Origin of the sequence: Mesorhizobium sp. M1B.F.Ca.ET.045.04.1.1, from assembly GCF_003952465.1 — a bacterium.
Lineage (GTDB): Bacteria > Pseudomonadota > Alphaproteobacteria > Rhizobiales > Rhizobiaceae > Mesorhizobium > Mesorhizobium shonense.
In genome coordinates this window covers 5408501-6287214 of record NZ_CP034448.1, presented here as the reverse complement: position 1 = coordinate 6287214, position 878714 = coordinate 5408501, and the positions used below count along the sequence as shown (strand labels likewise).

Below are 878714 nucleotides of genomic sequence, written 5' to 3'. Positions count from 1 at the left end.
CGCGCCATCGTGCGCGGCATCCTGGGCAGCCTGGCCAGGGGGCGGTAGGAGTATCGGAGCCAAGCGGGCCTTGCCCTAAAGCATGTCTCCCGAAAGTGGGAACCGGTTTCGGGACAAAGACATGCGCAAAATCAAAAACCTAAAGCGCACGGAGCGAATCTGAAAGATCGCGACGCGCTTTAGTCGCCGCCGGGCCGCGCCGCCGCCGGGATTACGGCTTGACCCAGGAACCGGCACTTTCATCACCGGTACCGATGAAGACCTCCGACTTCGGATCGATGACCGGGGCGGGAACGATCTCCATTGTCGCCGGCTGCGTGGCAGGGCGAGCGGGACTCGCGGCGGCTTGCGCCGGCGTGGCGGAGGTCGCCGGGATGAATGACCTGATCGTCGTGACCGAGCCCAACACGGTCAGGATCGCCGCCATCGTCATTAGGTGTCGCTTCGTCATTGAAACCTCCTTTTGTGAAGCGATGACCACGATGACGTTGTGGCGCTGCAGAACGATTTCACCTTCGCGAAATCGCGTTACATCCGTAATGCGATGCAACGGGGCATGGGCAAGTCGTCGAGGTTAGCAGCGGCTTCGCAGAAAACGACATAGGCGTGCTCGCCGCGTTGCGCGAATCTGTATGGAACTGCATCGCGTCGGAGGTTGGCCTCGTTACCTCGCGACGATCAAATGTTACCCCACGACAACCAGACCGCATCAGCGGCTTCTAAACTTTTCGCGAGGGAACTTTTTCCCGGCGGAACCGCAATTTCGTGAAATACCGGCCGCCTCAAATCATGGCCTTTGACATGCTGTTGCCGGGGGCAAATGCGATAACGCCGACACCATGCGATCACGAACCATTGCGGCCGGGGAACCGAAAGCACCCTCTAAGGTTGAGCCAAGTCCGTGGGGGCAGGAGTCCGAATTGCGGCGCGATGATGATCTGCCGGCCTGGGTTTCGGAAATCCCTGCTGAGAGACGGCCCCAACTGAACGCGAAAGGCGGGCTGTCGATCAGTTGCACCCGGCTGGTGCAGCAATTCTTGAGCAAGAACTTTTCGCGAAAGCTTTCGCTGGCGGAGATGGCGGCGATATGCGAGCTGTCCCCCTATCATTTCGCCCGCGCTTTTTCCAAGACGTTCGGAGTGTCGCCGCATCAATACGTCCTCAATCTTCGCCTGGACTTTGCCGAAAGGCTGCTTGCCGACAGGCGCATGTCGATCACCGACATTGCCGATTTGAGCGGCTTCTCGAGCCAGAGCCACCTCACCACCACGATGAAGAAATATCGCAACGCCACCCCGCAGCAGGTACGAGCACGGCAGGGTCGATCGCGGACCAGTGAGTAAGGCGATGGCTAATTGCCTAATTTATCGGCAGGTTTATTTATGGGTCGGCTTATAAAAGGTATAACTAAAGTAATTTTGCGTTAACCCATGGATAGACTGCTGTATATTTTCAGATAAACAGCAATTTGTTGAAATACGCGATTCTGAAAACATGTCTTTCTCCAGCAAGTCCGGCTAATCCGGATTCTGAGGCGGCTGAGGGGACATGAGCGACGATACGGCCATCGGTCGAAGCCTTTCCGAGGAGATCGGCTACTGGCTGGAGTCGGCCTCGAGGACGCTCGAGAAACGCTACGGCAATGGCGTGCCGCTCGCCAAGCAGGACATCCTGCTCGCTCACTACCTCTACGGCCTCACCGCCGTGGTTCACGCGGGCGATGCGCCTGCCGTCCATCTGGCGGCGGTGCGGTCCTATCTCGGCCGGCTCATTCCGGACGAACGGGTCGCAAGAGCGCTCCAGTCTGTGCCGGAGGAGGGGGACTCCTGGCTTGAAAACACGCTCGATCGCGTCGAGGCGATCGGCGAGAAGCAGGGCCACGCGCTGCTCGCGCGCGGTGCCGAAATCGTCATTCCATTTTCGAGCAGAAACGCTTCGGCGGCAGGGTCGGCGGAACCTGCCGTGATCGAGCGCGACCCACCAAAGGAGGCATTCTCGCAATGAACTTCAGGCAAGGACGAACCATCCGGCGCGGATCGGCCGATTTCATCGGAAACTGGATGTTCGGCGCGGCCGACAGCCGCTCGCTCCGTCGCCGCCTCATGGTGGCGCTGCGCAAGGCGCATCGCGTGCTCGGCATGAAGCGCGAGCGGCTGGGGCATGGGATGCTCGGCGCTGGCGCAAGCCTCGCCTGCGTTGCATCGGCGGTGGCGTTGGCATTCACGACGCCGGCGCATGCGCAATATGCTGCGGGCGGCGGGTCCGCGACAACTCCCGACTCCATAGCGATCGGAAATAGCGCCTCCGCCACCAATGTCTGGTCGATAGCGCTTGGCACCCAGACCGTTTCGTCTGCGCAATACTCTGTCGCTATCGGCCTGAACGCGTCGGCCACGGGCACTGGCGGGGCGATGGCGCTGGGCATGGGCACGGTCTCGAGCGGAGTCAATTCGGTCGCGCTCGGCGTCGACGCCAGTGCCACCGGCGCCGGCGCCAGCGCCCTGGGCACCTTCTCAGTTGCTTCAGGAGGAAACGCCACCGCGGTCGGCGTCAGTTCCACGGCGAGCAACAACTATGCATTCGCCGGAGGCTGGGCGTCCAAAGCCAGCGGGCTGCGCAGCCTCGCGCTTGGGACTTCAGTGGTTTCGTCGGGGGTGGATTCCATTGCCCAAGGCACTTCCGCCAACGCGAGTAACCAGAATGCCATCGCGATCGGCTTCCAGTCGGTCGCGTCCGATATCAATTCCATCAATATCGGCGCACGCACTGTCGCGGGAACGGGTGCCCTTGCCCAGGGCGCCATCGCCCTTGGCACGGATGTGATGGCATCTCAACAAAACACCGTTGCCATAGGCATCCTAACCAAAGCAACCGGCACGAGCGCCACGGCGATGGGCAACACCGCCAGCGCCTGGGGTAATCAGTCCATCGCATTCGGCGTCGGCGCGCAGGCGGGCGTTCAGGCCAACACGGCCCTGCCCAACAGCATCGCGATCGGCACCAATTCGCTCTCTTCCGGCGCTTTCGCCGTCGCGATGGGCGCCACCTCAGTTGCGAGCGGCGCCGCCAGCACGGCGATTGGCAACACGGCCGTTGCCAGCGGTGCAAACTCCTCTTCGTTCGGGTCTGGAGCGAATGCGACGGCAGACAATTCCCTTGCTGCCGGCGTCAGCGCCAGCGCCAGCGGAATCGCCAGTACCGCACTCGGCATCGGCGCCAATGCGTCGGCGGCGAGCGCCATCGCTGTCGGCAACAACGCCAAGGCCAGTTCCGCCAATGCGGTCGCGATGGGCACCAATGCAGTGGCTACCGGCGGCCAGGCGGTCTCCATCGGCGCGAACAACGTGGCCTATGGCGACGGCGCGGTCTCCATCGGCGATCCGAGCTACGCCAGCGGCACCGGCGCCTTCACCGGCGGCGCCAACAACATCGCCAACAGCGACGGCACGGCGAGCGCCACCGCCGCCAACCAGGCCGCCGGCGCGGTTGCGATCGGCAACAACAACAAGGCGATCGGACAGGGCTCCGTGGCGCTGGGCAACGGCTCCACCGCGGGTGCGGCCGGCTTCGTCGGCAACGTCGCGCTGGGCAATGGCGCCCTTGCTACGGCAAGCTCCGGCGATGTCGCGCTGGGCTCGGGCTCGGTGACTGCCGCCGCGGTCGGCACGCCGAGTGCGGTGATCAACGGCACCACCTACGCCTTCCAGGGAACCACTCCGACCTCGACGGTCAGCATCGGCGCGCCCGGCGCGGAACGCACGCTCACCAATCTAGCGGCGGGGCGGATCAGCGGGTCCTCGACCGACGCGGTCAACGGCTCGCAGCTCTTCGCGACCAACCAGGCCGTCGACAGTCTCGCCAGTACGATCACCAACATCAACAATGGCGGCGGCATCAAATATTTCCACGCCAATTCCACGCTGGCGGATTCCCAAGCGCTGGGAACGGATTCGGTCGCGATCGGCCCCAATGCCGTGGCGACCAATGCCGGCGACGTTGCGATCGGCCTGAATTCGGTGTCGGGCACTACGACCGCGGTCGGCGGCACGACGATCGGCGGCGTGAACTACACCTTCGCGGGCGGGACGCCGGCCGGTGCCTTCTCCGTCGGTTCGTTGGGCGCGGAGCGCCAGATCCAGAACGTCGCGGCCGGACAGTTGAGCGGCTCCTCGACCGATGCCGTCAACGGCTCGCAGCTCTTCGCCACCAATCAGCAGGTGACGCAAAACACCACCGACATCGCCGCCAACACCGCCGACATCACCACTCTCGGCAATACGATCAACAATTTTGCCGGCGACACCTCGACCGCCTACACCGACGCCAATGGCGACGGCATCCGCTATGTGCGTACCAACGACAGCACGCTGCCCGTCACGGATGCCTTCGCGCAAGGGGTAGGCTCCTCCGCGCTCGGCTATCAGGCAACGGCGTCCGCCGGCGATTCGCTGGCGCTCGGCCGGGGCACCCAGGCCACGATCCTTGGCGGCGTTGCGCTCGGCGCCGGCTCCGTCTCGGATCGCGCGGTAGCACCGGTATCAGGATCGATCCTCTCCGGCACCGGCCTCATTCCCTACAACACCACGGACATGACGCTTCTCGGCGCCGTCTCGGTGGGCACCTCCACCGCCTACCGCCAGATCATCAACGTGGCCGACGGCACGCAGGATCAGGACGCCGTCACGCTTCGCCAGCTGAAGGGCGCGCTGAGCTCCTTCGCGGTGACGGGGACGATGTACTTCCACGCCAATTCGACGGCTTCGGACTCGCTTGCGGTCGGCGCCGAATCGGTGGCGATCGGTCCGCGCACGACCGTCAACGGCGACAACGGCATCGGCATGGGCAACGGCGCCATCGTCCAGCAGACCGCGCCGGGCGGCATCGCCATCGGCCAGACGGCGACCGTCAACCAGGCCGACAGCATCGCCCTCGGCACCAACTCGACCGCCAATGGCGCCCAGTCCATGGCGCTCGGCGCCGGCGCCACCGCCAATGAGCCCGGCAGTGTCGCGCTCGGCGCGGGTTCGACGACGGCTGCGGCGGTCGCCACCACCGGCACGACGATCAACGGCGTCGCCTACACCTTCGCCGGCACCACGCCGACGAGCACCGTGAGCGTGGGCGACGTCGGCAAGGAGCGCACCGTCACCAATGTGGCGGCGGGGCGGATCAGCCAGACTTCGACTGACGCCATCAACGGCAGCCAGCTCTATGCGACGAACCAGGCTGTCGAAGCGGTGCAGGGAAGCGTCGGCGACCTGAACGAGTTCGCGATCCAGTATGACAAGAATGGGGACGGCTCGAAGTCGAACTCGGTGACGCTTGTCGGCGGCGACGTGAATGCGCCTGTCGTCATCCACAATGTCGGCGCCGGCACCGCCGACACCGATGCGGTCAACGTCAAGCAGCTCAATGACGGGCTGGCGCTCAACCTGACGGACTCCAAGACCTACACCAACCAGGTGGCGGCCACGACGCTGCAGCAGGCCAATGCCTATGCCGACTCCAAGCTCAGCCAGCTCAACATGGACATGGGCGAGGTTCGGAGCGAGGCGCGCCAGGCGGCCGCGATCGGCCTGGCGGCCGCTTCGCTGCGCTACGACGACCGTCCGGGCAAGCTCAGCGTCGCGGCCGGCGGCGGCTATTGGCGCGGCGAGGGAGCCGTCGCCTTTGGCGCCGGCTACACCAGCGAGGACGGCAGAGCCCGGGCAAATGTGTCCGGCACGACGGCGGGCGGCCACTGGGGTGTCGGCGCCGGCGTCAGCTTTACCATCAACTAGAGCATGATCCCGGAAAGTGTGTAGCGGTTTGCGGAAAGATCATGCGCAAACAAGAAGTCCGTTCATGACCAGGTACGTGGTCTCTGCCATCGCGATGACCTTGACCTGCCTGCTCCTGTCCGGCCCGCGCGCGGTTGGACAGGAGGCGGTCCCGTCTGCCTATAGGATAAAGCCTTCGGAAGTCGCGGTGCCTGCGAACGTGAAGCTTGGCCAATATCAACGGACCACGCGTCCGTTCGAGAACTGGACGCTGATCTGCGATGAGAACCTGCAGGCCAGGAAGAAAGTGTGCAACATCAGCCAGTCCTTCATCGACCAGGGCCAGGCGCTGATCTTCAGCTGGTCGCTGGCGGCCGACGAGAAGGGCAAGCCCTTCATGATATTGCGAACCCCCAGCCAGACTGGCGCGGGCAGCAAGCTTTCGCTGAAATTTGCCGGCCGCAAACAGCCGGTGGACGTTCAGCTGCAGGGCTGCGACGCGTCGGTCTGTGTCGGCTATGTGCCCGTGGGTCCCGTGCTGCGCGGAGAGATCGGCAAAGAGACCACCGTCCAGGTTTCCTATTCCCTGCCGTCGGGAGCGACCGTCAGTCTCGATGCGCCGTTCAAGGGGCTCAAGACCGCGCTGTCGGCCATCAACTAGAAAGACTTGAGAGATGACACGCCAATCCATCGAGGACAGAATCCTGACGCGCTCCCAGCCCGTTCCGCTGCCGGAGCCGCCGGCAAGCCCGCCGCCGGGGCGTTCGTCCATCGGTCGGCTGGTGCGAAACACGGCGCTGCTCGGCGCGTTCGCCGTGCTGGTCGCGGCGGCGGTCGTCCTGTCGTTCCGCTTCTCACCCGCGCTCGGGACGCTCGTCGCTGGCACGGCATCGGCACAGGCGCAAGCGCCTGCCGCCCAAGGCAAGCCCACAGAAGCCAAGCCCGCCGAGACCAAGCCCGCGCCAGCGGATGGCGCGGCGAGCAAGAACCCGTTTCAGGCGCATGTGAGCCAGGCAGGCGTCCGCACCTGCGCCAATCTCTTTGCCACGCTCGGACAGGCTCTGACCGCGGGATCGACCTATGCGGTGCAGACGCAGTGGGACAACACGTCGCCCGATACGCATGCCGTGCAGGCAGTCGCCGGGATGAGCTATGACCTGCCGGACTATAAGACGCAGGCAGCCGGCGTCGTCTTTGCCTCGCCCGTCGGCCAGACCTGCGAGGGCGGCTTCGTGCGGGTGGCGCCTTTCCAGAAGTCTTGCCAGGAAGTCGCCGGAACGCTCCCGAAGGGCAGCGTCCTGGCGGACAATCTTTCGAACACGATGCTCTTCAACCTGGCCAACAATGGCGGCCAGGCCCTTTTGGTCCCCACCGGCAACACCTGCATCGTGGTCTCGGTCGCCCGCATGGGCGGCTAGAGAGCCGCGGTGGATTGTCGGATAGCTACAACCTGGAGCACGAAAATGCTGATCAATCACCGCCTTTCGTTTCCGCTGCTTGCGGCCTTGGTTGGGCTTACGATTGCGGGCCATGCGGCGGACCTGGTGGCGCCGCCGCCGGCGCCGACAGGCGAGGAAAAGGGCATCTGGGGCGCGATCGCCTATTCGCCGGATGACGGCCGTCACGGCTTCTTCTGGGGCGCTGACAAGCGCGACGAGGCGGAGGACATTGCGCTCAAGCATTGCGAGAATGCCGATGGCGCCGGCTGCAGGGTGGTCGAGGTGTTCCGCAACCATCGCCATTGGGACGATGACGACGGCACCGGCTTTCCCTACGAGCACTGCGCGGCCCTCTCGGTCGGCAAGAGCCGTGGCGCGGCAACCCCGTTCTGGGCTGCCGCGTCGGCCACGACCCGCCGCGAAGCGGAGGACAAGGCCACGGCGCAATGCGGAGGCGAGGGGAAGGAGTGCAAGATCCGCGAATGGGTCTGCACCTGACAACGGATGCCCACCCGCCCCGGCAGATCCGTCTGAGGGATGTTCAAGGCAGCCGCTCTCGCGCCTGCGACTGCCGCGCTTGATCCGCGCTCCAGGCGCTGATCGCCTGGACGGCGCCCAGCCACAGCAAAGGCACGATTTCGATGACCACCCGGTGCTCCACCAGACGCCCGAACAGCACGGTGGACAAGAGAAACGGTATGCCGAACAACAGCAGCGTCCGTTTCAGCACCGGGTCGAGATACCGGTGCAGCAGCAGAATGGGCAGGTAAAGACCGGCGCCGAAGCGAGCGAGATAGGTCAACAGATAGAGGGGATTGGTGAACAGCCCGAGATTATCCGTCAGATGGATCTCGTAGTTGGTCCCCGGGATGCTGGCATAGGGATTGGGGAGACCCGGAACGAACCATCTGATGGCGGCCTGGATCACGACGAAAATGATCACCTGCGCCGCCAGCACCGTCGCAATTGTGCGGCGCTCGAGCACCCCCCAGCACACGGCAAGGAAGGCCGGCAGCAAGAACATGGTGGTCTCGCGGTTCACGGTGGCAAGCGCGAACAGGCCGAGATAGGCCATCAACCTGCCTGTTTCGGGCGCCTGGACGAAGCGTGCGAGACAGAGCACGAGCGCCAGCGTGAAGACCGCCGCCGGCAGGTCGTAGACATAGCGGAAAAACGGTACCGTCTGCCATTTCCCCAATTCAAGGACGCCGCCGTCGACCCCCAATATCGAGTGGACTTCAAGGTCGGGCACGATCAGATGCAGCGCAACCGGAACCGTGATCGTCAGCGCCAGAATCCCGCTGACGAGATCCGAGGTCTCGATGCGGAACACCCGAAGCGCTTGACGCGCCACGACGACCAGCAGCATCCAGGCGGCGACTTCGGCCGCGGCGAACAAGAGGTCCACATCGAACCAGGGCGTGACGCGCATGATCGCGTGGACGATGAGCGGCAGCAGCACCCGGCCCTGAAATGGCGCCGCCGCGATGAAGTCGGCCATTAGGGCCGGACTGGCGATCCACCAGACGGTCGTCGAAGCATAGTGGAACGTGGTGAGCAGGACCGCGTAGCACAGCAACGCCACGAACCACGCCAGCCGCATGACGCGGGTACTGGTGCCGATCGACGCGTTTGTTGAGACTGCCAGGACCACGGGCACCTCCGGGATTTGTCGATTGTTTGGCCCGCCCACGGAAATCAGCCCGATTTTCACCAACCCCTATCGCGAGGGTGGGTTCAATCACTCATCCGGACCAAGAGTCGCATTCTGTGAGGGAGAAGAGGCCGCTGTACGAAATTGAAGGAGCTAGGGCCCTGCACAATTTCTCAAGGCAGCACCGAGGCGGCCTGCCGATTATCTCTCGCGTGTGCTTCGTTCCACAGTTGCTCACAGCTTCCACGCAGAAAAAAATCAATAATAATCAATAGTTTATGTACTATGCCACCTAAAATTCAGGATTGAAGTGATCTCACTCGATGCTGTCGCAATTCCGCCATGTGATCACAATATGTGACAATCCGACTTGGGTCGTGACCAACAAAGGGGCGTTGCGTGGGGCGGGTTTTTTGGCTCGTTTTCTTGAATCTGTCGTGTCTGGGCATTCTATTAAATCTTCCTCCAGCTGATCCGCGTGGCTCCACGCTAGCGGCGTCTGCCGCGCCGATTCAGCCGCCGGCTACGTCGCCGGAAGAGGCCTCGAAAGCTCCCGCCGCAGTCGGTTCGGCCAAAGAGGACGTCATGCCTTTGCGCGTGCTCGGCACCGAGATGATGAATCAGGTCACCGGCAAGAATTCCCGGAACGACACGGCTGCGCGCTGGGGCGTTTACGGGACCGACCTCGGTCACATGTTCTGGCATCGGAACCAGCTCTATATGGTCTTCGGCGATACTTTCGGGCGAGGTGGCTTCGGCGGCAGCAACTGGCGCAGCAACGTCATGGCCCGGATCGCCGACCCGGACCCGCGCCACGGCTTTCCGTTCGAATCCATGGTCACTGGGCCGGACGGCGCAGCGAAAGAGCTGATCCGCTCCCGCAAGATCGACGGCGACGAGAAAACCGTCATCCCGACCCAGGGCATTTCGCTTGGGGGGCGCATATATCTCCACTACATGTCAGTCAGGCATTGGGGTTTGACGGGCGGCAACTGGACGGTCGGCCATTCGGGCCTCGCCTATTCCGATGACGACGGACAGACATGGGCGACGCCGGCCGGGGCTACATGGCGCGAGGCCTGCGGTTTCGAGCAGGTTGCGTTCGTCACGGCGGACGGCTTTCTCTACAGCTTCGGCATCCCTGAAGGGCGCTTCGGCGGCGTGCGGCTGCGCCGGGTGGCGCGTGAGCATATCCTCACGCCCGATGCCTATGAATACTGGGACGGCACGAAGTGGGAGGCCGATCCGAAATCCGCGACGGTCGTCGTGCCTGCGCCGGCGGGCGAGCTCTCCGTCGCCTGGAGCGAGCCTCACCGCCGTTGGCTGATGATGTATCTCGATGAGAACCGGCGAGCCGTGGTGCTGCGCACCGCCCCGGCGCTGACCGGCCCCTGGAGCGATGCCCAGGTGGTGTTGACCGCGGATCAATATCCGGGTCTCTACGCGCCCTACATCGTGCCGGGGACCGAGATCGATGGCGATCTCTACTACACGATGTCCCAATGGGGGCCCTATAACGTCTTCCTGATGCATACGAGCCTCGAGCCGGCCGCCCCGGCTGTCGTCTCGGACGACGGTCCGGTCGCGCCGGCGGGCACCCCGGTGACGCCGGTCAGTGCCGCGAATTGACCCGGCCGGCCCGCTCCTTGTGGACTTTTGCGCGCGATGCCGACAGTGCGGCGGTAAGGGTACCTGGCCGCGTGACCTTCTTCGCACGGTGAAGTCTGTCCGGTTCACGAATGTGTTAGGACGGGCAGCGCACGGCGTGTGGATCCTCGGTAACAGAGCATATCAACTTATTAAAATCGATAACTTTTCCGGCCTGAACCATGGGGCGCGCCCAGGCTTGGGTGGTCGGCCGATGACCGGGCGCTAGATGTAAAGCCGGAACCGGACCGCGGCGGGCGGCATTCAGTATCGTCGCTTGTTGTCCACGCCGGATTGTCAAGCTCTTGGGATCGGGGGGCAGCGAGGATCGCTGTGGACGATCCAGGAGACATCGTAAACGGACGAACCCGTCCTTGCGCTCTCCCTGGTCAAGCCATCCTCAAATTAAGGAGGCCAAGGTATGAGGAGGTTCATCGCCTCGATCTGCTTCGTGTTGGCACTGACCGTTCCGACAGTTGCTTTCGCCTATGTCGGACCGGGAGCAGGCCTGGGTCTGCTAGGCGCCCTCTGGGCGCTCATCGCCGCGCTGGCAACGGCTCTTTCGTTCATCATCGCCTGGCCGTTTCGCAAGGCGTTGAAGCGCAGGCGTGCCTCGCGCGGGATGGAGCCGGCTGAAAAGCGCGCCGATCCCGCCCACCGGAACGAACGCGAAGGCTCGCGCGACGAAACCGGTCGCTGAGGCGGTCCGATGGGTCTCCTGGACATGCTCTCGCCGGTCCTCTCGGCGCTGGACAATTGGCTTACGCCCGTCCTGCCGTCATCGGCCAGGCTGGTGCTCTGGGCAGCGCTTGGGGCTTTTCTTTGCATGGAGCTATATCGGGTTCTCTCGCCGCAAAAGCGTATTGCGGAGATCAAGCTGGCTTATGCGCGGACACAGCAGAGCGTCGCCGACTTCGAAGGCGAGTTCCAGGAAGCCTGGCCCCTTCTTCGCCGGATGCTGGCGCTGGCGCTGCGACGCGTGGCGCTGGTGTTTCCGGCAACCATCGCCGCTTCGCTGCCTTTGCTGCTCATCGTCGTCTGGCTCGACAGCCGCTACGGTGACGTCTACCCGCCGCCGGACGCCTCGGTTGGCGTCAAGGTGTCCGGCGACTTCAAGGGACGCTGGGTGAACGGCAGCAATGGCGTGCCGCACGCGCAGATCGTCGACCGGGCAGGCTCGGCAATCGCCGACGTGCCGGTGACACAGGCGGTTTCGGTCATCCAGAAATGGCGCTGGTGGAACGTGTTGATCGGCAATCCCGCCGGCTATCTGCCGGAGGACTTGCCGTTCGACAGGATCGACCTTGGGCTGCCGCGGCAGCAGGTTCTTGGCGTCGGTCCTGCCTGGCTGCGCGGCTGGGAAGGCATCTTCTTCGCGGCGACGATCCTCGTTGCCCTGATGCTCAAGAGCGTGCGCGGCATCGCATGACCGGGACCAGGCGCACGACCAAGCGACGCGGCCGGGCGGCGAGCCTGGAAGTCGATGCCTGGACGGACGCGATCGGCCGGCTCCTGGAGCGCTTTCCGCGTTTCTGGATCAAGGTGGGGAACTGGGAAACGCGGCTGCTTGCCGAGCAGCTCGATCATACCAGCGTGAGCCGGCCGATCTATATTGCCGGCCTTGCCCGATCGGGCAGCACCATCCTGCTCGAATTGCTTGCCAGCCATCCCGACACGGCGAGCCATCGCTATCGCGATTTTCCCCTGGTGCCTGCGCTTATGGCGTGGAACTGGTTCGTCGACCGCGCCGGGCGCACGGAGCAGCTTGCCGTCGAGCGTGCGCATCGCGACCGCATCAAGGTGACGCCGGAGAGCCCCGAGGCCTTGGAGGAGATCGTCTGGATGGCGTTCTTCTCGAAGCTGCACGATCCGTCGACGAATGCGGTCCTGGACGAAGCTGCGCGCCATCCCTGCTTCGAAGCCTTTTACCGGGATCATATCCGCAAGCTGCTCCTGCTGCGCGACGCCAGCCGCTATCTCGCCAAGGGCAACTACAATGTCACGCGCTTGCGCTATCTGAGGAAACTGTTTCCCGACGCCCGCTTCATCGTGCCCATCCGCGACCCGACCTGGCACATCGCATCGCTGATGAAGCAGCACAGGCTTTTTTCCGACGCGGAGGGCAAGGACCGGCGGGTTGTCAGCCACATGCGGCGCAGCGGACATTTCGAGTTCGGATTGAACCGTGTACCGGTCAATGTCGATGGCAGCAGGACGTCCGGCGAGATCGTCAGGCTCTGGAAAAGCGGCAGGGATGTCGCGGGATGGGCGGCCTACTGGGCCTCGGTCTACGGCTATGTGGCGGCGGTGCTGGATGATCCGGCCATGGCCGGGAGCATTCTCGTCGTCCGCTACGAGGATCTTTGCAGCGATCCCGCCGCAACGCTCTCGACGATACTCGACCACTGCGAGCTTGATGACCGCGGGCTTGCGCAGGCGGCGCGAGCGACCGTCAGCTTCCCGGCCTATTACGAACCATCGTTCACACAAGCCGAGCGCAACGAGATCCGCAGCCGCACGGCGGCAGTGGCTGGGCGCTTCGGATATGGATAAGCGCAAGGGAATGCCGATGGAGAAAATCGGATCCACACTCTTCGTGTTGATGATCGCCTTCCTCGCCTTCGTGGCGGGGGCGATGGCGGTCTTCGGCCGGGTATATCCGTCGGAATTTCTTCGCGACGCCTATCGGGCTGGCGAAGCCCTGGTCCTGCAGCGGCAAATCATCGAAAATCCCGTTCTGGCCAATCTTTACCAGCCGGCCCGCACCCCGGCCCGCGGCGTCACCATCTATGACCCGAAGCGTGCCGCACCTGGATACACGCTCTACACGTCCGGAGACGACAATGTGGCGCGTCTCATCGCGATGGACGGGCGCGTGGTGCACGAGTGGCGACGCCCGTTCAGCGACGTCGCCAAGAACGGCGCATTCGGCAGGAAGGCGCAGCCCGATTCGCTCGTCTATATGGACAGGGCCGTCGTCTTTCCGAACGGCGATCTTCTGGTCATCTATATTTCGTCCGCCGATACCCCCTGGGGCTACGGCATGGTCAAGCTCGACAAGGATTCCAATGTGATCTGGAGCTACCTTGCTCCCGTCCATCACGACCTTGCCGTCGCGCCGGACAATCGCATCTACACGCTCGCCAACGAATTCGACTTCAACCCAGTTGGAGCAGCACCGCAGCTCGACCGCCCCCACCTCAAGGATTTCGTGGTCGTTCTCTCGCCGGACGGAAAGGAGATCCGGAAAGTATCGCTGACGGACGCCTTCCTGCGCTCACCCTATTTCTCGCTTATGGCGATCCTTCCCTATTTCGCTCTCGCCGATCCGCTCCATCCCAACACGGTCGAATATGTCGACGCCGACAAGGCGAAGAACTTTCCGTTCGCCGAGCAGGGCGACGTGCTGGTTTCCTTCCGCGACATGTCGCTCATCGCGGTCCTTTCCATGAAGACCGGCGAGATCACATGGGCGACGCGCGGCCCGTGGCTCGGACAGCACGACCCGAGGATCCTGCCGAACGGCGATATTCTGCTTTTCGACAATCTCGGCGGCATCAGGCACGGCAACAATTCAAGGGTGATCGAGTACGACCCGCGCACATCGAGCGTGAAATGGAGCTATGCTGGCAGCGCCCAGCATCCGTTCTCCAGCGCGCTGCGCTCCGATGCCCAGCGCCTTGGCAATGGCAACACGCTGATCACCGAATCCGACGGCGGCCGCATTTTCGAAGTGACACCCGCGGGTGATCTCGTCTGGGAGTTCGTCAATCCGATCCGTCGAGGCCTCCAGGACGAGCTTATTCCGATCGTCAACGGCGGCGAGCGGATCGATCCCGCGATGTTCGAGCCCGCGTTTCGCAAAACGCTCGAAGAGGAACCGCGCCAGGCATCACGCTAAGGTCGTCACAGCTTCAACGCCTTGAAGACGCGGCGAGGCATCAGGCGGATCGCCAGCATGATCCAGCGCCAGAATGACGGCACATAGACGACGTCCTTGCCCCTGAGGATGGCGTGATGGATGCGCCTGGCGACGGTGTCGGGCTGGGACCAGAGCAGGCCCTTCTCGAACGCCGCCGTCATCGGGGTGTCGACAAAGCCGGGCCTGATCGTGGTCACGCCGACACCCGCCTTGTAGAGCCGCTGCCGCAAGCCCTCCAGGAACGTGTCGACCGCCGCCTTGGCCGCCCCGTAAACGTAATTGCTCTGCCGTCCGCGATCGGCAGCCACCGAGGTGACGACGGCGATCCGGCCGGATCCCTTGCGTTCCATCAGCTCCGACAGGCGAGTGAGCAATGCCACGGTGCTGACGGCGTTCGTCTGGATCTCCTGTACCGTCAGCCTGGCCGATGCCTGGCAAAGCTGCTGGTCGGGCAAGGTGCCGTGCGCCACCAGCGCCACGTCGATGCCACCCAGAGCCTGCTCCGCCTGTGTCAGCACCGCGCGGTGCCGGTCGAGCTCGTTGATGTCGAGGACCTCGCATCCCGCGATCTCGGCGCCGCGCACGGCGAGGTCGTCGGCCGCCGCCTCGAGCCTGGCCTTGCGCCTTGCGACGAGGAACAACCTGTCGCCGTCATCCGCAAAGAGACGGGCCGTCGCCTCGGCGATCGCCGAGGTCGCTCCGATGATCAGAACCCTATGCATTGGCTGCCCCCTGTCGCGTGTCGCCGGAAGTCACGCGTCGCCAGAAGTCGGACGTGAAAGCGGGATCGCGATAGCGCTCGAAGCGATGCAGCGCCGGATACCCGCGCTCGAAGATCCTTGCCTTCATGCGGGCATCCTTGGCCGGGTAGACGGCGCCGCCCGCCTCGTCGGTGATCTCGTCCAGCGTATCGAGCAGGGCGAGCGTCGAGCGGCCGCGATCCGGAAAATCGAAGGCAAGCGTCGTTCCCGGTCTCGAGAAGGACAGCCAGCCCGGCGGCCTGCGGTTGCCGAAGACCTTCAGCACGGAGAGGAACGATCCTTCCCTGGCCCGCGCCACCCGGGCGATGATCTCGCCGATCGCGACCTCCGCCTGATCCTGCGGGATGACGCACTGATACTGGTAGAAACCCTTGCGGCCGAACAGCCGGTTCCAGTTCGGCACGGCATCGAGCGGATAGAAGAACGGCTCGTAATGGACGATGGCGCGCTTGCGGCGCGGCCGTCGGTAGACGGCCGTGTTGAACAGGCCGACCGCGGCCCTCGGCAGCAGCGAGACCGGGGGCGTGAACGGCAATCCCGGCTTGCGGCGGGAAGGCGCGGCGGCATGATGCCCGGCTGCGTGGTTGCCGCGGAAGAACAGCCCGCGGGCGCCGCCCGGCCCGGGTGCGAGGGAATCGATCCACGCGACCGTATATTCATAGGCGTTGTGCGAGGCGCTGCTGAGTTCCAGGAATTCCTCGACGCGCGAGAAGCGCAGGCTCTCCACCTCAATCGCTGGCCCATCGATCCGCTTGAGCGCAATCTCGGCCCAAAGAATGACGCCGGTGAGTCCGAGCCCGCCGATGGTCGCCCCGAACCAGTCGGCATTCTCGCGCGGTGAGCACAGGAGCCGGCTGCCGTCGGAACGCAGGAGCTCGAAGCGCCGCACGTGATGGCCGAAGCTTCCGGCCCAATGATGGTTCTTGCCGTGAACGTCGTTGGCGATGGCTCCGCCGACCGTCACCTGCTGGGTGCCCGGCGTCACCGGGAGAAACCAGCCCTTCGGGACGAAACGGCCAAGGATGTCGGACAGGAGAACGCCGGTTTCGCAGCGCAGGACGCCCGTGTCGGCCTCGAAGGAGATGAAGCGGTCGAGGCCGCGAAGATCGACGAGCGTGCCGCCGCTGTTCAGGCAGCTGTCGCCGTAGCTGCGCCCGTTGCCATAGGGCAGGAATGGACCGCCGCCTTCCTGAAGTTGTTCGTCGCGCCAATGCAGCCGGACCGCGCCTTGCGTGCCAGTCGCCGGCGGCCGCCCCCACGACCGGTATCGACCGTCGCGTCCCATCACATCGCCAGCCAGATAACGCCGCCGCCCAGGACGGCGAACGCCAGGCTGACACGGTCGCGCGCTGCGAAGACCAGCGGGTCGCTGCGCATCTCGCCGCGGCAGGTCTTGAGCCAGATCCGCGTCACCCAAAAAATGAGAAGGGGCACGAAAACCCAAAGAAGGCCGGGACGCGCATAGGCGATGAGGACCTGCGGTGTGCTGAGATAGAGGGCAAGCACGAGGGCCGCGACGTAGCCCGCTCCCACCCCCATGCTGTTGAGCATCTGCAGGTCGGCAAGCAGATAGCCCCGGCCCAAGCTCGCCTTTTTGCCGTGCTCCTGCATCAGCAACAGTTCGGCGCAGCGTTTGGCGAATGCCAGGCTGAGGAAGATGAAGATGGAGAAGGTCAGCAGCCACTGGGAAAGCGGGATACTTGCCGCCGCGCCACCAGCGAAAATCCTTGTCGTGTAGAGCAGGGCGAGCGTCACGACGTCGACCGCCTCCAGGCGCTTCAGGAAAAACGTATAGGCGAGCGTGACCGCATAGTAGACCGCCAGCACTGCGCCGAACTTCCAGGGCAGGAATGAGCTCAGCACCGCCGATCCCGCCAGCAATGCCGGGATAAGCACGAACCCATGCGCGATCGGGAGGCGGCCGGAGGCAAAGGGCCGGCGGCGCTTCTCGGGATGGCGGCGATCGTCCTCGATATCGACGATATCGTTGAGCAGATAGACGCTCGAGGCGCAAAGGCTGAAGGCGAAGAAGCCGGTCAGGAGCGCAACAAGCGCCTCGGTGTCGGTAAATCTCAAGGCGGCGATCAACGGCGTGAAGAGAAGCAGGTTCTTCAGCCATTGATGCAGGCGCAAGGCTTGAACATAAACGGCAAGCGTCGGCTTCCTGCGCGGAAACACCTCATCCACATGAGCGTGGGCAAATGCCCAGTTGACCGTGCGCGGCGATGCATTCACCACCGTCGCAAATCGCGCGGCGCGCCAGATCGGAAAGTCCGCCGCCGCATTCCCGGCATAGTCGAACCCATCGGTGCCAAAGCGGTCGCGCAGGGCGGCGAGTTTGTCATGGCTCGTCAAGTTGCGCTTTCCGTCGCTGGCAAAAACCTCCTCGAACAGGCCGAGCTGATGCGCGATCTCATGAGCAAGGGATTCGTGCGCGCCGGTGGCGAGAACGAGCCTCCGGCCGCGGGCTTTCTCCCGTTTCAGATGTTCGACGAGCGGCCGGTTGAAAGGCAGGGCCGAGAGGTCAAGCGCCACCCTTTTTGTGACTTGCGCCTTGAAGGCGGCCTTGCCGCCCATGAGCCACAGGGGCAAAAGCAGGATCGACAGGAACGACCGCTTCACCAGCGCGATGACGGACTCCACCAAAAGGTTGCTGTGGATCAGCGTACCGTCGAGGTCGACGACAAGGGGGACCGACGATTTCGTGGCATGCGGTGGTTCATCGGCCTTTGGGATCGCTTGGAGACGCTGCATAAGGGCTCTTTCTCTCTGACGTGTGCCCCGAACCTGCCGCTATCGGCCCGGGAAAGGCTTCGATAGCTGACCAGGCGCCCAATCCGAGCGCCACCGCGAACCAGAGCGTGGCGAGTCGAACGATGGTGGTCGTTGCAACGGCCTCGGGAGCCGTTGCACCGGCGTAAGCAAGAAAAGAAATCATGACGATTTCGGTGCTGCCCAGCCCGCCGGGCAGGAAGGACAACGCACCGGCAAGCATGGCCACGGCATAGATTCCGATTGCGGCCAGCGGTCCGATATTGAGGCCGAGTTCCTTGGCCACGATGTATGTGCCGAAGCCTTCCGCGCCCCAGGCCAGGAGGCCCAGAAGCGTTCCGATGATGGCAAGCCGGAACGTCATCATGGATCGCACGTCGCGAAGGAATGTCGTTGCGGCATTGGTCAGGGACGGAATGAGCCGTCCGGGCAAGAACCCGGAAAGCCGTTCGAGGCGCGCGATCGTGGCGGGATGCTGGGCGACGATCAGCGCCGCCACCAGCGCCGCGCCGAGAAGGCCGAACGAGCGGGTAACGGCACCGCCGGAGGTAACGATGAACATCGCGAGCACGCCGATCGCGACCAGGTCGAGCAGGCGCTCGTTGTAAAGGGCGGCCAGGCAACGCCTGGGGCTGATGCCGAACGGCCTGAGATACAAGGTTCGCAGGGCTTCGCCGACTTTTCCCGGCGTCGTCGTCAGCGCAAATCCCGTCAGGTAGATCAGGAAATGCCGCGATGCCGGCAGCGCGTTCGAAGAAGATGAAAGCATCAGCGACCAGCGCCAGAACCTGAGCGCATAGTTCACCAGGGACAGTGCGAGAACGATGGCCAGGACGCGCAAGTCGATCGCGGCCATGCTGGCCATGACGTCACCGAGGCCGACGCTTGAGGAAAGCATCAGGTACGCAGCAAGAAAAATGATGATCGTTGGGACAAGGAGACTTCTCGCTCGAAATGTGTTTCTGCCCTGTTCGCTACTCAGCATATGCACGCGCTCCGGAACTCGGCGGTTTTCGTGTGCGGATCTTTATGGAAGCGAACTTCCGGAATCCGGCCGGACTTTGCACCCGGTGTTTGGTCGGAGGTTCGTCTCCGGGCCAGGGGCGATGACCGTCTTTCTGATTTTTGCGGTCGGCTATGGCCTGTGCCTCGACACAGGCTTCGGTGAGAACGCAGCAGATTCTGCAAAGTTCCGGACGGTGCTGGCGACTTTATCTCGGCAGGGCAAAATCAGAGGGCAGGGCGCTTGGCTATGGCGAGGCCGATGCCGAGCGCGATCATCGCGCCGCCTGAGGCCTCTCGCAGGCGGCGTATCACACCGCCACGCCCGGCCGCGCCTTCCCTGATGCGGCCCGCCGCAAAAGCGACGACGACATCGGCGAGGGTGTTGAGCGTTACCGATACGAAGCCAAGGGCCATGAACTGCAGGGCGACGTGGCCGGCGCTGAGGTTCACGAACTGCGGAATGAAGGCCAGGAAGAAGGCCGCTGTCTTCGGGTTCAACGCCTCGACCAGCACCCCTTCGCGAAACGCGCGCCGGGCGCCGACCGCGGGCGCCGGAGTGCCGCCGTCCAGCATTGTCTCTGCCTCGCGGCGGGCGGCCTGAAAGGTACGAAAGCCAAGCCAGACGAGGTAGGCGGCGCCGATCAACTTCAGTACCGTGAACAGTTGCGCGCTTGCGAGCACGAGGGCGGAGACACCCAGGCTGCCGGCCAGCACATGGACCATGCCGCCCAGGCCCGTCCCGAAACTGGAGGCGATGCCTTCCGCGCGTCCGCCGGCGAGTGCGCGCGCGGCGACGTAGAAGATGCCTGGACCAGGCGTGATGGCGAGCAGCAACGCCGCGGCGAAGTACAAGGCGAACTGGGTCAAATCCGGCATGATGGGCTCAGGACTGCAGAGTTGGAGCGGGCGGGCTCACGACGGGATGAGAGGGGCGACCTCACGGTCGGAAGGCCGATCGCTCGCCGCGAGACCAGATGCGACACCGGCGCGGTCGGCCGCGTTGCGGTTTTGGCTCATCTTGCGCTTGCCTTCGAGCCTCGTGATCGGCATGCGCAGGCCGACTATCCCCTTTAATTGCGCCTGGATGAAATCCATTGGCGCATCCGATACGGCCCAGGACGAGGCGAGCCCGCCTTCATGCAGATTGGTCAGGCGTGTGACCACGTCGAGCAGCCTGTCGGCATCCTCGAAGAACTCGACCGGTCCATAGGCGTGGACGGCGACATAGTTCCAGGTCGGCACCACCTTTCCGGTTTCCTGCTTGGTCTGGTACCAGGCCGGCGTCACATAGGCGTCCGGCCCCATGAAGATCGCCAGGCCTTCGCCAAGCGGCGGAGCGCGCCACTGCGGATTTGCCTTCGCGACATGGCCATAGATCACGCCATGCTCGCCCTCTGTCTCGTCGAGGAAAAGCGGCAATGGCGTCGCCAGCGGTCCTTCCGCCGTGGCGGTGACCAGAGTCGCCAGTCGCGCCGCGCGGATCGTTGCGCTCAGGCTCTCATGATCGTCGTCGCGGAAGGCGGGCGGGATGTACATGGCGAAACTCCTTGCGTTGCAGGAAAAGATGCCCGAAAGCTGGCTTGCTTGGAACATCCAGTTTTGAAGGGTTTCAGTGGTCCAGTTGGAACAGGATGGTGTGGCGCGCCGGATCATCGCGGCGATCAAGGCACAGATCCACAGCGGCGCCTACCGGCCCGGTGACCGTTTGCCGTCGACGCGGGCCTTCGCCGTCGAATGGGGGGCGTCTCGAACCGCGGTGACGGCGGCCTACAACCAGCTCGACGCCGAAGGCTATCTGATCATCGGGCAGGGGGCACGTGCGATCGTGGCTCCGGGACTGGAGACAGCGTCAGTGGAGTCGCCCGTCACGACTGCTTCGGCCCGAAACATTTCCGCGTTCGCCCGGCGTCTGCTCACTCTGCCTCCGCCGGCGGAACAGCAACCGGCCAGAGTCGCGGATTTCCGCTATGGCGACCTGTCAGGGGCGGACTTCCCTGTGCTGGCCTGGCGGCGGGCGTCAAGCAAGGCCATTCTCCGGCGCGGCGCTCGGCTGCGTTATGGCGACCCGCAGGGATCCTTTGCTCTCCGGAGTGCGCTTCAAACCTATCTCTGGCGCGCCCGCAGCATCAGCTGCACGCCTGACCAGATCGTCATCGTCAACGGCTCGCAGCAAGGGCTCGACCTCTGCGCGCGGCTGCTGCTCGATCCCGGCGATCCGTTCGTGATCGAGAACCCGGGCTATCTGCTCGCCCGTCATGCCTTTGTTGCGGCGGGAGGCATTGCTGTGCCCGTTGCGGTCGACGCGGACGGGCTAAGAACGGATGCGCTGCCGCCGGCCCGTCTGGCCTATGTCACGCCGTCGCACCAGTTTCCGCTCGGCGGCGTGCTGTCGGCGACGCGGCGGCGTTCGCTTCTGGCTTGGGCCACCGGCACGGGGGCCTATGTTGTGGAGGACGACTATGACGGTGAATACCGTCACGATATTACCCCCATCCCGCCTCTGCAGACTCTCGACGCAAACTCCGTCATCTATGTCGGCACGCTGTCCAAGACGCTCTCGCCCACCTTGCGGCTCGGCTATCTCGTCGTGCCCGCCAGCCTGCGCCGGGCGTTCAGCGAGGCGAAGCGCCTGACTGATCGGCATGCCCCGACGCTGGAACAGGACGTGCTGGCCGACCTTTTGGCGAGCGGCGCTTACGAGCGTCATGTCCGCAGCATCCGCAGGAAGAACGCCGAGCGCAGGGAAGTCCTGCTGCAGGCGCTGGCCGATCATCTGGGTCCGAAGGTCGCGGTCGCTGGGGCCGACACCGGATTGCATGTCGTTGCCTGGGTGAACGGCATCGCCGCCGAACGCGAGCCGGAGATCATCGCGGCCGCGCGGGATGTCGGGATCGGCCTCTATCCGGTGTCGCCGCTCTATGACCCGACCGCGCCGCGACCTGCAACGGCTGGCTTCATTCTGGGTTACGCCGGGCTCGACACGGAGGCGCTGCGACGCGGCGTTGCGGTGCTGGCCAGGCTATTGGCCGAGCGGCGCTAGTTCCCCCTACACAGGGATTTTGAAAGGCTGTCGTTTGTCTTGGCGCAAGATTTTCCGTTCATTTCCGCGAAATCAGCGCAGACGCCGGAGATTGGCTGAAGCCGCCCCAACCTCGTCATTCTATGGCGGAGCAAGGAGCGAAGCGACGCGGCGCAGACCATAGAATCCATGCCGTGACTTGGAAGCGCCGCCAAGGTGCAGAATTTTGCTCCGTTGCACTCCTTGGCGAAGGTAACGGCATGGATTCTAGGGTCTTCGCGACGGAGCTTCGCTCCTTGCTCCGCCCTAGAATGACGATCGCGATGGGCGTTTCGGCCAATCTCCAAGGCATGCCGCCTGCCAACGCAAACAGAGCCGACCGGTCAAAATCCCTGTGCAGTGCTGCCGCTAGAGCAATTTCAGGAAAAGTGCGATGCGGTTTTCCGTTCGGAATTGCGTAAAGACAGACAGTTAGAGCAGTTCAGCGAAACGCTGAACTGCTCTAACCTATCGACGCCTTAGAAGATCTCGTTGGTGAGCTGCCTTACCGGACCAAGCATGATCGAACCGGTCGGCACGCCGTTGTCGATCGGGATGGCCCGGCGCTCCGGCATGTCGGCCACCGGCTCGCCGATATCCGCTGTCACGACAACAGGGCTCTTGTTCGGCACGCGATCATAGAGGTCGATGATGTCCTGATTGATCAGGCGCACGCAGCCCGACGAGACCGACTTGCCGATCGACCACCATTCCGGCGAGCCGTGCAGGCGGTACAGCGTGTCTTGATTCCCCTGGAACAGATAGAGCGCGCGGGCGCCGAGCGGGTTCTTCAGTCCGCCTTGCATGCCGCCATTCTTGGCGCTGAATTGCGTCAGTTCCGGCTGGCGGGCGACCATCTCGTCCGGCGGTGTCCATTTCGGCCATTTCTGCTTCCACTGCACCACGGCATCGCCCGACCATTCGAAGCCGGCGCGGCCGAGGCCGACGCCGTAGCGGATCGCCTGGCCGCCCTCGCGCACCAGATAGAGGAAGTGGTTGGTGGTATCGACCACGATGGTGCCCGGCCGCTGTCCGGTCGGATCGGGAACGATCTGGCGCAAGAACCTGTGATCGATCTTGTTCACCGGGATGGCCGGCAGGTCGAAGCCGTTGTCCGACATCGTCCCATACATCGTCTCATAGTCGCCGAGCGGCGGCTCGACATAGGCCGGCGGTGGCGGCTGGACGGGTTCGGGGCCTGGACCGGTGGTCGAGCAGGCGGAAACCGCGGCCGAAGCAGCGCCAAGGGCTGTGAGATTGAGGAAGCCACGACGGCTGATGCGGAAGGAAGCGTCTGACATGGTTGCCTTTTCTAGGTCTTTAATTCGCAAGAAAGCATGAATCCGCAGGCTGGCTGCCGGCAGCTCCAATAACAGTCGGCGGTGATAGGCGGTTCCAATTCTGGCCTCAGGGTGGACAAACAAAGGCGAAGCTGTGACCGCGACACATCTGTTGCGCTGCAGCAACAGCAAGATCAGGCGCCTGCCAAAAGGCCTTCGAGCGAGGGCAGGATCAGCCCCGGCGGAAAGTCCCGGTATTCGTCCGGCTGGTTGGTGCGGTTGATCCATACTGTCCGGAAGCCGAACTTGGTGGCGCCCGCGACGTCCCAGCGGTTGGAAGACTGGAACGACACCGCTTCCGGGTAGAGCCGCCAGCCGGTGACCACCATGTCGTAGACCGACGGGTCGGTCTTGAAGCGCTTGATCTCGTCGACCGAAAAGACGTCGTCGAGGATCTGGTCGAGGGCGGCGGATTTCGCCGCCGCCCGCAGCATTTCCGGCGAGCCGTTGGACAGGATCGCGAGCTTCGCTCCCGATGCCTTCAGCGCTTTCAGCACCGCCGGCACTTCCGGATAGCAGTCGAGCCGCCAATAGGCTTCCAGCAGCCTGGCCCTTAACGCCGGATCGGCCGAGGGCACCTTGCGCAGCGCGAAGTCCAGCGCCTGCTCAGTCAACTGCCAGAAATCGGCATAGGCGCCCATCAGCGTCCGCACCCAGGAATATTCGAGCTGCTTGGCGCGCCAGATTTCGGAGAGAAGCTGGCCGTCCGGTCCGATCTCGCCGGCATGGCGGCGCACGGCCGCGTGCACGTCGAACAACGTGCCGTAGGCGTCGAAGACATAGGCCGCATGGTGCATGGAGAGAAGTTTTGCGGCGCGCCGGGGCGCAGCGCAAGCGATGATTGCGGTCAAGTGCCTCTGGCCTCAACGATTTTTGCCGATGTCGGTTGACGCCGGCCGTCAAAGCATCGTCCTATGGCGCCCCTGAAATTACTCATTTTGGACGGCGAACATGACACTGGCGGCGGCGGCGCAGTCCGCGACATGGACCTGTGTGGACGGCGACTGGTACGAGGGCAACGTCGCCATTCTCGGACCGCGCAGCCATGCCATGTGGCTGGGCACAAGCGTCTTCGACGGCGCCCGCTGGTTCGAGGGCGTGGCGCCCGACCTCGATCGCCACGCCGCGCGCGTGAACGCCTCGGCGATCGCGCTCGGCCTGAAGCCCTCCATGACGACGGAAGAGATCGTCGGGCTGACCTGGGATGGCCTGAAGAAATTCGACGGCAAGACCGCCGTCTACATCAGGCCGATGTACTGGGCCGAGCATGGCGGCTATATGGGCGTTCCGGCCGATCCATCCTCGACCCGCTTCTGTCTTTGCCTCTACGAAGCCCCGATGATTCCGCCTTCCGGCTTTTCGATCGGCGTCTCGCCGTTCCGGCGGCCGACCATCGAGACGATGCCGACCAATGCCAAGGCCGGCTGCCTCTATCCCAACAACGGCCGCGCCATCCTCGAGGCCAAGATGCGCGGCTTCGACAACGCGCTGGTGCTGGACATGCTGGGCAATGTCGCCGAAACCGGCACCTCCAATATTTTCCTGGTCAAGGACGGCCATGTGATGACGCCAGCGGCGAACGGCACGTTCCTCTCCGGCATCACCCGTTCGCGCACGATCAACCTGCTCGGCGATTACGGCTTCAGGACCACCGAGAAGGCATTGTCGATCCGCGACTTTCTCGAAGCGGACGAGATCTTTTCGACCGGCAACCATTCGAAGGTGGTGCCGGTCACCCGCATCGAGGACCGCGATCTTCAGCCCGGACCGGTGGCCAAGAAGGCGCGCGAGCTCTATTGGGATTGGGCGCATTCGACTTCCGCCGCCTGAGCCGATAAAAAGGCGATCGGCGCTTCGTTCTGGAGTTGCCCCAACCCATTCCAGACCTATCTTAGTTCGGTAGTTTCACCGGATTTTTTTCCACGAGGGAGTACATCCATGGCTTTTGAGTTGCCCGCTTTGCCTTACGACTATGAGGCCCTGCAGCCTTACATGTCGAAGGAGACGCTGGAGTATCACCACGACAAGCACCACAAGGCCTATGTCGACAACGGCAACAAGCTGGCCGCCGAGGCTGGAATGGGCGATCTTTCGGTCGAAGAGGTCGTGAAGCAGTCCTTCGGCAAGAATGCCGGGCTCTTCAACAATGCCGCCCAGCACTACAACCACATCCATTTCTGGAAATGGATGAAGAAGGGCGGCGGCGGCAACAAGCTGCCGGGCGCTTTGCAGAAGGCCGTCGATGCCGATCTCGGCGGCTACGACAAGTTCAAGGCCGACTTCATCGCCGCCGGCACCACCCAGTTCGGCTCCGGCTGGGCCTGGCTCTCGGTCAAGGATGGCAAGCTCGCGATCTCGAAGACCCCCAATGGCGAAAACCCGCTGGTCCATGGTGCTTCGCCGGTCCTCGGCGTCGATGTGTGGGAGCACTCCTATTACATCGACTACCGCAACGCGCGGCCGAAATATCTCGAAGCATTCGTCGATAGCCTCATCAACTGGGACTATGTCCTGGAGCTCTACGAAAAGGCGAAAGGCTGACCAATTCGACGAAAAGCCCCGGCAAGTGAACTGACCCCCGAAAGTTGGACACAACCTTCGGGGGTTTTGCATGTCCAAACACAGTGCGCGTTTCAAGCGCTCGGTTGTCGATAGCTATTTGTGCGGGGATGAAAGCTACGCGAGTGCGGCGTCTAAGCGTGGAGTTGACGCGGCGACTGTGCGCAAGTGGGTTGCTTTGTACCAGGCGCATGGCGATGCCGGGCTGTCGCGGAAGTACGGTCGTTACGATGTGGCGTTCAAGCTGTCGGTGCTCGAGCGGATGTGGAAGGACGGTCTGTCGCATCGCCAGACGGCGACGCTGTTCAATATCCGCAATTCCGGTTGCCTGACGGGCTGGGAGAAGCACTATCATGCGGGTGGGATAGAGGCGCTCGGCCCCCGCCCCAGAGGACGACCCATGTCAAAGCCGCCGGCCCCTGCGGTGCCTGTTGCAGCCAGTGACGAGGCCAAAAGCCGCGAAGAATTGCTGGCCGAGTTGAAGCAGTTGCGGATGGAGAACGCCTACCTAAAAAAACTGAAGGCCTTAACGCAGGAACATGCGCCCAAAAAGCGCAAGCCGTCCAAGCGTTAAGGCCGTTTTATCCGCTTAAGGGCCTGCTCGACCTGGCGAAGCTGCCGCGCAGCACGTTCTATTACAGGCAAAAGGCGGCCTCGCGCCCGGACCGTCATGCGGCGCTGAAGGAGGCGATCAAGGCCATCTTCGACAGCCACAAGGGCCGCTATGGCTATCGCCGGGTGACCGCGCAACTGCGCCAGTTGGGCCAATGCGTCAACCATAAGACCGTCCAGAGCCTGATGGCCGGGATGGGATTGAAGTCACTGGTCAGGCCGAAGAAGTATCGTTCCTACAGGGGCGAGATCGGGCGGACCGCTCCCGATCTCTTGCAGCGCAAGTTCGGCGCCGACCGCGCCAACCGCAAATGGGTGACCGACGTGACGGAGTTCAGCGTGGCCGGCGACAAGCTCTACCTGTCTCCCATCATGGATCTCTACAATGGCGAGATCGTCGCCTTCGAGACGGCGCGCCGGTCGCGCTTCAAACTGGTGGACAACATGCTGACCAAAGCCTTCGCCCGGCTCAACGAGGACGAGCGGCCGATCCTGCATTCCGATCAGGGATGGCAATACCAGATGTCGGCATTCCAGCGCAGGCTGGAGGCCAGAGGCCTTGCACAGAGCATGTCACGCAAAGGCAATTGCCTCGACAACGCACCGATGGAGAGCTTCTTCGCCACACTCAAGTCCGAGCTCTTCCATCCGGAAAGGTTCGACACTGTCCAAAGCCTCGATACGGCCATCAAGGGCTACATCGACTATTACAACCACCGCCGCATCAAACTGAAACTGAAAGGGCTGGCCCCTGTGCAATACAGGACCCAGCCCTTAAATCCACCAGCTCAATGAACCGTCCAACTTTACGGGGTCAGTTCAAAGCCGGGGCTTTTCTTTTTCGTCGGCTACAGGAGGCCGATCCTGGTTCGGGAAATCGTTGCGACGGCACGGAATATTTCCGCCGTGGCGTCCGTTAACCTTCGGTCGCGTACTCTCTTTCCTTCACCATGGAGCCAATTGAATGAGAAAGCTCGTCCTCGCCATCTCTATGCTCGCCTTTGCCGGTTCGGTCGCCTTTGCCGATCCGATCAAGGATCGCCAGGCCCTGATGAAGGAGCGCGGCAAGCTCGCCGGCCAATTGTCGAAGGTCGTCAAGGGCGAAGACGATTTCGATGCGGCCGCGGTGCTGACCACACTCAAGGCCTTGCAGGCCAATGCCGAGAAATTCGATGCCGACACGTTGTTCCCGGCCGGCAGCGACAAGGGCGACACCACGGCTGCGCCGAAGATCTGGGAAGATACGGCGGGCTTCAAGGCGGCCGGAGACAAGCTCGTGGCCGACGTCAAGGCCGCGGTCGCCTCGCCGCCGGCCGATGTCGATGCGCTGAAGGCGCAGCTCAACACGATCGGGGGCGACTGCGGCACCTGCCATCAGAGCTACAGGATCAAGAAGGGCTGATCGCCTGCCATGGCCTGGCTGAAGAAGCTCGTCGGCGCCGTTATCGTGCTGGGCGGCGCCGGCGCGATCGCCGGCTGGGCGCTGTCCGCGCCCGCCAGGCTTGATGCCGTGGCTACCGCGCAACTCGGGCCGGGCGACACCGCCAGGGGCAAGCGCATCTTCAATGCCGGCGGCTGCACGTCCTGCCATGCCAGACCGGGGTCGAAGGGTGACGCTCGCCTGGAGCTTGCCGGCGGGCTGGAGCTGAAGACACCGTTCGGCACCTTCGTGCCGCCCAACATCTCGCAGGATCAAAAGGACGGCATCGGCGCCTGGAGCGAGGCGGATTTCGCCAATGCGATGCTGAAGGGCGTCTCGCCCTCCGGCGAGCACTTTTATCCGGCCTTTCCTTACGCCTCATACGCACGCATGAAGCCGGCCGATGTCGCCGACCTCTACGCCTACATGAAGACACTGCCGGCGGTCGCCGGCAAGGCGCCCGGCCACAAGCTCTCTTTCCCCTTCAACATCCGTCGTGGCATTGGTCTCTGGAAGCGGCTCTATCTCAGCCCCGAGCCGGTGATCGCCTTGCCTGACGGCGCGCCGGACAAGGTGCTGGCCGGCCGCTATCTGGTCGAGGGCCCCGGCCATTGCGGCGAATGCCACTCGCCGCGCGACTTCGCCGGTGGCGTCAAGAAGGCCGAGTGGCTGGCCGGCGCCGTGGCGGCGGAAGGCAAGGGCGTTGTGCCCAACATTACCCCGGAGGGCGGCACGAAGGACTGGTCGGAATCCGACATTGCCAACTACCTCGAAACCGGCTTCACGCCCGATTTCGATTCCGTCGGCGGCGCCATGGTCGAAGTGCAGCGCAACATGGCCCAGTTGACGGCCGACGACCGCGCCGCGATCGCCGCTTATCTCAAGGCCGTCCCGCCGCACCCCAACGGCTATCCGGCGCGCAAGCCGGCGACCTGAGAACCTGACTTAAGGGTGGCGGTCGCCGAGGAAATCGAAGCCGTTCTCGAAGAAGTGATTATAGTCGCAGGTCAGTTCCTCGCCGGGCGCGATGTCGCGCAGCGCGTAGGTTTCCTCGGGCGACGAGACGTCGCAGTTCGGCTCGTCCGCGTGGTTCATGTAGCGGGCGTCATCGGCCTCGAAGACGATGAAGTTGGGATCGCGTCGGTCCGGATAGGAATAGCGGTCGAGATAGGATTTCACCGGACCGGTTTCGTTCTCATAAGTCTCCACCGCGATGCGCCGGTCAAACCTGGGATCGAGCTTCCAGATCAACGTGCCGCGCGGGATGCGGTGCTTGGCGAAGACACCGATGCCCTGGATGGGCGATTTGTCGAGAAAGACGTCGACGAGCAGCATGACGAACCTTGCGAATGTATGGTGGGCGCGGCCGGAAAGGCTGCGACCAAAAACGACGGCGCATTGCGTAACGCGAGGCGGTCGCAATTGCGAGCAAAAATCAGGTCTTGCCGGTCACTTTCAAGGCATAGGCGTAGATGTATGCAATCTCCTCCAGCCGCGAGAACCGGCCCGACGCGCCGGCATGGCCGGACTCCATGTTGATCTTGAACAGCACCGGATTGTCGCCCGCCTTGCGCTCGCGCAGCCGCGCCACCCATTTGGCCGGCTCCCAATAGGTGACGCGCGGATCGGTGAGCCCGGCCAGCGCCAGGATCGGTGGATAGTCGAGCGCCGCGACATTGTCGTAGGGCGAATAGGCCGCGATCGTGTTGTAGTCGTCGGCGGAAGCGATTGGGTTGCCCCATTCCGGCCATTCCGGCGGCGTCAGCGGCAGGCTGGCGTCGAGCATGGTGGTGAGCACGTCGACGAACGGCACCTCGGCGACGATGCCGCCGAAACTCTCGGGCGCCATGTTGGCGATCGCCCCCATCAGCATGCCGCCGGCCGAGCCGCCTTGGGCGACGATGCGGTCGTGTTGCGTGTACCGCTCCGCCACCAGATGGCGCGCGCAGGCGATGAAGTCGGTGAAGGTATTCATCTTGTGCGCCCGCTTGCCGTCGTCGTACCAGCCATAGCCCTTGTCCTTGCCGCCGCGTATATGCGCGATGGCGAAGACGAAGCCGCGATCGACGAGCGAGAACCAGTTAGTGTTGAAGGCTGCCGGCACCGCGATGCCGTAGGAGCCGTAGCCGTAGAGCAGGCAGGGGGCCGAGCCGTCGAGCGGCGTGTCGTGGCGGTGCAGGAGCGAGATCGGCACCAGTTCGCCGTCGGCGGCAGGCGCCATCAGCCGACGTGTGACATAGCGCTCCGGATCGTGGCCCGAAGGCACTTCCTGCGTCTTCAAAAGCACGCGCTCGCGGGTGCGCATGTTGTAGTCGAACACCTGCGCCGGCGTCGTCATCGACGAATAGGTGAAGCGCATCACCTCGGTGTCGTATTCGTAGGAGCCGGAGAGGCCGAGCGAGAAGGCCTCCTCGTCGAAGGAAATGAAATGCTCTTCGCCGTTCGAGCGGTCGCGCACGACGACGCGCGGCAGGCCCTCCTTGCGCTCCAGCCTGACCATGTGGTGGTTGAAGCCGAGCACTGACAGGATCAGCCGGCCGGGTTCATGCGGCACCAGTTCCTTCCAGTTTGCGCGCACCGGATCCTCGACCGGCGCGGTCATGATCTTGAAGTCCTTGGCGCCGTCGGCATTGGTGAGGACGAAGAAGACGTCGCCGCCTTCCTCCAGGTCATATTGCAGGCCGGCTTCGCGGACCGCTACCAGCGTCGGCTCGGCGAACGGTTCGTCGGCCCGCAGAAGCCGGTATTCCGATGTCTCATGGTCGTTGATGCCGATCATGATCCAGTCGTTGGAGCGCGTACCGCTGACATCCATGAAGAAACCCGGGTCGGTCTCCTCATAGATCAGCCGGTCGTTTTCTAGCCTGTCGCCAAGTGCATGGAAGAACACTTTTGACGGGCGGTGGTTGTCGTCGAGGCGGGTGTAGAAGAAGCCGTCGTCGCCGGTGTTCCACACACCGCCGCCACCCGTATCAGGGATCCGGTCGGCCAGTTCCTCACCGCTGGCGACATCGCGCACGCGCAGCGTGAAGAATTCCGAGCCCTTGTCGTCGAACGCCCAGAGCAGCTTCCTGTGATCGGCCGAATGATCGACGCCGCCGAGACGGAAATAGGGTTTGCCTTCGGCTTCCGCGTCGCCGTCGAGCAGGATCTCCTCAGCGCCGCCGTCGCGCGGCGTGCGGAAGTAACGCGGCTGCTCGCCGCCCTGCCGGAAGGACGAGCCATAGGCATAGGGACCGTCCTTCATCGGCACGGTGGAATCGTCTTCCTTGATGCGTCCCTTCATCTCGGCGAACAGCTTGGCCCGCAGTGCGGCCGTGTCGGCCATCAGCGCCGCCTGGTAGGTATTCTCGGCCTCGAGATGGACGCGGATCGCGCCGTCGAGGAGCGATGGGTCCCTGAACATCGCCTGCCAGTTGTCGGCGCGCATCCAGGCATAGTCGTCGGTGCGAGTGATGCCGTGATGCACATCGAAGACAGGGCGTTTCTCGGGCCGTGGCGGGTTGGCGGTCGGGAAGGCGGCCAGGAAGCTGGAAGGTCTGGTCATTACGTCTCGCTGTGGAATTCGCCTGAAATTTTGCTTGAATGGCAAATGAACACGTCGCTCAGCAGCGGTTCAAGGGGCGGGGTTCAAAGTGGTCTACAGAAAGTAAGTTGAAGGGGGAAAGATGAAATCCTATGTTCGCGCCGCCGCGGCTTTTGCTGTCGCTTCGACAGTGCTGGCCTTTTCCGGTCAGTCTCATGCAACCGTATTCGCCGCCTGGCAAGTGGCAGGCGTGCCGTTCGGCGACACGCTCAACGCGCGCAAATTTCCGTCAAACACATCGCAAAAGCAGGCGGCCTATCCGAATGGCGCCGTCTTGCAGATGACCGGCCGCTGCACGGGCGGGATAGATCTGCTCGACATTGCCGGCCAACCTCACTGGAAGCAGCGGCAGGCGATCCGCTACCGCTGGTGCGAGGTCTGGCACGATCCGGCGCAGAACGGTCATTTCGTCACCGGCTGGGTCTACGGCAAATACATCGCGCCCTATTGAGAGATCTGCCGCGGCCATCTGCGTTGCCCGCTCCACGCGAGGATGAGTGTTCTTGCAGCCTGTGGTGTGCGAGATTCCTCGTGCTGGCGGCCAAGCATTTGTCAAGCATTAACGACCTTCTTTGGCGCTGCCCGAGGTGTAAAGCGTATTTGACGTTGCGTCAGGCCGATCTGGTCCGGCCAGAAAAATCTCGCTAAGTTACACGACGCACGAATTTTTGAAGCTGAATCGGCAATATTTGATGAATATCGCCGAATATAATTCAATAGGCGAATTGACTTACTTGCAGCATAGCGTCATTAAGATAACGCGACGCGAATCGCAGAGGCTTGCCTATATGAAATTCGCGCGATGCCCGATCCCAGAAAAAGGGCGCAGTCTAGAAACAAACTCTCGTTGGGGCCTGAACACAATGGATATCGTCGAAACACCTTCAAGGAATAGTGACGCGCTGATCGAGCTGACCGCCGATGTCGTCGCGGCCTATGTCAGCAACAACCCGGTGCCGGTCGGCGAACTGCCGAACCTGATCGCCGATGTCCATGCCGCGCTCGGCCGCGTTGGCGGCACGAGCGAGCAGCCATCGGCCGAGAAGCAGAAACCGGCCGTCAACCCGAAGCGCTCCGTGCATGACGACTACATCGTCTGTCTCGAAGACGGCAAGAAGTTCAAGTCGCTGAAGCGCCACCTGATGACCCACTACAACCTCACCCCGGAAGAATACCGCGAGAAGTGGGGCCTGGATGCCAACTATCCGATGGTCGCTCCCAACTACGCCGCCGCCCGTTCGCAGCTTGCCAAGAAGATGGGCCTCGGCCGCAAGCCCAAGAGCCGCAGATAACGGATATCGGACAAGCAATTTGACGGCGCCCTTGCGGCGCCGTTTTTGCTTTCCGGCGTGGCTGTTGGAAAGGTTAATGCGTGTCGCCCAAAACTCTGCAGCGGTTCTGGGACAACGACATGCATCAGAACAAGAAACTTAAAGCACCTGGTCTGAATCCGTTTCGGCGCGTCGCGCTTTAGGCGGTTTGCTTCAGCGCCGCTTCGGCGTCGCGCTTGATGCGCTTGACCATCGAGCGCAGGCCGTTGGCGCGCTGCGGCGACAAATGCTCGTCGAGGCCGAGTTCTTTCAGCGTCACTTCCGCGTCGGTGCCGTGGATCTGGCTGGCCGGCCGGCCCGAGAACAGCGCCAGCATGATGGCGACGAGGCCGCGTACGATGTGGGCGTCCGAATCCCCCTGGAAGCTGATCACCGGATCGACGCCCGGTCCTTGCTCGGTCGTCAGCCATACCTGGCTGACGCAGCCCGGCACCTTGTTGGCCGGGATGCGCTCGGCCTCGGGAAAAGGCGGCAGCGCCTCGCCGAGCTCGATCACATAGCGGTACCGGTCTTCCCACTCGTCGAGCAGGGAGAAATCGTCGCGGATCGTTTCGATCGAGGTCGTCATTGCCCGCATATAGTGACCCGGCGCCGCCGCGTCACGGAAAAAGAAAGACGCCGCGGGCGTCGAGAGGTCGGACGGGCCCGCGGCGTTAGAGCAATTCCAGGAAAAGTGCGTAGCGGTTTTCCGTCCGGAATTGCGCCAAAAAACTAAACAGAGAGCAATTCCAGGAAAAGTGCGTAGCGGTTTTCCGTCCGGAATTGCGCCAAAAAACTAAACAGAGAGCAATTCCAGGAAAAGTGCGTAGCGGTTTTCCGTCCGGAATTGCGCCAAAACCAATGCATGCCGCGCAAAAGTGTGCAGCGGTTTTGCGAAAACGACATGCACAAAAATCAAAGTTAGCCGAGCGAACGGCTGAAAAAGAATCTCAGTTCTTTGCCGTCAGCATCACCGGGATGTTGACCTTGGCGGGCAGCACGACGTCTTCGGCGACGCTGCCGGTGGTCTCGACGGAAGTCTCCGCAACCTTCGCCTCGGGAGTGGCCGCCCTTTCCGACTGATGGTCGTCAAGCATGGCGGCGGCGATCTTGGCGGTTTCCTGGGCGCGGACGGTGATGGTGTGCATGGCCGATTTGCCGGTCTCGCAGACGTCCGGCTTGCGCTCGCAGATGCCGGCGATGTCGCCGACCGCCTCGCGCGCCGCAAACAGCGCCTGGATCGGCCCGACCGCCTCGCGGCCATCCTCGTCGGGGCCGACGCTGAGCGGCAGTGCCAGAAGCACCAGCGAAAACCAGAAAGCCATCCTGATCAGAAAACCCATCTCAATGCCTCTCGTCCGCGACCGGATCATGCATCCATCGGCATGACCTCTTTTATGGGCAGGATAGTGGCACGGGCGCGCAAAGGACGGCTTGCGCCGAAGCCGCGAATTTTCTTCAAATTTTAGGCAAGTTCGAAAGGATTGGTTTTCGAGATTGATTTCATTCAAATCTCATCGATTGGATTAACTTTACGATAACCATCTATATGGCTGTTTTAAAAGGGAAATTCTGGAAATAATCGACATCGGCACGAGGTTTTCAGGCGGCCCGGCGCGCCGGCTGCGGATAACGCTCCATTTACCATGGCGGCAGATCGACGTGCTTTGCGGTGCCGGCGTCCCAATATTTCCCGTGGGCAGGGCGCTCGCCTCGTCTGCCTTATCCATTCCTTAAACGCTGGATGCCAGTTTCAAGCCAATTAAGAGTCACCTGCAAAGCAGGGCATTTTCACGACCGGGTACGCGTGCGGTGAGTTCGATTACGGCCAGATACGTTCAATTACCCGGCGCTGTGGCCGCCGGCTGCGAACGCATGGTTCATCCGACCGTCATGGGCGAGGCTGAGCGCCTGCGCCAGCGCCGCTTCATCGGCGTCATGCTCGCCGCTCCGTTTCTCGCCGCGGGCGCGGCGGTGACGATGGTCACCTCAAGCCTCGGTGCGGCAGTTACCGTGGCTGCGATCTTCGCCGCTTTCGGTCTGTGCTGGTTCGCCGCGCTTCTGGTCGCGGCCACCGGCCGCATGGCGCTCGCCGGCCGTGCGGCGGTTGCCATGGGTGGCCTCGCTCTTGCTGCGGCAATCGCCGCGGCGGGCGGTTTGGCCTCGCCGGTCGCGCTGCTTGCCGTCGCTTTGCCGATCGAGGCCTGGTGGGTCGCTGGATCGCGGCGCGCGGTGTTGCCGGCCGCGCTGGCGGCGCTCGCAGCCATTTTGCTGCAGCCTTTCGCGAACCAGTTCCTGCCGCTCGGCGCGGCCGGGATCGCCAGCTGGCACTGGCTGTTGCCGCTTGCCTGGGCGCTGACGCTGCTGCCCCGCGCGGCGGCCTTCGCCAATCCGGCCAGCGCGCGCCAGGCCGAGCCCGCGGCCGACCGCCTCGACGAGATCATCGACGCCGTGGTGCTGCGCGTCGGCCGCCAGGGCGACGTGCTCGACGCTTCGGCCAAGGCGCGCTCCATTCTGAAGCTGGCGCCGGAGCTCTTGCTCGGCACGGGGCTGTTCGAGCGCGTCCATCTTTCCGACCGCGTTGCCTATCTCACCGCGCTCGCGGACATGCGCGAGGGCGCGCCGAAGCGCCGGCTCGACCTGCGCATCCGGCTGCCGCGCGACGGTGGCGGCTCGGCCGACAATTTCCGCCCGTTCCGCCTGGAATTGATGCGCGGCGGGCTCGAGCCGGAGGTCTTCACCCTCGTGCTGCGCGAAAACGACGACGTCGCTGCTCTGCGCGAAGAGCTTGCCTCGGCGAAGGAAGCCGCCGCGGCCGCCGAAGTGGCCAAGGGCCGTTTCCTGGCGGTGGTCAGTCACGAGCTGCGCACGCCGCTCAACGCCATCATCGGCTTCTCCGACATGCTGCTGCACGAAATGTTCGGTGCCTTCCGCGATCCTCGCCAGAAGGAATATGTCGGCCTGGTCAGGGAGTCCGGCCAGCATCTCCTATCCGTCGTCACCTCGATCCTCGACGTCTCGCGCATCGAAGCCGGCGCCTATGCGACCGAGCTGGAACCGTTCCGCTTCGTCGAGGCGGTCGATATGTGCCGGTCGATGATGCGGCCGCTGGCCGACGCCAAGAGCATCGCGCTCGCCGCGCAGGTCGCGCCGGACGCCGGCGAGATCAATGCCGACCGCCGCGCCGTGCAGCAGATCCTGATCAATCTCGTTTCGAACGCCGTGAAGTTCACGCCCGACGGCGGCAATGTGGTGATCGGCGCCAAGCGCGTCGGCTCTCGGCTGCATTTCTGGGTGAGCGACACCGGCATCGGCATCGCTGAGGAGGATATGGCCAATCTCGGCAAGCCGTTCATGCAAATCCAGAACGACTATACGCGCCGTTTCGAGGGAACCGGGCTCGGCCTGTCGCTGGTCAAGGGCCTTGTGGCGCTGCATGAGGGCACGATGTCGATCGAGAGCGCCCCGGGTGAGGGCACGACGGTGACGGTCAGCCTGCCGGTGAACGGACCGAAGCGGCGCTCGGGCACGCCGGCCGGCGTGCTACCGATGCCGGTTGCAAAGCCGAAGGGGGATGCAGATGGGGACAGCAATGGCTCGCTCCGCAAGACGGCCTAAGGTGGTCGAACCCGAGCGCGGCGTCCTTGCCGAGGGCGCGGTCGCGGTTGGCCAGATGATCTCGCGCAATCCGGTTCTGGTCGGGGGTTCGACCGCCTTCCTGGTGACGCTCTTCTACGTTTCGGCCAACGCGCTCTGGTACCAGCCTTTTCCGCACACAGGCGCCTTCTTCGCCACCAGGAGCATCGAGAATTTCCCGCACGCCGTCTCCGACGAGCCGGAGACCACCATCAACATCGTGCGGCAGGCGCCGGCACAGCCGGCTCCCAAGCCCGATCCGGTCGTCCAGCAGGTGCAGGGCATCTTGAAGGACCTCAATTTCTACGATGGCACGGTCGACGGCCTCACCGGCCCGGCCACGCGCAAGGCCATCCAGGCCTATCAGTTGAAGGTCGGGCTGCCGGGATCGGGCGAGATCGACGGCGCGCTGCTCGACCAGCTCGGCGCCAGGCAGACGACGTCGGCCATTCCACATCCGGCGCCACGTCCGGCAGCCACGGCTCCAGCGGCCGCACCGGTGCCGGCTCCGATCCTGGCCTCGGCACCCGCCGATGGCGCGACCCAGACGGCCGACGCCCGCATCGTCAAGATCCAGGCTGGCCTCAAGGCATTCGGCAACAACGATATGCAGCTCGACGGCAAGGTCGGCGCCCGCACCAAGGCCGCGATCAAGGAGTTCCAGGCGCTGTTCGGCCTGCCCGAAACCGGCGAGCCGGACGAAGCGGTCTACGCCAAGATGCGCGAGATCGGCCTGACGAACTGAGCCGTCCGCAATCTTATCTAGTTTCGGGCCGCGCGCTCAGCCTTTAGAGCGCGTAAGAAAGCATCGCGGTCCACGCTTTGGCCTTCACCGCGGGCCATGCCTTCATCATAGGCGCGCTTGAGCTGGTTCAGTTGATGGTCGGTTAGGGGCCGGATCGCAGTTTTCATGCCGCCATATAGCATTGTCCTGTGCACTTAACGAAGCTTGCTGCTCTCCCCCGCTCGCGGCCACGCCGGAAACTCGCTAAACAGTCGCATGCCATCCGGAACCTTGCCATGCGCGTGACCACCGATCTGTGGGTGTCGGCCCTTGTGCGTCGCGTGTTCGGCGCCGGCGGTTTTGCCGCCGTGGTCAAGCGCGGCGCGACCGAGGCGGGCGCCGTCTTCGTGCTGTCGCGTGGGCGGCTGGGCGAGGTCGCTCTCTATGGGCCGGCGCCGCAGACGAGTTACGATTCCGCCAAGCCCGACGAGCGCTTCTTCACCTTGCTCGATTCCGGCGACGACGCCGCGGCATTCGATGCGCGGCTGGAAAAGGAAAAGAGGTTCGATCCGGATATCTGGGTGATCGAAATCGAGGCGGGAACCGCTCCTGTCGACGAACTTCTGTCCGTCAAAGCGGAATAGGTCCGGCCTGCTTTGGGATATCGCTGCAGAAAACAAATGTTTGGAGCAGCTCAACGATTCTACCGAGCGCTGAGCTGCCCTGGAGTATTTGGGAATGCGACGCGGCTGTCAGCGCGCGCGGCCCGACGGCGCCGTCTTGCCCTGATCAACTGACGGTGGGGTCTTGGACGTGGCGCCCGTCGCCGTTTCCGTCGCAGGTACCGTATGCTCGTCTCCCGATAGTGGACTGCCCTCGCCAGCGACGGACGTGCCCGGTCGGCCAGGGTTGTCTGTGCCGTTCTGGAAGGGTTGGCTCGCTGTCGTCAAGCCACCTGCTCCTACGGCAGTGAAGAGATGATCGGATGCCGACGCGGGGCCGGCAAGCAACGAAAGCGTCGCAAAGAACACAAGTGTTCGCATCATTGGGTTCTCCAATCATTGTGAGGATGTTCAACGTCGCGCCCAACGCCCAACCTTGAGGTGGTCGGAAGGCTTCAGCAGGGGCAAGGGCGGCGCGTTTAGTGAAAGGGTCATGACCCCTTCATTGTCCTCAACGCAGCCCTGCCTCCCTCTATTCCCAAAAAGCGAGAAGAACGGTGAGATATCGCAGGACCGTCGAGCACCCACGGCTTATTTGGGACCTTCGCTTCGCGCGAGCTGACCGGTGATTCTTCCGGGCGCCGAATCGCTCTAGGACGCCTTGAGGTTGGTGGCTAAACCGTCGCTGTTCGACGCCTGGCGCTCGGCGTCTGCCGTCTCGGCGGCGTTACCGCGGATCGCCCGCGACAGTGTCTCGGCCTTCCAGGCCCGCACCTTGTCGAGCGCCGCCTCCCGATGCAGCAGCCGGTAGCGGTCGAGGAACAGCCGGATCGCCTGCGGATGCGGGAACTCCGCCGGATAGACGGCGACCGCGATCAGGAAGGCCCTGTCCTCGCTGAGGTCGAGCGCCTTGAGCGCCGCAAGCAGCGCGGCGTAGCTCGACTGCTCGGTCACCGAGCGGGCCGTTGTGAAATCGACGTCGAGCGCATCGGCAAGCGCTGTCTGGAAGAAGGCGGCATTGCCGGTTAGCGCCGTCTCGCGCAGCTTCACATAGGTTGGCTGGCCGAGGAACAGGTTGACGGCGACGCCGTCGCCGGTGGGCCGCATCATCGAGCGCAAGCGGCGCCGCGCATCCTCCTCGGCTTTGCCGGGAACCGGTTGTTTGTCTTCCGCGGTGTCGGCGGGCGCCGGCTTCACCGACGCGAGCTTGGTGACCGTCTCCGGCGGCCGCGTCTTGACCAGCGTCGGCCTCTCCAGCGCGCGGATCAGCTGGGCGATGGTCGCATTGAGCGCCTTGCGGCGGGCGATCGCGCGCGCGTGCGGCAGGCCATGGCGGCCGATCAGCGCGATGAGGTCGATGTCGCTCAGCGCGTTCGAGCGGGTAAGCAGCGGCGCCGCGATCTCGACCGGTTCTTCGGCCAGCCGCCGCACCAGCGCGGCCGGCGCATACTCGCATTCGGAAAGGGCGGCGGCGACATAGCGGCGCGATTCGACCGACACCTCGTCGAACAGCGGCAGCGTCAGATCCTCGAGCTGGGCGATCTCGCGGCGAGAGGGACGTGTCAGCGAGCAGAAGGCCGATACGGCGGCGCGGAACAGCCTTTCGGCTTTCCCAGCTTCGGTCCGGATAGCGATTTGCCTGAAATCCGAAGATGACACGGAGGATACGCCCGATACTCGACACAGACCCGGCCCTGCGCAATCCGGCCGGGCCGGTTTCGCATCTCCAGGGAACAAAGGTCAAATTAGCCGCGATCCGTTAGCGCTCCGTTAACCCTCTGCCCGTCTTAATCAACTTTGGAGGCGTTGCGTTGTGCTCCGGTCAAACCGAGAGGAATGCGCGAACCATGGGCATGATCCTGTCTTTTGTGCCGAGAACGGCACCGGTCAATCGAGTAAATCACGCTACCGATACGGCAGCTGTCATCATCTTCCCCGGCGTCCGCTACGAGCAGCAGCCGCAGGTCGGAGCGGTGCGCCCGGACGGTCCCGACAAGCCAGGCTCGCCGCGACCCACCATCCCGCACCACTGATCCGTTTTGCCTCTCAGTAGTCCTGCAGCTCGCAGGCGCTCTGCTCGAGGAAGCGTGAAACGATCGGCTTCCAGCTGTCGTCCGGAACGAAGGCGCGGACGACGAGGATGCCTTCCTCGATCGGCGCCTCGACGAAGATCGCGCCCTGAAGCTCCTCCGGAAGATCGCGCCGCACGTCGATCATCTGCGCCGGTGTGAGCACTACAGCATCGAGCTTCTCGCCGTTCGCATTGTGGTCGTTGAAGGAATAGATGTTGTGGCCGTTGCGGTCATAGACCGAAGCCGACCAGAACGGCACGTCGCCCGGCGCCCGGATTCGCACCAGCCCGTCGGCGAGATCGAAGCGGCAGGCGGCGGCGTAGAACATCGGGTCGACCGACTTCACGACCGGCGCGACGCCGGCCTCCGCGTCCAGCCGCGTCATCTTGTAGAGGTCGGAGGTCATCGCCAGTCGCGACCAGGCGTCGCGCTCGGAAAATTCCGGCACCAGGAACAGCACAACGATATGCACGATGCCGGCGCCGAGCAGGCCGAGGATGAGCGCGTGCGGCAGGCTACGCATGGCAGCCCGCCTTCAGGATGCGCGGCAGCGTCACGTCGGAAAGCCCGGTGCTCGACGCGATCGGCGTGTCGTAGAAGGTCAGCACGAAATACATCTTGCCGAAGCCGTTGGTGAGTAGCCAGTTGCCGGAGGCAGGGCGGTCGCCGACGGAGATGACGACCGAATTGTCCGGCTGGCGCAGCACCTCGTAGGATTGCAGCGCCGCCTGTCTCGCCTTGCCGGTGCCGATGACGCCGAGCGAGTGGTCGGCGGCATAGAGCGTCCAGAACCGAGCCGTCGGATAGCCGCCCTCGATCGTATAGGCGCATTCCCGTTTCAGCGGCTCGCCGGCCTCGTCGCGCTCGGCGACGAAGGAGAGCCCCTCCGCCCGGCCGAGCGCCAGCACGCCCTCGCGCGCCACACGGGCCTTCGAATAGGGGTCGGCCGCCTGGGTACCGATTTCGGGGAACGCGGTCCATTGGCCGATGCGGATCGCGCCGACGCCGTCCTGCGCGTTGAGCGCGTACCAGACGCTGCCGCCGCCCAGGCCGATGGCCATGGCAAGCGAAAGCAGCGTGAGGAATGCGTTTCTGAGCATGAAGGGCCGGAACTGAGGAGGTTGTTCGGGATATCGCGGCGCGGGGCCTCGTGGCAAGCCGGCTTGCTCCAAGGCGTGGCGATATTCAGGTGATGCGGCCTGCAAATGGCGCCGTCCTGCGCTTCGGCGCTCATGCACATGGCACACTACCCATGAACTCTTTCTATCGAACAAGCAGCGCCGCATTCCCGGTGTTGACGACCGGCTTGTCATGGACGAGATTCCGTCCTGCGACCCCCTGATCATCGATGCCTCATGCGGCGCTGCAGGCTGCTGGACCGCCACGAACCAGCGCCGATGCTTTGCCATCGTCCCGTGTGCCAGCGACGCGGTGATCACCAATGTCGATTTCAGTCGAACGAAGCAGGAGATTATTCAATGGCGCTCGAACTCATCAACCCAGATGATCTGCCAGTTCCAGAGATGTACACACAGGTTGTCGTCGCGACGGGATCCAAGCTGGTATTCGTCTCAGGTCAGCAGCCCGAAGACATACACGGCAAGCTCGTTGGGTATGGTGATTTTGCGGCGCAAGCGCGCCTGGCATTCGGCAATCTCGGCCGGGCGCTCAGTGCGGCAGGTGCACGGCCTGAGCAAGTTTGCAAGATCACAATCTACATTGTCGATTACAACCGCGATGAACACGTTCCGATCATCGAAGAAGCGCAGATTTCGCTGTTTGGAGATCACAAGCCAGCGAATGTGGTGGTCGGGGTAGCGATAATGTCCCCAGGCTACCTCATAGAGATCGACGCGATAGCGGTCATTGACGAGGCCGTCAGAAGCTAGCGTCGCACAAGGCGGCCCGCGTCTTTATCACTGTGAAAAAGGTACTAGTCCGCACCGATCCGATGCCTGTGCTTGAAGCCGCCGCCATTTCGTTCCACATCGATCGGGATGAAGGCCGAGATAGAAGAACGACGCTGGAATTTAGCGTGGGCCTTGCCCGCATCGCTGATCCTGCATGCGCTCATCGCAGCGTTTCTGGTCTACAGCCTGCCGAGGCCTGCCCAACAGCTCGATCAGGAACAGCCGGTCAATGTCGCGCTAGTGCCTCCGCCCGAGCAGCCGAAACCGAAGCCGCCCACACCGCAGCCAAAGGAACCCAAGGCCGAAAGGCCGCCGGAACCTAAAACTGAAAAACCGCCCGAGCAGAAAGTTGAAAAGCCGCCTTTGCCGGAAAAGCAGCCGCCGAAGCCAATCGCGGTGCTAAAACCCGTTTTTCGGTACGGCGACAAGGATACCGGCCCGAGGAAATCCCTGGATGGAGGCGGCGATCGAGACGACACGCCGTCGCCGGCCAAGGATAATGATTCGAAGCCGCCTGCCGTGCCGAAGCCTGCAGAGAACCAATCTGCAGCGCCGGCAGACGCCGATCAGCCGGCGGATCAAAGCAAGGCTGACGAGAAGCCGGTAACCGCCGCGACGGACGCCAAGCCCACGCAGAATGAGGAAAAGCAGGCAGCCCAGGACACGGATCAACAGCAGGCAGACAAACAAGAGGCAGGAGCGCAAACCGCCGAAAAGCAAACAACCGTGGCGCCAACGCCGTCAGGCGCTGAGAGCGACGGTAAAGTCGAGCTTCCGGCCGCGGTCGAAAAACCAAAGCCCAAACCCGTAAATACGCTGAAGTTCAGGCCTGCAAAGGGCTCGAAGTCCCGAAGCAGGAGCGCTGGGACGCCAGGTTCCACCAATGCCGCCGTTGCTGGATCGCCGATCTATTCGGGCCTTCCGGGGGTTCGAAAGCTTTACTCGCAGGGCGCCACCGGCGATGCGCTGGCCACAAGCTCCATGAGCGGCGTGCCTCGCGATCAGCGGGTTGCCAACCTTTGCGGCAGCGTTTTGAACCAGGAATTGCAGGACGCCTCTTATTCTCCCAAATGGCTGCCATCCATTCCGCTGAAGGTGGGCAATGTTCTTAGCCCTCCGGAGGCCGCCTTCAGCACGACAACCACATGGTACCGCCTGGGCTTCCGGTGCGAGGTCGATGCCGATGCGACGAGGGTCCTGTCGTTCAGCTTCCGTGTCGGCGCTGAGATCCCACCCGGCGAATGGGCCCGTCTCAGATTGCCCAGTCTCCACTAAGGCATGCCTCCACCAAAAGCATGTCTCGCGAAAGGGGAAGCGGTTTCGGGACAAAGATATGCGCAGGATCAAACCCTGATGCATGTCGCCCAAAAGTGTGCAGCGGTTTTGGGAAAACGACATGCATCAAAACAAAGGCTTAAAGCGCCGACAGCGTCTCCGGCAGGGTGGGCGCATCGAGCACGGGCGCCGACTGGAACACCTTGGTCATGTCCCTCAGCGTCTGCGTGGTGCGGCTGGACAGCACCGGCGGGCGCTCGGCCTCGGCCTGCGACTCGGCATCCGCGGCCTCCTTCTTCGCCGCTTCCTCGGCCTTGGCCGCGACCTCGGGGTCGACCCAGGGATGATCGATGCCCGGGATCGGCTTCAGGTCGATGTTCTGATGCGCATAGACCATAAGCCGCTGCCACACCATCGCCGGCAGCGAACCGCCGGTCATCTTGTTGGTCGGCGTGAAGTCGTCATTGCCGAGCCAGACGGCGGCCGCGTAATTGCCGGTGAAGCCGACGAACCAGGCGTCGCGGTAGGATTGGGTGGTGCCGGTCTTGCCGGCGACGACGATGTTGGGAAGCTGGGCGCGCCTGGCCGTGCCGATCACCGGCACCGCCGCCAGCATCGTGTTCATATAATGCAGCGCTTTTTCCGACAGCACGCGGTGCGGCGGCGGCGCGTCCTTGGTCCAGTCATAGACCACGTCGCCGGTGCGGGTGACGAGCTGGGTGATGCCGTGCCTTGAGCCGACGAAGCCGTTCTGCGCAAACACGCTGTAGCCCGTCGCCTGGTCCATCACCGTCATGAGGGAGGTGCCCAGCACCATGGTCTTGTGCGATTCCAGCGGCGACTCGACGCCCATCGATTCCGCCATCGCCTTGATCGGGCCGATGCCGAGATATTCCTTGGCGAGCCGCACCGGCACGGTGTTGATCGACTTGGCGATCGCGGTGATCAGCGTGACTTTGCCGGCCGAGCCGCCATTGTAGTTGTGCGGCGACCAGCTGCCCCAGCTGATCGCGCCGCCGGAAACCACCGAGTCCGGCGTGAAGCCATGCTCCATCGCGGTGGCGTAGACATAAGGCTTGAACGATGACCCGGTCTGGCGCAGCGCCTTGGTGGCGCGATTGAACTGGCTGGCGCCGTAGTCGCGGCCGCCGACGATGGCGCGCACCGCGCCATTGGTCTCGATCACCACCACCGCGCCCTCGGTGACGTTGTATTCCTTGCCGAACTGGCGAAGGTGGAACTCGACCGACTCTTCCGCCGCCTTCTGGATGTTGGCGTCGAAAGTGGTATGGGCGACCAGCGAGTGCTGGCCGGGCTTGGCGATCTTCTTGACCTCGTCGAAGGCCCAGTCGAGGAAATAGTCGGGGCTCTTCTGCTCGCCGCGGTCGACGACGTCGGCCGGATGCAGCCTGGCCTGCAGCACCTGACCCTCGGTCATGAAGCCCGCGTCGACGAGATTGGAAAGCACCACATTGGCGCGGGCGCGGGCGGCCGGCAGGTTGATGTGCGGGGCGTATTTGGTCGGCGCCTTGAACAGGCCGGCGAGCATTGCCGCCTCGGCGAGGTTCAGGTCCTTGACGCTCTTGCCGAAATAGAAATCCGCCGCCGCCTCGATGCCGAACGTGCCGCCGCCCATATAGGCGCGGTCGAGATAGAGCTGCAGGATCTCCTTCTTGGACAGGTTCGCCTCCAGCCATAGTGAGAGAAAAGCTTCCTTGATCTTGCGCTCCAGGGTGCGCTCGTTGGACAGGAACAGGTTCTTGGCGAGCTGCTGCGTGATGCTGGAGCCCCCTTGGACGACCGAATTGGCGCGCACGTTCTCGAAGATCGCGCGCGACAGGCCGAGAACGTCGATGCCGTAATGATCGAAGAAGCGCCGGTCCTCGGTCGCCAGCACCGCCTTGATGACGATGTCGGGCATCTCGTCGACCGGCACGGAATCGCGCTGGATGATGCCGCGCTGGCCGATCTCGTTGCCGTAGCGGTCGAGGAAGGTGACGGCGAAGTCGCCCTGGTTGCGCCAGTCGCCGCCGGTGATCTCGAAGGCCGGCATCGCCAGCGCCAACAGCACCACGATGCCGCCGGCGCCCATGGTGAAGCCTTCGCTCAGCACCTCGATGATGGCGCGCCGCCATCCGTGAAGGCGGAATCGGCGGCAAAAGATGGTTGCCGCTTCCCAGAATTCGCGCGCCTTGAAGCTGATCTCGTAGAGGGAGGAATCGAGCCACGCGTCGACGGCAAGAGCCGCAGAGGCGATCCGGCCTCTTCTCTTGCGTGGTTTCGAAGGACTTGCCATTCCAGACTTCCGCCCCAACGCGCTTTCGCCCGAAACCGCACGGTCGGTTTCGGGCGCCACCCCTCAAAGACTAATCGACCATTCTAGCACCGCTCACAAGGGCAGCGAAGCCACACCCGAGGCTGATTGTGCGTCGAGCAATTCCAGGAAAAGTGTGTAACGGTTTTCCGGCCGGAATTGCGTAAGAACCAAATCCTCGCAGCGATATCACCGCGCCGCGATGAAGCGCATGAAATGCGCCACATCCGCATCGGTCGGCTGCTGGCCGGTGAAGGAGCGCAGATAGGCGGCAAGGTGGCTGACCCGGGCCTCGACCGGTTCCTTGAGGTCGAGCACGTAGTAACCGATCTGCATGTAGTAGAGCACCCGCGCCCGGATGAAGGCGTCCTCGTCGTCGTAGCCATGCCGGCGATACATGTCGCGGATGGCGCTGAGGCGCTCGTCGTCGGCCTGGTCGATCATGCGCCGCACATCGGTCGCGCGCCTCGCCCATTCGCGCACGGCGAAATCGAGCCTCGGGTCGAACAGGCGCTCGTCGGCCCAGCATTCGAAGACGTTCATCACGCCCATGATGATGGTTTCGGCCGGCCGCCGGGCACGCTCGACGATCGCCGTGGTGTTGGTGTCGTGCCAATGCTTGAGCAACTGGTCGAGCAGGTCCTGCCGGCTGTCGAAATACCAGTAGAAGCTCGAGCGCGACACACCGAGCTTCTGGCCGAGCGTAAGCACGCGCACGTTCCCGACGCCGTCCGAGATCAGCGTTTCAAGCGCCAGATTGATCCAGTCCGAGCGCGTAACCTTTATGTTGCCGGGCGTCGGTTCGGCCTGGGGAGCGGTCATGATCATGGCCGCACAATAGGCACGGCATCAAACTCTTCGCAAGCTCTGGACAGTAGTGTCTAGACATATATGTCCAGGCTATATATCTTGGAGCCTTCAACGAGAGGGAGAGAGCTCGTGAAGTCGCATTACCGGGCAGTCGTCATCGGGGGAGGCGTGGTCGGCGCCTCGGTGCTCTATCACCTGACACGCTTCGGCTGGAGCGATGTGGCGCTCATCGAGCGCGCCGAGCTGACGGCGGGCTCGACCTGGCATGCGGCCGCCGGCTTCCACGCTCTCAACGCCGATCCCAACGTCGCGGCGCTGCAGGATTACACGATCAAACTCTATCGCGAGATCGAGGCCGAGTCCGGCCAGAATGCCGGGCTGCACATGACCGGCGGCGTCAACATGGCGAGCGACCCGCAGCGCTGGGAATGGCTGAAGTCGGCCTGGGCTGTGTTCCAGTCCGTCGGCATCGAGACGGCTCGGCTGGTGACGCCCGAGGAGATCAAGGAAATCTGCCCGATCGTTGATGTCAGCGACGTGCTGGGCGGCCTCTATGATTCCAACGAGGGCCATCTCGACCCCTACGGCACGACGCACGCCTATGCCGGCGCCGCGAAAAAGCGCGGCGCCGATGTGATCCTGCGCAACCGCGTCGTTGATCTGAAGCAGCGCGCCGACCGCGGCTGGGACGTCGTCACCGAGAATGGCACGATTGTCGCCGAGCATGTCGTCAACGCGGGCGGCCTCTGGGCCAAGCAGGTCGGACTGATGGCCGGCGTCGACCTGCCGGTGACGCCGATGGAGCATCACTATTTCGTCACCGAGGACATTCCGGAAGTCGCCGCGCTCGACAAGGAGCTCGGCCTTGCCGTCGACCTCGATGGCTTCTCCTATCTGCGGCAGGAGCGGAAGGGCGTGCTGCTCGGCGTCTACGAGCAGAACCCGAAACACTGGAACATGGACGGCGCTCCGTGGGACTACGGCATCGAGCTGATCCCGGAGGATATCGACCGCATCAGCCCTGAGCTTTCCAAGGCCTATCAGCGCTTTCCCTGCCTGGCGAAGGCCGGCATCCGCAAATGGGTGAATGGCGCCTTCACCTTCACACCGGACGGTAACCCGCTGGTCGGTCCGGTCAGGCGCCTCAGCAACTACTGGGTCGCCTGCGGCGTCATGGCCGGCTTCAGCCAGGGCGGCGGCGTCGGCAAGTCGCTGGCCGAATGGATGATCTACGGAGAGCCGCAGGCCGACATCTTCGGCATGGACATCGCCCGTTACGGCGCCTTCGCCGCCAACCGCGAATATCTCAAGCAGACGACGGGCCAGTTCTACGCCCGCCGCTTCGTCATGACCTTCCCGAACGAGCGCCTGCCTGCCGGCCGGCCGCTGAAGCGTCCGTGCGCCTATGACGGCATGAGCGCCGCAGGCGCCGAGTGGACGGCCTCATGGGGTTTGGAGATCCCGGCCTATTTCGCGCCGATAGGTTTTCGCGAGGAGACGACGCTGAAGCGTTCCAACGCCTTCGAAATCGTCGGCGACGAGGTGCTGCAGGTACGCCGCGCCGCCGGCCTCGTCGATACGACGGCCTTCTCGCGCTACGCAGTGTCGGGACCGGCCGCCGAGACCTGGCTCGACCGGCTGCTCGCCTGCAGGCTGCCGAAGCCCGGCCGCGCGAAGCTTGCGCCGATGCTGGGCCCTGACGGCAGGCTGAAGGGCGATCTCACCGTGCTCAACTGGGGCGGCGGGGAATACTGGATCATGGGCTCCTACTATTTGCGCGAGTTCCACATGCGCTGGTTCGAGGCGCATAGGACGGACGGCGTCTCCGTGACCGACATCTCGGACGCGATGTCCGGCTTCCTCGTCACTGGACCGAACGCGCGCAAGATCGTCGAACGCACCACGCATCAGGACATTTCCGCCAAAGCCTTGCCCTTCATGGCCTGCGGCGAGTTCGACATCGGCATGGTGCGCGCCCGGGTCGTCCGGCTGTCGATCGCCGGCGAGCTCGGCTTCGAGATCAACTGTCCGGCCACGCTGCATTCGACCCTGCGCGAGACGCTGCTTGCCGCCGGCGAGGATCTCGGCCTCGCCGAGATCGGCTATTACGCGTTGAATTCGCTTCGGCTGGAAAAGAGCTTCGGCATCTGGTCGCGTGAGTTCACGCAAGGCTACACGCCTGGACAGACAGGGCTCGACCGCTTCATCGCTTTCGACAAGGGCGATTTCATCGGCCGCGAAGCAACGCTCAAGGAGCGCAAGGCGGGCGTCGCGCGGCGGATCGTGACCCTGGAAGTCGATGCCGACGCCAGCGGCTTCGAGCCGGTCTGGCACAAGGGCCGGCGCGTCGGCTTCGTCACGTCCGGCGGCTACGGCTACACGGTTCGCAAGAGCGTCGCCCTGGCGTTGCTGGAAGACGATTTCGCCGGGGAGGGGACAGAACTTTCCGTACACATTGTCGGCGTCGAACGGCCGGCACGCGTCATCGCGGCCTCGCCTTATGACCCCAAAGGCGAGGCAATGCGGCAATAGGGAGGAACGGGCATGATTGACGAGGCCGCACGCGATCTGAGGCGCGAACGCCGGCGTGGACGCAACGGTGAGCGGGGCAGCGAGTCGAGCCGCCGCCCGAACTACCGTTCGCTGAAGAACCCGTTCCTGCCGCAGCCGGTGTTTTCCGACGACCAGGTCGCCGCGATCCACGACACGGCGCTGCGCGTCTTGGAAGAACTCGGCATCAAGGTGCTGCTGCCGGAAGCGCGCGCTGTTCTTGCCAAGGCCGGTGCTTTGGTCGACGAAGACAGCCAGATGGTGAGGATCGGCCGCGACATGGTCAACGCAGCACTTGCTTCCGCGCCGCGCTCGATCCAGGCCTATGGCGGCGATCGCTCTCGCGATCTTGCGCTAGAGCTCGGGTCGATGACGTTCCTCGCCGGCTCCGGCGCACCCAACGTCACCGATCTCGAGCGCGGCCGGCGGCCGGGCACGCTCGCCGCATTCGAGGAATTCATGAAGCTGCTGCAGCATTTCGATGTGCTGCACATGCTTGGACCCTGCATCGAGCCACAGGATGTCGAAACCCGCTTCCGCCACTACGCCACCGGCCGGGCGCAGCTGACGCTCTCCGACAAATTGCCCTTCGTCTTCGCGCGCGGCACGCCGCAGGTCGAGGACAGCTTCGAGATGGTGCGGCTGGCGCGCGGCCTCTCGGAGACCGAGTTCCTGGCCGGCGCCTATTGCTACACCGTCATCAACACCAATTCGCCGCGCCAGCTCGACATTCCGATGGCGCAGGGCATCATCGACTTCGCCAAGGCCGGCCAGATATCGATCATCACGCCCTTCTGCCTGGCCGGTGCCATGGCGCCGATCACCGTCGCCGGCGCGCTGACGCTGCAGCACGCGGAAGCGTTAGCCGGGCTGACGCTGGCCCAGATCGTGCGTCCCGGCGCGCCGGTGGTCTACGGCTCCTTCTCCTCCAATGTCGACATGAAGTCGGGCGCGCCGGCCTTCGGCACGCCCGAACACATAAAGGCGACGCTAGGCGCCGGCCAGCTCGCGCGCTTCACCGGCCTGCCCTGGCGGTCCGGCGGCGGCAGCGCCGCCAATATTTCGGATGCACAGGCGGCGCATGAGACGCAGTTCGCGCTGTGGGGCTCGGTGCTGGCCGGCGCCACCGTCTGCATCCATGCCGCCGGCTGGCTGGAGGGCGGCTTGAGCGTCTCCTTCGAGAAACTGATCACCGACATCGAGGCCTTGCAGACGGTTGCCGAGCTTTGCGCGAAGACGCCCGGCGATGCCGACGCCATCGGCTTCGAAGCCATCGCCGAGGTGCAGCCCGGCGGCCATTTCTTCTCGGCCGCCCACACCATGACGCGCTACCGCACCGCCTTCTACGAGCCGCTGGTGGCCGACTGGTCGAATTTCGGCAATTGGACCCAGTCCGGCGGCAAGACCGCCACCGAGCGCGCCACCGGCATCTGGAAGCGGATCCTTTCCGAGTTCCAGCCGCCGCAATCCGCCGCTGCCACCGCCGGCGTGCTCGACGAGTTCATCGCCCGCCGCACCGAGGAGGGTGGTGCGGCGCCGGTGTCATAAAGAACCGGCGCGACATCCGGAGGCCTATTCGGCAAATGACGCAATCCCCTTGCTTCGCGATGCAAAATACTGGTCTATACTTGCATTTGGGCTTCAAAGGGGGAACCAGTGCAAAAGTCGAGAACCTACCAAGTCGGCGGGTCCACACTGTCTTTGGTGTTTGGAGATATCACTAATTCAGACGCAGATGTCTTGGTGAGTTCTGACGATTCTGATTTGACAATGGGGGGTGGCGTGTCAGCCGCGATTCTGCGCGCGGCAGGGCAAAGCCTTTTGTTAGAGGTGGCAAAGAAGATACCGGCAAAACTCGGTGAGGTGGTTGTAACAGGCGCAGGATCGCTACAAGCGAAGCACATCTTCCATGCAATCACGATCGGCGATGGTCAAATGGCTGACAGTGAAATCGTTGTCAGATCGACGCGACGTGCAATTGAGCTCCTGAAAGCGCTCAACCTATCCTCCATTGCGTTTCCGGCAATCGGTGCCGGTGTTGCAGGAATTTCATACGAAGATGTTGCTGTAAGTATGGCTGACGTTCTCGTAGAGGAGCTCAGAGCAACTCCTGAGCGGCTTTCCGTGACCATCTACCTATTTGATCGATTTGGAAGAATGCAGCCAATTGACTACGTCCAGTTCTTTGAAGAGTTCGCGATCCGAACTCGAGGGCTGACTGCTCAGCCGCCCAGACAGGAGCGCGTGGAGCCCGCCGTCTCTACCCAGCCCCGAGGGCCGAAGGCAAAGGCATCGTCGGCGCGAGGCGAGGCCCTAGCTACATTGACTGAGTTGGATAGAGAACGACAAGTGTTGGAAAGACGTTTGGCGCAATATGGTGACGCTCTCCTCAGTTTAGACATAAGGAAAATAAATGCACGATTAAAGGAAATTCAAGGGGAGAGAGTTAAAACTTTATCAACTGTGAGTTCGTACCCGTCGAAGTCTGTATCAGTATTCGTTTCATATTCGCACGTTGATGAGCTATTGCGCAAGGAACTCGGCAAACATCTGTCGGTTCTGGAGCATCAAGGGATCATCTCGACATGGCACGACCGTATGATCGGCGCGGGAATGGAATGGGAAGGAGCCATCGACGCACAACTCAATGAAGCGCGGGTAATTATTCTCCTCATTAGCGCTGATTTTATCCAGTCGAAGTACTGTTATGACATAGAGATGAAGCGCGCACTTGAACGTCACGATCATCGCGAAGCTTTAGTCATACCGGTAATCTTACGCGCTGTGGCTTTGAAAGGTACTCCATTCTCAAAACTGCAGGCGTTGCCGCGGGATGCAAAACCTGTAGTTACATGGACTGATCGCGACTCGGCGTTCGTCGATATCACTGATGGATTGCGTAACGCGATCCAGGATCTCGTAGGAAGATCCTAGAAAAGGTCTAGTGTTGAGATTTCGAACCGTGGTTGTCAGCTATTGACGAACCCGCGCTCGCTGGCGGCAGCCAACACCGTCGCCGCAACTGACGACTTTATAGCACCGAGGAGGGCGGTGCAGCACCTGTGTCGTGAGTCCGAAAACGTAATATTTTCGGAGACCTTCGCCGTTCACGCTGCAGTCAAAACGATTCACGATCTGGTATCGGATCGCGAGCGTGGTTACGTTGCCGATCAGGTTAGCAACGAACCGAAGGCTGTTTTGTGATGGACGGTAAATGACGGCGCCTGGCGACTTGATGCAGGCCTTGTTCCTGCGGCTGAAGACCGATGCGTCCCTGTCGGCGCTGCTCGGCGGAGCCGGGCTGCTCGAGCAGGCAAGCGACAAGGCTGCCTTTCCCAACGTGACCTACGGCCGCACCAGCGCCTTCGACCTCGACACCGGCGCCGACAATAACGACGACCAGCTCATCACGCTGCATGTCTGGTCGAAAGCGCAAGGCGAGGCGGAGACGCGGCTCATCATGGACAGCATCAGGGCACGGCTCGACGGCGCGGCGCTCTCCATCGGCCCGCGCGGCCAGACACGCCTGTCGCTGGAATTCGCCGAGGCGCGCTATGACGAGGACCTGGCGGTCCATCACGGGCTGCTGCGCTTTCGCGCGCTGACGCAGAATAGTGCCTGAGCGGACCAATTCCCCCTAAAGTTGGGCCTGGATCGCGGCCTTGTCGATGACCGACCAGACCTCGCGTATCCGCCCGTCCTGGAATTCGTAGAAGACGTTCTCGGCGAAGGAGACGCGCTTGCCGTTCACCGGCAGGCCGAACGACATGCCTTTCGGTCGGCAGTCGAAATGCAGGCGGGCCGCCACGCGCGGCGGCTCTGATACCAGAAGCTCGATGTTGAAACGCAGATCCGGAATGGCCTGGAAATCGCCTTCCAGCATCCGGCGATAGCCCGCAAGTCCGATCGTCTCGCCGTTATATTGCACCTCTTCGCCGACGAAGCGGCCGAGATTGTCCCAGTCCTGTTCGTTGAGGCAGGCGATGTAGCCCTTGTAGCGGTCGGCAAGATCTTCTCCACTCATGGCACTCTCCCCATCATCAGCCCAGCTTCATCGCGCAAACTAGAGCATATCCTGGCCGCGAAAACCGTAGCCGCGCCGGTGACATTCCGGCTATGATTCCGAGGCCGAGCTTGATGGGGGCTCGGAAAGCAGGATCGCATTTATTCGTCTCGCGCAAAACAAATACGAAGGGGCATTGCGGGCATGGATTTTCGGCCGTTCACCGTTCATTTCACGTTCAGCACAGATGCGTTAGAACCGTGATCATGAAAACGTTCCGCTCCCATATCCGCGCAGCAATGCTGGCGCTTGCCGCAGCCGGCCCTTTTGCGTCGCAGGCGGTCGCCATGCCGGTCACCTCGCCGTCGGTCGATGAGCCGATCGTGCTTGCCGCAAGCGATTGCTACGCGATCGGGCAGCAGGTCGCCGCGCAGAACGGCGGCACGCTCGCCAAGGCCTCGCAGGCGACGCGCGGCGGCCAGCAGGTCTGCGTCATCGTCGTGCTGGTGCCTGGCAAGGAGGGCCAGCGCCCGCGTCGTTCCGAGATCGTGGTGCCGCTCAACTGACGCTCATTCTCTTTAACAGGCTTAAGTTTCCCTGGCCGGCGGAATCGGCCTATACGTCTACCCAACAACAGGCTTCAACCCATGCGCGTGCTCGTCGTCGAGGATGACAAGGATCTCAACCGCCAATTGGCGGATGCGCTCGTCGACGCCGGCTATGTCGTCGACCGCGCCTATGATGGCGAGGAGGGGCATTTCCTCGGCGACACCGAGCCCTACGACGCTGTCGTCCTCGACATCGGCCTGCCGCAGATGGACGGCATCAGCGTCGTCGAGCGCTGGCGCCGCGGCGGGCGCAAGATGCCGGTGCTGATCCTGACCGCGCGCGACCGCTGGAGCGACAAGGTGGCCGGCATCGACGCCGGCGCCGACGACTATGTCACCAAGCCTTTCCACATCGAGGAGGTGCTGGCCAGGGTGAGGGCGCTGATCCGCCGCGCCGCCGGCCATGCCTCTTCGGAACTCACCTGCGGTCCGCTGAGGCTCGACACCAAGGCCTCCAAGGCCGATGTCAACGGCGTGCCGCTTAAGCTCACTTCGCACGAGTTCCGTTTGCTCGCCTATCTGATGCACCATATGGGCGAGGTGGTATCGCGCACCGAGCTGGTAGAGCATCTCTACGACCAGGATTTCGACCGCGATTCCAACACCATCGAGGTGTTCGTCGGGCGGCTTCGCAAGAAGATGGGCATCGATATGATCGAAACAGTGCGTGGCATGGGCTATCGCATGCGAGAGCCGGAGGCGTGACGCGGAACCACTGAAGCCGACGATGAGAACTTGGCTTTCAGGGCTGCGGCTCTGGCCGCGCTCGCTGACCTTCCGCGTCATCGCCTTTTCGACGATCTGGGCGATACTGACGCTGGTCGTCATCTTCACCCTCATCACCACGCTCTACCGCCAAGCCAGCGAGCGCGGCTTCGACAGCCTGCTTTCGGCGCATCTGTTCAACCTGATCGGTTCCGTCGGCATCTCCGACAACGGCGCGCTCACCGGCTCGCCCGACCTTGGCGATCTGCGCTTCTCGGAGCCGAATTCCGGCTGGTACTGGTCCGTGGAGCCGGCTTCCGAAGGCGTTCACGGCGAAATCCATTCCTCTTCGATGACGACCTCGATCCTGTCGCCAAGCGTCGCCGAGGTGCCCTTCAACGCGAACTTCCAGCGCAGTTACGCGACCGAAGGCATCAAGGGAGAGGAGCTCGAAGTCTTCGAGAGCGAGTTTGTGCTCGATGCCAAGAACCGCGCCGCGCGCTTCCGCGTCATGGGCAATCACAGCGAGCTGGAACAGGAGATCGCGAGCTTCCAGCGCCGCCTGCTCACTTATCTGTCGCTGTTCGGCGTCGGCATGATCGCCATCAACGCCATCGCCATCCTGCTCGGCCTGCAGCCCTTGCGCCGGGTGCGCAATGCGCTCGCCATGGTGCGCGAGGGCACGGCGCAGCGGCTCGACGGAAGTTTTCCCGCCGAGATCGAACCTCTGGCCAGCGAGACCAACGCGCTGATCGAGAACAACAAGCGCATCGTCGAACGCTCGCGAACCCAGGTCGGCAATCTCGCCCACTCGCTGAAGACGCCGCTTGCCGTGCTGATCAACGAGGGCCGCGCGCTCGGCGGCGCCAAGGGCCAGCTCATCGCCGAGCAGGCTGCCTCGATGCAGAAGCAGGTCGATCATTATCTGCAGCGCGCCCGCGTCGCCGCCCAGCGCGACAGCGTCGTTTTCCGCACGCCGGTGAAGCCATTGGTCGAACGCATGGTGCGGGTGCTGCAAAAACTCAACCCGCGGACGAAGCTGACGCTGTCGCCTCCGCCCGCCGAGATCGTCTTTGCCGGCGAGCGCGAGGATCTGGAGGAATTGCTCGGCAATCTGCTCGACAATGCCATGAAATGGGCGAAGAGCGCCGTCGCGGTTTCGGTTGCGCTCGTTCCGGAAAGCGCCAGCCTGTTTGAAATCGCTATAGAGGATGACGGGCCCGGCATTCCCGAAGCCAGCGCGCGGGAAGTGTTGAAGCGTGGCAAGAGACTGGACGAGACGAAGCCGGGAACGGGGCTTGGGCTTGCCATTGTCGCCGACCTCGTGAACGAGTATGGAGGCGCCCTGGCGCTGGAACGGTCCGGCATGGGCGGCTTGAGGGCGGTGGTGAGATTGCGGAGCCTTCAGTAATGTTTTTTATCGATTATCGTGCGGACGCCTGCGGCCAAATTTCCGACAAATATCAACACTATGGGCTCGCCATCCTCCCCGATGGCGCGGCCGCCAATCTATCTCGCTCAAGTCCGTCCCGCTCAAGAGAACCGGTTGCTGGCATGAAGATTCGCGTCGCGCTCGTTTCCGCCCTGATGGCTGTTTCGGGCTGCACCACGCTGGGCAAGGGCGGTCCGGCCTCTCCGGTCACGCCTGTCGCCACGCCGCCGGGTGGCGGCAAGGTGGGAACCAGCATCGTCGCGGCCATGAATGGCGGGCTGGTCGGCGGATCGATCGGCTCGGGTCTCAGCGACGCCGAGAAGCGCAAGGGTCTCGAGGCGGAATACAAGGCGCTGGAATACACCGCCAGCGGCCAGAAAGTGACGTGGAAGGGCGACAGCTCGACCCATTACGGCGAGGTCGTCGCCGCGCAGCCCTATCGGGTCGGCTCGCAGGATTGCCGCCAGTATACCCACACCGTTTATACCAGCGGCGCGGGAGTCACGGCGCGCGGCACCGCCTGCCGCAATGCCGACGGCAGCTGGACGCCGCTGACCTAGATTAGGCAGCAGCCGGCGCGATTTTGATATCGATCAAGGCCGGCCGGCGCATCTGCCGTCAAAGCGTCGCACGAAGGTCGTGTTGGCAGGGCAGGGCTCTGCCGTTATTGGAATAGCCATGCTGTTCTGGGTCATAGCCGCAATCCTTACGCTCGGCGCCAGCCTGGCGGTGCTTTTGCCGCTGGCCGGCGGCACGAAAAGTGCGTCTGCAGCCGGCGATCACGACCTCGAAGTCTATCGCGACCAGCTTTCGGAGCTCGATCGCGACATGGCGCGCGGCCTGATCCAGCCGGGCGAGGCCGAGGAAGCGCGTGCCGAGATCGGCCGCCGCATCCTGCGTCTCGGCTCGAGCAGCCAGTCGGGCACGCAAGCGCCGCGCCCCTCGCGCGCGGCAAGGCTGGTTGCCACCGCCGCCGTGCTGGCGGTGCCGCTGGTGAGCTGGGGGCTTTACGGCGCGCTCGGCTCGCCCGACCTGCCGTCGCAGCCGCTGGCCGAGCGGCTTGCAAAGAACCCGTCGGATTCCTCGGTCGACGAGCTGGTCGCCCGCGCCGAGGCGCACCTTGCCGCCAATCCATCCGACGGCAAGGGCTGGGACGTGCTGGCGCCGGTCTATCTGCGCCTGCAGCGCTTCCCTGATGCGATAACGGCCTATCGCAATGCCATCCGCCTCGACGGCGACAGCGCCGTCCGCCAGGCCGGTCTTGGTGAGGCGATCGCCAACGCCGCCGGCGGCATCGTGTCGGCCGAGGCTCAGGGTGCTTTCGAGGCGGCGCTGAAGCTCGATCCCGCCAACGCCAAGGCGAATTTCTATCTGGCGATGGGGCTCGCCCAGGAAGGCAAGAAGGCCGAAGCGGCCGCCGCCTGGCAAAAGATGCTCGGCCAGTTGGCGCCGGATTCGCCCTGGCGCAACGCCGTCCAGCAGGCGCTTGCCGATACGGCCGAGCCAGCGGTCGCGGCCGGCAAGCCGGCCAATGGCCCCGATGCTCGAGCTGTCGAGGCGGCGCAACAGATGTCGCCGCAGGACCGGCAGGCGATGATCGAGACCATGGTCGCCGGCCTTGACGACAGGCTGAAGCAAAATCCGCGCGACGAGGAAGGATGGATGCGGCTCATTCGTTCCTATGTCGTGCTCGGCAAGGCCGACCAGGCGCGCGACGCGCTCGGCCGCGCCGTCGCTGTCTTTGGCGCCGATAGCGAGCAAGCCAAGAAATTCACCGCCTTCGCCGCCTCCCTCGGCGTGATGGCGACGGAGTAAGAGATGACGCGCAAGCAGAAACGATTGTCGGTGATCCTGGCGGGGCTGGCCTTCCTCGGCGCCGCGGCGGGCCTCACCTTCTACGCGCTCGGCCAGAAGGCCTCCTACTTCTACATGCCCGCCGATCTCGCCACCGCAACGGTCCAGCCCGGCCAGCGCATCCGCCTCGGCGGCTTGGTCGAGAAAGGCACGATCGTGCGCGGCCAGGGCGCCACCGTCGACTTCTCGGTCACCGACAAGCAGAAGTCGGTCAAGGTCACCTATACCGGCATCCTGCCCGATCTCTTTCGAGAGGAGCAGGGCGTGATCACCGAGGGCGCGTTCGGCCCGAACGGCGTCTTCGTCGCCGATAGCGTTTTGGCCAAGCATGATGAGCGCTATATGCCCAAGGAAGTCGCCGACGGCCTGAAGGCCAAGGGCGTCTGGCAGGAAAGCAAGAGCCAATGAGCAGGTTCCGCAAAAGTGCTACGCGGTTTTGCGACCAGAAACCTGCGGCAAAGGAAGGTCGCAGGTTCCGCAAAAGTGTAAGGCGGTTTTGCGATCAGAACCTGCGAGAAAACGGGTAGCCAATGGTTGAGACCGGACATTTCGCCCTCGTCCTCGCCTTCGCGCTGTCGCTGGTGCAGATGCTGGTGCCGCTCGTCGGCGCCCGCACCGGCAATCAGCGGCTGATGGCGGTCGGCGGTCCGGTGGCGGTCACCGGCTTCGCGCTCACCGCGCTCTCCTTCGCGGCGCTTGCGACCGCCTATGCCGGCTCCGACTTCTCCGTGGCGAGCGTCTGGGAGAACTCCCATTCGCTGCAGCCGATGATCTACAAGATCACCGGCACCTGGGGAAACCACGAAGGCTCGATGCTGCTCTGGGTGCTGATCCTGACCTTCTTCGGCGCGCTTGTCGCCGCCTTCGGCAACAATCTGCCGGCGACACTCAAGGCCAACGTGATCGCCGTGCAGGGCATGATCGGCGCCGCCTTCTTCCTGTTCATCCTGGCGACGTCCAACCCCTTCATCCGGCTCAACCCGGCCCCCATCGAAGGCCGCGACCTCAATCCGATCCTGCAGGATCTCGGCCTCGCCATCCATCCGCCGCTGCTCTATCTCGGCTATGTCGGCTTCTCGATCTGCTTCTCCTTTTCGGTCGCGGCCCTGATCGAAGGCCGCATCGACGCCTCCTGGGCGCGCTGGGTGCGGCCCTGGACGCTGGTCGCCTGGATGTTCCTCACCGGCGGCATCGCCATGGGCTCCTACTGGGCCTATTACGAGCTCGGCTGGGGCGGCTTCTGGTTCTGGGACCCGGTCGAGAACGCCTCCTTCATGCCCTGGCTAGCCGGCACCGCGCTGCTCCACTCTGCGATCGTCATGGAAAAGCGCTCGGCGCTGAAGATCTGGACGCTGCTGCTTGCGATCCTCACCTTCTCACTGTCGCTGCTCGGCACCTTCCTGGTGCGCTCCGGCGTGCTGACGTCCGTGCATGCCTTCGCCACCGACCCGGCCCGCGGCGTCTTCATCCTCTGCATCCTGACGCTGTTCATCGGCGGCTCGCTGGCGCTGTTTGCGCTGCGTGCGTCGCGGCTGGCAGCCGGCGGCCTGTTCCACCCGATCTCGCGCGAGGGCGCGCTGGTCCTCAACAACCTCTTCCTCACCACGGCGACAGCGACGGTGCTTGTCGGCACGCTTTACCCGCTGGCGCTCGAAGCCATCACCGGCGGCAAGATCTCGGTCGGCGCGCCCTTCTTCGATCTGACCTTCGGTCCGCTGATGCTGCCACTGCTCGCCATCGTGCCCTTCGGCCCGCTGCTCGCCTGGAAGCGCGGCGACGTGTTCGCCGCTTCCCAGCGCCTGATGGCGGCCTTCGGGCTGGCGCTTGCCGCGATGCTGGTCACCGGCCTGTTCATCGACGGCGCTTCGGTCTTTGCCGCACTCGGCGTCGGCCTCGCGGTCTGGCTGGCCGCCGGCGCGCTCACCGACCTTGCCGTCAAGTCCGGCGTCGGCTCGGTCGCGCCGGCCGTCATGCTAAGGCGCTTCGCCGGCCTGCCGCGCTCGGTTTTCGGCACGGCACTTGCCCATCTCGGGCTGGGGCTCACCTTGCTCGGCATCGTCGGCACGCTGTCCTTCGGCACCGAGAAGATCCTGACCATGCGCCCGGGCGAGACGGTGGAACTGTCGGGTCACACGCTGCGCTTCGAAGGGCTCGTCCCGCGGAAGGGCCCGAACTTCACCGAGGATCGCGGCCGCTTCCTGCTCATAGGCGCGGATGGCAATGTTGACGGCGAGATCACTTCCGCCAAGCGGTTCTATCCGGTGCGGCAGATGGTGACGACTGAGTCCGGCATCAGGACGCTGGGTTTGAGCCAGCTTTATCTGTCGCTCGGCGACGAAGGCAATGACGGCTCCGTCGTCGTGCGCCTGTGGTGGAAGCCGCTGGTGACGCTGATCTGGGGCGGCGGCCTGGTGATGATGGCGGGCGCGGCCATGTCGCTGCTCGACCGCCGCCTGCGCGTCGGCGCGCCTGCCAGGCGCCGCAAGACGGCCGCCGCTGCCGTATCTACGAGCCCGACATGAAAGCGAAGTTTTCGCTTGGCCCCCTGATCCTGCTGCTGGCTCTGCTCTTCGCCGGAACGGCACAGGCGGTGAAGCCCGACGAGGTGCTGTCCGATCCGGCGCTGGAGGCGAGGGCGCGAGCGCTCTCCGAAGGCCTGCGCTGCATGGTCTGCCAGAACCAGTCGATCGACGAGTCCGACGCCGACCTGGCGCGCGACCTGCGCGTCCTGGTGCGCCAGCGCCTCGTCGCCGGCGACACCGACCAGCAGGTCATGGACTACATCGTTTCGCGCTATGGCGAGTTCGTGCTGTTGAAGCCGCGCCTCAGCCTGCGCAACGCGCTTTTATGGGGCACGCCGGCGCTGCTGCTTCTGGCCGGCGGCATCTTCATCGTGTTCAGCGTCCGTTCGCGCCGCCCCGCGCCGGACAGCGCCCTCAGCGCCGAGGAAAAGGCGGCGCTGGACAAGATGCTTAGCGATTAGTTCCGTCGTCGACGTCGATAATTGGCGGTAGCCGTTCGCGGGTCGTCATTCTATGGCGGAGCAAGGAGCGAAGCGACGCGCGTAGACCATAGAATCCATGCCGTTACGCTGACGCGCCGCGAACGGTGCAGAGTTTTGTTCCGCTGTGTCCTCGACGAAGGTCACGGCATGGATTCCAGGGTCTGCGCGCGTCGCTTCGCTCCTTGCTCCGCCCTGGAATGACGACGTCGCGGAGGTTTCAGCCAATCTCCAAAGGGCGGCATGCTCTACACCTGGCGTGCCCGCTCCGCCTCCCCGGCCTCGATCATCGCGTCGATTTCCGCCATCGCAGTTTCGTGAGGCACCACACGGCCCGCCTTTGCATCGGCTATCCCGCACTTGATGCCTTCGATCATCTTGGTCTCCCAATCGACTGAGACTCGAATTCGGTTGGTATGGCCTGTGGTCATTTTGAACCTCGTGATCCCAATGCATCCCTGCCGATCGCCAACATTACAAAATTTTCATGTATCGGAAATGGCGCCGTAATGTGCCGCTCTCTAATCCTCTTGCCCGAGGATGCTTCGCCTGAGCGCATCCCTTCGAAAGAGGATACGAAACCCATGAATATTGCCTCCAATTCATATTCCCGCACCCGCAAGCGCCTGATGGCGGCCGTCGCTTCCCTGGCTGTCGTCGGCACGGCAGGCGCGGCCATGCTCGCAACCGGCACCGCCCCAGTGCTGGCCGATGCCGTGCGCGTCGAGGCCCCGCAGGTGCCGAGCTTCGCCGATGTCGTCGAGCACGTTTCGCCGGCGGTCGTCAGCGTCAAGGTCAAGGCCAAGATCCAACCGACGGCCGATGACGGCTCCGACGATCAGAACGGCTTCGACAACCTCCCCGACAATCCGCAGCTGCGCCGCTTCTTCAAGGAGTTCCGCGGCTTCGGCGACCAGGGCGGCCAGTTCGGCATGCCCCGCTTCAACCACCGCAACCACGGCAATGGCGAGCCGCGCCCTGTCGCTCAGGGCTCTGGCTTCTTCATTTCCGAGGACGGCTACCTCGTCACCAACAACCACGTCGTCTCCGAAGGCTCCGACTTCACCGTCGTCACCAATGACGGCAAGGAACTCGACGCCAAGCTGATCGGCACCGATCCGCGCACCGACCTCGCCGTGCTGAAGGTCGATGGCGGCGGCAAGTTCACCTATGTCGACTTCGCCGACGACTCCAAGATCCGCATCGGCGACTGGGTGGTGGCCGTCGGCAATCCGTTCGGCCTCGGCGGCACCGTCACCGCGGGCATCGTCTCGGCCCGCGGCCGCGACATCGGCGCCGGCCCCTATGACGACTTCATCCAGATCGACGCCTCGGTCAACCGCGGCAATTCGGGCGGCCCGACCTTCAACCTCAACGGCCAGGTGATCGGCATCAACACCGCCATCTTCTCGCCGTCGGGCGGCAGCGTCGGCATCGCCTTCGACATCCCGGCCTCGACCGCCAAGCAGGTCGTGGAAGACCTGATGAAGAACGGTTCCGTCCAGCGCGGTTGGCTCGGCGTCGAGATTCAGCCGGTCACCTCCGACATCGCCGAGTCGCTCGGCCTGAAGTCGGACAAGGGCGCGCTGGTTTCGAGCGCCCAGGATGCCGGTCCGGGCAAGAAGGCCGGCATCACTGCTGGTGACGTCATCACCCAGGTCGACGGCAAGGACGTCGCTTCGCCGAAGGAACTCGCCCGCGTGATCGGCGCTTATGCGCCGGGCAAGTCGGTCGACGTCACCGTCTGGCGCAACGGCAAGAACGAGACGGTCAAGGTCGACCTGGGCACCTTGCCTTCGAGCGACAAGCAGGCCTCGAACGACGACAACAATAAGCAGGCCACCCCCGCCAAGCCCGATACGCTGGCCGATCTGGGCCTCACCGTCACCAAGTCGGAAAACGGCAAGGGCCTGGTGGTCACCGACGTTGACCCGGACAGCGATGCGGCCGACCGCGGCATCCAGCCCGGCGACGTCATCACCTCGATCAATTCGAACGAGGTGAACACCACCGACGACGTCTCCAAGGCGATGACCGACGCCACCAAGGCAGGCCGCAAGGCCGTGCTGATGCAGATCACCCGCGACGATAGCAACCGCTTCGTTGCGCTGCCGGTTGGCAAGGGCTGATCTGACAGGGCGGTTCATCGTTTCACGGAAACGCAGAACCGCTCCATCTCTTTGTTTAGACGCAATTCCGGACGGAAAACCATTTCACGCTTTTCCTGGAATTGCTCAGCGACTTTTCCTTGTGGCGGTTTCAACACCCCCGAGCCGCCACGGGGAAAGCATGGGGCCGAGCACGCCAGTCAGTCACCGTGTTTCGCTCCTGGCGGCAGCGGGTTCCCATCACCCGCTGCCGCTTTAACTGAAAGACCAAAGCAATGGCTGCCCCTCAATCTTCCAGTGAAATCGCGTATAACGGCTCCATGAAGATTCTCGTCATGGAAGACGATCGCGAGGCAGCGGACTATCTTAAGAAGGCCTTCGCCGAGGCGGGCCATACCACCCATGTCGCCGGCGACGGCGAGACTGGTTTCGCGCTTGCCGACGCCGGCGACTATGACGTGATGGTGGTCGACCGCATGATGCCACGCCGCGATGGGCTTTCGGTGATCGCCGCGCTCCGCTCGCGCGGCAACACCACGCCGGTGCTGATCCTGTCGGCGCTGGGCGAGGTCGACGACCGCGTCACCGGGTTGCGCGCCGGCGGTGACGATTATCTGACCAAGCCCTATGCGTTTTCCGAATTGCTCGCCCGCGTCGAGGTGCTCAACCGCCGCGCCGGCGCACGGGAGTTCGAGACCGTCTACCGCGTCGGCGACCTTGAGCTCGACCGCCTGTCGCATTCGGTCAAGCGCGCCGGCCGCGAGATCACGCTGCAGCCGCGCGAGTTCCGCCTGCTCGAATATCTGATGCGCCATGCCGGCCAGGTGGTGACGCGCACCATGCTGCTCGAGAATGTCTGGGACTATCATTTCGATCCGCAGACCAACGTCATCGACGTCCACGTCTCGCGTCTGCGCGGCAAGATCGAAAAAGGCTTCGACAAGCCGATCCTGCACACGATCCGCGGCGCCGGCTACATGCTGAAGGGCGGCTAGGGAGCAAGATGGCTCTTTCCCTGCCGGCCATCATGAGGACGACGGCGGCCCGGCTTTCGGCGCTTTATCTTCTGCTTTTCGCGCTCTGCGCCGTGCTGCTGGTCTTCTACATGACGTCGCTGTCGGCGCGCATGCTGACGGCGCAGACCCAGGAGACCATCAACGACGAGGTGCTGGGCCTGGCTCGCGCCTACCAGCGTGGTGGTCTGCCGGTGCTGGTGCGCGTCGTCGAGGCCCGTTCCCGCCAGCCCGGCGCCAACCTCTATCTGATCGCCGACGCCAACGGCCAGATCCTGACCGGCAACGTGCAGAGCCTGGAGCCTGGGGTCATCGAGACCGAGGGTTGGACCACCGAGCCCTTTTCCTACCAGCGCTTCGGCGAGGGCGAGCTCGACCGCTTGCGCAGCGGAGACCAGACCGCGCCTTCGACCGGTACAAGCGGCGCGCAATCCGAGGGCGAGAAGGGCCATAACGCCATCGCTCTGGTGCTGAGACTGCCCAACCAGATGATCATGCTGGTCGGCCGCGACCTCGGCGAGCCCGAGCGCTTCCGCGCCGTCATCCGCCGCTCGCTGATGCTGGCGCTGGGCATGATGGGGCTCGGCGGGCTCTTGATCTGGTTCTTCGTCGGGCGCGCGGCGCTGAAGCGCATCGACAGCGTGTCGGAGGCGAGCCGCCGCATCATGGGCGGCGACCTCGGCGGGCGCCTGCCGGTGACCGGCGCGGGCGACGAATTCGACCGCCTGTCGGAAAACCTCAACACCATGCTCGCCCGCATCGCCATGCTGAACGAGGGGCTGAAGCAGGTCTCCGACAACATCGCCCATGACCTGAAGACGCCGCTGACCAGGCTGCGCAACCGCGCCGAGGCCACACTTGCCGGCAAGCACAAGACGACCGACTACCGCCAGGCGCTGGAGGGCACGATTGCCGAATCCGACCAGCTCATCAAGACGTTCAACGCCATCCTGATGATCTCGCGGCTGGAGGCAGGTTATTCCTCCGAGACAGCCGGCCCGGTCGACCTCGCCGCCACGGTGAGCGATGTCGTCGAGCTCTACGAGCCGGTAGCGGAGGAGGCGGGCGTTGTGCTGGAAGCCACGGTGCCGGAAGCCGTCACCATAAACGGCAACCGCGAGCTGATCGGACAGGCGCTGTCGAACATCGTCGACAACGCGATCAAATACTCGACCGGCGCGACCGAGAGCCCGAAAGTGCGCGTCACGCTGGAGCGTGCCGGCGGCGAGGTCAAGCTCGCCGTTTCCGACAACGGCCACGGCATTCCCGACGATGCCGACCGCGCGCGGGCCACCGAGCGCTTCGTGCGGCTGGAAAAGAGCCGCTCGCAGCCGGGCTCGGGCCTCGGCCTCAGCCTCGCCAAGGCGATCATGACTTTCCACAACGGCAGGCTTGATCTTCTGCCCGCCAATCCCGGATTGTCCGTAGTCATGAGTTTCCCGTCACGGGACACGCATTGATGGCGGCGAGGATGGCAAAGAAAAAGATCGAAACCGGATGGCAACTTCGCCCGACGCTGGCGCTTCGCCCGCTGGATGGCGACCATGTCCGGCGGGAATTGTCCGAGGTCGCGGACGCAGCAGAGGAAGACGGCCTTGCACGTCTCGCCGCATTCCTCGCGGGCAAGGGGCCGCTGCAGGATCTGCTCGCCGCCATCTTCGACCTGTCGCCGTTCCTGCGCGATATGGCCCGCCGCCGGCCGGCCATTCTCGACGTGCTGTTCGACCAGACGATCGAAGCGCGGCTCAGCGACATCGGCGAGGCGATCGATCTCGCGGCGCGGGCCGAGACTGTTTCGGAAACGAGCCTGATGATGGCGCTCAGGCAATTCAAGGCCGAGGCGCATTTCCTGATCGCGCTCGCCGACCTTTCCGGCGAGGCCGAAACCGCGCTGACGGTGCGCCGCCTCAGCGACCTTGCCGATGCCTCAACGCGCGCCGCCGTCGATTTTCTGCTGCTCGACGCGCACGGGCAGGGCAAGCTCAAGCTGCCCGATCCCAAATCCCCTGCGCACGGCTCGGGCTGGATCCTGCTCGGCATGGGTAAGCTCGGCGCGCATGAGCTGAATTTCTCCTCCGACATCGACCTCGTCGTCTTCTTCGATCCGGAGGCGCCGGCTGTCACCGATCCGCTCGACGCGACGGAGCTGTTCTCGCGCCTCACCCGCCGCCTCGTGCGTATCCTCCAGGATCGCACCGAGCACGGCTATGTCTTCCGTACCGATCTGAGGCTCCGTCCCGATCCCGGCTCGACGCCGCTGGCGATCCCGGTCGAGGCAGCGCTTCGCTACTACGAAGCGCGCGGCCAGAACTGGGAGCGCGCCGCCATGATCAAGGCGCGGCCGGTTGCGGGCGACCTTGTGGCGGGGGCCGCCTTCCTCAAGGAATTGCAGCCCTATGTCTGGCGCAAATACATGGACTATGCCGCGATCGCCGACGTCCATTCGATCAAGCGCCAGATCCACGCACACAAGGGCCATGGCGAGATCGCGGTCAAGGGTCACAACGTCAAGCTCGGCCGGGGCGGCATCCGCGAGATCGAGTTCTTCGTCCAGACCCAGCAGCTCATTGCCGGCGGCCGCTTCCCGGAATTGCGCGGCCGCGAGACGGTGCCGATGCTTGGCGCGCTCGCCGCGCGCGGCTGGATCACCGCCGATGCGCGCGACGCGCTCACCCGGCAATACTGGTTCCTGCGCCGTGTCGAGCACGCCATCCAGATGGTGGCCGACGAGCAGACGCATATTCTGCCGGAGGATGACGAGGAGCTGGAGCGCATCGCGCTGATGCTCGATTTTGCGGACGAGGCGGAATTCGCGAAAACCTTCCGCGCTTCGCTGCAGCAGGTCGAGCGTCACTATGCGGCCTTGTTCGAGACGGCGCCCGAACTGTCGGCCGGCATCGGCAACCTGGTCTTCACCGGCGATGTCGACGACCCCGACACGCTGCGGACCTTGCATGGCCTCGGCTTCCAACGCCCGAGCGACATCTGCCGCGTCATCCGCGGCTGGCATTTCGGCCGCTACCGCGTCACCCAGTCGGCCGAAGCGCGCGAGCGGCTGACGGAGCTGACTCCGGCGCTCTTGAAAGCCTTCGGCCAGACGCGCCGTGCCGACGAAGCGCTGATGCGCTTCGACGAGTTCCTTGCCGGCCTGCCGGCCGGCATTCAGCTGTTCTCGCTGCTGCAGTCGAACCCTGCGCTGCTCAAGCTGATGGCGACGATCATGGGTGGCGCGCCGCGGCTCGCCGCCATCATCACGCGCCGCCCGCATGTCTTCGACGGCCTGCTCGATCCTGCGCTGCTTACCGAACTGCCGGATCGCGCCTATCTTTCGGCGCGGCTTGCGGCCTTCATCGAGGGCGACCGCGCCTATGAGGATGTGCTCGACCGGCTGCGCATCTTCGCCTCCGAGCAGAAATTCCTGATCGGCGTGCGCCTGCTGGCCGGCTCGATCGATCCCGCGCGCGCCGGCCGCGCCTTCTCCGACCTCGCGGATCTCACCATCGAGGCGGCGCTTCAAGCGGTGACTGCCGAGTTCGCGCTGCGCCATGGCAGGATTGCCGGGGCCAGGGTGGCGCTGCTCGGCATGGGCAAGCTCGGCAGCCGCGAGCTCACAGCGGGATCCGACGTCGACCTCATCCTGCTCTACGACCACGACGCGGACGCGGAGGAGTCCGACGGCGAGAAACCGCTGGCGCCGTCGCATTACTACACCCGAATGACACAGCGGTTGATCGCCGCCGTCTCGGCGCCCACGGCCGAAGGCGTACTTTACGAGCTCGACCTCCGCTTGCGCCCCTCTGGCAACAAGGGGCCGGTCGCCACCCATGTCGACGCGTTCAAGAAATATCAGCGCCAGGACGCCTGGACCTGGGAGCACATGGCGCTGGCCAGAGCCCGGGCGATCGGCGGCGATGCCGAACTCTGCGCCGAAGTCGAAGGGGATGTCGCGGCGGTGCTCGCCCAGCCGCGCGACGGCGCCAAGGTGAAGGCGGAAGCATCGGAGATGCGGGCGCTGATCGAGAAGGAGAAGCCGCCGCGCGACCTCTGGGACATCAAGCTGATCCCGGGCGGCCTCATCGACCTCGAGTTCATCGCCCAGGTCGCCGTCATCACCGGCAATATCGAGCCCGGCCGTCGGGTGACCGCGACGGCGGATGTGCTGGCGCGGCTGGCGCCGCAATTCGCGACAGCCGATGTCAGGCAGGAACTTTGCGAGGCCTGGCGGCTCTATATGGCATTGACCCAGATGATCAGGCTTTGCCTCACCGGTGAGTTTCAGCGCGACGATGTCCCGCCGGGGCTTTCGGATCTGCTTCTGGCGGTCACCGACCTTCCGGATTTCGGTGTGTTGGAAGCGCATCTCAAGGAGACGTCGCGGAAGGTCCGCAACGATTTCGACCTTCTGCTTCGTGCGGGAGCGCCGGCGCGCTAGGAGCCGTGAAGTCGCGCGATTATTCGGTGCGTTGAACACGGCGGAGCCTGCGGCGCGCATGCGCTTGCAGGAGCCGATCACGCAGGTAGGCGTAGAAGCGTGGCGGCAGCATGCCATAGTGGAAGCGGGAGGAGCTGCGTCCCGGGATGGGTCTGAGGTCGGGACCCGGCCAGAGGAAATCGTTGGTTTCGCTCACCACGACCCATGACGGCGTGTCGTCAAGCCCAAGGTGAGCTTTGAGAGCCGCGGGCATCTCGATGGCATCGCCAGGATCGGCCGGAGCGGAATGCGTGATCGGAACACCGTCACGATCTCGTGCCCTTCCACGATCCTACGCGCGGCGACAATGGCGCAGGGCCGGTTCTTGCGACCCTCTTCAACGCCTGTTTTGTGTTCGTCCGACCAGAGGTAGGAATAGGAAATCACCAGGCCGGGAACAGGCTTGGGCAGGCTCACGGTGTCCAGTGTTTGAGCATTTCATCCAGCTCATCGAACTGGGATGGTACCGCGCTTGCGGCGATAGCTCTCAGCGTCTCGTCGTCAAGCTCCTCGACGGGGCGGGCGACCCGTCCCTTGACCAGCACTTCGAACATTGCCGCCGAGAGGAGGACGGTGTGGGTCCGGCCATTCTTCGTTATCGCAACCGGCGCCCGCTGAGCGGCATCCTGAAAACGTCCGACATTTTGTTGGAATTCCGTTGATGTTACGCGCATGGACAGTCACCTCTTTATCCAAAATAGATAAAATAGATAACTTTTTCACGGAGGTCGAGTTGGAACGGCCTCGATCGCTCAGGCCGCTGCTTTCACGGGCGGCGACTTCTTCAGCGGGATGCGCACCGACACGATGGTGCCGACGCCTTCGGTCGAGCGGATCTTCAGCGCGCCGCCCTGCAACTCCGCGAGCGAGCGTGAAATCGCCAGCCCGAGGCCCGAGCCTGTATGGTTCTTGGAGAACTGGTTCTGCACCTGCTCGAACGGTCGCCCGAGCTTGCTCAGCGCCTGCTTCGGGATACCGCAGCCATTGTCCTCGATGGTGAGAACCAGCGCGCCCGAGGCGCTGCGCGCCCGGACCGTGATCCTGCCGCCCTGTCCAGTGAACTTCACCGCGTTGGAGAGGAGATTGATGGCGATCTGCTTGATCGCGCGCCGGTCGGCAAAGAGCCGCATCGAGTCGGCGATGCGCGTCTCCACCGTGATCGACTTTTCCGCCGCCTGCAGCGAGATGACGCGAACCGTCTCCTTGATCAGCGGGCAGAGGTCGATCTCCTCGCTCTCCATCGAGAACTGGCCGGCCTCGATCTTCGACATGTCGAGTATGTCGTTGATGACGCCGAGCAGATATTTGCCGCTGCCGTTGATATCGGCGGCATATTCCTCGTAGCGCGGCGAGCCGAGCGGTCCGAACAGGCGCTGTTCCATCAGCTCGGAAAAGCCGATGATGGCGTTGAGCGGCGTGCGCAATTCATGCGACATGTTGGCGAGGAATTCGGACTTCGCCCGGTTGGCCGCCTCGGCGCGCTCCGTCTCCTTCATGTATTTGCGGTTGAGTTCGACCAGTTCCTTGGCGCGTTCTTCCTCGGCGCGCCGCGCAAGGCTGAGGTCGTGGATCGTCGCCATCAGGCGCCGCTCGCTGTCGACCAGCTTTTCCTGGTGCAGCTTGATCTGGGTGATGTCGGAGCCGACCGAGACGATGCCGCCGTCGCGGGTTCTGAGCTCGTTAACCTGGAGCCAGCGGCCGTCGGCAAGCTGGCGCTCCAGCGTGACGCCGCCATGCGGACCGTTGGCATTGGCGAGCCTGCGCTCCGAGGCGAAGGCGAGCATGCGCTCCTCCAGCATGTCGCGGGTCGCGCCCGGCACCACGTCGCGGTCAGAGAGCCCGTTGTCCTTCTGGAATTTGGAATTGCACATGATCAGCCGCTCGGCGGCATCCCACAGCACGAAGGACTCGTTGATGTTCTCGATCGCGGTCCTGAGCCGCATGTCCGCCGCCTCCGAGCGCAGCGCCAGGTGGCGCTGCTCGGTGACATCGACGGCGATGCCGATCAGCTGGATCTCCGGTGCCTCCGGGTCGATCACCTGGGCGCGGGCGCGCATCCACACCCACTGCCCGTCGGCATGGCGCATGCGGAACACCTGGTCGATATGGTCGATCTCGCGTTCGACGATGCGGTTGGCGAGCTCGAAGAGATCGCCGTCGTCGGGATGGATGATCTCGTCGACCTCGCCGAACGACAGCATCGTATCGCAGGGCTCGTAGCCCAGCATGTCGTACATCGAGCGCGACCAGTACATCTTGCCGCGCACCATGTCCCAATCCCACAGCCCGCAGCGGCCGCGCACCAGCGCCATGTCGATGCGCTGATGTGCTTCGAGATAGATGCGGTCGGCTGCCTGGGCGCGCGCCGCCTGGCCGAAATAGGCATAGAGGATGACGATCAGCACGCCGGCCGTCAGCACGAACAGGGTGACATTGAGCGAGACCGTCTTGCGCCAGCTCTCGAACACCGCCTCCTTGGGAACCAGCACCGCCGCGGCGTTCTTACGGTCGCCTGTGAAACTGACGGCAGCAAACCAATCCTTCCCGCCGATGCTGACATCCATAACGCCGGCGCGGTCGCCGAACATGAACAGCGGCTGGCCGCCGAGCACCAGGCCGTCCAGCGAACGCCCCTGCCAGCCCGTCGACAATGGCGACACGGCGATGATCTTGAAGGCGCCGTCGGTGATGGCCAGCACATGGCTGCGGCCCATGGCGGCCTGGCGGCTGGTGTTCTCGAGAAGATCCATCGCATTGGCGCCGGCTGCGTTCGGGTCGGCGGCGATCGACTGCGCTATCTGGCCAGCGGCTAAGGCCAGCAGCGCCTTGGCGTCACGTTCGACCTCGTCGCGGTCGTTCACCAGCGACAGGAAACGAAGTGCTGCGATGACGATCAGGAAGACGATAATCAGCGCCGGTATCGAGCGGCGCAGCAAGGGCTCCGCCGCCAGCAGCCGCTGGTAGGCGGGCTCCGCGATCAGACGCGCGTTGCCGGAAAGCCCGTCGCCCCTTGCCTCGCGACGCGCAAAAGCCTTCCCTCCGGGCGCGCCCCACGCGTCCGTCTTGGCCATAAATGGCACTCCCCGATTTTGCCGCATACTTGACGATCCGGCTACGCCGCACGCCCGAATCGTCAGTAAGGAATCAAAGGTGATTCGCCTTGTCCAGAGGCGCGCGCAAAAAAGATTAAAAGTTGATTGAAATTCGTCGCTTTTCCCTCCCTCCCCCTTGAGGGGAGGGTGGGCAGCCGCCGAAGGCGGATGGACGGGAGGGGTCGCTGCGGCAGTGCTCGGCCTCAAGCGACCGCACGCCTCGATCTTGGATTAAGGATGGAGCGCTTCGCCGAGGACCCCTCCCGGCCCTGCGGGCCACCCTCCCCTCAAGGGGGAGGGATCACGCCAGCGTCCGTTCCACGATATCCCGCAGATCGGCCGACAGGTTCTCGGCATTCGCAATCTGCAGCAGCGCCTGCCTTGCCTTGTCCTGCCGGACCGGCTCCAGCGAGCGCCAGGACCTGAGCGCCGTCGCCAGCCTTGCCGCCACCTGGGGGTTGCGCTTCTCGACTTCCAGCACCGTCTCGGCGAAGAAGCGGTAGCCCTGGCCGTCGGCGCCGTGGAAGCTGGTCTGGTTAGCGCTGGAGAAGGTGCCGATCAGCGAGCGCACCCGGTTCGGGTTGGCGATCGAGAATGCGGGGTGCTGCATCAGCGCGCGCACCTTGTCGACGGTCTGTGGCCCGGGCACGCCGGCCTGGATCAGGAACCATTTGTCGAGCACCAGCGCATCGCCGCGATAGCGCGCTTCGAAGCCGGCGAGCGCTTCCTGCGCTTGGCGAGAGCCGGCGTGGCGATGCGCGAGAACCGTGAGCGCCGCCGCGCGGTCGGTCATGTTGGTGGCCGAGTGGAAATGTGTTGCCGCGAGCGCCGCGCCTTCCGGCAGCAGCGACAGATAATCGAGCAGGATGTTGCGCAGCGCCCTCCGTCCGGCGCTCGCTGCGTCCGGGGTGAATGGGCCGTTATCGGCGAGGCCCAGATAAAGCGCTTTGAAGGACTCGCGGTTTGCCGCAGCTATCGCCAGCGCCAGCGCCTCGCGCGCGCCGAAGATGGCGTCGGGGTCGATCCCTTTGCCGATCTCGCGGGCAATGTCGGCTTCGCTCGGCAGCGACAGCGCCAAGGCGCGGTAGGCCGGCTCGAGCGCCTCGTCGCCGGCAATCCTGCCCGCTAGCTCGGCAAGCTTCACCGTAAAGGCAGGCTGCTTGCCGCCGAGCACCTGGCGGAAGGCCGCGATCAGCGCGTCGGTGAGTAGCGTGTTGAACGCCTGCCAGCGCGCGAAGGAGTCGCTGTCATGGCTCGCGAGGAAGAGCTGGTCGTCGGCCTTCTGCTGCACCGAGAGCGTGATCGGCGCCGAGAAGCCGCGGTTGAGCGACACCGAAGGCCGCTCGCTGACGCCTGAGAAGCGCACCGTATGCCGACGCTTGCGGATGTGGATGACGCCGTCCTCGACCGTCGCACCTTCGACCGTTGTCCAGGCTATGGGCTTGCCGCCGGCGCCGACCAGACCGAAGGCCAGCGGAATATGCATCAGCCGCTTGCGGCTTTCCGACGGCGTCGGCGGCACCGACTGCTCGATCTCTAGCGTGAACGCCTTGGCCGCGGCATTGTAGGAGGAACTGACCGTCAGGTTCGGCGTGCCGGCCTGGTGGTACCAAAGCGCGAACTGCGCGAGGTCGCACCCCGAGACGTCCTCGAACACCTTGAGGAAGTCTTCGATCGTCGCCGCCTCGCCGTCATGCCGCTCGAAATAGAGGTCCATGCCGGCGCGGAAAACCTCCGGGCCCAGAATGGTGCGGATCATGCGCACCACTTCCGAGCCTTTCTCGTAGACGGTCGCCGTATAGAAGTTGTTGATCTCGCGGTAGCGGCGCGGCCTGACCGGATGCGCCAGCGGCCCCTGGTCCTCGGGGAATTGGTGCGCGCGCAGCGTGCGCACCTCGGCGATGCGTTTCACCGCGCGCGAGCGCTGGTCGGCGGAGAATTCGTGGTCGCGGTAAACCGTCAGCCCTTCCTTCAGGCAAAGCTGGAACCAGTCGCGGCAAGTGATTCTGTTGCCGGTCCAATTGTGGAAATATTCATGCGCGATGATCGCTTCGATATTGGCGAAATCGGCATCGGTCGCGGTCTCCTCGTCGGCCAGCACATATTTGTCGTTGAAGATGTTGAGGCCCTTGTTCTCCATCGCGCCCATGTTGAAGTCGGAGACCGCCACGATGTTGAAGACGTCGAGGTCGTACTCGCGGCCGAAGGCTTCCTCGTCCCACCTCATCGAGCGCTTCAGCGCATCCATGGCGTAGCCGGCGAGCCGCTCCTTGCCGGGCTCGACAAAGATGCCGAGCTCGACCTCGCGGCCGGATAGGGTGGTGAAGCTGCCCGCCACCTTGCCGAGCGCGCCAGCCACCAGCGCGAAGAGATAGGAAGGTTTTGGGAAAGGATCGTGCCAGACGGCGAAGTGCCGGCCATCGGCGAGCACGCCGCTTTCAACCGGGTTGCCGTTGGAAAGCAAAAGCGGCGCCTCGTTGTGGGGCGCCTCGATGCGCACGGTGTAGACGGAGAGGATGTCCGGCCGGTCGAGGAAATAGGTGATGCGGCGAAAGCCTTCGGCCTCGCATTGCGTGCAATACACGTTGCTGGAGCGATAGAGGCCCATCAGCGCCTCGTTGCTGGATGGCGCGATCTCGGTCTCGAGACGCAGCTCGAAGCGCGGCGCCGCCGGCGGCTTCGGGATGGTCAGTTGGTCCGGCGTCGCCAGGTAGTCGGCCGGCGCGAGCGCATGCCCGTCGATGGCAACGCCGAGCAGCGTCAAGCCGTCGCCGTCAAGCACCAGCGGCGCGGATGTGGCGACGCCTCCGCGCCGCTCGACGGTGAGCAAGGCAGTGACGCGCGTGGCATCCGGTGACAGGCGGAAATCGAGGCTGGTCTTCGGAATGAGATAGTCGCTGGGACGGTAGTCTTCGAGTTTGAAGACATGGCCGGTATCGGTGCGCATTCCGTCGGTTTTCCTATCGATTTTCGGGCGGACAGCCACTGTTGCTGGTCCAGGAATTTTGAAGTCCGCGCTCTTTACACGAAACGGTCACTCGACAAAACTGCGCAGGGGTCTATTTCTGGGCTTCGTTTCCGACAATCGTCACGAGGCAAGATGACCGTCGATCACGCCGTCGGCCACGACACGCTGCGCGGCATTGCGCTGAAGATCGTCTCCGTGGCGGTCTTCGTCAGCATGCAGACCAGCATCAAGGCGGCCGGCGACGTGCCCGCCGGGCAGATCGTCTTCTTCCGCTCCTTCTTCGCCATCTTCCCGATCATTGCCTTCCTGGCGTTCAAAGGGCAGCTGGCCACGGCCTTCACGACGAAACGGCCGTTCAACCACATCGCGCGCGGCATCGTCGGCGTCGGCGCCATGGGGCTCGGCTTCTTCGCGCTGACCAGGCTGCCGCTGCCGGAGGCGATCACGCTGAACTATGCCCAGCCGCTGCTGGTCGTGGTGTTCTCCTCCGTTTTCCTCGGCGAGACGATCCGCGTCTATCGCTGGAGCGCGGTCGCCGTCGGTCTCGTCGGTGTGCTCATCATCTCCTGGCCGGAACTGACGCTGTTGAATTCCGACGAGGCGCTCGACGACCAGGAAGTGCTTGGCGTCATGGCGGCGCTGATCGCCGCGGCGATCTCGGCCGTCGCCATGCTTCTGGTGCGCAATCTCGTGCAGACCGAGAAGACGGCGACCATCGTGCTGTGGTTCTCCTCGACGGCGAGCGTGCTGGCGCTGTTCACTTTACCTTTCGGCTGGCAGGCGCTGACGCCGATGCAAGCCGCGCTGCTTGTCATGGCCGGCTTCTGCGGCGGGCTCGGCCAGATCCTGATGACGGCCGCCTACCGCCACGCGGAGGCTTCCGTCGTGGCGCCTTTCGAATACACCTCGATGATCCTCGGCGTGGTCGTCGGCTATTTCGTCTTCGGCGACGTGACGTCGTTCAACACGCTTGTAGGCGGCGTGATCGTGGTGGCCGCCGGCATCTTCATCATCTGGCGCGAGCGGCAACTGGGCCTGGAGCGGACCCGCACCAGGAGGGCCACACCGCCGCAGGGGTAAAGCTACGAAGCGGCCGCCCGCTCCTTCGCCAATCTTACCAGCACAGTTCGGGTCTGCTCGTCGGCCGGGAAGAAGGATTCGATCGCGAGTTCCGAAAGCGTGACGTCGAGCGGCGTGCCGAACACGGTGATCGTGCTGATGAAGGAGAGCACCGTATCGCCATGCGCGAGCCGCAGCGGATGGACGATGCCACTCGGTTCCACCGGCGCCGGCCGGCTGCTCTTCAGGCCGGACGGATAGCCACGCAGCTCGCGTTCCAGCTCGGTCAGCACCGGGTCGCCGCTGGCGTCGTTCTGGTGCTTGAGGCGCTCGAGCAGATGCGCCCGCCATTCCGCCAGGTTGACGATGCGCGGCGCGACACCGCCCGGATGCAGGCTGAGCCTCAACACATTGACCGGCGGCTTGAGCAGCGACGGCTCCGAGATGTCGGCCAGGAACGGGCCGATCGCCGCGTTGGCAGAAACCAGGTTCCAGTGCCGGTCTACCGCCAGCGCCGGGAAGGGCTCGTGGCCTCGAAGCACCGTCTCGACCGCGGCAAGCGCCGGCGCCAGCGTCGCATCGGTCAGAGGCCTTTCGCTGAAGCTCGGCGCGAAGCCGGCGGCCAACAGGAGCTGATTGCGCTGGCGCAGCGGAATAGAGAGCTGCTCGGCAAGATGCAGCACCATCTCGCGCGACGGCTGGGCGCGGCCGCTTTCGACGAAGGAGAGATGCCGCTGCGAGATATCGGCCTCCATGGCGAGGTCGAGCTGGCTCATGCGCCGGCGCGTGCGCCATTCGCGGATCAGGCTGCCGGCGGAGATTTCGGATGTGGTCATGGGGGATGAGTAGGGCGAGAGGCGTCCCGTTTCAATTACCTGGGAGGTTATAGGTAGCACCCTCGTAGGAGATTGGCGAAAGCGGTGACGCAGGAATCTCCCCCTTGAGGGGGGAGATGGCCGGCAGGCCAGAGGGGGTCGCCTCAACCGCCTCGACGCTAAATGGCGCCGGCGCTCCACGCGAGGCGACCCCCTCTGTCGCCTTCGGTGCGCAACCGGTCAGATGGTTGACATTATGGACCGGGTACATGGTTGACAGTTTTGCTGTCGGCGTTGGTTGTTTTGGCGTTTGTCCGGCTCGGACGCGGTGGTCCAAAGCGGCGGAATCTTCCGGTCTTGCGGTCGATCAGGCCGAGATCAACGGTCATGAAGCGGACGCACTGGTCGCCGGTCTCGGTTTCGGCCAAGGCCACTGGCTCGCCGATGAAGGCCTCGCCGATGAAGATGCCCTGGCCACGCCACTTGATCTCGCCAGAGCGGCGCACCCGCCGCACGTCGATGCCGTCGCCCGCATAGGCCGGCTCCTCGATGCGGTGCGGATAGGCCCGCCGGGAAGGCTCGTAGTGGCTGGCCGGCGTCTGCTGACCGAGTGCCTCATGCGGGCGCTCCTCGTTGTAGCTGCGCCGGAAGGCGTCGAAGCGGCGCTGCTGATCGGCCGCCGTTGCGGCCGGCGGGCGCAGCGTGTCGGCCTTCAGCGTGCCATGCATGCGCTCGTGACGCCCGTTCTCCTGCGGCTTGGCAGGAGTGATGAACTCCAGTCCGATGCCCAGTTTCAGCCACTTCACCGACAAAGCGGTGAGGCCTCCCGCACCAACCGAGCCCCAGGGCGAGCCATTGTCGATGCGAAACCGGTCAGGCAGGCCGAACTCCTTCAGGATCCGGTCCATCTCAACCTTGACCGAAGCTCCGATCGGCGCGCAGATCCGGCAGCCGAGAAGATACCGGCTCATTGCATCGCTCACCGTCAGCGGGTCGCAACGGGTCCCGTCCTGCGTGCGGAACCAGCCCTTGAAGTCGATGCACCAGGTCTCGTTGGCCGCGCAAACCGGCGCGAACGGCCGCGTCAGCGGCAGGGCGCTGCGCCGTCGCCGACGCTTGCCCACTAGGCCGCGACGCTTCAGCATATCGCCGATCGTCGAGGCCGCCGGCCACGCGATCTGTGGCTGCGTGCGCTCCAGGAACGCCTTCAGCTTCCTCGGCCCCCAGGTCGGATGGTCGAGCCGGCAGTCAACCAACGCCTCACACACATCTGCCTTGACCGCGCCTGCCTGAACCAGCGGCGCCCGCGAGCGCGCCACGACACTGCCGAACCCTTCGGTCGCGTAGCGGCGCATCAGCTCATAGCCCGTCTCCCGGCTGATCCCGTACTGCGCGCACAACTCGCTCATGTTGCCCCATTCCCCAGACAAGCGATCCACGATGAACCGCCGCTTCACGTCCTCAATGCTCTGTCCAGTCCAAACCATCAGCAGGTCCCTTCCCCTGCCGACAGCCTAAACTGTCAACCATCTGTCCGGTCTATTCTGTCAACATTCTGCCCGGTTTGGACCCGGCGGCATCTCCCCCTCGAGGGGGAGATCAGCCAATCGCCAACTCCCTCAGCTTCGCCTTCACCTCGAGAAAATCCCGCCAGGCCAGCTTTTTATGCGCCGGCGTCCGAAGCAGATAGGCCGGGTGCAGCGTCGGCATGGCGGGAATGACGATGCCCGACGCGGTGGTGTGGACGCGCCAGTTGCCGCGCAGCCGCAGGATCCCCTCGGTGGTGTTGAGCAGCGTCTTTGCCGACGGCCCGCCGAGATTGACCAGCACCTTCGGATTGACCAGCTCGATTTGCCTTTCGATGAACGGCCGGCAGATCTCGGTCTCGTGCGGCGTCGGCGTGCGGTTGCCAGGCGGCCGCCATGGAATGACGTTGGCGATATAGGCCGATGTCCGGTCGAGGCCGATTGCCGAGAGCATGCGGTCGAGCAGACGGCCGGAGCGGCCGACGAAGGGCAAGCCTTCGAGGTCCTCGTCGCGGCCCGGCGCCTCGCCGACCAGCATCAGGTCGGCGTTCGGATTGCCGTCGGCGAAGACCAGGTTCTTGGCGGTGAATTTGAGGTTGCAGCCGTCGAAGGCCGCCATGTGCTGGCGCAATTCATCTAGCGTCGCAGCACTTGCCGCGAGTTGCCGCGCCAGCAGCACCTGTCCCTCGTCGGGCACCGCGGCAGTTGCCGGCATCGTGCGCGCCGGCGCATCGGGCACATGGCTCGCGTCCAATCCGGGCGGAGGCGCCGGCCGCTCCGGTACCCGGCCCGAGCCGAGACTTGGCTGAGATGCATATCTTTCCGGAGGCCTGCTTTCACGGACGGGTGCGGCCTGCGCCGGTGCGCGCTCGGTCTGCTTTGGCCGGGCCTCCGCGAATCGGTTGACGGGCGTGTCCTCGAGCGGCTCGTCGACGCCGGCGCTGGCATAGAAGGCCAACAGCTCGGCGATATCGATCGGGTTGTTGGGGGAGGCGGCAGTCATGGCGCCACCATTGTCCGCGCGGCGATGATTTGCAACCGCCGTGACAGCAATCTCCCCCCTTGAGGGCAGGGCTGTCCGGGGAAAGATAGGGGTGAATCGAAATGCCACATGCGCATGCCCCGTAAGACGGCGGTTTTCCGTCTACCTTCTGGTTGTCGAGACTCAGAAAGGGACGGGGCATGCGCTTTACGCCTAGCATTCTTGGCAAGCTGGTTGAACCGCTCAATCGGCGCCGCTTCCAGACGATTGTGGATAGCCATGATGGGGACGCCTACGACAAGTCGTTCCACAGCTGGGACCATCTCATGGTGCTGATCTACGCGCAGTTGAGCGGCGCTGACAGCCTGCGCGGCCTTGAAGCTGGCTGGAACGCCAACTGCCAGCATCATTATCACTTGGGCAGCGACCGGCTGAGCCGCTCGACCTTGTCGGATGCCAACCGGCGCCGCCCCGTCGGCGTGTTTGCCGAGACCTTCGAGCACGTTGCCAACCAGCTCGACCGGCACATGCGCCGCGAGGGCGCGGCCATGCTGCGGCTGATCGATTCCACCCCCATCCCGCTCGGCAAGGCCTGCGGCTGGGCCAAGTCGAACGGCCGCATCCGCGGCATGAAGCTGCATGTCGTCTACGATCCCAAAAGCGACTGCCCGCGCGTCCTCGACATCACCAACGCCAATGTCAACGACGCCGAGATCGGCCGCACGATCACCCTTGAGACCGGCGCCACCTACGTGTTCGACAAGGGCTATTGCCATTACGGCTGGTGGACGGCGATCGCCGCAGCCCAAGCCTTCTTCGTCACCCGCCCTAAATCCAACATGGGGCTCGAGGTGCTCAGCCGCCGCCCTATCAAGAGCGCGCAGGGCGACGGCTTCACCGTTCTCGAAGACGTCGAGGTGAGCCTTGCCAGCAAGAGCCACCGCAAGCTGCCCATCCCATTGCGGCGGCGCACCGTGCAGCGCCAGAACGGCGACACCATCACGCTTGTGACCAACGATCTCCAGCGCCCCGCCGTCGAGGTCGCCGACCTGTACAAGGGCCGCTGGCAGATCGAGCTCTTGTTCCGCTGGATCAAGCAGCACCTGAAGATCCGCAAGTTCCTCGGCACCAATGACAACGCCATCCGCCTGCAGCTCTTCGCCGCCATGATCGCCTATGCGCTGCTGCGCATCGCCGCCCGGGCCTGCCGTATCGCCATGCCTATCCTCAGGTTTACCGATCTGGTCGCCCGATGCCTCTTCGAGCGACGAAATATCGCCGCCATCGACAAACCGCCGCCCGTCAACCCAAGTCAACGCAAGCTCCGATCCTCCCCAGGCCAGATGAGCTTCTCCTATGCATGACTTTCCCCGGACAGCCGTGCCTTGAGGGGGAGATGTCGCCCAAGGCGACAGAGGGGGTCGGTTCGACCGGACGCGACGCCAAGGGGGCGGCAGGGCGGGTTGGCGCTTTACGCGCGAGGACCCCTTCTGGCCTGCCGGCCATCTCCCCCTCAAGGGGGGAGATTACGCGTTCCGACGATTTCGCCAATCTCCAAGGGGCGCACCATTTATCCAGATCACCCCGTCGGTATGCGCGGATCCTGCACCAGATAAAACGTCCAGCGCGGCGTGTAGTCGGTGATGAGGAAATCGAAGGTCGCTGTCTTCAGCGGGTCGACCTTGCCGTTCCTGAACAGCAGCCGGTCGTAAGGTTCGAAGGCGCGATCAAAATCGGCGAAGTTGCTCGACCAGATATTGTCCGGCGTCTTGTTGCGCTGGTCGAAGGACAGGCCGTCGCCGAACACGCTCGGCTGGTCGAGGATCTCTTGCAGCTCGAACTGGAATTCCACCCAGGGGAGCGCGCTGTTGTTCAGCACGTCGATGCGCATGTACATGATGCCGTTGGCGACATCGCCCGCCTTGCCAAAAGCCTCGATCGGCCTGGTGGCTCGAATGGTCAGCGTCACCGGCGTCGCCGAATTCAGCTCCTCGGTGATGACCAGCGGGTCGTCCTTGGTGCCGATCCCGGAAGCGCCGGTGATGCGGAAGCCGCCAAGTTCGTCGGAAAAGGAGTAGGCGCCGGCCACCCATACCTTCTGCGGATCGGCTTGCGCCGGAACGATCAGGAAGAGGAGCGGAAGAACCGCGCGGCAAAGCACGCCGGGCGTGAAGAGTAAGCGCTTCAATGGAAAGCCGGATGGCTTGGGAGTGCGCATGGGGCGAAGTATTGCCGATAAGCAAGCCATCGAACAATTAAAAACATGCGCCCGGCGGCTCCCATTCCAATCGGCTGGCCCTGTCGGATGCTTTGCCTGGCCTGATCGAACGGGCTCGCATAGCCTGGAAACCGCGACTTTTTGTCGAAATCGGCTTTGTCACGATAGCACCGGTTTCGCGTCGCGAATTGATGCGCTATGCAGCGCGTGAGCCAGCAGAATGCGAAAACATGGCGAGCCAGCGAGGGGCACATGAGCGAGATCGAACGCGAGAGCATGGAATTCGACGTGGTGATCGTCGGCGCCGGTCCGGCCGGCCTTGCCGCGGCGATCCGTCTGAAGCAGCTCAACCCCGAGCTTTCCGTCGTCGTGCTGGAAAAGGGCGGCGAGGTCGGCGCCCACATCCTGTCCGGCGCCGTCGTCGACCCGATCGGCATCGACCGTCTTCTGCCAGGATGGCGCGAGGAGGGGGACCATCCGTTCAAGACGCCGGTCACCGACGATCATTTCCTGGTGCTTGGCCCCGCCGGCTCGTTCCGCCTGCCCAACTTCCTGATGCCGCCGCTGATGAACAACCACGGCAACTATATCGTCTCGCTCGGCAATGTCTGCCGCTGGCTGGCGACCAAGGCCGAGGCGCTCGGCGTCGAGATCTATCCAGGCTTCGCCGCGGCCAGCCTCGTCTACAACGAGGCGGGTGCCGTGACCGGCGTCATCACCGGCGACATGGGCGTCGAGAAGGACGGCACGCACGGCCCGGCCTATGCGCCGGGAATGGCGCTGATGGGCAAGTATGTGCTGATCGGCGAAGGCGCGCGCGGCTCTTTGGCCAAGCAGCTGATCGCCAAATACAAACTTTCCGAAGGCCGCGAGCCCGGCAAGTACGGCATCGGCCTCAAGGAACTCTGGCAGGTCAAGCCGGAGAACCACAAGCCGGGGCTGGTGCAGCATTCCTTCGGCTGGCCGCTCGACATGAAGACCGGCGGCGGCTCCTTCCTCTACCATCTGGAGGACAACCAGGTGGCGGTCGGCTTCGTCGTCCACCTCAACTACAAGAACCCCTGGCTCTCGCCCTTCGAGGAGTTCCAGCGCTTCAAGACGCATCCGGCGATCAAAGGCACCTTCGAGGGCGCCAAGCGCATTGGCTATGGCGCCCGCGCCATCACCGAAGGCGGCTGGCAGTCGGTGCCGAAGCTTTCGTTCCCGGGCGGCGTACTGATGGGCTGCACCGCCGGCTTCGTCAACGTGCCGCGCATCAAGGGCTCGCACAATGCGGTGCTGTCCGGCATGCTGGCGGCCGAGCATGTCGCGAACGCCATCGCTGCCGGCAGGGCCAACGATGAGTTGACCTCCTATGAGGGAGCCTGGCGCGGCAGCGACATCGGCAAGGACCTGAAGAAAGTGCGCAACGTCAAGCCGTTGTGGTCGCGCTTCGGCACCATCGTCGGCGTCGGCATCGGCGGTCTCGACATGTGGCTGAACACGCTGTTCGGCTTCTCGCCCTTCGGCACGCTGAAGCACGGCAAGGCCGACTATGCGACGCTCGAGCCGGCCTCCAAGCATCAGAAGATCGCCTATCCGAAGCCGGACGGCGTGCTCACCTTCGACCGGCTCTCCTCGGTGTTTTTGTCCAACACCAACCACGAGGAGAACGAGCCGGTGCATCTGATCGTCGGCGACATGGGCCTGCAACAGCGTTCCGAGCACGATGTCTTTGCCGGCCCCTCGACCCGCTACTGCCCGGCCGGCGTCTACGAATGGGTCGACAAGGACGGCAATGCCGCCGCCGATCCGTCGGCCAAGGACGTGCGCTTCGTCATCAACGCGCAGAACTGCGTCCACTGCAAAACCTGCGACATCAAGGACCCGAACCGGAACATCAACTGGGTGCCGCCACAGGGTGGCGAAGGGCCAGTCTATCAGGGTATGTAGCGTTGCGTGCGGAATAGGTTGCGACGGCGCAACCTCAAGGCCGTTGAAACCGCAGCCGGCTTGTGTTTCCTTTCCTCAAGGATAGGGAGGAGACGGCCATGCGCTTGGCAGTTCTGACATGCCTTGCCGCCATCGGCGCGCTGTGTGCGCCGCAGGCCTCGGCCGGCACCAGGGTGCTGGTCCAGACGCGCAGCTACGACATTGCGGGCAATTCCGGCGCGGCGCTCATCGAGGCCATGGACGGCAAAGGCCCCAAGCACGGCTTCATGACGCATGCCATCGCCCAGACCGCCTATACAGTCGACTGGGAGCTCGGTGTCATCCAGGACAAAGGCTCGTGCCGGCTCAAGCAGGCAAACGGCACGCTCAATCTCTTCTACACCTTCCCACGCGTCGCCTCGCCGGCGACGCCGGCGCTGAAGAAGCGCTGGAACCGCTTCTTCACCGGCGTGCGCGCCCATGAGGAAACCCATGGCCGCATCGCCAGGGAGATGATGCGCGCCACCGAGCGGTCGATTGTCGGTCTCAAGGTCGCGGACGATCCTTACTGCTACAAGACGCGCCGCGAGGCGCGCCAACGCATCCAGGCCACCTATGCCGAATACGAAGCCAGGCAGAATGCCTTCGATGCCCACGAGCACCGCGACGGCGGCCATGTCGAGCATCTGATCGCGGCTTTGATGGGGAAATAGGCCCAGAGGCGCCTTTCAACCGGATCGCAGGCTATTTCGCAGGGGCGCAGGCACCGACGTCGCGCGCATTGGGCCTCCCGGCCTTCAGATCCGAGAGCTGCGGCAAGGTCGGATCGAACCCAACGCGCTGCTCATACACTTTCCGGTTCACTGAGATTTGCCGGCCTGAGGAGGTGAAGCCTACCATGCCGGTCTTGCCGACATAGGCAGCTCCGACGCGCATCCGGCAGAAGAATTTCTTCTCGCCGTTGGAAACGATCCAGCCCAGCGCGCCTGATGCGCCGCGCGTCAGCTTGCTTGTCTTGTACCCGCCGGTCTGCAGGTTCGAATAGGATTCGGCATGCGACGGTGCAATCGATGCCAGCAGAAAGATCGCCATCGAACACACGCCAAGCCAATTCATTGGTTTCATTTTTGCCATAGTGCCACCCCCAGTTGTTCCATTTCGATTCATGGACAATTTCGAGCAGCCGCGCAAGTAATGCCAGGTTATCGTCCTGGAGAACCAGCCAGAAGCCAGTTCAGCCGCGTGGACCGGTAGATGAGCCGCTCGACGCCAGCGCCGTCTCATGCTCTTCCTTGGGCCTTCTGCCGTCGGGCCGCACGGAGAACTCCACCAGCACCGGCAGATGGTCCGAGCCGGTGTCTTCCAGCCGCGTCGCCGAATGGATCGTCACCCCGCCCTTGCTGAACACCTGGTCGATCGGCAGGCCGGCGAAGCGCCGCAGGAAGTCGGGCAGCTTCCGGTGGATCCAGGTCGGCCCGGCCGACGGCATCACCGTCAGCTTGCCGAGCGAAGCGACGCGCCGCACCGCCGCACTCCAGGGCACGGCGTTACAGTCGCCGGCCATGATCGCGGTCTCGCCGAGCGCGGCGAGCGGCTCCGCCAGCTCGCCGATCTGCCAGTACTGCTCGAGCGGCCAGGGCCAGCTCAGATGGATTGCTGCGACGTCGACGCCGGTTCCGCCGAAATCGATCGTCGCGGTCGCCATCGCGCCGCGCGGCTCGCAATGCGGCGCGGTGCCGGCGGCAAAGGGCCGGCGCGACAGCAGCGCGACGCCGAATACGCCGTTAGGATAGGGGCAGAGGATGCGGTAGGGATAGGCGCTGGTGATATAGCCAAGCTCGGTCGTCCACATCCCCGACACCTCGTCGAGGGTGATCACATCGGGATTGGTTCGGCCGATCAGCGACAGCACCTTCTTCGGCGTCGGATTGTCGAAGCGCAAATTCATCTGCAGCAGGGTGTAGACGATGCGATCGGCGGGTCTGGCGACCGCCTGCTGCGGCCACAGCCTGGGCAGCGCGCTTGTCGTCGTGGCGAAGCAGGCAATGGCAAAGAGCAGCACCGCTGCCGCCTGTAGCCGGTAGGAGCCTCCAAGCAGCGATATCGCCAGCAGCGCCGTAAGCACGCTGAGATGAATGCGGAAATGCGAGAAGGAATCGAGGGCCGGATGCAGCGCGCCGAAGAACCCGGCCAGCAGAGCGGCCGAGAGTGCGATCATCGCCAGGAATGCCACCCCAGCCGTCATGTTCGAGCGCGCGCCGCCTGTTGTCATCTCGGTCTTGGTCTGCCGAATGCCGCCGGCAATCTGTTTGGAGCAAGATAAGACCTCATCTCGCTCTGCCTGCTTATCGGCCAAATTGCGGCCCGAGCAAGACGACGAATTGCCTCGTTGAAGCAATTCCAGGAAAAGTGCGTGGCGGTTTTCCGTCCGGAATTGCGCAAAAACCAGATAGGGCCCTGGCAGTCGTGGCGGCTACTGGAAGGCCGTTTCTGAAAAACTTCTGAGCTTGCGCGAATGCAGCCGCTCCATCGGCATTTCGGCCAGCTTCTCCATCGCCCTGATGCCGATGGTGAGGTGCTGCGCCACCTGGCGTTTATAGAACTCGGTCGCCATGCCGGGCAGCTTCAGTTCGCCATGCAGCGGCTTGTCGGAAACGCACAGCAGCGTGCCGTAGGGCACGCGGAAGCGGAAGCCGTTGGCGGCGATCGTCGCCGATTCCATGTCGAGCGCAATCGCCCGGGACTGCGACAGGCGTTGCACCGGGCCGCGCTGGTCGCGCAGTTCCCAGTTGCGGTTGTCGATGGTGGCGACGGTGCCGGTGCGCATGATGCGCTTGAGGTCGTAACCCGAAAGCCCGGTCACCTCGGCCACCGCTTCTTGCAGCGCCACCTGAATCTCGGCCAGCGGCGGGATCGGCACCCAGACCGGCAGGTCATCGTCCAGCACATGGTCCTCGCGCACATAGGCATGCGCCAGCACATAGTCGCCCAGCGCCTGCGTGTTGCGCAGCCCGGCGCAGTGGCCGAGCATCACCCATGCATGTGGCCGAAGCACCGCGATATGATCGGTGATGGTCTTGGCGTTGGACGGGCCGATGCCGATATTGACCATGGTGATGCCGCCATGGCCCGGCTTCTTCAGGTGATAGGCCGGCATCTGCGGCAGGCGTTGCGGCGGTGTGCCTTCGGTCGCTGCGCCGGCCCCGGCCTTTGTCACCAGATTGCCCGGCTCGACGAATTCGGTATAGCCGCCACCGCCGTTCTCCATCAGGTCGCGAGCCCGCGCCACGAACTCGTCGATGTAGAACTGGTAGTTGGTGAACAGCACGAAATTCTGGAAATGCTGCGGGCTGGTCGCCGTGTAGTGCGTCATGCGGTGCAGCGAATAATCGATGCGCTGCGCGGTGAACGGCGCCAGCGGCCTCGGCTCGCCGAACGCCACCTCGAAGGTGCCGTTGGCGATCTGGTCGTCGGTGCCGTCGAGGTCCGGCACGTCGAACAGGTCGCGGATCGGCCGCTTGATGCGCTCGGCAGCCGTGCCGTCGACATAGGTGCCTTCCAGGAAGGCGAAATGCAGCGGGATCGGCGTTGTCGATTCCGACACTGTCACCTGCACGCCGTGATTGCGCATGATGAGCCGAAGCTGTTCGACGAGATAGTTCTCGAACAGCTGCGGCTGGGTGATAGTGGTGGCGAAATGCCCGGGCGTCGGCATATGGCCGTAGGCCTGGCGCGAGTCGATCTGGGTGAACGAGGTCGTGGTGACGCCGATCTGCGGATAGAAGGCGCGGTAGCGCTTGCTCTCGTCGCCGCCGGCGGCGAGCTTGGCGAAGGAATCGCGCAGGAATTTGGTGTTGCGGTCGTAGAGCATCTGCAACGCCGCGACCGCCTTCCTGGCGTCGTCGAAGCTCTGCCTGCCGAAAGGCTCCGGCATGACGACCGATTCGATGGCTTGGGGGTAGATTCGCTTTTCCATGGCCCAATATAGGGATTTGGAACAGCGCTTGGGAGGGGGAGGCGGGTGCGAAGCTTGCCCTGCGGCGTATTTTTCTTCGATCGTGTCAGCCGCGCTGCAGGCTCACCAGCAGCACGAAGCCGATGCCTGCCTTCTTCGGCGTCGGCGCCTCGATGATCGAGCCGGTGTCGGCGCGCATCATCGGCACCGCCAGCACCGGGGCGGCAAGCAGCATCAGGATGAGCATCGCCCGCGGCAGGAGCCGAAGGGTCTTCATTGCGCTGGTGGTGATGCGGTTCATGGTGGTCGTTCCGGTTTCGAGTATTGGTCGTTTCAGCGGTCGAAATGGTTCATGCAGTCCAGCCGGCAGGTATCGGCCATCCCCGATGAGCGGGCGGGACGGCCGGCTTCGGCCACCAGGATGGCGAAGACCATGCCGAACAGGCTCATCAGCAGGCAGACGATGGTGAAGCGGCGGACAAGCATTTCTCTCTCCTTCAATGGTGAGGAGAATGCCCGAATGCCTCTGAACCGGTTCTGAGACCGGTATTCATCTACGGTTCAAATTGATTGATGCGCGCTGGCCGGCCAGGCGCCGGGAATTGCCGCGCCCGACAACGCGCCCTCGGAACAGGCTCGAAAAGAAAACGGGGCCGCACGGGCCCCGTTTCACATCGTCATTTGAACAGCGATCAGAGCTTGTGCCAGGTCTGGCTCTTGCAGATCAGCCCGCCCAGCACGCAGCCGCTCATCTTGAGCGAGGCGCCGGACAGCGTCGCCTTGCCGGAATAGGTCTTGTCGGTTTCCGGGTCGGTTATGGTGCCGGTATACTTGTTGTCACCGGCCGCCTTGAAGGAGCCGATCGTCTTGCCGGAATACTTACCGGACTTCAGCGTGATCGAGAACGTGTCGCTACCGGCGATCGCCGCCGTCGAGCCGGCTTGCGTCTTCCAATTGCCCTCGATCGGGTCGGCCCATGCGGCGCTGGCCACGATCAAGGTGGCCGCCAGGGCCAGGCTCACTTTTCGAAGCATATTTGTCCTCCTCCCTACAGATTCCGGCGGGACTCGCTCCGCCTCTCCGTCCCTTTACGCAAACGTAAGCTAATCCAGCCGCCGCCAAAACGAAAGCGGTGCCGCCACGGAAGGTTGCGAGGATTTTGGCGGTGCGGCTCACTGAAAATGAACGATCGGCGGAAAAGGCTTCGGTTTCCGTGGTTAGCGAAGTCTTGATTCAAGCGCCCGAAATTTTCGTCGAATTTAGCGCAAATCGGCTGAATTGCTGGGTTCCTATGCTTAACAGTTTTTCGCGTTTACCTCTTGTTTTATCTTTGTTTTCTTCAAATTAAGCACGCCATTTAACGACGGATTCAAGGCCAGGCTTCATCCTCGAAAGCATCGAAAGAGCGGCCCGCCCCAAGGGACATCAAGGGGCAGAAGGAGGCAGCTCTCGGGAGCCAGACAGGGGATTGAAATGGCACGTTTTGAAATGCTTGAAGCCGGCTTCGGCGCCATGGGGGCAACTGCCCAGGCCGACATTCTTTTCGAACTGGGCATGATGTATGCGACCGGCCGCGATTGCGAGACCGACGTCGTTGCCGCCCACAAATGGTTCAACATCGCCGCGATCAAGGGTTCGTCCCGCGCCGCCGAACTGCGCTCGGAACTCTCCGCCACGATGTCGAAGGCTGATATCGCCAAGGCGCTGCGTGAAGCGCGCGAATGGATGACGATGCACTGATCTTGCGCGCCTGGCGCTTGGAAGTCTTCAGGGACAAGGCCGCGATAAAGACGGTCGGTCAAAAAAGAGCAAGAACGTGGCAGGCAAACAATGCCCAGCCGCGCACCAGATCACGATCCTGAAAAGTGGAATCCGGTTTTCAGAAAAGATCGTGGTCCAACAAGGAACAGGGAAGCGAGCGGGTTCAGGCGCGGGGGCGCCGGGGAAGCTCGACTGCAAAAGCCGCGACCGGCCGGGACAAGGCCGGCGCGGCTTTTGCATTCTACGGCATCCGCGGTGTTGCTTTCGCGGTGGCGTGGCCCAAGAAATGCTCGCCGAAATGAACCAAAGCGGTATGTATTGTCCTCTCGACAGTTCCGGCGAAGGGTGGAATTGTCCCGGCTCTCAGGAACGAGCGCGGCCGGCACGGCCGCGCGCAAGTGGAGGAGTTCTATTGCCATGAAAAGATTGGGTATTTTGAGCGCGGCCGCATTGGGCCTGATGATGAGCGCATCGGTCGCTTTCGCCGACGACATCACCATCTCGGTGGTCGGCCCGATGACCGGTCAGCTCGCCACGATCGGCGACCAGTTCAAGCAGGGCGCGCAGGCTGCCGCCGACGCCATCAACGCTGCCGGCGGCGTCAACGGCTCCCAGATCAAGCTCGACGTCGAGGACGATCAGTGCGATCCGAAGCAGGCGGTTTCGGTCGCCAACCGCATCGTCGCCAACGGCGTCAAGTTCGTCGACGGCCATGCCTGCTCGGGTTCGAGCATTCCGGCTTCCGCTGTCTATGCCGAATCCGGCACGCTGATGATGAGCCCGGCCTCATCCAACCCGGTGCTGACCGACGCGGCGGCGAAGTCCGGCTGGCCGACGATCATGCGCCTCTACACGCGCGACGACGCGCAAGGCGCTTTCATCGGTCCGTGGATCGCCAAGAAATATGCCGGCAAGAACGTTGTGGTCCTGCACGACAAGAGCGCCTACGGTCAGGGCGTTGCCGATGTGGTCAAGGCGACGATGAACGCCGGTGGTCTGAAGGAAGTCGACTATGAAGGCATCAACGCCGGCGAGAAGGATTATTCGGCTCTGGTCACCAAGCTGAAGGCGCTCAAGGCCGACGTCGTCTATTTCGGCGGCTATCACCCCGAGGCCGGCCTCATCCTGCGCCAGGCTGCCGAGCAGAACGTCAAGTTCCAGCTGATCATGCCGGACTCGATCGCCACGCCGGAATTCTGGCAGGTCGCCGGCCCGGCCGGAGAAGGCACCATGTTCGTCTTCCCGTCGGATCCGCAGGCGAAGCCGGAAGCCAAGGACGCAGTGGCCAAGATCAAGGCCGGCGGCTTCACCCCGGAAGGCTTCACGCTGTTCTCCTATGCCGTGATCCAGGCGGTTGCCGAAGGCGTCAAGCGCGCCGGCACCGACGATCCGGCCAAGGTCGCCGAGGCGCTGAAGGACGGCAAGCCGATCAGCACCGTGGTCGGCGACGTCATCTTCGACGAGAAGGGCGACCTGAAGAACGCCAGCTACGACATCAACCAGTGGCACGACGGCAAATACGCGCCGATCAAGCCGTAATCCTCTGCAGAACAAATGGAAATGGCCGGGCTCGTCCCGGCCATTTTCGTTAGAGCAAATTCCAGGAAAAGTGTGTAGCGGTTTTCCGTCCGGAATTGCGTAGAAACAAATAGTTAGAGCAGTTCGCCGTTTCCGTGAAACGGTGAACTGCTCTAGCCCTGGCCGTCCTCGAACCGCACCAGCACCGTGCCGTCGCTCACCTGCGCGCCTTCGGTCGCGATCTCGGCGATCACCCCGTCATGCGGTGCGGCGATGGTGTGCTCCATCTTCATCGCCTCGAGGATCAACAGCGGCTGCCCTTTGATGACGACATCGCCCGCTGCCGCGCGCACCAGCTTGACCAGGCCCGGCATGGGGGCGCGCAGGCTTCCCGTGGCGGCTGCAGCCTCATCCGCCTTGGCGAGCGGATCGGGAACCGCGAACGTATAGCCGACCGCGCCTTCGAACACGGTGACATGGCCCGGCCAGCGGGCGGTGCGCAGCAAATTTCTGAGATCATGCGAGTTGATCGCGTCATGCGGCGCTTCCAGCGCCACCTGGAAGCGGCCGTCCGGCCGCGCCGAGACCCGCGCCAGTATGTTCTCCTCACCGAAACGCAGCCGGGTGCGGCGCGCCAGCGTGTGGAAATGCGCATAACCGGCGAGCGAGGACCACGGATCGGCGGCCCGACCCGGCGCGCCGGCGTCGGTCGCCGCCAGCGCCGCCGCCGCGATTGCCTCATCGCTTGGCGCGGCAACAGCGACAAGAGCGTCCTGATGCCGGCCGATCAGGCCGGTGTCGACATCGCCCGCCGCGAAATCGGCGTCGGCGGCGAGTGCCGCAAGGAAGGCCGTGTTGACCGTCGAGCCGGCAACTTCCGTGCGGGCGAGAGCGTCGTGCAGCGCGCCAAGCGCCGTGGTCCTGTCCTTGGCATGCACCACCAGCTTGGCGATCATCGGGTCGTAGAAGGGCGAGATCGCATCCCCGGCCCGCACGCCGGTTTCGATGCGCATGGCGGCGCCTTGGGGCGGTGCGTCGGGGAATTGGAGATGATACAGCGTGCCCGTGGCAGGCAGGAAGCCTTTCGATGCGTCCTCGGCATAGATGCGCGCCTCGAAGGCATGGCCGGCAAGCGCGATCTCGCCCTGTGTCTTCGGCAGTTTCTCGCCGGAGGCGACACGCAGCTGCCACTCGACCAGATCGACGCCGGTTACCATCTCGGTGACGGGATGCTCGACCTGCAGCCGCGTGTTCATTTCCATGAACCAGAAGCGGTCGGGCTTGAGCCCCCCGGAGGCATCGACAATGAATTCGATCGTGCCGGCGCCCGAATAATTGATGGCCTTGGCCGCCTTCACCGCCGCTTCGGTCATCGCCTTGCGCAGCGCCGGCGTCATGCCGGGGGCGGGCGCCTCCTCGATCACCTTCTGGTGGCGGCGCTGCGCCGAACAGTCGCGTTCGTAAAGATGCACGGCATTGCCGAAATTGTCGCCGAACACCTGGACTTCGATATGGCGCGGCTTGTCGACGTATTTTTCCACAAGCACGCGGTCGTCGCCAAAGGCGGCCTTGGCCTCGCGCCGCGCTCCGGACAGCGCTTCGGAGAAATCGTCCGGATGGTCGACGCGCCGCATGCCCTTGCCGCCGCCGCCGGCGCGCGCCTTGATCAGAACGGGGTAGCCGATCTCGCGCGCCTTGGAGGCGAGCAGCACGATTTCCTGCGCTTCGCCGTGATAGCCTGGCACCACCGGCACGCCGGCCTTTTCCATCAGCCGCTTGGCGGCGTCCTTCAGCCCCATGGCGCGGATCGAGGCGGCGGACGGGCCGATGAAGACGAGACCGGCCGCCGTCACCTGGTCGACGAAGTCGGGGTTTTCCGACAAGAATCCGTAGCCGGGATGGATCGCTTGCGCGCCGGTGGCGAGTGCTGCGGCAATGATCTTGTCGCCGCGCAGATAGCTTTCTCCGACGGGTGAGGGGCCGATATGCACCGCCTCGTCGGCCATCTCGACATGCAAAGCGCGGACGTCGGCATCCGAATAGACCGCGACGGTCCGCACGCCCAGCTTGCGCGCGGTGCGGATGACGCGACAGGCGATCTCGCCGCGATTGGCGATCAGGATCTTGCCGAACATGGAGCCTCCCGTTTTGTCTTCGGGCGGCGCCAGTCCGAGATGCGCCGGCCTATTTTGACGCCGCTATCGCACAGCCGCCGCTCGCGGTCTTGACCTTCCACCTGGCGAAGCCGGTCTGGCAGGTACGCAACGCAATATCCTCTGCGGCCTTCTGCGACGGCGCGTTCAGCTTCACGCTGCAGAAAATGTGCAGATCGACGACGCGCGAATAGAACGTCGTGGCGTAGGCCGAATGGCCGCTCGCCGCGATATAGGCGAGGTAGGATTTGTAGCAGGTTTCCTTCGGATCGAGCGAGAGAGTCGGAGCAAACCGCTTGTCGCCGATCTTGCCCGCCAGCGATTCCGCTGAGCCGGCACCAGGCACGGCGAGCATAAGCAATCCTGCAAGTATCGAAGCGACGGCCTTCCGTGAATATTCCAGTTTCATTTTCACCCCATCCCCTTTGGAAAATGCAGGATGAGCAGTAACGAATATTTTTCACCGGTGCTAGCCATCCGGACATAATCCGCCTTTGCCTGCACTGAGGAATCTGTTGATCCATAAGTTCAGCCTTCCCAAAGAGCAGCAACGGCCCACCGGTATAGTTCCGCCGTCGGCTCGTCGAAGCAGCAGAAAGTAACGGCCTTGGGCAATGTGTTTTGTTTCAGGAAGTCGCTTACGGTGCCGACGGCAATCCTTGTCGCCTCGTCCTTCGGATAGCGATAAATGCCGGTTGAAATCGCCGGAAAGGCGATCGTGCGACAGTCATGGTCGCGGGCGATTTCGAGCGAGCGGCGATAGCAGGAGGCAAGCAGCTCGGCCTCGCCCTTGCCGCCGCCTTGCCAGACCGGCCCGACCGTGTGGATGACGTAGCGCGCCGGCAGGCGATAGCCTTTGGTCAGCTTGGCATCGCCGGTCTTGCAGCCATGAAGCATGCGGCATTCGGCAACGAGCTCCGGGCCGGCGGCGCGGTGAATGGCGCCGTCGACGCCGCCGCCGCCGAGCAGCGAGGAATTGGCGGCATTGACGATGGCATCGACCGCGAGCCTGGTGATGTCGCCGGTATGGATGCGGATCCTGTCGCCAAGAGTATTCATCGTCACATCCTGAACACGCCGAATTTCGTCTCCTCGACCCCCGCATTGAGCGCGGCCGAAAGGCTGAGCGCCAGCACCTCGCGCGTCTTGGCCGGATCGATGATGCCGTCGTCCCAGAGCCTTGCCGAGGAATAGAGCGGGTGGCCCTCGTGCTCGTATTTCATCAGGATCGGTTTCCTGAACTTCGCTTCCTCCTCGGCGCTCCACTCGCCGCCCTTGCGCTCGATGCCTTCGCGCTTGACCATGGCGAGCACGGTAGCCGCCTGCTCACCGCCCATCACCGAGATGCGCGCGTTCGGCCACATCCACAAGAAACGGGGCGAATAGGCGCGGCCGCACATGCCGTAATTGCCGGCGCCGAACGAGCCGCCGATGATCACCGTAAGCTTGGGCACGCGTGCCGTGGCGACCGCCGTGACCAGCTTGGCGCCGTCCTTGGCGATGCCGCCGGCCTCATATTTTCGCCCAACCATGAAGCCGGTGATGTTCTGCAGGAAGATCAGCGGAATGCCGCGCTGGCAGCAGAGCTCGATGAAATGCGCGCCCTTCAGCGCGCTTTCCGAGAAGAGCACGCCATTGTTGCCGAGGATGCCGACCGGCATGCCGTGCAGATGGGCAAAGCCGGTGACCAAAGTGGTGCCGTAGTTCTGCTTGAACTCGTCGAACTCCGAACCGTCGACGAGACGCGCGATCACCTCGCGCACATCATAGGGCTGGCGCAAATCCGTCGGCACGATGCCGTAAAGTTCATGCGGGTCGTGAAGCGGCGGTACAGGCTTCTGCAGATTCAGGCTTACTGCCTTGTTCCGATTCAAGTTCTTGATGATGCGCCGGCAAATCGCGAGAGCGTGCTCGTCATCCATAGCGTAGTGATCGGCGACACCGGAAAGCCTGGTGTGGACATCTGCGCCGCCGAGCTCCTCGGCGCTGACATCCTCGCCGGTGGCGGCTTTCACCAGCGGCGGGCCGCCGAGGAAGATGGTCGCCTGGTTGCGCACCATGATCGTCTCGTCCGACATTGCCGGCACATAGGCGCCGCCCGCCGTGCAGGAGCCCATGACGCAGGCGATCTGCGGGATGCCCGCCGCCGACATGTTGGCCTGGTTGTAGAAGATGCGGCCGAAATGCTCGCGGTCGGGAAACACCTCGTCCTGGTTGGGCAGATTGGCGCCGCCGCTGTCGACAAGGTAGACGCAAGGCAGATTGTTCTGCAGCGCGATCTCCTGCGCGCGCAGGTGCTTCTTCACCGTCAGCGGATAATAGGTGCCGCCTTTCACGGTGGCGTCGTTGACGACGACCATCACCTCAGTGCCCTCGACGCGCCCTATGCCGGTGATGATGCCGGCAGCGGGAATGTCCTCGCCATACATCGACCACGCCGCGAACTGACCGACCTCGAGGAAGGGCGAGCCGGTGTCGAGCAGTTGGGCCAGCCGTTCGCGCGGCAACAGCTTGCCGCGTGAGATATGACGTTCGCGCGCCTCGTCCGAGCCGCCGCGCTCGATGCCGGCCGCCTTTTCGGAAATGTCGGCGACCAGAGCGCGCATGCGCTCGGCATTGGCGCGGAAGGTGTCGGAGGCGGGGGAGATCTGCGACGTCAGGACGGGCATTGACGAACCTCAGATGATATCATATTTTAGTATCAATTCTCGTCGCGCATGACGTGCGACCGCCAACGGCGGCTCCGACAGTTGTTGTCGGGTCATTTTCCATGGAGGTCATCATGCGCGGCAAACACAGGCAAACCCTGGAAGCCATTTTTGCAAACCCCGTCAGCGGGTCGATCAAATGGCGAGAAATCGAAGCGCTCTTAATAGCCCTTGGTGCGGAGCTTTCCGAAGGAAACGGTTCACGTGTGCTTGTCGAGATCGGAAGAAATCGCGCCGTCTTCCATCGACCACATCCAAGCCCGGATACCGACAAAGGTGCAGTCAAGGCAGTCAGACGTTTTTTGACCGAAGCAGGTATCAAGCCATGAAGCCATACAAGGGATATGTCGCAGAGATTTGGTACGAGGAAGATGACGCCGCTTTCCATGGAATTGTGCATGGAATACGGGACACAGTCCATTTCGAAGGTCATTCGGCGGAGGAGCTGGCTCAGGCTTTCCACGACAGCGTCGACGATTATCTTGCTTTCTGCAAGGAACGCGGCGTTGAGCCTCAGAAACCCTATTCTGGCAAACTCGCTCTTCGCACGACGCCTGAAATTCATGCCCTTTTGAGCAAAGCCGCATCGAACGACGGCAAGTCCATCAATCAGTGGATTTCGGACACGCTCGCCGAAGTCGCGCGAAAGCGCGTCGACGAAGGATCGACAAAGGTCCGAACCCGAGCGCACTAAACTCCCTCCGCCATAATCTCCCGCCCGATCAGCCAGCGGCGGATTTCGCTGGTGCCGGCGCCGATCTCGTAGAGCTTAGCGTCGCGCAGCAGCCGTCCGGTCGGATAGTCGTTGATGTAGCCGTTGCCGCCGAGGAGCTGGATGGCGTCGAGGGCCATCTGCGTTGCCTTCTCGGCCGCGAACAGCACGCAGCCGGCGGCGTCCTTGCGTGTGGTCTCGCCGCGGTCGCAGGCGGCGGCCACGGCATAGACATAGGCGCGCGCGGCATTCATCGTCGCATACATGTCGGCCAGCTTGCCTTGCACCAGCTGGAACTCGCCGATCGCCTGGCCGAACTGCTTGCGCTCGTGCACGTAAGGCACCGCCACGTCTAGACAGGCCGCCATCAGCCCGATCGGCCCGCCGGAGAGCACGGCGCGCTCATAGTCGAGGCCCGACATCAGCACTTCGACGCCGCGCCCTTCCTCATGCAGCACATTCTCGAACGGCACCTCGACATTCTCGAAGACGAGTTCGCCGGTGTTGGAGCCGCGCATGCCGAGCTTGTCGAGTTTTTGCGCCACCGAAAAGCCGGCAAAAGTTTTTTCGACGATGAAAGCGGTGATCCCGCGCGAATGGCGCTCCGGGTCGGTCTTGGCATAGACGACGAGTGTTCCGGCATCGGGGCCGTTGGTGATCCACATTTTCGAACCGTTGAGCACGTAACGGTCGTTTCGCTTTTCGGCGCGCAGGCGCAGCGACACCACATCCGAGCCGGCGCCGGGTTCCGACATCGCCAGCGCGCCGACCGTCTCGCCGCTGCACAGCGTCGGCAGGTATTTTCCTTTTGCGCCGGCGTTGCCCAGCGGTTGATCTGGTTGACGCAGAGGTTGGAATGCGCGCCGTAGGACAGGCCGACCGAGGCCGACGCGCGCGAAATCTCCTCCATCGCCACGACATGGGCGAGATAGCCCATGCCGCTGCCGCCGAAATCCGGATCGGCGGTGATGCCGAGCAGGCCGAGCGCGCCGAGCTCTGCCCACAGATGCGCCGGGAATTCGTTGGAACGGTCGATCTCGGCCGCGATCGGCGCGATCCTGTCCTGCGCGAAGCGCCGCACGGTGTCGCGCAGCGCCTCGACGTCGGCATCGAGTCCGAAGTTCAGCGTATTCGTGTACATGGCGTTCCTCCCTGCGCATGACCCCGAAAATCGACTTCGATTTCGGGAAGGACCATGCGCAAAATTCAAGGTGCTACAGCGTCCTTTGCGCGTCCGAAGAGACGCGCGGCCCGGTAGGCGTCGATCTTCGCGCCGACCAGCCGCATTGTCATTGAAAGATATGTCGTGGTGACTTCGGCGATCGACAGCCGCTCGCCCGGCCGGAACCAGACGATGACCCCGGTCATCATCTGGATCAGCGCCATGGCGGTGAGCCCGATATCGTCGATCTCGAAGATACCGGCTTCCGCGCCGTCGCGCAGGATCGCGCGCAGCTCCTTCTCATAGGCCGTGCGCAGCTTGAGGATCTGCGTCAGCCGCTCATGCGAGAGGCTGCGCAATTCCATGTTCGAGACATGGGTGGCATGGCGCCGCTCGATATGGAAGGCGATGTGGTTCCGGACATAGGCGGCGAGCCGCGCCGCCGGATCGACCGTTGCCGGGCGTGCCGTATCCCAGGCCTCCAGAAGGCCCTCCATATGCTCGCGCATCAGGGTGAACAGCAGATCTTCCTTGGTCGGGAAATAGCGGTAGAGCGCCGCGGCCTGCACGCCGACTTCCGCCCCCAACTGGCGCATCGACATCGCCTCGTAACCGAGACGCGCGATCAGGCTGACCGCCGCCTCGCGGACAGCCGCCTCGGTCTTTTCTCCGTCGGAGCCTGTGGTGCGTGCCATACGTGCCTCGATCGACGGAAGTATTAATAAAACGAACGTTCAATTAATTCAAGGCTTATTCTCCCCCTTGAGGGGGAGATACCCTAGCCTAGGCGATGATTCTGAAGCCGGCGGGCGCGTCTTCTGCGACTTCCTCGGTCTCGACCGCCGAGACCAGCGCGCCGCGCGGCCCTTGCCAAAGCCGTTCGATCATCGCGTCGACCGCGGTATCGGCGCCGGCGACGAACGCCGTGACCGAGCCGTCGCCCTCGTTGCGCACCCAACCCGTCACGCCAAGACGCTCGGCTTCGCGGCGTGCCCACACCCGGTAACTCACGCCTTGCACCGTGCCGAAAACGCGTGCTCGCACGACTCTTTTCCGGTCAGTCATCGCCTTTCCATCCTCAAGGCGTATCTGGCGCAGGAGTGGGCAAATGCAACGTTGGATATTGGCGAAAGCACTCGCGACGGCCGATCTCCGCCACAAGGGGGGATCGGCAGCTTCGACGCGCTCTAATTCCGCGCCGCGGCCAGCGCGGCGGGCAATTCCTCGGCGAAGATGTCGAGCTCGTGATCGAGGCCTACGCTGACCCGGATGCAGCGGTCGAGTAGTGGCGCCATCGGCTTGCGGATGAAAACGTCGCGCGAGAGCAGCGCCTGCATCGCCTTCAGCGCGAAGGCGCCGTCGCGGCCGCAGTCTATGGTGACGAAATTGGTCGCCGAGGGCAGCGGCTTCAGGCCGTTTTCCTCGGCGATGGCCGCGATGCGCCGGCGCCCGGCCGCCACGCGCGCCACCACCGATTTCAGATAATCCTGGTCGGCCAGCGCTTCGAGGCCGGCGATCTGCGCCATGCGGCTGACGCCGTAATGGTTGCGGATTTTCTCGAAGTCGCGGATCACCTCCGCCTCGGCCACCGCGTAACCGCAGCGAATGCCGGCAAGCCCGTAGGCCTTGGAGAAGGTGCGCATTCGCACCACGTTCGGCCGCGAAACATCGATCGGCGGCAGCGCCGAGGCCGGACCCAACTCACCATAGGCCTCGTCCAGCACCAGCATGGTGGTTTCCGGCAGCGCCTCGATGAAGCGGATGACGTCCGGCGCCTCCCACCAGCTTCCCATCGGATTGTCGGGATTGGAGAGATAGACGAGCGGCGCCTTTTCCCTGGCGACAGCGGCAAGCAAACCGTCGAGGTCCTCCTTGTCATCAGCGTAAGGGACGGTCACTAGCCGGCCGCCGACGCCGGCGATGTGGAAGTTGAAGGTGGGGTAGGCGCCGAGCGAGGTCACCACCGCGTCGCCCGGCGCGACATACATGCGCGCGACAAGGCCGAGCAGCCCGTCAATGCCTTCGCCGACGACCACGTTTTCCACGTCGACACCGTGATGCGCGGCAGCCGCGACCTTGAGGTCGAAATTGTCCGGGTCGCAATACATCCATTGGTCGCGCGCGACGCTCTCCATGCGGGCGATGACGCGCGGCGAGGGACCGAAACTGCTTTCATTGGCGCCGATGCGGGCGCGGAACGGCCGGCCGCGCTCGCGCTCCTGCGCCTCCGGCCCGACGAACGGCACCGTGGTGGGAAGCGCGCCGATGATCGGCGTAAGGGGAGGGCGCTGGCGCATGGTACGGGCTCGGTTGAGAGGAGGCTTCTTGCTAGCGTGGGTGAAGGGTGGGTGCAAGTTGCGAAAGAGCGTTCAAGACTGGATTCTGGGGGCCCGTTTTGCTAGCGAGACAGGATGAGCAACCGATTGCCGCCCGCCTGGGCAAAGCACCTCAAAACCCAATCCGCGCCAGCTAAAGTTCCGCAGCCGCCAAAGGCTGGACTGCCAAGGCTCCAGCCCACGAAGGCTCTGTCTCGCGCGCAAGCCGACGACATGCTGTTGCGGCAGGCGCTGGAGCTGCAGAAAGCCGAGCGCTTGCCGGAGGCGGAAGAACTCTGCCACCGCGTTTTGGCGAGGACGCCGGAACACGCGCTTGCGTTGTACATTCTGGGAACGCTGGGCCTCGATTTCGACGCCGAGCTTGCCGCCAAGTACTTCGAGCGGGCGGCCGTGCAAGAGCCCAACAATCCTTACTACCATCTCAGCCTCGGCGAAGCTTGGTTGAGGACCGGCGACTTCCCGCCAGCGATCAAGCATCTGCAACGCGCCTGCGAGCTTAAGCCGGATCTCGTGGAGGCGCTTTTCGGATTGGGCCAAGCGTGCACCAAATTCGGAAAGGCTGATAGGGCTTTGGCGGCCTATAATCGCGTGCTCAAAATCAACAATAGTCATCCCGAAGTGCGATTAGGCATGGCGCGCGCACTCAGCAGCTTGGGGCACATGGATGAAGCTGCGGCTTGTCTGAAAGAAGCCATCGACCTGGGGCTGAACATCCCGGAAGCTTATCACGCCTTTGTCAACACAAGAAAATTCTCAATTGAGCCGATTGAGCTCAAGTCCATTCTTGTCGAACTTGACCGTCGAGCCGTAGTCGACGCCGCTGGATCATACGCACTTCACATGGCTGCGGGTAAGATTTTGACTGATCTCAAACGTTTCGACGACGCCATAGATCATTACCTGAAAGCAAAGACATTTGCCACGCAGAAACTCGATATCGCTGCCTACCGCAAGAAAGTGGATTTGTTGATCCAGTTGTTTGACGCGGAACTTCTTGCGGCCAAGGCGGAATTTGGCGACCCATCCGAAGTGCCGGTTTTCGTCGTTGGAATGCCACGTTCCGGAACGACGCTGACGGAACAGATCTGCTCAAGCCATCCAGAGGTTCACGGCGCTGGAGAACTTGCCAAGCTTAGACGTATTGCCATTGCCTGCGGCTTGCACGAAGAGGTAGGTCACGTTTTGGGAGAGCCGGTAAGGTCGATGACAATCGATCGATCTCAAACGCTGGCGCAAGATTATCTGGCACACTTGCAGCACTATTCGAGTACGGCGCGACGCATCGTGGACAAGATGCCACACAATTTTGAGCTTATCGGCTTGATCGCGATCATGTTTCCGAACGCGCGCATTGTCCACTGCAAACGTGATGCAATCGATAATTGCTTGTCTTGTTTCACTTCGAATCTTAACGAAACGCACGATTATACGTCTAATCTTCATGAATTAGGATTGTATTATCGCGAATATGATCGCCTCATGGCGCACTGGAAGGAAATTCTGCCTGGGCGAATCCTAGAAAATCGCTACGAGGACATGATTTCGGATCAGGAGGGGCAATCGCGTCGCCTGATCGACCACCTAGGGCTGCCTTGGGACGACGCCTGCCTTCGCTTCTTCGAAAAGGAAGGGTCGGTCAGAACGATTAGCCGCTGGCAGGTTCGCCAGCCGATTTACAAGACCTCGGTCAAGCGTTGGAAGAACTATGAAGGCAAGATCCAGCCGCTGATCGATGCCCTGGGCGATCTTGCTGAGGTTTGACCAGTAGTTCCCAGGCTATGGCCGGCCTCGCTGGAACCATGTGTCAGTTCGCGCCGAACCATCGCCTCAGCGGTGCTGGCCGTAATGTGCTCCTCTGCTGAGCCTCCGCCTGCCGGCTCCAAGCTCGGCCAAGAATAGAGGCAAAGGCGAAATCGCGGTCGCGCGTTGGCAAAATCGCTCGCGTGGAGATTGGCGGAAGCGCCTGTCAGTTCGTCATCCTGGGGCGAAGCAAGGAGCGAAGCGACGCGGCGCAGACCCCAGGATCCATGCCGTTGCTCAAGAGCGCCGCAGCGGTGCAGAATTCTGCTCTACTTCGCCCTTCGGCCGAGGTCACGGCATGGATCCTTGGGTCTTCGTTCCGCTTCGCGTCGCTACGCCAAGGACGACGTCGGGGAAAGCTCCGGCCAACTGCGAACGTCTGCGATGATTCTCCGAAACGAACTCTGAAATCTAATGCATGTCGCCCAAAAGTGCGCAGCGGTTTTGGGGTAACGTCTTGCATCAAAACAACATCTTAAAGCGCGTCGCTTGAATTCGTTTCGACGCGACGCGCTTTGATTAAGGCTGACGACACGTCCGCAACCTATCGAATTCAATCCGCTTGCGTGCGGATTCCTGCGATCACGCTGAAAGCAGCGCTATGCAGATGGCGTCTCGCGTACTGCCAGTAAAAAAGAAAGAACCCGGCGGTTGCCCGCCGGGTTCGATTTCGGTCAGACGCGGTTGATTAGAACGAGCGCTGGAAGCGGAGGATACCGCCGACGGCGTTCTTCTTGGCGACGGCAGAGCTGTCGGTCCAGTTGATGCCTTCCTGACCCCAGTGGGACCAATCCACTTCAGCCGTGACCGTGAGGCCGGGAACGATGTCGTAAGCGACGTTCGCTGCCAAGCCGACGTTCTTCTCGTCATCAGTCGACGCCTGGATGTTGAACGAGGTTTTCTCGTTGAACTTGTAGGTGCCGCCGCCCCACACTGCCCAGTTGCCGCCCCACTGCTTGTAGAAGCCGCGGCCGTTGCCCGGGATAGCCCAGCTGGCGTCGGTGAGGTTGTCGTCGGTGCCGTAGCCGGCCATGATGAACAGCGAGATCGCGTCGTTGACGTTCACGTCCAAGCGGACCTTGCCGGCGACTTCTTCGTAGTTGCTGTCGTAGGCGATGACGCCGGTGATAGCGCCCCAGCCCTGCGTCCACTTCAAGCCGCCGACAACATGCGGAACGTAGCTGTCGATCGTGCCCTTGATGCCGGAGCCTTCTTCGAGCGAGAGCACTGCGGAGAAGCCGTTGCCGGCGTCGAAGTAGTATTGGACGACGTTGGTGTCGAAGTCGCCATAGGGAACCAGCGTATCCTGGATAACGTTGCCGGCGTAGCCGATGAACGTATCGAAGGCCGATTCGTCCTTACCGACACGCAGGCCACCGAGCTGGATCCAGGCGAAGTTCAGCGACACGCCCTTGCCGCCGGCCGGATTGCTATCGAAGCTGTCCGTCGAGTTGAAGAAAGCGTGCCGATTGTTATTGCCGAAGTTGAAGCGGGTCTCGGTGTAGGTCTTCAACGTGCCGAGCTCGGTTTCCTGGCCGGTCCAGGTCTTCAGCGTGAAGCGGGCGTTCTTGTAGAACGTATCCTGCACGTCACCATCTTCGTGGTCGACCGACTCTGCGCCGTCGAAGGAGCCGACGTCGCCGACGCCGATGTCGTAACGGACATAGCCGCCGATGCGCAGGCAGGTTTCGGTGCCGGGGATGTAGAAGTAGCCCGAGCCGTACACGTCGCAGATCTTGACGTATTCAGCCGGTTCCGGCTCGGCGACGGTCACCGCGTCGGCGGCGCGGGCGCCGGAAACTGCGATCAGGGCCGCAGCTGAGCCGAGAAGAAGGCTCTTGATGTTCATTTTCTGACCTCCAGTCAAAAGTTAAAAAACGGGTCTGGGTATTTTTTGCTGAAGGACAGCGTTCCCTGCCCCATCCCCACTTACCGAAAAAGATGCGCACCGCGCCGCTCCTTCGAACGTGACCTTTACCCAGGCGGGGGCGGCGTTCAACCACGATCGTATCGGCGAAAGCCCTCTCCGGACGCTATCCCCCGACGTTGTTGCACAAATGACACGATTTGGCCTCACTCCGAAAGTTCTCATTAACCATTAAGGCCTTGCAGCCGGTGGAATCCGGCGATGACCGGCCGAAATTGGGGCGCAGCTGCGAGTCGCTGGGGCAGGAATCGCCATGGAATCGCCGCATGGGGCCATCCGCCCTGCCGCCCGCGCTGAATTTTCGGCGATTTTGGCGCCGGCTTGTTGATTGTGCCGCCGCTTTTCTTTATCCAGCGGCGCGACGGAGAGGTGGCCGAGTGGTCGAAGGCGCTCCCCTGCTAAGGGAGTAGAGGTCAAAAGCTTCTCGTGGGTTCGAATCCCATCCTCTCCGCCATCCTGCTTCGCGCTGCGCGCTTCGCAGGACAAGCCCGGCGAATTCTTCTCAGCGCGAAGCAGGATGCCCTCCGAAGCCTTGGCGAAGGAGGGCTGCTCATGTTGTCAGGCTATGCGCTGCACAGCGTAAGCCTCGCGAATCCCTTGCAAACCAAGGATTGGCAGCATTCTCCGCATGAAGCAGGATGTCCCCGAAGTTTTTGGGGGCCGGTCCATGTGGTACGTGTATCTTCTGGAAAGCGAGAATTCGGAAGGCGAGCGCTACATCGGCGTGACGTCCGATCTGAAGCGGCGGATCGCCGAGCACAACTCTGGAAAGTCCAGCCATACTTCCAAGTTCATGCCGTGGCGCATCGTGACCTACCTGGCCTTCTCCAGCCAGGGCAAGGCGGCTTCATTCGAGCGCTATATCAAATCCGGATCCGGCCACGCGTTCGCCAACAGGCGTCTTTGGTGACATCCAGTCGAAACGCAAATCCACCAAAAACCAGCAATAACAAAGCATTGGTACCGTCTGACGCCGAGTTTGCTCAGCTCTTCCGTTCGATTCTGACTGGAGGTCAGAAAATGAACATCAAGAGCCTTCTTCTCGGCTCAGCTGCGGCCCTGATCGCAGTTTCCGGCGCCCGCGCCGCCGACGCGGTGACCGTCGCCGAGCCGGAACCGGCTGAATACGTCAAGATCTGCGACGTGTACGGCTCGGGCTACTTCTACATCCCCGGCACCGAAACCTGCCTGCGCATCGGCGGCTATGTCCGTTACGACATCGGCGTCGGCGACGTCGGCTCCTTCGACGGCGCGAAGACGTTCGACCATGAAGACGGCGACGTGCAGGACACCTATGCGAAGAACGCCCGCTTCACGCTGAAGACCTGGACCAACCAGGAAACCGAGCTGGGCACGTTGAAGACCTACACCGAGACCCGCTTCAACTTCGGCAACCGTAACGGCTACCCGTCGCTAGACAATCCGGCCACGCAAGCCAATGAATTCAACTCCAACCCCGCCGGCAACAAGGGCGTCTCGCTGAACTTCGCCTGGATCCAGCTCGGCGGCCTCCGCGTCGGTAAGGACGAATCGGCGTTCAACACCTTCATCGGCTACGCCGGCAACGTCATCAACGATACGCTGGTTCCCTACGGCGACTTCGACACCAACGTCGTCCAATACTACTTCGACGCCGGCAACGGCTTCTCCGCCGTCCTCTCGCTCGAAGAAGGCGCGGGCACCGTCGGCACCATCGACAGCTACGTTCCGCATGTCGTCGGCGGCCTGAAGTGGACGCAGGGCTGGGGCGCCATCAGCGGCGTCATCGCCTACGACAGCAACTACGAGGAAGTCGCTGGCAAGGCTCGCTTGGACGTGACCGTCAACGACGCGCTGTCGCTGTTCATCATGGCCGGCTATGGCACCGACGACAACCTCAGCGATCCGACCTGGGCAATTCCGGCTGGCGGTCGCGGCTTCTTCAAGCAGTGGAGCGGCAACTGGGCTGTGTGGGGCGGCGGCACCTATAAGTTCAACGAGAAGACCTCGTTCAACATCCAGGCCTCCACTGACGAGGGCAAGAACGTCGGCGTGGCGGCGAACATCGCTTACGACATCGTTCCCGGCCTGACGGTCACCGCTGAAGTTGACTACATGCACGTTGGCGACGACACGGTCTCCAACTGGACCAGCGCCGACAAGGAAAACAGCGTCGGCGGTATCCTCCGCTTCCAGCGCTCCTTCTAAGGGCTGGAACTGCACTGAAATCCAGCCCGGGCGTATCAACGCTCGGGCTGTTTTGTTTTCGTGACTGGGAAGGGGCGAGCGAAGAAGGAGAAGGGGGGTACTGGTAGCTGAAGTCTGCGAAACGGTTTCGTGGGATCCGCTCCTGGCGGGATGAAACTGATTTGTCAGACTTAAAACTCTTGAAAGGACGCTCCCAAGCGGCTAGGTGTCGCCTATCCACTCGGGGGTGTGGCAAAAAAATGTCGAACGAAGCGATTCAAGAGGGGGGTCCTCTGGTCACTTTGCGGTTTTTTCTTCTCAGAACTCGAACTTTCGATACACCTACAACAAGATCAGAGAAGTAAAGTCGTACAGGATCGGGGAACTATTCGCAGCATATCGGGACATACTCTGGGACGATGGGCGGCATAAATACAATGTCAGCTCTTTCATCGGTGAGATAGACGAGATCCTTCTGGGAGAGCGTTTCAGCACCTTTGACCAGAATACCCTGGACAATCTTATCGGTACCTTGCGCCAGCGCGGGAACAGCAACGCAACCATCAATCGCAAGATGGCTGCCCTCAGCAAATTGCTGCGCAAGGCTCACAAGATGGGGGATATCCACAGCCTGCCCGAGTTCCGCCGCCAGAAGGAGCGGGCGGGACGGATTCGTTTCCTCGAAAGGGACGAAGAGGCGAGGCTGTTCGCCGCCGTCAAGATCCGCTGCGAGGATGCCTACAGGCTCTCCATCTTCCTCGTCGATACCGGCTGCCGTCTCGGCGAAGCGCTCGGGCTGATCTGGAACGACATCCAGGAACACCGCGTCTCGTTCTGGATCACCAAATCCGGCCGCAGCCGCACCATTCCGATGACCGAGCGGGTCAAGGAGGTGATCAAGCTGCCGCCGACGACCGAAGGTCGCCGGCCGAAGGGGCCGTTCACCAAGCTCACCCAGGCGCAGTACCGCGCCATCTGGAACGAGGCCAAGGCCGAGGTCGGTCTCGGCGCCGACGAGCAGGTGGTGCCGCATATCCTGCGCCACACCTGCGCTTCGCGTCTCGTCCAGGGCGGTATAGACATCAGGCGCGTGCAGATGTGGCTCGGTCATCAGACGTTGTCGATGACCATGCGTTACGCGCACCTTGCCACCAACGACCTCGACGGCTGCGTCGTCGTGCTGGAGAAGCCCCGCGCTGATGAGGCGCGGCATTCGGCGGAGAGCTCGGTGTTTGCGTCCCCGTTGACGGCGCCGTCACCCGTCAAGACTGCTCGGAAGCAGAGCGGATCGGAACCGGCCAAGGCGCGCCGCAAGAGCTCGAAGGGCAAATAGCGGCCGGCGCTGGAGCTGCCAATCTCCCCCTTGCGGGGGAGATGCCCGGCAGGGCAGAGGGGGGCGCTCTCCTGCCGACGTCTCCATTAATTGATCAATCAAAAAGTGGCATTTTGGCCGGCTTGAGATCTGTAGGTCGACCAGAGGCTGGCGATCCTTCGCGCCCCTCCGCGCTTTGTCCTTCCGCTTTGCTTGACAAGCTGGCGCCGCCCCTCATTGCCCTGCCGGGCATTTCTCCCCGTATAGTGACGGGGAGAAAGACGCCGTCACGGGCGCTTTCGCCAATCGCCAGCGCTGCAGAAGAGAGTGCCGGCGTTGCGGCCAGCCCCTTCTCCCCGTCACTATACGGGGAGAAGGTCCCGGCAGGGAGATGAGGGGCGGCGCGGCCTCGGCGATTGATCGTGCCGGGTCAATCGTCGCGAGCGATAGCCCCGCATAACTTTCCTATACTCTCTTGGGGCCTCTGAGCGGATTCTGCTCTTGAGTTTTACTTTGTTCTGACCTGCCCCTCCGCCCTATCCAGAAACCCAGCAATCTCTTCCGGCAACTCGCCGGTTTCCAGGAAGGGCGCATGGCCTTGGCCGACCACCGTGATCGCCTCCATGCCGGGATGGCGCTTTTCCATCTCCTCGAGAGTGGCCGCAGACAGAAGCTTCGAATTGTCGCCGCGAATCGCGAGCATCGGCACGGCGGCAAGCGCCTCGAATTGCGGCCACAGATCCGGCAGCGGCTTGCTGAAGTCGACGCCGGCGAGCGTGTCGACCAGAGCCGGATCGAAATCCGGCACCAGGCCGTCGTCCGTGTCGCGGCAGATCGCGGTCACCATCCGCGCCCAGTCTGCGTCATTAAGCGCAGGGAAGTCGGCGCTATGCACCCGCCGCTGCGCTTCGACCGCCTCGGCGAATGTCTTCGGTTTCGGCGCGCGGTCGAGGTAGGAGCGGATATGAGCCAGGCCCTCTGCCTCGATCACCGGGCCGATGTCGTTGAGGACAATCGCCCTTAGCACGGCCGGCTTGAGCGCGTCGATCACGTGGATGATCAGGCCGCCGCGCGAGGTGCCGATGAAGGCAGCCTCTTCGATGCCGAGTTCCGATAAGCCTGCGAGCACGTCGCCGGCTTCGACGCCGACATTATAGTGACCGATATCGGGATCGTAGTCGGATTGGCCGCGCCCGCGATAGTCGAAAGCGATGATCTTGCGCGGTTCCTTCGCCTCGCTGGAAAGGTAGAGCGCGAGCTCATGGAAGTCGCGCGCGTTGCGGGTGAGGCCGGGCAGGCAGACGACAGGCCGCCCGTCGGCGTTCGCCTCGCCGTAGATCCGGGCGTGAAGCTTCAGCCCGTCGGGCGCGGCATAGAAGAAGTCGGAAAAGCCGTTGCTCGCCATCGGAATACTGCTTCCTCGCTGAGGTGACCGACAGCTACAGGCGAGGGCGGAAATGGTCAAATCATGGGAAGGCACCTCAGACACGCTGGCGGGACAGCACCCCCCTCTGTCCTGCCGGACATCTCCCCCGCAAGGGGGGAGATTGGCAGTTTTGGCCTTGGCACTCTTTCTCCGATGCGGGAGATTGGCGAAAGCCGAAGCGATATCCGATCTCCCCCCTTGCGGGGGAGATGGCCGGCAGGACAGAGGGGGATGTGACAGAACTCGATCGAACGCAGTTGAGCGCCTGCCTTCACAAGAAAGGCAATCACACTGGCGTTTCCTCAACCCCTTCCGTTCACCAGATCGCCGACGATGTCGTACTTGCCTGAAATACGCATCTTGTAGACTTCGTAATTCTCCATCACGCGCTGGACGTAACTTCTTGTTTCCGTGTAGGGAATCCGCTCGATCCAGTCGACGACGGCGTCGATGTCCTTGCCGCGCGGGTCGCCGTATTTCGCCACCCATTGGGCGGCGCGGTTGGGGCCGGCATTGTAGCCGGCGAAGGTCAGCACATAGGAGCCGTTGAAGCGGTCGAGCTGCTCGCCGAGAAAGGCGGAACCCAGCGTCGCATTGTAGCCGGCATCGGTCGTCAGCCGCGTTTGCGAAAAGCTCATGCCGGCCTTTTTCGCCAATTGCTTGGCGGTGCCCGGCATCAGTTGCAAAAGGCCGCGCGCGCCGGCGCTGGAAATCGCGCCGATGTTGAACTCGCTCTCCTGGCGAGCGATGGCGTAGGCCAGCGCCTTGCCGGAGCCGGAGATGTTGGCCGAATCCGGGATGACGCCCAACGGATGCGACAGCGCGCCGACATCGATGCCGCGCGCCGCTGCGATCTTGCCGACCTTCAGCGCCATGAAATGGTTGCCCTGTTTTTCGGCAAGCATCGCCAGCAGCGCCAGCTCGCCTGGACTGGTCAGCTGTCCCGCAAGGTCGCGGTAGAGCGTTTCGGCATAGCGGTCATAGCCTGCCTCCTGCAGCCGCTTGATTGCGCTCACCGCCTCGCGGCCCTCAAAACTCTGGCGGTCGGCGGCGCTCGGCTTCGGGTAGACGATGTTGAGGGTCCTGAGGCCCACGCGCTCGCCGGCGAGCTGGCCATAGAAGGTCGTGCCATAGGCGGCCGCGCGGGTGAAGTAATCCTTCGCGCTGCCCGGACCGCCGACTTCCGCGGCGCGGCCGAGCCAGTAATAGGCGCGCGACAGCGACGCCGGCCCCTGGGCGAGGTCGGCGATGCGCGAAAAATGCGCGGCGGCCGTCGCCGGATCGTTCAGGCCGCGCAACGCATACCAGCCGGCATGGAACTCGGCTTCGGCGGCGCTGGCCGGGCTCTCGGCCGCATGCATGGAGACAATTTTGTAAGCGGTCTTCATGTCGCCCTGATCGACCAGCTCGCGCGAAAGAACGCGGCGCTCCACCCACCATGCGTCAGGGTCGACCAGAGCTTCGCGATCGGTCGGCGCCTTCATCACGATCGCTGCGGCATCCGCAAACTTCTGCTGCTTGCGCAGATATTCGGCCCCGGCGAAGAAATAGCCGGCCGAGCGCTGCGCCGCGGGCACGGCTTTGAGCAGCTTCGCCGCGTTCTTGTCCCCCTTGTCGGCCGCTGCCCATGCGTCCGCCAGTTGTTGCGCCCCGGCGAGGCCTGCGACACGCAGCGCCGAGGACGGCCGATCGGCATAGAACATGCGCTCCATCCGATAGCGGTGGTCGGCTGCGGGGATCAGCGTGCCGAACTCCTTGATGAAAGCGGCCTCGTCCTTCCCTTCCAGCTTCTCCGTGCGCCAGAAAGGCACCAGCACCGCGCGCGCCGCCGCGGCATTGCCAAGCGCCACCTGCGAACGGGCAAGGATCATCACGCCTTCCGGCGTCAGCGGCTGGCTGCGGCCGAAGGCCTGCACCACCACTTGCGGCGTCGGGTTCTCGCGATAGAGCGCGCGCTCGCTGTTCTTGCGCAGCGCTATCGTGCCCGGCCATCCAGGCAGCATTTTGGCCGCGTCGGCGATCTCGCCGCTCGGCACCTGGTCGCCGCCATAGAGCGCGATCGCCCAGGCCAGGATGTGCCGGTCGAGCGACGTGGCGGGCAATGAGTCGCGTGCATTGCGCGCGCGGGCGATGTCATTGGCGGCGAGCGCGTCGAGGCCGCTCTTCAGTTGCAAGATGCCGGTCGAAGGTGGGGAGGGCTCCGCCCGACCCGGAACCTGCGGCGTTTCGGGAGCGGGGATCGCCGCCGTCGCGCGCGCATCGACGCTGCCGCCGATCGCCATCCCCGGCATCAGCGCGATGACCGCGCTGAGAAGCGCGAAGAGATGAGGCCGCCCCGTCGGCATTGTTTCTATCCTAGTACCTCGTCGGCAGGCAGGGACGCTGAAGGTCCGGTCCCGAAGCCTAAACTCAGGTCGTCAAAGGCTCGTAAACAAAAGGTTATGGAGGCCGTTCGAATTCCCCCTGCTGGCATTATTGCGATGCTTGCCGCTGAACCATGTCGAGACTATGGTGCGCGGCTTCGCTTTCGGGTAGAAGGCGCGCAAATATACCGATCGACAACCGCAGATGCATGTCGCCCAAAAGTGGGTACCGGTTTTGGGACAACGACATGCATAGCCAACAAAGTTCCAGGAGTTTGGACAATATGCTGAGAGGCTCGCTGACCGCGCTCGTCACACCGTTCGAAAAGAGCGGGCGTTTCGACGAGAAAGCCTTTCGGGCATTTGTCGAATGGCAGATCGCCGAGGGCACCAAGGGCCTGGTTCCGGTCGGCACCACCGGCGAGTCGCCGACGCTGTCGCATGACGAGCATCGCCATGTCGTGAAGGTCTGTATCGAGGTCGCGAAGGGCAGGGTGCCGGTGGTAGCCGGGGCCGGCTCCAACAACACCGAGGAAGCCGTCGGCCTGGTGCAATACGCAGAAAAGGCCGGCGCTGACGCCGCCCTGGTCGTCACGCCTTATTACAACAAGCCGACCCAGCGCGGCCTCTACGAACACTTTGCCGCCGTCGCACGGGCGACCAAGCTGCCGATCATCATCTACAACATCCCGCCGCGTTCGGTGATCGACATGACGCCGGAGACGATGGGCCGGCTGGCCCACGACTTCAAGAACATCGCCGGCGTCAAGGATGCGACCGGGAAGGTCGAGCGGGTCTCCGAGCAGCGCATGACCTGCGGCAAGGATTTCATCCAGCTTTCCGGCGAGGATGCCTCGGCGCTTGGCTTCAATGCCCATGGCGGTGTCGGCTGCATTTCGGTGACCTCGAATGTCGCGCCGCGCCTTTGCGCCGAGTTCCAGGAAGCGACGCTCTCCGGCGACAGCGCCAAGGCGCTCGAGCTGCAGGACCGGCTCCTGCCGCTGCACAAGGCGATCTTCATGGAGCCCGGCGTGTCCGGCGCCAAATACGCGCTGTCGAAGCTGGGCAAGGTCGAGAACGTGGTCCGCTCGCCGCTGGTGACGGTCGAGGCTTCGACCGCCGAGAAGCTCGATCAGGCGATGAAGCACGCCGGCTTGATAAATTAGGGATGAGGCGCCACCTCTCCGCATTATGAATCAAGTCAAGAAAGCCGACCCCAACAACAGGACGGTCGCCGAAAACCGCAAGGCGCGCTTTTCCTACGAGGTGCTCGACACGATCGAGACCGGCTTGGTGCTGACCGGCACTGAGGTCAAGTCTCTACGCCAGGGCCAAGCCAACATCCAGGAATCCTATGCGTCCGCCGAGGGCGGCGAGATCTGGCTGATCAATTCCTATCTGCCGGAATATCTCCAGGCCAACCGCTTCAACCATGAGCCGCGCCGGCGCCGCAAGCTGCTCGTCAGCAAGCGCGAGATGGCCAAGCTTTCGCAAAGCGTCGAACGCGAAGGCATGACGCTGGTGCCGCTGAAAATCTATTTCAACGATCGCGGCCGCGCCAAGCTGCTGCTGGCGATCGCCCGCGGCAAGAAGCTGCACGACAAGCGCGAGACCGAAAAACAGCGCGACTGGTCGCGCGAGAAGGGGCGGCTCCTGAAGGAGCGTGGATAAAACCGCCGGCAATATGCGGACAAGGCGAGCAGGGGGCCAAGGCTTGAGGAACCGCTTGATCGTCCTGGCCCTGGCTTTCGTCTTTCTGGCGCTTGCCATCTGGGCAGAAGGCCTTTTGCGGCTTCTCGCTTTCCCACCGGATCGCGCCGAATTCCCCATCAGAGGCATCGACGTTTCCCACCACCAGGGCAATATCGACTGGCGGCGCGTTGCGTCCGACGATGTCGCCTTCGCCATCATCAAGGCGACAGAAGGCGGCGACCATGTCGACGATGCCTTTGCCGAGAATTTGCGCCAGGCCCGCGCGGCAGGCCTCGCGGTTGGCGCCTATCATTTCTTCACCTTCTGCCGCCCGGGCGCCGACCAGGCGAGGAACTTCCTTTCGGTCGTGCCGCGCGGCGAGCCGCTTTTGCCGCCGGTCGTCGATATCGAGTTCCACGGCAATTGTCCGGATCGACCTTCGCCCGCCGAGCTGAGCGCGGAACTGCTTGCATTTTTGGGCCCGGTCGAGGCGGCTTACGGCAAGCCGGTCATCATCTACATCACCGACGAGGCGGCGCCGACCTATGCCGCTCGTATCGCGCCTCGCCAGCGCTGGCTGCGCTCGATTGCGATGCCGCCGAAAGAGGAGGATTGGGTCTATTGGCAATACCTCGATACCGGCCGGGTCGACGGCATCGACGGCGATGTCGACCTGAATGTGTTGAAGGGCGGACCTGCGAGGCTTAGCGAATTGTTTGCCCCGGCGCCTCAGTCTGCCTCTTCGGGAACGCCGTGATCGCCTGGACGGATTTGTCCCAATCGCTTGCCGCTCGCGGCGCCTCACGGCAGGGCGGCTTTGGCCATGGGTTTGGCCAAAGCTGACAATGCCATGCCGGCTGCCATGATCGCGATGGCGGTGAGTTGGACGCGTGTCGGCGTTTCGCCGAGCACCGCCGCCCCAACGATGACAGTCACGATCGGCACGCAAGGCATGAACAGCGATGCTGTCTGCGATCCCAATTGCCGGACGATAAAGGTGTAGAGAAACATGGCAGCCGCACCTGCCAGAAATCCTTGGATGACGATCTGGCTAGCGATTTCGGTGGCCGACGCTGCATGAAGGCCAGTCGGCGCAAGTAGGTAGACAAGCGGCAGCGGCAGGCATGACAGAAGCACGACGCTTGCCGTCGCCGTCACCGGATCGATGCGCCATCGCCGCACGAGCACGGCGTAGCTGGCAAACATCCCACCCGATCCGACGAACAAGAGATCGCCGAAGAATACGTCCGTCACGCCGATGCCTGCATGCGCTGGCGAAATGAACAGCATCAGGCCAGCAATGATCACGACGACGCCGATGGTTCGTTGGCGTGAGGCCTTCTCGGTGGCCGCGATTTGCGACAGCAAGAACGAGAAGAAGACAATCGACGCTGGACAGAGCGCCGCGCCATGCGCTGCAGGCGCATAGGTCAGCCCCCAGTTGATGATGATCGGGTATGGCAATCCGGCCAGTGCCGCAAGCGCCAGGGCGCGCTTGCAACCCAACGCCTGCATCGCCGCCATGCCGCTTCGACAGGCGATCGGCAGCAAGATCATGCCGGCACCGACAAAACGCAGGGCTGCCAGATCGGTTGACGTCAGATGCTCTCTGAGACTGAAGCGAGCGGCGACGAATTGCACGGCGTAGATGCCGATCATACCCAGGCCCGCGATGATGGCCAGCCTCGTATTGCGGTCCCATGCCATCTTCGTACCTGCCTGTCGCTCTCTCCGGACAAGGCAGAAACCGCCTCGGCCGAGCTTGGTGAAGCACAGGCTATTGCTTAGAAAACAGCGATGAAATACGTTACTTTCGCAGTATTTAAGTGAGATTCACTAAGGAAAGGCATCCTTGGCGTGAATTCTGAAGAAGGCGATCTCGACAATATCGACCGCAGCCTGCTTCGGCTGCTGCAGGAGGACGGACGCCGCACGACTCTCGATCTCGCTGCCCGAGTCGGCCTCTCGCCGACGGGCGCCAGTCAGCGAGTGAAGCGTTTGTTTCGGGAGGGCTTCATCACTGCGGTCAGGGCCGTGCTCGATCCTCGAAAGATCGGCCGCGGCACCCTTGTTTTCATCGAGGTGCGGCTCGATCACACGGCACCTCATATTTTCGATCGCTTCGCCGAGGCCGTGAGCAAGGCGCCCGAAGTTCTGGAATGCCACATGGTCGTCGGCGGCTTCGACTATCTGGTGAAGGCTCGTATTTCGGAAATGGCCGCCTATCAGGATTTTCTGAAGCGGGTCATCCTGCCGCTGCCGGGGGTAAAGGAGACACACACCTATGCCTCGATCGGAGACGTAAAACCCGATGCGCTGTTGCCGGTATGAAACCCGGCCGGCCGTCTCGTCAGCCTTGCAGGAACGCCGCGATCTCCCTGAAGACGTTGACGAACATGTCTTCCGTCAGCACGCCGGTGTTGGTGTTGTAGCGCGAGCAGTGATAGCTGGAAAACAGCATGATGCCGCCGGCCTCCTGCCGCCCGCCATGGCGGAACGGAAGGGCGGCGACACGTCCGCCCAGCGCCCGCACCGTCGACTGGTGCGCGATCGAGCCCAGCGTCAGGATGGCGCGCAAATTGGGGAAGCGCGCGATGGTCGGCTTGAGGAAGGTGCGGCAGGTGGCGATCTCGGCGCCGACCGGTTTGTTCTCCGGCGGCACGCAGCGCACGGCATTGGTGATCGCGGTGCCGACCAGTTGCAACCGGTCATCCGGCCTTGCCTTGAATTCCCCCCGCGCTAGGCCGTGCGCGATCAGCGTGCCGTAGAGCAGGTCGCCGGCATAGTCGCCGGTGAACGGACGTCCCGTTCGGTTGGCGCCGCGCAGGCCGGGCGCCAGGCCGACGATGAGAAGCTTGACCGAGTCCTCGCCCTCCGGCGGCATGAAGGTCGGCACCGGCGCGTTGAACCAGCCCGGCTCGCGCTCGCGCCAGGCGGCGATGAAGTCGTGCAACCGCGGGCAGAGCGGGCAATCGCGATCGGGTTCGGGGGAAGCCGCGGCGCTCAAGGCCGCCGCTCTCAATAGTCGTCCTCGTCGGCTTCAGCCGGCTCAGGCCGGCGGGCCGGGCGTTCCGACGGGTCGCGGCCGACCTCGTTCTTCAATGTCATCAGGTCGATGAAATGGTCGGCCTGGCGGCGCAAATCGTCAGAGATCATCGGCGGCTGCGAGGCCATGGTCGAGATGATCGATACCTTGCGGCCGCGTCGCTGCAGCGCCTCGACCAAAGTGCGGAAGTCGCCGTCGCCCGAGAAGATGACATAGTGGTCGACGACGTCGGCGAGTTCCAGCGCATCGACGGTGAGCTCGATGTCCATATTGCCCTTTATCTTGCGCCGGCCGGTCGAGTCGGTGAACTCCTTGGCGGGCTTCGTCACCACCTTGAAGCCGTTATAGTCCAGCCAGTCGATCAGCGGCCGGATCGAGGAATATTCCTGATCCTCGACCAGCGCGGTGTAGTAGTAGGCCCGGAGCAGATAGCCGCGCTTCTGGAAGCTCGCGAGAAGCTTGCGGTAGTCGATGTCGAAGCCCAGCGCCCGCGACGTGGCGTAGAGATTGGCGCCATCGATGAAAAGAGCGATCTTTTCACGGGGATCGAACATTGAAAAACATTCCTTTTCGAAAATTGCTGTCGTCTAAATGCGCGTGACGGGCAGGCCGATAATGGTCCCTCTTTGCCGTCCCATTCGAGATAACGCCAGATTTATGGATATCCAAGGGCGGGGACGCGGATTGCAAGCAATTGTGATCGGCACTATGTGAACGGCGGGACGATGTCCGGTTGTTGAGCCGGGCAAGGGGTCAGTGGCTGGTCGCTGCCGCCATAATGCTTGTATTTCGGCGGCGTCCTTGTTATGGAGCCCGCCAGTTTTCCATCAAATCCACGCATGAAAGGGGCAGTCCATGGCCCGCGTAACCGTTGAAGATTGCATCGACAAGGTCGATAACCGTTTCGAGCTCGTGCTGCTGGCCGGCCACCGTGCCCGCCAGATCAGCCAGGGCGCGCAGATCACCGTTCCTCGCGACAACGACAAGAACCCGGTCATCGCGCTGCGCGAGATCGCCGAGGAGACGCTGTCGCCCGACGACCTCAAGGAAGACCTGATCCATTCGCTGCAGAAGCATGTCGAGGTAGACGAGCCGGAGGCCGACGGCGAGGCGATTGCCGACCAGACCGGCGCCGCCACCGCTGCTGCCGACACCGACGATGCCGAAGAGAACATCGCCTTCGACCGGATGAGCGAGGAAGACCTGCTCGCCGGCATCGAGGGTCTGGTGCCGCCGGAAAAGAGCGACGACTACTAAGAGCTTTTGATAATTCCGCTCAGCCGATAGTTGAGCGGATTCTGAAAAGCTCCGGAGGCCGCCTGGATCAAGCATCCGGCACTTCCGTATCGTCAGTTTCGTGGCTATCTATGGGATGCGTCGCACGCTGGTGCGGCGCATCAATCATTTCAGCACCGCGAGATCCCGCCCATGATGCGTCAGTATGAGCTTGTCGAGCGCGTGCAGCGCTACAAGCCAGACGTAAACGAGGCGCTGCTCAACAAGGCCTATGTCTACGCCATGCAGAAGCATGGCCATCAGAAGCGTGCCTCGGGCGATCCCTATTTCTCGCATCCGCTGGAAGTCGCCGCCATCCTCACCGAAATGCACATGGACGAGGCGACGATCGCCGTCGCCCTTTTGCACGACACGATCGAGGACACGACCGCGACCCGGGCCGAGATCGACGAGTTGTTCGGCCCCGAAATGGGCAAGCTGGTCGAAGGCCTGACCAAGCTGAAGAAGCTCGATCTGGTCTCCAAGAAGGCCGAGCAGGCCGAGAACCTGCGCAAGCTGCTGCTGGCGATCTCCGAGGACATTCGCGTTCTCCTGGTCAAGCTCGCCGACCGCCTGCACAACATGCGCACGCTCGACCATATGCCCGAGTCCAAGCGACTGCGCATTGCCGAGGAGACGATGGACATCTATGCGCCGCTCGCCGGGCGCATGGGCATGCAAGGCATGCGCGAGGAACTGGAAGAGATCGCCTTCCGCTACATCAATCCGGAAGCCTATCGCGCGGTCACCGCGCGGCTCGCCGAAATCTTCGAGCGCAACAAGGGCGTGCTGGACGAGATCGAGAAGGCGCTGTCGGGCCTGTTCGAAAAGCATGCGATCAAGGCCAGCGTCAAAAGCCGGCAGAAGAAGCCGTGGTCGGTGTTTCGCAAGATGGAAGCCAAGGCGCTTTCCTTCGAGCAGCTCTCCGACATCTTCGGCTTCCGCGTCGTCGTCGATACGGTCGAGGATTGCTATCGCGCGCTCGGCGCCATCCACACCGCCTGGTCGATGGTGCCCGGCCGCTTCAAGGACTACATCTCGACGCCGAAGCAGAACGACTACCGCTCGATCCACACCACCATCGTCGGCCCGTCACGCCAGCGCGTCGAACTGCAGATCCGCACCCGCGAGATGAACAAGATCGCCGAATACGGCGTCGCCGCGCATTCGATCTACAAGGACACGGGCGGCAAGGCGAACGGCGCCGCGCACGCGATCTCCAAGGAGACCAACGCTTATGCCTGGCTGCGCCGCACCATCGAGCAGCTGGCCGAAGGCGACAACCCCGAGGATTTCCTCGAAAACACCAAGCTGGAGCTGTTCCAGGACCAGGTGTTCTGCTTCACGCCCAAGGGCATGCTGATTGCATTGCCGCGCGGCGCCACCCCAATCGACTTCGCCTATGCCGTCCACACCGATGTCGGCGACACCTGCGTCGGCGCCAAGGTCAATGGCCGCATCATGCCGCTGATGACGGAGTTGAAGAACGGCGACGAGGTCGAGATCATCCGCTCGAAGGCGCAGGTGCCGCCCGCCGCCTGGGAATCGGTCGTCGTCACCGGCAAGGCGCGCGCCGCCATCCGCCGCGCCACCAAGAACGCCATCCGTAAGCAATATTCGGGGCTCGGCGCCCGCATCCTGGAGCGCGCCTTCGAGCGCGCCGGCAAGAGCTTTGCCAAGGAGAGCCTGAAGCCGGTGCTGCACCGGCTGGCGCGCAAGGACATCGAGGATGTGCTGGCCTCCGTCGGGCGCGGCGAGCTTGCATCCGCCGACGTCATGAAGGCGGTGTTCCCCGACTATAAGGACGAGCGCGTCACCGTCGCGGCGCCCAAGCAGCGCGAGGAGGGCTGGTCGAAGATCCGCAACGCCGCCGGCATGCTGTTCCAGATGCCTGGCCGCGCCGCGCGCAAGGGCAAGGACCAGCAGCGCGACGGCGCCGTGCCCATCCGCGGCGTGCGCGGCGACCTGCCGGTGCGCTTCGCGCCGGAAGGGGCGGTGCCCGGCGACCGCATCGTCGGCATCATCCAGCCGGGGACCGGCATCACCATCTATCCAATCCAGTCGCCGGCGCTGCAGGCCTTCGACGACCAGCCCGAGCGCTGGATCGACGTGCGCTGGGACATCGACGAGAGCACCAAGGAGCGCTTCCCGGCCCGCATCTCGGTCACCGCCATCAATGCGCCCGGATCGCTCGCCGACATAGCGCAGGTCGTCGCGTCCAACGACGCCAACATCCACACGCTGTCGATGGTGCGCACCGCGCCCGATTTCACCGAGATGCTGATCGATCTCGAAGTCTGGGATCTCAAGCATCTCAATCGGCTGCTGTCGCAGCTCAAGGACAATTCGAGCGTCAGCGACGCGCGGCGCGTGAATGGATGAATAGTGAATAGTGAAATAGAAGGTGCTCCCACTACCATTCACCATTCGCCAAGGGCATGGAGCGAACAATGAACACTGACGAAGTGCTGGGCATTTTCCGCGAGGCCGGCGCGGTTCTCGAAGGTCATTTCATCCTGACGTCGGGTCTGCGCAGTCCGATTTTCCTGCAGAAGGCGCGCGTCTTCATGCATGCCGACAAGACCGAGCGCCTGTGCAAGGCGCTGGCCGAGAAGGTCCGAAAAGGTGTGCCGGGCAGGATCGATTACGTCGTCGGCCCGGCGATCGGCGGCCTGATCCCGGCCTACGAGACCTCGCGCCATCTCGGCATTCCGGCGATCTGGGTCGAGCGGGAAGGCGGCGAGTTCAGGCTCCGCCGCTTCGAGATCGCCAAGGGATCGCGCGTCGTCATCGTCGAGGATATCGTCACAACAGGTCTGTCGATCCGCGAGACCATCGATTGTCTGCGCGAGCTCGGTGCCGAAGTGGTTGCGGCCGCCTGCATCATCGACCGCTCGGCCGGTAAGACCGATGTCGGCGTGCCGCTGATCGCGCTCGCCGAATATGAGGTGCCGGCCTATCCGCCGGACCGCCTGCCGCCGGAGCTTGCCGCCATCCCGGCCGTCAAGCCCGGCAGCCGCAACATCTGAAGTCGCGATGTGTGAAAACAAGCACTTGAGCGCACCGCTCGAATCTCTTTGCCAGCGGCGCGCGTCGAGGTCGCGATGATTGCCGGCATCGACCATTTTGTGCTGACGGTCCGCTCGGTGGAAGCGACCTGCGATTTCTATCAGCGTGTGCTTGGCCTGCGTCGTCTCGATGAGCCGAACCGTCCGACCGCGCTTTTGTTCGGATCGCAGAAGATCAACCTGCACGAGGTCGGCCGTACTTTCGAGCCGAAGGCAAGGACGCCGACGCCGGGCTCCGGCGATTTCTGCCTCGTTGCGGCAGTGCCTCTTGCCGAAATCCAGGCCAGTCTCGCGGCCAACGGCGTGACGATCGAAGTCGGCCCTGTCGAGCGCACCGGCGCCCGTGGCAGGATGATGTCGGTCTATTTCCGCGATCCAGACGACAATCTGGTCGAGGTCAGCGAGTATCTGGCTTAGCGAGGTCGAATCTCATCGCGCAGCGGCGGGCGGCGGGCATGCCGTGCTCGACCTCGCCGCTAAGCAGGCTTGCGAGCCGTTCGTCGATCTCGGCGCCTTCCAGGATGTGAAATCCGAACTTTCGGTAGAAGGGCGCGTTCCAGGCGACGTCGCGAAACGTGGTCAGCGTCACCGCCGCCAGTCCGCGCCGCCTGGCGTCCTTGATTGCCCGTTCAAGCAAGGCGCTGCCGATGCCCGAACCCTGCCGGTCGAGGCGCACGTCGAGCTCCCAGATGTGCAGCGCAAAGCCTTCGAGCCCGGCGCTCAGGAAGCCCACCGGTCGGTCCTGGTCATCGGCGGCGACCCAGCATGCGCCTTCGGCGATCAGCGCGCGCTGCCGCTCGGCGCTCACATTGTCGCCATCGGCAAGCCAGGCGAGGTCCGGGATAGCGCGGAACGCCAGCCCGGCGGACTGCTCGATATCGGGCAATGCATCGGCGTCGCCGGACCGCGCCGGTCGAATGGTGATCATCGGCTTCGCATCCCGGTTGTTTTTCCTCAGTTTCGCCAGAATGGCGCTTTTGTTACAGCCTGCGGCAGACCATCGCGGCGGCGTTTGATTGTTCCGCGGCCTGGCCGTCGCTATATCAAAGTTTTGTTGCCTTCCTGCGCCCTCGAAGCGCAAGATATGTTGTCGCGACCCGGGTGGCAGGGGAGCGTGTGTTGGACCAGGAACTGAAACAGAGTGCTTTTTCGACGCCGAGAGCCTGATGGCCTCCTAGAGCGGGTGCGTACTTATCTTTGGCCGCGCCGCTCGTTCTCGCGCTCTGTGCAGTATTTCTCCAAGCGCATCCTGCGGCTGAAAGCGACGCCACATTCCGTGGCGGCCGGCGTCGCGGCGGGCGTCTTCGCCTCCTTCTTCCCGCTTGGCTTCCATTTCATAATCGCCGCCGTGCTCTGCTGGGTGATCGCCGGCAATCTGGTGGCGGCCGCCCTCGGCGCGGTGTTCTTCGGCAACCCGCTGACCTTCCCGCTGCTTTGGGGCGCCTCCTGGGAGACCGGCAAGCTCATCCTGCATGAACGCCTGCCCAAGCACGGGCCGCCCGAGCATCTCGGCGAGATGATGCATACGCTTTCCTTCGCGAAATTGTGGCACCCGATCCTGGAGCCGATGCTCCTCGGCGCGGTGCCGCTTGGCCTGATCTTCGGGCTGATCTTCTATGGCATCACACGCTGGGGCATGACCGTGTTTCGCGAGCAGCGGAAGAAACGCATGGCCGAACGAGCCGAGAAGGCCAAGCGCGCTGGCGGACGGGAAGTGCCTGCGGAATGATCATCGGCATCGGCAGCGACCTGATCGACATCAGACGTATCGAGAAGTCGCTGGAGCGGCACGGCCGGCGCTTCATCCAGCGCATCTACACCGAGGTCGAGCAGACAAAATCGGACAAGCGCGCGGCGCGTGCCGCCTCCTACGCCAAGCGCTTCGCCGCCAAGGAGGCCTGCGCCAAGGCGCTTGGCACCGGCATGGCCGAGGGCGTCTTCTGGCGCGACATGGGCGTGGTCAATTTACCTAGCGGCGCGCCGACCATGGCGCTGACCGGCGGCGCCGCCGCCAGGCTGGAGAAAATCCTGCCCAAGGGCCATCGTGCGCTGATCCACCTCACCATCACCGACGATTTTCCGCTTGCTCAAGCCTTTGTGATCATCGAGGCAGTGCCTGCCGAACAAGCGCCACATTGATTCCATCTGACCACGGGCGGCATGACGTTGCCCAGCGCGCGCCGAGACTCTATACCAACCAACGCACAATCGAGGACGACATGAGCGTGGCTGAAAAATCGCAGAAGAAATCCGGCGGGCTTGGCGAAACCTTCTCCGTCATCATCCAGGCTCTGCTGCTCGCGCTCGTGATCCGCACGCTGCTGTTCCAGCCCTTCTCGATCCCGTCCGGCTCGATGCGGCCGACGCTGCTCGAGGGCGACTATCTCTTCGTCACCAAATGGGCCTATGGCTATTCGCGCTACTCGCTGCCCTTCGGTCCCAACATTTTCTCCGGCCGTATCTGGGGCTCGGAGCCCAAGCGCGGTGACGTGGTGGTGTTCAAGTTCCCGCCGGACCCGTCTGTCGACTACATCAAGCGCGTCGTCGGCCTGCCCGGCGACAAAATCCAGGTCAAGGACGGCCAGCTCATTATCAACGGCACCGCCGTGCCGCGCGAAAAGGTTGGCGAGATCAACAACCCTGACATCACCGAGGTCGACCGTCCGGTCGACGTCTACCGCGAGACGCTGCCCAACGGCATCACCTATGACACGCTCGACCTGACGCCCAGTTCGATCGGCGACAACACCCGCGAGTTCGACGTGCCGCCCGGCCACTATTTCATGATGGGCGACAACCGCGACAATTCCTCCGACAGCCGCTTCACCGTCGGTTTCGTGCCGGCCGAGAACCTTGTCGGCCGCGCCAATGTCATCTTCTTCTCGATCGCCGATGGCGCGAGCCCGTTGGAAGTCTGGAAGTGGCCGTCGCTGATGCGCGTCGGGCGCCTGTTCCATTTCGTCCACTAGCGCGATGGCGGCCACCAAGCGTTTAACCGCCGATGCCCTTGCCGAAGCGCTTGTCGAGCGCACCGGCCACGCCTTCGCCGACCGCCAGCGCCTGCAGCGCGCGCTGACCCATGCCAGCGCGCGCTCGACCCATGCCGGCGTCGACTATGAACGCTTCGAATTCCTGGGCGACCGCGTTCTCGGCCTTGTCGTGGCCGATATGCTGCTCGCTGCCTTCCCCGACGCGGCCGAGGGCGAGTTGTCGCTGCGCCTCAACGCGCTGGTCAATGCCGAGGCGCTGTCCGAGATCGCCGAAGAGATCGGCCTGCCGGAACTGGTCCGCGCCGGCTCCGACGTGCGCAACCTCGAGGGTCGCAAGCGCACCAATCTGCGTGCCGACGCGCTGGAATCGCTGATTGCCGTGCTTTATCTGGATGGTGGCCTTGAGACTGCCCGCGCGTTCATCCACCGCTATTGGCAGCCGCGCTCGCAAGCGATCGGTGCTGCCCGCCGCGACGCCAAGACAGAATTGCAGGAATGGGCGCATCAGGCGGCGTCGGGCGCCGTCCCGGCCTACCGGGTGGATGCTCGCGAGGGACCTGATCACGATCCGCTGTTCACCGTCAGCGTCAAGGTTGGCCACTTTGCGCCGGCCATCGGCAGCGGCCGTTCCAAGCGCGAGGCCGAACAGGCCGCGGCCGCGGCCCTGTTGCTGCGCGAAGGCGTATGGAGCGCTGCATGACCGGCACCGAAGCTCCTGAAGCACCCGCCACGCGCTCCGGCTTCGTCGCGCTGATCGGCGCGCCCAATGCCGGCAAGTCGACGCTGGTCAACCAGCTGGTCGGCGCCAAGGTCTCGATCGTCACCCACAAGGTGCAGACGACGCGCGCGATCGTGCGCGGCATCGCCACGCATGAGAATGCGCAGATCGTCTTCGTCGACACGCCCGGCATCTTCAAGCCGAAGCGGCGGCTGGACACGGCGATGGTCACCACCGCCTGGGGCGGCGCCAAGGACGCGGACGTCGTGGTGCTTCTGATCGATGCCGAGCGCGGCATCAGGGGCGATGCGGACGCCATTCTCGACCGGCTGAAGGACGTCAGGCAGCCGATGCTGCTCGTCCTCAACAAGGTCGACCGCGTCAAGCCGGAGACGCTTCTTGCTTTGGCGGCGACAGCGAACGAGCGCGTGCCGTTCAAGCGCACCTTCATGGTCTCGGCGCTCACCGGCTCCGGCTGCAAGGATTTGCTCGACTATCTCGCCGAGACGCTTCCCGTTGGGCCCTGGTACTATCCGGAAGACCAGATTTCCGACCTGCCGGAGCGCCAGCTCGCGGCCGAGATCACCCGGGAAAAACTTTATCTCAGGCTGCATCAGGAGCTTCCCTATTCTTCCCATATCGAAACCGAGAAATGGGAAGAGAAGAAGGACGGCTCGGTGCGCATCGAGCAGGTCATCTATGTCGAGCGCGACAGCCAGAAGAAGATCGTGCTCGGCCACAAGGGCGAGACGATCCGCGCCATCGGCCAGGCCGCGCGGGCGGAGATCGCCGACATCCTCGAGCAGAAGGTGCACCTCTTTCTGTTCGTGAAGGTGCGCGAGAACTGGGGCGACGACCCCGAGCGCTACCGCGAGATGGGACTGGAGTTTCCGCATTAAAGCACGTCGCGCTTAAGCGGATTCGGGCGACGCGCTTTAAGTCATCGTTTTGATGTACGTCGTTCTCCCAAACCGCTGCGCTGTTTTGGGCGACATGCATTAGGATGGTCGATGTGTGTCGCGCCGAATGACCGGCACGAAGAGGTACTTCACGGCGCGTTCCTTCATCAGCAAGAGGGCCTTCGTCGAGTCCATGTCGGGGGTCGCGGCCGGCCGGGTGCAGAGATAGAAATCGTCGCTAGTGGTCAGAAGAATCCTAGGGTCGCCCGTGCTGACCTGCTCCCTTAGGCTGGCGACGTAGTAGCCGTCGGGGTTGGGGCGGACGTCGTCCGTTGAGGCAGCCTCGTTGACATGGTCAGGGCCGCAAAGTTTGACGATGCGGGAATCCGCACTTGCCGCCGGTTGCGCTGCCGAAAAAAGAGCGAGCGCGACGATGAACACTGTCCGTTTCATATCATCCTCCTTCAATCCGGTGGTTCTGGGATCGCTTGGAAGCGACGGCCGAATTGGCTATATTAGGAAGCGCCGGGAGGGGTGAAATGTCCCGAAAGGCTCCTGAAATTGACCTGAAATCTGCCGAAATGATCACCTTCGGCGGTTTTGTTTTCCTGGCGAAAAAAAGAGAACTTCAGACCGTTGAAGGCAAGGCGGTCGAACTTCGCAGCCAGTCTGCCGAAGTTCTGTCCGTGCTCGCGGCGCGATCGGGCGAGATCGTATCCAAGGATGCGCTGATGCGGGCGGTCTGGCCCGATACCTTCGTGACCGAGGACAGCCTTACCCAATGCATTGCCGATATTCGCCGCGCCTTGGGCGACGACGCGCATAAGATCGTGGAAACTTTGCCCAAGCGAGGCTACCGGCTGAACGCCGATCTGTTGGATGCGGCAGGTTCAGCCGCCACTGCCGGCGCGGAACGAACCAAGTCACGATTCCTGCGACGCGGCTTGCTTGCTGCAGTCGTTCTCGTCGCTGTCGCGATCGGCGCATACTACGGTACGGAAATATGGCGAGCCGCCCCGGCTCGTTCGAGCGACATGCCGAGGATCGCCGTCCTTCCCTTCGACGACTTCAGCACCGGCGCGGATAAGGGATATCTCAGCGATGCCGTTGCCGACGGAATCATTACTGAGCTTTCGCGGAGCAAGACCTATGCCGTCATCGCCCGGAACTCGAGCTTCAGGTATCGCGATCAGCCGACTGACGCCAGGCGGATTGGAGAGGAACTCGGCGTCGACTTCCTGCTCGAAGGGAGCCAGCAGAAGATCGGAGACCGGCTGAAAGTGACCGCCCAGTTGCTGAACGCGGATGACGGATCGCATCTCTGGGCCAACGCCTACGACCGGGAAATTGGCGACCTTTTCGTCGTTCAAGAGGAAATCATCCGCACGCTTTCGGCCCGGGTCGGGCACAGGATCGAACGCACCTGGCCAGAGAGCAGCTCTGCCCGGGTCAGCGCGCTCCACTATCACCTGATGGGGCTCGTCGAGCTCGACAAGGATTTCTCTGCCGCGGGGAACGAGTTGTTTCGGCAGTTGAACCTCAAGGCGATCGAAGCGGATCCGAACTCGCAATTCGGCTATATCGGGCTGGCCTTTTCCTATCGCAATGACGCGGTATTCGGGTTTCACCGGCAGGAACATAGCTTTGAGGAGGCGTTGAGGCTCGCTGCCGAATACGCAGACAAGGCCATCCTGCTCGCTCCGGACGATGCCGAGGCGTATTATGTCCGCGCCCGCATCCATAACGAGGCCGGCGAGATCGAGCAGGCCCTCATACGGTTCGATCAGGCCATCGCCCTGAATCCCGGCGATTCGGATATCCTCGAAGCCAGCGCGGCCCCGCTGCTCTTTATCGGCCGCATCGACGAAGCGATCGATCGGATCAAGCAAGCTATGGGCATCGATCCTTTCTACCCTGACTGGTACCATTGGGACATGGGCTGGGCGCTCTGGGAAAAGAACAATTGCGGGGCCGCGCTGACGGAGATGCAAAGAATGTCCAGAATCCCGAGTGGCGCACAGCGAATGCTTGCGGGAATCCAAGCTTGCCTGGGAAACGTGCGGGAGGCAAAGGAAGCGCTCGCGATTTTCCTCAAAGACTCTCCCGGCGATTCCATCCGCGAACAGCGCAAGAAGTGGGAGAAGCTATACAGCAACCCCGTTCGGTTCGAACGCTGGGCCGAACACATGCGCATCGCGGGCTTGCCGGAGGAGTGACGGCTGTGCGCGGCACCGGCAGTTTCGAGACGCGACATGCATAACCCGAAAGTAGATATCGACGCCAACCTGGTGCGTCGGCTCGTCGACGCGCAGTTTCCCGAATGGCGGCATCTGCCTGTGGAACCCGTCGCGTTCGGCGGCTGGGACAACCGCACCTTCCATCTCGGCGACCAGATGGCGGTGCGCCTGCCGAGTGCTGCTTTCTATTCGTTGCAGGTGGAAAAGGAGCATCGCTGGTTGCCAAGACTGGCGCCGCTCCTGCCGCTGTCGATCCCGGAGCCGCTGGCCATAGGCGAGCCGGCGGCGGGCTATCCCTGGCACTGGTCCGTCTACCGTTGGATCGATGGCGAAACGGCAAAGAGCGGGCGCATCGCCGATCCCAGCGCCTTCGCGCTCTCGCTCGCCGATTTCCTGGTGGCGTTGAAGCGGATCGACCCGGCAGGCGGACCGGCGCCGGGCCAGCACAATTTCTATCGCGGCGGATCGCTGACGGTCTATGACAGCGAGGCGAGGCGGGCGATCGCCGCGCTCGAAGGCGAGATCGATGCGCAGGCCGCCACTGCCGTCTGGGAAGCGGCTCTTGCCGCGACCTGGCACGGCTCGCCCGTCTGGTTCCACGGCGACGTCGCCTGGGGCAATCTCCTGGTCGAAGACGGCCGCCTGAGCGCCGTCATCGATTTCGGCACCTCCGGCGTCGGCGACCCGTCCTGCGATCTCGCGATCGCCTGGACCTTCTTCGAGGGCGAAAGCCGCGAGGCGTTCCGCACCCGCATAGCCGTCGATGAAGCGACCTGGGCGCGCGGTCGCGGCTGGACGCTGTGGAAGGCGCTGATCACCGTTGCCGGGCACGACGCCAACCAGGCCGAGGTGGAAAGGCAGCGCCGGGTGATCGACGACGTGATTGCCGACCACAGGCGCTGGGCTTGATGCGGACTACAACAGGCTTTTGGCCCTGAGATCGGCGGCGAAGGTCGCCAGCGGCATGACAAGTGTCAGCGGCTTTCCGGTGAGGGGCTCGGCGCCATATCCGCGATACCAATTCGCGGCGCGCTCGCTCTTGGCGTCGATGATGAGCAGCAGGCCGCCTCCCTCGGCCGCGACACGCAGGCAACGCAGGGCCGCCGCAGCGAGCAGCTGACCTCCGAGCCCTTGCCCGGCAACCGTCAGATCGGTCGCCAGGCGGGCCAGCTTGAATCCGGACACCTCGTGTCGGGCGAGCCCCTTCGTTAGGGTCGCGTGCACTTGCTCATGAGCAACGGCGGAGGGTGCGATCGTATAGAAGCCGAGAACGCGGTCTGGGTTCGCGTTCTCGACGGCGCAAAATGTCTTCGAAGCATTCTGTTCATGGCTCTGCCTGGCGAAGCGCCGCAGAAAATCATTCATCTGCTCGTCGCCGCAATCAAAGGACGCGCGATCATGCGATTTCGAGATCGGCTCCTCTCGCCAACGCGGCAGGATCATATCGTATCGGGAAGAGCCGCAATGGCAGCCCGCAATTTCGCATTTGGCTTCGGGGGATGCTCAAGCAGTTCGAGGATGCGTTTGAAGTCGCGATCCGACACTTCGGTCTTTTCGATCGCTTTGATCACGGCTTCCGCCTCAGGCAGCACCTTGTCGAGGATAAAGTCGGTCATGTCCTTATGCGACAGCGCCGCCGCGCGGGCGATCATCGCCTTTTGCGCGGGCCGTATGCGGATATTGAAGCGTTCGGTTTTGTCGCTGGCTGGCTTGGGCATGCCATCCTCCTTCATGGACAAATATGGCGTACATACGCTATACGTACAAGATGCGAGGTAAGAGTGGCATGAAAAGCGCTCGGTCGATCACGCCGAAGGGGCGGTTGGTTGGCGAGTGACCCGCCTGGATAAATTCCTGAGCGGCCCCTGCTAAGAGACCTCGGTCTGGTCGGGCGCATCCTGCCCTTCATCGGCCGGACCGTCCTGGGTAACCCTGGCCTTGCGCCGGCGTTTGGGCGATTTGGCCAATGCAGCGTTTGTCGCCGCGCCGCGCTTGGGTCTTTCCGTCGTCAGCTTTGGCCCGGGTCGCTTGATGCGCGGTGGCGGTGACTTGCCAGCCTTGTCTTCGCCGCCCATGTAGAACGTCACATGAGGGAAAGGTATCTCGATGCCGCGCTCCTCGAAGACCTCCTTGATGATTTCGTTATAGGCGCGACCCAGGGCAAAATGCTTTCCGGGTTTGGTCTTGATGCGGGCTCGAACCAGAATGGCAGAGTCGGCGAATTCGGTCACGCCATGCATCTCGAGATCGCCGATGATATCGCCCGCGAACCCGGCCTCCTTCAGTTTGTCGAAGGCCTCGTGCATCGCCTGCTTCACCTCGGGAATGCTCGCCCCGTAGTCCACGCCGATCGACGCGACGTGATAGCTGAAGTTCTTCATGAAGTTCGTCACGGCATCGACGGAAGAGAACGGGATGAGATGATAGGCGCCGTCTAGAGTACGCAACGACACGGAACGGATTGTCAGTCGCTCGACGGTGCCGGTGACCCCGCCTGCGGTTACCACATCGCCTTCATTCATCGCGTTCTCGAACTGTATGAAGGCGCCGGTGATGATGTCCTGTACGAGTTTTTGCGCTCCGAAGCCGACCGCCAGGCCGACGACGCCGGCACCGGCAAGCAGCGGGCCGATGTTTACGCCAAACTCGGACAGGACCAGCATGACAATGAGGACGCCCAGCGCGACCACGAAGGCGTTGCGGAACAGGGCGAGAAGCGTCCGTTCCCGCGGGGACGGGACATGGCCGTAATTCGGATTGAGGCGATATTCCACCCACGATTGGACGGCGAGATAGATCAGGCCGCCGACCAGCATTATCAGGATCGCGGAAACGATTGAAACGGCGAAGCGCTGGCCGACTTCGCTCGACAGCCATCCGACAACGTCTGCCGCTCGCCAGAATTGGGCGATGACCAGCAACACAACCGCGGCGACCAGGATGCGAACCACCCTGAGCACATTGGGAACGAAGGCATTGAGGCGCCGCTCCAGCAACGGAAGCCGCTCGCTGACCTCGGCGGGCAGGTTTATCCCCGCTCCGGCGACCCGCGCGATGATGCCTGTCAGCAGCACGCCTATGGCCACCGCGACGATCGACTGGACGGTGGCCGCAAGGACGAACGGCAGGGCCATCGCGGGAGCCGCGAGCCACAGAACGAAGACGAGGATCAGGTATCCGATCGCCACGACGTGCCAAAGCCTGGCGAGACCGGCCAGGAATCTGCCCAGAATGTCGGTTCGGCGGGTCTCGCTGCGGCGCAGCAGCCATCGCCTTACCTGATCGCGATTCTGCAAGATGACAATCAGGGCGAGCACCAGCGCGGCAAACATCACGACCACGCGGACCACTTGCGCGGCGTCTTCCGAGACGTTGACCGCAACGATCGGCGCGAGGAAGAACATCGTATAGCCGACCACGCTGACGAAGCGGCTCAGCCAGAAATACCAGTATGCCGCCGTTGTATCGCCCAATGTCCAGATCCGCAGCGCGGGCCATCTCGGGGCAAGCAGCGTGCGCGCAAGGACCTTGATGAACTCGATGACCAGAAAGGCGTTCAGGAACAGCGCTCGGTTCATCTCCGCCTGGCCCGCCTGGTCGATAACGAATGCGGAGAGCGAAGACACCGAACCGATTGCCCAGGCCGCGAGCACGGTGAGCGCGTCGGCCAACGCGGACAACCCGATGAAGCCGAACCGCTCGAACCTGCCGCCGCGTGTCGCCGCATTGGCGAACGTGCGCTGGAACCGTCCAAAGGCGAACCGCAGCGCGAGGTAGACGGCGAAGGTGAGGACCACGACAAGGGCACTGTTGCGCACAGCGTTCCAAAGGCTCTGCACATCGATCGAGACGCCTCCTGAAAAGACGCCGGCAATTCCCTCGACGAGGGCGGCGGTCGTCTTGATCAGCCCGGAAGCGCTCTCCGCCGCGTCCCTCGTATACGCGGCGACCTCCTGTGCGATCGTCGTCTCAGGCGCTGCCTCGGCCGCCGGCTGGTTGCCTTCCGCGGCCGCGGCGCGCAGCTTGTCGATCAGGCGGTGCCGCGCCTGGTCATTCTCCAGGATGGTGATGAGCGCTTCGACGTCCGCGTTCGGCTCGCCGGTCTTGGCCCCTCCTTGTGCGGCCGGCTGGGCGAAGCTTGGTGCCCCGCAGAGCAGTAGAAACAACAACAGAGAAATTAGAGTTCGCATTGCTGGCCCAGGCGGAAAACTATCGATGGGGGTGCGCGCTGCCGGCGCCGGCTCGGACATTCTTGCAAGATCGCAGGCAGCCGCGTCTTCGCATTGGTGCCGTTCATCTAGGGCGAACCTGCCGAAGTGGAAGTTGGTACCTTCGTCGAGTGCGGCAAGCTTTTCGCCCCTCCTTGGCGACGCGCTCCGGGTGCCATAACGAACTTTGCCGCCGATAGTTGCCGGGTCGGCCAAAGATAACGGCCACTGTTTTGGTTTCCTCACGGGCCGAGCCCCGACGAGAGAAAATCGGCTGTCCCGCGGGGCCAGCACGAAAGCCATCCTGGACACCGTCCGCTCTTGATTTCGCAGCGATTGCGGCGCCCTGTTTCGGCGCCGCATTCGTTTAGCGACTTATGACGCGTGGACCTCGACGAACTGTCCCGTGCGCCGACGGACAAAACTCTCCGTGCCGTAGTAAGCAACGATCGCGACCGCGATAACCGCCCAGATCGCAACGCCGATCCATTGCTGCTGCGCATAGTCGCCGCCTGTGAATACCTTGCCGAGGAAGCGCACGCTGTTCTGGTGCGTGACATGCATCATGATCGCAAGCAGCACGCTGCCGGTGTTCTGGTAAAGCCAGGTGAAGACGATTGCAGCCAGCACGACGTTGATCGTGCCGTAGAGGCTGAGATCGCCGACCAAGCCGAGCGGTAAGTGCCAGATCGCCCAGATCACGCCGAGGATCAGGCTACCGGCGAACGCCGAATGGCTGGAAAGAAGGCGCGGCGTCGCAAAGCCGCGCCACCCGGGTTCCTCGCCTAACGGACCGCTGAAGACAGCATAGAGCGCGATGATCGGCAGCATCTCGGATAAGGCGGGGATGTTGCCCCAGGCCGGTACCGCGGCGCCGAACAGCGGATTGATCAGGATCGAGGCAAGCTGCGCGCCGAACGGCAGGCCGAACGCCACCAGATACCAAACCGGGCGGACACGCCATTTCACCATCGAGGCGAGCACGGGCTTGATCGTGCCCCAGCCTCCGGCAAGTCCCGAGACGATGAAGCCGGAGACCATCGGCCCGAAGGTGAACCAGGGAATACTATCGCCATGCGACAAATAGAAGGGGACGAACGCCAGCCATGTCAGGCCGAGCGCCAGTGAAAAAAATCCAATAAGCTGATGCCTTCGCACCAGGCTCAGGAAGGAAGTCATCTCAAGTCCTCTCAACGGGCAGTGATCATGAGAGGTCGACGGCTGCCCGATCGGTCGACATGCATCTGGGCACGATCCGCCGAACCGTTCCGGCGGGCGGTGCGTCGACCGCATCGGCCAACGCGTTCTTATTGGAGGCAGCGCGCTCGAAAATCCCGACGGCTTTCTGAAAGATTTCCGATATTTGCAATTGGCAGCATTCTTCATGCTTGATTCAGCCGAAATCTTGATTTCGCCGCGCAACAGGTGAAAAGCTCGACCCATGGAATGGCGCGACGAGGGAATCATTCTCGGCACCCGCAAGCATGGCGAAACCAGCGCCATCCTGGAGGTGATGACGCGCACGCATGGCCGCCATCTGGGTCTCGTGCGCGGCGGCCGCTCGCGCAAGCAGCAGCCGGTGCTGCAGCCCGGCAACCGCGTCGATCTTCTGTGGCGGGCGCGGCTCGACGAGCATTTGGGCATCTTCCAGGCCGAGGCGATCGAGATGAACGCCGCCCGGCTGATGGACAGCGCGGTCGCCGTCTACGGCCTCCAGACCATGGCCGCGCATCTCCGGCTTCTGCCCGAGCGCGACGCCCATGGTGGGCTCTACGAGGCACTGGCGGTGATGATCTCTCATCTCGACGATGCCGATGCCGCGGGCGAGCTGGTGGCGCGTTTCGAGCTGCTCATTCTGGACGAGCTCGGCTTTGGCCTGGATCTCAGCCAATGCGCCGCGACCGGTTCGAGGCAGGACCTCGCCTATGTCTCGCCGAAATCCGGGCGCGCCGTCTCGCGCGCTGCCGGCGAGCCCTGGCGCGACAAGATGCTGGCTCTGCCCGCCTTCCTGCAGCGCGGTTCCGGCCTGCGCGCCGATGCGACGGCTCTCGAGGACGCCTTCCGGCTGACCGGCTTCTTCTTCACCCGCCATGTCTATGAGCCGCGCGGCATAGAGCCGCCCGACGCCCGCGCCGGCTTCCTCGCCGCGCTGCGCCGGCATCAGGCGGCGGTGAAGGCGATCGCCGGGCAGTAGGTCGAGCGCCTATCCGGTTCCCCGCCGCTCCAGAAAATCGTCGAGGATGGGACGCTGGCCTTTCAGGATCTTGCGCCCGGCTTCGGGAAGTGAAAACCAGCCGGCTCTGTCCACCTCGGGAAATTCCTTCATGGTGCCCGATTTTGGCGGCCATTCCATGGTGAACATGTTGCTCTTGACGGCATCCGCATCGATGTCCGCTTCGACGCTCCATGCGATCACGATCTTGCCGCCCGGCTGCTTGTAGCTGCCGACAGGCTGGAAGTCGCCGTCGATGGCGACGCCGAGCTCCTCTTCGGCCTCGCGCCGGGCAGCTTGGAGTTCATCCTCATTGTCGTCGATGAGCCCCTTCGGGATCGACCATGCCGCTTCATCCTTCCTCACCCAGAACGGTCCGCCGGGATGGACGAGCAGAAATTCGAACACACCGGCGGTTCGCCTGTGGATCAGCAGGCCAGCGCTTCGTTGCGGCATAGGATTATCCTCGATTCCCGCGAGCATTCGAGAATAGCATGGGTATTTTGCGGCTGCCGACGGACGATCTCCCAATTTCGGCTGCGTCGGCGGATAAAGCCTGCAAGTTGCTGGCAATCGGCACCGAAACATGCTCGATCTTGCGAGGCCGGCAAGGCGCTGATTTCAATAGCCGTCTCATCGCCGCATTTGTCGGCCACGATTGGTACGGTTTTGAGGGGAAACCGCCATGTTTTTCAGCCTGATTGCCATTGCCGCGGTTATCGCTTTATTCGTCATCATTTCACGCCAGCAAACCCGCATTGCCCTGATCGAGCGCGAGCTTGGCGCGCTGCGCAGCCTGGTGCTTTCGGGTGTCCCGCAGCCCGCGCCCAAGGCTGGCGCGGCGACCGAAGGTGCGGCGGCCGAAGCGCCCGCCGCAGTGGCCGAGGCTGCCGCGCCGCCGGCAAGTGAGGCTGTCCTGGCCGAAGCCGCCGCCACGACGCCCGACGCTCCCAAGGTCGACATGCCGGCCGAAGCGGGCGAGGGCGCTTCGGCTGAACCCACGGGGCCGGCCGAGGCGGCGCAACCTGCCGCGCCGGCCCAGGCTGCGGCACCGGTGGCAGCGCGCCAGACCGATGTCGAGACGGCGCTCGGCACGCGTTGGGCGGTCTGGGTCGGTGGCATCGCGCTGGCGCTGGGTGGCCTCTTCCTGATCCGCTACACCATCGAGGCCGGCATTTTCGGCCCTGGCGTGCGCCTCACCATGGCCGGCATTCTCGGCCTGGTGCTGATCGCTGGCGCCGAGTTCGTTCGCCGCACCGGCTTCAGGGTGCCGGTGCAGGGCGCGGCCGGCGCCTATATCCCGTCGATCCTGACGGCCGCCGGCGCCTTCATCCTGTTCGGCACCGTCTATGCCGCGTACGGCATATACGGCTTCATCGGCCCGGCGCCGGCCTTCACGCTGCTCGGCGCCATCGGCATCGCCACCATCGCCGCCGCGCTGGTCCACGGCCTGGCGCTGGCCGGCATCGGCCTTCTCGGCGCCATGGTCACGCCCGCACTCGTCGCCTCGCAGGCCCCCAATCCTTGGGCCTTGTTCGTCTATCTGGCGATCGTGCTTGCCGCCACGGCGGCTATCGCCCGCATCCGCGACTGGAAGGCGCTTGTCGCGGCGGCCTTCGCCGGCACCGGCATCTGGACCATCCTCTATATGACCGATGCGCCCGAGGTGAACCTCGCCTCGGTGATGTTCATCAGCCTGGCCACGCTCGCCGTGCTCGCTTTCGTCTGGCTCGGCCTTTTCTTGGTTACTGGCCGCGACGAAGCGGAGCCCGGCTTCGACTGGCCGTCGATCGCGCCCGGCTTCTTCGTTGCGCTGACCGCGCTCGGGCTGTCGGTCGATCCGGTCTTCGCCAAGGCCGGTTATGCCTTGCATGGCGCGGTGCTGCTCGCGGCGCTTGTGGCGGTGGCGCTCTACCGGCCGCTAGGTCTGCCTCTCGTCTTCGCCGCCGGCCTGGCGACGGTGCTGATCTATCTCGGCATCATCCCGCCCGCCACGATCGGCGCCGATGCTCTGGATGTCGGCCTGGGCGCTGAGCCATTCGCGGCATCCGACGCGCTGACCTTCCGCGTCGGCATCGCGCTCGCCCTTGTCTTCATAGGAGCCGGCTTCTGGGCCGCGCGCCGCTTCGCCGCCGCGGCACCCGTTCGCGCCGCGTCCTGGGCGGCATGGGGCGTGATTGCGCCGCTGGTCGTGCTGACGGCGCTGTGGCTCACCTTCGGCGGTATCGACCGCGACCTCGGCTACGCGCTGCCGGCGCTGCTTATGGTGCTGGTCTTTGCCGGCGGCGGCGAATGGATCGCACGCAGCGAGGAGCCGCAGCTCGCCGGCGGCCCGGCTGTCTCCTTCGCGCTAGGAGGCGCCGGCGTCGCCGGCCTGTTGATGATGCATATGGCTTTCGGCTCCGGCTGGACCACCGTTCTGCTCGGCGCCGCCGCAATCGTGCCGGCGCTGGCGACGCGCTGGCGCTCCTATCCGGTGCTGGGCTGGATCGCGGTGGGTGCTGCGGTTGCCGTGCTCGGCCGCGTCGCCTTCGACCCGACCATCGTCGGCGCGGCGGCGCTGCCGAAAACGCCGGTCTTCAACTGGCTGCTCCTGGGTTATGGCGTGCCCGCGTTCGCCTTCGGCTTCACCGCCTGGCAACTGGCGCGCACCACCGACGGCCGGCCGCGGCTCGCCATGGAAGCGGCGTCGGCCCTGTTCGCGCTGCTCACCATCGCGATGCTGGTGCGCCACGCCATGCATGGCGGCGTCATCGACACCGGCCCCGTGACCCTTGCCGAGCAGGCGATCTACACGCTGATCGCGCTCGGCGCCGGCGCGATCCTCGTCGCCATCGACATGCGCTCGCCGAGCTCGGCGCTGCGCTATGGCTCGATGGCGGCAGGCGTGATCTCTGCGGGCTTGATCGTTATCCAGCATTTCGTGGTGCTGAACCCGCTGGCGACGGACGAATCGACTGGCACCATTCCGTTCTTCAACCTGTTGTTCCTCGCCTATCTGCTGCCGGCCATCGCCGCCGGCGCGCTGGCGCTTTATGTCCGCGACAAGCGCCCGAGATGGTATGCGGCGATGCTGGCGCTGGTCGCCGCGCTGCTTACCTTCGCCTATGCGACGCTCTCGGTCCGCCGCCTGTTCAAGGGCGAGTTCATCGGCTTGTGGAGCGGCCTCGGCCAGCTCGAGACCTACACCTATTCGGCGCTCTGGCTGGTCATTGGCGTCGCGCTGCTTACCGCCGGCGTCTGGCTGAGGTCGCAGGTGCTGCGCATCGCGTCTGCCGTGCTGATCGCGGTCGCGGTGCTGAAGGTCTTCCTCTTCGACATGTCGGAGCTGGAAGGCGTGCTGCGCGCCTTGTCGTTCATCGGCCTCGGCGCGGTGCTGATCGGCATCGGGCTGTTTTATCAGCGGCTCCTCACAAGGGCGGCGAGAGAGAGGTGACGCCTGCTATTTTCGGACCACGCCGCGCAGGCGGCGTTGTTCGGCAGCCTCTTTGATGAGGCCTGCAATCTTGCCGACAAATGCCGGGCTGAAAGAACCGATCGGCTTCGTCGTGACGAGATCATAAGCTTCGTCCATCCGTACGCGATCATATTCGTCGAGGATCAGCCATGACGGAAAATCGAGGCCGCCTCTGCGGCACTCGATTTCACTGATGGCGATATGCGCGCGGGACTGATCGGGCTTTGCGAGGTGAGCGGGAACAGGAAGAGCGCGGCAGGTGTTGTCGGCATTCTGACAACAATACAGACAGGTCGTGCTTTGCGGCCGGATTCTTCTCCGGCGTCGGCCTGACCGCCCATAAATAGCAATATCGAAGCAGATCGCCGGGCTTAAACATCCGGCTTGTCGCCGGTTATGATGGACTCCAACCCTGACATGAGTTCATCGTGGACCTCGTCCGGCGCATCCTCGAGCGTGTAAGCGACGGCATGAGAAGAGCCAACGAGTTGCCGGTATTGCGTGGCCGACAGGATGATCAGCTTCTCCTTGCCGCGTTTTGTGAGCACGACAGGCTCGATCATCGCCGTTTCGAGAATTTCGCCTGACGCGCGGTTCATGTCTGAAAAGGTGAATTGCTTCATCTGTCACCTCATACGTAGTTTACCTATTATACCTATTCTACGTAATTCGGCAATCAGGCCACGTTGGGGTTGGGAATAAATCGTCATTCGCCAGCGTTGTTAAGGTGCTTGGGTACCGGAGCGGGTGGTCCGCTTCGCGCTGGCTGCTTGCGCCGCGCCGGAAAGGCGCGTTCAATCGAATGGAAAACGACCTCGAAACAAGCGGTCATGGACGACAAGAAGGCAGCGATCCTGAGCGAAATACCGCGCTTGCGCCGCTACGCACGCTCGCTGCTGCGCGACCGCGATTCCGCCGACGACCTCGTGCAGGACTGCCTGGAGCGCGCGCTTGTGCGGCTCGACAACTGGCAGACCGGAGAAAGCCCCAGGAGGTGGCTGTTTACGATCATGCATCATCTGTTCATCGACCAGATGCGCAAGGTTAACCGGCGCGGCGAGGCGGCGATGCTGCCCCTCGAAGCCGGCGAAGCCCAATCTGCGCCCGCCGATCAGGTCGAATCCGTCGCCTCGCGCGAGATCATGGATGCGCTGCAGGCGATCAGCCCCGATCGCCGCGCGGCATTGGTCATGGTCGCCATCGAAGGCTTTTCCTACGCCGAGGCCGCCAACATTCTGGGCGTGCCGGCCGGTACGCTGATGTCGCGCATCGCGCGTGGCCGCGAGGAACTGCGCGGTCTGCTCGACGACTCCTCGCGCCGCCGCTCGATAAGGATTGTAGAGCGATGACCCGGCGCGATTTCTCCGAACGCGATATCCACATGGCCCTCGATGGCGAATTGCCGAGCGAGGAGCGCACGGCCTATGACGCCTGGCTCGAAGCCAATCCCGAGATGCGGGCAAAGAGCGCCCGCTATATCGCCGACCGCGCGGCGCTGCGTGCCGCTTTGGCCGGCGTCATGGACGAGCCGGTGCCAGCAAGGCTGAGGCAGGCGGTGCTTGGCGAGGCGCCGGCGAGGGCGCCTGCCTGGCGTTCGCGCTGGTGGCTTTCGGCGGCGGCCGCCGCCGTGCTGATGGTCGGCGGCTTCGGTGGTTACATGGCCGGCATCGGCGGCGGCGGCCGGGAAGGCGGGGCAAACGACCAACTCGCCGAGCAGGCTATCGCCGCCCATGTCATCTACGCCGCCGAGAAGCGACATGCGGTCGAGGTGCCGGCGAGCGACAAGGACCATCTGCAGACCTGGCTCTCCAACCGGGTGGGGCTGAAGCTGGTGGCGCCCGACCTCGCGGCCGAGGGTTTCGAGCTCGTCGGCGGCCGGCTGCTGCCTTCGGGCGAGCACGGCAAGGCCGCGATGCTGCTCTACGAGGACGCCAAGGGCGAGCGCATCTCGCTCTTCGTCACCGCCGAATCGGCCGCGGCAGCCAAGGGCACCTATGCGGCCGAAGCCGACGGACCCGAGGCAGTTTATTGGCTCGACAAAGGCTATGGCTGCGCCGTCGTTGGCTCGCTGCCGCGAGAGCGCCTGTCGGAGGTCGCCAAGAGCGCCTATGGCCAGCTTCTCGCCGGTATTTCGAGTTGAACCGGCTGCGTTTTCCGCAGCCGGCAGCCCTTCCAAACAGCGATCTTGTTCAAACACTTCGTGCTTCCTTGCAGCCGCCGAAAGTGTCACAATTCAGCCCAAATCAAGGAGCGATAGCGGCTTGACGAATACCGGCGCTTCGGCTGGTGTTGCTTTTTGACCGGGGCCTTTTCCGTAAACCCAATCGAGGTTCTCCCAAGCCCGCATGCCTGCCGAGATCCGCAAGGCCCGCGCGTCAGACGTCGATGACCTCGCCGCCATCGAGAAGGCTGTCTTCTCGGGCGACCGGCTTTCCCGCCGCTCCTTTCGTCAGTTCATCGAGCGCGAGACCGCCGAGATGCTGGTGGCCGAGAATGACAGCCATGTCGCCGGCTACGCTGTGGTGCTGTTTCGCAAGGGCAGCGGCGTGGCCCGGCTCTATTCCATCGCCGTCGGTCCCTTCTTCGGCAGCCTCGGCATCGGCCGCCAACTGCTGGCTGCAGCCGAGGAGGCGGCGTATGAGCACGACCGCATGATGCTTCGGCTCGAGGTGCGCGAGGACAATCAGCGCGCCATCCGCATCTACGAGCAGGCCGGCTACCGCAAAATAGGCCGCGAGCCCGACTATTACGAGGACGGCGCCACCGCGCTGCGCTACGAAAAGACGTTGCGCGGCGATGTCCCGACCGCTACCCGGGTGCCGTTCTACCAGCAGACCTGCGAGTTCACCTGCGGCCCCTGCTGCCTGATGATGGCGATGGCCAATTTCGACCGCGGCTTCGTGCCCGATCCGGTCATGGAAATCCGCCTTTGGCGCGAGGCGACTACCGTGTTCATGATGTCGGGGCCGGGCGGCTGCGAGCCTTTCGGCCTGGCGGTCGCCGGCTATGAAAGCGGACTTGCCGCCGAGATCTTCGTGTCCTTCCACGGCGCGCTGTTCCTGCAGTCGGTGCGCAGCGAGGACAAGCGCCGGGTGATGGAGCTCGCCCAGGTCGACTTCCGCCGCCGCGCGGAACTTTACGGCATCCCGGTGAATTACCGTTCGTTCGGCATCGACGACGTTCGTTCGGCCCTTGCCGAGGGTAAATTGGTGCTGGTGCTGATCAGCGGCTTCCTGATGTTCGGCAAGAAGGTGCCGCATTGGGTGCTCGCCATCGGCGACGACGGCGACCATATCCTGATCCATGATCCTTGGGTCGAGGACGAAAGGCAGGAAACGATCCTCGACGCCGCAAACATTCCAGTGCCCTACGGCATCTTCATGAACATGGCGCAGTTCGGCCGCGACGGGTTGCGCGCCGCCATCACTCTGGGAAAACGCTGAAAAAATGACCTGGGTCATCCTTACAGGCAGGCAGAACGACCTCGACCAGGTGGCGACGCCGCACAAGATCATCACCAACCGCGACTATCTCGCGCATCCGGCGCTGTTTCGCGGCCAGCGGCCGAAGGTGATCAACCTGTCGAACAATTACGGCTACCAGAGCCGCGGCTACTACGCCTCGCTGCTCGCCGGCTCCCGCGGCCACAAGGTGATCCCGACCGTCGAGACCATGATCGACCTGTCGGAGCGCAAGCTCTACGAGCACGCGCTGCCGGAGCTCGAGCTGGCGCTCAACAAATGCCGCAAGGATCTCGGCGGCACCTTCCCGTCGAAGGTCGCGGTCTTCTTCGGCATCGGGCCGTCGAAAGTGTGGGACCGCTTCACCAAGCTGCTGTTCGACTGGTTCCGCGCGCCGGCGCTCGAGGTCCACATCAAGGACAGCGCCGAATGGGCCTCGATCCGCAAGATCGGCTTCCTGCCGCTCGCCCGCATGACCGACGAAGAGGAAGCCTCCTTCCTGCAGTGCCTGGAGACCTACACCAACCGCGAATGGCGCGACACCAAGGGCCGCACGCCTGCGCGCTACACTTTCGCGACGCTGGTCGATCCGCATGAGGAACTGCCGCCGTCGGAGATTTCCTCGCTGCGCTACTGGGCGAGGATCGCCGAGAAGATGGGCGTCGAGGTCGAGCCGATCACCAGGAAGGACCTCGCCAAGCTTGCCAATTACGACGCGCTGTTCATCCGCGAGACCACCTCCATCTCCAACCACACCTACCGTTTCGCCCGCCGCGCCCAGCAGGAAGGCATGCCGGTGATCGACGACCCGCTGTCGATGATCCGCTGCACCAACAAGGTCTATCTCAACGAGTTGATGACCTACAACAAGGTGCCGGTGCCGCCGACGGTGATGATTGCCGGCACCTCTGATTTTGAGCTTGCCGCGCAGACGCTGGGCTTCCCGCTGGTGCTGAAGATCCCGGATTCGTCCTTCTCGCGCGGCGTCAAGAAATGCGAGAATTTGGCAGAGCTCACCAAGCTCGCGACCGAGTGGCTGGAGGATTCCGATCTCCTCATCGCGCAGAAATTCATCCCGACCGAATATGACTGGCGCGTCGGCGTACTCGGCGGCCAGCCGTTGTTTGCCGTGCATTACCTGATGGCGAAGAAGCACTGGCAGATCGTCAACCACAAGGCCAACGGCAAGCCAGACCAGGGCGGGATAAAAACCTTCACGCTGAAGGCGACGCCGCCGCATGTCGTTGAAACCGCGGTCAAGGCGGCAAGCTGCATCGGCGACGGGCTCTACGGCGTCGACCTAAAGGAGACCAAGGACGGCGTCTTCGTCATCGAGGTCAACGACAACCCCAATCTCGACCATGGCTGGGAGGATTCCGGCGAGAAGGACGAGCTCTGGGTGCGCCTCACGCAGTGGTTCCTGGAGCGACTGGAGCGGCCGGGGCGTTAGAGCAATTCCAGGAAAAGTGCGTAGCGGTTTTCCGTCCGGAATTGCGTGAAACAAAGAGATGGAGCGGTTCGGCGTTTCCACGAAACGGTGAACCGCTCCAGCATCCATTGGGGGACAAAGATGCTGTTTTTCGTGATCGAGGATTTTAGAGGTTGCGACCGCAAGGAAATCTACCGCCGCTTCCGCGACAAAGGCCGGCTGAAGCCCGACGAGCTTGTCGTGCACCACAGCTGGATCGCCGGCGACATGAGCAGCTGCTTTCTCCTGGTGGAAGCCGATGACGTCACGCTCTTGCAGCGCTGGGTCGTCGAATGGGCGGATCTGGTGGAGTTCGAGATCGTTCCCGTGGCCAGCAGCAAGGACATGGTGGCGGCGTTGGCCGGGCAGCTTTGACTAGGCGATCAGCGCCGGAGATCTGACCGCACGCACGCATTCCGCAATCAGCCATTCGCGGAACGCCCCCACCACGTCGCGCCTCGCGCTGCGTTCGGGGATAGTCAGGCAATAAGGCTGGCGCAATTCCAGCGCGCGGGCGACGGGCCGGAGCAGCCGGCTGTCTTCCAGCGCCTGGGCACAGTAGATCCCTTGCACCAGCGCTACGCCCAGCCCCGATATGGCAAGGTCGAGTGCTGCCCGCGACGAGTTGGCGGAGAGGCCGCGCCGTGCCGCCCGCCCTGGCTCGATGCCCGCCGCCTCGAACCAGTCGCGCCAGGATGGAAAGGAGGCGCCGGTCGGTCCCCAGTCGGTGTGGATCAGCGGCAGGCCGGCGAGGTTTTCGGACCTGATTGCGCCGGCAAGGCTCGGCGTGCAGACGGGATAGACGGCGTCCCGGACGATCTCCTCGGTCGGGTGCTCGCGATAGTGCGGGCCGTAGGAGAGCCGGATGTCGATCAGCTCATGCTCGAACGGCACCGGATCGTCGTCGCCTGTCAGCGAAATATCCGCGGCGCCGTGGCTTGCGACAAAGCCGGCAAGGCGCTCGGAGAGCCAGCCCATCGCCATCGACGGCGGCACCGAGATGACGAGTCTGGGCCGGAACGCATCGCCGCCGCGCGCGACGCTGCCGATTTCCTGGAAGGCCATGGTGAGCCTGGGCAGTATCTCGACGCCGGCCTCGGTGAGCACGACGCGCCGGTTGATCCGGTGGAACAGCTTGCGGCCCAACTGCTCCTCGACGGTACGGATGAGCTGGCTGACGGCTGCCGCCGAAACCGACAGCTCTTCCGCGGCCGCGGCGAAGCTGCCGGTGCGAGCCGCAGCCTCGAAGGCCTGAAGTCCCCGCAGCGATGGAAGTGCGACCATGGCAACCAGAAAGATAAGTTCAGCTTATCTATTTTGCAGAATTCCTCGTTTTTCGAAAGGTTTCTTTCTGCGGTAGGGTAGTTTCATGAATGCAATCGGCCGCACCGAACCCGTCGACCATCGCGATGTCATCGCCTCGCTGAGCAATGAGGAGCGCAGCCGGCTGACCGGCAAGTCGGATTGGCCGGGCCTCCTCCAGTTCGCCCTCCATCTCGGCGCCATAGTCGTTCTCGGCGCGCTGATCGCGGCCAAGGTGCCGTTCTGGCCGCTGCTGATGCTGCCGCAGGGCATATTGATCGTGTTCCTGTTCACCCTGCTGCATGAAACGGTGCACAGGACGGCGTTCGAGAGGCAGTGGCTGAACGATGCCGTCGCGCGGCTGTGCAGCCTGGCGATCGCGCTGCCCGCCGACTGGTTCCGCTATTTTCATTTCGCCCATCATCGCTTCACCCAGGATCCGGAGAACGATCCGGAACTGGCCTCCCCGAAGCCGGAGACCTTGCGGCAATACATCGTCCATGTCTCGGGCCTGCCGGTGTGGTGGGGCCACTTCAAAACGCTCTGCACCAATGCCAGCGGCCGCTGCCGCGACGGCTATGTGCCGCCGAAGGGTTTTCCGAAGGTGCAGGCCGAGGCGCGGGCAATGATCGCCTTCTATGTCGTGGTCCTGGCGCTTGCCGTCTGGTTCAAGGCAAGCGTGCTGCTTTATGTCTGGATCGTGCCGGCGCTGCTCGGGCAGCCCTTCCTCAGGCTCTACCTGCTGGCCGAGCATGGCCGCTGCCCCTTCGTCGCCAACATGCTCGAAAACAGCAGGACGACGCTCACCAACTGGCTGGTGCGCAAGCTCGCCTGGAACATGCCTTACCATGCCGAGCACCACGCCTACCCGGGCGTGCCGTTCCATCAGCTGCCGGCATTCCATCGGCTGATCGAGCGGCATCTCAAGATCGTCGAGCCCGGCTATGTGAGCTTCCACGAGAAATACATCGAGACGCTTCGCTGACCGCCGGCAGAAGCGTTCGGCATCAGCCGGATTGGCGCAGCTTTTCCCGCGAGCGTAGCAGCCGGCTCATCTCGGATGCCTTGGCCGGTACGCCGATCAGAAAACCTTGCGCCTCGCCACAGCCGGCCTTGCGCAGCATGTCGAGCTGCGCTTCGGTCTCGACGCCTTCGGCGGTGACGGTGATGCCGAGCTCTGTCCCAAGCCCGATCACCGTGCGCACGATCGCCGCCGTGTCGCGCTTGTCGAGGTCGTGGATGAAGGAGCGGTCGATCTTGATCTTGTCGACCGGGAAGCGCCGCAGATAGCCGAGCGAGGAATAGCCGGTGCCGAAATCGTCGAGCGCGATGCGGACGCCGAGCCCGCGCAGCTGGCGGAGCGTCTTCAGCACTTTATCGCTCTCGTCCATCATCACCGTTTCGGTGATTTCGAGCTCGAGCCGGCTGGCCGGCAGGCCGGAAAAGGCGAGCGCCGAGATCACGCTGCGGGCAAAGCCGCCGCTCTTGATCTGGGCTGCCGAGACATTGACCGCCATGCGCACGTCCCGCGGCCAGCCCGCCGCCGCGCTGCAGGCCTTGCGCAGCGCCCAGTCGCCGAGCTGGACGATCAGCCCGGTCTCCTCGGCCGCCGCGATGAAGTCTTGCGGCGACACCAGCCCGCGCGACGGCGAGCGCCAGCGCATCAGAGCTTCGGCACCGACGATGTCGCCGGAGGCGATGTCGAGGATCGGCTGGAAATCCAGCTCGAATTCGCGTTTGGAGAGTGCCGCCTCGAGATCGGCTTCGAGCGCCAGGCGCTCCCGCACCATGGCGTCCATGCCGGGCTCGAAGAAGCGGTAGATATTGCGTCCCTCGCTCTTGCCCCGGTAAAGCGCCATGTCGGCGTTGGTCAAAAGCGTGTCGGCGTCCTGCCCGTCGCCGGGGTAGAGCGCGATGCCTAGGCTGACCCCGACATGCATCTCGCGGCCCTTGTCGCGATAAGGCTTGCCGATCACCTCGACGATGCGTTTGGCAAGCTTTTCGGCATCGGCCGCGCCCCTGACGTTGGACTGGATGATGGCGAATTCGTCGCCGCCGAAACGCGCCACCACGTCCTTCTCGCTGCGCAGGCAGCGCTGCAGGCGCTCGGCCACGCATTTCAGCAGCCAGTCGCCTGCCGGATGCCCGAAGGTGTCGTTGACCGCCTTGAAGCGGTCGAGGTCGAGCGAGAAGATCGCCAGAGGCGCGACCTTGGGCTCGCTTAGCGCCTGGTCGAGCCGTTCGCGGAACATCGAGCGGTTGGGCAGGTTGGTCAGCGTGTCGTGGTGCGCAAGATGCGTCATGCGCTCTTCGGTGCGGCGCCGCTCGGTGACATCGTCGAAGGTAACCACCCAGCCGCCGCTCATTGGCTGGCGGACAACCAGAAACGTTCTGCCGTCGGCAAGATAGCGGTAAGCCGACTGCATCTTGCCCGCCCGAAGGGCGGCTTCGGTCTTGGCGACCTCGCTGTCGACGTCGATCTTGGTGTAGATGCCGAGCTCCAGCAATCGTTCCAGCGCGTCGCGGTGCGTCGTTCCGAACGGGAAATCGGCCGCGGCGACCTTGTACAGCTCCAGGAAACGCTGATTGCGCACGATCATCTTGCCGTCGGCATCGTACATCAGCAGCCCTTGCGACATGTTGCCGAGCGCTGCGTCGAAGCGGCGGTGCTGCTCCTTCAGCTCCTCTTCGGCGCGCCGCTGCTCGGTGACGTCCTCATAGATCGACACCCAGCCGCCGGAAGCCAGCGGCCGGTGCGAGATAACGATGATGCGTCCATCCGCCAGCGTCTCCTCATAGGTCGAGGGCTTGGCGCCGTCGATATAGGGCTTGCGGACGGCGTAGAGTTCCGCAGCACTTTGCGAGGCGATGCCGATATCGACGCTGTGCTGCAGGATATCGAAGAAGCGGATGCCGGGCTTCATCACCTTGGCGTCGAGGCGGAAGAGGTCGATGTAGTTTCGGTTGCAGATGATCATCCGCTCTTCGGCATCGAACATGCACAGGCCATGCGACATGTTCTCGACGGCGGCCGAAAAGCGCTCGTTCTGCGCGCGGAGTTCCTCAGCTATTCGTCGAGCCGGGCCAATACCGGTTGCTTTCCGCTTGCCTGCGGCCGAACCAGCCTTGACATGAGCGAGGGGCATGAGCGCGCCTGCTGACCGTGACTGAACACGTTACTGTCGCGGCCGCCGGTTAATTTAGCGTTCTTTCACACCGTTGAATTAGCGGCAAGAAAAGCCTGCCGTTTGGACTCAAGCGCCGCGAAACGCTTCAGAAATGCCGCCTGCGCCCAGGTCACCGAGCGCGGCGTGAAGTCGAAGCGGTCGGCGGAAAAGCCGCGCGGGCGGCCGAAATACTCGGTCGCTTCCGCCGTCGAGAAGCCGGCAAGCATTGTGGCCTCGTAATAGGCGGCGATCTGATCGGCGCGCTTGATGTCCTTGCGCAAGGCGGCGCCGAGCTCGGCCGGCAGCGAGAAGCGCAGATGGATGGCGCGCTGCAGGCGCAGCTCGCAATCCTTGTAGGAGCCGCCCATCACCGACTTGAATGGCGAGATCATGTCGCCGATGACATATTCGGGCGCATCGTGCAGCAGCGCCGTCAGCCGCGCCTCGGCTGAAGCCGCCGGCACCAGCTCGCCATACAGCGCCTCGACCAGCAGCGAATGCTGCGCCACCGAAAAGGCATGCTCGCCGCTGGTCTGGCCGTTCCAGCGGGCGACGCGGGCGAGACCGTGCGCGATATCGGCAATCTCGATATCGAGCGGCGAGGGGTCGAGCAGGTCGAGCCGCCGGCCCGATAGCATGCGTTGCCAGGCGCGCGGCGGCGCCCCGGCGCGGTCGGCCGCCATCAGGCCTCCTCCGCGCTGACTGTGTCCCGCGGAAGGGTGAATTTTGCCCATGCTGGGATGGCAAGGATGATTGCTGTCTCGCCGGCCATGATCGCATCGCAGGCATCGAGCGCCGCCTTGACGCGGTCGATGCGCGCTATGGCGAGGCCGCGTCCGCCGCTTACCGAACCCAGTATGCCGACCGGCCGGCCATTGACAGTCACCTCCGTGCCGGCCGGGGGCAGCGAGCCGGCGGCAGCGGCGATCAGCACACGGCGTCTCGCGGTGCCGCGGTGCTGCATGCGCGAGACCACTTCCTGTCCAACATAGCAGCCCTTCTTGAACCCGATGCCGCCGGTTTCATCCAGCAGCACGTCATGCGGGAAGGCGTCGCCGAGCTGGTAGTCCGAACCGCTTTCGGCGATGCCGTTGGCGATGCGGAGCGCCTGCCATGCCTCGGCGTCGCCATCGCCCGCCGCGCCGCTGTAGACACGCCTGACCGCCACATCGCGGAAGCGGGCGTCGGTAAGCTTCGTTGAATCAGAAAGTGAGGCGGTTGAATCATCGCCCCACGCGACGGTGACAAGCGTCTGATCCTGCTTGGCAATCTCGGCCTTTGCCCTTAGCCGGTAAAGCATCAGCCGGCGCACGAAATCTTCGGCTATGTCGGCCCGGCATTCCAGCCGGAAGTCGTTTTCGCTGGCGCGCGAGATCAGGAAGTCGAACAGGATCTTGCCTTGCGGCGCAAGCAGCGCGCCAGGCTTCGCTTCGCCGGGGCTGAGCGTGTCGAGATCGGTGGTGAGGATGTTTTGCAAAAAATGCTCGGCATCCGGGCCCGATACGGAAATGAGCGCGCGGTCTTTCAGCAGGGCAAAGGGCATGAGCGGCCTGATCTTGCAAAAATGATGGTCATTACGTAAGCCGGCCACACTCCCCCCGCAAGAGATTGGACTTGCCATGGCAACCACCTTCGACCTCATCCTGACAGGCGGCACGGTGGTCAACCATGACGGCGAGGGCCGGCGCGATGTCGGCGTGAAGGCTGGGCGCATTGTCGCGATCGGCGATTTAGGCCAAGCCTCCGCCGGTGAAACGATCGACTGCCGGGGCCTGCATATTCTGCCCGGCGTCGTCGACAGCCAGGTGCATTTCCGCGAGCCGGGGCTGGAGCACAAGGAAGATCTGGAGACGGGCTCGCGCGCAGCAGTACTCGGCGGCGTCACTGCCGTCTTCGAGATGCCCAACACCAATCCGCTGACGACCAGCGAGGCGGCCCTTGCCGATAAAGTGCGGCGCGCCACCGGTCGCATGCATTGCGATTTCGCCTTCTGGGTCGGCGGCACGCGCGACAACGCCGGCGACGTCGGCGAGCTGGAACGGCTGCCGGGTGCCGCCGGCATCAAGGTGTTCATGGGCTCGTCCACCGGCGACCTGCTGGTCGAGGACGATGAGGGCGTCGCCTCGATCCTGAAGAACACGCGCCGCCGCGCCGCTTTCCATTCGGAGGACGAGTTCCGCCTGCGCGAGCGGCTGGGCCTGCGCGTCGAAGGCGATCCCTCGTCCCATCCCGTCTGGCGCGACGAGATCGCGGCGCTTCGCTGCACGGAGCGCCTGGTGCGCATCGCGAGACAGACACGCGCGCGCATCCATGTGCTGCACATCTCGACGGCCGAGGAGATCGTCTTCCTCGAACAGCACAAGGATGTCGCCACCTGTGAGGCGACGCCGCATCATCTGACGCTGACCGCGGACGACTATGCGCGGCTGGGCACGCTGATCCAGATGAACCCGCCGGTGCGGGCAGCGCGCCACCGCGACGGCGTCTGGCACGGCATTTCTCAAGGCATCGTCGATGTGCTCGGCTCCGACCACGCGCCGCATACGCTGGCCGAGAAGGCGAAACCCTATCCGGCCTCGCCGTCCGGCATGACCGGCGTGCAGACGCTGGTGCCGATCATGCTCGACCATGTCAACGCCGGCCGGCTCACCCTGCAGCGCTTCGTCGATCTCTCCAGCCACGGCCCACAGCGCATCTTCGGCATGGCGCGGAAGGGCCGCATAGCCGCCGGCTACGACGCCGATTTCACCATCGTGGACCTCAAGCGCCGCGAGACCATCACCAACGCGCAAGCGGGCTCCAAGGCGGGTTGGACGCCCTATGACGGCAAGGAGGTCACCGGCTGGCCGGTCGGCACGATCGTGCGTGGTAACCGGGTGATGTGGGAAGGCGAGATCGTCGCACCCGGCCAGGGCAGGGCGGTGGAGTTTGCCGAGGCGCTGGCGGCTTGATGACGCCTGGCGCGAGCCAGGTCTTTGATTCACAAGCGTTTTGAACTATCTTGTGAATGCTATGAACACTGACGCCACGATTGTCCCTGCCGAGTTTCCGCAGCTTCGGGCGCTTGCCTGGAGCAGGGACATTTCACGTCCGATCCCGGCTGAGGAGGCATTTGCGCTGTACGAGCGCAACTGGCGCTTTGTCGATCAAAAGCACCTTACCGTGCGCGAAAAGCAGCTTATACAAGAGCTCGCCAACAAGTTCGGCCACGGGGTCCTTTTGACCACGTAACTCTCTCTTTCTTTCTCATCAGATCAATAGAGCCACCGCGCGCGGACGCCATGCGGGAATTCAAAAAGCCGGAACATCGCATCATTGCTCAGGCTCTTGGGCTGATGGATCATGGATTCCTGATTGCAAATCATTGCTGGTTCGGCGGCGGGACCGCGATTGTGCTGAAGCTCGGCGAGTACCGGCGGTCATTGGATCTCGATTTTCTGTGCGCCGATGCCGATGGCTATCGCGAACTGAGGACGGCAGCCGTGGAACGGGGTGTGAGGGCATTCTTTCCCGAACCCGTCGAGGCAGTTCGGGATTTCCAGGTTGATCAATATGGTCTCAGAACTGTGGTGCGTTTGGATGATCTGCCGATCCGGTTCGAGGTCGTTCGCGAAGGGCGCATCTCTCTGCAGGGCCATTTGGATACCGATCTGGACGTACCTGCTCTGATCCTGGCCGATATGTTTGCCGAGAAATTGCTGGCGAATGCCGATCGATCTCAGGACCGCGCCGTGGCCTACCGCGATGCTTTGGATATTGGCATGCTAACACAGGCTGGTGGTGAAATCCCGTTCGCCGCAGTTGAAAAGACAGAAGCTGTCTATGGCCGGGATATCCGCAACAAGGCGACGTGGGTTTTGAACAGGCTGCGGAATGAAGACGAACTGCGCTACGCAGCCGATACTCTACAAATGAACGTCGACGAGGCGCGCGACGCACTCGCGGCTTTTCGACAAGAAGCGCTCCGCGTTTGGCCGGATGCGGGGATCAGCAAGGATTAAACCTCAATCCCCCGCGACGAAGAACAGCCACTGGCCGGTGGGCGTGATGCCGACGCGGTAGAAGATGTAGGCGCCGAACTGCTTCATGTCGTCGTAGTCGCTTGCGGTGACGAGCTTGAACAGCTCGACGCGCTGCCTCGGATCGAGCTTGTCGAGCGGCAGCGCGAAGAAATACGGCCAGACATAAAGTTCCTGGGGCGTGCCGGTGTCGACGTGGACATAGCCGGCGCTGAGCACCTCTTCCAGAATGGCGAGGATCTCCTGGCCGTCGCCGTCGCCGGACAGCCCCTTGAGGAAGGTGATCGGATCGCCGTCGATGTCGCCGAGCGAAAGCTGCGTCATGGAATCGCCTGAGCCGATCAGCGACCGAAGTTTTTCGATGTCGCCGGTCTTGCAGGCATCGATGATCAGGCCGTGCATGCGCTTGACCGGTTCGGGAAGCTTGTCGAGGTCGTAGACGACAGCGGGAGGCGGCGCGTCCGGATCGGCGCGCGGGCTGGTGATGCCGCCGCTGCCGGAAGGCGTTTCAGGTTCGCTCTTGTCCGTGTCGGCCGGCTGACCGTTGTCGGAGGGTTTGGTGCCGGGTGGGTCCGGCATCGGCACAGTGGTCCCCGGCGCGGTGTTGTCATTATTGGCAGGCGGCGTGACTGGCGAGGGCAAATCCTGGCGTTGGATCTCACTCAGCGCATAGGAAGGCGTGCTGGCGAGGCATAGCGGAAACGCCAGGCAGGACGCGGCGATCCACATGCCGATGGTCCAGGCGCGCGACCAGCCTGCCAATGAAAATCTCACCCCTTGCCTCTCCATGGTTCCCGGGCTCGCTCGGTCCGGACAGCGTTTGAGCTGTTAAGGCACCAGCGCATGATGCCCAAATGGCGCGTCGCCGTCAAAGTCGCTGTCAGAAGCTGGCGGGCGACGGCGTGTTGAGATTCAGGTCAAGCCGAGTCGGAGTCGAAGACGGGCGCGAAGCGACCAAACTGGGCGGGTTCCGAGAACCGGCCTACGCCGGCCGTAGCCTTCATAGGGCGGAGACATTTGTGAGGGCTTCGACCGGCGAAGGCCGGAAGCGCAGGAAACCGCCATTTGCAGGCCGGCATCACCTGAATCTCAACACGCCTTAGTGCTTGAGCCGCTCCGGCTCGAAAGCGCCGGAGATCACCTTCTCGCGCATGCGGTCGAGGAGGGCCAGCGCGGACGTCTCGCCATTGGCGCGCAGCATCTCGCCAAACGCGGTTTCGAGGGCCGCTTCGGCGATGATTTCGGGCTCGATGCCGGCCGACAAGCCTTCAGCCCACGCCTCGCTGTGGCTTTCCACGGCGGTCAGGCGCTTTTCTTCTCTGACCAACGCGTCGATGTCGCTGACACCATGTTCCATTGCGATGTCCACCTTTTTCAAGCGACGGTCCGGCAAGGGACCAAGCTTGACCTGCCAGTTCATCCGCAACCTCGGATAAGTATTTGTAAATACGACATTTTTGCGGTCGCAATCTACATTTCGAGCAAGGCTGCGCTCAATCCAGGCCGACCTTAGCCGATTAGGCCGGCTTGCGGCATCAAAACCTTCAGTTTGAGTTAATTCCGCAATTGCGCGCTAACGTTTCATTAACATAGTTGCACAAGTGCCACACATGATTGCACCAAGGCGCGGCCTGACACAATAAGCCATGTCACATTGGGACCGACTATTGTGGAACATGTGCATAAACCGGTAGTCGCGACAGGCTTGTCCCTCAATTCCCGTAGCGGGAAGCGATGTCGCGCGAGAGCGTCTCGCCTTCCTTCATGTAGCGGGCAATGGCCTCGGCGGCCGAGGGCGTGCATTGGGTATAGGTGCCGCTGAAGGAGCGGTAGCCGCGGTTGAAGGAGGCGATGAAGCGGGCGCGCCGGTCGGGATCGGGATTCTCAGACTCGAGCAGCTTTTCCATCTCGACCCGCCATTGGTCGCCTTTCTCTCCGCAGAGGTTGCGCAGGAAATGCAGCGAGCCCAGCACCTCGGCGAGCCGCATCAGCCCATGTTCGAACGGCGCCTCGGCCGCGAGTGTCGGCCGCGCCGTCACGGCCATGCTGACGGCGAGGCACGCGGCGAGGAGGGGTGAGGCGCGGGTCATGGACTTATGTGACCAAACAATTCACCGCCCGCAAGCCGATTTTGGAAGACTGTTGGCATTGGCTGTCGAACGAATGCGCTTCCCTCGTTGGCGTCCGACCTGTCGAGGTTCGCGCCGCCCCTCATTGCCGGCCCTTTCTCGCCGTATAGTGACGGGGAGAAAGGGCTGACCGCAGCGCTGGCTCCCTTCTTGCAACGCCAGCGATTGGCGAAAGCGGCGATGAGAGCGTCCCTCTCCCCGTCACTATACGGCGAGAGGATGCCGGCGGGCAGGTGAGGGGCAAACGCCTGGAAGTCATGGCGTTGCGCTGTCCAAGCTACTTATGCGAATCGCCAAGCAACTCTCTTGCGACCTCGAACACCTCATCCGCCAGCGGCATCTCCGCCATTTCCGCCAGCGTGTAGAAGGCCGCCGTCTCCGCATCGTCGCTCGCCACCGGCTCGCCGCCAACATAAGCCGCGCCGAACACCGTCAACAGATAGTCGACGGCATGGTTCTCTGCACGGCCGTCGATATGGATGTCGCGCAGCGGCTGGTAATCCCCGGCCTCGAGCCCGGTTTCCTCTTTGAGCTCGCGCGCGGCGGCCTGCGCCAGCGTCTCGCCCGGTTCGACCTTGCCGCCGGGATAGGCGTAGAGCCCTTGCGAGGGCGGCCGCGCGCGCTTGACCAGCAGCATCGTCATGCCGCGTACGACGGCGACGGAGACGGCGGGGATTATCTTGCGTGGTTCCATGCGTTTCTGCAGCCTGTTGTGGACCGATTGGCCGGATCCAGCTTTAGCGGTTGCGGCGTGGCTGTTCCATCGCCACTTTCGCGAGAAATCAAATCGACGAGCCGAGTTCATGTGCGGACGTTTTGCCTTGACCGCCACGCCGGGCCAGACCGCCGCCTTTCTCGGCGTGGCGGAGCTGGAGCAGTTTCCGGCCCGCTACAACATCGCCCCGACGCAGCCCGTGCTGATGGCGCTCGCCGGTCCGCCGCGAGCACCCGGCTCCAACCTGCCGAACCGCCAGGCGATGCTGGTGCGCTGGGGCCTGATCCCGGCCTGGGTCAAGGACACGAAGGAATTTCCGCTGCTCTTCAACGCCCGCTCGGAAGGCGTGCTGGAAAAGGCCTCGTTCAAGACCGCCATGCGCCATCGCCGCGCTCTCGTGCCGGCCTCCGGCTTCTATGAATGGCAGCAGTCGGGCGCCGCCAAGGGCCAGCCCTACTGGATCCGGCCGAAGCGCGGCGGCGTGGTCGCCTTCGCCGCCCTGGTCGAGACCTATGCCGAACCAGGCGGCTCCGAGATGGATACCGGCGCGATCCTGACGACGCGCGCCAATGCCGGCATCGCCCATATCCACGACCGCATGCCGGCGGTGATCGAGGAGCGCGACTTCGCCCGCTGGCTGGATTGCCGCACCCAGGAGCCGCGCGACGTGCTCGATCTGCTCAAGCCCGCCGGACCAGATTTCTTCGAGGCAATTCCGGTTTCCGACCTTGTCAACAAGGTCGCCAACACCGGGCCGGAGATTCAGGAGCGGGGCATCGTCTGGCCTCAGCCCGAAAAGGTCAGGCGCCAGAAGCCTGGCGCGGATGAAAATCAGATGACCCTATTTTGACGCAGGCTAGCGAACGAAGGCGGCTAGCGGAGGCCTTCATCTCCAGGGCGCGCATTTGCATCGCCCTCATCGCCGGCGCCCCATCCTTGGGAGACAGCGCCGGTCGTGCCTTTTCAGGCGGCGCGCGGCGAAACGATCTTCTGTGCCGGCTTCTTCTTCTTGGCGGTGTGAAGAAGGGCTGCGACGATGGCCGCCGGGCCGATCGCGCGGTAGTGCTTGGTGAGCGGCTGTTGCGGCGGTCGGCTCTGTTCCTGCTTGCTTCGTGGCATTGTTCTCTTCCCTGGTATGCTTTCGTGTCGGCGTTTGATAGTCGATTCGGACCAAATCGTGACGTTTGGCGGTCTAGCCCGAGAATGTTTCATCACTGTGCCGACATGTTTAATAAAATGTTTCGGCCCGTCTTTACCTGTGATCCAACGACGTCTTTCTCAGCTGCAGCGACTTGACGGCAACACCGGCGGGCGCGATAAAGCCGCCCATGAAAACGTCTTTCGCCATTTGTGGCATTTGCATTATTGACTAGCCTCGCGCTGGTCCGGACGTTTTCGCCTCATCTTTCCCTAGATTGGACAAACGCCCCGGCCAGCAGGCTGGAGCCCGATTTGCGCCTTGGCGCAGGCCTGGTTCCAGCCGGAGCATGACCCCGAAAAGTGGAAGCCGGTTTTCGGATAAGGTCATGCTCAAACAATGAACCAAAGGACCGGGACCGCATGTCTGACGCATCGAAGGGCCTCAGCCTCTACAACACGCTAACGCGGGTGAAGGAGCGTTTCGTTCCGATCGATCCGAAAAACGTGCGCATGTATGTCTGCGGCCCGACCGTTTATGACTTTGCCCATATCGGCAATGCCAGGCCGGCGATCGTCTTCGACGTGCTGTTTCGTCTTTTGCGCCAACTCTACGGCGAAAATCACGTCACATATGTGCGCAACATCACGGATGTCGACGACAAGATCAACGCCCGCGCGCTCCGGGATTTCGGCCGCGAGATTGCGGCGGGGAAGTTGTCGCTGAACGACGCCATCCGTAAGGTCACAGAAAAGACCGCCGATCAGTACCACAAGGATGTCGCGGCGCTCGGCTGCCTGGAGCCTACTTTCGAGCCGCGTGCCACCGAGTTCGTCGCGCCCCGCGCGGACGGCAAGGCCGACATGCTGTCGCTGATCGCGCAACTGATCGAGCGCGGCCATGCTTATGTCGCCGGCGGCGAGGTGCTGTTCGACACCGCCTCGATGCCGGATTACGGCGAGCTGTCGAAGCGCAATCTCGACGAGCAGCAGGCGGGTGCCCGCATCGCCGTCGATGCCCACAAGAAGAACCCCGGCGATTTCGTGCTGTGGAAACTGTCGACACCGGAAGAGCCGGGCTGGGAAAGCCCATGGGGCAGGGGCCGGCCCGGCTGGCACATCGAATGCTCTGCGATGTCTGCCGCCTATCTCGGCGAGGTCTTCGACATCCATGGCGGCGGCCTCGACCTGATCTTCCCGCACCACGAGAACGAGATCGCCCAGTCGCGCTGCGCCCATGGCACCAAGGTCATGGCCAATGTATGGATGCACAACGGCTTCCTGCAGGTCGAAGGGCAGAAGATGTCGAAGAGCCTCGGCAACTTCTATTCGATCCACGAACTGCTGGAGACCGAGACTTTCGGCGGCCGCACATGGCCAGGCGAGGTGCTGCGGCTGGCGATGCTGATGACGCATTACCGCGAGCCGATCGACTTTTCCGTGCGCAAGCTGGAAGAGGCGGAAAACACGCTGCGCAAATGGAAACGCGCCGCGGACCTGGCGCCTGCGGCGGCCAGGGAACTGCCTGCCGATGTGGTTGAAGCATTGTCCGACGACCTCGCGACTTATGCTGCCTTCCAGCGGCTGACGCAGCTTGCCGGAGAGGCTATCGAATTCAGCGGCAGTGGCGAGAACGCCGCCGCCGCTTCTCTCAAAGCGGCGCTCGCCTTCCTCGGCTTCGACGTCGGCGCCGCCAAGGTGGACGAAGCCGCGATTGCCGAGGCGATCGCCAGGCGCCTGAGGTTCATTGCCGACAAGAATTGGGCCGAAGCCGACCGCATCCGCGAGGAGCTCCTGGCGCAAGGCGTGCAACTGAAAGACGGCAAGGATCCAGTTACCGGCGAACGCGTGACGACCTGGGAGATCAGGCGGTGACGGTGGATGCTCCCGACGTAAAATTGGAGAGGATGGCGCGAGGCGCCCCCCTCTGTCCTGCCGGAAATCTCCCCCTCAAGGGGGGAGATTGGACGTCACTTCGGCTTTCGCTTATCGCCGACGTTGACGATTGGGCGCCGTCGGCGAAACCGCTAATCTCCCCCCTTGAGGGGGAGATGCCCGGCAGGGCAGAGAGGGGGGCCTCGCGATGACCCATCATCGGGTATCTCCGCTCAATCGCGGCAATGCGCGCAAGATGCGCAAGGCAATGACAGATGCCGAACTAAAACTCTGGAACGAAGTTCGCGCGCATAGGCTGATGGGCCTTTCCTTTCGGCGACAGATGCCTATCGCAGGCTACATCGTTGACTTTGCTTGTCCGATCAAAAAACTGATCGTTGAGATTGATGGTTCTCAGCACGCGCGTGCTGAAGCTTCGGCATCCGATGCTGCACGAACCGCGAAGCTCGAAGCGCTCGGCTGGACCATCCTGCGCTTCTGGAACGACGACGTGATCCGCGATATCGACAATGTCTGCCAGCACATCGTCATCGCGGCCGGCTTGGCCGGCGCCGACGTGCCCGCGCCAGCAACGGAGGAGGAGCTCGTTCCATGATCGACCATCTCGGCATCAGCGTTTCCGATTTCGAAAAGTCCAAGGCCTTCTACGACAAGGCGATGGCGCCGCTGGGCGCTTCGCTGCTCTACATGGTGCCCAAGGAATATACAGGCGGCGCCAAGGTCGGCGGCTATGGCCGCGACCGGCCGGTGTTCTGGGTGAGCGCAGGCAGGGAGAAGCCGAAGGACCACCAGCATGTCGCCTTCACCGCGCGCAGCCGCGCCGAGGTCGACGCCTTCCATGCCGCGGCGCTTGCCGCCGGCGGCAAGGACAATGGCGGGCCCGGCCTACGCCCGCACTATCACCCGAACTACTACGGCGCCTTCGTCTTCGATCCCGACGGCAACAATGTCGAGGCGGTCTGCCATGACCCGGAGTGAGCCCATGACTTGGAGGGAGCGATGAGCCTCGACAACCGGCCGGTCTATACGGGCGGCTGCCAGTGCGGCGCGGTCCGCTTCCGCGTCGAGGGCGCGCTCGGCGACGCCTCGGTCTGTCACTGCCGCATGTGCCAGAAGGCGAGCGGCAATTTCTATCTGCCGCTGGTCTCGGTGCGCGGCGCCAGGCTCGACTGGACGCGCGGCGAGCCGAAGCGGTTCCGCTCTTCCAGCGCCGCCTGGCGTGGCTTCTGCGCCGATTGCGGCACACCGCTGACCTTCGAGGCGCCGGATGGCGTGGCGCTTGCGATCGCCGCCTTCGACGATCCGGCAGAGATCGCACCCACCATCCAATGGGGCGTCGAAGCGAAGCTTCCTTACGTCGACGGCATCTCGAAACTGCCGTCCGAGGAGACGATGGGCGATGTCTCGTCGGCGCCTTACCTCGCCGAGCTCGTCTCCTATCAGCATCCCGATCACGACACCGACCAATGGCCGCCGGAGGAAAAACCATGACCGACCAGGTTCGAACAGGCGGCTGCCAGTGCGGCGCCGTGCGCTTCCGCATCAAGGGCAAGGTCGGACGCCCGTCCATCTGCCACTGCCGTATGTGCCAGAAACAATTCGGCAATTTCTTCGGCGCGCTGGTGACGGTGCCGAAGGACGGCGTCGAATGGACCCATGAGGAGCCGAGCTATTTCCAGTCCTCGGTCAACATCGACCGCGGCTTCTGCCGACGCTGCGGCACGCCGCTGACCTACCGCCAGCCGGGCGCGCTGGAGATTGCCATCGGCGCCTTCGACGACCGGTCGGATCTGGCACCGCAGATCCAGGTCAATTACGCGGTCCGGCTGCCCTGGGTCGAAAAGATCTTCGAAGCGCCGGTCCATGACGACCCCGACTACTACCGACGGCAGGAGCAGATCATCTCCTTCCAGCATCCCGACCACGAGACGGCCAACTGGCCGCAGCAGGGCTTGAAACTATGACGATCCACAGCAGTTCCTTGCGTACGCTCTATCCGGAGATCGAGCCGTTCGAGAGCGGCATGCTCGATGTCGGCGATGGTCACACCATTTACTGGGAGCGCTGCGGCACCAAGGGCGCCAAGCCCGCCGTGTTCCTGCATGGCGGTCCGGGCGGCACGATCTCGCCGAAACATCGGCGGCTGTTCGACCCGAAGCTCTACGACGTCATCCTGTTCGACCAGCGCGGCTGCGGGAAGTCGATGCCCAACGCCTCGCTCGAAGCCAACACCACATGGCATCTCGTCGCCGACATCGAGCGCCTGCGCGAGATGGCGGGCTTCGCCAAATGGCTGGTGTTCGGCGGCTCCTGGGGCTCGACGCTGGCGCTGGCCTATTCCGAGACCCATCCCGAGCGCGTCAGCGAGCTGGTCGTGCGCGGCATCTATACGCTGACCCGCGCCGAGCTCGAATGGTACTACCAGTTCGGCGTCTCGGAAATGTTCCCCGACAAGTGGGAGCGCTTCCTGGCGCCGATCCCGCAAGCCGAGCGCGGCGACATGATGGCCGCCTATCGCAAGCGGCTGGTGAGCACGGACCGTAAGGCACAGGTCGAGGCGGCCCTTGCCTGGAGCCTTTGGGAAGGCGAGACGATCACGCTTCTGCCGGAGCCTGAGACCAGCGTGCCGTTTGGCCAGGACGACTATGCGGTGGCCTTCGCCCGCATCGAGAACCATTACTTCGTCCATGCCGGCTGGCTGGAGGAGGGGCAGCTGCTGCGCGACGCCTGGAAGCTCAAGGACATTCCCGGCACCATCGTCCACGGCCGTTACGACATGCCATGCCCGGCGCGCTATGCTTGGGCGTTGCACAAGGCCTGGCCGAAGGCGGATTTCCACCTCATCGAAGGCGCCGGCCATGCTTATTCGGAGCCAGGGATTCTCGACCGGTTGATCCGGGCGACGGATGGGTTTGCGGGGAAAATCTAGTCGATGTACGGCGTTTCGTCCCACCCCCTCTGGCCTGCCCGTCCTCCGCAGCAGCTGCGCTGCAGCTGCGGAGGGTGGACCGGGCATCTCCCCCGCAAGGGGGAAGATTGGATGTCGCCATCGCTTTCGCCAATCGCCAACGTTGCAGGACGAACGCCGTCGGCAAAGCTGCCGATCTCCCCCCTTGCGGGGGAGATGTCCGGCAGGACAGAGGGGGGTGCTCAAGCGCCTTGCCATCATGAAAAAGCAAAGATTGTTCCTCTTCGACACCACGCTGCGCGACGGCCAGCAGACGCCGGGCATCGACTTTTCCGTCGAGGACAAGATCGCGATCGCGAAACTGCTCGACGAGTTCGGCCTCGACTATGTCGAGGGCGGCTATCCGGGCGCGAATCCGACCGACACCGCCTTCTTCCGGCAGAAGCGGACGGAAAGCGCGAAATTCGTCGCCTTTGGCATGACCAAGCGGGCAGGAGTCTCGGCTTCCAACGATCCGGGGCTGGCAGCGCTGGTGCAGTCGAAGTCCGACGCCATCTGCTTCGTCGCCAAGAGCTGGGACTACCATGTGCGCGTCGCGCTCGGCTGCACGAATGAGGAGAACCTGGAATCGATCAAGACCTCGGTCGAGACGGCGGTCGCCGCCGGCAAGGAGGCGATGGTCGACTGCGAGCATTTCTTCGACGGCTTCAAGGCCAATCCCGAATACGCGCTGGCCTGCGCCAAGACCGCCTATGCTGCCGGCGCACGCTGGGTGGTGCTGTGCGACACCAATGGCGGCACGCAGCCCTCGGAAGTGAGCGCCATCGTCGAGAAGGTCATCGCCGGCGGGATCCCAGGCGACCATCTCGGCATCCATGCGCACGACGACACCGGCCAGGCGGTGGCCAATTCCCTTGCCGCCGTCGAGGCCGGCGTGCGCCAGATCCAGGGCACGCTGAACGGCATCGGCGAGCGCTGCGGCAACGCCAACCTGATCTCCATCGTGCCGACGCTTGCGCTGAAGCCGGCCTTCGCCGACCGCTTCGAGACCGGCATCTCGGTCGAAGCGCTGACCGGAATATGCAGGCTTTCCCGTGCTTTCGACGAATTGCTGAACCGGGCGCCGGAACCGCAGGCGCCCTATGTCGGCTCCTCCGCCTTCGCCACCAAGGCCGGCATCCATGCCTCGGCGTTGGCCAAGGAGCCGGCGACCTACGAGCATGTAGAGCCGCAAGCCGTCGGCAACCGCCGCCGCGTCATGGTCTCCGACCAGGGCGGCAAGGCCAATTTCCTCGCCGAGCTGAAACGGCGCGGCATCGAGGTGCCGAAGGACGATCACCGGCTCGACGCGCTGATCGCCGTCGTCAAGGAGCGTGAGGCCGAGGGCTACGCGTACGAAGGCGCCGATGCCTCCTTCGAGCTCCTGGCGCGCAAGATGCTGCACAGCCTGCCGGAGTTCTTCACCGTCACCTCCTTCCGCTGCATGGTCGAGCGCCGCTTCGACGCCAACGGCAATCTGAAGACCGTCTCCGAGGCGATCGTGAAGGTGATGGTCGACGGCGAGGAGAAGATGTCGGTGGCCGAGGGCCACGGGCCGGTCAACGCGCTCGACATCGCGCTGCGCAAGGACCTCGGCAAATACCAGAGCGAGATCGCCGATCTCGAGCTCGCCGACTTCAAGGTGCGTATCCTCAACGGCGGCACCGAGGCCATCACCCGCGTTCTGGTCGAATCTCACGATTCCACCGGAGCCCGCTGGTGGACGGTCGGCGTCTCGGAAAACATCATCGACGCCTCTTTCCAGGCGCTGATGGATTCGATCGTCTACAAGCTGATGAAGAACCGCGAGATGGCGGGGCTGGTGGCGGCGGAGTAGGGCTCCTTTCCTCGCCCCCGCAAAGCCAGGGCAATCGCATATGGTGGCGCCAGCCCCCCACTCCGTCTCGGCTTCGCCGAGCCACCTCTCCCCCACGTTCGTGGGGGAGAGGAAACGCCAACCGACGAGGTTGCGGCCTTGAAAGGCTTGGGTTTCCTCTCCCCATGGACATGGGGGAGAGGTGGCCGCGTAGCGGCCGGAGTGGGGGGCTGGCGCCACTTATTCGATTACCCTGCCCGCAAAGCGGGGGCGAGGAAACAACGTCTCGTCCCCTTGAACCATCACCAAAAGTCCATTGATCCATCACAACTTTGCGATGGTCATCAGCATGTGCCTGGGCCATAGCGTTGGGCCATGGTCACCGCAACAGCCGATCTCGATCAAGACGCCAAGGCCCGCCGCGGCTTCCTCCTGGCGCTTGGCGCCTATTTCCTGTGGGGGCTCTTACCCTTCTACATGAAGGCGGTGGCGCATCTGCCGCTCGCCGAGGTGATTGCCAATCGCGTCGTCTGGTCGGTGCCGATCGCCGCATGCGTGCTGGTCTGGGCCGGCCGCACGGCCGATTTCAAGGCGGCGATCCGCTCGCCCCGCAGCATCGCCATGGCGGCGCTGACGGCGGTGCTGATCTCGATCAACTGGGGCATCTATGTCTGGGCGATCGCGGTCGACCGCACCGTCGAGACCGCGCTCGGCTATTACATCAACCCGCTGGTCAGCGTCGTGGTCGGTGCCGTGCTGCTCGGCGAGAAGCTCGACCGCCTGCAGATCGCCGCGGTGGCGCTGGCGGCGATCGCGGTCGCCGTGCTCACTGTCGAGGCCGGCAAGTTGCCCTGGGTGTCGCTGGCGCTCGCCTTCTCCTTCGCCGCCTACGGCTTCTTCCGCAAGACGCTGCCGATCGGCCCGAGCCAGGGTTTCCTGCTCGAAGTGCTGCTGCTCTCGGTGCCGGCGCTCTGCTACATCGCCTACCTGATTGCCACCGGCCAGGATCATGTCATCTCCAGCACCGCGAAAGACACCGCGCTGTTGATCGGCTGCGGCCCGATTACGGCGGTGCCGCTTCTGCTCTTCGCCTTCGGCGCCAGGCTGCTGCGCCTCTCCACCATCGGCATCATGCAATATATCGCGCCGACCATGGTGTTCCTGATCGCCGTGCTGATCTTCGACGAACCATTCGGCACGATCCAGGCCATCGCCTTCGCCCTGATCTGGACGGCGCTGGCCATGTACAGCTGGTCGATGTTCAAGGGCCGCGAGGCCAGGCCGGCGGCACCAGCGACAAGGTAAGCATTGCCAGGAAAGTGCAAGACGGTTTCCGTCCGGAATTGCGTCAAACTAGACAGCAATTCCAGGAAAAGTGTGAGCGGTTTTCCGTCCGGAATTGCGTAAACAGGAAGGACAGGCATCCGATGTACGTGCTGCATATCGGCAACAAGAACTATTCGTCCTGGTCGCTGCGGCCGTGGGTGCTGATGCGCGCCCTCGATATTCCCTTCGAGGAGCGGCTGACGCCGTTCCCGACCGGATCGAGTTTCAGCCTCTTCCGGTCGTTCTCGCCCAATGGCCGCGTGCCCTGCCTGGTCGACGACGGCTGGGACGGCTGGGCGGTCTGGGATTCGCTCGCCATCGTCGAATATCTGGCCGAGCGCCATCAGGGCGTCTGGCCGGACGATGCGAAAGCGCGCGCCTGGGCGCGTTCGGCCGCGGCTGAGATGCATTCGAGCTTCACCGCGCTGCGCAACCTCTGCCCGATGAGTTGCGGCGTGCGCGTCGTATCGTTGCCGATGTCCAATGCGTTGAAACATGATCTCTTCCGCCTCGACGACCTTTGGAACGACGGCCTCGCCCGTTTCGGCGGACCGTTCCTCGCCGGCGACCGGTTCACCGCGGTCGACGCCTTCTTCGCCCCGGTAGCCTTCAGGGCGCAGTCCTATGGCCTGGCCTTCGAGGGCGCCGCCGCTGCCTATCCCAAGCGGTTGCTCAACCTACCGGCAATGCGCGAATGGTATGCGGCTGGCCTCGCCGAGACATGGCGCGAGCCGGACCACGAAGCCGAGGTCAATGCCACAGGAACGATTGTCGAGGATCTGCGCGCGACTGCCTAGTTGTTGTTTTTCGCAATTCCGGACGGGAGTCCGGCATTCGCCCTCAAACCCGCCCCAGCCGCCGCACGATCATGTAGACGATGCCGGCGATAATGACCGATATCGCCGTCACCACCCAAAAACCCATCGGCGTGCCGACCAGCGGCAGCCCACCGACATTCATGCCGAACAGGCCCGAGATGATGGTCATCGGCAACAGCACCGCCGTCATGACGGAGAGGATGTAGAGCAGCTGGTTCGACTGCTCCGTCAGCTTCGCCATCAGCTCGTCCTGCAGGAGCCTGGTTCGCGCCTGCAATTGCTCGCCGTCGTGATGCAGCGTGTGCGCCCGGTGCGAGAGGCGTGTGGCCATGTCGTTGATCGGGTCCGGCAGGTCGTCGCGGTGCGAATGGTCGAGATGGCGGAAGAGGTTGCTGAGCGTCGCCATCTGGCGGTGGATAATCACCAGATGGCGGCGCGCGTCGACCAGGGCCTGTCGTTCGCTATGCCAGGCGTCGCAGACGATGCGGTCCTCGATGCCGTCGAGCGTGTCGCCCATCTTGTCGAGCGCGCCCGCCATGCCGTCGAGCGACTGGCCCATCACCGCCTCGATCAGCTCGGCCGGCGAACGGAATTTACGTGTGCCGCCTTCCACTGCCTTTCGGATCTTGTCGACCGACTCCAGCGGCTGCTTGCGGGCGCCGATCAGCATCGTCTCGTTGAAGGCGAAGCGGAAATGCGTGAGCCCGCGCGCCTCGGCGAAGTCGTGCCTGAGGTCGGGGAGGTCGCCATAGAGGAAATCATCCTCGAAATCGATGTGGCAGCCGTGGCTGGGTGACAGGAACGCCTCGCGCACCGGCGCCGGCAGCGCCTGCTCGGCGCCGATCTCCTTACGGGCGCGCATGTCCGTGATCTGATAGCTGCGCCACGTCCAGCGTGCCTCGGCCGGGTCCTTGGTGCGCAGGCCCTCGGCGGTGAAATGATAGATGAAGAACAGACCGTGCTCGTCGGGCAAATAGGGCGAGAGGTCGGTGCCTTCGTTGGGGACAGCGATGTTCATGGCGGCTTCGCCGGCTCTTGATGCGGTCGGGGTCGCGGGGGCGGCCGGGTGAAGCTTCTAGCACGGGCGCCCCTGCATTCGTGTGACAGTTCGGTGACTGCGGGCGTGCGCCGGCCGACGGTCCTTCCGTGGCGAGATTCCGCGCTTCTCAAAAAATTCTTCGTCCATCCGGGAATAAAGCCCGGGCTTTCCGGGTCTTGCTGTGTAGCGGGGCGGACCTTGGGGCCGGACGTCGCCAGCCCCGGAGGAATGCTACTTCCAGGAAACCACCGCTATACGCAGTCACTAGAGGAGACTTCTGATGTTCAAAATGTCACGCCGCATGGTGCTCGGATCCGCCGCCGCCGCGGCCGCCTTCGGCATTGCCGGCAAGCTGGAATTCGCGCCTGCCGCTCACGCCGAAACCCCGGTCGAGCCGCTGGTCGGTTTCTACAAATACAAGGTGGGCCCGCTCGAGGTCACCGCCGTCTATGACGGCATCTGGCGCAAGCCGCACGATCCGGCCTTCATCAAGGACGTCTCTGTCGACGACACCAAGGCCGCACTCGCTAAGGCTGGGCTCACCACCGACTTTATGCCGATCCCGCTGACCGTCGTGGTGCTCACCATGAACGGCCGCACCATCATGATGGATGCCGGCTCCGGCGTCGGCCAGTGGCAGGCCAACGCCACGCATCTGCCGGCCAACATGAAAGCCGCCGGCATCGACTACAAGGCGATCGACACTGTTCTGATCTCGCATTTCCACCCCGATCATGTCTGGGGCCTGATGGATAAGGGCACCAACGCGCCGGTGTTCCCGAATGCCGAGCTGATCGTCAACGCCGCCGAATACAACTGGTGGACCGATCCCAGCCGGGTCGCCAAGCTTCCCGAAGGCCGCAAGCCGGCGGGCAAGCGCATCGCCGAAAACTTCCCGAAATGGAAGAACTGGAAGCTGGTGGACGATGGCGCGGAAGTAGTGCCCGGCATCCGCATCATGGCCGCGCCCGGCCATACGCCCGGCCACTCGGTCTACCATGTCGACGCCGGCTCCGAGCAGTTCCTCGTCTCGGCCGACACAATGTATGTGCCGGCGCTGCTCGCCCCGCATCCCGAATGGCAGGGCGCCTACGACCAGGACGGGCCGATGGCGATCGCCACGCGCCACAAGATTATCGACCAGGTGATTGCCGACAATGTCCGCATCTGCGGCTCGCACTTCCCGTTCCCGGGCACAGGCAGCTTCGTCAAGGACGGCAACGCCTACGCCTTCACCCCAACGCAGATCTGACCGGTCTCCGGATTTGAATCTCATTCTGAACAGAAAGCGACAACGCCAATGAAATATGCACTTTTCGCGGTGCTCGGCGCCATTGCGGTGCTGACCGCGGCCCCGATCGCCATTGCCGTGCCGGCCTATGCCGTGGACGACATCGAAGGCGCCGACGCGCCCGACCTGACGGCCGTGAAGGCCAAGATCGACGCCAAGGACTATCAAAGCGCGCTGGCCGACCTGCGCGACCTTGCGCAGGACACCCAGCAGGCCGACGTCTACAATCTGCTCGGCTTCACGCTGCGCAAGACCGGCGACTACCAGACCTCGCTCACCTACTACAGCAAGGCGCTGGAGCTTAAGCCCGACCACAAGGCCGCCCACGAATATCTCGGCGAGCTCTATGTCGAGACCGGCGACATGGCCAAGGCCAACGAGCAGCTCGCCTCGCTGCAGAAACTCTGCCCGGCCGGCTGCGAGGAGCTTTCCGACCTTAGGCAGGCCATCGACACCAAGGTGACGAAGTAGGGCGTTGGGCGCCGTTCCTCGCCCGGACGAGTGCCGCGAAGTGGCCGGCGACAGGGCATTCGAGAAGTGCAGACATCGCCAATGTATGCGCCGCCCCTCATCCGCCTGCCGGCGCCTTCTCCCCGTATAGTGACGGGGAGAAGGAGGCTAGTCGCGACCTCGGCGCCTTTCCTGCCACGTTTGCGATTGGCGAAACCGTCGATGAGAGCGCCCCTCTCCCCGTCACTATACGCGGAGAGGATGCCGGCAGGCAGGTGAGGGGCAGCGCGACGCTTGGGGAAAGTCGCCTTGCCCTAGTGAGGATTCTATTGGAGCCGACCATGACACCGACCGAACTCATCGAGAAGCTTCATGCCAGGGACGTGGCCCTGCTTGCCGGCCGCCTGCTTCTGTCCCTGATCTTCGTGCATGAAGGGCTTGAGCTTGCGACCCATTTCGAGGGCGCTCAGAAGGCGATGGCCGCGCTCGGCGTCGGCACGCCGCTGCTTATTGCCACCATCGCGCTGCAGCTCGGCGCGGGCCTGTCTGTCGCGCTCGGCATCCTTGCGCGGCTCGGCGCTGTGGCGCTCGGCCTTTTCTGCCTGATGACGGCAAGCCTCTTCCACACCAACTTCGCCAGCCAGAACGAATTGCTGCATTTCGAGAAGGATCTCGCGATCGCCGGCGGCATGTTCATCCTGGCGCTCAGCGGCTCCGGCAGGTTTTCACTGAATAGAGCGCTGGGGCGATTCGTAAAGAGCAGGGCGGGCGAAGGCGCCAAGGTCGAAGCCATCGAGCCACATCCTTCAGTCGGCGAGACGAGCCTGCCGGTTTGAGGGGCGCCACTCACAGCACGCTGGTGATCCCGCCATCCACCAGCAGTGTCTGTCCGGTAACGAAGCTCGCGGCGTCCGAAGCCAGGAATACCGCGGCGCCGGCGAGTTCCTCGACATCGCCCCAGCGCCGCATTGGGGTGCGGCCGGTCAGCCAGCCGGAGAATGTCTCGTCGGCGACGAGGGCCGCGTTGAGCTCGGTCTTGAAATAGCCAGGCGCGATCGCGTTGACGCGCACACCGTGCTGGCCCCATTCGCCGGCCATCGACTTGGTCAGCATGGTGATCGCGCCCTTGCTCGCCGCGTAGGGCGCGATCGAGGGGCGGGCGAGCACGCTCTGCACCGAGGAGACGTTGATGATGACGCCTTTGCGGCGCTCAATCATGCCCTTCACCGTGGCGCGGCTCACCTTGAACACGCCGTCGAGGTTCGTGGCCATCAGCGCGTCCCAGTCGGCGTCGCTGAACGTCTCCAGCGGCGCGCGGCGCTGGACGCCGGCATTGTTGACCAGGATGTCGATCGGGCCGGTGCCGGCTTCCGCCGCCGCGACCGCGCTGTCGATCGACTGCGTGTCGGTGACGTCGATCATCGACTCTGCGATTGCGTAACCCTCGGCGCGCAGGCGGTCGCCGGCGGCCCTCAGCTCTTCGGCCTTGCGGCCGCCGAGCGTGACCCGCGCGCCGGCGCCGGCAAGCGCCTCGGCGAAGGCGAGCCCCAGCCCGCGGCTGGCGCCGGTGATGAAGGCATGCCTGCCCTCGAGGCTGAACAGGCGGCCGAGATAGTCAGTCGAACGCAATTTGCACCTTCATCGATTGTCGCCGGCGATCTCGCCGACCGTCAGCAACGTGCCGCGTGGCGCGATGAAGTGCAAGGTGCTCCTCCATGGGTCGCGCCGGCGGAGTGAGAGTGTTCATGTCCCCGCGATGCGCCGGTGCACGCGGCCCAGGCTTTCCGCGAAGGTATCGAACAGCCCGCGCTCGGTAAGCTCCCGAAGCACCTGCTCGTTGATGCCGCCGCGCGTCGCGTAGTCCTGCGAGAGATGCATGAAACCTTCGTCCGGCGCGGCATCGGGCGCGTTGGCCAGCGCCTTGTAGATGCTGGTGATGTAGTCGCGTGCCTTGTCGTTGGAAACACCCTGGCTGCGCACCCAGCTGTGGATCGTGTCCAGATATTTGAAATAGCTGGCGTAGGTCGCAGTGACGACCGTCAGCGCGTCGAACTCGCTTTGATCTTCGACCTCGATGACGCCGCCCAGCCTGGCGAAGAACGCCGCCACGATCGGATTCGGCGGGCAGATGATGGTCGAGCCCTGCAGGCGGGCGATCATCGGCATCGGTAGGGCCTTGCTGACATGCGTTGCAGGCCCGACGAGCGCGGCGATCTCCTCGCGCGACACGGTGGCGATCAGGCTGACGACGTGATGGTCCTTCCGGAACCGCAATTCCCCCAGCACCTCGCGCGCGATCTGCGGACGCACCGCCAACATGACGGTGTCGCATTGGTCGAGCACGGCTTGGTTGTCGGCGGCAATGAACACATCCGCAAAACGCGCAGCGAGGTCGGCGGCGACCGCCTCGTTGCGCGGCGAGACCACGACCGCCGTCTGTTCGTCAGGCAGCGATTTCAATCCGGTGACGATGGCCGAGCTCAGCGCGCCTGTGCCGATAAAGCCGAGTTTCATTGACCTCTCCGAAAATGGCGGTTCAAGGAAGATCCTCTCGCTCTAGGCCAGGGCGCAACAAACTGGCAAGATGGCCTATGTTTCTGCCAACCGCGATTTGGGCGCGACGGTTACGCAATGACTTTGCTTCAATTCGCAGTCACCGGCGAACAAATCTCAAACGAAGAGACCGGAGAGGTCATCCGCGAAGCGGAACCGCACCGCGGCCTGGTGCGCTATCGCCGCGACGGCGGTGAGCTGTTCATTCATACGCGGGTGAATATGGCGCTTCTGCGCGCCGCCGCTTCGCTTCCGATCCTGCTCCTGAAGATCACCCCGCGCGCAAACGAATTGACGCCGCGCGACGCTCTGCTGACGCCAAAAGGATCGGCTCGGAACTACGCCTTCCTAGAAAGGCTTTGCGCGGATCTGGCAACCGCTGGCTGCCCTGCCTGCTACGTAGCGGAACAACATGGCGAGGGGCGCCGCGATTTTTACTTCACGACGGAAGACGTGGCCGGCTTCGAGCAGATAGCCCGCGCGGCCGCCGAGGCATTGGTCTTTCCGATCGCCTTCGAGCAGCATTCGCTTGCGGAGATGGCGCCGCTCATTCTTCCTGCCGAGGCGATTGGCGATCTCAACCTGGAAATCGCCCCGGAGGCCTGTATTCGCCTGACGCGCTTCGAGTTCTGGGGCGCGGAGCCTGCACTGAAAAAGCTGTGCGCCGAGCTCGAAAAGCGCGGCTACCGCTTCCTCAGCTTCGAGGCGTTCTCCCGTGAATTGCGCATGGCAAAGAACGTGCCGATCGACGGAGAAGGGTTCGGAGCGGTGCTGAAGGAAATCGTACCTTTGGCGCGGTCGCTGCAATGCAGCTATTGCGGCACCGAGACCGTCGAAGGGCGGGACCAGTTCCTGCTCGCCCGACCTCTGCCGGAGCGCTACACCGGCGCCTCGCGAGGCGGCTTTTTTAGTCGCATCTTCGGTCGCTCGTAGGTGCTGCCGGGTGCCCGGCAGCACCTATCTCCGTGCCGGTCTCAGCGCTTCGGGCCGAAACCGGGGTAGGGGCTGAGCGGCACGATTGCGGCGATGTCCATCATGCCGGCCTCGACCAGCGGCAGGGTGGCGAGATGCCCGCGCACCTCTTGTCGTCGGTTGCCTCGAACATCATGCCGCTGCCGGGAACGTCGCCGCGGTTCCAGACCTGGCGCACCGCGCCTTGCGCGTAAAGCGTGCGCCGCTGCTCGGCCTCGCCTGGCAGCAGCGGCGCGAAATCGGCGTCGCTGAACTTTTCGGTGTTCCGGGTGAGAAGGGCAAAGAACTGCATGGCGGTCTCCTTCGTGGGTGGTTGATGCGGGAGATATCGCGCCGTCTGATCAGACTGTCAAAGACTGATTAGGCTAAAGTTAAGACCTTAAAGGACTTGATGTCGAGGAGGCGAAAAATGCTCGATCTGCGCCAGATAAGATATTTCGTCGCCGTCGCCGAGGCCGGCAATGTCGGCCGCGCCGCCGAGCAGCTGCACATCTCGCAATCGCCCTTGAGCCGGCAGATCATGCAGCTCGAGGAGCAGCTTGGCGTCACGCTCTTCGAGCGGGCGAAGCAGCGTGTCCATCTCAACGCCGAGGGCAGGGCCTTCCTTGCCGAGGCCCGCGCGCTGCTCGCCAATGCCGCCCGACTGGAGGATCTCGGCCGCAATCTTGCCAGCGGCGCCGCTGGCAGCCTCGCCATCGGCTATGTCGAGGGAGCGGTACATGCCGGGCTGGTCGCCGACATGCTGCGCGAATTCCGCCGTGAGCGGCCGGATTTCCATCTGCAGCTTAGGAGTCGGCGCACAGCGGCGCAGTTCGAGGATCTGCGAAGCCGAGCGCTCGATCTCGGCTTCGTCTATGCGCCGGCACCGAAGGGCGATCCGGACCTGGACAGCATACTGGTGCGGCGCGAGCCGCTGGTGCTGGCGATCCCCGAGGGCGATCCGCTTGCCGGTGTCGCCGACATCCGGCCCGGCCATCTCGACGGCCGCGTCTGGATCACCGTGGTGCGCCAGCCCGACGACACCAACCGCGCGCAGTTCCTGGCGGCTTGCGTCGAGGCCGGCTTCGTTCCCGACATCGCCTATGAGACGGCCGATCCCTTGACCTCGCTCGGCCTGGTCAGCGCCGGCCTCGGCCTCGCGACGGTGCAGCAGAGCCTGCAAAGCGCCGCGCCGCCGGGCATCGTTTTCCGCGATCTTCCCTGGTTCAAGCGCAGTGTTGAGATCCATCTCGCCTGGCGGCGCAATGACCGGAGGGCGGTGATTGGGGATTTGAGGAAGGCAGTGAGTAGTGAGTAGTGAGTAGTGGACAGATATCGGTCCGCGCGATCCAGCGCTTCACTATTCACTATTCACTATTCACTCACATCTTATCTATCACCGCCTGCACACCCTCCGTCGGCGCATCCACCGACGAGCCCGCCACCATGATGGCGGCGACGATGGCCTCGGGGTCGTTGACGACCAGCGGCTTCACTCTATGTGCGGTGTGGATGAAGCCTTCGTCCGACATGTGCTCGATCAGCACCAGCATCGGATCCCAGAAGCCTTTGATGTTGGCGAAGACGATCGGCTTGCGGTGGTGGCCGAGCTGCGCCCAGGTCATGATCTCGACGATCTCCTCGACCGTGCCGATGCCGCCAGGCAGGGCCACAAAGGCGTCGGATTTCTCGAACATCCTGTGCTTGCGCTCGTGCATGTTGTCGGTGATCAACAGCTCGTCGAGCTTGTCGAGAGCGCTCTCGGTCGCTTCCCGGTTGATCAGGAAGCGCGGGATGATGCCGGTCACCTTGCCGCCGGCCTTGAGCGCGCCTTCGGCGACAGCGCCCATGATCCCCTTGGTGCCGCCGCCATATATCAGGCGCAGACCGGATTTCGCCAGCGAGCGGCCGAGCAGGTGTCCGGCCTTGATATAGGCCTCGTCGCGGCCCGGAGACGAGCCGCAATAGACGCAGACGGATCGAATCGTGTTCATGGCGATGATTGGTGATAGGGACGGTCTGCGCGGTCAAGCCCAAGGGCGGGCTTTTTCTTGTCGGACTCGGCAAAACACGCTAGACCGGCGTTAGGTGGCTAAGGGGGCACTAAAAGATTATGGCTATCAATCCTTCCAAGGCGTTTTTGTTCGCGGCGGGCGGCTTTGCCGTCGTCGCGGCGGTCGCCTACGGGTCGGGCGCGCTCGACCCTTACGTCAACGACCAGAAACCGGCGCAGGTCGCTGCACTTCCGCAAGCCGACACGAAGCCGGCTGAATCCTCGAGCACATCCACCGAGGCGCGCTTGCCGCAGACGCAAGCCCCGGCCGACACGATGGCGCCCGCGAACAACACGATGGCGCCGGCCAATAAGATGGCGCCCGCCAACAACGCGATGGCACCGGCCAACAAGGCGACGGCCCCCGCGGCATCCGCGCCGGCCGCTCAGGCACCCGCCGCCGGTCCGGTATTGCCGACCTTCGATGTCGTGCGCGTCGAAGGCAACGGGGCGATCGTCGTCGCCGGCAGTGCCGCGCCCAACGCCAAGGTCGAGATCCTGAACGGCGGCACGGTGCTCGGCTCGACCGATGCCGGTCCCGACGGCGCCTTCGCCATAGTGCTCGACGATCCGCTGAAGCCCGGCGACTACACGATCACGCTGCGCGCCACCGCCGACGGCGTCGCGGTCGCCTCGGCGCAGACCGCCGTCGTCTCGGTGCCGCAGAGCCCGACCGGCCAGGTGCTGGCGATGGTCGAGGAGCCGGGCAAGCCGTCCGAATTGCTCACCGTGCCGCAGCCGGAAGCCAAGCCGGCCGCACCAGCCGCCGCTGACCAGCCTGCCGCTCAGGCGCCGGCCGCAACCGCCCCGGCGACGTCCAAAACCGAGGCGGCGCCCGCAGTGACTGCTCCGGCCGCCGGCGACCAGACTGCCGCCCCTGAAACGCAGAACCCTGCCGCCGCAGCAGGCGAGCCCAAGATCGCCGTCGAGGCGGTCGAGATCGACGGCAGCAAGATCTTCGTCGCCGGCACCGCCGATCCCGGCCGCAAGGTGCGCGCCTATGCCGACGACATCCTGCTCGGCGAGGCCAAGACTTCGCCCGACGGGCATTTCCTGATCGAGGCGAAACGCGACATCCCTGTCGGCAATTACACCATCCATGTCGACGGCCTTGCCGACGACGGCGTGAAGGTCGTCGCCCGCGCCGCCGTGCCGTTCGAACGCGAGCCCGGCGAGTCGATCGCCGCCGTCGCGCCGAACGAGACCAAACCGGCTGGAACCAAGCTCACGCAGGTCCAGGGTGCCGGGTCTCTGGCCGGGCAGGCCAAGCCCGCCGAGAGTGCGGCACCCTCCGCAACCGCGGAAGCGGCGAAGCCCGCCACGACGCCGGCCGCCGAGGCGCCGGCCAATGTCGCGGAAGCGAAGCCATCGGCCGATGTGCCGGAGACGGTCGCACCGAAGCTCGAACATACCGAAGGCTCGGTCATCATCCGCCGCAAGGATACGCTTTGGCGCATCTCACGCCGGGTCTATGGCCATGGCACTCGCTTCTCGACCATCTATCTCGCCAACCAGGACCAGATCCGCGATCCGAACCGCATCTGGCCCGGCCAGGTCTTCAAGCTTCCCGGCAAGTCGAAGGAAGGCGAGCCGGCCGACATGAAGGCCATGGGCGACCAGATGACCACGCCGAAGGCGGAGTAGGAGCGAGGCGGTTGAGCGCGTAATCTCCCCCCTTGAGGGGGAGATGGCCGGTCCACCCTCCGCAGCTGCAGCGCAGCTGCTGCGGAGGACGGGCAGGCCAGAGGGGGTCGCTGCGCGTGAAGCGCCGACCTCCTGCGCGACGAAGAGGGCGTTGGCGATTTACGCGAGACGACCCCCTCTGTCGCCTTCGGCGACATCTCCCCCTCGAGGGGGAGATTGCCCGTGCTACCCATCCGCCTAGCTTGCTCTCGCATCGTCCATCGTCTATCGCCGATGGACGATGATCGAATCCCCATCCGACAACCGCGCTCCCGACAGCCGCACGATCGCCGCGCGGTTTGCCGCACTTTCGCATCCGGCGCGCATCGAGATCCTGAAGCACCTCTCGGCGAGCCGCTGTTGTTCCTGCCGTGAGGTTGTCGACCATTTCGACCTGGCGCAATCCACCGTTTCGCAGCATCTGAAGATCCTGGTCGAGGCCGGGCTGGTCCGCTTCGAGCCCGACCGGCAGCGCTCGCGCTATGCGGTCGACCATGCCGCGCTGGCCGGCGTGTCCGCCTCGCTCGCCGCGCTCGTCAACTCCTGCTGCCGCTGACCCTCTCACCCAAAAGGCAAGACTAGTGGCCGACAAGACCGTCTCCGCCGAATCCGGCACCCTCACCACACTGCGCAACCTGTGGCCCTATATGTGGCCCGCCGACCGCGCCGACTTGAGAGCCCGCGTCACCTGGGCGACACTTCTCCTGGTCGTTGCCAAGGTCACGCTGGTCGCCGGTCCCTATTTCTTCAAATGGGCGACCGACGCGTTGGCCCACGGCTCCAAGACCCCGCCGCCGCTGCCCGCCTTCATGCTCGCGCCGGTGATGCTGGTCATCGCTTACAATGTGCTGAGGCTGGTCCAGCTCGGCTTCAACCAGCTGCGCGACGCGCTGTTTGCCCGCGTCGGCCAATATGCGGTGCGCCAGCTCGCCTTCCGCACCTTCGTCCACATGCATCAGCTGTCGCTGCGCTTCCATCTCGAGCGCCGCACCGGCGGCCTGTCGCGCATCATCGAGCGCGGCACCAAGGGCATCGAGACGATCGTGCGCTTCGTCATGCTGAACACGGCGCCGACCATCCTCGAGTTCGCGCTGACGGCCGGCATCTTCGCCTACACTTATGGCTGGAAATATGTGGCCGTGGTGGCGATCACCGTGTGGATCTATGTCTGGTTCACGGTCAAAGCCAGCGACTGGCGAATCTCGATCCGCCGCGACATGAACGACAGCGACACCGACGCCAACACCAAGGCGATCGACTCGCTTCTGAACTTCGAGACGGTCAAATATTTCACCAACGAGCGCATGGAGGCCGAGCGCTTCGACCGCTCGATGGCGCGCTATGAAACGGCCGCGACGAAAACCTGGACCTCGCTCGGCTGGCTGAACTTCGGCCAGGGCCTCATCTTCGGCCTCGGCACCGTCATCGTCATGTGCATGTCGGCGCTGGAGGTGCAGGCGGGCACGCAGTCGGTCGGCGATTTCGTCTTCATCAACGCCATGCTGATGCAGCTTTCCGTGCCGCTCAACTTCATCGGCTTCATCTACCGCGAAATCCGGCAAGGCCTGACCGATATCGAGCACATGTTCGACCTGCTCGACGTGCCCCAGGAGATCGTCGACAAGCCGGATGCCAGGCCGCTGAAGGTCGGCCCTGGCAAGGTCGAGTTCCGCGACGTGCACTTCTCCTACGATCCGAACCGCAAGATCCTGAAGGGCGTGTCCTTCGAGGTGCCGGCAGGCAAGACGGTGGCGATCGTCGGCCCCTCCGGCGCCGGCAAGTCGACCATTTCGCGGCTTTTGTTCCGCTTCTACGACGTGCAGGGCGGCCAGGTGCTGATCGACGGACAGGACATCCGCGATGTGACACAGGCGAGCCTGCGCGCCGTGCTCGGCATGGTGCCGCAGGACACGGTGCTCTTCAACGACACCATCGCCTACAACATCCGCTACGGCCGCGTCGGCGCCAGCGAGGAGGAGGTGCGAAAGGCGGCCGAGCTTGCCCAGATCGGGCCGTTCATCGCCAAGCTTCCCGAGGGCTATCGCTCGATGGTCGGCGAGCGCGGGCTGAAACTGTCGGGCGGCGAGAAGCAGCGCGTGGCGATCGCCCGCACCATCCTCAAGGCGCCGCCGATCCTGATGCTCGACGAGGCGACCTCGGCGCTGGACACCCAGACCGAGCAGGAGATCCAGGCGGCGCTCGACGTCGTCAGCAAGGGCCGCACCACCATCGTCATCGCCCACCGGCTGTCGACGGTGATCTCGGCCGACGAGATCATCGTGCTGAAAGATGGCCAGATCGCCGAGCGCGGCACGCATGCCGCGCTCTTGCGCAAGCAGGGCCTCTACGCCTCGATGTGGGACCGCCAGCGCGAAGCGACCGAAGCCGAGGAGCGGCTGCGCATCGCCCGCGAGGCCGACGAGCTTGGTGTGATTGTGAGGAGAAGGACGTCGGAGGTGAGCTAGCGCCTCTTCCTTCTCCCCTTGTGGGAGAAGGTGGCCTCGCGAAGCGAGGTCGGATGAGGGGTGCTCCAGCTTGGCGATACGTTGGAAATCGCCGCAGCCTCATTCCTTCCAACACCCCTCATCCGTCTCGGCGCTGCGCGCCGATCCACCTTCTCCCACAAGGGGAGAAGGGAAGGCCGGCGCCAAATTCCCCTTGACCTCAACCTAGCTTGAGCTTGCAAACCGTCTTCGAGCCCCTGCGAAGCAAACCTTCCAAGAACGGAGACAGATCGAAATGAGCAATCAAAATCAACGCGATGGCAGCGTCTTCCGGGTCGACAAGTTCGTCGTCCCGGCGGCAGCGCGCGACGAGATCCTCGGCAAGGTCCGTATGACGCATGAACTGCTGCGTCAGCAGGAAGGCTTCGTGCAGGATTTCCTGCTCGAGCAGTTCTCCGGTCCGGGCGAGTTCAACATCGTCACCATGGTCGAGTGGGAAAGCCAGGCGGCAGTCGACAAGGTGGTGTCGATCGTCAAGGCAGCCCACGAGCGCATCGCCTTCAACCCTCAGGAAACGATCGCCCGCCTCGGCGTCAAGGCCGACATCGCCAACTATCAGCGCGTGCCGGAATTGTAGGACGGCCATCCCGCCCCAGGCGAGGAAACAGCGGCGCTCAGCACCTGACCGGTGCGGGCGTCGCTCACCATGTTCTCGAAGCCGCGCCATTCGGCGGCGGCGATGAACAGCGTTCTGCCACCGGCTCCGCCCAGCATGCAGGCAAAGCAGCCGCGGTCGGCCTCGACCCGGTCGAGCTTCGCGCCGCCCTCGCGCACCTTGACGCAATGCCGATTGGGCACGTCGGCATACCAGACGCAGCCTTCGGCATCGATGCAGATGCCGTCGGGATAATCATTGCCGAGATCGGCCCAGACGCGCCGGTTGGATAGATCGCCGTCATCGCCAATGTCGAAGGCAGTCAGCCGCCTGGCGTGGGATTCGGCGACGATCAGCGTCTTGTTGTCCGGCGTCACCGCCATGCCGTTGGCGAAGGCAATATTCTCGGCGACCTGCCGGACCGCGCCGTCCTGCATGATCAGCACGATGGTGCCCGGTCCGAAATGCTCGCCCGGTGCAGGGGCTGGCCCGCCACCGTTGACATAGACATTGCCGCGACCATCGACGACGATCTCGTTCCACGGGTTTTTCGACAGATGCCTGAGATCGGCATGGGTCACGAGCGTTCCGTCTGCCTCCTGCCTGAGCAGAACACCCTCCCGTCCGGAGACGACGAGCAGCCGCCCGTCGGGCAGCCAGTCGATCGAATAGGGCAGGACTGCCGGCACCGTGAGCATGACCTCACTCTTGCCGTCTTCGTTCACGGCGACGACCTCGCCGGTGCCCCAGTTGCAGAGCCAAAGCCGGCCGTCATGCCAGCGCAGGGATTCGCCGAAGGCTAGGCCCTTTGTGATGACTTTGGCGTTCCCGGTGGCGGATCTCGGAGATGGCATTGGTTGTGGCTCCTTGGTTGGGGCTGTCGTGCCAAGGACGGGCGAGGAGGCTGCTTTCCGACAGTTTCGCAGAAAAGTCACCGTTGCGATCCTTCGCGCCACCGCCGGGAGGCGCTCGCCCCAACCCGGAGGTCTCCTCCATTGTTGCGTTGCGGGGAGGGGGGCTTTCGGCTATTGAGGCCGGACCTGAAACAGGGACCGCCCTTGAGCCCTATGACGCTTCTCGATTCGATCAAGAATACGTTCGTTCCGATCCATCGCGAAGGCTATCCCTTCATCGCCGCCTTCGGCGCGGCAACGCTGTTCCTCGGCTATTTCTCCTCGATCCTGTTCTGGGTCGGGCTGATCCTCACTGCCTGGTGCATCTATTTCTATCGCGATCCCGAGCGCGTCACGCCGGTCGACGACCGGCTGGTGGTGAGCCCGGCCGATGGCGTGATTTCCGCCGTCGGCCCCGCCGTGCCGCCGCGCGAGCTTGGCCTGGGCGCAGGCGAGATGACCCGCATCTCTGTGTTCATGAATGTCTTTTCCTGCCACATCAACCGCGCGCCTGTGCGCGGCAGGATCACGCGGATCGAACATCGCCCCGGCAAATTCCTCAACGCCGAGCTTGACAAGGCAAGCTCCGAGAACGAGCGCAACGGCCTGGTCATCGACAGCCCCAACGGCACGATCGCCGCCGTGCAGATCGCCGGCCTGGTGGCGCGCCGTATCGTCTGCTGGGCCGAGGCGGGCGGCTCGATCGGCATCGGCGAGCGTTTTGGGCTGATCCGCTTCGGCTCGCGCGTCGACGTCTTCCTGCCGGCGAACGCCGTGCCGCGCGTCGCCGTCGGCCAGACGGCGGTGGGCGGCGAGACGGTGCTTGCGGAGTTCGGCGGCGCGGTCGTCGCCCCGCTGGTCAGGATTTCCTGAGCGGTGGGCGCGCCCTTCAAGAAATTCGAGGCGCACGCCAGCGGCGGCCCACGCATCCGTGAGATCCCGATGCGTATGGTGCTGCCCAATCTGGTCACCGTGCTCGCCATCTGCGCCGGCCTGTCCGGCATCCGCTTCGCCTTCGAGGACCGTTTTGAGCCGGCCGTCGTCATGGTGCTGCTCGCCGCTTTCCTCGACGGCATAGACGGCCGCCTGGCGCGCATGCTGAAGGCGACTTCGAAATTCGGTGCGCAGATGGATTCGCTGGCCGACATCGTCAATTTCGGCGTCGCGCCCGCGCTGGTGCTCTATGCCTTCCTGCTCGACCGGGCCGGCTCGCCGGGCTGGATCGCGGCGCTTCTCTTCACCATCGCCTGCGGCATGCGGCTTGCCCGCTTCAACGTGCTGGCGGACGACACCGACCAGCCCGCCTGGCAGACTGAATATTTCGTCGGCGTCCCGGCCCCTGCCGGCGCGGTTCTCGTCATGCTGCCGCTCTATCTCTATTTCCTGCGGCTCGGGCTTGAGCCAAGCCGGCCCGCGGCCTTCGTCGCCACCGGCTTCACCGTGCTGGTCGCTTTCCTCTTGGTCAGCCGGCTGCCGGTCTATTCGGGCAAGAGCGTCAAGGTGCCGGGCGACAGGGTGCTGCCGGTCATCCTTGGCGTCGTGCTCTACATCCTGCTGTTGATGACCTATCCCTGGTACACGCTGACGGCTTCTGTCGCCGGCTATCTCCTCTTCCTGCCGTTCTCGGTCCGCGCCTATTCGAAGCGGGCCATGCGCGAAGGCGAGAAGGTGCCGCCTTCGGATATTGGGTAAGGCCGCAATCTCCCCCCTCGAGGGGGGAGATGTCGCGGTCCAAACCGGGCAGAATGTTGACAGAATAGACCGGACAGATGGTTGACAGTTTAGGCTGTCGGCAGGGGAAGGGACCTGCTGATGGTTTGGACTGGACAGAGCATTGAGGACGTGAAGCGGCGGTTCATCGTGGATCGCTTGTCTGGGGAATGGGGCAACATGAGCGAGTTGTGCGCGCAGTACGGGATCAGCCGGGAGACGGGCTATGAGCTGATGCGCCGCTACGCGACCGAAGGGTTCGGCAGTGTCGTGGCGCGCTCGCGGGCGCCGCTGGTTCAGGCAGGCGCGGTCAAGGCAGATGTGTGTGAGGCGTTGGTTGACTGCCGGCTCGACCATCCGACCTGGGGGCCGAGGAAGCTGAAGGCGTTCCTGGAGCGCACGCAGCCACAGATCGCGTGGCCGGCGGCCTCGACGATCGGCGATATGCTGAAGCGTCGCGGCCTAGTGGGCAAGCGTCGGCGACGGCGCAGCGCCCTGCCGCTGACGCGGCCGTTCGCGCCGGTTTGCGCGGCCAACGAGACCTGGTGCATCGACTTCAAGGGCTGGTTCCGCACGCAGGACGGGACCCGTTGCGACCCGCTGACGGTGAGCGATGCAATGAGCCGGTATCTTCTCGGCTGCCGGATCTGCGCGCCGATCGGAGCTTCGGTCAAGGTTGAGATGGACCGGATCCTGAAGGAGTTCGGCCTGCCTGACCGGTTTCGCATCGACAATGGCTCGCCCTGGGGCTCGGTTGGTGCGGGAGGCCTCACCGCTTTGTCGGTGAAGTGGCTGAAACTGGGCATCGGACTGGAGTTCATCACTCCTGCCAAGCCGCAGGAGAACGGGCGTCACGAGCGCATGCATGGCACGCTGAAGGCCGACACGCTGCGCCCGCCGGCCGCAACGGCGGCCGATCAGCAGCGCCGCTTCGACGCCTTCCGGCGCAGCTACAACGAGGAGCGCCCGCATGAGGCACTCGGTCAGCAGACGCCGGCCAGCCACTACGAGCCTTCCCGGCGGGCCTATCCGCACCGCATCGAGGAGCCGGCCTATGCGGGCGACGGCATCGACGTGCGGCGGGTGCGCCGCTCTGGCGAGATCAAGTGGCGTGGCCAGGGCATCTTCATCGGCGAGGCCTTCATCGGCGAGCCAGTGGCCTTGGCCGAAACCGAGACCGGCGACCAGTGCGTCCGCTTCATGACCGTTGATCTCGGCCTGATCGACCGCAAGACCGGAAGATTCCGCCGCTTTGGACCACCGCGTCCGAGCCGGACAAACGCCAAAACAACCAACGCCGACAGCAAAACTGTCAACCATGTACCCGGTCCATAATGTCAACCATCTGACCGGTTGCGCACGCCGAAGGCGACAGAGGGGGTCGCCGCGCGTGAAGCGCCAGCGCCCCCTTGCGATCAACAGGACGTCGGCACTCTACGTGAGACGACCCCCTCTGGCCGCTTCGCGGCCATCTCCCCCTCGAGGGGGGAGATTACGCCGCAGCATCCAGCCCCAATCTGTCGATCGCCAGCTTCCGCGCCGACACGTAATCCGTCTTGCCGGAACCCAGCACGGGGATCTCTTCCACCTTGATAATGTCGTTCGGCACCATCAGCTCCGCCGCGCCCGCCTTCTTGCCGAACTGGCGCAGTTCCTCGGCATTGGCGTCGTCGGCGGTGGTCACCAGCACGATGCGCTCGCCGCGCCTCTTGTCGGGCACCGCAACCGCAGCGTGGCGTTCTTCCGGCCACAGCGACTGGACCAGCATCTCGACCGCGCCCAGCGACACCATCTCGCCGGCGATCTTGGCGAAGCGTTTTGCCCGTCCGCGGATGGTGATGAAGCCGTCGCGGTCGACCGAGACGATGTCGCCAGTGTCGTGCCAGCCTTCGAGCGGCTGCAATTCGCCCGGACGGTCGGCGGTCATGTAGCCCATCATCATGTTCGGCCCGTCGAGCCACAGCCGGCCGGCATCGGTGATGCCCTCGACCGGCTCGAGCTTCATGCGGATCGCCGGCAGCAGCCGGCCGACCGTGCCGTCGCGGTTGTGGATGGCGGTGTTGACGGCAACGACGGGCGCCGCCTCGGTCAGCCCGAACCCTTCGATGATCGATGCCTGGAAGCGGTCGCGGTAGACGCGGCGCGTCTCCGGCTTCACCGCCTCGGCGCCGGCCACCACGAAGCGCAGGCTGGAGAAGTCGCCGTCCTTGGCGGTGCGGGCATAGTTGGCAAGGAAAGTGTCGGTGCCGAACATGACCGTCGGCTTCACCTTGCGGGCGATCTCCGGAATGATCTTGTAGTGCAGCGGCGAGGGGTAGAGGAACAGTTTCACGCCTGTCACCAGCGGCAGGATAGTGCCGCCGGTCAGCCCGAAGGAGTGGAACACCGGCAGCACATTGAGCAGGATGTCGGCCGGCGAGATCGTGACGCGCGCCTCGGCCTGCATGGCGTTGGCGTAGAGGTTGCGATGCGACAGCACCACCGCCTTCGGCGTGCCTTCCGAGCCCGAGGTGAACAGGATCACCGCCGGCTTGTCCGCCTGCTGCCGCTGCAGCGGCAAGCGCCAGAACAGCGCCGCCGCGACCTTGTCCAACGTCGTCACGCTCTCGCGCACGTCCTCGAGCCAAAGCATCTTCGCCCCGCCCGCCTCGACGGCGGCGACGATGTCGTCGATGCCGGCCTTCTCGATGAACGCGCGGGACGAGACCACGGTACGGATCACTGCGGTGCGGATCGCCACTGTCACGCTCGCCGGGCCGGCGGTGTAGTTGATCATCGCAGCGACCCTGGCCGCCGAAATCAGCCCGACGAAGGACAGGACAACGCCGTTGGCGTTGGGCAGAAGCAGCCCGACCGCCTCGCCGGGCGCCGTCACCGCCTCGAAGCGGCGGCCGAGCACGCGTGCGCCGATGAACATCTTGCGATAGGAGAGCGCGCCCGAGATCACGTCCTCGATGATCGGATGCGAGGCGCCGACCCGGTCCGCCGCATCGCGCATCGCCAGGAACAGGCCGCGATCGAGATTGCTGCCATAGAGCCGCGCTTCGGCGAAGCGATCGAACAGCGCGTTGGTGTTGGAGGCCTGATCAGGATTGCGCGCCGCCAGTTCGGCGATCGTCATCGGCTCCAGCACGCTGAGCGACAGGCGCGGGAACCAGTGGCGCGGCGCCTTGTCGGCCGGCGTCAGTGACACCGGCAGGTCGCGCGCGCCGGCGACGAAGATCGGCACGATGCGCGCGTCGGCCTGCATGGCGATGCGGGTGATGGCGCGGAACAGCCGGAACGACTTGACGTCGGGCTCGACCGTGTCGGGCAGGTAGACGGCAAGCCGGCCCTTGCCTTTCAGCACGCGCACCAGACGGCGGCTGACGAAGACATGCTCGGCGTTGAAAGCAATGGTGCGGCCAAGCTCGCGCCACGGCTCCAGCCAGGGCGAGCGCGCGGAGGCCTCGTCCAGGATGTGCAGCGTGTCGTCCGGGAGCAGCGACAGCATCAGCGCCGGCTCGATGCGCGACTGATGCGAGACGACATAGATGACCGGCGTCCGTGCGTTGCGGGCAATGCGGATGCGGTTGTCGGCAACGCGGTAGGCAAGCTTGAACGGCACATAGAGCAGCGCCTGGGTGAAGCGCAGGTCGAGCCGGAATGTTTCGATCACCGCGATCAGCAGCCAGGCAAAGACAAGGCCCGCAAGCAGCGCCAGTGTCAGCATCATGCCGCTCTCTCCCAACGTCCTCCAGGGCGCGGTTCTTGGCGACCGCTTCGGTGGCAGAGGGTAGCGGAAGTGGGGGCGGCGTCAATGTGGGGAGCGCAGGCGCTCTCCTTCTCCCCTTGGGGGAGAAGGTGGATCGGCGCGTAGCGCCGAGACGGATGAGGGGTGTTGGAAGAAATGAGGCGCTGGAAAGTTCAATGCTTTTAGGTATTTAAACCTGCGACGTCTCACTCCGTCCAACACCCCCCATCCGACCGAGCTTCGCTCGGCCACCTTCTCCACAAGGGGGCCCACAAGGGGAGAAGGGAGCGCCGGTGCTACGCCGCCTTCAACCTTCCGCTGATGAACCGGAACTCTTGGCTCTTGCCGCCGAAGCCGTACGCTGCGGCCGGCACCTCATGGACCAGGGCATAGCTTTCCACATGCACGCCGCCGAGCAGGCGGCCGAAGGCTTCGAAGATCGCCTTGAGATAGGCTTCGAGTTCGAGCTTGGTGTTGGTGCCGTCGACCACCTTGATGTCGAGCCAGAAGGTGTTCGTCCCGTGCTCGGCCAGCGACTTGCCGCCGGCGAACCAGTGCTGCGGCTCGATATAGCTGACCGCGACCGCGGTGATGGTCGGGTCCTTGCGCAGATGCGTCGCCGTAATCTCAGTGATGTCCTTCGCGATCGTGGCGGAAAGCTTTGCGTCCGGCTTGCCGGTGACGCTGACATTGATGATCGGCATTTTTCTCTCCTTCGTTTGGGCGGCCTCGCGCCCGTCGATGGAAGGACCATGGCATCATCTATGCATCAGAAAAATCGAATTGTTTTTGACAAACAGTTCGATAATGTCGAAGTATGGAAACGCTCGATCCCGACCTGCTCAGGACCTTCCTCGCCTTCGTCGACGGCGGCTCGCTGGCCAGGGCGGCGTCGGCCATCGGCCGCTCGCCCTCGGCGGTCACCGCGCAGATGCAGCGGTTGGAGGAGATCGTCGGCGAGCCGCTGCTTAGCCCCCAGGGCAGGGGACGCAGCCTGACGCCGGCCGGTGAGGACCTCGTCGGCCATGCGCGGCGTATCCTTGCCGTCCACACCGAGGCCTGGCTGGCCCTGAAAGGGGCGCGCGCCGGCGGCCGCATCGCCATCGGCACCACGCAGGATTTTGCCGATCATGGCCTGCCGGACCTGCTCAGGGCCTTTGCCGGCAGCCATCCGCGTGTGCGGATCGAATTGCGCGTCGGCCGCTCCCTGGAACTCGGGTCCGCGCTGCAGGCAGGCCAACTGGACCTCGCGATCACCATGCGCCATGCCGCATCGCCGGATGAAGCGGCTCTGATCAGCGAGCCGATGCTCTGGCTCTGCTCGGAAAAAGGGTTGGCGACGCGGCAAGAAATGGTGCCGCTGGCGCTGCTCGATCCTTATTGCGGCTTCAGGGAAGCTGCGCTCAATGCGCTCGATGCCGCCGGCCGCCGCTATCGCCTCGCCGCCGGCAGCGCCAGCCTTGCCGGCCTGCGCACCGCGGTCAATGCCGGCATCGCGCTGACGCCGCGAACCCGGCGTTTCGCCCATTCCGGCATCGTCGAGGCGTCTCCCGATCTCGACCTCCCGCCGTTGCCGATAGCCGACTTCGCCATCCGGCTCGGTCGCGAGGCCGGTCGGCCGGCGCGGGATCTGGCTGAGCTTCTCGGCAGCGGCCTGGCGTTGCCGTCCTGAAAGCCGCTACGCACTCTCCCTTGGGACGCCCAAAGAAAAAGCCGACCTTTTTGCAGGTCGGCTTCTAGTCGGACGGGTCGAGGGGTTTGGGGGGACTTGGGGGGTGACCCGTCGACCTAACAATGCCTGAGTCGGATGATGGTTCCGTGACCGTGAAAATAATTTAGGAACGCGCCGATTTCGCCTTCATCCAGTCGCGTCCGGCATGCGCGAAAACCGCGCAAAGCACGATCGCCCCGCCGATGATGCTGGCGATCGGCGGGATCTCGCCGAGGAACAGCAAGGCAAACAGTATGGCGAACGGCACTTCGGCCGAGCCAAGCAGGCCGGATTCGGCGGCAGGGATGAGCCGCGAGCCTTCGGTCCACAGGATCGAGGCCAGCGCGAAGGAGCAGCCGAAAGTGGCCAGCAGCACCACGTCGCGGGTCGAGACGGCCAGCGGATCGGTGACGAACCAGCCGAGCACGAAGAGCAGGAAGGCGGACACCGCGCCGGCCCAGACGACGGGCGAGTCGCGGAAGGCGCGTACCATGATCATGTAGAGGGCGCTGCCGGCGGTCATCAAAAGCGCCAGCCCGTCGCCGAACAGGTGGCCGCTGCCAAGGCCGCCGCCCACCATGATGGCCACGCCGCAAAGCGATACGGCCGCCGCCAGCATCGTCTGCAGCCGGAACTTTTCCCGCACCAGCAGGAAGGCAAGCAGCGCCGCGATGAAGGGCGAGGTCGCGTAGATGACCGCGACATTGGCGACATAGGTGAACTTGAAGGCCGAGATGAAGGCGATGCTTGCCGCGGCACCTTCGACCGCCAGCAGCCAGCCGCGCCAGCCGAGCCTGAGACTCTCGCGCCCGCCCGAGCGGCGCCACAGCACATAAAGGGTGATCAGGATCGAGCCGAAGAAGCCGCGCCAGCAGGTGATGGTGAGCGGATCGGCATGAATCGACTTGGTCAGCACGCCGGTCAGCGCGAAGGCGACGGCGGAAGCCGACACAAGGATGATGCCGAGCGTCCGCTCGGCCGCAGGATCGGCTGCAACATTCTCGAGTTTCTCCGGTACCTCGAGCGTATCGGTCATGACACCAGACTATTTCGTTGCTGCTGACAACATTCTGTCATGAGCCCTATACCCGTTTGCGGAAATGCTCGTTGCCGACGATCAGCAGGCCGGCGCCGATGATCAAAGCCGCCCCCATGAACACTTCCGCGCGCGGCACGTCGCCCCAAATGGCGAAACCCAGCGCGAAGGCCCAGACCAGCGAGGTGTACTCGAACGGCGCCACGATCGATACCGGCGCTCGTTTCATGCCCTCGAACAGCATGAACTGCGCGACGCCGCCGAGCGCGCCGACGCTGGCGAGAAGCATGAGCTGCAGCCCGTCGGGGATCTGCCACCAGATCAGCGCCGGTACTGCCGAGAACAGCAGGAAGTAGAAATTGTTGAGCACCAGCTGGATCATGGTGCGTTCCTGCATCGCCGTCTTGCGCAACAGCACCACCGCAATGCCCCACAACACGGCCGCCGCCAGCACCAGAAGCACCGGCAGCGAGAGACCCAGACGCGTCGGATCGCAGGCGATGAAGACGCCGGCGAAGCCGATGAACACCGCTACCCAGCGCAAAAGCGGCACGGTCTCGCCCAGGATCAGCACGGAGAGCACGGTGACGATGATCGGCGCGGCGTAATAGATGGTGGTAAGTTCGGCGAGCTGCAGCGAGCGCGCGGCATTGTAGTAGCAGAGCCAGGCGGCGAGCGTGAAGGCGCTGCGCACCAGCATCGGCTTGACGATCGGCGAACTGGCGGTGTCGGCGAACAGCTTCCGTCCGCCGATCGCGCCGCAGGCGACGAGCACGGTGATCGAGCGGAAGAACATGATCTGCCACACGCTCATGCCGACGACGAGCAGCTTTATCGAGGCATCCTGCGCCGAAAACAGGAAATAAGCGGCGGCGGTGAACAGGATGCCGGCCAGCACCCTTTCGCGGCTTTCGAGGATGACGACGTCGGCCATGCGGTCCGGCTGGGTTCGCGTAAGGGCGGTCCCGCCCCATCGGATCCGCTGCCGCCAGCTATACGGGCGAAAGCGTTCGCGACGCTGTTCCAGCGCGGCGCTTGCGTTGGGGCAGGGCTCGGGGGGCGAACTGGCAAGGCGGGGTCAGGCGCTCACTGCGTCGCCTGGTAGAGTTCCGACGCGGCCTCTTTCAGTGCACGCCTTCCGTCCGGCCTCAGATACATCATGTGGCCCCCCTCGACGACGTCGAGGCGGATCGGCTTGGCGCCGGCGAGCGAGGGGATCTGGTTCACCAGATAGCGCGTGGCGAGATAGGGCGTGACGAGGTCGGTGTAGCCATTGACGATGACGACGCCGAGCGACGGGTTGAGCGAGCGCGCGCGCTGCAGGTCGTCCATCACTCCGGCATAGCCTTGTCCCGAGGTGCCGTAGTCCCAGTTGTGGCTGATCTCGCCATTGAGCAGCCGGTAGCTGACATCGGTGCGATAGTTCAGCTCGTCGCGCGCATAGGCGACGAAGGCCGAGGTCAGCACCGGCACGCTGCGGTCGAGCACCGGGTCGGGCCCCTCGATGCGCGCGCTTTCAGGCGCAACATCGGCAGTACTGACCATGGCATCATAGGGGCTAAGCACTTTACCCTTGGCGCGCTGGAACTCGCGGGCGAACAGGCCGGTCGGGACACGGGCGAAATTGCGCTCGACGAGGTCGAGCGGCAGGCCGGTGATCTCCGCCACGCGCCCGCTGGCGAGCTTGCCGCCCTGCTCCAGCCCGCTGTTGAGCGCCGTCAGATAATCGCCAAGCGCGTAGCGCTCGACATCGGCCAGCCTGTCGCGCAGCGCCTCGCCGTCGACGCCGTCGGCCTTCAGCCGAGCCGCGGCCAAAGAGGGCAGTTCCAGCGCCCAGTGCAACTGGTCGAACTGGTCCGGCCGCACCAGCATGAACTCCAGCGCCGGCGAAATCAGCACGATGCCGCTGGGGCTCAAGCCGACGTCCTCTTGCAGCGTCCTGGCAAGCAGCGCGGCGCGGAAGCCGCCATAGCTTTCGCCGGCGAGGAAGAGCGGCGAAGCGGTGCGGCCGTTCTGCGCCAGATAGAGCCGGATGAAGGCGCCGACCGCGCTGGCGTCCTGGTCGACGCCCCAGAACGCCTTCGTGTCCTGGCCCGGCGCCTCGCGGCTGTAGCCGGTGCCGACCGGATCGACGAAGACGAGATCGGTCATGTCGAGCCAGCTGTCGGGATTGTCGATCAGCTTTTGCGGCGGCGGCAGGAATTCGCCATCGGCCGCGGTCGCGACGATGCGCGGGCCGAGCGCGCCGAGATGCAGGTAGGCCGATGCCGCGCCCGGCCCGCCGTTGAAGACGAAGGTGATGGGCCGCTCCTTCGCCGGGGCGGGCGACTGCTGTGTGTAGGCGACGTAGAAGATTTCCGCCGTGACCTCGCCCTTGCCGGATAAGAGCGACAGCGTGCCGGCCTTGGCCTGGTAATCGAGCTTGCGCCCGCCGAGCGTGACCGAATGCTCGGTCACCTGCGGCTGCGGCAGAAGCGACAGCACGCCGCCGGCCGGTGCCGGCCGTTCGGGAGTTTCGGCGAGGGCTGGCTGCGCGAAGGCGGCAAGGGTTACGAGGATGAGGGGGATGAGTTTCAGCTTGGACCGCATGAGGCCTCCGCAGGAACGACCTCCGCAAAGGTATGGCCCGGGCGGCCGAAGTCAAAGGGATACTCTGAAGCTGCCGATCCCCCTTGCGGGGGAGATGCCCGGCAGGGCAGAGGGGGGTGCTGTCCCGCCGGCCTGTCAATTGCTCACAGCCGAAACTGTGGAGGAAAGCCGAGCGTACGAAACGTCGCCTGCGTTGGCGATCCTTCACACCCCCCTCTGTCCTGCCGGACATCTCCCCCGCAAGGGGGAGATTGGCGGTTTCGCCGCCGGCTCTCCCTTCCAACGTTGGTCCCGCCGCCTTCCAACTATTCGAAGAAGCTACCGTTCGGCAGCGAAGTCGGGCTCCCCAAACGCCCTCTCCAGCGCCGCCACATCGATCTTCACCATCCCAAGCATCGCCTCCGTTGCGCGCTTGGCGCGCTCGCGGTCGGGATGCGCGGCCATGTCGCCGAGGATTTTTGGCACGATCTGCCACGACAGGCCCCAGCGGTCCTTCAGCCAGCCGCATTGCTCGGGCTTGCCGCCATTGTCGAGAAAGGCGTTCCAGATGCGGTCGATCTCGGCCTGGCTCTCCAGTTCGACCAGGATCGAGAAGGAATGGTTGAATGGGTCGAGCGGACCGGCTTCGAGCGCGATGAAATTCTGGTCGTCGAGCACGAACTCGATGATCTTGACGCTGCCGGCGGGGCCGCTCGGATTGTCCGCCGCCACGTCCGTCATACGGCCGATCGCCGAGTTGGGAATGGTGGCGACGTAGAATTCCGCCGCCTGCCGCGCGTCCTTTTCGAACCACAGATGCGAGGTCACCTTGGCCATGCTGGATCTCCTTCCTGTCTGACAACGACCGAAGGACGTTCGGGTTTCGCCCCATCCGACAGCGAATTCTTTGCGCATGGCGCCACCGGCTGGCATAGCGTTGCTTCGCGCCGGCGGAAGAGAGTGTTATCAGCTTTGGAAAGCCATCGAACCGGGAATAAGAAAAATGGATGCAACCGCGCTCAAGGCCATGCAGGCGCCGCTGAAGGAGGCCTATCGCGACGATGCCGCGCGGGCACTGATCACGCTCAGGGCGCGCGGAACGCTCGACGACCAGTCGATTGCCTGCAAGGTCGAGACGGGCAGGGCGCTTGCCGTGGCGGGGCTCCATCCGGCCACCGGCGGCTCGGGGCTTGAGCTCTGCTCGGGCGACATGCTGCTCGAAGCGCTGGTCGCCTGCGCCGGCGTGACGCTGAAGGCGGTGGCGACGGCGCTGGAGTTCAAGCTCGGCAATGCTGCAGTCGAGGCCGAAGGCGACCTCGATTTTCGCGGCACGCTCGGCGTCGCCCGTGATGCACGGGTAGGTTTTCGGGAGATCCGCTTGAAGTTCAATCTCGACACGGACGAGCCGCAGGAGCGCATCGATTCGCTGCTAAAACTCACCGAGCGCTATTGCGTGGTGTTCCAGACGATCAACAACAAGCCGGCGTTGACGGTGAGCGCGAGCTAGTCTCCCCCCTCGAGGGGGAGATGTCGCCGAAGGCGACAGAGGGGGTCGTCTCACGTAGATCGCCAGCGTCGTCTGTCGTCGGAAGGGGTTGGCGCTTCACGCGCGGCGACCCCCTCTGGCCGCTTCGCGGCCATCTCCCCCTCGAGGGGGGAGATTAGCTGCTTTACTGCGCCGAAGGCTCCTCCGCATCCCCCTCGTCGGAGAACGGCGAAGCGCTCGGCACGCATTGCACGGCCCAACCCTGCGGTGTCGGCTGCTTCTGATATTCGGTGATGGCGTTGGTGCACTGTTCGCGGGTGTCGAAGGTGCTGGGCAGCACCACCATGCCGCCTTGCGGGCCGGCGATCACCAGATACCAGACCAACGCTACGCTGGGAGTGGCAGCCATGGAAATTCCTCTTTGCTGGATGTGGGAGTCGGATCGATCCTAGCAACTCCCCTCAGATGGCGAAAGCAGGGCGGCGGAACACGCTTCCGCTGCACCGTTCACAGACCCGTGAATGGGGCCTTCACCTAAAGCAACTCCAGAAAAAGTTTGAGACGATTTTCCGGTCAGGAATTGCGTCAAAACATGAAGATAGATCGGTTTGTCGTTTCGGTGAAACGACGAACCGATCTAGCGCGCTCACTCGACCGCGAAGCAGTAGAACAGGCCGTCGCCGCCGGTGCCCTTCAGCGCCTCCTGGCTGCAGCCGCCGCGCGAGGCATGAGAGGAATTCCACGATTTCGCCGCTGCCGAATCGTCCAGCCCTGTGCGGTCGTGATGGCCCATCATCGCCACCCCTTCCGCGCCGCTCATCGTCCAGTCGCCGCAGGTCTGGTCGGCGATCTTCGTGCCGTCGGGTTTCGAGCCGGTCAGCATGTCATGCCGGTTGGGCTTGTCGCCGCGGCCGTTGACCATTTCGCCTTTTTCGGTCAGCGCCGTCTGCTTGGTGATGCCGTTGGCGTCGCCATGCAGCGAGGCGACATCGTCGGCGATCTTCTCGCCCTTGGCGTTGAACCAAGGGCCCTTGCCGATGCGGTCGCGCGCATCCTCAGCGCTGGAGGAGAGATAAGCGTGCCAGGTCTTGCCGGTGACGCCGGCCGCTTCCGCGAGCGAAGCGCAATGCGCGTCAGCCCCCTTCAGGCCGCCGAGTTCGGCGCCCTTGCCGGAGCCGACGCTGGTGACGAAGAAACTCATCTTGGCGTCTTGCGACAGCGCCGCGCCTGCCATGGCGGCGAGTGCGACGGCAGTGGCGGTGGCGGCAACGAGAAGAAGTCTGCGCATGTCGGTCCTCCGGTTTCGAATGTTCTACATTCGAAGAACGTTGCCGGAGGCCTGTTTAATCCGTCCTGAGGCGGGTTTATTCCGGCTGCCGGTAGGCGACGAAGCGGTTGTGCTTGGCCTGGAAGATCAGCCCGGTTTCCTTCAGCGTCGGGCTCGCCAGCGGCGCGATGCGCCTGGCGATCTCGGAGGGATGCGGCAGCGTTTCGGGATCCTCGCCGGGCATGGCCTGCCCGCGCATCGCGGTCCGGGTGGCGCCCGGATCGGCGGCATTGACCCTGAGCGGCAGGCTCTCGGTCTCATGCGCCCAGGAGCGCATCATCGTCTCGACGGCCGCCTTGGACGCTGCGTAAGGCGCCCAGAAGGCGCGCGCCGAATGCGCAGCGTTCGAGGACATGATGATCGCACGGCCGGCATCGGAGAGCCTCAGCAGCGGATCGACCGAGCGGATCAGCCGCCAGGTCGCGGTGACGTTTATGGTCATCACCTTCTCGAAGGTTTTTGCCTCGACATGGCCGATCGGCGAGATCACGCCGAGGATGCCGGCATTTGCCACCAATATGTCGAGCTTGCCCCAACGTTCGTGGATCGCGCCGCCCAGCCGGTCGATGCCGGCCATGTCGGTGAGGTCGAGGGGCACCAGCGTCGCCTGTCCGCGGCCATCGGCCTTGATCTGGTCGTCGAGCTCTTCCAGCCCGCCCACGGTGCGGGCAACGGCAACCACATGCGCGCCGGCGGCGGCCAGTTCCCTGGCGATGAAATAGCCGATGCCGCGCGAGGCGCCGGTAACGACCGCCACGCGGCCGGAGAGGTCGAGGGTCATGCGAAAGCTTCCATAGGATAGGCGCGAGACACCCCCCTCTGCCCTGCCGGGCATCTCCCCCTCAAGGGGGGAGATTGGATTTCACCAAAGCTGGCGCTTGCTCTGCAGCCTTGGCGATTGGCGAAAGCCACACGTTCAGCCGATCTCCCCCTTGAGGGGGAGATGTCCGGCAGGACAGAGGGGGGTAACTTGGCGAATACAATGGTGGTCTGACAGCCTACGACCCACTCGACGCCAGCAGCGACAGCGTGCGCACATTGTCGTGGCCTTCGAAGTCGAGCAGGCGGGTGGGGTACTGTCCAGTGAAGCAGGCGTCGCAGAACTGCGGCTGGTCGCTGTCCCGGCGCGCCTCGCCGACGGCGCGGTAAAGCCCATCGATCGACAGGAAGCCGAGCGAATCGACGCGGATGAACTCGGCCATCTCCTCGACCGACATGCGCGATGCGAGCAGTTTCGACTTCTCCGGCGTGTCGACGCCGTAGAAGCAGGAAGCGCTGGTCGGCGGCGAGGCGATGCGCATATGCACTTCCTTGGCGCCGGCGTCGCGCACCATCTGCACGATCTTCTGGCTGGTGGTGCCGCGCACGATGGAATCGTCGACCAGCACCACGCGCTTGCCTTCGATCATGCGGCGGTTGGCGTTGTGCTTGAGCTTGACGCCCATGTGGCGGATGGAATCGCCCGGTTGGATGAAGGTGCGGCCGACATAGTGGTTGCGGATGATGCCGAGCTCGAAGGGAATGCCCGCGGCCTGGGAAAAGCCGATCGCGGCCGGCGTGCCCGAATCCGGCACCGGCACGACGATGTCGGCCTCGACCGGATTTTCCTGCGCCAGCTCCGCGCCGATGCGCTTGCGCACCTCATAGACGTTGCGGCCCTCGACCGAGGAATCCGGCCGGGCGAAATAAACATATTCGAAAATGCAGAAGCGGGTCTTCTGCGGCTCGAACGGGAACAGGCTCTCGATGCCTTTGGAGGTGACGACCACCATCTCGCCGGGCTTGATGTCGCGCACGAAACGGGCGCCGATGATGTCGAGGGCGCAGGTCTCGGAAGCGAGGATCCAGGCGCCGTCGAGGTCGCCGAGCACCAGCGGACGGATGCCGAGCGGATCGCGGCAGCCGATCATCTTCTTGGCCGTCAACGCAACCAGCGAGAAGGCGCCCTCGACCTGGCGTATCGCGTCGATGAAGCGCGAGTTGAGATCGCGTTCCTTGCTGGTCGCGACCAGATGCAGCAGCGTCTCGGTGTCGGAGGTGGAGGAGAAGATCGAGCCCTGCTTCTGCAGCACGCGCTGCACGGTGAGCGCATTGGTGAGATTGCCGTTATGGGCGACCGCCAGGCCGCCCTCGGCAAGCTCGGCGAAGAAGGGCTGGACATTGCGAAGGCCGGCGCCGCCGGTCGTGGCGTATCGCGTGTGGCCAATGGCGCGATTGCCCTGCAGGCGGTCGATGACGTTCTGCTTGGTGAAGGTGTCGCCGATCAGGCCGACATGGCGCTCGACGTGGAACTGCGTGCCGTCATAGGAGACGATGCCGGCGGCTTCCTGGCCGCGATGCTGCAAGGCGTGAAGGCCGAGCGTGACGATGGCCGCGGCGTCCTGCCGGCCGAAAATACCGAACACGCCGCACTCGTCGTGGAAATGATCGTCGGCCTCGGCGGAAAGCACGTCGTCTGCGTCTGCCTTCGAAACTGCCATGTGGGGCTCAAGCTCCGCTAAAATCGCCATATAAGGCGATCGCTCGTCGAAAGCAACGCACGCCGTCCAGCATTCACAAAATGCCTCAGGCCAGCGCTGGCCTGGACTCAGTTTGCCGGCGCTGGAGCAGGAGCGGGTGCGGGTGCCGGAGCGGGGGCAGGGGTCGGCTCGTTGTCGGCCGGAGCCTCGCCTTCGCTGTCGTCGGGTGCCGGTGCGTTGTCCTCGCCGGCGGCCGGCGGTTCGGCCGCGGGCTGGTCGGTGGTCGCCGGCGCCTCGGTCGTGGCCGTGCCCTTATGCGTATATTTGTTGACCAGCTCTTCCGTGTTCTCGGGCAGCACGCTTTCGAGCTTGGCGCCGATCGTCTCGAGCAGCGGTCGCGATTTGGCGTTGGCGATCCAGGCGGGCGCCTTGGCGCCGGCCAGCCAGTTGAAGAACAAAAGCGCCACCGCGACGACCAGGACGCCGCGCGCGGCGCCGTAGAGGAAGCCAAGCGTGCGGTCGAGCGCGCCGATGCGCGAATCGATGATCCAGTCGGCGATCTTCATGGTGATCACCGAAACGACGATCAGCGCGATGACGAAGACGATCCCGGCCGCCGCGGCCATGGCGATCTTGTCGTTGTCGACATAGGGCTGAACGTAGGGCAGGACCGGCTTGTAGAAGAAGAACGCCGCCGCCGCCGCCGCTGCCCAGGACACCACCGACAGCACCTCGCGGGAAAAGCCGCGCACCATGGCAAGCATTGCGGAGACCAGGGTGAAGCCGACGAGAATTCCGTCAAGCAGCGTAATCGGCATGTCTTTCGCCCCACATCATGAGCCGTATCACTCCCCCTCGTCGGCGCGGCTGCGCCGCGAGCCGGCTATGCGCGCCACGAGGTCGGAAAGCTCGGTGGGCTGGAAAGCGCCGGCCGCGATTCCCCCGGCCCCATTACCGCCAACGACTTCCTCGCTGCCGAGCGGCAGCACCGCGCTTCCGAAACCCAGCTTTTCGGCCTCCTTGAGGCGCTGCTGCGCATGCGCAACCGGCCTCACAGCGCCCGAAAGGCTGATTTCGCCGAAATAGACGCAATCGGCGGGAAGGGCAAGACCGGTGAGCGACGAAACCAGCGCCGCGGCGACCGCGAGGTCGGCCGCCGGCTCCGAGATGCGATAGCCGCCGGCGACGTTGAGATAGACATCGTGCTGGCCGAAACGGACACCGCAATGCGCTTCCAGCACCGCCAGCACCATCGAGAGCCGGGCGCCGTCCCAGCCGACGACGGCGCGGCGCGGCGTGCCGAGCGAGGAGGGCGCCACAAGCGCCTGGATCTCGACCAACACCGGCCTCGTCCCTTCCATGCCCGCGAAAACCGCGGCGCCCGGCGATTTCGCATGCCGCTCGCCGAGGAACAGCTCGGACGGATTGGCGACCTCGCGCAGGCCCTTGTCCGACATCTCGAAGACGCCGATCTCGTCGGTCGGCCCGAAACGGTTCTTCACCGTGCGCAGGATGCGGAAGTGATGGTTGCCCTCGCCCTCGAAATAGAGCACGCCGTCGACCATGTGCTCGACGACGCGCGGGCCGGCGATCTGGCCTTCCTTGGTGACGTGGCCGACGAGCACGATCGCAGCACCCGTGGATTTCGCGTAGCGGATCATCGCCTGGGCGGCGGCGCGCACCTGGGTGACGGTGCCAGGCGCCGAATCGGCAAGGTCGGTCCACAGCGTCTGGATGGAATCGAGGATCACGAGGTCCGGCCGCTTGCCGTCGGCTATCGTCGCGAGGATGTCCTCGACATTGGTCTCCGCCGCGAGCTCGACCGGCGTCGAGGCGACGCCAAGACGCTGGGCTCTCAGCCTGATCTGCGCGACCGCTTCCTCGCCCGAGACATAGACGATGCGGTGGCCTTTCGAAGCGAGTGCTGCCGCTGCTTGCGTCAGCAGCGTCGACTTGCCGATGCCCGGATCGCCGCCGACCAGAAGCGCCGAGCCGCGCACGAAGCCGCCGCCGGTGGCGCGGTCGAGCTCGCCGATGCCCGACACGATGCGCGGCGCATCCTCGATATCGCCGGACAGGCTGGTCAACACCACCGCGCGGCCCTTGCGGGCATTGCGGGTGTTGGCCGGCCCCGAGCCGATGCCGCCGGCCGTGCCTTCCTCGACCAGCGTGTTCCACTCGCCGCAGGCATCGCATTTGCCGGCCCAGCGCTGATGCACCGAGCCGCAATTCTGGCAGATGAACTGGACGCGCGATTTGGCCATTAGGCGCGGCCTGCGACAATTGGATAGGTCGGCGGGACAGCACCCCCCTCTGTCCTGCCGGACATCTCCCCCTCAAGGGGGGAGATCAGCAGCTTCGCCGACAGCGCCCACCTTGCAACGTCGGTGATTGGCGAAAGCCAAAGCGACATCCAATCTCCCCCCTTGAGGGGGAGATGTCCGGTAGGACAGAGGGGGGCGCGAAGGAATGAGGCGTTTACCAAGAGCTACTCAAACCTTTCCGGCAGATGATGCTCTTCCGCCAGGTCGGAGAATCGCGTGAACTCGCCGTGGAAGGCGAGGCTGACGGTTCCCGTCGGCCCGTGGCGCTGCTTGGCCACGATGCACTCGGCCTTGCCGCGCGCCTCGTTCATCTCGTTTTCCCACTTGATGTACTCGTCGGTGCCGAGCTTCGGCTCGCGGTTCTTGAGGTAGTATTCCTCGCGGTAGACGAACAGCACCACGTCGGCGTCCTGCTCGATGGAGCCGGATTCACGCAGGTCCGAGAGCTGCGGGCGCTTGTCGTCGCGGCTTTCGACCTGACGCGACAGCTGCGACAGCGCGATGATCGGCACGCCGAGCTCCTTGGCGAGCGCTTTCAGGCCGGTGGTGATCTCGGTGATTTCCTGCACGCGGTTCTGCGAGGCCCTGGCGCTCGATCCCTGCATCAGCTGGATATAGTCGATGACGATGAGGTCGAGGCCGCGCTGGCGCTTCAGCCGCCGCGCCCGGGCGGAGAGCTGCGCGATCGAGATACCGCCGGTCTGGTCGATGAACAACGGGATCTTCTGCATCGTCTGCGAGCAGGCGACCAGCTTCTCGAAGTCCATCTCGGAGATTTCGCCGCGGCGGATCTTCGATGACGAGATTTCGGTCTGCTCGGAGATGATGCGGGTGGCGAGCTGTTCCGACGACATTTCCAGCGAGAAGAAGCCGACGACGCCGCCATTGGCGGCCTTGAACGAACCGTCGGCCTGCTGCGCCGGCACATAGGCCTCGGCGATGTTGAAGGCGATGTTGGTGGCCAAAGAGGTCTTGCCCATGCCGGGGCGTCCGGCAAGCACGATCAGGTCGGAAGGCTGCAGGCCGCCCATGCGGCGGTCGAGGTCGCGCAGGCCCGTGGCGATGCCCGACAGATGGCCGTCGCGCATATAGGCGGCATTGGCCATGTCGACGGCGGTCTTGACCGCATCGTTGAAGCTTTCGAAGCCGCCGTCGTAGCGGCCTGTTTCCGCCAACTCGAAAAGGCGCCGCTCGGCGTCCTCGATCTGGTCGGAGGGCGACATGTCGACCGGCGCGTCATAGGCGATGTTGACCATGTCCTCGCCGACGGTGATCAGCGCCCGGCGCGTGGCGAGGTCGTAGATGGCGCGGCCGTAGTCAGTCGCATTGACGACGGTGACTGCTTCGACAGCAAGCCGCACGACATATTGCGCCACCGTCATGTCGCCGACCTTTTCTTCGGCGGGAAGGAACGTCTTCAGCGTGATCGGCGTCGCGATCTTGCCCATGCGGATGAGCTCGGCCGCGACCTCGAAGACCCGGCGGTGCAGCGGCTCGTAGAAATGCGCCGGCTTCAGGAAATCCGAGACACGGTAGAAAGCGTCGTTGTTGACGAGGATGGCGCCGAGCAGCGCCTGCTCGGCCTCGATGTTGTTCGGTGCCTCGCGATAGAGCGGTTGTTCCGCCACGCCGAGTTTCAGTGCCGCCTCTGCCATGATATCCCCGATTTCGATCCTGCCTCCTCGATATCAGAACGGGAAGATTCGGTGCTGACCTTTCTGCAACACTCCTCGGTCCAACCAGCTTGATGCCCAATGTTCACAGGAACGGAAAACCATCCACAGGACAGTATTCCGGTGGCCCGATTCCGGTTGACTCGGCAAGTCGTGATTCTTACGGGCAAGCCTGGAACGAAGCAAGAACAATTTTGACGGCCGATTGCCGTTGGGGAGACTCATAGCCGACCCGCTACGTCTGTTCGCGAATGATTTCGCAAGCAGTCGAGATTAGCCGAAACGCTGATCAAGTCGTCATCCACGGGCGGATCAAGGAGCGAAGCGGCGCGACGCAGACCCGTGGATGACGAAGTTCGGGCGCTTCGGCCAACTTCCAAAGTGTCGACGGTTCCAGCGCATCGACTGCGGGATCTCTCTAAACGTCATCGGCGTATGCCCTCAGCCCAGCGCATCGCCCCAGTCCGCCCGCCGCGCGGTCCTGAAAACGTCCCCGTCGCGCTTGCTGAACAGTTGCTCGCCGGCGCTGCCGTCCGGCTGGCAGAGTTTCAGCAGCACCTTGCCGGAGCCGCCTTTCGGCGGCGCGAGCACCCGTGCTGCGCGCGCCGGCGCCGGCTGCCGGCAGGCGGCGAGATAGATGAATTTCTCGTCCTCCCACGGCACGTCGGCTTCCTTGACCAGACGATGCAGGCGCGAGCGGGCGACGCGGCGCGCAAAGTGGCACCAGTCGGGTGGAACGAGCGGGCAGGGCGCCTCGTGCGGGCAAGGCGCCAGGACATGCGCGCCGGCTTCGGCAAGCTGCGATCGCGCGGCAAGAATGCGCTGCCAGCCGGCAGGCGTGCCGGGCTCGACGATGAGCAGCGTGTCGGCTGTCAGCCGCCAAAGCCGGTCGACGAGTTTCGGCAGCGAGGCAGGCACGATCTCGTCGAGCACATAGGCGGCGCTGACGAGGTCGGCGGGCTCGAGACCATCCAGGTCGATGGTGGCGTCGCCGGCGATCCATCTCGTCCGGGCGCCGACCCCGTCGGCGGCCAGCGACTGCCCGATCTTGCGCACCGCGGCACTCGCCTCGACCAGAACCGCCTGCTCGAGCTCCGGATATGCGTCAGCCGTGGCCCAAAGCATAGTGCCAGGTCCGGCGCCGATATCGAGCAGGCTCTTCGGCTGGAAGTCGTGGCGCGCTTCGGCCAATGCATCCAGGCTGGTGCGCACGGCGGCATAGGTGGCGGGCAGCCTGGTCGCCAGATAGGCCTTCACCGCGATCTCTTCGCCCATATGCAGTCGGCCGTCGCGCAGTTCGGCGCGGTAGCGTTCCGAAAGCGTGCGCGCGGCCTGCTTCAGTGTCGGCAGCGTCACCTTGTCGAGCAGGCTGTCGACGCCTTGCCGGAGCGGGGCTGGCAGTTCCACTTCAGGCTCCCCTTAGAACCGGATGATTTTAGGTCGAATCGATCTAAAATCATCCGGTTCCAAATCAAAGAGATAGAGCATGATGTCGTCCGAAAACCGCTTCACACTTTTCGGCATCATGCTCTGGGTGCGAGCAGGATGACCGAGGCGCCGACGATGCAGAGCATGGCGCCGCCGAGATCCCAGCGGTCGGGCCGCACGCCTTCCACCAGCCACAGCCAGGCGAGCGAGGCGGCGATATAGATGCCGCCATAGGCGGCATAGGCGCGGCCGGCGGCATTCGTCTCGACAAGCGCCAAAAGGTACCCGAACAGGGCGAGGGAGACGAGGCCGGGGATGAGCCATAGCGGCGACTTTTCCAGCCGCCACCAGGCCCAGAACGAAAAGCAGCCGGCGATTTCGGCAAGCGCAGCTGCGATGTAGATGGCGTAGGTCATAACCGAACCGGTAACGTTTGCCGGGACTTGTCACAAGACCTGGGCGGAGTTGCAAGGCTGGCTACGATGGCGGGGCAGCGCCCCCTCTGCCCGGCAGGGCAGAGGGGGGCGCGAAGGAACGCGGCGCTGCGTCGCTTCTCGATCGCGAAAGTTTCCTACTCCACCGCCTTGCGCCGCCGGGTGGGCTTGGCAGTGGCAGGCGCAGGCTCCTGGTGGCCCATGTCGCGCATTTCCAGCGCCTTCTCGCATTTGGCCATGTAGTCGCGCGCCATCGGCAGCGTATCGTTCTTCTTGGCGAGCTGGATCTGGAAGATGACCAGATCCTGCCAGCGGAAGGCGGCTTCCGAGGCTGCCAGGTAGAATTCCCACATGCGGCAGAAGCGCTCGTCATAGATCGCCTTGGCCTTGTCGCGGTTGGCGGCAAAGCGCATGCCCCAGTGCTTCAGCGTATCGGCGTAGTGAAGCCTCAGAATCTCAATGTCGGTAACGACGAGGCCGGACTTCTCGATCGCCGGCATCACTTCGGAAAGGGCCGGGACGTAGCCGCCCGGGAAGATGTATTTGCGGATGAAGGCGCTGGTCGCCCACGGCACGCCGGACCGGCCGATGGTATGGAGCAGCATCACGCCGTCGGGCTTCAGCAGCGTCGCCGACTTGTCGAAGAAGGTGCGGTAATGGTTGACCCCGACATGCTCGAACATGCCGACCGAGACGATGCGGTCGAAACGTTCGTTGAGCGCGCGATAGTCCTTGAGGTCGAAATGGACGCGATCCTGCAGGCCCGCCGCATGCGCGCGGTCGGTGGCGACGCCATGCTGCTCGGTGGATAGCGTCACACCCTGCACGTCGACGTCGAAAGCCTTGGCGAGATAGAGGCCGAGGCCGCCCCAGCCGGAGCCGATGTCGAGCACCGTCTGTCCGGGCTTCAGCCTCAGCTTGGCGGCGATATGGCGCTTCTTGGCGACCTGCGCTTCGTCCAGCGTCATGTCTGGCTGTTCGAAATAGGCGCAGGAATACTGCATGTCCTCGTCGAGGAAGAGCTTGTAGAGATCGCCGGAAAGATCGTAATGCCGCTGCACGTTGCGGCGCGCCCGTGCGGCGGTGTTGATCTGCTGCAGGCGGCGGAACGCGTGGCGCAGGCCCTCGATCGCCTTCGACCATGTCGCGTCGATGCCGCCGCTGCCCATGTTCTGGAAGGCGATGCGCATCACTCCAAGCACTCCACCCTCGAGGATGTCGAGCTCGCCGTCCATATAAGCCTCGGGTACGGCCAGCATCGGATCGAAGCTGATGGCGCGCTCGGCATGCGTGGTCTTGATGTGCATGTGCACAGGCTCGCCGCTGCCGTCGCCGAAAGTGACTGTCGAGCCCTTCGGCCCGGTCACCTTGAGGTTGCCGACCCGCACCAGGCGGTCGAGAATGCGCTTCAACAGAATATTCATGACCAAATGTCCCTCAAGCATCAGGCTGACTTCCGCGCATGGCCCGAAAACGGCACCGGTTTCGGGAGAGTCCTGCGCGAAAGCCACAGGCACTACGGCGTCATTCTGCGTCCAAAGGACGCGCGACGCTGTAGTCTGCCTCAAGATATAGGGGTTCGAAAAGTTCCATTTGGCATAAAAATGCCCGGGTCGTTTGCCCGGGCATTAGTCCAGAAATTCTGGAAGGCCTGTGAGCCGGAGCAGTGCTCCGGCCCGTCGATCAGCCCGTAGATCAGATCTTGTCGATCAGGCGTTGTCTTCGCCGCCTTCGAATTCGGCGTTCGGGTCGAAGAAGTTCTCCGGCCGGGCGTTGTCGTTGATGTCCTCGCCATAGATGGCTTCGGCCGTCGTCAGCATCTCGCCCTTGGCCTGGCGCTCCGCCTCTTCGGCCGAGCGGGCGACGTTGAGCGTGACGGTGACCTCGACTTCCGGATGCAGCGCGATCGCCACATTGGAGAGGCCGATGGTCTTGATCGGCTGGTTGAGCTCGATCTGGTTGCGGTTGACGCTGAAGCCTTCGGCGGTCAAAAGCTCGGCGATGTCGCGGGTCGACACCGAGCCGTAGAGCTGGCCGGTCTCGCCGGCTGAACGCACGACGATGAAGCTCTTGCCGTCGAGCTTCTCGGCGACCTGGCTGGCCTCCGACTTGCGCTCGAGGTTGCGGGCTTCGAGCTGGGCGCGCTGGCCCTCGAACTTCTTCTTGTTGGCTTCGTTGGCGCGCAGCGCCTTGCCCTGCGGCAGCAGGAAGTTGCGGGCGAACCCGTCCCTCACCTTGACGGTGTCGCCCATCTGGCCGAGGCGGGAAATGCGCTCGAGAAGAATGACTTCCATGGTTTCGTTCCTTCGGTTTGGCGCCATCCGGGATGACGTCGGATTCTTTGGAACAGGTCAGGAAGCAAAAGGGGCGTTGCCGCCGGTGTCGCTGTCCTGCCTGTCTGGCAGTTAGAGGTTTATGGCCTCAACTCGGGATTTGAACCTACCCTTTGCGGCGCCCGTCGCCGTGGGGTCGAAGCGGGCGGCAAGCCGCCCGCATCAGTATTTTCAGCTTAGCGGACCACGTAGGGCAGCAGGCCGAGGAAGCGGGCGCGCTTGATCGCCTTGGCGAGCTCGCGCTGCTTCTTCTGGCTGACGGCGGTGATGCGCGACGGCACGATCTTGCCGCGCTCGGAAATGTAGCGCTGCAGCAGACGCACGTCCTTGTAATCGATCTTCGGGGCATTGGCGCCGGAGAACGGGCAGGTCTTGCGGCGGCGATGGAACGGGCGCCGGGTCGGGATCTGGTTGATGTCGACCATTATTCTGCACCCCCTTCAACGTTTTCGCGCGGACGGCGCGGACCACGGTCGCCGCCGTCACGGTCGCCGAACGAACGCGGGCCGCGGTCGCCGCGGTCGCGGTCGCCGAACGAACGCGGGCCACGGTCGCGGTCGCCGAAGCCACCGCGCTCGGAGCGCTCTTCGCGCTTCTGCATCATCGCGGAAGCGCCTTCCTCATGCGCCTCGACCTTGACGGTGAGGAAACGCAGCACGTCTTCCGACAGGCCCATCTGGCGCTCCATTTCGTTGAGCGCGGCCGGCGGGCAGGTGATGTCCATCAGCGTGTAGTAAGCCTTCCGGTTCTTCTTGACCCGGTAGGTGAGGGACTTCAGTCCCCAGTTCTCGATCCGGCCGACCGACCCGCCATTGGCGGTGATGACGCCCTTGTACTGTTCGACAAGCGCATCGACCTGCTGCTGCGACAGGTCCTGCCGGGCAAGAAACACATGTTCGTAAAGAGCCATTATGTTTTACTGCCTTTCTTCGTTTCTCTCACCGGCCCTCGCGGCTAAGCCTCTGCAACTTGTCTGACCCGGTCGCGAAGGAGCGGGGAAGAAAGGAGCATCGCGAGACGGTCGAGAGCGGAGACACGGGAGGCCAAAAGCGCATCTGGCTTCATGACGTGGCTTTCGAAAAGCCACGGCCCTCCGTTCAGCCCCCAGCAAGGACCGGCAGATTGCGGGCGTCTATACAGCAATTCCCCAGGAAGGCAAGGCGCGACAGTCAGGATCGACGATTCCACGATGCCGCAGCCGGAAATCTCCGGCGCTCGCCGTTTGGTGACCGGCTCAGCTCGTATGGGCGACGAGCGGGGCCATCGTCTCGGGGAAGAAGTCAGGCGCGGTGTGGCGCTTGCCGAACATCATGTCGTACTGGATCAGCCGGAAATCGTTGATCGCCGGATCGATCTTCTTCTGCCTCGCCCAGTCGGGCGTCGCCTCGCCGGAGGGCGACAGCAGAAGGTTGCGGTCGACCACCCGATAGCGTTCGCGTAGCGCGCCGAGGAAGCCGGTATAGTAGGGATGCGTGATGCCAGCGGTTGTGAGGATATGGTAGGGCAGGAAGGCCGGGCTCACCGGGCCCAGGTTTTCCACCGGACCGGAGCGGTTCGACCAGATGATCAGCGGCGTGTCGTGGTGATCGAGCGCGGCTTCGGGGGTCGGCTCCCTGCGCGGCGCGACATTGTCCTTGAGGAAGCCGGTCTCGACATAGACGGGGCCGAGCGGCGGCAGATGGTCGCCGAAGAAGGCGATGATGGTCGGCCGCTCGCGCTTCTTTGCCCAGTCGATCAGGCGTTGCAGGCTGCGATCGGCATCGGCCGAGCCTTCGGCGTAAGAGAGCAGCGATTCCCGCGCCCAGGTGCTGATCGGCGCCTCGACCTTATGGGTCGGATTGTAATAGCGGTAGGGCTCATAGGGGCCGTGGTTCTGCAGGCTGACCGCGAACAGGAACACCGGCTGCTCGCTGGCATCGGCCTCGCGGATGATCTCGTCGGTCATCGCCGCGTCGGAGGCCAGCGGTCCGCGCTTTTCCATCGGCGGCAGCGTCTCTTCCGAGCGGAAGTCGTTGAAGCCGAAATCGGCATAGACGGCGCCGCGGTTCCAGAACCAGTTGGTGCCCGGATGGATGGCGCGCGCCCTATAACCTTCGCTCTTCAGGAAGGTCGCCAGCGACGGGGTCGGCGTGCGCACATATTGCTGGTAGGGGATCGAGCCCGCCGGCAGGAAGGCGTTGGAGAAGCCGGTCAGCGCTTCGAACTCGATATTGGCGGTCATGCCGCCGAATTCCGGCGAGAACATCGAGCCCGAGCGCAGCGCGCGCACCGTCGGGATCGGGTCGGGCTTGATGCTGACGCCGGGAAGCTCCATCGGATCCCAGAAGGATTCGCTCATCACCACGACTATGTCGGGCTTCTGATCGGGCACCGAGGCTGCAACCCCGGGACGCGCGATCGCGTCCATCGTCTTTTCGGAATAGCCGGGCGGCGCAGAGACATGCGCCATCGGCACGTTGAGCGCGAAGGCGAGCGCGAAGCCGTTGGAAGCGTAGTTCTCCTTCTGGTCCCACATGATCGGGATGATCTGCAGCCTGTCGCGCGTCCACGAGAAGGTGGCATAGTCCATGATCGAGACGAAGAAGGCGAGGAGCGGCACGGCCAGCGACAGCCGCGCCAGCCGTCCCTTGCGGCTGAGGATCGGCACGCGCCGGCGCCAGAGGCGCCAGCCATAGAAGAGCAGCGCCAGGCCGGCGACGATCGCCGCTGCAAGCAGCACGGCCGTCCAGGGCCGCTCGCGCACCAGAAGCGGCATCAGCGCCATGATCTGGCGCGCATAGAGGAAATCCGCCGGATAGAGCGGATCGCCGAGATAATGCGATTTCTGGTGGCCGACGAAGGCCAGCGCCAGCGTCATTGGCGCCACGATCATCAGGCTCTGATGGCTGCGGCCGAGTATGGCATCCAGCCCGATCAGCACCAGCGCGAAGATGATGATCGTGGTCCAGCCCGGCTTGAAGGGCTGCAGGAAGAAGTCCACCGTGCCGAAGAAGTCGCCGCGCACGATCCATTCGATGGCGAACACCAGAAGCGCGGCGGTAAGCAGGGTTGAGAGCCCGTAGCGTAGGGTCGGCCAGGGCCGCCCCGGCAGGTAGCCGGTGGACGGATCGTCTTCCAAAAATTGCGGCGCGGGTTTGGCCGCGCCTTTCCTGATCCTTGCCACGTCGCTTCCCCGGCCCATGCTACGCGTCTTCCACACGCGTCACGCCACTGTCATCGAAATGTCACGCAAAGCTAGCGCCTGTGGCGGAAATAAGAAGAGCCAGCAAACGATTCGTGAGCGGTTTTCATCAGGTGTGATCGCCAAAAAGCCTTTCGGAACAGGGACTCGGACCGGTTTTTCCTGCCGAAATGGGCTCGGAACGGGGGCCTGCGGGCTTGACTTGGCTGTCCGCCTTGCGTCAGAGGCAGGGAAAACCAGCCTCTGGAGACCTTGAAAATGGCCGTCGCATTTACCTTTCCGGGACAGGGCAGCCAGTCCGTCGGCATGGGCAAGGACCTCGCCGACGCTTTCCCCGAGGCGCGCCGCGTCTTCGAGGAAGTCGACGCCGCGCTTGGCGAAAAGCTGTCGAAACTGATCTGGGAAGGGCCGGAAGAGACGCTGACGCTGACCGCCAACGCCCAGCCGGCGCTGATGGCGGTGTCGCTGGCCGCGCTGAGGGCGCTGGAATCGCGCGGCTTTTCGCTGAAGGACAAGGTGTCTTACGTCGCCGGCCATTCGCTCGGCGAATATTCAGCCCTTGCTGCGGCGGGCTTCGTCTCGGTCGCCGATGCCGCGCGGCTGCTGCGCGTTCGCGGCAACGCCATGCAGGCGGCGGTGCCGGCGGGCGAGGGCGCCATGGCCGCCATCATCGGGCTCGAGCAGGCCGATGTCGAAGCCGCCTGCGCGGAAGCGGCACAAGGCTCCGCCAAAGGAGCGGTTTGCCAGATCGCCAACGACAATGGCGGCGGCCAGCTGGTAATCTCCGGCGCCAGGGCGGCCGTCGAGCTGGCGGCGAAGCTTTGCACCGAAAAGGGCGCCAAGCGGGCGCTGATGCTGCAGGTTTCGGCACCTTTCCATTCAGCGATGATGATGCCTGCCGCGGACGTCATGCGCGACGCGCTGGCCGGCGTGGCGAAAGCCGCTCCGGTGGTTCCTATCGTCTCCAACGTCACCGTCACCCCCACCAGCGATCCGGACGAGATCGCCCGCCGCCTGGTCGAGCAGGTGGTCGCGCGCGTGCGCTGGCGCGAGACGGTGGAATGGTTCGGCCAGAACGGCATCGCGACGCTTTACGAAGTCGGCGCCGGCAAGGTGCTGTCGGGCCTGGCGCGCCGCATCAACCGCGACATCGCGACCGGCACCATAGGCACAGCGGCCGAGGTCGAGGCGGCGCTAGCGGCGCTTGGGTGAGGAAATTCGAACGACAGGTGCGGCATGTCCACATCGAAGACTGGCAGGAGCAAGGCCCAGCGCTTGCGCGATTTCGACGAGTTTGAGGACTATCGCCTTGCATCCGAGGTTGCGGAACGGATCCGGCTTGGCGAAGAAGAGGTCCTGAAAACCGAAGATTTCTGGCATGGTTTGGACGATTTGACGTATACGGAACGGCGTTCGCCTGCGGCGCATTCGGAAAAACGAGGTTGAAAAAATGTTCGAACTGAACGGCCGGAAGGCGCTCGTCACCGGCGCATCGGGAGGCATCGGCGAGGCGATCGCCAGGGTGCTGCACAGCCAGGGCGCGATCGTCGGCCTGCACGGCACGCGTGTGGAGAAGCTGGAAGCGCTCGCCGGCGATCTCGGCGATCGGGTAAAACTGTTCCCGGCGGACCTGACCAACCGCGACGCGGTCAAGGCGCTCGGCCAGAAGGCCGAGGCCGACCTCGAAGGCGTCGACATCCTGGTCAACAACGCCGGCATCACCAAGGACGGCCTGTTCGTGCGCATGTCGGATGCCGACTGGGACCAGGTGCTCGAGGTGAACCTCACCGCCGTGTTCCGGCTCACGCGCGAGCTCACCCATCCGATGATGCGCCGCCGCCACGGCCGCATCATCAACATCACCTCCGTGGTAGGTGTCACCGGCAACCCAGGCCAGACCAATTACTGCGCCTCCAAGGCCGGCATGATCGGCTTTTCCAAGTCGCTGGCGCAGGAGATCGCTACCCGCAACATCACCGTCAACTGCGTCGCCCCGGGCTTCATCGAATCGGCCATGACCGACAAGCTCAACGACAAGCAGAAAGAGACCATCATGGCGGCGATTCCGACCAGGCGCATGGGCACCAGCGCCGAGGTCGCCTCGGCCGTCGCTTATCTCGCTTCCAATGAGGCGGCTTACGTCACCGGCCAGACCATCCACGTCAACGGCGGCATGGCGATGATCTAGGGTGTGTTGATATTCAGGTGATGCCGGCCTGCAAACGGTGGCTTTCTGCGCTTCCGGCCTTCGCCGGCCGAAGCATTCATGAGAGTGGCGTGGTAGTTAAGGCTACGGCCGGCGTAGGCCGGTGCTCACGGACCCGAATGCCCGCTCCGGTTCTCGAAAGCCACATTTTCAGCTCGGCCTGATCTGAATCTCAGCATACCTGACCGACCAAGGTCCAGCGGCTGTGAAAACAGCCATTTCGGCTTGGACGCCCGCCCTTTTTCGTGTAATGCGGCCGGCAACCCGGCGGTTCGGGCAAAAACCGGTCCTGTGGCGTTGCGTTTCCCACAAGACCATCTTTCAGCTTGATTAGCGGCATTCCGCCCGCTAACGAAGACAACACAACGTAAGACGAGGCCCCAAATGAGTGACACCGCAGAGCGCGTCAAGAAGATCGTCATCGAGCATCTCGGCGTCGATGCCGACAAAGTGACGGAGCAGGCGAGCTTCATCGACGATCTGGGCGCGGACAGCCTCGATACGGTCGAACTCGTCATGGCGTTCGAAGAAGAGTTCGGCGTCGAGATTCCGGACGACGCGGCCGAGACCATCCTCACCGTCGGCGACGCCGTGAAGTATATCGACAAGGCCTCGGCCTGAGGCTTTCCGCGGGAATCACCGGGGAGGACCTGCGATGAGGCGAGTCGTCGTCACGGGCCTTGGCCTGCTTTCGCCGTTCGGCATGGGCTTCGAGCATAGCTGGAAGGAATTGCTTTCCGGCCGCAGCGCCGCCCGCCGCGTCACCGAATTCGAGGTGGACGATCTTGCCTGCAAGATCGCCCACATCGTTCCGCGCGGTGACGGCTCCAACGGCACCTTCAATCCCGAGGCCGTGCTCGAGCCGAAGGAACTGCGCAAGATCGGCGACTTCATCCTCTACGGCATTGCGGCCGCCGACGAGGCGCTGGCCGATTCCGGCTGGAAGCCCGAGACGCATGAGGATCAGTGCGCCACGGGCGTGCTGATCGGTTCCGGCATCGGCGGCATCGACGGCATCGCCGAGAACGCGATGATCCTGAAGGAGCGCGGTCCGCGCCGCATCAGCCCCTTCTTCATCCCTGGACAGATCATCAACCTGGTCTCCGGCCAGGTTTCCATCCGGCATGGGCTGAAAGGCCCGAACCATGCGGTCGTCACCGCTTGCTCGACCGGCGCCCACGCCATCGGCGACGCCGCCCGGCTGATCATTTGGGGCGATGCCGACGTCATGGTAGCCGGTGGCGCCGAGGCGCCGGTCACTAGGCTCTCCATGGCAGGGTTCGCCGCGTGCCGTGCGCTCTCCACCGAACGCAACGACACGCCTGAGATCGCGTCACGTCCCTATGACCGCGACCGCGACGGCTTCGTCATGGGCGAGGGCGCCGGTGTCGTCGTCCTGGAAGAGCTCGAGCACGCCAAGGCGCGAGGCGCCAGGATCTATGCCGAGGTCACCGGCTACGGCCTGACCGGCGACGCCTATCACATCACCGCTCCGGCCGAGGACGGCGACGGCGCGTTCCGCTGCATGACTGCGGCGCTGAACCGGGCGAAGCTCTCGGCCGCCGACGTCGACTACATCAACGCGCATGGCACCTCGACCATGGCCGACACGATCGAGCTCGGCGCCGTCGAGCGGCTGGTCGGCAATGCGGCTTCCAAGATTTCGATGTCGTCGACCAAGTCGTCGATCGGCCATCTGCTCGGTGCCGCGGGCGCCGCGGAAGCGATCTTCTCGATCCTCGCCATCCGCGACAACATCGCCCCCGCCACCATCAACCTCGACAATCCGGAACGCGAGACGGCGATCGATCTCGTGCCGAACAAGCCGCGCCAGCGCCAGATCGATGTGGCGCTGTCGAACTCCTTCGGCTTCGGCGGCACCAACGCCTCGCTCGTCTTCCAACGTTACGATGGCTGAACAGTCAGCCAGAGCAATTCCAGGAAAAGTGCGCAGCGGTTTTCCGTTCGGAATTGCGACGAACAACAAAGCAATCCCAGGCAAAGTACGCAGCGGGTTTCCGCCGGGATTGCTCACAAACAGATAGCTAGCCGGCAGGTCCGCCACCTGCCGTCATTTTTGCCAAATTTGCCCCTACGCTTCGGCTAGGGGATTCGTTGCAAGATCAGACGGTAGGGCGCCATGAATACAAATCCGGGCGGCGGCGAGGAATTCGGACAGCGTCAGACGCAAGGCCCGATCGTGCCCAAGACAGCGGCCGAGGCGCTTCGCCCCGAGGCCGGCACGCCGCCGCCGTCGAAACGCTCGCGCGCCTCGCGCAGCCAAGTCGTCGTGTTCCTGAATTTCTTCCTTTCGGTGGTCATCCTGGCCGTGCTCGCCGCTGGTGCCGCGCTTTATTTCGGCATGCAGGCTTTCGTTGAGCCGGGCCCGTCCGCCAATGGCGATACCTTCCTGGTCAAGCCGAACACCGGCGTGCAGGAGATCGCCGACCAGCTGGAGCGTCGCGGCCTGGTCAGCGATGCGCGCGTCTTCAGGCTGGGCGTGCGCGCCACCGGCAACGACTCCGCGCTGAAGGCCGGCGAGTACGCCATCAAGCCGCGCGCCTCGATGCGCGACATCATGGAACTGCTCAAGAGCGGCAAGTCGGTGATGTATTCGCTGACCATCCCCGAGGGACTGACGGTCGAGCAGGCGCTGCAGCGCGTGGCCGACCAGGAGGCGCTGACCGGCGACATGCCGGCGGCCACGCCGCCGGAAGGCAGCATCGCAACCGACACGCTGCGCTTCACCCGCGGCGCCACAAGGCAGCAGATGATCGACAAGCTGGTCGCCGATCAGAAGAAGCTGGTCGATGACGTCTGGGAGCATCGCGCGCCCGACTTGCCGATCGCCAACATGGAGGACTTCGTCATCCTGGCCTCGATCGTCGAGAAGGAGACGGGCAGGGGCGACGAGCGCTCGCGCGTGGCCGCCGTCTTCCTCAACCGGCTGGCCAAGGGCATGCGGCTGCAGTCCGACCCGACCATCATCTACGGCCTGTTCGGCGGCAAGGGCAAACCGGCCGACCGGCCGATCTATCAGTCCGACATCGAGAAGCAGACGCCCTATAACACCTATCTGATCAAGGGCCTGCCGCCGACGCCGATCGCCAATCCGGGCCGCGCGGCGCTCGAGGCGGTGGCCAATCCGTCGAAGACCGGCGACCTTTATTTCGTCGCCGACGGCAATGGCGGCCATGTCTTTGCCGCGACGCTGGAAGAGCACAACCAGAACGTCGCCCGCTACCGGGCGATGCAGAAGAAGCAGGAGGACGCTGCCGCCAAGGCCTCCGGCCAGACGACGGCGCCGGCCGCTCCCGACGGCGGCGACGGCGGCGAGAATGGCGACGCGGGCGGCGACGCCGCCCAGTAGGCGGCGGTTACCGGATCCTGTCACGCCTCCTTTGACGCCGGGCCGTATTCATGTTTTGAGGGGATATCCGACGCCCGGCCGAAGGTCAGGCGTCTTGCAAGGGTGCGCATGTTCGGGCAATCGCGCCCGGACTGCGATAGGGGGTGACGGCATCATGAACGTGCAGAGCATGACCGGTTTCGCGCGTGCCATTGCTGAGTGCAACGGCACGTCGGTCGCCTGGGAGGTGAAATCGGTCAACGGCAAGAGCGTGGAGGTGAGGCTGAGGCTGCCGCAAGGTTTCGACCGGCTGGAAACCGCCGTACGGCAGACCGTGCAGAAGCGCTTCGCGCGCGGCAATTTCCAGGCGACGTTGACCGTTGGCCGCGCCGCCGCGCAGCAGGTCCAGCCGGTGGTCAACGAGGCTTTTCTGAAGGATCTGGCCGGCCTTGCCAGGCGCTTGCAGGAACAGTTCGGCACCCAGCCCGCCACCGCCGACGGGCTGCTTGCGCTGCGTGGCGTGCTCGACATTCCGGAAGCCGTCGAGACCGAGGAAGAGCGGGCCGTTCTTGACGCCGCGATTCTGTCGGCGCTGGACCTGGCGCTTACCGGGTTGGAGCAGGCAAGACAGAGCGAGGGCGCCGCGCTGCGCATGCTGTTGTCGGGTCACATCGACATCATGGAGGCGCTGACGCTGAAGGCCGAGGCCGACCCGTCGCGCGAGCCGGCGGCGATCCGCGAGCGCATGGCCGAGCAGGTCCGCCTGCTGATGGATGCGTCGGCCAATCTCGATGCGGTCCGGCTGCACCAGGAAGCGGCGTTCCTCGCCACCAAGGCCGATATTCGCGAGGAGATCGACCGGCTGAAGACGCATGTCGCTTCCGCGCGTGCGCTGCTTTCCGGCGGCGGCGCCGTGGGCCGCAAGCTCGATTTTCTGGCGCAGGAATTCAATCGCGAATCGAATACCTTGTGCTCCAAGTCGAACGCCGCCGCGGTCACCGCGATCGGGCTGGAGCTCAAGGCGGTGGTCGACCAGTTTCGCGAACAGGTTCAGAATCTGGAGTGACGGGGATGGTTGCCAAGGAACCGACGGCCGCCAGGGATCTGGGATCCCGTATCCGCCGCCGCGGGCTGATGCTGGTGCTGTCGTCGCCGTCGGGCGCCGGCAAGTCGACAATCGCGCGCAATCTTCTGGAAAGCGATTCGAGCCTGGAACTGTCGGTCTCCGTAACCACCAGGCCGCGCAGAGGCTCGGAGATCGAAGGCGTCCACTATCATTTCCGCACCATGCGCGAGTTCGAGCGGCTGCGCGATTCCGACGCGCTGCTGGAATGGGCCGAGGTGCACGGCAATTTCTACGCGACGCCGCGCGAGCCGGCGGAAGTGGCGCTGGCCGAAGGCCGCGACATGCTGTTCGACATCGACTGGCAGGGCGCCCAGCAGCTCAAGGAGAAGATGCGCGCCGACATCGTCTCGATCTTCATCCTGCCGCCCTCGATGAAGGAATTGAAGGCGCGCCTGAAGCGCCGCGCCGAGGACCAGGAATCAGTCATCGAGACCAGGCTGAAGAATGCCCGCGTCGAGATCGAGCACTGGAAGGAATACGACTTCGTCATCGTCAACGACGATCTCGACCGCGCCTTCGCCGAGGTGCGCGCCATAGTGACGGCGGAGCGGCTTCGGCGCGACAGACGGCCGGGCCTGTTCGACTTCATTTCCGGGTTGCTGGACGAGAAGACGGAGTGACTTTTCCCTTCTCCCCTTGTGGGAGAAGGTGGATCGGCGCGCAGCGCCGAGACGGATGAGGGGTGTTCCAGCGGAGTGAGGCGTCGCCGTTCCCTGGAACACCCGTCATCCGTCGCCTTCGGCGACACCTTCTCCCACAAGGGGAGAAGGGAGGGCGCCTTACACCGCGTTCGTCAGCCGAACGAATTCTTCCACGCTGAGCGTCTCGGCGCGGCGCGTCGGGTCGATGCCGGCGCGGGTGAGCAGGGCTTCACCGCCGAGACTCTTCACGCTTTGCCGCAGCATCTTGCGGCGCTGGCCGAAGGCGGCTTCGGTGACGCGGCCGAGCCTCTTGCCGTCGGCGGGAAGCGGGGATGCGCGCGGCACCAGATGCACCACCGAGGAGGTAACCTTGGGCGGCGGCGTAAAAGCCTGCGGCGGCACGTCGAAGGCGATTTTTGCTTCCGCGCGCCAGCCGGCAAGCACGCCGAGCCGGCCATAGGCGTCGCTGCCCGGACTGGCGGTGATGCGCTCGGCCACCTCGCGCTGGAACATCAGCGTCATCGATTGATAGAAGGGCGGCCAGTTCGCCACCGTCAGCCAGCGGATCAGAAGCTCGGTGCCGATATTGTAAGGCAGGTTGGCAACGATCTTCACCGGCCCACCGTTCGCCGTGCCTGCAAGCGCGGCGAAATCCGTCTTCAGCGCGTCGCCGGGAATGACCTCGAGCCGGCCGGGGTAGTGGCTGGACACCTCGGCCAGCGCCTCCAGGCAGCGCTCGTCGCGCTCGATGGCGATCACGCGCCGCGCGCCGTTGAAGAGCAGCGCCCGGGTCAGCCCGCCGGGGCCTGGGCCGACCTCGATCACCGTCGCTTCGACGAGGTCCCCGGCCGCGCGCGCGATCTTGGCTGTCAGATTGAGGTCGAGCAGGAAATTCTGGCCGAGCGCCTTCTTCGCCTGCAGGCCGTGGCGCTCGATCACCTCGCGCAGCGGCGGCAATCCGTCGATGGTCACGCGCGCCCCGCTCAAATCGAGCCTCATGCGGCCGCGGCATGGCGGCCGCTGTCGGCCAGCCGGCGCGCCAGCCTCAGCGCCGCGATCAGGCTGTCGGCGCGCGCAATCCCCTTGCCGGCAATGTCGAAGGCCGTGCCATGGTCCGGCGAGGTGCGGATGAAGGGCAGGCCGAGCGTCACGTTGACCGCCTCGTCGAAAGCCAGCGTCTTGGCCGGGATCAGCGCCTGGTCGTGATACATGCAAAGTGCCGCGTCATAGCCGGCGCGTGCCCGTGGGTGGAACATGGTGTCGGCAGGCAGCGGTCCGACCGCATCGATGCCTTCGGCTTGAAGCGTCTCGACGGCCGGAAGGACGATGGAAAGGTCCTCCGAGCCCATCGCACCGCCTTCGCCGGCATGCGGATTGAGCCCGGCAATGGCAAGCCGCGGCCGCGCGATGCCGAAGCGGCTTTTGAGGTCGGCGGCGGTGATGCGGGCGGTGGTGACGATCAGTTCCGTCGTCAGAACCTTCGGCACCTCGGCGAGCGCGATGTGGATGGTGACCGGAACGGTGCGCAGCTCGGGTCCGGCAAGCAGCATCACCGGGGTCACCTCGGTGCCGGTGTGGTGCGAGGCCAGATGCGCCAGGTATTCGGTGTGGCCCGGAAAGCGGAAGCCGGCCTCGTAGAGGGGCTTCTTGGCGATGGGGCAGGTGACCACCGCGGCGGCGTGGCCGGCGAGGCAGTCGGCGACGGCGCGGTCGATCGCTTCGATGGTGCCTTCGGCATTGGCCGGATTCGGCTTTCCGGGACTGTCCAGATGGCGAGCGTAGAGCGGAACGACGGGCAGCGCGCGGGGAAAATGATGCGCCGCTTGTCCCGGCACCGTCTCCATGATCGCCACGGTGGCGCCGATCTCGCGCGCACGGGCCTCGATCAGGGCTGGATCGGCGAGCAGGTAGAAAGGCGGCACGCCGCCGCTGTCGCCCGCCTGCCAGGCGGCGATGGCGATCTCGGGCCCGACGCCGGAGGGATCACCGACGCTGAGCGCCAGCGGCGCATCGGTCCTGCGCATGCTCATGGCGTCCTGCGCTGTGCGCTGCCTGCTTGGGGGCAGGGCGAGAGGATCGAGCATTGTTCTGTCATCCGCCGAGACGGCCTAGCGCTCGACGATGGTGGCCTTCTTGCGCAGTTCCTCGACATATTTTTTGCTGAGCTCGTCGGCATCCTTGTCGTTGCTGCCGCCTTCGGCCTGGAACACCATCTGCGCGGCCTTGTCGTCGGAAACCTCGCGCGAGGAGCAGATGCCGATGAATTCCACGCCGCGTTCGGTCTCGCGCGTCGGCGTCGCGCCGCCGACCTTGGTCGCCTTGATCTGCTCGGCCCAGTCGGGCGGCAATTGCGGCGCCAGCACGCGGCCGAGGTCGCGCACCGTGACGTCGATCAGCCCCTTGGCGAATTCGCGCGTGGTGTTGCAGCCGTTGAAGCGGGCGCGCATGGCATCGGCCTCACGCTTGCGCTTGCCGAGCGTGGAGGCGCGCTCGGAGGCCGGCACCACGAAGATCACCTGCTGCAGCATGTATTCCATGGCGGTCGGCTTGGAGCCGCCCTTGTCGAGCATGCGGCGGACCGCATCCTGCTCGGTCACCGAACCGCCCTCGCCGGAGCGGTAGCGCGCGGAAAGCGCCTGGTTCCAGGCCATCTGGGCGCGGATGAATTCCTTGAAATGCTCCTTGGTGACGCCCGATTGCGACATGATCGCGTCGAGCTTGGCCAGCGGCATCTTGTTGTTGGAGGCAAAGCGCTGATAGGCGGCCTCGACCTGCTGATCGGTGATGCGGATGCCGAGCCGCCTGGCCTCGGCAAGGCGCAGCGTCTGGTCGATCATCTCCTGCGCGGCATCGCCCTTCTTGCGCTGCAGCTTGAAGAATGCGGCGCGGTGCGCGATGTCGCCGGTGGTGATCGGTATGTTGTTGACGACATATTTGATCTGGCTGGCGAACGCCGGCGGCGTCATCGCCGTGATCGAAACCGAGGTCGCCGCAACCAGCAGCGCGAATCCTGCCGAAAACAGGTATTTCCTCATCTCACCTTCCCAATTCTTACCCGCCATCATGGCGCCGCACGTCCTCCGAACGCATGCGCTATGTGGTCGACCCCATGCCCGTCCTATGCGGCGAAACAATGTCGCCGGCACATGTCCCCGAGAATCAGCCCCATTTTCGAAGCTTCGCGCGCCAAATCAAGGTCCACGGGATCGTCTGCGCCCGAAGCGGTGCGCAACGCCGCGGCCCGTGCCTGCCGCCGCTTACTGGCTCCCCCCGCTTACTGGATCGTGTCGACGGCGCTGGTCGACGTGCCGAAATCACCGAGGGTGCGGAACGACAGATTGAAGCCGATATTCTGCGACACCTCCTTGGTGACCGTGTCGCGCGTCTGCGAGAACGTCATCACATAGGTGAAACAGGAATCGTTGTAGGCGAAGCCGACGCCGTCCTTGACAAGGACGCTTGTCTCCAGATCGTAGGTGCCGGTTCCGAAGACCCGCCAGCTCTCGGCCAGATGCGTCGAGGCGCCGAGCGTCACCTCATGGCGGTCCGTGGTGAAGCCGTAGAGCGGCTGCGCCTGGATGAAGGCATATTTGGCGCTGAGCGAAACCGGCAGGCCGGAATAGGCGGCCTTGATCTCCGCGCGCCTGACCTCGAAGCTCTGCTCGTCGAAACGGCCGCTGAGCGAGCCGGAGAAGCCGCTCGGGCTGTTGAAGCCGACAAGGCCGACATAATCGGATTTCGCGGTCTGCAGTCCCGAATAGGCGCCGACATTGACGAGGTCCGGCGCGTCGAACGAGTTCTCGCCGCCCAGCTGATAGGATTGGCCGAAGATGGCGTTGGTGCCCCAGCCATTTTCATAGGCGCCCGAATAGCGGAAGCCGACATTGGCGCGCGTGCCGCCTTCGATGCGATCGTAGCCGGAGAACTTGTCGCGCTCGAACAGCGTGGTGGCGTCGAAGACGAAGCTCTGCGCGTCCTCGTTCGGAACCGCCAGACCGCCGACATATTGCTCGTTCGGCCGCACGAAGATCTGTGCCGTCGGCTCCAGGACGTGGCTGGAGTTCGGCATCGAGAACAGGAGCGGCCAGCGCGCCTCGAGGCCCAGCGTGGCCATGTAGCGGGCGAGTGAGGAGCGCATGTCGACGTTCTCGCCGAGATTCGCCGCCATCTGGTTGACCGCGGCCAGCGATTCGGATGTGGTCGACACATAGCCTGCGTCGCCACGGAAGGCGAGCAACGGCGTCAATTGAAGGCCGCCGTCGGTGGTGAAGGTGCGCTTCCATTCGGCTTCGGCCGTCAATCGGCTCGATTGCCCCTCGAGGCCGCGCACATTGTTGATGGAGGTCGGGATAGTGTTATCGGCCAACACCGCATCCAAGCGGTCGCGGCTGATGACGCGCGCATTGACGTTGAGCGACAACTGACCGCCGGCCACCGACATGTCGGGGATATAGGCGTAGTCGAACGACGGCAGCACCCAGGGCTGCTTGGCCGCGCGCGCCGTCGGATCGCTGGAGAGGGTGTCTTCCTGCACCTCGAAGCGCATGGCCCTGACGTCGAAATAATTGCGGTCGCTCAGGCCGGTCAGATAGATCGACGACTGGTGGACGAGGCCGTTGTAGCCATCGATGTTATAGGTGCGCGAGAAATTCTTGTCGGTCTGGAGCAGCACGTCCCAGCCGAAATTCCAGCGCTCGTTGATGGCGAACTGGCCATTGGTGCCCATCATGCCGCGGAACTTGTTGGGATCGTTGAGATCTCCCGAATCGACAGTGTGACGATTACCCGTGCCGATGAAGGCGTCGGGATCCTGCTGCTGGATGCCGGCGATCTTCAGGCTGTATTCGCCATTGTTGAAGCGCTGGCGCCATTCGGCCTCGCCGAGGAAGCCCTGCTTGGTATAGCCGGTTCCGGTGGCGGTGAGGTCGTAGGTCGGCGAGAGCGCGAAATAATAGGGGACTTTGACGCCGACGCCGAGATGGGTGTTGTAGACGATGCCCGGGATCAGGAAGCCGCTCTTGCGCTTGACCGTCGGGTCGGCGATCTCGAAGGCCGGCAGATAGGCGAGCGGAAAGCCGAAGAACTCGAAATTCGCGTTCTCGAAGCGAACCGTCTTCTTCTCGCCGTTCCAGATGATCTTGCGCGCCTTGACGCGCCATGTCGGCGCCGAATCGGGCTTGTCCTCGCAAGGCTCGCAGGCGGTGTAGACGCCGTTGTGGAACGTCGTCAGCACCCCGCCCATGCGTTCGGCGCTCTCGGAAGCGAAATAGGCATCGTTGACCGTCTGGACGCGCAAGGCGTTGACGAAGCCGTCGGCGAAGTCGTCGGTGATGTCGATATGGTCGGTGTTGATCTTGGTGCCGTCGCTGTTGATCAGCTCGACGGCGCCGCTGGCGACAAGCCGCTTGGTGTCGCGGTTGTATTCGACGCGCTGGGCGACCAGCTTGTTGCCGCCATAGTCGATCTGCACGCTGCCGACGGCGGTCACGGTGTGGTTGTCGTTGTTGTAGACGAGCGTATCGGCGGCCAGCAGCATCTGCGTGCCGGAGGGAACGGGATTCGCCGTGATAGTCTGCGCCAGCGCCGGTACCGTCGGTACCACGCAGGCGAACAGACATGCCAAGGCTGTCGCCCCATAAAGGCGTGCCAAACCGGCCTGCCTATGGCTGCGCAAACCAGCCTCCCTCACTAGCCGTCTTCCTTGTATAGCAGAAATGTCACCCCAAAGAACATAGCCACGACAACCGGAACCCATGCAGCCACCATTGTAGGCACGAATCCGGCGACCCCGAATGCCTTGACCAGTACCGAAACGACATAAAGCAGAAAGCCGGCCAGGACGCCACCCAGAATCATCGTCGCCGACTGCCCCATTCGCGCAAATCTCATTGAAACCGTTGCCGCAATCAGCGTCATGGCGACGAGGAGGAACGGCAGCGCCACCAGCGAATCAAACTGCATGGCGAAGGCATTTGCCTTGAGGCCGAAGGAGCGGGCAACCTCGATCTTGCTGGGCAGCTCGTAGAACGGGATGGTTTCCGGGCGCGCCAGGCGCTCCTGCACGAATTCCGGCTTGAGATTGGTCGGCACGCGGTCGGAAGCCTCGGGACGGATATTGCCGTCCTTGAACAGCTTGACGTCCTGCAATTCCCAGTAGCCGTCGCGCAGGAAGGCGCGCGCGGCATCCTTGCGCTCGACGATGTTGCCCTGCTGGTCGAGGACGAAGAACACCGCGTCCGCCATCTCCAGGCCCTGGTTGAGGATGGCACGGGCCCCGATGATGGTGTCGCCGGAGCTGGTCTTTTGCCTCAGCCAGGGCGTCGTGTCCTGCGGGACGGCGTTCGACTTGCCGGCCCGCAGCTGGTTTTCCATCTGCTCGGACCATGAAAAGCCATGCGCGGCGATCGGATTGAGCACACCGACCGACAGCACGCCGAACATCAGCGCCCCGACGCAGCACGGGAACAGGAACTGCCAGGCCGAAACGCCGGCCGAGCGCGCGATGACCAGCTCGTAGCGGCGGTTGAGCGACACCAGCGTCGCCATCGCCGAGAACAGCCCGACGAACGGCACCGTCTGCAGCATGATCATCGGCATCCTCAGCGCCGAAATGGCGAAGGCGGTGCCGTAGGTGAAGCCCGGCAGCCCGGTCGTGCGGCCCGAAAGCTCGGTGAAATCGATCAGGAATACCAGCGCCAGCAGGCCGAGGAAGAACCAGACGGTGATCGTCACATAGCGAAAGAAAAAATAGCGGCCCAGCGTCCAGCCCATCGTCAGGCTCCCTGGCCGGAGGTGCCGCGCCGGGCGAACCACAGCCGGAGCGCGGTCCAGCCCTCGCCGGCGCGGCCGGCGAGATTCGTCATCCAGTCGGCCCAGGCGGACGGCAGTTCCATGCTTCGCGAGGAGACGATGAACCAGACGGAGATCGCCGATGCCACGATCGGCACGGCATAGACCATATAGGCGTAGTACCAGACCTTGTCGGCCTTGCCCGCGGCGAAGAAACCCAGCCAGCGCACGAAAAGGGCGACTGCGATTGCCGTGATCAGCGGATGGATGCGCGCCTCGCGGTGCGAGCGTGCGTCGACGGCCACGGCGAGCGCGATCAGCGCGAACACCAGCGAATAGGACCACTCGGAGAAACGCTGGTCGAGCTCGGCCGTGTAGCTGCCGGGTTGGCGCTGGAACATCCTGTCGTTGGGATCCGGATTGAGCAGATATTGCGTCGTCCGGTCCTTTGGCAGCAGCGTGATTTCGTTCGCCGCCGACATGAAGGCCGACAGGTCGAAGGCGTAGGAGGTGAAGCGGATGACGGAGAGGTCGCCAGTCACCGATTTGCGGTTGATGACGCCGTCATTCATCATCAGCACCTTCTCGTCGCCTTTTTCGACGATGCTGCCGGTCTTGGCGTAGTAGGTGAGGTTGGCGCCTTCCTCGCGCGAATCGGCGACGAAGATGCCGCCGAGCTTGTTGTCCGGGAGCCGTTCGCCGATCTGCAGGAACAGGCCGTCGTCAATCTTGCGGAAAGTGCCTTCCTGGATGATCAGTGACAAGAGGTCGGCGCGCGAGGCTGCCACCAGCTGGCGGTTCTTCTGCCTGGCATAAGGGTCGACGCCGTTGTCGACGGCGAAGGAAAAGACGCTTGCCGCCAGCGCCAGCAGGAGGATCGGCCGCGCGATCGTCCAGCGCGAGGCGCCGGCCGCGTTGATCACCGCCAGTTCCGAATCCGTATTCATGGCGCTTAGCGTCTGCGCCACCGCGACCACCAGCGCGAACGGCACAACGATCGGAATGATCGAAGGGATGATCAGGGCCGCGACTTCGAAGAAGGTCAGCGCCGACTGGCCGCTGTCGGTGACGAGGTCGATCTTGGCGAGCACCTGCGTCGTCCACACGATCGCCAGCGTCCAGACCAGCGCCGCCAGGAACATCGCAGCGGTGCGACGCATGATGTAGCGTTCAACGACCTTCATGAAGGCTTTTCTCGATTGTGCCGAACGGCATCATGCCCGCCGACAAGGTAGTCATCCGGTGACGCCCGCACAACCGGGTCCATAGGCGGCTCATCTGGTTTGTCGCTCCCACGCCACGCGCCCCGGCGCGGCGGAGTGTCCGCGTCAATGGATAAGAAATGCGAAACATTGATGGTTAACAACAGGTTGCGGCAGGAAGCTTACCTCTTGCCGCGACGAATCCTTCGTTGGTTTCGACGCCGATATAGACAGTGATTTCGGCCAAAGTCTTGCCAAATGCCCGAAAACGACCAAATGTCGCGCACGCTTGAAAGCCGGTTCGCGGCGCCTCACCCCGAAAGCAGGATCTGATGACTTCGAGACCTTCGATTGCCTTCGCCAAATTCGCCGCGCCGAAAAAAGGCAGCGTCTTCGTGCTCGCGGCCGACGGCGGCGGCCTTGGCGAGGCCGCGAAGGCATGCGACCCGGCGGGTGCGCTTGCTCGCGCGTTTCCGGTCGCCGATTTCTCCGGCAGGTTCGCGAGCTCGGCCGAGGTACTGGCGCCGGAAGGGACCTCGGTGGACCGGCTGGTCGCGATCGGCGCCGGCAAGGTCGCCAGCCTCGACGACTATGCCTGGCTGAAGCTCGGCGGCGCCGTTGCGGCTTCGCTGCGCAAGGCGACCGAAGCCGCCGTGATCCTCGATCTGCCAGAGCTCCAGCCGGACGGCAGGCAGGCGGCGAACCTTGCCGCCGGCATCCTCCTGCGCAGCTATGGCTTCGACAAGTACAAGACCAGGAAGGACAAGGAAGAGGGCCAATCTGACGCCAAAGGGGCCGGCGCCAAGGGGGCGGAGGCCAAAAAGGCCGACACGGCGAAGCCCGTCAAGATAACCATCCACTGCACCGACCCGTCCGCCGCGAAAAAAGCCTTCGCGGAGGAAGAGGCGGTGATCGGCGGCGTGCTTTTGGCGCGCGACTTGGTCAACGAGCCGGCCAATGCGCTTGGGCCGGTCGAGTTCGCCGCCCGCGCCAGGGAATTGGAAGCCCTCGGCGTCTCGGTCGAGATCCTCACCGAGAAGGAGATGAAGAAGCTCGGCATGGGTTCGCTGCTTGGCGTCGCGCAAGGCTCGCCGCGCGGCGCCCGCATGGCCGTCATGCAATGGAAGGGCGGCAAGGCCAAGGACGCGCCGATCGCCTTCGTCGGCAAGGGCGTCACCTTCGATACCGGCGGCAATTCGATGAAGCCGGCCTCGGGCATGGAGGACATGAAGGGCGACATGGGCGGTGCGGCCGCCGTCACCGGGCTGATCAGCGCGCTGGCCGCCCGCAAGGCCAAGGCCAATGTCGTCGGCGTCATCGGCCTGGTCGAGAACGCGGTCGACGGCCACGCGCAGCGGCCGGGCGATATCGTCACCTCCATGTCCGGACAGACCATCGAGGTGCTCAACACCGACGCTGAAGGGCGCCTCGTGCTTGCCGATGCGCTCTGGTACACCAACGACCGCTTCAAGCCGAAATTCATGGTCAATCTGGCGACCCTGACCGGCGCTATCATGGTCGCGCTCGGCCAGCATTATGCCGGCCTGTTCTCCAACAATGACGAACTGGCCGGCCAGCTGACCGGCGCCGGCCAGGCGACGCAGGAGCGGCTGTGGCGCATGCCGCTCGGCGCCGAATATGACAAGCTGATCGATTCCAAGAATGCCGACATGAAGAACATCGGCGGCCGCTATGGCGGCGCCATCATCGCCGCCCAGTTCCTGCAGCGTTTCGTCAAGGACACGCCCTGGGCGCATCTCGACATTGCCGGCACCGCGATGGGCGGACCGGCGAGCGAGATCAACCAGTCCTGGGGTTCCGGCTTCGGCGTCAGGCTGCTCGATAGGCTGGTGCGCGACCACCACGAGGGGTAAGGCTTTCAAGGTGGCCGACATCCTGTTCTACCACCTGACGGAATCGACGCTCGAGGAGGCGCTGCCGGGCCTCCTCGAGCGCAGCGTCGAGCGCGGCTGGCGCGCAGTCGTGCAGACCGGCACCGAGGACCGGCGCGACGCGCTCGACCAGCATCTGTGGACTTTTCGCGACGATTCCTTCCTCGCGCATGCCACCGACCGCGAAGCCTATCCGGCTGAGCAGCCGATCCTGCTCACCACCGGCGAGGGCAACCCCAATGCCGCGCAGATACGCTTCCTCGTCGATGGCGCCAACCCGCCCGAGCTTTCCGGCTACGAGCGTGCCGTCTTCCTGTTCGACGGCCATGACGCGGCGCAATTGGAAGGCGCGCGGGTCCAGTGGAAGGCCTTGAAGGAGGCCGGCCACGCCGTCACTTACTGGCAGCAGACGCCGGACCGGCGGTGGGAACGCAAGGCTTAAGCAACGCTGCCCCGATCCTCTAGGGTTTGGTCGCGTCCCTGCGCCTGCAAATGAAGCCACAACGCCTCGGCCACCGGCCCGTGTGGCCGGTCGCGTCGCCGTACCGCTGCGACCGTCTCGGCGCGGCCGGGAATGTGTCTGCCGGCGATGGAGATCAGCCGCCCGTCGCGCAATTCATCCTCGATCAGCCACTCGGGCAAATGGCCCCAGGCAAGCCCGTGCAGGATCAGCTCCTTCTTCATCATGTGATCCGGCGTCGAGCAGGAGTGCGCGCCGTCGATGACGAAGAAATTCTCTGGCGAGGGGCGCCGCGCGGTATCGCGGATCACGCATTGGGTGAAGGGCCGCATCGCTTCCGGGGTGATGTCATGCTTCCTGTCGAAGGGCAGGAAGCCCGGTGCCACTACCGGAACGAAGTTCACCTGGCAAAGATCGATCCCGTCGAGACGCGGATCGGACGGATTGGCGCGGTGGAAGACGAGATCGGCCTCGCCGTCCATCAGCCGTTCGACCGGCCCGCTGATCGCCTCGTATTCCAGGTGCAGGCGCGTGCGGGGCCGCTCGGCGAAGAAGCGGCTGAGCAGGCCGAGGATTCTAGGCCTCGGGCAGACGTCGCCCATTACCACACGCAGGACAGTCTCCTCGCCGCTCGCCAGCTGCCCCGCATAGCTCTGAAGATGTTCGAGCTCACGCAGCGCCAGCCGGGCGCGGCTGTGGAACAGGCGGCCTTCCTCCGTCAGGCTCACGCGATAGCCGCTGCGGTCGAGCAGGGCGAGGCCGAGCTGCTCTTCCAGTCGTGCGACCGCGGCGAAGACGGAAGGATGCGTCCGGCTCAGGACAAGCGCGGCGGCCTGAAAGCTGCCCTCGCTCGCCACAGCGTCGAAGCACCTCAGGTCGTGGAGTTTCAGATCGTGCAATGTCGAAATATCCTACAGAGATTGTCAAATCATAGTAATTTTCTTCGATAGTAACCAGACCTAGCTTCCTCATCGAACTGACGCGGGACGACTTCCCGCCAAACAGGATGAGGACCAAAATGACCGAAACACTTCATTTCACGACCGGCGACGGTGCCCGCATCGCCTACAGACTCGACGGGCCAGAAGGCCGGCCGGTGCTTGTGCTGTCCAATTCGATCGCCACGACACTGCACATGTGGGACGGCCAGGTTGCTGAACTCGCCAAATCCTTCCGGGTGCTGCGCTATGATTTTCGCGGCCATGGCGGCTCCGATGCGCCGGCCGGCGCCTATTCGCTCGACCGTCTCGGGCGAGATGTGCTGGAACTGCTCGATTTCCTCAGGCCTGCCCGTGTGCATTTCCTTGGCCTGTCGCTGGGCGGCTTCGTCGGCCAGTGGCTGGGCATCCATGCGCCGGAGCGCATCGAGCGCCTGATCCTCTCCAACACCTCGCCGCATCTTGGGCCGGCATCCTATTTCGACGAGCAGATACGCAACGTGCTTTCAGCCAGTGACCTGTCGGCCACCGCGGACATGTTCATGCGCAACTGGTTCCCGCCTTCGATGCTTGCCGGCGAGAACGAGACGGTCGAGGAATTCCACGCCGCGATCCTCGCCATGTCGCCGCAAGGGCTCGCCGGGTGCTTCGCCGCTGTGCGCGACGCCGACCTGCGCCGCCCGATTTCGCTGATCACCGCGCCGACACTGGTCATCGGCGGAGAGGACGACAAGGTGACGCTGGCAAGCCACAGCGAGGCGATCGCGGCGGCAATCCCCGGCGCCGAGCTTGTGCTGCTTCCCGGCGTCCATCTGCTCAATGTCGAGCGCCCAGTGGAGTTCATGGAGGCGGTGACGCGGTTTCTTATCGCGCGATAGAAACGCAAGGCATCGGACGTCGGCGCTGCCCCTCATCCGCCTGCCGGCACCTTCTCCCCGTATAGTGACGGGGAGAAGGGAACTGGCCGCCGCCACAGCACCATTTCTTGGCCATCCCGACGATTGGCGAAACCGTCGATCACGGCTTCTTTCTCCCCGTCACTATACGGGGAGAAATGCCCGGCAGGGCAATGAGGGGCGGCGCCGACCTGCGATAGTGAAAAACCGCCGGCGTTTTTATCCCCTCGACAGAATCGTTGCCATCGCACCTGATCCACATTTTGGTTTAGATAGACGCGAGTGCACGCATGGGGGAGGATGCGGATCAGAATCGTCGGAACCGGCAGGGCGGTGCCGGCAGAGTGCGTCACCACGAGCGCCCTGGAGGAGAGGCTTGGCCTCGGCCGGGGCGCGCTCGACGGCGCCACCGGTGTCGTACAACGCTATGTCTGCGGGGACGAATCGCAGATCGATCTGGCCTGCGCTGCCGCGCGCCTTGCGATTGCTGATGCCAGCCTCGAGCCCAGCGCCGTCGATCTCATCATCGGCGGCTGCGGCGTGCCCTACCAGCCGCTGCCGGCGACGGCGCCTCTGGTCATGCATCGCCTCGGGCTCGCCGATGGTTCGGCAGCCGCCTTCGACGTCAACAGCACCTGCCTTGGCTTCCTCACCGCCTTCGAAACCGCCGGCCGCATGATCGAGGCCGGGCAGTGCGAGACGGCGCTGGTGTTTTCCGCCGAGATCGCCTCGCGCGCGCTGCCGTGGCGGGACGCGCCGGAGGTCGCGGCACTCTTCGGCGATGGCGCGGCGGCTGCCGTGCTGCGCAGGGCCAAGCCGGGCGAGGGCAGCGTGGCGGCGAGCCTGATGCGCACCTACCCGTCGGCCTGGGAAGCCTGCGGCATCGGCGCCGGCGGCACACGTTTCGATTTCCGCAAGGAGCCGGAGGAGTTCGCCCGCCACAGCCTTTTCCACATGGACGGCAAGGAATTGTTCCGGCTGACCTCGCGCCATTTCAACAGCTTCGTCGCCGCCCTGCTGGAGCGCGCCGGCTGGCGGCATCAGGATGTCGATCTCGTCGTGCCGCATCAGGCCAGCCCATTCGCGTTGGCACACATGGCGCGCCAGACTGGCTTCGCGCCGGAAAAGCTCGTAGACATCGCGGACCGCTTCGGCAACCAGATCGCGGCCTCCATTCCCTTCGCGCTCGACATCGCCCGCCGCGACGGCCGCGTGACGCCCGGCATGAAGCTGCTCTTGCTAGGCACATCCGCCGGCGTTTCCTTCGGCGGCATGGCGCTGGAAGTCTGACGATGGTCGTGCTTGTTACCGGCGCCAGCGGTTTTCTCGGCTCCCACGTGCTGGCGCGGCTGGCGGCTTCGGGCACGCTGGCGTTAGGTCTCGGCCGCGATGCGGCACGCTGCGCCGCGCTGGAGGCCGCCGGCCATCGCATCATCCGCCATGATCTTGCGCAGCCGCTCGATGGCGCGTGCGATCCAAGGCTCGACAGGGTTGAGCGGATCATCCATTGCGCGGCACTCTCGTCGCCTTTCGGCCGGCTGCAGGATTTCGTGGCGGCCAATGTCGCGGCAACACTGAACCTCGTCGATTTCGCCAAGCGCCAGGGCACCAGCCGCTTCGTCCACATCTCCAGCCCGTCCGTCTGCTTTGCATTTCGCGACCAGCTCGGCCTGACCGAGGACACGGCTTTGCCCGATCCGGTCAACCACTACGCCCGCACCAAGCGCGAGGCGGAGAAGCTCGTGCTCGCCGCACCTGCGGTCCACCCCGTGGTGCTGCGGCCGCGCGGCATTTACGGCGCCGGCGATCGCGCTTTGCTGCCGCGCCTGCTCAAGGCGGCGAAGAGCCGGCCGCTGCCGCTGTTCCGCGGCGGCAAGGCTTCGATCGATCTCACCCATGTCGACGATGTCGTCGATGCGGTCATCGCGGTGCTTACGGCGCCGAAGGAGGCCGAGGGTCAGATCTTCAACATCTCCGGCGGCGAGGTGCTGCCGGTGCGCCGCATCGCCGACGAGGCCTGCGTCCGCGCCGGGCTCAAGGCGCGCTGGCGGCCGATGCCGCTGCTGCCGGCCATGCTCGCGGCGGGCCTGATGGAAACGGTGGCGCTCAGGCTGCCCGGCCGGCCCGAGCCGCCGGTCACCCGCTACGGGCTCGGCCTCTTCGCCTATGCCCAAAGCCTCGATCTTTCCAAGGCGAGACGCGTGCTCGGCTGGACGCCCAAAATCTCTTTCGAAGAGGGGCTCGACCGCACCTTCGCCACAGGTGTCGCATGAAGATCGTCTTCGCCAACAGCGCCTGGGTCAGCGCCGCCGAGCGGCTGATCCTGCACGGCGGCAGCTGGCAAAGCGTGCGGCTGCGCGTCCGCTACGGGCTGATCTTTCATCCCGTTGCAGGGCCGGTGCTGGTCGATACCGGCTATACGCCGGAAGCGCTTTCAGGAGAGCGACGAGGCCGGATGCTGCGCCTCTACGGCGCGCTGCTGAAGCCCGAGCTTAACGCCGCCGAACAGGTCTCGCCGGTGCTGAGGCGTTTCGGCTTGTCGCCGGATGACATCAGCACCGTCATCGTCACGCATTTCCATGCCGACCACATTTCCGGACTGTCGCTGTTTCGCAACGCCCGCTTCATCGCCAGCGACGCTGCCTGGGCCCACGCCAAGGCGCGCACGCCGCGGCAGAACGTGCGCCACGGCGTCTTCACCGAGCTCTTTCCGCCGGATTTCGAAACGCGGTTGGACGGCCTGTCCTCCAAGCCGGACGTCGAAGCACGCAATGACATTCCCGGCGGCGTGGACCTCTTCGGCGACGGCAGCGTCATCGCCGTCGATCTTCCTGGCCATGCCGATGGCCAGTTCGGCCTGCTCTTTGCCCGGATCGATCGGCCGTTCCTCTACGCCGTCGATGTGCAATGGCTGCTCTCCGCCTTGACGGAAAAACGCACGCCCGGCTTCCCGGCCACGCTGATTGCCGAGGATGCCGCGGCGATAGAGCCGACCAGCGCCATGCTGCGCCGCTTCCTCGCTGCCGGCGGCGAGGTGATGCTGTGCCATGATCCCGCGCTGACAACCTACGATCTCGCATCGAGCGATCTGGAGGCGGGATGAACGCTCTGGCGGAAGCGGTCGGCTCCTTTGCCCTGACGCGCTGGGTTTCGCGCAAGAGCCGCGGCGACTTCGAGCGCTGGCAGGCGGCAGCGTTGCGTCGCTTCCTCGACCGCGACCTGCCGCGCGCGCCCTTCTATCGCCACGCGCCGGCTCGTCTCACCGACCTGCCGATCGCCGACAAGGCGCTGCTGATGGCGCGCTTCGAAGATTTCAATGTTCATGGCATCACCGCCGCCGAGGCTTGGGCAGCCTTGGCCCGCGATGGGCGCGTAGACAGTCTCACCGTCGGAGCCAGCACCGGCACGTCGGGCAATCGCGGCCTGTTCGTGATTTCCGAGGCGGAAAAATACCGCTGGCTGGGCGCGATCCTCGCCAAGGCGGCGCCCGATCTCCTGTGGCGCGGCATGCGTGTCGCCGTCATCCTGCCGCAGAACACCGGGCTATACGAAGGCGCCCGCAGGTCGAGGCTGATCAAGCTCGCCTTCTTCGACCTGACGCTCGGGCCGGAGGGCTGGCGCGAGACGCTGGAAACCTTCGACCCGACGGTGGTCATCGCGCCGCCGAAGATGCTCAGGCATTTCGCCGCGGAGGGGTTCCGACTTGCGCCAAAGCGTATCTTCTCGGCCGCCGAGACACTCGATCCGGTCGACCGCCCGGTGATCGAAGCCTTCTTCCGGCTGCGGCTCGAGCAGATCTACATGGCGACCGAAGGTTTGCTCGCCGTGACCTGCCGGCAGGGCAGCCTGCATCTCGCCGAGGACTCAGTCTTCTTCGAATTCGAGCCGGCGGGCGAGGGGCTGGTGACGCCACTGGTCACCGCCTTCCGTCGCCAGACCCAGATCATGGCGCGCTACCGCATGAATGACCTGCTGCGCCTCTCAGGCCAGCCTTGCAAATGCGGCTCGCCGCTACGCCGCGTGGAAGAAGTCGTCGGCCGCATGGACGATGTCTTCCGGTTCCTTTCGAAAAGCGGTCCGATCCTCGTCACGCCGGATGTGCTGCGCAACGCCGTGCTCAAGGCCGACCGCCGCATCGACGATTTTCGGCTCGTCCAGACCGCGCCGGACGCGATCGAGCTGAGACTCCCACCCAGCCTTGCCTACGATGCTGCGGCAGCGGCGCTTCAGGCAGTGCGCTCGCTGCTGGAGGGACGAGGTACTACCGCAACCGTCACGCTGGTGCGTGCGCCGCTGCCGCTGGAGACTAGCCGCAAATTGCGCCGCGTCGAATGCCGGCTGGAGCGGGTTCCATGAGCCGGGTGGCCATCGCGGCAAGGCCGGCACAGCAAGCCGACCGGGTCGAAAACAAGCCGGCAAAGGTTGAGGCATTCGTCCGACTTTTCAATGAGATGCCGGTAGGCAACCTCGTTGCAAACCTGACGACCAAAGTCGAGACTTTCGAGGTCGCCGGCCGAACCTTCCCGCTGACGCTCAACGATGCGGGCGACGCACCGAACTGCTACATCTGCTGCCCCTCCAGCGCCTATATCGACTACGCGATAGACGAGACGCGCAACTTCGCCGCCCATCCTTTGCTGCGCCGCGCGCTTCAGGCATTGATCGGTGCCTGCGCGTCGCTGGTCAGGGCAAGCGGCCTCGACCATCAGGTGCAGGTCAACAACTGGCTCTATTCCACCAATCCTATGCCGCTGCTCGACCGGCAGACGGTCGCGGCGCTCCGCGCCGCGCTGGTCGCGCGCTTTCCCGATCGTGCCATCCTCATCCGCTCGCTGAACGAGATCGCCGATCCGGCGACCATTGCCGCGCTGAAGGCGGAGGGCTTTCGCATGCTGGCGGCGCGGCAGATCTACATCTTCGCCGACCGCAGCGCCGCGCCCGCCATGACCAAGAACATGAAGCTCGACCGCAAGCAACTCGGCGCCACGCCCTTCGAGCGGGTCGGCGATGCGGACTTCACCGAGGCCGACTATGCGCGCGCCGAGGCGCTCTACAACATGCTCTATCTGGAAAAATACACGCTGCTCAATCCGCACTACACGGCGCGCTACATCGCCGAGATGCATCGGCGCGGCATCATCAGCCTTGCCGGCCTGCGCCGTCCCGGCGGCGAGCTGGTCGCCGTCACCGGCCTGTTCGAGAACGGCGGCACGCTCACCCAGCCGATCGTCGGCTACGACACCAGCCTGCCGCTCGGCGAGGGGCTCTACCGGATGGTGATGGCGATGGGGCAGGACCATGCCACGGCGCAAGGCCTGTTCTTCAACATGAGCGCCGGCGCCGCCGGCTTCAAGCGCCGGCGCGGCGCTATTGCCGCGATCGAATACAACGCCGTCTACGCCGGCCATCTTCCGCGCCGCCGGCGAATGGCGATCCGCGCCATGGAAACCGTGCTGGCGCTGGTCGGCATCCCTTTGCTCAGGAGGTTCGAACTGTGAGCGAGCGCCGCGACCACGGGACGGATTTTTGGCAGGCGGTAGCGCTCTCGGCCGGCATCGGCAAGCGGCCGAAGCGCATCCTGTTCGATGGCGCGCCGCTGGTGCTATTCCGCTCGGCGCAAGGCATCGCCGCGCTATTCGACCGCTGCCCGCACCGTCTGGTGGAACTTTCGACCGGCAAGGTGACCGGCGGCGAGATCGAATGCCCCTACCATGGCTGGCGCTATGACGGCGAAGGCCGCTGCACGACTATTCCCGGCCATGTCGGCGAGATGCCGCATTACCGGGTGCGCCGCTTCGCCGCCATCGAGCGCGACGGCGTCGTCTTCGTCTCCTCCGGCGTGCCGCAGGGCGAACCCTATCTCCATTGTATGCAGGGCAAGGACATCATCGCGCGGCGGGTGCGCTCATCGACGCAGTCAACGGTGATCGATGCGGCCGAAAACATCCTCGATGCCACCCACACCCATTTCACGCACAAGGGCCTGCTGCGCGGCCTGACCTCGAAGCGTCATCTGGTGCGGGTCGAGGTGACCGGCGGCGAGGGCTGGGTCGAGGCGACCTATACCGGCGAAGAGCGCCAGCAAGGGCTGATCAGCCGGCTGCTCGAAGGCGAGCGGACCAGGACCATAGGCCGCTTCCGCCATCCCGGCATCGCCGAGCTTGAATATTGGGGCAGGGATGGGCTGGTGCTCGCCACGACCTTTCATCTGCGTCAGGCCGACGAACGCACCGTCGAGGGCGTAGGCTGGCTGATCGGGCGGCGCCAGGGCTTGCTTGGTGAGCTGAAGGCGCTCGCCTTCAAGCCACTGTTCAATATCGCGCTGCACCAGGACCGCCGCGTGCTGAAATCGGCGAGCGACAACGCCCGTTTCGCGCCACAGGCGCTGCCGATAATCGGCCCGCTCGATTTCCTGCGCCGGGATATCGCGGCGATCATGGAGGGGAAAATGCCGCCGGCGGCCGCCGTGCCGAGGGTGCATCAGATTGAGCTGTGAATGGGTTGCTACAAAGCAAGGATGCGTCGCGTTCCGTCACACCCCCTCTGTCCTGCCGGACATCTCCCCCGCAAGGGGGGAGATTGGCTGTCGCGCCGGCTTTCGCCAATCTCCGACACTGCAATAAAGGCGCCGACGGCGAAGCTGGTAATCTCCCCCCTTGCGGGGGAGATGGCCGGCAGGCCAGAGGGGGGTGCTGTCCCGCCAGCGTCAATAACAATCCGCAGGCCCATTCCACTCTATATCCCGCGTCGACGCCGCCTGCAGGCTGATCCCTTGGCGCCAGGCCGCACCGGCGATCTCTGACAGCGCCGTCCACTGCGCCTTCACCGGCGCCGGGTCGCCCGGCCAGTCGAGCAGTTCCTGGCCTTGGCGCATCGCCTTCCGAAAACGGCCGAGGCCGCCTGAGCGCAACGCCGCCGGCAATCCATAAATCCACATGGCAAGCCGCACCGTTTGCGGCGCGATGACGTCGGGGATGATTTCCGGGCCGCCTTCCAGCACTGCGTCGGCGAAACGCACCGGATCGCGGAAGAAATGCAGGCCGCTCACAGCGCGCGGATTGCATTCCAGCGGCAGCACCCGGCCGCCCGTTTCGCGCATAAGGTCGAAGGAAATCTGCCCGGTCCATGACGTGCCGGCGACGATGCGCTCGACCAGCTCGCGCGCTGCTCGGTCCTCCACCCGTTCGAAAAAGATGCCGGCGCCCTTGCCGGCGCGATAGAGCGACCGATAGAGCGCCAGCGCCTTCAGCTTGCCCGCGCGCGCCACCGCATAGGCGCTGATCTCGTCGCCGTCGACAAAGCGCTGCGCCACCCACGGCGTGGCGGGCGAGGGGGCGATGGCGTCGAGAAAATCCGGTGTAGGACGCAGCAGCACATGGCTGGCGAAGCGCGACCAGACCGGCTTGAACACCAGGTTGCGCCAATGGCTGCGGACCGCCTCCAGATCGTCGCGAGATTTGAGCAGCGTGGTCTCCGGCACCGCTAGGCCGAGGCGCTGGGCCAGCCGGATGAAGGCATGCTTGTTGTGCACCTCAGCCAACTGTTCGATACCCGGCGCGAATAGCTGTGCCCGCATCGGCCGTTCGCGCCACGCCAGCGCGAGATAAAAAACCTCCTCGCACGTCGGGATGACCAATTCTATGCTTTCAGCCCGGACCAGCGCTTCCACCGCCTCGGCATAAGCCCCCGGCTCGAAGCGCGGCGGCGGCAGGCGATGATAGCGCGCGCAGGCCTTGCTCGCGGTGGCGATCGGCCGCGTCGGGGTGTCGGCAAGGATGACCCGGCGGCCGGCGGCGTCGAGCAGGCGCGCCAGATGCAGCGCCACCGGCGCGCGCGCTCCGGTGATGAGCACGGTCTTGTCAACCCCCGGCATCAGGTCTCGCAGTCGTTTCGATCGCTCGAACCGTTGCGCGAAAACTCCTTGCTTGGCAATTGCGCTACTTTCCGCCGACCGGCAGCGCGCGCTGCACGACGTTGAGGAAGAAGCGGATGCCGATCGGGACGATGGCGTCGTTGAAGACGAAACGGTCGCCATGCAGTCCGGCGCCCGGGCCGACATCGCCGGCGCCGATCCACACATAGGCGCCGTCGCCGACGCCCTGCAGCAGGAAAGCAAAATCCTCGCAGCCCATGCTGGGCTGGAACTCGGTCGCGACACGTTCCGCGCCGACCGTATCCGCGCCGGCTTGCGCGGCGAGCGCCGCGCCGCTTGCCGGATTCACCACCGGCGGGTAGCCGCGCCTGTAGGTGAGCTCGGCGCTGGCGCCGTGCATGGCGGCGCATGACGTCGCAACGCGCTCGATCTCGGCCGCACAATGATCGGAAAGCGCGCGGTCATAGAAGCGGCAGGTGCCTTCGACCCTCACCTCGCCCGGCACGAAATTGTTGAAGCGACCGCCGTGGATCTGCGTCACCGACAGCACGGCCGGCGACAGCGGATCGATGCTGCGGGAAACCAGCCGCTGGATCGCGCTCACGAAGCTTGCCGCGGCAAGCAGCGGATCGTCACCCAGATGCGGCATCGCCGCGTGGCAGCCGCTGCCGCGAAAGACGATCTCGAAATCGTCGACCGCCGCCATCTGCGGCCCAGCACGCACGCCGATATGGCCCTCCGGAAAGCCCGGCCAGTTATGCACGGCAAAGACCTGCTCGACCGGGAAGCGCTTCAGCAGTCCGTCCTCGATCATCTTCTTGCCGCCGCCCAGCACCTCCTCGGCCGGCTGGAAGACGAACACCACGGTGCCGTCGAAACTGTCGCTTTCGGCCAGTAGTTTCGCCGCGCCTAGCAGCATGGCGGCGTGGCCGTCATGGCCGCAGGCATGCATGACGCCATCCTTGCGCGAGGCGTAGGCCAGGCCCGTTGCTTCCTTGATCGGCAGCGCGTCCAGCTCGGCGCGCAGCGCGACCGCCTTGCCGCTCGCGCCCTTCGTCAGCGTCGCCACCATCGCGGTGGCGCTGACGTTGGTGTGGACGGTCAGGCCGAATTCCGTCAGCTTCGCCGCGACGAAAGCCGCCGTCTCATGCTCGGCGAAGCCGAGTTCCGGATTGGCGTGGATCGCCTGCCGCCAGCCGATCACCTCGGAGACGATCGCCGCTATCCCGTCGTTTTCCCGCATCGTCTTATCTCCGCTTCGTTTGCGGCGATGTTGCCGATGTTCCCGGCTCGCGTCTTGAACGGGATTGACGGGCAGGGCGGTTTGAAGAAGGCTTGTCCTGATGAGTGACGCCAGCGAGCAAAGAGAACGCGAAGCAGCAAAGCTGACGCGGCATGAGAGCCTCGGCGGCCTCGAAATGCTCGCCGCCCGCTACCGCGACCACGCTTATGCGCTGCACACGCACCCGACCTGGGTCTTCGGCGTCGTCGTGGCCGGCGTCGAGAAGCTGCGCATTGGCCGCCGCCAGCATCTGGCCCAGGCGGGTTCGATCATCATCGTCAATCCCGAAGAGCCGCATGACGGCGAGAAGGGCGCACCCGCCGGCTGGGCCTATCGCACCTGCTATCCGGACGCCGCCTTGATGGCCGAGATCGCCGAGGATCTGGAGCTGCGCGGACTGCCGATGTTCAGCGAGGGCATCGTGCAGGCGCCGGAACTGGCGCGAGCTTTCGTGCGTGCTCATCGCCTCGCCGGAGAGCTCGATCAGGAAGCGGCGATGTTGGTGGTGCTCAGCAAACTCGCCAAGCGCTTCGGCGATGGCAAGGTCCGGGACCATGCTTCGGAAGCCGGCGAGACAGCAAGGCGCTTCCGCCTCTATGGCGAGCTGATCGCCGCCGATCTTTCGGCCGGCTTCGACCTTGCGCAGCTGGCGGCGGCGGCCAGGGTCACCCGCTTCCAGGTCATCCGCGACTTCCACCGCGCCGCCGGCATGACGCCCGGCCAATATCTGCGCGACCGCCGCATCCGCGCCGCCTCGGTGCTGATGAAGACCGAAATGCCGCTGGCCGAGATCGCTGTTGCGACCGGCTTCGCCGATCAGAGCCATCTGACCCGGGTATTCAAGACGATCAAGGGCCTGTCGCCCGGCGCTTGGCGCGCCGCGGCCTGAGCGCTGCCTGTTGCGGGTGCTCGCTGGACTACAGCTTCGCTTTGATGCGCTTCATCTTGCCGCTCGCATAGTCGCCATAGCGCAACTTCGACTTGCCGTGCTGGTCCTTGAATGCGTACCACTCGCCATCCGGCAACTTGCGTTGATAGATCACCTTGCCGGCCTGACGATGCTCGAAGCAGGTCATGGATTTCTTCGACCCCCACCCGCCACGCCAGGTCACCCGGTAGCAGACCTTGCCGCCGCCAGGGATGAACCACATGCCGTCGCCATAACCAGGCTTGCCCTTGTCCGAGGTCCAGGCGTCGAACTGCCGCTGCTTCACCGCGAAGAAGGCGGTGCCGTTCTTGCCCCACAGCCACGAATGGTTTTGATAAAGCTGGTAGACGCCCTCGTCGGAGAGGACGGCCGCTGTTGACGCCTGGTTGCCGACCTTGTTCGCGGCCTTGGCCATCGCAGGGGCCTGCGAGCCGACAACAAAAACGAAGCAGGCAAGCGCTGCTCCAACAAAATTCCCCAACGTCCTTTTCACGATTTTATTCCCCCCTACTGATTTACGCCACGCCTACACCCCGTCTCCAAGGCCGTGCTTTGGAGCTTGTCATTTTGAACTTGAAGCTGGAGCCCGTCCCGGATGCCGGGACGGGCTGATCTTTGCGGTCTTACGGCAGCACGTGCTGGGTCACCCGCCAGTCGGGCAGCCCATAGCCGTTCAGCCACGGCCACGTTTCCTTCTGGTTGAAGTAGACCACCGAGGTCAGGGCCGGAAACTCCGCATAGGACTTGCGGGTTTCTTCCGCCCACTTCGTCACATAGTCCTGCTTTCCGACATAGCCGAGCTCGGCCACGACCACCGGCTTGTTGAATTTCGCGACACGGTCGTAGCCGGGCTTCAGCGTCTCGGCGAAGGTGCGGTCGCGGCCCGTTTCGTCATTGTCCCTCTTCTGCAGGCCGAACACCGACAGGCCGATGACGTCGACATAGTCGTCACCCGGATAGTACTTCTCGAGGCCGTCCATTCCCTTGGGAGACCACATGTATTTGGCCGCGGGCGCGGCCTTGCGGCAGACATCGACCTCGCGCTTGTAGGCGGCGATCCAGTCCTTCGGCGCCCAGTTGGCCCAGGTGAAGCGGCCGTTGGTGTCTTCCATTTCCTGCGCCCAGCGGATCGTCACCGGGCTTTTCATCTGTCCGACCAGGTTGCAGATCGCCTGCATGTTGGCGTCGTATCTGCCGCTCAAGATGCCGTTGCGCAGCTCCGGCGGCGTGATGCGCCAATCCTTCGACCAGGTCCACGGCTCGATGGTGATCAGCAGCGAGCGGCCGCGCTGCAGAGCGTAGGCGTCAGCCAGCGGCAGCGTCGAGAGATCGACGTCTTCCCAAGGCAGGAAGAGCTCCTCGATGGTGGCCGATTTGTCGTTGCTGAAGTCGCCATAGGGATCGTAGGAGCCGAATGCCGACGCGGCCGAACTCGTCTGCACCGGATCCGTTCCTAAAGGCGATCCCGCCGACGCCGGCAGGACAAGGCCGACGATAAATGCCGACACAAGTGCGGTTGCTGTGGGGTATTTCATGCCCAACCTCCATAGCCTCAACGAAGGATGTTGAAGCTCGCCACAGCGTGCCGATAGGGATCGGCACGCAAACCCAATCGGTCCGCCGACGTGAACTGCGGGTTTTCTGAGCGACTGGGACGGGCACAGCTTTGGCGCGAGGCCGTCCATCACAGTAATCCCTCGGGTGCCTATACCTTGGAATCCCCGGGAGACTGTCGCCGCGATACTCACAAATTCGCGTCAACATTACGATATTAACCCTTCCTGATATAAGAGCCTATGCTTGCCCAGAGTCAAGAGCAATTAACCGTTACTTAACCATATCGGGGCCGCATGGTTAACGCGACGGTTGCAAAAAGCGCCTACGGCCGTCGGCTTCGCTGTCGTCGGAATCCCCTCGACGTGGCGCGCCAAGCCGCAAAAGGCTGTCCGCCCAAGAGATGAGGTTAACCAGTTCTCAAGAAGCTTGGTCAACGCAAGCTTAATTCTGTTGACTCTCCATTAGGAGATGCTGATTCTACCTTGGGGATGTGAACGCTTTCGGCCGCAAGGGCGAGGGCGGAAGTGGCGGCGGGTTGGTATGAGCGTTTCGTTGGATGCCGGCGTTGTCGGCGGCAAAGAGGGGCGTGCGAGCCGGCGCGGCAGGGCTCCTGTCGGCGCTGGCCCCAAGGGCCCCTATCTCGTGCCGGTTCTGTCGCCCCGGCAGCAATTGATCCTTCGGCTCGGCCTCGCCTTCTGGTTTGTCACGCTCATCTTCTTCTGGTCCTGGTGGTTGCGGCCGGAACACGTCGAGCATATCGGGCCATATGCCTTCGCCACCATCGTGCTGGCCTGGCTGACGCTGATGCCGATGTACTTCCTGCTCAACGTCCATGCCTCACGGAAATCCTCGAAGCTGCATGCCGTCCCCAAGCGCTCGCGTGTCGCCATGGTGGTCACCAAGGCGCCATCCGAGCCGTTCGCCGTCGTTCAGCGCACGCTGGAGGCGATGCTCGCGCAGGACTATCCGCACGACACCTGGCTGGCCGACGAGGATCCGTCGGAGGAGACGGGCCGCTGGTGCGATGCGCATGGCGTGATGATTTCGACACGGCGCGGCCGCGAGGACTATCACCGCAAGACCTGGCCGCGCAGGACACGCTGCAAGGAAGGCAATCTCGCCTTCTTCTATGACCACTACGGCTATGAGCGCTACGACTTCGTCGCCCAGATGGATGCCGACCATGTGCCGTCACCGACCTATTTGAGGGAAATCCTTTATCCCTTCGCCGATCCGGCCGTCGGCTATGTCTCGGCGCCCAGCATCTGCGACAACAATGCCGGCGAAAGCTGGGCGGCGCGCGGCCGCTTGTTCCCGGAAGGCATGTTCCACGGCCCCTTGCAGTCCGGCCACACCGGCGGCGGCGCGCCGCTCTGCATCGGCTCGCACTACGCGGTCAGGACGAAGGCCCTGCGTGAGGCCGGCGGGCTTGGTCCGGAACTAGCCGAAGATCATTCCACCTCGATGCTGATCAATGCCGCCGGCTGGCGCGGCGTTCACGCCATCGATGCGATTGCCCATGGCGACGGTCCGCGGACCTTCGCCGATCTCGTCACGCAGGAATTCCAGTGGTCGCGCAGTCTGGTGACGATCCTGCTCGAATACACGCCGCAATATTTCCACAAGCTGACGTCGCGGCTGAAGTTCCAGTTCCTGTTCTGCCAGCTCTGGTACCCGCTGTTCGCGCTCTTCGCGCTGATGATGTACGTCATGCCGATCTATGCGCTCTACACAGGGCGCAACTTCGCCAACGTCATGTATGCCGATTTCGTCCTCTATTACCTGCCCAACTCGGTGGCGCTGGTCGGGCTGGTGATGATGCTGAAGGCGTTCGGCCTATCGCGACCCCTGACCGCGAAGACGTTGAGCTGGGAAGGCACGCTGTTCCTGTTCTTCGCGCGTTGGCCCTGGGTGCTGTGGGGGACGCTGTCGGCGGTCCGCGATTATATGACGAAGTCCTTCGTCGATTTCCGAGTCACCCCGAAAGGCAGCGGCCCGAAGCACCTTTTGCCCGCGCGTGCCTTCGCGCCCTATGTGGTCCTGGCGATCGGCGCTGCCCTGCCTGTGCTCACCGTCAGGCATCCCTTCGATGCCACCGGCTTCTATTGGTTCGCCGCCTTCAATGCTTTCCTCTACGGCCTGCTGGTTGTGGTCATCATTGCCAAGCACATTGCCGAAAACAGGATCTCGCTGCGCGCCAATGCCGGCAAATTCGCCTTGCACGCCTCCTTGGCGCTGCTCGCGCTCGGCGTACCGGTCGCCGGCTTCTACGATCGCGGACTGGAAGGCATCTATGGCCTTCAGCAGGGTGCCGGCGGCTTCCGCATCGTCAGGATCGCCTATGTGGTTTCCGGTGCCGGCATGGGCGACATAGGCTCGCGCAATTTCTACTTCGACCCCGGCTGGGACGCGCCGCGCTAAGGCCGCAAGCGCCCTTCGAACACAGCCAGTCTGAACCCGACGATCCGCTTGCGGGCCGGTCGCCGTTTGTCTGCCAAAAGTTCAAATTTTAATAAGAGTCGATCGAGTGCCGAAAGACGACGCTCATCATGTCGTTTGCACGAATTTTAATAAGTCTCCTCTAATATTAAGCCATGATGTGAGCTGCGAAAGGCCGCTCACGCCGGGCGCGAAAGAAAGCAGAGCGAAATATATCTTCGCGCCATGGTGAACTATATTTCACGGCAGGGGACGGCAATGAAGAAATTCATGGAAAGCGCGGCGGCGGTCGGCAGAAAATATGCCCACGCCTTTGCCGCTATTGCATTGGTATCGATGGTGTCTGGTTGCCAGACCATGGATACGGCCAAGACCAGCTCGATCGGCGGCAACAAGCCCGCGGTGAAGGCAATCGGCAACAAGGTCCATTACGTCAAGAAGAAGCAACTCTATCGGGTCCATCGCAAGCATCTGACGCAGATGACCAGCGTGACGCGTGTGAGGGAGGAAGCTTATGCCGCCTTCCTGCGGCCGCAGCGCATCCGCACGTCGGCGCCGACCAGGGTTTCCTACAGCCTGGGCAGTGCTGGCCCGCTGCTCGGCCATTCGCCCTGGATTTGCGGTCCGAGCGGCTTTGGCCAGCGCTCGGCTTGCCGGGCGCGTTGAACCACATCAGCGCTCGGGCCTGCCGCGCGCTGAACGGTCGCCGGGGGGCGAGAGCCGGGGGCGAGAGGATTTGCGCCTGACCGCGCGCTACCTCTTGCCCTCCGGCCGCCATTCCTGCCGGTACCAGTCGACGAACTTCGCCAGCCCTTCCTCGATCGACACTTTCGGCTTGAAGCCGAAGTCGCGCTCCAGCGCGCTGGTGTCGGCATAGGTCTTCTCGACCTCGCCGGGCTGCATTGGCAGATCTTCGCGGATAGCCTTGACGCCGAGCAGCCTTTCCAGCGTCTCGATGAAACGGCCGAGATGCACCGGCTGGCTGTTGCCGATATTGTAGATCAGATGCCTTGGACCGTCGGCTGGCGGCGGCCGGTCCAGCACCGCAACCACGCCGTCGACGATGTCGTCGACATAGGTGAAGTCGCGCCACATCTCGCCATGATTGAAGACGCGGATCGGCTTGCCGGCCAGCATCGCCTCGGTGAAGATCCAGGCGGCCATATCCGGGCGCCCCCAGGGACCGTAAACAGTGAAGAAGCGCAGGCCGGTCTGCGGCAGGCCATAGAGATGCGAATAGGTCGAGCTGATCAGCTCGTCGGCTTTCTTGGTCGCGGCGTAGATCGACACCGGATTGTCGACGCGGTCGGTCTCCGCGAACGGCACCTTGGTATTGCCGCCATAGACCGAGCTCGACGAGGCATAGACGAGATGCTTGATCTCGGGCGATGCGCGGCAAAGCTCCAGCACCTCGAGATGGCCGAGGATGTTGGCGTGGATGTAGGCGCGCGGATTTTCGAGTGAGTAGCGCACACCCGCCTGGGCGCCGAGATGAGCGATGCCGCCCAACTTTTGACCCTTCAGCTTCGCTGCCAGCGCGCCGGGCTCGGCGATGTCGAGCTGGAGGAACGAAAATCCCCTGTTCGGGGAAAGCCTGGCGAGCCGCGCCGCCTTCAGCGCCGGGTCGTAATAAGTGTTCATGCTGTCGACGCCGACAACGTCGTCGCCGCGCGCGAGCAGGCGCTGGCAGACATGGCTGCCGATGAAGCCGGCGGCTCCTGTCACCAGGATGGTCATGCAGGGACCTCGGGCGAGAACAGGGCGGTCCAGATCATTTCCGGCGTGACCTGGTCTTGTTGCTTGCCGGCGGGCTCGGTAAGTGCCAGCCGTCGCCTTCGCCATGCGCGGGCTGCGGCCGTGCCACATAGGCGAGGGAGACATTTGCTTCGAGATAGACGCGCGACAGCATTTCGGCGAGCACGCCCGACGTCACCATCTGCAGGCCAGCGATGACCAGGAAGAAGCCGGTGAACAACATCGGGCGCGTTCCGATGTCCTGTCCGAGAAACACCTTCAGGCTGAACAGATAGGCCAGCACCAGCGAACCGAGCACGCCGAGCACGATGCCGATGCCGCCGAAGAAATGGCCGGGCCTGGTGCGATAACGCATGAAGAAGAACATGAAGACGAGGTCGAGCACCACGCGGAAGGTGCGCGAGATGCCGTATTTGGACTGGCCGTGGATGCGAGCGTGGTGCGTCACCACTTCCTGGGCGATGCGGCGCGGCGTCGTCACCGTCGCCAGCCATGCCGGGATGAAGCGGTGCATCTCGCCGTAGAGCCGCACGCTGCGGATGACGCTGCCGCGGAAGACTTTCAGGCTGCAGCCATAGTCCTTCAGCTTGACGCCGGTGACGCGCGCGATCAGCGAATTGGCGATGCGTGACGGCAGCCTGCGCATCCAGAAACCTTCCTGGCGGTTCTTGCGCCAGCCGGCGACGAGGTCGAGGTCCTCGGTCAGCAGGCGATAGACCATGCGCGGAATGTCGAACGGGTCGTTCTGCAGGTCGCCGTCGAGCGTCGCGATGACGTCGCCGCGGGCGGCGTCGAGGCCGGCCTGCATGGCCGCGGTCTGCTTGAAGTTGCGCACCAGTTCCACGCCATGCACATGCGGACCATACTCGGCCGCGAGCCTGCGGATTTCGTTCGGCGTGGCGTCGGTGCTGCCGTCGTCCACCAGCACGACTTCCCAGGGCTGGCTGTAGTTCTCCATCGCCTGGTGGATGCGCACGACCAGCGGCTCGACATTGTCGGCCTCGTTGTACATGGGAATGACGATGGACAGCTTGTGCTCGGGCATGACGGCGCCGGCGGGCAGTCCCGTTTGGGGGATGGGGAGCAGATCCATGGCGGTCATTTCCTTGCAGGCCCCGCGGCCGGGGTCTCCGGCAGCGTCGATTTCGAGGGAAACAGCCAGGCGATCGCACCAGTGGCGACGGCCGAGCAGAGGATGAAGAGATGCAGCGCCAGCGCCGCCTGCAGGCCGTCCTTCATGGCGATGCCGGAGTAAAGCAGCGCCGCCGCGGCGCCCGCCTCATAGGTGCCGAAACCGGCGACGCCCTGCACCGGCAGGATGGCGGCGGCCTCGGCTCCGACAGCGCCGGGAAAGGCGGTCTGGAAGGTGGTGCCGAGCAGCATGGCGAGCAGCCATCCCTGCACGGCAAGCTTCAGCGTCCAGTTGGCGACCGTCCACCACCAGCCGTAGCGGGAGCGCCCGGTCGCCTCGGTGAAGATGTCGCGCAGCTTGCCGAGCTTCGAAACGATCTTGCCGCGTCCGGCCCAGTCATGCGGCGCGCGCGCCCAGCGTGGCAGATACCAGGCAACCGCAATCAGTGCCGCGATGCCCGCGGCCCTGAGCGCCGGATGAAGGCCGGGCCACACCAGGCAGGCAAGCACGCCGACGACGAAGGCGTCCTGCAGCCTGAACCACAGAAGCGAAGCGCTGGCGCGCACGATCGAGATGCCGAACACCTGGCGCAGAAGCAACGGGAAGGCGGTTTCGCCGCCGCGGAACGGCACCACGTTGATCATGGCGTTGTGGATCAGGATGACGCGCAGGCAGGCGCCAAAGCGGCCGTTCACCTCGTCGCGGAATTCGTCGCAGACGCGCAGCGCGCGCAGCACATAGGTGACGAACAGCGTAAGTGTCACCGCCGCGAAGGCGCCCGGCGTGACGCTGGCGAAGGCGTCGCCCACCATCTTCCAGCGCGCGTCGCCGGCAAGCCATACCAGTAGCGCCAGGGTGACGATTATCGAGAATGCTTTTTTCAACCAGGTCTCCGCCGGCTTCCGTTGCCGCGTCAGCGGCTGCGGACGCAACGTTCATCGGTACGCGGCCGTCCGCCGACTGCCGTTTGCCGCCGAAAGGCCATGGCCGGCCTCGACAGGCGCCGCTCCCTCACGGGCGGGTGATCCTATAGACCAGCAGCTTGTCCGAATCCACAAGCTTGGTTGCGGTCTTGTCGAGGTAGTCGACCACCCCGTCATGATGTTCGACGAACAGACGATCCCGTTTGTCGGCGGCGTTCTTGGCGGTGCCGAAATAATCCGCGCCCTGGGTGCGCAGATCCTCGAGCTGCGCGATCGCGGTGGTGTCGTCCTCGGCGAATTTCGACCATTCGACATCGCCGCCGCCGGGCGGGAATACCCAGCCGCGGACCCGGCTGTAATAGATCGCGACGGGGTCGCCGGCCTCCGGCGCGATGGCGACGACAAGCTCGCCGGGCTGGACGAGGCGCGCCAATTCCTCACCGAGCAGCTTGCCGTTCATGGCGATCGGCGCCTTCATCGTCTTGAGCAGAGGAACGGTCGAAAGCGCCAGGGCCAGCGCCGCGATGAAGGCCGAGCGCAGCATGACGGCGGGGGTGAGCGCCGTTCCGGTGCCGAGCGTCGCCAGCACCAGCGCGCCGCGACCGCAGAACATCGCCAACGGCACATTGAAGATGTGGTAATTCCATGGATTGCTGGTGATCTCGCGCGCCGCGGCGATATAAACGACCGCTGCCGCCGCGAGCCACACATAGGGAATGGCCGAAAGAGCTCGCTCGCTGGTCTCGGCAGGCTTCGGCGGCATCCAGAATCCGACGGCGATCAGCGCCATGAACGGATAGCCGTAGAACCACCAGACCGAGGTGTTCCAGACGGACTTCAGGTAGAAACTGTTCTTGAAGAATGTTGAGAAGCCGGAATCCCAGATATAGCCGCTGCCCGCCACATGATACGGCGGGTAGGAGCGGCCGAGATAGATCGCCCAGCTGAAATAAGCGGCGATGATGGCGAGGCTCAGCAGCCCAGCCGCGAACACCCTGGCCGCATGCCTTCTTTTCCCGGCAACGATCCAGCAGACCATCAGGTAGAAGATGACCGCGCCGGCAGCGAGTCCGGGCGGCTTCGCGAGTGCGCCCAGCGTGAAGCTGAGCGTCGCCAGCGGCAGCAGCCATGCGTTGCCGCCGGTCCAGTATTTCGCGAACACCCACACGCCAAGCGTCACCAGCGCCAGCATCGAGGGGTCGGGCAGGAACGAGCTGTCGATCATCGCCGGACCGGGCATCAGCGCATAGGCGAGCGCCGCCGCGTGGGCATGCGCCTCGTCCCAGCAGAGCGCGGTCAACCGGTGCAGGGAAAACACCGTCACCATGCCGAACGCCGCCGCGATCATCCGTCCGAACCAGTCGTGCCAGCCGAAGAGCTGATAGAGCAGGGCGGTGAGATAGCTGACGATCTGGAATTCCCGCCCCTGATAGCTCGGCCCGGGGCCGGTCCAGCTCACTTCGGGAAAGAAGATGTTCCAGCTGCGCTGCTGGAAATTGTCGGCCATCATGGCAGTGCTTGTCTCACGCCAGCTGAAAGCGTCGACAAGCGGCTGGGTGATGTTGTGAAACCGGGCGATTGCCGCCACCAGCAGGATGGCCAGCAAAATCAGCGTATGGAGATTGATACGGATGCCGGCCGCTGCTTGCCGGACGGGCAACGCCACGCCCTGGACGTCGGCCGTTTCCGTGTTGCCTGTCATCTGGAGCCGCCCCTTCCCACCCAAGCTACTCTGGCGCAGCACAATTGCCAAACACTGTCACAGTATCACAAGATTGTAATAGCCGTGGTTAAATAACAGCTTGTTGCGATGCTTAGACTTGGACTCGGTTGACATGGCGCCTCGCGCGGCTGTTAATGGTTTCAAGGGCGCTGATCGCGCCGCGCCGGGCTGACGGGCCCGGGCTTGCGACGGAACGCGAAAAGCCCCGAAGAAAATCTTCCAAACCATGGTTACTCGACCCGACCGTGACAGGGTCGAGGTGGGGGCTATCGACATGCGCTTGCTCATCGACACGACAGACCAGGCTGCTTTTCCATCCAAGCCCGGCATGAGCGTCCGCCGGCATCCGGCGCGCGGCTGTGTCGTGGCGCTCCTGATGGCCTGCGGCCAGCTCGCGTTTGCAGGCGCCGCCGATGCCGCCGCGGCGAAGAACAGCGCGGCTGTCGAGGCCGCCGCCAAGCCCGAAGCCGCGCCGACGGCGTTCGAGTTGCAGCTTCTCTATGCCGACCGCACCTGGAACTGGAAGAATGGTGCCGCCTATTTCGGGCTGGACAGGCGACTGCATGCCTGGACGGCCGGTGAGGATAAGCCCGCCGTCGCCGAAGGCCGGTGGCTGGTGACCGACACCGGCAAGATGTGCATGGAACTTGCCTGGAGGTCCAAGACCTACACCACCAAGCCGCAACGCACCTGCTACAGCCACCGCATCGAAAGCGGCAACATCGAGCAGCGCAAGGACCCGGACGGCGAGTGGTACGATTTCAAGCACGCCAAGGACGATCCCGCCGACGAGCATAAAAAATTCGAGGCCGGCAACACCAAGGGCACGCAGTTCGACGAGACCCGCAAGCTGGTCGACAGCAAGAGTTGATGCATGTCGCTCAAAAACCCTGAAGCGCGTCGCCTGGATCCGTTTCAGCGCGACGCGCTTTGGAGCGGGACTTGCCCAAGAACACATGCTTCGGGCGAGCCGGCAATTTCCATTGAAAGCTGAACCGCTCCAACAGCCTTCCGCCCGGATAGAAGAGGCTCGCTGAGACAAGCCCTCAACCAAGCTCAGCGAGCCCGCGCCCCGACACAGTACTCACAGGGACGACTGCCAGCCTTGCGGGCTGGCGTTTTTTCGTTGTCTTCGCGCCGCTCGACGCGCGCTTTACGCGTGAAACGGTGGAGGTTGCGCCAAAAGCTTTCGGCATCGAGGCCGCGGCAAGCCCGAAGAAGGGCGCGGCCGTCCTGACGATGGTGTCGATGTCGGAATTCTCCGCCATGAAGCCCAGTCGCTCGCGCGCCAGGCTGGGATCGGCGAAAAGCCCGGCCGGGTCGCCGGGCCGGCGCGGCTTGTAAGCAACCGGCACCGGGCGCGACGTGATGCGCCCGACCGCCTCGAGGATTTCCTGGATCGAGATGCCTTGGCCGGTGCCGAGATTGACGGACAGGCTGTCGCCGCCGGCCTCGAGATGCATCAATGCCTTGAGATGCGCGCGGGCGAGATCGCTGACATGGATGTAGTCGCGCACGCAGGTGCCGTCCGCCGTCTCGTAGTCGGTGCCGAAGACCTCTATCGCCTCGATCATGCCCGACGCCGCCATCAGCACACGGGGAATGAGATGGGTTTCGGGCGTATGCCACTCGCCGAGCTCACCCTCGGGGTCGGCGCCGCAGGCGTTGAAGTAGCGGAGGATCGCGTATTTCATCCCATAGGCTGCGGCGTAGTCCCTGATGATTTCTTCGCCCATCAGCTTGCTGCGGCCATAGGGGCTGATCGGCTTCTGCGGCGAAGTCTCGCTGACCGGCAGCGCCTCCGGCACGCCGTAGGTTGCGCAGCTCGAGGAAAAGATCACCTTGTCGATGCCGTTTGTCCGCGCCGCGTCCAGCACCGCGATCGTGCCGCCGACATTGGTCGCGTAATACTCCGCCGGCTCGCTGACCGACTCGCCGACATAGGCAAGGGCAGCGAAGTGGATGACCGCCAGCGGCTTGTAAGTGCCGATCGCCCGCTGCAGCGCTTCGCGGTCGCGGATGTCGCCGACGACCAGCGGACCCCAGGCGACGGCCTTCCGGTTGCCGCGGCCTAAATTGTCGTAGACCACGGGCAGGTAGCCCGCCGCCGAGAGCAACTTGCAAGTATGGCTGCCGATGAAGCCGGCGCCACCCGTCACCAGAACGGGGCGGCGGGTCGTCATGCTGTCGCCTCCCTGACAGAGGACGCCTGGACGGCTTGCGGGACGACGAACCTTCGGCAGCCCAGCAACGCGTCGAAATAGGCCGTGGTATGGGCGAGCCCTTCGCTCAGCGCGACCTTCGGTTCCCAGCCGAGGTGTTGCCGGGCAAAGGAGATATCGGGCTTGCGCTGCCTGGGGTCGTCGACGGGCAGCGGCCTGTGCACGATGTGCGAGCGTGAATTCGTATAGTCGATGACCAACTCGGCCAATTCCATGATGGTGAACTCGACGGGATTGCCGAGGTTGACCGGGTGCTGCGGCGCCGCCGCGGCGTTCATCAGCCGCACGAAGCCTTCGATCAGGTCGTTGACGAAGCAGAAGGAGCGCGTCTGCGTGCCGCTGCCATAGACGGTGATATCGTCGCCGCGCAGCGCCTGGACGATGAAGTTCGATACCACGCGGCCGTCGTCGGGCTGCATGCGCGGGCCATAGGTATTGAAGATGCGCGCGACGCGGACATCGATGCCGTATGTCCGCGAGTAATCGAAGAACAGTGTCTCGGCCGAGCGCTTGCCCTCGTCGTAGCACGAGCGCGGGCCGTGCGTGTTGACGTTGCCGAAGTACCCTTCCGGCTGCGGATGCACCAGCGGATCGCCATAGACTTCCGAGGTCGAGGCTTGGAAGATCTTGGCGTTATGGCGCCTGGCGAGCTCCAGAAGACTGATGGAGCCCAGCACGCTCGTCTTGAAGGTGTGGATCGGATCGGCTTGGTAGTGAGGCGGAGAGGCGGGGCAGGCGAGGTTGTAGATCTCGTTGACAGTGAAGTCCGCCGGCAGGTCATCGATGATGTCATGCTTGACGCAGGTGAAGGAGGCGTCGCGCGCTATGCCTGCAAGATTGTATCTTTTGCCGGTGTGGAAATTGTCCAGCGCGATGACTTCATAGCCGTCGGCGAGCAGCCTTTCGCACAAATGCGAGCCCAGGAAACCCGCTCCGCCAGCGACCAGAGCGCGACCACGATCGATACCCCTGCGACCTGGCCCGCCGTCCAGCTTCAAGACCTTGGCAACCCTACTCATGGCTCCCTCACGCACACACACTATCGCTCCGGCCAGGACAACAGCGTTGCCCGACCAGGTGAAATCATGGCGGCGTTCCGCATGCGCGGAACCGCCATTGACCGAAGTGTTTGTCTGAGTTCGCGGAGCTCTTGCCGTGCGGCTATTTGCTGCCGCTCAGCGTCCCTTCGCCCCTAAGTCGCGATCCACGAATATGGTTGCCACCACCGCGGACTGCTCGCCCAAATTGCACACCCAACGCATATAAAAATATACCTGTGGACAGCATAGTCAACTAAATTAGCGTTTCGTTAACCTTGCCTGTTAGCGATTGGTTAATCATAACGGCTGGGGACCGGATCTGCCGGCGGTCCAAAAGTACTGTGATCGTGTTGGCAGGGGCCGGGTAATGAAACGACGCGCCGAACCGGCCTGCCAGCGTCCCGGTGAGGACTCTTGCGGGTGCCGCCGGCATCTCCAAGCATAGCGTGAAAAGGAGATTGGGGGCAGGCGCGCCCCACGCGTTCGGTTTTATTCGGATGACTGGATCGAATGTCAGATGTTCTGCACCGAAAGCGGTCCAGGACCTCTGAGGAAGCAATGGGACTGCTGTCCGAAGCCGCTTGGGCTGCAGATATGCGCGGCGTTTCCGAAATAGGGATTGACGCTCACGCTGGTAATCGGGGCAGGAACTGTTCTTGTCTGCGCAACTCGATTTGGTTTCAAGTTGACTAAGGCAGCGCTGCCGCTCTGCGACGCGCTGAATGCGGTCGGTTGTCCGAAATTGAAATATTGGCAGCCGGAAACCGCTAGGACCGTGCTGAAAATCAAGGAACTATAAAAAATTTTGCTTGAAACGAAAAAAAGTTTGCCAGTTGAATGCGCGGTTTGTTTCTTGTGAGCCATGAGTATCAAAAATCCTCTTAGGCGTATGGGGCCCCTTGTATCCGAATCGCTGGCTAGCAGCCCACCCTGTGCACATTATGGCAAACTTGGTTAATTTAGCGATAGCTGTTTGACGCGTGCCTGGATTTTGATTGCTCGGCGGAAGTGCCGAAGGGGCGTGGGTGGGCCATTCACATCCGCCGGTTGTCAGGATGAATGGCTGAAGATCGTCGCGCTCACGATAAACGCACGGCCCGCGAAGCTGCAGGCCATGCGTTTGGTTTCAGGCATATGCCGCAACGGAGTTCACTCTCCGCCCATCTCCTTCTTGAACTGGGCGAGATCGACCTGCATGCCGTTGAAGATGGTGCTCCAGTGGCGGGTCAAGGCGGCCATGGCGACGGCCTCCTGGATCTCCTCGTCGGTGGCGCCGGCGCGTTTCGCGTTCTCGGTGTCCGACCAGATGCAGTAGCTGCAGGGGATTTGCGCTGCGACAGCGAGCGAGATCAGCGACTTCACCTTAGGCGGCAGCGCCGTCTTGTCGCTGAGCTCGATGGCCTTGACCTCGGCCCACGCGCCGGGCAGACCGGCTTTCGGGAACTGTTTCAGGAAGCCGGGCACGCCGCCCATGGTCGATTGGATGTCCTTGATGGCGGCGTCGTAGTCGTCGGCGCTGGCCGGCGCCGCGGTCAAGGTCACGGTGAGCGCGATGGCGGCGAGCAGCAATGCGGAACGCAGGCAGGAATTCACATTTGGGACGATGCGAATGACTAACACGATGTTCTCCTCTGGTTTTTGTTAGCCTTACGGTGTAAGGTGGGGTGGAAAATGAACCTTACAGTGTAAGTTGTCAAGCGGCGCCATGGACTCGCCAAGCAAAAAAATACGAACCCGCGGAAAACTGTCCCGCGAGATGATTGAGGACGCCGCCTTCGAGGTGATCGAAAGGGAAGGGCTATCCGGCTTTTCGATGCGCAAGCTCGCCGCCAGGCTCGGCTGCGAGGCGATGAGCATCTACCATCACTTCCCCTCGCAGGCGCATCTCTACGAGGCGTTGGTCGATCGCCAGATGAGCGGGCTCGTGATCCCCGACAACAGCCTGCCCTGGCGCGACCGTGCCCGCATCGGCATGCAGGAGTTCCGGCGTGTGGCGACCGAGCATCCGGCATTCGCGCCGTTCATCGTCGTCTACCGGATGAACTCGCCGCCCTGCCTTGCCAAGCTGAATGCGATCATCGGCCTGTTCGAGGATGGCGGTTTCGGACCAGAGCTCAGCGCCCGCCTGTTCCGCGCAGCCGGCTACTATCTGATGGGCGCGATCCTCGATGAGACCGCCGGCTATGCCAAGGGGCCTTCGGCGGTCACCACCGTCAATGACGAGGATCTGGCGCGCGACTATCCCAGCGTCGTGGCCGCCGGCGCCTATTTTGGCGCAGCCGGCTTCGACAAGACTTTTGAGCTTGGCCTGGAGATGTTTCTGGACGAGATGGAGCGGGTCCGCGAAGCTGCCGGGAGCGAAACCGCGCAAAGTAGCGGCGATCGCGGCCGGATGAAGAAATAACCAGGACTTTCGATGCGCTTCCTCTCGGTAATTATTCTCATCGCCGGCGCCGCGATCGGCGTCTTCTATCCATGGGCGATGAGCAATTTCTCCGGCCACGCGATCGGCACATATCGCGTTTATGAAGGCGGCCGCTTCCGGCCGGCCACCGTTCAACTCGCGGCAAGCGACGCGCCTGTCCGTGTGCTGGTCGACCTCACCGCGCGGGCCGAGCGCGTCGCCTCGCAGCAGCGCACGGTGCTGACGCTGACCGCGGCAAGCGGCGGCCGCACCGCGCTCGCTTCGACGCTCTCCTTCAGCCACACCGACAATCCGCGCCAGGTGAGCCCGCAACTGCCCGATAAGATCTTTCGCGACGAGGCTGGTGTGATCGAAACCGTCGCGCCGGGACCTTACGTCTTCACCATCGGTCCGGGCGATGCCGACGGCATCGACATGCGCGCCGTCGATCTGATCTTGCGCGCAGGAACCGGTTCGATCGATGAACGGGCGCAGCCGGCCGGCTATGCGCTGATGGGCATCGGCCTGGTCGGGCTGGTGCTCTCGCTGGTCTTCGGGCGTGGTGGCAAGCCGCCGCAGAATCCCAACGCGCAGCCGCCACCGCCGCGCTGGGGCCGCGGCGGTTCGCAGAGGTGAGGGCGGCATGAATTATCGCCACGCCTATCACGCCGGCAATTTCGCTGACGTCGTCAAGCACACCGTGCTCTGCCGCCTGGTCGAATATCTCAAGCAGAAGGACAAGCCCTTCCGCGTCATCGATACCCACGCCGGCATCGGCCGCTACGACCTTGCCTCGGTGGAGGCCGGTAAGACCGGAGAATGGCAGGGCGGCGTCGGCCGGCTGTTCGAGGCCACGCTCGAGCCTCGGGCGGCAGCGCTCCTTCAGCCCTATCTGCAAGCGGTGCGCGCCGAAAATCCCGACGGCGGCCTTCGTTGCTATCCCGGCTCGCCGCTGATCGTGCGCCACCTCCTGCGCAAGCAGGACCGACTGACGGCGATCGAATTGCATCCCGAGGACGCTGCGCGGCTCAAAGCCGTTTTCGCAGGCGATTTCCAGACGCGAGTGATCGAGCTCGACGGCTGGCTGGCGCTTGGTGCCCATCTACCGCCGAAGGAGAAGCGCGGCCTGGTCCTCGTCGACCCGCCCTTCGAGGGAGAGGGCGAGTTCCCGCGTCTCGTCGAGAACCTGCGCCGCGCGCACCGGCGCTGGCCGGGCGGCATCTATGCGCTCTGGTATCCGGTCAAGGATCGCAAGGCGGTCGCCGCTTTCCGCGCGGCGCTGAAGGAGACGGGCATTCCAAAGCTGCTCGACATCGGCTTCGAGATCCGTCCGGCCTCGAACGAGCCCAGCCTCGACGGCAGCGGCCTGGTCGTCGTCAATCCGCCCTTCACGCTGGAAGGCGAATTGCGGATAATGCTCCCGGCTCTGCACCGGCTACTTGCGGCGGAGCAGCCGTCGCGTTGGACGGTCGATTGGCTGGCTGGCGAGTAGCGCCGGCGTTCTCTTACGCCAGCGCCGACGGCGTCACACCGGTCAGCCGCCGGCTCTCGCGGATCAGATACGCCTGGTCGGCATAGCCGGCCTCGATCGCGAGCACCGCGGTCGAGGCGTCGCCAGCCTTCTCGCGCAAGCGCCGGTAGCGGTGGAAGCGCAGGATGCGGTCGAGCGTCTTCGGCCCATAGCCGAAGGCGTCCTCAAAACGCCGGCGCAGCGTCCGTTCGCTCAAATGCAGATGGCGCTGCAGGAAGGGAACCAGCGGCGTTTCCGGCGGCAGGCCCTCGTCGATGACGTCGTAGGCTCTGCCCATCAGCGGATCGAGCGCGTCATGCCCTTCCGTACGCATGCCGACTGTCTCTTCCAATTGCCGCATCATGCCGGCGAGATTTGGCGCGGCCTTGATACGATCCGACAACTCCCGGGCGCGCGTGCCCCAGACCTCGCCGAGGTCGAGCCGCCCGCCGACGATCTCGCCGGCCGGCACCCCGAGCCAGCCGGCGGCGGCTCCCGGCCGGAAGCGGAAGCCGACGATCACCGACCCGGCCGGCGGCCTCTCGATCTGCGGCTCCTTATCCGGCCCGGCGATGCGGAACCGGCCGTCGATCCATTGCAGGTCGATGGTCGCGTCCGGCGTGATGACGATCGGCGGGACGTCCTCATCCTGCATGCGATGGACCCAGACGGCGGAAAAGGCGCTGGCCAGGCCCGCGGCTGCGGGCTTCTGCTGAAAGAAGCCGGTGGACTGGGCCAGTACCGCTTCCATGCTTTCTCCGATCTGCTCCGGCGGCGGATCGACGCGTCGGCCATTTTGGCCGAAATCTTCAATGCCGGCCGCTTCATCCGTGGCAAACGAGTGCAACTTCAGGGCGCTTCAGGCGCTTCCATCAGACCGCATTCGTTCCCCGGATGTGGTCACGAATATAGAAAGGAGTGAGAGAAATGAAAGCTCGCATCACCGTCCTCACGCTTGGCGTCGACGATCTCGAAGCGTCGCTCAAATTCTACCGCGACGGCCTGGGCCTGCCGACCGAAGGCATCATCGGCCGCGAGTTCGAGCACGGCGCCGTCGCCTTTTTCGAGCTTGCCGGCGGCTTGAAGTTCGCCATCTTCGAGCGCTCGAGCATCGCCCACGACGCCACGGTGCCGCAAAGCGGCCGCAGCCCGACCGAACTCACCATCGGCCACAATGTGGCGAGCGAAGCCGAGGTCGATGCGGCGATGGCCGAGGCCGTCAAGGCCGGCGCGCGCGTGGTCAAGCCGGCGCAGAAAACCTTCTGGGGCGGCTATGCCGGCTATTTCCAGGACCCGGACGATCATCTTTGGGAAGTCGTCTACAACCCCGCTTTCATCCCCAAGGACTGAGCCTTCCGAGAAAATGAGGAGGCCGACATGCCCATCGATACCATCCAGGCGATAGGCGCGCTGCTCATCGGCGGCGTGTTCGTCTTCGCCGGCATCGAGCACTTCCTGAAGTTCAAAGCGATGCGCGACTATCTGGCGAGCCGGAAATTCCCGGCTCCCACCTTCATGCTGGCCGCCGGGTCGGCGCTCGAGATCGTCGCCGGCCTGATGCTGGCGCTGGGCATCGCGGTGCCTTTCGCCGCCGGCGCGCTTGTTCTGTTCACGCTGGCGGCGAATGTCATGCTGCTGCGCTTCTGGGCCTCCGAGGAGCCGGAGCGGCAGGTGCTGCGCAACGCTTTTCTGATCAACTTCGCCGTCATCGGCGGATTGCTGCTGGCCGGCGCGGGTTAGCGGGCGCGCGCCTGCCAACGATGCATTCCGGAAACCATTGTCTTCACAGCCGCTTGACCGCCGCCGAGCGAATCCGCAGAGTGCGCGCACCCGACCTCGAGAGGCTGTCATGACTCGCTTCGCTCATTCCGCCCTTGCCGCGCTGATTTCGCTTTTGACGCCGCTAGGCACGTCGCTTGGCTTCACCCAGGCTGCGCACGCCGCCGACCTTGCCGTCTACACAGAGGATGACGGTGGCGTCTGCGGAGAGGCCTGGGTGCTGAACAAGATCACCAGCCGCTTCTCTTATCAGGTGCGTCACGTGCCGCATCTGCCTGATGTTGCGATCACCGACTTCCATCGCATTCACCAGCGTCGCTATTTGCCGGCGAGCGACGAATGGCCGATCGGCCGCCGCTATTGCGGCGCCACCGTCAGCCTGTCTGATGGCCGCGACCGCACCATCTGGTACCTGATCGAGGAAGGCCAGGGCTTTGCCTCGATCGGCGACAATGTGGAGTTCTGCGTCTCGGGCTTCGACCGCTGGATGGTCTATAACGGCCGCTGCCGCGTTCTGCGGTAATATTTTGCTGGCCGGCAGACAGTTGAAGTAGGCGCTCTACGGCGCCCCCCTCTGGCCTGCCGGCATCTCCCCCACGAGGGGGAGATTAGCAGCTTCGCCGGCCCCGCCTTCCTTCAGACGTTCGAGGTTGGCGAAAGCCCGCGTGACATCTGATCTCCCCCCTTGTGGGGGAGATGCCCGGCAGGGCAGAGGGGGGCGCTGTCCCGCCGACCTATCCTTCGTTCTTGCTCTCAAACGTCTCCGCCAGCGGCCCGCGCAATTAGCAGGGCGCGCTCCCTCTCATTGCCTGTCAGTTCGGCGGCGCGGTGGAATTCGGCCAGGGCTTCCTCTGTTCGTCCGAGCTTTTCCAAGAGATGGCCGCGGACCGTGGGCAACAGATGCGAGTCCCTGAGCCGCGGCTCGTCTTGCAGCGCGTCGGCGACGGCGAGGCCCTGGGCCGGACCGAACGCCATGCCGACCGCCACCGCGCGGTTGACTTCGACGATGGGCGAGGGCGCCGCGAGCGCAAGGGCCTGGTAATAGGCGGCGATCGCGATCCAGTCGGTGTCGGCCATGCTAACCGCGCGGCCATGGCAGGCGGCGATCATCGCCTGCAGCAGATAAGGGCCAGGTGTCGGCGTGAGCGCCATCGCGCGATTGAGGCCGTCGAGACCGCGCCGGATCAGCGACCAGTCCCAGCGGCTGCGGTCCTGATCGAGCAAAAGGATCGGATTGCCCGCTCTGTCGGTGCGGGCGGCAAAGCGCGAGGCGTTGAACTCCATCAAGGCGACCAGCCCGAGCGCCTCCGGCTCTTCCGGCATCAGCGCCGCGAGCGAGCGGCCGAGGCGTAACGCCTCGCTGCAGAGATCGGCGCGCAGCCAGTCCAAGCCCGCCGAGGCCACATAGCCTTCGTTGAAGACCAGGTAGACCACCTCCAACACGGCGGCGAGACGCTCGCGCCGCTCTTCTCCGCGCGGTGTCTCGAACGCAATGCCGGCATCGCGCAGCGCCCGCTTGGCACGCACGATGCGCTGGGCGACGGTGGCTTCGGGCACTAGGAAGGCGCGGGCGATCTCCGGCGTCGACAGCCCGCCCAACATTCGCAGGGCAAGCGCCGCTCGCTGCTCGGCCGGCAGCAGCGGATGGCAGGCGGTGAAGATCAGCCGCAACAGGTCGTCGTCGATGTCCTCGTCGAGCGCCGCCTCGATGTCGGGCATCTCGCGCTCCAGCTCGGAGAGGTCGATCGCGAGCTCGCGGTGCTTGCCGTCGAGCATCACCGTGCGGCGCAGCCGGTCGAGCGCCCGGTTGGTGGCGACCCGCGTCAGCCAGGCGGCCGGGTTGCGCGGGATGCCGTCCCGCGGCCAGCGCTCCAGCGCCTGCAGGAAGGCATCCTGCACCACCTCCTCGGCCAGCCCGACATCGCGCAGATAGCGAGTGAGCCTGGCGGCGAGCTTCGGCTGCTCGATCCGCCAGACTGCTTCGACGGTTGCGCTTGTGGTCAAGCCTTCAGCCCACTGAAGCCTTCCGCCGCTTTCTGGACGTCTTCGGGGAAATCGCTCATTTCCTGGACGCGGCGGATCTCGATGACGTCATTTTCCCCGGCGGGGCAGCGGCGCGCCCATTCGATGGCCTCCTCGTGCGAGCGCACGTCGATCATCCAGTAGCCGCCGAGCACTTCCTTGACCTCCGCGAAGGGGCCGTCGGTGACGGCCGGCTTGCCGCCCTTGAAGCTGACCCGCGCGCCCGCGGACGGCGGATGTAGCCCGTCGAGCGCGAGCAGCACGCCGGCTCGCTTCAGCGCCTCATTGTATTTCATCATCTCCTCCACCGCCTTGGCGCTGGGCATTACGTCAGGAGCCGCGGTTGCGTAGCCGCCGGGGATCATCAGCATCATGAAGCGCATGGGTATCTTCCTTTCGGTTGGGTTGCTTCGATCCTACGACGAACGAGGCCGGGCGGAATCGACGGTGGCGCGAAAAAATTGAGCCGATCCGCCCCTGATGCGAAGGGCAACTGGGTCGAACCTCGGCACTTAGGCTCCGACGCGGCTGCAGCGAGCCCCTGAAATTGACAAAAAGGAAAGCCTTCCCTAAAGAGACAGACCTGTCTCATCACTTTGGTGGCGACGATATGACGCCCTCATCGACTTCCGGCAAACGCCAGCATGTCGTCGACACTGCATATTCGCTGTTCAAGCGTGACGGCTTCCACGCCACCGGCGTCGACCGCATCATCGCCGAGGCCGACATCGCCAAGATGACGATGTACCGCCATTTCCCGGCGAAGGACGAGCTGATCGTCGCGGTGCTGGAGCATCGCGCGGCGCGCTTCGGACGCCGGCTCGACCGGCTGGCGGCGACGGCGGACACGGCGGCGGCGAAGATCGCGACGATCCTGGACTGGCACGAACGCTGGTTTCGCGATGCGGATTTCCACGGCTGCCTGTTCGCGCACGCGCTCGCCGAGTTCGGCGATCCCGACCATCCGGTGTTCAAGGCCGCGGTCCGCCAGAAGAACGGCTTGCGGGCGCGCATGCGCTTTATCCTGGAAAAAGAGCTGCCGCCGGAGCGGGCCGAGGAAGCCGCGGCGGCGTTGCTGATGCTGATCGAGGGCGCGACGCTGATGGCCCAGATGGGAGAGGCGGCCACCGCCATCGCCAACGCCCGCAGGGCGGCTACTGCCATCCTCGCCGGCGCGCGGGTGCCGCAATGAACGCGACCGTCGTTGGGCTCGCGCTGTTCGCGGCCATCCTGCATGCCAGCTGGAACGCCTTTCTGCGCACCGGAGCCGATCGGCTGTGGACGATTACCGTCATGAGCTTTTCGAGCGCTGCCGCGGCCGTTCCGTTGGCGCTTTTCCATTCGCTGCCGGCGGCGGCCGCCTGGCCTTATGTCGTGCTCTCGGCCGGCCTTCAGGTTGGCTACAGCGTATTCCTGGTCGCCGCCTACCGCTATGGCGAACTGGGGCAGGTATATCCGATCGTGCGCTGCAGCGTACCGCTGCTGGTCACGCTTGGCGGCTTCCTGCTCGCCGGTCAGCAGCTGACCGCGCCGGAGCTCGTCGGCGTCGCGCTGGTCGCCTGCGGCATCATGGCCCTGTCGCTCGGGCGCGGCAGGGCCTCAGCGACGTCGATCCTCTACGCGCTCGCCACCGGCGCGATCATCGCGGCTTACGCGACCGTCGATGCCATCGGCGTGCGAGCCGCCGGCGACAGCGTCGCCTATACCGCCTGGGTGCTGCTGATCTATAGCGTCTTGCTATCGGCGACCTTTCTTGCTTTGCACGGCAGGCTCGCCGTCGACCTTCGCGCACCCGAAACCTGGAAGGCATTGGGCGGCGGGCTGTTGGCGCTCCTGGCCTATGGCGCGGTGGTCGCTGCCTTCGCGCTGGGACCGGCGGGGCCGATCGCCGCGCTGCGCGAGACCAGCGTCGTCTTCGCTGCCTTCATCGGCCGGTTCTTCCTCGGCGAAGCGTTGACACCCCGACGTATCGGAGCCTGCGCCGTCGTCGCGCTCGGCGCGATCTGCCTCGGCTATCAGTCGTGACGGCGTCGGCTGCGGGATCGCGCCATCATCAAGTCCGCGCGCCCTGGCCGGAAAGATAGGCGCAGATCAGTTCGCCGAGTTGCTTGTGCAGCTCCGGCGCATCGAGCATGTTGCGGCGCGCCGCATTGTGGATCACGCCCTCGACGGCGGAGGAGAGCACGCGCGCCACGGTCTCGGTGTCCTTCAGGCGCCGGCGATATTGCGCGACGGCCGCCGCATAATGCTCGAGGTAGCGGGCCTGGAAAGAGGCATGCGCGGCGCGCGAGCCGCGGTCGCCCGGCGCCTCGTCGAGCAGCACCTGGTGCAGCGTCGGGTGGATGCTGTGCGCGGCGATCATGCCGCGCACCAGCTCGCGCGCGAACTGCCTGAGCGGCTTCTTCTCGGCCGCGGCTTCGCGGATGGCCGACAGCACATGGTCGAAGTGGCGGCGCCGGATCGCATCGACCAGAGCGAGCTTGTCGGGAAAGTACTGATAGAGCGAGCCGATGCTCACGCCCGCGGCCTCGGCCACCTTGTTGGTGCTGAAGCCCGCCCAGCCGATCTCGCTCAGAACGCGAGCACCTGCTTCAATGATCGCCTCTACGGTGGCGACCGAGCGCGCCTGGCGCGGCTCCTTGCGCATGCGTGGCGCTGGCTTTGCGATGCGAGTAGACATCCGGACCGGGTCTCCCGAGAATATAAACAAGATACTCACATTTATCTCGACTGCAAACGGAGCCCAAAGATGAGTGCCGCGACGCTGCTGCGCAGCCTGCTCGCCTACCAGGCCTGGGCCAATGACGAGCTCTTGGAAAAACTCGCCGGTCTCGACCCGCGCCGCAGTGGGGTGGAACACCGCGCCGCGTTGAGGCTGATGAACCACATCCATGTCGTGTCGCGGATATTTGCCGCGCACCTCACGGGCGTTGCGCACGGCTATGCGAGCGACAACACCGAGGAGACGCCGGAGCCGGCTGAGCTGCGCGCCGCCATGGCGGAAAGCGACCGCTGGTATCGCGACTATGTCGAAACCGTTTCGGGGCAACAGCTTGCGGAGCCGGTCGCCTTCATTTTCACCGACGGCGACAAGGGTTGCATGACCAGGCAGGAGATGCTGACCCATGTCGTCCTGCACGGCAGCTATCACCGCGGTGAGATCGGCCGGATGCTCGCCGCTATCACGGTCACGCCGCCTTGGGACACCTATGCCGTCCATCTGCATCAGGTGGAGCCTTCGCGTCGCCTGCACTGCGAGCCAGGGCCGCTCGATGCTTGATGCGATGGTTGCAAGAATGCGAGCAATAAGCTCATTTTCGAGCCGACAAAATTTCTCGCGGCTCTGGCTCTGTTCTGTTGCAACCTGACCTGTAGATCTTTGTGCTGGACAAGATGAAACCGTCCTCACACAGCTTCTTCTACATTATGAGCAGTGCGCTCACATTCAGCTCTCTGCCCGGCGCGAGCATGTCTGGATGATCGGGCGATAGAGAGCATTGGGAATGCTCGCAGATGCAGTTTCACTTCGACTGACAAAGATTCGCTGTCGTTTTTTGCGTCATTACCCTTGTCAGCGCGCCTTGCGTAACCAAAATTCAATAACTGAAAATCATTGTGTTGCTTCGCTGGCTAGATAGCCGCGAGTCAGATATGCATGAGCACGCCGGGTCACTCACGACCATCGGCAAAACGCAAGGGGCATCGCATGGCAAAGACGACAACCAAGGCGCCGGCGGCGAAAGCGCCGGCAAAGAAGCCGGCAGCTAAGGCTGCCGCGAAACCTGCAGTGAAGAAGGCAGCAGCACCCAAGGCAGCCGCCAAGGCTCCGGCCAAGGCCGCGGCAAAGCCCGCCGCCAAGAAGCCGGCCGCCAAGGCCGCGGCGAAGCCCGCCGCCAAGGCAGCAGCCAAGGCTCCGGCCAAGAAGCCGGCCGCCAAGGCCGCGGCGAAGCCCGCCGCCAAGGCTCCGATGAAAGCCGCCGCCGCCAAGTCGACGGCAGCTGTGAAGAAGGCGCCGGCAAAGAAGGCGCCTGCCAAGAAGTAATCGCGTAGCTTCGCGCGCGAACCGACAGGTGAGGGCGGGTGCCATTGAGGTGCCCCTCTCGCCAGTTCGGCGTGATAGCGGGCGAGGTTGGGGCGCACGCTCCTGAAGCTCCTGGAATTTTGCCATCCGGCAAACTTCCGGGAGCTTTTTTGTTGCGGCGGCAAGAGCAGATCGACACGATCGTTCCGATTGCCCGGCGAGGTTCCTGTTTTCGCTGCACCACGTCGAATCCGCGACAACCAAAGGAAGAGGCGATTGCTCATGGCTTTGGAGCTTACAGTTCGTCGGGCTAGCGACGACGAGGCGGACGCAGTGAGCCGGGTGATCGTGGCCGCTCTGCGGGAAACCAACGCCAGGGATTACGCGCCGGACATCATTGCCCGTGTGGAACAAAGCTTCAGCCCGTCGGCGATGCTGCAGTTCTTCAGGAAACGTCAGTCTTCGTCGCCATCGTCGGCAACCAGGTCGTAGGAACCGCGAGTCTGGACGGAGCAACGGTCCGCTCCGTTTTCGTCGATCCTGCATTTCAAAGCGGCGGCATCGGCAGGCGGCTGATGGCGGAGGTTGAGGAAGCGGCGTGGGCCGACGGCGTGAAAATCCTGACGGTGCCTTCCTCGGTGACCGCGGAACCGTTTTATTCTAAGCTCGGTTTTCGAGCGGTCCGCGACAGCTTCCATGGCGACGAGCGGACCATCATCATGGAGCGATCCCTGAGGTAGCGGTAGCGGGACCTGCCTGCTTGGCCAAGCTTCTGTCGGGCTGGCGGCAAGGTTTGGCGGCGCTGGCCGTTGCCGTGGCTAGGGCACTCGGTCAACAGTGCGCGCACACAACTGGGAAACCGATCATGCCGAAGCTGCTCTACGCCTCCTCGTCACCCTACAGCTCGAAGGTCCGCATGGCGGCCGCTTATGCCGGCATCACCGTCGACCTCGTGCCGGTCAAGACCGAGGACAAGCCGTCGGAGCTGATATCGGCCAATCCGCTGGGCAAGATCCCGGTGCTCGTGCTGGAGGACGGCCGCTCGATCCACGACAGCCGCGCCATCACCCAGCATCTCAACCGGCTATCGAAGAACGCGCTTTTCCCGCGCAATCCGGACAAGCGGCTCGAGGCCGAAGTGCTGGAGGCGCTGGCCGACGGCATCTGCGACTGCGCGCTGTCGATGGTCTATGAAAGGCGCATGCGCCCTGACACCATGGTCTATCAGCCCTGGCTCGACCGTCAGTGGGCGAAGATCACCACCGCGCTCGACCTTCTCAACGCCAATCCGCCGAAACTGCCGAAGAAGCTCACCGCCGGCCAGATGGCGTTGCGCGCCGCCCTCGGCTATCTCTCGCTGCGTTTCGGCGGGCAGTGGGAGAAGGGCCGAGGCCGGCTGACCCGCTGGGCCGCCCGCTTCGACGAGAAGTTTCCGGAGCTGAAGGGATGCGTGCCGGGGTGAGGGCTGCCATTCTCCCCCCTTGAGGGGGAGATGGCCGGCAGGCCAGAGGGGGTCGTCTCACGTAAATCGCCAACATCATCTCGCATCCAAAGGCGTCGGCGCTCCACGCGAGGTGACCCCCTCTGTCGCCTTCGGCGACATCTCCCCCTCAAGGGGGGAGATCAGCAGCTTGAACCGCCACCCCTTCCGTGCTTGCCTGTCCCCCCGCAAATCGCGGAGGCGGTGAGCATGGCAAAGTCAGTCACCAAAACCAGCACCGCACCCGACCCGATGGTCGAGCGTCTGCGCGCGGCGCTTGGCTCGCGCGCCTTCACCGAACAAAAGATGTTCGGCGGCACCTGCTTCATGATCAACGGCAACATGCTGATCGGCACTTCCAGGCGCGGCCTGCTGGTGCGTGTCGGCAAGGAGGCGCATGGCGAGGCCGCCGCCCGCCTCCATGCGAGTCCGATGGAAATGGGCGGGCGCTCGATGGAAGGCTATGTCCATGTCGCGCCGGAGGGCACCGCGACGGATGCCGATCTCCGGGGCTGGCTCGACCGCGCGCTGGCCTTCGTCGAGACGCTGCCGCCGAAGGTCAAATCGACAAAGGCCGCAAAGAAACGCGCATAAGCCGCTGGTCCGCCACCTTCTCGACTGTGATGTGTCAGTATTTGTCGAACTGGCCTTGAGGAACGTGCGGTCAGGGGGAGGGAGCAATGGCACTCGATGGACGTTGCATGTGCGGGGCCGTGACCTGGACCTATTCGGGCAATGTCACGCGCAATTTGGTCTGTCACTGTGCCGACTGTCAGCGGGCGACGTCCGCTCCCTTCACCGCCTTCCTGGGCATGAGGCCGGAGCAACTGAGATGGACCGGTGACATCAGGCACTATGAAAGCAGCCCGAATACCGTTCGCGGATTCTGCCCGTCCTGTGGCACGAGGCTCTATTTCCGTTCCGACAGATGGCCTCACGAGATCCACGTTCACGCCGCCACCATGGCGAATCCAGAAGACTACCTGCCGGACGCGCAGGTCTTCATGCCCTCGCGCGCGAAATGGCTCGATCGGCTGCCGTCGGTTCCTGCCCATGACGGTTTCCAGCAGGCCCCGGCAGATCTTCCAGTTGTCGAGCCGCTGAAGACTTAATGCATGTCGCCCAGGAGTGTGCAGCGGTTCTGGGGCAACGACATGCATCAAAACAAAGACTTAAAGCGCGTCGCCTGAATCCGTTTCAATGAGACGCGCTTTAAGAAAGATACAAAAAAAGCCGGGCGCGAGGCCCGGCTTTTCCGTGTCGTGGCTTGGACGACTTAGAACTTCATACCGACGCCGAAGGTGACGCGGTTGTCCTTCGACTTGACGTTGCCGAGGGCACCAAAATCCTTGTCGCCGTAGTCGGTGTAGCGGTACTCGACACGGCCGAACACGTTGTCCGTGATCTTGATGTCGGTGCCGACACCGGCCGTCCAGCCGAGCATCGCCTTGCTCTCGTCGGTGGAGGTGAAGCTATCCGTGATCTTCTGGTTCTTGGCGGCGAGACCGCCGGTGCCATAGAGCAGGATCTCGGGGGTGACGGAATAGCCGAGACGGGCGCGCAGCGAGCCTTCGAGGCCGCCCTTGGCCTCGATGCCGGCGCTGTCGCCCTTGACGCCATTGTAGCCGATATCGGCTTCAGCGCCGTAGACGAAGTTCTCCTGCTGCCATTGATAGCCGCCGAAGACGCCGCCGATGAAGCCCTTGGTCTTCACGTTGACGCCGGCGTCGCGGGCATCGGCATGGCCGCTGAAGCCGTAGCCGAGGCTGATACCGGCATAGGGGCCGGCCCAGGAGGCGACGGGAAGTTCGGCGACCGGGGCGGGTGCCGGCGGCTCTTCCGAAACCACGTCTGCGGCATAGGCTGTACCGCCGAGGGCGAAGAGCCCGAGCGCAACCGCCAGCGGCCGCGCAAACTTGAGATTGGCTTGCATTGTTGTTTACTCCTTAAGCCACAAGACACGAGGCTTTTTATGTTCATGAATGCCCCGGCCCGTCCGGGGGATAAACGGGCCTGGCGTTCAACGGTTCCAAATGTCGTGCTGAAATGCGGCTGAAGCTAACCTGAACTTGGGTCATTCCCCGGCGCGAATAAGGCCGAAAGGTGACGTTGCATCTTCGCAACAGCGAATGTCAGCAGGTTAATCATGTTGCGCTGCACACCGCTTGGTTCAAGGGGTCCGGCGACATATATTGCGCTATGAGACGCCCTGATTTTGGGCCGGCAAGCGTGCGTACGGGCCGCTTCGCCACATTCCTGCCCCAGGTGGAAATGGCATTTAACGCTTGGCCCGTCATATTGTGCCGGCTTCCCGGAATCGTGAAGCCGATTGAGGATTGACAACATGATTGAAGACGCTGGCGTGGCGCTGGTGACGGGTGGAGCGAGAAGGATCGGCAAGGCGATCGTTGAGGATCTGGCCGCGCACGGCTTTGCCGTCGCCATCCACGCCAACCGTTCTGGAGCCGAGGCCGAGACCCTGGCCAGCCGCATCGGGGAGAAGGGCGGCCGCGCCGCCGTGGTTGCCGCCGACCTCACCGACATGGACGCGGTCGGGGATCTCGTCGGCCGTTCCGAGGCCGCCCTTGGCCCGGTCACGCTGCTCGTCAACAATGCCTCTTTGTTCGTCGACGACCGTATCGAGGATCTCGACTGGCAGGCCTGGGACCGCCACTTCGCCATCCATGTGAAGACGCCGGCTCTGCTTGCGCAGAATTTTGCCCGTGCCTTGCCGGAAGGCGCCGACGGGCTGATCGTCAACATCATCGACCAGCGTGTCTGGCGGCCGACGCCGCGCTATTTCTCCTATGCGCTGTCGAAGTCGGCGCTGTGGACGCAGACCCAGATGCTGGCGCAGGCGCTGGGGCCCCGCATTCGCGTCAACGCCATCGGTCCCGGCCCGACGCTGAAGAACAAGCGCCAGGACGACGATGATTTCGGCAAGCAGGTCGAAGGCCTGATCCTGAAGCGCGGCCCGCAATTGCCGGAATTCGGCGCCACCATCCGCTATCTCTGGGAGGCGCGCTCCGTCACCGGCCAGATGATCGCGCTTGATGGCGGCCAGCATCTTGCATGGCAGACGCCCGATGTGACAGGCATGGTGGAATGAGTCCCACAGCCAAAAGAAACGGCGCCGCCGACGATTTGCCGCCCAATGTCGACCCCGATATCGACATTGAGGATGAAGCAGCGGAGGAGATCGTCGAGCCGGAAGCGGTTCCCACCGGTCCGGATGTCGCCTTCACCGCGATCGACTGGACGCCGCATGCCGGCGATGCCGACGGCATGGTCGGCGCCGAGGTGATCCAGACTTTCGTCAAGCGGCTGCCCAATCAGCCTGGCGTCTACCGCATGATGAATGCGGCCGGTGACGTGCTCTATGTCGGCAAGGCGCGCAGCCTGAAGAAGCGCGTCACCAACTATGCGCAGGGGCGCTTCCACACCGCCCGCATCGGCCGCATGGTGCGCGAGACGGCGACGATGGAGTTCGTCGTCACCCGCACCGAGATCGAGGCGCTGCTGCTCGAGGCCAACCTCATCAAGCGGCTGAGGCCCCGCTTCAACGTGCTGATGCGGGACGACAAATCGTTCCCTTACATTCTGCTCACCGGCGACCATGTCTCGCCCGGCATCTACAAGCATCGCGGCGCGCGCTCGCGCAAGGGCGACTATTTCGGTCCCTTCGCGTCGGCCGGAGCGGTCGGGCGCACCATCAATTCGCTGCAGCGCGCCTTCCTGTTGCGGAGCTGCACGGATTCCTTCTACGAGAACCGCACGCGGCCCTGCCTGCTCTATCAGATCAAGCGCTGCGCCGGCCCTTGCACCGGCGAGATCTCGCATCAGGGCTACGCCGGGCTGGTCGCCGAGGCGAAGGATTTTCTCTCCGGCCGCAGCCAGAAGGTGAAGACCGAGATTTCGGCCGCCATGCAGCAGGCCTCGGCAGAGCTCGATTTCGAGCGCGCCGCCATCTATCGCGATCGCCTGGCGGCGCTCTCGCATGTGCAGGCGCATCAGGGCATCAACCCGCAGACGGTCGAGGAGGCGGACGTCTTCGCCATCCACCAGGAAGGCGGCCAGACCTGCATCCAGGTCTTCTTCTTCCGCACCGGCCAAAACTGGGGCAACCGCGCTTATTTCCCCAAGGCCGATCCGGCGCTGGAGCCGGCAGAGGTGCTGGGCTCTTTCCTGGCGCAGTTCTACGACGACAAATTGCCGGCTCGGACGCTGCTTCTCTCTCAAGCGGTGCAGGAGCAGGAGCTGCTCGCCGAGGCGCTCTCCACCCGCGCCGGCCGCAGGGTAGCGATCTCGGTGCCGCAGCGCGGCGAGAAGAAGGATCTGACCGACCACGCGCTGCAGAACGCCCGCGAGGCGCTCGGCCGCAGGCTGGCGGAAACCTCGACCCAGGCGCGGCTGCTCACGGGCTTCGCCGAGACCTTTGGCCTGGCAAGGCCGCCGGTGCGCATCGAGGTCTACGACAACTCGCACATCATGGGCACGAATGCGGTTGGCGCCATGGTCGTCGCCGGGCCGGAAGGGTTCGTGAAGAACCAGTACCGGAAATTCAACATCCGCTCGACCGAGATCACGCCGGGCGACGATTTCGGAATGATGCGCGAGGTGATGGAGCGGCGTTTCTCGCGGCTGCTCAGGGAGCACGGCGACGCGCAGTCTCCGGATGAGGCCGGCGCGGGAGTCGAGGACGGTGCGGCCGATGACCTTGTCGGCGGAAACGGCAGCTTCCCGGCCTGGCCGGATGTCATCCTCATCGACGGCGGCCAGGGCCAGATGACGGCGGTGCGCAAGATCCTGTCCGATCTCGGCATCGAGGACCGCGTCGTGGCGATAGGCATCGCCAAAGGACCGGACCGCGACGCCGGGCGCGAGCGCTTCTTCGTCAAGGGCAGGGATTCCTTCATGCTGCCGGTGCGTGACCCGGTGCTCTATTTCGTCCAGCGCCTGCGCGACGAGGTGCACCGCTTCGCCATCGGGTCCCATCGCGCCCGCCGCAAGAAGGAGATGGTCAAGAGTCCGCTCGACGAGATCGCCGGCATCGGCCCCGGCCGCAAGCGGGCGCTGCTGCTGGCTTTCGGCACCGCCAAGGCCGTCAGCCGCGCCGGGGTCGAGGACCTGGTCAAGGTCGATGGGATTTCCGAGCATGTGGCGAAGCTGGTCTACAACCATTTTCATGACAGCTGACCATTCTTGCGCCTATTTTCAGGCGACCAATCGAATCTCGCCTGTTGACCCCCCACATTGGCTTCTGATTTGAGTACGCAGGCGGAGAAGAGTTCCCGATCAGACATGGCCCAGCGCGCTTTCAACCTGCCGAACATCCTCACCTACGCCCGCATCATCGCGGTGCCGCTGGTGGTGCTGTGCTTTTTCCTCGAAGGCCATCTGAAGTCGTCCGACTTCGCCCGCTGGTCGGCGCTGGTCATTTTCCTGCTCGCCTCCATCACCGACTATTTCGACGGCTATTTCGCGCGCGCCTGGCAGCAGACCTCCAACATCGGCAAGATGCTGGACCCGATCGCCGACAAGCTTCTGGTCGCGACCTGCCTGCTTTTGCTTGCCGCCGATACCGACCGCCATGCAGGCATCGCCGGCTGGTCGCTCTGGGCGGCGATCATCATCCTGTGCCGCGAGATCCTGGTCTCGGGGCTGCGCGAATATCTGGCCGCGCTGAAAGTGTCGGTACCGGTGACGCAGCTCGCCAAATGGAAGACCACCATCCAGATGGTCGCCATCGCCTTCCTGCTCGTCGGCCCTGCCGGCGACAAGATCTTCCCGCTCACCACCCAGATCGGCCTGGTGCTGCTGTGGATCGCGGCCCTCGTCACCCTCTACACCGGCTACGATTATTTCCGCGCCGGTCTCAAGCACATTATGGACGAGTAGGATGTCGACGAAACTCATCTATTTCGCCTGGGTACGCGAGCGGATCGGCAAGCCTGAAGAGGATGTCGAGCTGCCGGCCGGCATCGAGACCGTCGCCGACCTTTTGCGCTGGCTGAAGTCGCGCGGCGCAGAATACGAAAACGCGCTGCAATATCCGGACGTCATCCGCGTCGCCATCAACCAGGAACATGTCGGCCACCGCGAAAAAATCGCGGGCGCGCGCGAGATCGCGCTGTTTCCGCCGATGACCGGGGGGTGAGATGGCGGACGCCGTCGTGCCGGCCATCCGCGTCCAGCGCGAGGATTTCGACGTCGCCGCCGAGATCGCCGCCCTGACGAAGGGCCGCGCCGACATCGGCGCCGTGGTCACCTTCTCCGGCCTTTGCCGCGACGAAGAGGGCGCGCTCGTGGCGCTCGAGCTCGAGCATTATCCCGGCATGGCCGAGGCCGAGATCGGCCGCATCGCCGCCGAGGCAATTGCGCGCTGGCCGCTGCAGGGGCTCACCGTCATCCACCGCCATGGCAAGATCGCGCCCGGCGAGAACATCGTGCTGGTTGTGGCCGCCTCCGCGCACCGGCAGGCGGCCTTCGAGGCGGCGAATTTCCTGATGGATTACCTGAAGTCGCGCGCGCCCTTCTGGAAGAAGGAGCACCGTGCCGACGGCTCCAAGGGCGGCTGGGTCGAGGCCAAGGAAGCCGATGACGAAGCCGCAGACCGTTGGAAGGCATCAGACCGGTAAATTCCGGCCGCGGTCATTGATTGACCGCAATCCTTCCCGACCTTGCAAATCGGTTTGATTTGCTTGGCGGAGCAGGGTCATGCTGGACAGGATTGCGGAATTCTTCATCTTCGGCCTGGTGCCGCTGGTGGTCGGCGTGCTTGCCGTGCCGGAGCTCACCAATGCCGCCGAAAAGACGATTGCCGGCGAAGTGACCTATCGCGAGCGCATTGCGCTGCCGCCCGATGCGGTGCTTTCGGTCGAGCTCGCCGACGTTTCGCTGGCCGACGCGCCGGCGACGATCGTCGGCCAGCGCAAGATCGTGCCGGCCGGCCAGGTGCCGATCAAATTCGAGATCAGCTTCGACCCCACCGCAATCAAGCCCGGCAGGACCTATGCGCTGCAGGCCCGCATTACCGTCGACGGCCGGCTGCTGTTCACCACCGACACGCGCCATCAGGTCGATCCGCTGGATGGCAAGCTGCAAATCCTCGTGCTGAAGATGGCCGCGCCCGCCACCGAACCAGATACCGCGGCGCTCTACGGCCAAAGCTGGCTCATAGAGTATATCGACGGCATCGGTGTCATCGCCGAACCGCAGGCGACGTTCCGTGTCAGCGAAGCTGGCAAGGCGGGCGGCAAGGGCCCGTGCAACACCTACTTCGCCACCGCCACGGTGGAAGGGAACAAGATCGCCATCGGCGACATCGGCTCGACCAAGATGGCCTGCGCGCCGGATGTGATGGCGCAGGAGCGGGCGCTGTTCAACGCGCTCGGCAAGGCGGCGTCGTACCATGTCGACGCCGGCAAGCTCCTCATCGCCGACAAGGACGACCGCGTGATCCTGCGCTTCAACGCCGCGAGCTGAGGTCTCGACGGACGCTTGAGGCGTCCGCGCGAAGAATCGCGAAGCAGCGTCTCGCGTCGGCATCGGGAATAATCCGCACCGCAGAGGCGTTGACTTTCCCATAAGGCGGGCAGGCAAAAGGGACGATGTCCCTTCACTGAAGCCGCCAGACCGAATGCGCGGCTCGATCTGGCCACTCAAAGGAGACCAGATATGAAAAAACACGCGCTCATCCTTGCCGCCGCCGGTGTATCGCTGATTGCCTTCGCCGGCTTTGCCAGGGCGGACGATCACCTGTTCAATGCCACCCTGCATGGCCTAAGCCCCGACGGCCAGCCTTTCCAGACCAACAAGGCCGGCCACAGCGGCGATCTCGCGCCTGGGCAGGGCAGTCCGTTCACCGGCGAGGAGACCAAGACACCGGCCACCGACACCGACGCGGCGAACGATCATGCGAATGTGAAAGAGCGCCAAGCGAAATAACATCGGCCCGCCGCGGGGGGCGGCGGGTTTTCTTGCTGCGGAGCGGGCTGTCGTGAGACAGCTAGCGCGGAGCGGTTCCTGGCATCGAACAGTCGAACGTCACGGTCCCCGGTCTTGCATAGGAAGCGAACTTGGGTCGCGCCGGCTGGCCGGCGATCTCGAGAAGCAGCTTCCGGCGGATCGCGACTTCGAACATGGCGAGATCGTCGATTCCGATCACGAATGCGTCCGGTCCGCCTATCACGCAATGCTCGTAGTAGAGCGACAGATACTGCCCGCCGAAGGATTGAAAACCATTGGAGCCGGCGCCCGGCAGCGACACCGGCAGGCCGTTGATGGTGGTACCCAGGCCTGTCAGCATATCCCGTATCGGCCCGACCGGCGGACCGGCATTGTTCGGGCCATCGCCGGATATGTCGATCACCCGGCGCCCGGCCGCAGCTTGGCTATGCGCCAACAGGCCGGCCGCCGCCAGCAGGCCGCCCGAGATCGACGTGCCAGCCTCCGCGGCGATCGGCTTCGTGGCGAGGGCGTCTGCAAAGCGCTTGGCTTGCTCCGGACTGCCGAGGATTGTCCATGGCAGGAGGACGGTCTGATGCCCCGGCCCGGCCCACTCAAGATAAGAGACCGCGATCGCGCCATACATGCCCGATCCAATCGCCCTTGCAATGTCGGGATGACGAAATGCGCTGACGTAGCCATCGCGCTGGATCTGCTGCTCGCGAAGACTCATCGAGGAAGATACGTCGACGGCGAGGACAAGTTCGAGATCGACGCCGCTCTTTTCGAGCCCTGAGGCCGCCAATTGCGAGCAGGGGATACTGGCGAGGACTGCCAATGCCAAAGGACAAGATCCTGGCGGCCGTGGTCGCGGGATGGGTGTATTTTTCCGGCCAAACATCTTCGCCATCCGGCACAGCCCGCCGCTCGGGCGCGATATCGGCTATTCGGATGGGAAATATGCGTTGGCAGATGGTTGCGCGCTTCACCTGAACGGGTGAGGGCGGTCAATGCCGTGACGGCGTGCGCAAGCGCGCGAGCAACGCCGTGAGCTCGGCCTGGCGGTGCGTTCCCGTTTTGGCGAGGATCGCCCTAAGCTGGGTTCGGGCCGTCTCACGCCCAATCGCCAGTCGCGCGCTTGCTGCCTCGATGCCGTCGCCTGTGGTAAGGCTGGACGCCAGCCGCGCCTCGGCCGCCGTGAGATGGAAAGCCTGGCGCAGCAACCGCGCCGATGGCGACTGTTGGCCGACAAGATCAGTGAAGCAAAGCAGAAAATCGCCTCCATTGAACAGATCGCGCACGAAGGACGTCATCGGCACGACCTCGGCCAAAAGCCAGAATGATCCGTCCCGGGCGACGACTTCCGGCTCTGCCAGAAACGTTTCATCCTGCGCGCATGCAACGGCAGCCTGAATCATCCTTTGAAGACGTGAATCGCTCTCGCGATCTGTCGCGTGGATGCGACCATGCCGGACCACGATGCCGGAACCAAACAAGCTGCCGGCGTGCTCGTTGCAACGCCTCAGCCAGCCACGGCTATCGAGCAGTGCTGCGGCGCAGTTGAACTGGTCGAGCACGGCCAGTGCCGGGTCGAGCGAAACATCCCAGATATTCTCGGCCAGACTAATGATGCGGGCCAGGTCCGGCGCCACGCGCAGGAACTGATCGGCCTCGGACATGTCAAAAGGACACCCCTTTTTGGCATCGCGGTACATCGACAGCACCCATTTGCGTCGCCTGACCGGGAAGACGACTGCGGCCCACAATTCGCGATGCCCCGGACGCGCTGTCTCCTGATAATAGGGCAGGAACCTTCTTTCCTCCGGCGTGGAGATTTCGTCTTCAACGGTGAAGCAGGGCACCGGTTTCGGCAGCCGCGGCTCCCTTTCCGGATGCGGGTCGGGCGCGTCTCGAGCGTTCTCGACCCAGAGCTCCGTGAATTCAGCGTGCTCCAGCGAGTCCGGCGTCGGTTTGGTTCGGTTGCGTTGGTCGCTGCGGAACGGATGCGCGTTGTCGTGGGTGCGGATAGCGCAACTCGTCACGCCCAGGGAATCGGCCAGGTTTTGCAAGGCCCGCGGCCACCGCCCGAAGTCGAAAGCGGCGTCGTAGCAATCTCCGATCGCTGACGCGATGTCCCGGCTGGCAGCCATTCGAATTGCCCCTTCGTTATGGATGGCCTACCAATGGCCTATATTAGCACGAGCTTGCGGACACGAAAATCGGAAGCAAATGAGATGTCGCCGCGGCTGGATTCGGATCGCGAGGCTTTTGGCGAGTAGGTGATAAAACAGCCTTGTGCCGTCGCAGTTATGACTTCGCGGTTTTGATCGACCTGGCACATTCTATCCGATCGATTGACCCGAATCCCGGAAGCACCTAGTTTTCCCTCGCAAAAATGGGGATGGGGTTCCCCCGAAACCGCCCACGCTCTTCCGAGTACCGGGCTGATGACTCCTGCCAGGCGTGCTTTCGCGCGGCGGGGTCTGTTTTTTCCGCTCGCGACATGCCTGTCTTCTGCGACGCGATTCCTGCGCGGAATCGCCTTTGGAAAGGCATTGAAGCGATGACCCTTGCGGCTTGCGCCCTGGTCCTGATCGGCGGATTTTGCGGCGGCATTTCCCGCTTCTTCCTGTCGGGCCTTGTCGGCCGCAGCGTCGGCGAGACTTTTCCCTGGGGCACGCTGGCGGTCAACGTCTCCGGCGCGCTCGCCATCGGCGCCTTCGCCGGCGCGGCGCGGGCGGTCGGCGGTGTCTTCTCCGCCGAGTTGGTGCGCGACCTGATCGTGGTCGGCCTGTTCGGCGGCTACACCACGGTCTCGTCCTTCTGCCTGCAGACACTGAACCTGGCACTGGATGGCGAAAGGCGGCTCGCCGTCTTCAACGCCGCCGCCTCGGCGGCGCTTTGCATGCTTGCCGTTGCGCTCGGCTTTTGGGCTGTCCTGCGGATGGCGGGGTAGGGCGTCATGTCAGGAAACGACAGGCAGACAGAGTTCCGCCTCTATCTCTCGGTCGGCTGCGGTGCGGCAATCGGCTCGCTGGTGCGCTTTCTCTCAGCCTATGTAATCGTCTCGCTGCTGGGCTTGAGCGCGCTTTACGCCACTGCCTTCGTCAACGTGGTCGGCTCCTTTGTGATCATGCTCTTCGCCACGCTGACCCGGCCGGACGGACGCCTGATGGTCGGCCCGGTCGGCCGCCAGTTCGTCACCGGCGGCTTCTGCGGCGGCCTCACCACCTTCTCGGCCATGAGCCTCGACACCTTCATCCTGCTTTTCGAGGGCGACCTCGGCCTCGCCGCGACCTATCTTGTCAGTGTGGTGGTGCTGTCGCTTGCTTCGGCCTGGCTCGGCTATCTCATGGCGGCCAGGTTCAACCGCTTGCCGATCACCAGGTGATCAGGGAGGAGAACATGGAACTTCCCAGCCAATGCGTGCTGCTCAGGATCTTCTTTGGCGAGGACGACAGGGCGGCCGACGGCACGCCGCTGCACGAGGCGATCGTCATCAAGGCACGCGAAACCGGCATGGCGGGCGCGACCGTGCTCAGGGGGCCGCTCGGATTCGGCCGTTCGAGCGTGCTCCATACCGCCAAGATCCTGCGGCTGTCGCAGGACCTGCCCATCGTCGTCGAGATCGTCGATGCGCCGGAGAAGATCGATGCGCTGATCCCTCAGATCAAGGCGCTGACCAACAGCTGCCTGATTACCAGGGAGAAGGTCGAGGTTATCCGCTACGGCGACGGGGATTGAACCCGACTGACCATTCGGTCAGCCATGGCGAAGACGGCGACCGATCGTGTCTTCGTCGAAAATGCCGGCCGAAAACAGCCTCATGGCCTGGACCGCCAGCTCCGATGCCTCCTGGCTGCCGGGGATAATGCCCCGCTCTTCGCAGACCTGGTCATAGATACGCTTCAACAAGACGAGATCGTCCGGATACGCAACGCCGCTTTTGGAAACATGGTGACTGGTCATGCTTCCCTCCTACTCACGGGCGGAAGCGCGATGGTCGCTCACAGCCGGCGACGCCCTTGTCATCTGTCGCCGATCAGCTTCACGTAGGGCGCCTTTGCCTGCCCGCCCAGTCCATTGCGACAAAAAAGGCGGCCCGAGGCCGCCTTCATTGCAAAGCCGAAACTTCCGGCTCAGCCGACGATTTCGGTGTCGGAGAACCAGTAGCGGATCTCCTGCGCGGCTGTTTCCGGCGCGTCCGAGCCGTGCACCGAATTCTCGCCGATCGACAGCGCATGCACCTTGCGGATGGTGCCCTCGGCGGCGTTGGCCGGGTTGGTGGCGCCCATCACATCGCGGTTCTTGGCAATGGCGTTTTCGCCCTCTAGCACCTGCACGATTGTCGGGCCCGACGACATGAATTCGACCAGCTCGCCGAAGAACGGGCGATCCTTGTGGACGGCGTAGAAGCCTTCGGCCTCGCGGCGGCTCATCCACACGCGGCGGGACGCGATGACGCGCAGGCCCGCGTCTTCCAGCATCTTGGTGATGGCGCCGGTCAGATTGCGCTTGGTCGCGTCGGGCTTGATCATGGAGAAGGTGCGTTCGATCGCCATTGGGTCGTCCTTGTTCTGGGAATGGAAATTGGAGTGGCGGGCTCTATACAAGCCGCTTGGCGGCTTGCCAAGGGGAGGCGGCTTGCCTCGCCTGCTCTGGCCAAAGCGTGCTCGTTGCGCGACAATGCAGCGCTTGCACGCGCAAGCCAAAAGCGATCCCGCCAGGGACCCGGAGGCAGACAATGAACTGGCCTCACCTCAGACCAGGTGACATCACCGGCGTTCTGTTCGTGGTCGTCCTTGTTGGTATCGTCGTCCTTCTGCTGCTGCTTTTTCGCGGCCTGAAGCGGAACGAGAATTTCGGTTTCGGCCCGGAATGGCAGTGCACGCAGATGGAGCAGGGCGATCCGATCTGCGTCAGGCTGGTCGACAACGATACGCCAAACAAGGATGCGCCAAGATAGATGCTAAAGCTCGACCTCTATGGTCAATGCCGCTATGTCGCCGGCCTTCAGCCCTTCACGCTGTCGCACCGAGGCTTTGACCGGTAGAAGCAGGCTGCCCGACGCCTTGTCGGGGAAGAGCGATGTGCTCCATCTTGTCTTACCGATGACGGCCGTCACGCCGAGCGAGCCCCAGGGCCGCGCCAACCCCGCCATCGCCGCCTTGATCCGCGCCGCGAACTCGGGCGGCAGCGTCACGAAATGCCAACCGCCCTTGCCGGGATAGACCCAGATCTCGGCCTGCATCTCATAACGCAGCATCACGATCCTGCCGCTCGCGGCCTCCTGATGCATGTCGCCCAAAAGTGCGTAGCGGTTTTAGAAGAACGACATGCATCAAAAGCAAAGACTTCCGTCACGCCGCCGCCGCAACCTGCCGGCCGATCCCGCCATGCAGGTCGAGGCAGCGCTCGAACCATTGGGACACGCTGTCGCTATCGTCGAGCAGCCGGTAGGGCGAGGCGACGCGCGCCCATTGCAGCGCGCCGAAGACGATGTAATCGGCAAACAGCGGCGAGGCTCCCCCGATGAAGGGCTGGTAGGTGAACATCGAGCGCAGCGGCTCCAGCGAGGCGCGGAAGCCGGCGAGCCCTCCGTCGCGGCCGGCCACCACCTCTTCCAGCCGCTTGCCGTAGCGCTGTTCGCGGTTCTCGCGGAAATAGGCGGCGTTCGTCTCATCCTGCATGGCGTTGAGATCGGTGAGCGCCACCGTGGCGATGTAAGGATGGATGGTGAGCTGCGACCAGCGCTCGATGAAGCGCGCCGTCGCCTTGCCGCCTTCGCCGGAAAACAGCGTCGGCCGCTCGGGATAGGCCTCGTCGAGATAAAGCGCGATGGCGAAGGAGTCGGCTATGACGCGATCGCCGTCGCGGATCACCGGCACCGTCTTCGACACGCCGTCTTCCACCTTGGGCACTTCCAGGAAGCGCGTCGGCACCTTGGTGGCGTCGAGCCCCTTGTGGGCCAACGCCATCTTGGTCTTCCAGCAATGCGGACTGAACGGGCGCTGGGCGTCGTGGCCGACGAGGTCATAGAACAGAATGGTCATTGTCGTTCCTGCGGGTTACGAAGAGCCGGGATTCGTTGCGAACCGGATGGAAGAATGAAACAGCATTTCATGATGTTTGCGGCCTACAATCAATGGGCCAATGCGCGCATCTACGATGCCGCTGCCGATCTCAGCGACGAGGAATTCAATCGCGATACCGGCGCCTTCTTCGGCTCTATGATGGGAACGCTCAACCATATCCTGACCGCCGACCGTATCTGGATGAAGCGTTTCACTGGCGAGGGACACGCACCGTCGTCACTTGACGCCGTTCTTTACAAGGCGTTGCAACCTTTGCGCACCGCGCGCGAGGCGGAGGACAAACGGATCATGGACTGGGTCGGCGGCATGAGCGAGAAGGCGCTCGCCGGCCGCTTCTCCTACATGACACTTTCCGACATGCGCACCGTCTCGCAGCGGCTGGCGCCGGCGCTCAGCCATTTCTTCAATCATCAGACCCATCACCGCGGCCAGGCGCATATGTGCCTCACCGTGCTAGGCCGGCCTTCCGTGCCGCTCGACCTGATGCTGTTCCAGCGCGCCGAGGAAGGCCGCGCCTACGCTTGAGGTTGCGCCGCGGCGATGCTGGTCGCGCCTCGCCTCAGCTAAAGCGCGTCGCGCTGAAACGGATTCAGGCGACGCGCTTTAGGTCTTTGTTTTATGCATGTCGTTTTCGCAAAAACCGCTGCGCACTTTTGCGCGACATGCATTACTGTTAATCAAACTCAAACATTAAGGAAAAGTCGTATTGCATTTTAGAACAACGAATTTTTCCCTGGAAAATAGGGAACCCTGACCGGTTCCATTCGTATTCCCTCGTTCCCCCCTCGCACAGGCATGCGCACGGGCACAGTGCTCCGGCGATGCGGTGCGCAAAAGTATGGCAACGAAGGAGAATGCCATGAATGGTATCGTTGAGAAAATCGCCGGCATATTGGTCGGCGGCATCGCCATTCTCGCCGTGCCGGCGAATGCTGCTGGAATTGGTGTCGGCGCATCCACCGGCGGCGGCATCAGCACCGGTCTTGGCGGCTCGACCGGTCTCGGCACCGGCCTTGGCAGCAAAATCGGTGGCGTCGGCGTGGGCAGCTCGGGCGGTTTGAACACCGGCGCGGAAACCTCGATCGGCGGTTCAACCGGTCTCGACATCGGCTTTGGCATCGATATCGGCGGCGTCGGTTCGGGTAGCTCCGGCGGCTTGAACACCGGCGCAGGGACCTCGATTGGCGGCACCGCTGGCACCGGCACTTCGTTCGGTGCGACGGGTGGCGTCGGCGGTGCCACCGTAGGCGGCTCTGGCGGCTTCAACGCCGGCACGGGCGCTTCGGTTGGCGGCTCCATGGGCGCCACCACCGGTCCCGACGCCTTGTTTGGTGGAGTGGATGGCCTCGGCGCCGGCCGATAAAGCAATTTAAGCAAAGCGCCCGAGCGGAGGGAGAAGGTTCAGAGTCGAGAAAGCCGCCGGCGGGCGCCACGCCTCTGGTCCTTGGCTGCTGGTTAACCAAGCTTGCACTGAAGCTAATGTATTAGGACTTCGTTTGTGCTCGCGCTGCACAATGAGTGAGTTGCAGTGGGAGCAATGACATGCGCATCGATTTGTCTGCCACCAGTTGGGGCAGGGTCGCGCTGGTCACCGTCGCCGGCACGGCTTTCTTCATTGCGGCTGCTTTCTTTGTCGATTCCTTCAACTTTCCCTCGCTGTCGCCCGATGCCCTGCTTTGGGCCAAGCTCACCGACCTGTTCCTGCCGCTTGTGCTTGGCGGCTCCTTCCTGTTCTTCCTGATGTGGAAGATGCGCCAGCTGGCGATCGCCCAGAAGGAGCTCAGCATCGTCGCCGCGACCGACAGCCTGACGGCGGTCTTCAATCGCGGCGCCTTCTCGATGCTGGTCGAAGCCTATCTCGAGCAGGCCCGCAGCCATGTAGTCGCCGATGCCGGCGCGCTGCTGATCGTCGACGCCGATCATTTCAAGTCGATCAACGACCGTCTTGGCCACGATTGCGGCGACCAGGCGCTGAAGCTGATCGCCACGACGATCCAGGGCCAGCTCCACGGCGCCGACATCGTCGGACGCATCGGCGGCGAGGAATTCGCGGTCTTTCTTCCGGGCGCCGACGCGACGCGCTCCTTTCTGGTCGCGGAGACGATCAGGCTGCGTATCCGCGAGGCCGAGTTCGCGCCCGGCGGGCAGTCATGCCCGCTCTCGGTCAGCATCGGCGGCATCGCCTTCAGCGGGCCCACCACCTATCACGACATGTTCAAGGTCGCCGACAGGCATCTCTACAAGGCGAAGTCGAACGGACGCGACCAGGTGAGCTTCGAAAGCCTGCGTGGCGTACGGTCGGACGACGTCGCCGGCACGTTCCATTGATCGGCTCCTCGCGGCAGAGACCTGGCCTGCATCACCGGTGGTTGCGGTTGAGCAGCGGCCTGTACCGGCGGATCAGCTGGCGCTCGACGTCGATATACGGCCTGATCAGGCCGGCTGCCGTCAATGTCGGCTCAGGCTGATGCACGACTGCCGTCAGCATGCCATGCGCGGTCAGCAGGCCCAGCCACTTCAACGCTTCCCATTTCGGCGTTGTTCCGCCGCGTCCGGCCAAGCTCCGGTTGATGTAGCCTGGATAGGAGAGCAGGCGCTTGCCCGCCGATGAGCCGCAAGTGCCGATCCTGACCGGCTTGCCGTCGGCAGTGATCCAGGCATAGACGGCCTCGCTGAACTCGCACGCCTTCTGGTCCGTGATCGTGACGCGGATCGACGTTTTGTCCCGGGCGAGCCTCATTTCCGCCGCCGGCTTGAACTGGTCGCGATCGAGAAACATTCGCCCCCGCAGTATGTCGGCAAACCTGCATGGGGAGCGCAAATGTTCTGTGCGATGTTTCACGCAACGGGCGGTTCTGTGCGATGTTTCACGTACCGGCCTGTTCCATGCGATGTTTCACGCAGCGCCGGAAAAGTTTCCGGCGGAGGCAGCGGCATGCAGTCGGAAGGTCAGGTTGAACGAAAAAACCCGCCCGAGAGTCGTCCCAGGCGGGTTTTGTCAGGGCCTCTGTCGGCCGTGCCGGCCGGCTGATTTCAGCCTGCGAGGCCGCTATGGCCGCGCGCGGCTGGTTTCACCGAGACGATCGGCTGGTCCGCCGGCCACAGGATGCCGGCGGTCACCGCGAAGGTGATCAGCGCGTCGCGCGCCGATTCGGCGGAGATGTCTCCGGCCCGCGCGGCTTCGCAAGCCTTCGCCGCGGCGCCGTAGCTCAGCCGCCGGCGCGACGGCGGGAACTCGGTCAGGAACTCGTGCATGCCTGACAGCGAGGCGATCATGCGCTTATGGCCGGCGCCGACACTGACCGCGACCGGGGTGAAGAACATCCTGTCGTGCATTTCGACCTCTCGAATTGGAGCAGAGAACGGGCTGCCAGCCTCGGTCTTGGGTAGGACGCCACACAACGCGCCTTGCGGCGGGAGGTTCCGTCGTTGGAGATCTTTTCCGCCTGCCTCCCGGAGGGCAGACGTTATGGGCCGGAGCCGGCTGTGATTGTCGCTTCCGTCGGAGGTTGCGGGATCTGGTAGTGCGCCGACAGCACCAGCAGGAGGATCGCGACCCCTGCGATCAATGCCGCGACAATGTTGACGAAGAGCTGGCCGGCCAACTCGCCGAGCCGTTGCCGCCAACTCATCGCCGATGGGATCAAGCGCATTTTCCACCTGTTCTCATGGGTGTTTCGAGGCCCGCGTCACGCTTCGGTGACCGCGCTCCGAGCTTGCCCTCACCAGCCTCTGTGGAGGCCGCAGCTCCAGACCCTCTTCACGACCAGGCGATGATGATGCCAGCGCTTGTGCACCCTGACCATGCAGTCGCGATTGTGGCGATGGCTGCGCCAGTCGCGCATCTCATATCGGCCTCTGTAGCGCCAGCTGTCGTCGCGCATATGATGACGGCGCCAATAGTAGCCGTCATTATACCTGCCCATGCCGTCATCGGTGGTGATGGTCAGGCTCGTAGCCTGTGTCGGAACCGTCACTGGCGCCAAGCTAGCCACGCCCAGGATGGCGGCGAGAATGAGATTCTTCATAACTGCCTCCTTGCATTAGATTTTACTAACGGAAATCCGTTATCGGGTGAAAAGTTCCATGGCGAAGGCCGTGGGCCGCCGGTCGCGGCGGCTTCGCGACTGGGTGCGGAGGCCGTCCAGTGATGTTCCGGGGCGCTATTTCCACATGCCGCGCATGCGCGCGCCGAGATCGATCTTCACGCCCGGCCTTTGGCGCGGGTCGTCCTTGATCGTCGCGCTTGCCCAGGACGACTGCTCGAAGGCCGAAAGCATCGAGGCCGGGATGAAGCGGGTGCGCGAGGCATAGACGTGGCGGTCGCCGCGCGCCGGCTGGTTGTGCGGATAAAAGCGCTGCGGCACCACCAGATGCAGGCTGTCCTTGGCCCGCGTCATCGCCACATAGAGCAGCCGGCGCTCCTCCTCGATGTCCTCCTTGGTGCCGACGCCGAGATCGGCCGGGATGCAGCCGTCGACGGTGTTGAGCACGAAGACGTTCTTCCATTCCTGGCCCTTGGCCGAATGGATGGTCGACAGGATGAGGTAATCCTCGTCGCGATGCGGCGGCCCGGCCTGGTCGCTGGTGGCGTCGGGCGGATCGAGCGTCAGCTCGGTCAGGAAACGCTCGCGCGAGGGATAGCCCGACGCGATCTGCTCGAGCTGCAAAAGGTCCGCCCGGCGCGTGACAGCATCCTCATGGATGCGCTCCATATGCGGCTCGTACCAGAGCCTGATCCGCTCCAAGTCGGCCGGCCATTTCGGGCCTGCGCGCAGCCCGCTGTAGATGTCGAGGAAGACCGGCCAGTCTTGCGCCGCGCGCTGCGGCGGCCGGAAGCGGGCAAGGCCCAGCGTCTCGTCCAGCGACGTCGCCATCGCTTCGACGATCTGCGAGGCGGCCGAAGGGCCGATGCCGGGCATGAGCTGCAGCACGCGAAAACCGGCGACGCGGTCGCGCGGGTTCTCGGCAAAGCGCAGCATCGCCAGCATGTCCTTGACATGGGCGGCGTCGAGGAACTTCAGGCCGCCGAATTTCACGAAAGGGATGTTGCGGCGCGTCAGCTCCACCTCAAGCGGGCCGCTGTGGTGCGAGGCGCGGAAGAGCACGGCTTGCGCCTTCAGCGCCGTGCCGGCCTCGCGCTCCGCGAGGATCGCCTGGCAGACATAATTGGCCTGCTCGGCTTCGTCGCGCACGCTCACCAGTTGCGGCTTGTGCGAGGATCTGCGCTCGGTCCACAGGTTCTTGGTGAAGCGCTCGCTCGCCTCGCCGATGACCTTGTTGGCGGCGGCAAGGATCGTCTCGGTCGACCGGTAATTGCGCTCCAGCATGACGATCTCGGCGCCTTGCGCGAACTGCTTTGGGAAATCGAGGATGTTGCGCACTTCCGCCGCGCGGAAGGAATAGATCGACTGCGCGTCGTCGCCCACCACGGTCAAGCCGGCGCCGTCCGGCTTCAGCGCCAAGAGGATCGAGGCCTGCAGCCGGTTGGTATCCTGGTATTCATCGACCAGCACATGGTCGAAGCGCGAGCCAAGGTGAGCGGCGATCTCCGGCTCCGCCGCCATCTGCGCCCAGTAGAGCAGCAGGTCGTCGTAATCGAGCACGTTCTGCGCCTGCTTGGCCTCGACATAGGCCGCGAACAGCTCTTTGAGCTGGTCCGCCCATGCCGCGCACCACGGAAAGGCCGAGCCCAGCACCTCGCCGAGCGGCGCCTGCGCATTGACCGCGCGGGAGTAGATTTGAAGACAAGTGCCCTTGGTCGGAAAGCGGCTTTCTGTCTTGGAAAAGCCGAGCTCGTGGCGCGCGAGGTTCATCAGGTCGGCGGAATCCTCGCGGTCATGGATGGTGAAGGCCGGGTCGAGGCCGATCTGCTCCGCATAGTCGCGCAAAAGCCTTGCGCCGATGCCGTGGAAAGTGCCGGCCCAGGCGAGCGCATCAGTGATGATCGCGGCATCGCGCCCCAGCACCTCGCCGGCGATGCGCTCGACGCGCTTGGCCATTTCGGCTGCGGCGCGGCGCGAAAACGTCATCAGCAGGATACGGCGCGGATCGGCGCCCTTGACGATGAGATGGGCGACGCGATGCGCCAGCGTGTTGGTCTTGCCTGAGCCGGCGCCGGCGATCACCAGAAGCGGCGCCGCCACCTTGCCGTCGCCATGCACCACCGCCAGCCGCTGCTCGTCATTCAGCCGGGCAAGATAGGCTGGAGCTTCGAAGGACGAATCACGGGCGGCGATGTTCATCGCCCATCAAGCATCGTTTCCGCTTTGTTCGCAACGGGGATCTCCCCCTCGGGGGCGACTACCTTTTCGGCTCAACTCCCATCGCCGCCGACTGGCGCCGCAGCGCACGCCGTTCATCGCCCGGCATGTCCAGCGGGGCGACGTCGCCGGGCACCTCCTCGATGATCCTCATCGTGACGCGGTAGGTCGCATAGGCGAACAGGCCGACAAGCAGCAGACGGATCATGACCAGCTCCTCACGCAGTTCGATTGAAAGTTCAACCGGAGGCAGGCCGGTTGGTTCCCGCCGGCCCACGCAACCAAACCGCAGCCGCCTCGTTTGCCTCAAAGAAAGGGGCGAACGAGAGGAGGTCGTCATGAAGAAGCTTCCTGTGCTGCTGGCCCTTGCGGCAGGGCTCGCGCTCGCCGCCTGCGACAACAGCGTGCCGCCGACCAAGGCGCCCGCCGTCGACCAGAACCCGCAACTCGACAAGAACCCGGTGCCGAAATCGACCACTGGCGGCGACCAGCCGGGCACGCCACCGAAGCAGTAATCACCGGCGATGTGGTCGGGAAATGAAGTGGCGCCGCCACAGAAGAAGGCCGGCGCTGCTTGGGAGGAAGCTGGAAAGCGCCGGCCAAGCGGGAAATCAGGCCCGCCGCACGGTCAAAGATAGCTGAGTCTCTCCGCCGCGTCATGGTGCGATCGCGCTAGCCGGCTACAGAGAGCTCGGCAAGTGCGGAAATTTCAAGAGACCTGGGATCGGAAAGAGTTGCGTTTCGGGTCGGCAGCCTCACGCCATTGCCGCCCGCCGCACCGGTATGCCGGCGATCTCGAGGTCCAGCTGGCGTTGCGTCAGCGCCGCTTCGGCCATGATCCACTGCTTGAACAGCTCCACCTTGCGCGCGCCGAGCGCCTTGATGGGACTGACGAAATACCAGCCGGCGGTGTTGGGATGATGCACCGCGAAGGGCGCCACCAGCCGCTCGGCGCGGATGTCGCTCGCCATATAGGCGCGGTTGGCGACGGCAAAGCCCATGCCGGCATTGGCCGCCTCGTAGGACATCATGCATGAATCGAAATAGATGCTTTTGGTCTCGCCGAGCACGAAGCTTGCGCCGGCAAAGCCGAGCCACGATTGCCAGTTCTGGGTGCAGGTATCGGAGTGAAGCAGGGTGAAATGCCTGAGGTCTTCCGGCGTCACCCTGGAGAGCGGCATGTCGCCCAGCACCTCGTGGAACAGCTTGCGGCTGCAGACCGGCGTCAGGTCTTCCTTGAACAGGAGCTCGGAATTGAGACCGGGGAAATTGCCGTCGCCATAGCGGATCTCGAGGTCGTATTCGGAGGTCGAGAATTCATGCGTCGCGTAGGAGGTCGAGACCCGCATCTCGATGTCGGGATACTGCCGCTGGAAAGTGGAGAGGCGCGGAAACAGCCAGCGCGCCGCGAAGGTCGGCAAAACGCAGATCCTGAGCACATGCGCCTGCGACTGGCCGGTGGCCTCCATGCTGGCCGCCACGATCCGCTCCAGCGCCTCGCGCACACGCGCCACATAGGTCTCGCCCTCGGGCGTCAGCGACACCGCATTGCCGCCGCGCTGGAAGATCTTGAATCGCAGCTGGTCCTCCAGGCTCTTCACCCGCTGGCTGACGGCGGAAGCGGTGATGAACTGCTCTTCGCCGGCGCGCGTGAAGTTCTTGTGCCTGGCGGCGCTCTCGACGATTTTCAGCGAGTTTAGGTTGACCTGACTGAGCAGACGCACGGGGTTTCGACCTTTAGCTGGGCTTAAAGTAGCACCAGCATTCCTAAATTTACAGGGGCGGGCGGCTTAATCGACTGTTTACCAAGTGTTGCCCCCACCTTGGAGAAGTAGAATGAACGCCCATACAATCCCCGAACTGCGCTATGCGATGAGCCGTGAAGCCATCATCGGTCATGATACGGCGTGGAAAGTGTCGAGCTTCGGCGTCGCCCAGTATCTGCATGGCTACGACCCCGCGCTGCTCGCCGCGATCGAGGAGGCGGCGCTCAAGCTCAAGGCCAGCCATGCCGTGCACAAGCATCTCGATCTCACCTTCATCACCGGCGCCGACCGCTACATTCCGGAGATCAAGGAGCTGCTCAACGACAAGCTGCGCCTGGAACGGCTGTCCGATATGATGGGCACCAAGCTCGAACCCTATCCGCTGTCGATCGTCGGCTCGACCGTCACCTTCATGAACCCCAAGGACGGCGCCGTCGAATGGCACTGCGACGGCGTCCCGGTGACGGAGCTCATTCCGCTCTCGATCAGCGACCCTCTGATCGGCGGCCATCTTGAAATCTATTGCGACGATTCCGAGACCGGCCGCGCCCTCCTCGAATCCGGCCGCGACCTGCCGCGCAACAAGGTCATGCGCATCGATCACAAGATGAACTACGCCACGCTCGGCCAGTTCCTCGGCGTGCTCCATCGCACCGCGCCCATCCAGCTCGGCTCGCGCGTCACCCTGGTGCTCAACCAGCGTTCGGCGACGAAGCCCTATGTCGACGACAACCGGATGTTCTACCTCGCCGCCGACAACGACCACGACCGCGCCTGGGTGAACGAGCTCGCCGACGATGTCTGGACGAACCAGCTGCCCGCCTATCGCCGCCGTGCCGAAGAGCATCCCGTGCCGAAGCCGGCCGCAGAGCCCGTCTCGGGCGGAGCAAGGGAGTCGTGGTAGTGAATGATGACCCGGCTCGGCTGCCTTCGGCGTCGCCGAGCCTGGCTCCGGTCATGGCCGAAAGCGAGCCACGCCGGTCCGGCGGCACTTCGACGGCGGCGCTGGGGTTTGCCTTCGGCGCGGTGGCGCTGTGGGCAACCAATGCCCTGGTCGGCAAGACGCTGCTTGCCAACCACCCGGTATCGCATGTGCAGTTCCTGCAGTTCTGCGGCGCAGCCCTGGTCTTTGCGCTGATCAGGCTCTTTCCTTCTCCCCTTGTGGGGTCCGAAGGACGGGGCGAGACCCGTGGCTCGCCCCCGGGCGGTGGCCTCGCGAAGCGAGGTCGGATGAGGGGTGCTGGAAGGATCGCCGACGCTGGAGTTTCTTCCAACGCCCCTCATCCGTCTCGGCGGTGCGCGCCGATCCACCTTCCCCCACAAGGGGAGAAGGGGAGGTCGACTCAGGCCTACGCCGCCGGCTTCATCGGCCTGGTCGGCACCATGGTGCTGCAATACATCGCCTTTGCTTCGATGCCGGTCATCGAGGCCAATCTCGTTGCGTATACCTGGCCGCTGATGGTCGCCGCCGCGATTATCCTGCTCGGCCGCCCGAAGCGTCCGCTGCTGCTTGGGCTCACCGCCGCGCTCGGCTTCGCCGGCGTGGCGCTGGTCATCTCCGGCGGGCGCGCGCACGCCTGGCTCGAAGGCAGCCTTGTCGGTTATTGCGCCGCCTTCGGCTCAGCACTTTGCATGGCCTTCTATTCGCTCGCTGTCGGCCGCCTTGCCGTGCCGCCGGATCGGCTTTTGCTGCCCTCGGCGCTGATCGGCGTCGCGCTGACCTTCGCCTGGAGCCTGCGTGACGGCATCGCCGGCCTAGGCGGAATGCACTTGCTGTTCGGCCTTTATCTCGGCGCCGGGCCGATGGGGCTTGGCTATTATTTCTGGTCGCGCGCGCTGAGCCTCGACCAGGGTGGGCGGCTCGCGGTCGTTGCGTATCTCACGCCGATCGCTTCCACGCTTTTGCTGGCGCTGTCGGGCGAAAGCCTGTCGATGACGGCCATTGCCGGCGCCGTCCTCGTCATCGGCAGTTGCATTGCTGTCGGCATCGAACGCTCGGAGGTCTGAAGACCATGCCAGGAAGCATGCCAGGGATCATACTTGACGACGACGAACGCCGCGCCCGGCAAGAGGCGCACTGGCTGGTGAGGGAATTCGGCGCCGAGGCACCGCTCTATGCCGCCATGAAGGCCGAGAAGGCCATCGAGCAGAAGGATTTCGGCCGCTGCGCGCGCTGGAAGCGTGTGCTGGAGATCCTGGCTGACGACAGGCGGGCGGAACGTCGAGCCGCGGCGAAATGAGCGACTCGCCGTGGCGAATCGGGCATGATCGGCAACCCGGACGCCGTGCTGCCCGACAGTATCGGCTTTCGTCTTGAATTTCGATTTTTGCAGCAATTACTCGCAAAAATTGAAGTGCTGTTGCGTCATACGCACCCGTGCGAGCCTCCAGCTCTGTAAAGTGTTTGTTATAGGTATTAGAATTCCTAACTTGCGCGGTCGCGACCCATAGTGAAAACGTACCTTCGGTATTGAGTCTCGTGCCTTTACTGACTCTGGACGGTCCGTTGGGGGACAGGTCCAATACGATACCTAGACCAAAGTCTTAAAAACGGCTGGTCACTTTGAGAGCCAGCAGAGGGTGAAAAAATTGTCCAATATCGACGACAAGACTGCAATCGAGCTGACCGCCGACATTGTTTCGGCCTATGTAGGCAACAATCCGCTTCCGGCTTCCGGCCTGCCTGATCTGATCGCCAGCGTCAGCGCATCGGTGCGCAAGCTCGCCGGCGCCGCCGCCGTCAAGGAGAGCGCGCCGCTGACGCCGGCCGTCAATCCGAAGCGCTCGGTGTTCCCCGATTACATCGTCTGCCTAGAGGACGGAAAGAAGTTCAAGTCGCTGAAGCGGCACCTGTCGACCGACCATGGGCTGACGCCGGACGAGTACCGCGCCAAATGGGGCCTGCCGGCAGACTATCCGATGGTGGCGCCCAGCTATTCGGCCACCCGTTCGGCGCTCGCCAAGTCTTCCGGCCTGGGCCGCAAGCCGGCCGCGGATGCCGCCAAGGGCAAGCGCAAAACCAAGGCCTGAGGCCGGCGGCCATGTTGCCTGCAACGGACGACGCCACGCCGTCGGCCGACCGCTTGGCCATGCTCGACGCCCTGCGTCGCAGAGTGGCCAACCAGTCTTCCGTCGATGCCGGCGAGGGGGTCGAGGCGCGCCGCGCCTTGTTCTCGGCAGGCATGCCGGCCGTCGATCTGCGCGCTGCGCTCGACGCGCTCGACAATTTCGAGCGCGCCATCGTCGAGCATGACGATCGGCTGATTGTCGAGGCGCGACGGCTGAGATGCCTTGGCGCCGTCGATCGCGTCATCGCGCGCGTTCAATCGCGGGATTTGGGTGGCCTTGACGCCCCGACAGCCTTGGCTTCGGGATCCTGCGCCGTTGCAAGGTTGTCGGCCTCGATCGCGGTCATCTCCAAAAAATAGACAAGCATCTGATAGCGCGTGCGTGAAAGCATCTTCGCCAACTTACGCGTGATCTCCGCGACATATCTCAACATGCGCAGATCGTTGGCCGCCTCGCCCATCGTGAGCTCCTGACACAATCAAGTTATTGTTTTATTGTTTTTTGTTGTTGGCGCGTGCGCGCGACTCACGACGCATTGGTAAGTTCGCAGGATCGAGGCAAAACTGAAATCAAATTTTCGATAAGCATCACGTCTGGCCAAAAAGATTTCAGCACTTTTTTTGGTGCTATCGATACCGGTGCACTAATATAAGGCAATGTGAAACTTGCGGTTGTCTTGGCCGGCTGGCGTGATCTCCGCAGGGGATGGTCATAGCCCCCGATTGACGGAGGGCGAGCCGGGCCGAATGGCCAGGCCCGCCGTGCCGCTTAGCCCTTGTAGGCGGAACAGAAGGCCGGCGGGTTGTTGTTGCCGATCATGGCGCAGCCTCTTTTGATCTCGTCGATCATCATGCTGCACGCGTTCTCACCGTTGCAGGGCGGATTGGTCGCCGGCGACACCTGGATGCATTGCGAGACATATTGGTCCGACTTCGCCTTGCCGGCCGATTGCACACATGGCCGCCCGTCGTTCTGGCTTGCAGGGGCCGCCATCACCGGTTTGACGGCGGCGGCTTGCGGCACGCAGGAGAGGTCGCCTTCCGGGCATTGCAGTTGGTGCTGCAACTGCGCCAGCCGAGCCTTGGTCAAATCCGTCTTACAAGTTTCGACCAGGCTCGAATACACCGAACCATCGGCATAGGGCTGGGTGCGGAAGGCGCATTCCTTATCGCGGAACGGGATCCAGGCGCGCTGCGCGTCACGCAGGCGTTGCTGATCGGTGGGAGCGAGGCGCTCCGACAGCACTTTGTAGACAGCGTTGAGCGCGGTATCGGCCGAAGCCGCGTCCTTGGCTGTGCAGCTTGCTAGATCGGCCTGCGTCTTCGCCGCTGCGCAGTCTGGCGCTGCCGCAAGGGCCGCGGGCGTGGTGATAAGCAGGGCGAGACCGGCGGCGCAGAACAGTCGCTTCATTGGATCACCTCATGATGTCCACAAAGCCCGCCGCTCGCGCCAGCATAGGTTGAGCTGATAGCAGCGATCAACGTCAAATCGGTGACATGGCAAGCAAAGTGTGACCGGCGGTGATCAGCGAAAGCAGAGGAGCCCGCAATCTCGCCAAGTAAAGGAGATGTCCGGTCCACCTCCGTAGCTGCAGCGCAGCTGCTGCGGAGGACGGGCAGGGCACAAGGGGGCACTGTTCCGCCAGTCTCTCAATCATTCATAGGCGACGCTTGAGACTATTTTCCGGAATCAATCTGGATCAGCAGGTGTTCCGGCGCGCCCCCCTCTGGCCTGCCGGCCATCTCTCCCACTTGGGGGGAGATCGGCTGTGCCTGCGCCCCGTTCACGGGTTCGACGGGGGAGAGCACTGCAGCCGTCTCGTCCTCAAACAGCACCAGCTGCGTCGCCAGCGCCGCGGTCGTGGCGACCTGGAAGAAGATGAAGGCGAGGGCGAAATAGCGGATCACGGGCCTCAAAACGCTCCGGCCGGCAACTGGTTCCCTGATCGACCTTGGTTGAATGACCGGCGACCGGACACGGCGAGCCCTGATCCCGGCCCTGGCTCTTGCGAAGCGCCGGCGTCCCGTGCAAAAGCCCGGCCATGCTTATCATCAACGACCTCTCGCTGCGCATGGCGGGGCGCTTGCTTCTCGACCATGCCTCGCTGACCTTGCCGGCCGGCACCAAGGCCGGCCTCGTCGGCCGCAACGGCACCGGCAAGACGACGCTGTTCAAGGCAATCACCGGCGATTTCCCCTCCGAGACCGGCTCGATCAGCCTGCCGAAAAGCACCCGTATCGGCCAGGTGGCGCAGGAAGCGCCGGGCACCGAGGAGCCGCTGATCGACATCGTGCTTAAGGCCGATATCGAGCGTGCGGCGCTGCTGGAGGAGGAAAAGACCGCCACCGATCCGCATCGCATCGCCGAAATCCACACGCGGCTCGCCGACATCGATGCGCATTCGGCCGAATCCCGCGCCGCCACCATCCTCGCCGGCCTCGGCTTCGATGACGCCGCGCAGAAGCGGCCCGCCTCGTCCTTCTCCGGCGGCTGGCGTATGCGCGTGGCTCTTGCGTCAGTGCTTTTCTCCGAGCCGGATCTTCTGCTGCTCGACGAGCCGACCAACTATCTCGACCTCGAAGGCACGCTGTGGCTGGAGAACTATGTCTCCAGGTACCCGCACACGGTGCTCTTGATCTCGCACGACCGCGACCTGCTCAATCGTGCCGTCAACTCGATCGTCCATCTCGACCAGAAGAAGCTGACCTTCTGGCGCGGCGGCTACGACCAGTTCGAGCGCCAGCTCACCGAGCAGCGCGAATTGCAGGAAAAGAGCCGCGTCAAGCAGGAAGCGCAGCGTAAGCACATGGAGTCTTTCGTCGAGCGCTTCCGCGCCAAGGCATCGAAGGCCAGGCAGGCGCAGTCGCGCCTAAAAGCGCTGGAGAAGCTGAAGCCGATCGCGGCGGTGGTGAACGATACGGTGAGGCCGTTCTCCTTCCCGGAGCCAGTCAAGACGGTGGCTTCGCCGATCGTGGCGCTGAACGCCGTCAATGTCGGCTACACCGAGGGCAACCCGGTGTTGAAGAAGATGACGCTGCGCATCGATGCCGACGACCGCATCGCGCTGCTCGGCGCCAACGGCAACGGCAAGTCGACCTTCGCCAAGCTGCTCGCCGGCCGCCTGAAAGGGGAGACCGGCACCATGACGATCGCGCCGGGGCTGAAGGTGGCGATCTTCGCCCAGCATCAGCTCGACGATCTGCGCCCCGAGGAAAGCGCCTATGAACATGTGCGCCGGCTGATGCGGGACGCGCCGGAAGCCAAGGTGCGCGCCCGCGTCGCCCAGTTCGGCCTGTCGACCGAGAAGATGAACACCGCGGCGAAGGACCTGTCCGGCGGCGAGAAGGCGCGTCTTTTGATGGGTCTTTCGGCCTTCGAAGGGCCGAACCTCTTCATCCTCGACGAGCCGACCAACCACCTCGACATCGACAGCCGTGAATCGCTGATCCATGCGCTCAACGATTTCCCCGGCGCCGTGATCCTGATCTCGCACGACCGGCATCTGCTCGAGGCCACGGCCGACCGGCTCTGGCTGGTCAAGGACGGCGCGGTCAATCCCTATGACGGCGACCTGGAGGACTACAAAACGCTGGTTACCGGCGTGTCGTCCAACCGTCGCGAGCAGAAGGAAGCTGACAAAGCCTCCAAGGCCGACCGCCGCCGCGAAGCGGCCGCTCGGCGCTCGGCGCTCGAGCCGCTTGCCAAGGAAATCCGCGCCACCGAGGCGCTGATGGACCGCATCCGCAAGCGCATCGACCTGATCGAGGACGAGCTCGCCAACCCGGCGATCTACGAGAAGGACCCTTCGACCGCGACGCGGCTGGCCAAGGAGCGCTCGCAGCTGGCGCACACACTTGCCGTGAACGAGGACAAATGGCTGATGATGTCTGCGGAGTATGAGGAAGGGATCGCGGAATGAGAGCGTGATCTCCCCCTCAAGGGCATAGGCGCTAAGATAGCTTTGGCATGGACTGAAATTTGCGCTTTCGTGGTGGCTCACGCCAACGATATCGCAAGGCAGGGAGGTTTTGGCGCAGGGCTGCCAGGGGCGGCTGAGTAAAGATCGCTGCGATCAGGGAGGCGACGATCTGGCGGGTAGCCCGCCACAGCAGCGGGCGCCCGTCGCTCAAGGGGGAGAGACACCCAACTCCTGCGAGAGGGGTTCGGTCACAAGCGCGATGAGGAAGTGGGCAAGAATCCAAGGCTTTGCGATCCTTGGGTCTTTGGCGGGAGGCGCGCGCAGCCCGATCAGGCTCTTCAGCCGCTTGAAGGCGAGCTCGATGCGCCAGCGCATGCGATAGAGCTTGATAACTGTGCCGGCGGGAAACTCCTCCCGGTCAAGCGAGGTTACAAGGATGACGAAGCCGGCCGCAATCAGCGTCTCCGGGCGAACCTTGTTGCCCTTGGCCCTGGCTTCCTTGTTGATTTTGCGCCGCGCTTCCTGTGCCGCGGCCTCGGATTTGCGCAAGGCGATCAGGCGCATCTTCACAGGCGCGCCCTTCTTGAGGCCCAGCCGGACAGGCGTTTCGAAGACCTCGTCGCGGCCGCTCTCCAGGTGGCCGATGAGATCGAACGCCTCGCCGTCGGCGTCGAGCCATCGCGCATTCTTCCACGACGCGCGCACGACAACGTCGCCGCCTTGCTCCATGACCTTTGCGATCCGCTCGGCCTGCAGATAGGCGCGGTCGCCGATGCGGATCTCGCCCGGCACCACCGGCACGCGGTCGATCAGCTCGGCCTCGCTCTGGTCGGTGATCTCGAGGAAATCGAACTGCTCGCGCTCAAGCTCGAAGGCGCAGTGCATGCGCCAAAGCCCATTGTTCTTCTTCTCATGCGCACCGGCCTTGGCAACCGCCGTCGCATCCAGGATGCGGATCAGCCGGCCCTTGGCCAAGCCTGCCTCCTCGCGCTTCAAAAGATGCCCAATCAGCTGCTGCAGCCATGGCCCTGCATTGCGCAGCCGGCCGAGCAAGGCCACGTCCGAGATATCGGCTATCCCGCTCGCCGCCGCCCAGGCCACGACGCCCCGCATGCCCACCTTGCCAAGGCAGTAAGCCAGCGTCAGGCGCAACAGATCGCACGCCGACCGGATGCCACGTGGTCGCAGGAACGCCTTCGTCTCGCGCGCACTTCCTGCGATCAACTCTTCGCCACCGAGAAGCTCAAGTGTCTCGGCCCAGCCATCATCAACAAGCGATTCGTGTGTCATCCCAGCGTAGAATCACAACCGATTCCGCGCCGCAATGCCTATCTTAGCGCCTATGCCCTCGAGGGGGGAGATTAGCTAATCATCTGGCCCTACACCTCTCCCACAAAACCCGCTACACACCCGAGCATGAACCAGCACGCCAAGCTCAAGATCGGCCATTCGGCCTGTCCGCATGACTGCCCCTCGACCTGCGCGCTCGAGGTCGAGTTGCTCGAAGGCAACCGCATCGGCCGCGTCCACGGTGCCAAGGCCAACACCTACACATCTGGCGTCGTCTGCGCCAAGGTCGCCCGCTATGCGGACCGCGTCCATCATCCGGATCGCCTGCTGAAGCCGCTGGTGCGCTCGGGCGGCAAGGGAGAGGGCGCCTGGAAGGAATCCAGTTGGGAGGCCGCGCTCGATCTCGTCGCCGAAAAATTCATCGCCGCCGAAGCGAAATACGGCTCGGAAACGGTCTGGCCATATTTCTATGCGGGCACGATGGGGCTGGTGCAGCGCGATGGCATCGAGCGGCTGCGGCATGCCAAGAAATATTCGGGCTTCTTCGGCTCGATCTGCACCAATCTTGCCTGGACCGGCTGGATGATGGGAGCAGGTGCGCTCCGCGGTCCCGATCCGCGCGAGATGGCGAAGTCCGATTGCGTGGTGATCTGGGGCACCAATGCCGTGGTCACGCAGGTCAACGTCATGACCCATGCGACCAGGGCGCGCAAGGAACGCGGCGCCAAGATCGTCGTCGTCGACATCTATGACAACGCCACCATGAAGCAGGCCGATCTCGGCCTGGTGCTCAAGCCCGGCACGGATGGCGCGCTCGCCTGCGCAGTCATGCATGTGTTGTTTCGCGACGGCATGGCCGACCGCGCCTATCTCGAAAAATACACCGATGATCCGCGCGGACTGGAAGGGCATCTGAAAACGCGCACGCCCGAATGGGCGGCGGCCATCACGGGCTTGAGCGTCGCCGAGATCGAGGCTTTCGCAAATCTCGTCGGCACGACGAAGAAGACCTACTTCCGCCTCGGCTACGGTTTTGCCCGCCAGCGCAACGGTTCGGTCAACATGCATGCCGTCTCCTGCATCGCCGCCGTCATCGGCGCCTGGCAATATGAGGGCGGCGGCGCTTTCCATTCCAATTCCGGCATCTTCAAGCTGAACCAGGATGTGCTTGAAGGCACCGCGATGCGCGACCCGAACGTGCGCTATCTCGACCATTCGCGCATCGGCCCGGTACTGACCGGAGCGGCCGACGCGCTCTACGGCGGCCCGCCGGTGACAGCGATGCTGATCCAGAACACCAATCCGGTGAACGTTGCGCCCGAGCAGCGATTGGTGAAGCAGGGTTTCCTGCGCGAGGACCTGTTCTCTTGCGTGCACGAGCAGTTCATGACCGATACGGCGAAGCTCGCCGACGTCGTGCTGCCGGCGACAATGTTCCTTGAGCATGACGACATCTATAAGGGCGGCGGCAACCAGCACATCACGCTCGGCCCCAAGCTGATCGAGCCACCACAAGGGCCGCGCACCAACCACTACGTCAATGAGGAACTCGGCAAACGGCTCGGCGTCGGCGACCGGCCGGGCTTCGGCCTGACCGAGAAAGAGCATATCGACATCATCCTCGGCAAGCGCGGGATCGGCAGCTTCGACAGCCTGAAGGAACAGAAATGGGTCGACCTGCAGCCCGATTTCGACGACGCGCATTTCATCGGCGGCTTCGGCCATGCCGATAAAAAGTTCCACTTCCGGGCCAACTGGACGGGACAATCGGCGCCCAACCGGCCGCCGAAGAGCATGGGCCTGTTCGGGCCGGTCGAGCGGCTGCCTGAGCTCCCCGACCATGTCGACCTGATCGAGGTGGCGGACGAGGAGCATCCGTTCCGCCTGACCACTTCGCCGGCGCGCAATTTTCTGAACTCGACCTTTGCCGAGACTCCGGTGTCGATGGCCAAGGAAGGCAGGCCGGAGCTGCTCTTGCATCCCGAGGACGCGGCGGCGCTCGGCATCGAGGATGGCGGTCGCGTCGAGGTCGGCAACCGGCGCGGCGACCTCGTGCTGCATGCAAAACTCTTCGACGGCGTGAAGCGCGGCGTCGTGGTGGCCGAAGGCATCTGGCCAAACAGCGCGCATGAGCGCGGCGAGGGCATAAATGTGCTGACCGGCGCCGACGCGCCGGCGCCCTATGGCGGGGCCGCCTTCCACGACAACAAGGTGTGGCTCAGGGCGCTTTAAGCAATTCCAGGAAGTGCGCAGCGGTTTTCCGTCCGGAATTGCGTAAACTGCTTTGATTGCTTGGCTCTGACTACTTCGCCGCCTGCGCGTCCAGTGTCCTGATCTCCTCTGAGGCCGCCTTGCGCGCCGCGGCATCGACACCGGACGCGCCCTTGTCCTTGGCGAAGGCGATGAGGGCGCTGCGTGTTTGCTCATCGCACCCGTCTGCCCCCACACCGTTGATGTCGGCTTTGCGGGCAGCAGTGAGCACGGAGTCGCAGGCCTCCGGCGCGAAAGCGAACTGACCCATGATGGCGCCTAGCGTCAGCGGATCCTGCATGCGCGGATCGTCGCGGATTGCCTGCAGGGCGGCGCTGCCGACCGCCTTGGATTTCCGGTCCTTCGCGATCTGCGTCAGGTCGAAGATGAACTCGAATTCTGGCTTGTCGACGCCCTCGGGTTTCGACACCAGGATGTCCAGCGCATAGCGGGTGATCTCCTCGGGCGTGACGACCGACCGGATGGCTCTTGCCTGGTGGTAGTTGCGCACCAGCACCCAGCGCGACGGGAGGTCGCCATAGCGGGCGAGCATGCCCAGCTGCTTGATGGCGGCAAGCTTCTGCTTCTCCGTCTTGGCCGCCTGCGCCTTGGCGAACACCTTGTCGCGGACGCGGTCGAGGATTTCGCCCGCGAGCATGTCTGAAGCCGGTGCCGCCTGCTGTGTCCCGGCCGCCGTTTGCGGGCTCGGAGCATCGGCCAGCGGGCCTTTGGCATCGACCCAGGCGGCCAGCGCCTTGCGTACGTCCGGACCGAAATAGCCCTTCGGCTCGCCGGCATAAAAACCTTCGCTCTTCAGCGTCGTCTCGATCGCGGCGCGGATCTCGTCGGGCAGGGCCTTGCCGACGCTGACCAGGTTTTCCTCGTCGAGGCCGGCCGGCGCTTGACGGAACGCGTCCATCACCGCGGCGGCGACCGCGGCCGTTCCGGCACTGGAGGCCGGTCCGGAAAAAAGGCCGCTTAGTTCGATACCGGCATCGCCGCCGAACACCCCGGCGCCCATCCTGCCGATGCCGTCATTGTAGAGGGCAATGCGGTTGGTGATGCCTTCGCGCAGCGTTATCAGCCGGTCGAAACTGTCGAAGGTGAAGGCATCGGCAAGCTTGCCCCTTGCCTTGAGCGAACCGAGCCGTGCGGCCTCGCGCCACGCGTGCAGCCGCTCGCGCGGGTTCTTGTCGATGCCGAGACCGTTGTCATAGGCGTCGCCGAGCAGCACCATGGCTTCGACGCTGCCGAGATTGGCGGCGTTGATCAGCATCGCGGTCGCCCTGACGTCGTCCTGCGGATAGATCAAGCCCCGCCGCAGCAGCTTGGCATGAAGCAGATAGGCCTGCGGTTCCTTCTTGCCTTCGCCCTCACCGATCAGCGCTTTCAGATCATCGTCGCTCAGGCCGCCGTCGCGGCGCGACGGTCGATAGCTGGTCGAATCGAGATTGGCGTATTGCGTCGAGGCGTAGAGCCAGAGCGCGTCGCGGTCGCCGCTATCGGCCAGCGGCTTCAGCATGGCGCGCGCCAAATCCTCATTCTTGAACTGTTGATCGTCGGAGAGCTGCAGCCGCGCCAGCGCAACGGCCGCGCCCGGCTCGCCGGCCTCGGCGCCGTCGCTCAGGCGCTCGATCAACATGCCCGGATTGTCGATCTGGACGCCGCCATAATCGGGAAGCAGCTTCGCCAGCCTGATGCCGGCGTCGAGATCCCACGGGGCGTTGAGCAGTTGGATCGCTTCACGCGGCTGGCGGCCGACGAACTTGCCGTCCAGGAGTAGGCCGGCCAGCATCGGCCTGGCCTCGGCGACAGTCTTGGTTGCGGCGCGCAGCACGGCAATGGCCCGCTTGCCGTCCGCCGCGCCGCCTTCGCCCTTGGCCAGCATGTCGGCCAGCATCGTCACGGCATACTGATCGCTGCCGACGCGCGCCTCCAGCAACTGCCTGGCCTTCGTCGCGTCCTGCGAGGTCCCGCGTCCCAGCCGCAACGCCTTGATGTAAGCCAGCGCCGATCGTCCGGAGCCGTTGGTCCCGGCCTGGGAATCCGTCTCGACGGCATGAAAGGCCTTTTGCTGCTCCTCGCTCGTGAATCCGTCTTCCGTCAGCGTCGTCCGCGCAATCAGCAGCGGCATGGCGGCGCGGAACTGGCTGTCCCATTCGCCCGGCGATTGGCCCTGGGCCGGCGCGTCGATGACGCGTTGCGCGGTCTCGACCACCTTGTGCGCGTCGCGGCGCAGCAGCGGCCCATCGATATACTGACGGAGCAGCGTCTCAAGCGCCATGAGATGGCCGGCGGCCCCGGCCTTCCGCAAGGCATCGAGCGCCATGTCGCGCGAGACCGGCGGCGGACCGGCATCCGCGCTGTCGTGGCGATGCACCGAATAGACCTCGTAGAGGAGATAATTCGCCTCGGGGCTGCCGCCGTCGGCGAGCAGCTTGATCTGCGGCAGGAGAAAGGTAAGTCCCGGCTGGTTGAGCGCGACCTGGACCCGCAGCCATTGCAGCGTCAACCGCTTTTCCTGCGGCGCGCCGAGCATCGCCGCCTGGCATTTGTCGGCCAGGTCTTTGAGCTTGCCGAGGTTCATATCGAACGGGAAGAGCTCGCCATACTGGATCGGCGGCGCCTTGGCTTCGGGGTCGAGCGGCACGGAGGCGCCCTGGTCGCAGGTGGTGATCGCCTCGGCGAGCGCGGCCTTCTTTGCCGCATCGTCGGATTTGTCGGAAGATGCCTGGGCGGCGAATGCCCCGCCGGCGAATGGTGCGAGCGCGAGGCAGGAAAGAACCAGGACATGCACTGGCCGTAACATGAGCGTCCCCCCTCGGACCCGGTCCGGGCGGCGCGTCGCGGCCGGACAGCGGAGCTAAATTAGCACATCGCGCGAGCCCTGATGAGTGTAGCGCTTCACATTCGCGCAGCTCTAAACGGCGTGTTTTGCGATCTGGCCCAAGTGGCTGCGGTCGCACCCGCCAGCTCCGGCGTCTATAGAGGCACCCTGTCTCCGTAACGAAGGAGGAAGTCGTGGCCAAGGTATCGCTTCTGGGCATTCCGCATGACGAGAACTCGTCCTACCTGCGCGGACCGGCCGAGGCGCCGCCGCTGATCCGGCGCGAGCTCGCCAGCGATGCCTATACCTCATGGTCGGAAATCGGCTTCGACCTGACCGACAGCTTCATCGATCATGGCGACCTCGATTTCATGCAACCGGGCGACCCATGGGATCGTATCGAGAACGAGGTCGGCCGCGCGCTGGATGCCGGCCACCCGCTGATCTCGCTCGGCGGCGACCATGCCATTTCCTGGCCGGTGTTGCGCGCCGTGCGCCGACGCCATCCTAGCCTGACGATCGTTCATATCGACGCGCATCCGGACATCTATCATTCCTACGGTGACAATCCGCGCTCGCACACCTCGCCCTTCGCTCGCATCATGGAGGAGCAGCTCGCGGACCGGCTGATCCAGATCGGCTTGCGCACCGTCAACGATCATCACCGCGATCAGTTCAAGCGCTTCGGCGTCGAGGTGGTGGAGATGCGGCATTTCAAGGAGGAGCTGGGGCTCAATCTCGAGACGCCCGTCTATATCTCGATGGATATCGACGCGCTCGATCCGGCCTTCGCGCCCGGCATTTCCCACCGCGAACCAGGCGGCTTGACCACCCGCCAGGTGATCGGCCTGATCCAGTCGATCGACCAACCAATCGTCGCTGCCGACATCGTCGAATACAATCCGCGTCAGGACCTCTCCAATGTGACGGCGCTGGTTGCCGCCAAGCTGGTCAAGGAGATCGCCGGCATGATGCTGAAGACGAACGGTGCCGTCTGAATCAATTTGCCAAGGCGGCGTGCTAGACGATTGTTCCGACTCAGCTTTCGACAGGGATAGCCATGCCGCAGCTCAGGATAGCCATCGCCGGCGCGCTCGGCCGCATGGGCCGGCAGATGACTGAGACAATCGCGGCCGATCCGCGGCTCGAGCTCGTCGCCCGTTTCCACCGGCCGGGCAGGGCGGTTGAGGGGCTGGTCGAGCGGGACGAGGCGCTGGCGATTGCCGATGTCGTCATCGACTTCACCACGCCGGCAGCGTCCGCCGAACTGGCAAGAGCCTGCGCGGAGCGCGGCGGTCCGGCACTGGTCATCGGCTCGACCGGCTTCGATGCGGCTCAACTGGAAACGATCGCCGACGCTGCCGGGAAAATCGCTATCGTGCGCTCCGGCAGCTATTCGCTGGGGCTCAACCTGCTGACCGGACTGGTCGAGCAGGCAGCGCGGGCACTCGGCGGAGACGACTGCGACATCGAGATTTTCGAAGCGCATCACCGCTTCAAGGTCGACGCGCCATCCGGAACGGCGCTGATGCTGGGCGAGGCGACGGCGCGAGGACGTGGCGTCAGGCTGGACGATGTGGCGAAGCGCGCCCGCGATGGCGTCACCGGCCCGCGCGCTGCCGGCGAGATCGGCTTTGCCGTGCTGCGCGGCGGCAGCATCGTCGGCGAGCATTCCGTCAGCTTCCTCGCCGAGGGCGAGAGGCTCACGCTTTCGCATGCCGCCCGCGATCGCTCCATGTTCGCGCGCGGCGCTATTGCGGCGGCGCTCTGGGTAGCCGGACAGCCGCCCGGCGAATACGACATGCGCGACGTGCTCGGTTTTGCCGCGTGATCGGCAATTTCACCGGATTCCATTTCAACCATCTCTAAAATGGCTGAAAGCCAGCTGAAAGCTTGGGCATGCCATGACAGTTTTGTGGCGTTCGCCACGTGACCGGTGCGGGAGCGGCCGGCAAGGAGGAAATGCGGCGCAGCCTGGAGGGCGCGCCGCCCAGGAGGAGGAAGTTACGTGACCGGTTTCATCTCGAAGTGCATCTTGCGTTCGGCAGCGCTTTCGCTTGCCATCGTCGCCACGGGTGCTACGGCGGCGTCGGCTGCCGACAAGATCACCATCATCGTCGGCGGCATGGAAAAGCAGATCTATCTGCCGGCCGTGCTCACCCAGCAGCTCGGCTATTTCAAGGACGAGGGGCTCGACGTCGAGCTGGTCAACTCGCGTGCCGGCGTCGAGGCAGAGAACGAATTGCTGGCGGGCGCCGTGCAGGGCGTCGTCGGCTTCTACGACCACACCGTCGACCTGCAGTCGAAGGGCAAATACATCCAGTCGATCGTACAGTTCAGCCAGGCGCCGGGCGAGGTCGAACTGGTCTCGGCCAACCACCCGGAGATCAAGTCGCCGGCCGACTTCAAGGGCGCGACGCTCGGCGTCACCGGCCTCGGCTCCTCGACTGATTTCCTGACCCAGTATCTTGCCGTGCGCAACGGCCTGAAGCCGGGCGACTACACGCTGCTTCCGGTGGGCGCCGGCAACACCTTCATCGCCGCCGTCAAGCAGGACCAGATCCAGGCCGGCATGACCACCGAGCCGACCATCGCCAAGTTGCTGCAGACCGGCGAGGCCAAGGTATTGGTCGACATGCGCACGCCCGAGAAGACCAAGGAAGCGCTGGGCGGCGACTATCCGGCGGCGTCCTTCTATGTCCAGTCCGCCTGGATCGAGAGCCACAAGGACGAGGCGCAGAAGCTCGCCAACGCCTTCGTCAAGACGATGAAATACATCGCCAGCCATTCGGCCGAGGAGATCGCCAACCAGATGCCGAAGGACTATTACGCCGGCAACAAGGACCTCTATGTGCAGGGCCTGGCCGGCGGCAAGGCGATGTTCACGCCCGACGGCCGCATGCCCGCCGATGGTCCGGAGACGGTGCTGAAAGTTCTGTCGACCTTCTCCAAGAGCCTGCAAGGCAAGCAGATCGACCTGTCGAAGACCTACACCACGGCATTCGTCGACGCCGCCAAGTAGTGTCGCAGGACGGGTGAGGCGTTTCCGCTCCGCCTGTTGAAAAACAACCACTTGCGCCGCTGGCCTGAATCAATTCGGCAGCGGCGCCTTTCCGGATGCCGATGCATGGCAAGCCTAAGGGGCTTGAGCCGCCGGCATCCTCGCACCATCGCCACAGGAGTGTGCCATGCAGTTGCAAACCATGGCGGCCGAGAAGCTGTCTCCGGCCGCGCCGCCGGCCGATGCCGCGATCGCCATCGACGAGGTGACGTTGCGCTTCGTCACACCCGACGGTCACATGATGACGGCAATCCGCGATTTCACCATGACGGTGGCGCGCGGCGAGTTCGCCTGCGTCGTCGGGCCGACCGGCTGCGGCAAGTCGACGACGCTCAACCTCGTCACCGGCCTCTTGCGGCCGACGACCGGCAATGTCCGCGTCATGGGCAATCCCGTCACCGAGATCAGCCGCGACATCGGCTTCGTCTTCCAGGCGGATGCGCTGTTTCCGTGGCGCAGCGTCATCGACAATGTCGCGGCCGGCCCGCTCTATCGCGGCACGCCGAAGGCCGAGGCCTATGAACGGGCGCGCGACTGGATCGCCCGCGTCGGGCTTGCCCGCTTCGAGAAACACTATCCGCACCAGCTCTCGGGCGGCATGCGCAAGCGCGTGGCGCTGGCCCAGACCTTCATCAACCAGCCGAAGATCCTGCTGATGGACGAGCCGTTCAGCGCGCTCGACATGCAGACCCGCACCGCCATGCAGGACGAGCTGCTGGGTCTCTGGTCGGAGCTCAAATCCTCCGTCGTCTTCGTCACCCACGATCTTGAGGAAGCGGTGGCGCTGGCCGACAAGGTCTATGTTCTCACCGCCGGTCCCGGCACGGTGAAAAGCGTCTACCGCATCGACCTGCCGCGTCCGCGCGTCATGGCCGACATCCGCTACGATCAGAAATTCATCGAGATCGCCAAGGTGATTTGGAACGACCTGCGCGAGGAAGTGCAGCTCGGCCAGAGCCGTGGCCTGCAGACCGGCCATTGAAAGGAGACTTGCCATGACCGTCATCTCTCCAGCCTCCGACCAAGCCGTCCGCGCGACCTCGATCGTCGCTGCCGAAGCCCGGGCGAGGGCGCGGCTGCGCCGCCGCCATGCCCTGGTCATCGGACTGCGGCTCGCGATCCTGATTGTTTTCCTCGCGCTCTGGGAACTCGGCGCCGACTACAACATCATCGACCCGTTCTTCTTCTCCAGCCCCTCCGGCATCTGGGAGCAGATCTGGTCCTGGGTCACCGAGGGCACCTCGCAGGGGCCGCTCTGGCTGCAGATCTATGTGACGCTGGAGGAAACCTTCCTCGGCTTCGCCATCGGCGCCGTCGGCGGCATTGCAGCGGGCATCATCCTGGGCCGCAACAAGCTCCTGGCGGATGTCTTTTCGATTTACATCAAGATCGCCAACTCCGTGCCGCGCGTCGTGCTGGGCTCGGTCTTCATCATCGCGCTCGGCCTCGGCATGGCCTCCAAGGTGGCGCTGGCCGTCGTCATGGTGTTCTTCGTCGTCTTTGCCAACGCCTTCCAGGGCGTTCGCGAGGCCGACAGGGCGATGATCGCCAACGCCCAGATCCTCGGCGCCTCGCCCTACCAGATTACTCGCACCGTCATCATCCCGTCGGCGATGAGCTGGATCCTGGCCAGCCTTCACGTCAGCTTCGGCTTCGCGCTGGTCGGCGCCGTGGTCGGCGAGTTCCTCGGCGCCAAGCAGGGCATGGGCTTGCTGATCTCGACCGCGCAGGGCGCCTTCAACGCCAATGGCGTCTTCGCCGCCATGATCATCCTGGCGGTGATGGCGCTGGTGGTGGAGTTCATCATCACCCGCTTCGAGAACTATGTCGTCAAATGGCGGCCGGCGCCGTTCAACGAACAGGGGACCTGACTGCACCAGCTGGCCCGTCCTCGGCTGCGGCCAGCGGCAGCCGCACCTCGACCTTGAGCCCGCCGCCGGCGACGTCGCCAAGCGCGACGCTGCCGCCGGCATTCTCGACCACCTCGCGCACGATTGCCAAGCCGAGCCCGCTGCCTTCCTCGGTCGCGCCGGCAATGCGGTAGAAGCGCTCGAAGACCTGTTCCCGCTCCTCGGCGGGAATGCCGGGGCCGGTATCGGTGACCGTCAGCACGCCCTCGCGCTCGATCGCGACCAGCTTGACGGTCACCGTGCCGCCGGCCGGCGTGTAGCGCAGCGCATTGTCGACCAGGTTGACGATCATCTCGCGCAGCATCGTGCCGTCGCCGATGACCGGCACAGGGCCGGTTTCATCGAGGCCGAGGTCGATGTTGCGCTCGATCGCCTTCGGCGCATGCGTTTCCAGCACCTGGCGGGCGGCTTCGGTGAGGTCGATGCGGTCGGCGCGCGGCCGCCGGCTGCCGGGCTCGGCGCGTGACAGGGTCAAAAGCTGTTCGGCAAGCCGCGCCAGCCGGCCGGAGCTTGCCTGCAAGGCGATAAGCGCTTCCTGGCGCTGGTCGGCGGCGCTTTCGCGCAGCGCATAGCTTGCCTGCGTCGACAAGAGCGCCAGCGGCGTGCGCAACTGATGCGCGGCATTGGCGATGAAGCGGCGCTGCGCCGCCATCTGCGCTCGCACGCGCTCCATATACGCGTTGAGCGCATCGATCAGCGGCCGGATCTCGCTTTGCGCGCCGGGCACCTCGACCGGGTCCAGATCGCTGCGCTCCGGCGAGCGCACCGCATCGCGCAGCCGGATCAGCGGCGCCAGCCCACGGCGTAGGCCAAGCAGCACGAACACGCCGGCAATCGCCACCAGCGCCAACTGCTGGGCGAAGGCGCTGAACCACAGCCGCCTCACCATCGAGTGGTGGCCGGCAAGCGTGACGCCGACGGTGACCTCGATCGGCGAATCCGCGCCAGCGCCGATCACGGCATGGCTGAGCGTTGCGAGGCGCAACGGGTGATCGCGATAGGAAGCCTCGATGCTGCCGCCCTGCGGCGCCTCGGGCAGGTCGGGATAGCCGGTGAGCAGTCGGCCGTTCGCGGTCTCGACCCGGTAGTAGACGCTGTCGCGGTCGCCGGTATCGAACATCTCGATCGCCGCCGGCGGAATGGTAGCGTCGAGAACGCCGTCGGCCATCGCCACCTGTTCGGCGATCGCGCGCGCCGAGCCGACCAGCATGCGGTCGGTGACGAGGTCCGCGGTCGCCAGCGCGTTGCGCTGGCTGGTCCACAAATTGACGGTCACCAACGCGGCTAGCGGCAGCACCACCCAGGCCAGCAATTGCAGGCGGAGGCTGCTAATCCTCATGGCGCCGAAACTTCATGTCGCCCAATCTTCATGTCGCCCAATCTTCATGTCGCCTAGTCTTCATGGCGCAGCAGATAGCCGAGGCCGCGCAAGGTGGCGATCTGCACGCGCGAGCCTTCCAGCTTCTTGCGCAGGCGATGCACATAGATCTCGATGGCGCTGGGGTCGGCGTCGGTGTCGAAATCGTAGATCGCCGCCGACAGCGCCGCCTTGCTCACCGTGCGCCCGGCCTTGATCACCAATTGCTCCAGCACCGCATGCTCGCGCGGCGTCAGCGCCAGCGTCTCGCCGCCGAGCGAGAACAGCCTGGTGTTGGTGTCGAAGACGAGGTCGCCGCAGGAAATGATGGGCGCCGTCCGGTCGTTGGCGCGGCGCAGCTGCACGCGGATGCGCGCCTCCAGCTCTTCGATCTGGAAGGGTTTTGCCAGATAGTCGTCGGCGCCTTCGTTGAGGCCCTTGACCCGGCCGTCGAGACTGGCATTGGCGGTGAGCACGATCACCGGCACCGCGTTGCCGCGCGCCCTCAGCCGCTTCAGCACCTCCATGCCGCCCATGCGCGGCAGGGCAAGGTCGAGGATGATCAGCGCATGGTCGCCGGCCGCAAGCGCATGTTCGACGTCCTCGCCGTCATGGACGACGTCGACGACATAGCTCGCCTGGCGCAGCGTCTTGCTCAGCCAATCGGCCAGTTCGCGATTGTCTTCGACAAGCAGGAGCCGCATCGTTGACCGCTGTTCAGGAATGCCTTTGTCCGATGGCGACCTCGGCTCGCAAGGTACGGCTGGCGGTCCCAACGGATGCTTGAAGACAATCGATAATATCGATCTGCCGGCAAGGCAAACGCCGGCTGAGACCCAGCCGGCGACCGGTTCAAGTCCAGATTCGCTCCGCCAGAAAATCAAACCGAACGGTTCGGTTCAATTTATGTTGACGGATCGTGTAATCTGAGTGAACGGCGGTTAACCGCTGCGAGGGCCTGTGTTTCGCAGCCATCACGATAAGCTATTGATATTAAATCATAAAAATGTGGCATCTGCACTGTTCGCGCGATTTCAAGGTCGAACCGGTTGGTTCGATTTGCACATTTTCGTGATTGGAAATGGCAACCGAGCCGACCCATTTCGGGGTGGTCCGAGCGACGCGAATTTCCACTACGGCACGCCACTGGACGGACACGACTTTTGAAATCTGGAGTATCTAAAATGAACAAGATTGCTCTTACCGCCGCGGCCCTTCTCGTTGCCACGGGCAGCGCCTTTGCCGGCAGCGACCATTATGGTTCCGACAATGTCAACCAGCCGACCGCCAACCAGTCGGCCGTGGCGCAGTCCGGCGACAACATCGACCGCACTCCCACGGCTTCGATCCGCAGGCCGGTCGAGCACCGCCAAGAGTTCACCCGTGGGTTCAGGCTGACGCCCGAACAGGTCCAGCCGGAATCCGGCCAGGGCATCTGGGGCCGCTAAGGCGGCCTCGGCCCAAAGCGGCCCAATCCGATCTGACCCTCAACCTTCAAATCCGGAGTAACTGAAATGACCAAGATCGCTCTTACCACCGCCGCCCTTCTCGTCGCCACGGGTGCCGCTTTCGCCGGCTCCGACAACTACGGCTCGGCCAACGCCAACCAGCCGGCCGCTTCGGTCGACTCCTCGTATACCGCTTCGGTCAAGAAGTCGGATGCGAATGTCCAGAAGCCGCTGACCCAGGGTAGCGACCGCGACCTGTTCGGCAACCACTGAACGGTTCCGATCCTCGATAGACCTCAAAGCGGCGGGCTTGCCCCGCCGCTTTGCTTTGTAGAGCCGGCTATGGGTCGGCCTGAATCGGCCAGGCAGCAGTTCCTTCCAACCCATTGTTCAAGATGAGCTTTCGAGGCGAGGGTTCGGCCGCTGTGGCGAAGCGACCAGCGAAGAAGAGATTTCGCCCGGGAATAAAACCGGGCCGTTCCAGGTCTTGTCGGCAGCGGGGCCATCCTCCCAAGGCGCCGCCGATGAAACGACAGGACAAGGAACACTGAGATGACCAGGATCGCATTCGTCGCCGCCGCCATACTCGTCGCTGCCATGGGCAGCGCCTCTGCCGGCAGCGACCACTATGGCTCCGACGGCGCCAATCAGCCGACCGCCGGTGTCGACCATGCCTTCACCGCCTCGATCCGGAAACCGGACATGGCGCATCAGCAGGATCCGGTCGCGACCGGCTCCGGCGAGACGGTCGCCGACATGATCGCTCGGCACAACGACGAAGGCATCTGGGGCAACTGACAGCGCTCGGCCTTCCTCCAAAACTCCCATCAACACTCAACGACAGGAACTTTTGCAATGACCAGGATCGCTCTCACCACCGCAGCCATGCTTCTCGCCATCGGTTCTGCCTTTGCAGGCAGCGACCACTATGGCGCGAACAATGCCAATCAGCCGACCGCGGGCGTCGACCGCGGCCTCACCGCCTCGGTGCGCAAGCATGAGGCCGCCAAGCCGGCTAATGTCGACAGCTCGATGACGACCGGATCAGCACCGTCGCAGGCGTGGCCGGATCCGGGCTAGGGCATCTGGGGCAATTGATTTTTTCGCCTCGAGGATTTTGCTGAGCGGTGAAGCTGCCGATCTCCCCCTGGTGGGCATAGGCGCTAAGATAGCTTTGGCATGGACTGAAATTTGCGCTTTCGTGGTGGCTCACGCCAACGATATCGCAAGGCAGGGAGGTTTTGGCGCAGGGCTGCCAGGGGCGGCTGAGTAAAGATCGCTGCGATCAGGGAGGCGACGATCTGGCGGGTAGCCCGCCACAGCAGCGGGCGCCCGTCGCTCAAGGGGGAGAGACACCCAACTCCTGCGAGAGGGGTTCGGTCACAAGCGCGATGAGGAAGTGGGCAAGATCCAGGCTTTGCGATCCTTGGGTCTTTGGCGGGAGGCGCGCGCAGCCCGATCAGCTCTTCAGCGCTTGAGCGAGTCGCCCAGCGATCAGGCTACTGTGCCGGCGGGAAACCCTCCGGTCAAGCGAGGTTACAAGGATGACGAAGCCGGCCGCAATCAGCGTCTCCGGGCGAACCTTGTTGCCCTTGGCCCTGGCTTCCTTGTTGATTTTGCGCCGCGCTTCCTGTGCCGCGGCCTCGGATTTGCGCAAGGCGATCAGGCGCATCTTCACAGGCGCGCCCTTCTTGAGGCCCAGCCGGACAGGCGTTTCGAAGACCTCGTCGCGGCCGCTCTCCAGGTGGCCGATGAGATCGAACGCCTCGCCGTCGGCGTCGAGCCATCGCGCATTCTTCCACGACGCGCGCACGACAACGTCGCCGCCTTGCTCCATGACCTTTGCGATCCGCTCGGCCTGCAGATAGGCGCGGTCGCCGATGCGGATCTCGCCCGGCACCACCGGCACGCGGTCGATCAGCTCGGCCTCGCTCTGGTCGGTGATCTCGAGGAAATCGAACTGCTCGCGCTCAAGCTCGAAGGCGCAGTGCATGCGCCAAAGCCCATTGTTCTTCTTCTCATGCGCACCGGCCTTGGCAACCGCCGTCGCATCCAGGATGCGGATCAGCCGGCCCTTGGCCAAGCCTGCCTCCTCGCGCTTCAAAAGATGCCCAATCAGCTGCTGCAGCCATGGCCCTGCATTGCGCAGCCGGCCGAGCAAGGCCACGTCCGAGATATCGGCTATCCCGCTCGCCGCCGCCCAGGCCACGACGCCCCGCATGCCCACCTTGCCAAGGCAGTAAGCCAGCGTCAGGCGCAACAGATCGCACGCCGACCGGATGCCACGTGGTCGCAGGAACGCCTTCGTCTCGCGCGCACTTCCTGCGATCAACTCTTCGCCACCGAGAAGCTCAAGTGTCTCGGCCCAGCCATCATCAACAAGCGATTCGTGTGTCATCCCAGCGTAGAATCACAACCGATTCCGCGCCGCAATGCCTATCTTAGCGCCTATGCCCTGGTGGGGGAGATGTCCGGCAGGACAGAGGGGGGCGCGAAGGAACGCTGCCCGGGCAATTTCGGCTGATGGGCTGAGGGCGGAACACCGATAGGTCGGCGGGACAGCGCCCCCTCTGCCTTGCCAGGCATCTCCCCCACAGCAAGCAGGGCTGTCCGGGGAAAGTTTTTCGGTTGCGAACAGGGCCATGGAGGACTCGCATCGATTGCATTTTTCGAGCTTTGGACCCCAATCGGTGCTCCTCCTTCCGCACCTGCTGCGGCTGGCCGGCAAAAACAATGGACATCGCGCCCATCGAAGGTTGCGAAAGCGCGAGCAAAGACTCGTCTGCGTTGTGCAAAGATTTTCCCCGGACAGCCCTGCACAGCAAGGGGGAGATCAGCAGCTTCGGCGTCTATGCCAAATCCTTCGGCCTGATGAAATCCGTCAATCGCGCTCCGCCGAATTCGAGGTTCGCCCAACCGTCCTTCACCGTGAATCGCGCGAGTGCCATCGTCGGGAATTTCGCTTCGATTTTCCGGAACACACCGGCATCCGACCCGGCGCCGGCGAGCTGCAACGCGAAATTCTGCAGGCCGGGATTGTGGCCGATCACGATCAGGCTGGTGGCCTTTGCCCGCCGCACACGCGCCAGGATGGCGCCGGGCGCCGCCTCGTAGAGTTCTTCCGCGAATTCCGCCGGCACATGCTTCGGCAGTTCCTGGGAGACCAGTCGCCAGCTGTCGCGGGTGCGCAGCGCCGGCGAGACCAGCGCGAGGTCCGGCAGCCAACCGCGCCGCGAAAGCTCCCGCCCCATCAGCGGCGCCGTCTTCAGCCCGCGCGGGGCAAGAGGACGGTCGAAATCCTCAAGCTTGGGATCGTCCCAACTCGACTTGCCGTGGCGCAGGATAAGCAGTTGTCTCATCGGCATTGTTCAGGACCACGGAATCTCGGCGTTGAAATCCTTGCCATATCGACCGCCATATTCAACGCCTGTGGTGGCATCGAAGGCTGCCACCAACGTGCCGAAGACAAACAGCCCGACACGCTGTTCGTTACTGTCCCACCTAACGGCAACATCCGCTTCGGTGATTGCCCACTGGCCCGATCGGACAGGGATGGCACCTAGAACAGAGCCAGTCGTCTCGCCATCCACCCGGTGCAGGTAGAAATACGCCGTAGCGTTTTTCGCCCCGTCGATCTCCTCATATTCGAAGACGCCCGCTAGATCGCCTTTGGTGCGGACCGCGCTGTCGAAGATATCCAAGGCTTCAGATCCTGATTGGCGCCCTCGAACTACGGCGTGATCCGCGCCAACTGCTCGAGGTCGGTTTCCTCGCGCAGCGGGTCCGGCGCCATCACCACCGAGGTGGCGTTGTCGGCGTCGTCGGCGAAATGGGCAAAGACGGTGTGGCCCTTTTCCATGCGCGCCTTGCCTTCGGCGACGAGACCCAGCGCCAGCGGGTAGAGCCGGTGCTCCACCTTCAGCACTCGCGCGGCAAGCGTGTCCTCATTGTCGCCGACCATCACCGGCACGGCGGCCTGGGCGATGATCGGGCCGTCATCCATCTCGGGCGTGACGAAATGCACGGAGCAGCCATGGATGCGCACACCGGCGCGGATGGCGCGCGCATGCGTGTCCAGCCCCTTGAACGCCGGCAGCAGGGCAGGGTGGATGTTGATCATGCGCCCCTGCCATTTCTCGACCAGGCCGCGGCCGAGGATGCGCATATAACCGGCCAAAGCCACGATCTCGGCGCCGAAGCCGGCAAGCGCGGCATCGATCGCCGCGTCATAGGCGTCCTTGCTCGGATGGTCGGCGCGCTGGATGACCTTGGTGGCGATGCCGCGCGACTGCGCGATCCCGAGCCCGGCGGCGTTCGCCCGGTCGGAAATCACGCCGACGATCTCGGCCGGATAGGTCGGGTCGGACGCCGCCGCAATCAGCGCCGTCATGTTGGAGCCGCGCCCCGAGATCAGGACGACCGTGCGTTTCCTGCTCATAGGCCGATCGAGCCCCGATAGATGACGCCGGCGTCGCGGCGCGGCACGATGCGGCCGATCGGCGTCACCGTCTCGCCGGCTTCCTGCAGCACCGCCGCAACCTGCGCCGCCTGGCCGGAAGCGACGGCCAGGATCATGCCGATGCCGCAGTTGAAGGTGCGCATCATCTCTTCCGGCGCGACGCCGCCGGTCTTGGCCAGCCACGAGAACACCGGCGGCACGTCGATCGCCTCGAGGTCGAGCTCGGCCGAAAAATCCTTGGGCAGCACGCGCGGGATGTTTTCCGGAAAACCGCCGCCGGTGATGTGGGCCAGCGCCTTGATGCCATGCGTGTTGCGGATCGCCTTCAGGATCGACTTCACATAGATGCGCGTCGGCTCGAGCAGTGCTTCGGCGAGGCTCAGCTCCTCGTTGAATGGCGCCGGATCGGTCCAGCCAAGCCCGCTCGCGGCGATGATCCGGCGCACCAGCGAAAAGCCGTTGGAATGCAGCCCGGAGGAGGCGAGACCGAGCAGCACGTCGCCCTCGACGATGTCGTCGGTCGGAAGCAACTGGCCGCGCTCGGCCGCGCCCACGGCGAAGCCGGCAAGGTCGTAGTCCTTGTCGTGATACATGCCGGGCATCTCGGCCGTCTCGCCGCCGATCAGCGCGCAGCCGGCCTGCCGGCAGCCCTGCGCGATGCCGCCGACGATCGAAGCGCCCTGGTCGGGATCGAGTTTGCCGGTGGCGAAATAATCGAGGAAGAACAGCGGCTCCGCGCCCTGCACGACGATGTCGTTGACGCACATGGCGACGAGGTCGATGCCGATCGTGTCGTGCTTGCCGGAATCGATGGCGATCTTGAGCTTGGTGCCGACGCCGTCATTGGCCGCGACCAGCACCGGGTCGGTGAAGCCGGCTGCCTTCAAGTCGAACAGGCCGCCGAAGCCGCCGATCTCGCCATCGGCGCCCGGCCGGCGCGTCGCGCGCACCAGCGGCTTGATCTTCTCGACCATCAGGTTGCCGGCATCGATATCGACGCCCGCCTCGGCATAGGTGAGCCCGTTCTTGCGCTTGGCCTTATCGCCCTTGCTCATCTTCGGCTCGTCCCTGTTTCCATTGCGGGCTCTTCGCATGAATGGTTTCGGGGAGCAAGGCGCGTGAGAGCCAATCTCCCCCTTGAGGGGGAGATGTCGCCGAAGGCGACAGAGGGGGTCGCCTCGCGTGGAGCGCCAGCGCCTTACTCGACGACAGACGACATCGGCGCTCTACGTGATGCGCCCCCCTCTGGCCTGCCGGCCATCTCCCCCCACGTGGGGGAGATCAGCAGCTTCCTCCCTTGCGCGTCCCTCTCATCTCCATCATCTATTTCCAAAACACGCCACGACGGGACAAGCGGTGACCATACCCAACATGATCACGATCATGCGGCTGCTGCTGGTGCCCGCGGTGGTGCTGGCGATGCTGCAGGCGCGTTGGGACTGGGCCTTTGCCGGCTTCCTTGTCGCCGGCCTCTCCGACGGCGTCGACGGCTTCATCGCCCGCCGCTATCAGTTGTCCTCGCGGCTCGGCGCCTATCTCGACCCGATGGCGGACAAGCTTCTCCTGGTCTCGGTGTTCGTCGTCATGGGCTTTGCCGGCGAGCTGCCGCTCTGGCTTGTCGTGACCATGGTGTCGCGCGATGGACTGATCATCTGCGCCGTTCTTTTGTCCAGCGTGATGGCGCATCCGGTCGAGATGAAGCCGCTCTTCGTGTCCAAGATGAACACCGCCGTGCAGATCGCGCTGGCGGCGCTGGTGCTGGGCGAGCTTGCCTTTTCCGTCCATCTCGATCCGCTCCGCCCGGCGCTCATATTGCTGTCCGGGGTCTTGACCGTGGCTTCGGCCGCGGCCTATCTCGTGGCCTGGCTAAGGCATATGAGCGGCTATGGCGAAGGCTCCCAGAATGGCAGTTCCAAGACGGGCACCTGACAGCGAAGCCTGGACGGCCGCGGCATCGACCGCGTTGCGCCGCCAGATCGCGTTCTGGCTGATCGTCGCCGTGCTCCTGGCGCTGTTCCTCTACGTCTTCTCGGGCATCCTGCTGCCCTTCGTCGCCGGCATGGTGCTGGCCTATTTCCTCGATCCGGTCGCCGATCGACTGGAGCGGCTGGGACTTTCCCGGCTGATGGCGACGGTGGTGATCCTCATCGCCTTCATCGTCGTCGTCGTGCTCGCCTTCGTCATCCTGGTGCCGGTGCTGGCGACCCAGATGGCCGATTTCGCCCGCAAGCTGCCGGAATATCTCACGCGCCTGCAGTCGCTGATCACCAGCTTCGACCCGAAATGGCTGGAGCAGCGTTTTGGCGTCAACGCCGCCGGCCTGCGCGACGGGCTGAACTCGCTGCTCACCTCCGGCTTCAGCCTGTTGACCACGGTCTTCACCTCGATCTGGAGCTCGGGCGTGGCGCTGGTCTCGGTCGTCAGCCTCTTCGTCGTCACCCCGGTCGTCGCCTTCTACATGCTGCTCGATTGGGACCGCATGGTGGCCGTGGTCGACAGCTGGGTGCCGCGCGACTATGTCGAAACCGTCAGAGCGCTCGCCCGCGACATCAACACCGCCACAGCCGGCTTCGTACGCGGGCAGGGCACGCTCTGCCTTGTGCTCGGCGGCATGTACGCCACGGGCCTGACGCTGACCGGGCTGAACTTCGCCATCCTCATCGGCTTCTTCGCCGGGCTGATCTCCTTCATCCCTTATGTCGGCTCGCTGACAGGGCTGGTGCTTGCCGTCGGCGTCGCCTTCGTTCAATTCTGGCCCGACTGGGCGATGATCGTGGCGGTGGCCTGCGTGTTCTTCGTCGGCCAGTTCATCGAGGGCAACATCCTGCAGCCGCGGCTGGTCGGCAAAAGCGTCGGCCTGCATCCGGTCTGGCTGATGTTCGCGCTGTTCGCCTTCGGCGCGCTGTTCGGCTTCGTCGGCCTTTTGATCGCGGTGCCGGCTTCGGCGGCCATCGCGGTGCTGGTGCGCTTTGCGATTTCCCGCTATCTGGAATCGCCGCTTTACAAGGGCCATGCCACCGAGCCCACGCCGCCGCTGCCGGCGGATCGCGGCGGCGGCCATCGTTCGCCGCGTGGTTGAAATGTCCGATCATAGATCCGATCCGCCGCGCCAACTGCCGCTCGACCTAGGCCACGGCACCGGCTATTCGCGCGACGAGCTCGTCGTCTCCGGCACGAACGCTGAGGCCGCGGCGCTTGTCGACCGCTGGCCGGACTGGCCCTCGCCGGTGGTGGTGCTGGCTGGCCCTCCGGGTTCCGGCAAGACGCACCTTGCCCAGATCTGGCAGACACACGCCGGTGCGGTGGCCATCGATCCCGGCAGGATCGGCGAGCACATCGCCGGCCTTGGCGCCAGACCCGCGCTCATCGACGACATCGACAGGGGGCCAATCGACGAGCAAGGTCTGTTCCACCTGATCAACACCGTGCGCGGCGCCGGCTCCACGCTGCTTCTGACAGCGCGGCGTTTTCCCTCCGCCTGGCGCGTCGCGCTGCCCGACCTCATCTCGCGGCTGAAGGCGGCGGCGACGGTCGAGATACACGAGCCGGACGACCTGCTGCTCGCCGGCGTCATCACAAAGCTGTTCGCCGACCGCCAGGTCGAGGTCGAGCAGCATGTCGTGCAATATCTGGTGCGGCGCATCGAGCGTTCGCTGGCGACCGCGATGCGGGTCGTCGAACGCCTCGACCGCGCGGCGCTCGAACGCAAGACGCCGATCACCCGCGCTCTCGCCGCCGAAACCGTCAGCGCCATGGACGAAGGGCAGGGCGAGTTCGATATTTAGCTCCCACCTTCTTCCACAAGGAGAGAAGATCGCCGACCGTTGTCCCATTCCGGGACGATCCTGCTGGCATCCATCTTGCAACGCACGAAATGCCGGTTGATCCCGGTCCCGATCGCGTTCCAGATCGGGTTGTAGGCTCGCCGGGCTCGAGGTTGTTGGGGGCTCGCCCGGCGGGTTTACTTGCGGCTCAGCCCGTATTGCCATGGCTGGCGAGCAGGCGCAGCACCTGCACGCTCTTCGGCAGTTCGATCAGGAATTCCGCGTCGCGATCGAGATGGTGGACCTCGGTCGGACCGCCGCCGGTGAAGCGTCCCATGGCCTCGATGCTCTCCCAATAGGAGATCGTCACGAACTCCGAATAGGTCGGCGTGTCCTCGCGAAACGTCTGGACACCCAGCGCCTTTTCGATCAGCGGCTTGATGCCGACCTCGTAATTATAGGCTTCATAGGCGTCGGCCTTCTCGGGCAAGGTTCTGCCGCGCCAGATGCGCGCGATGGTCGGGGTGTCAGCCATGGCAATAAAACTTGCAAAGGCTGGGCAGGGTTCCCGGCCAAGGAATGACGTCAACGCGCAAGACCGCGGCGCAGCCGGCGGATCCGCCCATCCTCAGCCTTGCCGCAGCCGGTGCAGCTGCTGCCTCCACCACGGCTTTGGCTTGCGCGGGATGAGAACCATCTTGCCGACGCGGATAAGGGGCGACCACAGGTCGCGCGGCACCCAGGTCAGGCGCCGCCTGGCGACATCGACCGCCACGATGACATCGGTGTTGGCTGTCCAATTGTCCCGCTCGAGGATAGCGACGACCACGGCCGAACCCTTCTGGCCCGGACTGAGCTGCGCCGGCTGCGCGACCCACATGTGGCATGCTGAGAAAACTGGTCGGAGTGGCGTGATTCGAACACGCGACCCCCTGATCCCAAATCAGGTGCGCTACCAGGCTGCGCTACACTCCGACGCTCGCGGCGTATAGGGTTCCCTGGCCCGGAAGGCAACCCAAAAACGGAAGCTTCACACGCAGAAATGGCGCCTCAGCGCTTTCGCCCGGCAATCCTGCGGGCGATCGCCGCACCCTGGATGCGGGCATTGGCGAAGCAGCCGCGAATGCTCGGCCGCATACCGGTGAACCAGAGGCCCGGCAATTTCGGATCGCTGGCCGCGCTGTTGAACAGCGGCACGCCCTTGGCGTCGAGCACGCCGAGCCTGCCCACCATCGTTTCCAGTCCGGTGCGGTAGCCGGTGGCGGCAATGACGATGTCGGGCGCGATCGCCTGGCCGTTTTCGAGAACGACGCTGTCGTGCCTGAATTCCTTGACCTGCGGCACGACGATGATGCGGCCGGCCTTGATCGCATCGACCGCGCCGTCGTCGGCGGCGATCGCCGTATAGTCCGAGCCGAGGCGGCTGGCGCCGCCCGACGGGGCAGGGGGCAGTCCGAATTTCTTGAGGTCGCCGAAGACCAGCCGCTGCGTCGCCGCCATCACCGCGTCCGCCAGCCTGGCCGGCAGGCTCGCCATGACGGGCGAGAAGCGATGCACGGCGACCTTGCCGATGCGCTTGGGCAAGAGCGAAGGCCCGTTGCGCGCCGCGAGCCACATCTGCCCCGTCTCGGCGCCGGAAAGATGGTTGAGCGCGTCGAAGCCGGAATTACCGGCGCCGACCACCAGCACTTTTTTCCCGGCATAATTTCCCGCCCGGCCGAAATGCGCCGAATGGATGATCTTGCCCGAAAAATCCTTCATGCCTTTCCAGGCCGGGATGAAGGGCTGCCGGTCGCGCCCGGTGGCGATCACCACATGCCGTGCCGCGCGCCGCCCCATGCTGGTCTTGACCAGCCAGTGGTCGCCGCGGAATTCGATATCCTCGACGATGACGCCAAAGGCGATCGGCAGGCGGTGCGTCTGGGCGAAATCGTTGAAGAGGCGGATCACCGCGCTGCGGTGCGGAAAGGCAGGCGTGCCTTTCGGAAAGGAAACGCCGGGCAGCGTCGAGAGGTCGCGATGCGTGTTGAGATGCAGGTTCTCATGGCGGCGGTGCCAGGGCTCGGCCAGCCGTCCCTCACGCTCGAGGATCTCGGTGGCGATCCCGGCCTCGATCAATGCGTACGCCGCCGCCAATCCCGCCGCACCGGCACCGATCACGATTGCGCCTTCGAGGATCGCCGGCTCGCCGGTCCAATCCGACGAGATTTCCGCTTCTATGCCCATTTTTGTCTTTGTCGTCGTCATGGCGGTCAGATGCCACGACCGTGTATCCGACATATGCCGCCGACGAGGCAATAGGAATAGGCCGCGGTTGCAAAGAGCCCCGGCATTGTGTCGCGGGCTTGATTGAGCGCCTATTTGCGGGCGGGCATCACCTGAATATCAATGCGCCTTAGTGAGCCGGGTCAGCGTGGCGGTGGACCAGCTTGAAGGCGCCGTCCTCCAGCCGGAACACCTCCGTCACACGCAAGGTCATCTCGGCGGGTTGGCCGTTCTTGCCCATGCGCGCCTTCGCATGCTGCAGTCCGGTCCAGAAGGCGAGGTCGCCGCTCGCTGAGGCTTGCAGCACCTCGAGGTCGGTGCTGCCGCCTTCGTGGAAGCTCGCGGCGTCGCGCTCGTAGCGGCCGGCGACCGCGTTTGCGCCTTCGAGATGATCGCCGCGCGGCGAAAAGAAGGTGGCCGGCTCGCTATGCGTCACGATCGCCTTCAGCGATGTGGCGTTGCCATTGACATAGTCCTCGGCGATCTTCTCGCGCTGTTTCATGAAGGCGTCGAAGGACGAGCCGCCGGGCCGCACGGTTCTGATCCAGATCTCCAGGGCGCCCATGAAATTCTCCAGGAAGGCGGCGGTGTCGCCGTTCTTCACCGCGCCGTTGGCGTCGAGGAACTCGGAGACATTGCTGATATAGGCCTCCGGCTGCTGCATCACCGGCATGTCGAGGAAGACGAAGGTCTGCCGTATCGCGTGGTTGGCGCCGAAAGCGCCGAGCTTATTCGGCGTGACGCTGACGACGCCGGCGGGCAGGCCCTTGAAGACATTCTTGCCCGGCGGTCGCGAGCCGACATCGAGCGCGTTCTTCAGGCAGCCGGGAATAGAACGGTTGTATTCGGGCGTCACGAACAGCACCGCATCGCATCCCCTGATGGCGGCGCGGAACGCCGACCAGGCGGCGGGCGGCGTGTCGCCATCCAGATCCTCGTTGTACAGAGGCAGTTCGCCGATCTCGATAAAACGGCAACGCAGCGAGTCCGGCGCGCGGGCAGCCAGCGCCTTGGCGATCTTGCGGCTGAAGGACTGGACGCGCAGGCTGCCGACAAGCACGGCCAGCTGCAGGACGGGATGTTCGGTTGTCTTGGTCATGGCGCAGTGTCCGGGCTTGTTGACGAGGAATGGCGACGCTTCGCGGCACTCGGCCCGCACCGCGGGCCGAGACGAATGGCTGGAGCGGCCGGTCTGGTCGCCTGACTTTCCGTTAATGTCCGGGCCAGCGCGTGGTTCCCCCTATCGGTCATGATCGCTTGCCGGCCGTGACCGCGCGGCAAGCCATGGCCGCTTGCGGGCGGCGCCATTGCACAGTATTGACGGGTTGGCGCGCGGCCTCAGGCTCCAACCCGGCTTTTCGGACGCGCGCCGCAAAAAAGGTGCCCGGTCGTCGGGCGGCAACGAGGTGGTCATGTCCGCGCGCATTTTCAGCCCAGCCAAAACCGCGATGCAGTCCGGCAAGGCTAAGACCGGCCATTGGGTGCTGGAGTTCGATCCGGCCCAGCGCAAGAAGATCGACCCGCTGATGGGCTACACGACCTCGGGCGACATGCTGAGCCAGGTGCGGCTCACCTTCGACACGAAGGAAGAGGCGGTCGCCTACGCCGAGAAGCAGGGCATCGCCTTCCGCGTCGAGGAGCCGAAGGAGACGAAGCGCCGGCAGATTTCCTATTCGGACAATTTCCGCTATGACCGCAGGACGCCCTGGACGCACTAAGCAATTCCAGGAAAAGTGCGCAGCGGTTTTCCGTCCGGAATTGCGTAAACAAAGATCGGAGCGAACCATCCATCTTGGATAGAATGGCTCCGCATAGTGACATCAGCCGGCCCAGGCCGGCCAGCGGTCCCGTAGCTCAGCTGGATAGAGCACCGGCCTTCTAAGCCGATGGTCGCAGGTTCGAATCCTGCCGGGATCGCCATTTCGGTATCTAATTGATATCGTTGTCCAATTTTGCTTTCGTGCCCCACTAAGCGCTCTCAGCACGCCTTGATTCTATTGAGAAATCCGGTGTCTCGATGGCCCGAAGGGAATAGCATCCTCATTCAATGGCTTTATCAGCCCGCCGAATGCCGTTGCCTGCTGCACTGCCATCCCGATATCGTTCGCCAGACCATTTCGCACAGCGGCGACTATGTGCGCAGCTTTCGCGAAGACCCGGCGGAAAGCTTCGCCTTCTTCGACGAGTCGATGGAATTGTCGCGGCGCTTCCGCGCGCTGAAACTCTGGCTGTCGCTGCAGTATCACGGACGCCGCGTGTTTCGCGCCGCGATCCGGCGCGATCTCGATCACGCCATCGCGCTGGCGTGGGCTGTCGAGGCGCGCCCGGAACTGGAGCTGCTGGCGCCGGTGACGCTGAGCGCCGTCTGCTTCCGCCACCGCGCCAAGGATAATGCCGCCATCCTCAAGCGCATGGCCGCGCGCGGCCGCGTCCATCTGTCGAACGCGACGATCGGCGGCCAGTTCGCGCTGCGCGCCTGTTTCGTCAACCACCGAACGAGCGATGACGACGTGGAAGCGATCGTTCCCGAGGTGATCGCCGCCGCGGAGGGACTGAATATCTGATCCGAGGCGGAAACGCGGCGTCGCAGATCGGGGAATTGCATGCTTGAAGACGCGCGTAGTGATCGGTATGTCCGAACCAACTCGGTGAAAAATTCAGAGTGCTACAGTGCGGGGCTTTGCGAATGTCTACGCTTTCCAAATGGTTGAAGGATGTTCGCCATAAATTGCCGGAAAATGTGTCAGTCGGTCGCCACACCTACGACGTGACATGGCGAAAGATTCTGTTCGCTTCGAAGAACACCCCGCTCAGAATCGGAGCTTTCTGCTCGGTCGCCAGAGAAGTGGTTTTCTTGTGCGCCGGACAGCACCTGACTGATAGTGCGACCTCATTTCCGATCTTTAGCCGAATGCTGGATCGTCCCGACCCGATCGCAAATGGCGGTAGGCCGGGCGGCATCACCGTCGGCAACGATGTTTGGATTGGCTATGGTGCTATAATACTCCCTGGGGTCGAGATCGGCGACGGCGCGGTCATCGGCGCCGGGGCCGTGGTCACGAAAAACGTGCCGCCGTATGCGATCGTCGCCGGGTCTCCGGCGAGAGAAATCAGATACCGCTTCCCGCAGGACATCGTCTTGAAGTTGCTGGCAATCCAATGGTGGCTTTGGGACGATGACAAGATCAAAAGCGAGGCATCTCTACTCACCGGCCAAATCGAGACTTTCATCGAGAAGCATTTTACGACAAGCGCCGCAGCCAACTAAATGACGAAGTCTTGTTTCTTTCTGGCGGCGGATGCCAGGTACTTTCCTTATGCCTGTCTGGCGGCGCGCCGGATATTGGATGTTTCGCCACCGATTGACGGCTTCATCCTGCAGATGAATGTCGGCGCCGCCGATCTTGCCGCCGCGCGGCAGCTGCTCGCGGATCGCGTCAGAATAGTTGATCTTTCAGAGCTGATGCGAAGCGTGACCTTTGCCCCAGGTCACCTGAGTCTTGCCGTGTATATGCGGCTGTTCATCGATGAAATTCCCGAATTCGCTCCATACGAACGGGTTGCTTATCTTGACAGCGATGTTCTCTTCAACAGGTCGATCGTTGACTTGCTCGAGACACCGTTGGGGGCGCCGCTGCTCGCGGCCCACGATGTTCAATCATACTTTGAGCCGAAATACCGAGCGCTCCTTTCGATGGCACCAGGCGCCCCATATTTTAATTCCGGCGTTCTTTCGCTTGATCTGCCCCGGATCAGAGAGAATGGCCTATTGGCGGCGGCTCGGCATTTTGCCTCACGTGGCGTCAACGGGCTGGATCAAGGTGCGTTAAATGTCGCGTTCGAAGGCAAATGGCAAACGATGCATCCATCGTGGAATGCCATGACCAACTATAATTGGCAGGTTCCGTTCGAAAAGGCCTATGCCCGGCATTTCAGCTGGGGCAAGCCTTGGGACAAGGTGCCGCTAGGCGTCGAACTCGCTGCTCTCGATATCTATCGCGATCTGGCCAAGAACACGCCGTGGGGGGCTGCGTTCCAGCGCCGTGTTCGTTTCGAGCGCGGAGCGATGAAGCGCTTCATCCGACGCTTTGACACTGTCGGCAGTCTCCTGACCAACCGCGAACGGGTTCGCCGCCGCGCCCGTTACGATGGTGAGAAAGTACACGAAATCTTTGCCAGGCAGGCGGACGAGGGGGCAATAGCTGTTCAATTCCCGGAGGTGCTTGGCGGGTTCGGCTGATCAAAGTGCCGAATGGTTCGCGTCGGCCGGGCGCATCCTGTGGATAGTAATCTCCCGTTCACCACGACCCAATCCTCGCGTTGAACGCAGACGCCAGACTCGCCGAAAATGAAAGCGCCTGAACAACAGGCGCCCTGGAGCCCGGCGGCCGACGTTTTCATGTACCCCATGGATGCGCTCTGAACGCTCCGAGTATACGTCGGTCGCCGCTTCGCCTCATATTGGCTGAAAAATCAAGCCCGCCCCGGCGATGGGAGGCCAGAACGGGCTCGGCTTGGGTCTGGAACCCCGTAGTCAGGAGACTACGGGGTAGAAACAGGTCGGCGGCTGCAATGTTCCGAAATTTCTTGGCTCGTAGGCCGCCGAGGGCCAGGGGCAACTCGACATGATCCGGGCCGGTTTCCCCGTCCGGGATGGCGATGCGCTTCAGAGCAATTCCAGGAAAAGTGCGGAACGGTTTTCCGTCCGGAATTGCGTCAAAACAAAGAGATAGAACGGTTCGGCGTTTCCGTGAAACGGCGAACCTCTCTAGCCCAGCAGGCCGGCGGCCTTCGCCGCCTTGCGCAGGGTTTTGCGGGCTTCGACGGGACTTCTCAAGCCGTCGAGCGCATCGCGGCAGACGCGGTTTGCCGACCGCCAGGCGCGGTCGCGCGCCCGTCTTGGCCAGCGCTGGTCGAGACATTCGATTGCCTCGAAGCAGCTTGAGACCTTGTGTTGTCCGCTTGGCTCGAAATCGATCACGACCGGCTCGGAAAACCAGACGTCGTTCATCACATCCTCCGTTCGTATAGTGGTCTTTTGATCAGGCAACGGCGCCGGCAGGGCGCCCGATGGATGCAGGTCCGGGACGATTGGCGGACCCGCGCATTAACCATCCACCGCCGATAATGTTCCGAAGAATTTTTGAGATCGGCGATGCGCCGCGCGGGTCGGCTCAAGGGCCGGATTCATTGCGCCACGACACGGGCCCGGCGCGCTCAAAAAACATGTGACCAAAGTCACTGGCTGCACCGTCGCCCACGGCGATAATCAGATGCGACATGCCGTTGAAACGCGGGAAGACCTCTCATGCTGATCGCCGTGCTTACATCCGTCATGACTGCCGCCACGTTGATGGCGACCGCTTTCGGGCTCTATGAGGAGGCCCGGCAAAGCCGTTTGTACGCAGAAGCGGATCGCAAGAACCGGTTTCGGCCGGCGCGTCGGCCTCCCGTCAATTCGCGCAACCGATAGGTGCCGGTACCGCCAGGCATGCCCACTCCGCTCTACCTGGTCATGCGCGTCTTGCGGGCCGGAATCCTGCTCTCTCCGACAGTGTTCGCGGTGTCGGTGCTTTTATGGCTCTTCTATCGCTAGCTAATGCATGTCGCCCAGAAGTGTGTAGCGGTTCCGGGGCAACGACATGCATCAAAACAAAGACTTAAAGCGCGTCGCCTCAATCCGCTTCAGTGCGACGCGCTTTAATGCATGTCGCCCAGAAGTGTGTAGCGGTTCTGGGGCAACGACATGCATCAAAACAAAAACCTAAAGCGCGTCGCCTGAATCCGTTTCAGCGCGACGCGCTTTTGGAGCCTATTCGACCAGCACATGCGCCTCGCGCGCGGCGCTAATGAAAGCTTCCCTGGCATTGTCGGCCGGAACGTCGCCGCTCATCGCCCGGCGGCAGGCGCGCAGCGCCGCGCCATGCTGCGCGCTGCCGGCGTCGCGCCACTGGCCCGTCAGCAATTCCACGGCCTGCTGCGCGTTGGAAATGTGCCGGATCGAGCCTGCCACGCCGACGGCCACTTCGACCGGCCTGGAAAACCATCCCTGGATCATCGCGAAACCCCTAATGCGTTGTGAGCGCCCTGTTGTGAGCGGATGAGAAACGCGCAACTGCCCGGCAGGTTTCATCCCGATATTTCAACAGGATGTGAGCAGCGTGAACATGGTCTCACGCTATCTCCCGAGCGGCTTGCGGGACAGTTCGACGAGTTCCGCCTCGTCGGTGATGCCGGCCATGTAGTTCGCGATGATGCGCGAGGCGCGCGCCTCCTTCTGCTCTTCGGTTTCCCCGACGACGCGACCGCTCTCGAAGACGCGCCCAAACAGGGCCGTCTCGGCGGGTGTGAACGTGTTTCGTGAGATAGCGGACATGGCTTTCTCCTCGAGCCTTTGTCCCCCTTTTGTGCTCCGGCTAATATTATCACGGATTCCGGACGCAGGGTGAGTCTTGGAAAATGGTGACGGCGCGTTCCGAGCGGCCCGCGTTCTTCCCCAGCGCGACCCCTGGATTTGGCGGTGTTGTGCCTATCTTCGCTATATTGTTGCTGAAACAACGAAGCGCTGGTATTCATTAGTGGCGCGGAATTATTCCGAGTCTGCGCCAACTTGCGTCAGGCAACAGCATGGCGCTCGCTGTCCGAGGCCAATATCCCGACGTGGTGGCAACCGGGTTACGAAGGGATTTTGGTCGAACAAAGAAGCAGGGCATGTTCCGATTCCATGTCGGAGCAGGTCCACCAAATGCTCTGGAATTCTGAAGCCATTGCCCCCATGGCCTCGGAAGAGCATGAACATGGGGAAAATCGATGGTGACGAAGAAACTTACCGCCAACGCAGAAAGCGCGGCAGCCTTTCTTGCGGTGATGGGCAACGAGAAGCGTTTGCTCATCATGAACTATCTGGCCGAGGGCGAACTGTCAGTCGGCACGCTCGCCGACAAGGTCGAACTCAGCCAGTCCGCGCTCTCCCAGCATCTGGCCAAACTGCGCAGGTTTGGCCTGGTCGACACCCGCCGCGACCGCCAGATGGTCTACTACTCCTGCAAGTCGTCCGCAGCGCGTGAGCTCCTCGCTCTGCTCGACGGCCTGCTGACTATGGACAAGCCGCTCGCCGGTCCGGCCCGGCAGGCTCTCGTCGAGAGGATGCGGCGGCCGCAAGCCGCCTGATCGGCTGCGACGCAGGCGAGGGCCGAAGGGCCTTCGCCTGTGCGGCGCCGCGAACGGCACGGAATGCAAATCGGCGAAACGGCCGTGCGTGCGGCGCGGGCGACTGCTGTGCTAACTCGTCAATTGGTCGAAGCCTTACCAATTCTTAATTTGGCGGTCACAAGTCTGCCAGGAACACGCCCGAAACACAGGCAAGTGTTCAACGGAGCCGGGCGATGGCCGTCATCACTACCTATACGTCCAGTCAGAAGTTCTTGCACTGGGCGCTCTTCGCCCTCGTCATCCTGCTTTATGCGCTGACATACGGCGAAGAATTCTATCCGCGTGGCGATCCGTCCGTCGACGCCATTTGGCGATTGCACATTTCCTTCGGCCTTCTGCTCGCCGCGCTTGTCTCGTGGCGGTTGGCGCTGCGCGGCGTGAGAGGAGCGCCATCTCTACCGGCCGAAATGTCTGGCCCGGAGCGGGCCGCCGCGAAGATCGGACATTTCGCCCTCTATGCGCTGCTCGTCACAATTCCGGTTCTCGGCATCCTCTTGACCTGGTTCAGGGGGCGACGCGTTGAGCTTCTTCGGCCTGTTCACGGTGCCGGCGCCGTTTGCTCCGGACAGGGCGACCGCGCGGACCATTCGCGAACTTCACGAACTCTGCGCGAACGGCATTTTGATCGTGGCCGGCGTGCACGCGCTAGCCGCGCTCTATCATCACTTCGTTCGCCGGGACACGGTCATGGCCAGGATGCTTCCCGGAGATCGGTAGGGCGCCGGCCAACTTCCTCCGGTTCAGTCGTCGAGTCACGGCGGACCAGTCGTCATTTGCGCCGGTTCGCCTCTAGGTTCCGCAGGCGCGTTCCCCATCACTTTTGATTGAAGGTGCTGCGCCGAAGACGCTGAAGAAGCTCGCAAAGCTATGATAATAAACTTCTTTTGCCGGCGCAGCTCGCTCCCGCCGGAGGCGAAGTTTACATATTTGTAAATCGCCCGCCGGACCTCCATCGGCTAATCTTCAGGCGATCCATACCCCCGGATCACAAAGGGCCAAACTTCCACTTTGGCGCCTTACGAGGCCCGCCGCTTCCGGCGGGCCTCTCTCGTCTTGCGGAGAGATTGGACCGGCTTACGCCGACGCGCGGCGCCGGGTGACCACGCTGCGCACGATCAGCACCAGAACGGTGATGATGATCAGGATCACTGAGAGCGCGGCGATCGCCGGGTCGATATTGTCGCGCAGGCCCATCCACATCAGGCGCGGCAGCGTGATCGCGTTGACCGAAGTGATGAACAGCGTCACGCCGATCTCTTCCCAGGAGAGCACGAAGGAGAGCAGGGCCGCGGTGACGATGCCGAACTTGATGTTGGGCATGATGACGCGGGTCGCGCGCTCCCAGACGCTTGCGCCGAGGCCGCGCGCGGCAAGGTCGATGCGCCGGTCGAGCTGACTGAGGGAGACCAGGATCAGCACGGTGGCAAACGGCACCGACATCACCGAATGCGCCATCGCCACACCCAGCCAGGTGTCATAGCCGAAGAAGGACGAGATACCGGACACCGAGGTGAGCAGGAAATAGAGCGTCACCGCCGAGACCACCGGCGGCACCACCATCGGCAACAGCACGAATCCGACGAGGGCGGCGGTGAAGCGCGGCTGGAACATCCACACGCCCAGGCTGAAGGTGAGTGCGAGCACCGTCGAAAGCGCGCTGCTCACCGCGCCGATGCGGATCGACAGCAGGATCGAATCCAGCCAGCGCGGATCCTCGATCAGCGAGCGATAGTGGCGCAGCGACAATTCCCCCGTCGGCATCGTCAGCATGCGGCTCGGCGTCAGCGATACCGGGACGACCGCAAGCAGCGGCAGGAGCAGGAACAACGCCACAAGCACGGCAAGAGCGAGCGAGACGGGGCCGGGGCGATAAGTGGGCATGGCTACACCAATTGCCTCGGCCGCACATAGCGGAAAAGAAGCGCCATCAGCGCGCCGACGAACACCACCAGCACGACGCTGATCGCCGCGCCCAGGCCCCAGTCCGGGCTCTGGAAGATGCGCAGGTAGATGAGCTCGGCGATCATCACGCTGCGGCCGCCGCCGAGGATCGCCGGCGTGACGAAGAAGCCGAGCGAGAAGACGAAGACAATCATCGCCGAGCCGATGATGCCGGAGCGCGTCATCGGCACGAACACCGTCCAGAAGGTGCGCATGCGGCTGGAGCCCAGCCCGCGCGCCGCGAGCAGCACGCGCTCGTCGAGGCTGCGCATGGCGGACGCCAGCGGGAACACCGCGAAAGGAATGAGGAAATGCGACATGCCGACGATGACGCCGAATTCGTTGCGCACTAGGGTCAGCGGCTCGGAGATGAAGCCTATCGATTGCAGCCAGGTGTTGATCAGGCCGCGGTTGGAGAGCAGCGCTACCCAGCCGAAGGCGCGCGTCAGCACCGAGATCCAAAATGGCACCAGGATGCAGAATTCGGCCAGCACGCGCTGCACCGGGCTGCCGCGCACCCATACCACGGTGATGGCATAGGCTGCGGTGACCGAGACAACCGTGACGATCGCCGCGATGCGCAGCGTGCGGACGAACACCGATTGAACGAGGTCGTCAGTAAGCAGGGCGTGGTACTGGCCGAGGCCGGGCGTCGGCAGGGTGAAGCTCCACTTCACCACGCCGAGGAAAGGCCAGGCATAGGCAAGGACAAGGAAAAGGAGCAGCGGCGCCATCAACAGCGCCGCGCCCATCCTGTCGGAGAGGGTGCCTCTCATCAGCCTGAAAATCCCCGCCCGCTCAGGCGGAGATGATCTTGGTATATTCGTCGAGCGCGGCGCCGTAATTCTTGGCGTACCACTCCATGTCGAGCGCGATCTGCTTCTTCATGTTCTCCGGGTCGACCGGGTTGATGCGCTTCTTGTCGGCCGGGATCAGCGCATCCGCCGCCGGGTTCGCCGGACCCTGGCCGAGCTTGTCGAACATCACCAGTTCCTTCTGCGGGTCCTGGGTGCTGGCGATGAACTTCATCGCGGCTTCCTTGCCGCCGGGATTGTTCTTGAGCACCGCGAGCGCGCCGGGCGAGATCAGGCCCTGGTCCCAGATGAACTTGATCTGGCCGCCGGAGTCCTGCTCGATCAGCGAGGCGCGTGTCGACCACACGATCGCCATCGAGGCCTCGCCGTTAAGCAGCACGCTCTGGCTTTCGGCGCCGCCGCCCCAATAGGAGACGACGTTTTCCTTGAACGCGGCGATCTTGTCATGCGCGCGCTTCAAATCGAGCGGGTAGAGCGAGGCCGGCGCCACGCCATCGGCCAGAAGTGCTGCTTCCCAGCTCGACACGCCCCATTTGTAGAGCGAGCGCTTGCCGGGGAATTTCTTCACGTCGAAGAAATCGGCCATGCCTGTCGGCGCGTTGGAGCCGAATTTCTGCGAATCGTAGGCGATCACATAGGAGAAGAAATAGGTGGACGCCGCATATTCCCAACCGAAGCCCGGCCGCATCTTGCTCTTGTCGACGACCTTGTAGTCGATCGGCTCGAGCATGCCCTGGCCGCCGAGCGTGATTGCCGAGAACGGGTCGACGTCGACCAGGTCCCAGGTCGGCGCGCCGCTCTTGAACTGCGCCGCGATCGCGCCTTCGGTCGGGCCCGAGCCGTCCATCTTGACCGGGATGCCGGTGTCCTTGGTGAAGGCCTGGCCGTAGGCCGCGTCGTAAGCCGTAATGGCGTCGCCGCCCCAGTTCACCAGCACCAGCCCCTTCGTCTCGGCGAAAGCGCTGGTCGAGCGCAGCAGCATCGGCGTGCCGGCAAGCACGAGGCCCGCGAGCTGCGCAAACTGGCGGCGCGAAATCTCGCCCCGTTTGGTCCTTTCGGAAAGAGACTCGATCGCCTGTTTCCGCGTGTTGTTCATATCGTCGTTCATGTCAGTTCCCCTTGTTTTAATTGGTCTGGTCCGGAAGCCGGTGCGGCGATTTCAGGCCGCTTCGGCGCTCATTGTCCTCCGTCCGGAAGGAGGAAACCTTTTTCGGCCGGCCAGGTCAGCCAGACGGAATTGCCTTTGCTGAGCGCCGCCGCCGCGACCTCGTTCGGCACCGAGACGGTGACCTTCGCGCCTTGGCGCGTGGTGAGGTCGAGCTTGGTCGCCGCCCCCAGATAGGTCGAGGCGACAGCGGTTGCGGCTATGCCGTTCTCGCCGGCAGTGGCCTCAGGCGCGATCGACATATGCTCGGGACGGATGGCCAGGATGGCGTCGCCACGGACTTTCTCAGCCTTGCAGCGCATGCTCACCGCGCGGTCTTCGCACAAGCCTGTCGCGCCATTGTCGGCGGGACGCACGCCCTTCAGCGGCAGCATGTTGATCTCGCCGAGGAACTCGGCGACGAAGCGGTTGGCCGGCCGGTCATAGACCTCGTCCGGTCTGCCCACCTGCAACAGCTTGCCATGGTTGAAGATGGCGACGCGCGAGGACAGCGCCAGCGCCTCGCTCTGGTCATGGGTGACGAAGACGAAGGTGGTGCCGGTCTCCTGGTGCAGCCGCTTCATCTCGGCCTGCATCTGGCCGCGCAGGCTCTTGTCCAGCGCCGAGAACGGCTCGTCGAGCAAGAGCACGCCCGGCTCGAACACCAGTGCGCGCGCCAGCGCCACGCGCTGCTGCTGGCCGCCGGAAAGCTGCGCCGGCAGCTTCTTCTCGTGGCCCTTGAGGCCGACGCGCTCGATCATCTCGCCGACACGGCCTTTGATCTCGGCGGCCGTTTTCTTGCGCACCTTGAGCGGGAAGGCGATGTTCTGTTCGACGCTCATATGCGGGAACAGAGCGTAACCCTGGAACACCATGCCGGCGGCGCGCTGCTCGGCCGGCCGGTCGGTGATGTCGGCGCCGTCGCTGAAAAGGCGGCCTTCGCTCGGCTGCACGAAGCCGGCCAGGATCATAAGAAAGGTGGTCTTTCCCGAGCCGGACGGCCCGAGCAGCGTCAGGAACTCGCCGCGACCGATATCGAGCGTCAGATCGTCCAGCGCCCGGAACGAGCCGAAGCTCTTGCCGATCCCGTTCGCCTTGATCTCTGCGGCCCGGCCGGGTTGCTGCATCCTGCCTCTTCCTTGGTCTTGGGTGAAATCGTAGGCAGGGAGGCTCTCCGCCGCAACCGAATAGTTTTCGCCTGATCGGCAAATTTGATTCACGGGTGGCGGGCGGGGCGCCAAATCTCCCTCCTCGAGGGGGAGATGTCTCCGCAGGCGACAGAGGAGGTCGCCGCGCGTGAAGCGCCAGCCTTCATCTGCCGCAGAAGGCCGAGCCCGGTCGGACCGACCCCCTCTGACCGCTTCGCGGCCATCTCCCCCTCGAGGGGGGAGACTAGAGCCTGTTCTCCGACAGCTTCGACCTCAGCCAGCCGCTGAACGCATTCAGCACCGGATGCCCGGCCTTCGCATGCTCGAAGACCAGGAAATAGGAGCGCGGCGAGGGGATCGCTGTGTCGAACGGCTTGACCAGGCGGCCTTCGCCCAGCGCCCGGCGGCCGGTCAGCTCGTCGCCCATGGCGATCCCCTGGCCGGCGATCGCCGCCGAGAAGACGAGGTTCATGTCGGAAAAGAAGATGCCTCCCTCGGTATCGGGATTTTCCACCTTGGATAGCGCCAGCCAGCGCGCCCAGTCCTCGGTATCGCCGAGATGCAGCAGATTGGCGCGCAGCACGTCGGCAGGCTTGGAAAAGCCTCCGACCTTATTGAGCAGCGTCGGGCTGCAGAGCGGCGTGAAGGAGACCTCGCAAAGCAGCTCCACCGCGCGGTTCGGCCAGTTGCCGACGCCGAAGGCGATGAAGGCATCGGCCTCCGGATTGGAGACGTCGTCGAGGCGGCGCGGCGTCAATATGTGCAGCGCCACATCCGGATACATCTGCCGGAACTCCGCGATATGCGTGGACAAAAACAGCGAGGCGAAGCCCGGCGTGCAGGACACGGCAAACGAGCCGCCGACGCCGCTTCCGGCGTTCTGCGTCACCGCGTCGCCGAGCACGGTGAGCGCCTTCCTGACGTCGGCGGCATAGCGCTGGCCGCGCGGCGTCAGCGCCACGCCCTTGCCGATACGCTCCAGAAGATCGAAGCCGAGCTCGCGTTCGAGCAGCCGGAGCTGATGCGAGACCGCGCTTCGGGTGAGGTGAAGCTCGTCTGCGGCGCGCCACACGCTGCCGTGACGGGCGAAGCTGTCGAGGGCGCGCAGCGCCTGCGTGGACGGTATTCGCAAGAGGCCTCAGGTGAACCGAATTTGCACGAGCCGGGAAAACATATCACTTTTTGATGAGCCGCTTCACTGCTTTCTTTGCGGCATGGAGAAACCGGTGACCAGTTCAGCGCAGGAAACCGCGCTTGCCTGTATCGACGGCATCCAGCCGCTCTTGTCGGCCTGGACGCGCACGATCTTCGATTTCGGCGAGACCGCCTGGCGCGAGTACCAATCGGCTGCCTGGTATGTCGAGCGGCTGAAACGCGAGGGCTTTTCGGTCGAGGAAGGCTCGGGCGGCATGCCGACCGCTTTCTGCGCCCACTGGACGAACGGCGACGGTCCGACCGTCGGCATGTATGCCGAATACGATGCCGTGCCCGGCAACTGCCAGGACGCCGCGACGGTGAAGCGGCCGCGGCCGGGTCTCAGCGTCGAGGCCGGCGGCCACACCGATCCGCATTCGGGCCTCGGCATCGGCAGCCTCGGCGGCCTGCTCGCCGCCAAGGCGGCGATGCTGGAACACGGCATCAAGGGCACGCTGCGCTTCACCGGCGAGCCGGCCGAGAAGGTGCGGGGCTCGAAGCCCATCCACGCGGCCAAGGGCTATTATGACGGCCTCGCCGGCATGATCTCCTTCCACCCCTTCTACATGCTGCCGCTCTGCAACACGGCGCGCTGGGACACGCATTGCGGCGCGGCCTACGCGATGATCTATCGCTTCGTCTGCGACGAGCCGGAGCATTGGGCGCGTGCGGCGGGCGATTCAGCGCCGATCCCGCAGGCGCATTCGGCGGTGCGGGCGCCGGGCGCCAACGACGCGCTGATGATGATGTACATGGCCTCCAAGGCGCTGCGCGATTCCATGCTGACGCATCAGGGCGGCTGGTCGATCAGCGAGGCGATCCTGACCGCGGGGCAGGCGACGGCCGACAATCTGCCGGCCAGCTTGTCCGAAATCCAGTACATGATCCGCGTGCCGACCATTGCCATGGCCGAGCAGGTGACCGCCGTGCTCGACCGCAACGCGGAAGCGGCCGCCAGGATGAGCGGCTGCCGCTACGAGCGCCACTGGGTGTCGAAGTCGCGCCCGGGCCTCGCCAACCACGCTATGGCCGGGATCACCTACGCGGCTCTCTCGACTGTCGGAGCGCCGCAGTGGAGCGAGGAGGCGAGAGCGATCGCCCGCGAGGTCCAGGTCAATGCCGGCGGCGAAGCGACCGAAAATCCGTTCATCGACGAACTGGAGCGGCTGATTTCGCCGCAGGAGGCCGAGGCGATCCTGCGCCGCGACCTGCCGCCGTCGCAGGTGAACTCGACCTCGGACGACTATACCGACATGAGCTGGCACGCGCCGACATCGCGTTTCTATGTCGCCCGGCCGGCGTTGCGCTCGGCAAACGGCCACGTCTATCCAGCCTGGGTGATGAACGCGCTGGGCGGCATTTCCGCCACCATCGACCCGATGGTCACCTGCGCCTCGAAGACGGTCGCGCTGACCGCGCTTCGCCTGCTTGAGGACAAGACCGCGCGCGACGGCGCGATGGACGAGTTCGTCGCCCGCACCGGCGGCGGCGTCGGCGGCTCCAACTGGATCGCGCCGCTTTGCGACTACGAACCGCCGATCAATTTCCGCTGGCCGGAATATGTCACCACGCCGCGTGGACGCGACTGGTGGATCCCGGCTGCCTCCACCGCATGACGAATATCAATCGAGGAGAACCCCATGACCGTCCATGACCGCATCGTCGCCGAGCCGTTCTCGCTGCAGCGCCGCAACCCCGCCGGCGGCACCAAGCCGCTCACCGCTTGGGGCTTCGCCAACGAAACCGACGTGCTGACCGACGTGCTGCTCGGCTCGCCCAATTTCCTGCGGCATCTGTCGACCAGCTCGCTGTCGAGGAAACATCTGCGCGAGGCGCCCTGCAACGTTCAGATCGCGCAGGCGCAGCACAAGGACCTCGTCGCCGCCTACGAGCATTTCGGCGTCAACATCCACTGGCACGAGCCGACGCCGGAACTGCCGATGCAGGTCTATTCGCGCGACTCCAGCGTCATGACGCCCTACGGCGCCTTCATCACCGCCATGGCCAACTGGTGGCGGCGCGGCGAGAACTACGCCGCCATCCGCACCTATGAGAAGCTCGGCATTCCGATCTACGACATGGTCACCGCCGGCACCTTCGAGGGCGGCGACTTCAACGTCATCGAGGAGGGCGTGGTGCTGATCGGCTGTGGCGGCGCCCGCACCCAGGAAGAGGGCGCGCGCCAGGTGCAGGCCTGGTTCGACAAGGAAGGCTGGGAAACCCGCATCGCCTTCATCGACGAATACTATGTCCACATCGACCTGATGGTGGTGCCGATCGCCGAAAAGCTCACCGCCGTCTGCCTCGCCTGCACCGAGCCCGGCATCGTCGACTGGCTGAAGGGCAAGGGCCACGAGATCATCGACGTGCCCTTCCAGGACACGATGGCGCTCGGCTGCAACTTCATGTCGCTCGGCAAGGACAGGGTGATCGCCCCGACCTCGAGCAAGACGCTGATCGAAAAATTGAAGGCGCAGGGCTTCGAGGTCGCGGCCGTCGACATGAGCGAGATCTCCAAGACCGGCGGCGGCATCCACTGCATGGCGCAGGCGCTGAAGCGGGTGAAGGCGTAGGCTTTTGGGACCCGCCTAGGCGAATCTCGGTCACCGAGGTTCGCCAATTAGCAAAGCCGCGTTCCTTCGCGCCCCGCCTCTGTCCTGCCGGACATCTCCCCCACAGGTGGGGAGATTGGCAGCTTCGGCGCCCCGCTCATTCCTGCAACGTTGGAGGTTGGCGAAAGGCGACGCGACATCCGATCTCCCCCTTGAGGGGGAGATGTCCGGCAGGACAGAGGGGGGTATCGTAGAGCGCCGACCTACCTGCGTTAGCTACCCTTGCCACCTAGGCCGCGTCGGCGCACCAATCGCGTCGAGCCGCTCCTGCAAGTGCCCGTTGAGCACGATCATCTCCTTCAACGCCTTTACCGGATCGCCCTTATGCTGCGCGATAAAGCGCTCCGCGACTGCCTGAAGCGCCGCCTCCTGGCGGCTGTCGAGCCTGACGATGTGATCCATGGCGGTTGCTCCTCTGGCTTCCATTAGCATGTGAACAAAAAGGGAACAAATTTGTCAAGGACGAATTGACTCGACGAGGAATGGGTTCCTATTTTGTCAGGAGATGGGGCGGTTGCTCGCAATCAGGAGAGCCGCATTGGGCAGACGGAAAAGCCGCTATGACAGATTGTTCCGATCGGACGCGGAGGCGATCATTCGTGACGCGCTGGAGCTGCGCCAGACAGTGTTGGCGGCGCAGCTCAACCTCAAGACCAATGGCGAAATGTACTGGCGGCTCAATGGCCTGGTGGAACGGCTGCATGAGGTGATGGGCGCGGTGGCGGGCCGGGAACCCGATTTCCGCGCCGTCTGGCTCGGCCTCTTGCCGCTGCCCGAGGATTATTCAGACCGGACATGAGAAAATGGCCGGACCCATGGACAGCGTCGGCCGGGCGGCCAAGGCCAACATGCTGCTCATCGTCGAATGCCGCCACTGCTATCACGTCGGCCGCTTCAAGGCGAACGACGTGGCCAAGGTGGTGGGCTGGAACAAGCCGCTCGAAGCCATCCGCTTCCGCTGCAAACGCTGCGGCCGCAGGGATACCGAGGTGAAGACCAAGTTCATCGACCAGGATCACCCGCCCAAGGGTTATATCTGGGTGCTGCAGAAGGCGAGGGGATAAGGTGCTTTGTATCTTCTAAATAGTTTTGCAGTATCAGATATCTGACAGTCAACGACGGTTGACGGTGGCCTCAGGAGGATCGATTTGGATCGGTTTCTCAATGACTACGGGACTCAATACGCTATCCTCGCATTTTATTATCTCGCCGCTCTTGCCGCATTCCTTCGTTGGGTCGGAAGGCCGCTTTCGCGAACGAGGCGCAGTAAACTTGCCGATGTTCTCGGCTTCGTTTCGGTCCTGCCCGCAATTGGCGTCACTGTGTGGCTGGCAAATCTATCAAATGACACGGGCTTTCCGATCTCCGGATGGTTCTTGGTCATGAGCATAGTGACGCTGGGAGTTCTCCCGCTGGTTTCGCTAGCCTGTTTCATATTGGTTGGAAGGTTGATCGGAAGGGCGTTTAGTTGAAACTTCGAGCACGCGAAGCAGCTAACTAAAACAACGAACCCTGCGCCGGGGGTTCGGCCGGGAACTTGATCTGCGTCGCCGGCTTCTCGACAATCACCAGCGCGTCGTCCGGCGCCGGCCGCTGTAGCTTCTTCGCTTCAGACCATGGCGCCGTCAGCCACAACTCGGTCTCTTCCAGCGTGGTCAGGATCACCGGCATCGCCTTCTCGTGGATCGGCGCGATCAGCGCGTTCGGCCTGGTCGTCAGGAAGCCGTAGAGCTCGTGGTCGCCCGGGCCTTCCTTCACCTTGCGCACGCCGTGCCAGGGCGTCCACAGGCCGGCGAAGAAGAACAGCGGTCGCTCCTCGCTCAGCGCGAACCAGAAATTCTTTTGCACGCCGGTTTCGGGGTCCTTGTCCCCGGGCTGAGGCGAAGGTTCGGCGAAGCTCGTCACAGGCACCACGCAGCGGTTCTCGATGCCGAGATAAGGCAGCCAGTGGGCGTATTGCGGGTTGCGGATGTTGGTCGTGCCGGAATCGGCGTTGCCGCGCATGCGCTCGGCCGGCGTCGGCATGCCCCAGCGCAGGTTGGCAAGCTCGCGGCTGCCGTCGGCTACGTTGCGCACCACCGGCGCCTGTTGGTTGGGGTAGATATCCACCGAAGGCTCGAGATTGCCGGAAATGTCGCGCAGAGCGCGCGTCCATTGGCGGATCGCCTCCTGGGTGGTGGTGATGTTGTAGAGATTGCACATCGGCAGCACTTCCCCGTCCGCCGATTGTTCCCACATTTTCCGCGGAGCGCAAACCAGGTTGCCGGAGAGGCGACGTAAGCCACACCAATTGAGGATATCGGACGCTCAGCGCCCGCGTCCGCCGCGCCGCCTTGTCTCGACCGGCTCCGATGCCGGCGGCTCGCCCGGCAGACCCAGCCGGTGGCGTTCCTCCTCGGCGAAGGCTTCGGCTTCCGCGTGGATGTCGAACAGCTGATGGGTCAGCCTGCCGCCTTCGACGGCGCGCACCAGCCATTGGCCGTTGATGAATTTCACGCGGACACTGTCTGGTTCGCCTGCCACCATGGAATGGCCCCAGCGCTTCAGCCCAAGAATTTGATCCCGAACAGCAATACGATCTAGCGGGCATCAAGTTGCCGCAAGGTTCTTTTCCTTGGACTTTAGTAGGAGATACGTCGTTGGATGCTCGCCAATTTCCCATTTTGAAAACAAATGTCGAGCAAATGCCGTCCTGGTTGACCAAAAGCCCGGCTTCGAAATCTTGATTGGGTTGGCCCTTAACAGAATTCGACTTCGCTGTGGTGCCGGGTTTGCGAGACGATGCGGCAGCGCGTCACGAACGCATTTCGAAGCGGATGGGCCGGGCATGTCCGGCGCACCGATAGAATTGGTTTCGGCTCGGATGTGATGCGGTTGGAGGCTTTGCTTGCGCGGCGTGCGTTACACCGGCGGCCCGGCAGCCTGGGGGGTGTATTGGGTTCGGCGGCCGGGCCTGACCGGAGTTTGCGAGCCTGCCGGCTATCTGAAACATGCGCTTGCGCTCATGCAAGGGCAAGAACGACCTAGGCCCTAGGACCAAAGCAGCAGGGCCGGCGCAAACGGCCGAAGCGGCAGTCTTGCTGATCCTGCTTCGGCGGCCCGCATTGAACTTGTCCGCTCAGGCGGGCGCGTAGCGCAGCAGCGTCACGCCCTGGGAGAGGCGCTCCGTGCCAAGCGGCGCCAGCGAGAGCGACAGACCACGCGCGAAATACGGCTTACCGCCGCCGAGCACGACCGGATGCATGTAGAGCCGGTACTCGTCGATCAGGCCGGCGCGGGCCAGATGCCTGGCCAATTCGGCGCCGCCGACGCCGATCTGGCCATCCGTCTCAGCCTTCAGCGACCTTGCCACCGCCACGGCGTCGCCATCCGCCAGGCGCGCATTGGCGCCGACCTCGCGGAGCGTCGTCGAAAACACGATCTTCGGCGTATCGCGCCACGCGCGGGCAAAATCCCGCTCGACCTCGGCGCCGGCCTCCCTTTCCGGATCGTCCCAGAAGCGCATCATCTCGTATAGGCGGCGCCCGCAGAGCTCGATCGCGGTCCGCCGCATATCCTCGTTGAAATGCCGGTGCAGTTGCTCCTCGGGCACCGGCAGGCCGATGTTCCCGTCCGGCCCGGCAATATAGCCGTCCAGCGACATCAGCATGGAATAGACGATCCTGGCCATCGGCGCCTCCTTTGCGATCCGTCAGGCCAAGGATGCACATCCGATTGCATTTTGCAATCGGTTTGCCATGGGAAGCGTAGAAAGGAGGCGAGTCTCGGATCAGAAGCCGAAGAACTGCTTGCCGAGGAGATAGCCGAGCGCCGCGACCACCAGGGGGAACAGCGCCGGCGCGATCCTGCCGAGCGGCGAGGGTTTCATCTCTCTCGCTGGAGCATTGGGCTTGGCGTTGCCGAGGTTCTTGGTCATGGGGTCCGTCGCCGGAATTCGTTGCCGGGTGACCTATAATATTAGAAATCGCTGATTAATTTTCTCACAATTCGATCGATGCAATTTGCAGCTATCGTCGGTAGTCGCTATTCCGCCTGCTGGGTGCGTTCGGCGAGCGCGAAGGCCTGCAGGTTCCTCGATTTGCCGAGGTCCTGGTCGGCATTGGCGATGATGGCGTGGAAGGCGGCGCGGGCGATATCCTTCTTCTTGGCATTGGGATGCACCTTGCGGACGGTCTTGACCAGCTCCTTCGGTGTCATTTCGGGGGTGACGAGGCGCATCAGCGTATCGCCTATGGCCTGCAGTTCGCTGGCGTTCATAACCAGAACCCTGTCTTTGCTGCATGAACCCAGCATATAGCGCGGCCACAACGTCACTTTTGTGATACGCGCCGAACAAGCCGTCTTGCGGCCTTCGTGACCAAGGCTGGCCAGCCGCCACGCCGGGGCCAGGGCGAGCGTGGCGGCTGCAAGGGGCGGGCGGCGATGGGTCGCGACCGCCTGCGATCTTCGCTTACGCGGGCACCAGAATGGCGATCCGATGGATGCCGACTTCCTTGCTCGTGTTCGTCGCCTCGTCGGTCTTGCCCTTGGAGCAGGTATACATGTCACCCACCTTGAGCTTGAACTCCTTGTCAGCCTTCTTGATGGTGAATGCACCCGACGTAATCGTGCACACCATGTCGTTGTCCATCACACTTTGAGGCGCGTGTGCTCCCGGTTGAAACACGACGTCGACAATAGAGATGCTTTTGTAGGCGGGAATATCGGAATTGCCGGTGCCGACCTCCACAACCCTGACGCCGGCGGCAATCTCCTTGCCTTCCTTCGGACCGTACTTCTTTGTCTTGGCGAATGTTGCCGTTGCGAACAGGGGCGCAATCGTCGCGGCCGTCACGCCGAGGGCAATTGCAGACCTGCGATTCATCTTGTTCATCGCATCCTCCCTAAACCTGCCATGCACCGATAAGCATGGCTGCGCAACATTAGCATGTTCTGATTTAAATGTGCAGAACGGCGCTGGCCAAGAGCAATTCCAGAAAAGTGCGTGGCGAGTTTCCATCCGGAATTGCGTAAAGCAAATAGCCGAGCGGCTCGCGCCTCACTGCTGCCTTTGCCGGAACTTCGAATGACAGCTCGAACAGTCCTGCAGCATGAGGTGCAGGAGATGTTCGGCCGGCATGCCGGCGGGATCGGCTTGCGCTGCGCGCGGCCGCTTGCCGAGCAGGCTGCCGCCATCCCTTGGCGGACCGGTCATCCGCATGTCGGCGGTGATCCCGGCCGGAGCTTTCTCTGCTTTGGCGGCGAGCGCGTCGGCGAGCCGGCCGATATGGCGGGCGAGCGCCTCGAATTCCGGCCGGGCCTGGTCGATTTCCGGCTTGGCGCCGGACGGCGCGCCGAGCGTGCCGTCCGGAAATTCGGCGATCAAGGCAGGGCCGGTGCGAACCTTGAGCGTTTCGGCCGCCGCCTTGAAGCCGGCCGCGTCATAGGCGCGCTTGCCGTCGAACATCTCGGCGATCGTCTTGGCCGCCGCCGCCATCTCCTTCATCGAGGCCTGGCGGGCCTTGACGAGCGCGTCGGCGCCGGCAGCGGCGGCAAGCGAGGAGGCCAGCAAAAGGATGGCGGCGGAAACGGTCCGCCTCACTGCACCATGCCCTCTCCGGCGAGCTCGTCGATGATCGGACAGTCAGGCCTCTCGTCGCCGCTGCAGTGCTCGATCAGGTGGCGCATCACATGGCGCAGGCTGGCGAGCTCGGCGATCTTGCGGTCGATCTCCGCCAGCTTCGCCTCGGCGATCGCCTTGACGTCCGCGCTCTCGCGATTGCGGTCGTGATAGAGCGACAAAAGCTGCCGGCACTCGTCTACCGAGAAGCCGAGGCTGCGCGCGCGCTGCAGGAAGCGCAGCCGATGGATGTCGGCCGCCGAATAGTCGCGATAGCCGTTGTCGGTGCGGGCCGGACGCAGCAGGCCGATATCCTCGTAATAGCGGATCGTCTTCGGCGGCAGGCCCGCCCGTTCCGATGCGATGCCGATGTTCATTGAGTTGAACTCCTATGCCTCGACGTCGAGGATGCCCATCATGCCGAGCTGCTCATGCTCGAGGATGTGGCAATGATACATGCGCTGGCCGGGCCGCTCCTGGCGCAAGAGCAGCCGAACCGTCTCGCCGCGCGCCACGTTGACCGTGTCCTTCCAGGCGAGATAGGGCGGTTTGGCGACCTTGCCGCCGCGCTCGCGCTCGATCACCTGGAACTGCGTGCCGTGGAGATGGAACGGGTGGTCCATGTCGGCCTGGTTGACGATTTCCCAGAGCTCGGTCTCGCCGGCCCGGGCGACGATGTCGACGCGCTCCATGTCGAAGGCCTTGCCGTTGATCAGGAAGCCCATCTCCATGCCGGTGGCGTTCATCGCCATGGTCTCGGTGAAGACGAGACGGCGGCTGACCGCGGGCTGCCCAAGCGGTGCGATTGGCCTGAGCCGCTCGGGCAGCGGCGGCATCGCTTCTCCCGGCGTTTCCGACACATCGACGGTGAGCAGCGTCAGCCCGGCGTCCGCCGGCCGGCCGGGACCCATCCAGCCGCGATCATAGTCGAGCGTGGTGAGGGTGGCGGTGCCCGCCCGGTCGAAGGCGACGACCAGCTCGATGCGCTCGGCCGGGCTGAGCATGATCTCGTTGGCCGCAACCGGCTTCCCCAGCAGACCGCCGTCCGTCCCGATGATCGTCATCGCCGCGCCTTCGAAGGCAAGCCTGAGGAAGCGCGCATTGGTGGCGTTGTAGAGCCGCAGGCGCCGCTTCGCGCCCATCGCCACGGTGAGCCGCGGGTTCTTCTGGCCGTTGACCAGCACATGGTCGCCGACGCGGCCGTTCATCAGGTCGTTCATGGTGTTGTCGGGCATCGAGCCGTCGGCGGCAAGGCGAAGGTCGGTGAACATGAGCACCGTGTCGCCATAGGCCGCCGGCACCGGATCGGCCTTCGCCTTGACGACAAAGGCGCCCGCAAGGCCGCGATAGACCTGCTCGGCCGTCCGGCCATGCGGATGCGGGTGATACCAGTAGGAGCCGGCGCTGCCTTCCGGCAGTTCGAAGCCGTAAACGCGGTCCGCGCCCGCCGCCACCGGGTCCATCGGATTGCCGTCCTGATCGGCCGGCACCGGCATGCCGTGCCAATGGACGGTGCTTTGCTCGCCCTCGATCCGGTTGGCGAAGGTGATCTCGACGCGGTCGCCTTCATAGGCCTCGATCAGCGGCCCCGGGCTCGTGCCGTTATAGGCAAGGATCGGCGTATCCCGGTCGGCGGCAAAGCGCGCCGTGGCGGGCGCCGCCGTCAGCTTCGCCTTGAACAGGCCGGGCTGGCCGGCCTCGTTGGCGAGCGTCGGCAATTCGCGCAGCGCCGCGCCTTCGGGCAGCGCCGCGGCGTCAAGCGCCATGGCGCCCATGTCATGGCCGGCATGGCCGTCCATGCCCGACATGGAATCCATGTCCGACATGCCATCCATCTTCATCTGCGCCAGCGCGCGAGAGCCTGACAGAACCGTTGCCAGGCCTGCCGCCAGAAAACCGCGTCGATGCATCTTTTTCTCCTGATCGTGATTGGGAACGCGCGCCACCGGAAGACTTCGCCGCCGAACCTAAGGGTTCCAGTAACTGGAAGGTCAAGCCCGGTTGGACAGGCTGGTGGATTCGGGGCGAGTCTCAAGCAGCACGGTCCGCCGCGATTTCGCTAGCCGTGACGATCTCTGTCGCCGCAGCACGCGGACTGTCGTCCCGTGCGAGCCCCCTGAATCGGCGGACACGGAACGTCTCCATAGGAGCAGAACACGCAGCAATCCCCCGTCTTCGGCCGAAGCAACGTTCCGCACCCCCGGCATTCGTAGAAGAACTGGCAGGCATCGGCCGGCATCGCCTCGAGAGCCTGATGTCCGCAAAGAGGACAGGTGAGGGTGGAAGTGAGCTGCGTCGTCAACTGCGCTTTGCCAACCCGGTCAGGTCCTTAGATATTTGACGAGCGCAGCGATCGCGAGCACGAGCGTAACAAAAACCAAGATCCAGATGACGGCCATGCCGCCCATCATCCATATGCCGCCTGAACCGCCCATCATGGCAGTCGTCCTCCATGGCGAAAGCCGGACTTCGCCGGCGCATGTCGGCGATTGCGAGGTAACCTAGCTCGTAGCGTCAAGACGACAAGGATGCGGGTGCAGGCCGACGCCCCTGTCTGCTCCTACATACCCCCGCCGCAGCCGTCCGAAAGGTCCCACACATCAACGATCTGCTCGCCGGTGAAGCGGTGCTCGTGGATCAGGTATTTCGCCAGCCCGCCATACACCTTCCAACGCCAGCATGGGCAGCAGCACGGCCCCTTCTCCTCGGAATTGGCCATCGCGTAGTCATAGGCCTTCTGCTCGTCTCCGGTGAGCTTCAGATCGTAATACGGCATCATCTGCTGCGCTGTCGCCGCCGCAATGTCATACGGATCGCCGGGGATCATCGGGATGGCGCGGTACTTGGCGAGCCCTCGCACCTGCTCGCCATAGCGCTTCAGTTCCATCGGGCTGCAACACGAGCCCTTGATGCGAGCCATCGCCGGCATGGTCGCGATCGAGTCCGTGAACTTGGCCGAGCAGGTGCTGTTGCCGTTCTCGCTAAGATCCTTGAAACGCCTTGCCAATTCCGGGTCCTCGGCGGCGATTGCCGGCTCCGCCCGCTCGAAAAGGCCTACTGCTGTGGCGACGCCGAACGCGCCGAGAACAACTGTGCGCCGGTTTGGGTCGCTGGTCATTTGCCGGCCCTCGCTTGGTTGACGAATGTTTTCAGTGTCGCAAGATCGGTCGCTCCGGGATAAATCTGATCGCCGGCGACGAAGCCCGGCGTCCCCGTTATTCGCAGCGCCTGAGCCAGTTCCGTGTTGCGGTCTATCGATGCCTGGATGTCCGGCTGCCGCATATCGGCCTTCATGCGTTCGACGTCCAGCCCGGCCTCGGCGGCGGTCTTGAGCACGACCGCCTCGGTCACTCTTGTCTTTGCCGTATAGAGCGCCTTGTGAAACGCCGCGTATTTGCCTTGCTTGTCGGCGGCGAGCGCGGCCTTGGCCGCGAACACGGAATCGGGGCCGAGGATGGGGAATTCCTTGTAGACGATTCTGAGCTGCGGATCGTCGGCCACGGCCTGTTCCATGATTGGTGCCATCATTCGGCAATAGGGGCAATTATAGTCGAAGAACTCGACCAGGGTGACATTGCCTTGCGCATTGCCGCCGACGGGGCTCTGCTTGTCGTGAAAGACGTCGGCCGTTCGCGCGTTGAGCACCTTCCTGGCCTCGGCCGCCTCCGCTTGTCGCTGGCGCTCGTCCAGGCTCTGCAGCGCCTGCACGAGAACCTCCGGATGCGCCAGAATGTAGTCGTGTATCCGTTGATCGAGCTGGTCCTGGGACATTTCGCCGGCCGCGAATGCCGGTCCTCGCGCGCCCAGAGGGCCTGGATTGAGCAGGAACCATCCCGCCAGGCCGGCGAGCAGAATGGCGCGAAAGATACTTCCGAAGAATCGGCTCGTGTGCGCCCTGGTGAACATGTGTTTCCCTTTCTTTTTCGAAAGCGGTGGTCCTGCCTCAAAGCAGGTTCTTCAGTTTCGCCAGCCAGCCTTCGTCCTGTTCATGGTGCGGGCGCTCGATATTGTTGGTGAGCGCGTTGACGAAGGTGACGAGGTTGATGGGCTGGAAATTCAGCCCGTGGAAGTTCGCCCGCCAGCGGCCCTCCCTGTCGATCACATGGGTGACGATGCCGTGCATCTGGTAGCCGTCATCGGTGAGCGTGAATTTGTGGCCGAAGGCTTCTGCCAGCTTGCGGGTCGCATCCTCCGGCTGGTCTGGAGCCGTGGTCAGGAACAGCCAGTTGACCGGGTCGAGCCCATGTGTCGGCCCATAGGCCTTGAGCACATCGGGCGTGTCTTCCCGCGGGTCGGTGGTTATGCTGATGAAGACGACCCGATCCTTCATCGGTGTCGAGTTCACCATCTTCTGGACCTCGGCGACCTTCTCGGCGTGCAGCGGGCAAACGTCCGGGCACGAGGTGTAGATGAAGTGGAGCACGACGACCTTGCCGGCGAGATCGGCCGGCCGCACGACGCGCCCGTCGGCGGCGCGCAGCGTGAAGTCGGGCATCGGCTTGTCGATCTGCTGGAAATACTTCTCGTCGCTCCGCAGCATGGCGTCGATGTCGTCCAGCGAATGCGCCCGCGCGCCGTGCGCGAAGCCGACGGTCAGCGCCGTCAGCGCGATCAGGCCGAGCAGCAGGCGCATCCACTGGTCCCGAACCAACGAAACACACCGCGCCGCCGGCTGGCTTTGCACCGGGGAAAACATCAACCACCGCCTTTCATGTCTGCGGAAAGCGTTTTGGGACCACCGCCGTCCTTCCCGGACGGAACGTTTTCGGTCGAGCACGCTGTCATCCGGTTCGTGCACAGGCCAAGTGCGCACATGGCGACGCAGGGCAGCAGACTGAGCAGCGCCGGCGCGATGCCGGCTGCGACCAGCCACGACCAGTTGAAGGCAAGGCCGGCGACGGCGATGGCCACGCCGGCAGCGATCAGGCCACGGCGCCCGCCTAAAGTGGAGCGGACGATGGATCCGCGGCCCGGTGAAACCTGCCCGGCCTGGGTCAACTCTGTCGTTGTCATCTCATTTCCTTCTCATTTGGCGGCGATGCGGCCGCGGATGAAGTCGACCATGTCGGGAGCGTCCCACTCGGCCGGGCCGATCAGCCGGCCGATCTCCTTGCCTTGCCGGTCGATCAGCAGCGTCATCGGCAGGCCGACGGCGCCAAGCGTGAACATCGCCTGGGCGGAGGTGTCGATGTTGAGCGCAAGGTGCGTGACGCCAGTCTCGGCGAAGAATTTCTTCACGGCGTCGGGGCCTTTGCGATCCATCGACAAGGCGACGACCTCGAAGTCGGGGCCGCCAAGCTCGGCCTGCAGGTGGTCGAGCGTCGGCATTTCCTTGCGGCAGGGCGCACACCATGTCGCCCAGATGTTGAGCAGCACGACCTTGCCGGAATATTCGGCCAGCGTCTTCGGCTGGCCGGCGACATCCGCGAAGCTGATTTGAGGCACGGCGGCGGGCGTATCGAGAACGGCGAAGTTCTGCGGCGCCTCCGCCGCCGCTGCCGGCAGCAGGGCCGCAAGCAGCATTGCCGAAAGGGCCACGGCCAGTTTGCTTGCGGTCATAGGCGCTCACTCCGTCGCATAGATGGTTGGCGCCCTGCCGTCCTTAGTGAAGGCATAGATCGTCCAGGTTCCGTCCTTCTCGCCACCCATGCCGGGCGCGCCGGCCGGCATGCCGGCGAGCGTGATGCCGGCGACGGCCGGACGTTCGGTGAGAAGCTTCTTGACGATTTCGACCGGCACCAGGCCGTCGACGACGTAGCCATCAACCATCAACGTGTGGCAGCCTTCGAGGTCGGCGGGCACGCCTGCATCGTTGCTGATCTGGGAAAGATTGTTGACGGGCTTGATCTCAACCTTGAAGCCGTTGTGCTCAAGGTAGTTCGCATAGGATTCGCAGCAGCTGCATTGCGGGTTCTTGTACATCACCGCATTTATGGTTGCCGCGAACGCGGGCAGCGGTGTCGCGATCAGGGCGGCAAGAGCGGCAAGGCGGTAGGTCAATTTCATTGCAGTTCTCCTTGGTTGAAAATCAGGTCACGCGGAACACGGTCATGAGGCCGGCCATCTGGTGATCGGCGACGTGGCAATGCAGCATCCAGTCGCCGGGATTGTCGGCGACGAAGGCGCATTCGACGGTGTCCTTCGGCGCAAGCAGCACCGTGTCCTGCCATTGCCGGTGCGGCACGGGAGCGCCGTTGCGGGAGAGCAGCAAAAGGCTGAACCCGTGCACATGCATCGGGTGCCACCAGGCGGTTTCGTTGCGCATGGTGAGGTGGCAGGTGACGCCGCGTTTCAGCGTGAACTGCGGCGCCATGCCGGCATGACCGTCGCCGGTCATCGACACGCCGTTGATCGCCCAGGCGGGCGTGCCGTTCATGCCGGGCATCGTCATGCCCTTCATGCTCATGCCCATCATGCCGGACATGCCCATCATCCCGCCGACGCCGGCGAGCTTGCCGCCGCCCATCATGCCGCCCTGCAAGACGATCTCCTGCCGCACGGCGTTGGCGAGATCGGGCTCGGGCAAGGGATTGCGCGGCAGGGCGGTCGGCGGGTCCAGGGGATGCACCCTGAGCGGTGGTGCTTGGTCATAGGCAAGCGCGGCCAGCGTGTAGGCAAGGCCGTCATAAAAATCGTCGACCACCTGGTATCGGCCACCCGGTTTGCCCTGCATGTCGAGCGCGATGTCGACGCGCATCGCCGGAGCCAGCACCAGACGGCCGTCCTCCGGCTCGTGCGGGTCGCAAGGCTGGCCGTCGATCGCCAGGATGACCGGCCGGTGTCCCTCGAAGCGCAGCGCCATCATGCGCGCAAGCGCGGCATTGGCCAGCCGCAGCCGGATGCGCTCACCGGCCCTCACACCCTGATCGGCCGGTGCCATGCCGTTGACGGTCACGAGATTGCCGACCCGGCCGGACATCGCAGCATCCATCGCGCTGCCGAAACCGCCGGCGATCCGGCCATCGGCGGCAAGCCGCCAGTCCTGCAGCATCCAGATCAGGTCGCGGTCGAAGGCGACAGGCTCTGCCTCCTCGACGATCAGCGCGCCGGCTAGGCCGCGGCCGAGCTGTACGAGGCTGTCGGCATGCGGATGGTACCAGAAGGTGCCGGCGTCCGGCGGCGTGAATTCATAGATGAAACTTGCAGCCGGCGCGATCGGCGGCTGGGTCAGTCCCGGCACGCCGTCCATGGCGTTCGCCAGGCGGATGCCATGCCAGTGGACCGTGGTGTCCTCGGTCAACCCGTTCTCGACCGTGATCCGAACCGGCTGGCCTTGCCGCAGGCGCAACACCGGGCCGGGGACGGTGTCGTTGTAGGCCCAGGTCGGGGTAGGCGCGTGGTCGGGGCCGGCCAATTGCGCCTGGCCTGGCGCGGCCCTGAGGGTGCGTTCGTCAACGGCGGATGCGCGGGTGGGACGCATCGGCAGCGACATGGCAGTTCCAGCCGCCACGGCGAGAAAGCCGCGACGGGACAGGAAAAGATTGGAACCGGAATTCATTTATGTGCTCTGCGATCTCGATCGACGACGGGCATTCCGGCGCGAGCCGGATTGCCGTGCGAGCCCGCGACGCGGCGGCGCGCGAAGCGGGGATCAGACGCCAGGGATCAGCCGCTATGCGGCCGATACGGCGTCAGACGAGAGCGGTGGGTCGGGGAGGGGATGGGTCGGGCAGGGAACTTCGCCCGCGCAGCAACGGGGTGGGCAACGGCGATGGCTGCTGCGCACGCGGCACGATCGCCATGGCCAAGTCCTGCGGCAGCACGGCGAGAACGGGTGCGATGCAGTCAGGTGGGCAATGCATCGGACCGCCCTTGCTGCCCAAATCCTTGAGGCACGCCTTGCAGTCCTCATCCATAGCGCCGCCGGCCATCTTGTCCATGCCGCTGGCGGCAGGCATGGCCATGGTGTTAGCGCCTGCCATCCTGGCCGACATGACGCTGGCCTGCGCCGCGGACAGGCTGAACCCGGCGGTCAAGAAGACCGCGAGCAGCATGACCATGAGATGTTTTGGCGACAGTCGAGCCATTATCCCCTTAGGCTGATCGGAAAGCGCGGCTTTTGCAAGTCGCAAGCCCGTGATTTCCGCGCGGGCGCGGCATCGCGTCTCATCCTCGGCGCGCCGTTTGGCGTTCGCCCGTCCGGCCAGGCAATCCGCTTTGTGGATCATAACGGCCTCGGCCGCGTTCATCCGCAGGCGGGGGCAGGCACAACCTCCGAGCGAACGGCGCGAGGGAGCATGCTTATCCAACCGATCGACTATTTCCTCGTCGCCTGGTTCGCGCTCGCCGTTGCCTCGACGCTCTATGTCGGCTTCGACCAGTACCGCAACAATCCCGAGCCGGTGGTGATGAAATGGGGCTTCATCCTGGTGACGCTCTATATGGGCCCGCTCGGCCTGCTGCTTTACGTGCTCGCCGACAAGGAGCCTCGCCCGGGCGAGCATGAGGCTTTCACCGGTCCGCTCTGGAAGCAGGGCGTCGGCTCGACCATCCATTGCGTCGCCGGCGATGCCACGGGCATCATCCTCGCTGCCGTTATCACGGCGACGCTCGGCCTGCCGATGTGGCTCGACCTTATCGTCGAATATCTTGCCGGCTTCGCCTTCGGCCTCTTCATCTTCCAGTCGCTGTTCATGAAGTCGATGATGGGCGGCACCTATCGGGAAAACGTCCGCAAGAGCTTCCTGCCCGAATTCATCTCCATGAACTTCATGATGGCCGGCATGGCGCCGGTCATGAGCTTCCTGATGATGGGCCGCGACATGCGCGCCATGGAGCCGACCGAGCTGTTGTTCTGGGGCGCGATGTCGATCGGCGTGATCGCCGGCTTCACGCTCGCCTATCCCGCCAATGTCTGGCTGGTCGCGCGCGGGCTGAAGCATGGCCTGATAACCGAACGCGACCAGCCGGCCGAGGCAGGTGCCCGGCCGGCCAGCGCACAGCATGCGCGGATGCAGATGCAGCAGGCCGATGCACGCGGCCATGGCCATCATCGGCAAGGCAGCGGCCGGCCTTCGGGCAAGGGCGGCGCCGGCCACCACATGCACTCGGATGCGACCGCGCCGCAGATCGCCGCCATCGGCATGGCCTCGCTGGTCGCGCTCGCCATCGGAATGATTGCGCCTGCGAACTGGCTGAACCTGACCTTGTCGGCGCGTGACGTCGGCGGAGTGATCATGCCGCAAGGCATGATCATGGACCGCGACACGCCGGCCGACACGATGCGCGACATGGCGGCGGCCGATCCGCGCCTGGTGACCGCCTCCTACGGTCTTGCGGCCAAGGGGGACCAGGAATTGCCGTTCCGGATGGAGAACGGCGTCAAGGTTTTCGAGCTGAAGCCGTCGGTGATCCGCTGGCACATCCTGCCGGACGTCACGGTCGAAGCCTATGCCTATAACGGCCAGATCCCCGGCCCGCGCATCCATATCCGTCAGGGTGACCGCGTGCGCATCAATGTCACCAATGCGCTGCCGGAGGAAACCACGGTGCACTGGCATGGTCTGATCCTGCCCAACCAGATGGATGGGCCGGCCGAGATCACGCAGCCGCCGATCGAGCCCGGCGAGACCTATTCCTACGAGTTCACGGCAAACCAGCACGGCACCTATTTCTACCACCCGCATGCCAAGCCGGATCGGACGCAGGCGCTCGGCCTCTATGGCGCGCTGATCATCGACCCCGCCGATCCCGTCGACGAGGTCGCGGCCGACCATGACTATGTCATCGAATTGCAGGAATGGCTGGTGCGGGAGGGCCTGACCTATCCTTCGATGCCGATGGACGGCGGCATGCCGAACTTCTTCACCATCAACGGCAAGGCCTATCCCTCAACCGAGACAATCCGCATGAAGGTCGGCGAAACCTTGAAGGTGCGCTTCATCGGCACCAACAACGGCTTCATCCACCCCATGCATATCCATGGCGGGCCGTTCGAGGTGGTCGCCCGCGACGGCGAGACGATTTCCCCTTCGGCCCGCTTCCTCGCCGACACCGTCAATGTCGGGCCGGGCCAACGCTACGATGTCGTCTGGACGGCGCGGCGCCCGGGCAAATGGCTGATCCACTGCCACATCCCGCACCACACGACGAACAACAATGTCGAGGAGAAGGGCGGCGGCGGGCTGATGGTCGTCATCGATGTCACGTGATCGCGGCGGTGCCCTCGCTATGCCAAGATTCGGCGAACGCGCCTGGCGCTCGGAACCCTTGCCGCTCTCGCAGGGTTTATATGCGAGGCGAACTGCCATGGAAGACAAACCGCCTGCCGAAAACCCGGGAAGGACCATCGCCATCGTGCTGGCGCTCTGTCTCGTCATCATCGCCTTGTTCTTTATCGGCTTCAGATATTCGGAGCGCGACCAGGGAGCCTTGATCGTGCCCGGAGCGGTGCAGGGCAGCAAGTGATCGGCGCGAGGCTTTTGCCTGACAGGCTGAAGGTTCGCGCCGGCCCCATGGTCTTGCGGCACGGCGCGCCTTTCGGGGACGGAAGAGACTGTAACGCTTTGATTTTGCGCATGATCCCTTCCGAACTTTTTGGCGCGGGATCATACGCCCTGGAAGAAACAGGTTTTCCGAAACGTTTATCGAACAGGCAACGCTCAACGTCTGGCGTCTCACACCGGCGCCCATGAGCAAGGAACCCCTCCGGCAACAGCGCGCGCCGCGCCCGAGGCCCAGGGAGACAGTGCATGTCCGCCAACGCCTATATCAACCGGATCGCGACAGCGGTTCCGGAACATGAAGTCCATCAGTTCTACCTGCGCTACGCGGCCTCGATGCTCGCCGCAGATCGCAGGAGGATATTCGAACGCATGGCCGGCCTCGCTGGCATCGAGCATCGCTTTTCCTGCTTTGCACCCGCGCTCGACCCCGAAGGGCCGTCGGCTGATCTTGCCGGAACCTTCAGGCGCGGCGCGTTTCCCGGAACGGCTGTGAGAATGGCGATGTTCGGCGAGGCCGCGCCCGTCCTGGCGCAAAAGGCCGTCGACGGGCTGCACCTCGGCGACGAGGCATCGCGCGTCACCCACCTCATCGTCACCTCTTGCACCGGGTTTTCGGCGCCCGGCATCGACCTCGACCTGGTTCGGCGCTGCAACCTGCCAGATAATATCGAACGCACGATGATCGGGTTCATGGGCTGCTACGCGGCGGTCAACGGCCTCAAGCTTGCCCGCCACATCGTCCGCTCCGACCCGCGGGCGAAGGTGCTGTTGGTCAATATCGAAATATGCACCTTGCACATCAGGGAAACCAGCGAGTTGGAGAAGCTTCTGTGCTTCTGCCTCTGGGGCGACGGCTGCGCGGCAAGCCTCGTCACCGCCGAGCCGCCCGGCATCGAGCTCGACTCCTTCCGCTGCGCCGTCGCGGACGAGCAGCGGGAATTGATGACCTGGGATATCCGCGACCATGGCTTCGACATGGTCCTTTCCGGCCAGGTGCCGGCCGCGGTCCAGCAAGCGCTGCGCAGCAACCGGGACGCCATCCTCGGCGGCCGGCCGCCGGAGGCGATCGACCTCTGGGCCGTGCATCCGGGCGGCCGCACCGTCCTCGACGCCGTCGAGAGGGCGTTGAACCTCGAGCCCGCCGCGCTCAAGCCGTCGCGCGAGGTGCTGCGCCGATACGGCAACATGTCGTCGCCGACCGTCATGTTCGTGATGGAAGAGATGCTGAAGAAGCCGGGCGGACTTCTCGGATGCGGCATGTCGTTCGGGCCAGGGCTGACGGCCGAGACCATGCTGTTCAGGACCGTCGCATGACCGAACTCGCCCAGCGCAGCCTCGTCCCCGAAATCCTGGATGGGCTTGCGGCCGACGATCAACGGGCGCTGCGCTCGCGTCGCGACCTTGCCCGCATCAACGCGCTGATGTTCCAGGCGCCGATCATGGCCTCGCTCATGAGGAAATTTCTGCCGAGACCGCCCGGCCGCATTCTGGAGATCGGCGCCGGCGACGGCACCTTCATGCTGAAAGTGGCCCGGCGCTTGGCAAGGGACTGGCGCGAGGTGGAATTGACCATGCTCGATCGCGTCGGTCTCGTCACGCCGAAGCTCGCGGCCGATTTCGCCGGGCTGGGATGGCCGCTAGAAACCATCACGGCCGACGTCTTCGACTGGGCGGAGGAGGCGGACGGCAGACGCTTCGATGCAATCACGGTCAACCTGTTCCTGCATCATTTCGGCGACGACGAACTGCTGCGCCTGTTTTCGCTTTTGCGGCGCATGGCTCCGCTCATCCTGGCGACGGAACCGCTGCGGGCAGGCTTGGCGCTCGCCGGGGCGCGGCTCCTCTGGGTGATCGGCGCCAACGACGTCACCAGGCATGACGCCACGCAGAGCGTGCGCGCCGGCTTCCGCGGAAGCGAGCTTTCCGACCTCTGGAGCACTGCCGGCGGCATTCCGCTCGAGGAGCGCCGCGCCGGACCGTTCTCCCATGTCTTCGTCGGCGCGGCGGAGGTGCGGGCCGGGGCAACACCTTGAGGCGGCCATCCGCTCACGATGCGATCGTCATCGGCGCCGGTCCGGCGGGCACGTCGGCGGCGCTGGCGCTTGCCCGGCGCGGATGGGCCGTCGCGATCGTGGAGAAGAGCGCGTTTCCGCGCCGCAAGGTGTGCGGCGAATACATCTCGGCAAGCAATCTGGCGCTTCTCGATCGGCTGGAGATCGGCGACGCCTGGCGCGCCGCGGCCGGTCCAGAAATCCGTCGCGTCGGCCTCTTTTCCGGCGACACCAGCATCGAGGCGCCGATGCCCGGCGCGAGATCGGGGTTTGCCGCAAGAGATGGCTTCGGCCGCGCGCTCGGCCGCGACGTTCTGGATACCTTGCTGCGCGATGCGGCCCGGTCGGCCGGCGCCGAAGTCTTCCAGCCCTGGCGCGTCGTCGCCGTCGAACGCGACGGCGCCATTCAGGCGGTGCGGATCCGGGCAGGCGAAAAGTCCAGCGACGAGGCGACAATCCTGCGGGCGCCGGTAATCGTCGCTGCGCATGGCTCGTGGGAGCCGGGGCCGCTTCCGAGCCAACTCGGGAAGTCCAGCCGCCCCTCGGACCTGCTCGGCTTCAAGGCGCATTTCACCGGCTCGTCGCTGCCGCCGGACCTGATGCCGCTGCTGACGTTTCCCGGCGGCTATGGCGGCATGGTGCTCGCCGACCACGGCCGCATGTCGATCTCCTGCTGCATAAGGCGCGATATGCTCACCCGGCTGCGCGGCAGCCTCGCCCGCGAGCGCGGCGGTCATGTCTCTGCCGCCGAAGCCGTCGAGCATCATATCATGGCGACATGCCGAGGCGCGCGTGAAGCCTTGGAGCAAGCCCATCTCGACGGCCCGTGGCTTGCCGCCGGGCCGATCCGGCCAGGCATCCGCGCCGGCTACGAAGCGGACATCTTCCGCATCGGCAACGCCGCCGGCGAGTCGCATCCGATCATCGCCGAGGGCATATCGATGGCGCTTCAGTCCGGCTGGCTCCTGGTGCAGGAACTCGGCGCGGCGGCAAGCGGGCAGCGGGGACGCGAGGCGGCCGGCAGGCGCTACGAGGCGGCCTGGAGGGGATTGTTCTCGACGCGGGTCCTTGCCGCTGAGGCCATCGCCCGCATCGCGCTCGGTCCCGGCGGCGCCGCCTTGATGGAGGTGGTCGTCCGCAATTTTCCGCAGGCGCTGACCCTGGGTGCGCGGCTCAGCGGCAAGACGAAGCCTGTTCCCGGTTTGGCCGACGCACGCCTGACTCGATAAACTGCCTAATGCATGTCGCGCAAAAGTGTGCAGCGGTTTTGCAAAAACGACATGCATAAACAAAGACCTAAAGCGCGTCGCCTGGATCCGTTTCAGCGCGACGCGCTTTAGGCTACAGCCACGATCACGTGTGCCTGAATTTTGGCGGCAACCTCGCTGCTGCCATGTCTGTCCGCGATCACGGAGGCGGCGTAGTCGGTCGCGGCTTCCAGTTTTCCCGCGTCCCTGGCCTCGATTTCGTTGCGAAGCAGGGTTCCCTGGCAATAAGCCACGGCCGGAAGGCGCGGCGAGGATGCGCGGCTTTGTTCGGCTCGCGTCTCGATCGTCACCTGGGAGAAGCCTGCGCCCGCCAGGTCTCTGCGGATCAGGTCCTTGTCGTGATACCCGTGCGGTGTGCGTGCCAGGAAGCGCGGCGGATCGTTCGGAAAAATCCTTGCCAGGGCATTCGTCACGTCATAGGCAAATATATTCTCCTCGATACGGTCCCATACGCTGAACAGGAAGCGTCCTCCGGGTCTGAGCACGCGCTTTGCCTCGCGATAGGCAGCCGAGCGGTCGGGAAAGAACATCGCGCCGAACTGACAGCAAACGAGATCGAAGGCCGCATCCTCGAACGGCAGCGCCAGGGCATCCGCCTGGCGCCATGTGACGCGGCTGCCGGGGCCTTGCCGCGAAGCGGCATAGTCGAGCATCGGCTGATTGAGATCGGTCACGACATAGCTTGCGTCGGGGGACAGTTTTGGCGCCAGCGCGCGGGTGACGACCCCGGTGCCCGAGGCGGTCTCCAGGACGGCGCCGGGCGAGAAGGACGCTACCCGTTGCGCAAGATCGGCGGCATAGGGCTCGAAAATCAACGGCACCATGTGCCGGTCATAGTTTTCCGGGATCGAGCCGGCGAACACCTTGTCCGTTTCCAACATGCGATCGCCCGCTGTCCTTTTGCTGGTTGGCAAGACTAGCACATAGCTGTTTGTTTTGGCTCGTTTTCGACCGCGGGGCGTCCCACGGCATATGCGGTTATGCCGGCTACTGCAAACGCCGAGTCTATGGAACATTCCGGACCTATCGGAGTTCGATATGTATCCGGCTTTTGCCGCCAAGCCCGTGATGCGTTGTGATGTGGCCTGAGGCGGCGCTCGCCACGCCTCCGGGAGGCATTGCTATGGCCCACCATATGATCACCCACAATCCGCACAGCACGGCAAGCATTGCCGGCCATCCTGTCCATGCCATGCTGATACCGTTCCCGATTGCCTTCTTCGTCGCGACCTTCGTTTGCGACCTTGTGTTCTGGCGAACCGGCAATCCGGCCTGGGTCGCCCCTACGCTCTGGCTCCTCGGGGCAGGGTTGATCATGGCTGCGCTGGCCGCTCTTGCCGGTCTGACCGATATACTGGGTGATGCTCAGATCCGCAGTCTGCGGGACGTATGGCTTCACGCCGGCGGCAACGTCATTGTCGTCCTGATCGAGCTTTACAATTGGTACTTGCGATATACCCAGGCAGAGGCGGCGGTGGTGCCGGTCGGCCTGGTCCTGTCGCTGATCGTTGTCCTGATCCTCCTGTTCACCGGCTGGAAGGGTTGGGGAATGGTCTATCGGTATCATGTCGGCGTCGCCGACGGATCGGACGAAACACGCTGAACGCGCGACGCTTACCGGTGTTTGAAGCAAGGCCAGGCTGTCAGGAATTGCGTAAAAACAAATAGTTGAACCGGATGAGCGATTCAAAAGATGAACAGCTCAGGGCACCCCAGGCCAGCGGGGTGTCGGACGACGGGTTACGGGTCGGTTTGAAATTCGATCTTCCACTACGAAGGAATCGCCACGGCACCCCGAAGGATGTAAAATAGCTTGTCGTCCGCACCGAGCCGAGGCACACGGACGCTTGAAAGAGTAGATCACGCTTTCGCCCATCCAAGGGGGAGGAAAGCGTGATGGCTTTCACCAAACACAGCGGCATATTCACGCCGATCGAGTTGGAGCTTCTCTGGAGGGTATTCGATCAGTTGTGCAACGAGCGCCGTTTGGCCCTCAAAGACGGGGACCAAAGAGAACAGCTTGCCTGCGAAGTCATCGAAGCTTTCCAGAACGGTTTCACCGCCGAAGCGGAGTTGTGGCAGTCGCTTTCGAAGCGCCGCTCGGCCAGGGCGTGAAGCGACCTGATTTGACCAGCTCTATTGTTGATTTCGGCACGCGGCGAAACCTTCCTTCCTGCCGCCGGTTCGCCTCGCGTTCCCCGCCGACAGCGATGTCGCACCTCTACGCGGCACGCTTTTCCTGCCGCTTTTTTACCTCAATCCGTCTTTAGCTGGCGATCGTCCGAAAGGGCAAAACCTTCGCGTTTGCTTGACTCGGCCCGCAAAAACGGGCAGCAAAAGCGGGCGAGGGAGAGCATTTTTACCGTGGCGGAGACCATGGAGGGCTCTTTTTTCGTATGGACCGTCGCCACAATGGCGATTGGTGGAGGGATTGGTTAACCATCTTTGTCCATCTTTTGAATCAATCGGCAACAGACGCGTGAAGGTGCAGGGGGCACCAGGCGAACTGTGATCGTGACGGGTGCCAGGTCCGCAAACCGGCATGCCGATTGAGAGTGGTCGTATGGCGTTTTTGCGTTTGAAGAACCGGGGTGACACTCCTGAGAGGGGTTCAACTTCGAAGAAATCTGGTGGTCATCGTTGGGTTGTGGTGCCTGCTGTCGGCGCCGCGCTCGCCCTGTGGTCGGCGGCCACGCTGGCCGGCCTCTATTCGGTGAGCACCTCGCTTACCGCCGCTTCCAACGGATTGCCGCAGAGCCTGCTTGCGCCGCGCAACATTGCGCTCGCCGACCAGCGCCGCAAGGTCGCCAATGCCTGGGCGCCGCGCCTTGCCGCGACCGGCGGCTACAAGACGGGCTCGCTCACCGCCGGCTGCGATGCCGGCTGCCTCGGCCTCGCCACCAGCTTTGCGCACTCCACCCCGACCCCTACCGCCCTGGTGCATGACGGCAAGGCGGCGCGCCTGAAGCCGGCGGCGCCTGACAGCGTCGCGTTTGAAAAGCTCAGCGTTGCGCGTGAGAAGGCGGTGGAGGTAGCGTCCGCCGCGGACGTCGCCGACCGTTTCGACAGCGTCATCAAGCGCGCCGGGCTTTCGCCGCAGAAACTTGCCGATGCCTTCCAGCGCGCCGAAAGCGCGCCTTTCCTGCTTGCGAGCCTGCCGGCGGCAAGCCGCTTCGGCGGCGTGGCTGAGAACGACCCGGCCCGGATCGATCCGACCCAGATCGGCCCGACCTCAAGCGGCCCGGCCGAGACACGCTTCGGCTCAAATCAGGTCGACGTCCAGCGTGCCTCCGAGTTGGCGCTGGCTTTGGCCAATGTCATGCCCGAAGAGACGGTCGACGTGCCGACCGCGGTCGAGCTCGCCAACGGCGATGCGCCGGATCTGGCAGCCGGCGCCTCTGACGGTGCTGAAGCCTCGGGGCAAGCCGTCGCTCGCCAGGGTGAAGTGCAGGTCGCCTCGCTGCCGCCGCAGGATGGTTTGCCCGACAGCATCGCCGTGCCGGGCCTGAGGCCGCGCACCTCGCTCGATCGCGCGACCGAGACGCCCGAACAGAACGCCGCGAGGAATCCGGAGCCGGCCAAGCCGCAGGCAACCCAGGCGGCAAAGCCCCAAGCTGCCAAGCCGGGGCCAGGCAAGCCGCTACCCACTGCCGTCGATACCGCGGAAGCCCCGCAGTCACCGCGATCGCTGAGGAGTTCCGACCAGGCGCTTCCGGGCGTGCAGGACTCGAAACCGATCAATGCCGCGCCGGCCAAGCGTGGCAAGGCGCAGCCTTCCGAGATGCTCGCCTACGCCAAGCCGGACACGCCCGAACGCGGCGGCCTCGGCAGGGCCTTCGGGAGCTTGTTCAACGGGCCTTCGACGGGCAATGGCGTCGCCGTTTACGACATCTCTGCCGGGACGGTCTATATGCCGGACGGCTCGAAGCTGGAGGCGCATTCCGGGTTCGGCTCGATGGTCGACCAGCCACGCTTCGTCAACCGCAAGAATGTCGGCCCGACGCCGCCCGATACCTACAATCTGTCGATGCGTGAATCGCGCTTCCACGGCGTCGAGGCGATCCGGCTGACTCCGACCAGTGGCAAGAACAAATACGGCCGCGACGGCCTGCTCGCCCACACCTATATGCTGCGTGGCGGCCGCGCCGAATCCAATGGCTGTGTTGTCTTCAAGGACTACCACCGCTTCCTCGCCGCTTACAAGAAAGGCAAGATCAAGCGCCTCGTGGTCGTCCCGCGCCTGACCAGATCGCCCACCCAGGTCGCCCAGGAAGGGCGCCAGGGCTGATCCAGGATTTCACGACGTTTGGAATTGGCGGAAGCCTCCCCAACGTCGTCATCCTGGGGTCTGCGCCGCGTCGCTTCGCTCCTTGCTCTGCCCCAGGATGACGAAGCGATCGGCGTTTCGGCTAACCTCCAAGGCATGCGATACGCCAACGCAAACATACCCAACCGGTCAGAATTTATGTGCCAGGGAACTAAAGCATGTCTCCCGAAAGTGGGAACCGGTTTCGGGACAAAGACATGCGCAAAATCAAAAAACTAAAGCGCATCGAGCGAATCTGAAAGATCGCGACGCGCTTTAAGTCAACGCCGTCTCTTTCTGCCTTGGCCCGGATCATCGCCGCCGTCGGCGCGGCGAGCGTGATGAACCGTGCTTGCGGCGCGGCCGCAAAGCTCACCGCGAGCGACGCGAAGCGACGGCGACCTCGTAAAGCGCCGGTGGGAAACGTCGAAAATCGGCGGGATTGAGGGGACGGCAAACATATCGACCCCTCCCAGAAGGTAGATATGGCGCAACCCGGGCTTGCGGCAAGACTCCCACCATGCCGTATGTACCCTGCCCTTGATCTCGATTTTTGGACAAGGGAGTTCCCGAATGCGGATTTTGTTGTCGACCTACGGTTCGCGCGGCGACGTGGAGCCGGTGGTGGCGCTCGGCGAGCGGCTGCAGGCGCTCGGGGCCGAGGTGCAGGTGAGCGTCCCCGGTGATGAGGAATTTGCCACTCTATGCTCCCGCGCCGGCGTGGAGCTGGTGCTGGCCTTTGCGCCGGTGCGCGAATGGGTAAAGGAGATGATCAGGCGTTCGTCGGCCGCTTCGCCCGAGAGCCGGGCGAAGCTCATCTCCGGCCAGGCGGCCGAGATCGTCGCCAGGCAATACGATGCGCTCATGGCGGCCGCCGAAGGCTGCGATGCCGTGGTGGCGTGCGGCCTCCTCCCCTCCTGTGCCGCCGTGCGGCTGATCGCTGAGCAGCGGGGCATCCGCTACATCCTTGGCACCTTCTGTCCTATCTGGCTGCCGTCGGCGCACAACCGGCCGCATGAATATCCGGGGCATCCGCTTCCAGCCGGCGTGACCGATAACAGAGCGCTCTGGGACCATGATATCGCGACCAAGAACGCGCTGTTTGGCGGCGCGATCAACGGCCTCCGCGCATCGCTCGGCTTGCATCCGTTGGACAATGTCCGCGATTATGTCTTCGGCGATCCTGTCCTGCTTGCCTGCGACCCGACGCTCGGGCCATGGCCGCCCTCGGACCTGATCGAAGCCATGCAGACCGGCGCCTGGATCTTGGCCGACGAACGGCCGCTCCCCGACGGGCTGGAAGTCTTCCTCGATGCCGGCTCGCCGCCGGTCTATGTCGGCTTCGGCTCCATTGCGGTCGCGAGCGAGGCCGGCCGTGCGGCCATCGAGGCGATCCGCGCTAGGGGGCGGCGCACGATTATCGCGCATGGCTGGGCCGAGCTCGGCCCGATCGACGATCGCGACGATTGCTTCGCCGTCGGCGATGTCAACCAGCAGGCGTTGTTCGGCCGCGTGGCCGCCGCCATGCACCATGGCGGCGCCGGCACGACCGCCGCCGCCGCGCGGGCAGGGGCGCCGCAGGTGGTGGTGCCGCAGATCGGTGACCAGCCCTATTGGGCGCGCAGGGTGGCCGAGCTCGGCATAGGTGCCGCACATGACGGCCCGACGCCGACTTTCGCGTCATTGTCGGTGGCGCTCGAAACGGCGCTGGCGCCCGAAACCGGCGTTCGCGCGAGAGCGCTCGCTCGCTTGATCCGCGCCGACGGCGCTGAAGTGGCGGCCAAATGGCTGGTCGATGTGTTGAGCCGACGGTGAATCTCACTGCGTCAGTTCCGCCAGCGCTCTTTGCAGCGGCGCCGGCGAGACCTGAATCGGGCCGGAGAAGGGCGCATCCATGTCGATGATCAGATAGACGGCGGCCGCCGCCAGCGCACCGGAGATGACAAACGTGCCGACGATGGTTGCGTTGCGCGGCGCCCGGAAGCCGAAACTGGCGAAGATCAGCGTCAGCCATGCGACGAGCAGGGCGATCAGCGGTGCGGGGATGGCGCCCTCGGACTGTTCGGCCAATATCCAGCGTTGCTCGATCAGCTTCTGGAGTTGCTGTGTCGCAGCCTGCTGTGCGGCGGTCTGCCTGGCATCCGCGGGCGTCAATCCCGCCAGGATATCGCCGACCTGATTGAGCAGCAGCTCCGACAGCCTGTTCGGGACGACCGTTGTGTCGCTGTCGGCGGTGGAGGTGTCGACGACGCGCTGGACATAGGCCGTGAGCGATTGCCGGGCCCCGTCCGCCTCCGGTCCGTATTGCCGGAGCGTTCGGTCAAGCAGGATGATATCGATCGCGAAGGTGTGGACGTTGCTGTTGATGGCCTCGAATGTGTTCTTGGCCGAATTGATCATCAGGCCGAGCACCAGCGAGGACAACACCACGAACAGGTTGGCGGCAAGCCGCACCACGGCGCTGGTGTCGTCCTGGCGGTGGTGGGTCGGAAAATGCTCATAGACCATCAGGCTGACGATCGCGGCGCCAGTCAGACAGGCAAATATCCCTAACCCTATAAGTACCTCACCCATGGCCGATATTGCGCACGGCAAAGATCGCTTGCCAATTGGGTGTGCGAATTCGTCATCCTAGGGTCTGCGCTCCGCTTCGCGTCGCTCGGCCCTAGAATGACGACGCCCACAAGCGTTCACTGCATTGCGAAAACCGCTTCCAATGCCAGCGCAAGACGCTATCTATGGCGCGGGGCGGCTCCACCCTCATGATCATTACGAGGCTTTCAATGACAATACGCGCTGTCGTCTGGGGCGAGAACATCCATGAGCGGACCAACGAGGTGGTCGCCGGCATCTATCCGGAAGGCATGCACACCACCATCGCCAACGCGCTCAACGCCGACAAGGCGATTTCCGCCTCGACCGCGACGCTGGAGCAGCCGGAGCACGGCCTGCCGGAATCCCATCTCGCCGAGACCGACGTGCTGGTCTGGTGGGGTCACAAGGATCATGGCGCTGTCGCCGACGAAGTGGTCGAGCGTGTCGCCCGCCGGGTGTGGTGTGGGAGGGCATGGGGCTGATCGTGCTTCACTCCGGCCATTTCTCGAAAATCTTCAAGCGGCTGATGGGCACGCCCTGCACGCTGAAATGGCGCGAGGCCGGCGAGCGCGAGCGGCTCTGGGTGACGAGCCCCAGCCATCCGATCGCCGAAGGCATCGGCGAGTTCTTCGAAATCGAATACGAGGAGATGTATGGCGAGCAGTTCGCCGTGCCGGAGCCGCTGGAGACGGTGTTCATCTCCTGGTTCCAGGGCGGCGAGGTATTCCGCTCCGGCCTCACCTACCGGCGCGGCGCCGGCAACGTCTTCTACTTCCGCCCTGGACACGAGACCTATCCGACCTATCACGACGCGACAGTGCAGAAGGTTCTGCGCAACGCGGTGAAGTGGGCGCACAACCTGCAGGGTGCGAAGCCCTCCATCCTCAGCGCGCCGAACGTGCCGGTCGAGAAGGCGCTGGAGCCGATCGTCGAACGAGGCGGCAAGCTGCACGCTCCGGGTGAGGCCGGTTTCCGCTGAGCAATTCCAGGAAAAGTGCGTAGCGGTTTTCCGTCCGGAATTGCGACCAACCAAGAGCAATTCCATAAGAAATTCCCGTCTGGAATAGACCGCTTTCGCCTTATATCATTGAATCGAACCAATTCGCTCGGAGGAGCAAAATGCGGCTTTTGATACTTGGTACCGGCTGGATGGCGCAGGAACATGCCCGCCGCTTCAGCGCCATAGAAGGGGTCGACATCGTCGGCGCCGTCGATGTCGATCCGGCCCGCGTCGGTGAATATGCCGACGCCTACAAGATCCCGAAGCGCTTCACCTCGCTGGAGGGGGCGCTCGACTGGGGCGATTTCGACGCGGTCGCCAACGTCACACCCGACCGTATCCACCACCCGACCACCATGGCGCTGATCGCCGCCGGCAAGCCGGTGCTGTGCGAAAAGCCGCTGGCCGAGAATTTCGGCAAGGCGAGCGAGATGGCCGATGCGGCGGAGGCCGCCGGCGTCGTCAACATGGTGAACCTCACCTACCGCAATGTGGCTGCGCTGCAGAAGGCGCGCCAGATGGTGCAGGCCGGCGAGATCGGCACGGTGCGCCATGTCGAGGCCTCCTATCTGCAAAGCTGGCTGGTGTCGAAATTCTGGGGCGACTGGCGCACCGATCCGAAATGGCTCTGGCGGCTGTCGCGCGGCCACGGCTCGAACGGCGTGCTGGGCGATGTCGGCATCCACATCCTCGATTTCGCCAGCTATGGCGCCGCGCTCGACATCGACCATGTCTTCTGCCGGCTGCGCGCCTTCGACAAGGCGCCGGAAAATCGCATCGGCGACTATCAGCTCGACGCCAATGACAGTTTCGCCATGACGCTCGACTTTGCCAACGGCGCCTTCGGCGTGGTGCATGCCAGCCGCTGGGCGACCGGCCACCTCAACGAGCTCAGGCTGCGCATCTATGGCGACAAGGGCGGCATCGAGGTGGTGCACAACCTTGATGGTTCGATGCTGAAGGCTTGCGTCAGCCAGAACGTCGAGAATGCCAAGTGGGAAGAACTCGACGCCGGCACCGTGCCGACCAATTACCAGCGCTTCTTCGAGGCGGTGAAGAGCGGCATCCAGACCGAGCCGAACTTCCGCCACGCGGCGGGCCTGCAGAAGGTGCTCGACCTTGCCGTGGTCTCGGACGGGAAGCGCGCCGAGCTGAGGGCCAACGCCGACACGCAGTGAGGTCGAAACTGCCGATCTCCCCCCTTGCGGGGGAGATTGGCTGACATCACGCCCTGCGATAAATCCCCACCGCCGCCGCGACCAACGCCGCATTCCCGTCGGCCACGCTTCCGTCCGGCAATTCCTTGCCATCCTCCAGCCCTACGCGAGTCGAGAATTTTCTCCTCGCCGCCCGCTCAACGAAGGGCCACACCGTCGCGTTCTCGCCATGCAGCAGGATTGAGCGCCGGATGCCTTCGCGCTGCATCACCTTTTCGATGCCGTTGGCAACCGCGAAGGCCTCGTCCAGCGTCTGCTCGGAAATCTCGATCAGCACGCGCAGCACCCGCCCGCCATGGTCGAGGCTGGCCAGCCTGAGCGCATCGCCGATCGATGCAAGCCCGGCCTCGATGCCGACGCCGCGGTCGCGCAAGGTCTCCATCACTTCGGGTGCCGCCGCCTCGCTGAGGTTGACGGAGGCGTAGTCGGGCAGCTCGCGCCAGCTGGCGATGGCCGCCAGCGTGCGCCTGTCGTCCTTCTCGATCCAGGCGCCGGTGGAGACGCCGATCAGCGTGCCGGGGCAGGCGCGGCGCAGCGCCGCTACAGTTCGGTCCATCGCTTCCGGGGCGAGGCTTTCCTGACGGTCGGCGCCGCGCGCATGCACATGCAGCTCGACCGCGCCCGCCGCGATCGAAGCCGCGCCGTCGCGCGCCATGGCGTCCGGGTCGAGCGGCAGGGCCGGATGGAAATCGGCGGGACGCGCGCCGTTGATGCAGGCCTGGACGATCATGTGAGGCAAATCCAGCTTCAGCCTGTGTTCATTCTAATTGCGAAGCCTTGAAAACGGAACGGGGCGGTCATTGCCGACTGAAGCAGGGCCTGCGGCGCACTGCACAGGGGTATTGCGGCGAAACGCTTGAACGGGATGTAAGCATGATGTATACATATTGTCTATGAGTAAGCGACGCGAAACCGAGGCTTCTGTCTTGGGCGGTCATGCCGACGCAGCACAGGACATCGTCTACCGCTGGCTGAAGCAGCATGTGCTCACTTTGCCCAGCCAGGAAGGGACGTTCCTGACAGAGGCGGAGGTCTGCCGCGGCACGGGAACGTCGCGGACGCCTGTGCGCGAAGCGCTTTTGCGGCTCGAAGCCGACGGGTTGCTGCGGATCGTGCCCAAAAAGGGCGCCTATGTGCCCCCCATCACAGAGGCTGACATCGAAGCGGTCATGCAGGCGCGTGGCCTGGTCGAGGAGTGGTGCTCCCGCCGCGCCGCGAGTTTCGGCGAGATGCTTGCCGCCGAGCTGGACCGTCTGATTGCCGAGCAGGTGGAACTGCGGCAGGATCCGGTTGCCTTCATCGAATGCGACCGGGAATTTCATCGCACCATCGTGCGCGCGGCCGGCAACCCGGTGCTCGCCGATTTCTATGAGAGCTTGCGAGACCGCCAGTTGCGCATGGGTGTGCATGTAATGACCATTTCCGGCGGGCGAGGCGAGAGCGTTCTTGCCGAGCACGCCGCGATTGTTGAGGGAATACGCCGCGGCGACCCCGAACAGGCAGCCGCGGCAGTCGCCGAGCATCTAGCATGTACGTTGGTCGCGTTGCGGCTGCCGTTTTCGGCCGGATGGGCCGCCCGAGCGCAGGTGGCGACCGCAGGGCTTATCAACAGGAATAACGGCAGGCTGCGAGTGACTTGATCTGATGACTTGACGGACGGCGTCGAAAGGGGCGGGCGTGACCATCGAGCGGGAAACGGTTTTCGACTTGCATGCGTTCCGGCAGGCTCTGGGGCAGTTCCCGACCGGCGTGTGCGTGGTCACCTGCCTAGCCGATGGCGTACGGCTCGGCATGACCATGAGCTCGTTCAACTCGTTGTCTCTCGAACCGCCGCTCGTCCTCTTCAGCATCGATCGCAAGGCAGTCAGCCTGCCGCTTTGGGAGAGGGCCGACGGTTACGCGGTCAATGTTCTCTCCGAAAACCAGAAGGACATTTCCAACCGCTTCGCGCGGTCGCTGTCCAACAAATGGGTGGGTGTGCGCTTCGAGCAGGCCGGCTCCGGCGCCCCGTTGCTGCCCGGCGCCGCGGCGTTGTTCGATTGCGAGCCATGGGCCAGGCATGAAGCCGGCGACCATGTCCTGTTCATCGCGAGGGTCAGGCAGTTCCGGTCTTTCGGTGACCGCCGGCCACTGGTTTTCAGCAAGGGACGTTACGCGGCGCTGCAGCCGGGCGAGACTTTGGCGCCGCTCTGGCCACTCGACATCCATTATTGACTTCTTGGCACGATTGGAGGGCAAGATGATCAAGACCGGCGCGCAGCATATCGAGATGCTAAGGGACGGCAGGCAGGTCTACGTCAACGGGCAGGCGGTCGGCGACGTCACCGTCCATCCAGCCTTCCGCCGGACCATCCGGTCGGTGGGCTCCCTTTACGATTTCCAGGCACGGCCCGACAACCGGGAACTGATGACATTCGAGGTTCCCGAGGGCGGCGGCCGTGCCAATCGCATCTGGCAGCTGCCGCGCAGCCATGCTGAGCTTGTCGAGCGGCGTAGGGCGCTGGAAGCCTGGACGGAGCTTCACTACGGCTTTCTCGGCCGCGCCCCCGACCACGTTGCTTCCTGCATTTGCGGCATGTTCATGGGCATCGAAGTTTTCGAAGCCTACGACAAGGTCCGCGCCGGCGCGCTTTCCGAATATTACCGCTTCGCCAGGGACAATGAACTCTACCTCACTTATGCCATCCTCAATCCGCAGGCGGATCGTTCGAAGCCGGCGAGCGAACAGCAGGATCGCTTCCTCACTGCGGGCGTCGTCGACCAGGATGCAGGCGGCCTGACCATCCGCGGCGCCAAGATGCTGGCGACGGGCGGCATCATGGCGAACGAGGTGTTGATCACATGCATCCAGCCATTGCGTGAAGGCGACGAACCCTATGCGGTCTCCTTCGCGGTGCCGATGAATGCCGGCGGGCTGGAGATCCTGTCACGAAAGTCCTATGAGGAAAGCGCTGTCAACGTCTTCGACAATCCGCTCGCCAGCCGCTTCGACGAGAACGACGCGGTGCTTTACTTCGACGATGTGAAAGTTCCCTGGGACCGCGTCTTCATCAACCAGGACGTCGCTATGTGCCAGCGGCAGTTCCATGCCACCCCGGCACACGTCTTCCAGAACTATCAGGCGCAGATCCGTTTGATGGTGAAGATGCGTTTTCTCACCGGCATCGCTCGGCGCATCGCCGAGACGAACGGCGTCATCGGCTTTCCGCAGGTGCGCGAGGCACTGGGCCAGCTTGCCGCGCAGAACGCCGTGGTCGACGCGCTGGTGCACGCCATGGAAGTGAAAGGCCAGATACGTGGCGCATATTTCGTGCCGGATGCCCATACGCTCTATTCCGCCCAGGTGCTGACGCAGCAGCTCTACTGCGAGGTGATCGCCGCTTTGCGCGACCTGGCGGGTGGCGGGCTGATCATGCTGCCGTCCTCGGCCCAGGATTTCGCCGATCCCCATCTGCGCGGGCTAATCGAAAAGACGCAGCAGTCGCCGGTCACCTCGTCAGAGGGGCGGGTAAAGTTCTTCAAGCTGGCCTGGGATGCGGTCGGCTCGGAATTCGCCTCGCGCCACACCCAGTACGAAATGTTCTATGCTGGCGCCAGCTTCGTCACCAAGGGGCACAGCTTCCGCACCTTCGACTGGGACCGCTGCACGCAGCTCGTCGACCACATGCTGGACAGCTACTCCCTGGATGATGGAGCCGGTCGCGGCGCCTTGGATGCTGCTTGAGGTTCGCCGTGCCTATCCACAAGGAACACAAGGAATTCCACGCTGTCGAAATGGCGGGCGAGGATTGGCATAGGCCGCCCGGCTATCCGCCCGGCATCGAACAGAAGATTCTCGCCGGCTACCTCGATGAAGCAGGCAAGACGGGCAGCCGGACGCGGCTGCTCCGGTTCCTGCCTGGCGCCTTCACCTCGGTGCCGTTTGTGCACGAATACTGGGAAGAGGTTTATCTGCTTTCCGGCGATCTCATCGTCGGCGCGGCGTCACCCAAAGAGCCGGCGCAGAGTTTTGCTCCCAACACCTATGCCTGCCGTCCACCAGGTGTCTATCATGGCCCCTTTCGATCGCAGACGGGATGCCTTTTGCTGGAGCTTCACTACTACGAGACGTGATGCCGATTGTCGTTTTTGCAGGGTGCGTGAGGTAGCGCCGCTGAAAGCTCCTCAGGCCAGATGCTCCGCGCGCAGTTTCTCTTTCATCCGCGCCAGTGCCGGCTCGCCCCCGGCCGCGAGCTCCCTGGCGATCCGGGCGAGATCACCGTCCGCCCTACGATATTTGCTCCCCCAGGCGCCCAGCGTCGCCAGCACCGGTAGAAGGTCGATGCCGGCCTCGGTCAGCCGGTAGATCGCCTTCAGCCCGTGAGATGGATCTTCGCTGCGGGTGAGGATGCCTTCGTCCTGCAGCGTCTGCAGCCGTTCGGCCAGCGTGCGCGACGAGATGCCTTCGTCCGACTGCAGGAACTCGCGAAAATGCCTTTTCCCGGCGAAGACCATGTCGCGGATGATGAGCAGCGTCCAGCGGTCACCGATAAGCTCGAGCGAGAGGCTGATCGGGCAGCCGGATCTTTCCCTGGTCGACATGGATTTATGGTTCCATTTTTAAATCACTTTACTATTGACACCATTCTCCTTATACGTCAAACGGTTCCGAAAGTAAATCGATTGTGCTCGACAAATCGCTTGAGGAGGACCGCGCGATGAAAAAGCTGATCCTGCAGATGCAGATGTCGGTCGACGGCTTCGTCGGCGCCGATGAGGACCGTCGCTGGCAGCTCTGGGAATGGGGCGGCGACAGCGCCTGGGACGAGGAGCTTAAACAGGACTTCAACGCCGTCTTCACGACCATCGACACCATCCTCTTGAGCCGCAAGATGGCTGAGGAGGGCTATCTCAACCACTGGGGCAGGGCGGCAAGGAAATACCCAAGGGACCGCTTCTATGCCTTTGCCCAGCGCATCGTCGAAGCTGAGAAGGTGGTGGCGAGCGACAAGCTCCAGGCTTCGCGCTGGGAGCGCACGCGGGTCGTGAGCGGCGACCTGCCGCGCGAGGTGAACGCGTTGAAGGCGGGCGAGGGCGGCAACATCGCCGTGTTCGGCGGCGCCGGCTTTGCCGCGGCGCTGGTCTCGGCCGGTCTGGTCGACGAGTTCCAGCTCTTCATCAACCCGGCGGTACTGGGCAGCGGCCGCCGCATCTTCGACCAGGGCGGCTTCGCCAGGCTGAAGCTCATCGGCTCGAAAGCCTATGCCTGCGGCATGGTGGTGAACCGCTATGCGCCGGCTGGATGAGTGACCTGAATCAATCTGGCAGCGCGCCGTCTCAACCGCTTGTTCGCTTGCGCTTTTCCGGGAGGAAAGGGGAACTGTCCGGGATCCACCTTACTGGCCTTGACGAGATGCCAGCACATTGATTTTCCGGCATCCCGCTTCATCATTGGCCGCGGCCGCGAGCCGCAGGGCGTCATGCGACGTCAGGCCAATGAGTACGCGGCCGCCAAATTCGGCGGGCCCCTCATTGGCCGTATCAAACACCGTCCAACTGTCGGTCGGATCCCGTAACGCGACGAATCTCATCCGAGACTCCATCCATGAAGAGCCTCTAATATAGAAGGCGTTTCATGGCGCTCCTATGATCTAGCCCACATACGCTTTTGTCCGATTCGGTACCGGACGGCAAATCCGCACCATGCGCTTGGGCAACGCAGCGCCGTCACTGCCCCGCCTGGTCGGCGTCGGTCAGCGTGCCGAGGAAGGCGACGATGTCGTCGATCTCAGCGTCGGTCAGCGCCGGCCGGTCGCCGGGTCTCTTGCCGTTGAAGGGCGGGTCGGTGTTGAGGTTTCCCCAGTAAGCTTTTGGCAGGTCGTCGAATTTGTTGACGGTGCCGTCGGCATTTTTCGGATACCAGCGGCCTGGGTCGCTGTCGCGGCTGGCGTAGAAGGCGACCGCCTCGCGCAGCGTGTGGAAATAGCCGTTGTGGAAGAAGCTCTTGCGCAGCGCCACGTTGCGCAGCGTCGGCGTCTTGAACAGGCCGCAATATTCAGCCCGGCCCTTGAAGTCGGCGCGCAGCGGGCCGCACAGGCCGAGATCGAAATAGTTGGGATCGGCATTTGCCGGGATCGCCGGGTTGCGCGGCACGGCAATGGCGATCAATCCGAAATCGGTGAACTGCGGCGGCTCGCCGTCGTTCGCCGGTTCGCTCAAATGGCAGCTTGCGCAATTGCCCTTGTTCTCGTCTTCGAACAGCGCGCGGCCGTGCAGCTCCTGCGCGGTCAAGGTCGCCTTGCCGGCGAGGAAGGCGTCGTAGCGGCTGGAATAGGGATAGAAATCGGCGCTGCTCTGCTCGAAGGTGCCGAGCGCTTCCACCGCCGCGTCGAAGGCCTCGGACGGATGCTCGAACACGTCCGCGCCGAAGGCCGCCTTGAAGGCATCGGCATAGGGCGCCTTGCGCAAAGCGGCGACCACGGCCCCTTCATCCTTGTTGCCCATCTCGAAGGGCGAGAGCAGCGGGATCCTCGCCTGGTCCTTGCCGTGGTCGGCGCGTCCGTCCCAGGTCAGTCCGCCGGTCGGGCCGTTGTCGACGCTCTCGTCGCCCTCGTCCTCGGAATCATAGAAATGCTCGGTGAAGGCGGGCGCCGCCTGCAGGTAGCGCAGCGACGGCACGGCGCGCAGGCCCGGCTGGTCGAGGCTCGGCCCGCCCATCTCGCCCGGCGCGGCCGATGCCGGGCCGAAGGCATGGTTGGGGTCGTGGCAGGACGAGCAGGCCTGCCTGCCCGACGCCGACAGCGACGGATCGAAAAACATTTTTCGCCCGAGCGCCGTCAGTGCCTCGGCGCGCGCGAAGGCTTCCGCGCGAGACATCGGACCCGGGCGGGTACTGCCCGCCGGCAGGCTGTCGGCCGGCCACAAGGTGATGGTGGAGGCAAGCGTCGCGACCGCGGCGGATTTCCATCGTGTCATGACGCTCAATCCCGTTTGCCGTTGGCGCAGGCGCGCATTGCCACGGATTGTTGACTGGCCGAACCAAATTGCCAAGCTGGAACACGGCTTGTCCGAACGCTTCGCGGACTTTTGCCATCACAAGAGGAAAGCGGGAGCCTGCGCCGGCGATGAACGGCAGCGCCCTCGGCGATTGCCGAGATGAATTCCCGTCCGCTATCTATGGCCATCAGATCGGACGAAGGACATTCGATGAGCGAGCTAAGGATCAGAACGCGTGCGACCGGCGCTTTGGCCGTCCTGCCGCCGGGAGGCCTGCCGGCGGTGACGACGCCGACCGGCGGCACGGTCGACGTCGTGACTTCGGTGAGCGCGCCGGGCTTCAACCCGCTCGACCTGCTCTATGCCTCCTTGGCCGCCTGCATGGTGCTCAGTGCCCGGATCGCGGCAACCCGCCTCGGCGTCGCCGACCGGCTTGGCGAGGTGAGGGCGGAGGTCAGCGGCGAAAAGGCGAATGACGAGCCGTCGCGGGTCGAAAAATTCAACATCAGGCTGGAGATCGCCGGCGATCTCGATGCGGCCACCAGGCAGCGCATCGTCGGGGATGCCGAAAATATCTGCACCGTCTCCAACACGCTGCGCTGCGCGCCAGCACTTCACGCGACGCTGGGGTGAGGGGCATCCCATGGCGCATCTCTCCCCGATCGACTACGCGACGGCTTCGGCTGAAATCCGCGCCGAGCATGACCGGGAACTCGCCTTGCGCGGCCGTATGACCAACATGAAGCGCATCCTGCTCAATTCGCCGGCGGCGCACCGCATCTACGCCGAATGGTTCACTTTGCGTGATCTTCTCAGACCCACGCTCGACGACCGCGCAATCTGGCTGTTCTCGAAGGCGATCTCCGAGACAATGCGCGCCGAAATACCGGTCACCTTCTTCCGCCGGGCGCTGATCGATTCCGGCCTCGACCCCGAAACGATCGTGCCCACAGCCGACGAGGCGCTGCTGATCGGCTTCGGCAAGGCCGTCGGGGCCGGCGCCAATGCCGTTCCGGACGAGATTTGGACGGCACTCAAGGCGCGCTATGACCAGACGCTGCTCGTCAACGTCACCGCCTTCGCCGGCATCATGGTCGCGACGTGTGTGTTCACCAATGCGGTGAAGGTGGAGCTTGATCCGGAGCTGGAGAGGTATCGCAGAAAAGGCTGAGGTCGCGATCCCTTCGCCCCCCTCTGTCCTGCCGACATTCCGGCGATCCAGTTCTCCACCTCCGCAGGAATCGGGTGGCTCCGTTCCCACATGCGCCCCATCTTCTGAACAAGCAAGCGATGGAGCCAAACCATGACCATCCACTCCCTCAACACCAAGCGCGCAAGCCGCTCCGCCGAAGCCCGCGTCGCAGCGCAAGACTGGCGCGCTCTTGTCTCCGAGCTCAGCGCCCATGGCTCAGCCGTCGTGCCGGGCCTGCTGTCGCCCGAGGAATGCGCCGGGATCGCCGCGCTTTATCCGCGCGAGGAGCATTTCCGCAGCCATGTGGTGATGGCCCGCCATGGCTTCGGCAAGGGCGAGTACCGCTATTTCCGCTATCCGCTGCCGGATCTGATCGAGGGCCTGCGCACCGCGCTCTATCCGCATCTCGCGAGCGTCGCCAACGACTGGAACGAGAAGATGGGCGTGGCGCAGCGCTATCCCGCCGACCATGCCGCTTTCCTCAAGCGCTGCCACGACGAGGGCCAGACCAAGCCGACGCCGCTGCTCTTGCAATACGGCCCCGGCGACTTCAACTGCCTGCATCAGGACCTCTACGGCGCGCTCGCCTTTCCGCTGCAGGTGGCGATCCTGCTATCCGGACCCGGCGAGGATTTTACCGGCGGCGAATTCGTGCTCACGGAACAGCGCCCGCGCATGCAGAGCCGCGCCGAAGTGGTGCCGCTGAGAAAAGGCGACGCGGTGATCTTCGCAGTCCACAACCGCCCGGTCGAGGGTTCGCGCGGTTATTATCGCGTCAACCTGCGCCACGGCGTCAGCCGCCTGCGCTCAGGGCGGCGGCATACGGTGGGCATCATTTTCCACGACGCGAAGTAGGGCGCAGCTGATCTCCCCCCTCGAGGGGGAGATGTCGCCAAAGGCGACAGAGGGGGTCGCCTCGCGTGAAGCGCCGACGCCTTCCGCGACGAAAGAGGAGGTCGGCACTCTATGTGAGACGACCCCCTCTGTCCTGCCGGACATCTCCCCCTCAAGGGGGGAGATCACCTCATCTGCGGCGTTTGCGCTCTTCCCTCCGCGGCTTCCTTCGCGTACACGCCCGGGCAAATCCCGCCACCTCAGCGCATTTACCCGGACCGCCCCATGATCCGTCTCGAAAGCATCGGCAAGCAAAACGGCCGACAGATCGTCTTCATCGAAGCCTCGGCCGCCTTGCTGAAAGGCGAGAAGATCGGGCTTGTCGGCCCGAACGGCGCCGGCAAGACGACGCTGTTCCGCATGATCATCGGGCAGGAGCAGCCTGACGAGGGTCAAGTCTCGGTCGATCGCGGCGTCACCATCGGCTATTTCAGCCAGGATGTCGGCGACATGGGAGGAATGAGTGCGGTGGCGGAAGTGATGGAAGGCGCTGGGCCGGTGAGCGCGGTGGCCGCCGAAATGCGCGAGCTCGAGCACGCCATGGGCGATCCCGATCGCGCCGACGAGATGGATCAAATCATCGAGCGCTACGGCGAATTGCAGCACCGCTTCGAGGAACTCGACGGCTATGCGCTGGACGGCCGCGCGCGGGAAGTGCTGGACGGTTTGGGTTTCAGCCAAGAGATGATGGACGGCGACGTCGCAAAACTCTCCGGCGGCTGGAAGATGCGCGTCGCGCTGGCCCGCATCCTCCTGATGCGGCCGGATGTCATGCTGCTCGACGAGCCGAGCAACCATCTCGACCTCGAAAGCCTGATCTGGCTGGAGAAATTCCTGAAGGATTACGACGGCGCGCTGCTGATGACCTCGCACGACCGCGAGTTCATGAACCGCATCGTCTCCAAGGTCATCGAGATCGACGCCGGCGCGCTCACCTCCTATTCCGGCAATTACGAGTTCTACCAGGAGCAGCGGGCGCTGGCCGACAAGCAGCTGCAGGCGCAGTTCGAGCGCCAGCAGGCGATGCTGGCCAAGGAGATCGCCTTCATCGAGCGTTTTAAGGCGCGCGCTTCTCACGCTGCCCAGGTGCAGAGCCGGGTGAAGAAGCTCGACAAGATCGACCGCGTCGAGCCGCCGAAGCGCCGCCAGACGGTCGCCTTCGAGTTCCAGCCGGCGCCGCGCTGCGGCGAGGACGTGGCGACGCTGAAGAATATTCACAAGAGCTATGGCAGCCGCTCGATCTATTCGGGCCTCGATTTCCAGATCCGCCGCCGCGAACGCTGGTGCGTGATGGGCGTCAACGGCGCCGGCAAGTCGACGCTTTTGAAGCTGGTCGCCGGCGCCTCAGAGCCGGACGAGGGGACCGTGGCGCGCGGCCCGAGCGTCAAGATGGGTTATTTCGCCCAGCACGCCATGGAACTCTTGGAGGGCGAGCGCACCGTCTTCCAGACGCTGGAGGATAATTTCCCGCAGGCCGGCCAGGCGCCGCTGCGCGCTTTGGCCGGCTGCTTCGGCTTCTCCGGCGACGAGATCGAGAAGAAGTGCCGCGTGCTCTCAGGCGGCGAGAAGGCCAGGCTGGTGATGGCGCTGATGCTGTTCGATCCGCCCAACCTCCTGGTGCTCGACGAGCCGACCAACCACCTCGACATGGCGACCAAGCAAATGCTGATCGAGGCGCTGGCGCAATATGAGGGCACCATGCTCTTCGTCTCGCACGACCGCCATTTCCTGGCGGCACTTTCGAACCGCGTCCTGGAGCTCACCCCCGACGGCATCCACACCTATGGCGGCGGCTATACGGAATATGTCGCGAGGACCGGGCAGGAGGCGCCGGGGCTGAGGGGGTAGGGGCGGCTTAGAAGTGAGGCGGCCTCTGCTGTGGGCCGACACCCTCCGGTCGTCATCCTCGGGCTTGACCCGAGGATCCATGCCGTGACCTCTGCCGAAGAGTGCAGCGGCGCAGAATTCTGTAACCGTTGCAACGCTTTAGCGTCACGGCATGGATCCTAGGGTCTTCGCGCGTCGCTTTGCTCCTTGCTACGCCCTAGGATGACGAAGGCAAGGGGCTGTGCGTCTCTCTACTGGCTATCGCCAGCGCGCTTATCACCCCTTCGCCAACCCGCGCTCGATCAGCCGGGCAAGCCGCGCCGAAAACGCCCTGGCGTCGGCTGGCTTGTCGCCGTCGAGCACGCGCGCCTCGTCGTAAAGCAGATGCGCGGCATCTTCCTTGAACGCCTTTTCGTCGTCGCCGAGCTTCGCCAGCGCCGCCACGCGCTCATGGCGCGGGTTGATCTCGAGGATCGGCTTCGCCGCCTTGTCGAGACGGCCGGCGGCGTTGAGCAGACGCTCGAACTGGCGGTCGGGGCCATGCTCGGGCGCGACCAGGCAGACGGCGCTCTCGGTCAGGCGGTCGGAGGCTTTCACGTCCGAGACCTCGTCTCCGAGCGTTGATTTCACGAAGGCGAGGAAGTCGTCGATCTCCGGCGTCGCCGTTGTTTCCGGCTTAGCCGCAGTGTCGAGCAGCGGGATCTCCGAAAGGTCGGCCGCGCCCTGCGTCACCGACTTGAACGGCTTGCCGTCGAATTCCGGCGCCATCGTCGTCCAGAAACTGTCGACCGGGTCGGTCAGGAGCAGTACCTCGATGCCGCGCGCCCGAAATCCTTCGAGCTGCGGCGAGGCTTCGAGCCGGGCGCGGTCGTCGCCGGCCATGAAGAAGATCGCCTTCTGCCCGTCCTTCATCGCCGCGATATAGTCGGCAAGGCTGCGCAGGGTTTCGCCGGAAGCGGTCGAGCGGAAGCGGGCGAGCTTCAAAAGCTGCTCGCGCCGCTCGTAATCCTCATAGAGGCCTTCCTTGAGCACGACGCCGAAATTCTCCCAGATCCTGGCGTAGGCCTCGGCATCGTTGTCGGCTAACTTGGCGAGGTCGCCGAGCACGCGGTTGGTCACGCCCTTGCGGATCGCGGCTAGCAGCGGGCTCTCCTGGATCATCTCGCGCGAGACGTTGAGCGGCAGGTCGGCGGAATCGACCAGGCCGCGCACGAAGCGCAGGTAGCGCGGCAGGACATCGGCGTCGTCGGTGATGAAGACGCGCCGCACATAGAGCTTCATGCGCCCCTTGCGGTCCTGGTCGAAGAGATCGAAGGGGCGCGATCCGGGCACGAAGGCAAGCACGCTGTATTCCTGCCGGCCTTCGGCGCGGAAGTGGATCGTAGCGGCCGGCTCGTCATACTGGCCGGCGACGCTGCGGTAGAAGTCGGTGTATTCCTCGGGCTTGATCTCGCTCTTTTGCCGCACCCACAGCGCCGTGCCGTCGGCGATGTCGCGCGGCTCTGCGCCAGGCTTTTCGACCAGCGCGATCGGCACCGGCACATGGCCAGACTGCGACTTTGCCAGTCCCTCCAGCCGGTAAGGCGTGGTGTAGGAGGTCGCGTCCTCCATCAGATGTAGCACGACGCGCGTGCCGCGCTTCGGCGAGGCGGCAAGCGGCACCGGCGCGATCTCGTAGGTGCCCTTGCCGTCGGACGACCAGCGCCAGGCTTCCTCGCTGCCGGCCTGGCGGCTGATGACGTCGACATGATCGGCCACCATGAAGGCGGAGTAGAAGCCGACACCGAACTGGCCGATGAGCTGCGAATCTTCCGTTGCCTTGCCGGCCTCGACGCGTTCGATGAAGGCGCGCGTGCCGGAGCGGGCGATGGTGCCCAGTGCTTCTGCCATCTCGTCGCGTCCCATGCCGATGCCGTTGTCCTCGACGCTGAGTTGCTTGTTATCGGGATCGGCTGAAATGGTGATGCGCGGCTTTGCGTCCTCGCCCAGCAATTCGGGGCGGGTGATCGCCTCGAAACGCAGCTTCTCGCAAGCATCCGCGGCGTTGGAGATCAACTCGCGCAGGAAGACGTCCCGGTCCGAATAGACCGAATGCACCATCATGTGCAGCAGCCGCGAGACGTCTGCCTCGAATGTCCTTGTTTCCGTCGTCTTCGTATCCGTCATCTGAACTTTCCCACGTCTCTGCTCCCCCCGTCGCGCCAGGCGCGTTCAGGCTTCCATCCTTCGATAATTTTCAATTGTGCCGGCGGCGCCCGGCTGGGACCGCCCTCGGCACGACAATATCGTGACGAGACGCGAAGGCAACAAGAGGTTGGTTGCGGCGGGTGAAGGGCCGCCGCTTTCTTGCTTACCCAATCGCTATCGGTTTGAGGGCGCTCGCGAGGTCAAAAAGGCACTTGCCGCGCTTGGCAGAGGTGACGCTGGCGGAACGTCGCGCAAGCCTCTGGAAACCCGCGATAACCTTAATTTCTTCCTTCTTTTGGTCAGGCTTCCCGAGCGGCACGTAAAGGGATAAATTAGTAATTCGTTAAGTAATACGGCGGGTGTGAGCGTAAGAGGTGTGCCGTTATGAATTTCAAATCCCTGATCAAGCGGGCCGAGGACGTAGACAAGGAATTTCAGGAGCTCCAATCGGATCTGGCGGAGGCTTTCGAGGAATGTCTTGCGGCTGACGAACAGACGTCCCTGGAGGACGATGCGCCCGCCGAGGTGGCGGCAAGCGGCGAGGATCCGCCACAGGGAGCCCAACCCGATCCGGCCCCATCGCGACTGACGCCGCACACCCAGACGCGGCTGGCCGCCCTGGAAGCCGTCGCCGGGCTTTTCCGCGACGGACAGGGCCATCTCGAGGAGATCGAGACGAGGCTGGCCGAGATTGCCACCGCGCACCAGATGACGCGCGATATCCTGAATGTTCTGCATCGCGATGCGCTGCGCGCCAATGAGCTGGAGCTCGCGAACGCGGCTCTGAGCGCCGAACACAAGACCATGTCGGAACAACTGCTCGATGCCGCCAGGAAGCAGCGCGAGCGCGACGGAGCGGCAGAGGCCTGGCAACAGCGCGAGGCGAGCCTTGTCCAGGACCGGGAGTCGCTGCGCGAGGCGCTTGCGGCGGTGCGGCTCGAGATGGTCGAGATGGGCAATGAGAGCGCCAGGCGCGAGGCGGAGTTCGGCGAGATCGTCAAGACGCTGACGGCCAAGACCGTCGAGGCCGACAGGCGCGCCGCCGAGAACAAGCTGCTGCGCGAAAAGCAGGTCGGCCTCTCGGTCGACCTGGAGCAGGCGCAAAAGCGCGAGGCGGAAGCCCGGCACAAGTTCGACGAGTTCTCGGCGACCCACGCCAACGAAACCGCGCATATCGCCGAACTGCTGGCCCAACTCGGCAGCCACGAGAAGGAGGAGGCCCGGCTGCAGAAGTCGCTGGAGACGACGCAGACCAGGCTTGCCGAAACAGCCGAGGCGGCCCGCATCGCCGAAAGCGACGGCGCGGCCGAGTTGGCGCGGAGCCAGGCGGAGCTGCGTGGCCTGCGCTCCGAGATCCAGGAGCTGCAATCGCGGCTGGAGCAGGCCTCGAACGACAAGACCGAAGCCTTTGCCGAGACGACAAGGCTCAAGGCGCAGTTGAACGATGCCGTGACCGAGCGGCAGATCGCGGAGGAAAGGCTTGCCGTTCTCAGGAACGAGAGCGAAGTCGACAAGAAGAACCTGTCGGTGGCCAGCACCAACCTCTCGCAGCTTTCGCTGCAGCAGGCGTCCGAGCAGATCCAGCTCGATATCCAGAAACAGGAATGCGAGGACCTGCGCGCCGAGATCGTGGCGCTCAATGCCCGCATCCAGGAGCTGCTGCCTTACGAGCGGCTGCACAGGGTGACGGATGCGAGATCGCGCAAGGACGTCGCGCCCGTGACCAACGGGATCATCGCGGAGGCCGCGCGCCCGACCGCGCGGCGCAACAGCCGACGCAACATGCGCGCCAACGCAGGCTAGGCAATTGGCGGAGAATGTGGAGGGGTTTCCGCTCGGATCCCGTAAAAGCTAAGAGTTGGAGCGGCTGAGCGGTTTCACCGAGCCGCTCCAAACACTTGACCAGATCAGTCGAGTCCGGCGACCCGCAGCCCCTCGATATAGCGCGCCCGATCTTTTTGGTTGACGATCGGGTGGTACTTTTCGACCCACTCAACGGATACGGAAGGATGCAGGCGCCTTACTTGGGCCAGCGCCTCGGTTGCGGCGTCGCGGTCGCCCGCCATGCCTGCCGAGGCCGCGAATGTCCGCCAGGCCATCCCGAAATTCGGCCTAAGATCCACCGCCCGCCGCTCGAACTCGGCTGCCTCGGCATAGCGTCCGGCCATGAAGTGGCAGAGCCCGGTGACGGAAAGGCTGCCGGCTTGGGTGAAATCGCGTGGGCTGAGCCGGTCAGCCAGCGCCACATGGTGCAGGCCATCGTCCGGCATGCCCGCATAAGCATAGGTCGATCCAAGGATCAGATGCGCATAGGCGAGGCTTGGATTGAGAAAGATCGCCTCAGACAAGGCTTTCACGGCCTGCTCGAAACGGCGCGAGCCCATATGCACAAAGCCGATGGCGAAGTGCGTCCAGGGGTCTTGCGGGTCGCTGCGGATGGCCCGTTGCGCCATATCGTGGGCCGTCGGTAAGGCCGCTTCGGCATCGGCCAGTCCAAGCATAGCCTTTGCGGCCAAGGCCCAAGCAAGCAGACAGTTAGCGCGCGGATAATTGGGGTCGATATCGATGGCCTTCTTGAGCAACCGCTCGGCGATTTCGAAATCCGGCAAAGAGGCCCAAGTCCAGACATAGGGCATCGCCTTCATCACGAACCCCCAGGCGTCGAGATTCCCGGGCGACCGGATCTGGAAACGCTCCTGTTCGGCCACGTAGAGCCTGGGTTCGATGGCGCCAATCACACTTTCGGCGATCTCATCCTGCAGCGCGAAGAAATCTGCGATCTCGGCATCGTAGCGTTCGGCCCAGATCTGGCGGCCATTGTCGGCGTCGCTCACCCTGGCGTTGATGCGTAGCCGCTGCCCCGAGCGCCGCACGCTTCCTTCGAGCACATAGCGCACACCGAGTTCGCGGCCGATCTGCTTTACGTCGACCGGTTTGCCGCCGTAGGTGAAGGATGAGTTGCGGGCCGAGACAAAGAGCCAGCGCAGCCGCGCAAGCCGGGTGATGATGTCTTCCGCGAGGCCATCGCCGAAATATTGCTGTTCGGCGTCGTCACTCAAATTGGCAAAGGGCAGCACGGCAATCGAGGGACCGGCCTCGGCGCCGTCCGATGGAGCCGCGGCAGTGTCGAGGCAATCCACCATGCCACCGAAACGATAGCCGATCCGGGGGATGGTCGCGATCCACTCCGCGTCGTCAGGTCCAGGCCCAAGCAGCTTGCGGAGCAACGCAATCTGGACTGAGAGATTGCTTTCCTCGACCACCGCGTGCGGCCATGCCGCGTCCATCAGTTCCGCCTTGGACAGCACTTCCCCCGGCCGTTTCACGAGCGCCGTCAAGAGCAGCACGCCACGATAGCCGACGGGAACGGGCATGCCTTGCCGGATCAGCGTTCCCGCCTCCGGGTTGAGCTCGAACTGGCCGAAGGCGAACCGCTTCCCCAACATGGCGCAAACTACCATCTTTTTGGAGCTTTTCGGAACTATTCGGCCGTGCGCCGGGGACGACATCGGGCATTCGGCTCATCCTGTCACCGCGTCTAGAGACAGGAGCGCCGAAAATGTCTGCAGTTACTTTGGACCATATCGAATTCGAGACGGAGACCAGCCACGCGGTTCCTGAACGCAGGTCCGGTCCGCGCGAGGAAGAATTCCGCTCCGCTCTCGAACGCTATATGGCAGACTACATCGCCTGCCAGAAGCGCTGCGCTGAAGCCAGGAATGCCCTCTCACGGCGTGAGGACGTTTGATCCGAGCCGCCTGCCTGCCAATGGTCGGGAAAGTTATGGGAAATCGGCCATTTCTTCGCGTCTTCGCGCCTCGGCCCCCAGGCCATATAGCGCGCATGCCCCCTGTGTCGAGTTGGGATGGCGACAGCGAGATTTCATGTGCGAGTGGCGGGGCTGACGACAGCCCCCACCCGGTGTCTACGAACGTGGCCTATTCAAGTAGATCGGGTTGCTGCCTCAGGATGCGATCGCCGAGCGGTTGGCATTGAAACCAGCCGGCCCGAGGCGTGCCATTCACTGCGCGGGCGGCACGGGCATTTTCGGGATCGACCTGCAACGGCGTTCCTACACTTTCGGCGAGGAACTGCCCCTGACAGCACCGCTCCATCGAAATGAACCACCATACGGCCTCGTCGACGGTCTGACCGACTGTGAGCAAACCGTGGTTGCGCAGGATTGCCCCCTTGTGGTCACCGAGGCACTCGGCGATCCGAGCCGCCTCGCTTGCTTCGGTGATCAGCACCCGTGTGTCATCGAAGAACACGTGATCCTCATAGAATGCGCAGGCGTCCTGCGTTATGGGGTCGAGCAATCGACCCACCGCCGACCACGCCTTGCCATAGATTGAGTGAGCGTGCGCGGCTGCGACAACCTCCGGCCGCGCCGTATGGATCTGATGATGGATGGCGAACGCGGCCACATTGACTGGCATCGTGCCCTCTACCACGGAGCCTGCGCTGTCAACCCGGATGAGATCCGAGACAGTGATGTGCGCGAAATGCATCCCGAACGGATTGACCCAGAATGTGTCCGTGAATTCGGGATCACGGGCAGTGATGTGCCCGGCAACGCCTTCGCTGAACCCCAGCGCCGCGAAAATGCGGAAGCCGACAGCCAGCCGCTCCTTTCGGTATTGCCGCTCCTGCTCGAGGTCCTCGAAGCGCGGTGGTCCTAGCCGTTTGAAAAAAGGTTCATAGGCCGCCTGCTTGCTGGCGGCCAAAATCGTTTCGGTGTCACTAGTGACAACGTCCATGGCATCCTCCCTGGGGTTGCACCGTCGGCATGACGGCAGACCTCAGATTGGGGATGGTTCGAGGCAGCGTCTCAAAGACCGCATCAATTGTTCCGAATTCTTCCGAATAGATGCGAAAACTGGTTCACGTCGCGGCCCCACGACGAGGCCGACGAGGACCTACTTGCCGGCCATGTGGTCGGCAAGCTGCTGCGCCTGAGAAAGCAGCGCCGGGAAGGCCGGGTCGCCCGGCAGCCGCTCGCCCATGCAGGCGCGATAGTCGCCATCGCCTTTTTCCCAGGCCGCATTGGCGGAATCATAGGCCTGCTGGTCTTTGAGGTCCGAGCCTTGATAGGCCTCCTGGAATTTCTGGGCGGCCGCGTCAGCCGCGGTCCACAGCGCCTCGCAGGCCGCGATCTTCGGCACGGGCGGTGACGCGGGCGCTTCGGCGATCAGGACGCGATCGCCTTTTACGACCGCAACGACGACCTGCTGGTCGTAGATCGGCCCGACGTCCTGCGTCCAGCCGCCGAGCCGCGCAATCGCCATGTCGGCGCCTTCGGGCTTCTGCAGCGAAAAGTCGAGCGTCTTGACGAAAGCGGCGTCGGCGCCGATCGCCTGGGTGTAGAAGGCATCGAGTTTCAGCGCGTCATCGAGCCCGGTGGGCAGCCTGAGGCTTTCATCGTCCTCGTCGGCCTTGGACTGCAGCCAGCGCCCGGTGAGCCCGCGCGTCGTCGCCACGATGCTCGGGCCCTCGTCGCTCTTGGCGTATCTGAGCCCGTCGAGCATGCCGAAGCCGACATCAGAGGCGCTGAGGCTTTCGAGATTGATCGTGCCGGTTGCCGGAAAATCCTTGACCGCGAGCGGGCCGAGAATGGCTGAGAGCCGTTTTTCGAGATCGGCCAGCGCCTTGGTGTTGGTCGCGTCGAGCGTTTCAACGGGAGCGTTGGCGCTTTCCTGCGCCGCTATGTCGGAAATCGCCTTGTCACGCGCGGCGATGTAGTCGTCCTCTGGCGAGGCCGCGAAAGCCACGCCGCTCGCCAGCGCGAACAGAAGCGTCCAGACCAGGCGCATGATGTAACCTCCCGCTGTCGGTCTCATTCAGAAGACATCGTGCATTTGAAGACAAGATCAGGCCAAAAAAAGACAGCGCCGCGAATCTCCCCCTTGAGGGGGAGATGGCCGCGAAGCGGTCAGAGGGGGTCGCTGCGCGTGGAGCGCCAGCGCATTTGCTCGAGAGAATCGACGTCGGCGATCTATGGGAGACGACCCCCTCTGTCGCCTTTGGCGACATCTCCCCCTCGAGGGGGGAGATCGGCGGTTTCACCCCTTCCGCTTCTCAACCTCCGCTTTCCTCAGCAAGAACCGCTGGATCTTGCCGCTCGGGGTCTTCGGCAGCTCGGCGACGAACTCGACCTCGCGCGGATAGGAATGCGCCGAGAGCCGCTTCTTCACATGCTGGGCGAGTTCCTCCGCCAGCGCTTCGCTGCCTTCGTAAGCGGGGGCCAGCACGACGAAGGCTTTGACGATCTCGGTGCGCTGCGGGTCGGGCACGCCGACCACCGCCGCCTCGTTGACCGCCGGATGCTCGATCAGCGCGCTTTCGACGTCGAACGGGCCGATGCGATAGCCGGCCGAGGTGATGACGTCGTCGGCGCGGCCGATGAAGGAGACCGAGCCGTCCGGCTCGTATTCCACAGTGTCGCCGGTGCGGTAATAGCCGCCCGATATCGCCGGCGTCTCCGCCTGATGGTAGCCGTCGAACCAGCGCAGCGGGGAATTCGCGATATCGACCGCAAGCACGCCGGGCTGGTTGGGTCCGAGCTCGTTGCCGGCCTCGTCCAGCACCACCATGCGGTAGCCGGGCATGGCGAAGCCGGCAGAGCCCGCGCGGACGATATGCGCAAGCCCGTGATGGTTGTTCACCATCATGCCGTTCTCGGTCTGGCCGTAATGGTCGTGGATGGGCGCGGCGAGATGAGCGTCGAACCAGCGGATCACCTCCGGGTTGAGCGGCTCGCCGGCGCTGCTCACCACCCGCAGCTTGCCCTTGACGCGCAGGGCCGCCTCGGGCCCTTCCGCTATCAGCAGGCGATAGGCGGTGGGCGAGCCGGCGAGGCTGGTGACGCCGAGACGCTCTATGATGTCGTAGGTGCTATTGGCGTTGAAGGCGCCTTCGTAGAAGGTGGTGGCGATGCCGAGCTGCAACGGCCCGGTGATGGCGTAGTAGAGCCCATAGGCCCAGCCGGGGTCGGCGATGTTCCAGAAGATGTCGTCGGGCCGAAGCCCGATCGCGTCGCGCATGTAAGCGCCGAAGGCGAGCAGCGCGCGAAGCGGCACCGGCACGCCCTTGGGGTGGCCCGTCGTGCCGGAGGTCGACATCATCATGAAGAGGTCGGAGCCCTTGCGCATCACCGGCTCGCAATCGGGGGAGGCGGCGGCGATTGTTGCGCGGAAATCGATGTCGCCTTCGGGCAAGGTGTCGCCGGCGCCAAGGACGGTGGCAATGCGCGGATGGTTTTCCAGTTCGTCGAGCTTGCCGCGGTTTGCGGGGTTGGTCACCACCAGCTTCGCCTTGCTGTAGCTCAGCCGATGCTCGATCGCCTTCGGGCCGAAGGCGGTGAACAGCGGCTGGTAGACCGCGCCCACGCGCCAGGCGCCGAGGATCAGAGCCACCAGTTCCGGGATGCGCGGCAGCATGCCGGCCACGACGTCGCCGGGACGGACGCCGAGGGCCTTCAGCATGTTGCCGACCCGGCCCGACATGTCGGCAAGATCGTCGAAGGAGAATTCGCGCAGGCCTCCGCCCGCCGAGATCGCGCGCAGTGCCAGCCGGTTCTCGCCCGTATAGCGGCCGCAGCATTCGACATAGGCATTGATGCCGCTCGCCGGATCGCCGTGAAGCCTGGCGATCTCATCCTCGATGCGGAAGCGCCGGACGGCATCCTCATAGCGCGGCAGCGCCGCACGCATTTCGGTCATGGCAATCCTCCCTCGGCCGCACGTCACCTCCCCATAGCGCGGGCTGGGTGGGAGATTGCCTGAAAAGATGGCGCGGGTCGATTGCGGCGAAAGTCGCGAATTTCGCAGACCAGCGATTGTTGCGCTCTACGGCGCCCCCCTCTGTCCTGCCGGACATCTCCCCCACGTGGGGGAGATTGGCAGTTCCAGCGCCGGCTCTTCCTTGCACCGTCGACGATTAGCGAAAGTCGGCGCGACGTCCGATCTCCCCGGGGGAGATGTCCGGCAGGAAAGAGGGGGCGCGAAGGAACGCAAGCTTGTCGCTTCCAGGCCTACCGCAACAAAACCATTCCAATCAGCAAGCTAAAGCCAGTTCCGGAATCAGCATCTGAGCCGCCATCGAGCAAGGCTTGGCCTCGCCGGCACCGGCCTGTACTATCGCGAGGCGAATGCGGAGAGGGGAGGCTTGCGCGTGCGGCTTGATCGGAATCTCTGTCATTTGAGGATCTGGGCCCTTGTCCTGATGGCGCTTTGGCCTCCTGCGACATCCGCAGACCCAATCTCGCCTGAGCGGATGACTGCTGCCCTGTCGAAGCTCGAAGCGCTGGCGCAAGGCGCGGTCGCGGACGGCGCCGTGCCCGGCCTCGCCATCGCAGTCGTTCACGACGACAAAGTTGTCTTCCTGAAGGGCTTCGGCCATCGCGAGGCCGGCAAGCCGGAGACCGTCGACGCCGACACGGTGTTCCAGATCGCTTCCCTCTCCAAGCCGGTCTCCGCAACGGTCGTGGCGGCGCTGGTCAGCGGCCGGGTCGTGTCCTGGGATTCGAAGATCGCCGACCTCGATCCGTCCTTCCGCCTCGCCGACCCCTATCCCACCAGCGAGCTCACCATCCGCGACCTGTTTGCGCATCGCAGCGGGCTTCCGGGCACCGCCGGAGATGATCTCGAGGGCATCGGCTATGACCGCGCCGAGATCCTGCGCCGCCTGCGCTTCGTGCCGCCTTCGTCGAGCTTTCGCGCCGGCTATTCCTACAGCAATTTCGGGCTGACCGAGGGCGCCGTCGCGGCCGCCAGACCGACAGGCAAATCCTGGGAGGAGGTCGCCGAGGAGAAGCTTTACCACCCGCTCGGGATGGCTTCGACCAGCTCGCGCCATGCGGATTTCGTCAAGCACGCCAACCGCGCCGCGCTCCATATCAAGGTCGATGGCGCCTGGGCCGCGAAGATAGAGCGCGATCCGGATGCGCAGGCGCCCGCCGGCGGCGTGAGCTCCACTGCCGGCGATCTGTCGCAATGGGTGCGCCTGGTGCTTGGCGACGGCGTCTATGCCGGCAAGCCGCTGATCGCCGCCGATGCGCTTGCCCAAACGCATGTGCCGCTGATGACACGCGGCAAGAATCCCGTTTCAGGCGGCGAATCCTTTTACGGCCTCGGCTGGAATGTCGAATTCGGCCGGCACGGCCTGAGCTGGGGGCATGCCGGCGCCTTCAGCGTCGGCGCGCGCACGCTGGTGACGATTTTCCCGAAAGAGAAGCTCGGCATCGTCATCCTTGCCAACGCCTTTCCGACCGGGGTGCCGGAGGGGCTGTCCGACAGTTTTGCGGACCTCGTCTTCGACGGCAAGGTCGAGAAGGACTGGATCGAGGCGTGGAACGGAATTTATGCCGGCCTGTTCGGTCCGGCGGTCGAGGCGGCGAAGGCCAGATTTGCCGCGCCGCCGTCACCGACGCGGCCGGCCGCATCGACCAGCGCCTATGCCGGCCGCTACGCCAACGATTTCATCGGCGACGCGGTCGTGTCGGGCGCGGGTGACGGCCTTGTGCTCAAGGTCGGGCCGGCCGGGGCGCGGTCCTATTCGCTGACGCATTTCGACGGCGATCTGTTCCTGACCTACCCCGACGCCGAGACGCCGGACAGGCCGGCGGGCGTGAGCTTTGTCGTCGGTTCCGACGGCAAGGCGTCGGCGATGACCATCGAATTCCTCGACGACAATCATATGGGCACGCTACGGCGCGTGGGGGATTAATGAGCCTGGCCGTAGCGGAGCAGCTTGAAACAATCGCTGCTGCCCGATTTCGACTGCGTCAGCATCGGTTTCGAGCGGTCGATCCATTCCTGCTGTGATTTGGCGTCGGCCTCGATCGCATCGGCCGGTGGAAGCGTCACGAAGCCGCGTCCCTTGCTGAAGAGCCAGCAGGCGCGGCCGAGAAACCGCCTGCTGCGCTGGCGCAGCAGGTCGGCGTCGTAGAGGATATCGAGCACCTCGTGCTTGATCTTCGTTTCCTTGTCCGGCTTGGCGACCGCGGCCTTGACCGGCTCGTCGCCGATCGCATCATGCAGGTCCTTATAGTCGAGGCCGAGCTGCGTCGTGGCGTATTTGATCTCGTTCTCGTCGCGCACGATGTTGAACCACAGCGTCGGATCGAGCTCATTGACGACGAAGGTGGCTTCGATGTCGCGTGACAGGTTCAGGATTTCGAAGTCTCGAACATCGACATCACGTTCGACCAGCAGGATCTTTTCGACCTGCTTGGCAAGCTCGTCTCCCCTGGCGCTGATCGCGGCGTTGCTTCCGCCGTGTTCGGGGTCGACATAGGCGCCGCCCTCGTCCAGAACCTCGTCGAACTCGCCGAGCGTTTCGATGACGGGGGCGCCGCGGGCAACGCGTGCGGCGAGTTTGGCGAGTACCTGCTGCAGCTCGGTCTCGCGCTTGCGCTGATCCTGGTAGTTTTGCTGGAAGAAGAAGATGAACAGCGAGACGCCGATGCCGATCAGGATCACGCCCAGCTGCGAAAAGATGTTGCGGTAATATTCCAGCAGCTTTTCGCGGTGGCGCACGTCGTCGCGCACGCTGTGCGCCACATGAAGATTGACGATCAGCGAAAGGATCAGCAGCCCGGCGCCGACCAGGATGAGCCCGCCGATGAGAAGGTAGCCATGGCCTGCGTTGAAATCCATTCGTGTCGCCCCCGAACCCCTGGACTATTAAGACTAATGGTATTTCGCTCAAATACCTATGGCGTGTGGAGGGGGCTTGGAGCCCACCGTGAATGCTCCGTCACACCCCCCTCTGGCCTGTCGGCCATCTCCCCCGCAAGGGGGAGATTAGCAGCTTCCGCGCCCCGCTCGTTCTGCAGCGTCGGCGGTTGGCGAAAGCCGTCGCGACATCCGATCTCCCCCCTTGCGGGGGAGATGTCCGGCAGGACAGAGGGGGTGGGCGGGAACTCGACGTGTGAGGGTCTGCGGCAACCATGGCGGTTGACCCTGCCGTCCATCCAGCCGATATCCCCGCGTAAAACCGCCCCGAGACGCAAATGACCTCAGACGCCAATCTCAAGGAAGCAACCGCGCCCGCCGTCGCCTGGCAGGACGATGTCCGCGCCGGCGTGCGGCATGTGCGCGACCTCGCCGCGCTCCCGCTGTCGCCCGCCGAGCGCGCGGCCGCGCAGGAAGCCGCCGCCGCCCACAAGGTGCGTGTGCCAAAACCCTATCTCGACCTGATCGACTGGACCGATCCCAATGACCCGATCCGCGCCCAGGTGATCCCGTCGCCGGAAGAGCTTATCGCCACCGAGGGCGAGCTCGACGACCCGATCGGCGACCATGAATTCAGCCCGGTGTCGCGGCTGACGCATCGCCACGCCGACCGCGTGCTTTTGTTCCCGACTTATCAATGCGCGGTCTATTGCCGCTTCTGTTTTCGCAAGGAGTCGCTGACGTCGATCGGCCGCGGCTATACGCGCGAAGCCTTGGAGCCGGCGCTGGCCTATATCGCCGGGCATGAGGAGATCCGCGAGGTGATCCTGACCGGCGGCGATCCGCTGTCGCTGCCAGACAAGGCGCTCGCCGAAATCCGCACCCGCATCGAGGCGATCCCGCATGTGCGGCTCTTGCGCGTCCACACCCGCGTGCCGGTGGCGCTGCCGTCGCGCATAACAGCGGGTCTTGTTGCGGCCCTGCAGGGCCGGCTGATGGTGACGGTGGTGACCCATTTCAACCACGCGCGCGAGATCACCGATGAGGCCGAGGAAGCCTGCCGGACGATGCGGCAGGCGGGTTTCGTGCTGCTCAACCAGAGCGTTCTCTTGAAGGGCGTCAACGATCGCGTCGAGGTTCTGGAAGAACTCTGCCGCGAGCTGATGTATCGGCTGGGTGTAAAACCCTATTACCTGCATCATGGCGACCTGGCGCCCGGCATGGCGCACCGCCGCACCACGATTGCCGAAGGCCAGGCGCTGGTCGCGGAACTGCGCCAGCGCCTCTCCGGCATCTGCAGCCCGGCCTATGTCATCGATTTGCCCGATGGCGGCGGCAAGGTGCCGCTGGCGGCGAGCCACATCGAGGGCTGTGAGGACGGGACGTGGCGGATTCGCGGACAGGACGGGAAGGTGAGGGCGTACCGGGAAGTGGCGGGGTAGGAAACTAACAGCGCCCTGATCCTTCGCGTCCCGCCGACGGTCTCAGGGACCAGTTGCTTCCCCCATTTGCATGGTGGCCAAGGAACTTCCATCCCGTACCCCGCATTCTATGAGCGGAGGCTGAAGGAGCGGCAGCGTGAAGGCTTTGTTGGGAATTGTCGGCGGCTTCGTGCTGACCTTGGCCGTGTTCGCCAGCGGGCTTGCCTTCGCCACCTGGCTGCTGGCCGCAAAGCCAGTGCGCCAGGCGACGCCGGCGATCGGTGTTTCCGAGCTGTGGACCAAGGATGCCCAGCCGGTCGATCCGGCGAAGCAGGGTCTCGAGCGCATTCCCGCCCAGCAGGCGGCCGGCACGCCCGCCAAGGCCGACGAGACGGCCAAGGCGGATACGGGTGCGCAGACCACGGCCCTCGCAACGCCGCCGGCCGCGCCGTCGCGCCAGCTGCAGCCCTTGCCCGACGTCTCCAAGCTCGACGCTTCCCCGATGGGCCAGACCGACGCCGATGCGGCCGCCCAGCCTTCCGAGCGGGCACCGGATCAGCAGGCGCAATTGCCCGCCGCCCATCTCGAATGGTGCGCCAACCGCTATCGCAGCTACCGCCCGGAAGAAAACAGCTACCGCTCCTACAGCGGCGAGCTGCGCCCCTGCATCTCGCCCTATTTCGATCCGGGAAGCACGGCCTCGACCGAAGCGCGCCAGAATGACCAGGCAGGGGTGGCCGATCAAAGCGAGACCTACGACGACCAGGCCGAGATGGAAGGCTATGCCACCACCGGGGACGGCTACGCCACCACCTATGGCGGTCCGCCGGAAGAGATCGCGCCTGGGGAGCAGGCCTCCAGGGATCGGCTTTTGGGTCCACAAATGTCGGGCGACCATGTCGACTACTGCTTCAGCCGCTACCGCTCATACAATCCTCAAGACAACACCTACCAGCCCTATGACGGCGGCCCGCGCCGGCAGTGCGAGTAGGGTGGGGTGTGTTCCACGCCCCGCTGAAAGGGCTGACAGGACAGAGGGGGTGCCTCGCGCCGTGCGTTTCCGGTTGGCTTTGGGTGTCGAACCCATCCCCTGCAACCCGATACCGCACAGACACAAGCCTGAAACACACCCGCTCCACAACCGGCATGCCGGCGAAACGCTTGAGCCCGATGCTCTGAGCCTAGCAACGCGGAGGAGCGCGTCGATGACACCCGACCAAATCAAGCTCGTGCAGGATAGTTTTCGCGAGGTCGTGCCGATCAAGACGGCGGCCGCCGCGCTGTTTTACGACCGCCTTTTCGCAATCGACGGCAGCCTCAAGGCGCTGTTTCACGCCGACATGAGCAAGCAGGGAGCCAAGCTGATGGCGGCGCTGGGCTTCGTCGTGCACGGGCTTTCCCGCGCCGAGACCATCCTGCCCACCGTGCAGGATCTCGCCAGGCGCCATGTCGGCTACGGCGTCGAGGAGCATCATTATCCGATCGTCGGCCAGGCTCTGATCGAGACGCTGGACGCCGGCCTCGGCGAGGCTTTCACCCAGGACGTGCGCGAAGCCTGGCAGGCGGCTTACGGCCTGCTGGCGGGTGTGATGATCGCGGCCGCGCGTGAGGCGCAGTTGGCCGCTTGAGTTAGCCTTGGTCCCTCGTCCTGCTGGAGCGAGGGCCGAGCGCAGCGAGGCGGGGAGGGGCTTTCGTACGGCAGTTCCCCTTCTCCGCCTCAGCTTCGCCGAGCGAGGTGAATACGGAAGAAATCTATCAGCGCCGAGTTCCTTCACACCCCCTCTGTCCTGCCGGACAGAGGGGGGTGCTGTCCCGCCAGCTTGTCAGTGGCTCCTCGTCCCGCCAAAGCGTTTTATTTCCGCCTCGACGGCTTTTTCTTCGGCGGCGCTTCAACCGGCTCGCGGGCGAGCCTAGCCGCGCGAAGCCGCTCCGTCTTTGCTCGCCGGGCCGCAGCTTCCCCCTCGATTATCGCGCGCGCCGTTCTCGCGGTGGCTTCGCTCTTGGCGTCGCCCTTCGGCTTGAATAAACCCGTTTCGGCCATTGTCTACCTCGCTATCTGAAACGAAGAAGGCCGGGGCAAGCCCCGACCTCCTCCAAGTGCTCCAAGGCCAGATGCCAGTACATCCGTGGTCAAAGGCCATGGACGCACGGCGTCAGGCCGCCTGCAGATTCTCCGCGGAGCTCTTGCCGTTCCGCTGGTCCTTGACGATGTCGAAGCTCACCTTCTGGCCCTCGGCGAGGGAACGCATTCCGGCGCGCTCGACGGCCGAGATATGGACGAACACGTCCGGCTGTCCGTTGCCCTGTTCGATGAAGCCGAAGCCTTTGGTGGCGTTGAAAAACTTCACGGTTCCGGTAGTCATACGATTTTCCTTTCAAATCGACGCAAATCATCGCCGCCTGGCTTGAAGCCAAACGTCGCAGTCTTCGAAATTGAGAGGGAAGATCGTCAGGGCGCCGCGGCGCGGAAACAACATTCGTTTCACAAGATCGATTTGAGAAACATAGCGCTCGTTCAAGGTCGCGGCAAGGAGCGGATAAATAATATTATCAATGGCCTTTGCCCCGGGGCGGGTTCAGGCGATGGATTGCGCTCGCTTTGTCAGCGGCGGCGAGGCGATGTCCTGGGCCTATTTATAGCGCTGAGGTGCAGTGGCCGGCAACCGTCGGCGCTCCGAGCGCCCGTTTGGCGGCTCTTGACCGAGACCGGAGGCGAGAACCAAAGCGTGCCATGGGTACGCATGGCTCCAAGGTTGGTCAATTAGTGGATGCTTGGCAATAGGCCAAAAAAGATGAAGGCCGAGCTTATCGCCTTGCGTTCGGAGGGGGAGCAATCGCCCCTGGAACAATGTCGGTGTTTTGGGCCACCTTGATCCGCCAGCCCGCTTGTTCTTCCTTCACAACCAGAAGCAGAATGCCTTTTCGTATTCCGGCGGGTGAGCCGTCCGGGGCGGATGCACCGGTCAAGGTCCATGCATAGTGCAGCGATGCAAGGCCGGGAGCTAATGCCACCGCTGACGAGACAACACCCTCCAATCGGCTGTCACGAAACATGGTTTGATGGGTTGCGCGGTGTGCCCCTTCGATCTCGGTGCGGTTCTTCCACCACATGCCTACGACATTGACGAAATTCGCATCCTCGGAGAACAAAGCTGCGAAGTCGTCCATGTCATGCCTGTTCCAGGCATCGGCAAAGGCAGTCGCGACATCTTCGGGTTTGCTGACCGCCAGTCCCATGACAAGATCTCCCTTGCTCTCCGCTACGCCGGCGGTTTTCGAGGATAGCGGCTGCGGCAAGCGGTGTCACCGCGCTGCGGCGCGGGTCTTGCGCAAGAGCAGAACGGAGGTCCACCCTGGAAGAGGGTGCCGGCGCGACCTCGCTTCGTACATCAGGAACTTCACACGCCCGGCTCGTCCGGGCCGGTCCCGGGCAAGCAGTGTGACCGCTCGCGAAATCCGCCTTGAGGTGGCAATCGTGGACGACGCTTGACCAGTCCGCTAGAATTCCGAGACTTGCAAACCGATCGGCGGGATTCGATGAGCGACGTGATCGAACAACTCGTGCGGGCGATGAACGCACACGATCTCGATGCCGTCGCCGCTCTCATCCACGAGAAGTATCGCAGTGAGCAGCCGGCGCACCCCGGCAGGGCTTTCGTTGGGCGGGAGCAAATGCGCGCCAACTGGGAGGCCATGTTCGCGGGAATACCCGACTTCTGCGCTACGGTCACGCGCTCGGTCCAAGAGGGTGACACGACCTGGAGTGAATGGCATTGGTCGGGTACCCGCCGCGACGGCCAGCCGTTCGAGGTGCGCGGGGTCACGCTGTTCGAGATCGTCGATGGCAAGATCGTTGCCGGGCGGCTCTACCTGGAGGATGTCGAACGGCAGGTCGTCGGCATCGAAGAAGCGGTTGAGGCCCTCTCGGGGCGCCGTCCAATGCGGACCCGCGGCAAAGCAGGCTCGTGAGCGCTAGCGCAGCCGTCGTCATTTCGGCGGTCCAGTGCATCGTTTCGCCCGGCGGGCCCCGTGCGTCCGCCCTGGGCGATTGAGGCTCAAGCCATTCGCCGCGCAGAACCTGAGCAGCGCCGCCCGTACCCCCGCGGCCGCACCAGCGTCGAGGCGCCACCATCCGCTTCCGCGCCCGCTCATTCGTCGCCTTCACGCTGACGCTTCTCGCGGTCGCAGCCACCTATCCCGCCCGCAGCTCTAACTCGCCCAGATCGAGCATCCAACCTTTTGCCCGCTCGCCGGGTCCCGCACCACCTTCGCAAACACCCGCCGCAGCCCAATCCTGTTGGCTTTGACTTCCTTGCTCGCGAGGTAGGTCGGGTCGCCGATTTCCCAATGGTAGCGCGTGTTTGCCGGGGCGCGCTTCCAGGTGAATTTCGAGACGTAGGCCAGTTGGCCCGGCGCGGTGTCGGCGAACCGGCAGTCGATGGTCGCCGGTATCATGCCCTTCGCCGCCATTGCATTGACGACCGCGTCGGCATTTTCCGTTGTCAGCCATTGGTCTATGCCGCTCGTCTGGTATGTGGCCCTGCCGCTCGTCATGCATCCTGCAAGCAGCAACAGCACGCCGATTGCCGCGCTTGCCCTGCCTGTCCGCTTGCTGCCTGCCCGCTTGCTGCCTGCTCGCTTGCTGCTTTCCCGACCGAGGCCCATGCCCGTCTCCTTTGCTCTGGAAGGCGGTCCAGATGGTGCTCGCTGTCGCACCCCTTCGTATATTAGGAGCTTCACACGCTCGATTCGTCCGGGCCCTCGGCGGGCCGTGTGACCGCTCCGCCACAAAACTTAGCCGCGCCAGTTCCTTAACGGCCAAGCCTCCCGAAATTAACCTTTTGTTAACCATTAGCCCGGCACCCTTTAACCATTGAGTAAGGATTCGCCTGGCCGTGACCTTCGCCGCCCCTTTGCACAACAAATCCATCCGCTTCCGCGCCCGCTCCTTCGTCGCTTTCACGCTCACCCCGGAAGCTCCCATCGACGACTGGCTGGAGGGACTCGATCACTGGATCGGCAACTCGCCGGGCTATTTCGCCGGCCGCCCGGTGGTGCTGGATCTGAACACTTTGAAGCCGGGGCCGGAGGAGATCGCGGCGCTGGTTGGCGTGCTCGGCTCGCGCGGCATCCGCGTCTACGCCGTCGAGCTCGACGGCGCCGAGCTCGGGCCCGATTTGCCGCCGCTGCTCGCCGGCGCCAAGGAAGCCACCGCCGAGGGTCTGCTGGGCAGGGCTGCGCGCAAGGCGAAGGCGGAGGAAATCACGGTCGAGACGGCCACCGTTGAGGATGTGCAGCAGGGACAGGTGCGGGCGCAGCAGGATGAGCTGTTGAAGCTCGACGAGGCAAAGCCTGAGGCGCTGCAGCCAGAGCCTGGCAGGGCGGTCGAGTCGCCCCGGCACGAGCCGTCCGCCGGCACGCTGATGATCAAGACGCCGATCCGCTCGGGACAGTCGGTCTTCCACCCGCATGGCGATGTCATCGTGCTGGGCTCGGTCGCGTCCGGCTCGGAGATTGTCGCCGGCGGCTCGATCCATGTCTATGGCACGCTGCGCGGCCGGGCGATCGCCGGTTCGGAAGGCAATGTTTCGGCGCGCATCTTCTGCCGCAAGAACGAGGCCGAGCTGCTCGCCGTCGACGGCTGGTACACCACGGCCGAGGAAATGGAAGGCGTCTCGCGCGGCAAGGCCGTGCAGGCCTTCCTCGACAACGATGCGCTGTGCGTGGTGCCGCTCGGCTGAATCTGAGTTCAGGGCCGACGCAAGGTTCGGGCCTGTTTCGTGTGTGATGGTCGTAATGCATGTCGCCCAAAAGTGCGCGGCGGTTTTGGGAAAACGACATGCATCGAAACAAAGACTGAATCCGCCGTGCTGGCCACGGCGCAAGACAACAAACGCCAATGGAGGCTGGATATATGGGCAAGGTAGTCGTGGTCACTTCGGGCAAGGGGGGCGTCGGCAAGACGACCTCGACGGCCGCGCTCGGCGCTGCCGTGGCCAAGACCGGCAAGAAGGTGGCGCTGGTCGATTTCGACGTCGGCCTGAGGAACCTCGACCTCATCATGGGCGCCGAGCGGCGCGTGGTGTTCGACCTCGTCAACGTCATCCAGGGCTCGGCGAAGCTCTCGCAGGCGCTGATCCGCGACAAGCGGCTGGAAACGCTCTACCTGCTGCCGGCATCGCAGACGCGCGACAAGGACGCCCTGACCGAAGAAGGCGTGGCCGAAGTCATCGCCCGGCTGCGTTCCGTCTTCGACTATGTCTTCTGCGACAGCCCGGCCGGCATCGAGCGCGGCGCCCAGCTCGCCATGCGCTTCGCCGACGAGGCGGTCATCGTCACCAACCCGGAAGTCAGCTCAGTGCGCGACTCCGACCGCATCATCGGCCTGCTCGACGCCCGCACCATGAAGGCCGAGCAGGGCGAGCTGATCCAGAAGCACGTGCTGGTCACCCGCTATGACGCGGCGCGCGCCTCGCGCGGCGAGATGCTGTCGATCGACGACGTGCTGGAGATCCTGTCGACGCCGCTGCTCGGCATCATCCCGGAAAGCCAGGATGTGCTGAGGGCCTCGAACCTCGGCGCGCCGGTGACGCTGTCGGAACCGACCAATTCAGCCGCCAAGGCCTATCTCGAAGCGGCAAGACGCCTGGAAGGCGAGGACCTGCCGGTGGTCGTCCCCTTCGAACGCAAGGGCTTCCTCGACCGGCTGCTCGGAAGGAGGGCGGCATGAGCATCCTCGACCTCTTCAAGCGGCGCACCAGCGCCCCGGTGGCGCGCGAGCGGCTGCAGCTGCTGCTCGCCTATGAGCGCCAGAGCCGCGGCCAGCCCGACCTCGTCTCCATCCTGCGCGAGGAGATCATGGCAGTCATCGCCAAGCACGTGCAGATCGACCAGGACTACCTCCAGGTCTCGATGGACCGCGGCGCGACGATGTCGACGCTGGAAATCGACATCCAGATCCCCAACAAGAGCGCCGTGCCGCTCGCGATGGCGGGGTGAGCCTTCGCCCTCGAGGGGAGGGTCGATCCGCGAAGCGGATCGGGGTGGGGTCGTCTCACGTAGAGCGCCGACTCATCTCTGGGCGCGCAAGGCGCTGGCGCTTCACGCGCGGCGACCCCTTCTGTCGCCTTCGGCGACATCTCCCCCTCAAGGGGGGAGATTACCAGCGCTCACTCCGGCTGATACAGCTCATCCATGCTGCGCGTCGCCATCTCGGCGAACGGGGCCTGCTTCTTCACCCGTCCATGCTCCAGAATCACCAGATCGTCGCAGAACGAGATCGTCGAGTGGTGGTGGCTGATGACGATCGTGGTGCGGCGGCCGGCGCGCGATTTCAGCGTTTCGACGATCGCCGCTTCGGACAGCCCGTCCACCGCGTTGGTGGCTTCGTCGAGGATCAGTATGTCGGGGTCGCGCAGCAGCGCGCGGGCGAGCGCGATGCGCTGCCTTTGCCCGGCCGACAGGTTGACGCCGCGATAGCCGACCACCGTCTCATAAGCCTGCGGCAGGCGTTCGATGAATTCATGCGCCTCGGCAAGCTCGGCCGCTTGGCGCGCCTCTTCGGCGCTCGCCGTGTCCTTGCCGTAGGTGATGTTGTCGAGGATGGTGCCGTCGACCAGCTCCAGCTCCTGGCTGGCCAAAGCGATATGGGCCCGCCATGCGACCGGGTCGATGTCGCCTAGCGGCGCGCCGTCGACGAGGATGCGGCCGCCGTCCGGCTCAACGAAGCGGCAGAGCAGGTTGACGATCGTCGTCTTGCCGGCGCCGGAGCGGCCGATCAGCGCCGTCGAGCGGCCGCTCACGATATCGAAGCTCGCGGTGTGCAGCACGGCCGCGCGCTGCTCCTCATTGGCATAGCTGAAGCTCACGCTCTCGAAGGCAATCTTCTCGTTCAAGCCTGCAAACGGCCGGCTGCCTTGCGGCGGCGCCGGCTTGCCCGTCGGGTCGAGCAGCCAGGTCACCTCTTCCAGCGAGCCGGAAAGGCCCTGCAACTGGCTCCAGGTCATCTGCAGCGCCCTGACATGCGGCTGCAGGCGGTAGAGCAGGATGAGGAAGGCGGCGACCAGTGGGAAGCTCAAGCCGGCAAGCCAGGCGCCGATCACCACCGCCAGGAACAGCATGGCGTGCAGCACTTCCGTCAGCGGCGCCAGCGCGCCCTGGCGATTGGAGAGCAGGAAAGCCGCCCGCCGGACTCCATCCGATGCCTTCTCGAACGCCGCCTTCTCGCGCTGCTCCTGGCCGAAGATGCGGATCAGCCGGCCGGCGTGCACCAGATGCAGCATCCGCGAGGCCAAGGCGCTGTTGCGCGCGGCAACGCCGCGGCTGGGCGCCCTGAGATGCGCCGACAGCGCCATATGCGCCGCCTGCACCAGCGCAAGGCCGAGCATCACCAAAAGCGTCATCTGCCAGGAGAGCAGCAGCAGGAAGGCGAGCAGGATGATAGCTGCCGAGGCGCTGACGATGGCGCCTAGCATCCCCTGGATGGCGTCCGACGCCCGCCAGGATTCGTTGGAGATGATGTTGAGCAGCCGGCCCGGGCTCTCCTTCAGGAAGAACGGATAGCCCACTCCAAGCAGCTGCCCTGCCAGCGCAGCGCGGATCGCCTGGCTGGCCTTGCCGTAGATATGCGCGGTCAGCACCGAATTGGCGTAGGCGAGCAGGTTCTTGAGCAGGATCGAGCCGAGGATCGCGGCCGAAATCGCGACTAGCCGCTCGCGCTCGCCGAGTCCGGCGCCGACCTTCTGGAGGAGGGCGGAGAGGCCGGCCATGCCGGTCGCCTCGCCATGTCCCATGATGATGCCGAGCAGCGGGATGATGAGCCCGATGCCGAACCCTTCGAGCGCGGCACTGGCAAGCCCGAGCGCGACGACGGCGGGCAGCAGGGCGATCTGCCGGCGGCCGAGCGCCTGGTGCAGCATCGACAGCGTCGGAGATCCGGTCATCGCGCGCCGGCCTCCGCGCTGGCCTCGGTGGTTTCCTGGACGCGCCGTGGCTGCCGTTGCGGCCGTCCAGAAAGCACGAGAGCCAAGAACTTCGCCGCGCCCGCGAGGTTCATCAAAACGATCGGCCAGTGCGACAGCCTGAGATCGCTGTCGAACCGCGGCCCGCCTGCAAGTTCGCGCATCGCGGCCCGCGCGGCCCAGTAGAAATGGCGAAGCAGGAAGGGCGCGCGGCGGAAATGTTTCAGACACAGCGCGCCATTGCCGAAATGATAGTCGCGGTGCAGCCGGTCGACCGCCTTGCGGTCGCGCCGCCCGTGATGGTGGAAGATCGTCATGTCAGGCACATATTCCACCGCCATGCCGGCAAGCATGGCGCGCACCAGATAGTCCGTGTCCTCGGCCGAGCGCAGCGCCCCGCCGGCGCCGAAGCGCTCGTCGAACGGCCCGATGCGGGCGGCAACGTCGCGATGCATGGTCATGTTGCAGCCGAGCACGAAGCCGCCCGGATGGACGGCACGTGTCAGCCGCTCGCGCTTGTCGCAGCGCTTGATGGTGAAGGGCAGGTCGCGCGCATCGCCGATCTCGACGCGGCCGCCGCGGATCAGCCATTTCTCACCGCTCGCATAATGGCGCTGAAGGTCGGCTAGATAGCTGCGGTCGAGCCGGCAGTCGTCGTCGACGAAGACCAGCACGCGTCCGCGCGCCCGCGCCAGCCCGGCGTTGCGCGCCGCCGCCAATCCGGGCCGCGGCTCCGAGATCGCGGTCAGCGCGATGTCGGACGTCGCGGCGACCCTTGAAAGGTATTCGGCCGTGCCGTCGCGCGAGCCATTGTCGACCACCACCAGCTCGGCGGCGAAGCCGGGGTGGGCCCGGCAGGCGGCGCGGATCGAGCCTATGCAGGCTTCCAGCACCGCGACGCGGTCGCGCGTGCAGACGATGAAGGAGACCTGCGGCCGCTGCCTGGGCCAAGGCGGGGCGGGCAGGGCCGGGCGGAAGTGCAGCGGCGGATGGCGCTCGGCGTTCACGGCGAGGGCTCCGCGGCTGCGTCAGCCCGATAAATGGATGCGATGCGTCGCGATCCTTCACACCCCCCTCTGTCCTGCCGGACATGTCCGGCAGGACAGAGGGGGGTGCTGTCCCGCCAGCGTTGGCGGTTGCCACCCTTTAAGACAACCTCGCGTATCACTCTCATGCCGCCCCCATCCGATAAGGCGCAAGCACCGACCCCGCCGGCGCGGATTTGAGGCGGTAGGCCAGCCCGTCCGCGCGTTTGCCCGCCCACATCGAGACATGGCTGAGCCAGGGCGCCCAGGCGCCGGGGCTGAGCGCGTATTTCTCGCGGCGGCGGATGGCGTTCCATTTCGCCGTCAGCGTCAACAGCTCGTGCGTCAGGGCCGGCTGCTCCTCGTCGTTGACGAGCTGGTAGAGGAAATAGAAGAGGTTCAGCGCGCCGGCCTCGAAGCTCGGCCGCGTCGTGTCGGGCAGGGCGGCGATCCGCTCTTCCAGCGCGCGCATGAAGGCTGCCGCCCGGGCCACAGTGTCGAACGAGACTTGATCGCCAATGGCGCGCAAATCCTCGCTCTCCTCCGCCAGGCCATCGCGCTCGAGATTCTCTGCCACGATCCTGAGATGCGTGCGCCGCATGTCGCCGGTGTGCCGGCTGGTCACGCTGCCGGCATGGACGCGGTAGACCAGCAGGCTCTCCTCTATCATGGCCGCCGGATAGCGGTCGGCGAGCCGCCTGAAGAGGTCGAAATCCTCGGCATGCCGGTAAGCGCCGTCATAGCGGAGGTCGGCCTCGCCGATGACCCGGCGGTTGTAGATCACCGTCGGATGCATGAAGATCGTGAAGAATTTTGACAGCACCGGGAGGGCGAGGCGGAACACCGGATCGAGCCTGCCCCGGGCGATGCGGCCGTGCAGCAGCAGATCGACGACCGAGCCGCAGAAGCCGAGCTCGGGCCGTGCCGCAAACAGTGCCGCCTGGCGCGACAGCCGCCAGGGATAGGCGAAGTCGTCGGCATCCATGCGCGCGACGAGCTCGCCCCGCGCTACCTGCAGCCCCTCGTTGAGCGAGGCGACGAGCCCGCGATTCTCGCGCGAAATGATGGACACGCGGCTGTCGTCCCGGCGGCAGCGCTCGAGGATCTCCAGCGACCGGTCGGTCGATCCGTCGTCAATGGCGATGACCTCGAGCCCGCCGTAGTCCTGGCGCAGGATCGATTGGATCGCGGCGCCGACATAGGGCTCGGCATTGTAGACGGGCAAAAGCACGGAGATGAGAGGGGCGGCGGTCATCGATATCCCCACCGTTTCAGGTGGCAGCCTGTTGGTGCCGGCCAATCGCCGATATTGGCGCCGCCCCTCATTGCCTCGCCTCCGTTCGCGGCAGCTCGAGCGCGGCAGCCGTGCGGCTGGTCCATTTGGCGTCGCCCGACGCAACTGGCCGCGCCACATAGGGGAAATAGCGCTTGAGGCCATTGAGCGGCTTCTCGAAAAACGCCCAGGAGAGCGAGGCCACGATGATCGTGGCGGTGCCCGCGACCAGGAACCGGCCCGGCCCCTGCTCCGAGACGTTGAGCGGGATCCATGGCTGCGCCTTGACGGCATAGGCCAGAAGGATCGGGTGGTAGAGATAGACGCCGTAGCTGATGCGGCCGAGCGAAAGCAGCGGCCGCCGTTCGGCGAGCCTGCCGAGCCAGCCGCCGAGGCCGGTCGAGCAGGCGGCGACGATCGCCGTCAACGGCACCAGCGGCAGCACCTGCACCAGCACCCAGCGCGGCCACTCCCAGGTCGAGTCGGCCGGCCCGGGATCGGACCAGACGACGAGCAGGAAGGCTGCTGCCAGGGCCGGCCAGCAAAGCCGCATCCATCGCGGCACATCGGCGCCCCTGGCGCGGCGGACGGCGAGCAGGGCGCCGCAGGCGAGCGCATCCATCGAGGCCGGCGGCAGCAGGTCCCTGGCGAGCGCCGGGTCCGCGGCAATGGGCCGGTAGAAGCGGTAGGCGAGGGAGAAGCAGATGACGCCGATGGTGATCGCCTCGATGCGTTTGCGCGGCGCCAGAAGCACGATCAGCGGCCAGGCGAGATAGAACTGCTCCTCGATGCTGAGGCTCCAGAAATGGCAGAGCAGCCAGGGGTTCCAGTCGTTGCGCAGCGCGTACCAGAAGTTCGAGAGGTAGAGCGCATGCCAGGCGAGCGAGGACCTGGCCTGTTCCAGGTCGGTGAGCCAGACGAGCCCCAGCACCGCGAAATAGGGTGGGAAGATCCGGATCGCGCGCCTGGCATAGAAGGACCGCAGCGCCGGTCCGGAAGCGAATGCATTGGTGTCACGCGCATCCAGCAAAAGCCGTGTGATCAAAAAGCCGGAGAGCACGAAGAACAGCCTGACCCCGAGATGGCCGAGGAAGGACGTGCCGTTCGGCGCAAGGAAATGCGCGTAGAGCACCAGCGTCACGGCAACGGCCCGCAGCGCGTCCAGTTGGATGTCGCGCGCCTTCGCCATCAGCGGCTTCCACCGGCGCCGACATCGGCCGAGGCGACGGCTGCGAAATTGGTACCGGTCAACGGGCAACCCAAACTCGCCGACTCCTCCACGGTATATTCACCTTGGCTAAAGGACTGTAGCATGGGATGTTGCATCGCAACACACAATGCTTACGGGCTTGAAATAAAGACGTGATAACGACAACCAGGAGGAAAAGTTGTCGGACTGAACTATTGGAGCGGCGGTCCGATGGTCTCATATATTTTAGGCATTTGGTCTGATTTTTTAGAAGTATCTATCGTAAAGGATGTTAAATAATAATACCGTCAACCATGACGCGAAGCGAACGGCACTGGAAGGAGGATCCGGACATAGCTGTTGACTCTTGCGCATCATCCGCGAAAGCGCCTTGAGTTTCAAAGCCTTGTGCGCCGCAACATGCGTGCCGGGTGGCGATGATGGCCATCGCCCCGCCCTGTCACACTATCAGCCTGCCGCTGCCTCACGACACGGGAAACATCAGGCTGTATCTCCACTCCGGACCGTGCGGGCAGGGGAATGGAGAAGAAGTGACGTCGACACCGATCGCAAAACCAGAGGCGGCGGCCTTGCCCATCTTCGGCCTGCTTGCCGCCATTCTATCGGTGCAGGTGGGTGCCGCTTTCGCCAAGGGCCTGTTTCCGGTTCTGGGCGCGGAGGGCACGACGATGCTCAGGCTCGCCATCGGCGCGGTGATGCTGGCGGCGGTGCTCAGGCCCTGGAAAATAATGCCGACACGAAGGGGCTGCCCTGGCTCGCCGCCTATGGCGTCACTGTTTCGGTCATGAACCTGATCTTTTATGCCGCGCTCGAGCGCATTCCGCTGGGCATTTGCGTGGCGCTCGAGTTCACCGGCCCGCTCTTCGTCGCGATGCTGGGCTCCAGGCGCCTGCTCGACCTCGTCTGGATGGGGCTGGCGGTCGCCGGCATCGTGCTGCTCTCGCCGTTTGCTGACGTCAACCATGGGGCCGATGTCAGCCGGGGACTCGATCCGGTGGGCGTGCTGCTTGCGCTTGCCGCAGGCGGCTGCTGGGGGCTCTACATCATCTTCGCGCAAAAGGCCGGCGCCGAGCTCGGCGCCCGCACCTCGGCCTACGGCATGGCGATCGCGGCGCTGGTTGCGCTGCCTTTCGGCTTTACCGCGGCGGAGCCTTATCTCACCGATCCAAATGTCATGGCGGGCGCGGTCGTCGTCGCGCTGTTCTCCAGCGCGCTGCCCTTCTGGCTGGAGATGATGGTGCTGGCCAGAATGCCGGCCAAGGTCTATGGCATGATCGTCTGTCTGGAACCGGCGGGCGGCGCCTTGACAGGCTTCCTGTTCCTGCATGAGAGCCTGAGCGCCTTGCAGTGCGCCGGCATCGCTGCCGTGATCGCCGCCGCCCTCGGCGCGGCCGTGACGGCGAGAGCGCCGGTTCCGTCGCCAGGTTGACGCTTGTCGCGGCGGTTTTGGAAAACGACATGCGTAAAAGTGAAACTAAGACGCATGTCGCCCAAAAGTGGGCAGCGGTTTTGGGAAAACGACATGCGTAAAAGTGAAACTAAGAGCGTGTCGCCCGAATCCGTTTCGGCGCGACCTGCTTTAAACCGCTGGCCGCGCTAGAAAAAAGCTGTGCGCGCAGCCATGCCGGACTACATCTGGTGGTTGAGATAGGACTTTAGTCCGATATTGTCACCAAAAAGGTCTGAGCAAACAAGACAAGGGTCGTGGGCCACTTCCACACGGCGCGCTGATTGGGGATGCTGATGCTGCGACATTGCCGGTGGGGTAGTTCGGCCGAAGGGCCGGATGGCCGGTATGGGGAGAATGGGATGCGCGTAGCGCGCATGGGCTGCAGGCTAGTCTTGCGAGCGCTCACTGCGTTGGCGCTTGTTGTCGCGCCTTTTCATCTCTCCGTCGAAGGGTTTGTTGTGGCCAAGGCCTATGCCGGTAAAGGCGGCGGCAATGGCAATGGCGGCGGGAACAGCGGCGGCGGGAACGGGAACGGCAACTCGGGCGGCAATAACGGCAACGGCAATAGTGGGAACGGCAATTCTGGGGGCAATAGCAGCGGCAGCGGTAACAGCAACAGCGGCGGAAATAGCGGTAACAGCAACAGCGGCGGAAATAGCGGCAACAGCAACAGCGGTGGAAATAGCGGTAACAGCAACAGCGGTGGAAATAGCGGCAACAGCAACAGCGGTGGAACCAACGGCAACAGCAAGGGCGCAGCGAACGGCGCCTCCAACGCAAGCACCGGCACCGCCGATGTCGATGATCACGTAAACGCGCTGACCGGCGACAAGGTCGAGGTAAGCAACAACAGCATCCAGGTCACGCACCGGAATGGAATGAAGGAGACGATCGAGAACGGCAGGTTTAGGATGGAGGACAAGTTTGGTCGCACCATCGTCGAGCGCAGGGCCACAATGGCCGATCTCAATCGCCTGAAGAGTTTGTGAGAGCGAGGTTCTATCTGGATTAGATCTTTAAGGGACCAAAGGCCAGCGCTGCAAAATCAGGTTGCCACCTTTTGCTTCGTCTCTTCGGTCCTGATCGTCTTATGACAGAACTCCCGCTGCTCACCTTGCCCCCGCCTTTTGGCGGGGGTACTTTTTTAGGCCCTAAGAACGGCTGCCGGGTAAGGCGGGCTCTTGGCGGATGGCCCCGCAAATCGGGGAAACAATCCATTCGCAAATCAAAGTGTCACGGTGCTTTTCGCGTCCAAGTAGAGACATCTGCGCCGTAGCATGCCGCGGCTCGTTGGGCGTCCGCGTGGTTCTCGCAGGCGACATTCATAAAGAATTGCAGGACAATTTCCAAGCGATTTGGTTAACGCAGGGGCAGTAACCGCTTCGAGCCGTTTCTCCCCTTGGTTGCGACGATGGTCCCCAGGCGGCGGCAAAAAAGGTCCGACCGGGCATGGCATGGGTCGTGGGCCGCTTCCGTAGCCTTACCAAACCGTGAATCTTTTCTGGTCAAGACACCGGTTCCGCCTTGGCCGGGCTGAGAGCGGAACTTCGGCAGGGCCGAGGCGGAACCGGCATGAACCAAGGACAGCATGCTCGAACCCGCCTCCAAAAGGTTTGTCCGCCTTACGCTGCGCGCCACGGCCGCGCTGGCGGTTGTTGTCGCGACCTATCATTTCACGCCCGATGGCGCCGCCAAGCTCCTCGTCACCACCGCGTATGCTGGCAATGGCAATGGCGGCGGCGGTAATGGCGGTGGCGGCAATGGCGGCGGCAACGGCGGCAACAGCGGCGGCAATTCGGGCAACAGCAATGCCGGTGGCGGCAATGCCAATGCCGGCCCTGGCAACAACAGCGGCAAAGGCAACACCAGTCCGGGCAGCAAGGCCAGTCATGTCAACGCCACGACCGGCGATACGGTCGAGGTCGACGGCACCAAGATCACCGTCGTCCACCGCAACGGCATGAAGGAGGAAATCGAGAACGGCCGCTTCGAGATGACGGATGCGCAAGGCCGCACCATCGTCGAGCGCAAGGCGACCCAGGCGGATCTGACCCGCCTGCTAAGCTTGTGAGGGTTGAGAGAAGCTACCCCCTTTTCCCGCACCCTCGCATGTCACCCCCGCCTTCCGGAGGCGGGGGTGATTGCTTTTAGGGAATAGGCAGTAGGGATTAGGCAGTAGGCAGCTGGGTGCTCTTTTTTCTATTCCCTACTGCCTACTCTCTACTGCCTGTCCTTCGCCTCATGCATCAGCAGCGCCGCTTCCGTCCGGTTGCGCACGTTGAGCTTGGCCAGCACCCTGGTCATGTGGTGCTTGACGGTCTTTTCCTGCAGCGACAGCCGGGCGGCGACTTCCTTGTTGCTCAGGCCCTCGGCCACCAGTCTCAGGATCTCGGCCTCGCGGCTGGTAAGCTGGCTGAGCGGGTCTGGCTTGCGGCTGGTGGGCTGCAACAGATCTGACAGCAGCCTGGCCGAGAGCGTCGGCGAGACATAGCTCTGGCCGTTGGCGACATCGCGCAGGATCTCGGCCAGCGACTTGGAGCCGACCCCCTTCAGCACATAGCCTCGCGCGCCGGCCTTCAGCGCTTGGGCAACGTCGGCATTGGCTTCCGAAACCGTCAGCATGACGATCTTCTGCTCGGGGACTGCCGAAAGGATGCTGGTCAGCGCATTGAGGCCGCCGCCCGGCATGCTGATGTCGAGCATCAGGATATCTGGAGCGCTGGCGCGCGCCAGCCTTTCGGCGTCGTCGGCGCTGGCGCCTTCGCCCACAAGCTCGAAGCCACCGATCTCGCCGAGGCTGCGCGCCACGCCCTCGCGAAACAGTGGATGGTCGTCGACAATGGCGATGCGGATCGGTGCGGTCACGGCTGCTCCTCGACAGACAATGTGATTACCAGTCTCGTTCCTCCTGGACCCGAGAGCGTCTCGAACTGCCCGCCGATGCTTTCGATGCGCTCCCTGAGGCCGGCAAGCCCGAGGCCTTCGCTCCTCGCCGGATCGAAGCCCGGACCGGTGTCCTGCACCTCGACCAACAGCTTGCCGCCCTTCATCGTGGCTCTCACCTGCTGGCCCTTGCCCTTGCCGTGCCGGTAGGCGTTGTTCAGCCCTTCCTGCACGAAACGATAGATGCTGATCTTCTCCGAGGTGCCGAGTTCCGGCAAGCGCTCCGGCAGCGTCAGCAACACCCTGGTGTCGGTGCGGCGCTCATGCTCGGCCACCGCCAGCCGCAAATTGTCGGCCACAGCCTGGGTCTCGATCTGCGGCAGCACCAGGCCGTTGCAGATGCCGCGTATCTCTCGCATCGCCTCGCCGAGCGTCTTGTGGATGCCGGCGATCTCGGCTTCGCGCCGCGGTTTCGGGGTGGCGGGGTCGACGAGCACCGGGCTGTCCATTCTAAGCGCGGCAAGCGCCACCAGTTGCGCAGGCCCGTCATGCAGGTCGGCGCCGATGCGTCTCAGATAGCGTTCGTTGATGGCGGTGGCGCGGCGCGAGGCGCGCTGCACGCGCTGGCGCAGCGACGAGTTCTGCGCCAGCGCCGCCTGCAGTTCGGTGACCTTGGCCTCGAGCGCTGCGCGCTGTGTCTGGATGGTACGGCTGCCGCGAAACACGATGCCCGACAGAAGCGCCAGCGAGGCCGCCGTGGCGCCGGCCACCACCAGCCAGCTCCACCTCAGCGCCGAGTTCAGCGTCTCCTGGAAATCGTCGGCGATTTCGTAGAATTCCGACACCGCCACCACTTGGCCCGACCACGGCTCGCGCACCGGGTTGTAGATCTCGAACAGCGGCGCGTTCACGGCTTTCTCCTCGCCGGCTTCGGGGTCGTCGTTGAGGTCGTTGTATTCGGCTACGACATTGCCGGCGAAGGCGGAAACGAGATTGGGATTCGGCGCAAAGGTTTTGCCGATCAGAGTCGAGTCGTCGGAGTAGAGCACCAAGCCGTCCCGCCGCCACAGCTTGAACGACACCAGCCTCTTGCCGAGCGCGCCCTGTCCGAGCGTCTCGTCCAACGCCCGCTTGACGGTATCGTCGAGCTCCCGGCTTTTGCGCAGGTCCGGCAGCAGCGGTGCAATCACGCTGTCGACATAGAGCGCTGTCGTGGTGGCGGAGTTGTGCATCACACCTTCGCGGATCTGCGACGTTACCCAAAGGCCAACCACGAGCATCACCGCCAAAAGCCCGATGCCGCCGGCGATCACGAACTGCCAGGCCAGCGACAGCCCGCTCCAGACTTGCACAAGTCGCTTCAAGGTCTCCCTGAGCATACGCGTGATTCACCCCACCCGCCTGCAAGATTATAGGCCAGTCGCGGCAATTGCGACACCGACCTTGGTCCGGTGCCCCGGGGGAAGGTTAATGGCGCGGCTGGTCGGCTTATTGAGGATCTGCTAATATTATGTCGGCTGCGGGTCCGCTCCGGCGTTACGTGGCCATAGCACCGGCTGGCGTCGAGGGATCGGCATGCGGATCGCAATGATGGGTGCGGGCGCCATCGGCGGATATATCGGGGCGAGGCTCGTCGAGGCGGGAGGCGACGTCAGCTTCGTTGCCCGTGGGGCACATCTGCAGGCAATGCGCCAGAACGGATTGCGCATCAAAAGTCCGGCCGGCAACTTGCTTCTGCGTGACGTCTCAGCAAGCGATGCGCCGGCCGACATCGGTCCCGTCGATCTCGTGATCTTCGCGGTCAAGCTCTACGATTGTGAGAAGGCCGCCGCCGCGCTCGGACCGCTGATTGCCGGGAACACCCGCGTCGTGACGCTGCAAAACGGCATCGACGGCATCGAGATTCTGCGTCGCCATGTTCGCGGCGACAAGGTGATCGGCGGCGCCACCTACCTTTCCGGTTTCATCAACAAGCCAGGGGAGGTCGTCCATGCGGGCGGGCTGACGGACATTCTCGTCGGCGGGCATCGCGATCCTGTGATACACGAGCTTCACGCGCTTTGCGATCGGGCGATTGGTCTCCAACTGAAGTCGGTCGCCGAGATCGACAGCGTGCTCTGGGAGAAGTTCGTGACGCTTGCAGCCTTCTCCGGCGCAACGTCGCTCATGCGCTCAGGCATTGGTCCGATCCTTGGCGATCCCGAGGCCCGCATCTTCGTCGAGCAATTGCGGGACGAAGGGATGGCGGTTGCCGCGGCAGCCGGCCATCCGATGGCGGAAGGGTTCGAGGACCGCGTCATCAAGAGGTGGACGGCATTCCCTCCGCATGTGAAATCGTCGATGGCCAACGACCTCGAAAGAGGTAAGCCCATCGAGGTCGTCTGGCTCTCCGGGCGCATGCATGAACTGGGCATGAAGTTCGGCCTTGCGACCCCTGGTCACACGGCGGTGTTCCGCGCCTTGCATCTCCATGCAGCGGGTGCCGTCCCTTGGCGGTGATCCATCGAGATTCGGTGGGAGGACATCATGGCAAATGCGTCGACTGAAAGCATGCCGGTGACGATGGGCACGAAGGCCTCTGGCTCGCAAGACATGTTCAATAGGGAACTCGAGACTTACCGCAGGATCGTCGGTGCGAACCTGATGTTCCATCGGGAAGTCTATGACGTTCTTCGCGACTTGCTTGTCGAGCAGGCGCCGGCGTCATTCCGGTTCCTCGACGTGGCGTGCGGAGATGCCAGCGCCTCCGCCGCGATGCTGAAGACGACGGCGATAGGCAGCTATGTCGGCATCGACTTGTCGGAGGCGTCGCTGCGATTGGCGGCTGAAGCCCTTGAAGGCCTCCCTTGTCCCGTCGAACTCCGCTGCTGCGATTTCGCGCCAGCGATGGCGAAATGGTCGGAACCAGTTGACGTCATCTGGATCGGCATGTCGCTGCACCATCTGCCGACGGCGGCCAAGGCAAGGCTGATGCGGAACGCCCACCGGGCCTTGGGAGGGATGGGCCTGTTCGTCATCTGGGAACCGGCGCTGTTCGAAGGCGAGGATCGCGCCGCCTGGCTCGCGCGCTTCTCCTTGCTACGCGACAAATGGTCGGCCGTTTCCGACGAGGAATTCGCATCGATGGAACGGCATATGCTTCTGGCCGATTTCCCCGAAACCTCGCAGACATGGCTGCGCTTGGGGCGCGATGCCGGCTTTTCGCATGCGGAGGACATTTACTTGATGCCCAATCGAATGGGCAGGGTGTTCCGTTACTGGAACTAATCGGCGCATTGGGGCGGGCTGCTATGCGTCCAAGTGAATCGGACCGGCGGCCGGAATGAAACACGTCATACGGGGGGAGGCGCTCCGGTGCTGAAGATCCTGAAAGGCCGGCTTCTGACCGGTCTGGCCGGCGCGGTCGATCATCTTGGCCGCCGATGGCTGGCCGAGCAGCCATTTTCCGGAGAACTGTGCGATATCTATCCATCGCTGGAAGAAGGGAGGCATGCCATGAGGACGGTTGCGGGGTACAAGCTCGAAGCTGGTGAGGGCGAGCGGCTGCATTTCAGCGGCGCCGACTTCCTCGTCAAGGCGTCCGCTGATACCACAGGCGGCGCCTTCTCGATCGTCGAGGAGATCGATCCTCTGGATACGCCGCTACACAGCCATGCCAATGAGGACGAGCTCTTCTACGTGATCGAGGGCGAGCACGTGTTCCGCTGTGGCGACCAAGAATTTCACGTCGGGCCAGGCGGAACGGTGTTCGCTCCGCGTGGCGTGCCGCATGCGCATCGACGTATCGTGTCGCGCACCGGCCGTTTCCTGACGATGACGTCACCCGCCGGATTCGAAGGCTTCTTCCGCGATCTTTCCCAAGCCGAGGCGAGCGGCTCCTCGATGCCCGAGGCCTATGCGGCGGCGGCGCGCAAATACGGCATAAAGTGGCTCAATCCTTAGGGAGCGCGCACGATGGCTTTCGATACCGAGACAGATCAACCGGTCGTCGGGTCAACGCCGAAGGCGACTCAGGTCGCGTCGGGCGATGCGCCGGTTCCGGTCGCCGTAGTGCTCGAGGGCCGTTGGGGGCGGCTGCGCCCGCTCGACGCCGAACGCGATGCGGCAAGGCTCTATCGGCTCTCGCATGACGAGCACACCGAGGCCACCTGGGTCGACATGAAGGTCGGACCCTTTGCCACCGAGCAGGCCTTCGCCGAGCACGTCGCCGCGCTGGTGGCGGACCCCAAGCGCGCTTTCTTCGCCGTCGATGGCCCCGACGACGAAGCGCTTGGATGGCTCTGCCTGATGGAGGCCAGGCCGGCGCACCATGTCGTCGAACTCGGCTATGTGCTCTACACGCCGCCGCTGCAGCGCACGCGGCTCGCCACCGAGGCGCTCTACCTCATCCTGCGCCATGTCTTCGACGATCTCGGCTACCGGCGTATCGAATGGACATGCACGTCGACCAACCAACGTTCGCGCGCGGCGGCCGTGCGGCTCGGCTTCGTTTACGAGGGCACGCATCGCCAAGGCCTGTTCCTGAAGGGCAAGCCCTGCGACATCCCGATGTATTCGATGCTTTCCAGCGAATGGCCGGCTAATCGTGCGGCTTTCGAAGCCTGGCTCGATCCCGGTAATTTCAGGGAAGGGCGGCAGGTCCGCTCGCTGGCCGAGCTTCGCTCACCGCGCGATTTCACAGGTCCGCTTTTGTCGATCTGAGGTCTCGGATAGCAAGTACGCTCGTCAGAAAAACGCCTGCCCGGGCTTAGCTCAGATGTGCAAAGCCCGTCACCTGAATCCGTTAAGCGCGACGCGCTTTAAGCGTCCGCACCATGGTCTGCCATGGGCATTTTCATCGCCTGATCGTTCGGTTTCTCGAAATGCTCCTCTTGTCGCTTTTCGATCTCGTAGGAGAGCCAGCGGCAAAACATGCCGACAACCGATGTCGCGGCGCCCGCAAGAAGGCACGCCGTCAACAATAGGTCTTTCGATGCGTTCGACCAGCTGACGATCGCCAGAAGAACGACGCTGACCGTCGAGACCAGGTAACCGGTCCCTTTTAGGAGATGAAGCGACGCCCTTTTCATGTTCGCACCCGATCAGGAACTGTTTCGGCCGATGGAAAGTTCCTTGTCGGCGTTCGGTCGCCCGGCACGCATCGTCGGCGCGATTGAAAAAAGAATGAGCCGGCCGTGATGCATCGACCGCTCCACTTGCGACGGAACGCAAGAGAGGGCCGCCGCGTTTTGTGTCGCTATGTCGAAGGGCTCTCACCCTAACAGGGCCGAAAAGGCGTCCCCGGCCTCGCTCGCCGAGGCGGAGCGTCAGGCGCGCGCGGAAAAGAACGCCAGGCTGAGGAGCCTTCGCACGCACACGTCGTGGCTGGTCCTCGATCCGAACGCGCTTTTCCGCGACGAGATCGACTGCTCGGCATTGTTCGGCGAAGCCCCCCGGAAGGTCCCGCGCCCGGGCTAGAAACGGATCTCCAAGCCTCTACGCGGCTTGAAGTTGCGTTGTGCCATTCGCACGCGCTATCAGCCGCGCAACGGCCAGTGGCGCCATGACCATGAAAAACGCCGTGATGTCGAGGAAGATCGACCAAACCAGATCGATCCCACTGTGATCATAGCAGACCGCATATCCCATGACGCCTTACCCTTTTTATACCCACCCATTGCGCATCAGGTTGCCACACACTGACCTGAGCATGATCCTCATTTGCAAGAAATACAAGGGACCGCTAATTTAATTGGGGCGCTATCGGCCGGGGTGGCGGATGTTCCTGCCGTTTTTCTATTGGTCTTCGGCCAATCAGCGCCGCCCGTTGGGCGGATGGAGATGGGTGGCCTTGCTTGCACCGATCATCCTTCTGTCCGGCTACATCGTCTATGGCTCGATCGGCATCCATTTCGCGTCGCCTTGGTCGGCGCTGCGGCATGTTGCTGCCTTTCCCAACTGCGCCACCGCCCGATTGGTCGGTCTCGCGCCGTCGCGCGCCGGGCAGCCCGGCTATTGGCCGACGCATGATGCCGACCATGACGGCATTGCCTGCGAACCTTGGCATGGGACAAACGGGAGCGGGGTACAGGTGCACCGCTATCGGAGCACGGGCAGATAGGTCGGGGACGATTCGGCCCGCGCCGACCAACCGCTCAGCTGCAACAAGCCTTGCCGCTCGCGGGCGAGCAACATGATGCGCTCGCCGCCTTCTGTTCTTCCAGCCAGCGATCGCGAGGCTTGCAGCTTGCCGGTCGTGGCGACAGCTCGACCTCGACGGCGCCGCCAACCAATGCCGGTTGGCTTGCCCGGTGCAACTCCATCGGCCGGATGCCGTCGCTGATTTCGAAGGTCAGCCTAGCCGACTGATCGAGAGGCACGTGATCGGCGACCTTGCGGATGATCGCTGTGAACCTGCCGGCCGGCATGTGGACCGGACCGCCTTCGTCGACGTCCCACAGCTGCACGAAGATTTCCGGCCAGGATTCCGGGTTGGCACCGCAATCCAGCGCCGAGAATTGCCCGGCCTTGACCTCGGTCACATGATAGCCCGGCTTTACCGGCCGGTCGCCATAGCGGAACACCAGCGGTTTGTCTTGGTAGGCGGCCAGCGCGCCGAGCAGATCGCCGATGGTGAGATCCGACGGGTCGATGGCGAGGGCAGGGGTGATTTTCCGGTTGTCAGGAGAGAGCATGTCGGCTATTCCTCATTTCAACATTTCAAGGATTATTGAAACGTGGATGAACGTCAAGCCCTGATTGCCTTTGGCGCGCTGTCGCAGGAGACACGGCTGCGGCTGCTGCGATTGCTGGTGGTTGCCGGACCGGACGGCATCGCCGCCGGTTCGCTCGCCGAACAGGTCGAGGTCTCGCCGTCCAATGTCAGCTTCCATCTCAAAGAGCTGGAGCGCGCCGGCCTCGTGCGCGCGCGGCGCGACGCGCGCTCGATCGTCTACAGTGCGGAGTATGATGCGCTTTCCGGCCTGATCCGGTTCCTGATGGAGGATTGCTGCTCTGGCCGTCCGGAAATCTGCGTGCCGGCGCTTGCCGCGCCCTGCTGCCGGCCTGGTGAGGGGACCCGGCAATGACCTCTTACGATCTGCCGCGGCGGGCCGTCGCCGAAACCCTGGGCACCGGTCTCCTAGTCGCAACAGTGGTCGGCTCCGGCATCATGGCCGAGACGCTGACGCATGATGTGGCGCTGGCGCTACTCGGCAACACGCTCGCAACCGGCGCCATGCTGGTGGTGCTGATCACCATGCTGGGGCCGATCTCCGGCGCGCATTTCAATCCGGCCGTCTCGCTGGTCTTCTGTCTCAACCGGGCGCTGCCGGCCCGCGATCTGCCGGCCTATCTCTCCGCGCAGTTCGCCGGCGGCATCGCCGGCACGATTGCCGCGCATCTCATGTTCGCGCTCCCGGTGCTGGAGGTCGCGACGAAGCTGCGTGCCGGACCCGCGCAATGGTTCTCCGAGGCTGTCGCGACATTCGGGCTGGTCGCCGTCATCCTCGCCGGCCTTCGCTTCGAGCGGCGCGCCGTACCGTGGCTGGTCGGCCTCTACATCACCGCCGCCTACTGGTTCACCGCCTCCACCTCCTTCGCCAATCCGGCAGTCGCGGTGGCGCGTTCGCTCACCGACACGTTTTCCGGCATCAGGCCGGCCGATCTGCCGGGCTTCATTGTCGCCGAACTGCTCGGCGCCTTGATCGCGCTGGCGCTGATGGGCTGGCTGTTGCGGCCCGAAACCATCAAGCAATCCCAAGCATTGAAAGCCCAGCCATTCAAAGGCAAGCCATGACGGTCACGATCTATCACAACCCCGCCTGCGGCACCTCGCGCAACACGCTCGCCATGATCCGCGCCAGCGGCGAGGAGCCGGTGGTGATCGAATATCTGAAGACGCCGCCAAGCCGCGAGCGGCTACTCGAGTTGATCGCGGCAATGGGCATCACTCCGCGCGAGCTGCTGAGGCAGAAAGAAACGGCCTATGCCGAGCTTGGGCTTGGCAACCCGAAATGGAACGACGGCGAGCTGGTCGACTTCATGCTCGCCCACCCGATCCTCATCAACCGGCCGATCGTCGAGACGCCGAAAGGCACCAGGCTCTGCCGGCCGTCGGAGGCGGTGCTGCCGCTGCTCGACCATCCGGTGGCGGAGTTCGTCAAGGAAGACGGCGAGAAGGTCGTCTACGTGCCGGGGCGGGCCTGAATGGAAGCCGCGGCACCCGTCGCCCGCAATCGCCACGTCCTCGTCTCGGCGCTTGGCGTCACGCAAATCCTCGCCTGGGGATCGTCCTACTATCTGCCTGCCGTGCTTGCCGCGCCGATCGCCGCCGACACGGGCTGGTCGCTGGCCTCGGTCGTTGCCGGGCTCTCCTGCGGCCTCCTGCTTGCCGGGCTGGTGTCGCCGATCACCGGGCGGCTGATCCAGCGTCACGGCGGCCGGCCGGTGCTTGCCGCGAGTTCGCTGCTGCTGGCCGCCGCCCACCTGCTGTTAGCGGCGGCCAACATCTATCCGCTTTACCTGCTTGCCTGGCTGCTGATGGGGTTGGGCATGTCGAGCGGCCTCTACGATGCCGGCTTCGCCACGCTCGGCCGCCTCTATGGACTGGGGGCCCGCGGCGCGATCACCAACCTGACGCTTTTCGGCGGCTTCGCCAGCACGATTTGCTGGCCGCTCAGCGCCTTCCTCGTCCAGCATGAAGGATGGCGCTTCACGTGCGTTTGCTACGCTGCGATCCACCTTTTGATCTGCCTGCCGCTTCACCTTTGCCTCCAGCCGCGGCGCCTGCGCCGGCAAGAATCGAGTTGAGGCAGGCGTCGGCCACAGGGCGGGAGAGGACGCGCTTCATCCTGCTTGCCTCCATCCAGACAGTGGCCGCGCTGATCGCGTCCATGCTTTCCGTCCATCTGCTCACTCTCCTGCAACTGCGCGGGGTGAGCCTTGCGGTCGCGGTCGGGCTTGGCGCCCTGGTCGGGCCATCGCAGGTCGGCGCGCGCGCGGCCGAAATGCTGATCGGCCGCAACCGGCATCATCCGATCTGGACGATGCTGGCATCCGTATCGTTGCTCGCGACCGGCGTCTGGCTGCTGCTTGCAAGCCGGAGCGCCATCGCCCTGGCATTGATCCTCTACGGCGCCGGCAACGGCATCCACACCATCGCGCGCGGCGCCCTGCCGCTCGTGCTGTTCGATCCGCAACGATACGCCGCGCTGATGGGCAAGCTCGCGACGCCGAGCCTCATCGTCCAGGCGGCGGCTCCGTCGATCGGCGCGCTGCTTCTGGGCGCCGGCGGCGGCAACCTCGTGCTGACGACGCTCGCGCTGGCCGCGACCCTAAATCTGGGGCTCTGTGTTTGTCTGGTTGCGCTCGTGCGCCGGTGAGCGTCAGAGCGGTTCGGCGTTCGATGGAATCGCCGACCCGTCCTGAGCATTTGTCTTTACGCAATTCCGGACGGAAAACCGCCGCGCACTTTTCCCTGGCGTTACGCTAATGCATGTCGCCCAGAAGTGTGCAGCGGTTCTGGGACAACGACATGCATCAAAACAAAGGTCCAGCGCCTCGCCTGAATCCGTCTCAACGCGACGCGCTTTAGAAACGGAAATTCACGAAGGCCTTCAGCGTGTGGAAAGCCACATCGTCTTTGATTGTCAGCCCTTCGCCATTGTCGAGTATCTGCTTCGAGCCCAGGTCCACATAGGCATATTCGGTGCCGAAGGAGAGGTGATCGGTAATGGCATGCTCGATGCCTGCGCCGGCGGTCCAGCCGGCTCGTGTCTGCTCCTCGTTGAAAACAGTCGTGCCGCCAACGGTCAGCGTCTGCTCCGTTTTGCCGAAGGCAAAACCGCCGTGGCCGTAGAGGAGCGTGCGGTCCCAAGCCCGCCCCAGTCGCGCGCGCACGGTGCCAAGATATTTGACGTCCACCTCGCCATTGAAGATCTCGGTGCCGTCCACCGAGGCCGTAACCGAAGCGCCGTAACTGGATGCGGCAATGTCTGCCACCGCACCGATCACCCAGCGGTCGGCAAACTGCCAATCATAGCCGGCCTGGACGCCGCCGAGGAAACCGCTCGCGGAAATCTCGAAGGCGCCGTTGATCGGCGGCGGATTCCCGTCGGCAAAGATCTGCCGCGAATCGAGTTTCATGTCACCCACGGCAAACGAACCGAACCCACCGAAATAGGGCCCCGTCCAGCTGAAGCTCTCCTCCGCCGGCGGTGGCGCCGGGGCCGCTTCCAGGGCGATCGGATCGGCCGCGAACGCCCTGCCGGCGGCAAGAACGATCGCCATGGCGGCCATGGACCTAGGTACAATCTTCATCGGAACTTTCCTCGCTGCATTGCCAATTAAAATCGCGTCCGCATTTCTTCCCGCTCATGCATGAGCGGGCCTCAGGGACCGTCGGTTAGCTTGCGAAGACATGTCCGTCTGCGCCGGACATGAAAACCGATCACCGCCCCTTCGATGCACCGCTAGCAGAGAAAATCCGGGTGCGTATGGCGGATACGGAAGTCACAATTGCAATAACGGAACAGTTCTTGTTCCGGAATTTCAGTCTTGCAACTTTGTCACACTTAACTCACGTTCAGAAAGATGCGAGGCCACTTGGAATCGGATCGGACCGAAGTGGAAAACGATGTTTCTCGAGCACCGAAACGTAGCGAAACGCCGTTTGCAGCCCGACACCTTCCGGTTCCAGGCGGTCTCTGACGGGGGGGTATGATGTCGAGCGCTGATCGGGTGGCCACATTCTCGACCGACGACATTCCCGAGCATCACCGCGACGAGTTCATCCGCGATTTCTACGGTCGGATACAGATGCGGTTGGACATCACGCCGCATCTCGACGCGCCTCTCAGATTCTCGGCCCGTACCCTGATTCTGCCCGAGATGAGCCTCAGCAAAGGTTCCGTCTCTCCCATGGTCTGGGAGCGCAATAGCGGACTGATGGCCGACGGCAATGACGATATCATCCTGTCCTGGAATAAGGGCGGCTATCGCTTCACCATGCCTGGGCGCGGCGACTTCAGCACCGAACCCGGCACCGCCGCCATCTTGCCGATGGACCGCCGCTACTCAGTCGCCAGCGAGGATTCGCAATGGACCGTAGCGCTTCAGTTCAAGCGCTCGCTGCTGGCCCCGCTGGTGAAGAATCTCGACGATGTGCGTCCCGACAGTCTCGGCCGCACGCTCCCGGCACACCGGTTGCTCTTCGATTACCTCTGGTCACTCCTGCACATGGAGGGGCCCGAGACGCTCGCGCCCCTCGCTTCCCGCCATATCACCGATCTGCTCGCCGTCTCCTTCGGTGGCATGGAGGCCTATACGCATCCCCCCGGCGTCCGCGCAGCAAGGCTTGCGGGCATCAAGCAGCACATCGCCCAAAATCTCACCGATGCCGGGCTCAACGCCGGGCAGATATCGCGCAAATTCCGCATCAGCGAGCGCTATGTCCGCCAGCTATTTGCCGAGGAAGGCACAAGCTTTTCCGACTATGTCAACGGGGAGCGGCTCGCCTACGTCCATAGCTGCCTGACCGATCGCCGGCAGTTGCTGCGGCGCATCGCCGACATCGCTTTTGAGGTCGGCTTTACCGAGCCATCCACCTTCTACCGGCAGTTCCGGCTGCGCTACGGCATGACGCCCACGAAAGTTCGTGCCCTGACCGAGAAGGACGGCAACGGCTGAACTACTTGTATGGTGGTTCGTTTCGGCTTGTCGGAATTTGACGTTTGACCTCTACGCGCAGTCCTTCAGCTCGACCACCTCGACGCCGAGGCGGAAGGCCTGGCCGTCGGCGTAGGAGCGCGCATATTGCTCGGCTTCGAAGGGGAAGGTCAGCGTGGTGCCGTAGGCGGTGACGCGCACCGTCCACTTCTGGCCCTTGACGAGTTCAACGCCGTGAAGCTTCGCCGTCACCATCTCACCCTCCTCCGCATGCTCGCGACGCTACCCTAACGTCACGGAAGTCATTTGAGTACAAATAATCCGACCGAATTATGTCGCTGACACGTCGATTCCGACATTCGGCCCGGCGCTTCCGTGAAATGGATCACGTTCGGCCTGCCGGAACCCGGACGGCTCCAGCGGGTTAGAGCTATGAAATCGCACAGGAGGCCGCCATGATCCGCAAGCTGAAATCCGGCGAATACCGCCTCTATTCGCGCAAAGTCGACCCCAGGACCGGCAAGCGCCGGAACCTCGGCACCTTCAAGTCGCGCGAGGCGGCCGAGAAGCACGAACGCGAGGTTCAGTACTTCAAGCGGCATTGAAGTCCGCAGCTTTTCAGTCTTCTCGGGTTCCAGCTGTCGATGCCGGCGATGCTCGGCCCTTTGAATGAGCAGCGTCATCTCCCATTCGCAGCACTTCGCGGGCAGCAAAGCGAGAGGCGCTTAGTCCGTCGTGTCGTCGCCGTTCGAGCGCGAACCAAGCGCATGGGCTTCCCGCTCCAGCACCGCGCGATCATTGTCGTATTTCGCAAAGAGTTGCCGAGCTTCAGGGATCGTAAGCTGGAACTTCCTCGCGAAATGGGCGACGTCGAAATCCTCGCCGATCGAGAGGTGGTCAGCGGCATCGCGTGAGCTTTCATTGTCTGACATCGGAAAATTCCTCCTGCCAGAAGAAAGGCGTGCGCGACGGCATGGTTCCGAGTTGTTCACAAGCGATATCTAACAGACGCTCGAGATCCGCGGTCAAATCCATCAGGCGTCGGCAGCGGCTCTGGTGGTCCATTGAATTATCCTACCCTGGGGGATAGGATAGCGGCATGACGATACACAGCTCTCATCCCGATATCATCGCCCGGCTCAAGCGCGCGCATGGCCATCTGGCCGCCGTGCTCGCCATGTTCGAGCAGGGGCGCTCCTGCCTCGACCTCGCGCAGCAGCTTCATGCCGTCGAAAGCGCGGTCGGCAATGCCAAACGCGAACTGATCCACGACCACATGGAGCATTGCCTGGTCGAAGGCGGCGAGCCCACCAGGGACACGCTCAAGGAGCTGAAGCAGCTCACAAAATATCTGTGAGGCCGCCATGTGGGCAAGAATTCTGGACTGGTTCGGGTTCGGGGCGCATGGTCATGACCATGGCGGGCACAGCCATGATCATCATGGCCCGCACGGCCACACTCACGGCGTGATCGACACCACGATCGCGACGACCGATCGCGGCATCTGGGCGATCAAATGGTCGTTCGTCATCCTGGCGGTCACGGCCGCCTTGCAAATCGTCGTCGTCGTGTTTTCCGGCAGCGTGGCGCTGCTTGCCGACACCATCCACAATGTCGCCGACGCGACCACCGCCATACCGCTTTGGATCGCCTTCGTGCTGGCGCGCCGCAAGCCGACCCGGACCTTTACCTACGGCCTGGGCCGGGTGGAGGACTTGGCCGGCATCGTCATCGTGCTCATCATCCTGGCGAGCGCGCTGGTCGCCGGATATGAGGCGATAGACCGCCTGCTCAATCCCCGGCCGGTGCGGTTCCTCGGCTGGCTCGCGGCTGCCGGCGTCATCGGCTTCCTCGGCAACGAGGCGGTGGCGGTGTTTCGCATCCGCGTCGGACGCGAGATCAACAGCGCCGCATTGATCGCCGACGGCTATCACGCCCGCACCGACGGATTGACCAGCCTCGCCGTCGTCGTGGGCGCGATCGGCGTCTGGCTCGGCTTTCCGCTGGCGGACCCGATCATCGGCCTCGTCATCACCGTCGCCATCTTCGGTATCGTCTGGCAGTCGGCGCGGTCTGTGCTGACCCGCATGCTCGACGGGGTGGAGCCCGGATTGGTCGACGAGATCCATCACGCTGCCGAACATGTCGTGGGCATCGAGAAGGTGGCCGAGGCGAAGGCTCGCTGGCTCGGCCACAAGCTGCATGTCGACGTGGCGATCGCGGTCAATGACGGGCTGCTGCTCGCCGCCGCGAACAACATCGCCGCATCGCTGAAAGCCGAGCTCTTTGCCCACATTCCCGCGCTCGACGTCGCGACGGTCCGCTTCACCGAGCCGCAGGCCGAAGGTGCCAACCATGATGCACCCGACCCGTTCCTGGTATCGGGCAAGCTGGCGAGCGGGCTGCTGGAGATAATCGACACGCCGCAGGGCGAGCGCATGCGCCTGCGCCTGTCTAGTCATGCCGAGGGCCTGCAGGCGAACGTCGCCATCGAGCGGCCGGGCGGTACAGTCGAGCGCCTGCCGCTGTCGCCGGTCGGCGGCGACCATCACTATCTGCAGAGCCTCGTCGCCCCGGCCGAGCCGCACGAGTTCAGCGCCAGGCTGCAGCTTTCGGCCGGCCCCGACAGCGAGGATCTGCCCTTTGCCATGGCCGAGCCGGAAGGCCACCACCACGAGCATGCGCACTGGTGAGGAAGGCGCTGGTTGAATTCCGGTGCGAGATTTGCCCGGCGGTGGCGCAGCATCGTCTTCCCGACTGGATGCAGCTTCACCTTTCTTCAGGCGGCTTGATGTGGCGGAAGGCCGAAAGCAATGCCAGGTCGTAGAGGATCTTGAGGATACCGCAGATCACGAGAGGCCAGGCTTCGAGCCCCGCAGCAAAGAGCGCGCCGGCGATCGCCGGGCTGGCAGCGGCTGCAAGGCTTCGCGGCACCGACGTAACGCTCGCCGCCGCAGGCCGCTCCGGTGGCGTGACGACAGCCATCACGTAGGAAGAGCGTGTCGGCACGTCCATCTGGGACAGCGCCGAGCGTAGGAGCAGAAACGCGAGGGCCGCGTCGCGGCTCGGTATGACGGCCGCCACGATGAGGCAGACACTCGACGGAATATGGGTGAACACCATCGTATTCACGAGGCCGATGCGGCTCGACAGCCATGCGGCAATTGGAAATGAAACCGCCGACAAAACACCCGACCAGAAAAAGAACACCCCGGCCGTCGACAGCGAAAGGCCGAACTTGCTGAACAGCCACAAAGCAATGAGCGACTGCACGGCAAAGCCACCAGCGAATGCATCGATGCTGAACAGGGCCGCGAGCTTGTAGACAATGACACGCGACGGCCCAAGCGCCGCGGCGGGCTCTTCTTGAGGAGAGGTTTTCGGACCAGTGGGAATGCGCGCATAGGTAAGTCCTCCGGCCACGCCCAGAGCCGCATAAAGGACGAACATTGCCTTGAGCGCGGTAAGACGCGACATGCCGGTTGTGACTAGGAAGTCTGGGCTGGTTGCGGCGAGCGCGCCAACGGATGCCGCCAGTGCGCCCAGCAAGCTATAGCGCGCGAATGCCTTCGTGCGGTGCGCATCCGCGACGAGACGCGACAGGACGGCATGCTCCAGCGGAACAAAGATGCTGACGCTGCCAGAAGAAGGATTGATCGTGCCGATGAAGGCCACGAGCAGAACAAGCGCGTAGGTGCTCGACTGCGTATAGGCCAGCCCTGTTGCGACCATCAGGCCGGATGCGGCCATAAGCAAGATGCGCCGGTCTGCCCTCACGGCAAGGAACCCGACGCCTAGCGTCAACAGCGCCGAACCCAGGAGAGCGGCGGTGGCGACAACGCCAATCTCCAAGGGGCCAAGCCCGATCGCTGCCAGGTATACCGGCAGGAGCACCGCGGCAAAGCCATCGCCAAAATCACGAAAGGCCCGCGCCGCGTATATATCCGCAGCACGGCCTCCTTTCCTCTGGTCCTTGACGTCGCCCGGGCCAACGTAGTTGCCTTCGGAATTTCGAAGGGACTGTGTCAAGGGTCAGCTACCTGTCTTGAGGTGCACTTGATCGAGCGCCAGCTTCAGCCCTTTGGCCAACTTCCCAACGTCGTCATTCGCCCAGAAATGCATGAAGAACAGCCGGGGTTCGTCGTCGAGCATATGGTTGTGCACGGCCGTCACCTCTATCCCGCTCTCCCGCAAGGCTCTTAGCACCGGATTCACTTCGGAAGCGATCAGAACGAAGTCGCCGGCGATCGCGGCCTTGCCACTCCCGGTCGGCTGAAAGTTGATGGCAATCGCGGAGCCCATTGCGTCAGGCACTTCCATACCGTCATCCTTGATAGACTCCGCGCGTGGGATGCTGACCTGATAGACCCCGCCATTGACCTTGCCTTTGCGGCCAAGCGCCTGGTCGATGGTCGATGTGTCGAGATCGATTGTCTTCGAAGCAGCGGTGGCACTCGCCGGTGCGTCTGAAAGCGGCGTCGCGCTCTGCTGCAGTGCCGAATGCAGCGCTGTGGCCAACTTTTCCGGGTCGCCATGCCCCAGGACGTGCATGTACATCGTCTCCGGCTGCGCCCTCTGCAGGTGATTGTGAAGCGCCGTGACCTCGATACCGCTTTCGATCAGTTTCGTCATCACCGGGCCGATCTCGGATACGGTCAACACAAGATCGCCCATCACCATGACGTCGTGATCGCCCATGGGTTTGAATGCGAGCCACGAGCCGAGCGCCAAGGCCGGTTTGAGCTCCACTCCGTCAAGCGTGACTTTCAGGTCCGAACGGGGGAGCCCGACCCGGTAGACGCCCCCTGACGCCTCCGTGCCGGATTTCCCGAGCGCGTGCGCCACCGCCTTCCAGTCAGGTGCGGCAAGGGAAGGCTGGGCAATTCCAAGGCAGGCCGCAAATGCGAGCCCAGCTATGATTTTTCCATGCATGATTTGCTCCTGTGCTCTGAGCCCCAGGTGCCCAAATGGAAAACGTCTGCCGTTCCGAAATGCCATTGCGCTCGCGCAATTGTGATACGCACTCCGCCGGTCGCGCCGCCGGCTGTGCTTCTCGCCTTTCGGCCGGTTATGCCTGCCCGCGGCGAAATCGGTCTTTCAATAACACAAGAACGTGTCCTTGCATTTAACCCCAGCCTCTTTGAGCAATGGTTGCTTTGAGGAGGCGGGCAGTCCGGCCACGCAATAGACCGGCGCCGCGATCTCGCCGGCATGTTTCGTGATCATTTCTCGTGTGATGTGCCCTCGCTCCCGGCTCCAGCCCGAGCGATCACCTCAGTGGATGTCGCGAAGAGCTTTTCCGCCGCCACTGCGTGAGCTTCATGCCGTCACGCATGTTGAGACCGAGCAGCGTGATGTTCGTCGCGCCCGCTATCAGCTCGAGCGCCTGCACCGTGTAGAAGGCCGTATCGAACTCTCCTGCCTTGGCCTTGGAGGCGAGGAACAGCGCCGCCGGGATCAGAACCAGCAGACCGTTCGCAGCAATGAACGGCATTCGCTTCAACTTCTTGCCGATCACGCCGGTTCGCACACCTTTCGCCAAGGCGAAGCCCGAGCCCCCCGTCACCGCCAACATGGGGATCAGCAATAGGAAACCCCACGGTATGGCCGTCTTTACCGCGACAACGCTTGCTTCGGACGCAAACAGCTCGCTGAGTGCCGTCGAGAGCCAAAAGGTCGCGATCGTGAGGAGCGCGAGTGTGCTGGCCAACGGATGGATGAGCTTGGTCATGGCTTGCCCTCTCTAGTCGACCTCTAGGCGACGCAGATGCCCGGCACTCCGACCTTCTGGAAGAGATGCGGCATGGCCATTGCCGAGGATGGATAGGCCGAGAGTTTTGCAATGAACTCCGGATGCGTGAACGCGGCCCTGAAGTCCGCAGTCGATTCCCAGACTGCATAGTTCAGATAAGTCGGGCTCTGTCCGATCGCTCGGTGTAGCTGGGTTGAGATGAAACCCGGCTGCCGCTTCATAAAGTTCGCATCATTCTGCCAGGCCTGGAGGAGAGTCCGTTCGTCCGCCCTGTCCAGCGTGAAGACATTCACGAGTACGAGGGGGGCGGCTTCGAGGCCAAGCTGATGTTCGATCGGGAAGGCGGGATCAAGGGGACGCCTGTGCGACATGACAGTCTCCGGTAAGTTGGTTATATGATGTCAATCTGGTATGAGCGATACATAATATATTGACATCATCATGTCAAACAGATTTTATGGTGACAAAATGGATGCAAACATACGAACCCCCGCTGGGGATGCCTTAACCGACCTCATTCTCGACCTGTTCAGGGTCAACAACCTGATCTTGACTTGGGGCGACAGGCTTGTGGCGCCGCTGGGGCTCACAAGCGCTCGCTGGCAAATATTGGGGGCCATCGTTGCGGCGGATCGGCCACAGCCGGTGGCGTGGCTCGCGCGCGATCTTGGCGCCAATCGGCAGAACGTGCAGCGCATCGTCAACGACCTGGCGGCGGAAGGGCTCGTCAGGTTCGAGCCCAATCCGCATCACCGCCGCGCGCAGCTTGTCGTGCTGACCGACAGGGGACAGCAAACGTTCGACGACGCCATCGGCTTTTACGACCCACGGGTCAACGCACTTGCGGACGGGCTTCCCCTAGAAGACATCCGAATGGCTGGCCGCGTCATGAAGGCACTGCGGAAGAAATTTGAAGGCGATGAAAATGCTGGAGACCAGACCTGACCGCTCTGGTTCGATCGCAAGCGCCGCGGGTGTGCGGAAACGGGACCAGTCCGCCGGCCGCGATTAGAAAACGCTAACGGAACGGAAACGCCTCGCTGCTATGGTGCTACGTTGCGGCAGGGGAGGCTGAACACTGCCGAGGAAGTTCGGGACGAGTATACCATGGCCACCTTTCCCCATGTCGAGCGTCGCCTTTATGCGCGAGAATTCGTGCTGAAGGAGGCCACGATCGTCACCGGCGACGCCAGCATCAGGTGCTCCATCCGCAACCAGCACGAACATGGCGCCGAGCTGCGCGTCGGTTCGCATGTGGACCTGCCGGACCGCTTCACGCTCATTGTTCCCGACGACGATGCCGTCTATCGCGCCGTGGTGCGATGGCGGCGCAACGAGCGCGTCGGCGTGCAGGTCTACAGCAACTCGATGAAGGGCTGACGTCCAACTCTCCGTCGATTCCCGATCACAGGGATCAGGCGAGCCGCACCGCATTCAAAGATAGCGGCGCACGCTCGCCTTGTAGCTGCGGTAGGGCTCGCCGAACTTGCGCTCCAGATAGGCTTCCTCGCGCAGCACCACGCCGGAATGCAGGATGAGGGAGACCGGGACGAGGGCAAGCACACTCCACCAGGTGTCGAAGACGAGCCCGATCCCCAGGAGCAGGCCCATCAGGCCGATGTAGAGCGGGTTGCGGGTGAAGCGGAACGGGCCGCCGGTGACGATGGCCAGCGTCGGCTTCGTCGGATCGATATTGGTGCCGCCGCGCTGCATCGTCATGCGTCCCCAGGCGATGACGGCAATCGCAAGCGCGGCAAGCACGATGCCCAGCACCATGGTCAGCGGCCTGCCGCCGATCGCGAGCGGCCAGACATAGCGCAGCGCCAGCATCAGGATCAGCGCCACAAGGAACAGCAGCGGCGGGAATACCGCGACGCCCGGATTGTCCTTCTCGTCGTTCATGGCCATTTCCGCCGGCCCTCAAAACCAGGCACCCCGCACTATGCATCCGCGGCTGGGCGGCAACAAGATCAGCGAGGGCCGTCTTCCTCCTGTGCCTCCTTGTTTCGACCCTGGAAAGTACAATGCACGCGGGTGTCACAAACAAGTGCCAGTCGAAGAGCCACGGCATCAGACGGCAGCGGCCCACCCGGTCACAAGGATGAGGGCAAGCGTGACCAGCGCTCCGGAGACGTAGAGGATCGTCCTTATGTTGCCTCCCTTGGCCGCATTGCCGCCACGCAGGTAGATCGCCAAATGAACGAGGCGTATCGCCAGGTGAAGCCAGACGAGCGTCGCCAAGGTGGCCGGCCCGACGCCAACCATCATCGCGAGCACCGCTGGCACGACAAAAGGTGCCAGCGCCTCGACCGAATTCATGTGCACGCGGTCGATCCTGTAGAGCCGGTTGTCGTCGTCCGCCGGGATCACCGGCCCTGAAAGCATTCCGGCGAACCCCTTGGATGAGCCCGAATAGACCGCCAGCAGCACGGACAGGAGGCAGAGCGCGAGCACGCCGAGGATGCTGAACCAATAGGCTTCCATCTTGTCTTCGCTCCGTGATGCGATGCCCTAGACCGCTGCGCGACGGTCAGGCTGCCTTGCCGGGAAAAAGGTCTTGGAAGCGCTGCAGGTACAGCGGCCAGCCCTGATCGCTGTCGACGCCACCGCGCACGCCTTCCCAGCCTTCGCCATGCCGCTCGAGATTCCGGTGCTCGATCTCGACCCGGGTTCGGTTCTCCGTCTCGGCCGTGAACCGGACTTCCCATTCGCTGGTCTTGTTCGGGTCGGTCTCGATCTGCCATCGCGGGCTGATGTCCCAGCTCAGAACCAACCGGTCGGGCGGATCGTAAGCCAACACCCGGGCCCACCGGCATTCGCTGCCGTCCACGCCGCGGTCGTACACATGGCCTCCGACCCGAGGCTCGAAGATCGTCTCCGCGATCGGCACGGCGAGAAGATTGTGCTCGCGGGGTTTGAAGCTGCCGAAGTCCTCGGTGAAGACCTTGAAGGCGCGCGCAATCGGCGCCTCGACGACGACGGAGTGCCTTACGGGCGCGGGTGCAGGTTGCTTGGTCATGCCTGGTCCTCCGTTGGTTGCTCGACGGCCAGTTTGTAGCCGGCCAAGGTCTTGCTCCAGAACCGGTCGATTTCCGCGCGCAGGCTCGCCAGGCCGTCCGGATCGATCCGGTAGATGCGTTCCTTGCCGGAGCGCGTGTCGGCCACGAGCCCGGCGTCCTTGAGCACCTTCAAGTGCTGAGAGACCGCCGGCCGGGTTACAGGCAGCGCACGGGCGAGTCCGCTGACCGAACAAGGCTGTTCGACCAGCAGTTCGAAGATCGTGCGCCTCGTCGGGTCTCCGAGCGCTGTCCAGTAGTTCGCGTTAGTCGTCACTAACGCGAACTTAGAGTGATGTACCCGCCCTGTCAACTTGGAGTGGCCGACACTCCGCAATCTTGGCCGGTCCGGACCCCTATTTGGCCGGCGGCTCGAACAGCTCGATCGGATTGCCGGCGGGGTCGTCGAGCAGGATCTGCTTGCCGCCTATCCCGGCCACGATATCGTTGCGGAACTTGGCGCCGAGGGTCTTCAGACGGGTGACTTCGTCCTCGATCTTCGCAACTTCGATCTGGATCCGGTTCCAGCCGCCGGGTTCCGGTTTGCGGCCATCCGGCATCGGCTGCGATGCGCCGCCCGGTCCGGTCGTTGCGTTGATGAGCAGCCGAAGGTCGCCCTTGGCCAGCATCGCGAAGCTCGGCGCCGGATGCATGGCGACGGAGAAACCGAGAGCCTGGGTGTAGAACGCGATTGCCGCGTCCACATCATCGACGATGTAGCGAACATTCACTGTTGTCATGGCATTGCTCCTTTCAAAAAAGGATCGCGCTCGCCGCCGCCAGCGAAACGACAACGATCCACGGGGGTGCCTTCCAGACGGTGAGCAGGAGAAAGCCCGCAAGCGCCAGCGCGAAGTCGCGTGGCGCGAGGATGGCGCTTGTCCAGACGGGGCTGTAGAGCGCTGCGCCGAGAATTCCGACGACGGCCGCGTTCGCGCCGCGCATGGCAGCCTGGGCCGTGGGCCTGGAGCGAAAATCGTCCCAGAACGGCAGCGCTCCGACCACCAGCAGCAGCCCGGGCAAAGAGAGCGCGACAAGCGCGATCGCCGCTCCGGCGACGCCGTTCGGCGCCGGCCCCATGACCGCTCCGAGATACGCCGCGAAGGTGAAAAGCGGGCCCGGCACCGCCTGGGCGGCGCCGTAGCCGGCGAGGAAGGCATTGTTGCTTACCCAGCCGAGTGGGACGACCTCGGCCTGCAGCAAGGGCAGAACCACATGGCCGCCGCCGAAGACCAGCGAGCCCGCGCGATAGAAGGAGGCAAACAGCGCAATGGCCTGAGCCTGCCCGGCAAGCAGCGTCGAGAGGAGGAACAGCAGGGCGAAGGCACTGAGCACCAGTGTGCCGAACCCCTTCGAAACGCGGAAATGCAACCGGCCGATCGCCGGCGTGCCACCGCTTCGGCACAGCCACAGTCCCGCCAGGCTTCCGAAGGCGATGGCGGCGATCTGGCCGATGGAACTGGCCGCGAAGGTCGCGACCAGAACTGCCGCAAGCGCGATTGCGGCGCGTTCCCGGTCGGGCGTGAGGTTTCGCGCCATGCCCCACACCGCCTGCGCCACGACGGCCACCGCCACCACCTTCAGGCCATGCAGCAGACCGGCTTCGGCCGTTCCCGCGAAAGCCGACGATCCATAGGCGAAGAGAAGGAGCAGGATAGCGGACGGCAGCGTGAAGGCGGTCCAGGCGGCCACCGCGCCCAACGGGCCGGCGCGCAGCATTCCAAGCGCGAACGCGACCTGGCTGCTTGCGGGGCCCGGCAGGAACTGGCAGAGCGCCACGACGTCGCCATAGCCTTCCTCGTCGATCCATTTGCGCCGGGTCACCAGCTCGTCGCGGAAATAGCCGAGATGGGCGATCGGCCCGCCGAACGAAGTCACGCCCAGTTTTGTGAACGCTGCGAGCACCTCCCAGGCCGCGCCGACCCGAGGCTCGGATTCCAGTGCGGGTTCAGCCATCGCTGCGTCCTGACACGACTTCACGAAACAGCTCCCTGATTTTGCCCTGCGCGGCCGCCAGGCCCTCGAGGCCATAGGGCGTGGCGGTGTAGAGGCGGCGTTGCGACCGGCCGGTCCGCTCGATGCGGGATTCGAGATAGCCCTTGCGCTCCATGGCGTGCAGCATCGGATAGAGCGTGCCGGGGCTGACGCGATAGCCGTGGCGCGCCAGCTCCTCGATCATCCATTGACCGTAGAGATCGCCCACGGCCGCATGATGCAGGATGTGAAGCCGTATGAAGCCTGCCAACAGCTCCTGATGCTGCATCTCTCCACCGCCGGCAATTCATCATAATCGAATTTCGATATCGAGAACCGATAATAACCTTGTGAGTTGGCTTGGCAACCGCCAAACGGCGGGTGCGTTGGATCAGCAACGAAAGGAGCACTCACATGGCCAGCGAAGACGACAGGAACCCGCGCCACCACACGCGCAATATGCAGGCCCGCCTGCAGGAGACGATGGACCACCTGCGCGCCGATATCCTCAAAGTGGATGAACCTCAGCTTAAGGCAATGTTCGAAACCGCCGCCGAAGTGTTGGGTGGGCTGAAAAAGGCGTTCAGCGACTACGAAAAGAAGAACGAGGCGGCCTGGCGATAGGCGACGACGGCCGGCCGACCGTCCCGCAGCCGCCGCTGGCGGGCACGATCCTCGCCGACACTTGGCGCAACGGTCCTGATCACGGCCAATGCGACGCGCATGCCGGCGTGACGGCCGCGCGCCGCCGGCGCTTGCCCGGTGGATAAGCTGCCGCTTGCGTCAGGGCCGGCCCCCAACCGGTCGCGTTGCGGTTCCGAACCTACAGCCCCTTCCGCGCCTTAAGGCTCCGCGCTGCCTGCTCGATCGCGGCGCGGTCGTTGCCCAGCCTGTCGAGCAACTCCTGCGCTTCTTCGCCCGATATGCCGGTGCGCATCGCAAGCGCCTCGACCGTCAGCACATCTGCGCTGTCGATCTCGCGCGTCTCAGGCAGCGCATCGTCCGCAGTCAGCGGCAGGGCCGCCTCGCGGTCGATTTCCATCTCGGCCTGATGCCAATGCCGCTCGTGATTGCCGAGGATACCGCCCTCGCGTTGAAAGATCTCATAGGCGCGCTGCCTGATCTTCTCGATCCGATCGTCGTCCATTGCCGTTTCCTCTCTGCGTTGTCATCAACGCAGGGCTAGGCGGAACGATCCGTGGCATTGTGAAGTGATGATCGGGCCGACCGCGCCCCGACCAGCCGCTACATCCGGGCCCTTTCGTTTCCGGGATCGTAGGGCGAATCCGCAACAACTTCGGCGACCTTCCATTCCCCGAGAATGGTTACGTCGAGCTTCGTGCCGGCTTTGCTCAGACGCTCCGGCAACAGCGCCAGCGCCACATCATGCCCGAGCGTGTAGCCGTATCCGCCCGACGTTATACGGCCGACCAGCGCGCCATCGATGTAGAGCCCCTCGGAGGCAAGCGTGCTGGCGCCGTCGGTTTCGATCTTCAGCGTGACCGAGCGGCGCTGGTCGTTCCTCGCCTTGTATTTCAGGACCGCGTCGCGCCCGACGAAATCGGCCTTGTCGAGGCGGATGAAACGTTCGAGCCCGCTCTCCAGCGCATTGAGCTCCGGGTTCATGTCGCGATACATCGCGCGATAGGATTTCTCCAGCCTGAGCGACTCCAGCGCATGCAGCCCGACGAGGCGCATGCCGTGCCTTTCGCCTTCCTTGAGAATTGCATCCAGCAATTGCCGCTGGTAGGCCATGGGGTGGTAGAGCTCCCAGCCGAGCTCGCCTTCGTAGTTGACGCGCAGCAGCCGCACGTCGCTGGCCAAAGCGACGCTGCCGGTCTTCGCGCTGAACCACGGGAATTGAGCGTTCGAGAGATCGATCTCGGTGAGGGGTTGCAGCACGTCTCGGGCGTTCGGCCCGACCACCGTGAAGCAGCCGCGATCGTTGGTGACGTTCTTCAGGCTGACGCTGCCGTCAGCGGGAAGCACTCTTGAGAGGTCGTCGAAATTCCAGCGCTCCGCGCGCGGCGTCGAGATGAGGTAGAAGCTGTCGTCACCGAGGCGGGCCACCATGTACTCCGCCTGCACGCCGCCTCCCGCCGTCAGATGATGCGCCAGCGTCACTTTGCCGACCGCGGGCAGGCGGTTGGCCAGGATCCTGTCGAGCCAGGCTGCCGCGTTCGGCCCCGACACCTCGAACTTGGTCATCGGCGTCATCTCGACCAGCCCGACGGCGTTGCGCACCGCCTGGACTTCCTCGGCGACGAAGTTCCCCTTGGGGTCCAGCGCCAGCTATACTGGTCCCTGGCCTCGACGCCGTCGCGCGCGAACCAGTTGGGCATCTCCCAGCCGTTGAGCACGCCCCAGACGGCGCCGAGCTCGGTCAGCCGGTCATAGGACGGCGCTGTCTTCTGCGGGCGGGCGGCGGGCATGTCCTGCCCAGGATATTTCTGCTCCGCATGCGTGCCCCAGGCCTCGCGCACCTTCTCGCGCGTCCAGGCCTCGTTGGCATAGTCGCCGAACCGGCGCGGATCGAGATCGGAGGTGTCGAGGCTGTTGCCGCCCTCGACGATCCGCTCCGACAGATAATAACCGATCGTGCCGCCCCACAGGATGCCGCCCGGCACGCCCTCGGCCAGCCACACATTGGGCAGGCCCCAGGCCGGTCCCATCAGGGGAAGCTCGTCGGCGGTCATCTGGAAGGGGCCGCGGACATTGGCCTTGATGCCGACGCGCCCCAAGGCCGGGACCAGTTGCAGAGCCTGCTCCCAGTTCCACGACACCGCCTCGAAATCTTCTTCGACGAGGTCGGCGCCGAACCAGGCGGGCACGCCGTCCTCGGCGAACAGTTTCAGGTTCGCGGTGCGCTCGTAAGGCCCGAACATCAAGCCGTCGCCTTCCTCGCGGAGATACCCCTCGAAGCCTTCGTCGCGCAGGATCGGCATCTCGGGCCGTCCCTGCTTTTTGCGCTCCACGATCTCCGGCACGGCTTCGGTGATCCAGTACTGATGCAGGATCGGGATCGCCGGGATTTCGAGGCCGAGCAGCGCGCCGGTCTGGCGCGCGTAATTGCCGGTGGCTGAGATCACGTGCTCGCAGGTGATGTCGCCCTTGTTGGTCTCGACCAGCCACTCGCCCCCGGGTGTCCGCTTGAACCCGGTGACCTCGGTGTTCAGATAGACCTTGCTGCCGAGGTCGCGCGCGCCTTTGGCCATGGCATGCGTCACGTCGGCCGGCGCGATGTGGCCGTCATCCGGATGATAGAGGGCGCCGAGCATGTGGGCGTTGTCGAGCAGCGGGCAGAGCTCCCTGGCCTCTGCCGGCGTCAGCAAATGCGCCCGCATGCCCTGCACGTCGGCGACGCTCATGTAGCTTTTGAACTCGTCGAGCCGGTCCCTGGAATTGGCGATGCGCAGCTGGCCGCATTTGTGCCAGCCGACCGGCTGCCCGGTCTCGGCCTCCAGCCCTTCATAGATCTCGATGGTCTTCTTGATCATCCGGCCGACATTGATGTTGCGGGCATAGGACGGGATGAGGCCCGCCGCATGCCAGGTCGAGCCGGCGGTCAACTGGGTGCGCTCGAGCAGCGCCACATCGGTCCAGCCGCGCTTTGCCAAGCCATACAGGATACCGGCGCCGACGCAGCCTCCGCCAACGATCACCACTCTCGCATATGCTTGCATCGAACCACCAATTCCAGACCAGTTTCAAAAGCGCGCCGCCGAAGCTACAGGCGGCGCAAGGCCATGTAACGTCTTGAAAAACTAGGCGTGGTGATAAATTGGGCTTATGCAGCCAGCCTCGCTAGCCGGCAGCCTCTCACTGAACTTGCCCTTCCTGCGCAGTCTCGTCCTTGAAGTCGACTTTCGTGCCCGGCTTGACCATGGCGGCGAGGTCTTCGGCGTCCCAGTTGGTCAAGCGGATGCAGCCATGCGAGAAGGTGGTGCCGATCTTGCCGGGCTCGGGGGCGCCGTGGATGCCGTAGCTTTCGATCGAGAGGTCGATCCAGACCGATCCCACCGGATTGTTCGGCCCCTTGGCGATCGTGAAGGGCCGCTTGCTCCTGACCCCCTTGAAGGCGAATTTCGGATTGTAGTGATAGGTCGGATTGTGCACTACGCGCTTCACCTCCGCCGCGCCGCTCGGCGCCGGCTTCTCCTCGCTGCCGATCGAGGCGGGATAGACCGCGAGCGCTTTGCCTGACGGGTCGAGCGCGCGCACCTGGCGGGACGCCTTGTCGATCTCGACGCTCCCGACGGCCGCGGGAGGATCGCCTCGGCCGACATCGGGCACCACCAAGGTGATGTCGGCCTTCCTGAAACCGGTTTTGGGATTGAGCATTCGCAGCACCTGTTCGCTGACATGGAAACGCTCCGCCAGTTTTTCCCGCGCATTGCGGTAGCCGAGCCGCTTCAGACGCGCCATCCGCTCCATGCGGGCCGGGATACGCCTGGTGAAAGGCCCGCGCACATCCTTGGCCGTGACCTCATAGTTTATCAGCACCGGCCTGGCGAAGGTCGCCGCGAGCTTGTCCCAGGTCTCGCGCGTGAGCTTGCCGTCGGACGGCAGCCCGTTCGCCGCCTGGAAGGCCGAGACGGCCCTGGCGAAATTGTCGGAAAGGCGGCCGTCGATCAGGCCGGGCGAGAAGCGGGCGCGATCAAGGAGGATCTGCGCCTTGAGCAGCATCGGATCGACGCCCTTCGGCTCGCCCTCGCTGAACTGGGCCTGATTGACCGCGTCCATGTCCAGCTTGGCGGCCTGCGACCCGCCGCAAGCGAGTGCGAGCGCCATCGCAACGACAAGAAGGACCCTGACCATCGACGTCACTCCGGGATCGCGACAAGAGCCTCTCTCTATGACGCGGAACGGCCGATCTGGTTCCTGTCGGCCCGCATGACGATCATCGCGAACGTGCACTCTTGGCCATATGCGGTTGAATTTTAAGCTGGAAGCAGTTCCCAAGAACGCGAATTGCTGGCATGCTTATATAAGGGCCTATGCATTTTCTGATTCCATGGCCCCCTGTCCTGGTGACCGACGGCTCCCCAACGCCCCCCGCCCATGCCGTCGGTTGCCCTGTTTGAGAATTCCAAGAGCCCAAGCCGAGCAGGTAGCGCTGTCGATGGACCGAGTGCCGGTATCCTTCTGCGGAAAGCGCAATCGCGCAGGCTCCATGTCGGAACCTCGCCGAATCGCGTGGCGGTCCATTCGCGGTTAGCTAATCCGCGCCTAGCCGAGACCCGATGGGAGAAGCGGACAAAATCTGGCGTGACGAGACATAACTGGAAGCGGTAGGCGCCGAGCACCCAGCCCGGCGCCAGCCTCGATCAGCAGTGCACGTCGGTAAAGTAACGGTCAGGCCATCTTTGCCAATATCTTGGTCATATCTGCCGTGTCGAATGCCCTCAGCGTCTCGGTTCTGATGTTGCCCATTGATGCGATTGATAAGGCTAATGCGGTCGCAGCAATGTCGTCCTCTGCTTCGGCAATCACCACGACATCATGTTTGCCAAGCGTCCACAACAGAGTGTGAACCTTGACCCCGCTTTTGCTGGCCATCGCCTTGAAGGCCTCAGCCCGTTTCTGAGTGTCCTTTATTGTCTTGATACCTTGATCGGTGAAATTCGACAGTAATACGTAGTGAGCCATTGGTTTCCTCCCACAAGGGAAACGGGGGCGCTCACGGCGCGTCCGCCGTTCCCGCAACCACGATAACACGAGCCTGTCCTGCAAAGAAGCGATTGCTAATATTTCGGCGAGAAGGCGCTGGATTGCTGGAGGAGGGCGCAGTCTCAAAGGCATCACGCGCGCAAGGCGGTGCGTGGACGGGCGCTCAACTCAGCCCGGATCGATCTCCGACAGCAGCCAATCCCGAAACGCCTTGACCTTTCGCTGGCGGATCGCTTCCGGCGGGTAGACGAGGTAGAAACTGGAAATGGCTTTCAGAGCGTGGTCGAAAGGCCGGACAAGCCTGCCGGTGGCGAGATCGGCTGAAACCAGCATGGTGCGGCCGAGCACCACGCCTTCGCCCTGCACGGCTGACTCAACTGCAAAGGTGGCGGAATCGAAGGTGAGCCCGCTGTTCGGGTCGACGCCTTCGACCCCCGCGCTGGCAAGCCAGGCCGCCCAGTCGATGCGGTAGCCGTCGCGGATCAGCGTGTGATGCTTGAGGTCCTCGGGCTTCTTGAGAGGATGCGGGCCCTCCAGCAGCTTCGGGCTGCAGACGGGAAAGACCTCCTCGCCGGTGAGGAACTCGGAGGTCAGTCCATGATAGTTCCCGGCGCCGTAGCGGATGGCGACGTCGATGCCGTCGCCGCGGAAATTTGTCAGCTTGCCGGTGGTCGAGACACGCACGTCGATGTCGCCGTGCGCGCGGTGGAAGCGGTAGAGCCGGGGCACCAGCCATTTTCCGGCAAAACCGTCGGACGTGCTGACATTGAGCGTCGAGCCCGAAAGGCGCGAGGTGGCGGTCTGGGTGGCTAAAGAGAGCTGGTCGAGCGCTTCGCGCACCGCCCGCGCATAGGGCTCACCGACAGGAGTGAGCCGCACCGAGCGTGTCGCGCGCTCGAAGAGCTGCACGCCGAGCTGGTCCTCGAGATGTTTTATGGCGCGGCTGATGGCGCCATGCGTGACGTTGAGCTCGTCCGCCGCCCTGGAGAAATTCAGGTGCCGGGCGGCGGCCTCGAAGGCCGGCAATGCGTTGAGCGGCGGCAGTCTGCGGGCCATGGCGCGAAATTCTATTTGTGAGATTTGGTAACAAATACTTGCCAAATTTTGGTTTGTCCATTGCGCATTTTCCAACCAAAAATCCTCACAGGATTTGTGATCAAAGATCAACGAGGACGCCATGGCTACCATCCACCCCTTCCTCTGGTTCAACCTCAACGCCGAAGAGGCCCGCGACTTCTATCTGTCCGTCTTCAGGAACGGCCGGGCGCTTGGGTCGATCGAGTTCACCGACTTCGTCGGCGGCACCAACAGGACCGTGCCGCACGCGATCTTCGACTTCGAGCTCGAAGGCCAGCGCTTCACTGCGCTCAATGCCGGCTCGATGCCGCCCTTCAACGAAAGGATCTCGCTCTACATCGAGACGAAGGACCAGGCCGAGACCGACTATTACTGGAATGCGCTGACGGCAGGCGGCGGCTCGGAAAAGCCCTGCGGCTGGTTGACGGACAAGTTCGGCGTCTACTGGCAAGTCATTCCCGAGCCGGCGCTGCGCCTGATGAGCGACCCGGACCGCGAGAAGGCCGACCGGGCGCGGCAGGCGATGTACAGGATGAGCAGGATCATCCTCGCCGATCTCGAAGCGGCCCACGCCGGCCGCGCGTAATTTTCAACCCATTGCTGGAAGACGGAGGACACCCATGGCTACGCTCGCGGGAAGCAAGATCATCGTCGTCGGAGGCAGCTCCGGCATCGGTTTCGGCGTGGCGGCGGCCGCGCTCGAAAGCGGCGCGGAAGTTACGATCGTCGGGCGCTCGGTGGAGAAGCTGAAGGCCGCCGAGAAAAGGCTCGCCGGGGCAGGGCGGGTGACGGGCATTGCCGCCGACATGGCCAACGAGGCGGACGTCGCCCGCCTGTTCGACCTAGTCGGCGCCTTCGATCATCTGGTGGCGACCGCCGGCACGCCGCCGCCCAATTATCCGATCGGCGGGACCGACATGGATTTCGTGCGCCAGTTCGTCGACAGCAAGCTGGTCGGCGCCGTGATGCTCGCCAAGCACGCGGTGCGCACGCTGAAGAAGGGCGGCTCCATGACCTTCACCTCCGGCATCAACAAGGACCGTCCGCCGGTCCCCGGCGGCTCGGTCGTCTCGGCGATCGCCGGCTCCTTCACCTATTTCGCCCGCGCGCTGGCGCTGGAATTGGCGCCGACGCGCGTCAACGTCGTCTCGCCCGGCTGGGTGGACACCGAAATGTGGGACGAGATCGTCGGCGAGGCCAAAGCCGGCTATTTCGACCAGATGGGCGCCCGCGTCCCGGCGGGAAGGATCGCGACACCGGCCGACGTGGCGCCGGCCTATCTCTATCTGATGCAGAACGCGTTCATGACCGGCGAGACCATCCACATCGACGGCGGACAGAGATTGGTGTGAGCGGGAAAGGCACAGGCTGGTTCGAAATTCGTCTCACCCACTGCCGCGATTCAGGCCGGGCGTTGCTTGCTGGGGCTGTCGGCATGCCTGGACCGATAGCATTTTCAGCCAAACGCTAATATACAAGACGTTCGATGAGCAGCGCCTCCGCATACGAGGAAATGCCATGCGAAGGTTCGTCTTCACAGCCGTGTGCATTGCCGCCGCAACAGGCGTCAACGCCCATGATTGGTACGAAAACAAGGTTGATCCGGTAACGAAGTTCAAGTGTTGCGGCGGTCATGATTGCCGCGCCATACCTCAGTCGTCGGTGCAGTCGAGGGTTGACGGCGGCTATACTTATTTGCCCGATGGTTTCAACATCCCGCGAGACCGGGTGCAGGAATCGCCGGACGGCCAATACCATATCTGCGAGAATAATTACGTCATAACCAATCAGCCCTATTTGCGCTGCTTTTTCGCGCCCCGGGTCGAGATTTCTCGACTGCTCCCGCGTTGAGGGACGCGATCAAGCGGCAGGTGCGCCGCGCAGCCGACCCGGCTCACCCAGGCAATCGCGCCGCAGGTCGTTTGAATCGTCGCCGACCTCATCTCATTGACATCAGGTCCGTCATCAGGCCGACGCCGACGCTAACGAGGAACTGTGGTGCCCGGGGCTGCGAAAGGCCGATATCCCTCAACTGATCGGGCGTCAGGTCTGCTAACGCCCTGCGCCCTGCAATGGTGCGCCGCCAGGCTGTGAAGGCAGCGACTGCTTTCGCAGCACTTTTCGACGCTGCCCCAAGCAGCCGGTGTTTCGATGCGCGGGTCTCCGCGTGAACTTCCGTGTGAGCCATTTTGCTCTCCCGTTCCAGATTACGGTCGCAGCTTGTCACACACGCGATCTGCGGCTGTTCAGCCGGGCGTGAACCGTCGCGGGAAGTCCGGTGGTCCGCCGTTAAATCCGCGTTAAATCGACCGGCGAAGATGCTATTCTGCCGACGCGTTCGAAATCTGGAGAGGGGCTCGTGCATATCCGGCTGCTTGGCGGTCTCGAGGTGACATCCGCGGAAGGCCAGTCCGTCCGCTTCGCGACGCGCAAGTCGACGCTTCTTTTCGCGGCCCTGGTCCTGGCGGGTCGCCGCGGCCACGCTCGCGAACGGCTCTGCGAAGGGTTTTGGCCGGGACGAGGCGATGCGCAGTCGCGCAATAGCCTGCGGCAGGCGCTGGCCGACATCAGGCGATGGTTCCCCGCCGCCGGCAACGCGGCCATTTCCATCGACGGGGATCAGGAAGCGGTTGCGCTTACGGCCGGCCCGGACGAAGCCGATATCTGGCTCTTCGAGCGGAAGCTCGCCGAAGGCGGGACGGCGGAGCTCGCCTTCGCCGCAGATCTCTACCGTGGCGATGTGCTTGCGGGCGAAGCCATTCCCGACGGACTGGACGAATGGTTCGGCCCTTATCAGGCGAAATACCGGCAGAAGGCGCAGCAACTGGTGGAGCGGCTGAGCCTCGCGCTGCCCGAATCCGGATCCGGAATTGAAGCCGCTTGCGAAGGGCTGGCGGAAAGGCTGCTTGCCTCGGATCCGACTGCGGAGCCGGCGCATCGGGCATTGATGCGCATCCATGCCGCGAGGGGCCATGAAAACGCGGCCTTGCGTCAGTTTGAGAGCTGCCGCGCGTTGCTGAAAAAGCATCTGGGTGTGGAACCCGAGGCACAGACGCTGTCACTGGCGGCGTCGCTGCAAACGCGAAGCGGAAATCGCCAGACGGCGTCGACGCTCGGTACCGCCCAGCCTATCGCCGCGTCGGCGAGACCGCATGACCAGCCATCGGTTGCGGTGATGCCTTTCGACAATCTTGGCGGGGCGGATGACGAATATTTTGCCGATGGCGTTGTCGAGGAGATCACCGCAGCACTTTCGCGCATCCGCAACTTCTTCGTCATCGCGCGCCAGTCGGCCTTCACCTATAAGGGGCGCTTCGCCGATGTGCGCGAGGTTGGCCTGGAGCTCGGCGTCAATTACGTGGTCGAAGGCACCGTGCGGCGGGGCGGCGACCGCCTGCGCATTTCTGTGCAGCTGGTCGACGCCGACACCAGGACACAATTGTGGTCCGAGCGCTACGAGGGCGCGACCGAGGACGTTTTCGAGTTCCAGGACAGGATCGCTGCGCAGGTGGCCGGCGCCATCCATCCGGCCATCCGCGGTGCCGAGATCGAGCTGGCAAAGCGCAAGCCGCCGACCAACCTGCGGGCCTATGACCTCGTCATGCGGGCCTTCCCGAACCTTTGGGGTCGCCGCAAGGACACCAATGACCGGGCGACAGAGCTGCTTACGAAAGCGATCGCCATCGACCCTGCCTACGGCCGCGCGCATGCGCTTCTAGCATGGTGCCACGCCTCGAATGCCGCATATCTGTGGGCCGAGCAGCCGGAAAGGGAGCTGGAAAAGGCGCTCGCGGCAGTTGAGGCTGCCGGCTCGATCGGCGACGATCCAACGGCGTTGACCGCCGCCGGCTCGGCCATGAGCATGGCCGGCGAACAGGAGCGTGCCGCCACCTTTATCGAAAAAGCGCTCGCGCTTGATCCGAACAATGCGTGGGCATGGGCGCGCCGTGGCTGGATCGCGATCTACCGGGGCGAAGCCGTCCGCGCATCGGAATGGTTCCACCGGGCGATGACGCTGAGCCCAATGGATCCACTCGCATTCAACATGAAACTGGGAATGGCCACAGCCATGGCCAAGGCTGGCTCTCTTTCCGAGGCTGTCGCGATTGCCCGCGAGGTCATCGCCGCCCATCCCGACATCATCATGTCCTATCGATACCTCGCCGCCTGGTCGGCGATGAGCGGGGACCTGGAGACCGCCCGCTGGGCCGCGCAAAAGTTGCTCGCCGCCCAGCCGGGCTTCACGATCGAGCGATACCGGGCGTTGCCTATCTTCCGGAACACGCCGGAATGGGCGGACCAGGTGGTCGAAGCCTTGATCCGGGCGGGATTGCCCAAACGCTGATCGCATGACCTGTAAGGTGCGATCGCAATTGCGGCCGGCCTCCGGAGCTGAAGAATGCTATCGCGACCAGAGCAGCCGCGCGCCGGGCAGCTTGGGCGGCGTTTCCTTAGACTAGACGCCCGAATGCCTCGCCTTGATAATTCGGGCTTCCCGCAACAGCGTAGGGCGATCGCGTCCAACAGCCTTTATCAGCCTCTTGGCTTGTGCGTCCGAAATGCCCGTTTTTTCTTTCAGCAGAATGACGAGCTGTTTGTCGTCGATGCGGTTATGGGAACTGCTTTCGCCGGGTTCGGTCATCGTGGGATCCTCCTCCAACTGAACTGGACGAAGCCCTGAAGGTTTCATCGTCGTTATGCTTTTCGTAAGCAATTGGCGACTGCCGATCGATCTCAATTCGGCCCATGGCGCCAAAACCTCAATCAGTTCCGCTTGGATTGGCGAAAGGGCCTTTCGTCCTCAACGGTACCACATTGGCAACGGTCGGCTGTTCCGCCTCGGCACTCTGCAGCGCGGTCGCCATATCGGCTCGTGGCAGATAGATCGTCACGGTCGTGCCTTTGTCGACTTCGCTGTCGATCGTGACCGCACCGCCGGACTGCTGCGCAAAGCCGTAGACCTGGGCGAGGCCGAGGCCCGTGCCCTTCTCAGGCCCTTTGGTCGTGAAGAACGGTTCGAAAACTTGCGGCAACACATCTGGCGCAATCCCGATGCCCGTGTCCGTTACCCGCATTGCGACGAACTCACCTTCCAATCCGGCCGCGCTATCGTCCCTCGAAAGCTGCATGTTCTCCGCGGTAATCGTGATCAACCCACCTTCGGGCATGGCATCGCGCGCGTTGAAGACGATGTTGACGAGGCCGAGCTCCAACTCGCCTGGATCGACGCTGACCGGCCAGATGTCGGGCCCGACGGCCGCGACCAGCTTCACTGCTCTGCGGATGGAACCGGCCACCATCCCGCGGACGGCTTCCACCCGCTCCGCAAGCGATACGAGTTCGGAACGGGCAGATTGCTTGCGCGAGAAGGCCAGCAACTGGCGCGTCAAAGCGGCGCCGCGCTCGAGCGTAAGCTCGACGGATTCGGTCGCCCGCTTCATTTCGGGATCGGCACCGGCTTTCTTCACCTTGCGAACGTAGCTGTCGACCACCGTGAGCAGGTTGTTGAAGTCATGCACGATGCTGCCCGTCAATTGGCCGAGAGCGTCCATTTTCTGCGCATGCGCGCGTTGCGCTTGCGCCTGGCGGAGCGCGATCTCCGCATCGCGTCGGTCTGTAATGTCGCGCGTGATCTTGGCAAAGCCGATCGGCTCTCCTCGCTCGTCGCGGATCGTATCGATCACGACATTCGCCCAGAACAGCGACCCGTCCTTGCGAACGCGATGGCCCTCGATTTCGAAGTGTCCTTCCCGTGTCGCCATATAAAGTGCGCGTGCAGGTAAACCCGCAGCGCGGTCGTGCTCGGTGTAGAAACGCGAGAAGTGCTGACCGATGATCTCATTGGCGGTATAGCCCTTGATGCGCTCCGCGCCGGCGTTCCAGCTGGTCACCAGCCCGTTGAGATCAAGCATGTAAAGCGCATAGTCGGTCACGCCGCTCACCAGAAGGCGGAACTGGCGCTCGCTTTCCCGCAAAGCTTCGTGCGCTGCCCGACGCTCCGTGATGTCGCGGGTAACCTTGGCGAACCCCTCGAGTCGGCCTGCGTCGTCGCGGATCGGGTGGACGACGGCGGAAGCCCAGAAACGGCTGCCATCCTTGCGTACACGCCAGCCTTCGCCTTCATAGCGTCCATCCCGGGCGGCGGTTTCGAGGACACGGAGCGGCGTGCCTTTTGCGCGCTCCTCGCGCGGGTAGAATTTGGAGAAATGCTGGCCGATTATTTCGTCGGCGGTATAGCCTTTGAGCCGCTCGGCGCCCGCATTCCAGTTGGTGATCATGCCGCTTGGATCGAGCATATAAATGGCGTAGTCGACCACGCCGTCGACCAGGATGCGGAAACGCCGTTCGCTTTGCAGCAGCGTCTCGTGCGCGGCGACGCGCTCCGTGATATCGCGCGTGATCTTTGCATAGCCCAAGAAGACGCCGTTCTGGTCGACGACCCGTTGAACGACGGCGTTCGACCAAAACCGGGTACCGTCCTTGCGTACCCGCCAGCCTTCGGCCTCGTACCGTCCGTCTGCCCGCGCCGCGGCAAGCATCCTTTCCGGCACGGCATTCGCCTGATCTTCGATTGTGAAGAACCGGGAGAAATGCTGGCCCAGGATTTCGGACGCGGCGTAGCCCTTGATCTTCTCGGCGCCCGCATTCCAACCTGTGATGTAGCCGTCGGCGTCGAGGGTGTAGATCGCATAGTCAGCAACGGCGTCGATGAAAAGCTCGAGGCGATGGCTGTCGGAAAGATGTTGCGCGTCGGTTGTGGTCAGTGGCATTGTCGAACCCGCGTTGTGCGCTAGCATTCAGCAGTTCGTCGGACGGCACGTCTCGCAGCATAGGCGCGGCGATCTGACATCGCAACAAGCTTGGACCCATGGCAACATACTCATCTGCTCTCGCATTCAACCTCAAAAGCCCGGGCTATCTCTACAGTTTTGCTCCGGAAAACGAGCCTGGAGACGATGAAGAGAATCCGGCCTCGCACGAACTCGGTTCGGCCGAGCACGACGAACTGCCCTATAGGGTCGAGTTGTGGAACGCCGACAAGAACGGCGTCGAGCAAGTCCTGGCCGTCACGGCAAACGCTAGCATCGGCTACGCAGCCTATTACGCCGCGACGCGCGAGCATCCAGACCGCTACGTCACCCTGCGGCACAAGAACAATTTTGTTTCGAGATGGAACGGTCCGACGAACTAGGCAGGGGCCTGTCTATGACACGGAGCGCCAACTCTTCCCGGTCGGCTGAAGCGCTGCCTTATCGCGTCGAACTCTGGCATGCTGAAAGCCAGGAGATCATCGAACGGGTCCTCGCCCGGGCGGTCACCGCCCAGCTTGCCCGCGCCATTTTTCAAGCCGCCAGAGACGAGCATCCTCAGCGACGGATCACGCTGCGCAAAGGTAACCGGATCCTCTCCGATACCTCGAGTTAACGATCACGCCATCTGGTCATATTCGGGGCTCGGGGAGGGACAGAACGTCAGGGTGCAGCAGGGGCGCGTTCCGGATCCAGAGTCTTGCACCCTGCGGGCCGATGGTAGCGTCGAGCTTTGTTCCCGCGGGCAGGCGTCCCCCAGCTCTGCGGCTCCAGCCGCTCTCCGCCGACGCCAAGCTCCCCTGCAAGCACGAGGAATTCGAGCCCGCGGCTGTTCTCGACCGTCACCCGCTCGCCCGCTCGCCATTCTTCCAGACGGACCTCTTCACGGCCGTCGTCGAACAGCACCGTGGCCGAAGCCGCGCCGGCGCGGGGTGGAACGCTGCGGCCTTCTCCGGGCTGACGGACGACCTGCTCGACGTCGCCTGCGCGGAACTGCCAGAGGCGCACGAAGATGGTGCAGCCATCGCGCGATGCGGGAACATGCGAGGTTCCGGGCGGATTGCGAAAATAGCTGCCGGTGGGATAGTCGTCGTGCTCGTCCTGGAAGACGCCGTCGAGAACGACGATCTCCTCACCGCCGCCATGGGTGTGCCGCGGAAAGGCACTGCCCGGGGCATAACGGACGATGGAGGTGGCGCGCGCCACCTCGTCGCCGATCCTGAAAAGCATGCGCCGGTCGACGCCAGCCGCCGGGCTGGGCACCCAGTCCTGCCGTGCGGCGTGAACGATTGTAGGGCGGGAGAAATCGTCATTGATGCGCATGAGCTGCGTCCTTCATCGCGAGCACCATCCGGAACTTCACGTCGCCCGATCGCATGCGCCGCACGGCATCTGCGGCCGCTTCCAGCGGCACCGTCTCAATGAGCGGGCGCACGCCCGCCAGCACGCTGAATCGAGCGTCTTCTCGTTTTCGAAAGGCGTTCCGGTGATCGAGCCGAGCACTCCGCGCTCGCCCACCATCAGCGGCCCGGGAGCAACGGCCAGGGGATCCTTGCCACCGGCGAGTTGCAGGAGCCTGCCCTGCGGCGCGAGGCCGGCCAGAAGCCGCGATCTGCCGGCGCCGCGGTGGAACAGCGGCACGCCAAGCCAGTCCTCCAGCCCCCGCACCAGCTGCCCGACGGCGGCCGCGGTGACGTTGAGCTCGCCGGCCGCGCCGGAAACGCTCCTGTGCCTGGCGCTCGCTTCAAAGGCCCTGAGAGCGTTGAGGTAGGCTGGAGACTTCGAAGCGCTCAAGATTTTCTTCCTCGCTGAGCATGGCGAAGACGATTGCCCGGGCCGCATGAGCTGTCAACAAAGCGATGTGGTTTCACTATCGGCTGTGTAAATTGCGGTCTCTATACCTACCCTTTCCACGAACATGGCCAAATTCGGCGCCGCGAGAAACGACGTCGGCGCAGGGAAAAGATCAGGCGTCTGGTCGCCGCGCCGTTCAGGCTGATCCGGGGTGTGAACCGCCGTAGTCAGGCGTCTTTATAGGTTCGGCCGTGTCGTTCACGGCTACCTGCGTTTACAGTCTCCCGCACGTTAGCCGCACTCGCTCGGCGATACCAAAGCGACCGCACGAGTTTTCTCGCCTGCGGGAAATTCCCCCATATGGACCGAATTACAACCCTCTTGCGTCTCAGGTCGCATCGTTCTCTTTCCAGAATGGATCCACCGAGCTGAATGCTTACTTCGTCGACCAGATTGGGAGAAGTCGACCAGACGCGCATGGAAAACTCCCATGGATGAGAAAAATCCTCATCGATAGGCCTGAACAAATGGCGGCGATGTAGAAGCGACTGTGCTGCCTGCCTGTTGATCAGATAGGCTACCGCACCCGAGGCCGGGTACTTGTATCCGACCAACTGCGTTGCTCCAATCTTGACCGACTCAACCACTTTCTTATGGTTAAAATCGAAGAACTTTACGATGCTCCAAGTGCCTCGATGAGAAATGGCATCGTTTATCGCCATAATGAATTGCTCGTCATTGCAGATTTTGAAATCGTCCTCAAAAATCAACGCAAAATCGAGCCCCCTGCGCATCGCTTCCTGCCAGATCTTGCGATGTCCGAGATAGACGGAAATCTCGCCCCTCGTCAGTGAGCGCTTGTGAAGAGTCCAATTCAGAAGGCGTGAGTATGCCCGGTCGATGGCGGCGCTGTTTTGATCGATGCCCTGCACGAAATCAAAAGAAATGCCGACACGGCCCAATTCGTTGGCGGCGTGCGTCCTGCGGGCTCCGCCTGGAGGCTCTACGGTAAGAACGAATACGCCCAGGTTCGGAAAGTCGATTGCACGAAAGGAAGAGCTATCCATGGTCTTTGGCCGCCGATGCCTTCAGAGCCCGTAGCTTTTTCCTTGCGGAAGACGCATAGAGCGAGCGGGGAATTTCGCGAATTTTGTCAAACAGAGATCCGAATCTGTACGCGCCTGTTGTTTCTCCAAATTTCTGATGAGCATAAATTTTCCCTGAGCCGGTGTATTTTCGACCAAGGAAATGCTCCGGAATAAGGGTGTGAGACGGCCAGATAACAATCTCGGGGCGGAGTTCTTCCATAAGCTCGGCAACGAAAAGGTTGCCTGTTTGGCGCCAAGGGTGATCAAGATGCTGCGGCGGTATTTCCGACAGGCGGTCGATGATTTCCTTCAGGAAAGGATGCTTTGGCGCCGACGCCACGATGGGGGCAACCAGTTGTCCCCTTAGAAACTCGTTCTCATAGACGGTGTAGAGTTTGCCGCCGTCGTCGAACAATTCATCAATGGGATTGACGCAAATACTGTCTGCGCCGGCGATGTAGCCGCCATGCCTGTACAGTATTTCATACCGCAACAAATCGGCGGCGCCCGCATACCATCCCCGCTTCATGTACTCATTGATCTGAGGCCGAGTCCTGAAGGTCCCGCCACTCAAGAAGTCATTGTCGTATCGCGTGTAATTCCAGTTGGGGTGCTTGTCGGGCCACGTCTGCATCCACTCTATCGGAGCGACCTTGGGCCCAATCCAGATGTGACCGAGATTCCTGGGCACATTCATGGGACGATAGTCACCTTCTGATCCGCCCTCTTGCGAGATGGAGTGGCCTCTATTCCGCCAAGCGCGATCTTCTCGTGCGCTACGGCGCAACTGCGATCAGCAGGTTTGTGCCCAAGAGGCAGCATCTCCGTCGCCCAGGCGCCGGGTCGTCGGATGATGCGCTTGTCATGTCGCCGGAAGACGGAGTCGACATCCCCCGCGTCCCACTCGACAAATGTTTCGTCGAAGCCGTAGACCGCAGGTGCATCGGCTTTCCGGCGCGCGAGATTGCAGCGCTTGAGGCGCCGCCAAATGAATGAGCGACGATCCGGCAGTTGATGCGAATGTAGGCGTACGAACGACGCCGCAACTTTCGCTAAGTCGAGAAATTGTACTGCATCGCGCCAAAAATTGGCACGATCCGCCCCCGCAGGCATTTGCTTTGACACCACCCCGAATTAATCCCCGCTAAATCAATATTGCCGACGGCAGCTGCAGTCAACCGGCGGTTGGTTATTTAGGTATTGCAGCATGCATCAAAACAAGGGCGTAAAGCGCGTCGCCTGAATCCGTTTTCAACGCCACGCGCCTCGGCCGTCAATCGCGCGAATGCGCCATAAGCTGCTGAAATCTTAACGTGATTTTCATTCCGCTTCATTAGCCATTTGGCATTATGAGACATTCCAAGCAGCCTGGCCCGGGTTCCACGCCCAATGGGCAAAGCCAATCCGTGGAAGCCGGGATCCTGCGGGATCAGTTCGCTGATCTGAGGATGGGGCTTTTTATCTCGATGCCCATCGGCACGGTGCTCTCGGCCCTGATCCTGGCCGTTCAGCTGCTCTCCGGTGCCGGCCTTGTGGCGGTGCTGTGGTTTGCGGCGGTCAGTGTCATAAATGGCGCGCGCATAGGACTTGCCATCGCCCAATCGGACATTCCCGCCCAGCCGGACATTCCCGATAGTCGGCCAAAGCCGGTCGCCGCCCGACTTTCTCTTTACGGGCTGTTGGCTCTGGCGTCCGGCATCGCGTGGTCTTTCCTGGCTGTGCTGTCGGATGGATACACCACGCCCCAGGCGCCGCTTTATCTGATCGTTCTTGCGGGCCTGTCGGCCGGTTCGGTCACCTACAGCGCGTCATACGCACCGGCTTCGCTCAACTTCATGACGCTGCCGCTTCTGCTCGCCGCCGGATGCGTGTTGGTGAAGGGCAATGTCGAAAATTACGTCCTTGGCTTCACCATCCTGCTGTTTCTCGCAGGAATGATCAGAAGCTCACTTCTCGGTCAGGCCCGCTTCCGGGAGACGAGCCGTCTCAAATACGAGGCGAGGGAGTTCGCTGCCCGAATGGAACGGAACTCCAGGCGCGATCCGCTGACGAACTTGCTCAACAGGTACGGGCTCGAGCAGGCAATCTCCCGGCTCGGGCATTCAGGAGGCCCGTTCGTGGCCATGCTGATCGACCTGGATGGCTTCAAATCCGTCAACGACACCTATGGTCACAATATCGGGGACGACCTGCTGGTCAGGGTCGCGCGCAGGATAGAGAACCATGCTCCGCCGGGGGCAACGATCGCGCGCATCGGTGGAGACGAGTTCGTGCTGCTCTTTCCCGCCAGCGGGTCCCCGCATTCGACCGACGGACTTGCATCCTTGATCATCGCGGCCATCGCGGATCCGAACCCGGCGCTGAATTCGGTGCGCGTCGGCGCCTCGATCGGTATCTACGTGTCGGAGAAACCGCAATTGACGGAGATGCTGCTGCGCGCGGATTTCGCGCTTTATGCGGCCAAGCGCAGCGGCAGGAACGAATACTGCCTCTTCGATGCCGAACTCGACCATGGGCTCGAACGCAAGCACTGCATCGAGCGCGATCTGCTCGGAGCCGTCGAAGCAGGCGGTCTTTGCTCATGGTTCCAGCCCATCGTGCGGCTGGACACGCATGCGGTCGTCGGCTTCGAAGCGCTGCTGCGGTGGCAACACCCGGTCCACGGGGCCATTCCCCCGCCTGAGATCGTCACGGCGGCGCGTGAAACCGGTCTGCTGTCCTTGCTGACGGAGACGGTATTTCTCAATTGCTGCTCGATGATCGAAGAGCTCGCAAGGACGGGGCGCCAGGATGTGCGCGTCGCGATGAATCTGTCGCCACGCGAACTCGAGGCAGGCAATGTCGACGACATGATATTGGGTGGTCTGGAGACAAAGAATGTTCCCGCGGCCATGCTCGAGATCGAGATCACGGAAGAGGCGCCCGTGGATCGCGACCGGGTCGACGAAAAGCTGGAGCGCCTGGCGGACGCGGGCATATCGATCGTGCTGGATGATTTCGGCACCGGCTTTTCGACCCTGGTTTCGCTGAAAGACAGCCGTATCCGCAAGATCAAGATCGACAAGGACTTCGTTCGCAATCTGGCCAAGTCCGTCGAAGATCAGGCTCTCGTCAAAGCCGTCATCGATCTCGGGCGAACGCTGGGAATAGAAGTGATGGCGGAAGGGGTCGAAACGGATGCCGATCGCCTGATCCTGCGCTCGCTCGATTGCACGATCGCGCAGGGTTTTCTCTTCTCGGCAGCGCTTCCCATGCACGATGCGCTTGCCTTCGAACCGAGGCATTTCGACAATTCGGCCAAAGCCTCCTTCGATCCCGCAGGGCTCCCGTCGCGCCGAACCGGCAGCGCTGCCTGAGCGATCTCCGCGATAGATCGCTGCATATCAAGCATGCCCTTAGCGGCGCTCGATGCCCGTTGCCGCCAAGCTGCTATCGACGTCAGCCGACATCAGAAACTCCGACAGTTGCTTGGCAGCTTCCGTGTCCCTTGGATCGGCGCTGATGCCAATGGCGAAGTCGATGTAACTTTGGAGTTCCGCCGGAAACCGACCGACAAGCATGACGTCGGGAGCGGCGGCGAGAATCGAAGTCACGGGAACGACCCCCAACTCGGCTTCCCCGCGGGCTACAGCCTGCGCTGTCTGCCCTCCTGATATGCCCACCAGCCTGGGCTTGACCTCACCCGCTATTCCCAGCCGCTCCAGCAAATCGCAGAAGTAGCCGCCGCTGGATCCGTCAGCGGCGTAGGCGATGGATCTGGCGCTCTTCAATGCGTGTTCGAACGCTTTCACGGATCCTATGTCGAGCGGTCGACTGCCTGCCTTGGCTGCCACGCCCATCGATATTCGGCCAAACGCAACCTGGCTCCCTGGCTTGACCCTTCCCAAGGCGGTCAGATCCTGAACCATGTGCTGATTGATGATGACGAGGTCAAAAGCCTCCCCGGCCTCAATCTGCTTCTTTACTGTCGGATTGAGCTCGAACTTGACCGCAACCGTGTATGCAGTCGCTGCTTCAAACCGAGGTATGAGGGCAAGGACGGCGGGTCGGACCGCAACAGCGCCAAAGATTCGGATTTCCTGATCCATGGCCTAACCTCAAATCGGTCGAAACGACTTTCCTTATATTGCCTCAGACTTGCCATGCAGCAAGCTCCTCCATCACGCGCGCTTTCACCGAAGGTTCGGCGTAGCTCGCCTCTATCGAGGTGGCGGCAAGCTGCCGGATGATTTCACCGTCCCAGGCGAAGGCCGCTGCGCATTGCGCATAGGAATTCTCGAGCGTGGTGCCGAGCAGCTCTGGGTCGTCAGTATTGATGGATACCGGAACGCCGGGTTTGCGCAGCCGATCGATCGGATGTTCGGCTAGCGACGGGTAGACACCAAGCGCCAGGTTAGAGACGGGACAGATGCCCAACGGGATCTGCCTCTCGGCAAGCAGGCTCACCAACTCAGGGTCCTCGATCGCACGGACGCCATGATCGATCCGATCGGCCCCAAGCAATTCAAGCGCGTCGCGCACACCTTCCGGTCCGCTCGATTCGCCAGCGTGCACGGTTCGCCGCAAGCCTGCCACGGCGGCTCGACGGAATGCATCCGCGAAGCGTGGCCCGGTGCGGCCGGCGGCAGCTTCATTTCCGTCGATCGACAGGGCGACGACGCGCGGGTGTCTGATCTCAGTGAGCAACCCCACGAGCTCGATCGCTTCCGCCTCCGATTGCGTGCGAAGCAGGCTGATGCAGAGCCCGGCCGGTGGAAATCCATCTTTCTCGGCTGCGGCGAAACCTTCGTCGAACGCCTCGATCATACCGGGGATGTTCCTGCGCCAGTGTCGCCAGTGGGTCGGGTTGACGATGACGTCGGCGTAGCGGACGCCGCTTTTCGCCAGGCGCTGGGAGAGTCTGTAGGCGGTATGCGCCAGTTGGTCGGGCGTGCGAAAGGTGCCGCAGATCCAGTCGAGCATCTCGAGGAAGCTCTTCAGGTCATGCGCCTCGAACAGGCTTTCGCGTGGCCGGCGCAGCGGAATGCCGGCCGTCTCGCAGTTGCCGACGACCTCGTCGGCCTCGATGCAGCCTTCGACATGGATGTGCACTTCGGCCTTCGGCAATGCGATGAAATCGACCATGATGTCTCCTCCCGGCTGACGCCAGCAAAGCACAGGCTGGGCAGCCTGGGTTTCAAGAAATAGTTGAAACAAATTGCTCTACGCGCCTGGAAGGCAGAGAAGCTAGAGGGTGATCCGAGCCGGCAGGGCAGGGCTCGAAGGCCGGTTCTCGCCAGATGCTGCCACCGGCGAAAGCTGCCGGCGGCTCGGATGTCAGACCGGCAGCCCAAGCTGCTTTCGCAGGCTCTTGTCGAATGCTGACGCGGGGACGAAACGGCGCAGGACACTGACCTGGCGCGCCATTTTTCCCGCCGCATAGCGCCGCTTCGGGGTGGGATCGGTCGCGGCCGCCAAAACGGTGTTGGCCACCACTTCGGGCGCATCGCCTTTTTCCATCGCCTTCCGCACGGCTACGTTCATGCCGGCGCGCGCCGCGTCATAGATATCGAGCAACCGGTCCGGCCTGGCGAGATTGTCTTCGAACGAGGTGCGGGTATAGGCAGGCTCGACCAATGCGACGCGAATTCCGAACGGCCGCAGTTCGTGGTCAAGCGATTCGGAATAGCCTTCAACGGCATGTTTGGTCGACGAATAGAGTGCGAAATAAGGAGCTGGGATGAACCCCTGGACCGAGCTCAAGTTCACGATTCTGCCCGTTCCTTGACGTCGCATTGTCGGCAGCACCTCGTTGGTCATTCGGATGACGCCGAAGACATTCACGTCGAACAGCGCCTGGGCCTGTGCAGTCGAGGATTCCTCGGCGCCGCCGAGCAGGCCCATGCCGGCATTGTTGACGAGCAGGTCGATGCGCCCGGCATCGGCCAGCACCTCCTCGACCAGTTTCGCCACGGACGCGTCATCGGTCACGTCGCAGGTCAGCATGGTGATGCCGTCGGATTTCTTGGAGACCGCGCGACGGCCGGTTCCGAACACGCGAAAGCCCGCCTTCTGCAGGGCCTTGGCCGTTGCATGGCCGATTCCGGAGGATGCCCCTGTGACGATGGCGACGCCGGGACTGCTCTTGTTCATGGAGATCACTTTCCTTGGTTTGGTTGGATTGGAGAAGCAGGAAGTCCGGAGCGAAAGCGTCAGCCGGGAGCGGCTCGACCGTTCGCGCCTTGTCCATCCCAGCGCCGAAACAGCGCGCTGGCGTTGACGCCTCCGAAGCCGAAACCGTTGGCGATCGCGTAATCCATCTCCATCGGCCGGGCCCGGTTGGCCACGAAATCTATCCCGTCGCCCGCCGGATCGGGGGCGCTCAGATTGAGGGTCGGCGGCGCCACCTGGTCCCTGAGCGCCAGGATCGTGAAGATCGCGCCAAGCCCGCCGGCTGCCCCGAGCAGGTGCCCTGTCGCCGACTTGGTTCCGCTGACGGCGATCGAGAAATCCGCGCCGAAGACGCTCTTGATCGCTTCGATTTCGCCCAGGTCGCCGACCGGCGTCGAGGTGGCGTGCGCGTTGAGGTGGCGGACCGCTCGCGGTGAAATGCCGGCCTGGGCGATCGCGATCTCCATGGCGCGACGCGCGCCGTCGCCGTCCTCGGGGCCGGAAGTGACGTGATGCGCATCCGCCGTCGTTCCGTAGCCGACGACCTCGGCCAGCGGTTTCGCGCCGCGCGCCAGCGCATGGCTCAATTCCTCGATGACCAGGATGCCGGCGCCTTCGCCCATGACGAAACCGTCCCGCGACATGTCGAACGGACGAGAGGCCTGGTCGGGACGGTGATTGAAGGAGGTCGAAAGCGAGCGCGCCGCTGCAAAGCCGCCAAGGCTGACGACATTCATGCAGGCTTCCGTGCCGCCGCACACGGCAATGTCGGCTTCATCGGCGCGGATGATACGGGCCGCATCGCCGATCGCCTGGATGCCGGCTGCGCATGCCGTCACTGGCGCGCCGAGGTGGCCTTTGAAGCCGTAGCGGATCGAAATGTGGCCCGCCGCCATGTTGACCAGGAAAGACGGCACCGTGAACGGCGAAAGACGCCGCACGCCGCGCTGGTCGACTGTCCGCACCGCCTCGGTTATGGCGGGGAAGCCTCCGACACCTGAAGCGATGATCGTCGCGGTGCGGATCCGATCCTTTTCCGAGACCGGCTTCCATCGCGCCTGGGCAAGCGCCTCTTCCGCCGCGGCCAGCGCGAAGAGGATGAAGCGGTCGATTCTGCGCTGATCCTTCGGCGCCACGAAGGCATTCGCATCGAGGCCGGCTTCGGGATCTTCCTCCAGCGAGGGAACCACGCCGCCGATCTTCGCGGGCAAATCTCGCACCATTTCGTCCGCGAGCCTGCGGATGCCGGAGCGGCCGGCCAGGAGGCGCGACCACGATGTTTCGACATCCGCGGCAAGGGGCGTAACCGCGCCCATGCCTGTAACGACTATCCGTCGCATCTATTCTCCTATCAATCTCGATCGCCAGCCCCCGCGCCGTTCAAGCGGTGACGGCGTCGCGAACCTGTTCGGTCGCCGAATCCAGAAAGGCCTGAGCGAGGTGAGGGTCGTTGACGACGCGCGATATCATCAGCGCACCGACCATCGTCGAGAGAATGGCCATGGCCTTGCTATTGGGCTCGCCATCGGTCGCGGCAATCATGCGGCCGATGATTTCGAGATGCTCCCTGATGCCGGCCTCGAACGACGCTTTCACGTCTGTCCCCTGCCTGGCGGCATCCGAGCCGAGCGCAGCGACCGGGCAGCCGTCCATCCTTTCCTCGCGATGGTCCATACTGAGGTAGAATGCGGCCACCGCCCCAAGGGGATCGCCAGGATTGGCTGTGGTCGCGGCTGCCCAGCGGTCGGCAGCGCTGTCCATCGCCCGCTTGGATGCCTGTGCGGCCAGGTCCTCCTTCGACGCGAACTGCTTGTAGAAGGCGCCTTGGGTCAGCCCGGCGCCCTTCATCAGATCCTTGAGGCCGATGCCGTCGAAACCGTGCTCCCGAAAAAGCCGGCTGGCCACGTCGATTACGGTTTGCCGGTTCTGCTCAGCCTGAATGCGGCTCACGCGCATGGTCGATCTCCTTACTTAGATTGCGTACTAAATCTATATCTGAATTAGAGACCGAACGCAATCTATCAAGAGGGGGATGCGAAACAGGTGGCTAGCCGCGTGATCGGTGTGGTGGTTTGCCGCGGGGTGAATGTGTCTCTCTTTTTTAGATTGCGTTTGAAATCTAAATGGTATAGAGTTCGATCACAATCTAACAAGAGGAGATACGACGATGACCCGCAGAACCCTGAGAGCTTCGCTTCTGGCCGCGCTGTTCATGGCGACGCCGGCCCTTGCCGAGGAAGCCACCATCGGACGCCCCATTGAAGCCGGCAGCTTGCACAACGGACGCCTCGACATGGTGGTCTATTACGTCCCGATCGACAGCGGTCTCCTGGAGGTGACCGCCACCTTCGCGCCGAAGGGCGGCGGCGATCCTCAGCGCGTCGTCATGGGCCTCGCCGACCGCGACTCCGTGGCCTTCTCCATGCCGGGCTACCGGGGCTCGCTCTACGCGTTCTCGAGGTCCGGCGAGAAGGTGACGGTCTCGACTGAGACGAACATGCATCCGCGCGCCGACGCACAACCGGACTGACCAGTCCGACTGATCGCAGTCTGCCGCTGCCGGCCGACGCGCAGGACCACAGCGTAGAATGTGAACGCAATCCATTTCGATATGAGGCGATGGGCATGAAAAAGAGATCGGTTATTATGCTGGGTGCGATCCTGATCGCGGGGGCGGGGGCGATCGCGGTGTCAGGGGCGACGGCATTCGCCACATTTGCCAATCCCGCGCAGGATGCTTCCGCCGCGAGCGACCCGAGGCAGGAGCCGCCCGTCGTCAGGCTGGCGACGGCAGCGCTGGTGAGCGGTTCCGAACGCAGCTTCACCGGCATCATAGGGGCGAGGGTGGAGAGCAATCTCGGCTTCCGCGTCCCCGGCAAGATCGTCGAACGGCTCGTCAATGTCGGCCAGCAGGTAAAAGCCGGTCAGCCGCTGATGCGGATCGACGACACCGACCTTCGCCTGGCGCTCACGGCAAAGCACAATGCCGTCGTTGCCGCGCGTGCGATCGTCGTTCAGACGGAACCGGATGAACGGCGATATGCCAATCTGCTGAAAGATGGATGGGTTCCCCGGCAGCGCTACGAGCAGGCAAAGGCCGCGCTGGATACCGCCACGGCCCAGCTCGCCGCCGCCGAGGCGGATGCGAAGGTCGCGGAGAATGAGGCGGCCTACGCGGTCCTGCTGGCGGACGCCGATGGAACGGTGGTCGACACGCTTGGCGAGCCGGGCCAGGTCGTCTCCGCCGGCCAGACTGTGGTCCGGGTCGCCCAGGCAGGTCCCCGCGAAGCGGTGGTCGCGCTTCCCGAAACGATCCGGCCGGCGATCGGCTCGGTGGCCGACGCCAGCGTATATGGCGGTGATGAGCAGCGCCATGCGGCGCATCTGCGACAATTGTCCAACTCCGCCGATGCCCAGACCCGCACCTATGAGGCCCGCTATGTGCTTGATGGTGAGGCCGCGGCAGCGCCGCTTGGCGCGACGGTAACCATTCGGCTGGCAGCACAGGCGAGCGAGCCGGAAGTCCAGGTGCCGCTGGGAGCAGTGCTCGACGACGGCAAGAAGACCGGCGTTTGGGTCTTGGACAACGCCACATCGACCGTGCACTTTCAACCCGTCAAGCTTGTTCGTGTGACCGGCGAATCCGCCGTGATCTCCGGATTGAGCTCCAGCGATCGGTTTGTTTCGCTCGGCGCTCATCTCCTGCAGGAGGGCGCTCGCGTCAGGACTGCGTCCGAAAGCGGGAGCAACTGACCATGAGCCTCAATCTTTCCGCGATCGCCGTTCGCGAACGCGCCGTCACCCTGTTCTTCATCCTCCTGCTGGTGGCCGCCGGCGCCTACGCCTTCCTTATGCTCGGCCGAGCGGAGGACCCCAACTTCACCATCAAGACCCTGACGGTCACGACGGCGTGGCCGGGCGCGACGGCGCGCGAAATGCAGGACCTCGTCGCCGAACCATTGGAGAAGCGGCTTCAGGAGCTGACCTGGTACGACCGGGTGGAGACGACCACGCGGCCGGGCTATGCGTATATGACGGTCACGCTGAAGGACAGCACGCCGCCGTCCGCCGTGCAGGAAGAGTTCTACCAGGCCCGCAAGAAGCTCGGGGATGAAGCCCGCAACCTGCCGTCCGGCGTCTACGGCCCCTTCGTCAACGACGAATATTCGGACGTCAGCTTCGCCCTCTACGCGCTGAAGGCCAAAGGCATGCCGATGCGCGAGCTGGCCAGGCAGGCCGAGGCGATCCGCCAGGACCTCCTGCATGTGCCGGGCGTCAAGAAGATCAACATTCTCGGTGAACGTCCCGAACAGATCTTCGTCGAGTTCTCCTACGCCAAGCTGGCGACGCTCGGCGTGTCGGCACGGGATATCGTCGGCGCCTTGCAGCGGCAGAACACCGTCACGCCGGCGGGCTCGATCGACACTGAGGGGCCGCAGGTCTTCATCAGGGTCAATGGCGCTTATGACAGTGTCCAGGCGATCGCCGACACGCCGATCGTCGCCGCGGGGCGGACGCTGAAGCTTTCCGACATCGCCGAGGTCCGCCGCGGCTATGAAGACCCTCCCACCTACCTCATCCGCCGCCAGGGCGAGCCCACCATCATGCTCGCGGCGGTTATGCAGGAGGGCTGGGATGGTCGCGCGCTCGGCAAGGCGCTGGAGGACAGGACGGCGGCCATCGTACGGACATTGCCGCTCGGGATGACGCTCGACAAGGTGTCCGACCAGGCCGTCAACATTACCTCGGCGGTTGACGAGTTCATGATGAAGTTCGCGATGGCGCTCGGCGTCGTGCTGCTGATCAGCCTGCTCAGCATGGGCTGGCGCGTCGGCATCGTCGTGGCGGCCGCCGTCCCCCTGACGCTCGCCGCCGTGTTCCTCATCATGCTGGAGACCGGCCGTTTCTTCGACCGCATCACGCTCGGCGCCCTCATCCTGGCGCTCGGTCTTCTCGTGGACGACGCCATCATCGCCATCGAGGTGATGGTGGTGAAGATGGAAGAGGGCATGGACCGCATCAGGGCGGCCGCCTATGCGTGGAGCCATACCGCGGCGCCTATGCTGTCGGGAACGCTGGTGACGATCGCGGGCTTCCTGCCGGTGGGCTTCGCTCGCTCGACGGCTGGCGAATATGCCGGCAATATCTTCTGGGTCGTGGGGTTTGCGCTCATCGTCTCCTGGATCGTCGCCGTGGTCTTCACGCCCTATCTCGGCGTCAAGATGCTGCCCGCGATCAAGCCGATCGAGGGCGGTCACCACGCGATCTACGACACGCCGAACTATCGGCGCCTGCGGCGGCTCATCACCTTTGCGGTGCGCCACAAGTTCGTGACCTCCGGTATCGTCGCCATCGCCTTCGCGCTTTCCGTTGTCGGCATGGGCGGCGTCAAGCAGCAGTTCTTCCCGACCTCCGACCGCCCGGAAGTGCTCGTCGAGGTTCGCCTGCCGGAAGGCACCAGCATCGAGACGACGACCGCCACGGTCGAGAAGCTCGAGCGCTGGCTGGATGGCCAGCCCGAGGCCAAGATCGTCACGAGCTATGTCGGCCAGGGCGCCCCGCGCTTCTTCTTCGCGATGGCGCCTGAACTGCCCGATCCCGCCTTTGCCAAGATCGTTGTGCTGACCCCGAACGCCGAGGCGCGCGAGGCGCTGAAGCACCGGCTCCGGGAGGCGGTGGCGCAAGGGCTCGCGCCGCAAGCCAACCTCCGGGTCACGCAGCTCGTGTTCGGTCCCTACACGCCGTTCCCGGTCGAATTCCGGATCATGGGACCTGATCCCGCGCAGCTCTACAGCATCTCCGAGAAGGCCCTCGACATCATGCGGGGCGTCCCGGACGTGCGGCAGGCCAACCGCGACTGGGGCAATCGCACGCCCGTGCTTCGCTTCGTTCCGGACCAGGATCGGCTGAACCTCATCGGCCTGTCGCCGGCCGAGGCGGCCCAGCAATTGCAATTTCTGCTTACCGGCATCCCGGTCACGCAGGTCCGCGAGGACATCCGCAACGTCCCCATCGTGGCCCGCAGCGCCGGCGGCGAGCGGCTGGATCCATCGCGTCTGGCGGACTTCTCGCTGATGAGCCGGGACGGCCGGCAGATTCCGCTCGACCAGATCGGCCATTCCGAAATCCGTCTGGAGGAGCCGATCCTGAAACGCCGCGACCGCACGCCGGTCATCACGATCCGCTCCGACATCAACGAAGCGACCCAGCCTCCGGAGGTCTCCAAGCAGATCATGAAAGCTCTTCAGCCGCTGATCGCATCCCTTCCGGCCGGTTATCGCATCGAAATGGGCGGATCGATCGAGGAGGCTGAGAAGGCCAATACCGCGTTGGGCAAGATCTTCCCGGCCATGATCGCCGCCATGCTGATCGTCATCATGCTGCAGGTGCGATCCTTCTCGACCATGTTCATGGTAGTGCTGACGGCGCCACTTGGCCTCGTCGGCGTCGTGCCGATGCTGCTTGCCTTCAACCAGCCCTTTGGCTTCAACGCCATTCTGGGCCTGATAGGACTGGCCGGTATCCTGATGCGCAACACGCTGATCCTGACCGAGCAGATCAAGGAAAACCAAGCCGCCGGCCTGGATGACTATCACGCCGTCATCGAGGCCACGGTGCAGCGTGCGAGGCCGGTGATCCTGACCGCGCTTGCCGCGGTGCTGGCCTTCATACCCCTCACGCACTCCGTCTTCTGGGGATCGATGGCCTTTACGCTGATCGGCGGCACGGCGGTCGGCACGGTGCTGATCCTGCTCTTCCTTCCCGCGCTCTATATCGCGTGGTTCCGGATCAAGCCGACGGCGGATGAGACCCCTGAGGATTTGACGCATGAACCGGAACTGAGGCTGGCGATGGCCGCGGAATAGGGCTCGGTTGCCGCAGGACAAGGGTCAAGTTTCCGCCCGCAGGATTTGTCCTGCGGGCGGGACGATCTTCCCGTTACAGATGATCGTCGGCACGGGCCCGGTACGTCCGATTGATCAGTTCCGGAGACATGGATGAACCACCCGATCGGAATGCGAACGGATCTCGACGAGGTGCGCGCGCGCATTCTGGAGGTGGCGGAGGAGCAGTTTCGCCGCATCGGCCATCATAAGACGTCGATGGCCGACATCGCCTCCGACCTCGGTATGAGCCGGGCAAACGTCTACCGTTTCTTTCCCTCCAGGGATGCGATCAACGGGTTCATCTGCAAGCGGATGCTGAACGAGGCTGCCGACATCGCGTTTGCGATCGCCCGCACGAACGCCACGGCCCCCGAGAAACTCATTCGGCTTTTCATCGCAGTCCACCACCATGGCAAGGCGACACTGATCGAGCAGAAGCACATGCATGACATGATTGTCGCCGTCATGCAGGAGAACTGGTCGATCGTAAAAACGCACATCGACCGGATGGTGACGATTTTCGAGGCGATCATTCGCGAGGGCATCGAGGCGGGCGAACTCGAGGTCAAGGACCCGGCAGAGGCGGCGCGTGCCGTCAAGACCGCGTTCATGCCGTTCTTCCATCCGCTTCTGATCGAGCACTGTGTTCAACACGGCGAAGACACCGAGGCGAGCCTGCGCGAGCAGATTCGCTTCATCCTGAAAGCTCTCGGCAAGCCGGATTGAGGCGTATCGCGCAAACGTGCCCACCTCAACTCCGATGCCGCAGCGCCTCAACGATCACCACCATTGCCGCCGAGAGTTGCCGCCGGCTCGGATAGTAGAGGTGATAGCCCGGGAAGGGCAGGCTCCAGTCGTCGAGCACGAGCCTCAGCCGCCCCTCCGCGATGTGGTGGCTGACGAGGTTTTCCGGGACGTAGCACATGCCGTAACCGCTCAGCGCCGCGTCGACCATGGGGATGGTCGTGTTGAAGGTCAGCTGGCCTTCCACACGGACTCGCAGCTCGCGGCCCTTCTTCTCGAATTCCCAGGCATAGAGCCCGCCGAACGTCGCCTGCCGCAGGCAGATGCAGTCATGCCCGACCAGATCCTGCGGCGTCCGGGGGGCAGGGCGACGGGAAAAGTATTCCGGCGAGGCCACCGCCACCAACCGCCAGTCCGGGCCGATCCGCACCGCGATCATGTCCCTGTCGACGCTTTCGCCGAGCCGCACGCCGGCGTCGAAGCGTTCCTCCACGATGTTGCGCATGCCGTTGTCGCTGTAGAGCTCGATGCTGAGGTCGGGATAATTGCGAAGCACCGGCTCGAGCTTCGGCCAGACCGTCGTCTGCAGCGCGTGGTCGGACAGCGTGATGCGGACCGTGCCCGAGGGCTTGTCGCGGAAGGCGACCAGGCCCGCAAGGTCGGCCTCGATCTCCTCGAAGCGCGGCGCGAGCGACTGGTAGAGCCGCTCGCCGGCTTCGGTCGGCGCCACGCTGCGCGTCGTGCGCGTGAGCAGGCGAACGCCGAGCCGCGCCTCCAGCTCCTTGATGGTGTGGCTGAGCGTCGACTGCGAGGTGCCGAGCTCCGCCGCCGCCTTGGTGAAGCTGCGCTCCCGGGCGACCGCCACGAACCACAGCAGATCCTTCATGTCCCCGCGCTGCATTAGGTCCTCCCTGAGCCATATTCATATCACAGGTCGATAAGTCCATGCGGATTATATCGTCTAATCGAACGGCGTCCGCTGCAATATCTTCCCCCGCAAATCGGCGCGGCCAGCTCGCGTCCGGGCTCGGCCGCTTCGACGAGGGCGAGCAGGCCCTGCGCATACCCGGCGAGTTCCCGCTTCACATCGAACGCATTTGACGACGCCAAGGAGATCACCATGGACATTCTTCGTGCAGGCTCTCGGCCTTCCGGCAGGGGACCCGCGGACTGGTTCACCGGCACGGTCCGGATCGATCCGCTCTTCAACCCCTTCGACGCCGCGCGGGTCCAGGGCGCGCAGGTGACTTTCGAGCCGGGCGCCCGGACAGCCTGGCACACGCATCCCCTCGGGCAGACGCTGATCGTCGTCTCCGGCCTCGGCCGCGTCCAACGCGAAGGCGGTCCGGTCGAGGAGATCAGGCCCGGCGACGTCATCTGGTTCGCGCCTGGCGAAAAGCATTGGCATGGTGCCTCGCCCAACACCGCGATGATTCACATCGCCGTCCAGGAGCCCATGGACGGCGAGGCCGTGGCCTGGCTGGAACATGTCACCGACGCCGAATACGGCGTCTGATTTTCTCCCGAACGAAAGGAAGCAAAAATGCTCGCAACTGTTCTTCACAAGCCGGGCGACATCCGCTGCGAGGAAGTCGCCGACCCGAAAATCGTGCGCCCTACGGACGCTATCATCAAGCTGTCGGCGAGCTGCATCTGCGGCTCGGACCTGTGGCCCTATCGCGGGCTGCAGCCGGTCGATGCCCCGCAGCACATGGGACATGAATATTGCGGCATCGTCGTCGAGGTCGGCAGTGAGGTGCGCACGATCCGCCGCGGCCAGTTCGTCGTCGGCTCCTTCTGCCTCTCCGACAACACCTGCCCACATTGCCGCTTCGGCTTCCAGTCCTCCTGCGAGCAGCGCGAGTTCATGAGCGGCGCGCAGGCGCCTTACGCCCGCGTACCGCTGGCGGACGGGACGCTGGTCGCCACCTCCGAGGTTCCGCCCGCCGAGCTGGTGCCTGACCTTTTGGCCGTCTCAGACGTGCTCGGCACCGGCTGGTATGCGGCCGACGCGGCCGAGGTCCGCGAGGGATCGACGGTGGTCGTCGTCGGCGACGGCGCGGTCGGCCTGATGGGCGTCCTGGCGGCCAAGGAGATGGGCGCGGAGCGCATCATCGCGATGAGCCGGCACGAGAGCCGCCAGAAACTCGCCCGCGAATTCGGCGCGACCGACATCATCGCCGAACGCGGCGAGGAAGGTATCTCGCGCATCAAGGAGCTGACCAAAGGCGTCGGCGCGGACTCGGTTCTGGAATGCGTCGGCACGGCCGAATCCTTCGACCAGGCGCTGGCCTGCTCGCGACCCGGCGGCACGATCGGCTATGTCGGTGTGCCGCATGGCGTGAGCTTCGACGGCCAGCGCCTGTTCTTTGGCCAGAAGCGTATGCTCGGCGGCCCGGCGCCGGTGCGCCGCTTCCTGCCAGACCTGATGGACCGCGTGCTTCAGGGCAAGATCAAGCCCGGCAAGGTGTTCGACCTCAAGCTGCCGCTGGCCGAGGTTTCCGAAGGCTACCGCGCCATGGACGAGCGCCGCGCGATCAAGGTGATGCTTGAGGTCTAGGCGTTGGAGCACCAATCTCCCCCCTTGCGGGGGAGATGTCGCAGTTCCGCCGCAAGGCGCGATCGCCGGGAACAAAGCGCGCCGCCGCTGGTTGAGAACGGTCGGCAATCGAGCGGCGGGTCTATCTGCGGGCGTCGGTTGCCTTGAGCGGGAAAAGCGGCGGAAAGGTCACGGCATGCCAGGAGCGGCGAAACTTGCTGAGCTTGTCGAGAAGCGCGAACCGCTCACCTTCCGCTTCAACGATGACGGCCTTGTGCCTAACCATCCACGCTGGCCGATGATCGTCTATCGCGGGGCTGTGACGCTGCCGGACGATGTCGATCCGGCGGGCGTCTTCGAGGATCTCTTCAGCACGAACGGCTGGGGCGACGGCTGGCGCAACGGCATCTACGATTACGTCCATTACCATTCGCGCATCCACGAGGTGCTGGGCATCGCGCGCGGCACGGCCGAGGTGCGCTTCGGCGGCGAGAAGGGCAAGGTGCTGACCGTCAAGGCCGGCGACGTGGCGATCCTCCCGGCCGGCACCGGCCACCACCGCCTGTCCTCGTCATCCGATCTTCTGGTCGTCGGCGCCTATCCGCCCTTCGGCACCTATGACCTGTGCACGCGCGCCGAACAGCACGAAGAGGCGCTGCGAACGATTCCCAAGGTCGGCCGTCCGGAGAAGGACCCGGTCTATGGCAGCGAAGGCCCGCTGCTTGCAGCGTGGAAGGATGGCTGAAGGCCTCGCTCCCGCTTGGGTTGGAAGGAGGCGGGCTGCGACGTCTATGGATACTTCGCCTTCTTCGGTGCATAGATCGCCGGGTCGAAATCCAGCTCCTTCGGCAGGGGCTGGCTCGAGCATTGCAGATGCATCTGGCGGGCGAGAAGCCTTCGCTGCTGCTGCTCATGCTCCTTCACCGCCGCCACCATCCCCATGCTGTAGGGCCCGAGCAGCACGCCAAAACCCCAGCCTGGGTGGTCCTTTTCGCGTTGGGCATAGTCCGTGACAGCAGAGCGGGCTTGCTGGCATGCCGGCGACGCCCACTTCGGGTCCTGCTGCGAAAGCTTCGCTTCGTAGTCGACCGGTGAGGACACACATCCAGCCAGCGCCGCGCTCAACGCGACGACCATTGCGAATCTCATCCTTAAGCCTTTCCTAAAGCAAGGTGGGAGTACACAGGAACCCTCCTTCCCACAAGCCGACGAGGCGAAATGCGGATTTCAGCAGAATTTCAGAACTCCGTCAGTACGGTGCGGGCAATCTAAGGCATGCTGCTCCGATAGAAGGAGGCAGCCATGTTCGACGATCAAGCCCGCACCCTTGCACGCCAGGAACTCTTCGAGATCGTCGCCGGCGGAATGGTCAACCCCGGCTATGCGCCGCCCGGCGCGCTGATCGAAATGCTCGAGATCACGGCGATGGGCCTGGCCGCCGACCGCGCCACCGGTCCAATGGATATCTTGACCCCGGCGCGGAATGGTAGCCGAATGGGTGACTGGATATTGCGCAAGGGCAGGTCGCTGTTCCATGGCGGAATCCGCTTCGCAGGGGGTCTTACAACTCGGCGACTGCCAGCTTGATCTGGAGCGCGGCCTGCTGCTGCGGGACGGGGCGGCGGTGCCGCTGCGCTCAAAGGCGTTCAGCCTGCTTTCATATCTGGCCCGAAACGACGGCAAGGTCGTCACTAAGTCGGACCTGATCTCCGCGGTCTGGGGAAACATAGCCGTCACCGAGGATTCCCTCACCCAGGCGGTGCGGGACATAAGGAAGGCGCTCGACGACGGCGATCAGGCGATCCTGAAGGCCGTCCCCAAGCGTGGCTATGTGCTCTCGTCTCCCTGCCACAAGCCGTCGCCGGCATCGCAGCCGGTCGTCGCGGTCGTGCCGTTCGAGGATGGCCGCGCGACCGGCGAGACGTCTGATCCGGTGATCGGCGCCTTCGCGGGCGACGTGGCGGACAGGCTTGCCCGCTTCCACACGGTGACGGTCCTGAACCGGGAAACGGCGCTCGCCGCCTTCCGCCAGGCTCAAGGATATGGTCCACCGCTCGCCGTGCGGCCGGACTATTTCGTGCAAGGCTCCGTTATTCGCAGCGGCGACCAGCTGAAGATCAGCGCCAAGCTGGTCGACGCGCAAGCCGGAGCGCTGGTCTGGGGCGAGAGCTACACGGCGGCCGGGCCGGACCTGTTCGCGGTTCAGGACGAGATTGCCTATCGTGTCGTGAACCGGCTGGTTTCAAACCTGGAGGCGGCGGCGTTGCGGCGAAGCGCCGGCAAGCCGACACGGGACCTTGCGGCCTATGAACTGGTGACGCGCGCGATCGTGCGCTTCCGCGGCTATCGTGCCGACGACAACAGCGAAGCGTTGAACCTGCTCAAGGCAGCGATTTCACGCGACCCGGACTATGGGCTCGCCCAAGCCTATATGGCGCTGGTGGAACTCGCGGTTGCCGACTACGGAAGCGCGCCGGAGGATGTCATCGCAAGCTGCACCGAGCGTGCCTCGCTTGCCGTGGCGCTGGCGCCGGACGAGCCCCGCTGCCATCGCATCCTGTCACAGGCGCGGCTTGCCGCGCGCGACCATAGGGCGGCCGAGCATCACATGCGGCGCGCGCTCGACATCAACCCCTACGACGCCGACACGATGATGCAGATGGGTCACGTGCTGTCGTTGCGTGGACGGCCGCTCGACGGGCTGGAGCTGATGAACAGGGCGGTCGCCGCAAATCCTCTTCACGCCGAATGGTACCATTGCGATCGAGCCCTCGCGCTCTACGCCGCCCGCGACTATGGCAACGCCGCAACAGCGATGCAGCGCCTGCCTTACGGGCCTCGACGGTGGTCGCTGCTTGCGGCTGCGCTGGCGCGCTCGGGCGACAGGGCCGGAGCGCGTGACTGCGTCATGCTTATCCGCAAATCGGACCCAGGCTTCTCGCCGGTAAGCCACTTGCGCACGAGTATCGAATTCGAGAGACCGGAAGACACCGAGCATCTCGTCAAAGGCTTCGAAATCGCCGCCGCGATGGCTGAATGAGAGATGTCGCGGAACCGGCTCAAAACCTGCGGCTGAGATATTGCGACCCACCGAGGCCGAACCGCCATTCCTCTTCCACGCCCCTGGAAATCCCGATCCTGCGTCCGCTGAGGATCGCGGCTGGATTGGTTTCGGTACGCGCAAATTCGAAGGGCGGCGCGATCATCGACAGCCCGTTATGCGAGCCATCGATGCCGAGCGCCTGGCAGAGCTTGCCCGGACCGGAGCAGAGCAGCCAGTCATCGTCGGTTCCCCGCCTGCCGCGCATCGCCGCGATGCCGGATTGCGGCTGAATCGCGCGGATCAGCACCGCGCTGCCCGGAAGGCACACGGCATTCAGGCACCAGTGCAGGCCGTAGGACCGGTAGACATAGGCGGTGCCGGGCGAGCCATACATCGCCGCGTTGCGCGGCGTTCGGCCGCGAAAACTGTGCGAGGCTGGATCGTTGGCCAGATAGGCCTCGGTCTCGACGACGATGCCGCCGACGCCGTTGAGCCCAAGCCGCACGCCGATCAGCTCGCGCGCCACGGCGATGGCGTCGCGGGCGAAGAAATCGTGCAGCAGAACAGTCAGCTGTCCTGCCCCGGAAAGCCGGCATCCGGGACGGCAACCTTCCGGGCGGCGATCAGCGCCCGGACGGACTCCTGGATTGCCTCGAGGCTCGTATAGCGAGGCTTGTAGCCAAGGCGCTGGCGGCTTTTCTCGATCGAGTGGCATGAGCTGCGGATGACGTGCCCGCGGGAGCCGACGGCATCCTCACCTTCCAGATCGCGGATCCATTCGTCGAAGGGCTTGAACGCGATCCGCGGCTCCTTGCCGAACCAGCGATAGACGGTTTCGGCATAACCCCGCAGAGTGACCGCTTGCTCGGAAACCGTGTTGAATGCCTCGCCGATCGAGGCCGCGCGGTTCTCGATCGCGCGGATGATCCACTGGGCGACATCGTCGGCGTGAACATGGTGCACCGTCTCGAGCCCCAGATTGGGCAGAACCAGCTCATCGCCACGGGCGATCGACGAAAAGACAGCCGGATTCGCGTTGCCGATCGGGTTGATCGGGTTCCATCCCTCTCCGACGATATGGCCGGGCCGGAAGCAGGTCGCCGGAAAGCCGGTCAGGCGTGCCTGCCGCAACAGCCAGGCTTCGATCGCGGCCTTGTTCGTCCCGTAGGTGTCGATGGGGTTTGGGGGATCCGCCTCGGTCGACGGGACCGTGAAGAAACGGCCGTACACCCAGATCGAACTGCAGAACAGATAATGCTCGACCTTGTCGCGCAGCGCCTCGACCAATTGCTGGGCGCTGGGCAGATCGAACGAAATCATGTCAATCACGATCTCCGGACGCAGCTCCGCGATCTTGGTGCCGAACCGCCCCGTCTTCTCTTCGGCGGCGCGATCGATGGCGACGTTCTCGATTGCGCTCCAGGCAAAATGGGGGCGATAGGGCACCGCCGTGCCGCGGCTCACATTCACGACCTCATGCCCGATTTCGACGAGCCGAGGCACCAAATAGCTCCCGACGTGACCACTGCCTCCAATGACGACGATGCGTGCCATGGCCTGCTCCTTGTTACTCCGCAATTCCGGACGGAAAACCGCTACACGCTTTTCCTGGAATTGCTCCTCGCTGCTCGCACGATTTGCTGAAATTCGAACGTCCTCCGAAGAGATGTTTCGGTCGGTCCCAGGTGATGTTGTCGTTGCCGCGTGAGAGTAGGAATGGCTGCCAGGGCAGGCAAGACCGCTGGTGCTGCCCGTCCTACGTCGCCGAAAGTCAATCGCTGGCGAGCCCTAAACCTTTGGGCTTGGACGACGATCGCGGTTGCCTGGATTGCGGGCGCACGACCCTGCCGGCAACGGCAAGGACAATTCGTCCTACGGCAATCCCCATCAAGCCGGCCGCCGCTTTGACGAGGGCATCTTGGAGACGGGCATGTCGGCCGGGATCGATCGCCTGGAGCAGTTCCAATACGCCGGCCACGGTGCAGACAAACAGCATTGCCTGCACCAGGCGGGCGCGGAATCCGAAGGCCAGGGCAAGGCCGAACAGGGCATAGGCCAGGGCGCGTTCCAGATTCGCGTCACCAAGATGCGGCCGCATTTGGATCGGTGAGAGCGTGGCGAATGCAATGGCCGCAAGCATGACGAGCGCGGCAAGACGGGAGATCGAGGTCATCCCCGCTCATACAGGCGGTGGGCCGGCATAACAATACAGGCGCAGGCGAGCGCGCGCGAAGCGCGCCGGATCGGTGGCGGCAAGAGGTGTCCGCCCGACCCTCGCGCACTAGATGATAGGCAATGGATACGCTCTTTGCCTTGCTGCTGTTTGTAGCGGTCATCGCAATCATCTTTCTCGCCGGCAGATGGAACACGTCGGATGCCGACCACTATATGGGCTTCGACAATCTCCGCAGGCCCCGCAAGAGGGGAGCTCCGAACGGCGGCAAGGAAGCGAAAGAGGAGTGAGGGCCGCGCCATCCTTCAAACCTCATCCAAGAAGATTGCGCGCCGTGCGCATGAATATTTTCGAGCCGATCGGGATCAGGTCGTCCGGGAAGTCGTAGTCCGGATTGTGCAGCGCCGGGTAGCGCTCGCCAGCACCCAGGAAGAACATCGCCGACTTTGCGTTGTGACCGAAGATGCCGAAATCCTCCGAGGCGCGCATCGGCAGCGCTTCCTCGCCGCGCGGTACGTCTTCCTCGTCGAGCGCGCGGGTCAGATGCTCCACCGCATCCGGCGCATTGACGCTGGCCACGAAAATCTCGTGATAGTCGTGGCGGGCGGAAAGGCCATGCTCGGCGGCTATCTTTGCCGCCAGCGCTTCCGCGGCAGCGCAGAGATAGGTCATGCGCTCGTCGCGCCGGGTGCGCAGCGTCGCCCAGATCTCGGCATATCCGGGCGCGATGCCGAACACCGCCTCGCCCATCGAGCAATGGGTGACGGTCACCATGCCGAAATCGTCGTCGGCGAAGGTGCCGCGCCCGAGCGCCGGCAACTGCGGCATCAACTGGCTCATCGCCAGCATCGGCGACACGCCGGTTTCAGGCATGGAGGAGTGCGCGGTCTTGCCCTCGAGCACGATCCGCATGCCGCGCGAGGCGCAGTTGACCACGCCGGCCTTGAGCCGCACCTCGCCGAACGGCACGCCCGGCAGATTGTGCAGCGAGAAGGCGAAATCCGGCGCGATCTCGGAAAAGCGCGGATCGGCGACGACGCCGGCTGCGCCGTTGCCGGTCTCCTCCGCCGGCTGGAACATCAAAACGACGCGGCCGCGAGCGGGCCTCTGGCGCCCGAGTTGGCGGCCGAGCGCGGCCAGGATCGCGGTGTGCCCGTCATGGCCGCACATATGCGACTTGCCGGGCACCTGCGAGGCATGCTCGACGCCCGACAGCTCATGGATGGGCAACGCGTCGAGCTCCGAGCGGAACAGCACCGTCGGCCCGGCCTGCCCGCTGTCGTAGACGGCCGCCACGCCGTGGCCGCCCAATCCGGTCAGCACCTTGTCCGGGCTTGTTTCGGCGAGGAAGTCGACGACTTCTCGTGCCGTCTTCTCCTCCTCGTTGGATATCTCCGGCTGCTGGTGCAGCTTGCGCCGCCATGCCGTCAGTTCGACGAGATCTCGATTGGTCAGGGTCATGGTGTTCGGCTCCGCTTGTGCTTGCAGCTCACACAAACACAATAGGGTTTTGCCCGTGCCGTGCCATGCTCGCAAATTGCAATAGTCCATGGGAACCATAGGGCCAAGAGCAGGGTTTGGCTGTGCAGCCTCAGCTTGAGGCACAGTCACCGATCAAGGAAGAGCCCGATGAAATTTCCACACGGAGCGACAGCAGCTGCCGCTGCTTTGATATTCGCGAGCATCCCGGCCTTGGGCCAGACGACCGGGACGCCAGCGCCCACCACGACGCAGCAGCCCGGACCCACACCGCTGCCGGAGGCCAGCGGTCAAGCCGGAGGCCCTACGCGCGACATGATCCGCCAGATGATCGACGAAGCACTTCAGGAAAAGCTGCAGGAAGATCGTGCGCCTGAACGAGGGCCTCGGCACCGCGAACGTTGGCGCCGAAATGCCGGAGGAGGCCCGCATATGGGCCACGGGATGGCTGGAAGATCCAATTGGATGGGACCTCGCACGATGCATGGCGCCAGGATGCAAATCCTGTTCGCGATAGTGGATGCCGACGGCGATGGCGCACTATCGCAGAGCGAGGTTCAGGATGCGGTCGGAAGGATATTCAACGCTGCCGACGAGGACGGCGATGGCAGCGTCGACCTGGGCGAGATCCAGTCGTTCATGCATGGCTCCAGCGGCGGGAACATGCAGTAGCAGCTCTCAAATGATCGCAGCCGGAATTTGCCTGCGGCCGCTTCGCGCCGGAGACAATGCCGCCATGCATTGACGCGCCCGCGGCAAGAAAATCGTAGGTAAGCAGCGCCGCCGACCAAGAAACTCGGCGGGTTACTGTCCGACGTCGGAGCATTGCGCGTCGCGACCCCTCCATCCGGAACCATATATGTGACACCCGCAGATTGAGATATATTGCGGCCCACGTTCGCGTCTGACGTTCATCGAATGGGGGATGACATGCAGGCAGTGCCGATAGCGCATCACGTGCAGCAACCTGCTCTCGCCTCGATACCCTCGCTGAGCGGCTATCCGGCCGCCGTGCTGTGCTGGCTTCTGTCGGCCGGCGTCTACATCGCAGCCAAGTGGGTGGCGCCGGAAATGCCGCCCTGGGGCCTCTGCTTCTGGCGGCTGACGCTCGCCTGCGCCATCCTGCTGCCGATCGTGCACCGCCATCACGGCGCGATGATCGCGCTTCTCAAATCCCGGCCCCTGGAGATCGTCGCCGTCGGAGCGATCGGCCTGACGCTCTGCCAGGGCCTGATCTACCATGGCCTCGCGGCCACCGACGCGACCACGGCCGGCATCATCATGGCGCTGTCCCCGGTCATGACGATGGTGCTCGCGCGTTTCGTGCTTGGCGAGCCGCTCGGGCTTGGGAAGTCGCTCGGCGCGCTGGCCGCGCTCGCCGGCATGCTGGTCATCGTCGCGCACGGGGATCTTGCGGCGCTGCTTCAGCTTCAGTTCAATCCCGGCGAATTGTGGATCGTCGGTAGCGCCTTTTGCTGGGCGCTCTACACGGTGCTCGTACGCGGCTCCAAATTCGGCATCGAACTGTTGCCGCTGGTCGTGCTCCTGCTCGGCGCCGGCGCGCTGGTCGCGCTGCCCTTCCATTTGTGGGAGATCTTCAACGACGAGCGCTCCGCCATGAACGCCAACGGCCTGCTCGCGCTCGCCTATCTGGCAGGCCCCGGCGGCGCCCTGATGTACTATCTCTACAACCGCAGCGTGGAAACGCTCGGCGCCAGCCGGGCGAGCATGCTGCTCTATCTGCAGACGCTGTTCGTCGCCATCCTCGCCTATCTGCTGCTCGGCGAGAGCCTGCATGACTACGACCTGCTCGGCGCCGCCTTCATCGTCGCCGGCATCGTACTCGCCACGGCAACCAAGCCCAAAGCAATGCGCAATTCATCCGGTCGCGTCAGACAGGGCAGGTGAAGAGGACCTAACAGGCTGTGGAAAAAGGAGATACCCGTTTTGAATCTGATTTGTGCTCGGTCTGATTCTGATGCGTTCCGTGAACAAAACAGTTTTTCAACAGCCGTCATCGCTCGATGTTCCGCCGTTTTGACCGATGCATGTCGCCAAAACTGCGCACGGTTTTGGAGAACGACGTGCACAAAAACAAGAGACTTGAAGCGCGTCGCCTGAATCCGTTTCGACGCGACGCGCTTCAAATAGCCCGGCCTGCTTTGGCGGATAAAATCGGCACATGGCAGCAAGCCGGGCTGTGCGCCGGCGTTGGGCTGGGGGGGCGGGGTAGCCGGCGCCGGGACAAAGTGTTCGTTTGCTGGCGATTCGACAATTGCAACAGAGGTCTGTTGTCTCTGAGCAATGGTCCTATTGCATGTCGCCCAAAAGTGCGCAGCGGTTTTGGGAGAACGACATGCATCGAAACAAAGACTGAAGCGCGTCGCCTGAACCCCATGTCTGCGCGACGCGGTTTGGTGCGGGACGGATGAGTATCTTGATTATCGCGGTCAACCGTACTGCGCAGTCACCGCTTCCGTCCCGTGTCCAATAGGAAGTTGATCGCTTCTCCCAACAAAAAAGCCGTCCCAGGCGGGTGGGACGGCCTTCTCATGGTATAGCGGAGTCTCAATAAGATGTTTTGGGCGCTGCCGTTGCGGGTGCTGCTGTCTTGGCCGCGGCCTTCGCAGCGTGCTTCTTGTGCTTCATCGGGCACTTGTGCGTCTTGGTCACTTTGCAGACCTTCTTGGCGGCGACCTTCTTCGGAGCAGCCTTCGCCGGAGCGGCGGCTGCCGGAGCGGTAGTCATGGTAGCGGCCGCGTTGCCGAGCACCGGCATCGAGAAGGCGAGGGCAACGGCGAGGCCGAGGGCGGAAAGGAGGGACTTTTTCATGGTTTTTTCTCCTTGCTGTGCAGGTCGGGTTTGGGTGTCACTGCATCCGGGTCGATCGGTGTCACGCCAAGCAGTTTCAGAGCGTTCGCAAGCATCCGGATTCCCTGTGCCTGCTTCTTGTTGGCGCAGAACCGGTTTCCCTTTCTTTGCAGTGCTTTCGCCGCGGTGACCTGCATTGACGCGGCATGGGTTTCGAGGGCTTCGTCAACTTGGCGGCTGAGATTGGTGCAGCGCTCGGTACGGGTGGTCGCAACCTTTGCCCCGCCAGCTTCGACCGGGCCGGTGACGAGCGACACGCCGAGCAACGCACCCATCAAGCTGATCGAGAACCTTTGCATCGCTTGTCGCCAATCCGAACAAGTGCTGCTGCACTGCAGCCGATGACTGACCCTCTCCAGGCAATTCTACGCCTGAACCATTTCTGGAGTTTTTCTGCTATGTTTCTGAATTGTGTCTGAGGCGCTGGCGGAGCGCCTTTGACGAGGCGCATTTGACCGCCTGCTCGGTGGCTATTCACCTAAATTTGCCAAGGAATTGGCTAACGTACATATCGACCAAGCTGCCGACGCGCCAACGGTATAATCGCACGGCCACTCTTTGCCGCCCCATAATCGTCTCTGCATGTTCTGTTGCAAGTTTGAGCAACGTTTCCGCGACTTCCTGCGCCGACCAGCCTTTAAGAACGGAGGCCTTCACCAATGCCCGAAACGCGGGCTCGAGGGCGACCTCGCAGTTGACGGCGCGATCGGGGCTGCCTTCAGAAAGCAAGGGAGGTTCAATCGGCGGTATCGCAGCCATGCACCCAGAAAGCGCAAACGTCGAAAATCGTTCCGCCTGTCATTGGCCCTTGTGGCAGCAACCGGTGGGCATTTTCAATCCGGACACTGACATTTGATGCAACGTTCAGCGTGCCCTCTTGGTTTTGGTTGAGGAGGATTTGGCATATGAGAGAACATGTAGGAGACGGTTCCCAAGTCCGAACTGATGACAAGCAGTTGGTCGCTCTGTTGAAGGAAAAGGCAGGTATCTCGGAGGCTGAAGCCTGCAAGCTGATATAAAGGAGGTCGGGCACGACCGCCATTCGCTTCTGCGAGAAGCCCGATTTCTGAAAGCGAGGCATTGATCGGTCGCGGCCGCCACGCTTGCCTCAGACTGGGCAAGCTTGCCGAGGGCCCCTGGCGCTTGTCCGGCGGCGAACCGATCGCCCCTGCGAAGCCGGAGACGCGCTGCGGCTCAAGGCGTTCTACGAAATCCGTCGCCCGCTCTCATCCAGCAAAACACAGCCGCCCGGATCGAACCCGACCTCTATCGCCTCGCCTTCACGAACGACGCGGCCGTTGATCGGGGCATTGGCCCGCAGGCTCGTCTTGCCGCCGATGTCGATCTCGTAGATGGCGCTGCCGCCGAGATACGAGGTGGAGACGACGCGGCCGGACAGCCGGTTGGCGCCCGCCGTCGCACCCACCGACAGTTTTTGCGGCCGGACCACGACGGTGACCTTGCTTCCCTGCGTCAGCGGCCTCGGCGACGTCACATGGACCGTCTGGCCTGCGGCAAGCGTGATCGCTGTCGGTCCATCGGACTTGCTGACGGTCCCGGCAAGCATGTTGGCCTTGCCGAGGAAATCGGCGACGAAGGCAGTGGCAGGCCGCTCGTAGACCTCCTCCGGCGTGCCGATCTGTTCCACAGAGCCGGCATTCATCACCACGATGCGGTCCGACATGGAGAGCGCTTCTTCCTGATCGTGCGTGACGAAGATGGCGGTGATGCCGGTTGCCTTCTGGATCTTCTTAATCTCGACGCGCATTTCCTCGCGCATATTGGCATCGAGCGCCGACAGCGGCTCGTCGAGCAAAAGCACCTGCGGCTCGAAGACGATGGCTCGCGCCAGCGCGATGCGCTGCTGCTGCCCGCCCGACAGTTGCGAGGGCAGTTTCCTCTCGCTGCCCGGCAGCCGCACCATGTCGAGCGCCTGGCCGACCCTGCGGGCAATCTCTGGTTTCGGCACCTTGCGGTATTTCAGGCCGAAGGCGACATTGTCGAATACGCTCTTGTGCGGGAACAGCGCATAGCTCTGGAACACCAGCCCGATGTTGCGCTTGTAGATCGGCACGTCGTCGACCCGCCTTCCGTCGATCATGATCTGGCCGCCCGATATGTCGACCAGCCCGGCGATGGAGCGCAGGATCGTCGTCTTGCCGCAGCCCGACGGCCCGAGCAGCGTGACGAAGCTGCCCTTGCGGATCGAGAGCGAGAAATCGCGCACCGCGACGAACTTGCCATAGGCGATGTCGATGTCGCGGAACTCGACCGCCGGCTTATCCGCGCCCACGCCGGAGACCGCGCCGGGGGAGGGTGCCCCGGCCGAGACCGGCCGGGGGCTGATGACGATACGCGGCTGTCAGGCACCTTTCGCGATCCTGTCCCACTGCTTGGTCCAGGCGTCCTCGTTGGTCGCCCAGTAGACCGGATCGGCGAAGGTCAGCGCCTTCATTGAGCCGGTCTTGTCGAAGGCCGGCAGCTTCTCGATCTTTTCGGTGAGCTTGACCTTTGTCGGGTCGAGCGACGGCGGATAGCTTTGACCCTCGGCCACCGCGATGGAGGTCGCCGGATCGAGCATGAAGTTGATCAGCTCCTCGCACTCGGCCATCGGCGAGCCTTTCAGGATCAGCATGTCCTCCATCCAGGCATAGGAGCCGGCCGGATCGAGATAGCCGATCGGATGGCCCTGGTCCTGCAAGGCGGCGACGCGGCCCGACCAGGCGTCGGTCACCACGATCTCGCCCTTGGAGAGCAGGTCCATCAGCTCGGCGCCGGAGCTCCAGAACTTCTTGGCGAGGTCGCGCGTCTCGCGCACCTTGGCCCAGATCGTGTCCATGTCCTTGATGTTGTTGGGATCCTGTCCGGTGGCCAGAGCCGCGTACCAGACGCGCGTGGTCATGTCGGCATAGCCGCCGACCTTGCCGGCATATTTCTTGTCGAGCAGCAGGGCAGCACCCTTTTCCTTCGCCTCCTCCGGCGAGATCACCTTGGTGTTGTAGGCGATGCCGGTGGTGCCGTAGTCGTAAGGCACGGCCGAGAGTTTTGGCGTCAGCTTGCGGAACGGCTCGATCATCGGCTGCAGCACATTCGCCATGTTGGGAATGTTGGCCTCGTTGATTTCCGAGTTCATCCCGGCGTTGATGTATTTGATGTAGTAGTTGACGCCGGACGAATGCACGATCTGGAAGTCGCCGGGCTTCGCCGTCTTGATCTTGGTGATGATCTCGTTCTCGTCGCCGAACGTGCCCTGCACCACCTTGATCTTGGTCTTGGCCGTGTAGGGTTGGAAGGCATATTTGTCGATCGCGTCCTGCACCGTCCCACCCCAGCCGTCGAAGCGCACCTGCTCGACCGCGGCGAGCGCCCGGCTCATCCACGGCATGGAGAGGCCAGCCGAGGCCGCGGCGGCGGCGGTCAGGCTCAGGAAAGTGCGGCGGCTGAGATCGCCGTTGACGTAGCGGTCGTGCAGCCGTTCCAGCCGCTTGGTGGTGGTCAGTTTCATCGTGCTTCCTCCTTTGGTTCGCCGCGTCTTTTCAATCTGGTCAGGCTTTGCATGAGCACGCCGCCGATCAGCGGGATGCCGACGGTCACCAGGATCATGACCGTGCCGAGCGCGTTTATCTCCGGGCTGATCGAGATTTTCAGCATCGAAAGGATCTGTGTGGGCATCGTCTCGACGCCGGCCGGCCGCCAGAACAGGCTGGCCGAGGTGTTGTCGAACGAGATGGTGAAGGCGAGCAGCGCGCCCGCAACGACCGCCGGGATGAGCAGCGGCAGCGTGATCTCGCGGAAGGACGAGAAGCGCGAGGCGCCGAGCGAAAGGGCGGCCTCCTCATAGACGCGCCGGATGCCGACCATGCGCGCCTGGGTGATCAGCACGACATAGGGCACCGCGAGCAGGATATGGCCGAGCACCAGGAGAAGCAGGGTCCGCGGCTGGTCGACCGCCTTGATCAGCACCAGGAGGCCGACGCCCAGAATGGTTTCCGGCACCAACGCCGGCAGGATCACCAGCGTGCTCAGCGTCTGCTTGCCGGGGAATTCGAAACGCACCAGCGCGAACGAGGTGACGACGCCTATCGCCGTGGTGGCTATCGCCGTGACCAGGGCGATCCATAGCGACGTGCGGAAGGCGGCCAGCACCGCCTCGTTGGCCATCAGCTTGCCGTACCATTGCAGGGAAAAACCGGTCATCGGGAAGCCGCCGAACATCGAGGCGTTGAACGACAAAATGACGGTCGCCGCGATCGGCGCGAACATGAAGATATAGACGCAGAGCGTGACGAAGCCGGTGAGCCGCCACGCCCATTTGCCTTCCTTGTTCGGCCGCGCCGCTTTCATCTGACCAGTCCCGTTATCATCCACCAAGTCCTTTCACGATCTGCGACATGCCCATGTAGCGGGTGTAGATGGCGGCGAAGAAGCCGAGCACGACGAACAGCACGATGGAGAGCGTGGCGCCCATCGGCCAGTTCAGCTCGCTCATGATGGTGTCGTAGATCAGATTGCCGAACAGCGCGTCGCGCCCGGAGCCCAGAAGCTGCGGCGTCACATAGCTGCCGGCGGCCAGCACGAAGCAGAGCAGCAGGCCAGCCGCGAGGCCGGGCAGCGAGAGCGGCAGCGTGACCTCGCGGAACGCCTGCGCGCTGGTGCAGCCCATCGAGCGGGCCGCCGAGATCAGCGTGCGGTCGATGCTTTCAAGGCTCACATAGACGTTGAGGATCATGTAGGGCAAAAGGAAGTGCAGCAGCCCCATGATGACCGCGCCCTCGGTGTAGAGCATAGGCAGCGGCTCGCCGATGACGCCCATTTTCATGAGCGCGACATTGATGACGCCTTGCTCTCCGAGGATGTTGATCCAGGAAAAGGTGCGGATGGTGAAGCTGATCCAGAACGGCACGATGAGCAGGAGAAGCAGCAGCCACTTGTGCTTGAAGCTGGTGGCCCAGATGAAATAGGCCGGAAAATAGCCGAGCACACCGCAGAGCAGGGCGGTGATGGCGCCGACCCTCAGCGTCTTCAACAGGAAGCCGTGATAATAGCTGTCGGTGAGGAATTCGTGCCAATTGGCGCTTGTCAGCGCGCTCGTCTCCACGCCGGCGGTGACGAAGGTGAAGAAGGTATAGGCCGCCATCACGGCTATCGGCAGCACCAGGAAGAAGATCAAGAGCAACAGCACCGGCGCGATCAGCATCCAGGCCAGCCGTGGATCATACAAGGTCCATCGATTTTTCATGCGCACCCGAAGGTCCGCGCTTTCTTCGAAGCGCTTGGTGTTCCCGCAGTGAAGATTGTTTCATTGCCGCCGCGATGTCCACAGGCGGCGGTCCAAATTCCATTCTGCCAGACGGGTGCTCGCGATTGCGCCAAAGGCAGTGCAGGGGAGCCGGGGCAGACCATGCCGCCAGCGGCTCATCTTGGCAAATCGGGTTCATCGATGACGAACCCAGCGACGGCCCTTACCTCTTCAGTCCGATGCTCATGCCGCTGAGATCGGCGTTGACCTGCAGGCCGACCTGCCTGCCGGTGAGTTCGAGCCGGGCGCCCTTGTCGTTGGTCATGACGATTACCTGCGCCCCTCGGCCGAGCGCGCCACCACCGCCGGCCGCGCCGTACACCCCCGTCACATCCCGGGCGCGGCGAATATTGCGCACCTTACCCTGGAAATAGGTCTTGGAGGCCCCGAAGGCGAGGCCGCCCGAGATGCCGCCGATCGAGATCGGATAGCGGCGACCATGGAAGGTCAGCGTGCCCTCGCCGCCGGAGCCGCCGATAAAGAAGGCCGCCTTGTAGACGGAAAAGCGGATCGAGCCGCTGTCGGCGTGCGCGGCGCTGGCAAAGCTGACGCCCGCGGCCGCGATGACGGCAACCGCGGCTGAACGGAACCTGGACGAAATCTTCATCATGGAGAACTCCTCAAAGATCGCTGCTTGCCCAATCGGCCGGGCAGGTCAGCGTCGCATCAAAGCTATAGCTGAACAGTCTCGCACGCCTTTAGTTCCAAGGCTCGCGGACTGAATCCGGCCGCGAGAAGACCGCCACGAAACGAGGCCGATGGCGAACATGGTCTTGGCTGTGAGAACGGTGGCCCGCAGCTTGTCGCCGCGCCCACCGCTCCGTGAACGCCCGCGCCAAAGAATCCAACATCGACCGGGCGACGTACTGGAAGAAAGTCCGGTCGACGGTCGGCTATCAGCCACGCAATTCTTGCGCATGCGCCTTCGCGAAGTCGGCCATGCTGTCGAAGCGGAAATCGACCTTTGGCATGTCACCGGGGTGCATCGTGGCACCAAAACCCTGGTCGGCGTGACGACGGTAGATCCAGCACGATTTGAGACCCAGGCGACTGGCCGGAACGTGATCGTGGAACATGCTTTCGGCCGTGTGCAGGATCTGTCCCTTCGCGACGCCGATCGTCCCGAGCTTCTCCAGCATATAGTCGAAGTTGCGTTCGGAAGGCTTGTAGGAGCCGATATCCTCCGCCGTGTATATCGCGTCGAAATCGACGCCGAGCTTCTTGTTGCTGAACGAAAAGCTCTTATTGTCGACGTTGGAGAGGATGATCAGCTTGTAGTGCTGCTTGAGATACTGCAAGGCCTTCGCGGAGTCGGCAAAGGCCGGCCAGTCCTTCACGCTTTCGCCGTAGGTGATGCATTCCTCTCGAGTGACGACGACGCTCCATTCCTCGGCAAGCCGCCTGTAGACGATCGCCAGAAGGTCGCTGTAGCGCCTTTCCGGAGTCCATTTCTGCTGACTGGATTCGTGCCGGGCGTGCGCCTCGAGTATCTCGTTGCGGCTCAAGCTGCGGCCGGTCCGCTCGGTCAGCGGCTTCAGACCGTCGATCATGCCGGTTTCCCAGTCGATGAGCGTGCCGTAGCAGTCGAAAGTCAGGGCCTTGAAATCTGTCAGCTTCATGGGATTACCCTCCTTGTTGTTGATGGTGAGCGATTATCCGACAGGCTGCTCGCATGAGCCCAAACGCGCTCGTCCTTCGATGCGGCGCCCCTCGATGATGTGAGCCAGACCCCGAACAGCGTCACCGCAAGGCCGACGAACATCGCCTTCGAAAGCGGCTCGGCGAACATCGACCAGCCCCAGAGCATCGTCGCCGGCGGGCTGAGATAGATCACGCTGCTGACCTGCGCGGCCGGGTAGAGGCGCAGGCTTGCGTAATAGGTGCCGTAGCAGAAGAAGGTTCGAAAACAGCACCAGCCACGCGATGCCGAACTGGAAACGGCCATCGAGAGGTGGCATCAGCCCGCCATTCCATCCGGAACAGGCGGCGAAAAGGACAGAGGCGGTCAGGGATTGAATGCAGAGGCTCCGGTGAATCGGCATATTGATCGTCCCCAGCCGCTTCTGCACCACTGTTGCCAGCGCCAAAACCATCATGGACGCGACCGTCAGGACATAGGCCCAGGCCGGGGCCGTCCCCAGCGTCAGGCTGTCCAGCGAGACGATGAGTACGCCGGTCGCTCCGAGAGCCGTTCCGATCCATTGCCTCCCGCTCAACCGCTGACCCAGAACCGACTGCGACAAGGCTGCGATGGCGAGAGGGACGAGATCGGAAATGAGCGCGACCAGGCCGGTCGGCACGCGCTGGCCGATGGCTAAAGCGAAGCCGCCGAGATAGAGGAACATCATCGCCACGCCGAACATCATCTGCTGGATCAGCGCGCGCGCGCCGATGCGCGGCCCGATCAGGAGAGCAAATGGCAGAAGGATCAACCCGGACAACAGGGTCCGCCAGAACAGGACCAGCATGACATCGGCGTTCTCGCTGGCGTAGCGGATGCCGACGAAGCCGGAACTCCAACTCAGGACCAGGGCCGTCGCCATGATCGGCCATGCGAGGGGATGGGTCTGGTTCTTGAGGAGCGTCATGGGTTGTCTTTTTCAGGCGGGTCCATGTTCCGGAAGCGGACCACGGGCAATCTTCGGCGCTGACTTATGTCGACACGCACGCGCGGTTGCACATGACAAATTTCGATACACCCATGAAATAGCCATGAAACTTGGCATATGAGTTTGCCTGAATATCGGTTCTGCGTCAGAGGTTGGCGCGTTGCTTTCATTTCGAACGAGGATTGTCATGGCTGGAGTTATGAGTCGCCGCCTGGATGTCGATGCCCTGCGGGCGCTGGTCGCGATCGAGAAGCATGGCGGTGTCACGCGTGCGGCCGAGGTGCTCGGCCTGTCGCAATCGGCTGTCAGCCACAAGATGAGGAGACTGGAAGCGAGCCTCGACTGCGAGATCCTCAGCCGGAAGGCAAATGCGCCGATGTTCACCACGGCCGGGCACGATCTCCTGGGTTATGCGCGGCGCATCCTGGGAATCCATGACGAAGCGATCCTGAGCCTCTCGAAAAGCACGCTGCAAGGCAAGATCGCGCTCGGAATGACCGAGGATACGACCTGCACGGACCTCTCACGCATTCTTGGCCGGTTTCGCCGGCTCTATCCCGAGGTGAGCGTCCGTACGCAAGTGCGCATGAGCCTCGTCTTGCAGGAGCAGCTCAGCCAGGGAGCCCTCGATGCGGCAATCGTGCAAGTGTTCCAGCACGAGGTCCGCCCCGCCGACATCGTGCTGTACCGCGAAACGCTGCACTGGGTGAAGTCTCCGGACCTGGTCCTGTCGAAGGAAAAGCCGATCCCGTTCCTTTCCTTCGACGAGGACTGTTTCTATCGGCGCTGGGGCCTCGATCTTGGGCAGGACGAAGGGACGGTGTTCGAGACCGTGTTCGAATGCTCAAGCGCTGCCGGCATCATCGCAGGCGTGACCTCTGGGCTCGGCGTCGCGCTGTTGAGCCAGCGGCACCTGCAGCCCGGCATGGAGATCGTCGACAGGGACTTCCCCAAGCCTCCGGACCTGGCCTATGTGGTCAGGCGCGCGCGCAACGCTCGAAATCCCGCGCTGGAAACTTTGGTCAGCGAAATCGAAGCCGAAGTAAAACGTTACGGAGCGCTTCAAATCGCCGTCTGAGCGCGTCACGCTGCTGCTGCGGAGGGAAAGCTGTGCACGCTGGTGACGACCGCCCGCAGCTCCGATAAACTGAGATATCGGATTTCGCGCATAAAGTAGATTTATCGGAAGTAGACCATAAAACGGACTTATGTGAATTGGCACATAAGCTACCTTTCCGCGAACGCCCGCGCGAATGAATCGATCATCGGCCGTGCCAGGTACTCGAAGAAAGTCCGGTCGCCGGTGTTGATGAAGGCTTCGACCGGCGTTCCTGGATAAAGCTGCTCTGCCTTCACGCCGGGAGGCAGGGCATCTGCGATCTTCAGCTTGGCGCGGAAATAGGGTTCGTGGGTGGTCGCGTCGACTAGCCGATCGGCGGAGATCTGCGTGACCGTGGCCGACACCTCGGGCGTCAGGCGCATGTTGAGCGCGGACAGCCTGAGCTTGGCCGGCTGGCCGACGCGCACTTGGTCGACGTCCTTCGGCCGCAGCTTCGCATCGACGTTGAGACCGGATGCCGTGGGCAGGATCTCCATGATCTTCTCGCCGGGCGCGATCACGCTGCCCTTGGAATTATAGGTCGACGACACCACGATGCCGGCGGCCGGCGCCTTGATCGTCGTGCGCTGAAGCACCGCCCCGGCCGCCCGCATCTGTTCCCCGATGTCGGCGAGGTTGGTGCGGACCTCGTCGAGCTTGCTCAGCGCCTCTTCCACGCGCTGCGTGGTCAGGCGCTCGACTTGCACCTGAGCTTCGACGATCTGGCTGTTGGCCGCGGCGAGGTTTGCCTCCAGCGCGCCAGCCTGGCCGACGAGATCGGCCTCTGAGCGCAGAAGCTGCGAATATTCGGTGCGGTTGGTGAGCCCCTTGTCCAAAAGGCCGGTCTTGATGCCGAGTTCCTTCTTCACCACTTCGGACTGCTGTTCGATGGCGAGCTTCTGGGCGTTCAAGCCCACCACCGACTCGCGATGCATGGCGACGCGCTGCGCCATGATCGATTGCTCCGACCGGAACCGGGCGAGCCTGGCGTCGAACTCCTTCTGCCGTTCGCGAAGCAGGTTCTGGAAGTCTTGCTGGAACGGCGCGGGCGCGGCGTCGGCGATCGGCGCCAGCCTGTCCAGCCCGTCGCGTTCGGCCTCCAGCCGCGCGGCGCTTGCCTTGAGCGCGATCGACTGTCTGGTCAGCCGGTTGAGGTCGGCCTGCGCGGCCGTCCGGTCGAGGAGGATGAGATCCTGGCCCTGCCGCACGCGGTCGCCTTCGTGGACGAGCAGTTGCTGGATGATGCCGCCCTCGGGCTGCTGGATGAGGATGTTGCCGCCGGTCGCCGAGATCGTGCCTTGCGTGATCACCGCGCCGGACAGCGGCGCGCTCATCGCCCAATAGCCGAAGCAACCCACGAAGATTGCGATTGCCGCATATCCGGCCAATGCCACGCGCCGGAAGTCGGTGCGTGGCTGCCTATCCCAAGCGAGGCTCTCTACCGTCATCGTCTACGACCCGAAGCGGATGCCGTGGGCGCGGATCGTCGGCGCGAACGAGCCGGTCACCACCGTGCCCTGCTGTGCTGGGTTGCCGGCAATTGGCTGCCTGAGCAGCTCGCCGCTCGGACCGAAGGCCTCGATCACGCCGCCGCGCAAGAGCATCACGCGGTCGCAGGCGGCGGCGATCGAAGGGCGGTGCGTGATCACGATCGTCGTGACGCCGGCCGCCCGCGCGGCGGTAAGCACCGCCTCGAGCGCCGCTTCGCCGCTGCCGTCGAGATGGGCGCCGGGCTCGTCGAGCACCAGGATGCGCGGATTGCCGTAGAAGGCGCGCGCCAGCCCGATCCGCTGGCGCTCGCCGCCCGACAGCGTCCTGTCCGACGGGCCGACCCTGGTCTGGTAGCCGTCGCTCAGCGCCAGGATCAGCTCATGCGCCTCGGCGCGCTTTGCCGCTTCGATGATCGCGGCGTCCTCCGCATGCGCGTCGAAGCGGGCGACATTTTGCGCGATCGATCCGGGAAAGAGCTCCACTTCCTGCGCCAGGTAGCCGATTTTTCTTCCAAGCTGGTTTTCGTCCCAGGTCCGGAGGTCGGCGCCGTCGATCCTGACCGCGCCGCCGGTCGGCTGGGCGGCACCGACAAGCAGCCGCGCCAGCGTGGATTTGCCGGCGCCGCTCGGGCCGACGATCGATACCGCCTCGCCGGCGCCGATTTGGAAATTCAGCCGCTTGAGGATGGGTTCGGTGCCGGGCTGGGCATTCGGCGCCATGAAGAAAACGTCCTGCACGGAAATCGCGCCAGACGGATCGGGCAAGGTCAGCTTACGCGCTTGCGCCGGCTGCGCCGCTAGCGCCGTCTCCAGCCGCTTCCAGGCCCGCCGGGCATCGACGATCTGCCGCCAGGAGCCGATCAGCTGATCGAGCGGCTGCAGCGCGCGAGACGACACCAGCGAGGATGCGAAGATCATGCCTGCCGTCATCTGGCCTTGCAGCACCAGCCATGCACCGGCGCCGAGGATCGCGAGCTGCAGCACCATGCGCAGCGCCCGCGATGCGCCGCTGAAGATCGCGTTGGCGCCTGCGGACCGGTCATGCAGGACGAGCGCATCGGCGACATGGCGTCCCCAGGCCCGCGCGGCGTTCTCGACCATGCCCATGGCGCGCAGCGTTTCGGCATTGCGGGCAAAGACCTGTTCCGCTTGGGCAGCAAGGGCCGAGCGTTCCGCGGACAAGGCATCGTTCCTGCCAATGGCAAGCTGGTTCGCCACGACCAGGAGAACGAGGAGTACCGTGCCGGCGAGCGTCACCCAGAACAGCACCGGATGGATGAGGTAGAGCAGAGCGAGGAAGACGGGTGCGAAGGGCAGGTCGAACAGCACCGCCACGCCGCGCGACCGGACGAAGGCGCAGACCGAGGCGAGGTCGCGCAACGGCGACAGGCCGCCGGCATATCTGGGTGCAAGTGATGCGGCAAATGTCGTCGCGCCCAGCTTTTTATCGACGGTCGCCGCGACGCGTTGCGTGTAGACGGCGCGGACCGCGTCGAGAAAGCCGAGAAAGCCGAGCGCCATCACCGCGATGGCCGACAGGTAAAGCAGTGTCTCGACGCTGGAGGAGGGCAGGACGCGGTCATAGACCTGCAGCAGATAGAGCGGGATCACCAGGAGCAGGATGTTGATCAGCAGCGAGAAGACGCCGACATCGGCGATGGCGCGCATGAACACCCGCCGCAGGCTCGACTGCCCCGCGCGTTTCCCTGGCGGATCGTTCTCCCGGAACATGGCGCGCCGGCCGCCTAGGTCGTATGCTCGCCCGTGATGTTCAAATTGCTCTGCTGCAGATCGTCCAGCGTATAGGCGTGGATGTAGTCGATCTTCATCTGGGCCGGCGTCGCCAGATGATCCGGCGGCGCGCCGGCCTGGCCGCCAACCGCGAGATCGACGAGCATGTACATCGGCTTGTTCATGTCGGACGGCGTCGCCGCTTCGGCGACCTGCACGCCGTCATAGGTCCAGATAAGCTTGTCCGGCGTCCACAAGAGGCCATAGGTGTGGAAGCCTTCGGTGTCGGAGACGTTCACCGTCGACCCGACCTTGGTGTGCGTTCCCGTCTCATTCGTGTGCGCGGTCATCAGGAGCTGGTTCGGGTTCTGTCCGTACATTTCCACGACGTCCAACTCCGGCGGCCACGAGCCGTCTTCCGGTAGCAGCCAGAAGGCCGGCCAGGCGCCGGCGTTTTCAGGCAGGTCGGCCCGCATTTCGAAATAGCCATAGGTCTGCGAGAAGGTGTCGTGCGTCGTAAGCAAGCCGGACGTGTATTCATAGTTGTTGATCAGCGGCTTGATGTCCGCCGGCGCCTGTGCCGCGGTGATGGTCAGCACGCCATTGCTGTCGACGCTGAACGGGTGGACGGAGCTCGTCGGGCCGTAATTGGCGTCGATATACCACTGCAACTCGTTGTTCTGCGTCAACGTGCTGCCGTTCGGCGCCCCCCACCAGAAATTGGTGTCCCATGTGCCGCCTTGGCTATTGTGGAGGCTGAGCGAATTGAAGTCGTCGGAGAAGGACAGCGTCATGCCGGACTTGTCGATCGGCAGCTCGAACTGGCTGGCCTGCATCTTGTCGGCGGTGGTGTTGTTGAACACCAGCACCTCGTCGGATCCGAGGTTGAGCAGGAGGTTCGACCCGGCTTGCACCATATGCGCCTTGACGTCCGCGAAGGACATGAAGTCGTAGCCATTGAGGCGCACCGTGTCGTCCGCGCCGAAATCGGTGATCAGGTCGCTGCCATGGCCCTTGGTGATGATGAAAGTATCGGCGCCGCCGCCGCCGATCAGCACGTCGTTGCCGAGGCCCCCGTCAAACGTCTGGCTGCTGGTGCCGCCCTTGATGATGTTGTCGAGCGAATTGCCGAACGCGTAGTGGTTGTTGCCTGTGACGACGAGGTTCTCGAAATTGTCGGGCAGCTTGTAGCTCATCCAGGTGTCGATCGTGTCGATGCCTTCGCCGGGCAGCTCGACCGCCCGGTTGATCGCCGAATAGAGGTGGTAATAGTCGTCGCCCGCGCCGCCATACATGGTGACGTTGACGCTGGTGTCGCCCCAGAAGGAATCGTTGCCGGAGGTGCCGTGCATTTCCGGTCCGGCCCCGCTTGCCGAGAACCAGTGGGTGGATGTGCCGGTATAGGGAAGAGGAACACCCTTGGCGTTGATGACGGTGGCCATAGGACAGTCCTCCTTGCGGTGCACGGTCTGCTAGAATCGATCGATGCGAGTTCAACCGGTCGATGCCGGATCAACTTCTAATTCAGGTTATCGTTCCAAGGAATTGTCCTATAGTACAGAGAAAAATTATATTTCAGCGATCAATTCTTTAAGACAGATAGAATAAGGGATTTCTAATACAATTTAAACGCGAGGCTCGGTAAATTTTACTCAATATTGCAAGAATTTCTGCCAAAAGATTGAGCAGATCGACGCTGATGAATGCATTTATTGCGGCTCAGCCGTCCGACCTGAGAGACGGTTCGGAAATGGCGGATGGATGGCGTGATGGACGGTCGTCCGCTCACGCCTTGCCCATCGCGATCGACTTCAGGAATGCCGCCGCCAGTCCCTTCGCCACCGCCTCGTCGAAGCCTGCTTCGCGCATCGTCTCGATCGCGGCCGCTGTCGTGCCGCGATAGCCGAGGAAGGCCGCCACCGTGTCGGCAGGTGAAGCGTCGTTCAACTCCAGCAGCCGGCCGGTGCCCGTGAGCACGGTGTTGACGGCGCGGCGCGCGACCTCCGGCGAGAGGCCGAAGGCGACGGCGTCGCGCATCATCGCCTCGGCCAAGAGGGCAGGGAAGGCCGGGCCCGAGCCCGTCAGGCCGGTGAGGTAGTCGATGTCGCGCTCGCTGCCGACTTCGTCCTGCACCCCACAGGCGTCGAAGATCGCGCGCACCGCTATGCGGTCCACCTCGGTGGCGTCGCTGCTCGCGATCCACGGCGTGTAGGATTTGCCGACCTCGGCGGCCGCGTTGGGCAGCGTGCGCACGACGCGGCGCGTGCCGTGCTTCTCGCCGATCTCGGCGATACGGATGCCGGCCATCACCGAGACGACCAGCTTGCCTTTGGCGTCCAGCTTGAGCGACGGCCAGTCCTGCGGCCGCACCGAAAGCATGATGACGTCGCAGCGGTCGGCGAGCGCCTGGTTGTCGTCGGTCCAGAACGATCTTGGAAAGCGGTCGGGCTTCACGCTCCTGAAGGACAGTGCAACGTCTTCCGCCTGCACGACGCCGGCCGAGAGCGCCGCGCCCGCGATGGCGCCGCCCAGCCAGCCCGCGCCGCCGACGATCCCGAGCTTGAATGAAGCGCTCATATTTGCCTCCGTTGCAGGGCCGCACGGTAGCCGTCGGGCAAACAATTTGACAGCGAAAGCGCGCGGCGGCCCGTGCCGCGGCCGCCGCCTTACCATAGGTAAGCAAAATTTCACCAAGCGCTGTTAGAAGCCGCTCCCATGGATCGCAACAAGAACAACGACATCTTTGTCCTGATGGCAGCGCTCGCCGCCATGGCGATCTACAACATTGCCTGCGGCATCAAGACAGGCGAAGTCCGGGGCAGTTCGCATTGGGTCGCCCTGGCAGACGATCCGACACGATTTTGGAACATCGTGGTCGGCAATTCGATTGTCCTGGTGGCTTCGATAGCCTTTCTATGGGTGCTCAATTCCCGCAGACCCGGATGACTTGAGGCGACGCCGGCCTTACCTCACACAGCCCTCGTTATCCCGCCATCGACGCGGATGTTCTGGCCGGTGATATAGGCCGCCCCATCCGAGGCCAGGAACGAGATAGTCGCGGCGATCTCTTCCGAGGTGCCATAGCGCTTCATCGGCACGCTGCCGCGTCGTTCCTCGGTCGCCGGCAGGCTGTCGATCCAGCCGGGCAGGACGTTGTTCATCCGGATATTGTCGGCCGCATAGGTGTCGGCGAAGATCTTGGTGTAGGCGGCAAGCCCGGCGCGCGCCACGGCCGAAGTCGGGAACATCGCGCTCGGCTCGAACGCCCATGCGGTCGAGATGTTGATGATGACGCCCGATTTTTGGCGTTGCATCACCGGCGTCACCAGACGTGTCGGGCGCACGGCGTTGAGGAAATAGGTGTCGATGCCCTTGTGCCAGTCCTCGTCGCTGATCTCGATGATCTGCGCCCGCGGCCCATGGCCGGCGCTGTTGACCAAGACGTCGATGCGCGCCCAGCGTTCCAGCGCGCCGTCGGTGAGACGCTTCAGGTCCTCGTTCGACTGGTTGGAGCCGGTGACGCCGAAGCCGCCGAGTTCGTTGCCCAGCGCCTCGCCCTTGCCGGAGGTGGAGAGCACGCCGACCTTGAAGCCGTCGGCCGCCAGCCGCTTCGCCGCCGCCGCGCCCATGCCGCTGCCGCCCGCCGTCACCAGAGCTACTTTTTCTGCCATGTCTCAATCCATTCGTTGGGGCGGGGAGCCGCCTATTGCTGAAAGCGGCTTTGTTAGCATGGACAGGGGAGGGCACGAACCGGTTTGGATTGCGCCACGATGGCGATTGGCGAAAGCGCCGGAGCGCGCAATCTCTCCCCTCGAGGGGGAGATGGCCGGCAGGCAGAGGGGGTCGTCTCACATAGATCGCCAACCTCGTCCGGCCTCGCAGAGGGGGCCGGCGCTTTACGCGCGGCGACCCCCTCTGTCGCCTTCGGCGACATCTCCCCCTCGAGGGGGGATTGTCAGCTCAAACCTTGAACGCACTCATCAGCGTCTTCGACACGACCGCGCAGCGCCCCGGCTTCACCGCGCCCGCCTGCAGCGGCACGGCCCTGCCGGCCGGCACTGTCGGCTCGTACCAGGCGCGCAGCGCCTGGTCGCTGGCGCAGTAACCCCAGTTGACGAGATCGATCGTTTCCTTGGCGCCAAGGAAATGCAGCGAGGTGCCGATATCGGCGGGCGCAGTGGCGGCGCTCTGTACGAAGGTCGGCTCGGTGGCGTCAGGCTTGGTGGCGATCGACCAGTAGACGCCGCGGGTGGCGGCATAGTCGGGGCGGGGCGCGTCATTGGGCAGGTGCTCGGCATCCTTGGCCGCCTGGAAGCGGGCGACGAGATCGCGCCGCCTGAGCGACCGCACCTGGTTGTCGGTGGTGTCGAGCACCCGCCTCAACTGCGTGAACCAGTTCCAGTAGCCGGACCTGGACGCCTGCCAGGGCGCCCCGGCATCGCTTACCAAGAGCCAGCGGCAGCGCTTCAGCGCCGGCTCGATGCCGTGATTGTCGTAGACGCCGCCATCGGTGAGCACCGCGTGGCCGGCCGGCACCGGCGGACCGACGCTCGCATCGAGCTTGTCGTTCTTCCATTCGAAGGACCTAAGGTCGAGCCTCAGCGGGGAGAGGAATGGCGGGAAGGCCGAGGAGGCGGCGATCGCCGCCGCGACCGGCAGGTCGGCACGGTAGGCGACGCCGATCCGGTAATCGGCAATGTAGCGGTTGGACATGCGAAACAGCGAGCCGGTACTGAGATTGCTGGAGCAGAAGACGAACCAGGGCCGCCTGGTCAGGCCTTTCAGCATCGGCCTCGATCCGTCGAACAGATGGCGTTCGTAGCAGGCGGCGACTTCACGCGCCGCGCTCGAAAACGGGTTGAAGACGCCCTTGAGGATCGAGGGCGCGTCGAGGAAGACCTGCGAGAAAGCCAGGATCCGCTCCAGATAAAGCGCGCGGAAATTGACGGCGACGCCGTTGACGAAGCTGAGGCGCGGCCAGAGAACGGCCAGCAGCCCGGCGGCGATCGAGCCGCCCGAGACCGAGCTCACCATGTCGATTTTCGAAAGCAGGCCGGCCTCGTTCAGCCGGCAAAGCACGCCGGCATGGAACAGCATGGCGCGGTAGCCGCCGCCCGATAGGCAAAGACCGAGATCGTAATGCTCGACCGTCTCGTCAGCTTGCGACGATGCCTGCAACTCCATCGCAGTCCCCTCCGCCTTTGCACCCGGTGCATTCGAGCTTGGCCCAATCCAGCCCAGCGCGGCTATTCTGGCAAGCGGTGGAAACGCGGAAGCCTAATGGCTCCGTCGCGGCGTGCTCTCGAGCCCAACGTCGGCGACTAGTCCGTCTCTTACCCGAGGTCCCCTTCGAAGATGACGAGCACGCGTTTTGATGCTTGGAGCGCAAACCGCATCGCTTCGCCGTAGGCCGGGTCGCTGTAGCACGCTTTGGCGATCTCCAATGACGGGAATTCGACAACGATCAAGCGTTGCGCATCACGCGCTTCCATCAGCAGCGGCGGTTCTTTCGATGGGTTGCTGCGCGCCTGATATTTTTCGCCGATCGGCTTCCACAACCGGCCATATTCGGCCTGCGCTTCCTGGTCCGAAATCGCAGTCCCGATGATTAGCCAATATCCCTTCACCGATTTGCTCTCCCGCTGATTGGTGGCCGTACGGAGAGCTAAGTCAGCGACCAGGCACCTGTCCAGATCCAAGCGCTGTGATGCCTTGATCGGGTGGAGCGGCACCGGGCCGATACCACCTGAGCGCGCTTGAACACGTGGCTGAAATTGTGCGATTGTCGCCCATCAACATAGGTGAACGATGAAGCGTACGGACAAGGCGCGGCCTTTTGTACCGACCGAAATCCACGTTGGCACGGCCACGGATGAAAAGGGCGCTATCGGCATCCTCTCGATCCGGACAACGGAAGGCCTGTTGGATATCGCTCTGGACAGACACGCCGCCGAGGCCATCGTGAACGCCATCGGCACTATCCGGTCCAAGCTGGCAGCGGCTGAAGCCTAGATCGGTGTGGCGTTTCGGTGAAACGCCAGACCGATCTGTCTTTCGGAAACGACGAAAACCGCTTCACAACTTTCCTGGAACTGTTCCAGAAAAAGAAAGCCCGGTCGCAAGCCGGGCGGAGAGGTTATGGGACGCCGAGCGAGGATCCTTCGTTCGGCGGCTACCAATTTGCACCACCATTATGACAGGTGGATGAAACCTTTACTGATTGATCTCGGGCTCGACGAGCCTTGCCAGGTTCTTGAGCGACTCCTGCCAGCCGAGATAGCAGGCCTCGGCCGGAATGGCGTCCGGAATGCCGGCCTGGGTGATCTCCATCTCCGTGCCGACGGAAACCTTCTTCAAGGTCACCGTCACCTGCATCTCGCCGGGCAGGTTGGGATCGTCGAACTTGTCCGTGTAACGTACGAGCTCACCCGGGACGAGCTCGACGTAATCGCCGCCGAAGGAATGGCTGTCGCCCGTGGTGAAGTTGCGGAAGGACATTTTGAAGTTGCCGCCGACCTTTGCCTCGAAGTGATGGACGGTGCAGGTGAAGCCGTTCGGCGGAAGCCACTTCGCCAGCGCGTCCGCCTCGATGAAGGCGCGGTAGACCTTCTCGGGCTTGGTAGCGAGCACGCGATGCAGGCGGACAGTGCTGGGCATGTCGTTTCTCCTGTTGATTGCCGGTCTATGCTCCTATGACGGACGAGGTTTGGCCAGCCCGACAGTGAGTAGAAGATTTTTTGCGATAGCGCCGCCGATCTCCCCCCTCGAGGGGGAGATGTCGCCAAACGCGACAGAGGGGGTCGCCTCGCGTGGAGCGCCGACCTCAATCGGCAGAAGCATGTCGAGCCCAGTCGGACCGACCCCCTCGGCCGCTTCGCGGCCATCTCCCCCTCGAGGGGGGAGATTATCCGAAGCGGTTGCCTGCTATTCCCCGCACGCCCGGCCGAAGCGCGAACAGGCCGCCCTCGAAGGGGCTGGCTGCAAGATGCTCCGCGCCCATCGTGAAGCGCGCGGAGGTGACGAATAGCGTGTCGAGGCCGGGGCCGCCGAAGGCGCAACTCGTCGGCCAGCTGCAGGGCAGCTCGACGATCCGGTCCAGCCTGCCGTCGGGCGCGATGCGGACGAGGCAGCTTCCGCCGACCACCCGGCAGTTCCAGACATGGCCCTGGGCGTCCATGCAGGAGCCGTCCGGCAGGCCGCGCTCGAAATCGGTAAAGAAGGGGAGGCGCTCGCCGAGCCGCCCCGCCTTCTTGTCCCAGCCATAGCTCAAGAGCGCGTTCTTCGTCGTGTCGGCGGTGATGAAGCGACCGTCCGTTAGCCACACCATCGTGTTGGTGATGCCGAACCGGTCTTCGCTCAGCCTCTGCACATCGCCGTCCGGACCGACCCGGTAGAGCTGGCCCTCATCGCTCGTGATTGCCACCGGCGCGTCGTCCGGCCCGATATTGTTGGCCATCGTTCCGACCCAGAACGAGCCGTCCGGCGCGACGACGCCCTCGTTGAGCCGCGTTTCCGGCCGGTCGGCCTCGATCGTCGCGAGCGTCCGGAACGGCCCGCCGAAATCCCATAGCGCGATCTCCTTGCGCAGGCCGACGATGGCGCCGCCGTTGGCGCGCAGGCCGACCGAGGTGACGAGGTCGCCCGTCGGCCAGCTCTCATGCGCTCCGGTCAGCGGGTCCAGCCGATGGATCCTGCGGCCGATGATGTCGACCCAGACCAGCCTTTCGCGGCGCTCGTCCCACACCAGGCTCTCGCCGACCACGTCGCGCGCATCGAAAACCAGGCTGGCTTCCGTTTCGTTCATCAGGTTCCTCCCCCGGAAATGCGCTTGACATATATCTTTTGCCTGAACTATGAGCAATTCAATAACAACCTATCATACAGGTTTCGAGGGAGCAGAATGCAGGAGCAGACGGACCCACCGGATGAGCCGAATCCTGGCCTGGTCAGCACGGCGATCCAGGCGATCACCCAGCACATCCGCTCGGAAGGCCTTGCGCCGGGCGATCCGCTGCCCAGCGAAGCCGCCATGACGCGCCAGCTCAACGTTTCCCGCACCGTCGTGCGGGAGGCCTTCCGCTCGCTGTCGGCGATGCGTCTGATCGACATGAGCGCCGGGCGCCGCGCCACCGTCGCCAAGCTCGACACCGGCGCCATGTCGATGGTGATCGAGCACGGCATCACGACCCAGCAGATCAGCGTGCAGCAGGTCTATGACGTCAGGCGCACGATCGAGATGCGCACCGTGGCGCTCGCGGCTCTGCGCCGCACCGATCAGGAAGCCGCGGCGATTGCCCGGTCGGCCCGGCTGATGCGCGAGAAATTCAAGAACCCCGAGACCGTCATGGAGCACGACATCGCCTTCCACGAGGCGATCGCGGCGGCCTCGCACAATCCGGTCTTTTCGCTCATCGTCACCGCCTTCAGCGGCGTCACGCGACGCACCTGGGTGATCGGCTGGCGCACCCGCTCCTCCGACGAGGACCAGCTCAAGATGATCAAGGGCCATGAGGACATCGCCGACGCCATCCTCAAGGGCGATCCGCGGCTGGCGGCCGAGCACATGGCCGAGCATTTCGACAAGAGCGTCAAGGCGCTGCTCGACGCGGGAATTGCCTGAGATGGGGATTGCCTGATGAAGATCCGCGCCATCGAGACCATCCGCATCGAGGAGCGGCCCAACCTGCTCTGGGTCGAGGTCCATACCGACGAGGGCATCACCGGGCTGGGCGAGACCTTCTACCTGTCGCGCACGGTCGAGGAATATCTGCACGAATATGTCGCGCCACGCGTCATCGGCCGCGATCCGCTGCAGATCGACCTCTTGGCCGCCGACCTCGTCGGCTATCTCGGCTTCCGCTCCAGCGGCGCCGAGGTGCGCGGCAACTCGGCCTTCGACATCGCGCTGTGGGACATTTTCGGCAAGGCGACGGGCCAGCCGGTCGCGCAGTTGCTTGGCGGCTTCAGCCGCCGCTCCATCCGCACCTACAACACCTGCGCCGGCACCGAATACATCAAGGACGCCAAGGGCCAGACGACGGCCAATTACGGCATCGGCGCCGGGCGGGACTATGACGACCTCAATGCCTTCCTCATCCGCGCCGGTGAGCTCGCCGAGGAGCTGCTCGAAGACGGCATCACCGGCATGAAGATCTGGCCGTTCGACCACGCGGCGGAAAAGATGCGCGGCAACGACATCTCGGCGGCCGACCTGAAGGCGGCGCTGCAACCCTTTGAGAAGATTCGCAAAGCCGTCGGCGACAAGATGGACGTCATGGTCGAGTTCCACTCGATGTGGCAGCTCTTGCCGGCGATCAAGATCGCCGAGGCGCTGAGGCCCTTCGCCACATACTGGCATGAGGACCCGATCCGCATGGACAGCCTCGGCGACCTCAAGCGCTACGCCGCCGCCAGCCCGGCGCCGATCTCGGCCTCGGAGACGCTGGGCAGCCGCTGGGCCTTCCGTGACCTGTTGGAAACCGGCGCGGCTGGCATCGTCATGCTCGACATCTCCTGGTGCGGCGGCCTGTCGGAGGCGCGCAAGATCGCTTCGATGGCCGAGGCCTGGCGGCTGCCTGTGGCGCCGCATGACTGCACCGGTCCGGTCGTGCTCGCCGCCTCGACGCATCTGTCGCTCAACGCCCCCAACGCGCTCGTCCAGGAAAGCGTGCGCGCCTTCTACCGCACTTGGTACCGCGACCTGGTGACGGCGCTGCCCGAGGTGAAGACGGCATGATCACCGTGCCGCCGGCGGGGGGGCGCTCAGTCCCGCACCATGTCACCGTGCCGCCCGCCTGGGCTGGGTCTGGCGCTCAGTCCCGATCTTGGCAAGGCCTACACCGTCCACCGCCGCGTCAGCGACCGGTCAGACATTTAGAAAGATCCAAAGGGAGGAACAGACATGAGAAAACTCACCGCAATGCTATTGCTCGGCGCCGCCCTCATCGGCGGGCAGTCGGCCGCCAAAGCCGACGGGCTCAACATCGTCTTCACCCACCATTCCTCGGCCTCCAACACCTTCTGGCAGGCGGTGAAGAAAGGTTTTGACGACGGCTGCGCCAAGGTCGAGGCAACCTGCAATATGGTCTTTACCCAGACCGAGGGCTCGATCGAGCAGCAGGTCGCCAACATGCGCGCGGCGCTTGCCGCCAAGCCCGACGCGCTGCTCACCTCGATCGTCGACGACCACGCCTTCGACGACGTCATCAAGGAGGCGCGTGACGCCGGCGTGCTGGTGATCGCCGTCAATGTCGACGACACCGAAGGCGCCAAGGGCAATGCCCGGCAAGCCTTCGTCGGCCAGGGTTTCAAGCCCGCCGGCTATTCGCTCGCCAAGGCGATTTCCGAGAGCTTCCCCAAGGACGGTCCGATCAAGGTGCTGGTCGGCATCTCCGCCCCCGGCCAGAACTGGTCGGAAACCCGCGGCGCCGGCGTCATGCAGTTTCTCGAGGAATACAAGGCCGCCCATAAGGACCGCGACGTGTCGTGGGAGCGCATCGACAGCGGCACCGATCTCGCTATCACCTCCGATCGTGTCGGCGCCTATTTGAACGCCCATCCCGACACCACGGCCTATTTCGACACCGGCTTCTGGTGCGCCGGCGTAGCGCGCGTGCTGGCCGATCGCGGCGTGGCGCCGGGCAAGGTGCTGCTCGGCGGCTTCGACCTCGTGCCAGAGGTGCTGCAGCAGATGCAGAAGGGCTACGTCCAGGCGCTGGTCGACCAGCAGCCCTACATGCAGGGCTTCATGCCGGTGATGGAAGCCTATCTCAGCAAGAAGATCGGCCTTGCCCCATCGGACATCGACACAGGCCAGGGCATCGTGCGGCCGAAGGAGGCGGACAGCATCATGGCGCTGTCCGCCCAGGGGATGCGCTGAGACGCATACGCAGGAGATTGGCCGAAACGCCCGTCGCCGAAACGTTGGCGGGACAGCACCCCCTCTGTCCTGCCAGACATCTCCCCGCAGGGAGATCGGATGTCGCGCCGGCTTTCGCCAATCGTCAATGTTGCAGGAATGAGCGAAGCGTCGGAGCTGCCAATCTCCCCCCTTGCGGGGGAGATGTCCGGCAGGACAGAGGGGGGTGTGAAGGAACGCGGCGCCACAGTACCTTCGACGGTTCTAGGCGCCGCCGATACGCTGCATAAATCCCGAACCCGGAGCCTTTCGTTGAAGCGCCTGTTCAAGACCTATCTCGAAAAGCCGGAGCTGGCCGGGCTGATCCTTTTGCTGCTGCTCATCGTCCTGTTCCAGGTCCGCTCGCATGGCGTGTTCCTCAACCAGGACAATCTGCGCGGCATCCTCGGCATCCTGCCGGAGGCCGGCCTCGTCGCCATCGGCGTCACCATCCTGATGATCAGCGGCGAGTTCGATCTCTCGGTCGGCTCGGTCTTCGCCCTGATGCCGATGACCATGGCGGTGCTGATGGTGCATGGCGCCCCGTTCCCGCTGGCGCTGCTTGCCGGGCTTATGGTCTGCGCGGCGATCGGCTTCATCAACGGCTACGTCACCATCCGCTTCGCCATACCGAGCTTCATCACCACGCTCGGCATGCTGTTCATGGCGCGCTCGCTCACCGTCGTCGTCTCCGGCGGCTTCCCGCCGCTGCTGCCCGCCGACCTGCCCAACTGGCTGTTCACCTCCTTCGTCGGGCCGGGCAACATGTTCCGCATGTCGTTCCTGTGGTTCGTGGTGGTTGCGGTCCTGACCTCGCTGATGCTGTCGCGCACCAATTTCGGCAACTGGATCAAGGCCACCGGCGGCTTCCTGCCGGCCGCCGCTTCGATGGGCATCCCGACCGCCAGGGTCAAGATCGTCTGCTTCATGCTGTGCTCGGTGCTGTCCGGCTTCGCCGGCATGCTGCAGGTGCTGCGGCTAGGCTCGCCCTTGCCTTCGATCGGCGAGGGGATGGAGCTGCAGGCGGTGGCCTCCGCCGTCATCGGCGGCGCCTCGCTCACCGGCGGCATCGGCACCGTCATGGGCGGCATCATCGGCACGACGCTGATCCGCGTCATCGACAACGGCCTGGTGCTCAGCCATGTCGACGCCAACTGGTTCAAGTTCGCCATCGGCTTCCTCACCATCTTCGCCGTCGTCGCCAATGCCTGGATGCGCAAGCGCGCCAAGGCGATCAAGATGGAGGGCTGAAGCCGTGAGCGACGCGATCATCTCGGTGCGCAACCTGCACAAATGGTATTCCGGCGTGCATGCGCTGAAAGGCGTCACGCTGGACTTCCGCCGCGGCGAGGCGCTCGGCCTGGTCGGCGACAACGGCGCCGGCAAGTCGACCTTGATCAACATCCTGTCCGGCGTCCATCGCGCCGACCAGGGCGAGATCAAGGTCGAGGGCAGGGCGGTCAGCATCGCGACGCCGCGCGACGCGATGGCTCTCGGCATCGAGACCATCTACCAGTACAACTCCATGGTCCCCACCATGTCGATCGCCAGGAACCTGTTCATCGGCCGCGAGCCAACGCGCTTTTCGGTGCTCGGCGTCGGTATTCTCGACCAGAAGAAGATGGCCGAGGAGAGCATCCGCGCCATCGCCAATGTCGACCTGCATCTGCGCTCGCCCGATGCGCTGGTCGGCGAGCTCTCCGGCGGCCAGCGCCAGGGCGTCGCGATCGCGCGCGCCATGCATTTCAAGTCGAAGGTGATGATCCTCGATGAGCCGACCAACCATCTCTCGGTCAAGGAGACGAACAAGGTGATCGGCTTCGTGCGCGGCCTGAAGGAACAGGGCATCACCACCGTCTTCATCAGCCACAACATGCACCACGTCTTCGAATGCTGCGACCGCGTGGTGGCCATGGCGCGCGGCGAAGTGGTGCTGGACAAGCGCATGGAGGACACCTCGATCGACGAGGTCCAGGGCATCCTGTGATGAAGTGCTTTCCATATCGGAATAGGAGGCGGCAATGGCGGCAATGAAAGTCCTTGCCGGTCGTGTCGTGCTTTTGACGGGCGGCCTCGGCTCGCTCGGCCGGGCCCAGGCGGTAACGCTGGCCCGAGCCGGCGCGCGCGTGCTGGTGCTCGACCGCCCCGACATCAGCGATGCCGAGCAGACGGTGGCGGCACTTGCCCGGCAGGCCAAGGGCGATATCGCTTTCGTCGGCTGCGATCTCAACCGGCTGGCCAAGGCGGAAGCGGCCGTTGCCGCGCTGGCCGCGAGCGAAGGCGGCATCGACATATTGATCAACAACGCGGCGCTGATCATCAACCGGCCGTTCGAGGAATTCTCGCTGGCCGAATATGAGGACCAGATCCGCGTCAACTCTTCGGCGGCGTTTGCGCTGGCGCGGGCCTGCGCGCCGGGCATGAAGGCCAAGGGCTACGGCAAGATCGTGAACTTCTGCTCGATCACGCTCAACGGCCGCTGGGACGGCTACGTGCCCTATGTCGCGTCGAAGGGCGCCATGCTTGGCCTCACCAAATCGCTGGCGCGCGAGCTCGGGCCGCACGGCATCCGCGTCAACGCGGTGTCGCCCGGCGCGGTGGTCTCGGAGGCCGAGGAGCGCGTCTTCGGCGACCGGTTGAGAGAGTACAATGACTGGATCCTGGAGAACCAAAGCCTTAAGAAGCGCATCGAGCCTGAGAACGTCGCCGAGCTCGTGCTGTTCCTCGTCTCGCCGGCTTCCGACATGATCAGCGGCCAGAACATCGCCATCGATGGCGGCTGGTGAGAGCATGGCTGGCGCGATCGAGCTGAACGACGGACAATCGAGGCTGGTTTTGGCGCCGGAAAACGGCGCGGCGATCGCCCGCTATGACGCGCTGGTCATCGGCAGCGCGCCGATCGCGCTGCTGAAGCCGGGGGACGGCACCGGCGCGTCCGGCTGCCAGCTCCTGGTGCCGTGGTCGAACCGCATTTCCGGCGGCGGCTTCACCTTCGGCGGCCGCTTCCATGCCGTCGCGCCGAATGTGCCTGGCGAGGCCTTTCCGATCCATGGTGACGGTTTTCAGAAGCCGTGGCGGCTTGTCGATCGCACCGATACCGAGGCCGAACTGGTGCTCGAGGACGGCGCCATCGGACCCTACCGCTACGCGGCCTCCGTCACCTATTCGCTGCGCGACGGCGCGCTGGAAGCGTGGCTGACGGTGGAGAACCGCGCCGGCATGCGGCTGCCTTACGGCCTCGGTTTCCATCCCTGGTTCCCGCGCGGCGACACGACCCTGCTGAAGGCGAAGGCCAAGCGCGTCTGGCTGGAGGACGAGCGCCATCTGCCGGTCGGCGTCGTGCCGGTGAGCGAGCGCCCGGGTTGGGATTTCGAGCGCCCCATCCCGCTGCCGCTGGACTGGGTGAACAACGCCTTCGACGGCTGGAACGGCCGCGCCTCGATCACGCAGCTCGAGGACGGGATCAAGATTACGCTCAACGCCTCGCCGGAGCTCGACTTCTACATCCTCTATTCGCCGTCGCCCGATGCCGGCTTCTTCTGCTTCGAGCCGGTCTCGCACCCCGTCGACGCCCATCACGGCGAGGGGCTGACGCCGCTGGATGACGGGGAGACGATGAGCGCGGAGATGCGGCTGGATTGGGAGATTGCGGAGACCGATTGAGGGCGCGCAAGCGGAGCGCATAATCTCCCCCCTCGAGGGGGAGATGGCCGGCAGGCCAGAGGGGGTCGTCTCACATAAAACGCCGGCCTCAGCTTTCGTCGCGCAAGCGCCGGCGCTTCACGCGCGGCAACCCCCTCTGTCGCCTTCGGCGACATCTCCCCCTCAAGGCAGGGCTGTCCGGGGAAAATCTTTGCACAACGCAGACGAGTCTTTGCTCGCGCTTTCGCAACCTTCGATGGGCGCGACGTCCATTGTTTTTGCCGGCCAGCCGCAGCAGGTGCGGAAGAAAGAGCACCGATTGGGGTCCAAAGCTCGAAAAATGCAATCGATGCGAGTCCTCCATGGCCCTGTTCGCAACCGAAAAACTTTCCCCGGACAGCCCTGCCCTCAAGGGGGGAGATTACGCGCCCCCCCCTCTACAACTCCTTCTCGGCCAGCTCCCTGAATTCATCGGGCACAGAGCGCGCCGCTTCCAGCGCCACGGTGCCGTAGCCGACGGCCTCCTTGCCGAAGCGTTGGCGGATCTTGTCGACGGCGCGGTCGGCGCCGAAGCGGGCGAGACCTTTGCGGCTGCCGGGCTTCAGCTTCTCATCCGTCAGGCCGAGCGGCAGTTCGAGCTGCAGTTCGGCATGCTCTTCCAGATGCGAGACCGAGATCGCCAGCAGCGATATCTCCTTCTCCCGGGCGTTGGCGGCGAGCACGCCGCGCACCAGCTCCCCGGCGATCTCGGCCAGCATCGTGGTGGCCGAAATCGGCTGCTCCAGCGTCACCGAGCGGGTGACCGCGTGCATGTCGGCAAAGCGCACCCGCACCGTCACCGTGCGGCCGGGCCGGTTCTTGGCGCGCAGGCGGCTGGCGACGCGGTCGGCCAGGTGCAGAAGCGTCGGCACGAAGACGCGCGGCAGCGCGGGCTTGCGGCCGAGCGCCGATTGCGCGCCGGCGGAAATCGCGCGGCGATGTGTCTGGAGTTTTCGCGGGTCGCGGTTCCAGGCAAGCGCCGCGAGCTTCTGGCCGGCGGCATGGCCGATCAGCCGTTCCAGCGCGCCGCTATGCGTACGCGCCAATTGCCCGATGGTCTCGACGCCGATCTCGGCGAGCCTGGCCTTGGTCGCCGGGCCGACGCCCCACATCAGCGACACCGGCAGGTCGTGCAGGAAGGCGAGCTCGGTACCGGGCTCGACCACCACCAGCCCGTCGGGCTTGGCCACCTGCGAGGCGATCTTGGCCAGATGCTTCGTCCGCGCCACCCCGATCGAGATCGGCAGGCCCAGCTCGCTCTTCACGCGGCCGCGGATGGTCTTGGCGATTTCCTCCGGCGGCCCGAACAGATGCGTGCAGCCGGCGACGTCGGCGAAGGCCTCGTCGATCGAGATGCGCTCGACCAGCGGCGTGAAATCGTCGAGCACCTTGATCGCGGCGTCGCCAAGGCGCTGGTATTCGCTGAAACGTCCGCCGACGAAGATCAGCTGCGGGCAGAGTTCGCGCGCCTTGCGGCCGGGCATGCCGCCGCGCACGCCGAAAACCTTGGCCTCATAGGAGGCGGCGAGCACGACGCCGCCGCCGACCGCGATCGGCTTGCCGCGCAGCGAAGGATCGAGCAACTGCTCGACGGAGGCATAGAAAGCGTCGAGATCGGCATGCAGGATGGTGGCGGCTGAAGCGGCGTTCGTGGCGGGCATCGCGCGCTCCCGTCTTCCATCCCATCCGCTTTTGGCATTGCAGCATTAGCAGCGGCTGTTGTAAGCGGCGTTCATCGGAACATAAAGAGAACAAAAGCAGTTTCTTGTCAAGCCGCCGCACTGCACAAGAGAACGTTTACAATCGGTTGCAACCGAAGCGATTGGAAAGGTTGCGCGTGACGCCCGAAGCTGCCGATCTCCCCTTTGGGGATTTGGCTGTTGCAACGCTACGGCGCCAGCCGCAACCCTACGCCGGCTTGGCGTATTGTTCTGCGCTGAGCACCTCGATGCATTGAAACGGCTGATTGCCTACCATCCAGGCGTCATGGCCGGGCGGGATCGTATAAGACGTGCCCTCGGTGAAGGTTTTCTCGGTCCCGTCGTTCATGCGCACAGTGATCGTCCCGGACACGACATAGCCGACATGCGAGACCTGGCAGCTGTCTGTCTTGACCACCGGCTTCACGCATTCGGACCATTTCCAGCCGGGCTCCATGTTGAGCCGCCCGAGCGTGTAGCCCGGCAGCCGCACGATTTCGACACGTGTCTTGGCGGGCGAGCGGACTTCATCGGGGTTGTTGTGCGACTTGGATTCGAGCTTGGTGACGTTCATTGCAGCTTCGGCCATGGCATCCTCCCATATTCCATGAGTCCAAGCGGAGCCTGACGCCGCGATCGCCGGCGACCGCTGCCGGATTCATACGCCTTTCAATGAGTGATTGCTAATGTAATTGCGAGGCGCGGCGGGAAATCGATTTTGCCGCGCAGCGGCTATTGCAAGCATGCCCTGCCGGTGATTTGCTGCTCGGAGCGTCGGCACGACGATGGTTGAGGGGCCATCCGTTCTCGCCCCCAAAGGGAGAATTCGATGAATCCTCGGCAACCGGTCTGGACGATCCCGTCGCCGCTGTCGCAATTCCCAACCAGAACAGTCTCGAGCTTCGCCAAGTGTGCGCCGCACGCTGGGCAGGCAGGGACGTAGCCGTGGTGGGGAGGATCATCGGACGGAGGCAATCAAACTAAAAAACAGGGAGGAAACCGATGCTTCATCAGGCTCCGAAAACGCAAACCCATCCGCGGGTCCCAGGCACCCGTCGTGACCCGCCGGCGCTCCGCCAGTGTTGTGACAGCTACATCTGTCCAGTCTGCGACCAGGTTGTCGAACTGACGGATTTCCGCCAGGTCGTCTGGCATCAAAGGCCCGGCCATGAACCGATGGAAATGGACGGCTGAGAGCTGCCGGCGAGAAAAAGAGGCCCGCGCCTTCCGACGCGGGCCAGTGCTGGAGTAGCCGCTCCGTCAACGTGTTCCCGCTCAACTGGTTGCGCCTGGGGGCTACGGTCCGTAGCGCCTCTGCGACTGAAGTCTCACCTTGCACTGCAGAGGCCCGAGTGACCGGATTTTTGGAAACAAGTACGCCGGCAATTCATTGCCTGACAGGTCGTCGAACAAAGTCCCTTCATCGGCGGCTCAGAGTGGAGTGCCCGCCATTTCCTGCGATGTGGCGGGCAGCTTCCTAAAAGCAAATGGTTGGAGCAGTTCGCCGAACTGCTCCTGGGAGATGCCCAATGCAGCCCGGCGAGTTTATCGCGAACCTGTTCGCCGCCCTTTTGCTGGCAGCCGTGATCGCCGGCATCTTCCTCGTCTTCGGCAAGCCGCTCTGGCCGGAACGTCAGGCGCAGATGGTCATTCTGCTTCCGGTCGATCCGGCCACGACCGGATCCGTGCGCAAGGTCTGCTTCGAGCCTTGCCTGCCGCCGCGCTTCGATCTCAAGCTCGCGCCCCAGAGGCCGCTGTCGAGGCCGTCGTCTAATTCGTGAGCGGAACCTGGCCGCACACCGCGCCGTTAACTCCCGCGAAGGGATGCTGTCGGCGGAGGCCGCCATGGATAGCTTCGAACTCATCGATCTTCTTTGCGTCGTCGATGCCTGCGCGAGCGATCGCGCGGCCGGGCGCTTCATCTCAATGTCGAAAGCCGTCGAGGAACTGCGCGTTCTGACCGGCGACTTCGTCTCCTCGGACGAGGCGGCGGCGAACGCCTTGAGCCAGGTGGCGTTGGAGCGCGGCTGCGCGGTGTTGTTCGACGAGCAGCCGGGCGCTGATATCGTGCCGGAGTTTTAGGCAAGACGCCGGAACTGCCAATCTCCCCCCTTGTGGGGGAAATTGTCCGGCAGGGCAGAGGAGGGCGCGAAGGATCGCGGCCTTTGAGGGAATTCGCCAACAGACAGCGCTACTTCACCAGGGTGATCATCCTGCCGGCATACATCTCGCGATTGCCGAGCTCGGCCGTGCAGTCCGACTTCACCGCCGAATTCCCCGTCATGGCGACGGTTTTGCCGACCAGCCGCAGGCAACTGCCCTGCGCATTCATGTCCGAGTTGCCGGCATAGGTGATGGGCGCGTCGGGGGCATAGATGAAGCCGCTCACCACCGAGCCGGATCCGCCGTTCAACGTCAGCGCCTGTGTGTTGCCGTGGGCCTGGAAGATGGTGATGCCGGCATAAGGACCGCTGGTCATCGGTGAGAGGTCCACCGTCTCGTTGGCGTTGATGGTGATCTGCGATCCCTCCATCAGGAAAATCGTCACGCCGTGCCCCGTCAGGCTGCCGTTGCCGCCGGGCTTTATGGCGACGTTTCGCAGGATGTAGACGCCCGGATTGAGCGTGATCTGTCCCGACCAGGTCTTGTCGCAATACGTGCCGGGCGAGAGCGTGATCGTCTTGCCGTTGGGCATTGCGGTGCAGAGCCCGTAGGGGGGAGGCGTGACATTGGCCAGCGGATCGAAGGACGCATACTGGTTTTCCAGCGGCGCGTCGCAGGAAAACGTGGCATTGGGCGGCGTGAGGCCGGAGGTCGTGCCTACCGTCGAGACGCATCCGGCGCTGACGATCGCCGAGCCGCCGCGGCTGACGGCGTCGGCCGCGTCCGAATTGGCGGCGATCACGCAGCCGTTCATCGCGACATTGGTGGAGCCCTGCAGGCTGACGGCGTCGTCGGCATGCGGATCGAGCGCCAGCACGCACGCCTGCGCCCCGGGCTTGACCTCGATGGCAGCCGAGCGCGTCGCCTGCCAGGCGGGCGCGCCGCTGACGAAGGCCGGCCGGCTGATGCTCGACGACAAAGAAATATAGTAGGCGCTCGGATCGCCGCTGGCGGTCGCCTGGAAGGCATCGACGCTGCCCGAATATTCCTGGGCGTCGGCCGCGCTCATATTGGCCGCGAAGAAAGTCTGGCCGAGCTGCCGCACATCGTTCGCCGACATGCTCGGCTGGTATTTCGTGCCCACCGCGAGCCCGGCCGCGTCCAGCGAGTTCTGCAGTTGCGCGGCGTCGTCGCTGGTGCCCACCAGGTCGACGACGCCGGCCAAGACGAGCATCAGCGGCACCATGGCGATCGCGGTCGCCAGGGCGAAATTGCCGCGCTTCGAAGCCCAGAACTGTCCAATCATCGGAGCCGCCCTCGCCGGATATGGAAGATCGATACGCCATCCTGTCTCTACGAGGGATTTCCGAAAAAGATAAAATGCAGGAAATGCTAAAATAGCAGCCTTTTCTAATAGTTACACCTTAGTCTGATACAAACTGGGACCTAAGTCCGATGTCCTGCGGCGTAAGGTGGCAAATACGCCCTCAGGGGTCCAAATGCCGCAAGTCGAGGAAAAAAATTAGCCATTCGTTTATCGGCGGATGTTGAACGTGTTAGCCGGGATAGCTTGGGCGAACTCGGCCATGGCCTCATTTAGTCGAATTTTCAGACAGTTCGTCTCCCGTCGCCTGCGCGGCGGCGAGGGCGGCAATGTTGCAACCATCTTCGCGCTCGCCTTGCCGGTCGTCGTCGGCGGGGCCGGGCTCGGCGTCGAAACGTCCTATTGGTACTATTCGAGCCTGAAGCTGCAGGCGACGGCCGACGCCGCCGCCTATGCCGGCGCGCTGGAAAAGGTCGCCGGATCCGACACCGCGGCGATCACGGCGGCCGCCACACAGTCGGCCACCGACAACGGCCTCGGCACCGGCACCATTGTCGTCCACACGCCGCCCACCTCGGGGCCGAACACGGCCAAGAAGGCGGTCGAAGTTATCCTCAACCAGGATCTCGACCGGATGTTCACCGCCATCTTTACCCAGAGCAAGGTGCCGGAGCAGGCGAGGGCGGTGGCCTTGATCACCGATGCTTCCAAGGCCTGCATGCGGGCGCTCGATCCGGCGGCCTCGCAGTCGGTGCTGTTTTCCGGCAACACCAACGTCAACCTGGTCGGCTGCTCGATCATGGCGAATTCGACCGCCAGCGATGCCATCAAGTCGCAGGGATCGGCCGGGCTCTCGGTCGACTGCCTGATCTCGGTCGGGGGCGTGGTGCTGAACACTCCGGCAACCACGGTCTGCGCCGCCCCGATCACACAGGCATTGCCCGCTTCTGACCCGTTCTCCGATCTGCCGGCGCCGGCGGCCACCAACCCGTGCAAGAATGTCAACGGCAGCAAGACGTCGCAAACACTCCAGGCTGGGACCTATTGCAGCGGGATGGACCTCAAGGGCAGTGTCGCGCTTTCTTCGGGCACTTATGTCGTGCAAGGCAGTTTCAAGATCAACGCCGGCGCGGTGGTGACCTGCGCCGCACCCTGCACCGGCGTGACCATCTTCATGTCCGGCAGCAACACCGTCAGCATGAACGGCAACGCCACGGTCACGCTCAGCGCGCCGACCTCGGGCACCTATTCCGGCGTGCTGTTCTATGGCGACAGGACCGGGAACGCGGCGCAGAGCACCTTCAACGGCACTGCGGACTCGTTGCTGACTGGCGCCATCTATTTCCCCAAGCAGCAGGTCAACTATCTCGGCAACTTCTCCGGGACGGGCGGCTGCACGCAGGTGGTTGCCGACACCATCCAATGGTCGGGCAGCACCACCATCAAGCAGGACTGCACGAGCCTCGGGATGAGGGATATCCCGGCGGCGGCGTCGGTCGCGGTCGTCGAGTAGCGGCATGGGGCCAACCGCAATCCGCTTCCGCAAGAGCCGCTCCGGCGCCGCCGCGGTGGAATTCGCGCTGGTGCTGCCGGTACTGTGCACTGCGCTCTTCGGCATCGCTGACGGCTGGTCCTACGTCACCAACTCGCTGGCGATGCGGTCCGGCGTGAAGACGGCCGCGAACCTGCTGTTGGCTGGCGCCAGCGATGACAACGCCATCCAGGCCGCCGCGCTCTCAAGCTGGCAAAAGAAGCCCGACGATGCGGCGGTCGCGATTTCCCGCACCTACAAATGCGGAACCACCGTGGTCGTGTCGTCGACCGTCTGCGCGGGATCCAAGCTTCCCTCGATCTATGTCCAGATCCAGGCGTCGGGCACCTGGGTGCCGCCCTTCAGCTTCGGCGTTTTCCCACATGACACGGCGCTCTCCCACCTACAGGTGGTCCGTGTCCGCTGACAAAAGAGCAAAGGCGTTTGCCGGCGACAGCTCCGGCGGAGCCGCGATTGAATTCGCGCTGATCGTGCCCTTCCTGATCATGCTCTTGTTCGGCATCTTCGCCTTCGGCTGGTCGATGAACAACATGTCCAGCGTGCGCTACGCGCTGGAGGCCTCAGCGCGCTCGCTGCAGCTCAACAACACGATGACCCAATCGCAGATTCAGACGATCGCCACGCAGAAGCTGCTGGCGCTTGGCTTGCAGAATGTCGATGTCACAATCACCACTGATCCCCCGAGCGGCGGCTTCTGCATAGCGCATGTGAACGCCAGCTATGCCTTCGTCATCGATTTCCCGTTTTTCAGCGACTTCCCGGTCAGCCAGTCGACCACGGTGAACGTGCCGCTCCTCAACAGCGTGAAAGGAGCTTGCCCGTCATAGCCGGAACAGAAAGGTCGATATCGAGCTGATCTGCAGCTAGAGCAATTCCAGGAAAAGTGAGCAGCGGTTTTCCGTCCGGAATTGCGCCAAGCAAGATCGCAATTCCAGGAAAAGTGAGCAGCGGTTTTCCGTCCGGAATTGCGCCAAGCAAGATCGCAATTCCGGGAAAACTATATAAAAGTATATGTCGATATCATCCGGGATTGCGTAAGACAAACCGCCGACGCGCTTGAGCGGCCAAATGCTGACGGCTCCCATGCGCGGGGCCCCTGACTGGCGCGGCGTTTTTTGCGAAAACCTCTACATAAACAAGGGTTTGGAACCCTGACGCCGACTGCGGCCGCATGATCTTGGGTCCATGGTCCGATGCGACATGGGCCTTCATTGTTCCAGAGGGCGGATAGGAGCATGGGCCATTTATTTATGAAATGATTTCAATAAGTTAATATAGGAACGTGGCCGGTTCCGGGGACGCTTCCCAGGTTTGCTCTCTTGCCGCGACGGTATTTGTCTAAAAGTTACTCCAAGCCGTTAGGGAATTCTCATATGACGCGGCCTAGCGGTTGGGCAGTGGTGGCGATTCACCTGCGGAGAAACACGATGACGATCCGAAAGACACTTCTGGCTTCATTGGCCATCCTTGCGCTCGCGGCAGCTCCGGCGCTTGCCGGGGCCGGCGGCAATGGCGGCGGCCACGGCAATGGTGGCAGCCATGGCGGCGGCAACGGAAACGGCGGCGGTAACGGCAACGGTGGCGGCAATGCCGGCGGCAAGGGCAACAGCGGCACGCATGGCAAGGCGTCGGCTCCCGGGCAGGTGGCGAAGTCGCAGGACGACACCACGGATGACACGGCTACGGCCGCCACGCCGAAGGAAAAGAACATACACGCCAAGCTCGGCCGGTTGAACTCGCTGCAGCGCAACATCAACGCCTACATGAACTCCAAGAGCAAGAAGTTCGCCAGCATTCAGGCCTATGTGACTCAGGCGGCCGTAGCCCAGAATGCGCAGGCCAAACTCGACGCGGCAAACGCCAAGCTGGCCGCCGACCAGGCCACGCTCGCCGACCTCACCACGCAGCTCGCCGACCTCAACGCGACTGACACTACCGGCTTCACGCCCGAACAGCAGACGGCTCTCGACGCGCAGATCGCCGACGTGCAGGCGCAGATCGACGCGCAGAACACGGCAATCGCCGATGATACCCAAGCGGTCGCGGATGCCCAGACCGCGGTTGATAATGCGCCTGCCCCCGATGACGCTTCGCTCGACACCGCTCTTCAGGACATGGCCAACAAGCCGGTCGATCAGGAGGTGACGGACTGGGCCAAGGGCGTGCTGGCCGACAAGATCGATCAGGAAGCCGCATCGATGACGACGCCGTAAGGCGCGAGCCTGCCAGAGGGTGGACTGCCATGCCGCCGGGCCTCGCTCGGCGGCATTTTTGCTGGCTTGGTGGGCAAACTATTCGGAACGGCGGGAGATGGGCAACGAACGAAGCGGCGCGAGCCGAGCCACCCACGACAAGAAAAAAATTACAAGAAAAAGCTCGCCTCTTTCAAGGCGAGCCAAAGCGGGAGCCGCAGCGTTGGATGTCGGCGCCCATTCCTGGTTGCCGCCCGAGATTTAACATCGTAGTACGATACAATCATCATTGAAAGGGCAACGAGCAATATCTTTTGATGCCATCGCGGCTGCGCGTGGCGCCAACGCCTTGCGCGACGAGACGCTCCTCGAGTGGAGAATGGAGCAATCCACACCAAAACGCGCCGCCGCCCTCAGTGCGTCGTGGCTAATATGCCTTGCAGCGTGTAGGCTTGGCGGGTGAGGGATTTTCCACAGGGCATTGGGAGGACAACAAAATGCCGCGGGTTTCGGAGCTTTTCTTTAAAACTGCCATCGTCTTTCTTATCCTGGGCGTAGCCGCCGGGCTGCAGATGGCGATTTCGGGCGATCACGGCGCCTTCCCGGCGCATGCCCACATCAACCTTCTCGGCTGGGTCACCAGCGCCATCTTCGGCGGCTACTATGCGCTCAATCCGGCCAAGGCCGAGCGCCGCGTCGCCATGATCCATTACGGCCTCTATACGGTCGGACTCGTCATCATGCTGCCGGCGCTCTACTGGATGCTGGCGGGAGGCCATCCGGAGATCGAGCCGGTCGTGGCGATCGGCTCGTTGATCGTCGCCGCCGCCGTGCTGGTCTTTGCCTTCGTGGTCTTCTCGGCTGCCGAAACCGTGCGTTCGGCCACAGCCGCCACCGCGCGCTGACGCCGCACCCTTCCATCAAAGCATTGCCACGGTGCAGAATTCTGTGCCGCGGCAATCTTGCCGAGCTGTTCCGCACCCACACGGCGAGCTACTCCTGCTTTTCTCCTTATGGATGCATTCCGATTACATTAGCGATTGCGTATATTTCTTTGCTAGCCGGTGCACCCAACTAGAGAAGTCCCGTAAGCGGTCCTCGCCGGTCAGGCCTGGTGCTCTTGCTCCGTGAGACCAAGGGTGCCGGGCCGCTCCCGGGGGGCTAAGACGAGTGTCGGGAGTTGCGCGCCTTCCGCAGGCGCCGAACCGTTAAATTACGGCAGCAGCCTTGGGAACAGAAGCGAGATCAGCGCGTGGATGATGCCGTCCCGCTCGAACGGGCCGGGCAGCTTGGCGGCGTTGGCGTCGGTCGCCTTGGTTTCGTCCGTCACCCGGCCTTCGGCTTGCACGAGCCACAGCACGGCCACGAAGTAGCCTGCCTGCAGCACAACGCCCGCGAGGAACGTCCAGCCCAGCGATGCCCAGATCGATCCCGTGGATGCGTACGTCCAACCCAGGACCACCAGGAGCGTTGCCGTCATTCCCACAAGAAACTGCGGAAAATACATTTGCCCAACCCGAGCGCCGTGACCGCTTCCGGTTCCGGCGATCTCGCCCATTTTCTACCCGTCCCGACCCTTGCACCTTTTCCGGCAGGATCGCAAGACTTCAGGGAGCCTCCGTGCCATAGGTCTTAAGGCCGATGCCGTCAGGACCTGCGGTCCGGGACTTCTGCTTCAGGAACCAAGCCAGGATCGATCCGTTCCCTTCATCACATGGATCAGGAGGAACTAATGGATCGCAGCGTCTATGAGGCGCGCTGGCTTCTAGCGCCGTTGCTTGGCTTGTGCGTCGCCTTCGCGACCGCCGCAATCCTGTTCAGCTAGAACCTGCCCCTACGATTCCGCACTCCCTACGACCGCCGAGAACGTCCCTTCATCGGCGGAAGGGCCGACCCCGCTGCTTTCCTGCTAAGGCGGCGGGGGCCGGTTTGTCTGTTTCTCAGGATGCCGGCCGACGATATGTGGTTTGCAAGGTAGACCAGATTTCAGCCTCTCGCATACCGTGAGTTGCGCGTCCGGCTTAACAGATGCACATTCTTCATGCCTGGCATTCAACTGCTGGACACGGCCCGGCCTGCGAAATCCTGTGTCATCACGATAAGCAGGTCGGGCTGTCCGGGTTCCCGCTTCCCTAAATAACCTTGCCCGATCTCTCGCCGGATCGACGGCGTGCCGCCGCGTTCGATCGACGGCGTGCCGCCGCGTTCGATCGACGGCGTGCCGCCGCGTTCGGGAGACAACGCAGCTTCGACAGCGTGCCGGCGCATCAACGCGAACAATGCGAAAGCCGCCGCGACGGTTCCCAGTCGGCCGCCGCGGGAGAAACCAATTAGCCGCCGCTGACGGAACAAGAGCCTTCCGCAGGCGTTTGCTCCGCGAGCTCCTATGTTCGATCTGCCGATGTTTCCGCTCTGGCGGAGCCATCGCGGAGCTCGCCAACGCAACAGGAGAATTACGATGAAAACCACCCTCATTCCTGCTGTCGCCGGCCTGGCTCTGATGGCCGGCATCGGCTTTGCGGCTGCGGACGAGGTGATCGTCACCCCTGAGCAGCAGACCGTCGTCAAGGAATATGTCCACAAGCACCCGATCGCCTCAGTCAATGTTCTGGGGCTGGAGCTTGGCGTCGGCTCGACCGTGCCTGATACGGTCGAATTGCAGACGGTTCCGGACGTTCAGTATAGATACACGATCGTCAACGACCATACGGTTCTGGTCGACCCGGGCACGCGTAGAGTAGTGCAGGTCATCGAGTAACCTTACGTGCTTACGAGCCCCGATCCTCCCGCCATTCCGGCGGGGGGATGCCGGCTCCTAGAAAGGAGTCGCAGCCATGCATCATCCCCATGTCGAATCCCCTGATATTGCCAGGAATGTTGACAAGCTTCTCGCTGAACATTGCACCGGCCTGCTGTCGATGAAGGATGCGATCGCCATTCTGCGCGAGCGTACCGGGACCGAGCGTTCCGATGCCGATCTGGCCGGATTGATCACAAAAAAGGCAGCCTATCTGGGCGTCGCCGTCATCTCCGACGCGCACTGAAGGAAATCGCTGCCGAAGTTCAGCCACCCATGCGTCGAGTGCAAGACGCCACCGGAAAATTCGGCTAAAGCGCGTTGCGATCTTTCAGATTCGCGCCATGCGCTTTGGTTTTTTTTGATTTTACGCATGTCTTTGTCCCGAAACCGGTTCCCACTTTCGGGAGACATGCTTTAATGTTTCCGTCGGGGAACGGCCCCAGCTAAAGGAGGCGACAGTGACGGACGACAGGCAGGAACGCATTCGCCGGCGGGCGCACGAGATCTGGGAGCAGGCCGGCCGGCCGGAAGGCGCGCATATGGAGCACTGGGACCAGGCGGCTGCCGAGATCGACGGCGCTGCGAAGCCGAAAGCCAAGGCCGCGCCGAAGAAGGCCGCCGCCGCCAAGGCCGCCAAGCCAAAGGCGGCGAAGGCTGAAAAACCCGCCAAGGCAGCCAAACCCGCCAAGGCGGCCAAAGCCAAGGCCTGATTTCAGTCCAATGCCATGGGCGTGACCGGCGCGGCCGTGCTGGGCGAGGGCCTTTTCTCCGGCGGCAATGGACGGCTGACCGGCGCTGCCGGCGTCGCCTTCTCCGGCAAGACCGTCGGCGGCAACGCCGGCCTGCAGCTCACCTGGTAAGAGCCGCGGGGCAACCATGTTCAGATATTTCCTTGCGCCGGCGATCCTCGGCGCGGCAACGCTCTTCGCCGCACCTTCCGAGGCCGCGGTCGAATATGTCAGGGTCTGCGCCGCCTATGGCACCAATTACTATTACAGCCCGGGCACCAATACCTGCATCAACGCCCAGACCGGCGAGACGAAGCGGACAGTCGATGACGGCGAAGGCGGGACCACCACCGTCACGGGCAAGACAGCCCTTGCCAGCCAGGTTGACGACATCGACAACCGCGTCACCCGTGCCTTCGAGAACGCCTCGATCTCGGCAGCTCTTGCCGCACCGGATCTCGTCAAGGGCGAGCATTTCGGCCTGCGCGTCAACTGGGGCAATGCCGGAGACGCCGACGCCTTCGGCATTACGGGTGCTGCGGTGCTGAGCGAAGGCTTCGCCCACGGCGGCCGGCTGACCGGCACGCTCGGCGTCGCTTTCTCCGGCGGCGTCGTCGGCGGCAATGCGGGGCTGCAGTTCAGCTGGTAGGGAGAGGCTAGCGCGCTCCCTGCTTCCTGGCGTATTGGGCGACCGCGCAGAGGAAGGCCAGCGCGGCTGTATCGCAGGCAGCCCGCGACGGCGACGGGCCCTTGGCGAAAAGCACTGCGTCCGCGACCGGGATCGTCAGGCCATGCTTCCTGGCAAATGAGGTGACTTCGTAGGGCTGATCGTCAGGCTGTATGCCGATGTCGATTTGGTAATCCATCAAACGAGTTCCTCCCTGGTATGCGGCTTTCCTCCTAGCCTGAGAGGAATTAACTACCCGCCACTCGCTGGCGTCCACCAATTGGCAATTGTGTGAAACGATGCATTTTTTGAGGCGGAGAGCCGAAGGTTGCAGCGGCTGGTTTTTTTCTCGCTCTACGTGGGGCGGACCGGCGCGGCGGCTGTCTTCGCAGCGTTCCTTCGCGCCCCTCTGTCCTGCGGGCGCCCTGCCTTCTTCCGCAAGGGCAGAAGGCGCCTCACCACGCATCGCTCGACCTTGCAAACCGCACGCCGGCCGCAAGCATCGCGCACTCGCATTCGCTGATCAGCCTGAGGTTTCTCAGATACCGCGCCACCGTCTCCGGCAGCCAGGCGGCGCAGGCCTCGACATAGGCGCGGCCATGGACCAGCGTGCCGGTCGAAAGCCGCTCGTCCTTCTCGGCGATCACCATGAGATATTGCCGGATGAAGCGGATGTCGTCGGCGATGTCCTGGCTGGCCATGCGCCAGGCGCCGGCGAGGCGCTCGCGCTCGGCGAACGGCAATGGCGACAGCAGCGGGTGGGAGAGGTCGGCGAAAGCGCCATGGTTCGCGGTGTTCACGCAAGTCCCCTCAAAGGAAGGAATGTATCGTACTTTATGTACGAAATACAGTCAAGTAATGTTCGTACAAATTGAACGATAAGTCGCGCCTTGAGGCAACGGGCCGCATCGGAAAGCCTTCGAGCTGCGTGCCGATTTCGTCAAGCGCCCGCCCCAAAATCCGGTGCGGAGCCTAATTCTTGACGATGGCGTGGAGCAGCGCGGTTTTGATGTGCCACCCAGGCTCGCCTTGCAGTAACAGGGCGGCCTCATAGAATTTCGCCATGGCCGGGCACAGGCCCGGGAAGTCCTGCTTGGCGTTCGAGATAGCCTCCATCTCGGCCGGCGTGCCACCGATCTTTGTGAAAACGTCGGCGACCAGCGACCAGTCCTGATCGCTAGGCACGGCCGCCGGCAGGCCGCCTCTTTTGGCGGCGCCGAAGGCGTGGAACAGCGTGGCGCCGATCCTGTCCAGGTCAGCCAGGAAATCGTGGCCGGGCGCGCTGATCGCGTCCGGCCCGTTGCGCAGGTAATTGTTGCAGGTGGCCGGCGTTTCGCGCGCCATGACATGATTGAGCATGTCAAGCTGTGCGGAAAGCGCTTGCGAGACCTCGCTGTTCGGCGCTGAAGGCAAGAGCGGTGCATATCTGTGCCTCAGATCGGCGACCGCCTGTCTGCTGGTATTGCGCACGTCTGCTTCGCTTCCGGTCTGAGCCGCGGCAGTGATCTTGCGCAGCATCGCATCGTAGTCGTCCGGAAATTCCCGGGCGATCGCCTCGAATATCCGGAGATCCTGCTTCCGGATCTCGGCATCGACGTCGGCGGTGGTCACCGGCTGGGGCGGCTTCGCCACCGACTCGTGGTGATATCTGCCGCCGCCGAACATCGTTGGCAGCACTTTCGCCTCAACGAAGCTCAAAGGAACGACCGCCGCCACTTGCAGCCATTTCCAACGCGACATCCGCCTGCGCTCCGACACCCTGCTCACTCCGCTCCGAGGCTCAGCGCCTTCTTGCGGTCGGCCTCGGCGTGCTTGCGGTTGCCCTTGGCTTCCCATACTTTGCTTCGCGCCTCATATAGCCGGGCGAAGTTCGGATTGAGCTCGATGCCTTTGCTGAGGTCGGCAATGGCGCCGTCATAGTCCCCTCTGGTTTTCCGGATCACGCCTCGGCCATAGTAGCCGGACACGTTTTTGGGATCGAGACTGAGCGCCTTTTGGAAGTCGCTGTATGCGCCATCGCTGTCATGCCGGCTCATCCGCACTAAACCGCGATCCGCATAAATCTTCGCTTCGGTGGGGGCACGGCTGATGGCTTTGTCGTAATCGGCAAGAGCCTGCTCAAAGTTACGTTTCAAGGTAAGGCTCTGAGCACGGCAGTAATAGGCTGAGGCATTGTTCGGATCGAGGTCGATTGCCTGGTCGAATTCTGCGATGGCGCCGTCATAGTCGCCCTTTTCTTGCAGCGCGCGGCCCATGTTGAAGAACACCATCGCGCTTGCCTGCCTGAGGCCCTGGGACAGGGTGTCCCCGTCGAGCGTCCCCTTGGTAGGCTTGCCGGGCTTTTTCGAGCGAGATGCTTTTTCCTTCGCAGCCATTGCCAATTTTCGGCCTTGACGGGCCATGTCGGATTTGGGATCGAGCTCGAGCGCCCGGTCGAGATCGGCGATGGCGCGGTCGAAGTCGCCCATATAGTACCAGGCGCTGCCGCGCCCGAAATAAAACGGGGCATAGTCCGGCTTCATTTCGATCGCACGGTTGAAATCGGCGATGGCCTTTTCCGGCTCGCGTTTCTTCACCAGCGTTAGAGCGCGGCCGTGATAGGCTTGGATGTAGGATGGATCGATCTCAAGCGCTCGGTTGACGTCGACCAGGGCCCCGTCATAGTCGCCCTTTTGCAGGCGCGCCCTAGCGCGCGCCGAATACGTCGACGGTTCGTTTGGCGCGAGCGCCACGGCGCGGCTGTACTCAGTGATGGCGCGATCGTATTTGCGTTTCGCATAGAAGGCGTCGCCGCGTTCCAACACTGCCATGACAGCCTGCAGATCCGCGCTGGCCGCAGCGTCGGCTTCATCGCTTTGTCCCTTCGCCGCCACCGCCGCTTTGCGGCTGACGGCATAATTGGAATTGCGAGGGTCGAGCTTGAGCGCCATGTCGAAATCGGCAATGGCGCCGCCGTAGTCCTTCCTTTCGGCTCGCGCCATACCGCGCCCATAGTAGCTGGCGGCGTCTTTCGGATCGATTTCGATCGCTGCCGAATAGGCCGCGATCGAAAGCCCGGTATCGCCCTTGGCGTGCCAGGCCATGCCCTTGCAGAAGAACGCGTCTCGCGCCTTTGGGTCGAGCGCGGCGGCCTGACCGCAATCGGCTAGGGCGCCCTCGACATCGCCCGACATGGCCCTGGCCAAGCCCCTAAAGATCCTTGCCGATACCAGATTTGGGAGGAACTCGATGACTCGGTCGTAATCGGCGACGGCGCGGCCATAGTCATGTTTGGCGTCCCACGCCTTGCCTCGGCCGAAATAGGCGAGCGGGCTACGAGGATCGAGCGCGATGGCTTTGCCATAAGCGCCGATGGCTTCGTCGTATTTGCCGGCGTCCGACAGGCCGTCGCCCTTTTGCACCGCGACCAGAACCTGCGGATCTGTCGCCTGGATCAACTCCGACATCTTTGAGACGGACAGCTTGCCGGTTGATTCGGCTTTGCCTTGGCCGATTTGCTTGGCCAGGGTTTCAACGGCTGCCGCAGCGGAAGGTCGCGACTGTTGGATGACTGGCGGCGGAGCCGGTCTGCCTTCGTCGCCGGCGACCTGCTCGTCGCAGGTCCCCATCCGATTCAGGTCGAGTTCGATGGCGCGCCGGCAATCGGCTGCAGCGCCGGCCTGATCGCCCTTGAGCATCCTGGCGCGGCTGCGGCCGAAATAGGCGTCGGCATTGTCGGGATCGAGGCTGATCGCCCTGTCGAAATCGAGCAGCGCGCCGTCCACGCCATATTTCGATAGCCGCATCTGGGCGCGCTCGAGCAGAGTTCTGGCGGCCGCCGGATCCCTTGTCGTGGCGGTTGCCGGCTGGGTTGCTTCGGCCGGCGCGGTTTCGCGGCAGGAGCCGGCCCGCTTCGGGTCGAGCTCGACAGCGCGCTGGCAGTCGGCGGCGGCGCCGACGGTGTCCCCGTTGCGTGACCGAATTAGCGAACGGCCGAACCAGAGCCTAGCATCGTTCCCATCGAGTTCGATCGCCTTGTCGAAATCGGCAAGCGCGCGATCGTTGTTGCCTTTGCTCGCCCAGGCGACGGCTCGGGCGTAATAGCCGTCGATGATCCCGGCGTCGAGCTCGATCGCCCTGTTGGCGTCGGCGATCGCGCGCGCCCAGTCCTCCTTGCCGATCCAGGCGGCGCTGCGGTTGGCATAGGCATCGGCGCTCTCGGGATCGGCGCTTAACGCCGCGTCATAGTCGGTTATGGCGCTGTCGAACTCGCCCCTGGCGGCGCGGGCAATGCCGCGATTGACCAAGGCAATCAGGTCCGTCGGGTCGAGACGGATTGCCTCGCCATATTCGGCGATCGATTTTTCCCGCTCGCCTTTCTTGGCCCAGGCCGCGCCGAGGCCGGTATGACCCCTGTTGCTTCGCGGCTCGGCCTCGATCGCCTGCTGGAAATCGAGGATGGCCGCGTCGACCTTGCCTCTGCGTAAAAACGCCCAGCCGCGGCTGGCATAGGCGTCGCCGGCTGACGGCTCCAGGCTGATGGCGATGTTGAAATCCGCGATCGCGCGCTCGTCGTCGCCCTTGTTGTACCAGTCGGAGCCACGGTTGAAATATACAGAAGCCCGCTTGGGGTCGAGCGCGATCGCCTCGCTGTAATCGGCGATCGCGCCGTCCAAGTCCTCCAGGTCGTCCCGAGCGACGCCCCGGTAGAAATAGGCCGAGACGCGCAGGCGCGACGCCTCCGTATCGTCCTCGGCAATCACCGTGCAGGCAGCGATGCGCTGCTCGGCAGCACCTTTGTCGACGCCGGCTTCCTTTTTGTATGTCGGGCCACTCAGGCCGCCCAAGCCTTGGTCGTCACTCGGACCTTTGTCGTCGCCGAAGCAAAGGGCATAGTCCCTGACGGCGGCGAGCGTCGGACTGGCCAGCCCGCCAAGCATCGCCATCCCCGCCAGCGCCAGCAGCGGCCCGCGCGAAAGCCAAGCGACGAATGCGCGCGCAAAGGCGCCGGTGCGGCGTGACATGACGGATCCTCCCCCCGGAGTTGCCGCGGTGGCGGCTGCAGTCGCCTATATAGTTCTGTTTTTGTTCCAGAATGCAAGCAGAAATTGCAACGGCAGTCGAAAACAGCTGATCTCCGCTTTGCGGGCCGATTGCGGGGGAGATTGGCTGAGTGGCCGCTCGCGCCAACCGTCGGCCCACTCTCACATATCGATCATCGACCGCTTCACCCGCCCGATGATGGTGATCGCGCCCTCCAACTCCGGCGGCGGGATGTCGAGATAGGACGCCGGCTGGAAGGGCGGGGTGTCGTTGGGACGGTAGCGCTTGTAGGTGGCGCGTCCGGTCTCGTCGGCGATCACGTAGCAGCCATTGGTCACCAGCCGCTTGTCGCGCAGATTGACGAAGATGATCGAATCCGGCGGCGAGATCTTGTTCATCGACGGCCCGTCGACGCGCAGCGCAATCCACTCGCCCTCCTCGAGGTCGGCGGTGGGGATCGTCGGATAGTCGGAGAGATTGACCACGCCCTCCTGGCTGCCGAGCTCGCCGGCGCTGATCCATGACACGATCGGCACGTCGACAGTGACGGGCGAGGGGGCAAGGTGGACCGGCGCGGCCTCGGCGCCATCGGTCCCCAAACCACCATTGAACAAGAGCCAGCCCGGGTCGACGCCGAACAGCCGGCCGTATTTCTCCGCCGCCTTGCGCGACAGCGGCCGGTTGCCGTTCTCATGGCTGATCAGCGTGTTCTTGTTGATGTCGCGCAGCGCCCGCGCCGCATCGCTGGGCGAGGCATAGCCCGCCTGGGCGCGCGCCTGCTGCAATCTGTGCCGAGAATCCATCATCGTACAAAATGCCTGAAAATTATCGTCCAAAGTGTACGATTTCGCTTGCGCGCCTTTCGTACATAACGTACGCTTAGCGCATGAATGAGCGTCCCGCAAGCATTTCCGCATTGTCCGTGATTCCGGTGCAGCCCATGAGCGTCTCGGGGCCGCCCACGAATATTTCGGAGCTTATCGACCGCTGGCAGAGCATCGGCGCCTTCGCCGCCGATGTCGGCTGCGGCTATGAAGCGGCCCGCCAGATGCGCCGTCGCGGGCGCATCGCGCCGCACCACTGGCCGCATGTGGTGGCCGCGAGCCGCAGGCGCGGCATTGCCGGCGTCAGCTACGAATGGCTGGCCGGCCACAGCGCCTCGCTGGGGGAGGCGGCATGAACGCGCTTCCCCCATCTTTCGAATTCAGATCGCCTTTCGAATTCCAATCGTCCGGGCCGTCCTCCTCCCCGGTCCGGACGCATTCCGGGGCGCTCGCCCCGGATCCGGCTGAACCGCCCGCACCCCGGTTCACCGGAACGGCCGGAGCCGCTCCTCCCTCGGCTCCGGCCCCCAATTCGGGCGCCTCTTGCATCCGCACCGAGGATGGTACCGTAATCCTGTTCGACCGCGCGTCGGGCCGGGCGGTGTCGGGGCTGACGCGCGCCGCCGCCGAGGCGGCACTTCTTCGACTGCTTGGCGCGGCGCCAGAGCAATTCCAGGAAAAGTGCGAAGCGGATTTCCGTCCGGAATCGCGTCAAAACAACGAGATGGAGCGTTCGCCGTTTCCGTAAAACGGCGAACGCTCCATCCGCCGCCTGACCCAACCCTTCCGCTGAACCTGACACGCGGCCTCGCGGCCGAACCCTGGCGCTTGGCTCGGGCCCAACTCTTCGCAAGCCCAAGCCCTTTGCAATCGATGGAATGACACATGGCAGCCGCCTACACCGAAAAGGAAATCGACGAGATCGCCGCCTGGCTGAAGGAGGGGCTGTCCGCCTCACGCATCGCCGGACGCTTCAGCGCGCTGCGCGGCAGCCCGGTCTCCCGCAACGCCATCATCGGCATCGTCCACCGCAACGCAGGCCTGCGAGCCATCGGCTTCGCCAATCCCAAGGGCGGCCGCGCCGGCGGCCGTCCAAGGAAGAATGCGCGGCTACAGGCGCAGGGCAGGGCCGGTCGGCGGGGCAGGCCGGCTGGAGGTATCACGCTCTCCGAGGCGACGGCGCTTTCCAGGCATGTCGAGTTGGTCGAGGTCGCCAGCGCCGGAACTGCTGATCTCCCCCCTTGCGGGGGAGATGCCCGGGAGGGCAGAGGGGGGTGCTGTCCCGCCGACCTCTCAGTGTATGGGGTCTCCGCGAATGCAGACCGCGCCGTCACGTCTCGCGCGCCCAAGCCCAAAAAACCCAGGCCGCGAAAGCCCGCGCGCACGCTTCCGCCCGCCTGGCTCGCCGGCGAGCGTGAAAAATCCGAAGCCCAGCTCTACAAGCTCCCCGCGCCGCCGCCCCCAGTGGCGCTCGGCCGCCAGCCGCATGTCGCGGCGATGCGTTTCCTCGATTGCCTGTTCGGCCGCTGCCGCGCCCCGATCGACCTCACGCTGCGCGAGGATGCAGATGATGCCCCGCTCGGCGCGAGGCCCGGCGCGGACATGCTCTGCTGCGGTCTGCGCATCACAGGCACGCGCTCCTACTGCGCGCATCACCACGCGCGGTTTCATGGCCATCGCGTGAGGGGGATGTGAGGGGAGCGCCGCTAATCTCCCTCCTTGAGGGGAGATGTCGCCGAAGGCGACAGAGGGGGGCGCTGTCCCGCCAGCCTTTCCAATTACCGCCCACACAAGGAACCCCCATGCCCCGCAAATCCGCCAAGAAACCCCAGCCGCCGAAGCTCCCCAAAGGCGAGTCCGAGCAGGTGCGCATCCGCCGCGAGATCGGCCATGATTTCGCGCTGAAGGCCGACGCCTACGGCCGCCAGCGCCTCACGCCCGGCACGGCCGAGGCGCGCCGCGTCTACGAGGTCTCGAACGGCGGCTTCACCTCCACCGGCGGCATCGTGCGCCTGCGCAATGTCGATCCGCTCACCGGCATCACCTCGCTCACACGCCAGCAGCGCGAGGCCGGCCAGCGTTTTCGCGATGACTTCGAGCGCGCCGCCCGCGAGGGCCTGCAGCCGCAATCCTGGAGCGAGCGCGTCGACGGCGGCCGCATCGGCGGCGGCATCCCCGACCGCGTGCTTAGCGCCGGCCGGGCGCATGCCCACGCCGCCGCAGCGCTCGCCCATTGGGAGGTGGCGGAAGTGGTGCGAAAAATCTGCCTCGAGGGCCAGTCGGTGAAGGCAATCGCCGAACGCACCGGCGACGGGCGCGATGTGGTGGTCAAGCTGCTGAAGGTGGGGCTGGATCTGCTGGCGGTGCATTATGGGATGATGGGGAGGCGGGCGGGGTGGGGGCCTTGAACAAGCTGCCAGGCTAGCCTAGACCTGTTGACTAATCTTCTCAGACATTTCTTTGCCATGCCGCAGTTTTGGTGGGTCAATCATAATCAGACAGGCCGCCAGGAGATCGAGGGCCAGTATCTCTGGTCTCCGAAAACTGAAAGTAACGGCGCTCGCAGCGAATTTTATAACAATATGCGCCGGGCCTCGCCCGGCGATTTCGTCTTGTCCTTTTTCGATCAAGCTATTCGATACGTTGGTCGAGTTACCGAATTTGCGTTCACCGCGCCTAAGCCAGCAGAATTCAAGGAAGCTGGATCCTACTGGAACAAAGAAGGCTGGCTTCTCCCTGTGTTCTGGACACAGCTTGATCCGCCCGTACGCCCAAAAGCATTGATCGATGTACTGGGGCCGCTGCTTCCCACCAAGTACTCACCAATTAGCTCGACATCGGGAGCGGGCAATCAAAAGGCGTATCTCGCAAACGTCTCGCCGGCAGTATTTCAAACAATCGTCGCCGATGCAGTTTTCGACAGAACTGCTCTGGAGCGCGGTGGTGCCAATAGCCTGACTTTTGAAATCGTCAATGAACAGCTCGAAGACGCTGTCGAGCGGCAGATCAAAGATGATCGTAGCCTTGATGATACGGTCAGGAAGAGTGTCATTCTGGCCCGTCGCGGACAGGGCAGGTTCCGAGCGAACGTTGAGATAGTGGAGCGGTCGTGCCGCCTTACAGGCGTGACGAACCCGTCACTGCTGATCGCAAGCCATATCAAGCCGTGGCGTCTGTGCAATTCCGCGCAAGAACGGCTCGACGGCATGAATGGGTTGCTTCTAACGCCGGACGCCGACCATCTGTTCGATCGCGGCTTCATCAGCTTCAACGATGGCGGTGAAGTTCTGGTCTCGCCTCGCGTTGACCGAACGGACTTGCAGCGGCTCGGGTTTGATCAACTCGCAATGCAGCGGTTCGGCTTCGCTGAAGCGCCGGCCACCTGGCATGTTGGGGCATTCACAGCGCAACAGCAAAACTATCTCGCCCATCATCGGACCGAAGTGTTCGTTTCCGGTTAGGCCTTCTTATCCTCCGGCCCCTCCCACCCAAACACACTCCGCCCGCCCAGCAAATGCGACTGGTCCATCTCTCCAGCCACGATCTCCTTCAGGCTCGGCCCCGTCACATAGCGCTCCATCCGCCGTGACTCCCCGTCCAGCCGCTTGAGCGCCTGCAGTTCCTCGTCCCGCCCGAGTCTCGCCTTGCTCACCGCCGATTTCAGCACCGAGATCGTCTCGTCATAGACCTTGAGCGGCACGGGGAAGGGGTGGCGGTCCTTGCCGCCGTGGGCGAGCGAGAAGCGCGCCGGGTCGGAGAAACGGTAGGGCGCGCCGTGCACCACTTCCGAGACCATGGCCAAGGCGCGCACCGTGCGCGGGCCGACGCCGGGCACCAGGAGCAATTCAGGGAAATCCTTGGGGCCGCTTTCGATCGCGGCGGAAATGTTGCCGTGCAGGCGGCGCATGACGATGTCGCTCTCGCGCACGTCGTGATGCGCGGGCATGATGAGGTTGGGTAAGAGCGGCTGCGCGGCGGGTTCGGGCTCAGGCTGCGGCTCCAGCACGGCAAGCTCGGTCAGGATCTTCTCAGGGCTCATCGTCTTGAGCACCTCGATCTGACTTCCACGCGCTCTCTCCGCGCGATGGTCGGTGAGGTTGACGATCTCGCCTTGGCGCTCGCCCTCGATCGCCGCATGCGGCTGGTCGACGAAACTCGTCAGCCCCTCCGACAGCCAGTGATAGCGGCGTGCCTGGCGGGCGTCGCCGTTCATGCCTTGCTGCACCACCACCCAGCGCCCGTCGTCGGTGACGATGAAGCCGTGGAGGTAGAGGTCGTAGCCGTCCTGCACGGCGGCGCTGTCGACTTTGGCGACGAGGCGGCTGGCGGTTGCAAGGGCATCGCCGTCGAGGCCGACGCGGTCGCCGATGGCGATGAGCTCGCCCGGCGTCTTGCGCGAATGCGCGCCGCGCCCGCCGCAGACATGGATGCCGAGCTCACCGGACATCGGGTTCAGCCCGCGCTTCAGCGCGCCGATGACGGAAGTGGTGATGCCGGAGGAATGCCAATCCATGCCCATCACTGCGCCAAAAGACTGGAACCAGAAGGGATGCGCCAGGCGCCGCAAAAGCTCGTCGCGGCCGTAATGGTGGATGATGGCTTCGCACAGCACCGCGCCGAGCTTGGTCATGCGCTCGCCCAGCCATTTCGGAACCCGCCCGCCATGCAGCGGCAGGTCCGCGCTGCCGCTTCGCTGCGTCACGTGGTGTTCTCCGTGGATGCCGGCGACTTAGATGGCATTTTGGGAGGGATTTGCAAGGCGTTGAAGCTGCCGATCTCCCCCCAAGTGGGGGAGATGCCCGGCAGGGCAGAGGGGGGCGCGAAGGATCGCGGCCTCTCGGTCTCGGCCGTACGACGGATACCAACCTGAAAAGAATTGCTGCGGCCAAAGGCTGAAACGCTGGCGGGACAGCACCCTTCTGTCCTACCGGCCATCTCCCACAAAGGGGAGATCAGCCAGCCCTCATCAATATCCGCACACCCACACGCGTTCAACCACGCGGTGGTGATGACGCCAATGCCTCACCCATTCCCGGTGACAGCGGCGATGATGGTGCCGGTAGTAACGGTGCGGATAGCGCATCAGATATCGGGGGCCGCCGTAGTAGCGCGGGCCGTAATAGCGGGGGCCGTAATAGCGCGGGCCGTAATAGCGAGGGCCATAGTCGTAAAACGGGCCGCCGTAGAACGGGCCACCGTAGAATGGGCTGAAGCCGCCGAACGGACCGAAGCCGAAAGGGCCGCCGCCAAGACCGAAAAACTGTGCATCCGCAGGCGCGACCGTAGCTGCCGCGGAGGCGATGGCGATCACCGAAGCAAGTAACAGTTTTCTCATGGCAACCTCCTCCTGAAGGTTCACTATGACAACGCTTGACATGCCGGAAAGCTGCCCGGACGCTTGGCGATTGCGCGAAAATCAGCGGGATTGAAGCTGCCGCGCCGGTTGCCGACCGTCAGTCCCTGCATGCATGGCGGCCCGGCTCAGTACCTGCAGACGCGGATTGCCTCGTAAACCCGGTGGTGATGCCGCCAGTGCCTCACATATTCGACATGGCAACGCCTGTGGTGCCGGAAGTAGTAGTGGTGCCGGTAGTAGTGTGGCCTGTAGCTGTAATATTCGCCGTAATACGGGCGGTACATGTAGCGATCGCCGTAATAGTCACCGTAGTAGGGCCCGTAGTCGTTGTCGTAGTCATTGTAATAGCCGTCGCCGATGCCGATCCCGAACTCGAGGCGGCCGGCATTGGCCGGGCCAACCGTGGCGGCAGCCGACGCAATGGCTATTACGGAGGCGAACAGGAGCTTTTTCATGGCTACCTCCTCCTGAGGTTGATCACCCCATAAACGCGCCGGATGCAGCCTATGTTCCCAATCGCTAATATTCGCCCGCCCATCGCTGGGAATGGGCGGGCGGCCGTTCCCCTCGCGGGGAAGATCAGCCAGTCGCGGGCACTAGTCGGTCAGCGCTCGCAGATGCGGATTCTTTCGATGACGCGGTGGTGATGGCGCCAGTGCTTCACGATCCTGATCCGGCAATTATCGCTATAATACCGGTTATGATAGCGAACCACATAACGCTCACGATAGGGAGTGTAGTAGTCGTCATCGTAGACGTGTCGGTAATAGCGGTGAGGATAATACCCGCCATAGTAGTCGTCTCCATAGTACGGGTCGTAAGACGGGCCGACGCCGATACCGAACTGGACGCTGCCGGCACTGGCCGGCGCGATCGCAAACGCCGAGGCGATGGCGATCATCGAAGCAAACAGAAGCCGTTTCATCGCTGCCTCCTTGAGGTTCGATAGATGCCCCTTCAGGGAGTAAACGGTTTCGGGACGGCCGGTGTTCCCGGGAAAACGTGGCGCGACATCCTGGGCGGAGCGGGAGCCGGCGCTGAAGCTGCCGATCTCGCCCACAAGGATCCACAAAGGGGAGATTGGCAATCGCCATCCCGTCGTGCCGTGTCGCGTTATCGCGCGCGGAGCCCGGGAGCCATCGGCTATGCCACGTCCAACCAACCCAAATCCAACCGCAGGAGCCACTCATGACCAAACCCACCATGCTCAAATTCGGCGCCGTCGAGCATGCAGAGGCCGGCGACCTGCCGGGCTGGGTCGTCGTCGAGGGCAGGCCGACCATGCAGACCGCCGTCCAGCACACCACCGAGGACGGCAAGGTGATGTCCGGCACCTGGCGCGCTTCGCCCGGCACCTATCATGCCACCTACACCGACTATGAATTCGTGCACATGATCGCCGGCCGCATCGTCATCACGCCGGATGGCGGCGAGCCGGTCGAGGTCGGCCCCGGCGACGCCTTCGTTGTCGAGGCGGATTTCAAGGGCACCTGGCAGATCCTCGAGCCGGTGACCAAGCATTTTGTCGTTGTGGTGGGGTGAAAGGCTGATCTCCCCCCTTGAGGGGGAGATGTCGCCGAAGGCGACAGAGGGGGGCGCCGAGCGTCAAGCGCCAGCGCCCTACGATGAGGGAGAGCGTTGGCGTTCTACGTGAGCCCTCTGGCCTGCCGGCCATCTCCCCCGCAAGGGGGGAGATCACGCGCTCTGCCGCCCCGCCCTACCTCCCCACCTTCGAGATCACCCTCTTTTCCACCTCCGGCTCCAGCGATTCCGCAAACGGCGTCGCCAGATGGTGCTGGTCGCGGAAGGCGAGCTTGCCGTCGATGAAGACGTGGCAGGTGGTGGCGTTGCAGAAGCGGTCGGTGAGGTCGACGTAAGAGGCGTTGGGCACGCTGGTGACGATCTCGCGCTCGACCGCCGCCATCTTGTCGTTGGCGGCATCGGCTCGGGTCTGGTCGCAGAGCGAAGGCGCCTTGTCGCGCCACAGCGCGCGCGACACGCAGGTGTCGATGTTCTCGTCGTTGAACGGCACGTCGCGGATGAAGGCGATCTTCAGCCCGGCTTTGCTCAAGCTCACCAGCGTCGAGCGCAGGCCAGCCCGCCATGTGGCGTCCGGCGTGTCCGGCTGGCCCTTGCCGGCCGCCATCTTGCGCGAAGAGGTCAGCGCCAACTCCGAGATCACCACCAGCGAAGGCTTCGCGGCGATGATCTCCTTGATCGCCTGCTCGCGCCATTGGTCGCATTCGCGGTAGTCGCGGTTGAGCTTCGTGACGAAGTAGGAGAAGCGTGAGGGTCGGCACGAGCTCTTCAGCCAGGTTTCGACGCGGTAGCCGTTCTTCTTTCCCGCCTCGATCAGCGGCGTCGACCAGTGGTCGGCATGGGAATCGCCGAACAGTGCGATCATGCGCCGGCCATCGCCGAACACGCATGGCTTCGGCGTCACCGTGTCGTAGCCCTCGACGCAGGCCTTGGCGCGCGCGGTGGCGGGCTCGGCCGCACTTGCCGCGATCTCGCGCTGCTCGGGGTTCTGATGGCGCACGGCAAGCGCCGCATTGCCGTAGGCGGCTGCGACGCCGGTGCCGGTCAGGAGGAGGGCCGGCACCAGCGCCCGCGCCGCATTGGCCATAAGCCAGCCGTTGCGGCGGATCGGATTCTCGATGAAATGGTAGCTCAGCGCGGAGAGCGCCAACGTTAGCCCGAGGCAGGCGAGGCGTTGGACGAGCGTCAGCTCCTCCACCAGCATGCCCGCATAGACGATGACCGGCCAATGCCAGAGATAGAGCGAATAGGAAAGTTTTCCGACCCACTGCAAGGGCGGCAGCGCGAGGAAGGCGCTGAGGCCGCTCCTCGCGCCGGCCGCGCCCGCCAGCAAAAGAAGGACAGTGCCGGCTACCGGCACCAGCGCCAGGAAACCGGGGAAGGGAGCCTCCTCGCTGAAGGTGAGGTATGCGAAAGCGATCAGCGCCAGCCCGGCCAGGCTGAACGCCAGGGCAAGCCGCGGGCGCTTCTGGAGCAGCCATGCCGGCGCCATCGAGGCCAGTCCGCCGGCGGCGAACTCCCAGGCGCGTAGCGGCGAGAAGTAGAAAGCCCAAGGCTGTGACACCGTTGTCAGCCACGCGCAGACCGCGAAGGAGACGAGGCCGGAAATGCCGATCGCGAGCACGATTGTCCGCTTGCCGGGTTTCAGCCAGGCGGCCAGCATCAACAGCGCCGGCCAGGCGAGATAAAACTGCTCCTCCACCGACAGCGACCAGTAATGGATGAAGGGGTTGTTGGCGGCGTCGTTGGCGAAATAGTCGAACGACCAGCGGATCAGCCACAGATTGATGATATAGGCCGAGGCCCACATCGCGCCTTTGGAATAGAGCGCCTGCTCCTCCGGCGACAGGATGACGGCGCCGGCGGCGAGCGTCGCGGCGATGACGAAGAGTGCCGCCGGCAGCAGTCGGCGCGCCCGCCGGGCATAGAAGCGCAGAAGGTCGAGCCGGCCGGTCGCGGAAATCTCGGTGGTGAGATGACGGGTGATCAGATAGCCGGAGATGACGAAGAAGATGTCGACGCCGGCAAAACCGCCGGGCAGCGCGGTGAGGCCGAAATGGAAGGCGACCACGCCTGCCACGGCAAGCGCTCGCAACCCCTCAATGTCTGGCCGGAAGTCCGGCGATGGTGCTGACACGAAGACGGACCTCGCAACGGTCGTTCGTATCCCGCCTTGGGGTCAAGACTTGCGCCTACGGGTTCATACCGCAATGCAACAAATCTAACGCAGTGCAACATAAGCGGAGGGTGCGAAGGCGAAAACGAGGGGCGGCGCGGCGTCGAAGCTGCCGATCTCCCTCTTTATGGCATGACATAGGGAGCACGAAGGAAAGCAGCCTGTTACCTCGTTTTCCTCAGGCGCAACAGAGAGCGAACCGACGCCTCTGCCTGATTGCCAGCTTGCCTGAGTTTCCGTGCTCGCCGGATTATACCTATTTTGCGGCGGCAGCGCGTTTGAGCAACGGCTTCCCCCACTCCGTCGCTGCTTCGCAGCGCCACCTCTCCCCCCTCCGGAGGGAGAGGAAGGGCGCCAGCTGGAATGACCTAGCACCCTTCCTCTACCCCGTCGATCGGGGGAGAGGTGTCGAGCGAAGCTCGACGGAGTGGGGGTCGCCATTTCCTAGGTGTGCGCGCGTCGCTCGTTGCTCCGCCGGAGGATTGACGAAGAAGTCGGCGTCGCGCGCCCGCAATCACGCCTTCTTCAAAAACTCTGTCTTCAGCACCAGGCCCTTCACCTGCTTGGTGTTGCATTCGATCTCGCCGGGATTGCCGTTGAGGCGGATGTTCTTCACCAGCGTCCCGCGCTTGATCGTCTCGGACGTGCCCTTGACCTTGAGGTCCTTGATCAGGGTCACGGAGTCGCCGTCATTGAGCGGGGTGCCGTTGCTGTCTCTTACGATCGCGTCTGTCATGGCAGGTCTTTCATCGGTTGGATGGCGGTGCGCCCGCCTATCGCGCCGACGATAACTTGGTCAAGCCATTCGCTCCTTGATCATCACCTCGGCCTCGATCTCGACCGGGAGATCGAACGGCAGGGCGGCGACGCCGATGGCCGTGCGGGCGTGGCGGCCGATCTCCGGCCCGAAGATTTCGAGGATGAGGTCGGAAAAGCCGTTCATCACCGCCGGCGTCTGGGTAAAGCCCGGCGCCGAATTGACCATGCCGTGCACGCGGCACCAGCCGGTGATCCGGTCGAGGCTGCCGAGCTCGCGCTTCAGGCTGGAGAGCATCGACAGCCCGACCTTGCGGGCCGAGGCCCGCGCCTCTTCCGGCGACACGCTCTCGCCGACGGCGCCGAACGGGCCGGCGAGCGAGCCGTCCGCCTCCTGCGGCCCGTGGCCGGAGACATAGGCGCGGTCGCCGCGCACGTTCACCCAGGGAAAGGGCAGCACCATGCCCGGCGGCAGCTTCAGCGGCGGCAAGACGATGCAGAGCGCGGCCAGCTTTTCGTCGGCACCCATGGCATGGCCTCCCTCGGAGCCTCGTCGCACAGCGCCATTGCAGCGTCCTGGCCGCGACCATGCCGAGCTTTCCGGTTTCGCCGTCCTTTCGTCAAGACCGCAAGAATTGGCCGAATTGGCATGGCCCGCGCGGACCGCAGCTTTGCGATCCGCGCGGGCGGGCGCCTGCCCCCGCGGCGGCGCCAAGCCCCCAACCCTCACGCTGGCCGGGTGGCTGTTTGGTTCGGCCTTTTTGCCCGGCCGATCGTTTTTCCTCGCCGATCGACCGGCGACCGCCACGCGGTCGTCCGGCAAAGCCTCCCTTTTTGTTTACGCAATTCCGGACGAAGAACCGCTGAGCATTTTCCCGGATCGTTTCTAGAATTGCAGGTCTAGCGCCGGCGGATAGGCCTGGCCCGGTTCGGCGGCCTTCGCCGTCGGGCCGGTCGAAGGCATGATGCCGCCGGTGGCTGTTTCATCGAGCGGCGGCCGGTTTTTCTCGATGCTGGTCTTCGTCTCGGTCACAAGGATTTTCGTTTTGGCTTCAGCGGCTTGCGATAGCGCAAGCACCAGGCCAAGCGCGAACAGAACGACTTTCATGACAGCTCCCCTGCACCCACCCCGCGGCGAACCTAGCGCCGGCCGTCTCGCTGCAAAGGTCGCGCACGCGGAAGGCCGTGGAATTCTCTGGAATTCTTGGAATATTAGACGGTGGAAAATCGGCGTGGCCGGGAATGGAGACTGAATGCAGGCGTGCTAAAGCAGATAGTTGGACAGCTCAACGATTCCTGCCGAACGCCGGATTGCTCCGACGGCACAAAGCACTGAGGGACTTGTGGCATGGCGCAGCATATCGCGCAAAAACTAAGGCTGACGTCTGCCCTGCTGGGGACGGTCACCCGCAAGGATCTGGCGGCGGCGTTCCGCGCCGTCAACCCGAAGACGGCGTTCGATCTCGGCCGCGCCGACAAATGGCTGCAGGGCCGCGCCCGGCCGCGCCAGATGAGCGTCTATGACGACTGGGCAAGGCTGCTCGAGTTGGAGCAGGCCGGCGCCTGGATCGCCGAGAGCGACCTGACAAGCTTCACCGCCGCGATCGCGGCCCGCCACGGCATCGACAGCGCCGAGCTGGAGCGCCGCGCCGGCATGCAGTTCGAGGCCTCCGCGCATGACGAGCGCGGCCTCGGCTCCGGGCTTGCCGGGATCTATGCCTGCTATTCGCGCGCCTGGTCGCCCTATTATCGCGGCCAGCTCATCAAGGGCCGCCTGGCGATCGAGGCCGGACCCGGCGTGCATGGGCTGACGGCCACCTACCGCGAGACGTTGCCGACCGGCCAGCTACAGCTCGGCGGTCCGGTCAACCCGGCAAAGCGCGGCCTCTACGTGCATCTGAATGAGGTCGGCGGCGACGCCCAGTTCTTCCTCTGCCTGTTCCCGCATACGCAGCCGGTCAGTGTGCTCGGCGGCTATATGTGCGGCGCCGCCATCATCGGGCCCGAGGCGCAGCCGTCGATCACGAGGATCCTTCTGGTGCGCCTGCGCGATGCAGGATTGGGCGCCGAAGCATGGGGCGGGTATCTGCCGGCCGGCGGCTCGATCACCGCCGACCTGGCGGACCTCGGTATCGCCGTGGAGCATCCGGAAACGGTCGACCGGCAGCTCGAGCAATTCCTCGGCGCCGACAGCGGCGGCGGCGCCAACCAGATCCCGCCGGCCGATTTCCGCGCCGTCCTCGACGTGTTCGACCGCCACTGGCTGCAGCACGCGGGCTAGGCCTTTTGAGATAAGGGCCCTCAAGCTACGAGCTTACGCCCTGGCTTCGCGCCAGAACATGACGGCGAGGAGCAGGAACGGCGACGATGGGCGGGCCGGGCGAGTCTTGACAGGGCGGCCGCATCGCGTTCACCTGCGCCGATCGTTGACCCGCGCAGGAACGGACGATGAAGAAGACCTATGAGAAGCCCAGGCTGCAAAAGCGCGACAGGCTTTCGGCCGCGACAGCTGCCGCGCCGTCATCCGGCTTCTCGTTCTGAGGCCGCTGGGCCGAGGGAATCTTTGCTGATCCTCGTCAGGGAAGGGTGGGCAGCCGCGCGGATGACGAAGGAAAGGGTGTGCGCTCCATCTCATCGATGTGGCGGAGGCGCGTCCAGCCGGCCAGGAGCGGGCGGTACACTGCGCAGGTGCCCGCCCGTCCGGCGCCGCCGCCAAGCTGCTGAAACCCCGTCCGTCCCCAACAGCAACGGTCATGGCGTGACCAGTCACTGCGGAGTGCCATCGGCCGGACCTGCTGTCAACGCCCCTGCGCGAGGCGCTTTTTTCGCGTTGTGCAGGGCCGAAATCGTTCTGCCGCTATCGCGCCATTGCGGTTGGCGGAAGCCCGAAAATGGCGGATTTCCGGGCTTTTCGGCCATCTCGCGAGCCGGCGCGGGCCTGTATGCCTATCCGCTTGAATAAGCTCGTTTTTCGCCGGCTGAGGCGTTTTTGGGTCCGGTTCTCAACCTGACTTTTTTTGGGTGCATTTCCGCAGCGCAACATCGAGGGCGGCCGAGATGCCAAAACCGCCAATCTCCACCTGTGGGTGAGATCGGGCGTCGCGGCAGCTTTCGCCAATTCCCGAGGTAGTGCCGCCACTCTCTGTGAACTGCTTCATGATGCGGTCGCTGCGGCGTGCTACGATATGACAGCTAGCGGGGAGGCGGCGATGGGCGATCGGTTGCTCGAAGTGCTTGCCAGGCGCAAGTCCTGGCTGGACAGGGTGGCGCTGGGGCTGCTCATCTTTCTCGCAACGCTGATCGCCGGTCTCATGGGCGGCGCCAGCGCGCAGGAGCTGGAGAAGGTGCGCGTCACCGCTTTCAACGCCTATCCGCTGTCGCCGATCTTCAAATGCGCCAACCCGAATTTCGTCGGCTGCCTGGCGCAGATCCACGGGCCGGACCGAGAAGCAGGCCGGGTACCTCACCGGCGTGCGCGAGTTTCGACGACGGCCACTACTGGCTGAACTATGAGATCACGATGCGCAAGAACAAGCCAGTGACGACAGCGCCGTGAAGGTGGCAGCGAAACGGGCGGAGAGGGGGCCTTCGTAGCGCGTTCCCTCTCTCCGCCTCGGCTTTGCCGGGTCGCCTCTCCTCACCCTGGGACGTGGAGGAATTCCGGTAGCCCGCCAACGCCTCAGTTCACGCCGCCGAGCTGCTTCGTCGGCTGTTTCTGCCCCCCGCACACTTCCCGCACCACCCCGCGCAGCCAGCGATGGGCGGGGTCGGCGTCGAGGCGGGGGTGCCATAGCAGCGAGATGGTGAGCGGGGCGAGCTTCATCGGCAGCGCGAAAGAGAACAGGCTCTCGCGCAGCTTGCCCGTGTAGCGCTCAGGCACGGTGGCGATGAGGTCGGAGCCGCGGGTGAGCGCCAGCGCTTCCGAAAAACCGCCGACCACGGTCGCGATCGTCCGTGTCAGCCCGGCGAGCTCCAGCGCGTCGTCCACCGGCCCGCGGTCGAGGCCGCGGCGCGAAATCAGTATGTGCCGACCGGCGGCGAAACGGGTGGCCGTGATCTTGCCCTCGCACAAGGGATGGCCCATGCGGACCACGCCGACGAAACGGTCGCGGAACAGCGCCTGCGCCCGCACCTCCGGCCCGGTCGAACCGCCGACCACGCCGGTCTCGAGGTCGACGCTGCCCTCGCGCATCGGCGCGCTGTCCTTGTCGGGCTTCGGCACGAAGCGCAACTGCACGCCGGGCGCCTCCTCGGCGACGCGCGCAAGCACGGCAGGGCCGAAATTCTCGACGAAACCGTCGCTGTTGCGCAGCGTGAAACAGCGCGCGAGGCGTTTCAGGTCGAGCCGCTCGGCGGGCCTCAGCACGGCTTCCGCTTCCTTCACCAGCCGGCCGACGTCCATGCTGAGCTCGATGGCGCGCGGCGTCGGCACCAGGCCGCGCCCGGCGCGCACCAGCAGCGGATCGCCGGTTGCCTCGCGTAGGCGCGCCAAGGCACGGCTCATCGCCGAGGGGCTGAGCTTCAGCCGCCGCGCGGCCCTTGCCACGCTGCCTTCGGCGAGCAGCACATCGAGCGTGACGAGCAGGTTGAGATCGGGGCGCGACATGGCGCGACCATAGCACGGTTCCGGCAAGATGACATGGCGCTTCATGCACGAATACAATGCAAATGCTGCGCGTTCCGCCATGTCACTAGCACGCTTATCTTCCCGGCAAATCTTACACCAGCCGGAGAAGAACCATGGCCGACATTGCAGATCCGCGCGCCGTACAAGCAAGCCGCTCGGCAACCGGCGCGCTGGCCAGCCTGTCGCTTGCGATGCTCTTGTCCTCGCTCAGCACCAGCATCGCCAATGTCGCGCTGCCGACGCTGAGCACCGCCTTCGCAGCGTCCTTCCCGGCGGTGCAGTGGGTGGTGCTCGCCTATCTGCTTGCCATCACCTCGATGATCGTCAGCGTCGGTCGGCTGGGCGATCTCGTCGGCCGCCGGCTGCTGCTCACCGCCGGCCTGGTGCTGTTCAGCGTCGCCTCGCTGGCGGCCGCGCTCGCGCCGACCCTGCCGCTGCTGATCGCGGCACGCGCCGCGCAAGGCCTGGGCGCCGCGGTGATGATGGCGCTGACCATTGCCTTCGTCGGCGAGACGGTGCCGAGAGAGCGCACCGGCAGCGCCATGGGCCTGCTCGGCACCATGTCGGCGATCGGCACAGCGCTCGGGCCGTCGCTCGGCGGCGTGCTCATCGCCGCTCTCGGCTGGCGCTCGATCTTCCTCGTCAATGCTGCGCTTGGTGTCGCGGCCATGCTCGCCGCCCGGCGCTTCCTGCCTGCGGGCGAGGCGAGGGGAGATCGCAGCGCGATGAGGGGACGCTTCGACGTGCCAGGCACGATCCTGCTGGCGCTGACGCTCGCCGCCTACGCGCTGGCGATGACGACGGGGCGCGGCCATTTCGGCGGCATGAACGCCGCGCTGCTTGGCATGGCCGCTCTCGGCGCCGGTCTGTTCCTCTACGCCGAGGGCAAGGTGACCTCGCCGCTGGTCAAGCTCGCGTTGTTCCGCGACCCGGTGCTGGCGCCGAACCTCGCCGCGAATGTGCTGGTCTCCACCGTGATAATGGCGACGCTTGTCGTCGGGCCCTTCTTCCTGTCGCGCGCGCTCGGCTTGAGCGAAGCGCTGGTCGGTGCCGTCCTGTCGATCGGTCCGGTCGTCTCGGCGCTGTGCGGCGTCGTCGCCGGCCGCGTCGTCGACCGGTTGGGTGCATCCTCGATGGTTGTCGCCGGATTGGCGATGATGGTCGTCGGCTGCGCTGCGCTCTCTCTGCTGCCGACGCTGTTCGGCGTCGCCGGCTATGCGGCGGCGATCATCCTGCTGACGCCCGGCTACCAGCTCTTCCAGGCGGCGAACAACACCGCAGTCATGGCCGATGTCGACAGCAGCGAGCGCGGCGTGGTGTCGGGCATGCTCGGCCTCTCGCGCAATCTCGGCCTCATCACCGGCACGGCGGTGATGGGCGCGGTGTTTGCGTTCGCGGTGGGGGCGGGGAATATCACAGGCGCCGCGCCGGAGGCGGTGGCGGGCGGGATGCGCGTTACATTTGCGGTGGCGGCGGGGTTGGTGGTGACAGCGATGATGATTGCGGTGGTTGGCGCGCGTAATCTCCCCCTCAAGGGGGAGACTAGTGCCCTCGCCAATGTAACCTACCCCACATTCCCCACGCCCATCTTGCCGTATCGGCTTTCGTAAATTAGCCGATTTTGATATTGCGATGCGGTCCTCTCTCGCCGCGTCGAGGAGATGCCAGATGGCAGTGGAAGGGTGCCTGGCCGCATGATCGATAGTCCGCAAGCCGGGCTGCTGGATTTATGCGTGCTCGGTGATTTCCAGGTGGCCCGTGGTGGCGAACTCATCGACCTGCCGCCGTCGCGCAAGACGAGAGCCTTGCTCGCTTATCTCGCGGTAACCGGCAAGGCGCACCAGCGCGAGCGGCTTTGCGAGATCTTCTGGGACATTCCCGACGATCCGCGCGGCGCTTTGCGCTGGAGCTTGTCCAAGATCCGCCAGGTGCTGGGCGACGACGAATCCGCTTTGGTAGCCGATCGCAACACGGTCTCGCTCAAGGTCGGAACGGACTATGCCCGGCTACTGCCGCTGGTGAGGGGCGACCTTTCCTCTTGGTCGACGGAAGAACTGGAGGCCGTCGCCGGTTCGATCCGCGGCGATTTCCTCGCCGACCTCTCGCTCGAGCGCTGCTTCGAATACCAGGCCTGGCGCGCGGGCGTCGCCAGCGAGGTCGAGATCGTCGAGCTCGGCATATTGCGCGAGCTGGTGGAGCGCCTGGCCGGCGAGCCGAAGCGGGCGCTGCCCTTTGCCCGGCGCCTGCGCCGCCTGCTGCCGGAGGATGTCGGCCTGGCGGAAGAGATCGAGGCGCTGGAGGAGAAGGTAAGGCTTGCCGCCGCCCAGCCCACGACACGCTCTGCGCCACCCGGCGCGACCCGCGTGGCGAAGGCGCAATCGCCTCCGCCCGCAAAGAGCCCGACGGCTACGCAGGACCCTGGCCGCGCCATCCACTTCTGCCGGGCTCTCGACGGCACGAGGCTTGCTTTCGCCAAGACCGGCAGCGGCCCGGCCATCCTTCGCGCCGCGCACTGGATGTCGCATCTGACCTTCGACTGGGATAGCCCGATCTGGCGGCACTGGATGTCGGAACTGTCGCGCGAGAACCAACTGGTGCGCTACGACGAGCGCTGCAACGGACTATCGCAGCGCCATGTGGTCGACGTCTCGTTCGACACCATGGTGTCGGACCTCGAATGCGTGGTCGAGGCGGCAGGGCTCGATCGCTTCACGCTTCTCGGCCTCTCGCAGAGCTGCGCGGTTTCGATCGCCTATGCCATTCGCCATCCCGAGAAGATCTCGGGCATGATCCTCTATGGCGGCTATGTCAAAGGCTGGCGGGCGCGCGGCGACGCCGGCGAGATCGCGACTCGCGAGGCCGTGGCGACGCTGATGCGCGAGAGCTGGGGCAAGTCGAATCCGATGTTCCGCCAGGCCTTCTGCTCGATGTTCATCCCCGGCGCCACGCACGAACATTTCGCCTGGATGGACGATCTGATGCTGCGCACCGTGTCGCCGGACGACGCCTGGCGCCTGCAAAGCGCCTTCTCCGTGATCGACGTCAGCGATCTGCTTGAAAAGGTGCGGGTGCCGACCCTGGTGCTGCATGCGCGGGAAGACAACGTGGCCCCGGTCGAGTCCGGGCGCACCATGGCGGCGGGCATTCCCGGCGCGCGCTTCTTCGAGCTCGAAAGCGAAAACCACATCCTGCTCGAAGGCGAGCCGGCCTTCGACGAGTTCATCGCCCATGTCAGGGCCTTCGTCGCCGAGACGGCGGGGTCGTAGGGCCTGCAGGCGGGTTGTCCGGCTGCCGATCATGAAACCATGTCGTTGAGAGTGCGTTCACTTATTGCGTTTATTTCGGATATTGCGGATAATGGGCGCAAATCTCCCTATACGACGCCAATCAGGGACATGGACCAATGACCAAGCTGCTCGGACGACCGGTCGTGCCATCGGTGGACGATGCCGAACTCGCCGCTCAAGCCAGCCGGGTGCTTTCACGCACCAAGCGCGACGGTGCCGAATTGAAGGTTCAGGTGGGCAAGGAAACCTTGCGCCTGCCGAAGAGCGTTGGCGATCTGCTTTACCGTCTCCTGACCGAAATGGGCCAGGGAAATGCGGTGACGGTGATCCCGATCCATGCCGAGCTTACGACACAGGAGGCGGCGGACTTCCTCAACGTATCGCGCCCCTATCTCATCCGACTGCTGGAGGATGGCAGGTTGCCTTTCAACATGGTCGGAACGCATCGGCGCGTGAAGTTTTCCGATTTGACGGCATACCGAAACAGCGAGGAGGAAGAGCGCAAAAAGCTCATGGAAGAACTGGCCGCCCAAGCCCAGGAACTGGGGATGGGCTATTAAGACCTCTTCCTACACCGCCGTCCTGGACGCTTGCGTTCTTTATCCAGCCCCGCTGCGGGATCTTCTCGTCGAGCTTGCCGCGGGAGGTGGCCTCTATCGGGCCAAATGGACAGAACAGATCCATGACGAGTGGATACGCAATCTCTTACAGAACCGTCCGGATCTCAAGCCGGAGCAGATTTACAGAACACGCGACCTGATGAATCGCGCCGTCCTGGATTGTCTGGTTGACGGCTATCAGGACTTGCTGCCGAGTCTGGCGCTTCCCGACGAAAATGACCGCCATGTTCTGGCTGCGGCCATCGTCTCGGCGTTCGATGCGATCGTCACCTTCAATTTCAGGGATTTTCCCAAGCCCGTTCTCGATAAATACCAGTTGGACCTGATCCACCCCGACGATTTCATTTTCCAGCAGTTCGGCATCGACAATGCTGCCGTATTGGTCTCGGTTCAAAGATGTCGCGCACGTCTGAGGAACCCTCCCAGGAGTGCCGCCGAGTACCTCGACACGCTGGAGAGGCAGGGCCTGCCCAAAACGGTTGGCCATCTGCGCGCTTATGCTGGAGTGATCTAGGCATGCCTGCTTGCTGCCGTCATCGCTTCTGGCCTTCAGCCCTGGGGGCCGAGCGAATTCAGCCTTTCGCCAGCGGCACGGTGAACACCGTCGCGGTGCCGGTCAGGCAAATCTCGCCCGCTTCGTTGCGCACCGATGTCTCCAGCTTGGTGATCGGCTTGTCGGCGCGCACCTCCTTGACCTCGACGCGACCGGTTATCAATTCGCCGACGCCGACCGCCTTGACGAATTTCCATGAGACTTCGAGGAATACCGAACCCGGGCCGGGAATGTCCTCCGCCACCACCGCGTTCAGGATGCCGGAGGTGACTCCGCCCTGCACGATCAGCTTGCCGAACACCGAAGCTTCGGCGAGCCGCTTGTCGTAGTGCAGCGGGTTGCGGTCGCCGGTCATGTCCGCGAACGCGTCGATATCCTGCGGTTGGGTGCGCCGCGAACGCTCGGCGACGGCGCCCACCTGCGGCCGTCCCTTGATGACGCCGATCCACCCGTCCTTCATCAGATGCACAGTCATGGTCTTGCTCCCATTCGGTTGCGATAATGGTTCGAGGCGCCGGGATTCGAGACGCCGACTGGGGCCTGCGGCTCGTCCTGGTTGGCCGGCGCCCGGTAGGTCGGCTGCCCCATGGTGGGCGAGGCATGGCGGTCCGGCATCGGCTGTCCGGCGAGCGTCTGCACCTCGGCCTTCATGACGGCGCTGAAGCTGCGATGCCGCTCGCCGATATCGGCCAGCGTCCAGTCGAAACCGGCAATGGCATCCGTGGTGTCGAGGACCTGGTTGGCGAAGAGGTCGCGCTCCTGCTGCCAGGCAGCGAAGGCCGCTGCCGAGCCGTCGAGGACTGCGCGCGCCAGGCTCGCCGCATCGCGCAGCGCATCGGAAATACCGTGCGAGGTGATCGGGTCGCGGAAGAAACCGGCATCGCCGACCAGCGCCCAACCCGGGCCATAGGCCTGGCGGATGTATCCCGGCACGCCGCGGAACGCTTGCAGGCGGGCGTCCTTCGGCGCGCGGCTCGCCCATTCGGCCAGCGCCGGCGAAAGCGCTTCCAGCACCTCCATGCGGGCGCGGCCATGGCCGAGGCGAAAGCGCTGGTCGAACAGTTTTGTCGGCACCGAAGCGACGATGCAGGCAAGCCCGTCATTGGTGGGAATGAGGGAGCCGGCGATGCCATCGCGAAAATACCAATGGTAGCCGGCGCCGGGATCGACGGGCGCGTAGCCATAGACATGAGCGGCCGAGACCGTACCGCTTCTGAGCAGCTGCGCGTCGCAGCATTTCGCCACCAGCGAGCCGATGCCGTCGGCGCCGACCACGATGTCGGCACTCACCCGCAGGGCGGCGCGGCCGGCACCACGGATCTCTACGCCGCGCACGCGCCCGCGCGTGTCGGCAAAGAGGTCGCCGACCGCCATGTCGTGCAGGAACTCGGCGCCGGCCTTGCGCGCGGCGTCGACGAGGGCACGGTCGAGCACGGTGCGCCGTGGCGCGATCAGGCCGGGAAGATCCGGTCCGGCGTTGAGTGGAATGGTGATCCCCTCGTCGCCATAGTGGAAGGTCGTCGCCTCGACGATTGGCGTGCCGGCCTTGAGCAGCGCCTCGAACAGGCCCCAGCGCGACAGCTGCAGCACGGCGGGCCGCATCAGCGCGTGCGTCGACAGCGTGTCGGAGCCATAGGGCCTGCGGTCGATCGAAAGCACCTTCAGGCCGGCGCGGGCGAGCAGCAGGGCTGTGGATGCACCGGCGCAGCGCGCGCCGACGATGACGGCGTCGTAATGGGCGCGCTTCGGCGTGGGCGGAAGGGAACGGAGCAGGGTTGTCGGCATCGTCATTGTCCTCAGCCTCAGGCGGCTTGCTGGCCCTTGCGGTCGAGATAGCGGGAGATTTCGGCGGCGATCGCTTGCGCGTCGGCGCCGACGCCGCCGATGAAATTGGAATCGCGCTTGCGCAGGAAGCGGAACCCAATCGCGTAGAGCCCGGGAACGCTGGTGACGCCGCCCTGATGCGCGAGCTCGCCGTCGGCGCCGAGCGCCAGCGGCTCCAGCCAACCGAACGACCGCTGATAGCCGGTCGCCCAGATGATCGTGCGGATCGATCCGTCCGTCAGCGAGAGTTGCCGGCGGCGGAGCGAAGGCACCGCCACCGGTTCGGGCCGGCCTGGTCGCGCGTCGCCGGCAAAGCGGTCTATCTCGGCGAGCAGGCGGGCCTGCTTCGCTTCCGCCGCCGCGATCTGCGCCGCAAGATCGTCGGCGAAGGCGATCTCGCGATCGGCAATGCCGCGCACGCGCCCGGTCAGCTCGACGCCCAGCGTCTGCAGGGTGGCGAGGTCGACATCGGCCCTGTCCGGCCGCCCGGCGAGCTGCAGCGAAGGCTGGCGCCTGGCGCTCTCCGGATTGGCGAGATCTTGCGGGCGCTGCGCCATGAAGCCCATCTGGCAGAGCCAGAAGAAGATGTCCTTGCCGCGCCACAGCCTCGGCAGGCGCGTATGCTTGCCGACCGATAGCGTCACGCGCCGGCCGGTCCGCGCCAGCTCGTCGGCGATCTGCACGCCGGAGGAGGAGGCGCCGACGATCAGCACCCCGCCGGGGGGCAGTTCGCCGGGGGAACGATATTGCGAGGTGTGGAGGGAGAGCGGCCCGGCCCTGGTGTCGGACGCGAAAGGGATCATGGGCCGGTCGCAATGACCGGTGGCCACCACGACGGCTTTGGCCGACCAGGCGCCGGCGCTGGTATCGAGCACGAAGCCGTTGCCGGTTCGCCTGCAGGAAAGAACCTCGACGCCGCATTCGATCGGTGCCTGCCAGCGCCCCGCATAGGCCTCCAGGGTCTCGACAAAGGCGGCCTTGCCCATGAAGCCGTCGGGATCGTCGCCCCCATAGGGCGAACCGGGCAGCGCATTCAGCCAGTTCGGCGTGAGGAGCCGGAGCGAGCGCCAGCTCTGCGACCGCCAGCGTTCGCCGATGCGGCCGCGCTCGAGCACGGCATGCTCGATATCGGCTTGGCCGAGGCAATGGCTGAGCGCAAGGCCGGCCTGGCCCCCGCCGACGATGACGACGTCAGCCCGTTTCATGGTTCTTTCCGATGGCGTTGAGGGAGACGGCCGTGTGCGAACCGTCTCCCATAGGGTCATTGGAGTGTCGGCGTCACTGGATGGTCTTGATCCCGACCGTGACCGGCACGCCCTTGGTCAGCACGTCGAAGACGGCAGAGCGGGCGCGGGCCTGTTCGATGAGCTGGGTGAGCTTCTCGGCCGGCGCGTCGCCATCGACCTCGAACGATACCTGGATGTTCTGGAAGCCGTTGCGCACTTCGTCGGAGATGCCGAGGATGCCGCGCAGGTCGATGTCGCCGTCGACAGAGCACTTGACCCGGGTGAGCTTGATGCCGCGCGCGGCGGCAATGTTGGCGACGCCCGACATCAGGCAGCTCGCCAGCGCATGCAGCAGCCATTCGACCGGGGTCGGCGCATTGTCGGCGCCGCACAGGATCGCCGGATGATCGCTGTCGGCGTAATAGGGCTTCTCATGCTTCTGCTCCTGGCCGGCACCGAAGAAGCCATGCATGACGCTCTTGCTGTGCGTGCCCTCGATCCATTCGTTGTGGGCGCGAAACTGGAACTTCGCCAGCTCCGGCTGGCCCGCCACGAAATTGATCGTCGCCATGAGGTTCGGCGTGTCGACGCCGTTGAGCGGAAGTCTTGCAGGCTTGGTGTTGGCAGGTTTGGTGTTGGGTTGCATTTTCTCTACTCCCAAGATTGTTTGCGGCTTGGTTGCCGTGACGCTTTTCTTTGGCGGAAGAGCGTGTGAACGAGAGTGGGTGCGAGCGTGGAATTTTTGGTATGCGCACCGTGGAAATTGCATCGGACGTTTCGTCTCGCACGCGCGCCCGCGGCCGGAATCCAACGCCGGGAAGGCCGGTCGACGGGGCAGAGCCAAACGCGAAAACCCCGGCGATACCGGGGCTTCTGATCGGCCTTCAAGCTGTTCCGGCTACCGAATGCTTCAGTCGCTCATCCCATCCGTGTCGGAGCGCGCAAGGCGGATCGAGGTGCAGTACTCGATCTGCGAGCGGCTGATGCCGAGATCCTTGAGCAGATGGTCCGGCATCGCCTGCAGCGCGGCGCGTTCGCTGCGCATCTTCATGGCGCGATAGGCCAGGCGCGCGGCGCGGCCGACGAAGCCGAACAGGCTGAAGTCGGCGCTGCGGGTTTCGTTGGTTGTTCGAGCCAAAGTCGTCATTGTCGTCTCCATTGTTCGTTGGCGGTCAATGGGGACGATGAGGCATGAGCGAGGGAGCGAGCGTTGGAGCCCGCGTCGAAATTGCCGTGGAATCGTCGAGGGCAGGTAATCTCCCCCCTCGAGGAGGGAGATTAGCAGCTCATTGGACTTCGCCCGGCACAACCCCATATTGAATCCAAGGAGCTTTGAGCGTGAGACTCGCGCGGGTGGCCCTTTTGGCAGCGGCCTTCGTGGCCGCCCTTCTTTTTCCCTTCTCCTCGGCCGGAACGGCCGCGGAGAGGGTTGCTGTCAGCATCGCGATCGACGGCGCCATCGGTCCGGCGAGCTCGCGCCAGTTGAAGGAGGCGCTCAAGGCCGCGGCCGAGCGCAACGCCGCCGTCCTCATCCTGCAGCTCGACACGCCGGGCGGGCTGGTCACCTCGATGCGTGAGATGATCGCCGACATCTTGGCCTCTCCGGTTCCCGTCATCGGCTATGTCGCGCCGGCCGGCGGCCATGCGGCCAGCGCCGGAACCTATATCCTCTACTCCACCCATGTCGCGGCGATGGCCCCCGGCACCAATCTGGGGGCCGCGACGCCGGTCGAGATCGGCGGGCTGCCCTCGCTTCCCGGCGGAGAGAAGGACAACAAGGGCACCGGGCAGCCATCCGCCGACCCAATGATGGCCAAGGTGACCAATGACGCGGTGGCTCTCATCCGCTCGCTCGCTGAGCTGCGCGGGCGCAATGGCGACTGGGGCGAGAAGGCCGTGCGCGAGGCGGCAAGCCTTTCGGCAAGTGCGGCGCTGCAGCAACATGTCATCGACTTCGTCGCCCGCGACACCACCGAGCTGCTGCAACTGGCCGATGGCCGCACCGTCGACGTGGCCGGCAAGAAGGAGGTGCTGGCGACAAAGGGCCTGACCGTCGAGACGCTGGACCCCGGCTGGTTCATCCGGCTTCTCGCCGTCATCACCGATCCGAACGTCGCCGTTCTCCTGATGCTGATTGGCTTCTACGGCATCGTCTTCGAGGTCACGAGCCCAGGCGCGGTGGCGCCGGGCGTCATCGGCGCCATCTGCCTCGTGCTCGCCCTCTATGCGCTCGATCTGCTGCCGATCAACTACACCGGGCTCGCCCTTATGCTGCTCGGCGTCGCCTTTCTCATCATCGAGGCCTTCAATCCGACGGTCTTGCTGGGGCTCGGCGGCGCGACCGCCTTCCTGCTCGGCGCAGCCATGCTGCTCAAGGTCGAGGGGCCGGGCTTCGCCATATCGTGGGCGATCATCGGTCCTGCCGCGGCGCTGACGCTGGCGCTCGCGCTGCTTGCCGGCAGCTATCTCTGGGCGGCGCGGCGCAATCCGCCGCGCATCGGCGGCGAGGCCATGCGCGGTCTGCCCGTGGAGATTCTCGACTGGCAAGGCGGCGAGGGCCATGTGCTGGCGCTCGGCGAACGCTGGCGGGCGAAGGCCGACGAACCGATCGCGCCGGGAGATCGCGCGGAGGTGACCGCCGTCGGCGACCTCGTGCTGACGGTGCGGCGGCGCGGTGCCGGAAACGACGGGGCGGGAAACAACGGGCGGGAATCTACGGGGGCAGGAAACGACGGAGCTAAACAATGACAGTCGCCTATGTCGGCTATCTGATCCTCGCGCTGCTGGTGATCATGTTCCTGTCGGCGGCCATCCGTATCCTCAGGGAATATGAGCGCGGCGTGGTCTTCACGCTCGGCCGCTTCACCGGGGTCAAGGGACCGGGCCTCATCATCCTCGTTCCCTTCATCCAGCAGATGGTGCGGGTGGACCTGCGTGTGGTGGTGCAGGACGTGCCGCCGCAGGACGTCATCTCGCGCGACAACGTCTCGGTGAAGGTCAACGCGGTGCTCTATTTCCGCATCGTCGACGCCGAGCGCGCGATCATCCAGGTCGAGGATTTCATGACCGCCACCAACCAGCTGGCGCAGACCACGCTGCGCTCGGTGCTCGGCAAGCACGAGCTCGACGAGATGCTGGCCGAGCGCGACAGGCTCAACAGTGACATCCAGGAGATCCTCGACCAGCGCACCGACGCCTGGGGCATCAAGGTCTCCAATGTCGAGATCAAGCACGTCGACCTGAACGAGAGCATGATCCGCGCCATCGCCAAGCAGGCCGAGGCGGAGCGGCTGCGGCGCGCCAAGGTGATCAACGCCGATGGCGAGCAGCAGGCCGCGGCCAAGCTTGTCGAGGCGGGCAAGATGCTGGCCGAAGAGCCACAGGCCATGCAGCTGCGCTATTTCGAGGCGCTGCACGACATCGCCGGCGAGCGCTCTTCGACGGTGGTGTTCCCGCTGCCGATGGATTTGCTCAGGCAGTTCCTGAAGGGGGAGGGGAAGTGAGGCGCGGCCCTTCTTCGTCCACAAGGGGAGAAGGGGGAGCGTTGCACCGCCGCCACGGCGGCTCCGGCGCGAAGCGCTTGCCGATCCAGTCGGCGAAGGCGCGGGTCTTGGCGGCCTGGCCCTTGGCCGAGGGCATGACGACATAGACCGCGCCCTCGTCGGCGAGCGTCCAGTCTTCCAGGACCGGCACCAGCCGCCCGTCGGCGAGCTCGCGTCCGACCAGCCAGTCGGTGCTCATCATCAGACCGACGCCCTGCACCGCCGCCTCGACCAGTACCTCGGCATCATCGCTGACCAGCGGCCCCGAAACCTCGGCGCGCATGCGCCGGCCCTCGCGGTCGGTCATCTCCCAGGCCGGAAAGGTCTGGAAGCCGGTGAAGCCGAGGCAGGAATGTTGAAGCAGCGCCTGCGGCGTTTCCGGCCTGCCCCTTCGGGCGAGGTAGGAGGGCGCGGCGCAGAGCAGCCGGCGCCGCGTCGCCACCTTGCGTGCCACCAGGCGCGAATCCTCCAGGCTGCCCAGCCGGACGGCAGCGTCGAAATTCTCGGCGACGAGATCGGCGAAGCGGTTGGAGAACTCGGCCTCGATACGGACATCGGGGAACTCCGCGAGGAACTGCGGCAAGAGCGGCCCGATCCACATGCGCCCGAATGTGCCGGGCAGCGCAAGCCTGAGCAGGCCGCGCGGCCCGCCGGCTGCATGCGCCGACGCGGCCGCCTCGGCCTCGTCGACCGAGGCGAGGACGGCGCGCACCCGCGGCAGGAATTCCGCTCCGGCCTCGGTCAGCGACACGCTGCGCGTCGTACGGTGGAGCAGCCTGACGCCGAGCCGCTCCTCCAGCGATTGCAGGCGGCGCGAAAGGATGGTGGCGTCGCGTCCGACCCGCGCGGCTGCCCTGGTGAAGGAGCGCGCCTCGGCGATGGCCGCGAAGGCCGCCATTTCCGAAAGGGCCGCCGGTTCGTGGGATTGCTGCATGGGGCGCAATACTCAAATGTAAAGATCAAGGATTATCGAGAAATAGCGCAGCAGATAGGTTTACTCAACCCGCCAAACGGCAACCCACGGAGTAAACCATGAAAGCCATCGAACTGAGCCAACCCAGGCTGGACGCCTTCCGCGCCACCAATGTCGCCACGCCCGAACTGCAGCGCGGCGAGGTGCTGATCCGCCAGCGCGCTGCAAGCCTGAATTTCGTCGATGTCGCTGTGGCGAGCGGCAACTATCCGGGGCCGAGCTTCCCGCTTATTCCGGTCGCCGACGGTGCCGGCGAGATCGTCGCGCTCGGCGAGGGCGTTACCCGCTTCGCCGTCGGCGACCGCGTCGTTGCCCATGCCAAGCCGCGCTGGATCGGCGGCCGGCCGCGTCCTTACGAGATGACGCAGATGCGCGGCATCTCGCTGCCCGGATCGCTCGCCGAATATGTCGCGCTGCCGGCCAATTCGGTCGTGCCGGTTCCGGCGCATCTCTCCTTCGAGGCCGCGGCGACGCTACCGATCGCCGGCACCACCGCCTGGAACGCGCTCCGCGCCGCCGATGTCGGGCCGGGCTCGGTGGTCGTGCTGCTCGGTACCGGCGGCGTCTCGATCTTCACGCTGCAGCTCGCCAAGGCGGCCGGGGCCACCGTCATCATCACTTCGTCTTCGGACGAGAAGCTGGAGCGGGCCAAGGCGCTCGGCGCCGATCACCTGATCAACTACCGCGCGACGCCGGACTGGGACGGCAAGGTGCTGGAACTGACCGACGGCCTCGGCGCCGACCTCGTCGTCGAGACCGGCGGCACCGCCACCTTCGCGCGCGCCGTCAACGCCACCGCACCGGGCGGCACGCTGTTCACCATCGGCTTCGTCACCGGCGCCGAGGCGACCGTCAACCTGCTGCCGATCATCATCAAGGCGCTGAAGGTGGTTGGCAACAACACCGGATCGGTCTCGGACCTGCGCGACGCCGCCCGCGCCATCGGCGCCGCGGGGATCGAGCCGGTCGTCGACAAGGTGTTTTCACAGAACGAAGCCACCGAGGCTTATACCCACATGGCCGCCGGCGGCCTGCATTTCGGGAAATTGGTGTTCGGGCTGGAGTGGTAGGGGAAGCGCCGTCGGAGATCGGCGGCTCAATCCGTTTCGCCGCCCGAGCCCTTGCCGCACTCGGCCAGCACCTTGCCGATCGCCGCGCCGGAGCCTTCCAGCGAAAAGCTCGCTTCGCCATATTTGGCAGCACCGACCGTCGCCTCGCCCTTGCCCCGCAGCAGGGCGAGCAGCGGGTCGGCGGGGCCGGAAAGCTCGGCCGTGAAGTAGTTGTACATCGCTTCCAGGTCGAGCTTCCGCGTCACGGTCTTGCCGCTGGCCTTGAAGGTGAAGGAGGCGTTGATGCCGGGCTCGAGTTGCCCGCCCGCAGCACCGAGATCATAGCTCAGGACCGGCTTGGCAAAGCAGGTCAGCATCAGATGCGCATCGCCCTTCGGCCCGCCGCAGACCGAAGCCGTCATCACGCTGCCGCCTTCATCCTCCTCCACCTTGGCGGACCACGCGCAGGTTGCGGCATGGGCGGGGATGGTGGTTGCAAGCGCCAGGATGAGTGTCGGTAACGCGGTTTTCATGGTCCTTCCCTCTGCAATAGGGCGATCATACCGAGATCAGCGAAAGCGCGCGAGCGCCAATCTCCCCCACTTGGGCTGAGATTACGCGCACCTTCGCCGCCGCTTGCCGCCGGCCGCAGCTGCTCCACTTATCCACCGACGATTGCATGCGGAGACGACGCAATGACCGACGACGAGGCTTCGATCCGCCGGGTGGTCGAGACCTGGATGGCTGCGAGCCGCAAGGGCGATCTGGAGACCGTGCTTGGCCTGATGGCGGACGATGTCGTCTTTATGGTTCCCGGTAAGGAACCCTTCGGCAAGGAAGCCTTCGCCGCTGCCTCCAAAGGCATGGGCGAGACGAAGATCGACGGCGTCAGCGAGATCGTCGAGCTCAAGCTGCTCGGCGACTGGGCCTATATCCGCAACCGCATCGAGATGACGGCGACGCCGCCGGGCGGCGAAGCCGTGCGGCGGTCGGGCTACACGCTGACGATTTTGCGAAAGGAAGGCGACGGGCGCTGGCGGTTGGCAAGGGATGCGAATTTGCTGGCGCCGAAGGTGTAGGGGCGCCGTCGCCGGAACTGCCAATCTCCCCCTTGCGGGGAGATGTCCGGCAGGACAGAGGGGGGTGTGAAGGAAACGCAGACCTTGAGGATCAACACTCTAGCGCAGTCGCTGAGGTAGTGCCGGGGATCGGCTGAGATGATGGCGGGACAGCACCCCCTCTGCCTTGCCAGGCATCTCCCCCGCAAAGGGGGGAGATTAAGCGCTCCGCCAACCGCACCACCCTCAGATCAACTTCTCCAGCGTAATCGGCAAATCCCTTACCCGCTTGCCCGTCGCATGGAACACCGCGTTGGCAATCGCGGGCGCCACGCCGACGATGCCGAGCTCTCCCACGCCCTTGCCGCCGAGCGCGGAAGAATGCGGGTCGGGGATGCCGACCGAGATCGTCTGGATATCGGGGATGTCGGCATTGGTCGGCAGCATATAGTCGGCGAGGTTGCCGTTGACGATGCGGCCGTGGCGGCGGTCGACGATGCCTTCTTCCAGGAGCGCCTGGCCAATGCCCATGATGATGCCGCCCTTCCACTGGCTTTCGGCCAGCTTCGGGTTGTAGAGCCGGCCGGAATCCAGCGCCGACACCACGCGCGAGACACGCACCGTGCCGAAATCCTCGTCAACGCGCACCTCGACGAAATGCGCGCACCAGGAATGGCGCGAATAGTCGCCCTCGGTGTGCGGCAGCGCCATGGCGATGGTGGTGTAGTTGTTGTAGCGCTGCTCCGGCGTGAAGTTGGCCGGAACGGTGTCGCCCTTGGCCTCGATCCGCTCGCGGCCAAGCGTTTCCATCAGCTCGGCGATCGTGAGCTCCGGCCCTTCGCCGCGCGGCGAGGCGATGCGGCCGTCTCTCACCTGCAGGGTGTTCGCCTGCAGCTTCTGGAAGGGCGAGCGCGGATCGGAGAGCGCCAGCCCGACCAGTTCGTCGAGTGCCTGGCCGGCCGCCTTGTAGACGGCGCCGGTCATGACGCCGGCAAGCCGCGAGCCGCCGGTGACGCCCGCACGGGCGAAGTGGGAATCCCCCAGCCTCACCAAGACCTGCTCCACTGGCACGCCGAGCGTCTCGGCGGCAGTCTGGGCGAGGATCGTGTAGGTGCCCTGACCCATGTCGATGGAGGAGCTTTCGACCTCGACCGAACCGTCGGCGAGGATTCTTACAACCGCCTCCCCATGGGCGCGCCGCACCGGATAGGTGCCGGCAGCTATACCCCAGCCGATGAGTTGGTGGCCGTCGCGCATCGAGCGCGGCGCGGGCGAACGCTTCGCCCAGCCGAAGGCCTCGGCGCCGGCAGCGAAGGCTTCGCGCAGCTGTCGTGTCGACCACTGCTTCTTCGCTTCCGGATCCTGTTCGGCATAGTTGATCAGCCGCATCTCCAGCGGATCCAGCCCAAGCTCATAAGCAAGCTCGTCGATGGCGCATTCGATGCCGAAGGCGCTCGGGTTCTCGCCTGGCGCGCGTTTTGCCCCCGGCACCACCGTGTTCACCCGCACCACATTCTGCTTCGAGGAGAAATTGGGCGTCGCGTACATGATCGAGGTGACCGAGCCGAGCGGCTCGACCCACATGCCGTCGACCGCAGTCTCGTTGACGCCGCGATGGACGATCGACTGGATCTTGCCGTCTCTGTCGGCGCCGATTGCCACCGTCTGGCGGGTGGCGGCGCGGCCGCCATAGGAGGTGAAATTCTGCGGGCGGTTGAGCACCAGCTTCACTGGCTGTCCGAGCATCTTTGCCGCTGCCGCCGCCACCGCGCTATGCGCGAGCGCCAGCGCCTTCGAACCGAAGCCGCCGCCGATATAGGGCGAGACCAGCCGCACATTCTCGAACGGCACGCCGAACCATTCGGCATAGGTGCGCGCCATGCCGTCTAGCCACTGGCTGGGCTCCCAGATGGTGAGCTGGTCGCCTTCCCAGCGCGCGATCAGCCCATGCGGCTCCATCGCCGCCTGGAACTCGCGTGGCGTGTTGTAGGCCACGCAGACGCGCACCGGGGCTTCGGCAAAGGCACCTTCAGCGTCGCCCCATTCCTTGGTCATGGCGTCGATCGGGATGCCGTCGCCGGCCTTGCCATCGCTCAAATCGACGATGGCCGGCGTCTCGTCATAGCTGACCTTGACCAGCGCTGCCGCCGCCACCGCCTGCTCGAAGGTCTCGGCCACCACCGCCGCGACATGCTGGCCGGAATAGGTGACCTCGCGGGCCAAAGGGCAATAGGTTTCAGCGGATGGCGGTCTGCCGAACCAGTCCGATGCGCCCTTCAACTCCATGATGGTGTCGGGGGTCAGCACTGCGAGCACACCGGGCGCGGTCTCGGCCGCGCGCGTGTCGATTTCTGTGACCTTGCCGGCGGCGATGGTCGCGCCGACCAGCACGGCATGCGTCAGCCCTTCGAGCTGCTGCTCGACTGCGTAATGGGCGGCGCCGGTGATCTTGGCGGGGCCGTCGACGCGCGACAGCCTTCCACCGACCGCTTCCAGGCGGGCGCTGTCCGACGCTGCGTGTTTCATGCCATGAACGGTCATGCCGTCTCTCCCAATTTGAGGATGGCGCGCGCGATGACGCGCGGCGCCAATGCGATCTTGTAGTGGTTGGCGCCATGGTCGACGGCGCCCTCCATGGCGAGCTCGCTCGCCTTGCGCACGGTCGCTTCGTCGAGCGGCTTGCCCTTCAGCGCCTCTTCGACTTCGCGTGCCCGCCACGGCTTCGTCGCGACGCCGCCGAGCGCGACGCGGATGTCGCGGATGGTGCGGCCGTCGGCTTCGAGCTCCAGCCCGACCGCGGCGCTCGCCGCGGCGAATTCATAGGACTGGCGGTCGCGGATCTTCAGATAAGTCGAGCGCCGCGCGGCGGCCGAGCCCGGGATCTCTATTCCCGTGATCACCTCGCCGGGGCGGATGTCGTGCTCCTGCTCGGCCGTTGCGCCGGGGGCGAGGAAGAAGTCCTCGACCTTCAGCCGCCGCTCGCCGAGATCGACCTCGGCGTCGAAGGCGACGAGCGCTATTGCCAGGTCGCCTGGATAGGTGGCGATGCAGGCCTCACTGGTGCCGAGCACCGCATGGCCGCGCGTCACGCCGCCGATCGCCGAGCAGCCGCTGCCCGGCGCACGCTTGTTGCAGGCCGGGAAGTTGTGCGGATCGCGGAAATAGGGGCAGCGCGTGCGCTGCATCAGGTTGCCGCCGATGGTCGCCATGTTGCGAAGCTGCGCCGAGGCTGCCTGCCAGAGCGCTTCCGACACCACCGGAAAGTAGCTCTTTATCTCGGCGCTGTCGGCGACATGGCTCATCTTGGCCAGCGCGCCGATGACGGCGCGGTCCGAGTCGACATCGATGGCGTTCAGCCCCTCGATATGGCTGATGTCGATGACGGTCGAGGGCTCGGCGACGCCGCATTTGGCGAGGTCGACCAGCGTCGTGCCGCCGGCAAGCAGCACGGCGCCGGGAAGGGCGGCCGCATTGCGCGCGGCCTCGACGCTGTCGGCGCGGAGGTAGGAAAAATCTCTCATGAGCGGAGCTCCCTGGCTGCCTGGCGGACGGCGGCGACGATGTGCGGATAGGCACCACAGCGGCACAGATTGCCGGCCATGTATTCGCGGATCTCCTCGTCGGAGCCGGCATGGCCTTCGCGGATGCAGGCCACCGCCGACATGATCTGGCCCGGCGTGCAATAGCCGCACTGGAAGGCGTCCTGTTCGAGGAAGGCGGCCTGCACGGTATGAAGCGTGCCGTCCTCATCGGCCAGCCCCTCGATGGTGGTGATCTCGCGTCCCTCGACCTGCGCTGCCAGCGTCAGGCACGCGAGCACGCGTTCGCCATCGACATGCACGGTGCAGGCGCCGCACTGGCCCTGGTCGCAGCCTTTCTTTGTGCCGGTGAGCGCGAGCCGGTCGCGCAGCGCGTCGAGCAGGGTGACGCGCGGCTCGAGGTCGAGCGCATGGGTCTCGCCGTTGATGGTGAGATGGAGGGACAGGGTGGTCGGGCTGGGCGGGTTGGTTGAGCCGCTGGCGGCATCGTCATTCCTGAAATGGCCGTCTTCGGGAGGATCGATGATGGGCTGGCCTGTGTGGATTTGACTTGTCATGGGGCGTCGGGCTCCGATTGCTGGACGCTAGGCGGATGGAAATGGGGCTTGGAGGGAGAGGGGCAAGGCGTGGAAGCTGCTAATCTCCCCCCTTGAGGGGGAGATGTCCGGCAGGACAGAAGGGGTCGTCTCACGTAGAGCGCCGGCGCGGTCTGTCGTCGCGCAAGGCGCTGGCGCTTCACGCGCAACGACCCCCTCTGTCGCCTTCGGCGACATCTCCCCCTCGAGGGGGAGATTTGGCGCTCAACACGTGACATACCGCTTCCCCTGATTATATGATAAAGGTGCTCCACTAAAACGGAGGCGCCTCCGTTTGTTTACTTGGGGGCTGGGCCGCCTTGGTTCAACCCCCATATTGCGAGAGTGGAGAAAAAACTGACTGAACAGCCGCCAGAGACCGCCGAAAAGCCTGAGGCGCCGGTACAGAAGCCGCTGCGCGCCGACGCGCAGCGCAACCGCGACAAGCTCGTCGAGGTGGCGGCGCAGGCTTTCGCGGCCGACGGCGTCGATGCCTCGCTGGAGGAGATTGCGAAACGGGCAGGGGTCGGCATCGGCACGCTCTACCGGCATTTCCCGACGCGTGAGCACCTGGTCGAGGTGGTCTATCGCCGCGAGGTGGAAGGGCTCTGCCAGGCGGCGGAGGAGCTCGCGCACGATCATCCGGCCGACGTCGCGCTGGAACTCTGGATGCAGCGCTTCGTGGACTATATCGCCACCAAGCGCGGCCTGGCCACAAGCCTTCGCATCCTGCTCACCACCAACTCGACGCTGTTCTCCGACACGTCCGGACGCGTCTCGGGCGCTATGCGAAGCCTGGTCGAGGCGGCCGCCGCTTCCGGAAAAATCCGCGCCGACGTCGACGCCTCGGATGTGATGCATGCGCTCGGCGGCATCTACTCCGCCCCCAACACGCCCGACTGGCGCGAGCGCTCGGGACGGCTGGTGAAGCTGTTGATGGATGGGCTGAGGTTCGGGGCGAGGGGGTAGCGCCTCTCCTTCTCCCCTTGTGGGAGAAGGTGTCGCCGAAGGCGACGGATGAGGGGTGTTCCAGCGGAATGAGACGCTGGCGTTCCATCCGTCTCGGCGCTGCGCGCCGATCCACCTTCTCCCACAAGGGGAGAAGGAATAAACCCTCAATGCTTGCGCTCGCCAAACCGCGAAACCGCCTCAATGAGCTGTCTGGTCTCGACGGGCTTCGACAGTCTTGGCGAATCCCGGAACTGCTCGGGAAAGATCGTGGAGCTGTCATAGCCGGTGAGGAAAACAAAAGGGACATCGCGCGTGGCGAGGTGCTCGGCGAGCGGGAAGCTGCGTTCGCCATGCAGGTTGACGTCGAGCACCGCCCCGTCCAGCTCGACGCCATCGATCTGCTCGAGCGCCTGTTTGACGGAGGGCGCGGGACCGACGACATCGCAGCCTGCATCGGTCAATTCGTCGGAGAGATCGAGCGCAACCAGGAACGAGTCCTCGACGACGAGGATCTTAAGGCCGGACAATGGGGCGCTCTTGTTCATTCGTGCCAGGCAACTGGTCGACGGTTTCCGTTTGGGACAAGGGAATCTCAAGCCGGCACTCCAGGCCGGCAGGTCTGAAGTTCAATTCGACACTTCCCCTCAATTCGTACTCTAAACTCTGCTGGATGAAAGTTGTTCCAAAATTCATGCGGGATGGCTTTTCTACCGCTGGACCGCCGATTTCCTTCCAGGTGACCGACAGCACGCCCGGCTTCGCGAAGCCCCAGGAGACTTCGACGCGCCCGGTATCGACGGAAAGCGCTCCGTATTTGGCGGCGTTGCTGGCAAGCTCGAAGAACACCATGCCGAGCGTCGCCGCCGTCACTCCATCGAGGTGGAGCGGCCGGCCGCGGACAACGAGGCTCTGGCGTTCGCTGCTGTAGGGAGAGAGCATCGCCCTGAGCAGCTGCTCGAGGTCGGCATCGCCCCAATTGTAGGACGACAGCACCTCATGCGTACGGGCCATCGCGTGCAGCCGATCCTGGAACGAGGTCGAGAATTCGCCCATCGAATTTGACGAGCGGATCATGCGCGAGGCCAGCGCCGTGATCGTGGCGAGGATGTTTTTTACGCGGTGCTGCAGTTCGTGCAGAAGCCTTTCCTGGCTGCGTTCCGCTTCCTTGTGGTTCGATATGTCGACCAGGGTCGCAATCGCGCCGCGCACCTTGCCGGATTCGTCGAACAGCGGATTGGCCGACATCATCACGTCGATGCTCGATCCGTCCGACCGTGCGATCCGCGCCTCATAGCCGGGGATGGCCTTGCCCGTTCGCATCGCCTTCTGCAGGGGCTGATCGCCCGTTGCCACTGCAGCGCCGTCGATCATCAGCGGCAGCCCGGCCGGCACCTGCGTCAGCTTGCCGTCCGTGGCGCGCCGTCCGGCGAGTTCCGTCGCGCGGCGGTTGGCGCGGATCGCCTCGCCGTTACCGTCTTCGGCGATGAAGATGCCCACCGGCACGAGGTCCAGCAGCGTTTCCAGGCTTTCGACACGGTTGCGCAGATCATGCGAGAGCGCGCCGATCCTTTCCTCCGCCCGCGCGATCTGTGTGACGTCGACGAAGGTGACGACGACGCCGGCGATGACATTGTCGACCGTGCGGTAGGGCAGCACGCGCATGATGTAGCGCTTGCTGTTCTCGGCGCCCTCGATCTGCCGCTCGATCGTGCCGAGCCTATGCAGCACATGTTCCATGTCGGCCTGCAGCCCGTCGGCGGGGAAACGCGGGCGCACATGCGCGAGCGGCCGGCCGACATCGCTCTCGACCAGCCTGAACAGGTCGCGCGCAGTCGGCGTGAAGCTCTTGATGCAGAGGTCGCGGTCGAGGAACACGGTGGCGATCTGCGTGCTTTCGAGCAGGTTCGCCATGTCGTTGTTGGCGCGGCTGAGCTCGTCGACGCGGATGTTGAGCTCGGCATTGACGGTCTGCAGTTCCTCGTTGATCGACTGCAGCTCTTCCTTGGAGGTTTCCAGCTCTTCGTTGGAGGACTGCAGTTCCTCGTTGATCGAGGACAGTTCCTCGTTCGAGGATTTCAGCTCCTCGTTGGAGGATTCGAGCTCCTCCGTCGTGATCTGCAGCCGCTCCCTGGTTTCTCTCAGCTCCTTTTCGAGCTGGCTGACATTGGCGCTTTCGACATCGTCGGTGGTGTGGACCGGCTCGTCCTCGGCCTCCGGCTTGATGCCGCCGATGTCGCGGAAGACCAGCATGTAGAGCGGGTCGGGCGAGCCGTCGGGCGGCAGCGGCTGCACGGCCAGGCTGATCGTCTGGCGCCCGCCATTGGTGCCGATGCTGATCTTGTTCTGGACCGCCACCTGTCCGGTGCTGACCGCCTTGTGGAGCGCCGCCCGCAAATCCATGCGCAGCCCGCGGCGCGCCATGGAAAAGACGTTGTGGTCGGGGGCGCCTGCGGCGAGCTCCAGATATTTGCCCGTGCCTCCCGAACTGTGCATCAGTTCGCCGTCGGCGTTGATGATGACATAGGCGGGCGCATAGCGCTCGACGAGAACGCGTTCCGCAACTTCCCGCAAGGTACTCGCCGGCGCCCCCCGGCGCGCAAGCGGGAGCGCCGGCCTGGCCGCGGCCGCCAGCGGGAATTCCGGCAGCCGCTGCATGGCGACTCCGCTTCGCTTCTGGAAGATGCGGCTCGCCTTGTCGACGGTCGAGAACAGGCGCCCGTGGCGCGTGACGTTCTCCGAGGAGCCGAGGAACAGATAGCCGTTGTTGCGCAGCGCGTAATGGAAGATCGGGACGATCTTCTCCTGCAGCTCCGGTCCCATGTAGATCAAAAGGTTCCGGCAGGCGATCAGGTCGAGCTTGGAAAAGGGCGGATCGCGCAACAGATTATGCGCCGAGAACAGGCAGATTTCCCGCAGGTCGGAGGCGATACGATAGGTGCCGTCCTCGCGCGAAAAGAACTCCTTGAGGCGCTTGGGCGTCACATCGGTCGCGATCGTCGCCGGATAGCGGCCGGCGCGGGCCACTTCCAGGGCGCGCTCGTCGATGTCGGTGGCGAAGATCTGCAGGTTGGGCGAGGCGGCACCGCGCGGCGCGTTCTCCTTCAGGAGCATGGCGATCGAATAGGCTTCCTCGCCGGTGGCGCAGCCCGGCACCCAGACCCTGATCGTCTCGTCAGGCTTGCGGTCCTCGAAAAGCTTGGGAATGACGAAGCGTTCGAGCGCCTCGAAGGCCTGCGGGTCGCGGAAGAAGCTGGTCACGCCGATCAGCAGGTCCTGGAACAGAAGGTCCACCTGCTGCGGCTCGTCGCGCAGCCGCTCGTAGAAGGCGGCCGGCTCGTCGATCTGAAGCACCTGCATGCGGCGCTGGATACGCCGCAGGATGGTGTTGTCCTTGTAGCCGCTGAAATCATGGCCGGTGCGTGTGCGAAGCAGCGCCGCGATGCGCGAAAGCTGTTCCGCCACGTCGCGCTTGCGCCGGTCGCGCTCGCTTTCGGTACGGTTGGCGTGGCTGAAATAGCCGACCAGCTTCGCGGCCATTTGTTCCGCGGGAAGCACCATGTCGATCATGCCGCTCTGGACGGCGCTGCGCATCATGCCGTCATATTCGGCGCTCTCCTGGGCCAGCGTCAGCCCGCCGCGCTCCTTGATTGCCCTCAGCCCGATGGTGCCGTCGCTGCCCGTTCCGGAAAGGATTATCCCGGCCGCATTCTCAGCCTGGTCGTGCGCCAGCGAGGCGAAGAAATCGTCGATCGGCGTTCGTCTGGCACGCATGGTGGTCATCTTGGCTACGTGAAAACGCTGCCCTTCGACTGTCACCGAGACGCCCGGAGGGGTGACGTAGATGTGGTCGGGCTCGATCTCCAGCCCCTCGGCCGCAGTTTTCGTTTCGATTGCGGTGCAGCGCTGAATGATGCTTGCGAGCACGCTTTCGTGCTCGGCGTCGAGATGCTGGATCACCACATAGGCAAAGCCGCTGTCGGCTGGAACTTCCGGAAAGAGTGTCTGCAGCGCCGCGATACCACCAGCCGACGCGCCGATGCCGATGATGGGGAAGGGCGCGGGCTGTTCCCCGGCCTCGCGCGAACTAGCCCTTGCCTTCCTTGTGCTTGCTTTCCTCGTCGACCGAGCCATTGCCTGTTACCTGAACCCGTCTGCTTTCGAGGATGCTCTCGATGAGAGCCGCATCCGCTTCATATTCCGTAGCTCGCCTGCCGAATTCGGCGGCGAGTTCGGAGCGATCCCTCGTATTCTCCCGCTCGGCCATGCGCCGGGCAAATCCTGCCCGTTGCTGGTGCGATCGCAGCAAGCTCCACAATATCTCGTCCGCCTCTATCGCCTGCGCCTCCATCACCGCGTCGGCGGTGAAGGCGTGTCCCGTATGGCACCGATAGCGCAGCATGTCACCGTCTTCGATCTCCCACAACGGCCCGTGGCATTCCGGGCATGTAAAGACCGAAAGTTCGCCTAATCGATCTTCCTCTTGCATGGTCGAATGCTCCTGTGCGGCGATGGCCGCTTCCAACCGGACGGCGGGCGGCGCGGCGAAGGATTCGCCGGCCGGCTCGGCGGTCAGCTTCGCCAGCAGGCCACCAAGCTTGGCCGCTGGCAGGCAATGGTCGACTTCGACGTAACGCAGCGCGCTTTCCACCATCGAGGGCACCAACGTGTCCTTCGGGTGTTGCACGATCGCGAGCCCGCCGACGGCCTTGATCGCCCTCAGGCCGGCTGTGCCGTCGGAAAGCGAGCCCGAAAGCAGCACGCCGATGACACTCGCGCCGTAGCTCAGCGCCGCCGAGCGGAACAGTGGGTCTATCGCCGGCCGGGCGAGGTTTTCGCGCGGTCCGCGCCGCAGCATCATGTGGTCGCCATGCAGGAGAAGATGGAAGCCGGGCGGCGCCACATAGATGTTGCCGGTTTTGAACTTCGCACCGTTCTTGGCCACCGAGGTTTTGAGCGTGGCCACGCGGGCGAGGATTGCCGGCAGGTAGCTGACCTGCCCGACATGCAGCACGACGAACACGGCCGCCGGCAGGTCGGCGGGCAGGTCGCTCACGATCTGCTTCAGGGGCTCCACCCCGCCAGCCGATGCCCCGATGACGATGACGAAGCGGTTGCGTGCCTCTTGCCTCGCGCTTGTCGCGTTCTCGCTGCCAGGTGAGATTCGGTTTCGATCGTAGGCCATGGCACTCCGTCGGGTCGCGCCCCAGCCCTCAGTCATAAGTCGGCCAGGGGCGACTAGGTTCCATGGCGCGGCGCCGAAGCTGCCGATCTCCCCTTCGACATCATCGACTCGCATTACTGAAACCGCAGCCTAGATAGAGCGGGGCCAACCCACCGTGCAGAAGGAACCACACATGCCTGAACAGCTGACATTGAACGACGGCTCAAAAATCCCTCAGATCGGGCTCGGCGTGTGGCAGGTCGATCCGGATATCACGTCACAAGTCGTGCGCTGGGGGATCGAGGCCGGCTACCGCCTGATCGACACCGCCGAGGGCTACCGAAACGAGGAGGGCGTGGGCGAGGCGATCCGCGCCGCAGGCGTGCCGAGGGCTGAGCTGTTCATCACCTCGAAGCTGCGCAATGGCGGCCACCAGCGCGATGCGGCGCTTCGCTCCTTCGACGACACGATGCAAAAGCTCGGCATCGACCAGATCGACCTCTTCCTCATCCATTGGCCGGTGCCCAGCCAGAACAACTATGTCGAGGCGTGGAAGACGCTGGTCGAGCTCAAGCAGGCCGGCCGCATCAAGTCGGTCGGCGTGTCCAACTTCAACCAGGACCATCTGGAGCGCATCATCGGCGAAACCGGCGTCACGCCCGCCGTCAATCAGATCGAGCTGCATCCGCGCTTCCAGCAGCGCGACAAGCGCGAGTTCCATGCCAAGCACGGCATCAGGATCGAAAGCTGGAGCCCGTTGGGCAGCGGCCGGCTGCTCGCCGACCCGACGCTTGAGGGGATCGCGAAGAAGCATGGCAAGTCGGTGGCGCAGGTCATCATCCGCTGGCATCTGCAGCAAGGGCTGGTCGTGATCCCGAAGTCGATCCACCGGGACCGCATCGCCGCCAATTTCGACGTCTTCGATTTCGAGCTGGATGGGGGCGACATGGAGACCATCCGCGGCATGGACTCTGTCGACGGACGCACGGGGCCGAATCCGGTCACGGCGGCGTTCTTGTTCTGAAGGTTGAAGCTGCCGATCTCTCCTTGCGGGGAGATGCCCTGGACGGCAGAGGTGGGCGCTGTCCCGCCGATCCGTCCGTGCCAGGATGGTCACGCGCCAGCGCTTGTGGGCGTCGCTGTAACCGAAAAGAACTGAAGCGCCCCCGGCAGGCCACTCGCTTTCATCTCGCCATGTTCCTCGAATGTCAGGCCGGAGCCGGCGATCAGGTCGCGCACCGTCCGCGATGCGATGATATCGCCCGGCCGAGCAAGATCCAGCAGGCGCGACGAGACCTCGATGGCGATGCCGGAGAAATCCTCGCCGCGCGCCTCGCACTCGCCAATGTGAACCGCAGCGCGAAGATCGATGCCAGATGTCTTCAACCTGTCGCCGATCGCGATCCCGCACTGGATCGATCGCGTCGGTCTCTGGAAAACGGCAAGCAGCCTGCCGCCTGAACGCCTGATCTCCTTGCCGTCGAACAGCAGCAACTCGTCCCGGATCGCATCCGCGCATCGGTCGATTGCCCTTTCGTTGGCGGCTTCGATCCCGATTGCCAGAACCGTGAGCAGCAGGCGCTGACTTGGGACCGGGGGCAGGGCGGCGGTAACGAAGCTCCGGATCTCGTCGACCAGGCGGTCGCAGTCCTCGCCCCAGATTACGTGGTCTCTGCCTGCCAGCTCGAGATATTTGGCGCCCTCGATATGCGTTGCAAGATAGCGTCCTTCCTCTGGTTTTATCCAACGATCGCCTGTCCTGTGCACCACAAGCGTCGGAACATGGATGGCCGGCAGGATGTCGCGCACATCGATCTCAGTGGCCCAGCGCCAGAGGGCGACCGCGTCGGCCGGCGAGGCCGAATTTCTGAGATAGGCGGCGAACCACTCCCGCTCGACCACGTTCTCGGTCAGGCTGGGCGCTGCGTTGCTCATGTCGGCAGCCATCCCCCACTCTCTTTCGACGGTATCAACATCCTGCTGCACCTGCTCGACCGTTCTCGCCCAGGGATAATCCATGGCCCAGCCGCCCCTGGCATAGGTGCCGTTGAGAACCAGCGCGGCTGTTCGATCGGGATAGGTGGCGGCGAAAAGCATGCACATTGGGCCGCCCTCCGAACTGCCGAACAGCACCGTGCGTGTGGAGCCCACAGCGTCCAGCACAGCCCGGACGTCTTCCATGCGCATTTCCAGCGTCGGCAGGCCGACACCGCGGTCGGACAAACCGGTGCCGCGCTTGTCGATGCGGATCAGGCGCGAGAAGGTGCCGAGCCGGTTAAGCACATGCGCAAAGCGCGGTGATCCCCAAGCAAGATCGAGATTGGAGACCCAGCCCGGCACATAGACGAGGTCGATCGGCCCGTCGCCGGTGACCTGATAGGCGATGTTGATCCCGGCCGATTTGACATAATGGGTCGGCGGGCGCGCGGGCTCGGAACCGGAGGCCGATGCCGGATGTGTAAGCCTGGAAGGCGATGCGCCGCGGCGCGCCCGCAGCTCGTCGTGCAAATTCCGTGTTTCCGGTTCAGGCATCAGCCGCAGATCGCGCTGCAGCGCGTCGCGGCAGAGCTCATATTGCTTCAGCGCGAGGTTGATCCGCCCCTGCGCGGCATAGCTTCGCATCAAGACGCGGTGGGCGTCCTCGCGCAGCGGTTCCATCGCCAGCAGGCGAGTGGCCGCGCGTATGGAAGAGGCGGGATCGTTCGCGGCCGTGTAATGGATGATGAGTCTGTCCAGCGCAGCGACGGCCATCGTCCTCAGGCGCTCGCGCTCGACCCGCAGCCAGTCCTCGAACGGCTCTTCCCTCAGGCCAAGCCCGTCAAGCAGGTCACCGCGGTAAACGGCCAAAGCCCGCTCCAGATCTTGGGGCGCGGAGCTTGTTGATAGCGCCTCGAACCGCGCGACGTCGAAGTCGAAATCGTCGAGATGGAGCGCAATGCTCGTGCCCTCGGTCACGAAGCGCCCGCCACCCGAGACGCTCATCGCCTTCCTGATGGCCGACACGGCCTGCCGGAGGCTCATGCGGGCCTGCGCCTCGCCGGTCACGCCCCAGAGGAGCGCAGCGAGTTTCTCGCGGGACTGGGGATGCCCCGCCTGCAGCGCGAGATACGCTACCATTGCGCGCGCCTTGCGGCTGAACACGGGAGCTGCCGCCCCCACGCCGGCAAAGTCGAAACCACCCAGCAGATGAAGATGCGGCCCCGTCATCGGATTCCGCCCCAGCCACGCTTCCAGGCAATTCTTTCGCTTAGTCGGTGCCAATTCAACCGCGATCTGTCCGACGCAGTCTTTTTCACGATTTGATCACGCTGCCTTCTCGAGCCTCGTCACGGCCGTGGCGGACAGTTGCAGGGATGTAAAACGCGGGAGAACCCCCATGCTGCCCCCAGGCCCGGCCGACTGGCCCTTCCGGCAAGACGACGACCCTTTCCGGCGCCAAGACACTGCACCTGCAACCCTTCGCCACGACATCTCCCTGGCGCAGTACCTAGAACGGCAGCGAGCATGCCAGGCGACCCCACCAATGCTCGACCCTATAGGAGGAATGCGCAGGCTCCTCGTGCTGGCCGTGTCGGCGCTGGCTGCGCTGTTTCGCCAGCGTGCTAGAAGATCGGCGTCGCCGCTCCGACCTTAAAAGCCTGGCCTTTCTGCTCTACGGCGCCCCCTCTGTCCTCCTGGACAGGGGGCGCGAAAGGACGCGAACCTCGCCTTGGAAATCGAATAGCCCCTGGCTACTTTGTCTTCGCCGACACACCCCAGGGAGCCGCCCATTCCGAAACCCACCTTCCTCGAAATAGCCCGCCGCGCCGGCGTCGGCACGGCGACGGTCGAGCGCGTGCTGAACGGCAGGGGCGGGGTGCGGCCCGAGACCGTCGAGAAGGTTGTCGCCGCGGCGCGTTCGCTCGACTATCCGCGCCGGCTGCCGGAGGCGCATCGCGGCGTCATCCGCATCGAGGTGATCCTGGTCAGGCCGGACGCGACCTTCTTCGCCCGCCTGTCCCGCGCGTTCGAACGCATCGCCGCAACGCTTGACCGCACGATCGCCGTCCACCGCACCTTTCTCGACGAGGCCAATCCGGCGGCGATCGCCAAGCGCATCCTCGAACCGGAGATGCGCCGCGCGGCCCTCATCCTCGCCGTGCCCGACCATCCGCTGGTGAGCGCAGCACTCGCGAAACTCGAAGCGGAAAAAATTCCGACGGTGCAGATCGTCACCCAGATCTCCGGCACCAAAAGCACCTATGTCGGCATCGACAACTATGCCGCCGGACGCATGGCCGGGCTGTTGATGGCGCGCATGCAGCGCCAACCGGGCAAGGTTGTCGCCATCTGCCACAGCCAGATCTACCGCGTCCACCGCGACCGCGTGCGCGGCTTCTTCGACTACCTGATCGAACAGGGGCGAGACTTCGAGCCCGTCGCCACACTCTTCGGTTTCGACGACGGCGACCGCAATGCCGAGCAACTGCATGAGGCGTTTGTGCGCTGGCCGGACCTTGCCGGCCTCTACAATGCCGGCGGGGCCAAACACCGCGCTGAACGAGGTGCTGCGCCGTCACCCGCGCGGTCGCGACATCTTCTTCGTCGGCCACGAGCTCACCGAACGCAGCACGCGCGGCTTGCGTGAAGCCACGATGGATGTCGTGCTCGACCAGGCGCCGGAAGCGCAGGCGCGCCGCGCCATCGACTTGGTGCTGGCCGCGCTCAACCTGCACGATCTGCCGGTCGACAATCCGCCGATCCGCTTCATCACCTTCACCGCCGAGAACCTTTGATCTGATTTGATCAAGGTAGCGCGAGCCTTCGCGGCAATCGCGGTGCTAACTCAACCGCGAACGGGAGACGATCGGCGCAAGCATTCTCCCCCTCATCCGGCCGCTGCGCGGCCACCTTCTCCCGAGGGGAGAAGAGGGCCGGCACCGACGCAGGCTGGCTCCTCTCCCCTCGGGGAGAGGTCGGATTGCCCCGAATTGGCCTTCGCAATTCGGATGGCAATCCGGGTGAGGGGGGCTTTTCCACCTGCGATCGATCCGCCCGCGAACGGGAGGACTATCGGTGACGAGACGGCTGACGGCCTACGATCTGCAGAGCGCCAAGGGCAGCCGCAAATGGCTTCAGCTGCATGTCGACACGCCGGCGGAGGCTGCCGCCGCGGTCGCCTGCGACATCGTCATCCTCTCCTGCGAGCCCGACCACAATCTGGAAGCCATCCGCCAGGCGGCGCCGCATGCGTTCCTCTCCGTCGGCATGCCGCATGGCGCGGTCGCTTCGCCTGATGAGGCTGTGCGGCTGGGCTTCGCCATGATGAAGCGCGGCGCCGATGCGGTCTATTCGTCGCATTCGCCGCGCTTCATCGAGGCCATGGCGGCCGAGGGGATCCCCGTCACCGGCCATGTCGGCCTGGTGCCGAACCGCGCCACCTGGACGAATTTCCGCGCCGTCGGCCGCACGGCCGAGGAAGCCTTCAAGGTGCTGCGCGCGGCGAAGGACCTGGAGAATGCGGGCGCCGCCTGCATCGAAGTGGAAGTCGTGCCGGTGCGCCTCGCCGAGCATATCACGCGCTCGACGCCGCTGATCACCATGGGCATGGGCTGCGGCAGCGCCTGCGACACGCAATATCTCTTCTCCTGCGATGTGTTGGGCACCCACACCGGCCACTATCCGCGCCACGCCAAGCGCTACGCCGACTTCGTCACGCTGGAGGCCGAGCTGCAGGAAAAGCGCGTCAGTGCCTTCCGCGCCTTCGGCCGCGACGTCGCCGCTGGCGCCTATCCGGAAGCGAAGCATCAGGTGGACATGGACGATGCCGCCTATGACCGCTTCCTCACCCTCGCGCAATCCTTGTGAGACCAGCCATGGACGACCTCAAATACGGCACGCGCAACAAAAGGGGCGACTGGGCGCCCAACGAACCGGCCGGCACGGCACCGCTCTTCACCTTCCCGCCGCGGCCGCTGGCGCTGCTGAAATGGCTGCCGCATTACCTCTTGCCCTACAATCTGCTGTTCGCCCTCTCGGCGGTGGCGTGGTGGCATTTCGTGCTGCCTGACGTCGAGACGATGAAGACACTCTCTGTCGGCTGGATCCTGCGGCTCTTCCTCGTCAACTGTGCGGCGCTGCTGGTCTTCTTCGGCGCCTTCGAGCTTCGACTCTACATTTTGAGGGCCCAGGGCAGCCGCTTCAAATACAACGGCAAATGGCCCTCGGAGCAGAAGAGCAAGGCCTTCTTCTTCGAGAACCAGAACATCGACAACATGCTGCGCACCTTCGGCACCGGCATGCCGATCTGGACGGCGATCGAGGTGGCGATCCTTTACGCCTATGCCATTGGTCATGTGCCTTGGCTGACCTTCGCCGAGCATCCGGTCTACCTGTTCTGCCTGGCGCTGGCGGTGCCGATCATCCACGAGACGCATTTCTTCCTGCTGCACCGGGCGATCCACTGGGGTCCGCTCTACAAATGGGTGCATTCGGTGCACCACAATTCGGTGAACCCGTCGCCCTGGTCGTCGCTGTCGATGCATCCGGCGGAGCAGCTCGGCTATCTCGGCGTGGCGCTCTGGCACCTGATCATCCCATCGAACCCGCTGCTCGCGCTCTACCAGCTACACTATGCCGGCTTCGGCGCCATTCCCGGCCATGTCGGCTTCGACAAGGTGGAACTGACCGAGGACACGGGCGTCGATAGCCACGCCTACATCCACTACCTGCACCACAAATATTTCGAGGTGAACTACGGCGACGGCTTGATCCCGTTCGACCGCTGGTTCGGCACCTTCCACGACGGCAGCAAAGAGGGCGAGGCTCGCATGCAGGCCCGCTACGAGAAGAAGAAGGCGCGCGCCAACGCTGCTGCCGCGAAATGACGCCCGAACAGACAGCAAGGTGGATGGCCTTCGGCCATCCGCCTAGCCATCCCGCAAGGGCCGGAGACAAAAGCGGGGTGAACCGGCACCCATCTGCAAAGGGAGGAAACCCGTGAAGAAACTTCTCATCTCGGCGGCTTTAGCCACTCTGTGGTCGACGGCGTTTGCCGCGACTCTGTCGATGCCGGCAACTGCATTCGCCGCCAAGCTCGGCGTCTCGATCGTCAATTTCGACAATAATTTCCAGACGCTTCTGATGCACGGCATGCAGGACCGCGCCAAGGAGAAGGGCGCCGACATCCAGGTCGAAGATGCCCAGAACGACGTCGCCAAACAGCTCGACCAGGTGAAGAATTTTATCGCCAGCGGCGTCGACGCCATCATCGTCACGCTGGTCGACACCAATGCCTCGAAAACCATCAGCGAGGAGGCGGCCAAGGCAGGCATTCCGCTGGTCTTCGTCAATCTCGAGCCGGTCGACATGGCGAAGCTGCCGGAGAAGCAGGTCTATGTCGGCTCCAATGAAGTCGAGTCCGGCACGCTGGAAGCCTTCGAGGTCTGCAAGCTGCTGCGCGCCAAGGGCAAGTCGGCCGGCGCCACCGCCTACATCGTCATGGGCAGCCTCGTGCACCAGGCAGCACTCCAGCGCACCAAGGATGTCGAGCAGATCTTTGCCACCGACATGTGCAACTTCATCAAGGTCACCGACAAGCAGTCGTCGGAATGGTCGCGCGACAACGCGCAGAACCTGATGACCAACTGGCTGACCGCCGGCCCGGCCCCGGACGCCGTCATCGCCAACAACGACGAATCCGCCATCGGCGCCATCCTCGCGCTGAAGGCCAACGGCGTCGACATGAAGAACGTCGTGGTCGGCGGCATCGACGCCACCCAGGATGGCCTGCAGTCGATGAAAGCGGGTGATCTTTCCGTCACCGTCTTCCAAAACGCCAAGGGGCAGGGCGGCGGCGGTGTCGACGCGGCACTCGCGCTCGCCAAGGGCGAGAAGGTCGACCGCGTCGTCTACGTGCCGTTCGAGCTGGTGACGCCGGTGAACGCGGCGGAGTACCTGGGCAAGAACTAGAGCTTGGGATTACGGCGGGACTCCCCCTCATCCGGCCGCTTCGCGGCCACCTTCTCCCCGAGGGGAGAAGAGGTTGGCGCCGGCGCTGACATGCTCCTCTCCCCTCGGGGAGAGGTCGGATTGCCCCGAATTGCCTTTGCAATTCGGTTGGCAATCCGGGTGAGGGGACGTTCGCCATGCAAAAAGGAAAAGAAATGACCGGCTGGATCAGGGCCTGCGGCCTCGACGACATCGAACAGGAAGGCGCCCGCCGCTTCGATCACGGCGGCAAGACCTACGCGGTCTTCCGCTCGCCCGACGACGAAGTGTTCTGCACCGACGGGCTCTGCACGCACGAGGCGGTGCACATCGCCGACGGGCTGGTCATGGACTACGAGGTCGAATGCCCAAAGCATTCCGGCGCCTTCGATTATCGCACGGGAGCGGCCAAGCGCCTGCCGCCCTGCATCAACCTCAGGACATATCCTGCCAAGGTGGAGGCGGGGGAGGTGCTGGTGGCGGTGGGGTAGGGCGCTGCTAATCTCCCCCCTTGAGGGGGAGATGTCGCCGAAGGCGACAGAGGGGGTGCCGCGCGTAAAGCGCCAACCTCTTCCGCGACGGAAATCACGTCGGCGCTCCATGCGCGGGTACCCCTTCTGGCCTGCCGGCCATCTCCCCCTCAAGGGGGGAGATCAGCCGTCGCGCCGGCTTTCGCCAATTGCAAAAGCGCCTCGCTAAATCCCTTCCCCATCGACCAGCGGCACGTCCTCGCCCTCCCATGGGCTCGGCATCGACGCGCGCCCGGCGGTGGGCAGCGGCATCCAGCATCTGAGCTCCGGCTCGGCATATTCGACCACGCGGCCCGGCGAGGAGTCGGACGCCCGCCAGCCTTCCTCGCCGAACTGGTCGGCGCGCGACCAGTAGGCCATGTCGACCTCCGCCGGTCCCTGCTCGGACGAGCGCACCGTGACCAGGATGCGGCTGCCGTCCCTCGGCGCGCTCGCCATGTTGCGCCAGTGGTCGGTCTCGTCCATGTGAATTCCTCCTCAGTCTATCGCCGCAATAGTCGCCGCCCGCCGGGGAGGGGTCAACCCGAACTTGGCGCAAGACAGAAATATCGTTCAGAGCTAATATGTTCCCGACCGCAATCGGATAGACGACGATGGGCGAAGGATTGCTGTCTCAAGCCACTCGCCTCGGGCCGGTCCACCTGAAGGTGACCGATATCCCGGCGGCTTTGACCGTCTGGCGCGACACGCTTGGACTCGAACCGATTGGCGAGAACGACGCGACCGCAGCGCTCGGCGCCGGCGGCAGGACGCTGATCGTGCTCCATGCCGGAGCGCAGACACCCCTGCCGCAGAAATCGCGCGATCTTTTCCACGTCGCCATCCATGTGACGACCCGCCGCGATCTCGCTCATGCCGCCGCCCGCCTCAAGGCGTCGGGCCTGAGATACAGCGCCCAGGACCATCTGGTTTCGGAATCGCTCTACGTCTCCGATCCATCCGGAAACGGCATCGAGATCTGTTTCGACACGCCGGAACGCTTCCTGCGCCGGGAAGTTTCGGCCGAGGGCCGCGTGGCGCTGATCGCCACCGACGGCAGCGCGCATTCCGGGCTCGAGCCGTTGGACGTCCCGGGCCTGCTGCGCGATCTCGGCAATTCCGGCCATGTCGAGCCGAGGATGGCTGCGGACGCCTTCATCGGCCACATCCACATGCGTGCCCGCACGCCGGAGGCGCTGATGCAATTCTATGTCGGCGTGCTCGGCTTCAAGCCGCATATCCAGTCCAGGACCTTCGGCATGTTCGACTGCGGCACCGAACGTCGCGCCCATATGATCGCCTTCAACATCTGGGCGCGCGACGAACTGCGCGAGCCGCCGCCGAATGCGGCCGGCCTCGATCATTTCACGGTCGAGCTTGCGTCGGCCGAGCAGCTTGATGCGGTGGGTTCCAGGCTCAATGTCGCCGACGTGTCGGTGAAAAAGATCGAGGGCGCCATCGAGGCCGCAGATCCAGAGGGCAATCGCTTGCGGCTCGTTGTCCAGGAAGAGTGATTTTCGCGGGCTGACTTGCTTCAGGGAGGAGGGGAAGAATGTCGATCGAGGTGATTGGAACCGGCTTTGGCCGGACCGGTACCGATTCGATGCGCGAGGCGCTGACGATGCTCGGCTTCGGGCCGTGCCACCACATGTTCGAGGTCATGACGCATGACGAGCAGAAGCGGCTCTGGCGCGCCTTGGCCAAGGGCGTCGCGCCGGACTGGAACAGGCTCTTTGCCGGCTATAAATCATGCGTCGACTGGCCGTCGGCGCATTACTGGCGCGAACTGATCGAAGCCTATCCGCAGGCGCGCGTCATCCTCACCTGGCGCTCGCCCGAAAGCTGGTGGGAGAGTTTCCAAAAGACCATACTGCCGGCCATCGCCGACAGCCGGGACCAGGATTCGCTGGGCATTTCGCTCGTCTCGAAGCAGGTCTTCGGCGGCCGCCCGCAGGACCGGGCGCATGCGATCGCCGTCTACGAGGCCAATGTCGCGGCGGTGCTCAACACCGTGCCGGCCGGGCGCCTGCTGGTCCACAAACTCGGCGACGGCTGGGAGCCGCTCTGCGCCCATCTCGGCGTCCCGGTGCCGGCCGAGCCCTATCCCAACCGCAACACCACGAAGGAGTTCCGTGTGGCGCGTTCGTTGCAGTGAAGGAAGTAGTGAATAGTGAATAGTGAACAGGGCGCGTCCACGCAGGCTGATTTCCTGCTCACTATTCACTGCCGACTACTGACTCCCTCCCTCACACATGCACGTCGCCGAACGACAGCTCGCCGTCGTCGGCCCTGATCAGGAAAGCCGCGGCGAGCATGCCGATATAGAACACCACCACGCCGCACACCACCGCGATGCCGGGGATAGGACCGAGCGTCGCCACCCGGAAGGTGTCGAGCAGCGAGGCGCCGAAGCCGATCGGCGAGCCTTCGCGCGACAGGCTGGGCGTGGTGATCTTCAAGACCCAGGCGAGCATCAGGATCGTGTACATGAAGACGTAGTTGCGGCGCAGCCGCCTGATCAGCGCCGAACGCTGCGAGATCAGGAAACGCGGCGAGCGCAGGCCTTCGCCGAGGATGGCCAGCCAGTTGGAGGCGTAGTCCGGCTGCGGCGAAAAAATCTGTGCGAAATAATAGCGCTCGAACTGGCGGACCCTTGCGCGATAGACGTCGAAGAAGCGGTAGCGGCGCGCCTCGATCCACAAAAGCAGCGTGATCAAAAGCATGGCGAAGAGCAGCACGCCGTGATGCGCGCTCGGCGTCGACAGCGACACCGACAGCATCGCGGCAACGACCGTGATCGACCAGTTGCTGGTGCGGTCGAGCCGGTCGCGCCAGCCGGCCATGCGTGCGATCTCGGCGCGGTGAAAATGCGACATCGTGGTCGCGAATTCGGACGAGGTCAGCTTCAGCGCGAACGCGTCGGACCCTCGCGGCGCGGCGGCCGCCTCGGCTGGTTTTATGGTCTGGACCTGAGACATCCCCGTGCCACGTGCCTCCCGCCGTGGCCGGCCGAATAAGCCGGCCACACCCCATATAACACAATGTGCGGCCGGGCTGAAATGTTCCCGCCCTTTCAGGCGGATAGGTCAGGATGCGATGGGGGGCATCGCCCGCTTTGAAGCCGCCGGAAACGGCACCACCTCGGCCTCGGGCCGGGCATATTGGGCGGTAGCGACCGCCTCGATCACAAGGTCGAGCGCGGCGAGCGCCGTGCGGCTGGTTTCGTCGTCGCCGCGCAGATAGTGACAGGCCCTGTCGAGGTGCAGGTGGGCGGCGGCAAAGTCGCTTTTCATTAGCTTCTCCTTATTGCCCGCCGTGTCTCGACCATGCGCGAGTCGCTTTACCCAAACGCAAACATCCACAACCGCATTTGAATTGAATTGTAGACGTGGCAGCTGCCAGTCTCCCCTCTCGTGGGGAGATGCCCGGCAGGGCAGAGGGGGCGCTGTCCAATCTGCCTCTCAGCTGTTGCAGCCACGTCTATGGCCTTTAGAATGAGGCGTAGCCGGGGGGGTTTAAACCGTGAGTCAGCGCTCTAGGGCGCCCCTCCCTGTCCTGCCGGACATCTCCCCCACCAGGGAGAGATTACGCACTCCACCGCCGTGCAACCGAAGCACGCGCGAAACCGTTATGGCGAAGCATAATTGAGGGGTGCATGATTTTGTCCTTCCTACCCAATCGGCGCTGGACGATCGGGCTTGGCGGCGCAGCATTTGCGCTGATGCCGGTTGTCGCCTTCGCCGCCGAGAAGAGCGGCATGTCCAGCGAAGGCATCTTCGTTCTCGAAGTCATCCTGCTGCTCGTCGTCGGCCGCGGCATCGGCGAATTGCTGGAGCGCCTCGGCCAGCCGGCGGTGATGGGGCAGCTGATCGGCGGTATTCTGCTCGGGCCTTCGCTGCTCGGCTGGCTGTGGCCGGCGGCCGAGCGCGTGGTCTTTGCCGGCGATGCCGCGCAAAAGTCGATGATCAACGCCATCGCCCAGCTCGGCGTCTTGATGCTTCTCCTGCTCACCGGCATGGAGACGGATCTGCGGCTGGTGCGCCGCGTCGGCCGCGCCTGCTTTTCCATCTCCGCCGCCGGGGTCGCCGTGCCTTTCGTGCTCGGCTTCGTGGCGGCGCAGTTCATGCCGGCCTCGCTGCTCGCCACCGGCAGCGAGCGTGTCGTCGCCGGCCTCTTCCTCGGCACCGCGCTGTCGATCTCCTCGGTCAAGATCGTCGCCATGGTGGTGCGCGAGATGAACTTCATGCGCCGCGACCTCGGCCAGATCATCGTCTCCTCGGCCATCATCGAAGACACGATCGGCTGGGTGATCATCGCCATTACCATCGGCATCGCCACTCATGGCCGCATCGAGGCCGGCAGCCTGGCCTTCACGCTGGCCGGCGTCGCTCTCTTCATGGCGTTTTCCTTCACGCTCGGCCGCCGCATCGTCTTCGACGCCATCCGCTGGACCAACGACACTTTCCGTAGCGAATATGCAGTCGTCACCGTCATCCTCGCCATCATGGGCGCCATGGCGCTGATCACCGAGCTGATCGGCGTCCATACCGTGCTCGGCGCCTTCGTGGCCGGCATACTCGTCGGCGAGTCGCCGATCCTGTCGCGCCACATCGAGGGCCAGCTGCGCGGCGTCATCACCGCGCTTTTTATGCCGGTGTTCTTCGGCGTCGCGGGCTTGTCCGCCGACCTCACCGTGCTCATGGACTCCGAGCTCGCGCTGCTCACCGTGGCGCTGGTGGCCATCGCCAGCATCGGCAAGTTCGGTGGCGCCTTCATCGGCGCTGAACTTTCCAGCATGAGCCGCAGCGAGGGCATCGCGGTCGGCTGTGGCATGAACGCGCGCGGCTCGACCGAGGTCATCGTCGCCTCGATAGGCCTGTCGATGGGCGTGCTTTCGCACAACCTCTTCACCATGATCCTGACTATGGCCGTTATCACCACTCTGGCCATGCCCCCGACGCTGCGCTGGGCTCTCGGCCGGCTGCCGGTCGGCGAGGCGGAGAAGAAGAGGCTGGAGCGCGAGGAGGTCGACCAGCGGGGCTTCATCGCCAATCTGGAGCGGCTGCTGGTGGTGGTCGACGAGGGCGTGGTCGGCCGCTTCGCCGCCTACCTTGCCGGCGTGATCGGCGCCGGCAAACCGATGACGGCGCTGCATGCCAGCGGCGAAAGCGACGCCGAGCCCGGCGAAGCGGCGCATCTTGACGAGATCGAGAAGGGCGCCGAGGAGGGCCGCGAGGCGGCGAAGGAAGCCGACGAGGAGCCGGCGCGTGAAGCGCCGCTCATGCGCCGCCGGCACGAGGCGCCGCTCTCGGCCGAGGCGGTCGCCAAGGAAGCGCGCAAGGGCTATGGCATGCTGCTCATCGGTCTCGGCCGCGCGTTGACCTCGAAGGGCAGCTTCTCGCGGCGCCTGAACGAGGTTGCCGGCGCCTTCGACGGACCGCTCTGCCTGGTGCTGAAGCCGACGAGCGCCGGCCGGCATATGCCGAGGCTCAGCCCCCAGTCTGGCCGGATCCTGGTGCCGGTCAACGGTACGTCGGTCGCCCGCCGAGGCGCCGAGCTGGCGCTTGCCATTGCCGCCGTCACCGGTGCGCCGGTCAAGATGCTTTATGTCGCGCGGGTCAGCCGCGACGAGCCGCGCGATACCGTCTCGCATCGCCGCAGGGAGGCTGTGCTGAAGGACATCGTCGCGCTTGCCGACCGCTATGGCGTCGAGATCGAGACCGCCATCCGCTCAAGGGCCGCCGCCGCCGATGCCATTGCCCGCCAGGCCGGCAGGAACGTGGCGTTGATCGTCATGGGCGTGGCGCGCCGGCCGGGCACCGAGCTCATCTTCGGCGAGACGACGAGCGGCGTGCTGCAGCGCTGCCCGTGCCCGGTGGTGCTGATCTCCGACGCGCGCCTGCGCCGCGACGACGAGGGCAGGGAGGCGCTGAGGTCGGGGACGGGCACGGGGTGAGCCAATCTCCCTCTTGTGGGGAGGCCAGAGGGGGCGATGTCCCGGCAGGGACCGTTGAAGCAGTACGGGTGGAGAGGAGCGCAGGCGTTGCCCGCCTGCGAAAAGGTCTGGCTATTGTCGGTCGTAAAGGGCAGTGGCCGCGATGAGGCGCACCAGCTCCGCCTGTCGCCGCGTCTCCGTCTTTTCGAATATGTGCTGCAGGTGGGTGCGCGCTGTGGTCAGGCTGATATCGAGCTCATCTGCGACCGCCTGCAGCCCTTCGCCGCGTGCGATCGCCATAGCCACGACTGCCTCGGCCGGGGTCAGCCGATAGAGATTGCGCAACTGGTCCTGCGCGGTCCGCGGCGTGCTGTCCGGATCGGCCACGAACACGATCGCGGCAGGGCGACCTGCCACGAACCACGTCGACTCGATAGTCAGCGGCGCCACCAGCACGCTCAGCGGCCTGCGCGGCTCGGGTCGTGTGAGCGCCATCACGCCGCCGGCGGCATCCGATCGCTCGGCGGCCGCGGTGATCAACCGCTGAAATTGCGTGGTATCCGCCGATCTACTTGCGCGAAGCACGGATCTCTCGGTCCTGATCCCATCGGCCTCGGCGAGCAGTGACGCAGCCGCCCGGTTGGCGAACAGGATCTCGCCGTTCGCCGCCACGATCAGTACGCCCTGGGCGACACGGTCGAGCGCCGCGGCATTGGCATCCCTGGCGAGCTCGGAGCGCGAGAGCCGCAGCCTCACGCTTGCCGCGCGGACCAGGTGCGGCCCGACGCGGCGCAGGCGGTCGAGATGCTCGGGCTCGAAATCGCCGGCCGTCTTGGCGCGTCCACAGGTGAACACGACGCGCATGTCCGGCTCGTTGGCGAGCACGACCCCGATCGGGTGGCACATGTCGCCGGGCCGGCAAAAGTCGTTATAGAACTCGGAGCGCTGGTAGCTCTCGCGCGGCAGCAGGTTCCACACCGGAATCAACGTGCCGGCGGGCAGCCTGGCGATACGCGGCAGGAATACATTGGTCTTGTAGTAGTACCGCGCATAGGTGAGGTCCGCCTCCGGCGGCATGCGTACCGAACTCGCTTCGCTGCGCGATGTCCTCGCGTTCTGGAATGTCAGCTTGGTGGCGGCGCCCTCGAGGAAATCCGACAGCATCTCGAGAACTTGCGGCCAGCGGCCGGGCTCAACCGCCGCATCGTAAATCTGCCCGACCAGTCGATCGAAGTCGTGGACGCGCGCTTCTGACATCTGTCCTGGCCGGAATTTACCGCTCCTCACCCGACGGACCCGCAGTTTGCCGGAAGCCGGTTTCACTGACAACCATTTCCCCGCCGGTCCCGCGCCGCATCTCATATGTTCATATGAGGCGACCGCCCGACGTTACGTGTAACTATTTGCCGGTGCAAAACCATTTCTATCGCGGGAGACTCGGATGCAAACGCGGGTAGCAGCTGGTACTCAGACCGATTGGAATGGCACGCACTACGAAGCGCTTCTGACGCCGCGCGAGACCGGCGGAAAGTTTGGAGCATTTGCATCCCATGCTGGTCCGGGCGATGGACCGCCGCGCCACCGTCATCCCAAGTCCGACGAAGTCTTCGTCATTCTGCAAGGGCGGCTGCGCTTCTGGCGTGCCGGGGAAGCTTCCGAACGCACCGCCGGAGACATATTCTACATTCCCGCTGGCGTTGAGCACGCGTTCGTCGTCGTTGAGCGTGCACGATGGATCGCCATTCTGTCTCCAGGTGGTCTCGAAAGCTTTTTCCCGACGGTTGCCGCGCAGGGGCTGGAGATTCCGCGCGATCTTGCGGAAATCAAAGCGATCGCGGCTCAATTCGATATGGAGATTACCGGGCCGCCCTTGGCCGTCGCTGGACCGTAGGCGATCGCCGATCTCCCCCTCGAGGGCCTGCAAGGGGGGAGATTGGCGCTTAGCCGCCGGCTCCTCCTCAGCCACGGTTGACACCGTCGCCCCGCCCTCGGATTGTCCTTCCTCCACCGATCATCGAAGGGCAAATCACTATGACATTGTCGGGTTTTGCCGCCTATTCCGGCGCGCTGGCGATCGCCGCCATCATCCCAGGGCCGCAGATCGTCGCCATCGTGGCGCAGGCGCTGCGGAGCGGCTACCGGCAGGCGGCCTGGATGACCGCCGGCATGGTGCTGGGCGACGTGCTCTACCTCGCCGCGGTGCTCGCCGGCCTGGCCTTCATCGCCGAGACCTTCAGCTTTCTCCTGATCGCCATCAAATGGGCGGGCGTTGCCTATCTCTGTTTTCTTGCCGTCCAGTTCTGGAGGGCGGGCGAGAGCTTCGAAGCGTCTGAAAGTGGCGTGGCGCGCAACGGCGGCAACGCCTTCCTCTCCGGCGTGCTGGTCACGCTCGGCAATCCGAAATCGGTGCTGTTCTACATCTCGATCCTGCCGACAGTGGTCGACATCGGCGCGCTGTCCGCTTTCGACGTGCCGATCCTTCTGGCTATCACCGCTATCATTCTGGCCGCGGTGCAATTTCCCTTCGCGGTCGCCGGCGCGAAGACCCGCCGCACGTTGCAATCGCCGCGCGCCACACGCCTGTTCAACCGCGGCGCCGCGGTCTGCATGGGCGGGGCGGCGGCGACGATCGCGTTGAGGAACTGAACACGGCGATCCGACGCCCACGCGAGGAAATCTGGCGCCGCCACGGCGGGCTTTCTTCTGTATGAGGAAATTCTAATATAAAATCCGCGTCGGCAGAGTTTCGACGAGAGGGGGGCGCGCCGGATCCCGGTCCTGATGATTTACAACGGGAGGAGAAACGTGATGGCCGCCTACCTGATTGCAGATGTCGATGTCACCGACATGGCCATGTTCGACGAATACAGGCGCGAGGTGCCGGCAACCGAGGCCCGCTACGGCGGGCATTATCTGGCGCGGGGCGGCGCTACGCGGCTGCTTGAAGGCGACTGGGAGCCGCACCGCCTGGTCATAATCGAGTTTCCCGACATGGCCGCGCTCACCGCGTGGTACGACTCGCCGGAGTATGAGAGGCTGAAGCAACTCCGCTTCCGCTGCGCCCATACACGCATCATAGCCCTCGAAGGGGTGGCGCCGGCCTGACGGTTCAAGAACTGACGGGCGCCGTTCACTTGCCTTCGAAGAAACAATGGATCGCGGCGTCCAGCTTGCCGATGAGCTCGGCGTTGCGCGTGCTGCCGGCCCAGATCAGGGCGTTGAGCCGCATGTCCTTATTGAGGAAGTTCACCTTCCGGGTGGCCAGCAGATATTGCGCGACCTCGAGGTGGCGTCCCTTGATCGCCTCGATGAGCGCGCTGTTGCGTCCCGTCTTGTCGGCGAGGTTGACGTCGGCGCCATGCTCGACGAGCAGCTTGACGACGCCCAGATGCCCGTTTCTTGCGGCTTCGATGAGCGGGGTCCTGCCGTAGTAGTCGGCGCGGGCATCGATATCGATCGATGAATGCCTCACCAGCGCCTGGATACAGGCGAGATGACCCTTGGCCGCGGCCAGGCTCAAGGGCGTGCTCTTCCATTTGTTTCTGGAGTTCACGTCGATCGCCGGGTGGCCGATCAAGGTTTCGAGCACCGCGATGCGGCCGTTGTGGGCAGCGAGGTGAAGCGCCGACCAGCCGTCTTCGTCGGCCTGGTTGATGTCCGCGCCCGCCTTGAGTTCCGAGCCAAGCGCATCGGCATCGCCACTCTCCGCCGCGCTCAGCAGGCGGGACCAATTCCTGGCTTCTGCGGCTTCCACGCCTGCGGCCACTGCAATATCCCCGGGATCATGGATCGCGCCGGCCTGGCCGGCATTTCAGATGCAGCGTCTTGGCGCAGAGTTTCACACTCGCCGTCGTCGGGCAAATGGATTTCTCGCCGTTTGAACGCGTAATCTCCCCTCGAGGGGGAGATGCCCGGCAGGGCAGAGGGGTCCTAGCGCGTAGATCGCCGGCGCCCCATGCGAAAGAGAAGGGCGTTGGCGCTTCACGCGCTGCGACCCCCTCTGTAGCCTTCGGCGATATCTCCCCCTCGAGAGGGGAGATTACTCGCGCTACGCCATCTGCAGCCGCTGCCTACTCGGCTGCGGCGGGAAGGCAATCGCGATGCCGGCCGCGCCGAGCCCCACCAGCGCCGAGCCGATGAACAGCCAGGAATAGCTGGCATAGGCGTCGTAGATCATGCCGCCGGCTAACGGGCCGAACGACATGCCGAGGCTGGAGAGCATGGTGGCCGCGCCGAAGACGGTGCCGATGATGCGCGGCCCGAAATATTCGCGCGCCAGCACCGCATAGAGCGGCATGACGCCGCCATAGGTGGCGCCGAAAATGACGGCCAAAACATAGAACTGCTCGAGTTGGCCGACCGCCAGATAAGCGGCGATCACCGCGGCCTGGATGGCAAGGCCGGTGATCAGCACCGGCTTGACGCCAAGCCGGTCGCCGAGCACGCCATAGAGCAGGCGCCCGCCGAGGCCCGCGAGGCCCTCGACACTGTAGATCGAGACGGCGGCCATCGGCGCCACGCCGCAGGCTATTGCATAGCTGACCATGTGGAAGATCGGGCCTGAATGCGCGGCACAGCAGGCGAAGAAGGTCATGCCCAGCACCAGGAATTGCGGCGAACGCAGTGCCTGGCCGACGCTCATGCCGGGATCGTCGGTTGCGGGCGAGGGCATGCTGCCGTCGGATGCCGCGACCGCCGCCGGCGGCTGGCGCACCAGCAAGACCACGGGCAGCAGAAGCACCCAGGCCATGACGCCGATGTCGAACATGGCGGTGCGCCAGTCATAGGCCGAGATCAGCCAGCGCGCGAAGGGCGAAATCGTCATCGGCGCCACTCCCATCCCGGCCGAGACCAGCGACACGGCCAGGCTGCGGTTGGTGTCGAACCACGCGGTGGTGAGCGCGATCATCGGCGCGAAGAAGGCGCTGGCCGCGAGACCGACGATCACGCCGTAGCTGAGCTGGAAGACCAGCAGCGAGTTGGCGCGGCTCGCCACGACCAATGCCAGGCCGAGCAGCACCGCGCCGGCCAGAACGACCGGCCGCGCGCCGACGCGGTCATAGATCGAGCCCCAGGCAAAGCCGCCGATGCCCATCACGAGGAAGTTCAAGGTCATGGCGCTGGAAATGCCGGCGCGCGACCAGCCGGTGTCGATCGACATCGGCTCGAGAAAGATCGCCAGCGAGAACATCGCGCCGAGCGCCACACAGGTCATCAGCGCGCCAGCCGCGACGATGACCCAACGATAGGAATGGTTCATGGTTTTCTCCCATGCCGTAAGGCATCCTGTTTGATGCGGCACGGTTTTTCCAGGCTCATCGTGCCGCTTGCGTCCGAAGGACGCCGGGGGAGAAGCCGATCCTACAATCTGGTTGCATTTTTGTCCGGATTTTTTGGGGGCACCGGCGGTGCAACACAGGGATTCACGCACAGACGCTGGCGTTCCTTCACACCCCCTCTGTCCTGCCGGACATCTCCCCCGCAAGGGGGGAGATTGGCTGTCGTGCAGGCTTTCGCCAATCTTCAACGTCGGAAAGGGGGCGCCGGCGCCGGAGCTGCTGATCTCCCCCTTGCGGGGGAGATGCCCGGCAGGGCAGAGGGGGGCGCTGTCCCGCCAGCGTCTCAAACTGTCAGCAGCCTTCCACTCCCTCATTGACCGCGCACTGGCCCCATCTAGATTGAGCCGTAACAATCAGGAGGAGGCACCACCCCATGCGACTCTACCGCGGCCGGCTCATCGATCACATCCAGTTGGTGGTGCGCGACCTGAAAGCCAGCCGGCGCTTCTACGGCGCGGTGTTCGAGGTGCTGGGCATCCCGGTCGGCGGCGAGGCCGACGACTACTTCTGGGCGGACGAGCTGTTCGTCTCCAGCGCCGACAGCCGCGCGGCGCTCGGCGTGCTCACCGGCCGCCACCATCTTGCCTTCCAGGCGAAGGACCGCGCTATGGTCGATGCCCTCTATCATGCGGGGCTGGCCGCCGGCGGCAAGGACAACGGCGCGCCTGGCGAGCGCCGCTACCACCCAGGCTACTACGCCTGCTTCCTGCTCGACCCCGACGGCAACAACATCGAGGCCGTGTTCCACGGCGAGGCGAAGCGGAGCGCTGCGGCGGTGGAGATCAGTTTTTAGAGCATTTCCGCTCTCATTCCTTCACCGCGCCCGTCATCGAGGACACATAGTGCTCGACGAAGAAGGAATAGAGCACGACGACCGGCAGCGAGCCGATCAGCGCGCCTGCCATCAGCGCTCCCCATTCATAGACGTCGGAGCGGACCAGTTCGGTGAGCACGCCGACCGGCACCGTCTTCTTCTCTGACGACTGGATGAAGGTGAGCGCGTAGATGAACTCGTTCCAGGAGAGCGTGAAGGCGAAGATGCCGGCCGAGATCAGGCCCGGCACCGATAGCGGCAGCACGATCTTGGTGAGGATCTGCCAGCGGGTTGCTCCATCGATGAGCGCGCATTCCTCCAGTTCGAACGGGATCGAACGGAAATAGCCCATCAACAGCCACGTGCAGAACGGGATGAGAAAGGTCGGGTAGGTGAGGATCAGCGCAAACGGCGTGTCGTAAAGGCCGAGGTTGAACACCATCACCGACAGCGGGATGAACAGGATCGAAGGCGGCACGAGATAGGCGAGGAAGACGGCGAGGCCGACCTGGCGCGCGCCCGAGAACCGCAGCCTTTCGATCGCGTAGGCCGCAAGCACCGCGGCCGCCAGCGACAGGAAAGTGGCGGCGGTCGAGATGATCACCGTGTTGAGCAGCCAGCCCGGATAGGACGTCTCGAAGAGCAGGTAGCGTATGTGCTCCAGCGTCGGATGCACGACCCAAAACGGATTGTAGTTCACATAGTCGGTCATCTCGACATTGGGCTTAACCGCCGTGATCGTCATCCAGTAGAACGGGAACAGCAGCACGATCAGAAACACCAGCAGCGGCAGATAGACCGTCACCACCTTCCGCGGCAGGCTCTGCAGATAGCCCATGCCGCCTTCGTCGGTGTCCGGGCGCTCCACTTCCTTGATCGCGACCATGTCAGTCTCCGCCGCCTTGCTGCCACCTGCGTCGTTGCAGGCCGAAATAGCTGAACAGGATCGCCGCCAGCAGGAAGGGGATCATGGCGACGGCGATCGCCGCGCCTTCTCCGAGCTGGCCGCCGGCAATGCCGCGCTGGAACGACAATGTCGCCATCAGATGGGTGGCGTTCACCGGTCCGCCGCGGGTCAGCACGTAGATCAGCTGGAAGTCGGTGAAGGTGAACAACACCGAAAACGTCATGGTGATGGCGATGATCGGCGTCAAAAGCGGCAGCGTCACATGGCGGAACAACTGCCAGCGGCTGGCCCCGTCGAGCGTGGCGGCTTCATAGAGCGACTGCGGGATGGTCTGCAGGCCGGCAAGCAGCGTGATGGCGACGAATGGAATGCCGCGCCAGACATTGGCCGCGATGACGGAAGCGCGCGCATTGGTCGGGTCGCCGAGGAAATTGATGCGATGGTCGATCAGGCCCATCTGCTGCAGCGCCCAGGACAGGATCGAGAATTGCGAATCGTAGATCCACCAGAAGGCGATGGCCGACAGCACCGTCGGCACCACCCAGGGCAGCAGCACCACCGCGCGGAAGAACGACTTGAAGGGCAGCTTCTCGTTCAGGATGAGAGCCAGCCACAGGCCGAGCACGAACTTCAGGATCGAAGCGCTGACCGTATAGAGCAGCGTGTTGAAGACCGAGAGCCAGAATACGCCGTCGCTCCAGAGATATTCGTAATTCTCGATGCCGATATAGATGCCGGGCCGGCCGATGCGGGTGTCGGTGAAGCCGAGCCAGACGCCGAGCCCCAGCGGATAGGTGAGAAAAACCAGGAGCAGCGCCGCCGCCGGCAGCATGAAGCCGAGACCAAGCGTGTTCCGGCTCTCGGCGAGGCGCGACAGGAGCGACGGACGCCGCTGAACGGCAACGGACGGCACGGCCATGGCGCGGGCTCCTTTGGAGGTCTGGTGGAACGGTGGGTGACCGCGCTGTCGCGGCCACCCGTCTTAAGCTGTCCGACGCGATCAGACGCGGTAGTAGCGGTTGGCTCGCTTTTCGGCCTCTTCCATCGCCTCCTGCGGCGTCGCTTGGCCGGTCACTGCCTTGGCGAACATATCCACCAGAACATAGTCGGCCATGGTCGCGGCCGATGCATAGCCGAGCGGCCCGGCATAGCCGTTGGGGCGCAGCGTCGCCGAGGCCTTCGCGTAAGCGGCATTGTTCGGGTCGGCCTTCCAGACCGGATTGTTGTCGAAGGCCTTCAGCGTCTGGCAGCAATAGCCGGCCGACGACGTGACCCAGTCCGTCATCTGCGGGTCCTCGAACATGAATTGCAGGTAGGCTTTGGCGGCGTTGGGGTAGGGCGTGTAGTTGAAGATGACGGCGGTGGTCACCTGGTACAGCTCGACGGACTTCCCGACCGGACCGATCGGCATGTTGGTCGTGCGCATGTCCTTGGCGATCTCGGTCAGTTTCGGATCCTTGTCCTTGTTGACCTTGGCTGTGTTGTAGACGGAAATGCCGTTGGCGATCACGCTCACTTCGCCGGCCAGGAAGGCACGGTTGTTGTTGACGTCGAGCCAGCTTTCGGTGCCGGGAATGAAGGTCTTGTAGAGCTCTTGGGCATACTCGATCGCCTTGAGCGTCTCGGGGCTGTTGATCGTCACCTTGCCTTTCTCGTCGACCATCTGGCCGCCATGGCTCCACAGCAGCCAATGCGCGTAATTGTTGCCGTCGCCGACGCCGTGGCCATGGGTAAAGCCGGCCGGATGGCCCTTCGCCTTGAGTGCCTTGCAGAGCTCGAGGAAGCCGGCGGTGTCCTTCGGGAATTCGGCGAAGCCAGCCTCCTTCATCCAGCTTTCGCGATAGACGATGGCGTTGCCGATGGTGGCGAGCGGCAGGCCGAGGAACTTGCCCTCGCGCGTCGCATACTGCTTCGGGCCGTCGTGCCAGCCGCCATATTTCTTGCCGAGATAGTCGCCGAGTTCCGTCACGTCGAGCAGCTTGTCGGGATATTGGTGCGGGTCGTCGAACCAGACGAACATCAGGTCGGGGCCGGAGCCGACATTGGCGGCGACCGCGGCCTTCGGACGGATGTCTTCCCAGCTCTCCTTGTCGACGCGGACCTCCACGCCCGTCGCTTCGGTGAACCGCTTCGTATTTTTGAGCCACTGGTCCTCGTCGCCCTGCACGAAAGGCGACCAGCGCAGCAGCCGGAGCTTGGCGCCTTCCTCCGGCTTGTAGGTCAGGCCCTCTTGCGCGAAGGCGCTCGAGCCGACGAAACGGCTGCCCAAGGCTCCTGCGGCCGCGCCGGCGGTCGTGCGGATCACGTCGCGTCTGGTGAATTTCATGCTCGTCTCCTCCTGTTGCTTCCTCGTTGCATGGTCTATCGCGCCGCTTCGATCCGCTGGCCTGTTTCGCCGCGGAACAGATGGATGGGACCAGGCTCGACCGACAGCCGAATGGTTTCTCCCGGCGCGAAGGAATGGCGCTCGCGGAAATTAGCGACGATATCCTCGCCGCCGGCCGTCCGGCCGATAATCTGCACCTCTGAACCGGTCGGCTCGATCACCGCCACCGTGACTGGAATGCCGTCGTCGGCCAGCCGCAGATGCTCGGGCCGCACGCCGAGCACGATGGCTTCGCCGTTGCCGATCGAAGGTGGTTTCGGCAAAGGCACGGAGACGCCTCCCGCGCCCCGGAAGGACGGCGCGCCATCGTTTGCGAATGTGCCCTTGAGCAGATTCATGGCGGGCGAGCCGATGAAGCTCGCGACGAAAAGGTTGTTCGGCCGGTCGTAGAGCTCGAGCGGCGGTCCGATCTGCTCGACGACGCCGTCATGCATGACCACGATCTTGTCGGCCATGGTCATGGCCTCGATCTGGTCGTGCGTGACATAGACCGTCGTGGTCTTCAGCCGCTGGTGCAGTTCCTTGATCTCGGCCCGCATCTGAACCCTGAGCTTGGCGTCGAGGTTACTGAGCGGCTCGTCGAACAGGAACACCTGCGGATTGCGCACGATTGCCCGGCCCATGGCGACGCGCTGGCGCTGGCCGCCCGAAAGCTGGCGCGGATAGCGCGACAAAAGCGGCACCAGCCCGAGGATCTCGGCCGCCCGCTTCACGCCGGCATCGCTCTCCGCCTTGGCCACTCCCTTGAGCATGAGCGAAAACGCCATGTTCTCGGCAACCGTCATGTGCGGGTAGAGCGCGTAGTTCTGGAAGACCATGGCCACGTCGCGCTCCTTTGGCGCAACGTCGTTAACGATCCGGCTGCCGATCGAGATATGGCCGCGCGAGATTTTTTCCAGGCCGGCGATCATCCTGAGAAGGGTCGATTTCCCGCAGCCCGAGGGCCCGACCAGCGTGACGAACTCGCCGTCTTCTATGTCGACGCTGACGCCATGCAGAATCTGGGTGGCTCCGAACGATTTGTAAACATCGCCAATCGCGACAGACGCCATCGAATTCCTCCCGATGGTCCCTGCGAGGTCTCGCGGGGAGCCGTTTCCAATCAAGGTGTGGCTGAAACGGATGCCGGCAAGCATCCACCACTGGCGTCGGCGACGTTTGCCCCAGCTCCCCCCGGGTCTCGCGACAGTGAAACGGTAGCGCTACCAAATCCGCCTGTAAAGCGGCGGCGCGCGCCCTTATACTTTCGTCGTTGAGGGCTCACTTGCCAATCAGGAACGCCGCGATCAGCCTCTGCAGGTTCCCGCCCGCGCCGAACTCGACCTTGTCGAAGTCGCGGCTGGCTAGGCGCTGGGCCTTGGAAAGCTGATCGAGATATTGCGTCAGCTCGGCCCTGATCTTGGTGCAGCCGGGGTCATCGGCGACAGTGAGGCCGACGCTGAAGGCGACGATCTTGTCCACCATGTCGACGATGCCGGCGCCATGCACCTTCTCATGCGCGGCGAGCCCGGAGGCGAACGCGTCCCAGCGCGCCTGCACGGCGGGCGCAAGTTTTGCGGCGGGTTTTGGCAAAGTGTAGGTGATGGTGAGTTTTGGCCGCGCCGTCTTCAGCACGCAAGCGCCGGCCTGCGGTTGATAATCCCGCTGCCAGGTCAGCTTGAAGTTGGTGTGCGCGATGGCCCGCCGCTCATTGCCGGCCGAGTCCTTGCCGATCACCGGACCCTTTTCGCCGATCGAGACATAGAGCGCCTCCACTGTCTGGCCCGAGATGGCATAGTTCGCAATTTTCTCGACCGGCTTCCAGTCGGCGAGAGCGGGCGTGGTGAGGAGCAGGGCGGTGAGGAAGGGAATGGTTCGCTGCATGGGGACTCGGTGGGATTCCGGGCGAGGGCCTTGTGCATAGCGGCTAACAGCGGTGGGAGCAAAGAGGGGGTGCTGTCCCGCCGGCGCCCGACTTTGGTGCCCGCCCGGAACCGCCCGGCCCGCTATCCGTTTCTATGCCATCGTCCCGACCCTGGGGGAGGACAAGATGACCCGCAACGAGATCATTTCCGTGCTTGGTCCTGTTGACGAGGCCGTGATCGCCGACATCGCGCTCACCGGCGCCAGCCTCGAGGAACTGCGCGAGGCCTTCGCCTGGATCGGCGCGGACGAAGCGCTGATGAACGAGGGTCGTGCGATGCCCGGCGCGCGCGTGGCGCGGCTGATCGAGATTTTGGAGCCGCCCGAAGACGAGCCGGAGGCGCCGACGGAGTAGCGCCGCCCCTATCTCCCCACAAGGAGGGCGATAGGCGCCGGCGCCGAAGGATAGGTGTTTCTCCCCACTTGCTGCTCCCATACCTCCCGGCATAGCCTGATATGGCCTTGCGGGAGGAGGGGAGCATGGACACCAATGTCGTCATTGTCGGCGCGGGACCGGCCGGTCTGGCCGTCGGCGCTTGCCTGAAACAGGCTGGGCAGGACTTCGTCATCCTCGAAAAGGCCAGCGAGGTGGCGCCGGCCTGGCGGCGGCATTATCGCCGGCTGCATCTGCACACGGTGAAGTCGTTTTCGTCGCTGCCCTTCATGCCGTTCCCCAAAAGCCACCCCCGCTATGTGCCGCGCGAGAAGGTCGTCGCCTATCTCGATGCCTATGCCGAGCGGTTCGGCCTCGAGCCCCGTTTCGGCGTGACGGTGAAATCGATCCACCGCGAGGGCGGAAAATTCCTGGTCGACACCGATGCCGGCGAGATCCGCGCCCGCAAGATCGTGATCGCCACCGGCAACAATGCCGAGCCGATCATGCCGGGCCTTCCAGGCATCGAGGCGTTCAAGGGAGAGGTGCTGCACAGCGCCGCTTACACCGAAGCGGCACCCTATGTCGGCAAGAGCGTGCTGGTCGTGGGCATGGGCAACACGGGAGCGGAGATCGCGCTCGATCTTGCCGAGAGCGGCGCGCAGCCGACGATCTCGGTGCGCAAGGGCGTCCACATCGTGCCGCGCCAGCTCTTCGGCGTGCCGATCCAGATGGTGGGCATAGCCAGCCGGCCGATGCCGCAGGCGCTGAATGACTGGATGTTTCCAAAAATCCTGGATCTCGCGCTGGGCAGGCTGGAGAAATACGGCATCGTGCGGCCGAAGACCGGCATCCTCAAGCAGATCGACGCGGGGCGCATTCCGGTGATCGATGTCGGCACCGTGGCGGCGATCAAAGCGGGCAAGATCGGCATCGCGCCTGACATCGTGAGCTTCACGGAAGACGGCGCGAAATTCGCCGGCGGGCGGGAGAAAAACTTCGACGCGGTGATTTTCGCCACCGGTTATCGGCCAGGCTATGACGGCTTTGTGCCTGCGGAGCTGCGGCCGGGCAAGAGCGGGGTGAATGCCCGTGCCTCGGAGCTCGGCGTCTATCTCGTCGGCTTCTACAATCCGGTCACCGGCCTGCTGCGCGAGATCGGCATCGAGGCGCAGGCGGTCGCGAAGGATATTGCGGGGTGAGGCGTGGCGGAACTGCGTTCTCCCCCCTTGGGGGGCCGGCAGGCCAGAGGGGGTCGCTTCGCGTGAAGCGCCAACGCGCTCCGCGACGAGACGACGCTGGCGATTTACGTGAGGCGACCCCCCTCTGTCGCCTTCGGCGACATCTCCCCCCTCGAGGGGGAGATTAATGGCGCATAAATCGGGTGGCGCCTGTGCAACGCCCATGCGAAGCAAGCCACCTGCACGATAGAGGGACCCGCCATGCTCACGCTCTACGATTACCTGCCATCGCAAAACGCCTGGAAGGTGCGCGTCCTGCTCGGCTTGCTCGGCATCGCTTACGAAACCCACCAGGTGTCGATCTTCGAGGGCGAGAGCCACACCGAGGCATTCCTGAAGCTCAATCCGGCCGGCGCCGTTCCGGCGCTTGGCCTGGAAAATGGCGAGGCGATCGCCGAGTCCAATGCGATCCTCGTCTACCTCGCCGAGGGCTCGCCTTATCTGCCGGCGGATCGCTACCTCCGCGCCAAGGTCATGCAGTGGCTGTTCTTCGAGCAGTATCATGTCGAGCCGGTCATCGGCTCGCTGCGCTTCTGGACGCTGACCGGGCGGCTGCAGCGCAACAAGGCGCTTGCTCCCGGCAAGCGCGAGGCGGGCACCCGTGCGCTCGGCGCCCTCGAGCGCGGCTTAAAAGACACGCCCTTCCTCGTCGGCGACTCGCTCACCATAGCCGACATCGCCGTCTATGCTTATAGCCACCGCGCCGAGGATTGTGGCTTCTCGCTCGCCGACTATCCGGCGGTCAGCGCCTGGACCGGTCGGGTGAGCGAGGCGATCGGCCCCGGCTATCCAGTGCACCCCTACAGCATCGACCCGCATTCGGGCGGCTGAGCCGTGCAACCGGGATCCGGCACGGTCAATGCTTGCTCTTGCCGGAACTCGGGGCGGCGCCGCTGACCGGGATGCGCCTGGCTTTCGCCTGGGCCCGCTGGGTCTTCGGCAGGATCACCGTGAGCACGCCGTTGTGGAAGGCCGCGTTGACCCTGTCTTCCTCGACCTCCGTGCCGACCGGAATGCGCCGCTCGAAGCGCCCGTAGAAGCGCTCCGAGAATTGCCTGTCCTTGTCCTCGCTTTCCGACCGCTTCTCGCCGCGCAGCGTCAGCACGCCCTCGTCGAGCATCACTTCGATGTCCTTCTCCTCCATGCCGGGAACTTCCGCCATGACGCGGATTTCGCTGCCGGTGTCGGAGATTTCGAGGCTCGGCCATCCGGGACGCCCGCCAAAGGCGCCGCCGATCGAGGGCAGCCCGGCGCCGAAGCCGCGGAACGCATCGTCGAGCAGGCGATTCATCTCGCGGTGCAGCACCATGAACGGATCGCGATCGGCGTCGCGATAGAAGCCCGGAACCTGATTGCCTTCCCTGTTCCAGGGAATGAGATCACGAATTGCCATTTCAATGTCCTCCTTCTGGCACGCGCGATGCGGGTGCGACAGTGCCGGGCAACCTTGGCTGTGCGCTTCGCCGGACCGGTCGTTCAGCGCGCCGGCGGCGGCCGGGATGCAGCCTTGCATGTCCTGCGCTCGCACGGGATCGGCAAGTGTCGATCTGGAGGCCGGTCGGCCGAAGTCAAGACTCGCCTAGCGGGCGCGCAGGCGTTTTTTCTTCGGTGCTTTCGGGACGGCCGCCGCTTTGGAAGCCGCCCACTCCCCCGGCATGCCGGTTTCACCGCCGCCGGATGCCTGGAACGGAAGCGCGGGGAGGGCGTTTTCGTCGGAGCAATCGCAGGAAAGTGCGCTGCGGTCTTCCGTGGAATTGGGTCAATGACTGGAGCACCGGCACCGCTCCGGCCTGCTTTCCAGCAACATGAAGCAAGGAGACCGGGAAATGGTTCGCGCTCTCGCTTTCGCAATCCTCCTCACCGCCGGCTTTATCGGCCCGCCCGCCATGGCGGCGGAGGAATACTGGGTCGCCAGGGATGCCGTCTCGAAGCAATGCGAGATCGTGCCGAAGAAGCCGGACGGGACGCTCGTCGTCGATCTCGGCAAGAAGAAATACACTAGCGAGGGGGAGGCGAGGAAGGCGATGGAGGCGTTGCCGGATTGCAAGAAGAAGTGAGGTGCTGGCTGATCGGCGGGTGAGGGCGCTAGCGTTTAGACTGTGAGGTCGAGTTCCTTCGCGCCCCCCTCTGTCCCGCCAGCGTTTCAGTATTGTCCCGACCGCGGCAGCCCCTACCGATCCACCATCGACATGGTCCGCTCGTTATATCTCGGCCCCGACACCTTGTCAGGCGTCAGCGCCATGTCGAGTCCCAGCATCTCGGTGGCGTCGAGCTTGATATCCGCCGCCGCGACATTTTCCTCGAGATAAGTCCGCCGCTTGGTGCCGGGGATCGGCACGACGTCGATGCCGAATTCGGAGCCCTTGGCGGTGAGCCAGGCGATCACCACCTGGCCGGGTTTCACGCCCTTGGCGGCGGCGATGTCACGCACCGTGGCGGCCGCGGCGACATTGGCATCGAAATTCTCGCCCTGGTAGCGCGGGTCGCCGCGCCTGAAATCGCCTTCCGGATACTCTTCGGCGCGTTTGACGTCGCCGGCCAGGAAACCGCGGCCGAGTGGCGCGAACGGGACCAGGCCGATGCCGAGGTCCTTGAGCGCAGGGATGATCTCGGCTTCGAGGTTACGTTCCCACAGCGAATATTCGCTTTGCAGCGCCGAGACCGGATGCACGGCGTGCGCGCGGCGGATATTGGCGATGCCCGCCTCCGACAGGCCGAAGAAGCGCACCTTGCCTTCCTCCACCAGCTCGCCAACCGTACCCGCGACATCCTCCATCGGCACTTCGGGGTCGACGCGGTGCTGGTAGAGCAGATCGATACGGTCGGTGGCGAGCCGCGCGAGCGAGGCGTCAACCACCTCGCGGATATGCTCCGGCCGGCTGTCGCGCCCCGTTCCGTCCTGCTTGCCGTCGACGATGCGGAAGCCGAATTTTGTCGCGATCGTCACCTCATCGCGCCGGCCCTTCAGCGCGCGGCCGAGCAGTTCCTCGTTGAGGAAGGGCCCGTAGACTTCGGCCGTGTCGAGGAAGGTGCAGCCGAGCTCGATCGCCCGGTGCAAGGTGGCGATCGATTCCGCCTCGTCGGCCGGCCCGTAGGACTGGCTCATGCCCATGCAGCCGAGGCCGATGCCGAGACGACGAGCCCCTGGTTGCCGAGTTTCTGCTTGCCCAGGCTCATCTGGCTGTCTCCGGTGAGAAATTAGCGCTTGCGAAATTATAGGGCCGGGGCGGAACACGTCCAGCGCCGCGCTTCAGGCCATCGGCAGCGGCCGGCGCATGATCAGCGAGGCGTGGCCGCCGACGCCATGCGCGGCCGGCCGGCGCTCGACCACCTCGAAGCCGTGCTTGCGGTAGAAGGCAACCGCCCGGTCGTTGCCCTCGATCACCTCCAGCGCGATGCTGAGAATGCCGGCATGGGCGGCAAGCACTGCATGCAAAAGGTCGATGGCAAGGCCCCTGCCGAATTCCTGCGGCTCGATATGCAGCCGGTCGAGCATGACATCACCCTTCTCGTCCATCGCCGCCATCGCATAGCCGGCGATCGAGCCGTCGGTCCGCTCTGCGACGAACGACATCTTGTTGTCGTCGGCAAGTTCGGCCGCGAGCTTGTCGGGCGCGTGCTTCTCGTCGGAGAGCCTAGCCGTGGCGTCTTCGCCCATGATCGGCGAATAGGTACGCCGCCAGGACTGGCCGAGCAGCCGCGAGACGGCGGCCAGGTCGTTCTTCGTCATCGCCCTGATCTGAACCATCGCTATCTCCCTTGCTCGCCAGCGGCGACCTCTTGTGCCGCTTGCGCGAAGGTCTGGCAAGGCCGGCGGCCGGGTCTCCTTGAACGGGCTGACGAGGCGAAGTGTTCCGATGCTGCGGCGCACAAGTTGCGACAGCAGTGAGGGAGACATAGTCTCCGTTTCGCTGTCCCGAATAACCTCATGATTACAGCGCGTTGAAATCAAGACGGGTGCCAAAAAATTCCGGACCGGCGCCCTTGAAACCCCTTTGCGCCAGACTAGTTGCGATAGGCACGCGAGGTCCGGCTGCAGACCCTCGCGGAGGGAGGGATTCATGGCTGCCAAGGAAGTGAAATTCCACACCGAAGCTCGCGACAAGATGCTGCGTGGCGTCGATATACTGGCCGACGCGGTTAAGGTGACGCTCGGCCCCAAGGGTCGCAACGTCGTCATCGAGAAGTCGTTTGGCGCGCCGCGCATTACCAAGGACGGCGTGACCGTGGCGAAGGAAATCGAACTGGTCGACAAATTCGAGAATATGGGCGCGCAGATGGTGCGCGAGGTGGCCTCAAAGACCAGCGACATCGCCGGAGACGGAACCACCACCGCCACGGTGCTCGCCCAGACGATCGTCAGGGAAGGGGCGAAGGCCGTTGCCGCCGGCATGAACCCGATGGATTTGAAGCGCGGCATCGACAGGGCCGTGGAAGTGATCGTCGCCGAGCTCAAGGCCAATGCCCGCAAGGTGACCCGCAACGACGAGATCGCCCAGGTCGGCACCATCTCGGCCAATGGCGACGCCGAGATCGGCCGCTTCCTGGCCGAAGCGATGCAGAGGGTTGGCAATGAAGGCGTAATCACTGTCGAGGAGGCCAAGACCGCCGAGACCGAGCTCGAGGTGGTCGAGGGCATGCAGTTCGACCGCGGCTATCTCAGCCCTTACTTCATTACCAACCAGGACAAGATGCGCGCCGATCTCGATGAGCCCTATCTGCTGATCCATGAGAAGAAGCTGTCCAACCTGCAGGCGCTGCTGCCGATCCTGGAGGCGGTGGTGCAGTCGGCGAAGCCGCTTCTGATCATCGCCGAGGACGTCGAAGGCGAAGCGCTGGCGACGCTGGTCGTCAACAAGCTGCGTGGCGGCCTTAGGGTCGCCGCCGTCAAGGCGCCGGGCTTCGGCGATCGCCGCAAGTCGATGCTGGAGGACATCGCCATCCTCACCGGCGGCCAGGTCATCTCCGAGGATCTCGGCATCAAGCTGGAGAATGTCACGCTGGACATGCTCGGCCGCGCCCGGCGGATCACTGTCGAGAAGGAGAGCACTACCATCGTCGACGGCGCCGGGGCCAAGCCCGAGATCGAGGGCCGCGTCGCCCAGATCAGGCAGCAAATCGACGAAACCACTTCCGACTACGATCGCGAGAAACTGCAGGAAAGGCTGGCCAAGCTCGCGGGCGGCGTCGCTGTCATCCGCGTCGGCGGCTCGACCGAGGTCGAGGTCCGGGAGCGCAAGGATCGTGTCGACGATGCGCTGCACGCCACCCGCGCCGCGGTAGAGGAGGGCATCCTGCCCGGCGGCGGCGTGGCGCTGCTGAGAGCCGCAAAGGCGCTCGACGCGGCAGCCGTCGACAACCCTGACCAGAAAACCGGCGTCGAGATCGTGCGCCGTGCGCTGGAAACGCCGGTACGCCAGATCGCCGAGAACGCGGGCGCCGAAGGCTCGATCATCGTCGGCAGGCTGCGCGAGAACGGGCAATTCTCTTTCGGCTGGAACGCACAGACCGGCGGCTATGGCGACCTCTACGGCCAAGGTGTGATCGACCCGGCCAAGGTGGTGCGCACCGCCCTGCAGGACGCCGCCTCCATCGCCGGGCTGTTGGTCACCACCGAGGCGATGGTGGCGGAAAAACCGAGGAAGGAGGCCGGTCCCGCGACGCCTCCGGGGGCGGGAATGGACTATTAGAGCAGCGGTGACAGCTAATCTCCCCCTTGTGGGGGAGATCAGCGCTCCAGCTGCGCCAAATTGACTCACTCGCCGCTCTCCGCCATCCTAATAAGCGCCGCCCTTGAGCGGCAGCCTGTACAGAGTGAGGCCATGGCCAGTCCCGTCGCCAGAGAAAATTCCCGCCGCGCCGCGGTGAAGAAGGCGCTCGACCGCCACAAGATCTATGTCTCCGCGCAGAGCTTTTCCGGCGGCACCTATCAGGCGCGCGTGCTGGTTGACGGCGAGGCCTATTGGGTCGACGAGTTCCGGCTGAGCCAGCTGAGGCAAGGGTTGACGCCGGCCGAGCTGGAATTGACGCCGGCTACCGACGATTGAGCGTGATTTTCGTTCTTCCGCATCGCTGCTCCTTAGGAAAATCCGAAATGCTGGCGGGACAGTCCCCCCTCTGTCCTGCCGGACATCTCCCCCTCAAGGGGGGAGATCAGATGCTGCCGCTGCTTTCGCCAACCTCGGACGTTTTAAGGGGAGTGTCGGCGTTCGAACTGCCAATCTCCCCCCTAGAGGGGGAGATGTCCGGCAGGACAGAGGGGGGCGCGAAGGAACGCAGCCTCTGCGATTGTCTGCTTTGCGCTTTGGCATCTAACCCATGCCCTCGAAACTCAAACCCTACCGCGCCAAGCGCGAATTCAGCCGCACGCCCGAGCCAGCGGGCGGATCGGCAGGTGAGGGCGGCAACCGCTTCGTCGTGCACAAGCATCACGCCACTGCCGACCACTACGACTTGCGCCTCGAAGTCGGCGGCGTGCTGAAAAGCTGGGCTGTCCCCCGCGGCCCCTCGCTCAACCCCGCCGACAAGCGCCTCGCCGTCGAGACCGAGGACCACCCCATCGAATACATCGACTTCGAGGGCGTCATTCCCGAGGGCGAGTATGGCGGCGGGCCGATGATCGTCTGGGACACCGGCACGTGGGCGCCGATGGAGGATGTCGAAAAGAGTCTCAGGACGGGCGCCTTCAAGTTCCGGCTGGCCGGCCAGAAGCTTAACGGCGGCTGGATGCTGACCAGGCTGAAGCCGAAACCCGGCGAGGACGAGAACAAGAAGAACTGGCTGCTCTTCAAGGAGCGCGACCTCGCTTCCGACACCAAGCTCGACATCCTCGAAGCGCGGCCGGAAAGCGTGAAGTCGGGCCGCCGCATCGAGGAACTGGTGGCGCCGCCGAGCAGGCCGGAGCGCCTGCCGCCCAAGCCAGGCTCTTTGAAGCCCGGCGCGCTGCCGGGCGCGGTGAAGGGCGAGCCGCCAAGCCGGATAGAGCCGCAGCTTGCAACGCAGGTGACGGAGCCGCCCGGTGGGCCGATCGAGAACACCGGCACGCTCTGGCTGCACGAGATAAAATTCGACGGCTATCGCACCATGGCGCATGTGGTGGACGGTGAGGTGCGGCTGATCACCCGCGGCGGCATCGACTGGACCAAGCGCTATGGCGATCTTCCGCAAGCTTTCGCGCGCTTGCCGGTCAGCCAGGCGATCATCGACGGCGAGATCATGGTGCTCGACGACAAGGGCATCTCCCGCTTCGCGCTGCTGCAGGACGCGCTCGCCGAAGGCGCCGGCTCGAAGCTGCATTTCTATGCCTTTGACCTGTTGCATCTCGACGGTTGGGATTTGCGCAAGGCGCCGCTGCAAAAGCGTAAGGCGCTGCTTGCCGAGCTGCTCGCCGGTCAGGCCGCCAATTCCGCCATCCAGTACAGCGACCATGTCGAGGGCGATGGGCGCGGCCTCTACGACCAGGCGACGGAACTGGGGCTCGAAGGCGTCGTCTCGAAGCGCGCCGACGCCATCTACCAGAGCGGCCGCACCAAGAGCTGGACCAAGGCAAAGGCGCTCAAGACGGACGATTTCGTCATCGCCGGCTACACCGTTTCCGACAGGGCGGAAGGGCTGGCGGCGCTCGGCATGGCCGAGTTCGAGGACGGCGAACTGCACTATCGCGGCAAGGTCGGCACCGGCTTCGATGCCGGGATGGCGGCGGACCTGCTCGAGAGACTGGAGCGGCTGACGGCAGGCGCCACGCCGCCCGAAGGCGTGCCGCGCGAGGTGATGCGCGAGATGCACTGGGTGAAGCCTCTGCTCTCGGCCCGCATCCATTACTCGAACCGCACCGGCGACAATGCGATCCGCCATGGCGTCTTTCGTGGCCTGCGCGATGTCGGCGGCCTGACCACGCCGGTGCCGGTCAAGCGCAAGCGGCTGATCGCCGAATCCGACCTCGCCACCATCTGGGTCACCAATCCGGAGCGGCGCCTGTTCGGCAAGACCGGGCCGACCAAGCTCGACATCGCCGTCTATTACGCGCTGGTCGGCGATTTCATGCTGCCGCATATCATCGGCCGCCCGGTGTCGCTGGTGCGCTGCCCGACGGGCAAGCCGCAGGACTGTTTCTTCCAGCGCCACGCCTTCACAGGCATGCCGCCTTCGGTCGTCACGTTCGAGGCCACCAACTCCGAAGGCGAAACCAAATCCTACCTCTCGGTCGAGGGAGCAAAAGGCTATCTGGCGCTGGCGCAATTCGGCGTCGTGGAATTCCACACCTGGGGCACGCATCGCACGAAACTCGACAAGCCGGACCAGATGGTCTTCGACCTCGACCCCGGCGAGGGGATTTCGTGGCGCGAGGTGGTGGAGGCGGCCGTCCACATAAAGGGCGGGCTCGAAGGCCTCGGGCTGGTGCCGTTCGCGAAAACCTCCGGCGGCAAGGGCATCCACATCACGGTTCCGGTGACGCGCAAGCAGAACTGGAAGAAACTGCACCAGGCGAGCAGCGCCATTTCGACTTTCCTCGCTTCGACCGCGCCCGACACCTTCACCACGACGATGGGCAAGGAGAACCGCAAGAAGCGCATCTTCATCGACTTCCACCGCAACGCCCGCGGCCACACCTCCGCCGCGCCTTATTCGCTGCGCGCCCGCACCAACCTGCCGGCCTCGACCCCGGTGAGCTGGGCGGATCTGGAGACGATCGACGCGCCGGAGGATCTGAACTACGCCTCGCTGCCGGGATTGCTGGAGACGTCGGGCGATCCATGGGCGGAGATCGACGAGGCGGCGAGGGATTTGCCGGTGTTTGAGGGGAGCGGTAGCCCCTCGGCGTCGTCATTCTAGGGCGGAGCAAGGAGCGAAGCGACGCGCGCAGACCCTAGAATCCATGCCGTCACGCCCGAGCGCCGCAACGGTGCAGAACGTTCACCAGCCAATCCCGCGAAAGAGCTCGAACCATTCCGGATTGGTCTTCTCGATCAATTCAATCTTCCATTGGCGTGGCCAGCGCTTCAATGACGTCTCACGCTGGATGGCGTCGGTGATGTCGAAATACTCCTCGTACCAGACCAAGCGCTGTACGCCGTAGCGGCTGGTGAAGCTGGAGCCTTGGCCGGTCTTGTGCTCGGGCATTCGACGGGCAAGGTCGCTGGTGACGCCGATGTATATCGTGCCGCCTTTCTGGCTTGCGGTCATGTAGACGTAGCCTGTCATGCTGCGATCTTAGCTGGCACTGTCGCCAGCCGCTATTCTGAACCGTTGCATTCTTCGGCCGAGGTAACGGCATGGATTCTAAGGTCTGCGCGCGTCGCTTCGCTCCTTGCTCCGCCCTAGAATGACGAAGTGTCGAGGCCTCCTGCCAATCGCCGGCATCTCGACCCACCTCCATCGACGCTCGCTACAATTTGAACTATCCTCCGGTCTGCCCCGAAAACACTTCGCTAGGGTTTTGCTCGTAAGCTCAGGGGTCGGTGTAGGATTTCCACGGCGCCAACCGTCCTTCGGACGAAGCGCTGCAGAGAGCATGATCCCACAAAGTGGGAACCGGTTTTTGGAGGAGATCATGCTCAAGCTAGAATGTCAGTGCATGGCCGCGTAGGAGTTCATCATGGCGCCCAGGGCAAGTTGGAAAGGTTACCTCAAGCTCAGCCTCGTCAGCTGTCCGGTCCGGCTTTATCCGGCCACCAGCGCGAGCGAACGCATCTCGTTCAACCAGTTGCACAAGAAGACCCACAACCGCATCAACATGAAGCCGGTCGACCCTGAGCTCGGCCTTGTCGAGCGCTCGGACCTGGTCAAAGGCTACGAATACGAGGACAAGCAGTACATCATCATCGATGACAGCGACCTCGAAGCGGTCCGGATCGAATCCAACCACACGATGAACATCGAGGCTTTCGTTGATGAGAGCGAGGTCGATGTCATCTATCAGGACTCGCCCTATTATCTCGCGCCCGACGGGGCCATGGCGGAGGAGACCTTCGTGGTGCTGCGCGAGGCGATGCGCAAGTCCGGCAAGCTGGCGATCGCGCGCCTTGTGCTCTCCAGCCGCGAGCGCGTGGTGACGATCGGCGCGCGCGAGAACGGCATGTTCGTCTGTACCTTGAGGAATCCCAACGAAGTGCGTGGCACGGCTGAATATTTCGGCAACATCCCGGCCGGCAAGCCGGACCCTGAAATGCTCGACCTCGCCCAGGCGCTGATCAAGCAGAAGGAAACCCACTTCGATCCGAAGAATTACGAGGATCGCTACGAAGTGGCGCTGATGGCGATGATCCGCGAGAAGCTCAAGGGCCATAAGCCGATCATTGCGGCGGCACCGGAGCGCGGCAACGTCATCAACCTGATGGATGCGCTGAAGGCCAGCCTGTCGCAGCAGGCGAAGCCCCCGGCCAAGTCGAAGAGCAAGGCCGACGAGGCGCCGGCCAAGCCCGCCAAGAAGGCGGCCGCCGGCGGCGGCGCGCCTGAGAACCCGCTGAAGGCGAACCTGCTGAAGGCCGTCGGCAAGAGCAAGAAGTGACCGGAGGGCCGGTGATCCTCCCCGGCGCCGTCTTCGGCGTCGTCGGCGCGCTGGCCGCCTTCCCATTGCGCCTCGCCGCGCGCGAGGTCGAGCGCCGCCATGCGGAGCTGAGGCGCGGCGTCACCCGCCGCACCACGCATGTCCTGTTCGGCCGAGCGCTTCTCGCCAGGGCGGCGCTGGCGAAAGCCGGCGATGCCGAGATCGAGCGCCGCGCGAAGGCCGAGCGCGAGGCCGGGCGCCAGCTCGTCAGCGAGAACGGTTTTTTGCGCCTGCTCGGGTTGATGAAGGCGCCCGACGCCTCGTCGCTGTCCAGGCAATCGCTGATCGACCAGTCGCGGCTTGCCGGTGAGGATCTCGATATGCTGTCGCTGTTCGACGCTTTCGAGCACGACTCCGAACCCTATTCTTTTCGCGACCTGATCCTGGCCAGGAAATATGCCGGGCTGATCGCCAGCGGCGCCGCCTGGGGCGCAATCGCGCGCTCGGTGCATCGCTCCGGCCCGGTCGCCTCGCTCACAGCCAAGTCGCTCAACCTCGGTTCGCAGCATGGCCGGCCGGACGCGATCTATCTCGACGAAGGCAGGAGCGAGCTCGACGGCCAGCTGCTGTTCGATCTCGGCTCGCCAAATTCAGGAATGTTTGGAGACGACACGCTTGAGGAGTTGTTCGCCGAGGCGGAAGCCGTGGAAGAGGAGGGGCGCCACGACGACGCGGCCGCGCTCTACCAGCGCTGCCTGGCTATCGACCCGAAGGACGCGATCGCCGCCTTCAACCGCGCCAACTGCCTGCGCGGCGCCGGCCGCGTGGCGGAAGCCGCGCATGATTATGCCCGTGCGATAAAGCTCGATCCGGGCTTCGTCGAAGCCTGGTTCAACCTCGCCGGGCTGATGAGCGACGAGGGCAAGGTTGCTTCGGCAAGGCGCCATCTACAGAGGGCGATCGCGCTGGACAAAGCCTACGCCGATCCGGTGTTCAACCTCGCCCGGCTGGAATTCGATGCCGGCAATCTGGCGGAGGCGCGCCGGTTGTGGGTGCGCTATCTGGAACTCGATGCTGAGTCCGAATGGTCGCGGATTGCACAGAAGGGGGTACAATTCGTGGATCTGCACATGGCAAGAGAGCGAGATGTTCGCGCTTGAACATCCCCCTCTGTCCGGGAGGACAGAGGGGGTGTGACGGGACTCGGCCTCTGCAAGAAGGCCACCCCATGACCCGCTTCCTCTTCGACGGCCCCGACACCGCCCCCGTCACCATCCTTCTCGCCCACGGCGCGGGCGCGCCGATGGACTCGGCCTCGATGGCCGCCACGGCAAAAGCACTCGCCGCGGCCGGCTTCCGCGTCGCGCGCTTCGAGTTCCACTACATGGCCGCGCGCCGCTACGGCCACCGCAAGCCGCCGCCTCGTGCCGAGTCGGTGAACCCGGAATACATCAAGGCGATCGCCGATCTCCGGGCCAAGGGCGTGACCGGCAAGCTGATCATCGGCGGCAAGTCGATGGGCGGGCGCGTCGCCTCCATGGTCGCCGACGAGATGTTTGCGAAAGGCGAGATCGCCGGGCTGGTCTGCCTCGGCTATCCGTTCCATCCGCCGGCCAAGCCCGAGCAGCTCCGGACAAAACATCTCGCCGACTTGAAGACGCCGACGCTGATCTTCCAGGGCACGCGCGACGAGTTCGGCACCAAGGACGAGGTCGCGACCTACGGGCTTTCCGCGGCAATAGAGGTGGTCTGGCTGGAGGACGGCGACCACGATCTGAAACCGCGCAAGGCGATTTCGGGGTTTTCGACGGCGGATCATTTGAAGATGGTGGCGGAGACGATAAAGGCCAGGCTGGCGCCATCGACTTCGTCATCCTAGGGCGGAGCAAGGAGCGAAGCGACGCGCGCAGACCCTAGGATCCATTCCGTGAGATTAAGGCGTTGCAACGGAGCAGAATTCTGCCCCGCCGTGTACCACGACAAGCGTCACGGCATGGATCCTCGGGTCAAGCCGAGGATGACGAAGAGAAAGGCGTCTCCCCGCACTCCAGATGAAACTAGCCACCTTCAACATCAACAACATCAACAGCCGGCTGGAAAACCTGCTCGCCTGGCTTGCGCGCGCCAAGCCCGACGTCGTCTGCCTGCAGGAACTGAAGGCGCGCGACACGCAGTTTCCGCTGACCCGGCTCGCCAAGGCCGGGTACGGCGCGGTGTGGAAGGGCGAGGCGACCTGGAACGGCGTCGCAATCCTCGCGCGCGGCGCCGAGCCGGTGCTGACCCGCGACGCGCTGCCCGGTGACGATGCCGACCGCCAGGCGCGCTACATCGAGGCAGCGGTCGATGGCATCGTCATTGCCTGTCTCTATGCGCCGAACGGCAATCCGCAGCCGGGGCCGAAATTTGCCTACAAGCTCGCCTGGCACGAGCGCTTCGCGGCGCATGCGGGCGAGTTGCTTGACACCGGGCTGCCGGTGGTGCTGGCCGGCGACTACAACATCGTGCCCGAGCCGCGCGACATCTACCCCACCCGCTCCTATGACGAAAACGCTCTGGTGCAGCCTGAAAGCCGCGCCGCCTTCGCCGCGCTGATCGAGCAGGGCTGGACCGACGCGCTGCGAAAAGTCTTCCCGAAAGAGGAGAAGCTTTACACCTTCTGGGATTATCGCCGGAACCGCTGGCCGCGCGACGCGGGGTTACGACTCGACCACATCCTGTTGTCGAAGAAACTGGCGCGCAAGCTGAACGGAGCGGGCATCGACCGCGAGGTGCGGGGAGGGGACAATCCCAGCGACCACGCGCCGGTGTGGGTGGAGCTGGGGTGAGGGGCCTCTGGAAAACTCCAGGCTTTGTGTTCCTTCGCCCCCCTCTGTCCTGCCGGACATCTCCCCCTCGAGGGGGGAGATCGGATGTCACGCCGGCTTTCGCCAATCGCCAGCGTTGCAGAAAGGGCGCCGTCGCCGAAGCTGCCAATCTCCCCCCCAAAGTGGGGGAGGTGTCCGGCAGGACAGAGGGGGCGCTGTCCGCCGGCGTCTCCACGTTTGATGTCAGCATCTCGCAAGTAATGGCTGTGCAGCAACGACGTCTCACGCTAGCTTTTGCAGGACTTGGAGGGGGCTCGGACTTTATGCTTTTCATCTTGGATATTTTTCTCAAGCCATCGCTCGCCCATCATCATGGCTGACAACGCCCTCGTTCTCTTCATTTCCGCCCTCGTTCTCGCCGGCGCCGTCGCCCTCATCGTTCTGGCATTGCGCTGGCGGCGCAAGCGCCGCAGGGCGCGCGGCAACCCCGACCCAAGCCGCGACTATGCGCCTCACAGTGCCTGGGGCCCGACATCCGGCAAGCTGAATTTCTCGTCCTTCGTCTTCATGGATGTCGATCGCGACGGGACCTATGGCCAGGCTGACCGCCCGATGGCCGGCATCGCGGTGCGGCTGTTCGACGGAGAGGGCCGCTTCCTAGCCCTGTCGCGGACCAATCCTGCCGGCTTTGCCAATTTTCCGATGTCGTCGAAGCGGCGCAGCGCGGCGATCCGCGCGCCCGGCACCTACCGCTTTTCTGTCTCGGTGCCGCCGGGCTGGCGCGCCAGCGGCGCCAACGAGAACCAGCTTGTGCGTCTGGCGGACGCGCCCGGCTCGCTCGTCGGGCTGGCCGGGGAGGGCCTGCCAAGGCCGGTCGGCCTCGCGCCGTTGCGCACGGTGAACGGCAGGATGCCCGTTGGGGCGGTAGCTACGCTGTCGGTGATGGGCAGGGGCAAGGTGCTCGAAAGCCACGCGCTCGGTCCGGCAGCCGCTTTCCGCTTCCCTGTTTCCGGCGAGGCCGATCAAGTTGCGATAGCCGGCGGCGGGCTCGACCGGCGCCTCGCGCTGTCGGCCTATCCGGCCGAACTTGGCCTGCTTGCGCCCGGCGCGCTCGGGGCCGATGCGGCGCTCATCACCATCGGCTTCGACGATGTCACCACGCGCGGCCTGTGCAAGATCCCGTCGGGCCATGCCGGGCTCGACTGGTACAATCTCAACGCCATGGCGCGCGATCACACCAAGAACAGCGAGGGCTATGTCAACGGCAACGTCTCGGGCGCCTACATTGCCTATACCAGCAGCGGCCATCCGGCGGAGTTCGCTCGCGCCGCGCCCTTCGGCTTCGATTCGGTGATGCTGACTGCGGCCTGGCTGGGTTCAGAAGGTGAGACCGCACTGGTCGAAAGCTGGCTGGGGGACGAACCGGTCGCGCGCGATGAGATCACGCTGTCGGCGCTGGCGCCGGTTCACTACGCGCCGATGTTGAAGGCGGTGACGCGTGTGCGCCTGTCGACGAAGCATCACTGGCAGATGGTGCTGGACGATCTGGTGCTGGCGCTCTGATGCGTGTGGGCCACGCGCGGCCTTGCCTGAATGCAACGCGCTTTCGTGCTAAGGCGTGTTGAGATTCAGGTGATGCCGACCTGCAAATGCCGGTTTCCTGCGCTTCCGGCCTTCGCCGGCCGAAGCGCTCATGAGTGGCGTGGCAGTTAAATTAAGGCTACGGCCGGCGTAGGCCGGTGCTCACGTACTTCAAGTACGCTCCGCGCCGGTTCTCCGAAACCACCATTTTCGGCTCGGCCTGACCTGAATCTCAACACGCCCTAGAGCGTAACGAGGGAGCCGCCGCCATTGGCCGTGACCGCCGAAAGCCTGCCCTTCTTTACCAGCGCGGGCTTCTCATAGATTTTCTTCATGGCGCGTCTCCCGGATTCCCCGAATCGAGACAAGCCAACAAGCAGCCTAGACAATATAGGCCGTGTCGCTTGTCATCAAAACTATGGACCAGCCTTGGCGGCACTGCCACCAGACGGTTCTAACTGTTCCGATCAGCCCGGCGGCGGGAGGATGATAACGGAGCCGCCGTTAACGACCGCCGTTACCGCCGAGAGCTTGTCCTTCTTGACCAAGGCCGGCTTTTCATAGGCTTTCTTCATGATTGAGATTCCCCCGATAGAATCCTCTATGAACAACGTTTTCAAAATCTCCGCGGTTCGGCTCAGCCCGGAATCACGGGGCCAGAGGCGGCGCCGTTGTCTGCCGTGACAGCCGAAAGCTTGCCTTTGCGGACAAAAGTAGGCTTCTCGTAAATCTTCTTCATGCTATAGCCCTCCTGAAAAATCCCGCCGGATAATGTCATATGGGCGTTTGCTGTCAACTAACGCGGGTGGTCGAGCGTTTTATTCTTGGGGAGTGTGGCTTTCTGCTCACGGGTCGTCGCTTAATGGAGCGAGAGACGTCTGCGCGTCCGGCTTAGGCGGCGGGATATTTGTCCACTGGCCGAGTAAACCCGAAATCCGGCAGCCGGCTGGAACGAAGAAGACATACGCATTTATCTTTCCTCGTGTGATGGCTTGCACTTAGCCTTGGAAAGAAGCTCGGCTAGGATGGCTGATGCGCCTTCCGCCATTGTGTGGGGAAGGCGCGGGGGGCGCCGACGGCAAGCTTCTCACCGGCGGCATCGACCGCACCATCCGCGACTGGCCGGCGGCAGGTGGAGAGGGAGTGGTGCTGTTCGCGGGGCGCCGGAGTAAAAAAGGGAGAGGTCCACACCGCGGATATTCCAGAACAGCGCGGCTTGCGCTAATGATTACTTGTGGGCTGCAAATGGGTGGGGGACCGTGAGCAATAACGATTGGCCGATTGAAACGGACACAACTGTTTTCTACCCGCCTGCGCGGCGTCGCCGAAGAGTCTTTCCTATCATCCTGATATCGCTGACAGCCTTCGTGCTGTTTTGGCCGGCGCGAAACTACTACGTGCAATGGTCGGCCATAAGGAAAATGCAAGCTGCTGCCCTGGCCAAGGATTATGCCGAAGAGTTCCATCAGTTGACGGTGCTGGCGAACATGGGCAACCGGGATTCGCAGGGCTATCTCGGCGCGATGTACTGGCGCGGCGAAGGAACCGCACAGAACGATGAGCAGGCAGTCTTCTGGTGGCGTAAGTCCGCGGACGGTGGAAATGCGGAGGCCGAAGCCGCCCTTAGTCAGGCTTATTCTCTTGGGCGCGGTGTCGCGAAGGACGACCAGCTCGCCGTCACCTTGGCGCGAAAGGCGGCGGATAAGGACAACGCAAATGGTCAGTACCAGCTAGCTGTCCTGTACTCACAAGGCCACGGACGGAGCAAGAGTGACGAGCAGGCACTCTACTGGTGGCACAAGGCTGCTGATGTGGGAAGTGTCGAGGCCGCGTACAGTCTTGGCCAGGCTTACTTTAATGGCCTGGGTGTCAAGAAAGACGACAAAATGGGAGTGACGTGGACTCGAAGGGCGGCCGACAATGGAAATGCAGAAGCCGCCTACGTCCTCAGCAAGGCCTACAAGTTCGGTCTAGGTGTCGATAAGGACAGCCAGCTCGCAGCGACATGGGCGCGCAAGGCTGCGGATCAGGGAAACGCCGACGGCCAATACATGCTCGGCGTTCTCTACCACCTGGGCGAGGGGCTGGCGCAGGACGAGAAGCTGGCGTTTCAATGGTGGATGAAGGCTGCTGCTGGTGGTGTCGTGCAGGCGCAATACAGTGTCGGCACCGCGTATGCCACTGGAAAGGGCGTCGGCAAGGATAATGCCCAGGCATTTCTTTGGACGAGCAGGGCGGCCAACCAGGGTGACGCCTTAGCACAATCAAGCCTGGGTACGATGTACTGGCTTGGTATGGGCGTGCGGCAGGATGATGTTCAAGCCGTTGCCTGGTGGCGCAAAGCTTCGGAGCAAGGCAACGCCGAGGCACAGTTGTCGCTGGGGAATGCGTACTTGAAGGGCAGGGGTGTTGCCCAGAGCCGCCGGGATGGTGCAGTCTGGTGGCTCAAAGCCGCGGACGCAGGCAGCGCGGACGCTCAAGGTCAACTCGGCATTCTGTACCACCAAGGCCTCGGCGTTGCTCGGGACGACCGGTTGGCGGTCAAATGGTGGACGAAGGCTGCGGCCAGCGGTGTTGCGGTGGCACAGTACAGTCTCGCAAACGCGTATCGCACGGGAAATGGCGTTGCCAGGGACGACGCCCAGGCATTCTACTGGATGAACAAGGCAGCGGATCAAGGCACCCCCCTGGCGCAATCCGCGCTCGGCGGGATGTATGCCGTCGGCGCGGGTGTTCCGCAGGACTACGCTCAAGCCGCGATCTGGTGGCGCAAGGGTGCCGAGGCAGGAAATGCCGAAGCCGGCTATAATCTTGGTCGGGCCTATTTGCTCGGCGAAGGAATCGAGCAGGACGACGGGTTGGCCGCCAAATGGACGCAAATGGCCGCCGACGGAGGCAATGCCGATGCCCAGTACCAGCTAGGCATTCTGTACCATGAAGGTCGCGGATTTGCCCGGGATGGCGGATTGGCCTTCCAGTGGTGGATGAAAGCTGCGGTCAACGGGCATGCCGTCGCGCAATACAATATCGGCACAATGTATGGATTGGGACAGGGCGTCAAACAGGACGACGCCCAGGCACTCGCCTGGTTGAGCAAGGCTGCTGAGCAAGGCAACGCAATGGCCGAGGAGGCGGTCGGGAACGCCTATTCCACGGGTACCGGTGTCTCGGAGAGCAAGGCGAATGCAATTGCGTGGTGGCTCAAGGCCGCACGGCAGGGAAATCTAAATTCGAAGCTCAGCCTGGCTTACGCATATGCAAACGGCGTAGGCGTCGCCAGGGACGACAAGGCCGCTGAGACCTGGTGGCTTGAGGCAGCCCAGGCTGGCAATGTCGATGCCGAGTTCAGCCTTGGTACGCTCTACTTTCGGGGGATTGACGGCAAGCCGAACTACCCGGAAGCAACCAAGTGGTTCCTCAAGGCGGCCGAGCACGGCAACACGCAGGCCAAGACCTATATCGAGCTCATGAAGGAAAACGGTCAGTTTGATAGCAAAACGCTGTGAGCTGAGATGCCTGCAATTGACAACTGGTAAGAGCGGCTGAGCGCGTAATCTCCCTCAATGGGCCCCACAAGGAGGGATCAGCAGCGTTGGCGGCGCCACCATTCCTGCAACGCCGGCGATTGGCGAAAGCTAGCGCGCCAGCCAAGCTCCCCCCTTGCGGGGGAGATTCCGGCAGGGCAGAGGGGGTGTGACGGAAACGCGGCCTTCAGGCCACGTTGCGGACGCAGGACGACTGGCAAGGATTTCGCGCAAACTATGAATATCGTCGAAGCCTCGATCGCCGACCTGCGCAATGCGCTGGAGCAAGGCACCGTCACCAGCGTCGATCTCACCGGCGCTTACTTGACGCGCATCGCTCACTACGACCGCCACAGCATCGCGCTCAACGCCGTGCCCATCCTCAATCCCAAGATGTTCGAGGAAGCGGCCGCCTCCGACCGGCGCCGGCGCGCGGGCAAAACCTTCGGCCCGCTCGACGGCATCCCTTACACCGCCAAGGACAGCTACAAGGCGAAGGGCCTGACGGTGGCCGCCGGTTCGCCGGCCTTCGAGCATCTCGTCGCCACCGAGGACGCCTTCACCATCGAACGGCTCAAAGCCGCCGGCGCGGTGCTGATCGGCCTCACCAACATGCCGCCCATGGCCAATGGCGGCATGCAGCGCGGCGTCTATGGCCGGGCCGAGAGCCCCTATAACAGGGATTACCTCACCGCTGCCTTCGCCTCCGGCTCTTCCAACGGCTCGGGCACGGCGACCGCGGCCAGCTTCGCTGCCTTCGGGCTTGGCGAGGAGACCTGGTCGTCGGGCCGCGCGCCGGCCTCCAACAATGCGCTCGTCGCCTACACGCCCTCGCGCGGCGTGATCTCGGTGCGCGGCAACTGGCCGTTGGTGCCGACCATGGATGTGGTGGTGCCGCATACGCGCACCGTCCCCGACATGCTGGAACTGCTCGACGTGATCGTCGCCGACGATCAGGACACGCGCGGCGATTTCTGGCGCGTGCAGCCTTGGGTGTCGATCCCGAAAGCGTCCGAAATCAGGCCGGCAAGCTATACCGGGCTGGCGTTGCAAGGCGCGCTCAAGGGCAGGCGACTCGGCGTGCCGAAAATGTATATCGGCAAGGATGAAGGCGCCGACCGTCCGATCGAGACCCGCGCCTCGGTGCTGGAGCTCTGGCGGCAGGCGGCGCGCGACCTGGAAGCGCTCGGCGCCGAGGTGGTCGAGGTCGATTTTCCCGTCGTCTCGAACTATGAGCGCGACCGTCCGGGTGCGCTATCGATGGTCGATCACGGCCTGGTGCCGAACGAATTTGCAAGCCGCGAGATTTGGGACCTCTCCATCTGGTCGTGGGACGATTTTCTGCGCGCGAACGCCGATCCGACGCTCCCCGATCTCGCCTCGACCGACGGCCCGAAGATTTTCCCGCGGCCGCCGGGCGCGCTGCCCGACCGCTATGGCGAGGACGGCTTCGACCCTGCCGAATATGTCGAGCGGGCCAGGCAAGGCGTGGCGCCGCTCGAGGACATCCCCACCATCGAGGCCGGGCTGAAGGGGCTTGAGGCAACGCGCCGCGTCGATTTCGAGGACTGGCTGCAGGCGAACCGGCTCGATGCCGTTGTGCTGCCGGCCGTCGCCGATGTCGGCCCGGCCGATGCCGACGTCAACGAGGCCTCCGCCGAACTCGCCTGGCGCAACGGCACCTGGGTCGCCAACGGCAATCTGGTCTGGCGTCATCTCGGCATCCCGACGGTGACGGTGCCGATGGGCACCATGGCCGATATCGGCATGCCGGTGGGCCTGACCTTCGCCGGCAAGGCCTATGATGACACGGCGCTGCTGCGCTTCGCCGGCGACTACGAGCGCGCCACCCAGCGTCGCACCGTCCCGCCGCGCACGCCGGCGCTGGCGGATGATGTGTTTGCGGAGGGCAGGGGCTCGGCGGGTGGTGCTGGCGATGCGCCGCTTGCGCTTTCGCTGGGTGCCGAGACGATCGACGCCGGCGACACCGACGAGATCGCGATCACGCTGCAGATCGATGCGGGCGAGATCGGACCGGTGGTCGTCAAAGTCCACGTCAACGGCGAGCCTGTCATCATGCAGGTGGACGGCAATCGCTACACAGGCCGCCTAGTCGTACCGGCCGCGATGCATCAAGGCTTCCACAGCGTCTGGCGCGGCTCCTATGGCTCGATCGCCACTGCCATCGTGCGCCTGCCGGATGGGCGTGCGGCGGGGGCGTATACCGTGACGGGCGGGATTGGTTAGCGCGACGCGAATCTCCCCCTCGAGGGCAGGGCTGTCCGGGGAAAATCTTTGCACAACGCAGACGAGTCTTTGCTCGCGCTTTCGCAACCTTCGATGGGCGCGACGTCCATTGTTTTTGCCGGCCAGCCGCAGCAGGTGCGGAAGAAAGAGCACCGATTGGGGTCCAAAGCTCGAAAAATGCAATCGGTGCGAGTCCTCCATGGCCCTGTTCGCAACCGAAAAACTTTCCCCGGACAGCCCTGCCTCGAGGGGGAGATGTCGCCGAAGGCGACAGAGGGGGTCGTCGCGCGTGGAGCGCCGACGCCCTAAACGACGAAAGATGACGCTGGCGATCTATGTGAGACGACCCCCTCTGGCCGCTTCGCGGCCATCTCCCCCTCAAGGGGGGAGATAAGGCGCCCTCGCTACCCCACCCAATCCACCACCAGCGCCGCGACCCCAAACACCGCCCCAGCCGCGCACACCGCGTTCCACCCGCCCCATGCCCAGGACACTCCCGCCAGCAGCGAGCCAATCGCGCCGCCGATGAAGAATATCCCGACGAACAGCCCATTGATCCTTCCGCGCGCCTTCGGCCGCAAAAGGTTGACGGCGCGGCGGCCCAACGTCTGGTCGCCGGTGACGCCGATGTCGAGCAGCACAGCGCTGGCGCCCATCAGCAGCAGCGGCAGCCATGCGCCGCCGGCGGCGGCCGCACCCGCCCATGCCGCAAGCCCGAGCGCCGCGATCAGGCCGAGATGACAGAAAATCGTCGCCGGTCGGGTGAAGCCGCGGTCGCCGGCGCGGCCGAAGATCGGTGTCGCCGCCGCTCCGCCGGCGCCAACCAGCGCGAACAGCGCGATGCCCCTCTGGCCAAGCTCGAAGGGAGGTGCCGCGAGCCTGAGCGCCACCGCCGTCCAGAACACGCTGAAGGCCGCCATCACCAGGCTCGCCGTCAGCGCGCGGCGACGCAGCACCGGCTCCTGGCGCAACAACTCGAACAGCGAGACGAGCAGCGCCGCGTAGCTGGAATGTGCCGGCGGACGCCGCCTCGGCAGCGTGAGGCCGAGCAGGATGGCGAGCAGTGCCAGTGCCGCGGCGCTGATGCCATAGAAGGCGCGCCAGCCGAAGGCGTCGGCGACGAAGCTTGCCAGCGGCCGCGACAAGAGGATGCCGATCATCAGCCCGCTCATCACGTCGCCGATGACCCGGCCGTCCTGTCCGGGCGGCGCCATCGAGGCCGCGACCGGCACCAGCACCTGGATGCAGGAGCAGGCGGCACCCAGCACGAACAGCACCGCGAGCAGCGAGTTGGCCGAGGGCGCGAATGAAGCGATCGCCGCGGCGAGCGCCGCCGCGCTTAACATGCGCAGCACCAGCGCCCGGTTCTCGATCAGATCCGACAGCGGCACCAGGAAGAACAGCCCGGCGGCATAGCCGAGCAAGGTCGCCATCGAGACGAGACCGCTTTCGGAGGTCGCAGCACCCAGCGACGGGCCGATCAGTCCGACCAGCGTCTGCGGCGCGAACAGGTTGGTGACGATGATGCCGACCGCGGCGGCGAACAGCAGCGTCTGCGATCGGGTGATCGTGCCGGCGGTTTCACTTGGCCGCTCCGCCAGTTGCGTGTTGTGTGTGCCGTGCATGAGACTTCCTGTTGTTCGCATATCCAGCGAGGACTTTATTGCAAACGATCATAATGCTACAATTGAATTGACCTGATAATGATTATGCGAGATGCGCATGAACATTCACGACCTCGAAGCTTTCGTCGCCGTCGTCGAGACCGGCTCCATCGTCGGCGCCTCGGCGAGGCTGAACCTCACCCAGCCAGGTGTGACGCGCCGCATCCAGAATCTCGAGGAGCGGTTGGCCACACCTTTGCTCGACCGCCAGTCGAAGCCGCTGAAGCCGACCGCCTCGGGCCGCGAGGCCTATGAGCATGGCCGCCGCGTGCTGCGCTCGCTGGAGGATCTGAAGGCGGGCGTGTCGCCGGCCGGCGAGGTGAGGGGCGAATTCCGCCTCGGTATCATGCCCTATCTTTCGACCAGCGCGCTCTCCGAGCCGCTCGACAGCCTGCGCGCAGCTTTCCCGCAACTGACGCTGAAGATCACCTCCAGCCTGTCGCCGCGTCTGGTCGAGCAGGTGCTGCACAGCGAGATCGACGCCGTCGCGGTCTGCCTCGCCGATGGGGTGGCGCCGCCGCCGGAGCTCGTCGGCGACGATCTCGGCGTGCAGGCGGTGCTGCTGATCGCCTCGCCAAGCCTCGGCGTGTCGAAGCCGGCCGAGCTCACCGACCTTGCGCGTTACCCCTGGGTGCTGAACGAGACCGGCTGCGGTTTTCGCGCCTTCATCCGCCACCGCTTCGAGGTGGCGCGGCTGCCTTTCCACGTCGGCGTCGAGGCGCAGGGCGCCGATCTCAGGATGTCGCTGGTGGCGCGCGGCCACGGCATCGGCGTCGTCACGCCCGGCGCGCTGTCCGGCAGCCCGTGGCGCGACGCGGTCGAGGTGGTCGACTGCCCCGGCTTCAAGCCGCAAGTGCGTTGCTGGCTGCTCCACCGCCCGCCGGCGGGAAGGCTCGCGCGGCCGATTGCCACCTTCCGAGACGCGCTGGCGGAGGCGCTGAAGGGGCCTATGCCACTGATGTCGTAGCACCCCTCCTTCTCCCCTTGTGGGAGAAGGTGGCCGAGCGAAGCTCGGACGGATGAGGGGTGTTGGCCGGATCGCTGCTTAAAAGAAATACGCGCTAAAAATCGCTCAATCTTTCGGCGTCTCGTTCCTTCCAGCACCCCTCATCCGTCTCGGCGCTGCGCGCCGATCCACCTTCTCCCGCAAGGGGAGAAGGAGAGGCTGCCGCTTGACCCATCCTCCACCCAGGCTATCCTCGCCGCCATGCCAAACACAGCTCCCTCCGCCACCGCTCCGCTCATCGTCATCGACCTGCAGACCGGGATGTTCGACGGTCGTTTCGATCCGCCGATCCATGACGCCGACGCAATTGCCGAGCGCGCTCGAAAACTGATCGACTGGGCGCGGCACACCGGCCGCAAGGTGGCCTTCATCCGTCATGATGGGCCGGAGGGCGATCCGCTGGCGCCGGGCGCTTCCGGCTGGCCGGTATGGCCGTTGCTCGGCCAGGCCGCCGACGAGCCGACCTTCGGCAAGACGGTCGGTAATGCTTTCTCCAACGCCGAGCTTGGGCAGTGGGTCGCGGGGCAGGGCGCGAGCGATGTGATGCTCATCGGCGCCCAGACCGATTTCTGCGTTGCCGCAACGGTGAAAGGGGCCTTTGCCGAAGGGCTTGGCGTCACCGTGGTTTCGGATGCGCATTCGACGCTGGATTCTCAGGAGGAGAAGGCGCCTGACATCATCACGCGGCACAACGAGGCTTTCGTGAAGCAGGGCGTGCGGCTGACGACGACGAGGGCGTTGGTTGGGGGTGAACACTGAGAGGCCGCGTTCCTTCGCGCCCCGCGCTGTCCCGCCGGCGTTTGTTGTAAAAGTCCCGTTCGACGACCGCGACCCCACTAAGGAGTCCCACCGTGCCAACCCTTACCCTTCCCGCCGAAGGAGGCTGCCGCTGCGGCCGCGTGCGCCTGAAGATTTCGGCAAAGCCGCTGCTCACTATGGCCTGCCACTGCACCGGCTGCCAGCTTATGTCATCCAGCGCCTATTCGCTGAGCGCCGCCATTCCTGCGGATGGCTTCGAGATCATCAAGGGCGAGCCGGTGATCGGCGGCCTGCACGGCGCCTCGAGGCACTATTTCTGCGGCTACTGCATGAGCTGGATGTTCACCCGGCCGGAGGGGCTCGACTGGTTCGTCAACCTGCGCCCGACCATGCTCGACGACCCCGCCTGGTTCACGCCCTTCATCGAGACCTGGACCAGCGAGAAATTGCCCTGGGCGACGACGCCAGCCGTGCACAGCTACGCGGCCCTGCCGGCCTTCGAGGAATATGAGGGGCTGGTCGCGGAATACGCCAAGACACAGGCCTGATCGACCCAAAACAAAACGGCGACCCGGGTCAGATCGCCGTTCAGTTCATGGTCGACGCGGCCGTTGGGGGCGACATTGTTGGGGATGTGCTTGGGCGTCCGCGTCGACCACGGCGGCCTCGTACCGCAGATATAGCATTGCATATCTTCAAGGCGCGCGCACTTCCGCGATAGCGGAATAGGCAGGGCGTAATCTCCCCCCTTGAGGGGGAGATGGCCGCGAAGCGGCCAGAGGGGGTCGTCTCACATCGAGCGCCGGCGCCTGGCGGAAGCAAGAAGCGGCCGGCGCTCCACGCGCAACGACCCCCTCTGTCGCCTCCGGCGACATCTCCCCCCTCGAGGGGGGAGATCAGCTTGCGCGAAACACTTTCAACCTCTCGCCGCATTGACCGCGGCCTCCACAGCGGCGACGAATAATGCTTTCGCTCCCAATGGATTGCATCTTGCGCCAAACCCATTTCCTCAACGCCAGGCTCGCCGATGGCTCGCTGGCCGACCTGACCGTCACCGGCGGCCGCTTCAGCGCCATCGCGCCCGCCGCCAATGCCGCCGCTCCGCCGGCCGGCGCCGTCGACCTCGCCGGTCAGCTCGTGCTGCCGGCCTTCGTCGAGGGCCACATCCACCTCGACACCTCCTTCTATGGCGATGCCTGGCGTCCGCACATTCCCTGCACCGACGGTTTTGACGTGCGCGAGCGCGTCGCCTTCCAGATGCGGAGCCTTGAGCAGGCCGCGCCGATGGATGAGCGCGCGAAGAACCAGCTCGAGCTTTGCGTCGGCCATGGCAGTCTCGCCATGCGCAGCCATGTCATGGTCGATGCCGCTGTCGGGCTGAAGCATGTCGAGACGATCCTAGGCGTGCGTGAGAAATATCGCGAGCTGATCGACATCCAGCTCGTCGCCTTCCCGCAGAGCGGCATTCTGTCTTCCCCGCGCACGGCGGAGCTCCTGGACGAGGCCCTGAAACTCGGCTGCGACCTGATCGGCGGGCTCGACCCGGCGAGCTTCGACCGCGATGTGAACGGCCATCTCGACGTTGTCTTCGGCCTTGCCGAAAGGCGCGGCGTTGGGGTCGACATCCATCTGCATGACGGCGGCACACTTGGCCTGTTCGAGATCGAGGAGATATGCGCCCGGACCGCGGCGATGAGCATGCAAGGCAAGGTCGCCGTCAGCCACGCCTATGCACTGGGCCACATTTCCGCCGACACTCTGGCCAGGGCCGGCGAGATGCTTGCAGCCTCCGGCGTTGCCATCATGACCAATGCCCCCGGCAACCATCCTTTTCCGCCGGTGGCCGCGCTCCGCAAGGCGGGCGTCACGGTCTTTGCCGGTTCCGACAATATCCGCGATTCCTGGTGGCCCTATGGCGATGGCGACATGCTGAACCGCGCCAACATGATCGGCTACCGTTCCGGCTTCTACGAGGATCGGGAACTGGAAGCGGCCTGTGACTTGGTGAGCCATGCCGGCGCCAAGGCGCTGGGCCTCGAAGGCTATGGCATTGCGGTCGGCGCCAAGGCCGATTTCGTCGCGCTGAAGGCCGAGCACGTGCCGGAAGCGGTGGTGGCGGTGCCGAGGGAGCGCACGGTCTTTCGCCGAGGCATGCTGGTCGCGAGGGACAGCAGGATGACGAGCTGACCGCATCGCCGCGGTCCGGCCTGCGCCCGGTCTATCGAGCCGCAGATTGCCAAGGATGGCGAAATGGTTGGTTGAGGGGGCCTGAGAAAATCGGCTGCCGCCAGGCCTTCGCATGGATCGTTTCGCTGGCGCCGACGTTCCTTCCGGTGAAACAGAGACCGGGAGGTTTTCATGGCTGACCAGACCAGGGAAGAACGCATCCGCCAGCGTGCCTATGAGCTTTGGGAAAAAGAAGGAAAGCCCGAGGGCGCCGACTTGCGCTTTTGGGAACAGGCGATGGACGAGATCGACCAAGAGGATCAACGGAAGAGTCCGTCGGACAAACGCCAACGCGCCGCCGGCGCATAGTCGCCCGAGCGCGTGAACGCGCGGCTTTGAATAGGCCCCGCAACGGCGGGTTTATTAGCCCGTCTATGATGGTCGTGTGGCAATGGATGTTCGCGACGCCATCAGCCGAGCGCTGGCCTGGTCCAGCGAATGGTTCAACTACGCCACCTCGCTGTGGCTCTTCTACCAGCTCGCCATCATCCTCACGCTGTTCCTCGCGGCCAGGTTTGCCGGACGGCGCGTCGAGCTTCTCGTTGAGGACCGGGCACGACAGATCAAGGGTCATCCCGGACTGCTGAGGGTCGTCATCGCCCTGTTGCGACGCACGGACTGGATCCTCTTCACACTCTTCCTGCTTGCCGCGCTCAACCTCATGCGCCCTTTCGTGTGGCCGAGCCACCTCTACCTCATCCATGTCGCCCTTTCGCTGTCGCTCGCGTGGCTTTTCGCGTCTGTGCTGTCACGCATGGTTCACAACCGCCTCGTCGCCCGCCTTCTCGGCTGGCTGATCTGGACCTACGCGGCGCTTGTCATCCTGGGCGTCAGCGACGAGACCGCGACGTTGCTGGACAGCCTCGCAATCCCCATGGGCGCGGTCCGCCTTTCGGCCCTGCTGCTACTCAAGGCGGTGCTGCTGCTGGCCGCCACGGTCTGGTTCGCCGTGGTCATCGGCAATTATGTCGACGAGCGCGTCCGCATCTCCGAGGAGCTGACGCCCTCGATCCGCGTCCTCATCGGCAAGGTGGCGAAGATCGGCCTGGTCCTGGTTGCCGGCGCCTTCGCCCTTTCCGCCGTCGGCGTCGACCTGACGGCGCTGACGGTCTTTTCCGGCGCGATCGGCGTCGGTCTCGCCTTCGGGCTGCAGAAGGTCGTTTCGAATTTCGTCTCCGGCATGATCATCCTGCTCGACAAGTCTATCAAGCCGGGCGACACCATCTCGCTCGAAGGCACATTCGGCTGGATACGGGAATTGCGGGCGCGCTTCGTCTCGGTGGTGACGCGCGACGGCCGCGAATATCTGATCCCGAATGAAGACTTCATCACCCAAAGGGTCATCAATTGGTCGTTCAGCGACAACCTCGTGCGGCTCGATGTGGATTTTGGCGTCTCCTACGACGCCGATCCGCACAAGGTCAGCGAACTGGCGATCGAGGCCGCGATCAGCGTCGGGCGGGTCGAAGCCGATCGGCGGCCGGTCTGCTGGCTGACGGGGTTCGGCGACTCCTCGCTCAACTTCGTCCTGCGCTTCTGGATCCACGATCCGCAGCAGGGCCTGACCAATGTGCGTGGCAAGGTGCTGCTGGCGCTGTGGGATACGTTCAAAAAGAATGGCATAGGCATCCCCTATCCGCACCGCGAAATCATCGTGAGGGACGGGGCTGGGCAGAAAGGCAATTGGGCGGCACGCTGAACGGTGGCGAGCGCGACCATGCGCCTCCGTCGTTTAAATTAATTTGCATGCATATGTTTCAGGGCGCTCCGGCTTCGTGAAGCATTTCACCGTTCGCGCGCAATCGGCCGGTTACAGACGCACCTCAAAAGCGGCGCCCGGTGAGCGGGCAGACTTTCTGCCGCTGCTTGTGGAGGTCCCGATGTTCAAAAGCCTTAACCGCATCCGCGCCGCCTTTGCGCGGGCAAGCAAGCGCCGCAGGACGATGCGCGAGCTGAACGAACTGCCGCCGGAGATCCGTAAGGACATCGGCTGGCGGCAGACCGCTCATGACGATGAGATTCGGTTGCCGTTTTAAGCAATTCCAGGAAAGGCACGCGGCGGTTTCCGTCCGGAATTGCGTAAAATCAAAAACCTAATGCATGTCGCCCAGAAGTGTTTAGCGGTTCTGGGACAACGACATGCATCAAAACAAAGGCTTAAAGCGCGTCGCTCGAATCCGTTCGACGCCACGCGCTTTCGAGCATGTCTCCCGAAAGTGGGAAACCGGTTTCGGGACAAAGACATGCGTAAGATCAAAAACCTAAAGCGCACAGAGCGAATCTGAAAGATCGCGACGCGCTTTAGGTGGACGCCAGGCAGCACCGGCACGCTTGTCCGTCCTGGCTGGCCAAGACGGTCAGCCGGCGGGCTTGTAGACGCCGGCAGCCTTGTTGGCGGCTGCGAGCACCCCTTCATGTCGAGCTCTTCGAGGACGACGAGGTCGCTCACCGAGCCACTTGCCCGCACCGCAAGCGCCATGCCCATCCCGGCGGTCTGGTCCGGCACCTCGCCATTGACGACGACGTCATACTTGCCGCGCGTGAACATCAGGCTGCTCATCTTGCCGCCGACGCTTTCAAAAAGCGCCTTGACCGCAGCTTCCCGGTCCGATCCCTGCATAAGCCCCTTGGCGGCCTGGGGTTCGTAATTCGCCAATATGGTGACCTTCATGGCTGTCTCCTCCAAATATCACGTCTCGGGCTGCCCGATGGTGTGAGCAGCACGGACTTTCCTGGTTTTCCCTGACATTTGACCTGGTCCGTGGACCACCTGGGCAAACATGGCCAATGGCGGTTCAGCCGGAGCATGGCTTCGGCTTGCGATAACATGCGCCTATTCTAATATATCGGCAATTCCGCCATTCGACGGAACCCCGGGCCGCGTCGCCGGCCCTACCGACCGCTGGGGATGGCTATAGCTACCCCAGCCACCACCAGAGCCCGCCGACCGCCAGTGCGATCGCCAGCGCCACGCCGGCCAGCATCACATAGGAGCCGACGATCATGTCGCGGATGATCTTCTTGATGCTGGCGCGGTCGTTGAGGTTGGGGAAGGGCTCGTTCGGAAGCGGAACGCCGAGGAAATCGCAAAGCGGGCCCCAACCGTCGGTCACCTTGAAGACCAGGAGCCTTTCCGGCGACACCGCCGCCTTCACTTCGTCGATATAGGCGTTGTAGCGCGCCACCGCCTTGTCGCGATCGTCCATGACGCCTTTCAGGGCGCGGCCCCAGACCAGCTTGTTCGACATGTCGCCGAATTTGCGGCCGAACGGAGTCAGCCATTCCAGCACCTTGAACTGCCAGACATTTTCGGTGAAGTAGATCGTGTCGATGGTGCTGTCATACCAGGCTTCGGCTCCGCGCGGATGCAGCGTCAAAAGCACCTTGGCGCGTGGGTAGGCGGCCATCAGTTCGCGCCACACGCAGCAGCCCGGATTGTCGACGGTGGCGCGATAATTGGCGAACACGCGGTTCCAGTCATGCTGGCTGCCGGGCGGGCTGTTGGCCACCTTGCGCCAGAAGTCGAGATGGCCCTTGTTGGCCTTGTTTAAGATGACTTCCTGCATGTGGTAGCTCGGAAAGCCGAGCCTGTTCAGCGCGGCGAAAGTGGACCACGTGCCGGTGCGGCCGAATCCGGCCCCGATAAGTTCGAGTGTCATTGCCCCCATCCCCGTTCGGCCGGATTGATTTTCCCGCTCTATCCGGCTCCTGGTATTTCATGCTGCGCCGAAGCCGTTCGGCCCGCAACATTTTTCCATTAGCATTTGTGAAAATATGTGGGCCAACGGAAAATATGTGGGCCAGCGCAGGGCGCCCAAAAGTGTTGCGGCGATTTTGACAAGTGTGAACAACAATGTCGCCTGGACGATGGGCTATGACCGTTTGGGCTATTCACGCCGGGCGCGGAGGCTGATAATAGGTCAGCCTGGTTGACCTAAAATACGAAACGCCCCGCGGGAGGTGCGCCTTGACCCTGTTGAACCTTCTGGCCTCGCGCTCGTCGCGCATGAAGGCCTCGGAAATCCGCGAGCTGTTGAAGCTGCTCGACCAGCCCGACATCATCTCCTTTGCCGGCGGCATTCCGGATCCCTCGCTGTTTCCGGCTGAAGCCATCGGCGAGGCTTACCAGGCCGTGCTCGGCGGCGCGGAGGCGGGGACCGCGCTGCAGTACCAGGTCAGCGAGGGTTTTCTGCCGCTGCGCAAATGGCTGGCCGGCTACATGGGCAAGCTCGGCATCGAATGCGACGAGGCAAACATCTTCATCTCCTCCGGCTCGCAGCAGGCGCTCGATTATCTCGGCAAGCTGTTCCTGTCGCCCGGCGACACCGCCCTGGTCACCTGGCCGACCTATCTCGGCGCGTTGCAGGCCTTCAATGCCTACGAGCCGCGCTATGACCGGCTGAACACGGCCGACGGCAACATGACGCCGGAGGCTTACCGCGCGGCCGCGAATGGCGGCAAGGTGAAATTCGCCTATCTGGTGCCGGACTTCGCCAACCCGACCGGCAACACGCTCGATGCCGCGCAGCGCAGGGCGGTGCTCGACCTCGCCGGCGAGCTCGACATCGCCGTCATCGAGGACGCCGCCTACCGCGCGTTGCGCTATGACGGCGAGGCGGTGCCGCCGATCCTGGCGCTGGACTGCGCGCGCTCCGGCGGCATCGACAACGCCCGCACTCTCTATTGCGGTTCCTTCTCCAAGATCCTCTCGCCCGGCATGCGCGTCGGCTGGGTCTGCGCGCCGCGCCATGTGGTGGAAAAGCTGGTGCTTATGAAGCAGGCCTCCGACCTGCATAGCCCTTCGATCAACCAGATGGTCATGCACCGCGTCGCCGAGGCCATTTTCGATGGCCAGGTGGACAGGCTGATCGGCGCCTACCGCAAGCGGCGTGACGCGCTGCTCGGCGCGCTCGAGGCCGAGATGCCCGACGGCATTTCGTGGAGCCGGCCGGATGGCGGCATGTTCGTCTGGTTGACGCTGCCGGAAGGCGCGGATGCCACCGAACTCCTGGCGCGTTCGGTGAAGGAGGCGCGTGTCGCCTTCGTGCCCGGCAACGCGTTCTACGCCGACGGCACCGGCCGCAACACGCTGCGCATGTCCTTCACGCTGGCCAACGACCGCGCGGTGAATGAGGGCGTGCCAAGGCTGGCGAAGTTGTTGAGGGGGTAATCTCCCCCCTCGAGGGGAGATGTCGCCGAAGGCGACAGAGGGGGTCGCCGCGCGTGGAGCGCCAACCTCTTCTCGATCCGCCAAAGCGTCGGCGTTCGATGTGAGACGACCCCCTCTGGCCATCTCCCCCTCGAGGGGGAGATCAACCGTTGCTTCGCCGGCTATCACCTCCCGCTCGCACAACCGTGATCGGTAGTGCGCAGGCGTGATTATCGGCGCGCCGGTTCTTCGGCTAGGGTTCCGGCCGATCCAACACCCCTGGATCGACCGGCCGCGATGTCCCACCTTCACGGCCCGAACGAAAGAGCCCCGACGACCTCCACCGGCGGGGCTTTTTCATTGACCTTCCCGCGTCGGGGAACCCACGCCGCGAAGCGAACAGGTCAACCGGCGCTACTTGTTGCAGTTCTGCATGTCGGAGGTCATGGCGCCGCTTGGGGTGTTGTTGTCGGTATCGTAGCCGCCGCTGTCTTTACAGCGATCCTCCATGCCGTTCGACTGTGACTGCGTCGTGGAACTGGTCGTGGTGGAGTCCGTCGGATTTGGCGTGGTGCCTGTCACCGTTCCGCTACCGGTCGTGCCACCGGACATGTCGCCGCTCGTGCCGCCAGACACGCTACCGGAAACGCCGCCCGACGCACCAGTCGACTGCGCCATCGCGGCCGAGGTGGCAAGCGCGACGGATAGCACGGAAGCTGCAAAAATTTTCTTCATCATTGGAAGCCTCCAAACTGTTTCATCGTTGATTGCCTCAGATTTCCAACGGAGGATTGCGGGGGGATGTTCCGGCTGAAAGAATTCGTGAAGATCCGCATCGCCGCGCCTTTTCGAAGCCTGGCGGGCAGATCGCGCGACGGCCGGCACTTGTAGGGAGGGCCGGCAAAGTCAAATGCGTCGGGCCAATTTGCGAAAGAGGATTGCATGAATGCATCGCCCCGCGTGACGCTGCTGCTCGGCAGTGCGCCTGACGTCATGCGCTGCTCCGCGTGGCCGAAGGATGCCTTCGCCAGCATCGTTGCCATCAACAATGCCTGGCGCGTGCGCCCCGATTGGGACATCCTTGTCCATGCCGGCGATTTTCCACCCGAGCGAATGCCGCAGCCTGACCCGATGCGGCAAATCTTCAGCGCGGCCCATTATGTGCCGGCGCAGAACAGTTTTGGCGGTTTCGTCTATGCCGGCGCCACCATGTCGCTGACGGCGGCCTACTGGAGCATCCACAACCAGAGGCCCGACGCGCTAGCCTTCCTCGGCTGCGACATGGTCTACGACCATGCCGGCGACACCCATTTTTACGGCACCGGCAGCGCCGATCCGCTGCGCGACGACGTCACGCTGCAAAGCCTCGAGGCGAAGTCCGCGCGGCTGCTGATCCATGCGCTGAGGCGCGGCACGCTCTGCGTCAACCTGTCGGACCTGCCGCGCAGCCGGCTGGTTTTCCCAAAACTCTGCTTCGAGGCGGTGCGGGAGCTCACGCCATCGCGTCTTGCCGCAATGCAGTCAGAATTGCGCGCCGGCATCGACCTCGAGGCGGTGGAGGTGGCCGAGGCGATGGAGCGGGCGTTCGGCTATTTCTACGAGGACGGCATGTACTGGAACCATCTCGACCAGATCGATGGGGCCAAGCTCGCCCGCATCGACAGGCTGTGGATTGCGGCTGTCGCGGATCTGGTGGCGCCGCCGCTGGAGGAATGCAACGCGGCGGAGTAGGGGCGCCAATCTCCCCCTTGAGGGGGAGATGTCGCCGAAGGCGACAGAGGGGGTCGCCGCGCGTGAAGCGCCGGCGCCTTTTTCGCGACGAGAGACGAGGCTGGCGATCTACGTGAGGCGACCCCCTCTGGCCGCTTCGCGGCCATCTCCCCCTCAAGGGGGGAGATTAAACGCAAGTCGTCACGCAAAGTTGCTGGGTGCTGCGCGGCCTTTCGGCTAAACTGAAAGATCTTAGCCCAGGAGGACGGCCATGATCCCACGCCTCGGACTCATCGCACTTGCCTTCGCTGCCTTCGCCACCCAGGCATCCGCCTTCGAGCTCTCCAGCCCGTCCGTCTCCAACGACAAATGGGACGCGAAATATCTCGGCGACAAGGCCGGCTGCGGGGGCAAGAGCGTCTCCATCGCGCTTGCCTGGAAAGATCCGCCGGCCGGCACCAAGAGCTACGCGCTCACCATGTTCGATCCCGATGCCAATGGCGGCAAGGGGTTCTGGCATTGGCTGGCCTGGAACATCCCGGCAAGCGCCAAGGGCCTCGCCGAAGGCGCCGGCTCTAAAAGCGGCAAGCGTCTGCCCAAAGGCACGGTGTCCGGCACAGGCGGCGTCGGCCGAGCTGGCTATTTCGGTCCGTGCCCGCCGCCCGGCAGCGGCAAGCACCACTATGTCTTCACGCTCTACGCGCTGGGCGAGGCCAAGCTGCGCACGCCGGAAAATCCGTCGCCGGAGATGGTGTCGGTGGCTGCCAAGAGCCAGGCGCTGGGCGAGGCGACGGCGACGTATACCTATGGGAGGTAGGTGATCTCCCCCTTGGGGCGGAGATGGCCGGCAGGCCAGAGGGGGTCGTCTCACATAGAGTGCCGACACTTGGCGAACACAACGAGGAGGTGGTGCTTCACGCGCGGCGACCCCTCTGTCGCCTTCGGCGACATCTCCCCCTCGAGGGGAGATCAGCAGCTCACTCCGCCGCTTGCAGCTTGTCCTGCGTCTTCGTCTCGAAGTCGCTGGCGTCGTGGCGCTCGTGCAGCTGGTAGGCGGGATCGCCAGAGAGGCGGTTGACCATACGGCCGCGCTTGACCGCCGGCCGGGCGTCGATCGCGTCTGCCCAGCGCTGCACGTGCTCGTATTCATGCACGGCGAGGAACTGAGCGGCATCGTTGTAGCTGCGGCCCTTGGCGAGCCCGCCATACCAGGGCCACACCGCCATGTCGGCGATGGTGTAGTCCGGGCCGGCAAGGTATTCGCTTTGCGCCAGCCTGCGGTCGAGCACGTCCATCTGCCGCTTGGTCTCCATGGCGAAGCGGTCGATGGCGTATTCGATCTTCTCCGGCGCATAGGCGTAGAAATGGCCGAAGCCGCCGCCGAGATAGGGCGCCGAGCCCATCTGCCAGAACAGCCACGAGAAGGTTTCCGCCCGCGCCGCACGCTCCGTCGGCAGGAACGCGCCGAATTTTTCGGCGAGATAGGTCAGGATCGAGCCGGATTCGAACACGCGCACCGGCTTCGGCTCGCTGCGGTCCATCAGCGCCGGGATCTTGGAGTTCGGATTGACCTCGATGAAGCCTGAGCCGAACTGATCGCCGTCATTGATGCGGATCAGCCAGGCGTCGTATTCGGCGCCCTTGTGGCCGCGCGCCAAAAGCTCCTCCAGCATGATCGTCACCTTTTGGCCGTTGGGCGTGGCCAGCGAATAGAGCTGCAGCGGATGCTTGCCGACAGGCAGTTCCTTCTCATGCGTCGGCCCGGCGATCGGGCGGTTGATCGAGGCGAAGGCGCCGCCATTCGGCTTATTCCAGGTCCAGACTTTCGGCGGGGAGTATTGGTTCATCGGGGTGGCCTTGTTCCTGGGGCGGATTCGGGTTGGTTGGGGTAAGATTTAGGTGCGGTTGCGCGGGCGTCAAAGAAAAAAGTTCAAATTTCGTTGAACTAATGTTTGGGCCAGCAGCGCCCCGCCTTCTCCCCTTGTGGGAGAAGGTGTCGCCGAAGGCGACGGATGAGGGGTGTTGGACGGAGTGAGGCACTGGTGATTTGGCACGATGAGCGCTCGGTGACGAAAGTGCCGCCAAGCTGGAACACCCCTCATCCGTCTCGGCGCTGCGCGCCGATCCACCTTCTCCCACAAGGGGCCCACAAGGGGAGAAGGGAAAGACGTCAACCCTTGCACCGCGCCCCTTTGGCCATACGTATAGAAAAAGACCCGCAATTCAGGATCGACCGATGACAATCGAAAAAGTCTCGCGCTCCGTCGTGGCCGTGCGCGCCACGGTTCCGGACGACGCATTTACCGCCAATGCGCTGGGCACGCGCCGCGAGGGCAGCGGCGTGGTGATCCGCGACAACGGGCTGGTGCTCACCATCGGCTACCTCATCACCGAGGCCGAGGAGGTGTGGCTGACCGACCAGAACGGCCGCGTGGTAGCCGCGCATGCGCTGGCCTACGACCAGGAGACCGGCTTCGGCCTGGTGCAGGCGCTGTCTCCGCTCGGCCTGCCGGCGGTCAAGTTCGGCAATGCCAGGAAGGCCAATATCGGCGACGCCGTGACGCTCGCCGACGGCATCGGCCAGCAGGTCGACGCCCACATCGTCACCAAGCAGGAATTCGCCGGCTATTGGGAATATCTCATCGACGAGGCGATCTTCACCGCGCCGGCGCACCCGTCCTGGGGTGGTGCCGCACTGTTCGACGGCGACGGCAAGCTGCTCGGCGTCGGCTCGCTGCGCCTGCAGATGAGCCGCGCCGGCGAGGTCGCCGACATCAACATGATCGTGCCGATCGACCTTCTGACGCCGATCCTCGAAGACCTTGTGAAGCGCGGCCAGGTGGCCAAGCCCGCGCGCCCATGGCTCGGCGCCTTTTCGGCCGAGTCGAACGGCATGGTGGTGGTGATGAGCGTCGCCGAGGGCGGTCCGGCCGCCAAGGCGGGCCTCCGCCAGGGTGACATCATCTCCGACGTGCGCGACGGCGAGGTCGACGGTCTCGCCGACTTCTACCGCAAGCTCTGGCAGAATCCGGCCGGCGCGGAGATCCCGCTGCGCGTGGTGCGCGACGGCCGCGAGACCTGGCTCAGGGTAAAGTCCGCCGACCGCAACTCCTTCCTCAAGAAGCCGCAGCTGCAGTAACGCCGCCCGATGAATCCAAGGCTGCTGAAGACATTTCTCGCGGTCGCGCGCACGCGCAACGTCACGCGCGCGGCGGCCGAAGTGCATCTCGCGCAGTCGAGCGTCAGCGACCAGATCCAGGCGCTGGAGGCAGAGCTTGGCGCCAGTCTCTTCACGCGCTCGCGGCAGGGGCTGGAGCTGACGCCGGCCGGCGAGGCGCTGAAACCCTATGCCGAGCAATTGCTGGCGCTCGCCGACGACGCGCGGGCGGCAATCGATGTCGCTAAGGGTGAGGCGGCCGGCCGGCTTGCGATCGGCGCTCTTGAGACGATTGCTTCCGCAAAACTTCCCGGCTGGCTCGCCGATTTCCAGGCCGCCCACCCTGACATCGACATCAAGTTGAAGACCGCCGGCAGCGGCGAATTGCTGCGCAGGCTTGGCGACGGCGAGATCGACGTCGCCTTCTGCTTCGACCGATCCGGCGCGAGTGCGGCGGATGAACGCTTCGCCAGGCGCGTCGTCGGGGCCGAGCCGCTGGTGCTGATCGCGCCGCCCGGCGAGAACCGGACGCAGCTCGATCTGGCGGAGCTTGCCGAAAAACGCTTCGTCGCCACCGAGACCGGATGCGTTTACCGCGCCATGGTCGACAAGGCTTTTGCAGAGGCTGGTCTCGGCGGGCCGAAGCTGGCAGCGGAAGCCGGCAGCATCGACGCCATTGCCGGCCTGGTGGCGGCCGGCGCCGGCTTCGGCATCGTGCCGCGCCTGGCGGTCGCGGCGGCACTCGACCGCGGCGAGGTCGCCGAGATCACATGGCCGGGTCCGGTCCGGTCAGCGGACCTGGTCATGATCTGGCGGCGCCGGCGCGTCCAGCCGCCGCCGCTGAAGGCACTGCTTGCTGCTGCGGGCGAGGGCTTTTCATCCGTCACACCAGCCGATGCCCGCCCTCGACATGCAGTGTCGTTCCCGTCGTAAAGCCGTTGCCGATCAGGAAGCGGATTGCGTCGGCAATGTCTTCCGGCCGCCCGACCCGCCCCACAGGCAGCCGTTCGGCCATCGCGGCGAGCGTCTCATTCTTCGCGTCGCCGGCGACGAACTGCCAGATCGGCGTGTCGACCCAGCCGGGCGAGACGGCGTTGACGCGGATCGGCGCCAGCTCGATGGCCAGAGCCCGCACCAGCCCTTCGAGCGCGGCGTTGACGGCGGCGACCACCGAGCCGCGCGCTGCCGGCCGGTAGGCGGCGATGCCGGAAACGAAGGTGAGCGAGCCGTTGGCCGAAAGCTTTGGTGTGCCATGCTTGGCCAAAAGCAGCGGCCCGTAGAACTTGCTCTCCACCACCCTTTGCGCTGCCTCCAGCTCGATCTCGGGCAGCAGCCGGTAGGCGCCTTCGATCGCAGCGGCTGTGCTGACGATATGGTCGAGCCCGCCGATGCGCGCGAACAGCGCCGCGACCTCATCCTCGCGGCTGATGTCGACCACCGCCGTTTCGAGCGCGGCCGGATGGCCGAGTTCCTCCCGCGCCGCGTTCAGCTTCGCTTCGCCGCGCCCGGCGATGGTGACGCCGGCGCCTTCCTCGAGGCAGCGCCTGGCGAGCGCCAACCCCATCCCGGAACTGCCGCCGACGATCAGGATTCTTGTCTGGTCCATGTCCATGCCTTTCCTTTGCATGGACGATGATGTGGCAGGCCGGAGTGTGGAGCGGAAACGGAAGAAACCGATAGTGTCATCGGAGAGTCCGATGGTGATTCAGCCGATCTCCCCCCTCGTGGGGGAGATGCCCGGCAGGGCAGAGGGGGGCGCGAAGGAACGTGGCCTTTCAGTTTGATCTCGATCGGTTATAGACGAACGCCTCGACAGGTTGGCGGGACAGCGCCCCTCTGGCCTGCCGGCCATCTCCCCCACAAGGGGGGAGATCAGCAGCTTTTGGCGCCGCGCAAAGGGAAATGATGATGGCCCCGATCAAGGTCGATCCGGACAAGGTCCACGAATTCCCCGATGCCGAAAGCTTCTACGCCTGGCTGGCGGACAACCACGCCAGCGAAGACGAGGTTTGGATCAAGATCCACAAGGCCGGCTCCGCCCTGGCATCGATCGCGCCGAAGGAAGCGATCGATGTGGTGCTCTGCTTCGGCTGGATCGACGCGGTGCGCAAGTCGCTCGACGAGAAGAGTTTCCTGCAGCGCTACACGCCGCGCGGCAGGAAGAGCATCTGGAGCAGGATCAACATCGACAATGTCGCGCGCCTGATCGAGGAGGGCCGCATGACCAAGCATGGCCTCAGGCAGGTCGAGGCGGCGAAGGCCGACGGCCGCTGGGACCGCGCCTATGGCGGTTCGAAGGAGATGACGATCCCGCCCGACCTGCAGGCGGCGATCGATGCCGAGCCGAAAGCGAAGGCGATGCTGGCAAATCTCTCAGCCCAGAACCGCTTCGCGCTCGCCTTCCGCACCCACAACATGAAGACGGAAGCCGGCCGCAAGAAGAAGATCGAGAGCTTCGTCGAGATGCTGAAGCGTGGCGAGACGATCCACCCGCAGAAGAAGTAGCAAAAACGCCGCCCCGAGCGGGACGGCGTTTCAGGGAAGCGATGATCCCGAACCCTGTTGAAGCGGTTCGAGATCATCCGGTCATGAAGGTCGGGAGGCTAACCTTATGCGGCCTGCTTCTTGGCGGGCTTCTTGTGCACGCGCTTCTTGGTGTGGTGCTTCTTGACGTGATGCTTGTGGTGCTTGGCCACGTGATGCTTGCGCACATGAGGGCGGCGATGCTTCTTGTGATGCGCGACCTTGGCGGCCGGTTTGGCCGTCTCGGTGGCCGCAGCCGGAGCAGCGGTCGTGGTCGTCGTCGTGGTGGTTGCCGCGGTTGTCGCAGCGGCATTGGCCGCGGTGGTGCCAAGCGCCGGCACCGCGAAAGCGAGCGCGACGGCCAGGCCGAGAACGGAGAGAAGGGTCTTTTTCACAATCGGCATTCCTTGGTTTAAAGATCGATGTCTTTTGTCGCGCGCCGCAATCTTTCGGCTGCTCCGGTCCCGCTTATGACAGCCGGTCTTTTCGCCAGTTTTTCCCGATTGTTGAATCTTGTTTCCGGAATGTGTCCGGCATTTCCTCGCCCCGCGGAACGCAGGGCTGTCCGGGGAAAATCTTTGCACAACGCAGACGAGTCTTTGCTCGCGCTTTCGCAACCTTCGATGGGCGCGATGTCCATTGTTTTTGCCGGCCAGCCGCAGCAGGTGCGGAAGAAGGAGCACCGATTGGGGTCCAAAGCTCGAAAAATGCAATCGATGCGAGTCCTCCATGGCCCTGTTCGCAACCGAAAAACTTTCCCCGGACAGCCCTGCGCGGAACGGGGGCTGCCTAGTGGTCGAAATCTGACGCTTCATACCCGATGCGGAGCGCGGCTTTCGACCATCCCCCAGGCGACCGACCTCAGCGGACTATCGGACTCGACGATGGCATCCAAGCGATTGCTGGGCTAATGTCGCCCGAACGAGGCTAAAACGGTGTCCGGCTGATAGACCGTTATTAACTACCGGCGTCTGGCGCCACTCGCACTGGAAGATCAGTTCCGATGCCCACGTTGCTATCGCTGCCCGACGACATATCGATCAAATCGGCGCTCGGGGAATCTGTCCTTGAAGCCGCTCGCCGGGCGGATGTCCCGATCGCCTGCGCTTGCGGCGGCAAGGCCAAGTGCTCGACCTGCCGGATCTGGATTCTCGACGGTGCGGACGGCTGCCCGGAGCGCACGGCGTTGGAGCGCACGCTCGTGGAGCGGTTGGGGCTTGGCAACAACGTACGCCTGGCATGCCAGCTCAGACCTGCCTCCGACATCACCTTCCGCAGGCTCGTGCTCGACGAGACCGACCTGCGAATGACCAGTCAGTTGCTGCCGCACAGGTCCACCAGTGCGGGCGAGCTGAGGTCGGTCGTCATTTTCTTCAGCGACGTGGCCGGGTTCACCCACTTCTCCGAAACGTTGACGCCTTACGACGTCATGTATCTGCTCAATCGCTATTTCACTCAGGTCGCCGAAGTCATCGAGCTCAACGACGGCTACATCGACAAGTTCGTCGGCGACGGGCTTATGGCGATATTTGGCGTGAAGGGCCAGGATGATGCACCGGTGCGCGCCGTCAATGCGGCCCTACAGACCCTTGCCACGGTCGATCGGCTAAAACCCTTTTTTGCCTCGATGTACGGCATCGACTTCGATATTCGCGTCGGTTTGCATCTGGGCGAAGCGGTGATCGGCTCGGTCGGATCACCCGGCAACGAGCGCCTGACGGCTATCGGCGATGCGGTCAATGTTGCGAGCCGCGTCGAAGCAGCCAACAAGGAGGCCGGAACCCGCCTCCTGATTACCGAAACGCTTTATGAACGGGTAAAGGATGAGGTTGAAGTATCCGATTTCATTCGGGTGCGTTTGCGCGGTACCTCCGACCGAATTTCGCTGTATGAGATAAAGAAGCTGAAGGTTGAAGCCGAGCGCCGGCTGAACGAAAAAGGCGCGCGGGAGACTATACAGCTGGGCGGCAAGACGTGGCAGCGGACCGTCGCGACGAGCGAACTCAAGGATGGCGACCACAAAGTCATCGAGTTCCAAGCGCTCTATGTCGTGATTTTGCGCAGGGGCGGGCGCGTCTATGCCTTTAACAATGCCTGCCCGCATTTGAAGTTGCCATTCTTCGAGAGTACCTCGAGGGCCAACGGCCACGCCGGACAGGCCAGTACTTTCGACCAGGACGGCACGCTGGTGTGTCGCTGGCATCACAGCGGATTCGATCTGGATACAGGCGAAATCGTAAAGTGGTGCGAGGCGCTCAATGCGGACGGAACTTCGGCGGGCATGGAGATGCTCGGCGATATCTCAAAGAACCGGGCTCCGCTGCATCTCATTCCGTGCCGCGAGGAGGACGGCTACATCTGGGTCGGTTTCGATTGAACGTGCCGGCCGGATCGTCCAAAAACTCCCGCTAATCTGCTGTCGGTCCGACCAGCATTGGGTCCTCCAAACGCGTCAGGACCATTCCCGCGCTGAGCGGGCTTATGACTCCGGTACCAAGCGTCAGATTTTGACCGCTAGCGCAGGAGAGGAGGGGCAGCGCTCCCGGATGCGCTTACGTCCTCTCGCGACGGCGAATCCGGTTTGCTCGAGGTCGCGCCCATTCATGAGCCGCATCGCGCAATGAGCGCCAATTCTGGGCCTCTAATCGGTCGGCGCGATCGATGCCATTTTTGCTGTCGACAAGAGGAATTGAAGGAGCAGGAACAATGACCAAAAATCATTCCGGCAAGGTGGCGCTGATCACCGGCGGCAATCGCGGCATCGGCCTGGAGACGGCTCGGCAGCTCGCCGGACTCGGCTTCACCGTGCTCATCGGCGTGCGCGACCTCGCCAAGGGCGAGGCGGCGGCAAGGAAGCTTGGCGGCACCGTCGTGGCCATCGCGCTGGACGTTGCCGCGCCCGAGGCGGCTGCCGGCGCCGCGGAAGAGGTGCAACGCCGCTTCGGCCGGCTCGATGTTCTGGTCAGCAACGCCGCTATCCACTACGACCCGTCGGCGCGGGCGCTGCGGCCCGACTGGACAACGATCCGCGAGGCCTTCGAGACCAACGTCTTCGGCGCCTGGCGCGTCGCGGTCGCCTTCGCGCCGCTGCTTAGCGCCTCAGGTCATGGCCGGCTGGTCAACGTCTCGTCCGAAGGCGGCTCGCTCGCCTCGATGGGCGCCGGCGCGCCGGCCTATTCGACCAGCAAGGCGACGCTCAACGCGCTGACCCGCATCCTTGCGGCCGAGCTGCTCGGCTCGGGCGTGCTGGTCAATTCGATCTGCCCCGGCTGGGTCGCGACCGACATGGGTGGCCCCGGCGGTCGTCCGGTCGCGCAAGGCGCGGCCGGCATCGTCTGGGCGGCGACCCTGCCGGACGACGGCCCGACCGGCGGCTTTTTTCGCGACGGCAAGCGGCTGCCCTGGTGAGCGCATTGTCTTGATTTTGATGAGGTTGGACTACTATCGCTCGGTTTGATGACGGGCGAAACTCGTCGGCACCCACGTCGAGTACGATAAGATAGACGCGGAGAAAGGGTGATGGACAACATCCGACCCATTAGGACCGAAGCCGATTACGATTGGGCGATTGCGGAGATCACTCGCTATTTTGACAAGGAGCCCGTTCCCGGCACGCCTGACGCTGATCGTTTCGATGTTCTTGCTGAACTCATCGAAGCATACGAGGCAAAACACTACCCTATCGCGGAAACCGACCCGGTGGACGCGATCACTGCTCATATGGAGATGGCCAGTCTCAGCAGGCACGCGCTGGTAAAGCTGCTCGGGTCAGCGTCGCGCGCATCTGAGATTCTAGCCCGCAAGCGAGCGCTGACGATGGACATGGCTTTCAAGCTCAATCGTGAGTGGCATATCCCCGCAGAGGTCCTGCTCGTTCCTTACCACTTGGCCGACCAGGGCAACAAAAAGGATAAGGAAGCCGCCGCTCGCGCTTAACCTTCCCAGGGCGTTTCATCACCACATGACCGCCTCTTGATCGTCTCCGGCAACTGGTCATCCCGTCCATCCGCCATGCTACGAAAATAGCATTCTCGGCCCGTGAAATGTGATGCTAGGCTCGCTTTCGCGCACCCAGTGCACGCGGCAGCCCAGCCGCAAAACGAGCAGTCCCGCAAGAAGAGGAGTGGCAGGCGGGATCGAGGCGTCAATCCAGAATCCGACGGAACTGTTGAACCATTGCGAGGCCCGCCGCGTTTGACGTGGTTGGCCACAAGGGAGGAACCACCAGTGAAAGCATCCTATCTCGTCTCGGCCGCGCTCATTGCGGCATCCGCAATGCCGGCGGCGGCTGGCGAAATTTCCGACGGCAAGGTCAAGATCGGCATCTTGAACGACCAGTCCGGCGTCTATGCCGATTTCGGCGGCAAATGGTCGGTCGAGGCCGCCAAGATGGCGGTCGAGGATTTCGGCGGCAAGGTGCAGGGCGCGCCGATCGAGATCGTCAGCGCCGACCACCAGAACAAGCCGGACATCGCCTCCAACATCGCGCGCCAATGGTATGACACCGAGCAGGTCGACGCGATCATGGAGCTTACGACGTCTTCCGTGGCGCTCGCCGTCCAGGGGCTTTCCAAGGAAAAGAAGAAGATTGACATCGTCACTGGCGCCGCCTCGACCGACCTCACCGGCAAGCAGTGCTCGCCCTATGGCTTCCACTGGGCCTATGACACGCACTCCCAGGCTGTCGGCACCGGCGGCGCGCTGGTCGAGCAGGGCGGCGACAGCTGGTATTTCATCACCGTCGACTACGCCTTCGGCTATTCGCTGAAGGATCAGACCGCCAAGCTCGTTGAAGCAAGCGGCGGCAAGGTGCTGGGCGAGGTGCGCTATCCGCTGGGCTCCACCGACTATTCGTCCTTCCTGCTGCAGGCGCAGTCCTCCGGCGCCAAGATCATCGGCCTGGCCAATGCCGGCCTCGACACCTCCAACTCGATCAAGCAGGCGGCCGAGTTCGGCATCGTCGCCGGCGGCCAGCGGCTGGCCGCCCTTCTGTTCACGCTCGCCGAAGTGCATGGGCTGGGCCTGCAGGCGGCGCAGGGCGTGGTGCTGACCGAAGGCTATTACTGGGATCGCGACGACGTCAGCCGCGATTTCGCGCAAAAATTCTTCAAGCGCACCAACCGAATGCCGAACATGATCCAGGCCGGCACCTACTCGGCGGTGACGCAGTATCTCAAGGCCATCGACAAGGCCGGCACCGACGAGACAGAGGCGGTTGCCAAGCAGCTGCACGAGATGCCGGTCAACGATGTGTTCACTGTCAACGGCAAGGTGCAGGCCGATGGCTCGATGGTGCACGACATGTATCTCTACCAGGTCAAGAAGCCGGAAGAGTCGAAGAAGGACTGGGACTACTACACCTATCTGGCGACCATTCCCGGCGACAAGGCCTTCATGAAGGCTGAGGACAGCGGCTGCCCGCTCGTCACCAAGTGACGCTCGAGACCGCCACCGCCGTCCGCTCGGACGGCACGGAACAGATGCCGCGGGTCGTGCTTTCCGCTCGCGGCCTGCGCCGCGACTTCGCCGGGTTCGTCGCGGTGAAGGATGTCGATCTCGACGTCCATCACGCAAAGATTCACGCGCTCATCGGCCCGAACGGCGCCGGCAAGACCACCATCTTCAACCTGTTGACGAAATTCCTGCAGCCAACCAGCGGCACGATCGAATTGCTCGGCATCGACATCACCCGCACGCCGCCGGCGCGTGTGGCGCGCATGGGGCTGGTCCGCTCCTTCCAGATCTCGGCGATCTTCCCGCATCTGAGCGTCCTCGACAATGTGCGCGTCGCGCTGCAGCGCCCGGGCGGGTTGGGCTACCAGTTCTGGCGCCCGGTCTCGGCGCTGGACCAGCTGACGCCAAGGGCGCGCGAGCTGCTCGCCATCGTCGGTCTCGACGATGCCGCGCATCGTTTGGCCGGCGATCTCTCCTATGGCCGCAAGCGCGTGCTGGAGATCGCCACCACGCTGGCGCTGGACCCCAAGGTGCTTCTGCTCGACGAGCCGATGGCCGGCATGGGGCATGAGGATGTCGGCATGATCTCGGGCATCATCCGCTCGCTGGCAAGAGACCGCGCCGTGCTGATGGTCGAGCACAACCTCACCGTTGTCGCCGATCTCTGCGACTGGATTACCGTCATGCAGCGCGGCCAGGTGCTCGCCGCCGGCGACTACGCCTCCGTCAGCCAGGACGAGCGCGTGCGCGTCGCTTACATGGGAACCGAGCATGAGTGAGCCGCTGCTGGCCGTGCGCGATCTCCACGCCTGGTATGGCGAAGGCCATGCGCTGCATGGCGTCAACCTCGAAGTCTCACGCGGCGAGACTGTGACCCTGCTCGGCCGCAACGGCGTCGGCAAGACCACCACGCTGCGCGCCATCATGGGGCTGATCCGCAAGCGCACCGGCTCCGTCACCTTCAACGGCAAGGACCTGATCCGCCTGCCGCTGCACCGCGTCGCCCATCAGGGCATCGGCTTCGTGCCGGAGGAGCGCGGCATCTTCGCCACGCTCACCGTCGACGAGAACCTGATCCTGCCGCCGGTGGTGGCCAAGGGCGGCATGAGCGTGGAGGAGATCTTCGAGCTTTTTCCGAACCTCAAGGAGCGCCGCAACAGCCAGGGCACAAAACTGTCAGGCGGCGAGCAGCAGATGCTGGCGATCGCGCGCATTCTTCGCACTGGCGTCGAGATGCTTTTGCTCGACGAGCCGACGGAAGGGCTGGCGCCCGTCATCGTCCAGCGCATCGGCGAGTTGCTGGCGACGCTGAAGAAGCGCGGCATGACGATCCTTCTGGTCGAGCAGAATTTCCGCTTCGCCGCCCGCATTGCCGACCGTTTTTACCTGATGGACCACGGCAAGGTGGTGGAAGGCTTCCCGGTCGGGCAGCTTTCCGCGCACACCGAGAAACTGCACGAGGTGCTGGGGGTATGATCACGCCATGACCATGATCTTCGGCATTCCCATCCAGGCCTTGCTCGGGCAGCTCCTGGTCGGCCTGATCAACGGCTCCTTCTACGCCATGCTCAGCCTCGGCCTTGCGGTCATCTTCGGCCTGCTGCGCATCATCAATTTCGCCCACGGCGCCCTTTATATGCTCGGCGCCTTCATCGGCTATCTGCTGCTTGTCCATCTCGGCATCGGCTACTGGCCGGCGCTGGTCATCGTGCCTTTGGCCGTCGGCCTGTTTGGCATCGTGGTCGAACGCCTCGCGCTGTCGCGGCTCTACCGCCTCGACCCGCTTTACGGCCTGCTCTTCACCTTCGGGCTCGCCTTGGTCATCGAAGGCGTGTTCCGCTTCTACTACGGCGTTTCCGGCAACCCATACGCCGTGCCGGCGCTGCTCGCCGGCGGCACCAATCTCGGCTTCATGTTCCTGCCCAACTATCGCGGCTGGGTGGTGGTGGCCTCGCTCATCGTCTGCATCGGCACCTGGCTCTTGATCGAAAAGACCAGGCTCGGCTCCTACCTGCGCGCCGCGACCGAAAACCCCGAGCTCGTCCAGGCCTTCGGGGTCAACGTGCCGCTGCTGCTCACGCTTACCTACGGCCTGGGCGCCGCCCTTGCGGGGCTGGCCGGCATCCTTGCTGCACCCGTCTATCAGGTCAGCCCGCTAATGGGCTCGGACCTGATCATCGTCGTCTTCGCCGTCGTCGTGGTCGGCGGCATGGGCTCGATCCTCGGCGCCATCGTCACCGGCTACATGCTCGGCCTCGCCGAGGGCCTGACCAAGGTTTTTTATCCGGAAGCCTCGAACCTCGTCGTCTTCGTCATCATGGCGATCGTGCTGCTGCTCAGGCCCGCCGGCCTGTTCGGAAGGGACGCCTGAGATGAGCGAGGCGACCCTTCACGCAGAGCGCGCCGCTGCCTCCGTCCGGCTGGAACGGGCGCTTGTGGCGCTGGGGATCGTGGCGCTCGTCGCCGCGCCCTTCCTCATCTACCCGATCTTCGTGATGAAGATGCTGTGCTTCGCACTCTTCGCCTGCGCCTTCAACCTACTCCTCGGCTACACCGGCCTGCTTTCCTTCGGCCACGCCGCGTTCTTCGGCGGCGCCGCCTATTTCTGTGCCTATGCGGTGAAGGCCTGGGGCTGGCCGCCGGAGGCCGGCATCCTGCTCGGCACCGCGGGCGCGGCGGCAATGGGCCTTGTCGTCGGCTTCCTCGCCATCCGCCGGCAGGGCATCTATTTTGCGATGATCACGCTCGCGATGGCGCAGATGTTCTATTTCTTCTGCGTGCAGGCGCCCTTCACCGAAGGCGAGGACGGCATCCAGGGCGTCGAGCGCGGCCATCTCTTCGGCGTCCTCGACCTCAACGTGCCGATGAACATGTACTTCTTCGTGCTCGCAATCTTCCTGATCGGCGTCTTCGCCATCTGGCGCATCGTCAACTCGCCCTTCGGCATGATCCTGCGCTCAATAAGAGAGAACGAGAACCGCGCCATTTCGCTCGGCTACTCGGTCGGCCGCTACAAGCTCGCCGCCTTCGTCATGTCGGCAGCCCTTGCCGGCCTCGCCGGCGCGCTGAAGGCGATCGTCTTCCAGTTCGCCACGCTCACCGACGTCACCTGGCAGATGTCGGGCGAGGTCATCCTGATGACGCTCCTCGGCGGCATCGGCACCATGGTCGGCCCGGTGGCCGGCGCCGGCCTTGTCGTCGGCCTGGAAAACACGCTTGCGACGTCCGGCTTCCCGGTGACGATCGCAACAGGGCTGATCTTCATGGTCTGCGTGCTGATCTTCCGGCGCGGCATTGTGGGGGAGGTTTATGCAAGGTGGCTGGGGCGGGGAGGTTGAGCGCCGGGACTCTCCCCCCTTGAGGGGGAAATGGCCGGCGGGCCAGAGGGGGTCGCCTCGCGTAGAGCGCCGACGCCCTTGCTCGACGTGCGACGACGTCGAGCTCTACGTGAGACGACCCCCTCTGTCGCCTTCGGCGACATCTCCCCCTCAAGGGGGGAGATCAGCAGCTCACCCCACCGGCACCTCCATCCCCATCGCGACGAAGGTGCGGAACCTTTTGACGTTGTTGTTCTCGAAGAACAGTCGCCTGGTCAGCGCCTCGTAGTCGGCCATCGTCGCCACGGTGACGACGAGGATGAAATCGGCCTCGCCGGTCACGTAGTAGCACTGCTGCACTTCCGGCACCGCGGCGAAGCCGCGCTTGGCGGCGTCGATCAGTTCGGCCCGTTCGCTCTCGACCTCCACCTCGACGAAGATGGTGATCGGGTGGCCGACCTTGGCCGGATCGACCAGCGCCACATTGGCGCGGATGACGCCACGCTCCTCCATGCGCCTGATGCGCCGCTGCACGGCCGGCGCCGACAGGTTCACCGCTTCGCCGATCGCGCGCTGCGGCGTGGTGTTGTCCTTCTGCAGGATGGCAAGGATTGCGCGGTCGAAGGCGTCGAGGTCAGGAGATTTTGGCATGGCGGCATCCAAATGAAACAAACTTGCAATCAGATGGCCGAAACAGAGCGCAATTCTCGATCGCTCCGCAATAGAGTTCAGCGCTTCGGAGAAAAGAGCCATGATGCTGCTCAACCAACGTCCCGAACATAACCAACCGCTGGTGGCGGCCGATTCCGCCGCCCTCGGTATAGCCGGCGCCGACCAGGCCGAGCGCTATCTCAAAGTGCGCGACAATCATGTCGAGACGCCCCAGCATGCCCTGCCGGCGCTGGCGGGCGAGCTCGGCATCGGCTCGCTGCACGTCAAGGACGAGGGCAAGCGCCTTGGCCTCGGCAGCTTCAAGGCGCTGGGCGGCGCCTATGCCGTCATGCGGCTGGTGCTGGAAGAGGCCGGCAAGCGGCTCGGCCGCGCCGTCGATGTCGGCGAGATCGGCGACGCAAGCGTGCGCGCGATCGCGGCGCAAATGACCTTCTGCTGCGCCACCGACGGCAATCACGGCCGCTCGGTAGCGCAGGGCGCCGGCCTCGTCGGCGCACGCTCGGTGGTCTTCGTTCATACGGGGGTCAGCGCCGAGCGCGTAGCCGCCATCGCTCGCTTCGGCGCCGAGATGGTGCGCGTCGAGGGTGGCTACGATCATTCGGTGCGCGAGGCCGCCCGCATCGCCGCCGAGCGCGGCTGGACGGTGGTCTCCGACACGTCCTGGCCGGGCTATGAGCGCATCCCCGGCCTGGTCATGCAGGGCTATACGGTGATCGTGCGCGAGGCGTTGAAGCGCATGCCCGAGCGGCCCACCCATGTCTTCCTGCAGGCCGGCGTAGGCGGCTTTGCCGCGGCGATTGCCGGCCATCTGGCGATCCTGTTCGGCGGAGAGCGGCCGAAGGTCATTGTGGTCGAGCCCGCGCGGGCGGCGTGCATCTACGCCACCGCCGAGGCCGGGCGTCCGGTAAAAATCCCGCATGAGCAACCGACCGTCATGGCGATGCTCGAATGCCATGAGCCGTCGCTGGTCGCCTGGCGCGTGCTGTCGCGCCTCGGCGATGCCTTCATGACGGTGGACGAGCAGGACGCGGTCGCGGTGATGAACCGGCTGGCGCGCCCTGCCGGCAACGATCCGGCGATCGTCTCCGGCGAGAGCGGCGGCGCAGGGCTTGCCGGATTGATCCGCGCCGCCGGAGACAAGGAGATGCGGGGAGCCCTTGGCCTCGGCTCCAGCTCCCGCGTGCTCATCATCAACTCCGAGGGCGCCACCGACTCAGGCCGCTATGCCGAACTGGTCGGGATGGCGCCTGAAGACGTCGCGCGGGCACGGCAGCCGGCATGAGCAATCTGACGATCAACGCCGACCGCCTCATCGGCCACATCGAGGAGCTCGGCCGCCTCGGCCGCGATGAACAAGGCCGCCTGGTCCGCGTCGCGGCTTCGGACATGGACAGGCTCGGCCGCGACCGTCTCGTCGCCTGGCTGCAGGAAGCAGGGCTCGACGTCGCCGTCGACCGCATCGGCAACATCTTCGGCATCTGGCAGGACGATACCAATGCCGGCCAGGCGCCGGTCATGCTCGGCTCGCATATCGACACGGTGATCGATGCCGGCATCTATGACGGCTGCTATGGCGTGCTTGCCGGTCTCGAGGCGATCGAGAGCCTGAAGGAGGCCGGCTTCGCTCCGGCCCGGCCGATCGTGGTCGCCGCCTTCACCAATGAGGAAGGGGTGCGCTATGCGCCCGACATGATGGGCTCGCTGGTCTATGCCGGCGGCTTGGACGTCGAGGAAGCGCTCGCCACCGTCGGCACCGACGGCTCGGTGCTGGGCAAGGAGCTGGAGCGCATCGGCTATGCCGGTCCTCACGAGCCGGGCTTCCTCGATCCGCATGCCTATGTCGAACTGCATGTCGAGCAGGGGCCGGTGCTCGAACGCGAGGGTATCGCCCTCGGCGCGGTCGAAAACCTGCAGGGCATTTCGTGGCAGCGCATCGTGATCGACGGCGTCGCCAACCATGCCGGCACCACGCCGATGGCGATGCGCAGCGATGCCGGCGTCGCCGCCGCCCGCGCCATCGTCTTCCTCGCGGACCGCGCCGCCGCCTCGCCGACACCGACGGTCGCGACCGTCGGCACGATCGCCTTCGAGCCGAACGCCATCAATGTCATCCCATCGCGGGCGACCTTCACCGTCGACCTGCGCGATTCCGACGAGGCGCGCTTGGGAGAAGAGGAGGCGGCGCTCGCCGCTTTCCTCGGCGGGCTCGCCACCAGCGCGAACGTCTCGATCCGCACCGAGCGCCTGGCGCGCTTCGCGCCGGTGACCTTCGATCCCCGCATCGTTTCGCTGATCGAGGATTGCGCCTTGGCCAACGGCTTCTCCTGCCGCCGCATGACCTCGGGCGCCGGGCATGATGCGCAGATGATTGCGCGCGTCGCGCCGTCCGCGATGATCTTCGTGCCGAGCCGCGGCGGCATCAGCCACAACCCGGCCGAGTTCACTGCCGCCGGCCACGTCGCCGCCGGCGCCAACATTCTGCTCGGTGTCGCCGCCAGGCTGGCGGCCGACTGATTGGAAGAGGGGGAATGCAGATGACCGACCTCGAAGAGCTTCATCGCGAGATGACGGCGTGGCGGCATGATCTCCACGCCCATCCCGAATTCGGCTTCGAGGAAAAGCGCACCGCCGCTTTCGTGGCGGAAAAACTGCGCGCCTTCGGGGTAGAGGTGGCGGATGGCATCGGCGGCACCGGCGTCGTCGGCACGCTGACCAGGGGCAGCGGCAACCGCGCGATCGCGTTGCGCGCCGACATGGATGCGCTGCGCATCGCCGAGCAGGGGACGGCTGCCTACCGCTCGCAAACGCCTGGCACCATGCATGCCTGCGGCCATGACGGCCACACCGCGATGCTGCTCGGCGCGGCCAAGCTGCTTGCCGATGAAGGCGGTTTCGACGGCACCGTGCGCTTCATCTTCCAGCCGGCCGAGGAATGGGGCAGGGGCGCGCTGGCGATGCTGGAAGACGGCCTCATCGAGCGCTTCCCCTTCGAGGAAATCTTCGGGCTGCACAACATGCCGGGCCTTCCCATCGGCCATTCGAGACCCGGAGCGGTCCGGTCATGTCGGCCGAGGACAATTTCGAGATCGTGGTGAAAGGCCTTGGCGGCCACGCGGCGCGGCCGCATGCCGGGCGGGAGACGTTGGTTGCCGCCTGCGCGCTGGTCCTCAACCTGCAGACCATCGTCTCGCGGCGCTTGAGCCCGGCCGATATCGGCGTCGTGTCGGTCACCGAGCTCATCACCGACGGCACCCGCAACGCGCTGCCCGGGCTCGCCCGCATCCTCGGCGACTGCCGCAGCTTCCGGCCCGAGGTGAGCGCGGCGATCGAGAAGGAAATGCGCCGCATCGCCGAGGGCACGGCGCAGGCCTATAACGTAGCAGCCGAAGTCACTTACACGCGCGAGTTCGTGCCCTTGATCAACGACGCGGCGCTTGTCGACGAGGCGCTTGCGGCGGCCCGAGACCTGCTGGCCGACGACGCCGTTGGCGTCGCGGCGGAGCCGATGACGGCTTCGGAGGATTTCGCCCGCTTCCTGAACGAGGTGCCCGGCTGCTTCGTCTTCATGGGCAACGGCAACTCCGCGCCGCTGCACAACCCGTCCTATGACTTCAACGACGAAGGCCTGCTCCACGGCGCGCGCTTCCATGCGGCGATCGTGAGGCGGCGGCTGCCTTTGGGTTGAAGGCTGCCGCGATTGGCTAGAGCAATTCCAGGAAAAGTGTGTAACGGTTTTCCGTCCGGAATTGCTTAGAAACAAATAGTTAGAGCAGTTCGGCGTTTCCGTGAAACGGTGAACTGCTCTAAGGCCTCAGCGCGCGATCTCACCCGATACTCGGGATGCTAGGCAGGATCTCTGGCCCGCCGGCCATTCAGTTGTTCTGCAGTCATGGCCAAACCGGGCTGGCGACCAATGCCACACGAGGGCGGAGACTCCTCAACCTCGGCCATAGCCTGATTGGCACGAAAGGGATCAAGGCAAGGTTAGTCGCGGCCCGGCGCCGTTGCATTAGCATATACTAAATTGCCGCTTTGGGTTAAATTGAAACAATCTTGTCGAGTGTCCGGGACGAGGCTGCGGGCTGCCTCAGGGAGGATAGGATGATCGAGCGGGGATGCGCGTGGGCGAGACGGGCTACCTGGGCCTTTTGGCTTCTTGCCCTGCCCGCCCAGGCCAGCAGCTTGGGTGATCTGGTCAAGAAGGGCGACGTCGCGGCCGTGGCTTCCGCCTTGGACAAAGGCGCCGCTGTTAACGAAATTGACGGAGTTACGGCGCTCTACATCGCCTGCGAAGGCGGAAATGTCGAGCTGGCAGGACTTCTGATCAAGCATGGGGCGGACGTCAACCTGCCCGTCAGCTGGCAAAGAACGCCACTCTACGCAGCCAACAAGGGGGGGCACGCTGAAATCGTCAAGCTGCTGCTCGATAGTGGAGCCAATCCAAATCAGGTGGCGAAAGCGCAGACGCCGCTGCACGTGGCTGCCGAAAATGGCTGCCTTCAGTGCGTCATCCACCTTGTCGACGCCGGAGCGGACGTCAACGCGCTGACGTCGAATGGAAGTCCGCCCATACATCTGGCCAAGCTCAGTGGTCACAACGACGTCGCGGCCTACTTGCACGGTCATGGTGCCGGACGACCGGCCATTGCGCCGATTTCGGCACGCCTTGCATCGGCAAACGCCCAATCGGGCAAGGAAATTTACGACAGGACCTGCGGGGCCTGTCATCTTTCGCCGGGGGTCAGGGTTCCCAAAAAGGTCAGTCTGTGGGGCATCATGGGGCGCCAGAAGGGTTCACAAAACGATGTCCAGTATTCGTCAGCCCTAAAGGACGCTGGTGGCAATTGGACCTTTGAGGAGCTCAATTTTTTCATCTCGAACCCCGCCATGACTTTGCCTGGAACAGATATGTCTTTCCCGGGTCTGAAGGACGAGAACCAGCGAGCAGACCTGATCGCTTACCTACGGACGTTGAGCGAGACACCGGTGCCGCTTCCCGACAATTGATTGCTCCTGTTGGCGGATACTGTGATACGCAAATTAGCTCGAAGCGCCGACGCACGCTGACTTGCGTTGCGATCCCTTCGCGCCCCCCTCTGTCCTGCCGGACATCTCCCGCACAAGGGGGAGATTGGCAGCTTCACCCTAGTAACCCTTTCTTCTCAGCTTTCGTGCAGAATTGCACGACGGGGCGAAAGAAAAACAGGGCATGGCGGACGGCAATAAACGCAACGGCAAGTTCTGGGCGCTGGCGCTCGATCGCGCCCAGCTCGGCCTTTGGGACTGGAACCTCGCGACCGGCGATTGCTATTATTCGCCGACCTGGTCGAGGATGCTTGGCTACGCCGAGGGCGAGCTCGCCAACACCTCCGATCTCTGGCTGAAGCTCACCCATCCCGACGACCGCGAAAGGGCGCAGCAAAGCGGCGACCGCCACATCGCCGGCCTGACCCCATCCATCGAGACGGAGCTGCGCCTGAAACACAAGGACGGCCACTGGGTCTGGGTGCTCGACCGCGGCGGCATCGTCGAGCGCGACGCCGAGGGCAGGCCGCTGCGCCTGATGGGCGTGCAGACCGACATTACCAGGCAGAAAGAGGCCGAGACCGCGCTGGATGAGGTCAATGTCCGCTTCCGGCTCGCGCTCGCCGCCAGCGGCACCGGCATCTGGCACTACGACATAGCTACCAATAAAAGCTTTTGGGATGCGCGCACCCGAGAAATCTTCGGCCTAGTGAGCAACACCGATGAGGTGACGGCCGATCTCTGGCACACCTATCTCCACCCGGACGACAAGGAGGCCACAGAGAGGGCGCACCTGCCGTCACCGGGCTCGCAGAGCGTCACGGCCACCCAATATCGCATCATCCGGCGTGACGGCGTGGTCCGCCACGTCGAGTCGCTGGTGCGCTTCATCGCCGCCGGTTCGGCCGGCCAGATCCTCGGTACCGTGCGCGACATCACCGACGAGAAGAAGCGCGCCGAGGAGCTCGCCCACGCCGCACACCACGATGCCCTGACCGGACTGTTGAATCGTTCCGCCTTCGACCGGCTGCTGGCCGAAAATATCGGCGCGGCCGCGCGGCTGCCGCTCGCCGTGTTCTATGTCGACCTCGACTACTTCAAGGCGCTGAACGACTATGCCGGCCATGCCGCGGGCGATGTCGCGCTAAGGAGCGTCGCCGCGGGCATTCGCGCCAGCCTGCCGTCCTCGGCGCATGCGGCGCGCCTCGGCGGCGACGAGTTCGCGCTGCTGGTGCCCAACTGCAACGACGCTTGCGCCGAACGGCTCGCGCGCGCCGTGCTCGCCGCCGTGCGCGACGCCGATCTTGGTCCCGCCGTGACCTCCCGCAGGTTGGCGGCCAGCATCGGCATCGCCTTCGTGCGCGATCCCAAGATGACGGTGGCCGACGCGTTGGCCTGCGCCGACGATGCCTGCTACGCTGCCAAGGCCGGCGGACGCGACCGCTTCGCGGTGTTCGCGGCCGAAACGGCTTCCGGGGTCGGCGGCCTCAATGCCGCGCGGCTCGCCGCCAAGCTGGTCGACGCGATGGAGGATGGCAAGCTGAAGCTGTTCGGCCAGGAGATCCATCGCCTGGGCAGGCCCTGGGAAGAGAGCCGCCATGTCGAGGTGCTGGCGAGGCTCGAAGGCCGCGACGGCAAGCTGATCCCGCCAGGTGAGTTCATACCGGTGGCCGAACGCTTCGGCCTTGCCGCCCGGCTCGACCGCTGGATCATCCGCACGGCGCTGTCGCGCCATGGCCAGGCGATGCTTTCCGGCGCCATCTCGCTCGGCTTCAACCTGTCGGCACAGACGCTCTCCGATCCACAGCTCTGGGATTTCGTCGATACGGCCATGGCCGAAAGCGGCGCGCCGCCGTCGGCCATCGGCTTCGAGATCACCGAGACCGCCGCCGTCACCAATTTCGACGCGGCGGAAGAATTCGTGCGCAAGGCCAGGCTGCGCCATTGCCGCGTCAGCCTCGACGATTTCGGCGCCGGCATGAGCTCCTTCGAATATCTCAGGCGCTTCCCCATCGACGCCATCAAGATCGACGGCTCCTTCGTCGAGCACATCGCCGACAGCCGCTTCGACCGCGAGATCGTCTCGGCGATCACCGGCATCGCCCGCTCGATGGGCTGCGCGGTCGTCGCCGAGAAGATCGAGGAAAAGAGCGCGCTGGAGATACTCATCGGCATGGGCGTCGCCTATGGCCAGGGTTATTTCCTGCACCGGCCGGAGCCGCTGCAGGCGATCGTGGCAAGGGCGGCCGGCCAGCCGGTGCTGTTTGAAAGGCCGCAGTTCCGGCTGAGCGTATAAAATAAGCAGTTGCTAAAATTTAATCCGCTGATTTAAGGGCGCCGTAATCCGGCAGGGCAATGGTGCTCCATCGACAATAGGATCGGGGCGACCATGAAGAAACTCCCCTTGCTGGCGGCAACGGCGATCGGCCTGCTCGGCATCCTCGCAACCGGGCAATCCTTCGCGGGTTCGGATCATGGTGGTCAGGTGACGGCGGCCTTGCCGGACGACAACGACGACCAGGACGCCACCGCCGGCAATGACGGCGATCACGATGTCGCCGGCAATGACGAGAGCGGCCATAAAGGCGAGGGTGCCGATTCCGGCTCGCATCAGGGCGACCAGGGCGATGACGAGGGCGGCGATCACGATCACGACGGCGGGGACAGCGCAGGCCATGACGGTGGCGACAGCGGCAGCCATGATGGCGGGGACGGCGGAGACGGCGGCAGCCACGACGGTGGCGACGACTGATCGGCGGCGCCTGAACAGCGATCTCCCTTCGGCGGGCTGGGCGCCGCCCACCGGCCCGTCGGTCGAGCGCATAGCGGCCGCGCTGCCGTACTAGGGAATTCTTAAGATATAAGCGGCTATCACCTTGCCGAACCGATTTCGTTCCGTTCGAGACATGATGTCTTGGCTCGACTATCCGGCGCCCATCCGATGGTGGACGGGTTCCGTTGAGGCCAGCAATGTCTCCACTGTCCGCGCTGAACAACGCCGCCCTCCTGATCCTGCAGCCGCAGCGCTCGACGTCTGTGTCCGCATCGGTTGGAGACAGTCTTGTCGCGAGCATCAATCGCGCCCATGCCGGCGCGGGCTCGCCGCTGACGCAGGCGCAGGCCAGGATCACCGAGTCCATGTTCAGCGTGAACAATCTCGACGCCACGCAAATGAAGGCTCGGCTGTTCGAGCGCGTCGGCAAGGAATTCGGCATCGATCAGGACGATTACGATTCCCTGTTCTCCTACGGCTCGGCCATCAAGACCGCGCTCGACGACCTGAAGCAGAAATCTCCCTCCAGCATTGCCGAGATCGAGAAGAAGCTGGGACTGGATGAGCTCGGCATTTCGCTCGATACGCTGGTCAACGCGATCGTCGATCCAAATGGCAGTGATGGCGACAGGCTGGATGCCGCGCTGGAGAAGAAAGCCGGCGACCGCGGCAAGGGCGAGGGGAAGGCCGCTACGCATACCCCGACGCAGCCGGACGAGATCGGTCTTTACGGCGGCTGAGCGAGACCGGCGATGTCTTCACCTGCCGTGCTGAACAACACCGCTTTGCTGATGCTGCAGCAGCAACCGCCGGCGACGGCCAGATCGGCCGCGGACAGCCCCGCCGGGTCCGGCGCCGGCTCGCCCCCGGTGCAGGCCGGGAACTCTCAATCCATGTTCAGCGTGAGCAACCTCAACGTCACGGCAACGAAAGTCCGGTTGATGGAGCGCGCGGGCAAGGAGTTTGGCATCGACCAGGCCGACTATGAATCCGTGTTTTCCTACGGTTCGGCGGTCAAGAACGCGGTCGAGGCGTTGAAACGGCAATCTCCCTCGGCGATCGCCGGGATCGAAAGGCAGCTTGGCCTGGACCAACTCGGCATTTCGCTCGATACGCTGGCCAATGCGATCATCGATCCGCAAGGCAGCGACGGCGACCGGCTCGACGCCGCGCTGGAGAAGCAGGTGGGCGATGATGGCAAGGATGAGGGGAATGCCGCCTCGATCCGGCCGGACGAGATCGGGCTTTACGGCCGATGAGAGCCAATCTCTCCCTTGTGGGCCCACAAGAGGGAAGAACAGCAGTTCCAACGCCTGTCAATGATGCGCGTGGCTGTCATTGCGCTTGCGGGTAGCCGCAGCCTTCTTCGCCGAGGCCGAACGCGCCGCCGCTGAGCGCTCGCCCGACGCATTGCCGCCCATCCGGCCGCCCTTGTGTGCCGCCGGATTGCCGGTGTGCTTGCCACGGCCGGAGCCGCCTTCCTTCTTGCCGCCGGCATCGTCCTTGTTGACGGTCGCCCAGGCGCGCCGCTCGGCTTCCTTCTCCGAGATGCCGCGCTTCTCGTAGCCTTCGGCGATGTGGTCGGCCTTGCGTTCCTGCTTGTCGGTGTATTTCGATTTGTCTCCGCGTGGCATTTTTCTTCTCCTTGTTGCACTGAGTGAAGTTCTACGACCGGCCTCAGTTACCCTTCTTCTGGCCGGCGTCGCCGAGGTTGGACCGCTCAGGGTCCTCGTTGGTCTCGCCGGCCGCATCGCGGTTCTTGTCGGGATCGTCCTTTGGCGGCAGATAACCGGGAGGGCGGTTCCCCTTCGGTCCCTCCCAGCGCGGCCATTGCTCGGTTGTTCCGGGGCGTCCCGGGCGTGGTGAGTTGCTCATTGTCTGCCTCGCTTTTCAGAGGGGCGCTCAGCCCTCGGCCTTCATGGTGCGTGCGATTTCGAGCAGCTTGTCGCGGTCGTGCCCGTGCTCGCGGATCAACTCGCGCGCCTGCTTCGGCGAGAGGTCGGTATTCTCGGCCAGGAACCGCACGTCCGGGTCGTCGCCACCCTTGGTCGGCAAGGTGTCCGAAGGCGGTGCGTGGGCGGCACCGGGGCGGTGCGGGATTTTGCTGTTCATCTCAGGTCTCCTTTGGTGAGCTGCCACTAGCCTGCCGTCTCCGATTGCTTGCGGCGTGCCGCCTTCTTGCGGCGCAGCACCTCATCGGTTCCGACGATGTTCTTCGAGCCGCCGGTGATGGCGGTCGAAACGACCGCCGGCGGATCGCTCGCCGGGAAACTGTCCTCCAGACCGGACTGCAGCTGCTCCTCCAGCGTCTCCGGAATCTCCGAGCGCCCTGCCGTGCGGCGGTCGTCGATCTCTTCCAGATCGTGCTTGGCATCGGGATGTTCGCGCACATTGCGCAGCGTCGACACAATGAGCTCGACCGCGAACTCCTTCATCGCCTCGCCATCCGGCGCGGCGATGACGGTTTCCTCGACAAGGCGCACGAGCGACGTCTCGAGCTTGTCCAGTTCCCGCATGCCCTGGCGGCCCGCCAGCCTTTGGATCAGCGAATGGATCAGCAGCGGAGCAAAGATCGAATAGGCATGCATGCGTGCCTCGTCGACGCGCTCGGGGTGAAGTGTGTGCACGGACATCGCTGCCTCCGTTGAACCTCCTGCTGGCGGCGGCCGGCCACCGCGTGCTTTTTGAGGAACCGGAAGAAGGGGAAGAAGTTCCAATTGCAGGAGGAGCAGCGCCGGAGCCGTTACGCAATTTCGGACAGAGATGACTGTTGCGCATTTTTCCAGGCATTGCTCCAGGGGCGACGCCCGCAAAGCTCTCGGGTGTGGCGCCGAACCGCTTGGGCGCGTCATGCCCGGGGCCACCGGTCCGAAAGGCCCCTGCGACTGAAGTCCGAGCGGCCCGCGCATTGGGCCGGCGGCGGCAACCAAAGCAGAAGCTTCGAGTTAGTGGGCGGTCGTCGGTGGAACCCCCCTCCGTCGTCGGCACATTTTGGGTGCCCGCTATTTCCGCGCAAAAGGCGGGCACCCAATACCGTCGGAACCCAAGAACCATCCGAATAGGAAGCCGCGTTGCCGGTTTCGGAAGCGAGACGACGTTTTGACCTTTATTTCTGCCAAGTCCAAATCGCGAGAAGCTGAAAGCCATCCCGCAAACGACAACCATCTCTCCGCTCTGGCCGATATCTCGATCCTCGAATTCATTGTCGACGATGACGACGTCGCCGACATTGCCAGGCGCGCCGAGCGCCTGGGCAATGCCGTGGTGATCGTGATGGCGCTCTGCCTGATCGTTGCGCCGGCGATCTATCTCACCCTGGCCTACGGCTTATAGCGGCCGGTCGCCCGTTCAGGCATCGCAACTATTTCGCCTGGAAAAAGGCGCGCAGCGCCGCTGCCGTCTCGGCCGACGCCTCCTCGGGGAAGAAATGCCCGCCGGGCATCGCTCCGCCGCTGACATTGCCGGCCCACTTCTGCCACAGCGCCAGCGGCCCGCCTTCTTGCGCGTACCATTCGGCCAGCGCGCCATGCCCGCTCCATAGCGCCAGCACCGGGCAGGCGATGCGCCGGCCCGCTGCCCGGTCCGCATGGTCATGCTCGCGGTCGAGCGTCGCTGCCGCACGATATTCCTCGCAGATGGCGTGCGCATGAGCCGGATCGCGCAAGGCATCGGCATAAGCCTGCCGGACCTCGGCGGGAAAGGCGGCAGGCGAGGAGCCCCAGCTTTCCAGCGCATTGTCGACGATCGCATCCGCGGCCGCCGCCATGATCGCCTCCGGCAGCGGCTCGGGCTGCGCCAGCAGCGACCATGGCCAGTAGCCCAGCGCCAGCCTGGCATCGGTTCGGTCCCAGGCATCGGCGGTGGCGATGATGTCGAGCACAGCAAGTTTCTCGACGCGGTCGGGATGGTCGAGCGCCAGCCGATAGGCAACGCGGCCACCACGATCGTGCCCGGCAACCATGAACCGGGAAAAGCCGAGCTTCGTCATTAGCGCCGCAAGGTCGGCAGCCATGGCGCGCTTTGCGTAGGGAGCATGATCCGGGCTGGACGGCGGACAGGAGCTTTTCCCGTAGCCGCGCAGGTCGGCGCAGACGACGCTAAGGCGGTCGGCGAGCTTCGGCGCCACGTCGCGCCACATCAGATGCATTTCCGGAAAGCCATGCAGCAGGAGCAGCCCCGGACCGCTCCCGGCGCGGCGGATGAATAACCGTGCCTCGCCCGTATCGACCTCGGCGATTTCGAAATCGTCGAACATGTTTTTTGCCTCCGGCAGGCGGAACGGCGGAGGCCGAGTATGGTTGCTATGACCGCACGCGGAAAGGGTTTCGCTCGGCCGACGCCTTGCGATGTTCGAACCGGGCGGAATCGAGTGTAGGGACGCCTCGAACATCTGGTCTCTTTTTTCGTTCCGCGCTTTGACGGCGATCTTGAGACGATCGCCCCGGTATTTCGTCGGGCGCGACATCCTGCAGGATCCGCAACCCTTCCACCCCGGCCCGCTCGGGGTGGGAAGAAGTTGTCCTTCGGCGTCGATCTGGGTGTTCGGTGTTGTACAAGTCGAAGCAGAAGCGTTCCATCGGTACTACGATCCCCGGCAGTTTTGACGTCCAGTTCACCGCCGCGATCATTGTCCAAGAGGCTGGTTCTGAAGGGAAATCCGCCTGCGTCGGCTCAGTTATGGCTACTGTCATGACCGGTCGTCTGCAACCGGCCCGACCCTCCAACGTTAGCTTTTGCGAATGGAGGACAGAAGAGCCAGAATGCTGGAATCCCTGTTTCTCAACCTTGGCCAGCACGATGCCCTTTCGGACGAAGAGAAGGGCTTGTTGAGCGGCGCAATGTCGGTCGAGAAATATTTCGTCACCGGCGAGGATATCGTCCAGGAAGGGTCGAGGCCCACCTCCAGCACGCTCATCGTGGACGGGCTCGCCGCACGCTACAAGGTACTCGAGGACGGCGGGCGGCAGTTCACCTCACTGCAAGTGGCAGGCGATTTCGTCGACCTCCATGCCTTTCTTCTGAAGACCATGGACCATGGCATCATCGCGCTCTCGCCCTGTCATGTGGTGGCAGCCGATCACGGCAAGCTGCGTGCAATAACCGAGCAGGCGCCGCATCTGACCAGGCTGTTGTGGCTGGACACGCTTGTCGACGGCGCCATCCACCGCGAGTGGATCGTGGCCATGGGGCGCCGCTCCAAGACCTCGCATCTGGCGCATCTCATCTGCGAGTTGTTCGTCAGGCTTCAGGTCGTGAAGAAAACCCATGGCATGAGCTTCCATCTGCCGCTGTCGCAGGCTGTGCTCGCCGATGTGCTCGGACTCTCGGTCGTGCACATGAACAGGGTCATCGGCACGCTGCGGCGCATGAACGTGATCAGCTGGGTCAACCACATGGTCGCGATCCTCGACTGGGAGCGTCTCGTCGCGATCGCGGAATTCGACCCGACCTATCTCAGCATGAACAACGAGCCGAGGTGAGGGCGCGCTTCAGAGCATTTCAGGAAAAGTGTGTAACGGTTGGGCTCGGTGACTTCGCCGTAGCCTCCGTCCGGAATTGCGTCAAAACAATCTAGCCTGGCGGCTTCTTGCGGTCGCGCGACGAAATCTGGTCGAGCATGGAGAGCGCGGCGCTGGGATCGACCGGTTTCAACAGGCCCTGTTGCGCGGCCGCCTTCTTGAAGGCGGCGAAAGCAACAGCCGGCCGGCAGATGCCCGCAATGGCGTCGTCCACCAGCCGCGACGCCGCGAGATAGTCCGGCGCCTCCTTGTTTTTCCAGCTTCCCTCCAGCGCCTTCCTTGCATCGGCAATCGATGAAACCACCATCGAGCCGCCGTTGACGAAGCGGATAGTGAGCGGCAGGAACCGGCTCATTTTTCGTCACCATCCAAGCCATTCATGAACACGCCAGGCGAGGCCGACGAAGGGCACCGCGGTCAGCATCACCGCCGCCAGGATGAAAACGGGATTGGTCGTCCGAAAGGATTTCATGTTGCCACCACCAGAGTTGGGATCGCCATAAACGAAGATGCCGCCGGCCGGTTGCATCCGGTCGACCAAGGCAACTGCAGGGGCGCGAGCTACATATTGCTCGCCGGCCGGATGGGCGGCGCCGGAAGGTGGGGCGGGCGCGGACGCACCCTCAGCGGCACGTTGGCGAGCGAGGCCCGGATCGGCCGAAGAGGGGCGATTGTCACGGCGGCACGCTGGCGCACAAATGCCGTCGAGAGCTTGCCGATCAGATTTCGAAAGTCCATGGAACTCTCCTGCTGCAGAGTCCCCCCAAAACAACGATCGACTAGCAACTATGGCGATCGCCCGCATTTAACTTTGATGTAGTGCGCGTCTTGGCTGCGCGGCCAAGGCCGACCCGACGAAAGCCAACCTTTTCCACCGGCATGCGTTGTCTATCGAGAAGGAGATGGCGATGCCGACCGACACTCGAACGAAGTCCGACAGCGCGCAGACGGCGAGCCGGCAGCGCAGCGTGCAGCGCAAGGTCGATGCCACCGATCGCGCAAAGCCCAACGGCAAATCGCACGGCCCCATGCAGGCCGGCGCGCGCGAATATCCGGTGCCGCCGTTCCCGAAGCAGCACCATGCAAAGCCCGGCGAGGAATGGGCGATCGTGCCGGCGCCCCTCTACGATGCGCCGTTCTGGCAGGGTTCGGGCAAGCTCGTAGGCAAGGTCGCGCTGATCACCGGCGGCGATTCCGGCATCGGCCGCGCTGTCGCTGTGCTCTTCGCACGCGAAGGCGCCGATGTAGCCATCGTCTATCTCAGCGAGGATCGCGACGCCAAAGCGACGAAAGCAGCGGTAGAGGCCGAAGGCAGGCGCTGCGTCACGCTTCGCGGCGATGTTTCCAAACGGACCTTCTGCCGCAAGGCGGTGGAACAGACAGTGAAGGGGTTGGGCAAGCTGGACGTGCTTGTCAACAACGCCGCCTTCCAGGTGCATTCAGCCGATTTCGTCGACCTCACCGAGCAGCATTTCGATACCACGCTGAAGACCAACCTTTATGGCTATTTCCATATGGCGCAGGAAGCCGTGCCGCACATGAAGCCGGGCTCGGCGATCGTCAACACCGGCTCCGTCACCGGCATCGAGGGCTCGAAGGACCTGGTCGATTATTCGATGACCAAAGGCGGCATCCACGCCTTCACCCGGGCGCTTTCCGGCAACCTCATAGGCAGGGGCATCCGCGTCAACGCGGTGGCACCGGGCCCGGTCTGGACGCCGCTCAACCCGTCGGAGAAGAAGGCCGAGGACGTCGCGCAGTTCGGCGCCAAGACGCCGATGAAGCGGCCCGCCCAGCCAGAGGAGATCGCGCCGGCCTATGTGTTTTTAGCCTCGCCGCAATGCTCCAGCTACATCACCGGCGAGATCCTGCCGATCATCGGGGGTTACTCATGAGGAGGATCCCATGCAGAAAATTCTTCTCGCACTTGCCGCCGTCCTGATGTCGGCGCTTCCGGCTGCGGCGCAGACGGCCGATCAGCCGATGGACCAGCAGCTCATCCCCGACCTGCAACAACTAGGGGACTGCCAGGCCAAGCCCGACACCAAGGACCCGCAGCAGAAGCAGCAGGCCAACGCGAACGATCTGTCGGAAACGCTCGACAGTTGCAACGGCGTGCTGAAACCGCCGCCCACCGGCGACAAGAACGCCACCGTTCCGCCGGCCGACAACAGCCAGATGCCGATAATCAAGCCGGGCGAGTTGCCACCGCAGACGCCAAAATAGAACGCCGGGTCGGGCCTGGCTCGAAACTTTTCAAGGCCAGGCGAGTTACTGTCTGGTAGTCCCGGACACCCGAACTACCTTCCACAATTGCCGCGCATTGACGATTCGGCATCCCGACGGCTCTTCTTTCCCACTGTCGATCCGGCGGTTCGGCAATCCTCGATCTTTCCGTGGGCCTGCACCGACCCGGGTGCTGTTTCGCGGGCTCGTTTGTTCCCCGATGATGCCTGTTGCGCCGTGGAATTTTTTAGTGACGCCACGTAGTCTCGCTCGCGGGGTCTTTTCGAGTGCGGACACCCAAGCAATTTTCTCCGATTGGCCGAATTGAATGACCTGGCGTGCGGGGCGCTCGAACGCCAGCCAGGGATCATGTGTTGGGCAAAAGAACAGGGTGGTTCTTTTCTGCCTTGGTTTGTATGGAACCTCGTGGGCCAAGCGAATAGGGCAGTGTGTTGCAGCCGGCCTCTATGTCCCATCTCTCGCACGGACCCGCTCGAATTCGGGTCGTGGCGGATACCTGAAAACCCCGGGCGAACCACTCAGGTTATTGGCTTCCGAGGACCTGCTGACCGGATGCTTGGCCGAATGGATTCTGCGATATCATCCCGTACCGGCGGGTAGCGGACAGGCCTCGAGTCCGGAAAGAATTAATTCGGAGGCGCGCTAGCTACCTGCCCCAACGTCACGCTTCCCTTTCTAAGGCGCGGTTTTTTGCGTGCTGAAGGAGGGCGTCGCCGGCTACCTAGCGACAACGCCCTGAGGGGCTGCAACGGTGGCGCCGTATGGCTGTTTCCGACTGGGGCCCGTGCTCTACCTCTAATGGACCGGTCGCGAACCCGCAGGCCTCGGCTGTCGCCGGATCCTTGGCTTCGATAACGGGTTCTTTTCCTTGAGGTGGGCGACGAAGGTCGGCCGCATCCTCGGGATATTCATGCCTGTCGGGATCCGGGGGGTCGAGCATACACCGACGGCCGGCACCATCGCTCTGGCGCTCTTGCGGGCCCGGGCGTTTTCGGGTGGGCCCGAGTGATCGCGAACCGGCTTGACCCGGACAGAGCGCCGCGTTCCGATACGCTCTAGGGCGACGTATTTTTCAAGAACGCCCGGGTCGGGCCCCGGCCGCAAATAGAACGGCCGGGTCGGGCCTGGCTCGAAACTTTTCAAGGCCAGGCGAGTTACTGTCTGGTGCAGTGCTGAAACCGCCGCCCACCGGCGACAAGAACGCCACCGTTCCGCCGGCCGACAACAGCCAGATGCCGATAATCAAGCCGGGCGAGTTGCCACCGCAGACGCCAAAATAGAACGCCGGGTCGGGCCTGGCTCGAAACTTTTCAAGGCCAGGCGAGTTACTGTCTGGTAGTCCCGGACACCCGAACTACCTTCCACAATTGCCGCCCCGGTTTCTCCCATCCGGGGCGGTTTTTCGTGCCTGGACACGGGGGTCGGCATGCTCTGCCGTATAGCCCGATCTCCCGGTCCCGAAGTGCGGAACCATCAGGCCGTTGCCGAATTGACCTCGGCGGGCCGCGTCAGCCGGACCTGGTGGCAAAGAGAACAGGGTGGTTTTTCCGGCTTCATACCCTGGCCAACGAAAAGGGCAGCCGAGCTCTTGTCCCACCCGGCCCGCTCGAATTCGGGCGTGGGCAACGCATGGCAGAACGTCCAGTATCCGAACTTGCATCTCCCGTCCGGGGTAGACGGTGATAGATATGCGGCGCTGGTTCCACGAAGCCTGGGTCCTGCTGAAGGAGGGCGTCGCCGGCTACCTTAGCGACAACGCCCTGAGCCATGGCGCGGCGATGGCCTTCTATGCCACGACCTCGCTGGCGCCGATCCTTCTGATCGTCGTGGCGATCGCCGGTATCGTGATCGGCAACGACGCCGCCCAGCTCGCGCTCTCGGCCGAGTTCTCGGGCGTGATGGGACCGCAGAGCGCCGATCTCCTCAAGGCGACGATCGAGACCGCCTCGCATCGCGGGTCCAGCACACTTGCCACCATCGTCGGGTTGATCGCGCTGCTTGTCACCGCCTCGGGCGTCTTCGGCGAGATGCAGCAGTCGCTGAACCAAATCTGGAAGGTCAAACCCGACGGCGTTTCGCTTTCGCGCCTGGTGCGGGCGAGGGCGGCGAGCCTCGGCCTGGTGGCGGCTCTTGGTTTCATGCTTCTGGTGTCGCTCGCCGCAAGCACCGCGATCTCGGCGTTGAGCGAGTATATCAACGAACGCCTACCGTTCGGCGAGTTGATCGTCAGCGCCGTCAACACCATTGTCTCCTTCGTGCTGATCGCGCTGCTCTTCTCGGCGATCTACAAGGTCCTGCCGGACCGCAGGCTCAAATGGCGCGACGTCGCGGTCGGTTCGGTCGTCACCGCGCTGCTGTTCACCATCGGCAAATCGCTCATCGGCTGGTATATCGGCACCAGCGCCATCGCCACCTCCTATGGCGCTGCCGGCGCGCTGATGGTGGTGCTGGTCTGGGTCTACTACTCGGCCCAGATTTTTTTCTTCGGCGCCGAGATCACCCGAGCTTATTCGGTACGGAGCGGCAGCCGGCAGGACCTCGCGCCGCTAGTGGCGCCGTCTCGGAATCGATCAGCCCAGCAGGTTCAGCGCGGGTCCACGGCCGGCTCGCGGTCCGCGGTCTCCGACAGCGAGGTTCGCGGTTGGATCGTCTTCAGCAGTCTGATCACGCTGCTGGTCTCGCAGGTTTGGCGGCGGAGGGGTTGAGTTGCCCAAGGCGTTTCAGCCGTGATGCCTGGTCCACACTTCTTCGAGGCAGAACCAACCCGTTTGAAGTTTGCCTTGCAGCGGCACCGGTTCCCGGCGCGCAGGATCGGCCGCACTCCTACCCAGGGGCGGATGGGGCAAGAGCCTTTCAATAAATAAATTAGCTGCGGCTAATAAAAAAGGATTATAATAGCGTGCCAGCCGGCGGCTCTACCCCAGCTGTCGGTTAGGCTCAGCGGCGCCCCCGAGTCCCCCTCCAAAGAGCCGCTGGGCCGCCGGCTTTCAAGGCCGACCACTCACTTTCCTGTATTAGTTTCAGCTAATTCTTGACGAAGCCTCTTGCCGCGCCAGACTCGTGATATGGCGAAGGGTATCAACATTGGCGACGAGGTCGCCATCACCGCAACCGTGCGTCGGCGCGTCACAGAAGACCGTGTCAGCGTCTCGATCCCATCCTATGGCTTCCCGCACTCGATCGTCGACCGCACGTCACAGGCAAAGAAAGGCCAGCCGATGGAACTAATCGGCGACGTCACTCACATTGACGGCGATCTGGTGACGGTGAATCTGGGTGTGCCGGTGACGGTGAACATGGACATCTTACGGCTGGTGACGCCCTACGTTCCGCCGAAGCAGAAAACTCCGCTGGTCGACAAGCCGACATAACAGCCGCCGCAGCGCCCTGGGGGATTCGCACAACGGCCAAGCAACCCGGTCTTCGCTTTGTCAGGCCGGTTCCTCCCATCCTCCGCCGCGGCGAGCCGAGTGACATGCTGAGGTTCGCACTTGGATGCCTCCTGAGGCTTGGCTCGGAAGCCCTAGACGTTGGCCATCCGCCTTCTCTTGGCTTCAGCGCAGCGAGCCCGGAACTCCTCGACCTCGGCCTCCGTGAGGTGCTCGATACCGATGAAGTCGTTCTTGGCGTGGCCCGAACGGATCAGCTCGTCAAGTTTTGCCTGGATAGCCGCCCCGTCGCGGTTCTGCGTGTTCTGGATCAGGAACACCATCAGGAAGGTGATGATCGTGGTGCCAGTGTTGATGATGAGCTGCCAGGTCTGCGAGTAGTGGAATACCGGCCCGGTTCCTCCCCAGACCAGAACCGATGCCAGGCACAGAGCGAAGGCCCAAGGCTTGCCGGCGGCGTGCGCGACGGCCTCCGCCATCCGGTTGAATGCCGTTTCCATGTGACGATCTCAATTGCAGGCATGAGCCCCAAGGATGTGAATCCCCAGGGCTCGGGGAAGACAGAATTGAGGGAAGACCCTGCCTTCCGCCCTAAGCCGCTTCAGCCGCTATGTTGACGGCCGACTCGGCAAGCTCGGTGAGTGCTGCGTCCGTCTCTTTCTCTTCGCCCAGCGTCTTGTCGAGGAGGTTGACAGCCTCGGTCAGGCCAAGTTCGGACGCCCATGTCCGAAGCGTGCCGTAGCGCGAGATTTCATAATGCTCGACCGCCTGCGCGGCCGCCAGCAAGCCGGCGTCGAGCGAGGGCGAGCCCTTGTATTCCTCCATGATCTCGGCGCCTTCCTCGGTGATGCCCATGATGGCGGCGCAGGTCTTGCCGACGGGTTTCTTGTCGATCACCTCGAACACTTCCTCCAGGCGCGCGACATGCTCCTCGGTCTGGGCGCGATGCTTTTCGAAGGCAGCCTTCAGGTCATCGCTTTGCGCCGCCTTGGCCATCTTGGGAAGCGTCGCCAGAATCTTCTTCTCGGCGAAGTAGATGTCCTTCAGCGTGTCGTGGAAAAGTTCGTTCAGGCCCTTCTTCGAGGCCGCCTTCGTCGTCGCCATGTGTTGATCTCCTGTTGGTTTGGATCATCCAACAACAGCGGCGGCAGCGAGTTGTTCCGGAAAGAATTTTTACACACGATCCGCCCGAGACGATCAATTGTTATTGACACCTTTGCCGTGTCTTGCAGTTGCCAAAAAGGGCCGAAGACGGGCTTGTGGGGAACAGCGAGCGAGCCGTTTGAGGCTTGACCCTGACGGCCAGCGGCCGCACCGGCCAAGCACTTTCACCACGGCTAGCGCTTCCGCTTTCCGCTGTCCGGAGCCTTATGCTCCGATGCCTCATGCGCTTCGCGCATCATCCGCAGCGCTTCTTCAGGGGTGAGGCCGCACTTGCGGGCAAAATAAATTGCCTCGGTAGCCTCGGCTCGAGAGGCCGCGGCAATGGCGGACAAGGCCTGTCTCGATTTCTTCTTGGCCATCGGTTCACCGCGCCATGAATCATTTAGTCAACTAATATAGCGTCATTGTTCTGAAATCAAAAATTCCTTGCTTTCGGCGCCGCAGCCCGGCCTGAGGCTGCGGCTCAGGGCGGACGCTACCAGCCTTGGCGGCTCGCCCATTCGTCGATGTCGCGGCGGACGCGGTCCTTCTCGATGCCGTAGCGTTCCTGGATCATGCCTTCCAGCTGGTCGCGCTTGCCGGCAATCCGGTCGAGGTCGTCGTCGGTGAGCTTGCCCCACTGTTCCTTGACCTTGCCTTTGACCTGCTTCCAGTTTCCTTCGACGCGGTTCCAATCCATGGTGCCACCTCCTTCATTTGCTTGGAAGCTAACGGCGGCACTGCCCCGAGGTTCCTGACATGGCGAGGGAACATTTAGACGTCGCTAATGTTGTTGCTGCAGTATGGCGCGCAGTCCCCGCATTCTTCTGTGAAGCGCGCGCCGAAGGACGGGTAGCCAGAACCCGATCCGGCCCGCCTCGGATTTCTCCCCCCCCGGGGCGGGCTTCTAAATTGATGGATCGAGAGAGATCAGGCGGCGGAAAGCGCTGTAGCCGCCTGGGCACTCGGCCGGTTGGAATCCGCCGCTCAGGCTTTCGAGTCCAAATGAAGCAGGTCGACCTGAACCTCCGGCGGCGTCCGCTCGTTAAGCGCCTTTTCCAGGTCGTTGCGGCTGTCAGCCGGACAGGCGTCGGGCAGGTCGAGGGCAGTCCGCGCCTGCTCGTCGAATTCGATCGCCGCGCCATAAAGCTGGGTCACCTGCATCACCAGGCTTTCGATGTCCTCGCGGGCGACGTTCTCGTCGAGGTTCATGAGCCTGATTTCTTCCGACAGTTGGATGATGTTGACGATCCCGTCTTCCCACAGGGCATGCCGGACCTTGCAGTGGGCGTCCTCGCGCAGTCGATCCGAAAATCCTCGTGACATTGGAAAACCCTCCTTTCGTGGGGGTTTGTCCCTCTACGCCCACTATGCGCTCGATCAGCGAAAACGGCAAACCGAAAAAGCAAAAATAATTAAGAAAATCAGTAAGTTAGTATGATATGTCAAATGAGGTTTTGCAGCATCATGGGTTTCGTTAGCATGGGTCTCCCTTCACACATCGCCCTACCTTGACGCTTCATGCAGCCGACCCTACTTTTACTCAAAGTGAGACACTTACTCATTCCCGTATTTTGGTAAGGAGGCAAAGTGGCTGAGCTTGAGCGCCCGCAGCGGCTGCAGATCATGCTGACCGACGAAGAGCTGGCAGCGCTGGAAAACTGGCGTTTTGAAAAGCGTATGCCCAGCCGTTCGGCCGCGGTGCGTGAATTGCTGCGCCGAGGTCTTGCGTCGGACGGCTTCCTGACCGCCGAGGCGGGGGTGAAGTCACAGGATTTCGGCGTGCTGGCTCCCGAAATAGGTAACGGCGAAAATCCCGACCGTTCCAAGGCTTAGGCGCTTGCCTTGGTCCCCGGCCGCGCTAGCTAATGCCGATGGCGATATCCGGGGCGAATCAGTGAAATCCGGGGGCGGGAAATCAGCAGATACCATTGCCAATGCGCGGCTGGCGGCCATCGTCGACTCCTCCTACGACGCCATCATCAGCAAGGATCTCAACAGCATCATTACCAGTTGGAACCATGCGGCTGAGCGCATGCTAGGCTACAGCGCCGAGGAGGCTGTCGGCCTATCCATGCTGCACCTTATCCCAGAGCATCTGCACGACGAGGAGAGCGACATCATCGGCCGAATCCGCAAAGGCGAGGGAGTGGCAAGTTTCGACACGACGCGAAAGCGAAAGGATGGCTCGCTGGTCGCGGTTTCAGTTACGGTTTCGCCGATCAGGAACAGTTCCGGCGAGATTGTCGGTGCGTCCACAATCGCCCGCGACATCAGCGCCGCCAAAGAGAGCGAGCGTCGCATCCGGCTCCTGATGCGCGAGGTAAACCACCGCGTGAAGAACCAGTTCGCGGTGATCCTGTCGATGGTGAGGGAAACCAACAAGCGCTCCGCCAACCCCGGCGAATTCGAGGACATGATCCGCGCGCGCATCATGGCGCTGTCGCGCTCGCACGATCTCCTGGTCACTTCGGAATGGGCCGGCGCCAGCCTGTTCGACCTCATCCAGGAACATCTGAAACCGTTCGGCCATGAGGAGCGCATCTCGCTCTCCGGTCCCTTGCTGACGCTGCAGTCGAATGCCGTGCAGAATCTCGGCATGGCCTTCCACGAACTCGGCACCAACTCGTCAAAATATGGCGCGCTGGCGGGCGAGGGCGGCCGCGTCGAGATCACTTGGACGGTCGAGACCGGGCCGCAGGCCCAGCGCCGGTTTCACCTGGTCTGGCAGGAGGCGTCGAATGGCGATACCGGCACTGGCGAGCCGGATGAGACCGCGCGCAAGGGCTTCGGCACGGTGGTGCTCGAGCGGGTGGCGCCGCAATCGCTCAGCGGCTCCTCCAGCCTCGAACGCTCGCCCGGTGCGTTGAAATGGTCGCTGACGGCGCCGCTCGAGGCCATCGTCGTGCCGCAGCTCGGAACGGACACCGAAAGCGATTTCAGCCTCTGAAGGCCGTTTTCAGCCCTCCAGGCATCTTCAATCCGGAAACGACGCCTGGCCGCGGCCTCCTTGCAGGTCCGTAAAAGAGTATTACATCAATTAATTAAGCGTGCGCTGTGCACGCTTGTGCAGTTGCTTCTGTCAAGCTCCATGGAGGTTGTCATGCCAAGCAAACTGATGGAAGGAAGAAAGAGCCAGGACTGGATCAATCTCGTCCTCGCGATCTGCCTGTTCATCTCACCCTGGGTCATCGGATTCACCGCGGCAATGGTGCCCGCGTGGAACGCCTGGATTGTCGGCGTTGCACTCGGCGCGCTGGCGCTCGCGACGCTTTCGGTGTTCGCCGAATGGGAAGAATGGGTAAATATGGTCCTCGGGCTCTGGCTGATCGTGTCGCCCTGGCTGCTGGGATTTGCAGCAGACAGGAACGTGATGCTCACGCACGTCGTCCTCGGCGTGCTTGTGCTCGCGGCATCGGCCTGGGCCGTCTGGGACTTCCGTCACCCCCACGCGCATGCGTGAGCGGTGATTGAACGGGGGCCCGCCGCGCGAGCGGCGAGCTCCTGGAACTGCGCGAAGACATATCGGGGCAGGGGGCTGAACGGCGGTTGCGGTTTCACGCAATTGCTGCAAGCGGACACCTTTTCGTGCATTCTTGGGAATGGCCTCGATGCTCCACCCCGACAAGCCTGCCAAATGCTGCTCCTATTGCGGCGGCCGCGACCATGATTTCGAGGAATGCCCGAAGCGCAAGGCCGACGCGGAGAAGGAAGAGGCGGCGCGGGAACCCGGGCCGGCTGCCCGTGCGGAGCCTGGCCTGAACTGACGTCCGAATACCGGCCGCGGCGTTCTTCGCGCCTCCCTTCTGTTTGCCCCCGTCCTCCGCGGCAACTGCGGGAACCCAGGTATCTCCACAGGCACGGCGTCGAGCCCTGACTTTTTCTGGGATGATCGAAGAACGGGCGTCGGACCGGCTTATAGTCGGGACGGGGGTGCGCGGGTGGCGGATGTCGTCTCAGCCAGAATCGGTGCGGAGCCTGCCGGGCGGGTGTCGGCAGGGCGCTTACGGTTTTTCGCATTCATGGCGATCGCCGCGTTCATGATCGCCGGTCCAGCCGCAGAGCAGGTCTTCGGGGTACGAACGGCGCTGCTGCGCTCCTGGACCATGTTCAGTGCGATTGGGCTCGACGTGATCGACGCTTCCTTCGAGATCCGCCGCCCCGACGGCGCGCTTGTCCCGCTCGACCGGTTCGAGATGCTCGGCGCTCCTCGCAACGGCAGGCTGAAGCGGATCGAAAGCCGCGACGAACTGGCTTCCGTCATCAAGCGGCTCTGTACGGCCGCAGGGCAGGGCGCCCCCGCCGTCCCCGCCATTTCCACCGGCACCGCCGTTGCCGCCATTGCCGCCGGAGCCACCGTTACCACCGGATCCTCCGTTCCCGCCGTTTCCATTGGCACCGCCATTGCCGCCGTTTCCACCGGCGCCATTGCCGCCATTACCGCCGGCGCCGCCGTTGCCGCCATTTCCACCGGCGCCGCCGTTGCCGCCGTTCCCACCGTTACCACCGGAACCGCCGTTCCCACCGTTTCCATCGGCACCGCCATTGCCGCCATTTCCACCGGCGCCACCATTGCCGCCGTTCCCCCCGTTGCCGCCATTCCCTCCGTTGCCGCCATTTCCACCGTTGCCGCCGTTTCCCCCGGCGCCGCCATTGCCGCCGTTTCCATCGGCACCACCATTGCCACCATTGCCGCCATTGCCGCCGTTTCCCCCGTTGCCGCCATTTCCGCCTGCGGCTTGGACCAGAAGAATGCGCTTGCCCTCTTGCATTTGGGCTACGGGATCTATTGACCGGTCGAATCCGTCTCGCAGCTCCGGCAAGACCGACGCCGCGCGAGTTGCGGTGGCCGTCGGCACCAGCATGGTCGACGCGAGCAGCGCTGCCGCCAGAATACTCCCGAGCTGTGGCAAGGAACGGCGCGCGATACCGGCATCCGCCATCAATGCGAAAAACCGCAAGCGTCCTGCCGACCCCGCAGGCTCCGCACTGATCCTGGTTGAGACGATATCCGCCACCCGCGTACCCCCGTCCCGACTATAGACCGGTTCAACGCCTGATCTTCGACCATCCCAGAAAAAGTCAGGGCCCGACGCCGCGCCTGTGTGGCCGGCCTCCGCGGCTCGATCGGGGGATCGGGCCTCCTGCTGCTCCGCCAACGTCTCACATCGTTTGGTGCGCGCGCCTCATCCCCTCAACGCATGCGACGCCGCGTCGGCAAACGAAATGTCGCCCTTGATCTCGCGCATCGCCATGGAGGTTACGGTGCGGCGCACGCCGGGCAGCCGGCTGAGCTCGACGCGCAGCATCCGGTCCAGCGCCCGCATGTCGACGGTAACGATCTGCAACAGATAGTCGGCCTCGCCGGTGGTTGCATAGCAGCGGCGGATCAGCGGGTGCTTCTTCACCGCCGCCTCGAAAGCGTCCGAGACCTCGAAGTCGATCGACACCTGGATGAAGGCCTCGATGCCGAAGCCGATCGCGGCAGGATCGATGCGGGTGGAGTAGCCGCGGATGACGCCGGCGTCTTCCAGCGCCTTGACCCGCTTCCAGCAGGGCGTCTTGCTCAGGCCCACCTCCTCGGCGAGTTCGCCGAAGGAGACGCGCGCGTCGCGTTCCAATGCGGCAACGATCTTGCGGTCGTGGACGTCCAGCATAGTCCGTTCTCCAAAATTACTGAAATTGACGGGATCGTACTCCATTTTTCGCAATTCGGATAACAGAAAGGAACAATGTTCAAGCCGGAAGCGCTATCCTTGGGGCATCTGTCGAACCATGCCCGCGCGAGGAGACGAGCCATGGACAAATCGGATTATCATGCACGCATCGAGGCGCCCGAGATGCGCGACTATGGCGTCTACCTGAAAGTCGACCAGTTGCTTGCCTGCCAGAAGCCGCTCGCCGAGATGGTCAATGCCGATGAGCTTCAGTTCCAGATCGTGCACCAGGTCGAGGAGCTGTGGATGAAGCTCATCGCCTACACGCTGGTCGACGTGCTCGACTATCTGGAGAAAGAGGACACCCACCGCATCGTGACGCTGATGGGGCGCGTGCACCGGCTGGTGCGCATGATGACGGCGCAGCTCGATCTCCTGGAGACGATGTCGCCCAAGGAGTACCAGCAGATCCGCCTCGAGCTCGGCAATGGCAGCGGCCAGGAGTCGCCTGGCTTCAAGCTGATCCTGCGCCTGCCGCCGGACCTGTGGCGCGCCTTCAAGCATGCTTACCTCGACGGCCGCGGGCTCTCCGTCGAGGACATCTACGACGCCCATTACGACCATGGCGATGCTTACGTCGTGGCCGAGGTGCTGATCGAGTTCGACGAGCTGTTCCAGAAATTCCGCGCCAACCACCTCTATCTGATCCACCGCTCGATCGGCCTAGGCGCGAAGTCGTTGAAGGGTCGGCCGGTGGAGATCCTCGAAGGCGGCGCCCGCCACCGCTTCTTCCCCGAGCTCTGGGACATACGCTGCGACATGACCGACCGCTGGGGCGCCGCCTACGGCACCGTGCGGGATTCGATCAGCCATCCGCCCCAGGCGAAGGCGGGGTAGGGGCCGGCTCCCCTTCTCCCCTTGTGGGAGAAGGTGTCGCCGAAGGCGACGGATGAGGGGTGTTCCAGCGGAGTGAGACGTTGGCGTTCCCTGGAACACCCCTCATCCGTCTCGGCGCTGCGCGCCGATCCACCTTCTCCCACAAGGGGAGAAGGAGAAAAATTTCCCACTCCTGTCGGAACCATCGCCCGTCATCCGTCCTTGGAGCACATCAACCGCTTCAACCGGAGGACATCGTGGAAACGCAATCGACCTGGCAGACCGCCGCCATTCTCATCGCTCGCCTGATCTTCGCCGCCATGTTCGCGATGGGGGTGGCGTTCAAGTTCATGGATATGGGCGCCACCGCCGGCTACATCGCCGCCGCCGGCTTCCCGTTCCCGCTGTTTCTGGCCTGGTGCGCCGCAATCCTCGAAACGCTGCTGGTGATCGCCTTTCTCACCGGCGCCCTCCTGACCCCGGCGGCGCTGATCGGCGCGGTCTATGTCGTCTTCCTCGGCTTTGCCTTCCACGGCCCATCGCACTGGGCCTCGAACCAGGCCGAGTTCGGCGCCTTCATGTCGCATTTCCCGTTCGCCGCCGGCCTGCTCTTCGCCGCCGTCCATGGACCCGGTAGCGTGCTGGCGGTCCGGCAAGGCGGGCCGGGCGGGGCATGAACTGTTCCTTCTACCCGTTTACGGGGAGAAGGTGCCCGAAGGGCGGATGAGGGGCAGCGCAGGCATCACCGGCGGAACAGCCCGCCTCACATCTGATCGTTATACGGCTCCTTCATCTGACCGACCATGCGCGCCAGCTTGGAGAAGGACGGCATGTCCACTTCCGGCTGGCACTGGTTGGCGAGCTCGAGCAGGCGGATCGGGAAGTTGACGGCGTCGCGGCTCGACGCCGACATGCCTTCGGACCGGTCCTCGCCGGTCTCGACGGCCTCGGCCTTGCGCAGCGCGATGTCGATCTCCTCGACCGTCAGCACCCCTTTGCGCACCAGCACATGGTTGATTGCCGCGACGGCCATCAGCAGGCCCTCGAGTTGCAGATTGGCGACGTTCATGGCGCTTCCTCCCATTGACCTCGCCTGAAAAACGCACGACGGGCGTTTCCGATCCGAGGAGCCGCTATTGCAGCCTTTCCAACCTGCGGGCTGCTTGGGTGGCAAGGGCTTTGTCGATCAGCCACTGATCCGAGGGCATGGTCCAACCGCGTGCCGACGACAGCCGCTGAAGGATACGATCACTGAGCAGCCACCGCCTTACCAGGTGAGCCGTTGGTGCGTCGACATAACTCCAATAGGCGCGCTCGACCGGATCGGCCTCGAACATACAACTCCTCGTCAGAAACGTCGCGAGCTGCAACGCTGCGTTCATTGACGGCGCCGCAAGCCAAGCGTTGAGCGTTGCCGACAAACCGAGATCGAGGATGGCGATGCCGCATATCCAGTCCTCGGCATCATCTCCGTCATCCGGATGCCCCTCGATGGCTTGCGAAAAGGCCCCGGTAAACAACGCGCGGATCGCTCCACGTTCGGCGTCCGGCCAATCCTGCCACTGGGCCATCTTCAGGCGGTTGGCAATAATCGGCGGATCGGTGCCCGTCCAAAGCGACGCGCGAACGGCCTGTTCCAGGATGCGCGGCAGGAAATGCTTGTAGTCAGCGACATCGCCGACTGTCGTCATGGCCCAGCCTGCGTAAGGACCGATCTGCTCTCCGGTAAGCTCGCGCAGCGGCGCCGAGGTCAGTGTCTCCAGGATCGCCACGGAATCCCGGAGCGGCGAAGCATGAAGCTTGCGCGGCGGCGGGTAGGAAGCAAACGCCGCGTAACAATCATCGATGAGGCGCTGAAGCTCGGGCTGCATGGTGGCGACCAGGCGGTCTCGCTATTTCCTGCCCTGCAGGATACGCACGAAGCGGCTCTTGTCGGCCGTCTGGGAGTGAATACCCTGGAAATCACGATAGGTGAGGCGGCCGCTTGCCCATGCATTGAAGAACCGGCTGCAGAAGGCGCTAGGAACGCGCGCGACGCTGACATTCATGAGCTTTGCCACGGCCTGCCTGTCCTTCAACTGCCTCGACCCCACCTGCTTGACGCAGTCGGCCATCACTTCTCGCTTGAAGGCAGGGTTGCCTTGCATCGCCGCTTGCGCAGTGTTCCATTGGCCTTCATTGGCGCTGGTGCAGCCAGCCAGAAGTGCGGCGCCGACAAGCACCGCGGCAAAACGCATTTCGAAACGCATCTACACCCCTGAAATCAAATCGCGCCCAACCCAAGCAAAATTCCATGGCACGGACAAGACGGCTTAGAATAACCCCGAGTAGATTGCTTGGTCCACTGCGGCGATTTCTCACGGTGCGGAAGCCGCCGCGAGCCGGCCGCCGGCGAGGACTAGGCTTCCATCAGGCGCTCGCCATATTCGCTCCAGAGCTGCTTGACCTCGCGGCTGCCTAGCGGCGGCGTCGTGCGGTCGCCATAGGAGATCGCGACGGCGCTCAAGTCGTACTGGCCGTCGGCCTCGGCGATGAAGCGGATGGCTTCGCCGAGCGGCCTCGAGTGGAAAACGGGATCAGCCTGGCCCCGGCCCAGGCTGCGAACGCCCGAAATGCTTGCTGGCACATGCCGCATCCGAAAGACGGATGCCATGGCAGGTTTGTCCATGCCCGCTCTCCGCGATTCTATGGACGAATGATTCCATAAGGTCATGCTAATGACCAGCCTGTGCAAAAAGGCCAGGCTGGAACCTGGCCTTTTCTGTCAGGTCCGTGAGCAGCGGCGAGACGGCAAGCCGTCTCGCGCCTGCCCGGCTTCCGCCAAGTCTTTGAGGCAGCGACGAGACGGCAAGCCGTCTCGCGCCTTAGCGTTGCCAGCGGCGGAACCAATCGGGGTCCGGCTGCGAGCTTCTGGCGATAGTGAGGCCCATCAGCACGCCGAACAGCCCGCCGATCGCAACCGCGGTTGAGATCGTGCCGGGGTTCTGCTGCACCGTTTCGGACACGCTATGCGCCTGGGTACGCAGTTGCTTGGCCGCGCGCGAGGCGCGGTGGGATGCCCCGCTGTATAGGCTGGAGGCGCGGTCGGCGGCGCTTTGATACCAGCCATGAGCCGCTTCCTCGGCCTGGTCGGAGAGCATCCGGTTGAGCCGGCTCACCTCGCGCTTCAGTTCCGCGATCTGCTTCTTCATCTCCGCCTCGGAGGCGTTGGAAGACCGCGCGCTGCGGCGCGACGCGCTTCTGCTGCGCGCGGCGCTCGTCGTGCCCTTGCCGTTGCCACTCGCCCGAGTTGCGGTGCCTATGTCATTGTCTGCCATTGGTTTTCTCCTTTTTCTTCCTGCAACGGTCTGGGCGGCTCCTGGTTCCCGCAAGCCGCCAAAGGCAAGGGCCGCGGAGCGGACTCCACGGCCCTTTTTGGTGCAACGAAACTCAAATGCTACTTGCCGCAGTTCTTGTCGTTGACGGTCGGCGCGGTGGTTCCGGGCGACAGGTTGCTGGCATCGGGCTGAGCGCCCTGCGGACCCGGCGCGCAATTGCGGTCGGCATTCGAGTTCATGCCGTCGTCATAGGCCGGGCCGCCATAAATGCTGCCGGTCGTGCTGGGATCGACGTTGTCGGAATTGGGAACGACCGTCTGGCCGCTGCCGCCGGTCGTGTCATTGGTGGCGCCCGAACCCATATGGCCGGCGTCCTGGGCCATCGCTCCCCGCAAGACCGATCGTGAGCGCCGAGGCCGCAAGGATAGTTTTAAACATGGTTTTCTCCTTTTCTTGGCGAAAGGTCGTCGCGTCGCGACATGGGCCAACCGCTCGGGCCGCCCATGGTTCCGACAAAAATGCCCACCTGCGGCGACCTGTCCCGGTTGGGTCGTTTTTAGGCGACCGGCGTTTGCGGTGGGATTCAAAAATAGGAAAATTTACCTAGAAGCCATTGCCCGGTGAGGGCAGCAATGCTATGATTTTGTCTATGGTGCTGATTTGCGCCAACGACCCGCCGCCCGGCGGTTTTTCTGTCCCACGGGGGTGGGCGGGAACTCGACCTTCCAGTTGAATCCAATCCGCGGAAGTCTTCCATGCCACGCTATGCCACCATCATCACCGGCGACGACGGCGCCGAGATCGTCAGCGCCATCGGCGAGTTCCAATCCTTCGGCCTGCCGCGCCGCGCCGGTCGCGTTGAGCAGGTGGCTCCAGGCGTGCGCATCGGCATGGTGCGTGGCGGCGCGGTCAATGCCGTCGCCGGCTTCGGCTTTCCGCGCCAGGGTCTGGATCCCGCGGCGATCGCTGCCGCCACGGCGAAGCTGAAGGCCGCCGCGCCGGCGCCGAAGCTGCCGATCTCCCCCCTGGTGGGGCAGATCGCCGGTCCTCCCTCCGCAACTGCAGCGCAGCTGCTGCGAAGGACGGGCAGGCCAGAGGGGGGCGCTGCCCCGCCGGCCTCGGCAATTGTCACGGCTGCGTTCGAACAGGCCGCGCCGCTAAGGCGAGTTCGCGCAAAGCCACGCAAGAAACCGGCGCGCAAGGTCGCCAAGGCGCGAACGGGCAAGGCACCAGCCTCCGATGCGCCGGCCCATGGCTGACGGGGCGAGCAAGGCGCGACGCAGGACGACCGGCGCCCGAACCGCAAGAGCGAAACCCGCAAGGGCGAAGCCTGAATTGGCTGCCACGCCGGCCACCCGCCCCAAGCGCTCCAAAAAGACGCTGGGCGACGATTTCACCGCAGCACTGCGCGCAGATTTCCGTGCCCACGGCGCCGGCGTCATCGCCGCGGTGCGGGCGGAAAAGCCTGAGCAGTATCTAAAGGTCGTGCTGACGCTGCTGCCCAAGGATTTTTCGCAAAACCTCGATGTCGATAAAAACAATCTCGACCGGATGAGCGATGAGGAAATCCGCAACCGCATCCGCGGTCTCGAAGCGAGGCTGCGGCCGTTCCTCGATGATGCAGACCTATTTGGCGCTGCTCGAGGAGCTGGACCGACGCCGGCGCCGTAACCTTCTCGCTTGCTACGCGCCCTACGACCGCCAAGCCGAATTCCACGCGGCAGGGGCGAAAAACCGCGAGCGCCTGTTCATGGCCGGCAACCAGCTCGGCAAGACCAGGGCAGGGGGCGCCGAATGGGCCATGCACCTCACCGGCCGCTATCCCGACTGGTGGACGGGCAAGGTGTTCGACACGCCGGTTCGGCTCTGGGCGGCCGGCGTCACCGGCGAAGGCACGCGCGACAATCCGCAGCGCGTGCTGATCGGCCCGCCGCAACAGCAGGCCGAATGGGGCACGGGCATGATCCCGGCCGATGCGATTGCCGACACGGTGATGGGCCGCAATGTTCCCGGCGCGATTGACAGCGTCGTCGTGCGCTGGGGCGGTGGCGGCGACGTGCAGGCGGGCGAAAGCGTGCTCTCCTTCAAGTCCTATGAGAAGGGCCGCGAGAAATGGCAGGGCGAGACCCTGCACGGCGTCTGGTTCGACGAGGAACCGCCGCTGGATATCTATTCCGAAGGGCTGACCCGCACCAACGCGACAGGGGGCATAACGATCGTGACGTTCACGCCGCTGCTAGGCATGTCGGATGTGGTGCTGAGGTTTTTGAGCGCTGCGGAGGTGGAGAGGATTGGGAAGGGGTGAGTCGCCGGTGAAGTCCAATCTCCCCCTAGGGGGAGGGCAATCGCATATGGCTGCGCCAGCCCCCCACTCCGGCCGCTGCGCGGCCACCTCTCCCCATGTTCATGGGGGAGAGGAAACCAAGCTTTTCAAGGCCGCGACCTTCGCGGTTGGCGTTTCCTCTCCCTCCACGAATGTGGGGGGAGAGGTGGCTCGGCGAAGCCGAGACGGAGTGGGGGAGCGCCATATGCGATTGCCCTGCCCCTAGGGGGGGAGATTGGCAGCTTCGCCCACGGCGCCCTTTACGTCCGGCTTTCAAAACAATCCCGAGCCCCTATGGTGCGCAGTCGCGTGATTTGCGCGCCGTGAGGGATCTCAGGAATGTATCTAGGCCGTTCCTATAAATTGTTGGACTTCGCGCTTTGGTCGCGGCGCAGCGTCATCTACATGGTCGTGGTGAGCGGCTTGGCGATCGCCGCCTACCGCCTTCCGGCCACCGCCGGGTTCTCGGTGCCGTGGTCCATCGTGCTTGTGCTCGGCACCACGGTGTCTCTCGTCGCAGGTTTCAAGAATTCGCAGGTCTTCACCCGTGCCAACGAGGCCCTGCAGGCCTTTTCGCAGATCACCGCGAGCAGCCGGATGTGGTTGAGCTTCTGCAGGGATTTTATGGATGCCGCGACGGCAAGGCGGCTCATCCACCGCCACCTTGCGTGGCTGACGGCGCTGCGCTTTTCGCTACGGCGGCCGATGCCTTGGGAATCGCTGGCGAAAGCGGCCAATATCGAGTTCCGGCGGCGGCGCTATCACATCCAGGAGGACAAGACCTCGCTTGGCGAGGAACTGCGCGCGTTGCTGGGCGAGGAAGCCGAGAGCGTGCTCAAATCGCCGCAGCCGGCGATCACGCTTCTCGGGATGCAGTCGGCCGAGGTCAACGGCTTGCTCAAAAGCACCAGTGTCCCGACGCAGGTCTATTCGGAGCTTATGAAGCTCATTCGCGACTTCCACGACCAGCAGGCGCGCTGCGATCGCATCAAGAACAATCCCTATCCCCGGCAATACGCGATCGTCAGCTCGATCTTCATGGTCATCTTCTGCACGCTGCTGCCGTTCGGCATCGTCCCGGTCTTCGCCGACATGGCCAAGCTGGGCGGCATGCTCGGCGCGGTTTCGATCTGGCTGACCATCCCGTTCAGCGCGCTGTTGGGATGGGCTTACATGTCGCTCGACCTGGTCGGCGAGAGCAGCGCCAACCCGTTCGAGGGCAATGCCAACGACGTGCCGATTTCGCAAATCTGCCGCGACATCGAGATCGAGCTGCGTAGGGGGCTGGGGGAAACCAGCCTGCCGGCGCCGCTGCCGGCGGTGAACGATATCGCCACGTGAGGTTCCCCTTCTCCCCTTGTGGGAGAAGGTGTCGCCGAAGGCGACGGATGAGGGGTGCTCCAGCTTGGCACTGCCGCACTCCGTCGCGCACCCCTCATCCGTCTCGGCGCTGCGCGCCGATCCACCTTCTCCCACAAGGGGAGAAGGAAAAGGGCTCGTCAATCCATGTCCCGACACGTCACCTTCATGACCATCGACGACGCCTGGCACTACTCGCCCGAGCAGCGCGCCGCGATCATCGCCGCCTATCCCGAACATGAGCGCGAGGCGCGCGCGAAGGGCATTCCGGTGCTGGGCTACCGGCGTTTCTACTGGGATGCCGTCCTCGGCGCGGAGCTCCCCGACGGCATCGACTATGCCGTCTTCGACTTCGCGGTGAACAGCGGGCGGGGCAGGGCGGCGAAATATCTGCAGGCCGTGCTCGGCGTTGCTGAGGACAGTCGCGTCGGCCCGGCCACGCTCGCCGCGGCCCGCGCGAAGCCCGCCGGTGTTGTCATCGACACGCTTTGCGATGCGCGGCTCGCCTTCCTCCAGCGGCTGCCGACCTGGCCGACCTTCGGCAAGGGCTGGCGCGCGCGCGTCGCCTCGGTGCGTGCTGAGGCGCTGCTCATCTCGGCGCGGCCTGAGGCGCCGCTCCAGCCCACGCCGCCGCCACCCGACGCCGCGCGGCCAACGGCCGGCGCCTCCACGGGCGATGGTGCTCCGCCGGCGTTGGCCTCGCCCGGCAAGGCGGCCGGCGTCCTTGCCCTGATCGCGCTGGCGCTTGGCTCGGCCGCCGCCTGGATCGCGCACCTTCCCTGCAATCTCTTTGGAGTATTCTGCCAATGATTGCCGTCATCATCCGCATCGCGCTGCGCTACGGCGCCGGCGTCCTCGTCGCGCGCGGCCTGCTTGGCGCAGGCGACGCAGCGGCGCTTTCAGCCGATCCCGACATCCAGATCGCGCTCGAAACCGGCATCGGCCTGGCGCTCAGCCTCGCCACCGAGGCCTGGTACGCGCTCGCTCGCAAATTCCGCTGGTCGAAGTGAGAAGGATAAAATGGTCGAGGTTTTCACCGAACTCATCCGCCAGGCCTTGCCCTGGGTCATCGGTGCGCTGCTCCTCATCGGCGCGCTTGTCGTGTGGTGGCTGGCATGACGGCGCTTCTGTCCTTTCTCTGCGGCAATCCGGCAATCTTGGGTGTGCTGGCGTCCGTCATCGCGGCGCTTGGCTGGGGTTTTCACCAAAGGCTTGCCGGCGCCAAGGCCGAGCGCGACCGGCAGACCAAGGCCGAGGCTGCGGCCCGCGACATCGCCGGCCAGGTCGACAACGATATCGGCGCGCTGCCCGCCGATACGGTCAAGAAGGAGCTGAGGTCATGGGCAAGGGACTGATCGCTGCCGTGCTCGTCGCCGCACTCGGCGGCTGCACCATGGCCAAGGGCGGCTTCTGCGCGGTCTCTTCGCCGCTGCGCCTCTCCGCCAAGGCGGTCGAGACGCTGTCGGACGAGGAGGCGAGGGCGCTTCTCGCGCACAACCGCAAGGGCGCAAAACTTTGCGGCTGGAGGCCTTGATGCACGACATCTTCGATCTGCTCGGCATCAAGGGCCAGGTGGTGGCCGCCGGTCTGGCCGGCGGGGTGCTGAGGGCGCTGTCGCGCCATCGCTACAAATTGCGCGAGATGGTGGCCTCGCCTATCTGCGGCGCTTTGGCCGCCGCCTATCTGACGCTGCCCGTGGTGGCGTGGGTTCAGGCAAGCGGCCTGCCGATGCCGGACGCCGCCGACGACACCACCACACTCGCCGCCGCCTTCCTCATCGGCGTCTCGGCTATGTGGATTTCGGACATCGTATTCGAGGTTGTGGTGAGGCGGTTCAAGCCCGATCCGGATGAATAAGGACGGCCTGGCATGGACGCGCCACCGATTCCAGAACCCAGGTGGGACATCGAACCGTCGGCAAGAGTTTTTGAAATCTCCATGAACCAATCCGCCCCGCCGGGCGACGCATGGCTGCAAATGAACACAATGCACCATGGAGATTTTCCGATGACCGCAATCCTGCGCAATGCACTTCTCGCCGCCGTAGCCGTCTTGGCCTTGGGCGGCTCCGCGATGGCCGGCCAGCAGATCTACGAATGCGACAACACGCCGACCAACAAGCTGTGGGCCGGCCGCTGCTGCGGCGTCGGCGACGCCAATTGCCTAGGTGGCGAAAGCCACGGGCATGACAGGGGCAACCCCGGCCGAGGTGACAACGGCGGGAGCAACAACGGCCGAGGCGACAAAGGGCCCAAGTGAGGCTGACCAGGCATCCGATGCTCGCCGGTTGCCCAACCGGCGAGCATCGGCGCAGACCAGGCCCGCGCTCCGTTACCTCACCTTATCCGGCGCTTGAGCGGCTGGACGAAGCAGGCCACAATCCCCACCTATGGAGAAATCCAAAGGAGGTTTGACATGGCTTCTTCCGAACGCGCAGTCCTTGCCGGCGGCTGCTTCTGGGGTATGCAGGATCTGATCCGTCGTTTCCCCGGCGTGATCTCCACCCGCGTCGGCTACAGCGGCGGCGACGTGCCGAACGCGACCTATCGCAATCACGGCACCCATGCCGAGGCGATCGAGATCGTCTTCGATCCGACCAAAACCAGTTTCCGCACGCTGCTCGAATTCTTCTTCCAGATCCATGATCCGACGACCAGGAACCGCCAGGGCAACGATGTCGGCTTGAGCTACCGTTCGGCGATCTTCTACACCAGCGACGAGCAGAAGCGGGTGGCCGAGGATACCATCGCCGACGTCGAAGCTTCGGGTCTATGGCCAGGCAAGGTCGTCACCGAGCTCGCTCCGGCCGGCCCCTTCTGGGAGGCCGAGCCCGAGCATCAGGATTATCTGGAGCGCTATCCCAACGGCTACACCTGCCATTTCGTCCGGCCGGGCTGGAAGCTTCCCGTCCGCGAAAAGGCCGTCGCATCATAAAAAATAGCGGCTACACAGTAGCCTTGTGTCCATGATCACGCCCGCCGTGCCGAAAGGCATGGCGGGCTTTTTTTGCGTTCCGGGCTCCCGGCCGCCATGCCGAAAGGCATTGTGGCCTTTGTGTTTTGGGCTCGAAGCCTGCCGGGATGTGCCGCCGACGATCAGCCTTTGGCCCGGCGGTTCTCGTTCTCGTGGCTGCCGATCCAATGGGCGCGGATACGGTCGCTGGCTTCGAGATAGGCCATGTCGATGAGATAGGTCAGAAGCTTTTCGCCATCGGCCTCAGCTTTCTGGCGAAGCTCCCGCAAGATCCCCTGCGCAAATTGCAGGTTTTCCATTTTGCTAGGCTGGTCCATCGGTGCCCCCAATGTCTGCATGGGAAGTTTGGCTCACTATACTTGTACGAAGGTTGTAGTCTGACTCACGGCTAAGCTGTACCCGGTTGCACCCGCGCCCGGTCAACGAAGCGGTTGGACATTGCGCGGAAATGTCGATATTTTACGCCCCCAATCGGACAGCGACCATGCACGAAGACGAGGGCAGCACTCCTGACAAGCTGCAAGCTATGCTTGACGTGATTGCCAGGAGCGAACCCTCTAGCGGGAGCGGTGAGGCCGATGTCGGCAGGCTGAAGGCCGACGCCGCCAAGGCGGCGAATGTGCTGATCGAATTCTACGGCGGCGCTGCCCTCGAACGCGCCAGGCTTATCGAGCGCCGCTCGCCCCAGTCGTATTTCGCGCGCTTGGTAACGGCCGAAGTCGGCAAGCGCGGCAGGCTCCCACCCAGAAGCTAGCCTGGAAGCTGGCCAAGAAATTGGCCCAGCAACTGGCCCAGAAACCGGCAAAGATCGCCTCAAGAGGATTTGCGCCTCCTCGATTTCTCCCCAAGCCTCTGCTGGATCTCTTCCTGGATATTGTCCAGGAGGTAGGACAGCATGTCGTGCCCGATCGACTGCGCGATTTCCTTGGCCTGCTCGACATGGTTGTGCATCTCGCGAAGTGAGTGCTCCTCGCTTGCGGCATCCTGCGTCAGGTCGACGAACCAGCCGGGATAGAGCGCCGCCTCGCCCATGCCGTCGACATAGCATTGGCCAACGGCCAGGATCTTGCGCAGCCCCATCTTTTCCGAACGGACCTTGTAGACTTCGCGGAAGCCTGACCTGCGCTCTATGGCCTTGCGGATCGCCAGCCGAACCCTCGGCTGGTCCTCCCGCTCGATGCTTTGCATCCACCTTTCCAGCGGCGCGCCATGCGAGAATTCCTCGAGCGTCAGATCGAAATAGGCGGACAGATTGGCGTCGCCGTAGACGCGATCGCGCTTGATGTCCCAGGTCCAAAACCCGTCGATCGGTGGATACCGCATATGCACGTTGCGGCTGTGTTCAGGCGCCGACGTCATGAAAACCGCCCCGTTCGGTTTCAAGATTCGCCAATACTATGTCGCAAAATTATAAAGAAACAAAGGTGGTCTTTTGTACAAGGCCGGAGATCATAGGTATGCTGCTGCTCGCATAGTTCGGTGGCGTAGTTGGTATGACCAGAAATATGAGTGATGAAAAATTTCTCTTGCCGAAACAATTTTCACTTCGCTGCCGCGAGGGGAAGCTTGGTACTTCACGCGATAAGCAGAAATCTTTGAATTCGAAACAACCTCAAAGGTTGTATTCGCCTGGATGCGCGGCCATGGCTGGACATTCTATCGATCTTGCAAGGCCGGCGCGGCAATGCTGGTGTGTTGCCTGAGCCGCGCCGGCCGAAGCGGCCTCCAAAAGGTGTCGCCGCGCCGGAAATGCTAATGGTCCTTGCCGCGTCGGCAAACCGACCACTGGTTGAAAGTGGCCGAATTTCAAGAAGAAGATAGGGCGCTGTGGCCTATGGCTCGACGATTTCCGGGCGTGTTGCCGGCTCGTTGGGACCGAAGCGTTCTTGGTGTAGGACTTAAGCCCTGCCGCTGCCAAGAATTTAGGCTGACTTCCGATGCGGCCCCCGCCCCGCTTCCGGTTCGCCATCATCGGCCGCCGAATCGTCGACGACCCTGTCATGCTCGAACTGGCGTGCTTCGGGCAGGGAATGCAACCAATGCTCGCGTCGGCCGATCCACAGTTCGTAGCTGGGCTCCAGCCCTTCGGTCGGCGCGACGTCCAGGCCACCGATCATCACCTCGACCTCTTCCTCGCCGACCGTTGGCAAGCGGCTGCCGCAAGTCGGGCAGAAGCTTCGCCCGCCATAGCTATTGGTGATGCCCGTGCTTTCGAAAGCCTGGCTTGGCCACACGGCAAAGGCCTGGTAGGCCGAGCCGCTGGTTTTGCGGCAGTCCTTGCAATGACAAAGCCCCACCCTCAGCGGCTCGCCGGTCACCTGGAACTGCACGCCGCCGCACAGGCAACTGCCGCTACGCGTGATATCGTTGGACATGGCCGTTCCTCCTCGTCCGGCGATGCAGACCAAATCCCGCGCGATGCGAGCCGATATACGGAACGCCTCAGCATCGCCCGGGCAGTTCCCGCTACAATCCGTGCGATGGCGTGACGGTTCCCAACTTGTCTGCAAAGCGAGGCGATTCTCAGTTTGGGAAGTTGAAAACCGGCTCCTCGCAGCGATAGACGCGGCACGGACCGTCGCGGGTCGGAACCGCGACCGACATAGGGACTTCGGGCCAGTCGCACTCATTGCCATACTGGCGCACGAAACGATCGTAGGTGTTGGGCCCGGTGGTCAACACCGCTGCGTGCCGGCTTTGGATCAGCGCCTGCGTCCCCGCACAGGTCATGGCACGCGTGTCGGGCCGCGCATCGGCGGCGCCAGCAGTCAACAATATCGTGCCGGCAACAAGGGCGATCGGCAGACTTTTCATGGGGCACCGGCTTGCAGTCGTGGCTTTCCGGCGACGAATATGGATCGTTGCTAGAAAACCGCAAGGTATCTGAGCAGCGAGACAATGCCGATGATGATGACGACAATCTGGGCGATCTGCCTTGTGCGGCCGTCGAGCGGCAGGCGCTGGATAAGATAAAGCACCAGGATCACCACCAGAAAGGTGATCAAGATGCCGATGAGAATCGATAAGCCCATTTGCCTGCCTCCTTCTGGCCCCAAGTCTTCTAGCCACAAGTCTTCTGGCCCAAGTCGGGCTGCCTCCAACGTTACTGGCAAGGAAAGGTTCCGGATGTCTCGGATCGGGGCAAGGCTGGTATTGCGGAACGCGAGAGGGCGTCGTGCGTTGTTTAGCATCTTCGAATGCTGCGGGATGGAAGATGAAAGACGTTTTCAGCACCGCCGCGATCATTGCATCGATCGCTGTCGCCGTCGCGCTCATGTTGATGGCTCCCAAGGGCCTCGAGGCCAATTCGGTGCCCATCGAAACGTCTGATCAAACCGGTCCGCAGTAGATAAAGAATCCGGAGGAGTCCGGCGGAACATGCACGTCGCCTGAGGAGTTCGTTTCCTCATGACAGGCGCGGATCAGGCGGAGAGAGGAAAAGGTCATGGGCCTCGGCACAATTCTAGTCATCATTCTTATTCTGGCATTGCTCGGCGGCTTTAGCGGCTTGGGCGGTGGGCCTTTCTACGGCACCGGTTATTATGGCGGCGGCGGTCTGGGGCTGCTCCTGATTATTGTGATCATTCTGGTGCTGCTCGGACGGCTCTGACCATCGTTCGATCAGAGCAGGAGGACGTTGCGCAGAGCCTTTCGTCCGCAATGAACAGCTTGGCGTGATCGCGACAACGCCCAAGGTAGCTATGTCAAACTTTAATGACGAAGCCTTGCCAGCCATGCGAGAAAGCCGGCTCGTGTCGCGGTGGCCGCTTGCGGGCCGCCCGGGAGCCCGCCGACTCCGCCGGGGTGAGCGGCGGGCTCCTCGAAACGCGATCCGTCAGGCGCTCTGGCTTCCGCGCCCGCCGCATTCGAGACAGACCACACTGTGCCCCGGGCAGCTCAGCCGGTGCGTTCCTTGCGGGCAGCAATGGCCGTAGGAACTGACCCAGTGGGCGCAAACGAAGACTTTCCTGGCGCCATGGCAGCGCCCGCATTCCGTCGAGGGCATCAGATTCTCCTTAGGCGAGACGCGATGCCCCACTTCAACGACCGTGTTCATCCGTTTAGTCCCCAACGACTGGATTGTCGGCCCGGTTTTTCAGAAACATTACATTAGCTTTCTGGAATATAAAAGCCGCGCGCACTGATGACGAAAGTTTCAACGGTCCGCGCTTTCCCTTTGCCGCACCCTTGCTAAAGGTGGGGCGGGCAGATTCTGCAGGGCAGGGCGAACGGGAACCTCTGGCAATGACATGGACGGGCGCGGGCGCGCTTTTCATCCTAGGGCTCACCTATGCGGGTGTCGCCGTCGGGCGCATTCCGGGCCTCAGGCTCGACCGCGCCGGCATTGCGCTGCTCGGCGGCGCAGCCATGATCGCCATCGGCGCGATCAGCATGGAAGACGCCTACCGCGCCATCAATTTCGACACCATCACGCTTTTGCTAGGCATGATGATCGTGGTGGCGCATCTGAAAGTATCCGGCGCCTTCCGGGCGCTTGGCGGCTTCGCCATCGAACATGCGCATGCGCCCTTCATGCTCCTGATCATGGTGACGCTGTTGACTGGCGTGCTCTCGGCCTTCCTGGTCAATGACGCGATCTGCCTGGTGATGGCACCGATCGTCGTCCACGTCACCCGCGTCATCAGGCGAAACCCGGTTCCCTATCTCATCGCCACCTGCACCGCCTCCAACTGCGGCAGTGTCGCCACTATAACCGGCAATCCGCAGAACATGGTGATCGGCGCGCTTTCGGGCATTTCCTATCCGGCCTTCACGGCGGCCCTGGCCCCGGTGGCGCTATTCGGCCTCGTCGCCGTCATAGTCATAGTGCGCATCGTCTATCGTGCCGAGTTTTCGCGTCCCGCCGAGCTCAGCCCCGAGGTCTATCGCGGCCGCATGCTGCCGGGACAGGTACTGAAGGCGACCATCGTCTGCGTGGCGCTGGCAATCGCCTTCTTCGCCGGCGTGCCCGTCGCCAAGGCGGCGCTGATCGCCGGCGCTTTCCTGCTCGTCACCCGCGCGATCAAGCCGCACCGCATCTACCGCGAGGTCGACGGGCCGCTGCTCTTCATGTTCGCCGGCCTCTTCGTGGTGGTGGCGGGCGCCGAGCGCACGCTGCTCACACCCGACATGATCGCCTGGGCAAAGACTATCGGCCTCGACGACGTCTGGCGGCTTTCCGGCTTTACCGCTGTGCTTTCCAACATCATGAGCAACGTGCCGGCCGTGCTGGCGCTGCGGCCCTTCATCCCAGGACTGGAAAACCCCGAGCGTGCCTGGCTGGTCGTGGCGATGAGCTCGACGCTCGCCGGCAATTTCACACTGCTCGGTTCGGTCGCGAACCTCATCGTCGCCGAGCAGGCCAAGGCGGCGGGCAAGCAGCTGTCCTTCATGGCCTTCTTCAAGGTTGGCCTGCCGCTGACCCTGCTGACGCTCCTCGCCGGCACGGCCTGGCTTGCCTTTACGTCCTAGCCGTTGGGCACCTTCATCCGAGGGTGCTCGCATCGATACTAGTGCTCTCTATTCAAGCGTTGGCGTCGCCCCCCTCATCTGGCTGCCGCCATCTTCTCCCCGTTAACGGGGAGAAGGGGCTTTCATCTTCGCATTCGCCAATCACCAGCGTTGCAGAATAGGCGCCAAGCGCGCGGCCCTTCTTCTTCTCCCCGTTAACGGGAGAAGGTGCCGGCAGGCGGACGAGGGGCGGCACCGACCTCGCCAATAGGTTGGCGAACGTCCTTCAACAGGCTCTCTCCAACCGCCTAAAACATTTCGTGCGTCTCGCCATCGAATCGATTGCGCAAACGTTTCGATGGCTCTATGGTTTCGTGAGATCCGCCGAAGAGCGGACGGGAAACGCAATCCAGGGGAGGAGCGCTTGCGGGCACTCTGTTCGCATGCCGACAATGGCTGAGGTCGCGCGCCGCGCCGGCGTATCGGTTTCGACCGTCTCGCATGTCGTCAACCGCACGCGCTTCGTCTCGCCCGAGAAGGCGCAGCTCATCAACGACGCCATCGCCGCCATGGGCTACCAGCCCAACGAGTTGGCGCGCTCGCTCAAGGTGGCCTCGACCAACAGCGTCGGGCTCGCCATCTCGGCGATCTCCAATCCTTATTTCACCGATATCATCTGCGCGGTCGAAGCCGAATGCGCGCGGCTCGGCCTGATGGTGTTTCTGTCGGACACGCAGGAAGACCCCGACCGGGAGTTGTCTGTGGTGCGCGCCTTCCACCAGCGCCGCGTCGACGGCGTCATTCTGGCGCCGTCCGGCTCGCCTGAACGCGCGATCGCCTATCTCGCCGAAAAGAAGCTGCCTTGCGTGCTGATCGATCGTTTCGCCGACGACCGCTTCGATCAGATCGGCGTCGAGAACGAGACGGCGATGCGCTCGCTGATCGACCACGTCGCCTCCTTCGGCCACAAGCGCATCGGCTACATTGCCGGCCAGCCGGGGCTCACCACCACGCGCGAGCGCGTCGATGCCTTCCGCGCCTCGCTCGCGGCCAATGGACTTGAATGCCTGCCGCACTATGTCTCGCCGGAGAATGTCGACACGGCGAGCGCCACGGCGTCGACGCATGCGATCCTGTCGCTGCCCGCGCCGCCCACCGCATTGGTCACCGGCAACAACATGACGACGATCGGGGCAGTCCGTGCCATCCGCGAGAAGGGTCTTTCGATCCCGCGCGACCTCTCGCTGGTCGGCTTCGACGATTTCGAATGGGCCGACTGTTTCGAACCCAGGCTGACGCTGGTCGAGCAGCCCTGCACCGAGATCGGCAGGCAGGCGGCGGCGCTGCTCAGCGAGCGCATCGCATCGAGCGATGCGGCGCCGCGCGCCGTGCGGCTCAAGGCAACGCTGCAGGCGCGCCAATCCTGCGCGAGGCCGGCCCACGCGAGGCCAGCATGAGCGCGCCGCTGCTTTCCGTCACCGGCGCCGTAAAACGCTTCGGCGGCGTGCAGGCGCTGCGCGGCGTCGACTTCGATTTGAAGGCCGGCGAGATCCACGCGCTGCTCGGCGAGAACGGCGCCGGCAAGTCGACGCTGATGAACCTTTTGTCCGGCGTCTACGCGCCGGACGAGGGCGACATCCGCATCGATGGCAAGCAGGTGGCCTTCAGCAACCCGCGCGAGGCGCAAGCCGCCGGCATAGCCACCATCTTCCAGGAACTCGACCTCGTGCCTTCGCTCGACGTGGCGGCGAATCTCTTCCTCGGCCGCGAGCTGATGCGGTCGGGCGGCATGCTCGACGTGCCGGCGATGCGCCGCGAGGCGAAGCAGCGTCTCGAAGCGATCGAGCTCGCCATCGACCCTGCGCGCCTTGTCGCCGATCTCTCCATCGGCCAGCGCCAGGTGGTGGCGATCGTCAAGGCGCTGTCCTATGCCTCGCGCGTGCTGATCATGGACGAGCCGACGGCCGCACTCACCGTCGGCGAGGTCGAGCGCCTGTTCGACATCATGAGGAAGCTTGCCGCAACCGGCGTCGGCATCGTCTACATCTCGCACCGGCTGGAAGAAGTGCCCGATATCGCCGACCGCGTGACGGTGATGCGCGACGGCCGTGTTGCCGGTGTCACCGAGCCGCACGCGCCGCAGGCCGAGCTGGTGCGCCTCTTGGTCGGGCGGCCGCTGGACGAGCTCTATCCAGAGCGCGCGAAAACCGCCGGCAAGACACTGCTCAGCCTCAAGGATGCCAGCTTCAGGCTCGCGCGGGACAGCGCCGGCTGGCAGGCGCCGAGCGGCATTTCGCTCGAGGTCAGGGAAGGCGAGATCGTAGGCCTCGCCGGCATCATGGGGGCAGGGCGCACCGAATTGCTTTCAGCGCTCTACGGCACCGGCCTTGCCGGCCGCTGGCAAGGCGAGGTCGCGGTCGACGGCCGGCCGGTAAAACTCGAATCCATCAACGCGGCGCGCAAGGCGGGCATCGCCTTCGTCACCGACGATCGGCGCGGCAGCGGCCTGATGCTGAGGATGGCGGTCGGCCTCAACCTGGTGATGTCGGTCATTCGCCGCATCTCGCCGGCAGGCCTGATGTCGCCGCGCCGCCAGGCTGAAGCCGTGCGGCAATCCTTCGGACAGTTCGACATTCGTCCGAAGAACCCCGACATCGCCGTCGGCGCGCTTTCCGGCGGCAACCAGCAGAAGGTGGTGCTGGCCAAGGAAATCCTCGGCAATCCGCGCCTTCTCCTGCTCGACGAGCCGACGCGCGGCGTCGATGTCGGCGCCAAGGGCGAGATCTACGCGCGGCTGCGGGCGCTCGCTGCTCAAGGGCTGGGCATATTGGTCGCTTCCAGCGAGATGCCGGAGCTGATCGGGCTCTGCGACCGGATCGTGGTGCTGCGCCAGGGGCGCAACGTGGCGGAATTCAATGGCGGCGTCGACGAGCACACCGTGCTTGCCGCGGCAAACGGCAGGGAGGCCTGATGTCGGACCAGAAGATTTCGGTGGCGGCGAGCCCGGCGCCTGCGGCGGCCCCAACTGCGGCGCCCAAGCACCGCGTCGACCCACTGGCGATCATCGTGCGCTTCCAGAGCCTGATCGGCCTGGTGCTGGTGGCGATCGGCGGCATCATCTTCTCGCCCCGGCGCCATGGCGAGATCCTGTTCCTCAACCCCGACAACATCGCCAACATCGTGCGCGCCGTATCGGAGACCGGCATTATCGCCATCGGCATGACCTTCGTCATCATCACCGCCGGCATCGATCTGTCGGTCGGCGCGGTGCTGGGCCTCTCCGCCGTGGTGACTGCCACCATGATGATCTCCGGCGGCTTCGGCCTCATCGCCACCATCCTGGCCGTGCTCGTCATGGGTACCGTCTTCGGTATCGTCCAGGGCACGATTTCCACACGCTTCCGGCTTGAGCCCTTCATCGTCACGCTCGCCGGACTGCAGGCCGCGCGAGGTCTCGCGCTCGTGGTCTCCGGCAACCAGTACATCAACATTTCCTATGGCGACGGGCCGGGCCTGGCGCCGCCGGTGTTCGCGGTGCTGGGCGAGCGCCTGTTCGACAACACCGTGCCGGTGGCGACCATCGTCTTCATCATCTTCGCGGCCATCGCCACACTGGTGCTCAACACCACGCGTTTCGGCCGCTACGTCTACGCCGTCGGCGGCAACGAGCGCGCCGCGCGCATCTCCGGCGTGCCGGTGTCGATGGTGAAGATATCGGTCTACGCCATCACCGGCTTTGCTTCCGCGCTTGCCGGCATCGTGCATGCCGGACAGTTCAATTTCGGCAGCGCCAACGACGGCATGGGCTATGAGCTCACCGCGATCGCCGCCGTCGTCATCGGCGGCACCAGCCTGTTCGGCGGCGCGGGCTCGATGGTCGGCACCGTGGCCGGCACCATCATGCTCGGCGCTTTGGCCAACATCCTTCAGCTCAACAACATCACCCCCGCCATGCAGCTGCTCGCGACCGCCGCGATCATCGTGCTTGCGGCAGTGCTTCAATCCCTCGTTCGCCGCCGCGAGGGTTTGGGACGATAGGAGGCCGGCGGCAGCATTCTGAAAGAGCAACCCAAGAAACTGCAACGAAGGTCTGGCTACCGGCCAGACGAGGAGGAGACTGAGTATGAGAATGACAGAGAGAGGACTTAGCCGCGCGCTTCGGGCCGCGCTGTTGGCAGGCGCCGGCCTGTGCATCGCAGGGACCGCCCAGGCCGCCGATCCGATGGTGAAGGCCTGCGCCAAGGACGGCCAGTTCGTCATCGGTTTTTCGCAGGCCAACAACGCCGAGCCCTATCGTCAGCACGTCAATGACGAGCTGACGGCGGCGGCCAAGGAAGTGCCGGGCTTCACCCTGCAGATCGCCGACGGCGCCGGCAACGTCAACACGCAGACCTCGCAGGTCGACAACTTCATCACCCAGAAGGTCGATATCCTGTTGATCTCGCCCTTCGAGGCGGCCCCGCTGACGCCCGCCGTGAAGCGCGCCATGGACGCCGGCATTCCGGTGATCGAGCTCGACCGCAAGACGGTTGGCGATCCCGGCAAGGACTACTCGGCCTTCATCGGCGGCGACAATTTCAAGATCGCCGAGGAAGCCGGCAAGTACACGGCATCGAAGCTGCTGCCCGATGGCGGCGAGGCGGCGGTGCTGGAAGGCCTGCCGAGCTCGACGCCGGCGGTGGAGCGCCTCAACGGCTTCAAGGAGGGCGTGAAGGGAAACCCGAAGATCCAGATCGTCGCCGAGCAGGCGGCCGACTGGGTTCCGGATAAAGCCCAGACCGCCTTTTCCGCCATGCTGCAGGCGCATCCCGACATCAAGGTGCTCTATGCCTCGAACGACATGATGGCGGCGGGCGCGCTGCTGGCCGCCAAGGGCGCCGGCAAGGACGTCAAGATCATCGGCACCGACGGCCTGCCGGGTCCGGCCGGCGGCATCGAGGCGGTGGCCAAGGGCGATTGGGCTGCGACCTTCACCTATCCGACCGGCGCCAAGGAAGCGATCGAGATGTCGAAGAAGATCCTCCTCGACTGCGCGACTTCCGTCGAGCCGACGGTGACGGTGGACACCACCGCGATCACGCCGGAAAACGCCAAGCAGCTGGCCGGCAAGTAGGCAGGGCCACAATCGAAGATGTTGCGACAAGGCCCCGGCGCCGGGGCCTTGTTTTTGTTTTTGGGGGCAGCGGACCCGTATCTGGCAGGAATTGGAAGGAACAGTGCTCTTCTGGCCCAACGGATCGCCCGCCAGGGTGGTGACAAGCGGCTTTGCGCGTGCATTGTGTTGCGCTGGACCTTGCGCCCGACGGGAGGAAACCTTGACCGAGTTCGCAACCATACTGTCCATCCTTGGCGTTTTCCTGCTCGGCGCGATGAGCCCCGGGCCGAGCTTCGTCGTCGTCTCGCGCATCGCGGTCGCGGGCGAGCGCACCGACGGCCTGGCGGCGGCGATCGGCATGGGCATAGGCGGCTTCATCTTCGCCACCATCGCGGTCGCCGGCCTGACCGCGCTGCTCGTCCAGGTCGCCTGGCTCGACATTTTCCTGCGCGTCGCCGGCGGCGCCTATCTGTTGTGGATCGGCATCAAGATCTGGCGCGGCGCCCACGAGCCAATTGAGATCGCCGGCGATGCGTCGGCGCGCGCCGGCTCGTTCTGGCGGGCGCTTCGCCGGGCGCTTCTGGTGCAGCTCGCCAATCCGAAGACGGCGATCTTCTACGCCTCGATGTTCGCGGCCATGCTGCCGGCCTCGCCGCCGCTCTGGATGCTGCTGGTCCTGCCGCCGCTGCTCTTCCTGAACGAATTCGTCTGGTACGCCGTCGTCGCCTTCGCCTTTTCCGCCAGCCGCCCGCGCTCGGCCTATCTCAGCACCAAGCACTGGATCGACCGCGCCGCCGGCGCCGTCGTCGGCGCGCTCGGCCTGAAGCTGATGTGGGAAGGCATGGCCGCCGCGCGCCGGGGCTTCAGCGGATGACGTGAGTTCGGATGGAGAAGCCCAAATCGCATAGGGCGCTCCCCCACTCCGTCTCGACTTCGTCGAGCCACCTCTCCCCCATGCATGCATGGGGGAGAGGAAACGCCAACCGCTAAGGCCGCAACTTTGGAAAGCTTGGGTTCCTCTCCCCCCACAAACGTGGGGGAGAGGTGGCTCGGCGAAGCCGAGACGGAGGGGGGGCTGGCGCTGCCGTATGCGACTGCCCTCCCGAACACGCGCCATGCCTTTGCCCTGTCGCAGGCATAGACATGAAACCTTCTGATTTTTAAGCCGTTGTCCGCCTGATGTCTCAGGCTGAACGCAAACCGAAACCGATCGGCGGCAAACCAAACGGTGCCGCGAAGGCGCGCCAAAAGAAGCCGCGCCTGGAAAAAACGCGTTCCGAGAAGCGCGAAGAAGAGAAGCCGCGCCCCCAGAAATCACACGAAGAGAAGTCACGCGAAGAGAAATCCGCCGGAGAAAAGGCCGCCGAACCCACACCCGAGGCCGTCGGCGAACCGGCCCCGCCGCCGCCGGAGTCAGTCGAACCCGGTCCGAAGCTGACGCCTGAAGAGGCCGAGCAGGCGCGCAAGAAATACCTTTTGCGGCGTTTCTGGATCAGCGGGCGCGGTTACTGGGGCCGGCGCGGCGACAAGCTCGCCTTGCCGTTCACGTTCGGGCTGTTGGTGCTGATCTGCGTCAATGTCGGCTTCCAATATGGCATCAATGTCTGGAACCGCGCGTTTTTCGACGCCATCGAGCAGCGCGATGTCCACACCGTCTATACTCTCAGCGCCGTCTTCCTGCCGCTGGTGGCCGGCAGCATCAGCCTTGTCGTCGCGCAGGTTTACCTGCGCATGACGATCCAGCGCCGCTGGCGCTCCTGGATGAGCACCGCGGTCATCGCGCGCTGGCTGGCCAGCGGCCGCTACTATCAGCTGAACCTCGTTGCCGGCGACCACACCAACCCCGAGGCCCGCATCTCGGAGGATCTGCGCATCGCCACCGAGTCGCCCGTCGATTTCATCTCCGGCGTCCTCCACGCGTTCCTGGCGGCCTCGACCTTCATCGTGGTGCTGTGGACGATCGGCGGCGCGCTCACCCTGCCGCTCGACGGCGCGAGCATCACCATCCCCGGCTTCCTCGTCATCACCGCGGTGATCTATGCCGCCATCACCTCGACCTCGATGGTGGTCATCGGCCGCCATTTCGTGCAGCTCTCCGAGCAGAAGAACCAGACGGAAGCTGAATTCCGCTACGTGCTGACGCGGGTGCGCGAAAACGGCGAGAGCATCGCCCTGCTCGGCGGCGAGGACGAGGAGCGCAGCGGCATCGACAACACCTTCGGCCATGTGCTGAGGCAATGGGCGCTGCTGACCGGACAGCACATGCGCACGGCGCTGGTGTCGCAGGTGTCGAGCCTGTTCGCGCCGGTCGTGCCGATCCTGCTGTGCGCGCCGAAATTCCTCGAAGGCTCGATGTCGCTTGGCGCGGTGATGCAGGCGGCCTCGGCTTTCGCCATCGTGCAGAGCGCGTTCGGCTGGCTGGTCGACAATTATCCGCGCCTTGCCGACTGGAACGCCTCGGCCCGCCGCATTGCCTCGCTGATGATGTCGCTCGACGGGCTGGAGCGCGCCGAGCGCAGCGAGGCTTTCGGGCGCATCCGGCACGGCAAGACTGAAGACGGCGCGATGCTCTCCCTCGACGATCTCTCCGTGACGCTCAACGACGGCACCGGCGTGGTCAAGGAGACCGAGGTCGAGATCGAGCCGGGCGAGCGGGTGCTGGTGGCCGGCGAATCCGGCACCGGCAAGTCGACGCTGGTGCGGGCCATCGCCGGCCTGTGGCCGTGGGGCGGCGGCAGCGTCGATTTCCACGCCGACAGGCGGCTGTTCATGCTGCCGCAACGTTCCTACATCCCCACCGGCACGCTGCGCCGCGCGGTCGCCTACCCCGCCGCCGCCGACAAGTGGACGGTCAAGAAGATAAGCGCCGCCCTCGACAAGGTGGGGCTCGGCTATCTCAAGGACAGGCTCGAGGAAGACGCGCCCTGGGACCAGACGCTCTCCGGCGGCGAAAAGCAGCGCCTCGCCTTCGCGCGCCTCCTGCTGCATGAGCCGGACATCGTCGTGCTCGACGAAGCGACCTCGGCCCTCGACGAGAAGAGCCAGGACAAGATGATGCAGACGGTGATCCGCCAACTGCCCAAGGTCACCATCATCAGCGTGGCGCACCGGGCAGAGCTCGAAGCTTTTCACAGCCGCAAGATCACGCTGGAGCGCCGCGAGGGCGGGGCGAAGCTGGTCAGCGACGTCGAGCTTGTGCCGCGCAGGCGCAAGCGCAGCCTGATCCGGCGGGCACTGTGGGGGAGCGGGACGCGGGGCGGAAGAGCGTGAAGCGGGAGTGGGTGAACTCAATACATGCCATTGCCGTCCACGACGGATCGATAACTACTACGTTAGAAGGAGACGGTCCCTAAGCCTTTTGCGGCGCTTGGCGTTGCCGAGCGTGCTTTTTTATCATGGTTGTTTGGTGCGGCATCCAGCCGCGCAGTATGGGTTCACGCAGAACTAACAGCGGTGAGGGGTCGCACAGCCGGTGGGGTTCAGAGATGAACCATGTGCAGGATACCCAATCAGCATGCTTCCATAGTGACTGCACCTTTGTTCGACGACGGGTTTCGGGTTTACTTCCTGGAATGCGCGGCAGCAGCCCCGCGCTATGCCTCATTTCGCTATGCCTCGTGCTGCTGCTGGGACTTCCGGCGAGGAGCCAGTCGGTTGAGGACAGACTAAGCCCGGGAGATCATATCGAACTGCACGTTTGGCACTGGACTGCGCTGCGCGGCGGCGTTTTGGAAGGGCTGCAACTCAACCGAAACTTCAGCATCGACTCGACCGGCAAAGTTGATCTTCCAAATATCGGGAGCATTGGCGCCGCAGGCCTGCGTACGGACGAGTTGGCAAAGCTGATTACCGATCGCCTGCAAGCCAGGAGTGGCCTGCCCGAACGGCCGGAGACGACCGTGCAGCGCATCCTTGAGCCAGCCATGGAAACGACAAATTCCGTGGAATCGGCAGGCGACCAGGCACCGCCCGAACCGTCGGCGGTTGCCGCGGCGAACGGCAGCCCGTCACTTGCAGGCTTGGAGAAGGAACCCGTCACGGCACCACCGGGCGGGCTCGAGTCCCGCAAATCCGCGGAACTGGCGCCCACGACGCCACACGCACTCAAGACGCCGGAGGCACTCAAGACACCAGAGCCGCTCAAGGAAGCTGCGCGAACGGTGCCTGGCGAGCATGAGCAGGCCTCGTGCCGTGAATTGGCGGCAGCACAAGAAGCGCTGGATGTAATGCAGCGCAACGCGCGCGACGCAAGTGCCGAGGCACATGCAGTGGCCGACAAGGCGGCCAAACAAGCGCAAGACCTGGAAAAGCAACGGCAGAAAGCCAAAGCGCTGGCGCTCGATCTGCAGGCGGCGCGGCGCGTTATCGAAGGCTTCAAGGCCAAGGCGATTGTCTGGGACAACGAGAAGGCCGCCATGCTTAGCGCGCATCGCGCGACGGAAGCCTCTGAGGCTGCTGTTCAGCGAGCCCTTGATGGGGAGCGGCACAGGGTTGAGCTCCTCGAGCAACAACTCGCCGCGTCCCGCCAGACCGTCGACGCTCTGAAGATAGGCGCAGCTCAGGCAGCGACCGGGCAGGCCAACGCCGTAAAGGACCGGCACGCGGCCGAGGCCGCATCGAGGCAAGCTGGCGAGGCGCTGGCGTTGGAACGCCAGCGGGCAGATGCCGCCTTGCGTGATCTCGACAGCGTGCGCAAGGAACGCGACGCTTCAAGAGAGGCCGCGGCAGCGCTGAGCGCGGCGTTGGAACAGGAGCGTGAAAGATCGATCGGCCTGGCTCGCAGCCTCAGTGCAGCGCGGCAGGCAATTGGCAGCGTCAAGGCTGCTGCCGGGCGTCGCACGGTGGGCATGAAGCGCATGGCGAAAGCGCCTGTCCGCGCAAGTCCGCATGCAAGCATGTCGGAGCGCTCCGGATCTGCGCGTAAACCGCCGGACAAACAGAGGTTCAAGGTCCAAAAGCCACCGCAACCCGATCTGGTGGCGACCATAGCTCTTCCCGTCGCATTGCTCCCGACGCGACCACCGGTGCCCGACCCTCGCTGGTGAAGAGCAGTGAGCCAACTATGCCGCAGGTGGCCATGAAAAAATACGTCGCAGCCGCGTTGGCGATCGGGATCACGATCGCGCCCGCCTCGGCTGTTGACGTAGGCGTAGGCGGCAAGGTTGGCGGTGTCGGGCTCGGCGCTGGAGTGAGCGCCGGTTCGCAAGGCGTGTCGGTGGGCGCGGGCGCGAGCGCCGACGGTGTAGGCGGAGCAAACGTTGGCGCATCGACCAGCGGCAGCGGACCTCCCGGCGTTGGTGCCGGCGGCAACATGGGCGGCATAGGCGCAGGCGTGTCAGCGGGCGCCCGTGTGGGCGACCACCCTTCCGCCCAAAACGGGCCGGCTGCCTCTGCCCGGCGCCCGGCCGCAGTCACGACAGCCCCGGCTTTGGCCAAGACCGCAGCACAATCCATTTCCCTGCCTCCCGTGCTCAGACCTTCCAGAGCTGGCAACAGTGACCTCCGGCGGGTCACCGACCGCTTAGGGCCTTTCTCGCCCCTGAGAGCGAAACCCGGCACACCGGCTCCTCTGGTGCGCGACTGTCGCGCCGCGATCATGGCTGCCGCGAAGCCCCTTGGCGCCGTGCGGGTCTACGCGGCCAGCGCAGGTTCCCCGCGTCAAGGTCGAGGTGGACTCAACGCGCCGATCGAGGTGCGCATAGACTACGAAAGGCAAGGCGGCATTGAAGTCAGGCAGGCGCGAGTCGGCTGTCGCCTCAACGCGGCAGGGATGGTCGTCGCGGTGATCTAGAGCAGGAAGCTCCCTCTCGTGGCGTTCGCTTCGGCCGGGAAGGGTAAACGCATATGGCGCTCCCCCTCTCCGTCTCGGAGCGGGGGCAGCGCCCTATGCGATTGTCTCGGACTGAAGTGGGTGACGGGCGGCGATCCGGCTTAGACCAAGACAACCCGCCCGTGCTTCGGCTACAGTTCCGCCCGGCGCAAAAATCATCGAAGGGGAGCATCGCGATGAACGAAGTCAGGGCACTTTCGGAGATCGCCAGCTATCACGCCCATATCTACTATGAAGGAGAGGCGCAGCGGCGGCAGGCCGAATGGCTGCGTCTTCGCATCGGCGAACGTTTCCGCGTGCGCCTGGGCAACTGGCGCGACGAGCCGGTCGGCCCGCACCAGCAGGCCATGTACCAGGTCTCCTTCGCCAACGAGATTTTCGCCACGCTCGTTCCATGGCTGATGCTGAACCACGGCGGCCTGAGTATCCTCATCCACCCCAACACCACCAACCCCAAGCGCGACCACACGGTCGACCCGATCTGGATCGGCCGGCCGCTGGGGGTGAACGGGGAGGTGCTTGGCGAGGAGGACGAGGCGGAAGAGGCGCTGGAGGTGAATACGGAGCCGACGCTGGGGGCGTGAGGGGGCGGGGCTAACTTACAGTTGGTAATTGCCAGCCTACGTTGGCTTCAAATTGCTTGCGGTAAACTAAAGTCTGCATCTTGCTAGTCCCAAGGCACCCAAGGCAAGAACACTCGGAACATGTTCCTAACGAAATTCTCGGGATCTTGGTTTGTTGCGTACGCGTATTCAGCGTCATTCAGGTTCAGGACGTCTAGTACGTTATCGAAATTCTGGCCACGCTTGTAACCTTGACGGAAAAGTTTGAGGAGACGGCGATTGAGGTCCCAGCCTTCGCTATGGTCGGGCAGAGACCTGTCCAACATACGCTTCGCGTGAGCTGGTAGGCTACCTTCCAGTATTCTGCTTCGGAGTTCTGGCAGCAAATCGCGCAGGATACGCTTAGTGTTTTCGATGCCATTGCGTACACACAATACGAAAACATACACGAGCATTGTGCTCTGGGATTGGCTACTAGCAGTCAACCCAGCGCTTCGAAGGCGAGAATGCCAGAGACCAACATCGACATTTCCGTCAATTGGGTAGCCCAGCAAATCCGCTGAAGATGCAAGGGTTTCGCCGTTGTCAATCTTGGCAACATACTGAATAAAATCAGCCGGACTTGAGCGGAAAACGTCGATCCACGACGTGTGAAGCTCCGCATGCTGATAGAGGTCGAGCGCCCTCCCAAATGAGTATTCGGGGTAGGCGTACAGCACCGGTCGGACGTCGGATGAGAACTCGCGCCCGATGAGCAGATCAAGGACGAGTTCAAGCTTCTTGCGGGGAAGGCCAAGCTGGGCCAGCTTAGTGAGTTGGTCAGAAGGCAGCCGCGAACAAGTTTCAATACTGACCAGATCGGCTCGATGGAGCAGTGCCTCCGAGACGAACCATAAGGGCATTTTCGGATCGACAAGAGATTCTTCGGTCGCTTGGGGTACCAAAGCGTTCTGGAGCTGAGAAAACAGGGGTCCAAGTTTTTCAGCAAATGTTCCAATCGTGTAGATGATTTGTGGAAGTTCCCTGGGGTCAGAGCGCGCCAAGAGACTTGTTATCTCGTCCCCGGTCGGACCACCCAGCGACTTTAGCTGGCGGCCAGCGATCAATTCGATAAGATCGACATTGCTAAGGCGCGGAACGAGCGACAACTTGCTCTGAGACAGTCCGAGCATGTCACGCTTCAGAGTGTCTCCGTGACCCGCGTTGAAGTATTCGAACGTAGTATTGGCGACATGCAGGTTTAGGCGGCCCGTTCGTGTCTCTATGTACACGTTTACGAGGTACGGAAAGGTTCGGCGATTAGTATCGACATCCTTGCCGTATCGCCACAGAAAGCGGCGAAGAGGCGTCACCGTTCCGGAAACAGCGTCTTGCGCGGCCTCTTCGATCCACCGTTTCGCTTCGATCTTCACGAGCGGAGAGGTATTTGTTTGAAAGTGGAATGACTGCCCCTTGAAATCCGCAGTTGATGGGATCGATCTGAAGGAAAATGTCCCTCGTAGTCGAGGCCACTGTTGGGACCAAACGGCAAGAATGGCATGTTCTCGGTCTTCATCTGAGATGGATGTTGGACTAAGCAAGCTTTTCGAGTAGCAAGCTGCAAGGACCTGCTCTATCACATCTTTACGCGCGGATGGGCCTTTGGCGCGACGGCTGACGGGTATCCTAATCGACAACGACTCGTCCTGCTGATAATCCGCCGGGCGGCGAAACATGCGATTCAAGACCGTCAAGTCGGCTTGAGTTGACAGGACATCTCGCCCCAAGATGAGGACGTGGCTCCATACGCAGCCAGGCCTAGCCATCTCCGGGGCGAGCCATGTCCGGATCAGGGCGTACTTTTTGCTGTCGGGCAGCGTTAAACCTGTGAGGTAGCTTTGATCTGGGTCGAGCTGCGAACCAGGAGCGAGATCAGAGGCAGCGGCAAGTTCGTACGAGTCCAGCGATGAAAGGGAGATCGAAGATGCAAGCTGGCGATGGCCATTGAAATATCCAAAGACCGCCTGATCTATTCGATTAAATTCATCACTGTTCATAAGCCTTCCAAGTCGCTCAACCATCGCACTGGATGAGTTAGATCGTGCTGATCAACCCCATTCCCCACGACTTGAATCCTCTCGCTCGCTTTTGCTACACTCAAAAGTGCCTGTCGATCGCCCTCATCTCCCGAAACACCTTTCTCTGGTACGTCGCCACCCTGCGCGGACACACCATATACGCGGACTTCGACCTTCAAATGACTAAGATACTGATCCAGAAGTGGCATCTTGTCGTGCAACCAAGCCGCAGGATCGGTGTTAATCGCTTTATCCCAAGCTGAAACAATGAGTGCCACTCGTTGAACATCAATCTCCATCGGAGGGGCTTGAATGGCCTGGAGAAAGTCGACAATCTGAACTTGACGGGGTGTTTTTGCTGGATCGAAATTGACCGTTGCTATCGCCTCCTCGACCAGCTTGTCTTCGTCGGCATTTTCGCTGAGCGTCTTGGCCACGTCTAGAAGTGTCACGTCGTCTCTTGGCTGCCCAGCGCTCACGAATAGCATCAGGCCTCGGATACCCTCGAAGGCATCTGCGACCTTGCGGCTGACCTGTCTGGTGGCGAACGCTCGTTCGAACGTCTCTCCGGGCAAGTCCACGAACTGTAGCACTACCGCTTGGCCGGTTGCTTGGTCCTCCAGATTCATCACAATATTCTCGTGTTGCTCACTGAGCGTTCGAGGCACCCGCCAGCAGTCCGCCCATTCCGCCGCTAAGAGCTCCAAATATCGGTAGTCGCCCGAATGTTTTCCTTTTCGAAGCGAAGTAACAATTTCCTTGCTGTCGACAAGGTACCATAGCGCGGCGGCGAAAGTCGTTTTCCCGGACGATTGCAGGCCAATCGCCATGTGGCGAATTTCCTTGGCCATCGTCAGCTCCAAATTTTCACAAGGTGGTCGATTTGACGTAGCGGCCTCGTAACCGGCGGAGGGTTTATATCGACGTATCCGTCGGGGGTCGCCCACCGGTCAATCATTTCCGCGAGGCCTATGAAGCCCAGATCGACATTTGCTCTAGGCAATGCGCAAACCTTATAAATGCTGAAATCGTGACTTCCTTTGCCGAATTCCTGACCTAGTTCTTGCTCATAGGCCGTGATCTCGGCTTCCAAATCCCGACCATCCTTTTTGCCGGAAATTCGGTCCAACTTGGTGATCAAGATTTCGATCTTCGTCGCCGACGGCACCGCATTATTATCGAGCAGTGCGCGGATCAACTGCTTAAAGGTTCTTCGATAGGTCGCTCTTGTCTCGAGCTTTGTGAGCCGAGCGGCATCGAGGAGGAAGCAAATCCGATCCGCCAGCGCCAACTCCGTCAGTCGGTCAACCAGGGAGGTATTGGTTCTGGCGGCCTCGAAGGCCTCTCCGGAACGATCGGAGATAACGACGTCAGATACCTCGTCGCCCGCTTTCAGCCGCAGGTGGAAAAAACCAAGGGGATCAGCTCGACTCGTTCGTGGTGTGGTCGGCACGTCACGTTTTGAACTTACCAGTGCAAGATGGTTCCGCTCGGCAAACGCACGCAAAGTACGACTGCTCACGAAGGAATGTCCGCCCAGAGGGCCTTTGCATAGGAGCCCGTAGATTGCTGACAGGAGGGTTGTCTTCCCAGCCCTTTGTTCCCCAATTAGGACAATCGTGCGCATCCGGCAGCGGTTTCGAAACTGAGTGATCTGGTCCTCTGTGATCAGTCCGTTCGGTTGCAGCCAAATACCGTCGTGCGCAGCCGCAGGCGCGTCGGTTTGCTCGTCAATGCCTGGGTCGAGGTCTTCAATCTCGGCGACGGTAAAGTCCGGACATGTTTCGATAGGATCGAATGAGCGTTTGCAGATTCCCGTTTGGGCGACATCGCACCCAGGATTTGAGCATACCGGAACTTGTGCTTCCATCATCTAAGCCAGTTCAGTCTCAGGAGAAGCGCCTCGTGATAGGTCTGGATCGCGAGTTCAAGTGCCGTCAGTTTCACGTCATAACTAAGGTTTGTTTTCTTCTTGAACTGGCTTGCGAGGACAGGTGTCTCTTCCAGAAGCGTCTCGGCCAAGGCTCCATGCACTGGCGCAACCGCGTAATCACTTGTGCTCTTGGCAACGAGATCAGTGAACTTGGGGTCGATAGCCTTGATGCCTTCGCTAAGTTTGATCGCCTTGTCTGCGTCAGCACCAAGCGCTCGTCTGGCAATGCCGTAGACCCCATAAGGCCCAGGCAGCGAACTAACCATCGCAGCGAGGTCCGCCCCGATCACGATGGGTCTAGCAGCAGCGGGAACAGATTCGAGTGGCAGATCCAACAAAAAACTTTGCTGGCCAAGGTGCCACCAGAGCAGATCGACTTCTTCAGCCAAACGCCTGTTCTCGCTCCACATCTTTTCGATGACGTTGTTGCCGGAGGTCAGCAACTGCTTGATCTGAGCATTGTAATCTTTGGCTATGGCGTCGAAGACCTCCACGTCGGTGGAGTCCGTGCCCTCGGTGCTGTACTTCTTGATGAGATCAGCCACGCCGGCAACTTTCCCGCCGACGATCTTGGGTGTGTCAATTGGAATGCCGCGCTTTCGAACCAGATCGTGTAGCGTCTGCTTCGCTGCCAAGGACAATGCGTGATTGTCAACGGTAGACCTTTTACCAGCGAACGCGGCTGCATGCACCGAAACAGCCGTGCCCGGATATTTGGCAATCAATCTGCTACGCAGCACCAGGGCGGCTATTCGAGCCGCTTCTTCCGAATCTTGTTGCAAGCTGAACGTGCTATCGTCGGTTCGAAGAACATCTAAGAACCAAGTTTCCGCGTCTTCACCTTGGCGATGGGGAAGGCCAAAGGCAAAATAGGCGAGATCAAGCACTCGGCTGGTCTTTTCTTCCGCATCGGTCTTGGCCTTGGTGAAGGCCGCGTTGCGCGCTGTGACAATGTCACGTTCCGCCAATGGCTGGAGTTTTCGATATTCCTCCACGAAGTCGAACTCTGCCATTTGTCACCTTACTCCAGGCTGATTAACGATTGCGTCGTTGAGCTGTTGCAATTGGCCCCGATCGAATGCACGCCTTACGGCAGCCAACGCAAACTCATAGTCGAGAAGACCTTGGTCACCCTCTTCATCAAGTGCCAAGCCGGTAATAATCCGCCGCTGATCCTTTTCATTGAGGGCGAGTATCTTGATCGCGACGGAGCGAACTGTCAGTGATTGATCCACCATCACAGTTCCAGTGTTTTCGTTGGTTGGACCTGCCCCAATCTGCGCCACCGGAGCAATCGGCGATGCTTCGACTTTTGGCGCGATCCAAGGCGTAAGATCATGGGAAAGATGCCAGGGATCGTTACCTTGGTGATCAGAGACGGCGATGAACCTTGTGCCATGATAGTGTCGCACCCAGATTTTCACATCAAGGCGTCGGTCGTGCGCCCGACCTGAGACATCCACATCGATTATGTTGTAACCCGGTTGCCAGCCCGCCTCATCTCGCGAAGGCTGCAGTGCCCCAGCCCTGATCCGCGTGAAACGGCGGTAATCCTCAACTCTCAGCGAATGTTCGTGACCGAAAAGATGAAGGTGAGCCACGCTCTCTATACGATCTCGAAATTCCCCTGCGTTTCGTAGCCAGCCGAATGGATGGTGGCACATCACCAAGTGAGTCACACCGTCTTCCCGTTTGATTATTTGGGCTGCCGACGGATCAACGAACATGTTGTCTTTGCCGTCTTTACCATCACAGATCAGGACGGAATTGAAGCCCCAAACACGGAGCGTAGAGCCGTCACTTAACGTAAAGTCGCGAAATGTGTAAGGCTTTCTTCCAGTGTCCTTGTTGTAAAAGCCGATTTCACAGAGGAAATTAGCTGAAAAACGATTATAGTTTTCGATCGGTTTAAATAACATCTGCGATGAAGTTTCATCGTCGACGTAACGGGTTATCGCCTGGTTTGCTTGCGATATGGGGGTACTGCGGAGCATCGCCCTCGCGTCCGCATGCATCGGAGCTTCGGCGGCCTTGCGGTCAACGTCGTGATTTCCAGGTATGACGACGACATCTTCAATCTTACAGCCACTCACCGGACAGAGTTCTTCTTTCAGCCACGTCAAGGCGAAATCGAACTCTTCCTTTCGGCCATGGTAAGCAATGTCGCCGGATATTAGGATCGCGTCGATCGGTCTGTTTAGCTGCTTTCTCATACCTTTGACATCCTGGATCATATCTCCACGAAGTCCAAGATTCTGATCGTATGGTTTATCGATGTCGCCGGTGCTGAAGTGAATGTCCGATATATGAAGCAAAAGCATCGCTGCAAGAGTCTTGTGTCAGAGTGGATGGTGCTCGGTTGCCTAAAATCGTTTGACTAAGTTATTCAACATCGCCGATTCGTCCAGCACAGCTTAGTATCATGCGTTAGGCTACGGGATGTTTTTTCCCGTGAAGTCCCGAAGAGCCTCCGGCGGCGGGGCTGAGCAAGCGATAGAGCGTCACTTCGACGGTCAGCCTTCCCCGTTCGGGCCGCAACTCAAACCTTTGGAAGGACTGCGCAATTCCACCCTCGGATAACCCAGGGGTTAAGGCCTGGGATAAGCCCCATAATCCATAAGCCAGAATCCAGAGTCCAAATGTCCAGAGTCCAGAAGAGAAAAGCTGGCGCTTTTCTCTTCTGAACAAAGCCGGGAAGGGAAAGCAAAAATGGCAGCAGCGCGAAGGCCCGCCATGCAGCGGCGCGGAAAGAGTCCGCCAGTTCAGCCTTCGTGCTTGACGATTCCAGCGAACAGGCGAGGCGATCGCTGGTCTGCCTCACCCCCCGCCAGTCTCGGCAGCAGGAAAATCTCCGCCCCCTCGGGCAACTCCTTCGACCAAGTATCCCGATAAATCGTCCCATCAATCGCCACCGCGATGCCGCGATCGATCAGGGGTTCGAAGGCGGGATACTGTTCCGCGAGCTTGCGGAACAGCTCCCTGATGTCCTTGGCCTCGATGTCGAGCTTGCTCTGGCCTCCGGCCGCGGCGCCGAGCGAGCCCCAGAGCGTGACTTCGACCATTACCTCCAGATCCTCATTGGACCGTAGCTGAAAACCGCTTCGCGCTTTTCAGCATTATCCTTCCCGTTCGGCCTCGAGCGCCGCCAGGATGCGCGGCGGCGACATCGGGATGTGCGTCATGCGCACGCCGACCGCGTTCGACACCGCATTGGCGATCGCCGCCAGCGGCGGCACGATCGAGGTCTCGCCGACGCCGCGCACCCCATAGGGGTGGTTGGGGTTGGGGATTTCCAGGATCTGCGTGTCGATCATCGGCAGGTCGGAGCACACCGGGATGCGGTAGTCGAGGAAGCCCGGGTTCTGCAGCCGCCCGTCCTTGCCGTAGATATACTCCTCGTTGAGCGCCCAGCCGATGCCTTGCGCAGCACCCCCTGGTACTGGCCCTCGACATAGGTCGGGTGCACCGCCTTGCCGGCGTCCTGCACCACCGTGTAACGCAGCACCCTGGTCGAGCCGGTCTCGGGGTCGACCTCGATGTCGCAGATATGGGTGGCGAAGGACACGCCCGCGCCGTCGGCGACGAGCTCGCTGTGGCCGGCGATCGGCCCGCCGGTCTTGCCGGACTGCGCGGCGATCTCCTTCAGCGATAGTTTGCCGAGATTGCCATGCTTCTCGCCCTTGGCGACCGCGTGGCCCTTTTCCCAAGCCACGTCATCGACGCCGATGTCCCACATCTGCGCCGCGCGCTCGCGCAGCACCTTGATGGCGTTGCGGGCGGCCGAGATGGTCGCCATGGAGGAGGAGAAGGTGCCGCGGCTGCCGTCGGTCATGTCGTTGTAACCGAGGCTCGAGGTGTCGGCTACCACCGCCTTGACCTGGGCATAGTCGATGCCGAGCTCCTCCGCCGCCACCAGCGACAGCGACGCGCGGGAGCCGCCCACGTCCACCGTGCCGACGGCGAGCGAGACCGAGCCGTCCATGCCGATGTTCAAGTCAGTGCAGGTCTGGCCGCCGAAATTGAACCAGAAGCCGCAGGCCATGCCGCGCCCCTGGTTCAGGCCAAGCGGCGCCTTCATGTGCGGATGGTTCTTCACCGCTTCCAGCGTCGGGCCGATGCCGATCGGGCCGTAGACCGGGCCGTAGGAGGCGCGCGTGCCTTCCTGCGCGGCGTTCTTGATGCGGAAATCGACCGGGTCGATGCCGATCTCCTTGGCCAGCTCGTCGACGGCGCTTTCAACCGCGAACGCCGCCATCGGCGCCGAGGGCGCGCGATAGGCCGCGGTCTTCGGCCGGTTGACCAGCACTTCGTAGCCGACGGTCTTGACGTTCTCCAGCTTGTAGCAGGCAAACGCCGTCATGGCGCCGATCTCGGCCCACATGCCGGCATAGGGGCCGCAGCTGTAACGCAGCGTCGCTTCGGCGGCGGTGATCGTGCCGTCCTTCCTGGCGCCGATCTTGACGTCGATCGAGGTGGCGCTGGTCGGACCTGAGGCGCGAAACACCTCGTCGCGGGTCATCACCAGCTTCACCGGACGGCCGGCCTTCCTTGACAAAGCAAGCGCCACCGGCTCGGCCCAGACATGGGTCTTGCCGCCGAAGCCGCCGCCGATCTCGGAGGAGGTGACGCGCAGTTTTGACGCTTCCATGCCGAGCAGCTGGGCGCAGTGCTGGCGGTAGACGAAATGCCCTTGCGTGCACACCCACAGCTCCGCGGTGCCGTCGGGGTTGACGCTCGCCACGCAGGCATGCGGCTCGATATAGCCCTGATGCGTCTGCTCGGTCTTGAAGGAGCGCTCGACGACGAAATCGGCCTTCGCGAAGCCATCGTGCACGTCGCCGTGGCCGTATTGCGTGCGCTTGCAGACGTTGGAGGGTTTTACGGGCTTTTCCTCGAGGCCTTCGGTGAAGATGGCGTCGTTGATCAGCGGGGCGTGGTGGTTCATCGCCTCGTCGACGTCGGTGACGTGCGGCAGCACCTCGTAGTCGACCTCGATCAGCTTCAGCGCCTGCCTTGCGGTGCGGGCGTCGATGGCGGCCACCGCGGCCACCGCATGGCCGTCATAGAGCGCCTTGGTGCGCGCCATCGAGTTGTCGAGAATGTCGTACATGGCGGCATCGCCGTCGGTCAGGTCGGGCAGGTCGGCCGCCGTGATCACCGCTTTCACGCCGGCGAGCTTTTCCGCCTTCGAGGTGTCGATCTTCCTGATCACGGCATGGGCGTGCGGGCTGCGCAGGATGCGCCCGACCAGCTGTCCGGCCATGTTGAAGTCGGCGCCGTAGCGGGCGCGGCCCGTCACCTTGTCGACGCCGTCGGGACGGATGGGGCGCGTGCCGACGGAGGAGAAATTGCGTCCCGAGTAGCGCGGATCGAAATTCATCTCAGGCTCCCTTCATCACGTTTGCCGCGTCCTGGAGGGCGCGCACGATCTTGTCATAGCCGGTGCAGCGGCAGAGATTGCCGGCGAGGCCAAAGCGGATTTCCTCCTCGGTCGGCGAGGGGTTCTTCGCCAGAAGGTCCTTGGCAGCGATCAGGAAGCCCGGCGTGCAGATGCCGCATTGCAAGGCCGCATGCTCCAGAAACTTCTGCTGCAGCGGATGCAACTGGTCGCCATGCGCCATGCCCTCGATGGTTTCGACCTGCCGGCCCTCCGCCTCGGCGCCCAGCACCAGGCACGAGCACACCAGCCGGTTGTCGAGGATGACGCTGCAGGCGCCGCAGTCGCCGGTGCCGCAGCCTTCCTTGGCGCCGGTCAGCCCCAGCCGGTCGCGCAGCACGTCGAGCAGCGTCTCGTCGGGCTGGCAGAGATACTCGACGTGATCGCCGTTGATTGTCGTTGAAACCGCTACACCGGCCATCACTTGCCTCCTGCACGCTTGTAGGCGATTTCTGCGACCCGTCTGGCCAGCACGCCCGCGACTTTCCGTCTGAATTCGATGGTGCCGCGCTTGTCGTCGATCGGACGGCAGGCCCCGGCGCAGATCTTTGCCAGCCGCTCGAGTGTGCCTTCATCCAGCTTCGAGCCGATGAGGACCTCCGCGGCCTCCTCGACCAGCAGCACCGTCGCCGCCACGGCGCCGAGCGCCACGCGGGCCGTCTTGACGACGCCGTTGTCATCGATCGTCAGGTTCACGCCGGCGCTCACCACGGCGATGTCCATCTCGGTGCGCGGAATGAAGCGCTGATAGGCATCGCCCGCATGCGGCGCGCGCTTATCAAGCAGGATCGCCTCGATGATCTCGCCCTTGGCGAGAGAGGTCCTGCCCGGTCCCGTCGGCACGCTCTCGACAGGAATGGTGCGCTTGCCCGCAGGCCCGGCAACCACCGCCTTGGCGCCGGCGGCCACCAGCGCCGGCACGCTGTCGGCAGCGGGCGAGGCGTTGCAGAGATTGCCGACGATGGTGCAGCGTCCCTGCACCTGCTTCGAACCGATCAGCTTGGCCGCCTCGACGACGCCCGGCCATGCCTTCTTCAAGGCAGCGTTCTCGCCCAGCACGGCACAAGGCACCGCGGCGCCGATCCTGAACCCGTCGGCCGTTTCCGTTATCTCGCTCAAGCCGGCGATCGCCTTGATGTCGACGATCAGCTCGGGCTCGACAAAGCCACCCTTCATTCTCACCAGCAGGTCGCTGCCTCCGGCAAGGATGGCGGCCGGGCCGGCCGCGCCGGCCAGCAGGCCCACGGCATCTTCCATTGATTGCGGACGTATGTAGCGCATCGTCTCCCCATAGCTAATGGCAAATCTCGGCGACCGTTATAAAGACTCTCCTCATAATGGCCATCCGCTTCCTGCATTGCACCATCCAAGTCAGGCAGGCTGGCCCTAATCCTTGCCCCGGCTCTTTGGTCCAAGGGCCTGAAACCACCCGCTCGCGTTGAGCCGGCCAAGCCTCCACAACGGCTTCGGGCGCAGCGAGGGACAACACCAGGGTGATGCGGCTGCGCTTCGCCGGTTCGAAGCCGAGATCTACGCCGCTCCCATCCGCGCCCGCACCAGCGTCGCGGCGGCGTGGCCGGCGGCCGTGATGTAGTCGGGGTCGTGGTGGATCAGCATGCTCGAAAAGGCGCCGTCCATCAGAAGCACGATCTCGCGCGCCAGCGTCTTCGGCTCGCGCACGCCATGGCTAGAAAGCTCGCCAGCCAGCCATTTCTCGAAATTGCTCTTGTGGCGCGACCCGGCCTTCACCGCCGGATGTCCAGGCATCGCGGCGAGTTCGGCAGCCGTGCGCAGGAAGCCGCAGCCCTTCCATTTGACGTGCCGCGCCACGCGCGCCAGGTGGGTGAAGATCGCCGTGACCTTCTTGTCCGCGCCGCCCCCCGCAGCCTCGAACCAGCCGGCCATCTGCTTGAGGTTCGGCTGGTCGCGGCTGTCGAGATAGGCCGTGATCAGCTCGTCCTTGCTCTTGAAATGGTAGTAGAGCGTGCGCTTGGTCAGCCCCGCCTTTTCCGCCACGGCATCGACGCTGACGCGGCCGATGCCTTCGGCATAGAAGAGTTTTGCCGCTGCGTCGACGAGGCGCTTTCTGGTTGGATTGGCCTTTTCGCTCATCCACTAAGTATACCGACTAGTGAATATACAAACAAGGCGGAAGCTGATCCCTTGCGGTCCACTCAGCGCCTGGATCGAGCGGCGCCGGCCCGTCCATGACGGCTCATGGTCACTCGTCCGGGCGAGGCGCGGCGCGCCTCGCTGGCGTTGGACCGCGCGGCCGATCAGGGCGAAACCTCCAGGCGGCCCTTCATGTTGGGGTGGAAGCGGCAGAAATAGTCGATCGCTCCCGCTCGGCTGAGCGTGATGCTGCCCTTCGATTTCGGCGGGATCATCACCTCCCAGCCGCCTTTCACCGTGGCGGTGTGGGCGAAGACGTCCTTGTTCACCCACTCGATCGTGTCGCCAACCTTGGCTTGAACGCTCACCGGCGAGAAGACCAGCTTGTCGATCGTCACCTCGATCGTGGTGGCGAGCGCCGGCGAGGCGATAAGCGCCGGCGCGACCGCGAACAGCAAAAAGCTCGCTCTCATTTCAGCGTGCCGGCGACATGTTCGGCATGCTGCTCATGCCCCTGGAAGATTTTCAGGCCGGTCTCCAGCAGGCTCTTGAGCTCCGCATTGCTGGCCGAGGGGATGAGCAGGGTTTCGAGCGCGCTATCGACCTGCTTGTGATAGGCCACCTCGTTCTCGATATAGGCTTTGTCGAAGGCAGCCCCTTTCAGCTTCGCCAGCTTGGCGCGCTCTTCCTTGGCCGCCTTGGTCAGCGCCTGGCTGGTGGCGTTGTCTTCCGGCGTGACTTTCAGCTTCTTCACCAGGTCCAGCGCTTGCTTGTTCACCGCCGCGTGGTCGCGCTCCATGTCCTTGGCGAAGTCTAAGACTTCCTTGGTCTTCGACTTCTTGATCGCCAGCTTGGCGGCTTCGATGTCGAGCGTGCCGGCCGTGTAGGCGATATGGGCGATCTGCGGGTCGGTGGGCTTCTCTGCGGCCTCGGCCAGCGGGGCGGCGCTTGCGAGGAAAAGGGCTGCGAGGGCGGCGGTCGATCGGACAAACATGGCATCTCCTTCGCCCGGCGCGAGGCTTCGGGCTTGTTTTGGGTTGACGGCCATTGGATGCGGGAAGGGGCGAAACGTTCCCGGGAAAAGCAGTCCAGGACATTTCCGGCTGGCGGCTGACGGTGCCTCTTTGATGACGCCTAGTTCGAAGGTTGGCCGAGGCGCCTTTCACTTCGTCATTCTAGGGCGGAGCAAGGAGCGAAGCGACGCGCGCAGACCCTAGAATCCATGCCGTGATGCTCGAGCGCCGCAGCGGTGCTGAACCTGATCATCTTGGGGCATGCCTGCGGCTGTGCCCAGCGCCCAATTCTCGACCGCCGCATTCCTTGGCCGATGTAACGGCATGGATCCTCGGGTCTGCGCGTCCGCTTCGCTTCCGCTCCGCCCGAGGATGACGAACTCAATCGCCAAACCCCAGCCTCTTCATCACCGCCTGCGTCAACCGCTCGCAGCGTCGGCCGGCGAAAGGAAAAGCGTCGAGCAGCACAGGGCCGATCTCGTCGTCCAGCGCCTTGCGCACCAGCGCACGCGCCCGGTGAAGCCTGGTCTTCACCGTCTCCGGCCTGATGCCGAGCAACTCGGCGGTTTCCTCGATGCTCAAGCCCTCGATGACGCGTGCGACGAAGACGGTGCGATAGACGTCGGGAAGGCTGTCGGTTGCCCGTTCGACAAGCCCGAGGATCTGCCGCTGCGCCATCGTCCGCTCCGGATCGTCGCTTGGGTTCAAGTCGTTTGGGTTCAAGGGAAACCGGATGATCTGCGCCTCCGGATTTTCAGGCATCGCCACGATGCGCTTTTTCTTGCGCAGCCGGCCGAGCGCCTCGTTGATGACGATGCGCGACAGCCAGGTGGCCAAGGAGGCATCGCCGCGAAAGGCGTCAAGGCTGGCGAAGGCGCGCATATAGGCTTCCTGCACGATGTCTTCGGCCTCGGCGTCGTTGCGCACCACGCCGCGCGCGATGCGGTAGAGCCGCTGGTTGTGCGTCTTGATGATTGAGCGGAAGGCATCCGCTTCGCGCGCCAGGGCGCGGCGCACCAGCGCCATGTCGCCGTCATCGGCTGCGGCGATCGCGGCGGCTTGCAGTGCGGGCTTCCTCATCGCGTCCCGATCTCCCGGACAGGCGTTGCATTTGGCAATTGGATGCGCCTGCCGGCAAAAGGTTCCCGAGCTTTTCGCGGCCTATGCTACAGCTTTCAGCGGCGGCCTGTCTGCAGTCTGAACGCGCGCCGCGGCGGCGAGCAGATCGGTCTGGGTGATCAGGCCGAGAATATGCCGCCCCGCGTCGACGATCACCACCGCGTGGCTGCGTCCGTCGGTCAGCACCGGCAGCAGGCTCATCGCCGGCGTGTCCGGCGAGGCGGTGCCGGCCTTCGACATCACGCCCTTTACCGTGTCGGTCGCTCTCGTCAGCTCGCGCAGACCGACCGCGCCGACCAGCCTTGCCTCGGCATCGACCACCGGCAAGGTGCGGATGTTGTGGTCGAGAAGCTGCTTGCGCGCCTCCTCGGCGGCGGCGTTCTCCGGCACCGAGATCACGTCGCGCGACATGATGTCCTGGCAAAGCAACCTGCGCTGCGAGCGCACCATCGCCTGCAGCTCGACCTGGCGCAGCAGCCTTTCGATATCGTCGCGGTCGATGTCGAAAGTCTCGTCGAGGGCGGCAAGAGCGGCATCGACATCTTCTGGGCGGAAACCGACACGCTCCGCCGGCGGCCGGTCGGCGGTGCCGTGGCTGTTGGCGGCGGGCTGATGCACATGCGGATAATTGCGCCGCGACAGCTTGTGGAACAGGAAGCCGAGCGTCACCAGTATGATCGAGTTCAGCGCCACCGGCACGAAGGGAAACAGGAAGCCGGCGCTGATCACGGCCGGCCCGCCAAGCACGCCGGTGAGCGCTGCGGCACCGCCCGGCGGATGCAGCGAGCGCGTGAACGACATGGCGGCAATGGCGAGCGCTACGGCGAGGCCGGAGGCGATCACCGGGTTGTGCACGAAATGCGCCACGGTCACGCCGACCAGCGCCGAGATGGTATTGCCGCCGATGATCGACCAGGGCTGCGCCAGCGGGCTCGAAGGCACGGCAAAAAGCAGCACGGCCGAAGCGCCCATCGGCGCCACCAGCATCGCCACATGCGGTCCGTTACCCATGGCGAGCCCGCTGATCACGCCGGTCAGCGCGATGCCGATGGTCGCGCCGATGCAGGCGGTGAGCCGTTCGCGGAGCGTCGCGCCGGCAAGGATCGGAACGAAGAGACGGAACGCCATGGCAGGCCCTTGGGATCAAATGGCTGGAATTTGCGCTGCTCGCAATGCCGCCGAAGCCACGGATTTGGAAGCCAAACCAATCCGTATATTCGCGGCCGGGAAGAATATTATTGCACGAGGCGCCGCGCGCCACACCACCGGCGGCCTCGGCTTTCTCAATCGCGCCAAGGCGTTACGAGCGGACTCTGTGCGGCAGGTGATCGGCCATTACTCGGCGGTCGCCGCCGCGGCAAGGCCGCGCTGGATATCGGCCTTGAGGTCCTCGACGTCCTCGAGCCCGATCTGCAGGCGGATCAGCGGGCCGGCATAGGAGCCCTTTGCGATGGTGCGGTCGCCGAGGAAGACCGGCACGGCAAGGCTCTCATAGCCGCCCCAGGAATAGCCGAGACCGAAAATGGTCAGCGCGTCGAGGAAGGCATGTTGCTGCCTTTGCACGCCGCCCTTGAGCACGATCGAGAAGATGCCGCTCGAGCCGCAGAAGTCGCGCTTCCACAGCGCGTGGTCGGGATGGCTTTCCAGCGCCGGATGCAGCACCTGCGCCACGCCCGGCTGCTCCTCCAGCCAGCGCGCGATATCGAGCGCGCTCTTCCGGTGATGTTCGAGCCTGACACCCATCGTGCGCAGGCCGCGCAGCACCTGGTAGACGTCGTCCGGCCCGGAACAGCATCCCAGCGTGCAGAAGCCTTCATAGAGCTGCTTCCAGCAGGCCTCGTTGGCCGAAACCGTGCCGAGCAGCACGTCGGAATGGCCGGCCGGATATTTGGTCGCCGCATGGATCGAGATGTCGACGCCATGGTCGAGCGGCTTGAAAAAGAGCGGCGTCGCCCAGGTGTTGTCCATCATGACGATGGCGCCTGCCGCATGCGCGGCCTTTACGATCGCCGGAATATCCTGGATCTCATAGGTGTTCGAGCCCGGCGATTCGGTGAACACCACCTTGGTGTTGGTCTTGATCAGCTGGGCGATGCCGGCGCCGATACGCGGATCGTAATATTCGATCTCGACGCCGAGGCGCTTCAGCATGGTGTCGGCGAAATTCCGCGTTGGATGGTAGACCGAATCGACGATCAGCAGATGGTCGCCGGCCGAAAGGAAAGTGAGCAGGGGCACAGTCACCGCCGCAAGGCCGGACGGCACCGCGATCGTGCCGGCAGACCCCTCCAGCGCGTCGACGGCGAGCGTCAGCGCGTCCATGGTTGGCGTGCCGCGCGTGCCGTAGGTGTATTTCTGGCTGCGCGACGCCATCGCGTCGGCGTCGGGATAAAGCACGGTCGAGGCATGTACGACGGGCGGATTGACGAAGCCGAAATAGTCGCGCGGGTTGTTGCCGGAATGGGCAAGCCGCGTGTTGATGCCGATCTTGCTGCCGTCTGTCGCCATAGTTCGTTGCCTGTCGCAGTGTGTCAGAAGCCCAGCCATAGAGCGGTGGAACCGGCCGCGCAACCACCCCGACTCCGCCAAGCGGCCGTGTTTGGATGGGCCAAATAGAAGATCGCCGGCCTGTCGTTTGCGTCCTTGCACGTCTCTGGCGAAGATGCGCCGAAGGCAGTTTGGCGCACCTTCCTGCGCCCATGAATCATGCCAGTCCTTCTTCTCGCGGCGACAGTAGTAACGTTCAGGAGCTCACGTAACGTTCAAACTTTCCGCGACGCCTGACTTGCCGGTTACGCTTGCAGCTCTTGACCAATTCGCAGGCGCTTTTGGCTGCAATTCGGGCACTTGCGGCAATCGGTTTTCAAACGTGTCGCAATTCGGTCATTTCCCTTGACCTCACAGGAATAATCGCCTTCGATGCGTTTCGTGAATGGGAGGCAGCAACGGCGCGGGTCCGGGAGAGGGCCGTTAAGTGGGAGCTGCATTCACACGCGGAAAAGATCAGGGCTGCCTGGCGACAGGGGCACCTGTAAAACAGAAAAGGGTCTGTGGGTCATGAAACACATTGCATTCGGCATTCTTGGCGCCGCCGCGCTCGGGTTTACGGCGTCGGCAGCTTCGGCCGGCACGCTGGATACCGTGAAGCAGAAGGGCTTCATCCAGTGCGGCGTCTCGACCGGCCTCGCCGGCTTCTCGGCGCCGGACGACAAGGGGGAATGGCAGGGCATCGATGCCGACTTCTGCCGCGCCGTCGCGGCCGCCGTCTTCGGCGATGGCACCAAGGTCAAGTTCACGCCGCTCAGCGCCAAGGAACGCTTCACCGCGCTGCAGTCTGGCGAGGTCGACATCCTGTCGCGCAACACCACCTGGACGATCAACCGCGACACCGCGCTTGGCCTGAACTTCGTCGGCACCACCTATTATGACGGCCAGGGCTTCATGATCAACGCCAAGAAGCTGCCGGGCGTGAACTCGGCACTGCAGCTTTCGGGCGCCGCCGTCTGCGTGCAGAGCGGCACCACGACCGAGCTCAACCTCGCCGACTACTTCAAGTCGAACAAGATGGAGTACAACCCCGTCGTGTTCGAGAAGCTGGAAGAGGTCAACGCCGCTTACGATGCCGGCCGCTGCGACGTCTACACCACCGACCAGTCGGGCCTCTATGGCATCCGCCTGACGCTGGGCTCGCCGGCCGACCATGTCGTGCTGCCCGAGATCATCTCCAAGGAGCCGCTCGGACCGGCCGTGCGCCAGGGCGACGACCAGTGGTACCACATCGTCAAGTGGACCTATTTCGCGCTGCTCGACGCCGAGGAACTCGGCATCACCAAGGCCAATGTCGACGAGATGAAGAACTCGGACAACCCCGAGATCAAGCGTGTGCTGGGTATGGAGGCAGATACCAAGATCGGCACCGATCTCGGCGTCTCCAACGACTGGGTCGTTAACATCGTCAAGGCCGTGGGCAACTACGGCGAAATGTTCGACAAGAATGTCGGCTCCGGCAGCCCGCTCAAGATCGCGCGCGGCATCAACGCGCTGTGGACCAAGGGCGGCCTGCAATACGCTCCGCCGATCCGCTGATCGAAATGTGATCCGGGGGCAGGTAGTCTGCCTCCCGGTTTCTCTTTTCAGGGGATGGTCGCATGGCTTCGCAGGAAATCCTTCGGGAGGAGCCGAGTCGCGGCTCCTTCATCAATGACCCGAAAATACGCAGTCTCTTCTTTCAGACGCTGGTCATCGTCCTTCTGTTCGGCTCGATCTGGTGGATCGTCCACAACGTCATCGACAATCTGCAGCGCCTGCATATCGCCTCAGGTTTCCAATTCCTGAGGGGCAGGGCGGGATTCGACATCTCGGACACGCCGATCGCCTACACGTCCGATTCCACCTACGGTCGCGCCCTGGTGGTCGGGTTGCTCAACACGATCATCGTCGCCGTGGCCGGCATCGTCACCGCGACCATCATCGGCTTCATCGTCGGCATCGGCCGCCTGTCGCAGAACTGGCTGATCCGCAAGATCTGCACCGTCTATGTCGAGATCTTCCGCAACATCCCGCCGTTGCTGGTCATCTTCTTCTGGTATTCCGGCGTGCTGGCCGTGCTGCCGGCGCCGCGTGAGAGCATCCATCTGCCCTTCGGCTCCTTCCTCAACCAGCGCGGCTTCTATTTCCCGCGCGCCCTCTGGGGCGAGGGCTCCTGGCTGATGATCGTCGCTTTCGTCGTGGCGCTCGCCATGGCCTGGTTCGTCGCCCACCGGGCGCGCCAGCGGCAGATGGCGACCGGCCAGCAGTTTCCGGTGTTCTGGACCTCGGTCGCGCTGATCGTCGGCCTGCCGGTGCTCGCATTCCTGCTCGGCGGAATGCCGCTTACCTTCGATTTCCCGAAGCAGTCGACCTTCAACCTGACCGGCGGCTTCCAGGTCAAGCCGGAATTCCTGTCGCTCTACATGGCGCTGTCCTGCTACACCGCCGCCTTCATCGCCGAGATCGTGCGCGCCGGCATCAGGGGCGTCAGCAAGGGCCAGACCGAAGCGGCTGGCGCCCTTGGTTTGCGCTCCGGGCCGATCCTGCGGCTGGTCGTCGTGCCGCAGGCGCTGCGCATCGTCATCCCGCCGCTGACCAGCCAGTATCTCAACCTGACCAAGAACTCGTCGCTGGCGATCGCCATCGGTTACCCGGATCTCACCGCCACCGCCGGCACCGTGCTCAATCAGACGGGGCAGGCGGTCGAGGGCGTGTTGATCATGATGATCGCCTATCTGGTGCTGAGCCTCGTGACCTCGGCGGTCATGAACGTCGTCAACGCCAGAATGGCGCTGGTGGAGAGGTAGGGCCATGCAGGAACACGACATGTCCTGGGTGCGCACCGAGATGGCGCTGGCCGAGCCGGCGCCGCCCGGCGAGCGCGGCGCCATCGCCTGGGTGCGCAAGAACCTCGTCGGCTCGGCCGGCGACACCATCCTCACCATCATCGGCATCGCCATCGTCGCCTGGGTTCTGCCGCAGATCATCAACTGGGCCTTCATCAGCGCACAATGGACCGGGCCGAACCGCACGGTCTGTGCCACGGTCGCGCAGGGCGGTATCCAGCCTGACGGCTGGAGCGGCGCCTGCTGGGCTTTCGTCAACGCCAAGTTCGGGCAGTTCATCTTCGGCATCTATCCGATCGAGGAGCGTTGGCGCCCGACCCTCGTCGCGGTCCTGCTGGTCGTGCTTTTGGTGCCGATGCTGATCCCGCGCGTGCCGCGCAAGGGGCTGAACGCCATCCTGCTCTTCCTGGTGCTGCCGGTCGTCTCCTTCTTTCTCCTGTCCGGCGGCGTGTTCGGTCTGCCTCACGTCGAGACGTCGCGCTGGGGCGGCCTCCTGGTCACGCTGAGCCTTTCCTTCGTCGGCATTGTCGTGTCGCTGCCGCTCGGCACCGTGCTGGCGCTCGGCCGCCGATCGAAAATGCCGATCGTCAGGCTTTTATGCGTCATCTTCATCGAGTTCGTGCGCGGCATTCCGCTGATCACGGTGCTGTTCTTCGCCAGCGTCATGCTGCCGCTGTTCCTCCCTGCAGGCGTCACCTTCGACAAGTTCCTGCGGGCGCTGATCGGCGTCTCGCTGTTCGCCGCCGCCTATATGGCGGAAGTGGTGCGCGGCGGCCTGCAGGCGATCCCGAAGGGCCAGTATGAGGGCGCCGATTCGCTCGGTCTCGGCTATTGGCAGAAGATGGGCCTGATCGTGCTGCCACAGGCGCTGAAGCTGGTCATCCCCGCCATCGTCAACACCTTCATCGGCATGTTCAAGGACACCAGCCTGGTGCTCATCATCTCGATCTTCGACCTGTTGGGCGTGGTCAAGCAGAACCTGTCCGACGCCAACTGGGCGACGTCGCAGACCGCCAAATCCGGTCTTGTCTTCGCCGCCTTCGTATTCTGGCTGTTCTGCTTCGGCATGTCGCGCTATTCAATGTACACCGAACGCCGGCTCGACACCGGTTACAAACGCTGATGCATATCGCCCAAAAATGTGTAGCGGTTTTGGGATAACGACATGCATCAAATTCAACGATAAGGGGAATTGGCCATGGCCACCGAAAACGCCGTCAGCGCGGAAGACATCAAGGTCGATGCCAAGAAGATGCACATCTCGACCACCGATGTCGCCATCGACATCATCGGCATGCACAAATGGTATGGCGAGTTCCACGTGCTGAAGGATATCAACCTCAAGGTGATGCGCGGCGAGCGCATCGTCATCTGCGGTCCGTCCGGCTCCGGCAAGTCGACGATGATCCGCTGCATCAACCGGCTGGAAGAGCACCAGAAAGGCAAGATCATCGTCGATGGCAAGGAACTCACCAACGACCTGAAGAAGATCGACGAGGTGCGCCGCGAGGTCGGCATGGTGTTCCAGCACTTCAACCTCTTCCCCCACCTCACCATCCTGGAGAACTGCACCTTGGCGCCGATCTGGGTGCGCAAGACGCCGAAGAAGCAGGCCGAGGAAATCGCCATGCATTTCCTGAAGCGCGTCAAGATCCCGGAACAGGCCAACAAGTACCCGGGCCAGCTCTCCGGCGGCCAGCAGCAGCGCGTGGCGATCGCCCGCTCGCTCTGCATGAACCCGCGCATCATGCTGTTCGACGAGCCGACCTCGGCGCTCGACCCGGAAATGATCAAGGAAGTGCTGGAGACGATGGTGGGCCTGGCCGAAGAAGGCATGACGATGCTCTGCGTTACCCACGAGATGGGTTTTGCCCGCAAGGTCGCCAACCGGGTGATCTTCATGGATCAGGGCCAGATCGTCGAGCAGAACACGCCGGCCGAATTCTTCGACCACCCGCGCCATGAGCGCACGAAACTGTTCCTGTCGCAGATCCTGCACTGAGCGGCGCGGCAGCGAGTTGTATGATCGAAGGTTGGTGTGTGCAGGAATTGCGAATGCCTCGTTCCTTCACACCCCCCTCTGTCCTGCCGGACATCTCCCCCGCAAGGCAGGGCTGTCCGGGGAAAGTTTTTCGGTTGCGAACAGGGCCATGGAGGACTCGCATCGATTGCATTTTTCGAGCTTTGGACCCCAATCGGTGCTCTTTCTTCCGCACCTGCTGCGGCTGGCCGGCAAAAACAATGGACGTCGCGCCCATCGAAGGTTGCGAAAGCGCGAGCAAAGACTCGTCTGCGTTGTGCAAAGATTTTCCCCGGACAGCCCTGCCCGCAAGGGGGGAGATTGGCAGTTCCCGCGCCCCGCCAGTTCTGCGACGTTGAAGATTGGCGAAAGCGGAGCGACATCTGATCTCCCCCCTTGCGGCGGAGATGTCCGGCAGGACAGAGGGGGGTGCTGTCCCGCCAGCATATCCAATTGACGTTGCTTGAGTAGAACTCCTACCGCCTCACAACCTTCCTCTCCTCCCACCCATAGAGCCAGTCGAGATCGGCGGCGAGCTTCTCCGCCGGACGTGTCGCCAGCACGAGATTGCGGGCGATGGCCACCGGACCCCAGGCGTGCCAGGCCAGCCGATTCAGCGCGCCGCGTTTCAGCACCTTCTCGATGCGCGGCCGCCTGACGTTTTCCCAGATGGTAAGGCTCTGCCCCAGGTCGGCGGGGGAGTCGGCGACCAGGCCGGCAAGCGTCTCGGCGTCCTCAATTCCCATAGCCGCGCCCTGCGCCGCGAACGGCGTCATGGCATGCGCCGCGTCGCCGATCAGTGCCACCCCCTCCGGCATCGTCCAGCGTCGTTGCTCGACGGTGTGGATCGGAAAAGCCGTCCATGGCCCGGCGAGCGCGGCAAGCCTTGCCAGCGCCGCCGACGTGCCGCGCATGGAGCTGGCGAGAATGGCGGGGTCGGCATGGCCCGACCAGCCTTCCGCGATGCGCTCGCCCTTGGTGAAGGCGGCGAGATTGAAGGCGCTGCCCTTGCTCACCGGATAGGCGACCATGTGGAAGCCCGGATGCAGGAAGGTGGTGACGCAGTCGGCGGCGCCGATCGCCGCAAACGCCTGGCCGGCGGCGCTTTCCGCCGCCACCGTGGCGCGCCAGGCGAGCTCGCCGGAGAAGCGGCTTTTCCTGAAAGCGGGCTCCCTGCCGGCAAGCTGCGATCGAACCGACGACCAGACGCCGTCGGCGCCCACCAAAAGGCCGCCGGCCGCCTCCATGCTGCCGCCATCCCTTTGCGCCGTGACGACGATGTTTTGCGGCGCGACGGCGATGTCCGTCACCTGCGCGCCGGTGATGAGTTGGATTTCGGGGTGCTCTGCCACTCGCGTCGTCAGCGCGGCCTGCAGATCGGCGCGATGCGCCACGAGATAGGGTGCGCCCCAGCGGTTCTCGCCTGCCTGGCCCAGCGGCACCCGCGCCAGCTCGCGCAAGGTGGCGGCGTCCTTCAGCGCTACCGCTTCCGGCCTGACGGCGCTCACCGCTAAGCGGTCGAGCACGCCGAGCCGGCGCAGGATGCGGGTCGCGTTGGGGGAAAGCTGGAGCCCGGCGCCTGCCGCTTCGAGTTGCCTGGCCTGCTCGAGCACCGTGACGGCACAGCCACGCGCGGCGAGGGCAAGGGCCGACGTCAGCCCGGCGATGCCAGCCCCGGCGATGACGACCTGCCGGGACCGTGCCTCATCCATGATCTAGCAGTCATCCATGATCTGCGGATCAGGCGGCCTGGTCGATATAGAGGCAGCCGGCCGGCTGCGTTTCCGTCGCCTTCAGTTTCGGCGAATAGCGATAGAGGGTCGAGCAATAGGGGCAGACCTTCTCATCGTCGTCGCCCATGTCGAGGAACACATGCGGATGGTCGAAAGGCGGGTTGGCGCCGGTGCACATGAATTCCTTGACGCCGATGTCGATTGCCGGATGGCCCGCATCGTTCTGGAAATGGGGAATGGAACCGCCTGCCATCGTCGTCTCCTTCAAATCGGCCCGTTTGCATCTGGATCATAACCGGGCAGTTTGCAAGATCGATGAAATGAAACTGTCGCAAAAGGCTGGCAGAGGATAAGTTGAGCCGGTTAAGCGCATGACCCCGGGAATCGGAGCGATCCCCTGACCGATCATGCGTCACAAAAGCATGTTAGAGCGTCGCGTCCGGCGGTATATGGCGCTCAAAAGGGCGGTTGCGGGCAAGAGCAGGAAACCATGAGCGAACTGAGGCCGGTACAAAGCGAGTTCATCACCGTCGAGGCAGCAAGCCCGGACGGCGGCAATCCCGACCGTTTCGTCAATCGGGAGTTCTCCTGGCTGCAGTTCAACCGGCGCGTGCTGGAAGAATCGCTGAACGAGCGCCATCCGCTGCTCGAGCGCGTGCGCTTCCTGTCGATCTCGGCCGCCAATCTCGACGAATTCTTCATGGTCCGCGTCGCCGGCCTTGCCGGCCAGGTGCGCGAAGGCATTGCGCTGAAGAGCCCGGACGGCCGCACCCCCGAGCAGCAGCTCGAGCAATTGCTGCGCGAGGTCGAGCGCCTGCAGGAAGACCAGCAGAAGAGCCTGTCGACCTTGATGGAGCTGCTCAACAAGGAAGGCATCGAGAGCATAACCCGCGACGCGCTGACCAAGGACGAGAGGGCCTGGCTGGAAGAGCATTTCCAGGACCAGGTGTTTCCGGTGCTGACGCCGCTGTCGATCGACCCGGCGCACCCGTTCCCGTTCATTCCCAATCTCGGCTTCTCGATGGCGCTGCAACTGCGCCATCGCAAGAACGGCGAGGAGATGAGCGCGCTGCTGCGCCTGCCAGTGGCGCTGCGGCGCTTCATCCGTCTGCCCGACCGCAAGCACCATGTGCGCTTCATCCCGCTGGAAGAAGCGGTCGGCCTCTATATCGGCAAGCTTTTTCCTGGATATGAGGTCAAGGGCTCGGGCACGTTCCGCATCATCCGCGACAGCGATATCGAGGTCGAGGAGGAGTCGGAAGATCTCGTGCGGCTGTTCGAGACGGCGCTGAAGCGCCGTCGCCGCGGGTCCGTGATCCGCATCGAATTCGACACGCTGATGCCGGCCGAGCTGCGCGACTTCGTCGCCGGCGAGCTCGGCGTCACGTCGAGCCGCATCAGCGTGCTTACCGGCCCTCTGGCGCTCAACCAGATCTCCGAGATCGTCGCCATCCCGCGCGACGACCTTAAATTCACGCCCTACAATCCGCGTTTCCCCGAGCGCATCCGCGAGCATGGCGGCGACTGCCTGGCCGCCATCCGCGAGAAGGACATCATCGTCCACCACCCTTACGAATCCTTCGACGTGGTGGTGCAGTTCCTGCGCCAGGCGGCGGCCGATCCGGAAGTCGTCGCCATCAAGCAGACGCTCTACCGCACCTCGAACGACAGCCCGATCGTGCGTGCATTGATTGACGCGGCCGAAGCCGGCAAGTCGGTCACGGCGCTGGTCGAGCTCAAGGCGCGCTTCGACGAGGAGGCCAACATCCGCTGGGCACGCGACCTTGAGCGCGCCGGCGTCCAGGTCGTCTTCGGCTTCCTGGAATTGAAGACACACGCCAAGATGTCGCTGATCGTGCGCCGCGAGGATGGAAGGCTGCGCAACTACGTCCATCTCGGCACCGGCAACTATCATCCCGTCACCGCCCGCATCTACACAGACCTGTCCTTCTTCACCACCGACCCGACGATCGCGCGCGACGTAGCGCAGATCTTCAACTTCATCACCGGCTATGCCGAACCGGCCGAGGAGATGCGCCTTGCCGTGTCGCCCTTCACGCTGCGCAACCGCATCCTCAGGCACATCTCCGAGGAGATCGCCTATGCGCGTGACGGCCGGCCGGCCCGCATATGGATGAAGATGAATTCGCTCGTCGATCCGACCGTCATCGACGCGCTTTACGACGCGAGCCGCGCCGGCGTTGAGATCGACCTCGTCGTGCGCGGCATATGCTGCCTGAGGCCGCAGGTGCCGGGTCTTTCGGAGAACATCAGGGTGAAGTCGATCGTCGGCCGCTTTCTCGAGCACAGCCGCATCTACTGCTTCGGCAACGGCTACGGCCTGCCGTCCGACGAGGCGATCGTCTACATCTCCTCTGCCGACATGATGCCGCGCAATCTCGACCGCCGCGTCGAGACCCTGGTGCCGATCACCAACCCAACTGTGCATGAACAGGTGCTTGGCCAGATCATGCTCGGCAACATCATGGACAACCAGCAAAGTTTCGACGTATTGGCTGACGGCACCTCCCGGCGCGTCGCGCTGGAGGAGGGCGAGGAACCGTTCAACGCGCAGGAATATTTCATGACCAATCCGAGCCTTTCCGGACGGGGTGACGCGCTGAAATCGCATGCGCCCAGGCGCATTGCGCAGTTCAAGCGCCGCAAGAAGAACGCCGCCGCGTGATTTCAGTCTCCCAGGGCCGGCTCCAGGACCGGCGGCCGCTGTCGATCATCGACATCGGATCGAACTCGATCCGCCTCGTCGTCTATGAAGGGCTGGCGCGCTCGCCGACGCTTTTGTTCAACGAAAAGATGCTGGCCGGGCTTGGTCGCGGCATCGTTTCGACGGGCAAGCTCGATCCCGAGGCGGTGACGCGCTCGATGGAGGAGTTCCGCCGTTTTCGCGCGCTTTCGGATCAGGCCGGCGCCGAGCACATGTTCGTGCTGGCGACCGCGGCGGCGCGCGAGGCGGTCAACGGCCCGGACTTCATCCACCGCGCCGAGGACGTGCTGAAGACCGAGATCCGCGTGCTTTCCGGCCGCCAGGAGGCGCATTATTCGGCGCTCGGCATCATCTCCGGTTTCTATCCGGCCAACGGCATCGCCGGCGACCTTGGCGGCGGCAGCCTGGAGCTCGTCGACATCAATGGCGAGGCGATCGGCGACGGCATCACGCTGCCGCTGGGCGGCCTGCGCCTGCAGGATATGGCGAAGAACTCGCTGGTCCAGGCACAGAAGATCACCCGCCAGGAATTGGCGCGGGCGAAGCTTTTGAAGGGCGGGCAGGGCAGGGTCTTCTACGCCGTCGGCGGCACCTGGCGAAACCTCGCCCGGCTGCACATGGAGATGAACAACTACCCGCTTGGCGTGATGCATCATTACGAGATCGGCGCCGATAGCGCCCAGAGCTTCCTCAGGCAGGTGGCCAAGGGCGAGGTCGAGAAGGTCCGGGGCATCGAGGGCGTCTCCAAGAACCGCCGCTCGCTCTTACCCTACGGCGCGGTCGTGCTGCAGGAGATCATGGCGGCGATGCAGCCGTCGAAGATCATCGTCTCGGCCCAAGGCGTGCGCGAAGGCTTCCTCTATTCGCTGCTCGACGCGGCCGAGCAGAAAGCCGATCCGCTGATCTCGGCCGCCGAAGAGCTGGCGCTTTTGCGCTCGCGCTCGGTCCACCACGCGCACGACCTCGTCGAATGGACCGGCAAGGCCTTCAAGGCCTTCGGCGTCGACGAGACGTTGGACGAGGCGCGCTACCGCCACGCCGCCTGCCTGCTCGCCGATATCGGCTGGCGCGCCCACCCGGAATATCGCGGCAGGCAGTCGCTCAACATCATCGCGCATGCCTCTTTCATCGGCGTCGACCATCCCGGCCGCGCCTATCTGGCTTTAGCCAGCGCCTACCGGCATGACGGCATCTTCAACGATGGCATAGCGCCCGAGATCAAGGCGCTGGCGCCGCCGCGCGTGCTCGAGCGCGCGCGCGTGCTCGCGGCGATGATGCGTGTCGTCTACCTGCTCACGGCGGCGATGCCGGGCGTGATGCCGCGGCTGAAATGGGAAAGCCGCGGCAATGGCGCGCTGGCGCTGGTGCTGCCGGCATCGCTTGCCGACCTCTATGGCGAGCGCCCCGCCGGTCGGCTGGCGCAACTGGCGCGCATCACCAACCGCCGCCTGGTGCTGGCGGTCGAGGGCGGGCCGAGCGTTTCGGTGAAATAGATTGGCTCACGTCACCTCGGCGCCGATGCCGAAGCCGCGTCCGTCCGCCGACCACGCGCCCGCGCCGGCCATGGCGAGCGCCAGGAAGCCGCCGGCGATGGCGATGTCCTTCATCAGCATCTGCTGGTGCATGAAGACTAAAGTCGCGTCGTCGGCACCCTGACCGTAATGGCCGATGAAGCCGGCTGCGATCGAGAAGGCGGCAAGCAGCATTGCTGCGATCCGCGTCTGGAAGCCGATCAGGATCAACAGTCCGGCGATCAGCTCGAACAGGCCGGTGCCCCAGGCGGCTAAAGTCGGCAGCGGCAGGCCGAGGCCGGCGAAATAGCTGGTCGTGCCGGCGATGTTGGTGAGCGCCTGGAAACCGGAGGGCACGAACAACGCGGCGAGCAGCAGCCGCGAGACGAGAAGCAATGCGTTGCGGGGCATTGGTCACCTCCCTTGCCGGCATCAGGCCGGCTGCCGGCGCAGTCTACGCCTACAACCGGAAAACGAAAAAGCGGCGCGGAAAATTCCGCACCGCATTCATTTCGGCCTGGAGGAAAAACTTCAGCCGCGCTTGGCGTCGATCGAATAGGCGCCGGCGCCCGACGAGGCCAGCAGGATGAAGCCTCCGGTGATGGCGAGGTTCTTGAGGAACTGGATCATCTGCATCTGGTCGGCCCAGCCGGTATGAGCGACCAGCCCGGTGGCGATCGTGAAGATGGCGAGCACCCAGGCGGCGATCCGCGTCTGGAAGCCGACGAGAATGGCAAGGCCGCCGAGCAGTTCGATCAGGCCGACGACAACAGCCGTTACGGTCGGCAACGGCAGACCGAGGGCGCCGAAGTATCCGGCAGTGCCGGAAATGGCGGTGAGCTTGCCGAAGCCGGAAAGCAGGAAGATGACCGCGAGCAGGATGCGGCCGAGCAGGATCGTGGTGGAGCTGTTGGACGCGGTGCCGGCGGTAGCGGCGGAAGTGTTGATGGACATGGCGAGTCTCCGAATGGGGTTGAATGCCAGTCAGATAGACGACGAAGACTGTTCACCAAAGCCACCTATGTGGCGACACATTGTTCACAGAACCTATTGTCCCACGGTTCCGCGGTCGACGCGAAATTCATGTCGGCGGATTGGGTTCGGGGAGCAAATTGTGCTGCCGCAAAATCCCTATGGCTTCGTCATCCACGGGCGAAGCAAGGAGCGAAGCGACGCAGCGCAGACCCGAGGATCCATTCCGTGACTTCAAAGCAGCCGCCGCGGTGCAGAATTCTGTTCCGCTGTGCCCTTCGGCCAAGGTTACGGCATGGATCCCAGGGTCTGCGCAGGAGCTTCGCTCCTGCTCCGCCCGTGGATGACGACGTTGGGGAGGCGTCAGCCAATTGTGAACGTCTGCGATTTGCCGCGCCGAGGAACTACCCCGGATGCGTCATGTCCTGCGGGCGCACCAGCCGGTCGTAATCGGCCTCGCTGACCAGCCCGGTGGCAAGAGCTTCCTCGCGCAGCGTGGTGCCGTTCTTGTGCGCGGTCTTGGCGATCTTGGCGGCGTTGTCGTAACCGATGGTGGGAGCGAGCGCCGTCACCAGCATCAGCGAACGGTCGAGCGCCGCCTTGATGTTGTCTTCCCGCGCCTCGATGCCGACTACGCAATTGTCGGTGAACGAGACCGACGCATCGGCGAGCAACTGCACCGACTGCAGGAAATTGTAGGCCATCAGCGGGTTGTAGACGTTGAGCTCGAAATGGCCCTGGCTGCCGGCGAAGGTGAGCGCGGCGTTGTTGCCGAACACCTGCACGCAGACCTGCGTCAGCGCCTCGCACTGGGTCGGGTTGACCTTGCCCGGCATGATCGAGGAGCCCGGCTCGTTCTCCGGCAGCGACAGCTCGCCGAGGCCCGAGCGCGGGCCGGAGCCGAGGAAGCGGATATCGTTGGCGATCTTGAACAGCGCGGCGGCCGCCGCGTTGATCGCGCCATGCGAGAAGACCATGGAGTCATGCGCGGCAAGTGCCTCGAACTTGTTCGGCGCGGTGACGAAGGAAATGCCGGTGATCGAAGCGATGCGGTCTGCCACCTTCTCGGCAAAACCCACCGGCGCGTTGAGGCCGGTGCCGACGGCCGTGCCGCCCTGCGCCAGTTCCTGCAGGCCGGGCAGCGTCTGCTCTATGCGCTTGATCGAGGAGGCGACCTGCGCGGCATAGCCGGAAAATTCCTGGCCGAGCGTCAGCGGCGTGGCGTCCTGCGTATGGGTGCGGCCGATCTTGATGATGTGATTGAAGGCGCGGGCTTTGGCGTCGAGCGCCTTGTGCAGGTGGTGCAAGGCAGGGATCAGGTGGTGTGCGACCCGCTCGGCACAGGCGATGTGCATGGCCGTGGGGTAGGTGTCGTTCGACGACTGGCTCATATTGACGTGGTCGTTCGGGTGCACCGGCTTCTTCGAGCCCATGACGCCGCCGAGCATCTCGATCGCCCGGTTGGAGATCACTTCGTTGGCGTTCATGTTGGACTGCGTGCCCGAGCCCGTCTGCCACACCACCAGCGGGAAATGGTCGTCGAGCTTGCCGTCGATCACTTCCTGCGCGGCCTCGACGATCGCCTTGCCGACGGTGGGGTCGAGCCGCTTCATCTCCATGTTCACTTCGGCCGCGGCGCGCTTGATGACGCCGAGCGCGCGGACGATCGAGGCCGGCTGCTTTTCCCAGCCGATCTTGAAATTGCCCAATGAGCGTTGCGCCTGCGCGCCCCAATAACGGTCGGCCGCGACCTCGATGGGACCGAACGTATCGGTTTCGGTTCTGGTCTTTTCAGCGCTCACGGGAAATCTCCGGTCTGTCGATGTGCGCAACGGCCTATCGCGTTGCACAAAACGCATCAAGCGGAGATTGCGGGGGAGAGCGATGCAAATCGGTTTGAAGGTAGCGCTGGTAATCTCCCCCCTTGAGGGGGAGATGTCGCCGAAGGCGACAGAGGGGGTCGCCGCGCGTGAAGCGCCAACCTCTCTTCGCTTCAGCAAGACGTCGGCGCTCTACGTGAGGCGACCCCCTCTGGCCTGCCGGCCATCTCCCCTCAAGGGGGGAGATTACTCACCCCATCGGCGGCCCCAGAATATCGATGCCGTTCGCCCGGCAAATTCTGGTCAGCACTTCAATCATCTCGGGCGTCGGCTCGGCCGGCGGCGGCAGGTTCGGCCGTTCCGCCGGCCGGCTCGCCTGGCGCACCATCGTCTCGAAATCCGAGCCGCGCGTGACGGTGAGCGTATGCGCACCTTCCGGGGATTCGACCTTGAACGTATGCGGCAGGCCTTTCGGCGCGATGACGGTCTCGCCGGAGCCGACCATCTGCTCATGACCGTTGATCTGGAACCGCATCCGCCCCTCGATGATGTGAAAAATCTCATCCTCGTTCCGGTGCACATGCAGCGGTGGAGAATCGCCATAGGGCAGACGATGCTCGATGACGCAGATGCCGTCCTCGCCGTCGGCCGCGGAGACCTGGATGGCAACGAGCGTGTTGTTGAACCAAAGGAGTTCCTTGCCTGTGATGGCGCTGTTGATCATTGTCATGGCTGCTTTCCCCTTGTTGGGCCGGCGAAGCGGCGTCGACGCGACCTAACCAGGGACGGGCGGGCGATGGAAATCGAATGATCGTATGGGGCGGATTGATGCGATGAATTTGAACGCTCTGGATCTCAATCTGGTGAGAGTCCTCGACGCGCTGTTGCGCGAGAAGAGCGTGACGCGCGCCGGCGAGCAGATCGGCCTCAGCCAGCCAGCCGTGAGCGCGGCGCTCAACCGCCTGCGCCATGCGCTCAACGACCAGCTTTTCGTGAGGCGCGGCAACGACATGGTGCCGACGCCGCGCGCCGAAAGCCTGGCCGAGCCGGTGCGCGCGGCGCTGCGCGAGATCGAGCGCGCCTTCCAGCCCACGACCGGCTTCGATCCGGCGAGACTCGAACGCACCTTCACCTTCATGGGCGCGGACTTTTTTTCGATGCTGCTGATGCCGCCATTCGCCGCCCGCATCGCGGCGATGGCGCCGCGCGTTTCGTTCCGCTTTCTGGATAGCGCCATCGGCGATGTCTCCAGGCTGCTGCAGGAAGATCAGATCGACGTGGCGCTGGAGCGTCCGCTGGAGGTCGCCGAATGGGTCTCCAGCGTGCCGCTGTTCGGCTCGCCCTTCGCCATCATCGCGGCGAAAGACAATGTCGAGCTACGCCAGGCGGGCATCCGCGAGGGCGAGCAGGTGCCGCTCGATCTCTTCTGCGAACTGCCGCATGCGCTGCGCTCCATCGATGGCTCGATGTCGGGCTTCACCGACGACGCGCTGGGCAGGATGGGCCGGACGCGCCGGGTTACGCTCGCCCTGCCGCATTTCCAGGCCGTTGCGCTCGCGGTGGCGAGCGGGCCTTATCTGGCCGCCGTCCCAAGGCAGTTCGCGACGGCAGCCGCAAAATCCTTGCCGATCGGCATTTATCAACCGCCGATCTCGATACCTTCGCCTGCGGTCAGGATGTACTGGCACGCCCGCCGCGACGACGAGCCGCCGCATCGCTGGGTCCGCGAGCAGGTTCTGGATGAAGTGGGGAAACTCGGATTCAAGGACTGGGACAGCATGGCCGATATACAACCTTACCCCGCCGTGTAGCCGCCATCGACCGCAAATATCGCGCCGCTGGTCCAAGCAGCTTCGTCGCTGGCGAGATGGACCGCCATGCCGGCGATATCGCTGGGTCGGCCGATCCGGCCGAGCGGATAGCTGCGCTCGACATAGGCCGTGAGATCGTCTTGCGCCTGTTGCGGCAAGGTGACGATCGACTTCCGCCGCATGGCGGTGTCGACGGTGCCGGGCGCGATGACGTTGACGCGGATGCCGTGCGGGCCGAGCTCGAAGGCGAGCGACTTGGTCAGCGAATTCATCGCGCCTTTCGACAGCGAATAGAGGCTCGACGGCCGCTTCGGGATCATCTTGTTGGCGAAGTAGGACGAGATGTTGATGACCGAAGCGCCGGCGCCCAGATGCGGCAGCAGCCGCTGCGTGAGAAAGAACGCCGCCGTCACGTTGAGCGCGAAGGAGTGCTGGAACTCTTCCTCGCTGACCGTTTCGAACGGCACGAAATAGGCGACGCCGGCATTGTTGACGAGGACGTCGAGCGGCCGGCCGGATCGGCTGATATGGGTTGCCACGGCATCGATGCCGGCGCTGGCGGCGAGATCGGCCGGGAGCGTCTCGACGGTGCCGCCGCCTTTAGCCTCTCCGGTCAGCGTGTCGCGCGCGGTCTCCAGCTTGCCGGTGTCGCGGCCGACGATCAGCACTCGGCGCCTTCGCGGACAAAAGCTTCGGCGATCGCCAGGCCGATGCCGTCCGACCCGCCGGTGACCAGCGCCCGCTTGCCGTGAAGTCGCATCGCCATGCTCCTGCAATTGTCGCGCAGGAATGCAGCGCCGAATGGCGCGAGCGGTCAACCCGAAGGCCTATCGTCCGGTATGAACTTTATCCGGCCGAGGCCAGGCCGGCGGCAGCGGGTTGTCGCAGGGCAAGCCGCCCTGCGACATAGTCCTTCACCTGCCGGACAGCCTGCTCGCGTGTGACGCTGCCCGGCTGCAGGCCGAGCCTCAGCCACAGCCCGTCGATCAGCGCGGTGACGCCGAGCACGATCTCGTCGGCCAGTTCCGGCGATGCGAGGCCGCGCAGGCCGGACAACAGGTTCGAGCGCATGCGCGCGTGGATCACCTTCTGGATGCGCGCCAGCTTCTCGTCGCGCGGCACCTCGGCGCAGAGCGACAGCCAGGCGTGGCAGAGAGGCGGCAGGAACAGATGCTCCTCGAAATTGCCCTCGATCACCGCGTCCAGCCGCTCCATCGAAGTCCGCGCCCGCATGAGCCGCGCTACCACCGCGTTGCACAGCACGGCATTTGCCTCGCGCATCGCGTGCTCGAACAATTCCTGCTTGTTGCGGAAATAATGCAGCACGATGCCTTTCGAGGCGCCGGCTTGGGCCGCCACCTTTTCCAGCGTCGCGCCGGCAATGCCCTCGCGCTCCAGCACCGCGAAGGCCGCCTGCCGCAACTCCCTACGGCGTATGTCGCTGAGACGTGTGAGCTTCACCGGATCGATCCATGCATCGCGAATCATGTTGACATTTTCGTCCGCTCAGATCAATCATTGACCAATGGGACAATAATATGACCAGTTGGTCAACCAAATGGTCGACATGAGGAGAACAGGAATGTTGCGCATGCTTACGATCTGTCTCGCCGCCCTGATGCTGGCGGCCCAAACGGCCCATGCGGCCGATGCCGAGCAGTGCAGGGCGGTCCGCATGGCCGAGCCCGGCTGGAACGATCTCGCCTTCACCACCGGCGTGGCCAAGGTCCTGCTCCAGGCGCTGGGCTATGAGCCGCAGAGCGAGGTGCTCGGCATCAACGTCATCTACGAAGGCATGAAGAACAAAGACCTCGACCTGTTCCTCGGCTACTGGGACCCGGCGATGGTCACCTACTACGAGCCTTACAAGCAGGACGGCTCGATCGAGAACGTCCGCGTCAATCTGGTCGGCGCGAAATACACCTTCGCCGTGCCGACCTATGTCTGGGAAGCCGGCGTCAAGGACGTGGCCGACCTGCACAAGTTCGCCGACAAGTTCGGCAAGAAGATGTACGGCATCGAGCCCGGCTCGAACCAGCTGATGATGGACGCCATCGCCGACCCTCAGTTCCAGCTCGACGGCTGGCAGGTGGTCGAGTCGAGCGAAGCCGGCATGCTCTCGGAGGTCGGTTACGAGATCAAGGAGAAGCAGTTCATCGTCTTCCAGGGCTGGGCGCCGCATCCGATGAACACGATGTACGACTTCAAGTACCTGACCGGCGGCGACAAGTTCTTCGGCCCGAATTTCGGCGCCGCCACCGTGACGACGCAGGTGCGCAAGGGTTTTCTGCAGCAATGCCCGAATGTGGCGCGGTTCCTGAACAACCTCGCCTTCGACATCGATCTGGAGAATGTCGGCATGGGTTACCTCATCAATGACGGCATGAAGCCGGAGGAAGGCGCCCTGAAGTCGATCACCCTGAACAAGGACCGCCTCGACGCCTGGCTCGCCGGCGTCACCACTTTCGACGGCAAGCCCGGCCTTGCCGCGGTCAAGGAGAAGCTCGGACTGTGAGGCCGGAGGCAATGGACCTGCCGGAGCAACAGGCCGAGCAGGGCGCCTGGGCCGGCCGCAAGCGGTTCGTCGATGTCGGTGGCCTCGATCTTGCCTATGTCGAGGTCGCCGGTTCGGAGCCGTCGCTGCTGCTCGTCCACGGCTTCACCGACACCAGCCGCAGCTTCTCGCTGCTTGCGCCGCATCTTTCCGGCCACCGGCTGATCATGCCCGACCTGCGCGGCCACGGCGCCTCGCAGGCGGGCGAGGGCTGCGCCGTTGCCGATTTCGCCGAAGACATGGCCGGGCTGATCCGTCGCTTGCGGGTCGAGCGGCCGGTCGTCGTCGGCCATTCGCTTGGCGCCATGGTGTCGATCGCGCTTGCGGCGCGGCATCCGGAACTGATCGGCGGGCTGGTGGTCATGGCCGGCACGCTGAAGACCGATTTCCTTCCGGACCATCCCCTCGTCGCCGGCGTCGCGGCGCTGCGCGATCCCATCTCGCCGGCCGATCCGTTCTACGACTGGTGGCATGCCTGCGGACCCGGCGTGCCGCAGGCCTTTCTTGCCGGCCTGGCGGCGGATGCTTCGGCCATGCCGGCGGCGCGCTGGCGCGCCATTCTCGAAGAAATCCGCCGGACTGATCTGACCGCCACGGCGCGGGCCGTGCGGGTCCGGACGCTGGTCATAGCGGGTGCCTGCGATCCGCTTTTCGGCGAAGCGCACCAGCAGGCCCTGGTTGAAGCACTGGCCGGATCACGTCTCTCATGGGCGCAGGATTGCGGTCACAACCCGCATTGGGAGGATCCCGCCCTTGTCGCCGACGCGATCGCCGGGACGTTTCAGAACGCGCTAGCGTGATCACCTCAGCAGCGATCGGGCCGTCGGCGTCAGGCGCAGCACCTCGGCCGGCTTTGCGCGATCGGCCTTCAGGGTGTCGCGCGAAGCGGCGAGGGCGACGCTATAGCGTGCATGGGCGGTTTCGTCGTCGAAACCAAGGACGGCGATGAAGACATTTTCGCCGGCTCGCACAGGCAGCCGTGGAAAGGTGTTTTCGGCATGCTCGCTGACGAAGGCGCCAAGCAGGCGTGTGCCGTTTGCCGCGAGTTCCGGAACCGCCTTCGCCTGGAAACGCTCGGCAAAGCCAGCTTCCATGCCCGGGCGCAAATGATGAATCTGTATCTCAACAATCCCGTCCAAGTGACTCTCCCGGCTTTTGTTTTCGGCTTCGCTCGCGGTCGGTCGTTTCCGTCCCGACAGGTCGAAGCCCGCGCTCGGCCAGACCGGCTTCAGAAGCAGCACATCGTCGGAATCGATCATCGTCGCATTGGCGGCGTCGCGATGCCTGGTCCACACCGGCCCGCCATAGAAGGCGGTCAGCGCGTCCTTCCTCGCCTCCATGTCCTCGAAACCGCGCAGCCAGACAAACATGTCGGGGCGGTCGAGGTCGCGGAACTGGCCGATGACGGTCATGCCGGTTGCCTCCTGCGTCTCGATGAACTCCCGGTCGAACAGCGCGATCAGCGTTTCGCGCCGGCCGGGCTTCAGCGTGTATTGGCGGAGTTCGACGACAGGTGAGGCAAAGTCAGGGGCGCTGGAGGTTCGGTTCATGATCAAAATCTCAAAACAGGCTAATCGACCTGTTTATAAACAGACCGGTTGTCCTGTTTTGTCAATCTGATATCTTGGCGGCATGTCAGGAGAGATTGCAGCTCAGCCGCGCTCGCGGCGCAAGAAACGCACCAACGACCCAGAAGGCATGCGCCGCCGTGTGCTCGACGTGGCGGAAGACTCCTTCCAGGCGCGCGGCTATCACGCCTCGAGCCTCGGCGACCTGATGGCGGCCGCCGGCATCACGGGCGGCGCGCTGCACCACCATTTCCCGACCAAGAAGGCGCTGGCGCTGGCGGTGATCGAGGAGCGTGTGGCGGCAGCTGTAGAGGAAACCTGGATAACTCCGGTGCGGGCGGCGCCTTCGGCGCGCGAGGGCGTTCGCGCCGTGTTCGAGGCGGTGGCGGTGGAACTGGAGCAGCAGGGCTATGTGCGTGGCTGCCCGCTCAACAACCTGGCGCATGAGCTGTCGTTGGCCGACGATGAATTCCGTGCGGCGCTGGCCGACATCTTCGCCGGCTGGCGGCAGGCGATCGCCGACAAGATGCGGGACGATCAAGAGGCCGGCGGGGAGGGCGGCACAGATCCCGACCGCTTCGCCGCGCTCATCGTGGCGGCCTATTCCGGAGCGATGTCTATGGCCAAGACCGCACAGGACTCGGAAGTGTTGCGGGAGTGTTTGAAAGGGCTGGAGAGTGTCGAGCCGTCGCCATCGCAGAGCGGATTGCCAGCGAAGCGGCGCCGCAGGGTATTGCGACGGCAGACGGTCCGCTGAAGAGTTGGCGGGAAAGCGCTGTCCCGCCGGCGTCTCCGATGTTCTCTTCGACCGGCCTCACTCCTTCAACGGCTTGATCGTCTCGAATCCCACCTCGCTCTGCGCGCTGGTACCCTCGTCATAGCGCCGCGCCAGCACCGCCCGCAGATCCGGCGAATAGAGCGCGGTGAAGCTGTCGACCACCGCGCCGGAATCGCCGGTGATCGTCTCGCTCACCGCCAGCACGCTGTATTTGCAGTCACCCAGCTTGTAGGTCTCCTTGCCCTTGACGGCGAGCGCCAGCGTTTCGGTGCCCTTCGGCGCCTTCTTCGCCGACAACCGCAGGAACTCGGTCTTGCTCTTGGCGCCCGCCTTCAGCGGGAACAGCTTCTTGATGTCGCCGAGCGGGATCATCGACAGCCGGCCGGTGTCGCTGTCGCGAAAGACCTCGATCAGCCCGGCGTAGAGATATTGCGTCTGCGGCGACTGCGACTGGTAGTCGTTGACGACCGCGACCATGCCGCCCGGCGCCGGCCGGAACTCGCTGCGGATGCCGGGCTTCTCCAGCACGAAGCCCGTCTTGGCGGACTTGGCGTCGACGCAGTCGGCCGCCTGCGCCGAGCCGGCAAGTGCCAGCGCGGCGACCATCATGCCGAACGTTTTGGTTCTCATGCTGTCCTCCTCTGCTCGCTCAGGTTGCCCCCTGAAGCAATGGCAGACCGAGGTGGCTCTGTCGACCCGGGCCTAAAGCGCGCCGAAACGAATTCAGGCGACGCGCTTTTTAAGTCTTGTTTTTATGCATGTCGTTTTCGCAAAACCGCTGCCCACTTTTGCGCGACATGCATTAGGCGCGAAAAGTCGCCATGCCCAATCTGGACGATCCGGCGCTGAAACTGTTCAATCGGGTGATCATGAATCGACCACCCTCATTATCCTTCTCTCGCCGCGCTTTCCTCGAGCGGATGGGAGGCCTCGCCGCGGCCTGCACTTTGCCGCGTGCCGCTTTCGCCCAGACCGGCCGGCGCATCCAGCCGATCGACGCGACTTTTCTGTTCATCGCTGACATCCATGCCTGCCGCATGGCGCGCAAGTTGAGTCCTCATTGCGAACAGGAAGGCAAGACCGACGCGGCCTTGCTGCGCAATGTGGCGGCCTTGAACGGGATTTCGGACAAGGAATGGCCGGTCGAGATCAACGGCGTCGCCACTGGCCTGCATTCGGCCGGCACGCGCATCGGCACGCCGCTCGGCCTCGTCACCGGCGGCGACATCACTGACGACGGCGGCGGCCAGGTCACCGAGCCCAGCGAAGGCACGCAGCTTCTGCAATTCAGCCAGCGCTATCAGCAGGGCGTCGGGCCGGACCGCGTCCACATTCCCGTCTATGTCGGGCTCGGCAATCACGATCTCGACCAGAACGGTTCGCCTCCGCATGTCGACTGGTATCGCCGCGAATTGCGCGACTATGTCGAGGTCAACCATCGCCCCGGCGTGTTCTTCAAGCCGCCGGTGCCGGCGACAAACTACGACGTCGACACCGACTGCTATTCCTGGGACTGGGGCGGCCTGCATCTTGTCCAGACGCACCGCTTCGCCGGCGACACCGGCCATGGCGCGATAAGCAGCCTGCCTTGGCTGAAGCAGGACCTGGCCACTTATGCCGCCGACGGCCGCCCGGTGATCCTGTTCCAGCACTATGGCTGGGACACCTTCTCGATCGAGCGCTGGGACCCGGCAAAGCGCGCCTATGACGACGAAGGCGCGGGCCGGCCGCACTGGTGGGGCGAGGCCGATCGCCAGGCGTTGGTCGCGGCGCTGAAGGGCTACAATGTGATCGCGATCTTCCACGGCCATCAGCACGAGGTGCCGATGATCTACCAGCGCGACGGGCTCGACCTCATCAAGCCGAAGGCCGCCTATATGGGCGGCTTCGCGCTGGCGCGGGTGACCGATGACAATATCGATGTCGTGCTGGGTGAGGCGGCCGGCGACCATGGCGAGGTCGTCTTCACCAATGCGTTCTCCAAGCAGTTCGACGCATGAAGCAGTTCGAGGCATGAAAAAGGCCGCGTGGTGGCGGCCTTTTGCGGGGTCAGAGCGCCTTGCGGACCTTGTCCTTCACGTCGCCATAGGCCTTGCGCACCTTGCCGGCGATCTTTTCGGACACGCCTTCCACCTGCATGCGCCGGTTGCCGGTGGCCTTGCCGGCCGCCTGCTTGACCGAGCCCTTCACTTGCTTGGCAAGCCTGGCGACTTGATCCCTGTTCACCATGTCCGCATCTCCTGGGCCTGGAATAGGAGACGGATGCGGGGGCCGCATCCGACACGACAACGAACCGATAACGTTCGGGTTCCGTCCGACCTGCGAGGTCGCGGCAAGGACTTTCGGCGGGAAGGCAAAGCGGTTAGCCTGACGCCGCAATCGGCATGAAGTGGGCAACCATGGCGGAATTCACGCTCTTCATCGGCAACAAATGCTTTTCGTCATGGTCGCTCAGACCCTGGGTGGCGATGCGGCATCTGGAGATTCCGTTCGAAGAAGGTTTCGTGCGCCTGCGCACGTCCGAGACTGCCGCCAATCTCGCCAAGGTGTCGCCGACCGGCCTGGTGCCGGTCTTGAATCATAATAACAGGATCGTCTGGGAAACCCTTGCGATCCTTGAATATCTGGCCGACCTCTTCCCGGAGAAAAAACTCTGGCCGGACGATGCCAGCGCCCGCGCCTTGGCGCGCTCGGTGGCGACCGAGATGCATTCCGGCTTCCGCGAGGTCCGTTACGGCTGGCCGATGAATTTGCGCCGGCCGAAGGCCTACAAGCCGCTCGATGCCGAGGGTGAAGCGCAGCGGGCGCGCATCGAAACGATATGGCGGCAGTGCCGTGAGCAATATGGCAGGGCCGGCCCGTTTCTGTTCGGCCATTTCACCGCCGCCGACGCCATGTATGCGCCGGTCGTCACTCGCTTCGACACCTATGGCGGCGAACTGGCGCCCGTCACCCGCGCCTATGTCGATACCGTGTTGGCGACCCCGGCGATGCGGCACTGGTACGCCGAGGCCGCCAGGGAGCCATGGCCGGAGCCAGGGCCGCACGAACAGGACTGAAGCAATTCCAGGAAAAGTGTGAAGCGGTCCGGAATTGCGTCAACTGCTCTGATGGCGGGGCTTCCAGAATGCCTCGCGCGGCCTATCTAAGGCTGCGGGCGGGTTGCTGGAGATTCCTCATGACATCCGCAAATTCCCCTCTCTCGGGTAAGGTCGCGCTCGTCACCGGCGCCTCGTCCGGTATCGGCGAGGCGACCGCGGCCGCACTTGCCGCCGCCGGCGCGAAGGTGGCTGTCGCCGCCCGCCGCATCGATCGTCTCGCGACGCTCTCCAGCCGCATCGAAAAGGCCGGCGGCACCGCATTCGCCATCGAAGCCGATATCGCCAAGGGTGGCGACGTCGCCGCCATGGTCGACAGGGCCGCTTCCGAATGGGGCCGGCTCGACATCCTCGTCAACAATGCCGGCGTCATGCTGCTTGCGCCCACGGCCGAAGCCGACCTCGATGACTGGCGCCGCATGATCGAGCTCAACCTGGTTGGCCTGATGGGAACCACCAAGGCCGCGCTGCCGCACCTCAAGGCCTCCAAGGGCCATGTCGTCAACGTCTCCTCGGTGGCCGGCCGCGTCGCCAACCCAGGTGCCAGCGGCTATGCGGCGACCAAGTTCGGCGTCGTCGCCTTCTCTGAGTCGCTGCGCCGCGAGGTCTATGCCGACAAGGTGCGCGTCACCGTCATCGAGCCGGGCCTCGTGCGGACCGAACTCGGCGACCACATCACCAACCAGGAATTCAAGGCCGGGCTCGAACACCGCCTCGCCACCATGGAAGCGCTGACCGCCGAGGATATCGCCAACGCCATCCTCTACGCCGTCAGTCAGCCGCCGCGCGTCAACATCAACGAGATCCTCATCCGCCCGACCGACCAGGAGCGCTGAGCCATCAGCGAACCCGGTCGACAACAATTGACCGGCGCCGCATTTCGGCATAATACGTAACCAGATGGATACATATTATGCCGCAGGCTGATCCCGACCGTTCCGTCTTCCGCGCCATCGCCGATCCGACGCGGCGCGCTATTCTCGACCGGCTGCGGGAAGGCCCGGCGCCGGTCAACGAACTGGCTTCCGCCTTCTCGCAGAGCCGTCCGGCGATTTCCAAGCATCTGAGGATACTGCGCGAGCTCAACGTCGTTTCCGAGCGGCGGCAAGGCCGTGAGCGCGTCTACCGGCTGGAGCCGGCCGAATTGAAGGACGTCGCGGACTGGATCCTGCCTTACCGCGACTTCTGGCAGCAAAGTCTCGGCAATCTCAAATCCTATCTGGAGAACGCCAATCCGGAGGAGACCAATGGCCAGCAATGACAAACCGCGTGCGATCGCCGACGTGTCAGCCGGCACCATCCTTGCCACGGTGACGATCGCCGTGCCGCCGGAACGCGTCTTCCACGCCATCACCGCCGGGGACCAGATCCCGCTCTGGTGGGGCGCGGACAACATGTACCGGACGACGAAACACACGGCCGACGTCCGGCCCGGCGGCGCCTGGCGCTCGGAAGGCAAGGGCGCTGACGGCCGCGATTTCCATGTCGGCGGCGAGTATCTCGAGGTCGAGCCGCCGCATCGCCTGGTGATGACCTGGATAGCGCCGTGGGACGGCGATCATGCCACCACCGTCACCTATACGCTGGAAGCGGTGGAGAACGGCACGCGGCTGACGCTGCGCCACGATGGCTTCGGCGCGCGCCGCGACTCCTGCCGCGACCACGGTTCCGGCTGGGAGCGCGTGCTTGGCTGGCTCGGCGACTTCCTTGTCAAGGAGACTGGCAGCAAGGCGCCGACCGTTTTCCATTGCCGGTTGATCCCGCCGCGGCCGGATTTCGCCTTCACACTGACGGAGGAGGAGCGGGCGCTGATGAATGCGCATGCAGACTACCTGCGCGGCCTGCTCCAAGATGGCACGATGATGCTGGCGGGTCCCGTCGCCGATCCCGCCGGGCCTTGGGGCCTGTTGATCCTGCGCGTCGGCGGCGAGGCCGAGGCCAGGGCCGTGACCGACGGCGATCCGGTGTCGCGCTCGGGTCGCGGCTTCCGCTATGAAATCCTGCCGATGTTGAGCACGATCATGTGAGGCCTAGTGAAAAACGCCTCTCGCGCTTTTTACGGCGCGGGAGGCGCTTTTGCCGTCAACCTTTCTCGATTGCTCTTGAACTGTCGACGACAACTGAAAACCCGCAGCCGGCGAAAAGGTTCCCGGCAAAATAAAAAAATCTTTTCGGTCGGCGTGCGCGCTTTCCGGGCTCTGTGCTAGAGGCGTCGCCAGTATGAGGATCGCCTTGCCGCACGACCATTCCTTCCTGAGCCTGACCGACGCATCAGCCGCCTTCGACTGCCAGAGCTGCGGCGCCTGCTGCGCCTATTCGGCCGACTGGCCGCGCTTCTCCACCGAGGAGGATGCGGAACTCGACCGCATCCCCGAAGCGCTCGTCGCCGCCGATCAGTCCGGCATGCACTGCGAGGGCAGCCGCTGTTCAGCGCTTTGCGGCGAAGTGGGCAAGGGGACAGCCTGTACGATCTACGAAGTCCGCCCGCATGTCTGCCGCGCCTGCATGCCCGGCGGCGATGATTGCTTGATGGCAAGGGCGATGTATGGGCTGGCGGTGGAGAGCGTAATCTCCCCCCTTGTGGGGGTTGAGGAGTGGTCCGCGTAGCGGACGCGAAGCCAATTGCTTGGCTTTGCGAACGACGAAAGCCCGGCAGGGCAGAGGGGGGCGCTGTCCCGCCGGCTTTTCCATCAGGCTTCAATCGCACACCGGAGTAGGTTCTCGCTCGAAAACCGAGAGGGGCACCAAGGAATGAGGCGCTGTTCCAGTTGCCCTCACGACATGGGCGGCGACGAACCGTCCGCCACCAGCCGCTTCGCCGCATCCGCGGCGGCAGTGCAGTAGCTTTGGTCGCCATGGATCAGGATCATTACCATGGCGCCTTCGATCAGCAGGAAGAGCTCGCGCGCCCGTGCCTTGGGCGCCGGCACGTTCGCTTCAGCAAGCAGCGTTTCCAGATGCCGCTCCATCAGCGCCTTGTGCTGGCGGGCGATCGAGCGCGCGGGATGGCCGGATAGATCGGCGAGCTCGATCGCCAGCCGGGTGAAGCCGGAGCCCGCCCAGCGCGGCTTGGACGACCATTTGACCAGGCCCTCGAACAGCTTGTCGATCAGCTCGGCCGCGCCGCCCGACAGGTCGATGCCGTAGTTCTGAAAGTCGGCGAAGGTACGCTCGTGCTGCAAGGCGAGCACGGCGGTCAGCAGCGCGTCCTTGCTATCGAAGTGGTAGTAGAGCGTGCGCTTGGTGACGCCCGCAGCATCCGCGATCTCATCCATGCCGACACGGAAGAAGCCCCGCCGGCGGAACAGCTTGTAAGCCGCCTGCAAGATCTCAGGCCTGGTCTCGTCGGACCCTCTGGGCATGGGGCGGCCGCTGCCGGTGAAAGTATACTCGCTAGTGAATTTACATCAGGGCGGGCGCGGCGTTCAATGATCAGAGCTTGCTAATATTCAAGGGAGGACGACGATGGAAAGAGTAGTCCCCACAGTGCTCGATGTCCCGACAGGGATCGTGACGCTGGCAGATGCGATCGGGGCAGCATCGGCTGCTCCGCAGTTTCTCAAAGGCATGACCTGCATCGAGGACCTGCGCCAGGCGGCGCGCCGCCGGGTGCCGCGCGTCTTTTTCGACTATCTCGAGTCCGGTTCCTATGCGGAGCAGACGCTGCGCGCCAACAGCGCCGACCTCGAGCGCATCACGCTCAAACAGCGCGTGCTGGTCGATGTCGAGCAGCGCGACACGGCAACCACGATCCTCGGCGAGAGGGTAGCGCTGCCGGTGGCGCTTGCGCCGATCGGCCTCGGCGGCATGCAATGGGCCGATGGCGAGATCCTCGCCTGCCGCGCGGCAAAAGTCGCCGGCATTCCCTACACGATGAGCACGATGTCGATCTGCTCTATGGAGGACGTTGCTCAAGCGGTCGGCAAGCCGTTCTGGTTCCAGCTCTATGTGATGAAGGACCGTGGTTTCGTGCGAGCGCTCGTCGAGCGGGCGCTCGCCGCCCGCTGCAGCGCGCTGGTACTCACCGTCGACCTGCAGGTGCTGGGGCAGCGCCACGCCGATGTCAGGAACGGGCTCTCGGTGCCGCCGGCGCTCAAGCCGCGCACTATCCTTGACATTGCCAGTCGGCCGGGCTGGGCGGCCCGCATGCTCTCGGCCAAACGCTGGACCTTCGGCAACCTCGCCGGTCATGTGAAGGGCGAGGACAGCATCAAGGCGGTGGCGGATTGGGTAGCGCATCAATTCGATGCAACGCTGAACTGGAGCGATGTCGACTGGATCAGGAGCATCTGGCCGGGCAAGCTGATCCTCAAGGGCATCCTCAACGTCGACGACGCACGGAGCGCCAGCAAGGCGGGCGCCGACGCCATCGTGGTGTCCAACCACGGTGGCAGGCAGCTCGACGGCGCGCCGTCGACCATTTCGATGCTACCCAGGATCGCCGAGGCGGTGGGCTCGGAGATCGAGTTGCTGTTCGACGGCGGCGTGCGCTCGGGCCAAGATGTGATGCGGGCGCTGGCGCTCGGCGCCCGGGCCTGCCTGGTCGGACGCGCCTATGTCTACGGCCTCGGCGCCGGCGGCGAGGCCGGTGTGGCGACGGCAATTGAGATTCTGCGCAAGGAACTCTCCGTCACGATGGCGCTCACGGGGACACGCAACGTCGAGGAGATCGATGGGAGGGTGCTGAATTAGGCGGGGGGCGGCGGGAACCTGGACTATCGAGAAGTCGGCGGGACAGCGCCCCCCTCTGGCCTGCCGGCCATCTCCCCCACGAGGGGGGAGATTACGCTCTCCCCCGCTTGCCCACTCTCTCACCTCCCGATACCTTGCCGCGCGGGCAGGGCCGTGGAGGAAACCGTGAGCATCGAATTCCTGTTGACGTCGCTGATCATCGTCGCCTCGCCGGGCACCGGCGTTCTCTACACGCTGAGTGCCGGCCTCTCGCGTGGCGCGCGCGCTTCGATCATTGCAGCCTTCGCCTGCACCCTGGGCATCATCCCGCATATGGCGGCTGCCGTCACCGGCCTTGCCGCGGTGCTGCACACCAGTGCCGTCGCCTTCGAGACGCTGAAATATCTCGGCGTCGCCTACCTGCTCTATATGGCCTGGAACACGTTGAAGGAGAAAGGCGGGTTGAGTGTCGACGAGAATGTCGCCCCTCGCTCCGCCGCCAGGATCGTCGCTTCCGGCATCCTGATCAACATCCTCAACCCAAAACTGTCGATCTTCTTCTTTGCCTTCCTGCCGCAATTCGTCAGCACCGGCGAGCCGCACGCGTTTGGCAAGATGCTGGAGCTCTCCGGTGTCTTCATGCTGATGACCTTCGTCGTCTTTGCGGTCTACGGCGTGTTCGCGGCGTCGGTGCGCAGCCACATCGTGTCGCGGCCGATGGTGTTGACCTGGATGCGCCGCACCTTCGCCGGCGCCTTTGTCATGCTCGGCGCCAAGCTGGCGCTGGCGGATCGCTAGCTCACCGCTGCTTGTCGGCCAGCTCGCCTCCGGTTTCGGAAGCCTCGCTTGCGGAACCGGACGCAGCCCGAATGCCGAGCCGCCAGGCCGAAGGCGGCACGCCGATCATCTTCTTGAAGGCGCGGCTGAACGCCGCCTCGGACTCGTAGCCGATCTCCGCCGCGATGTTCGCGACGTTGCTGTTGCCGGCGCTGAGCAATTCCGAGGCGATCTGCATGCGCCATTTGGCGAGATAGTGCATCGGTGGCATGCCGACGAGCCTGGTGAAGCGCTCGGCAAGCACAGTGCGCGACAGCGCGGACTCTTTCGCCAGCGCCTCCAAGGTCCAACTATGCGCCGGCCGATCATGGATCAGCGCCAGCGCCCTGCCCAGATGCGGATCGCGCAGGCCCGCCAGCCAGCCGGTCTGTTGCGGCGGCAGCGATTCCACATAGCGGCGCAGGACATCGACGAACATCAATTCGCTGAGCTTGGTCAGCACCGTCTCGCTGCCCGCCCGCTTCTCCGCCACCTCCGACACCGCCAGCTTGATGAATTGGCCGAGCCAGCCGCCGTCGCCCTTCACGTCTCCAGCCTTGATGACCGGCGGCAGCGCTTCGAGCAGCGGGTTGAAGGGCAGGGCATCGCAAGCGAGATAGCCGCAGACCAGCCGGGCCGACAGCGATCCGTCCTTAACGTAGTTGATGGGGAACGGCGTCTGGCTGGCGGCCGCGATCTCCAGGACATCCGCGGTCGGCGGATCGGCCCTCAAGTCGGGCGTGCTCGACATGATATGCGGGTCGCTCTTGGTGAAGACGACGACCTCGCCGGCCTCCACGGGAATAGCTTCCTTGCCGATGATGCGGGCGAAGCAACGGCCGGCTGTGAGCACGTGGTAGGAAATCAGGTGATCCGCGCCCGGCAGGATCCTGGGCAGTATCGAAGCGGGCGAGGGCGAGCAGACCGCCCAGGGATCCTGGGCCTCGATGTCGAAAAACGTCGCGCCGGTGAGGCGCACCGTTTTCAACAGGTCAGACAGAGCGTCCCCGGCCATTCACCCAAGCCCCGTAAGTTGCGCGGCAACCCGGCGCGACATCCCTTCCGAGTTCCGGACGCGCTGTCAAGTAAGGCGGACGCGCCGTCATTCCGTTCATGGCTGGAAGCTTTAAACCCCTGCCGGTGCTGAGGTTCGTCTCAAATCGGACGGTCAAGCGCAGTCGAACTCAAGGAAGGATGTAAGTCATGACGGTACATAAGGGCGGATGTTTTTGCGGCGCCGTGCAGATCGAAGTTCATGGAACCGCCGAGGCAATGGGCTATTGCCATTGCGGTTCCTGCCGGTCGTGGTCGGCGTCTCCCGTGAACGCCTTCACGCTATGGAAGCCCGAAAACGTCAAGGTCACCAAGGGCGCGGAATTCCTGTCCGGCTTCAGGAAGTCGAAGATGAGCGACCGCCGGTACTGCACCGAATGCGGCGGGCATCTGATGACGGATCATCCGCAGCTTGGCCTGGTCGACGTCTATGCGGCGACGATACCGACGGTGGAATTCACGCCGGGGGTCCATGTCAACTACGCCGAGACGGTCCTGCCGATGAAGGACGGCTTGCCCAAGCTGAAGGATTTTCCGGCCGAGCTCGGCGGCTCCGGCGTGAGCCTGCCGGAGTAATCCCCGGCGATGACAAAGGACTCCCGAGAACCACACTACACGACAGGAGAATATGCATGGATATCGCGACATTTCGCGCCACGCAGGAGCCGATCAAGGATCTTTATCGCAACGATGCCCGGGCGGCGCTTCTCACGCTGAAGGCAAAGGGCAGCGCCGACGACGCCAGGGTGACCTGCAAGGTCGAGACCGGACGCGGCCTGGCACTGGCCGGCATCCACCCGAAGGCCGGCGGCAGCGGGCAGGAGCTTTGTTCCGGCGACATGCTGCTGGAAGCGTTGATCGCCTGCGCCGGCGTCTCGATGCGGGCGGCTGCCGCCGTCCTCGAGATCCCGATCAAGTCGGCGGAAATCTCCGCCGAAGGCGATGTCGACCTTCGCGGCACGCTGGGCGTCACCGAAGGCGTGCCGGTCGGCTTCAAGGAGATCCGCTTGCGGTTCGACATCGAGACGGACGCTCCGCAAAAACGACTGACGGAACTGCTGGAGCTCACCGATCGCTACTGCGTGATCTTCCAGACGATTCAGCGCAGTCCCAAGACCTTCGTGAAGCTCAACAGGGTCGCGCGCTAACCACCCTTTGCGAGACGCGCTTGCTTCGTCATTGTCGTCGTATCGCGCTCAGCTGAGTTCTTGCGCGAGTCCGATGAGAAGCCCTTCAGGCCCGCGGATGTAGCAGAGCCGATACACGTCTTTATACCGGACTACTTCGCCTACGAGCTGCGCGCCGCGATCGCGGAGCCTTTCAAGCGTCTCGTCGATGTCGTCCACGGCGAACATGATGCGGAGGTAGCCCAGAGCATTCACCGGGGCGTTGCGGTGATCTGCGACGGTAGGCGGCTTGAGGAAACGGGAGAGCTCGAGCCGGCCGTGGCCGTCTGGCGTGCGCATCATGGCAATCTCGACGTGCTGATCGCCCAGCCCAGTGACACGTCCGGCCCATTCTCCTTCGATGGTGGCGCGCCCTTCGAGCTCAAGGCCGAGGTCGCGAAAGAAATCAATCGTCGCTCCGAGGTCGTCGACGACGATTCCTACATTGTCCATCCGTTTGAGCGCCATGTGTCCAATCTCCAACGTGTCGTCTAAAGCGCGTCGTGTTGGAACGGATTCAGGCGACGCGCTTCAGATCTTTGTTTTGATGCATGTCGCTGCCCCAGAAGCCGCTGCACCTCTGGTCGACATGCACTGGTCTGACAATGGACGACTTTTGCCCGGGAGCCAAACCTTGGTGGGGATTCCGGGTTGAGCGCGGCTTTTCCGGCCAGGCCCTATCCCTTCACATAGCCCATCGCCTCGACGATCTGTCCGTCCGCGACGCGCATCAGATTGACGCCGCGCAAAGAATTGCCGTCGGACATCCAGAAGCGCCAGCGGATCGTCGCCCGGTCACCGGCCACAAACGTCTCCTCGATGTCGAAGCGCGTGCCGGGTGCGGTGGCGATCGCCGACCATAGCTCGACGCAGGCGGCCTTGCCGGCGCGGAGGGCGCCGTCCGGCGCCGGCGTGGTGTTCTCGATCACGCAGTGATCCGCCACCAGCGCGTCCAGCGCCGACGGATCGTGCTTTTGGAAGACGTCGTTGTAGCGCCGCATGATTTCGGCCGTTTCGGCCGAGCGTTTGGCCGTGGCGATGTCGATGATCAATTCCTGGGTCATTGGTTTCTCCTTCCGCTTCAGTGGTCGATGAGGTTCGCCTCGAGCGTGATCGCGGCGACGCCGGTGAGCGCCCGCGAGACGAGGCAGGTCGCCTTTGCGGATTGCGCCAGCCGCTCGAAATCGTCCGCGGCGAGCCCGGCGACGCTCGCTTCCGTCTCCAGCTCGATGCGGGTGATGGTCGGCCCGGCCGTGGTGGCGCCGAGATGCACTTTCGCGACGGTGCTGATGCGCGCGGGAGTAAAACCTTCGCGGCCGAGAATGGCGCTCAGCGCCATCGAGAAGCAGCCGGCATGCGCCGCCGCGATCAGTTCCTCCGGATTGGTGCCCGGACCGTTCTCGAAGCGTGATGGAAAGGAATAGGCGCCCTCGAATACGCCGCTGCCCAGCCGCAGCCGGCCGGATCCTTCCTTGAGTGTGCTCTGCCATTCGGCTGAAGCCTCGCGGATTGTCATTGCTGTCTCTCCTGTCTGGTTGGGAATGGTCAGGCGCCGTCGATGACGACCTTGCCGAAGACGTCGCCCTGCTGGAAATGACGATAGGCCTCGCGCGCCTCGGCGAAGGGAAAGACCCCGTCGATGACGGGCTTCAGCCGATGCGTCGCGACGGCGGCGAGCATCGCCTCCAATGCGCTGCGGCTACCGACGAACACGCGGCTGATGGTGGCGAGACTTCGCTGATAGACGGAGCCCGGAATCTCGACCGATTGGCCCTTCTGGTCCTGCACGGTGAGCAGCACGATGCGGCCGTAAAGCGAGCTGGCGATCAGCGATTGCGCGAATGTTGCCGGGCCGCCGGTCTCGACGACGATGTCGATGCCGCCGGTCGCCTCGCGCAGTTTCATGCCCCATTCCGGCGTCTCGGCCGTTGCGATGACGAGATCGGCGCCGAGCGTCCGCAGCCTGTCGGCCTTTTCGGCGCGCGAGGTGACGGCCGCGACGCGGCAGCCGGCGAGCTTGGCGAATTGCAACGCAAACAATGCGACGCCGCCTGAGCCGATGACCAGAACCCATTGCCCAGGCTTCGGATTCTCGGCGCCCGTCAGCGCGCTCCAGGCGGTCAGCCCGGCGCAGCTCAGCGTTGCCGCCTCATGCCAGTCGAGATGGTCGGGCAGCCGCACCGCCCATTGCTCGTCGAGCAAGGCGTATTCCGAGAGCATGCCGTCCAGCGTGCAGCCAAGCTGGTCGACCAAGCCGGGATGCATCCGGCCGTCGATCCAGCGCGCGAAATAGCTGCCGGTGACGCGGTCGCCGACGGCAAAGCGCGTGACGCCATCGCCGATCGCCGTCACTTCGCCGGCGCCGTCGCTCAGCGGGACGATGCTGGAGCGCGGCATCAGCGGATAGGTGCCGTTGAGGATCATGGTGTCGCGGCGGTTGAGCGAGGCGGCGCGCACCTTCACCACGATCTGATGCGGGCCGGGCCGTGGCATTGCTTCCTCGCGCAGCGCCAGCCTGTCGACGCCGCCTTGTCCCTCAAGCCGATAGATTAGCATTCTTGCCTCTCGAATATGTAGACCGATTTACATATTATGTAGACCGATTGTCATATTCGGGGCAAGACCTATAATGCGCATTCCTGACAGAAGTTGACATGATAAGAGGTTGACGTGGCGACGGACACACGCACCCGCATGATCGAGGCAACGGCGCTGCTCATCAGGCAGCGCGGCTATCACGGCACCTCGCTCAACGACATTTTGAGCGCCAGCGGCGCGCCCCGCGGCTCGCTGTATTTCCATTTCCCGGGCGGCAAGGATCAATTGGTCGTCGAGGTGACGCGCGCCAGCGTGGCCGAGGTGACGGAGCGGTTGGGCGCCGAGCTAGCCTCCGAAAGCGACCCGGCCGTCGCCGTCCGCCGCATCTACCAGTCGGTGGCGCGCATGCTCGAGGAGAACGAATTCTCGCTCGGCTGTCCGATTGCGCCGGTCGTGCTGGACGCGCCGAACGACGTGCCGGACCTGGCCGAGATCTGCCGCGTGGCCTTCGAGCAATGGATCGGCCTGTTGCGCCAGGCCTTCATGCGGGCAGGGGTGGTCGAGCCGCGGGCGCAGGCGCTGGCGCTGCTGGTCGAATCCTCGCTCGAGGGCCTGATGGTGATCGCCCGCGCCACCCGCGACCGCGCGCCGCTCGCTGCCGTGGCCGACGAAGTGGTGGCGCTGGTCGAGGCGGCGGTGCGTTCGGGCAAGACGAAGCAGAGCGCGCAGGCTGCTGATCTCCCCCTTGAGGGTCCTTGAGGGGGAGATGTCGCCGAAGGCGACAGAGGGGGTCGCCGCGCGTGGAGCGCCAACGTCCTCCACGACAAAAGATCACGCTGGCGATCTACGCGAGACGACCCCCTCTGCCCTGCCGGGCATCTCCCCCTCGAGAGGGGAGATTGGCCGCCGCGCAGGCTTCGCCAATCGCAGCGGTCCAGAAGGTCTTGCTGAATGCCAAACAAAAAGGGCGCCTTTCGGCGCCCTTTCCGTATGTGCGATGGGACCGGACTTCTTAGAAGTCCATGCCGCCCATGCCACCCATGCCGCCGCCAGGCATGCCGCCCGGCATACCGCCGGCGGCTTCCTTCTTCGGAGCTTCGGCGATCATGGCTTCGGTGGTGACCAGCAGGCCGGCGACCGAGGCCGCGTCCTGGAGAGCGGTGCGCACGACCTTGACCGGGTCGACGATGCCCATGGCGATCATGTCGCCATACTCGCCGGTCTGGGCGTTGAAGCCGAAGGTCGCGCCCTTGTTCTCGAGGATCTTGCCAGCGACGATCGAGGCTTCGGCACCGGCGTTGGCCGCGATCTGGCGGGCCGGAGCCTGCAGAGCGCGACGGACGATGGCGATGCCCGCGGCCTGGTCGGCATTGGCGCCGGTGGCCTTGAGGGCGCCCGAGGCGCGCAGCAGGGCGACGCCGCCGCCGGCGACGATGCCTTCTTCCACGGCCGCGCGGGTCGCGTTCAGCGCGTCGTCAACGCGGTCCTTCTTTTCCTTGACCTCGACCTCGGTCGCGCCGCCGACGCGGATCACCGCGACGCCGCCGGCGAGCTTGGCCAGACGCTCCTGCAGCTTCTCCTTGTCGTAGTCCGAGGTGGTCTCCTCGATCTGCTGCTTGATCTGGGCGACGCGGCCCTGGATCTCGGCCTTCTTGCCGGCGCCGTCGACGATGGTGGTGTTCTCCTTGGAGATCGACACCTTCTTGGCGCGGCCGAGCATGTTGAGGCCGACATTCTCGAGCTTGATGCCGAGGTCTTCGGAAATGACCTGGCCACCGGTGAGGATGGCGATGTCTTCCAGCATGGCCTTGCGGCGGTCGCCGAAGCCCGGGGCCTTGACGGCGGCGATCTTCAGGCCGCCACGCAGCTTATTGACGACCAGCGTGGCCAGAGCCTCGCCTTCGACGTCTTCCGAGATGATGAGCAGCGGCTTCGAGGTCTGAACGACGGCTTCCAGGACCGGCAGCATGGCCTGCAGGTTGGAGAGCTTCTTCTCGTGCAGGAGGATGTAGGCGTCTTCCAGATCGGCGACCATCTTGTCGGCGTTGGTGACGAAGTAGGGCGACAGGTAGCCGCGGTCGAACTGCATGCCTTCGACGACTTCCAACTCGGTGTCGGCGGTCTTGGCTTCCTCGACGGTGATGACGCCTTCGTTGCCGACCTTCTGCATCGCTTCCGCGATCATCTTGCCGACCGACTCGTCGCCATTGGCCGAGATCGTGCCGACCTGGGCGACTTCCTCGGAGGTCTTGATCTTCTTGGCGGCCTTGCCGAGCGCGCCGACGACTTCGGTGACGGCGAGGTCGATGCCGCGCTTCAGGTCCATCGGGTTCATGCCGGCGGCAACCGCCTTGTGGCCTTCCTGGACGATCGACTGCGCCAGAACCGTCGCGGTCGTGGTGCCGTCGCCGGCGATGTCGTTGGTCTTCGAAGCGACCTCGCGCACCATCTGCGCGCCCATGTTCTCGAACTTGTCCTCGAGTTCGATCTCCTTGGCGACGGTGACGCCGTCCTTGGTGATGCGCGGGGCGCCGAACGACTTGTCGATGACGACGTTGCGGCCCTTCGGACCGAGCGTGACCTTCACCGCGTCGGCGAGGATATTGACACCGCGCAGCATGCGCTCACGGGCGTCGCGGGAGAATTTTACGTCTTTTGCAGCCATGTTTTAGCTCCTGACAGGGGCTCGGTGAGAGCCCGAAAATTCAGTTGATGGAGAGAGGCCGATATTCAGCCGATGATGCCCATGATGTCGGATTCCTTCATGATCAGAAGGTCCTCGCCATTGAGCTTGACTTCAGTGCCCGACCACTTGCCGAACAGGACGCGATCGCCGGCCTTGACGTCGAGCGGCACGAGCTTGCCGCTTTCGTCGCGGGCGCCGGAGCCAACGGCGATGATCTCGCCTTCCTGCGGCTTCTCCTTCGCCGTATCCGGGATGATGATCCCGCCGGCGGTCTTGGATTCGGATTCGACCCGGCGAACGACCACGCGGTCATGAAGCGGGCGGAATTTGGACTTTGCCATGTTGTCTTCCTCGAATGAGAACGGTGAGAACTGTTCCTCCATCCGGCGAGGCCGGATACGAGTTAGCACTCACCAAAGGCGAGTGCTAACGTGGCGCTGAAATAGGCTGGCGGCGTGCCAGAGTCAAGGCGCGCGGGAAGGGGTGATCACGCGAAATTTTTCTGCCCATGACGCGATGCTGAAAAAGGCGGATCGCGGGGGCGTACCGATATCGAAGCGCCGTGCTTCGCCGGCAAACAGCGGCGAAGCACGGCGCGATGCGAAAGGCAAGCGGATCGGAGCGAATGCTTTCGGGCTTTGCCGCTCAGATATTCATGCCGCCCGACACCTCGATGCGCTGCGCATTGACCCAGCGGTTGTCCTCCGAGAGCAGCGAGGCGATCATCGGGCCGATGTCGTCAGCGACACCGGCGCGGCCGAGCGCAGTCATCCCGGCCACGACGCGGTTGATGTCGGCGTCGTCGCGCACATGGCCGCCGTTGAAGTCGGTGGCGATCGCGCCCGGCGCCACGGTATTGGCGGTGATGCGCCGGGCGGCGAGTTCCTTGGCGAGGTAGCGCGTGAACACCTCGACGCCGCCCTTCATCATCGCATAGGCGGCCGAACCCGGAACCGAGAAGCGTGCCAGCCCGCTGGAGATGTTGATGATGCGGCCGCCGTCGTTGATCAGCGGCAGCAGCGCTTGGGTGAGGAAGAACACGCCCTTGAGATGGATGTTCATCAGCGTGTCGAATTCCTGCTCGGTCGTCTCGGCGATCGGCTTGCGCAGGCCCGTGCCGGCATTGTTGACGAGATAGTCGAAGCGGTCGCGCTGCCAGTTTTCCTGCAGCGTCTTCTTCAATGCCGCGACGAAGGCAGGGAATGTGGCGACGGCGCCGGTGTCGAGCGCGAGCGCGGCGGCACGACCGCCTGCGGCCTCGACCTCGGCGACGGCCGCCTTCGCCTCGTCGGCGCGCGAACGATAGGTGAGGAAGACGTCGACGCCCCTGCGGGCGAGGTTGAGCGCGGTGTTGCGGCCGAGGCCGCGGCTGCCGCCGGTGATGAGGGCGATGGGGCGAATGGATTTGGCCATGGTGAAATCTCCTTCGTTGCAGTGGAGATGCATATACTCGCCTGACCAGCGGATATAATCTGGCGCGGATTGCCAACACTATTCAGGTCATGCGAACAATCACACCATGGACAGGTTCGACAGCATGCGGCTCTTCACCCGCGTCGTGGAAAGGCGCAGCTTCACTGCGGCCGCCGCCGATCTCGGCCTGCCGCGCTCCAGCGCCACCGCGGCGATCAAGCGGCTGGAGGAACGGCTTGGCGTGCAGTTGCTCCGGCGCACCACAAGGCACGTCACACCGACGCTCGACGGCGAAGCCTATTACCAGCGCTGCATCGGCATCCTGGCCGATATCGAGGATGCCGAAGGCGGCTTCGGCGCGCATGAACTGCGTGGCAGGCTCAGCGTCGACGTCAACGGTCACATGGCGCGCACCTTCCTCCTGCCGGAGTTGCCGGCATTGATCGCCAGATATCCGGGCCTGACGGTCCACATCGGCGAGGGGGACCGCCTCGTCGATCTCGTGCGCGAAGGCGTCGATTGCGTCATCCGGGCGGGCGTGCTTCCCGACAGCGATATGATCGTGCGCCGGCTGGGCATCGCGCGCGAGATCACTGTCGCCAGCCCCGCATATCTCCAGCGTTGCGGCGTGCCGTCGACGCCCGACGATCTCGCCGGGCATATGATGATCGGCTTCGTTTCTTCCCGCACCGGACAGGTGATGCCGCTCGAATTCACCGTCGGCGGCGAGGTGCGCGAAATCGTCCTGCCGTCGCGGGTCACGGTTGCCAATTCCGACACCAGCGCCGCGCTGGTGCGGCTGGGCTTCGGCCTGTTCCAGGCGCCGAGGCTTCGCTACGCGGACGATCTCGAGGCCGGTCGGCTTGTCGAGGTGCTTTCCGACTATCCGCCGACGCCGACGCCGATCTCGGTGCTCTATCCGCGCAGCCGGCAGCTGTCGCCAAGGGTGAGGGTGTTCGTGGATTGGCTGGTGGAGATTCTAGGGCCGAAGCTGGATGCGGGGCAGTAGGTCATGCCTATAAACTTCGGACGCTGGAGGGACAGCACCCCCTCTGGCCTGCCGGCCATCTCCCCCTCAAGGGGGAGATTGGCAGCTTCGGCGCCCCGCTCGCCTTGCAGCGTTGGAAATTGGCGAAAGCCGGCGTGACATCCGATCTCCCCCCATGAGGGGGAGATGGCCGGCAGGCCAGAGGGGGGTGAGCGCCAGCGTTGGCGAGTAGCGAACCTACCTACAAAAACAACCGCAACTGCGCATGGATGATCGACCGATAATCCTCGATCGTGCGCCGGCCTTCTTCCTCGTCCTGCGTCAGCGCCAGCCGCACGACGCCGCCGGCGAGCTGGAAGATGAGGAACACCACGCGCCCGAACGCCTCGCGCTGCTCAGGTTTCAGCATCGGTGCCACATGGTCGCAGAACATCTTCGCCTGATGCTTGGTCTCGGCGATATCGAGATGCTGCAGCGCTTTGTCGGCCTGGATGGCGTTCTGCAGGTCCTGGATAGCCGGGTCCGCTGCGACACGGGCATAATAGTCGTCGAGCAGGCGGTCGGCCGCCGCCATCACGTCGTCCAGCCCTCGGATTTCGGCAATGATCGCCCCAAAGCGCGCGCGGCTTTCCTCGGAAAAACGTTCATAGAGCATCGCCAGGATCGCCGATTTGCTCGGGAAGTAATGGTAGACCGTGGCGATCGGTCCGCCGGCCAGCGCGCCGACTTCCTTCATCGTCACCGCGTCGATGCCTTTTTCGCCGATCAGCCGCATAGTCGTGGCGAGGATCGCGTCGATCCGTTCGCGGCTGCGCTCTTGCTTGGGCATGCGCCGTGGTTCCGTCGTCTTTCGCCTTGCTTGCCTCATCAACCAAATCTTGCGCGGAAGCTGTGAATTCTCGGTTGACAGGAAACTGATCAAGTATCAGTTTCGTGAAATGCTGATAACTTGTCAGCTTTTCGTGAGGGCTGCAAGGGAGGCGCCTCGTGACTGTCACCGATGCCAGGCATGTGGAAGAGGGCGACTGGCTTGTCGGCAACCCGACCGGCCTGCAGCTTGCCTCGGCGCTGTGGATCGGCTCCGTCGGTCTGCTCATTCTCGGGCTGCAGCCGGTGCTGCTCGGCGCGCTTTACACGGAAGGCCATGTCACCGGCGACGAGCTGGCGCTGGTCGCCACCGCCGAGATGATCGCGATCGCCATCGGGTCGGCGATCGTGGCGATGCTCTTGCCGGCGCGCAACATGCGCTGGAAGAGCGCTTTACTTCTGGTCCTGCTGGCGCTCGCCAATTTCTGGGCGGCCTATGCCGGCAGCCCGAATGCGCTGATCGGTGCTCGTACTCTCGCAGGCTTGGCGGAGGGCGGACTGGTCGCCGTCGCCACCGAGCTGATCGCCCGCTCGCGCCGGGCCGAGCGCGTCGGCGGCTATTTCGTGACGCTGCAGACGCTGGCGCAATGCGCGCTGGCGCTGCTGCTTGCGCTCTACGCAGTGCCGGCGGCCGGCTCGGCCGGCGGCTTCATCGCGCTCGGCGTCGTCTGCCTTCTGTCGCTGGTCGCCGCCTGGACGGTGCCGGACGATTATGCCGACCTGCCGAAGGAAGAGCATTTTGCCGATGTGCTCACCGTGCCGGCGATCACGGCGCTGCTGTCGATCTTCTGCTACTTCATGTTCTTCGGCGCCGTCTGGGCTTTTCTCGAGCCGCTCGGCGCTGAGTTCGGCATCGATGGCCGCACCGTCGGCCTGATGGTTTCGGCAAGCCTCGCCACGCAGGTGGTGGGTGCCATGACGGCGACCGTCTTTGAAGCGCGCATCGACTATCGCTTCGCCATAACCATCATCGGTGTCGTGGCGGCGGTCAGCTCCGCGCTGCTTGCCTCCGGCCCGGGGCTTTCCGTGTTCTGGGCGATGGCGTTGGTGATGGGCTTCATCCTGCTCTTCATCGTGCCTTACCAGATCCGTCTGGCGATCACGGCCGACGAGACGCGAACGGCTGTACTCCTCGTACCGGCCGCGCAGCTCTTCGGCCTCGCCATCGGCCCGATCGCCGCTTCGCTGCTGATCGAGGGCGAAAACTTCCGTCCCGTGCCGGAATTCGCCGCGGCAAGCGCGCTGGCCAGCGTCGCGCTGCTCGGCGTTTTCGTGCTGGTCGCGCGGCGCCGCATTCCAGTCTGAGCGGGAGGTGACGGTGGCAAACGCCTGGAGCAACTGGTCGGGCTTCGTGAAGGCCGCGCCGAAGCTGATCGCCACACCCACCGACGCCGGTGAGCTGGCAGAGCTGGTGCGCTCGGCGCCCGGTCCGCTGCGGGTCGCCGGCGCCGGCCATTCCTTCACGCCACTGGTGCAGTCGGACGGCACCATCGTCTCGCTGGAGAAGATCGAGGGGCTCGTCTCTCATGACCCCGCAACCAATCGAGCAAGGGTGGGGGCAGGCACGCGGCTCGGCGCCCTGATGCACATCCTGCAAGGCATCGGCCAGGGCTTGCCCAATATGGGCGATATCGACCGCCAGGCGATCGGCGGCGCGCTGGGCACCGCCACGCATGGCTCTGGCCCGACGCTCGGCGCCTATCATACGCAACTGGAAACGGTGCAGTTCGTCGACGGGCAGGGTAAGTTGCGCGAATATAGCCGGGCAGGGGATCAGGACATGATCCACGCCACCGGCGTCGCGCTCGGCGCCTTCGGCGTGCTCACCGAAGTGACGATGAACAACATCCCGACCTACCGGCTGCGCCGCCGCAAACGGGCGCTGCCGATCGGCGACATGCTGCGCGATTTTCAGACGATGATGGCCGCGCATCGCTCGGCGGAGTTCTACTACATCCCGTTCTCCGGCTACGCGCAGTTCATCGCCAGCGACTTGAGCGACGCCGCGCCCACGCCGCGGCCGACGGAGGACGACGAGGAGGGGCTGGCGACGTTGCGCAAGCTGCGCACGGCGCTGCGCTGGCTGCCGTGGCTGCGCCGCGCGCTGATCAAGGGCGCGGTGAAAAAGGTGCCCGCCGAGGATTATGTGCAGGACTGGCTCAACGTCTACGCCAGCGACCGCCGGACAAAGTTCAACGAGATGGAATATCACCTGCCTTTCGAGGAAGGCCCGAAGGCGTTGGCCGAGATCATCGAGCTGACGGAGAAGCACTTTCCGGAAGTCTATTTCCCGATGGAGGTGCGTTCGGTGGCGCCCGACGATTTCTGGCTTTCGCCCTTTCACAAAAGGCTGACCTGCTCGATCGCCATCCACCACGATGCGGCGAACGATCCGCTGCCCTTCATGCGCGCCGCCGAACCTATCTTCTTGAAATATGGCGGTAGGCCGCATTGGGGAAAGATGCATAGCCTCAAGGCGGCGGATTTCAGAAAACTCTATCCGCGCTGGGATGAGGCGATGGCGGTGCGCCGCGACATCGATCCGGAAAACCGTTTCGTGTCGCCCTATATGGCCGGCCTGTTCGGCATCGAGCCCGGTCCTTTTGGCATCCAACGATGAGCGCGTATTTCGCCGAGTTGTCGAAAGCGCTGAAGGCGGCGGAGATTTTTCGGCCCTGCCTGGTGCTCGACCGCGATCGGCTGGATGGCAATATCGCGCTGGTGAAGCGGAGGTTGGCGCCCGGCCTTGCGGTGCGCCTGGTCGACAAGTCGCTGCCTTGCGTGCCGCTGCTTTCGCACATTGCGAGAGCGCTCGAAACCAGCCGCTTCATGACCTTCCACCCGCCGGTGACGCAGGCCGTGCTAGACGCCTTTCCGGAAGGGGATCTGCTTTACGGCAAGCCGATGCCGCTGGGTGCTGCCAAGGCTGCGCTCACCCGGGGCGGCGCCGGCTGGTGGTCGCGGGTCTGCTGGCTGATCGACACGCCGGAGCGCCTGGCCGAATTTGGCGCGCTCGCCGCCGCGCTCGACACCGAATTGCGCTTCGCCTTCGAGATCGATGTCGGCCTGCATCGCGGCGGCTTTTCCAGTCCCGCCGGAATCAGGGCGCTGACGATCCCCAAGGGCCTGCGCTGCGAAGGCGTCATGGCCTATGAGGCGCATGCGCCGGAAATCCCCGGACTGTTCGGTGGTGCGGCCAAGGCTCTGAAGCAGGCGTCGGCCAAGGCCGCCGAATTCGTCGCCGCCCTCGATCCGGACCAGCGCCGCATCCTCAACATCGGCGGCTCGAAGACGGCACTGCTGCATGGTGGCGGGGTCGCGAACGAAGTGTCGATCGGCTCCGCCTTCGTGCTGCCCAGCGATTTCGACACGCCCGGCCTCGACGGCTTCCAACCGGCGGCCTTCATCGCGACGCCGATTCTGAAGGCGGTCGATCCGGTATTGCCCGGTCCCGCGGCGATTTCGAGGACGCTGCAGGCGCTCGGTCTGTTCCCGCGCAAGGGCTGCTATCTCTATGGCGGCAAATGGATGGCCGAGCCGGTGTTCCCTGAAGGCATGAAGCCGAACGGGTTGATCGGGTTGTCGTCCAATCAGCAGTTCATGGGGTTGCCTGCCGGGGCGGACGTGAAGCCCGGCGACTATGCTTTCCTGCGGCCGACGCAGAGCGAGGCGGTGCTGCAGCATTTTGGTTCGATTGCGGTGTTTTCAGCGGGACGGATCGTGGAGTTCTGGCCGGCGCTGCCGATGGGGTGAGGGAGCGCTTCAGGCACTCGCGACTAGCGCCGGGGACCTTGAGGTCGTCATTCTAGGGCGGAGCGACGCGAAGCGGAGCGCAGACCCTAGAATCCATGCCGTTCCGCCTACCGTAGAACAAATACGGTGCAGAAGAAGGTATCCTATGCCGGCGTCTCGGCGTTCCAGTGCCAAGGTTCTGCACCGTTGCGGCGCTTGTAGGTCACGGCATGGATTCTAGGGTCTGCGCGCGTCGCTTCGCTCCTTGCTCCGCCCTAGAATGACGAAGGTGTATGCAACCATTTCATTGACTCAGTCAACTAAATGATTGATCCTGTCCAGGACAGGAGGAGTTTCCATGACGATCCACGATCATCCCGGCAAGGAGCGCATAGACGCGGTGCGCGCTTTCAACCGCTTCTACACCCGCCAGATCGGCGTGCTCGATGAAGGCTGGCTCAAAAGCGCCTTTTCGCTGACTGAGGCCCGGGTGCTTTATGAGCTTGCCCATCGCGATGGGCTCGTTGCCAGCGATCTGGTGCGCGATCTGGGCCTCGATCCCGGCTATGTCAGCCGGCTGTTGAAGAAATTCGAGGACCGCGGCCTGGTCGAGCGCGCCGCCACCGAGGCCGATGCGCGCCGCGCCTCGATCACGATCACGTCCGCGGGCAGGGAGGCTTTCGCGCCGCTCAACCAGGATTCGCACGACCAGGTGCGCGCGCTGCTCGATCGTCTGGCGCCCGTCGATCAGGAACGGCTGGTCAAAGCGATGCGCACGGTGCAGGACCTGCTTGGCGACAAACCCGAACCCAAGGTGCCCTATATCCTGCGTCCGCTGCAGGTCGGCGATATCGGCTGGATCACGCACCGCCAGGGCCTGCTCTACGCGCAGGACTATGGCTGGGACGAAACCTATGAGGCGCTGGTCGCCGAAATCCTCGGCGAGTTCGTCAAGAATTTCGTCCCGCAATGGGAGCGCAGCTGGGTCGCCGAGAGGGAGGGCGAGGTGGTCGGCTCCGTCTTCGTCGTGCGCAAGTCGCCCAAGGTGGCGAAGCTCAGGTTGCTCTACGTCGAGCCGTCGGCGCGCGGCTTGGGCATCGGCGGGCGGCTGGTCGATGAATGCATCGCCTTTTCGCGCGCCAAGGGCTACAAGACGCTGACGCTGTGGACCAATGACATTCTTGGTTCGGCCCGCCGCATCTACCAGGCGGCAGGCTTCAAGCTGGTTGAGGAAGAGCGCCACCATTCCTTTGGCAAGGACCTCGTCGGCCAGACCTGGAATCTGGAACTCTAATTCTTGCCTTCTCCCCTTGTGGGAGCAGGTGGCCGAGCGAAGCTCGGTCGGATGAGGGGTGTTCCAGGGAAAGCCAGCGTCTCACTCCGCTGGAACACCCCTCAACCGTCTCGGCGCTGCGCGCCGATCCACCTTCTCCCACAAGGGGAGAAGGGGAAGGCGTCTCAGGCTTTGACTGGCACCCAGATTTCCAGTCCGCCATTGCCGCTGTGCGGATCGAACTCTGGCCCGTAGCGCTCGAACTCCGGCGCGTCGGCGATCTCATGGCCGGAGGCCGGCAGCCATTTGTTCCAGATCGTGTTGACGGTGCGGCGGATGGTCGAGATGTGCTCGCGATGCGCGAACACGGCGTATTTCTGCGCCGGCACTCTGACCCGGCAGAAGTCCTTTGGCAGATCCGAGAAATCGGCGACCTCTACGCCGGCGACGTAGTCGAAATTGCCGACGTCGTCGCCGTTGACGCAGGCGCCGTACGCGACGTTGCCGATCTGGCCGGGAATGTTGCCGATATAGGGGCCGAAGCGCTGCCACTGCGTCGGGATGCCGGCGCTGGATTCGCAACTGTAGCGCTCGCCGAGCCCGGCGATGAGGAACGGCCGGCTGGTCTCGAAGCGCGGCGGCTCGAGCGTGGCGAGAAGCGAACTGTCCATGAGGATGGGCTCCACGAGGTCGAGGTTTTTGGTCGAGCTCTCGGCGCGCACCAGTTCCGGCGTGGTGCCGAACTGGTCGCGGAAGGCCCGCGTGAAAGCCTCATGCGATCCGTAGCCGGCATCGAGCGCGACGCTCAGAATATCGGGCGCCCCACCGGCGAGCTTGCGCGCCGCTTCGCTGAGCCGGCGCGCCCGCATATAGCCCATGACCGACCGGCCGGTGGCGGCGCCGAAGGCGCGCGTCACGTGGAAGCGCGACACGCCGCTGCTTGCCGCGACATCGTCCAGCGAAATCGCATCCGGCAGATGGCTTTCGACAAACCAGAGCGCTTTCTCGGTCGGGTTCATTGGGCCTCGCAATTGGCGGGGCGACACTAGCCACCGCATCGACAGCCAGTTTGATCGAAATTGCGCAGTGGGCAATAATGGCAACGCGCATGCCCGGTCGAGTGGGATCGACCGGGCATCATGCGCGAGCCCGAGAAGGGTGTCCCGATGACGACGGCGACGGCCGATCAGGTCTTCCGCTTTGGCGGGTTCACACTCGACCTTGCCAGGGGGACGCTGTGCGGCGTCAACGAGCCGCTCTACCTCCGGCCGAAAGCCTACGCGCTGCTTTCGCACCTCGCCCGCAATATGGGCCGCGTCGTTCCGAAATCGGAGCTGATGGATGTCGTCTGGCCGGGCGTCTATGTCACCGAGGATTCGCTCACCCAATCGATCCGCGAGATCCGCAAGGTGCTGGGCGACGATATGGTGCGCACGGTCTCGAAACGCGGCTACATGCTTGCCGCCGAGGCGCAGGCAGCGCCCGAGATCAGCACGCAGCCGATCGTGGCCGTGGTGCGCTTCCGCAACGACAGCGGCGATCCGGCCGACGAGGCGATGGTCGACGGCTTTGCCGAGGACATCATCAACGGCGTGGCGCGCTTCGGCACGGTTACCGTACTGGCACGCAATTCGAGTTTTTCATTCGCGTCCTTCGGACGCGCCGAGTGGTCCCAGATCCGCGCCCGCATCGGCGCCGATTATCTGGTCGAGGGGTCGCTGCGCCGGCAGGGCGAGCATGTCGTGGTGGCCGTCAGCCTCGTCGACATCGCCACCGCCAGCCAGCTCTGGGGCGACCGCTACCAGTCTCAGGGCGCCGGCCTGTTCGCGGTCGAGCGCGAGATCGTCGAGCAGATCGTCAGCCGCCTGGTCACCCGCGTCACCAATGCCGGCCTGGAGCAGGCCTCGCGCAAGCCGGTGACCAGCCTTGCCGCCTATGAGCTTCTGCTGCGCGGCTTCGCGCTGCTGCGCGACCCGGCCCAGACCGACCAGCGCGGCGCGGAGGCCTTGTTCGAGGCGGCCATCGCCAAGGACCCGAATTACGGATTGGCCTACACCTATCTCGCTTTGGCGCGCGCACTGGACGGGGAGTTCGGACGCGCCAGCGACGCCGTCCTGGAAAACGCGCGCGACCTCGCCGACAAGGGACTGGCCTTGTCGCCGGACCAGCCGACCGGGCATCGCGTCCAGTCGCTGATCCGCCTCTATATGCGCGACCACGTGGCGGCCGAGCATCACATGCGCATCGCGCTGCAGCTCAACCCTTATGACGCCGACAGCATCGAGCAGATGGGCATGCTGCTCACCATGCGCGGTCGCCCGCTCGAGGCGCTGACCTGGCTGGCGCGCGGCATCCGCATCGATCCCTTGCATCCGCACTGGTATCAGTTCGACCGTGCGCTGGCGCTCTACATGATGGGCGAATACCGCCAGGCGGCGGAAGCGCTGGAACTGGCGACGCGCCCGGCGCCCTGGATCAGGACAAGGCTCGCGGCCTGCTATGCCCAGATGGGCGATATCGAGCGGGCGCGCCGGCAGATCGCCCTCATCGAGGAAGGCGAACCGTTCTCTCCGCTCGATTACGCGTTGCGCGGCGTGCCGTTTGAAAATCCGGCCGATGCCGAGCATCTCGCCGAGGGCGTCAGGCTTGCCCTCGGCGTTGGAACGTCCGCCGGTCAATCGACGACGACCACGATATAGCGGCCCTGATAGAGCCGGTAGTAGGTGCCGCCGCAGCGCCAGACGTCGAAGCCGTTGACCTTGGTGCGGACGCAGCCTGCCGGCAGCGTGGCGACCCAGGCGGTGGTGTGCCTCAGCACGCGCCACGTCGTCGTGCGGCGCGCGACGCCGGCTGCGCTGCGCGGCGTCCAGGGCGCGCCGATGCGAGCCTGCGCTTCACTCACGAGGGAGAACGGCGCGAGACCGCCGAGATCGGTGGCAGCGATGACGAGGCCGAGTGCGGCCAAGCCGATCTTCTGGCTCGCCTTGCGGCGGGAAGGGGCCGCGGCACGCGCCAGACTGGAAGTTTCATGCGGATGCGTCATTTCCATTGCTCCTTTGCATTTCGGGTTGAGTGGTAGGTTTGCCCGGCGCCGCGCGAACGCGCTCCCCGCCGGGCGGGGATCCTCCATCGGCACGCCGGTCAGGCCGGCGCGCCCGTGAGATCGGGAACCGCATCGCCGCCGGACAGCGCCACCGGCGATGCATTGGCTGAGGTCGCCGCCGGCCGCCCAGCCGGCGCCTTGATGCCGAACCAGGCGACGTAGAGCGTCGGCAGGAAGACCAGCGTCAGCACGGTTGCCACCATCAGCCCGCCCATCACCGCATAGGCCATCGGCCCCCAGAACACGGTCGGCGCGATCGGGATCATGCCGAGGATGGCGGCCGCCGCCGTGAGCAGGATCGGCCGCAACCGGTGCGTGGTGGCGCTGATCACCGCCGCCCACGGCTCCTCGCCGGCGGCGAGGTGCTGGTCGATCTGCGCGATCAGGATGACCGAGTTGCGGATCACCATGCCGATCAGCGACATCACGCCGAGGATAGCGACGAAGCCCATCGGCGCGCCCGACAAGAGCAGGGCGCCGGCAACGCCGATGAGGGCCAGCGGCGCGGTGAGCAGCACCAGCACCAGGCGCTGGAAGCTCATCAGCTGGATCATGAGCACCGTTGCCATGACGAACAGCATCAGCGGGAAGACCACGAAGATGCTGGCCTGCGCCTTGGCGCTGTCCTCGATCACGCCGCCCTGCTCGACGCTGTAGCGGGCCGGCAGCTCCGCTTTGAAGGCGGCGATCGCCTTGTCCAGTCTCCGGGTCACCGAGGCAGCGTTGTTGCCAGGCGCGACGTCGGCCTGCACGGTCACGGTCGGCAACCGGCCGCGGCGCCAGATCAGCGGCGGCTCGGTCTGGTAGCTGAGCTTGGCCACCTGCTCGAGCGGCACGCGGCGTCCGCCCGACGCGCTGATCGTCAGGCCGCGCAGCGTGTCAATGCTGGCACGTTCGGTCTCCACCGCCCGGGCGACGATGTCGACGAGGTAGGTGTCGTCGCGCATCTGCGTGATCTTCGAGCCCGACAGCACCGCGTTGATCGTCTCCGACAGCTGCTGCGATGAGATGCCCAGCGCTCGCGCCCGGTCCTGGTCGACCTCGACCTTGATGACCTTGGCCGGCTCGTTCCAGTCGTAGTTGATGTTGCGCACCGCCGCATCGCTGCCCAGCACCTGCGCGAACTGCTGCGCCAGGCTGCGCGTCTTGTCCGGATCCGGACCGCTGACGCGGAACTTCAGCGGCCAGCCGACCGGCGGACCGAGCTCCAGCGGCGTGACGCGGGCCATGACGTCGTCGAAGCCGGTCGACAGCTCCTTCTCCAGCCGGTCGATGACGGCCTGGCGCACTGCGTGCCCCTTGGTCACCACGACGGCCTGGGCGAAGAAGTCGTTGGCGAGCTGTGCGTCGAGCGGCAGGTAGAAGCGCACCGCACCCTGGCCGACATAGAAGCTCCAGTGGTCGATGTTAGGATCGGCGGCAAGCAGCTTCTCGACGCGCTCGACGACGGCATCCGTCGACTTGATCGAGGCGGTGCGCGGCAAGGTCAGGTCGACCATCACCTCGGGCCGGTCGGACTTCGGGAAGAACTCCTGGCCGACAAAGCCCATGGCCACGACCGAGAGCGCGAACAGCCCCGCCGTCGCCGACAGCACCAGCCATTTCGCCCGCATCGCCATCTCGAGCAGCGCCTGGAAGCCGCGCGCGATGCGTGACGGCTGATGGCTGCCATGGCCCTTGATGCGGTCCGGCAGGAGCGCAACGCCGGTGAGCGGCGTGAACAGCACCGCCACCACCCAGGAGACGACGAGCGCGATTGCCACGACCGCGAACAGCGAGAAGCAGTATTCGCCGGCACCGCTCTTGGCGAAGCCGACCGGCACGAAGCCGGCGATCGTCACCAGCGTGCCGGTGAGCATCGGGAAGGCGGTCGACGTGTAGGCATGGGTGGCGGCCGAGATCTTGTCGTGGCCTTCCTCCATGCGCGAGATCATCATCTCGACCGCGATCATGGCATCGTCGACCAGGAGCCCGAGCGCGATGATTAGCGCGCCGAGCGAGATGCGCTGCAGCGAGATGCCGAAATACTCCATGGTGACGAAGGTAATGGCCAGCACCAGCGGGATGGCGATGGCCACCACGACACCAGGGCGCCAGCCGAGTGCCAGCAAGGAGACGGCAAGCACGATGGCGATCGCCTCGCCGAGGCTCTTGGTGAACTCGCCGACAGATTCTTCCACGACATGCGACTGGTCGGCGACCAGGCCAACCTCGGCGCCGAGCGGCAGCTCGGCCTCCATCTCATGCATCTTGTCCTTGACGTTCTCGCCGAGCGCCAGCGCGTCGCCGCCCGCGGTCATCGAGATGGCGATGCCGACGGCAGGCTTGCCGCTGAAGCGGAACATCGGCTGCGGCGGGTCGGAATAGGCGCGCTTGACCTCGGCTACGTCGCCCAGCCGGAAATAATGCCCGTTGGCGTAGAAGTTGATGGCCTTCAGGCTCTCCTCGGAGGTGAAGCTGCCGGAGACACGGATGGCGATGCGCTCGGGGCCGGCATCGACCGTACCGCTGGGCGTCAGCGCGTTCTGCGCCTGCAGCGCCTGCGACAGCGTGCCGACATCGAGGCCGAGCGCGGCGACCTTCTGGGTCGAGAATTCAAGATAGATCTTCTCGTCCTGCTGGCCGATCAGATCGACCTTGGCGACGTCCTTCACGGTGAGCAGCCCGGCGCGCAGGCTGCTGGCCAGGTCCTTCAGCTCACGATGGCTGAGGCTGTCGGAGGTGAGCGCATAGATCAGCGAATAGGTGTCGCCGAACTCGTCGTTGTAGAACGGGCCCTGGACGCCGGACGGCAAGGTCGGCTTGATGTCGTCGAGCTTTTTGCGCACCTGGTACCAGAGCGGCTGCACCTGGTCGCCGGCGACCGTGTCCTTGAGGTTAACGAAGACGACGGACTCGCCGGGCTTGGTGTAGCTCTTGACGTAGTCGAGGTCCGGCAGCTCCTCGAGCTTCTTCTCGATGCGGTCGGTGATCTGCTCCACCGTGTCGCTGGTGCCGGCGCCGGGCCATAGCGTCTTCACCACCATGGTCTTGATGGTGAAGGGCGGGTCCTCCTCGCGGCCGAGGCCGCGATAGGCATAGAGGCCGGCGAGCGCGGCCGCGATCATCAGGTAGACGATGAAGCTGCGGTGGCGCAGCGCCCATTCGGAAAGATTGAAGCTGGTCATGATGCGGCTCCTTTTCAGGGCGCGCGAAAGCGCGCTCCGCCAGCGCCTGCCGGCTGGCGAAAAACAAACGACGGTTGGGGTTCAGTCAGCAGCGCCCGCCGCGCGGCGGGGCGCCGTGGCAATTCAGGCCAGGCTGTGCATGGTGCCAGGCACACGATATGGCGCGCGCTCGGCGGTTCTCGGCCGAATCGCGAGGCCGGCGAGATAGCGCTGGAAGGCGGCCGCCTCCTGGACGGGGGAGGCGAGCGCGACATGGCCGTCCGGCCTCACCAGATAGGCTGCGTCGCGCTGCAATCCGGCCTTCTCGGCCACGTCCGACCAGGCGAAGGCGTGGACCGGGATTCCGCTCGGCGCGAGCATCGCCCGGAAATCGCAATTCACCTCTCCATAGACATGGACCTGCCAGTCCAGCGACTGCAGCGGCTCGAAATTGTCGCCGTTCGCGCCGGCGACATAAGGCAGGCGGTCGCCGCCGCTCACCTTGCCCGCCGTGCCCGAGCTGATCGGGCTGGCGCGATACTCGATCGCCGCCTGCGAGATCACGCCGAAGAAGAAGCGCGAGCCGAACGAGGTGTGGAGCAGCACGTTCAGGATCTTCGGCATCAGATAGCGGCGGAACAGGCCGATCAGCCGCGAGCGGCTGGTGATGAAACGGAAAGCGGTATCGGTGCTCTCGATCAGCTTCTGCGCGAAGGCGATGCGCTCCGGCTCGTAGCTGTCGAGCAGCCGCATATCGGCCCGGCCCTGCACCACGGCGGCGAGCTTCCAGGCGAGGTTCACCGCATCGCCCATGCCGGTGTTCATGCCCTGGCCGCCGGCGGGGCTGTGGATGTGGCCGGCATCGCCGCAGAGGAACACGCGGCCGCCGCGGAAGCGCTCGGCGACGCGATGATGGACGCGATAGGTCGAGAACCAGTTGACCTCGTCGACCGTGACGCCGGTGTCGCGCTCGACATCGGCGCGGATCGCCTCGAAGGTGATCTTCTCGTCGGCTTCATGCGCCTTCGGCACGATGCCGATCAGCCTGACCGAACCGGACTGCCGGACCGGCATGACGATCGCGAAACCATAGGCGCTGACGGTCGTGTCCATGCCGTTGCGGGTGATCTCGCCACGGCCCTTCACGTCGGCGACATAGAAGGACTGCTCGTAAGCGCCGCCAGGGAAGCCGATGTTCAGCCCATGTCGAACCGTGCTGTGGGCGCCGTCGCAACCGGCGAGATAGGCGGCGCCGACGGTTTCGGTCCGGCCTCCCTTGCTCAGCGTGGCGACGATCGCGTCGCCTCTGTCCTGGAAGGCGACGAGTTCCGTGCTGCGCTCGACTTCGACGCCGGCGCGCTTCAAATGCGCGATCAACAGACGTTCATGGATATCTTGCGGCAGGGCGAAGGCGAAGGAATAGGGGCTGATGCCGCGGCCGAAATCGGAGAGCGGCAGCCGCGCCGCTATGCCGGCCGGCGTGTGGACGGTGAGCCGCTCGATGCGAACGCCCTCCGCAAGCACGTGGTCGACGATGCCGATCTGGCGGTGGAACTCCAGCGTGCGCGCCTGGACGGCAAGCGCCCGCGAGGTCTCGCCGGGAGCGGCGGCCTTGTCGAAGATGCGCACCGGGACGCCGAGCCTGGTCAGCCAGAGCGCGAGCGTCAGCCCGGTCGGACCGGCGCCGGCAATCAGGACCTTTGTCTTGGACACGGTCATTTTCCTTCTCCTTCAACGATACGAACTTTTTCGTGTTCCCGCAGCCGGTTGACGCCGGCGGTGACGACGAGATCGCCTTTGGCAAGCCCGTCGCGGACGACGACGCGGTCGGTCTCGTAGCGGGCGACGGAGACGGGCCTCAGTTCGACGGCCGATGACGATGTGACCACCCAGACGGCCGGCTTGCCGTTCTGGTCGAACAGCGCGCTGCCCGGCAGCACCGTCACCGGCGCGCTGGCCATCTCGGCGCGACCGGCGACGCTCGCGCCAAAGCGCATTTCGTCCGGCGCATTTTCGAGCGAGACCTTCACCTGGAAGGTGCGCGTCGCGGCGTCGGCCATCGGTGCAATCTCGCGAATGGTGCCGAGCGCCGTGATCGCCGGATTGCTGAGCAGCGAGACCGTGACCTGCGGCGGCCGCCTGGTACCAGGCGCGTTGGCGAAGGCGGCTTCCGCAATCGAGAACACCGCGTCGCGGCTCTCCGGATCGGCAACGCGAACCATCATCTGCCCGACATTGACGGACTGGCCGGCTTCGGCGCCGGTGGCGGTGACGATGCCGTCGAATTCCGCACGCAGCTCGGTATAGCTCAGCTGATCCTTCGCCATCTCGAAGGCGATGTTGGCCGATTTGAGCTTGGCCTGCGCCGAGCGCAGGTTCTTCAGCGTGGCGTCGTAGTTGGCGCGCGTCGTGAAACCCTTGGCGAGCAGCGCGCCGATGCGGGCCTCCGCGGCGCGCGCCTCCACCAGCACGGCCTGCGCGGCCGCCACGTCGGCCTCGGCGCTGGCGAGCCGGTTGCGATAGTCCTGGTCGTCGATGCGGGCGAGCACCTCGCCCTTCTTCACCTTGGAGCCGATCTCGGCGATCCGCTCGACCAGCTTGCCGGACACGCGGAAGCCGAGGTCGCTTTCGAGCCTTGGCCTTATCTCGCCGATGGCGATGCGGGTGTCGGCGTTGCGCGTCGGGGCAACCGCGATGGCCTTGACGAGCTTGGTCTCCGGCGCGGCGGGTTCTGCGTTCGAGGCCTCACTTCTGGCGTCGTGCCAGACCACGGCTGCGCCGCAGGCAAGAGCTGCGATCGAGCCGGCGACAAGGCGGCGCCTCAGCGGCTTGTTATGCCCCGAAAGGCTGGCTTTAAAAAGTGCGGCAATCATGTTGTCTCCATGACCAAGGTTGCGGTCGCGCGGGAGGATGCGGCGACCGGGAACTGTGTTGGCTGGAGGGGATCGGGCGTTGCGGCCTGTCTTTCGCCAGCCCGATCTTCTTGCTGTTTCGGGCACGAGAAATCCCGAACGGTTTCTGAAAATTTTCCGATGTTTGGGTGAGGCGGCGCCGGAGGGATTGACATCGGCATGCCAAACGTATGTAACGTTATTACATATCAAAATGGCGAACCAGGAATGCATCCTTCAGACAGATCGTTCGGACGATTCATGAGACAGCGACCTCTCGCAGCAGCCCGTTGCGACTCGCACGCGGACAACCTACGATGGCAGCGTCATGGTCCCCGAGCCGCAAGGCGAGGGGTGAAAAGGGAACACGGTGAGACCCTCGTCGGGTCGAGCCCGTGGCTGCCCCCGCAACTGTGAGCGGCGAGCTCCATCCGAACGCCACTGGCCGGCAAGGCTGGGAAGGCGGATGGCGCAACGACCCGCGAGCCAGGAGACCTGCCATCGACACGAGTTGACCGGACGGGGTGTGCCGGGAGGAGACGCGGGCACCGGTCTCGTCGGCCGGCTCGTCCAGCATCCTTCCGTCGCCATTTTGGAAAGTGACGGAATGTTGGACGGCTCCATCGATCGTATCCACCACGCCATCGGATATGCGGCCCGGAAATACCATCCGGGCAATCGGGCGGGCATCCGCCCATGACCGCGGCGCTTCTCGAAGCCCGTGGCCTCGGCGCGACGGCGAATGGCCGCGCGCTGGTCGACAATGTCAGCCTGTCGATGGCGGCGGGCGGGCGGCTGGCCATCATCGGCCCCAACGGCGCCGGCAAGACGACGCTGCTTCGCATGCTGTGCGGCGCGCTGCCGCCGAGCCGCGGCGAGGTGCGTCTTGCCGGGCGCCGCCTGGACAGGATAACCGCGGCCGAGCGGGCGCTCAGCATCGCCGTTGTCGGCCAGACTGATCAGCCGGACCCACGGCTGGCGCTCATTGACTATGTCGAGCTTGGCCGCGTTCCGCATGCCGGCCTCAGGCGCCGGCACGACGACCGCGACATCGTCGTCGAGGCGCTGCGCCGAACTGGGCTCTTGCCGCTGCTCGCACGCACCATCGGCTCGCTCTCCGGCGGCGAGCGCCAGCGCGCGCAGCTTGCCCGCGCCATCGCGCAGGAACCGAAAATTCTGTTCCTCGACGAGCCGACCAACCATCTCGACCCGCGCGCCCGCGGCGAACTGCTCGACCTTGTCGCCGGCCTCGGCATGACCGTCGTCGCCGTGCTGCATGACCTGGCGTTGGTGGCACCCTTCGCCACCAGCGTCGCGGTGATGAGCAACGCCCGGCTGCACGTGCTGGCGCCGCCGCGCGAAGCACTGGCGCAGCCGCTCATCCGCGAGGTCTTCGGCATCGACGTGCTGCGCGTCCGGCACCCGACCGAGGATCGCGAGCTCACCATCTTCGAGCTTCCCACGCGCGCTTCCTCGCCATCCTGAGCCTGCCCCAACCAAGCAACCCAAAGAACCCAAGCAAACAAGGAGCACCATCCCGTGAAACGCCTCGCTTTGTCGCTTGCCCTCTCGCTTGTCGCCTCAGCCGCCTTCGCCTTCCCGGTCACCGTCGACAGCTGCGGCAAGCCGCTTACCTTCGACGCGCCGCCGAAGCGCGCTGTCATCCAGGACCTCAACATGGCCGAGATGGCTTTCGCGCTGAAGCTGCAGCCGTCGATCGTCGGGCTCACCGGCATCACCGGCTGGTACAAGGTCGGCCTCGAATTCAAGACCGAGCAGGGCTCTATCCCGGAGCTGGCGCCGAAATATCCTACGCTGGAAAACCTCGTCGCCGTGCAGCCCGATTTCTTCTTCGCCGGCTGGTATTACGGCATTAAGCCGGGCGGCGATGTCACGCCCGACACGCTCGCCCCGCATGGCATCAAGACACTGGTGCTGACCGAGAGCTGCGTCCATCTCGACAAGAACCGGCCCGCCGCCTCGATGGACCTGCTCTATGGCGACGTCGAGAAGCTGGGCAAGATCTTCGGCAAGGAGGCCGAGGCCGAGAAACTGGTCGCCGGCTGGAGGGCTGAGCTCGCCGGCATCACGGCGAAGGTGGGCGACCACACGGGCACGCGCGTGTTCCTCTACGACTCAGGCGAGGACAAGCCCTTCACCGCCGGCAAGTTCGCCATCCCCAACGCCATGATCGCCGCCGCGGGCGGGGAAAACATCATGGCCGACATGGAGACGAGCTGGGGCAACACCGACTGGGAGACGGTGGCGTCGCGCAATCCGCAGTTCCTCATCCTGCTCGATTACCAGGATGGCGGCGGTTACCGAAAACTGCTCGATTTCCTTAAAGTCCATCCGGCGATGAAGGAGACGGACGCGGTGAAGAACGAGCGCTTCGTGGCGCTGCGCTACGCCGAGCTGACGCCCGGACCCGCCAACATCGAGGCGATCGGCAAGATCGCCAGGGCCATGCATCCGGAAGCGTTTTGAGCTCTGGAGCACGGTTGAGCCGGGAGTGTTTCCGTTGATGGATAGCCTGCCTTGGAGAATGGCGAAAACGCCCATCACTTCGTCATCCTCGGGTCTCCGCGACGGAGCTGCGCTCCTGCTTCGCCCGTGGATGACGAATTCGCGGAGATCTCGGCTAATCTCGAACGCTGGCGGGCCGATGACAGGCCTGAAGACGTGAGCTCGCGCCATAAGCCATTCGTCCTGTCGATGACGCTGGGCGCGCTGCTACTCGCAGCGCTCACGCTGCTTTCGATCGCCTATGGCTCGACGCTGATACCGCCGCGCGAGGTCGTCGGCGCGCTGGCGCGTGCGGCTGGACTGGGTGGTCAGGCCGTGCCCGGACCGGTCGGCAGCATCGTCGTCGACCTCAGGCTGCCGCGCACGCTGCTGGCGATCGCGGTCGGCGCCGGCCTCGGCGTCGTCGGCGCGCTGCTGCAGACCGTCACCCGCAACAATCTTGCCGACCCGTTCCTGTTCGGCCTTTCCTCGGGCGCCGCCGCCGGCGCCGTCTCGGTCATCACCGTCTTCGGCGACTCCTTCGGCATCTGGACCTTGCCGGTGGCGGCCTTCACCGGCGGCATATTGGCGGCGGCAATTGTGCTTCTGCTGGTCTCCCGGGTGAGGGGACAGGGGCCCGAGCGGCTGATCCTTGCCGGGCTCGCTGTCTCCTTCATGTTCACCGCTTTAACCAACTACCTCGTCTTCGCCGGCGACCAGCGCGCCGCCCACTCGGTGCTGTTCTGGACCATGGGCGGGCTCGGTCTCGCCCGCTGGGACAATATCGGCCTGGCGGCGCTGGGCGCCGGCATCATCCTCGCCTACGGCCACTGGAACCACCGCCGTTTCGATGCCTTCCTCGCCGGCGAAAGCGCTGCCGAGAGCCTCGGCGTGCCGGTGGCGCGCATGCGCCGCGCGACATTCCTCATCGCCGCTCTGGCCACCGCGATTCTCGTCGCGGTCGCCGGTGTCATCGGCTTCGTCGGCCTGATGATCCCGCATCTCGGCCGGCCGCTGGCGGGTCCGCTGCACCGGCCCCTGATAGCGATCTGCGCGCTGTTCGGCGCGATCCTTTTGTTGGCCAGCGATCTGCTCGCCCGCACGCTGCTGCCGCCGCAGGAATTGCCGATCGGCATCATCACCAGCTCGCTCGGCGCCTTCTTCGTTGTCACATTGCTGATGCGCAAGCGCATTTAGCCGGCAGTCAGACCGTCCAGAAATAGCGCACGATGTGGAAGAAGATCGGCGCGGCGAAGACCAGGCTGTCGGTGCGGTCGAGCATGCCGCCATGGCCTTCGATCAGATGGCCCCAGTCCTTGACGCCCTGGTCGCGCTTGATCGCCGAGGCGACGAGCCCGCCGAGGAACCCCATCGCGCAGGCGACGAAGGCCACCGCCGAGGCCTGCAAAGGCGAGAAGGGCGTGATGAAGGACAAGAGCGCGCCGAGCAGGCTCGATGCGACCAGCCCGCCGATCAGCCCTTCCCAGGTCTTCGACGGCGAGACGGTCGGCGAGAAGCGGTGCTTTCCGAACAGCTTGCCGAAGATGTACTGCAGCACGTCGCTGCCCTGCACGACGATGATCAGGAAGGCGATGAGCAAGAGGTTGCGGCCTTCGAAGCCCGGCACGTTGAAGGTCAGCAGGGCAGGGACATGGCTGACGCAGTAGACCGAGATCATGATCGCCCATTGCTGCGCGGCGATGCGTTCCAGGAAGCGCTCGGTGTCGCCATGCAGCGCCGTGATCGCCGGCATCAGCAGGAAGCAGTAGACCGGGATGAAGATGACGAACAGCCCGTACCAGGCCGTCCACACCAGCCAATACTGGAACGGAATGACGATGCCGAACATGCCGAGCAGCACCCAATGGTCGCTGCGGCGGCTGTGCGTCAGCGTCACGAACTCGCGCAGCGCCGCAAAGGAGATCAGCGCGAACAGGATCGTCATGCCATAGCGGCCGAAGAAGAAGGCGACGGTCATCAGCGCCACCATCACCCACCAGGCGTTGATGCGCTGGGTAAGATTGACGAGCGTCGCGCTCAACGGCTTCGGCGCGCGCGCCGACAGGGTGGCGGCGGTGATGCTGGCGGTGCTCAGCACCACGAAAAGGCCGATGATCAAAATGCTGATTTCGTGGCGCATCAATCGTCTCGGTCGGGGCGCGGGTTGAGCGCCTTGAGCGCCGCGCGGGCACGCGTGAGGAAGGCGCGGCGTTCCTCGCCCGGTCCCACCGCCACCGGCGCGCCGAACACGACGCGGCAAAGCAGCGGCACCGGCAGGAACTGGCCCTTGGGCAGCACGCGCGACATGTTCTCGATCCAACAGGGAATGAGCTCCACATCCGGCCGCGCCATCGACAGATTGTAGAGCCCGGAGCGAAAGGGCAGCAACTCGTCGCTCATGTTGCGCGTGCCTTCCGGAAAGATGATCAGCGAATGGCCCTGGTCGAGCACCGAGAGCATGACGGAGATCGGGTTCTCCTCCGGGCTCGTCCATTGCCGGCTGATCAGCACGGAGGACAGCATGTCCTCGGCGATGAAGCGGCGCAGCCGCGATTTCCCCCAATATTCGGCGGCGGCGATCGCGTGCGTGATGGCGCGCTCCTTCTCGCTGAGGCATGCCGACAACAGGATGAAATCGCCGTGGCTGGTGTGGTTGGCGAAGTAGATGCGCTGCCGGTCCGACGGCTGGCTGCCGCTCCAGATCGGCCGCACGCCGGTCACGGCCCATGCCAGCGCCGACAGGCCGACGGACGTCGCGGTCTGCAGCAGTGTGAAGGTCCGGAGCGCAAGCTTGCTCATCGCGGCATCCAGAATCCGGCGGTCAGGAACGCGATGACGAAGATCGCGAAGGCGATGCGCTGGCGGGCAAGCAGGCGGCGCGTTCCGGCGATGCGGTCGTCGAGCAGGCGCGAAGAGGAGGGGGCAGGCTTCAACCGCATGCGCGCCAGCAGATCGTCGACCGCCGCGCCGCCCGACGCCTCGTCGTCATGGCTCGCCATCAGCCGAAACAGCAGCGCGTCGAAGATGAGAAGTGCTGAAAGCCCAAGCACCATGACGGCGCTCGCCGCCGCGACCAGGAGCGCTAAAACTGCGAGCGGCGACTGGAACCCGCCGCGCGCCGAAGCGACCAGCGGCGCGACGCTGTCGCCGGCGATCACGACCGCGGCCGGCCATGCCGCCTGTTTGATGAGCATGGCGGCAAACCGGCCAGTCCGTTCCTGATAAGTGTCGTCGGTCATGCCGGCTCGTCCTGGAAAAGCACCGGCCGGCCCGATGCGGCCAGCGTCTTTTGCGCCTGCGCCAGCGTGTGCGAGCGGCCGGTCGCGACCAGCCATCGGGCGACGACGGTGGCGCTGCGCTGGAAGCCGAGCGCGCAGCAGACCAGCACCGTGCCTTGCCTGCGCGCCGGCTCGATCGCGGCTACCGCCTTGTCGAGCATGTCCGCCGGCGGCGGCAACAGGTCGAGCATGGGAAAGCTGATCCAGCGGCCGGTGCTGGTGCGCGGCCGTTCCAACTCGGCGGCAAGATCGATCACCGTGTCGAAGCCATGGGCCTCGGCGGCAGCGGGGAAGCGGCCGAGGAAGACGCCGTCGGCTATCGCCACCACCGGCGGCAGCTTGCGCGTCCAGGCAAGCAGATTGATCGTCGCGCCAAGCCGATGAGGCCAGAGCAGGATGCGGCTTGCCAGCGACACGCGACCGTCCTGCGGCTTCTGGAACACCTTGGCACCGGCCCCGGCATAGCCGAAGGCGACGATTGCGAGCCCCAGTGCCGGCCACAAAAGCACAAGCGCGGTTGCGGAAAAGAAGACGCCGATGGCGGCGCCGCCAAGTGCCGCGATGGCGCCCAGCCCATAGCACAGTGCAAGGCGCCTCGCCATCGAGCTGGCGCTCAGGCGAAAACCGGCGAAGGGCAGCTCGCCCTTGCTCGGAAATAACCACAGCGCGAAGACCCCGAGCAGCGCGCCGGTCGGGATGTCGATGAAGTGGTGCTGCCAGGTCGTCAGCACCGAGGCGCCGATCAGGAAGCACCAGCCGTGCCAGAGCGGCAGGAGAGGGCCGCCGAGGCGCTGGCGCCAGTGGTCCCAGATGATCACCAAAAGCGCGATGTGCAGCGATGGCGCCTGGTTGAACGGCTTGTCGAAACCGCCGAGCACGGCAAACAGGAAACCCGGCAGCCCTGTCGTTGCCGACCGAACGAAGGTGGCGGTCAGTGGAAACAGGATGAAGCAGGTGACGGCGACGATCTGCGCGGTGAGATAGCGACCGGCCAGCCGGTCGACGCCCTGCCGGCTGTCGTTGAGCAGGAGTGACAGCCCGTAGAACAGGTTGATCGACCAGTAGGGCAAGATCGTCCAGGCGAGGAACGGAACATGGTGTTCCCATGAGAACACGATGCTGCCGACATGCTCGCGCGTCGACGCCAGCCAGTTGGCCAAACCGTAGGTCGAATAGAAGAATGGCGCGAGCAATGCGAGCCAAAGCGCTGCCCGGACGACGACACGCCCATAGGGCTCGGCGGAGGTCGGAAGGCACGAGGGCTCGGCACTGGTGGGCATGCGTGGATGGGTCCTAGAGCCTTCTGGCGAGCGAGACGGTGAAGATGCCCCATTGGTCGATGCGCTGGTCGAGCTTCTCGAAAGCGGCCGCCTCGACCAGCTGATCCATCTCGCCTTGCGTGCGCCGCCGCATCACCCAGGCCTGTCCGCCGCGATGCGAGGTCAGGCTGCGCGCGATCATCTCGAGCTGCGGGTGCCAGGGCTGGTTGGTGTAGATGAGCAGGCTGCCCGGCTGCATGGCGCGGGCCAGGCCGCCGAGCGAGCGGGCGATCAGCGCATTGTCGGAGAAAAGCTCGTAGAGGCCGGAGACGATGGCGAGATCCGGCGCGGGATCGAGCCTGGCCAGTCCGTCGCCGTCGAAGGCATCGGCGCGCTGGAACGAGACGCTCGCCGGCAATTGGCGCTCGGCGATCAGCTTGCGGCCGAGCTCGACATTGAGGTCGGAATAGTCCCGCAGGCGCACGCTGGCCGGCGGCTCGGGGCTTTTGGCGATGGCGTCGAGCACGTAACGGCCATGGCCGGCGGCGATGTCGAGGATATGGCCGGGCCGTCCGCCGGCCTTAAGCATCGCGAGTGACGTGCCGATCAGCTCTTCGAGATTGAGCTTGCGCTGGCGGATGCCGCGCCAGCCGATGGCGTCGAGAAACGTCCGGTCGACCATGCGGCCGATCGGCCCGAGCCCGCGCGCCTCGTTCTCATAGACATAGTCCAGCGTCGAACCGGAATCGAAGCCGGTGCCGACACCGACCTTCATGCCTCGCGAGAACCAGCTGCCGATGCGGATGAAGGCGCGGCTGAGCGCCCAGTACAGACCCTTCGGGGACAGAAGGTCGAGTGGCGAAGCGAGCCGGTCGGCCTCGTCTCGCGTGTAGCCGGCGATGTCCGCCTGCTTAAGGTCGACGGCTTCGGTCGGCGAAGCGAACTGCCCTTCGAGGAAGGGCCGGATCAGGTCGAGCGCCTTGGCGCGCTCGCGCTCGCCCAGTGTGTCGTGGAAGAAGCCCGGCAGAACATGGCGCTCCTTCACGCGGCTGCCGAGATTGACGAAGAACTCGTGCTGAGGGCCATGCCGCACCACCAAGTCGCTGCCCGACAGGAGAAGCTGCGTCGGCACGGTGATGGCGCGGGCATCGGCGACGATGCGCGCCGCGTGCTGGTAGAGCTCGACGAGGATGTTCGAGGCGATCGGCCTTGTGATCAGCGGATCGTTCTCGAAGGAGGCGATGCGCACCGGATCATGGGTGAGCAGGTTCGCCTTGACGTAGGAATTGACGAAGAAGCGACCCTTGATCTTCTGCCACAGCGCGATGCCTTCCTTGGCGAAGGGCACGTAGAGCTTGACCGAGAAGGCGGGCGAGGCAAGCACCATGGCGCGCAATTTCGGCGCATAGTCGTGCACCCACGCGGCGGCAAGCACCGCGCCGAAGGACTGCGCGATCAAAGCGATGTCCTGCGCGGCAAAACCGTCCCTGGCGGCGATCTCGCGCATGAAGCAGTCGATGTCGCGTACCAGCGCCGCGAAGGAAGGAGCATAGCCGCGCTCACCTTCGGAGCGGCCGTTGCCGCGAGCGTCCCAGGCATAGAAGGCATGGTCGGGCATGCGCAATTCGTCCACGAGGTGCGCCATGCGGCCGCCATGCTCGTGGCCGCGATGGAAGAGCACGACCGCGCCTTTCGCTTTTGCCGAAGCGGCCGGCCAGAAGCGATAGAATATCTGCGTACCGTCATGGCTGCGGAACGTGCGTTCCTCCGCTTGCCGCGCAAGGCTTTGCGCCGGCGCGGTGGCGATCGGTTCGTGAAGCATGGTGTTTCCCCCGGGCTGCATGGCGAGCCTCGATGCTCAGCCGGCGCTGCCAATAAGACCGGCGCGTATCCGGTTTATGGCGGTCAGCAGCGAAAGCGTTGCCATGACTGGAAACACAAACGGCGCGATCGATGCCGGCCAGAGTCCGGCGGCGCAAAGCACCGCGGCCACGCCGAGCGCCAGCGCCCTGTCGCTCTTGCCGAACGGCCCGGCATAGTTGCGTCCGATGCCCGCGGCGATGCCGAGCACGCCGGCGAATTCGGTGAGCATCGCGGCGATGGCGAAGGCGACGACACCCCAGGCGCCAAACTGCCGAAAGGCGGCAAATGGCAGGATCAGCGCGAGGTCGGAGACGACGTCGCAGATTTCATTGAGATACATGCCGAGCGTCGAGGCCTGGCCATGCTCCCGCGCCAGCATGCCGTCCATGGCGTTGAGCGCCATGCGAACGAATAGCACGATGGGGATGAGAAGAAGAACTATGCGCCAACCCGGCAGAAGCGCAATCGCCGTTCCGGCAGCAATGGACAGCAAAGCGGCAAGTATCGTTATGCCGTTGGCCGTGATGCCCATTGCCGCCAGCCTCTCGACCAGCGGCCGCAGCCTGTCCTGGAAAGCCGGCTTGAGCGCATAGAGCGTCGGCATTGCGTTGATCCCCCGATCCACGCTTCTACCTGTATCACGAAGAGGCCGGACGGCACCAGCATGCGGCAAAAAACACGGTGAATTTTCAGACGGTTGACGCCTGGTTATGAACGCATCGCCTCAAGCCGCCGCCGCAGCCAGTATTGCAGCTTGATCAGGTGCCTGATCGGCGTTCGCTCGATACGCCGGACATCGATCAGCGTGACGCCGCCGCCGTCCGACAGCGTGTGCAGGCCGGTGTCGAAGCCGGCGAGCCAGCCCTCCGGCGACAGCCGCTTGACGATGCCGGCCGAAAACTCCTCCGGCGTCAGGCGCTCGACGCGCAACAGGTTGATGGCGCCGCCATAGCTTGTGGTGCAGTCCTGCGTCGGGAAATGGAGCTGGCCGTCCTGCTCGAAGGGCGAGCCGGCCGGCCGCGATGACGCGCGACCCGTGCGCACCGGATTTTGCGAGTGCTTGCGCCACGGGCCGGCCAGGCTGTCGGCGAAGGCGACGTGCAGCTCTCGCGTGTCCCTGCCGTCAGGGCCATGCAGGGCATAGAATATCCACCAGCGCTGCTGGTGGTGGAAGATGGTCGCATCGACTGCCGGCTCGTCGAGCAGCACGGCAACCGGCTGCCACGCCTTCGGAAAATCGATCGCCTTGTAGAGCGTGAGCCGCCCGCTCTGGTAGGCCTCCGGCAGCATGAAGATGTCCGCGCCCTGCCGGATCAGAAACGGGTAGGAGAGGTGGAACGGCTCCTTCAGGGCCACGCCGCGCGAAAGCAACGTCCAGTCCCTGTCGTAGCTATAGTAATGGATCTCGCCGCGCTTCACCCGGTAGTCATAGGCCTCGACAAGCACCGTGAAGCGGTCGCCGTGGAAGAGGCCGAACGGATCGGCGATGAAGCGGAACGACCCCTGCGGCGGCAGCCAAACGGCGCGGCTCTTGTCCAGGCCTTGCGCGGCAAGCGCATTGCCGATCGGTTCCGGCACAATGCCCACCTGCCAGATATCGACCATGGATTCGCCCTCCCGCGCCAGCGCATCTATGCAGCAAAACGCGCTTGGCGAAAACAACCGGACGCGCCGGCAGGCCCCGTGAGCGCAATGTTGGTGTAATGCCGACGGGCTATTTGCCGTGCGCGGGTGACGAAATCTGCACCAAGCATCGGTCGCCGCTGGGGGCTAGCGCTGTTGCGGCTCTTTCAGTATAGAGAGCGCGGGTTGGGAAGACTGCTTGATGGAAGCAGTCGAGGGGTAATTTGTAATGCGTTCCGGGGTTAACGTTGTTAGCGCCGTCGGCGGCGATTCTGCCGTGACGGATGCGCCAGAAGCCTATGTCATAATTGCTTATGGGGACAGACTTGGCTATCACTATAGCGCGATTTTCGCAGCTCTGCTGATCAGCGCCTACAAAGGTGATGCCAGTCCGATCGTGATCTACACCGATCGTCCTGAGCTGTTCCGAAACTATCCGTTCCAGATCGTGCCGATCACGCTGCAGCAGATCAGCGATTGGTCACTCGAAGGCCGCTACTGGTTCCGCATCAAGAACCGCGTCATGCATGACGTGCTGGGCCGTGGCTTCGAGCGCGTGCTCTACATCGACAGCGATATCGCTTTCACCGGCAATCCCAATATCGACATCGGCCGCGTCACGTCGGGGAGGGCGGTTCTGTTCCGCAACGAAGGGCCGGTGAACAGGTCACCGAAGTCCCACTATCGGGGCCTTGCCGGCTTACCGAAGAACCTGTTTGCGGACGACGGTCTCGTCTTGTCGCCAAGCGCGCCGCTTTGGAGTTCGGCCGTGATGGGCCTGCATCGGGACATGCGGGCGAGCGTCGATTGTGCCGACCGCGTCATCCGCGGACTGTTGGGGAAGATCGACTCGCATACGCTGGAACAGTTTGCCCTTGGCGTGGCGCTGGCCAGAAATCATCAGGTGGTGCCCTCGTTTGGCAGCTTCAGCATCTTCTCGACCTCCAGGACAAAGGCCTTTGCGCGCCGCAGGATGTTCGAGTTCTTCCAGCGCAATCATGCTGCCCCCTTCGACGTGCAGATGGCGGAAGCGAAGCGCCTGAGGCTGCGGCAGCCAATCGGCAAAATGGTGGTCGGCAGGCTGCTTGAGCTCAAGGCTGGGCCGGACCCGGATTTCAGCATGCTTGCCTGAGGCTCGTCTTCAGCGGCCGACAACCATGAGCCCGTCGCATGGCTGCCATGCGATTTGCCGGCTTCTGGAACAACGCATTCCGCTTGAATAGTAAGCACGCTTATTATATATGCCGCTCATGGTTTCAGACGGCATCGACAGACTGGGATTTTTGATCCACGACGTGCAGCGGCTCATGCGCAAGCGCTTCGAGGCGCGCGCCAGCGGGCTCGGCCTGTCGTCGGCACAGTGGCGGCTTCTCGTCCGCGTCGCCAAGGAGGCGGGCGTGGCCCAGGCGCGGCTCGCCGAGCTGCTCGAAATCGAGCCGATCAGCGTCTCGCGCCTGGTCGACCGCATGGAAGAGGGCGGCTGGATCGAACGCCGGCAGGATGCGACCGACCGGCGCGTGCGCATGATCTTCCCGACCGAGAAGGCAAACGCGGCCTATGCCGACGTCAAGAGCCTTGCCGGCGAAGTCTACGAGGAATCGTTGACCGGCGTATCGGCGGAAGAACGCCGCGTCCTGATCCGGGTGCTCGACACCATCGTGCAGAATCTGACGGACGGCGAGACGTCGTCCCTGGAAAAGATCAAGAATACGGAAGGCGCAACGGCATGAACGCGCAGGCCAAGAAAATAGACGACAACGTCACCGAGCTTGAAATGGAAGCGCCGGCGCAGCCGGCGGCAACTCCAGTCGCTGTGGCGCCTGTGCCCCAGCCGGCACCCGCGCCGAAGAAGAAGCGCCGTACCGGCCGCTTCCTTTTGATGGTCGCCCTGCCGCTGGCCCTGCTCGCCGGTGGCGCTTATGTCTGGGTGACGGGCGGGCGCTACCAGGAGACCGAGAACGCCAATTTGCAGCAGGCGAGGATTTCGATCGCCTCGGATACGGCCGGCCGCATCGTCCAGGTCGGCATTGCCGACAATCAGATGGTCAAGGCGGGGGATTTTCTCTTCGTCATCGACCCCGAGCCTTACAGAATTTCGCTGGCCCAGGCCGACGCAGCGGTTGCCGCCGCGCGTCTCAATGTCGAGCAGCTGCGCGCCGCCTACAGCCAGGCCATGGCGCAGGAAAGGTCGGCCAGCAGCGAGGTCGACTACGCGCAGTCGCAATATGACCGCGCCGCCGATCTCGCCCAGAAAGGCATCAACGCCAAGTCGTCGCTGGATCAGGCCCGCAACGACCTCGACAAGGCCAAGCAGCAGCTTGCCGTGGCGCAGCAAGGCATCGTCAGCGCCAAGGCGGCGCTTGGCGGCAACCCGGACATCGAGACCGACAAGCATCCGACGGTGATGTCGGCTTTAGCCGCGCGCGACAAGGCCGCTTACGACCTCGCGCAGACCACGGTGAAGGCGCCGGCCAACGGCGTCGTCTACCAGGCCTCGTCCTTCAAGGTCGGCCAGTATGTCTCCGTCGGCACGCCGCTCTTCGCGCTGGTCGAGACCGGCGACATCTGGATCGACGCCAACTTCAAGGAGACCCAGCTCACCAACATGAAGCCGGGCCAGAAGGCCGAGATCGTTGTCGACACCTATCCGGGCAAGACCTTCGAGGCGACGGTCAAGGCGATCGGCGCAGGCACCGGGGCCGAGTTCTCGCTGCTGCCCGCCCAGAACGCCACTGGCAACTGGGTCAAGGTCACCCAGCGCATCCCCGTGCGCCTTGAGCTGACCGATCCTGACGCCAAGATGGCGCTTCGTACCGGCATGAGCGCGACGGTCACCGTCGACACCGGCGTGGCGCGCGGCCTGCCGTCGATCTTCGGTCACGCGACGGCCGGCGAGAACGCTGAGTAGTCGAAGCAATTCCAGGAAAAGCGTGAAGCGGTTTTCCGTCCGGAATTGCGGGGAAAAACAGAGTTGGAGCAGGGGATTGGTCTGATGGGAGGAGTGGGAAAGCTGAGCGTTTGAAGGCGGTCGCGTCGCGGCTCGATCCAAGCTGAAGCTTTCGGCACGGACCCATCGGTTCTCAGGTTTCCGGGCGGCAGGCATCCGCTCAAGTAGAGACTTTCGGTCGATGTAACCCCCACATCGATAGTCGCGTCCCACCGCGATGAGGGTCTCTCAACGGAAGGCCTTGCCGCCCGGAAACCCAATGTACACGTTTTTGTTACCTGCTGGAATTTCGTCACCATGAGCACGCCCGAACCCTTCAAGGAAGTGCCGCATCGCGGCCTGATCACGGTCGCGCTGATGCTGGCGACGATCATGCAGGCGCTCGACACCACGATCGCCAATGTTGCGCTGCCGACCATGACCGGCGACCTCGGCGCCTCGCCCGACAACATCAACTGGGTGCTGACCTCCTATATCGTGGCCGCGGCGATCATGACGCCGGTCACCGGCTGGCTTGCCGATCGCCTCGGCCGCAAGGAACTGTTCCTAGCCTCCGTCGTCGGCTTCACCATTTTCTCCATGCTTTGCGGCCTCGCCTGGAGCCTCGAGACGATGGTGCTCTTCCGCCTGCTGCAAGGTGTGTTCGGCGCCGCGATCGTGCCGCTGTCGCAGACCTTCCTGCTGGACATCAATCCCAGGGAACGCCACGGCCAGGCGATGGCCATCTGGGGCGCCGGCATCATGCTGGGGCCGATCCTGGGCCCGACGCTCGGCGGCTGGCTGACCGAGAACTTCAATTGGCGCTGGGTGTTCTTCATCAACCTGCCGGTCGGCATCCTCGCCTTCATCGGCATGGCCGCCTACCTGCCGAGCATCGCAAAACGCACACGCAGCTTCGATTTCTTCGGCTTCGCCATGCTCTCGCTCGGCGTCGGCGCGCTGCAGCTTCTGCTCGATCGCGGCGGTGAAGTCGACTGGTTCTCCTCGAGCGAGATCTGGATCGAGCTCGGCCTGTCGATCACCGGTTTCTGGGTGTTCATCATCCATACGGTGACGTCCGAACATCCCTTCATCGATCCAAAGATCTTCCTCGACCGCAATTTCGTGACCGGGCTGGGCTTCATCTTCGTCATGGGCGTGCTGATCCTGGCCTCGATGTCGCTGCTGCCGCCCATGCTCGCCAACATCTTCGGCTACCCGACCGTGACCATCGGTGTCGTGCTGGGGCCGCGCGGCGTCGGCACGATGATCTCGATGCTGTTCGTCGGCCGCATCATGCACCGGATCGACGCGCGTATCCTGGTCGCCATCGGCTTCCTGCTCACCGCGCAGTCGCTCTACACCATGGCGAGCTTCACGCCGCAGATGGACAACTGGCTGATCATCTCTTCGGGCGTCATCCAGGGTCTGGGCATGGGCATGGTGTTCGTGCCGCTGTCGACGGTCGCCTTCGCCACGCTCGACGCGCGCTACCGCACCGACGCCACCTCGCTGTTCAGCCTGGTGCGCAATCTGGGTTCCTCGATCGGCGTGTCGGTGGTTGCGGCCCTCATGGTGCAGAACACGCAGATCAACCACAGCGAGCTCGGAGCCTTCATCAACCCGTACAACCCCAATCTGTGGGCTGCCTCGCCGGCGGCCGCAGGCGGCGACCCCGCCGCGCTTTCGCAGGTCGACAGGCTGGTGAACGTCCAGTCGATGATGATCTCCTACATCAACGACTTCAAAATCCTGATGGTGATGACGCTGATTGCCGTTCCGTTCGTGGTCCTGCTGCGCAAACCCAAGGCGGCGCCGGCCGGCGGTGCGCCGGCAGCGCATATGGATTGATTTTCATCGCGACGCATCTGCGACGCGTAATCTCCCCCTTGAGGGGGAGATGGCCGGCAGGCCAGAGGGGGTCGGTCCGACTGGGCTCGGCTTGCTTGTGCAGATGGAGGTTGGCGTTCTATGCGCGGCGACCCCTCTGTCGCCTTCGGCGACATCTCCCCCGCAAGGGGGGAGATTTGGCGCGGCGTTACCTGCCCAGCACCAGCGCCCAGTAGCGCAGGCTGGGATCGCGGCCGTCGCGCACATAGGCCAACCCGAATCGGCTGAAGTCCGGATCGAGCATGTTGCGCCGGTGGCCGTCCGAATGCATCCAGATGTCGAACAGCTTTCGCTGGTCGAAGCGGCCCTCGGCGATGTTCTCGCCTGCGGCGCCGCGCACCCCGTTGCCCTTCATGCGCGAGGCGAAATCCTTGCCCCAGCCGGTCGTGTGGCTCATGCGGGCGCGCGAGGCCATGTAGCCGGCCTGCTGGAGCGCTGCCTGTTCGAGCTGTGTATCCGGAACCAGTGCCGGCAGCCCGGCCGATGTGCGGATCGTGCTCAACGTGGTGGTGGCGGAGGACGATACGCCGGCCCGTCCACCGGTCGGCAGCGAGACGCTGCCGCAGGCGGCAATGCCGCCAAGCGCCGCAAGGCCGATGGCCTTGAGCCCAATGGCCTTGAGCAATGTGCGTCTGTCTGGATTGAGGGATTCGGTGGTCAGGCTGGTCATTCGGCCTCTGATACCGGCGATCATGGCTTTTGCCGGGCAGGCGGTGAAAATCGCGTAAAGCGGCGACATTGCCCGGAAGATCGGCTATGATCGCAGCGTTTCTTGAAAGTGGCAGCCACGGAGCGGCCACCCAGGCGGTGACCGCCCCCGAGCAATACGGAGGACGGTTATGGCCGGTTTTCATGTCATGGCGGACGCGCGAGGGATGCATGTGCAGCCCACGGTGCGCCACATCACCACGTCTGATCTGTGGGATGCGTTGCGGCTCGGCGCCGAGGATTTCTGGGCCAAGCCTTCGCACTACGTGTTCCTGTGCCTGATCTATCCGATCGTCGGCCTGATCCTGACGCAGTGGTCGTCGGGCTCCAACGCCATCCAGCTCGTCTATCCGCTGATGTCGGGCTTCGCGCTGATCGGACCCTTCGCGGCGATCGGCCTCTATGAGATCAGCCGCCGGCGCGAGCTCGGCATGAGCAGCCGCTGGCACCATGCGCTCGACGTGCGCCATTCGCCCGCGCTGCCCTCGATCGCGGTGATCGGCGTCCTGCTTTTCGCCCTGTTCCTTCTGTGGCTGTTCACCGCGCAATCGATCTACACCGGCCTGTTCGGCGCCGGGCCGCCCGCTTCCGTCGGCACCTTCCTGCGCGACGTGCTGACGACCGGCAGGGGCTGGACGCTGATCCTGCTTGGCAATGCTGCCGGCTTCGTCTTCGCGGTCATTGTGCTTGCCACGACCGTGATTGCCTTCCCGCTGCTGCTCGACCGCGACGTCGGCGCCGTCTCGGCGATCGAGACCTCGGCGCGCGCGGTGATGGCAAATCCGCTGCAAATGGCGCTCTGGGGCCTGACGGTCGCCGTGCTTCTGGTGATCGGCTCGATCCCGCTGTTTGCCGGCCTTGCCGTCGTCATGCCGATCCTCGGCCACGCGACCTGGCATCTCTATCGCAAGGTGGTCGAGCCGGAGCAGATCCGGCCGGTACGTCGGCCGATGTAGGGGCCTCGCCAGCTACCTTTGCGCCTCGGTCGCCATCTTCAGGGCGAGCGCGGTCAGCACGGTGCCCATCATCCAGCGCTGGACGACCAGCCAGAACGGCCGTCCGGCAAGGAAGGTGGCGATCGAGCCTGCCGTCACCGCGATGATGGCGTTGACGGTGAGGCTGATCGAGATCTGCGTCACGCCCAGCACCAGAAGCTGCGATAGCACGTGACCCTTGGCCGGGTTGATGAACTGTGGCAGCAGCGAGAGATAGAGCACCGCCACTTTCGGGTTGAGCAGGTTGGTCATCAGGCCCATGACGAACAGCTTGCGCGGCCTGTCCTTCGGCAGCTCGCGGACCTGGAACGGCGAGCGGCCGCCTGGCCTCAGCGCCTGCCAGGCAAGCCACAGCAGGTAAAGCGCGCCGACGATGCGCAGCGCGTCGTAGGCGTAAGGCACGGCGAAGATGAGCGCGGTGATGCCGAACGCCGCCGACAGCACATAGAACAGGAAGCCCAGCGCCACGCCGCCCAGCGAGATCAGCCCGGCCTTCGGCCCTTGCGACAGCGAGCGCGAGATCAGGTAGATCATGTTCGGCCCAGGCGTCAGCACCATGCCGAGGCAGATCAGCGCGAAGGTCAGATGATTGGCGGCGTCGGGCATCGGGGTTCTCCGTTCGCGGTACACTCATCACGTGCGTTCGCCGACCGCAAGAGCATGATTGCGAGAGCTTTTGCGCCAGCGTTGAAAATTGGCGAAAGTGGCAGAGTTGCCGATCTCCCCCTTGCGGGGGGAGATGCCCGGCAGGGCAGAGGGGGCTGTCCCGCCAGCCTCTCAGCACTTAATTCTCCGATTCCGCCAACGCTTCGTCATCCTCGGGCTTGACCCGAGGATCCATGCCGTGACGTTAAAGCCTTGAAAACGTTGCAGAATTCTGCACAGCTGCCCCCTGGTCAATGTCACGGCATGGATCCTAGGGTCTACGCGCGTCGCTTCGCTCCTTGCTCCGCCCTAGGATGACGAATGCGACAGGCCGCGTTCCTTCGCACCCCCCTCTGGCCTGCCGGCCATCTCCCCCTCAAGGGGGGAGATTGGCAGCTTCCGCGCCGGCGTTACATCCGTGCTACCCCACCACCCGCAAATTCGACAGCTCGTTCGCAATCTCTTTAAAGTTGTCCGAGAGCGTCGCGCCGGTCGCGTTCCAGAATAGCTTGGCGGGCTTGCTGGGGTCGGCCGGGTCCTTGCGGAAGCGGGAGTCCGACGAGCAGGTCTTCAGCGCCTCCATCGCCTTCTTGTCGCCGGCGTCGGTCGAAGACATGTCGAGCGCAACCGTCATCACCATGATGTTGGCCGCCTTGGCGTTGTCGCAGAGCTTGGCCATCTGCTCGTTGAGGGCGCTGGTGTAGTTGCTCGAGGTATAATTGAACTGGCCGATATCGCTCGATGTGCCGCCGAACAGGCGGGTAACCGAAGTGCGGTTATAGCCGACGCCGGTATAGCCGTAGGCGGCATAGGTCGACTTGTTGCCGGCAGGGTCCGGATTGACCGTCGAATAGGTGTTCTCGCCGTCGGTAAGCACGATGACGACCTTGTCGTTGCCGCGCTCGGTCTCCGGCCGTCCTTCGGTGAACGGTGCCGCGCTGGAGACGGTGCGCCAGCCCCAGGCCATGCCTTCCGGCACATTGGTGTTGCCGTTGGGAACCATCAGGTCGATCGCAGCCTTGACGGCTGCGAGCCCGTCGGCATTGGCGACGTCGGTGAGCGGCGTGATCGGCGTGGTGGTGCAGCTGTAGTTCGGGCCGGCGCCCGCGCCCAGCACCGGGGCATTCATCGGCCGCGGCTGGAAATACTTGGCCATATTGGACTGCCGCGTCGGCCCGTCAGGGCTCGACGGGTCGTCGTTCCACCAACTGTTGGCGGCGCCGTAGGTCGCCGGCTTCGGCTCGTCCGGATCCTGCGTCACTTTCCAATGATCGCCGGGCTCGTCTGGCGCAAACATCGGCACGAACATGGTGGCGGGGTCGCCGACGCCGATGCCGGTGTTGTTGGGGCCGCCCGATGCCGGCGTGTCGTCGACATTGTAGGGATAAGGCCGCACCTCGACGCAACCCTGCCAGCTTGCGAACGGGCCGTAGGTGTCGTTGTAGTCGTATTCGTTGTGGCTGCGCTCGCAGGTGTTGTTGGAACGGTATTCGTCGCAGACGACACGCTTGCTGCCGACGATGCGCTCATGGCTGGTGACGACCTTCATGTCCCGGTAGAGCGAGAGGCGGCTCAGCGCCTGGCCTTCCTCCGTGCCCCAGCCGGTGCCTTTCTTGTACCAGATGCCGTTGATCTTCTCGGCGTATTTGTCAGCGGCGTGGAGCGTCGACCAGTCGAAATTCTCGTTGGCGATCGGCGACAGCCCGTAGACGTCCATCCAGGAGGCGTTGTCGTTGTCCGGCCCGACATTGACCGAGGCGGCGAAGGGCACGAGGCTGAACTGGACCGGCTTGTCGATCTGCTTGATCTGCGCCGCCTGCTGGGCCAGCGTGTCGACGAGCTGCTTGGCGGCCTGCTTGAGCAGGTCGATGCGCTTCTGCCCTGTGCCGGACCCCTTCGTCGACATCGAGCCCGAATTGTCGAGCACCATCGCCACTTCCAGCGTGTTCTTCAGCCGCACCTGCGAGCACGGCCCGAGCGTGATCGGCTTGTTCGCGTCACCTTCGGACGCGCCGTTGAGCAGAGCCGCCGCCGGGTAGAAATAGGGGTGGTAGTTGAGCGTCGCGCACATGCTCACCAGGCCGCCGCCGGCCTGGCTGCTGGGCAGCGTGACGTCGAGCGAGATCGTCGTCGGGTCGATGTTGTTGAGGTTGGCGTTGAAGAAGCCGACCGCATAGGCCCTGATCTGGTCGTCGGTCGCGCCTTCCGCCAAGCGCCTCGCGGCGGCGAAGTTGGCCGCGTCGAGCGCATTCAGCACCATCTGCTTTTGCCGGTTGAGCTCGGTGAAATCGACGGCGATCGCCAGGGCGCCCATCAGCGGCACCATGGCAATCGCCGTCACGAGGGCATAATTGCCGCGCCGGTCGCGGCGAAATCGACGCCAGAATTCGCGCATCTGTGGTAAGCGGCCCTGCATGCGACTACTGCGTCATCACCGTCTCGGACGGCCTCTGGTTGAAGGCGCACTTGCCGGTCACGGTGTAGAAGAAGTCGGCATTGGAAACCGGCGCCGGCACCGCATTGCCGCCGTCTTCCCAGGCCTGATAGCTGGTCTCGCCGCAAGGCACGGCGGTGAAGATGTCGACCTTCTCTCCGGTCTCGACCTCGGGCATATCGGTCTGGCTGGCGCCGATATAGAGCCGGTTCGAGGTTGTGGGATCGTTCGACACCAGCACCTTCGGATTGCCGGAGGGTACATCCATCTGCAGATAGAGCTGGTCCATCTGGCTGACGTCGATGGAGGCGCCGGCGCCGTTGGCCGGGTAGGTGGTGGTCGCGCAGGTCGTGAGGAAGTAGATCGTCTTGTTGCCGTTGTTTTTATCCTTGGTGGTGCCGAGGATCGCGTCGGCCGGCGGATTGCTGAAGGGGCCGGTTGAGCCCGTCGTCGTGCAGGTCTGCTGCTGGACCTGCGTCTGCGTGGTTCCATTCACCGTGTAGACAGTGCTGGTTCCGTAGCCCTTCGGCTCGGTCACGGTGTAGTTCTTATTGTGGTCCGTATAGGTGTATTTATAGGGGATGTAGTTGTAATCGATCTTCATGAGGCTCTGGCCGTTGGTTTGGGCGAACTTGGTGCCGTAGAGCGTCATCGTCTTGTTCCAGTAGCCCGACACTTTCGACACCTTGAAATCGGCCTGCACCAGCGCCGGCGTTTTGTTCACCGCCGAGGCCACGCCGACATTGACCGTGTTGATCCTGGCGATCCCCATGAAATCGGTCGGCATCGGATAGGCCGCCGTGGCTTTGAAGCTCGCCGTGCCGTCGGCGGCGACGTCGACTGCGGTGAGCGTCGCCGTGCCCTGTCCGCTATTGGCGACATAGGCCTGCTGCAGCGCTACCTCGCGGTCGGCCTTCGTGGTCGTCGTCGGCATGGTGGTGATCGACAGCACCGCGGCGTCCAGCGCGTTCTGCATGTTGCTCCTGGTCGTCACCGCCGAGGTGTAGTCGACGGAAAAGCCGACCGCGACCAGCAGCGACAGCATCACCATGACAACGACAGGCATGAAGGAGCCGTCGCTGCAGCGAAGGAATCGACCGATCGTGTCAATGGCGGCCGCCGGGACATAATTGTCCCGCCTTTCGCGAAGAAATCCGCGGATCATTGCGCTTAGCCCCCGCCAAAGACCCAATTGATGTACGACCATGGTCGTATTTGATCTGCAACCATGGTCATAAATCCTTAAATTTCAGCTTGAGCGAAACGATCAACAACGCGCAGCCTTTTTGACCGCGCGTTAACCCTTTGCTTTCGGGCGGGCGATATCGGGGCTCGCCCCGCGGGCGATGGCGAAAGCTGATGACAGGATGGAGCGCTTCGGTTATGCGGGACCGGCCGTGGCGGCCTCCGAACTGAAAGGATGGCTGTCGCGGCCTTGCCAGGGATCAGATCAGGAAAACGGCATGGCGGATTCGCCGGACATCATAGCTTCGCTCGCCGATCTATCAGGAAACTACACGGCCATCCTGTGCGACGTATGGGGCGTGGTGCACAATGGCGAATGGCACTTTTCCGTCGCCGCGGAGGCGCTGGCCCGGGCGCGCGCGGCAAAAGTGCCGGTGGTGCTGATCACCAACTCGCCGCGCCGCAGCGCCGACGTCGTTGCGCAGATGAACGCGATCGGCGTTCCGGCCGATGCCTATGACCGTGTCGTCACTTCCGGCGACGTCACCCGCGACCTGATCGCCGAGGGTCCGAGGAAGATTTTCCACATCGGCCCGGAGCGCGACTTCACCCTTTATGACGGCCTCGACGTCGAGCTCGTCGAGGAGTTCGAAGCTTCAGGCGTCGTCTGCACCGGACTTTATGACGACGAGGTGGAGAAGCCGGCCGACTATGCGGAACTGCTGCAGCGCCTGCGCGCCCGCAACCTGCCTTTCATCTGCGCCAATCCAGATATCCTGGTCGAGCGCGGCGAGCGGACCATCTGGTGCGCCGGTGCGCTGGCGCGCGACTATGCGCAGCTCGGCGGCCGCACGCTGGTCGCCGGCAAGCCTTTCGCGCCGATCTACAACCTCGCCATGAAGGAGGTCGCAGGCCTGCTCGGCCACGCTGTCGAGCGCCCGGCTGTGCTCGCCATCGGCGACGGCATGATGACCGACGTCAAGGGCGCCGCCGACAACGGCTTCGACGTGCTCTACGTTTCGGGCGGTATCCATGCGCGCGACTATGGCGACCCGCTGCGGCCCGATCCCGAAAGGCTGGCAGGCTTCCTCGCAACGCACGGCTATCGGCCGGTCGCCGTCATTCCGCGGCTGCAATAGGCGGGAAGCCGGGCCATGACGGGTGCCTCTGACATGACGCAAGCTTTCGAACGCATTTCGGCGGTCGCGCCGTTGCCGGCGCATCTGCGCGGCGGCGTCGTGGCGATCGGCAATTTCGACGGCGTCCACCGCGGTCACCTCTCGGTGCTGGAGCGGGCGCTGGCCGAGGCCGCCCGCCGCGGCGTGCCGGCCCTGGTGCTCACCTTCGAGCCGCACCCGCGCAAGGTGTTCAGGCCGGAGGTACCGCTTTTCGTGCTGACGCCGCCGCCGATGAAGGCGCGGCTCCTGGCCAGGCTCGGCTTCGCCGCCCTGGTCGAGCAGCCGTTCACGCGCGACTTCGCCGCGCTCTCGGCCGATGCGTTCGTGACTGACGTGCTGGAGCACAAGCTCGGCATCTCCCACGCCGTCACCGGCTTCGACTTCCATTTCGGCAAGGACCGCCAGGGCGGCCCGGCCTTCCTGATGGCGGCCGGCGAGCGCCACGGTTTTGGCGTCACCCTGGTCGACGCCTTCCGCGACGAGGGCGCCGAGGTGGTTTCGTCGAGCCGCATCCGCGCTTTGCTTTGCGAAGGCGAGGTGGCGGAGGCCGCCGGCCTGCTCGGCTATCGCTTCACCGTCGAGAGCGAGGTGATCGGGGGGCAGCAGCTCGGCCGCACGCTCGGCTTCCCGACCGCCAATATGAGGCTTTCGCCGGAAGCCACTCTGAAGGAAGGCATTTACGCCGTCCGCTTCCGCCGCGCCGACGGCACGCTGCATGACGGCGTCGCCAGCTTCGGCCGCCGCCCGACCATCGACGACAATGGCGCGCCGCTGCTCGAAACCTATGTCTTCGACTTCTCCGGCGATCTCTACGGCGAGACCTGCGAGGTGTCGTTCTTCGGCTATCTGCGCCCCGAGCTGAAGTTCGACGGGCTCGACGCGCTGGTGGTGCAGATGAAGCGCGACGAGGCCGAGGCGAGGGCGCTGCTCGCCGGTGTGCGCCCGCTCTCGGAGCTGGACGCCGCGATCTGTTTTTGATCGGCTGGGGACCCCGGCTACCGCTTCAACGCCAACCCGATGGCGATAAAGCTCCAGCCCTGGAAGATCAGGTCGATGGCCAGGAACATGCCGAGCACCCACAGGCTGTTGACCGGCCAGCCCATGGCGATGATCAGGCCAAGCAGGATGGTGATGACGGCGGCCGCGAGCAGCCATCCCCAGCCTTGCTCAGGGCGGTGATTGTAGGCGACCCAGGCCCTCAGCAGCCCGGAAGCGACAAGCGCGATCGCCAGCAGCAGGGTGAGCACCGCCGAGGCAAGCAGCGGATTGTCGAAGGCGAAGAAGCCGGCCACGGCGTAGAGCAGGCCGCTAAGCAGCCAGTAGAAGAAGCGTCCCCAGGTTTTCACGCCGAAAGCATGGATGATCTCGATGACGCCGGCCATCAGCATCAGCCAGCCGACGACATAGACCGAGGCGACGGTGGCGATGAACAGATTGCCGAAAGCGATGCCGCCGAAAATCAACAGCAGCACGCCGAGCGCCACGAACCATCCCCATTTGTCGCGCGTTCGTCCGATCGCGTCTTTCAGGGCATCGCCTTGCAAGCTCATGATCCATCTCCCTCCGGATTTGGCCGCGCATCCTGCGGTTGAAGGAGGGTAATCCCAATGGCATAGCCCGTCCAGCGCGGTGGCTATTGCAAAGACATGCCGAAGCTGGTGTCATCCCATTTTGCGCTAGGGAGGTATGGCGATGAAGCGATCCTCTGGGCTCGCCCTGTTTTCCTCTGCTCTCGCTCTGTGCGCTGCCGCTTCGGCTCCGGCGCTTGCGGCGCAGCCCGGCGATCCGCCGGACGGCATCGCCAAGATAGAAACGGTGGTCGTCATCTTCGCGGAGAACCGCGCCTTCGACAATCTCTATGGCCATTTTCCCGGCGCCGAGGGCATCGACAAGGCGAGCCAGGAAAGCCTTGAGCAGCGTGACCGTGACGGTTCGGTGCTGTCCGAACTGCCGCCGGTCTGGGACGGGCTTACGGGCAAGGGCGTGACGCCGCCGGTGACGCAAGCGATGACCGAGCACCTTCCGAACGAGCCGTTCACCGTGAATGACGCGAAGGGGTTCAATGTTCCGCTCACCGTCGTAACGCACGATCTGTGGCACCGCTATTACCAGAACCAGATGCAGATCAACGGCGGCAAGAACGACATGTTCGTCGCCTGGGCCGATTCAGGCGCCATGCCGATGAGCAATTGGGACGCCTCCAAGACCGACATGTGGGCGGTCGCTCAGAAATATGTGCTGGCCGACCATTTCTTCATGGGCGCCTTCGGCGGCTCTTTCTTCAACCACCAGTGGCTGATCTGCGCCTGCGCGCCTTATTATGCTGATGCCGACAAGAACCCGGCCAAGCCTTCGATCTCGGTGACGGACGATAGCGGCACTGCGCTGAAGGTCGCCGACAACTCGCCGAAATCGGCGCGCGACGGCATCCCGAAATTCGTCTCCGACGGCAATCTGACGCCCGACTTCTACGTGGTGAACACGATGCAGCCGCCTTACCAGCCGAGCGGCAACAATCCGGCGCCCGGCGGCGATCCGCGCATGGCGGATGCGGCCAAGCCGACGACGCTGCCGCCGCAGACGGAGCCGACCATCGGCGACATGCTCAGTCTCAAGCACGTCAGTTGGGCGTGGTATTCGGGCGCCTGGCAATACACGCTCGATCACGGCAACCACACACCGACACCGAATTTCCAGTACCATCACCAGCCGTTCAACTACTACGCCAACTATGCGCCGGGCACCGAAGCCAGGCGCGAGCATCTGCGCGACGCCGGGCTCGGCGGCGTGAGCTTCATCCAGGCCATCGACGATGGCGGCCTGCCGCAGGTCTCCTTCTACAAGCCGCAGGGCAATCTCAACGAGCATTCCGGCTATGCCGACATCCAGGCCGGCGACCGCCATATCGCGGATGTCATCGCCCATCTGGAGAAGAGCCCGCAATGGCCGCATATGCTGGTCGTCGTCACCTATGACGAGAATGGCGGCATCTGGGATCACGTCGCTCCGCCCAAGGGCGACCGCTGGGGGCCGGGCACGCGCATCCCCGCGATCATCGTTTCGCCTTTTGCCAAGCGCGGCTATGTCGACCATGCGCCCTACGACACGACGTCGATCCTGCGCTTCATCACCGAGCGCTTCGAACTGCCGGTGCTGCATGGCATCGTGGTCCGCGACAAGGCCGTGGCCGCGCATGGCGAGCCGCCGCTCGGCGATCTTACCGGCGGGCTCGACCTCAATTGAGGGCGCGTAAGACGAAGATGGACGTCGACAGGATCGTCGCCCTGGTCACCGCTGCCGGCATCGAGCTCACCGATCGCCGCCGTAGCGCCAAAGGCGACGGTTGGTCGCTCAGCTTCGCCAACGGTGCGACGGTGGAGGTGGGCGACGACGGATCGGTCCGTGTTACGGGCAAGGGCGCCAAGGCTGTGGCGAAGCTTCTGGACCTGCCGACAGCGCCGCGCGGCAGCCGATCCGCGCGAGCGATTAGCCTACGAGACGACCGCTCTTGACCCGGAACTGACGTCCATCTTCCGATGCCGGACCTTCGTCGCCCCGCTCAACGCCAGAAGCGCCTGGTACTGACAAAGGCGTCGTGTGCTTCCGCGGCGTCCTTGAGAAGCTTGGACTTGTCCTCGGCGCTGAAAAGATCTTTCGCACCCGCCACGTCCGATAGCTCCAGCGCTGCCAACATATCGGGCGCGGTGGCGATATCGTTGAGGCTGCCGAGATGATCCTGGAGGCCCTTCATCGCCTCGATGAACCGTCGGTGGCGTTTGGCTTCCGCCTTGCTGTTGTAAAGCGGCTCGAAGAACTCGGCCGCGTAGCGCAGTTTCTTTGCGGCGATTCGCACTTTATGGCGGGTCTCGTCATCGGCATCGATGAGATCGTTGCCGCCCTTCGCCACCTTTTTCCAAAATTTGTCGAATACACCTGAGGCCAAATTCCTCGACGACTGCTCGTGCAACTTTTCGTCCGATTGGGTTCGCCAGTCCCCGATGGAAATCCACTCGGTGGCATCGATCATCAAGGAGCGAGCGCGCACCGAGGAGAGCGATGCTTCGACCGCAGCGTAGGCGTCGTCGCGCGCGTCTTGAAGACGGCTTGAAAGGGCCTCGCTCGAAGCTCGACCGATCATCACGTCGATATTGCGTGCCTCGCCAAGCTCCGAGGCGAGCCATTTCAATTCTTCTCGTAAGTGGTCGAAACGGCTGTCGTCGAATAGCGACTTGCAGATCGAGCATAGTGAGCGCAGCCGTCGCAGCGACACGCGAGCCTGGTGCAGGGCGTCGGCATCGCGAGACCAGCCGAGCGCCGTTTCATTGAGCCGAAACTGTTTGAGACAGGCCGCCGCGATGCGCGCGAAAGCTGTTGCCGCGCTCATCTCGGAAGTGAGCGGGGTCGCGGCGGATTTCACAGCACCGGGCGCCGAACTAAGCAGACGATAGCCGCGTTCCGCTTTGCTCAGCACGCCGAGATGCGCCGGCGTGATCAGGTCGACTTTGCGGGCGAGCGCAAACAGCGCTCTCGGTGAACCCGCCTTCTTTTCCAACTCGATCTCGCAGAGCGAAGCCTCGCGGTCGGCTGCAACGACCTTGCCAGCGTCCAGAGCGACTTCGACCGTCGCGTCGCCATCGATCACATTCCAACGATGCCGTTTGACATGAACCTCGAACAAGGGCGTGAGCTTTCGGCCATCCCCCGCAAGCAGGTCTCGGATCCGTGGATCGTCAAGTATCGGTGTGTCGCCGGCGACCGGTCGCTCCAATTCCTCGCGTGTGAACGATCCGGCCGCGGCGCCATCGCCCGCTTTGAGGGTTTGTATCCTTTCATTTCCCGATTGCCGAATGCGAAGCGATAGGCCGCGCTTGGACAGATCCCATCCGGTGGTATCGAAATAGATGGATCTCTGCTGAAGAATGGTGGGCGGGGATCCGAACGGATTTTTCTTTAGGAGCGACCGCGCACCCGATTGCGAAAGCTCGAGCTTCAGTTCCGTTTCCCGCATGATGTCCTCGGCGCCGCCTCGCCTCACGGCAATCGAAGGGGCCCACCTGCATGGTGCGTCATAAAGCTGTCACAAACAACCGCCCGCGCCTTGACCAACTGTGGCCGGACCTCAAGCCGGCACACGACAATGCACGAGCGGAACCGCACTTCCCGGTCCTCGTTCATCCGATGATGCAAGAGAAGGACACATAATGGCTATCAAAGAAAAAAAGAAGAAGGCGAGCCGCGTTGTGAAGGGGCAAGAGCTGGAGGTAGAGCACCTGAGGGAAATTGCCGACGTCACGCCGAAACAGGCGCGCGCCTTGCTGCGGAAGCACGGTGCCGACTGGACCAAGCTCAAAGACGAAGCCGAAGATTTGAAGAAGGAATGAACTGTCGGCACGGCTTCGCCATCTTCCGAGCGGCACCGGCCGGCGGGCTGGTTGACGCTATGGCGGCAAAGCGCCTTCGCCCTTATGAGACAGCTGACCCAGCCCCGGAACGCGCCGGCTGGTCTCCGATTGTAACGTGAATTCAGTTTCAGCTAACAGAGGCGCTCTGCTAAACTTACCATCGGGGCCAGGGACGGAGTTTCCCAATGGATGCAACCGAATTGCAGGCGATCAGCGACACCCTGATGCGGATTGTGACGCCAGATATGACGCCGAAAAAACTACTGAAGGCGGCAAGGAAGGAACACCCCGACGCGTCAAAGAAAGACATCGCCCGTGCGGCGTTCTTTTCGATTATCGCCAATGCCGACCAGGACCACGGAAAGGTCAAAAACCTACAGGCATTCGCCATCGCAGGCCGAGTGAGCGGTGACGCCTAGTGAGATGAGCCTTGCGTCTAAGGATTGCCGAGCACTCTGCAACTTTATTGCGGACGGGCTGAGAAACCTCGAAACCAGCGATATCACTCCGATGCAGTCGGGCGGACAAAAGCCGCCCGACCAAGTAGGCCGGCGCAACGCGCCCAGGGAGCAGGCACGCCCCTTCGGTCTTAGGCAATCAGGCAGCCTTACGTTCCTTCAAAGCCTCCTCAAAGACATCCTTGATCGGCTTGGACATGTCCTCGCTAGCTCTCATCATCGCAGCCTGGAGGCTTCTCGCCTGCTCGGCGGATTTTTCGATCTGCTTGCGAAGGAAAGCGGTCTGAAGTTCGATGCACTCGGACAGCGACTTCGCGGCAACCAGTGCCTCAAGGTGCGTGAAGCCGGCTTCGGCATTGTCTCTCAGAGCCGCAATCATCTTCAGGGACACCTCGTTGCCGGTGGTCTTGGCCATTTCCAAGGTCGACTCAAGAGCCTTTTGTGTCGTTTCGGCGTCCGAACTCAATTTAGAAAATGCCTGCTTCGACTGCTCAACGCCCTGGTCGACAACAGCGCGAACTTGCTCGGTAGCCTTGGACGGGTCGAAGACAGGGGATTCGACGTTTTCAATCGTTTCGGTCTTGTCCGGGATCTTGGCCATTTTTCCATCCTTTTTTTGCAGGGGCGGTCACAAAACAGAGCCGCCACCTTAATTTACGAAATCGTCGCAACGGATTTATGTAACCGACATGGATTTGCGCGCGACATCGAAGTCCCAGGCGGGGCTGAACGTCCGTCCGCTGGTGGTGCATTCCGGATGTCTCGAGTTTTGCGATGATGGCGAGAGATTGAATTAGCTGGGACTCAAACAGTCCAACCGGCGTCACCGATGTTACGGATTTTAAGTCAAAATTTACCGCACTGGCGCCATGGCTTGGGCACTGGCGGATGTTCCTGCCGGCCTGTTTCGCGTAAGGGGTGACGATGCGTATTGTCGGGACGATTCCGCTGCTTCTCGCCTCTGGCCTGATGGCCGTCTCCTCAGCCCGGGCGGGCGAGGGGAGCTGGATTTCGGGCGACTGGTATCTGACGCTCGGCGCCACCGGCCTGGTCGCCCCGAATTTCGAGGGCGGCAAGAAGTACATGCTGAGCGCCCAGCCCATCATCTCGCTTGGCAAGGTGGGACCGGAGGCGCGCTTTACCTCACGCAACGACAACATCTCGCTGGCGCTGATCGACGACGGCAGCGTGCGCGCCGGCCTCACCGGCAAGTTCCTGTTCTCGCGCGACAGCAAGGACGAGCTGGAAGGCCTCGACCCGGTGCGCTGGGGCGGCGAGGTCGGCGGCTTCTTCGAATTCTATCCGCTGGATTGGGTGCGGGCGCGTGCGGAGCTCAGGCACGGCATCCGCGCCCACAATGGCTTCGTCGCCGACATCGCCGCCGACGCCTTCTACGACGTCACGCCGACCGTCCGCATCTCCGGCGGCCCGCGCGTATCCTTCGCCTCGTCCGATTATTTCGACGCCTATTACGGCGTCAACGCCACGGAGGCCGCCGCGTCCGGTCTCAGCGAATACCATCCGGGCGGCGGGGTTAAGTCGACCGGTCTCGGCGGCGCGATCACCTGGAAGGTGACCGAGCCGATGACGGCGAGCGTCTTCACCGAATATTCGCGCCTGATGGGACCGGCGGCCGATTCCAGCCTGGTCAAGGAGCGCGGCGACCGCGACCAGTGGACCGTCGGCGTGTCGACCACCTATCGCTTCAATTTCTCGATGTAGGCCAACAAACCAGCGCTCTGCCTTGAAATCCGCGCTTTATTCCTGCCGCGCCATCCGCTAAAAGCCACGCCATGACGAGCTTTTCGCGCCTTTTCGCGATCGCGATACGAATTACGGGCCCGGTGTTCCGGGCGGTCTGAACGCCGCCGGAGCCGCCGGGACTTTTGCGCGCGCCCCTCGCGCTTTTTCAAGAAAATGCTAGTTCAACGCCTGGGGCTTCCGCCGCCGGGCAATGCAGATGGCAGATCAATGACCGACACCGTTGAAACGATCGACTATTCCAAAACGCTTTACCTGCCGCGGACGGATTTCCCGATGCGCGCGGGCTTGCCCGAGAAGGAACCGGTGCTGGTCAAGCGCTGGCAGGACATGGACCTGTACCGCAAGCTGCGCGAAGAGGCCGCCGGGCGCGAGAAATTCGTGTTGCATGATGGCCCGCCCTACGCCAACGGCAACATCCATATCGGCCATGCGCTGAACAAGATCCTCAAGGACGTCATCAACCGCTCCTTCCAGATGCGCGGCTACGACGCCAATTACGTGCCGGGCTGGGACTGCCACGGCCTGCCGATCGAATGGAAGATCGAGGAGCAGTATCGCGCCAAGGGCAAGAACAAGGACGAGGTGCCGGTCAACGAGTTCCGCAGGGAATGCCGCGACTTCGCCGCGCACTGGATCAAGGTGCAGGGCGGCGAGTTCCAGCGGCTCGGCGTCATCGGCGATTTCGACAATCCCTATACGACCATGGCCTACCACGCCGAGGCGCGCATCGCCGGCGAGCTGTTAAAATTCGCCATGTCGGGCCAGCTCTATCGCGGCTCGAAGCCGGTGATGTGGAGCGTGGTCGAGCGCACTGCGCTCGCCGAGGCCGAGGTCGAGTACCAGGACTATGAGAGCGACACGATCTGGGTAAAGTTCCCGGTCGCGAGCCTTGCGCGCCCGGTGGACGGCGGCGAGGGCGGGCAGGCTGCGGCGTTGTCCGAGGCCTCGCTCGACCTGCTCGAAGCCCATGTCGTCATCTGGACGACGACGCCCTGGACGCTGCCCGGCAACCGGGCCGTCAGCTATTCGCCGCGCGTCGCCTACGGCCTCTATGAGGTGACCGCGGCCGAGAACGCTTTCGGTCCGCAGCCCGGCGAGAAGCTGATCTTCGCCGACGCGCTGGCCGAGGACGCCGCGGCCAAGGCCAAGGTCACCTTGAACCGCCTTCACAGCGTTTCGGCAGAACAGCTTGCAAGCCTTACGCTTTCGCATCCGTTCAGGGGGTTGGCCGATGGCTATCAGTTCCCCGTGCCGATGATCGCAGGTGAGCATGTCACCGACGATGCCGGCACCGGCTTCGTGCACACCGCACCCAGCCACGGCCGCGAGGACTTCGACGCCTGGATGGACGCTGTGGCGGAACTGCTGAAGCGCGGTGTCGACACCGCTATCCCATTCCCGGTCGACGATGCCGGCTTCTTTACCAAGGATGCGCCCGGCTTCGGCCCGGACCGCGAAGGCGGCGCCGCGCGCGTCATCGACGACAACGGCAAGAAGGGCAACGCCAACCAGGCGGTGATCGAGGAACTGATCAAGCGCAACGCGCTCTTCGCGCGCGGCCGGCTGAAGCACAGCTATCCGCATTCCTGGCGCTCGAAGAAGCCGGTCATCTTCCGCAACACGCCGCAATGGTTCGTTTACATGGACACGGACTTCGGCGACGGCACGACGCTGCGCAGCCGCGCGCTGAAGGCGATCGACGACACCCGCTTCGTGCCGGCGGCCGGCCAGAACCGCATCCGCGCCATGATCGAGGAAAGGCCGGACTGGGTGCTGTCGCGCCAGCGCGCCTGGGGCGTGCCGATCGCCGTATTCGCCGATGTCGACGGCAATGTGCTGAGGGACGAGGCAGTCAACCAGCGCATCATGGACGCCTTCGAGAAGGAGGGCGCCGACGCCTGGTTCGCGCCGGGCGCCAAGGAGCGCTTCCTCGGCAACCACGACGCTACGAAATGGCACCAGGTGATGGACATCCTCGACGTCTGGTTCGATTCCGGCTCGACGCATGTCTTCACGCTGGAGGACCGTCCCGATCTCAAATGGCCGGCCGACGTCTATCTCGAAGGTTCCGACCAACATCGCGGCTGGTTCCATTCCTCGCTGCTCGAAAGCTGCGGCACCAGGGGCAGGGCGCCTTACGACACGGTCATCACCCATGGCTTCACCATGGATGAGGAGGGTCGCAAGATGTCGAAGTCGCTCGGCAACACCGTCGTGCCGCAGGACGTGATCAAACAGTCCGGCGCCGATATCCTCAGGCTCTGGGTGGTGACGACCGATTATTGGGAAGACCAGCGGCTCGGCAAGAACGTGCTGCAGACCAATATCGACGCCTACCGCAAGCTCAGAAACACCATCCGCTGGATGCTTGGCACGCTCGCCCATGACGATGGCGAGGACGTTCCTCTGGACAAGATGCCGGAACTGGAGCGGCTGATGCTGCACCGGTTGTCCGAACTCGACGAGGTGGTGCGCCAGGGTTATGACGCCTTCGAGTTCAAGCGCATCACCCGCGCGCTGCTCGACTTCATGGTGGTCGAGCTTTCGGCCTTCTACTTCGACATCCGCAAGGACGCGCTCTACTGCGACGCGCCGTCCAGTTTGCGCCGCAAGGCGGCGGTGCAGGTCGTGCGCCACCTGTTCGAATGCCTGGTGAAGTGGCTGTCGCCGATGCTGCCCTTCACCATGGAAGAGGCCTGGCTCGACCGTCACCCAGACGCCGTCTCCGTACATCTCGACCAGTTCCCGGCGATCCCGGAAAACTGGCGGAACGAGGCGCTGGCCGAGAAGTGGCGCAAGGTCCGGCAGGTGCGCCGCGTCGTCACCGGCGCTCTCGAGATCGCGCGCGCCGAGAAGCTGATCGGTTCCTCGCTGGAGGCCGTTCCGGTGGTCACCATCGACGATGCCGCGCTGGAAGCGGCGATCGCCGACGTCGACATGGCCGAGATGGCGATCACCAGCGACCTGGTCATCCAACACGGCAAGGCTCCGCAAGGCGCTTTCACCCTCGACGACGTCAAGGGCGTCGCCGTGGTTGTGGAAAAGGCCGAGGATCGCGGTCTGGTCAAATGCGCGCGTTCCTGGCGCTATACGGCCGATGTCGGACAGGATCCGGAATTCCCGGACGTCTCGGCCCGCGACGCCGCGGTGCTGCATGAGCTGAAGGCGCTCGGCCGGCTGTAGCATCGGGATTATAAGCCGATGCAGAAATACCACGCGGGCGGCGCAAATCCGCTCGCGCGTTGCCCTTAATAAGTGGTTGAGGTAAACACGCGACACTTCGGCAGACAAATTGTCGCCGGATTTCCATCGCAAATGCGGGAATATCGGGGACCGCGCCATCGGCCGATGGCGATCAGAGGCAGCTAGAGTGGGACTTTATGGCATGACCGAAAAGACTTTTGCGCGCGCCGCGCTGCTGGCGCCGCTCGTGGTGTCGGCCATCGCCATGTCCGGCTGCGTCAGCTCGCCCACCTACGGAACCGACAAGACTGCTGCCGCGCAGCTCTTCGACGACGTTTCAGGCGCTGCCGCGATCACACCGAAGCATCGCGACCCGATCGACTACAAGCCGCGTCCGGATCTGGTGAAGCCGGCGCCGGGGCAGAAGGAAAATCTGCCGCAGCCGCAGGAGAGCATCCAGACGGCGAGCGCCGAATGGCCCGAATCGCCCGAGGCCCGCCGCGCCCGCATCCGTGCCGACGCGACGGCGCACCAGAACGATCCGAACTATCAGCCCGAGGCTGTCGAGGACGTGCAGACTGACCCGGTAGCGGTGAAGAAGGCAATGGCCGATTCGGCGTCCAGCCATCCGCCGCGCTGGTCGCCGGACGATTCCAGTGCTGCCCGCTCCGCCGAGATCCAGCGTCGTCTGGCCGAAGGCAAGCAGGGCAATCCCAATGTGCGCAAATATCTGAGCGAGCCGCCGCTCGCCTATCGCCAGCCCTCCGACGCCGCGCCGCAGAACGAGCTCGGCGAGGACGAGTACAAGAAGGAGCGCCGCCTCAAGGCGCAGGCGGAAGGCAAGAAGAGCGGCGGCTGGTTCGACTGGCTGGGCCTGTAAGTAGTGAATAGTGAATAGGTCACTACTCACTACCCACTAATTTCTTCACCATTCACCATTCACCATTCACCGCCATTCCGTCTCTCGCGAAAGAACTCCTTTAGGATGAGAGCGGCTTCGCTTTCGCCCAGCCCAGGATAGATGTCTGGCGTGTGGTGGCAGGTGGGCGAGGCGAAGAAGCGCACGCCGTTGACCACCGCACCGCCTTTCTCGTCGGCGGCGCCGAAATAAAGCCGCCGCAGCCTCGCGAAGGAGATGGCGCCGGCGCACATGGCGCAGGGTTCCAGCGTCACATAGAGGTCGTGGCCGGTAAGCCGCTCGCTGGCGAGTTTGCGGCAGGCGTCGCGGATCGCCAGCATCTCGGCATGGGCGGTGGGGTCGGCGAGTTCGCGCGTGCGGTTGCCGGCTTTCGCCACGACGATGTTGCCATTGGCGATCACCGCGCCGACCGGCACTTCGCCGCGGCTTGCAGCCGCCTCGGCTTCCTTGAGCGCCAAAGCCATGAAATCCGGCCGCTTCACGCGCTTTCCATTCCGATTACTCCTCGCCACCCGACGGTGATCCTGTTATCTAGCGCGTGACCCTGAAAACCGGAATCGGTTTTTGCCGCGCTGACATATGCGCAAAAATCAAGATGACACTGCCTGCGTTGGGCGTCCGAAAGGGCGGGCGACATCGTAGCAGCTTTAAGAAGAGCCAAGGTAATGGACGACAACGACAAGAAAGTTCCGCGCAAAGGTGCGGGCAAAGGCGGATCGAGGCCGGCAGGTCCGCGCGACCGCAGCGGAGCCGCAGGCAAGAAGGGCAAGCCATCCTTCGGCGGCAAGAAGCCGTTCGCCAAGCGCGACCGGCCGATGGCCGCGGACGGCGAGCGACCTCAGCGCGATTTCAAACGCAGCTACAAGCCGCGTGAAACTGGCGAGGGTGCGGAACGCGGCGACAGGCCGTTTCGCAAAGGCCCGCCGCGCGAGGGCAAGCCTTTCGAGAAGCGTGAAGGTCGTAAGCCATACACGCCGCGCGGCGACCGCCCCATGGCGGCCGAAGGCGAGCGCCGCGATTTCAAGCGCAGCTATAAGCCGCGTGAAGCGGGCGCGGGCGGGGAGCGTGGCGAAAGACCGTTCCGCAAAGGACCGCGCCTCGAGGGCAAGTCGTTCGAGAAGCGCGACGGCGCGCGCAAACCTTACACGCCGCGCGGCGACCGGCCGATGGCCGCCGAAGGGGAGCGCAGCGAAAGGCGCTTCGACCGCCCCAAGCGCGATTTCAGCGACCGCCCCAAGCGCGATTTCGCCGAGCGGCCCAAGCGCGATTTCAGCGATCGTCCGCCGCGCGACGCCGCGTCCGGACAGGGCGGCTTCAAGCCGCGCCCGCGGCCCTCGGAAGCAGCGCCGGAGGCCGGCGAACGCATCGCCAAGCGGCTGGCGCGCGCCGGCATCGCCTCGCGCCGCGACGCCGAGGAGCTGATCGCCGCCGGCCGCATCAAGGTCAACGGGAAGGTGCTGACCTCGCCCGCCTTCAACGTCATGGCCGACGACGTCATCCATCTCGACGGCACGGAAATCCCGCCGATCGAGCGCACGCGGCTGTTCCTGTTCCACAAGCCGGCGGGCGTGGTCACCACCAACCGCGATCCGGAAGGCCGCAAGACCGTCTTCGACGTGCTGCCTGCCGACTTGCCGCGGCTGATGACCATCGGCCGCCTCGACATCAACACGGAAGGCTTGCTGCTGCTGACCAATGACGGCGGGCTGTCGCGAGTGCTCGAATTGCCGGCCACCGGCTGGCTGCGGCGCTATCGTGTGCGCGTCCACGGCAAGGTCGAGGAGAGCGCGCTGGCCGCCTTGCGCGACGGCATTGCCGTCGACGGCGTCTTCTACGGCTCGGTCGAAGCCTCGCTCGATCGAGAGCAGGGCAGCAACGCCTGGCTGACGATCGGCTTGCGCGAAGGCAAGAACCGCGAGGTGAAGAACATTCTCGGCGCGCTGGGCCTGGATGTGACGCGGCTGATCCGCATCTCCTACGGGCCGTTCCAGCTCGAGGATCTGCCCGAGGGCCATGTTCTGGAGATCAAGGGTCGCGTGCTGCGCGACCAGCTCGGCGAACGGCTGATCGAGGAATCCGGCGCCAATTTCGACGCCGAGATCGCCAAGCCGTTTTCCAACAAGCCGGTGCGGCGGAGCGAACCGCGCCGCGATGAGGCCGAGCGGCCGAGATTCACACGTGAGGGCGATCGCCGTCCGATCGGCGAGGGCGGGCTGATCAAGGCCCGCAAGCGCCGCGAAGGCAGCCGCGACGAGGCGCTGGGCAAGCTGTCGACCAAGCCCGACAGGGCCTTCGGCGAGCGTGGCCCCAAGTCTGGCTTCAACAAGTCTGGCTTCGACAAGTCTGGCTTCGACAAATCCGAGCGCGGCTTCGGCAAGTCCGAACGCAGCAGCTTCGGCGGCAACAAGCGCGAACCGCAGCCGATAGAGCCGCCCGGCCAGCGCAAGGCCAACGTCTGGATGGCGCCGGGCGCGCGCCCGATCGGTAAGGGCAGGGCGGAGGCCGACGCTGCCAAGGCCGCGGAGGCGAAGGCGCGCAAGGCATCGTTCAAGCCCGGTGGCAAGGGCAAGCCGTTCGGCAAGCCAAGAGGCGACCGCCCCGAGGGAAGCGGTGGCGACAAGCACGAAGGCAGAGGGCCACGCGGTCCGAAGGGTCCGAGGGGTGGCAATGCGGATCGTCGGCGGTGAGTTTCGCGGGCGCCCTTTGGCGACGCCCCGTTCGAATGCCATCCGCCCGACCACAGACCGTACCCGCGAGGCGGTGTTCAATGTGCTGGCGCATCGCTACGCCGAAAAGCTCGAAGGCGGCCGCGTGCTCGATCTTTTTGCCGGCACCGGCGCGCTCGGGCTGGAGGCGCTGTCGCGCGGCGCCTCCTATTGCGTCTTCATCGAGGAATCGGCGGAAGGCCGCGGGCTGATCCGCGACAATGTCGAGGCCTTCGGGCTCACCGGCCGGACGAAAATCTTCCGCCGCGACGCCGCCCATCTCGGCGAGGCCGGCACGCTTTCGCCTTTCGGCCTGGTCTTCGCCGACCCGCCCTATGGCAAGGGTCTCGGCGAGCGTGCGCTTCGCTCGGCAAAAGCCGGCGGCTGGCTTCTGCCCGGCGCGCTTTGCGTGGTCGAGGAGGCGGCCTCCGCGGCGTTCGAGCCAGGCGCGGGTTTTTCCGTGGTGGACGAGCGAGGCTATGGCGATACGGTGATCAGGTTTATCGCGGTCGGGTAACAGCGCCTCGAAAATGACGAACAAATCACTTTGCCTCGTCAGCGAACCTTTTCTATCGTCGCGCGACCGAAACCGGAGCATTTGATGACATTGAGCACCAGAGGGCTGGGCGCAGCACTCCTTGCCGGCACGCTGGCATTCGCCACGCAGGCCCCGGCGCGGGCCGGGGACGAAGCCGAGGCCAAGGATTTCCTGCTCGACAACGGCATGGAAGTGGTCGTCGTTCCAGACCATCGCGCGCCTATCGTCACCCATATGGTGTGGTACAAGATCGGCAGCGCCGACGAGCCGCCCGGCAAATCCGGCATCGCCCATTTCTTCGAGCATCTGATGTTCAAGGCGACCGCCAATCATGCCGCCGGCGAGTTCGACCGCGCCGTCGCCGAGATCGGCGGTTCGAACAATGCCTTCACCTCCTACGACTACACCGCTTTCCACGAGACGGTGCCGCCCTCGGCGCTCGAAGAGATGATGGGTTTCGAGGCCGACCGCATGCGCAACCTCATCCTCACCGACGACGTCATCAAGACCGAGCGCGACGTGATCCTGGAGGAGCGTCGCTCGCGCATCGACAGCAATCCGCAGGCTGTGCTCGACGAGGAGGTCGACGCGACGCTCTGGCAGAACCAGCCCTACCGCATTCCAGTGATCGGCTGGATGCAGGAGATGGAGCAGCTGAACCGCACCGACGCCAAGGCCTTCTATGACAGTTACTACCGCCCGAACAATGCCGTGCTGGTGGTGGCCGGCGACGTCAATGCCGACGCGGTGAAAGCGATGGCCGAACGGACCTACGGCAAGATCGCGCGCGGGCCGGATCTGCGGCCGCGCATCCGACCCGTCGAGCCCGAGCAGAACACCAGGCGCACCGTGACGCTCACAGATGCGCGCGTCTCGGTGCCGAGCTTTTCGACGCAATGGGTGGTGCCGTCCTATCATACCGCCAAGCCCGGCGAGGCCGAGGCGCTCGACCTCCTGGCCGAGATCCTGGGCGGCGACAACCACAGCCGCCTCTACCAGCAGCTGGTGGTGAAGCAGGGCATCGCCTCCGAGGCCAGCGCCTATTTCCAGGGCACCATGCTCGATGCCACCAACTTCACCGTCTATGGCTCGCCGCGCGGCGACGCCAAGCTTGCCGATGTCGAGGCCGCGGTCGACGCCGAGATCGCCGGCATCGTCAAGGACGGTGTCACTGACGACGAATTGGAGCGGGCCAAGACCCGCTATGTCCGCTCGATGATCTTTGCCCGCGACAAGCAGGACGACATGGCCAATATGTACGGTTCGACGCTCGCCACCGGCGGCAATGTGAAGGATGTGCTGGAATGGCCGGACCGCATCCGCAAGGTCACCGCCGAAGAGATCAAGACGGTCGCCGCCCGCTATCTCGTGCTCGACCGTTCGACGACCGGCTATCTCTTGCCGCAGCAACAGGCGGGGAATTGATGATGAGCCTGGTTCTTGGTCGTATGAGCACCTTTCCTTCTCCCACAAAGGGAGAAGGGGGGCTCTACCGCATCGTCGCCACCCTTTGCTTTGCCCTGTTCTTCCTGCTCTTGCCGGCGCTTGCCGCCCACGCGGTGATGAACATTCAGGAGGTGAAGTCGAAGAAGGGCATCACCGCCTGGCTGGTGGAAGACCATTCGATCCCGCTGGTTGCCGTCCGCTTCGTCTTTGACGGCGGCACCGCGCAGGATCCCGCCGGCAAGGAAGGCCTGGTCAATTTGATGAGCGGCCTGTTCGACGAAGGCGCCGGCGACCTCGACAGTGGAGCCTTCCAGCTGAAGCTCGACGATGCCGGCGCCGAGATGAGTTTTCAGGCGGCGCGTGACGGCACCTATGGCTCGATGCGCATGCTGTCCGACCAGAAGGACGAGGCTTTCGGTCTGCTGAAGCTGGCGGTGAACGGCCCGCGCTTCGACCGGGCGCCGATCGACCGCATCCGCGCCCAGGTGCTTTCCGGCATCCTTGCCAATGAGCGCGATCCCGACACGATCGCCCAGCAGCGCTGGCTGCGCGCGATCTATGGGGGGCATCCCTATGCGCGGCCGGATCAAGGCACCAAGGAGAGCCTCGCCACCATCACTGCCGACGACCTCAAGGCCTTCCACAAGGCGAATTTCGCCCGCGGCGGCCTGCATGTGGCGGTGGTGGGCGATATCGATGCCGCCACGCTCAGCGGCAAGCTGGACGAGGTGTTCGGTGACCTGCCGGACAAGCAGACACTGGCCCCGGTTGCCGACATCGCGCCCAAGCTCGGCCAGCAGCTAGAGGTGAATTACGACTTGCCGCAGACCTCCCTGCAGCTTGCCTGGCCCGGCGTGAAACGGAGCGATCCCGATTTCTACGCCGCCGTGCTGATGAACGAGATTCTCGGCGGCTCGACCTTCACCTCGCGCCTTTACGAGGAGGTGCGCGAAAAGCGCGGCCTTGCCTATGGCGTCAGCTCCGACCTCGTCGATCACGAGCATTCCAACGCGCTGCTGGTCACCACCGCGACGCGCTCCGACCGCGCCGCCGAGACGCTGTCGATCGTGCGCCAGGTGGTGAAGGAGATGGCCGAGAACGGGCCGACCGCGGAAGAGCTCGCGGCGACCAAGAAATACATGATCGGCGCCTACGCCATAAACAACCTGGACTCTTCCAGTTCTATTGCCTCGACGCTGGTCGAGCTCCAGCTCGACAATCTCGGCATCGACTATATCAAGCGCCGCGCCGCGCTGATCGACGCGGTGACGCTTGCAGACGTCAAGGCGGCGGCGAGGAAGCTCCTTTCGGCCGACCCGGCGGTGATGGTGGTCGGTCCGCCGCTGGTGCAGGTGGCGGGAGGCGGCAAGGGATGAGCCCGACCTTCGCGGTTGCCTTCGGCGGCGGCGGCGCGCGGGGACTTGCGCATATCCACGCCATCGAGGCGCTGGACGAGCTCGGCATCAGGCCGGTGGCGATCGCCGGCTCCTCGATCGGCGCCATCATGGGCGCCGGCATGGCCGCCGGCATGCGGGGGACGGAAATCCACGACTACAGCCTCGCGATCCTCGGCAGCCGCGCCGAGGTGGCCGCGCGCATGTGGCGCTCGCGGCCGGGCACGATCGCCGAGGCCATGCAGGGTGGCATCCGCGTCGGCCAGTGCAATGTCGAGCGCATCCTGAAGGCCTTCCTGCCCGAGGCCATCCCCGCGACCTTCGAGGAGCTGAAAATCCCGCTCAAGGTGACGGCGACCGACTATTTCGGCCACAAGCTCGCCGTTTTCGCCGAGGGCGACCTGCATTCGGCATTGGCGGCGTCGGCCGCCATTCCGGCGGTGTTTCGCCCGGTGACGCGCGACGGCCGGGTGCTGATCGACGGCGGCATCTACAATCCCGTGCCGTTCGATCTGGTCGAGCAGGATGCCGACATCATCATCGCCATCGACGTGGTGGGCGCGCCGAGCGACGTCGAGCGCAAGCACCCGACCACCGTCGACCTGATGTACGGCGCGACGCAGCTGATGATGCAGTCGATCATCGCCAACAAGCTGCGGCAGCACCCGCCGGACATCCTCATCCGCCCGGCCGTCTCGAAATACCGCGTGCTCGACTTCCTCAAGATCGAGACGCTGATGGCCGACACGGTCGAGATCAAGGACGAGCTGAAACGCGCCGTCGAGAAAGCGGTTGCCGAGCGCGGCGGCAAGCCCGGCAAGATGGTTGTGTGACGGATCGGCTCCGGTCGATTCGCTCCACCTATAGCCAATCTCCGATGACTTGGACTTCCATGGCTATCAATGCAGTTTATCCACAAATGCGTACAAGTACGCGTTTTGTCATTAACTCTTCATCGAATTGGCTGTTGACGCTCCCTGGGTAAAGTTAATAATATCCTAATATATAGGGTAGCGCGAATTATCTCCCGACCGGCAACAACGAGTTACGGCGCTACTGGGGCAGGGGAAACGCAGCGCGGCTATTGATAGCCGTAGCAGCCATCACCATCGAGCCACCGCCTGTCTGTGAACCGCCATAATGGGCCGGCCGTTCACGGATCGGGCCGTCGGGTTGCGCCTGGTTGCATGGCAAATTGATCATTTCCTGTCCCGGAAGACTGGGCGCCGATTCGTCGGCATGGGGTGGTCTGTCGTCTGTCGGACGGCAATGAGCGGCGCTGGGGCGTCCGCCAGGGGGTAGAAAATAATGGCTACGCAAATCTCCGATGCAGGCGGCACAACGACGTCGTTCTCCAACACGCCGCAGGCACAGGATGATCTCCTGACAGTCACCGCTTCGGGCATTCCGCTGACGGAGGACCTGACAGGTGTACTCAAGCTGAACGTGCTTGCCAACGACAGCGGCGGCGCCGCCAAGACACTGTGGTCGGTCGACGATGCTTCCGGCTCAACAGGAACGAGCACAAACGGCAATACCTATCCCACGGATCTCCTGACGAAGGATGTCACTTACACGACCGACACCGCCGGACTAGCTGGCACCTCTGATACCAGCTCCATGGGTGCGAAAATCTGGATCGGAAGTGACGGATACGTCCACTACGACACAACTGGGGTCGCCGCTCAATTGCAGGCGCTTGGAGCGGGCGAGTATTTTACCGACACGTTCACCTACGCCATCAAGCTCGCTAACGGGACGCTGAGCTGGGCGACCGCGACCGTTCGCATAGCAGGCACCAACGATGCGCCCGACATCCACCTGGTGACGAGCGACAGCGCGGCGGCTTCGCTGAACGAGACCAATGCGCCGCTGACGTCCTCGGGCACGCTTACAGTGAACGACGCCGATCTGTCGGATACCGTGGCGGCGACGGTCGATTCCGTTTCGCTCGGCGGAACTACGGGCGGGCTGACCAGCGCCGACGTGCTGGGCATGCTTACGCTGTCGCCGGGCCCGCTCGCGGCCGATCCCGGCGATACCCACAATCTCGGCTGGTCGTTCAGTTCGACGCCGCAGAACTTCGACTTCCTGGCCGCCAATGAGACCCTGACCTTGACCTATACAGTCAAGGCCAATGACGGCCATGGCGGCATTGACACGCAGACAGTTACAATCACTATACATGGCACCAATGACGCGGCGGTGATCACCGGCGATGCTGCCGGTGCGGTGACGGAAGCCTCGGGTGTCTCGAACGGCACGGCCGGCACCTCGCCGGCGACCGGCGATCTCGACGCCACCGATGTCGACAGCGCCACCGACTTCTCGGTCGTGACCAACGGCGTGCACGGCACGCTGAGCATCAATGCGGCCGGCGAGTGGAGCTACGTGCTCAACGAGGACGATGCTGCGGTGCAGGCGCTCAATGTCGGCGATCCGGCGCTGACCGACACCATCACCGTGCAGACCTCGGACGGCACGACGAAGGACATCGTCATCTCGATCAACGGCGCCAACGACGCGGCGGTGATCACCGGCGATGCTGCCGGTGCGGTGACGGAAGCCTCCGGCGTCTCGAACGGCACGGCCGGCACCTCGCCGGCGACCGGCGATCTCGACGCCACCGATGTCGACAGCGGCACCGACTTCTCGGTGGTGACCAACGGCGTGCACGGCACGCTGAGCATCAATGCGGCCGGCGAGTGGAGCTACGTGCTCAACGAGGACGATGCTGCGGTGCAGGCGCTCAATGTCGGCGATCCGGCGCTGACCGACACCATCACCGTGCAGACCTCGGACGGCACGACGAAGGACATCGTCATCTCGATCAACGGCGCCAACGACGCGGCGGTGATCACCGGCGATGCGACCGGTTCGGTCACCGAGGCTCCGGCGTCGCCAACGGCACGGCCGGCACCTCGCCGGCGACCGGCGATCTCGACGCCACCGATGTCGACAGCGCCACCGACTTCTCGGTCGTGACCAACGGCGTGCACGGCACGCTGAGCATCAATGCGGCCGGCGAGTGGAGCTACGCGCTCAACGAGGACGATGCCGCCGTGCAGGCGCTCAACGTCGGCGATCCGGCGCTGACCGACACCATCACGGTGCAGACCTCGGACGGCACGACCAAGGACATCACCATCACCATCAACGGCGCCAACGACGCGGCGGTGATCACCGGCGACGACCGGTCGGTGACGGAGCCTCCGGCGTCCGAACGGCACGGCCGGCACCTCGCCGGCGACCGGCGACCTCGACGCGACCGATGTCGACAGCGCCGCCGACTTCTCGGTCGTGACCAACGGCGTGCACGGCACGCTGAGCATCAATGCGGCCGGCGAGTGGAGCTACGTGCTCAACGAGGACGATGCGCGGTGCAGGCGCTCAATGTCGGCGATCCGGCGCTGACCGACACCATCACCGTGCAGACCTCGGACGGCACGACGAAGGACATCGTCATCTCGATCAACGGCGCCAACGACGCGGCGGTGATCACCGGCGATGCGACCGGTTCGGTCACCGAGGCTTCCGGCGTCGCCAACGGCACGGCCGGCACCTCGCCGGCGACCGGCGATCTCGACGCCACCGATGTCGACAGCGCACCGACTTCTCGGTGGTGACCAACGGCGTGCACGGCACGCTGAGCATCAATGCGGCCGGCGAGTGGAGCTACGTGCTCAACGAGGACGATGCTGCGGTGCAGGCGCTCAATGTCGGCGATCCGGCGCTGACCGACACCATCACGGTGCAGACCTCGGACGGCACGACCAAGGACATCACCATCACCATCAACGGCGCCAACGACGCGGCGGTGATCACCGGCGATGCTGCCGGTGCGGTGACGGAAGCCTCGGGCGTCTCGAACGGCACGGCCGGCACCTCGCCGGCGACCGGCGACCTCGACGCGACCGATGTCGACAGCGCCACCGACTTCTCGGTCGTGACCAACGGCGTGCACGGCACGCTGAGCATCAACGCGGCCGGCGAGTGGAGCTACGCGCTCAACGAGGACGATGCCGCCGTGCAGGCGCTCAACGTCGGCGATCCGGCGCTGACCGACACCATCACGGTGCAGACCTCGGACGGCACGACCAAGGACATCACCATCACCATCAACGGCGCCAACGACGCGGCGGTGATCACCGGCGACGACAGCGGGTCGGTGACCGAAGCCTCGGGTGTCTCGAACGGCACGGCCGGCACCTCGCCGGCGACCGGCGACCTCGACGCGACCGATGTCGACAGCGCCGCCGACTTCTCGGTCGTGACCAACGGCGTGCACGGCACGCTGAGCATCAATGCGGCCGGCGAGTGGAGCTACGTGCTCAACGAGGACGATGCTGCGGTGCAGGCGCTCAATGTCGGCGATCCGGCGCTGACCGACACCATCACCGTGCAGACCTCGGACGGCACGACGAAGGACATCGTCATCTCGATCAACGGCGCCAACGACGCGGCGGTGATCACCGGCGATGCGACCGGTTCGGTCACCGAGGCTTCCGGCGTCGCCAACGGCACGGCCGGCACCTCGCCGGCGACCGGCGATCTCGACGCCACCGATGTCGACAGCGGCACCGACTTCTCGGTGGTGACCAACGGCGTGCACGGCACGCTGAGCATCAATGCGGCCGGCGAGTGGAGCTACGTGCTCAACGAGGACGATGCTGCGGTGCAGGCGCTCAATGTCGGCGATCCGGCGCTGACCGACACCATCACGGTGCAGACCTCGGACGGCACGACCAAGGACATCACCATCACCATCAACGGCGCCAACGACGCGGCGGTGATCACCGGCGATGCTGCCGGTGCGGTGACGGAAGCCTCGGGCGTCTCGAACGGCACGGCCGGCACCTCGCCGGCGACCGGCGACCTCGACGCGACCGATGTCGACAGCGCCACCGACTTCTCGGTCGTGACCAACGGCGTGCACGGCACGCTGAGCATCAACGCGGCCGGCGAGTGGAGCTACGCGCTCAACGAGGACGATGCCGCCGTGCAGGCGCTCAATGTCGGCGATCCGGCGCTGACCGACACCATCACGGTGCAGACCTCGGACGGCACGACCAAGGACATCACCATCACCATCAACGGCGCCAACGACGCGGCGGTGATCACCGGCGACGACAGCGGGTCGGTGACCGAAGCCTCGGGTGTCTCGAACGGCACGGCCGGCACCTCGCCGGCGACCGGCGATCTCGACGCCACCGATGTCGACAGCGGCACCGACTTCTCGGTGGTGACCAACGGCGTGCACGGCACGCTGAGCATCAATGCGGCCGGCGAGTGGAGCTACGTGCTCAACGAGGACGATGCTGCGGTGCAGGCGCTCAATGTCGGCGATCCGGCGCTGACCGACACCATCACGGTGCAGACCTCGGACGGCACGACCAAGGACATCACCATCACCATCAACGGCGCCAACGACGCGGCGGTGATCACCGGCGACGACAGCGGGTCGGTGACCGAAGCCTCGGGTGTCTCGAACGGCACGGCCGGCACCTCGCCGGCGACCGGCGACCTCGACGCGACCGACGTCGACAGCCTGACCGACTTCTCGGTAGTGACCAACGGCGTGCACGGCACGCTGAGCATCAATGCGGCCGGCGAGTGGAGCTACGCGCTCAACGAAGACGATGCCGCCGTGCAGGCGCTCAACGTCGGCGATCCGGCGCTGACCGACACCATCACGGTGCAGACCTCGGACGGCACGACCAAGGACATCACCATCACCATCAACGGCGCCAACGACGCGGCGGTGATCACGGCCAACGGGGTACAAGATACGTCCGTGACGGAAAAGGGCGGCGTGGCCAATGGCACTCCTGGTGATGCGACGGCGTCTGGCGATCTCAATGCGACCGACGTCGACAATGCCGCGACCTTCAATACGCAGACCGCCGCCGCCAAAAGCTACGGCACGTTCTCGATTGATGCGAACGGAACCTGGAGCTACACGCTCGACGACAACAATGCTGCCGTGCAGGCGCTCAACAGCACTGGCGCGAACACCACGTTGCATGAACTGGTGACGGTGACCACCGTCGACGGAACCCAGCAGGTGATCGACATCACCATACACGGAGCGAATGATGCCGCAGCGCTTTCTTCGGCCTCGGTCAACCTGACCGAAGGCAACACGGCCGCCGACATCTCGACCAGCGGCCAGCTCACCATATCCGACGTCGACAGCGATCCGCACTTCGTCGTCCAGAACAATATCGCCGGAAACTATGGCACCTTCTCCATCGATGCCGACGGCAACTGGTCCTACACGGCAAGCTCGGCGCATGACGAGTTCGTCGACGGCCAGCACTATCTCGAGAGCTTCGACGTGGTCAGCGCCGACGGCACCCACAGCTCGGTCGCCATCGACATTCTCGGCACCGCCGACGGCCCACCCCGGTTTGCTCCGACCGATATCCAGCTTACACCGAGCACCACCACCGGGGATGTGACTTTCAGCTCATTCCAGTTCCATGGGACGCTAACCGCGACCGACCCGGACCCCGGCAGCTTCGTCTATAGCATCACTTCGCAATCAGACCCGGGGCTGTTCTCGATCACCGGCAGCACACTGAATTCCGCGGATCTCTCGCCGAGCAAGGCCTATTCCATCACCGTGCAGGCAACACAGGTCGGTGACCCAGTTGGGCCCGCATACCAATACAGCGAGACGTTCCAGGTCATCACCGGCAGCAACGGTAACTCGGGCGACAACCTCAGCAATCCCGTGGGCGGCGACGACGTCCTCTACGGCAATGGCGGAGCGGACCAAATCTTCGGCCTGGCTGGCAACGACACGCTTTTCGGGCAGGATGGCAACGACACACTGAATGGTGGCGATGGCAATGACAGGCTCGTCGGCGGTGTCGGCGCAGATACACTCACCGGCGGAGCAGAGGCCGATACATTCTACTACGGGCCGAATGTCACGGATTCCGCGCCAACCGCCGGAAATTTCGACACCATCACCGACTTCGTGCATGGCGTCGACAAGATCGACCTCTCCTCGATCGATGCCGCTGCCGCCCCAGGCGATCAGGCTTTCCTGTTCGGTGGACAGAACTCGGCCACCGTCGCCAACAGCATCACCTGGTCCGAAAGCGGCGGCAACACCATCGTCCACGTCGATGTGAGCGGCAATACGACGGCCGACTTCCAGATCACGCTGACCGGCATCAATCTCGGACTGACGGCCAGCGACTTCGTGCTGTGACGAAGGAGGTGAGCCCGCGGCTACGCGCGGCTCACCTCGTCTCCCGCGAAGCCGACGATTCGAGGTTACGAATTAAGGTTTACAGCAGGTTTACGGGCGGATCGCGTGGCCGGTGGAGGGATCGGGAGTTAGGATCGCTTCCGGGCAAGCAGTTTGGACGGGGGGCGGTTCTCCGCTGGGTATGTTGAATTTCGACAAGAAATCCAAGATTGTGAGGGATGCGCTTCGCGCCTGCCGCCGCTATTTCCTCTTCGCGGCGGTGTTCAGCCTGGCGATCAATCTGCTTTACCTCGCATCCCCGCTCTACATGCTGCAGATCTACGATCGTGTGGTCACCAGCGGCAGCGAGACCACTTTGGTGATGCTCACCCTGGTGCTGCTCGCCGCCTTCCTGGCGCTGGCGGGTCTCGACCTTGTCCGCGCCGCGATCCTGACGCGGGCCAGCGCGCGGCTCGATCGGCTGCTCTCGGCAAAAATCCTGGCCGCATCGGTCGAGACCCCGTCGCAGGGCGCCGCGCAAAGCCAGCCGATACGCGATTTCGACACGTTCCGCCAAGTGATCACCGGCAGCGGCATCCACGCGCTGTTCGACCTGCCATGGTCGCCCATCTACATCGGCATCATCTTCCTCTTGCATCCATGGCTGGGCTTCTTCGCGCTTGGCTCCTCGCTGCTTCTCATCGCCATGGCGGTGCTCAACGAATACATGGTGCGGGCACCGCTGAAGCAGGCCAACGACCTCGCCACGGCCAACTACAATTTCACCGAGATGAGCCTCAGGAACGCGGAAGTCGTTCGCGCCATGGGCATGCTCGAGGGCCTCGTGCGCCGCTGGGGGCGCGACCGCGGCCTGGCGCTCCGGCAGCAGGGGCAGGCCAGCGACCGCGCCGCGCTGATGTCGGGCCTGATCCGCTTCCTGCGCCTCACCATGCAGTCGCTGATCCTCGGCCTCGGCGCCTATCTGGTCATCGAGCGGCAGATCACCGGCGGCTCGATGTTTGCTGCCAGCCTGTTGCTCGGCAGGGGGCTGCAGCCGGTCGAGCAGATCGTCGGCCTCTGGCGCGGCCTGATCCTGGCGCGGGCCGCCCTTGCAAGGGTCGAGAAGCTGCTTGACGGCGGCGCGCAAGGCGAGCGCTCGTTCAACCTGCCGAAGCCGACCGGCAAGATTGCCGTCGAGCAGCTCAGCTTCGCCATTCCCAGCCTGCAGAAGGTGCTGTTGCGCGACGTCTCGTTCCGGCTCGATGCCGGCGAGGCGCTCGGCATCGTCGGTCCATCCGGCGCCGGCAAGTCCACGCTCGCCCGTCATCTCGCCGGCATCATGCAGCCGAGCCGCGGCACGGTGCGACTGGACGGCGCCGACCTCACGCAATGGGGGCGGGAGTCGCTCGGCGACCATATCGGCTACCTGCCGCAGGACATCGAGCTGTTTTCGGACACGGTCGCCGCCAACATCGGCCGCTTCAAGACCGATGTCGACCGCGAGGTGATCGAGGCCGCCCGGCTCGCCGGCGTGCATGAGATGATCATCCGCCTGCCGCAAGGCTACGAGACGCAGATCGGCGAGGGCGGCGCGGTGCTGTCCGGCGGTTACCGGCAGCGCATCGCGCTGGCCCGCGCCGTGTTCGGCATGCCGAACCTCATCGTGCTCGACGAGCCAAGCTCCAATCTCGATGCCGATGGCGACCGCGCGCTCAGCGAATGCGCGCTGGAGCTCAAGCGCCGTGGCAGCACGGTCATCATCGTCTCGCACCGGCCCTCGACTTTGGCCAATGTCGACAAGATCCTGCTCTTGCGGGACGGCGCGGTCGAAGCCTTCGGCATGCGAAACGAGATCGTGGCGCTGCTCAACCAGCGCGCCGCGCCCATCGCGGTGGCGACCCAATGACCGATATCGCCGCCACCTATCGCAGCCTCCCGGGCGCCGACGGCGAGGGCACCAACCCGGATTCGATCCGGGGACCGGTCTGGGTCGGCGTGCTCATCATCGCGCTCTTCTTCGGCGTGTTCGGCGGTTGGGCGGCTCTCGCGCCGCTCAACGGCGCCGTGCTTGCCGACGCGGTGGTGAAGGTCGAGGGCAACCGCAAGAGCGTCCAACATTTCGACGGCGGCACGGTGAAGGAAATCCGGGTCAAGGACGGCGACATGGTCAGGGCCGGCGACGTGCTGGTTGTGCTCGACGACACACGTGCCCGTTCCGAATTCAATCTCTATTCGCAGCAATATGCGCTGCTGCGCGCCACCGATGCCCGCATCCGCGCCGAGCTCGACGGCCATGAGGCGGTCGCCTTTCCGAAGGACATCACCGCCGAGCACCAAGCCTACCTGCAGGACGCGATGGCCAACCAGATTGCCGACCTCGAAAGCCAGCGCGCTTCCATGGCCGGCGCCAGGCAGATCCTGCAGAAGCGGATCGCCGAGTTGGACGAGCAGATCGACGGCAAGCAGGCGCGCGTCGAATCCTTTCGCGCTCAGCTCAAATCGACGATCGACGAAAAGGCGGGCCTCAACAAGCTGCTGAAAGCCGGGCTGACGACCAAGCCGCGTATCCTGGAGCTTGACCGCTCGGCGTCCGACCTGCAGGGCCTGATCGACCAGGCTCTCGGCGAAATTGCGGGAAACCGCCAGAGCAAGGCCGAGCTCGAGAGCCAGATAGCGCAGCTCACCAACGAGCGCCGCGCAAAGCTCTCGGCCATGCTGATCGACACCCAGTCCAACCTCGCCGATCTGGTGCCGAAGATGTTTGCCGCGCAGGCCACGGTGGACCGTGCCGAAGTGCGCGCGCCCTATGACGGCCAGGTGATGGACCTCACGGTCTTTTCCACCGGCGCGGTTGTCTCCCCCGGCCAGACTATCCTCGACATCGTGCCGGCCAGGAATTCGCTGATCGTCCAGGCGCAGGTCAAGGTCGAGGACATATCCAGCCTGCGCGCCGATATGACGGCCGAAGTGCGCTTCACCTCCTACAAGCAGCGCACGACGCCGGTCATCCACGGCCGCGTCACCCGCATCTCGGCCGACCGCGTCACCGATGCCAAAACCGGCTTTCCCTATTATGTCGCCGACGTTGCGGTGGACGCGGAAGAGCTCGCCGCCGCCCCGCAGATCCAGCTTTATCCCGGCATGCCGGCGTCCGTCATGATCGTGACCGAGGAACGCACCGCGCTGGACTATATTCTCGGCCCGCTGACGACGTCGCTGCACACGGCGTTTCGGCAGAAGTGAGGGGCGGCTGACGAACCGGATCGGGCGTCAGCGTGCATCTCTCACTTTCCTGGCCGATACTCCAGCGCCACCACGCCATTGCTGAACGGCACGGCTGAAATCAGCTCCAGCGCAAGCGGCTTCTCGGTCGGGAAAAGCGGCTTGCCCTGGCCGACGGCGCCGGGATAGACCAGCAACCTGAGGCGGTCGACGAGGCCGTGGCTGAGCAATTGCCGGGCAATGCTCAAGCTGCCGTGCACATAGATGTTGCCGCCGCTTCCTTGCCTCAGTTTGGCAACGGCGTCGGGCAGGGGGCCTCCAAGCAGCTCGGCCGGCTGCCAGTCGAGCGCCTTCAGCCTGGTCGAGACGACATATTTCGGCAGCGCGTTGAAGCGGTCGGCAAAATCGCCGGTTTCCTTCGGCCATGAGCCGGCAAAGATCTCGTAGGTCGTGCGGCCGAGAAGCATGGCGCCGCTGTCGGCAAGCTCGTCCTCCTTGAACCTGTTCATCTCGTCGTTCCAGGTGACGTTCGGCAGCTTCTCGACCTCGGCGATGCCGTCGACGCTGATGAACTCGGTGACGATGAGCTTCCTCATGATCTTCTCCCTTGTCGGACGCAACACCGCCCACCCGCAGCGAGAACTGCGCATTGCATAGACTCTCCTCCCAGCGAGTGTCACAGGCGGCTGCTGCCGAAGCATAGGGTGAGGCGCGGACGGGCGACAGATAGGCCCGGCGGAAAAGAAAAAAAGCCCGCCGGGTGGCGGGCTTCTGAAGTTTTGCCTGGAGGGCTTAGTTGAACTTGTACTTGGCGTCGATCCGCACCGTGTGGAAGGACGGCGTCGAGGTGATGCTGCCGTCCGGCGCGCCGAGATCCGCCGAAAAGTCGTGCTTCTCGAACTGCGAATAGCGGTATTCGATGCCGACCGTCATCTTGTCCGACACGGCCGTTTCCAGGCCGCCGCCGACGGAGAAGCCGCTCGAGCCCCAGTCGATGATGTCGCCGATCGGGTCGGAGGCATTGAGATCGAAATGCTGCCAGCTGTAGCCGGCCAGCGCATAGGCCAGCGTCGCTTCGTTGACCTTCATGCCGACGCGGCCGAGCACGTCGAAGCCATAGTCGGTATCGAGGTTGATCTGGCCGCCGCCGAGGTCGAGCTCCGAGGTCATGCCGGAATAACGCGCGTCGACCATGATGCCTGCCACCCAGCTGCCGAAGTCCTGGTCGTAGCCGAGGCTTGCCTCGCCGAACACGCCTTCGCCGCCCAGTCCGTTGAATTTCACGCCCGCCGGCGGGACATCGATCTGATGCACGGACGCGCCGGCGCCGAGCCCGCCGCCGACATAGAAGCCGGTCCAATTATAGGTCGGCGTCTCGAAGCTTGTGCCGCCGCCATTGGCGGCGTTGAAGCGGTAGCTGGCGGCAACCTGGAAGGTATGGCGCGAGGTGTCGAGGTTGAGCGCGCCATCCGGCGCGCCGAACTGCGAAAGCAAATCGTCCGTGGTGCTGAAGCGCGTGTAGCGGTATTCGCCCTTGAGCGTCCAGTTGGCATTGATGGCGGTTTCGACACCGGCGCCGACGAAATAGCCGCCCTGATCCCAGTCCATGCCGAAGCCGGCGTTGGTGTCGAGCTTGTACTTCTGCCAGGCATAGCCGCCCAGAACGTAACCCAGCGTGCTCGGCGTCAAGAGATAGCCGGCACGCACGCCGACGTCGAAGCCGTAGGTCTCCTTGACGTCGGCATCGAGGCCGAACGCATCGAGCGAGGTCTTGATGGTGCCGACATGAGCGTCGAGCAGGGCGCCCAGCAGGAAGCGCTGCGAGACCATGTAGTCGTAGCCGACGGTCGCTTCGCCATAGATGCCTTCGCCGCCAATGCCGTTGAGTGAAATGCCCGGAATGAAATCACTGCTGATCTCATGCACATTGGCGCCGGCGCCGACACCGAAGCCGACATAGAGACCGCTCCAGTTGAAGCCGGAAGCCTCGACCGGCTGCACGACGTCTGCCGCTTGGGCGGCAGACATCAAAGCAACCGCCAAAACGGCGGACAACAGAAGAGATTTCGCTGAAAAGCGCGTAAACATAGCCCCATACCCCTTTATAAACCCGGCGCGTTTCTAGCAGGGGTTGTCTAAATTAGTGGTGGCAGAAATGCCACACCCATAGGCAAACTGCCGTAACGACAGGCAGAACCGGGAGATGCACCCAGAAAAGGTCAGTTCGGCTGTGGAAAGTCGCGGCGGCTGGCCCCGCCGCTCGGTTGTAGTGGACCAGCCGCAACAAATTGCGACTCGCGGGCATGCTCGCTCATCCTCGAAGAGGCAGATCTGCAGCGCCTTCCACGCGCGAGAGATCGCCGCATGCCGGAGTTTGCGAGCCGGCCCCCGCCAGTTACGCTGCGTTCAACTCCGCCATGTAACGATTTCCGAATCCGGAGGGCAGCAGGACGGCATCAGGCTGCGCCCCGGCGAAGCGGGTCCGAATATTCTGTCGGGGTTTTTCAGGAAGCTATAGGCCGGTTTCCATCGGCCTCCGTGCCTGTTCACACGTATCCGCAACCTCGAGCGCTTTGGCTCGGGAAGGTTTGGGCAAATCCGCAATCCGTCGAACAGAAGCGTAGAACCTTGGATAATCGCCGGAGCACAGGTCGAACAAGCGAAGGAATGCCGGGACCTGTTCGCCGTAGACGGCAGTCGCGGCGAGCTTCGCGTTGTTGATCGGGGCATCGAACCAGGCGTCGTATCGCCGGTACCCGGCCCAGCGCTTGTCGCGCAGTTGCCGGTAACGCATCCGCAGCCTGTCGATCGCCGCTGCCTTGGCGGCCGCCATCTGCTCCGACGTACGGGGACTTCCATAGACCTGCCTTAACTCGTCCCGCGTTTTCGACACCAGTCCGAGAAAATCGACCCTGCGCTTGCGATCGGCTTCGTAGCGGCGCAATCCGGCGCGATCGCCGGTGGCGCGCAGCCATTTCCTTGTGCCGGTGGTTTCGACGGCAACCGCGAAAGCCTCATTGAAGGCGGAGTCATCGTTCACGTAGAGGCGCTGATGCGCCAGTTCATGAAAGACAAGGCTTGCGAGATAGGTGTCGTCCTGACGCAGCATGGTGCTTAGCAGCGGGTCGCTTGACCAGCCCAGCGTAGAATATGCGGTGACGCCTGAGACATAGACGTCCAGCCCCTGCCTATGAAGTTCGACGGCGCTTTCAGTCGCGGCTTTCCGGTCGAAGTAACCGCGATAGGGAACGCAGCCGAAGACCGGAAAGCACCATGTTCGCGGCGTCAGCGAGAATTGCGGCGCGGCAAAAACGGCCCAGGTCACAGCGTCGCGACGGATATCGACATAGCTGCGGTAGCTGTTGTTTTCGGGCAGCGCCAGTTCATCTGTCGCAAACCGTCGTATGGCGCTCGCCGACGTCAACTTGGTGCGCAATGCCTTGGGGGTCGAAGGATCATGGATCAGTTTTCCGACATTTTTCCGCGCGGCCATGATCTCAACATGACCCTCCAGCGACTGCGCGTAATAGGAAATGCTCGTGCAGCCGGCCACCCCGGACGCCATGATCACCGCGGCAAGCATTCGAAGAACGCGCTTCACAGTTTGCCCACCGCTTGCTCATCTCCCCATGGAGCAAATGTCTCGATCCCCGCTCTCAAACAGGCGCACCGATTTTCGTCAAGATCTGCAGGGTAGCGGGTCGGACTTTTCGACTTTGGCAGGATTGGCGAATGCGGTGCCGTCGGCGAGCCGGGCCGACCGATTACGCCGCGTTTAGCGCCGCCCTGTAAGGAATTCGGTATCCGGAGGGCGCTGGCAAATGTTGGACAATTACGAGGTGGACCGGTTTGGCGTGATCCACCAGATCGATTTCACGCCGATCACGTACGACAAGCAGTACATCTCCTATTACGAGGACCTGAGCGACCGGACCATCAAGCTCGGCTATCAGCGGCTTGGCTGGGTGCTGGGGGTAACCGGCGAGATTCCTCGCTCCGTACTGGAAATCGGATACGGCACCGGCACATTCATCGAAGCCGCCAAGATTACCGGGGTCGCCGATTGCGCCGGCTGCGATATCGCCGAGTTTCCCCTGCCCAAGGGTGTCCGCTTTGTCGGTTTGGATGAAGCGCTCGCCAGCTCGTGGGATCTGGTGGCCATGTTCGACGTGCTCGAACACATCCCGGACCTGGGTTTCCTCGGCCGCCTTAAGACCCGGCACCTGGCCGTCGCCGTCCCTTATTGCCGCTGGCGTGAGCTCGGCGCCGAGGGCGATGCCTGGTTCCGAACGTGGCGCATGCGCCTCCCCAACGAGCACCTGCACCACTTCGACCGCGACTCGCTGGTGGCGCTCCTCGCGCACAGCGGGTTCGAGTGCGTAACGCTGAACGGATTCGAGGACGGCATAAGGCTACGGCCCGGCGAAGCGGGGCCGAACATTCTGTCCGGCTTTTTTAGAAAGCTATAGGCCGGTTTCCATCGACCTCCGTGCCTGTTCGCACGTATCCGCAACCTCGAGCGCTTTGGCTCGGGAAGGTTTAGGCAAATCCGCGATCCGTCGAACAGAAGCGTAGAATCTTGGATAGTCGCCGGAACACAGGTCGAACAAGCGAAGGAATGCCGGGACCTGTTCGCCGTAGACGGCAGTCGCGGCGAGCTTTGCGTTGTTGATCGGGGCATCGAACCAGGCGTCGTATCCCCGGTATCCGGCCCAGCGCTTGTCGCGCAGTTGCCGGTAACGCATCCGCAGCCTGTCGATCGCCGCTGCCTTGGCAGCCGCCATCTGCTGCGGGCTGCGGGGACTTTCATAGACCTGCCTCAACTCGTCCCGCGTTTTCGACACCAGTCCGAGAAAATCGGCCCTGCGCTTGCGATCGGCTTCGTAGCGGCGCAATCCGGCGCGGTTGCCGGTGGCACGGAGCCATTTCCTTACGCCGGTGGTTTCGACGGCGACAGCGAAAGCCTCATTGAACGCGGAGTCATCGTTCACGTAGAGGCGCTGATGCGCCAGTTCATGAAAGACAAGGCTTGCGAGATAGGTGTCGTCCTGACGCAGCATGGTGCTGAGCAGCGGGTCGCTTGACCAGCCCAGCGTGGAATATGCAGTGACGCCTGAGACATAGACGTCCAGCCCCTGTCTATGAAGCTCGACGGCGCTTTCGGTCGCGGCTTTCCGGTCGAAGTAACCGCGGTACGGAACGCAGCCGAAAACCGGAAAGCACCATGTTCGCGGCGTCAGCGAGAATTGCGGCGCGGCAAAAACCGCCCAGGTCACAGCGTCCCGACGGATGTCGACATAGCTGCGGTAGCTGTTGTTGTCGGGCAGTGCCAGGTCATCTGTCGCAAACCGTCTTATGGCGCTCGCCGACGTCAGCTTGGTGCGCAGCGCCTTGGGCGTCGAAGGATCATGGATCAACGTCCCGACATTCCTGCGCGCGGCCATGATCTCAACGTGACCCTCCAGCGACTGCGTGTAGTAGGAAATGCTGGTGCAGCCGGTCACCCCGGACGCCATGATCGCCGCGGCAAGCATTCGAAGAACGCGCTTCACAGTTTGCCCACCGCTTGCTCTTCTCCCCCATGGAGCAAATGTCTCGATCCCCGCTCTCAAACAGGCGCACCGATTTTCGTCAAGATGCGCAGGGTGCAGCGGGTCGGACTTTTCGACTTTGGCAGGATTGGCGAATGCGGTGCCGTCGGCGAGCCGGGCCGAGCGGTTACGCCGCGTTCAGCTCCGCCCTGTAAGGATTTCGGAACCCGAAGCCGCCAAGATAACCGGGGTCGCCGATTGCGCCGGCTGCGACATCGCCGAGTTTCCGCTGCCCAAGGGTGTCCGCTTCGTCGATTGGGATGAGGCGCTCGCCGGCGCGTGGGATCTCGTCGCCATGTTCGACGTGCTCGAGCACATCCCGGATCTGGGTTTCCTCGCCCGCCTCAAGACCCGGCACCTGGCCGTCGCCGTCCCTTATTGCCGCTGGCGCGAGCTCGGCGCCGACGGCGACGCCTGGTTCCGAACCTGGCGCGTGCGCCTCCCCAACGAGCACTTGCACCACTTCGACCGCGACTCGCTGGTGGCGCTGCTCGCGCATAACGGCTTCGACTGCGTGACGCTGAACGGATTCGAGGACGGCATCAGGCTGCGGCCGGGGGAGGTGGGGCCGAATATTCTGTCTGGGTTTTTCAGGAAGCGGGGGCAGGCAGACTGGACGCCAGCATTTGCGGAGGGAGCCGAGTATCCTGTACTGTAGCAATACTTGGAACTGCAGTTAGGGACTTCTGATGGGCGGAGCGGACGAGACCACCTTTGTTAGCGGGTGCAAGACGGATCACATATATGTCAACGACTTCAAGGACGGATCGGGGCGATTCTTCAACTACGTCATCGAGGAGGAGGAATCCGGCTCCACCACGGTCGAGTATAGCCCACCGTTTCCGAGCCGGAACAGGATCAAGCTCAGCCTCAAGTTCATCCGCGCATCGAACGAGGTGACGGAGGTCACCCTCAAGCGTTTCAAGCATTATAAACGGGAGGGCTGGGTCGAGGATAGGTTCATGTCCGACGAGCCGTTCAAACTCTCGCACTTCTCCTTCGAGAAGCTCACTTCGCTGCTTCGGCTGCTAACCGACCTCGACTTGGCGAGCGTGAACCAGCGCCGGATACCGGTAGTCGAGGGCGACGCCGCGGGCATTGACCCGGAGTTCGCCAAGAAGGTCAAGGCCCTGCTCATCCAGCCCGACGGGCAACGGATTGTCGAGGAGCTCGTCGGGAACGGCCTCATCACGTCGCACGATATTGTCAACATCGGCTACCGCAAGGCGCAGCTGGAGGAATTCGGGCGCATGCTCGCCGATCCCCGGCAGGTGAGGGCCTATGCCGAACGCGAGAGGATAAGGACAGACCAGCCCGAGAAAGCGTGGCAGCACTTCCTCGGGCGGAACGAGTGGATATTTGGTTTCGGTCTCGACTACCGCTTCCTCGGCATCCTCCAAGATGAAGCAGAGGTCGGCACTTCCGACATCGCGGGGCGGGACGCACCGGTGTCGGACTTCCTCCTCGGAGCGACCCACTTCACTGTCCTCGTGGAGGTGAAGCAGCCGGGCACACCACTGTTCGGCAGCAGCAGGGCGCGTTCGGGCGCGTGGCGACTGTCTACGGACCTGATGGAGTCCGTCTCGCAGGTACTCCAACAGAAGGCCAGCTGGCAGACTAAGGCCGAGACGAACGCGGCGAGGAACTACGACCGCGACGGCTCCCTCATCCGGCAGCGCACTACCGACCCTAAATGCATCCTGGTGGTCGGAAGCGACGGCGCGTTCGCCGGCAGCGGCTCCGAGCAGGAGGCGAAGCTCCGGACTTTTGAGCTGTTCAGGCGCGACTCCCGGAATATTGAGGTCCTGACCTACACCGAACTTTACGAAAGAGCGGCGTTCGTGGTCGGGCACGCAGCCCGGCAGGCTAATATGTGACCAGTTCTAACTTGGTGGAGCATGTAAGGCGATGGGGACGCTCACGGGGGGAGTTCGAACTTCTCTTGCGGAAAGTGGAGCGGAAGCCGTGGACGTTTAGGCCCTTAATGCCCCCCGCGGCAGCTCCAACGTGTCCGCTAGTCGCCGAATTTGACCTCATGGCTCCAGCCGGCGGCCTTAGGAGGCCGGTCGACGAACTCGGGCTCCATACAGCCGAACGCCGGCAGACGCACACATGAATAACCCAAACCACGCAACTCGAATGATCGCCGTTTCCGTTCCGCTAATAGTAGCTGAAGGCAACCTTGAGATGGTGAAGAGAAATGTTCGGCTGAGCAAACAAGTTGTGGGTGTGCGTCGGGGCCCTAACGCATCAGGTCTGTGGTAGCGTCAGGCGACGGTGTTTCCGGCTAGCGGGAGACCTTGTGCGCCTTTTCTAGAAGGGATGGGCCTAGTGAGCTGTCGAATATGACCAAAGGAGCAGAACCCAAACTGCGCACCGGAAAGTTTCAGCTTCCCCCGGATCAGGAAGTGCATGGGCATTTCGAAATTGCTGGCGCCCACCTTGCTTCAGCTTTTTGATGTCAAAGTGCCGCACCGTTACGCGAGGTTGCCTTCGACAATCCTCGGCACGCTACATGACCGACGAAAGGCGACGCTATTGGGGGTCGCTCACCTCGGAGGCCAATACGCGGATGAAGGTTTGGCTGTAGCCCGACTGCTAACTACTTTTGTTTTGATCGGAAGCCAACATCTTCAGCCCGACGAGGAGAGCGTTTCGTCAATCGAGGTGCTTTTAGAAGATGCCGATGCGCTGTTCTATGATTTCGACGCCTTCGGCTCCATCCTGCAACCTGAAGCCGTCATCGATAGCCTACTCGAGTTTCAATCAAAGGTAGGAGGTAGAACAATTCAAAGAGGGCAGTCGATGCCCGAAATCTTATACTACACAGGTAAGCAGGAATTTTTCTCAGCAGAGACGGCGCTAGGCGTCGTTTCGGCCAATCACCTTCCGTCTCTGACTTTGGGCGGTGCGGCTGGTGGAAGCATGAAAAACAACACATGGGTGAGATTGGATTTTTCGTCAAAAAGGAGGTTTCGCGACGCCATCGGAGCCTTGCACGTCTTGCTTCGCTTCTTTGGGATGATAGCGGGCCGGCCGCAAAAGATCGACGGACTGCGTATTTTCGGTTCAGACGAGAAGTTGCCTATTGAGGTCCATTGGTGCCTGCCGCCAGGCAGGGATAGGCGAGAGAGCGAGCCGCCGCATCCGGCTGATTTGCCGTTGAATGTCTTCGATGACCATCAGGAGTATGCGACCGTCCTACCCAAATGGATTAGCAGGGAAGCTGGCTGGGCTGACGCCCGACAACGCTATTTTTCTTCCCTCGATATGCAGCGCCACTTTACGATCGATCGCCTAATCGCTGCCGCCAACATGTTTGATATCCTGCCAGCAACGGCGATCCCGAAGACCGGCCCAATTTCCGGTGACCTCAAATCAGCGGCGGCGAAGGCTAAAGCGATTTTCAAAGCTTTGCCGAAATCGGCGGAAAGGGACAGTGTTCTCGGCGAACTCGGACGAATTGGCAAAGCGAAGCTGAAGCAGAAGGTTCGCCATCGCGCTAAGTCCTTGGTGGACCTATTGGGCCGTCGGTTCCCTGATCTGCCTTCAGTGGTCGATATAGCTGTTAATTGCCGCAATCACTTTGTGCACGGCACTCCTTCAAAGGTCGACTTCTATCCACATATCAGCTTTCTTACCCGCACCTTGGAGTTCGTCTTTGCGGCATCTGATCTCCTCGAAAGTGGGTGGGACATTGTCGCTTGGTCGGAGAAGGCGACGTCGCAGACGCATCCCTTCACCGAGTTTCGCCAGTCCTACAAATCCAATTTGGAACGGCTCAAAGCCGCAACTGCTCCAAAAAAGAAGACTCCGAAGAAATGAAGCGGAGCCCCATTTGCACGGGAATGAGCCGCCTGATAGCGAACGTACGGCATCCGGCCCATTTTTGGTCACTCGAAAATTGATGGCGATTCCGGTGCAAGGCGGCCGTTCACGACAGGCGCCGCCTGCATCGTCTTATCCCCCTTGCCAACCTCTCCCCCTTCTCCTAATCTCCCTTTTGAGAAAACCTTTTCCCAAATCGCCTCGCGCCCGCTGACCTCACCCGTCATCTTCGCGCACTGCGATAAGAGAAAACCTTTTCCCAACTTAGGGATGCGCCTCGAAAGATGTCCGCCGACGCCGAGCCAGCGCCAGTTTCCGCCAAGCCGCCGGTTACCCTCCGCGAGGTGGCAGCCGCCGCCGGCGTCAGCGTGGCGACGGCGTCCAAGGCGCTGAACGGGCAGGGGCGGATGACGGCCGAGACGCGCGAGCGCATCCGCGAGACGGCGCGGCGGCTCGGCTTCCGGCCGAACAGCCTAGCGCAGAGCCTGTTGCGCAAGCGCAGCTTCACCGTCGGGCTCCTCACCAACGATACTTACGGCCGCTTCTCGCTGCCGCTGATGGCCGGCGTTTCCGATGCGCTGGTCGACAACGGCGTGTCGGTGTTCCTGTGCAATGTCGAGGACGACACGCGGCTCGGCCAGTTGCATGTCGAGGCCATGCTCGACAAGCGTGTCGACGGCATCATCGCCACGGGAAAACGCATCGACCGCCATCTGCTGGTCGATCTCTCCCACCTGCGCGTGCCCGTGGTTTACGCCTTCACCCAGCCCGATCCCGGGGCGGTCGGCCTCGTTTCCGACGATGCGGGCGGCGCGCGGCTGGCGGTCGAGCATTTTTTGCGGCTCGGGCGCCGCCGCATCGCCCATGTCAGCGGCCCGGAGAGCTTTGCGGTGGTGCACACGCGGGCTGAGGCTTACCGGGACGTGCTTCAGGAGCACGGCTTGCCGGTCGGCGAGCCGCTGCTCGGCGCCTGGTCGGAAGGCTGGGGCCACGATGCGGTCGCAAAACTGTTCGGCAAGGCGGGCAGGGAAGGCTGGCCGGATGCGGTCTTCTGCGGCAACGACCAGATCGCCCGCGGCGTCATCGACGCGCTGCGCGAGCGCGGCATCCGTGTGCCCGACGAAGTCGGCGTCATCGGCTTCGACAATTGGGAGATCGTGGCCGAGGCGACGCGCCCGCCGCTGACCTCGGTCGACATGAACCTGTCGACGCTCGGCCGCGAGGCCGGGCTCGCTCTGCTTTCGCTCGTGGGCGGCCAGCCGGCCGCGCCGGGCATCAGGAAACTGCCGTGCCGGCTGGTGGTGCGTCAGTCATGCGGCCGTCCGCCGGGCGGCTGAGGCATCAAACGAAACGGCCGTCGCGCAACGGCCAAACAGGGAGGAGAACCATGAGGAGGAATAAAGTGAAGACCATGTTTGCCAAGCTGGCGCTTGCCGCGGCTGTGATCGGCGGCGGCCTGCTGGCGGCGTCCGCCGAGACCGCCAACATCTGGGTGCGCGCCGACGGCTCGAACTTCATGCCGCGCATCGTCGACGCCTTCAACAAGGCGCATAAGGACCAGATCAAGCTCGACATCATCCCCAATGCCGAGATCATCCCGAAATACGGCGCGGCCGCCGCCGGCGGCACCGCGCCCGATGCGCTGTCGCTCGACCTGATCTATACGCCGTCCTTCGCCGCCGCCGGCCAATTGGAAGACATCACCGAATGGGCGAAATCCTTGCCCTATTTTGCCAGCCTGTCGCCGGCGCATGTAAAGACCGGCACCTACAAGGGCCGCATCTATGGCCTGCCGTTCTCTGCCGATAGTTCGGTGCTGATCTGGAACAAGAAACTGTTCAAGCAAGCCGGCCTCGACCCCGAGAAGGGGCCGACCAACTGGGCCGAGATCGAGGCCGACGCCGAGAAGGTCAACGCGCTCGGCGGCGACATCAAGGGCTTCTACTTCTCCGGCAATTGCGGCGGCTGCAACATCTTCACCTTCACGCCGCTGATCTGGGCCTCGGGCGGCGACATCCTGTCGGAGGACGGCTCCAAGGCGACGCTCGACAGCCCGCAACTACGCGGCGCGATCGACCTCTACCGCTCGATGGTGAAGAAAGGCCTGGTGCCCGAAGGCGCGCAGACCGACACCGGCGCCAACTTCTTTGCCGCCTTCGCCGGCGGCAAGATCGGCCTCTCGCCCTCCGGCGCCTTCGCCATCGGCGCGCTCAACACGCAATATCCTGATATCGACTACGGCATCACCTTCCTGCCGGGCAAGGATGGCGGCTGGTCGTCCTTTGCCGGCGGCGATAATTTCGTCGTCACCAAGGGCACCAAGAAGATCGACGTGGTGAAGGAGTTCTTGGACTTCGCCTATTCGCTGGAGGGCCAGACGATCCTCGCCAAATACGGCAGCCTGCCGGTGCGCGGCGACATCGCCAAGGATGCCCTGAAGGACCTCGATCCGCGCTACCAGGTGGCGGCCGAGGCGATGGCCAAGGGCAAGACGCCCTATACAGTGGTGTTCAACGACCTGATCAACTCCGCCAACGGCCCATGGACGCAGATGGTCAACGAGGTGTTCTTCGGCGACGATGTCGACGGCGCCATTTCGAACGCGCAAGACACCATGCAGTCGATCATCGACCAGGCGCCGAACAAGTAACACCAGGGCCAGCCGGCGGCGGGGATCGTGCAACACCCCACCGCCAAGGCTCTGACCGGCCGCCCGCCCCGTCTCCCTGGCCGGGCGGCCGGGATATTGCATCGTTGAATGGCAGGATATCGCGTTGAGACAGCTCACTTCCATTGCCGGTTCGGGGCGTCGGCAAGTTAGCTCCCCCTTCTCCCCTTGTGGGAGAAGGTGGCCGAGCGAAGCTCGGTCGGATGAGGGGTGTTCCAGCTTGGCGATGCGTTCGAAATCGCCGCCGCCTCACTCCGTCGCACACCCCTCATCCGTCTCGGCGCTGCGCGCCGATCCACCTTCTCCCACAAGGGGAGAAGGGGAGCCCCAGCCATGACCGCCATCACCGTAACCACGGCTCCCGCCCGAGTACGCACCGGCGTCAGCCGCCGGCAATGGGTGGGCCTGCTCTATGTCCTGCCGGCCGTCGCCTTCGTCGTCGTCTTCTTCGTCATCCCGCTCGGCATGACGGCGTGGATGTCGCTCAACAACTGGCCGCTGATGGGCGAGCATGCTTTTGTCGGCCTCGACAATTATTTCGCCATCCTGCGCGATACCCGCTTCTGGAACGCGCTCAAATTCACCTTCTACTACACGGTGATCGTCACCATCGCGATCTTCGCCGTCGCCTTTCCGCTCGCGATCTTCATCGAAAGGCCGCGCCCGCTCACCAATCTCTACCGCACCGCCTTCTTCATGCCGGCGGTGGTGGGCTTCGCGTCCGCAAGCCTGCTCTGGTCGTGGCTCTTGAATGTCGATTCCGGCCTGTTCAGCCCCGCCGCCTTCGACCTCGGCCTGACCGGGAAGAAGGTCAATCTTCTGGCCACCTTCCAGCCGGCCTTCTGGTCGATCATCGCCATGGTGGTCTGGAAGGTCGCCGGCTTCACCATGATCATCCTGATGACCGGGCTGCAGTCGATCCCGCAGGATCTGCAGGAGGCGGCCGTCATCGATGGCGCCGGCCCGTTCGCCCGCTTCAAGGCGATCACCCTGCCGCTGATGCGCCGCACGCTGGCGCTGGCGCTGATCCTGTCGGTGGCGGGCTCGATCCTCGCCTTCGACCAGTTCTACATCATCCTTCGCGGCGGCCCGCGCAACCAGACGCTGACGGCGGTCTACTGGATTTTCAACCAGTCCTTCGTGTCGTTCAAGCTCGGCCATGGCGCCGCACTTTCCATGGTGCTCTTGGTCATCCTGGTGGCGCTCAGCCTCATCCAGCTCTGGCTGCTGCGCAAGCCCGAGGGGCTCGACTGATGGCCGAGGCGATGTCGCAGAGCCGCAAGGCGGCCTTCACTCTCGCCAGGCATTCCACCGGCATCATCGCCTCGGTGCTGTTCCTGGCGCCGATCGTGTGGACCGTGCTGTCGACCTTCAAGCCGGCGCAGGAGGCGCGCCAGCCGCCGCTGCCGCCCTGGCCGACCACCGGCTTCTCGGTCGAGAATTACCAGACGCTGAACAGCTTCGGCGACGGGCTCTGGGCCTCGGCGCAGAACAGCATCTACGTCTCTCTGATGACGGTGCTTCTGTCGGTGCTGGTCAGCGTGCTCGCCGGTTACGGCTTCTCGCGCTTCCGCTTTCCGTTCCGGGATTTCTTCTTCATCCTCATCCTGTCGACGATCATGATCCCGTTCCAGTCGATCCTGACGCCGATCTTCCTGGTGCTGACCAGGCTCGGTCTGCACAACACGCTGACGGGCCTGGTCTGCGTCTACGTCACGCTGCAGCTTCCCTTCTCGATCTTCATGATGCGCAACGCCTTCGACGCCGTGCCGCGCGAGATCGAGGAGGCGGCGCGCATGGACGGTGCCAACAACGTCACCATGCTGGTCAAGGTGATGCTGCCGCTGGTCTGGCCGGGCGTCGTCACCATCGCGCTCTTCGCCTTCCTCGGCGCCTGGAACGAATTCCTGGCGGCATTGGTGCTGATGACCGACCAGTCGAAATTCACCCTGCCGGTGATGATGACCGCGCTCCAGTCCGGCCGCTTCGGCGCCATCGACTGGGGCGCGGTGCAGGCGGGCGTCACCGTGATGATGGTGCCCTGCCTGATCCTGTTCCTGGCGCTGCAGCGCTTCTACATCCGCGGCCTGATGGCCGGGGCCGTCAAATAATTTCGCATTCGAATGGAGTGACGTTCATGACCGCATCGCAACCCCCCGCCTCAACCAAGGCGGAGACATCCGCGAAGCTCGCCTTCCGGCCGTTGCCAGTGCCGCAGGTCGATGTCCGCGGCTTCTGGGGCGACCGGGTCGACGCGGTTGCCGCCAAGACCGCCGGCATCCTTTACGACCGCTGCGTCGAGGCGCGCATGCTGGAGCAGATCGATCCGGACCGGCCGTCGCCGGGCGTCGTCATCCCGTTCCATTCGCCGTCGCCGGACGAGGCCGACGCGCAGGGCGCCGAGTTCACCGGCTCGACGGTGACGACGCAGATGTTCTGGGATTCCGACTGGGGCAAGACCATCGAGGCCGCCGCCTATTCGCTCTACCACCGCCGCAACCCCGACCTGGAGAAGAAGATCGACGCCGTCATCGACATGTACGGCAAGCTGCAGCAGCCCGACGGCTTCTTTCGAGTTGGTACCAGCGCATCCAGCCCGGCCTGCGCTGGACCAACCTGCGCGACTGCCACGAACTCTATTGCGCCGGCCACCTGATCGAGGGCGCCGTCGCTTACTTTCAGGCCACGGGAAAACGCAAGCTGCTCGACATCATGTGCCGCTATGCCGACCACATCGCCTCGATGTTCGGCCCCGAGCCCGGCAAGCGGAAAGGCTATTGCGGCCATGAGGAGATCGAGCTGGCGCTGGTCAAGCTGGCGCGAGCGACCGGCGAGAACAAATACATGGAGCTGGCCAAATACTTCATCGACCAGCGCGGCCAGCAGCCGCATTATTTCGACGAGGAGGCCCGTGCCCGCGGCGCCGACCCGAAGGCCTATCACTTCAAGACTTACGAATACAACCAGTCGCACAAGCCGGTGCGCGAGCAGGACAAGGTGGTCGGCCACGCGGTCAGGGCGATGTATCTTTATTCCGGCATGGCCGACATCGCCACCGAATATGGCGACGACACGCTGAAGGTCGCGCTCGAGCGGCTGTGGGACGATCTTACGACGAAAAGCCTCTATGTCACCGGCGGCCTCGGGCCGTCGGCGCACAATGAAGGCTTCACCAGCGACTACGACCTGCCCAACGAAACCGCCTATGCCGAGACCTGCGCCTCGGTAGGCTTGGTGTTCTGGGCGAGTCGCATGCTCGGTATGGGCCGAACGCGCGCTACGCCGATATGATGGAGCGGTCGCTCTACAACGGCTCGATCTCGGGCCTCTCGCTCGACGGCTCGCTGTTCTTCTACGAGAACCCACTGGAAAGCCGCGGCGGCCACCACCGCTGGAAGTGGCACCGCTGCCCCTGCTGCCCGCCCAATATCGGCCGCATGGTAGCGTCGATCGGCAGCTATTTCTACGGCCTTGCCGACGATGCGCTGGCGGTCCATCTCTACGGCGACTCGACGGCCCGTTTCGAGATCGCCGGTCGGCCGGTCAGCCTCGTCCAGACCAGCAACTACCCGTGGGACGGCGCGGTCGCGATCGAGATCGAAGCCGAGACGCCGATTGCATTCACGCTTCACCTGCGCATTCCCGCCTGGTGCCGCCAGGCGGCGCTGCGGGTGAACGGCAAGATGGTCGACCTCGATGCGGTGACCATCGACGGTTACGCCGCGATCCGGCGCGAATGGCGCCGGGGCGACCGGGTCGAGCTCGACCTCGAAATGTCGATGGCCCGCCTCTTCGCCAACCCGCAAGTGCGCCAGGACATCGGCCGCGTCGCACTCGCGCGCGGCCCGCTGATTTATTGCGTCGAGGAAACCGACAATGGCGCCGGATTGCATCGCATCGCACTACCGCGCGAGGCCAGGTTGGAGGCACATCCCGAGCCGAACCTGCTTGGCGGCATCGTCACGCTTTCGGCCATCGGCAGCAGGGCCGAGACGGAAAACTGGGGCAGCGATCTGTATCGGTCCGAGCCGCCGGCGACCGAAGAGACGACGCTCAAGGCCGTTCCCTATTTCGCCTGGGACAATCGCGATCCCGGCGAGATGCTGGTCTGGCTGAGGGAAGGGTGAGGGCCGCCGGCGCCGCATCCGCATCGGTCGCGGTCCGGTGCGCCCGATAAAGCCGTGGCGGTGCACGCCTATTGATTGCCTGTTGCCGCGATGTGCGGGTCCACGTTCATGCTGACTTCCGTCACCAGCTTGCGGCGAAGGGCCGTGACGTAGTCGTGCGGTCCCTTGGGCGACATCACGAAGGCTTGTGAGCCGCCGATGACGGACTGCGCAAAGTAGGAAGCCAGCGGCTGCTTCGGGTCCTCGTCGTCCGCCGGAATGGCGATCGCGTTGATGGTGTATCCCTTGGCAATGGCGTTCTGCCGGCTCGGCTGAACGGGCAGCCCGTCATTGTTCTCGCCGTTGGAAGAGATGTCGATCACCTTCTTCATCGCATTGCCCGGAAACCGGTCGAGCAGAAGGCTTCCGACGTCGATGGCCGCCGAGACCGATGTTCCGCCGCGGCCTCGACGGAGATAGCCGGTGTCGCCGTTCGTCCTGATCACCGACGCGGCCGCCTTGGCATCTTCCAGCCCGCAGATGCGTGTCCACGGCAGCACGGTGCGCGAGTAGCCGGGGCTCGACCATTCGAAATAAGCCACGCCGATGCAGCCGAGGTAATTCTGGGAGATGGCGTTGATGATCTCGGGCGAGGTGAGCGCTGCGGCATGGCCCTCGCGCTGCAGATCGGCGATCTTGGGGTCGATCGAAGAGGAGAAGTCCACGGCGAACACAACCGCGACGTCGACGTTCAGCATCGCGACATCGACATTGGCGGCATGCGCGGTCGGCGCCAAAAACGCCGCGACGGCGAGCGCCGCCAGTCTCGGCAAGGCCAGTTTCGGCAAGGAACCGGCACGCTTCCCCGGCCCGGCGTCAAGCCGGGAGCTTGGTTCACTGTGAAGTCGTTCGAACATTCTACCCTCCATCTCAACGACAGCTCGGTTTCGGCTGGCAGGCGAGTGCGGCGCATCACCGGCAAGGATCATGGAACGCCTCCTCGTGAGCAGGATTGGTGGCGGCGGGCCAGCCGGCTGGTGCACCTGCAAAGGCGCGGGCTCTCGCGTCGGAGGCGCCGGCGTCGGGTCGCGAGGTGAGGCGCACCGGCGCTCGGGTCGATATCGCGACCGAGAGGATCGAGCCGAGGATGATCACCGCACCCAGCGCTCCCGCCGTCGAGCACTGTTCGCCGAGGAAGATCGCCGCGCCCATGGCGCCGAAGACGCTTTCGGCGCTGACGATCACGGCGGCGTGGCTGGCTGATGTGAAGCGCAGGGCGGCGATCTGTATGCCGAAAGCGACCGCTGTGGAGAACACCCCGAGCACCACCAGTTCGGGGCCAGCCTCGGAAGCCGCCGTGAATGACAGGTTGCCTTGCATCGCCCCGAGCGGAAGCGCGAGCGCGGCGACGGCGAGGAACTGCGCGGCCGCTGCCGTGAAGGGACGGGCATGGGTCTGCATGTGCCGCTCGAGCTCGACCGCCCAGAGCGCATAGGAGCCGGCCGACAGGAGGGCGGTGATGTCGCCGCCGCCGAGACCGGCAATCCCACCTGAAAGAAACAGGCAACCGACGACGGTCGATCCGGCGGCAAGTATGAGGCCTGTCGTCGGACGTTCGCCCATGAGCAGCCAGGCGGCCAGCGGCGTTATCACTGTTGCCGTGCTTATCAGGAAACTTGCATTGGTGACGGTGGCGCCGAGGTAGCAGAGCTGCTGCAGCATGATGGAGACGGCAAACAGCACGACCACTCGGATGAGGCTGGAAAAATGGACATCGCCGGCAGGCAGCCGCCTTTCAGTCAAGACGAACGGCAGCACAAGCAGCCCACCGATCAGGCAGCGCAGGCCAACCGCGCTCAATGCATCGAGATGATCGAGCACCGTCTTTTGCGCCACGTTGCCGAAGCCCCACAGCGCGGCGGCAAACAGGAGCAGCAAGTTGGCTGTGAGCTTCGACATCCGCCGCACCCCCGGACCGGAAACCTGTGGCAGGTTTCAGTCATCCCTAATTCAGCGAAGCCTAATTGATGTATCGTCACGGCAGCGCTTGGGGGTGGGGCTGCGGAGTTTCCGTTGCGTTAGTTTTGAGTTAGAATTTCGTCATTCTGAAAAGCTGTTCAAGCAAATGCGAAATGGGGCAGGCGTCGCCGGCAGTAAAGTCTCACTCTTCGGTGGTTTCCAGATTGAAAAGGAAGCCGGGGGTCCCGTCTGGCTGACCGGAAAGCGAGGTTCAGCGATCCTCGCCTATCTCGCCCGCTGTCCGGGCATGGCGGCACCACGGGAGCGGCTGGCTGACCTCTTGTGGAGCGATAGCGACAGCGAGCACTCGCGCAACAGTCTGCGGCAAACGCTCAGCGTCCTGCGCCGGGATCTGTCGCGAGCAGGCATGGATCTCGTCCATTCCCGCAAGGAGCTGATCGGCCTTGCGCCGGGTGCGGTGCGGGTTGACGTGGAGGATTTTGAGACGGGTCTGCTGGCCCGTTCCGCCCAGGAACTCCAAACGGCCCTAGCACTTTACACCGGTCCATTTCTCGACGGTTTTTACCTGGGCAGCAATGCTTTTGATGATTGGGCGGCATCGGAGCGCGAAAGGCTGCTCGGCCGTGCGCTTGAGTCCTTTGAGAAGCTCGCCCGCCTCGTGGACGCCGAAAGTGGACTGGTCGTGGCCGATCGAATTCTGGCCATGGAACCGACGCGAGAGGAATCCTATCGGCTGAAAATGGAACTGCTCATTGCCTGCGGCCGGCGGGACAAGGCCCTGCGAACCTTCGAGGCTTGCAGAAGCGTGCTGAAGAAGGAATTCGGTGTCGACGTCGGCCCGGAGACACGAGCGCTCTGGCAATCCATCTCTGCTGCCGATGCCTCGTCGAGTCAGCAATCGGCAAATAGCGTTGCTGCCGTTCAGCGTCTCGGCCGTCCATCCATCGGGGTCGCCGAGTTCGTGAATCTGACGGGCGAGCGCGGCGACGATTTTTTCGCCAAGGGTCTGGTCCATGACATAACCACGGCGCTTTCCGAGGTGGCCGACTACGTCGTGCTCTCAGGGCTCCCGCCGCTTAAGGAGGACGGCAAGGAATCCAAGGCGTCGGCAGCCCCGCGGGCCCGCTACATGCTAAACGGCAGCATCCAGAGGTCCGGGGACGAACTGAGGGTGAACGTTCAGTTGGTAGACGCTGCCGATGGCCACAATGTCTGGGCGCAGAAATTCGATGGCCACTCGGAGGATGCGCTCGAATTCCAGGACAGGATCGCGCAGGCAGTTGTGCTGGCGGTCAGCCTCGAGCTTCAACTGACCAACTGGAAGGTCCGCGACAAGAGCCCGGCGGGCACCCCCGAAGTGCGCAGGTTGGTGAATGAAGCTCTGATGAAGTACTTCGAGATGACCCGGGACTCGCTCCTGGTGTCGAAGGAACTCGCCGAGAAGGCCCTGTCGATTGCGCCCGAAAATGCTCGGGCAAAGCGGACACTGTCCATCGCGACGACCATGGGCCTTGCATTCGGCGCGCTGCCAGGCAAGCGGGAGCATGTCGACAACGCGATCCGGCTTGCCGAGGACGCGGTAAGGGCCGTGCCGGACGATGAAATCGCCCGCTGCATCCTGTCGTTTGCCTATTTGCGCGATGGCCGGATCGACGAGGCGATCGTCGAATGCCGCCACGCAGTCAGCCTCAATCCGAGCTATCCGAGTGGCCACGGTGATCTCGGAGAACTCTACGGCCTGCGTGGCCAGGTGAGCGAGGCGCTGCGCGAGGCCAATGAAGCGATACGGCTCGGCGCGCTCGACGTCATCGACTTCTGGCGCCATCATGGTCTGGCCGTGGCGCTCTTCGCCGGCGGCGACGACCGCCGGGCGCTCGAAGTCGCCCGCAGGGTGGTGAGGACAAAGCCGGGTTTCGTCCGCGGCGCCCTTTATTGGGCGGCCGCGGCTTCGGCGACCGGAAACAATGAAGAAGCCTCACGCGCCATCCATCATTGCCTGTCGCAACTGCCCCATCTCAACCTCGAAAATGTCTGCCCAGGGTTCCTGCCGCGCTACGTGCGGGACGATCATCACGCCCGGTTCCTCGAAATGCTGGCGAGAGCCGGCCTTCCCAATTCCTAGGGCGCGCCAGCATCGCGCTCATCCTCGAGCGCGGCCCGCACAAGTGCGTTTGCCGCCCACAACGACAGGGCTTCGCCCTCTGCGGCGCCGAGGCCGCAGACATCACGCTGGACGATCAGTGCCTCCCAGCCGATCACCATGGCAAGCGCGCCGACGAGCCGGTTCCAGCGCTTCGGGTCCAACCGATCCCGCAACGGCGACAAAGCGGACTCGATCCATTCGACCCGGCGATAGCCGCGGCGCGGCATGCCCTCCGCCGGCGGTTCTCCATCGACCGTGAGCTTGATCAGCGAGCGGCCGAGCTTTTCGATCTCGGGACTGACGTGATGCAGCGCGCGGACCAGATGCTCCACGCGGGCCTCGCCATCGTCGCTCGCCTGCTCGATGGCGCGATCGACCGACGCTTGGGCGAGCGCGCCGACGGTCGCGTCGAGCAGCAACTGATCGAAGCTCGGGAAGTAGAGATAGACGGTTCGCCGCGAGACGTCCGCCGCGGCGGCGACGTCGTTTACGGTTGGCGTCTCGCCGCGGGCGAGCAGCGCGATCGCCGCATCGACGATCGCTTTGCGGGTGCGACGCTTCTGTGCGGCGCGGGGGTGCGGATTGACATTCATACGAGCTGAGTATACCGAAGTGCATTAATTGCACAAGAGTGCAATATGATATCAGACTCTTTGAAAGGGGGCTTTCATGACAATCTCCAACCAAACCGCCGCCGAAGCCAGTTTCCTGGGGCCGGGCGAGGGAGAAGCAATCTGGTTTCTGAGGAACCGCATGACGGTAAAGGCCACCGAGGCCAGTACCGGAGGCGGCTTCGGCCTGCTGGAATCGCTCATCGCGCCGGGTTTCTCGCCGCCGCTGCATATCCATCGCTGTGAGGACGAGTCCTTCTACGTGCTGGAGGGGGAATTGACGATGAAATGCGGCGATCGCACCTTCCGGGCGACCGCGGGCTCATTCGTGTTCCTGCCGAGAAACGTTCCCCACACATTCGTGGTCGAAGGCGACAAGCCTGTGCGGATGCTGACGCTGCTGACGCCTGGCGGTGGTGAAGGGGTTTTCATCGACGGCGGACGGCCGGCCGAGGCGGAAGGATTACCGCCGGCGACGCCGCCCGACATCGAGGCCTTGAAGCGTGTGAGCGCCCGCTATGGGGCCGAAATCGTCGGGCCGCCGATGGCACCTACGGCCAGCCATGCAGCGGCCGGCGCTTAGAGCATTTTGCAGCCAAGTCGATCACTTGGCGTCGCAGAAAATGCCGCTAAAGCAAACAGATAGAGCGGGATGCTACCTTCATTACGTATGCATCCCGCTCTAGACGTGAACTCATTGACGGGCAGAAGCGCCAGGACGTGAGATAGCGCGAGCGGGGGGTCGACTTTTCGAATAAAGTTCTCTTTCCGATCATCTGAGGGCGCTAAGATGTTAGCCTCTGACCTTGAGAAATTTATCGAGCAGGATCATCTCGCTTTAGATGCCTTTGTGAAGGGCGATCCTGAACCTCTGAAAGCTCTCTATTCGCGACGGGATGACGTCATTATCGCTAATCCGTTCGGGCCGCCGGCGAAGGGGTGGGAAAAGGCCGCCGCGACCATGGAACGGGCTGCCACCAATTACCGGGACGGCGAGGCCACCGGCTTTGAGCGCATCTCCGAGTACGCGACGGCGGACTTGGGATACACCATCGAGATCGAGCGGTTCCGATCCAAAGTCGGTGGTGGCGACAAACTGGTGCCGATTGCGCTTCGGGTCACCACCATATTCCGGCGGGAAGAAGGCGCGTGGAGGATCGTCCTTCGTCATGCCGATCCGATAACCTCAGCCCGCCCGCCAGCGTCCATAGTCGGAGAGTAGATGGGTTGCCGGACCCGTCTGGGTCTTACTCGATGAGAGCCGCAGTTTGCGCCTCTACCTTGCTACAGATGCACGAACGCGGTCAGCGGCAAATGATCGGAGGCGACCCGCGAGAGGGGCGTGTCATGCGCTTCCACGGCTGAGACCATGCCGTGCCGGTTGCCCATGATACGGTCGAGCGCCAGCATCGGCAGGCCCGACGGAAAGGTGGGCACCGCCGGCGGCGAGGGGCCGAAGGTTGTGTGCAACGTGTTGAGCGCCGAGCGGTTGCCGAGGCGCCATTCATTGAGATCGCCGAGCAGAAGCGTCGGCCTTTCGTCCACGCTGCTCATGATATCGAGCACGACGCGGGCCTGTTCGGAGCGTGAGCGGCGCAACAGGCCGAGATGGGCCGCGATCACGCGCAGCGTCCGGTGCTCGTCGAGATCGATTTCGGCGACCAGCGCCCCGCGCGGCTCCAGGCCCGGTAGTCTGATCTGGTGGACGTCGCGCACGGTGCCGCGTTTGAACAGAAGCACGTTGCCGCGCCAGCCATGTGCCTTCCCGTTTCCGGTGATCGGTACCGGCACCAGACCGGTTTCGATTTCGAGGCGGTTGAGGTCGAGCAGCCCGGCGCGGTCGCCGAAGCGGTTGTCGGCCTCCTGCAGGGCGATCACGTCGGGGCTGATTTCGCGGATGACGCGCGCGGTCCGTTCGGGGTCGAATTTGCGGTCGACGCCGATGCATTTGTGGACGTTGTAGGAGGCGACCACCATCTCGGCGCCTTCAGTCCGCTTGCGCGGCGTCGACATCGCCTTGCGTGCTTTTCTGCCGCGGATCGACAGGAGCACGGTCTCCGGAAGGCTGCGTCCGTTTCTGCCCATATGCCTGCTGCTCGTCTTCCTCGTCTATAGATAGGGCGATCCCAACCACAGCAATCGGTCGAAGACACGAATGGCAAACGGGCGGGCCTTCAGCGTCTGCAGCGTCACCGGTTGCGCGGAAGCGATCGCTGCGCCGATACGGGCCTCGATCTCGGTGGCGAAGTCGGCATCCAGGATCTCCATGTCGATCTCGAAATTCAGCCTCAGCGAGCGGGCATCGAGGTTTGACGAGCCGACATAGGCCCAGACGCCGTCGATGGCCATCAGCTTGGAATGGTCGAACGGGCCTTCGTGGCGCCAGACGCGGCAATAGTGCTTCAGCACCTGGTCGAACTGCGCCGTCATGGCGTGGTCGACAAGGAAAAGGTTGTTCACCGCCGGCACGACGATGTCGATCTCGACGCCGCGCCGGCCGGCCGTGGTCAGCGCGCTGATCAGCTCGCGGTCCGGCAGGAAATAGGGCGACATGATGCGGATCGTTTTGCGGGCGACCGAAAACGCCCCCATCATGAGCTTGTGGTTGGTTTCGTTCGAGGCATCCGGCCCCGTCGCCACGGCTCTGACCAGCATCGGCTGGCCGGGCGGCGGCGCGGTTCGTTCGACTTGCCAGACATCGTCCTTCAGCGCTTCGTTGCCGGCGAAGCGCCAGTCCTCGGCGGCGACCGAGAACAGGTCGGCCACCACCGGTCCGGTAACCTCGAAATGCGTATCCCTGGAACTGTCGGAGCCGGCGAATTCGGCCGAGAATCCCTTGCGGATGTTCATGCCTCCCGTGAACGCCACCGTGCCGTCGACGACCAGGATCTTCCTGTGGGTTCTGAGATTGGCATAGGGAAGTCTCAACCCCATGACGATTTTGCCGTTGAAGAGATCGACGGCGACGTTGGCTTCCTTCAGCTGGTGGAGAACGCTGGGCACCGAATAGCGCACGCCGACGGCGTCGATTAGCACGCGCACGGTGACGCCGCGTTTGACCGCTCCGGAGAGCGATTGGACGAACATCTGTCCGACCGCGTCGTTGTCGAAGATATAGGTCTCGAGAAGCACGCTTTTTTGCGCGCCGTCGATCGCCCGGCACATCGCAGCATACGCTTCGTCGCCGGTTTCAAGCGCGGCGATCGTGTTTCCGGAGCTGAGCTGGCGTCGCGCCACCCTGTCGCCCAGCGTCTTGAGCCCGATGAAACGCTGGCCGTATTGGGCGCTGATCAACGCCTCCATGGCCACGTCGCGGTCGTGCCTTGCCTCGGCGGCCTCGCCGGTGACCGGCCGCATGGCGCTGATCGTCGCGCGGCGGATACGGTTGATGCCGGCGATGGCGTAGATGATCGCGCCGAGGAAGGGCGACAAGAGCATCACGCCGACCCAGCCGGTGGCGGCGCGCACGTCCTCCTTCGTCATGATGGCGTGGACGATGCCGACCGCCGCCATCGCCAGGGAGAGGGCGAGAATAAGCGTAGACCAGTGACTCGCAATCGTCTGCAACATCGGCCCGACTATTGTGCGGGCGGGCGCGGAAGGCAATGCGGTAGGTCAAGGCGCGCACGATAGGCACGCAGCGGGTTCGGTCCGGAGCGAGAAAGTAGGTGCGGTATGTCCGTTCTGGGCAGTGGAGCTGACATTGTTGAACAGCTTCTGATACTCGCGGATTTCCTGGGCGCGCTGCACGCCCGCTTCGCGCCCATCTCGGTAGTCGAGATAGGCTTTGCCGCCGCCCGAAAAGCGAACATCGTCTGCGACAACACTGTAGGTCATGGTTGCGCCATCACAGGACCTTCGGCGCCGCAATCCTACCTGCCGGCATCGCGAGCAAGTTCAAAAACGGGCGGCGGCGAACGGAACTGGTTGTCGCTGGGTGTTTCATCGCTACATGCATCCGGTCCGCAGAGGGGCGTTCCGCTCCTGGTGAAGCCGCTCTAGGCCACGCCAACGATCGCCCGGCGACGCGCGCCGGCTGGCCAGAATGGATAGCCGCCGGGGTAACGTCCGGCCTGCGGATCAGTGTCTCTGGACGAAAGGAGCACGCGAACTCCCGGAACGGCGTAGAGGCACGGAGTCGACAAACCGGCGCTGGACGTAGCGAATGCCGCGATCCGCGCTATGATCAGGGACCTTAAGGGTCTCGGGCGATCGGAGTTGCAGAACCGAGCCAGAGCCGTTGACGGCGAAAACACATAAGCCGCTACTCCATGTTCGCCCTTTGTGCTTCGAAATTCGCACAAAAGGCAGTGTGGAAATGGCTGAAGGTCGACAGGCCGCGAGACGGTACCAGGGCAAAACTACGCGGTCCTTAGTTCAAACGCCGCAAGACCGAGAAGGCGGCGTCAATCAGCCTTGCCCGCAAAAGCCCAAAACTCGCGGGACCTTCAGCCCGCGCCATCTCGCGAGAGAATATCCAGCGTCGAGCCGCCCCTGCGGAAGCCAGCGCATGTGCAATCTCATGCGCTAGCCGTATATCCACACACCGCGGCCCGGCCGAGATCTGTCAGCTTGCGACGGCGCTGCGCAGCAGCATGAGCTCGCCGATGTTTTCGATGATGATGTAGCCGACCAAACGGCCCTTGGCATCCACCACGCCGACGGCAGGTGCAGCTCCCTTCTTCAGGGGTTCGAGCGCCTTGATGAGCTTCTCATAGTCGTGCACCACCGGGATATTTGCGGCCATTGCCTCGATCACAGGGGTCTGACCGCCGCGCTGCTGCAGGCCGGCGACGAGCCCGTCACGCGTCAGCACGCCGCGCAGCTTGCCGTCACCGTCGACGATCGGGAACTCGTGTTGCGTCGTGCGCAACAGGGCCTGTGCCGCCTCGTCGAGAGTCGCGGTCGCCGGCAGGCTTTCGAACCGGCTGATCATGACGTCACGGACGTTAACGGCACGCGCCGCTGCCTCGAGCCCCATCGCCTGGGTTTCCGCAGTGGCAGCGAGGTAGACGAAGATCGCAACGAATATGAGCAGCACGTTGCCGGCGACGAGACCGATGAAGCCGAAGGCGAAGGCGGCGAACTGGCCAACAGTCCCTGCAATCTCCGTCGCGCGCACGCGGTTGTAGCGCGTGGCGAGCAAGGCGCGCAGCACGCGCCCGCCATCCATCGGAAAGGCCGGAATGAGGTTGAACAGGACCAGCCAGATGTTGACGGCGGCGAGGCGAGCCACGAACGCGACATGCGGGTTATCCATCGACGTCAGCGCGTCGAGACCGACGGTGGTCCCGAGCGCGACGAGGAGAAAGGCAATGACGACATTGACCAGCGGGCCGGCGAGCGCCACGACGATCTCTTCCGACGGCTTCTCGGGTAGGCGTTCCAGCTCCGCGACGCCGCCGATCGGCAAGAGCGTGATCTTGGGAGTTCGGATGCCGTAGCGACTAGCGGCAGCGGCGTGGCCGAGCTCATGCAATACCACGCAGGCGAACACTGCGCCGATGAAGCCGACCCCCTTGATCGCAGCCGAGGTTCCACCCTCCTGGAAATAGGCGATGCCTATCCAGGCGAGCAGTAGCAGGAAAGTCAGGTGGATGCGGATCTCGGTGCCGCCGACACGGAGGATCGGGTAGGACCACTGCATGATGTGACTCCGTCGGGTCGGGAAGCAGGCCACGCCCGCCGAGCATGCCCCCGTTTGCAGTCGCGTCAAGTGGCTGGTCATTCGATCGAGCGCATGGCTCCGGCCGCCTGTCGTGCAGAGGATTTCGTAGGATATTCCTCGTGACCTGCTCAACCGCTTCTGATTCCGGCCCCAAGGCAGTGGGGGCGGCCATGCGCCTTCATGTCGGACGCAGGGTGAAGGTGCGCTTCGCCCGAAAGCGGACATCTGGATTGAACCGCTGCGACGTCAGTTCTTGATCCAAAGCCGAAACAGGCGATGCCGGACCGGCGATGCTCAATACCGCGGCGCTAGCCGCCTTTCGAAGAAACCGAAGCCGGTCGTCACCAATGCGGCTAGCACGAAATATCCCAGCGCGGCGGCGAACGGGGGCTCGTAGACAAATCTCACGCCCGCCTCGCCGCCAGCCGCAACCACGGCGCCAGGTGGAACGCGGCCATCAGCAGATACATCGGCACCATGCCGCTGAGCATGGAGGCTCCGGGCCCGGACATGCACATCATGTCCTGGCCGCCATAGGCAGCGGTGAGCAACGCCATGACCGCGAAGGTCGGCGCCGCCGCGAGGCAGAGCCAGTCGGCGAGGCCGAAGCCGCTCGGGCCGGAGGGGCGAGGGGAGTCCGCCGCTTCGATGGCAAGGTCCGGGTTTTCGGTGCTCATCTCATCCACCATTCCAACTGGGCGGGCTTTCAAGGCTCGTGGAAAAATCGGCTCCGGCGGCGCGGTTGGCGCCGCCGGAGTCGCTTCGCGCTCAGGCGTCCTTGTTGCGGAACGCCGCTTCGCCGGCGTCCGAAACCTCGACCCATCTCTGGTCGGGGGCGGCACCCTCTTCGTAATTGTCGTGCCAGTTCCACCACTTGTAGGTCTGGGTCTGCGGATAGCCCTTGGGCGAATCCTCCCATACCTCCTGGCGGCCGAGCGGCGTGACATCGAGATAGCTCCACACGGTGCCAAACGCCTCGTCGCCGCGGTTGTTGACGAAATAGGTGCGGAAGATGCGGTCGCCGTCGTGGATGAAGACGTTGTGGCCGTGCCATTCGTCGACGCCGAAATCCTTATCCCAGCTGTCGGTGATGGTGTACCAGGGCATCTTCCAGTCCATCCGCTGCTTCAGCCGCTGGATGTCGGCCTGCGGCGCGCGCGAGGCGTAGGCGAGTGTGGTGTCGCGGGCGTTGAGATGGGCGAGGTTGCCGACCTGGTCGGCGCCGAGCGAGCAGCCGCGGCAGGCGTGCTCCGGCCAGCCATAGACGCCGGGCTCGAAGAAGGCGCGGTAGATGATCAGCTGCCGGCGGCCTTCGAACAGGTCGAGCAGGCTCGCCTTGCCGTTCGGGCCTTCGAACACATAGTCCTTCTCGACAAGCATCCACGGCATGCGGCGGCGTTCGGCGGCTAAAGCGTCACGAGCGCGGGTGAGGGCTTTTTCCTTCACGAGCATCTCATCATACGCGCCTTCCCAGGCTTCTGGCGAAACGACCGGTGGTGTGTGCATTTGCTGGGTCATTGCTCTTGTCCCATTCTCTCGGTTGGTTGAGGGTGACGCGGACAGACATAGGGCCGGACGGCGCGATGGTGAGAGTTACAAGTGTGACGCGATTTGATCCGGCGGGCCTAGAAGCGGGCCCAGAAGCGGACATTGAGGCGGGCATTGCATGGACTCGCTGATCAATGCCGCCGGCCGGGCGTTGGCATCGGGCGACCCGCTCGGAGCCTTGAAGCGCGTCGCGCTGCGTGATGACGCGCCGGCGCTGGCGCTGCGCGGCATCGCCATGGCACAGCTCGGCGACTTCGCCAAGGCCAAGGCGCTGCTGAAGAGCGCCGCCCGCGCCTTCAGCCCGAAGGAAGCGGTGGCGCGCGCCCGCTGCGTCGTCGCCGAAACCGAGATCGCGCTGGTCTCACGCGATCTCGGCTGGTCGGAGAAGGCTTTGCGAGCCGCAAGAACGACGCTTCAAGGACATGGCGACCGGGTCAACGCGGCCTATGCCGGCAGCCTCGAAGCGCGACGCCTGATCCTGATCGGTCGCCTCGACGAGGCCGAGCGCCTGCTTGCCGGCTTCGATCCGGCACCGCTGCCGCCGGTCGCGCGCGTCGCGCATGAGCTCGCCGCCGCGGGCATTGCGGTTCGACGCCTGAGGACGAAGGCCGCGCGGGCCGCGCTCGGCCGGGCGGCGCTCGCGGCCTACGAAGCCAACATCCCGGCGCTGAGGGCGGAAGTCGAAACCGCTTCGCTGGTTTTGAACGTGCCGGTCGCGCGGCTCGTATCGAAGGGTTTGGAGACGCCGCTCCAACTCGACGAGGTCGAGGCGCTGCTCGAATCCGGCACGCTCGTCATCGATGCCTGCCGCAATGTCGTGCGGCAGGCCGATACGATCGTTTCGCTGGCGACCCGGCCGGTGCTGTTCGCGCTGGCGCGCGCGCTCGCCGAGGCCTGGCCGGCCGATGCGTCGCGCGAGGTGCTGCTGAGGCGCGCCTTCCGGGCCAGGCATGCCGATGAATCGCACCGTGCGCGGCTCAGGGTCGAGATGGGACGGCTGCGTGCCGAACTTGGCGCCCTCGCTGAGATCAACGCGACGGTCGCCGGCTTCGCGCTTTTGCCGCTGAATGCCGCCGAGGTCGTGGTGCTGGCGCCGCCTGTCGAGGAGGAGCATGGGGCGGTGCTCGCTTTCCTGGCCGACGGCGAGTCGTGGTCGAGCTCGGCGCTTGCGATCGCGCTCGGCGCCAGCGCGCGCACCGTGCAGCGGGCGCTCGAAGAGCTTTCGACGGCAAATAAGGTCCAGGCAGTCGGCCGCGGCAGGGCGCGCCGCTGGATGACGCCGCCGATGACCGGATTCCCGACTGTCTTGTTACTCCCGGGTCCGCTGCCGAGCGACTAGTCTGCGGCCATTGTTCAAATGGAGATCGAAAATGAAACGAACCGCTGCCGAGATCCTGCGCGAATATGGCCCCTTTCCAGACGCCGAGCGCGTCAATGGCGTCACCTATGACGGCAAGAATGTCTGGTTCGCTACCGGCGACAAGCTGAAGGCGCTTGACCCGGAGAGCGGCGCGATCGTGCGATCGATCGACGTCGCCTCGCATGCCGGGACTGCCTTCGACGGCGAGCACCTCTACCAGATTGCCGAGGACCGCATCCACAAGGTCGACCCGAAGACCGGTAAGGTCGTCGCCACCATTCCCGCCCCGGGCAATGGCGGCGATTCAGGCATGGCCTGGGCCGAAGGTTCGCTCTGGATCGGCGAATACAGGGCGCACAAGATCCACCAGATCGATCCTGAAACCGGCAAGGTGATCCGCACCATCGAGTCGAAACGCGTCGTCACTGGTGTCACTTGGGTCGATGGCGAGCTCTGGCATGCCACCTGGGAAGGCGAGGAGGGTGATCTGCTGCGCATCGATCCCGAAACGGGCGACGTGCTGCAGGAGGTGGCGATGCCCTCTGGCGTGTCGGGACTGGAATCCGATGGTGGCGGCTGCTTCTTCTGCGGTGGCGGCAGCAGCGGCAAGATCAAGGCCGTGCGCCGGCCGGGGTCCGACGCTGGCAAGTAACGGATAGCCTTAAGCATGCGGCCCGATCAGGCCGCCTCGCGCGCTGGCCGGACCATGGCCTTTTCGGAGACCTTCGCAGCGCTCGACCTGTCGATATGCGCCCAGGCCGGCCGCTCGAACAGGAAGTTTCCGAAGCCGGTGCGCTTGACGATGAAATAGAGAATGACCGGGCTGACGACCGAGACGAGCAGCACCGCGAGGCTGAGCCAGCCAGTGTCGGTCACCAGGCCGCTTGCAAGGGCGAGACCGCGGAAGATCGACATCGGGATGGTGAAGGCGACATAGACGACCAGCGAATGCTCGCCCAGCCAGCGCAGCCATTCCATCGAGGCGAATTTCGACAGGAAGCCGCCGGCGACGCAGAGCGCCACCGCTCCGGCGACGGCAAGCGTAAGATGCAGCGGCGGCCATGCCGCCAGGCCCATTTGCATGCCGACCGGCTGAACGGCATAACCCGGCGAATAGACGAGCAGGCCATTGACGATCGCCCACGCGGCCAGGCCCGCAACGGCGATCGCCGGTCGATTTTGCGTCCATTCGACGAGACGGAACACCAGAGGCGCGAGGACGAAGCCGAGATAGAAGAACACGAAATAGGCGGCGAATTGCGTGAGGGCGTAACTCTGCGAATGCGGCGCCCACATCTGCAGCGCTGCGGCGGCCGCGATGACGATCCAGTGCGGCACGCCAAGCTCACGCAGGACGCGCGCGACGAGGCCGAACACCGCCAGCATGTAGATGAACCACAGCACGCCATAGGGCTGGACGACGGCCATTGCGAGATCGTGCAGCATACCGGCGGGATCGCGGCTGAAGATGCCGATCTTCAGCCCGATCGAGATCACCGCCCACAGCACGTAGAAATAGAGATAGTGGACGACGCGCCGGTCGATATAGCGCCGCCACGGCCGGTCGATCACCTGCGACAGGAACAGGCCTGAGATGAGAAAGAACTCCGGCATGCGGAACGGCGTCGCGAAGCCGATGACATAATGCAGGAAGCCAACGCCGCCGGTGTATTCACCGGTGTTGTAGGCCGAATACATCATCACCACCAGGATGATGGAAAGACCTTTCGCCGTGTCCACCCACGGCATGCGCATCGGGCTGCTCATGAACGATCTCGAGGAAATTCACCTGCGCCATAGTATCGGACAGGCGCATCTCTAGCAGCATGAAGCTTCGGATATCGTAAACGCGGCGACGACGCAGGCCCGTGCAGTAGTTGCGGAAGAGATTATCGATTCAAGGTAGCGGGATCGGCTTGTCACTGAGTGTGCGCAAGTAGGCGATCAGGTTGACCCGTTCGGTCTCGTCCGGGACACCCGGAATCTCCATGGAGACGCCCGGCCTGGTGAGCATGGGCCCGAAGAGATATCTGTTCAGGTCCTCGTACGACCATACGCCTTCCCAGCTCAGCAAGGCGTCAGAGTAACGCATATCTGCCATAGATGCCTTGTCGCGGCCGACGACGCCCCACAAGTTCGGTCCCGTTTTGTTCGCTCCCTGTGGCTCGGCATTGTGGCAACCGTGACACACACGGGTGAAGTAGGTTCGGCCTTTCTCGACATCGGCAGAAGCCAACTTCATCGAGATCGGGGCTGGTGTTGGCGAGACGACGCCGTGCGACATCAGATAGTCGGCAACTTCGCGTTGCCCCCGGCGTTTTGCCAGATGGAGCGGTGTCTTGCCGCCATTTGTCTTCGCATTCACGTCCGCGCCGGCCACGACCAGTGCCTTCACGCAGTCGAGACAACCGAGAATGACGGCGACATGAAGGGCGGATTCGCCGTCACGGTCCGAATTTGGATCTGCGCCCCGCTCCAGCAACAGATTTAACAGATCGATCTTGCCTTTCCCCATAGCCGCCATCAGCGGGCGACCCCAAGTCGTCGGGGCGTTGACGTCCGCACCACGTTCTATGAGCAGTTTTGCCGCTTCGATGTGGCCCATCATGACCGCAAAATAGAGCGGCGTTGCGTCTCCATCGCTCTCATCGACGCCGGCACCTGCGTCGAGCGCTGCCGTGATCGCCGCGACATCGCCGTTCTTCGCGGCGTCGTGAATGGCGGCGGCGCGCAATTCAATCGGGAAATATGCAAGCAGTGGCGCAATGAAAAGCAGGAGCCTGCGCATTTGGCACCTCCCCACGGCAAGCCGGAGGACGCAGCATGCTTTTAAGGGGACAAGGATACCTCAAATGCCCCGCGAGAACGAGAGTTTTCAGGAAGACTGGCCATGGCCTTGCTGCCCTCTGTCAGCGGGTTGTAAAGCCTCATCCGGATCAACTCGTGCCGTGGCGCGAGCAAAGGCGGACTCTTCTGCGCGGATATCAAGCGTCAGGCTTTCACCGCTAGCCGTCGCTTCGTGCCGGCGTTAACGCTGTTGTCTCCCGCATCGCCACAGCCACGATCGCGCCGGAGAGAAAGGTCAGCGCCGCAATCGCCGCGATCGCCGCGACGAAACCGAAGAAGTCGGCGATGAGACCCGCCGACAGCGCGCCCACCGCATAGCCGAGATCGCGCCAGAAACGGTAGACGCTGAGCGAGCGCGCCCGCCAGGAAGGATGCGAGGCGTCCGATACCGCCGCGATCAGGCTCGGATAGACCATCGCTGTGCCGAGGCCGAGCAGCAGGCTCGCCAGCAGCCACCAGCCGAAATCGCGCGTCATGGCGGTAGTGAGAAGCCCTGCCGCCTGCACCCACATGCCGGCGACGATCAGGCCCTTGCGGCCCCACCGGTCGCTCAATGGCCCGGTCGCAACCTGCAAGATGCCCCAGACCGCGGGGTAGACCGCCTTGAGGATGCCGATCCGCTCGACGCCGAGCCCGTTGGCGACGAAGAAGAGCGGGAAGAGGCCCCAGCTCATGCCGTCGTTCAGATTGTTCACCAGGCCGGCCTGCGAGGCGGCGAACAAATTGCGGTCACTGAGGGAGGTCAGCAAGAAGATCTCGCGGAAACTGAGCGGCGACGCCTGCTTCGCGTGGTTCGCCAGTTCCAGCCGCACATGCTCGCGCGTGTCGCGCACGAGCAGGATCGACAGCGCGGCACCCAGGACCGCATAGCCGACGCCGAGGTAGATCGGCACCGGGCGCAGCCCGTAGCGGTTCGCCAGGTAGCCGGTCAGGAACGCGGTGACGCCTACCGCGAGATAGCCGGCGAATTCGTTGAGGCCGACGGCGAGCCCGCGCGATTTCGGCCCGACCAGATCGACCTTCATGATCACCGTCATCGACCAGGCGAGCCCCTGGTTGATGCCGAGCAGCGCGTTGGCGGCGACGATCCAGCCCCAGCTCGGTGCCCAGATGATGATGAAGGGCACCGGCAGGCCGAACAGCCAGCCCAGGATCAGCACGCGCTTGCGGCCCCATGTGTCGGCAAGCTGGCCGGAGACGAGGTTGGCGCAGGCCTTGACCACGCCGAAGCTGACGATGAAGGAGACGACGAGCGTGGTGGAGGCGACGCCGAATTCCTCCGCGCCGATCAGCGGCACGACTGTCCGCTCGATGCCGACCATGCCGCCGACAAAGGCGTTGATCAGCACCAAAAGCGAAAACTGCTTCCAGTTGGCCTTCAGGCCGAGCGCAACGGCGGGCGCGGATGCGCTCAAGACCGAGCTCCGGCATTCGCGGCCCGGGTGCGGGCGGCGTCCGGTGGCGGGGCAGGGATGTCGGCGGTCATGGCTGCGACGAACTGATCCTCGTCCTCGATGCGGAACGCCTTGTTGAAGCGCCGCTCGAAGCCGATCGTCGACGTCGGCTTGCCGCTGAGCGACCGGCCGCAGACCGAACCCGAATAGGCGCCTGGCAGCACCTCGATGTGGTCGGGCAATTCCTTCAACCGGCGCGCGCTGGCATAGAGCGCACGCGCGCCGTCCTCGGCGCTCGAGGCGAGCTCGGTGCGGCCGAGATCTCCGACCATCAGCGTATGCCCGGTGAGCACGAACCAGGGTTCGATCGACCGCGTCCGGTCGGTGACCAGAAGGCTCAAATGCTCCGGCGTGTGGCCGGGCGTGTGGATCACGGTCGCCGTGACGTTGCCGAGTTCCAGCACCTCGCCGTCTTTCACGCGGCGGAACGGGAAGCCGGTCTCGGCGCCCTCGAAGAGCACGTATTCGGCGCCCGTCGCCTCCGCGAGCGCGCGCCCGGCCGAGATATGGTCGGCGTGGATATGCGTGTCGACGACGTAGAGGATGCGCATGCCCGTGGCATCTGCAGCTTCGACATAGGGCGCGATGTCGCCAACCGGATCGACGACGGCCGCGGAAGCCTTGCCGCCGCAGCCGAACAGATAGGAGGCGGCAACCGGGTCGGTATGCAGGAACTGCCTGAGAATCATCGCCTTTCCTCCGAACGGGGCAACTGCGCTTGGCGAGCCACTGGCTTGACGGCAGGCCGAAACTGTCATTCAATCATTATATTGAATGACGATGCGTCGTTGAAAGGCCCATGTCAATCCGCAATCCGAAGCAGGCGCTTTACGAACAGTTTGCGATCGTCGCCAAGGCGCTCGGCAATCCGCTGCGCCTGGAAATGATCGAGCATCTGGCGCAGGGCGCGCGCAGCGTCGAAGCGCTGGCGGTCAAGCTCGGCCAGCCTGTCGCCAACATCTCACAGCATCTGCAGGCGCTGCGTCGCGCCGGCATCGTTTCGGCCGAACGCGACGGCAAATTCGTCCATTACGCACTCGCGGACGAGAGCGTGCTCGCCGCCTTCGCTTCGGTGCGCGCCGTTGCCGAGCGGCAGCTCGCCGAAGTCGATCGCATCGTGCGCGGCTATTTCGACGCGCGAGACCAAATGCGGCCCGTCGGACGTGACGAACTCCAGGCACTCATGCGCGACGGCCTGGTGACGCTGATCGACGTCCGCCCGCCGGACGAGTTCGCGCTCGGCCATGTGCCCGGCGCGATCAATGTTCCGCTTGGCGAAATCAAGACCTGGTCGGCCAACGCGGCTCCAGACCGGCAAATCGTCGCCTACTGCCGCGGTCCGTGGTGCGTGATGTCCTTCGAGGCGGTGGCCGCGCTGCGCTCGCTTGGCCATTCCGCGCGCCGCCTCGAGGACGGCATGCCGGAATGGAAGGCCGCCGGCCTGCCGGTGGAAATAGCCGCCTGATGGTGCGGCTAATTAGGCGGGGCGGAATGCTCGCTGGAGCCGAAAGGGCATCGAGCGCCAATTGCCGACGCTTGGCTACAACATGGCGAATGCCTTGAGTGGGGCCGCAAGCGGTCTGTCGGCTTTGCGCTGTGGTATGCCGAAAAGCGACATTTCAGGCTGGCTGGATTGGCGTCGAAAGCGGCGCTACCTCTTGTTCCAGCGCCCACTTGACTTGGTGCAATGGTCGAGAAGTCTGGCGAGTAGCATTTTCCTCACATTTTCTAGAACCTCAGCCCATCGCTAGCGTAAGCTCCGCTTAACAACAACGGCAGTTTTTTCGGCGTTTACAATGTCCGGCCGAAGTCGGACGTTGCCCCCAACAAGACCATGTCCCCAGGGGTCGGCGGTGGTTAGATCGCCGCCGCCGCGCATGCCAACGGAGGGTTTTCTTATGAGCAAGAAGCAGATGAAGCTGGGGCTCTCCATGCGGTACATGGGATACCATGTCGGCTCATGGCGGCATCCGGATGTACCGGCGGATGGCGCCTCTCTCTTCCAGTCGTTTCTGGAAGTGGCGCAGACAGCCGAACGCGCCAAGTTCGACATGCTGTTCCTGGCGGACGGTATAGGGGTCCGGTTAGACGACAAGCCCAAGGGATCGATGTGCAGATCGCGCCACAACGTGGAACTGGAGCCGTTGACGCTCCTTTCAGCCTTGGCCCCTCTTACCCGCAACATCGGCTTGGTAGCCACGGCTTCGACAACCTACAACGAGCCCTATCACATCGCGCGCAAATACGGCTCGCTCGACCAGATCAGCGGCGGCCGCGCGGCCTGGAACGTGGTGACCTCCTGGTCGGATCAGGAGGCCTGGAACTTCTCGATGAGCAAGCAGCTCGATTACGACACCCGCTACGAGCGCGCGCACGAATTCGTTGAGGTAGTTACCGGTCTCTGGGACAGTTGGGACGAGGACGCGTTCCTTCTCGACAAGGAATCCGGGGTCTTCTACGACGAAAAAAAGATGCATGTCCTCGACCATGTGGGCAAGCATTTCTCCGTCCGCGGGCCGTTGAGCGTTCGACGCTCGCCGCAGGGTCGGCCGATCCTGGTCCAGGCTGGCGTATCGGAGCCTGGTCAGCAGATCGCGGCCGAGTACTGTGACATCGTCTTCATGGCCAAGAACGACCTCAAGTCCGCTCAGGACTACTATTCTTCGGTGAAGGACCGGTTGGAACACTTCGGCCGCAAGAAGAGCGATCTCCTGATGATGCTCGGCCTTACGCCCATCGTCGGCCGCACCCGCGAGGAAGCGCAAGAGAAATACGAACAGCTCGAGGCGCTCATCGATCCGATCGTTGGCCTTTCGATGCTCTACCGCTCGTTCGGCGATCTTTCGCATCTGCCGATGGACGGCCCGGTGCCGAAGCCAGACCTTGACAAGGTCGGACTCAAGAGCAGCGCTCAGATGTATTACGACCTCGCCCAGAAGCAGGGCCTGACAATACGCCAGCTCTACAAAAAGATCGGCATGGCCCAGGAGCACAAGACCGTCGTGGGAACCGCGGCCGACGTCGTCGACGAGATGGAGTCCTGGTTCGAGCAAGGCGCCGCCGATGGCTTCAACATAACGCCATCTCTTCTCCCACACGGCATCAACGACTTTGTCGAGCTCGTGCTGCCCAAACTGCGCAGACGCGGCCGATTCCGCGACGAGTATGAAGGGCGAACCCTTCGCGAGAATCTCGGCCTCCCCGTTCCCGCCAGCCGCTACGCGACCACGGCTTCCGCCGACAGGCGTCTCGCCAGTTAAATTTGATCGAACGAGTATCGGATATGCAAACGAACGCCGGTCGAGACACGCTCTCTGCTAGGGACACCGCTCGCCAGCCGATCGAGGCGGGCGATCCAGTGAACGATAGCCGTCTCTTTCGCAGATGCCTTGGCCTTTACGGGACGGGCATTGCGATCATCACCGCGGAGATGGAGGATCAGCGGGCCGCAGTGACCGTCAACTCCTTTGCTTCCGTGTCGCTCGATCCGCCGCTGGTGCTTTGGTCCATAAGCCGCGCTTCACGCAGCCATCCGCTATTCACGAACGGCAAGCGCTTTGCCGTAAACATCCTCGCCTCGACACAGATGAATGTCTCCAGACATTTCTCCAGCAAGGTCGAGGACAAGTTCGCGGATACCTCATGGTCGCCTGGGGAGTTCGGCTCCCCCTTGCTTCACGGTTGTCTGGCGCACTTTGAGTGCGAAACCTACGCGCAGGTCGAAGGCGGCGACCATACGATCCTGATCGGTCTCGTACGCCGCGCCAGTCGTTTCGACGGGGAGCCGCTGCTTTTCGCCCAGGGCCAGTACAGCGTCGCCTATTCCCATCCGGAGGTTTCGCCTGCGCCTGAGGTCGGCCGCTTCACGCCCGAGACAGCTACCGAGGGAACGATCATTCCTCAGATATTCGAAGCGCACCATCTCCTTTCGGCCGTTTTCGACGAGCACCGCCATGCCGAAGGTCTCGATATCTCGGTGGCCCGGGTGATCGCCTGCGTGTACGACATGCCGGGCCTGAAGACGGACCAGGTGGCGCGGGCGACATATCTCGGGCAACGGGACACGGAGGACGCCTTGGCCACGCTTGTCGAGCGCGGGATGCTCGTCAGTTCGGCGGATGGCCAGTTGGTTCTCACCGAAGCCGGGCGGCATCGGCGCGAGGCGATCCGGACGCGTTGGCAGAATTTCCAGAAAGATCAGCTTGAGGGCATACCGGAGGCGGACCTTCGCGCTACGCTGCGAACTCTCTCGAAGCTGATTGCCCAGAACAGACCGGCGAAATGATGAACTGGGACTACATCGTCATAGGCGCCGGATCGGCAGGCTGCGTGCTCGCCAACAGGCTGAGCGCTGACCCAGCCACGAAAGTGCTGTTGCTGGAGGCCGGCGGCAGCGACAAGCGATTGAACATCATCATGCCCGCGTTGGCCTTCAAGGCGATGGCCGACGAACGCACCAACTGGAAATTCATGACCGAGCCGGACCCAACGCGCAACAACCGGCGGGACATGATGCCCCGCGGCAAGGGACTCGGCGGTTCCAGCTCGATCAACGCCATGTTCTATGTCCGTGGAAACCGCGGCGATTACGACCATTGGGCGCAGATGGGGAACCGGGGCTGGTCCTATGACGAAATCCTGCCCTACTTCAGGAAGGTCGAAGGCAACCGGGACGGCGTGACCGGTATCTACGGCAAGGACGGCCCGGTCGTCGTCAGCGCCGTGCGCAAGCCTCCCAAGCTTGCCTACGTCTTCGTCGAAGCAATGAAAGAGCTCGGCTATCCACACAACCCCGCCTACAACGCCGAACCCACGGACGGCGCTGCTATCATTCATGTCACCCAGCACATGGGAACCCGCTTCAGCGCCGCCAGAGGCTACCTGGATCCGATCAAGAAGCGGCCTAACCTGAGGATCGTGACGGGCGCGGTGGTGCGCAGGATCTTATTCGACGGACGTCGCGCCTCAGGCGTCGAGTTCGATGCCGGTGGCAAGACGCAGGTTGAGCGGTGCGTCGGCGAGATCGTCCTGTCCGCGAGCGCGGTCAACTCGCCGAAACTTCTGATGCTGTCGGGCATCGGTCCGCAGGAGCAGTTGCGGGCGCACGGCATCGACGTGCTGCACGACAGCCCCGGCGTGGGCCGAAATCTCCAGGAGCACGCCAGCACGCAGGTGAAGGCCTACGTCAACATCAAGACCGCAAACCAGGAATTCAACCTGTTGGGAAAGCTGAAATACGGCGTACAGTTCCTTTTCGACCGCTCGGGTTACGCCACCTACACCTATACGGGCGTCGGCCTCATCCGGACCAGGCCAGAGCTCGAATATCCCGACATCCAGTATCATTTCGGGGCTTTTTCGGCGAACTACACCCATGATGGCATTGAGATGCAGAAGGAGGCCGCGATCAACCTCCAGCCCAACGTCAACAGTTCACGAAGCCGGGGCTTTCTCGAACTGCGCTCTTCCGATCCATACGAGCAACCCAAGATCCAGCTGAACCTCCTGAGCGATCGCTACGACATCGAGACCTTGATGGCCGGCGGCAGGATCGCCCGCGCCGCGCTGAACTCGAAGGCGTTCGCGCCATACGTCACCGGCGAGTTCAAACCGGGCAAGGACGTCCAGACTGACGACGAATGGATCGCCTATATGCGCGAGAACGCGAGCGGCAGCTACCATCCGTGCGGCACTTGCAAGATGGGCATCGACCCCATGGCCGTCGTGACACCGGATCTGAAGGTCATCGGCGTGGAGGGCCTGCGCGTCGTCGATTCCTCCATCATCCCGCAGATACCGAGCTGCAATCTCAATGCCATCAGCATGGCGATCGGCGAGAAAGGCGCCGATCTGATCCTTCAGAAACAAGCCGCCTACGCGACGGCATGATGGGTGACTGGGCGCGTAAGCATGACCGCCGCTGCAGTTTCGAGTGATCTGACAATGACCAAAGAGCCCGTGTCAAAGACCTTCGTTTTCTACATCGTGCCCGAATTCACCATGCTTGCGTTTACATCCGCCATCGAAGCGTTGCGTTTGGCGAATGCGGTCATGGGGGAAGAAGTCTATCGATGGCGGATCGTCAGCGTGGACGGTGACCCCGTGCGATCCAGTTGCGGACTGTCGGTCTCACCTGATCGCTCTGTTGCTGCGGAGCGCTCGAGCACACGAGCAGAGCGGCCGAATATGATCGTGGTCTGCACGGGATGGCACGTCGAGCGTGCGGTGGACAAATCCGTCGCGGGATGGCTGCGCCAAAGCCGGAATTTCGGCATCTCCGTGGCGGGAATCTGTACTGGTGCGCACATCCTCGCGGATGCGGGAATGTTGGCTGGGAGGCGTTGCACCATCCACTGGGAGAACCTTCCAATCTTCAGAGAGACGTTTCCGTCTGTCATTGTCGGCAGCGGCCTCGTCGAAAGCGACGACGACATCCATACCTGCGTTGGCGGGACGGCCTCCTTCGACATGATGCTCCATTTCATTGAAAAGGACTGCGGCCGACGGGTGGCGTTGGCGATATGCGAACAGGCAATTGTCGACCGCATAAGGGAGCCGTTTGAACGGCAGCCCGGCCCGTTGAGAACATTGGGCAGCGTCAACCCGCTTGTGCTGTCGGCCGTTCAGTTCATGGAGGACGGTATCGCTGATCAGACGGATATCGCGGCGGTGGCGAGGCACATCAAGCTTTCCCGCCGGCAGATGGAGCGCCTTTTCGCCAGAGAGCTCGCGACATCTCCCTCACGCTACTTTCTCGAGCTTCGGCTGGATCGAGCACGGCTGATGCTTCTGCAATCAAACATGGCCATCATCGACGTGGCCGTAGCATGTGGCTTTGTCTCGGGATCCCATTTCGCCAAGTGCTACAAAGCATTCCACGGCGTCTCCCCGCAGCGGATGCGAGCGCAGCGTCCACGAAGCGCCTACGTTCCTTCTCTCGGACGGGCTGGATCGCGCGCATCTTTGGGACGCATGGTATGACTGAACGCTCGTCGGCTGGTCCATTGCCGCGGAGCGCACGGGTCTACCTGGCGGCCTGTAACGTACTCGACACACAGCAGAAGAGGAGGCTGGCTCCATGGCAACCATAGTCGGCATCAGCGGCAATTTCAGCCGTCCTTCGAAGACCCGCAGCATGGTGGAGACGATTGTCGAAGCGGCCGCGAGAGAATTGAATTGGGACTCCCGGGTCTTCGATCTGGTGGACGCTGGACCGTCGCTTGGCGCCACCTTCGGCAGGAAACAGGCGCCGCGCGAAATCGACGAAATTTGGACGGCGATCGAAACATGTGATGCGCTCGTGGTCGGCTCACCCGTGTACAAGGCATCCTACACAGGGCTGCTCAAGCATCTGTTCGATGTGCTGGACATGAACGCGCTTCGCGGGCGGCCGGTCCTGGTCGCCGCGACCGCCAAGGCGCCGAGCCACGAGTTGATGATCGACCACCAGTTTCGACCGCTGTTTGCCTTCTTTCGGGCGAACGTGGCGGCCGGGTCCGTCTATGCCCTCGACCACGATTTCGGGCCGGAGAACGAACCGACGGAGGGACTGCGTCAGCGGATCGCGACGGCCGTGGGAACGCTTGTCGCGGCGGTGCGCTGAGCTCGATTGCTGGAGCGGGTTGGCTCAGCCTTCATGGAGTCCGCCGATCGCCTTGACCTCGAGGAATGCCTCGAAACCGAATTCCCCGCATTCGCGGCCGTTGCCCGACTGCTTGAAGCCTCCGAACGGCGCGGACGCATCCCAAGCAGGGTGATTGATCATCACCTGTCCAGCGCGAAGCTTCGACGCGACGCGTTTGGCCGCGCCCAGATCCTTCGACTGCAGATAAGCGGCTAGCCCGTAAGGAGTGTCGTTGGCGATCTCGATCGCCTCATCGATGCTGTCATACGGGATGAGGCTGACGACCGGCCCGAACATCTCCTCCCGAGCCACGGTCATCCCTTTCGTCACATGGCCGAACACCGTCGGCTTCACGAAAAATCCCCGATTCAGCGACGATGGCCTGCCAGGCCCTCCGGTGACGAGGATAGCGCCTTCTTGGACCGCGGATTCGATCAGAGAATTGACGCGCTCGAACTGCCGCTCGTTCATCACCGGCCCGAGCATTGTAGCTTCGTCGTTCACGTCACCGATAACCACGGATTCGGCCGCCTGTTTCGCGATCCCAATCGCCTCCTCGTGCAGTTGCCGAGGCACAAGCATCCGTGTCGGCGCGGTGCATGACTGGCCCGCGTTGCGGTAGGCACCGAGAACTCCCCTTGTTACGGCCAGTTCCAGGTCGACATCCGGCATCACGATGTTGGCGGAATTTCCGCCGAGTTCCTGATGGACGCGCTTGACGGTATCGGCTGCGTTCTTAGCGACTTGAACGCCTGCACGGGTGGACCCGGTGAATGACACCATGTCGACATCCGGATGGCTCGACAACGCTTCGCCGACCGTTGCCCCGTCTCCGTTGATCAGATTGAAGACGCCGGGCGGCACGCAGGCATCGTGGAGCACTTCGGCGAACAGCATGGGACTGATCGGCGCGTACTCGCTCGGTTTCAACACGATCGTGCACCCGGTCGCCAGCGCAGGCATGACTTTCGTGACGATCTGGAGCACCGGGAAGTTCCACGGCGTGATGAGGGCGCAGACGCCGACCGGTTCAAATGCCAACAGCGTCCGGCCAGCCAGCCGCTCGAATTCATAGTGTTCGAGAATGCGAATGGTGTCGGCGATGTGCGCCCTCGATCCGGCGATCTGGGCCTGCCGCGCAAATGTGATCGGCGCGCCCATCTCGAGTGTCGTCAGTTGCGCAAACTCCTCGGCACGCTCATCGAACAGCGCAAGCACGCGCCGAAGCATCTCCAGGCGCTCCTCGCGCGTCGAACAACCATAAGTGCCGAAGGCCTTCCTGGCAGCCACCACCGCGGTATCCACGTCCTTCGCGGTGCCCATTGCGATACTCCCGGCCGGTTCTTCCGTCGCCGGGTTGATGACGACCCTCTGTGGCCTGTCTCTCGCCGGAACGAAGCGACCGTCGATGTAGAAATGGTCGAGATGTTTCAAGATGTCCGTGCCTCTTTGATTGCCATTGCGGCCGCAGGCGGCACGGCATGCCGGGGGACCAGTGCCGCGAAGACGTCCTGCATTTTTATCAACCCGGCCGGAATGCCGCCCCTGACGACCACGAAGGTGCAGGTGAGATCGCCTTGCGAACGCGCCATGACTGTTTCGAGATTGTCGTCCACATCGACCTGCCCCGACGTGCCGGATTCGACGATGATACCCGGCACCATCACGGACTCGGCGCGGAGCACGCGTGCGCGATTTATGTCGTTCACGAACTTCTCGATGTAGGCGTCGGCCGGATTGAGGATGATGCTCTGCGGCTCACCCTGTTGGACGACCACGCCGTCTTTCAGGATTACCAGGTGATCCGCGATCCTGAGGGCTTCATCCAGGTCGTGGGTGATGAAGACGATCGTCTTGGAAAGCTCCTCCTGAAGTTCGAGCAAAAGGCTCTGCATGTCCGTCCGCATCAGCGGATCAAGCGCCGAAAACGCCTCGTCCATAAGCATGACGTCGGAATTGGAGGCCAGCGCTCTCGCGATGCCCACGCGTTGCTGCATGCCGCCGGAGAGCTGGTGCGGATAGTGGTTCTCAAAGCCCTTGAGACCGAGCCGCTCCAGCCATTTGATCGCGTTATTATGGGCATCCGCTGCGCTGTCGCCTCTGACGCGTTGCGCCATCTCGACGTTCTGCAGAACGCGCATATGCGGCATCAGAGCGAAGCTCTGGAACACCATCGACATCCGAAACCGGCGCAGCTCCCGGAGCGCCGCGCCGGTGAGGCCCGCCACATTGATGCCGTCGAGGAGGATTTCGCCGGCGGTAGGCTTGATGAGGCCGTTCAGATGGCGGATCAACGTCGACTTTCCCGAACCGGAAAGGCCCATGATCACGGTGATGTCGCCGCTGCGTATGTCGACGTTTATGTCCTGAAGCCCGATGACGTGGCCGTGCTTGCCAAGCAGCTCGGTCTTGTCCATCCCGCCGTGCACTTTCGCGATCATAGAACGCGGATCGGGACCGAATATCTTGTACAGGTTCCGGATGGAAATCTTCGGCTGTTCGGTCAACGGCCTTCTCCCCGCAGCTGGAGTGTACTGTTGACGCGCGACATCGAGGCCTTGCTCACCCTGTCGAAATTGATGGCCAAGAGTACGATGCCGAGGCCCGCGACCAGTCCGACGCCGAGTTCGAGGTTGTTAATGCCGCGCAGGACGAGGACGCCAAGTCCCGGAGCCGACACCAGGGATGCGATCACGACCATCGAAAGCGCCATCATGATTGTTTGATTGACGCCCGCCATTATGCTCGGAAGCGCCAGCGGCATCTCCACCTTCGCCAGCTTCTGCCAGCGGTCCATGCCAAAGGCATCCGCGGCTTCGCCGACGTTACCGTCGACCATACGGATGCCGAGGTTCGTGAGCCGGATTACCGGAACGACGGCATAAAGGATGATAGCGATTCCGTAGAGCTTCGACTCGGTGACCGAGAAGAGGAAGATCAGGGGAATGAGGTAAACGAACGAAGGAAGCGTCTGAAGCATATCGAGGATGGGAAGGCTAAAGCTCTCAAGTCGATTGCTCTTAGCCATCATGATGCCGACAGGTATGCCAACAAGGATACAGATGAACGTACACGTAAAGACGATCGCCATCGTTTGGAGCGCATAATGGAGATGGTCGGTTAAACCAAGAATGAACAGCGTTGCGGCCACCAGAGAAAGGATGGACCATGACCTTGACGCGAAATATACAAGTAACAGGAGCGCGATCACCAGCACCCACCAAGGAACGACTTCGACGACCTTGAGCGAGAAATCCAGGAGCCATGATAGCGGTTGCGTCAGAGGATCGAGCACCGTCTTCAACGCGACCCGCACGTGGAGGAAGCTGTTCTCGATGCCGGTAGTGAGTTCCCTGGTGCGCGGCACGGCGCGACAGGCGTCATGCAGCGCGTCGAGCGAAGGGAACGGGACGTTCGCCGCAGAGTGCCCGCCCGCATTGGCTTCCTTGCTCTTCTTGAGCAGTTCGGCAATGCTCATCGGCCCTGCGGAATCCGAGGCGTCGCACCACCCACGAAGTCCGAGCTGATTGAATAGTCCGTCGTAAAAAGCCATGAGTGCCTTCCATCTGGCGTCGATTGACGCGCGAAGTCATCTCGAAAACCAAAGAAGAACGACATGGGTCGCGGACATATATGCCCGCGACCCAGAACGTTACTGCACGACAGCGGTGACCTTCGCTTTGGCGTCTTCCGACAGCCAATTCGGCCAAACGTCTTTGTATTTTGTCAGGAAGTGCACGGCGGTTTCGTCGGCGGTGGCCTTATTCTCTTCCTGCCAGGCGAGAAGCTCGTTCATGGTGTCGTTGTTGAAGCTTACCTTGCTCATGAGAGCAACCAGTTCGGGGTTCTTGTCGTGGAAATCCTTCGACATCGTGGTCATGACCGTGGCCTTGGGCCACCCGGTCTTGCCCGGAGTCGCGCAATCGGCGGTAGCGTTGCATTTGGCTTTGTCCTTATCGACAGGTCCCATGTCGACTTGGACCATCTTGTACTTGCCGAGAACACTGGTCGGAGCCCAGTAATAGCCGAACCAGGGCTCCTTCGCCGCATAGGCCGATGCGATGGATGTCGCGAGCGTCTCAAGAGACCCGTGATTGAAAATCTCGATTCCGTGCTTTTCGAGTTCGAAAGCTTTGACCAGGTTGTCGTTCGAATGGCGGCAGCCCGTGCCGACAGGGCAGTTGTTGAACCGGCCGCCCACAAGCTTCGGGTTTGCCAGGATCCCGTCAAGCGTCTTCAATTCGGGATGGGCCGCCGCGAGATAGTCGGGAATCCACCATGCATCGATGCCGCCGTCGGTGAGGACATCGCCGACCTTGACGATCTTGCCCTCCTTCTCAAGCTTGTAATAGATGTCCGCGACACCGGGCCAGACTTCTGTCAGAATGTCGGGCTGCCCCGTTTCGGCAAGCGAAGTAAGCGCCGGGACCGTCGAGGTCGGCACCTTCTTCACCGTGCAGCCGTAACCCTGCTCCATCAGGAAGCTCGAAACGGCGGTCACCACGGCGGCCGAGGCCCAGTTCATTTCGGTGATCGTCACAGTGCCACAGGCGGCGCTGGCGGGCGATGCGCCTGCCAAAAAGCTCGCGCCGATCATGCCGATTGCTGCAAGAAGAGATTTCATGTCATTCCCCTTTGGCGAAGTTGTGCCTGACCATTCGCGGCGAGCGGCATTGCTGCCTCCCCGCGGCGCGCGATCAGGTGTTTTTTCGGCTTATTAAGCAGAAGCCAGATTACGTCCCGGCGGACAGTTGGCAAGTTGCTTAATTCCTACGCAATGGGTAAGCTGGGCTTTATGCAAAAACTTCGCCACCAGCTGCCGCCGCCCAATTTTCTTATAACTTTCGAAGCCGCGGGACGTCAGCTCAGCTTTACCAAAGCGGCGTCGGAACTGAATGTTTCACGCGTCGCCGTCAGCCAGCAGATTCATGCCCTGGAGAGATTTCTCGGTGTGCCGCTGTTCGAACGGCTGCAACGCTCGGTTCGGTTGACAAGGACAGGAGAGAGGTATCACCGCGCCATCTCCGAGGTCCTTGAACGAGCGCTGCGCGCGACGCTTGAAATCAGCCGGCGCTCCGACACCAACGTCGTCAATGTTGGCGCCACGCCGGGTTTCATGACCTATTGGCTATCACCGAGACTCGGTGAGTTCAGGGCGATCCACCCCGACATCGAACTGAGGTTTATCGTCTCCGACAGCAACTTGCAGTTCGAGGACAACATGGACCTCGCGATCCGATACGGCTCCCCACCGTTTGATGACGCCGAGACGACATTCCTTGTTCGGCAAGAGATAAGTCCTACCTGCGCGAACACATTTCTGCCCGCGGGCACGATGCTCGAGCCGTCCGAACTCCTGACCTATCCGCTCATTCACCTGGAGGGTCCATATGACGAACATACCAGGTGGTCGACATGGCTACGCGTTCACGGCCTCGATCTGGCACGAGCGAAGGCCGGAATAACCGTGAATTCCTATACGAACCTGGTTCAGGCCGCGCTCGAAGGTCAGGGATTTGCCTTGATCGGTCCGCCGCTGGTTCAGAGATTCCTCGCGAACGGGACGCTCATTCAACCCGTCAACGCCAGGCCAGTCGTCCGTCATGCTTTCCACCTTCTACTTCCTCGGCTTTCAATCCCATCCGCTGCCGCCCAGGCCTTCGCGGATTGGATCAAGGTTCCTTCCCTGCGAAGAAGATCGGCATTGAGGGGACAATTGAATTGGAGTGAGGTAACGGCGGTCGAACCCGCTTTGCGACCGGTGTCACGCAACCAACTTGAGGAACTGGAGCTCATTGTGTCCGCTTTGAGGAAGCCGCAAAGCTTCAAACGGCCGATCACGGCCGATCTGGTTGACGCAGCTGGCGGCCAGAGTAATGGGTGTCGACTGAAGTACCCTGGCTTCAGCGGCCGCCTGTTCGGGGGGCCGGCCGTGCGGAAGGGTCTGGCGACCTCGTCCGGCCCATATAATGGTCCGTCATCGGATCAATGGGCGACAGTGTTTTGCAAGCCGGGTGAGGATCGTGGCCACGGATTGCGCTCGCCGTCGCCGCCGCGGCCCGAAGCCGGTAGGAACCGGCCAGCCCGGGTTCTTGGCGCGCCTTCGGTCACGGTTTCGGCGAGCAATCCGGGGACGTGACGGGACTGTCCCAGAATTGCCTGGCGGCCGCCGCGCCGCCGTCGGCGGTGCAGGCGTCGTCGACGGTATTGACCGTGATGCCTTGGGCCTCCGCCGCCAGCCCGCTTCCTGCCTCGATCTGCTTGCCGAGGATCGCCGACGGCCCGGAGAGCGGCGCGGCGACGCCGACCAACATATCGGCATTGGCGCTCGCGGCCAGCGACAGCCAGAACAGCGCGGCTAATGTCGTCGTGATATGGCGCATTCGGGCGAAGAGGTTCCCCTATGCCGGAGTTACAGTCCGGCACTATTCCAGCAAAGACCTAAAGGCTGGCTAATCCCGGCGCAACACGCGAATTTCAGGACTGCGGTCAAGCACTTCGCCCATGCTAGGCAACTTGTGGCGTGCAATATGTGGCCATATATAACGGACTTGGTTTTGACAGGTGGAATCATCGGGTGCTGAAGATCAATGACATCGGGCCACAGCACTATCGCGATGCGATGGCGCATTTTGCCGGCCATGTGCATGTGGTGACCACGGACGGCCCGGCGGGCAAACGCGGCGCAACGGTGATTGCCGCCTGTTCGGTCTCCGACACGCCGCCCACCGTGCTTGTTTGCCTCAACCGCGAAAATCCGAAGAACGAACCGTTCATCAGGAATGGCAACTTTGCGCTGAACACGCTCGCCTCGGACCAGGAGGCGATCTCCGTGGGCTTTTCCGGCATTACCGGCCTGCCGCCCGAAGAACGCTTTGCGCTCGGCGAATGGGACGTGATCTCGACAGGCGCGCCGACACTGAAAGGGGCGCTCGCCGTGTTCGATTGCCAGATCGTCGATGCCAAGGATTTGGCCACCCACCGTGTGCTTTTTGGCAAGTGACAGGCCTGCGCATCGGCGATAATTTGCGGCCGCTGATCTACCACAATCGCGACTACCACGTTCTGTGAAACGGGTGCGCGGGATCCACGGAGACAAAATGACCGTGCCGCGGCCCGCGCCGAAGTCGATCGACGAGACGCTCGATCTCCTGACCGGCGCGGATTATGTCGCGGATCGCTCGCTGGCGACGGTGCTGTTCCTGTCGCTGCGCATGAAGCGGCCGCTGTTCCTCGAAGGCGAGGCGGGCGTTGGCAAGACCGAGATCGCCAAGGTGCTGGCCGATGCGCTCGGCCGCCGGCTGATCCGCCTTCAATGCTATGAAGGGCTCGACGTCTCCTCCGCCGTCTACGAGTGGAACTATGCCGCCCAGATGATCGAGATCCGAATGGAGGAGGCGGCCGGCAAGGTCGTGCGCTCCGACATGGAGCGCAACGTCTTTTCCGAAAAATACCTGATCCGCCGCCCGGTGCTCGATGCGCTGACCGGCAAGGCAGGGGCGGCGCCGGTGTTCCTGATCGACGAGCTCGACCGTACCGACGAGGCCTTCGAGGCGTTCCTGCTCGAGATATTGTCGGACTTCCAGGTCACCGTCCCGGAACTCGGCACGATCAAAGCGGAAGAGCCGCCGATCGTCATCATCACCACCAACCGCACGCGCGAGATCCACGACGCGTTGAAGAGGCGCTGCCTCTATCACTGGGTCGACTATCCGAACGCCGAGCGCGAGCTGGAGATCGTGCGGCGCAAGGTGCCACAGGCGAATAGGAGGCTGTCGGCCGAGGTGGTATCCTTCATCCAGAAGCTGCGCCAGGTCGAGCTGTTCAAGGCGCCGGGCGTCGCCGAAACCATCGACTGGGCCGGCGCGCTGACCGAACTCGACAAGGTGGCGCTCGATCCGGAAACCGTATCCGATACGATCGGCGTGCTGCTGAAATACCAGGACGACATTGCCCGCATCGAACAGGGCGAAGGCCGGCGTATCCTCAATGAGGTCAAGGCCGAGCTTTCCGCCGCGGAGTAGGCGCGATGCCATCGCCACGCCCGGAACCCAGAGAGGCGCTCGCGGACGGGCATATCGCCGACAACATCGTCTATTTTGCGCGGGCGCTGCGCAAGGCAGGCATGAGCGTCGGGCCGGCCTCGGTCAAGGACGCCATCGAGGCTGTGCTTGCCGCCGGCATCGGCTCGCGCGACGATTTCTATTGGACGCTGCATGCGGTGCTGGTCTCGCGGCACGAGGATCATCCGGTTTTCGACGAAGCCTTCCGCCTGTTCTGGAAGTCGCACGAATTGATCGAGAAGCTGCTGGCGATGTTTTCGCCGGTCGCGCCCGACGATCGTGAAAAGCAAAAGCCCCGCGCTGCCGAAAACCGCGTCAGCCAGGCGATGTTCGAAGGCCACCACAAGAACCAACCGGTGCGGGAAGTGCCGGAGATCGAGGTCGATGCGCGTTTCACCTTCTCTGGTAACGAGGTGCTGAGGGCCAAGGATTTTGCGCAGATGGATGCGGCCGAACTGGCCGAGGCCAAAAAGGCGATCGCGGCCTTGCGGCTACCCTTCGATCTGGTGCGCACGCGCCGCTTCAAGGCTGATGCACAGGGGCGTCGCATCGATCCGCGCGCCATGATGCGCTCGGCCGCGCGCACCGGCGGCACGCTGATCCTGCCGAAATTCCGCTCTGCCCGCGAAGTGCATCCGCCGCTGGTCGTGCTTGCCGACATTTCCGGCTCGATGAGCCAGTACACGCGCATCTTCCTGCATTTCCTGCATGCGTTGACGGAAAAGCGCCGACGCGTGCACGCTTTCGTCTTCGGCACGCGGCTGACGAACCTCACTCGCCAGATGCGCCATCGCGATCCCGACGAGGCGCTGGCCGAATGCTCGGCAGCTGTGAAGGACTGGTCGGGCGGCACCCGCATCGGCGATGCGGTCGCCGAATTCAATCGCCTGTGGTCGCGCCGCGTGCTGGGGCAGGGCGCCGTGGTACTGCTGATCACCGATGGGCTGGAGCGCGACGACGTCAGCGGCCTGTCGGAGGAGATGGAGCGGCTGCACAAATCCTGCCGGAGGCTGATCTGGCTCAACCCGCTGTTGCGCTTCGACGGGTTCGAGGCGCGCGCCCGCGGCGTCAAGGCGATGCTGCCGCATGTCGACGAGTTCCGCGCGGTGCATAATCTCGATGCTCTGGCCGATCTTTGCGCTTCGCTTGACCAGCGGCCGGCGGCTTCGGTCGACCCGCGCCGCTGGCTGCAAACTGGCGAGAGGCGCGCCGCGTAGCCATATGTTCGTGGGGGAAAACTAAAGTTTCCCCCTGAAAAACAGACTTTGTGAGAAGCGACAATGGACGAGAGCATTTATCTCGATGAGGCCCGCGATCCCCTGATCATCGCGGAAGGCTGGATGAAGGACGGCAAGGATGTCGCCATCGCGACCGTGGTCGAGACCTGGGGTTCGGCGCCACGCCCGGTCGGCAGCCATCTGGTCATCGACGCCGAGGGGAATTTCCACGGCTCTGTTTCCGGCGGCTGCGTCGAAGGCGCGGTGGTGACCGAGGCGGTCGATGTCATAGACAGCGGCAAGGCCAGGATGCTGGAATTCGGCGTTGCCGACGAAACGGCATGGCAGGTGGGCTTGTCCTGCGGCGGCCGCATCAAGGTCTATGTCGAGCGGCTGGGCTAGAGCATGATCCCGCAAAGTGGGAACCGGTTTGCGGACAAGATCATGCTGCAACAAGAGACTTTCTTATGGACCCGTACGTTCTCAAGACACTCAACGAGGAACGCCGCGCTCGCCGCGCAGCAATGCTGGTCACCGATCTCGGTGACGGCCGCGACCGTATCGTGCGCGAGGGCGACCATGTTGCGGGCGATCTCGGGGCGGCGATCGCCAGGGCATTCCGCACCGGCAATTCGGAATCTGTCGAGGCGGAAGGGCGGACCTTCTTCCTCAACGCGCATTTGCCGCGCCCGCGCCTGGTGGTGATCGGCGCCGTGCATATCAGCCAGGCATTGGCGCCGATGGCCAGGATCGCCGGCTATCCGGTCGAGATCGTCGACCCGCGCACTGCCTTCGCCACGCCGGAGCGCTTTCCCGATGTGGCGCTGCATGCCGAATGGCCGGAGGATGTGCTGAAGCGCCAGCCGCTCGATAGCTACACCGCGCTTGCCGCGGTCACCCACGATCCGAAGATCGACGATTTCGCGCTGAAGGCAGCGCTCGATGCCAAGTGCTTCTATATCGGTGCGCTGGGCAGCAGGAAGACCCATGCCAAGCGGGTCGAGCGACTGCTGGCGCTCGGCGCCAGCGCCGACCAGATCGCCCGCATCCACGCGCCGATCGGTCTCGACATCGGCGCCGCGAGCCCGGCCGAGATCGCCGTCGCCGTCCTTGCGCAGGTCATCCACGCCTTCCGCTCGCGCGGTCTCGAAGCGAAAGGCGCCGTGGCGTGAAGTTCGGTCCGGTTCCGATCGATGAGGCCGAAGGCGCGGTGCTGGCACATGCGACCACCGCCGGCGAGCGGCGGTTGCGCAAGGCGCATCGGCTGAGCGGCGAGGATATAGCCGCGCTGAAGGCGGCCGGTATCGGCGAAGTCGTCGTGGCCGTTCTGGCTCCCGATGATCTTGGCGAGGATGCCGCGGCCGAAAAGATCGCGTTGAGCATGGCTCATCGCAACGTCGAGACGAAGCCCGCCGCAACAGGACGCGTCAACCTGCATGCCGAAACCGCAGGCATCTTCACTGTCAGCGTGGAAATGATCGACGCCATCAATGCCATCGATCCGTCCATCACCATCGCGACGCTGGCGCAGCACGCGCCGGTCGAGAAGGGCCAGATGGTGGCGACGGTGAAGATCATCCCCTTTGCCGTCGCCGCAAGCCTGGTCGATGCGGTGGTTAAGATCTGTGCCGGCGGCGAGATATTTGCCGTCAACGCCTACAATCCGGTCAATGTCGGCGTCATCCAGACGGTGCTCCCCAGCGTCAAGCCAAGCGTGCTCGATAAGACGCTGCGCGTCACCGAGGCGCGGCTGGCGCGCTCGGGCGGCCGGCTGACGGCGGAGCGGCGCACGCCGCATGAGATCGCGCCCGTCGCGGAAGCAGCAAGCGCGCTGGCCCGCGACAACGATATGGTGGTGATCTTCGGCGCCTCGGCGCTGGCCGATTTCGCCGATGTCATCCCGGCCGCGATCGAACGCGCAGGTGGTACCGTGATCCGCGCGGGCATGCCGGTCGATCCCGGCAATCTGCTGGTGCTCGGAACCTTGGCTGGCAAGCGCGTCATCGGCGCGCCCGGTTGCGCCCGCAGCCCCAAGGAAAACGGTTTCGACTGGGTGCTGGACCGGCTGATCGCCGGGCTCGAAGTGACCGCGCGCGACATTGCCGGCATGGGCGTCGGGGGTCTCTTGATGGAAATCCCGACCAGGCCGCAGCCGCGCGAGCCGCTGCCAGCGTCACAGTCGGCACGATCGGAGCCGAGGGTCGACATCGTGCTTCTTGCTGCCGGCCGCTCCAGCCGCATGGGCGGGCCGAATAAGCTGCTGGCACTGTTCGACGGCAAGCCGCTGGTACGCCGCACGGCCGAGCGGGCGCTGGGCTCGAAGGCCGCCGCCACAATCGTCGTCACCGGACATCAGCGCGAGCGCGTGCGTTTGGCGCTTTCCGGCCTCGATGTGAGGCTCGCCGACAATCCGGACTTCGTCGACGGTCTGGCCTCGTCGCTGAAGGCGGGTATCGCGCGGGTTGCGCCCGATGCCGCCGGCGCCATGATCGTGCTCGGCGACATGCCGGGCGTCTCGTCGCGGGATCTCGACAGCCTGATCGACGCCTTCCGCCGCTCCGGTGGTCGCGCCGTGGTGCGCGCCGCGCATCTCGGCAAGCGCGGCAACCCCGTGCTGTTGCCGCGTTCGCTGTTTTCCGCCGTCGCGCATCTCGAGGGTGACACCGGCGCGCGCCATCTGGTCGAGGCCGAGGGGCTCGACGTCATCGATGTCGAGATCGGCCAGGGCGCGTCGATCGATGTCGACACCCGCGAGGCGCTGGAAGGGGCGGGCGGCGTGCTGCAGGATTGACAAACCGAAGCCGAATTTCGCATGGCTCTGGGCATGTCTTTCCTGTTTCGTCGCCGCTTACCCCTCTCCGGTCTGCCGGCCATCTCCCCCTCAAGGGGGTATCCACACTCCATGCCTGTCTGATTTCGCTGCTTTTCTTGTCCGTCAGCTCAGCCGACGCGCTCGAGCTAAAACCCTTCAAGGACGACCTCTTCGCCTATCCGGCGACGCTGTCGACCGGCGACAACGGCACCTACACGGTGCTCGACTATCGCGAGATGCGCGACATCAACCAGCGCGACGAAGTGCCGGAAAAGCGGGTGCATGCGCAATACACCGATCCCGGCGTGCGCAAGGTGCAGCAGGATCTGATGCTGAAAACCGATGCCGGCGACGTCAGGCATATCGCGGTCGGCAAGACGGAAGGCGCGGCCATCATCGTGCTTTACCTGCATGGGCAGGGCGGCAGCCGCAAGCAGGGCGTCGACGACTTCACCTTCGGCGGCAATTTCAACCGCATCAAGAATCTGATGGCCGAAAATGGCGGCCTCTACCTCTCTCCGGATTTTCCCGATTTTGGCGACCGGGGCGCCGCGCAAGTGGCGGCGCTGATCGACCACTATGCCGAGAAATCGCCCGGCGCCAAAATCTTCGTCGCCTGCGGCTCGATGGGCGGCATACTCTGCTGGAAGCTTGCTGCCCAAAACGATACCGGCCGGCGTATCGACGGGCTGCTGCTGCTCGGTTCACTGTGGGATGAAAGTTTTTTGTCGAGTCCCGCCTTCAGACGCCATGTGCCGGTCTTCTTCGGTCAGGGCAGCAAGGACCCGGTATTTCCTGTGGAGAAGCAGGAAGCCTTCTTCCGCTCGATCATCGCCAGATCGAAGGCCTACCCGACCCGCTTTGTCCGCTTCGAGACCGGTACGCACGGGACGCCGATCCGCATGGTCGATTGGCGCGGCACGCTGAACTGGATGCTGAGCAAGGCGCCTTGATCAGGGCGGCGTGTTGTAGTCCAGGACCGTTTCGGGGTTGATCTCGCCGTCATAGGACGCGTCGACGTCGTATTGCACCAGCGAGAAATTGCCGTTGCGGAACAGATAGGTGCCGGCCGATGAAGCGTCGCCGACGCCACGCCATTTGTTCATCGAGGTGATCGTCTTGGTCTTGTCGTCATAGTCGGAATTCACCAGTTGATCGTCGGTCTGGAAGCCGATGATGTGGATTCCCTCGACCTTGCCCTCGCTGTTGTTGTTCTCGTAGCGGATGTCGAGCTCGGGTGAGGCGAATTGCAACTGCCTTACACCGTTGACGTCATCATGGATGTAATAGACCGCGCTTTCATTGTAGGCGGCCATCGAGCAGAAGAAGCGGAAGAGCCGTGTCTCTCGCTCCGGCTCGTCGGCTGCAGCGTCCTTATAGTGGATGGAGCGGGTGTCGGGCTCGCCGACCGGTTTGCCCTCCGGATTCTCCTTGTCACACTGTTCGCCGTAAGTGGCGAGGAAGGCTTTCTTGGCCTGTTCCAGCGCTCCATCCTTCTTCGGCGGTGGCGGGCCGTCGCCGCAGTTTGCCGGTACAGCGTCCTCGAAGTCCGAGCTCGACGGTTTCAACGCGCCCTTGTCGATGAAGATGGGCTGGAACGGCGGCTCCTGGATCTGCGCGTTGACCTGGCGCAGCGTGTAGCAGCCGGCAAAGACTTTTGCTTCGCCCTTCTTGTCGGTCGCCTGGATGGCGACGGGAACGCTGTAGTAGATGCTGCCGGCGGCACCCTCGTTCGAAACGGCGCCGGTCTTGACCTCGACCGTATCGGTGTTGTCGTAGCCCTTGACGAAAGCGTTGAAATCTTTAGCCGGCTTTGTATCGCCGAAATAACCCCAGGCGCGGGCGAATTCATGCCGGCTGATGGCGCTGTAGAGCGAGCGGACGACCGCCTCGGCGCTGGATCTGTCGTCAATATAGGGCGCTTCGGCGGCGAGCGCCGACTGGCCGATGCCGGCAAGGGAGAACAAGGCAGTCGCTGCGAGAAAGATGCGTCTCATCAGGGAATCTCCGCTCGATAACGAAAATACTACCACGGCGATTGCGGCGGCGCGGTGACGCCGGGGCAGAGCTGCTTGAAGAATCGGGTCGGGAGGCACTAGCTGATCATCCGCGGCGCTGAGGCCGCCTAGGGAGATTACTCGCGTGACCATATCCATGTACGACATTTCCGTGGCCGTCTTTTCGGCCCGGCTGAAGGCGCTGGACAGCGTGCTGGCGCTGGCCGAACAGAACGCTGCCGATCGCAAGATCGACCCGCAGGTGTTCCTGTCCGCCAGGCTCGCGCCCGACATGTTTGCCTTGACCCGGCAGGTGCAGATCGCCACCGACCATGCCAAGGGCGCGCCGTCGCGGCTTGCCGGCCGTGAAGTGCCGAAATACGAGGACAACGAGTCAAGCTTCGAAGAGCTGCACGCCCGAATCGCCAAGACGCTCGATCATCTGGCGAGCTTCTCAGCGGCCGATCTGGAGGGCTCGGAGGAGCGGACGATCGAGCTCAGGCTTGCGGGGCGCGAGGTGTCGATGAGCGGGCTGCAATATCTGCTGCACGCCGCCATGCCGAACTTCTACTTCCACATCACCACGGCCTACGACATCCTGCGGCACAATGGCGTGCCGCTGGGCAAGGCGACGTTCCTGGGACGCTGAAGACCAAGAGGTTTCCCGGTGCCGGGAAACCTCTTTTCATCGTCTCATCGTCAGCGTATCGACATTTCGCGGGCGATACGCGGGAAATCGGCCGGCTTGATGCCGATATCGGCGCGGTCGGCATTGCTCATCGCGTTGAGAAGCGCAAGCGCCGAGCGGTAACGTTGCTGTTCCTGCGGGCGCGGCCGCGCGAACATTTCGGTGAAGAACCCCATATCCCAGGCCCCTAATTTGTCCTCCACACGCCGAGCATATAGTGATTTGTTAAAATTGTGCAGTGCAGCAATTGCATGGCAGCCATGCCTGGCGAATTTTTTTCGTCTCAATCGATTCTTTCTGAAACTTTCGCTGACGCTCTTCCGTACGCCTCGATGCTGGCGCATGGCCGGCTTTTTCCTCGCCACTCCTGGCGATCTTGCCGGGCTGCACGAAAATGCAGCCCGGCCTTTTATTTCGGCGAGTCGGGCAACGGGTTTCGGAGCTGAAAAGGCCGCAATTGTTAACGTCGCCGGCATTCATTTTTAACGAGAGCGATCTATGGTCGACGGCAGAATGAATGCCGTGACGACAAGAGGGAGGCTGAGATCGGCACCGGGAACAAGCTCGATTTCGCTTCGTTGCTCGACGACCTGATCATCGCCTCGGAGAAGGGTGAGGACGGGGGCGCCCGGCCATCCATTCCGTTCGACTACCTTTCGGTGGCGGACGAGCTTCACTCCGGCCGTATCAAAGTTGCCGGCGAGAGCGTTGCCGCCGAATATCGTGAGGCAGGCGCTGACCTTGCCGCTGAGTTCGCGGCACTTCTCGACCAGGCTAAGCTCGCGCTTGCCGACGAAGAGCACGGGCCGGAAGAAAAGCTGCCGCCGGTCGATCCCGAATCGATTGCCGGCGAGCTCGGCCTCGATCGTCCTGCCAAGAATGCCGATTTCGGCCGCATGCGCCGCAACTTTGCCTTCTCCAACCATCCCGACCGCGTCGCCCCGCATCTGCGCCAGCGCGCCATGATCCGCATGCAGGTGGCCAATATGCTGATCGACGAGGCCAAGCGGCGGGCGCTGGCAGGGGCTAGGCGGTAGTTCCCTCGACACCGGTATTTGAGAGGTTGCAGGCTTGTCGGCGGGCGAAGATTTCGCCGTTCGTTTCCGTCAATCGGCGCAAGCGCCGGGGATTGGCTGAAGCATCCCCAACCTCATCATCCAGGGCGAAGCAGGCGCGCAGCGACGCAGCGCAGACCCAAGGATGACGAACTGACTGCGCTTCGGCCCATGTCCGCACTGTGCGATTTTGCCAAACGACTGTGCAATTTTGCCAAACGCAAGCATTTTGCTTTATGCTTGAATTTCCCTCCCGCGCAGCCCGCGCAAAACCTCCCGCCGGAGACATTCCATGCAAAAACGCCGCCTCGGTCGGACCGATCTCCTTGTTTCGCAAATCTGCCTGGGCTCGATGACCTGGGGCCAGCAGAACACCGAGGCGGAAGGTCATGCGCAGATGGACCTGGCATTCTCGCGCGGGGTGAATTTCATCGACACGGCCGAACTTTACCCGATCCCGCCAAAGGCGGAGACGCAAGGATGGACCGAGAGGATCATCGGCAGCTGGATGAAGGCGAAGGGAAACCGTGACAAGGTCGTCATCGCCTCGAAAGTGGTCGGCCGCACGGCCAACACGTGGTTCCGCGGCGATCGGCCATCGAAGCTGGTACGCGCCGACATCTTTGATGCGGTCGAGAAGTCGCTGGCCAAACTCCGCACCGACTATATCGACCTCTACCAGATCCACTGGCCGGACCGAGACATTCCGTGGGGCTCGAATCCGACACGCGTCGGCGCGGTTGCACGGCGGGCCGACGCTGCCGGCGCTCCGGCGGGCGAGACGCCGATTGCAGAGACGCTCGCCGTCTTCGAGGAGATGGTGAAGGCAGGCAAAATCCGGCATCTCGGCCTGTCGAACGAGAGCTCGTGGGGCGTCATGCGTTTCCTAGCCGAATCCGGCAACGGCATCGGCCCGCGCGTCGCCTCGCTGCAGAACGCCTACAATCTGGTCAACCGCACCTTCGAGGTGAACCTGGCCGAGGTCTGCGAGCGCGAAGAGATTTCGCTGCTTGCCTATTCGCCGCTGGCGCAGGGCTATCTGACCGGCAAATACGATCATGGGGCGCGGCCGCAGGGCTCGCGCTCACAGCTCTTCAATCGCGGCCAGCGCTACGAGACGCCGAATGCGGCAGAGGTGCTGCTCGAATACAATGAGCTGGCGCGCTCCTTCGGCATGGAGCCGGCGCTCTTCGCCAATGCCTATGTGTCGAGCCGACCGTTCGTGACCGCGAACATCGTCGGCGCAACAACCGTCATGCAGCTCGACACGGCGCTGTCCTCGGCCGAGGTCAGATGGACGGAGGAGATGCAGAAGGCTGTCGACGCCATCCATCAGCGCGTCGGCAATCCGTGCCCGTGAGCGGAAATCATTAGAAAAGACAAAGGAATGGAGACAATGGCAGACTTTCCGATCGAGGTCGTGCGCGGGAAGTTTCCGGCACTTTCGCTGACCGACAAAGGCCGCCGCCGCGTCTATCTCGACAATCCCGCCGGCACGCAGGTGCCGCAGGCGGTGGCCGACGCCGTGTCGCGCTGCCTGCTCACTACCAACGCCAATCTTGGCGGTTTCTTCGAAACGACGGTCGCAGCGCAAAAAGTGGGCGACGAGGCGCATGCTGCGATGGCCGACTTCCTCGGTGCGGCAAGCGTCGAGGAGATCATCATCGGCGCCAACATGACGACCTTGACTTACCACATGTCGCGAACGCTCGGCCGGACGATGAAGCCGGGTGACGAGATCATCCTGACGCGCATGGACCATGAGGGCAATGTCTCGCCCTGGCTGCAGCTTGCCGAGGATCTCGGTCTTGTCGTGCGCTTCCTGCCGTTCGACGAACGGAGCTGGCAGGTCGAGGAAAACGCTTTGAAGGCGCTGCTTTCGGAAAGGACGCGGCTCGTGGCGCTGAACTATGCCTCGAACCTCACCGGCTCGATCAACCGCGTGAAGGCACTGACGGCGATCGCCAGGCAGGCCGGCGCGCTGGTCTATGTCGATGCCGTGCAGTTCGCGCCGCACGGGCTGATCGACGTGCAGGAACTCGGCTGCGATTTCCTGGTCTGCTCGGCCTATAAGTTCTTCGGGCCGCATATGGGCATACTGTGGGGCCGTCGCGACGTCATCGATACGCTCAAGCCATACAAGTGCCGCTGCTCATCGAACGGCCTGCCGGAGCGTTTCGAACTCGGCACGCCGCAGATCGAGCTGATGGCCGGCCTCACCGCCGCGGTCGATTATTTCGCCGATCTCGGCGCTGCGGCTGGCGAGGGCGGCTCACGGCGGCAGCGGATTGCGAAAGCCTTCGAGGTGTCGATCGCCTACGAAAACGCACTGGCCCGGCAGTTGATCGAAGGCCTGTCAGATATCGCTGGCCTGACCATCCGCGGCATCACAAATCCGGAGCGTTTCGGCGAACGCGTGCCGACGGTTTCCTTCACGGTCGAAGGCATCGCGCCGGAGACGATCGTGCGGCAGATGAACGCCGAGAACATTTTTCTCTGGTCGGGCCATAACTACGCATGGGAAATCGTCCACCAACTCGGCATTCCGCCGGAACAAGGTGTCGTGCGCATCGGCATCGCCCATTACAACACGGCGGCAGAGATCGGCGAGACGCTGGAAAGCGTGCACCGCGTGATCGCGATGCTGAGGCAGCAGCGCTCTTGAGCTAACCCTTCTTGCCGCCGAAGCCGGTCAGGAACGCGGTCAAGTTGTCGCCGAGCGCATCGCAGAGATAACCGCCCTCCTGGACGATCACCGTCGGCAGGCCGAGCCCGGCAATCGCCTCGCCGATGCGCGCGAAGCCGGGCGTCGTCACAGAAAGCCCGCCGAACGGGTCGCCTTCGAAGGCATCGAGCCCGAGCGCCACGACCAACGCCTCGGGCGCGAAAGAGTGGACGCGCCGGAAGGCTGAGGCCAGCGCTTCGAGAAACGCAGCGTCGCCGGATTTGCGCGGCAGCGGCAGGTTGAAATTGTAGCCGAGGCCGGGGCCTTCGCCGCGCTCGTCGGCATGGCCCCAGAAAAAGGGATAGAAGCGCACCGGATCGGCGTGCAGCGAGACGGTGAGCACATCGGGCCTCGCGTAGAAGATGCCTTGCGTGCCGTTGCCGTGGTGCAGGTCGACATCGAGGATCGCAACGCGCGCGGCGTTCCTGCGCAGCACCTGTGCGGCGACCGCCGAATTGTTGATGAAGCAGAAACCGCCGGCGATGTCCGCGAAGGCGTGGTGGCCGGGCGGTCGGCAGAGCGCATAGGCCGAAGGCGCGCCGGCCATCACGGCTTCTGCAGCCTCGACCGCGCTCCAGGCGCTCCACAGCGCGCTGTTCCAGGTCTCGGCCGAGATCGGGCAGGCGGTGTCGGCCATGTGATAGCCGGCCTGGCCGACCGCCGAGGCCGGATAGGAGCCGTCGCGGGCGATCGGGTGGATGTTCGGAATGACCTCTGCCGAGGCGCCTTCGATACGCTGCCAGCGCGCGAAGATGTGCTCGAGGAAGTCGAGATATTCGGGCGTGTGCACGGCGGCGATCGGCCCGAGGCCATGATTTTTCGGTCTCTCGATCGTCAGGCCGGCCGATCTTGCGCCGGCTAGCAATCTTTCGAGCCGCTCCGGCTTTTCCGGGTTGGGCTGGGGAGCGCCGCTGGAGAGGAAGGCCTTTGGGTCGTGGCGCTTTTGCTCCTCCGCATAGAAGGCTTTCATCGTTCTTCCTCCGGGGCGTCGGCAAAGGCGAAGAAGGCCTTGCCGACGATCTTTTGCACCTGCTCGTAGCTCGACCAGCCGATACCCAGTCTCTCATAGAAGGCCTTGGCGGTCTCGTTGTCCGTGTCGACGGAGAGCCTCAAATAAACGCCGCCTGCCGCGAGGCACTCCCTGGCCACGCGCCGCAGGAGTTTCTCGCCGATGCGGCGGCCGCGAAAGCGGTCCTCGACATAGAGGTCCTGCACGTAAACGCCTGGCCTGCCCATCCAGGTCGAGAAAATCGGGAAATGCAGGCAGAGCCCGGCGAACTCGCCGCCGACCTCGGCGATCAGGGTCGAGAAGGCGGGGTTTTCGCCGAAGCCGTAGCGGCGCAGGTCATCGGGGGTGGAGGTGATTTCCTGATGCGCGCCGATGTGGGTGCCGAGGCGCAAGAGTGCTGCGTGGATGGTTTCGACGTCGTCGATTCGGCCGGGGCGGAGGGTGACCGCCTGTGAGGGTTTACTCATGGAGAGGATGGCGCCAAGGCACCCCCTCTGGCCTGCCGGCCATCTCCCCCTCAAGGGGGGAGATCGGCGGTTTCTGCGCTGCCGCCCACCCTGCGACGTTTGGGATTTGCGAAGGCTGTCGTGACGGCCAATCTCCCCCCTTGAGGGGGAGATGTCCGGTAGGACAGAGGGGGGCGCGAAGGAACGCAAACATCTCAGGATGTCTCAACACGCCACCCGATCCTATCTTCCCACCGGCAGATCGAGTTCCGCGGCCAGCGCTTCCAGCGCGTCGCTAAGGACCGCGATAATCTCGCCGATCTGGTCGCGGGTCGTGATCAATGGCGGGCAAACCATGAAATTGTCGCTCATCGGTCCGCCACGCACGCGCCGCGAGTAGATGATCAGCCCGCGTTCAAACGCCAGGTCGATGAGCCGCAAATTGGCGTTGAGGCTTTGCGGCAGCGGCGTCCTGGCCACGGGGTCGGCATAAAGTTCGGCGCCCATGAACAGGCCCTTGCCTCGCACGTCCGCTATGAAAGGGAAGCGGCCGGACAGGGCTTCGAGCTCGCCCCTCAGCACCTCGCCCATGGCGGCGGAATTCTGGGTCAAGCCCAGGCGGTCGACCTCGCCAAGGACGGCAACGCCCGCCGCGCAGGCGACAGGATTGCCGCCATAGGTATGGCCATGCAGGAATCCACCCGCCTCAACAACCGGCCCGACAATCCTCTGGGTCGCGGCAAGTGCGCCGAGCGGCGCATAGCCAGATGAAAGACCCTTCGATAGCGCGACGATATCCGGCCGGCAGGCCCAGTGGTCGCCGCCGAGGAATTTGCCGGTGCGCCCGATGCCGGTCATCACCTCGTCGTGGATGAGAAGGATGCCGTAGCGATCGCAGATTTCACGGATCCGCGGGAAGTAGCTGTCGGGCGGGACCAGCGCCGCGGTTGCGGCGCCGCCGATCGGCTCCATGATGAAGGCGAGCACGCTTTCAGGCCCTTCCTCCAGGATTTTTTCCTCCAGCATGTTCGCGTAGCGGACGCCTCGCTGTTCTATCGAAAGATTGTCGTGATCGCGATGAACAAACGGAGCTGGCACCAACGGCATGGGCCGGCCGATCGGGTCGAATGTCTTGGTGAGGACGTCATCGCCAGTGACGGCGAGCGTGCCGAGCGTGATGCCATGATAAGAGGGCATACGCCCGATGGTTTTCCAGCGTTTGTCCTGGCCTGTTGCCACCGCCCATTGCCGCGCGAGCTTGAGGCAGGCCTCGACGGCCTCAGAACCGCCAGAGACGAAATAGATGCGGTCGAGGCCGTTTGGAAGCCGCTCTGCCAGGCCCCGCGCGAGCGCGACTGCCTGCTCGTTCTCGAATTGGAAGATGTAGGCGAAGCTGACGCGATCCAGCTGCCACTTCATCGCATCGATGACATTGCGGTTGCCATGACCAACGTTGACGTTGACCGCGCCGCTCGATCCGTCGATGTAGCGGCGGCCGCTCTTATCCCACAGGTAGATGCCGTCGGCGCGGTCCACCATCGGCTGAGGCCGCCGCGTGAAATGGAAAAGGTTCTGTCGGCGGTCGGTTTCGACGGACTGCATGGCGCTCATTCACCCTTCTTGTCTCGGCCAAGATAGCGGTCGAGAACATTTTTGGTCACGCGTTCGACCATCGCGTCCTGCCTTAGCAGGCCGGCGACCCATTCGCAGCTTCCGGCGTGGAAGACCTCGCCCTTGCCGCGCGGGAAATTGACGATCATGCCGTTGCCGCGCTTGACCTTGTCGAGATTGGCGTCGCTGGCCTCGCCGAACAACGTCTCGGCGGTGAAGCGCCCGTCCTCGTCGGTGAGGAACTGGTCCTCGATCGGGATGTCGGCGCTTTCCTCGACCTGGCTCGCCATGCCGACCGCCAGCACCTGCAAGCCGTCCGGCGCGCCGCTGGTGGCGGTCGGATAGGGCAGGCCGCCGCGGATCTCGAAATCGAGCCCGTCGACCTCGTAGCCATAGACATGGCTGTCGGCACCGAGCAGATCGCCATAATAGATGCCGGTGCCGGCAAAGGCCCAGTGCTCGGGCCGGTAGACCGGGAAGCCGCGCACGCCGCGCGGCGCGCAGCCGCCCCAGCCGGCATAGACGCCCCTGGTCGCATTGAGGCCGAAGGTGGCGCTGCCCGGACGGCCGATCTCCGGTGCTTCCCAGGAATTGGTGGCGCGGGTGACATCGCCGCCGCGATAGGCAGGGTCCTCGGCGCGGGCGCGATACTTGTAGCAGACCTGTCGGCGGCCCTCGTCCTCCAGCCGCGTCTGCCACATGAAGTTGCCGGCGAAACGCGCCGCGTGGCCGCCGCGCTCGACATAGCGGTCGACCGCGTCGCGCATCTCCCAGGTCCAGTATTCGTCATGGCCGACGAAGACGGCGCAATCGTAGCCGTCGAGGATTTCCGGCGAGAAATGCAGCTCGTGCTGGCTGGCGAGGTCGACCGCGTAACCGGCGCGCTCGGCGAAGCGGAAGAAATGGCTGTCGTAGCTTGCCCAGCCGGAAGAGGCGTATTTCTTCGAATGGCCGGTGGCGAAAGCCCATTCCATTTGCGGATAGCGCGGCACCGCCTTCGGCGGCACCGCGACCTCCAGCGGCACGCGCGGCGCCTCCTTCGGCAGCACGACGAAGCCGCGGCACCACGGGCGCTGCGTTGAAACCATCGTCGCGTATTGATCGCGGTTCGGGCCGGTAATGCCCTGATAGTGGTTGGAGCCGCCCCAGGTGTTGTAGGCAAGCCAGGTGCCGGTCGCCGCGACCTGCAGCAGGCGGCCAGGTTTCTTGCCGGGCAGGGGCGCGACGATAAAGAGATGGTGGCTGTGGATCGGGCTGCCGTCCCGCCCTTCGGCCGAAAGGGTGACGCGATAGGCGCCCGACGGCCAGTCGTTGCCGATGCGGAATTCGAACGAGGCATCCCACCCGCAGCCTTCGACCGAGCATTGATCGGGCGTCTCCTGCCAGCGTGCCGAAAGGCCGGTCTTTTCGACGACCCTGGTTTCGCTGCCGCCGTCGCGGACGACGACGATGCCGAATTGCGGTGCCGTCGAGCTGACATGCAGCACCACGGTCTCGCCCGGCCGATAGGAGAAACGGTCGCTGTAGCACCAGATCTCGCCGCTCGAGCCATCCATGCCCGGCCATTCATAGTAATGGCCGCGCACCGCCTCGCGGCGCTGCTCGGGCGTCAGCCCGAAATCGGGGAATTCGGTGGGCAGTTGCGTCAAAGAGCACCTGAAACCAAGACGCCGCCATTGAGACCATCGGCCGGCCAAGCGTCAAATGGAAACAATCGGGCCAGCGAGCGCTTGGCCATATGCGGCAAACCAACTATTTCATTCTAGGGTCTATCGATATTCAGGTGAGGCCGGCCTGCGAACGGCAGTTCCCTGCGCTTCCGGTGCTCACGTACTTCAAGTACGCTCCGCTCCGGTTCTCGGAAACTGCCCTTCTCGGGTCGGCCTGACCTGAATCTCGACAGACCCTAGGGCAACAAGATTTCCGCACTGGGAGCCGACATGCTGCGCGTGCAAAAGGTCAAGGTCGACGACATCTACGTGCCAACGGCGCGCCGCAAGACGCTGCATCCCGAGACCGTGCGCCATCTTGCCGAGGACATCCTCGAGAACGGCATGAAGACGCCGATCCAGGTGCGTCACGACGGCAAGCGCCATGTCTTGGTCGAGGGGCTGCATCGGCTCGAGGCCGCCAAATGGCTCGGCGAAACCGAGATCGATGCCTATCTCGTCCAGGCACGGCGCCACTAACCTTCCTTTCTCTACTTGGGCTCGAGACACAGCAACTCGCTGCCCGTTTCTATTTTTTGGCAAGCCATGTCGGCTTGGGCTTCGTCGCCGCGTCCTTGGGCACACAGACGGAGAAGACCAAAAGTGTCCAAGACCCTGCTTTTAGCCATTCTCGCGTCGGTCGTGGCCCTTATTGCCGCGCCGGACGCACAATCCGAGGAGTCCAAGCCTGCCATGACCACTGAAGCCAAAGCCCTTTTGAAGCCGGAAAAATCCGGCCTGCTGCCGATCGACGGCCTGAATTACTACTTCGCCATCTACGGCAAGGGCGAGCCGTTGCTCCTGCTTCACGGCGGGCTTGGCTCGACCGACATGTTCGCACCGATCCTGCCGAAATTCGCCGAGCATCGCACCGTGATTGCCGTGGACCTGCAGGGTCATGGCCGCACCGCGCTCGGCGAACGGGCATTCGGCCTTGAGGCGATGGGCAACGATATGGCGGCCATCGTCAAGGCGCTCGGCTACGACAAGGTCGATGTCATGGGCTATTCGCTGGGTGGCGGCGTTGCCTTGCGCATGGCCGTCCAGCATCCGGAAGCCGTGCGCCGGCTGGTCATGATGTCGACCGGCTACGCCGCCGATGGCTTCTACGACGAGATGCGCCCGCAGCAGGCGCAGGTGAGCGCGGCGGCCGCCCCGTTCATGAAGGACACGCCGATGTACAAATCCTATGTCGCCGTGGCGCCGAAGCCAGAGGATTTCCCGAAGCTGCTCGACGCGCTCGGCAATTTCATGCGCAATGACTACGATTTCTCGGCCGATGTGCCGAAGCTCAAGATGCCGGTCATGCTCGTTTATGGCGACAGCGATATGTACAAGCCCGAGCACGAGATCAAGTTCTTCCAATTGCTCGGCGGCGGGCTGAAGGACGCGGGCTGGATGCGCGAGAACCTGTCGCAGAACCGGCTGGCGATCCTGCCCAACCGCACCCACTACGATGTCTTTCTTGCGCCGGAACTCGCTGCCACCACGCTTCCCTTTCTCGACGGCCAGACCAAGGTGAAAACCTGGGACGAGATGGTCAACGAGTAACCCTTGACCGCTGGCTGCCCGAGGGAAGGCGGCCAGAGGCATCACGACAATCGATAGCATCCCATCAAAGCTTTTTGATTGACCACGCCATGCCGGCCGCTACCGTGCCCGCACTCCCACGAACCGAGTGCTTGTGATGACCAAATACCAAGGCGGATGCCTGTGCGGCGCGGTGCGCTATCGTGCCGAGGCCGAGCCGATCAACGAGCGCATCTGCCATTGCCGGGTCTGCCAGAAGGCGATCGGCGCCGCCTTCAACGCGCGGCTCCTGTTCCGCATCGAAGACGTGACCGTCGAAGGGCCTTTGGCGACGGTCAATTCATCGCCGGACCTCGAGCGCGGCTTCTGTCCCGCCTGCGGCACGACGATGTTTTCGCGCCGTGACTCCAGAGGTATTCTCGGCATCACGTCCGGCTCGCTCGACGACCCGTCCGCGTTCAAGCCAGACATGCATTTCTGGACGGCGTCCATGCAGCCTTGGGTCCGGCTCGATGATGGTTTGCCGCAATATGAGGGCGCGCCTCCGGCTTAGAGTTTCTTCCTTCTCCCCTTGTGGGAGAAGGTGGCCGAGCGAAGCTCAGTCGGATGAGGGGTGTTCCAGCTTGGCAATGCGCTTGAAATTGCCGCCGCCTCATTCCTTCCAACACCCCTCATCCGTCGCCTTCGGCGACACCTTCTCCCACAGGGGGAGAAGGGGAAAACTGCACAAAAATTTCATCTTCGATTCACGAGATAGCCGGCAAAGCGTCATTGGCGGGCCATCATTGGCTGCCTATCTAAGCGCCACGCGGGAAGGCATCGAGGAGGCGACGGATGAGCGAGAGCATCAACACCCTGGACGAGCTTTTGAACGACCCGATGATCCAACTCGTGATGGAACGCGACCGCGTGCGCCCGGCGGAACTCCGCATGCTCTTGGAAAAAGCGCGCAACAGGGCCGCCGACGATTCCCGGATCGACCAACCTATGGTTCCGCCGGCGCATGTCGTGGCCAGAAACTGCCTGGCGCAATGGCTGTACCGCTAGAGCAGTGAAGGGCTCTAGCTCGAATGCGCCGGCAAATAGCTGTAATGGTCGCGGAAATAGGCAATCTTGAAACCGAGCCGCGCGTAGTTGCGGTAGGCCGGACCGTCGCGGTCGGGGTGCGGCGCCTCGATATCGGCGACGAACAGTTTCGCGCCGGCGGCGATGCCGTCGCGCACCAGCCTTTCGCCAAGCATGGCGTCGAGATCGAAGCTTGGCGCCATGATGCCGGGCACCGGCGCGTCGATGCCGCTCCAGGCGGCGCCGTCTGAGATGAACAGTGAGCGCACCGCGACCACCGCCGCATCTCGTTTCAGCATGTAGTGACGCCAGCCCTTGCGGCCGACCAGCGCCATGAGCCAGGGCGAGGTGGGGAGCCTGTATTTGCCGTCGATGAACGATGCCCATTCCGGAGCTGTTTTGGACGTGACCTCTTCGACGGACACATCGTCTGACGGGAACAGTGGTTCGGCCGGCAGCGGCGTCGCGTCGCGGAAGATGCGTTCCCAGCCGCTCTGATGCTGCAGCCCGCGCGCTTCCAGCCAGCATCTCAACCGCGACGGCTCGGTATGCGGACTGGTGTAGAACCATGGCCGCAGGATGCCGGCCGCGCGATAATGCGCCAGCAGCGCATCGAGCTGAGCCTCCGAAGCCGGAGCCTCGACGCCGATGTTCTTCGCGCAGTTGAAATGGATGAATGGGATCGTCGTGCAGGTGGTCCAGACCAAGTCGCCGTCGCGGGCGATCGACAGGCCGTGCCGGGCGGCAAAATCCGCGGGCGCCGCGTCATAGAGGTCGAGCCAGGCATTGACCTCGGCGCGTTCGATGGCGCGGCTCAGATCGCGCGAGACATCCTCGACCGCAATTTCCGGCAGGTGCGGCTCCGGCGGTGGCTGCAGTTCCGAGAGGGCGGCGGTCGACATGGTGGTCTCCTCCGATCTACCTTACAGTGTAAGATTAGCGGATGATAATATGGAGGCGCCCATTGTCAAGCAAGATTAGCGGCACCTTACAAATCCGTGAGTTGGATTCCCGGTTTCGCGCGGTTAAGGCTGTCCTTGAGGGGCTTTGCGAATGACGATGCACTTTGTTCTGGGGAAAGGACCGGGATGACCGACGTCTGCACGCAGGGACTGGATACGGGCTTTGTCGGCCTGGGTTATGCCAAGGTGGCGTTTCTCGGCATCGTGCAAGGCATAACCGAACTGCTGCCGATCTCTTCAACGGCGCATATGCGCGTCGTGCCCGCCGTGCTCGGCTGGCAGGATCCCGGCTCAGCCTTCTCCGCCGCCATGCAGCTTGCGGCCTTGGCGGCGGTCGTCAGCTATTTCTGGAGCGATGTCAGGGATGTCGCGGCGGGTTCGCTGTCGGCGCTCGCACGCCGCGATTTCGCCAACCGCCATTTTCGCCTGGCGGTCGGAATCGTGCTCGCGACCGTTCCGATCGTCATCGCCGGCCTCGCGCTTTCCGGTGTTCTCAATGCATGCAACTCGCCGCTGCGAGGGCTGGCCGTGATCGGCTGGGCCTGCATCGTCATGGCCGTGCTGCTGGCGCTCTCCGAAATCTATGCCCGTCACAGGCTGACCCTCGAAAAGGTGTCCGTGCTCGACGCCGCGCTGGTCGGCGTCGCCCAGGTCGGCGCCCTCATCCCCGGCGTGTCGCGCTCGGGGTCGACGCTGACGGCGGCGCTTGGACTTGGCTATGCCCGGCCGGAGGCGGCGCGGCTCTCCTTCCTGCTCGGCCTGCCGGCGATCGCGCTTGCCGGCCTGAAGGAGCTTTGGGAGCTGCATAAGATCCATCTCGGCGCCTATGGCTGGTCGGTCCTGGCCGTCGGCCTTGTCGTCGCCTCGATCTCGGCCTTCTTCGCCATATGGGGGTTGATGCGGGTGCTCGAGCGCTTTTCCGCCTGGCCGTTCGTCATCTACCGCGGACTGCTCGGCATCTTGCTTTTGATCGGCGTCGCTTTCGGCTGGTTGAGTTAGAGGTCTTCACAGAATCCGCTATACCGGCACCTGGACATTCTTCGGGTGCGCTGATGGATCTCGCGACGCTTCTGCAATCGGTGCCTTTGCTCGCTGCGCTGGTGAAATCGGCGCTGCCGGCCGCTGTCGGCGCCGGCTTAGGCGCAGGCCAGTGGCTGGCGGCGCTGCCGCCATGCCGCGACCACACCTTCGAAAGCGCGGCCTATCTGGTCTGCGAGGCCGATCCGAAGCATTATTCGATCGAGTTGTTCTTGAAGAACAAGGACGGCGATCTCTATCGCTCGCTGCACAATCTTCGCACCGCCGAACAGGCCGCCGGTCGCACCATGCTCTTCGGCATGAATGCGGGCATGTATCACCCCAACCTTGCGCCGGTCGGGCTCTATGTCGAGCACGGGCAACAGATCACATCGGCGAAGACCGGGGCAGGCAGCGGCAACTTTTCCATGCAGCCGAACGGCATCTTTTATCTCGGCGACGGCAAGGCTGGCGTTCGCGCGACGAAGGACTTTTTGAAGCGTTCGCCGCGGGTGGATTACGCGACCCAGTCCGGGCCGATGCTGGTCATCGACGGCAAGCTGCATCCGAAATTCCAGGCGGGCAGCCCGTCGCGAAAAATCCGCGACGGCGTCGGTGTGCGCGCAGACGGCGTTGCCGTTTTCGCCATCTCGAACGACGTCGTGACCTTCCACGAATTCGCGCGCCTGTTCCGCGACGAGCTCGGCTGCCCGAACGCGCTGTTCCTTGACGGTTCCATATCCAGCCTCTATGCGCCGGCCATCGGCCGCAACGACGATTTCTGGAATCTCGGGCCGATGATCGGGGTGTTCAGGCGAGGCCGGTAGGCACCAGCGCAGGTTACCGCGGCGCGGATAGCGCCGCGGTTGCGTTTAGCTGGACGCGTCCTGGATTGCGGACAGCAGCCATGGCCCACCGGCCTCGCGGGTGAAGGTCCACAACTCGGTGGCTTCGATCGGATTTCTCGGGTCGCCTTTTTCGACGGCGCCGGTCTGGCGGTTGCGCATGACATCGATGGCCGACCAGCGCATTGCCGCGGTGGCGTAATCGCGCGAGCCCTCTCGCCACGCCTCCGCAATATCGGCTTCCAGCAGCTCGAGATTTGTCACATCGTTCTTGAGGCCATGGGTTGCGTTGTCCGCCAGCTCCTCCGAAAGGTAGGAAGCCATCTCGGGCGTCGTCAGCCTTCGCAATCCCTGGTGATCCTCGCGACTGAATGCGGCCTGCACGTCGCCGAGGATATTTTCGAACGCGTCCCGATCGGCATCCGTGATGCCGATTTCGTCAGCGCCGGATGCGCCGAAACCCGTGGTGCGGGATGGGTGGCTGTGCTGCGCGCCTCCCCAGTCTTGCCGGCCGAAGGGAAAGCCGGAGCTTCTCATATTGGCCGGCGCGGCATTATCGCGGCTGAAAAACCGCATCGCCAGCATGATGAGGCCGCCGATGAGCAGCAGCTGGAAGATGAAGCTGAAGCCGCCGCCGATGCCGCCGAAGCCATGGCCGAGCATCATGCCGAACAGGCCATTGAAGAGCAGTCCGCCGACCAGCCCGCCGACCAAGCCGCCGCCAAACCCATTCCAGAATCCCGGGCGCGCCTGGCCTGGAAACGACTGCGACGGCGGGATCGACTGGGTGGTGTTCGGCGTCATCGAGCGCGTCACGGGCGCGGTATAGGGCGCTGTCCTGGTCGGGGCCGGGGCTTGGAAAGTCCTGCTGCCGCGGCTGCCGAAACTGCCGCCCATGCGCGCCTCCGCCGGGCCGATGGTGACGCTTCCGAGCGCCATCAGCAGGATCAGGAAGATCGATGCAACTTTGATCGCCCGTGATTTTGACATTGGTGACAATCCTTTGGTCGGAGCGTTTCAACGCATCTAGTGAGCCTCCTATATGGGTACGAATTGGGGCAGGGTTAGACCCCGACTTTCAGGACATAGGTTGTAGCGGCCCACAGCCCCATCCGATCAGCCTGTTGCTTTCTCGAATTCACGGCGACGCGGCCGGCCGCGAATCGCTTCCCCGGACCAAAAGTAAATTTTGATTCAAACTTTGTTGGTAATTTCTCATTAGGAAAGGGGCTTCCGGCGGCGCCGTTCCTGCCTTCGGTCTGTTTTGTTTTGCGTACAGGTCAAGATGCGGATTTTTGGCGTCGTCAGTTTCGTGCTCGCAGCGCTTTGCCTTGCCGGCTGCTCGTCCACGTCGGGCGTCGATGCCTTGCAGATGCCGTCCAATGAGACGACCAGCTCCGTGGTCAGGCCGAGCGCGCCGGTGACGAAGGCCGTGAGGACGGCTGAGACCGAGACAACCGTTGAGACTGCGTCGATGTCGGGCGCCACCCGCTTCGAGCCGCCTGCGCCGTTGCCCGAGGACAACGCGCGTCCTGACGACGAGAATTCGCGTCTTGACGACGAAAATTCGCGTCCTTTCGGGCTGGCCGAGGAAGAGACGGTGGCGTTTCCCACGCCCGATCTGCCAGGCAGCGTCGAGCCGCCGGTTCAGGAGGCGGCGCTCGTGTCGCCGCCGAAGCGGCTATCGCGCGCGGCGCCAGCCATGCTCGCGAGCCCGGTCACGCGCTATGCCTTCCGCGATGCCAAGCCGATCAATTTCGGTCGCTCCTCGCCGCGGCACCTTGCCGTGCACGGCGTTGATGTCTCGCGCTGGCAGGGCAACATCAACTGGGAAAAGCTGCGCGCCCAGGGCGCCAATTTCGCCTATATCAAGGCGACCGACGGCGGCGACCATCTCGATCCGATGTTCAGGGCGAACTGGCGCGGCGCCGATGCCGCCGGGCTGAAGCGCGGCGCCTATCATTTCTTCTACTGGTGCCGCACCGCCGGCGAGCAGGCCGACTGGTTCATCCGCAACGTGCCGCGGGTCGAGGGCGCGCTGCCGCCGGTAATCGATGTCGAGTGGAACGGCGACTCCTCCTGCAGGCGGCGGCCCTCGCGCGAAAAGGTGCTGGAGAAGATGCAGGTGTTCATGGACAAGCTGGAACGCCATTACGGCCAGCGGCCCATCATCTACACCAGCCCCGACTTCTATCGCGACAACCTGCGCGGCGCCTTCCTCGACTATCCGTTCTGGCTGCGCGCGGTGGCCGCGCATCCCTCAAAGGTCTATCCGGGCCGCAGATGGCTGTTCTGGCAGTATTCCGGCTCCGGCCTGTCGCATGGGGTGAGGGGACGCATCGACCTCAACGTCTTCCACGGCGACGAGCGGCAATGGCGCGCCTGGTTGGGCGGCGGGCAAATGGTGGCCGACGCGGATTAGGGTGCGTCCGCTCATGGCTGGCACGATGCGCCACGCCACGATCTCACCGCCGGCGGCTGAGCCGGCCGTCCTTCCTTAAGATCCGACAGGACGAAAACAATTCCATGCGCGCCGCAACTCGCTGGCGCCGCGGAACGATCCGGTGCGGCATTCGTTGGTGGTTGCGGGTTGCGGTCTTGCGGCGTCAAAAGCGGAAGGGACCAACATGCCATTAACACTCACCAGTCCGGCCTTCGCCGACGGCGATCCCATCCCCGAACGTTTCACCCGCGATGGCCAAAATGTTTCTCCGCCTCTGAAATGGTCCGGGATCCCTGACGGGACCAGGAGCCTGGTTCTCGTCGTGGACGACCCCGACGCACCACGCGGGACGTTCGGCCACTGGGCGGTGTTCAACATTTCGCCCGACGTCGAGCAACTCGCCGAAGGGGAGGACGGGAAACCGGGAACCGAAGCGCTCCATCAGGGGAAGAACGACTTCGGCAACGCCTCCTACGATGGCCCGGCTCCGCCCGCCGGGCATGGCGTCCACCATTACCATTTCCGGCTGGCGGCTCTCGATGTGCCGAGCCTCGGCATTCCCGGCCAGACCGGCGTCAAGGAAATCTGGAAGGAGGCCCGGCGCCACGCGATCGAGGCGGCGGAACTCGTGGGCACCTACGAACATGCCGCCTGAATGCAAAAGGTGATCTTTTCAGCTGGGCAACGCTGGCCGCATGACTCAGGAGGCCTGCAATGAACAATCCAGACCCGAACAATCCCGAACCGATGCCGGGCGATCCCAATCCCGAGCCCGCGCGGCCTCCAACTCCGCCGGAAAACCCGCCCGGAGAACCACCGGGCGTTCCTCCACCTTCACCCGATCCCATCCCGGGACCGGGGAGGGGACCCCCTGATATTCCGCCGGACGCGCCACCTGAGTTCCCGCCGGAGGAGCCGACATCTCCCAGCCCGAGGGCAGGGGAGTTCCGCCGACGTGTTCAAATCAGATCGCCGGAACCCATTTCCAGAACACGCCTTCCATCCTCTCGGGATAGTACTTGAATTCACATTCGAACCGTCGTCCGTAGCTGGCGGCGGCAGCAAGCGCTGCTTTGCTGACGGGCCGCATGCCCGTTCCCGGCGCGAACCAATCCTCCAGCAGATCGTCGGGCACATAGGCGCCGATCCTCAGCGGCAGTTGTTGCAGGACGACGTCCATTTCCTTCGGCGGCACCGCGTTCATTCCCTTCCGGCTCCTCCCGGGTGCGGTGAATTTGAAGTTCCTGCGATTGCGAAATCACACTAGTGAACTGCGTTCTCGGTCTCGAGTTCCATGAGAACCGGCAGGAACGCTTCTTCCCTTCTCCCCTTGTGGGAGAAGGTGGCCGCGAAGCGGCCGGATGAGGCATGCTGGATGGAACGCCGCCCCTTGGGCTTCGCGCCTCGTAGCGCGCCTTCGTCATCCTCGGGCTTGACCCGAGGATCCATGCCGTGACCGTTGTCGTAGCGCGCAACGGTGCAGAATTCTGAACCGCTGCAACGCCTTGATGCAATGGCATGGATTCTAGGGTCTGCGCTGCGTCGCTTCGCTCCTTGCTCCGCCCTAGAATGACGAAGCCGAAGGCTCGTTGATCATCGCCTCGATGTTGTAGCCGTCGGGATCGAGCACGAAGCAGGCGTAGTAATGCTCAGCATAATCCGGACGCGGACCGGGCGCGCCATTGTCCTTGGCACCTGCCTCGAGCGCCGCGCGATAGAACGCCTCGACCTCCGCCTTGCTCTTTGCCCGGAAGGCGACATGCAGATGGGTGAGCGGCGGCTTCCCCCCCGTGCTCTGGATCTCGAACAGACAGCCAGTGCCGACATCGAAGGCCCAGAAGATGCCGTCCTTGCCGAAGGAGAGGCCATAGCCCAGAGGCGCAAAGGCTTTTTCGTAGAAGAGCTTGCTCTTATCGAGGTCGCTGACTTCGATCGTGATGTGGTCGATCATGGCTATTTCGAAACCTTTGTAATTGGCCGTCGACATGCCCGCAGGTGTTGTACGTCGAATCCTCCCTTCTCCTAACCAGGAGAAGGGAGGAGCGGCCAGTTTCTTAGGGCTTCGGTCTACTTATCTTTCTGCTGTTTGCGACGTCCCGCCTCGTCCGCAATCAGTCGGGCTCTTATGGATTGCCACCTATCAGCAATCTCTAGGCACGAAGCTGCCAGCAGTTTTCGCCGTTGGCTATAGTTACGAGGTCCGGTGAAGATTTTCTGCGCAAAAACGTCAACGACAAAGCACAACCCCGGGCGAGGTTCGCCAGCACCAACGAACGACTCCTCCGCGTACCAATGCAGCAGGGTACCGTGGAGTGCGGAGGTTTCCGTAGTTAACGGCAGCGTTTTGCAAATGTAGGGCTTGATCAGACCGAAAGCTGATGACTTTTTTCCCACCTGCGGCAACTTGAATGAGTTCGTCGGTCGAATGCCAACCGCGACGCCCCCAAGAGAGAAACGCGGCTGATTATCTGGAATGCCGACTATCTTTGCAGCCGCAGGTAGCTTCGCCAAGCTCATGGTACGGCAAAGCTCTATTGCGTCATGCGCCGTGAGCAGCCTTTGCTCATCATGAGAGGTGGCAGGCTTACGAGACAACAGAGCTTTGTCGAGCTGCGTCAGTCGGGTGTCGTCTTTCCCATGAGACTCAATGAAATACATCATTGAGCGCTCTATCTCGTTGTAGCGCGTGTCGAGAAGGAAGTTCTTTGGTTTAATGATATCTTCGATAATCGCAGTTCTTCGGGTTGATCGCGCGAAACAATATTCAACTAATTTGTTGGCGCTTATTTGTGGCTCGATTTTCATATACGAGAAATCCTTCTCTAGATTCGTTAAGTTACGGAAAGTGCCGATGCCTTCTCGACTCTGAGATGAGAATCTCCATATAATAACCTTGTCACAGGAGATGGGATTCTCGATCTCGTCGCCCCGCGTGGGCCTCGGCTTTTCGCGGTATCCAAAGCCGATCCCGAGGGGTCGGCTTTGGTGTTTTTGAGCGCATTCGCGCAATTTAAAGTCTTTAAGGCTGTTTCCCTTTTTGTTCCCTTTGCCATTTCGGCCCGATCTTACGACCGGGCCGATGATGTTGCGTTTTAGTTAGCGTTTCAGATTTCAGCTGCACCCGCTCGTCGAACCACAGGTGTCGCACTTCTCGCAGGTGCCGTTCCGCACCATGGTGAAGTTGTGGCATTCGGAGCATTCGTTGCCGGTGTAGCCCTGCAGCAGCGACTGCTGGCGACGGGTCGCGGCGAGCTTCTTCGCTTCGGCCGCTTCGTTGGCGGCGGCGTCGGTGAAGAGTGCCTCGGCGCCGCCGGCGGCTTCGGCTTCCTGTTCCACCATCTCCTCGGCCAGTTCCCTAGCGCGCTCCTCATAGTCGCGCTTGTAGGCGAGGGCTTCGTCGCTCGCTGGCTTCAGCGCCAGCACGTTGGAGCCGGCGAAGGCGGTAGGTGCTGCGCGGGCAGGGGCGGGCGTCGGGGCCGAGCCGCCAAAGCCCTTGGGCTCGCTGCCGATGCCCGACACCAGCTTCACCGGCGAGGCGCCGCGATAGAGACCCTTGGAGAAAGGCGTCGCCTTGCCTTCGGTGATGCCGCGGCCGAGTGCCGTCTTGTCGAAGTCCGACTGGTCGACATGGGCGAGGTCGTGGCGGCCGAGATAGGAGACGGCAAGCTCGCGGAACACGTAGTCGAGGATCGACGTCGCGTTCTTGATCGCGTCGTTGCCCTGCACCATGCCGGCCGGCTCGAACTTGGTGAAGGTGAAGGCCTCGACATATTCGTCGAGCGGCACGCCGTATTGCAGGCCGAGCGAGATGGCGATGGCGAAGTTGTTCATCATCGCGCGGAAGGCGGCACCTTCCTTGTGCATGTCGATGAAGATCTCGCCGAGGCGCCCGTCGTCGAACTCGCCCGTGCGCAGGTACACCTTGTGGCCGCCGACGACCGCCTTCTGGGTGTAGCCCTTGCGGCGGTTCGGCAGCTTCTCGCGGTCGCGGTAGAGGCGTTCCACCACGCGCTCGACGATCTTCTCCGTCACCTGCACGGCGCGCTGCGCGGCCGGTGCCGCGATCAGCTGCTCGACCGCCTCGTCCTCATCCTCGTCGTCATCGGCGAGCAGCGAGGCATTGAGCGGCTGCGACAGCTTCGAGCCGTCGCGGTAGAGCGCGTTGGCCTTCAGCGCCAGCTTCCAGGAGAGCATGTAGGCGTTCTTGGCGTCCTCGACCGTCGCCTCGTTCGGCATGTTGATGGTCTTGGAGATGGCGCCCGAGATGAAGGGCTGCGCCGCCGCCATCATCAGGATGTGGCTCTGGATCGACAGCGACCGCTTGCCGATCTTGCCGCAGGGGCTGGCGCAGTCGAACACCGAAAGATGTTCGGCCTTGAGGAAGGGCGCGCCCTCCAGCGTCATCGCACCGCAGACATGGATGTTGGCGGCGTCGATGTCCTTCTTCGAGAAGCCTAGCGCCGGCAGCATCTCGAAGGAGAAGTCGCCGAGCTGCTCATCGGTGAAGCCAAGCGTCTCCTTCACCCAGTCGGCGCCCAGCGTCCACTGGTTGAACACGAACTTGATGTCGAAGGCCGACTTCAGCGCCGCGTTCAGCGCCGCGATCTTCTCGTCGGTGAAGCCCTTGGCCTTCAGCGTCGACGGGTTGATGCCCGGCGCCTGGTTGAGGTTGCCGTGGCCGACCGCATAGGCCTCGATCTCGGCGATCTGGCTCTCGGAATAGCCCAGCGTGCGAAGCGCTTCCGGCACGGCGCGGTTGATGATCTTGAAGTAGCCGCCGCCGGCGAGCTTCTTGAACTTCACCAGCGCGAAATCGGGCTCGATGCCGGTGGTGTCGCAGTCCATCACCAAGCCGATCGTGCCGGTCGGCGCGATCACGGTCGCCTGCGCGTTGCGGTAGCCATGTTCCTCGCCGAGCTCGATGGCGCGGTCCCAGGCGGCGCGGGCATGCTCGGCCAGCGCCGGCTGCTTGAGGTCGGACGCGACCAGCGGTACCGGATTGACGGCGAGCTTCTCATAGCCGTCCTTGTCGCCATAAGCGGCGCGGCGGTGGTTGCGCATGACGCGCAGCATGTTCTGGGCGTTGCGGTCATAGTCCGGGAAGGCGCCGAGCTCGGAGGCCATCTCGGCCGAGGTCGAATAGGCGACGCCGGTCATGATCGCGGTGAGCGCGGCGCAGATGGCGCGGCCCTCGTCGGAGTCATAGGGAATGCCCGAGGTCATCAGCAGGCCGCCGATATTGGCGTAGCCGAGGCCGAGCGTGCGGTAGTCGTAGGAGAGCTTGGCGATCTCCTTCGACGGGAACTGCGCCATCATCACCGAGATTTCGAGCACGACGGTCCACAGCCGCACGGTGTGCTCGTAAGCCGCGATGTCGATCGTGCCGTCTGCCTTGCGGTAGGGCAGAAGATTGATCGAGGCGAGGTTGCAGGCCGTGTCGTCGAGGAACATGTATTCCGAGCACGGGTTGGAGGCCCGGATCGCACCGGCGGAGGCGCAGGTGTGCCAATCGTTCATCGTCGTGTTGAAGTGCAGGCCGGGGTCCGCCGACGCCCAGGCGGCGTAGCCGATCTTTTCCCACAGGTCCTTGGCCTTCAGGGTCTTCAGCACCTTGCCGTCCTTGCGGGCGGTAAGCTGCCAGTCGCCATCGGCCTCGACAGCGCGCAGGAAGTTGTCCTTCAGCGACACCGAGTTGTTGGAGTTCTGGCCGGAGACGGTGAGGTAGGCGTCCGAATCCCAGTCGGTATCGTAGGTCTTGAACGACATCGAGGTGTAGCCCTGGCGGGCGAACTGGATGACGCGGTAGATGTAGTTCTCCGGCACGGCGTCCTTCTTGGCCGCCTTGATCTCGCGCTTCAGCGCGGTGTTCAAAGCCGGGTCGAAGCAGTCGTCGCCATCGCCTTCGCAATTGACGCAGGCCTTCATGATCGCTTCGAGGTGCTTCTTGACGATCTTGGAGCCGGTGACCAGGGAGGCGACCTTCTGCTCCTCATTGACCTTCCAGTCGATGAATTCCTCGATGTCGGGATGGTCGGCGTCGACGATCACCATCTTGGCGGCGCGGCGCGTCGTGCCGCCCGACTTGATGGCGCCGGCGGCGCGGTCGCCGATCTTGAGGAAGCTCATCAGGCCCGACGAGCGGCCGCCGCCGGAAAGCTTCTCGCCTTCGCCGCGCAGCATCGAGAAATTCGAGCCGGTGCCGGAGCCGTATTTGAACAGGCGCGCCTCGCGCACCCACAGGTCCATGATGCCGCCCTCGTTGACGAGGTCGTCCTGCACGCTCTGGATGAAGCAGGCATGCGGCTGCGGGTGCTCATAGGCCGACTTCGACTTGGTCAGCTTGCCGGTGAAGGGGTCGACATAGAAATGGCCCTGGCTCGGACCGTCGATGCCATAGGCCCAGTGCAGGCCGGTGTTGAACCACTGCGGCGAGTTCGGCGCGACGCGCTGGGTGGCGAGCATATAGGCGAGCTCGTCGCGGAAGGCGCGTGCGTCCTCTTCCGACTTGAAGTAGCCGCCCTTCCAGCCCCAATAGGTCCAGGTGCCGGACAGCCGGTCGAAGACCTGGCGGGCATCGGTTTCCGACCCATAGCGTTCAGCCTCCGGGAGCTTGGCGAGTTCGGCCTCGTCGGCGACCGAGCGCCACAGGAAGGAGGGAACGTCGTTCTCCTCGACCTTCTTCAGGCGCGCAGGCACGCCGGCCTTGCGGAAATACTTTTGCGCCAGGATGTCGGCCGCGACCTGGCTGAATTGGGCCGGCACATCGATGTTGTCGAGGCGGAACACCACCGAGCCGTCGGGATTCTTGATCTCCGACAGGGCCTTGCGGAATTCGATCTCCGCGTAAGCTGCCCTTTCTTGACCTGCTTGTTCTGGCTTGGTGAAGCGACGCTCGATGCGCATTGGTCCGGTCCCTTTTGTCTACATATAGCGCTTTTCCCCAGGGATTTCTGCCCCGCATTGCTAAAAGCGCAGTCCGCCGTTTGCCGGCATCGCAGGCGACGCCGGCACTCTCCTCGTCGCAAGTGCCGGCATGCAGACAGCAATACGCTTCCCCAAGCGCTTACCCGGGCTGCAGACCGACCCTCGCGGGTCCCTAACTGAAACTTTTGTCGATTCCCTCAGAAGAGGGAGGTTCACACTATCTAGGGTCGAGCCTGCCTGCAAACACTAAATATAGTGTTAACAGATCATTTTTTCAAGGCCGACAATTCTCCCTTTCGCCCACCCAAGCCCCAACATTCCCAACGCTTCCGCCGGCCTCGTGAACAGGCGGAAATGCGGGCAAAACGCACAAAATCCGGGAAAAAAGACCGGCCTCTGAACTTTCCGGTCACGCCCGCAACAGGAGCGCATGGCCTATAAAAAGCGACTCGTTCTGACCCGTCAAGGATTCGTTTTTGTAGGTTTTGTGACCCCCAATATGTTGTGTGTCACATATGTGGATAACGGGGACAGAAACGGCCGACGCGGAATTCGCTTCGGCCCGATTGAAAGCCGCTCCGCACCGCAAATCGCGACCCGTTCCGCGCACCCTGACGACGCGAACATGCTCAAGCGCCTTGTGCGGCGAGCGCCCGACCCGTGTTCCAGACGCAACCATTGCAAATACCGAAAGACCTTGACGCAGCGATATCCCGATGCACTAATTAGTCCGTAACTAAGATATAAATTCCATAAATATGGAATAGCAGAAGGGAACCAAGATGAAGCGCTTCATGAAAATTGCTGCTTCGTTGGCGGCGCTTGTGCTTTCGGCAACGGGCACAGCGTGGGCCGAGCCTGCCAAGGGCGGCGTCATCGAGGTGGCCACGATCGGCGAGCCACCGACACTCGAT

903 protein-coding genes, 3 tRNA genes, 16 pseudogenes and 2 riboswitches (2 of these 924 running past the window's edge) are annotated in these 878714 nt (G+C 64.0%); of the genes and pseudogenes, 491 read left to right on the top strand and 431 right to left on the bottom strand.

Features of this window, described 5'->3' with window-relative positions; genetic code table 11:
* Positions 1-48, top strand: the 3' portion of a protein-coding gene (locus EJ071_RS31385) for a helicase HerA-like C-terminal domain-containing protein (RefSeq protein WP_126101315.1). 1476 nt of this gene lie to the left of the window's left edge; the window shows 48 of its 1524 coding nt (coding positions 1477-1524); its start codon lies off the left edge, out of view; the stop codon is at positions 46-48.
* 163 nt (positions 49-211) lie between these two features.
* Here the strand turns inward: EJ071_RS31385 and EJ071_RS31380 are convergent, their stop codons facing one another.
* Positions 212-451, bottom strand: a complete 240-nt coding sequence (locus EJ071_RS31380; protein ID WP_126101314.1) for a hypothetical protein — start codon at positions 449-451, stop codon at positions 212-214.
* A gap of 469 nt (positions 452-920) precedes the next feature.
* On the opposite strand from EJ071_RS31380, the gene EJ071_RS31375 reads away from it, so the two are divergent.
* From EJ071_RS31375 to EJ071_RS31350, 6 genes are all read left to right on the top strand, one after another.
* On the top strand, positions 921-1343 hold the full coding sequence (locus EJ071_RS31375) for an AraC family transcriptional regulator (RefSeq protein WP_245460042.1): 423 nt from the start codon (positions 921-923) through the stop codon (positions 1341-1343).
* Positions 1344-1548: 205 nt separating this feature from the next.
* Positions 1549-2004, top strand: coding sequence for a hypothetical protein (locus tag EJ071_RS31370; RefSeq protein ID WP_126101312.1), 456 nt, complete (start codon positions 1549-1551; stop codon positions 2002-2004).
* A complete protein-coding gene (locus tag EJ071_RS31365) occupies positions 2001-5780 on the top strand; it encodes a YadA-like family protein (protein WP_126101311.1) in 3780 nt (1259 codons plus the stop codon). The genes EJ071_RS31370 and EJ071_RS31365 overlap by 4 nt, the downstream gene beginning before the upstream one ends.
* A gap of 64 nt (positions 5781-5844) precedes the next feature.
* Positions 5845-6420: an invasion associated locus B family protein gene (locus EJ071_RS31360; RefSeq protein WP_126101310.1), complete on the top strand. Its 576-nt coding sequence runs from the start codon at positions 5845-5847 to the stop codon at positions 6418-6420.
* A gap of 13 nt (positions 6421-6433) precedes the next feature.
* Positions 6434-7177 carry a hypothetical protein gene (locus EJ071_RS31355; protein ID WP_126101309.1) on the top strand — a complete coding sequence of 248 codons (744 nt, stop codon included), beginning with the start codon at positions 6434-6436 and terminating at the stop codon, positions 7175-7177.
* A 45-nt stretch (positions 7178-7222) separates the two neighbouring features.
* Positions 7223-7696, top strand: coding sequence for a DUF4189 domain-containing protein (locus tag EJ071_RS31350; RefSeq protein ID WP_126101308.1), 474 nt, complete (start codon positions 7223-7225; stop codon positions 7694-7696).
* 43 nt (positions 7697-7739) lie between these two features.
* Here the strand turns inward: EJ071_RS31350 and EJ071_RS31345 are convergent, their stop codons facing one another.
* Positions 7740-8912 carry a hypothetical protein gene (locus EJ071_RS31345; protein WP_126101307.1) on the bottom strand — a complete coding sequence of 391 codons (1173 nt, stop codon included), beginning with the start codon at positions 8910-8912 and terminating at the stop codon, positions 7740-7742.
* Positions 8913-9437: 525 nt separating this feature from the next.
* On the opposite strand from EJ071_RS31345, the gene EJ071_RS31340 reads away from it, so the two are divergent.
* The 5 genes from EJ071_RS31340 (at position 9438) to EJ071_RS31320 (ending at position 14400) form a co-directional block, all read left to right on the top strand.
* Positions 9438-10481 (top strand): DUF4185 domain-containing protein, encoded by a 1044-nt coding sequence (locus tag EJ071_RS31340; protein ID WP_126101306.1) that lies wholly within the window; start codon positions 9438-9440, stop codon positions 10479-10481.
* Positions 10482-10920: 439 nt separating this feature from the next.
* On the top strand, positions 10921-11199 hold the full coding sequence (locus EJ071_RS31335) for a hypothetical protein (protein ID WP_189521302.1): 279 nt from the start codon (positions 10921-10923) through the stop codon (positions 11197-11199).
* Between the two features lie 9 nt (positions 11200-11208).
* Positions 11209-11928: a hypothetical protein gene (locus tag EJ071_RS31330; RefSeq protein ID WP_126101305.1), complete on the top strand. Its 720-nt coding sequence runs from the start codon at positions 11209-11211 to the stop codon at positions 11926-11928.
* Complete coding sequence (locus EJ071_RS31325) at positions 11925-13052, top strand: sulfotransferase (protein WP_126101304.1); 1128 nt, start codon at positions 11925-11927, stop codon at positions 13050-13052. The genes EJ071_RS31330 and EJ071_RS31325 overlap by 4 nt, the downstream gene beginning before the upstream one ends.
* A gap of 16 nt (positions 13053-13068) precedes the next feature.
* Complete coding sequence (locus EJ071_RS31320) at positions 13069-14400, top strand: arylsulfotransferase family protein (RefSeq protein WP_189521301.1); 1332 nt, start codon at positions 13069-13071, stop codon at positions 14398-14400.
* 5 nt (positions 14401-14405) lie between these two features.
* Here the strand turns inward: EJ071_RS31320 and EJ071_RS31315 are convergent, their stop codons facing one another.
* From EJ071_RS31315 to EJ071_RS31290, 6 genes are all read right to left on the bottom strand, one after another.
* Positions 14406-15143 carry an SDR family oxidoreductase gene (locus EJ071_RS31315; protein ID WP_126101302.1) on the bottom strand — a complete coding sequence of 246 codons (738 nt, stop codon included), beginning with the start codon at positions 15141-15143 and terminating at the stop codon, positions 14406-14408.
* Positions 15136-16467, bottom strand: a complete 1332-nt coding sequence (locus EJ071_RS31310; RefSeq protein WP_126101301.1) for an FAD-binding oxidoreductase — start codon at positions 16465-16467, stop codon at positions 15136-15138. Before EJ071_RS31310 ends, EJ071_RS31315 begins: the two co-directional genes overlap by 8 nt.
* Complete coding sequence (locus EJ071_RS31305) at positions 16467-17936, bottom strand: UbiA family prenyltransferase (RefSeq protein ID WP_126101300.1); 1470 nt, start codon at positions 17934-17936, stop codon at positions 16467-16469. The genes EJ071_RS31310 and EJ071_RS31305 overlap by 1 nt, the downstream gene beginning before the upstream one ends.
* Positions 17902-18819 carry a lysylphosphatidylglycerol synthase transmembrane domain-containing protein gene (locus tag EJ071_RS31300; RefSeq protein WP_245460371.1) on the bottom strand — a complete coding sequence of 306 codons (918 nt, stop codon included), beginning with the start codon at positions 18817-18819 and terminating at the stop codon, positions 17902-17904. Before EJ071_RS31300 ends, EJ071_RS31305 begins: the two co-directional genes overlap by 35 nt.
* Before the next feature lie 365 nt (positions 18820-19184).
* Positions 19185-19835 (bottom strand): LysE family translocator, encoded by a 651-nt coding sequence (locus EJ071_RS31295; protein WP_126101298.1) that lies wholly within the window; start codon positions 19833-19835, stop codon positions 19185-19187.
* 36 nt (positions 19836-19871) lie between these two features.
* Positions 19872-20495, bottom strand: a complete 624-nt coding sequence (locus EJ071_RS31290) for an FMN-binding negative transcriptional regulator (RefSeq protein ID WP_126101297.1) — start codon at positions 20493-20495, stop codon at positions 19872-19874.
* A gap of 100 nt (positions 20496-20595) precedes the next feature.
* Between EJ071_RS31290 and EJ071_RS31285 the strand changes: the two genes are divergently transcribed.
* A complete protein-coding gene (locus tag EJ071_RS31285) occupies positions 20596-21999 on the top strand; it encodes a PLP-dependent aminotransferase family protein (RefSeq protein ID WP_245460041.1) in 1404 nt (467 codons plus the stop codon).
* A 497-nt stretch (positions 22000-22496) separates the two neighbouring features.
* Here EJ071_RS31285 and EJ071_RS31275 read toward each other — a convergent pair whose 3' ends face one another.
* On the bottom strand, positions 22497-23318 hold the full coding sequence (locus tag EJ071_RS31275; RefSeq protein WP_126101294.1) for a L,D-transpeptidase: 822 nt from the start codon (positions 23316-23318) through the stop codon (positions 22497-22499).
* 173 nt (positions 23319-23491) lie between these two features.
* On the bottom strand, positions 23492-24154 hold the full coding sequence (locus tag EJ071_RS31270; protein ID WP_126102795.1) for a haloacid dehalogenase type II: 663 nt from the start codon (positions 24152-24154) through the stop codon (positions 23492-23494).
* A gap of 154 nt (positions 24155-24308) precedes the next feature.
* Between EJ071_RS31270 and EJ071_RS31265 the strand changes: the two genes are divergently transcribed.
* From EJ071_RS31265 to EJ071_RS31245, 5 genes and pseudogenes are all read left to right on the top strand, one after another.
* Complete coding sequence (locus tag EJ071_RS31265; RefSeq protein WP_126101293.1) at positions 24309-25187, top strand: branched-chain amino acid aminotransferase; 879 nt, start codon at positions 24309-24311, stop codon at positions 25185-25187.
* 108 nt (positions 25188-25295) lie between these two features.
* Entirely contained in the window at positions 25296-25898 is a 603-nt protein-coding gene (locus EJ071_RS31260) for a superoxide dismutase (RefSeq protein ID WP_126101292.1), read from the top strand.
* 70 nt (positions 25899-25968) lie between these two features.
* A pseudogene (locus EJ071_RS31255) lies at positions 25969-27323 on the top strand (IS3 family transposase).
* 169 nt (positions 27324-27492) lie between these two features.
* Complete coding sequence (locus EJ071_RS31250; RefSeq protein WP_126101291.1) at positions 27493-27930, top strand: cytochrome c; 438 nt, start codon at positions 27493-27495, stop codon at positions 27928-27930.
* Positions 27931-27939: 9 nt separating this feature from the next.
* Positions 27940-28884, top strand: a complete 945-nt coding sequence (locus EJ071_RS31245; RefSeq protein ID WP_126101290.1) for a cytochrome c — start codon at positions 27940-27942, stop codon at positions 28882-28884.
* A gap of 9 nt (positions 28885-28893) precedes the next feature.
* Here the strand turns inward: EJ071_RS31245 and EJ071_RS31240 are convergent, their stop codons facing one another.
* A complete protein-coding gene (locus EJ071_RS31240; RefSeq protein WP_126101289.1) occupies positions 28894-29283 on the bottom strand; it encodes an SET domain-containing protein-lysine N-methyltransferase in 390 nt (129 codons plus the stop codon).
* Positions 29284-29383: 100 nt separating this feature from the next.
* Complete coding sequence (locus tag EJ071_RS31235; RefSeq protein ID WP_126101288.1) at positions 29384-31495, bottom strand: S9 family peptidase; 2112 nt, start codon at positions 31493-31495, stop codon at positions 29384-29386.
* Positions 31496-31616: 121 nt separating this feature from the next.
* On the opposite strand from EJ071_RS31235, the gene EJ071_RS31230 reads away from it, so the two are divergent.
* Both EJ071_RS31230 and EJ071_RS31225 read left to right on the top strand, forming a co-directional pair.
* Positions 31617-31985 (top strand): SH3 domain-containing protein, encoded by a 369-nt coding sequence (locus EJ071_RS31230; protein ID WP_126101287.1) that lies wholly within the window; start codon positions 31617-31619, stop codon positions 31983-31985.
* Positions 31986-32397: 412 nt separating this feature from the next.
* Positions 32398-32826 carry a MucR family transcriptional regulator gene (locus EJ071_RS31225; protein ID WP_126101286.1) on the top strand — a complete coding sequence of 143 codons (429 nt, stop codon included), beginning with the start codon at positions 32398-32400 and terminating at the stop codon, positions 32824-32826.
* A gap of 178 nt (positions 32827-33004) precedes the next feature.
* On the opposite strand, the gene EJ071_RS31220 is transcribed toward EJ071_RS31225, so the two are convergent.
* Together EJ071_RS31220 and EJ071_RS31215 are read right to left on the bottom strand one after the other, a co-directional pair.
* Positions 33005-33433 (bottom strand): SufE family protein, encoded by a 429-nt coding sequence (locus EJ071_RS31220; protein WP_126102794.1) that lies wholly within the window; start codon positions 33431-33433, stop codon positions 33005-33007.
* Between the two features lie 361 nt (positions 33434-33794).
* Entirely contained in the window at positions 33795-34187 is a 393-nt protein-coding gene (locus EJ071_RS31215) for a DUF5330 domain-containing protein (protein WP_126101285.1), read from the bottom strand.
* A 532-nt stretch (positions 34188-34719) separates the two neighbouring features.
* Here EJ071_RS31215 and EJ071_RS31210 point away from each other — a divergent pair.
* The 3 genes from EJ071_RS31210 to EJ071_RS31200 all read left to right on the top strand — a co-directional run bounded on the left by EJ071_RS31210 (position 34720) and on the right by EJ071_RS31200 (position 37848).
* Entirely contained in the window at positions 34720-36462 is a 1743-nt protein-coding gene (locus EJ071_RS31210; protein ID WP_126101284.1) for a HAMP domain-containing sensor histidine kinase, read from the top strand.
* A complete protein-coding gene (locus EJ071_RS31205) occupies positions 36437-37225 on the top strand; it encodes a peptidoglycan-binding protein (RefSeq protein WP_126101283.1) in 789 nt (262 codons plus the stop codon). Before EJ071_RS31210 ends, EJ071_RS31205 begins: the two co-directional genes overlap by 26 nt.
* A gap of 275 nt (positions 37226-37500) precedes the next feature.
* Entirely contained in the window at positions 37501-37848 is a 348-nt protein-coding gene (locus tag EJ071_RS31200) for a DUF1491 family protein (protein ID WP_126101282.1), read from the top strand.
* A gap of 669 nt (positions 37849-38517) precedes the next feature.
* On the opposite strand, the gene EJ071_RS31195 is transcribed toward EJ071_RS31200, so the two are convergent.
* Entirely contained in the window at positions 38518-39525 is a 1008-nt protein-coding gene (locus EJ071_RS31195) for a DUF2336 domain-containing protein (RefSeq protein WP_126101281.1), read from the bottom strand.
* Positions 39526-39719: 194 nt separating this feature from the next.
* On the opposite strand from EJ071_RS31195, the gene EJ071_RS31190 reads away from it, so the two are divergent.
* On the top strand, positions 39720-39899 hold the full coding sequence (locus EJ071_RS31190; protein ID WP_245460040.1) for a hypothetical protein: 180 nt from the start codon (positions 39720-39722) through the stop codon (positions 39897-39899).
* A 13-nt stretch (positions 39900-39912) separates the two neighbouring features.
* Here the strand turns inward: EJ071_RS31190 and EJ071_RS31185 are convergent, their stop codons facing one another.
* Both EJ071_RS31185 and EJ071_RS31180 read right to left on the bottom strand, forming a co-directional pair.
* On the bottom strand, positions 39913-40461 hold the full coding sequence (locus EJ071_RS31185; protein ID WP_126101279.1) for a DUF1254 domain-containing protein: 549 nt from the start codon (positions 40459-40461) through the stop codon (positions 39913-39915).
* Complete coding sequence (locus tag EJ071_RS31180) at positions 40454-41038, bottom strand: DUF1214 domain-containing protein (RefSeq protein WP_126101278.1); 585 nt, start codon at positions 41036-41038, stop codon at positions 40454-40456. Before EJ071_RS31180 ends, EJ071_RS31185 begins: the two co-directional genes overlap by 8 nt.
* A gap of 378 nt (positions 41039-41416) precedes the next feature.
* On the opposite strand from EJ071_RS31180, the gene EJ071_RS31175 reads away from it, so the two are divergent.
* Together EJ071_RS31175 and EJ071_RS31170 are read left to right on the top strand one after the other, a co-directional pair.
* The gene (locus EJ071_RS31175; protein ID WP_126101277.1) at positions 41417-41827 is read left to right on the top strand and encodes a RidA family protein; all 411 of its coding nucleotides are present in this window, start codon (positions 41417-41419) and stop codon (positions 41825-41827) included.
* 108 nt (positions 41828-41935) lie between these two features.
* Positions 41936-43123: a DUF930 domain-containing protein gene (locus EJ071_RS31170; RefSeq protein WP_126102793.1), complete on the top strand. Its 1188-nt coding sequence runs from the start codon at positions 41936-41938 to the stop codon at positions 43121-43123.
* Between the two features lie 139 nt (positions 43124-43262).
* On the opposite strand, the gene EJ071_RS31165 is transcribed toward EJ071_RS31170, so the two are convergent.
* A complete protein-coding gene (locus EJ071_RS31165; protein ID WP_126101276.1) occupies positions 43263-45419 on the bottom strand; it encodes a penicillin-binding protein 1A in 2157 nt (718 codons plus the stop codon).
* Between the two features lie 207 nt (positions 45420-45626).
* Positions 45627-46265, bottom strand: a complete 639-nt coding sequence (locus EJ071_RS31160) for a TetR/AcrR family transcriptional regulator (RefSeq protein WP_126101275.1) — start codon at positions 46263-46265, stop codon at positions 45627-45629.
* A gap of 111 nt (positions 46266-46376) precedes the next feature.
* Here EJ071_RS31160 and EJ071_RS31155 point away from each other — a divergent pair, with 111 nt between their 5' ends.
* From EJ071_RS31155 to EJ071_RS31140, 4 genes are all read left to right on the top strand, one after another.
* A complete protein-coding gene (locus EJ071_RS31155) occupies positions 46377-48779 on the top strand; it encodes an FAD-dependent oxidoreductase (protein ID WP_126101274.1) in 2403 nt (800 codons plus the stop codon).
* Positions 48780-48791: 12 nt separating this feature from the next.
* Positions 48792-50345, top strand: a complete 1554-nt coding sequence (locus EJ071_RS31150; RefSeq protein ID WP_126101273.1) for a trimethylamine methyltransferase family protein — start codon at positions 48792-48794, stop codon at positions 50343-50345.
* A gap of 108 nt (positions 50346-50453) precedes the next feature.
* Entirely contained in the window at positions 50454-51731 is a 1278-nt protein-coding gene (locus EJ071_RS31145; protein WP_126101272.1) for a macro domain-containing protein, read from the top strand.
* A 280-nt stretch (positions 51732-52011) separates the two neighbouring features.
* Positions 52012-52419, top strand: coding sequence for a DUF3168 domain-containing protein (locus tag EJ071_RS31140; protein WP_126101271.1), 408 nt, complete (start codon positions 52012-52014; stop codon positions 52417-52419).
* Between the two features lie 15 nt (positions 52420-52434).
* Here EJ071_RS31140 and EJ071_RS31135 read toward each other — a convergent pair whose 3' ends face one another.
* A complete protein-coding gene (locus tag EJ071_RS31135) occupies positions 52435-52821 on the bottom strand; it encodes an ester cyclase (protein WP_126101270.1) in 387 nt (128 codons plus the stop codon).
* A 245-nt stretch (positions 52822-53066) separates the two neighbouring features.
* Between EJ071_RS31135 and EJ071_RS31130 the strand changes: the two genes are divergently transcribed.
* The 8 genes from EJ071_RS31130 (at position 53067) to EJ071_RS31095 (ending at position 60382) form a co-directional block, all read left to right on the top strand.
* The gene (locus tag EJ071_RS31130) at positions 53067-53366 is read left to right on the top strand and encodes a hypothetical protein (protein ID WP_126101269.1); all 300 of its coding nucleotides are present in this window, start codon (positions 53067-53069) and stop codon (positions 53364-53366) included.
* 81 nt (positions 53367-53447) lie between these two features.
* Entirely contained in the window at positions 53448-54113 is a 666-nt protein-coding gene (locus tag EJ071_RS31125; RefSeq protein ID WP_041002188.1) for a response regulator transcription factor, read from the top strand.
* Positions 54114-54135: 22 nt separating this feature from the next.
* On the top strand, positions 54136-55524 hold the full coding sequence (locus tag EJ071_RS31120; protein ID WP_126101268.1) for an ATP-binding protein: 1389 nt from the start codon (positions 54136-54138) through the stop codon (positions 55522-55524).
* Between the two features lie 143 nt (positions 55525-55667).
* Positions 55668-56105: a hypothetical protein gene (locus tag EJ071_RS31115; RefSeq protein ID WP_126101267.1), complete on the top strand. Its 438-nt coding sequence runs from the start codon at positions 55668-55670 to the stop codon at positions 56103-56105.
* Positions 56106-56223: 118 nt separating this feature from the next.
* Entirely contained in the window at positions 56224-57360 is a 1137-nt protein-coding gene (ccmI, locus tag EJ071_RS31110) for a c-type cytochrome biogenesis protein CcmI (RefSeq protein ID WP_126101266.1), read from the top strand.
* Positions 57361-57363: 3 nt separating this feature from the next.
* On the top strand, positions 57364-57807 hold the full coding sequence (gene ccmE / locus EJ071_RS31105) for a cytochrome c maturation protein CcmE (protein WP_126101265.1): 444 nt from the start codon (positions 57364-57366) through the stop codon (positions 57805-57807).
* 122 nt (positions 57808-57929) lie between these two features.
* On the top strand, positions 57930-59921 hold the full coding sequence (locus tag EJ071_RS31100; RefSeq protein ID WP_126101264.1) for a heme lyase CcmF/NrfE family subunit: 1992 nt from the start codon (positions 57930-57932) through the stop codon (positions 59919-59921).
* Complete coding sequence (locus tag EJ071_RS31095) at positions 59918-60382, top strand: cytochrome c-type biogenesis protein (RefSeq protein ID WP_126101263.1); 465 nt, start codon at positions 59918-59920, stop codon at positions 60380-60382. The genes EJ071_RS31100 and EJ071_RS31095 overlap by 4 nt, the downstream gene beginning before the upstream one ends.
* A 266-nt stretch (positions 60383-60648) precedes the next feature.
* Here EJ071_RS31095 and EJ071_RS40140 read toward each other — a convergent pair.
* A pseudogene (locus tag EJ071_RS40140) lies at positions 60649-60795 on the bottom strand (CopG family transcriptional regulator); the annotation flags it as partial.
* Positions 60796-60984: 189 nt separating this feature from the next.
* Between EJ071_RS40140 and EJ071_RS31085 the strand changes: the two are divergent.
* The 4 genes from EJ071_RS31085 (at position 60985) to EJ071_RS31070 (ending at position 67953) form a co-directional block, all read left to right on the top strand.
* Complete coding sequence (locus tag EJ071_RS31085) at positions 60985-62529, top strand: Do family serine endopeptidase (RefSeq protein ID WP_126101261.1); 1545 nt, start codon at positions 60985-60987, stop codon at positions 62527-62529.
* A 299-nt stretch (positions 62530-62828) separates the two neighbouring features.
* The gene (locus EJ071_RS31080) at positions 62829-63503 is read left to right on the top strand and encodes a response regulator transcription factor (RefSeq protein WP_126101260.1); all 675 of its coding nucleotides are present in this window, start codon (positions 62829-62831) and stop codon (positions 63501-63503) included.
* A gap of 8 nt (positions 63504-63511) precedes the next feature.
* Positions 63512-64981 carry a HAMP domain-containing sensor histidine kinase gene (locus tag EJ071_RS31075; RefSeq protein ID WP_126101259.1) on the top strand — a complete coding sequence of 490 codons (1470 nt, stop codon included), beginning with the start codon at positions 63512-63514 and terminating at the stop codon, positions 64979-64981.
* Positions 64981-67953 (top strand): bifunctional [glutamine synthetase] adenylyltransferase/[glutamine synthetase]-adenylyl-L-tyrosine phosphorylase, encoded by a 2973-nt coding sequence (locus EJ071_RS31070; protein WP_189521299.1) that lies wholly within the window; start codon positions 64981-64983, stop codon positions 67951-67953. Before EJ071_RS31075 ends, EJ071_RS31070 begins: the two co-directional genes overlap by 1 nt.
* A gap of 452 nt (positions 67954-68405) precedes the next feature.
* On the opposite strand, the gene EJ071_RS31060 is transcribed toward EJ071_RS31070, so the two are convergent.
* From EJ071_RS31060 to pepN, 3 genes are all read right to left on the bottom strand, one after another.
* Positions 68406-68666 (bottom strand): type II toxin-antitoxin system prevent-host-death family antitoxin, encoded by a 261-nt coding sequence (locus EJ071_RS31060; protein ID WP_126101257.1) that lies wholly within the window; start codon positions 68664-68666, stop codon positions 68406-68408.
* 78 nt (positions 68667-68744) lie between these two features.
* Complete coding sequence (locus EJ071_RS31055; protein WP_126101256.1) at positions 68745-71063, bottom strand: PAS domain-containing sensor histidine kinase; 2319 nt, start codon at positions 71061-71063, stop codon at positions 68745-68747.
* A gap of 322 nt (positions 71064-71385) precedes the next feature.
* Complete coding sequence (gene pepN, locus EJ071_RS31050) at positions 71386-74031, bottom strand: aminopeptidase N (protein ID WP_126101255.1); 2646 nt, start codon at positions 74029-74031, stop codon at positions 71386-71388.
* A gap of 153 nt (positions 74032-74184) precedes the next feature.
* Between pepN and EJ071_RS31045 the strand changes: the two genes are divergently transcribed.
* A complete protein-coding gene (locus EJ071_RS31045; protein ID WP_126101254.1) occupies positions 74185-75132 on the top strand; it encodes a DMT family transporter in 948 nt (315 codons plus the stop codon).
* 2 nt (positions 75133-75134) lie between these two features.
* Here the strand turns inward: EJ071_RS31045 and EJ071_RS31040 are convergent, their stop codons facing one another.
* From EJ071_RS31040 to EJ071_RS31030, 3 genes are all read right to left on the bottom strand, one after another.
* Positions 75135-75947, bottom strand: a complete 813-nt coding sequence (locus tag EJ071_RS31040; RefSeq protein ID WP_126101253.1) for a helix-turn-helix transcriptional regulator — start codon at positions 75945-75947, stop codon at positions 75135-75137.
* A 233-nt stretch (positions 75948-76180) separates the two neighbouring features.
* Complete coding sequence (locus tag EJ071_RS31035; RefSeq protein ID WP_245460035.1) at positions 76181-77335, bottom strand: integrase core domain-containing protein; 1155 nt, start codon at positions 77333-77335, stop codon at positions 76181-76183.
* A gap of 190 nt (positions 77336-77525) precedes the next feature.
* Positions 77526-78455 carry a uracil-DNA glycosylase gene (locus tag EJ071_RS31030; RefSeq protein WP_126101252.1) on the bottom strand — a complete coding sequence of 310 codons (930 nt, stop codon included), beginning with the start codon at positions 78453-78455 and terminating at the stop codon, positions 77526-77528.
* A gap of 179 nt (positions 78456-78634) precedes the next feature.
* Here EJ071_RS31030 and EJ071_RS31025 point away from each other — a divergent pair, with 179 nt between their 5' ends.
* Positions 78635-79798, top strand: a complete 1164-nt coding sequence (locus EJ071_RS31025) for an IS4 family transposase (RefSeq protein ID WP_245460039.1) — start codon at positions 78635-78637, stop codon at positions 79796-79798.
* Positions 79799-80013: 215 nt separating this feature from the next.
* Here EJ071_RS31025 and EJ071_RS31020 read toward each other — a convergent pair whose 3' ends face one another.
* A complete protein-coding gene (locus EJ071_RS31020) occupies positions 80014-80652 on the bottom strand; it encodes a hypothetical protein (protein WP_126101251.1) in 639 nt (212 codons plus the stop codon).
* 252 nt (positions 80653-80904) lie between these two features.
* Here EJ071_RS31020 and EJ071_RS31015 point away from each other — a divergent pair, with 252 nt between their 5' ends.
* Complete coding sequence (locus EJ071_RS31015; RefSeq protein ID WP_126101250.1) at positions 80905-82584, top strand: electron transfer flavoprotein-ubiquinone oxidoreductase; 1680 nt, start codon at positions 80905-80907, stop codon at positions 82582-82584.
* Between the two features lie 98 nt (positions 82585-82682).
* Positions 82683-83276 carry a DUF922 domain-containing protein gene (locus EJ071_RS31010; protein WP_126101249.1) on the top strand — a complete coding sequence of 198 codons (594 nt, stop codon included), beginning with the start codon at positions 82683-82685 and terminating at the stop codon, positions 83274-83276.
* 31 nt (positions 83277-83307) lie between these two features.
* On the opposite strand, the gene EJ071_RS31005 is transcribed toward EJ071_RS31010, so the two are convergent.
* The 6 genes from EJ071_RS31005 to EJ071_RS30985 all read right to left on the bottom strand — a co-directional run bounded on the left by EJ071_RS31005 (position 83308) and on the right by EJ071_RS30985 (position 87552).
* Entirely contained in the window at positions 83308-83736 is a 429-nt protein-coding gene (locus EJ071_RS31005; protein WP_126101248.1) for a hypothetical protein, read from the bottom strand.
* 61 nt (positions 83737-83797) lie between these two features.
* Positions 83798-84808, bottom strand: a complete 1011-nt coding sequence (locus tag EJ071_RS31000; RefSeq protein ID WP_126102792.1) for an endonuclease/exonuclease/phosphatase family protein — start codon at positions 84806-84808, stop codon at positions 83798-83800.
* Between the two features lie 228 nt (positions 84809-85036).
* Entirely contained in the window at positions 85037-86497 is a 1461-nt protein-coding gene (locus EJ071_RS30995) for an AMP nucleosidase (protein ID WP_245460038.1), read from the bottom strand.
* A 127-nt stretch (positions 86498-86624) separates the two neighbouring features.
* The gene (locus EJ071_RS30990) at positions 86625-86819 is read right to left on the bottom strand and encodes a hypothetical protein (RefSeq protein ID WP_126101246.1); all 195 of its coding nucleotides are present in this window, start codon (positions 86817-86819) and stop codon (positions 86625-86627) included.
* A gap of 32 nt (positions 86820-86851) precedes the next feature.
* On the bottom strand, positions 86852-87004 hold the full coding sequence (locus EJ071_RS38835) for a hypothetical protein (protein WP_189350201.1): 153 nt from the start codon (positions 87002-87004) through the stop codon (positions 86852-86854).
* A gap of 206 nt (positions 87005-87210) precedes the next feature.
* Entirely contained in the window at positions 87211-87552 is a 342-nt protein-coding gene (locus EJ071_RS30985; protein ID WP_126101245.1) for a DUF2147 domain-containing protein, read from the bottom strand.
* Positions 87553-87991: 439 nt separating this feature from the next.
* Between EJ071_RS30985 and EJ071_RS30980 the strand changes: the two genes are divergently transcribed.
* Together EJ071_RS30980 and EJ071_RS30975 are read left to right on the top strand one after the other, a co-directional pair.
* Entirely contained in the window at positions 87992-88258 is a 267-nt protein-coding gene (locus EJ071_RS30980) for a sel1 repeat family protein (protein ID WP_059189077.1), read from the top strand.
* Between the two features lie 438 nt (positions 88259-88696).
* Complete coding sequence (locus EJ071_RS30975; protein WP_126101244.1) at positions 88697-89818, top strand: ABC transporter substrate-binding protein; 1122 nt, start codon at positions 88697-88699, stop codon at positions 89816-89818.
* A 152-nt stretch (positions 89819-89970) separates the two neighbouring features.
* On the opposite strand, the gene EJ071_RS30970 is transcribed toward EJ071_RS30975, so the two are convergent.
* The 4 genes from EJ071_RS30970 to EJ071_RS30955 all read right to left on the bottom strand — a co-directional run bounded on the left by EJ071_RS30970 (position 89971) and on the right by EJ071_RS30955 (position 94619).
* Complete coding sequence (locus EJ071_RS30970) at positions 89971-91932, bottom strand: acetyl/propionyl/methylcrotonyl-CoA carboxylase subunit alpha (RefSeq protein ID WP_126101243.1); 1962 nt, start codon at positions 91930-91932, stop codon at positions 89971-89973.
* A 49-nt stretch (positions 91933-91981) separates the two neighbouring features.
* Complete coding sequence (locus EJ071_RS30965; protein WP_126101242.1) at positions 91982-92359, bottom strand: hypothetical protein; 378 nt, start codon at positions 92357-92359, stop codon at positions 91982-91984.
* Positions 92360-92478: 119 nt separating this feature from the next.
* Positions 92479-93009, bottom strand: a complete 531-nt coding sequence (locus tag EJ071_RS30960; RefSeq protein WP_126101241.1) for an O-acetyl-ADP-ribose deacetylase — start codon at positions 93007-93009, stop codon at positions 92479-92481.
* Positions 93010-93011: 2 nt separating this feature from the next.
* Complete coding sequence (locus EJ071_RS30955; protein WP_126101240.1) at positions 93012-94619, bottom strand: carboxyl transferase domain-containing protein; 1608 nt, start codon at positions 94617-94619, stop codon at positions 93012-93014.
* Positions 94620-94732: 113 nt separating this feature from the next.
* Here EJ071_RS30955 and EJ071_RS30950 point away from each other — a divergent pair, with 113 nt between their 5' ends.
* Positions 94733-94987: a type II toxin-antitoxin system HicA family toxin gene (locus EJ071_RS30950; protein WP_126101239.1), complete on the top strand. Its 255-nt coding sequence runs from the start codon at positions 94733-94735 to the stop codon at positions 94985-94987.
* The gene (locus EJ071_RS30945) at positions 94984-95352 is read left to right on the top strand and encodes a type II toxin-antitoxin system HicB family antitoxin (RefSeq protein WP_126101238.1); all 369 of its coding nucleotides are present in this window, start codon (positions 94984-94986) and stop codon (positions 95350-95352) included. Before EJ071_RS30950 ends, EJ071_RS30945 begins: the two co-directional genes overlap by 4 nt.
* Here the strand turns inward: EJ071_RS30945 and EJ071_RS30940 are convergent.
* From EJ071_RS30940 to EJ071_RS30925, 4 genes and pseudogenes are all read right to left on the bottom strand, one after another.
* A pseudogene (locus tag EJ071_RS30940) lies at positions 95349-96511 on the bottom strand (isovaleryl-CoA dehydrogenase). The gene EJ071_RS30945 and the pseudogene EJ071_RS30940 sit on opposite strands and share 4 nt — an antisense overlap.
* A 65-nt stretch (positions 96512-96576) precedes the next feature.
* On the bottom strand, positions 96577-97227 hold the full coding sequence (locus EJ071_RS30935; protein ID WP_126101237.1) for a TetR/AcrR family transcriptional regulator: 651 nt from the start codon (positions 97225-97227) through the stop codon (positions 96577-96579).
* 88 nt (positions 97228-97315) lie between these two features.
* Positions 97316-97597 (bottom strand): acylphosphatase, encoded by a 282-nt coding sequence (locus EJ071_RS30930; protein WP_126101236.1) that lies wholly within the window; start codon positions 97595-97597, stop codon positions 97316-97318.
* Between the two features lie 122 nt (positions 97598-97719).
* Complete coding sequence (locus EJ071_RS30925) at positions 97720-98829, bottom strand: pyridoxal phosphate-dependent aminotransferase (protein ID WP_126101235.1); 1110 nt, start codon at positions 98827-98829, stop codon at positions 97720-97722.
* Positions 98830-98943: 114 nt separating this feature from the next.
* Here EJ071_RS30925 and EJ071_RS30920 point away from each other — a divergent pair, with 114 nt between their 5' ends.
* Positions 98944-100629 carry a sulfotransferase gene (locus EJ071_RS30920; RefSeq protein WP_126101234.1) on the top strand — a complete coding sequence of 562 codons (1686 nt, stop codon included), beginning with the start codon at positions 98944-98946 and terminating at the stop codon, positions 100627-100629.
* A gap of 727 nt (positions 100630-101356) precedes the next feature.
* On the opposite strand, the gene EJ071_RS30910 is transcribed toward EJ071_RS30920, so the two are convergent.
* Positions 101357-102517, bottom strand: a complete 1161-nt coding sequence (locus EJ071_RS30910) for a porin (protein WP_126101232.1) — start codon at positions 102515-102517, stop codon at positions 101357-101359.
* 441 nt (positions 102518-102958) lie between these two features.
* Between EJ071_RS30910 and EJ071_RS30905 the strand changes: the two genes are divergently transcribed.
* The 4 genes and pseudogenes from EJ071_RS30905 (at position 102959) to EJ071_RS30890 (ending at position 106094) form a co-directional block, all read left to right on the top strand.
* A tRNA-Ser gene (locus tag EJ071_RS30905) sits at positions 102959-103049 on the top strand.
* Between the two features lie 213 nt (positions 103050-103262).
* The gene (locus EJ071_RS30900; RefSeq protein WP_126102791.1) at positions 103263-103505 is read left to right on the top strand and encodes a GIY-YIG nuclease family protein; all 243 of its coding nucleotides are present in this window, start codon (positions 103263-103265) and stop codon (positions 103503-103505) included.
* Positions 103506-103615: 110 nt separating this feature from the next.
* On the top strand, positions 103616-104782 hold the full coding sequence (locus tag EJ071_RS30895) for a porin (RefSeq protein ID WP_126101231.1): 1167 nt from the start codon (positions 103616-103618) through the stop codon (positions 104780-104782).
* 239 nt (positions 104783-105021) lie between these two features.
* Positions 105022-106094, top strand: a pseudogene (locus EJ071_RS30890) (site-specific integrase).
* Positions 106095-106581: 487 nt separating this feature from the next.
* Here the strand turns inward: EJ071_RS30890 and EJ071_RS30880 are convergent.
* Both EJ071_RS30880 and EJ071_RS30870 read right to left on the bottom strand, forming a co-directional pair.
* Positions 106582-107478, bottom strand: coding sequence for an alpha/beta hydrolase (locus tag EJ071_RS30880; RefSeq protein ID WP_126101230.1), 897 nt, complete (start codon positions 107476-107478; stop codon positions 106582-106584).
* A gap of 323 nt (positions 107479-107801) precedes the next feature.
* On the bottom strand, positions 107802-109844 hold the full coding sequence (locus EJ071_RS30870; RefSeq protein WP_126101229.1) for a lytic transglycosylase domain-containing protein: 2043 nt from the start codon (positions 109842-109844) through the stop codon (positions 107802-107804).
* Between the two features lie 302 nt (positions 109845-110146).
* On the opposite strand from EJ071_RS30870, the gene dapA reads away from it, so the two are divergent.
* The 3 genes from dapA to EJ071_RS30855 are packed head-to-tail and all read left to right on the top strand — an operon-like array spanning position 110147 to position 112311.
* The gene (gene dapA / locus EJ071_RS30865; protein ID WP_126101228.1) at positions 110147-111028 is read left to right on the top strand and encodes a 4-hydroxy-tetrahydrodipicolinate synthase; all 882 of its coding nucleotides are present in this window, start codon (positions 110147-110149) and stop codon (positions 111026-111028) included.
* A gap of 25 nt (positions 111029-111053) precedes the next feature.
* Positions 111054-111533 carry an SsrA-binding protein SmpB gene (gene smpB, locus EJ071_RS30860; protein WP_041002108.1) on the top strand — a complete coding sequence of 160 codons (480 nt, stop codon included), beginning with the start codon at positions 111054-111056 and terminating at the stop codon, positions 111531-111533.
* A gap of 43 nt (positions 111534-111576) precedes the next feature.
* Entirely contained in the window at positions 111577-112311 is a 735-nt protein-coding gene (locus EJ071_RS30855) for a glycoside hydrolase family 25 protein (protein ID WP_245460037.1), read from the top strand.
* 44 nt (positions 112312-112355) lie between these two features.
* Here the strand turns inward: EJ071_RS30855 and EJ071_RS30850 are convergent, their stop codons facing one another.
* Entirely contained in the window at positions 112356-113213 is an 858-nt protein-coding gene (locus EJ071_RS30850) for a DMT family transporter (RefSeq protein WP_245460370.1), read from the bottom strand.
* Positions 113214-113411: 198 nt separating this feature from the next.
* Here EJ071_RS30850 and EJ071_RS30845 point away from each other — a divergent pair, with 198 nt between their 5' ends.
* Positions 113412-113885 carry an Lrp/AsnC ligand binding domain-containing protein gene (locus tag EJ071_RS30845; protein WP_126101226.1) on the top strand — a complete coding sequence of 158 codons (474 nt, stop codon included), beginning with the start codon at positions 113412-113414 and terminating at the stop codon, positions 113883-113885.
* Between the two features lie 19 nt (positions 113886-113904).
* Here the strand turns inward: EJ071_RS30845 and EJ071_RS30840 are convergent, their stop codons facing one another.
* Both EJ071_RS30840 and EJ071_RS30835 read right to left on the bottom strand, forming a co-directional pair.
* Positions 113905-114561, bottom strand: a complete 657-nt coding sequence (locus EJ071_RS30840; RefSeq protein ID WP_126101225.1) for a uracil-DNA glycosylase — start codon at positions 114559-114561, stop codon at positions 113905-113907.
* 11 nt (positions 114562-114572) lie between these two features.
* On the bottom strand, positions 114573-115154 hold the full coding sequence (locus tag EJ071_RS30835) for an NYN domain-containing protein (protein ID WP_126101224.1): 582 nt from the start codon (positions 115152-115154) through the stop codon (positions 114573-114575).
* Positions 115155-115455: 301 nt separating this feature from the next.
* Here EJ071_RS30835 and rpoZ point away from each other — a divergent pair, with 301 nt between their 5' ends.
* From rpoZ to EJ071_RS30815, 4 genes are all read left to right on the top strand, one after another.
* Positions 115456-115857, top strand: a complete 402-nt coding sequence (gene rpoZ / locus EJ071_RS30830; protein ID WP_040972027.1) for a DNA-directed RNA polymerase subunit omega — start codon at positions 115456-115458, stop codon at positions 115855-115857.
* A gap of 171 nt (positions 115858-116028) precedes the next feature.
* Positions 116029-118257 carry a bifunctional (p)ppGpp synthetase/guanosine-3',5'-bis(diphosphate) 3'-pyrophosphohydrolase gene (locus EJ071_RS30825; RefSeq protein ID WP_126101223.1) on the top strand — a complete coding sequence of 743 codons (2229 nt, stop codon included), beginning with the start codon at positions 116029-116031 and terminating at the stop codon, positions 118255-118257.
* Between the two features lie 68 nt (positions 118258-118325).
* Positions 118326-118904, top strand: coding sequence for an orotate phosphoribosyltransferase (pyrE, locus tag EJ071_RS30820; protein WP_126101222.1), 579 nt, complete (start codon positions 118326-118328; stop codon positions 118902-118904).
* A 75-nt stretch (positions 118905-118979) separates the two neighbouring features.
* On the top strand, positions 118980-119360 hold the full coding sequence (locus EJ071_RS30815; RefSeq protein ID WP_126101221.1) for a VOC family protein: 381 nt from the start codon (positions 118980-118982) through the stop codon (positions 119358-119360).
* Here EJ071_RS30815 and EJ071_RS30810 read toward each other — a convergent pair.
* Entirely contained in the window at positions 119341-119871 is a 531-nt protein-coding gene (locus EJ071_RS30810; RefSeq protein ID WP_126101220.1) for a GNAT family N-acetyltransferase, read from the bottom strand. The genes EJ071_RS30815 and EJ071_RS30810 overlap by 20 nt on opposite strands.
* A gap of 213 nt (positions 119872-120084) precedes the next feature.
* Between EJ071_RS30810 and EJ071_RS30805 the strand changes: the two genes are divergently transcribed.
* The 5 genes from EJ071_RS30805 (at position 120085) to era (ending at position 123550) form a co-directional block, all read left to right on the top strand.
* On the top strand, positions 120085-120672 hold the full coding sequence (locus EJ071_RS30805) for a DUF2062 domain-containing protein (protein WP_126101219.1): 588 nt from the start codon (positions 120085-120087) through the stop codon (positions 120670-120672).
* Positions 120669-121082, top strand: coding sequence for a holo-ACP synthase (acpS, locus tag EJ071_RS30800; protein WP_126101218.1), 414 nt, complete (start codon positions 120669-120671; stop codon positions 121080-121082). The genes EJ071_RS30805 and acpS overlap by 4 nt, the downstream gene beginning before the upstream one ends.
* A gap of 80 nt (positions 121083-121162) precedes the next feature.
* The gene (gene lepB, locus EJ071_RS30795) at positions 121163-121912 is read left to right on the top strand and encodes a signal peptidase I (RefSeq protein ID WP_126101217.1); all 750 of its coding nucleotides are present in this window, start codon (positions 121163-121165) and stop codon (positions 121910-121912) included.
* 4 nt (positions 121913-121916) lie between these two features.
* Positions 121917-122633, top strand: a complete 717-nt coding sequence (gene rnc / locus EJ071_RS30790; RefSeq protein WP_126101216.1) for a ribonuclease III — start codon at positions 121917-121919, stop codon at positions 122631-122633.
* Positions 122630-123550 carry a GTPase Era gene (era, locus tag EJ071_RS30785; RefSeq protein WP_126101215.1) on the top strand — a complete coding sequence of 307 codons (921 nt, stop codon included), beginning with the start codon at positions 122630-122632 and terminating at the stop codon, positions 123548-123550. Before rnc ends, era begins: the two co-directional genes overlap by 4 nt.
* 99 nt (positions 123551-123649) lie before the next feature.
* Here era and EJ071_RS30780 read toward each other — a convergent pair whose 3' ends face one another.
* Complete coding sequence (locus EJ071_RS30780) at positions 123650-124003, bottom strand: hypothetical protein (RefSeq protein WP_126101214.1); 354 nt, start codon at positions 124001-124003, stop codon at positions 123650-123652.
* An 86-nt stretch (positions 124004-124089) separates the two neighbouring features.
* Between EJ071_RS30780 and EJ071_RS30775 the strand changes: the two genes are divergently transcribed.
* On the top strand, positions 124090-125766 hold the full coding sequence (locus EJ071_RS30775) for a winged helix-turn-helix domain-containing protein (protein WP_126101213.1): 1677 nt from the start codon (positions 124090-124092) through the stop codon (positions 125764-125766).
* 36 nt (positions 125767-125802) lie between these two features.
* Positions 125803-126696 (top strand): aminoglycoside phosphotransferase family protein, encoded by an 894-nt coding sequence (locus tag EJ071_RS30770; RefSeq protein ID WP_126101212.1) that lies wholly within the window; start codon positions 125803-125805, stop codon positions 126694-126696.
* 6 nt (positions 126697-126702) lie between these two features.
* On the opposite strand, the gene EJ071_RS30765 is transcribed toward EJ071_RS30770, so the two are convergent.
* The 4 genes from EJ071_RS30765 to EJ071_RS30750 form a co-directional block, all read right to left on the bottom strand.
* The gene (locus tag EJ071_RS30765; RefSeq protein ID WP_126101211.1) at positions 126703-127230 is read right to left on the bottom strand and encodes a GNAT family N-acetyltransferase; all 528 of its coding nucleotides are present in this window, start codon (positions 127228-127230) and stop codon (positions 126703-126705) included.
* Complete coding sequence (locus EJ071_RS30760; RefSeq protein WP_126102787.1) at positions 127227-127505, bottom strand: DUF1778 domain-containing protein; 279 nt, start codon at positions 127503-127505, stop codon at positions 127227-127229. Before EJ071_RS30760 ends, EJ071_RS30765 begins: the two co-directional genes overlap by 4 nt.
* Before the next feature lie 150 nt (positions 127506-127655).
* Complete coding sequence (locus EJ071_RS30755; RefSeq protein WP_189521298.1) at positions 127656-130298, bottom strand: mechanosensitive ion channel domain-containing protein; 2643 nt, start codon at positions 130296-130298, stop codon at positions 127656-127658.
* Positions 130299-130370: 72 nt separating this feature from the next.
* Positions 130371-131174 (bottom strand): type II CAAX endopeptidase family protein, encoded by an 804-nt coding sequence (locus EJ071_RS30750; protein ID WP_126101209.1) that lies wholly within the window; start codon positions 131172-131174, stop codon positions 130371-130373.
* A gap of 262 nt (positions 131175-131436) precedes the next feature.
* Here EJ071_RS30750 and recO point away from each other — a divergent pair, with 262 nt between their 5' ends.
* Positions 131437-132189, top strand: coding sequence for a DNA repair protein RecO (recO, locus tag EJ071_RS30745; protein WP_126101208.1), 753 nt, complete (start codon positions 131437-131439; stop codon positions 132187-132189).
* A 9-nt stretch (positions 132190-132198) separates the two neighbouring features.
* On the opposite strand, the gene EJ071_RS30740 is transcribed toward recO, so the two are convergent.
* Positions 132199-132663 (bottom strand): NUDIX domain-containing protein, encoded by a 465-nt coding sequence (locus tag EJ071_RS30740; RefSeq protein ID WP_126101207.1) that lies wholly within the window; start codon positions 132661-132663, stop codon positions 132199-132201.
* 38 nt (positions 132664-132701) lie between these two features.
* On the opposite strand from EJ071_RS30740, the gene EJ071_RS30735 reads away from it, so the two are divergent.
* Positions 132702-132908, top strand: coding sequence for a hypothetical protein (locus EJ071_RS30735; protein ID WP_126101206.1), 207 nt, complete (start codon positions 132702-132704; stop codon positions 132906-132908).
* Positions 132893-135643 (top strand): DUF2339 domain-containing protein, encoded by a 2751-nt coding sequence (locus EJ071_RS30730; RefSeq protein WP_126101205.1) that lies wholly within the window; start codon positions 132893-132895, stop codon positions 135641-135643. The genes EJ071_RS30735 and EJ071_RS30730 overlap by 16 nt, the downstream gene beginning before the upstream one ends.
* A 6-nt stretch (positions 135644-135649) precedes the next feature.
* Here the strand turns inward: EJ071_RS30730 and EJ071_RS40135 are convergent, their stop codons facing one another.
* Together EJ071_RS40135 and EJ071_RS30720 are read right to left on the bottom strand one after the other, a co-directional pair.
* Entirely contained in the window at positions 135650-135781 is a 132-nt protein-coding gene (locus tag EJ071_RS40135) for a hypothetical protein (protein WP_281058883.1), read from the bottom strand.
* A gap of 254 nt (positions 135782-136035) precedes the next feature.
* A complete protein-coding gene (locus EJ071_RS30720; RefSeq protein ID WP_126101203.1) occupies positions 136036-136287 on the bottom strand; it encodes a type II toxin-antitoxin system Phd/YefM family antitoxin in 252 nt (83 codons plus the stop codon).
* 207 nt (positions 136288-136494) lie between these two features.
* On the opposite strand from EJ071_RS30720, the gene EJ071_RS30715 reads away from it, so the two are divergent.
* The 5 genes from EJ071_RS30715 to EJ071_RS30695 all read left to right on the top strand — a co-directional run bounded on the left by EJ071_RS30715 (position 136495) and on the right by EJ071_RS30695 (position 140968).
* On the top strand, positions 136495-137013 hold the full coding sequence (locus tag EJ071_RS30715) for an RNA polymerase sigma factor (protein WP_126101202.1): 519 nt from the start codon (positions 136495-136497) through the stop codon (positions 137011-137013).
* Entirely contained in the window at positions 137010-137804 is a 795-nt protein-coding gene (locus EJ071_RS30710; RefSeq protein ID WP_126101201.1) for an anti-sigma factor, read from the top strand. Before EJ071_RS30715 ends, EJ071_RS30710 begins: the two co-directional genes overlap by 4 nt.
* Positions 137805-138009: 205 nt before the next feature.
* Entirely contained in the window at positions 138010-139107 is a 1098-nt protein-coding gene (locus EJ071_RS30705) for a peptidase C39 family protein (RefSeq protein WP_126101200.1), read from the top strand.
* Positions 139108-139111: 4 nt separating this feature from the next.
* Entirely contained in the window at positions 139112-140575 is a 1464-nt protein-coding gene (locus EJ071_RS30700; protein WP_059189113.1) for a RimK family protein, read from the top strand.
* 120 nt (positions 140576-140695) lie between these two features.
* A complete protein-coding gene (locus EJ071_RS30695; RefSeq protein ID WP_126101199.1) occupies positions 140696-140968 on the top strand; it encodes a DUF3303 family protein in 273 nt (90 codons plus the stop codon).
* Here EJ071_RS30695 and EJ071_RS30690 read toward each other — a convergent pair whose 3' ends face one another.
* The gene (locus EJ071_RS30690; protein WP_126101198.1) at positions 140969-141877 is read right to left on the bottom strand and encodes a LysR substrate-binding domain-containing protein; all 909 of its coding nucleotides are present in this window, start codon (positions 141875-141877) and stop codon (positions 140969-140971) included.
* A gap of 85 nt (positions 141878-141962) precedes the next feature.
* Here EJ071_RS30690 and EJ071_RS30685 point away from each other — a divergent pair, with 85 nt between their 5' ends.
* Complete coding sequence (locus EJ071_RS30685) at positions 141963-142880, top strand: fatty acid desaturase family protein (protein WP_126101197.1); 918 nt, start codon at positions 141963-141965, stop codon at positions 142878-142880.
* Positions 142881-142902: 22 nt separating this feature from the next.
* On the opposite strand, the gene EJ071_RS30680 is transcribed toward EJ071_RS30685, so the two are convergent.
* The 3 genes from EJ071_RS30680 to EJ071_RS30670 all read right to left on the bottom strand — a co-directional run bounded on the left by EJ071_RS30680 (position 142903) and on the right by EJ071_RS30670 (position 146605).
* Complete coding sequence (locus EJ071_RS30680) at positions 142903-145041, bottom strand: EAL domain-containing protein (RefSeq protein ID WP_126101196.1); 2139 nt, start codon at positions 145039-145041, stop codon at positions 142903-142905.
* Between the two features lie 65 nt (positions 145042-145106).
* The gene (locus tag EJ071_RS30675) at positions 145107-145745 is read right to left on the bottom strand and encodes an HD family hydrolase (RefSeq protein WP_126101195.1); all 639 of its coding nucleotides are present in this window, start codon (positions 145743-145745) and stop codon (positions 145107-145109) included.
* Positions 145745-146605: a folate-binding protein YgfZ gene (locus EJ071_RS30670; RefSeq protein WP_126101194.1), complete on the bottom strand. Its 861-nt coding sequence runs from the start codon at positions 146603-146605 to the stop codon at positions 145745-145747. The genes EJ071_RS30675 and EJ071_RS30670 overlap by 1 nt, the downstream gene beginning before the upstream one ends.
* Before the next feature lie 76 nt (positions 146606-146681).
* On the opposite strand from EJ071_RS30670, the gene EJ071_RS30665 reads away from it, so the two are divergent.
* The 3 genes from EJ071_RS30665 to EJ071_RS30655 all read left to right on the top strand — a co-directional run bounded on the left by EJ071_RS30665 (position 146682) and on the right by EJ071_RS30655 (position 149063).
* Positions 146682-148013: a dihydroorotase gene (locus tag EJ071_RS30665; protein WP_126101193.1), complete on the top strand. Its 1332-nt coding sequence runs from the start codon at positions 146682-146684 to the stop codon at positions 148011-148013.
* Positions 148014-148074: 61 nt separating this feature from the next.
* On the top strand, positions 148075-148293 hold the full coding sequence (locus EJ071_RS30660; protein WP_126101192.1) for a hypothetical protein: 219 nt from the start codon (positions 148075-148077) through the stop codon (positions 148291-148293).
* 50 nt (positions 148294-148343) lie between these two features.
* A complete protein-coding gene (locus EJ071_RS30655; protein ID WP_126101191.1) occupies positions 148344-149063 on the top strand; it encodes a nucleotidyl transferase AbiEii/AbiGii toxin family protein in 720 nt (239 codons plus the stop codon).
* Positions 149064-149066: 3 nt separating this feature from the next.
* Here the strand turns inward: EJ071_RS30655 and EJ071_RS30650 are convergent, their stop codons facing one another.
* The 4 genes from EJ071_RS30650 to EJ071_RS30635 all read right to left on the bottom strand — a co-directional run bounded on the left by EJ071_RS30650 (position 149067) and on the right by EJ071_RS30635 (position 151904).
* Positions 149067-149810 carry a hypothetical protein gene (locus EJ071_RS30650; protein WP_126102786.1) on the bottom strand — a complete coding sequence of 248 codons (744 nt, stop codon included), beginning with the start codon at positions 149808-149810 and terminating at the stop codon, positions 149067-149069.
* Positions 149811-150180: 370 nt separating this feature from the next.
* Positions 150181-150438 carry a hypothetical protein gene (locus EJ071_RS30645; protein ID WP_040972051.1) on the bottom strand — a complete coding sequence of 86 codons (258 nt, stop codon included), beginning with the start codon at positions 150436-150438 and terminating at the stop codon, positions 150181-150183.
* Positions 150439-150793: 355 nt separating this feature from the next.
* The gene (locus EJ071_RS30640) at positions 150794-151171 is read right to left on the bottom strand and encodes a TIGR02301 family protein (protein ID WP_126101190.1); all 378 of its coding nucleotides are present in this window, start codon (positions 151169-151171) and stop codon (positions 150794-150796) included.
* Positions 151172-151487: 316 nt separating this feature from the next.
* The gene (locus EJ071_RS30635) at positions 151488-151904 is read right to left on the bottom strand and encodes an NUDIX hydrolase (protein WP_126101189.1); all 417 of its coding nucleotides are present in this window, start codon (positions 151902-151904) and stop codon (positions 151488-151490) included.
* Positions 151905-152013: 109 nt separating this feature from the next.
* Here EJ071_RS30635 and EJ071_RS30630 point away from each other — a divergent pair, with 109 nt between their 5' ends.
* Positions 152014-152775 (top strand): SOS response-associated peptidase, encoded by a 762-nt coding sequence (locus EJ071_RS30630; protein WP_126101188.1) that lies wholly within the window; start codon positions 152014-152016, stop codon positions 152773-152775.
* Positions 152776-152888: 113 nt separating this feature from the next.
* On the opposite strand, the gene EJ071_RS30625 is transcribed toward EJ071_RS30630, so the two are convergent.
* Positions 152889-153044, bottom strand: coding sequence for a hypothetical protein (locus EJ071_RS30625; protein ID WP_096874974.1), 156 nt, complete (start codon positions 153042-153044; stop codon positions 152889-152891).
* A 441-nt stretch (positions 153045-153485) separates the two neighbouring features.
* Here EJ071_RS30625 and cysS point away from each other — a divergent pair, with 441 nt between their 5' ends.
* From cysS to EJ071_RS30575, 9 genes are all read left to right on the top strand, one after another.
* Complete coding sequence (cysS, locus tag EJ071_RS30620) at positions 153486-154937, top strand: cysteine--tRNA ligase (RefSeq protein WP_126101187.1); 1452 nt, start codon at positions 153486-153488, stop codon at positions 154935-154937.
* Positions 154938-155145: 208 nt separating this feature from the next.
* Complete coding sequence (locus tag EJ071_RS30610; protein WP_126101186.1) at positions 155146-155553, top strand: endonuclease domain-containing protein; 408 nt, start codon at positions 155146-155148, stop codon at positions 155551-155553.
* Complete coding sequence (locus EJ071_RS30605; RefSeq protein WP_126101185.1) at positions 155550-155936, top strand: VOC family protein; 387 nt, start codon at positions 155550-155552, stop codon at positions 155934-155936. Before EJ071_RS30610 ends, EJ071_RS30605 begins: the two co-directional genes overlap by 4 nt.
* 21 nt (positions 155937-155957) lie before the next feature.
* Entirely contained in the window at positions 155958-156449 is a 492-nt protein-coding gene (locus EJ071_RS30600) for a GFA family protein (RefSeq protein ID WP_126101184.1), read from the top strand.
* The gene (locus EJ071_RS30595) at positions 156446-156922 is read left to right on the top strand and encodes a GFA family protein (RefSeq protein WP_126101183.1); all 477 of its coding nucleotides are present in this window, start codon (positions 156446-156448) and stop codon (positions 156920-156922) included. Before EJ071_RS30600 ends, EJ071_RS30595 begins: the two co-directional genes overlap by 4 nt.
* Positions 156919-157887, top strand: coding sequence for a prolyl aminopeptidase (gene pip / locus EJ071_RS30590; RefSeq protein WP_126101182.1), 969 nt, complete (start codon positions 156919-156921; stop codon positions 157885-157887). Before EJ071_RS30595 ends, pip begins: the two co-directional genes overlap by 4 nt.
* A 238-nt stretch (positions 157888-158125) precedes the next feature.
* Positions 158126-159742, top strand: coding sequence for a citramalate synthase (gene cimA, locus EJ071_RS30585; RefSeq protein ID WP_126102784.1), 1617 nt, complete (start codon positions 158126-158128; stop codon positions 159740-159742).
* A 354-nt stretch (positions 159743-160096) separates the two neighbouring features.
* A complete protein-coding gene (rarD, locus tag EJ071_RS30580) occupies positions 160097-161026 on the top strand; it encodes an EamA family transporter RarD (protein ID WP_126101181.1) in 930 nt (309 codons plus the stop codon).
* A 122-nt stretch (positions 161027-161148) separates the two neighbouring features.
* A complete protein-coding gene (locus EJ071_RS30575; protein WP_126101180.1) occupies positions 161149-161844 on the top strand; it encodes a glutathione S-transferase family protein in 696 nt (231 codons plus the stop codon).
* Positions 161845-161887: 43 nt separating this feature from the next.
* On the opposite strand, the gene EJ071_RS30570 is transcribed toward EJ071_RS30575, so the two are convergent.
* The gene (locus EJ071_RS30570) at positions 161888-162883 is read right to left on the bottom strand and encodes a transporter (RefSeq protein WP_126101179.1); all 996 of its coding nucleotides are present in this window, start codon (positions 162881-162883) and stop codon (positions 161888-161890) included.
* 301 nt (positions 162884-163184) lie between these two features.
* On the opposite strand from EJ071_RS30570, the gene EJ071_RS30565 reads away from it, so the two are divergent.
* From EJ071_RS30565 to EJ071_RS30555, 3 genes are all read left to right on the top strand, one after another.
* A complete protein-coding gene (locus tag EJ071_RS30565) occupies positions 163185-164156 on the top strand; it encodes an MBL fold metallo-hydrolase (RefSeq protein WP_126101178.1) in 972 nt (323 codons plus the stop codon).
* 48 nt (positions 164157-164204) lie between these two features.
* Entirely contained in the window at positions 164205-164666 is a 462-nt protein-coding gene (locus EJ071_RS30560) for a tetratricopeptide repeat protein (RefSeq protein WP_126101177.1), read from the top strand.
* Positions 164667-164986: 320 nt separating this feature from the next.
* Positions 164987-165481 carry a DoxX family protein gene (locus EJ071_RS30555; protein ID WP_126101176.1) on the top strand — a complete coding sequence of 165 codons (495 nt, stop codon included), beginning with the start codon at positions 164987-164989 and terminating at the stop codon, positions 165479-165481.
* 10 nt (positions 165482-165491) lie between these two features.
* On the opposite strand, the gene EJ071_RS30550 is transcribed toward EJ071_RS30555, so the two are convergent.
* Positions 165492-166274: a glucose 1-dehydrogenase gene (locus EJ071_RS30550; protein ID WP_126101175.1), complete on the bottom strand. Its 783-nt coding sequence runs from the start codon at positions 166272-166274 to the stop codon at positions 165492-165494.
* Positions 166275-166388: 114 nt separating this feature from the next.
* On the bottom strand, positions 166389-167159 hold the full coding sequence (locus tag EJ071_RS30545; RefSeq protein WP_126101174.1) for a pyrroline-5-carboxylate reductase: 771 nt from the start codon (positions 167157-167159) through the stop codon (positions 166389-166391).
* A 210-nt stretch (positions 167160-167369) separates the two neighbouring features.
* Here EJ071_RS30545 and EJ071_RS30540 point away from each other — a divergent pair, with 210 nt between their 5' ends.
* On the top strand, positions 167370-168131 hold the full coding sequence (locus EJ071_RS30540) for a hypothetical protein (protein ID WP_126101173.1): 762 nt from the start codon (positions 167370-167372) through the stop codon (positions 168129-168131).
* Positions 168132-168231: 100 nt separating this feature from the next.
* Here the strand turns inward: EJ071_RS30540 and EJ071_RS30535 are convergent, their stop codons facing one another.
* Positions 168232-168462, bottom strand: coding sequence for a hypothetical protein (locus EJ071_RS30535; RefSeq protein WP_245460036.1), 231 nt, complete (start codon positions 168460-168462; stop codon positions 168232-168234).
* Between the two features lie 117 nt (positions 168463-168579).
* Here EJ071_RS30535 and EJ071_RS30530 point away from each other — a divergent pair, with 117 nt between their 5' ends.
* The gene (locus EJ071_RS30530; RefSeq protein ID WP_126101172.1) at positions 168580-169467 is read left to right on the top strand and encodes a LysR substrate-binding domain-containing protein; all 888 of its coding nucleotides are present in this window, start codon (positions 168580-168582) and stop codon (positions 169465-169467) included.
* A gap of 64 nt (positions 169468-169531) precedes the next feature.
* Here the strand turns inward: EJ071_RS30530 and EJ071_RS30525 are convergent, their stop codons facing one another.
* Positions 169532-170143 carry a TIGR00730 family Rossman fold protein gene (locus EJ071_RS30525; RefSeq protein WP_126101171.1) on the bottom strand — a complete coding sequence of 204 codons (612 nt, stop codon included), beginning with the start codon at positions 170141-170143 and terminating at the stop codon, positions 169532-169534.
* Between the two features lie 119 nt (positions 170144-170262).
* On the opposite strand from EJ071_RS30525, the gene EJ071_RS30520 reads away from it, so the two are divergent.
* The 4 genes from EJ071_RS30520 (at position 170263) to EJ071_RS30505 (ending at position 174966) form a co-directional block, all read left to right on the top strand.
* A complete protein-coding gene (locus tag EJ071_RS30520) occupies positions 170263-171846 on the top strand; it encodes a LysM peptidoglycan-binding domain-containing protein (protein ID WP_126101170.1) in 1584 nt (527 codons plus the stop codon).
* 280 nt (positions 171847-172126) lie between these two features.
* Positions 172127-172441: a metalloregulator ArsR/SmtB family transcription factor gene (locus EJ071_RS30515; RefSeq protein WP_126101169.1), complete on the top strand. Its 315-nt coding sequence runs from the start codon at positions 172127-172129 to the stop codon at positions 172439-172441.
* 25 nt (positions 172442-172466) lie between these two features.
* The gene (locus EJ071_RS30510; protein ID WP_126101168.1) at positions 172467-174350 is read left to right on the top strand and encodes an ABC transporter ATP-binding protein/permease; all 1884 of its coding nucleotides are present in this window, start codon (positions 172467-172469) and stop codon (positions 174348-174350) included.
* Between the two features lie 274 nt (positions 174351-174624).
* Positions 174625-174966, top strand: a complete 342-nt coding sequence (locus tag EJ071_RS30505) for an antibiotic biosynthesis monooxygenase (RefSeq protein ID WP_126101167.1) — start codon at positions 174625-174627, stop codon at positions 174964-174966.
* Here EJ071_RS30505 and EJ071_RS30500 read toward each other — a convergent pair.
* The gene (locus EJ071_RS30500; protein ID WP_126101166.1) at positions 174945-175838 is read right to left on the bottom strand and encodes an SMP-30/gluconolactonase/LRE family protein; all 894 of its coding nucleotides are present in this window, start codon (positions 175836-175838) and stop codon (positions 174945-174947) included. The two genes, EJ071_RS30505 and EJ071_RS30500, sit on opposite strands and share 22 nt — an antisense overlap.
* A 213-nt stretch (positions 175839-176051) precedes the next feature.
* On the opposite strand from EJ071_RS30500, the gene EJ071_RS30495 reads away from it, so the two are divergent.
* The 3 genes from EJ071_RS30495 to EJ071_RS30485 all read left to right on the top strand — a co-directional run bounded on the left by EJ071_RS30495 (position 176052) and on the right by EJ071_RS30485 (position 178922).
* The gene (locus tag EJ071_RS30495; RefSeq protein ID WP_126101165.1) at positions 176052-176750 is read left to right on the top strand and encodes a phosphatidylserine decarboxylase; all 699 of its coding nucleotides are present in this window, start codon (positions 176052-176054) and stop codon (positions 176748-176750) included.
* A gap of 75 nt (positions 176751-176825) precedes the next feature.
* On the top strand, positions 176826-177569 hold the full coding sequence (locus EJ071_RS30490; protein ID WP_245460369.1) for a phosphatidylcholine/phosphatidylserine synthase: 744 nt from the start codon (positions 176826-176828) through the stop codon (positions 177567-177569).
* 198 nt (positions 177570-177767) lie between these two features.
* Positions 177768-178922: an integrase core domain-containing protein gene (locus EJ071_RS30485; RefSeq protein ID WP_245460035.1), complete on the top strand. Its 1155-nt coding sequence runs from the start codon at positions 177768-177770 to the stop codon at positions 178920-178922.
* A 157-nt stretch (positions 178923-179079) separates the two neighbouring features.
* Here the strand turns inward: EJ071_RS30485 and EJ071_RS30480 are convergent, their stop codons facing one another.
* Entirely contained in the window at positions 179080-181302 is a 2223-nt protein-coding gene (locus EJ071_RS30480) for an AMP-binding protein (protein WP_126101162.1), read from the bottom strand.
* Positions 181303-181616: 314 nt separating this feature from the next.
* Complete coding sequence (locus EJ071_RS30475) at positions 181617-182024, bottom strand: 4-oxalocrotonate tautomerase family protein (protein ID WP_126101161.1); 408 nt, start codon at positions 182022-182024, stop codon at positions 181617-181619.
* Positions 182025-182137: 113 nt separating this feature from the next.
* Between EJ071_RS30475 and EJ071_RS30470 the strand changes: the two genes are divergently transcribed.
* Positions 182138-182992: a LysR substrate-binding domain-containing protein gene (locus EJ071_RS30470; RefSeq protein WP_126101160.1), complete on the top strand. Its 855-nt coding sequence runs from the start codon at positions 182138-182140 to the stop codon at positions 182990-182992.
* Positions 182993-183155: 163 nt separating this feature from the next.
* Here EJ071_RS30470 and EJ071_RS30465 read toward each other — a convergent pair whose 3' ends face one another.
* The 4 genes from EJ071_RS30465 to EJ071_RS30450 form a co-directional block, all read right to left on the bottom strand.
* Positions 183156-184067 (bottom strand): DMT family transporter, encoded by a 912-nt coding sequence (locus tag EJ071_RS30465; RefSeq protein ID WP_126101159.1) that lies wholly within the window; start codon positions 184065-184067, stop codon positions 183156-183158.
* A gap of 46 nt (positions 184068-184113) precedes the next feature.
* The gene (locus tag EJ071_RS30460) at positions 184114-185001 is read right to left on the bottom strand and encodes a DMT family transporter (protein ID WP_126101158.1); all 888 of its coding nucleotides are present in this window, start codon (positions 184999-185001) and stop codon (positions 184114-184116) included.
* Positions 185002-185153: 152 nt separating this feature from the next.
* Positions 185154-186656, bottom strand: coding sequence for a peptidase S10 (locus EJ071_RS30455; RefSeq protein WP_126101157.1), 1503 nt, complete (start codon positions 186654-186656; stop codon positions 185154-185156).
* Between the two features lie 318 nt (positions 186657-186974).
* Complete coding sequence (locus tag EJ071_RS30450) at positions 186975-187472, bottom strand: VOC family protein (protein WP_126101156.1); 498 nt, start codon at positions 187470-187472, stop codon at positions 186975-186977.
* Between the two features lie 166 nt (positions 187473-187638).
* Here EJ071_RS30450 and EJ071_RS30445 point away from each other — a divergent pair, with 166 nt between their 5' ends.
* On the top strand, positions 187639-188142 hold the full coding sequence (locus tag EJ071_RS30445; RefSeq protein ID WP_126101155.1) for an OsmC family protein: 504 nt from the start codon (positions 187639-187641) through the stop codon (positions 188140-188142).
* Between the two features lie 163 nt (positions 188143-188305).
* Here EJ071_RS30445 and EJ071_RS30440 read toward each other — a convergent pair whose 3' ends face one another.
* The 14 genes from EJ071_RS30440 to EJ071_RS30370 form a co-directional block, all read right to left on the bottom strand.
* The gene (locus EJ071_RS30440; protein ID WP_126101154.1) at positions 188306-188530 is read right to left on the bottom strand and encodes a hypothetical protein; all 225 of its coding nucleotides are present in this window, start codon (positions 188528-188530) and stop codon (positions 188306-188308) included.
* A gap of 237 nt (positions 188531-188767) precedes the next feature.
* Positions 188768-189409: a hypothetical protein gene (locus EJ071_RS30435; RefSeq protein ID WP_126101153.1), complete on the bottom strand. Its 642-nt coding sequence runs from the start codon at positions 189407-189409 to the stop codon at positions 188768-188770.
* 76 nt (positions 189410-189485) lie between these two features.
* Entirely contained in the window at positions 189486-190229 is a 744-nt protein-coding gene (locus EJ071_RS30430; protein WP_126101152.1) for an SDR family NAD(P)-dependent oxidoreductase, read from the bottom strand.
* A 217-nt stretch (positions 190230-190446) separates the two neighbouring features.
* On the bottom strand, positions 190447-191928 hold the full coding sequence (purF, locus tag EJ071_RS30420) for an amidophosphoribosyltransferase (RefSeq protein WP_126101151.1): 1482 nt from the start codon (positions 191926-191928) through the stop codon (positions 190447-190449).
* Positions 191929-192035: 107 nt separating this feature from the next.
* Positions 192036-192725 (bottom strand): CvpA family protein, encoded by a 690-nt coding sequence (locus EJ071_RS30415; protein ID WP_126101150.1) that lies wholly within the window; start codon positions 192723-192725, stop codon positions 192036-192038.
* A 27-nt stretch (positions 192726-192752) separates the two neighbouring features.
* Positions 192753-194171 carry a DNA repair protein RadA gene (radA, locus tag EJ071_RS30410; protein WP_126101149.1) on the bottom strand — a complete coding sequence of 473 codons (1419 nt, stop codon included), beginning with the start codon at positions 194169-194171 and terminating at the stop codon, positions 192753-192755.
* Between the two features lie 224 nt (positions 194172-194395).
* A complete protein-coding gene (locus tag EJ071_RS30405; protein WP_126101148.1) occupies positions 194396-195886 on the bottom strand; it encodes a replicative DNA helicase in 1491 nt (496 codons plus the stop codon).
* Positions 195887-196345: 459 nt separating this feature from the next.
* Complete coding sequence (locus EJ071_RS30400) at positions 196346-197311, bottom strand: small ribosomal subunit Rsm22 family protein (RefSeq protein WP_126101147.1); 966 nt, start codon at positions 197309-197311, stop codon at positions 196346-196348.
* 116 nt (positions 197312-197427) lie between these two features.
* Positions 197428-197748, bottom strand: a complete 321-nt coding sequence (locus EJ071_RS30395; RefSeq protein WP_126101146.1) for a YnfA family protein — start codon at positions 197746-197748, stop codon at positions 197428-197430.
* A gap of 155 nt (positions 197749-197903) precedes the next feature.
* The gene (locus tag EJ071_RS30390) at positions 197904-199190 is read right to left on the bottom strand and encodes a cyclopropane-fatty-acyl-phospholipid synthase family protein (RefSeq protein ID WP_126101145.1); all 1287 of its coding nucleotides are present in this window, start codon (positions 199188-199190) and stop codon (positions 197904-197906) included.
* Positions 199191-199475: 285 nt separating this feature from the next.
* On the bottom strand, positions 199476-200060 hold the full coding sequence (gene rplI / locus EJ071_RS30385) for a 50S ribosomal protein L9 (RefSeq protein WP_126101144.1): 585 nt from the start codon (positions 200058-200060) through the stop codon (positions 199476-199478).
* Between the two features lie 215 nt (positions 200061-200275).
* Positions 200276-200524 carry a 30S ribosomal protein S18 gene (gene rpsR / locus EJ071_RS30380; protein WP_006203718.1) on the bottom strand — a complete coding sequence of 83 codons (249 nt, stop codon included), beginning with the start codon at positions 200522-200524 and terminating at the stop codon, positions 200276-200278.
* Positions 200524-201009 carry a 30S ribosomal protein S6 gene (rpsF, locus tag EJ071_RS30375; protein WP_059186257.1) on the bottom strand — a complete coding sequence of 162 codons (486 nt, stop codon included), beginning with the start codon at positions 201007-201009 and terminating at the stop codon, positions 200524-200526. The genes rpsR and rpsF overlap by 1 nt, the downstream gene beginning before the upstream one ends.
* Before the next feature lie 324 nt (positions 201010-201333).
* A complete protein-coding gene (locus tag EJ071_RS30370) occupies positions 201334-203280 on the bottom strand; it encodes an LTA synthase family protein (RefSeq protein WP_126101143.1) in 1947 nt (648 codons plus the stop codon).
* A 258-nt stretch (positions 203281-203538) separates the two neighbouring features.
* Between EJ071_RS30370 and fabD the strand changes: the two genes are divergently transcribed.
* The 8 genes from fabD (at position 203539) to gmk (ending at position 210581) form a co-directional block, all read left to right on the top strand.
* Complete coding sequence (gene fabD / locus EJ071_RS30365) at positions 203539-204492, top strand: ACP S-malonyltransferase (protein WP_126101142.1); 954 nt, start codon at positions 203539-203541, stop codon at positions 204490-204492.
* Positions 204493-204516: 24 nt separating this feature from the next.
* Positions 204517-204726: a hypothetical protein gene (locus EJ071_RS30360; RefSeq protein WP_126101141.1), complete on the top strand. Its 210-nt coding sequence runs from the start codon at positions 204517-204519 to the stop codon at positions 204724-204726.
* 4 nt (positions 204727-204730) lie between these two features.
* Positions 204731-205468 (top strand): 3-oxoacyl-[acyl-carrier-protein] reductase, encoded by a 738-nt coding sequence (gene fabG, locus EJ071_RS30355; protein WP_126101140.1) that lies wholly within the window; start codon positions 204731-204733, stop codon positions 205466-205468.
* A gap of 402 nt (positions 205469-205870) precedes the next feature.
* Positions 205871-206107, top strand: a complete 237-nt coding sequence (locus tag EJ071_RS30350; RefSeq protein ID WP_006203723.1) for an acyl carrier protein — start codon at positions 205871-205873, stop codon at positions 206105-206107.
* 34 nt (positions 206108-206141) lie between these two features.
* A complete protein-coding gene (fabF, locus tag EJ071_RS30345) occupies positions 206142-207404 on the top strand; it encodes a beta-ketoacyl-ACP synthase II (RefSeq protein ID WP_126101139.1) in 1263 nt (420 codons plus the stop codon).
* Between the two features lie 222 nt (positions 207405-207626).
* Positions 207627-208856: an endolytic transglycosylase MltG gene (mltG, locus tag EJ071_RS30340; protein WP_126101138.1), complete on the top strand. Its 1230-nt coding sequence runs from the start codon at positions 207627-207629 to the stop codon at positions 208854-208856.
* 154 nt (positions 208857-209010) lie between these two features.
* The gene (locus tag EJ071_RS30335) at positions 209011-209901 is read left to right on the top strand and encodes a YicC/YloC family endoribonuclease (protein WP_126101137.1); all 891 of its coding nucleotides are present in this window, start codon (positions 209011-209013) and stop codon (positions 209899-209901) included.
* A 5-nt stretch (positions 209902-209906) separates the two neighbouring features.
* A complete protein-coding gene (gmk, locus tag EJ071_RS30330; protein ID WP_126101136.1) occupies positions 209907-210581 on the top strand; it encodes a guanylate kinase in 675 nt (224 codons plus the stop codon).
* A 159-nt stretch (positions 210582-210740) separates the two neighbouring features.
* Here the strand turns inward: gmk and rsmA are convergent, their stop codons facing one another.
* The 6 genes from rsmA to lptF all read right to left on the bottom strand — a co-directional run bounded on the left by rsmA (position 210741) and on the right by lptF (position 218575).
* Complete coding sequence (gene rsmA / locus EJ071_RS30325) at positions 210741-211574, bottom strand: 16S rRNA (adenine(1518)-N(6)/adenine(1519)-N(6))-dimethyltransferase RsmA (RefSeq protein ID WP_126102783.1); 834 nt, start codon at positions 211572-211574, stop codon at positions 210741-210743.
* Between the two features lie 23 nt (positions 211575-211597).
* Complete coding sequence (gene pdxA, locus EJ071_RS30320; protein ID WP_126102782.1) at positions 211598-212626, bottom strand: 4-hydroxythreonine-4-phosphate dehydrogenase PdxA; 1029 nt, start codon at positions 212624-212626, stop codon at positions 211598-211600.
* An 84-nt stretch (positions 212627-212710) separates the two neighbouring features.
* A complete protein-coding gene (locus EJ071_RS30315; RefSeq protein ID WP_126101135.1) occupies positions 212711-213637 on the bottom strand; it encodes a peptidylprolyl isomerase in 927 nt (308 codons plus the stop codon).
* 239 nt (positions 213638-213876) lie between these two features.
* On the bottom strand, positions 213877-216291 hold the full coding sequence (locus EJ071_RS30310) for an LPS-assembly protein LptD (protein ID WP_189521297.1): 2415 nt from the start codon (positions 216289-216291) through the stop codon (positions 213877-213879).
* Complete coding sequence (gene lptG, locus EJ071_RS30305) at positions 216291-217373, bottom strand: LPS export ABC transporter permease LptG (RefSeq protein WP_126101133.1); 1083 nt, start codon at positions 217371-217373, stop codon at positions 216291-216293. The genes EJ071_RS30310 and lptG overlap by 1 nt, the downstream gene beginning before the upstream one ends.
* A 2-nt stretch (positions 217374-217375) precedes the next feature.
* A complete protein-coding gene (gene lptF / locus EJ071_RS30300; RefSeq protein WP_126101132.1) occupies positions 217376-218575 on the bottom strand; it encodes an LPS export ABC transporter permease LptF in 1200 nt (399 codons plus the stop codon).
* 350 nt (positions 218576-218925) lie between these two features.
* On the opposite strand from lptF, the gene EJ071_RS30295 reads away from it, so the two are divergent.
* Both EJ071_RS30295 and EJ071_RS30290 read left to right on the top strand, forming a co-directional pair.
* A complete protein-coding gene (locus EJ071_RS30295; protein WP_126101131.1) occupies positions 218926-220467 on the top strand; it encodes a leucyl aminopeptidase in 1542 nt (513 codons plus the stop codon).
* 10 nt (positions 220468-220477) lie between these two features.
* Positions 220478-220927 carry a DNA polymerase III subunit chi gene (locus EJ071_RS30290; protein ID WP_126101130.1) on the top strand — a complete coding sequence of 150 codons (450 nt, stop codon included), beginning with the start codon at positions 220478-220480 and terminating at the stop codon, positions 220925-220927.
* Here the strand turns inward: EJ071_RS30290 and EJ071_RS30285 are convergent.
* Entirely contained in the window at positions 220924-221844 is a 921-nt protein-coding gene (locus EJ071_RS30285; protein WP_126101129.1) for a LysR family transcriptional regulator, read from the bottom strand. The genes EJ071_RS30290 and EJ071_RS30285 overlap by 4 nt on opposite strands.
* A 119-nt stretch (positions 221845-221963) precedes the next feature.
* Between EJ071_RS30285 and EJ071_RS30280 the strand changes: the two genes are divergently transcribed.
* The 7 genes from EJ071_RS30280 to EJ071_RS30245 all read left to right on the top strand — a co-directional run bounded on the left by EJ071_RS30280 (position 221964) and on the right by EJ071_RS30245 (position 229275).
* Positions 221964-222761 (top strand): alpha/beta fold hydrolase, encoded by a 798-nt coding sequence (locus tag EJ071_RS30280; protein WP_126101128.1) that lies wholly within the window; start codon positions 221964-221966, stop codon positions 222759-222761.
* A gap of 318 nt (positions 222762-223079) precedes the next feature.
* Complete coding sequence (locus tag EJ071_RS30270) at positions 223080-224069, top strand: 3-oxoacyl-[acyl-carrier-protein] synthase III C-terminal domain-containing protein (RefSeq protein WP_126101127.1); 990 nt, start codon at positions 223080-223082, stop codon at positions 224067-224069.
* 2 nt (positions 224070-224071) lie between these two features.
* A complete protein-coding gene (locus tag EJ071_RS30265) occupies positions 224072-225052 on the top strand; it encodes an NAD(P)-dependent oxidoreductase (RefSeq protein WP_126101126.1) in 981 nt (326 codons plus the stop codon).
* Positions 225049-225882 (top strand): MBL fold metallo-hydrolase, encoded by an 834-nt coding sequence (locus EJ071_RS30260; protein WP_126101125.1) that lies wholly within the window; start codon positions 225049-225051, stop codon positions 225880-225882. Before EJ071_RS30265 ends, EJ071_RS30260 begins: the two co-directional genes overlap by 4 nt.
* On the top strand, positions 225879-227135 hold the full coding sequence (locus EJ071_RS30255) for a F390 synthetase-related protein (protein ID WP_126101124.1): 1257 nt from the start codon (positions 225879-225881) through the stop codon (positions 227133-227135). The genes EJ071_RS30260 and EJ071_RS30255 overlap by 4 nt, the downstream gene beginning before the upstream one ends.
* Positions 227132-228277 (top strand): GNAT family N-acetyltransferase, encoded by a 1146-nt coding sequence (locus EJ071_RS30250; RefSeq protein ID WP_189521296.1) that lies wholly within the window; start codon positions 227132-227134, stop codon positions 228275-228277. Before EJ071_RS30255 ends, EJ071_RS30250 begins: the two co-directional genes overlap by 4 nt.
* Positions 228274-229275 carry a Rieske 2Fe-2S domain-containing protein gene (locus EJ071_RS30245; protein ID WP_126101122.1) on the top strand — a complete coding sequence of 334 codons (1002 nt, stop codon included), beginning with the start codon at positions 228274-228276 and terminating at the stop codon, positions 229273-229275. The genes EJ071_RS30250 and EJ071_RS30245 overlap by 4 nt, the downstream gene beginning before the upstream one ends.
* Positions 229276-229485: 210 nt before the next feature.
* Here the strand turns inward: EJ071_RS30245 and EJ071_RS30235 are convergent, their stop codons facing one another.
* Both EJ071_RS30235 and EJ071_RS30230 read right to left on the bottom strand, forming a co-directional pair.
* A complete protein-coding gene (locus tag EJ071_RS30235) occupies positions 229486-230652 on the bottom strand; it encodes a hypothetical protein (protein ID WP_126101120.1) in 1167 nt (388 codons plus the stop codon).
* A 64-nt stretch (positions 230653-230716) separates the two neighbouring features.
* On the bottom strand, positions 230717-231895 hold the full coding sequence (locus tag EJ071_RS30230; RefSeq protein WP_126101119.1) for an amidohydrolase: 1179 nt from the start codon (positions 231893-231895) through the stop codon (positions 230717-230719).
* A 100-nt stretch (positions 231896-231995) separates the two neighbouring features.
* Here EJ071_RS30230 and EJ071_RS30225 point away from each other — a divergent pair, with 100 nt between their 5' ends.
* Positions 231996-232823: an AraC family transcriptional regulator gene (locus EJ071_RS30225; RefSeq protein WP_126101118.1), complete on the top strand. Its 828-nt coding sequence runs from the start codon at positions 231996-231998 to the stop codon at positions 232821-232823.
* Positions 232824-232851: 28 nt separating this feature from the next.
* Here EJ071_RS30225 and EJ071_RS30220 read toward each other — a convergent pair whose 3' ends face one another.
* Both EJ071_RS30220 and EJ071_RS30215 read right to left on the bottom strand, forming a co-directional pair.
* Positions 232852-233277, bottom strand: coding sequence for a DUF995 domain-containing protein (locus EJ071_RS30220; protein WP_245460034.1), 426 nt, complete (start codon positions 233275-233277; stop codon positions 232852-232854).
* A gap of 208 nt (positions 233278-233485) precedes the next feature.
* Positions 233486-234397, bottom strand: a complete 912-nt coding sequence (locus tag EJ071_RS30215; protein WP_126101116.1) for a glycoside hydrolase family 26 protein — start codon at positions 234395-234397, stop codon at positions 233486-233488.
* A 562-nt stretch (positions 234398-234959) separates the two neighbouring features.
* Here EJ071_RS30215 and EJ071_RS30210 point away from each other — a divergent pair.
* Positions 234960-236840: a cellulose synthase catalytic subunit gene (locus tag EJ071_RS30210; RefSeq protein ID WP_126101115.1), complete on the top strand. Its 1881-nt coding sequence runs from the start codon at positions 234960-234962 to the stop codon at positions 236838-236840.
* Between the two features lie 276 nt (positions 236841-237116).
* The gene (locus EJ071_RS30205) at positions 237117-237524 is read left to right on the top strand and encodes a hypothetical protein (protein WP_126101114.1); all 408 of its coding nucleotides are present in this window, start codon (positions 237117-237119) and stop codon (positions 237522-237524) included.
* Positions 237525-237611: 87 nt separating this feature from the next.
* Here the strand turns inward: EJ071_RS30205 and EJ071_RS30200 are convergent, their stop codons facing one another.
* From EJ071_RS30200 to EJ071_RS30185, 4 genes are all read right to left on the bottom strand, one after another.
* A complete protein-coding gene (locus EJ071_RS30200; protein ID WP_126101113.1) occupies positions 237612-238595 on the bottom strand; it encodes an NAD-dependent epimerase/dehydratase family protein in 984 nt (327 codons plus the stop codon).
* A 34-nt stretch (positions 238596-238629) separates the two neighbouring features.
* Positions 238630-239706 carry a glycosyltransferase family 2 protein gene (locus tag EJ071_RS30195; protein ID WP_126101112.1) on the bottom strand — a complete coding sequence of 359 codons (1077 nt, stop codon included), beginning with the start codon at positions 239704-239706 and terminating at the stop codon, positions 238630-238632.
* Between the two features lie 5 nt (positions 239707-239711).
* Entirely contained in the window at positions 239712-240629 is a 918-nt protein-coding gene (locus tag EJ071_RS30190) for a lysylphosphatidylglycerol synthase domain-containing protein (RefSeq protein ID WP_126101111.1), read from the bottom strand.
* A gap of 127 nt (positions 240630-240756) precedes the next feature.
* Positions 240757-242370, bottom strand: a complete 1614-nt coding sequence (locus EJ071_RS30185) for a glycosyltransferase family 39 protein (RefSeq protein WP_126101110.1) — start codon at positions 242368-242370, stop codon at positions 240757-240759.
* A gap of 247 nt (positions 242371-242617) precedes the next feature.
* Here EJ071_RS30185 and EJ071_RS30180 point away from each other — a divergent pair, with 247 nt between their 5' ends.
* Positions 242618-243262, top strand: coding sequence for a DUF995 domain-containing protein (locus tag EJ071_RS30180; RefSeq protein WP_245460033.1), 645 nt, complete (start codon positions 242618-242620; stop codon positions 243260-243262).
* 175 nt (positions 243263-243437) lie between these two features.
* Here the strand turns inward: EJ071_RS30180 and galE are convergent, their stop codons facing one another.
* The 4 genes from galE to EJ071_RS30160 form a co-directional block, all read right to left on the bottom strand.
* Positions 243438-244574, bottom strand: a complete 1137-nt coding sequence (gene galE, locus EJ071_RS30175; RefSeq protein ID WP_126101109.1) for a UDP-glucose 4-epimerase GalE — start codon at positions 244572-244574, stop codon at positions 243438-243440.
* Positions 244571-245632 (bottom strand): UDP-glucuronic acid decarboxylase family protein, encoded by a 1062-nt coding sequence (locus EJ071_RS30170; RefSeq protein WP_126101108.1) that lies wholly within the window; start codon positions 245630-245632, stop codon positions 244571-244573. The genes galE and EJ071_RS30170 overlap by 4 nt, the downstream gene beginning before the upstream one ends.
* A gap of 534 nt (positions 245633-246166) precedes the next feature.
* The gene (locus EJ071_RS30165; RefSeq protein WP_126101107.1) at positions 246167-246517 is read right to left on the bottom strand and encodes a hypothetical protein; all 351 of its coding nucleotides are present in this window, start codon (positions 246515-246517) and stop codon (positions 246167-246169) included.
* 285 nt (positions 246518-246802) lie between these two features.
* The gene (locus EJ071_RS30160; RefSeq protein WP_126101106.1) at positions 246803-247273 is read right to left on the bottom strand and encodes a carboxymuconolactone decarboxylase family protein; all 471 of its coding nucleotides are present in this window, start codon (positions 247271-247273) and stop codon (positions 246803-246805) included.
* Positions 247274-247409: 136 nt separating this feature from the next.
* Here EJ071_RS30160 and EJ071_RS30155 point away from each other — a divergent pair, with 136 nt between their 5' ends.
* Genes EJ071_RS30155 through EJ071_RS30145 form a run of 3 tightly spaced genes read left to right on the top strand, consistent with a single transcriptional unit; the run spans position 247410 to position 249549 of the window.
* A complete protein-coding gene (locus EJ071_RS30155; RefSeq protein WP_245460032.1) occupies positions 247410-248057 on the top strand; it encodes a TetR/AcrR family transcriptional regulator in 648 nt (215 codons plus the stop codon).
* Between the two features lie 12 nt (positions 248058-248069).
* Positions 248070-248693: a hypothetical protein gene (locus EJ071_RS30150; protein WP_126101104.1), complete on the top strand. Its 624-nt coding sequence runs from the start codon at positions 248070-248072 to the stop codon at positions 248691-248693.
* Positions 248694-248700: 7 nt separating this feature from the next.
* The gene (locus EJ071_RS30145) at positions 248701-249549 is read left to right on the top strand and encodes a 23S rRNA (adenine(2030)-N(6))-methyltransferase RlmJ (RefSeq protein WP_126101103.1); all 849 of its coding nucleotides are present in this window, start codon (positions 248701-248703) and stop codon (positions 249547-249549) included.
* Between the two features lie 13 nt (positions 249550-249562).
* Here EJ071_RS30145 and EJ071_RS30140 read toward each other — a convergent pair whose 3' ends face one another.
* Positions 249563-250318 (bottom strand): AraC family transcriptional regulator, encoded by a 756-nt coding sequence (locus EJ071_RS30140; protein ID WP_126101102.1) that lies wholly within the window; start codon positions 250316-250318, stop codon positions 249563-249565.
* Positions 250319-250494: 176 nt separating this feature from the next.
* Here EJ071_RS30140 and EJ071_RS30135 point away from each other — a divergent pair, with 176 nt between their 5' ends.
* From EJ071_RS30135 to EJ071_RS30125, 3 genes are all read left to right on the top strand, one after another.
* Positions 250495-250917 carry a VOC family protein gene (locus tag EJ071_RS30135; protein WP_126101101.1) on the top strand — a complete coding sequence of 141 codons (423 nt, stop codon included), beginning with the start codon at positions 250495-250497 and terminating at the stop codon, positions 250915-250917.
* Positions 250918-250944: 27 nt separating this feature from the next.
* Positions 250945-251307 (top strand): DoxX family protein, encoded by a 363-nt coding sequence (locus EJ071_RS30130; RefSeq protein ID WP_126101100.1) that lies wholly within the window; start codon positions 250945-250947, stop codon positions 251305-251307.
* A gap of 109 nt (positions 251308-251416) precedes the next feature.
* Positions 251417-251869, top strand: coding sequence for a hypothetical protein (locus tag EJ071_RS30125; protein ID WP_126101099.1), 453 nt, complete (start codon positions 251417-251419; stop codon positions 251867-251869).
* A gap of 230 nt (positions 251870-252099) precedes the next feature.
* On the opposite strand, the gene EJ071_RS30120 is transcribed toward EJ071_RS30125, so the two are convergent.
* Complete coding sequence (locus EJ071_RS30120) at positions 252100-253350, bottom strand: RNA polymerase sigma factor (protein WP_126101098.1); 1251 nt, start codon at positions 253348-253350, stop codon at positions 252100-252102.
* Entirely contained in the window at positions 253347-253751 is a 405-nt protein-coding gene (locus EJ071_RS30115) for a YciI family protein (RefSeq protein WP_126101097.1), read from the bottom strand. The genes EJ071_RS30120 and EJ071_RS30115 overlap by 4 nt, the downstream gene beginning before the upstream one ends.
* A gap of 227 nt (positions 253752-253978) precedes the next feature.
* On the opposite strand from EJ071_RS30115, the gene EJ071_RS30110 reads away from it, so the two are divergent.
* Together EJ071_RS30110 and EJ071_RS30105 are read left to right on the top strand one after the other, a co-directional pair.
* Entirely contained in the window at positions 253979-254560 is a 582-nt protein-coding gene (locus EJ071_RS30110) for a TetR/AcrR family transcriptional regulator (protein ID WP_126101096.1), read from the top strand.
* Positions 254557-255393, top strand: a complete 837-nt coding sequence (locus EJ071_RS30105; RefSeq protein WP_126101095.1) for a DMT family transporter — start codon at positions 254557-254559, stop codon at positions 255391-255393. Before EJ071_RS30110 ends, EJ071_RS30105 begins: the two co-directional genes overlap by 4 nt.
* A 28-nt stretch (positions 255394-255421) precedes the next feature.
* Here EJ071_RS30105 and EJ071_RS30100 read toward each other — a convergent pair whose 3' ends face one another.
* Complete coding sequence (locus tag EJ071_RS30100) at positions 255422-256048, bottom strand: TetR/AcrR family transcriptional regulator (protein ID WP_348628117.1); 627 nt, start codon at positions 256046-256048, stop codon at positions 255422-255424.
* 69 nt (positions 256049-256117) lie between these two features.
* Between EJ071_RS30100 and EJ071_RS30095 the strand changes: the two genes are divergently transcribed.
* From EJ071_RS30095 to EJ071_RS30065, 7 genes are all read left to right on the top strand, one after another.
* On the top strand, positions 256118-256648 hold the full coding sequence (locus tag EJ071_RS30095) for a DinB family protein (protein ID WP_126101094.1): 531 nt from the start codon (positions 256118-256120) through the stop codon (positions 256646-256648).
* Positions 256649-257074: 426 nt separating this feature from the next.
* Positions 257075-257410: a hypothetical protein gene (locus EJ071_RS38825; RefSeq protein ID WP_189521295.1), complete on the top strand. Its 336-nt coding sequence runs from the start codon at positions 257075-257077 to the stop codon at positions 257408-257410.
* Between the two features lie 261 nt (positions 257411-257671).
* Positions 257672-257881, top strand: a complete 210-nt coding sequence (locus EJ071_RS39735; protein WP_245460031.1) for a hypothetical protein — start codon at positions 257672-257674, stop codon at positions 257879-257881.
* A complete protein-coding gene (locus EJ071_RS39730; protein WP_348628164.1) occupies positions 257860-258129 on the top strand; it encodes a GNAT family N-acetyltransferase in 270 nt (89 codons plus the stop codon). Before EJ071_RS39735 ends, EJ071_RS39730 begins: the two co-directional genes overlap by 22 nt.
* A 125-nt stretch (positions 258130-258254) precedes the next feature.
* Positions 258255-258851: a glutathione S-transferase family protein gene (locus EJ071_RS30075; RefSeq protein WP_126101093.1), complete on the top strand. Its 597-nt coding sequence runs from the start codon at positions 258255-258257 to the stop codon at positions 258849-258851.
* A 228-nt stretch (positions 258852-259079) separates the two neighbouring features.
* Positions 259080-259463: a TfoX/Sxy family protein gene (locus EJ071_RS30070; RefSeq protein WP_126101092.1), complete on the top strand. Its 384-nt coding sequence runs from the start codon at positions 259080-259082 to the stop codon at positions 259461-259463.
* An 86-nt stretch (positions 259464-259549) separates the two neighbouring features.
* On the top strand, positions 259550-259981 hold the full coding sequence (locus EJ071_RS30065; protein WP_126101091.1) for a GFA family protein: 432 nt from the start codon (positions 259550-259552) through the stop codon (positions 259979-259981).
* 164 nt (positions 259982-260145) lie between these two features.
* Here EJ071_RS30065 and EJ071_RS30060 read toward each other — a convergent pair whose 3' ends face one another.
* Complete coding sequence (locus tag EJ071_RS30060) at positions 260146-260802, bottom strand: outer membrane protein (RefSeq protein ID WP_126101090.1); 657 nt, start codon at positions 260800-260802, stop codon at positions 260146-260148.
* A 411-nt stretch (positions 260803-261213) separates the two neighbouring features.
* On the opposite strand from EJ071_RS30060, the gene EJ071_RS30055 reads away from it, so the two are divergent.
* From EJ071_RS30055 to EJ071_RS30025, 7 genes are all read left to right on the top strand, one after another.
* A complete protein-coding gene (locus tag EJ071_RS30055) occupies positions 261214-261978 on the top strand; it encodes an SDR family oxidoreductase (protein ID WP_126101089.1) in 765 nt (254 codons plus the stop codon).
* Positions 261975-264065 carry an excinuclease ABC subunit UvrC gene (gene uvrC, locus EJ071_RS30050; RefSeq protein WP_126101088.1) on the top strand — a complete coding sequence of 697 codons (2091 nt, stop codon included), beginning with the start codon at positions 261975-261977 and terminating at the stop codon, positions 264063-264065. The genes EJ071_RS30055 and uvrC overlap by 4 nt, the downstream gene beginning before the upstream one ends.
* A 105-nt stretch (positions 264066-264170) precedes the next feature.
* Positions 264171-264767: a CDP-diacylglycerol--glycerol-3-phosphate 3-phosphatidyltransferase gene (gene pgsA / locus EJ071_RS30045; RefSeq protein WP_059186210.1), complete on the top strand. Its 597-nt coding sequence runs from the start codon at positions 264171-264173 to the stop codon at positions 264765-264767.
* A 1-nt stretch (position 264768) separates the two neighbouring features.
* Positions 264769-265026 (top strand): molybdopterin converting factor subunit 1, encoded by a 258-nt coding sequence (moaD, locus tag EJ071_RS30040; RefSeq protein ID WP_126101087.1) that lies wholly within the window; start codon positions 264769-264771, stop codon positions 265024-265026.
* Between the two features lies 1 nt (position 265027).
* Complete coding sequence (locus EJ071_RS30035; RefSeq protein WP_126101086.1) at positions 265028-265507, top strand: molybdenum cofactor biosynthesis protein MoaE; 480 nt, start codon at positions 265028-265030, stop codon at positions 265505-265507.
* Between the two features lie 79 nt (positions 265508-265586).
* A complete protein-coding gene (locus EJ071_RS30030) occupies positions 265587-266354 on the top strand; it encodes a YbaY family lipoprotein (RefSeq protein ID WP_126101085.1) in 768 nt (255 codons plus the stop codon).
* Between the two features lie 192 nt (positions 266355-266546).
* Complete coding sequence (locus EJ071_RS30025) at positions 266547-266816, top strand: hypothetical protein (RefSeq protein ID WP_126101084.1); 270 nt, start codon at positions 266547-266549, stop codon at positions 266814-266816.
* Positions 266817-266877: 61 nt separating this feature from the next.
* Here the strand turns inward: EJ071_RS30025 and EJ071_RS30020 are convergent, their stop codons facing one another.
* The gene (locus tag EJ071_RS30020) at positions 266878-267660 is read right to left on the bottom strand and encodes a DUF1194 domain-containing protein (RefSeq protein ID WP_189521294.1); all 783 of its coding nucleotides are present in this window, start codon (positions 267658-267660) and stop codon (positions 266878-266880) included.
* On the opposite strand from EJ071_RS30020, the gene EJ071_RS38820 reads away from it, so the two are divergent.
* Entirely contained in the window at positions 267654-267809 is a 156-nt protein-coding gene (locus EJ071_RS38820) for a hypothetical protein (RefSeq protein WP_189521293.1), read from the top strand. The genes EJ071_RS30020 and EJ071_RS38820 overlap by 7 nt on opposite strands.
* 14 nt (positions 267810-267823) lie before the next feature.
* Here EJ071_RS38820 and EJ071_RS30015 read toward each other — a convergent pair whose 3' ends face one another.
* Entirely contained in the window at positions 267824-268966 is a 1143-nt protein-coding gene (locus EJ071_RS30015; RefSeq protein ID WP_126101082.1) for a helix-turn-helix transcriptional regulator, read from the bottom strand.
* A 238-nt stretch (positions 268967-269204) separates the two neighbouring features.
* Positions 269205-269280: riboswitch (Fluoride riboswitch) on the top strand.
* Between the two features lie 99 nt (positions 269281-269379).
* On the opposite strand from EJ071_RS30015, the gene crcB (EJ071_RS30010) reads away from it, so the two are divergent.
* From crcB (EJ071_RS30010) to EJ071_RS30000, 3 genes are read left to right on the top strand one after another with little or no spacing between them, the layout of a single operon-like run.
* Entirely contained in the window at positions 269380-269772 is a 393-nt protein-coding gene (gene crcB, locus EJ071_RS30010; protein ID WP_126101081.1) for a fluoride efflux transporter CrcB, read from the top strand.
* Between the two features lie 6 nt (positions 269773-269778).
* Complete coding sequence (gene crcB, locus EJ071_RS30005; protein ID WP_126101080.1) at positions 269779-270207, top strand: fluoride efflux transporter CrcB; 429 nt, start codon at positions 269779-269781, stop codon at positions 270205-270207.
* A gap of 14 nt (positions 270208-270221) precedes the next feature.
* Positions 270222-270560, top strand: coding sequence for a DUF190 domain-containing protein (locus EJ071_RS30000; protein WP_126101079.1), 339 nt, complete (start codon positions 270222-270224; stop codon positions 270558-270560).
* An 18-nt stretch (positions 270561-270578) separates the two neighbouring features.
* Here EJ071_RS30000 and EJ071_RS29995 read toward each other — a convergent pair whose 3' ends face one another.
* Positions 270579-270785, bottom strand: a complete 207-nt coding sequence (locus EJ071_RS29995; RefSeq protein ID WP_126101078.1) for a hypothetical protein — start codon at positions 270783-270785, stop codon at positions 270579-270581.
* A gap of 170 nt (positions 270786-270955) precedes the next feature.
* The gene (ndk, locus tag EJ071_RS29990; protein ID WP_095808731.1) at positions 270956-271378 is read right to left on the bottom strand and encodes a nucleoside-diphosphate kinase; all 423 of its coding nucleotides are present in this window, start codon (positions 271376-271378) and stop codon (positions 270956-270958) included.
* Between the two features lie 182 nt (positions 271379-271560).
* Here ndk and EJ071_RS29985 point away from each other — a divergent pair, with 182 nt between their 5' ends.
* A complete protein-coding gene (locus EJ071_RS29985; RefSeq protein WP_126101077.1) occupies positions 271561-271782 on the top strand; it encodes a hypothetical protein in 222 nt (73 codons plus the stop codon).
* Between the two features lie 3 nt (positions 271783-271785).
* Here EJ071_RS29985 and EJ071_RS29980 read toward each other — a convergent pair whose 3' ends face one another.
* Together EJ071_RS29980 and EJ071_RS29975 are read right to left on the bottom strand one after the other, a co-directional pair.
* Positions 271786-272115 (bottom strand): DUF1905 domain-containing protein, encoded by a 330-nt coding sequence (locus tag EJ071_RS29980; protein WP_245460030.1) that lies wholly within the window; start codon positions 272113-272115, stop codon positions 271786-271788.
* A 61-nt stretch (positions 272116-272176) separates the two neighbouring features.
* Positions 272177-272869, bottom strand: a complete 693-nt coding sequence (locus EJ071_RS29975; RefSeq protein WP_126101076.1) for a glutathione S-transferase family protein — start codon at positions 272867-272869, stop codon at positions 272177-272179.
* 54 nt (positions 272870-272923) lie between these two features.
* Here EJ071_RS29975 and EJ071_RS29970 point away from each other — a divergent pair, with 54 nt between their 5' ends.
* From EJ071_RS29970 to EJ071_RS29960, 3 genes are all read left to right on the top strand, one after another.
* On the top strand, positions 272924-273436 hold the full coding sequence (locus EJ071_RS29970; RefSeq protein ID WP_126101075.1) for a DinB family protein: 513 nt from the start codon (positions 272924-272926) through the stop codon (positions 273434-273436).
* Between the two features lie 334 nt (positions 273437-273770).
* Positions 273771-274274 carry a hypothetical protein gene (locus EJ071_RS29965; RefSeq protein WP_126101074.1) on the top strand — a complete coding sequence of 168 codons (504 nt, stop codon included), beginning with the start codon at positions 273771-273773 and terminating at the stop codon, positions 274272-274274.
* 179 nt (positions 274275-274453) lie between these two features.
* The gene (locus EJ071_RS29960) at positions 274454-275239 is read left to right on the top strand and encodes a GGDEF domain-containing protein (protein ID WP_126101073.1); all 786 of its coding nucleotides are present in this window, start codon (positions 274454-274456) and stop codon (positions 275237-275239) included.
* A gap of 31 nt (positions 275240-275270) precedes the next feature.
* Here the strand turns inward: EJ071_RS29960 and EJ071_RS29955 are convergent, their stop codons facing one another.
* The 6 genes from EJ071_RS29955 to EJ071_RS38815 form a co-directional block, all read right to left on the bottom strand.
* Entirely contained in the window at positions 275271-275690 is a 420-nt protein-coding gene (locus EJ071_RS29955) for a hypothetical protein (RefSeq protein WP_126101072.1), read from the bottom strand.
* Positions 275691-275944: 254 nt separating this feature from the next.
* Positions 275945-276247 (bottom strand): DUF982 domain-containing protein, encoded by a 303-nt coding sequence (locus EJ071_RS29950; RefSeq protein ID WP_126101071.1) that lies wholly within the window; start codon positions 276245-276247, stop codon positions 275945-275947.
* 131 nt (positions 276248-276378) lie between these two features.
* Entirely contained in the window at positions 276379-276564 is a 186-nt protein-coding gene (locus tag EJ071_RS29945; RefSeq protein WP_126101070.1) for a hypothetical protein, read from the bottom strand.
* 69 nt (positions 276565-276633) lie between these two features.
* Positions 276634-276939 carry a hypothetical protein gene (locus EJ071_RS29940; protein ID WP_126101069.1) on the bottom strand — a complete coding sequence of 102 codons (306 nt, stop codon included), beginning with the start codon at positions 276937-276939 and terminating at the stop codon, positions 276634-276636.
* 135 nt (positions 276940-277074) lie between these two features.
* Positions 277075-279156 (bottom strand): ATP-dependent helicase, encoded by a 2082-nt coding sequence (locus tag EJ071_RS29935; RefSeq protein WP_126101068.1) that lies wholly within the window; start codon positions 279154-279156, stop codon positions 277075-277077.
* 58 nt (positions 279157-279214) lie between these two features.
* Positions 279215-279382 carry a hypothetical protein gene (locus EJ071_RS38815; protein WP_189521292.1) on the bottom strand — a complete coding sequence of 56 codons (168 nt, stop codon included), beginning with the start codon at positions 279380-279382 and terminating at the stop codon, positions 279215-279217.
* Positions 279383-279512: 130 nt separating this feature from the next.
* Between EJ071_RS38815 and EJ071_RS38810 the strand changes: the two genes are divergently transcribed.
* The gene (locus tag EJ071_RS38810; RefSeq protein WP_189521291.1) at positions 279513-279689 is read left to right on the top strand and encodes a hypothetical protein; all 177 of its coding nucleotides are present in this window, start codon (positions 279513-279515) and stop codon (positions 279687-279689) included.
* Positions 279690-279929: 240 nt separating this feature from the next.
* Here EJ071_RS38810 and EJ071_RS29930 read toward each other — a convergent pair whose 3' ends face one another.
* Positions 279930-280898 (bottom strand): LysR substrate-binding domain-containing protein, encoded by a 969-nt coding sequence (locus EJ071_RS29930; RefSeq protein ID WP_126101067.1) that lies wholly within the window; start codon positions 280896-280898, stop codon positions 279930-279932.
* Between the two features lie 112 nt (positions 280899-281010).
* Here EJ071_RS29930 and EJ071_RS38805 point away from each other — a divergent pair, with 112 nt between their 5' ends.
* The 6 genes from EJ071_RS38805 (at position 281011) to EJ071_RS29895 (ending at position 284368) form a co-directional block, all read left to right on the top strand.
* Positions 281011-281844, top strand: a complete 834-nt coding sequence (locus EJ071_RS38805; RefSeq protein WP_189521290.1) for a hypothetical protein — start codon at positions 281011-281013, stop codon at positions 281842-281844.
* 53 nt (positions 281845-281897) lie between these two features.
* Positions 281898-282947, top strand: coding sequence for a DMT family transporter (locus EJ071_RS39725; RefSeq protein ID WP_245460367.1), 1050 nt, complete (start codon positions 281898-281900; stop codon positions 282945-282947).
* A 29-nt stretch (positions 282948-282976) separates the two neighbouring features.
* Positions 282977-283180: a hypothetical protein gene (locus EJ071_RS29905; RefSeq protein WP_126102777.1), complete on the top strand. Its 204-nt coding sequence runs from the start codon at positions 282977-282979 to the stop codon at positions 283178-283180.
* A gap of 24 nt (positions 283181-283204) precedes the next feature.
* Positions 283205-283339 carry a hypothetical protein gene (locus EJ071_RS40130; RefSeq protein ID WP_281058882.1) on the top strand — a complete coding sequence of 45 codons (135 nt, stop codon included), beginning with the start codon at positions 283205-283207 and terminating at the stop codon, positions 283337-283339.
* 190 nt (positions 283340-283529) lie between these two features.
* Positions 283530-283970, top strand: a complete 441-nt coding sequence (locus EJ071_RS29900; protein ID WP_126101066.1) for a MucR family transcriptional regulator — start codon at positions 283530-283532, stop codon at positions 283968-283970.
* Between the two features lie 11 nt (positions 283971-283981).
* Positions 283982-284368, top strand: coding sequence for a hypothetical protein (locus EJ071_RS29895; RefSeq protein ID WP_126101065.1), 387 nt, complete (start codon positions 283982-283984; stop codon positions 284366-284368).
* Positions 284369-284777: 409 nt separating this feature from the next.
* Here EJ071_RS29895 and EJ071_RS29890 read toward each other — a convergent pair whose 3' ends face one another.
* Positions 284778-285419 carry a lysozyme inhibitor LprI family protein gene (locus EJ071_RS29890; protein ID WP_126101064.1) on the bottom strand — a complete coding sequence of 214 codons (642 nt, stop codon included), beginning with the start codon at positions 285417-285419 and terminating at the stop codon, positions 284778-284780.
* Between the two features lie 266 nt (positions 285420-285685).
* On the bottom strand, positions 285686-285916 hold the full coding sequence (locus EJ071_RS29885) for a hypothetical protein (RefSeq protein ID WP_126101063.1): 231 nt from the start codon (positions 285914-285916) through the stop codon (positions 285686-285688).
* A 134-nt stretch (positions 285917-286050) separates the two neighbouring features.
* On the opposite strand from EJ071_RS29885, the gene EJ071_RS29880 reads away from it, so the two are divergent.
* Positions 286051-287928, top strand: a complete 1878-nt coding sequence (locus tag EJ071_RS29880; RefSeq protein WP_126101062.1) for an ABC-F family ATP-binding cassette domain-containing protein — start codon at positions 286051-286053, stop codon at positions 287926-287928.
* Positions 287929-288135: 207 nt separating this feature from the next.
* Here the strand turns inward: EJ071_RS29880 and EJ071_RS29875 are convergent, their stop codons facing one another.
* On the bottom strand, positions 288136-289041 hold the full coding sequence (locus tag EJ071_RS29875) for a transposase (RefSeq protein ID WP_348628163.1): 906 nt from the start codon (positions 289039-289041) through the stop codon (positions 288136-288138).
* Positions 289042-289344: 303 nt separating this feature from the next.
* Between EJ071_RS29875 and EJ071_RS29870 the strand changes: the two genes are divergently transcribed.
* Complete coding sequence (locus EJ071_RS29870; RefSeq protein ID WP_126101060.1) at positions 289345-291450, top strand: molybdopterin oxidoreductase family protein; 2106 nt, start codon at positions 289345-289347, stop codon at positions 291448-291450.
* 70 nt (positions 291451-291520) lie between these two features.
* Here EJ071_RS29870 and EJ071_RS29865 read toward each other — a convergent pair whose 3' ends face one another.
* Positions 291521-294277, bottom strand: coding sequence for a sel1 repeat family protein (locus EJ071_RS29865; RefSeq protein WP_126101059.1), 2757 nt, complete (start codon positions 294275-294277; stop codon positions 291521-291523).
* 212 nt (positions 294278-294489) lie between these two features.
* Between EJ071_RS29865 and speB the strand changes: the two genes are divergently transcribed.
* From speB to EJ071_RS29840, 5 genes are all read left to right on the top strand, one after another.
* Positions 294490-295293 carry an agmatinase gene (gene speB / locus EJ071_RS29860; RefSeq protein WP_126101058.1) on the top strand — a complete coding sequence of 268 codons (804 nt, stop codon included), beginning with the start codon at positions 294490-294492 and terminating at the stop codon, positions 295291-295293.
* A 62-nt stretch (positions 295294-295355) separates the two neighbouring features.
* A complete protein-coding gene (gene dapB / locus EJ071_RS29855) occupies positions 295356-296126 on the top strand; it encodes a 4-hydroxy-tetrahydrodipicolinate reductase (protein ID WP_189521289.1) in 771 nt (256 codons plus the stop codon).
* Positions 296127-296330: 204 nt separating this feature from the next.
* Positions 296331-297317, top strand: a complete 987-nt coding sequence (locus tag EJ071_RS29850) for an ABC transporter substrate-binding protein (protein ID WP_245460366.1) — start codon at positions 296331-296333, stop codon at positions 297315-297317.
* A 166-nt stretch (positions 297318-297483) separates the two neighbouring features.
* Positions 297484-298338, top strand: coding sequence for an ABC transporter ATP-binding protein (locus EJ071_RS29845; protein WP_126101055.1), 855 nt, complete (start codon positions 297484-297486; stop codon positions 298336-298338).
* Positions 298339-298351: 13 nt separating this feature from the next.
* Complete coding sequence (locus tag EJ071_RS29840; RefSeq protein ID WP_126101054.1) at positions 298352-299227, top strand: ABC transporter permease; 876 nt, start codon at positions 298352-298354, stop codon at positions 299225-299227.
* Here the strand turns inward: EJ071_RS29840 and EJ071_RS29835 are convergent.
* Together EJ071_RS29835 and EJ071_RS29830 are read right to left on the bottom strand one after the other, a co-directional pair.
* Positions 299208-300605, bottom strand: coding sequence for a sensor histidine kinase (locus EJ071_RS29835; protein ID WP_126101053.1), 1398 nt, complete (start codon positions 300603-300605; stop codon positions 299208-299210). The genes EJ071_RS29840 and EJ071_RS29835 overlap by 20 nt on opposite strands.
* A 53-nt stretch (positions 300606-300658) precedes the next feature.
* On the bottom strand, positions 300659-301327 hold the full coding sequence (locus tag EJ071_RS29830; RefSeq protein WP_126101052.1) for a response regulator: 669 nt from the start codon (positions 301325-301327) through the stop codon (positions 300659-300661).
* Between the two features lie 480 nt (positions 301328-301807).
* Here EJ071_RS29830 and EJ071_RS29825 point away from each other — a divergent pair, with 480 nt between their 5' ends.
* The 4 genes from EJ071_RS29825 to EJ071_RS29810 all read left to right on the top strand — a co-directional run bounded on the left by EJ071_RS29825 (position 301808) and on the right by EJ071_RS29810 (position 303151).
* Positions 301808-302071, top strand: coding sequence for a DUF680 domain-containing protein (locus tag EJ071_RS29825; protein WP_126101051.1), 264 nt, complete (start codon positions 301808-301810; stop codon positions 302069-302071).
* Between the two features lie 66 nt (positions 302072-302137).
* Positions 302138-302344 carry a DUF680 domain-containing protein gene (locus EJ071_RS29820; RefSeq protein ID WP_126101050.1) on the top strand — a complete coding sequence of 69 codons (207 nt, stop codon included), beginning with the start codon at positions 302138-302140 and terminating at the stop codon, positions 302342-302344.
* 279 nt (positions 302345-302623) lie between these two features.
* A complete protein-coding gene (locus EJ071_RS29815; protein WP_126101049.1) occupies positions 302624-302869 on the top strand; it encodes a DUF680 domain-containing protein in 246 nt (81 codons plus the stop codon).
* Between the two features lie 57 nt (positions 302870-302926).
* On the top strand, positions 302927-303151 hold the full coding sequence (locus tag EJ071_RS29810) for a DUF680 domain-containing protein (RefSeq protein WP_126101048.1): 225 nt from the start codon (positions 302927-302929) through the stop codon (positions 303149-303151).
* Positions 303152-303530: 379 nt separating this feature from the next.
* On the opposite strand, the gene EJ071_RS29805 is transcribed toward EJ071_RS29810, so the two are convergent.
* The 5 genes from EJ071_RS29805 to purM all read right to left on the bottom strand — a co-directional run bounded on the left by EJ071_RS29805 (position 303531) and on the right by purM (position 307585).
* Entirely contained in the window at positions 303531-304469 is a 939-nt protein-coding gene (locus tag EJ071_RS29805) for a hypothetical protein (protein ID WP_126101047.1), read from the bottom strand.
* 451 nt (positions 304470-304920) lie between these two features.
* The gene (locus EJ071_RS29800; RefSeq protein WP_126101046.1) at positions 304921-305430 is read right to left on the bottom strand and encodes a histidine phosphatase family protein; all 510 of its coding nucleotides are present in this window, start codon (positions 305428-305430) and stop codon (positions 304921-304923) included.
* A gap of 9 nt (positions 305431-305439) precedes the next feature.
* Positions 305440-305772 (bottom strand): hypothetical protein, encoded by a 333-nt coding sequence (locus EJ071_RS29795; RefSeq protein ID WP_126101045.1) that lies wholly within the window; start codon positions 305770-305772, stop codon positions 305440-305442.
* Positions 305773-305801: 29 nt separating this feature from the next.
* Positions 305802-306509: a phosphoribosylglycinamide formyltransferase gene (gene purN / locus EJ071_RS29790; protein WP_126101044.1), complete on the bottom strand. Its 708-nt coding sequence runs from the start codon at positions 306507-306509 to the stop codon at positions 305802-305804.
* Positions 306506-307585, bottom strand: coding sequence for a phosphoribosylformylglycinamidine cyclo-ligase (gene purM, locus EJ071_RS29785; protein ID WP_126101043.1), 1080 nt, complete (start codon positions 307583-307585; stop codon positions 306506-306508). The genes purN and purM overlap by 4 nt, the downstream gene beginning before the upstream one ends.
* Positions 307586-307886: 301 nt before the next feature.
* On the opposite strand from purM, the gene EJ071_RS29780 reads away from it, so the two are divergent.
* From EJ071_RS29780 to hdaA, 3 genes are read left to right on the top strand one after another with little or no spacing between them, the layout of a single operon-like run.
* The gene (locus EJ071_RS29780; protein ID WP_126101042.1) at positions 307887-308459 is read left to right on the top strand and encodes a CDP-alcohol phosphatidyltransferase family protein; all 573 of its coding nucleotides are present in this window, start codon (positions 307887-307889) and stop codon (positions 308457-308459) included.
* The gene (locus tag EJ071_RS29775; protein ID WP_245460028.1) at positions 308434-309609 is read left to right on the top strand and encodes an AI-2E family transporter; all 1176 of its coding nucleotides are present in this window, start codon (positions 308434-308436) and stop codon (positions 309607-309609) included. The genes EJ071_RS29780 and EJ071_RS29775 overlap by 26 nt, the downstream gene beginning before the upstream one ends.
* A gap of 1 nt (position 309610) precedes the next feature.
* Positions 309611-310315, top strand: a complete 705-nt coding sequence (hdaA, locus tag EJ071_RS29770; protein WP_126101040.1) for a DnaA regulatory inactivator HdaA — start codon at positions 309611-309613, stop codon at positions 310313-310315.
* Positions 310316-310502: 187 nt separating this feature from the next.
* Here the strand turns inward: hdaA and EJ071_RS29765 are convergent, their stop codons facing one another.
* The 5 genes from EJ071_RS29765 to EJ071_RS40125 form a co-directional block, all read right to left on the bottom strand.
* Positions 310503-310829 carry a hypothetical protein gene (locus tag EJ071_RS29765; RefSeq protein ID WP_126101039.1) on the bottom strand — a complete coding sequence of 109 codons (327 nt, stop codon included), beginning with the start codon at positions 310827-310829 and terminating at the stop codon, positions 310503-310505.
* A gap of 93 nt (positions 310830-310922) precedes the next feature.
* The gene (locus EJ071_RS29760; RefSeq protein WP_126101038.1) at positions 310923-311174 is read right to left on the bottom strand and encodes a hypothetical protein; all 252 of its coding nucleotides are present in this window, start codon (positions 311172-311174) and stop codon (positions 310923-310925) included.
* A gap of 18 nt (positions 311175-311192) precedes the next feature.
* Positions 311193-311269 (bottom strand) — tRNA-Pro (locus EJ071_RS29755).
* Positions 311270-311344: 75 nt separating this feature from the next.
* A complete protein-coding gene (locus EJ071_RS29750; RefSeq protein WP_126101037.1) occupies positions 311345-312541 on the bottom strand; it encodes an NAD(P)/FAD-dependent oxidoreductase in 1197 nt (398 codons plus the stop codon).
* Positions 312542-312689: 148 nt separating this feature from the next.
* Positions 312690-313658 carry an NAD(P)H-dependent oxidoreductase gene (locus EJ071_RS40125; protein WP_189521288.1) on the bottom strand — a complete coding sequence of 323 codons (969 nt, stop codon included), beginning with the start codon at positions 313656-313658 and terminating at the stop codon, positions 312690-312692.
* Positions 313659-313971: 313 nt separating this feature from the next.
* Between EJ071_RS40125 and EJ071_RS29740 the strand changes: the two genes are divergently transcribed.
* From EJ071_RS29740 to EJ071_RS29720, 5 genes are all read left to right on the top strand, one after another.
* The gene (locus EJ071_RS29740; protein WP_126084876.1) at positions 313972-314277 is read left to right on the top strand and encodes an ETC complex I subunit; all 306 of its coding nucleotides are present in this window, start codon (positions 313972-313974) and stop codon (positions 314275-314277) included.
* Positions 314278-314402: 125 nt separating this feature from the next.
* Positions 314403-314479 (top strand) — tRNA-Arg (locus tag EJ071_RS29735).
* Between the two features lie 89 nt (positions 314480-314568).
* The gene (locus EJ071_RS29730; RefSeq protein ID WP_245460027.1) at positions 314569-315123 is read left to right on the top strand and encodes a pyridoxal-dependent decarboxylase; all 555 of its coding nucleotides are present in this window, start codon (positions 314569-314571) and stop codon (positions 315121-315123) included.
* A 122-nt stretch (positions 315124-315245) separates the two neighbouring features.
* A complete protein-coding gene (locus EJ071_RS40120) occupies positions 315246-315827 on the top strand; it encodes a CatB-related O-acetyltransferase (protein WP_126101035.1) in 582 nt (193 codons plus the stop codon).
* The gene (locus EJ071_RS29720; protein WP_126101034.1) at positions 315828-316799 is read left to right on the top strand and encodes a glycosyltransferase; all 972 of its coding nucleotides are present in this window, start codon (positions 315828-315830) and stop codon (positions 316797-316799) included. It abuts the gene before it with no gap.
* A gap of 528 nt (positions 316800-317327) precedes the next feature.
* Here EJ071_RS29720 and EJ071_RS29715 read toward each other — a convergent pair.
* Positions 317328-317570: a DUF982 domain-containing protein gene (locus EJ071_RS29715; RefSeq protein WP_126101033.1), complete on the bottom strand. Its 243-nt coding sequence runs from the start codon at positions 317568-317570 to the stop codon at positions 317328-317330.
* Positions 317571-317867: 297 nt separating this feature from the next.
* Between EJ071_RS29715 and EJ071_RS38795 the strand changes: the two genes are divergently transcribed.
* The gene (locus EJ071_RS38795) at positions 317868-318032 is read left to right on the top strand and encodes a hypothetical protein (RefSeq protein WP_189521287.1); all 165 of its coding nucleotides are present in this window, start codon (positions 317868-317870) and stop codon (positions 318030-318032) included.
* A 339-nt stretch (positions 318033-318371) separates the two neighbouring features.
* Here EJ071_RS38795 and EJ071_RS29705 read toward each other — a convergent pair whose 3' ends face one another.
* Together EJ071_RS29705 and EJ071_RS29700 are read right to left on the bottom strand one after the other, a co-directional pair.
* Entirely contained in the window at positions 318372-318617 is a 246-nt protein-coding gene (locus EJ071_RS29705; protein ID WP_059186167.1) for a DUF982 domain-containing protein, read from the bottom strand.
* 120 nt (positions 318618-318737) lie between these two features.
* Positions 318738-318935, bottom strand: coding sequence for a hypothetical protein (locus EJ071_RS29700; RefSeq protein WP_059186166.1), 198 nt, complete (start codon positions 318933-318935; stop codon positions 318738-318740).
* Positions 318936-319369: 434 nt separating this feature from the next.
* Between EJ071_RS29700 and EJ071_RS29695 the strand changes: the two genes are divergently transcribed.
* From EJ071_RS29695 to EJ071_RS39705, 3 genes and pseudogenes are all read left to right on the top strand, one after another.
* A complete protein-coding gene (locus EJ071_RS29695; protein ID WP_126101032.1) occupies positions 319370-319729 on the top strand; it encodes a metalloregulator ArsR/SmtB family transcription factor in 360 nt (119 codons plus the stop codon).
* A gap of 215 nt (positions 319730-319944) precedes the next feature.
* Positions 319945-320262 (top strand): annotated as a pseudogene (locus tag EJ071_RS40295) (cytochrome b/b6 domain-containing protein); the annotation flags it as partial.
* 28 nt (positions 320263-320290) lie between these two features.
* Positions 320291-320488, top strand: a complete 198-nt coding sequence (locus tag EJ071_RS39705) for a cytochrome b/b6 domain-containing protein (protein ID WP_245460026.1) — start codon at positions 320291-320293, stop codon at positions 320486-320488.
* A 357-nt stretch (positions 320489-320845) separates the two neighbouring features.
* On the opposite strand, the gene EJ071_RS29685 is transcribed toward EJ071_RS39705, so the two are convergent.
* The 5 genes from EJ071_RS29685 to EJ071_RS29665 form a co-directional block, all read right to left on the bottom strand.
* Complete coding sequence (locus tag EJ071_RS29685) at positions 320846-321652, bottom strand: ABC transporter permease (protein WP_126101031.1); 807 nt, start codon at positions 321650-321652, stop codon at positions 320846-320848.
* 2 nt (positions 321653-321654) lie between these two features.
* Complete coding sequence (locus EJ071_RS29680; protein WP_126101030.1) at positions 321655-322488, bottom strand: ABC transporter permease; 834 nt, start codon at positions 322486-322488, stop codon at positions 321655-321657.
* A 22-nt stretch (positions 322489-322510) separates the two neighbouring features.
* Positions 322511-323623: an ABC transporter substrate-binding protein gene (locus tag EJ071_RS29675; protein WP_126102776.1), complete on the bottom strand. Its 1113-nt coding sequence runs from the start codon at positions 323621-323623 to the stop codon at positions 322511-322513.
* A gap of 80 nt (positions 323624-323703) precedes the next feature.
* A complete protein-coding gene (locus EJ071_RS29670) occupies positions 323704-324798 on the bottom strand; it encodes an ABC transporter ATP-binding protein (RefSeq protein ID WP_126101029.1) in 1095 nt (364 codons plus the stop codon).
* Between the two features lie 265 nt (positions 324799-325063).
* The gene (locus EJ071_RS29665) at positions 325064-325951 is read right to left on the bottom strand and encodes a LysR substrate-binding domain-containing protein (protein ID WP_126101028.1); all 888 of its coding nucleotides are present in this window, start codon (positions 325949-325951) and stop codon (positions 325064-325066) included.
* A gap of 82 nt (positions 325952-326033) precedes the next feature.
* Between EJ071_RS29665 and EJ071_RS29660 the strand changes: the two genes are divergently transcribed.
* A complete protein-coding gene (locus EJ071_RS29660; RefSeq protein ID WP_189521286.1) occupies positions 326034-327629 on the top strand; it encodes an amidohydrolase in 1596 nt (531 codons plus the stop codon).
* A 24-nt stretch (positions 327630-327653) separates the two neighbouring features.
* The gene (locus EJ071_RS29655) at positions 327654-328586 is read left to right on the top strand and encodes a dimethylarginine dimethylaminohydrolase family protein (RefSeq protein ID WP_126101026.1); all 933 of its coding nucleotides are present in this window, start codon (positions 327654-327656) and stop codon (positions 328584-328586) included.
* Between the two features lie 255 nt (positions 328587-328841).
* Here EJ071_RS29655 and EJ071_RS29645 read toward each other — a convergent pair whose 3' ends face one another.
* The gene (locus EJ071_RS29645; RefSeq protein ID WP_126101025.1) at positions 328842-329027 is read right to left on the bottom strand and encodes a hypothetical protein; all 186 of its coding nucleotides are present in this window, start codon (positions 329025-329027) and stop codon (positions 328842-328844) included.
* A gap of 136 nt (positions 329028-329163) precedes the next feature.
* Between EJ071_RS29645 and EJ071_RS29640 the strand changes: the two genes are divergently transcribed.
* The gene (locus tag EJ071_RS29640; protein WP_126101024.1) at positions 329164-329424 is read left to right on the top strand and encodes a hypothetical protein; all 261 of its coding nucleotides are present in this window, start codon (positions 329164-329166) and stop codon (positions 329422-329424) included.
* Positions 329425-329428: 4 nt separating this feature from the next.
* On the top strand, positions 329429-329689 hold the full coding sequence (locus EJ071_RS29635; RefSeq protein WP_126101023.1) for a hypothetical protein: 261 nt from the start codon (positions 329429-329431) through the stop codon (positions 329687-329689).
* Between the two features lie 433 nt (positions 329690-330122).
* Here EJ071_RS29635 and EJ071_RS29630 read toward each other — a convergent pair whose 3' ends face one another.
* The 18 genes from EJ071_RS29630 to EJ071_RS29550 all read right to left on the bottom strand — a co-directional run bounded on the left by EJ071_RS29630 (position 330123) and on the right by EJ071_RS29550 (position 342392).
* A complete protein-coding gene (locus tag EJ071_RS29630) occupies positions 330123-330827 on the bottom strand; it encodes an SOS response-associated peptidase (protein ID WP_126101022.1) in 705 nt (234 codons plus the stop codon).
* A 105-nt stretch (positions 330828-330932) separates the two neighbouring features.
* The gene (locus EJ071_RS29625) at positions 330933-331151 is read right to left on the bottom strand and encodes a hypothetical protein (RefSeq protein WP_126101021.1); all 219 of its coding nucleotides are present in this window, start codon (positions 331149-331151) and stop codon (positions 330933-330935) included.
* 592 nt (positions 331152-331743) lie between these two features.
* A complete protein-coding gene (locus EJ071_RS29620) occupies positions 331744-332295 on the bottom strand; it encodes a dihydrofolate reductase family protein (RefSeq protein WP_126101020.1) in 552 nt (183 codons plus the stop codon).
* A 99-nt stretch (positions 332296-332394) separates the two neighbouring features.
* Complete coding sequence (locus EJ071_RS38790; RefSeq protein ID WP_189521284.1) at positions 332395-332541, bottom strand: hypothetical protein; 147 nt, start codon at positions 332539-332541, stop codon at positions 332395-332397.
* 107 nt (positions 332542-332648) lie between these two features.
* Positions 332649-332882 carry a hypothetical protein gene (locus tag EJ071_RS29615; protein WP_126101019.1) on the bottom strand — a complete coding sequence of 78 codons (234 nt, stop codon included), beginning with the start codon at positions 332880-332882 and terminating at the stop codon, positions 332649-332651.
* 193 nt (positions 332883-333075) lie between these two features.
* Positions 333076-333498, bottom strand: coding sequence for a hypothetical protein (locus EJ071_RS29610; RefSeq protein ID WP_126101018.1), 423 nt, complete (start codon positions 333496-333498; stop codon positions 333076-333078).
* A 165-nt stretch (positions 333499-333663) separates the two neighbouring features.
* On the bottom strand, positions 333664-334206 hold the full coding sequence (locus EJ071_RS29605) for a cytochrome c (protein ID WP_245460025.1): 543 nt from the start codon (positions 334204-334206) through the stop codon (positions 333664-333666).
* The gene (gene cueR / locus EJ071_RS29600; protein ID WP_126101017.1) at positions 334203-334601 is read right to left on the bottom strand and encodes a Cu(I)-responsive transcriptional regulator; all 399 of its coding nucleotides are present in this window, start codon (positions 334599-334601) and stop codon (positions 334203-334205) included. Before cueR ends, EJ071_RS29605 begins: the two co-directional genes overlap by 4 nt.
* 12 nt (positions 334602-334613) lie before the next feature.
* On the bottom strand, positions 334614-336134 hold the full coding sequence (locus EJ071_RS29595) for a multicopper oxidase family protein (protein ID WP_126101016.1): 1521 nt from the start codon (positions 336132-336134) through the stop codon (positions 334614-334616).
* A gap of 149 nt (positions 336135-336283) precedes the next feature.
* Positions 336284-336463 carry a GDCCVxC domain-containing (seleno)protein gene (locus EJ071_RS39700; protein ID WP_245460364.1) on the bottom strand — a complete coding sequence of 60 codons (180 nt, stop codon included), beginning with the start codon at positions 336461-336463 and terminating at the stop codon, positions 336284-336286.
* Positions 336464-336784: 321 nt separating this feature from the next.
* A complete protein-coding gene (locus EJ071_RS29585) occupies positions 336785-337342 on the bottom strand; it encodes a hypothetical protein (protein ID WP_126101014.1) in 558 nt (185 codons plus the stop codon).
* Positions 337339-338130 carry a DsbA family protein gene (locus EJ071_RS29580; protein ID WP_126101013.1) on the bottom strand — a complete coding sequence of 264 codons (792 nt, stop codon included), beginning with the start codon at positions 338128-338130 and terminating at the stop codon, positions 337339-337341. The genes EJ071_RS29585 and EJ071_RS29580 overlap by 4 nt, the downstream gene beginning before the upstream one ends.
* 37 nt (positions 338131-338167) lie before the next feature.
* Positions 338168-338857, bottom strand: a complete 690-nt coding sequence (locus EJ071_RS29575) for an SCO family protein (protein WP_126101012.1) — start codon at positions 338855-338857, stop codon at positions 338168-338170.
* A 62-nt stretch (positions 338858-338919) separates the two neighbouring features.
* Positions 338920-339237, bottom strand: a complete 318-nt coding sequence (locus EJ071_RS29570; protein WP_189521282.1) for a hypothetical protein — start codon at positions 339235-339237, stop codon at positions 338920-338922.
* A 12-nt stretch (positions 339238-339249) separates the two neighbouring features.
* Positions 339250-339783, bottom strand: coding sequence for a TlpA disulfide reductase family protein (locus EJ071_RS29565; RefSeq protein WP_126101011.1), 534 nt, complete (start codon positions 339781-339783; stop codon positions 339250-339252).
* A gap of 6 nt (positions 339784-339789) precedes the next feature.
* The gene (locus tag EJ071_RS29560) at positions 339790-340230 is read right to left on the bottom strand and encodes a DUF411 domain-containing protein (protein ID WP_126101010.1); all 441 of its coding nucleotides are present in this window, start codon (positions 340228-340230) and stop codon (positions 339790-339792) included.
* A gap of 22 nt (positions 340231-340252) precedes the next feature.
* Positions 340253-341722, bottom strand: a complete 1470-nt coding sequence (locus EJ071_RS29555; RefSeq protein WP_126101009.1) for a multicopper oxidase family protein — start codon at positions 341720-341722, stop codon at positions 340253-340255.
* A 133-nt stretch (positions 341723-341855) separates the two neighbouring features.
* A complete protein-coding gene (locus EJ071_RS29550) occupies positions 341856-342392 on the bottom strand; it encodes a hypothetical protein (RefSeq protein WP_245460024.1) in 537 nt (178 codons plus the stop codon).
* 69 nt (positions 342393-342461) lie between these two features.
* On the opposite strand from EJ071_RS29550, the gene EJ071_RS29545 reads away from it, so the two are divergent.
* The 5 genes from EJ071_RS29545 to EJ071_RS29530 all read left to right on the top strand — a co-directional run bounded on the left by EJ071_RS29545 (position 342462) and on the right by EJ071_RS29530 (position 347949).
* Entirely contained in the window at positions 342462-344375 is a 1914-nt protein-coding gene (locus EJ071_RS29545) for a DUF4396 domain-containing protein (RefSeq protein ID WP_126101008.1), read from the top strand.
* Between the two features lie 97 nt (positions 344376-344472).
* Positions 344473-344631 (top strand): hypothetical protein, encoded by a 159-nt coding sequence (locus EJ071_RS38785; protein ID WP_189521280.1) that lies wholly within the window; start codon positions 344473-344475, stop codon positions 344629-344631.
* Between the two features lie 284 nt (positions 344632-344915).
* Positions 344916-345983 (top strand): type III polyketide synthase, encoded by a 1068-nt coding sequence (locus EJ071_RS29540; RefSeq protein ID WP_126101007.1) that lies wholly within the window; start codon positions 344916-344918, stop codon positions 345981-345983.
* Positions 345980-346702, top strand: a complete 723-nt coding sequence (locus EJ071_RS29535; protein WP_126101006.1) for a methyltransferase domain-containing protein — start codon at positions 345980-345982, stop codon at positions 346700-346702. Before EJ071_RS29540 ends, EJ071_RS29535 begins: the two co-directional genes overlap by 4 nt.
* Positions 346699-347949, top strand: a complete 1251-nt coding sequence (locus EJ071_RS29530) for an NAD(P)/FAD-dependent oxidoreductase (RefSeq protein ID WP_126101005.1) — start codon at positions 346699-346701, stop codon at positions 347947-347949. The genes EJ071_RS29535 and EJ071_RS29530 overlap by 4 nt, the downstream gene beginning before the upstream one ends.
* 107 nt (positions 347950-348056) lie before the next feature.
* Here EJ071_RS29530 and EJ071_RS29525 read toward each other — a convergent pair whose 3' ends face one another.
* A complete protein-coding gene (locus EJ071_RS29525) occupies positions 348057-348869 on the bottom strand; it encodes a class I SAM-dependent methyltransferase (protein ID WP_126101004.1) in 813 nt (270 codons plus the stop codon).
* A 242-nt stretch (positions 348870-349111) separates the two neighbouring features.
* Between EJ071_RS29525 and EJ071_RS29520 the strand changes: the two genes are divergently transcribed.
* The 3 genes from EJ071_RS29520 to EJ071_RS29510 all read left to right on the top strand — a co-directional run bounded on the left by EJ071_RS29520 (position 349112) and on the right by EJ071_RS29510 (position 352276).
* Positions 349112-349591, top strand: a complete 480-nt coding sequence (locus EJ071_RS29520) for a DUF2231 domain-containing protein (protein ID WP_245460023.1) — start codon at positions 349112-349114, stop codon at positions 349589-349591.
* A 293-nt stretch (positions 349592-349884) separates the two neighbouring features.
* Positions 349885-350103, top strand: coding sequence for an RNA-binding protein (locus tag EJ071_RS29515; protein ID WP_126101003.1), 219 nt, complete (start codon positions 349885-349887; stop codon positions 350101-350103).
* A gap of 535 nt (positions 350104-350638) precedes the next feature.
* Positions 350639-352276, top strand: a complete 1638-nt coding sequence (locus EJ071_RS29510) for a tlde1 domain-containing protein (protein ID WP_245460022.1) — start codon at positions 350639-350641, stop codon at positions 352274-352276.
* Between the two features lie 190 nt (positions 352277-352466).
* Here EJ071_RS29510 and EJ071_RS29505 read toward each other — a convergent pair whose 3' ends face one another.
* The gene (locus EJ071_RS29505) at positions 352467-352670 is read right to left on the bottom strand and encodes a hypothetical protein (protein WP_126101001.1); all 204 of its coding nucleotides are present in this window, start codon (positions 352668-352670) and stop codon (positions 352467-352469) included.
* Between the two features lie 197 nt (positions 352671-352867).
* On the opposite strand from EJ071_RS29505, the gene EJ071_RS29500 reads away from it, so the two are divergent.
* Positions 352868-354109, top strand: a complete 1242-nt coding sequence (locus tag EJ071_RS29500; RefSeq protein WP_126101000.1) for a glycosyltransferase — start codon at positions 352868-352870, stop codon at positions 354107-354109.
* Positions 354110-354112: 3 nt separating this feature from the next.
* Here EJ071_RS29500 and EJ071_RS29495 read toward each other — a convergent pair whose 3' ends face one another.
* Complete coding sequence (locus EJ071_RS29495) at positions 354113-354868, bottom strand: DUF4239 domain-containing protein (protein ID WP_126100999.1); 756 nt, start codon at positions 354866-354868, stop codon at positions 354113-354115.
* A gap of 209 nt (positions 354869-355077) precedes the next feature.
* Here EJ071_RS29495 and EJ071_RS29490 point away from each other — a divergent pair.
* Positions 355078-355868 (top strand): annotated as a pseudogene (locus tag EJ071_RS29490) (ThuA domain-containing protein).
* Positions 355869-356008: 140 nt separating this feature from the next.
* Positions 356009-357067: a Gfo/Idh/MocA family oxidoreductase gene (locus EJ071_RS29485; protein ID WP_126100998.1), complete on the top strand. Its 1059-nt coding sequence runs from the start codon at positions 356009-356011 to the stop codon at positions 357065-357067.
* 46 nt (positions 357068-357113) lie between these two features.
* Here EJ071_RS29485 and EJ071_RS29480 read toward each other — a convergent pair whose 3' ends face one another.
* The gene (locus tag EJ071_RS29480; RefSeq protein WP_126100997.1) at positions 357114-357836 is read right to left on the bottom strand and encodes a 3-keto-5-aminohexanoate cleavage protein; all 723 of its coding nucleotides are present in this window, start codon (positions 357834-357836) and stop codon (positions 357114-357116) included.
* Between the two features lie 196 nt (positions 357837-358032).
* Between EJ071_RS29480 and EJ071_RS29475 the strand changes: the two genes are divergently transcribed.
* From EJ071_RS29475 to EJ071_RS29460, 4 genes are read left to right on the top strand one after another with little or no spacing between them, the layout of a single operon-like run.
* Complete coding sequence (locus tag EJ071_RS29475; protein WP_245460021.1) at positions 358033-358746, top strand: GntR family transcriptional regulator; 714 nt, start codon at positions 358033-358035, stop codon at positions 358744-358746.
* A 37-nt stretch (positions 358747-358783) separates the two neighbouring features.
* Complete coding sequence (locus EJ071_RS29470; RefSeq protein ID WP_245460020.1) at positions 358784-359320, top strand: flavin reductase family protein; 537 nt, start codon at positions 358784-358786, stop codon at positions 359318-359320.
* 25 nt (positions 359321-359345) lie between these two features.
* A complete protein-coding gene (locus tag EJ071_RS29465) occupies positions 359346-360830 on the top strand; it encodes a 4-hydroxyphenylacetate 3-hydroxylase N-terminal domain-containing protein (RefSeq protein WP_126100995.1) in 1485 nt (494 codons plus the stop codon).
* Between the two features lie 8 nt (positions 360831-360838).
* Entirely contained in the window at positions 360839-361219 is a 381-nt protein-coding gene (locus EJ071_RS29460; protein ID WP_126100994.1) for a cupin, read from the top strand.
* Positions 361220-361270: 51 nt separating this feature from the next.
* Here the strand turns inward: EJ071_RS29460 and EJ071_RS29455 are convergent, their stop codons facing one another.
* Complete coding sequence (locus EJ071_RS29455; RefSeq protein ID WP_126100993.1) at positions 361271-361687, bottom strand: helix-turn-helix domain-containing protein; 417 nt, start codon at positions 361685-361687, stop codon at positions 361271-361273.
* A 116-nt stretch (positions 361688-361803) separates the two neighbouring features.
* Between EJ071_RS29455 and EJ071_RS29450 the strand changes: the two genes are divergently transcribed.
* Positions 361804-362391, top strand: coding sequence for a dihydrofolate reductase family protein (locus EJ071_RS29450; protein WP_126100992.1), 588 nt, complete (start codon positions 361804-361806; stop codon positions 362389-362391).
* Between the two features lie 90 nt (positions 362392-362481).
* Here EJ071_RS29450 and EJ071_RS29445 read toward each other — a convergent pair whose 3' ends face one another.
* Complete coding sequence (locus tag EJ071_RS29445; protein WP_126100991.1) at positions 362482-362676, bottom strand: hypothetical protein; 195 nt, start codon at positions 362674-362676, stop codon at positions 362482-362484.
* Positions 362677-362812: 136 nt separating this feature from the next.
* Positions 362813-364060, bottom strand: coding sequence for a cytochrome-c peroxidase (locus EJ071_RS29440; RefSeq protein WP_126100990.1), 1248 nt, complete (start codon positions 364058-364060; stop codon positions 362813-362815).
* Positions 364061-364291: 231 nt separating this feature from the next.
* On the opposite strand from EJ071_RS29440, the gene EJ071_RS29435 reads away from it, so the two are divergent.
* The 4 genes from EJ071_RS29435 to EJ071_RS29420 all read left to right on the top strand — a co-directional run bounded on the left by EJ071_RS29435 (position 364292) and on the right by EJ071_RS29420 (position 368015).
* Positions 364292-364714 (top strand): OsmC family protein, encoded by a 423-nt coding sequence (locus tag EJ071_RS29435; protein ID WP_126100989.1) that lies wholly within the window; start codon positions 364292-364294, stop codon positions 364712-364714.
* A 10-nt stretch (positions 364715-364724) separates the two neighbouring features.
* Positions 364725-365252 (top strand): hypothetical protein, encoded by a 528-nt coding sequence (locus tag EJ071_RS29430; RefSeq protein WP_126100988.1) that lies wholly within the window; start codon positions 364725-364727, stop codon positions 365250-365252.
* A 132-nt stretch (positions 365253-365384) separates the two neighbouring features.
* Positions 365385-366128 carry a 2OG-Fe(II) oxygenase gene (locus EJ071_RS29425; RefSeq protein ID WP_126100987.1) on the top strand — a complete coding sequence of 248 codons (744 nt, stop codon included), beginning with the start codon at positions 365385-365387 and terminating at the stop codon, positions 366126-366128.
* Positions 366129-366392: 264 nt separating this feature from the next.
* A complete protein-coding gene (locus EJ071_RS29420) occupies positions 366393-368015 on the top strand; it encodes an ABC-F family ATP-binding cassette domain-containing protein (protein ID WP_126100986.1) in 1623 nt (540 codons plus the stop codon).
* Positions 368016-368270: 255 nt separating this feature from the next.
* On the opposite strand, the gene htpG is transcribed toward EJ071_RS29420, so the two are convergent.
* Positions 368271-370160: a molecular chaperone HtpG gene (gene htpG, locus EJ071_RS29415; protein ID WP_126100985.1), complete on the bottom strand. Its 1890-nt coding sequence runs from the start codon at positions 370158-370160 to the stop codon at positions 368271-368273.
* Positions 370161-370565: 405 nt separating this feature from the next.
* Here htpG and EJ071_RS29410 point away from each other — a divergent pair, with 405 nt between their 5' ends.
* Positions 370566-371984, top strand: a complete 1419-nt coding sequence (locus tag EJ071_RS29410) for a hypothetical protein (protein ID WP_126100984.1) — start codon at positions 370566-370568, stop codon at positions 371982-371984.
* A gap of 104 nt (positions 371985-372088) precedes the next feature.
* On the opposite strand, the gene EJ071_RS29405 is transcribed toward EJ071_RS29410, so the two are convergent.
* A complete protein-coding gene (locus EJ071_RS29405) occupies positions 372089-373627 on the bottom strand; it encodes a winged helix-turn-helix domain-containing tetratricopeptide repeat protein (RefSeq protein ID WP_189521278.1) in 1539 nt (512 codons plus the stop codon).
* 113 nt (positions 373628-373740) lie between these two features.
* On the opposite strand from EJ071_RS29405, the gene EJ071_RS29400 reads away from it, so the two are divergent.
* Entirely contained in the window at positions 373741-373929 is a 189-nt protein-coding gene (locus EJ071_RS29400) for a hypothetical protein (RefSeq protein WP_126100982.1), read from the top strand.
* A 190-nt stretch (positions 373930-374119) separates the two neighbouring features.
* Here EJ071_RS29400 and EJ071_RS29395 read toward each other — a convergent pair whose 3' ends face one another.
* From EJ071_RS29395 to EJ071_RS29385, 3 genes are all read right to left on the bottom strand, one after another.
* Positions 374120-374941 carry a class II aldolase/adducin family protein gene (locus EJ071_RS29395; RefSeq protein ID WP_126100981.1) on the bottom strand — a complete coding sequence of 274 codons (822 nt, stop codon included), beginning with the start codon at positions 374939-374941 and terminating at the stop codon, positions 374120-374122.
* A 159-nt stretch (positions 374942-375100) separates the two neighbouring features.
* Positions 375101-375994: a hypothetical protein gene (locus EJ071_RS29390; RefSeq protein WP_126100980.1), complete on the bottom strand. Its 894-nt coding sequence runs from the start codon at positions 375992-375994 to the stop codon at positions 375101-375103.
* Positions 375995-376243: 249 nt separating this feature from the next.
* Positions 376244-377902: an acyl-CoA synthetase gene (locus EJ071_RS29385; protein WP_126100979.1), complete on the bottom strand. Its 1659-nt coding sequence runs from the start codon at positions 377900-377902 to the stop codon at positions 376244-376246.
* A 451-nt stretch (positions 377903-378353) separates the two neighbouring features.
* Between EJ071_RS29385 and EJ071_RS29380 the strand changes: the two genes are divergently transcribed.
* Entirely contained in the window at positions 378354-379907 is a 1554-nt protein-coding gene (locus tag EJ071_RS29380; RefSeq protein ID WP_126100978.1) for a serine hydrolase, read from the top strand.
* Here EJ071_RS29380 and EJ071_RS29375 read toward each other — a convergent pair.
* Positions 379904-380839 (bottom strand): hypothetical protein, encoded by a 936-nt coding sequence (locus EJ071_RS29375; protein ID WP_126100977.1) that lies wholly within the window; start codon positions 380837-380839, stop codon positions 379904-379906. The genes EJ071_RS29380 and EJ071_RS29375 overlap by 4 nt on opposite strands.
* A 356-nt stretch (positions 380840-381195) precedes the next feature.
* On the opposite strand from EJ071_RS29375, the gene EJ071_RS29365 reads away from it, so the two are divergent.
* The 3 genes from EJ071_RS29365 (at position 381196) to EJ071_RS29355 (ending at position 383906) form a co-directional block, all read left to right on the top strand.
* Positions 381196-382299, top strand: a complete 1104-nt coding sequence (locus EJ071_RS29365) for a KamA family radical SAM protein (protein WP_126100976.1) — start codon at positions 381196-381198, stop codon at positions 382297-382299.
* A gap of 136 nt (positions 382300-382435) precedes the next feature.
* Positions 382436-383269, top strand: coding sequence for a BA14K family protein (locus tag EJ071_RS29360; protein WP_245460019.1), 834 nt, complete (start codon positions 382436-382438; stop codon positions 383267-383269).
* 214 nt (positions 383270-383483) lie between these two features.
* Positions 383484-383906, top strand: coding sequence for a globin family protein (locus EJ071_RS29355; protein WP_126100975.1), 423 nt, complete (start codon positions 383484-383486; stop codon positions 383904-383906).
* Positions 383907-384130: 224 nt separating this feature from the next.
* Here EJ071_RS29355 and EJ071_RS29350 read toward each other — a convergent pair whose 3' ends face one another.
* The 3 genes from EJ071_RS29350 to EJ071_RS29340 form a co-directional block, all read right to left on the bottom strand.
* Positions 384131-384319, bottom strand: coding sequence for a hypothetical protein (locus EJ071_RS29350; protein ID WP_126100974.1), 189 nt, complete (start codon positions 384317-384319; stop codon positions 384131-384133).
* A 112-nt stretch (positions 384320-384431) separates the two neighbouring features.
* The gene (locus EJ071_RS29345) at positions 384432-384641 is read right to left on the bottom strand and encodes a cold-shock protein (protein ID WP_126100973.1); all 210 of its coding nucleotides are present in this window, start codon (positions 384639-384641) and stop codon (positions 384432-384434) included.
* Positions 384642-385083: 442 nt separating this feature from the next.
* On the bottom strand, positions 385084-385515 hold the full coding sequence (locus tag EJ071_RS29340) for an SgcJ/EcaC family oxidoreductase (RefSeq protein WP_126100972.1): 432 nt from the start codon (positions 385513-385515) through the stop codon (positions 385084-385086).
* Between the two features lie 300 nt (positions 385516-385815).
* Between EJ071_RS29340 and EJ071_RS29335 the strand changes: the two genes are divergently transcribed.
* The gene (locus EJ071_RS29335) at positions 385816-386247 is read left to right on the top strand and encodes a nuclear transport factor 2 family protein (protein ID WP_126100971.1); all 432 of its coding nucleotides are present in this window, start codon (positions 385816-385818) and stop codon (positions 386245-386247) included.
* Between the two features lie 240 nt (positions 386248-386487).
* On the opposite strand, the gene EJ071_RS29330 is transcribed toward EJ071_RS29335, so the two are convergent.
* The gene (locus EJ071_RS29330; protein ID WP_126100970.1) at positions 386488-386856 is read right to left on the bottom strand and encodes a hypothetical protein; all 369 of its coding nucleotides are present in this window, start codon (positions 386854-386856) and stop codon (positions 386488-386490) included.
* A gap of 317 nt (positions 386857-387173) precedes the next feature.
* Between EJ071_RS29330 and minC the strand changes: the two genes are divergently transcribed.
* The 3 genes from minC to minE all read left to right on the top strand — a co-directional run bounded on the left by minC (position 387174) and on the right by minE (position 389277).
* Entirely contained in the window at positions 387174-388019 is an 846-nt protein-coding gene (gene minC, locus EJ071_RS29325) for a septum site-determining protein MinC (protein WP_126100969.1), read from the top strand.
* Positions 388020-388192: 173 nt separating this feature from the next.
* A complete protein-coding gene (minD, locus tag EJ071_RS29320; protein WP_126100968.1) occupies positions 388193-389008 on the top strand; it encodes a septum site-determining protein MinD in 816 nt (271 codons plus the stop codon).
* Positions 389005-389277 carry a cell division topological specificity factor MinE gene (gene minE, locus EJ071_RS29315; RefSeq protein WP_040973218.1) on the top strand — a complete coding sequence of 91 codons (273 nt, stop codon included), beginning with the start codon at positions 389005-389007 and terminating at the stop codon, positions 389275-389277. Before minD ends, minE begins: the two co-directional genes overlap by 4 nt.
* Positions 389278-389447: 170 nt before the next feature.
* Here the strand turns inward: minE and EJ071_RS29310 are convergent, their stop codons facing one another.
* From EJ071_RS29310 to EJ071_RS29295, 4 genes are all read right to left on the bottom strand, one after another.
* Positions 389448-391220, bottom strand: a complete 1773-nt coding sequence (locus EJ071_RS29310) for an ABC transporter ATP-binding protein (protein ID WP_245460018.1) — start codon at positions 391218-391220, stop codon at positions 389448-389450.
* Complete coding sequence (locus tag EJ071_RS29305; protein WP_245460363.1) at positions 391217-392203, bottom strand: glycosyltransferase; 987 nt, start codon at positions 392201-392203, stop codon at positions 391217-391219. The genes EJ071_RS29310 and EJ071_RS29305 overlap by 4 nt, the downstream gene beginning before the upstream one ends.
* Before the next feature lie 205 nt (positions 392204-392408).
* Positions 392409-393518, bottom strand: a complete 1110-nt coding sequence (locus EJ071_RS29300) for a glycosyltransferase (protein WP_126100966.1) — start codon at positions 393516-393518, stop codon at positions 392409-392411.
* Between the two features lie 67 nt (positions 393519-393585).
* The gene (locus EJ071_RS29295; protein WP_126100965.1) at positions 393586-394725 is read right to left on the bottom strand and encodes an acyltransferase; all 1140 of its coding nucleotides are present in this window, start codon (positions 394723-394725) and stop codon (positions 393586-393588) included.
* 551 nt (positions 394726-395276) lie between these two features.
* Between EJ071_RS29295 and EJ071_RS39695 the strand changes: the two genes are divergently transcribed.
* From EJ071_RS39695 to EJ071_RS38780, 4 genes are all read left to right on the top strand, one after another.
* Positions 395277-395534 (top strand): hypothetical protein, encoded by a 258-nt coding sequence (locus EJ071_RS39695; protein ID WP_245460017.1) that lies wholly within the window; start codon positions 395277-395279, stop codon positions 395532-395534.
* The gene (locus tag EJ071_RS29290; RefSeq protein WP_245460016.1) at positions 395531-396175 is read left to right on the top strand and encodes an EamA family transporter; all 645 of its coding nucleotides are present in this window, start codon (positions 395531-395533) and stop codon (positions 396173-396175) included. The genes EJ071_RS39695 and EJ071_RS29290 overlap by 4 nt, the downstream gene beginning before the upstream one ends.
* Before the next feature lie 380 nt (positions 396176-396555).
* Entirely contained in the window at positions 396556-397185 is a 630-nt protein-coding gene (locus EJ071_RS29285; protein WP_126100964.1) for a hypothetical protein, read from the top strand.
* A gap of 599 nt (positions 397186-397784) precedes the next feature.
* Positions 397785-398267: a hypothetical protein gene (locus tag EJ071_RS38780; RefSeq protein WP_189521276.1), complete on the top strand. Its 483-nt coding sequence runs from the start codon at positions 397785-397787 to the stop codon at positions 398265-398267.
* Between the two features lie 149 nt (positions 398268-398416).
* Here EJ071_RS38780 and EJ071_RS29275 read toward each other — a convergent pair whose 3' ends face one another.
* Positions 398417-399061, bottom strand: a complete 645-nt coding sequence (locus EJ071_RS29275; protein ID WP_126100963.1) for a response regulator transcription factor — start codon at positions 399059-399061, stop codon at positions 398417-398419.
* Positions 399058-400458, bottom strand: a complete 1401-nt coding sequence (locus EJ071_RS29270) for a sensor histidine kinase (protein WP_126100962.1) — start codon at positions 400456-400458, stop codon at positions 399058-399060. Before EJ071_RS29270 ends, EJ071_RS29275 begins: the two co-directional genes overlap by 4 nt.
* A 196-nt stretch (positions 400459-400654) precedes the next feature.
* On the opposite strand from EJ071_RS29270, the gene EJ071_RS29265 reads away from it, so the two are divergent.
* From EJ071_RS29265 to EJ071_RS29250, 4 genes are all read left to right on the top strand, one after another.
* On the top strand, positions 400655-401578 hold the full coding sequence (locus EJ071_RS29265; protein ID WP_245460015.1) for a 2-dehydropantoate 2-reductase: 924 nt from the start codon (positions 400655-400657) through the stop codon (positions 401576-401578).
* A 27-nt stretch (positions 401579-401605) separates the two neighbouring features.
* The gene (locus EJ071_RS29260) at positions 401606-402346 is read left to right on the top strand and encodes a class I SAM-dependent methyltransferase (protein ID WP_126100961.1); all 741 of its coding nucleotides are present in this window, start codon (positions 401606-401608) and stop codon (positions 402344-402346) included.
* Positions 402347-402433: 87 nt separating this feature from the next.
* Positions 402434-403021 (top strand): cupin domain-containing protein, encoded by a 588-nt coding sequence (locus EJ071_RS29255; RefSeq protein WP_126100960.1) that lies wholly within the window; start codon positions 402434-402436, stop codon positions 403019-403021.
* Positions 403022-403033: 12 nt separating this feature from the next.
* Positions 403034-403780: a GNAT family protein gene (locus EJ071_RS29250; RefSeq protein ID WP_126100959.1), complete on the top strand. Its 747-nt coding sequence runs from the start codon at positions 403034-403036 to the stop codon at positions 403778-403780.
* 98 nt (positions 403781-403878) lie between these two features.
* On the opposite strand, the gene EJ071_RS29245 is transcribed toward EJ071_RS29250, so the two are convergent.
* Both EJ071_RS29245 and EJ071_RS38775 read right to left on the bottom strand, forming a co-directional pair.
* Complete coding sequence (locus EJ071_RS29245; RefSeq protein ID WP_126100958.1) at positions 403879-404148, bottom strand: hypothetical protein; 270 nt, start codon at positions 404146-404148, stop codon at positions 403879-403881.
* Positions 404149-404554: 406 nt separating this feature from the next.
* The gene (locus EJ071_RS38775; RefSeq protein ID WP_189521274.1) at positions 404555-404707 is read right to left on the bottom strand and encodes a hypothetical protein; all 153 of its coding nucleotides are present in this window, start codon (positions 404705-404707) and stop codon (positions 404555-404557) included.
* A 202-nt stretch (positions 404708-404909) separates the two neighbouring features.
* Between EJ071_RS38775 and EJ071_RS29235 the strand changes: the two genes are divergently transcribed.
* On the top strand, positions 404910-405179 hold the full coding sequence (locus EJ071_RS29235) for an excalibur calcium-binding domain-containing protein (protein WP_245460014.1): 270 nt from the start codon (positions 404910-404912) through the stop codon (positions 405177-405179).
* A 34-nt stretch (positions 405180-405213) separates the two neighbouring features.
* Here EJ071_RS29235 and EJ071_RS29230 read toward each other — a convergent pair whose 3' ends face one another.
* The gene (locus tag EJ071_RS29230) at positions 405214-405753 is read right to left on the bottom strand and encodes a DUF6428 family protein (RefSeq protein ID WP_126100955.1); all 540 of its coding nucleotides are present in this window, start codon (positions 405751-405753) and stop codon (positions 405214-405216) included.
* A 42-nt stretch (positions 405754-405795) separates the two neighbouring features.
* Between EJ071_RS29230 and EJ071_RS29225 the strand changes: the two genes are divergently transcribed.
* From EJ071_RS29225 to EJ071_RS39685, 5 genes are all read left to right on the top strand, one after another.
* On the top strand, positions 405796-406146 hold the full coding sequence (locus EJ071_RS29225) for a metalloregulator ArsR/SmtB family transcription factor (protein WP_126100954.1): 351 nt from the start codon (positions 405796-405798) through the stop codon (positions 406144-406146).
* On the top strand, positions 406143-406856 hold the full coding sequence (locus EJ071_RS29220; RefSeq protein ID WP_126100953.1) for an MIP/aquaporin family protein: 714 nt from the start codon (positions 406143-406145) through the stop codon (positions 406854-406856). The genes EJ071_RS29225 and EJ071_RS29220 overlap by 4 nt, the downstream gene beginning before the upstream one ends.
* Positions 406853-407266 carry an arsenate reductase (glutaredoxin) gene (gene arsC, locus EJ071_RS29215; protein WP_126100952.1) on the top strand — a complete coding sequence of 138 codons (414 nt, stop codon included), beginning with the start codon at positions 406853-406855 and terminating at the stop codon, positions 407264-407266. The genes EJ071_RS29220 and arsC overlap by 4 nt, the downstream gene beginning before the upstream one ends.
* Positions 407267-407869: an MFS transporter gene (locus EJ071_RS39690; protein ID WP_245460013.1), complete on the top strand. Its 603-nt coding sequence runs from the start codon at positions 407267-407269 to the stop codon at positions 407867-407869.
* Positions 407870-407931: 62 nt separating this feature from the next.
* The gene (locus EJ071_RS39685; protein WP_245460012.1) at positions 407932-408441 is read left to right on the top strand and encodes a hypothetical protein; all 510 of its coding nucleotides are present in this window, start codon (positions 407932-407934) and stop codon (positions 408439-408441) included.
* A gap of 208 nt (positions 408442-408649) precedes the next feature.
* Here the strand turns inward: EJ071_RS39685 and EJ071_RS29205 are convergent, their stop codons facing one another.
* Entirely contained in the window at positions 408650-409357 is a 708-nt protein-coding gene (locus tag EJ071_RS29205; protein ID WP_245460011.1) for an outer membrane beta-barrel protein, read from the bottom strand.
* A gap of 525 nt (positions 409358-409882) precedes the next feature.
* Between EJ071_RS29205 and EJ071_RS29200 the strand changes: the two genes are divergently transcribed.
* Positions 409883-410746: an AraC family transcriptional regulator gene (locus EJ071_RS29200; protein ID WP_189521273.1), complete on the top strand. Its 864-nt coding sequence runs from the start codon at positions 409883-409885 to the stop codon at positions 410744-410746.
* Between the two features lie 51 nt (positions 410747-410797).
* Here the strand turns inward: EJ071_RS29200 and EJ071_RS29195 are convergent, their stop codons facing one another.
* On the bottom strand, positions 410798-410980 hold the full coding sequence (locus EJ071_RS29195) for a hypothetical protein (RefSeq protein WP_210324999.1): 183 nt from the start codon (positions 410978-410980) through the stop codon (positions 410798-410800).
* A 200-nt stretch (positions 410981-411180) separates the two neighbouring features.
* On the opposite strand from EJ071_RS29195, the gene EJ071_RS29190 reads away from it, so the two are divergent.
* Entirely contained in the window at positions 411181-411330 is a 150-nt protein-coding gene (locus tag EJ071_RS29190) for a hypothetical protein (RefSeq protein ID WP_095770090.1), read from the top strand.
* Between the two features lie 120 nt (positions 411331-411450).
* Here the strand turns inward: EJ071_RS29190 and EJ071_RS29185 are convergent, their stop codons facing one another.
* Together EJ071_RS29185 and EJ071_RS38770 are read right to left on the bottom strand one after the other, a co-directional pair.
* A complete protein-coding gene (locus tag EJ071_RS29185) occupies positions 411451-411657 on the bottom strand; it encodes a DUF3606 domain-containing protein (RefSeq protein ID WP_126100949.1) in 207 nt (68 codons plus the stop codon).
* Positions 411644-411790, bottom strand: a complete 147-nt coding sequence (locus EJ071_RS38770) for a hypothetical protein (protein WP_189521271.1) — start codon at positions 411788-411790, stop codon at positions 411644-411646. The genes EJ071_RS29185 and EJ071_RS38770 overlap by 14 nt, the downstream gene beginning before the upstream one ends.
* A 34-nt stretch (positions 411791-411824) precedes the next feature.
* Between EJ071_RS38770 and EJ071_RS29180 the strand changes: the two genes are divergently transcribed.
* Entirely contained in the window at positions 411825-412082 is a 258-nt protein-coding gene (locus tag EJ071_RS29180; RefSeq protein WP_071036188.1) for a metal-sensing transcriptional repressor, read from the top strand.
* A gap of 7 nt (positions 412083-412089) precedes the next feature.
* Positions 412090-413418 carry a cation diffusion facilitator family transporter gene (locus tag EJ071_RS29175; RefSeq protein ID WP_126100948.1) on the top strand — a complete coding sequence of 443 codons (1329 nt, stop codon included), beginning with the start codon at positions 412090-412092 and terminating at the stop codon, positions 413416-413418.
* 76 nt (positions 413419-413494) lie between these two features.
* Here the strand turns inward: EJ071_RS29175 and EJ071_RS29170 are convergent, their stop codons facing one another.
* From EJ071_RS29170 to EJ071_RS29155, 4 genes are all read right to left on the bottom strand, one after another.
* Positions 413495-414667: an MFS transporter gene (locus EJ071_RS29170; protein WP_126102766.1), complete on the bottom strand. Its 1173-nt coding sequence runs from the start codon at positions 414665-414667 to the stop codon at positions 413495-413497.
* Positions 414668-414757: 90 nt separating this feature from the next.
* Entirely contained in the window at positions 414758-415657 is a 900-nt protein-coding gene (locus tag EJ071_RS29165; protein WP_126100947.1) for a DUF1259 domain-containing protein, read from the bottom strand.
* 337 nt (positions 415658-415994) lie between these two features.
* On the bottom strand, positions 415995-416456 hold the full coding sequence (locus tag EJ071_RS29160; RefSeq protein ID WP_126100946.1) for a hypothetical protein: 462 nt from the start codon (positions 416454-416456) through the stop codon (positions 415995-415997).
* Positions 416457-416479: 23 nt separating this feature from the next.
* A complete protein-coding gene (locus EJ071_RS29155; RefSeq protein ID WP_126100945.1) occupies positions 416480-416848 on the bottom strand; it encodes an antibiotic biosynthesis monooxygenase family protein in 369 nt (122 codons plus the stop codon).
* 97 nt (positions 416849-416945) lie between these two features.
* Here EJ071_RS29155 and EJ071_RS29150 point away from each other — a divergent pair, with 97 nt between their 5' ends.
* Both EJ071_RS29150 and EJ071_RS29145 read left to right on the top strand, forming a co-directional pair.
* The gene (locus tag EJ071_RS29150; RefSeq protein WP_126100944.1) at positions 416946-417422 is read left to right on the top strand and encodes a MarR family winged helix-turn-helix transcriptional regulator; all 477 of its coding nucleotides are present in this window, start codon (positions 416946-416948) and stop codon (positions 417420-417422) included.
* Positions 417423-417584: 162 nt separating this feature from the next.
* Positions 417585-417857, top strand: coding sequence for a PilZ domain-containing protein (locus tag EJ071_RS29145; RefSeq protein WP_126100943.1), 273 nt, complete (start codon positions 417585-417587; stop codon positions 417855-417857).
* Between the two features lie 54 nt (positions 417858-417911).
* On the opposite strand, the gene EJ071_RS29140 is transcribed toward EJ071_RS29145, so the two are convergent.
* The 7 genes from EJ071_RS29140 to EJ071_RS29110 form a co-directional block, all read right to left on the bottom strand.
* Positions 417912-418379, bottom strand: a complete 468-nt coding sequence (locus EJ071_RS29140) for an isoprenylcysteine carboxylmethyltransferase family protein (RefSeq protein WP_189521269.1) — start codon at positions 418377-418379, stop codon at positions 417912-417914.
* A 168-nt stretch (positions 418380-418547) separates the two neighbouring features.
* Positions 418548-418961 carry an MAPEG family protein gene (locus EJ071_RS29135; protein WP_126100941.1) on the bottom strand — a complete coding sequence of 138 codons (414 nt, stop codon included), beginning with the start codon at positions 418959-418961 and terminating at the stop codon, positions 418548-418550.
* Between the two features lie 46 nt (positions 418962-419007).
* Positions 419008-419496 carry an SRPBCC family protein gene (locus EJ071_RS29130; protein ID WP_126100940.1) on the bottom strand — a complete coding sequence of 163 codons (489 nt, stop codon included), beginning with the start codon at positions 419494-419496 and terminating at the stop codon, positions 419008-419010.
* The gene (locus EJ071_RS29125; RefSeq protein WP_189521267.1) at positions 419493-419810 is read right to left on the bottom strand and encodes a metalloregulator ArsR/SmtB family transcription factor; all 318 of its coding nucleotides are present in this window, start codon (positions 419808-419810) and stop codon (positions 419493-419495) included. The genes EJ071_RS29130 and EJ071_RS29125 overlap by 4 nt, the downstream gene beginning before the upstream one ends.
* Positions 419811-419889: 79 nt before the next feature.
* Positions 419890-420273, bottom strand: a complete 384-nt coding sequence (locus EJ071_RS29120) for a VOC family protein (protein WP_126100938.1) — start codon at positions 420271-420273, stop codon at positions 419890-419892.
* Between the two features lie 13 nt (positions 420274-420286).
* A complete protein-coding gene (gene chrA, locus EJ071_RS29115; protein ID WP_126100937.1) occupies positions 420287-421489 on the bottom strand; it encodes a chromate efflux transporter in 1203 nt (400 codons plus the stop codon).
* The gene (locus EJ071_RS29110) at positions 421482-421796 is read right to left on the bottom strand and encodes a PadR family transcriptional regulator (protein WP_126100936.1); all 315 of its coding nucleotides are present in this window, start codon (positions 421794-421796) and stop codon (positions 421482-421484) included. Before EJ071_RS29110 ends, chrA begins: the two co-directional genes overlap by 8 nt.
* Before the next feature lie 125 nt (positions 421797-421921).
* Here EJ071_RS29110 and EJ071_RS29105 point away from each other — a divergent pair, with 125 nt between their 5' ends.
* Positions 421922-422131, top strand: a complete 210-nt coding sequence (locus tag EJ071_RS29105; protein WP_126100935.1) for a hypothetical protein — start codon at positions 421922-421924, stop codon at positions 422129-422131.
* 199 nt (positions 422132-422330) lie between these two features.
* Here the strand turns inward: EJ071_RS29105 and EJ071_RS29100 are convergent, their stop codons facing one another.
* The 6 genes from EJ071_RS29100 to EJ071_RS29080 all read right to left on the bottom strand — a co-directional run bounded on the left by EJ071_RS29100 (position 422331) and on the right by EJ071_RS29080 (position 428233).
* Positions 422331-422654 (bottom strand): DUF2934 domain-containing protein, encoded by a 324-nt coding sequence (locus EJ071_RS29100; protein WP_126100934.1) that lies wholly within the window; start codon positions 422652-422654, stop codon positions 422331-422333.
* Between the two features lie 98 nt (positions 422655-422752).
* Entirely contained in the window at positions 422753-423751 is a 999-nt protein-coding gene (locus EJ071_RS39680; protein WP_245460010.1) for an aminomethyltransferase family protein, read from the bottom strand.
* Complete coding sequence (locus EJ071_RS39675; RefSeq protein WP_245460009.1) at positions 423721-425190, bottom strand: FAD-dependent oxidoreductase; 1470 nt, start codon at positions 425188-425190, stop codon at positions 423721-423723. Before EJ071_RS39675 ends, EJ071_RS39680 begins: the two co-directional genes overlap by 31 nt.
* Before the next feature lie 136 nt (positions 425191-425326).
* Positions 425327-426325 carry a L,D-transpeptidase gene (locus EJ071_RS29090; protein ID WP_126100933.1) on the bottom strand — a complete coding sequence of 333 codons (999 nt, stop codon included), beginning with the start codon at positions 426323-426325 and terminating at the stop codon, positions 425327-425329.
* Between the two features lie 537 nt (positions 426326-426862).
* A complete protein-coding gene (locus tag EJ071_RS29085; RefSeq protein WP_126100932.1) occupies positions 426863-427156 on the bottom strand; it encodes a GYD domain-containing protein in 294 nt (97 codons plus the stop codon).
* Between the two features lie 189 nt (positions 427157-427345).
* Entirely contained in the window at positions 427346-428233 is an 888-nt protein-coding gene (locus EJ071_RS29080) for a transcriptional regulator GcvA (protein ID WP_126100931.1), read from the bottom strand.
* 121 nt (positions 428234-428354) lie between these two features.
* Between EJ071_RS29080 and EJ071_RS29075 the strand changes: the two genes are divergently transcribed.
* From EJ071_RS29075 to EJ071_RS29065, 3 genes are all read left to right on the top strand, one after another.
* Entirely contained in the window at positions 428355-428840 is a 486-nt protein-coding gene (locus tag EJ071_RS29075; RefSeq protein ID WP_126100930.1) for a VOC family protein, read from the top strand.
* Between the two features lie 34 nt (positions 428841-428874).
* The gene (locus tag EJ071_RS29070; protein ID WP_126100929.1) at positions 428875-429606 is read left to right on the top strand and encodes an SDR family oxidoreductase; all 732 of its coding nucleotides are present in this window, start codon (positions 428875-428877) and stop codon (positions 429604-429606) included.
* A gap of 166 nt (positions 429607-429772) precedes the next feature.
* Positions 429773-430105 (top strand): hypothetical protein, encoded by a 333-nt coding sequence (locus EJ071_RS29065; protein WP_126100928.1) that lies wholly within the window; start codon positions 429773-429775, stop codon positions 430103-430105.
* A gap of 88 nt (positions 430106-430193) precedes the next feature.
* Here the strand turns inward: EJ071_RS29065 and EJ071_RS29060 are convergent, their stop codons facing one another.
* Positions 430194-430442 carry a DUF1127 domain-containing protein gene (locus EJ071_RS29060; RefSeq protein WP_126100927.1) on the bottom strand — a complete coding sequence of 83 codons (249 nt, stop codon included), beginning with the start codon at positions 430440-430442 and terminating at the stop codon, positions 430194-430196.
* A gap of 171 nt (positions 430443-430613) precedes the next feature.
* On the opposite strand from EJ071_RS29060, the gene EJ071_RS29055 reads away from it, so the two are divergent.
* Positions 430614-432599, top strand: coding sequence for a BTAD domain-containing putative transcriptional regulator (locus tag EJ071_RS29055; RefSeq protein ID WP_126100926.1), 1986 nt, complete (start codon positions 430614-430616; stop codon positions 432597-432599).
* 111 nt (positions 432600-432710) lie between these two features.
* On the opposite strand, the gene EJ071_RS29050 is transcribed toward EJ071_RS29055, so the two are convergent.
* Positions 432711-432896 (bottom strand): hypothetical protein, encoded by a 186-nt coding sequence (locus EJ071_RS29050; protein WP_126100925.1) that lies wholly within the window; start codon positions 432894-432896, stop codon positions 432711-432713.
* A 118-nt stretch (positions 432897-433014) separates the two neighbouring features.
* Entirely contained in the window at positions 433015-434940 is a 1926-nt protein-coding gene (locus EJ071_RS29045) for a PAS domain-containing sensor histidine kinase (RefSeq protein WP_245460362.1), read from the bottom strand.
* Between EJ071_RS29045 and EJ071_RS39670 the strand changes: the two genes are divergently transcribed.
* The 3 genes from EJ071_RS39670 to EJ071_RS29035 all read left to right on the top strand — a co-directional run bounded on the left by EJ071_RS39670 (position 434845) and on the right by EJ071_RS29035 (position 435679).
* On the top strand, positions 434845-435048 hold the full coding sequence (locus EJ071_RS39670) for a hypothetical protein (RefSeq protein ID WP_245460399.1): 204 nt from the start codon (positions 434845-434847) through the stop codon (positions 435046-435048). The genes EJ071_RS29045 and EJ071_RS39670 overlap by 96 nt on opposite strands.
* Positions 435049-435122: 74 nt before the next feature.
* Positions 435123-435446: a hypothetical protein gene (locus EJ071_RS29040; RefSeq protein WP_126100923.1), complete on the top strand. Its 324-nt coding sequence runs from the start codon at positions 435123-435125 to the stop codon at positions 435444-435446.
* Between the two features lie 14 nt (positions 435447-435460).
* A complete protein-coding gene (locus EJ071_RS29035; protein ID WP_126100922.1) occupies positions 435461-435679 on the top strand; it encodes a hypothetical protein in 219 nt (72 codons plus the stop codon).
* 16 nt (positions 435680-435695) lie between these two features.
* Here the strand turns inward: EJ071_RS29035 and EJ071_RS29030 are convergent.
* From EJ071_RS29030 to EJ071_RS29015, 4 genes and pseudogenes are all read right to left on the bottom strand, one after another.
* A pseudogene (locus EJ071_RS29030) lies at positions 435696-436386 on the bottom strand (cupin domain-containing protein).
* A gap of 279 nt (positions 436387-436665) precedes the next feature.
* A pseudogene (locus tag EJ071_RS39665) lies at positions 436666-436905 on the bottom strand (LysR family transcriptional regulator); the annotation flags it as partial.
* A 179-nt stretch (positions 436906-437084) separates the two neighbouring features.
* Positions 437085-437924 carry a glycosyltransferase family 25 protein gene (locus EJ071_RS29020; protein WP_126100920.1) on the bottom strand — a complete coding sequence of 280 codons (840 nt, stop codon included), beginning with the start codon at positions 437922-437924 and terminating at the stop codon, positions 437085-437087.
* Positions 437917-438579 (bottom strand): glycosyltransferase, encoded by a 663-nt coding sequence (locus EJ071_RS29015; protein ID WP_126102765.1) that lies wholly within the window; start codon positions 438577-438579, stop codon positions 437917-437919. Before EJ071_RS29015 ends, EJ071_RS29020 begins: the two co-directional genes overlap by 8 nt.
* Positions 438580-439393: 814 nt before the next feature.
* On the opposite strand from EJ071_RS29015, the gene EJ071_RS29010 reads away from it, so the two are divergent.
* Positions 439394-441301 (top strand): EAL domain-containing protein, encoded by a 1908-nt coding sequence (locus tag EJ071_RS29010; protein WP_245460008.1) that lies wholly within the window; start codon positions 439394-439396, stop codon positions 441299-441301.
* 39 nt (positions 441302-441340) lie between these two features.
* Here the strand turns inward: EJ071_RS29010 and EJ071_RS29005 are convergent, their stop codons facing one another.
* The 5 genes from EJ071_RS29005 to EJ071_RS28985 all read right to left on the bottom strand — a co-directional run bounded on the left by EJ071_RS29005 (position 441341) and on the right by EJ071_RS28985 (position 446051).
* Positions 441341-442033, bottom strand: a complete 693-nt coding sequence (locus EJ071_RS29005; RefSeq protein ID WP_126100918.1) for a substrate-binding domain-containing protein — start codon at positions 442031-442033, stop codon at positions 441341-441343.
* Positions 442034-442076: 43 nt separating this feature from the next.
* On the bottom strand, positions 442077-443069 hold the full coding sequence (add, locus tag EJ071_RS29000; RefSeq protein ID WP_126100917.1) for an adenosine deaminase: 993 nt from the start codon (positions 443067-443069) through the stop codon (positions 442077-442079).
* A 192-nt stretch (positions 443070-443261) separates the two neighbouring features.
* Complete coding sequence (locus EJ071_RS28995; protein ID WP_126100916.1) at positions 443262-444077, bottom strand: oxidoreductase; 816 nt, start codon at positions 444075-444077, stop codon at positions 443262-443264.
* 59 nt (positions 444078-444136) lie between these two features.
* Positions 444137-445435 (bottom strand): beta-ketoacyl-ACP synthase II, encoded by a 1299-nt coding sequence (gene fabF, locus EJ071_RS28990; protein WP_126100915.1) that lies wholly within the window; start codon positions 445433-445435, stop codon positions 444137-444139.
* A gap of 40 nt (positions 445436-445475) precedes the next feature.
* Positions 445476-446051, bottom strand: a complete 576-nt coding sequence (locus EJ071_RS28985; RefSeq protein ID WP_126100914.1) for a TetR/AcrR family transcriptional regulator — start codon at positions 446049-446051, stop codon at positions 445476-445478.
* A 211-nt stretch (positions 446052-446262) separates the two neighbouring features.
* Between EJ071_RS28985 and EJ071_RS28980 the strand changes: the two genes are divergently transcribed.
* The 4 genes from EJ071_RS28980 (at position 446263) to EJ071_RS28965 (ending at position 451708) form a co-directional block, all read left to right on the top strand.
* Positions 446263-446625, top strand: coding sequence for a hypothetical protein (locus EJ071_RS28980; RefSeq protein WP_126100913.1), 363 nt, complete (start codon positions 446263-446265; stop codon positions 446623-446625).
* A gap of 95 nt (positions 446626-446720) precedes the next feature.
* Positions 446721-447848, top strand: coding sequence for an efflux RND transporter periplasmic adaptor subunit (locus EJ071_RS28975; protein ID WP_126100912.1), 1128 nt, complete (start codon positions 446721-446723; stop codon positions 447846-447848).
* A 2-nt stretch (positions 447849-447850) separates the two neighbouring features.
* The gene (locus tag EJ071_RS28970; RefSeq protein ID WP_126100911.1) at positions 447851-450961 is read left to right on the top strand and encodes an efflux RND transporter permease subunit; all 3111 of its coding nucleotides are present in this window, start codon (positions 447851-447853) and stop codon (positions 450959-450961) included.
* A 237-nt stretch (positions 450962-451198) separates the two neighbouring features.
* Entirely contained in the window at positions 451199-451708 is a 510-nt protein-coding gene (locus EJ071_RS28965) for a TetR/AcrR family transcriptional regulator (RefSeq protein WP_348628116.1), read from the top strand.
* Positions 451709-451733: 25 nt separating this feature from the next.
* Here EJ071_RS28965 and EJ071_RS28960 read toward each other — a convergent pair whose 3' ends face one another.
* Together EJ071_RS28960 and EJ071_RS38765 are read right to left on the bottom strand one after the other, a co-directional pair.
* Entirely contained in the window at positions 451734-452627 is an 894-nt protein-coding gene (locus tag EJ071_RS28960) for a LysR family transcriptional regulator (RefSeq protein WP_126100909.1), read from the bottom strand.
* A gap of 26 nt (positions 452628-452653) precedes the next feature.
* Positions 452654-452848, bottom strand: a complete 195-nt coding sequence (locus EJ071_RS38765) for a hypothetical protein (RefSeq protein WP_189521263.1) — start codon at positions 452846-452848, stop codon at positions 452654-452656.
* On the opposite strand from EJ071_RS38765, the gene EJ071_RS28955 reads away from it, so the two are divergent.
* The 3 genes from EJ071_RS28955 (at position 452847) to EJ071_RS28945 (ending at position 455010) form a co-directional block, all read left to right on the top strand.
* The gene (locus EJ071_RS28955) at positions 452847-453242 is read left to right on the top strand and encodes a cupin domain-containing protein (RefSeq protein ID WP_126100908.1); all 396 of its coding nucleotides are present in this window, start codon (positions 452847-452849) and stop codon (positions 453240-453242) included. The genes EJ071_RS38765 and EJ071_RS28955 overlap by 2 nt on opposite strands.
* Positions 453243-453269: 27 nt before the next feature.
* Positions 453270-454286: a zinc-dependent alcohol dehydrogenase family protein gene (locus EJ071_RS28950; RefSeq protein WP_126100907.1), complete on the top strand. Its 1017-nt coding sequence runs from the start codon at positions 453270-453272 to the stop codon at positions 454284-454286.
* Between the two features lie 175 nt (positions 454287-454461).
* The gene (locus tag EJ071_RS28945) at positions 454462-455010 is read left to right on the top strand and encodes a cupin (RefSeq protein ID WP_126100906.1); all 549 of its coding nucleotides are present in this window, start codon (positions 454462-454464) and stop codon (positions 455008-455010) included.
* Positions 455011-455054: 44 nt separating this feature from the next.
* Here EJ071_RS28945 and EJ071_RS28940 read toward each other — a convergent pair whose 3' ends face one another.
* The gene (locus EJ071_RS28940) at positions 455055-455414 is read right to left on the bottom strand and encodes a hypothetical protein (protein ID WP_126100905.1); all 360 of its coding nucleotides are present in this window, start codon (positions 455412-455414) and stop codon (positions 455055-455057) included.
* Between the two features lie 153 nt (positions 455415-455567).
* On the opposite strand from EJ071_RS28940, the gene EJ071_RS38760 reads away from it, so the two are divergent.
* Entirely contained in the window at positions 455568-455852 is a 285-nt protein-coding gene (locus EJ071_RS38760; RefSeq protein WP_189521262.1) for a hypothetical protein, read from the top strand.
* Positions 455800-457305: a winged helix-turn-helix domain-containing protein gene (locus EJ071_RS28935; RefSeq protein ID WP_189521260.1), complete on the top strand. Its 1506-nt coding sequence runs from the start codon at positions 455800-455802 to the stop codon at positions 457303-457305. Before EJ071_RS38760 ends, EJ071_RS28935 begins: the two co-directional genes overlap by 53 nt.
* Before the next feature lie 19 nt (positions 457306-457324).
* Here EJ071_RS28935 and EJ071_RS28930 read toward each other — a convergent pair whose 3' ends face one another.
* From EJ071_RS28930 to EJ071_RS28920, 3 genes are all read right to left on the bottom strand, one after another.
* The gene (locus tag EJ071_RS28930) at positions 457325-457834 is read right to left on the bottom strand and encodes a DNA-3-methyladenine glycosylase (RefSeq protein WP_348628115.1); all 510 of its coding nucleotides are present in this window, start codon (positions 457832-457834) and stop codon (positions 457325-457327) included.
* A gap of 41 nt (positions 457835-457875) precedes the next feature.
* A complete protein-coding gene (locus EJ071_RS28925; protein ID WP_126100903.1) occupies positions 457876-458862 on the bottom strand; it encodes an NAD-dependent epimerase/dehydratase family protein in 987 nt (328 codons plus the stop codon).
* A gap of 217 nt (positions 458863-459079) precedes the next feature.
* Entirely contained in the window at positions 459080-459481 is a 402-nt protein-coding gene (locus EJ071_RS28920) for a hypothetical protein (RefSeq protein WP_189521253.1), read from the bottom strand.
* Between the two features lie 122 nt (positions 459482-459603).
* Between EJ071_RS28920 and EJ071_RS38755 the strand changes: the two genes are divergently transcribed.
* Complete coding sequence (locus EJ071_RS38755; RefSeq protein WP_189521251.1) at positions 459604-459771, top strand: hypothetical protein; 168 nt, start codon at positions 459604-459606, stop codon at positions 459769-459771.
* 22 nt (positions 459772-459793) lie between these two features.
* Here EJ071_RS38755 and EJ071_RS28915 read toward each other — a convergent pair whose 3' ends face one another.
* Positions 459794-460942 (bottom strand): amidohydrolase, encoded by a 1149-nt coding sequence (locus tag EJ071_RS28915; RefSeq protein WP_126100902.1) that lies wholly within the window; start codon positions 460940-460942, stop codon positions 459794-459796.
* A gap of 333 nt (positions 460943-461275) precedes the next feature.
* On the opposite strand from EJ071_RS28915, the gene EJ071_RS28910 reads away from it, so the two are divergent.
* Positions 461276-461632: a hypothetical protein gene (locus EJ071_RS28910; RefSeq protein WP_245460007.1), complete on the top strand. Its 357-nt coding sequence runs from the start codon at positions 461276-461278 to the stop codon at positions 461630-461632.
* A 258-nt stretch (positions 461633-461890) separates the two neighbouring features.
* Positions 461891-462868: an EamA family transporter gene (locus EJ071_RS28905; protein ID WP_126100900.1), complete on the top strand. Its 978-nt coding sequence runs from the start codon at positions 461891-461893 to the stop codon at positions 462866-462868.
* Positions 462869-463528: 660 nt separating this feature from the next.
* Here the strand turns inward: EJ071_RS28905 and EJ071_RS28900 are convergent.
* From EJ071_RS28900 to EJ071_RS28855, 9 genes and pseudogenes are all read right to left on the bottom strand, one after another.
* On the bottom strand, positions 463529-463792 hold the full coding sequence (locus EJ071_RS28900) for a hypothetical protein (protein WP_126100899.1): 264 nt from the start codon (positions 463790-463792) through the stop codon (positions 463529-463531).
* Positions 463789-464130 carry a hypothetical protein gene (locus EJ071_RS28895; protein ID WP_126100898.1) on the bottom strand — a complete coding sequence of 114 codons (342 nt, stop codon included), beginning with the start codon at positions 464128-464130 and terminating at the stop codon, positions 463789-463791. The genes EJ071_RS28900 and EJ071_RS28895 overlap by 4 nt, the downstream gene beginning before the upstream one ends.
* Positions 464131-465035: 905 nt before the next feature.
* Positions 465036-466124 carry an ABC transporter ATP-binding protein gene (locus EJ071_RS28885; RefSeq protein WP_245460006.1) on the bottom strand — a complete coding sequence of 363 codons (1089 nt, stop codon included), beginning with the start codon at positions 466122-466124 and terminating at the stop codon, positions 465036-465038.
* 69 nt (positions 466125-466193) lie between these two features.
* Positions 466194-467336 carry an extracellular solute-binding protein gene (locus EJ071_RS28880; protein ID WP_126100895.1) on the bottom strand — a complete coding sequence of 381 codons (1143 nt, stop codon included), beginning with the start codon at positions 467334-467336 and terminating at the stop codon, positions 466194-466196.
* Positions 467333-468175: an ABC transporter permease gene (locus tag EJ071_RS28875; RefSeq protein WP_126100894.1), complete on the bottom strand. Its 843-nt coding sequence runs from the start codon at positions 468173-468175 to the stop codon at positions 467333-467335. Before EJ071_RS28875 ends, EJ071_RS28880 begins: the two co-directional genes overlap by 4 nt.
* A gap of 16 nt (positions 468176-468191) precedes the next feature.
* Positions 468192-469070, bottom strand: coding sequence for an ABC transporter permease (locus tag EJ071_RS28870; RefSeq protein ID WP_126100893.1), 879 nt, complete (start codon positions 469068-469070; stop codon positions 468192-468194).
* 223 nt (positions 469071-469293) lie between these two features.
* Complete coding sequence (locus EJ071_RS28865) at positions 469294-469737, bottom strand: hypothetical protein (protein WP_126102763.1); 444 nt, start codon at positions 469735-469737, stop codon at positions 469294-469296.
* Positions 469738-470026: 289 nt separating this feature from the next.
* The gene (locus EJ071_RS28860; RefSeq protein ID WP_126100892.1) at positions 470027-470749 is read right to left on the bottom strand and encodes a haloacid dehalogenase type II; all 723 of its coding nucleotides are present in this window, start codon (positions 470747-470749) and stop codon (positions 470027-470029) included.
* A pseudogene (locus EJ071_RS28855) lies at positions 470746-471718 on the bottom strand (DMT family transporter). Before EJ071_RS28855 ends, EJ071_RS28860 begins: the two are co-directional and overlap by 4 nt.
* 208 nt (positions 471719-471926) lie before the next feature.
* On the opposite strand from EJ071_RS28855, the gene EJ071_RS28850 reads away from it, so the two are divergent.
* Positions 471927-472817 (top strand): LysR family transcriptional regulator, encoded by an 891-nt coding sequence (locus EJ071_RS28850; RefSeq protein ID WP_126100891.1) that lies wholly within the window; start codon positions 471927-471929, stop codon positions 472815-472817.
* A gap of 149 nt (positions 472818-472966) precedes the next feature.
* Here EJ071_RS28850 and EJ071_RS28845 read toward each other — a convergent pair whose 3' ends face one another.
* The 4 genes from EJ071_RS28845 to EJ071_RS28830 form a co-directional block, all read right to left on the bottom strand.
* On the bottom strand, positions 472967-474286 hold the full coding sequence (locus tag EJ071_RS28845; protein WP_126100890.1) for an HlyD family type I secretion periplasmic adaptor subunit: 1320 nt from the start codon (positions 474284-474286) through the stop codon (positions 472967-472969).
* 3 nt (positions 474287-474289) lie between these two features.
* Positions 474290-476059, bottom strand: a complete 1770-nt coding sequence (locus EJ071_RS28840; RefSeq protein ID WP_126100889.1) for a type I secretion system permease/ATPase — start codon at positions 476057-476059, stop codon at positions 474290-474292.
* Between the two features lie 14 nt (positions 476060-476073).
* On the bottom strand, positions 476074-477501 hold the full coding sequence (locus EJ071_RS28835; RefSeq protein WP_126100888.1) for a family 16 glycosylhydrolase: 1428 nt from the start codon (positions 477499-477501) through the stop codon (positions 476074-476076).
* Positions 477502-477844: 343 nt separating this feature from the next.
* Positions 477845-478636, bottom strand: coding sequence for a pyrroline-5-carboxylate reductase dimerization domain-containing protein (locus EJ071_RS28830; RefSeq protein WP_126100887.1), 792 nt, complete (start codon positions 478634-478636; stop codon positions 477845-477847).
* 138 nt (positions 478637-478774) lie between these two features.
* Between EJ071_RS28830 and EJ071_RS28825 the strand changes: the two genes are divergently transcribed.
* Entirely contained in the window at positions 478775-479005 is a 231-nt protein-coding gene (locus EJ071_RS28825) for a hypothetical protein (protein WP_126100886.1), read from the top strand.
* A 23-nt stretch (positions 479006-479028) separates the two neighbouring features.
* On the opposite strand, the gene EJ071_RS28820 is transcribed toward EJ071_RS28825, so the two are convergent.
* From EJ071_RS28820 to EJ071_RS28810, 3 genes are all read right to left on the bottom strand, one after another.
* A complete protein-coding gene (locus EJ071_RS28820) occupies positions 479029-479730 on the bottom strand; it encodes an SDR family oxidoreductase (protein ID WP_126100885.1) in 702 nt (233 codons plus the stop codon).
* A gap of 289 nt (positions 479731-480019) precedes the next feature.
* On the bottom strand, positions 480020-481243 hold the full coding sequence (locus EJ071_RS28815) for a patatin-like phospholipase family protein (RefSeq protein ID WP_126100884.1): 1224 nt from the start codon (positions 481241-481243) through the stop codon (positions 480020-480022).
* Positions 481244-481392: 149 nt separating this feature from the next.
* On the bottom strand, positions 481393-481686 hold the full coding sequence (locus EJ071_RS28810; RefSeq protein ID WP_126100883.1) for a DUF1330 domain-containing protein: 294 nt from the start codon (positions 481684-481686) through the stop codon (positions 481393-481395).
* A gap of 181 nt (positions 481687-481867) precedes the next feature.
* Between EJ071_RS28810 and EJ071_RS28805 the strand changes: the two genes are divergently transcribed.
* Together EJ071_RS28805 and EJ071_RS38750 are read left to right on the top strand one after the other, a co-directional pair.
* The gene (locus EJ071_RS28805; RefSeq protein ID WP_126100882.1) at positions 481868-482071 is read left to right on the top strand and encodes a hypothetical protein; all 204 of its coding nucleotides are present in this window, start codon (positions 481868-481870) and stop codon (positions 482069-482071) included.
* A gap of 17 nt (positions 482072-482088) precedes the next feature.
* On the top strand, positions 482089-482256 hold the full coding sequence (locus tag EJ071_RS38750; RefSeq protein WP_189521249.1) for a hypothetical protein: 168 nt from the start codon (positions 482089-482091) through the stop codon (positions 482254-482256).
* A gap of 16 nt (positions 482257-482272) precedes the next feature.
* Here EJ071_RS38750 and EJ071_RS28800 read toward each other — a convergent pair whose 3' ends face one another.
* Together EJ071_RS28800 and EJ071_RS28795 are read right to left on the bottom strand one after the other, a co-directional pair.
* Complete coding sequence (locus EJ071_RS28800; RefSeq protein WP_126100881.1) at positions 482273-482716, bottom strand: SRPBCC family protein; 444 nt, start codon at positions 482714-482716, stop codon at positions 482273-482275.
* Positions 482717-482963: 247 nt separating this feature from the next.
* Positions 482964-483863: an SMP-30/gluconolactonase/LRE family protein gene (locus tag EJ071_RS28795; RefSeq protein WP_126100880.1), complete on the bottom strand. Its 900-nt coding sequence runs from the start codon at positions 483861-483863 to the stop codon at positions 482964-482966.
* 96 nt (positions 483864-483959) lie between these two features.
* Between EJ071_RS28795 and EJ071_RS28790 the strand changes: the two genes are divergently transcribed.
* The 7 genes and pseudogenes from EJ071_RS28790 (at position 483960) to EJ071_RS28755 (ending at position 490619) form a co-directional block, all read left to right on the top strand.
* Positions 483960-484679 (top strand): FadR/GntR family transcriptional regulator, encoded by a 720-nt coding sequence (locus EJ071_RS28790; RefSeq protein WP_126100879.1) that lies wholly within the window; start codon positions 483960-483962, stop codon positions 484677-484679.
* Between the two features lie 15 nt (positions 484680-484694).
* Positions 484695-485936: pseudogene (locus EJ071_RS28785) on the top strand (mandelate racemase/muconate lactonizing enzyme family protein).
* Positions 485937-485960: 24 nt separating this feature from the next.
* Positions 485961-486938, top strand: coding sequence for a sugar ABC transporter substrate-binding protein (locus EJ071_RS28780; protein WP_126100878.1), 978 nt, complete (start codon positions 485961-485963; stop codon positions 486936-486938).
* A gap of 291 nt (positions 486939-487229) precedes the next feature.
* Positions 487230-488207 (top strand): ABC transporter permease, encoded by a 978-nt coding sequence (locus tag EJ071_RS28770; protein WP_126100877.1) that lies wholly within the window; start codon positions 487230-487232, stop codon positions 488205-488207.
* 4 nt (positions 488208-488211) lie between these two features.
* Positions 488212-488943 (top strand): ATP-binding cassette domain-containing protein, encoded by a 732-nt coding sequence (locus tag EJ071_RS28765; protein ID WP_126100876.1) that lies wholly within the window; start codon positions 488212-488214, stop codon positions 488941-488943.
* A 43-nt stretch (positions 488944-488986) separates the two neighbouring features.
* Positions 488987-489742 carry an SDR family oxidoreductase gene (locus tag EJ071_RS28760; protein ID WP_126102762.1) on the top strand — a complete coding sequence of 252 codons (756 nt, stop codon included), beginning with the start codon at positions 488987-488989 and terminating at the stop codon, positions 489740-489742.
* A gap of 4 nt (positions 489743-489746) precedes the next feature.
* Positions 489747-490619, top strand: coding sequence for an aldose 1-epimerase (locus EJ071_RS28755; RefSeq protein WP_126100875.1), 873 nt, complete (start codon positions 489747-489749; stop codon positions 490617-490619).
* Positions 490620-491035: 416 nt separating this feature from the next.
* Here the strand turns inward: EJ071_RS28755 and dinB are convergent, their stop codons facing one another.
* Together dinB and EJ071_RS28745 are read right to left on the bottom strand one after the other, a co-directional pair.
* The gene (gene dinB / locus EJ071_RS28750; protein ID WP_126100874.1) at positions 491036-492298 is read right to left on the bottom strand and encodes a DNA polymerase IV; all 1263 of its coding nucleotides are present in this window, start codon (positions 492296-492298) and stop codon (positions 491036-491038) included.
* Positions 492299-492545: 247 nt separating this feature from the next.
* Positions 492546-492926 carry a cupin domain-containing protein gene (locus EJ071_RS28745; RefSeq protein ID WP_126100873.1) on the bottom strand — a complete coding sequence of 127 codons (381 nt, stop codon included), beginning with the start codon at positions 492924-492926 and terminating at the stop codon, positions 492546-492548.
* A 940-nt stretch (positions 492927-493866) separates the two neighbouring features.
* On the opposite strand from EJ071_RS28745, the gene EJ071_RS28740 reads away from it, so the two are divergent.
* Positions 493867-494118, top strand: a complete 252-nt coding sequence (locus EJ071_RS28740; protein WP_126100872.1) for a polymerase — start codon at positions 493867-493869, stop codon at positions 494116-494118.
* A 64-nt stretch (positions 494119-494182) separates the two neighbouring features.
* On the top strand, positions 494183-494419 hold the full coding sequence (locus tag EJ071_RS28735) for a hypothetical protein (protein WP_126100871.1): 237 nt from the start codon (positions 494183-494185) through the stop codon (positions 494417-494419).
* A 109-nt stretch (positions 494420-494528) separates the two neighbouring features.
* On the opposite strand, the gene EJ071_RS28730 is transcribed toward EJ071_RS28735, so the two are convergent.
* Complete coding sequence (locus EJ071_RS28730) at positions 494529-495746, bottom strand: TadE/TadG family type IV pilus assembly protein (RefSeq protein WP_126100870.1); 1218 nt, start codon at positions 495744-495746, stop codon at positions 494529-494531.
* Positions 495747-496026: 280 nt separating this feature from the next.
* On the opposite strand from EJ071_RS28730, the gene EJ071_RS28725 reads away from it, so the two are divergent.
* Genes EJ071_RS28725 through EJ071_RS28715 form a run of 3 tightly spaced genes read left to right on the top strand, consistent with a single transcriptional unit; the run spans position 496027 to position 498143 of the window.
* On the top strand, positions 496027-497277 hold the full coding sequence (locus EJ071_RS28725; RefSeq protein WP_126100869.1) for a pilus assembly protein TadG-related protein: 1251 nt from the start codon (positions 496027-496029) through the stop codon (positions 497275-497277).
* Positions 497278-497281: 4 nt separating this feature from the next.
* The gene (locus tag EJ071_RS28720; protein ID WP_126100868.1) at positions 497282-497722 is read left to right on the top strand and encodes a TadE/TadG family type IV pilus assembly protein; all 441 of its coding nucleotides are present in this window, start codon (positions 497282-497284) and stop codon (positions 497720-497722) included.
* Positions 497712-498143 (top strand): TadE/TadG family type IV pilus assembly protein, encoded by a 432-nt coding sequence (locus EJ071_RS28715; protein WP_245460005.1) that lies wholly within the window; start codon positions 497712-497714, stop codon positions 498141-498143. The genes EJ071_RS28720 and EJ071_RS28715 overlap by 11 nt, the downstream gene beginning before the upstream one ends.
* Here the strand turns inward: EJ071_RS28715 and EJ071_RS28710 are convergent.
* On the bottom strand, positions 498112-498294 hold the full coding sequence (locus EJ071_RS28710; protein WP_126100866.1) for a hypothetical protein: 183 nt from the start codon (positions 498292-498294) through the stop codon (positions 498112-498114). The two genes, EJ071_RS28715 and EJ071_RS28710, sit on opposite strands and share 32 nt — an antisense overlap.
* Before the next feature lie 449 nt (positions 498295-498743).
* Between EJ071_RS28710 and EJ071_RS28700 the strand changes: the two genes are divergently transcribed.
* The gene (locus EJ071_RS28700; protein ID WP_189521247.1) at positions 498744-499529 is read left to right on the top strand and encodes a hypothetical protein; all 786 of its coding nucleotides are present in this window, start codon (positions 498744-498746) and stop codon (positions 499527-499529) included.
* 476 nt (positions 499530-500005) lie between these two features.
* Positions 500006-500413: a hypothetical protein gene (locus tag EJ071_RS28695; RefSeq protein WP_126100863.1), complete on the top strand. Its 408-nt coding sequence runs from the start codon at positions 500006-500008 to the stop codon at positions 500411-500413.
* Between the two features lie 308 nt (positions 500414-500721).
* Here the strand turns inward: EJ071_RS28695 and EJ071_RS28690 are convergent, their stop codons facing one another.
* Both EJ071_RS28690 and EJ071_RS28685 read right to left on the bottom strand, forming a co-directional pair.
* On the bottom strand, positions 500722-501066 hold the full coding sequence (locus EJ071_RS28690) for a hypothetical protein (RefSeq protein WP_245460004.1): 345 nt from the start codon (positions 501064-501066) through the stop codon (positions 500722-500724).
* A gap of 494 nt (positions 501067-501560) precedes the next feature.
* Positions 501561-501860, bottom strand: a complete 300-nt coding sequence (locus EJ071_RS28685; protein ID WP_126100862.1) for a hypothetical protein — start codon at positions 501858-501860, stop codon at positions 501561-501563.
* A 106-nt stretch (positions 501861-501966) separates the two neighbouring features.
* Between EJ071_RS28685 and EJ071_RS28680 the strand changes: the two genes are divergently transcribed.
* The 5 genes from EJ071_RS28680 to EJ071_RS28665 all read left to right on the top strand — a co-directional run bounded on the left by EJ071_RS28680 (position 501967) and on the right by EJ071_RS28665 (position 503685).
* Positions 501967-502266 carry a DUF1236 domain-containing protein gene (locus tag EJ071_RS28680; protein WP_126100861.1) on the top strand — a complete coding sequence of 100 codons (300 nt, stop codon included), beginning with the start codon at positions 501967-501969 and terminating at the stop codon, positions 502264-502266.
* A 76-nt stretch (positions 502267-502342) separates the two neighbouring features.
* A complete protein-coding gene (locus tag EJ071_RS28675; protein ID WP_059185484.1) occupies positions 502343-502552 on the top strand; it encodes a hypothetical protein in 210 nt (69 codons plus the stop codon).
* A 214-nt stretch (positions 502553-502766) separates the two neighbouring features.
* Complete coding sequence (locus tag EJ071_RS28670) at positions 502767-503018, top strand: DUF2934 domain-containing protein (protein WP_126100860.1); 252 nt, start codon at positions 502767-502769, stop codon at positions 503016-503018.
* 15 nt (positions 503019-503033) lie between these two features.
* Positions 503034-503168 (top strand): hypothetical protein, encoded by a 135-nt coding sequence (locus tag EJ071_RS40115; RefSeq protein WP_281058881.1) that lies wholly within the window; start codon positions 503034-503036, stop codon positions 503166-503168.
* A 16-nt stretch (positions 503169-503184) separates the two neighbouring features.
* The gene (locus tag EJ071_RS28665; RefSeq protein WP_126100859.1) at positions 503185-503685 is read left to right on the top strand and encodes a porin; all 501 of its coding nucleotides are present in this window, start codon (positions 503185-503187) and stop codon (positions 503683-503685) included.
* Between the two features lie 7 nt (positions 503686-503692).
* Here the strand turns inward: EJ071_RS28665 and EJ071_RS28660 are convergent, their stop codons facing one another.
* The 5 genes from EJ071_RS28660 to EJ071_RS28640 form a co-directional block, all read right to left on the bottom strand.
* Positions 503693-503902: a hypothetical protein gene (locus EJ071_RS28660; protein WP_126100858.1), complete on the bottom strand. Its 210-nt coding sequence runs from the start codon at positions 503900-503902 to the stop codon at positions 503693-503695.
* 256 nt (positions 503903-504158) lie between these two features.
* Positions 504159-504503, bottom strand: a complete 345-nt coding sequence (locus tag EJ071_RS28655; protein ID WP_126100857.1) for a hypothetical protein — start codon at positions 504501-504503, stop codon at positions 504159-504161.
* Between the two features lie 172 nt (positions 504504-504675).
* Entirely contained in the window at positions 504676-505443 is a 768-nt protein-coding gene (locus EJ071_RS28650; protein WP_126100856.1) for a hypothetical protein, read from the bottom strand.
* Positions 505444-505466: 23 nt separating this feature from the next.
* On the bottom strand, positions 505467-508706 hold the full coding sequence (locus EJ071_RS28645; RefSeq protein ID WP_245460003.1) for a tetratricopeptide repeat protein: 3240 nt from the start codon (positions 508704-508706) through the stop codon (positions 505467-505469).
* A 180-nt stretch (positions 508707-508886) separates the two neighbouring features.
* A complete protein-coding gene (locus EJ071_RS28640; RefSeq protein ID WP_126100855.1) occupies positions 508887-509531 on the bottom strand; it encodes a S24 family peptidase in 645 nt (214 codons plus the stop codon).
* A gap of 134 nt (positions 509532-509665) precedes the next feature.
* On the opposite strand from EJ071_RS28640, the gene EJ071_RS28635 reads away from it, so the two are divergent.
* From EJ071_RS28635 to EJ071_RS28615, 5 genes are all read left to right on the top strand, one after another.
* Positions 509666-509905 (top strand): hypothetical protein, encoded by a 240-nt coding sequence (locus EJ071_RS28635; protein WP_126100854.1) that lies wholly within the window; start codon positions 509666-509668, stop codon positions 509903-509905.
* The gene (locus EJ071_RS28630; protein WP_126100853.1) at positions 509902-510297 is read left to right on the top strand and encodes a hypothetical protein; all 396 of its coding nucleotides are present in this window, start codon (positions 509902-509904) and stop codon (positions 510295-510297) included. Before EJ071_RS28635 ends, EJ071_RS28630 begins: the two co-directional genes overlap by 4 nt.
* A 137-nt stretch (positions 510298-510434) precedes the next feature.
* Positions 510435-511244: a GcrA cell cycle regulator gene (locus tag EJ071_RS28625; protein ID WP_126100852.1), complete on the top strand. Its 810-nt coding sequence runs from the start codon at positions 510435-510437 to the stop codon at positions 511242-511244.
* A gap of 107 nt (positions 511245-511351) precedes the next feature.
* Entirely contained in the window at positions 511352-511957 is a 606-nt protein-coding gene (locus EJ071_RS28620; RefSeq protein WP_126100851.1) for a DUF6456 domain-containing protein, read from the top strand.
* A 27-nt stretch (positions 511958-511984) separates the two neighbouring features.
* A complete protein-coding gene (locus EJ071_RS28615; protein WP_210211883.1) occupies positions 511985-513010 on the top strand; it encodes an HNH endonuclease in 1026 nt (341 codons plus the stop codon).
* Here the strand turns inward: EJ071_RS28615 and EJ071_RS28610 are convergent.
* The 4 genes from EJ071_RS28610 to EJ071_RS28595 form a co-directional block, all read right to left on the bottom strand.
* Complete coding sequence (locus tag EJ071_RS28610) at positions 513007-514251, bottom strand: DUF763 domain-containing protein (RefSeq protein ID WP_126100850.1); 1245 nt, start codon at positions 514249-514251, stop codon at positions 513007-513009. The two genes, EJ071_RS28615 and EJ071_RS28610, sit on opposite strands and share 4 nt — an antisense overlap.
* A 264-nt stretch (positions 514252-514515) precedes the next feature.
* On the bottom strand, positions 514516-514884 hold the full coding sequence (locus tag EJ071_RS28605; protein WP_126100849.1) for a hypothetical protein: 369 nt from the start codon (positions 514882-514884) through the stop codon (positions 514516-514518).
* A gap of 146 nt (positions 514885-515030) precedes the next feature.
* Positions 515031-515360 carry a hypothetical protein gene (locus tag EJ071_RS28600; protein ID WP_126100848.1) on the bottom strand — a complete coding sequence of 110 codons (330 nt, stop codon included), beginning with the start codon at positions 515358-515360 and terminating at the stop codon, positions 515031-515033.
* Between the two features lie 149 nt (positions 515361-515509).
* Positions 515510-515830 carry a hypothetical protein gene (locus tag EJ071_RS28595; protein ID WP_126100847.1) on the bottom strand — a complete coding sequence of 107 codons (321 nt, stop codon included), beginning with the start codon at positions 515828-515830 and terminating at the stop codon, positions 515510-515512.
* A 263-nt stretch (positions 515831-516093) separates the two neighbouring features.
* Here EJ071_RS28595 and EJ071_RS28590 point away from each other — a divergent pair, with 263 nt between their 5' ends.
* Positions 516094-516447, top strand: a complete 354-nt coding sequence (locus tag EJ071_RS28590) for a cupin domain-containing protein (RefSeq protein ID WP_126100846.1) — start codon at positions 516094-516096, stop codon at positions 516445-516447.
* Between the two features lie 175 nt (positions 516448-516622).
* On the opposite strand, the gene EJ071_RS28585 is transcribed toward EJ071_RS28590, so the two are convergent.
* From EJ071_RS28585 to EJ071_RS28570, 4 genes are all read right to left on the bottom strand, one after another.
* Entirely contained in the window at positions 516623-518581 is a 1959-nt protein-coding gene (locus tag EJ071_RS28585; RefSeq protein ID WP_126100845.1) for an acyltransferase family protein, read from the bottom strand.
* Between the two features lie 553 nt (positions 518582-519134).
* The gene (locus EJ071_RS28580; RefSeq protein ID WP_126100844.1) at positions 519135-519356 is read right to left on the bottom strand and encodes an alkylphosphonate utilization protein; all 222 of its coding nucleotides are present in this window, start codon (positions 519354-519356) and stop codon (positions 519135-519137) included.
* 60 nt (positions 519357-519416) lie between these two features.
* Entirely contained in the window at positions 519417-519905 is a 489-nt protein-coding gene (locus EJ071_RS28575; protein WP_126100843.1) for a RidA family protein, read from the bottom strand.
* Positions 519906-520262: 357 nt separating this feature from the next.
* Entirely contained in the window at positions 520263-520484 is a 222-nt protein-coding gene (locus EJ071_RS28570) for a hypothetical protein (RefSeq protein ID WP_126100842.1), read from the bottom strand.
* Positions 520485-520724: 240 nt separating this feature from the next.
* Between EJ071_RS28570 and EJ071_RS28565 the strand changes: the two genes are divergently transcribed.
* Both EJ071_RS28565 and EJ071_RS28560 read left to right on the top strand, forming a co-directional pair.
* Complete coding sequence (locus tag EJ071_RS28565; RefSeq protein WP_126100841.1) at positions 520725-521657, top strand: hypothetical protein; 933 nt, start codon at positions 520725-520727, stop codon at positions 521655-521657.
* Positions 521658-522585: 928 nt separating this feature from the next.
* Complete coding sequence (locus tag EJ071_RS28560; protein ID WP_126100840.1) at positions 522586-522882, top strand: hypothetical protein; 297 nt, start codon at positions 522586-522588, stop codon at positions 522880-522882.
* A gap of 173 nt (positions 522883-523055) precedes the next feature.
* On the opposite strand, the gene EJ071_RS28555 is transcribed toward EJ071_RS28560, so the two are convergent.
* Positions 523056-523982, bottom strand: coding sequence for a LysR family transcriptional regulator (locus EJ071_RS28555; protein WP_126102758.1), 927 nt, complete (start codon positions 523980-523982; stop codon positions 523056-523058).
* A gap of 134 nt (positions 523983-524116) precedes the next feature.
* On the opposite strand from EJ071_RS28555, the gene EJ071_RS28550 reads away from it, so the two are divergent.
* From EJ071_RS28550 to EJ071_RS28535, 4 genes are all read left to right on the top strand, one after another.
* The gene (locus EJ071_RS28550) at positions 524117-525613 is read left to right on the top strand and encodes an MFS transporter (RefSeq protein ID WP_126100839.1); all 1497 of its coding nucleotides are present in this window, start codon (positions 524117-524119) and stop codon (positions 525611-525613) included.
* Between the two features lie 84 nt (positions 525614-525697).
* Complete coding sequence (locus EJ071_RS39660) at positions 525698-527269, top strand: alpha/beta fold hydrolase (RefSeq protein ID WP_245460002.1); 1572 nt, start codon at positions 525698-525700, stop codon at positions 527267-527269.
* 137 nt (positions 527270-527406) lie between these two features.
* Complete coding sequence (locus EJ071_RS28540) at positions 527407-527850, top strand: helix-turn-helix domain-containing protein (RefSeq protein WP_126100838.1); 444 nt, start codon at positions 527407-527409, stop codon at positions 527848-527850.
* Positions 527846-528424, top strand: coding sequence for a PIN domain-containing protein (locus EJ071_RS28535; protein ID WP_126100837.1), 579 nt, complete (start codon positions 527846-527848; stop codon positions 528422-528424). Before EJ071_RS28540 ends, EJ071_RS28535 begins: the two co-directional genes overlap by 5 nt.
* Positions 528425-528482: 58 nt before the next feature.
* Here the strand turns inward: EJ071_RS28535 and EJ071_RS28530 are convergent, their stop codons facing one another.
* The 5 genes from EJ071_RS28530 to EJ071_RS28510 all read right to left on the bottom strand — a co-directional run bounded on the left by EJ071_RS28530 (position 528483) and on the right by EJ071_RS28510 (position 532660).
* The gene (locus tag EJ071_RS28530) at positions 528483-528938 is read right to left on the bottom strand and encodes a MaoC family dehydratase (RefSeq protein ID WP_126100836.1); all 456 of its coding nucleotides are present in this window, start codon (positions 528936-528938) and stop codon (positions 528483-528485) included.
* Complete coding sequence (locus EJ071_RS28525) at positions 528935-530248, bottom strand: NAD(P)/FAD-dependent oxidoreductase (RefSeq protein ID WP_189521245.1); 1314 nt, start codon at positions 530246-530248, stop codon at positions 528935-528937. The genes EJ071_RS28530 and EJ071_RS28525 overlap by 4 nt, the downstream gene beginning before the upstream one ends.
* Positions 530249-530265: 17 nt before the next feature.
* Positions 530266-531492, bottom strand: a complete 1227-nt coding sequence (locus tag EJ071_RS28520; RefSeq protein ID WP_126100834.1) for an NAD(P)/FAD-dependent oxidoreductase — start codon at positions 531490-531492, stop codon at positions 530266-530268.
* Between the two features lie 73 nt (positions 531493-531565).
* Positions 531566-532159: an OsmC family protein gene (locus tag EJ071_RS28515; protein WP_126100833.1), complete on the bottom strand. Its 594-nt coding sequence runs from the start codon at positions 532157-532159 to the stop codon at positions 531566-531568.
* A 264-nt stretch (positions 532160-532423) separates the two neighbouring features.
* The gene (locus EJ071_RS28510; RefSeq protein ID WP_126100832.1) at positions 532424-532660 is read right to left on the bottom strand and encodes a DUF1127 domain-containing protein; all 237 of its coding nucleotides are present in this window, start codon (positions 532658-532660) and stop codon (positions 532424-532426) included.
* A 191-nt stretch (positions 532661-532851) separates the two neighbouring features.
* Here EJ071_RS28510 and EJ071_RS28505 point away from each other — a divergent pair, with 191 nt between their 5' ends.
* A complete protein-coding gene (locus tag EJ071_RS28505) occupies positions 532852-534261 on the top strand; it encodes a nodulation protein NfeD (RefSeq protein ID WP_126100831.1) in 1410 nt (469 codons plus the stop codon).
* On the top strand, positions 534258-535016 hold the full coding sequence (locus tag EJ071_RS28500) for a slipin family protein (RefSeq protein WP_126100830.1): 759 nt from the start codon (positions 534258-534260) through the stop codon (positions 535014-535016). Before EJ071_RS28505 ends, EJ071_RS28500 begins: the two co-directional genes overlap by 4 nt.
* Here the strand turns inward: EJ071_RS28500 and EJ071_RS28495 are convergent.
* Positions 534985-535989 carry a LysR family transcriptional regulator gene (locus EJ071_RS28495; RefSeq protein WP_245460001.1) on the bottom strand — a complete coding sequence of 335 codons (1005 nt, stop codon included), beginning with the start codon at positions 535987-535989 and terminating at the stop codon, positions 534985-534987. The two genes, EJ071_RS28500 and EJ071_RS28495, sit on opposite strands and share 32 nt — an antisense overlap.
* 98 nt (positions 535990-536087) lie before the next feature.
* Between EJ071_RS28495 and EJ071_RS28490 the strand changes: the two genes are divergently transcribed.
* Positions 536088-537098: an NAD(P)-dependent alcohol dehydrogenase gene (locus tag EJ071_RS28490; protein ID WP_126100829.1), complete on the top strand. Its 1011-nt coding sequence runs from the start codon at positions 536088-536090 to the stop codon at positions 537096-537098.
* Positions 537099-537124: 26 nt separating this feature from the next.
* Here the strand turns inward: EJ071_RS28490 and EJ071_RS28485 are convergent, their stop codons facing one another.
* Positions 537125-537610, bottom strand: a complete 486-nt coding sequence (locus EJ071_RS28485) for a hypothetical protein (protein ID WP_245460000.1) — start codon at positions 537608-537610, stop codon at positions 537125-537127.
* Positions 537611-537772: 162 nt separating this feature from the next.
* Between EJ071_RS28485 and EJ071_RS28480 the strand changes: the two genes are divergently transcribed.
* Entirely contained in the window at positions 537773-538156 is a 384-nt protein-coding gene (locus EJ071_RS28480) for an SgcJ/EcaC family oxidoreductase (RefSeq protein WP_126100828.1), read from the top strand.
* A gap of 225 nt (positions 538157-538381) precedes the next feature.
* Here the strand turns inward: EJ071_RS28480 and EJ071_RS28475 are convergent, their stop codons facing one another.
* The 3 genes from EJ071_RS28475 to EJ071_RS28465 are packed head-to-tail and all read right to left on the bottom strand — an operon-like array spanning position 538382 to position 542120.
* Positions 538382-540676 carry a xanthine dehydrogenase family protein molybdopterin-binding subunit gene (locus tag EJ071_RS28475; RefSeq protein WP_126100827.1) on the bottom strand — a complete coding sequence of 765 codons (2295 nt, stop codon included), beginning with the start codon at positions 540674-540676 and terminating at the stop codon, positions 538382-538384.
* Positions 540673-541656 carry a xanthine dehydrogenase family protein subunit M gene (locus EJ071_RS28470; protein ID WP_126100826.1) on the bottom strand — a complete coding sequence of 328 codons (984 nt, stop codon included), beginning with the start codon at positions 541654-541656 and terminating at the stop codon, positions 540673-540675. Before EJ071_RS28470 ends, EJ071_RS28475 begins: the two co-directional genes overlap by 4 nt.
* Positions 541653-542120: a (2Fe-2S)-binding protein gene (locus EJ071_RS28465; RefSeq protein WP_245460360.1), complete on the bottom strand. Its 468-nt coding sequence runs from the start codon at positions 542118-542120 to the stop codon at positions 541653-541655. Before EJ071_RS28465 ends, EJ071_RS28470 begins: the two co-directional genes overlap by 4 nt.
* A 486-nt stretch (positions 542121-542606) precedes the next feature.
* Between EJ071_RS28465 and EJ071_RS28460 the strand changes: the two genes are divergently transcribed.
* On the top strand, positions 542607-543218 hold the full coding sequence (locus tag EJ071_RS28460) for a TetR/AcrR family transcriptional regulator (protein WP_126102755.1): 612 nt from the start codon (positions 542607-542609) through the stop codon (positions 543216-543218).
* Positions 543219-543364: 146 nt separating this feature from the next.
* Here EJ071_RS28460 and EJ071_RS28455 read toward each other — a convergent pair whose 3' ends face one another.
* Genes EJ071_RS28455 through EJ071_RS28445 form a run of 3 tightly spaced genes read right to left on the bottom strand, consistent with a single transcriptional unit; the run spans position 543365 to position 548382 of the window.
* A complete protein-coding gene (locus EJ071_RS28455; RefSeq protein WP_245459999.1) occupies positions 543365-543727 on the bottom strand; it encodes a response regulator in 363 nt (120 codons plus the stop codon).
* Positions 543714-547331 (bottom strand): CheR family methyltransferase, encoded by a 3618-nt coding sequence (locus EJ071_RS28450; protein WP_126100823.1) that lies wholly within the window; start codon positions 547329-547331, stop codon positions 543714-543716. The genes EJ071_RS28455 and EJ071_RS28450 overlap by 14 nt, the downstream gene beginning before the upstream one ends.
* The gene (locus tag EJ071_RS28445) at positions 547285-548382 is read right to left on the bottom strand and encodes a chemotaxis protein CheB (RefSeq protein ID WP_126100822.1); all 1098 of its coding nucleotides are present in this window, start codon (positions 548380-548382) and stop codon (positions 547285-547287) included. The genes EJ071_RS28450 and EJ071_RS28445 overlap by 47 nt, the downstream gene beginning before the upstream one ends.
* 172 nt (positions 548383-548554) lie before the next feature.
* Here EJ071_RS28445 and EJ071_RS28440 point away from each other — a divergent pair, with 172 nt between their 5' ends.
* On the top strand, positions 548555-549385 hold the full coding sequence (locus tag EJ071_RS28440; RefSeq protein ID WP_189521243.1) for an aldo/keto reductase: 831 nt from the start codon (positions 548555-548557) through the stop codon (positions 549383-549385).
* A gap of 89 nt (positions 549386-549474) precedes the next feature.
* Here the strand turns inward: EJ071_RS28440 and EJ071_RS28435 are convergent, their stop codons facing one another.
* On the bottom strand, positions 549475-551568 hold the full coding sequence (locus EJ071_RS28435) for an alpha/beta fold hydrolase (RefSeq protein WP_126100820.1): 2094 nt from the start codon (positions 551566-551568) through the stop codon (positions 549475-549477).
* 562 nt (positions 551569-552130) lie between these two features.
* On the opposite strand from EJ071_RS28435, the pseudogene EJ071_RS28430 reads away from it, so the two are divergent.
* The 5 genes and pseudogenes from EJ071_RS28430 to EJ071_RS28410 all read left to right on the top strand — a co-directional run bounded on the left by EJ071_RS28430 (position 552131) and on the right by EJ071_RS28410 (position 556820).
* Positions 552131-553136: pseudogene (locus EJ071_RS28430) on the top strand (LacI family DNA-binding transcriptional regulator).
* A 280-nt stretch (positions 553137-553416) separates the two neighbouring features.
* Complete coding sequence (locus EJ071_RS28425; protein ID WP_126100819.1) at positions 553417-554208, top strand: 3-methyl-2-oxobutanoate hydroxymethyltransferase; 792 nt, start codon at positions 553417-553419, stop codon at positions 554206-554208.
* An 8-nt stretch (positions 554209-554216) separates the two neighbouring features.
* Positions 554217-555227 (top strand): sterol desaturase family protein, encoded by a 1011-nt coding sequence (locus EJ071_RS28420; RefSeq protein WP_126100818.1) that lies wholly within the window; start codon positions 554217-554219, stop codon positions 555225-555227.
* Positions 555228-555339: 112 nt separating this feature from the next.
* Positions 555340-556311: a sugar ABC transporter substrate-binding protein gene (locus EJ071_RS28415; RefSeq protein WP_189521241.1), complete on the top strand. Its 972-nt coding sequence runs from the start codon at positions 555340-555342 to the stop codon at positions 556309-556311.
* Between the two features lie 194 nt (positions 556312-556505).
* Positions 556506-556820 carry a MocE family 2Fe-2S type ferredoxin gene (locus EJ071_RS28410; RefSeq protein ID WP_126100817.1) on the top strand — a complete coding sequence of 105 codons (315 nt, stop codon included), beginning with the start codon at positions 556506-556508 and terminating at the stop codon, positions 556818-556820.
* Between the two features lie 204 nt (positions 556821-557024).
* Here the strand turns inward: EJ071_RS28410 and EJ071_RS28405 are convergent, their stop codons facing one another.
* Positions 557025-557324, bottom strand: a complete 300-nt coding sequence (locus EJ071_RS28405) for a hypothetical protein (protein ID WP_126100816.1) — start codon at positions 557322-557324, stop codon at positions 557025-557027.
* Between the two features lie 128 nt (positions 557325-557452).
* Between EJ071_RS28405 and EJ071_RS28400 the strand changes: the two genes are divergently transcribed.
* Positions 557453-558352 (top strand): VOC family protein, encoded by a 900-nt coding sequence (locus EJ071_RS28400; RefSeq protein WP_126100815.1) that lies wholly within the window; start codon positions 557453-557455, stop codon positions 558350-558352.
* Between the two features lie 38 nt (positions 558353-558390).
* Positions 558391-558993 carry a sulfotransferase family protein gene (locus tag EJ071_RS28395; protein ID WP_126100814.1) on the top strand — a complete coding sequence of 201 codons (603 nt, stop codon included), beginning with the start codon at positions 558391-558393 and terminating at the stop codon, positions 558991-558993.
* 91 nt (positions 558994-559084) lie between these two features.
* On the opposite strand, the gene EJ071_RS28390 is transcribed toward EJ071_RS28395, so the two are convergent.
* Complete coding sequence (locus tag EJ071_RS28390) at positions 559085-559816, bottom strand: DUF2270 domain-containing protein (RefSeq protein ID WP_126100813.1); 732 nt, start codon at positions 559814-559816, stop codon at positions 559085-559087.
* 108 nt (positions 559817-559924) lie between these two features.
* Entirely contained in the window at positions 559925-560131 is a 207-nt protein-coding gene (locus tag EJ071_RS28385) for a hypothetical protein (RefSeq protein WP_126100812.1), read from the bottom strand.
* A 362-nt stretch (positions 560132-560493) separates the two neighbouring features.
* Between EJ071_RS28385 and EJ071_RS28380 the strand changes: the two genes are divergently transcribed.
* The gene (locus EJ071_RS28380) at positions 560494-562794 is read left to right on the top strand and encodes a cation:proton antiporter (RefSeq protein ID WP_126100811.1); all 2301 of its coding nucleotides are present in this window, start codon (positions 560494-560496) and stop codon (positions 562792-562794) included.
* Between the two features lie 111 nt (positions 562795-562905).
* Here the strand turns inward: EJ071_RS28380 and EJ071_RS28375 are convergent, their stop codons facing one another.
* Positions 562906-564030 carry a helix-turn-helix transcriptional regulator gene (locus EJ071_RS28375; protein WP_189521239.1) on the bottom strand — a complete coding sequence of 375 codons (1125 nt, stop codon included), beginning with the start codon at positions 564028-564030 and terminating at the stop codon, positions 562906-562908.
* Positions 564031-564214: 184 nt separating this feature from the next.
* Here EJ071_RS28375 and EJ071_RS28370 point away from each other — a divergent pair, with 184 nt between their 5' ends.
* The 3 genes from EJ071_RS28370 to EJ071_RS28360 all read left to right on the top strand — a co-directional run bounded on the left by EJ071_RS28370 (position 564215) and on the right by EJ071_RS28360 (position 565878).
* The gene (locus tag EJ071_RS28370; RefSeq protein ID WP_126100809.1) at positions 564215-564664 is read left to right on the top strand and encodes a cupin domain-containing protein; all 450 of its coding nucleotides are present in this window, start codon (positions 564215-564217) and stop codon (positions 564662-564664) included.
* A gap of 140 nt (positions 564665-564804) precedes the next feature.
* Complete coding sequence (locus tag EJ071_RS28365) at positions 564805-565419, top strand: LysE family translocator (protein WP_126100808.1); 615 nt, start codon at positions 564805-564807, stop codon at positions 565417-565419.
* Between the two features lie 162 nt (positions 565420-565581).
* On the top strand, positions 565582-565878 hold the full coding sequence (locus EJ071_RS28360; protein ID WP_126100807.1) for a DUF1330 domain-containing protein: 297 nt from the start codon (positions 565582-565584) through the stop codon (positions 565876-565878).
* A 25-nt stretch (positions 565879-565903) separates the two neighbouring features.
* Here EJ071_RS28360 and EJ071_RS28355 read toward each other — a convergent pair whose 3' ends face one another.
* A complete protein-coding gene (locus EJ071_RS28355; RefSeq protein ID WP_126100806.1) occupies positions 565904-566539 on the bottom strand; it encodes an ankyrin repeat domain-containing protein in 636 nt (211 codons plus the stop codon).
* 282 nt (positions 566540-566821) lie between these two features.
* The gene (locus tag EJ071_RS28350; RefSeq protein WP_126100805.1) at positions 566822-568033 is read right to left on the bottom strand and encodes an MFS transporter; all 1212 of its coding nucleotides are present in this window, start codon (positions 568031-568033) and stop codon (positions 566822-566824) included.
* Positions 568034-568485: 452 nt separating this feature from the next.
* Between EJ071_RS28350 and EJ071_RS28340 the strand changes: the two genes are divergently transcribed.
* A complete protein-coding gene (locus EJ071_RS28340) occupies positions 568486-568905 on the top strand; it encodes a VOC family protein (protein ID WP_126100804.1) in 420 nt (139 codons plus the stop codon).
* A 13-nt stretch (positions 568906-568918) separates the two neighbouring features.
* On the opposite strand, the gene EJ071_RS28335 is transcribed toward EJ071_RS28340, so the two are convergent.
* From EJ071_RS28335 to EJ071_RS28315, 5 genes are all read right to left on the bottom strand, one after another.
* Entirely contained in the window at positions 568919-569812 is an 894-nt protein-coding gene (locus EJ071_RS28335) for a carbohydrate ABC transporter permease (RefSeq protein WP_126100803.1), read from the bottom strand.
* A gap of 1 nt (position 569813) precedes the next feature.
* Positions 569814-570752: a sugar ABC transporter permease gene (locus tag EJ071_RS28330; RefSeq protein ID WP_126100802.1), complete on the bottom strand. Its 939-nt coding sequence runs from the start codon at positions 570750-570752 to the stop codon at positions 569814-569816.
* Between the two features lie 81 nt (positions 570753-570833).
* A complete protein-coding gene (locus EJ071_RS28325) occupies positions 570834-572159 on the bottom strand; it encodes an ABC transporter substrate-binding protein (protein ID WP_126100801.1) in 1326 nt (441 codons plus the stop codon).
* Positions 572160-572194: 35 nt separating this feature from the next.
* Positions 572195-573271, bottom strand: a complete 1077-nt coding sequence (gene ugpC, locus EJ071_RS28320; protein WP_126100800.1) for a sn-glycerol-3-phosphate ABC transporter ATP-binding protein UgpC — start codon at positions 573269-573271, stop codon at positions 572195-572197.
* Positions 573272-573479: 208 nt separating this feature from the next.
* Complete coding sequence (locus EJ071_RS28315) at positions 573480-574082, bottom strand: DUF922 domain-containing protein (protein WP_126100799.1); 603 nt, start codon at positions 574080-574082, stop codon at positions 573480-573482.
* Between the two features lie 166 nt (positions 574083-574248).
* Here EJ071_RS28315 and EJ071_RS28310 point away from each other — a divergent pair, with 166 nt between their 5' ends.
* The 3 genes from EJ071_RS28310 (at position 574249) to EJ071_RS28300 (ending at position 576566) form a co-directional block, all read left to right on the top strand.
* Positions 574249-574476: a hypothetical protein gene (locus tag EJ071_RS28310; protein WP_126100798.1), complete on the top strand. Its 228-nt coding sequence runs from the start codon at positions 574249-574251 to the stop codon at positions 574474-574476.
* Positions 574477-574601: 125 nt separating this feature from the next.
* Positions 574602-575696, top strand: coding sequence for an NAD(P)/FAD-dependent oxidoreductase (locus EJ071_RS28305; protein WP_126100797.1), 1095 nt, complete (start codon positions 574602-574604; stop codon positions 575694-575696).
* Between the two features lie 240 nt (positions 575697-575936).
* The gene (locus tag EJ071_RS28300; protein WP_126100796.1) at positions 575937-576566 is read left to right on the top strand and encodes a glutathione S-transferase family protein; all 630 of its coding nucleotides are present in this window, start codon (positions 575937-575939) and stop codon (positions 576564-576566) included.
* A gap of 25 nt (positions 576567-576591) precedes the next feature.
* On the opposite strand, the gene EJ071_RS28295 is transcribed toward EJ071_RS28300, so the two are convergent.
* On the bottom strand, positions 576592-577128 hold the full coding sequence (locus EJ071_RS28295) for an Hsp20/alpha crystallin family protein (protein WP_126100795.1): 537 nt from the start codon (positions 577126-577128) through the stop codon (positions 576592-576594).
* 433 nt (positions 577129-577561) lie between these two features.
* Between EJ071_RS28295 and EJ071_RS28290 the strand changes: the two genes are divergently transcribed.
* Positions 577562-577792, top strand: coding sequence for a hypothetical protein (locus tag EJ071_RS28290; RefSeq protein WP_126100794.1), 231 nt, complete (start codon positions 577562-577564; stop codon positions 577790-577792).
* A 113-nt stretch (positions 577793-577905) separates the two neighbouring features.
* Here the strand turns inward: EJ071_RS28290 and EJ071_RS28285 are convergent.
* Both EJ071_RS28285 and EJ071_RS28280 read right to left on the bottom strand, forming a co-directional pair.
* Positions 577906-578912 (bottom strand): annotated as a pseudogene (locus EJ071_RS28285) (aldo/keto reductase).
* Positions 578913-578985: 73 nt separating this feature from the next.
* Positions 578986-579483: an N-acetyltransferase gene (locus tag EJ071_RS28280; protein WP_126100793.1), complete on the bottom strand. Its 498-nt coding sequence runs from the start codon at positions 579481-579483 to the stop codon at positions 578986-578988.
* 313 nt (positions 579484-579796) lie between these two features.
* On the opposite strand from EJ071_RS28280, the gene groL (EJ071_RS28275) reads away from it, so the two are divergent.
* The 3 genes from groL (EJ071_RS28275) (at position 579797) to ligD (ending at position 584567) form a co-directional block, all read left to right on the top strand.
* Positions 579797-581425 carry a chaperonin GroEL gene (gene groL / locus EJ071_RS28275; protein WP_126100792.1) on the top strand — a complete coding sequence of 543 codons (1629 nt, stop codon included), beginning with the start codon at positions 579797-579799 and terminating at the stop codon, positions 581423-581425.
* Between the two features lie 132 nt (positions 581426-581557).
* Complete coding sequence (locus EJ071_RS28270; protein WP_126100791.1) at positions 581558-581782, top strand: hypothetical protein; 225 nt, start codon at positions 581558-581560, stop codon at positions 581780-581782.
* Between the two features lie 271 nt (positions 581783-582053).
* Positions 582054-584567 (top strand): DNA ligase D, encoded by a 2514-nt coding sequence (ligD, locus tag EJ071_RS28265; protein ID WP_126100790.1) that lies wholly within the window; start codon positions 582054-582056, stop codon positions 584565-584567.
* Positions 584568-584648: 81 nt separating this feature from the next.
* On the opposite strand, the gene EJ071_RS28260 is transcribed toward ligD, so the two are convergent.
* Positions 584649-584936, bottom strand: coding sequence for a GIY-YIG nuclease family protein (locus EJ071_RS28260; protein WP_126097029.1), 288 nt, complete (start codon positions 584934-584936; stop codon positions 584649-584651).
* 394 nt (positions 584937-585330) lie between these two features.
* On the opposite strand from EJ071_RS28260, the gene EJ071_RS28255 reads away from it, so the two are divergent.
* The 5 genes from EJ071_RS28255 (at position 585331) to EJ071_RS28230 (ending at position 590588) form a co-directional block, all read left to right on the top strand.
* Positions 585331-586242, top strand: a complete 912-nt coding sequence (locus EJ071_RS28255; protein ID WP_059188181.1) for a Ku protein — start codon at positions 585331-585333, stop codon at positions 586240-586242.
* Complete coding sequence (locus EJ071_RS28250; RefSeq protein ID WP_245459998.1) at positions 586239-587381, top strand: tetratricopeptide repeat protein; 1143 nt, start codon at positions 586239-586241, stop codon at positions 587379-587381. Before EJ071_RS28255 ends, EJ071_RS28250 begins: the two co-directional genes overlap by 4 nt.
* Positions 587382-587449: 68 nt before the next feature.
* Positions 587450-588100 (top strand): alpha/beta family hydrolase, encoded by a 651-nt coding sequence (locus EJ071_RS28245; protein ID WP_126100789.1) that lies wholly within the window; start codon positions 587450-587452, stop codon positions 588098-588100.
* A gap of 172 nt (positions 588101-588272) precedes the next feature.
* Positions 588273-589046, top strand: a complete 774-nt coding sequence (locus EJ071_RS28240) for an exodeoxyribonuclease III (RefSeq protein WP_126100788.1) — start codon at positions 588273-588275, stop codon at positions 589044-589046.
* A 351-nt stretch (positions 589047-589397) separates the two neighbouring features.
* Positions 589398-590588: a hypothetical protein gene (locus EJ071_RS28230; RefSeq protein ID WP_126100787.1), complete on the top strand. Its 1191-nt coding sequence runs from the start codon at positions 589398-589400 to the stop codon at positions 590586-590588.
* Positions 590589-590848: 260 nt separating this feature from the next.
* On the opposite strand, the gene EJ071_RS28225 is transcribed toward EJ071_RS28230, so the two are convergent.
* From EJ071_RS28225 to EJ071_RS28215, 3 genes are all read right to left on the bottom strand, one after another.
* A complete protein-coding gene (locus EJ071_RS28225) occupies positions 590849-590941 on the bottom strand; it encodes a lasso RiPP family leader peptide-containing protein (RefSeq protein ID WP_126100786.1) in 93 nt (30 codons plus the stop codon).
* 132 nt (positions 590942-591073) lie between these two features.
* On the bottom strand, positions 591074-591181 hold the full coding sequence (locus tag EJ071_RS28220) for a putative RiPP precursor (RefSeq protein WP_126100785.1): 108 nt from the start codon (positions 591179-591181) through the stop codon (positions 591074-591076).
* A gap of 62 nt (positions 591182-591243) precedes the next feature.
* On the bottom strand, positions 591244-591345 hold the full coding sequence (locus EJ071_RS28215; RefSeq protein WP_126100784.1) for a putative RiPP precursor: 102 nt from the start codon (positions 591343-591345) through the stop codon (positions 591244-591246).
* Positions 591346-591865: 520 nt separating this feature from the next.
* Between EJ071_RS28215 and EJ071_RS28205 the strand changes: the two genes are divergently transcribed.
* Together EJ071_RS28205 and EJ071_RS28200 are read left to right on the top strand one after the other, a co-directional pair.
* Entirely contained in the window at positions 591866-594112 is a 2247-nt protein-coding gene (locus tag EJ071_RS28205; protein WP_126100782.1) for an SEL1-like repeat protein, read from the top strand.
* A 255-nt stretch (positions 594113-594367) separates the two neighbouring features.
* Positions 594368-596377 (top strand): amidase, encoded by a 2010-nt coding sequence (locus tag EJ071_RS28200; protein ID WP_126100781.1) that lies wholly within the window; start codon positions 594368-594370, stop codon positions 596375-596377.
* 404 nt (positions 596378-596781) lie between these two features.
* Here the strand turns inward: EJ071_RS28200 and EJ071_RS28195 are convergent, their stop codons facing one another.
* On the bottom strand, positions 596782-598002 hold the full coding sequence (locus EJ071_RS28195) for an MFS transporter (protein ID WP_126100780.1): 1221 nt from the start codon (positions 598000-598002) through the stop codon (positions 596782-596784).
* Between the two features lie 97 nt (positions 598003-598099).
* On the opposite strand from EJ071_RS28195, the gene EJ071_RS28190 reads away from it, so the two are divergent.
* The 7 genes from EJ071_RS28190 to EJ071_RS39655 all read left to right on the top strand — a co-directional run bounded on the left by EJ071_RS28190 (position 598100) and on the right by EJ071_RS39655 (position 604068).
* Positions 598100-599008 (top strand): LysR family transcriptional regulator, encoded by a 909-nt coding sequence (locus EJ071_RS28190; RefSeq protein WP_126100779.1) that lies wholly within the window; start codon positions 598100-598102, stop codon positions 599006-599008.
* Positions 599009-599248: 240 nt separating this feature from the next.
* Positions 599249-599806 carry an isochorismatase family protein gene (locus EJ071_RS28185; protein ID WP_126100778.1) on the top strand — a complete coding sequence of 186 codons (558 nt, stop codon included), beginning with the start codon at positions 599249-599251 and terminating at the stop codon, positions 599804-599806.
* Between the two features lie 92 nt (positions 599807-599898).
* The gene (locus EJ071_RS28180; protein ID WP_126100777.1) at positions 599899-600354 is read left to right on the top strand and encodes a GFA family protein; all 456 of its coding nucleotides are present in this window, start codon (positions 599899-599901) and stop codon (positions 600352-600354) included.
* 430 nt (positions 600355-600784) lie between these two features.
* Complete coding sequence (locus tag EJ071_RS28175) at positions 600785-601993, top strand: amidohydrolase family protein (protein ID WP_126102751.1); 1209 nt, start codon at positions 600785-600787, stop codon at positions 601991-601993.
* 171 nt (positions 601994-602164) lie between these two features.
* The gene (locus EJ071_RS28170; protein WP_126100776.1) at positions 602165-602341 is read left to right on the top strand and encodes a DUF2934 domain-containing protein; all 177 of its coding nucleotides are present in this window, start codon (positions 602165-602167) and stop codon (positions 602339-602341) included.
* 82 nt (positions 602342-602423) lie between these two features.
* Positions 602424-603731, top strand: a complete 1308-nt coding sequence (locus EJ071_RS28165) for a mechanosensitive ion channel domain-containing protein (RefSeq protein ID WP_126102750.1) — start codon at positions 602424-602426, stop codon at positions 603729-603731.
* Positions 603732-603807: 76 nt separating this feature from the next.
* Entirely contained in the window at positions 603808-604068 is a 261-nt protein-coding gene (locus EJ071_RS39655; RefSeq protein WP_245459997.1) for a DUF1127 domain-containing protein, read from the top strand.
* On the opposite strand, the gene EJ071_RS39650 is transcribed toward EJ071_RS39655, so the two are convergent.
* Together EJ071_RS39650 and EJ071_RS28150 are read right to left on the bottom strand one after the other, a co-directional pair.
* Complete coding sequence (locus tag EJ071_RS39650; protein WP_245459996.1) at positions 604065-604703, bottom strand: GYD domain-containing protein; 639 nt, start codon at positions 604701-604703, stop codon at positions 604065-604067. The genes EJ071_RS39655 and EJ071_RS39650 overlap by 4 nt on opposite strands.
* Positions 604704-604950: 247 nt before the next feature.
* Complete coding sequence (locus EJ071_RS28150; RefSeq protein WP_126100775.1) at positions 604951-605691, bottom strand: sulfotransferase family protein; 741 nt, start codon at positions 605689-605691, stop codon at positions 604951-604953.
* Positions 605692-606038: 347 nt separating this feature from the next.
* On the opposite strand from EJ071_RS28150, the gene EJ071_RS28145 reads away from it, so the two are divergent.
* Positions 606039-607202 (top strand): PLP-dependent aminotransferase family protein, encoded by a 1164-nt coding sequence (locus EJ071_RS28145; RefSeq protein WP_189521578.1) that lies wholly within the window; start codon positions 606039-606041, stop codon positions 607200-607202.
* A 393-nt stretch (positions 607203-607595) separates the two neighbouring features.
* Here EJ071_RS28145 and EJ071_RS28140 read toward each other — a convergent pair whose 3' ends face one another.
* Positions 607596-607919, bottom strand: a complete 324-nt coding sequence (locus tag EJ071_RS28140) for a hypothetical protein (RefSeq protein WP_126100773.1) — start codon at positions 607917-607919, stop codon at positions 607596-607598.
* A 204-nt stretch (positions 607920-608123) separates the two neighbouring features.
* Here EJ071_RS28140 and EJ071_RS28135 point away from each other — a divergent pair, with 204 nt between their 5' ends.
* Both EJ071_RS28135 and EJ071_RS28130 read left to right on the top strand, forming a co-directional pair.
* Positions 608124-608912, top strand: a complete 789-nt coding sequence (locus tag EJ071_RS28135; RefSeq protein ID WP_126100772.1) for a hypothetical protein — start codon at positions 608124-608126, stop codon at positions 608910-608912.
* A gap of 250 nt (positions 608913-609162) precedes the next feature.
* On the top strand, positions 609163-609708 hold the full coding sequence (locus EJ071_RS28130) for a YbhB/YbcL family Raf kinase inhibitor-like protein (protein WP_126100771.1): 546 nt from the start codon (positions 609163-609165) through the stop codon (positions 609706-609708).
* A gap of 160 nt (positions 609709-609868) precedes the next feature.
* On the opposite strand, the gene yghU is transcribed toward EJ071_RS28130, so the two are convergent.
* Complete coding sequence (gene yghU / locus EJ071_RS28125) at positions 609869-610738, bottom strand: glutathione-dependent disulfide-bond oxidoreductase (protein ID WP_126100770.1); 870 nt, start codon at positions 610736-610738, stop codon at positions 609869-609871.
* Between the two features lie 389 nt (positions 610739-611127).
* Here yghU and EJ071_RS28120 point away from each other — a divergent pair, with 389 nt between their 5' ends.
* Both EJ071_RS28120 and EJ071_RS28115 read left to right on the top strand, forming a co-directional pair.
* Entirely contained in the window at positions 611128-612030 is a 903-nt protein-coding gene (locus EJ071_RS28120; RefSeq protein WP_126100769.1) for a S1C family serine protease, read from the top strand.
* Between the two features lie 9 nt (positions 612031-612039).
* Entirely contained in the window at positions 612040-612981 is a 942-nt protein-coding gene (locus EJ071_RS28115) for a LysR family transcriptional regulator (RefSeq protein ID WP_126100768.1), read from the top strand.
* On the opposite strand, the gene EJ071_RS28110 is transcribed toward EJ071_RS28115, so the two are convergent.
* Positions 612932-613660, bottom strand: a complete 729-nt coding sequence (locus tag EJ071_RS28110; protein ID WP_126100767.1) for an SDR family oxidoreductase — start codon at positions 613658-613660, stop codon at positions 612932-612934. The two genes, EJ071_RS28115 and EJ071_RS28110, sit on opposite strands and share 50 nt — an antisense overlap.
* Before the next feature lie 296 nt (positions 613661-613956).
* Between EJ071_RS28110 and EJ071_RS28105 the strand changes: the two genes are divergently transcribed.
* Positions 613957-614553, top strand: coding sequence for a YdeI/OmpD-associated family protein (locus EJ071_RS28105; protein WP_126102748.1), 597 nt, complete (start codon positions 613957-613959; stop codon positions 614551-614553).
* A gap of 104 nt (positions 614554-614657) precedes the next feature.
* On the opposite strand, the gene EJ071_RS28100 is transcribed toward EJ071_RS28105, so the two are convergent.
* Positions 614658-614966, bottom strand: a complete 309-nt coding sequence (locus EJ071_RS28100; RefSeq protein WP_126100766.1) for a hypothetical protein — start codon at positions 614964-614966, stop codon at positions 614658-614660.
* Between the two features lie 608 nt (positions 614967-615574).
* Here EJ071_RS28100 and EJ071_RS28095 point away from each other — a divergent pair.
* The 8 genes from EJ071_RS28095 (at position 615575) to EJ071_RS28060 (ending at position 623363) form a co-directional block, all read left to right on the top strand.
* Positions 615575-616948 carry an adenylate/guanylate cyclase domain-containing protein gene (locus EJ071_RS28095; RefSeq protein WP_126100765.1) on the top strand — a complete coding sequence of 458 codons (1374 nt, stop codon included), beginning with the start codon at positions 615575-615577 and terminating at the stop codon, positions 616946-616948.
* Positions 616949-617277: 329 nt separating this feature from the next.
* On the top strand, positions 617278-617979 hold the full coding sequence (locus EJ071_RS28090; RefSeq protein WP_126100764.1) for an SDR family NAD(P)-dependent oxidoreductase: 702 nt from the start codon (positions 617278-617280) through the stop codon (positions 617977-617979).
* 111 nt (positions 617980-618090) lie between these two features.
* On the top strand, positions 618091-618507 hold the full coding sequence (locus tag EJ071_RS28085) for an XRE family transcriptional regulator (RefSeq protein WP_126100763.1): 417 nt from the start codon (positions 618091-618093) through the stop codon (positions 618505-618507).
* A gap of 291 nt (positions 618508-618798) precedes the next feature.
* The gene (locus tag EJ071_RS28080) at positions 618799-620007 is read left to right on the top strand and encodes an ABC transporter substrate-binding protein (protein ID WP_126100762.1); all 1209 of its coding nucleotides are present in this window, start codon (positions 618799-618801) and stop codon (positions 620005-620007) included.
* Positions 620008-620051: 44 nt separating this feature from the next.
* On the top strand, positions 620052-620804 hold the full coding sequence (locus EJ071_RS28075; protein WP_126102747.1) for an ABC transporter ATP-binding protein: 753 nt from the start codon (positions 620052-620054) through the stop codon (positions 620802-620804).
* Positions 620797-621501, top strand: a complete 705-nt coding sequence (locus EJ071_RS28070) for an ABC transporter ATP-binding protein (RefSeq protein ID WP_126100761.1) — start codon at positions 620797-620799, stop codon at positions 621499-621501. Before EJ071_RS28075 ends, EJ071_RS28070 begins: the two co-directional genes overlap by 8 nt.
* Positions 621502-621508: 7 nt before the next feature.
* Positions 621509-622396 (top strand): branched-chain amino acid ABC transporter permease, encoded by an 888-nt coding sequence (locus tag EJ071_RS28065; protein ID WP_126100760.1) that lies wholly within the window; start codon positions 621509-621511, stop codon positions 622394-622396.
* A 1-nt stretch (position 622397) separates the two neighbouring features.
* Positions 622398-623363 (top strand): branched-chain amino acid ABC transporter permease, encoded by a 966-nt coding sequence (locus EJ071_RS28060; protein WP_126100759.1) that lies wholly within the window; start codon positions 622398-622400, stop codon positions 623361-623363.
* A gap of 171 nt (positions 623364-623534) precedes the next feature.
* Here EJ071_RS28060 and EJ071_RS28055 read toward each other — a convergent pair whose 3' ends face one another.
* Positions 623535-623993 carry an Lrp/AsnC family transcriptional regulator gene (locus tag EJ071_RS28055; protein ID WP_126100758.1) on the bottom strand — a complete coding sequence of 153 codons (459 nt, stop codon included), beginning with the start codon at positions 623991-623993 and terminating at the stop codon, positions 623535-623537.
* Positions 623994-624093: 100 nt separating this feature from the next.
* On the opposite strand from EJ071_RS28055, the gene EJ071_RS28050 reads away from it, so the two are divergent.
* The 8 genes and pseudogenes from EJ071_RS28050 to EJ071_RS28015 all read left to right on the top strand — a co-directional run bounded on the left by EJ071_RS28050 (position 624094) and on the right by EJ071_RS28015 (position 633071).
* A complete protein-coding gene (locus EJ071_RS28050) occupies positions 624094-625296 on the top strand; it encodes a diaminopropionate ammonia-lyase (protein WP_126100757.1) in 1203 nt (400 codons plus the stop codon).
* Positions 625293-626528: a Zn-dependent hydrolase gene (locus tag EJ071_RS28045; protein WP_126100756.1), complete on the top strand. Its 1236-nt coding sequence runs from the start codon at positions 625293-625295 to the stop codon at positions 626526-626528. Before EJ071_RS28050 ends, EJ071_RS28045 begins: the two co-directional genes overlap by 4 nt.
* Positions 626529-626548: 20 nt before the next feature.
* Positions 626549-627699, top strand: a pseudogene (locus EJ071_RS28040) (M20 aminoacylase family protein).
* 416 nt (positions 627700-628115) lie between these two features.
* Entirely contained in the window at positions 628116-629021 is a 906-nt protein-coding gene (locus EJ071_RS28035) for an ankyrin repeat domain-containing protein (protein WP_126100755.1), read from the top strand.
* A 202-nt stretch (positions 629022-629223) separates the two neighbouring features.
* Positions 629224-631335, top strand: coding sequence for an EAL domain-containing protein (locus EJ071_RS28030; protein ID WP_126100754.1), 2112 nt, complete (start codon positions 629224-629226; stop codon positions 631333-631335).
* 93 nt (positions 631336-631428) lie between these two features.
* Positions 631429-631791, top strand: a complete 363-nt coding sequence (locus tag EJ071_RS28025) for a hypothetical protein (protein ID WP_126100753.1) — start codon at positions 631429-631431, stop codon at positions 631789-631791.
* A 218-nt stretch (positions 631792-632009) separates the two neighbouring features.
* Positions 632010-632552, top strand: a complete 543-nt coding sequence (locus EJ071_RS28020) for a hypothetical protein (protein WP_126100752.1) — start codon at positions 632010-632012, stop codon at positions 632550-632552.
* A gap of 12 nt (positions 632553-632564) precedes the next feature.
* Complete coding sequence (locus EJ071_RS28015; protein ID WP_126100751.1) at positions 632565-633071, top strand: hypothetical protein; 507 nt, start codon at positions 632565-632567, stop codon at positions 633069-633071.
* Positions 633072-633128: 57 nt separating this feature from the next.
* Here the strand turns inward: EJ071_RS28015 and EJ071_RS28010 are convergent, their stop codons facing one another.
* Genes EJ071_RS28010 through EJ071_RS27995 form a run of 4 tightly spaced genes read right to left on the bottom strand, consistent with a single transcriptional unit; the run spans position 633129 to position 634445 of the window.
* Entirely contained in the window at positions 633129-633446 is a 318-nt protein-coding gene (locus EJ071_RS28010) for a plasmid stabilization protein (RefSeq protein ID WP_126100750.1), read from the bottom strand.
* A 43-nt stretch (positions 633447-633489) separates the two neighbouring features.
* Positions 633490-633687 (bottom strand): hypothetical protein, encoded by a 198-nt coding sequence (locus EJ071_RS28005; RefSeq protein WP_126100749.1) that lies wholly within the window; start codon positions 633685-633687, stop codon positions 633490-633492.
* Between the two features lie 27 nt (positions 633688-633714).
* Entirely contained in the window at positions 633715-633924 is a 210-nt protein-coding gene (locus tag EJ071_RS28000) for a hypothetical protein (RefSeq protein WP_126100748.1), read from the bottom strand.
* A gap of 26 nt (positions 633925-633950) precedes the next feature.
* Positions 633951-634445 carry a hypothetical protein gene (locus tag EJ071_RS27995; protein WP_126100747.1) on the bottom strand — a complete coding sequence of 165 codons (495 nt, stop codon included), beginning with the start codon at positions 634443-634445 and terminating at the stop codon, positions 633951-633953.
* A gap of 466 nt (positions 634446-634911) precedes the next feature.
* On the opposite strand from EJ071_RS27995, the gene EJ071_RS27990 reads away from it, so the two are divergent.
* Positions 634912-635145: a hypothetical protein gene (locus EJ071_RS27990; RefSeq protein ID WP_126100746.1), complete on the top strand. Its 234-nt coding sequence runs from the start codon at positions 634912-634914 to the stop codon at positions 635143-635145.
* A gap of 28 nt (positions 635146-635173) precedes the next feature.
* Here the strand turns inward: EJ071_RS27990 and EJ071_RS27985 are convergent, their stop codons facing one another.
* A complete protein-coding gene (locus tag EJ071_RS27985; protein WP_126100745.1) occupies positions 635174-636067 on the bottom strand; it encodes an alpha/beta hydrolase in 894 nt (297 codons plus the stop codon).
* Between the two features lie 505 nt (positions 636068-636572).
* Here EJ071_RS27985 and EJ071_RS27980 point away from each other — a divergent pair.
* A complete protein-coding gene (locus EJ071_RS27980) occupies positions 636573-637292 on the top strand; it encodes a Crp/Fnr family transcriptional regulator (RefSeq protein WP_126100744.1) in 720 nt (239 codons plus the stop codon).
* A 91-nt stretch (positions 637293-637383) separates the two neighbouring features.
* Here the strand turns inward: EJ071_RS27980 and EJ071_RS27975 are convergent, their stop codons facing one another.
* The 3 genes from EJ071_RS27975 to EJ071_RS38740 are packed head-to-tail and all read right to left on the bottom strand — an operon-like array spanning position 637384 to position 638069.
* Positions 637384-637686 carry a DUF982 domain-containing protein gene (locus EJ071_RS27975; RefSeq protein ID WP_126100743.1) on the bottom strand — a complete coding sequence of 101 codons (303 nt, stop codon included), beginning with the start codon at positions 637684-637686 and terminating at the stop codon, positions 637384-637386.
* Positions 637687-637692: 6 nt separating this feature from the next.
* Positions 637693-637872 carry a hypothetical protein gene (locus EJ071_RS38745; protein WP_189521237.1) on the bottom strand — a complete coding sequence of 60 codons (180 nt, stop codon included), beginning with the start codon at positions 637870-637872 and terminating at the stop codon, positions 637693-637695.
* A gap of 20 nt (positions 637873-637892) precedes the next feature.
* Positions 637893-638069 (bottom strand): hypothetical protein, encoded by a 177-nt coding sequence (locus EJ071_RS38740; protein WP_189521235.1) that lies wholly within the window; start codon positions 638067-638069, stop codon positions 637893-637895.
* Between the two features lie 170 nt (positions 638070-638239).
* On the opposite strand from EJ071_RS38740, the gene EJ071_RS27970 reads away from it, so the two are divergent.
* The 4 genes from EJ071_RS27970 (at position 638240) to EJ071_RS27955 (ending at position 642949) form a co-directional block, all read left to right on the top strand.
* Positions 638240-639226, top strand: a complete 987-nt coding sequence (locus EJ071_RS27970; protein WP_126100742.1) for an SDR family oxidoreductase — start codon at positions 638240-638242, stop codon at positions 639224-639226.
* A 10-nt stretch (positions 639227-639236) separates the two neighbouring features.
* Positions 639237-639557, top strand: coding sequence for a hypothetical protein (locus tag EJ071_RS27965; RefSeq protein WP_126100741.1), 321 nt, complete (start codon positions 639237-639239; stop codon positions 639555-639557).
* A gap of 1709 nt (positions 639558-641266) precedes the next feature.
* Complete coding sequence (locus EJ071_RS27960; protein ID WP_126100740.1) at positions 641267-642283, top strand: YihY/virulence factor BrkB family protein; 1017 nt, start codon at positions 641267-641269, stop codon at positions 642281-642283.
* A gap of 360 nt (positions 642284-642643) precedes the next feature.
* Entirely contained in the window at positions 642644-642949 is a 306-nt protein-coding gene (locus EJ071_RS27955) for a hypothetical protein (protein WP_126100739.1), read from the top strand.
* A gap of 152 nt (positions 642950-643101) precedes the next feature.
* Here EJ071_RS27955 and EJ071_RS27950 read toward each other — a convergent pair whose 3' ends face one another.
* From EJ071_RS27950 to EJ071_RS27930, 5 genes are all read right to left on the bottom strand, one after another.
* Positions 643102-643467: a low affinity iron permease family protein gene (locus EJ071_RS27950; RefSeq protein ID WP_126100738.1), complete on the bottom strand. Its 366-nt coding sequence runs from the start codon at positions 643465-643467 to the stop codon at positions 643102-643104.
* A 91-nt stretch (positions 643468-643558) separates the two neighbouring features.
* Entirely contained in the window at positions 643559-644071 is a 513-nt protein-coding gene (locus EJ071_RS27945; protein WP_126100737.1) for a ferritin-like domain-containing protein, read from the bottom strand.
* Between the two features lie 233 nt (positions 644072-644304).
* Positions 644305-644490: a hypothetical protein gene (locus EJ071_RS27940; protein WP_126100736.1), complete on the bottom strand. Its 186-nt coding sequence runs from the start codon at positions 644488-644490 to the stop codon at positions 644305-644307.
* Between the two features lie 116 nt (positions 644491-644606).
* On the bottom strand, positions 644607-644810 hold the full coding sequence (locus EJ071_RS27935; RefSeq protein ID WP_126100735.1) for a CsbD family protein: 204 nt from the start codon (positions 644808-644810) through the stop codon (positions 644607-644609).
* Between the two features lie 287 nt (positions 644811-645097).
* Positions 645098-645436 (bottom strand): hypothetical protein, encoded by a 339-nt coding sequence (locus EJ071_RS27930; protein WP_126100734.1) that lies wholly within the window; start codon positions 645434-645436, stop codon positions 645098-645100.
* A gap of 264 nt (positions 645437-645700) precedes the next feature.
* Here EJ071_RS27930 and EJ071_RS27925 point away from each other — a divergent pair, with 264 nt between their 5' ends.
* The 5 genes from EJ071_RS27925 (at position 645701) to EJ071_RS38730 (ending at position 648903) form a co-directional block, all read left to right on the top strand.
* Positions 645701-645946, top strand: coding sequence for a hypothetical protein (locus EJ071_RS27925; protein WP_126100733.1), 246 nt, complete (start codon positions 645701-645703; stop codon positions 645944-645946).
* A gap of 61 nt (positions 645947-646007) precedes the next feature.
* A complete protein-coding gene (locus EJ071_RS27920) occupies positions 646008-647060 on the top strand; it encodes a PAS domain S-box protein (protein ID WP_126100732.1) in 1053 nt (350 codons plus the stop codon).
* Positions 647061-647213: 153 nt separating this feature from the next.
* The gene (locus EJ071_RS27915) at positions 647214-647573 is read left to right on the top strand and encodes an SPW repeat protein (RefSeq protein WP_126100731.1); all 360 of its coding nucleotides are present in this window, start codon (positions 647214-647216) and stop codon (positions 647571-647573) included.
* Positions 647574-647721: 148 nt separating this feature from the next.
* Positions 647722-647877: a hypothetical protein gene (locus tag EJ071_RS38735; RefSeq protein ID WP_189521234.1), complete on the top strand. Its 156-nt coding sequence runs from the start codon at positions 647722-647724 to the stop codon at positions 647875-647877.
* A gap of 255 nt (positions 647878-648132) precedes the next feature.
* The gene (locus EJ071_RS38730) at positions 648133-648903 is read left to right on the top strand and encodes a hypothetical protein (protein WP_189521233.1); all 771 of its coding nucleotides are present in this window, start codon (positions 648133-648135) and stop codon (positions 648901-648903) included.
* A 393-nt stretch (positions 648904-649296) separates the two neighbouring features.
* Here EJ071_RS38730 and EJ071_RS27905 read toward each other — a convergent pair whose 3' ends face one another.
* The gene (locus EJ071_RS27905) at positions 649297-649767 is read right to left on the bottom strand and encodes an Lrp/AsnC family transcriptional regulator (RefSeq protein WP_126100730.1); all 471 of its coding nucleotides are present in this window, start codon (positions 649765-649767) and stop codon (positions 649297-649299) included.
* A 141-nt stretch (positions 649768-649908) separates the two neighbouring features.
* Between EJ071_RS27905 and EJ071_RS27900 the strand changes: the two genes are divergently transcribed.
* Positions 649909-650664, top strand: coding sequence for a tryptophan 2,3-dioxygenase family protein (locus EJ071_RS27900; protein ID WP_126100729.1), 756 nt, complete (start codon positions 649909-649911; stop codon positions 650662-650664).
* Between the two features lie 233 nt (positions 650665-650897).
* Positions 650898-651320, top strand: a complete 423-nt coding sequence (locus tag EJ071_RS27895) for a DoxX family protein (protein ID WP_126102746.1) — start codon at positions 650898-650900, stop codon at positions 651318-651320.
* A gap of 86 nt (positions 651321-651406) precedes the next feature.
* Here the strand turns inward: EJ071_RS27895 and EJ071_RS27890 are convergent, their stop codons facing one another.
* The 6 genes from EJ071_RS27890 to EJ071_RS27865 all read right to left on the bottom strand — a co-directional run bounded on the left by EJ071_RS27890 (position 651407) and on the right by EJ071_RS27865 (position 654343).
* Positions 651407-651712 (bottom strand): hypothetical protein, encoded by a 306-nt coding sequence (locus EJ071_RS27890; protein ID WP_126100728.1) that lies wholly within the window; start codon positions 651710-651712, stop codon positions 651407-651409.
* Positions 651713-651776: 64 nt separating this feature from the next.
* Positions 651777-652514 carry a hypothetical protein gene (locus tag EJ071_RS27885; RefSeq protein ID WP_126100727.1) on the bottom strand — a complete coding sequence of 246 codons (738 nt, stop codon included), beginning with the start codon at positions 652512-652514 and terminating at the stop codon, positions 651777-651779.
* Between the two features lie 21 nt (positions 652515-652535).
* Positions 652536-652892, bottom strand: coding sequence for a hypothetical protein (locus EJ071_RS27880; RefSeq protein WP_126100726.1), 357 nt, complete (start codon positions 652890-652892; stop codon positions 652536-652538).
* A 149-nt stretch (positions 652893-653041) separates the two neighbouring features.
* Positions 653042-653311 carry a hypothetical protein gene (locus EJ071_RS27875; protein WP_126100725.1) on the bottom strand — a complete coding sequence of 90 codons (270 nt, stop codon included), beginning with the start codon at positions 653309-653311 and terminating at the stop codon, positions 653042-653044.
* Between the two features lie 196 nt (positions 653312-653507).
* Positions 653508-653960, bottom strand: coding sequence for a hypothetical protein (locus EJ071_RS27870; protein WP_126100724.1), 453 nt, complete (start codon positions 653958-653960; stop codon positions 653508-653510).
* A 119-nt stretch (positions 653961-654079) separates the two neighbouring features.
* On the bottom strand, positions 654080-654343 hold the full coding sequence (locus EJ071_RS27865) for a hypothetical protein (protein WP_245459995.1): 264 nt from the start codon (positions 654341-654343) through the stop codon (positions 654080-654082).
* 372 nt (positions 654344-654715) lie between these two features.
* On the opposite strand from EJ071_RS27865, the gene EJ071_RS27860 reads away from it, so the two are divergent.
* From EJ071_RS27860 to msrA, 11 genes are all read left to right on the top strand, one after another.
* Positions 654716-655219 carry a hypothetical protein gene (locus EJ071_RS27860; RefSeq protein ID WP_126100723.1) on the top strand — a complete coding sequence of 168 codons (504 nt, stop codon included), beginning with the start codon at positions 654716-654718 and terminating at the stop codon, positions 655217-655219.
* Between the two features lie 76 nt (positions 655220-655295).
* A complete protein-coding gene (locus EJ071_RS27855) occupies positions 655296-655631 on the top strand; it encodes a hypothetical protein (protein WP_245459994.1) in 336 nt (111 codons plus the stop codon).
* Positions 655576-656265, top strand: coding sequence for a terminase family protein (locus EJ071_RS27850; RefSeq protein WP_245459993.1), 690 nt, complete (start codon positions 655576-655578; stop codon positions 656263-656265). Before EJ071_RS27855 ends, EJ071_RS27850 begins: the two co-directional genes overlap by 56 nt.
* A 357-nt stretch (positions 656266-656622) precedes the next feature.
* Positions 656623-657624 carry a bestrophin family ion channel gene (locus EJ071_RS27845; RefSeq protein ID WP_126100720.1) on the top strand — a complete coding sequence of 334 codons (1002 nt, stop codon included), beginning with the start codon at positions 656623-656625 and terminating at the stop codon, positions 657622-657624.
* Between the two features lie 165 nt (positions 657625-657789).
* Positions 657790-658452 carry a glycosyl hydrolase 108 family protein gene (locus tag EJ071_RS27835; protein ID WP_126100719.1) on the top strand — a complete coding sequence of 221 codons (663 nt, stop codon included), beginning with the start codon at positions 657790-657792 and terminating at the stop codon, positions 658450-658452.
* Positions 658449-658652 carry a hypothetical protein gene (locus EJ071_RS27830; RefSeq protein WP_126100718.1) on the top strand — a complete coding sequence of 68 codons (204 nt, stop codon included), beginning with the start codon at positions 658449-658451 and terminating at the stop codon, positions 658650-658652. The genes EJ071_RS27835 and EJ071_RS27830 overlap by 4 nt, the downstream gene beginning before the upstream one ends.
* 105 nt (positions 658653-658757) lie before the next feature.
* On the top strand, positions 658758-658997 hold the full coding sequence (locus EJ071_RS27825) for an ABC transporter permease (protein WP_126100717.1): 240 nt from the start codon (positions 658758-658760) through the stop codon (positions 658995-658997).
* Positions 658982-659176: a hypothetical protein gene (locus EJ071_RS27820; protein WP_126100716.1), complete on the top strand. Its 195-nt coding sequence runs from the start codon at positions 658982-658984 to the stop codon at positions 659174-659176. Before EJ071_RS27825 ends, EJ071_RS27820 begins: the two co-directional genes overlap by 16 nt.
* On the top strand, positions 659176-659499 hold the full coding sequence (locus EJ071_RS27815) for a hypothetical protein (protein ID WP_126100715.1): 324 nt from the start codon (positions 659176-659178) through the stop codon (positions 659497-659499). The genes EJ071_RS27820 and EJ071_RS27815 overlap by 1 nt, the downstream gene beginning before the upstream one ends.
* A gap of 12 nt (positions 659500-659511) precedes the next feature.
* Positions 659512-659901, top strand: coding sequence for a hypothetical protein (locus EJ071_RS39645; RefSeq protein WP_245459992.1), 390 nt, complete (start codon positions 659512-659514; stop codon positions 659899-659901).
* 156 nt (positions 659902-660057) lie between these two features.
* On the top strand, positions 660058-660576 hold the full coding sequence (gene msrA / locus EJ071_RS27805) for a peptide-methionine (S)-S-oxide reductase MsrA (RefSeq protein ID WP_126100714.1): 519 nt from the start codon (positions 660058-660060) through the stop codon (positions 660574-660576).
* A gap of 161 nt (positions 660577-660737) precedes the next feature.
* On the opposite strand, the gene EJ071_RS27800 is transcribed toward msrA, so the two are convergent.
* Positions 660738-660932: a hypothetical protein gene (locus EJ071_RS27800; protein ID WP_095778310.1), complete on the bottom strand. Its 195-nt coding sequence runs from the start codon at positions 660930-660932 to the stop codon at positions 660738-660740.
* A gap of 167 nt (positions 660933-661099) precedes the next feature.
* On the opposite strand from EJ071_RS27800, the gene EJ071_RS27795 reads away from it, so the two are divergent.
* A complete protein-coding gene (locus EJ071_RS27795) occupies positions 661100-661369 on the top strand; it encodes a hypothetical protein (protein ID WP_126100713.1) in 270 nt (89 codons plus the stop codon).
* A 59-nt stretch (positions 661370-661428) separates the two neighbouring features.
* On the opposite strand, the gene EJ071_RS27790 is transcribed toward EJ071_RS27795, so the two are convergent.
* The 4 genes from EJ071_RS27790 to EJ071_RS27775 form a co-directional block, all read right to left on the bottom strand.
* Positions 661429-661974: a PAS domain-containing protein gene (locus tag EJ071_RS27790; protein WP_126100712.1), complete on the bottom strand. Its 546-nt coding sequence runs from the start codon at positions 661972-661974 to the stop codon at positions 661429-661431.
* Between the two features lie 563 nt (positions 661975-662537).
* Positions 662538-662990 carry a GFA family protein gene (locus tag EJ071_RS27785; protein WP_126100711.1) on the bottom strand — a complete coding sequence of 151 codons (453 nt, stop codon included), beginning with the start codon at positions 662988-662990 and terminating at the stop codon, positions 662538-662540.
* A gap of 148 nt (positions 662991-663138) precedes the next feature.
* Entirely contained in the window at positions 663139-663429 is a 291-nt protein-coding gene (locus EJ071_RS27780) for a hypothetical protein (RefSeq protein WP_126100710.1), read from the bottom strand.
* Between the two features lie 50 nt (positions 663430-663479).
* The gene (locus EJ071_RS27775) at positions 663480-663647 is read right to left on the bottom strand and encodes a Thivi_2564 family membrane protein (protein WP_126100709.1); all 168 of its coding nucleotides are present in this window, start codon (positions 663645-663647) and stop codon (positions 663480-663482) included.
* Between the two features lie 182 nt (positions 663648-663829).
* Between EJ071_RS27775 and EJ071_RS40110 the strand changes: the two genes are divergently transcribed.
* From EJ071_RS40110 to EJ071_RS27720, 11 genes are all read left to right on the top strand, one after another.
* Positions 663830-663964 (top strand): hypothetical protein, encoded by a 135-nt coding sequence (locus EJ071_RS40110; protein WP_281058880.1) that lies wholly within the window; start codon positions 663830-663832, stop codon positions 663962-663964.
* 96 nt (positions 663965-664060) lie between these two features.
* On the top strand, positions 664061-664225 hold the full coding sequence (locus EJ071_RS27770; RefSeq protein WP_126100708.1) for a DUF3309 family protein: 165 nt from the start codon (positions 664061-664063) through the stop codon (positions 664223-664225).
* Positions 664226-664860: 635 nt separating this feature from the next.
* Entirely contained in the window at positions 664861-666087 is a 1227-nt protein-coding gene (locus EJ071_RS27765) for an anion transporter (RefSeq protein ID WP_126100707.1), read from the top strand.
* Positions 666088-666518: 431 nt separating this feature from the next.
* A complete protein-coding gene (locus tag EJ071_RS27760; RefSeq protein WP_245459991.1) occupies positions 666519-667523 on the top strand; it encodes a LacI family DNA-binding transcriptional regulator in 1005 nt (334 codons plus the stop codon).
* A complete protein-coding gene (locus EJ071_RS27755) occupies positions 667520-669037 on the top strand; it encodes a sugar ABC transporter ATP-binding protein (protein WP_126100705.1) in 1518 nt (505 codons plus the stop codon). Before EJ071_RS27760 ends, EJ071_RS27755 begins: the two co-directional genes overlap by 4 nt.
* Complete coding sequence (locus EJ071_RS27750) at positions 669037-670104, top strand: ABC transporter permease (protein WP_245459990.1); 1068 nt, start codon at positions 669037-669039, stop codon at positions 670102-670104. The genes EJ071_RS27755 and EJ071_RS27750 overlap by 1 nt, the downstream gene beginning before the upstream one ends.
* A 91-nt stretch (positions 670105-670195) precedes the next feature.
* Positions 670196-671179 (top strand): substrate-binding domain-containing protein, encoded by a 984-nt coding sequence (locus EJ071_RS27745; protein WP_126102743.1) that lies wholly within the window; start codon positions 670196-670198, stop codon positions 671177-671179.
* 256 nt (positions 671180-671435) lie between these two features.
* Entirely contained in the window at positions 671436-672035 is a 600-nt protein-coding gene (locus EJ071_RS27740; protein WP_189521576.1) for a LysE family transporter, read from the top strand.
* A 305-nt stretch (positions 672036-672340) separates the two neighbouring features.
* Positions 672341-674431, top strand: a complete 2091-nt coding sequence (locus tag EJ071_RS27735; RefSeq protein ID WP_126100702.1) for an ABC transporter ATP-binding protein/permease — start codon at positions 672341-672343, stop codon at positions 674429-674431.
* A 215-nt stretch (positions 674432-674646) separates the two neighbouring features.
* Positions 674647-676206: a polysaccharide biosynthesis/export family protein gene (locus tag EJ071_RS27730; RefSeq protein ID WP_189521232.1), complete on the top strand. Its 1560-nt coding sequence runs from the start codon at positions 674647-674649 to the stop codon at positions 676204-676206.
* Positions 676207-677167: 961 nt separating this feature from the next.
* On the top strand, positions 677168-677575 hold the full coding sequence (locus tag EJ071_RS27720) for a DOPA 4,5-dioxygenase family protein (protein WP_126100699.1): 408 nt from the start codon (positions 677168-677170) through the stop codon (positions 677573-677575).
* 83 nt (positions 677576-677658) lie between these two features.
* Here EJ071_RS27720 and EJ071_RS27715 read toward each other — a convergent pair whose 3' ends face one another.
* The 15 genes and pseudogenes from EJ071_RS27715 to EJ071_RS27640 all read right to left on the bottom strand — a co-directional run bounded on the left by EJ071_RS27715 (position 677659) and on the right by EJ071_RS27640 (position 693733).
* Complete coding sequence (locus tag EJ071_RS27715; protein ID WP_126100698.1) at positions 677659-679590, bottom strand: hypothetical protein; 1932 nt, start codon at positions 679588-679590, stop codon at positions 677659-677661.
* Complete coding sequence (locus EJ071_RS27710; protein WP_126100697.1) at positions 679587-680462, bottom strand: hypothetical protein; 876 nt, start codon at positions 680460-680462, stop codon at positions 679587-679589. The genes EJ071_RS27715 and EJ071_RS27710 overlap by 4 nt, the downstream gene beginning before the upstream one ends.
* 2 nt (positions 680463-680464) lie before the next feature.
* Positions 680465-681484, bottom strand: coding sequence for a hypothetical protein (locus EJ071_RS27705; protein WP_245459988.1), 1020 nt, complete (start codon positions 681482-681484; stop codon positions 680465-680467).
* Entirely contained in the window at positions 681481-682557 is a 1077-nt protein-coding gene (locus tag EJ071_RS27700) for a GTPase-associated system all-helical protein GASH (RefSeq protein ID WP_126100696.1), read from the bottom strand. The genes EJ071_RS27705 and EJ071_RS27700 overlap by 4 nt, the downstream gene beginning before the upstream one ends.
* A 3-nt stretch (positions 682558-682560) precedes the next feature.
* Positions 682561-683865 carry a metallophosphoesterase gene (locus EJ071_RS27695; protein ID WP_126100695.1) on the bottom strand — a complete coding sequence of 435 codons (1305 nt, stop codon included), beginning with the start codon at positions 683863-683865 and terminating at the stop codon, positions 682561-682563.
* Between the two features lie 441 nt (positions 683866-684306).
* Positions 684307-684606: a MoaD/ThiS family protein gene (locus EJ071_RS27690; protein ID WP_126100694.1), complete on the bottom strand. Its 300-nt coding sequence runs from the start codon at positions 684604-684606 to the stop codon at positions 684307-684309.
* 54 nt (positions 684607-684660) lie between these two features.
* Positions 684661-686924: pseudogene (locus EJ071_RS27685) on the bottom strand (xanthine dehydrogenase family protein molybdopterin-binding subunit).
* A gap of 1 nt (position 686925) precedes the next feature.
* Positions 686926-687402, bottom strand: coding sequence for a (2Fe-2S)-binding protein (locus tag EJ071_RS27680; protein ID WP_126100693.1), 477 nt, complete (start codon positions 687400-687402; stop codon positions 686926-686928).
* Complete coding sequence (locus EJ071_RS27675; RefSeq protein ID WP_126100692.1) at positions 687402-688262, bottom strand: xanthine dehydrogenase family protein subunit M; 861 nt, start codon at positions 688260-688262, stop codon at positions 687402-687404. The genes EJ071_RS27680 and EJ071_RS27675 overlap by 1 nt, the downstream gene beginning before the upstream one ends.
* A 249-nt stretch (positions 688263-688511) precedes the next feature.
* The gene (locus tag EJ071_RS27670) at positions 688512-689093 is read right to left on the bottom strand and encodes a TetR/AcrR family transcriptional regulator (RefSeq protein ID WP_126100691.1); all 582 of its coding nucleotides are present in this window, start codon (positions 689091-689093) and stop codon (positions 688512-688514) included.
* A 164-nt stretch (positions 689094-689257) separates the two neighbouring features.
* On the bottom strand, positions 689258-689566 hold the full coding sequence (locus EJ071_RS27660; protein ID WP_126100690.1) for a cupredoxin family copper-binding protein: 309 nt from the start codon (positions 689564-689566) through the stop codon (positions 689258-689260).
* Entirely contained in the window at positions 689563-690087 is a 525-nt protein-coding gene (locus tag EJ071_RS27655; RefSeq protein WP_126100689.1) for a DUF4142 domain-containing protein, read from the bottom strand. Before EJ071_RS27655 ends, EJ071_RS27660 begins: the two co-directional genes overlap by 4 nt.
* A gap of 400 nt (positions 690088-690487) precedes the next feature.
* Positions 690488-691186 carry an RNA polymerase sigma factor gene (locus EJ071_RS27650; protein WP_126100688.1) on the bottom strand — a complete coding sequence of 233 codons (699 nt, stop codon included), beginning with the start codon at positions 691184-691186 and terminating at the stop codon, positions 690488-690490.
* Positions 691187-691267: 81 nt separating this feature from the next.
* A complete protein-coding gene (locus EJ071_RS27645) occupies positions 691268-692353 on the bottom strand; it encodes an HPP family protein (protein WP_126100687.1) in 1086 nt (361 codons plus the stop codon).
* A gap of 207 nt (positions 692354-692560) precedes the next feature.
* Positions 692561-693733 (bottom strand): cystathionine beta-lyase, encoded by a 1173-nt coding sequence (locus EJ071_RS27640; protein ID WP_126100686.1) that lies wholly within the window; start codon positions 693731-693733, stop codon positions 692561-692563.
* Between the two features lie 549 nt (positions 693734-694282).
* Here EJ071_RS27640 and EJ071_RS27635 point away from each other — a divergent pair.
* The 4 genes from EJ071_RS27635 (at position 694283) to EJ071_RS27620 (ending at position 698602) form a co-directional block, all read left to right on the top strand.
* Positions 694283-695311, top strand: coding sequence for an amino acid ABC transporter substrate-binding protein (locus EJ071_RS27635; protein WP_126100685.1), 1029 nt, complete (start codon positions 694283-694285; stop codon positions 695309-695311).
* Between the two features lie 62 nt (positions 695312-695373).
* A complete protein-coding gene (locus EJ071_RS27630) occupies positions 695374-696561 on the top strand; it encodes an amino acid ABC transporter permease (RefSeq protein WP_126100684.1) in 1188 nt (395 codons plus the stop codon).
* Positions 696562-696565: 4 nt separating this feature from the next.
* Entirely contained in the window at positions 696566-697723 is a 1158-nt protein-coding gene (locus EJ071_RS27625) for an amino acid ABC transporter permease (RefSeq protein WP_126100683.1), read from the top strand.
* 75 nt (positions 697724-697798) lie between these two features.
* The gene (locus EJ071_RS27620) at positions 697799-698602 is read left to right on the top strand and encodes an amino acid ABC transporter ATP-binding protein (RefSeq protein ID WP_059186423.1); all 804 of its coding nucleotides are present in this window, start codon (positions 697799-697801) and stop codon (positions 698600-698602) included.
* A gap of 494 nt (positions 698603-699096) precedes the next feature.
* Here EJ071_RS27620 and EJ071_RS27610 read toward each other — a convergent pair whose 3' ends face one another.
* Together EJ071_RS27610 and EJ071_RS27605 are read right to left on the bottom strand one after the other, a co-directional pair.
* Positions 699097-700332, bottom strand: a complete 1236-nt coding sequence (locus EJ071_RS27610) for an FAD-dependent monooxygenase (RefSeq protein ID WP_126100682.1) — start codon at positions 700330-700332, stop codon at positions 699097-699099.
* A 28-nt stretch (positions 700333-700360) separates the two neighbouring features.
* A complete protein-coding gene (locus EJ071_RS27605) occupies positions 700361-700606 on the bottom strand; it encodes a zinc-finger domain-containing protein (protein WP_126100681.1) in 246 nt (81 codons plus the stop codon).
* 237 nt (positions 700607-700843) lie between these two features.
* On the opposite strand from EJ071_RS27605, the gene EJ071_RS27600 reads away from it, so the two are divergent.
* On the top strand, positions 700844-703039 hold the full coding sequence (locus EJ071_RS27600) for an RNA degradosome polyphosphate kinase (RefSeq protein WP_126100680.1): 2196 nt from the start codon (positions 700844-700846) through the stop codon (positions 703037-703039).
* Positions 703036-704571, top strand: a complete 1536-nt coding sequence (gene ppx / locus EJ071_RS27595) for an exopolyphosphatase (protein ID WP_126100679.1) — start codon at positions 703036-703038, stop codon at positions 704569-704571. Before EJ071_RS27600 ends, ppx begins: the two co-directional genes overlap by 4 nt.
* A gap of 6 nt (positions 704572-704577) precedes the next feature.
* Here the strand turns inward: ppx and EJ071_RS27590 are convergent, their stop codons facing one another.
* The 4 genes from EJ071_RS27590 to EJ071_RS27575 all read right to left on the bottom strand — a co-directional run bounded on the left by EJ071_RS27590 (position 704578) and on the right by EJ071_RS27575 (position 708111).
* Positions 704578-705000: a DoxX family protein gene (locus EJ071_RS27590; protein ID WP_126100678.1), complete on the bottom strand. Its 423-nt coding sequence runs from the start codon at positions 704998-705000 to the stop codon at positions 704578-704580.
* Positions 705001-705120: 120 nt separating this feature from the next.
* Positions 705121-705543 carry a DoxX family protein gene (locus EJ071_RS27585; RefSeq protein ID WP_126100677.1) on the bottom strand — a complete coding sequence of 141 codons (423 nt, stop codon included), beginning with the start codon at positions 705541-705543 and terminating at the stop codon, positions 705121-705123.
* 422 nt (positions 705544-705965) lie between these two features.
* Positions 705966-707363, bottom strand: coding sequence for a class II fumarate hydratase (gene fumC / locus EJ071_RS27580; protein ID WP_126100676.1), 1398 nt, complete (start codon positions 707361-707363; stop codon positions 705966-705968).
* 268 nt (positions 707364-707631) lie between these two features.
* Positions 707632-708111 carry a cupin domain-containing protein gene (locus tag EJ071_RS27575; RefSeq protein ID WP_126100675.1) on the bottom strand — a complete coding sequence of 160 codons (480 nt, stop codon included), beginning with the start codon at positions 708109-708111 and terminating at the stop codon, positions 707632-707634.
* A gap of 103 nt (positions 708112-708214) precedes the next feature.
* On the opposite strand from EJ071_RS27575, the gene EJ071_RS27570 reads away from it, so the two are divergent.
* Positions 708215-709192, top strand: coding sequence for a LysR family transcriptional regulator (locus tag EJ071_RS27570; protein ID WP_126100674.1), 978 nt, complete (start codon positions 708215-708217; stop codon positions 709190-709192).
* Here the strand turns inward: EJ071_RS27570 and EJ071_RS27565 are convergent.
* The 3 genes from EJ071_RS27565 to betI all read right to left on the bottom strand — a co-directional run bounded on the left by EJ071_RS27565 (position 709177) and on the right by betI (position 710680).
* Positions 709177-709860 (bottom strand): SDR family oxidoreductase, encoded by a 684-nt coding sequence (locus EJ071_RS27565; protein ID WP_245459987.1) that lies wholly within the window; start codon positions 709858-709860, stop codon positions 709177-709179. The two genes, EJ071_RS27570 and EJ071_RS27565, sit on opposite strands and share 16 nt — an antisense overlap.
* A complete protein-coding gene (locus tag EJ071_RS39635; RefSeq protein ID WP_245459986.1) occupies positions 709854-709952 on the bottom strand; it encodes an SDR family NAD(P)-dependent oxidoreductase in 99 nt (32 codons plus the stop codon). The genes EJ071_RS27565 and EJ071_RS39635 overlap by 7 nt, the downstream gene beginning before the upstream one ends.
* Positions 709953-710038: 86 nt before the next feature.
* Positions 710039-710680 (bottom strand): transcriptional regulator BetI, encoded by a 642-nt coding sequence (gene betI, locus EJ071_RS27560; RefSeq protein WP_126100673.1) that lies wholly within the window; start codon positions 710678-710680, stop codon positions 710039-710041.
* A gap of 94 nt (positions 710681-710774) precedes the next feature.
* Here betI and choX point away from each other — a divergent pair, with 94 nt between their 5' ends.
* The gene (choX, locus tag EJ071_RS27555; protein ID WP_126100672.1) at positions 710775-711707 is read left to right on the top strand and encodes a choline ABC transporter substrate-binding protein; all 933 of its coding nucleotides are present in this window, start codon (positions 710775-710777) and stop codon (positions 711705-711707) included.
* Positions 711704-712546, top strand: coding sequence for an alpha/beta hydrolase (locus EJ071_RS27550; protein ID WP_245459985.1), 843 nt, complete (start codon positions 711704-711706; stop codon positions 712544-712546). Before choX ends, EJ071_RS27550 begins: the two co-directional genes overlap by 4 nt.
* On the opposite strand, the gene EJ071_RS27545 is transcribed toward EJ071_RS27550, so the two are convergent.
* On the bottom strand, positions 712547-713296 hold the full coding sequence (locus EJ071_RS27545) for an NIPSNAP family protein (RefSeq protein ID WP_126100671.1): 750 nt from the start codon (positions 713294-713296) through the stop codon (positions 712547-712549).
* Between the two features lie 148 nt (positions 713297-713444).
* Here EJ071_RS27545 and EJ071_RS27540 point away from each other — a divergent pair, with 148 nt between their 5' ends.
* Positions 713445-714071 (top strand): TetR/AcrR family transcriptional regulator, encoded by a 627-nt coding sequence (locus EJ071_RS27540; RefSeq protein ID WP_189521573.1) that lies wholly within the window; start codon positions 713445-713447, stop codon positions 714069-714071.
* 57 nt (positions 714072-714128) lie between these two features.
* Here EJ071_RS27540 and EJ071_RS27535 read toward each other — a convergent pair whose 3' ends face one another.
* A complete protein-coding gene (locus EJ071_RS27535; protein WP_126100670.1) occupies positions 714129-714722 on the bottom strand; it encodes a hypothetical protein in 594 nt (197 codons plus the stop codon).
* A 239-nt stretch (positions 714723-714961) separates the two neighbouring features.
* On the opposite strand from EJ071_RS27535, the gene EJ071_RS27530 reads away from it, so the two are divergent.
* A complete protein-coding gene (locus EJ071_RS27530; protein ID WP_189521572.1) occupies positions 714962-716092 on the top strand; it encodes a metallophosphoesterase in 1131 nt (376 codons plus the stop codon).
* Positions 716093-716141: 49 nt separating this feature from the next.
* On the opposite strand, the gene EJ071_RS27525 is transcribed toward EJ071_RS27530, so the two are convergent.
* Positions 716142-716321, bottom strand: a complete 180-nt coding sequence (locus tag EJ071_RS27525) for a CsbD family protein (RefSeq protein WP_126100668.1) — start codon at positions 716319-716321, stop codon at positions 716142-716144.
* Positions 716322-716491: 170 nt separating this feature from the next.
* Here EJ071_RS27525 and EJ071_RS27520 point away from each other — a divergent pair, with 170 nt between their 5' ends.
* The 5 genes from EJ071_RS27520 to EJ071_RS27500 all read left to right on the top strand — a co-directional run bounded on the left by EJ071_RS27520 (position 716492) and on the right by EJ071_RS27500 (position 719797).
* Positions 716492-717151: a glutathione S-transferase family protein gene (locus EJ071_RS27520; protein ID WP_126102739.1), complete on the top strand. Its 660-nt coding sequence runs from the start codon at positions 716492-716494 to the stop codon at positions 717149-717151.
* Positions 717152-717270: 119 nt separating this feature from the next.
* Entirely contained in the window at positions 717271-718026 is a 756-nt protein-coding gene (locus tag EJ071_RS27515; RefSeq protein ID WP_126100667.1) for an SDR family NAD(P)-dependent oxidoreductase, read from the top strand.
* 77 nt (positions 718027-718103) lie between these two features.
* Entirely contained in the window at positions 718104-718451 is a 348-nt protein-coding gene (locus tag EJ071_RS27510) for a metalloregulator ArsR/SmtB family transcription factor (protein ID WP_126100666.1), read from the top strand.
* A complete protein-coding gene (locus tag EJ071_RS27505; protein ID WP_126100665.1) occupies positions 718438-719217 on the top strand; it encodes an SRPBCC domain-containing protein in 780 nt (259 codons plus the stop codon). The genes EJ071_RS27510 and EJ071_RS27505 overlap by 14 nt, the downstream gene beginning before the upstream one ends.
* Before the next feature lie 193 nt (positions 719218-719410).
* The gene (locus tag EJ071_RS27500) at positions 719411-719797 is read left to right on the top strand and encodes a YkgJ family cysteine cluster protein (protein WP_126100664.1); all 387 of its coding nucleotides are present in this window, start codon (positions 719411-719413) and stop codon (positions 719795-719797) included.
* 167 nt (positions 719798-719964) lie between these two features.
* Here the strand turns inward: EJ071_RS27500 and EJ071_RS27495 are convergent, their stop codons facing one another.
* The gene (locus EJ071_RS27495; RefSeq protein ID WP_126100663.1) at positions 719965-720552 is read right to left on the bottom strand and encodes a TetR/AcrR family transcriptional regulator; all 588 of its coding nucleotides are present in this window, start codon (positions 720550-720552) and stop codon (positions 719965-719967) included.
* A gap of 205 nt (positions 720553-720757) precedes the next feature.
* Between EJ071_RS27495 and EJ071_RS27490 the strand changes: the two genes are divergently transcribed.
* Complete coding sequence (locus EJ071_RS27490) at positions 720758-721882, top strand: alpha-hydroxy acid oxidase (RefSeq protein ID WP_245460359.1); 1125 nt, start codon at positions 720758-720760, stop codon at positions 721880-721882.
* A gap of 165 nt (positions 721883-722047) precedes the next feature.
* Complete coding sequence (locus tag EJ071_RS27485) at positions 722048-722659, top strand: LysE family translocator (protein ID WP_126100661.1); 612 nt, start codon at positions 722048-722050, stop codon at positions 722657-722659.
* A gap of 1 nt (position 722660) precedes the next feature.
* Here the strand turns inward: EJ071_RS27485 and EJ071_RS27480 are convergent, their stop codons facing one another.
* Positions 722661-723692 (bottom strand): AraC family transcriptional regulator, encoded by a 1032-nt coding sequence (locus tag EJ071_RS27480; RefSeq protein ID WP_126100660.1) that lies wholly within the window; start codon positions 723690-723692, stop codon positions 722661-722663.
* 188 nt (positions 723693-723880) lie between these two features.
* On the opposite strand from EJ071_RS27480, the gene EJ071_RS27475 reads away from it, so the two are divergent.
* The gene (locus tag EJ071_RS27475) at positions 723881-724306 is read left to right on the top strand and encodes a GFA family protein (RefSeq protein WP_126100659.1); all 426 of its coding nucleotides are present in this window, start codon (positions 723881-723883) and stop codon (positions 724304-724306) included.
* 56 nt (positions 724307-724362) lie between these two features.
* A complete protein-coding gene (locus tag EJ071_RS27470) occupies positions 724363-724878 on the top strand; it encodes an OsmC family protein (protein WP_126100658.1) in 516 nt (171 codons plus the stop codon).
* Positions 724879-724926: 48 nt separating this feature from the next.
* Here EJ071_RS27470 and EJ071_RS27465 read toward each other — a convergent pair whose 3' ends face one another.
* From EJ071_RS27465 to EJ071_RS27450, 4 genes are all read right to left on the bottom strand, one after another.
* Entirely contained in the window at positions 724927-725364 is a 438-nt protein-coding gene (locus EJ071_RS27465) for a VOC family protein (protein ID WP_126100657.1), read from the bottom strand.
* A 209-nt stretch (positions 725365-725573) separates the two neighbouring features.
* Positions 725574-725960, bottom strand: coding sequence for a nuclear transport factor 2 family protein (locus EJ071_RS27460; protein WP_126100656.1), 387 nt, complete (start codon positions 725958-725960; stop codon positions 725574-725576).
* A 17-nt stretch (positions 725961-725977) separates the two neighbouring features.
* The gene (locus tag EJ071_RS27455) at positions 725978-726412 is read right to left on the bottom strand and encodes an OsmC family protein (RefSeq protein ID WP_126100655.1); all 435 of its coding nucleotides are present in this window, start codon (positions 726410-726412) and stop codon (positions 725978-725980) included.
* Between the two features lie 29 nt (positions 726413-726441).
* Positions 726442-727452, bottom strand: coding sequence for an NAD(P)-dependent alcohol dehydrogenase (locus EJ071_RS27450; protein ID WP_126100654.1), 1011 nt, complete (start codon positions 727450-727452; stop codon positions 726442-726444).
* 114 nt (positions 727453-727566) lie between these two features.
* Between EJ071_RS27450 and EJ071_RS27445 the strand changes: the two genes are divergently transcribed.
* Entirely contained in the window at positions 727567-728193 is a 627-nt protein-coding gene (locus EJ071_RS27445; RefSeq protein ID WP_126100653.1) for a TetR/AcrR family transcriptional regulator, read from the top strand.
* A gap of 253 nt (positions 728194-728446) precedes the next feature.
* Here the strand turns inward: EJ071_RS27445 and groL (EJ071_RS27440) are convergent, their stop codons facing one another.
* From groL (EJ071_RS27440) to EJ071_RS27430, 3 genes are all read right to left on the bottom strand, one after another.
* Positions 728447-730099: a chaperonin GroEL gene (gene groL, locus EJ071_RS27440; protein WP_126100652.1), complete on the bottom strand. Its 1653-nt coding sequence runs from the start codon at positions 730097-730099 to the stop codon at positions 728447-728449.
* Between the two features lie 65 nt (positions 730100-730164).
* Positions 730165-730461, bottom strand: coding sequence for a co-chaperone GroES (groES, locus tag EJ071_RS27435; protein ID WP_040975262.1), 297 nt, complete (start codon positions 730459-730461; stop codon positions 730165-730167).
* A 304-nt stretch (positions 730462-730765) separates the two neighbouring features.
* Positions 730766-731533: an SDR family oxidoreductase gene (locus EJ071_RS27430; RefSeq protein WP_126100651.1), complete on the bottom strand. Its 768-nt coding sequence runs from the start codon at positions 731531-731533 to the stop codon at positions 730766-730768.
* Positions 731534-731639: 106 nt separating this feature from the next.
* Here EJ071_RS27430 and EJ071_RS27425 point away from each other — a divergent pair, with 106 nt between their 5' ends.
* Complete coding sequence (locus tag EJ071_RS27425; RefSeq protein ID WP_126100650.1) at positions 731640-732542, top strand: LysR family transcriptional regulator; 903 nt, start codon at positions 731640-731642, stop codon at positions 732540-732542.
* Positions 732543-732762: 220 nt separating this feature from the next.
* On the opposite strand, the gene EJ071_RS27420 is transcribed toward EJ071_RS27425, so the two are convergent.
* The gene (locus EJ071_RS27420) at positions 732763-733389 is read right to left on the bottom strand and encodes a TetR/AcrR family transcriptional regulator (RefSeq protein ID WP_126100649.1); all 627 of its coding nucleotides are present in this window, start codon (positions 733387-733389) and stop codon (positions 732763-732765) included.
* A 119-nt stretch (positions 733390-733508) separates the two neighbouring features.
* On the opposite strand from EJ071_RS27420, the gene EJ071_RS27415 reads away from it, so the two are divergent.
* The 4 genes from EJ071_RS27415 to EJ071_RS27400 all read left to right on the top strand — a co-directional run bounded on the left by EJ071_RS27415 (position 733509) and on the right by EJ071_RS27400 (position 738414).
* Entirely contained in the window at positions 733509-734693 is a 1185-nt protein-coding gene (locus EJ071_RS27415) for an MFS transporter (protein WP_126100648.1), read from the top strand.
* Between the two features lie 13 nt (positions 734694-734706).
* Complete coding sequence (locus EJ071_RS27410; RefSeq protein ID WP_126100647.1) at positions 734707-736008, top strand: D-arabinono-1,4-lactone oxidase; 1302 nt, start codon at positions 734707-734709, stop codon at positions 736006-736008.
* The gene (locus tag EJ071_RS27405) at positions 736005-737141 is read left to right on the top strand and encodes an alanine racemase (RefSeq protein ID WP_126100646.1); all 1137 of its coding nucleotides are present in this window, start codon (positions 736005-736007) and stop codon (positions 737139-737141) included. Before EJ071_RS27410 ends, EJ071_RS27405 begins: the two co-directional genes overlap by 4 nt.
* Before the next feature lie 337 nt (positions 737142-737478).
* Entirely contained in the window at positions 737479-738414 is a 936-nt protein-coding gene (locus tag EJ071_RS27400; protein ID WP_126100645.1) for a bifunctional helix-turn-helix transcriptional regulator/GNAT family N-acetyltransferase, read from the top strand.
* A 164-nt stretch (positions 738415-738578) separates the two neighbouring features.
* On the opposite strand, the gene EJ071_RS27395 is transcribed toward EJ071_RS27400, so the two are convergent.
* Complete coding sequence (locus tag EJ071_RS27395; RefSeq protein ID WP_126100644.1) at positions 738579-739412, bottom strand: AraC family transcriptional regulator; 834 nt, start codon at positions 739410-739412, stop codon at positions 738579-738581.
* 120 nt (positions 739413-739532) lie between these two features.
* Between EJ071_RS27395 and EJ071_RS27390 the strand changes: the two genes are divergently transcribed.
* Complete coding sequence (locus tag EJ071_RS27390; protein ID WP_245459984.1) at positions 739533-741092, top strand: winged helix-turn-helix domain-containing protein; 1560 nt, start codon at positions 739533-739535, stop codon at positions 741090-741092.
* On the opposite strand, the gene EJ071_RS27385 is transcribed toward EJ071_RS27390, so the two are convergent.
* The 4 genes from EJ071_RS27385 to EJ071_RS27370 all read right to left on the bottom strand — a co-directional run bounded on the left by EJ071_RS27385 (position 741068) and on the right by EJ071_RS27370 (position 747515).
* Positions 741068-741436 (bottom strand): hypothetical protein, encoded by a 369-nt coding sequence (locus EJ071_RS27385; protein ID WP_126100643.1) that lies wholly within the window; start codon positions 741434-741436, stop codon positions 741068-741070. The genes EJ071_RS27390 and EJ071_RS27385 overlap by 25 nt on opposite strands.
* Positions 741437-741534: 98 nt before the next feature.
* Positions 741535-744663, bottom strand: a complete 3129-nt coding sequence (locus EJ071_RS27380) for an efflux RND transporter permease subunit (RefSeq protein ID WP_281058879.1) — start codon at positions 744661-744663, stop codon at positions 741535-741537.
* 123 nt (positions 744664-744786) lie between these two features.
* On the bottom strand, positions 744787-746361 hold the full coding sequence (locus EJ071_RS27375; protein ID WP_126100641.1) for an FAD-dependent monooxygenase: 1575 nt from the start codon (positions 746359-746361) through the stop codon (positions 744787-744789).
* Positions 746358-747515 (bottom strand): efflux RND transporter periplasmic adaptor subunit, encoded by a 1158-nt coding sequence (locus EJ071_RS27370; protein WP_126100640.1) that lies wholly within the window; start codon positions 747513-747515, stop codon positions 746358-746360. The genes EJ071_RS27375 and EJ071_RS27370 overlap by 4 nt, the downstream gene beginning before the upstream one ends.
* Positions 747516-747845: 330 nt before the next feature.
* Positions 747846-748051: riboswitch (cobalamin riboswitch) on the top strand.
* A 178-nt stretch (positions 748052-748229) separates the two neighbouring features.
* Between EJ071_RS27370 and EJ071_RS27365 the strand changes: the two genes are divergently transcribed.
* The 3 genes from EJ071_RS27365 to EJ071_RS27355 all read left to right on the top strand — a co-directional run bounded on the left by EJ071_RS27365 (position 748230) and on the right by EJ071_RS27355 (position 751235).
* Positions 748230-749018 carry an ABC transporter ATP-binding protein gene (locus EJ071_RS27365; RefSeq protein WP_126100639.1) on the top strand — a complete coding sequence of 263 codons (789 nt, stop codon included), beginning with the start codon at positions 748230-748232 and terminating at the stop codon, positions 749016-749018.
* 54 nt (positions 749019-749072) lie between these two features.
* Positions 749073-750020, top strand: a complete 948-nt coding sequence (locus EJ071_RS27360; RefSeq protein ID WP_126100638.1) for an ABC transporter substrate-binding protein — start codon at positions 749073-749075, stop codon at positions 750018-750020.
* 228 nt (positions 750021-750248) lie between these two features.
* Positions 750249-751235, top strand: coding sequence for an iron ABC transporter permease (locus EJ071_RS27355; RefSeq protein ID WP_126102737.1), 987 nt, complete (start codon positions 750249-750251; stop codon positions 751233-751235).
* 7 nt (positions 751236-751242) lie between these two features.
* Here EJ071_RS27355 and EJ071_RS27350 read toward each other — a convergent pair whose 3' ends face one another.
* The 7 genes from EJ071_RS27350 to EJ071_RS27320 all read right to left on the bottom strand — a co-directional run bounded on the left by EJ071_RS27350 (position 751243) and on the right by EJ071_RS27320 (position 758043).
* Positions 751243-752178, bottom strand: a complete 936-nt coding sequence (locus tag EJ071_RS27350; protein WP_126100637.1) for a phosphatidate cytidylyltransferase — start codon at positions 752176-752178, stop codon at positions 751243-751245.
* Entirely contained in the window at positions 752178-752837 is a 660-nt protein-coding gene (locus EJ071_RS27345) for a lysophospholipid acyltransferase family protein (RefSeq protein ID WP_126100636.1), read from the bottom strand. The genes EJ071_RS27350 and EJ071_RS27345 overlap by 1 nt, the downstream gene beginning before the upstream one ends.
* Positions 752834-753277, bottom strand: a complete 444-nt coding sequence (locus tag EJ071_RS27340) for a hypothetical protein (RefSeq protein WP_126100635.1) — start codon at positions 753275-753277, stop codon at positions 752834-752836. The genes EJ071_RS27345 and EJ071_RS27340 overlap by 4 nt, the downstream gene beginning before the upstream one ends.
* Positions 753274-754596 (bottom strand): phosphatase PAP2/dual specificity phosphatase family protein, encoded by a 1323-nt coding sequence (locus EJ071_RS27335; RefSeq protein ID WP_126100634.1) that lies wholly within the window; start codon positions 754594-754596, stop codon positions 753274-753276. Before EJ071_RS27335 ends, EJ071_RS27340 begins: the two co-directional genes overlap by 4 nt.
* Positions 754597-754609: 13 nt before the next feature.
* Positions 754610-756397 (bottom strand): bifunctional alpha/beta hydrolase/class I SAM-dependent methyltransferase, encoded by a 1788-nt coding sequence (locus EJ071_RS27330; protein WP_189521231.1) that lies wholly within the window; start codon positions 756395-756397, stop codon positions 754610-754612.
* A 36-nt stretch (positions 756398-756433) separates the two neighbouring features.
* Positions 756434-757042, bottom strand: a complete 609-nt coding sequence (locus EJ071_RS27325; protein WP_126100632.1) for a CDP-alcohol phosphatidyltransferase family protein — start codon at positions 757040-757042, stop codon at positions 756434-756436.
* A gap of 104 nt (positions 757043-757146) precedes the next feature.
* Positions 757147-758043 carry a hypothetical protein gene (locus tag EJ071_RS27320; RefSeq protein WP_126100631.1) on the bottom strand — a complete coding sequence of 299 codons (897 nt, stop codon included), beginning with the start codon at positions 758041-758043 and terminating at the stop codon, positions 757147-757149.
* A gap of 295 nt (positions 758044-758338) precedes the next feature.
* Between EJ071_RS27320 and EJ071_RS27315 the strand changes: the two genes are divergently transcribed.
* From EJ071_RS27315 to EJ071_RS27300, 4 genes are all read left to right on the top strand, one after another.
* Positions 758339-759193, top strand: a complete 855-nt coding sequence (locus EJ071_RS27315) for a hypothetical protein (RefSeq protein ID WP_126100630.1) — start codon at positions 758339-758341, stop codon at positions 759191-759193.
* A 118-nt stretch (positions 759194-759311) separates the two neighbouring features.
* Positions 759312-759791, top strand: coding sequence for a MarR family transcriptional regulator (locus EJ071_RS27310; RefSeq protein WP_126102736.1), 480 nt, complete (start codon positions 759312-759314; stop codon positions 759789-759791).
* The gene (locus EJ071_RS27305) at positions 759788-760969 is read left to right on the top strand and encodes an HlyD family secretion protein (RefSeq protein WP_126100629.1); all 1182 of its coding nucleotides are present in this window, start codon (positions 759788-759790) and stop codon (positions 760967-760969) included. Before EJ071_RS27310 ends, EJ071_RS27305 begins: the two co-directional genes overlap by 4 nt.
* A gap of 336 nt (positions 760970-761305) precedes the next feature.
* Complete coding sequence (locus tag EJ071_RS27300) at positions 761306-762838, top strand: DHA2 family efflux MFS transporter permease subunit (RefSeq protein ID WP_126100628.1); 1533 nt, start codon at positions 761306-761308, stop codon at positions 762836-762838.
* A 187-nt stretch (positions 762839-763025) separates the two neighbouring features.
* Here EJ071_RS27300 and EJ071_RS27295 read toward each other — a convergent pair whose 3' ends face one another.
* On the bottom strand, positions 763026-763547 hold the full coding sequence (locus tag EJ071_RS27295) for a CAP domain-containing protein (RefSeq protein WP_126100627.1): 522 nt from the start codon (positions 763545-763547) through the stop codon (positions 763026-763028).
* Between the two features lie 169 nt (positions 763548-763716).
* Here EJ071_RS27295 and EJ071_RS27290 point away from each other — a divergent pair, with 169 nt between their 5' ends.
* Entirely contained in the window at positions 763717-764541 is an 825-nt protein-coding gene (locus tag EJ071_RS27290) for a DUF2189 domain-containing protein (RefSeq protein ID WP_126100626.1), read from the top strand.
* A gap of 12 nt (positions 764542-764553) precedes the next feature.
* Here EJ071_RS27290 and EJ071_RS27285 read toward each other — a convergent pair whose 3' ends face one another.
* From EJ071_RS27285 to EJ071_RS27275, 3 genes are all read right to left on the bottom strand, one after another.
* Complete coding sequence (locus EJ071_RS27285) at positions 764554-765186, bottom strand: LysE family translocator (RefSeq protein WP_126100625.1); 633 nt, start codon at positions 765184-765186, stop codon at positions 764554-764556.
* Between the two features lie 460 nt (positions 765187-765646).
* Positions 765647-767620: a pilus assembly protein TadG-related protein gene (locus tag EJ071_RS27280; RefSeq protein WP_126102735.1), complete on the bottom strand. Its 1974-nt coding sequence runs from the start codon at positions 767618-767620 to the stop codon at positions 765647-765649.
* Between the two features lie 25 nt (positions 767621-767645).
* A complete protein-coding gene (locus EJ071_RS27275; RefSeq protein ID WP_245459983.1) occupies positions 767646-768725 on the bottom strand; it encodes a Tad domain-containing protein in 1080 nt (359 codons plus the stop codon).
* A 397-nt stretch (positions 768726-769122) separates the two neighbouring features.
* Here EJ071_RS27275 and EJ071_RS27270 point away from each other — a divergent pair, with 397 nt between their 5' ends.
* Positions 769123-769983 carry a TIGR01459 family HAD-type hydrolase gene (locus EJ071_RS27270; protein ID WP_126100623.1) on the top strand — a complete coding sequence of 287 codons (861 nt, stop codon included), beginning with the start codon at positions 769123-769125 and terminating at the stop codon, positions 769981-769983.
* A gap of 33 nt (positions 769984-770016) precedes the next feature.
* The gene (locus EJ071_RS27265; protein WP_126102734.1) at positions 770017-771000 is read left to right on the top strand and encodes a bifunctional riboflavin kinase/FAD synthetase; all 984 of its coding nucleotides are present in this window, start codon (positions 770017-770019) and stop codon (positions 770998-771000) included.
* A 17-nt stretch (positions 771001-771017) separates the two neighbouring features.
* Here EJ071_RS27265 and EJ071_RS27260 read toward each other — a convergent pair whose 3' ends face one another.
* Complete coding sequence (locus tag EJ071_RS27260) at positions 771018-771572, bottom strand: HdeD family acid-resistance protein (protein ID WP_126100622.1); 555 nt, start codon at positions 771570-771572, stop codon at positions 771018-771020.
* A 142-nt stretch (positions 771573-771714) separates the two neighbouring features.
* On the opposite strand from EJ071_RS27260, the gene EJ071_RS27255 reads away from it, so the two are divergent.
* Positions 771715-773265, top strand: a complete 1551-nt coding sequence (locus EJ071_RS27255) for an acid phosphatase (protein WP_245459982.1) — start codon at positions 771715-771717, stop codon at positions 773263-773265.
* Positions 773266-773282: 17 nt separating this feature from the next.
* Positions 773283-773534 (top strand): hypothetical protein, encoded by a 252-nt coding sequence (locus EJ071_RS27250; protein ID WP_126100620.1) that lies wholly within the window; start codon positions 773283-773285, stop codon positions 773532-773534.
* Positions 773535-773581: 47 nt separating this feature from the next.
* On the opposite strand, the gene EJ071_RS27245 is transcribed toward EJ071_RS27250, so the two are convergent.
* Complete coding sequence (locus EJ071_RS27245) at positions 773582-775030, bottom strand: inorganic triphosphatase (RefSeq protein ID WP_126100619.1); 1449 nt, start codon at positions 775028-775030, stop codon at positions 773582-773584.
* 193 nt (positions 775031-775223) lie between these two features.
* Here EJ071_RS27245 and EJ071_RS27240 point away from each other — a divergent pair, with 193 nt between their 5' ends.
* Both EJ071_RS27240 and EJ071_RS27235 read left to right on the top strand, forming a co-directional pair.
* Complete coding sequence (locus EJ071_RS27240; protein ID WP_126100618.1) at positions 775224-775403, top strand: hypothetical protein; 180 nt, start codon at positions 775224-775226, stop codon at positions 775401-775403.
* Between the two features lie 206 nt (positions 775404-775609).
* Complete coding sequence (locus tag EJ071_RS27235) at positions 775610-775843, top strand: hypothetical protein (protein WP_126084463.1); 234 nt, start codon at positions 775610-775612, stop codon at positions 775841-775843.
* A gap of 178 nt (positions 775844-776021) precedes the next feature.
* On the opposite strand, the gene EJ071_RS27230 is transcribed toward EJ071_RS27235, so the two are convergent.
* On the bottom strand, positions 776022-776483 hold the full coding sequence (locus EJ071_RS27230) for a phasin (RefSeq protein WP_126100617.1): 462 nt from the start codon (positions 776481-776483) through the stop codon (positions 776022-776024).
* 323 nt (positions 776484-776806) lie between these two features.
* Here EJ071_RS27230 and EJ071_RS27225 point away from each other — a divergent pair, with 323 nt between their 5' ends.
* The 3 genes from EJ071_RS27225 (at position 776807) to EJ071_RS27215 (ending at position 781709) form a co-directional block, all read left to right on the top strand.
* Positions 776807-777604 (top strand): MipA/OmpV family protein, encoded by a 798-nt coding sequence (locus EJ071_RS27225; RefSeq protein ID WP_126100616.1) that lies wholly within the window; start codon positions 776807-776809, stop codon positions 777602-777604.
* 249 nt (positions 777605-777853) lie between these two features.
* Positions 777854-780829, top strand: coding sequence for an isoleucine--tRNA ligase (gene ileS, locus EJ071_RS27220; protein ID WP_126100615.1), 2976 nt, complete (start codon positions 777854-777856; stop codon positions 780827-780829).
* A gap of 202 nt (positions 780830-781031) precedes the next feature.
* A complete protein-coding gene (locus EJ071_RS27215; RefSeq protein ID WP_189521230.1) occupies positions 781032-781709 on the top strand; it encodes a hypothetical protein in 678 nt (225 codons plus the stop codon).
* 59 nt (positions 781710-781768) lie between these two features.
* Here the strand turns inward: EJ071_RS27215 and EJ071_RS27210 are convergent, their stop codons facing one another.
* Positions 781769-782230, bottom strand: coding sequence for a nucleoside deaminase (locus EJ071_RS27210; protein ID WP_126100614.1), 462 nt, complete (start codon positions 782228-782230; stop codon positions 781769-781771).
* Between the two features lie 183 nt (positions 782231-782413).
* Between EJ071_RS27210 and EJ071_RS27205 the strand changes: the two genes are divergently transcribed.
* From EJ071_RS27205 to EJ071_RS27160, 10 genes are all read left to right on the top strand, one after another.
* Positions 782414-784435 (top strand): pseudouridine synthase, encoded by a 2022-nt coding sequence (locus EJ071_RS27205; protein WP_126100613.1) that lies wholly within the window; start codon positions 782414-782416, stop codon positions 784433-784435.
* A complete protein-coding gene (gene rsmD / locus EJ071_RS27200) occupies positions 784416-784970 on the top strand; it encodes a 16S rRNA (guanine(966)-N(2))-methyltransferase RsmD (protein WP_126100612.1) in 555 nt (184 codons plus the stop codon). Before EJ071_RS27205 ends, rsmD begins: the two co-directional genes overlap by 20 nt.
* Positions 784971-785054: 84 nt before the next feature.
* Positions 785055-786416: a pitrilysin family protein gene (locus tag EJ071_RS27195; RefSeq protein ID WP_126100611.1), complete on the top strand. Its 1362-nt coding sequence runs from the start codon at positions 785055-785057 to the stop codon at positions 786414-786416.
* A 23-nt stretch (positions 786417-786439) separates the two neighbouring features.
* A complete protein-coding gene (locus tag EJ071_RS27190; RefSeq protein WP_245460358.1) occupies positions 786440-787813 on the top strand; it encodes a pitrilysin family protein in 1374 nt (457 codons plus the stop codon).
* Positions 787810-788664: a patatin-like phospholipase family protein gene (locus EJ071_RS27185; RefSeq protein WP_126100609.1), complete on the top strand. Its 855-nt coding sequence runs from the start codon at positions 787810-787812 to the stop codon at positions 788662-788664. Before EJ071_RS27190 ends, EJ071_RS27185 begins: the two co-directional genes overlap by 4 nt.
* A gap of 475 nt (positions 788665-789139) precedes the next feature.
* On the top strand, positions 789140-790816 hold the full coding sequence (locus tag EJ071_RS27180; RefSeq protein WP_126100608.1) for a VCBS domain-containing protein: 1677 nt from the start codon (positions 789140-789142) through the stop codon (positions 790814-790816).
* Positions 790813-791457, top strand: a complete 645-nt coding sequence (locus tag EJ071_RS39630) for a VCBS domain-containing protein (RefSeq protein WP_245459981.1) — start codon at positions 790813-790815, stop codon at positions 791455-791457. The genes EJ071_RS27180 and EJ071_RS39630 overlap by 4 nt, the downstream gene beginning before the upstream one ends.
* Positions 791451-795053 (top strand): VCBS domain-containing protein, encoded by a 3603-nt coding sequence (locus tag EJ071_RS27170; RefSeq protein WP_126100606.1) that lies wholly within the window; start codon positions 791451-791453, stop codon positions 795051-795053. Before EJ071_RS39630 ends, EJ071_RS27170 begins: the two co-directional genes overlap by 7 nt.
* A gap of 181 nt (positions 795054-795234) precedes the next feature.
* Positions 795235-796938: a type I secretion system permease/ATPase gene (locus tag EJ071_RS27165; RefSeq protein ID WP_126100605.1), complete on the top strand. Its 1704-nt coding sequence runs from the start codon at positions 795235-795237 to the stop codon at positions 796936-796938.
* Entirely contained in the window at positions 796935-798275 is a 1341-nt protein-coding gene (locus EJ071_RS27160) for an HlyD family type I secretion periplasmic adaptor subunit (RefSeq protein WP_126100604.1), read from the top strand. Before EJ071_RS27165 ends, EJ071_RS27160 begins: the two co-directional genes overlap by 4 nt.
* Positions 798276-798316: 41 nt before the next feature.
* On the opposite strand, the gene EJ071_RS27155 is transcribed toward EJ071_RS27160, so the two are convergent.
* From EJ071_RS27155 to EJ071_RS27140, 3 genes are all read right to left on the bottom strand, one after another.
* Positions 798317-798850 carry a dihydrofolate reductase family protein gene (locus tag EJ071_RS27155; RefSeq protein WP_126100603.1) on the bottom strand — a complete coding sequence of 178 codons (534 nt, stop codon included), beginning with the start codon at positions 798848-798850 and terminating at the stop codon, positions 798317-798319.
* Positions 798851-799046: 196 nt separating this feature from the next.
* Positions 799047-800342: an outer membrane beta-barrel protein gene (locus EJ071_RS27150; RefSeq protein ID WP_126100602.1), complete on the bottom strand. Its 1296-nt coding sequence runs from the start codon at positions 800340-800342 to the stop codon at positions 799047-799049.
* A 424-nt stretch (positions 800343-800766) separates the two neighbouring features.
* Positions 800767-801837: an aminopeptidase gene (locus EJ071_RS27140; RefSeq protein ID WP_126100601.1), complete on the bottom strand. Its 1071-nt coding sequence runs from the start codon at positions 801835-801837 to the stop codon at positions 800767-800769.
* A 238-nt stretch (positions 801838-802075) separates the two neighbouring features.
* On the opposite strand from EJ071_RS27140, the gene EJ071_RS27135 reads away from it, so the two are divergent.
* Positions 802076-802723 (top strand): class I SAM-dependent methyltransferase, encoded by a 648-nt coding sequence (locus tag EJ071_RS27135; protein WP_126100600.1) that lies wholly within the window; start codon positions 802076-802078, stop codon positions 802721-802723.
* Here the strand turns inward: EJ071_RS27135 and EJ071_RS27130 are convergent.
* The gene (locus tag EJ071_RS27130; protein ID WP_126100599.1) at positions 802718-803788 is read right to left on the bottom strand and encodes an aminopeptidase; all 1071 of its coding nucleotides are present in this window, start codon (positions 803786-803788) and stop codon (positions 802718-802720) included. The genes EJ071_RS27135 and EJ071_RS27130 overlap by 6 nt on opposite strands.
* 145 nt (positions 803789-803933) lie before the next feature.
* On the opposite strand from EJ071_RS27130, the gene EJ071_RS27125 reads away from it, so the two are divergent.
* The 8 genes and pseudogenes from EJ071_RS27125 to EJ071_RS27090 all read left to right on the top strand — a co-directional run bounded on the left by EJ071_RS27125 (position 803934) and on the right by EJ071_RS27090 (position 814468).
* The gene (locus tag EJ071_RS27125) at positions 803934-804503 is read left to right on the top strand and encodes a methyltransferase domain-containing protein (RefSeq protein ID WP_245459980.1); all 570 of its coding nucleotides are present in this window, start codon (positions 803934-803936) and stop codon (positions 804501-804503) included.
* Positions 804504-804534: 31 nt separating this feature from the next.
* A complete protein-coding gene (locus EJ071_RS39625; RefSeq protein ID WP_245459979.1) occupies positions 804535-805722 on the top strand; it encodes a Shedu immune nuclease family protein in 1188 nt (395 codons plus the stop codon).
* 535 nt (positions 805723-806257) lie between these two features.
* Complete coding sequence (locus tag EJ071_RS27115; RefSeq protein ID WP_126100598.1) at positions 806258-807670, top strand: HEPN domain-containing protein; 1413 nt, start codon at positions 806258-806260, stop codon at positions 807668-807670.
* A 287-nt stretch (positions 807671-807957) separates the two neighbouring features.
* A complete protein-coding gene (locus tag EJ071_RS27110) occupies positions 807958-809010 on the top strand; it encodes a LacI family DNA-binding transcriptional regulator (protein ID WP_126100597.1) in 1053 nt (350 codons plus the stop codon).
* A gap of 65 nt (positions 809011-809075) precedes the next feature.
* Positions 809076-810323 (top strand): sugar ABC transporter substrate-binding protein, encoded by a 1248-nt coding sequence (locus EJ071_RS27105; RefSeq protein WP_126100596.1) that lies wholly within the window; start codon positions 809076-809078, stop codon positions 810321-810323.
* A 351-nt stretch (positions 810324-810674) separates the two neighbouring features.
* Positions 810675-811595, top strand: coding sequence for a sugar ABC transporter permease (locus tag EJ071_RS27100; RefSeq protein WP_126100595.1), 921 nt, complete (start codon positions 810675-810677; stop codon positions 811593-811595).
* Complete coding sequence (locus EJ071_RS27095) at positions 811595-812452, top strand: carbohydrate ABC transporter permease (RefSeq protein ID WP_126100594.1); 858 nt, start codon at positions 811595-811597, stop codon at positions 812450-812452. Before EJ071_RS27100 ends, EJ071_RS27095 begins: the two co-directional genes overlap by 1 nt.
* A gap of 26 nt (positions 812453-812478) precedes the next feature.
* A pseudogene (locus tag EJ071_RS27090) lies at positions 812479-814468 on the top strand (glycoside hydrolase family 127 protein).
* 68 nt (positions 814469-814536) lie between these two features.
* Here EJ071_RS27090 and EJ071_RS27085 read toward each other — a convergent pair.
* Together EJ071_RS27085 and EJ071_RS27080 are read right to left on the bottom strand one after the other, a co-directional pair.
* Positions 814537-815205: a DUF1194 domain-containing protein gene (locus EJ071_RS27085; protein ID WP_126102731.1), complete on the bottom strand. Its 669-nt coding sequence runs from the start codon at positions 815203-815205 to the stop codon at positions 814537-814539.
* A 214-nt stretch (positions 815206-815419) separates the two neighbouring features.
* The gene (locus tag EJ071_RS27080; RefSeq protein ID WP_126100593.1) at positions 815420-816406 is read right to left on the bottom strand and encodes a DMT family transporter; all 987 of its coding nucleotides are present in this window, start codon (positions 816404-816406) and stop codon (positions 815420-815422) included.
* Between the two features lie 166 nt (positions 816407-816572).
* On the opposite strand from EJ071_RS27080, the gene EJ071_RS27075 reads away from it, so the two are divergent.
* Positions 816573-818549, top strand: coding sequence for a BTAD domain-containing putative transcriptional regulator (locus EJ071_RS27075; RefSeq protein WP_126102730.1), 1977 nt, complete (start codon positions 816573-816575; stop codon positions 818547-818549).
* Here the strand turns inward: EJ071_RS27075 and EJ071_RS27070 are convergent.
* Entirely contained in the window at positions 818546-819163 is a 618-nt protein-coding gene (locus EJ071_RS27070; protein ID WP_126100592.1) for a TetR/AcrR family transcriptional regulator, read from the bottom strand. The genes EJ071_RS27075 and EJ071_RS27070 overlap by 4 nt on opposite strands.
* A 160-nt stretch (positions 819164-819323) precedes the next feature.
* Between EJ071_RS27070 and EJ071_RS27065 the strand changes: the two genes are divergently transcribed.
* Together EJ071_RS27065 and EJ071_RS27060 are read left to right on the top strand one after the other, a co-directional pair.
* Positions 819324-819764: a cupin domain-containing protein gene (locus EJ071_RS27065; RefSeq protein WP_210211882.1), complete on the top strand. Its 441-nt coding sequence runs from the start codon at positions 819324-819326 to the stop codon at positions 819762-819764.
* 207 nt (positions 819765-819971) lie between these two features.
* Positions 819972-820403 carry a nuclear transport factor 2 family protein gene (locus tag EJ071_RS27060; RefSeq protein WP_126100590.1) on the top strand — a complete coding sequence of 144 codons (432 nt, stop codon included), beginning with the start codon at positions 819972-819974 and terminating at the stop codon, positions 820401-820403.
* 62 nt (positions 820404-820465) lie between these two features.
* On the opposite strand, the gene EJ071_RS27055 is transcribed toward EJ071_RS27060, so the two are convergent.
* Both EJ071_RS27055 and EJ071_RS27050 read right to left on the bottom strand, forming a co-directional pair.
* Positions 820466-821266 (bottom strand): endonuclease/exonuclease/phosphatase family protein, encoded by an 801-nt coding sequence (locus EJ071_RS27055; RefSeq protein ID WP_126100589.1) that lies wholly within the window; start codon positions 821264-821266, stop codon positions 820466-820468.
* A gap of 24 nt (positions 821267-821290) precedes the next feature.
* Positions 821291-822751 (bottom strand): phospholipase D-like domain-containing protein, encoded by a 1461-nt coding sequence (locus EJ071_RS27050; RefSeq protein ID WP_126100588.1) that lies wholly within the window; start codon positions 822749-822751, stop codon positions 821291-821293.
* A 105-nt stretch (positions 822752-822856) separates the two neighbouring features.
* Between EJ071_RS27050 and EJ071_RS27045 the strand changes: the two genes are divergently transcribed.
* Positions 822857-823183, top strand: a complete 327-nt coding sequence (locus EJ071_RS27045) for a hypothetical protein (RefSeq protein ID WP_126100587.1) — start codon at positions 822857-822859, stop codon at positions 823181-823183.
* Positions 823184-823748: 565 nt separating this feature from the next.
* Here EJ071_RS27045 and EJ071_RS27040 read toward each other — a convergent pair.
* The 3 genes from EJ071_RS27040 to EJ071_RS27030 all read right to left on the bottom strand — a co-directional run bounded on the left by EJ071_RS27040 (position 823749) and on the right by EJ071_RS27030 (position 826367).
* On the bottom strand, positions 823749-824828 hold the full coding sequence (locus EJ071_RS27040; protein ID WP_126100586.1) for a site-2 protease family protein: 1080 nt from the start codon (positions 824826-824828) through the stop codon (positions 823749-823751).
* A gap of 425 nt (positions 824829-825253) precedes the next feature.
* On the bottom strand, positions 825254-825538 hold the full coding sequence (locus EJ071_RS27035) for a hypothetical protein (protein WP_245459978.1): 285 nt from the start codon (positions 825536-825538) through the stop codon (positions 825254-825256).
* A gap of 79 nt (positions 825539-825617) precedes the next feature.
* On the bottom strand, positions 825618-826367 hold the full coding sequence (locus EJ071_RS27030; RefSeq protein WP_126100585.1) for a DUF899 family protein: 750 nt from the start codon (positions 826365-826367) through the stop codon (positions 825618-825620).
* Positions 826368-826515: 148 nt separating this feature from the next.
* Between EJ071_RS27030 and EJ071_RS27025 the strand changes: the two genes are divergently transcribed.
* Positions 826516-827736: a helix-turn-helix domain-containing protein gene (locus EJ071_RS27025; protein ID WP_126100584.1), complete on the top strand. Its 1221-nt coding sequence runs from the start codon at positions 826516-826518 to the stop codon at positions 827734-827736.
* A 31-nt stretch (positions 827737-827767) separates the two neighbouring features.
* The gene (locus tag EJ071_RS27020; protein ID WP_126100583.1) at positions 827768-828409 is read left to right on the top strand and encodes a DUF5074 domain-containing protein; all 642 of its coding nucleotides are present in this window, start codon (positions 827768-827770) and stop codon (positions 828407-828409) included.
* A gap of 26 nt (positions 828410-828435) precedes the next feature.
* Here EJ071_RS27020 and EJ071_RS27015 read toward each other — a convergent pair whose 3' ends face one another.
* The 4 genes from EJ071_RS27015 to EJ071_RS27000 form a co-directional block, all read right to left on the bottom strand.
* Entirely contained in the window at positions 828436-829524 is a 1089-nt protein-coding gene (locus tag EJ071_RS27015) for an acyltransferase family protein (protein WP_126100582.1), read from the bottom strand.
* Between the two features lie 130 nt (positions 829525-829654).
* Positions 829655-830545, bottom strand: coding sequence for an ankyrin repeat domain-containing protein (locus EJ071_RS27010; RefSeq protein ID WP_126100581.1), 891 nt, complete (start codon positions 830543-830545; stop codon positions 829655-829657).
* Between the two features lie 217 nt (positions 830546-830762).
* A complete protein-coding gene (locus tag EJ071_RS27005) occupies positions 830763-832019 on the bottom strand; it encodes an MFS transporter (RefSeq protein ID WP_126100580.1) in 1257 nt (418 codons plus the stop codon).
* Positions 832016-832747: an MBL fold metallo-hydrolase gene (locus EJ071_RS27000; protein WP_126100579.1), complete on the bottom strand. Its 732-nt coding sequence runs from the start codon at positions 832745-832747 to the stop codon at positions 832016-832018. The genes EJ071_RS27005 and EJ071_RS27000 overlap by 4 nt, the downstream gene beginning before the upstream one ends.
* A 110-nt stretch (positions 832748-832857) precedes the next feature.
* Between EJ071_RS27000 and EJ071_RS26995 the strand changes: the two genes are divergently transcribed.
* The 6 genes from EJ071_RS26995 to EJ071_RS26970 all read left to right on the top strand — a co-directional run bounded on the left by EJ071_RS26995 (position 832858) and on the right by EJ071_RS26970 (position 839661).
* Positions 832858-833523, top strand: coding sequence for a metalloregulator ArsR/SmtB family transcription factor (locus tag EJ071_RS26995; protein ID WP_126100578.1), 666 nt, complete (start codon positions 832858-832860; stop codon positions 833521-833523).
* Between the two features lie 433 nt (positions 833524-833956).
* Positions 833957-835318 (top strand): LLM class flavin-dependent oxidoreductase, encoded by a 1362-nt coding sequence (locus tag EJ071_RS26990; protein WP_126100577.1) that lies wholly within the window; start codon positions 833957-833959, stop codon positions 835316-835318.
* A 2-nt stretch (positions 835319-835320) separates the two neighbouring features.
* On the top strand, positions 835321-836343 hold the full coding sequence (locus tag EJ071_RS26985; RefSeq protein WP_245459977.1) for a flavin reductase: 1023 nt from the start codon (positions 835321-835323) through the stop codon (positions 836341-836343).
* The gene (locus tag EJ071_RS26980) at positions 836340-837947 is read left to right on the top strand and encodes a GMC family oxidoreductase N-terminal domain-containing protein (RefSeq protein ID WP_245459976.1); all 1608 of its coding nucleotides are present in this window, start codon (positions 836340-836342) and stop codon (positions 837945-837947) included. Before EJ071_RS26985 ends, EJ071_RS26980 begins: the two co-directional genes overlap by 4 nt.
* 21 nt (positions 837948-837968) lie before the next feature.
* Positions 837969-839039: a GlxA family transcriptional regulator gene (locus EJ071_RS26975; RefSeq protein ID WP_245459975.1), complete on the top strand. Its 1071-nt coding sequence runs from the start codon at positions 837969-837971 to the stop codon at positions 839037-839039.
* Positions 839040-839136: 97 nt separating this feature from the next.
* A complete protein-coding gene (locus EJ071_RS26970) occupies positions 839137-839661 on the top strand; it encodes an NAD(P)H-dependent oxidoreductase (protein WP_126100576.1) in 525 nt (174 codons plus the stop codon).
* A gap of 24 nt (positions 839662-839685) precedes the next feature.
* Here EJ071_RS26970 and EJ071_RS26965 read toward each other — a convergent pair whose 3' ends face one another.
* The 4 genes from EJ071_RS26965 to EJ071_RS26950 all read right to left on the bottom strand — a co-directional run bounded on the left by EJ071_RS26965 (position 839686) and on the right by EJ071_RS26950 (position 844306).
* Entirely contained in the window at positions 839686-841116 is a 1431-nt protein-coding gene (locus tag EJ071_RS26965; protein ID WP_126100575.1) for an aldehyde dehydrogenase family protein, read from the bottom strand.
* Positions 841113-842189 carry an ATP-binding cassette domain-containing protein gene (locus EJ071_RS26960; protein ID WP_126100574.1) on the bottom strand — a complete coding sequence of 359 codons (1077 nt, stop codon included), beginning with the start codon at positions 842187-842189 and terminating at the stop codon, positions 841113-841115. The genes EJ071_RS26965 and EJ071_RS26960 overlap by 4 nt, the downstream gene beginning before the upstream one ends.
* On the bottom strand, positions 842186-843235 hold the full coding sequence (locus EJ071_RS26955; protein ID WP_126100573.1) for an ABC transporter permease subunit: 1050 nt from the start codon (positions 843233-843235) through the stop codon (positions 842186-842188). Before EJ071_RS26955 ends, EJ071_RS26960 begins: the two co-directional genes overlap by 4 nt.
* A gap of 99 nt (positions 843236-843334) precedes the next feature.
* The gene (locus EJ071_RS26950) at positions 843335-844306 is read right to left on the bottom strand and encodes an ABC transporter substrate-binding protein (protein WP_126099999.1); all 972 of its coding nucleotides are present in this window, start codon (positions 844304-844306) and stop codon (positions 843335-843337) included.
* 135 nt (positions 844307-844441) lie between these two features.
* On the opposite strand from EJ071_RS26950, the gene EJ071_RS26945 reads away from it, so the two are divergent.
* Positions 844442-845821 carry a LysR substrate-binding domain-containing protein gene (locus EJ071_RS26945; protein WP_126100572.1) on the top strand — a complete coding sequence of 460 codons (1380 nt, stop codon included), beginning with the start codon at positions 844442-844444 and terminating at the stop codon, positions 845819-845821.
* Here EJ071_RS26945 and EJ071_RS26940 read toward each other — a convergent pair.
* Positions 845790-846065 (bottom strand): hypothetical protein, encoded by a 276-nt coding sequence (locus EJ071_RS26940; protein WP_245459974.1) that lies wholly within the window; start codon positions 846063-846065, stop codon positions 845790-845792. The two genes, EJ071_RS26945 and EJ071_RS26940, sit on opposite strands and share 32 nt — an antisense overlap.
* 194 nt (positions 846066-846259) lie before the next feature.
* Here EJ071_RS26940 and EJ071_RS26935 point away from each other — a divergent pair.
* From EJ071_RS26935 to EJ071_RS26905, 7 genes and pseudogenes are all read left to right on the top strand, one after another.
* Positions 846260-846753 (top strand): annotated as a pseudogene (locus EJ071_RS26935) (flavin reductase).
* A gap of 29 nt (positions 846754-846782) precedes the next feature.
* On the top strand, positions 846783-847706 hold the full coding sequence (locus EJ071_RS26930; protein ID WP_126100571.1) for a MoxR family ATPase: 924 nt from the start codon (positions 846783-846785) through the stop codon (positions 847704-847706).
* Positions 847707-847711: 5 nt separating this feature from the next.
* Positions 847712-848962: a VWA domain-containing protein gene (locus tag EJ071_RS26925; protein WP_126100570.1), complete on the top strand. Its 1251-nt coding sequence runs from the start codon at positions 847712-847714 to the stop codon at positions 848960-848962.
* 63 nt (positions 848963-849025) lie between these two features.
* Entirely contained in the window at positions 849026-849364 is a 339-nt protein-coding gene (locus EJ071_RS26920; RefSeq protein ID WP_126100569.1) for an XdhC family protein, read from the top strand.
* 65 nt (positions 849365-849429) lie between these two features.
* Positions 849430-850134, top strand: coding sequence for an XdhC family protein (locus EJ071_RS26915; protein ID WP_126100568.1), 705 nt, complete (start codon positions 849430-849432; stop codon positions 850132-850134).
* The gene (locus EJ071_RS26910; protein WP_126100567.1) at positions 850131-851753 is read left to right on the top strand and encodes a molybdopterin-binding/glycosyltransferase family 2 protein; all 1623 of its coding nucleotides are present in this window, start codon (positions 850131-850133) and stop codon (positions 851751-851753) included. Before EJ071_RS26915 ends, EJ071_RS26910 begins: the two co-directional genes overlap by 4 nt.
* A 122-nt stretch (positions 851754-851875) precedes the next feature.
* A complete protein-coding gene (locus EJ071_RS26905) occupies positions 851876-852727 on the top strand; it encodes an alpha/beta fold hydrolase (protein ID WP_126102726.1) in 852 nt (283 codons plus the stop codon).
* Here EJ071_RS26905 and EJ071_RS26900 read toward each other — a convergent pair whose 3' ends face one another.
* Complete coding sequence (locus EJ071_RS26900; protein ID WP_126100566.1) at positions 852728-853771, bottom strand: DUF1176 domain-containing protein; 1044 nt, start codon at positions 853769-853771, stop codon at positions 852728-852730.
* A gap of 145 nt (positions 853772-853916) precedes the next feature.
* On the opposite strand from EJ071_RS26900, the gene EJ071_RS26895 reads away from it, so the two are divergent.
* Positions 853917-854420, top strand: coding sequence for a DUF1993 family protein (locus EJ071_RS26895; protein ID WP_126100565.1), 504 nt, complete (start codon positions 853917-853919; stop codon positions 854418-854420).
* Between the two features lie 50 nt (positions 854421-854470).
* On the opposite strand, the gene EJ071_RS40290 is transcribed toward EJ071_RS26895, so the two are convergent.
* Positions 854471-854635: a DUF1127 domain-containing protein gene (locus tag EJ071_RS40290; protein WP_082954041.1), complete on the bottom strand. Its 165-nt coding sequence runs from the start codon at positions 854633-854635 to the stop codon at positions 854471-854473.
* A gap of 166 nt (positions 854636-854801) precedes the next feature.
* Between EJ071_RS40290 and EJ071_RS38710 the strand changes: the two genes are divergently transcribed.
* From EJ071_RS38710 to EJ071_RS26875, 4 genes are all read left to right on the top strand, one after another.
* Positions 854802-854945 carry a hypothetical protein gene (locus tag EJ071_RS38710; RefSeq protein WP_189521228.1) on the top strand — a complete coding sequence of 48 codons (144 nt, stop codon included), beginning with the start codon at positions 854802-854804 and terminating at the stop codon, positions 854943-854945.
* A gap of 92 nt (positions 854946-855037) precedes the next feature.
* Positions 855038-855496, top strand: a complete 459-nt coding sequence (locus tag EJ071_RS26885; protein ID WP_126100564.1) for a hypothetical protein — start codon at positions 855038-855040, stop codon at positions 855494-855496.
* A gap of 310 nt (positions 855497-855806) precedes the next feature.
* Positions 855807-856874, top strand: a complete 1068-nt coding sequence (locus tag EJ071_RS26880; RefSeq protein WP_126100563.1) for an aldo/keto reductase — start codon at positions 855807-855809, stop codon at positions 856872-856874.
* A 36-nt stretch (positions 856875-856910) separates the two neighbouring features.
* On the top strand, positions 856911-858179 hold the full coding sequence (locus EJ071_RS26875) for a cysteine desulfurase-like protein (protein WP_126100562.1): 1269 nt from the start codon (positions 856911-856913) through the stop codon (positions 858177-858179).
* A 1-nt stretch (position 858180) separates the two neighbouring features.
* On the opposite strand, the gene EJ071_RS26870 is transcribed toward EJ071_RS26875, so the two are convergent.
* From EJ071_RS26870 to EJ071_RS26850, 4 genes are all read right to left on the bottom strand, one after another.
* The gene (locus tag EJ071_RS26870; RefSeq protein WP_126100561.1) at positions 858181-859209 is read right to left on the bottom strand and encodes a histone deacetylase family protein; all 1029 of its coding nucleotides are present in this window, start codon (positions 859207-859209) and stop codon (positions 858181-858183) included.
* Positions 859206-859715 carry a GNAT family N-acetyltransferase gene (locus EJ071_RS26865; RefSeq protein ID WP_126100560.1) on the bottom strand — a complete coding sequence of 170 codons (510 nt, stop codon included), beginning with the start codon at positions 859713-859715 and terminating at the stop codon, positions 859206-859208. The genes EJ071_RS26870 and EJ071_RS26865 overlap by 4 nt, the downstream gene beginning before the upstream one ends.
* 222 nt (positions 859716-859937) lie before the next feature.
* A complete protein-coding gene (locus EJ071_RS26855) occupies positions 859938-861305 on the bottom strand; it encodes an aspartate aminotransferase family protein (RefSeq protein WP_126100558.1) in 1368 nt (455 codons plus the stop codon).
* Positions 861302-862954 (bottom strand): N,N-dimethylformamidase beta subunit family domain-containing protein, encoded by a 1653-nt coding sequence (locus tag EJ071_RS26850; RefSeq protein ID WP_126100557.1) that lies wholly within the window; start codon positions 862952-862954, stop codon positions 861302-861304. Before EJ071_RS26850 ends, EJ071_RS26855 begins: the two co-directional genes overlap by 4 nt.
* A gap of 291 nt (positions 862955-863245) precedes the next feature.
* Between EJ071_RS26850 and EJ071_RS26845 the strand changes: the two genes are divergently transcribed.
* From EJ071_RS26845 to EJ071_RS26830, 4 genes are all read left to right on the top strand, one after another.
* Positions 863246-863494, top strand: a complete 249-nt coding sequence (locus tag EJ071_RS26845; protein WP_059189249.1) for a ParB N-terminal domain-containing protein — start codon at positions 863246-863248, stop codon at positions 863492-863494.
* 123 nt (positions 863495-863617) lie between these two features.
* The gene (locus EJ071_RS26840) at positions 863618-864565 is read left to right on the top strand and encodes an alpha/beta hydrolase (protein WP_126100556.1); all 948 of its coding nucleotides are present in this window, start codon (positions 863618-863620) and stop codon (positions 864563-864565) included.
* Positions 864566-864701: 136 nt separating this feature from the next.
* Positions 864702-865097: a GFA family protein gene (locus tag EJ071_RS26835; protein WP_126100555.1), complete on the top strand. Its 396-nt coding sequence runs from the start codon at positions 864702-864704 to the stop codon at positions 865095-865097.
* Positions 865098-865378: 281 nt separating this feature from the next.
* Positions 865379-865591, top strand: coding sequence for a hypothetical protein (locus EJ071_RS26830; protein WP_126100554.1), 213 nt, complete (start codon positions 865379-865381; stop codon positions 865589-865591).
* 14 nt (positions 865592-865605) lie between these two features.
* Here the strand turns inward: EJ071_RS26830 and EJ071_RS26825 are convergent, their stop codons facing one another.
* The gene (locus EJ071_RS26825; protein ID WP_126100553.1) at positions 865606-866511 is read right to left on the bottom strand and encodes a hypothetical protein; all 906 of its coding nucleotides are present in this window, start codon (positions 866509-866511) and stop codon (positions 865606-865608) included.
* A 186-nt stretch (positions 866512-866697) separates the two neighbouring features.
* On the opposite strand from EJ071_RS26825, the gene EJ071_RS26820 reads away from it, so the two are divergent.
* Both EJ071_RS26820 and EJ071_RS26815 read left to right on the top strand, forming a co-directional pair.
* Complete coding sequence (locus EJ071_RS26820; protein WP_126100552.1) at positions 866698-867570, top strand: undecaprenyl-diphosphate phosphatase; 873 nt, start codon at positions 866698-866700, stop codon at positions 867568-867570.
* 53 nt (positions 867571-867623) lie between these two features.
* A complete protein-coding gene (locus EJ071_RS26815; RefSeq protein ID WP_126100551.1) occupies positions 867624-868415 on the top strand; it encodes a phosphodiester glycosidase family protein in 792 nt (263 codons plus the stop codon).
* A 45-nt stretch (positions 868416-868460) separates the two neighbouring features.
* Here the strand turns inward: EJ071_RS26815 and EJ071_RS26810 are convergent, their stop codons facing one another.
* Positions 868461-869423 carry a TIM44-like domain-containing protein gene (locus tag EJ071_RS26810; protein WP_126100550.1) on the bottom strand — a complete coding sequence of 321 codons (963 nt, stop codon included), beginning with the start codon at positions 869421-869423 and terminating at the stop codon, positions 868461-868463.
* A 295-nt stretch (positions 869424-869718) separates the two neighbouring features.
* On the opposite strand from EJ071_RS26810, the gene EJ071_RS26805 reads away from it, so the two are divergent.
* Positions 869719-870855, top strand: coding sequence for a GH25 family lysozyme (locus EJ071_RS26805; protein ID WP_126100549.1), 1137 nt, complete (start codon positions 869719-869721; stop codon positions 870853-870855).
* A 205-nt stretch (positions 870856-871060) separates the two neighbouring features.
* A complete protein-coding gene (locus tag EJ071_RS26800) occupies positions 871061-871531 on the top strand; it encodes a YbhB/YbcL family Raf kinase inhibitor-like protein (protein ID WP_126100548.1) in 471 nt (156 codons plus the stop codon).
* A 309-nt stretch (positions 871532-871840) separates the two neighbouring features.
* Here EJ071_RS26800 and EJ071_RS26795 read toward each other — a convergent pair whose 3' ends face one another.
* The 4 genes from EJ071_RS26795 to EJ071_RS26780 all read right to left on the bottom strand — a co-directional run bounded on the left by EJ071_RS26795 (position 871841) and on the right by EJ071_RS26780 (position 877779).
* A complete protein-coding gene (locus tag EJ071_RS26795) occupies positions 871841-872071 on the bottom strand; it encodes a hypothetical protein (protein WP_126089822.1) in 231 nt (76 codons plus the stop codon).
* A gap of 369 nt (positions 872072-872440) precedes the next feature.
* Entirely contained in the window at positions 872441-872827 is a 387-nt protein-coding gene (locus EJ071_RS26790; protein WP_126100547.1) for a VOC family protein, read from the bottom strand.
* A gap of 116 nt (positions 872828-872943) precedes the next feature.
* Positions 872944-873681, bottom strand: a complete 738-nt coding sequence (locus tag EJ071_RS26785; RefSeq protein WP_126100546.1) for a hypothetical protein — start codon at positions 873679-873681, stop codon at positions 872944-872946.
* Between the two features lie 306 nt (positions 873682-873987).
* Positions 873988-877779, bottom strand: coding sequence for a vitamin B12-dependent ribonucleotide reductase (locus tag EJ071_RS26780; RefSeq protein WP_126100545.1), 3792 nt, complete (start codon positions 877777-877779; stop codon positions 873988-873990).
* Between the two features lie 803 nt (positions 877780-878582).
* On the opposite strand from EJ071_RS26780, the gene EJ071_RS26775 reads away from it, so the two are divergent.
* A protein-coding gene (locus EJ071_RS26775; protein ID WP_126100544.1) for an ABC transporter substrate-binding protein crosses the window boundary here: on the top strand, positions 878583-878714 show its 5' portion. Its footprint extends 1407 nt past the window's final position; only the first 132 of its 1539 coding nucleotides appear in the window; the start codon lies at positions 878583-878585; its stop codon lies beyond the right edge, outside the window.

Excerpts from the sequence above, each read along its gene's own strand:
- EJ071_RS26920 (WP_126100569.1), top strand. The coding sequence starts at position 849,026 with ATGGACGAGAGCATTTATCTCGATGAGGCCCGCGATCCCCTGATCATC.
- EJ071_RS27380 (WP_281058879.1), bottom strand. The coding sequence starts at position 744,663 with ATGACCAGCTTCAATCTTTCCGAATGGGCGCTGCGCCACCGCAGCTTC.
- EJ071_RS30570 (WP_126101179.1), bottom strand. The coding sequence starts at position 162,883 with ATGAACATCGCTGTCCCCAACGAAGGCACCGACCTCTCGCCCTATTTG.
- EJ071_RS27000 (WP_126100579.1), bottom strand. The coding sequence starts at position 832,747 with ATGATTCTCAGGCAGTTCCTGCATACCGACCCGGTTGCCGCCTCCTAT.
- EJ071_RS31210 (WP_126101284.1), top strand. The coding sequence starts at position 34,720 with ATGGTTCATCCGACCGTCATGGGCGAGGCTGAGCGCCTGCGCCAGCGC.
- EJ071_RS31115 (WP_126101267.1), top strand. The coding sequence starts at position 55,668 with ATGAAGATTCGCGTCGCGCTCGTTTCCGCCCTGATGGCTGTTTCGGGC.
- EJ071_RS30500 (WP_126101166.1), bottom strand. The coding sequence starts at position 175,838 with ATGCCATCTCCGAGATCCGCCACCGGGAACGCCAAAGTCATCACAAAG.
- EJ071_RS31335 (WP_189521302.1), top strand. The coding sequence starts at position 10,921 with ATGAGGAGGTTCATCGCCTCGATCTGCTTCGTGTTGGCACTGACCGTT.
- EJ071_RS28485 (WP_245460000.1), bottom strand. The coding sequence starts at position 537,610 with ATGAAAACCGCGTTACCGACACTCATCCTGGCGCTTGCAACCACCATC.
- EJ071_RS30650 (WP_126102786.1), bottom strand. The coding sequence starts at position 149,810 with ATGTGGATCGCCGCGTCCTGCCTGGCGTTTCCGCTATGCCTCGCCAGC.
- EJ071_RS27140 (WP_126100601.1), bottom strand. The coding sequence starts at position 801,837 with ATGCTTGCCGCGGTGATCATGGCGTCCGGGGTGGCCGGCTGCACGAGC.
- EJ071_RS27710 (WP_126100697.1), bottom strand. The coding sequence starts at position 680,462 with ATGGCCAAGGAAATTCGCCACATGGCGATTGGCCTGCAATCGTCCGGG.
- EJ071_RS27520 (WP_126102739.1), top strand. The coding sequence starts at position 716,492 with ATGGCGGAATTCACGCTCTTCATCGGCAACAAATGCTTTTCGTCATGG.
- EJ071_RS31030 (WP_126101252.1), bottom strand. The coding sequence starts at position 78,455 with ATGACTGCCGCCTCCCCCAACAACCCGATCGATATCGCCGAGCTGTTG.
- EJ071_RS26990 (WP_126100577.1), top strand. The coding sequence starts at position 833,957 with ATGAGCAAGAAGCAGATGAAGCTGGGGCTCTCCATGCGGTACATGGGA.
- EJ071_RS27430 (WP_126100651.1), bottom strand. The coding sequence starts at position 731,533 with ATGGCCAAATCCATTCGCCCCATCGCCCTCATCACCGGCGGCAGCCGC.
- EJ071_RS28470 (WP_126100826.1), bottom strand. The coding sequence starts at position 541,656 with ATGAGAGATTTTTCCTACCTCCGCGCCGACAGCGTCGAGGCCGCGCGC.
- EJ071_RS30110 (WP_126101096.1), top strand. The coding sequence starts at position 253,979 with ATGACGCCCTCATCGACTTCCGGCAAACGCCAGCATGTCGTCGACACT.
- pip (WP_126101182.1), top strand. The coding sequence starts at position 156,919 with ATGACGATCCACAGCAGTTCCTTGCGTACGCTCTATCCGGAGATCGAG.
- smpB (WP_041002108.1), top strand. The coding sequence starts at position 111,054 with ATGAATCAAGTCAAGAAAGCCGACCCCAACAACAGGACGGTCGCCGAA.
- EJ071_RS27835 (WP_126100719.1), top strand. The coding sequence starts at position 657,790 with ATGTCCCGACACGTCACCTTCATGACCATCGACGACGCCTGGCACTAC.
- EJ071_RS28510 (WP_126100832.1), bottom strand. The coding sequence starts at position 532,660 with ATGACGACTTTGGCTCGAACAACCAACGAAACCCGCAGCGCCGACTTC.
- EJ071_RS29655 (WP_126101026.1), top strand. The coding sequence starts at position 327,654 with ATGACCGTCCATGACCGCATCGTCGCCGAGCCGTTCTCGCTGCAGCGC.
- EJ071_RS28175 (WP_126102751.1), top strand. The coding sequence starts at position 600,785 with ATGGATTGCATCTTGCGCCAAACCCATTTCCTCAACGCCAGGCTCGCC.
- EJ071_RS27700 (WP_126100696.1), bottom strand. The coding sequence starts at position 682,557 with ATGGCAGAGTTCGACTTCGTGGAGGAATATCGAAAACTCCAGCCATTG.
- EJ071_RS28600 (WP_126100848.1), bottom strand. The coding sequence starts at position 515,360 with ATGAAAAAGCTCCTGTTCGCCTCCGTAATAGCCATTGCGTCGGCTGCC.
- EJ071_RS28910 (WP_245460007.1), top strand. The coding sequence starts at position 461,276 with ATGATCCGCCAGATGATCGACGAAGCACTTCAGGAAAAGCTGCAGGAA.
- EJ071_RS27955 (WP_126100739.1), top strand. The coding sequence starts at position 642,644 with ATGGCGAAGGGTATCAACATTGGCGACGAGGTCGCCATCACCGCAACC.
- EJ071_RS30165 (WP_126101107.1), bottom strand. The coding sequence starts at position 246,517 with ATGGCTCACAAGAAACAAACCGCGCATTCAACTGGCAAACTTTTTTTC.
- EJ071_RS27650 (WP_126100688.1), bottom strand. The coding sequence starts at position 691,186 with ATGAGGAAGCCCGCACTGCAAGCCGCCGCGATCGCCGCAGCCGATGAC.
- EJ071_RS29535 (WP_126101006.1), top strand. The coding sequence starts at position 345,980 with ATGACCGAACTCGCCCAGCGCAGCCTCGTCCCCGAAATCCTGGATGGG.
- EJ071_RS29840 (WP_126101054.1), top strand. The coding sequence starts at position 298,352 with ATGACCGTCATCTCTCCAGCCTCCGACCAAGCCGTCCGCGCGACCTCG.
- EJ071_RS28420 (WP_126100818.1), top strand. The coding sequence starts at position 554,217 with ATGGACGACCTCAAATACGGCACGCGCAACAAAAGGGGCGACTGGGCG.
- EJ071_RS31205 (WP_126101283.1), top strand. The coding sequence starts at position 36,437 with ATGGCTCGCTCCGCAAGACGGCCTAAGGTGGTCGAACCCGAGCGCGGC.
- EJ071_RS28920 (WP_189521253.1), bottom strand. The coding sequence starts at position 459,481 with ATGACCTCGATCTCCCGTCTTGCCGCGCTCGTCATGCTTGCGGCCATT.
- EJ071_RS28605 (WP_126100849.1), bottom strand. The coding sequence starts at position 514,884 with ATGAGAAAACTGTTACTTGCTTCGGTGATCGCCATCGCCTCCGCGGCA.
- EJ071_RS28620 (WP_126100851.1), top strand. The coding sequence starts at position 511,352 with ATGCCCCGCAAATCCGCCAAGAAACCCCAGCCGCCGAAGCTCCCCAAA.
- EJ071_RS30640 (WP_126101190.1), bottom strand. The coding sequence starts at position 151,171 with ATGACCCGCGCCTCACCCCTCCTCGCCGCGTGCCTCGCCGTCAGCATG.
- EJ071_RS27890 (WP_126100728.1), bottom strand. The coding sequence starts at position 651,712 with ATGAACGTCGCCAATCTGCAACTCGAGGGCCTGCTGATGGCCGTCGCG.
- EJ071_RS29525 (WP_126101004.1), bottom strand. The coding sequence starts at position 348,869 with ATGTTGGAAACGGACAAGGTGTTCGCCGGCTCGATCCCGGAAAACTAT.
- EJ071_RS30705 (WP_126101200.1), top strand. The coding sequence starts at position 138,010 with ATGCCTGCCGAGATCCGCAAGGCCCGCGCGTCAGACGTCGATGACCTC.
- EJ071_RS31260 (WP_126101292.1), top strand. The coding sequence starts at position 25,296 with ATGGCTTTTGAGTTGCCCGCTTTGCCTTACGACTATGAGGCCCTGCAG.
- EJ071_RS30270 (WP_126101127.1), top strand. The coding sequence starts at position 223,080 with ATGCGGATCAGAATCGTCGGAACCGGCAGGGCGGTGCCGGCAGAGTGC.
- purM (WP_126101043.1), bottom strand. The coding sequence starts at position 307,585 with ATGAGCAAGGGCGATAAGGCCAAGCGCAAGAACGGGCTCACCTATGCC.
- EJ071_RS28520 (WP_126100834.1), bottom strand. The coding sequence starts at position 531,492 with ATGAAACGGGCTGACGTCGTCATCGTCGGCGGGGGCCAGGCCGGCCTT.
- EJ071_RS39670 (WP_245460399.1), top strand. The coding sequence starts at position 434,845 with ATGCTGGCCCAGGATTTCGGACGCGGCGTAGCCCTTGATCTTCTCGGC.
- EJ071_RS31225 (WP_126101286.1), top strand. The coding sequence starts at position 32,398 with ATGGATATCGTCGAAACACCTTCAAGGAATAGTGACGCGCTGATCGAG.
- EJ071_RS31140 (WP_126101271.1), top strand. The coding sequence starts at position 52,012 with ATGACGGCGCCTGGCGACTTGATGCAGGCCTTGTTCCTGCGGCTGAAG.
- EJ071_RS27010 (WP_126100581.1), bottom strand. The coding sequence starts at position 830,545 with ATGCGCAGGCTCCTGCTTTTCATTGCGCCACTGCTTGCATATTTCCCG.
- EJ071_RS29555 (WP_126101009.1), bottom strand. The coding sequence starts at position 341,722 with ATGAATTCCGGTTCCAATCTTTTCCTGTCCCGTCGCGGCTTTCTCGCC.
- EJ071_RS30395 (WP_126101146.1), bottom strand. The coding sequence starts at position 197,748 with ATGACCTACGCCATCTACATCGCAGCTGCGCTTGCCGAAATCGCCGGC.
- yghU (WP_126100770.1), bottom strand. The coding sequence starts at position 610,738 with ATGAACCAATACTCCCCGCCGAAAGTCTGGACCTGGAATAAGCCGAAT.
- EJ071_RS27670 (WP_126100691.1), bottom strand. The coding sequence starts at position 689,093 with ATGAGCGAAAAGGCCAATCCAACCAGAAAGCGCCTCGTCGACGCAGCG.
- EJ071_RS28500 (WP_126100830.1), top strand. The coding sequence starts at position 534,258 with ATGACAGTCGCCTATGTCGGCTATCTGATCCTCGCGCTGCTGGTGATC.
- EJ071_RS31320 (WP_189521301.1), top strand. The coding sequence starts at position 13,069 with ATGGAGAAAATCGGATCCACACTCTTCGTGTTGATGATCGCCTTCCTC.
- EJ071_RS30880 (WP_126101230.1), bottom strand. The coding sequence starts at position 107,478 with ATGGCGAGCAACGGCTTTTCCGACTTCTTCTATGCCGCGCCCGACGGG.
- EJ071_RS30610 (WP_126101186.1), top strand. The coding sequence starts at position 155,146 with ATGACCCATCATCGGGTATCTCCGCTCAATCGCGGCAATGCGCGCAAG.
- EJ071_RS27785 (WP_126100711.1), bottom strand. The coding sequence starts at position 662,990 with ATGTCCAACGATATCACGCGTAGCGGCAGTTGCCTGTGCGGCGGCGTG.
- EJ071_RS28370 (WP_126100809.1), top strand. The coding sequence starts at position 564,215 with ATGCAAACGCGGGTAGCAGCTGGTACTCAGACCGATTGGAATGGCACG.
- EJ071_RS26930 (WP_126100571.1), top strand. The coding sequence starts at position 846,783 with ATGACCGTGCCGCGGCCCGCGCCGAAGTCGATCGACGAGACGCTCGAT.
- EJ071_RS31350 (WP_126101308.1), top strand. The coding sequence starts at position 7,223 with ATGCTGATCAATCACCGCCTTTCGTTTCCGCTGCTTGCGGCCTTGGTT.
- EJ071_RS29465 (WP_126100995.1), top strand. The coding sequence starts at position 359,346 with ATGATCAAGACCGGCGCGCAGCATATCGAGATGCTAAGGGACGGCAGG.
- EJ071_RS27295 (WP_126100627.1), bottom strand. The coding sequence starts at position 763,547 with ATGACCAGCCTGACCACCGAATCCCTCAATCCAGACAGACGCACATTG.
- moaD (WP_126101087.1), top strand. The coding sequence starts at position 264,769 with ATGTCGACGAAACTCATCTATTTCGCCTGGGTACGCGAGCGGATCGGC.
- EJ071_RS29425 (WP_126100987.1), top strand. The coding sequence starts at position 365,385 with ATGACCATCCACTCCCTCAACACCAAGCGCGCAAGCCGCTCCGCCGAA.
- EJ071_RS27540 (WP_189521573.1), top strand. The coding sequence starts at position 713,445 with ATGCGCCGCCGTGTGCTCGACGTGGCGGAAGACTCCTTCCAGGCGCGC.
- EJ071_RS31085 (WP_126101261.1), top strand. The coding sequence starts at position 60,985 with ATGAATATTGCCTCCAATTCATATTCCCGCACCCGCAAGCGCCTGATG.
- EJ071_RS28195 (WP_126100780.1), bottom strand. The coding sequence starts at position 598,002 with ATGCACGGCACACACAACACGCAACTGGCGGAGCGGCCAAGTGAAACC.
- EJ071_RS28675 (WP_059185484.1), top strand. The coding sequence starts at position 502,343 with ATGCATCATCCCCATGTCGAATCCCCTGATATTGCCAGGAATGTTGAC.
- EJ071_RS29480 (WP_126100997.1), bottom strand. The coding sequence starts at position 357,836 with ATGATCGTCCAGGCCTGCATCAACGGCGCGCGTCCCGCCGATTTCCAT.
- EJ071_RS27035 (WP_245459978.1), bottom strand. The coding sequence starts at position 825,538 with ATGGTGGATGAGATGAGCACCGAAAACCCGGACCTTGCCATCGAAGCG.
- EJ071_RS38785 (WP_189521280.1), top strand. The coding sequence starts at position 344,473 with ATGGAAGACAAACCGCCTGCCGAAAACCCGGGAAGGACCATCGCCATC.
- EJ071_RS31315 (WP_126101302.1), bottom strand. The coding sequence starts at position 15,143 with ATGCATAGGGTTCTGATCATCGGAGCGACCTCGGCGATCGCCGAGGCG.
- EJ071_RS29760 (WP_126101038.1), bottom strand. The coding sequence starts at position 311,174 with ATGTGGGTCGCGCAGCCGGCGCAGCTCAGTCCGGGCCAGAAGGGTTCG.
- EJ071_RS27770 (WP_126100708.1), top strand. The coding sequence starts at position 664,061 with ATGGGCCTCGGCACAATTCTAGTCATCATTCTTATTCTGGCATTGCTC.
- rnc (WP_126101216.1), top strand. The coding sequence starts at position 121,917 with ATGGCGGCCACCAAGCGTTTAACCGCCGATGCCCTTGCCGAAGCGCTT.
- EJ071_RS29865 (WP_126101059.1), bottom strand. The coding sequence starts at position 294,277 with ATGTTACGGCCAGTGCATGTCCTGGTTCTTTCCTGCCTCGCGCTCGCA.
- EJ071_RS29295 (WP_126100965.1), bottom strand. The coding sequence starts at position 394,725 with ATGGCGAAGGCGCGCGACATCCAACTGGACGCGCTGCGGGCCGTTGCC.
- EJ071_RS31290 (WP_126101297.1), bottom strand. The coding sequence starts at position 20,495 with ATGTACATCCCGCCCGCCTTCCGCGACGACGATCATGAGAGCCTGAGC.
- EJ071_RS39700 (WP_245460364.1), bottom strand. The coding sequence starts at position 336,463 with ATGCCGGCCGATGCCTGCCAGTTCTTCTACGAATGCCGGGGGTGCGGA.
- EJ071_RS30600 (WP_126101184.1), top strand. The coding sequence starts at position 155,958 with ATGAGCCTCGACAACCGGCCGGTCTATACGGGCGGCTGCCAGTGCGGC.
- rpsR (WP_006203718.1), bottom strand. The coding sequence starts at position 200,524 with ATGGTCGACATCAACCAGATCCCGACCCGGCGCCCGTTCCATCGCCGC.
- EJ071_RS28075 (WP_126102747.1), top strand. The coding sequence starts at position 620,052 with ATGCCGCGGGTCGTGCTTTCCGCTCGCGGCCTGCGCCGCGACTTCGCC.
- EJ071_RS27110 (WP_126100597.1), top strand. The coding sequence starts at position 807,958 with ATGTCCGCCGACGCCGAGCCAGCGCCAGTTTCCGCCAAGCCGCCGGTT.
- EJ071_RS29260 (WP_126100961.1), top strand. The coding sequence starts at position 401,606 with ATGGCAAATGCGTCGACTGAAAGCATGCCGGTGACGATGGGCACGAAG.
- EJ071_RS28850 (WP_126100891.1), top strand. The coding sequence starts at position 471,927 with ATGGCTGGAGTTATGAGTCGCCGCCTGGATGTCGATGCCCTGCGGGCG.
- EJ071_RS30525 (WP_126101171.1), bottom strand. The coding sequence starts at position 170,143 with ATGAACACGATTCGATCCGTCTGCGTCTATTGCGGCTCGTCTCCGGGC.
- EJ071_RS27820 (WP_126100716.1), top strand. The coding sequence starts at position 658,982 with ATGGGCAAGGGACTGATCGCTGCCGTGCTCGTCGCCGCACTCGGCGGC.
- EJ071_RS30265 (WP_126101126.1), top strand. The coding sequence starts at position 224,072 with ATGGTCGTGCTTGTTACCGGCGCCAGCGGTTTTCTCGGCTCCCACGTG.
- EJ071_RS31000 (WP_126102792.1), bottom strand. The coding sequence starts at position 84,808 with ATGACGGCTGGGGTGGCATTCCTGGCGATGATCGCACTCTCGGCCGCT.
- EJ071_RS28260 (WP_126097029.1), bottom strand. The coding sequence starts at position 584,936 with ATGACAGGCTACGTCTACATGACCGCAAGCCAGAAAGGCGGCACGATA.
- EJ071_RS28895 (WP_126100898.1), bottom strand. The coding sequence starts at position 464,130 with ATGCAAAGGTTCTCGATCAGCTTGATGGGTGCGTTGCTCGGCGTGTCG.
- lptG (WP_126101133.1), bottom strand. The coding sequence starts at position 217,373 with ATGGGCTGGACGCTGGGCCGCTATTTTTTCTTTCGCTATGTGACGATC.
- EJ071_RS28300 (WP_126100796.1), top strand. The coding sequence starts at position 575,937 with ATGCTCACGCTCTACGATTACCTGCCATCGCAAAACGCCTGGAAGGTG.
- choX (WP_126100672.1), top strand. The coding sequence starts at position 710,775 with ATGTTGCGCATGCTTACGATCTGTCTCGCCGCCCTGATGCTGGCGGCC.
- EJ071_RS27950 (WP_126100738.1), bottom strand. The coding sequence starts at position 643,467 with ATGGAAACGGCATTCAACCGGATGGCGGAGGCCGTCGCGCACGCCGCC.
- EJ071_RS29035 (WP_126100922.1), top strand. The coding sequence starts at position 435,461 with ATGACACGGAGCGCCAACTCTTCCCGGTCGGCTGAAGCGCTGCCTTAT.
- EJ071_RS29110 (WP_126100936.1), bottom strand. The coding sequence starts at position 421,796 with ATGCAGCATCAGGAGCTGTTGGCAGGCTTCATACGGCTTCACATCCTG.
- acpS (WP_126101218.1), top strand. The coding sequence starts at position 120,669 with ATGATCATCGGCATCGGCAGCGACCTGATCGACATCAGACGTATCGAG.
- EJ071_RS29895 (WP_126101065.1), top strand. The coding sequence starts at position 283,982 with ATGTTGCCTGCAACGGACGACGCCACGCCGTCGGCCGACCGCTTGGCC.
- EJ071_RS29435 (WP_126100989.1), top strand. The coding sequence starts at position 364,292 with ATGAGCGAGCTAAGGATCAGAACGCGTGCGACCGGCGCTTTGGCCGTC.
- EJ071_RS27815 (WP_126100715.1), top strand. The coding sequence starts at position 659,176 with ATGCACGACATCTTCGATCTGCTCGGCATCAAGGGCCAGGTGGTGGCC.
- EJ071_RS27935 (WP_126100735.1), bottom strand. The coding sequence starts at position 644,810 with ATGGATTGGAACCGCGTCGAAGGAAACTGGAAGCAGGTCAAAGGCAAG.
- EJ071_RS26925 (WP_126100570.1), top strand. The coding sequence starts at position 847,712 with ATGCCATCGCCACGCCCGGAACCCAGAGAGGCGCTCGCGGACGGGCAT.
- EJ071_RS29485 (WP_126100998.1), top strand. The coding sequence starts at position 356,009 with ATGCGGCTTTTGATACTTGGTACCGGCTGGATGGCGCAGGAACATGCC.
- EJ071_RS31165 (WP_126101276.1), bottom strand. The coding sequence starts at position 45,419 with ATGGCAAGTCCTTCGAAACCACGCAAGAGAAGAGGCCGGATCGCCTCT.
- EJ071_RS30360 (WP_126101141.1), top strand. The coding sequence starts at position 204,517 with ATGTCCACATCGAAGACTGGCAGGAGCAAGGCCCAGCGCTTGCGCGAT.
- EJ071_RS30775 (WP_126101213.1), top strand. The coding sequence starts at position 124,090 with ATGTCCCGAAAGGCTCCTGAAATTGACCTGAAATCTGCCGAAATGATC.
- EJ071_RS27500 (WP_126100664.1), top strand. The coding sequence starts at position 719,411 with ATGAGGATCGCCTTGCCGCACGACCATTCCTTCCTGAGCCTGACCGAC.
- EJ071_RS28730 (WP_126100870.1), bottom strand. The coding sequence starts at position 495,746 with ATGATTGGACAGTTCTGGGCTTCGAAGCGCGGCAATTTCGCCCTGGCG.
- EJ071_RS29190 (WP_095770090.1), top strand. The coding sequence starts at position 411,181 with ATGATCCGCAAGCTGAAATCCGGCGAATACCGCCTCTATTCGCGCAAA.
- EJ071_RS30405 (WP_126101148.1), bottom strand. The coding sequence starts at position 195,886 with ATGGCAGAGGCGGCACTGAAACTCGGCGTGGCGGAACAACCGCTCTAT.
- EJ071_RS29100 (WP_126100934.1), bottom strand. The coding sequence starts at position 422,654 with ATGGACGACGATCGGATCGAGAAGATCAGGCAGCGCGCCTATGAGATC.
- EJ071_RS31060 (WP_126101257.1), bottom strand. The coding sequence starts at position 68,666 with ATGCGCGTAACATCAACGGAATTCCAACAAAATGTCGGACGTTTTCAG.
- EJ071_RS27350 (WP_126100637.1), bottom strand. The coding sequence starts at position 752,178 with ATGCGCCACGAAATCAGCATTTTGATCATCGGCCTTTTCGTGGTGCTG.
- EJ071_RS28575 (WP_126100843.1), bottom strand. The coding sequence starts at position 519,905 with ATGGGTGCCGACGAAAAGCTGGCCGCGCTCTGCATCGTCTTGCCGCCG.
- EJ071_RS28530 (WP_126100836.1), bottom strand. The coding sequence starts at position 528,938 with ATGACTGTGCATCTGATGAAGGACGGGTGGATCGGCGTCATCAAGGGA.
- groL (WP_126100792.1), top strand. The coding sequence starts at position 579,797 with ATGGCTGCCAAGGAAGTGAAATTCCACACCGAAGCTCGCGACAAGATG.
- EJ071_RS30560 (WP_126101177.1), top strand. The coding sequence starts at position 164,205 with ATGAAATATGCACTTTTCGCGGTGCTCGGCGCCATTGCGGTGCTGACC.
- EJ071_RS28550 (WP_126100839.1), top strand. The coding sequence starts at position 524,117 with ATGGCCGACATTGCAGATCCGCGCGCCGTACAAGCAAGCCGCTCGGCA.
- EJ071_RS27155 (WP_126100603.1), bottom strand. The coding sequence starts at position 798,850 with ATGAGGAAGCTCATCGTCACCGAGTTCATCAGCGTCGACGGCATCGCC.
- EJ071_RS29820 (WP_126101050.1), top strand. The coding sequence starts at position 302,138 with ATGACCAAGATCGCTCTTACCACCGCCGCCCTTCTCGTCGCCACGGGT.
- era (WP_126101215.1), top strand. The coding sequence starts at position 122,630 with ATGACCGGCACCGAAGCTCCTGAAGCACCCGCCACGCGCTCCGGCTTC.
- EJ071_RS27535 (WP_126100670.1), bottom strand. The coding sequence starts at position 714,722 with ATGAGAACCAAAACGTTCGGCATGATGGTCGCCGCGCTGGCACTTGCC.
- EJ071_RS29350 (WP_126100974.1), bottom strand. The coding sequence starts at position 384,319 with ATGGCCGAAACGGGTTTATTCAAGCCGAAGGGCGACGCCAAGAGCGAA.
- EJ071_RS28640 (WP_126100855.1), bottom strand. The coding sequence starts at position 509,531 with ATGATGGATTCTCGGCACAGATTGCAGCAGGCGCGCGCCCAGGCGGGC.
- EJ071_RS30335 (WP_126101137.1), top strand. The coding sequence starts at position 209,011 with ATGAACGTGCAGAGCATGACCGGTTTCGCGCGTGCCATTGCTGAGTGC.
- EJ071_RS28970 (WP_126100911.1), top strand. The coding sequence starts at position 447,851 with ATGAGCCTCAATCTTTCCGCGATCGCCGTTCGCGAACGCGCCGTCACC.
- EJ071_RS29515 (WP_126101003.1), top strand. The coding sequence starts at position 349,885 with ATGGCTTTCACCAAACACAGCGGCATATTCACGCCGATCGAGTTGGAG.
- EJ071_RS30185 (WP_126101110.1), bottom strand. The coding sequence starts at position 242,370 with ATGACAGGCAACACGGAAACGGCCGACGTCCAGGGCGTGGCGTTGCCC.
- EJ071_RS29975 (WP_126101076.1), bottom strand. The coding sequence starts at position 272,869 with ATGACCATTCTGTTCTATGACCTCGTCGGCCACGACGCCCAGCGCCCG.
- EJ071_RS38710 (WP_189521228.1), top strand. The coding sequence starts at position 854,802 with ATGGCCGGCTTTTTCCTCGCCACTCCTGGCGATCTTGCCGGGCTGCAC.
- EJ071_RS26845 (WP_059189249.1), top strand. The coding sequence starts at position 863,246 with ATGCTGCGCGTGCAAAAGGTCAAGGTCGACGACATCTACGTGCCAACG.
- EJ071_RS29705 (WP_059186167.1), bottom strand. The coding sequence starts at position 318,617 with ATGATCCAGGGATGGTTTTCCAGGCCGGTCGAAGTGGCCGTCGGCGTG.
- EJ071_RS26940 (WP_245459974.1), bottom strand. The coding sequence starts at position 846,065 with ATGCGCCATATCACGACGACATTAGCCGCGCTGTTCTGGCTGTCGCTG.
- EJ071_RS29340 (WP_126100972.1), bottom strand. The coding sequence starts at position 385,515 with ATGGGACTGGCGGTCAGCAAACCCGAAGATGTCGCGACTGCCTTTGCC.
- EJ071_RS27655 (WP_126100689.1), bottom strand. The coding sequence starts at position 690,087 with ATGTTTGTCCGATCGACCGCCGCCCTCGCAGCCCTTTTCCTCGCAAGC.
- EJ071_RS27825 (WP_126100717.1), top strand. The coding sequence starts at position 658,758 with ATGACGGCGCTTCTGTCCTTTCTCTGCGGCAATCCGGCAATCTTGGGT.
- EJ071_RS29815 (WP_126101049.1), top strand. The coding sequence starts at position 302,624 with ATGACCAGGATCGCATTCGTCGCCGCCGCCATACTCGTCGCTGCCATG.
- EJ071_RS28980 (WP_126100913.1), top strand. The coding sequence starts at position 446,263 with ATGACCCGCAGAACCCTGAGAGCTTCGCTTCTGGCCGCGCTGTTCATG.
- EJ071_RS30565 (WP_126101178.1), top strand. The coding sequence starts at position 163,185 with ATGTTCAAAATGTCACGCCGCATGGTGCTCGGATCCGCCGCCGCCGCG.
- EJ071_RS30170 (WP_126101108.1), bottom strand. The coding sequence starts at position 245,632 with ATGAGTAGGGTTGCCAAGGTCTTGAAGCTGGACGGCGGGCCAGGTCGC.
- EJ071_RS29445 (WP_126100991.1), bottom strand. The coding sequence starts at position 362,676 with ATGAGATTCGTCGCGTTACGGGATCCGACCGACAGTTGGACGGTGTTT.
- EJ071_RS31025 (WP_245460039.1), top strand. The coding sequence starts at position 78,635 with ATGCGCTTTACGCCTAGCATTCTTGGCAAGCTGGTTGAACCGCTCAAT.
- EJ071_RS26870 (WP_126100561.1), bottom strand. The coding sequence starts at position 859,209 with ATGAAAGCCTTCTATGCGGAGGAGCAAAAGCGCCACGACCCAAAGGCC.
- EJ071_RS28120 (WP_126100769.1), top strand. The coding sequence starts at position 611,128 with ATGACAATCGAAAAAGTCTCGCGCTCCGTCGTGGCCGTGCGCGCCACG.
- EJ071_RS28090 (WP_126100764.1), top strand. The coding sequence starts at position 617,278 with ATGACCAAAAATCATTCCGGCAAGGTGGCGCTGATCACCGGCGGCAAT.
- EJ071_RS30715 (WP_126101202.1), top strand. The coding sequence starts at position 136,495 with ATGGACGACAAGAAGGCAGCGATCCTGAGCGAAATACCGCGCTTGCGC.
- EJ071_RS30220 (WP_245460034.1), bottom strand. The coding sequence starts at position 233,277 with ATGGCCAAGGCCGCGAACAAGGTCGGCAACCAGGCGTCAACAGCGGCC.
- EJ071_RS30465 (WP_126101159.1), bottom strand. The coding sequence starts at position 184,067 with ATGACCGATACGCTCGAGGTACCGGAGAAACTCGAGAATGTTGCAGCC.
- rarD (WP_126101181.1), top strand. The coding sequence starts at position 160,097 with ATGGTCACCGCAACAGCCGATCTCGATCAAGACGCCAAGGCCCGCCGC.
- EJ071_RS27025 (WP_126100584.1), top strand. The coding sequence starts at position 826,516 with ATGGACTCGCTGATCAATGCCGCCGGCCGGGCGTTGGCATCGGGCGAC.
- EJ071_RS27575 (WP_126100675.1), bottom strand. The coding sequence starts at position 708,111 with ATGACAATGATCAACAGCGCCATCACAGGCAAGGAACTCCTTTGGTTC.
- EJ071_RS29595 (WP_126101016.1), bottom strand. The coding sequence starts at position 336,134 with ATGCATCGACGCGGTTTTCTGGCGGCAGGCCTGGCAACGGTTCTGTCA.
- lepB (WP_126101217.1), top strand. The coding sequence starts at position 121,163 with ATGAGCGTGGCTGAAAAATCGCAGAAGAAATCCGGCGGGCTTGGCGAA.
- EJ071_RS28385 (WP_126100812.1), bottom strand. The coding sequence starts at position 560,131 with ATGAAAAGCGACTTTGCCGCCGCCCACCTGCACCTCGACAGGGCCTGT.
- EJ071_RS27085 (WP_126102731.1), bottom strand. The coding sequence starts at position 815,205 with ATGCTGAACGTCGACGTCGCGGTTGTGTTCGCCGTGGACTTCTCCTCT.
- EJ071_RS27180 (WP_126100608.1), top strand. The coding sequence starts at position 789,140 with ATGGCTACGCAAATCTCCGATGCAGGCGGCACAACGACGTCGTTCTCC.
- EJ071_RS27495 (WP_126100663.1), bottom strand. The coding sequence starts at position 720,552 with ATGCCCAGAGGGTCCGACGAGACCAGGCCTGAGATCTTGCAGGCGGCT.
- EJ071_RS27330 (WP_189521231.1), bottom strand. The coding sequence starts at position 756,397 with ATGCTTCACGAACCGATCGCCACCGCGCCGGCGCAAAGCCTTGCGCGG.
- EJ071_RS39650 (WP_245459996.1), bottom strand. The coding sequence starts at position 604,703 with ATGAAGGTCACCATATTGGCGAATTACGAACCCCAGGCCGCCAAGGGG.
- EJ071_RS30140 (WP_126101102.1), bottom strand. The coding sequence starts at position 250,318 with ATGGAAGCGGTACTGGCCCAGTCCACCGGCTTCTTTCAGCAGAAGCCC.
- EJ071_RS28625 (WP_126100852.1), top strand. The coding sequence starts at position 510,435 with ATGGCAGCCGCCTACACCGAAAAGGAAATCGACGAGATCGCCGCCTGG.
- EJ071_RS28840 (WP_126100889.1), bottom strand. The coding sequence starts at position 476,059 with ATGTTCCGGGAGAACGATCCGCCAGGGAAACGCGCGGGGCAGTCGAGC.
- EJ071_RS30995 (WP_245460038.1), bottom strand. The coding sequence starts at position 86,497 with ATGCCGGAGCCTTTCGGCAGGCAGAGCTTCGACGACGCCAGGAAGGCG.
- EJ071_RS29365 (WP_126100976.1), top strand. The coding sequence starts at position 381,196 with ATGACCTCAGACGCCAATCTCAAGGAAGCAACCGCGCCCGCCGTCGCC.
- ligD (WP_126100790.1), top strand. The coding sequence starts at position 582,054 with ATGCCCTCGAAACTCAAACCCTACCGCGCCAAGCGCGAATTCAGCCGC.
- EJ071_RS28030 (WP_126100754.1), top strand. The coding sequence starts at position 629,224 with ATGGCGGACGGCAATAAACGCAACGGCAAGTTCTGGGCGCTGGCGCTC.
- EJ071_RS30115 (WP_126101097.1), bottom strand. The coding sequence starts at position 253,751 with ATGCGCTTCATGATGCTGATGATCCCCGGCGGCTACGCAACCGCGGCT.
- EJ071_RS28305 (WP_126100797.1), top strand. The coding sequence starts at position 574,602 with ATGGACACCAATGTCGTCATTGTCGGCGCGGGACCGGCCGGTCTGGCC.
- EJ071_RS31330 (WP_126101305.1), top strand. The coding sequence starts at position 11,209 with ATGGGTCTCCTGGACATGCTCTCGCCGGTCCTCTCGGCGCTGGACAAT.
- EJ071_RS29270 (WP_126100962.1), bottom strand. The coding sequence starts at position 400,458 with ATGCTCAGGGAGACCTTGAAGCGACTTGTGCAAGTCTGGAGCGGGCTG.
- EJ071_RS27405 (WP_126100646.1), top strand. The coding sequence starts at position 736,005 with ATGAGCGCGTATTTCGCCGAGTTGTCGAAAGCGCTGAAGGCGGCGGAG.
- EJ071_RS28450 (WP_126100823.1), bottom strand. The coding sequence starts at position 547,331 with ATGGCTCGGTCGACGAGGAAAGCAAGCACAAGGAAGGCAAGGGCTAGT.
- EJ071_RS29060 (WP_126100927.1), bottom strand. The coding sequence starts at position 430,442 with ATGGCTCACACGGAAGTTCACGCGGAGACCCGCGCATCGAAACACCGG.
- EJ071_RS31150 (WP_126101273.1), top strand. The coding sequence starts at position 48,792 with ATGATTGACGAGGCCGCACGCGATCTGAGGCGCGAACGCCGGCGTGGA.
- EJ071_RS31075 (WP_126101259.1), top strand. The coding sequence starts at position 63,512 with ATGGCTCTTTCCCTGCCGGCCATCATGAGGACGACGGCGGCCCGGCTT.
- EJ071_RS40130 (WP_281058882.1), top strand. The coding sequence starts at position 283,205 with ATGATCGGCAACCCGGACGCCGTGCTGCCCGACAGTATCGGCTTTCGT.
- mltG (WP_126101138.1), top strand. The coding sequence starts at position 207,627 with ATGAATACAAATCCGGGCGGCGGCGAGGAATTCGGACAGCGTCAGACG.
- EJ071_RS31055 (WP_126101256.1), bottom strand. The coding sequence starts at position 71,063 with ATGGCCAAGACGGACGCGTGGGGCGCGCCCGGAGGGAAGGCTTTTGCG.
- EJ071_RS30925 (WP_126101235.1), bottom strand. The coding sequence starts at position 98,829 with ATGCGCCAGCGCCCTCCCCTTACGCCGATCATCGGCGCGCTTCCCACC.
- EJ071_RS28085 (WP_126100763.1), top strand. The coding sequence starts at position 618,091 with ATGGACAACATCCGACCCATTAGGACCGAAGCCGATTACGATTGGGCG.
- EJ071_RS27215 (WP_189521230.1), top strand. The coding sequence starts at position 781,032 with ATGACCGAAAAGACTTTTGCGCGCGCCGCGCTGCTGGCGCCGCTCGTG.
- EJ071_RS29940 (WP_126101069.1), bottom strand. The coding sequence starts at position 276,939 with ATGAAGAATCTCATTCTCGCCGCCATCCTGGGCGTGGCTAGCTTGGCG.
- EJ071_RS26915 (WP_126100568.1), top strand. The coding sequence starts at position 849,430 with ATGGACCCGTACGTTCTCAAGACACTCAACGAGGAACGCCGCGCTCGC.
- EJ071_RS30960 (WP_126101241.1), bottom strand. The coding sequence starts at position 93,009 with ATGAATACTCTTGGCGACAGGATCCGCATCCATACCGGCGACATCACC.
- EJ071_RS38780 (WP_189521276.1), top strand. The coding sequence starts at position 397,785 with ATGCTCGAACCCGCCTCCAAAAGGTTTGTCCGCCTTACGCTGCGCGCC.
- add (WP_126100917.1), bottom strand. The coding sequence starts at position 443,069 with ATGGTCGATTTCATCGCATTGCCGAAGGCCGAAGTGCACATCCATGTC.
- EJ071_RS30435 (WP_126101153.1), bottom strand. The coding sequence starts at position 189,409 with ATGCGCAGACTTCTTCTCGTTGCCGCCACCGCCACTGCCGTCGCACTC.
- EJ071_RS29065 (WP_126100928.1), top strand. The coding sequence starts at position 429,773 with ATGCGAAGGTTCGTCTTCACAGCCGTGTGCATTGCCGCCGCAACAGGC.
- purN (WP_126101044.1), bottom strand. The coding sequence starts at position 306,509 with ATGAGCAGGAAACGCACGGTCGTCCTGATCTCGGGGCGCGGCTCCAAC.
- EJ071_RS27470 (WP_126100658.1), top strand. The coding sequence starts at position 724,363 with ATGGATATCGCGACATTTCGCGCCACGCAGGAGCCGATCAAGGATCTT.
- EJ071_RS31100 (WP_126101264.1), top strand. The coding sequence starts at position 57,930 with ATGGTTGAGACCGGACATTTCGCCCTCGTCCTCGCCTTCGCGCTGTCG.
- EJ071_RS30770 (WP_126101212.1), top strand. The coding sequence starts at position 125,803 with ATGCATAACCCGAAAGTAGATATCGACGCCAACCTGGTGCGTCGGCTC.
- EJ071_RS30060 (WP_126101090.1), bottom strand. The coding sequence starts at position 260,802 with ATGCAAGCCAATCTCAAGTTTGCGCGGCCGCTGGCGGTTGCGCTCGGG.
- EJ071_RS27015 (WP_126100582.1), bottom strand. The coding sequence starts at position 829,524 with ATGAGCAGCCCGATGCGCATGCCGTGGGTGGACACGGCGAAAGGTCTT.
- EJ071_RS27965 (WP_126100741.1), top strand. The coding sequence starts at position 639,237 with ATGCAGAAAATTCTTCTCGCACTTGCCGCCGTCCTGATGTCGGCGCTT.
- EJ071_RS30630 (WP_126101188.1), top strand. The coding sequence starts at position 152,014 with ATGTGCGGACGTTTTGCCTTGACCGCCACGCCGGGCCAGACCGCCGCC.
- EJ071_RS28880 (WP_126100895.1), bottom strand. The coding sequence starts at position 467,336 with ATGAAACTGACCACCACCAAGCGGCTGGAACGGCTGCACGACCGCTAC.
- EJ071_RS30530 (WP_126101172.1), top strand. The coding sequence starts at position 168,580 with ATGCTCGATCTGCGCCAGATAAGATATTTCGTCGCCGTCGCCGAGGCC.
- EJ071_RS29635 (WP_126101023.1), top strand. The coding sequence starts at position 329,429 with ATGGCCGGACCCATGGACAGCGTCGGCCGGGCGGCCAAGGCCAACATG.
- EJ071_RS26790 (WP_126100547.1), bottom strand. The coding sequence starts at position 872,827 with ATGATCGACCACATCACGATCGAAGTCAGCGACCTCGATAAGAGCAAG.
- EJ071_RS27680 (WP_126100693.1), bottom strand. The coding sequence starts at position 687,402 with ATGGCCGGTGTAGCGGTTTCAACGACAATCAACGGCGATCACGTCGAG.
- EJ071_RS27340 (WP_126100635.1), bottom strand. The coding sequence starts at position 753,277 with ATGACCGACGACACTTATCAGGAACGGACTGGCCGGTTTGCCGCCATG.
- EJ071_RS30900 (WP_126102791.1), top strand. The coding sequence starts at position 103,263 with ATGTGGTACGTGTATCTTCTGGAAAGCGAGAATTCGGAAGGCGAGCGC.
- EJ071_RS30750 (WP_126101209.1), bottom strand. The coding sequence starts at position 131,174 with ATGACTTCCTTCCTGAGCCTGGTGCGAAGGCATCAGCTTATTGGATTT.
- EJ071_RS29610 (WP_126101018.1), bottom strand. The coding sequence starts at position 333,498 with ATGAACAAGATGAATCGCAGGTCTGCAATTGCCCTCGGCGTGACGGCC.
- EJ071_RS27055 (WP_126100589.1), bottom strand. The coding sequence starts at position 821,266 with ATGGGCAGAAACGGACGCAGCCTTCCGGAGACCGTGCTCCTGTCGATC.
- EJ071_RS29810 (WP_126101048.1), top strand. The coding sequence starts at position 302,927 with ATGACCAGGATCGCTCTCACCACCGCAGCCATGCTTCTCGCCATCGGT.
- EJ071_RS28070 (WP_126100761.1), top strand. The coding sequence starts at position 620,797 with ATGAGTGAGCCGCTGCTGGCCGTGCGCGATCTCCACGCCTGGTATGGC.
- EJ071_RS27930 (WP_126100734.1), bottom strand. The coding sequence starts at position 645,436 with ATGTCACGAGGATTTTCGGATCGACTGCGCGAGGACGCCCACTGCAAG.
- EJ071_RS28820 (WP_126100885.1), bottom strand. The coding sequence starts at position 479,730 with ATGGCAGAAAAAGTAGCTCTGGTGACGGCGGGCGGCAGCGGCATGGGC.
- EJ071_RS28390 (WP_126100813.1), bottom strand. The coding sequence starts at position 559,816 with ATGTCTCAGGTCCAGACCATAAAACCAGCCGAGGCGGCCGCCGCGCCG.
- EJ071_RS27720 (WP_126100699.1), top strand. The coding sequence starts at position 677,168 with ATGAACGAAGTCAGGGCACTTTCGGAGATCGCCAGCTATCACGCCCAT.
- EJ071_RS28695 (WP_126100863.1), top strand. The coding sequence starts at position 500,006 with ATGCCGCGGGTTTCGGAGCTTTTCTTTAAAACTGCCATCGTCTTTCTT.
- EJ071_RS31265 (WP_126101293.1), top strand. The coding sequence starts at position 24,309 with ATGACACTGGCGGCGGCGGCGCAGTCCGCGACATGGACCTGTGTGGAC.
- EJ071_RS29230 (WP_126100955.1), bottom strand. The coding sequence starts at position 405,753 with ATGCTCTCTCCTGACAACCGGAAAATCACCCCTGCCCTCGCCATCGAC.
- EJ071_RS27325 (WP_126100632.1), bottom strand. The coding sequence starts at position 757,042 with ATGCCGACGCTCTATGCGCTCAAGCCGGCTTTCCAGGACAGGCTGCGG.
- EJ071_RS29015 (WP_126102765.1), bottom strand. The coding sequence starts at position 438,579 with ATGCAGACGTGGCCCGACAAGCACCCCAACTGGAATTACACGCGATAC.
- EJ071_RS27185 (WP_126100609.1), top strand. The coding sequence starts at position 787,810 with ATGAGCCCGACCTTCGCGGTTGCCTTCGGCGGCGGCGGCGCGCGGGGA.
- EJ071_RS27450 (WP_126100654.1), bottom strand. The coding sequence starts at position 727,452 with ATGCTAATCTATCGGCTTGAGGGACAAGGCGGCGTCGACAGGCTGGCG.
- ileS (WP_126100615.1), top strand. The coding sequence starts at position 777,854 with ATGACCGACACCGTTGAAACGATCGACTATTCCAAAACGCTTTACCTG.
- EJ071_RS29950 (WP_126101071.1), bottom strand. The coding sequence starts at position 276,247 with ATGCACGACAGGATGTTCTTCACCCCGGTCGCGGTCAGTGTCGGCGCC.
- EJ071_RS30475 (WP_126101161.1), bottom strand. The coding sequence starts at position 182,024 with ATGCCGATCATCAATGTCAGCGTCACCGGCAAGCCGGACGCAAAGCTT.
- EJ071_RS30930 (WP_126101236.1), bottom strand. The coding sequence starts at position 97,597 with ATGACTGACCGGAAAAGAGTCGTGCGAGCACGCGTTTTCGGCACGGTG.
- EJ071_RS26975 (WP_245459975.1), top strand. The coding sequence starts at position 837,969 with ATGACCGCCGCTGCAGTTTCGAGTGATCTGACAATGACCAAAGAGCCC.
- EJ071_RS27960 (WP_126100740.1), top strand. The coding sequence starts at position 641,267 with ATGCGGCGCTGGTTCCACGAAGCCTGGGTCCTGCTGAAGGAGGGCGTC.
- EJ071_RS30065 (WP_126101091.1), top strand. The coding sequence starts at position 259,550 with ATGGCACTCGATGGACGTTGCATGTGCGGGGCCGTGACCTGGACCTAT.
- EJ071_RS31170 (WP_126102793.1), top strand. The coding sequence starts at position 41,936 with ATGAAGGCCGAGATAGAAGAACGACGCTGGAATTTAGCGTGGGCCTTG.
- EJ071_RS28630 (WP_126100853.1), top strand. The coding sequence starts at position 509,902 with ATGAACGCGCTTCCCCCATCTTTCGAATTCAGATCGCCTTTCGAATTC.
- EJ071_RS28440 (WP_189521243.1), top strand. The coding sequence starts at position 548,555 with ATGCCTGAACAGCTGACATTGAACGACGGCTCAAAAATCCCTCAGATC.
- EJ071_RS27225 (WP_126100616.1), top strand. The coding sequence starts at position 776,807 with ATGCGTATTGTCGGGACGATTCCGCTGCTTCTCGCCTCTGGCCTGATG.
- EJ071_RS27385 (WP_126100643.1), bottom strand. The coding sequence starts at position 741,436 with ATGACGCATCCGCATGAAACTTCCAGTCTGGCGCGTGCCGCGGCCCCT.
- uvrC (WP_126101088.1), top strand. The coding sequence starts at position 261,975 with ATGAGTCCCACAGCCAAAAGAAACGGCGCCGCCGACGATTTGCCGCCC.
- EJ071_RS29085 (WP_126100932.1), bottom strand. The coding sequence starts at position 427,156 with ATGGCTCACTACGTATTACTGTCGAATTTCACCGATCAAGGTATCAAG.
- EJ071_RS30975 (WP_126101244.1), top strand. The coding sequence starts at position 88,697 with ATGAAAAGATTGGGTATTTTGAGCGCGGCCGCATTGGGCCTGATGATG.
- EJ071_RS29405 (WP_189521278.1), bottom strand. The coding sequence starts at position 373,627 with ATGTTGGGGAAGCGGTTCGCCTTCGGCCAGTTCGAGCTCAACCCGGAG.
- EJ071_RS31080 (WP_126101260.1), top strand. The coding sequence starts at position 62,829 with ATGAAGATTCTCGTCATGGAAGACGATCGCGAGGCAGCGGACTATCTT.
- EJ071_RS38760 (WP_189521262.1), top strand. The coding sequence starts at position 455,568 with ATGTTCGACGATCAAGCCCGCACCCTTGCACGCCAGGAACTCTTCGAG.
- EJ071_RS30195 (WP_126101112.1), bottom strand. The coding sequence starts at position 239,706 with ATGGATCTGCTCCCCATCCCCCAAACGGGACTGCCCGCCGGCGCCGTC.
- EJ071_RS29985 (WP_126101077.1), top strand. The coding sequence starts at position 271,561 with ATGAACTGGCCTCACCTCAGACCAGGTGACATCACCGGCGTTCTGTTC.
- EJ071_RS29980 (WP_245460030.1), bottom strand. The coding sequence starts at position 272,115 with ATGCATCAGGAGGCCGCGAGCGGCAGGATCGTGATGCTGCGTTATGAG.
- EJ071_RS27610 (WP_126100682.1), bottom strand. The coding sequence starts at position 700,332 with ATGGATGAGGCACGGTCCCGGCAGGTCGTCATCGCCGGGGCTGGCATC.
- EJ071_RS27600 (WP_126100680.1), top strand. The coding sequence starts at position 700,844 with ATGAGCGAACTGAGGCCGGTACAAAGCGAGTTCATCACCGTCGAGGCA.
- EJ071_RS29700 (WP_059186166.1), bottom strand. The coding sequence starts at position 318,935 with ATGTCCGCTATCTCACGAAACACGTTCACACCCGCCGAGACGGCCCTG.
- EJ071_RS38770 (WP_189521271.1), bottom strand. The coding sequence starts at position 411,790 with ATGGACCACCAGAGCCGCTGCCGACGCCTGATGGATTTGACCGCGGAT.
- EJ071_RS29630 (WP_126101022.1), bottom strand. The coding sequence starts at position 330,827 with ATGTGCAATCTCTACAACATCACCACCACCCAGGAGGCGATCCGCCAA.
- EJ071_RS30675 (WP_126101195.1), bottom strand. The coding sequence starts at position 145,745 with ATGGCGGCCGACCGCGCCGGGGCGCCGCCGCGCGCCTGGCAACGCATG.
- EJ071_RS31035 (WP_245460035.1), bottom strand. The coding sequence starts at position 77,335 with ATGAGCGAGTTGTGCGCGCAGTACGGGATCAGCCGGGAGACGGGCTAT.
- EJ071_RS30645 (WP_040972051.1), bottom strand. The coding sequence starts at position 150,438 with ATGGAACATGGTGTCAGCGACATCGACGCGTTGGTCAGAGAAGAAAAG.
- EJ071_RS30460 (WP_126101158.1), bottom strand. The coding sequence starts at position 185,001 with ATGGCCGACGTCGTCATCCTCGAAAGCCGCGAAAGGGTGCTGGCCGGC.
- EJ071_RS30760 (WP_126102787.1), bottom strand. The coding sequence starts at position 127,505 with ATGCCCAAGCCAGCCAGCGACAAAACCGAACGCTTCAATATCCGCATA.
- EJ071_RS26855 (WP_126100558.1), bottom strand. The coding sequence starts at position 861,305 with ATGAGCGCCATGCAGTCCGTCGAAACCGACCGCCGACAGAACCTTTTC.
- EJ071_RS30225 (WP_126101118.1), top strand. The coding sequence starts at position 231,996 with ATGAGTGACGCCAGCGAGCAAAGAGAACGCGAAGCAGCAAAGCTGACG.
- EJ071_RS28165 (WP_126102750.1), top strand. The coding sequence starts at position 602,424 with ATGGATGTTCGCGACGCCATCAGCCGAGCGCTGGCCTGGTCCAGCGAA.
- EJ071_RS29090 (WP_126100933.1), bottom strand. The coding sequence starts at position 426,325 with ATGGTCAGGGTCCTTCTTGTCGTTGCGATGGCGCTCGCACTCGCTTGC.
- fabF (WP_126100915.1), bottom strand. The coding sequence starts at position 445,435 with ATGCGACGGATAGTCGTTACAGGCATGGGCGCGGTTACGCCCCTTGCC.
- EJ071_RS28185 (WP_126100778.1), top strand. The coding sequence starts at position 599,249 with ATGCCAAACACAGCTCCCTCCGCCACCGCTCCGCTCATCGTCATCGAC.
- EJ071_RS27190 (WP_245460358.1), top strand. The coding sequence starts at position 786,440 with ATGAGCACCTTTCCTTCTCCCACAAAGGGAGAAGGGGGGCTCTACCGC.
- EJ071_RS29455 (WP_126100993.1), bottom strand. The coding sequence starts at position 361,687 with ATGTCGACCAGGGAAAGATCCGGCTGCCCGATCAGCCTCTCGCTCGAG.
- EJ071_RS29430 (WP_126100988.1), top strand. The coding sequence starts at position 364,725 with ATGGCGCATCTCTCCCCGATCGACTACGCGACGGCTTCGGCTGAAATC.
- EJ071_RS27790 (WP_126100712.1), bottom strand. The coding sequence starts at position 661,974 with ATGACGTCGGCGCCTGAACACAGCCGCAACGTGCATATGCGGTATCCA.
- dinB (WP_126100874.1), bottom strand. The coding sequence starts at position 492,298 with ATGCCCGCCACGAACGCCGCTTCAGCCGCCACCATCCTGCATGCCGAT.
- EJ071_RS28020 (WP_126100752.1), top strand. The coding sequence starts at position 632,010 with ATGTCTCCACTGTCCGCGCTGAACAACGCCGCCCTCCTGATCCTGCAG.
- EJ071_RS29670 (WP_126101029.1), bottom strand. The coding sequence starts at position 324,798 with ATGCAGCAACCCGGCCGGGCCGCAGAGATCAAGGCGAACGGGATCGGC.
- EJ071_RS27305 (WP_126100629.1), top strand. The coding sequence starts at position 759,788 with ATGAACGCGCAGGCCAAGAAAATAGACGACAACGTCACCGAGCTTGAA.
- EJ071_RS31220 (WP_126102794.1), bottom strand. The coding sequence starts at position 33,433 with ATGACGACCTCGATCGAAACGATCCGCGACGATTTCTCCCTGCTCGAC.
- EJ071_RS27885 (WP_126100727.1), bottom strand. The coding sequence starts at position 652,514 with ATGCAGCCCGAGCTTCAGCGCCTCATCGATGATTGTTACGCGGCGTTT.
- EJ071_RS30025 (WP_126101084.1), top strand. The coding sequence starts at position 266,547 with ATGAAAAAACACGCGCTCATCCTTGCCGCCGCCGGTGTATCGCTGATT.
- EJ071_RS27850 (WP_245459993.1), top strand. The coding sequence starts at position 655,576 with ATGATGCAGACCTATTTGGCGCTGCTCGAGGAGCTGGACCGACGCCGG.
- EJ071_RS38835 (WP_189350201.1), bottom strand. The coding sequence starts at position 87,004 with ATGCTTGTCCGCCGCTTCACCATCGTCTGCCTGCTGATGAGCCTGTTC.
- EJ071_RS28280 (WP_126100793.1), bottom strand. The coding sequence starts at position 579,483 with ATGGTTCAGATCAGGGCGATGACGAAGAACGACCTGGCCGCCGTCTCG.
- EJ071_RS26825 (WP_126100553.1), bottom strand. The coding sequence starts at position 866,511 with ATGTCGACCGCCGCCCTCTCGGAACTGCAGCCACCGCCGGAGCCGCAC.
- EJ071_RS30440 (WP_126101154.1), bottom strand. The coding sequence starts at position 188,530 with ATGGCTGCCACTCCCAGCGTAGCGTTGGTCTGGTATCTGGTGATCGCC.
- ndk (WP_095808731.1), bottom strand. The coding sequence starts at position 271,378 with ATGGCGATCGAACGCACCTTCTCCATGATCAAGCCCGACGCGACCAAG.
- EJ071_RS30445 (WP_126101155.1), top strand. The coding sequence starts at position 187,639 with ATGGATGCAACCGCGCTCAAGGCCATGCAGGCGCCGCTGAAGGAGGCC.
- EJ071_RS29870 (WP_126101060.1), top strand. The coding sequence starts at position 289,345 with ATGAACCAGCACGCCAAGCTCAAGATCGGCCATTCGGCCTGTCCGCAT.
- EJ071_RS29680 (WP_126101030.1), bottom strand. The coding sequence starts at position 322,488 with ATGAGAGGCACCCTCTCCGACAGGATGGGCGCGGCGCTGTTGATGGCG.
- cysS (WP_126101187.1), top strand. The coding sequence starts at position 153,486 with ATGTCTGACGCATCGAAGGGCCTCAGCCTCTACAACACGCTAACGCGG.
- EJ071_RS28845 (WP_126100890.1), bottom strand. The coding sequence starts at position 474,286 with ATGACGGTAGAGAGCCTCGCTTGGGATAGGCAGCCACGCACCGACTTC.
- EJ071_RS30950 (WP_126101239.1), top strand. The coding sequence starts at position 94,733 with ATGCGCGGCAAACACAGGCAAACCCTGGAAGCCATTTTTGCAAACCCC.
- EJ071_RS29140 (WP_189521269.1), bottom strand. The coding sequence starts at position 418,379 with ATGAACGACGAGAAGGACAATCCGGGCGTCGCGGTATTCCCGCCGCTG.
- EJ071_RS27695 (WP_126100695.1), bottom strand. The coding sequence starts at position 683,865 with ATGCTTTTGCTTCATATATCGGACATTCACTTCAGCACCGGCGACATC.
- EJ071_RS28555 (WP_126102758.1), bottom strand. The coding sequence starts at position 523,982 with ATGTCGCGCCCCGATCTCAACCTGCTCGTCACGCTCGATGTGCTGCTC.
- EJ071_RS30000 (WP_126101079.1), top strand. The coding sequence starts at position 270,222 with ATGGAACTTCCCAGCCAATGCGTGCTGCTCAGGATCTTCTTTGGCGAG.
- EJ071_RS31185 (WP_126101279.1), bottom strand. The coding sequence starts at position 40,461 with ATGCGTAGCCTGCCGCACGCGCTCATCCTCGGCCTGCTCGGCGCCGGC.
- EJ071_RS27705 (WP_245459988.1), bottom strand. The coding sequence starts at position 681,484 with ATGATGGAAGCACAAGTTCCGGTATGCTCAAATCCTGGGTGCGATGTC.
- EJ071_RS30030 (WP_126101085.1), top strand. The coding sequence starts at position 265,587 with ATGCTGGACAGGATTGCGGAATTCTTCATCTTCGGCCTGGTGCCGCTG.
- EJ071_RS29585 (WP_126101014.1), bottom strand. The coding sequence starts at position 337,342 with ATGACCAGCGACCCAAACCGGCGCACAGTTGTTCTCGGCGCGTTCGGC.
- EJ071_RS28010 (WP_126100750.1), bottom strand. The coding sequence starts at position 633,446 with ATGCCACGCGGAGACAAATCGAAATACACCGACAAGCAGGAACGCAAG.
- EJ071_RS29040 (WP_126100923.1), top strand. The coding sequence starts at position 435,123 with ATGGCAACATACTCATCTGCTCTCGCATTCAACCTCAAAAGCCCGGGC.
- EJ071_RS30125 (WP_126101099.1), top strand. The coding sequence starts at position 251,417 with ATGACTCGCTTCGCTCATTCCGCCCTTGCCGCGCTGATTTCGCTTTTG.
- EJ071_RS27880 (WP_126100726.1), bottom strand. The coding sequence starts at position 652,892 with ATGCGTTTCGAAATGCGTTTTGCCGCGGTGCTTGTCGGCGCCGCACTT.
- EJ071_RS27290 (WP_126100626.1), top strand. The coding sequence starts at position 763,717 with ATGGCCGGTTTTCATGTCATGGCGGACGCGCGAGGGATGCATGTGCAG.
- EJ071_RS27390 (WP_245459984.1), top strand. The coding sequence starts at position 739,533 with ATGCGCGAGCCCGAGAAGGGTGTCCCGATGACGACGGCGACGGCCGAT.
- EJ071_RS30430 (WP_126101152.1), bottom strand. The coding sequence starts at position 190,229 with ATGACCCTCGACCTCTCCGGCCGCGTGGCGGTCGTTACCGGCGCCTCG.
- EJ071_RS30605 (WP_126101185.1), top strand. The coding sequence starts at position 155,550 with ATGATCGACCATCTCGGCATCAGCGTTTCCGATTTCGAAAAGTCCAAG.
- galE (WP_126101109.1), bottom strand. The coding sequence starts at position 244,574 with ATGACGACCCGCCGCCCCGTTCTGGTGACGGGTGGCGCCGGCTTCATC.
- EJ071_RS31010 (WP_126101249.1), top strand. The coding sequence starts at position 82,683 with ATGCGCTTGGCAGTTCTGACATGCCTTGCCGCCATCGGCGCGCTGTGT.
- EJ071_RS30985 (WP_126101245.1), bottom strand. The coding sequence starts at position 87,552 with ATGCTTCGAAAAGTGAGCCTGGCCCTGGCGGCCACCTTGATCGTGGCC.
- EJ071_RS29800 (WP_126101046.1), bottom strand. The coding sequence starts at position 305,430 with ATGAGACAACTGCTTATCCTGCGCCACGGCAAGTCGAGTTGGGACGAT.
- EJ071_RS30825 (WP_126101223.1), top strand. The coding sequence starts at position 116,029 with ATGATGCGTCAGTATGAGCTTGTCGAGCGCGTGCAGCGCTACAAGCCA.
- EJ071_RS27080 (WP_126100593.1), bottom strand. The coding sequence starts at position 816,406 with ATGTCGAAGCTCACAGCCAACTTGCTGCTCCTGTTTGCCGCCGCGCTG.
- EJ071_RS28950 (WP_126100907.1), top strand. The coding sequence starts at position 453,270 with ATGCTCGCAACTGTTCTTCACAAGCCGGGCGACATCCGCTGCGAGGAA.
- EJ071_RS30180 (WP_245460033.1), top strand. The coding sequence starts at position 242,618 with ATGGTTACTCGACCCGACCGTGACAGGGTCGAGGTGGGGGCTATCGAC.
- EJ071_RS27065 (WP_210211882.1), top strand. The coding sequence starts at position 819,324 with ATGACGGTAAAGGCCACCGAGGCCAGTACCGGAGGCGGCTTCGGCCTG.
- EJ071_RS28635 (WP_126100854.1), top strand. The coding sequence starts at position 509,666 with ATGAGCGTCTCGGGGCCGCCCACGAATATTTCGGAGCTTATCGACCGC.
- EJ071_RS31045 (WP_126101254.1), top strand. The coding sequence starts at position 74,185 with ATGACCGTCGATCACGCCGTCGGCCACGACACGCTGCGCGGCATTGCG.
- EJ071_RS26880 (WP_126100563.1), top strand. The coding sequence starts at position 855,807 with ATGCAAAAACGCCGCCTCGGTCGGACCGATCTCCTTGTTTCGCAAATC.
- EJ071_RS27985 (WP_126100745.1), bottom strand. The coding sequence starts at position 636,067 with ATGTTCGACGATTTCGAAATCGCCGAGGTCGATACGGGCGAGGCACGG.
- EJ071_RS27240 (WP_126100618.1), top strand. The coding sequence starts at position 775,224 with ATGGCTATCAAAGAAAAAAAGAAGAAGGCGAGCCGCGTTGTGAAGGGG.
- EJ071_RS28360 (WP_126100807.1), top strand. The coding sequence starts at position 565,582 with ATGGCCGCCTACCTGATTGCAGATGTCGATGTCACCGACATGGCCATG.
- EJ071_RS27040 (WP_126100586.1), bottom strand. The coding sequence starts at position 824,828 with ATGCAGTGGTCCTACCCGATCCTCCGTGTCGGCGGCACCGAGATCCGC.
- EJ071_RS28835 (WP_126100888.1), bottom strand. The coding sequence starts at position 477,501 with ATGGCCACCGTCATCAACGCCAAGGGTGTTCCTCTTCCCTATACCGGC.
- EJ071_RS31040 (WP_126101253.1), bottom strand. The coding sequence starts at position 75,947 with ATGACCACATCCGAAATCTCCGCCGGCAGCCTGATCCGCGAATGGCGC.
- EJ071_RS29825 (WP_126101051.1), top strand. The coding sequence starts at position 301,808 with ATGAACAAGATTGCTCTTACCGCCGCGGCCCTTCTCGTTGCCACGGGC.
- EJ071_RS30990 (WP_126101246.1), bottom strand. The coding sequence starts at position 86,819 with ATGAACCGCATCACCACCAGCGCAATGAAGACCCTTCGGCTCCTGCCG.
- EJ071_RS30250 (WP_189521296.1), top strand. The coding sequence starts at position 227,132 with ATGAGCCGGGTGGCCATCGCGGCAAGGCCGGCACAGCAAGCCGACCGG.
- EJ071_RS27455 (WP_126100655.1), bottom strand. The coding sequence starts at position 726,412 with ATGACAATCCGCGAGGCTTCAGCCGAATGGCAGAGCACACTCAAGGAA.
- EJ071_RS28245 (WP_126100789.1), top strand. The coding sequence starts at position 587,450 with ATGACCCGCTTCCTCTTCGACGGCCCCGACACCGCCCCCGTCACCATC.
- EJ071_RS28140 (WP_126100773.1), bottom strand. The coding sequence starts at position 607,919 with ATGATGAAGAAAATTTTTGCAGCTTCCGTGCTATCCGTCGCGCTTGCC.
- EJ071_RS30075 (WP_126101093.1), top strand. The coding sequence starts at position 258,255 with ATGCCGAAGCTGCTCTACGCCTCCTCGTCACCCTACAGCTCGAAGGTC.
- EJ071_RS29520 (WP_245460023.1), top strand. The coding sequence starts at position 349,112 with ATGGCCCACCATATGATCACCCACAATCCGCACAGCACGGCAAGCATT.
- EJ071_RS31325 (WP_126101304.1), top strand. The coding sequence starts at position 11,925 with ATGACCGGGACCAGGCGCACGACCAAGCGACGCGGCCGGGCGGCGAGC.
- EJ071_RS27160 (WP_126100604.1), top strand. The coding sequence starts at position 796,935 with ATGACCGATATCGCCGCCACCTATCGCAGCCTCCCGGGCGCCGACGGC.
- EJ071_RS28375 (WP_189521239.1), bottom strand. The coding sequence starts at position 564,030 with ATGTCAGAAGCGCGCGTCCACGACTTCGATCGACTGGTCGGGCAGATT.
- EJ071_RS31310 (WP_126101301.1), bottom strand. The coding sequence starts at position 16,467 with ATGGGACGCGACGGTCGATACCGGTCGTGGGGGCGGCCGCCGGCGACT.
- EJ071_RS28870 (WP_126100893.1), bottom strand. The coding sequence starts at position 469,070 with ATGAAAAATCGATGGACCTTGTATGATCCACGGCTGGCCTGGATGCTG.
- EJ071_RS38790 (WP_189521284.1), bottom strand. The coding sequence starts at position 332,541 with ATGACCAAGAACCTCGGCAACGCCAAGCCCAATGCTCCAGCGAGAGAG.
- EJ071_RS29565 (WP_126101011.1), bottom strand. The coding sequence starts at position 339,783 with ATGACCGCAAGCAAACTGGCCGTGGCCCTTTCGGCAATGCTGCTTGCG.
- EJ071_RS27715 (WP_126100698.1), bottom strand. The coding sequence starts at position 679,590 with ATGAACAGTGATGAATTTAATCGAATAGATCAGGCGGTCTTTGGATAT.
- EJ071_RS28525 (WP_189521245.1), bottom strand. The coding sequence starts at position 530,248 with ATGCCGACAACCCTGCTCCGTTCCCTTCCGCCCACGCCGAAGCGCGCC.
- EJ071_RS38740 (WP_189521235.1), bottom strand. The coding sequence starts at position 638,069 with ATGGACTTTCGAAATCTGATCGGCAAGCTCTCGACGGCATTTGTGCGC.
- EJ071_RS27875 (WP_126100725.1), bottom strand. The coding sequence starts at position 653,311 with ATGGACAAACCTGCCATGGCATCCGTCTTTCGGATGCGGCATGTGCCA.
- ccmI (WP_126101266.1), top strand. The coding sequence starts at position 56,224 with ATGCTGTTCTGGGTCATAGCCGCAATCCTTACGCTCGGCGCCAGCCTG.
- EJ071_RS26800 (WP_126100548.1), top strand. The coding sequence starts at position 871,061 with ATGCCATTAACACTCACCAGTCCGGCCTTCGCCGACGGCGATCCCATC.
- EJ071_RS30680 (WP_126101196.1), bottom strand. The coding sequence starts at position 145,041 with ATGCCCCTCGCTCATGTCAAGGCTGGTTCGGCCGCAGGCAAGCGGAAA.
- EJ071_RS29845 (WP_126101055.1), top strand. The coding sequence starts at position 297,484 with ATGCAGTTGCAAACCATGGCGGCCGAGAAGCTGTCTCCGGCCGCGCCG.
- EJ071_RS30595 (WP_126101183.1), top strand. The coding sequence starts at position 156,446 with ATGACCGACCAGGTTCGAACAGGCGGCTGCCAGTGCGGCGCCGTGCGC.
- EJ071_RS27475 (WP_126100659.1), top strand. The coding sequence starts at position 723,881 with ATGACGGTACATAAGGGCGGATGTTTTTGCGGCGCCGTGCAGATCGAA.
- purF (WP_126101151.1), bottom strand. The coding sequence starts at position 191,928 with ATGGCAGTTTCGAAGGCAGACGCAGACGACGTGCTTTCCGCCGAGGCC.
- EJ071_RS27625 (WP_126100683.1), top strand. The coding sequence starts at position 696,566 with ATGCAGGAACACGACATGTCCTGGGTGCGCACCGAGATGGCGCTGGCC.
- EJ071_RS30515 (WP_126101169.1), top strand. The coding sequence starts at position 172,127 with ATGATCGAATCCCCATCCGACAACCGCGCTCCCGACAGCCGCACGATC.
- EJ071_RS28410 (WP_126100817.1), top strand. The coding sequence starts at position 556,506 with ATGACCGGCTGGATCAGGGCCTGCGGCCTCGACGACATCGAACAGGAA.
- EJ071_RS28570 (WP_126100842.1), bottom strand. The coding sequence starts at position 520,484 with ATGAAAGTCGTTCTGTTCGCGCTTGGCCTGGTGCTTGCGCTATCGCAA.
- EJ071_RS28130 (WP_126100771.1), top strand. The coding sequence starts at position 609,163 with ATGATCCCACGCCTCGGACTCATCGCACTTGCCTTCGCTGCCTTCGCC.
- groES (WP_040975262.1), bottom strand. The coding sequence starts at position 730,461 with ATGGCAAAGTCCAAATTCCGCCCGCTTCATGACCGCGTGGTCGTTCGC.
- EJ071_RS29310 (WP_245460018.1), bottom strand. The coding sequence starts at position 391,220 with ATGACCGGATCTCCGACGCTGTCGATGCTGCACCAGGCGCTCGGCCGC.
- EJ071_RS27740 (WP_189521576.1), top strand. The coding sequence starts at position 671,436 with ATGAGCCCCGGGCCGAGCTTCGTCGTCGTCTCGCGCATCGCGGTCGCG.
- EJ071_RS28755 (WP_126100875.1), top strand. The coding sequence starts at position 489,747 with ATGGCTGGCGCGATCGAGCTGAACGACGGACAATCGAGGCTGGTTTTG.
- EJ071_RS29945 (WP_126101070.1), bottom strand. The coding sequence starts at position 276,564 with ATGCGCTTGATCCCATCGGCGATGAGTTGGCGGCAACGGCTCGGCGAG.
- EJ071_RS27945 (WP_126100737.1), bottom strand. The coding sequence starts at position 644,071 with ATGGCGACGACGAAGGCGGCCTCGAAGAAGGGCCTGAACGAACTTTTC.
- EJ071_RS28865 (WP_126102763.1), bottom strand. The coding sequence starts at position 469,737 with ATGAAGATTTCGTCCAGGTTCCGTTCAGCCGCGGTTGCCGTCATCGCG.
- EJ071_RS26950 (WP_126099999.1), bottom strand. The coding sequence starts at position 844,306 with ATGAAATCTCTTCTTGCAGCAATCGGCATGATCGGCGCGAGCTTTTTG.
- EJ071_RS30945 (WP_126101238.1), top strand. The coding sequence starts at position 94,984 with ATGAAGCCATACAAGGGATATGTCGCAGAGATTTGGTACGAGGAAGAT.
- EJ071_RS29070 (WP_126100929.1), top strand. The coding sequence starts at position 428,875 with ATGGCTACGCTCGCGGGAAGCAAGATCATCGTCGTCGGAGGCAGCTCC.
- EJ071_RS28150 (WP_126100775.1), bottom strand. The coding sequence starts at position 605,691 with ATGACACTCGAACTTATCGGGGCCGGATTCGGCCGCACCGGCACGTGG.
- EJ071_RS31360 (WP_126101310.1), top strand. The coding sequence starts at position 5,845 with ATGACCAGGTACGTGGTCTCTGCCATCGCGATGACCTTGACCTGCCTG.
- EJ071_RS28045 (WP_126100756.1), top strand. The coding sequence starts at position 625,293 with ATGAGCAATCTGACGATCAACGCCGACCGCCTCATCGGCCACATCGAG.
- EJ071_RS30735 (WP_126101206.1), top strand. The coding sequence starts at position 132,702 with ATGGGTATTTTGCGGCTGCCGACGGACGATCTCCCAATTTCGGCTGCG.
- EJ071_RS27135 (WP_126100600.1), top strand. The coding sequence starts at position 802,076 with ATGTTGGACAATTACGAGGTGGACCGGTTTGGCGTGATCCACCAGATC.
- EJ071_RS30665 (WP_126101193.1), top strand. The coding sequence starts at position 146,682 with ATGGCAACCACCTTCGACCTCATCCTGACAGGCGGCACGGTGGTCAAC.
- hdaA (WP_126101040.1), top strand. The coding sequence starts at position 309,611 with ATGTCCGATCATAGATCCGATCCGCCGCGCCAACTGCCGCTCGACCTA.
- EJ071_RS30260 (WP_126101125.1), top strand. The coding sequence starts at position 225,049 with ATGAAGATCGTCTTCGCCAACAGCGCCTGGGTCAGCGCCGCCGAGCGG.
- EJ071_RS30955 (WP_126101240.1), bottom strand. The coding sequence starts at position 94,619 with ATGCCCGTCCTGACGTCGCAGATCTCCCCCGCCTCCGACACCTTCCGC.
- EJ071_RS26865 (WP_126100560.1), bottom strand. The coding sequence starts at position 859,715 with ATGAGTAAACCCTCACAGGCGGTCACCCTCCGCCCCGGCCGAATCGAC.
- EJ071_RS28025 (WP_126100753.1), top strand. The coding sequence starts at position 631,429 with ATGAAGAAACTCCCCTTGCTGGCGGCAACGGCGATCGGCCTGCTCGGC.
- EJ071_RS27870 (WP_126100724.1), bottom strand. The coding sequence starts at position 653,960 with ATGGCAGACAATGACATAGGCACCGCAACTCGGGCGAGTGGCAACGGC.
- EJ071_RS29010 (WP_245460008.1), top strand. The coding sequence starts at position 439,394 with ATGGGGCTTTTTATCTCGATGCCCATCGGCACGGTGCTCTCGGCCCTG.
- EJ071_RS27150 (WP_126100602.1), bottom strand. The coding sequence starts at position 800,342 with ATGTTTACGCGCTTTTCAGCGAAATCTCTTCTGTTGTCCGCCGTTTTG.
- EJ071_RS30255 (WP_126101124.1), top strand. The coding sequence starts at position 225,879 with ATGAACGCTCTGGCGGAAGCGGTCGGCTCCTTTGCCCTGACGCGCTGG.
- EJ071_RS27510 (WP_126100666.1), top strand. The coding sequence starts at position 718,104 with ATGCCGCAGGCTGATCCCGACCGTTCCGTCTTCCGCGCCATCGCCGAT.
- EJ071_RS27320 (WP_126100631.1), bottom strand. The coding sequence starts at position 758,043 with ATGGTCGATATCTGGCAGGTGGGCATTGTGCCGGAACCGATCGGCAAT.
- EJ071_RS27780 (WP_126100710.1), bottom strand. The coding sequence starts at position 663,429 with ATGAAAAGTCTGCCGATCGCCCTTGTTGCCGGCACGATATTGTTGACT.
- EJ071_RS27690 (WP_126100694.1), bottom strand. The coding sequence starts at position 684,606 with ATGGTCGAAGTCACGCTCTGGGGCTCGCTCGGCGCCGCGGCCGGAGGC.
- EJ071_RS28005 (WP_126100749.1), bottom strand. The coding sequence starts at position 633,687 with ATGAGCAACTCACCACGCCCGGGACGCCCCGGAACAACCGAGCAATGG.
- EJ071_RS28255 (WP_059188181.1), top strand. The coding sequence starts at position 585,331 with ATGGCGCCCAGGGCAAGTTGGAAAGGTTACCTCAAGCTCAGCCTCGTC.
- groL (WP_126100652.1), bottom strand. The coding sequence starts at position 730,099 with ATGGCTGCAAAAGACGTAAAATTCTCCCGCGACGCCCGTGAGCGCATG.
- EJ071_RS27375 (WP_126100641.1), bottom strand. The coding sequence starts at position 746,361 with ATGACCGTGTCCAAGACAAAGGTCCTGATTGCCGGCGCCGGTCCGACC.
- EJ071_RS27370 (WP_126100640.1), bottom strand. The coding sequence starts at position 747,515 with ATGATTGCCGCACTTTTTAAAGCCAGCCTTTCGGGGCATAACAAGCCG.
- EJ071_RS30765 (WP_126101211.1), bottom strand. The coding sequence starts at position 127,230 with ATGATCCTGCCGCGTTGGCGAGAGGAGCCGATCTCGAAATCGCATGAT.
- EJ071_RS28035 (WP_126100755.1), top strand. The coding sequence starts at position 628,116 with ATGATCGAGCGGGGATGCGCGTGGGCGAGACGGGCTACCTGGGCCTTT.
- EJ071_RS28480 (WP_126100828.1), top strand. The coding sequence starts at position 537,773 with ATGACCGACGACGAGGCTTCGATCCGCCGGGTGGTCGAGACCTGGATG.
- EJ071_RS30490 (WP_245460369.1), top strand. The coding sequence starts at position 176,826 with ATGGTGCTGCCCAATCTGGTCACCGTGCTCGCCATCTGCGCCGGCCTG.
- betI (WP_126100673.1), bottom strand. The coding sequence starts at position 710,680 with ATGATTCGCGATGCATGGATCGATCCGGTGAAGCTCACACGTCTCAGC.
- EJ071_RS38805 (WP_189521290.1), top strand. The coding sequence starts at position 281,011 with ATGAACGCCCATACAATCCCCGAACTGCGCTATGCGATGAGCCGTGAA.
- EJ071_RS27570 (WP_126100674.1), top strand. The coding sequence starts at position 708,215 with ATGAATTTGAACGCTCTGGATCTCAATCTGGTGAGAGTCCTCGACGCG.
- EJ071_RS27995 (WP_126100747.1), bottom strand. The coding sequence starts at position 634,445 with ATGTCCGTGCACACACTTCACCCCGAGCGCGTCGACGAGGCACGCATG.
- EJ071_RS31230 (WP_126101287.1), top strand. The coding sequence starts at position 31,617 with ATGAAATCCTATGTTCGCGCCGCCGCGGCTTTTGCTGTCGCTTCGACA.
- rplI (WP_126101144.1), bottom strand. The coding sequence starts at position 200,060 with ATGGAAGTCATTCTTCTCGAGCGCATTTCCCGCCTCGGCCAGATGGGC.
- EJ071_RS28315 (WP_126100799.1), bottom strand. The coding sequence starts at position 574,082 with ATGCAGCGAACCATTCCCTTCCTCACCGCCCTGCTCCTCACCACGCCC.
- EJ071_RS27265 (WP_126102734.1), top strand. The coding sequence starts at position 770,017 with ATGACGCAAGCTTTCGAACGCATTTCGGCGGTCGCGCCGTTGCCGGCG.
- EJ071_RS38755 (WP_189521251.1), top strand. The coding sequence starts at position 459,604 with ATGGATACGCTCTTTGCCTTGCTGCTGTTTGTAGCGGTCATCGCAATC.
- EJ071_RS26995 (WP_126100578.1), top strand. The coding sequence starts at position 832,858 with ATGTCAATCCGCAATCCGAAGCAGGCGCTTTACGAACAGTTTGCGATC.
- EJ071_RS28340 (WP_126100804.1), top strand. The coding sequence starts at position 568,486 with ATGCGACTCTACCGCGGCCGGCTCATCGATCACATCCAGTTGGTGGTG.
- EJ071_RS30695 (WP_126101199.1), top strand. The coding sequence starts at position 140,696 with ATGCTGTTTTTCGTGATCGAGGATTTTAGAGGTTGCGACCGCAAGGAA.
- EJ071_RS29500 (WP_126101000.1), top strand. The coding sequence starts at position 352,868 with ATGCGGATTTTGTTGTCGACCTACGGTTCGCGCGGCGACGTGGAGCCG.
- EJ071_RS31295 (WP_126101298.1), bottom strand. The coding sequence starts at position 19,835 with ATGCCGGATTTGACCCAGTTCGCCTTGTACTTCGCCGCGGCGTTGCTG.
- EJ071_RS28740 (WP_126100872.1), top strand. The coding sequence starts at position 493,867 with ATGCAGCCCGGCGAGTTTATCGCGAACCTGTTCGCCGCCCTTTTGCTG.
- EJ071_RS27900 (WP_126100729.1), top strand. The coding sequence starts at position 649,909 with ATGGACAAATCGGATTATCATGCACGCATCGAGGCGCCCGAGATGCGC.
- EJ071_RS31125 (WP_041002188.1), top strand. The coding sequence starts at position 53,448 with ATGCGCGTGCTCGTCGTCGAGGATGACAAGGATCTCAACCGCCAATTG.
- EJ071_RS31015 (WP_126101250.1), top strand. The coding sequence starts at position 80,905 with ATGAGCGAGATCGAACGCGAGAGCATGGAATTCGACGTGGTGATCGTC.
- EJ071_RS30690 (WP_126101198.1), bottom strand. The coding sequence starts at position 141,877 with ATGGTCGCACTTCCATCGCTGCGGGGACTTCAGGCCTTCGAGGCTGCG.
- EJ071_RS29890 (WP_126101064.1), bottom strand. The coding sequence starts at position 285,419 with ATGAAGCGACTGTTCTGCGCCGCCGGTCTCGCCCTGCTTATCACCACG.
- EJ071_RS28445 (WP_126100822.1), bottom strand. The coding sequence starts at position 548,382 with ATGGCCTACGATCGAAACCGAATCTCACCTGGCAGCGAGAACGCGACA.
- EJ071_RS31160 (WP_126101275.1), bottom strand. The coding sequence starts at position 46,265 with ATGATCATGACCGCTCCCCAGGCCGAACCGACGCCCGGCAACATAAAG.
- EJ071_RS30655 (WP_126101191.1), top strand. The coding sequence starts at position 148,344 with ATGCGGGAATTCAAAAAGCCGGAACATCGCATCATTGCTCAGGCTCTT.
- EJ071_RS28170 (WP_126100776.1), top strand. The coding sequence starts at position 602,165 with ATGGCTGACCAGACCAGGGAAGAACGCATCCGCCAGCGTGCCTATGAG.
- EJ071_RS27635 (WP_126100685.1), top strand. The coding sequence starts at position 694,283 with ATGAAACACATTGCATTCGGCATTCTTGGCGCCGCCGCGCTCGGGTTT.
- EJ071_RS28690 (WP_245460004.1), bottom strand. The coding sequence starts at position 501,066 with ATGGGCGAGATCGCCGGAACCGGAAGCGGTCACGGCGCTCGGGTTGGG.
- fabG (WP_126101140.1), top strand. The coding sequence starts at position 204,731 with ATGTTCGAACTGAACGGCCGGAAGGCGCTCGTCACCGGCGCATCGGGA.
- EJ071_RS27420 (WP_126100649.1), bottom strand. The coding sequence starts at position 733,389 with ATGAGGCAAGCAAGGCGAAAGACGACGGAACCACGGCGCATGCCCAAG.
- EJ071_RS30350 (WP_006203723.1), top strand. The coding sequence starts at position 205,871 with ATGAGTGACACCGCAGAGCGCGTCAAGAAGATCGTCATCGAGCATCTC.
- EJ071_RS29285 (WP_126100964.1), top strand. The coding sequence starts at position 396,556 with ATGCGCGTAGCGCGCATGGGCTGCAGGCTAGTCTTGCGAGCGCTCACT.
- EJ071_RS31240 (WP_126101289.1), bottom strand. The coding sequence starts at position 29,283 with ATGCTGCTCGTCGACGTCTTTCTCGACAAATCGCCCATCCAGGGCATC.
- EJ071_RS30755 (WP_189521298.1), bottom strand. The coding sequence starts at position 130,298 with ATGGCTTTCGTGCTGGCCCCGCGGGACAGCCGATTTTCTCTCGTCGGG.
- EJ071_RS28055 (WP_126100758.1), bottom strand. The coding sequence starts at position 623,993 with ATGCCAAAATCTCCTGACCTCGACGCCTTCGACCGCGCAATCCTTGCC.
- EJ071_RS27830 (WP_126100718.1), top strand. The coding sequence starts at position 658,449 with ATGATTGCCGTCATCATCCGCATCGCGCTGCGCTACGGCGCCGGCGTC.
- EJ071_RS29625 (WP_126101021.1), bottom strand. The coding sequence starts at position 331,151 with ATGGTGGCAGGCGAACCAGACAGTGTCCGCGTGAAATTCATCAACGGC.
- EJ071_RS29750 (WP_126101037.1), bottom strand. The coding sequence starts at position 312,541 with ATGACGACGACAAAGACAAAAATGGGCATAGAAGCGGAAATCTCGTCG.
- EJ071_RS28000 (WP_126100748.1), bottom strand. The coding sequence starts at position 633,924 with ATGAACAGCAAAATCCCGCACCGCCCCGGTGCCGCCCACGCACCGCCT.
- EJ071_RS30105 (WP_126101095.1), top strand. The coding sequence starts at position 254,557 with ATGAACGCGACCGTCGTTGGGCTCGCGCTGTTCGCGGCCATCCTGCAT.
- EJ071_RS28225 (WP_126100786.1), bottom strand. The coding sequence starts at position 590,941 with ATGAAGAAAATCTATGAGAAGCCCGCGCTGGTAAAGAAGGGCAGGCTT.
- EJ071_RS27980 (WP_126100744.1), top strand. The coding sequence starts at position 636,573 with ATGCTGGAATCCCTGTTTCTCAACCTTGGCCAGCACGATGCCCTTTCG.
- EJ071_RS28595 (WP_126100847.1), bottom strand. The coding sequence starts at position 515,830 with ATGAAACGGCTTCTGTTTGCTTCGATGATCGCCATCGCCTCGGCGTTT.
- EJ071_RS27525 (WP_126100668.1), bottom strand. The coding sequence starts at position 716,321 with ATGGTGAACAGGGATCAAGTCGCCAGGCTTGCCAAGCAAGTGAAGGGC.
- EJ071_RS29935 (WP_126101068.1), bottom strand. The coding sequence starts at position 279,156 with ATGAACATCGCCGCCCGTGATTCGTCCTTCGAAGCTCCAGCCTATCTT.
- EJ071_RS28515 (WP_126100833.1), bottom strand. The coding sequence starts at position 532,159 with ATGCAACCCAACACCAAACCTGCCAACACCAAGCCTGCAAGACTTCCG.
- EJ071_RS28760 (WP_126102762.1), top strand. The coding sequence starts at position 488,987 with ATGAAAGTCCTTGCCGGTCGTGTCGTGCTTTTGACGGGCGGCCTCGGC.
- fabF (WP_126101139.1), top strand. The coding sequence starts at position 206,142 with ATGAGGCGAGTCGTCGTCACGGGCCTTGGCCTGCTTTCGCCGTTCGGC.
- EJ071_RS26980 (WP_245459976.1), top strand. The coding sequence starts at position 836,340 with ATGATGAACTGGGACTACATCGTCATAGGCGCCGGATCGGCAGGCTGC.
- minD (WP_126100968.1), top strand. The coding sequence starts at position 388,193 with ATGGGCAAGGTAGTCGTGGTCACTTCGGGCAAGGGGGGCGTCGGCAAG.
- EJ071_RS28110 (WP_126100767.1), bottom strand. The coding sequence starts at position 613,660 with ATGGACATGGACCAGACAAGAATCCTGATCGTCGGCGGCAGTTCCGGG.
- EJ071_RS28220 (WP_126100785.1), bottom strand. The coding sequence starts at position 591,181 with ATGAAGAAAGCCTATGAAAAGCCGGCCTTGGTCAAGAAGGACAAGCTC.
- EJ071_RS27465 (WP_126100657.1), bottom strand. The coding sequence starts at position 725,364 with ATGGCGCTCAAACGGATGGACAATGTAGGAATCGTCGTCGACGACCTC.
- EJ071_RS28955 (WP_126100908.1), top strand. The coding sequence starts at position 452,847 with ATGGACATTCTTCGTGCAGGCTCTCGGCCTTCCGGCAGGGGACCCGCG.
- EJ071_RS29765 (WP_126101039.1), bottom strand. The coding sequence starts at position 310,829 with ATGGCTGACACCCCGACCATCGCGCGCATCTGGCGCGGCAGAACCTTG.
- EJ071_RS28495 (WP_245460001.1), bottom strand. The coding sequence starts at position 535,989 with ATGCAGCAATCCCACGAACCGGCGGCCCTTTCGGAAATGGCGGCCTTC.
- EJ071_RS40135 (WP_281058883.1), bottom strand. The coding sequence starts at position 135,781 with ATGGACGAAGCTTATGATCTCGTCACGACGAAGCCGATCGGTTCTTTC.
- EJ071_RS28825 (WP_126100886.1), top strand. The coding sequence starts at position 478,775 with ATGGATCGCAACAAGAACAACGACATCTTTGTCCTGATGGCAGCGCTC.
- EJ071_RS30485 (WP_245460035.1), top strand. The coding sequence starts at position 177,768 with ATGAGCGAGTTGTGCGCGCAGTACGGGATCAGCCGGGAGACGGGCTAT.
- EJ071_RS30720 (WP_126101203.1), bottom strand. The coding sequence starts at position 136,287 with ATGAAGCAATTCACCTTTTCAGACATGAACCGCGCGTCAGGCGAAATT.
- EJ071_RS40125 (WP_189521288.1), bottom strand. The coding sequence starts at position 313,658 with ATGACCAAGACAACCGAACATCCCGTCCTGCAGCTGGCCGTGCTTGTC.
- EJ071_RS31095 (WP_126101263.1), top strand. The coding sequence starts at position 59,918 with ATGAAAGCGAAGTTTTCGCTTGGCCCCCTGATCCTGCTGCTGGCTCTG.
- rpsF (WP_059186257.1), bottom strand. The coding sequence starts at position 201,009 with ATGGCTCTTTACGAACATGTGTTTCTTGCCCGGCAGGACCTGTCGCAG.
- EJ071_RS27400 (WP_126100645.1), top strand. The coding sequence starts at position 737,479 with ATGACGATCCACGATCATCCCGGCAAGGAGCGCATAGACGCGGTGCGC.
- EJ071_RS30810 (WP_126101220.1), bottom strand. The coding sequence starts at position 119,871 with ATGATCACCATTCGACCGGCGCGGTCCGGCGACGCCGATGCATTGCCC.
- crcB (WP_126101081.1), top strand. The coding sequence starts at position 269,380 with ATGACCCTTGCGGCTTGCGCCCTGGTCCTGATCGGCGGATTTTGCGGC.
- EJ071_RS39645 (WP_245459992.1), top strand. The coding sequence starts at position 659,512 with ATGGACGCGCCACCGATTCCAGAACCCAGGTGGGACATCGAACCGTCG.
- EJ071_RS31270 (WP_126102795.1), bottom strand. The coding sequence starts at position 24,154 with ATGCACCATGCGGCCTATGTCTTCGACGCCTACGGCACGTTGTTCGAC.
- EJ071_RS28435 (WP_126100820.1), bottom strand. The coding sequence starts at position 551,568 with ATGACGGGGCCGCATCTTCATCTGCTGGGTGGTTTCGACTTTGCCGGC.
- EJ071_RS39625 (WP_245459979.1), top strand. The coding sequence starts at position 804,535 with ATGGGCGGAGCGGACGAGACCACCTTTGTTAGCGGGTGCAAGACGGAT.
- EJ071_RS30850 (WP_245460370.1), bottom strand. The coding sequence starts at position 113,213 with ATGATCGGCATCTACGCCGTGCAATTCGTCGCCGCTCGCTTCAGTCTC.
- EJ071_RS27095 (WP_126100594.1), top strand. The coding sequence starts at position 811,595 with ATGGCCGAGGCGATGTCGCAGAGCCGCAAGGCGGCCTTCACTCTCGCC.
- EJ071_RS28665 (WP_126100859.1), top strand. The coding sequence starts at position 503,185 with ATGTTCAGATATTTCCTTGCGCCGGCGATCCTCGGCGCGGCAACGCTC.
- EJ071_RS30235 (WP_126101120.1), bottom strand. The coding sequence starts at position 230,652 with ATGCCGGGGGTTGACAAGACCGTGCTCATCACCGGAGCGCGCGCGCCG.
- EJ071_RS31380 (WP_126101314.1), bottom strand. The coding sequence starts at position 451 with ATGACGAAGCGACACCTAATGACGATGGCGGCGATCCTGACCGTGTTG.
- EJ071_RS27490 (WP_245460359.1), top strand. The coding sequence starts at position 720,758 with ATGACCTGCATCGAGGACCTGCGCCAGGCGGCGCGCCGCCGGGTGCCG.
- EJ071_RS27645 (WP_126100687.1), bottom strand. The coding sequence starts at position 692,353 with ATGGCGTTCCGTCTCTTCGTTCCGATCCTTGCCGGCGCGACGCTCCGC.
- EJ071_RS29150 (WP_126100944.1), top strand. The coding sequence starts at position 416,946 with ATGGATGCAAACATACGAACCCCCGCTGGGGATGCCTTAACCGACCTC.
- EJ071_RS29970 (WP_126101075.1), top strand. The coding sequence starts at position 272,924 with ATGAAACAGCATTTCATGATGTTTGCGGCCTACAATCAATGGGCCAAT.
- cimA (WP_126102784.1), top strand. The coding sequence starts at position 158,126 with ATGAAAAAGCAAAGATTGTTCCTCTTCGACACCACGCTGCGCGACGGC.
- EJ071_RS29420 (WP_126100986.1), top strand. The coding sequence starts at position 366,393 with ATGATCCGTCTCGAAAGCATCGGCAAGCAAAACGGCCGACAGATCGTC.
- EJ071_RS27280 (WP_126102735.1), bottom strand. The coding sequence starts at position 767,620 with ATGCGCGAATTCTGGCGTCGATTTCGCCGCGACCGGCGCGGCAATTAT.
- EJ071_RS29245 (WP_126100958.1), bottom strand. The coding sequence starts at position 404,148 with ATGAAAAGGGCGTCGCTTCATCTCCTAAAAGGGACCGGTTACCTGGTC.
- EJ071_RS28015 (WP_126100751.1), top strand. The coding sequence starts at position 632,565 with ATGTCTTCACCTGCCGTGCTGAACAACACCGCTTTGCTGATGCTGCAG.
- EJ071_RS30470 (WP_126101160.1), top strand. The coding sequence starts at position 182,138 with ATGGAAACGCTCGATCCCGACCTGCTCAGGACCTTCCTCGCCTTCGTC.
- EJ071_RS28580 (WP_126100844.1), bottom strand. The coding sequence starts at position 519,356 with ATGACAGACGCGATCGTAAGAGACAGCAACGGCACCCCGCTCAATGAC.
- EJ071_RS30920 (WP_126101234.1), top strand. The coding sequence starts at position 98,944 with ATGAGCAACCGATTGCCGCCCGCCTGGGCAAAGCACCTCAAAACCCAA.
- EJ071_RS28270 (WP_126100791.1), top strand. The coding sequence starts at position 581,558 with ATGGCCAGTCCCGTCGCCAGAGAAAATTCCCGCCGCGCCGCGGTGAAG.
- EJ071_RS30660 (WP_126101192.1), top strand. The coding sequence starts at position 148,075 with ATGAACACTGACGCCACGATTGTCCCTGCCGAGTTTCCGCAGCTTCGG.
- EJ071_RS27750 (WP_245459990.1), top strand. The coding sequence starts at position 669,037 with ATGTCGGACCAGAAGATTTCGGTGGCGGCGAGCCCGGCGCCTGCGGCG.
- EJ071_RS27230 (WP_126100617.1), bottom strand. The coding sequence starts at position 776,483 with ATGGCCAAGATCCCGGACAAGACCGAAACGATTGAAAACGTCGAATCC.
- EJ071_RS30455 (WP_126101157.1), bottom strand. The coding sequence starts at position 186,656 with ATGCGGTCCAAGCTGAAACTCATCCCCCTCATCCTCGTAACCCTTGCC.
- EJ071_RS31300 (WP_245460371.1), bottom strand. The coding sequence starts at position 18,819 with ATGGCCAGCATGGCCGCGATCGACTTGCGCGTCCTGGCCATCGTTCTC.
- EJ071_RS29165 (WP_126100947.1), bottom strand. The coding sequence starts at position 415,657 with ATGCATGGAAAAATCATAGCTGGGCTCGCATTTGCGGCCTGCCTTGGA.
- EJ071_RS29835 (WP_126101053.1), bottom strand. The coding sequence starts at position 300,605 with ATGAGGATTAGCAGCCTCCGCCTGCAATTGCTGGCCTGGGTGGTGCTG.
- EJ071_RS28135 (WP_126100772.1), top strand. The coding sequence starts at position 608,124 with ATGAATGCATCGCCCCGCGTGACGCTGCTGCTCGGCAGTGCGCCTGAC.
- EJ071_RS30210 (WP_126101115.1), top strand. The coding sequence starts at position 234,960 with ATGAGCGTTTCGTTGGATGCCGGCGTTGTCGGCGGCAAAGAGGGGCGT.
- EJ071_RS30965 (WP_126101242.1), bottom strand. The coding sequence starts at position 92,359 with ATGAAACTGGAATATTCACGGAAGGCCGTCGCTTCGATACTTGCAGGA.
- EJ071_RS30935 (WP_126101237.1), bottom strand. The coding sequence starts at position 97,227 with ATGGCACGCACCACAGGCTCCGACGGAGAAAAGACCGAGGCGGCTGTC.
- EJ071_RS28700 (WP_189521247.1), top strand. The coding sequence starts at position 498,744 with ATGACGATCCGAAAGACACTTCTGGCTTCATTGGCCATCCTTGCGCTC.
- EJ071_RS27585 (WP_126100677.1), bottom strand. The coding sequence starts at position 705,543 with ATGTCCATCAACACTTCCGCCGCTACCGCCGGCACCGCGTCCAACAGC.
- EJ071_RS29395 (WP_126100981.1), bottom strand. The coding sequence starts at position 374,941 with ATGGACGTTGTCACTAGTGACACCGAAACGATTTTGGCCGCCAGCAAG.
- EJ071_RS29660 (WP_189521286.1), top strand. The coding sequence starts at position 326,034 with ATGGAGAAACCGGTGACCAGTTCAGCGCAGGAAACCGCGCTTGCCTGT.
- EJ071_RS28190 (WP_126100779.1), top strand. The coding sequence starts at position 598,100 with ATGAACATTCACGACCTCGAAGCTTTCGTCGCCGTCGTCGAGACCGGC.
- EJ071_RS29995 (WP_126101078.1), bottom strand. The coding sequence starts at position 270,785 with ATGACCAGTCACCATGTTTCCAAAAGCGGCGTTGCGTATCCGGACGAT.
- EJ071_RS26815 (WP_126100551.1), top strand. The coding sequence starts at position 867,624 with ATGGATCTCGCGACGCTTCTGCAATCGGTGCCTTTGCTCGCTGCGCTG.
- EJ071_RS30700 (WP_059189113.1), top strand. The coding sequence starts at position 139,112 with ATGACCTGGGTCATCCTTACAGGCAGGCAGAACGACCTCGACCAGGTG.
- fabD (WP_126101142.1), top strand. The coding sequence starts at position 203,539 with ATGGCCGTCGCATTTACCTTTCCGGGACAGGGCAGCCAGTCCGTCGGC.
- EJ071_RS38825 (WP_189521295.1), top strand. The coding sequence starts at position 257,075 with ATGGCAAAGACGACAACCAAGGCGCCGGCGGCGAAAGCGCCGGCAAAG.
- EJ071_RS27165 (WP_126100605.1), top strand. The coding sequence starts at position 795,235 with ATGTTGAATTTCGACAAGAAATCCAAGATTGTGAGGGATGCGCTTCGC.
- EJ071_RS27505 (WP_126100665.1), top strand. The coding sequence starts at position 718,438 with ATGGCCAGCAATGACAAACCGCGTGCGATCGCCGACGTGTCAGCCGGC.
- EJ071_RS29020 (WP_126100920.1), bottom strand. The coding sequence starts at position 437,924 with ATGGATAGCTCTTCCTTTCGTGCAATCGACTTTCCGAACCTGGGCGTA.
- EJ071_RS28745 (WP_126100873.1), bottom strand. The coding sequence starts at position 492,926 with ATGGCCGAAGCTGCAATGAACGTCACCAAGCTCGAATCCAAGTCGCAC.
- arsC (WP_126100952.1), top strand. The coding sequence starts at position 406,853 with ATGACGGTCACGATCTATCACAACCCCGCCTGCGGCACCTCGCGCAAC.
- EJ071_RS26785 (WP_126100546.1), bottom strand. The coding sequence starts at position 873,681 with ATGAAAATCGAGCCACAAATAAGCGCCAACAAATTAGTTGAATATTGT.
- EJ071_RS27775 (WP_126100709.1), bottom strand. The coding sequence starts at position 663,647 with ATGGGCTTATCGATTCTCATCGGCATCTTGATCACCTTTCTGGTGGTG.
- EJ071_RS28560 (WP_126100840.1), top strand. The coding sequence starts at position 522,586 with ATGGGCGATCGGTTGCTCGAAGTGCTTGCCAGGCGCAAGTCCTGGCTG.
- EJ071_RS27300 (WP_126100628.1), top strand. The coding sequence starts at position 761,306 with ATGAGCACGCCCGAACCCTTCAAGGAAGTGCCGCATCGCGGCCTGATC.
- EJ071_RS30495 (WP_126101165.1), top strand. The coding sequence starts at position 176,052 with ATGACGCTTCTCGATTCGATCAAGAATACGTTCGTTCCGATCCATCGC.
- EJ071_RS30295 (WP_126101131.1), top strand. The coding sequence starts at position 218,926 with ATGACTTCGAGACCTTCGATTGCCTTCGCCAAATTCGCCGCGCCGAAA.
- EJ071_RS29645 (WP_126101025.1), bottom strand. The coding sequence starts at position 329,027 with ATGGATCACATCGTCAGGCTCGACAGCCGCCAGGAGGCGGCGCTTCAG.
- EJ071_RS29580 (WP_126101013.1), bottom strand. The coding sequence starts at position 338,130 with ATGTTCACCAGGGCGCACACGAGCCGATTCTTCGGAAGTATCTTTCGC.
- EJ071_RS27480 (WP_126100660.1), bottom strand. The coding sequence starts at position 723,692 with ATGGCCGGGGACGCTCTGTCTGACCTGTTGAAAACGGTGCGCCTCACC.
- EJ071_RS29685 (WP_126101031.1), bottom strand. The coding sequence starts at position 321,652 with ATGCCCACTTATCGCCCCGGCCCCGTCTCGCTCGCTCTTGCCGTGCTT.
- EJ071_RS29005 (WP_126100918.1), bottom strand. The coding sequence starts at position 442,033 with ATGGATCAGGAAATCCGAATCTTTGGCGCTGTTGCGGTCCGACCCGCC.
- EJ071_RS31275 (WP_126101294.1), bottom strand. The coding sequence starts at position 23,318 with ATGTCAGACGCTTCCTTCCGCATCAGCCGTCGTGGCTTCCTCAATCTC.
- EJ071_RS28115 (WP_126100768.1), top strand. The coding sequence starts at position 612,040 with ATGAATCCAAGGCTGCTGAAGACATTTCTCGCGGTCGCGCGCACGCGC.
- EJ071_RS29135 (WP_126100941.1), bottom strand. The coding sequence starts at position 418,961 with ATGGAAGCCTATTGGTTCAGCATCCTCGGCGTGCTCGCGCTCTGCCTC.
- EJ071_RS29495 (WP_126100999.1), bottom strand. The coding sequence starts at position 354,868 with ATGGGTGAGGTACTTATAGGGTTAGGGATATTTGCCTGTCTGACTGGC.
- EJ071_RS38810 (WP_189521291.1), top strand. The coding sequence starts at position 279,513 with ATGAAGAAGCTTCCTGTGCTGCTGGCCCTTGCGGCAGGGCTCGCGCTC.
- EJ071_RS27765 (WP_126100707.1), top strand. The coding sequence starts at position 664,861 with ATGACATGGACGGGCGCGGGCGCGCTTTTCATCCTAGGGCTCACCTAT.
- EJ071_RS27745 (WP_126102743.1), top strand. The coding sequence starts at position 670,196 with ATGACAGAGAGAGGACTTAGCCGCGCGCTTCGGGCCGCGCTGTTGGCA.
- EJ071_RS27310 (WP_126102736.1), top strand. The coding sequence starts at position 759,312 with ATGGTTTCAGACGGCATCGACAGACTGGGATTTTTGATCCACGACGTG.
- EJ071_RS29080 (WP_126100931.1), bottom strand. The coding sequence starts at position 428,233 with ATGGCCCGCAGACTGCCGCCGCTCAACGCATTGCCGGCCTTCGAGGCC.
- EJ071_RS29075 (WP_126100930.1), top strand. The coding sequence starts at position 428,355 with ATGGCTACCATCCACCCCTTCCTCTGGTTCAACCTCAACGCCGAAGAG.
- EJ071_RS29440 (WP_126100990.1), bottom strand. The coding sequence starts at position 364,060 with ATGACACGATGGAAATCCGCCGCGGTCGCGACGCTTGCCTCCACCATC.
- EJ071_RS26875 (WP_126100562.1), top strand. The coding sequence starts at position 856,911 with ATGGCAGACTTTCCGATCGAGGTCGTGCGCGGGAAGTTTCCGGCACTT.
- EJ071_RS28965 (WP_348628116.1), top strand. The coding sequence starts at position 451,199 with ATGGCCGACATCGCCTCCGACCTCGGTATGAGCCGGGCAAACGTCTAC.
- EJ071_RS29205 (WP_245460011.1), bottom strand. The coding sequence starts at position 409,357 with ATGGCCGCCATGGCGATCGTTCTTGCCGCCGGCAGGGCGTTCGCGGCC.
- EJ071_RS27735 (WP_126100702.1), top strand. The coding sequence starts at position 672,341 with ATGTCTCAGGCTGAACGCAAACCGAAACCGATCGGCGGCAAACCAAAC.
- EJ071_RS29345 (WP_126100973.1), bottom strand. The coding sequence starts at position 384,641 with ATGACTACCGGAACCGTGAAGTTTTTCAACGCCACCAAAGGCTTCGGC.
- EJ071_RS28310 (WP_126100798.1), top strand. The coding sequence starts at position 574,249 with ATGACCCGCAACGAGATCATTTCCGTGCTTGGTCCTGTTGACGAGGCC.
- EJ071_RS39690 (WP_245460013.1), top strand. The coding sequence starts at position 407,267 with ATGGAAGCCGCGGCACCCGTCGCCCGCAATCGCCACGTCCTCGTCTCG.
- EJ071_RS30730 (WP_126101205.1), top strand. The coding sequence starts at position 132,893 with ATGTTTTTCAGCCTGATTGCCATTGCCGCGGTTATCGCTTTATTCGTC.
- EJ071_RS28900 (WP_126100899.1), bottom strand. The coding sequence starts at position 463,792 with ATGAAAAAGTCCCTCCTTTCCGCCCTCGGCCTCGCCGTTGCCCTCGCC.
- EJ071_RS27975 (WP_126100743.1), bottom strand. The coding sequence starts at position 637,686 with ATGAGCCGGTTCCTGCCGCTCACTATCCGCTTCGTCAACGGCGGCTCG.
- EJ071_RS29355 (WP_126100975.1), top strand. The coding sequence starts at position 383,484 with ATGACACCCGACCAAATCAAGCTCGTGCAGGATAGTTTTCGCGAGGTC.
- msrA (WP_126100714.1), top strand. The coding sequence starts at position 660,058 with ATGGCTTCTTCCGAACGCGCAGTCCTTGCCGGCGGCTGCTTCTGGGGT.
- EJ071_RS30280 (WP_126101128.1), top strand. The coding sequence starts at position 221,964 with ATGACCGAAACACTTCATTTCACGACCGGCGACGGTGCCCGCATCGCC.
- dapB (WP_189521289.1), top strand. The coding sequence starts at position 295,356 with ATGCCGCAGCTCAGGATAGCCATCGCCGGCGCGCTCGGCCGCATGGGC.
- cueR (WP_126101017.1), bottom strand. The coding sequence starts at position 334,601 with ATGAACATCGGCATCGCATCGGAACGGGCGGGCCTGCCGCCGAAGACG.
- EJ071_RS27545 (WP_126100671.1), bottom strand. The coding sequence starts at position 713,296 with ATGAACCGAACCTCCAGCGCCCCTGACTTTGCCTCACCTGTCGTCGAA.
- pepN (WP_126101255.1), bottom strand. The coding sequence starts at position 74,031 with ATGCGCACCGATACCGGCCATGTCTTCAAACTCGAAGACTACCGTCCC.
- EJ071_RS30035 (WP_126101086.1), top strand. The coding sequence starts at position 265,028 with ATGGCGGACGCCGTCGTGCCGGCCATCCGCGTCCAGCGCGAGGATTTC.
- EJ071_RS27270 (WP_126100623.1), top strand. The coding sequence starts at position 769,123 with ATGGCGGATTCGCCGGACATCATAGCTTCGCTCGCCGATCTATCAGGA.
- EJ071_RS28295 (WP_126100795.1), bottom strand. The coding sequence starts at position 577,128 with ATGGCAATTCGTGATCTCATTCCCTGGAACAGGGAAGGCAATCAGGTT.
- EJ071_RS29575 (WP_126101012.1), bottom strand. The coding sequence starts at position 338,857 with ATGCGCCTGCTGCTCGGCCTGATCGCGCTGACGGCGCTGACCGTCGGC.
- EJ071_RS31365 (WP_126101311.1), top strand. The coding sequence starts at position 2,001 with ATGAACTTCAGGCAAGGACGAACCATCCGGCGCGGATCGGCCGATTTC.
- EJ071_RS28105 (WP_126102748.1), top strand. The coding sequence starts at position 613,957 with ATGGCCCCGATCAAGGTCGATCCGGACAAGGTCCACGAATTCCCCGAT.
- EJ071_RS28995 (WP_126100916.1), bottom strand. The coding sequence starts at position 444,077 with ATGAACAAGAGCAGTCCCGGCGTCGCCATCGTCACAGGGGCATCCTCC.
- EJ071_RS40120 (WP_126101035.1), top strand. The coding sequence starts at position 315,246 with ATGTCTACGCTTTCCAAATGGTTGAAGGATGTTCGCCATAAATTGCCG.
- EJ071_RS26970 (WP_126100576.1), top strand. The coding sequence starts at position 839,137 with ATGGCAACCATAGTCGGCATCAGCGGCAATTTCAGCCGTCCTTCGAAG.
- EJ071_RS28095 (WP_126100765.1), top strand. The coding sequence starts at position 615,575 with ATGCCCACGTTGCTATCGCTGCCCGACGACATATCGATCAAATCGGCG.
- EJ071_RS28985 (WP_126100914.1), bottom strand. The coding sequence starts at position 446,051 with ATGCGCGTGAGCCGCATTCAGGCTGAGCAGAACCGGCAAACCGTAATC.
- EJ071_RS28145 (WP_189521578.1), top strand. The coding sequence starts at position 606,039 with ATGAAGGCCTCGGAAATCCGCGAGCTGTTGAAGCTGCTCGACCAGCCC.
- EJ071_RS26820 (WP_126100552.1), top strand. The coding sequence starts at position 866,698 with ATGACCGACGTCTGCACGCAGGGACTGGATACGGGCTTTGTCGGCCTG.
- EJ071_RS28860 (WP_126100892.1), bottom strand. The coding sequence starts at position 470,749 with ATGAAGCTGACAGATTTCAAGGCCCTGACTTTCGACTGCTACGGCACG.
- EJ071_RS29155 (WP_126100945.1), bottom strand. The coding sequence starts at position 416,848 with ATGTCGCACAGGCGTCCCCTTGATCCCGCCTTCCCGATCGAACATCAG.
- EJ071_RS29550 (WP_245460024.1), bottom strand. The coding sequence starts at position 342,392 with ATGATCCACAAAGCGGATTGCCTGGCCGGACGGGCGAACGCCAAACGG.
- EJ071_RS40290 (WP_082954041.1), bottom strand. The coding sequence starts at position 854,635 with ATGGGGTTCTTCACCGAAATGTTCGCGCGGCCGCGCCCGCAGGAACAG.
- EJ071_RS29400 (WP_126100982.1), top strand. The coding sequence starts at position 373,741 with ATGTCTGCAGTTACTTTGGACCATATCGAATTCGAGACGGAGACCAGC.
- EJ071_RS27020 (WP_126100583.1), top strand. The coding sequence starts at position 827,768 with ATGAAACGAACCGCTGCCGAGATCCTGCGCGAATATGGCCCCTTTCCA.
- EJ071_RS30205 (WP_126101114.1), top strand. The coding sequence starts at position 237,117 with ATGAAGAAATTCATGGAAAGCGCGGCGGCGGTCGGCAGAAAATATGCC.
- EJ071_RS29740 (WP_126084876.1), top strand. The coding sequence starts at position 313,972 with ATGTCCGCGCGCATTTTCAGCCCAGCCAAAACCGCGATGCAGTCCGGC.
- EJ071_RS27460 (WP_126100656.1), bottom strand. The coding sequence starts at position 725,960 with ATGACCCAGGAATTGATCATCGACATCGCCACGGCCAAACGCTCGGCC.
- EJ071_RS28380 (WP_126100811.1), top strand. The coding sequence starts at position 560,494 with ATGATTTTGTCCTTCCTACCCAATCGGCGCTGGACGATCGGGCTTGGC.
- EJ071_RS26835 (WP_126100555.1), top strand. The coding sequence starts at position 864,702 with ATGACCAAATACCAAGGCGGATGCCTGTGCGGCGCGGTGCGCTATCGT.
- EJ071_RS27235 (WP_126084463.1), top strand. The coding sequence starts at position 775,610 with ATGGATGCAACCGAATTGCAGGCGATCAGCGACACCCTGATGCGGATT.
- EJ071_RS30870 (WP_126101229.1), bottom strand. The coding sequence starts at position 109,844 with ATGCCGACGGGGCGGCCTCATCTCTTCGCGCTTCTCAGCGCGGTCATC.
- EJ071_RS28815 (WP_126100884.1), bottom strand. The coding sequence starts at position 481,243 with ATGGAGTTGCAGGCATCGTCGCAAGCTGACGAGACGGTCGAGCATTAC.
- EJ071_RS28475 (WP_126100827.1), bottom strand. The coding sequence starts at position 540,676 with ATGACCGTTCATGGCATGAAACACGCAGCGTCGGACAGCGCCCGCCTG.
- EJ071_RS28925 (WP_126100903.1), bottom strand. The coding sequence starts at position 458,862 with ATGGCACGCATCGTCGTCATTGGAGGCAGTGGTCACGTCGGGAGCTAT.
- EJ071_RS28720 (WP_126100868.1), top strand. The coding sequence starts at position 497,282 with ATGGGGCCAACCGCAATCCGCTTCCGCAAGAGCCGCTCCGGCGCCGCC.
- EJ071_RS31370 (WP_126101312.1), top strand. The coding sequence starts at position 1,549 with ATGAGCGACGATACGGCCATCGGTCGAAGCCTTTCCGAGGAGATCGGC.
- EJ071_RS29775 (WP_245460028.1), top strand. The coding sequence starts at position 308,434 with ATGGCAGTTCCAAGACGGGCACCTGACAGCGAAGCCTGGACGGCCGCG.
- EJ071_RS28735 (WP_126100871.1), top strand. The coding sequence starts at position 494,183 with ATGGATAGCTTCGAACTCATCGATCTTCTTTGCGTCGTCGATGCCTGC.
- EJ071_RS28780 (WP_126100878.1), top strand. The coding sequence starts at position 485,961 with ATGAGAAAACTCACCGCAATGCTATTGCTCGGCGCCGCCCTCATCGGC.
- EJ071_RS30555 (WP_126101176.1), top strand. The coding sequence starts at position 164,987 with ATGACACCGACCGAACTCATCGAGAAGCTTCATGCCAGGGACGTGGCC.
- EJ071_RS30150 (WP_126101104.1), top strand. The coding sequence starts at position 248,070 with ATGCGCTTCCTCTCGGTAATTATTCTCATCGCCGGCGCCGCGATCGGC.
- EJ071_RS27620 (WP_059186423.1), top strand. The coding sequence starts at position 697,799 with ATGGCCACCGAAAACGCCGTCAGCGCGGAAGACATCAAGGTCGATGCC.
- EJ071_RS28940 (WP_126100905.1), bottom strand. The coding sequence starts at position 455,414 with ATGAGATTCGCAATGGTCGTCGCGTTGAGCGCGGCGCTGGCTGGATGT.
- EJ071_RS30230 (WP_126101119.1), bottom strand. The coding sequence starts at position 231,895 with ATGCGGGAAAACGACGGGATAGCGGCGATCGTCTCCGAGGTGATCGGC.
- EJ071_RS29375 (WP_126100977.1), bottom strand. The coding sequence starts at position 380,839 with ATGGATTTCAACGCAGGCCATGGCTACCTTCTCATCGGCGGGCTCATC.
- EJ071_RS27755 (WP_126100705.1), top strand. The coding sequence starts at position 667,520 with ATGAGCGCGCCGCTGCTTTCCGTCACCGGCGCCGTAAAACGCTTCGGC.
- EJ071_RS27730 (WP_189521232.1), top strand. The coding sequence starts at position 674,647 with ATGAACCATGTGCAGGATACCCAATCAGCATGCTTCCATAGTGACTGC.
- EJ071_RS28830 (WP_126100887.1), bottom strand. The coding sequence starts at position 478,636 with ATGAGCGCTTCATTCAAGCTCGGGATCGTCGGCGGCGCGGGCTGGCTG.
- EJ071_RS26780 (WP_126100545.1), bottom strand. The coding sequence starts at position 877,779 with ATGCGCATCGAGCGTCGCTTCACCAAGCCAGAACAAGCAGGTCAAGAA.
- EJ071_RS27905 (WP_126100730.1), bottom strand. The coding sequence starts at position 649,767 with ATGCTGGACGTCCACGACCGCAAGATCGTTGCCGCATTGGAACGCGAC.
- EJ071_RS27245 (WP_126100619.1), bottom strand. The coding sequence starts at position 775,030 with ATGCGGGAAACGGAACTGAAGCTCGAGCTTTCGCAATCGGGTGCGCGG.
- EJ071_RS29960 (WP_126101073.1), top strand. The coding sequence starts at position 274,454 with ATGCGCATCGATTTGTCTGCCACCAGTTGGGGCAGGGTCGCGCTGGTC.
- EJ071_RS27365 (WP_126100639.1), top strand. The coding sequence starts at position 748,230 with ATGACCGCGGCGCTTCTCGAAGCCCGTGGCCTCGGCGCGACGGCGAAT.
- EJ071_RS31120 (WP_126101268.1), top strand. The coding sequence starts at position 54,136 with ATGAGAACTTGGCTTTCAGGGCTGCGGCTCTGGCCGCGCTCGCTGACC.
- EJ071_RS29965 (WP_126101074.1), top strand. The coding sequence starts at position 273,771 with ATGAATGGTATCGTTGAGAAAATCGCCGGCATATTGGTCGGCGGCATC.
- lptF (WP_126101132.1), bottom strand. The coding sequence starts at position 218,575 with ATGAAGGTCGTTGAACGCTACATCATGCGTCGCACCGCTGCGATGTTC.
- EJ071_RS29570 (WP_189521282.1), bottom strand. The coding sequence starts at position 339,237 with ATGACAACGACAGAGTTGACCCAGGCCGGGCAGGTTTCACCGGGCCGC.
- minE (WP_040973218.1), top strand. The coding sequence starts at position 389,005 with ATGAGCATCCTCGACCTCTTCAAGCGGCGCACCAGCGCCCCGGTGGCG.
- EJ071_RS28200 (WP_126100781.1), top strand. The coding sequence starts at position 594,368 with ATGAATATCGTCGAAGCCTCGATCGCCGACCTGCGCAATGCGCTGGAG.
- EJ071_RS30135 (WP_126101101.1), top strand. The coding sequence starts at position 250,495 with ATGAAAGCTCGCATCACCGTCCTCACGCTTGGCGTCGACGATCTCGAA.
- EJ071_RS29695 (WP_126101032.1), top strand. The coding sequence starts at position 319,370 with ATGGTGACGAAGAAACTTACCGCCAACGCAGAAAGCGCGGCAGCCTTT.
- EJ071_RS39635 (WP_245459986.1), bottom strand. The coding sequence starts at position 709,952 with ATGCGACTTCACGGCAAGCGGGCGCTGGTCACCGGCGGGTCGGACGGC.
- EJ071_RS31245 (WP_126101290.1), top strand. The coding sequence starts at position 27,940 with ATGGCCTGGCTGAAGAAGCTCGTCGGCGCCGTTATCGTGCTGGGCGGC.
- EJ071_RS30710 (WP_126101201.1), top strand. The coding sequence starts at position 137,010 with ATGACCCGGCGCGATTTCTCCGAACGCGATATCCACATGGCCCTCGAT.
- EJ071_RS30520 (WP_126101170.1), top strand. The coding sequence starts at position 170,263 with ATGGCTATCAATCCTTCCAAGGCGTTTTTGTTCGCGGCGGGCGGCTTT.
- EJ071_RS29880 (WP_126101062.1), top strand. The coding sequence starts at position 286,051 with ATGCTTATCATCAACGACCTCTCGCTGCGCATGGCGGGGCGCTTGCTT.
- EJ071_RS28395 (WP_126100814.1), top strand. The coding sequence starts at position 558,391 with ATGTCGATCGAGGTGATTGGAACCGGCTTTGGCCGGACCGGTACCGAT.
- EJ071_RS30390 (WP_126101145.1), bottom strand. The coding sequence starts at position 199,190 with ATGAATATTCTGTTGAAGCGCATTCTCGACCGCCTGGTGCGGGTCGGC.
- EJ071_RS28490 (WP_126100829.1), top strand. The coding sequence starts at position 536,088 with ATGAAAGCCATCGAACTGAGCCAACCCAGGCTGGACGCCTTCCGCGCC.
- EJ071_RS30835 (WP_126101224.1), bottom strand. The coding sequence starts at position 115,154 with ATGTTCGATCCCCGTGAAAAGATCGCTCTTTTCATCGATGGCGCCAAT.
- EJ071_RS29540 (WP_126101007.1), top strand. The coding sequence starts at position 344,916 with ATGTCCGCCAACGCCTATATCAACCGGATCGCGACAGCGGTTCCGGAA.
- EJ071_RS29175 (WP_126100948.1), top strand. The coding sequence starts at position 412,090 with ATGTGGGCAAGAATTCTGGACTGGTTCGGGTTCGGGGCGCATGGTCAT.
- EJ071_RS31305 (WP_126101300.1), bottom strand. The coding sequence starts at position 17,936 with ATGCAGCGTCTCCAAGCGATCCCAAAGGCCGATGAACCACCGCATGCC.
- EJ071_RS31215 (WP_126101285.1), bottom strand. The coding sequence starts at position 34,187 with ATGGGTTTTCTGATCAGGATGGCTTTCTGGTTTTCGCTGGTGCTTCTG.
- EJ071_RS30535 (WP_245460036.1), bottom strand. The coding sequence starts at position 168,462 with ATGCAGTTCTTTGCCCTTCTCACCCGGAACACCGAAAAGTTCAGCGAC.
- EJ071_RS31235 (WP_126101288.1), bottom strand. The coding sequence starts at position 31,495 with ATGACCAGACCTTCCAGCTTCCTGGCCGCCTTCCCGACCGCCAACCCG.
- EJ071_RS31070 (WP_189521299.1), top strand. The coding sequence starts at position 64,981 with ATGGCGGCGAGGATGGCAAAGAAAAAGATCGAAACCGGATGGCAACTT.
- EJ071_RS31250 (WP_126101291.1), top strand. The coding sequence starts at position 27,493 with ATGAGAAAGCTCGTCCTCGCCATCTCTATGCTCGCCTTTGCCGGTTCG.
- EJ071_RS28215 (WP_126100784.1), bottom strand. The coding sequence starts at position 591,345 with ATGAAGAAGATTTACGAGAAGCCTACTTTTGTCCGCAAAGGCAAGCTT.
- EJ071_RS30055 (WP_126101089.1), top strand. The coding sequence starts at position 261,214 with ATGATTGAAGACGCTGGCGTGGCGCTGGTGACGGGTGGAGCGAGAAGG.
- EJ071_RS30450 (WP_126101156.1), bottom strand. The coding sequence starts at position 187,472 with ATGGCCAAGGTGACCTCGCATCTGTGGTTCGAAAAGGACGCGCGGCAG.
- EJ071_RS27660 (WP_126100690.1), bottom strand. The coding sequence starts at position 689,566 with ATGAGAGCGAGCTTTTTGCTGTTCGCGGTCGCGCCGGCGCTTATCGCC.
- EJ071_RS30370 (WP_126101143.1), bottom strand. The coding sequence starts at position 203,280 with ATGGGCCGGGGAAGCGACGTGGCAAGGATCAGGAAAGGCGCGGCCAAA.
- EJ071_RS29220 (WP_126100953.1), top strand. The coding sequence starts at position 406,143 with ATGACCTCTTACGATCTGCCGCGGCGGGCCGTCGCCGAAACCCTGGGC.
- EJ071_RS30895 (WP_126101231.1), top strand. The coding sequence starts at position 103,616 with ATGAACATCAAGAGCCTTCTTCTCGGCTCAGCTGCGGCCCTGATCGCA.
- EJ071_RS29805 (WP_126101047.1), bottom strand. The coding sequence starts at position 304,469 with ATGACACACGAATCGCTTGTTGATGATGGCTGGGCCGAGACACTTGAG.
- EJ071_RS38820 (WP_189521293.1), top strand. The coding sequence starts at position 267,654 with ATGCCAAAGGACAAGATCCTGGCGGCCGTGGTCGCGGGATGGGTGTAT.
- EJ071_RS39675 (WP_245460009.1), bottom strand. The coding sequence starts at position 425,190 with ATGCAAGCATATGCGAGAGTGGTGATCGTTGGCGGAGGCTGCGTCGGC.
- EJ071_RS28975 (WP_126100912.1), top strand. The coding sequence starts at position 446,721 with ATGAAAAAGAGATCGGTTATTATGCTGGGTGCGATCCTGATCGCGGGG.
- EJ071_RS28565 (WP_126100841.1), top strand. The coding sequence starts at position 520,725 with ATGGCGCAGCATATCGCGCAAAAACTAAGGCTGACGTCTGCCCTGCTG.
- EJ071_RS27115 (WP_126100598.1), top strand. The coding sequence starts at position 806,258 with ATGGGCATTTCGAAATTGCTGGCGCCCACCTTGCTTCAGCTTTTTGAT.
- EJ071_RS29185 (WP_126100949.1), bottom strand. The coding sequence starts at position 411,657 with ATGTCAGACAATGAAAGCTCACGCGATGCCGCTGACCACCTCTCGATC.
- EJ071_RS28875 (WP_126100894.1), bottom strand. The coding sequence starts at position 468,175 with ATGAAAGCGGCGCGGCCGAACAAGGAAGGCAAATGGGCGTGGCGGCTC.
- EJ071_RS26830 (WP_126100554.1), top strand. The coding sequence starts at position 865,379 with ATGAGCGAGAGCATCAACACCCTGGACGAGCTTTTGAACGACCCGATG.
- ugpC (WP_126100800.1), bottom strand. The coding sequence starts at position 573,271 with ATGGCGTCTGTCGCGATTGGCGATGTTTACAAATCGTTCGGAGCCACC.
- EJ071_RS30070 (WP_126101092.1), top strand. The coding sequence starts at position 259,080 with ATGGCAAAGTCAGTCACCAAAACCAGCACCGCACCCGACCCGATGGTC.
- EJ071_RS29105 (WP_126100935.1), top strand. The coding sequence starts at position 421,922 with ATGGCCAGCGAAGACGACAGGAACCCGCGCCACCACACGCGCAATATG.
- EJ071_RS29830 (WP_126101052.1), bottom strand. The coding sequence starts at position 301,327 with ATGCGGCTCCTGCTTGTCGAAGACAATCGCGAACTGGCCGATTGGCTG.
- EJ071_RS31200 (WP_126101282.1), top strand. The coding sequence starts at position 37,501 with ATGCGCGTGACCACCGATCTGTGGGTGTCGGCCCTTGTGCGTCGCGTG.
- EJ071_RS40115 (WP_281058881.1), top strand. The coding sequence starts at position 503,034 with ATGGGCGTGACCGGCGCGGCCGTGCTGGGCGAGGGCCTTTTCTCCGGC.
- pyrE (WP_126101222.1), top strand. The coding sequence starts at position 118,326 with ATGAACACTGACGAAGTGCTGGGCATTTTCCGCGAGGCCGGCGCGGTT.
- EJ071_RS27760 (WP_245459991.1), top strand. The coding sequence starts at position 666,519 with ATGGCTGAGGTCGCGCGCCGCGCCGGCGTATCGGTTTCGACCGTCTCG.
- pgsA (WP_059186210.1), top strand. The coding sequence starts at position 264,171 with ATGGCCCAGCGCGCTTTCAACCTGCCGAACATCCTCACCTACGCCCGC.
- EJ071_RS30480 (WP_126101162.1), bottom strand. The coding sequence starts at position 181,302 with ATGATGCTGACACTGGCGCTGCTTGCGGGCCTTGTCTTTGCCTGGCTG.
- EJ071_RS27030 (WP_126100585.1), bottom strand. The coding sequence starts at position 826,367 with ATGACCCAGCAAATGCACACACCACCGGTCGTTTCGCCAGAAGCCTGG.
- EJ071_RS28335 (WP_126100803.1), bottom strand. The coding sequence starts at position 569,812 with ATGGTCGCGATCAAGGAAGTGGAGCGCCCGGACACCGACGAAGGCGGC.
- EJ071_RS28325 (WP_126100801.1), bottom strand. The coding sequence starts at position 572,159 with ATGAAATTCACCAGACGCGACGTGATCCGCACGACCGCCGGCGCGGCC.
- EJ071_RS30315 (WP_126101135.1), bottom strand. The coding sequence starts at position 213,637 with ATGAGGAAATACCTGTTTTCGGCAGGATTCGCGCTGCTGGTTGCGGCG.
- EJ071_RS27940 (WP_126100736.1), bottom strand. The coding sequence starts at position 644,490 with ATGGCCAAGAAGAAATCGAGACAGGCCTTGTCCGCCATTGCCGCGGCC.
- EJ071_RS27070 (WP_126100592.1), bottom strand. The coding sequence starts at position 819,163 with ATGAATGTCAATCCGCACCCCCGCGCCGCACAGAAGCGTCGCACCCGC.
- EJ071_RS38765 (WP_189521263.1), bottom strand. The coding sequence starts at position 452,848 with ATGGTGATCTCCTTGGCGTCGTCAAATGCGTTCGATGTGAAGCGGGAA.
- EJ071_RS30980 (WP_059189077.1), top strand. The coding sequence starts at position 87,992 with ATGGCACGTTTTGAAATGCTTGAAGCCGGCTTCGGCGCCATGGGGGCA.
- EJ071_RS29145 (WP_126100943.1), top strand. The coding sequence starts at position 417,585 with ATGGCCACCTTTCCCCATGTCGAGCGTCGCCTTTATGCGCGAGAATTC.
- EJ071_RS28330 (WP_126100802.1), bottom strand. The coding sequence starts at position 570,752 with ATGGCCGTGCCGTCCGTTGCCGTTCAGCGGCGTCCGTCGCTCCTGTCG.
- EJ071_RS39735 (WP_245460031.1), top strand. The coding sequence starts at position 257,672 with ATGGCTTTGGAGCTTACAGTTCGTCGGGCTAGCGACGACGAGGCGGAC.
- EJ071_RS29545 (WP_126101008.1), top strand. The coding sequence starts at position 342,462 with ATGCTTATCCAACCGATCGACTATTTCCTCGTCGCCTGGTTCGCGCTC.
- EJ071_RS29265 (WP_245460015.1), top strand. The coding sequence starts at position 400,655 with ATGCGGATCGCAATGATGGGTGCGGGCGCCATCGGCGGATATATCGGG.
- EJ071_RS30970 (WP_126101243.1), bottom strand. The coding sequence starts at position 91,932 with ATGTTCGGCAAGATCCTGATCGCCAATCGCGGCGAGATCGCCTGTCGC.
- EJ071_RS28400 (WP_126100815.1), top strand. The coding sequence starts at position 557,453 with ATGGGCGAAGGATTGCTGTCTCAAGCCACTCGCCTCGGGCCGGTCCAC.
- EJ071_RS28795 (WP_126100880.1), bottom strand. The coding sequence starts at position 483,863 with ATGAACGAAACGGAAGCCAGCCTGGTTTTCGATGCGCGCGACGTGGTC.
- EJ071_RS28350 (WP_126100805.1), bottom strand. The coding sequence starts at position 568,033 with ATGAACCATTCCTATCGTTGGGTCATCGTCGCGGCTGGCGCGCTGATG.
- EJ071_RS26810 (WP_126100550.1), bottom strand. The coding sequence starts at position 869,423 with ATGTCAAAATCACGGGCGATCAAAGTTGCATCGATCTTCCTGATCCTG.
- EJ071_RS30635 (WP_126101189.1), bottom strand. The coding sequence starts at position 151,904 with ATGGAACCACGCAAGATAATCCCCGCCGTCTCCGTCGCCGTCGTACGC.
- EJ071_RS30815 (WP_126101221.1), top strand. The coding sequence starts at position 118,980 with ATGATTGCCGGCATCGACCATTTTGTGCTGACGGTCCGCTCGGTGGAA.
- EJ071_RS27100 (WP_126100595.1), top strand. The coding sequence starts at position 810,675 with ATGACCGCCATCACCGTAACCACGGCTCCCGCCCGAGTACGCACCGGC.
- EJ071_RS29410 (WP_126100984.1), top strand. The coding sequence starts at position 370,566 with ATGAATTTCAAATCCCTGATCAAGCGGGCCGAGGACGTAGACAAGGAA.
- EJ071_RS39660 (WP_245460002.1), top strand. The coding sequence starts at position 525,698 with ATGATCGATAGTCCGCAAGCCGGGCTGCTGGATTTATGCGTGCTCGGT.
- EJ071_RS31180 (WP_126101278.1), bottom strand. The coding sequence starts at position 41,038 with ATGCTCAGAAACGCATTCCTCACGCTGCTTTCGCTTGCCATGGCCATC.
- EJ071_RS29385 (WP_126100979.1), bottom strand. The coding sequence starts at position 377,902 with ATGACCGAAATGCGTGCGGCGCTGCCGCGCTATGAGGATGCCGTCCGG.
- EJ071_RS30145 (WP_126101103.1), top strand. The coding sequence starts at position 248,701 with ATGAATTATCGCCACGCCTATCACGCCGGCAATTTCGCTGACGTCGTC.
- EJ071_RS27345 (WP_126100636.1), bottom strand. The coding sequence starts at position 752,837 with ATGAGCAAGCTTGCGCTCCGGACCTTCACACTGCTGCAGACCGCGACG.
- EJ071_RS30780 (WP_126101214.1), bottom strand. The coding sequence starts at position 124,003 with ATGAAACGGACAGTGTTCATCGTCGCGCTCGCTCTTTTTTCGGCAGCG.
- EJ071_RS27060 (WP_126100590.1), top strand. The coding sequence starts at position 819,972 with ATGTTAGCCTCTGACCTTGAGAAATTTATCGAGCAGGATCATCTCGCT.
- rsmD (WP_126100612.1), top strand. The coding sequence starts at position 784,416 with ATGCGGATCGTCGGCGGTGAGTTTCGCGGGCGCCCTTTGGCGACGCCC.
- EJ071_RS28645 (WP_245460003.1), bottom strand. The coding sequence starts at position 508,706 with ATGTCACGCCGCACCGGCGCCTTTGCGCGCGCATTCGTCGCTTGGCTT.
- EJ071_RS29250 (WP_126100959.1), top strand. The coding sequence starts at position 403,034 with ATGGCTTTCGATACCGAGACAGATCAACCGGTCGTCGGGTCAACGCCG.
- EJ071_RS27515 (WP_126100667.1), top strand. The coding sequence starts at position 717,271 with ATGACATCCGCAAATTCCCCTCTCTCGGGTAAGGTCGCGCTCGTCACC.
- EJ071_RS29715 (WP_126101033.1), bottom strand. The coding sequence starts at position 317,570 with ATGAACGACGTCTGGTTTTCCGAGCCGGTCGTGATCGATTTCGAGCCA.
- EJ071_RS28540 (WP_126100838.1), top strand. The coding sequence starts at position 527,407 with ATGACCAAGCTGCTCGGACGACCGGTCGTGCCATCGGTGGACGATGCC.
- EJ071_RS31190 (WP_245460040.1), top strand. The coding sequence starts at position 39,720 with ATGATCCTGTCTTTTGTGCCGAGAACGGCACCGGTCAATCGAGTAAAT.
- EJ071_RS27075 (WP_126102730.1), top strand. The coding sequence starts at position 816,573 with ATGCGAAATGGGGCAGGCGTCGCCGGCAGTAAAGTCTCACTCTTCGGT.
- EJ071_RS27255 (WP_245459982.1), top strand. The coding sequence starts at position 771,715 with ATGAAGCGATCCTCTGGGCTCGCCCTGTTTTCCTCTGCTCTCGCTCTG.
- EJ071_RS27675 (WP_126100692.1), bottom strand. The coding sequence starts at position 688,262 with ATGCGCTACATACGTCCGCAATCAATGGAAGATGCCGTGGGCCTGCTG.
- EJ071_RS30505 (WP_126101167.1), top strand. The coding sequence starts at position 174,625 with ATGAGCAATCAAAATCAACGCGATGGCAGCGTCTTCCGGGTCGACAAG.
- EJ071_RS31175 (WP_126101277.1), top strand. The coding sequence starts at position 41,417 with ATGGCGCTCGAACTCATCAACCCAGATGATCTGCCAGTTCCAGAGATG.
- pdxA (WP_126102782.1), bottom strand. The coding sequence starts at position 212,626 with ATGCGCAGGACCGATGCGCCGCTGGCGCTCAGCGTCGGTGATCCCTCC.
- htpG (WP_126100985.1), bottom strand. The coding sequence starts at position 370,160 with ATGACGGATACGAAGACGACGGAAACAAGGACATTCGAGGCAGACGTC.
- EJ071_RS27050 (WP_126100588.1), bottom strand. The coding sequence starts at position 822,751 with ATGTTGCAGACGATTGCGAGTCACTGGTCTACGCTTATTCTCGCCCTC.
- EJ071_RS28650 (WP_126100856.1), bottom strand. The coding sequence starts at position 505,443 with ATGTCGCGTTGGAAATGGCTGCAAGTGGCGGCGGTCGTTCCTTTGAGC.
- crcB (WP_126101080.1), top strand. The coding sequence starts at position 269,779 with ATGTCAGGAAACGACAGGCAGACAGAGTTCCGCCTCTATCTCTCGGTC.
- EJ071_RS38795 (WP_189521287.1), top strand. The coding sequence starts at position 317,868 with ATGCTGATCGCCGTGCTTACATCCGTCATGACTGCCGCCACGTTGATG.
- EJ071_RS28960 (WP_126100909.1), bottom strand. The coding sequence starts at position 452,627 with ATGCAGCGCGGGGACATGAAGGATCTGCTGTGGTTCGTGGCGGTCGCC.
- EJ071_RS30545 (WP_126101174.1), bottom strand. The coding sequence starts at position 167,159 with ATGAAACTCGGCTTTATCGGCACAGGCGCGCTGAGCTCGGCCATCGTC.
- EJ071_RS28790 (WP_126100879.1), top strand. The coding sequence starts at position 483,960 with ATGCAGGAGCAGACGGACCCACCGGATGAGCCGAATCCTGGCCTGGTC.
- EJ071_RS27590 (WP_126100678.1), bottom strand. The coding sequence starts at position 705,000 with ATGCCCCGCAACGCATTGCTTCTCGTCTCGCGGCTGCTGCTCGCCGCG.
- EJ071_RS29300 (WP_126100966.1), bottom strand. The coding sequence starts at position 393,518 with ATGACCGCCGCCCCTCTCATCTCCGTGCTTTTGCCCGTCTACAATGCC.
- EJ071_RS28050 (WP_126100757.1), top strand. The coding sequence starts at position 624,094 with ATGATGCTGCTCAACCAACGTCCCGAACATAACCAACCGCTGGTGGCG.
- EJ071_RS30415 (WP_126101150.1), bottom strand. The coding sequence starts at position 192,725 with ATGCCGATTACGCTGCTTGACGGAATTCTCGTCGGCTTCACCCTGGTC.
- EJ071_RS28240 (WP_126100788.1), top strand. The coding sequence starts at position 588,273 with ATGAAACTAGCCACCTTCAACATCAACAACATCAACAGCCGGCTGGAA.
- EJ071_RS27605 (WP_126100681.1), bottom strand. The coding sequence starts at position 700,606 with ATGGCAGGCGGTTCCATTCCCCATTTCCAGAACGATGCGGGCCATCCG.
- EJ071_RS30740 (WP_126101207.1), bottom strand. The coding sequence starts at position 132,663 with ATGCCGCAACGAAGCGCTGGCCTGCTGATCCACAGGCGAACCGCCGGT.
- EJ071_RS30015 (WP_126101082.1), bottom strand. The coding sequence starts at position 268,966 with ATGGCTGCCAGCCGGGACATCGCGTCAGCGATCGGAGATTGCTACGAC.
- EJ071_RS29875 (WP_348628163.1), bottom strand. The coding sequence starts at position 289,041 with ATGCGGGGCGTCGTGGCCTGGGCGGCGGCGAGCGGGATAGCCGATATC.
- EJ071_RS38815 (WP_189521292.1), bottom strand. The coding sequence starts at position 279,382 with ATGATCCGTCTGCTGCTTGTCGGCCTGTTCGCCTATGCGACCTACCGC.
- EJ071_RS27260 (WP_126100622.1), bottom strand. The coding sequence starts at position 771,572 with ATGAGCTTGCAAGGCGATGCCCTGAAAGACGCGATCGGACGAACGCGC.
- EJ071_RS29720 (WP_126101034.1), top strand. The coding sequence starts at position 315,828 with ATGACGAAGTCTTGTTTCTTTCTGGCGGCGGATGCCAGGTACTTTCCT.
- dapA (WP_126101228.1), top strand. The coding sequence starts at position 110,147 with ATGCTGAGAGGCTCGCTGACCGCGCTCGTCACACCGTTCGAAAAGAGC.
- EJ071_RS38735 (WP_189521234.1), top strand. The coding sequence starts at position 647,722 with ATGCTCCACCCCGACAAGCCTGCCAAATGCTGCTCCTATTGCGGCGGC.
- EJ071_RS27395 (WP_126100644.1), bottom strand. The coding sequence starts at position 739,412 with ATGAACCCGACCGAGAAAGCGCTCTGGTTTGTCGAAAGCCATCTGCCG.
- EJ071_RS30095 (WP_126101094.1), top strand. The coding sequence starts at position 256,118 with ATGAGTGCCGCGACGCTGCTGCGCAGCCTGCTCGCCTACCAGGCCTGG.
- EJ071_RS27800 (WP_095778310.1), bottom strand. The coding sequence starts at position 660,932 with ATGGACCAGCCTAGCAAAATGGAAAACCTGCAATTTGCGCAGGGGATC.
- EJ071_RS28680 (WP_126100861.1), top strand. The coding sequence starts at position 501,967 with ATGAAAACCACCCTCATTCCTGCTGTCGCCGGCCTGGCTCTGATGGCC.
- EJ071_RS29335 (WP_126100971.1), top strand. The coding sequence starts at position 385,816 with ATGAGCGACGTGATCGAACAACTCGTGCGGGCGATGAACGCACACGAT.
- EJ071_RS28365 (WP_126100808.1), top strand. The coding sequence starts at position 564,805 with ATGACATTGTCGGGTTTTGCCGCCTATTCCGGCGCGCTGGCGATCGCC.
- EJ071_RS30670 (WP_126101194.1), bottom strand. The coding sequence starts at position 146,605 with ATGCCCTTTGCCCTGCTGAAAGACCGCGCGCTCATTTCCGTATCGGGC.
- EJ071_RS27915 (WP_126100731.1), top strand. The coding sequence starts at position 647,214 with ATGCCAAGCAAACTGATGGAAGGAAGAAAGAGCCAGGACTGGATCAAT.
- EJ071_RS29450 (WP_126100992.1), top strand. The coding sequence starts at position 361,804 with ATGAAAAAGCTGATCCTGCAGATGCAGATGTCGGTCGACGGCTTCGTC.
- EJ071_RS29290 (WP_245460016.1), top strand. The coding sequence starts at position 395,531 with ATGAACCTGATCTTTTATGCCGCGCTCGAGCGCATTCCGCTGGGCATT.
- EJ071_RS27795 (WP_126100713.1), top strand. The coding sequence starts at position 661,100 with ATGCACGAAGACGAGGGCAGCACTCCTGACAAGCTGCAAGCTATGCTT.
- EJ071_RS27275 (WP_245459983.1), bottom strand. The coding sequence starts at position 768,725 with ATGCCTGTCGTTGTCATGGTGATGCTGTCGCTGCTGGTCGCGGTCGGC.
- EJ071_RS27630 (WP_126100684.1), top strand. The coding sequence starts at position 695,374 with ATGGCTTCGCAGGAAATCCTTCGGGAGGAGCCGAGTCGCGGCTCCTTC.
- EJ071_RS29390 (WP_126100980.1), bottom strand. The coding sequence starts at position 375,994 with ATGCGCCTGGTCTGGACGCTTCTGTTCGCGCTGGCGAGCGGCGTGGCT.
- EJ071_RS38730 (WP_189521233.1), top strand. The coding sequence starts at position 648,133 with ATGGCGATCGCCGCGTTCATGATCGCCGGTCCAGCCGCAGAGCAGGTC.
- EJ071_RS28060 (WP_126100759.1), top strand. The coding sequence starts at position 622,398 with ATGAGCGAGGCGACCCTTCACGCAGAGCGCGCCGCTGCCTCCGTCCGG.
- EJ071_RS28915 (WP_126100902.1), bottom strand. The coding sequence starts at position 460,942 with ATGACCCTGACCAATCGAGATCTCGTCGAACTGACGGCATGGCGGCGC.
- EJ071_RS28590 (WP_126100846.1), top strand. The coding sequence starts at position 516,094 with ATGACCAAACCCACCATGCTCAAATTCGGCGCCGTCGAGCATGCAGAG.
- EJ071_RS30200 (WP_126101113.1), bottom strand. The coding sequence starts at position 238,595 with ATGACCATCCTGGTGACAGGAGCCGCCGGCTTCATCGGCAGCCATGTC.
- EJ071_RS29195 (WP_210324999.1), bottom strand. The coding sequence starts at position 410,980 with ATGGTGACGGCGAAGCTTCACGGCGTTGAACTCGTCAAGGGCCAGAAG.
- EJ071_RS31355 (WP_126101309.1), top strand. The coding sequence starts at position 6,434 with ATGACACGCCAATCCATCGAGGACAGAATCCTGACGCGCTCCCAGCCC.
- EJ071_RS29050 (WP_126100925.1), bottom strand. The coding sequence starts at position 432,896 with ATGACCGAACCCGGCGAAAGCAGTTCCCATAACCGCATCGACGACAAA.
- EJ071_RS29615 (WP_126101019.1), bottom strand. The coding sequence starts at position 332,882 with ATGAACGCCAGCGAACTGCAGGCCATAGGCGATACGCTGATGCGCCTC.
- EJ071_RS27205 (WP_126100613.1), top strand. The coding sequence starts at position 782,414 with ATGGACGACAACGACAAGAAAGTTCCGCGCAAAGGTGCGGGCAAAGGC.
- EJ071_RS27640 (WP_126100686.1), bottom strand. The coding sequence starts at position 693,733 with ATGGCGACAGACGGCAGCAAGATCGGCATCAACACGCGGCTTGCCCAT.
- EJ071_RS27335 (WP_126100634.1), bottom strand. The coding sequence starts at position 754,596 with ATGCCCACCAGTGCCGAGCCCTCGTGCCTTCCGACCTCCGCCGAGCCC.
- EJ071_RS29675 (WP_126102776.1), bottom strand. The coding sequence starts at position 323,623 with ATGAACAACACGCGGAAACAGGCGATCGAGTCTCTTTCCGAAAGGACC.
- EJ071_RS29120 (WP_126100938.1), bottom strand. The coding sequence starts at position 420,273 with ATGACAACAGTGAATGTTCGCTACATCGTCGATGATGTGGACGCGGCA.
- EJ071_RS30625 (WP_096874974.1), bottom strand. The coding sequence starts at position 153,044 with ATGCCACGAAGCAAGCAGGAACAGAGCCGACCGCCGCAACAGCCGCTC.
- EJ071_RS30130 (WP_126101100.1), top strand. The coding sequence starts at position 250,945 with ATGCCCATCGATACCATCCAGGCGATAGGCGCGCTGCTCATCGGCGGC.
- EJ071_RS27425 (WP_126100650.1), top strand. The coding sequence starts at position 731,640 with ATGGACAGGTTCGACAGCATGCGGCTCTTCACCCGCGTCGTGGAAAGG.
- EJ071_RS28945 (WP_126100906.1), top strand. The coding sequence starts at position 454,462 with ATGCCAGGAGCGGCGAAACTTGCTGAGCTTGTCGAGAAGCGCGAACCG.
- EJ071_RS28805 (WP_126100882.1), top strand. The coding sequence starts at position 481,868 with ATGAAGCGTACGGACAAGGCGCGGCCTTTTGTACCGACCGAAATCCAC.
- EJ071_RS30155 (WP_245460032.1), top strand. The coding sequence starts at position 247,410 with ATGATTGAGGACGCCGCCTTCGAGGTGATCGAAAGGGAAGGGCTATCC.
- ccmE (WP_126101265.1), top strand. The coding sequence starts at position 57,364 with ATGACGCGCAAGCAGAAACGATTGTCGGTGATCCTGGCGGGGCTGGCC.
- EJ071_RS30215 (WP_126101116.1), bottom strand. The coding sequence starts at position 234,397 with ATGAAATACCCCACAGCAACCGCACTTGTGTCGGCATTTATCGTCGGC.
- EJ071_RS28290 (WP_126100794.1), top strand. The coding sequence starts at position 577,562 with ATGGTTCGCGCTCTCGCTTTCGCAATCCTCCTCACCGCCGGCTTTATC.
- EJ071_RS40110 (WP_281058880.1), top strand. The coding sequence starts at position 663,830 with ATGAAAGACGTTTTCAGCACCGCCGCGATCATTGCATCGATCGCTGTC.
- EJ071_RS28725 (WP_126100869.1), top strand. The coding sequence starts at position 496,027 with ATGGCCTCATTTAGTCGAATTTTCAGACAGTTCGTCTCCCGTCGCCTG.
- EJ071_RS27845 (WP_126100720.1), top strand. The coding sequence starts at position 656,623 with ATGTATCTAGGCCGTTCCTATAAATTGTTGGACTTCGCGCTTTGGTCG.
- EJ071_RS27970 (WP_126100742.1), top strand. The coding sequence starts at position 638,240 with ATGCCGACCGACACTCGAACGAAGTCCGACAGCGCGCAGACGGCGAGC.
- EJ071_RS29160 (WP_126100946.1), bottom strand. The coding sequence starts at position 416,456 with ATGACCAAGCTCATCCATCCGTTGGCCAGCACACTCGCGCTCCTCACG.
- EJ071_RS27860 (WP_126100723.1), top strand. The coding sequence starts at position 654,716 with ATGCCACGCTATGCCACCATCATCACCGGCGACGACGGCGCCGAGATC.
- EJ071_RS31340 (WP_126101306.1), top strand. The coding sequence starts at position 9,438 with ATGCCTTTGCGCGTGCTCGGCACCGAGATGATGAATCAGGTCACCGGC.
- EJ071_RS39725 (WP_245460367.1), top strand. The coding sequence starts at position 281,898 with ATGGCCGAAAGCGAGCCACGCCGGTCCGGCGGCACTTCGACGGCGGCG.
- EJ071_RS28065 (WP_126100760.1), top strand. The coding sequence starts at position 621,509 with ATGACCATGATCTTCGGCATTCCCATCCAGGCCTTGCTCGGGCAGCTC.
- recO (WP_126101208.1), top strand. The coding sequence starts at position 131,437 with ATGGAATGGCGCGACGAGGGAATCATTCTCGGCACCCGCAAGCATGGC.
- gmk (WP_126101136.1), top strand. The coding sequence starts at position 209,907 with ATGGTTGCCAAGGAACCGACGGCCGCCAGGGATCTGGGATCCCGTATC.
- EJ071_RS28230 (WP_126100787.1), top strand. The coding sequence starts at position 589,398 with ATGGCTGACAACGCCCTCGTTCTCTTCATTTCCGCCCTCGTTCTCGCC.
- EJ071_RS27130 (WP_126100599.1), bottom strand. The coding sequence starts at position 803,788 with ATGCTTGCCGCGGCGATCATGGCGTCCGGGGTGACCGGCTGCACCAGC.
- EJ071_RS28905 (WP_126100900.1), top strand. The coding sequence starts at position 461,891 with ATGCAGGCAGTGCCGATAGCGCATCACGTGCAGCAACCTGCTCTCGCC.
- EJ071_RS27195 (WP_126100611.1), top strand. The coding sequence starts at position 785,055 with ATGACATTGAGCACCAGAGGGCTGGGCGCAGCACTCCTTGCCGGCACG.
- EJ071_RS26805 (WP_126100549.1), top strand. The coding sequence starts at position 869,719 with ATGCGGATTTTTGGCGTCGTCAGTTTCGTGCTCGCAGCGCTTTGCCTT.
- EJ071_RS30100 (WP_348628117.1), bottom strand. The coding sequence starts at position 256,048 with ATGTCTACTCGCATCGCAAAGCCAGCGCCACGCATGCGCAAGGAGCCG.
- EJ071_RS31020 (WP_126101251.1), bottom strand. The coding sequence starts at position 80,652 with ATGCGCACTCCCAAGCCATCCGGCTTTCCATTGAAGCGCTTACTCTTC.
- EJ071_RS26955 (WP_126100573.1), bottom strand. The coding sequence starts at position 843,235 with ATGGCTTTTTACGACGGACTATTCAATCAGCTCGGACTTCGTGGGTGG.
- EJ071_RS30685 (WP_126101197.1), top strand. The coding sequence starts at position 141,963 with ATGAATGCAATCGGCCGCACCGAACCCGTCGACCATCGCGATGTCATC.
- EJ071_RS27865 (WP_245459995.1), bottom strand. The coding sequence starts at position 654,343 with ATGGCCCAGGACGCCGGCCATATGGGTTCGGGCGCCACCAATGACACG.
- EJ071_RS31130 (WP_126101269.1), top strand. The coding sequence starts at position 53,067 with ATGAAAACGTTCCGCTCCCATATCCGCGCAGCAATGCTGGCGCTTGCC.
- EJ071_RS28800 (WP_126100881.1), bottom strand. The coding sequence starts at position 482,716 with ATGCCCAGCACTGTCCGCCTGCATCGCGTGCTCGCTACCAAGCCCGAG.
- EJ071_RS27285 (WP_126100625.1), bottom strand. The coding sequence starts at position 765,186 with ATGCCCGACGCCGCCAATCATCTGACCTTCGCGCTGATCTGCCTCGGC.
- EJ071_RS28935 (WP_189521260.1), top strand. The coding sequence starts at position 455,800 with ATGGCGGAATCCGCTTCGCAGGGGGTCTTACAACTCGGCGACTGCCAG.
- EJ071_RS29955 (WP_126101072.1), bottom strand. The coding sequence starts at position 275,690 with ATGTTTCTCGATCGCGACCAGTTCAAGCCGGCGGCGGAAATGAGGCTC.
- EJ071_RS27250 (WP_126100620.1), top strand. The coding sequence starts at position 773,283 with ATGGACGTCGACAGGATCGTCGCCCTGGTCACCGCTGCCGGCATCGAG.
- EJ071_RS28660 (WP_126100858.1), bottom strand. The coding sequence starts at position 503,902 with ATGGATTACCAAATCGACATCGGCATACAGCCTGACGATCAGCCCTAC.
- EJ071_RS27045 (WP_126100587.1), top strand. The coding sequence starts at position 822,857 with ATGTCCGTTCTGGGCAGTGGAGCTGACATTGTTGAACAGCTTCTGATA.
- chrA (WP_126100937.1), bottom strand. The coding sequence starts at position 421,489 with ATGGCTGAACCCGCACTGGAATCCGAGCCTCGGGTCGGCGCGGCCTGG.
- EJ071_RS31135 (WP_126101270.1), bottom strand. The coding sequence starts at position 52,821 with ATGAGTGGAGAAGATCTTGCCGACCGCTACAAGGGCTACATCGCCTGC.
- EJ071_RS29180 (WP_071036188.1), top strand. The coding sequence starts at position 411,825 with ATGACGATACACAGCTCTCATCCCGATATCATCGCCCGGCTCAAGCGC.
- EJ071_RS38775 (WP_189521274.1), bottom strand. The coding sequence starts at position 404,707 with ATGGGATATGCGGTCTGCTATGATCACAGTGGGATCGATCTGGTTTGG.
- radA (WP_126101149.1), bottom strand. The coding sequence starts at position 194,171 with ATGGCCAAATCGCGCGTCCAGTTCATCTGCCAGAATTGCGGCTCGGTG.
- EJ071_RS29560 (WP_126101010.1), bottom strand. The coding sequence starts at position 340,230 with ATGAAATTGACCTACCGCCTTGCCGCTCTTGCCGCCCTGATCGCGACA.
- rpoZ (WP_040972027.1), top strand. The coding sequence starts at position 115,456 with ATGGCCCGCGTAACCGTTGAAGATTGCATCGACAAGGTCGATAACCGT.
- EJ071_RS29620 (WP_126101020.1), bottom strand. The coding sequence starts at position 332,295 with ATGGCCAGGATCGTCTATTCCATGCTGATGTCGCTGGACGGCTATATT.
- EJ071_RS30575 (WP_126101180.1), top strand. The coding sequence starts at position 161,149 with ATGTACGTGCTGCATATCGGCAACAAGAACTATTCGTCCTGGTCGCTG.
- EJ071_RS29130 (WP_126100940.1), bottom strand. The coding sequence starts at position 419,496 with ATGACCAAGCAACCTGCACCCGCGCCCGTAAGGCACTCCGTCGTCGTC.
- EJ071_RS27530 (WP_189521572.1), top strand. The coding sequence starts at position 714,962 with ATGAATCGACCACCCTCATTATCCTTCTCTCGCCGCGCTTTCCTCGAG.
- EJ071_RS30910 (WP_126101232.1), bottom strand. The coding sequence starts at position 102,517 with ATGAACATCAAGAGCCTTCTTCTCGGCTCAGCTGCGGCCCTGATCGCA.
- EJ071_RS26900 (WP_126100566.1), bottom strand. The coding sequence starts at position 853,771 with ATGAGACGCATCTTTCTCGCAGCGACTGCCTTGTTCTCCCTTGCCGGC.
- EJ071_RS28405 (WP_126100816.1), bottom strand. The coding sequence starts at position 557,324 with ATGGACGAGACCGACCACTGGCGCAACATGGCGAGCGCGCCGAGGGAC.
- EJ071_RS27355 (WP_126102737.1), top strand. The coding sequence starts at position 750,249 with ATGACGCTGGGCGCGCTGCTACTCGCAGCGCTCACGCTGCTTTCGATC.